The sequence below is a fragment of the Pseudomonas sp. FBCC-B35 genome (assembly GCF_059133755.1).
On the sequence record NZ_CP101439.1, the window covers coordinates 1,310,904 to 2,215,226 of the forward strand.

At 61.0% G+C, this 904,323-nt stretch carries 848 protein-coding genes, 25 tRNA genes, 3 rRNA genes and 12 pseudogenes (1 of these 888 cut by a window edge); 488 read left to right on the forward strand and 400 right to left on the reverse strand.

Features of this window, described 5'->3' with window-relative positions; translation table 11 throughout:
* Positions 1-246: 246 nt before the first annotated feature.
* The 9 genes from NMB38_RS05895 to NMB38_RS05935 form a co-directional block, all read right to left on the reverse strand.
* Positions 247-510: a DUF3077 domain-containing protein gene (locus NMB38_RS05895; protein ID WP_132579064.1), complete on the reverse strand. Its 264-nt coding sequence runs from the start codon at positions 508-510 to the stop codon at positions 247-249.
* Between the two features lie 88 nt (positions 511-598).
* Positions 599-841, reverse strand: coding sequence for a hypothetical protein (locus tag NMB38_RS05900; protein WP_028687410.1), 243 nt, complete (start codon positions 839-841; stop codon positions 599-601).
* A gap of 834 nt (positions 842-1,675) precedes the next feature.
* Positions 1,676-1,939, reverse strand: a complete 264-nt coding sequence (locus NMB38_RS05905; RefSeq protein ID WP_028687411.1) for a DUF3077 domain-containing protein — start codon at positions 1,937-1,939, stop codon at positions 1,676-1,678.
* An 89-nt stretch (positions 1,940-2,028) separates the two neighbouring features.
* Complete coding sequence (locus tag NMB38_RS05910) at positions 2,029-2,271, reverse strand: hypothetical protein (RefSeq protein WP_345956658.1); 243 nt, start codon at positions 2,269-2,271, stop codon at positions 2,029-2,031.
* A gap of 500 nt (positions 2,272-2,771) precedes the next feature.
* On the reverse strand, positions 2,772-3,320 hold the full coding sequence (rfbC, locus tag NMB38_RS05915; protein ID WP_028687412.1) for a dTDP-4-dehydrorhamnose 3,5-epimerase: 549 nt from the start codon (positions 3,318-3,320) through the stop codon (positions 2,772-2,774).
* Entirely contained in the window at positions 3,320-4,201 is an 882-nt protein-coding gene (rfbA, locus tag NMB38_RS05920) for a glucose-1-phosphate thymidylyltransferase RfbA (RefSeq protein ID WP_288650908.1), read from the reverse strand. The genes rfbC and rfbA overlap by 1 nt, the downstream gene beginning before the upstream one ends.
* 8 nt (positions 4,202-4,209) lie before the next feature.
* Positions 4,210-5,115, reverse strand: a complete 906-nt coding sequence (gene rfbD / locus NMB38_RS05925; protein WP_128610739.1) for a dTDP-4-dehydrorhamnose reductase — start codon at positions 5,113-5,115, stop codon at positions 4,210-4,212.
* Positions 5,112-6,212, reverse strand: a complete 1,101-nt coding sequence (gene rfbB, locus NMB38_RS05930) for a dTDP-glucose 4,6-dehydratase (protein ID WP_236165674.1) — start codon at positions 6,210-6,212, stop codon at positions 5,112-5,114. The genes rfbD and rfbB overlap by 4 nt, the downstream gene beginning before the upstream one ends.
* Before the next feature lie 248 nt (positions 6,213-6,460).
* Positions 6,461-7,519 carry a glycosyltransferase gene (locus tag NMB38_RS05935; protein ID WP_028687414.1) on the reverse strand — a complete coding sequence of 353 codons (1,059 nt, stop codon included), beginning with the start codon at positions 7,517-7,519 and terminating at the stop codon, positions 6,461-6,463.
* A 255-nt stretch (positions 7,520-7,774) separates the two neighbouring features.
* Between NMB38_RS05935 and NMB38_RS05940 the strand changes: the two genes are divergently transcribed.
* Positions 7,775-9,160 (forward strand): glycosyltransferase family 2 protein, encoded by a 1,386-nt coding sequence (locus tag NMB38_RS05940; RefSeq protein ID WP_028687415.1) that lies wholly within the window; start codon positions 7,775-7,777, stop codon positions 9,158-9,160.
* A 57-nt stretch (positions 9,161-9,217) separates the two neighbouring features.
* Here NMB38_RS05940 and NMB38_RS05945 read toward each other — a convergent pair whose 3' ends face one another.
* The 7 genes from NMB38_RS05945 to NMB38_RS05975 all read right to left on the reverse strand — a co-directional run bounded on the left by NMB38_RS05945 (position 9,218) and on the right by NMB38_RS05975 (position 23,803).
* Entirely contained in the window at positions 9,218-13,420 is a 4,203-nt protein-coding gene (locus NMB38_RS05945; RefSeq protein ID WP_161780417.1) for a CDP-glycerol glycerophosphotransferase family protein, read from the reverse strand.
* A gap of 5 nt (positions 13,421-13,425) precedes the next feature.
* Complete coding sequence (gene tagD, locus NMB38_RS05950) at positions 13,426-13,815, reverse strand: glycerol-3-phosphate cytidylyltransferase (RefSeq protein WP_028687418.1); 390 nt, start codon at positions 13,813-13,815, stop codon at positions 13,426-13,428.
* A gap of 11 nt (positions 13,816-13,826) precedes the next feature.
* Entirely contained in the window at positions 13,827-16,382 is a 2,556-nt protein-coding gene (locus NMB38_RS05955) for a CDP-glycerol glycerophosphotransferase family protein (RefSeq protein ID WP_028687419.1), read from the reverse strand.
* On the reverse strand, positions 16,372-18,867 hold the full coding sequence (locus tag NMB38_RS05960) for a glycosyltransferase family 2 protein (RefSeq protein WP_081783954.1): 2,496 nt from the start codon (positions 18,865-18,867) through the stop codon (positions 16,372-16,374). The genes NMB38_RS05955 and NMB38_RS05960 overlap by 11 nt, the downstream gene beginning before the upstream one ends.
* Positions 18,867-21,320 carry a glycosyltransferase family 2 protein gene (locus NMB38_RS05965; RefSeq protein WP_028687420.1) on the reverse strand — a complete coding sequence of 818 codons (2,454 nt, stop codon included), beginning with the start codon at positions 21,318-21,320 and terminating at the stop codon, positions 18,867-18,869. Before NMB38_RS05965 ends, NMB38_RS05960 begins: the two co-directional genes overlap by 1 nt.
* A 144-nt stretch (positions 21,321-21,464) precedes the next feature.
* On the reverse strand, positions 21,465-22,904 hold the full coding sequence (locus NMB38_RS05970) for a DUF4214 domain-containing protein (RefSeq protein ID WP_028687421.1): 1,440 nt from the start codon (positions 22,902-22,904) through the stop codon (positions 21,465-21,467).
* A gap of 17 nt (positions 22,905-22,921) precedes the next feature.
* Complete coding sequence (locus NMB38_RS05975; RefSeq protein WP_033736972.1) at positions 22,922-23,803, reverse strand: hypothetical protein; 882 nt, start codon at positions 23,801-23,803, stop codon at positions 22,922-22,924.
* A gap of 522 nt (positions 23,804-24,325) precedes the next feature.
* Here NMB38_RS05975 and NMB38_RS05980 point away from each other — a divergent pair.
* From NMB38_RS05980 to NMB38_RS06030, 11 genes are all read left to right on the forward strand, one after another.
* Positions 24,326-26,173, forward strand: coding sequence for a type I secretion system permease/ATPase (locus tag NMB38_RS05980; RefSeq protein WP_028687423.1), 1,848 nt, complete (start codon positions 24,326-24,328; stop codon positions 26,171-26,173).
* 12 nt (positions 26,174-26,185) lie between these two features.
* On the forward strand, positions 26,186-27,511 hold the full coding sequence (locus NMB38_RS05985; RefSeq protein WP_028687424.1) for an HlyD family type I secretion periplasmic adaptor subunit: 1,326 nt from the start codon (positions 26,186-26,188) through the stop codon (positions 27,509-27,511).
* Entirely contained in the window at positions 27,508-28,923 is a 1,416-nt protein-coding gene (locus NMB38_RS05990) for a TolC family outer membrane protein (protein WP_027914282.1), read from the forward strand. The genes NMB38_RS05985 and NMB38_RS05990 overlap by 4 nt, the downstream gene beginning before the upstream one ends.
* Positions 28,924-29,412: 489 nt before the next feature.
* Positions 29,413-30,444 carry a GDP-mannose 4,6-dehydratase gene (gene gmd, locus NMB38_RS05995; RefSeq protein WP_027914283.1) on the forward strand — a complete coding sequence of 344 codons (1,032 nt, stop codon included), beginning with the start codon at positions 29,413-29,415 and terminating at the stop codon, positions 30,442-30,444.
* A complete protein-coding gene (locus NMB38_RS06000) occupies positions 30,444-31,340 on the forward strand; it encodes a GDP-mannose 4,6-dehydratase (RefSeq protein WP_494354920.1) in 897 nt (298 codons plus the stop codon). The genes gmd and NMB38_RS06000 overlap by 1 nt, the downstream gene beginning before the upstream one ends.
* Positions 31,337-32,479 (forward strand): glycosyltransferase family 4 protein, encoded by a 1,143-nt coding sequence (locus NMB38_RS06005; RefSeq protein WP_132579059.1) that lies wholly within the window; start codon positions 31,337-31,339, stop codon positions 32,477-32,479. The genes NMB38_RS06000 and NMB38_RS06005 overlap by 4 nt, the downstream gene beginning before the upstream one ends.
* Positions 32,476-33,585, forward strand: coding sequence for a glycosyltransferase family 4 protein (locus tag NMB38_RS06010; protein ID WP_027914286.1), 1,110 nt, complete (start codon positions 32,476-32,478; stop codon positions 33,583-33,585). The genes NMB38_RS06005 and NMB38_RS06010 overlap by 4 nt, the downstream gene beginning before the upstream one ends.
* Before the next feature lie 75 nt (positions 33,586-33,660).
* Complete coding sequence (locus NMB38_RS06015) at positions 33,661-34,632, forward strand: UDP-glucose 4-epimerase family protein (RefSeq protein WP_132579058.1); 972 nt, start codon at positions 33,661-33,663, stop codon at positions 34,630-34,632.
* The gene (locus NMB38_RS06020; RefSeq protein ID WP_104925932.1) at positions 34,629-35,633 is read left to right on the forward strand and encodes an MraY family glycosyltransferase; all 1,005 of its coding nucleotides are present in this window, start codon (positions 34,629-34,631) and stop codon (positions 35,631-35,633) included. Before NMB38_RS06015 ends, NMB38_RS06020 begins: the two co-directional genes overlap by 4 nt.
* A 102-nt stretch (positions 35,634-35,735) precedes the next feature.
* The gene (locus tag NMB38_RS06025) at positions 35,736-37,754 is read left to right on the forward strand and encodes a polysaccharide biosynthesis protein (protein WP_023535319.1); all 2,019 of its coding nucleotides are present in this window, start codon (positions 35,736-35,738) and stop codon (positions 37,752-37,754) included.
* Positions 37,755-38,315: 561 nt separating this feature from the next.
* A complete protein-coding gene (locus NMB38_RS06030) occupies positions 38,316-38,651 on the forward strand; it encodes a ComEA family DNA-binding protein (protein WP_181074449.1) in 336 nt (111 codons plus the stop codon).
* A 55-nt stretch (positions 38,652-38,706) separates the two neighbouring features.
* On the opposite strand, the gene NMB38_RS06035 is transcribed toward NMB38_RS06030, so the two are convergent.
* Complete coding sequence (locus NMB38_RS06035) at positions 38,707-38,874, reverse strand: DUF2897 family protein (RefSeq protein WP_023535343.1); 168 nt, start codon at positions 38,872-38,874, stop codon at positions 38,707-38,709.
* 215 nt (positions 38,875-39,089) lie between these two features.
* Here NMB38_RS06035 and pyrF point away from each other — a divergent pair, with 215 nt between their 5' ends.
* Entirely contained in the window at positions 39,090-39,791 is a 702-nt protein-coding gene (gene pyrF / locus NMB38_RS06040; protein WP_494354921.1) for an orotidine-5'-phosphate decarboxylase, read from the forward strand.
* 69 nt (positions 39,792-39,860) lie between these two features.
* On the opposite strand, the gene NMB38_RS06045 is transcribed toward pyrF, so the two are convergent.
* Positions 39,861-40,862 carry an NADP-dependent oxidoreductase gene (locus tag NMB38_RS06045; RefSeq protein WP_494354922.1) on the reverse strand — a complete coding sequence of 334 codons (1,002 nt, stop codon included), beginning with the start codon at positions 40,860-40,862 and terminating at the stop codon, positions 39,861-39,863.
* A 175-nt stretch (positions 40,863-41,037) separates the two neighbouring features.
* Here NMB38_RS06045 and NMB38_RS06050 point away from each other — a divergent pair, with 175 nt between their 5' ends.
* Positions 41,038-41,799 (forward strand): SDR family oxidoreductase, encoded by a 762-nt coding sequence (locus NMB38_RS06050; RefSeq protein ID WP_027914292.1) that lies wholly within the window; start codon positions 41,038-41,040, stop codon positions 41,797-41,799.
* Between the two features lie 328 nt (positions 41,800-42,127).
* On the opposite strand, the gene NMB38_RS06055 is transcribed toward NMB38_RS06050, so the two are convergent.
* Positions 42,128-43,075, reverse strand: a complete 948-nt coding sequence (locus NMB38_RS06055) for an IS110 family RNA-guided transposase (RefSeq protein ID WP_059183221.1) — start codon at positions 43,073-43,075, stop codon at positions 42,128-42,130.
* A 1,053-nt stretch (positions 43,076-44,128) separates the two neighbouring features.
* Here NMB38_RS06055 and NMB38_RS06060 point away from each other — a divergent pair.
* A pseudogene (locus tag NMB38_RS06060) lies at positions 44,129-44,608 on the forward strand (methyl-accepting chemotaxis protein); the annotation flags it as partial.
* 204 nt (positions 44,609-44,812) lie between these two features.
* Positions 44,813-45,517 (forward strand): methyl-accepting chemotaxis protein, encoded by a 705-nt coding sequence (locus NMB38_RS06065; RefSeq protein WP_494355077.1) that lies wholly within the window; start codon positions 44,813-44,815, stop codon positions 45,515-45,517.
* A 54-nt stretch (positions 45,518-45,571) separates the two neighbouring features.
* On the opposite strand, the gene NMB38_RS06070 is transcribed toward NMB38_RS06065, so the two are convergent.
* Complete coding sequence (locus NMB38_RS06070) at positions 45,572-46,762, reverse strand: benzoate/H(+) symporter BenE family transporter (RefSeq protein ID WP_027914294.1); 1,191 nt, start codon at positions 46,760-46,762, stop codon at positions 45,572-45,574.
* A gap of 145 nt (positions 46,763-46,907) precedes the next feature.
* Between NMB38_RS06070 and NMB38_RS06075 the strand changes: the two genes are divergently transcribed.
* On the forward strand, positions 46,908-47,510 hold the full coding sequence (locus NMB38_RS06075) for a glutathione S-transferase family protein (RefSeq protein ID WP_028687830.1): 603 nt from the start codon (positions 46,908-46,910) through the stop codon (positions 47,508-47,510).
* A 69-nt stretch (positions 47,511-47,579) separates the two neighbouring features.
* Here the strand turns inward: NMB38_RS06075 and NMB38_RS06080 are convergent, their stop codons facing one another.
* The 5 genes from NMB38_RS06080 to NMB38_RS06100 all read right to left on the reverse strand — a co-directional run bounded on the left by NMB38_RS06080 (position 47,580) and on the right by NMB38_RS06100 (position 50,443).
* On the reverse strand, positions 47,580-47,951 hold the full coding sequence (locus NMB38_RS06080; RefSeq protein ID WP_028687831.1) for a glutaredoxin family protein: 372 nt from the start codon (positions 47,949-47,951) through the stop codon (positions 47,580-47,582).
* Positions 47,952-48,012: 61 nt separating this feature from the next.
* Entirely contained in the window at positions 48,013-48,558 is a 546-nt protein-coding gene (folE, locus tag NMB38_RS06085; protein WP_023535356.1) for a GTP cyclohydrolase I FolE, read from the reverse strand.
* Positions 48,559-48,627: 69 nt separating this feature from the next.
* Positions 48,628-49,188, reverse strand: a complete 561-nt coding sequence (locus tag NMB38_RS06090; RefSeq protein ID WP_023535332.1) for a Smr/MutS family protein — start codon at positions 49,186-49,188, stop codon at positions 48,628-48,630.
* A gap of 262 nt (positions 49,189-49,450) precedes the next feature.
* Positions 49,451-49,771 carry a hypothetical protein gene (locus NMB38_RS06095; protein ID WP_027914296.1) on the reverse strand — a complete coding sequence of 107 codons (321 nt, stop codon included), beginning with the start codon at positions 49,769-49,771 and terminating at the stop codon, positions 49,451-49,453.
* A gap of 81 nt (positions 49,772-49,852) precedes the next feature.
* A complete protein-coding gene (locus NMB38_RS06100; RefSeq protein WP_027914297.1) occupies positions 49,853-50,443 on the reverse strand; it encodes a cysteine hydrolase family protein in 591 nt (196 codons plus the stop codon).
* Between the two features lie 181 nt (positions 50,444-50,624).
* Here NMB38_RS06100 and prmB point away from each other — a divergent pair, with 181 nt between their 5' ends.
* Positions 50,625-51,533 carry a 50S ribosomal protein L3 N(5)-glutamine methyltransferase gene (gene prmB, locus NMB38_RS06105; RefSeq protein ID WP_027914298.1) on the forward strand — a complete coding sequence of 303 codons (909 nt, stop codon included), beginning with the start codon at positions 50,625-50,627 and terminating at the stop codon, positions 51,531-51,533.
* Between the two features lie 91 nt (positions 51,534-51,624).
* On the opposite strand, the gene NMB38_RS06110 is transcribed toward prmB, so the two are convergent.
* Positions 51,625-52,407 carry a hypothetical protein gene (locus NMB38_RS06110; protein ID WP_027914299.1) on the reverse strand — a complete coding sequence of 261 codons (783 nt, stop codon included), beginning with the start codon at positions 52,405-52,407 and terminating at the stop codon, positions 51,625-51,627.
* A gap of 63 nt (positions 52,408-52,470) precedes the next feature.
* Entirely contained in the window at positions 52,471-53,430 is a 960-nt protein-coding gene (locus tag NMB38_RS06115) for an alpha/beta hydrolase (protein ID WP_027914300.1), read from the reverse strand.
* A gap of 182 nt (positions 53,431-53,612) precedes the next feature.
* Between NMB38_RS06115 and aroC the strand changes: the two genes are divergently transcribed.
* The 3 genes from aroC (at position 53,613) to NMB38_RS06130 (ending at position 56,473) form a co-directional block, all read left to right on the forward strand.
* A complete protein-coding gene (gene aroC, locus NMB38_RS06120) occupies positions 53,613-54,704 on the forward strand; it encodes a chorismate synthase (RefSeq protein WP_027914301.1) in 1,092 nt (363 codons plus the stop codon).
* 81 nt (positions 54,705-54,785) lie between these two features.
* Positions 54,786-55,940, forward strand: a complete 1,155-nt coding sequence (locus tag NMB38_RS06125) for an MFS transporter (protein ID WP_088523769.1) — start codon at positions 54,786-54,788, stop codon at positions 55,938-55,940.
* Positions 55,937-56,473 carry an oxidase gene (locus tag NMB38_RS06130; RefSeq protein ID WP_028687837.1) on the forward strand — a complete coding sequence of 179 codons (537 nt, stop codon included), beginning with the start codon at positions 55,937-55,939 and terminating at the stop codon, positions 56,471-56,473. The genes NMB38_RS06125 and NMB38_RS06130 overlap by 4 nt, the downstream gene beginning before the upstream one ends.
* Positions 56,474-56,643: 170 nt before the next feature.
* Here the strand turns inward: NMB38_RS06130 and NMB38_RS06135 are convergent, their stop codons facing one another.
* Positions 56,644-56,916 (reverse strand): DUF3509 domain-containing protein, encoded by a 273-nt coding sequence (locus NMB38_RS06135; RefSeq protein WP_023535336.1) that lies wholly within the window; start codon positions 56,914-56,916, stop codon positions 56,644-56,646.
* Between the two features lie 271 nt (positions 56,917-57,187).
* Between NMB38_RS06135 and NMB38_RS06140 the strand changes: the two genes are divergently transcribed.
* Together NMB38_RS06140 and NMB38_RS06145 are read left to right on the forward strand one after the other, a co-directional pair.
* Positions 57,188-57,721 (forward strand): ankyrin repeat domain-containing protein, encoded by a 534-nt coding sequence (locus NMB38_RS06140; protein WP_028687838.1) that lies wholly within the window; start codon positions 57,188-57,190, stop codon positions 57,719-57,721.
* Between the two features lie 59 nt (positions 57,722-57,780).
* The gene (locus tag NMB38_RS06145) at positions 57,781-58,311 is read left to right on the forward strand and encodes a hypothetical protein (protein WP_282478530.1); all 531 of its coding nucleotides are present in this window, start codon (positions 57,781-57,783) and stop codon (positions 58,309-58,311) included.
* Between the two features lie 31 nt (positions 58,312-58,342).
* On the opposite strand, the gene NMB38_RS06150 is transcribed toward NMB38_RS06145, so the two are convergent.
* Entirely contained in the window at positions 58,343-59,281 is a 939-nt protein-coding gene (locus NMB38_RS06150) for a ZIP family metal transporter (RefSeq protein WP_027914306.1), read from the reverse strand.
* Between the two features lie 130 nt (positions 59,282-59,411).
* Between NMB38_RS06150 and NMB38_RS06155 the strand changes: the two genes are divergently transcribed.
* The 4 genes from NMB38_RS06155 (at position 59,412) to NMB38_RS06170 (ending at position 62,695) form a co-directional block, all read left to right on the forward strand.
* Positions 59,412-59,603, forward strand: a complete 192-nt coding sequence (locus NMB38_RS06155) for a PLDc N-terminal domain-containing protein (protein WP_027914307.1) — start codon at positions 59,412-59,414, stop codon at positions 59,601-59,603.
* 153 nt (positions 59,604-59,756) lie between these two features.
* Complete coding sequence (locus tag NMB38_RS06160) at positions 59,757-61,814, forward strand: LTA synthase family protein (RefSeq protein WP_490806168.1); 2,058 nt, start codon at positions 59,757-59,759, stop codon at positions 61,812-61,814.
* A 138-nt stretch (positions 61,815-61,952) separates the two neighbouring features.
* On the forward strand, positions 61,953-62,189 hold the full coding sequence (locus tag NMB38_RS06165; protein ID WP_023535304.1) for a hypothetical protein: 237 nt from the start codon (positions 61,953-61,955) through the stop codon (positions 62,187-62,189).
* Positions 62,190-62,362: 173 nt separating this feature from the next.
* Positions 62,363-62,695 (forward strand): ribonuclease E inhibitor RraB, encoded by a 333-nt coding sequence (locus tag NMB38_RS06170; protein WP_023535326.1) that lies wholly within the window; start codon positions 62,363-62,365, stop codon positions 62,693-62,695.
* A gap of 30 nt (positions 62,696-62,725) precedes the next feature.
* Here NMB38_RS06170 and NMB38_RS06175 read toward each other — a convergent pair whose 3' ends face one another.
* The gene (locus NMB38_RS06175) at positions 62,726-63,526 is read right to left on the reverse strand and encodes a cytochrome c (protein ID WP_088523767.1); all 801 of its coding nucleotides are present in this window, start codon (positions 63,524-63,526) and stop codon (positions 62,726-62,728) included.
* A 527-nt stretch (positions 63,527-64,053) separates the two neighbouring features.
* On the opposite strand from NMB38_RS06175, the gene NMB38_RS06180 reads away from it, so the two are divergent.
* On the forward strand, positions 64,054-64,785 hold the full coding sequence (locus tag NMB38_RS06180) for an amidotransferase (RefSeq protein ID WP_088523766.1): 732 nt from the start codon (positions 64,054-64,056) through the stop codon (positions 64,783-64,785).
* Positions 64,786-64,817: 32 nt separating this feature from the next.
* Here the strand turns inward: NMB38_RS06180 and NMB38_RS06185 are convergent, their stop codons facing one another.
* The 3 genes from NMB38_RS06185 to NMB38_RS06195 all read right to left on the reverse strand — a co-directional run bounded on the left by NMB38_RS06185 (position 64,818) and on the right by NMB38_RS06195 (position 67,363).
* Complete coding sequence (locus NMB38_RS06185) at positions 64,818-65,789, reverse strand: magnesium and cobalt transport protein CorA (protein WP_027914309.1); 972 nt, start codon at positions 65,787-65,789, stop codon at positions 64,818-64,820.
* A gap of 68 nt (positions 65,790-65,857) precedes the next feature.
* Positions 65,858-66,571, reverse strand: a complete 714-nt coding sequence (locus NMB38_RS06190) for a lysophospholipid acyltransferase family protein (RefSeq protein ID WP_027914310.1) — start codon at positions 66,569-66,571, stop codon at positions 65,858-65,860.
* Positions 66,572-66,673: 102 nt separating this feature from the next.
* Complete coding sequence (locus NMB38_RS06195; RefSeq protein WP_027914311.1) at positions 66,674-67,363, reverse strand: crotonase/enoyl-CoA hydratase family protein; 690 nt, start codon at positions 67,361-67,363, stop codon at positions 66,674-66,676.
* A gap of 198 nt (positions 67,364-67,561) precedes the next feature.
* Here NMB38_RS06195 and NMB38_RS06200 point away from each other — a divergent pair.
* A tRNA-Ser gene (locus NMB38_RS06200) sits at positions 67,562-67,651 on the forward strand.
* 180 nt (positions 67,652-67,831) lie between these two features.
* Here the strand turns inward: NMB38_RS06200 and NMB38_RS06205 are convergent.
* Together NMB38_RS06205 and NMB38_RS06210 are read right to left on the reverse strand one after the other, a co-directional pair.
* On the reverse strand, positions 67,832-69,964 hold the full coding sequence (locus tag NMB38_RS06205; RefSeq protein ID WP_088523765.1) for a TonB-dependent siderophore receptor: 2,133 nt from the start codon (positions 69,962-69,964) through the stop codon (positions 67,832-67,834).
* A gap of 136 nt (positions 69,965-70,100) precedes the next feature.
* Positions 70,101-71,291, reverse strand: a complete 1,191-nt coding sequence (locus NMB38_RS06210) for an MFS transporter (protein ID WP_049696385.1) — start codon at positions 71,289-71,291, stop codon at positions 70,101-70,103.
* A gap of 106 nt (positions 71,292-71,397) precedes the next feature.
* Between NMB38_RS06210 and NMB38_RS06215 the strand changes: the two genes are divergently transcribed.
* Positions 71,398-72,288 (forward strand): LysR family transcriptional regulator, encoded by an 891-nt coding sequence (locus NMB38_RS06215; RefSeq protein WP_181074075.1) that lies wholly within the window; start codon positions 71,398-71,400, stop codon positions 72,286-72,288.
* Here NMB38_RS06215 and NMB38_RS06220 read toward each other — a convergent pair.
* Complete coding sequence (locus NMB38_RS06220; protein ID WP_181074074.1) at positions 72,285-72,755, reverse strand: GreA/GreB family elongation factor; 471 nt, start codon at positions 72,753-72,755, stop codon at positions 72,285-72,287. The genes NMB38_RS06215 and NMB38_RS06220 overlap by 4 nt on opposite strands.
* A gap of 2 nt (positions 72,756-72,757) precedes the next feature.
* Positions 72,758-73,147, reverse strand: coding sequence for a hypothetical protein (locus NMB38_RS06225; protein ID WP_027914316.1), 390 nt, complete (start codon positions 73,145-73,147; stop codon positions 72,758-72,760).
* Between the two features lie 129 nt (positions 73,148-73,276).
* Here NMB38_RS06225 and earP point away from each other — a divergent pair, with 129 nt between their 5' ends.
* Positions 73,277-74,410, forward strand: a complete 1,134-nt coding sequence (earP, locus tag NMB38_RS06230) for an elongation factor P maturation arginine rhamnosyltransferase EarP (RefSeq protein ID WP_027914317.1) — start codon at positions 73,277-73,279, stop codon at positions 74,408-74,410.
* A gap of 48 nt (positions 74,411-74,458) precedes the next feature.
* Positions 74,459-75,028: an elongation factor P gene (efp, locus tag NMB38_RS06235; protein WP_023535349.1), complete on the forward strand. Its 570-nt coding sequence runs from the start codon at positions 74,459-74,461 to the stop codon at positions 75,026-75,028.
* 142 nt (positions 75,029-75,170) lie between these two features.
* On the opposite strand, the gene NMB38_RS06240 is transcribed toward efp, so the two are convergent.
* Positions 75,171-75,626: a MarR family winged helix-turn-helix transcriptional regulator gene (locus NMB38_RS06240; protein ID WP_027914318.1), complete on the reverse strand. Its 456-nt coding sequence runs from the start codon at positions 75,624-75,626 to the stop codon at positions 75,171-75,173.
* A gap of 57 nt (positions 75,627-75,683) precedes the next feature.
* Complete coding sequence (locus NMB38_RS06245; RefSeq protein WP_028687849.1) at positions 75,684-76,637, reverse strand: LysR family transcriptional regulator; 954 nt, start codon at positions 76,635-76,637, stop codon at positions 75,684-75,686.
* A 114-nt stretch (positions 76,638-76,751) separates the two neighbouring features.
* On the opposite strand from NMB38_RS06245, the gene NMB38_RS06250 reads away from it, so the two are divergent.
* The gene (locus NMB38_RS06250; protein WP_027914320.1) at positions 76,752-77,501 is read left to right on the forward strand and encodes a sulfite exporter TauE/SafE family protein; all 750 of its coding nucleotides are present in this window, start codon (positions 76,752-76,754) and stop codon (positions 77,499-77,501) included.
* A gap of 11 nt (positions 77,502-77,512) precedes the next feature.
* Here the strand turns inward: NMB38_RS06250 and NMB38_RS06255 are convergent, their stop codons facing one another.
* The gene (locus tag NMB38_RS06255) at positions 77,513-78,364 is read right to left on the reverse strand and encodes a LysR substrate-binding domain-containing protein (RefSeq protein ID WP_027914321.1); all 852 of its coding nucleotides are present in this window, start codon (positions 78,362-78,364) and stop codon (positions 77,513-77,515) included.
* A gap of 97 nt (positions 78,365-78,461) precedes the next feature.
* Here NMB38_RS06255 and NMB38_RS06260 point away from each other — a divergent pair, with 97 nt between their 5' ends.
* Positions 78,462-78,680, forward strand: coding sequence for a DUF1127 domain-containing protein (locus NMB38_RS06260; protein ID WP_494354923.1), 219 nt, complete (start codon positions 78,462-78,464; stop codon positions 78,678-78,680).
* Positions 78,681-78,720: 40 nt separating this feature from the next.
* Here the strand turns inward: NMB38_RS06260 and NMB38_RS06265 are convergent, their stop codons facing one another.
* Complete coding sequence (locus NMB38_RS06265) at positions 78,721-80,067, reverse strand: class II 3-deoxy-7-phosphoheptulonate synthase (RefSeq protein WP_490806170.1); 1,347 nt, start codon at positions 80,065-80,067, stop codon at positions 78,721-78,723.
* A gap of 113 nt (positions 80,068-80,180) precedes the next feature.
* Here NMB38_RS06265 and NMB38_RS06270 point away from each other — a divergent pair, with 113 nt between their 5' ends.
* The gene (locus NMB38_RS06270) at positions 80,181-80,936 is read left to right on the forward strand and encodes a spermidine synthase (protein ID WP_490806171.1); all 756 of its coding nucleotides are present in this window, start codon (positions 80,181-80,183) and stop codon (positions 80,934-80,936) included.
* A gap of 439 nt (positions 80,937-81,375) precedes the next feature.
* The gene (locus tag NMB38_RS06275) at positions 81,376-83,046 is read left to right on the forward strand and encodes a DEAD/DEAH box helicase (RefSeq protein ID WP_027914325.1); all 1,671 of its coding nucleotides are present in this window, start codon (positions 81,376-81,378) and stop codon (positions 83,044-83,046) included.
* A gap of 65 nt (positions 83,047-83,111) precedes the next feature.
* Here NMB38_RS06275 and NMB38_RS06280 read toward each other — a convergent pair whose 3' ends face one another.
* Positions 83,112-83,879, reverse strand: a complete 768-nt coding sequence (locus NMB38_RS06280; protein ID WP_088523763.1) for a DODA-type extradiol aromatic ring-opening family dioxygenase — start codon at positions 83,877-83,879, stop codon at positions 83,112-83,114.
* Between the two features lie 100 nt (positions 83,880-83,979).
* On the opposite strand from NMB38_RS06280, the gene NMB38_RS06285 reads away from it, so the two are divergent.
* A complete protein-coding gene (locus NMB38_RS06285) occupies positions 83,980-84,630 on the forward strand; it encodes a thiopurine S-methyltransferase (protein WP_490806172.1) in 651 nt (216 codons plus the stop codon).
* A 78-nt stretch (positions 84,631-84,708) separates the two neighbouring features.
* Here the strand turns inward: NMB38_RS06285 and htpX are convergent, their stop codons facing one another.
* Both htpX and NMB38_RS06295 read right to left on the reverse strand, forming a co-directional pair.
* Positions 84,709-85,596: a protease HtpX gene (htpX, locus tag NMB38_RS06290; protein ID WP_023535364.1), complete on the reverse strand. Its 888-nt coding sequence runs from the start codon at positions 85,594-85,596 to the stop codon at positions 84,709-84,711.
* A gap of 268 nt (positions 85,597-85,864) precedes the next feature.
* Complete coding sequence (locus tag NMB38_RS06295; protein WP_027914328.1) at positions 85,865-87,076, reverse strand: pyridoxal phosphate-dependent aminotransferase; 1,212 nt, start codon at positions 87,074-87,076, stop codon at positions 85,865-85,867.
* Positions 87,077-87,243: 167 nt separating this feature from the next.
* Between NMB38_RS06295 and msrB the strand changes: the two genes are divergently transcribed.
* Both msrB and NMB38_RS06305 read left to right on the forward strand, forming a co-directional pair.
* The gene (gene msrB / locus NMB38_RS06300; RefSeq protein WP_025338187.1) at positions 87,244-87,639 is read left to right on the forward strand and encodes a peptide-methionine (R)-S-oxide reductase MsrB; all 396 of its coding nucleotides are present in this window, start codon (positions 87,244-87,246) and stop codon (positions 87,637-87,639) included.
* A 13-nt stretch (positions 87,640-87,652) separates the two neighbouring features.
* Positions 87,653-88,141 (forward strand): glutathione peroxidase, encoded by a 489-nt coding sequence (locus NMB38_RS06305; RefSeq protein WP_490806173.1) that lies wholly within the window; start codon positions 87,653-87,655, stop codon positions 88,139-88,141.
* Here the strand turns inward: NMB38_RS06305 and NMB38_RS06310 are convergent.
* A complete protein-coding gene (locus NMB38_RS06310) occupies positions 88,131-90,485 on the reverse strand; it encodes a response regulator (RefSeq protein WP_027914330.1) in 2,355 nt (784 codons plus the stop codon). The two genes, NMB38_RS06305 and NMB38_RS06310, sit on opposite strands and share 11 nt — an antisense overlap.
* Before the next feature lie 194 nt (positions 90,486-90,679).
* On the opposite strand from NMB38_RS06310, the gene NMB38_RS06315 reads away from it, so the two are divergent.
* Together NMB38_RS06315 and NMB38_RS06320 are read left to right on the forward strand one after the other, a co-directional pair.
* Positions 90,680-91,570, forward strand: a complete 891-nt coding sequence (locus NMB38_RS06315) for an ATP-binding protein (protein WP_028687854.1) — start codon at positions 90,680-90,682, stop codon at positions 91,568-91,570.
* Positions 91,567-92,049, forward strand: a complete 483-nt coding sequence (locus NMB38_RS06320; RefSeq protein WP_027914332.1) for a GAF domain-containing protein — start codon at positions 91,567-91,569, stop codon at positions 92,047-92,049. The genes NMB38_RS06315 and NMB38_RS06320 overlap by 4 nt, the downstream gene beginning before the upstream one ends.
* Before the next feature lie 55 nt (positions 92,050-92,104).
* Here the strand turns inward: NMB38_RS06320 and NMB38_RS06325 are convergent, their stop codons facing one another.
* Entirely contained in the window at positions 92,105-92,872 is a 768-nt protein-coding gene (locus NMB38_RS06325; RefSeq protein ID WP_027914333.1) for a hypothetical protein, read from the reverse strand.
* Between the two features lie 325 nt (positions 92,873-93,197).
* On the opposite strand from NMB38_RS06325, the gene NMB38_RS06330 reads away from it, so the two are divergent.
* From NMB38_RS06330 to NMB38_RS06350, 5 genes are all read left to right on the forward strand, one after another.
* Positions 93,198-93,273, forward strand: a tRNA-Glu gene (locus NMB38_RS06330).
* 4 nt (positions 93,274-93,277) lie between these two features.
* Positions 93,278-93,353 (forward strand) — tRNA-Gly (locus NMB38_RS06335).
* Between the two features lie 92 nt (positions 93,354-93,445).
* Positions 93,446-93,521: transfer RNA gene (locus tag NMB38_RS06340), tRNA-Glu, on the forward strand.
* 2 nt (positions 93,522-93,523) lie between these two features.
* Positions 93,524-93,599 (forward strand) — tRNA-Gly (locus NMB38_RS06345).
* A gap of 85 nt (positions 93,600-93,684) precedes the next feature.
* Positions 93,685-93,760, forward strand: a tRNA-Gly gene (locus tag NMB38_RS06350).
* A gap of 448 nt (positions 93,761-94,208) precedes the next feature.
* Here the strand turns inward: NMB38_RS06350 and NMB38_RS06355 are convergent.
* The 9 genes and pseudogenes from NMB38_RS06355 to tssF all read right to left on the reverse strand — a co-directional run bounded on the left by NMB38_RS06355 (position 94,209) and on the right by tssF (position 114,421).
* Complete coding sequence (locus NMB38_RS06355; protein ID WP_028687856.1) at positions 94,209-94,472, reverse strand: PAAR domain-containing protein; 264 nt, start codon at positions 94,470-94,472, stop codon at positions 94,209-94,211.
* A gap of 750 nt (positions 94,473-95,222) precedes the next feature.
* A complete protein-coding gene (locus NMB38_RS06360) occupies positions 95,223-99,854 on the reverse strand; it encodes an RHS repeat-associated core domain-containing protein (protein ID WP_494354924.1) in 4,632 nt (1,543 codons plus the stop codon).
* Positions 99,851-102,592 (reverse strand): type VI secretion system Vgr family protein, encoded by a 2,742-nt coding sequence (locus NMB38_RS06365; protein WP_281212088.1) that lies wholly within the window; start codon positions 102,590-102,592, stop codon positions 99,851-99,853. Before NMB38_RS06365 ends, NMB38_RS06360 begins: the two co-directional genes overlap by 4 nt.
* A 452-nt stretch (positions 102,593-103,044) precedes the next feature.
* Positions 103,045-103,292, reverse strand: a pseudogene (locus NMB38_RS06370) (PAAR domain-containing protein); the annotation flags it as partial.
* Positions 103,293-103,900: 608 nt separating this feature from the next.
* Entirely contained in the window at positions 103,901-104,287 is a 387-nt protein-coding gene (locus NMB38_RS06375) for a hypothetical protein (RefSeq protein WP_125922824.1), read from the reverse strand.
* A 9-nt stretch (positions 104,288-104,296) separates the two neighbouring features.
* Positions 104,297-108,835, reverse strand: coding sequence for an RHS repeat-associated core domain-containing protein (locus NMB38_RS06380; protein WP_490806210.1), 4,539 nt, complete (start codon positions 108,833-108,835; stop codon positions 104,297-104,299).
* Positions 108,832-111,594, reverse strand: coding sequence for a type VI secretion system Vgr family protein (locus NMB38_RS06385; RefSeq protein WP_050438009.1), 2,763 nt, complete (start codon positions 111,592-111,594; stop codon positions 108,832-108,834). Before NMB38_RS06385 ends, NMB38_RS06380 begins: the two co-directional genes overlap by 4 nt.
* Positions 111,595-111,837: 243 nt before the next feature.
* Positions 111,838-112,641, reverse strand: a complete 804-nt coding sequence (gene icmH, locus NMB38_RS06390) for a type IVB secretion system protein IcmH/DotU (RefSeq protein WP_050438008.1) — start codon at positions 112,639-112,641, stop codon at positions 111,838-111,840.
* A gap of 16 nt (positions 112,642-112,657) precedes the next feature.
* Positions 112,658-114,421, reverse strand: a complete 1,764-nt coding sequence (gene tssF, locus NMB38_RS06395) for a type VI secretion system baseplate subunit TssF (protein ID WP_345956670.1) — start codon at positions 114,419-114,421, stop codon at positions 112,658-112,660.
* 347 nt (positions 114,422-114,768) lie between these two features.
* On the opposite strand from tssF, the gene tssM reads away from it, so the two are divergent.
* Positions 114,769-118,380, forward strand: a complete 3,612-nt coding sequence (gene tssM, locus NMB38_RS06400) for a type VI secretion system membrane subunit TssM (RefSeq protein ID WP_482577445.1) — start codon at positions 114,769-114,771, stop codon at positions 118,378-118,380.
* Between the two features lie 72 nt (positions 118,381-118,452).
* Here tssM and tssK read toward each other — a convergent pair whose 3' ends face one another.
* Genes tssK through tssG form a run of 4 tightly spaced genes read right to left on the reverse strand, consistent with a single transcriptional unit; the run spans position 118,453 to position 122,176 of the window.
* Positions 118,453-119,793, reverse strand: coding sequence for a type VI secretion system baseplate subunit TssK (tssK, locus tag NMB38_RS06405; protein ID WP_345956672.1), 1,341 nt, complete (start codon positions 119,791-119,793; stop codon positions 118,453-118,455).
* 24 nt (positions 119,794-119,817) lie between these two features.
* Positions 119,818-120,585 carry a type VI secretion system lipoprotein TssJ gene (gene tssJ, locus NMB38_RS06410; protein ID WP_028687704.1) on the reverse strand — a complete coding sequence of 256 codons (768 nt, stop codon included), beginning with the start codon at positions 120,583-120,585 and terminating at the stop codon, positions 119,818-119,820.
* Positions 120,582-121,166: an FHA domain-containing protein gene (locus tag NMB38_RS06415; RefSeq protein ID WP_125922645.1), complete on the reverse strand. Its 585-nt coding sequence runs from the start codon at positions 121,164-121,166 to the stop codon at positions 120,582-120,584. The genes tssJ and NMB38_RS06415 overlap by 4 nt, the downstream gene beginning before the upstream one ends.
* The gene (gene tssG, locus NMB38_RS06420; protein ID WP_028687702.1) at positions 121,163-122,176 is read right to left on the reverse strand and encodes a type VI secretion system baseplate subunit TssG; all 1,014 of its coding nucleotides are present in this window, start codon (positions 122,174-122,176) and stop codon (positions 121,163-121,165) included. Before tssG ends, NMB38_RS06415 begins: the two co-directional genes overlap by 4 nt.
* A 372-nt stretch (positions 122,177-122,548) precedes the next feature.
* On the opposite strand from tssG, the gene NMB38_RS06425 reads away from it, so the two are divergent.
* Together NMB38_RS06425 and NMB38_RS06430 are read left to right on the forward strand one after the other, a co-directional pair.
* Positions 122,549-122,842, forward strand: coding sequence for a hypothetical protein (locus NMB38_RS06425; protein ID WP_028687701.1), 294 nt, complete (start codon positions 122,549-122,551; stop codon positions 122,840-122,842).
* Between the two features lie 203 nt (positions 122,843-123,045).
* A complete protein-coding gene (locus NMB38_RS06430) occupies positions 123,046-123,339 on the forward strand; it encodes a hypothetical protein (RefSeq protein WP_132578886.1) in 294 nt (97 codons plus the stop codon).
* A gap of 51 nt (positions 123,340-123,390) precedes the next feature.
* On the opposite strand, the gene NMB38_RS06435 is transcribed toward NMB38_RS06430, so the two are convergent.
* The 4 genes from NMB38_RS06435 to NMB38_RS06450 form a co-directional block, all read right to left on the reverse strand.
* Entirely contained in the window at positions 123,391-124,872 is a 1,482-nt protein-coding gene (locus NMB38_RS06435) for a hypothetical protein (RefSeq protein WP_050438007.1), read from the reverse strand.
* Between the two features lie 74 nt (positions 124,873-124,946).
* Entirely contained in the window at positions 124,947-126,995 is a 2,049-nt protein-coding gene (locus tag NMB38_RS06440; protein ID WP_236165875.1) for an autotransporter outer membrane beta-barrel domain-containing protein, read from the reverse strand.
* A 338-nt stretch (positions 126,996-127,333) separates the two neighbouring features.
* A complete protein-coding gene (locus NMB38_RS06445; protein ID WP_081783969.1) occupies positions 127,334-129,337 on the reverse strand; it encodes a hypothetical protein in 2,004 nt (667 codons plus the stop codon).
* 36 nt (positions 129,338-129,373) lie between these two features.
* A complete protein-coding gene (locus NMB38_RS06450; RefSeq protein WP_494354925.1) occupies positions 129,374-134,248 on the reverse strand; it encodes an RHS repeat-associated core domain-containing protein in 4,875 nt (1,624 codons plus the stop codon).
* Between the two features lie 194 nt (positions 134,249-134,442).
* Here NMB38_RS06450 and NMB38_RS06455 point away from each other — a divergent pair, with 194 nt between their 5' ends.
* Genes NMB38_RS06455 through NMB38_RS06480 form a run of 6 tightly spaced genes read left to right on the forward strand, consistent with a single transcriptional unit; the run spans position 134,443 to position 148,319 of the window.
* The gene (locus tag NMB38_RS06455) at positions 134,443-136,224 is read left to right on the forward strand and encodes a hypothetical protein (protein ID WP_281212084.1); all 1,782 of its coding nucleotides are present in this window, start codon (positions 134,443-134,445) and stop codon (positions 136,222-136,224) included.
* Positions 136,225-136,252: 28 nt separating this feature from the next.
* The gene (locus NMB38_RS06460; protein WP_028687697.1) at positions 136,253-138,655 is read left to right on the forward strand and encodes a hypothetical protein; all 2,403 of its coding nucleotides are present in this window, start codon (positions 136,253-136,255) and stop codon (positions 138,653-138,655) included.
* A gap of 52 nt (positions 138,656-138,707) precedes the next feature.
* Positions 138,708-140,993, forward strand: coding sequence for a hypothetical protein (locus tag NMB38_RS06465; RefSeq protein ID WP_059183208.1), 2,286 nt, complete (start codon positions 138,708-138,710; stop codon positions 140,991-140,993).
* A gap of 3 nt (positions 140,994-140,996) precedes the next feature.
* Entirely contained in the window at positions 140,997-143,885 is a 2,889-nt protein-coding gene (locus tag NMB38_RS06470) for a hypothetical protein (protein WP_286751586.1), read from the forward strand.
* Between the two features lie 16 nt (positions 143,886-143,901).
* The gene (locus NMB38_RS06475) at positions 143,902-144,420 is read left to right on the forward strand and encodes a hypothetical protein (RefSeq protein WP_132578882.1); all 519 of its coding nucleotides are present in this window, start codon (positions 143,902-143,904) and stop codon (positions 144,418-144,420) included.
* Between the two features lie 38 nt (positions 144,421-144,458).
* Positions 144,459-148,319 (forward strand): RHS repeat domain-containing protein, encoded by a 3,861-nt coding sequence (locus tag NMB38_RS06480; protein ID WP_206406090.1) that lies wholly within the window; start codon positions 144,459-144,461, stop codon positions 148,317-148,319.
* 36 nt (positions 148,320-148,355) lie between these two features.
* Here the strand turns inward: NMB38_RS06480 and NMB38_RS06485 are convergent, their stop codons facing one another.
* From NMB38_RS06485 to NMB38_RS06510, 6 genes are all read right to left on the reverse strand, one after another.
* Positions 148,356-149,435 carry a fimbrial protein gene (locus NMB38_RS06485; RefSeq protein ID WP_201871053.1) on the reverse strand — a complete coding sequence of 360 codons (1,080 nt, stop codon included), beginning with the start codon at positions 149,433-149,435 and terminating at the stop codon, positions 148,356-148,358.
* A gap of 55 nt (positions 149,436-149,490) precedes the next feature.
* Positions 149,491-151,974 carry a fimbria/pilus outer membrane usher protein gene (locus NMB38_RS06490; protein ID WP_125922632.1) on the reverse strand — a complete coding sequence of 828 codons (2,484 nt, stop codon included), beginning with the start codon at positions 151,972-151,974 and terminating at the stop codon, positions 149,491-149,493.
* Between the two features lie 27 nt (positions 151,975-152,001).
* A complete protein-coding gene (locus NMB38_RS06495; protein WP_088523028.1) occupies positions 152,002-152,757 on the reverse strand; it encodes a fimbrial biogenesis chaperone in 756 nt (251 codons plus the stop codon).
* 91 nt (positions 152,758-152,848) lie between these two features.
* Positions 152,849-153,391, reverse strand: coding sequence for a fimbrial protein (locus NMB38_RS06500; RefSeq protein WP_028687691.1), 543 nt, complete (start codon positions 153,389-153,391; stop codon positions 152,849-152,851).
* Positions 153,392-153,757: 366 nt separating this feature from the next.
* Positions 153,758-154,168 (reverse strand): PA2817 family protein, encoded by a 411-nt coding sequence (locus NMB38_RS06505; protein WP_027914343.1) that lies wholly within the window; start codon positions 154,166-154,168, stop codon positions 153,758-153,760.
* A 66-nt stretch (positions 154,169-154,234) separates the two neighbouring features.
* Positions 154,235-156,682 (reverse strand): acyl-CoA dehydrogenase, encoded by a 2,448-nt coding sequence (locus NMB38_RS06510; RefSeq protein ID WP_132578878.1) that lies wholly within the window; start codon positions 156,680-156,682, stop codon positions 154,235-154,237.
* 199 nt (positions 156,683-156,881) lie between these two features.
* Here NMB38_RS06510 and NMB38_RS06515 point away from each other — a divergent pair, with 199 nt between their 5' ends.
* The 3 genes from NMB38_RS06515 to NMB38_RS06525 all read left to right on the forward strand — a co-directional run bounded on the left by NMB38_RS06515 (position 156,882) and on the right by NMB38_RS06525 (position 159,359).
* Positions 156,882-157,505: a glutathione S-transferase gene (locus NMB38_RS06515; protein WP_027914345.1), complete on the forward strand. Its 624-nt coding sequence runs from the start codon at positions 156,882-156,884 to the stop codon at positions 157,503-157,505.
* A 145-nt stretch (positions 157,506-157,650) separates the two neighbouring features.
* Positions 157,651-158,583, forward strand: coding sequence for an ABC transporter ATP-binding protein (locus tag NMB38_RS06520; protein ID WP_027914346.1), 933 nt, complete (start codon positions 157,651-157,653; stop codon positions 158,581-158,583).
* Entirely contained in the window at positions 158,580-159,359 is a 780-nt protein-coding gene (locus tag NMB38_RS06525; protein WP_023533108.1) for an ABC transporter permease, read from the forward strand. The genes NMB38_RS06520 and NMB38_RS06525 overlap by 4 nt, the downstream gene beginning before the upstream one ends.
* Here NMB38_RS06525 and NMB38_RS06530 read toward each other — a convergent pair.
* A complete protein-coding gene (locus NMB38_RS06530; RefSeq protein WP_115933573.1) occupies positions 159,243-159,875 on the reverse strand; it encodes a DUF2062 domain-containing protein in 633 nt (210 codons plus the stop codon). The genes NMB38_RS06525 and NMB38_RS06530 overlap by 117 nt on opposite strands.
* 142 nt (positions 159,876-160,017) lie before the next feature.
* On the opposite strand from NMB38_RS06530, the gene NMB38_RS06535 reads away from it, so the two are divergent.
* The 8 genes from NMB38_RS06535 (at position 160,018) to murB (ending at position 166,829) form a co-directional block, all read left to right on the forward strand.
* Positions 160,018-162,234 (forward strand): DNA internalization-related competence protein ComEC/Rec2, encoded by a 2,217-nt coding sequence (locus NMB38_RS06535; RefSeq protein WP_111475459.1) that lies wholly within the window; start codon positions 160,018-160,020, stop codon positions 162,232-162,234.
* Between the two features lie 61 nt (positions 162,235-162,295).
* Positions 162,296-162,931 (forward strand): MotA/TolQ/ExbB proton channel family protein, encoded by a 636-nt coding sequence (locus NMB38_RS06540; RefSeq protein ID WP_494354926.1) that lies wholly within the window; start codon positions 162,296-162,298, stop codon positions 162,929-162,931.
* Entirely contained in the window at positions 162,928-163,362 is a 435-nt protein-coding gene (locus tag NMB38_RS06545; RefSeq protein WP_028687688.1) for an ExbD/TolR family protein, read from the forward strand. Before NMB38_RS06540 ends, NMB38_RS06545 begins: the two co-directional genes overlap by 4 nt.
* Positions 163,362-164,363, forward strand: a complete 1,002-nt coding sequence (gene lpxK / locus NMB38_RS06550) for a tetraacyldisaccharide 4'-kinase (protein WP_104925956.1) — start codon at positions 163,362-163,364, stop codon at positions 164,361-164,363. Before NMB38_RS06545 ends, lpxK begins: the two co-directional genes overlap by 1 nt.
* A 42-nt stretch (positions 164,364-164,405) precedes the next feature.
* Entirely contained in the window at positions 164,406-164,591 is a 186-nt protein-coding gene (locus tag NMB38_RS06555; RefSeq protein WP_003247142.1) for a Trm112 family protein, read from the forward strand.
* Positions 164,588-165,349 carry a 3-deoxy-manno-octulosonate cytidylyltransferase gene (gene kdsB, locus NMB38_RS06560; protein WP_023533083.1) on the forward strand — a complete coding sequence of 254 codons (762 nt, stop codon included), beginning with the start codon at positions 164,588-164,590 and terminating at the stop codon, positions 165,347-165,349. Before NMB38_RS06555 ends, kdsB begins: the two co-directional genes overlap by 4 nt.
* Positions 165,349-165,813: a low molecular weight protein-tyrosine-phosphatase gene (locus tag NMB38_RS06565; protein WP_490806144.1), complete on the forward strand. Its 465-nt coding sequence runs from the start codon at positions 165,349-165,351 to the stop codon at positions 165,811-165,813. Before kdsB ends, NMB38_RS06565 begins: the two co-directional genes overlap by 1 nt.
* Entirely contained in the window at positions 165,810-166,829 is a 1,020-nt protein-coding gene (gene murB, locus NMB38_RS06570; protein ID WP_028687684.1) for a UDP-N-acetylmuramate dehydrogenase, read from the forward strand. Before NMB38_RS06565 ends, murB begins: the two co-directional genes overlap by 4 nt.
* A gap of 112 nt (positions 166,830-166,941) precedes the next feature.
* Here the strand turns inward: murB and rne are convergent, their stop codons facing one another.
* Positions 166,942-170,298 carry a ribonuclease E gene (gene rne, locus NMB38_RS06575; protein WP_059183199.1) on the reverse strand — a complete coding sequence of 1,119 codons (3,357 nt, stop codon included), beginning with the start codon at positions 170,296-170,298 and terminating at the stop codon, positions 166,942-166,944.
* Between the two features lie 794 nt (positions 170,299-171,092).
* On the opposite strand from rne, the gene rluC reads away from it, so the two are divergent.
* Genes rluC through NMB38_RS06590 form a run of 3 tightly spaced genes read left to right on the forward strand, consistent with a single transcriptional unit; the run spans position 171,093 to position 173,709 of the window.
* Positions 171,093-172,049: a 23S rRNA pseudouridine(955/2504/2580) synthase RluC gene (gene rluC / locus NMB38_RS06580; protein ID WP_023533098.1), complete on the forward strand. Its 957-nt coding sequence runs from the start codon at positions 171,093-171,095 to the stop codon at positions 172,047-172,049.
* On the forward strand, positions 172,039-172,713 hold the full coding sequence (locus NMB38_RS06585; RefSeq protein WP_059183198.1) for an HAD family hydrolase: 675 nt from the start codon (positions 172,039-172,041) through the stop codon (positions 172,711-172,713). Before rluC ends, NMB38_RS06585 begins: the two co-directional genes overlap by 11 nt.
* Before the next feature lie 6 nt (positions 172,714-172,719).
* Entirely contained in the window at positions 172,720-173,709 is a 990-nt protein-coding gene (locus NMB38_RS06590) for a S49 family peptidase (RefSeq protein ID WP_049696402.1), read from the forward strand.
* Positions 173,710-173,753: 44 nt separating this feature from the next.
* Here NMB38_RS06590 and NMB38_RS06595 read toward each other — a convergent pair whose 3' ends face one another.
* A complete protein-coding gene (locus tag NMB38_RS06595) occupies positions 173,754-174,332 on the reverse strand; it encodes a Maf family protein (RefSeq protein ID WP_027914356.1) in 579 nt (192 codons plus the stop codon).
* A gap of 95 nt (positions 174,333-174,427) precedes the next feature.
* On the opposite strand from NMB38_RS06595, the gene NMB38_RS06600 reads away from it, so the two are divergent.
* The 13 genes from NMB38_RS06600 to NMB38_RS06660 all read left to right on the forward strand — a co-directional run bounded on the left by NMB38_RS06600 (position 174,428) and on the right by NMB38_RS06660 (position 185,142).
* A complete protein-coding gene (locus NMB38_RS06600) occupies positions 174,428-174,955 on the forward strand; it encodes a YceD family protein (RefSeq protein ID WP_027914357.1) in 528 nt (175 codons plus the stop codon).
* Positions 174,956-174,968: 13 nt separating this feature from the next.
* Entirely contained in the window at positions 174,969-175,151 is a 183-nt protein-coding gene (gene rpmF, locus NMB38_RS06605) for a 50S ribosomal protein L32 (RefSeq protein WP_008096416.1), read from the forward strand.
* A 3-nt stretch (positions 175,152-175,154) separates the two neighbouring features.
* Complete coding sequence (plsX, locus tag NMB38_RS06610; protein WP_111475463.1) at positions 175,155-176,165, forward strand: phosphate acyltransferase PlsX; 1,011 nt, start codon at positions 175,155-175,157, stop codon at positions 176,163-176,165.
* A gap of 147 nt (positions 176,166-176,312) precedes the next feature.
* Entirely contained in the window at positions 176,313-177,251 is a 939-nt protein-coding gene (gene fabD / locus NMB38_RS06615) for an ACP S-malonyltransferase (RefSeq protein WP_080992890.1), read from the forward strand.
* Between the two features lie 15 nt (positions 177,252-177,266).
* Positions 177,267-178,007, forward strand: a complete 741-nt coding sequence (gene fabG / locus NMB38_RS06620) for a 3-oxoacyl-ACP reductase FabG (protein WP_027914360.1) — start codon at positions 177,267-177,269, stop codon at positions 178,005-178,007.
* A gap of 203 nt (positions 178,008-178,210) precedes the next feature.
* Entirely contained in the window at positions 178,211-178,447 is a 237-nt protein-coding gene (gene acpP, locus NMB38_RS06625) for an acyl carrier protein (RefSeq protein WP_027914361.1), read from the forward strand.
* Between the two features lie 187 nt (positions 178,448-178,634).
* Positions 178,635-179,879: a beta-ketoacyl-ACP synthase II gene (fabF, locus tag NMB38_RS06630; protein WP_023533084.1), complete on the forward strand. Its 1,245-nt coding sequence runs from the start codon at positions 178,635-178,637 to the stop codon at positions 179,877-179,879.
* Positions 179,879-180,694: an aminodeoxychorismate lyase gene (pabC, locus tag NMB38_RS06635; protein ID WP_027914362.1), complete on the forward strand. Its 816-nt coding sequence runs from the start codon at positions 179,879-179,881 to the stop codon at positions 180,692-180,694. Before fabF ends, pabC begins: the two co-directional genes overlap by 1 nt.
* A gap of 4 nt (positions 180,695-180,698) precedes the next feature.
* On the forward strand, positions 180,699-181,892 hold the full coding sequence (gene mltG, locus NMB38_RS06640; RefSeq protein ID WP_281212075.1) for an endolytic transglycosylase MltG: 1,194 nt from the start codon (positions 180,699-180,701) through the stop codon (positions 181,890-181,892).
* Positions 181,893-181,901: 9 nt separating this feature from the next.
* A complete protein-coding gene (tmk, locus tag NMB38_RS06645) occupies positions 181,902-182,534 on the forward strand; it encodes a dTMP kinase (protein WP_027914363.1) in 633 nt (210 codons plus the stop codon).
* On the forward strand, positions 182,527-183,513 hold the full coding sequence (locus NMB38_RS06650; RefSeq protein ID WP_027914364.1) for a DNA polymerase III subunit delta': 987 nt from the start codon (positions 182,527-182,529) through the stop codon (positions 183,511-183,513). Before tmk ends, NMB38_RS06650 begins: the two co-directional genes overlap by 8 nt.
* A 27-nt stretch (positions 183,514-183,540) precedes the next feature.
* Complete coding sequence (locus NMB38_RS06655; RefSeq protein WP_027914365.1) at positions 183,541-184,323, forward strand: TatD family hydrolase; 783 nt, start codon at positions 183,541-183,543, stop codon at positions 184,321-184,323.
* A gap of 669 nt (positions 184,324-184,992) precedes the next feature.
* Complete coding sequence (locus NMB38_RS06660) at positions 184,993-185,142, forward strand: hypothetical protein (protein ID WP_196126689.1); 150 nt, start codon at positions 184,993-184,995, stop codon at positions 185,140-185,142.
* Between the two features lie 147 nt (positions 185,143-185,289).
* On the opposite strand, the gene NMB38_RS06665 is transcribed toward NMB38_RS06660, so the two are convergent.
* Entirely contained in the window at positions 185,290-185,448 is a 159-nt protein-coding gene (locus NMB38_RS06665; RefSeq protein ID WP_154665224.1) for a hypothetical protein, read from the reverse strand.
* A 68-nt stretch (positions 185,449-185,516) separates the two neighbouring features.
* Between NMB38_RS06665 and NMB38_RS06670 the strand changes: the two genes are divergently transcribed.
* From NMB38_RS06670 to NMB38_RS06685, 4 genes are all read left to right on the forward strand, one after another.
* Positions 185,517-186,152, forward strand: a complete 636-nt coding sequence (locus tag NMB38_RS06670) for a TetR/AcrR family transcriptional regulator (RefSeq protein ID WP_023535859.1) — start codon at positions 185,517-185,519, stop codon at positions 186,150-186,152.
* Positions 186,153-186,252: 100 nt separating this feature from the next.
* Entirely contained in the window at positions 186,253-186,858 is a 606-nt protein-coding gene (locus tag NMB38_RS06675; RefSeq protein WP_028688125.1) for a DUF4823 domain-containing protein, read from the forward strand.
* Between the two features lie 9 nt (positions 186,859-186,867).
* Positions 186,868-187,434, forward strand: a complete 567-nt coding sequence (locus NMB38_RS06680) for a DUF1285 domain-containing protein (protein ID WP_028688126.1) — start codon at positions 186,868-186,870, stop codon at positions 187,432-187,434.
* Positions 187,435-187,554: 120 nt separating this feature from the next.
* Complete coding sequence (locus NMB38_RS06685) at positions 187,555-190,491, forward strand: dermonecrotic toxin domain-containing protein (protein ID WP_494354927.1); 2,937 nt, start codon at positions 187,555-187,557, stop codon at positions 190,489-190,491.
* 219 nt (positions 190,492-190,710) lie between these two features.
* On the opposite strand, the gene NMB38_RS06690 is transcribed toward NMB38_RS06685, so the two are convergent.
* A tRNA-Asn gene (locus NMB38_RS06690) sits at positions 190,711-190,786 on the reverse strand.
* A 61-nt stretch (positions 190,787-190,847) separates the two neighbouring features.
* A complete protein-coding gene (locus NMB38_RS06695) occupies positions 190,848-192,044 on the reverse strand; it encodes an amino acid aminotransferase (protein ID WP_028688127.1) in 1,197 nt (398 codons plus the stop codon).
* A 283-nt stretch (positions 192,045-192,327) separates the two neighbouring features.
* On the opposite strand from NMB38_RS06695, the gene uvrB reads away from it, so the two are divergent.
* From uvrB to NMB38_RS06750, 11 genes are all read left to right on the forward strand, one after another.
* Positions 192,328-194,343 (forward strand): excinuclease ABC subunit UvrB, encoded by a 2,016-nt coding sequence (gene uvrB, locus NMB38_RS06700; RefSeq protein WP_023535858.1) that lies wholly within the window; start codon positions 192,328-192,330, stop codon positions 194,341-194,343.
* Between the two features lie 187 nt (positions 194,344-194,530).
* Positions 194,531-196,012, forward strand: a complete 1,482-nt coding sequence (gltX, locus tag NMB38_RS06705) for a glutamate--tRNA ligase (protein WP_111475701.1) — start codon at positions 194,531-194,533, stop codon at positions 196,010-196,012.
* Positions 196,013-196,285: 273 nt separating this feature from the next.
* A tRNA-Ala gene (locus tag NMB38_RS06710) sits at positions 196,286-196,361 on the forward strand.
* 73 nt (positions 196,362-196,434) lie between these two features.
* Positions 196,435-196,510 (forward strand) — tRNA-Glu (locus NMB38_RS06715).
* Positions 196,511-196,561: 51 nt separating this feature from the next.
* Positions 196,562-196,637, forward strand: a tRNA-Ala gene (locus NMB38_RS06720).
* A 42-nt stretch (positions 196,638-196,679) separates the two neighbouring features.
* Positions 196,680-196,755 (forward strand) — tRNA-Glu (locus tag NMB38_RS06725).
* A gap of 51 nt (positions 196,756-196,806) precedes the next feature.
* Positions 196,807-196,882, forward strand: a tRNA-Ala gene (locus NMB38_RS06730).
* Positions 196,883-196,924: 42 nt separating this feature from the next.
* Positions 196,925-197,000, forward strand: a tRNA-Glu gene (locus tag NMB38_RS06735).
* A 160-nt stretch (positions 197,001-197,160) separates the two neighbouring features.
* Entirely contained in the window at positions 197,161-197,595 is a 435-nt protein-coding gene (locus NMB38_RS06740; RefSeq protein ID WP_027916481.1) for an acyl-CoA thioesterase, read from the forward strand.
* Between the two features lie 50 nt (positions 197,596-197,645).
* Positions 197,646-198,617, forward strand: coding sequence for a tRNA dihydrouridine synthase (locus NMB38_RS06745; RefSeq protein WP_027916482.1), 972 nt, complete (start codon positions 197,646-197,648; stop codon positions 198,615-198,617).
* A 132-nt stretch (positions 198,618-198,749) separates the two neighbouring features.
* The gene (locus tag NMB38_RS06750) at positions 198,750-199,193 is read left to right on the forward strand and encodes an Hsp20 family protein (protein WP_027916483.1); all 444 of its coding nucleotides are present in this window, start codon (positions 198,750-198,752) and stop codon (positions 199,191-199,193) included.
* A gap of 66 nt (positions 199,194-199,259) precedes the next feature.
* Here the strand turns inward: NMB38_RS06750 and NMB38_RS06755 are convergent, their stop codons facing one another.
* Both NMB38_RS06755 and NMB38_RS06760 read right to left on the reverse strand, forming a co-directional pair.
* Positions 199,260-202,544, reverse strand: coding sequence for a sensor domain-containing protein (locus NMB38_RS06755; protein WP_196110525.1), 3,285 nt, complete (start codon positions 202,542-202,544; stop codon positions 199,260-199,262).
* A 56-nt stretch (positions 202,545-202,600) separates the two neighbouring features.
* A complete protein-coding gene (locus tag NMB38_RS06760) occupies positions 202,601-203,479 on the reverse strand; it encodes a LysR family transcriptional regulator (RefSeq protein WP_027916485.1) in 879 nt (292 codons plus the stop codon).
* 130 nt (positions 203,480-203,609) lie between these two features.
* On the opposite strand from NMB38_RS06760, the gene leuC reads away from it, so the two are divergent.
* The 21 genes from leuC (at position 203,610) to NMB38_RS06865 (ending at position 223,651) form a co-directional block, all read left to right on the forward strand.
* Positions 203,610-205,043, forward strand: a complete 1,434-nt coding sequence (leuC, locus tag NMB38_RS06765) for a 3-isopropylmalate dehydratase large subunit (protein WP_125922719.1) — start codon at positions 203,610-203,612, stop codon at positions 205,041-205,043.
* A complete protein-coding gene (gene leuD / locus NMB38_RS06770) occupies positions 205,040-205,684 on the forward strand; it encodes a 3-isopropylmalate dehydratase small subunit (protein WP_145130169.1) in 645 nt (214 codons plus the stop codon). Before leuC ends, leuD begins: the two co-directional genes overlap by 4 nt.
* A gap of 139 nt (positions 205,685-205,823) precedes the next feature.
* Positions 205,824-206,588 (forward strand): class I SAM-dependent methyltransferase, encoded by a 765-nt coding sequence (locus NMB38_RS06775; RefSeq protein WP_028688131.1) that lies wholly within the window; start codon positions 205,824-205,826, stop codon positions 206,586-206,588.
* Between the two features lie 54 nt (positions 206,589-206,642).
* Complete coding sequence (gene leuB / locus NMB38_RS06780) at positions 206,643-207,725, forward strand: 3-isopropylmalate dehydrogenase (RefSeq protein ID WP_028688132.1); 1,083 nt, start codon at positions 206,643-206,645, stop codon at positions 207,723-207,725.
* 62 nt (positions 207,726-207,787) lie between these two features.
* A complete protein-coding gene (gene asd / locus NMB38_RS06785) occupies positions 207,788-208,900 on the forward strand; it encodes an aspartate-semialdehyde dehydrogenase (protein WP_027916490.1) in 1,113 nt (370 codons plus the stop codon).
* 193 nt (positions 208,901-209,093) lie between these two features.
* Positions 209,094-210,098, forward strand: a complete 1,005-nt coding sequence (locus NMB38_RS06790; protein ID WP_088523034.1) for an aspartate-semialdehyde dehydrogenase — start codon at positions 209,094-209,096, stop codon at positions 210,096-210,098.
* 71 nt (positions 210,099-210,169) lie between these two features.
* Entirely contained in the window at positions 210,170-212,788 is a 2,619-nt protein-coding gene (locus NMB38_RS06795) for a motility hub landmark protein FimV (protein WP_494354928.1), read from the forward strand.
* Between the two features lie 111 nt (positions 212,789-212,899).
* On the forward strand, positions 212,900-213,754 hold the full coding sequence (truA, locus tag NMB38_RS06800; protein ID WP_088523036.1) for a tRNA pseudouridine(38-40) synthase TruA: 855 nt from the start codon (positions 212,900-212,902) through the stop codon (positions 213,752-213,754).
* A 58-nt stretch (positions 213,755-213,812) separates the two neighbouring features.
* On the forward strand, positions 213,813-214,433 hold the full coding sequence (locus tag NMB38_RS06805) for a phosphoribosylanthranilate isomerase (RefSeq protein ID WP_027916495.1): 621 nt from the start codon (positions 213,813-213,815) through the stop codon (positions 214,431-214,433).
* Between the two features lie 221 nt (positions 214,434-214,654).
* Positions 214,655-215,548, forward strand: a complete 894-nt coding sequence (gene accD / locus NMB38_RS06810; RefSeq protein WP_023535975.1) for an acetyl-CoA carboxylase, carboxyltransferase subunit beta — start codon at positions 214,655-214,657, stop codon at positions 215,546-215,548.
* Entirely contained in the window at positions 215,548-216,855 is a 1,308-nt protein-coding gene (folC, locus tag NMB38_RS06815) for a bifunctional tetrahydrofolate synthase/dihydrofolate synthase (protein ID WP_088523037.1), read from the forward strand. The genes accD and folC overlap by 1 nt, the downstream gene beginning before the upstream one ends.
* Positions 216,839-217,495 carry an SPOR domain-containing protein gene (locus NMB38_RS06820; protein WP_111475706.1) on the forward strand — a complete coding sequence of 219 codons (657 nt, stop codon included), beginning with the start codon at positions 216,839-216,841 and terminating at the stop codon, positions 217,493-217,495. Before folC ends, NMB38_RS06820 begins: the two co-directional genes overlap by 17 nt.
* 159 nt (positions 217,496-217,654) lie before the next feature.
* The gene (locus NMB38_RS06825) at positions 217,655-218,212 is read left to right on the forward strand and encodes a CvpA family protein (RefSeq protein ID WP_027916498.1); all 558 of its coding nucleotides are present in this window, start codon (positions 217,655-217,657) and stop codon (positions 218,210-218,212) included.
* Positions 218,213-218,254: 42 nt separating this feature from the next.
* Positions 218,255-219,760 (forward strand): amidophosphoribosyltransferase, encoded by a 1,506-nt coding sequence (gene purF / locus NMB38_RS06830; RefSeq protein ID WP_023535974.1) that lies wholly within the window; start codon positions 218,255-218,257, stop codon positions 219,758-219,760.
* Between the two features lie 17 nt (positions 219,761-219,777).
* Positions 219,778-220,989, forward strand: coding sequence for an O-succinylhomoserine sulfhydrylase (locus NMB38_RS06835; RefSeq protein ID WP_027916499.1), 1,212 nt, complete (start codon positions 219,778-219,780; stop codon positions 220,987-220,989).
* Positions 220,986-221,759: an SDR family oxidoreductase gene (locus NMB38_RS06840; protein ID WP_027916500.1), complete on the forward strand. Its 774-nt coding sequence runs from the start codon at positions 220,986-220,988 to the stop codon at positions 221,757-221,759. The genes NMB38_RS06835 and NMB38_RS06840 overlap by 4 nt, the downstream gene beginning before the upstream one ends.
* Positions 221,760-221,967: 208 nt before the next feature.
* Positions 221,968-222,043: transfer RNA gene (locus tag NMB38_RS06845), tRNA-Val, on the forward strand.
* 66 nt (positions 222,044-222,109) lie between these two features.
* Positions 222,110-222,186 (forward strand) — tRNA-Asp (locus NMB38_RS06850).
* A gap of 98 nt (positions 222,187-222,284) precedes the next feature.
* Positions 222,285-222,361: transfer RNA gene (locus NMB38_RS06855), tRNA-Asp, on the forward strand.
* 132 nt (positions 222,362-222,493) lie between these two features.
* Positions 222,494-222,570, forward strand: a tRNA-Asp gene (locus NMB38_RS06860).
* A gap of 196 nt (positions 222,571-222,766) precedes the next feature.
* On the forward strand, positions 222,767-223,651 hold the full coding sequence (locus tag NMB38_RS06865) for a DUF2242 domain-containing protein (protein ID WP_050587375.1): 885 nt from the start codon (positions 222,767-222,769) through the stop codon (positions 223,649-223,651).
* A 49-nt stretch (positions 223,652-223,700) separates the two neighbouring features.
* Here the strand turns inward: NMB38_RS06865 and NMB38_RS06870 are convergent, their stop codons facing one another.
* From NMB38_RS06870 to NMB38_RS06885, 4 genes are all read right to left on the reverse strand, one after another.
* Positions 223,701-224,360, reverse strand: coding sequence for a 3-oxoacid CoA-transferase subunit B (locus NMB38_RS06870; protein WP_027916501.1), 660 nt, complete (start codon positions 224,358-224,360; stop codon positions 223,701-223,703).
* 9 nt (positions 224,361-224,369) lie between these two features.
* Positions 224,370-225,062 (reverse strand): 3-oxoacid CoA-transferase subunit A, encoded by a 693-nt coding sequence (locus NMB38_RS06875; RefSeq protein WP_027916502.1) that lies wholly within the window; start codon positions 225,060-225,062, stop codon positions 224,370-224,372.
* Positions 225,063-225,501: 439 nt separating this feature from the next.
* On the reverse strand, positions 225,502-226,542 hold the full coding sequence (locus tag NMB38_RS06880; RefSeq protein ID WP_027916503.1) for an AraC family transcriptional regulator: 1,041 nt from the start codon (positions 226,540-226,542) through the stop codon (positions 225,502-225,504).
* A gap of 4 nt (positions 226,543-226,546) precedes the next feature.
* Positions 226,547-227,665: a nitrilase-related carbon-nitrogen hydrolase gene (locus tag NMB38_RS06885; RefSeq protein ID WP_027916504.1), complete on the reverse strand. Its 1,119-nt coding sequence runs from the start codon at positions 227,663-227,665 to the stop codon at positions 226,547-226,549.
* A 186-nt stretch (positions 227,666-227,851) separates the two neighbouring features.
* Between NMB38_RS06885 and NMB38_RS06890 the strand changes: the two genes are divergently transcribed.
* Positions 227,852-229,888 (forward strand): oxidoreductase, encoded by a 2,037-nt coding sequence (locus tag NMB38_RS06890; protein WP_494354929.1) that lies wholly within the window; start codon positions 227,852-227,854, stop codon positions 229,886-229,888.
* Between the two features lie 42 nt (positions 229,889-229,930).
* Positions 229,931-230,821 (forward strand): 1-aminocyclopropane-1-carboxylate deaminase/D-cysteine desulfhydrase, encoded by an 891-nt coding sequence (locus tag NMB38_RS06895; RefSeq protein ID WP_125922552.1) that lies wholly within the window; start codon positions 229,931-229,933, stop codon positions 230,819-230,821.
* Here the strand turns inward: NMB38_RS06895 and NMB38_RS06900 are convergent.
* Positions 230,812-231,357, reverse strand: a complete 546-nt coding sequence (locus NMB38_RS06900) for a cytochrome b (RefSeq protein WP_027916507.1) — start codon at positions 231,355-231,357, stop codon at positions 230,812-230,814. The two genes, NMB38_RS06895 and NMB38_RS06900, sit on opposite strands and share 10 nt — an antisense overlap.
* Before the next feature lie 128 nt (positions 231,358-231,485).
* Positions 231,486-232,418, reverse strand: a complete 933-nt coding sequence (locus tag NMB38_RS06905; protein WP_236165962.1) for a DUF1853 family protein — start codon at positions 232,416-232,418, stop codon at positions 231,486-231,488.
* A gap of 87 nt (positions 232,419-232,505) precedes the next feature.
* Between NMB38_RS06905 and NMB38_RS06910 the strand changes: the two genes are divergently transcribed.
* From NMB38_RS06910 to NMB38_RS06955, 10 genes are all read left to right on the forward strand, one after another.
* Positions 232,506-233,396 (forward strand): NAD(+) kinase, encoded by an 891-nt coding sequence (locus NMB38_RS06910; RefSeq protein ID WP_027916509.1) that lies wholly within the window; start codon positions 232,506-232,508, stop codon positions 233,394-233,396.
* On the forward strand, positions 233,396-234,367 hold the full coding sequence (locus NMB38_RS06915) for a metallophosphoesterase (RefSeq protein WP_027916510.1): 972 nt from the start codon (positions 233,396-233,398) through the stop codon (positions 234,365-234,367). Before NMB38_RS06910 ends, NMB38_RS06915 begins: the two co-directional genes overlap by 1 nt.
* Positions 234,364-235,251 carry a rhomboid family intramembrane serine protease gene (locus tag NMB38_RS06920; RefSeq protein ID WP_028688146.1) on the forward strand — a complete coding sequence of 296 codons (888 nt, stop codon included), beginning with the start codon at positions 234,364-234,366 and terminating at the stop codon, positions 235,249-235,251. The genes NMB38_RS06915 and NMB38_RS06920 overlap by 4 nt, the downstream gene beginning before the upstream one ends.
* Positions 235,252-235,264: 13 nt before the next feature.
* Complete coding sequence (locus tag NMB38_RS06925; protein WP_023533690.1) at positions 235,265-235,525, forward strand: YeaC family protein; 261 nt, start codon at positions 235,265-235,267, stop codon at positions 235,523-235,525.
* Positions 235,522-236,352 (forward strand): DUF2797 domain-containing protein, encoded by an 831-nt coding sequence (locus tag NMB38_RS06930; RefSeq protein ID WP_027916512.1) that lies wholly within the window; start codon positions 235,522-235,524, stop codon positions 236,350-236,352. Before NMB38_RS06925 ends, NMB38_RS06930 begins: the two co-directional genes overlap by 4 nt.
* Positions 236,353-236,365: 13 nt before the next feature.
* A complete protein-coding gene (pepN, locus tag NMB38_RS06935; RefSeq protein WP_059183187.1) occupies positions 236,366-239,023 on the forward strand; it encodes an aminopeptidase N in 2,658 nt (885 codons plus the stop codon).
* 282 nt (positions 239,024-239,305) lie between these two features.
* Entirely contained in the window at positions 239,306-240,331 is a 1,026-nt protein-coding gene (locus tag NMB38_RS06940) for a WD40/YVTN/BNR-like repeat-containing protein (protein ID WP_027916514.1), read from the forward strand.
* A gap of 20 nt (positions 240,332-240,351) precedes the next feature.
* The gene (locus NMB38_RS06945) at positions 240,352-242,727 is read left to right on the forward strand and encodes an efflux RND transporter permease subunit (protein ID WP_490806125.1); all 2,376 of its coding nucleotides are present in this window, start codon (positions 240,352-240,354) and stop codon (positions 242,725-242,727) included.
* A 76-nt stretch (positions 242,728-242,803) separates the two neighbouring features.
* Positions 242,804-243,094, forward strand: coding sequence for a DUF5629 family protein (locus tag NMB38_RS06950; protein WP_027916516.1), 291 nt, complete (start codon positions 242,804-242,806; stop codon positions 243,092-243,094).
* Positions 243,060-244,190, forward strand: coding sequence for a lactonase family protein (locus NMB38_RS06955; RefSeq protein WP_281212110.1), 1,131 nt, complete (start codon positions 243,060-243,062; stop codon positions 244,188-244,190). The genes NMB38_RS06950 and NMB38_RS06955 overlap by 35 nt, the downstream gene beginning before the upstream one ends.
* 24 nt (positions 244,191-244,214) lie before the next feature.
* On the opposite strand, the gene NMB38_RS06960 is transcribed toward NMB38_RS06955, so the two are convergent.
* The 9 genes from NMB38_RS06960 to NMB38_RS07000 all read right to left on the reverse strand — a co-directional run bounded on the left by NMB38_RS06960 (position 244,215) and on the right by NMB38_RS07000 (position 256,622).
* The gene (locus tag NMB38_RS06960; RefSeq protein WP_028688150.1) at positions 244,215-244,808 is read right to left on the reverse strand and encodes a glutathione S-transferase; all 594 of its coding nucleotides are present in this window, start codon (positions 244,806-244,808) and stop codon (positions 244,215-244,217) included.
* On the reverse strand, positions 244,805-248,449 hold the full coding sequence (locus NMB38_RS06965; protein WP_132578965.1) for an AAA family ATPase: 3,645 nt from the start codon (positions 248,447-248,449) through the stop codon (positions 244,805-244,807). The genes NMB38_RS06960 and NMB38_RS06965 overlap by 4 nt, the downstream gene beginning before the upstream one ends.
* Positions 248,446-249,681: an exonuclease SbcCD subunit D C-terminal domain-containing protein gene (locus tag NMB38_RS06970; RefSeq protein WP_028688152.1), complete on the reverse strand. Its 1,236-nt coding sequence runs from the start codon at positions 249,679-249,681 to the stop codon at positions 248,446-248,448. Before NMB38_RS06970 ends, NMB38_RS06965 begins: the two co-directional genes overlap by 4 nt.
* Before the next feature lie 132 nt (positions 249,682-249,813).
* Entirely contained in the window at positions 249,814-251,442 is a 1,629-nt protein-coding gene (locus NMB38_RS06975; protein WP_286887309.1) for a BatD family protein, read from the reverse strand.
* A complete protein-coding gene (locus NMB38_RS06980) occupies positions 251,439-253,157 on the reverse strand; it encodes a tetratricopeptide repeat protein (protein WP_027916522.1) in 1,719 nt (572 codons plus the stop codon). The genes NMB38_RS06975 and NMB38_RS06980 overlap by 4 nt, the downstream gene beginning before the upstream one ends.
* Complete coding sequence (locus NMB38_RS06985) at positions 253,154-254,230, reverse strand: vWA domain-containing protein (protein WP_494354930.1); 1,077 nt, start codon at positions 254,228-254,230, stop codon at positions 253,154-253,156. The genes NMB38_RS06980 and NMB38_RS06985 overlap by 4 nt, the downstream gene beginning before the upstream one ends.
* Positions 254,223-254,717, reverse strand: coding sequence for a DUF4381 domain-containing protein (locus NMB38_RS06990; protein WP_345956689.1), 495 nt, complete (start codon positions 254,715-254,717; stop codon positions 254,223-254,225). The genes NMB38_RS06985 and NMB38_RS06990 overlap by 8 nt, the downstream gene beginning before the upstream one ends.
* Positions 254,714-255,658, reverse strand: coding sequence for a DUF58 domain-containing protein (locus NMB38_RS06995; RefSeq protein WP_027916525.1), 945 nt, complete (start codon positions 255,656-255,658; stop codon positions 254,714-254,716). The genes NMB38_RS06990 and NMB38_RS06995 overlap by 4 nt, the downstream gene beginning before the upstream one ends.
* A 4-nt stretch (positions 255,659-255,662) precedes the next feature.
* Positions 255,663-256,622: an AAA family ATPase gene (locus NMB38_RS07000; protein WP_023533720.1), complete on the reverse strand. Its 960-nt coding sequence runs from the start codon at positions 256,620-256,622 to the stop codon at positions 255,663-255,665.
* A gap of 408 nt (positions 256,623-257,030) precedes the next feature.
* Between NMB38_RS07000 and NMB38_RS07005 the strand changes: the two genes are divergently transcribed.
* Positions 257,031-258,257, forward strand: coding sequence for an MFS transporter (locus tag NMB38_RS07005; RefSeq protein ID WP_027916527.1), 1,227 nt, complete (start codon positions 257,031-257,033; stop codon positions 258,255-258,257).
* Positions 258,258-258,361: 104 nt separating this feature from the next.
* On the forward strand, positions 258,362-258,634 hold the full coding sequence (locus NMB38_RS07010) for a PepSY domain-containing protein (protein WP_027916528.1): 273 nt from the start codon (positions 258,362-258,364) through the stop codon (positions 258,632-258,634).
* Between the two features lie 60 nt (positions 258,635-258,694).
* Here the strand turns inward: NMB38_RS07010 and NMB38_RS07015 are convergent, their stop codons facing one another.
* The 8 genes from NMB38_RS07015 to lysA all read right to left on the reverse strand — a co-directional run bounded on the left by NMB38_RS07015 (position 258,695) and on the right by lysA (position 266,847).
* Positions 258,695-258,943 carry a CsbD family protein gene (locus NMB38_RS07015; RefSeq protein ID WP_125922556.1) on the reverse strand — a complete coding sequence of 83 codons (249 nt, stop codon included), beginning with the start codon at positions 258,941-258,943 and terminating at the stop codon, positions 258,695-258,697.
* A 120-nt stretch (positions 258,944-259,063) separates the two neighbouring features.
* Positions 259,064-259,528 carry a redox-sensitive transcriptional activator SoxR gene (gene soxR / locus NMB38_RS07020; RefSeq protein ID WP_088523048.1) on the reverse strand — a complete coding sequence of 155 codons (465 nt, stop codon included), beginning with the start codon at positions 259,526-259,528 and terminating at the stop codon, positions 259,064-259,066.
* 34 nt (positions 259,529-259,562) lie between these two features.
* Positions 259,563-260,327, reverse strand: a complete 765-nt coding sequence (locus NMB38_RS07025; protein ID WP_059183183.1) for a GntR family transcriptional regulator — start codon at positions 260,325-260,327, stop codon at positions 259,563-259,565.
* An 85-nt stretch (positions 260,328-260,412) separates the two neighbouring features.
* Positions 260,413-261,924, reverse strand: coding sequence for an MDR family MFS transporter (locus NMB38_RS07030; RefSeq protein ID WP_494354931.1), 1,512 nt, complete (start codon positions 261,922-261,924; stop codon positions 260,413-260,415).
* Complete coding sequence (locus NMB38_RS07035) at positions 261,914-263,059, reverse strand: HlyD family secretion protein (RefSeq protein ID WP_236165954.1); 1,146 nt, start codon at positions 263,057-263,059, stop codon at positions 261,914-261,916. Before NMB38_RS07035 ends, NMB38_RS07030 begins: the two co-directional genes overlap by 11 nt.
* Positions 263,060-263,130: 71 nt before the next feature.
* On the reverse strand, positions 263,131-264,546 hold the full coding sequence (locus NMB38_RS07040; RefSeq protein WP_276574012.1) for an efflux transporter outer membrane subunit: 1,416 nt from the start codon (positions 264,544-264,546) through the stop codon (positions 263,131-263,133).
* A 106-nt stretch (positions 264,547-264,652) separates the two neighbouring features.
* Positions 264,653-265,363 carry an AraC family transcriptional regulator gene (locus tag NMB38_RS07045; protein WP_088523051.1) on the reverse strand — a complete coding sequence of 237 codons (711 nt, stop codon included), beginning with the start codon at positions 265,361-265,363 and terminating at the stop codon, positions 264,653-264,655.
* A 251-nt stretch (positions 265,364-265,614) separates the two neighbouring features.
* A complete protein-coding gene (lysA, locus tag NMB38_RS07050) occupies positions 265,615-266,847 on the reverse strand; it encodes a diaminopimelate decarboxylase (RefSeq protein WP_236166942.1) in 1,233 nt (410 codons plus the stop codon).
* 123 nt (positions 266,848-266,970) lie between these two features.
* On the opposite strand from lysA, the gene NMB38_RS07055 reads away from it, so the two are divergent.
* The gene (locus NMB38_RS07055) at positions 266,971-267,876 is read left to right on the forward strand and encodes a LysR family transcriptional regulator (RefSeq protein WP_027916536.1); all 906 of its coding nucleotides are present in this window, start codon (positions 266,971-266,973) and stop codon (positions 267,874-267,876) included.
* Positions 267,877-267,916: 40 nt separating this feature from the next.
* Here NMB38_RS07055 and NMB38_RS07060 read toward each other — a convergent pair whose 3' ends face one another.
* The gene (locus NMB38_RS07060) at positions 267,917-268,270 is read right to left on the reverse strand and encodes a hypothetical protein (protein ID WP_027916537.1); all 354 of its coding nucleotides are present in this window, start codon (positions 268,268-268,270) and stop codon (positions 267,917-267,919) included.
* Between the two features lie 77 nt (positions 268,271-268,347).
* On the opposite strand from NMB38_RS07060, the gene NMB38_RS07065 reads away from it, so the two are divergent.
* Both NMB38_RS07065 and NMB38_RS07070 read left to right on the forward strand, forming a co-directional pair.
* On the forward strand, positions 268,348-268,482 hold the full coding sequence (locus NMB38_RS07065; protein WP_255212324.1) for a hypothetical protein: 135 nt from the start codon (positions 268,348-268,350) through the stop codon (positions 268,480-268,482).
* A gap of 61 nt (positions 268,483-268,543) precedes the next feature.
* Entirely contained in the window at positions 268,544-273,409 is a 4,866-nt protein-coding gene (locus NMB38_RS07070; RefSeq protein ID WP_027916538.1) for an NAD-glutamate dehydrogenase, read from the forward strand.
* A 260-nt stretch (positions 273,410-273,669) separates the two neighbouring features.
* Here NMB38_RS07070 and ppsR read toward each other — a convergent pair whose 3' ends face one another.
* Complete coding sequence (gene ppsR, locus NMB38_RS07075; RefSeq protein ID WP_027916539.1) at positions 273,670-274,488, reverse strand: posphoenolpyruvate synthetase regulatory kinase/phosphorylase PpsR; 819 nt, start codon at positions 274,486-274,488, stop codon at positions 273,670-273,672.
* Between the two features lie 177 nt (positions 274,489-274,665).
* Between ppsR and ppsA the strand changes: the two genes are divergently transcribed.
* The 9 genes from ppsA to NMB38_RS07120 all read left to right on the forward strand — a co-directional run bounded on the left by ppsA (position 274,666) and on the right by NMB38_RS07120 (position 284,041).
* Complete coding sequence (gene ppsA / locus NMB38_RS07080; RefSeq protein WP_027916540.1) at positions 274,666-277,041, forward strand: phosphoenolpyruvate synthase; 2,376 nt, start codon at positions 274,666-274,668, stop codon at positions 277,039-277,041.
* A gap of 103 nt (positions 277,042-277,144) precedes the next feature.
* Positions 277,145-278,137, forward strand: a complete 993-nt coding sequence (locus tag NMB38_RS07085; protein WP_256674439.1) for an alpha/beta fold hydrolase — start codon at positions 277,145-277,147, stop codon at positions 278,135-278,137.
* 95 nt (positions 278,138-278,232) lie between these two features.
* Positions 278,233-278,724 carry a ribonuclease E activity regulator RraA gene (gene rraA, locus NMB38_RS07090; RefSeq protein WP_023533704.1) on the forward strand — a complete coding sequence of 164 codons (492 nt, stop codon included), beginning with the start codon at positions 278,233-278,235 and terminating at the stop codon, positions 278,722-278,724.
* A 27-nt stretch (positions 278,725-278,751) separates the two neighbouring features.
* On the forward strand, positions 278,752-279,747 hold the full coding sequence (locus NMB38_RS07095; protein ID WP_027916542.1) for a zinc transporter ZntB: 996 nt from the start codon (positions 278,752-278,754) through the stop codon (positions 279,745-279,747).
* Positions 279,748-279,834: 87 nt separating this feature from the next.
* A complete protein-coding gene (locus NMB38_RS07100; protein ID WP_023533663.1) occupies positions 279,835-280,107 on the forward strand; it encodes a hypothetical protein in 273 nt (90 codons plus the stop codon).
* 2 nt (positions 280,108-280,109) lie between these two features.
* Positions 280,110-280,934: a mechanosensitive ion channel family protein gene (locus NMB38_RS07105; protein ID WP_027916543.1), complete on the forward strand. Its 825-nt coding sequence runs from the start codon at positions 280,110-280,112 to the stop codon at positions 280,932-280,934.
* Positions 280,935-281,048: 114 nt separating this feature from the next.
* On the forward strand, positions 281,049-281,615 hold the full coding sequence (gene sigX / locus NMB38_RS07110) for an RNA polymerase sigma factor SigX (RefSeq protein ID WP_023533721.1): 567 nt from the start codon (positions 281,049-281,051) through the stop codon (positions 281,613-281,615).
* Positions 281,616-281,725: 110 nt separating this feature from the next.
* Positions 281,726-282,763, forward strand: coding sequence for an OmpA family protein (locus tag NMB38_RS07115; protein ID WP_023533705.1), 1,038 nt, complete (start codon positions 281,726-281,728; stop codon positions 282,761-282,763).
* A gap of 252 nt (positions 282,764-283,015) precedes the next feature.
* On the forward strand, positions 283,016-284,041 hold the full coding sequence (locus tag NMB38_RS07120) for a quinone-dependent dihydroorotate dehydrogenase (RefSeq protein ID WP_027916545.1): 1,026 nt from the start codon (positions 283,016-283,018) through the stop codon (positions 284,039-284,041).
* A gap of 96 nt (positions 284,042-284,137) precedes the next feature.
* On the opposite strand, the gene rmf is transcribed toward NMB38_RS07120, so the two are convergent.
* Positions 284,138-284,353, reverse strand: a complete 216-nt coding sequence (gene rmf / locus NMB38_RS07125; RefSeq protein ID WP_023533691.1) for a ribosome modulation factor — start codon at positions 284,351-284,353, stop codon at positions 284,138-284,140.
* A gap of 557 nt (positions 284,354-284,910) precedes the next feature.
* Between rmf and rlmKL the strand changes: the two genes are divergently transcribed.
* Positions 284,911-287,103, forward strand: coding sequence for a bifunctional 23S rRNA (guanine(2069)-N(7))-methyltransferase RlmK/23S rRNA (guanine(2445)-N(2))-methyltransferase RlmL (rlmKL, locus tag NMB38_RS07130; RefSeq protein ID WP_027916546.1), 2,193 nt, complete (start codon positions 284,911-284,913; stop codon positions 287,101-287,103).
* 43 nt (positions 287,104-287,146) lie between these two features.
* Here rlmKL and dacB read toward each other — a convergent pair whose 3' ends face one another.
* From dacB to NMB38_RS07170, 8 genes are all read right to left on the reverse strand, one after another.
* A complete protein-coding gene (gene dacB / locus NMB38_RS07135; protein WP_027916547.1) occupies positions 287,147-288,604 on the reverse strand; it encodes a D-alanyl-D-alanine carboxypeptidase/D-alanyl-D-alanine endopeptidase in 1,458 nt (485 codons plus the stop codon).
* A gap of 241 nt (positions 288,605-288,845) precedes the next feature.
* A complete protein-coding gene (locus NMB38_RS07140; protein ID WP_023533709.1) occupies positions 288,846-289,190 on the reverse strand; it encodes a YggL family protein in 345 nt (114 codons plus the stop codon).
* Positions 289,191-289,231: 41 nt separating this feature from the next.
* Positions 289,232-292,864, reverse strand: coding sequence for an ATP-binding protein (locus tag NMB38_RS07145; RefSeq protein WP_049696323.1), 3,633 nt, complete (start codon positions 292,862-292,864; stop codon positions 289,232-289,234).
* Between the two features lie 7 nt (positions 292,865-292,871).
* On the reverse strand, positions 292,872-293,489 hold the full coding sequence (locus NMB38_RS07150) for a response regulator transcription factor (RefSeq protein WP_027916549.1): 618 nt from the start codon (positions 293,487-293,489) through the stop codon (positions 292,872-292,874).
* 278 nt (positions 293,490-293,767) lie between these two features.
* Positions 293,768-295,099: a deoxyguanosinetriphosphate triphosphohydrolase gene (locus tag NMB38_RS07155; protein ID WP_027916550.1), complete on the reverse strand. Its 1,332-nt coding sequence runs from the start codon at positions 295,097-295,099 to the stop codon at positions 293,768-293,770.
* 90 nt (positions 295,100-295,189) lie between these two features.
* Entirely contained in the window at positions 295,190-295,522 is a 333-nt protein-coding gene (locus tag NMB38_RS07160) for a hypothetical protein (RefSeq protein WP_027916551.1), read from the reverse strand.
* Positions 295,519-295,893 carry a phage holin family protein gene (locus tag NMB38_RS07165; protein ID WP_023533670.1) on the reverse strand — a complete coding sequence of 125 codons (375 nt, stop codon included), beginning with the start codon at positions 295,891-295,893 and terminating at the stop codon, positions 295,519-295,521. The genes NMB38_RS07160 and NMB38_RS07165 overlap by 4 nt, the downstream gene beginning before the upstream one ends.
* A gap of 9 nt (positions 295,894-295,902) precedes the next feature.
* Positions 295,903-296,217: an ElaB/YgaM/YqjD family protein gene (locus tag NMB38_RS07170; protein ID WP_027916552.1), complete on the reverse strand. Its 315-nt coding sequence runs from the start codon at positions 296,215-296,217 to the stop codon at positions 295,903-295,905.
* A gap of 303 nt (positions 296,218-296,520) precedes the next feature.
* Here NMB38_RS07170 and NMB38_RS07175 point away from each other — a divergent pair, with 303 nt between their 5' ends.
* From NMB38_RS07175 to NMB38_RS07195, 5 genes are all read left to right on the forward strand, one after another.
* Positions 296,521-297,729 (forward strand): ammonium transporter, encoded by a 1,209-nt coding sequence (locus NMB38_RS07175; protein ID WP_028688162.1) that lies wholly within the window; start codon positions 296,521-296,523, stop codon positions 297,727-297,729.
* A gap of 72 nt (positions 297,730-297,801) precedes the next feature.
* Positions 297,802-298,038 (forward strand): glutaredoxin family protein, encoded by a 237-nt coding sequence (locus tag NMB38_RS07180; RefSeq protein ID WP_027916554.1) that lies wholly within the window; start codon positions 297,802-297,804, stop codon positions 298,036-298,038.
* Between the two features lie 122 nt (positions 298,039-298,160).
* On the forward strand, positions 298,161-298,592 hold the full coding sequence (locus tag NMB38_RS07185) for a D-Ala-D-Ala carboxypeptidase family metallohydrolase (RefSeq protein WP_027916555.1): 432 nt from the start codon (positions 298,161-298,163) through the stop codon (positions 298,590-298,592).
* A 65-nt stretch (positions 298,593-298,657) separates the two neighbouring features.
* Positions 298,658-298,966 carry a hypothetical protein gene (locus NMB38_RS07190; protein WP_027916556.1) on the forward strand — a complete coding sequence of 103 codons (309 nt, stop codon included), beginning with the start codon at positions 298,658-298,660 and terminating at the stop codon, positions 298,964-298,966.
* 52 nt (positions 298,967-299,018) lie between these two features.
* Positions 299,019-299,900 carry a pseudouridine synthase gene (locus NMB38_RS07195; RefSeq protein ID WP_028688163.1) on the forward strand — a complete coding sequence of 294 codons (882 nt, stop codon included), beginning with the start codon at positions 299,019-299,021 and terminating at the stop codon, positions 299,898-299,900.
* A 52-nt stretch (positions 299,901-299,952) separates the two neighbouring features.
* Here NMB38_RS07195 and NMB38_RS07200 read toward each other — a convergent pair whose 3' ends face one another.
* Together NMB38_RS07200 and acnA are read right to left on the reverse strand one after the other, a co-directional pair.
* Positions 299,953-301,518, reverse strand: a complete 1,566-nt coding sequence (locus NMB38_RS07200) for a methyl-accepting chemotaxis protein (protein ID WP_027916558.1) — start codon at positions 301,516-301,518, stop codon at positions 299,953-299,955.
* Between the two features lie 235 nt (positions 301,519-301,753).
* Complete coding sequence (gene acnA / locus NMB38_RS07205; RefSeq protein WP_104926023.1) at positions 301,754-304,495, reverse strand: aconitate hydratase AcnA; 2,742 nt, start codon at positions 304,493-304,495, stop codon at positions 301,754-301,756.
* A gap of 225 nt (positions 304,496-304,720) precedes the next feature.
* Here acnA and rlmM point away from each other — a divergent pair, with 225 nt between their 5' ends.
* The 4 genes from rlmM to pdxB all read left to right on the forward strand — a co-directional run bounded on the left by rlmM (position 304,721) and on the right by pdxB (position 308,480).
* Positions 304,721-305,785, forward strand: a complete 1,065-nt coding sequence (gene rlmM, locus NMB38_RS07210; RefSeq protein WP_027916560.1) for a 23S rRNA (cytidine(2498)-2'-O)-methyltransferase RlmM — start codon at positions 304,721-304,723, stop codon at positions 305,783-305,785.
* Positions 305,786-306,521: 736 nt separating this feature from the next.
* Positions 306,522-306,689 carry a hypothetical protein gene (locus NMB38_RS07215; protein ID WP_494354932.1) on the forward strand — a complete coding sequence of 56 codons (168 nt, stop codon included), beginning with the start codon at positions 306,522-306,524 and terminating at the stop codon, positions 306,687-306,689.
* Positions 306,690-307,034: 345 nt separating this feature from the next.
* Positions 307,035-307,277, forward strand: a complete 243-nt coding sequence (tusA, locus tag NMB38_RS07220) for a sulfurtransferase TusA (RefSeq protein ID WP_023534172.1) — start codon at positions 307,035-307,037, stop codon at positions 307,275-307,277.
* 60 nt (positions 307,278-307,337) lie between these two features.
* Positions 307,338-308,480: a 4-phosphoerythronate dehydrogenase PdxB gene (pdxB, locus tag NMB38_RS07225; protein WP_490806027.1), complete on the forward strand. Its 1,143-nt coding sequence runs from the start codon at positions 307,338-307,340 to the stop codon at positions 308,478-308,480.
* 75 nt (positions 308,481-308,555) lie between these two features.
* Here the strand turns inward: pdxB and NMB38_RS07230 are convergent, their stop codons facing one another.
* Positions 308,556-308,729 carry a PA1571 family protein gene (locus tag NMB38_RS07230; RefSeq protein WP_165919263.1) on the reverse strand — a complete coding sequence of 58 codons (174 nt, stop codon included), beginning with the start codon at positions 308,727-308,729 and terminating at the stop codon, positions 308,556-308,558.
* A 214-nt stretch (positions 308,730-308,943) separates the two neighbouring features.
* On the opposite strand from NMB38_RS07230, the gene NMB38_RS07235 reads away from it, so the two are divergent.
* Entirely contained in the window at positions 308,944-310,704 is a 1,761-nt protein-coding gene (locus tag NMB38_RS07235) for an ABC transporter transmembrane domain-containing protein (RefSeq protein ID WP_033695066.1), read from the forward strand.
* Between the two features lie 87 nt (positions 310,705-310,791).
* On the opposite strand, the gene NMB38_RS07240 is transcribed toward NMB38_RS07235, so the two are convergent.
* A tRNA-Pro gene (locus NMB38_RS07240) sits at positions 310,792-310,868 on the reverse strand.
* Positions 310,869-310,949: 81 nt separating this feature from the next.
* Complete coding sequence (locus tag NMB38_RS07245; RefSeq protein WP_023534255.1) at positions 310,950-311,171, reverse strand: YgdI/YgdR family lipoprotein; 222 nt, start codon at positions 311,169-311,171, stop codon at positions 310,950-310,952.
* 184 nt (positions 311,172-311,355) lie between these two features.
* Between NMB38_RS07245 and moaB the strand changes: the two genes are divergently transcribed.
* The 3 genes from moaB (at position 311,356) to yegS (ending at position 314,117) form a co-directional block, all read left to right on the forward strand.
* On the forward strand, positions 311,356-311,895 hold the full coding sequence (moaB, locus tag NMB38_RS07250; protein WP_023534262.1) for a molybdenum cofactor biosynthesis protein B: 540 nt from the start codon (positions 311,356-311,358) through the stop codon (positions 311,893-311,895).
* Positions 311,879-313,105 (forward strand): molybdopterin molybdotransferase MoeA, encoded by a 1,227-nt coding sequence (locus tag NMB38_RS07255; protein ID WP_049696310.1) that lies wholly within the window; start codon positions 311,879-311,881, stop codon positions 313,103-313,105. Before moaB ends, NMB38_RS07255 begins: the two co-directional genes overlap by 17 nt.
* A 124-nt stretch (positions 313,106-313,229) precedes the next feature.
* Positions 313,230-314,117: a lipid kinase YegS gene (yegS, locus tag NMB38_RS07260; RefSeq protein WP_027915100.1), complete on the forward strand. Its 888-nt coding sequence runs from the start codon at positions 313,230-313,232 to the stop codon at positions 314,115-314,117.
* Here yegS and NMB38_RS07265 read toward each other — a convergent pair.
* From NMB38_RS07265 to NMB38_RS07275, 3 genes are all read right to left on the reverse strand, one after another.
* The gene (locus NMB38_RS07265) at positions 314,101-314,760 is read right to left on the reverse strand and encodes a response regulator (protein ID WP_027915099.1); all 660 of its coding nucleotides are present in this window, start codon (positions 314,758-314,760) and stop codon (positions 314,101-314,103) included. The genes yegS and NMB38_RS07265 overlap by 17 nt on opposite strands.
* Positions 314,750-315,646: a sensor histidine kinase gene (locus NMB38_RS07270; protein ID WP_028687368.1), complete on the reverse strand. Its 897-nt coding sequence runs from the start codon at positions 315,644-315,646 to the stop codon at positions 314,750-314,752. Before NMB38_RS07270 ends, NMB38_RS07265 begins: the two co-directional genes overlap by 11 nt.
* A 334-nt stretch (positions 315,647-315,980) precedes the next feature.
* Positions 315,981-316,460, reverse strand: a complete 480-nt coding sequence (locus NMB38_RS07275) for a histidine kinase (RefSeq protein WP_111475696.1) — start codon at positions 316,458-316,460, stop codon at positions 315,981-315,983.
* 342 nt (positions 316,461-316,802) lie between these two features.
* On the opposite strand from NMB38_RS07275, the gene NMB38_RS07280 reads away from it, so the two are divergent.
* Both NMB38_RS07280 and NMB38_RS07285 read left to right on the forward strand, forming a co-directional pair.
* Positions 316,803-317,738: a chemotaxis protein CheV gene (locus tag NMB38_RS07280; protein ID WP_027915097.1), complete on the forward strand. Its 936-nt coding sequence runs from the start codon at positions 316,803-316,805 to the stop codon at positions 317,736-317,738.
* Positions 317,739-317,793: 55 nt separating this feature from the next.
* Positions 317,794-318,591: an MOSC domain-containing protein gene (locus NMB38_RS07285; RefSeq protein WP_028687366.1), complete on the forward strand. Its 798-nt coding sequence runs from the start codon at positions 317,794-317,796 to the stop codon at positions 318,589-318,591.
* 64 nt (positions 318,592-318,655) lie between these two features.
* Here the strand turns inward: NMB38_RS07285 and NMB38_RS07290 are convergent, their stop codons facing one another.
* Entirely contained in the window at positions 318,656-320,581 is a 1,926-nt protein-coding gene (locus NMB38_RS07290) for a transglycosylase SLT domain-containing protein (protein ID WP_049696307.1), read from the reverse strand.
* A gap of 223 nt (positions 320,582-320,804) precedes the next feature.
* Between NMB38_RS07290 and NMB38_RS07295 the strand changes: the two genes are divergently transcribed.
* A complete protein-coding gene (locus NMB38_RS07295) occupies positions 320,805-322,730 on the forward strand; it encodes an ATP-binding cassette domain-containing protein (RefSeq protein ID WP_028687365.1) in 1,926 nt (641 codons plus the stop codon).
* Between the two features lie 116 nt (positions 322,731-322,846).
* On the opposite strand, the gene NMB38_RS07300 is transcribed toward NMB38_RS07295, so the two are convergent.
* Positions 322,847-323,287: a universal stress protein gene (locus NMB38_RS07300; RefSeq protein WP_027915093.1), complete on the reverse strand. Its 441-nt coding sequence runs from the start codon at positions 323,285-323,287 to the stop codon at positions 322,847-322,849.
* A 110-nt stretch (positions 323,288-323,397) separates the two neighbouring features.
* Here NMB38_RS07300 and NMB38_RS07305 point away from each other — a divergent pair, with 110 nt between their 5' ends.
* The 7 genes from NMB38_RS07305 to NMB38_RS07335 all read left to right on the forward strand — a co-directional run bounded on the left by NMB38_RS07305 (position 323,398) and on the right by NMB38_RS07335 (position 331,683).
* Entirely contained in the window at positions 323,398-323,835 is a 438-nt protein-coding gene (locus tag NMB38_RS07305) for a hypothetical protein (RefSeq protein WP_125922363.1), read from the forward strand.
* 524 nt (positions 323,836-324,359) lie between these two features.
* Entirely contained in the window at positions 324,360-326,507 is a 2,148-nt protein-coding gene (gene fadB, locus NMB38_RS07310) for a fatty acid oxidation complex subunit alpha FadB (RefSeq protein WP_490806028.1), read from the forward strand.
* A 31-nt stretch (positions 326,508-326,538) separates the two neighbouring features.
* Positions 326,539-327,714: an acetyl-CoA C-acyltransferase FadA gene (gene fadA / locus NMB38_RS07315; protein WP_027915090.1), complete on the forward strand. Its 1,176-nt coding sequence runs from the start codon at positions 326,539-326,541 to the stop codon at positions 327,712-327,714.
* An 81-nt stretch (positions 327,715-327,795) separates the two neighbouring features.
* Positions 327,796-328,047 carry a DUF1653 domain-containing protein gene (locus tag NMB38_RS07320; RefSeq protein WP_027915089.1) on the forward strand — a complete coding sequence of 84 codons (252 nt, stop codon included), beginning with the start codon at positions 327,796-327,798 and terminating at the stop codon, positions 328,045-328,047.
* A 100-nt stretch (positions 328,048-328,147) separates the two neighbouring features.
* On the forward strand, positions 328,148-330,757 hold the full coding sequence (topA, locus tag NMB38_RS07325; protein ID WP_027915088.1) for a type I DNA topoisomerase: 2,610 nt from the start codon (positions 328,148-328,150) through the stop codon (positions 330,755-330,757).
* 126 nt (positions 330,758-330,883) lie between these two features.
* On the forward strand, positions 330,884-331,399 hold the full coding sequence (locus NMB38_RS07330) for a DUF6586 family protein (RefSeq protein WP_028687363.1): 516 nt from the start codon (positions 330,884-330,886) through the stop codon (positions 331,397-331,399).
* A 50-nt stretch (positions 331,400-331,449) separates the two neighbouring features.
* Positions 331,450-331,683 carry a hypothetical protein gene (locus NMB38_RS07335; protein ID WP_023534164.1) on the forward strand — a complete coding sequence of 78 codons (234 nt, stop codon included), beginning with the start codon at positions 331,450-331,452 and terminating at the stop codon, positions 331,681-331,683.
* A 171-nt stretch (positions 331,684-331,854) separates the two neighbouring features.
* Here the strand turns inward: NMB38_RS07335 and sulA are convergent, their stop codons facing one another.
* On the reverse strand, positions 331,855-332,331 hold the full coding sequence (gene sulA, locus NMB38_RS07340) for an SOS-induced cell division inhibitor SulA (protein ID WP_023534256.1): 477 nt from the start codon (positions 332,329-332,331) through the stop codon (positions 331,855-331,857).
* A 13-nt stretch (positions 332,332-332,344) separates the two neighbouring features.
* Positions 332,345-332,953 (reverse strand): transcriptional repressor LexA, encoded by a 609-nt coding sequence (lexA, locus tag NMB38_RS07345; RefSeq protein WP_023534260.1) that lies wholly within the window; start codon positions 332,951-332,953, stop codon positions 332,345-332,347.
* A gap of 229 nt (positions 332,954-333,182) precedes the next feature.
* Here lexA and NMB38_RS07350 point away from each other — a divergent pair, with 229 nt between their 5' ends.
* On the forward strand, positions 333,183-333,896 hold the full coding sequence (locus NMB38_RS07350; protein WP_028687362.1) for a TetR/AcrR family transcriptional regulator: 714 nt from the start codon (positions 333,183-333,185) through the stop codon (positions 333,894-333,896).
* Between the two features lie 69 nt (positions 333,897-333,965).
* Complete coding sequence (gene nagZ / locus NMB38_RS07355; protein WP_177438167.1) at positions 333,966-334,964, forward strand: beta-N-acetylhexosaminidase; 999 nt, start codon at positions 333,966-333,968, stop codon at positions 334,962-334,964.
* Positions 334,965-335,027: 63 nt separating this feature from the next.
* Here the strand turns inward: nagZ and NMB38_RS07360 are convergent, their stop codons facing one another.
* Genes NMB38_RS07360 through mfd form a run of 3 tightly spaced genes read right to left on the reverse strand, consistent with a single transcriptional unit; the run spans position 335,028 to position 342,383 of the window.
* Positions 335,028-338,354, reverse strand: a complete 3,327-nt coding sequence (locus NMB38_RS07360) for a DEAD/DEAH box helicase (RefSeq protein WP_254287170.1) — start codon at positions 338,352-338,354, stop codon at positions 335,028-335,030.
* A gap of 3 nt (positions 338,355-338,357) precedes the next feature.
* Entirely contained in the window at positions 338,358-338,924 is a 567-nt protein-coding gene (locus NMB38_RS07365; protein ID WP_027915084.1) for a peptidoglycan binding protein CsiV, read from the reverse strand.
* Positions 338,925-338,933: 9 nt separating this feature from the next.
* Complete coding sequence (mfd, locus tag NMB38_RS07370; RefSeq protein ID WP_027915083.1) at positions 338,934-342,383, reverse strand: transcription-repair coupling factor; 3,450 nt, start codon at positions 342,381-342,383, stop codon at positions 338,934-338,936.
* A 168-nt stretch (positions 342,384-342,551) separates the two neighbouring features.
* Here mfd and NMB38_RS07375 point away from each other — a divergent pair, with 168 nt between their 5' ends.
* Both NMB38_RS07375 and sthA read left to right on the forward strand, forming a co-directional pair.
* Complete coding sequence (locus tag NMB38_RS07375) at positions 342,552-344,015, forward strand: glyceraldehyde-3-phosphate dehydrogenase (RefSeq protein WP_027915082.1); 1,464 nt, start codon at positions 342,552-342,554, stop codon at positions 344,013-344,015.
* Between the two features lie 397 nt (positions 344,016-344,412).
* Positions 344,413-345,807: a Si-specific NAD(P)(+) transhydrogenase gene (gene sthA / locus NMB38_RS07380; RefSeq protein WP_023534167.1), complete on the forward strand. Its 1,395-nt coding sequence runs from the start codon at positions 344,413-344,415 to the stop codon at positions 345,805-345,807.
* A gap of 42 nt (positions 345,808-345,849) precedes the next feature.
* Here the strand turns inward: sthA and NMB38_RS07385 are convergent, their stop codons facing one another.
* Together NMB38_RS07385 and NMB38_RS07390 are read right to left on the reverse strand one after the other, a co-directional pair.
* A complete protein-coding gene (locus NMB38_RS07385) occupies positions 345,850-346,572 on the reverse strand; it encodes a glycerophosphodiester phosphodiesterase (RefSeq protein ID WP_027915081.1) in 723 nt (240 codons plus the stop codon).
* 28 nt (positions 346,573-346,600) lie between these two features.
* Positions 346,601-347,185 carry a PilZ domain-containing protein gene (locus tag NMB38_RS07390; RefSeq protein ID WP_104926032.1) on the reverse strand — a complete coding sequence of 195 codons (585 nt, stop codon included), beginning with the start codon at positions 347,183-347,185 and terminating at the stop codon, positions 346,601-346,603.
* A gap of 93 nt (positions 347,186-347,278) precedes the next feature.
* Between NMB38_RS07390 and NMB38_RS07395 the strand changes: the two genes are divergently transcribed.
* The 3 genes from NMB38_RS07395 to NMB38_RS07405 are packed head-to-tail and all read left to right on the forward strand — an operon-like array spanning position 347,279 to position 350,521.
* Entirely contained in the window at positions 347,279-348,529 is a 1,251-nt protein-coding gene (locus NMB38_RS07395) for a lipoprotein-releasing ABC transporter permease subunit (protein ID WP_027915079.1), read from the forward strand.
* 7 nt (positions 348,530-348,536) lie between these two features.
* Complete coding sequence (gene lolD, locus NMB38_RS07400; RefSeq protein WP_174435400.1) at positions 348,537-349,220, forward strand: lipoprotein-releasing ABC transporter ATP-binding protein LolD; 684 nt, start codon at positions 348,537-348,539, stop codon at positions 349,218-349,220.
* 59 nt (positions 349,221-349,279) lie between these two features.
* Positions 349,280-350,521: a lipoprotein-releasing ABC transporter permease subunit gene (locus NMB38_RS07405; protein WP_023534194.1), complete on the forward strand. Its 1,242-nt coding sequence runs from the start codon at positions 349,280-349,282 to the stop codon at positions 350,519-350,521.
* 8 nt (positions 350,522-350,529) lie between these two features.
* Here NMB38_RS07405 and NMB38_RS07410 read toward each other — a convergent pair whose 3' ends face one another.
* Both NMB38_RS07410 and NMB38_RS07415 read right to left on the reverse strand, forming a co-directional pair.
* Positions 350,530-351,879 (reverse strand): heavy metal sensor histidine kinase, encoded by a 1,350-nt coding sequence (locus tag NMB38_RS07410; protein ID WP_125922367.1) that lies wholly within the window; start codon positions 351,877-351,879, stop codon positions 350,530-350,532.
* The gene (locus NMB38_RS07415; protein WP_027915076.1) at positions 351,876-352,556 is read right to left on the reverse strand and encodes a heavy metal response regulator transcription factor; all 681 of its coding nucleotides are present in this window, start codon (positions 352,554-352,556) and stop codon (positions 351,876-351,878) included. Before NMB38_RS07415 ends, NMB38_RS07410 begins: the two co-directional genes overlap by 4 nt.
* Positions 352,557-352,741: 185 nt before the next feature.
* Here NMB38_RS07415 and NMB38_RS07420 point away from each other — a divergent pair, with 185 nt between their 5' ends.
* Together NMB38_RS07420 and queF are read left to right on the forward strand one after the other, a co-directional pair.
* Positions 352,742-353,257 (forward strand): cupredoxin domain-containing protein, encoded by a 516-nt coding sequence (locus NMB38_RS07420; RefSeq protein ID WP_236166953.1) that lies wholly within the window; start codon positions 352,742-352,744, stop codon positions 353,255-353,257.
* A 138-nt stretch (positions 353,258-353,395) separates the two neighbouring features.
* Complete coding sequence (gene queF / locus NMB38_RS07425; protein ID WP_345956696.1) at positions 353,396-354,226, forward strand: NADPH-dependent 7-cyano-7-deazaguanine reductase QueF; 831 nt, start codon at positions 353,396-353,398, stop codon at positions 354,224-354,226.
* 136 nt (positions 354,227-354,362) lie between these two features.
* Here queF and NMB38_RS07430 read toward each other — a convergent pair whose 3' ends face one another.
* A complete protein-coding gene (locus tag NMB38_RS07430; protein WP_023534264.1) occupies positions 354,363-354,626 on the reverse strand; it encodes a DUF4404 family protein in 264 nt (87 codons plus the stop codon).
* A gap of 355 nt (positions 354,627-354,981) precedes the next feature.
* On the opposite strand from NMB38_RS07430, the gene NMB38_RS07435 reads away from it, so the two are divergent.
* A complete protein-coding gene (locus tag NMB38_RS07435; protein ID WP_027915073.1) occupies positions 354,982-355,689 on the forward strand; it encodes an MlaA family lipoprotein in 708 nt (235 codons plus the stop codon).
* A 2-nt stretch (positions 355,690-355,691) separates the two neighbouring features.
* Here the strand turns inward: NMB38_RS07435 and NMB38_RS07440 are convergent, their stop codons facing one another.
* Positions 355,692-355,991 (reverse strand): PilZ domain-containing protein, encoded by a 300-nt coding sequence (locus NMB38_RS07440; protein WP_088523567.1) that lies wholly within the window; start codon positions 355,989-355,991, stop codon positions 355,692-355,694.
* Between the two features lie 269 nt (positions 355,992-356,260).
* Between NMB38_RS07440 and rssB the strand changes: the two genes are divergently transcribed.
* Both rssB and rssC read left to right on the forward strand, forming a co-directional pair.
* Positions 356,261-357,445 (forward strand): two-component system response regulator RssB, encoded by a 1,185-nt coding sequence (gene rssB, locus NMB38_RS07445; protein ID WP_027915071.1) that lies wholly within the window; start codon positions 356,261-356,263, stop codon positions 357,443-357,445.
* Positions 357,442-357,924, forward strand: coding sequence for an anti-sigma factor antagonist RssC (gene rssC / locus NMB38_RS07450; RefSeq protein ID WP_027915070.1), 483 nt, complete (start codon positions 357,442-357,444; stop codon positions 357,922-357,924). The genes rssB and rssC overlap by 4 nt, the downstream gene beginning before the upstream one ends.
* 292 nt (positions 357,925-358,216) lie before the next feature.
* Here the strand turns inward: rssC and tal are convergent, their stop codons facing one another.
* Both tal and dusA read right to left on the reverse strand, forming a co-directional pair.
* Positions 358,217-359,143 carry a transaldolase gene (tal, locus tag NMB38_RS07455; protein WP_494354933.1) on the reverse strand — a complete coding sequence of 309 codons (927 nt, stop codon included), beginning with the start codon at positions 359,141-359,143 and terminating at the stop codon, positions 358,217-358,219.
* A gap of 175 nt (positions 359,144-359,318) precedes the next feature.
* Complete coding sequence (dusA, locus tag NMB38_RS07460) at positions 359,319-360,329, reverse strand: tRNA dihydrouridine(20/20a) synthase DusA (protein ID WP_165919262.1); 1,011 nt, start codon at positions 360,327-360,329, stop codon at positions 359,319-359,321.
* Between the two features lie 300 nt (positions 360,330-360,629).
* On the opposite strand from dusA, the gene NMB38_RS07465 reads away from it, so the two are divergent.
* Positions 360,630-361,508 carry a hypothetical protein gene (locus tag NMB38_RS07465; RefSeq protein WP_490806048.1) on the forward strand — a complete coding sequence of 293 codons (879 nt, stop codon included), beginning with the start codon at positions 360,630-360,632 and terminating at the stop codon, positions 361,506-361,508.
* Positions 361,509-361,643: 135 nt separating this feature from the next.
* On the opposite strand, the gene NMB38_RS07470 is transcribed toward NMB38_RS07465, so the two are convergent.
* The 6 genes from NMB38_RS07470 to NMB38_RS07495 all read right to left on the reverse strand — a co-directional run bounded on the left by NMB38_RS07470 (position 361,644) and on the right by NMB38_RS07495 (position 366,950).
* Complete coding sequence (locus NMB38_RS07470) at positions 361,644-362,414, reverse strand: amino acid ABC transporter ATP-binding protein (RefSeq protein ID WP_049696297.1); 771 nt, start codon at positions 362,412-362,414, stop codon at positions 361,644-361,646.
* Positions 362,415-362,493: 79 nt separating this feature from the next.
* Entirely contained in the window at positions 362,494-363,234 is a 741-nt protein-coding gene (locus tag NMB38_RS07475; protein WP_490806049.1) for an amino acid ABC transporter ATP-binding protein, read from the reverse strand.
* Complete coding sequence (gene argH, locus NMB38_RS07480; protein ID WP_027915018.1) at positions 363,231-364,733, reverse strand: argininosuccinate lyase; 1,503 nt, start codon at positions 364,731-364,733, stop codon at positions 363,231-363,233. Before argH ends, NMB38_RS07475 begins: the two co-directional genes overlap by 4 nt.
* A complete protein-coding gene (locus NMB38_RS07485; protein ID WP_027915017.1) occupies positions 364,703-365,422 on the reverse strand; it encodes an amino acid ABC transporter permease in 720 nt (239 codons plus the stop codon). The genes argH and NMB38_RS07485 overlap by 31 nt, the downstream gene beginning before the upstream one ends.
* Positions 365,423-365,429: 7 nt before the next feature.
* Positions 365,430-366,092 (reverse strand): amino acid ABC transporter permease, encoded by a 663-nt coding sequence (locus NMB38_RS07490; RefSeq protein WP_027915016.1) that lies wholly within the window; start codon positions 366,090-366,092, stop codon positions 365,430-365,432.
* A gap of 12 nt (positions 366,093-366,104) precedes the next feature.
* The gene (locus NMB38_RS07495; RefSeq protein WP_028687316.1) at positions 366,105-366,950 is read right to left on the reverse strand and encodes a transporter substrate-binding domain-containing protein; all 846 of its coding nucleotides are present in this window, start codon (positions 366,948-366,950) and stop codon (positions 366,105-366,107) included.
* Between the two features lie 227 nt (positions 366,951-367,177).
* On the opposite strand from NMB38_RS07495, the gene NMB38_RS07500 reads away from it, so the two are divergent.
* Complete coding sequence (locus NMB38_RS07500) at positions 367,178-368,095, forward strand: LysR substrate-binding domain-containing protein (RefSeq protein WP_241194968.1); 918 nt, start codon at positions 367,178-367,180, stop codon at positions 368,093-368,095.
* Between the two features lie 18 nt (positions 368,096-368,113).
* On the opposite strand, the gene NMB38_RS07505 is transcribed toward NMB38_RS07500, so the two are convergent.
* From NMB38_RS07505 to NMB38_RS07535, 7 genes are read right to left on the reverse strand one after another with little or no spacing between them, the layout of a single operon-like run.
* Positions 368,114-369,478, reverse strand: coding sequence for a sensor histidine kinase (locus NMB38_RS07505; RefSeq protein WP_028687314.1), 1,365 nt, complete (start codon positions 369,476-369,478; stop codon positions 368,114-368,116).
* On the reverse strand, positions 369,475-370,137 hold the full coding sequence (locus NMB38_RS07510) for a response regulator (RefSeq protein WP_027915012.1): 663 nt from the start codon (positions 370,135-370,137) through the stop codon (positions 369,475-369,477). The genes NMB38_RS07505 and NMB38_RS07510 overlap by 4 nt, the downstream gene beginning before the upstream one ends.
* 2 nt (positions 370,138-370,139) lie before the next feature.
* The gene (locus NMB38_RS07515; protein ID WP_027915011.1) at positions 370,140-370,781 is read right to left on the reverse strand and encodes a tetratricopeptide repeat protein; all 642 of its coding nucleotides are present in this window, start codon (positions 370,779-370,781) and stop codon (positions 370,140-370,142) included.
* The gene (locus NMB38_RS07520; protein WP_028687313.1) at positions 370,778-371,584 is read right to left on the reverse strand and encodes an SDR family oxidoreductase; all 807 of its coding nucleotides are present in this window, start codon (positions 371,582-371,584) and stop codon (positions 370,778-370,780) included. Before NMB38_RS07520 ends, NMB38_RS07515 begins: the two co-directional genes overlap by 4 nt.
* Positions 371,571-372,251, reverse strand: a complete 681-nt coding sequence (locus NMB38_RS07525) for an iron-containing redox enzyme family protein (RefSeq protein WP_027915009.1) — start codon at positions 372,249-372,251, stop codon at positions 371,571-371,573. Before NMB38_RS07525 ends, NMB38_RS07520 begins: the two co-directional genes overlap by 14 nt.
* 7 nt (positions 372,252-372,258) lie before the next feature.
* Entirely contained in the window at positions 372,259-373,728 is a 1,470-nt protein-coding gene (locus NMB38_RS07530; RefSeq protein WP_028687312.1) for an AMP-binding protein, read from the reverse strand.
* On the reverse strand, positions 373,718-374,395 hold the full coding sequence (locus NMB38_RS07535; RefSeq protein ID WP_028687311.1) for a thermostable hemolysin: 678 nt from the start codon (positions 374,393-374,395) through the stop codon (positions 373,718-373,720). Before NMB38_RS07535 ends, NMB38_RS07530 begins: the two co-directional genes overlap by 11 nt.
* Positions 374,396-374,668: 273 nt before the next feature.
* On the opposite strand from NMB38_RS07535, the gene NMB38_RS07540 reads away from it, so the two are divergent.
* The 5 genes and pseudogenes from NMB38_RS07540 to NMB38_RS07560 all read left to right on the forward strand — a co-directional run.
* Entirely contained in the window at positions 374,669-375,001 is a 333-nt protein-coding gene (locus NMB38_RS07540) for a hypothetical protein (protein WP_050437996.1), read from the forward strand.
* Between the two features lie 604 nt (positions 375,002-375,605).
* Positions 375,606-376,208, forward strand: a pseudogene (locus tag NMB38_RS07545) (PAS domain-containing protein); the annotation flags it as partial.
* A 171-nt stretch (positions 376,209-376,379) separates the two neighbouring features.
* Positions 376,380-376,526: pseudogene (locus NMB38_RS07550) on the forward strand (methyl-accepting chemotaxis protein); the annotation flags it as partial.
* 121 nt (positions 376,527-376,647) lie between these two features.
* A pseudogene (locus NMB38_RS07555) lies at positions 376,648-377,382 on the forward strand (MCP four helix bundle domain-containing protein); the annotation flags it as partial.
* 306 nt (positions 377,383-377,688) lie between these two features.
* A pseudogene (locus NMB38_RS07560) lies at positions 377,689-378,288 on the forward strand (methyl-accepting chemotaxis protein); the annotation flags it as partial.
* A gap of 83 nt (positions 378,289-378,371) precedes the next feature.
* On the opposite strand, the gene NMB38_RS07565 reads toward NMB38_RS07560, so the two are convergent.
* Together NMB38_RS07565 and NMB38_RS07570 are read right to left on the reverse strand one after the other, a co-directional pair.
* Positions 378,372-378,701: a hypothetical protein gene (locus NMB38_RS07565; protein ID WP_023534182.1), complete on the reverse strand. Its 330-nt coding sequence runs from the start codon at positions 378,699-378,701 to the stop codon at positions 378,372-378,374.
* Entirely contained in the window at positions 378,694-379,116 is a 423-nt protein-coding gene (locus tag NMB38_RS07570) for a GFA family protein (protein ID WP_080992888.1), read from the reverse strand. The genes NMB38_RS07565 and NMB38_RS07570 overlap by 8 nt, the downstream gene beginning before the upstream one ends.
* 403 nt (positions 379,117-379,519) lie before the next feature.
* Here NMB38_RS07570 and NMB38_RS07575 point away from each other — a divergent pair, with 403 nt between their 5' ends.
* Genes NMB38_RS07575 through NMB38_RS07590 form a run of 4 tightly spaced genes read left to right on the forward strand, consistent with a single transcriptional unit; the run spans position 379,520 to position 384,625 of the window.
* The gene (locus tag NMB38_RS07575; protein ID WP_028687310.1) at positions 379,520-380,002 is read left to right on the forward strand and encodes a formate dehydrogenase subunit gamma; all 483 of its coding nucleotides are present in this window, start codon (positions 379,520-379,522) and stop codon (positions 380,000-380,002) included.
* Positions 379,996-381,555, forward strand: a complete 1,560-nt coding sequence (locus NMB38_RS07580) for a formate dehydrogenase beta subunit (protein ID WP_027915003.1) — start codon at positions 379,996-379,998, stop codon at positions 381,553-381,555. Before NMB38_RS07575 ends, NMB38_RS07580 begins: the two co-directional genes overlap by 7 nt.
* Positions 381,552-384,422 carry a formate dehydrogenase subunit alpha gene (gene fdhF, locus NMB38_RS07585; protein ID WP_490806050.1) on the forward strand — a complete coding sequence of 957 codons (2,871 nt, stop codon included), beginning with the start codon at positions 381,552-381,554 and terminating at the stop codon, positions 384,420-384,422. Before NMB38_RS07580 ends, fdhF begins: the two co-directional genes overlap by 4 nt.
* Positions 384,419-384,625 carry a formate dehydrogenase subunit delta gene (locus tag NMB38_RS07590; protein ID WP_028687308.1) on the forward strand — a complete coding sequence of 69 codons (207 nt, stop codon included), beginning with the start codon at positions 384,419-384,421 and terminating at the stop codon, positions 384,623-384,625. Before fdhF ends, NMB38_RS07590 begins: the two co-directional genes overlap by 4 nt.
* A 149-nt stretch (positions 384,626-384,774) precedes the next feature.
* Here the strand turns inward: NMB38_RS07590 and NMB38_RS07595 are convergent, their stop codons facing one another.
* A complete protein-coding gene (locus NMB38_RS07595) occupies positions 384,775-385,638 on the reverse strand; it encodes a universal stress protein (RefSeq protein ID WP_028687307.1) in 864 nt (287 codons plus the stop codon).
* Positions 385,639-385,794: 156 nt separating this feature from the next.
* Between NMB38_RS07595 and NMB38_RS07600 the strand changes: the two genes are divergently transcribed.
* Positions 385,795-386,412, forward strand: coding sequence for a MiaE family protein (locus NMB38_RS07600; protein WP_027914999.1), 618 nt, complete (start codon positions 385,795-385,797; stop codon positions 386,410-386,412).
* 24 nt (positions 386,413-386,436) lie between these two features.
* Here NMB38_RS07600 and NMB38_RS07605 read toward each other — a convergent pair whose 3' ends face one another.
* Positions 386,437-386,757, reverse strand: coding sequence for an ElaB/YgaM/YqjD family protein (locus tag NMB38_RS07605; RefSeq protein WP_490806051.1), 321 nt, complete (start codon positions 386,755-386,757; stop codon positions 386,437-386,439).
* A gap of 122 nt (positions 386,758-386,879) precedes the next feature.
* Between NMB38_RS07605 and NMB38_RS07610 the strand changes: the two genes are divergently transcribed.
* Entirely contained in the window at positions 386,880-387,143 is a 264-nt protein-coding gene (locus NMB38_RS07610) for a hypothetical protein (protein ID WP_027914997.1), read from the forward strand.
* Positions 387,144-387,160: 17 nt separating this feature from the next.
* Here the strand turns inward: NMB38_RS07610 and NMB38_RS07615 are convergent, their stop codons facing one another.
* Positions 387,161-387,643, reverse strand: coding sequence for an LEA/WHy family protein (locus NMB38_RS07615; protein ID WP_028687306.1), 483 nt, complete (start codon positions 387,641-387,643; stop codon positions 387,161-387,163).
* 131 nt (positions 387,644-387,774) lie between these two features.
* Here NMB38_RS07615 and NMB38_RS07620 point away from each other — a divergent pair, with 131 nt between their 5' ends.
* The 5 genes from NMB38_RS07620 (at position 387,775) to zapE (NMB38_RS07640) (ending at position 394,280) form a co-directional block, all read left to right on the forward strand.
* Positions 387,775-388,899 carry a sigma-70 family RNA polymerase sigma factor gene (locus NMB38_RS07620; protein WP_345956736.1) on the forward strand — a complete coding sequence of 375 codons (1,125 nt, stop codon included), beginning with the start codon at positions 387,775-387,777 and terminating at the stop codon, positions 388,897-388,899.
* Positions 388,900-389,041: 142 nt separating this feature from the next.
* On the forward strand, positions 389,042-391,468 hold the full coding sequence (locus NMB38_RS07625) for a TonB-dependent receptor (protein WP_345956737.1): 2,427 nt from the start codon (positions 389,042-389,044) through the stop codon (positions 391,466-391,468).
* A gap of 161 nt (positions 391,469-391,629) precedes the next feature.
* Positions 391,630-391,947, forward strand: a complete 318-nt coding sequence (locus tag NMB38_RS07630) for a hypothetical protein (RefSeq protein ID WP_490806052.1) — start codon at positions 391,630-391,632, stop codon at positions 391,945-391,947.
* Between the two features lie 34 nt (positions 391,948-391,981).
* Complete coding sequence (locus NMB38_RS07635; protein WP_027914992.1) at positions 391,982-393,133, forward strand: PQQ-dependent sugar dehydrogenase; 1,152 nt, start codon at positions 391,982-391,984, stop codon at positions 393,131-393,133.
* Between the two features lie 43 nt (positions 393,134-393,176).
* Positions 393,177-394,280 (forward strand): cell division protein ZapE, encoded by a 1,104-nt coding sequence (gene zapE, locus NMB38_RS07640; RefSeq protein ID WP_145280750.1) that lies wholly within the window; start codon positions 393,177-393,179, stop codon positions 394,278-394,280.
* Positions 394,281-394,295: 15 nt separating this feature from the next.
* On the opposite strand, the gene NMB38_RS07645 is transcribed toward zapE (NMB38_RS07640), so the two are convergent.
* From NMB38_RS07645 to trhP, 3 genes are all read right to left on the reverse strand, one after another.
* On the reverse strand, positions 394,296-395,294 hold the full coding sequence (locus NMB38_RS07645; protein WP_104926041.1) for an alpha/beta fold hydrolase: 999 nt from the start codon (positions 395,292-395,294) through the stop codon (positions 394,296-394,298).
* 100 nt (positions 395,295-395,394) lie between these two features.
* Positions 395,395-395,823 (reverse strand): DUF411 domain-containing protein, encoded by a 429-nt coding sequence (locus NMB38_RS07650; RefSeq protein ID WP_027914989.1) that lies wholly within the window; start codon positions 395,821-395,823, stop codon positions 395,395-395,397.
* Between the two features lie 123 nt (positions 395,824-395,946).
* Positions 395,947-397,281, reverse strand: coding sequence for a prephenate-dependent tRNA uridine(34) hydroxylase TrhP (gene trhP, locus NMB38_RS07655; protein ID WP_027914988.1), 1,335 nt, complete (start codon positions 397,279-397,281; stop codon positions 395,947-395,949).
* 132 nt (positions 397,282-397,413) lie between these two features.
* Between trhP and NMB38_RS07660 the strand changes: the two genes are divergently transcribed.
* The 15 genes from NMB38_RS07660 (at position 397,414) to NMB38_RS07730 (ending at position 417,592) form a co-directional block, all read left to right on the forward strand.
* Positions 397,414-398,478, forward strand: coding sequence for an AI-2E family transporter (locus tag NMB38_RS07660; RefSeq protein ID WP_027914987.1), 1,065 nt, complete (start codon positions 397,414-397,416; stop codon positions 398,476-398,478).
* Positions 398,479-398,648: 170 nt separating this feature from the next.
* Positions 398,649-403,118: an NEL-type E3 ubiquitin ligase domain-containing protein gene (locus NMB38_RS07665; protein ID WP_490806053.1), complete on the forward strand. Its 4,470-nt coding sequence runs from the start codon at positions 398,649-398,651 to the stop codon at positions 403,116-403,118.
* A 79-nt stretch (positions 403,119-403,197) separates the two neighbouring features.
* Positions 403,198-404,220, forward strand: a complete 1,023-nt coding sequence (locus NMB38_RS07670) for an AraC family transcriptional regulator (RefSeq protein WP_490806054.1) — start codon at positions 403,198-403,200, stop codon at positions 404,218-404,220.
* Between the two features lie 75 nt (positions 404,221-404,295).
* Positions 404,296-408,777, forward strand: coding sequence for an NEL-type E3 ubiquitin ligase domain-containing protein (locus NMB38_RS07675; RefSeq protein WP_490806055.1), 4,482 nt, complete (start codon positions 404,296-404,298; stop codon positions 408,775-408,777).
* A gap of 124 nt (positions 408,778-408,901) precedes the next feature.
* The gene (locus NMB38_RS07680; protein WP_027914984.1) at positions 408,902-410,548 is read left to right on the forward strand and encodes an AMP-binding protein; all 1,647 of its coding nucleotides are present in this window, start codon (positions 408,902-408,904) and stop codon (positions 410,546-410,548) included.
* Between the two features lie 13 nt (positions 410,549-410,561).
* Positions 410,562-411,329: an SDR family NAD(P)-dependent oxidoreductase gene (locus NMB38_RS07685; RefSeq protein WP_027914983.1), complete on the forward strand. Its 768-nt coding sequence runs from the start codon at positions 410,562-410,564 to the stop codon at positions 411,327-411,329.
* An 11-nt stretch (positions 411,330-411,340) separates the two neighbouring features.
* Positions 411,341-412,534 carry an acetyl-CoA C-acyltransferase gene (locus NMB38_RS07690; RefSeq protein WP_088523558.1) on the forward strand — a complete coding sequence of 398 codons (1,194 nt, stop codon included), beginning with the start codon at positions 411,341-411,343 and terminating at the stop codon, positions 412,532-412,534.
* A gap of 8 nt (positions 412,535-412,542) precedes the next feature.
* Positions 412,543-413,670 (forward strand): acyl-CoA dehydrogenase, encoded by a 1,128-nt coding sequence (locus tag NMB38_RS07695; RefSeq protein ID WP_027914981.1) that lies wholly within the window; start codon positions 412,543-412,545, stop codon positions 413,668-413,670.
* A 13-nt stretch (positions 413,671-413,683) separates the two neighbouring features.
* Positions 413,684-414,457, forward strand: coding sequence for an enoyl-CoA hydratase (locus NMB38_RS07700; RefSeq protein WP_490806057.1), 774 nt, complete (start codon positions 413,684-413,686; stop codon positions 414,455-414,457).
* 39 nt (positions 414,458-414,496) lie between these two features.
* The gene (locus NMB38_RS07705) at positions 414,497-414,736 is read left to right on the forward strand and encodes a hypothetical protein (protein WP_027914979.1); all 240 of its coding nucleotides are present in this window, start codon (positions 414,497-414,499) and stop codon (positions 414,734-414,736) included.
* 22 nt (positions 414,737-414,758) lie between these two features.
* Positions 414,759-414,884: a hypothetical protein gene (locus tag NMB38_RS07710; protein ID WP_494354934.1), complete on the forward strand. Its 126-nt coding sequence runs from the start codon at positions 414,759-414,761 to the stop codon at positions 414,882-414,884.
* A 577-nt stretch (positions 414,885-415,461) separates the two neighbouring features.
* Complete coding sequence (locus NMB38_RS07715; RefSeq protein ID WP_494354935.1) at positions 415,462-415,644, forward strand: hypothetical protein; 183 nt, start codon at positions 415,462-415,464, stop codon at positions 415,642-415,644.
* 399 nt (positions 415,645-416,043) lie between these two features.
* Entirely contained in the window at positions 416,044-416,448 is a 405-nt protein-coding gene (locus tag NMB38_RS07720) for a TraR/DksA family transcriptional regulator (RefSeq protein ID WP_023534004.1), read from the forward strand.
* Positions 416,449-416,906: 458 nt separating this feature from the next.
* On the forward strand, positions 416,907-417,377 hold the full coding sequence (locus tag NMB38_RS07725) for a hypothetical protein (protein WP_181074439.1): 471 nt from the start codon (positions 416,907-416,909) through the stop codon (positions 417,375-417,377).
* Positions 417,374-417,592, forward strand: coding sequence for a hypothetical protein (locus NMB38_RS07730; RefSeq protein WP_027915745.1), 219 nt, complete (start codon positions 417,374-417,376; stop codon positions 417,590-417,592). Before NMB38_RS07725 ends, NMB38_RS07730 begins: the two co-directional genes overlap by 4 nt.
* Before the next feature lie 6 nt (positions 417,593-417,598).
* On the opposite strand, the gene NMB38_RS07735 is transcribed toward NMB38_RS07730, so the two are convergent.
* The 7 genes from NMB38_RS07735 to NMB38_RS07765 form a co-directional block, all read right to left on the reverse strand.
* Positions 417,599-417,964, reverse strand: coding sequence for a Na+/H+ antiporter subunit G (locus NMB38_RS07735; RefSeq protein ID WP_027915744.1), 366 nt, complete (start codon positions 417,962-417,964; stop codon positions 417,599-417,601).
* On the reverse strand, positions 417,961-418,239 hold the full coding sequence (locus NMB38_RS07740; protein ID WP_027915743.1) for a K+/H+ antiporter subunit F: 279 nt from the start codon (positions 418,237-418,239) through the stop codon (positions 417,961-417,963). Before NMB38_RS07740 ends, NMB38_RS07735 begins: the two co-directional genes overlap by 4 nt.
* Entirely contained in the window at positions 418,236-418,724 is a 489-nt protein-coding gene (locus NMB38_RS07745; protein ID WP_027915742.1) for a Na+/H+ antiporter subunit E, read from the reverse strand. The genes NMB38_RS07740 and NMB38_RS07745 overlap by 4 nt, the downstream gene beginning before the upstream one ends.
* On the reverse strand, positions 418,721-420,400 hold the full coding sequence (locus NMB38_RS07750; RefSeq protein WP_028687294.1) for a monovalent cation/H+ antiporter subunit D: 1,680 nt from the start codon (positions 420,398-420,400) through the stop codon (positions 418,721-418,723). The genes NMB38_RS07745 and NMB38_RS07750 overlap by 4 nt, the downstream gene beginning before the upstream one ends.
* Complete coding sequence (locus tag NMB38_RS07755) at positions 420,397-420,741, reverse strand: Na+/H+ antiporter subunit C (protein WP_023534014.1); 345 nt, start codon at positions 420,739-420,741, stop codon at positions 420,397-420,399. The genes NMB38_RS07750 and NMB38_RS07755 overlap by 4 nt, the downstream gene beginning before the upstream one ends.
* A complete protein-coding gene (locus tag NMB38_RS07760) occupies positions 420,741-423,656 on the reverse strand; it encodes a monovalent cation/H+ antiporter subunit A (protein WP_049696279.1) in 2,916 nt (971 codons plus the stop codon). Before NMB38_RS07760 ends, NMB38_RS07755 begins: the two co-directional genes overlap by 1 nt.
* A 143-nt stretch (positions 423,657-423,799) precedes the next feature.
* Positions 423,800-424,747, reverse strand: coding sequence for a DMT family transporter (locus tag NMB38_RS07765; RefSeq protein ID WP_181074438.1), 948 nt, complete (start codon positions 424,745-424,747; stop codon positions 423,800-423,802).
* Positions 424,748-424,830: 83 nt separating this feature from the next.
* Between NMB38_RS07765 and NMB38_RS07770 the strand changes: the two genes are divergently transcribed.
* The gene (locus NMB38_RS07770; RefSeq protein WP_059183138.1) at positions 424,831-425,394 is read left to right on the forward strand and encodes a helix-turn-helix domain-containing protein; all 564 of its coding nucleotides are present in this window, start codon (positions 424,831-424,833) and stop codon (positions 425,392-425,394) included.
* A gap of 23 nt (positions 425,395-425,417) precedes the next feature.
* Here NMB38_RS07770 and NMB38_RS07775 read toward each other — a convergent pair whose 3' ends face one another.
* Positions 425,418-425,981 (reverse strand): cysteine hydrolase family protein, encoded by a 564-nt coding sequence (locus tag NMB38_RS07775; RefSeq protein ID WP_111475679.1) that lies wholly within the window; start codon positions 425,979-425,981, stop codon positions 425,418-425,420.
* An 82-nt stretch (positions 425,982-426,063) separates the two neighbouring features.
* Here NMB38_RS07775 and NMB38_RS07780 point away from each other — a divergent pair, with 82 nt between their 5' ends.
* Both NMB38_RS07780 and NMB38_RS07785 read left to right on the forward strand, forming a co-directional pair.
* Positions 426,064-427,098, forward strand: a complete 1,035-nt coding sequence (locus NMB38_RS07780; RefSeq protein WP_049696278.1) for a GlxA family transcriptional regulator — start codon at positions 426,064-426,066, stop codon at positions 427,096-427,098.
* Between the two features lie 52 nt (positions 427,099-427,150).
* The gene (locus NMB38_RS07785; protein WP_049696277.1) at positions 427,151-427,507 is read left to right on the forward strand and encodes a hypothetical protein; all 357 of its coding nucleotides are present in this window, start codon (positions 427,151-427,153) and stop codon (positions 427,505-427,507) included.
* 3 nt (positions 427,508-427,510) lie between these two features.
* Here NMB38_RS07785 and NMB38_RS07790 read toward each other — a convergent pair whose 3' ends face one another.
* Both NMB38_RS07790 and NMB38_RS07795 read right to left on the reverse strand, forming a co-directional pair.
* A complete protein-coding gene (locus NMB38_RS07790) occupies positions 427,511-428,281 on the reverse strand; it encodes an alpha/beta hydrolase family protein (RefSeq protein ID WP_027915734.1) in 771 nt (256 codons plus the stop codon).
* The gene (locus tag NMB38_RS07795; RefSeq protein ID WP_345956867.1) at positions 428,265-429,383 is read right to left on the reverse strand and encodes a DUF3182 family protein; all 1,119 of its coding nucleotides are present in this window, start codon (positions 429,381-429,383) and stop codon (positions 428,265-428,267) included. The genes NMB38_RS07790 and NMB38_RS07795 overlap by 17 nt, the downstream gene beginning before the upstream one ends.
* Positions 429,384-429,576: 193 nt before the next feature.
* Between NMB38_RS07795 and NMB38_RS07800 the strand changes: the two genes are divergently transcribed.
* Positions 429,577-431,385 carry an aminopeptidase P family protein gene (locus tag NMB38_RS07800; protein ID WP_059184100.1) on the forward strand — a complete coding sequence of 603 codons (1,809 nt, stop codon included), beginning with the start codon at positions 429,577-429,579 and terminating at the stop codon, positions 431,383-431,385.
* 30 nt (positions 431,386-431,415) lie between these two features.
* Here NMB38_RS07800 and NMB38_RS07805 read toward each other — a convergent pair whose 3' ends face one another.
* Together NMB38_RS07805 and rhtA are read right to left on the reverse strand one after the other, a co-directional pair.
* Entirely contained in the window at positions 431,416-431,697 is a 282-nt protein-coding gene (locus tag NMB38_RS07805) for a hypothetical protein (RefSeq protein ID WP_023534016.1), read from the reverse strand.
* Between the two features lie 163 nt (positions 431,698-431,860).
* Entirely contained in the window at positions 431,861-432,748 is an 888-nt protein-coding gene (rhtA, locus tag NMB38_RS07810; RefSeq protein ID WP_027915731.1) for a threonine/homoserine exporter RhtA, read from the reverse strand.
* Positions 432,749-433,215: 467 nt separating this feature from the next.
* On the opposite strand from rhtA, the gene NMB38_RS07815 reads away from it, so the two are divergent.
* The 6 genes from NMB38_RS07815 (at position 433,216) to NMB38_RS07840 (ending at position 439,179) form a co-directional block, all read left to right on the forward strand.
* Positions 433,216-434,752 (forward strand): 16S ribosomal RNA (locus NMB38_RS07815).
* A gap of 85 nt (positions 434,753-434,837) precedes the next feature.
* Positions 434,838-434,914: transfer RNA gene (locus NMB38_RS07820), tRNA-Ile, on the forward strand.
* Between the two features lie 24 nt (positions 434,915-434,938).
* Positions 434,939-435,014 (forward strand) — tRNA-Ala (locus NMB38_RS07825).
* Between the two features lie 243 nt (positions 435,015-435,257).
* Positions 435,258-438,149, forward strand: a 23S ribosomal RNA gene (locus tag NMB38_RS07830).
* Positions 438,150-438,282: 133 nt separating this feature from the next.
* A 5S ribosomal RNA gene (gene rrf / locus NMB38_RS07835) occupies positions 438,283-438,398 on the forward strand.
* The 16S, 23S and 5S rRNA genes sit together here with 2 tRNA genes alongside, the layout of an rRNA operon.
* Positions 438,399-438,624: 226 nt before the next feature.
* Positions 438,625-439,179: a histidine phosphatase family protein gene (locus NMB38_RS07840; RefSeq protein WP_110606834.1), complete on the forward strand. Its 555-nt coding sequence runs from the start codon at positions 438,625-438,627 to the stop codon at positions 439,177-439,179.
* Here NMB38_RS07840 and NMB38_RS07845 read toward each other — a convergent pair.
* The 4 genes and pseudogenes from NMB38_RS07845 to NMB38_RS07860 form a co-directional block, all read right to left on the reverse strand.
* Positions 439,161-439,946: a sulfite exporter TauE/SafE family protein gene (locus tag NMB38_RS07845; RefSeq protein WP_027914574.1), complete on the reverse strand. Its 786-nt coding sequence runs from the start codon at positions 439,944-439,946 to the stop codon at positions 439,161-439,163. The two genes, NMB38_RS07840 and NMB38_RS07845, sit on opposite strands and share 19 nt — an antisense overlap.
* A gap of 142 nt (positions 439,947-440,088) precedes the next feature.
* Positions 440,089-440,829 carry a methyl-accepting chemotaxis protein gene (locus NMB38_RS07850; protein WP_371259668.1) on the reverse strand — a complete coding sequence of 247 codons (741 nt, stop codon included), beginning with the start codon at positions 440,827-440,829 and terminating at the stop codon, positions 440,089-440,091.
* 162 nt (positions 440,830-440,991) lie between these two features.
* Positions 440,992-441,975 (reverse strand): annotated as a pseudogene (locus tag NMB38_RS07855) (cache domain-containing protein); the annotation flags it as partial.
* 140 nt (positions 441,976-442,115) lie between these two features.
* The gene (locus NMB38_RS07860) at positions 442,116-442,994 is read right to left on the reverse strand and encodes a LysR family transcriptional regulator (protein ID WP_236165530.1); all 879 of its coding nucleotides are present in this window, start codon (positions 442,992-442,994) and stop codon (positions 442,116-442,118) included.
* A gap of 99 nt (positions 442,995-443,093) precedes the next feature.
* Between NMB38_RS07860 and NMB38_RS07865 the strand changes: the two genes are divergently transcribed.
* Complete coding sequence (locus NMB38_RS07865) at positions 443,094-443,522, forward strand: PACE efflux transporter (RefSeq protein ID WP_345956743.1); 429 nt, start codon at positions 443,094-443,096, stop codon at positions 443,520-443,522.
* 37 nt (positions 443,523-443,559) lie between these two features.
* Here NMB38_RS07865 and NMB38_RS07870 read toward each other — a convergent pair whose 3' ends face one another.
* The 4 genes from NMB38_RS07870 to folD form a co-directional block, all read right to left on the reverse strand.
* Positions 443,560-444,228: a GntR family transcriptional regulator gene (locus NMB38_RS07870; protein WP_110606832.1), complete on the reverse strand. Its 669-nt coding sequence runs from the start codon at positions 444,226-444,228 to the stop codon at positions 443,560-443,562.
* 15 nt (positions 444,229-444,243) lie between these two features.
* Positions 444,244-444,948, reverse strand: a complete 705-nt coding sequence (locus NMB38_RS07875; protein WP_027914579.1) for a FadR/GntR family transcriptional regulator — start codon at positions 444,946-444,948, stop codon at positions 444,244-444,246.
* A 44-nt stretch (positions 444,949-444,992) separates the two neighbouring features.
* Positions 444,993-446,303 carry a C4-dicarboxylate transporter DctA gene (locus NMB38_RS07880; protein ID WP_027914580.1) on the reverse strand — a complete coding sequence of 437 codons (1,311 nt, stop codon included), beginning with the start codon at positions 446,301-446,303 and terminating at the stop codon, positions 444,993-444,995.
* Between the two features lie 610 nt (positions 446,304-446,913).
* Positions 446,914-447,771 (reverse strand): bifunctional methylenetetrahydrofolate dehydrogenase/methenyltetrahydrofolate cyclohydrolase FolD, encoded by an 858-nt coding sequence (folD, locus tag NMB38_RS07885; RefSeq protein ID WP_027914581.1) that lies wholly within the window; start codon positions 447,769-447,771, stop codon positions 446,914-446,916.
* A 270-nt stretch (positions 447,772-448,041) separates the two neighbouring features.
* On the opposite strand from folD, the gene NMB38_RS07890 reads away from it, so the two are divergent.
* From NMB38_RS07890 to NMB38_RS07940, 11 genes are all read left to right on the forward strand, one after another.
* Positions 448,042-448,118: transfer RNA gene (locus NMB38_RS07890), tRNA-Arg, on the forward strand.
* Positions 448,119-448,159: 41 nt separating this feature from the next.
* Positions 448,160-448,235: transfer RNA gene (locus NMB38_RS07895), tRNA-His, on the forward strand.
* A 51-nt stretch (positions 448,236-448,286) separates the two neighbouring features.
* A tRNA-Leu gene (locus NMB38_RS07900) sits at positions 448,287-448,371 on the forward strand.
* A gap of 36 nt (positions 448,372-448,407) precedes the next feature.
* A tRNA-His gene (locus NMB38_RS07905) sits at positions 448,408-448,483 on the forward strand.
* Positions 448,484-448,807: 324 nt separating this feature from the next.
* Entirely contained in the window at positions 448,808-449,107 is a 300-nt protein-coding gene (locus tag NMB38_RS07910; RefSeq protein ID WP_027914582.1) for a DUF6388 family protein, read from the forward strand.
* 246 nt (positions 449,108-449,353) lie between these two features.
* Entirely contained in the window at positions 449,354-450,667 is a 1,314-nt protein-coding gene (gene tig / locus NMB38_RS07915) for a trigger factor (protein WP_028686925.1), read from the forward strand.
* Between the two features lie 90 nt (positions 450,668-450,757).
* The gene (gene clpP, locus NMB38_RS07920; protein WP_023536171.1) at positions 450,758-451,399 is read left to right on the forward strand and encodes an ATP-dependent Clp endopeptidase proteolytic subunit ClpP; all 642 of its coding nucleotides are present in this window, start codon (positions 450,758-450,760) and stop codon (positions 451,397-451,399) included.
* 108 nt (positions 451,400-451,507) lie between these two features.
* Entirely contained in the window at positions 451,508-452,791 is a 1,284-nt protein-coding gene (clpX, locus tag NMB38_RS07925) for an ATP-dependent Clp protease ATP-binding subunit ClpX (protein WP_023536000.1), read from the forward strand.
* A 162-nt stretch (positions 452,792-452,953) separates the two neighbouring features.
* On the forward strand, positions 452,954-455,350 hold the full coding sequence (gene lon / locus NMB38_RS07930; RefSeq protein WP_027914584.1) for an endopeptidase La: 2,397 nt from the start codon (positions 452,954-452,956) through the stop codon (positions 455,348-455,350).
* Between the two features lie 151 nt (positions 455,351-455,501).
* Positions 455,502-455,774, forward strand: coding sequence for an HU family DNA-binding protein (locus tag NMB38_RS07935; RefSeq protein WP_027914585.1), 273 nt, complete (start codon positions 455,502-455,504; stop codon positions 455,772-455,774).
* Positions 455,775-455,957: 183 nt separating this feature from the next.
* The gene (locus tag NMB38_RS07940; RefSeq protein ID WP_181073688.1) at positions 455,958-457,829 is read left to right on the forward strand and encodes a SurA N-terminal domain-containing protein; all 1,872 of its coding nucleotides are present in this window, start codon (positions 455,958-455,960) and stop codon (positions 457,827-457,829) included.
* A gap of 72 nt (positions 457,830-457,901) precedes the next feature.
* On the opposite strand, the gene NMB38_RS07945 is transcribed toward NMB38_RS07940, so the two are convergent.
* The gene (locus NMB38_RS07945; protein ID WP_028686927.1) at positions 457,902-458,942 is read right to left on the reverse strand and encodes a patatin-like phospholipase family protein; all 1,041 of its coding nucleotides are present in this window, start codon (positions 458,940-458,942) and stop codon (positions 457,902-457,904) included.
* Between the two features lie 164 nt (positions 458,943-459,106).
* Between NMB38_RS07945 and NMB38_RS07950 the strand changes: the two genes are divergently transcribed.
* From NMB38_RS07950 to NMB38_RS07960, 3 genes are all read left to right on the forward strand, one after another.
* Positions 459,107-459,385, forward strand: coding sequence for a hypothetical protein (locus NMB38_RS07950; RefSeq protein ID WP_023536014.1), 279 nt, complete (start codon positions 459,107-459,109; stop codon positions 459,383-459,385).
* Between the two features lie 14 nt (positions 459,386-459,399).
* Positions 459,400-460,179, forward strand: coding sequence for a CHAD domain-containing protein (locus tag NMB38_RS07955; RefSeq protein WP_132579027.1), 780 nt, complete (start codon positions 459,400-459,402; stop codon positions 460,177-460,179).
* A 73-nt stretch (positions 460,180-460,252) separates the two neighbouring features.
* Complete coding sequence (locus NMB38_RS07960) at positions 460,253-461,050, forward strand: acyl-CoA thioesterase (protein ID WP_028686928.1); 798 nt, start codon at positions 460,253-460,255, stop codon at positions 461,048-461,050.
* A 6-nt stretch (positions 461,051-461,056) separates the two neighbouring features.
* On the opposite strand, the gene NMB38_RS07965 is transcribed toward NMB38_RS07960, so the two are convergent.
* The 3 genes from NMB38_RS07965 to NMB38_RS07975 all read right to left on the reverse strand — a co-directional run bounded on the left by NMB38_RS07965 (position 461,057) and on the right by NMB38_RS07975 (position 463,883).
* Entirely contained in the window at positions 461,057-461,425 is a 369-nt protein-coding gene (locus tag NMB38_RS07965; protein WP_028686929.1) for a DUF962 domain-containing protein, read from the reverse strand.
* A gap of 75 nt (positions 461,426-461,500) precedes the next feature.
* Entirely contained in the window at positions 461,501-462,979 is a 1,479-nt protein-coding gene (locus NMB38_RS07970) for a methyl-accepting chemotaxis protein (RefSeq protein WP_196110612.1), read from the reverse strand.
* Positions 462,980-463,076: 97 nt separating this feature from the next.
* Positions 463,077-463,883, reverse strand: coding sequence for a TatD family hydrolase (locus tag NMB38_RS07975; RefSeq protein WP_196110613.1), 807 nt, complete (start codon positions 463,881-463,883; stop codon positions 463,077-463,079).
* A 152-nt stretch (positions 463,884-464,035) separates the two neighbouring features.
* On the opposite strand from NMB38_RS07975, the gene NMB38_RS07980 reads away from it, so the two are divergent.
* A complete protein-coding gene (locus tag NMB38_RS07980; RefSeq protein ID WP_196110614.1) occupies positions 464,036-465,448 on the forward strand; it encodes an MltF family protein in 1,413 nt (470 codons plus the stop codon).
* A gap of 207 nt (positions 465,449-465,655) precedes the next feature.
* Complete coding sequence (locus NMB38_RS07985; protein WP_027914594.1) at positions 465,656-465,964, forward strand: hypothetical protein; 309 nt, start codon at positions 465,656-465,658, stop codon at positions 465,962-465,964.
* A 33-nt stretch (positions 465,965-465,997) separates the two neighbouring features.
* On the opposite strand, the gene greB is transcribed toward NMB38_RS07985, so the two are convergent.
* Positions 465,998-466,501, reverse strand: a complete 504-nt coding sequence (gene greB / locus NMB38_RS07990) for a transcription elongation factor GreB (protein WP_049696270.1) — start codon at positions 466,499-466,501, stop codon at positions 465,998-466,000.
* A 354-nt stretch (positions 466,502-466,855) separates the two neighbouring features.
* On the opposite strand from greB, the gene NMB38_RS07995 reads away from it, so the two are divergent.
* Both NMB38_RS07995 and NMB38_RS08000 read left to right on the forward strand, forming a co-directional pair.
* Positions 466,856-467,548, forward strand: coding sequence for an IclR family transcriptional regulator (locus NMB38_RS07995; protein WP_023536058.1), 693 nt, complete (start codon positions 466,856-466,858; stop codon positions 467,546-467,548).
* 334 nt (positions 467,549-467,882) lie between these two features.
* Positions 467,883-468,005, forward strand: a complete 123-nt coding sequence (locus tag NMB38_RS08000; protein ID WP_367850524.1) for a homocysteine S-methyltransferase family protein — start codon at positions 467,883-467,885, stop codon at positions 468,003-468,005.
* 105 nt (positions 468,006-468,110) lie between these two features.
* On the opposite strand, the gene NMB38_RS08005 is transcribed toward NMB38_RS08000, so the two are convergent.
* Positions 468,111-470,618 carry an ABC transporter permease gene (locus tag NMB38_RS08005; protein WP_110606826.1) on the reverse strand — a complete coding sequence of 836 codons (2,508 nt, stop codon included), beginning with the start codon at positions 470,616-470,618 and terminating at the stop codon, positions 468,111-468,113.
* A complete protein-coding gene (locus NMB38_RS08010) occupies positions 470,615-471,301 on the reverse strand; it encodes an ABC transporter ATP-binding protein (protein ID WP_028686934.1) in 687 nt (228 codons plus the stop codon). Before NMB38_RS08010 ends, NMB38_RS08005 begins: the two co-directional genes overlap by 4 nt.
* A 10-nt stretch (positions 471,302-471,311) precedes the next feature.
* Between NMB38_RS08010 and NMB38_RS08015 the strand changes: the two genes are divergently transcribed.
* The 3 genes from NMB38_RS08015 to NMB38_RS08025 all read left to right on the forward strand — a co-directional run bounded on the left by NMB38_RS08015 (position 471,312) and on the right by NMB38_RS08025 (position 473,354).
* The gene (locus NMB38_RS08015; protein WP_027914599.1) at positions 471,312-471,917 is read left to right on the forward strand and encodes an arylesterase; all 606 of its coding nucleotides are present in this window, start codon (positions 471,312-471,314) and stop codon (positions 471,915-471,917) included.
* Between the two features lie 58 nt (positions 471,918-471,975).
* On the forward strand, positions 471,976-472,266 hold the full coding sequence (locus tag NMB38_RS08020) for a hypothetical protein (RefSeq protein WP_027914600.1): 291 nt from the start codon (positions 471,976-471,978) through the stop codon (positions 472,264-472,266).
* Between the two features lie 110 nt (positions 472,267-472,376).
* On the forward strand, positions 472,377-473,354 hold the full coding sequence (locus NMB38_RS08025; RefSeq protein ID WP_027914601.1) for a L,D-transpeptidase family protein: 978 nt from the start codon (positions 472,377-472,379) through the stop codon (positions 473,352-473,354).
* 131 nt (positions 473,355-473,485) lie between these two features.
* On the opposite strand, the gene oprI is transcribed toward NMB38_RS08025, so the two are convergent.
* Complete coding sequence (gene oprI / locus NMB38_RS08030; RefSeq protein WP_003259780.1) at positions 473,486-473,737, reverse strand: outer membrane lipoprotei OprI; 252 nt, start codon at positions 473,735-473,737, stop codon at positions 473,486-473,488.
* 500 nt (positions 473,738-474,237) lie between these two features.
* Here oprI and NMB38_RS08035 point away from each other — a divergent pair, with 500 nt between their 5' ends.
* Entirely contained in the window at positions 474,238-474,519 is a 282-nt protein-coding gene (locus NMB38_RS08035) for a GNAT family N-acetyltransferase (protein WP_023536046.1), read from the forward strand.
* Between the two features lie 42 nt (positions 474,520-474,561).
* Here the strand turns inward: NMB38_RS08035 and NMB38_RS08040 are convergent, their stop codons facing one another.
* Complete coding sequence (locus NMB38_RS08040) at positions 474,562-475,638, reverse strand: 3-deoxy-7-phosphoheptulonate synthase (RefSeq protein WP_027914602.1); 1,077 nt, start codon at positions 475,636-475,638, stop codon at positions 474,562-474,564.
* 230 nt (positions 475,639-475,868) lie between these two features.
* Here NMB38_RS08040 and NMB38_RS08045 point away from each other — a divergent pair, with 230 nt between their 5' ends.
* The 3 genes from NMB38_RS08045 (at position 475,869) to cysB (ending at position 478,511) form a co-directional block, all read left to right on the forward strand.
* A complete protein-coding gene (locus NMB38_RS08045) occupies positions 475,869-476,822 on the forward strand; it encodes a putative 2-dehydropantoate 2-reductase (protein ID WP_110606824.1) in 954 nt (317 codons plus the stop codon).
* Between the two features lie 90 nt (positions 476,823-476,912).
* Positions 476,913-477,410: a universal stress protein gene (locus NMB38_RS08050; RefSeq protein WP_104926060.1), complete on the forward strand. Its 498-nt coding sequence runs from the start codon at positions 476,913-476,915 to the stop codon at positions 477,408-477,410.
* A 126-nt stretch (positions 477,411-477,536) separates the two neighbouring features.
* Entirely contained in the window at positions 477,537-478,511 is a 975-nt protein-coding gene (gene cysB, locus NMB38_RS08055; protein WP_023536044.1) for an HTH-type transcriptional regulator CysB, read from the forward strand.
* Positions 478,512-478,564: 53 nt separating this feature from the next.
* On the opposite strand, the gene NMB38_RS08060 is transcribed toward cysB, so the two are convergent.
* The 5 genes from NMB38_RS08060 to rloA all read right to left on the reverse strand — a co-directional run bounded on the left by NMB38_RS08060 (position 478,565) and on the right by rloA (position 483,942).
* A complete protein-coding gene (locus tag NMB38_RS08060; protein WP_027914605.1) occupies positions 478,565-479,299 on the reverse strand; it encodes a phosphoadenylyl-sulfate reductase in 735 nt (244 codons plus the stop codon).
* 120 nt (positions 479,300-479,419) lie between these two features.
* The gene (gene pabB, locus NMB38_RS08065; RefSeq protein WP_088522998.1) at positions 479,420-480,763 is read right to left on the reverse strand and encodes an aminodeoxychorismate synthase component I; all 1,344 of its coding nucleotides are present in this window, start codon (positions 480,761-480,763) and stop codon (positions 479,420-479,422) included.
* A 121-nt stretch (positions 480,764-480,884) separates the two neighbouring features.
* Positions 480,885-481,865, reverse strand: coding sequence for an alpha-L-glutamate ligase-like protein (locus NMB38_RS08070; RefSeq protein ID WP_023536214.1), 981 nt, complete (start codon positions 481,863-481,865; stop codon positions 480,885-480,887).
* Positions 481,865-483,400 (reverse strand): osmotic stress tolerance membrane protein RloB, encoded by a 1,536-nt coding sequence (gene rloB / locus NMB38_RS08075; RefSeq protein WP_027914607.1) that lies wholly within the window; start codon positions 483,398-483,400, stop codon positions 481,865-481,867. Before rloB ends, NMB38_RS08070 begins: the two co-directional genes overlap by 1 nt.
* 5 nt (positions 483,401-483,405) lie before the next feature.
* Positions 483,406-483,942 carry a retropepsin-like aspartic peptidase RloA gene (gene rloA / locus NMB38_RS08080; RefSeq protein WP_027914608.1) on the reverse strand — a complete coding sequence of 179 codons (537 nt, stop codon included), beginning with the start codon at positions 483,940-483,942 and terminating at the stop codon, positions 483,406-483,408.
* 294 nt (positions 483,943-484,236) lie between these two features.
* Between rloA and NMB38_RS08085 the strand changes: the two genes are divergently transcribed.
* The 5 genes from NMB38_RS08085 (at position 484,237) to prpF (ending at position 491,019) form a co-directional block, all read left to right on the forward strand.
* Positions 484,237-484,953 (forward strand): GntR family transcriptional regulator, encoded by a 717-nt coding sequence (locus NMB38_RS08085; RefSeq protein WP_028686937.1) that lies wholly within the window; start codon positions 484,237-484,239, stop codon positions 484,951-484,953.
* Positions 484,950-485,840 (forward strand): methylisocitrate lyase, encoded by an 891-nt coding sequence (gene prpB, locus NMB38_RS08090; RefSeq protein ID WP_028686938.1) that lies wholly within the window; start codon positions 484,950-484,952, stop codon positions 485,838-485,840. The genes NMB38_RS08085 and prpB overlap by 4 nt, the downstream gene beginning before the upstream one ends.
* 95 nt (positions 485,841-485,935) lie before the next feature.
* Complete coding sequence (prpC, locus tag NMB38_RS08095; RefSeq protein WP_027914611.1) at positions 485,936-487,063, forward strand: bifunctional 2-methylcitrate synthase/citrate synthase; 1,128 nt, start codon at positions 485,936-485,938, stop codon at positions 487,061-487,063.
* A 105-nt stretch (positions 487,064-487,168) separates the two neighbouring features.
* A complete protein-coding gene (gene acnD, locus NMB38_RS08100; protein ID WP_027914612.1) occupies positions 487,169-489,760 on the forward strand; it encodes a Fe/S-dependent 2-methylisocitrate dehydratase AcnD in 2,592 nt (863 codons plus the stop codon).
* 68 nt (positions 489,761-489,828) lie between these two features.
* Positions 489,829-491,019: a 2-methylaconitate cis-trans isomerase PrpF gene (prpF, locus tag NMB38_RS08105; protein ID WP_490805859.1), complete on the forward strand. Its 1,191-nt coding sequence runs from the start codon at positions 489,829-489,831 to the stop codon at positions 491,017-491,019.
* A 143-nt stretch (positions 491,020-491,162) separates the two neighbouring features.
* On the opposite strand, the gene acnB is transcribed toward prpF, so the two are convergent.
* Positions 491,163-493,772, reverse strand: a complete 2,610-nt coding sequence (gene acnB / locus NMB38_RS08110; protein WP_028686940.1) for a bifunctional aconitate hydratase 2/2-methylisocitrate dehydratase — start codon at positions 493,770-493,772, stop codon at positions 491,163-491,165.
* 403 nt (positions 493,773-494,175) lie between these two features.
* Between acnB and NMB38_RS08115 the strand changes: the two genes are divergently transcribed.
* The gene (locus NMB38_RS08115; RefSeq protein ID WP_023536066.1) at positions 494,176-494,643 is read left to right on the forward strand and encodes a DUF1289 domain-containing protein; all 468 of its coding nucleotides are present in this window, start codon (positions 494,176-494,178) and stop codon (positions 494,641-494,643) included.
* A gap of 196 nt (positions 494,644-494,839) precedes the next feature.
* The gene (locus tag NMB38_RS08120; RefSeq protein WP_059183131.1) at positions 494,840-496,078 is read left to right on the forward strand and encodes a hypothetical protein; all 1,239 of its coding nucleotides are present in this window, start codon (positions 494,840-494,842) and stop codon (positions 496,076-496,078) included.
* Positions 496,079-496,203: 125 nt separating this feature from the next.
* On the opposite strand, the gene queD is transcribed toward NMB38_RS08120, so the two are convergent.
* From queD to NMB38_RS08170, 10 genes are all read right to left on the reverse strand, one after another.
* A complete protein-coding gene (gene queD, locus NMB38_RS08125; RefSeq protein WP_033695042.1) occupies positions 496,204-496,560 on the reverse strand; it encodes a 6-carboxytetrahydropterin synthase QueD in 357 nt (118 codons plus the stop codon).
* Positions 496,561-496,623: 63 nt separating this feature from the next.
* Positions 496,624-496,836, reverse strand: coding sequence for a helix-turn-helix transcriptional regulator (locus NMB38_RS08130; protein WP_132579024.1), 213 nt, complete (start codon positions 496,834-496,836; stop codon positions 496,624-496,626).
* A gap of 25 nt (positions 496,837-496,861) precedes the next feature.
* On the reverse strand, positions 496,862-497,038 hold the full coding sequence (locus NMB38_RS08135) for a hypothetical protein (protein WP_494354936.1): 177 nt from the start codon (positions 497,036-497,038) through the stop codon (positions 496,862-496,864).
* A 36-nt stretch (positions 497,039-497,074) separates the two neighbouring features.
* Complete coding sequence (locus NMB38_RS08140) at positions 497,075-497,284, reverse strand: hypothetical protein (protein WP_069017414.1); 210 nt, start codon at positions 497,282-497,284, stop codon at positions 497,075-497,077.
* A 51-nt stretch (positions 497,285-497,335) separates the two neighbouring features.
* Positions 497,336-497,521, reverse strand: a complete 186-nt coding sequence (locus NMB38_RS08145) for a hypothetical protein (RefSeq protein WP_494354937.1) — start codon at positions 497,519-497,521, stop codon at positions 497,336-497,338.
* The gene (locus tag NMB38_RS08150; protein ID WP_345956747.1) at positions 497,518-497,898 is read right to left on the reverse strand and encodes a DUF4406 domain-containing protein; all 381 of its coding nucleotides are present in this window, start codon (positions 497,896-497,898) and stop codon (positions 497,518-497,520) included. Before NMB38_RS08150 ends, NMB38_RS08145 begins: the two co-directional genes overlap by 4 nt.
* Entirely contained in the window at positions 497,895-498,116 is a 222-nt protein-coding gene (locus tag NMB38_RS08155) for a hypothetical protein (RefSeq protein WP_494354938.1), read from the reverse strand. The genes NMB38_RS08150 and NMB38_RS08155 overlap by 4 nt, the downstream gene beginning before the upstream one ends.
* Positions 498,113-498,436 (reverse strand): hypothetical protein, encoded by a 324-nt coding sequence (locus tag NMB38_RS08160; protein WP_494354939.1) that lies wholly within the window; start codon positions 498,434-498,436, stop codon positions 498,113-498,115. Before NMB38_RS08160 ends, NMB38_RS08155 begins: the two co-directional genes overlap by 4 nt.
* 87 nt (positions 498,437-498,523) lie before the next feature.
* Positions 498,524-498,748: a hypothetical protein gene (locus NMB38_RS08165; protein ID WP_494354940.1), complete on the reverse strand. Its 225-nt coding sequence runs from the start codon at positions 498,746-498,748 to the stop codon at positions 498,524-498,526.
* A complete protein-coding gene (locus tag NMB38_RS08170) occupies positions 498,745-499,527 on the reverse strand; it encodes a hypothetical protein (protein WP_494354941.1) in 783 nt (260 codons plus the stop codon). The genes NMB38_RS08165 and NMB38_RS08170 overlap by 4 nt, the downstream gene beginning before the upstream one ends.
* Positions 499,528-499,577: 50 nt before the next feature.
* On the opposite strand from NMB38_RS08170, the gene NMB38_RS08175 reads away from it, so the two are divergent.
* Positions 499,578-500,243, forward strand: a complete 666-nt coding sequence (locus NMB38_RS08175; RefSeq protein ID WP_494354942.1) for a hypothetical protein — start codon at positions 499,578-499,580, stop codon at positions 500,241-500,243.
* A 179-nt stretch (positions 500,244-500,422) separates the two neighbouring features.
* Entirely contained in the window at positions 500,423-500,647 is a 225-nt protein-coding gene (locus NMB38_RS08180) for a hypothetical protein (RefSeq protein WP_366548501.1), read from the forward strand.
* A 49-nt stretch (positions 500,648-500,696) separates the two neighbouring features.
* Here NMB38_RS08180 and NMB38_RS08185 read toward each other — a convergent pair whose 3' ends face one another.
* Together NMB38_RS08185 and NMB38_RS08190 are read right to left on the reverse strand one after the other, a co-directional pair.
* Positions 500,697-501,422 (reverse strand): hypothetical protein, encoded by a 726-nt coding sequence (locus tag NMB38_RS08185; RefSeq protein WP_494354943.1) that lies wholly within the window; start codon positions 501,420-501,422, stop codon positions 500,697-500,699.
* Complete coding sequence (locus NMB38_RS08190) at positions 501,419-501,664, reverse strand: hypothetical protein (protein ID WP_494354944.1); 246 nt, start codon at positions 501,662-501,664, stop codon at positions 501,419-501,421. The genes NMB38_RS08185 and NMB38_RS08190 overlap by 4 nt, the downstream gene beginning before the upstream one ends.
* Positions 501,665-501,792: 128 nt before the next feature.
* Here NMB38_RS08190 and NMB38_RS08195 point away from each other — a divergent pair, with 128 nt between their 5' ends.
* Complete coding sequence (locus NMB38_RS08195; protein ID WP_368942218.1) at positions 501,793-501,963, forward strand: hypothetical protein; 171 nt, start codon at positions 501,793-501,795, stop codon at positions 501,961-501,963.
* Positions 501,964-502,037: 74 nt separating this feature from the next.
* Here NMB38_RS08195 and NMB38_RS08200 read toward each other — a convergent pair whose 3' ends face one another.
* The 3 genes and pseudogenes from NMB38_RS08200 to NMB38_RS08210 form a co-directional block, all read right to left on the reverse strand.
* Positions 502,038-502,667, reverse strand: a complete 630-nt coding sequence (locus NMB38_RS08200; RefSeq protein ID WP_494354945.1) for a hypothetical protein — start codon at positions 502,665-502,667, stop codon at positions 502,038-502,040.
* Positions 502,668-502,680: 13 nt separating this feature from the next.
* Complete coding sequence (locus tag NMB38_RS08205) at positions 502,681-503,103, reverse strand: HNH endonuclease (protein WP_494355078.1); 423 nt, start codon at positions 503,101-503,103, stop codon at positions 502,681-502,683.
* 6 nt (positions 503,104-503,109) lie between these two features.
* Positions 503,110-503,199 (reverse strand): annotated as a pseudogene (locus tag NMB38_RS08210) (NUMOD4 domain-containing protein); the annotation flags it as partial.
* 107 nt (positions 503,200-503,306) lie between these two features.
* Here NMB38_RS08210 and NMB38_RS08215 point away from each other — a divergent pair.
* On the forward strand, positions 503,307-503,780 hold the full coding sequence (locus tag NMB38_RS08215; RefSeq protein ID WP_494354946.1) for a hypothetical protein: 474 nt from the start codon (positions 503,307-503,309) through the stop codon (positions 503,778-503,780).
* On the opposite strand, the gene NMB38_RS08220 is transcribed toward NMB38_RS08215, so the two are convergent.
* The 17 genes from NMB38_RS08220 to NMB38_RS08300 form a co-directional block, all read right to left on the reverse strand.
* Positions 503,753-504,349 carry a hypothetical protein gene (locus tag NMB38_RS08220; RefSeq protein WP_494354947.1) on the reverse strand — a complete coding sequence of 199 codons (597 nt, stop codon included), beginning with the start codon at positions 504,347-504,349 and terminating at the stop codon, positions 503,753-503,755. The two genes, NMB38_RS08215 and NMB38_RS08220, sit on opposite strands and share 28 nt — an antisense overlap.
* The gene (locus NMB38_RS08225) at positions 504,324-504,671 is read right to left on the reverse strand and encodes a DUF7740 domain-containing protein (RefSeq protein ID WP_494354948.1); all 348 of its coding nucleotides are present in this window, start codon (positions 504,669-504,671) and stop codon (positions 504,324-504,326) included. The genes NMB38_RS08220 and NMB38_RS08225 overlap by 26 nt, the downstream gene beginning before the upstream one ends.
* A gap of 41 nt (positions 504,672-504,712) precedes the next feature.
* On the reverse strand, positions 504,713-504,907 hold the full coding sequence (locus tag NMB38_RS08230; RefSeq protein ID WP_494354949.1) for a hypothetical protein: 195 nt from the start codon (positions 504,905-504,907) through the stop codon (positions 504,713-504,715).
* Positions 504,908-504,919: 12 nt separating this feature from the next.
* Positions 504,920-505,423, reverse strand: a complete 504-nt coding sequence (locus tag NMB38_RS08235; protein ID WP_494354950.1) for a hypothetical protein — start codon at positions 505,421-505,423, stop codon at positions 504,920-504,922.
* Positions 505,420-506,049: a lambda exonuclease family protein gene (locus NMB38_RS08240; protein ID WP_494354951.1), complete on the reverse strand. Its 630-nt coding sequence runs from the start codon at positions 506,047-506,049 to the stop codon at positions 505,420-505,422. The genes NMB38_RS08235 and NMB38_RS08240 overlap by 4 nt, the downstream gene beginning before the upstream one ends.
* Positions 506,036-506,980 carry a recombinase RecT gene (locus NMB38_RS08245; protein ID WP_027916443.1) on the reverse strand — a complete coding sequence of 315 codons (945 nt, stop codon included), beginning with the start codon at positions 506,978-506,980 and terminating at the stop codon, positions 506,036-506,038. The genes NMB38_RS08240 and NMB38_RS08245 overlap by 14 nt, the downstream gene beginning before the upstream one ends.
* Before the next feature lie 7 nt (positions 506,981-506,987).
* Positions 506,988-508,058 (reverse strand): hypothetical protein, encoded by a 1,071-nt coding sequence (locus NMB38_RS08250; protein WP_494354952.1) that lies wholly within the window; start codon positions 508,056-508,058, stop codon positions 506,988-506,990.
* Positions 508,059-508,215: 157 nt separating this feature from the next.
* Positions 508,216-508,437, reverse strand: a complete 222-nt coding sequence (locus NMB38_RS08255) for a hypothetical protein (protein WP_494354953.1) — start codon at positions 508,435-508,437, stop codon at positions 508,216-508,218.
* Positions 508,434-508,637: a hypothetical protein gene (locus NMB38_RS08260; RefSeq protein ID WP_494354954.1), complete on the reverse strand. Its 204-nt coding sequence runs from the start codon at positions 508,635-508,637 to the stop codon at positions 508,434-508,436. The genes NMB38_RS08255 and NMB38_RS08260 overlap by 4 nt, the downstream gene beginning before the upstream one ends.
* Positions 508,634-509,053, reverse strand: a complete 420-nt coding sequence (locus tag NMB38_RS08265) for a hypothetical protein (protein ID WP_494354955.1) — start codon at positions 509,051-509,053, stop codon at positions 508,634-508,636. The genes NMB38_RS08260 and NMB38_RS08265 overlap by 4 nt, the downstream gene beginning before the upstream one ends.
* A 21-nt stretch (positions 509,054-509,074) precedes the next feature.
* On the reverse strand, positions 509,075-509,518 hold the full coding sequence (locus NMB38_RS08270) for a hypothetical protein (RefSeq protein WP_494354956.1): 444 nt from the start codon (positions 509,516-509,518) through the stop codon (positions 509,075-509,077).
* The gene (locus NMB38_RS08275) at positions 509,515-509,856 is read right to left on the reverse strand and encodes a hypothetical protein (protein WP_494354957.1); all 342 of its coding nucleotides are present in this window, start codon (positions 509,854-509,856) and stop codon (positions 509,515-509,517) included. Before NMB38_RS08275 ends, NMB38_RS08270 begins: the two co-directional genes overlap by 4 nt.
* A 291-nt stretch (positions 509,857-510,147) precedes the next feature.
* Positions 510,148-510,378, reverse strand: a complete 231-nt coding sequence (locus NMB38_RS08280; RefSeq protein ID WP_494354958.1) for a hypothetical protein — start codon at positions 510,376-510,378, stop codon at positions 510,148-510,150.
* Between the two features lie 62 nt (positions 510,379-510,440).
* Positions 510,441-510,746, reverse strand: coding sequence for a hypothetical protein (locus NMB38_RS08285; RefSeq protein ID WP_494354959.1), 306 nt, complete (start codon positions 510,744-510,746; stop codon positions 510,441-510,443).
* A 58-nt stretch (positions 510,747-510,804) separates the two neighbouring features.
* Positions 510,805-510,939, reverse strand: coding sequence for a hypothetical protein (locus NMB38_RS08290; RefSeq protein ID WP_256127438.1), 135 nt, complete (start codon positions 510,937-510,939; stop codon positions 510,805-510,807).
* Between the two features lie 393 nt (positions 510,940-511,332).
* Positions 511,333-511,764 (reverse strand): hypothetical protein, encoded by a 432-nt coding sequence (locus NMB38_RS08295; protein ID WP_404697833.1) that lies wholly within the window; start codon positions 511,762-511,764, stop codon positions 511,333-511,335.
* Between the two features lie 408 nt (positions 511,765-512,172).
* Positions 512,173-512,859: a LexA family protein gene (locus NMB38_RS08300; RefSeq protein ID WP_404697832.1), complete on the reverse strand. Its 687-nt coding sequence runs from the start codon at positions 512,857-512,859 to the stop codon at positions 512,173-512,175.
* A 99-nt stretch (positions 512,860-512,958) separates the two neighbouring features.
* Here NMB38_RS08300 and NMB38_RS08305 point away from each other — a divergent pair, with 99 nt between their 5' ends.
* The 15 genes from NMB38_RS08305 to NMB38_RS08375 all read left to right on the forward strand — a co-directional run bounded on the left by NMB38_RS08305 (position 512,959) and on the right by NMB38_RS08375 (position 519,596).
* Entirely contained in the window at positions 512,959-513,183 is a 225-nt protein-coding gene (locus NMB38_RS08305) for a helix-turn-helix domain-containing protein (protein WP_404697831.1), read from the forward strand.
* Positions 513,184-513,210: 27 nt separating this feature from the next.
* Complete coding sequence (locus tag NMB38_RS08310) at positions 513,211-513,402, forward strand: hypothetical protein (RefSeq protein ID WP_064314396.1); 192 nt, start codon at positions 513,211-513,213, stop codon at positions 513,400-513,402.
* A gap of 333 nt (positions 513,403-513,735) precedes the next feature.
* Positions 513,736-514,488 carry a phage antirepressor KilAC domain-containing protein gene (locus NMB38_RS08315; protein ID WP_494354960.1) on the forward strand — a complete coding sequence of 251 codons (753 nt, stop codon included), beginning with the start codon at positions 513,736-513,738 and terminating at the stop codon, positions 514,486-514,488.
* On the forward strand, positions 514,485-515,264 hold the full coding sequence (locus NMB38_RS08320) for a DnaT-like ssDNA-binding domain-containing protein (protein WP_494354961.1): 780 nt from the start codon (positions 514,485-514,487) through the stop codon (positions 515,262-515,264). The genes NMB38_RS08315 and NMB38_RS08320 overlap by 4 nt, the downstream gene beginning before the upstream one ends.
* Positions 515,261-515,986: a replication protein P gene (locus NMB38_RS08325; RefSeq protein WP_494354962.1), complete on the forward strand. Its 726-nt coding sequence runs from the start codon at positions 515,261-515,263 to the stop codon at positions 515,984-515,986. The genes NMB38_RS08320 and NMB38_RS08325 overlap by 4 nt, the downstream gene beginning before the upstream one ends.
* Entirely contained in the window at positions 515,986-516,138 is a 153-nt protein-coding gene (locus NMB38_RS08330) for a hypothetical protein (protein WP_494354963.1), read from the forward strand. The genes NMB38_RS08325 and NMB38_RS08330 overlap by 1 nt, the downstream gene beginning before the upstream one ends.
* A complete protein-coding gene (locus NMB38_RS08335) occupies positions 516,138-516,401 on the forward strand; it encodes a phiTE_015 family protein (protein WP_494354964.1) in 264 nt (87 codons plus the stop codon). The genes NMB38_RS08330 and NMB38_RS08335 overlap by 1 nt, the downstream gene beginning before the upstream one ends.
* The gene (locus NMB38_RS08340; protein ID WP_267880089.1) at positions 516,398-516,529 is read left to right on the forward strand and encodes a hypothetical protein; all 132 of its coding nucleotides are present in this window, start codon (positions 516,398-516,400) and stop codon (positions 516,527-516,529) included. The genes NMB38_RS08335 and NMB38_RS08340 overlap by 4 nt, the downstream gene beginning before the upstream one ends.
* 240 nt (positions 516,530-516,769) lie before the next feature.
* Positions 516,770-517,240: a hypothetical protein gene (locus NMB38_RS08345; protein ID WP_494354965.1), complete on the forward strand. Its 471-nt coding sequence runs from the start codon at positions 516,770-516,772 to the stop codon at positions 517,238-517,240.
* A complete protein-coding gene (locus NMB38_RS08350; RefSeq protein ID WP_373335550.1) occupies positions 517,237-517,536 on the forward strand; it encodes a helix-turn-helix transcriptional regulator in 300 nt (99 codons plus the stop codon). The genes NMB38_RS08345 and NMB38_RS08350 overlap by 4 nt, the downstream gene beginning before the upstream one ends.
* Entirely contained in the window at positions 517,527-517,829 is a 303-nt protein-coding gene (locus tag NMB38_RS08355; protein WP_494354966.1) for a nuclease domain-containing protein, read from the forward strand. Before NMB38_RS08350 ends, NMB38_RS08355 begins: the two co-directional genes overlap by 10 nt.
* Complete coding sequence (locus NMB38_RS08360; protein ID WP_494354967.1) at positions 517,826-518,194, forward strand: RusA family crossover junction endodeoxyribonuclease; 369 nt, start codon at positions 517,826-517,828, stop codon at positions 518,192-518,194. The genes NMB38_RS08355 and NMB38_RS08360 overlap by 4 nt, the downstream gene beginning before the upstream one ends.
* A complete protein-coding gene (locus tag NMB38_RS08365; protein ID WP_494354968.1) occupies positions 518,191-518,319 on the forward strand; it encodes a hypothetical protein in 129 nt (42 codons plus the stop codon). The genes NMB38_RS08360 and NMB38_RS08365 overlap by 4 nt, the downstream gene beginning before the upstream one ends.
* Complete coding sequence (locus NMB38_RS08370; RefSeq protein ID WP_494354969.1) at positions 518,310-518,900, forward strand: hypothetical protein; 591 nt, start codon at positions 518,310-518,312, stop codon at positions 518,898-518,900. Before NMB38_RS08365 ends, NMB38_RS08370 begins: the two co-directional genes overlap by 10 nt.
* 285 nt (positions 518,901-519,185) lie before the next feature.
* Complete coding sequence (locus tag NMB38_RS08375) at positions 519,186-519,596, forward strand: hypothetical protein (RefSeq protein WP_494354970.1); 411 nt, start codon at positions 519,186-519,188, stop codon at positions 519,594-519,596.
* A 109-nt stretch (positions 519,597-519,705) separates the two neighbouring features.
* Here NMB38_RS08375 and NMB38_RS08380 read toward each other — a convergent pair whose 3' ends face one another.
* Entirely contained in the window at positions 519,706-520,095 is a 390-nt protein-coding gene (locus NMB38_RS08380; RefSeq protein WP_494354971.1) for a hypothetical protein, read from the reverse strand.
* Positions 520,096-520,190: 95 nt separating this feature from the next.
* On the opposite strand from NMB38_RS08380, the gene NMB38_RS08385 reads away from it, so the two are divergent.
* Together NMB38_RS08385 and NMB38_RS08390 are read left to right on the forward strand one after the other, a co-directional pair.
* Positions 520,191-520,562, forward strand: a complete 372-nt coding sequence (locus NMB38_RS08385; RefSeq protein WP_049696622.1) for a hypothetical protein — start codon at positions 520,191-520,193, stop codon at positions 520,560-520,562.
* On the forward strand, positions 520,562-520,879 hold the full coding sequence (locus NMB38_RS08390; RefSeq protein WP_494354972.1) for a hypothetical protein: 318 nt from the start codon (positions 520,562-520,564) through the stop codon (positions 520,877-520,879). The genes NMB38_RS08385 and NMB38_RS08390 overlap by 1 nt, the downstream gene beginning before the upstream one ends.
* Positions 520,880-520,900: 21 nt before the next feature.
* On the opposite strand, the gene NMB38_RS08395 is transcribed toward NMB38_RS08390, so the two are convergent.
* On the reverse strand, positions 520,901-521,641 hold the full coding sequence (locus NMB38_RS08395; protein WP_494354973.1) for a hypothetical protein: 741 nt from the start codon (positions 521,639-521,641) through the stop codon (positions 520,901-520,903).
* A gap of 132 nt (positions 521,642-521,773) precedes the next feature.
* Here NMB38_RS08395 and NMB38_RS08400 point away from each other — a divergent pair, with 132 nt between their 5' ends.
* From NMB38_RS08400 to NMB38_RS08420, 5 genes are read left to right on the forward strand one after another with little or no spacing between them, the layout of a single operon-like run.
* A complete protein-coding gene (locus NMB38_RS08400; RefSeq protein ID WP_494354974.1) occupies positions 521,774-522,382 on the forward strand; it encodes a putative metallopeptidase in 609 nt (202 codons plus the stop codon).
* Between the two features lie 30 nt (positions 522,383-522,412).
* Entirely contained in the window at positions 522,413-522,889 is a 477-nt protein-coding gene (locus tag NMB38_RS08405; RefSeq protein ID WP_404697812.1) for a DUF2280 domain-containing protein, read from the forward strand.
* The gene (locus NMB38_RS08410) at positions 522,864-524,192 is read left to right on the forward strand and encodes a phage terminase large subunit family protein (protein ID WP_494354975.1); all 1,329 of its coding nucleotides are present in this window, start codon (positions 522,864-522,866) and stop codon (positions 524,190-524,192) included. The genes NMB38_RS08405 and NMB38_RS08410 overlap by 26 nt, the downstream gene beginning before the upstream one ends.
* Positions 524,192-525,661, forward strand: coding sequence for a DUF4055 domain-containing protein (locus NMB38_RS08415; RefSeq protein WP_494354976.1), 1,470 nt, complete (start codon positions 524,192-524,194; stop codon positions 525,659-525,661). Before NMB38_RS08410 ends, NMB38_RS08415 begins: the two co-directional genes overlap by 1 nt.
* Complete coding sequence (locus NMB38_RS08420; protein WP_494354977.1) at positions 525,603-526,661, forward strand: minor capsid protein; 1,059 nt, start codon at positions 525,603-525,605, stop codon at positions 526,659-526,661. Before NMB38_RS08415 ends, NMB38_RS08420 begins: the two co-directional genes overlap by 59 nt.
* Here NMB38_RS08420 and NMB38_RS08425 read toward each other — a convergent pair.
* Positions 526,618-527,256 carry a hypothetical protein gene (locus NMB38_RS08425; RefSeq protein WP_494354978.1) on the reverse strand — a complete coding sequence of 213 codons (639 nt, stop codon included), beginning with the start codon at positions 527,254-527,256 and terminating at the stop codon, positions 526,618-526,620. The genes NMB38_RS08420 and NMB38_RS08425 overlap by 44 nt on opposite strands.
* Before the next feature lie 64 nt (positions 527,257-527,320).
* Between NMB38_RS08425 and NMB38_RS08430 the strand changes: the two genes are divergently transcribed.
* From NMB38_RS08430 to NMB38_RS08495, 14 genes are all read left to right on the forward strand, one after another.
* Complete coding sequence (locus NMB38_RS08430; protein WP_494354979.1) at positions 527,321-528,094, forward strand: hypothetical protein; 774 nt, start codon at positions 527,321-527,323, stop codon at positions 528,092-528,094.
* Between the two features lie 3 nt (positions 528,095-528,097).
* Complete coding sequence (locus NMB38_RS08435; RefSeq protein WP_132578447.1) at positions 528,098-529,075, forward strand: major capsid protein; 978 nt, start codon at positions 528,098-528,100, stop codon at positions 529,073-529,075.
* 46 nt (positions 529,076-529,121) lie between these two features.
* Positions 529,122-529,427 carry a HeH/LEM domain-containing protein gene (locus NMB38_RS08440; protein WP_197874524.1) on the forward strand — a complete coding sequence of 102 codons (306 nt, stop codon included), beginning with the start codon at positions 529,122-529,124 and terminating at the stop codon, positions 529,425-529,427.
* A gap of 4 nt (positions 529,428-529,431) precedes the next feature.
* A complete protein-coding gene (locus tag NMB38_RS08445) occupies positions 529,432-529,809 on the forward strand; it encodes a hypothetical protein (RefSeq protein WP_494354980.1) in 378 nt (125 codons plus the stop codon).
* A gap of 3 nt (positions 529,810-529,812) precedes the next feature.
* Positions 529,813-530,205, forward strand: a complete 393-nt coding sequence (locus NMB38_RS08450) for a hypothetical protein (protein ID WP_494354981.1) — start codon at positions 529,813-529,815, stop codon at positions 530,203-530,205.
* Between the two features lies 1 nt (position 530,206).
* Positions 530,207-530,881, forward strand: coding sequence for a hypothetical protein (locus NMB38_RS08455; protein WP_494354982.1), 675 nt, complete (start codon positions 530,207-530,209; stop codon positions 530,879-530,881).
* Positions 530,878-531,306, forward strand: a complete 429-nt coding sequence (locus NMB38_RS08460) for a phage tail terminator-like protein (protein ID WP_494354983.1) — start codon at positions 530,878-530,880, stop codon at positions 531,304-531,306. The genes NMB38_RS08455 and NMB38_RS08460 overlap by 4 nt, the downstream gene beginning before the upstream one ends.
* Before the next feature lie 38 nt (positions 531,307-531,344).
* Positions 531,345-532,004, forward strand: coding sequence for a phage tail protein (locus tag NMB38_RS08465; RefSeq protein WP_494354984.1), 660 nt, complete (start codon positions 531,345-531,347; stop codon positions 532,002-532,004).
* Positions 532,005-532,013: 9 nt separating this feature from the next.
* On the forward strand, positions 532,014-532,397 hold the full coding sequence (locus NMB38_RS08470) for a phage tail assembly chaperone (protein ID WP_027916412.1): 384 nt from the start codon (positions 532,014-532,016) through the stop codon (positions 532,395-532,397).
* A gap of 62 nt (positions 532,398-532,459) precedes the next feature.
* Positions 532,460-532,711, forward strand: coding sequence for a DUF1799 domain-containing protein (locus NMB38_RS08475; RefSeq protein ID WP_286751576.1), 252 nt, complete (start codon positions 532,460-532,462; stop codon positions 532,709-532,711).
* A 3-nt stretch (positions 532,712-532,714) separates the two neighbouring features.
* Positions 532,715-536,170 (forward strand): phage tail tape measure protein, encoded by a 3,456-nt coding sequence (locus tag NMB38_RS08480; RefSeq protein ID WP_494354985.1) that lies wholly within the window; start codon positions 532,715-532,717, stop codon positions 536,168-536,170.
* Entirely contained in the window at positions 536,170-536,508 is a 339-nt protein-coding gene (locus tag NMB38_RS08485; protein WP_494354986.1) for a phage tail protein, read from the forward strand. The genes NMB38_RS08480 and NMB38_RS08485 overlap by 1 nt, the downstream gene beginning before the upstream one ends.
* Positions 536,509-536,517: 9 nt before the next feature.
* Positions 536,518-537,267, forward strand: coding sequence for a phage minor tail protein L (locus NMB38_RS08490; protein ID WP_494354987.1), 750 nt, complete (start codon positions 536,518-536,520; stop codon positions 537,265-537,267).
* Positions 537,268-537,269: 2 nt separating this feature from the next.
* Positions 537,270-538,025 (forward strand): C40 family peptidase, encoded by a 756-nt coding sequence (locus tag NMB38_RS08495; protein WP_494354988.1) that lies wholly within the window; start codon positions 537,270-537,272, stop codon positions 538,023-538,025.
* Between the two features lie 106 nt (positions 538,026-538,131).
* On the opposite strand, the gene NMB38_RS08500 is transcribed toward NMB38_RS08495, so the two are convergent.
* Together NMB38_RS08500 and NMB38_RS08505 are read right to left on the reverse strand one after the other, a co-directional pair.
* Positions 538,132-538,380, reverse strand: coding sequence for a hypothetical protein (locus NMB38_RS08500; protein WP_494354989.1), 249 nt, complete (start codon positions 538,378-538,380; stop codon positions 538,132-538,134).
* Positions 538,381-538,561: 181 nt separating this feature from the next.
* Positions 538,562-539,344: an endonuclease NucS domain-containing protein gene (locus NMB38_RS08505; protein ID WP_494354990.1), complete on the reverse strand. Its 783-nt coding sequence runs from the start codon at positions 539,342-539,344 to the stop codon at positions 538,562-538,564.
* Positions 539,345-539,529: 185 nt separating this feature from the next.
* Between NMB38_RS08505 and NMB38_RS08510 the strand changes: the two genes are divergently transcribed.
* The 8 genes from NMB38_RS08510 to NMB38_RS08545 are packed head-to-tail and all read left to right on the forward strand — an operon-like array spanning position 539,530 to position 550,407.
* Positions 539,530-539,949 carry a hypothetical protein gene (locus NMB38_RS08510; protein WP_494354991.1) on the forward strand — a complete coding sequence of 140 codons (420 nt, stop codon included), beginning with the start codon at positions 539,530-539,532 and terminating at the stop codon, positions 539,947-539,949.
* A 40-nt stretch (positions 539,950-539,989) separates the two neighbouring features.
* Positions 539,990-540,565: a tail assembly protein gene (locus NMB38_RS08515; RefSeq protein ID WP_494354992.1), complete on the forward strand. Its 576-nt coding sequence runs from the start codon at positions 539,990-539,992 to the stop codon at positions 540,563-540,565.
* Between the two features lie 56 nt (positions 540,566-540,621).
* The gene (gene gpJ / locus NMB38_RS08520) at positions 540,622-548,055 is read left to right on the forward strand and encodes a TipJ family phage tail tip protein (protein ID WP_494354993.1); all 7,434 of its coding nucleotides are present in this window, start codon (positions 540,622-540,624) and stop codon (positions 548,053-548,055) included.
* A gap of 54 nt (positions 548,056-548,109) precedes the next feature.
* The gene (locus NMB38_RS08525; RefSeq protein ID WP_494354994.1) at positions 548,110-548,436 is read left to right on the forward strand and encodes a hypothetical protein; all 327 of its coding nucleotides are present in this window, start codon (positions 548,110-548,112) and stop codon (positions 548,434-548,436) included.
* Positions 548,429-549,115 carry a hypothetical protein gene (locus NMB38_RS08530; protein ID WP_494354995.1) on the forward strand — a complete coding sequence of 229 codons (687 nt, stop codon included), beginning with the start codon at positions 548,429-548,431 and terminating at the stop codon, positions 549,113-549,115. The genes NMB38_RS08525 and NMB38_RS08530 overlap by 8 nt, the downstream gene beginning before the upstream one ends.
* A 30-nt stretch (positions 549,116-549,145) precedes the next feature.
* On the forward strand, positions 549,146-549,367 hold the full coding sequence (locus NMB38_RS08535) for a hypothetical protein (protein WP_494354996.1): 222 nt from the start codon (positions 549,146-549,148) through the stop codon (positions 549,365-549,367).
* 57 nt (positions 549,368-549,424) lie between these two features.
* On the forward strand, positions 549,425-549,913 hold the full coding sequence (locus NMB38_RS08540) for a glycoside hydrolase family 24 protein (RefSeq protein WP_494354997.1): 489 nt from the start codon (positions 549,425-549,427) through the stop codon (positions 549,911-549,913).
* A complete protein-coding gene (locus NMB38_RS08545) occupies positions 549,910-550,407 on the forward strand; it encodes a DUF2514 domain-containing protein (protein WP_494354998.1) in 498 nt (165 codons plus the stop codon). Before NMB38_RS08540 ends, NMB38_RS08545 begins: the two co-directional genes overlap by 4 nt.
* A gap of 74 nt (positions 550,408-550,481) precedes the next feature.
* On the opposite strand, the gene NMB38_RS08550 is transcribed toward NMB38_RS08545, so the two are convergent.
* Positions 550,482-551,069: a hypothetical protein gene (locus NMB38_RS08550; protein WP_494354999.1), complete on the reverse strand. Its 588-nt coding sequence runs from the start codon at positions 551,067-551,069 to the stop codon at positions 550,482-550,484.
* A 148-nt stretch (positions 551,070-551,217) separates the two neighbouring features.
* Between NMB38_RS08550 and NMB38_RS08555 the strand changes: the two are divergent.
* The 3 genes and pseudogenes from NMB38_RS08555 to NMB38_RS08565 all read left to right on the forward strand — a co-directional run.
* A pseudogene (locus tag NMB38_RS08555) lies at positions 551,218-551,319 on the forward strand (DUF2514 domain-containing protein); the annotation flags it as partial.
* A gap of 11 nt (positions 551,320-551,330) precedes the next feature.
* Positions 551,331-551,555: a hypothetical protein gene (locus NMB38_RS08560; RefSeq protein ID WP_494355000.1), complete on the forward strand. Its 225-nt coding sequence runs from the start codon at positions 551,331-551,333 to the stop codon at positions 551,553-551,555.
* A gap of 81 nt (positions 551,556-551,636) precedes the next feature.
* A complete protein-coding gene (locus NMB38_RS08565; RefSeq protein ID WP_494355001.1) occupies positions 551,637-551,996 on the forward strand; it encodes a LexA family protein in 360 nt (119 codons plus the stop codon).
* Here NMB38_RS08565 and NMB38_RS08570 read toward each other — a convergent pair.
* Both NMB38_RS08570 and NMB38_RS08575 read right to left on the reverse strand, forming a co-directional pair.
* Positions 551,981-553,162 (reverse strand): tyrosine-type recombinase/integrase, encoded by a 1,182-nt coding sequence (locus NMB38_RS08570; protein ID WP_494355002.1) that lies wholly within the window; start codon positions 553,160-553,162, stop codon positions 551,981-551,983. The two genes, NMB38_RS08565 and NMB38_RS08570, sit on opposite strands and share 16 nt — an antisense overlap.
* 235 nt (positions 553,163-553,397) lie before the next feature.
* A complete protein-coding gene (locus tag NMB38_RS08575) occupies positions 553,398-554,477 on the reverse strand; it encodes a patatin-like phospholipase domain-containing protein (RefSeq protein WP_088522992.1) in 1,080 nt (359 codons plus the stop codon).
* Between the two features lie 175 nt (positions 554,478-554,652).
* Between NMB38_RS08575 and NMB38_RS08580 the strand changes: the two genes are divergently transcribed.
* The 5 genes from NMB38_RS08580 to NMB38_RS08600 all read left to right on the forward strand — a co-directional run bounded on the left by NMB38_RS08580 (position 554,653) and on the right by NMB38_RS08600 (position 558,654).
* Positions 554,653-554,961: a PepSY domain-containing protein gene (locus NMB38_RS08580; protein ID WP_027914619.1), complete on the forward strand. Its 309-nt coding sequence runs from the start codon at positions 554,653-554,655 to the stop codon at positions 554,959-554,961.
* Positions 554,961-555,275, forward strand: a complete 315-nt coding sequence (locus NMB38_RS08585; protein WP_027914620.1) for a PepSY domain-containing protein — start codon at positions 554,961-554,963, stop codon at positions 555,273-555,275. Before NMB38_RS08580 ends, NMB38_RS08585 begins: the two co-directional genes overlap by 1 nt.
* Positions 555,276-555,944: a response regulator transcription factor gene (locus tag NMB38_RS08590; protein WP_027914621.1), complete on the forward strand. Its 669-nt coding sequence runs from the start codon at positions 555,276-555,278 to the stop codon at positions 555,942-555,944.
* Positions 555,941-557,260, forward strand: coding sequence for a sensor histidine kinase (locus NMB38_RS08595; protein WP_181073696.1), 1,320 nt, complete (start codon positions 555,941-555,943; stop codon positions 557,258-557,260). The genes NMB38_RS08590 and NMB38_RS08595 overlap by 4 nt, the downstream gene beginning before the upstream one ends.
* A gap of 239 nt (positions 557,261-557,499) precedes the next feature.
* On the forward strand, positions 557,500-558,654 hold the full coding sequence (locus NMB38_RS08600; RefSeq protein WP_181073697.1) for an HPP family protein: 1,155 nt from the start codon (positions 557,500-557,502) through the stop codon (positions 558,652-558,654).
* Here the strand turns inward: NMB38_RS08600 and NMB38_RS08605 are convergent.
* Positions 558,628-559,494, reverse strand: coding sequence for a LysR family transcriptional regulator (locus NMB38_RS08605; RefSeq protein ID WP_028686945.1), 867 nt, complete (start codon positions 559,492-559,494; stop codon positions 558,628-558,630). The genes NMB38_RS08600 and NMB38_RS08605 overlap by 27 nt on opposite strands.
* Positions 559,495-559,673: 179 nt before the next feature.
* Between NMB38_RS08605 and NMB38_RS08610 the strand changes: the two genes are divergently transcribed.
* On the forward strand, positions 559,674-561,563 hold the full coding sequence (locus tag NMB38_RS08610) for a propionyl-CoA synthetase (protein WP_027914625.1): 1,890 nt from the start codon (positions 559,674-559,676) through the stop codon (positions 561,561-561,563).
* Positions 561,564-561,583: 20 nt separating this feature from the next.
* On the opposite strand, the gene zapE (NMB38_RS08615) is transcribed toward NMB38_RS08610, so the two are convergent.
* Positions 561,584-562,672, reverse strand: coding sequence for a cell division protein ZapE (gene zapE / locus NMB38_RS08615; RefSeq protein WP_490805858.1), 1,089 nt, complete (start codon positions 562,670-562,672; stop codon positions 561,584-561,586).
* Positions 562,673-562,792: 120 nt separating this feature from the next.
* Complete coding sequence (locus NMB38_RS08620) at positions 562,793-563,035, reverse strand: hypothetical protein (RefSeq protein ID WP_027914627.1); 243 nt, start codon at positions 563,033-563,035, stop codon at positions 562,793-562,795.
* A 257-nt stretch (positions 563,036-563,292) separates the two neighbouring features.
* Here NMB38_RS08620 and NMB38_RS08625 point away from each other — a divergent pair.
* Positions 563,293-563,367, forward strand: a tRNA-Gln gene (locus tag NMB38_RS08625).
* A gap of 155 nt (positions 563,368-563,522) precedes the next feature.
* On the opposite strand, the gene NMB38_RS08630 is transcribed toward NMB38_RS08625, so the two are convergent.
* The 3 genes from NMB38_RS08630 to NMB38_RS08640 are packed head-to-tail and all read right to left on the reverse strand — an operon-like array spanning position 563,523 to position 568,644.
* Positions 563,523-565,910: a hybrid sensor histidine kinase/response regulator gene (locus tag NMB38_RS08630; protein WP_027914628.1), complete on the reverse strand. Its 2,388-nt coding sequence runs from the start codon at positions 565,908-565,910 to the stop codon at positions 563,523-563,525.
* Between the two features lie 13 nt (positions 565,911-565,923).
* Positions 565,924-566,382, reverse strand: coding sequence for a response regulator (locus tag NMB38_RS08635; RefSeq protein ID WP_027914629.1), 459 nt, complete (start codon positions 566,380-566,382; stop codon positions 565,924-565,926).
* Positions 566,383-566,397: 15 nt separating this feature from the next.
* Positions 566,398-568,644, reverse strand: a complete 2,247-nt coding sequence (locus NMB38_RS08640; RefSeq protein ID WP_028686948.1) for an ATP-binding protein — start codon at positions 568,642-568,644, stop codon at positions 566,398-566,400.
* 264 nt (positions 568,645-568,908) lie between these two features.
* On the opposite strand from NMB38_RS08640, the gene NMB38_RS08645 reads away from it, so the two are divergent.
* The 7 genes from NMB38_RS08645 (at position 568,909) to NMB38_RS08675 (ending at position 575,238) form a co-directional block, all read left to right on the forward strand.
* A complete protein-coding gene (locus NMB38_RS08645; protein WP_033695032.1) occupies positions 568,909-569,436 on the forward strand; it encodes a Csu type fimbrial protein in 528 nt (175 codons plus the stop codon).
* A gap of 28 nt (positions 569,437-569,464) precedes the next feature.
* Positions 569,465-570,001, forward strand: coding sequence for a Csu type fimbrial protein (locus tag NMB38_RS08650; protein WP_027914632.1), 537 nt, complete (start codon positions 569,465-569,467; stop codon positions 569,999-570,001).
* Between the two features lie 18 nt (positions 570,002-570,019).
* Positions 570,020-570,553: a Csu type fimbrial protein gene (locus NMB38_RS08655; protein ID WP_023536078.1), complete on the forward strand. Its 534-nt coding sequence runs from the start codon at positions 570,020-570,022 to the stop codon at positions 570,551-570,553.
* A 3-nt stretch (positions 570,554-570,556) separates the two neighbouring features.
* Positions 570,557-571,060 (forward strand): Csu type fimbrial protein, encoded by a 504-nt coding sequence (locus NMB38_RS08660; RefSeq protein ID WP_049696184.1) that lies wholly within the window; start codon positions 570,557-570,559, stop codon positions 571,058-571,060.
* Positions 571,061-571,099: 39 nt separating this feature from the next.
* The gene (locus tag NMB38_RS08665) at positions 571,100-571,876 is read left to right on the forward strand and encodes a fimbrial biogenesis chaperone (RefSeq protein WP_088522990.1); all 777 of its coding nucleotides are present in this window, start codon (positions 571,100-571,102) and stop codon (positions 571,874-571,876) included.
* Between the two features lie 99 nt (positions 571,877-571,975).
* The gene (locus NMB38_RS08670; protein ID WP_154665191.1) at positions 571,976-574,273 is read left to right on the forward strand and encodes a fimbria/pilus outer membrane usher protein; all 2,298 of its coding nucleotides are present in this window, start codon (positions 571,976-571,978) and stop codon (positions 574,271-574,273) included.
* Positions 574,270-575,238 (forward strand): Csu type fimbrial protein, encoded by a 969-nt coding sequence (locus tag NMB38_RS08675; RefSeq protein ID WP_027914636.1) that lies wholly within the window; start codon positions 574,270-574,272, stop codon positions 575,236-575,238. The genes NMB38_RS08670 and NMB38_RS08675 overlap by 4 nt, the downstream gene beginning before the upstream one ends.
* 14 nt (positions 575,239-575,252) lie before the next feature.
* Here the strand turns inward: NMB38_RS08675 and NMB38_RS08680 are convergent, their stop codons facing one another.
* From NMB38_RS08680 to NMB38_RS08695, 4 genes are all read right to left on the reverse strand, one after another.
* Positions 575,253-576,401, reverse strand: a complete 1,149-nt coding sequence (locus tag NMB38_RS08680) for a M14 family metallopeptidase (RefSeq protein ID WP_104926067.1) — start codon at positions 576,399-576,401, stop codon at positions 575,253-575,255.
* Between the two features lie 85 nt (positions 576,402-576,486).
* On the reverse strand, positions 576,487-576,951 hold the full coding sequence (locus NMB38_RS08685) for a nuclear transport factor 2 family protein (RefSeq protein WP_028686954.1): 465 nt from the start codon (positions 576,949-576,951) through the stop codon (positions 576,487-576,489).
* A 191-nt stretch (positions 576,952-577,142) separates the two neighbouring features.
* Positions 577,143-577,637, reverse strand: a complete 495-nt coding sequence (locus NMB38_RS08690; RefSeq protein ID WP_027914639.1) for a DUF934 domain-containing protein — start codon at positions 577,635-577,637, stop codon at positions 577,143-577,145.
* Entirely contained in the window at positions 577,621-579,273 is a 1,653-nt protein-coding gene (locus tag NMB38_RS08695) for a nitrite/sulfite reductase (RefSeq protein ID WP_027914640.1), read from the reverse strand. Before NMB38_RS08695 ends, NMB38_RS08690 begins: the two co-directional genes overlap by 17 nt.
* Before the next feature lie 211 nt (positions 579,274-579,484).
* On the opposite strand from NMB38_RS08695, the gene NMB38_RS08700 reads away from it, so the two are divergent.
* A complete protein-coding gene (locus NMB38_RS08700) occupies positions 579,485-580,567 on the forward strand; it encodes an ABC transporter substrate-binding protein (protein WP_028686955.1) in 1,083 nt (360 codons plus the stop codon).
* A gap of 290 nt (positions 580,568-580,857) precedes the next feature.
* Here NMB38_RS08700 and metH read toward each other — a convergent pair whose 3' ends face one another.
* On the reverse strand, positions 580,858-584,565 hold the full coding sequence (gene metH, locus NMB38_RS08705; protein ID WP_027914642.1) for a methionine synthase: 3,708 nt from the start codon (positions 584,563-584,565) through the stop codon (positions 580,858-580,860).
* Between the two features lie 182 nt (positions 584,566-584,747).
* On the opposite strand from metH, the gene NMB38_RS08710 reads away from it, so the two are divergent.
* From NMB38_RS08710 to NMB38_RS08730, 5 genes are all read left to right on the forward strand, one after another.
* A complete protein-coding gene (locus NMB38_RS08710; protein ID WP_132578860.1) occupies positions 584,748-587,048 on the forward strand; it encodes a fatty acid cis/trans isomerase in 2,301 nt (766 codons plus the stop codon).
* 108 nt (positions 587,049-587,156) lie between these two features.
* Entirely contained in the window at positions 587,157-588,191 is a 1,035-nt protein-coding gene (locus NMB38_RS08715) for an acyltransferase family protein (RefSeq protein ID WP_027914644.1), read from the forward strand.
* Between the two features lie 58 nt (positions 588,192-588,249).
* Positions 588,250-588,834 (forward strand): Fe-S biogenesis protein NfuA, encoded by a 585-nt coding sequence (gene nfuA, locus NMB38_RS08720; RefSeq protein ID WP_023536208.1) that lies wholly within the window; start codon positions 588,250-588,252, stop codon positions 588,832-588,834.
* A 250-nt stretch (positions 588,835-589,084) separates the two neighbouring features.
* Entirely contained in the window at positions 589,085-589,693 is a 609-nt protein-coding gene (locus NMB38_RS08725) for an SCO family protein (RefSeq protein WP_027914645.1), read from the forward strand.
* The gene (locus tag NMB38_RS08730; protein WP_027914646.1) at positions 589,694-590,179 is read left to right on the forward strand and encodes a copper chaperone PCu(A)C; all 486 of its coding nucleotides are present in this window, start codon (positions 589,694-589,696) and stop codon (positions 590,177-590,179) included. It abuts the gene before it with no gap.
* Between the two features lie 34 nt (positions 590,180-590,213).
* On the opposite strand, the gene NMB38_RS08735 is transcribed toward NMB38_RS08730, so the two are convergent.
* The 8 genes from NMB38_RS08735 to NMB38_RS08770 form a co-directional block, all read right to left on the reverse strand.
* Positions 590,214-590,441: a hypothetical protein gene (locus NMB38_RS08735; RefSeq protein ID WP_027914647.1), complete on the reverse strand. Its 228-nt coding sequence runs from the start codon at positions 590,439-590,441 to the stop codon at positions 590,214-590,216.
* Between the two features lie 70 nt (positions 590,442-590,511).
* Positions 590,512-591,345, reverse strand: coding sequence for an AraC family transcriptional regulator (locus NMB38_RS08740; RefSeq protein ID WP_027914648.1), 834 nt, complete (start codon positions 591,343-591,345; stop codon positions 590,512-590,514).
* The gene (locus NMB38_RS08745) at positions 591,342-591,656 is read right to left on the reverse strand and encodes an AzlD domain-containing protein (RefSeq protein ID WP_049696178.1); all 315 of its coding nucleotides are present in this window, start codon (positions 591,654-591,656) and stop codon (positions 591,342-591,344) included. Before NMB38_RS08745 ends, NMB38_RS08740 begins: the two co-directional genes overlap by 4 nt.
* The gene (locus NMB38_RS08750) at positions 591,656-592,345 is read right to left on the reverse strand and encodes an AzlC family ABC transporter permease (RefSeq protein ID WP_494355003.1); all 690 of its coding nucleotides are present in this window, start codon (positions 592,343-592,345) and stop codon (positions 591,656-591,658) included. Before NMB38_RS08750 ends, NMB38_RS08745 begins: the two co-directional genes overlap by 1 nt.
* Before the next feature lie 119 nt (positions 592,346-592,464).
* Positions 592,465-593,139, reverse strand: coding sequence for an SEL1-like repeat protein (locus tag NMB38_RS08755; protein ID WP_219858017.1), 675 nt, complete (start codon positions 593,137-593,139; stop codon positions 592,465-592,467).
* Between the two features lie 169 nt (positions 593,140-593,308).
* Positions 593,309-594,376 carry an SGNH/GDSL hydrolase family protein gene (locus tag NMB38_RS08760; protein WP_427662333.1) on the reverse strand — a complete coding sequence of 356 codons (1,068 nt, stop codon included), beginning with the start codon at positions 594,374-594,376 and terminating at the stop codon, positions 593,309-593,311.
* 36 nt (positions 594,377-594,412) lie between these two features.
* Positions 594,413-595,042: a LysE family translocator gene (locus NMB38_RS08765; protein WP_028686959.1), complete on the reverse strand. Its 630-nt coding sequence runs from the start codon at positions 595,040-595,042 to the stop codon at positions 594,413-594,415.
* 1 nt (position 595,043) lies between these two features.
* Entirely contained in the window at positions 595,044-595,832 is a 789-nt protein-coding gene (locus NMB38_RS08770; protein ID WP_033695033.1) for a YqcI/YcgG family protein, read from the reverse strand.
* A gap of 158 nt (positions 595,833-595,990) precedes the next feature.
* Between NMB38_RS08770 and NMB38_RS08775 the strand changes: the two genes are divergently transcribed.
* The 4 genes from NMB38_RS08775 (at position 595,991) to NMB38_RS08790 (ending at position 604,757) form a co-directional block, all read left to right on the forward strand.
* Positions 595,991-596,911 carry a LysR substrate-binding domain-containing protein gene (locus tag NMB38_RS08775; protein ID WP_027914655.1) on the forward strand — a complete coding sequence of 307 codons (921 nt, stop codon included), beginning with the start codon at positions 595,991-595,993 and terminating at the stop codon, positions 596,909-596,911.
* Positions 596,912-597,074: 163 nt separating this feature from the next.
* Positions 597,075-599,435: a DNA polymerase II gene (locus tag NMB38_RS08780; RefSeq protein WP_125921978.1), complete on the forward strand. Its 2,361-nt coding sequence runs from the start codon at positions 597,075-597,077 to the stop codon at positions 599,433-599,435.
* A gap of 82 nt (positions 599,436-599,517) precedes the next feature.
* The gene (locus NMB38_RS08785) at positions 599,518-603,996 is read left to right on the forward strand and encodes an NEL-type E3 ubiquitin ligase domain-containing protein (RefSeq protein WP_165919252.1); all 4,479 of its coding nucleotides are present in this window, start codon (positions 599,518-599,520) and stop codon (positions 603,994-603,996) included.
* A gap of 209 nt (positions 603,997-604,205) precedes the next feature.
* Positions 604,206-604,757, forward strand: a complete 552-nt coding sequence (locus NMB38_RS08790) for a DUF4174 domain-containing protein (protein ID WP_088522988.1) — start codon at positions 604,206-604,208, stop codon at positions 604,755-604,757.
* A gap of 67 nt (positions 604,758-604,824) precedes the next feature.
* On the opposite strand, the gene NMB38_RS08795 is transcribed toward NMB38_RS08790, so the two are convergent.
* The 3 genes from NMB38_RS08795 to NMB38_RS08805 all read right to left on the reverse strand — a co-directional run bounded on the left by NMB38_RS08795 (position 604,825) and on the right by NMB38_RS08805 (position 608,440).
* The gene (locus tag NMB38_RS08795) at positions 604,825-606,162 is read right to left on the reverse strand and encodes an MFS transporter (RefSeq protein ID WP_088522987.1); all 1,338 of its coding nucleotides are present in this window, start codon (positions 606,160-606,162) and stop codon (positions 604,825-604,827) included.
* A 158-nt stretch (positions 606,163-606,320) separates the two neighbouring features.
* A complete protein-coding gene (locus NMB38_RS08800) occupies positions 606,321-607,886 on the reverse strand; it encodes a sensor domain-containing diguanylate cyclase (protein ID WP_027914660.1) in 1,566 nt (521 codons plus the stop codon).
* A gap of 74 nt (positions 607,887-607,960) precedes the next feature.
* The gene (locus NMB38_RS08805) at positions 607,961-608,440 is read right to left on the reverse strand and encodes a hypothetical protein (protein ID WP_027914661.1); all 480 of its coding nucleotides are present in this window, start codon (positions 608,438-608,440) and stop codon (positions 607,961-607,963) included.
* 127 nt (positions 608,441-608,567) lie between these two features.
* On the opposite strand from NMB38_RS08805, the gene NMB38_RS08810 reads away from it, so the two are divergent.
* Together NMB38_RS08810 and NMB38_RS08815 are read left to right on the forward strand one after the other, a co-directional pair.
* Positions 608,568-609,065, forward strand: a complete 498-nt coding sequence (locus NMB38_RS08810) for a GNAT family N-acetyltransferase (protein ID WP_027914662.1) — start codon at positions 608,568-608,570, stop codon at positions 609,063-609,065.
* Between the two features lie 122 nt (positions 609,066-609,187).
* On the forward strand, positions 609,188-609,508 hold the full coding sequence (locus NMB38_RS08815) for a hypothetical protein (RefSeq protein WP_027914663.1): 321 nt from the start codon (positions 609,188-609,190) through the stop codon (positions 609,506-609,508).
* A 105-nt stretch (positions 609,509-609,613) separates the two neighbouring features.
* Here NMB38_RS08815 and NMB38_RS08820 read toward each other — a convergent pair whose 3' ends face one another.
* The 6 genes from NMB38_RS08820 to lpxO form a co-directional block, all read right to left on the reverse strand.
* Positions 609,614-610,393: an ABC transporter ATP-binding protein gene (locus NMB38_RS08820; protein ID WP_033736756.1), complete on the reverse strand. Its 780-nt coding sequence runs from the start codon at positions 610,391-610,393 to the stop codon at positions 609,614-609,616.
* Positions 610,394-610,398: 5 nt separating this feature from the next.
* Complete coding sequence (locus NMB38_RS08825; RefSeq protein ID WP_028686965.1) at positions 610,399-611,415, reverse strand: FecCD family ABC transporter permease; 1,017 nt, start codon at positions 611,413-611,415, stop codon at positions 610,399-610,401.
* A complete protein-coding gene (locus tag NMB38_RS08830; protein WP_027914665.1) occupies positions 611,412-612,422 on the reverse strand; it encodes an ABC transporter substrate-binding protein in 1,011 nt (336 codons plus the stop codon). Before NMB38_RS08830 ends, NMB38_RS08825 begins: the two co-directional genes overlap by 4 nt.
* Before the next feature lie 148 nt (positions 612,423-612,570).
* Positions 612,571-613,737 (reverse strand): acetyltransferase domain-containing protein, encoded by a 1,167-nt coding sequence (locus NMB38_RS08835; RefSeq protein WP_042139336.1) that lies wholly within the window; start codon positions 613,735-613,737, stop codon positions 612,571-612,573.
* 143 nt (positions 613,738-613,880) lie between these two features.
* Complete coding sequence (locus tag NMB38_RS08840) at positions 613,881-614,450, reverse strand: GNAT family N-acetyltransferase (RefSeq protein ID WP_027914667.1); 570 nt, start codon at positions 614,448-614,450, stop codon at positions 613,881-613,883.
* Positions 614,451-614,458: 8 nt separating this feature from the next.
* Positions 614,459-615,358 carry a lipid A hydroxylase LpxO gene (gene lpxO, locus NMB38_RS08845; RefSeq protein WP_027914668.1) on the reverse strand — a complete coding sequence of 300 codons (900 nt, stop codon included), beginning with the start codon at positions 615,356-615,358 and terminating at the stop codon, positions 614,459-614,461.
* Between the two features lie 157 nt (positions 615,359-615,515).
* Here lpxO and thpR point away from each other — a divergent pair, with 157 nt between their 5' ends.
* A complete protein-coding gene (gene thpR / locus NMB38_RS08850) occupies positions 615,516-616,097 on the forward strand; it encodes an RNA 2',3'-cyclic phosphodiesterase (protein WP_042139309.1) in 582 nt (193 codons plus the stop codon).
* Here thpR and NMB38_RS08855 read toward each other — a convergent pair.
* Positions 616,086-616,991: an AraC family transcriptional regulator gene (locus tag NMB38_RS08855; protein ID WP_027914669.1), complete on the reverse strand. Its 906-nt coding sequence runs from the start codon at positions 616,989-616,991 to the stop codon at positions 616,086-616,088. The genes thpR and NMB38_RS08855 overlap by 12 nt on opposite strands.
* 178 nt (positions 616,992-617,169) lie before the next feature.
* Between NMB38_RS08855 and calA the strand changes: the two genes are divergently transcribed.
* The gene (calA, locus tag NMB38_RS08860) at positions 617,170-618,222 is read left to right on the forward strand and encodes a vanillin reductase (protein WP_027914670.1); all 1,053 of its coding nucleotides are present in this window, start codon (positions 617,170-617,172) and stop codon (positions 618,220-618,222) included.
* Between the two features lie 50 nt (positions 618,223-618,272).
* On the opposite strand, the gene NMB38_RS08865 is transcribed toward calA, so the two are convergent.
* The gene (locus NMB38_RS08865; RefSeq protein ID WP_049696173.1) at positions 618,273-619,589 is read right to left on the reverse strand and encodes a YncE family protein; all 1,317 of its coding nucleotides are present in this window, start codon (positions 619,587-619,589) and stop codon (positions 618,273-618,275) included.
* Between the two features lie 198 nt (positions 619,590-619,787).
* Between NMB38_RS08865 and NMB38_RS08870 the strand changes: the two genes are divergently transcribed.
* The gene (locus NMB38_RS08870; RefSeq protein WP_028686967.1) at positions 619,788-620,987 is read left to right on the forward strand and encodes a sugar transporter; all 1,200 of its coding nucleotides are present in this window, start codon (positions 619,788-619,790) and stop codon (positions 620,985-620,987) included.
* A 27-nt stretch (positions 620,988-621,014) separates the two neighbouring features.
* Here the strand turns inward: NMB38_RS08870 and NMB38_RS08875 are convergent, their stop codons facing one another.
* The 3 genes from NMB38_RS08875 to NMB38_RS08885 are packed head-to-tail and all read right to left on the reverse strand — an operon-like array spanning position 621,015 to position 623,466.
* Positions 621,015-621,599, reverse strand: a complete 585-nt coding sequence (locus tag NMB38_RS08875; protein WP_494355004.1) for a LysE family translocator — start codon at positions 621,597-621,599, stop codon at positions 621,015-621,017.
* Between the two features lie 49 nt (positions 621,600-621,648).
* The gene (locus NMB38_RS08880; RefSeq protein ID WP_027914674.1) at positions 621,649-622,479 is read right to left on the reverse strand and encodes an AraC family transcriptional regulator; all 831 of its coding nucleotides are present in this window, start codon (positions 622,477-622,479) and stop codon (positions 621,649-621,651) included.
* Positions 622,480-622,524: 45 nt separating this feature from the next.
* Positions 622,525-623,466, reverse strand: a complete 942-nt coding sequence (locus NMB38_RS08885) for a LysR family transcriptional regulator (RefSeq protein ID WP_049696172.1) — start codon at positions 623,464-623,466, stop codon at positions 622,525-622,527.
* A 102-nt stretch (positions 623,467-623,568) separates the two neighbouring features.
* Here NMB38_RS08885 and nfsB point away from each other — a divergent pair, with 102 nt between their 5' ends.
* Complete coding sequence (nfsB, locus tag NMB38_RS08890) at positions 623,569-624,222, forward strand: oxygen-insensitive NAD(P)H nitroreductase (RefSeq protein ID WP_027914676.1); 654 nt, start codon at positions 623,569-623,571, stop codon at positions 624,220-624,222.
* A 22-nt stretch (positions 624,223-624,244) separates the two neighbouring features.
* Here nfsB and NMB38_RS08895 read toward each other — a convergent pair whose 3' ends face one another.
* Both NMB38_RS08895 and NMB38_RS08900 read right to left on the reverse strand, forming a co-directional pair.
* Positions 624,245-625,399, reverse strand: a complete 1,155-nt coding sequence (locus NMB38_RS08895; protein WP_441344764.1) for a cysteine desulfurase family protein — start codon at positions 625,397-625,399, stop codon at positions 624,245-624,247.
* 174 nt (positions 625,400-625,573) lie between these two features.
* A complete protein-coding gene (locus NMB38_RS08900) occupies positions 625,574-626,500 on the reverse strand; it encodes a LysR family transcriptional regulator (protein ID WP_490805855.1) in 927 nt (308 codons plus the stop codon).
* A gap of 138 nt (positions 626,501-626,638) precedes the next feature.
* Here NMB38_RS08900 and NMB38_RS08905 point away from each other — a divergent pair, with 138 nt between their 5' ends.
* Complete coding sequence (locus NMB38_RS08905) at positions 626,639-627,868, forward strand: acyl-CoA dehydrogenase (RefSeq protein ID WP_027914679.1); 1,230 nt, start codon at positions 626,639-626,641, stop codon at positions 627,866-627,868.
* A gap of 23 nt (positions 627,869-627,891) precedes the next feature.
* Here the strand turns inward: NMB38_RS08905 and NMB38_RS08910 are convergent, their stop codons facing one another.
* Complete coding sequence (locus tag NMB38_RS08910; protein ID WP_128610587.1) at positions 627,892-628,689, reverse strand: OBAP family protein; 798 nt, start codon at positions 628,687-628,689, stop codon at positions 627,892-627,894.
* A gap of 177 nt (positions 628,690-628,866) precedes the next feature.
* On the opposite strand from NMB38_RS08910, the gene NMB38_RS08915 reads away from it, so the two are divergent.
* Positions 628,867-629,235 (forward strand): histone-like nucleoid-structuring protein, MvaT/MvaU family, encoded by a 369-nt coding sequence (locus NMB38_RS08915; RefSeq protein WP_023536121.1) that lies wholly within the window; start codon positions 628,867-628,869, stop codon positions 629,233-629,235.
* Positions 629,235-629,567, forward strand: coding sequence for an amidohydrolase family protein (locus NMB38_RS08920; RefSeq protein ID WP_080992879.1), 333 nt, complete (start codon positions 629,235-629,237; stop codon positions 629,565-629,567). The genes NMB38_RS08915 and NMB38_RS08920 overlap by 1 nt, the downstream gene beginning before the upstream one ends.
* On the opposite strand, the gene NMB38_RS08925 is transcribed toward NMB38_RS08920, so the two are convergent.
* From NMB38_RS08925 to ribBA, 7 genes are all read right to left on the reverse strand, one after another.
* Positions 629,518-630,552: a TerC family protein gene (locus NMB38_RS08925; RefSeq protein WP_059183119.1), complete on the reverse strand. Its 1,035-nt coding sequence runs from the start codon at positions 630,550-630,552 to the stop codon at positions 629,518-629,520. The two genes, NMB38_RS08920 and NMB38_RS08925, sit on opposite strands and share 50 nt — an antisense overlap.
* Positions 630,553-630,750: 198 nt before the next feature.
* Positions 630,751-632,058 carry a substrate-binding domain-containing protein gene (locus NMB38_RS08930; RefSeq protein ID WP_254286750.1) on the reverse strand — a complete coding sequence of 436 codons (1,308 nt, stop codon included), beginning with the start codon at positions 632,056-632,058 and terminating at the stop codon, positions 630,751-630,753.
* 122 nt (positions 632,059-632,180) lie between these two features.
* Positions 632,181-633,329 carry an ABC transporter ATP-binding protein gene (locus NMB38_RS08935; protein WP_027914684.1) on the reverse strand — a complete coding sequence of 383 codons (1,149 nt, stop codon included), beginning with the start codon at positions 633,327-633,329 and terminating at the stop codon, positions 632,181-632,183.
* An 18-nt stretch (positions 633,330-633,347) separates the two neighbouring features.
* The gene (locus NMB38_RS08940; RefSeq protein WP_023536057.1) at positions 633,348-634,157 is read right to left on the reverse strand and encodes an ABC transporter permease; all 810 of its coding nucleotides are present in this window, start codon (positions 634,155-634,157) and stop codon (positions 633,348-633,350) included.
* Between the two features lie 5 nt (positions 634,158-634,162).
* Positions 634,163-635,080 (reverse strand): ABC transporter permease, encoded by a 918-nt coding sequence (locus NMB38_RS08945; RefSeq protein WP_281211700.1) that lies wholly within the window; start codon positions 635,078-635,080, stop codon positions 634,163-634,165.
* Positions 635,077-636,102 carry an ABC transporter substrate-binding protein gene (locus NMB38_RS08950; protein WP_027914686.1) on the reverse strand — a complete coding sequence of 342 codons (1,026 nt, stop codon included), beginning with the start codon at positions 636,100-636,102 and terminating at the stop codon, positions 635,077-635,079. The genes NMB38_RS08945 and NMB38_RS08950 overlap by 4 nt, the downstream gene beginning before the upstream one ends.
* Positions 636,103-636,288: 186 nt before the next feature.
* The gene (gene ribBA, locus NMB38_RS08955; protein WP_281211701.1) at positions 636,289-637,407 is read right to left on the reverse strand and encodes a bifunctional 3,4-dihydroxy-2-butanone-4-phosphate synthase/GTP cyclohydrolase II; all 1,119 of its coding nucleotides are present in this window, start codon (positions 637,405-637,407) and stop codon (positions 636,289-636,291) included.
* A gap of 76 nt (positions 637,408-637,483) precedes the next feature.
* On the opposite strand from ribBA, the gene NMB38_RS08960 reads away from it, so the two are divergent.
* The 5 genes from NMB38_RS08960 to NMB38_RS08980 all read left to right on the forward strand — a co-directional run bounded on the left by NMB38_RS08960 (position 637,484) and on the right by NMB38_RS08980 (position 640,482).
* Positions 637,484-637,777 carry a DUF1330 domain-containing protein gene (locus NMB38_RS08960; RefSeq protein ID WP_281211702.1) on the forward strand — a complete coding sequence of 98 codons (294 nt, stop codon included), beginning with the start codon at positions 637,484-637,486 and terminating at the stop codon, positions 637,775-637,777.
* 48 nt (positions 637,778-637,825) lie between these two features.
* Positions 637,826-638,227 (forward strand): hypothetical protein, encoded by a 402-nt coding sequence (locus NMB38_RS08965; protein WP_345956811.1) that lies wholly within the window; start codon positions 637,826-637,828, stop codon positions 638,225-638,227.
* A 134-nt stretch (positions 638,228-638,361) separates the two neighbouring features.
* Entirely contained in the window at positions 638,362-638,583 is a 222-nt protein-coding gene (locus NMB38_RS08970; protein WP_028686977.1) for an MbtH family protein, read from the forward strand.
* Positions 638,580-639,299: a thioesterase II family protein gene (locus NMB38_RS08975; RefSeq protein ID WP_104926081.1), complete on the forward strand. Its 720-nt coding sequence runs from the start codon at positions 638,580-638,582 to the stop codon at positions 639,297-639,299. Before NMB38_RS08970 ends, NMB38_RS08975 begins: the two co-directional genes overlap by 4 nt.
* A gap of 112 nt (positions 639,300-639,411) precedes the next feature.
* Entirely contained in the window at positions 639,412-640,482 is a 1,071-nt protein-coding gene (locus NMB38_RS08980) for a DUF1615 domain-containing protein (RefSeq protein WP_286751245.1), read from the forward strand.
* 63 nt (positions 640,483-640,545) lie between these two features.
* Here the strand turns inward: NMB38_RS08980 and NMB38_RS08985 are convergent, their stop codons facing one another.
* The 9 genes from NMB38_RS08985 to NMB38_RS09025 form a co-directional block, all read right to left on the reverse strand.
* Positions 640,546-641,409 (reverse strand): metal ABC transporter solute-binding protein, Zn/Mn family, encoded by an 864-nt coding sequence (locus NMB38_RS08985; RefSeq protein ID WP_028686980.1) that lies wholly within the window; start codon positions 641,407-641,409, stop codon positions 640,546-640,548.
* Positions 641,406-642,305, reverse strand: coding sequence for a metal ABC transporter permease (locus tag NMB38_RS08990; protein WP_027914694.1), 900 nt, complete (start codon positions 642,303-642,305; stop codon positions 641,406-641,408). Before NMB38_RS08990 ends, NMB38_RS08985 begins: the two co-directional genes overlap by 4 nt.
* On the reverse strand, positions 642,305-643,051 hold the full coding sequence (locus NMB38_RS08995; RefSeq protein WP_027914695.1) for a metal ABC transporter ATP-binding protein: 747 nt from the start codon (positions 643,049-643,051) through the stop codon (positions 642,305-642,307). Before NMB38_RS08995 ends, NMB38_RS08990 begins: the two co-directional genes overlap by 1 nt.
* Positions 643,048-643,950 (reverse strand): metal ABC transporter substrate-binding protein, encoded by a 903-nt coding sequence (locus NMB38_RS09000; protein WP_027914696.1) that lies wholly within the window; start codon positions 643,948-643,950, stop codon positions 643,048-643,050. The genes NMB38_RS08995 and NMB38_RS09000 overlap by 4 nt, the downstream gene beginning before the upstream one ends.
* Positions 643,951-643,967: 17 nt before the next feature.
* Positions 643,968-644,537, reverse strand: a complete 570-nt coding sequence (locus NMB38_RS09005; RefSeq protein WP_027914697.1) for a DUF6162 family protein — start codon at positions 644,535-644,537, stop codon at positions 643,968-643,970.
* Entirely contained in the window at positions 644,534-644,854 is a 321-nt protein-coding gene (locus NMB38_RS09010; RefSeq protein WP_027914698.1) for a hypothetical protein, read from the reverse strand. The genes NMB38_RS09005 and NMB38_RS09010 overlap by 4 nt, the downstream gene beginning before the upstream one ends.
* A complete protein-coding gene (locus tag NMB38_RS09015) occupies positions 644,851-645,390 on the reverse strand; it encodes a PA2404 family protein (protein WP_027914699.1) in 540 nt (179 codons plus the stop codon). The genes NMB38_RS09010 and NMB38_RS09015 overlap by 4 nt, the downstream gene beginning before the upstream one ends.
* On the reverse strand, positions 645,387-646,580 hold the full coding sequence (locus NMB38_RS09020) for a PepSY-associated TM helix domain-containing protein (protein WP_027914700.1): 1,194 nt from the start codon (positions 646,578-646,580) through the stop codon (positions 645,387-645,389). The genes NMB38_RS09015 and NMB38_RS09020 overlap by 4 nt, the downstream gene beginning before the upstream one ends.
* A 167-nt stretch (positions 646,581-646,747) precedes the next feature.
* Complete coding sequence (locus tag NMB38_RS09025; RefSeq protein ID WP_254286747.1) at positions 646,748-648,082, reverse strand: lysine N(6)-hydroxylase/L-ornithine N(5)-oxygenase family protein; 1,335 nt, start codon at positions 648,080-648,082, stop codon at positions 646,748-646,750.
* Positions 648,083-648,247: 165 nt separating this feature from the next.
* Here NMB38_RS09025 and NMB38_RS09030 point away from each other — a divergent pair, with 165 nt between their 5' ends.
* Complete coding sequence (locus tag NMB38_RS09030) at positions 648,248-648,694, forward strand: hypothetical protein (protein ID WP_027914702.1); 447 nt, start codon at positions 648,248-648,250, stop codon at positions 648,692-648,694.
* Between the two features lie 24 nt (positions 648,695-648,718).
* On the opposite strand, the gene pbpG is transcribed toward NMB38_RS09030, so the two are convergent.
* Positions 648,719-649,648 carry a D-alanyl-D-alanine endopeptidase gene (pbpG, locus tag NMB38_RS09035; RefSeq protein ID WP_110606797.1) on the reverse strand — a complete coding sequence of 310 codons (930 nt, stop codon included), beginning with the start codon at positions 649,646-649,648 and terminating at the stop codon, positions 648,719-648,721.
* A 282-nt stretch (positions 649,649-649,930) separates the two neighbouring features.
* Here pbpG and NMB38_RS09040 point away from each other — a divergent pair, with 282 nt between their 5' ends.
* The gene (locus NMB38_RS09040) at positions 649,931-650,119 is read left to right on the forward strand and encodes a hypothetical protein (protein WP_132578763.1); all 189 of its coding nucleotides are present in this window, start codon (positions 649,931-649,933) and stop codon (positions 650,117-650,119) included.
* A gap of 72 nt (positions 650,120-650,191) precedes the next feature.
* Here the strand turns inward: NMB38_RS09040 and NMB38_RS09045 are convergent, their stop codons facing one another.
* The 4 genes from NMB38_RS09045 to NMB38_RS09060 form a co-directional block, all read right to left on the reverse strand.
* Positions 650,192-651,070 carry a DMT family transporter gene (locus NMB38_RS09045; protein ID WP_132578764.1) on the reverse strand — a complete coding sequence of 293 codons (879 nt, stop codon included), beginning with the start codon at positions 651,068-651,070 and terminating at the stop codon, positions 650,192-650,194.
* Positions 651,071-651,198: 128 nt separating this feature from the next.
* Positions 651,199-651,516: a DNA-binding transcriptional response regulator gene (locus tag NMB38_RS09050; protein WP_230396028.1), complete on the reverse strand. Its 318-nt coding sequence runs from the start codon at positions 651,514-651,516 to the stop codon at positions 651,199-651,201.
* Positions 651,517-651,742: 226 nt separating this feature from the next.
* A complete protein-coding gene (locus tag NMB38_RS09055; protein WP_230396029.1) occupies positions 651,743-652,540 on the reverse strand; it encodes a sensor histidine kinase in 798 nt (265 codons plus the stop codon).
* Between the two features lie 406 nt (positions 652,541-652,946).
* A complete protein-coding gene (locus NMB38_RS09060; protein WP_027914707.1) occupies positions 652,947-653,129 on the reverse strand; it encodes a hypothetical protein in 183 nt (60 codons plus the stop codon).
* A 216-nt stretch (positions 653,130-653,345) separates the two neighbouring features.
* On the opposite strand from NMB38_RS09060, the gene NMB38_RS09065 reads away from it, so the two are divergent.
* Positions 653,346-654,167 (forward strand): shikimate 5-dehydrogenase, encoded by an 822-nt coding sequence (locus tag NMB38_RS09065; RefSeq protein WP_132578767.1) that lies wholly within the window; start codon positions 653,346-653,348, stop codon positions 654,165-654,167.
* 60 nt (positions 654,168-654,227) lie between these two features.
* On the opposite strand, the gene NMB38_RS09070 is transcribed toward NMB38_RS09065, so the two are convergent.
* Positions 654,228-654,470 carry a hypothetical protein gene (locus tag NMB38_RS09070; protein ID WP_027914709.1) on the reverse strand — a complete coding sequence of 81 codons (243 nt, stop codon included), beginning with the start codon at positions 654,468-654,470 and terminating at the stop codon, positions 654,228-654,230.
* A 93-nt stretch (positions 654,471-654,563) separates the two neighbouring features.
* The gene (gene gloA / locus NMB38_RS09075) at positions 654,564-655,091 is read right to left on the reverse strand and encodes a lactoylglutathione lyase (RefSeq protein ID WP_028686986.1); all 528 of its coding nucleotides are present in this window, start codon (positions 655,089-655,091) and stop codon (positions 654,564-654,566) included.
* A gap of 298 nt (positions 655,092-655,389) precedes the next feature.
* Here gloA and cobF point away from each other — a divergent pair, with 298 nt between their 5' ends.
* A complete protein-coding gene (cobF, locus tag NMB38_RS09080) occupies positions 655,390-656,196 on the forward strand; it encodes a precorrin-6A synthase (deacetylating) (protein WP_494355005.1) in 807 nt (268 codons plus the stop codon).
* On the opposite strand, the gene NMB38_RS09085 is transcribed toward cobF, so the two are convergent.
* On the reverse strand, positions 656,168-656,527 hold the full coding sequence (locus NMB38_RS09085) for a response regulator (protein WP_494355006.1): 360 nt from the start codon (positions 656,525-656,527) through the stop codon (positions 656,168-656,170). The two genes, cobF and NMB38_RS09085, sit on opposite strands and share 29 nt — an antisense overlap.
* A 235-nt stretch (positions 656,528-656,762) precedes the next feature.
* Here NMB38_RS09085 and NMB38_RS09090 point away from each other — a divergent pair, with 235 nt between their 5' ends.
* The 5 genes from NMB38_RS09090 to NMB38_RS09110 are packed head-to-tail and all read left to right on the forward strand — an operon-like array spanning position 656,763 to position 663,260.
* Positions 656,763-660,227: a response regulator gene (locus NMB38_RS09090; protein WP_028686987.1), complete on the forward strand. Its 3,465-nt coding sequence runs from the start codon at positions 656,763-656,765 to the stop codon at positions 660,225-660,227.
* Complete coding sequence (locus tag NMB38_RS09095; RefSeq protein WP_027914713.1) at positions 660,224-661,045, forward strand: CheR family methyltransferase; 822 nt, start codon at positions 660,224-660,226, stop codon at positions 661,043-661,045. The genes NMB38_RS09090 and NMB38_RS09095 overlap by 4 nt, the downstream gene beginning before the upstream one ends.
* Entirely contained in the window at positions 661,042-661,617 is a 576-nt protein-coding gene (locus tag NMB38_RS09100) for a chemotaxis protein CheB (protein ID WP_027914714.1), read from the forward strand. The genes NMB38_RS09095 and NMB38_RS09100 overlap by 4 nt, the downstream gene beginning before the upstream one ends.
* Positions 661,611-662,837 (forward strand): hybrid sensor histidine kinase/response regulator, encoded by a 1,227-nt coding sequence (locus tag NMB38_RS09105; RefSeq protein WP_028686988.1) that lies wholly within the window; start codon positions 661,611-661,613, stop codon positions 662,835-662,837. The genes NMB38_RS09100 and NMB38_RS09105 overlap by 7 nt, the downstream gene beginning before the upstream one ends.
* 45 nt (positions 662,838-662,882) lie before the next feature.
* Positions 662,883-663,260, forward strand: a complete 378-nt coding sequence (locus tag NMB38_RS09110; RefSeq protein WP_027914716.1) for a response regulator — start codon at positions 662,883-662,885, stop codon at positions 663,258-663,260.
* A gap of 81 nt (positions 663,261-663,341) precedes the next feature.
* On the opposite strand, the gene NMB38_RS09115 is transcribed toward NMB38_RS09110, so the two are convergent.
* Complete coding sequence (locus tag NMB38_RS09115) at positions 663,342-664,211, reverse strand: DMT family transporter (RefSeq protein ID WP_111475356.1); 870 nt, start codon at positions 664,209-664,211, stop codon at positions 663,342-663,344.
* 124 nt (positions 664,212-664,335) lie between these two features.
* On the opposite strand from NMB38_RS09115, the gene NMB38_RS09120 reads away from it, so the two are divergent.
* Positions 664,336-665,718 (forward strand): aminotransferase-like domain-containing protein, encoded by a 1,383-nt coding sequence (locus NMB38_RS09120; protein ID WP_027914718.1) that lies wholly within the window; start codon positions 664,336-664,338, stop codon positions 665,716-665,718.
* Positions 665,719-665,824: 106 nt separating this feature from the next.
* Positions 665,825-667,249 carry an MBL fold metallo-hydrolase RNA specificity domain-containing protein gene (locus tag NMB38_RS09125; RefSeq protein ID WP_028686990.1) on the forward strand — a complete coding sequence of 475 codons (1,425 nt, stop codon included), beginning with the start codon at positions 665,825-665,827 and terminating at the stop codon, positions 667,247-667,249.
* Here NMB38_RS09125 and NMB38_RS09130 read toward each other — a convergent pair.
* Positions 667,222-668,133 carry a LysR family transcriptional regulator gene (locus tag NMB38_RS09130; RefSeq protein ID WP_027914720.1) on the reverse strand — a complete coding sequence of 304 codons (912 nt, stop codon included), beginning with the start codon at positions 668,131-668,133 and terminating at the stop codon, positions 667,222-667,224. The genes NMB38_RS09125 and NMB38_RS09130 overlap by 28 nt on opposite strands.
* A gap of 94 nt (positions 668,134-668,227) precedes the next feature.
* Here NMB38_RS09130 and NMB38_RS09135 point away from each other — a divergent pair, with 94 nt between their 5' ends.
* Entirely contained in the window at positions 668,228-669,397 is a 1,170-nt protein-coding gene (locus NMB38_RS09135; RefSeq protein ID WP_027914721.1) for an MFS transporter, read from the forward strand.
* Positions 669,398-669,429: 32 nt separating this feature from the next.
* Here the strand turns inward: NMB38_RS09135 and NMB38_RS09140 are convergent, their stop codons facing one another.
* A complete protein-coding gene (locus NMB38_RS09140; RefSeq protein ID WP_027914722.1) occupies positions 669,430-670,053 on the reverse strand; it encodes a glutathione S-transferase family protein in 624 nt (207 codons plus the stop codon).
* A 167-nt stretch (positions 670,054-670,220) separates the two neighbouring features.
* Between NMB38_RS09140 and NMB38_RS09145 the strand changes: the two genes are divergently transcribed.
* Positions 670,221-670,523, forward strand: a complete 303-nt coding sequence (locus NMB38_RS09145) for a DUF3077 domain-containing protein (RefSeq protein WP_027914723.1) — start codon at positions 670,221-670,223, stop codon at positions 670,521-670,523.
* Between the two features lie 83 nt (positions 670,524-670,606).
* On the forward strand, positions 670,607-671,329 hold the full coding sequence (locus tag NMB38_RS09150; protein WP_132578770.1) for a hypothetical protein: 723 nt from the start codon (positions 670,607-670,609) through the stop codon (positions 671,327-671,329).
* 7 nt (positions 671,330-671,336) lie between these two features.
* Here NMB38_RS09150 and NMB38_RS09155 read toward each other — a convergent pair whose 3' ends face one another.
* The 3 genes from NMB38_RS09155 to NMB38_RS09165 form a co-directional block, all read right to left on the reverse strand.
* Positions 671,337-671,873, reverse strand: a complete 537-nt coding sequence (locus NMB38_RS09155) for a WCX domain-containing protein (protein ID WP_027914725.1) — start codon at positions 671,871-671,873, stop codon at positions 671,337-671,339.
* A gap of 228 nt (positions 671,874-672,101) precedes the next feature.
* Positions 672,102-673,955, reverse strand: a complete 1,854-nt coding sequence (locus NMB38_RS09160) for an ABC transporter ATP-binding protein (protein ID WP_027914726.1) — start codon at positions 673,953-673,955, stop codon at positions 672,102-672,104.
* 126 nt (positions 673,956-674,081) lie between these two features.
* Positions 674,082-674,531, reverse strand: a complete 450-nt coding sequence (locus tag NMB38_RS09165) for a GNAT family N-acetyltransferase (RefSeq protein ID WP_081783936.1) — start codon at positions 674,529-674,531, stop codon at positions 674,082-674,084.
* A gap of 219 nt (positions 674,532-674,750) precedes the next feature.
* On the opposite strand from NMB38_RS09165, the gene NMB38_RS09170 reads away from it, so the two are divergent.
* From NMB38_RS09170 to NMB38_RS09190, 5 genes are all read left to right on the forward strand, one after another.
* Positions 674,751-675,656, forward strand: a complete 906-nt coding sequence (locus NMB38_RS09170) for a LysR substrate-binding domain-containing protein (RefSeq protein WP_027914728.1) — start codon at positions 674,751-674,753, stop codon at positions 675,654-675,656.
* Between the two features lie 84 nt (positions 675,657-675,740).
* Complete coding sequence (locus tag NMB38_RS09175; protein WP_132578771.1) at positions 675,741-676,445, forward strand: SDR family oxidoreductase; 705 nt, start codon at positions 675,741-675,743, stop codon at positions 676,443-676,445.
* A gap of 59 nt (positions 676,446-676,504) precedes the next feature.
* Positions 676,505-676,747 carry a hypothetical protein gene (locus tag NMB38_RS09180; RefSeq protein WP_023536082.1) on the forward strand — a complete coding sequence of 81 codons (243 nt, stop codon included), beginning with the start codon at positions 676,505-676,507 and terminating at the stop codon, positions 676,745-676,747.
* Positions 676,744-677,556: an exodeoxyribonuclease III gene (xth, locus tag NMB38_RS09185; protein ID WP_132578772.1), complete on the forward strand. Its 813-nt coding sequence runs from the start codon at positions 676,744-676,746 to the stop codon at positions 677,554-677,556. Before NMB38_RS09180 ends, xth begins: the two co-directional genes overlap by 4 nt.
* A 270-nt stretch (positions 677,557-677,826) precedes the next feature.
* On the forward strand, positions 677,827-678,054 hold the full coding sequence (locus NMB38_RS09190) for a hypothetical protein (protein WP_028686992.1): 228 nt from the start codon (positions 677,827-677,829) through the stop codon (positions 678,052-678,054).
* 17 nt (positions 678,055-678,071) lie between these two features.
* Here the strand turns inward: NMB38_RS09190 and uvsE are convergent, their stop codons facing one another.
* From uvsE to NMB38_RS09230, 8 genes are all read right to left on the reverse strand, one after another.
* Positions 678,072-679,085 (reverse strand): UV DNA damage repair endonuclease UvsE, encoded by a 1,014-nt coding sequence (gene uvsE / locus NMB38_RS09195; RefSeq protein ID WP_027914732.1) that lies wholly within the window; start codon positions 679,083-679,085, stop codon positions 678,072-678,074.
* Between the two features lie 27 nt (positions 679,086-679,112).
* Positions 679,113-681,305 (reverse strand): xanthine dehydrogenase family protein molybdopterin-binding subunit, encoded by a 2,193-nt coding sequence (locus tag NMB38_RS09200; RefSeq protein ID WP_132578773.1) that lies wholly within the window; start codon positions 681,303-681,305, stop codon positions 679,113-679,115.
* Entirely contained in the window at positions 681,302-682,303 is a 1,002-nt protein-coding gene (locus tag NMB38_RS09205; protein ID WP_027914734.1) for an FAD binding domain-containing protein, read from the reverse strand. Before NMB38_RS09205 ends, NMB38_RS09200 begins: the two co-directional genes overlap by 4 nt.
* Entirely contained in the window at positions 682,300-682,806 is a 507-nt protein-coding gene (locus NMB38_RS09210; protein ID WP_023536023.1) for a (2Fe-2S)-binding protein, read from the reverse strand. The genes NMB38_RS09205 and NMB38_RS09210 overlap by 4 nt, the downstream gene beginning before the upstream one ends.
* 97 nt (positions 682,807-682,903) lie before the next feature.
* Positions 682,904-684,691, reverse strand: a complete 1,788-nt coding sequence (locus tag NMB38_RS09215) for a thiamine pyrophosphate-requiring protein (protein ID WP_132578774.1) — start codon at positions 684,689-684,691, stop codon at positions 682,904-682,906.
* A 107-nt stretch (positions 684,692-684,798) separates the two neighbouring features.
* Positions 684,799-685,179, reverse strand: coding sequence for a hypothetical protein (locus NMB38_RS09220; protein WP_027914736.1), 381 nt, complete (start codon positions 685,177-685,179; stop codon positions 684,799-684,801).
* An 82-nt stretch (positions 685,180-685,261) separates the two neighbouring features.
* The gene (locus tag NMB38_RS09225) at positions 685,262-686,740 is read right to left on the reverse strand and encodes an MFS transporter (RefSeq protein WP_494355007.1); all 1,479 of its coding nucleotides are present in this window, start codon (positions 686,738-686,740) and stop codon (positions 685,262-685,264) included.
* Positions 686,741-686,851: 111 nt separating this feature from the next.
* Positions 686,852-687,295 (reverse strand): hypothetical protein, encoded by a 444-nt coding sequence (locus tag NMB38_RS09230; protein WP_027914738.1) that lies wholly within the window; start codon positions 687,293-687,295, stop codon positions 686,852-686,854.
* A 216-nt stretch (positions 687,296-687,511) separates the two neighbouring features.
* On the opposite strand from NMB38_RS09230, the gene NMB38_RS09235 reads away from it, so the two are divergent.
* Together NMB38_RS09235 and NMB38_RS09240 are read left to right on the forward strand one after the other, a co-directional pair.
* Complete coding sequence (locus tag NMB38_RS09235; protein ID WP_490805852.1) at positions 687,512-691,168, forward strand: CheR family methyltransferase; 3,657 nt, start codon at positions 687,512-687,514, stop codon at positions 691,166-691,168.
* Positions 691,169-691,561: 393 nt separating this feature from the next.
* Positions 691,562-692,440 (forward strand): manganese catalase family protein, encoded by an 879-nt coding sequence (locus NMB38_RS09240; RefSeq protein WP_110606782.1) that lies wholly within the window; start codon positions 691,562-691,564, stop codon positions 692,438-692,440.
* Between the two features lie 60 nt (positions 692,441-692,500).
* Here NMB38_RS09240 and NMB38_RS09245 read toward each other — a convergent pair whose 3' ends face one another.
* From NMB38_RS09245 to NMB38_RS09255, 3 genes are all read right to left on the reverse strand, one after another.
* The gene (locus tag NMB38_RS09245) at positions 692,501-693,625 is read right to left on the reverse strand and encodes a mechanosensitive ion channel family protein (protein ID WP_494355008.1); all 1,125 of its coding nucleotides are present in this window, start codon (positions 693,623-693,625) and stop codon (positions 692,501-692,503) included.
* 210 nt (positions 693,626-693,835) lie between these two features.
* Positions 693,836-694,219 carry a low affinity iron permease family protein gene (locus NMB38_RS09250; protein WP_042139293.1) on the reverse strand — a complete coding sequence of 128 codons (384 nt, stop codon included), beginning with the start codon at positions 694,217-694,219 and terminating at the stop codon, positions 693,836-693,838.
* Positions 694,220-694,284: 65 nt separating this feature from the next.
* Positions 694,285-694,434, reverse strand: a complete 150-nt coding sequence (locus NMB38_RS09255; protein WP_154665190.1) for a hypothetical protein — start codon at positions 694,432-694,434, stop codon at positions 694,285-694,287.
* A gap of 127 nt (positions 694,435-694,561) precedes the next feature.
* Here NMB38_RS09255 and NMB38_RS09260 point away from each other — a divergent pair, with 127 nt between their 5' ends.
* Together NMB38_RS09260 and NMB38_RS09265 are read left to right on the forward strand one after the other, a co-directional pair.
* A complete protein-coding gene (locus tag NMB38_RS09260; RefSeq protein WP_494355009.1) occupies positions 694,562-695,275 on the forward strand; it encodes a DUF72 domain-containing protein in 714 nt (237 codons plus the stop codon).
* A 73-nt stretch (positions 695,276-695,348) separates the two neighbouring features.
* Complete coding sequence (locus NMB38_RS09265; protein WP_286885067.1) at positions 695,349-695,573, forward strand: hypothetical protein; 225 nt, start codon at positions 695,349-695,351, stop codon at positions 695,571-695,573.
* 182 nt (positions 695,574-695,755) lie between these two features.
* Here NMB38_RS09265 and NMB38_RS09270 read toward each other — a convergent pair whose 3' ends face one another.
* Entirely contained in the window at positions 695,756-696,001 is a 246-nt protein-coding gene (locus NMB38_RS09270; RefSeq protein WP_027914743.1) for a hypothetical protein, read from the reverse strand.
* Positions 696,002-696,186: 185 nt separating this feature from the next.
* Between NMB38_RS09270 and NMB38_RS09275 the strand changes: the two genes are divergently transcribed.
* The gene (locus NMB38_RS09275; protein ID WP_494355010.1) at positions 696,187-697,296 is read left to right on the forward strand and encodes a Gfo/Idh/MocA family protein; all 1,110 of its coding nucleotides are present in this window, start codon (positions 696,187-696,189) and stop codon (positions 697,294-697,296) included.
* A gap of 42 nt (positions 697,297-697,338) precedes the next feature.
* Here the strand turns inward: NMB38_RS09275 and NMB38_RS09280 are convergent, their stop codons facing one another.
* A complete protein-coding gene (locus NMB38_RS09280) occupies positions 697,339-697,809 on the reverse strand; it encodes a PA2171 family ribosome-binding persister protein (RefSeq protein WP_027914745.1) in 471 nt (156 codons plus the stop codon).
* Positions 697,810-697,909: 100 nt separating this feature from the next.
* Entirely contained in the window at positions 697,910-699,664 is a 1,755-nt protein-coding gene (locus tag NMB38_RS09285; protein WP_494355079.1) for a glycoside hydrolase family 15 protein, read from the reverse strand.
* Positions 699,665-699,888: 224 nt separating this feature from the next.
* On the opposite strand from NMB38_RS09285, the gene NMB38_RS09290 reads away from it, so the two are divergent.
* Positions 699,889-700,182 (forward strand): DUF6555 family protein, encoded by a 294-nt coding sequence (locus NMB38_RS09290; protein ID WP_027914747.1) that lies wholly within the window; start codon positions 699,889-699,891, stop codon positions 700,180-700,182.
* Positions 700,183-700,257: 75 nt separating this feature from the next.
* Here the strand turns inward: NMB38_RS09290 and NMB38_RS09295 are convergent, their stop codons facing one another.
* Entirely contained in the window at positions 700,258-700,818 is a 561-nt protein-coding gene (locus tag NMB38_RS09295) for a hypothetical protein (protein WP_192576858.1), read from the reverse strand.
* Positions 700,775-701,278 carry a CinA family protein gene (locus NMB38_RS09300; RefSeq protein WP_027914749.1) on the reverse strand — a complete coding sequence of 168 codons (504 nt, stop codon included), beginning with the start codon at positions 701,276-701,278 and terminating at the stop codon, positions 700,775-700,777. The genes NMB38_RS09295 and NMB38_RS09300 overlap by 44 nt, the downstream gene beginning before the upstream one ends.
* A gap of 165 nt (positions 701,279-701,443) precedes the next feature.
* On the opposite strand from NMB38_RS09300, the gene NMB38_RS09305 reads away from it, so the two are divergent.
* The 4 genes from NMB38_RS09305 to NMB38_RS09320 all read left to right on the forward strand — a co-directional run bounded on the left by NMB38_RS09305 (position 701,444) and on the right by NMB38_RS09320 (position 704,628).
* Positions 701,444-701,677 carry a PLDc N-terminal domain-containing protein gene (locus NMB38_RS09305; RefSeq protein ID WP_027914750.1) on the forward strand — a complete coding sequence of 78 codons (234 nt, stop codon included), beginning with the start codon at positions 701,444-701,446 and terminating at the stop codon, positions 701,675-701,677.
* A gap of 9 nt (positions 701,678-701,686) precedes the next feature.
* On the forward strand, positions 701,687-701,851 hold the full coding sequence (locus NMB38_RS09310; protein ID WP_168199527.1) for a hypothetical protein: 165 nt from the start codon (positions 701,687-701,689) through the stop codon (positions 701,849-701,851).
* Positions 701,852-701,962: 111 nt separating this feature from the next.
* Positions 701,963-702,487 (forward strand): hypothetical protein, encoded by a 525-nt coding sequence (locus NMB38_RS09315; protein WP_023536033.1) that lies wholly within the window; start codon positions 701,963-701,965, stop codon positions 702,485-702,487.
* 107 nt (positions 702,488-702,594) lie between these two features.
* Positions 702,595-704,628: a hybrid sensor histidine kinase/response regulator gene (locus NMB38_RS09320; protein WP_494355011.1), complete on the forward strand. Its 2,034-nt coding sequence runs from the start codon at positions 702,595-702,597 to the stop codon at positions 704,626-704,628.
* Positions 704,629-704,682: 54 nt separating this feature from the next.
* Here the strand turns inward: NMB38_RS09320 and NMB38_RS09325 are convergent, their stop codons facing one another.
* From NMB38_RS09325 to NMB38_RS09335, 3 genes are all read right to left on the reverse strand, one after another.
* Entirely contained in the window at positions 704,683-705,888 is a 1,206-nt protein-coding gene (locus tag NMB38_RS09325; RefSeq protein ID WP_027914752.1) for a zinc-dependent alcohol dehydrogenase, read from the reverse strand.
* Between the two features lie 114 nt (positions 705,889-706,002).
* On the reverse strand, positions 706,003-707,175 hold the full coding sequence (locus NMB38_RS09330; protein WP_494355012.1) for a PAS domain-containing sensor histidine kinase: 1,173 nt from the start codon (positions 707,173-707,175) through the stop codon (positions 706,003-706,005).
* On the reverse strand, positions 707,172-707,981 hold the full coding sequence (locus NMB38_RS09335) for an alpha/beta fold hydrolase (RefSeq protein ID WP_027914754.1): 810 nt from the start codon (positions 707,979-707,981) through the stop codon (positions 707,172-707,174). Before NMB38_RS09335 ends, NMB38_RS09330 begins: the two co-directional genes overlap by 4 nt.
* 227 nt (positions 707,982-708,208) lie before the next feature.
* On the opposite strand from NMB38_RS09335, the gene NMB38_RS09340 reads away from it, so the two are divergent.
* Positions 708,209-709,807: a histidine kinase famiy protein gene (locus tag NMB38_RS09340; protein WP_028687009.1), complete on the forward strand. Its 1,599-nt coding sequence runs from the start codon at positions 708,209-708,211 to the stop codon at positions 709,805-709,807.
* Positions 709,808-709,892: 85 nt separating this feature from the next.
* Positions 709,893-710,132: a hypothetical protein gene (locus tag NMB38_RS09345; RefSeq protein WP_088522954.1), complete on the forward strand. Its 240-nt coding sequence runs from the start codon at positions 709,893-709,895 to the stop codon at positions 710,130-710,132.
* A gap of 79 nt (positions 710,133-710,211) precedes the next feature.
* Here the strand turns inward: NMB38_RS09345 and NMB38_RS09350 are convergent, their stop codons facing one another.
* Positions 710,212-710,619 carry a response regulator gene (locus tag NMB38_RS09350; RefSeq protein ID WP_027914757.1) on the reverse strand — a complete coding sequence of 136 codons (408 nt, stop codon included), beginning with the start codon at positions 710,617-710,619 and terminating at the stop codon, positions 710,212-710,214.
* 161 nt (positions 710,620-710,780) lie between these two features.
* Entirely contained in the window at positions 710,781-711,476 is a 696-nt protein-coding gene (locus NMB38_RS09355; RefSeq protein ID WP_494355013.1) for a type 1 glutamine amidotransferase domain-containing protein, read from the reverse strand.
* 242 nt (positions 711,477-711,718) lie between these two features.
* Here NMB38_RS09355 and pstS point away from each other — a divergent pair, with 242 nt between their 5' ends.
* The 11 genes from pstS (at position 711,719) to nahK (ending at position 724,391) form a co-directional block, all read left to right on the forward strand.
* The gene (gene pstS, locus NMB38_RS09360) at positions 711,719-712,750 is read left to right on the forward strand and encodes a phosphate ABC transporter substrate-binding protein PstS (protein WP_027914759.1); all 1,032 of its coding nucleotides are present in this window, start codon (positions 711,719-711,721) and stop codon (positions 712,748-712,750) included.
* Between the two features lie 64 nt (positions 712,751-712,814).
* Complete coding sequence (gene pstC, locus NMB38_RS09365) at positions 712,815-713,780, forward strand: phosphate ABC transporter permease subunit PstC (RefSeq protein WP_028687012.1); 966 nt, start codon at positions 712,815-712,817, stop codon at positions 713,778-713,780.
* Positions 713,780-714,673 (forward strand): phosphate ABC transporter permease PstA, encoded by an 894-nt coding sequence (pstA, locus tag NMB38_RS09370; protein WP_027914761.1) that lies wholly within the window; start codon positions 713,780-713,782, stop codon positions 714,671-714,673. Before pstC ends, pstA begins: the two co-directional genes overlap by 1 nt.
* 73 nt (positions 714,674-714,746) lie before the next feature.
* Positions 714,747-715,508, forward strand: coding sequence for a phosphate ABC transporter ATP-binding protein PstB (pstB, locus tag NMB38_RS09375; protein WP_042139286.1), 762 nt, complete (start codon positions 714,747-714,749; stop codon positions 715,506-715,508).
* 88 nt (positions 715,509-715,596) lie between these two features.
* Positions 715,597-716,289 (forward strand): hypothetical protein, encoded by a 693-nt coding sequence (locus NMB38_RS09380; protein WP_027914763.1) that lies wholly within the window; start codon positions 715,597-715,599, stop codon positions 716,287-716,289.
* Positions 716,286-716,885, forward strand: coding sequence for a hypothetical protein (locus tag NMB38_RS09385; protein WP_042139284.1), 600 nt, complete (start codon positions 716,286-716,288; stop codon positions 716,883-716,885). The genes NMB38_RS09380 and NMB38_RS09385 overlap by 4 nt, the downstream gene beginning before the upstream one ends.
* Before the next feature lie 260 nt (positions 716,886-717,145).
* A complete protein-coding gene (locus NMB38_RS09390) occupies positions 717,146-718,336 on the forward strand; it encodes a porin (protein WP_027914764.1) in 1,191 nt (396 codons plus the stop codon).
* 306 nt (positions 718,337-718,642) lie between these two features.
* A complete protein-coding gene (locus tag NMB38_RS09395) occupies positions 718,643-719,959 on the forward strand; it encodes a type II toxin-antitoxin system HipA family toxin (protein WP_494355014.1) in 1,317 nt (438 codons plus the stop codon).
* Entirely contained in the window at positions 719,956-720,369 is a 414-nt protein-coding gene (locus tag NMB38_RS09400) for a helix-turn-helix domain-containing protein (protein ID WP_027914765.1), read from the forward strand. Before NMB38_RS09395 ends, NMB38_RS09400 begins: the two co-directional genes overlap by 4 nt.
* 274 nt (positions 720,370-720,643) lie before the next feature.
* Complete coding sequence (gene nosP, locus NMB38_RS09405) at positions 720,644-721,807, forward strand: nitric oxide-sensing protein NosP (protein WP_028687015.1); 1,164 nt, start codon at positions 720,644-720,646, stop codon at positions 721,805-721,807.
* Positions 721,737-724,391 (forward strand): hybrid sensor histidine kinase/response regulator NahK/ErcS', encoded by a 2,655-nt coding sequence (nahK, locus tag NMB38_RS09410; protein ID WP_088522951.1) that lies wholly within the window; start codon positions 721,737-721,739, stop codon positions 724,389-724,391. Before nosP ends, nahK begins: the two co-directional genes overlap by 71 nt.
* On the opposite strand, the gene NMB38_RS09415 is transcribed toward nahK, so the two are convergent.
* From NMB38_RS09415 to NMB38_RS09440, 6 genes are all read right to left on the reverse strand, one after another.
* Positions 724,380-725,042 carry a response regulator transcription factor gene (locus NMB38_RS09415; RefSeq protein ID WP_027914768.1) on the reverse strand — a complete coding sequence of 221 codons (663 nt, stop codon included), beginning with the start codon at positions 725,040-725,042 and terminating at the stop codon, positions 724,380-724,382. The two genes, nahK and NMB38_RS09415, sit on opposite strands and share 12 nt — an antisense overlap.
* Before the next feature lie 56 nt (positions 725,043-725,098).
* Positions 725,099-725,659, reverse strand: coding sequence for a PQQ-dependent catabolism-associated CXXCW motif protein (locus tag NMB38_RS09420; RefSeq protein ID WP_027914769.1), 561 nt, complete (start codon positions 725,657-725,659; stop codon positions 725,099-725,101).
* A gap of 133 nt (positions 725,660-725,792) precedes the next feature.
* On the reverse strand, positions 725,793-726,584 hold the full coding sequence (locus NMB38_RS09425) for an ABC transporter permease (protein ID WP_027914770.1): 792 nt from the start codon (positions 726,582-726,584) through the stop codon (positions 725,793-725,795).
* A complete protein-coding gene (locus NMB38_RS09430; protein ID WP_027914771.1) occupies positions 726,584-727,324 on the reverse strand; it encodes an ABC transporter ATP-binding protein in 741 nt (246 codons plus the stop codon). Before NMB38_RS09430 ends, NMB38_RS09425 begins: the two co-directional genes overlap by 1 nt.
* On the reverse strand, positions 727,321-728,310 hold the full coding sequence (locus tag NMB38_RS09435; protein ID WP_239932101.1) for a YVTN family beta-propeller repeat protein: 990 nt from the start codon (positions 728,308-728,310) through the stop codon (positions 727,321-727,323). The genes NMB38_RS09430 and NMB38_RS09435 overlap by 4 nt, the downstream gene beginning before the upstream one ends.
* Before the next feature lie 29 nt (positions 728,311-728,339).
* The gene (locus NMB38_RS09440) at positions 728,340-729,533 is read right to left on the reverse strand and encodes an ABC transporter substrate-binding protein (RefSeq protein ID WP_027914773.1); all 1,194 of its coding nucleotides are present in this window, start codon (positions 729,531-729,533) and stop codon (positions 728,340-728,342) included.
* Between the two features lie 147 nt (positions 729,534-729,680).
* On the opposite strand from NMB38_RS09440, the gene NMB38_RS09445 reads away from it, so the two are divergent.
* On the forward strand, positions 729,681-730,964 hold the full coding sequence (locus tag NMB38_RS09445; protein ID WP_494355015.1) for a HAMP domain-containing sensor histidine kinase: 1,284 nt from the start codon (positions 729,681-729,683) through the stop codon (positions 730,962-730,964).
* On the forward strand, positions 730,961-731,599 hold the full coding sequence (locus tag NMB38_RS09450; RefSeq protein ID WP_027914775.1) for a response regulator: 639 nt from the start codon (positions 730,961-730,963) through the stop codon (positions 731,597-731,599). Before NMB38_RS09445 ends, NMB38_RS09450 begins: the two co-directional genes overlap by 4 nt.
* A gap of 14 nt (positions 731,600-731,613) precedes the next feature.
* Here NMB38_RS09450 and NMB38_RS09455 read toward each other — a convergent pair whose 3' ends face one another.
* Both NMB38_RS09455 and exaA read right to left on the reverse strand, forming a co-directional pair.
* On the reverse strand, positions 731,614-732,273 hold the full coding sequence (locus tag NMB38_RS09455; protein ID WP_494355016.1) for a pentapeptide repeat-containing protein: 660 nt from the start codon (positions 732,271-732,273) through the stop codon (positions 731,614-731,616).
* Between the two features lie 62 nt (positions 732,274-732,335).
* Entirely contained in the window at positions 732,336-734,231 is a 1,896-nt protein-coding gene (gene exaA, locus NMB38_RS09460) for a quinoprotein ethanol dehydrogenase (RefSeq protein WP_027914777.1), read from the reverse strand.
* A gap of 251 nt (positions 734,232-734,482) precedes the next feature.
* Between exaA and pedF the strand changes: the two genes are divergently transcribed.
* The 11 genes from pedF to NMB38_RS09515 all read left to right on the forward strand — a co-directional run bounded on the left by pedF (position 734,483) and on the right by NMB38_RS09515 (position 745,006).
* Entirely contained in the window at positions 734,483-734,944 is a 462-nt protein-coding gene (gene pedF / locus NMB38_RS09465) for a cytochrome c-550 PedF (protein WP_027914778.1), read from the forward strand.
* Positions 734,941-735,834, forward strand: coding sequence for a substrate-binding periplasmic protein (locus NMB38_RS09470; protein ID WP_494355017.1), 894 nt, complete (start codon positions 734,941-734,943; stop codon positions 735,832-735,834). The genes pedF and NMB38_RS09470 overlap by 4 nt, the downstream gene beginning before the upstream one ends.
* A gap of 9 nt (positions 735,835-735,843) precedes the next feature.
* Positions 735,844-736,608, forward strand: a complete 765-nt coding sequence (locus tag NMB38_RS09475; protein ID WP_288650686.1) for a quinoprotein dehydrogenase-associated SoxYZ-like carrier — start codon at positions 735,844-735,846, stop codon at positions 736,606-736,608.
* A gap of 39 nt (positions 736,609-736,647) precedes the next feature.
* Positions 736,648-737,580 (forward strand): quinoprotein relay system zinc metallohydrolase 1, encoded by a 933-nt coding sequence (locus tag NMB38_RS09480; RefSeq protein WP_128610561.1) that lies wholly within the window; start codon positions 736,648-736,650, stop codon positions 737,578-737,580.
* A 142-nt stretch (positions 737,581-737,722) separates the two neighbouring features.
* Positions 737,723-739,513, forward strand: a complete 1,791-nt coding sequence (gene pedH, locus NMB38_RS09485; protein ID WP_027914782.1) for a PQQ-dependent alcohol dehydrogenase PedH — start codon at positions 737,723-737,725, stop codon at positions 739,511-739,513.
* Between the two features lie 118 nt (positions 739,514-739,631).
* The gene (gene exaC / locus NMB38_RS09490) at positions 739,632-741,152 is read left to right on the forward strand and encodes an acetaldehyde dehydrogenase ExaC (RefSeq protein WP_027914783.1); all 1,521 of its coding nucleotides are present in this window, start codon (positions 739,632-739,634) and stop codon (positions 741,150-741,152) included.
* Between the two features lie 119 nt (positions 741,153-741,271).
* The gene (pqqA, locus tag NMB38_RS09495; RefSeq protein WP_080672057.1) at positions 741,272-741,343 is read left to right on the forward strand and encodes a pyrroloquinoline quinone precursor peptide PqqA; all 72 of its coding nucleotides are present in this window, start codon (positions 741,272-741,274) and stop codon (positions 741,341-741,343) included.
* A gap of 63 nt (positions 741,344-741,406) precedes the next feature.
* Positions 741,407-741,679 (forward strand): pyrroloquinoline quinone biosynthesis peptide chaperone PqqD, encoded by a 273-nt coding sequence (pqqD, locus tag NMB38_RS09500; protein ID WP_027914784.1) that lies wholly within the window; start codon positions 741,407-741,409, stop codon positions 741,677-741,679.
* 89 nt (positions 741,680-741,768) lie between these two features.
* Entirely contained in the window at positions 741,769-742,932 is a 1,164-nt protein-coding gene (ercA, locus tag NMB38_RS09505; protein ID WP_132578782.1) for an alcohol dehydrogenase-like regulatory protein ErcA, read from the forward strand.
* Positions 742,916-744,643, forward strand: coding sequence for a PAS domain-containing hybrid sensor histidine kinase/response regulator (locus NMB38_RS09510; RefSeq protein ID WP_027914786.1), 1,728 nt, complete (start codon positions 742,916-742,918; stop codon positions 744,641-744,643). The genes ercA and NMB38_RS09510 overlap by 17 nt, the downstream gene beginning before the upstream one ends.
* A gap of 222 nt (positions 744,644-744,865) precedes the next feature.
* Positions 744,866-745,006, forward strand: coding sequence for a hypothetical protein (locus NMB38_RS09515; RefSeq protein WP_165919249.1), 141 nt, complete (start codon positions 744,866-744,868; stop codon positions 745,004-745,006).
* 39 nt (positions 745,007-745,045) lie between these two features.
* On the opposite strand, the gene NMB38_RS09520 is transcribed toward NMB38_RS09515, so the two are convergent.
* Positions 745,046-745,903, reverse strand: a complete 858-nt coding sequence (locus NMB38_RS09520) for an SDR family oxidoreductase (RefSeq protein ID WP_027914787.1) — start codon at positions 745,901-745,903, stop codon at positions 745,046-745,048.
* 154 nt (positions 745,904-746,057) lie between these two features.
* Positions 746,058-747,395, reverse strand: a complete 1,338-nt coding sequence (gene nhaA, locus NMB38_RS09525; protein WP_027914788.1) for a Na+/H+ antiporter NhaA — start codon at positions 747,393-747,395, stop codon at positions 746,058-746,060.
* 234 nt (positions 747,396-747,629) lie between these two features.
* Here nhaA and NMB38_RS09530 point away from each other — a divergent pair, with 234 nt between their 5' ends.
* Entirely contained in the window at positions 747,630-751,967 is a 4,338-nt protein-coding gene (locus NMB38_RS09530; RefSeq protein WP_286751229.1) for an NEL-type E3 ubiquitin ligase domain-containing protein, read from the forward strand.
* Between the two features lie 51 nt (positions 751,968-752,018).
* Here the strand turns inward: NMB38_RS09530 and NMB38_RS09535 are convergent, their stop codons facing one another.
* Complete coding sequence (locus NMB38_RS09535; RefSeq protein ID WP_494355018.1) at positions 752,019-754,445, reverse strand: TonB-dependent siderophore receptor; 2,427 nt, start codon at positions 754,443-754,445, stop codon at positions 752,019-752,021.
* Between the two features lie 859 nt (positions 754,446-755,304).
* On the opposite strand from NMB38_RS09535, the gene NMB38_RS09540 reads away from it, so the two are divergent.
* The 4 genes from NMB38_RS09540 to NMB38_RS09555 all read left to right on the forward strand — a co-directional run bounded on the left by NMB38_RS09540 (position 755,305) and on the right by NMB38_RS09555 (position 759,483).
* Positions 755,305-755,484 carry a hypothetical protein gene (locus tag NMB38_RS09540; protein ID WP_426935498.1) on the forward strand — a complete coding sequence of 60 codons (180 nt, stop codon included), beginning with the start codon at positions 755,305-755,307 and terminating at the stop codon, positions 755,482-755,484.
* 263 nt (positions 755,485-755,747) lie between these two features.
* Entirely contained in the window at positions 755,748-758,102 is a 2,355-nt protein-coding gene (locus NMB38_RS09545) for an FdhF/YdeP family oxidoreductase (RefSeq protein WP_111475929.1), read from the forward strand.
* Between the two features lie 89 nt (positions 758,103-758,191).
* Positions 758,192-759,307 carry a catalase family protein gene (locus NMB38_RS09550; protein ID WP_104926105.1) on the forward strand — a complete coding sequence of 372 codons (1,116 nt, stop codon included), beginning with the start codon at positions 758,192-758,194 and terminating at the stop codon, positions 759,305-759,307.
* Positions 759,308-759,324: 17 nt separating this feature from the next.
* Entirely contained in the window at positions 759,325-759,483 is a 159-nt protein-coding gene (locus NMB38_RS09555; protein WP_165919269.1) for a hypothetical protein, read from the forward strand.
* Between the two features lie 195 nt (positions 759,484-759,678).
* Here NMB38_RS09555 and NMB38_RS09560 read toward each other — a convergent pair whose 3' ends face one another.
* On the reverse strand, positions 759,679-761,007 hold the full coding sequence (locus tag NMB38_RS09560) for an MFS transporter (RefSeq protein ID WP_023533529.1): 1,329 nt from the start codon (positions 761,005-761,007) through the stop codon (positions 759,679-759,681).
* A 73-nt stretch (positions 761,008-761,080) separates the two neighbouring features.
* Positions 761,081-762,058 carry a hydroxyacid dehydrogenase gene (locus tag NMB38_RS09565; protein ID WP_132578985.1) on the reverse strand — a complete coding sequence of 326 codons (978 nt, stop codon included), beginning with the start codon at positions 762,056-762,058 and terminating at the stop codon, positions 761,081-761,083.
* Positions 762,059-762,282: 224 nt separating this feature from the next.
* On the opposite strand from NMB38_RS09565, the gene NMB38_RS09570 reads away from it, so the two are divergent.
* Together NMB38_RS09570 and NMB38_RS09575 are read left to right on the forward strand one after the other, a co-directional pair.
* The gene (locus tag NMB38_RS09570; RefSeq protein WP_059184090.1) at positions 762,283-762,960 is read left to right on the forward strand and encodes an RraA family protein; all 678 of its coding nucleotides are present in this window, start codon (positions 762,283-762,285) and stop codon (positions 762,958-762,960) included.
* A gap of 70 nt (positions 762,961-763,030) precedes the next feature.
* On the forward strand, positions 763,031-764,263 hold the full coding sequence (locus NMB38_RS09575; protein ID WP_049696106.1) for an MFS transporter: 1,233 nt from the start codon (positions 763,031-763,033) through the stop codon (positions 764,261-764,263).
* A 50-nt stretch (positions 764,264-764,313) separates the two neighbouring features.
* Here NMB38_RS09575 and cyoD read toward each other — a convergent pair whose 3' ends face one another.
* Genes cyoD through cyoA form a run of 4 tightly spaced genes read right to left on the reverse strand, consistent with a single transcriptional unit; the run spans position 764,314 to position 768,168 of the window.
* Positions 764,314-764,652 (reverse strand): cytochrome o ubiquinol oxidase subunit IV, encoded by a 339-nt coding sequence (gene cyoD, locus NMB38_RS09580; RefSeq protein ID WP_027915510.1) that lies wholly within the window; start codon positions 764,650-764,652, stop codon positions 764,314-764,316.
* Complete coding sequence (gene cyoC / locus NMB38_RS09585; protein ID WP_027915511.1) at positions 764,652-765,263, reverse strand: cytochrome o ubiquinol oxidase subunit III; 612 nt, start codon at positions 765,261-765,263, stop codon at positions 764,652-764,654. The genes cyoD and cyoC overlap by 1 nt, the downstream gene beginning before the upstream one ends.
* A gap of 3 nt (positions 765,264-765,266) precedes the next feature.
* Positions 765,267-767,240 carry a cytochrome o ubiquinol oxidase subunit I gene (gene cyoB, locus NMB38_RS09590; RefSeq protein ID WP_111475927.1) on the reverse strand — a complete coding sequence of 658 codons (1,974 nt, stop codon included), beginning with the start codon at positions 767,238-767,240 and terminating at the stop codon, positions 765,267-765,269.
* A 4-nt stretch (positions 767,241-767,244) separates the two neighbouring features.
* Positions 767,245-768,168 carry a ubiquinol oxidase subunit II gene (gene cyoA / locus NMB38_RS09595; protein WP_080992867.1) on the reverse strand — a complete coding sequence of 308 codons (924 nt, stop codon included), beginning with the start codon at positions 768,166-768,168 and terminating at the stop codon, positions 767,245-767,247.
* 227 nt (positions 768,169-768,395) lie between these two features.
* Here cyoA and NMB38_RS09600 point away from each other — a divergent pair, with 227 nt between their 5' ends.
* Complete coding sequence (locus NMB38_RS09600; protein ID WP_110607474.1) at positions 768,396-769,718, forward strand: APC family permease; 1,323 nt, start codon at positions 768,396-768,398, stop codon at positions 769,716-769,718.
* Between the two features lie 100 nt (positions 769,719-769,818).
* Complete coding sequence (locus tag NMB38_RS09605; RefSeq protein ID WP_023533540.1) at positions 769,819-770,004, forward strand: DUF1289 domain-containing protein; 186 nt, start codon at positions 769,819-769,821, stop codon at positions 770,002-770,004.
* 126 nt (positions 770,005-770,130) lie between these two features.
* Here the strand turns inward: NMB38_RS09605 and NMB38_RS09610 are convergent, their stop codons facing one another.
* Positions 770,131-771,069, reverse strand: a complete 939-nt coding sequence (locus tag NMB38_RS09610) for a LysR family transcriptional regulator (RefSeq protein ID WP_132578984.1) — start codon at positions 771,067-771,069, stop codon at positions 770,131-770,133.
* 315 nt (positions 771,070-771,384) lie between these two features.
* Between NMB38_RS09610 and NMB38_RS09615 the strand changes: the two genes are divergently transcribed.
* Together NMB38_RS09615 and NMB38_RS09620 are read left to right on the forward strand one after the other, a co-directional pair.
* Positions 771,385-772,230, forward strand: a complete 846-nt coding sequence (locus NMB38_RS09615) for an SDR family NAD(P)-dependent oxidoreductase (protein WP_132578983.1) — start codon at positions 771,385-771,387, stop codon at positions 772,228-772,230.
* Positions 772,231-772,358: 128 nt separating this feature from the next.
* Positions 772,359-772,487 carry a hypothetical protein gene (locus tag NMB38_RS09620; RefSeq protein WP_328413882.1) on the forward strand — a complete coding sequence of 43 codons (129 nt, stop codon included), beginning with the start codon at positions 772,359-772,361 and terminating at the stop codon, positions 772,485-772,487.
* A 232-nt stretch (positions 772,488-772,719) separates the two neighbouring features.
* On the opposite strand, the gene NMB38_RS09625 is transcribed toward NMB38_RS09620, so the two are convergent.
* A complete protein-coding gene (locus NMB38_RS09625) occupies positions 772,720-773,883 on the reverse strand; it encodes a DUF3472 domain-containing protein (RefSeq protein ID WP_158526966.1) in 1,164 nt (387 codons plus the stop codon).
* A 537-nt stretch (positions 773,884-774,420) separates the two neighbouring features.
* On the opposite strand from NMB38_RS09625, the pseudogene NMB38_RS09630 reads away from it, so the two are divergent.
* Positions 774,421-774,849: pseudogene (locus NMB38_RS09630) on the forward strand (IS5 family transposase); the annotation flags it as partial.
* A 198-nt stretch (positions 774,850-775,047) separates the two neighbouring features.
* On the opposite strand, the gene NMB38_RS09635 reads toward NMB38_RS09630, so the two are convergent.
* Both NMB38_RS09635 and NMB38_RS09640 read right to left on the reverse strand, forming a co-directional pair.
* Complete coding sequence (locus tag NMB38_RS09635; RefSeq protein ID WP_111475924.1) at positions 775,048-775,509, reverse strand: type II toxin-antitoxin system YhaV family toxin; 462 nt, start codon at positions 775,507-775,509, stop codon at positions 775,048-775,050.
* A complete protein-coding gene (locus NMB38_RS09640) occupies positions 775,509-775,826 on the reverse strand; it encodes a type II toxin-antitoxin system PrlF family antitoxin (RefSeq protein WP_110607479.1) in 318 nt (105 codons plus the stop codon). The genes NMB38_RS09635 and NMB38_RS09640 overlap by 1 nt, the downstream gene beginning before the upstream one ends.
* A 363-nt stretch (positions 775,827-776,189) precedes the next feature.
* On the opposite strand from NMB38_RS09640, the gene NMB38_RS09645 reads away from it, so the two are divergent.
* Complete coding sequence (locus tag NMB38_RS09645; RefSeq protein ID WP_165919268.1) at positions 776,190-776,348, forward strand: hypothetical protein; 159 nt, start codon at positions 776,190-776,192, stop codon at positions 776,346-776,348.
* Between the two features lie 185 nt (positions 776,349-776,533).
* Here NMB38_RS09645 and NMB38_RS09650 read toward each other — a convergent pair whose 3' ends face one another.
* From NMB38_RS09650 to NMB38_RS09680, 7 genes are all read right to left on the reverse strand, one after another.
* A complete protein-coding gene (locus NMB38_RS09650) occupies positions 776,534-777,289 on the reverse strand; it encodes a hypothetical protein (protein WP_218568218.1) in 756 nt (251 codons plus the stop codon).
* A gap of 475 nt (positions 777,290-777,764) precedes the next feature.
* Positions 777,765-778,178 carry a hypothetical protein gene (locus NMB38_RS09655; protein WP_128610551.1) on the reverse strand — a complete coding sequence of 138 codons (414 nt, stop codon included), beginning with the start codon at positions 778,176-778,178 and terminating at the stop codon, positions 777,765-777,767.
* A 51-nt stretch (positions 778,179-778,229) separates the two neighbouring features.
* Positions 778,230-778,838: a His-Xaa-Ser repeat protein HxsA gene (hxsA, locus tag NMB38_RS09660; RefSeq protein ID WP_027915521.1), complete on the reverse strand. Its 609-nt coding sequence runs from the start codon at positions 778,836-778,838 to the stop codon at positions 778,230-778,232.
* Entirely contained in the window at positions 778,835-780,070 is a 1,236-nt protein-coding gene (hxsC, locus tag NMB38_RS09665) for a His-Xaa-Ser system radical SAM maturase HxsC (RefSeq protein WP_027915522.1), read from the reverse strand. The genes hxsA and hxsC overlap by 4 nt, the downstream gene beginning before the upstream one ends.
* Complete coding sequence (gene hxsB, locus NMB38_RS09670) at positions 780,070-781,557, reverse strand: His-Xaa-Ser system radical SAM maturase HxsB (protein ID WP_132578981.1); 1,488 nt, start codon at positions 781,555-781,557, stop codon at positions 780,070-780,072. Before hxsB ends, hxsC begins: the two co-directional genes overlap by 1 nt.
* On the reverse strand, positions 781,554-781,853 hold the full coding sequence (gene hxsD, locus NMB38_RS09675; RefSeq protein ID WP_039612946.1) for a His-Xaa-Ser system protein HxsD: 300 nt from the start codon (positions 781,851-781,853) through the stop codon (positions 781,554-781,556). The genes hxsB and hxsD overlap by 4 nt, the downstream gene beginning before the upstream one ends.
* Before the next feature lie 347 nt (positions 781,854-782,200).
* The gene (locus tag NMB38_RS09680) at positions 782,201-783,115 is read right to left on the reverse strand and encodes a LysR family transcriptional regulator (RefSeq protein WP_023533541.1); all 915 of its coding nucleotides are present in this window, start codon (positions 783,113-783,115) and stop codon (positions 782,201-782,203) included.
* 204 nt (positions 783,116-783,319) lie between these two features.
* Here NMB38_RS09680 and NMB38_RS09685 point away from each other — a divergent pair, with 204 nt between their 5' ends.
* From NMB38_RS09685 to ureG, 14 genes are all read left to right on the forward strand, one after another.
* Entirely contained in the window at positions 783,320-784,342 is a 1,023-nt protein-coding gene (locus NMB38_RS09685; RefSeq protein ID WP_027915525.1) for a zinc-dependent alcohol dehydrogenase family protein, read from the forward strand.
* Positions 784,343-784,962: 620 nt separating this feature from the next.
* Positions 784,963-786,342 carry a hypothetical protein gene (locus NMB38_RS09690; RefSeq protein ID WP_132578980.1) on the forward strand — a complete coding sequence of 460 codons (1,380 nt, stop codon included), beginning with the start codon at positions 784,963-784,965 and terminating at the stop codon, positions 786,340-786,342.
* A complete protein-coding gene (locus tag NMB38_RS09695; protein ID WP_494355019.1) occupies positions 786,342-787,670 on the forward strand; it encodes a GntR family transcriptional regulator in 1,329 nt (442 codons plus the stop codon). Before NMB38_RS09690 ends, NMB38_RS09695 begins: the two co-directional genes overlap by 1 nt.
* 132 nt (positions 787,671-787,802) lie before the next feature.
* Positions 787,803-789,452 (forward strand): VRR-NUC domain-containing protein, encoded by a 1,650-nt coding sequence (locus tag NMB38_RS09700; RefSeq protein ID WP_132578978.1) that lies wholly within the window; start codon positions 787,803-787,805, stop codon positions 789,450-789,452.
* Positions 789,449-791,710, forward strand: a complete 2,262-nt coding sequence (locus NMB38_RS09705) for an ATP-dependent DNA helicase (RefSeq protein ID WP_494355020.1) — start codon at positions 789,449-789,451, stop codon at positions 791,708-791,710. The genes NMB38_RS09700 and NMB38_RS09705 overlap by 4 nt, the downstream gene beginning before the upstream one ends.
* A gap of 243 nt (positions 791,711-791,953) precedes the next feature.
* A complete protein-coding gene (locus NMB38_RS09710) occupies positions 791,954-792,868 on the forward strand; it encodes a site-specific integrase (protein ID WP_027915530.1) in 915 nt (304 codons plus the stop codon).
* 282 nt (positions 792,869-793,150) lie between these two features.
* Positions 793,151-793,984, forward strand: coding sequence for an urease accessory protein UreD (locus NMB38_RS09715; protein ID WP_132578976.1), 834 nt, complete (start codon positions 793,151-793,153; stop codon positions 793,982-793,984).
* Positions 793,985-793,995: 11 nt separating this feature from the next.
* On the forward strand, positions 793,996-794,298 hold the full coding sequence (locus tag NMB38_RS09720) for an urease subunit gamma (protein WP_003253929.1): 303 nt from the start codon (positions 793,996-793,998) through the stop codon (positions 794,296-794,298).
* Between the two features lie 19 nt (positions 794,299-794,317).
* Positions 794,318-794,635 (forward strand): urease subunit beta, encoded by a 318-nt coding sequence (locus NMB38_RS09725; RefSeq protein WP_028687722.1) that lies wholly within the window; start codon positions 794,318-794,320, stop codon positions 794,633-794,635.
* Positions 794,632-796,335: an urease subunit alpha gene (gene ureC / locus NMB38_RS09730; RefSeq protein WP_028687723.1), complete on the forward strand. Its 1,704-nt coding sequence runs from the start codon at positions 794,632-794,634 to the stop codon at positions 796,333-796,335. Before NMB38_RS09725 ends, ureC begins: the two co-directional genes overlap by 4 nt.
* Before the next feature lie 10 nt (positions 796,336-796,345).
* Complete coding sequence (gene ureE / locus NMB38_RS09735; protein ID WP_028687724.1) at positions 796,346-796,831, forward strand: urease accessory protein UreE; 486 nt, start codon at positions 796,346-796,348, stop codon at positions 796,829-796,831.
* Between the two features lie 17 nt (positions 796,832-796,848).
* Entirely contained in the window at positions 796,849-797,394 is a 546-nt protein-coding gene (locus tag NMB38_RS09740) for a HupE/UreJ family protein (RefSeq protein ID WP_027915535.1), read from the forward strand.
* The gene (locus tag NMB38_RS09745; protein ID WP_027915536.1) at positions 797,394-798,068 is read left to right on the forward strand and encodes an urease accessory protein UreF; all 675 of its coding nucleotides are present in this window, start codon (positions 797,394-797,396) and stop codon (positions 798,066-798,068) included. The genes NMB38_RS09740 and NMB38_RS09745 overlap by 1 nt, the downstream gene beginning before the upstream one ends.
* A gap of 11 nt (positions 798,069-798,079) precedes the next feature.
* Positions 798,080-798,703: an urease accessory protein UreG gene (gene ureG, locus NMB38_RS09750; protein ID WP_027915537.1), complete on the forward strand. Its 624-nt coding sequence runs from the start codon at positions 798,080-798,082 to the stop codon at positions 798,701-798,703.
* Positions 798,704-798,771: 68 nt separating this feature from the next.
* Here the strand turns inward: ureG and NMB38_RS09755 are convergent, their stop codons facing one another.
* The 11 genes and pseudogenes from NMB38_RS09755 to NMB38_RS09805 all read right to left on the reverse strand — a co-directional run.
* On the reverse strand, positions 798,772-800,973 hold the full coding sequence (locus NMB38_RS09755; RefSeq protein ID WP_049696094.1) for an LTA synthase family protein: 2,202 nt from the start codon (positions 800,971-800,973) through the stop codon (positions 798,772-798,774).
* A 134-nt stretch (positions 800,974-801,107) separates the two neighbouring features.
* The gene (fapF, locus tag NMB38_RS09760) at positions 801,108-802,388 is read right to left on the reverse strand and encodes a fibril amyloid transporter FapF (protein WP_027915539.1); all 1,281 of its coding nucleotides are present in this window, start codon (positions 802,386-802,388) and stop codon (positions 801,108-801,110) included.
* A 45-nt stretch (positions 802,389-802,433) separates the two neighbouring features.
* On the reverse strand, positions 802,434-803,192 hold the full coding sequence (gene fapE / locus NMB38_RS09765; RefSeq protein WP_494355021.1) for a fibril amyloid subunit FapE: 759 nt from the start codon (positions 803,190-803,192) through the stop codon (positions 802,434-802,436).
* A gap of 45 nt (positions 803,193-803,237) precedes the next feature.
* The gene (gene fapD / locus NMB38_RS09770) at positions 803,238-803,918 is read right to left on the reverse strand and encodes a fibril amyloid maturation endopeptidase FapD (protein ID WP_027915541.1); all 681 of its coding nucleotides are present in this window, start codon (positions 803,916-803,918) and stop codon (positions 803,238-803,240) included.
* 61 nt (positions 803,919-803,979) lie between these two features.
* A complete protein-coding gene (fapC, locus tag NMB38_RS09775; RefSeq protein ID WP_027915542.1) occupies positions 803,980-805,398 on the reverse strand; it encodes an amyloid-like fimbrin subunit FapC in 1,419 nt (472 codons plus the stop codon).
* 49 nt (positions 805,399-805,447) lie between these two features.
* A complete protein-coding gene (gene fapB / locus NMB38_RS09780; RefSeq protein ID WP_049696093.1) occupies positions 805,448-806,026 on the reverse strand; it encodes a fibril amyloid subunit FapB in 579 nt (192 codons plus the stop codon).
* A 1-nt stretch (position 806,027) separates the two neighbouring features.
* Entirely contained in the window at positions 806,028-806,462 is a 435-nt protein-coding gene (fapA, locus tag NMB38_RS09785; protein ID WP_027915544.1) for a functional amyloid chaperone FapA, read from the reverse strand.
* A 299-nt stretch (positions 806,463-806,761) separates the two neighbouring features.
* Positions 806,762-807,316 carry an AAA family ATPase gene (locus tag NMB38_RS09790; RefSeq protein WP_027915545.1) on the reverse strand — a complete coding sequence of 185 codons (555 nt, stop codon included), beginning with the start codon at positions 807,314-807,316 and terminating at the stop codon, positions 806,762-806,764.
* Entirely contained in the window at positions 807,313-807,879 is a 567-nt protein-coding gene (gene pnuC, locus NMB38_RS09795; protein WP_027915546.1) for a nicotinamide riboside transporter PnuC, read from the reverse strand. Before pnuC ends, NMB38_RS09790 begins: the two co-directional genes overlap by 4 nt.
* 112 nt (positions 807,880-807,991) lie before the next feature.
* Positions 807,992-808,726, reverse strand: coding sequence for a methyl-accepting chemotaxis protein (locus NMB38_RS09800; protein WP_372238334.1), 735 nt, complete (start codon positions 808,724-808,726; stop codon positions 807,992-807,994).
* Positions 808,727-808,864: 138 nt separating this feature from the next.
* A pseudogene (locus NMB38_RS09805) lies at positions 808,865-809,662 on the reverse strand (cache domain-containing protein); the annotation flags it as partial.
* A gap of 261 nt (positions 809,663-809,923) precedes the next feature.
* Here NMB38_RS09805 and NMB38_RS09810 point away from each other — a divergent pair.
* Positions 809,924-810,754: an undecaprenyl-diphosphate phosphatase gene (locus tag NMB38_RS09810; protein WP_028687729.1), complete on the forward strand. Its 831-nt coding sequence runs from the start codon at positions 809,924-809,926 to the stop codon at positions 810,752-810,754.
* On the forward strand, positions 810,747-811,184 hold the full coding sequence (locus tag NMB38_RS09815) for a DUF1294 domain-containing protein (protein WP_494355022.1): 438 nt from the start codon (positions 810,747-810,749) through the stop codon (positions 811,182-811,184). Before NMB38_RS09810 ends, NMB38_RS09815 begins: the two co-directional genes overlap by 8 nt.
* Positions 811,185-811,259: 75 nt before the next feature.
* Here NMB38_RS09815 and NMB38_RS09820 read toward each other — a convergent pair whose 3' ends face one another.
* Positions 811,260-812,162 (reverse strand): LysR substrate-binding domain-containing protein, encoded by a 903-nt coding sequence (locus NMB38_RS09820; protein WP_028687731.1) that lies wholly within the window; start codon positions 812,160-812,162, stop codon positions 811,260-811,262.
* Between the two features lie 131 nt (positions 812,163-812,293).
* Between NMB38_RS09820 and NMB38_RS09825 the strand changes: the two genes are divergently transcribed.
* The 3 genes from NMB38_RS09825 to NMB38_RS09835 all read left to right on the forward strand — a co-directional run bounded on the left by NMB38_RS09825 (position 812,294) and on the right by NMB38_RS09835 (position 814,411).
* Complete coding sequence (locus tag NMB38_RS09825; protein WP_028687732.1) at positions 812,294-812,905, forward strand: FMN-dependent NADH-azoreductase; 612 nt, start codon at positions 812,294-812,296, stop codon at positions 812,903-812,905.
* Positions 812,906-813,097: 192 nt separating this feature from the next.
* Complete coding sequence (locus NMB38_RS09830; RefSeq protein ID WP_027915552.1) at positions 813,098-813,982, forward strand: EamA family transporter; 885 nt, start codon at positions 813,098-813,100, stop codon at positions 813,980-813,982.
* Between the two features lie 129 nt (positions 813,983-814,111).
* Positions 814,112-814,411, forward strand: a complete 300-nt coding sequence (locus NMB38_RS09835) for a hypothetical protein (protein ID WP_027915553.1) — start codon at positions 814,112-814,114, stop codon at positions 814,409-814,411.
* Positions 814,412-814,452: 41 nt separating this feature from the next.
* Here the strand turns inward: NMB38_RS09835 and NMB38_RS09840 are convergent, their stop codons facing one another.
* Positions 814,453-814,785: a hypothetical protein gene (locus tag NMB38_RS09840; protein WP_023533476.1), complete on the reverse strand. Its 333-nt coding sequence runs from the start codon at positions 814,783-814,785 to the stop codon at positions 814,453-814,455.
* A gap of 297 nt (positions 814,786-815,082) precedes the next feature.
* Entirely contained in the window at positions 815,083-816,225 is a 1,143-nt protein-coding gene (ampC, locus tag NMB38_RS09845; protein WP_028687734.1) for a class C beta-lactamase, read from the reverse strand.
* A 119-nt stretch (positions 816,226-816,344) separates the two neighbouring features.
* Between ampC and NMB38_RS09850 the strand changes: the two genes are divergently transcribed.
* On the forward strand, positions 816,345-817,337 hold the full coding sequence (locus NMB38_RS09850) for a bile acid:sodium symporter family protein (RefSeq protein ID WP_027915555.1): 993 nt from the start codon (positions 816,345-816,347) through the stop codon (positions 817,335-817,337).
* A 50-nt stretch (positions 817,338-817,387) separates the two neighbouring features.
* Here NMB38_RS09850 and NMB38_RS09855 read toward each other — a convergent pair whose 3' ends face one another.
* The 3 genes from NMB38_RS09855 to NMB38_RS09865 all read right to left on the reverse strand — a co-directional run bounded on the left by NMB38_RS09855 (position 817,388) and on the right by NMB38_RS09865 (position 819,649).
* Positions 817,388-817,933: a cupin domain-containing protein gene (locus NMB38_RS09855; protein WP_027915556.1), complete on the reverse strand. Its 546-nt coding sequence runs from the start codon at positions 817,931-817,933 to the stop codon at positions 817,388-817,390.
* A gap of 139 nt (positions 817,934-818,072) precedes the next feature.
* Complete coding sequence (locus NMB38_RS09860; RefSeq protein ID WP_027915557.1) at positions 818,073-818,600, reverse strand: cytochrome b; 528 nt, start codon at positions 818,598-818,600, stop codon at positions 818,073-818,075.
* Complete coding sequence (locus tag NMB38_RS09865; protein ID WP_028687735.1) at positions 818,597-819,649, reverse strand: catalase family peroxidase; 1,053 nt, start codon at positions 819,647-819,649, stop codon at positions 818,597-818,599. The genes NMB38_RS09860 and NMB38_RS09865 overlap by 4 nt, the downstream gene beginning before the upstream one ends.
* 126 nt (positions 819,650-819,775) lie before the next feature.
* Between NMB38_RS09865 and NMB38_RS09870 the strand changes: the two genes are divergently transcribed.
* Positions 819,776-820,297, forward strand: coding sequence for a sigma-70 family RNA polymerase sigma factor (locus NMB38_RS09870; RefSeq protein ID WP_027915559.1), 522 nt, complete (start codon positions 819,776-819,778; stop codon positions 820,295-820,297).
* Positions 820,294-821,043, forward strand: coding sequence for an anti-sigma factor family protein (locus NMB38_RS09875; protein ID WP_028687736.1), 750 nt, complete (start codon positions 820,294-820,296; stop codon positions 821,041-821,043). The genes NMB38_RS09870 and NMB38_RS09875 overlap by 4 nt, the downstream gene beginning before the upstream one ends.
* Before the next feature lie 33 nt (positions 821,044-821,076).
* On the opposite strand, the gene xthA is transcribed toward NMB38_RS09875, so the two are convergent.
* Positions 821,077-821,889 (reverse strand): exodeoxyribonuclease III, encoded by an 813-nt coding sequence (xthA, locus tag NMB38_RS09880; protein WP_023533543.1) that lies wholly within the window; start codon positions 821,887-821,889, stop codon positions 821,077-821,079.
* Between the two features lie 156 nt (positions 821,890-822,045).
* Here xthA and NMB38_RS09885 point away from each other — a divergent pair, with 156 nt between their 5' ends.
* From NMB38_RS09885 to NMB38_RS09895, 3 genes are read left to right on the forward strand one after another with little or no spacing between them, the layout of a single operon-like run.
* Complete coding sequence (locus NMB38_RS09885) at positions 822,046-822,693, forward strand: GNAT family N-acetyltransferase (RefSeq protein ID WP_023533510.1); 648 nt, start codon at positions 822,046-822,048, stop codon at positions 822,691-822,693.
* 52 nt (positions 822,694-822,745) lie between these two features.
* Complete coding sequence (locus NMB38_RS09890; protein ID WP_027915562.1) at positions 822,746-824,488, forward strand: autotransporter assembly complex protein TamA; 1,743 nt, start codon at positions 822,746-822,748, stop codon at positions 824,486-824,488.
* The gene (locus NMB38_RS09895; RefSeq protein WP_028687737.1) at positions 824,485-828,159 is read left to right on the forward strand and encodes a translocation/assembly module TamB domain-containing protein; all 3,675 of its coding nucleotides are present in this window, start codon (positions 824,485-824,487) and stop codon (positions 828,157-828,159) included. The genes NMB38_RS09890 and NMB38_RS09895 overlap by 4 nt, the downstream gene beginning before the upstream one ends.
* A gap of 61 nt (positions 828,160-828,220) precedes the next feature.
* Here NMB38_RS09895 and NMB38_RS09900 read toward each other — a convergent pair whose 3' ends face one another.
* The 4 genes from NMB38_RS09900 to NMB38_RS09915 all read right to left on the reverse strand — a co-directional run bounded on the left by NMB38_RS09900 (position 828,221) and on the right by NMB38_RS09915 (position 830,637).
* Positions 828,221-828,778: a DUF2589 domain-containing protein gene (locus NMB38_RS09900; protein ID WP_028687738.1), complete on the reverse strand. Its 558-nt coding sequence runs from the start codon at positions 828,776-828,778 to the stop codon at positions 828,221-828,223.
* 85 nt (positions 828,779-828,863) lie between these two features.
* The gene (locus NMB38_RS09905; protein WP_494355023.1) at positions 828,864-829,499 is read right to left on the reverse strand and encodes a DUF2589 domain-containing protein; all 636 of its coding nucleotides are present in this window, start codon (positions 829,497-829,499) and stop codon (positions 828,864-828,866) included.
* Positions 829,500-829,557: 58 nt separating this feature from the next.
* Entirely contained in the window at positions 829,558-829,938 is a 381-nt protein-coding gene (locus tag NMB38_RS09910) for a Mor transcription activator family protein (RefSeq protein ID WP_027915566.1), read from the reverse strand.
* A gap of 240 nt (positions 829,939-830,178) precedes the next feature.
* Positions 830,179-830,637: a hypothetical protein gene (locus NMB38_RS09915; RefSeq protein WP_254287143.1), complete on the reverse strand. Its 459-nt coding sequence runs from the start codon at positions 830,635-830,637 to the stop codon at positions 830,179-830,181.
* Between the two features lie 148 nt (positions 830,638-830,785).
* Between NMB38_RS09915 and NMB38_RS09920 the strand changes: the two genes are divergently transcribed.
* The gene (locus tag NMB38_RS09920; protein WP_023533551.1) at positions 830,786-830,974 is read left to right on the forward strand and encodes a hypothetical protein; all 189 of its coding nucleotides are present in this window, start codon (positions 830,786-830,788) and stop codon (positions 830,972-830,974) included.
* A 32-nt stretch (positions 830,975-831,006) separates the two neighbouring features.
* On the opposite strand, the gene NMB38_RS09925 is transcribed toward NMB38_RS09920, so the two are convergent.
* Positions 831,007-831,360 (reverse strand): non-structural maintenance of chromosomes element 1 family protein, encoded by a 354-nt coding sequence (locus NMB38_RS09925; RefSeq protein WP_028687741.1) that lies wholly within the window; start codon positions 831,358-831,360, stop codon positions 831,007-831,009.
* Between the two features lie 300 nt (positions 831,361-831,660).
* Here NMB38_RS09925 and pvdQ point away from each other — a divergent pair, with 300 nt between their 5' ends.
* A complete protein-coding gene (gene pvdQ / locus NMB38_RS09930) occupies positions 831,661-833,913 on the forward strand; it encodes a bifunctional acylase PvdQ (protein ID WP_241015297.1) in 2,253 nt (750 codons plus the stop codon).
* Between the two features lie 142 nt (positions 833,914-834,055).
* Here the strand turns inward: pvdQ and NMB38_RS09935 are convergent, their stop codons facing one another.
* Together NMB38_RS09935 and NMB38_RS09940 are read right to left on the reverse strand one after the other, a co-directional pair.
* Positions 834,056-834,778, reverse strand: coding sequence for a UDP-2,3-diacylglucosamine diphosphatase (locus tag NMB38_RS09935; RefSeq protein ID WP_027915570.1), 723 nt, complete (start codon positions 834,776-834,778; stop codon positions 834,056-834,058).
* Positions 834,775-835,275: a peptidylprolyl isomerase gene (locus NMB38_RS09940; RefSeq protein WP_027915571.1), complete on the reverse strand. Its 501-nt coding sequence runs from the start codon at positions 835,273-835,275 to the stop codon at positions 834,775-834,777. The genes NMB38_RS09935 and NMB38_RS09940 overlap by 4 nt, the downstream gene beginning before the upstream one ends.
* Before the next feature lie 250 nt (positions 835,276-835,525).
* Between NMB38_RS09940 and NMB38_RS09945 the strand changes: the two genes are divergently transcribed.
* Together NMB38_RS09945 and cysS are read left to right on the forward strand one after the other, a co-directional pair.
* Complete coding sequence (locus NMB38_RS09945; protein ID WP_490806109.1) at positions 835,526-837,229, forward strand: glutamine--tRNA ligase/YqeY domain fusion protein; 1,704 nt, start codon at positions 835,526-835,528, stop codon at positions 837,227-837,229.
* Between the two features lie 9 nt (positions 837,230-837,238).
* Positions 837,239-838,621, forward strand: coding sequence for a cysteine--tRNA ligase (cysS, locus tag NMB38_RS09950; RefSeq protein ID WP_049696079.1), 1,383 nt, complete (start codon positions 837,239-837,241; stop codon positions 838,619-838,621).
* Between the two features lie 1,104 nt (positions 838,622-839,725).
* Here the strand turns inward: cysS and NMB38_RS09955 are convergent.
* Together NMB38_RS09955 and NMB38_RS09960 are read right to left on the reverse strand one after the other, a co-directional pair.
* Positions 839,726-841,117, reverse strand: coding sequence for a sensor histidine kinase (locus tag NMB38_RS09955; protein ID WP_049696077.1), 1,392 nt, complete (start codon positions 841,115-841,117; stop codon positions 839,726-839,728).
* The gene (locus NMB38_RS09960; protein ID WP_027916476.1) at positions 841,095-841,775 is read right to left on the reverse strand and encodes a response regulator transcription factor; all 681 of its coding nucleotides are present in this window, start codon (positions 841,773-841,775) and stop codon (positions 841,095-841,097) included. Before NMB38_RS09960 ends, NMB38_RS09955 begins: the two co-directional genes overlap by 23 nt.
* Positions 841,776-841,967: 192 nt before the next feature.
* Here NMB38_RS09960 and NMB38_RS09965 point away from each other — a divergent pair, with 192 nt between their 5' ends.
* From NMB38_RS09965 to proP, 3 genes are all read left to right on the forward strand, one after another.
* Complete coding sequence (locus tag NMB38_RS09965) at positions 841,968-842,861, forward strand: PA4780 family RIO1-like protein kinase (protein WP_027916475.1); 894 nt, start codon at positions 841,968-841,970, stop codon at positions 842,859-842,861.
* 170 nt (positions 842,862-843,031) lie between these two features.
* Positions 843,032-844,006 (forward strand): porphobilinogen synthase, encoded by a 975-nt coding sequence (gene hemB / locus NMB38_RS09970; RefSeq protein WP_027916474.1) that lies wholly within the window; start codon positions 843,032-843,034, stop codon positions 844,004-844,006.
* Between the two features lie 162 nt (positions 844,007-844,168).
* Positions 844,169-845,671, forward strand: coding sequence for a glycine betaine/L-proline transporter ProP (gene proP, locus NMB38_RS09975; protein ID WP_027916473.1), 1,503 nt, complete (start codon positions 844,169-844,171; stop codon positions 845,669-845,671).
* Here the strand turns inward: proP and NMB38_RS09980 are convergent, their stop codons facing one another.
* From NMB38_RS09980 to nspC, 7 genes are all read right to left on the reverse strand, one after another.
* A complete protein-coding gene (locus NMB38_RS09980; protein ID WP_104926121.1) occupies positions 845,672-846,373 on the reverse strand; it encodes a YoaK family protein in 702 nt (233 codons plus the stop codon).
* 15 nt (positions 846,374-846,388) lie between these two features.
* Positions 846,389-847,012, reverse strand: coding sequence for a riboflavin synthase (locus NMB38_RS09985; protein ID WP_028687858.1), 624 nt, complete (start codon positions 847,010-847,012; stop codon positions 846,389-846,391).
* A 76-nt stretch (positions 847,013-847,088) separates the two neighbouring features.
* On the reverse strand, positions 847,089-849,155 hold the full coding sequence (treS, locus tag NMB38_RS09990; protein ID WP_104926122.1) for a maltose alpha-D-glucosyltransferase: 2,067 nt from the start codon (positions 849,153-849,155) through the stop codon (positions 847,089-847,091).
* 110 nt (positions 849,156-849,265) lie between these two features.
* Complete coding sequence (locus NMB38_RS09995; protein ID WP_027916469.1) at positions 849,266-850,114, reverse strand: TIGR03915 family putative DNA repair protein; 849 nt, start codon at positions 850,112-850,114, stop codon at positions 849,266-849,268.
* Positions 850,105-851,325: a putative DNA modification/repair radical SAM protein gene (locus tag NMB38_RS10000; protein WP_088523795.1), complete on the reverse strand. Its 1,221-nt coding sequence runs from the start codon at positions 851,323-851,325 to the stop codon at positions 850,105-850,107. Before NMB38_RS10000 ends, NMB38_RS09995 begins: the two co-directional genes overlap by 10 nt.
* 217 nt (positions 851,326-851,542) lie before the next feature.
* Entirely contained in the window at positions 851,543-852,787 is a 1,245-nt protein-coding gene (locus NMB38_RS10005; RefSeq protein WP_049696073.1) for a saccharopine dehydrogenase family protein, read from the reverse strand.
* A gap of 33 nt (positions 852,788-852,820) precedes the next feature.
* The gene (gene nspC / locus NMB38_RS10010) at positions 852,821-853,918 is read right to left on the reverse strand and encodes a carboxynorspermidine decarboxylase (RefSeq protein ID WP_027916467.1); all 1,098 of its coding nucleotides are present in this window, start codon (positions 853,916-853,918) and stop codon (positions 852,821-852,823) included.
* Between the two features lie 193 nt (positions 853,919-854,111).
* Here nspC and NMB38_RS10015 point away from each other — a divergent pair, with 193 nt between their 5' ends.
* A complete protein-coding gene (locus NMB38_RS10015; protein WP_027916466.1) occupies positions 854,112-854,321 on the forward strand; it encodes a hypervirulence associated TUDOR domain-containing protein in 210 nt (69 codons plus the stop codon).
* A gap of 138 nt (positions 854,322-854,459) precedes the next feature.
* On the opposite strand, the gene NMB38_RS10020 is transcribed toward NMB38_RS10015, so the two are convergent.
* The 4 genes from NMB38_RS10020 to yghU form a co-directional block, all read right to left on the reverse strand.
* Positions 854,460-855,380: a pyridoxal-phosphate dependent enzyme gene (locus NMB38_RS10020; RefSeq protein ID WP_110607352.1), complete on the reverse strand. Its 921-nt coding sequence runs from the start codon at positions 855,378-855,380 to the stop codon at positions 854,460-854,462.
* Entirely contained in the window at positions 855,377-856,081 is a 705-nt protein-coding gene (locus tag NMB38_RS10025) for a helix-turn-helix transcriptional regulator (protein WP_373456139.1), read from the reverse strand. Before NMB38_RS10025 ends, NMB38_RS10020 begins: the two co-directional genes overlap by 4 nt.
* Before the next feature lie 51 nt (positions 856,082-856,132).
* Positions 856,133-857,836 (reverse strand): amidase, encoded by a 1,704-nt coding sequence (locus NMB38_RS10030; RefSeq protein ID WP_027916463.1) that lies wholly within the window; start codon positions 857,834-857,836, stop codon positions 856,133-856,135.
* 252 nt (positions 857,837-858,088) lie between these two features.
* On the reverse strand, positions 858,089-858,928 hold the full coding sequence (yghU, locus tag NMB38_RS10035; RefSeq protein ID WP_049696072.1) for a glutathione-dependent disulfide-bond oxidoreductase: 840 nt from the start codon (positions 858,926-858,928) through the stop codon (positions 858,089-858,091).
* A gap of 189 nt (positions 858,929-859,117) precedes the next feature.
* On the opposite strand from yghU, the gene NMB38_RS10040 reads away from it, so the two are divergent.
* Positions 859,118-860,161 carry an alpha/beta hydrolase family protein gene (locus NMB38_RS10040; RefSeq protein ID WP_027916461.1) on the forward strand — a complete coding sequence of 348 codons (1,044 nt, stop codon included), beginning with the start codon at positions 859,118-859,120 and terminating at the stop codon, positions 860,159-860,161.
* Here the strand turns inward: NMB38_RS10040 and NMB38_RS10045 are convergent.
* The 6 genes from NMB38_RS10045 to NMB38_RS10070 all read right to left on the reverse strand — a co-directional run bounded on the left by NMB38_RS10045 (position 860,143) and on the right by NMB38_RS10070 (position 865,750).
* Positions 860,143-861,729: an ABC-F family ATPase gene (locus NMB38_RS10045; protein ID WP_023533837.1), complete on the reverse strand. Its 1,587-nt coding sequence runs from the start codon at positions 861,727-861,729 to the stop codon at positions 860,143-860,145. The genes NMB38_RS10040 and NMB38_RS10045 overlap by 19 nt on opposite strands.
* Before the next feature lie 20 nt (positions 861,730-861,749).
* A complete protein-coding gene (locus NMB38_RS10050) occupies positions 861,750-862,943 on the reverse strand; it encodes a tyrosine-type recombinase/integrase (RefSeq protein ID WP_494355024.1) in 1,194 nt (397 codons plus the stop codon).
* Positions 862,944-863,154: 211 nt separating this feature from the next.
* Complete coding sequence (locus tag NMB38_RS10055; protein WP_494355025.1) at positions 863,155-863,652, reverse strand: hypothetical protein; 498 nt, start codon at positions 863,650-863,652, stop codon at positions 863,155-863,157.
* A gap of 50 nt (positions 863,653-863,702) precedes the next feature.
* On the reverse strand, positions 863,703-864,497 hold the full coding sequence (locus NMB38_RS10060; protein ID WP_494355026.1) for a DNA-methyltransferase: 795 nt from the start codon (positions 864,495-864,497) through the stop codon (positions 863,703-863,705).
* 43 nt (positions 864,498-864,540) lie between these two features.
* The gene (locus NMB38_RS10065) at positions 864,541-865,098 is read right to left on the reverse strand and encodes a hypothetical protein (protein WP_494355027.1); all 558 of its coding nucleotides are present in this window, start codon (positions 865,096-865,098) and stop codon (positions 864,541-864,543) included.
* Between the two features lie 214 nt (positions 865,099-865,312).
* Positions 865,313-865,750, reverse strand: a complete 438-nt coding sequence (locus NMB38_RS10070; RefSeq protein ID WP_494355028.1) for a hypothetical protein — start codon at positions 865,748-865,750, stop codon at positions 865,313-865,315.
* Between the two features lie 662 nt (positions 865,751-866,412).
* Between NMB38_RS10070 and NMB38_RS10075 the strand changes: the two genes are divergently transcribed.
* A complete protein-coding gene (locus NMB38_RS10075) occupies positions 866,413-866,937 on the forward strand; it encodes a hypothetical protein (protein ID WP_494355029.1) in 525 nt (174 codons plus the stop codon).
* A 117-nt stretch (positions 866,938-867,054) separates the two neighbouring features.
* On the opposite strand, the pseudogene NMB38_RS10080 reads toward NMB38_RS10075, so the two are convergent.
* Positions 867,055-867,791: pseudogene (locus NMB38_RS10080) on the reverse strand (Mu-Gp12 family protein).
* Between NMB38_RS10080 and NMB38_RS10085 the strand changes: the two are divergent.
* A complete protein-coding gene (locus NMB38_RS10085; protein WP_494355086.1) occupies positions 867,714-868,019 on the forward strand; it encodes a hypothetical protein in 306 nt (101 codons plus the stop codon). The pseudogene NMB38_RS10080 and the gene NMB38_RS10085 overlap by 78 nt on opposite strands.
* A 97-nt stretch (positions 868,020-868,116) precedes the next feature.
* Here NMB38_RS10085 and NMB38_RS10090 read toward each other — a convergent pair whose 3' ends face one another.
* The 10 genes from NMB38_RS10090 to NMB38_RS10135 form a co-directional block, all read right to left on the reverse strand.
* On the reverse strand, positions 868,117-868,932 hold the full coding sequence (locus NMB38_RS10090) for a DUF2303 family protein (protein WP_494355030.1): 816 nt from the start codon (positions 868,930-868,932) through the stop codon (positions 868,117-868,119).
* Positions 868,933-868,955: 23 nt separating this feature from the next.
* The gene (locus NMB38_RS10095) at positions 868,956-869,303 is read right to left on the reverse strand and encodes a YfdP family phage-associated protein (RefSeq protein WP_049696056.1); all 348 of its coding nucleotides are present in this window, start codon (positions 869,301-869,303) and stop codon (positions 868,956-868,958) included.
* 88 nt (positions 869,304-869,391) lie between these two features.
* On the reverse strand, positions 869,392-869,850 hold the full coding sequence (locus tag NMB38_RS10100; protein WP_288649687.1) for a hypothetical protein: 459 nt from the start codon (positions 869,848-869,850) through the stop codon (positions 869,392-869,394).
* Positions 869,847-870,116: a hypothetical protein gene (locus NMB38_RS10105; protein WP_049696054.1), complete on the reverse strand. Its 270-nt coding sequence runs from the start codon at positions 870,114-870,116 to the stop codon at positions 869,847-869,849. The genes NMB38_RS10100 and NMB38_RS10105 overlap by 4 nt, the downstream gene beginning before the upstream one ends.
* A 19-nt stretch (positions 870,117-870,135) precedes the next feature.
* The gene (locus tag NMB38_RS10110) at positions 870,136-870,519 is read right to left on the reverse strand and encodes a response regulator transcription factor (protein ID WP_049696053.1); all 384 of its coding nucleotides are present in this window, start codon (positions 870,517-870,519) and stop codon (positions 870,136-870,138) included.
* Positions 870,520-870,916: 397 nt separating this feature from the next.
* Entirely contained in the window at positions 870,917-871,222 is a 306-nt protein-coding gene (locus tag NMB38_RS10115) for a hypothetical protein (RefSeq protein WP_494355031.1), read from the reverse strand.
* Between the two features lie 63 nt (positions 871,223-871,285).
* Positions 871,286-871,465: a carbon storage regulator CsrA gene (csrA, locus tag NMB38_RS10120; RefSeq protein ID WP_494355032.1), complete on the reverse strand. Its 180-nt coding sequence runs from the start codon at positions 871,463-871,465 to the stop codon at positions 871,286-871,288.
* A gap of 27 nt (positions 871,466-871,492) precedes the next feature.
* Complete coding sequence (locus NMB38_RS10125; RefSeq protein WP_494355033.1) at positions 871,493-872,275, reverse strand: hypothetical protein; 783 nt, start codon at positions 872,273-872,275, stop codon at positions 871,493-871,495.
* Between the two features lie 651 nt (positions 872,276-872,926).
* On the reverse strand, positions 872,927-873,175 hold the full coding sequence (locus NMB38_RS10130; RefSeq protein ID WP_494355034.1) for a DUF1654 domain-containing protein: 249 nt from the start codon (positions 873,173-873,175) through the stop codon (positions 872,927-872,929).
* 166 nt (positions 873,176-873,341) lie between these two features.
* On the reverse strand, positions 873,342-873,989 hold the full coding sequence (locus NMB38_RS10135) for a LexA family protein (RefSeq protein WP_494355035.1): 648 nt from the start codon (positions 873,987-873,989) through the stop codon (positions 873,342-873,344).
* 109 nt (positions 873,990-874,098) lie between these two features.
* Here NMB38_RS10135 and NMB38_RS10140 point away from each other — a divergent pair, with 109 nt between their 5' ends.
* The 39 genes from NMB38_RS10140 to NMB38_RS10330 form a co-directional block, all read left to right on the forward strand.
* Positions 874,099-874,335: a Cro/CI family transcriptional regulator gene (locus NMB38_RS10140; protein ID WP_494355036.1), complete on the forward strand. Its 237-nt coding sequence runs from the start codon at positions 874,099-874,101 to the stop codon at positions 874,333-874,335.
* Positions 874,336-874,488: 153 nt separating this feature from the next.
* Entirely contained in the window at positions 874,489-875,175 is a 687-nt protein-coding gene (locus NMB38_RS10145) for a Rha family transcriptional regulator (RefSeq protein ID WP_494355037.1), read from the forward strand.
* Between the two features lies 1 nt (position 875,176).
* Positions 875,177-876,148, forward strand: coding sequence for a phage replication protein (locus tag NMB38_RS10150; RefSeq protein ID WP_494355038.1), 972 nt, complete (start codon positions 875,177-875,179; stop codon positions 876,146-876,148).
* Entirely contained in the window at positions 876,135-876,914 is a 780-nt protein-coding gene (locus tag NMB38_RS10155; protein WP_494355039.1) for a hypothetical protein, read from the forward strand. The genes NMB38_RS10150 and NMB38_RS10155 overlap by 14 nt, the downstream gene beginning before the upstream one ends.
* A gap of 127 nt (positions 876,915-877,041) precedes the next feature.
* Positions 877,042-877,338 (forward strand): DUF1364 domain-containing protein, encoded by a 297-nt coding sequence (locus NMB38_RS10160; protein WP_494355040.1) that lies wholly within the window; start codon positions 877,042-877,044, stop codon positions 877,336-877,338.
* A complete protein-coding gene (locus tag NMB38_RS10165) occupies positions 877,335-877,763 on the forward strand; it encodes a VRR-NUC domain-containing protein (protein WP_494355041.1) in 429 nt (142 codons plus the stop codon). Before NMB38_RS10160 ends, NMB38_RS10165 begins: the two co-directional genes overlap by 4 nt.
* On the forward strand, positions 877,760-879,049 hold the full coding sequence (locus tag NMB38_RS10170; protein ID WP_494355042.1) for a tyrosine-type recombinase/integrase: 1,290 nt from the start codon (positions 877,760-877,762) through the stop codon (positions 879,047-879,049). The genes NMB38_RS10165 and NMB38_RS10170 overlap by 4 nt, the downstream gene beginning before the upstream one ends.
* Positions 879,046-879,336 (forward strand): hypothetical protein, encoded by a 291-nt coding sequence (locus tag NMB38_RS10175; RefSeq protein ID WP_494355043.1) that lies wholly within the window; start codon positions 879,046-879,048, stop codon positions 879,334-879,336. The genes NMB38_RS10170 and NMB38_RS10175 overlap by 4 nt, the downstream gene beginning before the upstream one ends.
* The gene (locus NMB38_RS10180; protein ID WP_494355044.1) at positions 879,333-879,650 is read left to right on the forward strand and encodes a hypothetical protein; all 318 of its coding nucleotides are present in this window, start codon (positions 879,333-879,335) and stop codon (positions 879,648-879,650) included. The genes NMB38_RS10175 and NMB38_RS10180 overlap by 4 nt, the downstream gene beginning before the upstream one ends.
* A gap of 7 nt (positions 879,651-879,657) precedes the next feature.
* The gene (locus NMB38_RS10185) at positions 879,658-880,047 is read left to right on the forward strand and encodes an antiterminator Q family protein (RefSeq protein WP_494355045.1); all 390 of its coding nucleotides are present in this window, start codon (positions 879,658-879,660) and stop codon (positions 880,045-880,047) included.
* 156 nt (positions 880,048-880,203) lie between these two features.
* Positions 880,204-880,734 carry a UDP-N-acetylglucosamine acyltransferase gene (locus tag NMB38_RS10190; protein ID WP_494355046.1) on the forward strand — a complete coding sequence of 177 codons (531 nt, stop codon included), beginning with the start codon at positions 880,204-880,206 and terminating at the stop codon, positions 880,732-880,734.
* 89 nt (positions 880,735-880,823) lie between these two features.
* Positions 880,824-881,195: a chemotaxis protein gene (locus NMB38_RS10195; RefSeq protein WP_196127663.1), complete on the forward strand. Its 372-nt coding sequence runs from the start codon at positions 880,824-880,826 to the stop codon at positions 881,193-881,195.
* On the forward strand, positions 881,195-881,524 hold the full coding sequence (locus NMB38_RS10200) for a hypothetical protein (RefSeq protein ID WP_444757150.1): 330 nt from the start codon (positions 881,195-881,197) through the stop codon (positions 881,522-881,524). Before NMB38_RS10195 ends, NMB38_RS10200 begins: the two co-directional genes overlap by 1 nt.
* Complete coding sequence (locus NMB38_RS10205) at positions 881,521-881,718, forward strand: hypothetical protein (protein ID WP_494355047.1); 198 nt, start codon at positions 881,521-881,523, stop codon at positions 881,716-881,718. The genes NMB38_RS10200 and NMB38_RS10205 overlap by 4 nt, the downstream gene beginning before the upstream one ends.
* 2 nt (positions 881,719-881,720) lie before the next feature.
* Positions 881,721-882,059 carry an HNH endonuclease gene (locus NMB38_RS10210; protein WP_196127660.1) on the forward strand — a complete coding sequence of 113 codons (339 nt, stop codon included), beginning with the start codon at positions 881,721-881,723 and terminating at the stop codon, positions 882,057-882,059.
* A 153-nt stretch (positions 882,060-882,212) separates the two neighbouring features.
* A complete protein-coding gene (locus NMB38_RS10215) occupies positions 882,213-882,758 on the forward strand; it encodes a terminase small subunit (RefSeq protein ID WP_494355048.1) in 546 nt (181 codons plus the stop codon).
* The gene (locus NMB38_RS10220) at positions 882,755-884,443 is read left to right on the forward strand and encodes a terminase large subunit (protein ID WP_494355049.1); all 1,689 of its coding nucleotides are present in this window, start codon (positions 882,755-882,757) and stop codon (positions 884,441-884,443) included. The genes NMB38_RS10215 and NMB38_RS10220 overlap by 4 nt, the downstream gene beginning before the upstream one ends.
* Positions 884,440-884,601 (forward strand): hypothetical protein, encoded by a 162-nt coding sequence (locus NMB38_RS10225; protein WP_198528913.1) that lies wholly within the window; start codon positions 884,440-884,442, stop codon positions 884,599-884,601. The genes NMB38_RS10220 and NMB38_RS10225 overlap by 4 nt, the downstream gene beginning before the upstream one ends.
* Entirely contained in the window at positions 884,594-885,895 is a 1,302-nt protein-coding gene (locus NMB38_RS10230; RefSeq protein ID WP_206405743.1) for a phage portal protein, read from the forward strand. The genes NMB38_RS10225 and NMB38_RS10230 overlap by 8 nt, the downstream gene beginning before the upstream one ends.
* A gap of 3 nt (positions 885,896-885,898) precedes the next feature.
* The gene (locus tag NMB38_RS10235) at positions 885,899-886,756 is read left to right on the forward strand and encodes a head maturation protease, ClpP-related (RefSeq protein WP_494355050.1); all 858 of its coding nucleotides are present in this window, start codon (positions 885,899-885,901) and stop codon (positions 886,754-886,756) included.
* Positions 886,753-887,946 (forward strand): phage major capsid protein, encoded by a 1,194-nt coding sequence (locus NMB38_RS10240; protein ID WP_494355051.1) that lies wholly within the window; start codon positions 886,753-886,755, stop codon positions 887,944-887,946. Before NMB38_RS10235 ends, NMB38_RS10240 begins: the two co-directional genes overlap by 4 nt.
* Before the next feature lie 49 nt (positions 887,947-887,995).
* A complete protein-coding gene (locus NMB38_RS10245; RefSeq protein ID WP_494355052.1) occupies positions 887,996-888,469 on the forward strand; it encodes a hypothetical protein in 474 nt (157 codons plus the stop codon).
* A gap of 3 nt (positions 888,470-888,472) precedes the next feature.
* Positions 888,473-888,814 carry a head-tail connector protein gene (locus tag NMB38_RS10250; protein WP_494355053.1) on the forward strand — a complete coding sequence of 114 codons (342 nt, stop codon included), beginning with the start codon at positions 888,473-888,475 and terminating at the stop codon, positions 888,812-888,814.
* Positions 888,811-889,137 carry a head-tail adaptor protein gene (locus NMB38_RS10255; protein WP_494355054.1) on the forward strand — a complete coding sequence of 109 codons (327 nt, stop codon included), beginning with the start codon at positions 888,811-888,813 and terminating at the stop codon, positions 889,135-889,137. Before NMB38_RS10250 ends, NMB38_RS10255 begins: the two co-directional genes overlap by 4 nt.
* An 8-nt stretch (positions 889,138-889,145) precedes the next feature.
* A complete protein-coding gene (locus NMB38_RS10260) occupies positions 889,146-889,319 on the forward strand; it encodes a hypothetical protein (RefSeq protein WP_181074849.1) in 174 nt (57 codons plus the stop codon).
* Positions 889,320-889,322: 3 nt separating this feature from the next.
* Complete coding sequence (locus NMB38_RS10265; protein ID WP_494355055.1) at positions 889,323-889,823, forward strand: HK97 gp10 family phage protein; 501 nt, start codon at positions 889,323-889,325, stop codon at positions 889,821-889,823.
* Positions 889,816-890,202, forward strand: coding sequence for a DUF3168 domain-containing protein (locus NMB38_RS10270; RefSeq protein WP_494355056.1), 387 nt, complete (start codon positions 889,816-889,818; stop codon positions 890,200-890,202). The genes NMB38_RS10265 and NMB38_RS10270 overlap by 8 nt, the downstream gene beginning before the upstream one ends.
* A gap of 54 nt (positions 890,203-890,256) precedes the next feature.
* A complete protein-coding gene (locus NMB38_RS10275; protein WP_494355057.1) occupies positions 890,257-890,754 on the forward strand; it encodes a hypothetical protein in 498 nt (165 codons plus the stop codon).
* Between the two features lie 12 nt (positions 890,755-890,766).
* A complete protein-coding gene (locus tag NMB38_RS10280) occupies positions 890,767-891,096 on the forward strand; it encodes a hypothetical protein (RefSeq protein ID WP_494355058.1) in 330 nt (109 codons plus the stop codon).
* A 107-nt stretch (positions 891,097-891,203) separates the two neighbouring features.
* Positions 891,204-891,347, forward strand: coding sequence for a hypothetical protein (locus NMB38_RS10285; RefSeq protein WP_494355059.1), 144 nt, complete (start codon positions 891,204-891,206; stop codon positions 891,345-891,347).
* A 41-nt stretch (positions 891,348-891,388) separates the two neighbouring features.
* Positions 891,389-891,724, forward strand: a complete 336-nt coding sequence (locus NMB38_RS10290; protein ID WP_494355060.1) for a hypothetical protein — start codon at positions 891,389-891,391, stop codon at positions 891,722-891,724.
* Positions 891,725-891,778: 54 nt separating this feature from the next.
* Entirely contained in the window at positions 891,779-894,979 is a 3,201-nt protein-coding gene (locus NMB38_RS10295; RefSeq protein WP_494355061.1) for a phage tail tape measure protein, read from the forward strand.
* 41 nt (positions 894,980-895,020) lie between these two features.
* A complete protein-coding gene (locus NMB38_RS10300) occupies positions 895,021-895,605 on the forward strand; it encodes a hypothetical protein (RefSeq protein ID WP_494355062.1) in 585 nt (194 codons plus the stop codon).
* The gene (locus NMB38_RS10305; RefSeq protein ID WP_236167110.1) at positions 895,605-896,207 is read left to right on the forward strand and encodes a hypothetical protein; all 603 of its coding nucleotides are present in this window, start codon (positions 895,605-895,607) and stop codon (positions 896,205-896,207) included. Before NMB38_RS10300 ends, NMB38_RS10305 begins: the two co-directional genes overlap by 1 nt.
* A 2-nt stretch (positions 896,208-896,209) precedes the next feature.
* A complete protein-coding gene (locus tag NMB38_RS10310) occupies positions 896,210-896,608 on the forward strand; it encodes a DUF6950 family protein (protein ID WP_441344844.1) in 399 nt (132 codons plus the stop codon).
* Positions 896,609-902,983 carry a phage tail protein gene (locus NMB38_RS10315; protein WP_494355063.1) on the forward strand — a complete coding sequence of 2,125 codons (6,375 nt, stop codon included), beginning with the start codon at positions 896,609-896,611 and terminating at the stop codon, positions 902,981-902,983.
* Entirely contained in the window at positions 902,983-903,285 is a 303-nt protein-coding gene (locus NMB38_RS10320; RefSeq protein WP_494355064.1) for a hypothetical protein, read from the forward strand. The genes NMB38_RS10315 and NMB38_RS10320 overlap by 1 nt, the downstream gene beginning before the upstream one ends.
* Positions 903,286-903,293: 8 nt before the next feature.
* Positions 903,294-904,145, forward strand: a complete 852-nt coding sequence (locus tag NMB38_RS10325; RefSeq protein WP_494355065.1) for a hypothetical protein — start codon at positions 903,294-903,296, stop codon at positions 904,143-904,145.
* A gap of 17 nt (positions 904,146-904,162) precedes the next feature.
* Positions 904,163-904,323, forward strand: partial view of a hypothetical protein gene (locus tag NMB38_RS10330; RefSeq protein WP_254286770.1) — the 5' portion only. The gene runs 61 nt beyond the window's last position; the window shows 161 of its 222 coding nt (coding positions 1-161); it begins with the start codon at positions 904,163-904,165; the stop codon falls past the right edge of the window.

The following is a 904,323-nucleotide window of genomic DNA, read 5'->3' on the forward strand; positions in this document are numbered from 1 at the left end:
TGCTGCTTGATAAAGGAGGTAAGGAAGGTAAATGTTGATCCAGCCAAAAATGAGTCCGGCATTGCGGTCACTGGCGCTTTCAAATTGTGTACTAACGCTGAACGCTGCTACCTGGGCATATGAGGATGATCATTAGCCCTCCCTGCCGGGGCGGAGTATACGCTGGCTCGGGATAGAGCACCCAATGAGCGTGTGTGCGAAGAATCCCCAGACAGCGCGATTGGGTGCTATGGGTATGGCCTGCGCTCAGCTCGCCAAGCCAGCCTCAGCATCGTCCATCAGCGTTTTGGCCAGCGCACCCAGATAGTATGCAGCCCACACCAGCTTCGGGTTTTCGTCCATCAAGCCACTGATGGTCAGCTCCTGCGCGTAACCCATCAGTTCTGAGGCTTGGGCGCGGGCGTGCTCACACGGGATGCCGGGTTCGATGCAGAACAGTGGCTCGGTTTGCTGTTTGCCTTGGTAAAACTTGGTTTTGCCAGCGGTGACGCCGGTTTCCGGTACGGTCATTGATTATCTCCCTGCTTATTTGCTGCCAGGGCTGTCGTGTGGACGACCATTGCTTGGCAATGGTCAGCCCAGCGCAGCCCATTCGGCTTCAATGCATTGCGCGAGGTTCTCTGGGCCTTTGCACCTGCAGAAGCGCCGACTCCAGCAATGCCCGCAGCGCCTCGAGTTGATGCAGAGACGTCATGATCAGAATCGATGTCGGGGATTTGGGCTGTAGCAGCAAGGCCTGATGGGCGACGGTTGCGGCGCATAGCGCGTGATCCGAGGCTTGAATCAGGGTGTCTTCCAGGGAGTGGATGTGGTGCGGTGGGTCGGGGACGATCTTGAGCATCGCGTATGTCCTTTGATCAGTGCGGCCGCCTCTTGCTGTCAAACAAGTGGGTGGCAGCTGTACGTGGGTTGACAGACCGGCGGACATAGCAAGTTCCGGCGCACGCAAGCGTGCCCGCACGTACAGCCGCCATCAAGGACGAGCTGATTTCTATGTACCGTGACGGCCTGTCAAAGCCGTGCCGTTGATAGCCAACGACAGGGCGAGACTAGGTCGCTTCCAGAATGGCCGCAACGGAAAATAGGGAGGATGAGTATCTTTGGGAAATGGACTACAGGGAAGGGGTAGATTCTGATTTTTCTGCTTTCAGAGGTGCGAAGCTCAGGTGCTTGAGAATAGATTCAAGCGTCTGCGCTGAAGAGTTATGAAAGTAAAAACTGGAAAGGAACGGAAGCCTCTAACAAGGTCTGTTAAGCCGGTGATCGCAGAAGCTCGGCATCGTCTGTCTGCGCTTTGCAACGTCCGAAGCTGAGCGTTCTTCTGCACAAGGAGCGACGCGGATTCGAGCCAAGCTCCTCGGCGTTCCTCATTCCAGGATCGATCCTTTTATCCGCATGGAAGCGACGACTTCGAAACCGTCGAGTAGCCCGTTCAGTTTCTGAGGGATCATGACACCAGCACCGTCAATCGGCTCGGTCGAGGTTTTAAGTGCGTCAGCCTTAGGTGTAAGCGCTCGCGCATTCACCCAAGTGCTCTGTTATTTCGCCGATCCCGAACCTGTTAACACACCGCTAAATCTTCGTCCGAGACTTCTTAAGGTTTTGCCATCCCAGGATCACTTTCCGTTGGTGACCGAGGAATCTACAAACACTGACTGCCGGGTGGGCACGCTGCTCAGTTCGCCATGCCTGCCTCAGCATCGTCCATCAGCGTTTTGGCCAGTGCACCCAGATAGTACGCAGCCCATATCAACTTCGGGTTTTCGTCCATCAAGCCACTGATGGTCAGCTCCTGTGCGTACCCCATCAGCTCAGAGGCTTGAGCACGGGCGTGCTCACACGGTATGCCGGGTTCGATGCAGAACAGTGGCTCGGTTTGCTGTTTGCCTTGATAGAACTTGGTTTTGCCGGCTGTAACGCCGGTTTGATGTGCGGTCATTGATTGGTCTCCCTGCCTGTTTGCTGCCAAGGCTGCCATGTGGGCGACCTTGCTCGGCAATGGTCAGCCCACCACAGCCCCAGCTGGCTTCAATGCATTGCTCGAGGTTCTCTGGGCCTTTGCACCTGCAGAAGCGCTGACTCCAGCAAGGCCCGCAGCGCCTCGAGTTCGTGCAGAGACGTCATGATCAGAATCGATGTCGGGGATTTGGGCTGTAGCAGCAAGGCCTGATGCGCGACGGTTGCGGCGCATAGCGCGTGATCCGAGGCCTGAACCAGGGTGTCTTCCAGGGAGTGGATGTGGTGCGGTGGGTCGGGGACGATCTTAAGCATCGCATAGTACCTTCCAATCGGGCCCCCTCCCGACTGCTGTCAAACAGAGGGAGGCAGCTGTACGTAGGTTGACAGACCGGCGGACTATGCAAGTTCCGGCGCACGCAAGCGTGCCCCACGTACAGCCGCCATAACGCGAGCTGTGTGCATAATACCGTTACGACCTGTCAAAGCCGTGTCGTTGATGAGCAACGACGCCCCGAGAGTAGAAGCGTAGAAACGAGGTCGCAATGGTAAATGCGGGGTCAGAGTATCTTTGGGAAACGGACTACAAGGAAGGGGCAGATTCTGATCTTTTTGCTTTCTGAAGCTTAAGCCTGCGTGCTTAACACCAGACTCAGTCGCTTACCGGGAAAAGCGGGCCGCTCTAATCATCGAAGCGGGTGAATCGCTCGCAAGCGTTTCTTACTATGGCGAGACTAGGTGTCGGGCAATCAGAACTGCTTAGGCTGTAGTTGCTGACAAGGCCAAGCCTTACACGGCTTGGCCCCGTTGCAGGATTACTCGAACACTTCAGCGTTAGCCAACGCCACGCCGAGTTGATCCTTGCCAGACAAGCTCGGGCTGAAATCAATCGGCCACTCGATAGCGATTTCCGGGTCATCCCACGCGATGCACCGCTCACTGGCAGGCGAGTAGAAATCGGTGGTCTTGTACAAGAATTCAGCGGTTTCACTCAGGGTGACAAAACCGTGCGCGAACCCTGGCGGGACCCACAGCTGATTCTTGTTTTCCGCAGAAAGCACCGCACCGACCCATTTGCCGAAAGTGGGGGAGGAGCGACGGATATCGACCGCCACGTCGAACACTTCCCCTTGGACCACGCGCACCAGTTTGCCCTGGGCATGAGGGGGCAACTGGTAGTGCAGGCCCCGAAGCACGCCTTTCACTGATCGAGAGTGATTGTCCTGAACGAAATCGGGGCGCAGGCCAGTGACTTCTTCAAACACATTGGCGTTGAAGCTTTCGTAGAAGAAGCCCCGGTCATCGCCGAAGACTTTTGGGGCGAACAGAAGGACATCAGGGATGGCCAGAGGGGTAGCGTGCATCAGAAAACCTTTTCGCTAAGCAGGTTACGCAGGTACTGGCCGTAGCCATTTTTGAGCAATGGCTGGGCCAGGCGCTCGAGTTGTTCGGCATCAATCCAGCCTGCACGGAAGCAGATCTCTTCTGGGCATGCCACCTTCAACCCTTGGCGGCGCTCCATGGTCGCAATGTACTGGCTGGCATCGAGCAGGCTGTCGTGAGTACCTGTGTCCAGCCATGCATAGCCACGGCCCATGATCTCGACATGCAGCTGCGCTTGTTGCAGGTACAGGTTGTTGAGGTCGGTGATCTCCAGCTCGCCTCGGGCCGATGGCTTCAGGCTGCGCGCCAGGTCGACCACTTGGTTGTCGTAGAAGTAAAGGCCCGTCACCGCATAGTTGGACTTCGGCTGTGTTGGCTTTTCTTCCAGCGACAATACGCGCCCGGCCTCGTTGAATTCGGCCACACCGTAACGCTCAGGGTCGTTGACGTGGTACGCGAACACGGAGGCGCCCGTTTCGCGTTGGCCCGCGTTCAACAGCAGCGACTGGAAGTCGTGGCCGTAGAAGATGTTGTCGCCCAGCACCAGCGCAGAAGTGTCGTTGCCAATGAAGGCCTCGCCGATGGTGAATGCCTGAGCCAAGCCATCAGGGCTTGGCTGGACGGCGTAGGACAGGTTCAGGCCCCATTGGCTGCCGTCGCCTAGCAACTGCTCGAAGCGTGGGGTGTCCTGCGGCGTTGAAATGATCAGGATGTCGCGGATACCGGCGAGCAGCAGGGTGCTCAGCGGGTAATAGATCATGGGTTTGTCATACACCGGCAGCAGCTGCTTCGATACCGAGAGCGTCGCGGGGTGCAGGCGTGTGCCTGAGCCGCCGGCCAGAATAATTCCTTTACGAGCCATGGGAATCCTTACTTATGGATTTCGTCTAGCATACGTTTAACGCCTTGCTGCCAGGGCGGCATTTTCAACTTAAACGCGCTTTCGAGCTTGCCCAGTGCCAGCCGCGAATTTCGCGGGCGCGGCGCGGGTACAGGGTAAGCGTCGGTATTGATCGCTGATACTTGATCAGCGTTCACTTTAAGCGATATGCCCCTGCAAAGCGCGTCCTGCAGCACTAATTGGGCGTACGCGTGCCAGCATGTTTCACCCGATGCTGCCAGGTGGTAGATCCCGGCAAGGTGAGCGCTCGCGGGCTGGTTGACCACCTGGCGCACGACATGGGCTGTAACGTCCGCGATCAGGTCAGCACCGGTTGGGGCGCCGAACTGGTCAGCTACCACGCTCAAGGCGTCCCGCTCCTGGGCAAGGCGCAGCATGGTCTTTGCAAAGTTATTTCCGCGGGCAGCGTACACCCAGCTGGTGCGCAGGATGACGGCCTTGGCACCGCTGGCTTCTATGGCCTGCTCACCCTCAAGCTTGGTACGGCCATAGACCGACAGCGGGCCGGTGGCTGCGGTTTCTTGCCGAGGCTGATCACCGCTGCCGTCATACACGTAGTCAGTAGAGTAATGAATCAGCCAAGCGCCCAAGCGAGCGGCTTCACGCGCCAGTAGGGCAGGGGCCTGAGCATTGATAAGCGCTGCTGCCTGAGGATCACCCTCTGCTTTATCCACGGCTGTATAAGCGGCCGCGTTGACGATTACATCAGGCGCGAGCAAACGAACTGTGCTCGCCAACGCATCCAACTGGCTCAAATCCCCACAGAGCTCGCCGTCACCCTGACGGTCCAGTGCGACAACTTCACCGAGCGGCGAAAGAGACCGCTGCAGCTCCCAGCCTACTTGCCCGTTTTTCCCCAACAGCAGGATTTTCACGCTTCATTTGCCCCGTATTGCTTAGCCACCCAATCACGGTACGAACCGTCCATCACGCCCTGCACCCATTCCTGATTGGCAAGGTACCAGGCGACAGTTTTGCGGATGCCGGTATCGAACGTTTCCGCAGGTTTCCAGCCTAGCTCGCGCTCGATCTTGCGTGCATCGATGGCGTAACGGCGGTCGTGGCCCGGGCGGTCTGTCACGTAGGTGATCAGCTCGGCGTAATGTCCGACAGGCGCACCGGTCTTTTGGTTGATCACATTGCGCGCGGACGCTGGCGCCAGCTCATCGAGCAGGCCGCAGACCGTACGCACGATATCGATGTTGGCTTTCTCGTTCCAGCCGCCGATGTTGTAGGTTTCGCCTGTGGTGCCGGCTTCCAGCACACGGCGGATACCGGAGCAGTGGTCCTCTACGTACAACCAGTCCCGAATCTGCTGGCCGTCACCGTAGACAGGCAACGGTTTACCCGCGAGCGCGTTGACGATCATGAGCGGGATCAGTTTTTCGGGGAAGTGGAACGGCCCGTAGTTATTGGAGCAGTTGGTGGTGAGGACTGGCATACCGTAGGTATGGAAGTAGGAACGCACCAGGTGGTCACTGGCGGCTTTGCTAGCGGAGTAGGGGCTGTTGGGGGCGTAGGGTGTGGTTTCAGTGAACGCCGGATCGTTTGGCGCGAGTGTGCCGTACACCTCATCTGTTGAGACGTGGAGGAAGCGGAAACCTTCTTTCTCCTGCCCGGTCAGACTGCTCCAGTGCGCACGTGCGGCTTCCAGCAGTCTAAAGGTGCCCATGACGTTGGTCTGGACGAATGCTTCGGGGCCAGTGATAGAGCGGTCTACATGAGATTCGGCTGCAAAATGGACCACGGCGCGGGGGCGGTGCTCGGCGAACAGCTTGGCCAAGAGCGACGCGTCGCAGATGTCGCCTTGGACGAAGTGATGCTGTGTGTTGCCTTCAAGGGACTGCAGGTTGGCTAGGTTGCCTGCGTAGGTGAGGGCGTCGAGGTTGAGGACGGGTTCCTCATGGTGCGCGCACCACTGCAGAACGTAATTTGACCCGATGAAGCCGGCTCCGCCTGTTACTAGAATCATGAAGATAGACCTGCTCTAAAATGGGCGTTTTGTGTAATGACGGTCTTGAGTACTCAAATCAATGCACTAACTGACCGTGACGCTTTCATTTCATCTGCTAAGGATGTGCAACAACCGTATGATCACTCATATTTCGATAAGTTACTAAAATACAAAAATACTAGATTTTCAAATGATAACGCTGGTTCTTATTTCTGAATAGCAGTAAATTAATAAACTGCCGCTAACGTATGGTTGCATTTGTGTGGTCACTTGTCTAGCAGTTCACGAATTGCGTTGAGAAGCTTCTCGGACTGCGCAGATTTATCTTGTTCGATTCTGAGTTTGTTTTCTAATTCCACAATCCTTTGATTATAGTTGTGGGCTATTAATATACTAATTCCAAGTGCTTTCTCTTGTGATGTTTCTGACTCATTGCAGAACTTGGAGAACCAGGGGCTCCTAGAAGCTCGATCCAGCCAAATGGATCTATAAGCAAATAAAACACCCTGTCGCTCATCGACAAACCCACGAATTATGCTGCGATCAAACGGTGCCCATGGCTTGACATTAGTAATGTAATGAAGGTTCTTGGCGGTAGGGTGTAAATTTTTATCAACTAATACAGCCCAGCGTACGCGGTGGTTGTATACAGGATCAAGCTCTTCGACCTGATCCTGGCAACTGGAAAATGCAAAATATAGTGCAAGCTGTTCTATTAGCTTTGCCTTCGGGCAATGCGAAAAAATAAACTCATAACACTTCAAGAGTCTGTCAAAGAACTTGTTCTGATGGCAAAGTTTATTATCGAAGGCAATGAACCCTGCATTCATGTAGGCCCGAACTTGAGGGTTTAAAAGCCCTTGGTGGGTTGCTAAAGAGATAGAGTCAGCTGTAAGCCCCTCTTTCTCGAGGTTTATATTCATTATCAGTCCGCGTGCCATTCCAGCGACAGGCATCACATTCTGGATTTCATACCTGCCGAGGCAAAGTATGTCATAGTCCACCTTGATAGATTGCTCATAACCGATAGTGAGCAAATATTCTGGTAAAGCCCAGTTGAGTAATATCTCAATCGGCCAGCGACCCTCAGCCATTTGTGGTAAGGTGGCAATACGGTCATCAACTTCTAAAATCTTAGCATCGATAAATGTGATTTTGTGATGTTGGAGAGCATCAATCATGTCACTGGTCAATTTAGACGCATCGAAACACATGAAGGCATCAAAAGTATTAGGGTTTTTATCTTGAATACTGTCGAGTGCCACCAGCGCAGGAAAGAAAATTCGTTCATCTCCCGCAACGAAAATAGCTGGCTTGTTGGGCATACACCTCTCCTTCGTCTGGTCTCAGTAGGCGAATTTCTAATTTATGCCTACGTAACAATTGGTATTCTAATGGGTAAATCATACTCAAGAATGAATCTATAGGCTACTTCAATTCGAAAAAAAATAGTCAGCGGCTAGTTGAGCTAGGTGATTTTTGGGTCGACATACGGAGCGGCGTATGGTAAACGTCGCAGAATGAGTTGAATTAGTACCACGTGGCCATGGTTAACTGAATAAGCATAGACGGAAGAAAAAATGTTGAACGTTTCCCGGGGAAGTTGGTCCGTTGCCACTACGGTTAGGGCCCCTGAATATCAGATTAATAATTTTTTGGAGCACTACGTAGGATTGGGTGCAGATAAAATCTATATTTTTTTCGACGATCCCGAATTCACCGCTTATGACGCAGACAGGTTCGCTGGACGCGTTATCTCTTTTGTATGCAATGATAAATATTGGGAAACAGCCTATAAAGCTCCGCCTATGGCAGAGCGGATAGGGCGCCCGGACGCTGTAGAGATAAGGCAAGGTGTTAATGCTCTCTTTGCGAGGGAAGTAATGACGTCCGAGTGGCTGCTTCACGTCGACGTGGATGAATTCATATACGCAAAGAAAGATGTTTCTGAGGTGCTGTCGGTATATCCTGCGACGGTTTTTTCAGTGCTACTTCGGACGCTTGAAGCTGTCTACGATAGTGTAAAACCGGAAGGTAAAGAAACAGATACTCTTTATTTTAAGAAATCCGTGCAACAAAAGGAGCTGCTAGAGGAGATATACCCCTCTGAGTTGTTAAAATGCGCTACAAACGGATTATGGGGCACTATAATAGGGAAGTCTTTCATAAGAAAAAGCCCTGAAATAAAATCAATGTCTGTTCACTGGCCAACCCCAGTTGATACGTCACTTACAAAAAATGTACCTACTTACTATATAGATTTGTTGCACTTTGAAGGTCAGACCTACGATCTTTTTAAAGAAAAAGTAAAGCTGCGAATTTATAAGAATGTCGCTAAACATATGCCTCAGACTTATAAAGTGCGGCTTGATATTTGTAAGCGAGCCTATGAGGAGCATGGTGATGAAGGGCTCTTATCTGTATACAGGAGTTTCTATGTTATGGAATCCGATACTCTTGATAAGGCGATCCAGTCGGGCGTGGTTGTCAAAGTAAACTGGTCACTGGGTACGATATCCGATCACAAAATTCTGATCAATAATCCAATATTCGATTTGAACGCGCGACTTAGCAACTGGGGTGGAACTCTGATTAAGTCAGTCCACGGGACGTATTTAGTGTATGACAGCGATGAAATGCTTATCAAATCCGCTGCTGCACAGGAGGTTGTCAATCGGAAAAATTATCATCCCGTTGAGATAGAGGTTGTGGAAAAACGGGCTAGGTTATTTGTTAGGTATCAGAATTATATTTTGCGAGTTTACGCTTCTCAAGGGCTTTTAAGAGCAGCGAACTCCGATGAAGATAACTGGTTGAACGTGAGTTATCAAGATTCTGTTATACACCTGGAACGAGAGGGTGTCTATTTATCCGTTGCTCCTAGTAAGGCTGTGACCTTTGATCGCATGCGAGCTTCAAAATGGGAATCTTTTACTTTAAAAGAAATTTATCCTCAAATTTCCTGATTGAGTCTGGAGCGGTGCCAGCCGCTCCAGTAGTTTTTAAATATTTGAACAGTGGGCTTACTGGTCGACTTTCCTCAGTCGCGTATACCCTAGTGCATTCTTGAACATGGCTGCTACGTCTTTATTGTATTGCTCAGGACTGAATTCTTTGAAAACTAACGGAGCTGCAAGATGCTGCTTCATGGCAGAGGTAAGTGCAACTTCATTATTTTCTACGAGAAGACCATAACCTGGATTCAAAATGCTGTGAGGCCCTGGAATATCAGTAGATATTACAGGTGTTTTAAGGACTAACGCTTCTATGATTGCGAGGCCTTGCCCTTCGTGGTCAGATGAAAATACAAATAAATCTAACGATCTTATAAGAGGGTAAGGGTTTTGGCGGATGCCGGCAAGTAACACTCGACCTTCAAGATTTAGTTCTGAAATGCGTTGTTGAAGACGAGACCACTGTGGTCCGTCGCCTACAATGATTAATTTAACGTCTGCATCCGTTTCCCGGATAAATTGATAGAATGCATTGATTAGTTTGTAATGGCCTTTTTCGGGCGAAAGTCTGCCTACAGTGCCGAATACACGTGAGTTACCTGCCCAGTCAACGATGTCACTATCTAACGGCTTAGTCGATTTTTTACGAATTTCTTCAATGTTGATGAAGTTGTCGCAATAAACGAACCTATCTTCACTAATTCCTGTCTTTTCAGCGAGGTTGAGCAAGTTTTGCTGATTAACGCTTTCTGATACTGAAATCAACTTGTCATAGCAATGGTAGAGCTCAAATATTCCTGATAGAAATTCGTACTTCGTAAGGTGCTCTTCCATCATATTATTGTGCAAGTACACAACCTTGTGTGAATTTTCCGGACCATAGCCTAGTAGGCCTGTCCAGAATTTACCGTACCCTTCAAACTGTATAACGATGTCAAAATTAGCGCAGCCGAAAACTCTCCTGAATTCCTTCTTCATGAGCTTCTTGTATACATCCCACATTGCCTCTGAATGGAGTGTGTCGTGGTTATTGAAAGTGTCCATGACGAGCTTCTCCTCTGGGGAGTAGTTCACCATGCCTACTCGGCTTATTATCTGCACCTCATCGCTTATAGAGTGGAGTTTATTCAACCGGTATTCGTCGGTTTCGATAGTGTCTGGGTCAATGACCAAAGTGATACTATATCGTTTTTTGTCGATTGCATGTATCAAGCTAAGACAGGATTGGGTGATCCCATTTGGGGGTAGCGATCCAGCATATATCAAGATAGACTTTCTATTGTCCTGATAATTGCTAAGTGTGAACGAATGATCATTTTCAAATAGCAGCCTGATAGCACGCTCTGTTGCATAACCAGCAGAAGCATCGAAATATTTCAGGTTTTCTGTTGTAATTTCAATTGGTGTATACTTTACTTCTAATAAAGATTCGATTTCTTCAAGTAATTCTTTGCGGTTAGTTACCACGTCGCCAGGAATTGTTTCCAATTCCAAATACATACCCCTTGTGGAGCGGTAATCATCATAGTCATATGCATAATAGATGATAGGTTTACCAGTAGGCATAAAGTCAAAGCAAATACTTGAGTAATCTGTTATCAAGATATCGATGATAGAAAGAAGGTCAGATGTCTCAATATCTGCGGGAACTGACTTAAAGCCCTGCTCAGCTATAAGTTCCTCTGACATATGGTGTCCGCGGAATAAGAAGTTGCACTTAAGACTTCCAAGGGCATCCAAGTCACCGATCAACTGATCCAAGTCTACCGTGGCTTCCGATGTGGATCCTCTCCAAGTCGGCGCATAAAGCACTGTTGGTAGTGACTTATCAATTCTAAGTTTTTGGATAAGCAACGAACTAGTTGAAGAGTCTGGTATCAGAATTCGATCGTTTCTCGGATAGCCAGTTTCCGCAATAATTCCGTTGAACGTACCGGCAATATCATGTGAACGAACCATTACGTCAGATGTATGAGAGTTAGGGCTCAGGAGATGCGTGGCATGCAAGAAGTTTCTTGAGACATTCTTGTGGGCCATAAAGGAATTTTTATTGTCTTTGCCCAGTCCTTTCATTGGCGTGCCGTGCCAAGTATTTAAGTACATTTGCTCTGGTCTCCGTACAAACCAGGGCATGAAAGTATTGTTGTTGATCAGATATTTGGCTGTCGCTATATAGCGTCTATACAGGTAGCTGTTTCTCTCAACAATGATAACATTTTTGGATTTTTTAAGTTGGTCTGGCGCTGCGCTGGTGTTCGTAAGCGCCCAGACGTGAGTTAGATGACTATATTCCGGAGCGGATGATAAAGCCTTATATATAGCATACGGGTTACAGCTTACAGATGCGCCATGGAAGCTTTCGTAAAAGACAATATTTTCTTCAATGGGCAGAGTTTCGATCAACTCATTATATTCGATGGCATTCTTCAGCCCTTGGCTTTTTTCATAGCGAGAATAATCAAAACCATATGCGCGCTTGATGATTCTCGTCTGTACAAATGCATTGCAGGCTTGGGCATACTCTCCCATGCACATAAGTGCATGGCCATGCATATAGTGCCACCTGGGATTGTGAGCGTTACTGCGTGCAGTTAACTCCGCGAATATCTTACTTGCACTTTCCCATTGCTTGTTCTTCTGAAGTTCAATGCCGAGCTCTGTATAAAGCTGTAGATTGAATGGGGTTTGGCCGAAAATGGTATTCAGTGCATAAAGACGATCTAGTGATTCGATCAGCGTTTTTTGTTTATTGGGTGTGCCCGAAGAGTTGTCGGTGTCTCCGATAATGACAACAGGTTCTGGTGCGCTAAGTTTATCTTTAGTAGATTTTAAAAAGGCCAGACATGCAGCTTCATAGTCACCTGCTAATTTAAGTGCATAGCCTTGACGGTAGAACCAATAAGGCTCTAGCTTGCTGCTTTTGTTTGCAGCACTACCATAGGCTTGAGCTGCGTCTGAGAACTCCCCAGCTCGCTCTAAGACAAATCCAAGCCTGTAATACCAGTAATTATGCTTGGAGTCTAAACCAATAGCTAGCTTGTAATTAATCGCTGCTTCCTTCCAGAGGAAACAGCGGTCATAAGCCATGCCTATCCTATAGTAAAGTTCTGCATCAGTGGGATTTTCGCTGGTCTTTTTTACGTACTGATAAGCTGCTTCCTTCCAGAGTCCCCTGGCTTGGTGGTTGACTCCGATCCCGAAACGCGCAACAGCTGGATCTTTGCTTAACTTAACGCTCTTTTTATAGTAAATTTCTGCAAGATCATAATCTTTTAATAGCTCGTTTAGATAGCCTAATCGATACAGCCAGGTATGATTTTCTGGTTCTAAATTCAGAGCTTTTGTGTAACAGGCTACTGCGTCTGATAAGCGATTTAGTTTTTCGCAGACTTCTGCTTTTTTTATCAGAAGATCTTTGCGATTGGAGGACAGTTCACAGGCTTTTTGCAGTGCGTCAGCCGCTTGCCACCACTTTTTCTGAGTGCTGTAAATGCGAGCCAGTGTTTCAAAATGATCTAGCGCTCCGGAGGTCGAGCAAATGTGACTGTAGATCAACTCTGCATTTGCGTGTCGCCCAATTTTTTCTAGATAAGCGGCGACCTTGGTGCATGTGTCAATGTCGGGTTTTCGTGATATCAGTAACTTACAAGCTTGATCAAGATTCGAAAATTCGAGTTTGCTTGTGGGTTTTGGAGATGGTTTTGTGGGACTTTGGAAGTCAATATAATGTATCAAAGGGTTAAGGGAGTGGTGCTCATTTTGCTGATGTATCAACCAGTACCAGCAAGTATCAAAAGAGGCGGATGGGTTCCGAAACTCTACTGCTCCGTACTGCAGATAGTGATGAGCGGGGTCGACTTTGCTAGCCGCTACATCGGGATAAGTCTTAAGATAAAAGCTGGGATCAAAAAAATCAGAAGATGAGATTTTGTTTATTAGAAGTGTTTGCTCTGAATTTGGACCCCTAACAGCCATTGCCTCTGTGATTGCAGAAGGTGCGTGATCAATCTGTATAGCAGCTTTGCGTTCTATAAAGTCGATAAAAGCATTTTTTCCGATCGATTCCGGATAATCTTTGACGTAGGATTGTGGGTCAAAATCCTTTCTGGGCAGACGTCCTTCTTGTGCACCATATAGCACATAGTGATTAACTGGCTGCATGCCACTCGCTTTTACGTCCGGATAAGCCTCATTGTAGAAGTCAGCATCGAACAAGCCGGAAGCGATGATTGTTTCTATTTCGCGTAAGATACGTTCGCGATCAATGTTCATAGTGTTCATACGTGGGACAGACTAGTTTTGATTTCGGTTGTAGAGATTGCCGGCGTACGGTCAAGGTAGACAACTTCGCAATACTCTTTGAGCATGTCGAATTTACCCTCCCAGTCGTTACCCATAACAAAAATCTGAGCTTCATATTTGCTAATGTCGGTAACCTTTTGCTCCCAGTTATCCTCAGGGAACACAAAGTCTACGTAGCGAATCGATTCTAATACTATCTTGCGATTTTCATAGTTGAGCAAGGACGACTTGTGTTTGCCGGCATTAAATTCGTCCGAAGACAAGCCTACGACCAACCTATCACCCAGCGCACGAGCGCGCTTCAAGAGGTTGATATGGCCACGGTGTAATATATCGAACGTACCGTATGTGATAACCGTTTTCAATTTATTCATCCTTAATTTATTAAGCTTTTAACCCGATCAATAAGTCTTGCTGAGTTATGGTCATCACACCATTCAAAGAAAATTTTCTTCTTCCAATCATAACCAAGAGCCATCTCCGGGTGTACGTCAGAGTTTTTCTTCAATGCATTAAGAAGCGCTTCGAAGTCAGAGCACACGGGCCCAGGAAACACATGCTCAAGCTCATAAAATAACCCACGCTCCACGCCTGAGTAGTACTCATAGTCATAAGCAAAGCTCACCATCGGCTTGCCCGTCAGCATGAAGTCTATGAAGCAACTCGAGTAATCCGTGATAAGCAAGCGTGCGGATCTGTATAGGACCTCGACGTTAGGATAATGTTCATCGCTCAGATCCAGTGCGCCCAGTCGTTGCAACTGTTCCGCATAGGACCCCGAACGGTCAGCCATATGCTCTCGTACCCCAAGCACCAGGTCGTTCTCTTGCAGCCATCCCTCCAACTGCTTCAGCTCGTTTTCTGTGAACTGATAGCATGCATTAGCTGCTCCATTACGAAACGTCGGCATGAACAAAATCAGCCCGCGTCCTGCCAGCGCACTCTCGAGCGTTTGGCTCTCCGCCTGAAAATCCTTTGGCAATTTTTCGAAGTCGCGCAGAATAAAATCGTTCCGAGGAAGCCCCGTTTGCCATACGTCGTTGTAGCTCAACGGATAGAAGGCCGCTGCCATGGCCATCGTGTCGATGCTCGATGAGCTGATCACGGCCCTGCAGCGGGCGTGCTCCTCAGCGATGGCATCACGCCTGTTCTGCTGGTCAAGTGACGCATAGCCTATGCGTTTAAGCGGGATACCGTGCCAGAGGTTGATCAAGTCATGCAGATCGCTTGAAAGCGGATAGACAAGATTACGCGTAGGTGTGTGTTTGATGAACAGGATTTTAGCGCGCAAGAGATGGTATTGACCTTCGGGGCTTTCCAAGGGTACGACAAGGACGTTTCTGCCCTCCACGTTTACCGGTTTGCCGCGGGTCAAGATAATCTTGAAGATACCCTCATCATCTTTGATCTCTTCAAAAACTGCACGCTCGTTCCCGGAGAATACGCCAGAGAAGGCGCATACCGGGAATGCCCACCAATGGTCGTACTTGGGCACACGGTGGTCGGCTTCGATGAATTCAGCATGCGTCAGCAGGGTAGTGGGCACCTGCTCGTCGTCTGGCAGCCTCGACGTGCCGATGTACAGATTGCGCTCCAGCACCTCCTGATCGGTAATACGTGTCAGGTTGCGCTCCATGGTCTGCACGTCAGCCTCAGGTGCGCATGCCAGGATCTTTTCCTTCCATCTATACAGCTTGGCTACTTGGTAATGGTTGGCCGTCAGCAGATAGCGCTTGAACAGCGGGAAGCCTACCTCCAGCAGTTTGAAATGCTGGTTGCTGTAAATCGGATGGAACGGATAAAGGCTACTGATGAAGGTATCGAGAACGAACCCGCGTGTAATCAGGTAGCGGGTCAAACCGATTTCGTACTTGAAAATCACGTTCTGCTTGTTTGGCTGCTGAACAACCGCACTCAACAGCTTACGAAAACCGGGGTCAGACAACACGGGCCTGCGATAAGCCACAAAATACGACCCTATGAGGAAGTCGTAGGTATCGTCCTCTTCAAAACGGTCTAGCATCGAAGCGCGCACGGTGTCCATCGCGATGGGCTGCTTGAACTGATTGCTCGGCTCCGCCTTGGTTTTGGCTATCCCTTTCGTCGCTTGAAGCCCCCACCAGTCACAGCGGCGTTTATCCATCTGCTCGAAGACATCATCGAAGTCCTTGACCAGGTAGCAGCTGTCGTTGGCCAACAGCAACTCATCGTATTGGTCGATGGTGTCCCAGCCCACCAGTGAATTTGCCAACAGGGCATAGGAGCCAAAGTCATAGCGTTGGTGCCGGCCCGCCCAAGCGTCCTTGACGATACCCTTCAGCTTGAGCAGCTCGCCGTCTTGCATTACACAGTCGGCAAGATAGTAAACATCCGCATGGACACTGAGTGCTTGAAGGTACTGGACTACATAATCGTCAACCAGTCCATCAGGGTCGTATCCCGCGAACAAGCAAATGCGCTTGACGGGCCGTTCAGGTAGCCAAGCCGACTGCGTAGTCTGCGCGAAGGGGCCTTGCGGACGTGGCAAGGCGTTCGATTCAATGCCTTCGTGCAGGAAGTGCGCCAGTGGATTGATGGCGTCACTGGCTGGATCCAGGTAGCTCGACCAATACCACCAAACATCGAAGTCTTTGCAGGGCTTGCGTAGCTCTTTCCAGCCATCGGTGCAGAAGTGATAAAGCGGATTCATGTCACACTGCGCGACATCCGGGTTCATCGACAGGTAGTAATGTGTATCGAAATACGCATTTGGGTTGCGGTTTTCGCGCGCACCGTGTCGCACGAAATGCACCAGAGGATCAATGCCCGCCGCTGCCACGTCCGGGTACTGACTCAAATAATACGTCGCATCAAATGTGCCGGATCGCCATAAGGTGGCAATGACCACATCAGAGCCTGCCTCTGGGGGTGGCGGCGCAAGCTCAAACGACATCGGCTGCCTCCTGATGACCGCAAAGAGCTTTGGGTTTGGTCGCATTGGCACGCCAGTCAAACGTACGCTGTGCAGAGTCCAAGTCGGTTAAGTTGTATACCTTGCCACCCCCATACCGAACCTGGGTTGTTGCACGAGGTGGCAATGCCAACCCGCCATAAGGGCCACTGAGGTAATCATGGCTCAGTGCAGGGTGGTAGAAAGGATCTTGCTCACCCTGGGAGAACCAGCGATCCGTGAAGTTTTTCTGCTCACGCTGGGCCCGCGCACGTTTTTCGGGAGCAATGTCCTTACCTCGGCTTGCGGACTCGGCATGGATCAGTTGCGCTTGGGCACACCAGATGATCTTGAAGCCCAGCGCACGTATGCGCATACAGAAGTCGACATCGTTGAAGGCAACTGGGTAGCGAACCTCGTCCAATCCACCTAATACCTCGAACAGTGGTGCATGGACCAACAGGCACGCAGCTGTAACGGCAGTCTGCTGTCGGGTCAGTAAATTGCTAGCCAGGTAGCCTGCGTCGTGCTCGGCCAACTGATTTCCGGCATGCGCAGCCAAGCCATTGATACCCACCACTACGCCGCCGTGCTGAACCATGCGATTAGGCCACAGGAGTTTGGCACCCACAGCCCCGACCCCAGGCCGCATCAACTGGCTGATCATTTCCTTCAGCCAGTTACCGTCGAGGATCTCGATGTCGTTGTTGACCAAGCCGATGACCTGACCCGTAGCGTGATGCACTGCCGCGTTGTTGATCTCTGAATAGTTGAACGGATAGGGGTGCGGGATAACCTTCACCCCCCGGCTCGGCAACTCGGCGAGATACTCGAGGGTTTCCGGTATCACGGACAGGTTGTCCATGACGATGATTTCCAGATCCGGATACTCTGTTTGATTCAGCAACCCTTCGATGCAAGTACGAAGTAGGGCGACCTGATCTTTTGTCGGAACGATCAAGCTGACCTTTGGCAGCGTGATCGGCAGTGGCCAAGTGACGTGCAGCAGCCCTGGGTGATCAGCCAGCGGCGCTACTTGCGCTCCGGGTGCAAGGGCCTCGCATAACCAGTTGATTGCCCGCAGTCGTTGTTGGCAAGCCGGAGTGTGTTCCGGGCTCGAAACGCTCAATGCGTGGCGGTGATAGAGCACCTGCGGCAGATGGGCCACGCGCGCCTGCATTTCCTCGCTAATCAGTACGACAGCCGATATCAGCATGTGCCAATCGAACGCACCGTGCCCGCTCTCTTGGAGGCGTGCAACGGCGCGGCGGACTGTGTCCTTGTGGAAGACCGAGCCAGGTGTGAACGTATCTGCGCCTATGAAAGCGTCCAGATCCCAGACAGGTTTGAACCAGGGGTGGCCCGGTTCGCCATTGGGTTGGTCCTGATCGCAGTCCGCGTAGCCCCAAGCGCTGCCCTCGGCCAGCAATGCGCTGAACTGACTCAATGCATCTGCTCGCAGACGGTCGCCTGCCCAGACCGGCACAATATAACTGCAGTCTTGGTTCAGTAACTCAAGCACCACGGGTGCAATATCGCTTGATTGGGCTTTGACGAGGCGTCCAGGGCTGTTGCCAGGTAATGCGAGGCTGCCGAGGGTCAGTGCCTCAAGCGCTGCGTCCCCATCACCCATCAACAGCACGCCCACATCATTTGCCTGCTGACCGTCAGTGGGATTCGGGCGCTGGAAAGCGTTAGCCCAGGCCGGGTAGAGGTGCCAGCCGGCGCTTTTGGGTAAGCGCAGGCTCTGTTCACGCGCCACTGCCTCAATGACTGCGATCAGTGCGCTGTCGTGGTGCGCGGACAGTTGGTTGACCAAGCCCTCGATACCCTCGGGGGCGCAGCACAAGGTGATAGGGCTGCCGGCCAACGGAGCCCCGGATTCGCTTTCGATGCTCACAACGTGAGGCTTGCCGTCGGCAAAGGCCCATGGCAGGTCTATGACAAAACCATGGTCACTGCTATCGCGATAAGCCAGGGCTTGGCTGTGTTGGTCACACACCACTTGAGCCACTTGTTGATCACCCTCACGCACGCGGATCGTCACGCGACGATGTGGGGATTGCGGGTCCCATGCCCACCCACTAAGGCGCAAGCCGCCGGTATGCCAGACTTGCGATGCGATCAGCTCAGGCTCTTTACCAAACGGCGCGGGTAGCGTGATGTCGCCGTCGAGTGAAAAGGGCTCGTTCGCAATCTTGACGCTGATGTGCCGGGCCTGATTCAGCCAGGCTTGGCGCAACTGCACGGCAAACCCGTTGAACTGGTCGCCCTCGGTGGCGTTGGTTTCGTACAAGTCTGCACGAGCCACTGCCACACTCGCGCCGTCGATAAAGATTTCGACGATCAGTTTCTGTGCGGGGTTAAGGGTATCTAGAGCCCAGCCCTGCAGGACGTCGCCGTAAAGCCCGGTGATTAGGCCCTTGTATCGGACCGCTGAAAGCGAGGCGGTGTCCGTTGGGGTTTTATCCAAGACGTGTTGTGACATCAGGCCGGCTCGGTAATAGAAAAAGAATGAAAGGGAAATGCCCCTGTGGCGTTTTCCCGCACTGCGTAAGGCGCATGCAATGGAAGGTCCAGGTCACTCGCAAGCTCCACTGCGCGCCAACCCGAAACAGGGCACGCATGCAGACTCAAGACGGCGCAGCAGCCGGACATTGTCACGTTGTCTGCCATCGACAGCATTGTCAGGTCTGGCAGCGCGTACACCGCACCTGTAGCAAGCAACTGCTTGCTCCAAGGCTGTTTCGCTTCGATAAGAAACTGAACGGGCAGGTTTTCTCGGGTCGCTCGCTGCGCTATTTCAAGCCACTGGCGCGCTACTTGTGTGTCGCTCAGGTCATCACCGATCAACCACGTACCCGTGCTCGTCATCTCATGGGTAGCAGGGTGCAGGGGGGATTCGATCAGAGCAAGGTTCGCCCCGTGCAGCACGGCGGCATGCCGATCAACAAACTCGGCGCAAGGCAATTCGATACGCTGGGCTGATGCGGCAAACGTCATACGATCGTTGCATGCTTCCCTGGAGAGCAAGGCATCGTCCCTGCAAACAATCCGATAGGGCAGTGATAGCTGGCCCGGCAGGTCCCATATGAACGAAGGGGCATTGGCCAGCCGCTCGAAAACAAGGCCTCGCAAGGGTAGGGCGCGTAGATCGTCTATAAGATAAGGCAATTCATCGGCGGCATAGTCCAGGCTGATCTCCAATGGCAAAACTTCTGCATGAAGTGTGACCCAGTTGCGCAGCCCATCATGATGCCAGGTCAGGCTGAAGGGTGTTTCAGAACGGCTGCCATCATGAATGTGCAGCTCTGGACGAGGGTGACCCGGCTCGCCGCGCTGCTGAGCCAGCCAATGGGTCAGACGCGCACGCTGCAATGATTGTCGAGCCGGTTTGATCGGGTCGCGACGGCAGAAGGTTTCGTAGCGTGATTCAGCATCAGGGTAGCGTTTTCGAAGAATGGCGTTGTTGTAGGCAACGCGCAGGTTTTTTTCTTCCCCAAACGATACCCCCCCTTGATGAGCAACGAAAACATTTGGCGCCCCCATGTGCTTCCAGCCCAAGCTGCGAGCGCGCAAACACCAGTCGGTTTCCTCCCCGTACCCGCGCGACAGTTCTAGCTCATCCAGATAACCCACTTGGTCGATGGCATCGCGCTTGATGTAAAGGCAGAACCCACATCCTGTTTCGATCTCTACAGGGGCCGACGGGTTGTGTTTGGCCAGATTATCCAGTTCAGCGTGCTGGTCAGGTGATGGCATGGGCTGACTGATGCGGCTCCGTGGGAAGCTCATCAATTCGCCATTGTTCGTGAACGGGGTGACCGACGCTACTTGAGGATCGCTATAAGCTACCTGATGCAGGCGGTCAATCCAGTCTCCGTGAACGCGGGTGTCAGCATTCAGCCAGATCACGTCTTTGCCCAAACTCATAGCCATGGCTCTGTTCATGCTACGAATGAAGCCTAGGTTGGACGGGTTCTGCACGAGAGTAATCTTGCTTTTGCCTGCCAGCACTTTGAGCGCTTTGCGCAAGGCGGGGAGGGGCGTGGCGTCCTCGATGACGACCAGACGATGAGGCGTGCGGTTATGCCTGCGTGATTCGATAGCGCTGTTTATGCACGCCAGCGTCTCATCCAGCCCGTTGTAAACCGGAATGAGCACATCAACCGAAACGCTCTTGGTTTGCGTGGCAATGGGGCAAGGTGGTACCCAAACGGGCAGGGTATGCAGGGGGCTACCTTGCAATGAGCCGCCTGTACTAAAACCCACGGCAACTGTTGCGCAAGCTTTGGGCAGTTTGGCGCGAATGCCACCATGGCTGGACGAAATACCCGCAGCTGTGAGCAGTGGATCGGGGCGGCCTGCCGGCGCGCTTACGACCTGCCCGTTGAATTCGAACTGAACGATGCATGGCTCAGCAAGGTTCTTCAAGTCGATTGCCCAACCTTGTATCTCTTGCGCATCTCGATCAAGGCGAACGACGCCTACTGCGCCTGAGTGCTGCGTTTTTGAAGCCAGCAATCTAAGTACTAAGTTGAGCTCTTGGGGTGAAGTGATTTCGGGCAATTGCGCGAGGATAACTCGCTCTAGCTGCACTGGCGTGTCTGCTTGGCTACGTGCGAGCCATAGTAGTTGCCGCAGACCTGCGTCATGAGGTTGCTTTTGCCAAGCAGCGGCCAAGTAGCGGGTAGCCAGATGCGGCTGTGCTAGATCCAGCAGGCAGCGCCCTAGAAGCGCGTGCAGATCTGTCCGCTTTGGCAGGGCTTTGACCGCATTACTAAAAAAAATGAAGGCAAGCTTTGGATGCTTTGGCAGTGCCTCGATACCCTTCCAGATGAGTGCCTCTGGACGGTATTCGGGGACCTTGAGAGCCTGTTCCAACACTGAAGCCGCGCTGGCGTGCTCTTCTGCCTGGCGATGCCGATGAAAAATGTCCATGAGCGTATCTCGCCCATGGTCGAGTTGTCTGGACATAAGCTTGGCTTGGCTACAAGAAATAAAAAAGAGGGGCGACTCGAGAGCCGCCCCTTTGGCGTATGCCCGACCTTTCGGCCGGGTATACGTTTTGCTACAGCGGGCTAGTTACACTTGGCCGTGCAGTACAACGACGTTGTCGATGTTTGCGATGGCTTCGTTGGAACCAACGATGCCCAGGGCCACGTCGGCGTGAGTGCCGCCGTTGTCCAGGACAGCTTCCCAAGCAGCTTTGCCAGTTGCATCGGCTTCGCGGCCCAGTGCGGACTGGTACAGGGAGTCGATGAAGTCGCTGTTGGACTTCTGAGCAGCTTCAGCCGAGCCAACGATGCCAGCGGCCACTTCGGCGCGGCTGGTGCCGTTGAACAGCTGGGATACCCAAGCGTCCAGGCCTTCTTGCTCAACTTCGCGGCCCAGTACGTTTTCGTACAGTTCGCGGACGAAGTCACCGTTCGACTGATCCAGCTGGATGGCTTCGTTCGACAGAGCGATACCAGCAGCTACGTCGTTCAGGTTGCCACCGTTGGCCAGCACGGCTTGCCATGCAGTCGAGCCTTCTTCATCAGCGGCGCGGCCCAGGATAGCCTGGTACAGCTCGTTGATGTCTTGGGCCGAAGCAGCGCCAGCGAACTCAGCCGAGTTCAGGAACTGGTTGGCGATGTCGGTCAGCGAAGTGCCTTCGCTTACCAGGGCGGTGAAGTCTTTGGCGCCGGATGCATCAGCGTCACGACCCAGGATGCCTTGGTACAGGCGCAGGGCAGCTGCTTCTTCGTCGCTGTGAGCCAGGGCTACAGTTTCGGTGGTGTCACCGTTAACGAAGGTCAGGAACTCAGCGTCAGTGATGGCGGCAGTTTGGTTGCCGGTCAGGTTGACGTTGAAGTTGTTGCCGACGGTGAAGGTGTAGTCGTCGCGCGAACCGTCCAGCTGAACGATGTCGAAGCCAGCGCCAGCGTTGACGATGTCAGCGTGGTCGCTGCCGCTCAGGATGATGGTGTCATCGCCCGAACCGGTGGTCACGTTGTTGTTACCCAGGCCAGCGATAACGGTGTTGTTGCCGTTGCCGGTGACGATGGTGTCGTTGCCGTCGCCAGCGTCGATCAGGGTGTTCTGGTCGCCTTTGACAGTGATGACGTCGTCACCGTTGCCAGTTGCAACTACCAGCTCGATGGCCGAGGTATCAACGGCTGGAGCCAGAGCAGCAGCGAAGGTTTGAACGTCGCCAGCAGCTGCTTGACCTTGCAGGTCAACAACCAGGTTGGCATCGCTCTGCAGCACGTAGGCGCTAACGCCAGCGGCTTCGGCAGCAGCCAGGTCGACGACAACTTGGTCGCCTTGCTCGCCTTCGACTTCGCCAACAACGATGTCAGCTTGGCCGGAAGTTGGCAGCTGAACAGCGTTGCCTTCGATGCCGGCAATGTTGACGTTTTCAACGGTGTCCAGGTTCAGCAGGCTGCTGATGGCAGCGATGGTGTTTTCGGACAGGTTGGCGCTATCGGCGTTCAGGGTGTCTTGCAGAGCGCTGCTCGACTGAGGGCTATCGTATTGCATGATGTATTCCTGTTACTTCAGGCCATGTGGCCCGCTGCAATCGTATTCTGCTGTGACGCAGAGTTTTCCCACGGAGACTTAAGGCGGGCAGCGTTCATCTTCGTTACGGGTGTTAGGGCGAGGTGCAAGGCCACCAGCGGCTCGTTGCCGGTGGGGCCGTGCATCATCTGATTTGCGACTAGGCGTTGTGGTTCCGTATTTTCGAAAACAACAAGGCCAGTAAGTTCGTAATGCCTGCGCAGCGGCCCTATCAGGCTGAAGCCAACGCAGATCAGCGGCAGGCCTTGGCCGCGAGCACCTACTACAGTGCCTGTCGATACGTTGCGGCACGGGCCGGAGCCTGCCACTGTGCAGGTGTAAAGAAGGTCTACACCGACGGGCTTTTCAGCCCAGTCGATAGAGAACGAATCAATGAACTCATCAGCGCCCGGCTCGCCAACCCATCCTTCGCTGGACACGATCTCACCGCTATGGCTTAGGTGAGCAGTAAGCGTGAGTGGCAGCGGTTTGGTGCTGGCGGCGATGGCCTGAGCAGGGTCGGTGCTGGATACGACCGCGAAGGTGCGCATGATGGCAGGCGAGGTGTCAATGCGGTCGATACGCAAATCCACGGGGTCGATCACCTCATCGAACATGTGATATTCGGTGATCAGAACCGTCGTAACACCGCCTTTGACTCGCGCAACAATAGTGTCACCGAGCTTGGTTAGCATGTTCTTGCTAACGCCTTCTGCGGGGAAGAAATCGATGGAGCCTTTGCCTAGCGGCGCTTGTTGCAACGCGATGCAGACGGGTTTGTCTGCCGGAGGCTGGGAGGCGTACCTGAAGATATACATGCCCGGTTCGAGCAGGGTGACCCGGGAGCTGATTTTCAGGCCGTCCAGGGTTTGCGAAGGCATAGACATGGCGTTGTTAAGCTCCTTTTAAGCAATAACACTGGTAGCTAACGTGCTCAAACCCGTGCATACACTGAACTGCCATTGAAGGCTCCTTGCGAGTGGCGAAGATGCCGCCGGAGGGGGAAGATGTCAACCAAGAAATCTAAAAAAAAATTCATATCAGTGGGGAACTTAGCTATAAGAGGGACGATCTTTCGCCGCTTTTTGTTCATAACTGAGTAGCAGGGTAGGACGTTCCAGCATTCGAAAAATTCGTCTGAAATCAAAGAATTACGATATTGACGTGCGCGCATGATTACTTTTGATGGTTTTCTGGCGTGTAGTTTTCGTCGATTTCAAGGTCTCTAGCCGTTGGTCACTCTGACCGCTTGAGCAACTGCCTGTTTCCGTTCTGCTCAAACATTTCATGAAATTCTACTGTTCGTCGCTGAACAAAGCGGCTCAAGGAGCAATCTGACACGCTGCCTTCTTTGGTGGGTGTTACACTGCCCGCCGCTTTCGCCACTCCTCAGTACGGACACCATGAGTTATCAATCCGAAAACACTCTGCAAGCCGCCCTTAGAGCCTGCAAAAGCAGCTTCCTTTCGGTAGGCTTCTTTAGTTTCTTCGTCAACGCACTGATGCTGGTGCCCACGTTCTTCATGATCCAGGTATCGGGTCGCGTGGTGCCCTCCAGCAGCACCTCCACTTTGCTCATGCTCACGTTGATCATGACTGTGTTGATCGCGACCATGGGTGCCCTGGAGTGGGTACGTTCGCGCATCATGGTGCGTATCAGTAACCGCCTGGATGTCATGCTCAGCCGCGATGTGTACCGGGCAAGCTTCAAGCGCGCCCTGAATAGCGGCGGCTCCGATGCTACGGCGCAGTCCCTTAACGACCTCACTTCGCTGCGCCAGTTCTTTACAGGTCCAGGGCTTTTCGCATTTTTCGATGCCCCGTGGTTCCCCATCTACACCATCGTGATGTTCCTGTTCCACCCATGGTTCGGCTGGATGACGTTGTTCTGCGGCGCGGTGTTGACCGTGTTGGCGGTCGTCAATCATCGGTCTACTGGCGGCGCGTTGGCTGAGGCCAACAAGGAGAACGTCGCCTCCAACGTGGTGACCAACCGTACCCTGCGTAATGCCGAGGTCATCGAGTCGATGGGGATGCTTGATACCCTGATGAACCGTTGGGCCAAGCGTCAGCGCAACATCATGCTGCTTCAGTCCAATGCGAGTGATAAAGGCGGCGTGATCAGCTCTACCTCCAAAACATTCCGTATCTGGTCGCAGTCCATCATGCTGGCCATTGGTGCGTATCTTGTAGTGACGCACGAAATCAACCCCGGCCTTCTGATGGCAGGTTCCTTGCTGCTGGGCCGCGCGCTGTCCCCCATCGACCAGATGATCGGCAGCTGGAAAGGCTTCGTCGCTGCCAAAGTCCAATACGACCGCCTCAGCAAAGTGATGGACGACCTGAAAAACGAACCTGAGCGCATGCCGCTTCCAGCCCCAGAAGGCCACATTCAGGTCGAAAACCTGATCGTCGCCCCGCCTGGCGCCAAGGCCCCGGTCATCCGCAGCATCAGCTTCGTGGCCCCGGCCGGCTCCATCGTCGGCATCGTTGGCCCAAGTGCCGCCGGTAAATCCACGCTGGTGCGTGCCCTGATGGGCATCTGGCCCCCACAGCACGGCGTCGTCCGCCTCGACGGCGCCGATATCGCCAGTTGGGACAAGCAGGCCCTTGGCCCATACGTTGGCTACCTGCCGCAAGACATCGAGCTGTTCGAAGGCAGCATCAGCGAGAACATCGCCCGCTTCGACAAGATCGACCCGGAAAAGGTTGTGGAAGCGGCCCAGATGGCTGGCGTGCACGAGATGATCCTCATGCTGCCCGATGGCTACGACACGGTAATCGGCAGCGACGGCGTCAACCTGTCCGGCGGTCAGCGTCAGCGTATTGGTCTGGCCCGTGCCATTTATGGCAACCCGCGCCTGGTGGTGCTCGACGAGCCTAACTCCAACCTCGACGATGTGGGTGAGCGCGCCCTGGGCGTGGCCCTGCAAAAGCTCAAGGCAACCGGTGCTACGGTCTTCATCGTCTCGCACCGCCCCAACATCCTCACCCGCCTGGACCGTATTCTGGTCATGTCGGGCGGTACCATTTCGCTGTACGGCGAGCGCGACCGCGTGATCGCCGAGCTGGCAGCGCAACAGGCTAAAGGCCAGCAGCGGGTCGCTCAGCCCGCGCCTGGCCAGCCCCCGGCCGCGCCGCCTGCTGCACCCAATGCCACGCCACCGGCCACCCCGCCCGCTGCACCCAATGCCGCGCCGCCCGCAGCCCCCGCTGCCGCGCCTGCCACTACCACCAGCACCGGCGTGTGAAAGGATTTCTAGATGAGCAGTAAAGCGATCACTACCTTCGATCACAATTTCGACGACATGCCCACGTCCGATCGCGGCATTCGCCGCATCGGCCTGACCATCGTCTTCGTTACATTCGGTATTTTCGGCAGCTGGGCGGCCTTCGCGCCACTCAGCAACGCTGTGCATGGTTCCGGTGTGGTCACCGTGCAGAACTACCGCAAGACCGTGCAGCACCTTGAGGGCGGCATCGTCAAGGAACTGCTGGCCCGTGATGGCGACCTGGTCAAGAAGGGCGACCCGCTGATCGTGCTGGACGAGTCCCAGCTCAGCGCCGAATACGAGTCCACCCGCAACCAGCTGATCGTGGCGCGTTATAAAGAAGCACGCCTGCGGGCAGAGCGCGACGGCCTGAACGAAATCCCGCCGGTCAAAATGGATGGCACCGACTCGGTCCGTGCTCAAGAGGCCATGGCGGGTGAGTTGCAGGTGTTCAACGCACGGCGCAACTCGTTGCAGGGTGAGATCTCGGTCAACCGCGAGCGCATCCAGCAGATGAAACAGCAGATCGCTGGTTTGAACGACATGATCGGGACCAAGAGCGGGCTGGAGAAGTCGTACACCGGTGAAATCAAGCAGCTCAAGGAGTTGCTGGCCGAAGGCTTCGTGGACAATCAGCGCCTGCTCGAGCAGGAGCGCAAGCTGGACATGCTCAAGACCGAAGTGGCGGACCATCGGTCCAACATCACCAAGACCAATCTGCAGATTGGTGAAACCGAATTGCAGATCGTGCAGTTGAAGAAGAAATTCGATTCCGACGTGGCCAACGAGCTTTCTGACGTTCAGGCTCAGGTTTTCGACCTTCAGGAAAAAGAAGCAGCCCTGCGTGACCGCCTGTCGCGTGTGGTGATACGCGCACCTGAAAGCGGCATGGTGCTGGACATGAAGGTGCACACCATTGGTGGTGTGATCAGTGCAGCTACGCCGATTCTGGATATCGTGCCTGCGCAGTCGGAGCTGGTGGTGGAGGCCAAGGTGGCCACGCGGGACATCGACCGTCTGGAGTTGGGTAAAACCGCAGACATTCGTTTCACCGCCTTCAACCAGGCCACCACGCCGGTCATCGAGGGCAAGCTGGTGCGCATTTCGGCGGACAGCCTGACCGACGAGCGCAGCGGCGACACTTACTACCTGGTGCGTGTGCAGGTGACCGAAGATGGCATGAAGAAGCTCGGCAGCCGCAAGCTGCACCCCGGCATGCCCGCTGAAGTGCTGATCAACGCCGGCGACCGCACCATGCTGCAGTACCTGCTCAAACCGGCCCGCAACATGTTCGCCGAATCGCTGATCGAGGAATGATTGTGCTGCGTTTGCTACCTGGAATGCTGATGTGCATGGTCGCCTGCCAGGCGGTGGCCGTGGAAGGGAAGGGCGCGCCGGCTGACGTGCCCAAGGCGGTGTCGGCGTCAACCTACACGCTGGACCTGGCCGGCCTGTACCGTGAGGCCAGGCTGGAAGACCCTCGGGTGCTGGCCGCCTATGCCCGCGCGCGCTCGGCCGAAGCCCAGCAGCGCGAAGCCTTGGGCGGCCTGCTGCCGCAGGTGTCGGCCAACGCCAACACCAGCCGCGTGCTGCGCAAGAACGAGATCGACCGCGACATCTATAACAACGAAAGCTATTCGTTGAGCCTGACCCAGTACCTGTACAACAAGCCGGCCTGGGAGCGGTACCAGAAGTCCAAGAGCGTCAAGGACCAGAAGGGCCAGCAGGCCGAAGATACCCTGGCCGAAGCCACGGTCGACCTGGCCAAACGCTACTTCGTAGCCCTGGCCGCCGACGACGAGCTGGCGCTGGTGCAGGCCGAGCGTCGCGCCACTCAGAAAAACCTGGACCGTGTCACCAGCATGTTCGACCGGCAGATGGCCAAGATCACCGACAAGCTGGACATGCAGGCGCGCGTCGACTTCCTGGCCGCCCAAGAGGTGGAAGCCCGCAACCAGGTGCAGGTCAGCCGTGAGGCGCTGGCCGAGATCGTCGGTCGGCCCATCACCGAGCCGCTGAGCCGGGTGCGTAACGATGTCGCGCTGCAAGCGCCCACCCGTCCTTTGCAGGAGTGGTTGACCCAGGCCGTGGAAACCAACCCGCAGCTCAAGGCCTCGCGCAGCGGTGCCGAGGCGGCCATGGCGGCCGTGCGTGAAGGGAAGGGTGAGCACTATCCGCAGCTGTCCCTGAGCCTGAGCGCCCAGCAGAGTGACCAGGGTTACGACAACACCCAGGCGCCGCGCAGCGACAGCTATGTGGCAAGCCTTGGAGTGAAGATCCCGATCTACAGCGGTGGCTCCACCTCGGCCCGTGTGCGTGGCTTGTATGACGAGCAGTTGGCGGCCGAAGAACAGCTCGAAGGCATTCGCCGCCAGGTGGTGAAGGAAACCACCACGGCCTTCCTCACGGCCCAGGCGGCGGTGGACAAGATCCGCGCCAACCGCAACGCCCTGTCCTCGGCCCAGCAGTCCAGCGTGGCGGCGCAGAAGGCGTTCAGTTACGGGGTGGTCAACGCGGTGGATGTGCTCACCAGCGTGCAGAACGAGTTCAAGGCGCGTCGTGATTTGCTCAAGACGCAGTATGACTTCATCACCAATCTGTTCCTGCTCAATCGTTGGGCGGGTCAGCTCAACCAGGACAGCGTGGACAACGTCAATGTGTGGTTGAGCCCTGTGCCAGAGCCGACCCTGCCGGGCGGTGACGTGGCGCGGCTGGATGCGCGCCGCTGATTGGACGGGTGGGGTGGGCTTGGGCGGTAGCCTAGGCTGTTAAAGAGATCGCTCGGCACACGCCTCCTGGCGTTCCTCAGAGCCTACGCGGCCCCCCCTGTGGGAGCGGCCTCGTGCCGCGATGGGCCGCGCAGCGGCCCCCGGGATATCCGCTGCGAAGCTGCAATCCTGGGGCCGCTTTGCGGCCCATCGCGGCGCAAGGCCGCTCCCACACGACCAGCCTTTAGAACCCACCCAAATTCAGACCATTCCTACACCCCAAGCACTGGCCATTCTCCCCCCTGGAACTTATTCTCCCGCGCCGGTTCCTAACCCCTTCAATAAGGCCTGACCAGCAGCTGGCGCCGCGCCAGTACTTTGTGAGTCGAGTACTCCCCCCGACCTATGTATACTGCCGCATGCAAGCGAGTACGCGCGGCTCGGAGCTGCCGCGTCAAGCCCCAATAATCACACATGCCCGCACGGCACTATCGGAGTTGGTTAAGTCGCATGAAAGCAATCGTTACTGGGATCACTGGTCAAGACGGCGCCTACCTGGCGGAACTGCTGCTGGAAAAGGGCTATACGGTCTACGGCACCTACCGTCGTACCAGCTCGGTTAACTTCTGGCGTATCGAGGAGTTGGGCATCCACACCAACCCTAACCTGCACCTGGTCGAGTACGACCTCACCGACCTGTCGGCCAGCATCCGCCTGCTGCAAACCACCGAAGCCACCGAGGTGTACAACCTCGCCGCACAAAGCTTCGTGGGTGTGTCCTTCGAGCAACCCCTGACCACCGCCGAAATCACCGGCCTGGGCGCTGTCAACCTGCTCGAAGCCATCCGTATCGTCAACCCGAAGGTACGCTTCTACCAGGCCTCCACCTCCGAAATGTTCGGCAAGGTGCAGGAAATCCCGCAGGTCGAAACCACCCCGTTCTACCCGCGTAGCCCGTACGGTGTGGCCAAGCTGTACGCCCACTGGATGACCATCAACTACCGCGAGTCGTACAACCTCTTCGCCACCAGCGGCATCCTGTTCAACCACGAGTCGCCCCTGCGCGGCCGTGAGTTCGTGACCCGCAAGATCACCGACTCGGTCGCCAAGATCAAACTGGGCCTGCTGGACAAGCTGGAACTGGGCAACCTCGACGCCAAGCGCGACTGGGGCTTTGCCAAGGAATACGTCGAAGGCATGTGGCGCATGCTGCAGGCTGACGAGCCAGACACCTTCGTACTGGCCACCAACCGCACCGAAACCGTGCGTGACTTCGTCACCATGGCCTTCAAGGCCGCTGGTATCGAAATCAACTGGAGCGGCAAGGACGAAGCCGAGCAAGGCACCTGCGCTGCAACCGGCAAGGTACTGGTCGTCATCAACCCGAAATTCTACCGCCCAGCCGAAGTCGAGCTGCTCATCGGCAACCCGGCCAAAGCCAAGCAGGTACTGGGCTGGGAGCCTAAAACCAGCCTCGAAGAGCTGTGCCGCATGATGGTCGAAGCCGACCTGCGTCGTAACGAAAAAGGGTTCTCGTTCTGATGCAAATGGCCAGCAAACGCGCACTCGTCACCGGGATCAATGGCTTCACAGGTCGCTACATGGCGGCCGAATTGCGGGCCAATGGTTATGAAGTGATCGGTACCGGGAGCCAGCCTTCGGCGGCGCCCGATTACCACCAGGTCGATCTGGCCGATGGGCCGGGCCTGCGTGCGTTGCTGGCCGAACTGCAGCCGGATGTGATCGTGCATCTGGCTGCCATTGCGTTTGTCGGGCACGGCGCTGCCGATGCCTTCTATCAGGTCAACCTGATCGGCACGCGCAACCTGCTCGAAGCCATTGCGGCCTGCGGCAAAACGCCAGAGTGCGTACTCATTGCCAGCAGTGCCAATGTCTACGGCAATGTTTCCGAAGGGATGCTGGACGAGCACACCCCGCCTGCACCTGCCAACGACTACGCCGTCAGCAAGCTGGCGATGGAATACATGGCAAAGCTGTGGTGCGACCGGCTGCCGATCGTCATCACGCGTCCGTTCAACTACACAGGTGTTGGGCAGGCCGAGAACTTCCTGCTGCCCAAGATCGTTTCGCACTTCCAGCGCAAGGCCCCAGCCATCGAACTGGGCAACCTGGATGTGTGGCGTGACTTCAGCGACGTGCGCGCCGTGGTGCGTGCCTACCGTGGCCTGATCGAGGCGCGGGCAGTGGGCCAGACCGTGAACGTGAGTTCCAGCATCACCCATTCGCTGCGCGAAGTCATCGCCAAGTGCTCGGCCATCACCGGGCACACGCTTGACGTGCAGGTAAACCCTGCGTTCGTGCGCGCCAACGAGGTCAAGACCTTGTGCGGCGACAACGCCCGCCTGCGGGCGCTGGTGCCGGGTTGGGAAACACCCGATCTGGACGAAACGCTGGGTTGGATGCTCGCCGGTCAATGAAGGTCATTCTTTCCGTCGAGTCGGTTCGCTTCCCGCTGACCGGTATCGGGCGTTACACCTACGAGCTGGCCTCGCGGCTGCAGCAGTGCGATGACATCGACGACCTGCGGCTGTTTGCCGGGCGCAGCTTCGTGCCAGCGCTTCTCAAGCCAGCAGACCAGTCCGATGCCGTGCATGGGCTCAAGCGTTTCGTCCAGAAAAACGCCTTGGCCGTCGAAGCCTACCGGCGGCTGATGCCGTTTCTGCGTAAGCGCGCATTGCGTGGACATGATGACTTCATCTACCACAGCACCAATTTTTACCTGCCGCCCTTCGCAGGCCGCAGCGTCGCCACGTTCCACGACTTGTCGCCTTTCACCTGGGCCCATTGCCATACCCCGCAGATCGCCCGGTACTTGCAAAAAGAGCTCCTGCTGACGCTTGAGCGGGCCGATGCGCTGATCACGGTGTCCCATTACATTCGCCAGGAGCTGGCCGATTACTTCAACTGGCCGCTTGAGCGCATTCATGCGGTTCCCCTGGCCAGCTCGCCGCAGTTCCATCCCCGTAGCCCGCAGGCGCTCACACAAACGCTGGCGCGTCATGGTCTCGAACCTGGTGGCTACAGCCTGTTCGTGGGCACCATCGAGCCGCGCAAGAACATCGAAAACCTGCTCGACGCTTATGGCCGCCTACCGCTTGCCCTGCGCCAACGCTGGCCACTGATCCTTACCGGCTACCAAGGCTGGCGCAGCGAGGCCATCCACGCCCGCATCGCCCAGGCGCAGCAGCAGGGCTGGGCCCGCTACCTGGGCTTCGCCCCTAGCGAAGACTTGCCGTTGCTGTTCGCCGGCGCCCGGCTGTTCACCTTCCCGTCCCACTACGAAGGCTTTGGCCTGCCCGTGCTCGAAGCCATGAGCTCCGGCGTGCCGGTGGTGTGCTCCAACAGCTCTTCGCTGCCTGAGGTCGCAGGCCATGCAGCGCTCATGTGCGCGCCCGATGACGTGGACGGCTTGACCGCACTGCTGCAACAGGGCCTGGAAGACGAAGCCTGGCGCGCCACGGCCATTGCCCAGGGCTTGCAGCATGCCGGTGGTTTCTCGTGGGAACGGTGTGCCCAAGGCACCCTTGAGGTGTATCAAGCGGTCAAGCAACGATGATCAAGGTTCTGCATTTTTTCAAAACCTACTACCCCGATTCCATGGGCGGTATCGAGCAGGTGATCTTCCAGATCGCCGAAGGCACCCAGGCCCACGGTATCGAGCCCGAGGTGCTGTACCTGAGCTCACGTGGTGCTGCCCGCAACGAGCCGGTGGCCAACCACCTCACGCACCGTGCCAAGCTGGACCTCCATGTCGCCTCCACCGGCTTTTCGTTGTCGGCCTTCAAGGACTTTGCCGAACTGGCCCGCAAGGCCGATATCGTGCATTTCCACTTCCCTTGGCCGTACATGGACCTGGTGCACTTCGCCACCCGGCTGAACAAGCCGACCGTGGTCAGCTACCACTCCGACATCGTCAAGCAGAAGTGGCTGCTCAAGCTGTACCAGCCGCTGATGAACCGCTTTTTTTCCAGCGTCGACCGCATTGTGGCGTCTTCACCCAACTATGCGGCGCACAGCCCGGTATTGACCCAGTTCAAGGACAAGGTGTCGATCATCCCGTATGGTCTGGACCGGTCCACGTACCCCAAAGCCAGCGCCGAAAAGCTGGCGTACTGGCGGCAACGGTTGGGCGAACGGTTCTTCCTGTTCGTCGGGGCGCTGCGTTATTACAAGGGGCTGGACTACCTGCTGGAGGCCGCGCGTATCAGCGGCTTGCCCGTGGTCATCATGGGCGGCGGCTTCCTGGAGCAGCAGCTGCGCCAGCAGGCCAGCGACGCGGGCCTGAGCCAGGTGCAGTTCCTGGGTGGCTTGCCGGACGAAGACAAGGTGGCGCTGCTGGAACTGTGCTATGCCTTTACCTTCCCGTCGCACCTGCGTTCGGAGTCCTTTGGCATCTCGCTGCTGGAAGCGGCCATGTACGGCAAGCCGCTGATCTCCTGCGAAATGGGCTCCGGCACCACCTTCATCAACCTGGCCGACCAGACCGGGCTGGTGGTACCGCCGCGCGATGCACCGGCGCTGGCCCAGGCCATGCAGCAGCTGTGGGACGACCCGGCCCAGGCCCAGGCCATGGGTGCCGCCGCCCAGCAACGCTTCGAGAACGTCTTTACCGCATCGGCCATGGCCAATGCCTACGCCGAGCTGTATCGCAGCCTGTTGTAGCCCGGTCAGTCAGGCACAACGGGCGCGAAGATCGCCGCATGCCGGCCTTGCCGGTGTGAACCGAGAACGGATTTCATGGAACGACGCACGTTATTGATCACTGGGGCCTCGGGCTTTGTCGGCAGCGCCCTGTGCCAGCGCCTGGCGACGGTCGAAGGCCTTACGCCCCGCGCCGCCTTGCGCCCCAGCAGCCAATCGCCTCTGGCAGGCATAGACGCGGTCACCGTTGCGGACCTGAGCGCCGATACCGACTGGCAGGCGGCCCTTGTCGATGTAGACGTCGTGGTGCACGCGGCGGCGCGTGTGCATGTGATGAAGGAAACCGCCACCGACAGCCTGGCCGAGTTTCGCCGTGTGAACGTGCAATGCACGCTCAACCTGGCCCGCCAGGCGGCGGCTGCGGGCGTGCGCCGCTTCATTTTCATCAGCTCGATCAAGGTCAATGGCGAAACCAGCCAGCCGGGCCGGCCCCTGCATGCCGATGATACCCCCGCGCCCCAGGACGCCTATGGCGTTTCCAAGCACGAGGCCGAGCAGGGGTTGCAGGCGGTAGCCGCCGAAACGGGCATGGAGGTCGTCGTGATCCGGCCGGTGTTGGTCTACGGCCCGGGCGTCAAGGCCAACTTCCTGAGCATGATGCGCTGGCTGGAGCGTGGCGTGCCCCTGCCGCTGGGGGCGGTACACAACCGCCGCAGCCTGGTCTCGCTGGGCAACCTGGTCGATCTGGTCATCACCTGTGTGGATCACCCAGCGGCAGCGGGCCAGACGTTCCTGGCCAGTGATGGCGAGGCTGTATCCTTGAGCGAGCTGCTGCGGGCCCTCGGCCGGGCGCTGGGCCGTCCAGCCCGCCTGGTGCCGGTGCCCGCCGCGCTGTTGCAAACGAGCGCCGCGCTGCTGGGGCGACGTGACTTGGCCCAGCGCCTGCTGGGCTCGCTGCAAGTGGACATCACCAAGAACCACCAGCTGCTGGGCTGGCGACCGCCCTACACGCTGGAGCAAGGCCTGGCCGCCACCGCGCACGCCTTCAAGGAGAACCACCGCCCATGACCGCCATCCTCATCGTGGCAGGCATCGCCACCTGGCTGATGACGGCCGCACTGCGCCGCTACGCGCTGTCGCGCAGCCTGCTGGACATCCCTAATGCCCGCAGTTCGCATACCTTGCCCACGCCCCGGGGCGGGGGGGTGGCCTTCGTCGTGGCCTTCATGGTCGGTGTGCTGGTGCTGGGCTGGGCCGGGTACGTGGCGCCGTCGGTGCTGGTGGGCATCCTCGGGGCAGGGGGCCTGGTGGCCGTAATCGGGTTCATGGACGACCACGGGCACATTGCCGCGCGCTGGCGCCTGCTGGGCCATTTCGCCGCAGCCGCCTGGGGGCTGGCCTGGCTGGGTGGTCTGCCGCCAATCAGCGTGTTCGGCTGGCCGTTGCATGCCCTGTGGCTAGCCGCGCCGCTGGGGCTGCTGTACCTGGTCTGGCTGCTGAACCTCTACAACTTCATGGACGGCATCGATGGCATTGCCAGCATCGAAGCCATTTGCGTGTGCCTGGGCGGCACCGTGCTGTTCTGGCTGGCGGGTGCGCCGAGTGCTGCGTGGCTACCGCTGCTGCTGGCCGCCACCGTCACCGGTTTCCTGATCTGGAACTTCCCGCCTGCCCGCATCTTCATGGGCGATGCGGGCAGTGGTTTTCTTGGCATCGTGCTGGGTTTGCTGGCAATCGTGGCAGGTTGGATAGATCCGCTACTCTTCTGGGGGTGGTTAATACTTTTGGGTGTATTCGTGGTAGACGCTACCTTCACCTTGGCGCGCCGTTTGCTACGCGGTGAAAGGGTCTACGAAGCACATCGCAGCCATGCCTACCAGTACGCCTCGCGGCGCCACGGTCGTCACCGGCCGGTGAGCCTGGCGGTGGCGGCCATCAACCTGGGCTGGCTGCTGCCCGTCGCGTTGGTCGTCGTGGTGCTCAAACTTGATGGGGCAACCGGAACCTTGGTGGCCTATGCCCCTCTGATACTGTTGGCAGTTGCCTACCGGGCAGGGGAGAAGGAATAGCATGCTCCAGCAAGGCGGGCGCAATCAGGGTTGTACAGGGCTGTATGTTCGGCAGTCGCTCTGGTCATTTTCACAAGATGGCGTAGCCATGAGGAAAACCCGATGAGCAATGCGAAGAACGACAGGCTGCGGCAATTTCTGGTCACCCTGTCACGCCGGCAGAAACGCCTGATCCAGGTGTGTGCCGACATTGCCCTCATCTGGTTCGCGCTGTGGCTGTCGTTCATCGTGCGGCTGGGCGTGGAGGAAATGTACAACCCCATCGTCGAGCACACCTGGCTGTTCATGGCCGCGCCGTGCGTGGCCATCCCCTTGTTCATCCGCTTCGGCATGTACCGGGCGGTGATGCGCTACTTCGGCAACGATGCGCTGGTGGCGATCATCAAGGCGGTGACCCTGTCTTCGCTGATCCTGGCGGTGGTGGTGTACTGGTACAGCAACCACGAGGTGGTGGTACCGCGCTCGATCATCTTCAACTACTGGTGGTTGAGCATGGTGATCATCGGCGGCTTGCGCCTGATCATGCGCCAGTATTTCCTGGGCGACTGGTTCACCGGCGCCCATCAGATCCCTTTCGCCAACCGCGACGACGGGCAGATCAAGGTAGCCATCTATGGTGCAGGTACCGCCGGCAACCAGCTGCTGGCGGCGTTGCGCATGGGCCGGGTGATGCGCCCGGTGGCCTTCCTCGACGATGACGGCGACCTGGCCAACCGGGTCATCTCCGGGCTGCAGGTCTACAAGCCCAAGCACCTGCAACAGATGCTCAAGGAAACCGGCGCCCAGGAGGTGTTGCTGGCACTGCCGTCGGCCACCCGCGCGCGGCGACGAGAGATTCTCGCCCTGCTCGAACCGTACCCCCTGCACGTGCGAAGCGTGCCGGCCTTTGCCGACCTGGCCACTGGCCGGGTAAAGGTGGACGATATTCAGGACGTGGACATTGCCGACCTGCTCGGGCGTGACCCCGTGCCCGCGCAGGAAGGCTTGCTGGAGCGCTGCATTCACAAGCAGGTGGTGCTGGTGACCGGTGCCGGCGGCTCCATTGGTGCCGAGCTGTGCCGGCAGATCATCGGCCTCGGGCCCAAGACCTTGCTGCTGCTGGACCATGCCGAATTCAACCTGTACAGCATCCTCAGCGAGCTGGAGCAGCGCGTGGCCCGCGAATCGCTGTCGGTGCAGTTGCTGCCGATCCTGGGCTCGGTGCGCAACCAGCAACACTTGGTCGATGTGATGAGCACCTGGCGCGTAGACACCGTCTACCATGCAGCTGCCTACAAGCATGTGCCGATGGTCGAGCACAACATCGCCGAAGGCATTCTCAACAACGTCTACGGCACCTTGTGCACGGCCCAGGCGGCATTGCAGACCGGGGTGGCCAACTTTGTGCTGATCTCCACCGACAAGGCCGTGCGCCCGACCAATGTGATGGGCAGCACCAAGCGACTGTCCGAGTTGATCCTGCAGGCGCTCAGCCGGGAAGCGGCGCCGGTGCTGTATGGCGATTGCAACAAGATCGCGCGGGTGAACAAGACCCGCTTCACCATGGTGCGTTTCGGCAACGTGCTGGGTTCGTCCGGTTCGGTGATTCCGCTGTTCCACCAGCAGATCAAGACAGGTGGCCCGCTGACGGTTACCCACCCCAAGATCACCCGTTACTTCATGACCATCCCGGAGGCGGCGCAACTGGTGGTGCAGGCCGGGGCCATGGGGCAGGGCGGGGATGTGTTCGTGCTGGACATGGGCGAGCCGGTGCGCATCGTCGAGCTGGCGGAGAAGATGATTCACCTGTCGGGCTTGAGCGTGCGCAGCTCGTCCAATCCTCAGGGCGACATCGCCATCGAGTTCACGGGTTTGCGGCCGGGTGAGAAGTTGTACGAGGAGCTGCTGATCGGCGACGACGTATCCCCCACCGCGCACCCGATGATCATGGCGGCCAACGAGGACTACCTGGCGTGGGAACGGTTGCGCGAAGGGCTGACGCTGTTGCTGGCGGCGGTGGCCGAGGACGACTTCACCCGCGTGCGGCAGTTGCTGCGCGAGATGGTGAACGGGTATTCGCCGCAGGGCGATATCGTGGACTGGGTTTATTTGCAGCGTCGCCAGGGGCCGGTGGAGCGGTAAGTGCTTGAGCCGTCGATTGGGCTCGGTGCCCCGGGGCCGCTTTGCGGCCCATCGCGGCACGAGGCCGCTCCTACCCCGGGAGGCGTTAGCCTTCAGATGCGGTGCTAGGCAGGCGATGACACGGCGTGAAGCACAGGCCTACCCGGACCTGTGGGAGCGGCCTCGCGCCGCGATGGGCCGCAAAGCGGCCCCAAGATCTAAAGCGCGCCCACCATCTCCGCGGCTCTTACCCCGTAGGGCACCCAGCACCCCCGCATTCAGCACCACATCACACACCCTAACCCCCAAGCGACTACCCCGACCCTCCTGTCAGACTCAAGCCCCCAGCACGTCAGCCCCATTCCCCATCTATCACCTCTCCCCCAATAAACCCTGCTACACCTCACCAACTCAACCGATCCCACCTCTCCAGCCACCCCCCACCCTAAGCCCACCCCCGACCAATCCAGTAACCATTACCCCACCCCCAACCCTGTCCCACCCCCCACCTCCAGCGCTAGGGTTAACCCCGCAGCCCAAGGAACAGGCTGCCAGAAACGACCAACCCTAGGAGTCTTCATCATGCGTAAAAACCTGCTCACCGCGCTGCTGCTCCCACTCATCGCCAGCCTTTCGTTCACCGTAAACGCAACACCGACCAATGCCACGACCATGGTCGAACCCATGGCGATGGTCGCCCAGGCAAGCCAGTCAGCAACCCCGCTGGTCGATCTCAACAGCGCAGATGCCCTGACGCTCCAGAAAGAACTCAACGGCATCGGCAAGGCAAAGGCCGAGGCAATCGTCGCCTACCGCGAAGCCCACGGGCCATTCGCGTCGGTCGATGAACTGCTCGAGATAAAAGGCATCGGCAATGCGCTGCTAGAACGCAACCGCGACAAACTGAAAGTGCAATAAGTACAGAGGGGCGGGCCTTCGACAGGCCCGCTCATTGAAAGGCCATCAACCGCATTCAGCGGTCTTGAGCATCCCGGGCATCGGCCTCGGCGTTGCGTTCATGAACCTTGCGCAACTGCTCGTCAGTCAACGGCAGCTTCTTGGCCGTGTCGCGCAGCATCATCAAACCGCCGACGATCGAGCCAATGGCAACGATGAGTATCAGCCAGGCATACCAAGGCATTTTCCTTCTCCTGTTGCGAATGTAAGCGGCTTGCTCACCTGTTTTGAGCCAGGCGCCGCTTCGTTGGTTCAATGGTACGGCGCCTCACGCAGGCCCAGCACCCACCGGCCCACATCCTGGCCCACCGTCCGACCAATTCCTGGGCCAGCGGCCCCCCAGCCTGCGTCACATCGTTTACAATGCGCGCCGTTTCCGACTTGCCAAGAGACCCTGCCATGCCTGCTTGCCAGACGCCCCTGATCGTCGCCCTGGACTTTCCTACCCGCGAAGCCGCCCTGAAGCTGGCTGACCAGCTGGACCCTGCGCTGTGCCGCGTCAAGGTGGGCAAGGAGCTGTTCACCAGCAGCGCGTCGGGCATTGTCGAAACCCTGTGTGACAAAGGCTTCGAAGTGTTCCTGGACCTGAAATTCCACGACATCCCCAACACCACGGCCATGGCCGTCAAGGCCGCTGCCGAGATGGGCGTATGGATGGTCAACGTGCATTGCTCCGGCGGCTTGCGCATGATGGCTGCTTGCCGTGAAGAACTGGCCAGGCGCAGCGGCCCGCAACCTCTGCTGATCGGCGTGACCGTGCTCACCAGCATGGAGCGCGAAGACCTGGCCGGTATCGGCCTGGATGTAGACCCGCAAGAACAGGTACTGCGCCTGGCGGCGCTGGCCGAAAAGGCCGGTATGGACGGGCTGGTGTGCTCGGCGCTGGAGGCCCCGGCGCTCAAGGCCGCTCACCCTGGCCTGCAGCTCGTCACCCCCGGCATTCGCCCGGCAGGCAGCGCCCAGGATGACCAGCGTCGCATCCTCACGCCGCGCCAGGCCCTGGACGCTGGCTCGGACTACCTGGTAATCGGCCGCCCCATCAGCCAGGCCGCCGACCCGGCCCAAGCGTTGGCAGCGGTAGTGGCCGAGATTCGCGGCTGAGCCTGAGCCGCACGCCTTTCAGGCACCGTCATCGGATCGGGACCTGAAAGGCGTGCGTCCAGTCAGTCATTACACCTTCAACACCAGCTTGCCGAAGTTCTGCCCGTTGAACAGTTTCAACAGGGTGTCTGGGAAGGTTTCCAGGCCGTCCACCACGTCTTCCTTGCTCTTGACCTGCCCATTGGCCAGCCAGCCGGCCATTTCCTTGGCCGCTTTGCCGTAGTCCTTGGCGTGGTCCATCACCACGAAGCCCTCCATGCGCGCACGGTTCACCAGCAGCGCCAGGTAGTTGGCCGGGCCTTTGACCGCTTCCTTGTTGTTGTACTGGCTGATCGCACCGCAGATCACGATGCGCGCCTTGAAGTTGATGCGCGTCAGCACCGCATCCAGAATCTCGCCCCCGACGTTGTCGAAGTATACGTCAACGCCTTTCGGGCATTCGCGCTTAAGGCCTGCCTGTACGTCCTCGGCCTTGTAGTCGATGATGCCGTCAAAACCCAGTTCATCCTTGAGGTACTGGCATTTCTCGGCACCGCCCGCGATACCCACGACGCGGCAGCCCTTGATCTTGGCGATCTGCCCCGCAATGCTGCCCACCGCACCCGCGGCGCCGGAGATCACCACGGTGTCGCCGGCTTTAGGCTGGCCCACTTCCAGCAAGGCAAAGTACGCCGTCATGCCGGTCATGCCCAAGGCCGACAGGTAGCGGGGCAGGGGCGCAAGGCTCGGGTCGATTTTCTGCAGGTTCTGGGGCTCGCCGGTGAAGTAATCCTGCACGCCCAATGCGCCGTTCACATGGTCGCCAGGCTTGAAGTCCGGGTGGTTGGACGCAACCACTTCGCCCACGCCCAGGGCGCGCATCACCTGCCCCAAGGCAACCGGCGGGATGTAGGACTTGCCCTCGTTCATCCAGCCGCGCATGGCCGGGTCCAGGGAAAGGTACAGGTTGCGCACCATCACTTGCCCTTCACCGGGTTGTTCGGCAGGCAGGGTCTCGAACTTGAAGTCTTCACGCGTTACCGCCCCGACCGGGCGTTTGACGAGCAGGAAGCGGCGATTGGTCTGGGTCATGACGGGTCCTTGAAGAATGGAATGTGCACAAGAGGATAAATCTACCTTGTTGATGAAAGCAGGTCCTCAACATCACTGACAAGCATGGTCCTATAAATGTCCATGTGATGATGCTGCGGCCTTACCAGCGGCTGGCTATGCTCGTGTGCCTCACAGGCCCTGACAGGAGCGCGGCATGAGCATGAGTTTTTCGGGCCAGGTAGCACTGGTCACCGGGGGCGGGGCGGGCATCGGCCGGGCAACGGCGCTGGCCTTTGCCGGCGAGGGCCTGAAGGTGGTGGTCGCCGACCTGGACGCCGTGGGCGGCGAGGAAACGGTCGGGCAGATTCGGGCCGCAGGTGGCGAGGCGTTGTTCATCGCCTGCGACGTGACCCGCGAAGACCAAGTCCGCCAGCTGCACGAGCACTTGGTCGCCGCCTATGGCCGGCTGGACTATGCCTTCAACAATGCGGGCATCGAGATCGAGCAGGGCAAGCTGGCCGACGGCAGCGAGGCGCAGTTCGACGCCATCATGGGCGTGAACGTCAAAGGTGTGTGGCTGTGCATGAAATACCAGCTGCCGCTACTGCTGGCCCAGGGCGGCGGCGCTATCGTCAATACCGCCTCGGTGGCGGGGTTGGGCGCAGCGCCGAAGATGAGCATCTACAGTGCGTCCAAGCATGCCGTGATCGGGCTGACCAAGTCTGCCGCCATCGAATATGCCCGCAAGGGCATCAGGGTCAATGCCGTGTGCCCGGCCGTGATCGATACGGACATGTTCCGCCGTGCCTATGAAGCCGACCCCCGCAAAGCCGAGTTCGCTGCCGCCATGCACCCGGTAGGGCGCATCGGCACCGTGGCCGAAATCGCCAGTGCGGTGTTGTACCTGTGCAGCGATGGTGCGGCGTTTACCACTGGGCACTGTCTGACGGTGGATGGAGGGGCCACGGCAATTTGAATCGGTGAGGTTGTGGTGGATGAAGCCCAAAGGCTGCCAGGGGCTGAGCACTTGTCTGAAGAGGCATTATTACGCTGACATCCTGGGGCCGCTGCGCGCCCCATCGCGGCCGGTCCGGCGCCCCGGAAAGGCCGCTCCCACACGGGGCTCAGTAGCCTGTAGATTGCACTTTTGTGGGAGCAACTGTCTTGCCCGATTTATTTAAAATCTAGCCCGCCCCCCAGGGGGCGCGCTTGTCGCGCGGCCACGGGCGAAGCCCGTGCCATCCAGCGCGGTATTGGATTGATGGGCAAGCCCGCTCTTGTATGAGTTACGTCGGCTTCCTGCTCTAGGTCCGCATAGGCTGTGGCAAGACCAGATCAAGCCAAGGCTTGCCCGTCCTTAGCATGGCATTGAGCCGTACGATCAATACCCGCATACAGGCTACGAGGGCGACCTTGGCAACTTTCCCGCGTCCGCGCAGCGCCTCATAACGAGCCTTGAGTGCTGGGTTGTACTTTATCGCCACAAGGCATGACATATACAACGATCGCCTGGCCTCAAACCGCCCGCCCGAGATAGAGCGTTTGCCCACGGATTTTCCGCTGTCGTGGTTAAAAGGCGCCACCCCGACCAACGAGGCTATTTCTTTGGACTCTACACGCCCCAGTTCTGGCAGAAGTGTTATCAGCTTGCCCGCCGTTACCAGCCCAATGCCTTTGACCTGGACCAGCTGAGTAACCCGTTCATCTTTCAGGGCTTCCGTTTGCTGGCTGATCGCTTGCTCAATCAGCTTGATCTGCGACTTGAAGTGCTGAAGGTTGGCTTTCAGAAAGTCGGACACCGCGCTGAACTGCGCCTGTTTCAGGCGCCTGCGGTCGTCATCACGCTGCTGAACCAGCCGATCACGTTGCTGCAGCAATTCTCGCAACAGCGCACGCTCCGGGCTGATCCGCAGGGTGGGCTGGTCTGGAATGACCTCAGCGTAGTGGGCCAGTACTTCGGCATCGATGGCGTCGGTCTTGGCTTTGACTCCGATGGATTCTGCGAACGCTCGGGCTCGCCTGGGATTGACGCGTATGACCTTGTAGCCCGCGTCCTGCAAGAACCTCAGGATATTACGCTCATAGCCACCTGTGGCCTCCAGCAGAACACGCTTTATGCTGAGACCGCAAAGGCCATCGAGCAACGCTTCGAATCCCGCCGGATCATTGCTTACATGAAGTCTGGTGCCCTGAGGCCGTACCGCAGCATCAAGCGAAAGACTAGAAACATCGATACCCAGGTAGGAAACCATCGCCTAAATCTCCTAAACTCAACACTGTGAGAGGACTTTGGCTTGGCCCACGCTTGTGATTCGAGATCAGAGCCGCGTCCAACTGTTCGGGCTCTCGCCAAAGTGGAACGGTGAATGGCAGCTTGTGCTCCCACTCGTGCTCAAGGCACCTGCGGCCTTCAGCTTGCCATTCACCGCTCTCACTCCAGATTCTAATCTCTAATCAAGACACAAGCGGTCCTTGTGCCGCGATGGGCTGCGCAGCGGCCCCAAGTTCTCCGCCCCGAGCCGCAAATCTTCATCCCTCGCGCACCCCAGCCTGCCTTCGCCAACCACCGTCGTTGCCAGACAACATCCGGCCACCCATCCCTGCCTTTCATACGTAGGGCGACTCCTACAAACCCATTACCGACATACTCATAGCTATTTGACACTATTCTGACGTCAGGCCCTTGTTCAGGGGTTGGCAACGTTGCCACCCTTGGCGTTCGGGATAACCTGACACCCACAAGGGGAATCGGCATGGGCGCGAGCAAGCACGGTGTGTTGGCCAACCTGGGCATGGCGCGCAAACTCGCGCTGGGCTTCACCCTGGTGTTGCTGCTGACCCTGGCGGTGGCTGCCATCGGTATCGCGGCGTTGCACAGTGTCGGACAGCGCTTTGACAGCCTGCGCGCGCTGGCACAATTCAATACCGACCTGTTGCGTCTGCGCCAGCACGAACAGGCATTTGCACTGCGCTCCGACATCAAGCAAGCCGAAGCCTTGCGCGCCGGCTTGCAAGGGTTGGTCGAGCGCGCTCGTGCACTGCCGGCCCTGGCCGCAGCCGAGCCCGAGCTGGCCGCCTATGGGCAGGCATTCGAAGCGTTCGTCGGCGCGGTGCAGGCCAAGGAACTGGCGCTCGATACCGCCAGCTGGTCGGTCTCAAGCGTTGCCAACAACCTCGACGTGCTGCAATCCGGCCTGGCTGATGACGGGGTGTATACCCTCAAGCAATCACAAGGCCAGCAGGGCGGTGAGTTCCTGGAGCAGGCCGCGCAGGTGGCGCAGGTCTCGCGGTTGATGCTCCAGGCCATGGATGAAGCCCGGGTGCGCCTTGAGAAAAGCCGCAAGGGCGAAGACGACGTCAGCCAGGCGCGCATCGCGCAAACGGTCGAGGCCGCCAGCCTTGTGGGCCAGTTACAAGCGGCTGTCACCGACAGTGGCTACCAGAGCGTACTCAACGAGGTGGCGGGGCACATTGGCAGCTTCTCCGAAAAACTCAACGAATACACCGACCAACTGGCCAGCGAACAAGGCCTCAAAGCGCAGTTGCAGGCCTCGGCCGAGCACGTCACAAGTCGCGTCGATCAGGCCTACCTCACCGAAGAGCGCGTGCTGCAAGGCGACTTGCAGCGCAACACGGTGGCCATCGCCATCGCCACCGCGCTGGCCTTGCTGGTGGGCGTGCTGGCCGCCTGGCTGATCACCCGCGCCGTAGTTGGCCCGCTCAAACATGTGATTGCCCGTGCGCAACGCATTGCCGACGGCGAACTGGCGTTCGAGCCCGTCGCCCCGCGCCGCGATGAAGTGGGGCAACTGATGCAGGCCATGCAGCAGATGGCCGCCGGCCTGTCAGGCATCGTCAGCGGTTTGCAGCAAGGCATCGAGCAGTTGGCCGGCAACGCCCAGGCGCTGTCGGCCGTGACCGAGCAGACCAACCGCGAAGTCGGCAGCCAGAAGGAAGAGACCGAACAAGTGGCCACGGCAATGCAACAGATGACGGCTACCGTGCACGATGTGGCGCGCAACGCCGAGGAAGCCGCGCAAGCGGCGCAGGCTGCGGACGAGAAGGTCGATTCGGGGCAGCATGTGGTGCGCCAGAGCATGCAGCGCATTGAGCAGTTGGCCGCCGCAGCCGAAACCGCCAGCGCGGGCATCGAGAGCCTCAGCTCTGAAATCCATACCATTGGCGATGTGCTCGAAGTCATCAAGAGCGTGGCCGAGCAAACCAACCTGCTGGCCCTCAACGCGGCCATCGAAGCGGCCCGGGCCGGCGAGCAGGGGCGCGGCTTTGCAGTGGTGGCCGACGAGGTGCGTGCACTGGCCAGGCGCACGCGCCAGTCCACCGAGCAGATCGAAACCCTGGTGGCCAGCCTGCGCGACAATGCGCAGCAGTCCGTCGCGCAGATTCGCGGCAGCACGGAGCTGGTGCGCCTGGCCGTGGCCGATGCCCTGCACACTGAAAGCGCGCTGGGCAGTATTGCTGCAGCGGTGTCGTTGATTCAGCAGATGAACCAGCAGATCGCCGCCGCCGCCGAACAGCAAAGCTCGGTCGCCGAAGAAATCAGCCGCAGCGTCACGCAAATTCGTGGCAGTGCCGACCAGGCTGCGTTGGCCATGCAGGACAGCGCCCGGTCCAGCGTCGAGCTGGCGCAGCTCGGCACCGACCTCAAGGGCATGGTGGGGCACTTCAGGCTGTGATGGCGCCGCCCTGGCAGGGCTCCGCCGGCGTAGAGCCTGCCATGGGCGGGTGTCTTACGCCTTGCGTGGGTTCAGGATCAGCAGGGCCAGTACACCGGCCACGATGCCCCAGAAGGCCGAACCGATGGAGAACAGCGTAAGCCCCGAGGCCGTGACCATGAAGGTGATGACGGCCGCTTCACGCTCGCGCGCTTCACTCATGGCTACCGTCAGGCCATTCATGATCGAGCCAAACAGGGCCAGCGCCGCAATCGACAGCACCAGTTCCTTGGGCAAGGCCGCGAACAGCGCTGCCAGGGTCGCTCCGAACACGCCGGCTACACCGTAGAACACGCCGCACCACACGGCCGCGGTGTAGCGCTTGCTCGGGTCTTCATGGGCATGCGGCCCGGTGCAGATGGCCGCGCTGATGGCGGCCAGGTTCACCCCGTGCGAGCCGAACGGCGCCAGCAGCAACGAAGCCAGGCCGGTGGTTGAAATCAACGCAGAGGCCGGCACCTGATAACCGTCTGCCCGCAGCACGGCAATGCCCGGCATGTTCTGCGAGGTCATTGCCACCACGAACAGCGGAATGCCGATGCTGATGGTGGCTGCCAGCGAAAAGTGCGGCGTGGTCCATACCGGCGTTGCCATTTCCAGGGCGAAGCCGCTGAAGTCCAGCAGCCCCAAGGCACCGGACAGGGCCGTGCCCACCAGTAGAGCGGCCAGTACGCAGTAGCGCGGGGACAGGCGCTTGACCAACAGGTAGCTGAAGAACATGCCCAGCACCAGCAAGGTGCGGTGCTGGGCGGCGACGAAGATTTCGCTGCCGATCTTGAACAGGATGCCTGCCAGCAGCGCCGATGCCAGCGAGGCAGGAATCCGCTTGACCAGGCGCTCGAAGCTGCCGGTCAGCCCACAGATCAGCACCAGCGCAGCACAGGTGATGTAGGCCCCGATCGCCTCCCCGTAGCTCACCCCGCCCAGGCTGGTGATCAGCAGCGCCGCGCCGGGCGTGGACCAGGCCACGGTCACGGGCGTGCGGTAGCGCAGGGACAGGCCGATGCTGCAGACCGCCATGCCGATCGAGAGCGCCCAGATCCAGGAGGATATCTGCGCGGTGGTCAGGCCAGCCGCTTGCCCGGCCTGAAACATCAGCACCAGCGAGGAGGTGTAGCCGGTGAGCATGGCGATGAAGCCTGCGACCACCGCCGAGGGCGAGGTATCTGCCAGGGGGCGAAGACGAGCGGAAGTGGCATCGGTCATGAAAAATCCTTGTAAGGGTGTACGCCGTGGTTTTCAGACTAACGCCAGGCGAGGTGACAGCAGCGATACAGCGATCATTGCTTTTAACCGTACAGTCGTTAACTATCAGGCGCTCTGGTATGACGGCATTGCAGGGGTAGGGGTGATGTACAAGGTTTACGGCGATTATCAATCGGGTAACTGCTACAAGGTCAAGTTGATGCTCAGCCTGTTGGGGCGGCCCTACGAGTGGCACGCCGTGGACATTCTCAAGGGCGAGACCGAGACGCCCGAGTTCCTGGCCATGAACCCCAACGGCAAGGTGCCGGTGTTGCAACTTGAGGACGGTAGTTACTTGTGGGAATCCAATGCCATCCTCAACTACCTGGCCGACGGCAGCGAGTTCCTGCCCGCCGAGCCGCGCCTGCGCACCCAGGTCTTGCAGTGGCAGTTCTTCGAGCAATACAGCCATGAGCCGTATATCGCTGTGGCCCGCTTCATCCAGTTCTACCTGGGGCTGCCGGATGATCGCGTGGAGGAGTACCGCAAGTTGCACAAGGGCGGGTACAAGGCGCTGCGTGTGATGGAGCGGCAGTTGCAGGTGACGCCGTACCTGGTAGGTGACCAGTATTCCATCGCCGATGTGGCGTTGTATGCCTACACCCATGTGGCACAGCAAGGCGGTTTCGACCTGGCGGACTACCCGGCCGTGCGTGCCTGGCTGGAGAGGGTGAGCAGCCATCCGCGGCATGTGCCGATGGTGGGCTGATTCACGAGCAACATGTAGGAGCGACCTGGCTCGCTGGCGGGTGCCAAGGCTGCACCCGCCACCGCTGAATCAACCCTTGCCAAACCGCTCATCCAGGTAAGCAATGATGGCCTTGGACTCATACATCCAGGTCACCTTGCCCGCTTCCTCGATGCGCAGGCAGGGCACCTTTATCCGGCCACCGCCTTGTTCCAAGGCCTGGCGGTGGACAGGGTCGTTCTTGGCATCGCGCAACGCCACCGGCACATTCAGGCGGTGCAAGGTGCGGCGGGTCTTGACGCAGAACGGGCAGGCATGGAACTGGTAGAGCGCCAGGCCCTTGGCCGCCTCGTCCACGCGGGCCTGGGCCGCCGGGTCGCGCTTGCGCTTGGCCGGGCGGCTGGCCCAGTCGCCGAATACGATAAGCTGGCCGAGGCCAACCCGCAGGGCTTTGACGATCATGTACAAACTCCTGAAATGAAAAAGGCCGACCGGCAGGGGTCGGCCTGGGTGACGCAGCCGGTTACTTGATCAGGCTGAGGAACTCGCTGCGGGTGGCCGCGTTGGCGCGGAACTCACCCAGCATCACCGACGTGATCATGCTCGAATTCTGCTTCTCCACACCGCGCATCATCATGCACATGTGCTTGGCCTCGATGACCACGGCAACGCCGGCGGCACCGGTCACCTGCTGCACGGCATCGGCGATCTGGCGGCTGAGGTTTTCCTGAATCTGCAGGCGGCGGGCGTACATGTCGACGATACGCGCCACTTTCGACAGGCCCAGCACTTTGCCCTTGGGCAGGTAGGCCACGTGGGCCTTGCCGATGAAGGGCAACATGTGGTGCTCGCACATCGAATACAGCTCGATGTCCCGGACCAGCACCATTTCGCTGTTGTCGGAACTGAACAACGCGTTGTTGGTCACTTCTTCCAGTGTTTGCTCATAACCGCGGCAAAGATACTTCATCGCCTTTGCAGCCCGCTTGGGCGTGTCGAGCAGGCCCTCACGGGAGACGTCCTCGCCAATCTGGCTGAGGATCTCGGTGTAGTTCTGTTCCAGGGACATGGATCTACCTGTGGGAAAAATCGCAAAAACGAAGGTTACGGCGGCAAGGGCGGCGCTGCAAGCGCGGCGTTACTCGTCGCGGCCTTCGAGCATGGTTCGTTTGAGCATCACATAGACCGCGCCGGTGCCACCGTGGCGGGCACTGCAGGAGGCAAAGCCGAGCACTTGCGGGTGCTGGCGCAGCCAGGTGTTGACGTGGCTCTTGATCATGGGGCGCTTGCCGTCCAGGCGTGCCGCCTTGCCATGGGTGACCCGCACGCAGCGTACTTCAAGGCGCGTCGCCTCGGCGATGAAATCCCAAAGCGTCTCGCGCGCCTTTTCCACGGTCATGCCGTGTAGGTCCAGGCTGCCTTCGAACGGTATCTGCCCAAGCTTGAGCTTGCGCAGCTGGGTTTCCTGGACACCGTCACGGCGCCACATCAGTTCGTCTTCGGCGCCCACGTCGATGACGAACTGGTCGGACATGCCATCGATGACCAATGCCTTGTCGCTGGACACGGTCGCCGACTGGCGCAGGCCGGCCAGTTTCTGGCGATCGGCCTTGGGCTTGCCGACCTCGGCACGGTCGTGCGTGATCGGCTTGACGCCGCGCACTTCGGCCTTGAACAGGGAAAAATCGTCGTCTTGCATGATGCCTCCGCGTGGGCGGCATAGTTTACGCGAGTGCGCGGCGGTGTGCAGCCATGGTGGTCGGGTGGGGAAGGGCGACGGCGGGCTACTAAGGGGGACGGTGAGCTAAGGGAGACGGTGAGCTAATGTAGGAGCGGCCTAGTGCCGCGATGGGACGCGCAGCGGCCCCGGCGATCTAGGCGGCCAAGCTGAAATCCTGGGGCCGCTGCGCGCCCCATCGCGGCTAGGCCGCTCCTACAGGGGGGCTGCGGTTGCAGGAACCTCACTCATGCTTCTTCATCAAGTGGGGCGACATGTTCAGCTCCCGAGCACGGCGCATGCGAATGCGGCTCAGGCGCCAGAAGCGTACGCCAAGCCACAGCATCAGCAGCCCCACCACCGTCAAGGTGGCGGCAAGCGGCTTGTTGGCGTTGAGTTCGGCCAGGGCAGGGTAGTTGCCCAGCAGCCCGGCCACGCCGGCCATGGCCAGTAACACACCAAGGGTGGCCAGCAGCGCGGCAAGCGCAGCACCCAGGCGTGCGCCCCAGCTGCGCGGTTGGCGCGGGCGCAGGCGCTTGGCGTCGATACTGCCTTTAAGCTTCATCCTGCTCTCCTGTTGGGGTCTGGGCCCTTGGACCCACAAACACACCTCGGGTTCCTGCCTGCCGCCACCCTCCTGATCGGATCAGATCAGGCTGGCCGTCGGCGCCACGCAGGCGAAGTTGTCGGCCATCACGGCCATTTCACACCGGTGGATCTGCGCCGCTGGAATCACCTCATTGTTGAAAGCCAGGTCGCGGGTGGCCGACGCATCTTCCACCAGGGTGCACCGGTAACCATAGTCCTTGGCACGGCGCACGGTGGTGCTGACGCTGGAGTGGCTCATGAAGCCGCAGACGATCAGGTCGAGATGGCCGAGTGCTTGCAACGTCTCGTGCAGCTTGGTGTTCTTGAAGGCATTGGGCATGCGTTTTTCGATCACGGTCTCGCCTTCCAGCGGTTCGAGCCCCGGAATGAACTGACCTGCAGGGCCCTGGGGGTCGAAGCGCCCGCCAACGGTGCCCAGATGGCGAACATGGATGATCGGACGGCCGCTCTTGCGCGCGGCGTCGAGCAACCTGGCGATGTTGGCCACGGCCTCATCCATGCCCGACAGCGCCAGGGGCCCGGTCAGGTACTCCTTCTGCGCATCAATGATGATCAGGCTGGCTTGGCTCAGCTTGGCCGGCGGGTAATCGCGGCCAGTGAGGCGGAACATCGTGGTTGGAACGGACATCAAGGGCTCCTTGGTATAGGGCTTTTGTACGCCTATTCTCCCCTGCCTTGGCGACAATGGGAATGGTTGACAACGCAAGCGGCGTGGTTGCTGGCCTGTGGCTACCGTACAGGCGATTGCAGGGAACAAATCCAGGGCCTGGGCTGTTAGACTTTCGGCCAGTCTGAATTAGGAGTTTCCCGTGATCACATCCCGTCTGCGCACGCTGCGCGACTACATCCGTTGGGCGGTCAGCCGCTTCCATGAGCACGACCTGTTCTTCGGCCACGGTGCCGACAACGCCTGGGATGAAGCCCGGTTGCTGGTGCTGGGGGCAGTCCACCTGCCGTGGGAGGTGGCCGACAGCTACCTGGACTGCATGCTCGAGGATGCCGAGCGTGTACAGCTGCAGCACCTGCTCAAACGCCGCATCGAAGAACGGGTGCCCACCGCTTACCTGTTGGGCGAGGCCTGGTTCTGTGGCATGTCGTTCATCGTCGACGAGCGCGTGCTGGTGCCGCGCTCACCCATTGGCGAGCTGCTGGAAAAGCGTGTTGAGCCGTGGCTCGGCGCTGAGCCAGCCCGCATTCTGGACCTGTGCACCGGCTCCGGCTGCATCGGGATCGTCGCCGCCGACGTCTTCCCGCAGGCCGAGGTGGTGCTGGCCGACCTGTCGTTCGAAGCGCTCGAAGTGGCCAACCAGAACATCGAGCGCCATGGCCTCGATGGCCGGGTGTACACCGTGCAGGGCGATGGTTTCGAGGGGTTGCCGGGCCAGCGCTTCGACCTCATCCTGTCCAACCCGCCCTACGTGGACGCCGAAGACTTCGGCGACATGCCGGCCGAGTACCACCACGAACCGGAGCTGGGCCTGGCCTGCGGTGCCGATGGTCTGGACCTGGTGCGGCGCATGCTGGCCGAAGCGGCCGATCACCTGACCGAAAAGGGCTTGTTGATCGTGGAGGTGGGCAATAGCCAGGTTCATGTCGAGGCGCTGTACCCGGAAGTCGACTTCGCCTGGCTCGAGTTCGAGCGCGGCGGGCATGGGGTATTCATGCTCACCGCCGAGCAGTGCCGTCAGCATCAGGCGTTGTTCAAAGGCCGCGTCTGAGGCCGAGTGGGGGGGCACGGGTGCCAGGCGCCCGTTCCGCCCAAGCCGTCTTCACACCACCTGAGGCTCGCACAACGCCGGCCCCAGGCTTTCAACGCGTGGCGATCCAGATCAGCAGCCCGGCCTGAAACAGTGCAAAGGCCACCAGGCAGGTGATGGTGAACCGCAAGCCGCTGTCTTCGCGCTGGTACTTGGCCACACGCTCGTCGCGCTCGCGCAAGCGGGCTTCGCCTTCCTGCAACTGCTGGTCTGCCTGCTGCAGCAACTGCGCTGCATCCAGAAGGCCCAGGCGCTGCACGCGCTCGCTGTTCCAGCCTACCTCCAACTGGTCTACCCGGGTCTCGGCCGTTCGGCCCTTGAGCACCTGCCCGTCTTCGTAGTGCACCTCAAGGCCTGCCCCACGCAGGCACTGGTCCCGGCGCAGGCGCGAGTCCTCCTCCAGCGCATCCTTGCTCGGCAGCGCAAAAGCCTCTACTCGGTAATTCGGCCATTTGCGCTGCAGCCACTGGGCAGCCTGGGCCAGCAAAAAGCGGCCCAGGCCGCGATTGACCGGCTCCAGTTGCAGGCCATGCTCGTCCCCCAGGTACACGCGCTTCGTCTGGTGATCTACGCGTATGTCCACCCGGTTATGGCCCTTGTGCACCTTCTGGTCGGGCAACCCAATCTGCATGCGCAGCAGGCTGTGGGCCGGGTCGTGGCGCTCGGCATAGCCGAACTGCACGAAACGCAGGGGGCGGGCGCCGGTCGCGCGGTCGCCAGGCAGGGGCGCCAGGCGCAGCAACTGGTGATGTTCGACGGCCAGGTCCGCCCAGGGCAGGGCGGGGGTGTGTTGGGGCTCTTCAGCCGGCTCTGTGGCAGCAGGTGGTGTGGTCATCAGGACATGTCCTTGGCTATGCACGCTGTATCGGCCGCCTGCGCGCAGACCTGAGCCCGTCGATCAGGCCGGTGGCAACTGGCGAATGAACGCGACGATCTGCTCGCCCAGCTCCCGTGCCAGCGGCAACTGGGGGTTCTGGTAACTCTCGCGCTGTTCGCTCATGTCCTTGGGGCTGATGCGCAGCATATGGTTCATGCCCTCGATCAGCACCAGGTGGGCATCGGGTTTGGCGTCCTTGAGCTTCTGCGCATCCGCCACGTCCACCTGCACGTCGTTGCGCCCCTGCACGATCAGCGCCGGCATGGACAGCCGCGCAAACGCGGCTGCCGGGTCCTGCCGGAACAAGGTGATCAGGTAGGGCTGCACGCTGGGGCGAAACACTTGGCGCAGTGGTGCGGGCACGTCCAGGCTGGTCTGGCCAGCTTCCAGGCGGTCGAGCAGGGCGCTGCCACGGGCCAGCTGCGCAGGCGGCAGGCGCTCGGCCAGCTGCTCACGCACCACCTCGGCCATGGGCCTGCCGCTGCCGGCCAGGCTGATCACTGCGCTGGCCCCGGCCTGCTCGGCGGCCAGGCTGGCGATCAGCGCACCTTCGCTGTGGCCGATCAGGATCAAGGGGCCGAAGCGGGGGTCGGCCTTGAGCTTGTGGCCCCAAGCCACCACATCGGCAACGTAGCGTTCCACGCTCAGGTCGCGCTCATCGGGCGTGGCCGGTTGGCTGGCGGCCACCCCGCGCTTGTCGTAGCGCACGCTGGCGATGTTTGCATTGGCCAGCAGCAGGGCCAGGCGCTTCAGGTTGTCCACGCGCCCGCCGGCCGGGTTGTTGCCGTCGCGGTCGGTGGGCCCGGAGCCTGCGATGATCAGCACCACCGGCGGCGGCGTGTCCTGCTGGGGTAACAGCAGGCTGCCGTGCAATACGCCCTGACCGGTGTCCAGGTCGATGGGGCGGTGCAGGACGGTGGGGGTGGCGGCATGGCAAAGGCTGGTCAACAGCAGGCAAAACAGGGCAATGAAACGCGGCATCGTGCGCAACTACACAGGGGGAGATAGCACTTTGACCCACAATGGCCAATGAAGGTTCTAGGGCCAGGTCCAAGGCCCTGCATCGCCCGTAACGATGCGCTTGCCAACCGGCCCGCACAGGCAGGCAATCCATCTGTATACTGCCGCTTTCGTTCACTTCAGGCAGATCTCGCGGAGCGTCCATGTCCGGCAATACCTACGGCAAGCTGTTCACTGTCACCACCGCTGGCGAAAGCCATGGCCCGGCGTTGGTCGCCATTGTCGATGGGTGCCCGCCAGGCCTTGAGATCTCTCTCGCCGACCTGCAGCGTGACCTGGACCGGCGCAAGCCCGGCACCAGCCGCCATACCACCCAGCGCCAGGAGCCCGATGAGGTTGAAATCCTCTCGGGCGTGTTCGAAGGGCGCACGACCGGTTGCTCCATTGGCCTGCTGATCCGCAACACCGACCAGAAGTCCAAGGACTATTCGGCCATCAAGGACCTGTTCCGCCCGGCCCATGCCGACTACACCTACCACCACAAATACGGCACCCGCGACTACCGTGGCGGCGGGCGTAGTTCGGCCCGCGAAACGGCCATGCGCGTGGCTGCCGGCGCCATCGCCAAGAAGTACCTGGCCACCCAGGGCATCACCGTGCGGGGCTACATGAGCCAGCTGGGCCCGATCGAAATCCCTTTCAAGACCTGGGACTCGGTGGAGCAGAACGCTTTCTTCAGCCCCGACCCGAGCAAGGTGCCGGAGCTTGAGGCGTACATGGACCAGCTGCGCCGCGATCAGGATTCGGTAGGCGCCAAGATCACCGTGGTGGCCGAGGGCGTGATGCCGGGCCTGGGCGAGCCGATTTTCGATCGCCTGGACGCCGAGCTGGCCCACGCGTTGATGAGCATCAATGCTGTGAAGGGTGTGGAAATCGGCGCAGGCTTTGCCAGCGTCGCGCAGCGCGGCACCGAACACCGCGACGAGATGACCCCGCAAGGTTTTCTCAGCAACAACGCGGGCGGCATCCTGGGTGGTATCTCCTCGGGCCAGCCGATCGTTGCTCACCTGGCACTCAAGCCCACCTCCAGCATCACCGTGCCGGGCCGCTCGGTGGACGTCGACGGCAACCCTGTGGACGTGATCACCAAAGGCCGGCATGACCCCTGTGTAGGCATTCGCGCCACCCCGATTGCCGAAGCGATGATGGCCATCGCGCTGATGGATCACCTGTTGCGCCACCGTGCCCAGAACGCCGAAGTGAAGGTGAGCACGCCGGTGCTGGGCCAGCTCTGACCCACCTGGGCCTGTTTTCTCGCGGCGGTGACTCAAGCGGCTGAGTCACCGCCGGCAGGCCCTGCTTTCCAAGGCAACCCCATGCAGCCAATACCCTACTGGCGATTGTCCAGCTTCTACCTCTTCTATTTCGCCTTGCTGGGGTCCACGGCGCCGTTCCTGGCGCTGTACTTCGACTATCTGGGCTTTTCGCCCGCGCGGATCGGCGAACTGGTGGCCATTCCCATGCTGATGCGCTGCATAGCGCCCAACCTGTGGGGCTGGCTAGGGGACCGGACCGGCCAGCGCCTGCTGATCGTGCGGCTTGGGGCGCTGTGCACGCTGGCAACGTTCAGCCTGATCTTCTTCGGCAAGAGCTACGCCTGGCTGGCGATGGTCATGGCCTTGCATGCGTTCTTCTGGCACGCGGTGCTGCCGCAGTTCGAGGTCATTACACTGGCGCACCTGCACGGCCAGACGTCGCGCTACAGCCAGGTACGGCTGTGGGGGTCGATCGGTTTCATCCTCACCGTGGTGGGGCTTGGGCGCCTGTTCGAGTGGCTGAGCCTGGACATCTACCCTGTGGCCCTGGTTCTGATCATGGCGGGTATAGTGGCCGCCAGCCTGTGGGTACCCAATGCCCAGCCCGTCGAACACGGTGAGCGGCAGGGGGCCGGCGGTTTCCTCATGCAGCTGCGTGCGCCTGGGGTCCTGGCGTTCTATGCCTGTGTGGCACTCATGCAACTGAGCCATGGGCCGTACTACACCTTCCTTACGCTGCACTTGGAGCACCTGGGTTACAGCCGAACGGCCATTGGCCTGCTGTGGGCGCTCGGGGTGGTGGCGGAGGTGGTGATGTTCATGCTCATGCGCCGGCTGTTCGCGCGGTTCAGCGTGCGCCGGGTGCTGCTAGCAAGCTTCGTACTGGCCGCGGTGCGCTGGCTGTTGCTGGGTAACCTGGCGGCGGAGCCCAGCGTACTGGTGGGCGCGCAGTTGCTGCATGCGGCCACCTTCGGCTGCTTTCACGCCGCCAGCATCGCCTTCGTACAGGCCAGTTTCGGCGCCAGGCAGCAGGGGCAGGGCCAGGCCCTGTATGCCGCGCTGTCGGGTACCGGCGGCGCCCTGGGCGCGTTGTACGCCGGCTACAGCTGGAACATGCTGGGCCCTGGGCTCACCTTTGGTATGGCCAGCGCCGCAGCACTGGCAGCAGCCGTTATCATGGCCTTTCATTCGCAACCGAACAGGACCTTACGATGAGCATCCTCTGCGTATTCGATCCCTCCACCCCGCAGTTGCCCAACAAGGTGCTGACCCACGCCGAAGACATCACGGCCGCGCTCGCCGAGCATGGGGTGACGCTGACCCAGGCTGAGCACGGGCTGCGGGTGCGTCCGGGCACTTTGCACGATGAGATGATGGAAGCTTGCCAAGCCCATCTGGATCACCTGATGACTACGCACGCCTGCCGGGCCTATGCGGTGATCAACCGTGACGGCATCGAGGCGCAAGGCCCTGATCTGCGCGATGAGCATGTGCTCGAGACCAACGAAGTGATCGCTGTGGTGAGCGGACGCGTGCAAGTCGGCTTGCGCCTGGGCGCTGGGGTGTATTCGGTGATGTGTGAGAAGGGCGACCAGTTGCGCGTGCCGGCGGGGACGCGGCGCTGGCTTGAGCTGGGTGAGGCGCCGTTTTGCCTGGCGTTCAGGCTATTTGCAGCACAAGCGGGGAGTCAGCCGATCTTCACCGGCGATGCGAGCGCGCGAGCGTTTTTGGGGATAGACGAGCTGTAGCCTTGCGCCCAAGACATGTGATGCCCGGGTAGGAGCGGCCTTGTGCCGCGATGGGTCGCGTAGCCCCCGGCGGTATTAGCTTTTACGCCGAAATCTTGGGGCCGCAGTGCGGCCCATCGCGGCACGAGGCCGCTCCTACCTGGAATGGTCGCTTTCGGGCAGTGAAAGAATCAGCGATACGTCGGCAACGCAAAACGCTGTTGGCTCTGCAGCATCGAGATCACCGGCAGCTCGCTGGCTTGCTCGGCCAGGTCACGGCGGATGGCGCTGATGGCCCAGGACAATTGCTCGGCGCTGTGCAGTTGGGTGTAGGTCAGTACACGGCGGGTAACCTTGCCGTCGGCCGCACGCAGAGTCAGCAAGATGCCGCCGTCAGGACGTGGTTGAGTCGCTACTTGGTAAGCAGGGAACACCGAGACGAATTTTTCCTGGATAAGGTTCATGACTACTCCTGACAAGGTGTGTGGCAATCGATGTCTAGATAGATTGCAGCGACCGTGCCAGAAACGGCGTGTAGGAAAAATCCAATAAAATCAGGGGCTTGGGCTACTTTTGGAGAATGCTTTCCATGCAACCTGCAAGGTCATGCATTTTGCACAGTGCATTTTGCACGGCGAGCCGATCAACACTATGGGCTCGATAGAAACGGAACCTTTGACGCGCAGGAAGGGCCTGACAAACACTTGGGCAACGATTTCTACCAGGAGGTTCCTTATGTCCACCCAGACTGCGCCCGCTCAGCCTGCTCAAATGTCTACCGATGAAGCGGCGGCCTTCGCCGCACAAGTATTCGACAAGGCCCGTCAAGGCGATGCCCCGATGCTGGAGCGCCTGCTGCAAAGCGGTCTGCCGGTGAACCTGCGTAATCACAAGGGCGACACCCTGCTGATGCTGGCCAGTTACCACGGCCACCATGACGCCGTTCAGGTGTTGCTCAGCCACGGGGCCGATCCGCTGATCGCCAACGACAATGGTCAGTTGCCCATCGCCGGTGCCGCCTTCAAAGGGGACATGGCCATGATCCGCCTGTTGCTGGAAAACGGTGTACCGGTCGATGCCGCTGCCCAGGATGGACGCACGGCCCTGATGTTGGCCGCCATGTTCAACCGTGTCGAGATCCTCGAGTACCTGCTGGCCCAGGGTGCCAACCCCGCCTTGCAAGATGCCCGTGGTGCCAACGCACTGATGGCAGCCCAGACCATGGGCGCAGTGGACGCCACCGCACGCCTGCAAGCGCTGGCAGGCTAACGGGCAGGGGGCGTTTGCGGCTATCCTTGGCGACTTTGCCATCGCCACAGGCCCCCCTCATGAAAACTCAGCTGCTCGAATTCATCCGCCTCATCGGTGCAGGCTGCCTGCGCGAAGAAGACATCGAGCGCATTGCCGACGAGGCTGCCCAGGCCTACGCCGACCCCGACGCCTTCCTGGCCGCCAACCCCGACATCAACTACGACGACAGCTTTCCCATCCCACTGGGCGAATGGATAGTGCTCGGCAGCCTGCCCGATACCGTGGTATTCCAGGCCGACACTTATCAGGAGCTGTTCCAGCAGATCAGCGACTCTTTCGACAAGAGCGTGCCGTTCACGCTCAAGCCCAAGCAGCTGGCAAGCACCGAACCGCTCGTTGCGCTCAACCGCATCCAGGTGCAGATGGGAGCGCTCAACAAGGAAGCCGGTGGCTACGTACTGCTCGATTTCAGCCAGTTGCTCGATGATGAGTTGCAGATGGTCATGGTGGGCCAGCAGGATCTGGAACGGGTCCAGGCGCTGGCCGCTGAACTCGGCATCAAGGCCGAGCCAGCCTTGGAGGCCCTGAAAATCGCCCTGCACGCCTGACCGTTTCGTACACGGCCGCACACCGGCGCTGTCAGCCCAGTGCGGTGTCCAGGAACATCATCACCGCAAAACCGCCCATCAGGCCGAGCGTGGCTGAGGTCTGGTGGCCGTGACGGTGGGTTTCAGGAATGACCTCGTGGCTCACCACGAAGATCATCGCGCCCGCCGCCAGCCCCATGCTGATGGGGTAGGCCACGGCAAAGCCGGTGGAAATGCCCAGGCCGATGATCGCGCCCAAGGGTTCCATCACCCCTGAACCAATCGCCACCAGTGCGGCCTTCAGGTTGGACAGCCCGGTCGCCCGCAGCGCCAGCGCCACGGCCAGGCCCTCCGGGATGTCCTGGATGGCGATGGCGGTAGTCAGTGGCAGGCCGATGTTCATGTCACCGTTGGTGAAGCTCACTCCGATGGCCATGCCCTCGGGCAAGTTGTGCAGGGTAATGGCCAGCACGAACAGCCAGACCCGGCTGAACCGTTCGGTTTCTGGCCCAACCACGCCGACGCGTTCATGCTCGTGCGGTGTGAAACGGTCAAGGCCCAGCATCAGCAGCACGCCCAACCCCATGCCGACGACCACGATCAAAGCCGCACCCGGCCCACTGCCGGTGATTTCCCGCGCCGCGTCCAGACCCGGCAGGATCAGCGAAAACGAACTGGCCGCCAGCATCATGCCGGCAGCGAACCCCAGCATCACGTCCTGGTTACGGCTACTGACATCACGCAAAACCACGGCCAGCACGGCGCCCAGTGCGGTGGCGCCAAACCCGGACAGGCCACCGAGCGCGGCCAGGTGCAGGTTTTCGGAATGATCGCCGTTGACCGCGTTCCACAGGCTTGCACCCAGCAGGATCACGACGGCCACCAGGCTCAGCGCAAGGCCTGCTCCGACCCAGGGGTTGTTGGCTATCTGTTGCCGCCACACGCTGAACGGCGAGGGCGGGGTGGCGCTGTGGCTGTGGGCAGGTGGCATGCAGAACCTCTGATCGAAATGACGATGCATCATAGGCAGTGACCTGCTGGCCAGGCCAAGGATTCCCTTCTATTGAACCGATAGGGGGCTATGCTATGCAGCAATACACTCATCAACTGGAGTACGCGGTATGGGATCGATGTTCAACAGCCTGGTAGGTCTGATCATTCTTGCCCTGGATATCTGGGCCATCATCAACGTCTACAAGAGCGACCGCGAAGTGGGCGTAAAGGTGTTGTGGATTCTCCTGATTGCCCTGCTGCCAGTCGTGGGGCTGGTGATCTGGGCCATCGCCGGCCCGCGCGGCTCGGGCCGGCTTTGAAGTCAGCACAACTACACCCCTGGCGCCACAGGCGCATCCAGGCCGTGACAAAATTTTCACAATGAATTAAACAGAATCCGCACCCGCACAATGCCGCGCTGGTCTTGCGCCAGCGCCTTCTTCGCAAACCGCATTTCTAGGACCTTCCTGTTCATGGCCAACCCGGACGCCTTGAAGCAACGGCGCGCGCGAGCGCCGTTCTCGCCGACCCTCAAATCCCACCTGGCCTATACGCTGCTCAGCGCGCTGGTCATCATGCTGATGCTCAGCCTCGTGCGTCTGGCACTGCTGGTCTACAACAGCGACATGATTGGCGACACGCCAGCGGCCACGGTCGCCGAAGGGTTCGTCAACGGCCTGCGCTTCGACCTTCGGGTGGTGGTGTACATCAGCATACCGCTGCTGCTGGCACTGCTGAGCCCCTGGGCCATGGCCCGCCGGGGTGTGTTCCGGTTCTGGCTGACGCTCACCGCCAGCGTGGTGATGTTCCTGGGCCTGATGGAGCTGGACTTCTATCGCGAGTTCCACCAGCGTCTGAACGGGCTGGTGTTCCAGTACATCAAGGAAGACCCCAAAACCGTCATGAGCATGCTCTGGTACGGCTTCCCAGTGGTGCGCTACCTGCTGGCCTGGGTGTTCGGAACCTGGCTGCTCAGCCTGCTGTTCAAAGGTGTGGACCGGCTGACCCGCGGGATTGGGACCCAGCCGGTGGCTGCCTGGTATTACCGCCTGGCAGTGTTCATGGTGATCCTGCTGGTGGCCGTGATCGCCGCCCGTGGCACCCTGCGTCAGGGGCCGCCCATGCGCTGGGGTGACGCGTTCACCACCGACTCGAACTTCGTCAACCAGTTGGGCCTCAACGGCACCCTGACCCTGATCGACGCCGCCAAGAGCCGCTTTGGCGAGGACCGCGCCAACATCTGGAAGCCGGTGCTGGAGCAGAATCTGGCGACCCAGACCGTACGCCAGCAACTGCTGACCCCCCATGACACCCTGGTCGATGCCGACGAAGCTGCCGTGCGCCGCGATTTCGTGCCGCCAGCCGAGGGCACCCTGCCCATCAAGAACGTGGTGGTGATCCTGATGGAGAGCTTCGCGGGCCATTCGGTCGGCGCGCTGGGCAGCCTCAACAACATCACCCCTTACTTCGACAAGCTGGCCAAGGAAGGGCTGTTGTTCGACCGTTTCTTCTCCAACGGCACCCACACGCACCAGGGCATGTTCGCCACCATGGCGTGCTTCCCCAACCTGCCAGGCTTCGAGTACCTGATGCAAACCCCGGAGGGCGGTCACAAGCTGTCCGGGCTGCCAGCCTTGCTCAGCGCCCGTGACTACGACGACGTGTACGTCTACAACGGCGATTTCGCCTGGGACAACCAGTCCGGCTTCTTCGGCAACCAGGGCATGACCACCTTCATCGGCCGGCAGGACTTCGTCGACCCGGTGTTCTCTGACCCGACGTGGGGCGTGTCCGACCAGGACATGTTCGACCGCGGCAATCAGGAACTGGCCAAGCACGATGGTAAAAAGCCGATCTATGCCTTGCTCCAGACCCTGTCCAACCACACGCCGTACGCCCTGCCCAAGGACCTGCCGGTGGAGAAGGTGACCGGGCAAGGCCGCCTGGACGAACACCTGACGGCCATGCGCTACTCGGACTGGGCCCTGGGCCAGTTCTTCGAGAAGGCGCGCAAGGAGCCTTACTTCAAGGACACCCTGTTCGTGATTGTGGGTGACCATGGTTTCGGCAACCATCAACAGGTCACCGAACTGGACCTGGGACGGTTCAACGTACCGCTGCTGCTGATCGCCCCAGGCATCCAGGAGAAGTTCGGTGCGGTCAACCATACCGTGGGCACCCAGGTCGATATCGTACCGACTATCATGGGTCGCCTGGGCGGCCAGACGCGCCATCAGTGCTGGGGGCGCGACTTGCTCAACCTGCCTGAGGGCGACCCAGGCATCGGCATGATCAAGCCTTCGGGCAGCGAGCAGATCGTGGGCCTGGTGCAGGGCGACCGTATCCTGATCGAGTCCAAGGACATGACCCCGCGCCTGTACCGCTATCAGTTGGGTCGCGAGTTCAAGGCCGAGCTCATCGAAAGCCCGGACCAGCCGCAGTTGCTCAAGCAGCTCGAAGCCTATATTCAGACGGCCACCAAGAGCTTGCTGGACAACACGGCAGGGGTAGTGCACGGCACGCCGAAGTAACCGTGTCCACGCCCCCGACCAGGGCCGCTACCGGGCGGCCCTGGTCGGGGGTGTTCAACTTTCTGAACATTCCCCAAGGGCCAAGGTCAGTTATTCAGGCATCGCGTAAGGTGTCGTTTGATTGAGAGGGCTCGTTCGATGAAAGAGTGGGAAGTCATCTTTGCCGACCAGAAAGGCGCACCGACCTCGATCGTGCTGCAGGCAGAACATCGCCCCAGCGAGGAAGACGCCGCCCGTGCCATCCGCACGCGGTTGTTCCCGGTCATGGATGAGCTGGACCTCAACGATTTTCAGGATCGCGCGGTTTCCCCCACGGCGCGCTGGCTGAAAGAACACAGCGGCGTCACCATCACCAGCATTGAAGAGGCGCCCTGATTCACGGTTTGCGTAGCGTCCGCCTGGGCACTACGCTGCATGAAGGTGCCCGCCGGCTGCGCAGGCGGCACCGTTCCCACCCGCGTCTTGTATCAGCTCGAACTGCCCGACGATTTGGGGCAGGTGCCCGTGCACGGAAAGTCTATCCACTGCGTTATTCAGGAGGACGATTCATGAGCAGCCAACACGACGATATCAGCAGCAACGTCCTGCGCCAGATGAAGGCAGGCGGTTTCGATTTCACCCAGATTCACCCTATCGAGTTCTATGCCGTTTTCCCGGATGAAGCCGCTGCGCGTCGCGCAGCCGGGGAGTTTCGTGGCGAATCGCTCAACGCTCAGGTGACCGAGCTCGATGACGGTGCCTGGCACCTGGAACTCAGTAAAATCATGTTCGCCACCCACGGTGGCATTGGCGATTTCGAGGAGGCCTTCGAGCAGGTTGTCACGCCTTATGGCGGCGAAGTGGAGGGGTGGGGGGTCAAGCACGAGCGCCTCACGGCCTAGGCCATTGGGCCGTCCTGCGGCCCAATTTTCTCAGGATTTGCGCGTGGCCATGTGCCGCAGATACGCCAGCAGCGCATCGAGTTCCTTATCACTCAGCACACTTGGGGCAAAGCCCGGCATTTTCGCCTGGGGCCATTGCCGCAAGCTTTGTGGGTCCCGAATCAGCCTGCGCAGGTAACCTGGCTGGAAGTATTCGGTCGGGTTATGCGGCACGTTCAGATCAGGCCCTACCTGAGCATCCCCTGCACCGTTAAGGCGATGGCAGGCCAGGCAGTTTTGCTGGAACAGTGCAAAGCCTTGTCGCACGGGACTGCCGCTGGGCAGCTTCGGGTCCGGCAGCAACGCCGGAAGCCGCTGCTCGACAGGCGCCAGCTTACGGATCGTGGAAATCTGAAAGGGCCATTGTTCGGGGCGAATGCCGCTTGCTTGCGGCGCGGTCCACACCAGGTAGAACGGCCCTGCACTCGGTTTGCCCTTGCTTAGGGGCGGCCATGGGTAGCCCGGGTCTTCGACGGCTAGCCAGGCCTGCGCCGGGCCGGATTGAAGCAAAGGGCCAGCGGGCATTTCTGCCGCAAAGCCATCGGCTGCAATGGCCTGCAGATGGTCTTCTGGCCCCACACCCTCCAGCAGCACCGCCAGGGGCACTGCGCGATAGCGCATGGGGCGCTTATAGGAGACGTCCTCGCTGATATCTACCGCTTTGGCCTGGGAATGCGCGAGCAGCTGTTCGCTGCTCCACTGTGTTTGGCCAGTGCCCAGTTCAAGGTGCAGTTGGGCCGCCGACAGCGGCAGGCATGACAGCAGGGCTGCCAAGGCAATGCATGGGCGCATGGGATACTCCGGCCATCAGGGGCCAGCAGGTTACCGCTATGCAGCCAGCTCCCGCCACCACTGGCCTTAACCGAACACCCGTGTCAGGTTCGGCAGTATCAGCAACAGCGTGGTCGCGAAAAGAATGAGCCCAGCTTGGCGAAGTTTCGATTGTCTGAACATGGCGGACCGCCTTCTTGTTGTTATTCCTCAATACCCGTTGGCTTCCTTGTCACACGTCGGGTCGATCGCAATGGCCCCTACCGGCACCTGCACCGCTTGCCTCATGAATGTGGACATACCTGCAACATTAGGATGTACACGATTCAGGCTTGAGAACCCTTTGTTCTAACTACCAACGCCTATAAAGCATTTCGATTTAAAGCATCAAGCCATCGCGCTGATAGGCTTCAGCTAGACAGGCTCGCTGTTTTTGTACTGCCTCTACCCGGCGTGCACCGTTCGTCTGCGCGACCCTCTTGCTTGTACGTGCCTTTCGCGTCACGCTCTATAGCTGTTTTCCATCCATGTCGTTCAGGACTATCCCTATGTCGTTACGCATCTGCATCCTTGAAACCGATGTTCTGCGACCGGAATTGACGGCGCAGTACGAAGGCTACGGCAGGATGTTCGAGCAGCTCTTCGCCCGTCAGCCGATCACAGCACAGTTCAGCGTGTATAACGTCATGAACGGTGAATATCCGGCAGAGGATCTCAAGTTCGATGCTTACCTTGTGACGGGCAGCAAAGCCGATTCGTTCGGTTCCGATCCTTGGATCCAGACGCTCAAGGCTTACCTGCTCAAGCTGTATGACCAGGGTGAGAAACTGCTGGGCGTGTGTTTCGGTCATCAGTTGCTGGCACTGACCCTGGGTGGCAAGGCGGAGCGGGCCGAGCAGGGCTGGGGCGTCGGCGTGCACCGTTATTCACTGTCTGCACGGGCACCCTGGATGCAACCTCAGGTGTCTGAGCTGACCTTGCTGATCAGTCACCAGGACCAGGTGACCGAATTGCCCAAAGGCGCCACGGTCATCGCATCCAGTGATTTCTGCCCCAATGCGGCATATTGCATCGGCGATCAGGTGCTGTGTTTCCAAGGTCACCCAGAGTTCGTGCATGACTACTCCCGGGCCCTGCTCGACGCTCGACAGGCGCATCTGGGCGATGAGGTCTACCACAAGGCCGTCGCCAGCCTAGCCACCGAACATCAGGGTGACGTGGTAGGCGAGTGGATGTTGCGTTTCATCCAGCAACCGACCAGCAAGCACAACGCGGCCTGACAGGGCAGGGGCGCCGGGTGCCCCTTGCTTTGTTACAACCAGCCGGATTTCTTGAAGCTGGCGAACAGCCCTGCGCATCCGGCCGCAATCACCCCCAGCACCACGTAGTAGCCGTAGTGCCAGCTCAGCTCCGGCATGTTCTGGAAGTTCATGCCGTAGATGCCGGCAATGGCAGTGGGGAAGGCCAGAATGGCCGCCCAGGCGGCGAACTTGCGCTGCACGATGCTCTGGCGAGACGCTTCGAGCAGCATGCCGATCTCGATGGTCTGGCTGGCGATGTCGCGAATCCCGGCCAGGTCTTCCATCTGCCGGGTCACGTGGATCTGGACGTCGCGAAAGTAGGGGCGCATGTTTTTGTCGATGAAGGGAAAGCTCAGGCGCTGCAATTCCTCGCTCACTTCCACCATGGGCGCCACGTAGCGGCGCAAGCGCAGCAGATCGCGTCGCAGGCTGTGCAGGCGACGGATGTCGGCTTCGAGCAAGGATCCGCCGAGCACGCTCTGCTCCAGCGCTTCGATCTCCCCATGAATCGCCTCGCTGACGGGCTGGTAGTTTTCGGTAACGAAATCCAGCAGCGCATACAACACGAAGTCCTCGCCGTGTTCGAGCAGCAGCGGCCGCGCTTCGCAGCGTTGGCGCACCAGGGCATAGGATTTGGAATGGCCATTGCGACAGGTGATCACGTAGCCATTGCCGGCGAAGATGTGGGTTTCGATGAATTCCAGCCGCCCCTGCTGGCGTACCGGTGAATAGGTGACGATGAACAAGGCGTCGCCGAAGGTTTCCAGCTTCGGCCGGCTGTGTTTCTCCAGAGCGTCTTCGATGGCCAGTTCGTGAAGGTTGAACTGGCGTTGTAGGTTGGCCAGCGCTTCGGCGTCGGGCTCCTCCAGCCCGATCCAGACGAAGTGGCCTGGCTTGCGTGCCCATTCGCTGCCTTCATCGATACTGATGTTGGTGACCTTCCTACCGGCGCTGTACACCGCCGCTGCCACGACTCGCCCCATGATTGCCCGCTTTTTTGTGGTTGAACACGGCCTACAGCTTGGGCTGTAGTGGGCGGGAGAGCAACGGGTCAGGGCAGTTCGTGTTCCATCCGGTCGATGCACTGCTGCATGTGGGTGCGGCACTGCTCGATCAGCGCAGGCAGGTCCTGTTGCGTCATGCCGGTGGTGGCGATGGGAGGCAAGGAGCGTACGATTACCGTCCGGCGCCGCCAGCTGTTGAGGTTCAGCCGGTGGGCATAGCGGCTCACGCACACGGGCACGATGGGTACCCCGGCCTCGATGGCCATGTGGAATGCGCCTTTCTTGAACGCCAATAGCTGTTCACTGGCGTTACGCGTGCCTTCAGGGAATATCCAGATGGAGGTGTCGTTCTGCAGGACGCGGGTGGTCTTTTGCAACGCCTTGCGGGCCTGGTAGGCGTTCTTGCGGTCGACCAGCACGTTGCCGCCCAGCCAGAACAACTGCCCGAACAGCGGAATCCAGCCCAGGCTCTTCTTGCCGATGGCCACGGTGCGTTGCGGGACCACCTGGCCCAGGACGAACAGGTCGAAGTTGGATTGGTGGTTGGCGATGATGACGCAGCCCGGTGGCTGGTCCCACAAAGGCCCCACCTGCTTCTGGACCTTCAGGCCCATGAGCCAGGTAGCCGGCACGCTGTAGAGCCGGGCGAACACGCGGCTGTTGTCGGGGTTGAACGGGCGGCACAGGCCAATGATCAGCCCCACGGCGCCGACGGCGAGAAAATGCAGCGCCAGCAGGAACATGCGAAGAACGTAAAGCATGGTACGACTCACACCAGACAGTCGCCCGGCAGTGTACGACTGTGCACTGGCCGGGGCAAACCCTGGTGGAGGCGCTCTGGTCGATCTGTGCAGGTGGTGAGGTCACCCCATGTGTTGCTGGTCCAGCTCGATAGCCTTGTCCAGGGCTTCGAGCAGGCCCTTGCGGACCTTGAGCTTGGTGTTCTTGTGGGCCAGCATGTTCAGCTGCTTGAGCGCTTGCGCTGTAGCCAAGGCGGTCTCCATCAGTTGCTCGGCGGGCACCACCTTGTCCAGAAAGCCTGCATCCACCGCCCCCTGGGGGTCGAACACTTCGGCGTTGATCACCGAGCGGTGGAAGGCCGAGCGGCGCAGACGGTCACGGGCCAGTTCGATCCCGGCATGGTGCATGGTCATGCCGATCTGCACTTCGTTCAGGCACACCTTGTACGGGCCTTCGACGCCAATGCGGTAGTCGGCCGACAGCAGCAGGAACGCCCCTTTGGCTACGGCGTTGCCTGGGCAGGCCACCACCACTGGAAACGGATGCGACAGCAGGCGGCGCGCCAGGGTGGAGCCTGCGGTGACCAGCGCGATGGCCTCTTTGGGGCCGCGGGTCATGACCTTCAGGTCGTAGCCGCCCGACAGAATGCCCGGCTGCCCGGTGATGATCACCACTGCCCGGGCCTCGAGGGCGCGATCGAGCGCGGCATTGAACGCGTCGATGACGTCCGGCGAGATGGCATTGACCTTGCCGTTGTTCAGGGTCAGGGTGGCGATGCCGTCTTCGGCATGGTAGGTGATCAGCTCGCTCATGGCAGAGTCCTTTTGTTGGCGTGGCGCCGACGTTACCCAGCAGCGCAGGCCAGGTAAAGCAGCAAGGCTGACTGGCCAGTCAGGCGCTGCCGACGGCGAGATGCAAATGCATGAAAAAACTGAAAAAAATACTTGCCAAAGGAAACGTCTTTCACTAAATTAGCGCACCTCGACAGGCCATACGGCTTGAAGAGAAACGGTGAAGTGTCCGAGTGGTCGAAGGAGCACGCCTGGAAAGTGTGTATACGAGAAATCGTATCAAGGGTTCAAATCCCTTCTTCACCGCCACATTCTACGAAGAGCCCCTGTGCTGCAAAGCATGGGGGCTTTTTGTTTTTGGGGTGTTTATTGATGGCGCTGCCGACGGTGTGTGAGGCACGGGCTGCAGCTTTGCAGCGGTAATCGCCGGGGCCGCGCCGCGGCCCCGGCGATTCCTGCTGCGAAGCGAGTAATCTCAGCCACTACAACTCAAAAACTCACCGAAGCCGACAACCGTGCCGTACGCGGTGCCCCCTGGAACAGGTAGTTATCCCCCAGATAGTCCCCCACATCCCGCCAATAACGCTTGTCGAAGACGTTGTCCACTGTCAGCCGCAGCGCCGTGTCATACCCCCCGACGCGCGTCTGGTAGCGCCCGCCCAGGTCGAACACGGTATACCCACCCACCGCCACGTTGCCGGCATGATCAGCGTACTTGCGGGCGCTGTAGCGTACCCCGCCCAGTATCGCCAGCCCTGGCACCGGCAGGGTGTACTGCGCCTGCAGGGCTGCCCGGAACCTTGGCACGTTGATGGCCTGGTGCCCCTCACGCTCAGCCGTACCACTGCCGACCACCCGCGCATGAATGGCGGCCGCGCTGGCCTGCAACTGTAAGTTGGAGGTCACCCAACCGCTGGCCCCGAGTTCCAGCCCCGTGTTTTTCTGCTGGCCTTGCTGCACATAGGTGAAAGCGCCGTCGCCGTCAGGGCGGGCGTACTGGTACGCCTGACGAATCTGGAACAACGCAGCGCTCACGCTCAGCGCCTCCCAGTCATGCTTGAGGCCCACTTCCAGCTGGTGCGAGAGGGTGGGCGCAAGGATCTGCGCAGCGTTACGGGCAAACCACGGTGCAGTGCCACCCGCCGAAAGGCCTTTGGCGTAACTGGCGTAGAGCGTCGTGTCTGGCGCAGGTTTGAAGACCAGCGCCGCGTTGGGCAGCAGTTGATACTGGCGAGTGTGCCGCCCGGCGGTGCCGGTTTCATCCCAGGCGCGTTCATCCAGGCGCACTTCCCGGGCGCCGACGATGGCTTGCCAGTGTTCACTGAACGTCACCCGATCAGTGACGAAGAGCCCATACTGGCGGCTATCCAGACGCCTTTCGCGAGCGCCGACGGGTTGGTCCGAGGGGGCAAGGTCGGGCGCGGCTTCATCCAGGTTGCCGGTGCCGAGCCACGCGTTGTAGTACGGACGCTGGTCCAAGGTGCGGCGCTGGACGCTGGTGCCCAGGGTTAACGCGTGGCCCACGCCCAGCGCATCGAAGCGCCCATCGAGCGTGGCCTGCGCCTCGTCGATACGCCGGGTATCGTCGGGGCTGCGAAAATCATAGATGTCGTAGTCGCCGGTGCTGCTGAAGAAGGCGCCTTCCCCAGAGCCCCAGGCAAAGGCACTGTAGTCGTCGATCACCGCCTGGCTGCGTGAGGCGCTGACCGTGCCTGTCCAGGCCTCGCTGAAGCGGTACTCCAGGCGCCCGCCCAGGTTGAGCGAATCGTTCTGCACAGGCTTGGCCCACTGCTGGTAGGCAAGGTGGTTCTCAGGGTCTACGTCGTGGGGCAGGCGCGTGCCGCCCAGCAACTGGTAACCCGGTACCGAGCGCTGCTGGCGGTGCTGGTAGTCGGCGTCCAACTGCAAGGTGGCGTTCGGGCTGATCTGCCAGTCGAAGGCCAGCGCCGCGAAATCACGCTGGCCGTCGGCATGCGCGACATAGGAGCGAATGTCCTCATGCGCAAGGTTCACCCGCAGGCCGAACTGCTGCTGGTCGCCGAACCAGCCGCCGACGTCGGTGGCCAGGTAACGTTCGCCCTGCGCGTTGGTGGACAACGTGACCCGGCGCACAGGCTCGGCCCGCTTGGTCACATAGTTGACCAGGCCCCCGGGCGCCGACACGCCGCTTTGCAGCCCCGACAAACCCTTGAGCAGTTCCACCTGCTGCTTGTTCTCCAGGGCCACGTTCTGCTCACCGACCATGGTATGCCCGTTGAGGCGATAGCTGCTGGCGGCATTGAGCTCGAAGCCGCGCACGTTGAAGTTTTCGTAGTAGCCGACCGGTGCGTAGCTTTCCCCCACCGAAGCGTCGCCTTGCAGCACTTCGCTGAGCAGGCGCACCTGCCGATCCTCCAGCAAAGGCTGGCTGAAAACGCTGATCGATGCCGGGGTGTCAAGCAGGGGTGCAGCCTGAAAGCTGCCTACGGCAGCCTCACGTGCCTGGTAGCCGTCGTTGCCGTAGGTATCAGACACCTCAAGCGGGTCCAGTTGCACCCCGTGGTCTGCGAACACCGCAGGGCATTGCAAGGCCAGGCCCAGGCTTAGCAGGCGAAAGGGCAGGCGAGGGTGACGCGGGGGCATGCGTGGGGCTCCTGAAGGCGCGGCACAGGCCGTGAAAAAGGCCGCATAGTATCAGTCGCTTCAGGTATTGGGCGCGGACAAAAGCCCGGGAGCCCCGACTTGGGGGCTGCGCACCACGCAGCCCCCGTAGGCACGGCTATTGGCGCACCAAGGCTTCGGGTTTGGCTTTACGCGCTGCCACCCACCACACTACCAATGCCAGCGCGCCAATCACCAGGCCTGCCACCACGATCCCTGGCCAGCCCTGGCGCTGGAACAGTTGCGTGCCCAACAGTGACCCCAAGGCGCCACCGATGAAATAGCACGTGATATAGCCCGCATTGAGTCGGGTGCGCGCTTCGGGGCGCAGCGCGATGACCGCGTTCTGGTTGCTCACATGCACCAGTTGCACGGCCAGGTCGAGCATCAGCACGCCCAGCAGCAGGGCCAGCAAGGACTGCTCGGCAAAGCCCAGCGGCACCCAGGACAGCAGCAAGACCACCAGCCCCACCGTGGTCCCCAGCGAGCCTTTGCCATGGTCAGCCAGCCGCCCGGCCCAGTTGGCCGAAAGCGCCCCGGCCGCACCTGCCAGGCCGAACAGGCCGATCACCGCATCGGAGTAATGATACGGCTCGTTGGCCAGCAGAAATGCCAGGGGCGTCCAGAACAGTGCGAACAGGCTGAACGCCAACAGGCCGAGCAGCGAGCGCAGGCGTAGCACCGGCTCTTCGATGAATAGGCGGAACACGGAGCCAATCAGGGCGGGATAGCGCAGGCCTGCATGGCTGTGATGCTCCGGCAGGCTACGATGCAGCGCCAGGGCCGTGATCGCCATCAGCACCGCAGCCAGCACGTAGATGCTGCGCCAGCCGCCCAGTTCGGCCATGAAGCCTGCGGCCGTGCGCGCCAGCAAAATGCCCAGCAGCAGGCCGCTCATCAGGGTGCCGATGGCACGGCCCCGTTGATTGGGCTCGCTCAATGAGGCGGCCATGGGCACCAAAATCTGCGCCACGACGGAGAACAGCCCAGTCAATGTGGTGCCGAGTATCAACCAGGGCAGGCTGGGGGCACAGGCACTGATGACCAGGCCAAGCGTGGCGATCACGGTCATCACGGTGATCAGCCGGCGTTGTTCGAACAGGTCGCCCAGCGGTGCCAGCAGCAACAGGCCGGCCCCGTAGCTCAGTTGCGCGGCAATCACGATGCTGCCGGCGCTGGCGGTGCTCAAGCCGAACTGCTGGGCGATGCTGTGCAGCAGCGGTTGAGCGTAGTAATTGCTGGCCACGGCCAGGCCAGTGGCCGTGGCCATCAGCAGAATCAGGGCACGGCTGAGGGTTGGGGTGTGCATGGTGGTTCTCGTGACGGGCAGTGAAGTGGGGAAGATTATCGACGCCCTCGACGCATGACACCAATGTATAGTTCTCACGCCATCCATCTTGAAAGCAGATTGATCCATGAATCTCAAGCAGCTCGAATATGCATTGGCGGTGGCCGAGACAGGCAGCTTCACCCGTGCCGCCGAGCGCTGCCATGTGGTGCAGTCGGCGCTCAGTCATCAGGTGGCCAGGCTGGAAAGCCAGTTGGGCGTGAGCCTGTTCGAGCGCACCTCGCGCCGGGTGTGGTTGACCCCGGCAGGGGAGGCGTTCGTGCTAAGCGCCCGGCCAGCGGTGGAGGCCGCGCGACGCATTGCCGACGATGTGGCCGCCGCCTGTGGCCAGGTTCGCGGTCGGCTGACCATCGGTGAAATCAGTTCGCTGACGGCGCTGGACCTGGTCGACCTGCTTGCCGAGTTTCACGTGCACTATCCGGATGTGGATGTACGGTGGCTCACGGCCAAGAGCGAACGGTTGGTCGCCGATGTGCTCGAGCGTCGCCTGGATGTGGGTTTCATCGGGTTGTGGGAAGGCGAGGGCGTGCAGGGGGTACAGCATCGTCTACTGGCTCGGGAGGCTCTGGTCGCCGTGCTTCCACCCACCCACCGCCTGGCCGGACACGGGCAATTGACGCTTGCCGACCTGGTCCAGGAGGTGCTGGTGGATTTCCCGGAAGGCACCGGTGCGCGCCGGCAGACCGACGAAGCGTTCCAGGCGGCAGGGCTGCAACGTCGGGTGCAGTTCGAGATCGGTCATGTGCGGCTGGTGGAGAAGTTCGTGCAGCGCGGCATGGCGATCGGCCTGGTGCCGGAGCGAGTGGCCCAGGGCTTTGACGGCGTGGCCAGGGTACAACTGCTCGATGCGCCGGTACGGCACCTGTACGCGATCTGGTCCGCCCACCCGACATCCGCCGCCCGGGCTTTTCTAGCGCTCATGGAGCAGCGCCTGGGGGCGCTTGAGCATAGGCGCTAGATCGCCTCGACGAGGGTCCAGCCTGTGGCATTGAGACTGACCTCCTCGTCAATGCGCTTGCCCATCAGTTGTTGCCCCAAAGGTGAGCGCGGCGTGATCACCATGACCACCTCATCGCCCAGGCCGATCTTCAACCCAGCCGCCTCGGGCCCGATGATCAGCCTGCGGCATTGGCCCTGTTCATCCTCCAAGGTGACCACCTGGCTTACCTGCACCCCTTGCTGAGGGTCGTAGTCGCGCAGCTTCAGCTGTCGGTAGGTCTGGAGTGCCTGGCGGATCTCGGCGCTGCGCCGGGCCTGGCCCGTGGCCAAGTAGGAGGCTTCCAGGCCCAACGTGTCGTACTTGTTCTCGGCGATGTTTTCTTCGGCAGTGGCAGCTTCATAAGCGCTCTGCGCTGCTCGGGTTACCACATCCAGGTCGTGTTCGAGCGCCGCGATGATCTGCGCTATCAGGTGGGTCTTGTTCATGATCAGTAACAGAACTCCAGCACGTTGGCCTGGCTTTTGTCTGTGGGGGCCGTGCGGTTCTGCTGTAACCAGAACTGGCATTTGGGGGTGTTGAGGTTGCGGGGGTTGCCTTCGGCGGCTTGCTCCAGTTGCTGCTTGTGCAGCGTGTCCTTGTAGCGCTCGAACATTTCGGCCTGGGCGTTCGGTGGCTGCGTCGAGGTCGGCGGCGTAGCGCCGCGGGGGGCGTCCTGCGCGGTGGCTGGCTCCGGTGCCTCGACCGGGGTGGGCATCAGCTGGTCCACAAGCCACAGGCTGGCAGCAATCGCCACAGCGCCCAGCCATAGGCCCAGCGCGATGCTCAGTATCAGTGGCAAGGGTTTGAGCGTGATCGTCAGTTCGCGGCGACGGGGCATGGTTGCTTCCTGGCAAGGTGGGCGTTGGCGCATTGTTGCATGCGCGTTGGCATTTTTACGCGCACGGCTGTCTTTGGTGACAATTTATGCGCAGAATCCGCAGCTTTGGCACGGGTTAGGGAGCCGAGCATGACAGCCACGTGGGACATCTTTTGCAGCGTCGTGGACAACTACGGCGATATCGGTGTGACCTGGCGCCTGGCTCGGCAACTGGTGGCCGAGCACGAGGTCGCCGTGCGCCTGTGGGTTGATGACCTCAATGCCTTCGTGCCTTTGTGCCCGGGCGCAGACGCCACTGCGGCGCAGCAATGGCTACGAGGTGTGCAGGTGCGTCAGTGGTCGTCTACCTGGGTGCCGGTGGAGCCGGGTGATGTGGTGATCGGTGCGTTCGCCTGCCAGTTGCCGGATGCATTTGTCCAGGCCATGCGAGCGCGCCACACCCCGCCTGTGTGGCTGAACCTTGAATACCTGAGTGCCGAGCCATGGGTGGAGGGCTGTCACGGGCTGCCGTCACCGCAGCCAAACGGGCTGCGCAAGGTATTTTTCTTCCCGGGCTTCACCGAAAAAACCGGTGGGCTGCTTCGCGAGCATGACCTGTTGCCAAGGCGTGATGCCTTCGAGCGGTCCAGCCGAGCGCGCACAACGTTTCTCGAGGCTTTGAAGGTAACGCCCGCGCAGGGTGCCCTGTTGATCATGCTATTTGCCTATGAGAACCCGCAGCTTGCCAGCTGGCTGCAAGCGCTGGCCACCGACCCGCAGCCGTCTCATGTGCTGGTACCGCAAGGGCGCAGCATCGCCGGGCTTGGGCAGTGGCTTGGGGTAACGCACCTTGAGGCGGGCGATGTGCATGTGCGCGGATCATTGACGGTGCAGGTGTTGCCTTTCGTCAGTCAGGACGATTTCGACCGGCTGTTGTGGAGCTGTGATTTCAACGCCGTACGGGGCGAGGATTCCTTCGTTCGCGCCCAGTGGGCGGCCAAGCCCATGCTTTGGCACATCTACGTGCAGGAAGAAAACGCGCATTGGGAAAAACTCGAAGCGTTCCTGGCGCTTTATCGACGCGGCTTGTCGGACGAGGCGCAAGCGGCCCTACTCGGGTTATGGCGTGCCTGGAACAGGGATCAGGACATGGGGCAGGCCTGGCGCGCAGCCCGCCCGCATTGGGCGCAATTGCACCAGCATGCCCGTTGCTGGGCTGCCCAGCAGGCCGCTGGGCCGGACCTTGCCAAGGCGCTAGTACACTTTTGTGGAAATTCGCTATGATATGCGGCCTCGATTTTTATAAATCCATCCAGATTCGGATACTGCGTAATGAAAACTGGTAAAGAACTGAAACCCGGTACCGTCCTGCGGATCGACAACGACCCGTGGCTGGTTCAGAAAGCGGAATTCACCAAGTCGGGCCGTAACAGCGCGATCATGAAGACCAAGCTCAAGAACCTGCTGACCGGCTACAAGACCGAAACCGTATACGGTGCGGACGACAAGCTGGACGACGTGATCCTGGACCGCAAGGAAGCCACCCTGTCGTTCATCAACGGTGATGAATACACCTTCATGGACACCAGCGACTACACCATGTACGAGCTGAATGCCGAAGACATCGAAGCCGTTCTGCCGTACATCGAAGAAGGCATGGAAGATGTCTGTGAAGCCGTCTTCTTCGAAGGCCGCCTGGTCTCGGTAGAACTGCCGACCACCATCAGCCGTCAAGTGGTCTACACCGAGAACGCTGCGCGCGGCGATACCTCGGGCAAGGTCATGAAGCCTGCCAAGCTGAAGAACGGTACCGAGATCTCGGTGGCCGACTTCATCCAGATCGACGAGTGGATCGACATCGACACCCGCGACAACAGCTTCAAGGGTCGCTCCAAGAAGTAATGCTTCCTGGATAGCCTGAAGCACCGCACTGCCTGGTGCTTCTGTGGGGCCGCAAAGCGGCCCCAACTATTGAGCACACGCAAGCGTGGATTTCTACGCCACCGCACCTCGGTAGCGCCGCTCCAGCCCAAGTTAGCCCCCCTCACAACGTCTTCTGCAAGCTCTCGCGCAGTTCCAGCAAATCGGCTTGCAGCTTTTGCAGCCCCTCGTGGGTGCGCCCACTGGCCTTGAGAATCAGCTGAGGCACCTCTTCGGCTTGCTTGTGCAACTTGCGCCCTTTATCCGTCAGCTGCACCAGCACAACCCGCTCATCTTCACGGCTGCGGGTGCGCTTGAGCAGGCCTTCGCTTTCCAGGCGCTTGAGCAACGGCGTCAGTGAACCTGGGTCAGTGAGCAAGTGCTGGCTGATTTCGCCCACGGTCAAACCATCGTGCTCCCACAACACCAGCATCGCCAGGTATTGCGGGTAGGTCAGGTTGAGGGCCTGAAGCAAGGGCTTGTACACCTTCGTCATCAGTAACGAGGTGGAATGCAGCGCGAAGCAGACCTGGTTCTCCAGTAGCAGTTCGGCGCCAGAGGCTTTGTTATCGGCGTTCATGCAGGTCCTTGAATTCGTTGAATAAGAAACTAGCACGCTGATGGTGGGGTACGCTTACTACCAGCGTAATTCACTGCGCAGTGCCAAATCCCACGGCGGGACCGGGCTAAAGCGGCTCTTGAGAAATTCGAGCAGCAATCGGCTGCGAGAGTTCGTTTCATGTTCAAGGCGAAGTGCATAAATGCCGCTCGTCTCCGCTTGGGGCAGGCCGGCGTCGCAAAAAAGCGCGATCAATTCCCCACGCAACAGATATTCGCTGATCAGCCAGGTAGGCAAATGGGCGATTCCCAGCCCGGCCAAGGCGCCGAACAGAAGGGTTTCGGCATTGTTGGCAACCATGCGCATGCGCGAGGGCCGGTACAGACGTGTCTGGCCGTCTACCTCGAATCGCCAGGCGAACGGGGGTGCCAGGCCGTCCCAGTCCAGGCCGTCATGGCCAGGCAATTCGCTGGGGCACTTGGGCACGCCCCGTGCCGCCAGGTAGGCGGGGCTGGCGCAGGCGATGCGCACCATGTCGGCAAGGGGTGTCGCCACCAGGCGTGTGTCGGCCAGCGGACCTGCCCGTAATACCAGGTCGACTTCGCCTAAATGGCTGCCGTGCATGTCGACGAAACTGTCGATCAAGCGCAACTGCACATCGAGGCCAGGGTAGGCCACCAGAAAATCGGCGATCGCCGGGGCCAGGTGACGGCGCCCGAAGGCCGCCGGTGCATCGAGGCGTATCAAGCCTTCCGGGGCATTGCTCAACGACACCGCTTCGGCCCGGGCCAGGCGCAACTCATCTATGACGTGCCTGGCGCGTTCGGCAAACGCATTGCCCGCAGGCGTCGGCCGCACAGCGTGGGTGCTGCGGCTGAACAGGCGGCTGCCGAGGGCGCGCTCCAGGTTATCGATGCGCCGGGCAACCGCTGACGGCGTCAGTGGATGACGCCGGGCCGCGCCGGAAAAGCTCCCGGTTTCCAGTACATCGAGAAACAAGCTCAATTGATCGGTCAATGTATCAGGGTTCATGGCCAAGTCCGCTTTTGCAGGAAACGCACAGCCATTGTGCGTGGCTGTGCGTTTCGCTGCCAGCACACAGCCGCTAGCATGACGGTCCCTGTGCACGATAAAAGTTGAAATCTGATGATCGAGTGGGTGCTGTACGGCGTATTGGGCGTCGCCCTGGGAACCGTGGGTGGGCTTTTCGGCATCGGTGGCGGCCTGATTGCCATTCCGGCCCTTGGCGTGTTGTTCGGCCTTGACCAGCAGTTGGCGCAGGGCACGGCGTTGGTCATGGTGGTGCCCAATGTGCTATTGGCGTTATGGCGCTATCACCAGCGCAACCGCATCGAGCTACGGCATGCCCTACCGCTGTCCTTGTGCAGCTTCGTGTTCGCCTGGCTGGGGTCGATCTGGGCCGTGGGGTTGGACGCGCATGCCATGCGCCTGGGTTTTGTGGGCTTTCTGGTGGCGCTGGCGATCTGGAACGTGGCCAGGATGTTCATGAAAGTCAGCCCTGCCAGTACAGAGCTGCGTCATCCCTGGCCTTGGCTTGGCGTACTCGGCAGCTTCGCCGGGACCATGGGCGGGTTGTTCGGCGTCGGTGGCGCGGTCGTCGCCACGCCGATATTGACCAGTGTGTTCGGCGCAACCCAGGTGGTCGCGCAAGGGTTGTCACTGGCGCTGGCAGCGCCAAGCACGTTGGTCACCCTGGTGACCTACGGCGTGCACCACAGTGTGGACTGGAGCGTCGGTATCCCGCTTGCGGTGGGCGGGCTATTGAGCATCAGTTGGGGCGTCAAGTTGGCCCACGCCCTGCCGGAAAAGGCGCTGCGGGCGATGTTCTGTGTTTTCCTGGTGGTCTGCGCGGTCATGCTTGGTTTCGAACTGTAGCCGCAGGCGTGTCACTTGAACCCTTCGATGATGTACTGCGCCATGCAATCGGTGATGGGGGAGGGTGACTGACCGCCACGTACCAGCATGACGTTGGCCAGCGGCAATTCAGGCAAGCCTTCGGCTTCGCCGAGTACCCGCAGATTGCCGCTAATCAGGCTCTGCAACTGGGCGGTCACCGCCAGCCCTGCGGTGACCACGGCAAAAATGGCCGACAGGCTGGGGCTTGTGTAGGCCACCCGGTAGTCGATGCCCTGGGTTTCCAGTGCGTTACAGGTCCAGGCGCGGCAGAAGCACTCGGTGTTGAACAATGCCAATGGCATGGGGCGCTGCTCGTGTGGGCAGAAGCCCTCGGCCGCAGCCCATACCAGCCGCTCCTGGCGCAGCAGTTGGCCGATTTCGTTGCCGGGCTCACGGGTGACGATGGTCAGGTCCAGGTCCTTGCGCAGCATCAGCTGGCGTGAGGTGTCGCAGTGCACTTCCACCTGGACCAAGGGGTAGGCCTTGGCAAAACTGGACAAAATGCTCGGCAGAAAACGCATGGCGTAGTCGTCCGGCGTACCGATACGCACCAGGCCCACCATGTGCGGCATGCGCAGGGTGTTGAAGACCTCACCGTGCAACTTGAGAATGCGCCGGGCATACCCCAGCAATACCTGTCCTTCGGCGGTCAGACGCACTTGCCGCCCCTCGCGTTCGAACAAGGGCCGTTGAAGGATATCTTCTTCCAGGCGCTTCATCTGCATGCTGACGGCCGATTGGGTGCGGTTGACCACCTCACCGGCACGGGTAAAGCCGCCTTGCTCGGCGATGGCAACAAAGGTACGCAGCACGTCGGCGTCGAGACTCTGGTACTGGGACATTGCATCAATCTCCGAGATGCATGGCATCAGAAACATTCGTTGGATTGATCTTAATCGGCGCGTGAGACTGAAGCCATCGATAACGGAGGGCTTCACGATGAAAGGTACGATCAGTTGCGCAGAGGCTTCAGTTGTGTCGTCAAGGGCGTTGTGGCAAGCGACCTGGGGGCGCGTGATCCGGTGGTTGGAGCTGCACCGCCAGCGCCAGCAGCTTGCCAGCCTGAGCGACGCCATGCTCCACGACCTGGGCTTGAGCAGGGCCGATACGCATCAGGAAAGCGAGCGGCACTTCTGGGACGACCCGCTGTGCAAGTGAGCGCAGCGAGATCCCTGCCTTGCCTTTTTCGGAGCGCCGCTTAGCGGCGCACCTGCTTCAGTGTCTCGGCGATCAGGAACGCCAGTTCCAGCGACTGGTCGGCGTTCATCCGCGGGTCGCAGTGGGTATGGTAGCGATCCGACAGGGCGTCCTCGGTGATCGGGCGGGCCCCACCGATGCACTCGGTGACGTTCTGCCCGGTCATTTCGATATGAATACCACCTGCGTGGCTGCCTTCGGCCTGGTGAACCTGGAAGAACTGCTTCACCTCGTCCAGGATCTGGGCGAAGTCGCGGGTCTTGTAGCCGCTGCTGGCCTTGATGGTATTGCCATGCATCGGGTCCGAACTCCACAGTACCTTGCGACCCTCGCGCTCGACCGTGCGGATCAGCCCCGGCAAATGGTCCCCGACCTTGCCCGCGCCCATGCGCACGATCAGGTTCAGGCGCCCTGGGTCGTTGCTGGGGTTGAGGATGTCGATCAGGCGGATGAGCGCCTCCGGGTCCATGCTCGGGCCCACCTTGACCCCGATCGGATTGTGCACCCCACGCAAGAACTCCACGTGTGCGCCGTCGAGCTGACGTGTGCGATCGCCGATCCAGAGCATGTGCGCGGAGCAGTCGTAGTAGTCGCCAGTCAGGCTGTCCTGGCGCACGAAGGCCTGTTCGTAGTTGAGCAGCAGGGCTTCGTGGGCCGTGAAGAAGCTGGTCTCGCGCAGCTGGGGTGCGCTGTCCAGGCCACAGGCGCGTATGAACGCCAGGGTCTCGTCGATGCGGTTGGCCAACTGGTGATATTTGTCGGCCAGCGCCGAATTGGCGATGAAGTCCAGGTTCCACTTGTGCACCTGGTGCAGGTCGGCGAAGCCGCCTTGCGCGAAAGCGCGCAGCAGGTTCAGGCTGGCCGTGGACTGGTGATAGGCCTGCAGCAGGCGCTCGGGGTCGGGGATGCGGCTTTTGGCATCGAAGCCGATACCGTTGACGATGTCGCCACGGTAGGCGGGCAAGGTAACGCCCCCCAGGGTCTCGTCACCGGCCGAGCGAGGCTTGGCGAACTGCCCGGCCATGCGCCCTACCTTGACCACAGGACAGCCGGCGGCGAAGGTCATGACAATGGCCATTTGCAGCAGCACCTTGAAGGTGTCGCGAATCTTGGCCGCGGAAAATTCCGCGAAGCTCTCGGCACAGTCGCCACCTTGCAAGAGAAACGCCCGGCCTTCGGTCACCTCGGCGAACTGACGCCGCAACTCGCGGGCTTCGCCAGCGAACACCAACGGCGGGTAACTGGCCAGGGTTTGCTCGACCTTGCGCAGGTGCGCAGCGTCAGGGTAGACGGGTTGTTGCTGGATCGGCAGGGCACGCCAGCTGTCAGGGCTCCACGTTTGGGTCATTTCAGGCTCGGTCATGTAGGTTGCAGGCTGGCAGCCATGGTAACAGCTGGCACCGTGCTTGTTGCAGCACGGGTGTTGACGGACAATGCAGCTTTTGCGGGGGTGATTTGCACATGGTGGCGCAACGGCAGGAGCGGTTGCTGGCACGCGTGGAGGATGCCTTTGGCGTCATCAGCGTGTACGAGGTGGATGATTACCGTTTCCTCGAATTCGGCGACGCCATCGAGCAGAGCTGCGTGTTCACGGCAGACCCCAGCTGGCTGGAGTACGATTACACCCGCGCCATGCTGGTAGGGGCGCTTTGCCATGAACAGCCGGAAAGTGCGCTGTTCCTGGGGCTGGGCGCCGGAACCCTGACCCAGGCTTGCATGAAGTTTCTGCCCCTCGAAGACATCGAGGCCATCGAGCTGCGCCCGGATGTGCCACGCCTGGCCATGGAGCACCTTGGCCTGGATGATGACCCGCGGTTATATGTGCGCATCGGCGATGCGGTCGAATTGCTACCGACTGCGGAAACGACCGACTTGTTGTTCGTCGACCTTTATACCGACCATGGGCCTGGCGTCGGGCATTTGGCTTGGAATTTTCTGAAGGGCTGCCAGCAACGCCTCAACCCCGGTGGTTGGCTGGTGATCAACCAGTGGGCCACTGACGAGGGCAAGCCGCTTGGGGCGGCATTGCTGCGCGGGTTGTACCACCGCCATTACTGGGAATTACCGGTCAAGGAGGGCAATGTGATCGTGCTGGTGCCAGCCGACCTGGAGCAGACCCTGGACATGGCGGGGCTGCGGGCGCGGGCCGAGGCCCTGGCGCCACGCCTGGGGTATAGCCTGGACGGGTTGATCAAGGACATTCGGCCGGCCAGTTGAGCCGCAGGGATGGGATGAAATTGCAGGGGCCGTTGCGCGGCCCCGCGCGCCATACAGAGGGCTTCGTGGTTTGACCGCAGCGTTCCAGTCACTTGGCGATAACCAAAACAACGCCCCTGCAGGTGTAAAAGATGTATCGTTTCAGCCGCTGCCCACCGACAGCGCCCTCAAACCCCGCGGCCTGAAAAAATTCCTCCCGCCCCGTTCGATTTCAGGTATAGTACGCGCCGGTCTTTTAGCGGGCCTCAAAAATCAGGCGGTGCAAATCCTCCGAGTCCAGCTTCGGCTGCACGTCCGCTAGGCGGACCTTCCCAAGTATCTTTTTCAATCGTTTTCGCAAATCCCCGCCGCCAAAGCTGCCTGGGTGACCTGTCGGTCTTTCATGGCTTGTGCAGCTTTGGAGCATGGGTCTTTGCGGATGCACTCTAGAGGCAGACCCATGACCCAGGAAATCGCCGGCTTCGCCGCTCTCGATCTCAATCCGAACATTGTTGCCGCTGTCGTGGCCACCGGCTATGAAGAGCCGTCGGCCATTCAGCAGCAATCGATCCCGATCATCCTCGCCGGTCACGACATGATCGGCCAGGCGCAGACAGGCACCGGCAAGACCGCTGCCTTCGCTCTGCCGATCCTCAACAAGATTGATGTGAGCAAGCGCGAGCCGCAAGCCCTGATCCTGGCACCAACCCGTGAGTTGGCGCTGCAAGTTGCAACCGCTTTCGAAACCTACGCCAAGCAGATGCCGGGCGTGAACGTCGTGGCCGTCTATGGTGGTGCCCCGATGGGCCCGCAGCTGCGCGCCATTCGCAACGGCGCGCAAATCGTCGTCGCCACCCCAGGCCGTCTGTGCGACCACTTGCGTCGTGACGAGAAGGTTCTGTCGACCGTGCAGTACCTGGTACTGGACGAAGCCGACGAGATGCTCAAGCTGGGCTTCATGGACGACCTCGAAGTGATCTTCGATGCCATCCCGGCCACGCGTCAGACCGTACTGTTCTCCGCGACCCTGCCGTCGTCGATCCGCTCGATCGCCGAACGTCACCTGCGTGAGCCCAAGCACGTCAAGATCCAGAGCAAGACCCAGACCGTCACCGCGATCGATCAGGCTCACCTGATGGTGCATGCCGACCAGAAGATCCCGGCCGTGCTGCGTCTGCTGGAAGTCGAAGAGTTCGACGCGCTGATCGCCTTCGTGCGCACCAAGCAGGCTACCCTGGACCTGGCTGCCGCGTTGGAAGCCAAGGGGTACAAGGCTGCTGCGCTGAACGGCGACATCGCCCAGAACCAGCGTGAGCGCGTGATCGACTCGCTCAAGGATGGCCGCCTGGACATCGTCGTCGCCACTGACGTCGCTGCCCGTGGCCTGGACGTGCCGCGCATCACCCACGTGTTCAACGTCGACATGCCGTACGATCCCGAGTCCTATGTGCACCGTATTGGCCGTACCGGCCGTGCGGGTCGCGAAGGTCGCGCACTGCTGCTGGTGACGCCGCGTGAGCGCCGCATGCTGCAGGTGATCGAGCGCGTGACGGGTCAGAAAGTCGCCGAAGCGCGCCTGCCCAACGGCCAGGCGGTGCTCGATGCCCGTATCAAGAAGCTGACCAATAGCCTGGCGCCGCTGGTTGCCGAAGCCGAAGCCACCCACGGCGAGCTGTTCGACCGCCTGACCGCCGACCTGGGCTGCAGCGCTCGCGCGCTGGCTTCTGCCCTGCTGCGCAAGGCCACCAATGGCCAAGCCCTGGACCTGGCAGCGGTAGAACGCGAACAGCCCCTGGTGCCAAGCTTCGCCCCGCGTGGCGAGCGCACCGAACGTGGCGAGCGCCCGGACCGTGGCGACCGCGAGCGTCGTGCGCCACTGCCGTTGGCAGAAGGCCGCGTACGCTGCCGTACTGCCCTGGGCGCACGTGACGGTATCGCTGCCAAGAACCTGCTGGGCGCGATCCTCAACGAAGGTGGCCTGGCGCGTGATGCCATTGGTCGCATCCAGGTGCGTGATAGCTTCAGCCTGGTCGAGCTGCCGGAAGACGGCCTCGAGAAGCTGCTGACCAAGCTCAAGGACACTCGCGTCGCTGGCAAGCAGCTCAAGCTGCGTCGCTACCGCGAAGATTGATCCTCAAGCAATAAAACATCCCCGGCCTAGGTCGGGGATTTTTTTTGCAAGCCATCAGGCGCGACCTAACCGAATCGGTAGATATCCATCCCCAGCGCGCCCAAGGTGAAGCCCTGGTGCACCACGTCAAAAGCCCCACCCGCGCCTAGGGCAAAGAACAGCGGCAGCAGATGCTCATCGCTGGGGTGATTGCGCACGGCAAACGGCGCCTGCGCCCTGTAGTCGAGCAAGGCCTGGCAGTCGTTGGCCTGCAACGTCTCTACCATCCAGTTTCTGAAGGCCAGCGCCCACGGCGCCATCCTGTCCGGCCCAGCCTGCCAGTCCAGTTCACCAAGATTGTGCGTGATACTGCCAGAGCCAATCAGCAGGACACCTTCTTCGCGCAGCCCGGCCAGGGCCTGGCCAATGCGTAGCTGCCCCGTGGGGCCCAAATGGCTGGGCAAGGACACCTGCACTAGCGGGACCTGTGCCTGCGGATACATCAGCGATAAGGGCACCCAGGCGCCATGATCGAAGGGGCGCTCGGCGTCTGGGTCAGCTGGCAGCCCGGCCGCCTGCAAACGATCACAGATACGTTGCGCCAGGTGCGGATCGCCCGGTGCTGGGTACTGCACCGCATACAGCGCCGCAGGAAAGCCAGCAAAGTCATGCCAGGTCGCCGGCCTCGCGCCGCTCGTCACTGCCAGGTCGCGGCTTTCCCAATGGGCCGATACCACGACAATCGCACGTGGCGTAGGCAGCTGTTGAGCCAACTGCGCCAGTGCAGGCCCGCTGGCGCCGGGCTGCAATGCCAACATGGGTGAGCCGTGGGAGATGAACAAGCTAGGCAGCATGGCAGGGTCCTGAGGGTTAAGATGCTCGCATCTTCGGCCAAGGCTTGATCGAATCCAAATCAAGTTATGGCTGGGAACCATCGAATAATTGGGAGGAAACATGGAACCGGCATTCTGGCAGCAGCGGTGGGCCGACAACCAGATTGGCTTTCATCAAGCCCAGGTGAACCCCTACCTGCAGGCCTATTGGCCTGGCTTGCATCTGGCAGCCAACAGCAAGGTCCTGGTGCCCTTGTGCGGCAAGAGCCTGGACGTACTGTGGCTGGCCGGGCAGGGGCACCGAGTGATGGGTGTCGAGTTGTCTCGTCGGGCAGTGGAAGACTTCTTCCGTGAGCAGGGGCTCCAGGCACAGGTCTCGCACACAGGCGCATTCGAGATCTGGCGTCATGGGCCTATTGAGCTTTGGTGCGGCGATTTCTTCGCGCTGACGAGCGGCGACGTGGGTGACTGTACCGCGCTCTACGACCGAGCGGCCTTGATTGCCTTGCCCTCGGCGATGCGGGAGCGGTATGTCCGAGCGCTGTCGGGCTTGTTGCCTGCTGGCACCAAGGGGCTGGTGGTGACCTTGGACTATGACCAGGCGCTGGTGCCCGGGCCGCCGTTTTCGGTGAGCGACGACGCGTTGCGGCAGGGGTTCACCGGCTGGCAAGTGGATGAGCTCGAAGCGCTGCAGATGATCGAGCAGAGCCCGAAGTTCGTGCAGGCGGGGGCTTCGAGCTTGTGGGAGAGGGTCTATCGGGTCAGCCATTGAGGTCTGCACCCCGCCTTGTGATTAACAGGCGCTCATAAAAAAGGCGACCGAAGTCGCCTTTTTGCAGGGTGGGATGGATCAACCGCGGCGGCGCAGGGCGTCGATGCGGTCTTCCAGTGGCGGGTGGCTCATCAGCAGGCCGGCCAGGCCCTGCTTGAGGCCCCCATTGATGCCGAAGGCCTTGAGCGTGTCGGGCATGTGAACCGGCAAACCCTGTTCCACACGCAGGCGCTGCAAGGCGCCGATCATGGCCGAGGTGCCGGCCAGGCGAGCGCCGGCTTCGTCTGCGCGATACTCGCGGCGGCGCGAGAACCACATGACGATGATGCTGGCCAGGATGCCCAGTATCAGTTCTGCCACGATGGTCGCGACGTAATAGGCGATACCTTGGCCTTCCTCGTTCTTGAAGATGACCTTGTCGACGAAGTTGCCGATGATCCGGGCGAAGAACATCACGAAGGTGTTCACCACGCCCTGGACCAGCGCCAGGGTGACCATGTCGCCGTTGGCAACGTGGCCGATCTCGTGCGCCAGCACGGCGCGCACTTCATCGGGCGAAAAACGCTCCAGCAGGCCTTGAGAGACCGCCACCAGTGCATCGTTACGGTTCCAGCCGGTGGCAAAGGCGTTGGCTTCATAGGCCGGGAAAATACCCACTTCCGGCATCTTGATGCCAGCCTCGCGGGACAGCTCCTCGACCGTTTGCAGCAGCCACTGCTCGTGCCGGGTACGCGGCTGGCTGATGATCTGGGTACCGGTGCTCATCTTCGCCATCCACTTGGAGATGAACAGCGAAACCAGCGAGCCGGCAAAACCGAACACCGCACAGAACACGAGCAGGCTGCCAAGGTCCAGGTCGACCCCGTTGGCAGCCATGAACCCGTTGAAACCGAACAGGCTCAGGGTAATGCTTGCAACCAGCACCACCGCAAGGTTGGTGGCCACAAACAACAGAATGCGCATCATGGTTGTTACGTTCTCCTGACGGATGAATTGTCGCTTACTGCGGGGTATATAAGGGGCCTGCCGCCGGGATTCAATCGACGGACTATTTCAAACTGTGTAAGCCGCAGTATGGCAGAGGAGGGGAAGCCGGCTGTGGGATAGAGCATTGCAGGATGTAAGAAACATGCTACGGCGCGCGCAGGGCCGTCCTTTTCCTGAGGCGGCCCTGCCAGCGCTCACAGCTGCAACCAGAGTGTCGGCCCTCTGTGAGCGCCAGCGGCGCGTGTGCTTACTGCGAATAGGTCCTGAGGAAATTGCCGATCCGCCCGATGGCCGCTTCCAGGTCATCTACGCGGGGCAGCGTCACTACGCGGAAATGGTCCGGCCAAGGCCAGTTGAACGCAGTGCCCTGGACGATGAGCAGTTTCTCGGACAGCAGCAGGTCCAAGGCGAATTTCTCGTCGTTGAGGATTGGGCAGACCTTCGGGTCGATCCTCGGGAACGCATACAGCGCGCCCATGGGCTTGACGCAGCTCACCCCGGGGATGTCGTTGAGCAGCTCGAAGGTGCGGTTGCGCTGTTCCAGCAAGCGCCCCGGTGGCAGCACCAGATCGTTGATGCTCTGGTAGCCGCCCAGTGCGGTCTGAATGGCATGCTGGGCCGGTACGTTGGCGCACAGGCGCATGTTGGCCAGCATGTCGATGCCTTCGATGTAACTCAGGGCATGATGCTTGGGCCCGGAAATGATCAACCAGCCGGAGCGAAAGCCTGCCACGCGGTAGGATTTGGACAGGCCGTTGAAGGTCAGGCACAGCAGGTCCGGTGCCAGGGAGGCCGTGCTGATGTGCACCGCTTCGTCATAAAGAATCTTGTCGTAGATTTCGTCGGAGAACACCACTAGGTTGTGCTGGCGAGCGAGCTCCAGCATGCCCCGCAACAGCGCTGTGGAATACACCGCGCCCGTTGGGTTGTTGGGGTTGATGATGACCAGTGCCTTGGTGTTGGGGGTGATCTTGGCCTTGATGTCCTCCAGGTCGGGGAACCAGTCGGCCTGCTCGTCGCACAGGTAGTGCACCGGTTTGCCGCCGGCCAGGCTTACGGCTGCCGTCCACAGGGGGTAGTCGGGGGCGGGGATGAGCACCTCGTCACCGTTGTTGAGCAGGGCCTGCATCGACATGACGATCAACTCGGACACGCCGTTGCCCAGGTAGATATCTTCGATGCCGACGCCTTCGATGCCCTTTTGCTGGCAGTACTGCATCACCGCCTTGCGTGCGCTGAACAGGCCTTTGGAATCGCTGTAGCCCTGCGCGGTAGGGAGGTTGCGGATCACGTCCTGCAGAATTTCATCGGGCGCCTCGAAACCGAACGGCGCCGGGTTGCCGATGTTCAGCTTGAGGATGCGGTGGCCTTCCTCTTCCAGACGCTTGGCGTGCTTGAGCACAGGGCCGCGAATGTCGTAGCAAACATTGGCGAGCTTGTTCGATTTGCTGAACTGCATGATGGAATCCCGATTGAGAAAACGCGCTATGCCCGGCCGAAAGGTTTGTAAGGGCACAAAGCGGGTGCGAGACTGAACGCCTTGCACACGAAGCCAACTAATATACGTGCCACCCGCGCCCCGGAAAAGACGGCGCAGGGTGAAATTGAGCCTGCCGAGGGAGCCCCATGCAAAAGATCGAGAAAACCCTGGAACAGTGGCGGTCGATGCTCGACCCCGAGCAATACCAGGTGTGCCGTCTGAAAGGCACCGAGCGGCCGTTCAGCGGCAAGTACAACAGCGAGCGCCGCGACGGCATCTATCACTGCATCTGCTGCGGTCTGGCATTGTTCGATGCCCAGACCAAGTTCGATTCGGGCTGTGGTTGGCCAAGCTTCTACGCCCCCATCGAGGATAGCGCGATGATCGAGATCCGCGACACCTCCCACGGCATGATCCGCACCGAGGTGACCTGTGCCCGCTGCGACGCTCACCTTGGCCACGTGTTCCCCGACGGGCCACCACCGACCGGGCTGCGCTACTGCATCAACTCGGTGTGCATCGACTTGCGCCCTCGTGACTGACCGGAGCTCGAACATGGCCGCATCGCTGCTGGATATTCCCTGTGTCACCCTTGCAGGCGAACACAAGAAGCTGGGCGACTTCCCAGGTAAGGCCGTGCTAGTGGTCAACACCGCCAGCCAGTGCGGCTTCACGCCGCAATACGCCGGGTTGGAACAGCTGTGGCAGAGGTACCGTGATCGCGGGCTGGTGGTGCTGGGCTTTCCCTGCAACCAGTTCGGCAAGCAGGAGCCTGGCGAGGCGCGTGACATCGCGCAGTTCTGCCAGCGCAATTTCGGCGTGAGCTTTGCGCTGTTTCGCAAGGTGGAGGTCAACGGCCCAGGCACCCACCCCTTGTTCGCCGAGCTCAAGCAGCGGGCGCCTGGCATTCTGGGTAGCCAGAAGATCAAGTGGAATTTCACCAAGTTCCTGCTCGACACGGTCAGCGGCCAGGTGGTGCGTTATGCACCGACCACCAAGCCGCAGGCCTTGGAGGCGGACATCGAGCGTCTGCTCAGCCGCTGACCGGCACCCAGCGATCGACCACGGCCAGCAGGTCCTCGCGCCGGAACGGCTTGGCCAGGTAATCGTCCATACCGGCGGCTCGGCAGCGGTCGCGCTCCTCGGGCATTGCATTGGCGGTGAGCGCGACAATGGGCAGCCCTGGCCAATGGCCGCGCTCACGGATGCGCCGGGTGGCCTCGTAGCCATCCATCACCGGCATGTTGCAGTCCATCAGCACCAGGTCGAAGGCTTCCTCTTCTAGCCGCGCCAGGGCTTCGACTCCTTGCGTGGCCAATTCCACCTGGCACCCCAGCTTGGCCAGCATGCCTTTGGCCACCAGCTGATTGACGGGGTTGTCCTCCACCAGCAGGATGCGCGCCCGGCCTTTGGCTGTAGCGGGGGGTGGGGTTGCCAGTGGGTGCTCGGCATCGTGTCCTTGCAATACCCGATGCAGCGTCTGGTACAGCGCCCCACGGGTCAGCGGGCGTGCGAGCTGATGCAGGGGGGCCATGGCCAAGGCCTGTTCGCTGGGCAGGAAGTTGCCGTAGGCAGTGACGAGCAGGATGGGTACCTGCGAAACCCTGCGCACCTCGGGCAGCGCCTGCACATCGTCGAGTATCAGCAGGTCGGTTGCGCCTGCTACGGTGTCAATGCCGTCGTGCCGTGCATACGCCAGGCCCAAGGCCGGTAACAGGCCAAGCATCAGCTCATGCAGGCCGCTGCCCGCTGCGGTCAGTGCAGCCACGCTGGCGTGCAAAGGCTCGGGTGTATCGGCCTTGGCGCAGGCGTTGAGGGGGAGTTCTGCAGTGAAACGGCTGCCAAAACCGGGCTGGGACCGAATATGCAGATGCCCATGCATGGCCTTGCACAGGTTACGGGTCAGGGCCAGTCCCAGGCCGGTACCGCCGTACTGACGCGTGATGCCTGCGCCAGCCTGGGTGAAGGGCTGGAAGATACGCGCTTGCGCTTCTTCCGGGATGCCGATGCCGGTATCCCGGACTTCCAGGCGCACGCCGCCGATCATCGGCTCAAGCCTGACGTCCACCCGTCCGAAGCGGGTGAATTTCAACGCGTTGGACAACAGGTTGCCGACGATCTGGCGCACCCGCGTAGGGTCGCCCAATACGCTTGCCGGAAAGTCATGGGCAATCAGGCAAGTCAGTTCGACCCCCTGGGCCACGTTCTGCGACAGCAGGCTAGCGGTGTCCTCGACCAGGGTCGCCATGTCGAAGGGGATTCGTTCTAGCTCGAGCTGGCCTGCATCGAATTTCGACAGATCGAGGATATCGTTGAGCAGTTCGACCAGGACTTTCCCGGAGTCGTGTGCAATGGTCAGCTGCTGGCGCTGCTCACCTGGCAGCGGGTTGTCCAGCGCCAGGGCGATCATGCCGAGCATCCCATTGAGGGGCGTACGGATCTCGTGGCTCATGTTGGCCAGGAACGCAGCCCGTGCATGGGCCATGTCCAGCGCCCGACGCCGGGCTTGCTCAAGCTCTTGGTTGGTCAGGCTGAGGTTGTCGTTGCTCGCCTTGAGTTCATCGGTACGGGCCGCAACGATGTTTTCCAGCTCGTTGAGGTACTGGGTGAGCCGATTCTCGGCCGTACGGCGCTGCTCGATCTCGGTGGACATGCTGACGAACTGCTGGTTGGCCACTTTCACCAGCACGCCGATTTCATCGTGCTCATGACCGGGCGGGCATTGCAGTCGTCCCTGCAGGGGCTTGCGCGCATCGCCGCCGCTCAGCGCACCGATCACCGTGACCAACGGCTTGGTCAGCATCATGTAGAACAGGGCCAGCAACAGGCCTGTCAGCACCAGGCTGCGGGCAAAGCCGTTGAGCAGGGTGAGGCCGGCGCGGTCGAGAAAGCGCCGGCCGAAGGGGTAGGTGTCCACGTCCAGGTACAGCGTGCCCAGGTACTCGTCGGGCATGTGGGTGAGAAACAGGGGGTCGCGCAGTTGACGGTGATCGCCGAACAGAAAGTCGCTGATCGGCCTGTAACGGTCTTCGAGTCGCGGCCGTTCCACGTCTGCCAGCACCGTCTCGTTGTTGTCGATCAACCGCGCGCGCACGATGGCAGGCGACTCCAGCAGCCCCCGGGTCAGTTCCAGTGCCAGCTCCGAGTCGATGTTGTAGGCGATGCGCGAGGCCGGGTTGTGGCTGATTTGCAGCAGCGCACGCACTTCGCGGTTGATCGAGGCGTCTTCGCTGGCATAATCGATGCCGATCTGGACAAGACTGAGCAATGTTCCCAGGATGAAGCCAACCAGGACTGTCAACCGGGCTTGCTTGTATGACAGGCGATTGGTGAACTTGATATCCATGAGTCCCGAGCCGGTTCCACATTCCTTGCGCTGCGCAAGCATAGCCGATCGATCGCGGCTGCTGGCGGGTCTGTCACATTTTCAGCCCTGATCAGGCTGAGCGTCTGGGCTGGCCGTTTGATTGCTCAATCGCCTTGTACGCCATGGCACGGTGCTACGTGCCGTCGTGACTTTACTAGGCGGTTCTAGGATAACGGGCCACCCGCCAACCCGAATTCGACTGTGTAGGAGTCGTCATGGACGCCCGCTTGATTACTTTTCTGGACCGCGCCGAAACGGTGCTGGCCCGTCTCGAGCCGCTGCTGCCGGCAGCGCGTCCCGAGATAGACTGGTCCGCGACCCTGGCTGCCCGTTGGCAGCGCGATGGCCGCAGTGGCTACCTGATGCCGCTTGAGGTCAGCCTGGATATCCGCCTGAGCGACCTGATCGGTGTCGACCAGCAACGTGACCAGCTTGGCCGCAACACCCATCAGTTCATCAGTGGCCTGCCTGCCAACCACGCGTTGCTGTGGGGCTCGCGGGGCACAGGCAAGTCCTCGCTGGTGCGTGCGCTGCTGGCCGAGCACGCCGCAGCGGGGCTGCGCTTGATCGAGATCGAGCGCGACCATTTGGCCGACCTGCCGCGGGTGGTGGAGCAACTGCAGAAATTGCCGCAGCGCTTCATCCTGTTCTGCGACGACCTGTCGTTCGAGGCGGGGGAGGGCGACTACCGGGTACTCAAGAGCGTGCTCGATGGCTCGCTTGAGCAGGCCCCGGATAACGTCCTGTTGTACGCCACATCCAACCGCCGCCACCTGGTACCAGAAAAACAGAGCGACAACGAAAACTGGCAGATGGTCGATGGCGAGTTGCACCCCAATGAGGCCGTGGAAGACAAGATCGCCTTGTCCGACCGCTTTGGGTTGTGGCTGTCCTTCTACCCGTTCAGCCAGGAGCACTTCCTCGATGTGGTCGAGCACTGGATCGGCCAGCTCGCGCGCCCGGCCGGGCTGCGCTGGCAGCGTGACGAAGCCCTGGACATACTCGCCGTGCGCTGGGCTACCGGCCGCGGCAATCGTAATGGCCGATGTGCCTATCAGTTCGCCCGCTATTGGGTCGGGCTGCAATTGCTGGAGCAAACCCGATGATCGATCTCAATGCCAGTGGTGCTGGCCTGGACGGCTACGCCTTGCTGGCGGCGCAAGTACAGGCGCTGTTCGCCGACGAGCGTGACTTCACCGCCAACGCCGCGCAATTCTCGGCTTTTGTCTATCACCAGATCGAAGACCTGAACTGGGCGGGGTTTTACATCAATCGCGATGAACAGCTGGTGCTCGGCCCGTTCCAGGGCCAGGTGGCCTGCGTGCGCATTCCCTTTGGCAAAGGGGTGTGCGGCACCGCAGCAGCCACGCGCCAAACCCAGCGGGTAGAAGACGTGCACGCCTTTGCCGGGCACATTGCCTGCGACAGCGCGTCCAACAGCGAGCTGGTGATTCCACTGATCAAGGCGGGCAGGCTGGTGGGCGTGCTGGATCTGGACAGCCCCACGATCGGGCGTTTCAGTGAAGCCGATCAGGCAGGGCTTGAGCAGCTGGTGGCGATTTTTCTGGAACTGACTGACTGCTGATCGCCCTTGAGCACGTATCGACGGCGCGCCTGCGCCGCCGGTACGAGCACCCGGTTCAGTCGTACATCGCCTTCTTCTTCCAGGTCTCTTCGTCGTCGGTTTTCAAGCCTTCGGTCAGCTCGTTATCTTCGTCCTCGGTCGGCGCCAGCTGATCCAGCACTTGGGCATTCACCCGCGCCAGCAGTTTTTCAAGATACGTCAGCTGCTCTTCGTAGACCTTGGGCTCCGGTTGCTTGCGCAGGTACTGCACGCCCCGTTCGAACGCCAGGCGAGCCTGGCCGGGCTGCTCGTTCTGCAAGGCCTGTTGGCCGAGGTTGTTGAAGAACTCGATGTGCAGCAATACCAGGATGTGGCGGATTTCCTTGAGCCAGTGCTTGGCTTCCAGAGCAGGTAGAAAGCCTTCTTGCGCGGCGCGGGTGATCTGGTTGTGCAAGGCTTCGAGCAGAAACCGCACGTCCTTGGCCTTGGCTTCGGTCAGGATCGGGTTGGGTGGGTTGTTGACCGGTATCTGCTCGCCTTTGGCGATCAGCGCTTCAACTTCGGCGATGCGCGCCTTGATGTCGGCATTGTGCTTGTCCAGGGCAAGCTGACGCTGGTTGACGTTCAGCTCCAGCCGGGTCAGCAGCAATTTCAGCCCAGGGGTCATGTACTGGCCGGGGAAGGTTTCACTGATTTCGCCACAGCGACGCAGGCGATCGGCCAGTTCTATCTTCAATCGAGCGCGCTCGAGCTTGCCGTTCTCGACCACGTTATTGAGGTAGCCAATCAGAATCAGCAGTGCGATACCCGCCACGACGAGCAGGGTGATCAGAAGTGGTGTCACCGTGAATGCCTCATGAAATGGATTGCATCATTGAGTGTAGGGGCGAGGTTGCGTAAACCCTGACAGCCTGTGTTCATTATCGGCCGCATGCCCAGTGGCTGAATGCTGGCATATTTACGCTGCGCTGACGTCAGAAATTCAGCTCGGGCTTCGTTTAGCGCCTGCGCAAGCTGGGGCGGCAGGGCGGGAAGTCATTGATTTAAATAAATTTCTACAAAAGGGTTGACGGCCTATCCATCCCTCCATAGAATGCGCGCCACTTGCAGCGTAAAGCACACAGCAGAACGCAGCAGGGAGTGAAAGCAGGCAGCAATGCCAGCAGCGTGTCCCCTTCGTCTAGTGGCCTAGGACACCGCCCTTTCACGGCGGTAACAGGGGTTCGAGTCCCCTAGGGGACGCCATATTGCGGGAATAGCTCAGTTGGTAGAGCACGACCTTGCCAAGGTCGGGGTCGCGAGTTCGAGTCTCGTTTCCCGCTCCAGTTTCTCCGGCAGTGCCTCGCGGCGCGGCAGGAAAAGAAAATCCAGTCTGGATCGTGAGGTTCATGTACTGGTGCACTGAAAAGTGTTGTGTGTCCCCTTCGTCTAGTGGCCTAGGACACCGCCCTTTCACGGCGGTAACAGGGGTTCGAGTCCCCTAGGGGACGCCATTGCGGGAATAGCTCAGTTGGTAGAGCACGACCTTGCCAAGGTCGGGGTCGCGAGTTCGAGTCTCGTTTCCCGCTCCAGTTTGAATACTGTGGCGTCTATGCGGTGCAGTGGTGGTGAAGGTCGTATCGGCGCTTCACGCCAAGGGTTGTAAAGCTTCACTTTGCGGGAATAGCTCAGTTGGTAGAGCACGACCTTGCCAAGGTCGGGGTCGCGAGTTCGAGTCTCGTTTCCCGCTCCAAATATCGGTCTACAGCATCCTTTGGGCTCGTAGATTATCGAAAAAAGACGCTTCGGCGTCTTTTTTCGTTTCAGTGCAGCCTGCCTGAGTCCATCAAAAGCCACGAATGCTAAGTACGTTTTTGAGTATAGCGATTGTGGGTATTTGGCCTAGCGCATTGATGGCGGGGCGGGGCTAGGGCGCTGGCATCAATGTACGTCTACTCGGTCTTGCGAGACATGAAGATGTGCGCGCGCCATTGATCGACACCGCTGTCCGCCAGGCGTAATCCACTGGCAAGCACCGCACCCCCACAAGCACCAATGGGCCGGCACTGTTCGTGTGTGCCAGGCAGGGGCACCTCGTTTCTATTGGCTGGGCAAGCGAGCCAAGATCTTGATGACATTGGCCCCAAGCGTGAGTGGCAAAGGTACCGAGGTTCGCGTATCCGGCAAATTGCCGGGTTGACTCAGCGATGGACGCTGCCGTGTGAGGCACTGGCTATCAAGCTTGCCCCGCACGCAGTCTTCATGCCGTCGAGCGCGACGGGCACGCCGTTAACGCGGTAGGTGCCACTACCCTCGATGATGGGGAATTCGCCCTTGCATAGCGGGCAGAACACCATGTTGCTTTTGCCGGCCATAGGTTTGCCGTTGAGGTTAGTGTGAGGGATGGAACTAACAACTGTTCCCCCGTGGTCGGTCATGTCGCCGAGTCGAACTATTTTCTTCATTGTGGTTAAGTTCCTGTTTGTTGAGGGGGCTGAATCCGGTGTTTGGTTTTAATTCGTGAGCTCGCTTTTACGTCTAAGTAAAAAATTTACGGGTAGGTGTTGAGGTAATCGTGGGGCCTAGGTTTTAGGTGGGCTTAATAAAGTATCACTTGAGGGTTTGGGGTTGTCGGGAGTTTAATGCCTTGTCTTGGGGGCGCCTCCTGAAATTGCCAAAATATGGGGCTGCTGAGTTTTCTCTTAAAACGGTCTGGGTATGCAGGGCTGAAGAACGCAATATCCTCTCTGTCGTCGCATCCTAGTTAATTGGGGGTGTTTTTAAAAGCTCGCCAGTCTATAGGTTGCACCTGTGGACTGGCGAAAATAAAAATCAGTCTTTTGTCGTCAGTCCTTCAAGAGGAATTCCTTCTGAGATAATAACTTCGTTTTTGCATGGTGTAGGTGCTCGATCAAAAAGCGAGCGATACAATAAATCTAAATACTCTGGCTTGTTCTTGACTTCGTCAAGAGGTACTTCGTGTGGCACTAGTTGGCGCCAATATTTTTCATGATTGCACGTGGATATAATGTATTCGAGGCAGTCGGAGATATTTGATTTGGTTTTAGGGCCAAATTGCTCAAGCGTTAGGCGCATTAGTCGGAACAGGGTAGCCCTATCTTTGTTTTCATTTATTTGAAATGCGCTAAGCTCATCATCCGTCATCGAGATTAAAGGGTAATATAGGTAGTGGATGTAACTAATATTAACTGTTTTCATGGGAGTTTTGGATATGCTGTTAAGATGTTGTTGTTTCTCCGGACTATTACAGCAGTCGCTGTTTCTTGTCGGCTCCCGCCGCCTGCCCGGTATCCTTCACCAATTATACGATTCATGTTGAGAATTGCACTATTGCTGCCATTGGTGTTCATTTGTGCATTTCCACGTTGAATTGCGTCCAGTTGGTCAATATTGCTTAAGAATCGTGTGGAGTCTGTCGGTTTTGGATTTTTTATACATGGGCAATCTGGCGGTATGTCCGTGATCGCCCTATGCTCTTGTTGAGATAGAGTGGTGCCTGCGCCGTGTCGAGAGTTTGCGTGCCCGCCTCCTTTGCTATCAATGTTCTGAAGTATAGCTCCTGCTCGTCGATTTGCTTTATTGCCTGCTAGTCCGAGCGGATCTACCCATGAAAGAGGGTTGGCGCCGTAGGAATAAGTATTAAGTCCGCCAATGAAGCCAATCGGGTCTTTTGCAGTAAAACGGCCTGCCTCGGGACCGTAATAGCGATAGCGGTTGTAATGAAGACCAGTTTCAACGTCGAAGTACTGGCCTTGGAAGCGTATGGCATTGTCGATCTTGAGCAGCTCGGTGTTGTTACTTCGCTTTTCATCAGTAAATCCCCACGCTTTATAGGTTCCGCTCCATGCAATATTGCCGTCCTCATCCGTCATTTCCATGGGCGTACCGAGCTGATCGCACTGGTACCAGGGAAACGTGCCTACCAGCGTTGGATTTGGCTTGTGCAGCCATACTGGATCTCGATCAATGTCGTAGTGGTCGCCGTAGGTAGGTTGTGGTAACAAATCGAGCGTCGAATTGATCACCGCCTGCGCCACGGGAACGAATGTCTCAGGTTCAAACACGTAGTGGGTGGTACTACCACCCCGTTCCTCCCGGTCACGACACTCCGTTGCGAGCGTGTCACCTTCCCAGGTGAACCAGGTGAACCCACAGCCCAGTTCTTCATCCCGCTGCCGTCGAGCGTTTTCGTTCCATATCGGACCTGCCTGCGGGCGATCCCTGTACTTGGAGCGAGAGTTCTTGTAGAGACGACGGCCAAGTGCGTCATACGCGAAATCGACAATCAGCCGGTCATCTTCGTACCTTCGTAGCCGGTTGTAGAGGTCCCAGGTGAAGTGGCCTGCTTTGCCATTCTCGATTCGCTCCAGCAGGTTGCCGCGCTCGTCGTAGCGATACTGTGTCCCGCAGTAGCTGCGCAGTATGTTGTCGCGGATCTTGCGTGGTGAATGCGGATTAGGCCCAGGCGGAGCCTGAGGGTCGAGCAGGTTGCTCGCCGGGTCAAAGGCAAAAAGCTCCTTGTCATAGTTGAGTCCTGCTTCGAGCAACCTCCCCACGGGATCGTATCGGTATCGGAGGTCCCCGCGATTCAGGTCATTGATATGAGTGAGCTGGCCAGCCTCGTCGTACCGATAGCTGCGCATGGCGATGCGCTTGGTAGCGCCGTGGTGTGCCAAGGTCTGTTCGAGTAGCTGGCCGTTCGGGGTCCAGGTCTGGCGCTGGACCAGGCCGTTGCCTTGCTCGCGACCGATTTCCCGGTGTAGATCATCGCGTTGGTAGTTGAGCAGTTCACGGTCGTCGAACTTCAGGCCCAGCAGATGGCCGCTGCCATAGGTCAGCCAGCTGACCCGGTGGCCGTCAGGGCGGGTGGTGGCAATGCGCAGGTTAAGCGCGTCGTATTCGTGGGTGAACACCGCGACCTTGGGCTGCTGCATGTACTTGAAGTGCTGGTGCTCACGGGTGTTGTTGCCCGCCAAGTCGTAGAACCACTGCAGCTTGCAGGCTTGGTTCTCGGCGAGTAGCAAGCGGCCATTGCCGTCATAGGCGAAGGTTTCGGTTTCCCAAACTTTGCCACCGCGTTCGCCCGCGCTGCTCTCGACCAGACGGCCCATTGGGTCGTATTCGAAGTGGGTGATACGGTCACCATCGAGGCGCCTGGTTGGTAAGTCACTGCTGTTGTCGTAGAGATAGTCGATAGCCTCCTTGTCGAAGCCCGTCTCTCTGATCAAGCGACCCACGGGGTCGTACTTTAAGCTGGCCTCGCTGTTGTTCTCGTTGCGCAGGCGTACCAACTGACCGAGCTTGTCCCAGTGGTAATACAGGGTGGAAGCATCGGGGTTTAGGCGCTGTTGGATCAGCCCGGCTTCGTTGTAGCTCCAGGTGGTGCGACGGTGCAGGGCATCGACGTAGGTGAGCAGACGACCTTCGGCGTCGTACTCAAAACGGTCTCGGGTCTTGTCGGGATACACCAGGCTGCTGAGATAGCCCGCCTCGTAGTGGTATTCGGTCTCTTCCCCCGCAGCATCGATCAACTTAGTCAGTTGCCCGAGGGCATCGTATTTCCAATGGGTAGTCTTGCCTGAGCAGTCGGTGTAGCTAGCCAGCTGTCCGTCGCTACTGTATACAAGCTTCTTTTCCCCGCCATTGGCACCGGTGATGACAATGGGTAGGTTGTCGCTGTTATAGATGTACTGGGTTTTGTTCTCCAATGGATCGATGGTTTCGATGATGTTGCCACGCTGATCGTAGTCATATCGCCACAGTCCGCCCTCCGCATCACGTGTTTTAAAGCGTTGGTCAAGATCATCATAGGCATGGTGAATGGATGAGCCGTCAGGGCGAGTGTGCTGCAGCAGGTTGCTACGCTCGTCATAGGCGTAGCGGTCGATGCTGCCGTCAGTGTGAACATGCTCAACCACATTCTTGGCAGCATCGCGGAAGAACCACTCTTCATTCCCGTCAGCGTAGACAATCCGGTAGGTGTAACCGAGGATGTCGTAATAGTGTTTGGTCTCATGTCCGAGCGCGTTTGTCACATAGGTGAGACGAATATTCTTGGCCCACTCCAAACGCACTTCGTAGCTGCCATCATCTGCCCACTCATGTACGGCTTTTGCGTCCGGCCCTTCGCCGAGCCATTCTAGGTTCATGCCTCTGCCAGTACGGTCGGTGTACCGGGTAATCAGGTGATGCTGATAGGCGTAATGCCATGTTCTTTGGTGCTCATCGTGGGCCGAGATCAGATCTCCTTCTGCACTGTATTCATATTCGGCCAGCTGCCGAAGCGGCTCGCCATGCTGCATCAGCCACAGGGTGACGATGCGCCCTTGCGGGTCGAGGTGTGTATGGATGTGCTGATGGAGTTGGTCGTTCTGATAGGTCAGCAAATCCGACAGTACTTGGACACCGTTGTGGGCGTGCTCATAGTGCAAGGTAATACTTGCCCCACCCCGGTGGCGTACCGCAAAAAGCCTGAATGTGTTGCCTGAGCGTTCGTACTGTTCTTCGACCTCATGTCCGCGGGCAAGCGATAGGGTTCGCTCGCCTGTGCGTACCAGTATGATTTCCTCTATTGGATCGTGATGGAACTTTCCGATTTTGGGCAGTGGGTAGCGATGTGATCGTCCGTCGGCGGCATGAAAATTCAGCGCGTCTTCGACGACTTCAAAATGTGTAGTGAATGAGCCTATCCAGCGTGCGCCCAATGGGCCGGTATCGAGCGCTGAAAGGCTAGACCGATAGTTGCGGGTCCACGTCACAGGGAATGGACCAGGCAGCGTGAAGTCCGTGTGGGTAATTTGTTCCGAGCCACGAGCGAAGGAAATTCTGTTGCAGGTCGCGTGGCATGCTTTGTTCTTCGCCGGGTTCGGCTCTTGCCGTGGGGGAGGTTGATTTCCAGATGCCCCCAGTTGGCGTTGACCACTCACCCCCCTGGCCTGTCCCACCCCGGACTGTTGAATACTGGCGTTTATTTGCCGGCGCTTTGATTTTGCAGCTTGGTATAGCATGGACAGCAGGTAGCCGATGCTCTGTTCAACCTTGGGGTCACCCAGCTTGTTGATTGATTTTTCTACCTCTTTCGCGAGGGCTCGGAATTTTTTGGTGAAACGAAAGGCAAGTTGTTTTATTTCAAACGGTATCAACTTAGACAGGGTGTTGAGTGTTGTCAGCGGTACCAAGACCGCTGCATGGGTTACATTTTTTGCCAATTGCGAAAAAAGAGAATCTTCTTCGCTTTTCTCAATGGGTGTTGGTTTGAGATTGCCATTCATTGCATCGTCGACGGCATCGGCGATTGCAATCATGATCTGCTTGCCTAGTGCTCCCGCGTCGGCTAAGTGCCCCGGTAGCTTGATTTGAGCCTGGGATACAAAATTTTCCAGTTCTCCAAGAATGGTGGCGTTCAGGTGCCCGACGATTACGCCAACCAAAGCGTCCCCTAGCGGGCTTTTCGGGTCGGCCTTGATGCGTTGCTTAACCAGATGCAGTGAAGGCCGTAGGCTCTTTCGCGCATACGCCATGGTGGGTGGCGCAGGAATGATCCCTATCAGATTGATACCAAGACTGACCCAGTCCAGTGCTTGGGTCGTTTCACTTTCAGCCAGGATGATGATGTCTGAAACAGCATCTGCGGCGGAAATGACATTATTTACAATTGGGATGAACTCAGCGATGGACTTCAAGCGGGCGAGGGTTATTTGATTGTCACTGATACCTCTCAGCCACGCGTCAAAGGCGTTGGCGCCTGCTTCTGCGTCCTCGTTGCCAATGGTGTCTAGAGGGGCGACCGCTGTTTCCCGCTCGCGGGGGGCTGTCGTTGTGTTCATGATCTTGCTTTCCCCAGGGCGGAAATAACCAAATGCTTGACTTCTTCGGCGGATGGATTTTCCAAAGCCTCCTTGAATAGCCCCTCGATACTGGGAGAGTTGGGTACTGCGGCATTCGCTAGAATTGCAGTTGCAACCTGCTGAGCTGCTTGGGTTGTAAGATGAACGGCGCCCGGATTCGCTGCGTTTTCGTTAGGGTCTTTGATCTCGCTCGCTGGCGACCATGTATCAGTCGGGTCGTTGCCCAGGGTCACCTTGGCTGGTCCAACAGTGAGTCCTGCCACGCTGGCGAAGCCCTCGCTATCCAGCTTTCCGGTGAACACCCGACCCAGCGCGTCTTCTACGCGGTAATCTGCCATCTTGTAGGCATGGCGGCTCGCATAGTGCTGAAACAGCTCCAGGTTTCCTTGACCAGCCTTGATCTCGTCGGGAAACGCCGCCGCCTGGCTTTTCGAACCCTTGTAGATGAAGTCAGTCGCATGCGCGGTGTATTCGCCGGCCGTGGCATGCACGATGCCGCTGGCGTTGTAGGTGCTGCTGCCGCCGCCGGCCTGGATCACCAGTTCTTCCTTGGCACTGACGGTGATCCGCTCGGCCGTGACGCTGACCTTGAGCTTGGCCAGCAGGTTGATGTTGTCCTTGAGCGCTTTGAGGTCGATATCGCCGGAGGCGGCGACCAGTCGCCAGCCCATGCTCTGCACGAACTGCCGGACCCCCCGACTGGCACTGATCAGCAGGCGTTTGCCGATGGCCATGCTGGTGTGCCCACCCGTGCTCAGGCCCAAGTGTTCGCCGCTGGCGATGTGGGTGGATTCCGGAGTGCTGGTGGCGATGCCAGTCGGGCTGGCGAGTACCAATTGCGGGTCGGCCAGTTCGGGGAAGCGGTTGGCATCAGGGTTGCCGCCGCTGCCACGAATGGCGCTGTGCTGTGCCTTGAGGGCATCACCTACTTCGTCTTGATCGCCCCCTTCCTGGGCGAGGTGGTCACGGGCCTCACTGGCAAAGGTGGTGTGGTATTCCTGCGCAGTTTTCAGGCGCTCGGCGGTTTCGGCGAGGTCCGTATGGTGTTCACTGGCGCGGCCGCGGATTTCTGTGGTGAGTAGCAGTCCGCCACCGGCACGCACCACGCCGTGGGTATCGGTGCGCAGCTCGAAGCCTTGGCCTCGGCCCTTGCCGCCGAAGTGGCGCGGATGCGTGAGGTAGCCAAGGTTCAGCGCCGAGTGATCGTGATCGCTCATCAATGCGGCGCTGATCTGCCCAGTGGTGTCGTCCAGGCGCAGTTCGTTATGGCGCTGGCCGTGGTGTTCCTTGCTGCGGATCGGGCTCACGGCCTTGAACTCGGGCAGGCGATACGGTGTGCGGTTGACCACGTGGTAGCTGCGCCCGGTGATCATCGGCTGGTCGGGGTCGCCGTTTAGAAAGCTCACCACTACTTCTTGGCCGATGCGCGGAATGGCCATATGGCCCCAGGTAGCACCGGCCCACGCTTGAGTCACACGGACCCAGCATGAGCTTTTGTCGTCCTCATGGCCCAGGCGGTCCCAGGGGAATTGCACGCGCACGCGGCCATGCTCGTCGCAGTAGATTTCCTCGCCGGGAGGCCCGACCACCTTGGCCATCTGCGGGCCTTCGATGACGGGTTTTGCACGCGCCGGCGCGTGCCATTCGACCTCGGCGGGAATCAGGGTGGCGGTGTAGTGATAGGAGGTGCCGTGCTCGGACTCGGCGGCCTCTTCTTCCAGCGCGGTGAACTGGCGCCCCTCATGCTTGATGCGCAGCGGCCGCCAGAGGATGTTCATGTCTTCGCGGGCATGGCCTGTCAGCTGGAAAGCAATACCCGGTTGCAGTCGTGCATCGTCGCCGGCGACCTCGGCCACACGGGCATCGCCGAACAGGGCGTTGACGCGGGCTTGGGTGAAGGGCTTGCCGGCGTTGTCGTGCTTGAAGCGGCCGGGGTAGTCGTAGCGTTCGTAGTCGTTTTGCTGGTTGCCGGTGTCCCGTGGGGATTGGGTCTGTTGCAGGTTGTAGCGCGGATGGGTAAACGTATAGTCGCGCTGGGTCTGCCTGTTGCTGCGTACCTGCTCACGGTAGCTGAAGCGTTGCAAGCAGGGCTGATCCTGGGAGCCGCCGCGGTTGGCGACGTACAGCACCGGCTCGCCTTCCAGCGTGCCGAACTGACGGATCTGGTCGGCCTGGACCACCGTGTGGCTGCCTTCGCTGTGCTCGAAGATCGAAATCAGGCCTTCCTCGGCCGAGAGGCGCCAGAAGAAGTCGAGGTCCAGGTCACCTGCTTGGACGCAGAATTCGCGGCTTTGGTGCGGATCAACCACATACTGGGTCAGCGTTCCCCACAGCCGTTCACGGAACAGTTCTTCGATCAGTTGCGGCACCGGCCGGTGCTGAAAGATACGCCAGTCCGATTGCAAGCCAGCGCGTGCCAACTGCGTCTCTATCACGGCGCGGTAGCGGGTGCGGCTGTGGCCAGTTATGCCTTGTTCGAAGCTGCTGATCAGGCCATGGACGTGACGTACCGGCTCCTGCTGCTGCCAGATGGTCAGTACAGCGGGTTGATCGAGGAGGGCGGAGAAATCGGCATCGTCGTCAAAACTGACCAGTTCCACGTCCAGGCGGTACAGCTCACTGACGGCTTCGATGAATTCGAAAGAGACGACATCGAACTGAATGGCCTGATCGGCGGGGGCACTGAAAGTGAAGCGCACATCGCTCAAATGGCTCATGCGGACTCCTGCTGTCATTCCTTCGGGCAGGTTCATAGAAGCCGGGCGCGCACTCAGACGCGGGGCAATAAAGTGCACTCAAGACCGTAGCGGGAAATCCATTCCAAGTCGCTGCAAAGAGGGTCGAAAAAGTTGTAGGAAATTTCTCTAAATGCAGTACTTCTTATTTTTGTGGGTTGCTGCGTCAACTGGCGCAGTGACTATTGAGTCAAGTCAGTTTGAAAAGTCTACTATTTTCTAAACGTGCGTTCCGGTCACCCCATTGGTAGCAGGAAAGTGGCCGGGGCCTTGAGAGTAATTTGGCAAGTAGCTTCGCAGCGGCCTACGCATGGAGATGTACAAGAGTACGGCCTGATCAGAGCTGCCGCTCGTGTCGATAGCGGCGACAACAGGCATGGTGATTGATGCCCGTTGCGCGCCGACTCATCACAGTTTCTTGGCTTCAACGATGGACTACCGCGTGATGTGCTAGCGATCAAGCTGGCGCCGCAGGCGGTTTTCATGCCATCGAGGGCAAAGGGCACGCCGTTGACCCGGTAAGTGGAGCTGCCTTCGATAATCGGAAATGCCCCCTTGCACTTTGGGCAAAGCACCATGTTTCCTTTTCCTGCCATGGGTTTTCCGGTGAGGTCGGTGTGGGGGATCGAGTCTATGACGCGCCCCCATGATCGGTCATATCCCCTATTCTTACTATATCCATGAGTTGTCAGGTGAGTTGCTGCTTGGCTTGATTTAAAAATGTCCTGATATCAGGATAATTTTCTACAAAATCGTTTGAGGAGATAATGCCTCGTAGTGAGGCTCTTTGTTTTTGTCGGCTTTGCTCACAAAGTTAAGTAGATTGCCAAGAGTATTTGAATATAATTCGATTCCTATCAAATTCATGTCCCAGCGCTTTTCGGGCGAGCGCCTTGATCTTCCTTTGATTTCTTCCAGTAGAATCGGATAGTACATCGACTTTTCAATGGGCTCCAGTAGAGTGCGGGTGTTTTTCTGTATTTCGAAGTCGTCTGCATCGGAAAATGTTCTCATGAGCTGTCTGACCACTTCCTTGCTTATGTTATCTCTCGCTTCGTCTAAAGCCGCTCTAATTCTTCGCAGTCTTTATTCGTGGCAAAGCTGGAGTGGGCCTGTATGAGGGCGCTCCATTCTTTAAGGTCGAATGGTCTGTTTTCTGCAAATTTCATTTTAAAGGTTTTTGATGTTCTGCGTGAGCTGGTATTTCTCGCATGGCTTAACTCTCCTCGGCAAAAAAACAGTCGGTGTTTTCTGGGGGTGTGGAAGTTCTCTGTTTTCAATCTATCAATGCTAGTTGGCGAGCTTTTGTGTAGCTGATGATGCGACCATTGGATCTGGATCTATGGATAGTCTCTGCAAGATATCCCTTGGTGTTTTTGGGTTGCAAGCAATTCGATGCCTAATTGTCGGGTCTGAATCAGTTGCGAGTAGCTCGAATGTGGATTTTTTAAGCTTGCGTTTGGTTGCGATGTTCCAGCGAACATCTATGTCATGGCTTAAAGAGAGGCGCTCTATGATTTCGTCAGGTATGGTTTTGTTTGCAGCTACGCATCTTGCCAATTGGGGGTGGTTGTCGAGTATTGCATTCCAAACCTTAGGTGGCGCAGTTTGATGGGCGAGCGCAGTGTGGTCGTCTCTATCAAAAAGTAGTTTGAATTCTTCGACTGTATTGATCATTTTCTTTCCTTATGTGTCTTTGCAGCGCATGCCTTTGAGGTTTAATTTTTCGCCTGTTGGGCCTTTGTGCTTGCCCTCCATATAGTCGCCGTATATATCGGCATCCTTTTGGTGGATTAGCTGGTCGCCAAGCTGTCTCATCACTTTCCAATTGCTGCCCCCATGACTCTCGGTGTCTCGTGACCACCACAGTTGGGTGTCAGGATCGCGAAAGTATTTAGCTTTCGTGCCATTGATGGCTCCCTCGCAGACACGATTATAGCGTTGCATTTGCCAAGGATTTCTGCATGGGGTTGACGAGTTTTGGTTGGGTTTTGATGAGTGTGGTTTTCTTCCGTTTATTGATGAGGTTTTAGTAAGCCCAAGCGGGTCGATCCATTGGTTAGGGTTATGGGTGTAGCAGTAGGTGTTTAGGCCACCGGCATAACCGATCGGATCTTTTCCGATGAACCTGCCTGTGTTGGGGCTATAGTATCTGAATCTGTTGTAGCTGCAGCTGATTTCCACGTCAAAGTATTGGCCTTGAAAGCGCAGAGGCTGTGGGAAGGATTCCTCATGGCTGTTTCGGTTTTCTTTAATTAGTCCCCAAGCGGTATAATTGCCAAGCCAGCGAATTATTCCATCATGGCCAGTAATTTCCACAGGCGTGCCAAGATGGTTGCTATGGTACCAGCCAAAAGCATCGAGCTGCTTTGGTGTGGATCGCTCTTTGCAAACTGGAATTCGGTTGAGCGCATCAAGAAAGTCATGGCTTCGCTGATGCAGCATTTCCTCAATTTGCTCCACTACTCCTTGCGCTATAGGGACGAAAGTCCCAGGCTCAAACACGTAATGCGTAGTCCGCCCCTTGCCATCCCGGCCCTTCTGCTCAAAGGCCAGCGTATCGCCATCCCAGACGAACAGCGTCAGATCACAGCCCAGCTGCTCGTCCAGCGCACGCTTGGCGTTCTCGTTCCACACCGGCCCAGCTTGAACGCGGTTACGGTACTTTGAATGCGAGTCTTTATAGACCCGTCGGCCTAATGCGTCATAGCCAAACTCGACAACCAGTCGGTCATCTTCGTAACGCCGCAGTCGGTCGTACAGATCCCAAGTGAATTTGCCGCTTTTGCCGTCTTCGATCCGCTCCAACAAGTTGCCGCGTTCGTCATACCGATACTCGGTGCCGCAATAGCTGCGTAGCACGTTGTCCATCAGCTTGCGCGGTGAATGGGGGTTCGGGCCGGGAGGAGCATCAGGATCAAGCAGGTTGCTCGCGGGGTCGAAGGCAAAGGTCTCCTTGACGTAGTTGACATCGGCCTCCAGCAACCGTCCCACGGGGTCATAGCGATAGCGGGTGTCACCGCGATTGAGGTCATTGATATGCGTAAGTTGACCGGCTTCGTCGTAGCGGTAGTTGCGGGCAACCAGGCGGCGTGTTTCACCCTGGCGAACCAGGGTCTGTTCAAGCAGCTGCCCATTGGGGCTCCAGGACTGCCGCTGGATCAGACCATTGCCTTGCACACGGCCAACCTCCCGGTGCAGGTCGTCCCGCTCATAGCTCAGCAACTCCACGTCATCGAGCTTGAGCGCAAGCAGATGACCGCTGCCGTACGTGAGCCAGCTGACGCGGTGACCGTCTGGGCGGGTAGTTGCGACGCGTTGGTTGAGCGCATCGTACTCATGCTTGAAGATCGCAAGCTGGGGCTTTGCCAGATAGTTGAGGAACTGGTGTTCGCGAATGTTGTTCCCTGCCGCGTCGTAGAACCACTGCAGCGCGCACATGCCATTCTCGGCCCAGATCAGGCTACCGTTACCGTCATAGGCAAAGGTTTCAATTTCCCACGTCTCTCCGCCGCGTCGAGCTGCTTTGCGCTCGATGAGTCTACCCATGGGGTCGTATTCGAAATGCGTGGTCCTGTCACCATCCACGCGTCGAGTGGGCAGGTGACTGCCATGGTCGTAGAGATAATGGATGGTTTCCTTGTCGAACCCCGTTTCCTTGAGTAACCGACCTACGGGGTCGTACTTGAAGTTGGCTTCACTGTTGTTCTCGTTGCGCAGACGGACCAGTTGGCCGAGCTTGTCCCAGTGATAGGTGAGGGTGGTGTCGTTGGCATTGAGGCGCTGATGGATCAGACCGGCTTCGTTGTATGCCCATGAGGTGCTTCGATTAAGCGCATCTGTGTGTTTAAGTAAGCGGCCTTCGGCGTCGCGCTCGAACCGTTCTTTGGTTTTGTCCGGATGGACAAGCTGGGTCAATTGCCCGGCTTCGTACAGATACTCGGTGACTTCGCCGGCGGCGTTGATGAGCTTGTTCAGTTTTCCGTGGTTGTCGTACTGCCATTGGGTCGTTTTGCCCGAACAGTCCGTATAGCTGACCAACTGGCTATCGCGGTTGTAGGCCAGCTTCCGTTCGCCGCCATTGGCGTCGACGATGGCGATGGGGAGGTTGTCGTTGTTGTAGGCGTACTGGGTCTTGTTCTCCAGCGGGTCTTGAGTTTCGATGATGTTGCCGCGCTGGTCGTAGTCATACTTCCATAGTCCGCCCTCTGCGTCACGTGTCTTGAAGCGTTGGCCTTGATCATCGTAGGCATGGTGAACGGATGTTCCATCTGCCCGAGTATGCTGTAGGAGGTTGCCGCGTTCATCGTAAGCGAACTGCTCCGTGCTGCCATCGGTATGGATGTGCTGAACTACATTCTTGGCCTCATCGCGGTAGAACCATTCTTCGTTGCCATCGGGGTAGACGATGCGATAGGTGAAGCCGAGGATGTCGTAGTAATGCCAAGTCTCTTGTCCTTGCGCGTCGGTGACATAGGTCAGTCGAATGTTCGGGTCCCACTCAAGGCGTGTTTCAAAGCTTCCGTCGTCGCCCCACTCCCGTATTGCCTTCGCATCGGGGCCTTCACCGTTCCACCCCAGGTTCAGCCCGCGCCCTGTGCGGTCGGTGTAACGCGTGATCAAGTGGTTGTAGTAGGTATATGCCCATTGCGCAGCATTTTCGTCTTGGGCGCTGACCAGATCCCCGTTGTTGTCATGTTCGTAAGCAGCCAATTGGCGCAGTGGCGCCCCGTCCTTCATGAGCCACACCGAGCGGATATGCCCCGTGCCGCTAGGTTCAAGATGAATGTGGTGCTGTTGGCGTTCCTCTTGATACGTCAACAGATCTGACAGGACGGGCTTACCGTTGAACAGGTGCTCGTAGTGCAGTGCAACGCAGGCGCCATTGCGATGCTTGATGGTGGTCAAGCGATAGGTTTCGCCTTGCTTGTGAAAGTGCTCTTGGATGTCATGACCGCGGGCGACTATCAGCTCGCAGTCCGATGGACGGATCAGCAATATGTCTTCAACCGCATCGTAGTTATGTTTGCCAACGGCGGGGTTTGGGTAGTGATGGCTTCGGCCGTCAGCGTCGCGGTAGGCAATCCCACTTTCGCCTACGCACTCCATGAAGATGGAGTAAGGGAGCATCCAACGGGCACCAAGGGGACCTTCGTCCAGTGCCGACAGGCTGGAGCGATAGGTCCTTGCCCACTCAATCGGGAAGCACCCAGGCAATGAAAAGTCGGTATGGGTAAATGATTCGCTCCCGGTGGCGAAGCTGATGTTGGAACCGGTGCCGTTCGGGGCAACATTTCGGCAATTGGAATCCTTGACTGGTGGCCGTTCGGTTCCTCGTGTTGTCAGTCCACCTTGCCCCTGAACATGTTGAGCTCGGCTGGGTTTGTCGTTGTGTGAAACGGCGGCTACGGGACCACGACGCTTCCTGTTCCTGAGCGCGTTTGCCAGGGACAGTACCAGATACCCGATGCTCCCGACGGTACCGGGGTCAGCCATGCCAAGGATCTTGGCTGATGCGTTACGGCCAATCTGCTCTGCAAGGCTGGCGGCCTTAAGCAACTGTTGGCACGTGTCCGGTGACAGCAGTCTGTCCTCGATCAGGAAGTGGGCCCCGATCGCCACTACAGGCCCGAAGAGGATGGAGGCTTTCTTGGTTTTCTTTGCGAGTGCCTTCTGTCCCTGCTCACTGGCGACACCTCGGAGCATTTGAGCAAACGATGTGCATGCTTTCTTGATCTCTGCTGCGATCTTGGTCAGCAGTTCGTTGAGTCGACTCTCGATTGCTTGTGCAAAGGCCTCCAGTGACCCCCGCGTTTTATCGTTCAAATTTTTCTCAAGTGCGCTGAGCAGAGCGTCGGATATCAGGGCGATACCGTTGCGCCGAACAGCAGCTAGCGTTGTACGTATTGTCAGCCGCGCCGGGCCAACACCGGGAAACGAGACAAGGCCAACCACATTGATGCCGAAGCTCACCCATGTAAGAAAATCGTTTTGATTTCCATCGATCAGCGTAAGCAGGTCGCCGATAGCATCAACGGCGGCGAATACCGTGCCAACGCCGGGAATGACTGAGCCAGCGGCATTCACGGCCGTCCATCCTATGGCTCCGCGGGTTATCTTGCGGATCCACTGATCGAGCTTTTCCTTGCCTGCTTCAATGTCATTGACAGACGCGGTATTGGTGGGCCCCGTGGCCTGCTGAACTGGACGCATGGAGGCTGTCATCGTGCTTTCTCCGAGAGTTTGCTTAGCGTCTCGGGAACGCCAGTGCGTTCAAGGACTCCTTTGGCCACATCAGTCAGCTTCTTTGATCCGACTTGGTGAGTTCCGCTTTTCAGACCTTGCGCTGTTGGGCTGGATGCGAGCTGCTTGAGAATGGCGCCGGCCTGTTCACTCAACTCAGCTGGTGAGCGCAGGCTCAGCTCACCCGAGATTTGCTCATGGGGGCCAGGGAATCCTGGGTCGTGCCAGACATCCACGTCGTCGTCGCTGAATCGCACCTTGACCGGGCCGGGAGCGAGACCAGCGATACTGGCTTTTCCATCACCATCGAGCGCTCCTTTGAAGACTTCGCCGAGAGCGTCCTCTACCTCGTATTGGCCCTTCTTGAAGGGCATTGCGTTGGCGTACTGCTGCAGCAGTTCCAGGTTGCCTGTACCGGTCTTGAGGTCTTCAGGAAACGCCGCCGCCTGGCTTTTCGAACCCTTGTAGATGAAGTCAGTCGCATGCGCGGTGTATTCGCCGGCCGTGGCATGCACGATGCCGCTGGCGTTATAGGTAGTGCTGCTACCACCGGCCTGGATCACCACTTCTTCCTTGGCACTGAGCGTGATCCGCTCGGCCGTGACGCTGACCTTGAGCTTGGCCAGCAGGTTGATGTTGTCCTTAAGCGCTTTGAGGTCGATATCGCCGGAGGCGGCGACCAGTCGCCAGCCCATGCTCTGCACGAACTGCCGCACCCCTCGACTGGCACTGATCAGCAGGCGCTTGCCGATGGCCATGCTGGTGTGCCCACCCGTGCTCAGGCCCAAGTGTTCGCCGCTGGCGATGTGGGTGGATTCCGGAGTGCTGGTGGCGATGCCAGTCGGGCTGGCGAGTACCAATTGCGGGTCGGCCAGTTCGGGGAAGCGGTTGGCCTCGGGGTTGCCGCCGCTACCGCGGATGGCGGTGTGCTGAGCCTTGAGCGCGTCCCCAACCTCATCCTGATCGCCACTTTCCTGGGCCAGATGATCGCGGGCCTCACTGGCGAAGGTGGTGTGATATTCCTGCGCGGTTTTCAGGCGTTCGGCGGTTTCCACCAGGTCCGTGTGGTGCTCGCTTGCGCGTGCTCGCAGTTCGGTGGTCAGCAGCAAGCCGCCGCCAGCCCGGACCACGCCGTGGGTATCGGTGCGCAGCTCGAAGCCTTGGCCCCGGCCCTTGCCACCAAAGTGACGTGGATGGGTGAGGTAGCCGAGGTTCAGCGCCGAGTGATCGTGATCGCTCATCAATGCGGCGCTGATCTGCCCGGTGGTGTCGTCCAGGCGCAGTTCGTTATGGCGCTGGCCGTGGTGTTCCTTGCTGCGGATCGGGCTGAGTGCCTTGAACTCAGGCAGGCGATACGGCGTGCGGTTGACCACGTGGTAGCTGCGCCCGGTGATCATCGGCTGGTCGGGGTCGCCGTTGAGGAAGCTCACCACCACTTCCTGGCCAATGCGGGGAATGGCCATATGGCCCCAGGTGGCGCCGGCCCACGCTTGAGTCACACGGACCCAGCATGAGCTTTTGTCGTCCTCCTGGCCCAGGCGGTCCCAGGGGAATTGCACGCGCACGCGGCCATGCTCGTCGCAGTAGATTTCCTCGCCGGGAGGCCCGACCACCTTGGCCATCTGCGGGCCTTCGATGACGGGTTTGGGACGTGCCGGCGCGTGCCACTCGACCTCGGCGGGAATCAGGGTGGCGGTGTAGCGGTAGGAGGTGCCGTGCTCGGATTCGGCAGCATCTTCTTCCAGTGCGGTGAACTGGCGCCCTTCATGCTTGATGCGCAGCGGCCTCCAGAGAATGTTCATGTCCTCGCGGGCATGGCCCGTCAGTTGGAAGGCAATGCCCGGCTGTAAGCGTGCATCGTCGCCAGTAACCTCGGCCACGCGGGCATCGCCGAACAGGGCGTTGACGCGGGCTTGGGTGAAGGGCTTGCCGGCGTTGTCGTGCTTGAAGCGGCCGGGGTAGTCGTAGCGTTCGTAGTCGTTTTGCTGGTTGCCGGTGTCCCGTGGGGATTGGGTCTGTTGCAGGTTGTAGCGCGGATGGGTAAACGTATAGTCGCGCTGGGTCTGCCTGTTGCTGCGTACCTGCTCGCGGTAGCTGAAGCGTTGCAAGCAGGGCTGATCCTGGGAGCCGCCGCAGTTGGCGACGTACAGCACCGGCTCGCCTTCCAGCGTGCCGAACTGACGGATCTGGTCGGCCTGGACCACCGTGTGGCTGCCTTCGCTGTGCTCGAAGATCGAAATCAGGCCTTCCTCGGCCGAGAGGCGCCAGAAGAAGTCGAGGTCCAGGTCACCTGCTTGGACGCAGAATTCGCGGCTTTGGTGCGGATCAACCACATACTGGGTCAGCGTTCCCCACAGCCGTTCACGGAACAGTTCTTCGATCAGTTGCGGCACCGGGCGATGCTGGAAGATACGCCAGTCCGATTGCAAGCCAGCGCGTGCCAACTGCGGCTCGATCACCGCGCGGTAGCGGGTGCGGCGATGGCCGGTCTTACCCTGTTCAAAGCTGCTGATCAGGCCATGGACATGGCGTATCGGTTGTTTCTGCTGCCAGATTGTCAGCACCGCGGGCTGGTCGAGCAGGGCGGCAAAATCGGCATCGTCGGTAAAACTGGTCAGCTCCACCTCCAGGCGGTACAGCTGGCTGACGGCTTCGGTCAATTCGAAAGAGACGACATCGAACTGGATAGACTCATCGGCCGGTGTGCTGAAGGTAAATCTCACATCGTTCAAACTGCTCATGCGGACTCCTGCTGTCATTCCTTCGGGCAGGTTCAAAGAAGCCAGGCGCGTACTGGGGCGCGCGGCAATAAAGTGCACGAAAGACCGTAGTGCGGAATCCGTTCCATGTCTTCGGTGAAACTTCTTTATATGGTGTAGGAAGTTTCTCCAAGTGCGGTGTTGCACTTTTAATGGGCAAAACCGTACTTGCTGCGCTGATCAGCGCAGTGACTATTGAGTCAAATCAATCCGGTGAGGCCGAATTTATTGTTGGAGCATCGTCTGCAGCGAGTTCAGTACTTGCTGGGTAATACCGTTCAACTTGCTCGATAAGTAGAGGTAGACGCTCGTGCAGATCACGACCATGACCACCCAGGGCGTCCACCAGGGCAGTTGGCGGTTCATGCGGTAGTGTCTTGGTGCGACGTTGCTGAACGGATCGGTCAGGCGCTCGGTCTTGACCCGACTTTCACGCAGGTTCATGACCCGTTTGCGCAGCCGATCAATCCAGATCTCCAGCTCGGCATCGCCATTGGTCCGGCTGGCGTACTTGCCGCGGTAACCCAGTGCCAGGCACCAGAACAGGAACACGAACAGGTCGTAGCGCTCTTCGGGCGCGTCGAGCAGGCGTTCGAGCACGCTGAAGAACTTCTCGCCTCCCCAGGTTTCCTGATGGATGGCGCTGAGCAGCGATTCGGCTTTCCAGGGCGAGTCACGGCCCCACGGCGTGGTCATCACGGCTTCATCGATCACGCAGCACAAGCAGTAAGAGAACACCACGCGGTCACCTTCGTCGCACTGCTCAAGCTGCCGAACTTCTTCGACCATGCCGAGGATCATGGTCTTCACGTGGGCATACAACTGCTCGGCGTGCTCGTAGTGTTCAGTGCCTTCCAGGCGGACGACTAGGCCAAGCAGCGGCGAGGCGATGTCGAGAATCGGGTTCATGGTATTTGAGCGGGTGCTGAAGCCAAGCGCATCTACCTGGGGGAACAATGCGCTGGATGGAGGCGACTCAAGGGTATCCCTCTGGTCTTTGTCATACGTCGAACAGGATGAAATGCTCATGGAATGGACCTCCTGGTCACATGACCGGCTGCTGCCCGGTACGGGCTGGCCACAGCTGGCGGGTTGCGTCGGCGGTGTTGACGATCTGCAGTTGATGGAAGGAATTGCTGCTGGCGTACAGCGCCATGAAGTGCGACAGCACGTTGCCGAACAGCTGCACCTCGCCTTCGCATTCGAAGCCTGCAGGGTCGATGTGCAGGGTGGTGCGCAGTCCGCGCATGGGTATGCCTTTGATCAGCCAGTCGTAGGGTTCGCTGTCTACCTGCTTGATGGCGTTCAGGCGTTGCTGCGTTCTGCGCTGTTGCTGTATGTCGTGCGTGCCCACAAAGTCATAGGCGCGCAGGACCGACGCCAACGCAGCCGGGGAAGACAGCGACAGGTTGTTCAAGGACAGGTTGGATATCAGTGCCCAATGGCGGTCGCCATAGCCACCGCTTTGCAGCATCGGTGGGTAGCAACGGGAAGGACGGGTCAGGTTGCGGTAGGTGACGAAGGACGGTGTGTCCTGGGTCGTCACATCGACATCGCCCACCTTGAGCTGCTGCGCCCGTATGCCGTTGCTGCAGGTCAACTCGATGCTCAGGCGTTCCTGCTGGGCAAGGTAGGGCGTGAGGTTTCGCTGCACCAGGCTCACACGATGCTGCACCTTGTCATTCACGGGCTCTTGCTCGATGTCGAGCTTGTAGTAGCGTGGCGGCGTGGGCTCGGCCAGGGGAAAGCGCGAGTCCAGCGCCTCGAACGGTTTGAAATCCTGGACAAGTCGATGGGATTTCTGGTGCAGGCTGCTGACACGATCAACGCTGAAGATCTCGTCTTGCGCACCGTCCTTCCGGCCCAGACGTATCAGTTCACTGACGGTCTGCCCATTCAAGGCAATGGGGTCAGCCAAGCGGGAGAACAGGTTAATGGCCGGGACGCAGTTGAGCAGCACGGTGGTCTGGTCAACTCGCAGGTCAGGCGGTAGTGGGGCGTTGAAGCGGAATTCCAACTGGACGTGCGTGGCCGCCTCATCCGGCCAGACATGCTGCAGGCCGTCGATGCGAAAGCCATGAAAGCGTTCAGGGAAGCAGAAGAATTCCTGCAGGACACGATAGCCATCCAATTGCTCTCCAGGGCTGGGTAGCAGCGCTTCATCGGGATCGAAGCCGATGAACGTTACCAAGGGCGGGAGCGCAAAGCGGTGTTCGCCAACGTGCAGATAGAGCTTGTCCAGGTGTACCGCGAGCCACTGATACAGCATCAGTGCATTGCGGTTGCCGCCCGCCAGATGGAAGTGCAGCCGCTCGCACCGCATACGCCGCAGCGGCTGCTCGGTCAGGGTATCCAGGTCGATGTACATGACTGGCGCTTCAGCGCTGGGCCGAGTGGTGATGCTGCTGACTTCCAAGGGTGGCAGGGCCAGGTCCGCACAGGTGCGGAATTCGCAGCTCACGCCCTCGAATGGGCGGGCGAACACGGAGGTTCCTTTGGGCAGTACCTGGGTCTCGCTCAACGCATGGTCGGCCGGGGTGAACTGCATCAGCGTCATGCTGGGCAGTGGCCGCAGGACGTTCGGGTAGACCAGTTGCAGCAGAGGGTGGGTCAACTCCGGCAGGTGGTCCTCGACCTTCATGGTCAGGCGCGCGGTCAGGAAGGCGAAGTGCTCCATCACGCGCTGGGCGTCTGCATCCGAGGTGGTACGGCCAAGGAAGGGTGCAAGGCGCGGCTCGTCCTCTACAAAATCATCGCCCAGCGTTTGGAGGTGCTGCTGCTCCAGCCTGAACCAATCTTTAAACTTCATGTTAAATGCGTCGCCTGCTCTGGCTGGCGGGATAGGCCAGGATTAATGAAAAAGAGTCAGTCTTTTTCTATAGGAAACTTCTTACAAGTTGCAGGTAATTACGGCTTCTGCCTCACAGCTTCTCCTAATTAGTAATGCAGATTTTTCCGCCTTGGCTGCACAAAAGATGTAAACGGTTATTTCTTTCTGCACATCATTGAATAATGTTTTTCAACACTGTTACTGTCCGGGGTGATATGCCCTGAGGGGTGATGGTTCATTCATGAGTGCAGTCGGTAAGGTTTGCCGCTATGAAATTAAACAAGGACGGATGGCTGCGTGGTATATCGCTGGTGCAGTGTCAGGCAATGCCCCTAATCGCTATCGTGATGTTGCTGGTACTAGCCGCAGCCGTGGTCTGGTTGTGGTGGTGGGGGCCTCAATGGCAGTGGCGTGATCATCAGCCGTTGGCGGATGTGCCGGTACGGGTTGCGTTAACCGTGCTGTTGCTGTTGCTGCCTGGAGTGATTTGGACCGTGCAGGTGCATCGGCGCAACCGCGCGATCATCCGCGAGCAGCAACAGCAGCAGCGCGAGGTGGTTGATCCCTGCCTGCCGTACCTGCAGGCCCAGCAGCGCTCCCTCGACACCAGCGTGGCGCGCTTGCGCGATAGTCGCGGTGGGCGAGGGCATCGGTACGATGTGCCGTGGTATCTCATCCTTGGCGAGGAGAACGCAGGCAAGTCGAGCTTCATCAGCCGCTCGGATCAACGCTTCGCGCTCACCCGGACCGAGCGCGGTGTCTTGCAGCGGTCCAGCGCCGACCCAGACCTGGCGTTCGGTATCGACTGGTGGATCGGTGACGAAGCGGTAGTCATCGACCCACCGGGCGAATTCATCAGCCAGCCTGAACGCCCGGTGCAGCTGGTCGAGGCCCTGCAGTCATCTTCAGCAAGTGAAGAAGAGGGGGATGGCGAAGCTGAAGAGGCCACGGCCCAGGTTGCCAAGCCGGCTGAAGCCACCGGTTTGCCTGCCGGGGTTGAACGGCGCCTGTGGCGGCACATGATTGGCTGGCTTGCCCAGAACCGCAGCCGGCGCCCGCTCAACGGCGTGGTCTTGCTGGTGGATATGGTCAACCTGTTCGGCCGCTCTGAAAAGGAGCGTCGTGACCTTGCATTCGTGCTGCGTGCGCGCCTGACGGAGCTGGGCGCCGAACTGGGCACGCGCTTGCCGTTATATGTGGTCATGAGCAAGTTCGACCTGCTGGCCGGTTTCGAGGAACTGTTCGCCAAGCTGCCGGCCCGCGAGCGGGAAGAGGTACAAGGTTTTACCTTCACGCTGGATTCGGTCAAGGACGTTGATGCCTGGCTGGAGGAAATGGACGCGGCTTATGAGCGGTTTATCGAACAGCTCGGTAGCCAGCTGCTCGCCGCGACCGAGCGGATGCCGGCAGCGGTGCGCAAGAGCGCTTACTCCCTACTGCGGGAGCTGAGCGGCGCTCATTCGATGCTGCTGGACTTTCTCGGTGACGTACTGGGCAGCGACCGTTACACTACGCCGCCCCTGGTGCGGGGTGTGTATTTCTCGTCGGTGTACCAGCGCGGGGAGGTCCACAACCTGCTTGCGGACGCCTCAGCTCGGGCGTTTGCGTTCACGCCGCCGGCACTGTCCACCAAGCCACAAGGCACGTCGGTGGTGTATTTCGCCCAGCAGTTACTGCAACGGGTGGTCTACCCCGAAGCGGGCTTGGCAGGTGACAACCAGAAGGTCGCCCAGCACAAGGCCCGCCTGTTGCGAGGCGGCACGGTGGCCGCTGGCATCTGTGGGGTGGCAATGATCGGCGGCTGGCTGTACTTCTACAGCGTCAACCGCGACAAGGCCGAGCATGTTCTGGAAAAGAGCCAAGCGTTCAGCAGTACCGGCGCGGATACCGAAGAGGACCTGACCGGGCGCAGCTTGTTGGCCCCGTTGGACGAGATCCGCGATGCGGTGAGCCTGTATGGCGATTACCGATCAGGGTGGACTGTGTTCACCGACATGGGGCTGTACCAGGGCAAGGCCATCAGTCCGCAGGTGGACCAGGCCTACCTGCATGCCCTGGCGACGCGCTTTCTGCCGGCGATCGCGGGCGGTGTGGCGGCGAGCGTCCAGCACGCTACGCCAGGCAGCGAGGATCAGCTAGCAGCACTGCGCGTGTACCGCATGATTGAAGACCGCGCCAATCGCCGGCCCGAACTGGTGGAGCAATGGATGGCCCGAGAATGGCAAAAGGCCTATCCGGGTCAAGGCCAATTGCAGGCCGCCCTGATGTGCCACCTCAAGTACGCACTGGCCTACGCCGATGTTGAGCTGCCGCAGTACCAGAAGGTAGTGGCGCAAGCGCAGCAGCAGTTGCGCAAGTTACCGTTGGCCCAGCGTGTGTACATCAGCTTGAAGCAACAAGCTCAAGAGAAATTGCACGGGGAGCTGGACCTGCGCAACGAGATTGGCCCAGCCTTCGATATCGTCTACGTTCCGCTGGCTGAGCGGAACCATCAGGCGGCCATCGATGGCAACCTGTCCCTGCCGCCTCTGCTGACCGCGAGCGGCTTTAGGGACTACTTCGAGCAGTACAGCCAGAACGTGGCCGACCTCGCCCTGATCGATCAGTGGGTGTTGGGGGAGCGGCGCACGCTCGACTATTCCGAGGTGGACCGCCAGGCCCTGACAGAGCGCTTGCGCGCCTTGTACAGTGCCGATTACATCGACAGCTGGCGACGGGTGCTGAACCAGTTCTCGGTCACCCCGTTCACCGACCTCGCGCATGGGTTGAGCGTGCTGGAACTGGTGACTGGGCCGGCTGCACCGATGCGCCGGCTCCTGGAGGCGGTGCGTGGCAATACCTTGATCTACCCGCTGGCTGCCGAGGGTGACAAAGACTCTGCGTCCGATCAGCAGGGCCGGTTGCAGGCGATGGGAGTCTACCGATCCTTCGCGGGCCTTTCCGGGATGCTCGATGTGCAGGGTGACAAGCCGTCGTTCTACGATGAGACGCAACAGGCCATCGCCGCTGTCTATGACTATGTGAAAGCGGTGCAGGACAACCCCAATCAGGGCAAAGCGGCCCTGGCGCTGGCACTGAGTCGCTTTTCGGAGAAGGAGCCCGACCCTATTCGCAACTTGCAACGGGTCGCCACCGGGTTGCCAGAGCCGCTGAACCGGCATGTGCGCCAGTTGGCGGACCAGACCTCTCGGGTGCTGATGGTCACGGCGCTGCGCGAGTTGGAGCAGCGCTGGAACTCGGAGGTGTACAGTCTCTATGAGGAACGGCTTGCCTCGCGCTATCCCATCGACCGGACCGGACCGGACCTGTCGCTCAAGGACTTTGAAGCCTTCTTTGGGCCCCAAGGGCAGCTCAAGCGATTTGAAGACGCGTACCTCACGGTGTTCCTCAAGGACAATCTCAATGCCCTGTACTCCAATGCCGATGAGGGTTACCTGATACGCCCCGAGGTCATGGTTCAGCTCAAGCAGGCCGAGGCCATTCGCAATGCGTTCTTCGATAACCGCGGCGAGTTGAATGTGAGCTTTGGGCTGGAACCGGTCGCTCTCAGTAACGGGTTGCGCGGCAGTGTCTTCGGCCTGGATGGGCAATTGCATGCGTTTGCCCAGCGGGGCAAGGAGCCGATTGGAATGACCTGGCCAGGGTCTGCGGGGGAGAGCAGCCATAGCCGTATCACCTTGGTGCAGGCGGCCGGAACCACTGTCAGCCTGAGCTATCAGGGGCCTTGGTCATTTTATCGATTGCTTAGCCGTGGTGGGTTGAATGCCCGTACCCCCACCAGCGTTGACCTGAGTTTCAAGATTGCCGGCGATATGGCGCGCTACAAGTTTCACGCAACCGGCGCCGACAACCCTTTCACACGGACGCTGTTCGCTGGCTTCGCACTGCCGCAGCAGCTTTTGCGTGAGCGCACACGCGATGAGATGGCTGAACGATAGGCGGGCAGTCGGCGCAAAAAATCCCGACACCCGCCATCTGGATCGGGATTTTTTTATCGGCCTGAGAGTGGGTCAGTCAGGCCTGATGGCCCAGAACTGCATCTCCAGGTTGGGGAATTCACCGGCGATATGGAAGCCGAAGCCGCTGGCGTTCTTGAGCTGCTGTTTCCAGCTTTCGTGCTGGCGATCCAGTTCGAAGTAGACGAAGCCGGTGTGATGGGGGAGATGCCGTGGGGTAACGAGTTGGGGAATGAGCGCTATGCCGGGCATCTGCAGGTGTACGAACTGGTGCAGTTGCTCTATGGAGGTGACCTTGCCCTGCTGTTGGAACTTCCTGCGCAGTTCTTCGCCCGGCAGGTCGGCCCGCACGGCCAGAATGAAGGTGGCATCTTCAAGCAATCGGCGCTCATGCAGGGTCGCCGTGAGCACACCGTACTGCTGCTCTTGAATAGGCAGCGAAACGGCCCTGGGCTGCAGAATGGTGCTCAGTGACCGACGCAGGGTTTCTTCCAGCATATGGAAAGACTCGGCCAGGCCGTCATGTTGATAGGCCGGGTAGTCCAGGGGCAATCGCCCGTCATCGGTGAAGGTCACCAGCTCACCACATGCCTGGCCCAGGGCGATATGCAGTTGCTCCGGGTGCACATTGCGGCGGCGTGCCAGATGATGGAAGTAGGGGTGCAGACGGTTCAGCACTTGTAGTAGTGAGAAATCGGTCACGTCGGCTATCCCCGACTGGCCAGGCGAGCATATACGAGCCGCGAGATTGCGCGCCCGTTCGCGTATCAGCTGTGAGGCCTCTTCCAGAAAGCCCAGCAGCGCGGGGGCAGCCTTGATCGAGATGCAGGTCGGATAGAAGCGAGGGTCCAGTAGCAAGCTGCCGTCCGGGCGTTTATCCATGACTTTGGTCAGGGCCAGGCAGCTGTAGTCCCTGTTGTCGTCGTCCTGCAGCTTGATCTGCAAATTTGGAATGGCGACATCAAGAATCATCGAATCGCCACTCCCGCCATGGTTGTCCATGATTGGAACGCCCTTGGCGATAAAGCGACCATCTACCCCCTCGCTGTCGGGCCAGCGGACTTCAGGAGCCCCAGGCGCATGCAAAGGCAGCGCGAGGTAGACGGCTTTGTTCGAGACACCTTGGGGGATTTCCAAGGGCGCCGGTGGTGGCATGTCGCCAGGGATATCGAACACCGTGCCGTCCGGCATCACGCCACGCGCCCGGATGATTGCGATCTTGCCGAAGCTCAAGTATTCGGCATTCAGCTCCAACTCGCTGAAACCGTAAAACGCATCGTTCAGGCTGGAAACGCGTTGGTGAAGTGTCGATTCCGCCGCATGGGCCATTTGTTGGAAGTGTTGGGGTTTGACGAACAAACCCTCTTTCCAGAGTACGGAATTGCGTGAACTCATAAGTGCTTCCTTCAACAGATGATGTTATTGATCGCGGCGGTACTCACGGTCGTGCCGAAGTTCAACGCCATTGTTTTCGAAGTGGACATGGACGGTATGGTCGTAACCGCGAGGCTGAATACGCAGGGTGTCCTTCCATTTGCCGTCAGGGCTGTCACTGAGGCGCGCAATCACCGCGATGTAGCGAGTCCGTTCATTGATCTCTTCGGGCTCGATGAACTTGAAATGGCCTGGCACCAGGCGGAAGTCGTCGACGCTGATCAATGTGGTGCCCAGCGCCTCGTCCAAGTTCTCTTCTACCTGCTCATAGGTGGCATCGAGCAACAGCGAGTCGTCGCGCAGTTGCAGGATCTTGAAAGCGATGGACGAAGACCCTTGGCGTTGTGGTGCTTGATCGGGGGCGGGTGGGGGCTCGGATCGAGCGGAGGCATAACTGGCCAGGTCGGCAGGCGCTCGGGTCTTGTCATCGTCCGCGGAGCCTGGGTAGTTCTGGTGCAGCTGTTGCGCCAGCGCGTTGACTTTGTCAGACAACGCAGTGGCATCGGCCGCGCTGAGGTTGGCTGACAAGTGCCCTGAAGGAGGTGGTATTGACGGGGACTCAAGATTCGCCTGTTCCGGCCCTGCGGCAACGTGCGCGTCGGCTGCGTAGAGACTGAGCGCTACTCGGCTGATGTCATTGCTGGGCCCGCCGACCGGAAGTGTTGGATCTTTCAAAACTTGGTATACGCGTTTCATTGTGCTGCAGCCACCGAGCGTCAGGCAGATCAACAGCAGTGCAAAGGGCTTGTTCATTGCGCCTCCTTGCCGAAGATGCGTGCAATCTCCGGGTCGATTCGAGCTTGAGCGGCCCTGTCCAGGTAGGCCAGGGGGTCAAGCTCATCCAGCGGCTTTGGCTCTCGGGTATGGACTGAATTGAACAGCCCGTTGGTGGGTACTCCCAAGACTTGAAGAGGGCAGTGTTGATGCATCATTCGTTGCGCCGACAGAGGATCTTTGTCATAGGCGGTGTGCAACTGCGGCATTCTTTTCGTTTCGTCGTGGCCAAGTAGGTGGATCGCTATTTGGTAGTCGCCGATCTGAAGTCTGTCGTTATGCCTGAGCCGGATCGGGGTGCCGGATATCAACGCAGTGTCATTGCCGTTCATGAAGCTGCTGCCGCTGTGGTCGATCAGGCAGAAGTGGCCTTCGTGCCAGCGGATCTCACAATGGGCAGGCAGGATGCGCGATTCCCGGTCATGCAGCTGCCAGGCGCCTTGGCGGCCAAGGGTGCCTCCGGCACTGTCGAAACGGTGCTGTGGTTCTGTGCCGTGGTGCAGTTTTTCCGGATTCAGTATGACCAGCGTGATGCTGGGCGAGAGAACATTTGTACTCATGCACGTACCATGATGCGAACGGGTGGCGGGGTGGAGTCGTTGCGGTCAGCGATGAAGCTGGTCCAGCCCAGGTGAGTGCCGTGTGCGGCCCGTAGGCTGAAAGGCGGCGCCTCCTCGGCGCGCATGCGCAGCTCAAGGTCATAGGCGCCCACATCCCGCAGCAGAAAGTCCACCAGCTTGATCAGCCGGTAGTAGTTGTCGCCGCTGGGGAGGAGGTCGCGAAACTGCTTTTGATCCAGATCCGCGATCACGATGGTGAACTTGCTGCTGCGTGATTCTGTACTGCCGCCCACGAGGAAGTTTTCGCCAAGGGCACAGTTGTCGGTGCCAAGCCGGTTGCGTTGGGACTGAGGAATCAGCACCGTGCGCTTTTCGAATTCACGAATGGAGACCTGCTTGAGGTCGAAGCAGTGCGCAATCATGCCGGCCACCATGCCGGGGGACCGGCTGCGACTGGCGATCATCCCCACGAAACTGAGCAGCCGGCTCCACGGTAGCGGTGTCGCGCCGCGCAACTCTGCGTCCTCCAGGCCGATCAAGGCGAAGATGTAGCGCGAGAACCCATCTGTGGCACCGGGTTGGAAGCGCCGGTAGTAGCGGTACTTACGCCAGCCCTGATGCAGCAGGGTATGCAAGCGGTGGTTGAAAAAATTGAAGTACGCCGGGCGAATGCCGACGTCTTGCGCGTGCTCATAGGCCAGTTGGTCGAGGTAATAGCCCGGTAGCGGCGAGTCGGTGCCATGTAACCCCAAGAACGATGCTTGGATACGGTAGCGATCATCCTTCAGACGGCTGGCGCTCAGCACATCAGCGACGGGAAAGGACAAGCTTGGAGAGACTTCCAGGCGTAACCTTCGCCGTGCCTCATCGGAAAGCGGACGTTGCTCAAGGTCATCCCCATAGAGCTGGTGCATCAGCTCCAGAAGCTGGAAGTACGAATACCGGTGGGCATCCTGCGTTATGAGATCCGCTTTGTTACGGACTCTGGATTCTTCTGATTCATCGTCCATGTCAAATTCCCAGTTGGTAGATAGAGGGTGGCTTATATAGGCGAACTTGTAGGAATAGTTACCGCCTGAATCGAAGTTGTAAAACAGATCGCATCACGGGGTATGTTTCCAAAAGAATGACCTTGCAGTATGGAGAGGCTTCTGGTCGAGGTGCGAAATGTAAGCGGATGTTTGCGAAAAGTTGATTGCTGCTCTAGTTCGCAGGCAGTAGCTTTTCCATGTGCAACCTATGTGTGGTGCGTGGGATGTTCGGGTGTGTTGATTGCACGGCGTGCTGTTCGGCACCGTGCGTCAACACACTTTCCGAGCTGTCGGTCCGGTTGCTTGTCGGTCAGTGAAGAGTGGTCCAGAACAAGAGATGGAAAGCACTTGGTGCAGCCATTGAACTACGGCACGCACGCAATAGAACAATTGAGCTCGGACCAGCAGAGGACGATACTGACAAACCCGGAACTGGGTGCCTTATACGACACGGTTCTCGAACTGCTCTCGGAGAGCATCAAGTTCAGCTTGCCGACCTGCGCGGGGCTGATCGATATGAGTGAGCTGCGCCAGGCCCATGTGGACATGGCGCGCTTGCCTTATCCCATGGTCGCGTTTGAAGCGGCGTGGGATCTTCCTCAGGGTTCACCCAGCAATACGTTGACCGGCGAACGTTCAACATGACGCATCGCATCGTGCATGACGCTGACTGCTGAGCTTGCCCAGCGTGTCCCTGGGGTTGAGGTATTTCTGGACGAGGCCGGGCGAGGCTTGTTGATGATCCCTATCGGCTGGGGTGATAAAACGAGGTCACTGATTACGTTCTAAGGGAGGCTTGCCCGGTCACACGGGTGGCGTCTGAGGGCATTGTCGGTGCGGGCGTGTCGGTGAGCCAGCTGAAGACGTTTCGGATGCTTCCGTTCAACCTGATCCCAAGCGGGGGCCGTGCCGGCTTTGGCTACTCTGAGAATCGAATTGCAGCCATGATCATCGACGGTGCCCGTAGCGAGATTGCGATGCTGCTTCAGGCTTGCGTTGTGCTGGACTGTTCCAACGTCCAGGCGGCCACCCTGACCGCGCCGGTGGCGTTGAACTGGAAACGTGTGGCAAAGGGTAAGCAACCCTTCTTTAAGTACAGGGTACTCCAGGTGGGGCGCCGCGCGGCCGAAGCGATCAGGTGACTGACAGGCATCATGCGTCTGCGAATACCAGCGCTCCTGCCACCCGCCAGCTCAGGGTTGATCGATCAACGTCGGCGTGATCATCGGAAACTCAACCCACGTGCGTTTATCGTCAAAGCTGACCTTGACCCGTACGTAGAACTGATAGTCCACTTCCAACGCCTGCAGCGCGCTCTTGGTAACCGACCCCACCGCGAGTTCCGTCACTGCACCAGGCACTGCCATGTCGGTGACCACCGGCAGCGTGATCTTCTGGTCGATCGCTCCGCGCTTGACCCCTTCGATGTATACCGTGATGAGTTGCCCCGCGTCCATGAACTGCCACCCAGGTAGCGAAAACGCCGCTTGGGCGCCCAGTTTCGCCAGGTTCAGTTGGTTGTCCCGAATCGCGTCGCTGTGGATCAGGGGTAGCCCGTGCAGGCGGCCAATGCTGACCTGGTGCGGCGCTGAGTCGTGAAGCTGGCCATCGTACGCCTTGACCTGATAGTGCAGGGGAATGCGGCTGTTCAGGTTCATGGCAATGTACTTGGCAGGTACGGTGTACTCCCTTGAGCCTGGGCTTATCGGTGTGTCGGTCTGATAAGCACCCGGGGCGCCTGGCTCGCCCCAGAATACGGTCACTTGATCATCCGGTTCGAGTGAGGCGCTGGCCGGTATCGTCAACGTCGCTCCTGCCACGGCATCAGCTGGCAGCAAATCGCTGAAATAATCGGAGCCACTGGCCTGGCGCACGAACGGTGGGGGTAGCTGCCGGGGCGGTGGCGTGACCGCCGCGTGCAACGCCACGGCCAACGAGCGTTGAAGGGCGGTGCCTGCGCGGTCCTGGACCTCATAACGGGCAAAACGCAGGCCGTCGCTGAGCTGTAAGATGAAGTCGGCCGGTATCTTGACGTGCAAGGGCATGCCCACTTCGGCCTTGGTCAGGGTGAGGCGGTCGACCAGTTGCTTGCCGACGGGGCTGTCACTCCAGTACCAGCTCACGGTATCGCCCACATCGGCGCCTAAATAGGGCGGTACTTGCGCCGTCAGTTCGCCGTGTTCTTTAAGGTAGCGGTCGGTGACGCCATTGCTTATCACGTCCGGCGGAAAAATCAGCTCATCGTCATCGGCGAGCAACGGGGGCGTCTTGTCGATGTTGATCTCAAGGGCTTCTGAGTCGCTGCGCATGCCGTTGAACAGCTTGACCTGGTAGTGCAGCCGGTGCTGGCCTTCGCTCAGAAACCCCACCGGCACCTCGATGAACAGTTCATCGGGCTGTACCGGTGCCGTCCAGATCAGGGTGCGGACTTCACGGCCGTTCCAGTACAGGGTCAGTGTTTCCGGGTCTTCTTCGGTAGGGTCCGAATTGCCCCACTGGGCGAACTCGACCCGCAATGGCAAGAACACGGCTTTGAACGGCAACAGATTGAGCAGGGAATCTGGCTCATTGGGCAGCAGGTCGGGGACGACAGGCGGTACATAGAACGCTACCTGCTCGAAGCGGTTTGCAAGCGCGGCCGAGGTGTTTTGGGTCGAATGCTTTGAGGTTGGCATAGCCTGTTCTCCATGATCGCGTGATGCGCCAAAGCAAAAAAAAGGAGAACCTCAACGGCTCTCCCTTCGTAAACTCACCAGTTGTAGCGTACCCCCAGGTTCACGCCCCAGGGCTGTTCAAGCTTGCTGCCATGGGCGTATTCGAAGTCGGCATGAGCACGCCATTTATCGGCCCAGGCTACCGCGATGCCGGTGCCCACTTCCCCGCGAGAGCCAGAGAGGTCGTTGTTGAAGCCGTTACCATTGACCTTGACGTGGTTGTCATTGGCGAATTCATGCACGGCGGCAACCCTTACATAGGGCTGGATCATTCGCCCGTCCCCCACTTCCAGTTTGCGCCCGACGGTGGCACCGAGCTTGGTTTGCAGGGAATGCGTGCGCCCACCTTCGGCGCGCATGCCATTGTCCAGGGTGTAGTCCTTGCCCTGCACGATCAAGCCGGCCAATTGGGCATGGGGCTCAACGAACCAGCCTTCATCGAGGCTGATGTAGCGGCCTATCTCCAACGCTGCGCCGACACCGAGGTTGTCGTAGCTGCCCTTGGTCTTGGTGCCATCGCTCAAGCGCACATCGGACTGGTTCTTGAATTGATTGAGTCGCGCTACGGCATCGATGTAGTACCCGCTCTCAGGTTCCAGCCAAGTGCTGTAGACACCGAGATGGTAGCTGTCGACCTTGGCTTGGGTACCGCGCGCCAGGCTCAGGTCCGATTGGCTGTAACCGGCCGTGATCCCGGCCAGCCAGTTACCGTCGCCGATCGGCAAAGGAGCGTCCGCACCGAAGGACAGACCTTGCTGGGTTTGCTGGTAAGCCAGGCCTTCGGCACCGGCGACGTTGTACTTGTTGCCGAAGGTGCGCACCCAGCCCCCAGCCTGCCCGGCATCGCGGCGCACTTCGCCCATGCGGCCACGCAAGGTACTCATTTCGCCATACCAGATGGTCGGTGCTGTGTTGAACAAGGCCAGCACTGACTGGGTGCCGGGGCTGATGGTGCGGGTGCTCTTGTCCAGGTACCAGTCGTTGCCGCTGCCTTTAGGGACCAAATCATAGGAATAGGTACCGACATCGACCGGGCCGCCTTCCAGTGAGAAGCGCGCATCGCCGCTGTCTGCATGCACCATGTGCAGGCTGGCATCGGCTTGCAGATCGGTCCCGCTGCTGCGAACCAGCAGCGAATGATCGCCCGTGGCATTGCCAGTGATGTCGAGGAAATCATGCTGGCCGCTGGCGAAGTCGGCGTCCATCACGAATGTGCCGTTGCCCGACAGTGAGCCTAGGGTCAGCGTGTGGAATTCACCGATGTTGCCGAAGCTTACGCGGCCGCCGTTCATGGTCAGCTGCTCGACGGCGGCATTGCCGACCATGGCCCACTCGGCGCCGCTGTCGATGGCCACCTGCGCTACGTTTTCCAGGCGGCCGGTCAGGGTTGCGGCGTTCTCCAGCATCACGTTGGCAGTGCCGCCTTCGGCAACCACGATATCGCCAAGCAGCTGGCTGTCACTCACGCGCAGGCTCGCCGTTGCAGCATCGGCCACATTCACCAACACGCCGTTGCTGGCGCTGAGGGTGCTGCCGTTGAGCACATCGATTTGCGCAGAAGCAGCGCGACCGGCGCCACGGCCGACCGCGATGGCCGACCCATCCAGGCCCTCGACACGGCTGTTGTCCAGCACGATGGTGGCCTTGGCGTCGGTCTGGCCTGAGCCATCACGCACCAGGATACCATCGCGACCGCCACTGATCAGGCTGCTGTCACTGGCCGACACGCTGCCGTCGAACAGCTCCACGGCAACGCCATTGTTGTCGCTGGCATGCACTTCGCTGCGCCTTAGCTCAAGGTGGCTCTGGTTGAGGCTGGCGCCACGTGACCCACCGCGAATAACGCTGTCGTTGGCACTGATGCTTGCACCTTGGCTGCCAGTGAGCGCACGGCTGCTGGCGGTAACGGTCGAGCGCTCGAGCGTTGCGTTCGCACCAGTCAAGGCCAGCGCGACGGCGGACGACCCTGGGGTGACGTCCGAATCGTTGAGCAACACGTGCGCGCCTGCCTCGGCATCGACATACAACAGATTCGCGCCCGTGGCGTTCAGGGTGGCACCACTGAATACACGGTAATTATCCAAGGGCGTACCAAACTGGATATCAGTACGACCTTCTACATTAGTCTGGGCCACCGCCGAGTTACCGATAATCACTAATGGAAGTGCGGTGGTGGCTCGGATCATTACAGTAAAAAGTGTGGGTTTGAAAGCATGGAAACTGGACATTGGATCACCCTGTGAAGAGGCTGTTTGCAGATGGCTGCTACGACTTCCTGTACTGAGCTCGCATCGTTAGGGTGAATTGTAAAAGTGATGTTTCTCTATCTAATGTAGGAATTTTCCTTTCTGTTCTGACCAAAATCCTACAGTGCTCCCTTCGCGGCAGCACCGTGCCGCGCTACCGCGTAGGGAGCTCAAGGTTACGGCATTGCGCAAGAGTCGCTGCCTTCGGCCAGGCTTAACTTATGCACTGCCCATTCCGAGGCTAAATCAGGGTCATCGGCTTTGACGTAGCGCACCCGTGCCCGCGTACGGCCCCCGTTAAGGTTGGCGTCATAGGTTGGCAGAAGGTGGTCGGTATAAGGCTTGATTTCCCAGATGAAGCCTTTGACTGACGTCTCGTCCAGCACCACGAGTTCGGTTTTCTCCGCATTGGGTACCGGGTCGTCGCCATCTTCATCTTTGGAGCCGATCAACGGTGCCCACTCCAGTTCGATTATGTCGCCTGCCTTCAGGTAGGCCGACATGTCCGGGATCTCCACCTTCAGGACCATGTTGTTGGTCGGTACCCCCGCGACATCGCGCAATGAATCACAGTTCAGCCAACCGGCCCTAACCCCCAGGAACTGCGGAAGCGGCAGGATCACGGTAACTGCATCCACGTCCACCCACTGTGTCTGCGACATTTGCTCGTTGAGGGCGTCTTGCGATTCGCGCAGGGTATAGTGCACCGGCAACGCGGGGTCGTTACCCTCCGCGAAGATGATGCCCCAATCGATAGGAACGGTGATGCCGCGTGCATCACGGGCCGTGTCCACGGTGTGAGTCCCTGCACACCTGCCATGCCAGTAGACAACGAGCACGTGCCCGTCCTCGGCATTGTCGTAAAAGGGGATGGTCAGTGTGGCGTCTTCATTGGCGTCACTGCGATCGATCACGTTATCCGTTGCCGAACGTGCGCCTCGCACCGTGGGTGCCGACAGGTTAGGGTTGATCGGGTTGGGCCAAGTGGGGTCGGGGTCGGGGCGCTCGGGGCCTACCACGCTGAAGTCGACGTTCACACTGATGGCCTTGGGGCCAAACGGTACGGCACCGCGCATGATCTGGTAGCTGACGTTGGTGGCCAGTTCATCTGAGGCTGTGCCGTATTCAGCGCGCAAGGTTGGGTTGGGCACGTGAACAGGAATTGGAAAGGCTTTGGCACCGACGGTTTCCGGTGGTAATGGCGTGCTACCCCAGGTCACTGCGATAGCATCGTGGGCTTTGGCTCCGTCGTAATACGGAATATCGACCGATACCCCGTCAATGGCGTCCTTGAGGTCGACAACGCCGTCGTCGGCGGCGTGCACCAAAGGGTCTTGCAGGTTGGCCGGCAATGGGCCAAGGGCGACGTCGATGCTGGTGATCAGCGAGCCTCGGCTCTTGTTTCCCGCTTTGTCATACAGGTAATAGGCAAGGTAATACTTGCCATCGCCGGCACGTTCTACCACGTCCTTCGGAATAACCACTTGCATTGACGCATCGAGAGGCCCCTCATCGACCTGATTTTCGTAATCCTCATGCTCTTCAGGTGGGCTCTCGAAGTAATACACCTTGTACGTGTCTCCAGGCGCGTAGGTGTCATACTCTGGCACTTGGGCAACGATGCCGGACGGATTGTTTTTGAGGTACTCGTCGTCAATAAACGCTGCCCCGACGGTCAAGCCGTCGAGTTTCTCGTCGGGATTGACCCTGTTGCGGGGTGCGGTGCGGTCACAGATCAGCGGTACCACTGCCGAAACTGCATGACCGCCGTTGAAGGTCACGATACGGTAACGCAGCCATAGCCTGCCTTCGACGAGTCTGGCCAAGGGCACATGCATTACCAGCGGAAAATCGGCTGAGGTGACTGGGCCAACCACTTCCAGGGGCTGACCGACGTCTCCAAAGTCAGAGGCAGCATCGCCTTTGGTCGATAATTGCAGATACACGGTTTCAGTGTCGCCATCTTCAGGCAAGTTCACCCACGCGGGGATGCGCACTTCAAGATCGTTGTCCACGGCACTCTTGAGCAGGGTGCCGTCGCTGGGATCGGCGATACCCAGCACGGACGGCGCCAATTCTGCCAGCAGCGATGCGTTGCGCCGGCGCCGGGCTTCGCGCTGGGCCTGGCGGGTTTGTTCGGCAAGTGCGCGTTTGGAGGTGGGGGGTGTTTGTTCGTTCATGTTTTGCTTTCCTAGTGCCGTTTGAAGTTCGAGGTTTCAACTGCCTTCAATAGGGTTGAGGAATATGCGCCTTCTAAGTTGATCCGATCTGTTTCTGCCCACCTTTACCATCGGACCAAATCTCGTTGGTATTGGAGGCGGTGAAGGAGGGTTGGCCCTAAGCGGTAATCCGACTTGCTCGGAACGGGTGCCTAACAGCCAGTTTTTCCTCCAGGCATCGACCGAAACGGCATCGACCGGAACGGCATCGTCGGCCAGGTTCGCCGCGCTCGATCCCACTCCCACACTGCCGGTAGCGCTTCTCATCATCCTGCCCGCAGCATAAAAGGCCCCTGCACTGGCGAGCCCGACACCGACGCTCGCGATACCGAGCCACTGAGCCACATCAAAGCTTGTCTGGTTATTCGTGATCGTGCCGTGGACCTGGGCTGCCGTGCCGGCCACAGCCAGTGCGGCTGATACACCCGCAGCCACTGCCTTACCGATGGCCAACGCCGCCGCCGTTTTTGCGGCCGTTACTGCCGTGGCCGTTAAAGCGGCCGCAGCTCCTTTCCAAGCGGCTACCGCCGCCAACGTTGCTTTACCGAACGTCACAATCGCTACAGCGGTCATGACAACGGCAATGCCTACCCACAACCATTTCAGCCAGCCCCCGTCTCCCTGTTTGATCTCTTCTGGCTGGCTTTGCGGCGTGATGTCTTCATCGGGGCGCCGCAGGCGACCACTGAAGCCAATCGCTTCATGCCCGGTCGGGTCACGGAACGCGATGGGGTTGCCTCGGGCGTAGGCGTAGCAGTTGAGGCCGCCAACCCCGAATGGGCTGAGCGAATCGGGGCTGAGGAAGCAGCGCAACTCAGGGTCGTAGGCGCGGTAGCCGCTGCCCAGCAGGTAACGGCCACTCAGTGGGTCGAGGGCTTCGCCATTAAAGCCCATGGCGCTGCTCACCGGTGTGTCGCTGTAGCGTTCGCCATAGGCGCTGTAGCGCATGCTGCGTAGCGAACCGTGCTGGCCTTCAGCAACCACACTGGCGTTATCCGCCGCGTGAAGCAGCAGCGTCTGGCTAGCGTCATCGAGGGTTTGTTGGCCGACGGGTTGATCATCCAGATCCAGGTATTGAGTGCGCAAGGCTCCGCGGACCGCCAGCGTCAAACGGTGGTTCTGGTACACCAGCACGCTGTCGGCCCCACTGCCGTCGGTGCTGCCAAGCAGGCGGTTATGGGCGTCGTACCGGTATTGGCCAGTGCCGGCGGCCCGCACAAGCGACTGCAGACGGTTCTGGCTGTCATAGCGCAATGTACAACCGTACTGGTCAAGCACCATGTTGCCGTTGCGGTCGTACTTGAAGGTCGGATGGGGGCTGCTGCGTGCAGGGGTGTAAACAATGCTGCGCAACTGGCAAGGGTCATCGTCGGCATAAACGTACTGCGCACGCTCACGGGCAGATCCATCGGCGAACTGGCTGGTGACCATGCTGAGGCTTTCGTAGTTGTTGTAGCTGAAGGTTTGTTGCGTGATCGCCCGGCCCTGGCTATCGCGGGGCAGTTCGATACCTGCACAGTGGTGGTTGAGTAATTGGCCAAGGGCGGTGTAGGTGAATGTTTCCTTCAGCAGGGTAATGGCCCCCTGGTAGAGGTGACGTTCCTTGAGCAGTCCATCGAGATCCCACAGTTGTGTCTGGATGCGCTCAGGGTGGCCGCTCTGTTGCCAGGATCGTTTGATCTCGCGGTCCTGGTCGTCAAATTCGATGACCGTGACCACCGTGGTCCCGTTGTCCGAGTCGTTGCTGGTGATCATTTCAAGCCGCGCCAGTGAGTCATACTGCAGGTTCACGTCGAGCTTGCGCTGCTGCATTCCCCGAGGCAGGCCGTTGTCGTGAAAGTGATAGAGCGTTTCCAGGCCGCTGGCTTCGACGGTGCGTTGCGGGCGACCCTGCAACGAGGGATGGTGTTCAGTTTTCAAAGGCGCATGGCCGCTGACTTGCAAGTGTTCTTCGAGCAAGTGGCCATGGGCGTTGTATTGGTAGTCGCAACAGCCGTGGGCACCGCTGGCGCGTGTCAGTCGTGCCCCGATGGGGTCATAGTCGAAGACTGCGTTTTCCTCCGCGCTGCTGCTTGTGATTGGGTATGTGGTCAAGCTCAGGTCATAGGCGTAGTCGATGCTCTGCCCGGCAGCGTTGCGTTTGCGCCGCGCACGCGATTCACTGCCCTCATAGTGGTAGCGCTCGCTGCGCCAGCCGGTGGTACTGCCCTGCAGTCGGTCAAGGCCGTCGAAGGACTGTGCGCCAACTTGGACGGCCGGCAGTCTGATGTTGCCAGGCTTGACGGTGAGGCCGATGGGCAACTGCGCAGTGGAGTGCTGCGCATAGCGGGTTTCCACGCAGGTGCTGTCGGGCAAAATGCGCTGCAGGGGCCGGTTGAACATGTCGTAGGTAAACCTGGTGGTGTGCCTACGCTCATCGGTTTCGCTCACCAGGCGTCCTAGCCCGTCGTACGTGAAACTGCGTGTGGCCAAGGTCAAGCCTTCGGCATCCTGGCGCAGGATCACATCCGGTTTTTCGAAGCGGTTCATCCAGGTCTCGCTGCGGCTGCTGATCATTGCCGTGGGCCCACTGCCGGCCTGGCGCCAGCGATGAACGATCAGACCGCGGTGCTGGGCGTTGCCCAGCGGGTCCTGGTGTTCATGCTGCTGCACGCCATCTGGCCCGGTTGTACAGCAACGTTGACCCCAGTCGTCGTAGGCGTAGTGCTGGGGCAGGTTCAGGCTGCGCAGGCCCTCCAACCAGTCGATGTGGGTTTCGGTCACTGGCCGGCCTTGGTTGTCGTAGGTTACTGCGAGCGTCGGGTATAGCCGTGGCGCCATGGCCTCATCCACATGGTCACGTTCCTCGCCGCGCACCCTGCCCAGGCCATCGAGCAGGGTCTTGGTGCACACGCCGTGCTCGTCGGTGAACGTCTGGCTGGCCGATTCGCCACTGATCGGCGTCAGTGTGTAGTGGTAATGGCGTGAGGCCTCTGTCGGCAGCCCGGCAGCCACGGTCTCCTTCACCACTCTTTGCAGGCGATCGTAGACGTAGCGGGTTTCGAGACCATCGCTGTCACGCTGCTGCATCACCTGCCCATGGCGCAAGCCATATTGCACGGTGGTGATGGCCTGCGTGCCGTCGTAACCGATACGCAGCTGCTGAACGTTCAGCACAGGCTCGTCGGTGCCTGCACTGCGCTCGAGGCTATAGTGGTACTCGGTAACCGTTTCCAGCCCTTGCAGGTTCTCGATCTTCAGGTATTGGCGACCGTGCAGTGCCCGATCACGCGGGGCATTGACCCACTGGTTACGCAGGTGCGCAAGAGGCGTCTGAGCGCTGGCCTGATCGATCAGGGTTTCACTGCTCACGACATGGTGTGGGTGCTGCAATACTGCCGAGGTGTCAGACGCAGCCAACACGGGCAGCGTCGTGTAACGATAGGTTCGGGTAAGGGTGGCTGCTCCCGGTTGACCCTTGGGTGAAGGGCGCAGGGTTTGTGCCTTGAGGTGACGCACGAACCCTTCAGGATCAGCCGGGTGGCCGTCCTGCTCTGCCGCTGAGTACCATTCATTGCTCTGCTCCGTGCCATCGGCATAGGTATGGATGAGCACATTGCCGTGATTGTCGTACTGGGTGGCGGTCTGTTCGCTACGCCATGGGCGCTCGCCGCTGGTCATCTGCCAGAATCGCTCTTCACTGACGGGCAACTGGCACGTCGGTGGCTGGCTCTTGAATGACGCACCTTCGACCATCCCGTAGGCAGTGACCAGCCGTTGCAGACAGTCGCCCTGAAGCGTCGTTTCATGGGTGAGCAAGTGAAAGCGGTTATAGGTGCGCTCGATACGGCGAACTTCTCTCTCGCCTTCCATGAGTATTTCAACCGAGCTGTAGTCGTAGTCGTCCAGGCGTTGATAAAGGTTGTCACGGCCATCGTCGCTCCAGCTCATATCGCTACCGCCGCCGAGGAAGTTGCGCGGGGTCGGATAGCGGTAGTGAATGTCTGCAGCGGGCTGGTCGAAGTGCGGCTCGATAACGTGACGGGTAACGCGGGGCAACGGCTGGCGACCGCTACCGGTAGGGAATTGATGCCCTCCATCGAGGTAGGACAGGCGTTCAGTAGCCCCGGTAGGCTGAGTCACGCTGGTCATGCACAGGTGTGCAAGCACCTCTTGATAGCCGAACGTCCACCGGGCCTGATCGTCACTGGGGATGACAATCTCCTTTACCCGGCGGTCGTCGGCTTCCAGGTTCATCACGTAACTGGCAAGCGCCTTGCCGTCGCTGCCGGACAGTGGCTGCAATTGCAGTTCGACCTGGTAACCCGTCGGATCACGCAGCACGCGCAGCAGCATGCGGCCATCGCCATCCTGAATGCTTTCCAACAAAGGGTGTTGCCCGGAAAAACGCTGATAGTTGAACGTCAGACGGTGGCCGAGCGGCGAATACTGTGCCACCGGCAAGTAGAGGGAGGCCTGCTGGGTGCCTTGTTCGGTGAGGATCTCCACCAGGCCGGAGCGGTGCACCACCCGCAACCCATCGTCCCCCTCGGGGTAGACATGAAAGTTGTCGATCCGCTGCTCTTCGAGCCGCATTGGGCGGGCGGTGCGGTCGGTGATCTTCAGGCTTTCTCCGGTGCTTAGCGAAAGCACCTGGTTGTGCGGGGTGTACTGCGACAGCTCCAGCGTCCAGCCCATGCCCAGCCCGGAGTCGGTCACGTTGAGCGGTGAATACTGCAAGGTTGGCCTGAATTCTGGGCCAAGCTGGTTGTTGCCGCCCAGCTCGGGCAGCTCGATCTTCAGGCTGTACTGCCCCGTACGCGGGTCAACCCCCCCTTGGATGAAGCTCATGAAATTCAGGGCATTAGAGTGAACGGATGATGTAACGCTCATGACGATTTTCGCTCCCTGTTGCCCCTGGCAGGACGGCTGATCGGGCGTTCAGACACTCGCTTGGACAGAGCCTAGGCGCCGGGGGGGAGGGGCGTCACCTGTCATTTCTATCAGTTTCGCCGAGTGCAATGCCGGACGTATAAAACAGCCAGAACATGACCAATTCAGCGCTTCGGGCGCTAGTGGGGGAATGCATGACGCTACGACCTGACCGGCCCAGCGTGCCGTTACTGGGTACCGGCGATAACCTGGAGCTGAGTAGCTTGGGCGGCGAGCTGCTGGAAACCTTCCTGACCGATCCGGCGCTCAAAGTCGGTGACTGGGTCACCCCTCACTGGCGCGGATGCGCGGCGGACGGCGAAGTGTTGGACATGATCCATCCATTCCGGATCGTGTCCATCGAGCCGCAAGGGGTACGATTCTCCATCGATAACGATCGTCTCCAGCGGCTCTCGGGTGGGTATGTGTTTTATTCCTACCATCCTGGGGATGACGCCCGTCCCGATAATGAGTCATTGCGGGTGTTCTTCAGCATCGACCGTCCGGCGGTTGAAGAGCAAACCCTGGCAGTGGCGCAACTGCGTGAAGCCCATGACTTGGTCATCGACCTGGAACTGATCAGCCAGGACCTGACCGTGGCCGTGCCGCCCTACCAAGCGATGACGGTGGGCGATACGCTGATCTTTGAATGGGTGCCGTATTTCGCTGGCGACCCCCAACCCCCCTACAGCCAGTCTCACTCGGTGACCGAACGGGATATCGGCACGGTCGTAGGCATGACCTTGCCGCGCCAAGAGGTCATGCACTTATTCGACGGCGACCATGCCGAGCTGTCCTACCGCATTCGATACGCCTCGGGGGGTGACAGTGAGTCGCCGGTGCAGCGAGTAGACATCGTAGAGTCGGGGCCGCCGCTCAGCCCGCTGTTGCCCAAGCCGTTGATCGAAGGTCATGACGGCAGCAGCGACCTGGACCCGAGGGCATTGATTGGCGGCTTCACCCTGCTTATCGACGACTATGCCGACCTGCAGCTGGGTGACCAGCTGGTGGTGTACCTGGAGGGGCCAGACTTGAGCTTGAGGGGCTTTCGGGCCGACGTCAGTACGGTTGTCAGCCGCCAGCTTCAAGTGCGGGTTGAGGGCAGTTGGTACAGTGACGAGCTGATCGGAAAGCCGCTTCGGGTAAGTTATCAGGTGGCCCGCTTGGGTGCGGCCTGGCACTCGCAGGTGCTTGAGGTCATGGTGCGCAGGCCGCTCTACCTGCCTTGGCCACTGATCGACACTGTCATACCGGAGAGCGGAGATGAAGCCAACCAGGGGACGGTGACGCCAGAGCAGGTTCGCTGGGGCGCCAGGGTCAGGGTCCCACTGGCTGCCGAAACCAATGACGGTGATATCTGGATGCACTGGGACGGGCACGCCAGCACCGGCAAGGTCATCGTCAAGCAAGCCGACCCTGCGGACCCACGGCTGTTTCATATACCGGCAGCGGCGATTCCCGCCAACCTGGGCAAACGCCTGAACGTGTATTACAGCCTGCACTTGCCGGACCAGGCACCTTATGAATCGTCAGCGTTCGACCTGAAAGTGGCCGACTACGCCACTAGGCGTTTTCCAGTGATCCAGGGTCACCGCGATGAACTGATCGACGGCAAGTTGTCCCTATCGGCGCTCCAGGGCGACGACGCCCATTTCAGCCTTGATGTGTGGCCGTTCATGGCGCCAGGGCAGCGCTTGATCATCAGAGCCGCTGGCGTAGCCAAGGTCGGGGGGGGCGAGCTGGATCATGTGATGCGTAACGCGCAGCCAGTCAGCGACGAGGAATATTACCAAGGCCATGTGACAGCCGAACTGCCCAACGTCTTTTTGCAGCGCCTTGAGCTGAACAGGGTACTGCGCGTCAGCGTGCAGGTCAGCTTCGATGACGGCGAAAGTTACAAGTCTTTTCCTCACTTGGAACCCCAACTGATCGCTTGATCCAGTGTAATTAGCGGAGGCGTCAACCATGAGCAACTCGAAGGCCGCCATTGTCCAATGGATGCGCGTCAAGCACCGACTGTCAGGCTGGGGCAGCATCGCAGTCATGGATCGCGCCAAGCTCAACCAGCTGCTGAGCCAGGAATACATCTCCCGCTTCGGTGGCAACGGCATGCTGCCGCCCATCAATGGCGATGCCTCATTGGTTGGCAACTACAAGGTGTATTTACAGAACTTCATCCTCGACCGACCCAGGCTGTCATTCGAAAACGCCGATTTGAACAGTTCCAAGGCACGCTTGCGCATGACGGTGATCGGTGGCAATCAGGTCAATCTGGAGCGGCGGGGCGACTGGTACATCTACCGCATCGACTGGGTCGATCCTTTGGTGGGGCCGCAACTTAGTCTTGAGTTGGACTTGAACGACGTGCCTGGCAATGTCGCCGAGGATGGCGCAGTGTTCCTGGATTTGCAGCGCAGCGATGACTTCCAGTTGTCGTTTCCTGATCACAATCAGATCCAGCAATTGAGTGCGGATTTCTTCAAGCGAAAGTTTCAAGCCCTTGAACCGGCTCAACGTGTTTGGCAATTAGGGCAAATTATACCAGGGTCGGAGCCGCTGCTTGAACCCGCGTCTTTTCGCCTGCGCACTCAGTCTGCGCCCACCGCCGAGGTTGGCGAACAGGGCGACGGTGCAGTACTGGCATTCGTTCGTATGCACGGCTCCCACGAAGGCAACCTGCCGGGTAATGAGTCCGACTTCAAGTACCTGATCCCGAGTGAGGGGAATTACTCGGCAACGGTGTTGTTCGACAAGCAGCGCTTGATGGTGGCGACCTTGCTGCAGGCGCTGCGGCCTCTGTTGAGTGACGATTCGGTCTTTGCCGTGACACACGATGAGCAGGGTCAAATGGAGTCGGTCAGGGCCATTTCGGGGCACATATCGTTCGAGCGGAAGGAGTTTAGCCGATACGGGGCCTCGTTTTTTGCGATTGAGGGTCAGCGTATCAACTACGAGGTGCACTGGGGCCTGACCATCGACCCAATCGTGCTAAAGGACAACTTCAGTATTTCCTTCATCGGTGAGCGTATGGAATTTAAGTTTGTCTTGAACCCGGTCGGCTTCACCGAAGTGTTGAGTTTACGAGATGACCTGGGTTTTCTTGACGAAGATGACTTCCGCCAGTTCGATGATATGCCGGTAACTTACCCCTCCGAATTAGCGGCTGTTTATCAGATGAATGAAAGCGGTGTGATGGAATTACTGGACTTCAGCCTAACGAGACCCGCCGAGCCGCAGCCGCCGGAAGAGGGGACGGAAATCCCGGCCTCGCTCGCCACTTCAGCGATAAATCGGGACCTGGTGCTGAAACTGATCTTTCTTGAAATGTTAATTGTGACATACCTAGCCGTTCGAGATCCCCTGACTAGCCTGGTCCAGTTAGTCATACGCCCAATCCAGCGCAATTTACAAGCTGATATGCTGGTCGAGCAGACGGCCCGCGAGACGCTACGCACGAAATTCGGCGGTGCGATCATAGCGGACGATGTCGTAATGCCTAAAGACATAGCCTGCTTCGGCAGCATCGCACCCCGCCTAACTACCTTCGAGCTCTCGCCCCTGGAGCCGATCATTTCCGCTAGGGCTACCCAACCACTGACCGTTACGCCATTGACCCCGGGGCTCAATTGGTGCGCAGAACTTGTCTGGGGACAGTCTTCAAGCCCAGGTACGGTGATCGACGGCCTCTTCCAAGCTCCCCCAGTCAGCGCAATCGACGGCGATTTCATCCGCGTGAAAGTGACGGCTACCGATCCGCAGACAGGGTTTGCCGCCTCTGCCTTGATAACGGTGGTGACCAATGTGCTGAGCGTCAGCCCATTGGTTGAGTTGTGTGACGCCGAGGACCGAGTGCCGTTGAGCGCAGCGGGCGCCAGCGGCGCTGACCTGGAGTGGCGGATCCTGGGCGACACGCCTGAAGGCCGCTTGGCCAGCACCACCGCTAGCCACAACACCTACTTCGCCAGGCCCGACAGCTCTACATCCGAGCACCTGATTGAACGTATCGAGGTGTGCGACAAAGAGACCGGTCAGACGCGTCAGATATGCATCGTGACGCGCAGTAGAAGTGGCGCTTCGGTGGTGTTGCAAGCCATGGATCTGGCGAAGGGTACGGCCCAGTTGCAGTTGCAGCTCAACGCCAGCGACCTCGAGGCGGATTGGACGGTGTTGGCCGGCCCAGGTCGCATGGAGCAGAACCTCTACCACGCCGACCCGGCGAGCGCCGAGCGTTTCGCGATCGTCGAGGGGCGCTTCGAGTTTCCACCCTTTGGGGTCTTCACCAACGTCATCGTCCTTGCCTTGCCCTTGTTCGATCACGATCAAGCCTATCGAACGCTGTGCGCCGAGGTGACGGGCGTGGCGGGTTGACAGGTCGCTTGGGCGAACGCTTGCACTTAACGTACCGAATCAGGAGACGCTCATGTCTGGTAATTCATTAGGCGCATTGCTGGCCTGGATGCGTGATAACCCGAACCTCTCTGGGTGGGACTTCATCACTGCGTTTTCGGCCGGCCAACTGAATAGTCTGCTGCAGGCCCACCATGTGCAGCGGTGGTTGACTCACACGGCCATTGATGACCTGACTGGGACTCTGCAGATCGCCAATACCAAACTGACCTACCACTTGTTCGGGTACCGGCTGGGCCCTGCAAGCCTGGTGCCTGGCCAGGCGTCCTGGCAGACGCCGCGCCTGACCCAGGCAGTCGCCATGGAAGGGGGGTTGCTGGTAGCTACGGAGCGTGGCGAAGTGACTGCGCTCAGTGCCCACGATGCCTTGGATGCCTTGGCCCTGCAGTATCGCTTGCCTGTTGCCAGCGACGGCCCACGCCTGAGTGTGGACTTGGCTCAGATCGAGCAGGTGCACTTCGCATTGAGCGATCAGGTGGCAGGCAGTGAGGAGAGCACAGCGTTCATCCGCGCATTGTTCAATGCCCTGCCCGAGAGCAAGCGTGTCAGTACGCTGTTCGACTTCCCCAGTGTGCCTGGCAACCGCTTCCTGGGTGTGCGCCAGCTTGCTCTGCGTACCCATGACAGCAAGGCCGATGGCCAGCTGGCAGTGGTGCTGTTCGCATCGCTTGAACAAGGGCCGACCGGCAGCTTACCTAGCGACCGGTCGAATTTTCCGTTCCTGCTGCCCGACGACCTGCCCGGCGATGTGCCAGCCAATGCCTGCGTGTTGCTGTCCAGGCGCGTCCTGCACCGGGCGGCCTACGCCAATGGCTTGACTGGGATGTTCGATGCTGCCGCGTTCAGCTATACCCACGCGGGCCAGGTATTGACTGAGATGCGGGCGACCTCCGGTGTGCTGCGCGGGGCTCGTAGGCAGGTGCGCACACGTGATTTCATGTTCAACTGCGAAGCATTCGAAGTGCCGGCGGCGGGCGGAATCGAGCCCTTGGGCGCGTTGTTCGACGACGATGGGGTGCAGATGACGTGGCGTTCGCAGTTCGCGCTGAAGTGCTCCTATACCCGGCATGACTCGCAGTATCCGCAACTGCTGGCAGTAACCTTTGCGTTCACCATGTCGCACCGCTTCGACCTGTGCCTGGCGACCCCGGCCGAGGACGCCGGTGGGCTATTGCTGGGCTATTTCCACTGGCCCTTGGGTGTTATCGGCGAAGTCACCCCAGTATCGGGCATGCCCACCTTGCCGGCAGCTGAGGTGGCGCAAATCGAACACGCCGCCGGGTTGGTCCTCAAGCAGGCCATACTCGAAGGGCTTTCACGCAACCTGACGGCCTATGTTCCAGAGCAGTTGTTGGCCACCGCCTTGCTGCCCGGGGGCACGTCGTTGTTCGTGGAGCACGCCGAGTACCCCCATGGACTGGCGGCCTTCGTCAAGGCACAAGGCGCCGACGCTTTTCGCTTGATCGACGAGAATGTCCACTTGGCGGCAGGTGCATCCCATGTGTTTCGCGTCTATCCCCCACAGGTCGGTGTGCGTTGGAGCGTTGCAATCTTGCCGGGCGAGCGGGGCGAGCCCGGCAGAATCGACCCGACCACCGGTGTCTACACGGCGCCGCCACGGCATGCGATTGACGAGAATGGGGTGAAGATAAGGATAACCGTCACTCAACCCTCCACCGCAATACAGCAGGTTGGCTTGATCACCGTGTTGCCTCACGCACTGACCGTCAATCCGTTGATCCAGGTGTGTTGGTCGGAAGATCAGGTGGAGTTGTCGGCCGGGACCACCGGCGAGCAGCTTGAGTGGCAAATTATCAACCCGCGTCCAGGCAGCGGTACCTTGGACGTCGTGGAAGGGGCGCCGTTCAAGCGCACCTACATCGCCGGTGCCCAGGTCGCGGACCTGCACTATGTGCTGGACGAGGTACAAGTGCGCGACGTGACCAGCGGGCAGGAGCGCTCACTGCATGTGCTGGTCCGGCAAAAACCATCGAGCCTCACCCTGACGTGTACGCCACTGGCTGCCGGGCGTCGGCAGTTCACTGCGATGTTCAATGGGCAGCCCATGGCCGACGTGAATTGGCGCGTGGCCCTCGGACCGGGCCATTTCGTGCAGCGTGGCCGTTATGAGCCAGGCTCGAACGATGGTGAGCGTTTCCTGCTGGTGTTCGCCGACCTGGACTCCCCCTTCGGTCTTTTGGAAGGGCACCTGATCGTGGTGCTCGATGAGCGTTGGCCGGACGCGGTATGGGTCGGGTCCGAAACCACAACGCACTCAGACATAGATCCACGAGGATAGATCATGGCCTATTCAAAAAGACAAATGCTTGAGCGGCTGGGTAAAGGTTCCGCGACCTTGGGCTGGGGTGCAGTGGCGGCCTATAGCCGGTCCAGGCTTAACCGCTTGCTGATGCAACAATATCAGCAGCGCTTGGATACACTGAGCTTTCTGCCGCCCTTCAACGATGAGTTGGCGTTCACCGGCGCGCGTGCGGCGGTCATCGAGCTGGAGGGACTGGAGTTCGGTGCACCGCGACTGTCGTTCATCAACGCTTCTTTGACCAATTCGCGGGCGCGGTTGATCATGAACCTGATCGCAGGGCGCTGCACCACCGTGCAGCTGAGCGATGGCGCCTTGATCAACACGTTCAACGTGACCGAGGCCATGGGCTATACCCTGGAGATTGACCTGGACCTGATGCTGGTCACAGGCGAGGTCGATCGCCATGGCCGGGTTAGCCTGGACCTCGCCCATGGCAGCAGCCTGCGCTGCAGTTTGCTGCAAGACCAGCCAACCCTCAACGAGCAACTGGTGACAGCGCTTGAAACCTGGTTTCATGGCCTGCCTGCACGCATGACCCAGTTCGATCTGGGGATTGTTGATCTTCAAGGCTATCACCCACTGAGCCCACGGCGTTTCATCATCCGCACCCAGGCAGCGCCGGGCGCCAAGTTGAGTCAGGCTGTCAATCAGGGCGATGGCGCGGTACTGGTGTTCATTCGTGTGAGTGCCAACAGTGCCGACGGTTACTACCCCGACAGCAGTTACCCTTACCTGATCCCCGATGGTAACTACTCAGCCAGTTTGCTGTTGGACCGTTCGTTGACCAGGTATGCAGACGGTCAACAACTGGAAATACTCAATAGCCTGTTGTTTCCTGGCACCTATGCCTTCGTGGAGGCCGAGCGCCATGAGCCCTTCGACATGCTGGTGCTGGGCAATATCGACCCGCTGGTTACCACCTATTCGGTGGAGCCCGCCGAAGCGGTTATCAAGGCGGGCGAGGCGCTGAGTTTTACCTTGCATGACGGCCAGGGCAGGGCCGTAAGCGCTAGCCGTTGGCATGCAGTAAGCCTGCACAGCCACTTGCCGCAAGGGCATGGGCAGATCGACTCAAAGGGGCGCTACAGAGCGCCCAGCCCCCAGGACATTGGCCACCAGAGCCTGACCGTGGTGGTGACCGCCGAGCTCGATGGCACAAAGCCGGGCGAGGTCTTCGTCGCCTCCGCTCGCCTGCAAGTGAGTTTCGAGTCGCTAGCGACGTTTCCCAACGCTGCGAGTTACTGGCCAGACCAACAGGAGGTGATTCCTTTGGCTGGCTGGCAGAAGGATGCACAAGGGGTGCAGTGGTCGTTACTCGAACCGTTTCACGGTGAGTTGTCCGACCAGGACCAGCACCGTGCGCTGTTCGTACCCGACCGCGGGCCTGGCGTACGGCCACTGGTCGTACAACAGGTGCAGGCGCACGCCGGACAAGCTCGCGATGCGGCATTGGTGATGGTCAATAGCCAGCCGCTTTTGAGCCTGTACCCAGCCCATGTGGCGAATGTACAACATGGGCAAACTGCGCAACTGAGTGAGCCCGTGCAGTTCATGCCAGGCGCCGACCGCCGCTGGCGTGTGTTATCAGGGGAGGGCGAAGTTGACCAGACTGGCGCCTTCTCCAGCCGTGGCCAGCACAGTGGCACCAGCGTGGTGACGTGTGAGGTGGTGAGTAATGGCGTGGTGTTCGCCAGCGGCCATAGCGTTGTGCAGCATAGCGACCTGGAAATGGAAGGCAGTTGGAAAGAGCTGAATCAGTTCACGGTCAGGGTCATGAGCGGCCAGGATGGCAACCGCCAGGGCCGCCAATTCAACAATGGCTTCCAGCAGCTGGAACTGGAAGTCTATGTCGAGACAGCTCAGGTCAATGGTAAGGACTACCCCTTGAGCGTGACCGAATTGGCAACGCTGGGGCTTTACCACGAACGCACGCCTGAGCGCGTGAGCACGCTTGCCCTGGAACGCGAAGGCATCGAACTGGGCGATCCTGAACTCTGGGCGGTCAGTACCCGACCCAATCGCTTTCACCTGGCGAACGGGCGCGCGGCGGCTGCCGCGCCCCGGCGTGCAGTCACTAACCGCGAAAGCATTGTTTACCTGTACTTGCACTGCCGAGCGGGCGCTGGGCAGACCCGGCAATTCTATGCGGGTTTCCAGGCCGATTCCAAACAGATGCATTATTCCACCGACACCACCGTGCATAACGCGAGGATCGAAGTGTCGGCGGCGCAGTTGCAGGTGCTCGAGAACGACTACAGTTTCACGCGCCAACGGGTCGATGGCGGCGGCGGCAATAATGAGCAAGATGATTTCGATTTCTTCCTGACGACCATTGATTACTGGACGTTCCGCTACGCGCACGCCAAATTCGTATCCTGTGAAGTGCTGGGTATGGAAGGAAATCGGGTGTCACCGCTTACAACACCGAACATTTCGATGATCACGTGGGAAGGGCCCAGCCAGAATGACCGGATGTTCAGCTACACAGGGCTGATTTTCCATGACTCTCTTGAACCTTACCCTGAGACTGTAGAGTTTGATACTGCCATGGAATCCATTCGCAAAGATCTTGAGTTGGACGCGCTGCCAGTTGATCGACGGTGGTATGCCTCTGGGTCATTGGTGCTGGTGAACTTGCGCCGGGAAGATGTTTACAGGCGCACTCTCCAGGATTGGGTAAAGCGGTGGTTGACACCATCGCTGGTCGTGTTGCTGCGTGACGAAAATGGCAACAGCCACTACCGTCGCTTCAGTTACTTGTCAACCAGTAAGCCTGAGCACCGTAATTACCTTGATCACATCAGCGTTTCGCCGAACGTTCTGAACGCGCCCCAGCGCGCCGTATTGACCTTGCATAATAACGCTTGAATGAAAGGGGTCGACGATGAAAATCCAGTACTTGATGGTGCCAGTGCTATCGCTGCTCCAGGCGTGTAGTCATGGGACCGATGCGGTAGCTGCACAAGACTACGGCAGGTTGCTGATTGCTGAGCGTTATGAAAATCAGTCACCTGTCAATTCCTGTTCCATCCCGATACCGGCGCCAAGTGATTCGATGCACACCTATAGATTAGAAAATCACGGTTGTAAGAGGAACTCGGATTATTTTTCCATGAGCAACGTCGCCTCGGCGGTGGAGATACGGTTCTATGATCAAGTTGATTGTAAAGAGGTGCCTGTGAAGCCTGTGCATCCGCCCCGTGAAAACAATTGGACTGCCCACGTCGAAACGATAAAACATCCGACGACCACCCGGTGGGTAAAAATGACTGAAGTGCGAGACACGCCGGTCCGCGGTATTGTGGTAGCGGGTGTCCAATTACTTAAAAAAGAAGTGATTTCTACCATCGTTCCTCCATGGGAGCATCAACTCAGCTGCGTAAAGATTCGTAATCTCCCATAGCATCCAACCCACTGTTACCGCCAAGGCCGGGGGGCACCATGTCCGTCAAGCACTCACTCCATTCCAACGCCTTCAACTTCATGAGCTTCATCCAGGGCGGTGTCGATCCGCGCACCGGGCAATACACGATGAAGATCGAACTGCCCGACCTCTGTGCCAATACGTTGCTGGGCCCGGAATTCACACCGACGTTGTCATTCTCGCCCCTCAATATCATCGACTCCGGCTACGGCGCTGGCTGGACGCTCCAGTTATCCCAGTACACACCGGATAACCAGGTGCTGGCCTTGGGCACAGGCGAAACGTACCGCATCACCGACCGGAATGCGCAGCCGATGGTGCTGGCAGAGCAGAAACTGGTCAATTTCAAGGTCTATCGTGACAGTGATGATGCCTTCAGGATTGAGCACCGCTCGGGCTTGGTAGAGATACTGACTCGCCAAGGCAGTAACCAGGCTCCGGTATTCTTGCCGGCTCGGCTGTTCTCGGCCCAGGGCCAGAGCCTGGCTTTCACGTATCGGCTGTTCAACAGCCAGCATCCGGTACTCGACTCCATCAGTGACGACACTCAGCAGAACGATGGCAAGCGCCGTATCCTGTTCCAGACCGCTCGCACGGCCAATGCCGTCGTGTTGAAGCTGCACCCGTTCGTCGGTGCAGACGGAGCGCCCCTGGTCACCTACGACATGCAGCTCAAGGAGGATGATCAACGGGTCGAGCGCATCAGTGTATTGGGCGAAGCGCAGGGCAAGCAGGTCGAACAGGCGCGGTGGGATATGATGTACGTACGTACACACGGTCACCTCTGTCTGAGCCGTGTGACTACGCCAACGGGAGCAGTGGAAATGCTCTCATACGCTGATGCCGGTCACCAATTCCCTGCTGGCAGCGGCCGGCCTTCGCCGCTTCCTCGGGTCACCCGGCATCAAATCGAACCCGGGGCAGGGCAGCCTTTGGTGGATGTGGACTACCGCTACCCTGGCGCGCACAACTTCATAGGTGGCGGCACATCGCTGCCATGGCGCGACGATGGCTTGGATAACCTCTACAAACTCGCCGACAGCGATACCTACGAGTATCAGAGCGTGGAGGTCTGGAAACAGGAAGGCCAGGAGATTCGTAGCATCACCCGCACCTTCAACCGTTACCATCTGCTGACTGAAGTAAAGACCCTGCAAGGCAATTGCCAACAAACCTCTGCCACGGGATACACCATTAACGCAGGTGGCTTCCACCGCCAGCCGCCCACGTTCCAGTTGCCCACCGAGGAAACGCGCCGGTGGGTGGTGGTCGGCAGCGAAGTACCCGCGCGTTCGGAATCGGTTATCAGTACCTACGATAACCATGGCAACGTCTTGACCCGCAAGGAAGCCAACGGCATCGAGGTGCGCAACGAATGGTTCCAGGCGGCGGAGCAAGAAGGGCATCCGCACGACCCCAGTGGCTTTGTGCGGCACCTCAAAAGCACGACCACCTATCCGGCCAGCGACGGGCAGGGCTTGGCACCGGTGCTCAGCCAACGTTTCAGCTATGTGGCCTATGCGCCGCTTGACGACGCCGAGCAGCCCGGTCCAAGGTTGACGGTGCCGTGGTTCGAAGTCGAAAGCGAAACGCTGGTCGATGTGGACGATGGCGAGCGCTGGCTGGAGTGCACGCGTTATGAGTACGAACATCAGGCAGCCAGCTGTATGGGGCGGGTGAGGGAAAAAACCGTGCAGTACCCCGCAGGACCGGAGGATCCACCCGAAGCGACCCTCGATACCGTCACCCATTATGACTACTCTACGCCACTGAGCACCTACACCCGGCAGAGCGTCTTGCACACGCTTGAGACGCTGACCGGGTACGACGGTGAGGTCAAGCAGACCACCCTGGAGCATTCGCTGCACACCGGCCAGCCGCTGCTCAACCGCGATGACAATGACGTCGAAATCCGTTACGAGTACGACGCGTTGCAACGGGTGACCCAAGAGACGGTAGCGCCGGGCAAACCCCACGAAGCCACTCGACGCTATACGTATTTCTTGCGAGATTCCGCTAACGGTGTGCCCGAACAGTGGCAGTTTGACGTCAAGGGCGTAAAGACCATCACCTATCTGGACGGCCTGAACCGGGTGGTCGAGGAACAGCGCATGGACGTCGATCACCCTCTGCTCGGCGAAACGCTGCGCCAGACCTACCGCGCCGGGTACGACGCACTGGGTCAGATGCAGACGCAAACCGAAATCGACTGGCTCGGCGATCAGCAGCTGGAACTGACCAGCACGTTCGAGTACGACGACTGGGGCGAGCAGGACTGCGTGGTTGGGCCAGACGGCGTGCGCGAGTACACGCGCACTGACCCCGTCGGTACCCCTGCTTCCAAAGGCCCTGTTATCACCCAATGGCGTGAGGTACTCGACGAGCAGGGGAACCTCGTCTCCAGCGGTATCACCGTTACGTGGCTCAACCTGTTCGATAAACCCACGCGTATAGAACGCTTTGCGCCTGGCAAGCTGGAGCCAGCTGACGCCATCAGCCTGCAACGCAATCAGTACGACGGGCTCGGGCGCCTGTTCGAGGAGAGCGTAGGCATGGCGGGCAAACCTCAGCGTGTCAATCGATACACCTATGACGCCTTCGAGCGCTTGGTGATCCACACCCTGCCCGATGCTGCCCAAGTGCGGCGAAGCTTTGCCGCCCATAGCCGCGAAGACCTGCCCACGCGTATCAGCGTATCGAGCAGCCGCGGCGGCGATCAACTACTGGGTGAACAAGGCTTCGACGGCCTGAACCGGCGTATCAGCGCCACGACCGGGGGGCGCCTGCAGCGCTTCGAGTACGGACCCGGCCAGCGCAAGCCGTGCTGGGTAACCATGCCCAGCGGCGAGCGTGTCCATTACGAGTACCAGCCCAGCCTCAGCGAGCAGCCTACGGTGCGTACGGTCGGCGGCGTCACCACCCGCTTCACCCACGATCCACAAAATGCGCGCTTGATCGACTGTGAAATCCCTGACCTGCGCTTGACTCGGGATCATTTCAGTAATGGGGACGTGAAAGTGGAAAGGCGCTGGGTTGAGGGCGAGGCTGCGCCTTTCGAGATGCGTTACGACTACAGCTATCGCAGCCGTCTGCTGGAGTACCAGGATGTGCTCGGCCAGGTTCAAAGCAACGACTACGATGCCCTGGGGCAGCTGAAACGCACCACCTTGTACGCCGCACTAACCGACCAGCCGTTGCTTCAGGCCCACTTCAGCTACGACCTGTTTGGTCGCCTGCACACCACGACCACCCGGGACATGGCCAGTGATCAGGCGCTGCGTACGCAACTGCGGTATGACCCACATGATCGCGAAGACCTACGCACCTTCGAGTTCGGCCGCTTTGCGCTGGACGAGGATACGGGCGAGTGGGTCTTCGTGGCCGAGCATACTCAGACCCTCAGCCAAGCTTATGATGACGTCGACAAGCTCGTCCTGCGGGTACTGTCCGATGAAACCGGTGTGCTACGCGAAGAATCCTACAAATACGATTTGCGCGGACGCCTGACCGACTACAACTGCGCGGGCGAGCAATGTCCGATTGACCCCTATGGCCAGCAAATCAAGACTCAACTGTTCCGCTTGGATGCGATCGACAACATCGACCTGTTGACGACCACTGCGGCCGACAATAGCCGTTCGCGGGTCATCTACAAATTCGAAAATGCCGCGGACCCAGCGCAGTTGACCTCCATCGAGCATTCATCTCTGCCGGCGGTGCAGCTGCGCTATGATGCCAATGGCAACCTGATCCAGGACGAAGCCGGCCGTACCCTGACGTACGATGCGTTGAACCGGCTGCAGAGTGTCGATGGACCCACCGGTGCTGCTCGCTACCATTACGATCCCGAAGATGTACTCAGCGGTATGAGCCAGTAGAAGGCGCATAGGCGGGGTAGGGCATCGAAGCGCAGTTCAGCGGTAGCGAATGGTGAAGTTGAGTGCTCCGTTGGCGTCACCCGCACGCACGGCGGTGGCCGCTTCCACCTGAATGAACTGCGCACTGAAACGCAGCGGCGTGGTGCCATCGGCCAGGGGTCTCAGCGGCACCTCTTTGTTCAATGCCAGGGGCGTGCCATCTTGCTTGAGAATTCGTATGCCTACGCCTCGCGCCGACGATGTGGTAGTCAGTGAAAAAATACCTTCCAGGGGCGAGCCGATCGGAATTGAACCATTGATGCCGGTGAGCTCGATGGTGGCGTAGGTGTTGTGCTCAGGGTCGACCTCACAGCCGCTGAGCGTGATGGTGAAGGGTTCTGCCGGCGTGGTGACTCCGGGCGCGCTAAATCGCGAGCGCTCCCACTCGCCTAGCTTGACCGGGTTAGGGCTGACGCCTGTGCCTGCCAGGCTGCACTCGCTGTTGACCACTTCGGCTTGCAAATAATAGGTCAGCGCCAAGCCAACGGTCGGTTCATCAAAGTACCCTGTGAACATGCTCGTATCGAGTTTGTGGATGCCGGGCGGAATTGGCCCGGTCTTGTACAGGGTCACGTTGTTTTCAATGAATCTCAGCTGAAACGCTGACGTGTTCTCGGCATCGTGATAGGCAGTAAACGGCACCAGCGGCGGGTTGCGCCCGTAAGGTATGAATGTTGTCGGACCTTGGTCACTGAATGGCCAACCCAACTCGATACGTGCACCAATACCCGGGATATTGGTTTGCAAGATCGGGCTGCCATCGATGGTATGGATGGGGAGCAACGGGCGTACCGGTTCAAACTTGAAGTGCCAGCGCGTCCCGCGGTTAAAACACTCCAAGAGGCTGTTCGCCTCGTTATTCGTGAAATCATAAACGTTGAAACCGCCCAGTTGGCGACCTACCTGGGCATCGCGCGGCACATGCACGGTACCGATTTTACGAATGAACGTCATTGGGCCTGTTGGGTATTTATCGTACCACCAGCAGGCCTTGCTTTTGACTTCGGAGGCGGCCACTGCTGGCTGGCTGCTGATGCTTAGCACCAACGCAGCGCACACTGTCAGGTATTTCATCATTGGGACTCCTTCACAGCCCAGCCTGTGCTCAGGCTGGGCGCTACAAACATAGGGCCTAGCCGCAGACCAGCGATAGCAGGTGATAGCCTTGCTGAGCAGGCGAGTCTTTGGGGTCAACTGCGACTTGGCACATGCCGTCCTCATGCTCGTTCCAGCGCACGCTCAACACCTGCGCCTGGGTATGCGTGGAAAGCATGACTTGGCCCGCCTGGCCGACGATGCCCAGCTGCTTGCCCAGGCTGTCGACTACTTGGGCGCCGAAAGGCAACGGTCTGCCTTGTGCAGTACGCAGCGTCAGCACCAAGCGGGTCACGCGGCGGGCCTCGAAGCGGTGCTTGACCACGGCGCCTCGGCTTGGCACCACGCGTGCCGAACCGTTGTCGATTTCCACCTCCGGGCCGAGGCGGTCGGTCTGCAGCACCAGACTATTGTTGCGGTAGGGTTGCAGGTGCGGTACCAAGGCAAAGCCCTTGGCATTGGTCAGCGCTCCGGTGGCATTGCGCACACCCACATCCGCAATGTCGGGGACCTCGATCAGGGCCGCCGTATCCCCAAGGTACGGGCCAACGGCCAAGCCATCCTCATGGAACAACAACGCACCACTGGCATTGAGGGAAAGGCTGCGGTAATCACCGGCTTCGGTGAAACCTGCGCCCAGCGAGCCACTGCGGCCTTGGTGCGCGATGCTCAATGCTGCGGCCTTCTGCTTGTTTTCGTTCTGACTGAGGCTGGCGCTGTAGCTGATGGGGTACTGTGTGCTGGAACCGTTGAGCGTGGCACGCTGACTGTGGCCCTGGTTGTTGCTCAGCGCATCGAAGGACGCCGTGGCGCTGTGACCGATGTCCAGCGGCATACTCAGCGTCAGGCCGAACAGGCGTTGGGACGGGAAGTCGTCGTTCAATGACTGGGAGGCAAACAGGCTGTAGTTGACCCCGCCATGGTGGGTTGTGAAATTGACCTGATACTGACGCTGGGTGGTCGAGCGTTGCCAGTAGTCTTGCTGCGAATAGGTCAGGCTCAGGCCGCTGCGCTGCCCCACAGGCTGGTGAACGGCCGCTTCCAGGCGGCTTCGACGGGCTCCCATGAAGCTGTCTTGTCCGCTATGTTCACGCACGGCTTCGTCGAAGTCGCGGTATCCGCGGGTCGAGTAACGATAGCCGGCAAAGCGCAGGGTGGTCTGGCTGGCAAAGGTCTTGCCATACCTGATCGCGTGGCTTTGGCCTTGTTGGTTGCCAGAGGCCGCTTCGCTGTTGGCCTGGGTGATGTCCAAGCCAAGCGCGCCCCAATCGCCTAAATCCTTGCCCAGGCCGATATTGGCGGCGTGGTAGTAGTGGCTGGCCATCAGCCCACCGTAGAGCGTGGTGTTCCACGGCATGCCCACTGCGGCGGTGGATTGCCATACGGTCGGGCGGTCGAAGCTAGCGGCTGGGTTGTAGCGACCCACGGCAATGCTGTAGCGCCACACGCCTTCACGCAACAGGTTGCTGAGCGTGGCATAGGGCTGGGTGTAGCGTTGTACGCGGCCATCGTCCTCGGTCAGGACAATATCCAGCTCACCGCTGCCGCCTGGGCTCAAGTCGTCGATGGCATAGGGCCCAGGGCTCACGTAAGTGGTGTAGATCGGATACCCGTTCTGCCACACCTCGAGCTTGGCCCGGGTTTGCGCCACGCCACGGATGATCGGGGCGTACTGCTGCAGCGTGTCGGGCAGCATGCTCGTATCCGAGGCAACTTGGACGCCAAGCAGAGGAATACCGCGAAAGACATCGCTGTCGAGAAACGTTTCGCCGATCGTGAGATTGCCGCGCAGCCCTGCGATACCTCGTTGTGCGTAGGATTGGGACCGGCTCCAGCGTGTTGCACCCGTACCGTTTTCGCGCCATGCCTGGCTGCTGCGCAGCCGCCAGGCGCCAAGGTTGACACCGCTGTTGATGTTCAGGTCAGCGCTCGAATAACGCCCCGAATAGCGGTTGTGGCCTTGGTAGGTGGAGGCTTGGTAATTGATGAAGGCTGCGTTGATGCCGTGGTCCCACTGCGCAGTCTCCACCTGGCTGGCCAGATCACGGCGCATGGCGATCTGTGGCACCGACAACGTCAGGCGTAGCGTTGCGGCATCGAACGTCGATGTGGCGCCTGGAATGACGGCAGGCAAATCCAGGCAGGTCGCCGTGGCCAGTGTAGGATCCTGCAGGCTTTCGAGCCGCACTCCCATGCCGACGAGCAAGGGCCCGGGCAAGCAGGCGTCCAGGCGCTCGTCTTGCAGGATGAACGTCAATTCATGGTTGCCCACGAACTCCAGGTTGAGCACGACATCGACCCGGTAGCGGCCAGGCGGCAGCGAGGTCGAGTCGGCAAGGGCGTCCAGTGCGATACTCGACACGCTGTCAGGCTGGGTACCGGCCTGGCGCAAGAAATGCGCATCGAACTGCATTGCAGGTTGGCTGTGGGAGCTGGCATGGGCGACTGGCAGCCAGGGGCTGATGCCGATTAGCAGGCACAAGCAGGCGCCGCACGGGCGTCCGGGCGTGATTAATGGCATGGAAAGTTCCTCGCCTATGACGGCAAGCTAGGGGCGATTGGCGATAGGCAGGGTGAAAGGCTTGGTGTAGCCACCGAAGTCATTGATGATGCTGAACCTGGCCTGCAGGTCAGGGCCAGGCCGAACTCCGTCCAGCGGCAAGTAGTGATCGCCAAACGGTGGCAGCATCGGAAGGTTTTCCAACTTGCCGGAACGCTGCGCACCGACCACCTCCAGCTGACTGAAGGTGACGTGGAACGGGGTGGGGTTGTGTGCCCTGAGTTGCGTCTGGCCGTTGGCCGAATGCAGTGAAAACTGCAAGTGGTTTGCCTGGGTGGCAGGGCTGCCCTTGAGCTGGTGGGGCCGGTAAAACAGCTTCAGACGTGTACGCAGCGCGATGTTCAGGGTGTTGTACTGGCCTGGCACGGCTTGCGGGATTTCCTGGAGGTTCAGGAAAAACAGGCTTTCTCTGTCTTCGGCCAGATCGTTGGGCAAGGCGCTGATCTGCAACAGTTGCTCCTGACCAGGATCGAGGCGAAACAACTGCGGTGAAGGCATCAGCGGCACTGCGGTGACACTGTCGTCAGCCTGGGTATTGATCCAGACTTGCGCTGCATACGTCTGTTTACTGGGGTTACGCACCACGACGGATGTGCTGCGGCTGTCGCTTGGGTAAACGATCCGCGTGTTGCTCAATGTGAGCGCAGCCTGACTGCTGCCAACGGGCAGGATAAGCAGCAATGCCGCTGCGCAGGTGCTGAATATCGCGCGCAGCGAAGCCGCCCGTACTGAAAAACCTGGCATTGAAAGTCGTCCTCTAGACCAGGTGCGCAACGGCACCTGGACGCGATGGGGGTACAGGGTGTGAGCCCGGCCTGTAGCCGGGCTCGGCAGGTCAGATGATGTCGACGGTGAAGTGAATGCTGGCCGACGCTGCGCCTGGCAACACAGGTACGCTGGTTGCGCGGTAGGTCGCGTGGAACACCATGCGAGACTGGCCCGTATCATTCAGGTCGTACTCGGCCGATGCGCTACCTGGGGCGACCGCACTGCCAGTGCGGTCACGCAGCGCGATGGCTACGTTCTTGGCACCATCGGAAGTAGGGGTGACCGCGAAATAGTTGCCACTGACATCGGCAGTGCCCTCGAAGGTGACGGTGGCTTTGTTGCTGCTGAAACCACACACCGCGCCCTCTTCCACTACCAGTGCGAAGGTGCGTTGGTTGTACTCTTCACCACTGGCCTTGAAGGCGCTGGCTGGCAGCTCACCCATCTCCACGGAGCTGCCGATGGCGCCGGAAGGTGGCGAAATGATGATCGGGCAAGTGTCGGCAGTGATTTTGCCGTCAAACATTACAAGGCCTGTGTTGGCGTTTGCCGACGTGCCAATGGCCGTCATGAGGAAGCCGAGCGATGCGGCCAGGAGAGACGTTTTCATAAGGATCCTTGTTCGAGTGACTAATATTAAATGACTGAAAGGTTAATTGAACGCCAGTGGTATTGGTGTTCTTTAACTTCGGCGCGAATTTTATAGAAGTCACTTTTTTAGTTGCAAGGATAATATGAGTTCGATGTTTGTTATATTTTTTAACTATAAGACTATGTATTAGTTGTGTGTTGATTTTTCTGAGGGGCGGGGGAATTTTTTTCGAGTTAATAATTGAGCGGTGTGGCGCAATAGGCCTATTCTCTACAAAGAGTAAGAAAGCGTGAATACGGCATCAGCTGAAGGCAACGTATTAATAAGAACACGTTCCATGGGAGGACGAGGTATCCCACGTCCGGCGTGGGATACCTGGGTGAATCAGTGGCTACTGCCTTGGCGTTGTTGGCTCAGCAGCTGCTTGTGCTGATGCCAGTCAAAGGGTTGACCGCTTTCCTGCGCTGCGAAGCGAAGCTCCTCGAGCTGTTGATACATATCCAGCTCTTCATCAGGCATGAAGTGCAGGCAATCACCGGCAAAGAACCATAGCAGATCGCGGGGCACCAAATGTGCGATTTGCGGGTAACGCTGAATCACTTGGCAGATCAAGTCCTGGCCCAGGTACTGGCTTTGCAGTGGGTCTTGTGGCAACACGGTCAGCAGTTCGTCAAAGCGCTCGAGGAACAGGGTATGGCTTTCTTCCGGCACCTGCTCCGCTTCGCCCAGCGCCACGAGGATGGTGCGCAGGTGCTGCAGCAATTGCAGGTGGTATTCCAGGTGTGGGTTGGCCATGGCAGGGGTCCTCGGTATGGCTGAAAGGGGGGCGGAGTATACGCCTCCCTTGTCGTTCGGAAAGACTCAGCGCACTTTCCCGGGTTCGGGTGTCAACTGCACCTTGTCAAAGGCATCCACATCGATGACCTTGCGCCGCGCCTGTTCAGCCGCGTGCAGGCGTTGCCCCTCGTCCGGTTGCAAGACGCCAGCCTCGACCGCTGCATCGATGGTCGACTGGCCAGGCGCAGGGCGGACATCGCCTTGCTTGAGCGCCTGATGCAAGGCCTTGCTCAGCGGTGCCGTGCTGTCGAGCAGATCGCTGGCCTGCTGGAGGGCGGCAACGGGGTCGTTCTCGCCCTGTGGGCGGTAGCAGCCGGCAAGCAGTTCTTCCAGGGCCGGATCACCCTTTCTACGGCCGATCAGCTGAGCCACTTGGGCATCGAGTTCGTCACTGGGGCCGGTATGGCGCCGACCGAAAGGGAACACCAGTACGCGCAGTGCACAGCCCACGAAGCGATTGGGGAAGTTATCGAGCAGCCGATCCAGGGCGCGTTCGGCTTGCCCCAGACTCTCTTCCAAGGCCCAGCGCAACAGCGGCCGCAGGTGCTCGGCCGAGCCCTGATCGTGGTAGCGTTTGAGCGCTGCGCTGGCCAGATACAGATAGCTCAGTACATCACCCAGCCGCGCGCTCAGTCGCTCGCGGCGCTTGAGTGCACCACCGAGCAGCATCATGGAGAGGTCGGCCAACAGGGCAAATGCCGCCGCCTGGCGGTTGAGGGCGCGGAAGTAGCCTTGGCTCAGGGCATCGCCGGGCACCTGCTCGAAGCGGCCCAGGCCCAGTCCGTAGATCAGGGTGCTGGCCGCATTGCCCGTCGCAAAACCAATGTGCTTGGCCAGCAAATCATCGAACTCCACCAGCGCCTGGTCCTGGTCCTGGCGCGCGGCCAGGGCCATTTCCTTGAGTACGAACGGATGGCAGCGTATGGCGCCCTGGCCGAAGATCATCAGGTTGCGCGAGAGGATGTTGGCCCCCTCGACGGTAATGAATATGGGCGCGCCCTGCCAGTTGCGGCCCAGGTAGTTGTTGGGGCCCATGATGATGCCCTTGCCGCCGTGCACGTCCATCGCGTGCTGGATGCATTCACGGCCGCGCTCGGTCAGGTGGTACTTGAGAATCGCCGACAGCACCGACGGCTTCTCACCCAAATCCACGGCCTTGGCCGTGAGCATGCGGGCGCTGTCCATCAACCAGGCGTTGCCGCCGATGCGTGCCAACGATTCCTGGATACCCTCGAAGGCGGCCAAGGGCACGTTGAACTGCTCGCGGATGTTCGCGTATTGGCCTGTGACCAGGCTGGTGTACTTGGCAGCGCCCGTGCCAACTGCCGGCAGCGAGATGGAGCGGCCTACCGACAGGCAGTTCATCAGCATCATCCAGCCTTTGCCGAGCATGTCCTTGCCGCCAATCAGGTAGTCCAGGGGGATGAACACGTCCTTGCCACTGTTGGGGCCATTCATGAAAGCCGCGCCCAACGGCAGGTGGCGTTTGCCGATCTCAACGCCGGGTGTGTCGGTGGGAATCAGCGCCAGGCTGATGCCAAGTTCTTCTGTCTCGCCGAGCAAGTGGTCCGGGTCGTAAGCCTTGAAGGCAAGGCCCAGCAGGGTGGCGACCGGCCCGAGGGTGATGTAACGCTTCTCCCAGTTCAGGCGCAGGCCTATGACGTCTTCCCCCTTCCACTGGCCTTTGCAGATCACGCCAGTGTCGGGCATTGCCCCGGCGTCGGAGCCAGCGTGGGGACCTGTGAGGGCAAAGCAGGGGATGTCCTCACCGCGAGCCAGGCGCGGCAGGTAGTGATCGCGCTGTTCGTCGGTGCCGTAATGCAGCAGCAACTCGGCAGGGCCCAGGGAATTGGGGACCATGACCGTGGAGGCCAGGTCACCGCTGCGCGTGGCGAGTTTCATCGCCACCTGGGAGTGGGCGTAGGCGGAAAAGCCCTTTCCCCCGTACGCCTTGGGAATGATGAGGGCGAAGAACCCGTGATCCTTGATGTGCTGCCAGGCCTGCGGTGGCAGGTCCATGTCCTGGCCGATCTGCCAGTCGCTGACCATCGCGCAGAGTGCCTCGGTCGGGCCATCGAGGAAGGCCTGCTCCTCTTCGGTGAGCATTGGCGCAGGGTAGGCGAGCAGGGTACGCCAGTCGGGGCGGCCACTGAACAGCTCGCCGTCCCACCACACGGTGCCGGCATCGATCGCCTCGCGCTCGGTCTGCGACATGGGGGGCAATGTGCGCTTGAACCATTTGAACACCGGGCCCGTGAATACCTTGCGGCGCCACTCGGGCAGTAACACGAGCGCGGCGTTGAGCGCGATCACCAGCCACACCACAACCAACAGCCAGCCGGGGGCTTTGCTGAAGATGCCCATCAGCAGCGTGTAGACGGCAACGATGCCAAGTATCTGCAAGGGCGGCAGGCGCCGGTGCATGAGGTAAAGAGTGCCGATCACCAGCACTAGCAGCCACAACAGCAACATAATCACTCCTCCTTGGAACCAGGGGCTTGGCCATCCCACAGAGCTTAGACACCACGCTATGAACGGCACTGTCAGAACAGTGACAGGGTGTGGCAGCGTGAGTTTCAGTTCATGCTCGTTCTTGCCGGTATCTTCGCGCGTACAGCCGGCTAATGTCTGGAGTAGACTGCATGACCTGAGCATTCCTGAGGACGTCGTCATGCTGAAGATCTGGGGCCGCAAGAACTCGAGCAATGTGCGCAAGGCACTGTGGATTGCCCATGAGCTGGATCTGGATTTCGAGTCGATCGACGCTGGAGGCGCTTTCGGCGTGGTAGATGAGCCGTACTACCGCGCACGCAACCCAAATGGCCTGGTGCCTATGCTGGAAGATGGCGACCTGACCCTGTGGGAATCCAACGCCATCGTCCGCTACTTGTGCGCCGAATATGGTCAGGCGCAGGGCTGGTACCTGGACGATCCGCGCCAGCGCGCCCTGGCCGATAAGTGGATGGACTGGACCACCTCTTCCCTGGCGACCCCTTTCCGTCCGCTATTCTGGGGCATGCTGCGCACCCCTGAAGATCAGCGAGACTGGGTGGCGATCAATGCGGCGCACAAGCAGTGCGCACAGTTGCTGTCCATGGCCGATCAGGCCCTGGCCACACAGCCGTATCTGTCGGGAGAACACATTGGCATGGGTGATATCCCACTGGGGTGCTTCGCCTACGCCTGGTTCGAGATGCCCATCGAGCGTCCGGACATGTACCACCTCAAGGCGTGGTACGAACGCCTCAAGAGCCGCCCGGCCTATCAGGCTGGCGTGATGACTGCGCTGACCTGATCGAACACCGCAGCCGTTTCGATAGTCACTATCGATACACGTGACTGTACTTGTGCGGCCGAGCCTTGCACCATTGGCCGCACTCACTGCGCCAGTGAACCTGTCTGGCGTGTCCTGAACCCTATTCTTCGGTAAGTGACCCGCTATGAGTTCTGCCCTGTCCATCCGACAGCTGACCAAGACCTACGGCAACGGCTTTCAAGCCCTCAATGGCATCGACCTCGATGTTGCCGAAGGCGACTTCTTCGCCTTGCTTGGCCCCAACGGCGCCGGCAAGTCCACCACCATCGGCATCCTTTCTACCCTGGTGAACAAGACCAGCGGCACAGTCAACGTGTTCGGTCACGACCTGGACCGTGCGCCGTCTGCGCTCAAGCGCTGCCTGGGCGTCGTGCCGCAGGAATTCAACTTCAACCAGTTCGAGAAGTGTTTCGACATTGTCGTGACCCAGGCCGGCTACTATGGCATTGCGCCAAAAATCGCCAAGGAGCGGGCCGAGCAATACCTGACCCAGCTGGGCCTTTGGGACAAGCGCGATGTACCGTCGCGTTCGCTTTCTGGCGGCATGAAACGCCGCTTGATGATTGCCCGCGCGCTGATCCACGAACCGCGCTTGCTGATTCTCGACGAACCCACTGCCGGGGTGGACATTGAACTGCGCCGTTCGATGTGGAGCTTTCTCACCGAACTCAACGAGAAGGGCATCACCATCATCCTCACCACCCATTACCTGGAAGAGGCCGAACAGCTGTGCCGCAACATCGGCATCATCGACCACGGCACCATCGTCGAGAACACCAGCATGCGCAACCTGCTGGGCAAGCTGCACGTTGAAACCTTCGTGCTCGACCTCAAGCAGGACCTGGCCAGTGCCCCGGCCCTGCAAGGGTATCCTTGCCGATTGCTGACGCCTCATACGCTGGAAGTACAGGTGGACAAGGACATCGGCATTACCGCGCTGTTCAGCCAGTTGGCGCTGCTGAACATCGAGGTATTGAGCCTGCGCAACAAGACCAATCGACTTGAGGAGCTGTTCGTGTCACTGGTGGAAAAGAACCTGTCGAAGGTGGCCGTATGAGTGTGGAGCTGCGCACCAACTGGGTCGCCCTGAACACCATCGTCTATCGCGAGGTACGGCGCTTCCTGCGCATCTGGCCGCAGACCTTGCTGCCCCCGGCGATCACCATGGTCCTGTACTTCGTCATCTTCGGAAACCTGATTGGTCGGCAGATCGGCGACATGGGTGGGTTCACCTACATGCAGTACATCGTACCGGGGCTGATCATGATGTCGGTGATCACCAACTCCTACGGCAACGTGGTCTCGAGCTTCTTCGGTAGCAAGTTCCAGCGCTCGATCGAGGAGTTGATGGTTTCGCCGGTGTCGCCACACACCATCCTGGTGGGGTACGTACTGGGCGGAGTACTGCGTGGCTTGGCGGTAGGTGTGATCGTGACCATCCTGTCGATGTTCTTCACCGACCTGCAGGTGCATCACCTGGGGGTGACCGTGGTGGTGGTGCTGTTGACGGCGACCATCTTCTCGTTGCTAGGCTTCGTCAACGCGGTGTTTGCTCGCAATTTCGACGACATCTCGATCATCCCGACGTTCGTGCTGACCCCGCTGACCTACCTGGGCGGCGTGTTCTATTCGATCACCCTGCTGCCACCGTTCTGGCAGACCGTCTCGTTGGCCAACCCTGTGCTGCACATGGTCAATTCGTTCCGCTACGGCATTCTAGGGGTGTCGGACATCAGCATTGGCACGGCGATCACCTTCATGCTGGTGGCCACTGCCGTGCTCTACCTGCTGTGCGTGCGGCTGCTGGTCAGTGGCCGGGGCATGCGTGCCTGAAACGTTGCACCGGCATTGGCGACGACGCCATTGCCGGCCCACCCACCAGCGCCAGTACAGCAGGGTGCTGAAATAGCCGAGCATACCCAGCAGCACGGCGCAGACGATTGAACCGAGCAGGAAGGGTTGCCAGACCGTCGACAGTTGGTCGGTGATCCACTGGAAGGTCAATGTGTCGGGCAGCGCGCGTGGCGGTACCTGCATCAGCCAGGCACCGACCATGTATGTCACGAAAAACACCGGTGGCATGGTCAGCGGGTTAGTCAGCCACACCAGGCTGACGGCGATCGGCAGGTTACCCCGCAACGGAATGGCCAACGCAGCGGCCAGCAGCATTTGCGCAGGCATCGGGATCAAGGCGGCGAACAGGCCGACGCCCATGGCTCGTGCTACCGAATGACGGTTCAGGTGCCACAGGTTCGGGTCATGCAGCAACGTGCCGAAAAAGCGTAAGGACTTGTGTTCCCGAATACTGCTCGGGTCCGGCATGTAGCGTTTGAATAGTCGGCGCGGCATGGGGGCTCCCGGAGCGTTGACCGAGGCAGTATGCCCTGATTCCCGGTCGGCCTCGTTCAGAGTTTGTGACAATTGTTGAGCAAGCATTGCCGACAAGTGGGCTATGCCTCAGAGGTTGATTCAGCTTCTGGAGCTCTACCTCATGCGCACAGGGATGTTGGCGCTTGCACTTGGTCTGCTCAGCCTCGGCCTGGTGCCTCAACTGCCATCGGTCGGATGGCTGTTATTGCTTGCGGCGGGCGCTGTCGTCAGTCTGTTCACCCGCGGGTGGTTGCTGGGCGTGTTCCTGCTGGGCTTTTGCTGGGCCTGCTGGTCTGCCAAGCAGGCCATGGATGATCGTCTGGCGCCAGGGCTCGAGGGTCGCACGTTATGGCTGGAAGGGCGCGTGGTCGGCCTGCCGGCGCGCACCGCGCAAGGCGTTCGCTTCGACCTTGAGGGGGCGCATTCCCGGCGTGCCGAATTGCCGCAACGCCTGCAATTGAGCTGGTTTGACGGGCCACCGCTGCGTGCCGGCGAGCAGTGGCGCCTGGCCGTGACCCTGCAGCGGCCGGGCGGGCTTTTGAACCCCTACGGGCCTGACCGGGAGGCGCAGTTGCTGGCACGTCGGGTCGGCGCCAGCGGAACGGTCAAAGCCGGGGAGTTACTGACGCCCGCGCCAGCCAGCTGGCGCGATGCGCTGCGCGAGCGGCTACTGGCTGTCGAGGCCAATGGTCGGCAAGCCGCGCTGGTGGCGCTGGTGCTTGGCGATGGGGCAGGCCTGGCACGCGAGGACTGGCAGGCGCTACAGGCAACCGGCACCGTGCACCTGCTGGTGATTTCGGGCCAGCACATCGGCCTGGTGGCGGGTCTGCTCTACGCCGTGGTCGCGTGGTTGGCCCGCTGGGGGCTGTGGCCGGCCCGGGTGCCGTGGCTGCCTTGGGCCTGTGCGCTGGCCATGAGTGCGGCGCTGGCCTACGGCTGGCTGGCTGGGGCAGGGGTGCCAGTACAGCGCGCCTGTCTGATGCTGGCCGTGGTGCTGCTGTGGCGGCTGCGCTTTCGTCATCTGGGTGCGTTTCACCCCTTGTTACTTGCGCTGGTTGCCGTACTGCTGTTCGAGCCATTGGCAGCGCTGCTTCCAGGTTTCTGGTTGTCATTCGGCGCCGTGGCCACGCTCATCTACACCTTCAGTGCCCGGCTAGGGGCTTGGCAACCCTGGCAGGCCTGGACGCGAGCGCAGTGGGTCATCGCCGTCGGGCTGCTCCCAGTGCTGCTGGCGGTGGGCTTGCCGGTGAGCCTGAGTGCCCCGCTGGCCAACCTGGTGGCGGTGCCGTGGGTGAGCTTGGCGGTATTGCCGCTGGCGCTATTGGGCACCTTGTTGCTGCCCTTGGGAAGCGCAGGTGAGGCCTTGCTGTGGCTGGCAGGCGGCCTGCTGGATATCTTGTTTCGCGCCTTGGCGCTGGTCGCCCAGCAGCGCCCGGCATGGGTGCCTCCCGCATTGCCGTTGTGGGCCTGGCTGCTGGTCTGCCTGGGTGCACTGCTGCTGTTGCTGCCACGGGGTGTGCCGCTGCGTGGGTTGGGTGCGGTGATGCTCGTGGCGCTCTGGGCACCTCGCGAGCCTGTCCCGGATGGCCAGGTCGAGGTGTGGCAGCTGGACGTGGGCCAAGGCTTGGCGGTGTTGCTGCGTACCCGGCAGCACAGTCTGCTGTATGACGCAGGTCCAGCCAGGGGCGAAAGCGATCTGGGTGAACGGGTCGTGTTGCCCACCTTGCGCAAGTTGGGGGTCGACAGCCTGGATCTGCTGGTGGTCAGTCACGCCCATGCCGACCACGCCGGCGGTGCAGGTGCAATCGGGCGCGGGCTGCCGATCAGGCGGGCGATTGGCGGTGAGCCGCTGGAAGCGGTTCCGTTACAGCCTTGCGTCAGTGGCGAGCAGTGGGAGTGGGACGGCGTGCGCTTTTCCCTGTGGCGCTGGGCGGATGCGCGCACCAGCAACGACCGCTCCTGCGTGTTGCTGGTCGAGGCGTCGGGCGAGCGGTTGCTGCTGGCCGGGGACATGGAGGCGGGGGCCGAACGTGCGTGGCTGGCTGCCATGGACTCACCACGCATCGACTGGCTGCAGTCGCCTCACCACGGCAGCCGCAGTTCGTCGAGCGAAGCCTTCATCCGCGCTGCAGCCCCGCGTGGGGTACTGATATCCCGCGGGCGCAACAACAGCTTCGGGCATCCCCATGCACAGGTGGTCGAACGCTATCGCAGGCATGGCATGACCCTTCACGACACGGCGGTGGAGGGGGCGTTGCATCTGGTGCTCGGTGTGCAAGGAAAGGTCGAGGGTATGCGCAGCCAGCGTCGGTTCTGGCGTGACGCCAGGGGTGGTTAATGCTGATGAGCCCCTGGCGCGCCTATGGTAAAGTGGCGACCTTTTCCAGAGGGCTTCTACTGTGTGGGAATTGGTCAAGTCAGGCGGTTGGATGATGCTGCCGATCATTCTGAGTTCCATCGCCGCCATGGCTATCGTCGTCGAGCGCCTGTGGACCCTGCGCGCCAGTCGCGTCAGTCCGCCTCACCTGCTGGGCCAGGTGTGGATGTGGATCAAGGACAAGCAACTGACCAGTGACAAGCTCAAGGCCCTGCGTGCCGACTCGCCCTTGGGGGAGATCCTCGCGGCAGGGCTGGCCAACTCGCGTCATGGTCGCGAAATCATGAAAGAGTGCATCGAGGAAGCCGCCTCGCGCGTCATCCACGAGCTGGAGCGCTACATCAGCACGCTGGGCACCATTGCCACCATGGCGCCGCTGCTGGGCCTGCTGGGCACCGTGCTGGGCATGATCGACATCTTCAGCGCGTTCATGGGGTCGCAGATGGCCGCCAACGCCTCGGTGCTGGCGGGCGGTATTTCAAAGGCCCTGGTAACCACCGCAGCCGGGCTGATGGTCGGTATCCCGGCGGTGTTCTTCCACCGCTTCCTGCTGCGCCGCATCGATGAGCTGGTGGTGGGCATGGAGCAGGAGGCGATCAAACTGGTGGAAGTGATTCAGGGGGACCGCGAGGTGGAAGTGGCGGGAGGCAAGGCGTGAAGTTTCGGCGCAATCGCCAGCGCGAGAACATCGACATCAACCTCGCGTCGTTGATCGACGTGGTGTTCGTGTTGTTGCTGTTCTTCGTGGTCACCACCACGTTCACTCGCGAAACCCAGCTGCGCGTCCAGTTGCCCGAAGCGGCCAGCGCCGAGCGGGCACCGGGCGATGAGGGCAAGTTGGTAGAGATCACCATCAGTGCCGAAGGGGTGTATTCAGTGAATAACCACCTGCTGCCCAAGAGCGACCTGGCCACCCTCAGCGAGGCCATCGAGCGTGAATCAGGTGGCGACAACACACTGCCCCTGGCCATCAGTGCCGACGGCAAGACCCCGCACCAGGCTGTGGTCACCGCAATGGATGCCGCCGGCAAGCTCGGCTTCAGCCAGTTGCGCATGACCACCGTCGAGGCGGCCCAGAGCACACCCTGATGACACTAGCCGATCGCCTGCTTGCTGCCTGGTACACCGGCCATCCTGCACTGGCGTTGCTGCGTCCGCTGGAAGCGCTGTACCGCTGGGTGGTCAAACGCAAGCGCAGGCGTTTTCTCAACGACCAGCGGGCCAGCTACCGCGCCCCGGTGCCCGTCATCGTGGTGGGAAACATCACCGTCGGCGGTACGGGCAAGACCCCCATGATTCTCTGGCTGATCGAGCACTGCCGCCAGCGGCGCTTGAGGGTAGGGGTGGTCAGCCGTGGCTATGGCGCCAAGCCGCCGCAGTTGCCTTGGCGGGTCACGGCCGATCAGGCTGCCGAGCAGGCGGGCGACGAGCCGCTGCTGATCGTGCAGCGTACCGGTGTGCCGCTGATGATCGACCCGGACCGCGCCCGTGCGGTGCAGGCCCTGCTGGCCAGCGAAAACCTGGACCTGATCCTGTGTGACGACGGCATGCAGCACTACCGCCTGGCGCGAGACCTGGAATTGGTCTTGATCGACGCCGCTCGCGGCCTGGGCAACCGCCGATGCCTGCCGGCCGGCCCCTTGCGCGAGCCTGTCGAGCGCCTGAAGGCGGCCGACGCGATCCTGTTCAATGGCGCGGAGCAAGACACTGCCGAAGGCTTTGGTTTTCGCCTGCAGCCCAGCGCATTGGTCAACCTGCGCACGGGCGAGCGCCGGGCACTCGACCATTTTTCCGCCGGCCAGCGCCTGCATGCAGTGGCCGGCATCGGTAATCCGCAGCGTTTCTTCAATACTTTGCAAGGGCTAGGCTGGCAGCCGCTGCCGCACCCCTTTGCCGACCACGCACAATTCAGTGCCCAGAACCTTGCCTTCACACCGCCACTGCCGCTGGTCATGACCGAGAAGGATGCGGTGAAGTGCCGCTCTTTCGCGGCCGAGAACTGGTGGTACCTGGCTGTGGAAGCCCAACCCACGCCGGCATTTGGCACTTGGTTCGACCTGCAGTTGCAACGTTTGCTACCCAAGCCCTGATCCCGTTTTCAATGTCGGCCATCTGGCCAAAGGAAGCCTTTTATGGACACCAAACTGCTCGATATCCTGGCCTGCCCAATCACCAAGGGCCCGCTCAAGCTCAGCGCCGACAAGACCGAGCTGATCAGCAAGGGCGCCGGCCTTGCCTATCCCATTCGCGACGGTATCCCGGTCATGCTGGAAAGCGAGGCACGTACCCTGACCGATGATGAGCGCCTGGACAAATGAGCCTGGATTTCACTGTCGTCATTCCAGCCCGCCTGCGCTCCACGCGCTTGCCAGGCAAGCCCCTGCTGCCCATCGCCGGCAAGCCAATGGTGCAACACGTGTGGGAACAGGCGCGCCGAAGTGCCGCCAGCCGTGTCGTCATCGCAACCGACGATGCCGGCATTTACGAAGCTTGCCAGGCATTTGGCGCCGAAGTGCTGATGACCCGCGTCGACCATGAATCCGGCACTGACCGACTGGCCGAGGTGGCCGTGCAGCTCGGTCTGCCCAGCGACGCCATCGTGGTCAACGTGCAGGGTGACGAGCCGCTGATTCCGCCAGTGATCATCGACCAGGTGGCCGCCAACCTGGCGGCTAACCCGCAAGCCGGTATTGCGACCTTGGCCGAGCTGATCCACGAACCGCAAGCGGTGTTCAACCCCAACGCAGTCAAGGTGGTGAGCGACAAGAACGGCCTGGCCCTGAGCTTTAGCCGTGCGCCGCTGCCGTGGGCCCGCGATGCGTTTGCCAAAGGCCAGGATCTGCCACCCGGTGTGCCTTACCGTCGCCATATCGGCATGTATGCCTATCGGGTTGGTTTCCTCCATGATTTCGTCGGCTGGGGCCCATGCTGGCTGGAGCAGACCGAGGCGCTGGAGCAGCTGCGTGCGTTGTGGCACGGCGTGCGTATTCATGTGGAAGATGCCATCGAGGCCCCCGCCGTGGGCGTGGACACCCCTGAAGACCTGGAGCGCGTACGGCGCTTGCTGGAGGCCTGATGCGCGTTCTGTTCGTGTGCCTGGGCAACATCTGCCGCTCGCCTACTGCCGAAGGCGTGCTGCGTCATCAACTGCAGGCCGCAGGGCTTGCCGATCAGGTGCAGGTAGCCTCGGCCGGTACGGGCGACTGGCACGTTGGCAAGGCGCCCGATAGCCGCACCCTCAAGGCCGCGCTGGCACGTGGCTACGACCTGTCGAAGCAGCGTGCCCAGCAGGTCAAGGTGGCGCACTTCGCCGAGTACGACCTGATCCTGGCGATGGATCAGAGCAACCTGCGCGATCTGCGTGCCCTGCGCCCGTCCACGGCAGTGGGTGAGCTCGACCTGTTTTTGCGCCGCTACGGTTTTGCGCTCGATGAAGTGCCAGACCCGTACTATGGCGGTGCCGACGGCTTCGAGCAGGTGCTCGACCTGATCGAAACCGCCTGCCAAGCGCTGGTCGTGGAAATCAAGGGGCGGTTATGACCGAGCATTGGCAGGAGCAGGTCTCGCTCAAGCCGTACAACACCTTTGGCATCGACGTGAAAGCGCGCTATTTCATCCAGGCCAAAGACGACCTGCAGGTGCGTCAGGCGCTGGACGGTGCGCAGCAGCAGGGTGTACCGGTGCTGGTGATCGGTGGGGGCAGCAACCTGCTGCTGACCCGCGATGTCGATGCCCTGGTGCTGCACGTCGCAACCCAGGGTCGTCGCGTGCTCACTGACGATGGCGAACACGTTGTGGTCGAGGCCGAGGCGGGTGAGGCCTGGCACCCGTTTGTGCAGTGGACGCTCGCGCAGGGGTTTTGCGGGTTGGAGAACCTCAGCCTGATTCCCGGCACAGTAGGCGCTGCACCCATGCAGAACGTGGGCGCTTATGGCGTCGAGATCAAGGATGTCTTCGCTGGCTTGACCGCGCTGGACCGCAAGACGGGTGAAGTCCGTGACTTCGCCTTGTCCGACTGCGCGTTCGGCTACCGTGACAGCCTGTTCAAGCGTAACCCTGGTCGCTGGCTGATACTGCGTGTGCGTTTCGCCTTGAGTCGCACCTTGCAGGCGCGCTTGGACTACGGCCCGGTGCGTCAGCGCCTGGCCGAGCAGGGCAGCACCGTGCTCACTGCGCAGGCCATCAGTGATGCTATCTGCAGTATTCGTCGTGAGAAATTGCCTGATCCGGCCGAGCTGGGTAATGCCGGGAGTTTCTTCAAGAACCCCGTAGTCGCGGCGCAGGTGGTTGAGCGCATTCGTGCGCAGCATCCAGATGTCATTGCCTACCCTCAGGCCGATGGCCAAGTGAAGCTGGCAGCGGGCTGGCTGATCGAGCGGGCGGGCTGGAAGGGCTATCGCGAAGGCGATGCCGGGGTGCATCGCCTGCAGTCGCTGGTGCTGGTCAACCATGGCCAGGCGAGCGGGGCGCAAATGCACGCTCTGGCGCGGCGAATCCAGGCCGACATCCTGGAGCGGTTCGGGGTTGAGCTTGAGATGGAGCCCAATCTTTATTGATGCTGCCTACAGCGTCGTCCAGGCGCCGTGTCCGTCCATAAGGGTAAACGCCCGGCCAAGAAAAAGCCCCGCCAGTTCGCACTGGCGGGGCTTTTTCATTCAGCCTTGGCTATCAACCCTGATGGGTTTTCGGCTCGTCGGCGGTCTCTGACGTTGGCGCGTCGGTAGCGGCGGTAGCCTGGGCGGCTTTGGCGGCAGCCTCAGCCTCACGCTTGCGGCGACGCACTTCACGTGGATCGTTTGGTGCGCGGCCGTTGGACAGCATGACGGTGGCAGGCTCTGCCACGGCGGCTGCGGCGGCTGCTGGCTCACGCTCAGGCGCGGCCGTTTCAGGCTCGGCCACAACCTCTGGCTCGGCCACCTCTGGCTGGGCCTCGACCGCCGGGGCGGGCTGTTCGGCTACCAGGGCAACCTCGATCACGGAAGGTGCCTGCTCGATTTCGCCGGCTTCGATGGCCGGGGCTTCCGCGGGCACTTCAGTGACTGGTGCTTCAGGTGCCTGAACGTCTGCCGGGGCTTCAACGGCTGCAGTTTCGGTGGCCGCGGCTGGCTCAGCAACGGAGGCTTGTTCAATTGCCGGCTGCGGGACAACCTCAACCACTGGCTCGGCCGAGGCCTCGACAAACGGCGCTGGTTCGCTGACTGGCTGCTCGACCGCCGGGGCCACGGCGGCCGCTTCTGCTTGGGCCACAGCGTCAGCCTGCTCGACCGGTTGGGCGATTTCGCTGCTGTCGGTTGGGGCAACAGCGGCGACTTCGGCGGTAGCGCGCTCGGCCTGCTGATTGGCCTGGGCCTCGGCGTCGGTGCTGATGTTGCTGGTCGCAACCGCAGCGGTCACCGCGACGCCTGCGGCCAGCTCTGCGCCCAGCTCGGTGGCCTGGCGCTGTTGAGGCTGCTCTTCGCTGCCTTCTTCTTCACCGTCGATCAACTCACCATTGGCGTTGCGCTGGCGCTCGCGACGGTTGCTGCGGCGACGCTGGCCACGCGAGCGGCGGCGCGGACGCTCGCCATCGTTGCCGTCCTGCTCATCCTGCAGTTGCTCTTCGTTCGGCAGTTGCTCTTCGGCCAGCTCGGCGGCGTGTTCTGCTGCTTCCTCGGCCGCGCGTGGCTGACGTTCTTCACGAGGTTGGCGCGGGGCGCGTTCTTCCCGGGCTGCACGCTCTTCACGAGGCGCCTGATCTTCACGCGGAGCACGCTCTTCGCGAGGTGCGCGCTCTTCACGTGGGGCGCGCTCTTCACGCGGAGCACGCTCTTCCCGAGGCGCGCGCTCTTCACGCGGAGCACGTTCTTCGCGAGGTGCGCGCTCTTCACGCGGAGCACGTTCTTCGCGAGGCGCGCGATCTTCACGTGGAGCACGTTCTTCGCGGGCTACGCGCTCTTCACGCGGCTGACGCTCCTCGCGTTCTGCTGGCGGTGTAGCGTCCAACGGCTCGCGCAGTTCACGCACGCGCTCTTCGCCACGGTTGCCGCGACGGTCCTCGCGCGACTGGCGTGGTGCACGCTCTTCGCGCGGGGCACGTTCTTCTCGTGGTGCACGTTCTTCACGCGCAGCACGCTCCTCGCGTGGCTGGCGTTCCTCGCGCGGGGCGCGCTCGGCACGCTCTTCACGCGGCTTGCGCTCTTCGTCACGACGACCGTTACGGTTACGGCTCTGCTGGCGTCCGTTACGACGTTCCTCGTTGCGCGGGCTGCGCTCGGTAGTCGGCTTTTCAGCGGCAGGGGCGACAGGCGCGGCAGCAGGTTCTTCCTTGCCAGCGAACAGGCTCACCAGCGACTTCACCAAGCCCTTGAACAGGCTGGGCTCCGGGGCGCTTGGGGCAGGGGCGGCGGCTGGCGCAGGCTGTGGCTGCTCGGTGGCAGGCACAGGTGCGTTCGCACGGGCCGGGGCGGTTTTCACAGCGGCTTCCTGGCGAACCAGGGTGCGGGTGGCGGTCGGCTGTGGCGCTTCTTCGGTCTCGCTGGCGGCGATTTCGTAGCTGGACTGGTTGTTCAGTACTTCAGGGTTGTCGTCGCGCAGGCGCTGGACTTCGAAGTGTGGGGTTTCCAGGTGATCGTTCGGCAAGATGATGATGCGTGCACGGGTACGCAGCTCGATCTTGGTGATGGAATTGCGCTTCTCGTTGAGCAGGAAGGCGGCCACCGGGATCGGCACCTGGGCACGGACTTCGGCAGTGCGATCCTTCAGGGCCTCTTCTTCGATCAGGCGCAGGATAGCCAGCGACAGCGATTCCACGTCACGGATGATGCCGGTGCCCGAGCAGCGCGGGCAGACGATGCCGCTGCTTTCGCCCAGCGACGGACGCAGGCGTTGACGGGACATTTCCAGCAGGCCGAAGCGCGAGATGCGGCCAACCTGCACGCGAGCGCGGTCGGCCTCGAGGCATTCACGCACGCGCTCTTCCACGGCGCGCTGGTTCTTGGCAGGGGTCATGTCGATGAAGTCGATCACGATCAGGCCGCCGATGTCACGCAGGCGCAGCTGGCGGGCGATTTCCTCGGCCGCTTCCAGGTTGGTCTGCAGCGCGGTTTCCTCGATGTCGCTGCCCTTGGTGGCGCGTGCCGAGTTGATGTCGATGGACACCAGCGCTTCGGTCGGATCGATCACGATCGAACCGCCTGATGGCAGCTCGACCACGCGCTGGAACGCGGTTTCGATCTGGCTCTCGATCTGGAAGCGGTTGAACAGCGGGACGCTGTCTTCGTACAGTTTGACCTTGCTGGCGTACTGCGGCATGACCTGGCGAATGAAGGTCAGGGCTTCTTCCTGGGCATCGATGCTGTCGATCAGCACTTCGCCGATGTCCTGGCGCAGGTAGTCGCGGATGGCGCGGATGATGACATTGCTTTCCTGATAGATCAGGAACGGCGCGGCGCGGTCCAGTGAGGCTTCCTTGATGGCGGTCCACAGTTGCAGCAGGTAGTCCAGGTCCCACTGCATCTCTTCGCTGCTGCGGCCAAGGCCGGCGGTGCGAACGATCAGGCCCATGTCGCCTGGTACGGTCAGGCCATTGAGCGCTTCGCGCAACTCGTTGCGCTCTTCACCTTCGATGCGACGGGAAATGCCGCCGGCGCGTGGGTTGTTGGGCATCAACACCAGGTAGCGGCCGGCCAGGCTGATGAAGGTGGTGAGGGCGGCGCCTTTGTTGCCGCGCTCTTCCTTCTCGACCTGGACGATGACTTCCTGGCCTTCGCTGAGCACTTCCTTGATGTTGACGCGGCCTTCAGGGGCCTTCTTGAAGTATTCGCGGGAGATTTCTTTCAGCGGCAGGAAGCCGTGACGTTCGGAACCGAAGTCGACGAAGGCGGCTTCGAGGCTAGGTTCGATGCGAGTGATCTTGCCTTTGTAGATGTTGGCCTTTTTCTGCTCACGTGCACCGGACTCGATATCCAGGTCGTAGAGGCGTTGGCCGTCCACCAGGGCTACGCGCAACTCTTCGGGTTGAGTGGCGTTAATCAGCATTCTTTTCATGTTGTACCGTCGGTTTCCGGGCTGCCGGAAACGGCGTTCGGCACACACGACGTCTCATGGTCGGTGCCAAGGTGCGCAAAGGGTGGTTAACCACCCCCGTGTCGAGCGACGTTCGGCACCAGCCGGTTGCCCAGCCTGCCGTTGTCGCGACGACGCGTCCTGTTTTGCTGCGGTGCCAACAAGGCCCCGGAGGCTTCGAATTGTTATCCGAATCAACCAAGCGGGCCTGGTGCACTCAGTCAGGAGGAGGAATCAACCTTCAGCCGTGGACGCCCAGGGGCATCTGTTCAGGACCTTATCCGCTCGCCAGCCGTATGATGGGGCTGGTGGCCGGACGCGGTGCTACACGGTCCGAGGGCTGTGCATCTCCACCCTGCACGTATCCCTGATAATTCGGGTGCTGCCGCGCGCTGAATCCGCAACGGGTTGCATTTTTCGCCAGCGCGATTCTGCGCTGGCGCCATTCATGTCCAAGGCAGGTATTTCCGAGGCATTCGCCATGGGTTGCGTGGAAGCGACGGGCGGGCAGAGGTACTGCGAAAAGAAGCGTGTAAGCAGGTTTGACACCGCACTTGTCGTTTATTTTCGGTCTTCTCTACACGGCGCTGGTGGCGATTCCAGGCAATTCGGTAAACTGGCGAACCCCCGTAGGACGGCCTCGCGTCCTGGAGAATTGCGTAGGTCAGTGACTGGCGCACAGCCTGATTCCACTGGCCTGCCGCTTATGGCGGCGTTCGCGACTATAGCAGCAATGATTAAGTGCTTCAATTCCATAAAAATTGTATGATTGCGCCATGACAACCAATACCTCTCCGACTTCCGGCGTCCAGCTGATTGAAGTCGCGCCGGAACTTGCCGGCCAGCGTATCGACAACTTTCTCATCACAGCCCTCAAGGGTGTGCCCAAGACCTTGGTCTATCGCATCCTGCGCAAGGGCGAGGTGCGAGTGAACAAAGGTCGGGTCAAGCCCGAGTACAAGATCCAGGCGGGCGACATCGTGCGGGTGCCGCCCGTGCGACTGCCTGAGCGCGACGAGCCGGCGCCGGTGGCTCAGGGGCTGCTGCAGCGGCTCGAAGCCGCCATCGTTCACGAAGACAAGGCGTTGATCGTGATGAACAAGCCTGCCGGGATCGCCGTGCATGGCGGTAGCGGGCTGAGTTTTGGGGTGATCGAGGCGCTGCGTCAGTTGCGCCCTGATGCCAAGGAGCTGGAGCTGGTGCATCGCCTGGACCGGGACACCTCGGGCCTGCTGATGATCGCCAAGAAGCGCAGCATGCTGCGCCATCTGCATGCTGCGCTGCGCGGGGATGGCGTGGACAAACGCTACATGGCCCTGGTGCGCGGTCACTGGCCAACCGCGAAGAAGCAAGTCAATGCACCGCTGCTCAAGAGCAACCTGCGCTCAGGCGAGCGCATGGTCGAAGTCAACGACGAAGGCAAGGAGGCGCTGACCCTGTTCCGTGTGCTGCGCCGCTTCGGCGACTTCGCCACCCTCGTGGAGGCGCGCCCGATCACGGGCCGTACCCACCAGATTCGCGTGCATGCCCTGCATGCCGGGCACATGATCGCAGGCGACAGCAAGTATGGCGACGAAGATTTCAGTCGCGAAATCCGCGAGCTGGGCGGCAAGCGTCTTTTCCTGCACGCGTATGCGCTGACGGTGCCGCTTCCGGATGGTGGGGAGCTCAAGTTGGAGGCGCCCGTGGATGAAATGTGGGCCAAGACCGTGGAGCGTTTGAGTGCGCCGTGACTACGCGCTGCTGATCTTCGACTGGGACGGCACCTTGGCCGACTCCGTCGGGCGCATCGTCGAGGCCATGCAGGTTGCTGCCGAGCGCGCCGGCCACGCGCCCAGTCAGGAGCAGGCCATCAAGGGGATCATCGGGCTGTCGCTGGCCGAGGCGATCCACACCCTTTATCCGCGTCTGCCACCTGAGCAGGTAGAGCGCTTTCGTCAGCACTATGCCGATGTCTACACGGCGCTCGATCAACAGCCTTCGCCGCTGTTCGACGGCGTCGTCGAATCGCTGGCGGCCTTTCGCGCCGAGGGCTATCGAATGGCGGTGGCTACCGGCAAGGCGCGCCGCGGTCTTGACAGGGTGCTCAAGGCCAACGGCCTTGAGCGGTTTTTCGATATCACGCGTGCGGCCGATGAGACGCGCGGCAAGCCCCACCCACTGATGCTCGAACAAATACTCGACCATTGCGGCGTCGAACCGGGTCATGCGCTGATGGTCGGAGATTCTGCGTTCGATCTGCAGATGGCCAGTAACGCGGGGATGCACTGCGTCGCCGTGGGTTATGGCGCAATGTCGCTCCAGGCGCTGGCCGAGTTCGGGCCGCAGGTTTGTATCGATCACTTTGGCCAGCTGCGCGAGTGGCTGTCCGGTTCCGCAGGTTCATTTTCGAGGTAGGTGAGCATGGCAGGCGAATGGAAGGCCCCCGAGGCCGAGCCCGAGGAGCGCGAGGAGCGCAAAAGTTGGAAGCTGCTGGAAAAGACCTTGCTGGCGGGGATCCAGGAACAGCGCCGGTCGCGACGCTGGGGTATCTTTTTCAAGCTGCTGACGTTCATCTATCTCTTCGGCATCCTGGCGCTGTTCCTGCCCTGGGCCGACATGGACAAGGCTGCCTCGGGCGGTGCCAGTCATACAGCCTTGGTGGAGGTACGCGGGGTCATCGCCGACCAGGAGGCTGCCAGTGCCGACAACATCGTCAAGGGCCTGCGCGATGCCTTCAAGGACAGCAAGACCAAGGCGGTGGTCCTGCGCATCAACAGCCCGGGCGGCAGCCCCGTGCAGGCAGGCTATGTGTATGACGAGATTCGCCGCCTGCGTGCCGAGCACCCTGGCATCAAGCTGTACGCCGTCATCACCGACCTGGGTGCGTCGGGAGCCTATTACATCGCCAGTGCCGCCGATGAGATCTATGCCGACAAGGCCAGTCTGGTCGGGTCGATTGGCGTGACGGCTGCGGGCTATGGTTTCGTTGGCGCCATGGACAAGCTTGGCGTGGAGCGCCGGCTCTACACGTCCGGTGAGCACAAGGCGTTTCTCGATCCCTTCTCACCGCAGAAACCTGAGGAGACTCAGTTCTGGCAGGGCGTGCTGGACACCACCCACAACCAGTTCATCGCCATGGTCAAGCAGGGGCGGGGCGAGCGACTCAAGGACAAGGATCACCCGGAGCTGTTCAGCGGCCTAGTCTGGTCCGGCGAGCAGGCCAAGGCGCTTGGCCTGATCGATGGCCTGGGCAGTGCCAGCTATGTGGCGCGTGAGGTGGTGGGCGAAAAGGATCTGGTGGATTTCACCGTGCAGGAATCGCCACTGGACCGTTTCTCCAAGCGCATGGGCGCCAGCGTGGCAGAGCGCCTGGCCATGTGGATGGGTTTCCAGGGCCCGCAATTGCGTTAAGCCCAGTCGCCTCTATGGGGTCGGTGCACGACCCCCCGGTTTGGCTATGGTACACGCACTCCCTCCAGGGCCAGCATGTCGACGAGCCGTATCAGTGGGAGCCCCACCAGGCTGGTCGCATCGCACCCCTCGGTGCTTTCGAACAAACTCACGCCAAGCCCTTCGGCCTTGAAACTACCGGCGCAATCGAGGGGCATTTCCGCTGCCACGTAGCGTTCGATACGCTCTCGGTCCAGCGTCCGCAGCTTCACGGTGAACGGCACGCAGTCCACCTGGCACTGCCCGGTGGCGCTGTTGAGCAGCGCCAGTGCGGTAAGGAACGTTACCTGCTGGCCACTGCAGGCGAGCAGCTGTTCGCAGGCTCGCTCGACTGTGTGGGGCTTGCCCAGAATGTGCTCGCCTAGCACCGCGACCTGATCCGAGCCGATGATCAGGTGGTTTGGGTGGCTGCCCGCAAGGGCTTGGGCTTTTTGCATGGCCAGGCGCTGGACCAGGTCGATTGCAGGCTCTTGCGGCTGGCGCGTTTCGTCTATGTCAGGGCTTGCCCAGGTGAACGGAAGGCGCAGGCGCGCAAGCAGTTCGCGGCGATAAAGGGAACTGGAAGCCAGTAACAGTGCAAGCATGGTAAGCTCCTGATTCGGTTGAACCCATCCTATCACGCACGATGCCACCAAATTCCTTTGACAGGGACGGGGGGCATCCCTAGAATGCTGCGCCTATGTTGAATGACCCGATTCCACCTCACGTTGACCCGCGCAAATTGGCTGATCGTGGCGTAACCCTTAGCGGTTCGCTACCACTCGCTGATTTGGAAAGACTCTGCGACCCGCTTTCCGACAATGTCGGTACGGTGCAGGCGAAGTTCGATTTTGAACGAGACGAACAGCACACTGTGGTTATCCACAGCGAGCTGGATGTCGAAGTCAAGATGGTTTGCCAGCGTTGTCTTGAGCTGGTCACCCTGCCGATCCACAGCGAGTGTACCTACGCCGTGGTGAAGGAGGGTGCGAATACCCAGTCGTTGCCGAAAGGCTATGACGTGCTGGAACTGGGCGAAGATCCATTGGATCTGCAGGCGCTGATCGAGGAAGAGCTGTTGCTCGCCTTGCCCATCGTGCCTGCTCATCATCCGGAAGAATGCCAGCAGCCGGCGGGCGCAGACGAGCCCGACTCGAGCAAGGACGAGGTATCGCGGTCCAACCCGTTCAGTGTTTTGGCGCAGTTAAAGCGTGACCCAAACGTTTAGGAGTTAATCAATTATGGCTGTTCAGCAGAACAAAAAATCCCGCTCTGCCCGTGACATGCGTCGTTCGCACGATGCCCTGTCGGAAAACGCGCTGTCGGTAGAGAAGTCCACCGGCGAAGTGCACCTGCGCCACCACGTTTCGCCAGAAGGCGTATACCGTGGTCGCAAAGTGATCGATAAGGGCGCTGACGAGTAATCCTTGTCCGCTCAGATCATCGCGATCGACGCAATGGGCGGGGACTTCGGTCCCCGCAGCATTGTCCAGGCTAGCATCGCCTGCCTGTCGGCTACCCCCTCGCTTCACCTGACCCTCGTCGGTCAACCCTCCCTCTTGGAAGAACTTGTCAGCGGCTATTCAGCTGCCGATCGCGCGCGCCTGCACATTCTCGGTGCCGCAGAAGTGATCGGTATGGACGAGCGGCCTTCACAGGCGTTGCGCGGCAAACCGGATTCATCCATGCGTGTTGCCTTGGAGCTGGTGCGTGACGGCAAGGCCCAGGCCTGTGTCAGCGCCGGTAATACCGGGGCCCTGATGGCGCTGTCTCGTAGCGTGCTCAAGACGCTGCCAGGCATCGATCGTCCAGCCATGGTAGCCGCCATCCCGACACGCACCGGCTACTGCCAGCTGCTTGACCTTGGCGCCAATGTCGACTGCACGGCCGAGCAGCTTTACCAGTTTGCGGTGATGGGGTCGGTGGCGGCGCAGTCGCTGGGCGTGCAGCGCCCGCGAGTGGCACTGCTGAACGTGGGCACCGAAGACATAAAGGGTAATCAGCAGGTCAGGCTGGCGGCAAACCTGTTGCAAGGGGCTCGCGGCCTCAATTACGTCGGTTTCATCGAAGGTGACGGCTTGTACGAAGGGGCAGCGGACGTGGTGGTCTGCGACGGTTTCGTTGGCAATATCCTGCTCAAGTCCAGCGAAGGGTTGGCCACCATGATTGCGCAGCGTATCGAGCAGGCCTTCAGGCGCGGACTGTTGTCGCGCCTGGCAGGCGCTGTGGCCATGCCGCTGCTCAAACGTGTGCAGGCTGATCTGGCCCCGGCACGGCACAACGGTGCCAGCTTTCTGGGGTTGCAGGGCATCGTCGTCAAAAGCCACGGCGCGGCAGGCGTGGAGGGTTTTCAGAGTGCAATCCAGCGCGCCCTGATCGAAATTCAGGAGAATCTGCCAAAGCGCCTCCATGGTCGCCTGGAGGATTTGCTCACGTAGTGTGATGCGAGCCCGCGCTTAGCGGTCTTGCCGACGAAATGCTTAAATGTGACCGCACGGTTTCGGTCTTCATCCAAATGTTCAGATTCTGCGCCCGGCATGCGCCAGGCGCCTCTATCCGACGACAAGATCATAAGGGCTTGTTCAATGTCTGCATCTCTCGCATTCGTCTTTCCAGGTCAAGGTTCCCAGTCGCTGGGCATGCTCGCCGAGCTCGGCGCGCAGAAGCCGGTGATCATCGAGACCTTCAAGGAAGCTTCCGAGGCGCTGGGTTACGACCTTTGGAAACTGGTTCAGGAAGGTCCGCAAGAGCAACTCGATCAGACCGATAAAACGCAGCCGGCCATTCTGACCGCCTCCATTGCGCTATGGCGCCTGTGGCTTGAGGAGGGCGGCGCCAAGCCTGCATTCGTCTCGGGTCATAGCCTGGGTGAGTACAGTGCCCTGGTCGCAGCGGGCAGCATTAGCCTCAAGGACGCCGTTCGCCTGGTCGAGCGCCGCGGCCAGTTGATGCAGGAAGCCGTGCCTGCCGGGCACGGTGCCATGGCCGCAATCCTGGGGCTGGACGACGCCGTCGTGGTACAGATCTGCACCGAAGCGGCTGAAGACGAAGTCGTCAGCGCGGTCAATTTCAATTCGCCGGGCCAGGTGGTGATCGCCGGTAACAAGGCCGCCGTGGACCGGGCCATGGAGCTGTGCAAGGCAAAAGGCGCCAAGCGCGCCTTGCCGCTGGCAGTCAGCGTACCGTCGCACTGCGCGCTGATGAAACCTGCGGCCGAACGATTTGCCGCTGCGGTCAATGCCATCGAGTGGCAGGCGCCACAGATTCCGGTTGTGCAGAATGTGACAGCTGCCATCGCACCCGATCTGGAGGCGCTGAAGCGTGATCTGCTGGCCCAGCTGTACCAGCCCGTGCGCTGGGTCGAGTGCGTCCAGGCGCTGGCTGCCAACGGTGCGGTGCACCTGGTCGAGTGCGGTCCGGGCAAGGTCCTGGCTGGCCTCAACAAGCGCTGCGCCGATGGCGTAACCACCTACAACCTCAACACCCCTGACGCCGTTGCCGCCACGCGTGCGGCACTGGCCTGATTTGGAGAAGCTTGCATGAGCCTGCAAGGTAAAGTTGCACTGGTCACTGGCGCCAGCCGTGGCATTGGCCAGGCCATCGCCCTGGAACTGGGTCGCCAAGGCGCCACCGTCATCGGTACTGCGACCTCGGCCTCGGGTGCCGAGCGTATTGCCGCGACCCTGAAGGAACATGGTATTGCCGGTACCGGCATGGAGCTGAACGTGACCAGCGCCGAATCGGTTGATTCGGTACTGTCGGCCATCGGCGAGCAGTTCGGTGCGCCGACCGTTCTGGTGAACAATGCGGGTATCACGCGTGACAACCTGATGCTGCGCATGAAGGACGACGAGTGGTTCGATGTCATCGATACCAACCTGAACAGCCTCTACCGTCTGTCCAAGGGCGTGTTGCGCGGCATGACCAAGGCGCGCTGGGGCCGTATCATCAGCATCGGCTCGGTGGTCGGCGCCATGGGTAACGCTGGGCAGGCCAACTATGCTGCGGCCAAGGCCGGTCTGGAAGGCTTCAGTCGTGCCCTGGCGCGGGAAGTGGGCTCGCGCGGTATCACCGTCAACTCGGTCACTCCGGGTTTCATCGATACCGACATGACCCGCGAGCTGCCAGAAGCGCAGCGCGAAGCCCTGCAGACCCAGATTCCGCTGGGCCGCCTGGGTCAGGCAGATGAAATCGCCAAGGTGGTTTCGTTCCTGGCCTCTGACGGCGCAGCGTACGTGACGGGCGCAACCGTGCCCGTCAATGGCGGGATGTACATGTAATATCGCCGTTCAATGTGACGGATTTCGTAAAAAAAGAGTCATACTGCGAGCCTAAAATCCGTTATAAAGCTGCAATCAGATTCCAGGGGGCTGGTCGTGGGACTAGGCTGAAGGCGCGTTGAGCTTGAAAAGCGGACGTTCTTCTATAAAATTAGCCACCGGCCAGCTGCCTGACATATATCCATTAGGAGTGAAAACTAGGTATGAGCACCATCGAAGAACGCGTCAAGAAAATCGTCGCCGAGCAACTGGGCGTCAAGGAAGAAGAAGTGACTAACGAGAAGTCCTTCGTCGATGACCTGGGTGCCGATTCGCTTGACACCGTTGAGCTGGTGATGGCTCTGGAAGAGGAATTCGAGACCGAGATTCCTGACGAAGAAGCCGAGAAGATCACTACCGTTCAAGCTGCCATCGACTACGTCAACAGCCACCAGGCCTAAGACGCTGTAGTCGACGCTTCTTGTCGGGAAAAACCGCACTGCCTTGACTGGCGTGCGGTTTTTTCTTTGCAAGCTTTGGCTGTCGCCGTGTCGGCTGCCAGGCCCCGCATCGAGAGCTTGTTGCCATTTCATTCCGTCCAACTGGATGCAATGGCAAGAAACTCTGTCATTAGAAAAGGAGAGTACTGTGTCGCGTAGACGCGTCGTGGTCACCGGTATGGGCATGCTGTCGCCACTGGGTACCGATGTACCGAGCACCTGGCAGGGCATTCTGGCTGGCCGCAGTGGCATCGGTCCGATCGAGCATACGGATCTTTCTGCCTACTCCACCCGTTTTGGTGGCTCGGTGAAGGGCTTCGAGGTTGAACAGTACTTGTCGGCCAAAGAGGCTCGCAAGCTGGATCTGTTCATTCAATACGGTTTGGCAGCCGGTTTTCAGGCAGTGCGCAACGCCGGCCTGGAAGTGACCGACGCCAACCGTGAGCGCATAGGCGTGGCCATGGGCTCGGGCATCGGCGGCCTGACCAATATCGAGGAGACCAGCCGTACATTGCACGACGCAGGCCCTCGGCGCATCTCGCCGTTCTTCGTGCCAGGCTCGATCATCAACATGATCTCCGGCTTCCTGTCGATCCACCTGGGCCTGCAAGGGCCGAACTACGCCATCGCCACCGCCTGCACCACCGGTACCCACTGCATCGGCATGGCTGCGCGCAACATTGCGCATGGCGAGGCTGACGTCATGATCGCCGGCGGCGCTGAAATGGCCGCCTGTGGGCTCGGCATGGGCGGGTTTGGCGCATCGCGCGCGCTTTCCACCCGCAACGATGAGCCTGCGCGGGCCAGTCGCCCCTGGGACAAAGGCCGTGACGGCTTCGTCCTGTCCGACGGTGCCGGTGCCTTGGTGCTCGAAGAACTTGAGCACGCCAAGGCACGGGGTGCAACGATCTACGCCGAGCTCGTAGGGTTTGGCATGAGCGGTGATGCTTATCACATGACGTCGCCACCCGAATCGGGCGAAGGCGCAGCCCGTTGCATGGTCAATGCCCTGCGCGATGCCGGCGTGCAGCCGCAGGAGGTCAGCTACATCAACGCCCACGGCACCTCGACGCCGGCGGGGGACTTGGCCGAAGTGGCAGCCATCAAGCGCGTGTTCGGCGAGCACGCCTACAAGCTGGCCGTGAGCTCCACCAAGTCGATGACCGGGCACCTGCTGGGGGCTGCCGGTGCGGTGGAGGCCATCTTCAGTGTGTTGGCGATCAACAGCCAGATGGCGCCGCCGACCATAAACCTGGATGAGCCGGACGAAGGCTGTGACCTGGACTTCGTGCCGCACCAGGCCCGCAGCATGCCGATCGATGTCGTGCTGTCCAATTCGTTCGGCTTTGGTGGCACCAACGGCTCCCTGGTGTTCCGCCGGTTCGCCGAGTGATGCAAAGCTGGGTCGATGGCACGCCTGCGGCTGCGATCAACCTGCACAACCGCGGGTTGGCGTATGGGGATGGTCTGTTCGAGACCTTCGCTGTACGCAAGGGGCAGCCCTCGCTGCTGGATGAGCACATGGCGCGTTTGGCACTGGGCTGTCAGCGCCTGTCCATCGCCACCGACGTGGCCCTGGTGGCCGATGAAGTAAGACGCTATGCCGCTCAGCTGGGTGAGGGCGTGGCCAAGCTGATCCTGACCCGCGGTGACAGCCAGCGCGGGTATGCACCCGCATCTGGCGTCGTGGCGCGGCGCATCCTGCAAGCCAGCCCGTTGCCCATCTACCCAGCCGAACACGCCGAGTTGGGCGTGCGCCTGTTCATGTGCCAGACCCGGCTCGGGGAACAACCCTTGCTGGCAGGGCTCAAACACCTCAACCGCCTCGAGCAGGTGCTGGCACGGTCCGAATGGCAGGGCGGCGAATACGCCGAAGGCCTGATGCGTGACGGTCAGGGCCGGCTGATCGAGGGTGTCTACAGCAATTTGTTCCTGGTCAAGCAAGGCACGCTTCTTACTGCCAAGCTTGATCGCTGCGGGGTAGCGGGCGTGATGCGCGCCGCACTGCTGGCGCGGGCGAAGCTGATGAATATCCCTGTGCAAGTGCGTGACCTGGCGTTCGATGAGCTCGGACAGGCTGATGAAGCATTCGTTTGCAATAGTGTTTACGGCATCTGGCCCGTCCGCACTGCAGGCGCGCTAAACTGGCTGCCTGGCCCGCTCACCCGAACGTTGCAGGCCGTTGCCCGTACGTTACTGGAAACCTGAATTCGTGAGACGTAAATTCCTGCTGCTGCTGGAAATGTGCCTGATCGTCATGGGCCTGGCCCTTGGCTGGTCGGCCTGGAAGGTCCATTCGGTGTTGGATCAACCTGTGCATGTGGCACAGGAGCGCCTGCTGGATGTGCCCAATGGCGCTACGCCCAATCGCATGTTCTACCGCATGCAACAAGAGGGGCTGTTGGACGACGCGCTATGGCTCAGGTTGTACTGGCGCTTCAACATGGCCGGCGTGCCGCTGCATACGGGCGAGTATCGCCTGACCCCCGGCATGACCGTGAAACAGCTTTTCGACGCCTGGCAGCGGGCCGACGTGGTGCAATACAACCTGACCCTCGTCGAAGGCTGGACGTTCCGCCAGGTGCGCGCGGCGGTGGCCAAGCACGAAAAGATCAAGCAGACACTTGATGGCCTCTCCGATGCCCAAGTCATGGAAAAGCTGGGGCACGCTGGCGTGTTCCCGGAGGGCCGCTTCTTTCCGGACACCTATCGCTTCGTGCGCGGCATGAGCGATGTGGAACTGTTGCAGCAAGCCTACATGCGCCTGGAAGAGGTGCTGGCGCGCGAGTGGGCGGAGCGCGCCCGCGACCTGCCTTATCGTGATCCTTATCAGGCACTGATCATGGCCTCGCTGGTGGAAAAGGAAACCGGCATTCCACAGGAACGCGGGCAGATCGCAGGCGTCTTCGTCCGCCGTCTGCGCCTGGGCATGATGCTGCAGACCGATCCAACGGTCATCTATGGCATGGGCGAGCGTTACAACGGCCGCATCACACGCGCTGATTTGCGCCAGCCGACGCCTTACAACACCTACACCATGACTGGGCTGCCGCCGACACCTATTGCGATGGTCGGCCGTGAGGCCATCCATGCGGCGTTGAACCCGGCAGATGGCACCAGCCTTTACTTCGTCGCGCGCGGTGACGGTAGCCACGTCTTTTCCGATGACCTGGACGATCACAACTCTGCTGTGCGCGAGTTTCAGCTCAAGCGTCGGGCAGATTACCGCTCAAGCCCCGGCACCGCGCAGCCAACCCCCTCGGACAATGTGGCGCCGTCCGGTTCATCTCAGGCGCCTGAGGCGGGAGCATCGGATGATGCATCTGCTCCGGCCGCTGCGCCTGAACAGGGTAAGGTCGATGGCGATCGGGCGACCGAATCGTCGGCGCCCGACGCCCCCCAATAAGGACTGTATGTGAGCGGCTTGTTTATTACACTGGAAGGCCCCGAAGGCGCGGGCAAGAGCACCAACCGGGAATACCTGGCTGCCCGGCTGCGCGAGCAAGGGCTGGACGTGGTGCTGACCCGCGAGCCAGGCGGCACGCCACTGGCTGAAAAGATTCGTGAGTTGCTGCTGTCGCCGAGCGATGAGGCGATGCACGCCGATACCGAGCTTTTGTTGGTGTTCGCTGCACGCGCTCAACACCTTGCACAGGTGATCCGACCGGCGCTGGCGGGTGGGGCGGTGGTGCTGTGTGACCGGTTCACAGATGCAACTTACGCCTATCAGGGGGGCGGGCGCAGCTTACCCGTCGACCGTATCGCGACGCTTGAGCAGTTCGTGCAGGACGACCTTCGCCCTGACCTGACGTTGGTGTTTGATCTGCCAGTCGAAGTAGGCCTGGCCCGCGCCGCAGCGCGAGGGCGGCTGGATCGGTTCGAGCAGGAAGGGCAGGCGTTTTTCGAGGCGGTCCGTCGCGCCTACCTGGAACGCGCAGCTGCGGCACCCCAACGCTATACGTTGCTGGATGCGTCGCAGTCGCTGGCGAACGTTCAGCAAGCGTTGGACAGATTGCTGCCAGGTATCGTGGAGCGCTGCCGTGGCTGATGCCTATCCTTGGCAGCAGACGCTATGGGAGCAACTGGCTGGCCGCGCCCAGCATGCCCATGCCTATCTGCTGCACGGTCCCAAGGGGATAGGCAAGCGTGATCTGGCCGAGCGTCTGATGGCGCGGCTGCTGTGCCAGCGGCCTAATGGCACGCTGCCTTGTGGCCAGTGCAAGTCCTGCCATTTGCTCAAGGCCGGTAGTCACCCTGACAACTTCATGCTTGAGCCTGAAGAGCTGGACAAGCCAATCAAGGTGGATCAGGTCCGTGAACTGGTTGCATTCGTCGCTCAGACCGCGCAGTTGGGCGGGCGCAAGGTCGTCATGATCGAGCCTGTCGAATCGATGAACGTGAACGCCTCCAATGCGCTGCTCAAAAGCCTGGAGGAGCCTTCTGGCGACACGGTGCTGCTGTTGGTGACCCACCAACCCAGCCGCTTGCTGCCTACCATCAAGAGCCGGTGCCAGCAGGTCACCTGTCCACAGCCGACCAAGGCCCAGAGCCATGCCTGGCTGGCCAGCGCCTTGCCGGAGACTGATGAGGCCCGGCGTGACGATCTGTTGACCTTGTCTGCCGGCTCGCCGCTGTTGGCCCTGAGTCTTCATCAACACGGCGTGCATGAACAGCGTGCCCTGGTGACCGACGGTGTGAAGAAGCTGCTCAAGCAGCAGCAGTCGCCCAGCCAGTTGGCCGACGCCTGGACAGCCGTGCCGTTGTTGTTGCTGTTCGATTGGTTTTTCGACTGGGCCCAGCTGATCCTGCGTTACCAGTTGACCCAGGACGATGATGGGCTCGGCATGGCCGACATGCGCAAGGTGGTGCAATACCTTGCGCAAAAGAGCCGTCCGGCCAACGTCCTCGAGGTTCAGGCCTGGATCCTTGAGCAGCGTCAGAAAGTGTTGAGCAAGGCGAACCTGAACCGTGCTTTGCTGATCGAATCGTTGCTGGCCCATTGGCTACAACTGCCAACTGGGCGCTGACTTTAATCCTTATCCGTGTGTGTACCCATGCTTGTAGATTCCCATTGCCATCTTGACCGCCTTGACCTCAGCGCCCACGGGGGTTCGCTCGATGCTGCCTTGAAGGCAGCACGCGCTCGGGGTGTCGGGCACTTTCTGTGCATCGGTGTCAGTGCCGAAAATGCAGGCGCAGTCAAAGCGTTGACCGAGCAATACAGCGATGTGGATTGCTCGGTAGGCGTTCACCCGCTGGACCTGGCGCCGGGTGCAGCGCCTGCCTTGGACTGGCTGTTGACCGAATTGGCCCATCCCCATGTAGTGGCGATCGGTGAAACCGGCCTGGATTACCATTACGAGCCGGAAGCTGCCGAACTGCAGCAGGCGTCATTTCGCTTGCACCTGGAAGCTTCGCGGCAGACGGGAAAACCGGTGATCGTCCATACCCGAGCGGCCCGTGCCGATACCTTGGCGCTGTTGCGTGAGGCGAACTTGCCGCAGGCAGGTGTTTTGCACTGCTTTACCGAAGACTGGGAAATGGCCAAGGCGGCGTTGGATCTTGGGTATTACATCTCGCTTTCGGGGATCGTGACGTTCCGTAATGCCGAGGCGTTGCGGGAGGTGGCGCGGCAGGTGCCGACGGATCGGCTTCTGGTGGAAACCGACTCGCCGTATTTGGCGCCGATTCCCTATCGGGGTAAACCTAACCTGCCTCAATATGTGCGGGAAGTCGCTGAATATGTGGCTTCATTACGGTGTGTCAGCTATGAACAGTTGGCTGAGCAGACCACTACAAACTTCAAGCGGTTGTTTCCGTTGGCAAGGGTTTGCTAAGCCGCATACTCTGAGTTAACGCTGCAGCTGCAGCTGCAGCTGCAGTTGCTCTTGCTCTTGCTCTTGCTCCTAAGTGCGCTGTAGTCCAGGCGCCGCAGATCGCGACTTCAGGAGGCCGAGCGCAGGGCTTGCGGAGGGAGGTGACGGGCATGGATGCCCGTCAAGCGCTGGGCCCCAGGATGGGGCCTGCAGCGCGGTCCTCCCGGGAGCAAGCCCGGAGCGAGGGAACCCCGGAGCGCAGCGTAGGGGCCGGATGATAGGAGCAGGCGGTTTTTGCTTACTTTTTGACAAGACAAAAAGTGAGCCGCCGTAAGGGCGGAAGGGGGACTGCGCGCCACCCGCGCCAATGAATACCGACTCGATATATGCGCCCACGCTTTGAAGTTTGAAGTTTGAAGTTTGAAGTTTGAAGTTTGAAGTTTGAAGTTTGATTGGGTTGGTGTGGGTATCGATAGAGAGCATAGTCCATTTGCGATGGCGACGCTGAATCACCTTTTCGCCCTTACGGCGAGTTACTTTTTGTCAAACGCCACAAAAAGTAACCAAAAAAGGCTGCGCTCCGTTCATACGGCCCCTACGCTGCGCTTCGGGGTTCCCTCACTCCGGTCTTGCTCCCGGGAGGACCGCGCTGTAGGCCCCATCCTGGGGCCCAGCGCTTGACAGGCATCCATGCCTGTCACCTCCCTCCGCAAGACCTGCGTTCGGCCTTCTGAAGTCGCGAAGATCAAGATCAAGATCAAGATCAAGATCAAGATCAAGATCAAGATCAAGATCAAGATCAAGATCAAGATCAAGATCAAGATCAAGATCAAGAGCTGAACGGTAGCGTGGGGGTCGCGGGGATCTGCTTTACGCTAGCCACCCAACCCCCCCTCAAAAAAAACCCGGCTTCTGGGGGGGAATCCGGGTTAAGACCATTAGGAGTAGAACAAAGGTACGCGGTCCCTGAGTACCTTTATCGCCGCGTCACTCGGGGGGATGCGCCGCGCCGACCCCTTGAGTATTGCCCAGGCTACGCACAATGCCAGGCAAAATTGATCGTTTTTTAAACAGATTTGGAATACTCCAGGCCAGGCTGCCAACGATCAGGATCACCCGCACACCACCGAAAACAGAGGTGACCACGGATGATCCGTGCAATTTCGCGCAAGTTAGGCATAATAATCCGCTTCGATCGTCAGCCAGTCCTTCCCATGCAGAAAGAACCTCGTAAGGTCCGTGAGTTTCGCCGTCGCGAACAGGAAATCCTAGACACCGCACTCAAGCTGTTCCTCGAGCAAGGCGAGGACAGCGTCACCGTCGAAATGATCGCCGACGCCGTGGGTATCGGCAAAGGCACGATCTACAAGCATTTCAAGTCCAAGGCAGAGATCTACCTGCGCCTGATGCTCGACTACGAGCGCGACCTCAATGAGCTTCTGCATTCGGCCGATGTAGACCGCGACAAGGAAGCCCTGTCTCGTGCCTACTTCGAATTTCGCATGCGCGACCCGCAACGCTACAGGCTCTTCGATCGTCTGGAAGAGAAGGTAGTCAAGGGTAACCAAGTGCCGGAAATGGTCGAGCAACTGCATAGCATTCGCGCCTCCAACTTCGACCGCCTCACGCAACTGATCAAAGGCCGCATCAGTGAGGGCAAGCTTGAAGATGTACCCCCTTATTTCCACTATTGTGCCGCCTGGGCATTGGTCCATGGGGCGGTAGCGCTCTATCACTCCCCGTTCTGGAGCAATGTGCTGGAAGATCAAGAAGGCTTCTTCCAGTTCCTGATGGACATCGGCGTACGCATGGGCAACAAACGCAAGCGCGACCCCGACCCAGCCAGCTGAGTCAGCACCGGCCCAGGCGTGTGGCCAACCCAAAACTGGCGCAAAAGCTGCATTCGTCAGCCATTCGCCGGCTTTTTTGACGCCGGCCCTTGGAGGAATGATGCGGAGCCTGGTCTTGGTGCTGACGCTTGCGGCGTTGGGCGGGTGCATGAAAGTAAGTGATATGGGGGAAGGTGTTCGCTACCACATGAGCGATGCCGGCCTGCTGGATCACAGCGATACCCGTCGTACGCTGTCGATCCGACTGCAGCCCGATTCCTTTATCTTCATTGGGCAAGGTGCATTCGTGCCGCCCGGTAAAGGCCCGGTCCCGCAGCAGAATGCGGTGGCCGAAGAGGCCTTCAAAAGCTTCGTTGAGTATTTCCCGATGCTACGCCGTGCCGAGGCACCGCTGGGCCTGGAAGAGGCCATTGCGCAGGCACGCTCATTTGGGGCCGATTACGTGCTCTATACCCGTTTCGCTCGTACCGATGACCGCATTGGCAATGGGGACGAGTGGTACGACGAACAGGCCGTGGACCGACTGGGTTGGGATAGCGGCGTGGTACAGATGATGCTCATCGAAACCAGTACCCGCTACCTGATAGACACGGTCCGTATCAAAAGCCGTGGCGGTTTGTTGACGTTCCACGACCAGACGCCCAGGGATTTGCTTGCTGCGCCCATGCGCGAGTACGCTCGTAGCCTTCTTGGCATGAGTCGATGAGGCACTGCGATGAATGAGACGGGCAAGGCCAATGACCTGCTGACACAGCTTCCAACGTCCAAGGGCTTGCCGCCTGTGCACCTCTGGAATCCCGATTTCTGCGGCAACATCGACATGCGTATCGCACGGGACGGAACGTGGTATTACTTGGGCACGCCTATCGGCCGCAAGCCGATGGTGAAGCTCTTTTCTTCGATCATCCGCCGCGACGGTGATGATTACTTTCTGGTAACGCCAGTCGAGAAGGTCGGCATCAAAGTCGACGATGCACCGTTCGTTGCCGTGGCCCTGGAAGTGACGGGGGAGGGGGAGCAGCAGGTGTTACGCTTCACCAACAATGTGGATGATCAGGTCGAAGCAGGGCCTGACCATCCGCTGCGGGTGGTGACTGACCCCGTCACCCAGGCGCCTTCGCCTTATGTGCTGATGCGCAGCAATCTTGAGGCGTTGATTCACCGTAATGTCTTCTATCAGCTGGTCGAGTTGGCCGTTGCGCGGCAAATCGCAGATCAGCAATGGTTAGGCGTGTGGAGCCGGGGTGAGTTCTATCCCATAGGGCAGGTGGATTATCCCTGAGTCACGCTTCACCGCACTTCACTGGGGCATGAAGACCGTGTGGAAGGTGGTTGATAACTAGCGCTCAAAACGCACGGTAATGGCTCAACCTCACGGTTTTACACCGTGAGGAACCTCGCCATGGGCCTGCAGATTCTGACCCCACCCGTCGAATCCCAGCTACGCGCCATCGCTGCTCCACTTGTAGCAGCCTGTCCCGATATGCGCCAGTTGGCCCGCGACACAGCTGTTGGGTTGTTGAGCAAACACAACTTGTCACACCTTGACCCTGACCAGGTCTACCTCAACCGTTTCGAAACCGCCCAGAGCAGCCCTCGCACCTTCAGTGGGTGGCAGCACCTGGACCCGCCTGTCCAATCCTTCACACTGCCGCAGTTGGTCATGCACCGTTTCGACGTCCATGACCAGGATAACAGCGACCTGCTCAGTTACCTGACCGGCTTTTACAGTAATGGCCCTGGCCCCGGTTTTTATGACGAGCACAATGAGATCCGTCTGGAGCCCCAGGCTGTGCTCGAGGATTTCTGGCAAATCGACTTCAGTACCCAATTTCACCATCGGCTTCAGGCGTTTTGGCAAGAACATGCTGAGCACTATCGTGTACTGGCGAAAGTCAACTTCCTCGCCAAGGTGATCGAAATTTGCGCGGCCGACAGCAGCACGGCGCTGGCCCAGCATGTTCGCCGCGTCGCCACTGCGCTGACAGGTCTTGATATTGCATCACCCACGTTGGAGCAACTTCAGGCGGTTGTACTGCCGGCCGCGGGTTATCGCGTGTGTACCTTCGACATTGGCGGGCACATTGCGAGCGACTTTCTGCGCATTGTGCTGGAGGATGGTTCGCAACTGCTGTACACCCCAGGTGAAACGGACGCACTGCATCTTTTCCCAACGCGCAAGGACCTCTACTGGTGGGTGTTGAACAATACCAACGAAGCCGAAAACCGGGCGCGCTTCGTGGCGCACTTTCCGTTGTCCAGCCGTGCCCAAAAAGATGATCGCCTTGGCCTCAATCACCTGATCGATCTACTGTTCTTCAATTGGGGCGGTGATGATCACGAGTGCCTCAATCAGCTCGATGCCACCCTGCCGGGCGATGCGTTCAGTCACCTGCGCGACGCCGCGCGCCAGCGCATGACCGACGACGCACAGTTCGCCCTGCGCAGCAACGCGGACCTGCGCAAACAGCTGTGGATCGGCTATCTCAGGGCCTTCGGCCAAGTAGCAGGGCCCATGGCAGCTGTCGACTGGCCGATCGCACTGGCTGTGGTCGGCGCAGGGCTTGCCGATATGGGGCTGAACATCGACCAGGCTGTCAACGGTCATACCACGAGCGAGCGGCAGGCCGGTGTGACCGGCGCGATCTTGGCGGCCATGGACACCTTGTTCAACGCCGCCATGCTAGCCGGTGCCGTAGGTGCAGGCGCCGAGGAAACGCTGATTGATCCACAGGTGCCTGAGGGCAGCACCCTGGCCGTTGAGCAAGAGGAGGCGGCCCCGGCGACACCCGCCGAAATTGACGCCTGGGTCCCTGAGCCGTTCCGCCCGGTTGGCCATGAAGACCTGCTGGCACCTTTTGAAACCAACATCATCCTCAGCGCCCAGTCTGGGAGTGGCGGGCAGGAGGGTATCTATCTGCAGGATGGCAAGTTCTATGCGCTGATTGACCAGCAACCCTTCGAGGTCCGTTATGTGCAGCAGATGGGCAGCTGGGTGGTCATCGACCCGCAGAATCCGTACTCGTTCTATCGCAACGTGCCCATCCATATGACAGCGGACGGCCAGTGGCAACCTCTACAGCGCTCAGGCTTGCAGGGTGGCGGATTGCCACGCAAGTTGCTTGGGGCCTGGGGGCGGCCAAGCAACGCAGCTGCTGTGCAGGCCCTGCCCGAAATGCCCTACGAGATTCCGCGTGAAACCCGTCCTCTGCTTGAGCATGCCGCCAATGCCCCGGTAGATGAACGCGCGCTAAGTGGAATCATGAGCAGCTTCGATGCTCAGGTAGAAGCGAGCTACCAGGCATTCCGTGCCAGCCGTGACGCACTTGCCACCGACGCCGTTGCCTATCTTGAAAATGTCATACCGCCCGCGCGGCCCGCAATAACGGCTATGCCTCGTGACGCCAGTGCCAAGCTGATCATCCGCAGCCTCTACCAGAACAGTGAAGGGCTGGTCATCGGTGAAAGCCATTCAGGGCTGGGCAGCAAGCAGTTTCTGATAGACAACATGCCTCTGCTCAAGCGCGAAAAGATCAAGGTGCTCTACCTGGAGCATTTCATGACCGACTTTCATCAGGCCGACCTTGATGTGTTCAAATGCTCGGGCAAGATGCCCGCCCGGTTGAGCACCTATGTGAATAATCTGGATGAAGGTCATGGGGTCGATCTGGCAGGCCGCTACTCGTTTCGCAACGTGCTGATTGCGGCGCAGAAGTCCGGCATCCGTATCCAGTCCATCGACTGCATGGCCAGCTACCGCCAGGCCTGGGACAACCCGCCATCGGCGGTGATCAGGCAGCAAATGATGAACTTCTACACCCATGAAATCATCGAGGCGGACCAGGCGGTCCGAGGCCCAAGCCGGTGGGTTGCGCTGGTGGGAAATAGCCACGCCAGCGACTTTGAAGGCGTGCGCGGCGTAAGCGAACTTCAGGGCGCAATCAGTTTGCGCGTCGAGGACATTGAGGTAGGTATGCCCGGCGGTATCGGTGCCGACCCTGGGCTGGCGGCCATTGATTACGTCATGGAGGTACGCCGGGTCAAAAGCGATCTTCGCCTGCAAGTACCGATTAAAGCGGCGAAGCCGGTCGGTGAGGAAGTGGCGGCCATGCTCAAGCATAACGGTGCATTCACGTTCGAGAGCACCGATGGCCAGTTGCAGTTGGTGCATCGCAGCCGCACGGGTGGGTTGGTGTACACGCCCATCGTCCAGGAAGGTGAACGTTTTTATATCCAGCGGCCCGAGTGGCCATGGGTCAGTGAGCGACGGCTAGCAAGCCTGCGAGAGATACGTACCCTGCTGGAGCATCATGGGTTGCAGTATGTGCTGACGAGATGAGTCGATGCGCGGGAGGCGTGCATTTGGCCTACGCCTCATGGAGCGCCTGAACGGCACCCATGCCATGCGGATCATGCGATGAGCACTGACCTGGGCAAAAGACACGGGCATATCCACAGCGGGCACAAAAAAGCCGCTTTGGGTATGTCTGTTTGACAACATCCCTCAAAGCGGCGTTTTTGGATTATTTTCAAAACCCTGTGAAGGATCTTGATTATCTGGCTCCGCGACCTGGACTCGAACCAGGGACCCAATGATTAACAGTCATTTGCTCTACCGACTGAGCTATCGCGGAATGTGCACGTATCTTACTCAACAGCAGGGGTAAGTCAAGTCACCCCTGCGAAATCAATCAGTTACAGCACTTCAACGATGGCTTTGGTCACGACGTGGATATTGTTCTGGTTCAGCGCAGCCACGGCTATGCGGCCAGTGTCCAGCGCGTAGATACCGAACTCGTTCTTCAGCCGAGCCACTTGCTCCACGGTCAGGCCCGAGTAGGAGAACATGCCGACCTGGCGACCCACGAAGCTGAAGTCGCGCTTGGCACCGTAATGAGCCAGCAACTCGACCATCTGCTTGCGCATGCCATGAATGCGCTCGCGCATTTCTGCCAGCTCGGTTTCCCACATCTGCCGCAGCTCTGCGCTGTTGAGTACCGTCGCCACGATGGTGGCGCCATGGGTGGGGGGGTTGGAGTAGGTGGTACGAATAACCCGCTTGACCTGGGACAGCACGCGCGTGCTTTCGTCTTTGGAGGCCGTCACGATCGACAGGGCGCCCACGCGCTCACCGTACAAGGAGAACGATTTGGAGAACGAGCTGGAGACGAAGAACTCAAGGCCCGACTCGGCAAACAGGCGTACGGCAAAGGCGTCCTCGTCGATGCCGTCTCCAAAGCCCTGGTAGGCCATGTCCAGGAAGGGCACATGACCTTTGGTCTTGACCACTTGCAGGACGTTCTTCCAGTCTTCCAGGTCCAGGTCCACCCCGGTCGGGTTATGGCAGCAGGCATGCAACACGACGATGGAGCCTGCGGGCAACGCCTCGAGGTCTTCGAGCATGCCTGCCCGATTGACGCCGTTGGTCGGGGCGTCATAGTACCGATAGGTATGAACCGGGAAGCCCGCTGATTCGAACAACGCACGGTGGTTTTCCCAGCTCGGGTCGCTGATGGCTACCACGGCCTCGGGGGATACACGCTTGAGGAAGTCGGCGCCGATCTTCAGTGCGCCCGTACCGCCCACTGCCTGGACAGTCACAACCCGGCCATCGGACAGCAACGGGGACTGGGCACCGAACAGCAGTTTCTGCACCGCTTGGTCATAGGTCGCGATGCCGTCGATCGGCAGGTAGCCACGCGAGGCATGCTGGGCGGCACGCTGGGTCTCGGCTTCGATCACCGCCCGCAGCAGCGGAATGCGGCCTTCCTCATTGCAGTAGACGCCCACCCCCAGGTTCACCTTGTCGGTGCGTGGGTCGGCATTGAATGCTTCGTTGAGGCCCAGGATGGGGTCGCGGGGTGCCAGCTCGACAGCGGAAAACAGGCTCATTGTTACCTTGGCTCGGATAGGAGTGTAAGGGGAGGTATCCGCTCCAGCCGAATGCACTGAAGCGGGGCACAAACGGGGAGTCAGTATAGTGATCCGGTACGGTCACGGCGACACTGCGACGCCGCTTTTACGACTATTTGCGCAAAAAATTTTCGACCCTTGCGGCCTTTGCCCTGTCCACCGTAACACGGGGTCACCGTTGGGCCTTCAAAGCGTCCCCCGGCGTGCCCATTTGGGTATAGACTACTGGCTAAATTTACAGTGCAGCACCGCGAGGTTCGACATGTCCGAGTTCCAGCTCGTTACCCGGTTCCAGCCAGCAGGCGATCAACCAGAGGCCATTCGGCAAATGGTCGAGGGCATCGAGGCGGGGTTGGCGCACCAGACTCTGCTGGGGGTGACCGGCTCTGGCAAGACCTTCAGCATCGCCAACGTCATCCAGCAGGTGCAGCGCCCCACGTTGGTCCTGGCACCGAACAAGACGCTGGCGGCGCAGTTGTACGGCGAGTTCAAGGCATTCTTCCCCAACAATGCGGTGGAGTACTTCGTTTCCTACTACGACTACTATCAACCCGAAGCCTATGTGCCCTCATCGGACACCTTCATCGAGAAGGATGCCTCGATCAACGACCATATCGAGCAGATGCGCCTTTCGGCGACCAAGGCGCTGCTCGAGCGGCGCGATGCGATCATCGTCACCACCGTGTCCTGCATCTATGGCCTGGGCAGTCCTGAAACCTACCTCAAGATGGTGTTGCACATCGACCGTGGCGACAAGCTCGACCAGCGCGCGTTGCTACGCCGACTGGCCGACTTGCAGTACACCCGCAATGAAATGGATTTCGCCCGTGCCACCTTCCGAGTGCGTGGGGATGTCATCGACATCTACCCGGCCGAATCGGACCTCGAAGCCATACGCGTCGAGCTGTTCGACGACGAGGTGGAAAACATTGCCGCGTTCGATCCGCTGACAGGCGAAATCCTGCGCAAGTTGCCAAGGTTCACGTTCTACCCCAAGAGCCACTACGTGACGCCGCGAGAAACGCTGCTTCAGGCGGTTGAGGGTATCAAGGAAGAGTTGGCCGACCGGCTTGAGTACCTGCACAAGGCCAACAAGCTCGTGGAGGCTCAGCGTCTTGAGCAGCGTACCCGCTTTGACCTGGAAATGATCATGGAGCTGGGTTACTGCAACGGTATCGAAAACTACTCTCGCTACTTGTCCGGTCGTCCTGCCGGTGCGCCCCCACCTACGCTGTATGACTATCTGCCCGCCGACGCACTGCTGGTCATCGATGAGTCGCACGTCAGCGTTCCCCAGGTGGGCGCCATGTACAAAGGGGACCGCTCACGCAAGGAAACGCTGGTGGAGTACGGGTTTCGTCTACCGTCGGCGCTGGACAACCGCCCCATGCGCTTCGACGAGTGGGAGAGCGTCAGCCCGCAGACCATCTTCGTGTCCGCCACGCCCGGTCCTTATGAAGAGGCGCATGCTGGGCGCGTCGTCGAGCAGGTGGTGCGTCCCACTGGCCTGGTCGACCCGCAGATCGAAATACGCCCTGCGCTGACCCAGGTAGATGACCTGCTCTCGGAGATCCGCAAGCGCGTGGCCCTGGGCGAGCGGGTGCTGGCCACCACCTTGACCAAGCGCATGTCCGAGGACTTGACCGATTACCTGGCAGACCATGATGTACGGGTGCGATACCTGCACTCTGACATCGACACCGTGGAGCGGGTCGAGATCATCCGCGACTTGCGCCTGGGCACGTTCGATGTCCTGGTCGGCATCAACCTGTTGCGCGAAGGCCTGGACATGCCCGAGGTTTCGCTGGTCGCCATCCTCGATGCGGACAAGGAAGGCTTCCTGCGCTCCGAGCGTTCGCTGATCCAGACGATTGGCCGGGCTGCGCGTAACCTCAATGGTCGGGCGATTCTATATGCCGACGCCATAACCGGTTCGATGCAGCGGGCCATTGACGAGACCGAGCGACGTCGAGAAAAGCAGATCGCCTTCAACGAAGCGCACGGTATCGTGCCCAAAAGCGTGGTCAAGGACATCACCGATATCCTTGAAGGTGCGACCGTCCCGGGCGCTCGCAGCAAGAAACGCAAGGGGATGGCCAAGGCGGCAGAGGAGAGCGCGCGTTACGAGGCCGAGTTGCGCACCCCAGGCGAAATCACCAAGCGTATCAAGCAGCTCGAAGACAAGATGATGCAATACGCCCGTGACCTGGAATTCGAAGCCGCCGCCCAGTTGCGTGACGAGATCACCCAGTTGCGAGATCGCCTGATCGCAAGTTGATGCCTGGCGGTCGGCATTCACCGCGCATCGATCAGGCGAGACCGCGCTGCACCCAAGCCACCCACGGTATGGCCTACCGTGGGCTCGGCATCATGGGGGGCCAGCTCAGGTTCACCGCATCGCTGGAGCCCGGTGCCTGCCACCTGCTAACATCGAGGCTTTGTTTCATCTTTCGTTCGAGACTCCCATGACCACCGTACGCACGCGTATCGCGCCATCGCCTACCGGCGACCCCCATGTCGGCACCGCCTACATCGCCCTGTTCAACTACTGCTTCGCCAAACAGCACGGCGGCGAGTTCATCCTGCGCATCGAGGACACCGATCAGCTGCGCTCCACGCGCGAGTCCGAGCAGCAGATCTTCGATGCGTTGCGTTGGCTGGGCATCGAATGGAACGAGGGCCCGGACGTGGGTGGCCCACATGGTCCGTATCGGCAGAGTGAGCGCGGTGAAATCTATGCCCAGTACGCCAAGCAGCTGGTCGACGCCGGCCATGCGTTCTATTGCTTCTGCACCGCCGAGGAGCTGGAGCAGATGCGCGCCGAACAGCAGGCCCGCGGCGAGACGCCTCGTTACGATGGGCGAGCGTTGCTGCTGAGCGCCGACGAAGTGCAACGCCGGCTGGACGCAGGCGAGCCCCATGTAATCCGCATGAAAGTGCCCGCCGAGGGCGTGTGCGTGGTGCCGGACATGTTGCGCGGTGACGTGGAGATCCCGTGGGATCGCATGGACATGCAGGTGTTGATGAAAAACGATGGCCTGCCCACGTACTTCCTGGCCAACGTGGTCGACGATCACCTGATGGGCATCACCCACGTACTGCGCGGTGAAGAGTGGTTGCCGTCGGCGCCCAAGTTGATCAAGTTGTACGAGTACTTCGGTTGGGAACAACCCAAGCTGTGCTACATGCCCCTGCTGCGCAACCCGGACAAGTCCAAGCTTTCCAAACGCAAGAACCCGACGTCGGTGACGTTCTACGAGCGCATGGGCTTCATGCCCGAAGCCATGCTCAACTACCTGGGCCGGATGGGCTGGTCCATGCCCGATGAGCGCGAGAAGTTCTCGCTGGCCGAAATGGTCGAGCACTTCGACCTGTCCCGCGTTTCGCTGGGCGGGCCGATCTTCGACATCGAGAAGCTCTCCTGGCTCAACGGCCAATGGCTGCGTGAGCTCCCTGTGGAAGCCTTTGCCCAGCGCCTGCAGAAATGGGCGTTCAACAGCGACTACATGATGAAAATCGCGCCGCATGTGCAGGGCCGGGTTGAAACGTTCAGCCAGGTGGTGCCTTTGGGCGGGTTCTTCTTCGAAGGCGCACTGAAGCTTGACGCCAAGCTGTTCGAAAGCAAGAAATTGTCGGCCGATCAGGTGCGCCAGGTCCTGCAGTTGATCCTGTGGAAGCTTGAGAGCCTGCGTCAGTGGGAAAAAGAGCGCATCACCGGTTGCATTCAGAGCGTGGTCGATGCATTGGAACTGAAGCTGCGTGACGCCATGCCCTTGATGTTCGCCGCGATCACCGGGCAGGCAAGCTCGGTGTCGGTGCTCGATGCCATGGAAATCCTCGGCCCTGACCTGACCCGATATCGTCTGCGTCAGGCCTTGGATTTGCTGGGCGGTGTTTCCAAGAAAGAAAACAAGGAATGGGAAAAGCAGCTGGCTACCATCGCTTGAGATGAGGCAGGCGGGCAGGCCGTCGTTCCCACGACGGTCGGCCGCTGCCGTGTGCAATGGATCCAGCGTTGCAGGCTGGTCTGGCCCGCCCGATAAACCGATATTGCGGGGCAGGGCGGTAAGTGATTGTTATCTGTGAAAAAACTTTTGGTTTTTTTGAAGATTTAGTTTGACAGGCCTGCACCTGGATCTTAATATGCGCCCCGTCCACAGCGATGAACATAAACGAAACGCCAGGCACCCAGCCAGCGTATCGGTTCAGCGTGACTCTGTGGGGCTATAGCTCAGCTGGGAGAGCGCCTGCATGGCATGCAGGAGGTCAGCGGTTCGATCCCGCTTAGCTCCACCAAATTCCTGTTGTCAGCCAATGGCTGACACGTAGAACGGGCACTAGCAGCACGTTCTTGAAGGTAAGAAGGTTCGTCCCCTTCGTCTAGTGGCCTAGGACACCGCCCTTTCACGGCGGTAACAGGGGTTCGAGTCCCCTAGGGGACGCCAGTTCTACACAAGCGATGTTTCGGCATGGCTGGGCCGCGAGGCTAGAAATCTGGGGCTATAGCTCAGCTGGGAGAGCGCCTGCATGGCATGCAGGAGGTCAGCGGTTCGATCCCGCTTAGCTCCACCAATTACTGCCAAGGTTTGCATTGCAAACTTTTGCGAAGGTTATGTCCCCTTCGTCTAGTGGCCTAGGACACCGCCCTTTCACGGCGGTAACAGGGGTTCGAGTCCCCTAGGGGACGCCAGTTTTACACAAGCAGTGTTTCGACATTGCTGGGCCGCGAGGCTAGAAATCTGGGGCTATAGCTCAGCTGGGAGAGCGCCTGCATGGCATGCAGGAGGTCAGCGGTTCGATCCCGCTTAGCTCCACCAATTACTGCCAGGGTTTGCATTGCAGACTTTTGCGAAGGTTACGTCCCCTTCGTCTAGTGGCCTAGGACACCGCCCTTTCACGGCGGTAACAGGGGTTCGAGTCCCCTAGGGGACGCCACGTTTACCCGCGTTTTGCGGGACTTTAAAGGCTCATTCGCATATTGAATGGGCCTTTTGTTTTTTCTACTAAAAAATCCCTAACGCCGCTCTCCCTTCTGGGGTGGACATTTCTGGTCCGCTCACTGCTAAATTCCCTTTTTGCCCCATGGGACATGAACATGAGCTGGGACCTGCCCACACCTTTCATAATCGACGTGCTTGTCGGCAGCGAAGACATCGATGGACTGGGGCATGCCAACAATGCCGTCTACGTCACTTGGCTAGAACGTTGCGCCTGGCGACATTCCCAACGCCTGGGGTTGGACCTTGCGGCGTATCGCCTGCTTGATCGCGCCATGGCGGTGGTCCGTCACGAAATCGATTACCTCGCCGCCGCTTACGAAGGTGACGAATTGGAGTTAGCCACCTGGATCGTCGACTGGGATCAGCGTCTGCGCATGACCCGACGGTTTCAGCTGCGTCGTGCGCGTGATGGGATGACCTTGCTTCGCGCCCGGACCACCTTTGCGTGTATCGAGCTGTCTACTGGCAAACCCAAGCGCATGCCTGCCGAATTTCTGGACGGCTACGGGCCAGCGCTGATGCCCGCCTGAAGCACGCCTAAATTTTGCTAGACTGCCGCCTTTTGCGCCGAGATCATTCCATGCAAATTGCCCTGGCCCCCATGGAGGGGCTGGTCGACAACATTCTGCGAGACGTACTGACCCGCGTAGGCGGCGTCGATTGGTGCGTCAGTGAATTCATCCGCGTCTGTGATCGCCTGCTGCCAGCCTCCTCGTTCCATAAATTGGCCCCCGAGCTGAGCAACGGCGCGCATACGGCGGCAGGCGTGCCCATGCGCGTGCAACTGCTGGGGTCCGACCCAGCGTGCCTTGCCGATAACGCTGCATTGGCCTGCGAGCTGGGCGCCCCGGTCATCGACCTCAACTTTGGCTGCCCCGCCAAGACGGTGAACAAGTCCCGGGGTGGGGCGGTGCTGCTCAAGGAGCCTGAGTTGCTCCACGCCATTGTCCGCGAGGTCCGGCGCGCGGTGCCTGCCGCGATCCCCGTCACCGCCAAGATGCGCCTGGGTTTCGACACCCCGGATGGGGCGCTGGACTGTGGCGTGGCCCTGGCTGAGGGCGGGGCGGCCCATTTGGTGGTACATGCCCGGACCAAGGTTGAAGGCTACAAGCCGCCCGCGCACTGGGAGTGGGTGGCGCGCGTGCAGGACGTGGTCAAGGTGCCGGTGTTCGCCAATGGCGAGATATGGACGGTCGACGACTGGCGTCGCTGCCGGGAAGTCAGCGGCGCTGAGCACATCATGCTGGGGCGTGGCCTGGTTTCTCGCCCTGACCTGGGTGTGCAGATTGCCGCAGCCAATGCCGGAACGCCCTACCAGGCCATGGGTTGGGAGCAATTGCTGCCGCTACTTCAGGCGTTCTGGCTTCAAGCCCAGGCCAAACTATCACCCCGATACGCCCCGGGACGAATGAAGCAATGGGTCGCCATGTTGACGCGCAGCTACCCTGAGGCCGTGCTGCTGTTCGCCGAGCTGCGCCGCGAAGATGACTGCGCGCGCATCGGGCGCTTGCTTGGCGTGGCGTCGACGGCAGATCAAGCGCAGGTGGCGTGACCACCTGGCACAGGCGAAATTTTTTTTTGCACGGCCCTTGAAAGCGCCTTGATGGACCTTATCTCTTGAGTACGCGATGCCGAATTCGGGTCGCGTAATGACTTACTTGCTGATATCTCAGGAGTTATGACCATGACTACCGCTTTCTCTCTTGCACCACTGTTCCGCCACTCCGTTGGTTTCGACCGCTTCAATGACCTGTTCGAATCCGCGGCACGTAATGAGGCTGGTAGCAGCTACCCGCCCTACAATGTGGAAAAGCACGGTGATGACCAGTACCGCATCGTGGTTGCCGCGGCTGGTTTCCAGGAAGAGGATCTCGACCTTCAGGTCGAAAAAGGCGTGCTCACCGTGACCGGTGGCAAGCGTGACAATGGCTCGGCAGAAGTGACATACCTGCACCAGGGCATTGCCCAGCGCGCCTTCAAGCTCTCCTTCCGCCTGGCTGACCACATCGAGGTCAAGGCAGCGGGCTTGGCCAACGGTCTGCTTAGCATCGATCTGCTGCGTATCGTGCCTGAAGAAGCCAAGGCCAAGCGCATCCCGATCAACGGCGAGCAACCCGCGCTGAACTGATCCAGCGCATCACCAAGAAGGGCACCCCAGGGTGCCCTTCTTGCGTTGTGCAGGCGCGCGGTCACTTCAGGGCGCTTGCAACAGTCGCCGGAACGCCTGTAGCGGCAAAGGCCGGCTGTGCAGGTAGCCCTGGTACAGGTGACACCCCAGTTTTTCCAGAAACGCCAGCTGTTCGGTCAGCTCTACGCCCTCGGCGATTACCGCAAGCCCAAGGCTAAGCGCCATGGCGACGATGGCGCGGACGATTTCAGCATCGTTGGGGTCTATCGTTACGTCACGGACGAATGTCTGGTCAATCTTCAGTGCATCGACGGGCAGGCGTTTGAGGTAGGTCAGCGAGGAATACCCCGTGCCAAAGTCGTCCATGGCAAACGTTACCCCGTGGCTTTGCAACTCCCGCATCTTGGCAATGGTGTCTTCCAGGTTCTGAATGACGATACCTTCGGTGATCTCGAGCTTGAGCAGTTTCCTGGGCAACTGACTGTCGTCGAGGCTGCGCAGGACGCGGCCAACAAAATCTTTCTGGCGAAATTGCCGCGGGCTGATGTTGACGCACAGGCTGAAATCGTCGGCATCTATCAAGCCGTCGGCCAGCAGGTGGGCGCAGGCAACGCAAGCCTCATCGAGTACCCAATTGCCCACCTCCAGAATCAACCCGCTTTCCTCAAGGACCTGAATGAACTGGCCTGGCGACTGCTGGCCGAGTTGAGGGTGGTGCCAGCGCAGCAGCACCTCGGCACCGACGATCCGGTTGTCGCGGGCGTCGACCTGCGGCTGGTAATGCAAGGCCATTTCGCCACGGGCCAGCGCCAGGCGTAGATCACTCTCCATGCGCAGGCGTTCGCTGGCCGCCTTCTGCATGCTGGCATGAAACAGTTGAGTCGTATTGCGCCCGGAGTCCTTGGCGCGGTAAAGCGCGATGTCGGCGCGTTTGAGCAGGTCGGCAGGCGTTGTGCCGTGGTCCGGGATCAAGGCCACGCCAATGCTGGGGGTCACCTGCAGGCGTTGGCCGTCGAGTGACATGGGCTGGGCCAGCAGCGCGCGTAGGGTGTCAGCCAACTGGCGAACCGTATCCTCGACCTCATCACGATCGCCTTCCAGGCCGCTGAGCAGTACCACGAACTCGTCACCGCCCAGCCGTGCCACGGTATCCTCTACACGTACACTGGCCTCTAGTCTGGCCGTGATGATCTTGAGCACTGCATCACCGACCGGATGGCCCAGCGAGTCGTTGATGTGCTTGAAATGGTCCAGATCGAGGAAAAGCAGGGCGCCGCGCAGATTGCGCTGCTTGAGCAAGGCGATCTGCTGACCCAGCCGCTCCATCAGCAGAGCACGGTTCGGAAGATTGGTCAGCGGGTCGTGGTAGGCAAGGTGACGGATCTGTGCCTGGGCGTGTTTCAGTTGGCTGACGTCCCGCGCGGTCATCAGCAGGCACTGCACGTCGTTGAGCAGGATCTGCTCCACGGACACCTCTACCGTCAGGAGATCGCCGCGCTTGTTGCGCCCCAGCATTTCTCGGTGGTGTACCCGGCCATGCTCGCGCAGTTCGGCCAGCAGGGTGGTTCGCTGTTGCGCATCGGTCCAGATGCCGATGTCGAAAACGGTGCGCCCGACGACCTCGCCCGCCGAGTATCCGGTCAAACGGCAGAAACCGTCGTTGATTTCCAGGTAACGCCCGGTTGCGCATTCAGTGATGGTGATGGCGTCCGGGCTTGAGTGAAACGCCTTGGCGAATTTCTCTTCGCTGGATTTGAGCGCTGCCTCTGCCCGCTGCTGTTGGGTGATGTCGCGCAGCGTGGTGACGCTGCAGGGTTGGCCGTCCACTGTGATCAGGCGGCTGGAGATCAGGCAGGTCAAGGCGTCGCCACTGCGGTGATGGACGACCAACGCAACATTGCTCAGGGCCTGCTCGCGGATGACCCGTTCGATGCGGTGCGCACGCAGGGCCGATTCGGCCCACAAGCCTATTTCTTGGGCCGTGCGGCCGATCAACTGCTCGGTCGTCCAACCGAAGGTATGGGTGAAGGCGGGGTTGATCTCGATGAATTGTCCCGTGTCCTGGCGCGTTACGCAGATAGGGTCGGGGCTGACTTGAAACAGGCTGGCAAACTTTTCCTCCGAGGCACTCAGGCGAAGCTCGCGCTCAACCTGGTCGGTGATGTCGAGCAGGGTGCCGGCCATGCGCAGAGGGTTGCCGTGATCGTCGCGATACAAGCGCGCACGGCTTTCGATATACCGCGAAACGCCATTCTCCAACTGTACCCGGTAGGTGAACTGATAATTGCCAGCCGGCCCTTCGCGCAGGCTGCTGTAGGCCTTGCGCATGGAGAGGCGTTCCTGTTCCGGAACGCCTTCGAAAAACGCATCGAAGGACTCGTGAAAGGCTACTGGCGGCAGCCCGTGCAATTGTGCAGCCCGGGCCGAGCCGTAGAGCATGCCGCTAGGAATGTGCCAGTCCCACGTGCCTAGCTGCGCCGAATCCAGCGCAAGGTCCAGGCGCTCCTGGCTGTCCTTGAGGGCAAGATCCGCGCGCTTTCGCTCAGTGGTGTCGACGAAGGTACTGAGTTGATAGGTGGTGCCTTCAAGCTCGATGCCCTGGGTGCAAAGGATGCCGTCGTGGACCTTGCCGTCGCTGCCGCGAAACTGCACCTCCATGGTCAGCGGGCCGCTGTTCAGGCGCGAAGAATCGAGCATGTGCTGGCGTTGCGCGGCGTCGGCCCACAACCCCAACGCCACGCTGGTACGGCCGATGACCTGGCTGGCGGGCCAGGCGAATGTATCCTCGAAGTGCCGATTGACTTCGAAGATCATGCCGTCGTGACGTCGGGTCAACAAGATGGCATTGGGGCTCAGGTGGAAGAGGGTGGCAAGGCGCTTTTCAGAGTTCATCAGCGCAGTTTCCCGCTCGCGCTGGCGCGTGATCTCGCGTACCACCCCAATCATCTGCGGCCTGCCGTGCGGGTCGCAGGTCAGGCTGCCATTGATCTCCAGCCAATGCAGGCTGCCGTCTGGCCAGCGAATGCGGTGGCGCATGGCCCGCCCTACCGGTTCGCCATCGAACACCGCCTGGAACGCCTTGCGTGTTCGCGCGCGGTCCTCTTCGGCAAGCAGGTCCAGGTAATCGATGTCTCCGGGCAGGGCGCGCAGCGGGTCGAAACCGAACAGGGCCTGGGTGCCCCGGGACCAGCTTACCCGGCCGCTTTCAATATCCCAAAGCCACGCACCCAGGCGCGCACCATTCAAGGCGGCCAACAGCTGCGGCGCACTCTGCCAGGCCTGCTCCGACGCCTCGGGGTCTGCCGCATGGATTCGCGGCAGGCGCATGAAGCGGTTTGCTGATTTGGGCATGGTTACCAGACCTTTGGCATGGGGCACATCCTTGAAGGGGCCGGGCAGACGGCTGTTCAGACGCTTGCGGCATGGCCATCGAGCAGGGCCATGAACGCCTTGGCGGCGTTGGACAGGGTCCGCTCGGTGTGCAGAATGTAGCCTAGCTGGCGGGACAACCCAATGCCGGGCAAGGCGATGGGTGCCACCTGGTCGTCAAGCATCGTGCGCGGCAGCACGCTCCAGGCCAGACCGATCGATACCATCATCTTGATGGTTTCCAGGTAGTTGGTGCTCATGGCGATGTTCGGTGTCAGGCCTTGGCTTTCGAACAGACGCTGGACAATGTGGTGGGTGAACGTATTGCCTCCTGGAAACACCGCAGGGTGGCAAGACACATCGGCAAGGGTAACGGCGTCGTTGTTGGCCAATGGGTGCTCGGGGGCGGCTACGAAATCCAGCGCGTCCTGCCATACCGGTACCGCGTTGATCAGGGGGTGGGGCTCAGGTGCGAGGGTAATGACCGCCAGTTCGGCACGACCATGCAGAATCTCATCGTAGGCCTGTTCCGAATCCAGAAACTGAATATCCAACGCCACTGCCGGGTATTGGCGGGTGAAAGCCCGCAATAATGGGGGAAGACGGTGCAGGCCGATGTGGTGGCTTGTGGCCAGGGTCAACCGCCCCCCCACTTCCCCTGACAAATTGGTCAGCGCCCGTCGGGTATCCTCAAGCACGTTGAGAATTTGGTAGGCCCTGGGAAGCAGTGCACGCCCGGCTTCGGTCAATGTCACCTCGCGGCCCAGGCGGTCGAACAACCGTGTGCTCAACTGCTGCTCCAGGCCAGCAATGCGCTTGCTGACGGCAGGCTGGGTCAGGTACAGGCGCTCGGCTGCACTGGAAAAGCTGCCGGTTTCCGCAATGGCGATAAATGCACTGAGATTGGCCAAGTCCATTGGGAGAATTCCTTTCGGTTATCCAAAGGATAAAAATTATGAATTTGAGTTATTCACTCTAACCCCCTAGCATCGCCCATACAAGCCAAGGGGTCTTTGGCATAGAAAGACGCTGATGAGGAACAGTCTGATGGCTGGCAAAACGCTCTACGACAAACTCTGGGAAGCCCACGAGGTCAAGCGCCGTGATGACGGCTCGTCCTTGATCTACATCGACCGTCACATCATCCATGAAGTGACCTCGCCGCAGGCTTTCGAAGGGCTGCGCCTGGCCAATCGCAAGCCATGGCGTATCGATGCCAACATCGCCACGCCCGACCACAACGTGCCGACCACCCCGGAGCGCAAGGGCGGGATCGAAGCCATTGTCGACCAGGTGTCGCGCCTGCAGGTGCAGACCCTCGACGAGAACTGTGATGAATACGGCATCGTCGAATTCAAGATGAACGACGAGCGCCAGGGCATCGTCCACGTCATCAGCCCCGAACAAGGCGCTACCTTGCCAGGCATGACCGTGGTCTGCGGCGACTCACACACCTCCACCCACGGCGCCTTCGGTGCGCTGGCCCACGGCATCGGCACCTCCGAGGTCGAACACGTACTGGCTACCCAGTGCCTGGTGGCCAAGAAGATGAAGAACATGCTGGTGCGCGTCGAAGGCCAGCTGCCGCCGGGTGTCACGGCCAAGGACATCGTCCTGGCGGTGATCGGCAAGATCGGCACTGCCGGTGGCAACGGTCACGCGATGGAGTTCGCGGGCAGTGCCATTCGCGAGCTGTCGATGGAAGGCCGCATGACCATCTGCAACATGTCCATCGAAGCCGGTGCCCGTGTTGGCTTGGTGGCCACCGATGCCACCACCATCGCTTATGTCGAAGGCCGCCCTTACTCGCCCAAGGGCGAGCAGTGGACGCGTGCTGTCCAGGCGTGGAAAGACCTGGTGTCCGATGAGGATGCCGTTTTCGATACCGTGGTCGAACTCGATGCCACGCAGATCAAGCCGCAGGTCAGCTGGGGTACCTCGCCAGAAATGGTGCTTGCCGTCGACCAGCGGGTGCCGGACCCGGCTGCCGAAGCCGACCTGGTCAAGCGTGGCTCCATTGAGCGCGCCCTGAAGTACATGGGCCTGAAGGCCAACCAGGCGATCACCGATATCCACCTGGACCGCGTGTTCATCGGCTCGTGCACCAATTCGCGCATCGAAGACCTGCGCGCGGCAGCGCAGATCGCCAAGGGCCGCAAGGTGGCGAGCAGCGTCAAGCAAGCCATCGTCGTTCCCGGCTCGGGCCTGGTAAAGGCTCAGGCCGAGCGTGAAGGCCTGGACAAGATATTCGTCGAAGCCGGCTTCGAATGGCGCGAGCCAGGCTGCTCGATGTGCCTGGCCATGAACCCGGATCGGCTGGAAAGCGGCGAGCACTGCGCATCCACCTCCAACCGTAACTTCGAAGGTCGTCAGGGCGCAGGTGGCCGCACGCACCTGGTGAGCCCGGCCATGGCCGCCGCGGCCGCCGTCACCGGCCACTTCATCGATGTCCGCGAGTTGATCCAAGGGAGCGCAGCATGAAAGCTTTCACTCAGCACATAGGCCTGGTTGCGCCGTTGGACCGTGCCAACGTCGATACCGACCAGATCATCCCCAAGCAGTTCTTGAAGTCGATCAAGCGCACAGGCTTTGGCCCCAACCTGTTCGACGAGTGGCGTTACCTGGACGTAGGCCAGCCCTATCAGGACAACAGCAAGCGCCCGGTAAACGAGGAATTCGTGCTCAATCACCCGCGCTATCAAGGCGCCAGTGTGTTGTTGGCGCGTGAGAACTTCGGTTGCGGGTCCAGCCGTGAGCATGCCCCCTGGGCCCTGGACGAGTACGGCTTTCGGAGCATCATCGCGCCAAGCTTTGCCGATATCTTCTTCAACAACAGCTTCAAGAACGGCTTGCTGCCGATCATCCTCAGCGATGAAGAAGTCGATGAGCTGTTCAAGCAGGTAGAAGCCGCGCCAGGTTACCAGCTGACCATCGACCTGCAGGCCCAGGCGGTGACACGTCCGGACGGCAAGGTGCTGCACTTCGAGATCGACGCATTCCGCAAGCATTGCCTGCTCAATGGCCTGGACGACATTGGCCTGACCCTGCAGGACAGCGATGCGATCAAGGCGTTCGAGGACAAGCACCGTGCTGCGCAACCCTGGCTGTTCCGTGACGCCTGACTGAAGCCAACGCGCTCACCGGCCTGCTTGCCAGCAGGTCGGTGCAAGCCGGATCGCCCACGCTCTCTGGCGACAGCCTGTACCACTGCCGCCATGGTCGATCCCGTATCGGCAACTCCTCCATCACCAGGACATCCCAATGACTCGTACACAGCATACCGATGTGGTTCAGCGCCAATTTGGCGATCAGGCGGGTGCCTACCTCAGCAGCGCCGTGCATGCTCAAGGCAGCGAGTTCGCGCTGTTGCAGGCCGAGTTGCAGGGGCAGGGCGATGCACGCGTGCTGGACCTGGGCTGCGGGGCAGGTCACGTCAGCTTCCAGGTTGCGCCGCTGGTGGCGCAGGTGGTCGCGTACGATCTTTCCCAGTCCATGCTGGACGTCGTCGCCAACGCTGCCGCCGATCGCGCGCTGACCAATATCATGACCGAGCGTGGCGCGGCAGAATCGCTGCCATTTGCCGATGCGTCGTTCGACTACGTGTTCAGCCGCTACTCAGCCCATCACTGGAGCGACCTGGGCCTGGCGCTGCGCGAGGTGCGCCGCGTGCTCAAGCCGGGCGGCGTGGCGGCATTCATCGACGTCATGTCGCCTGGTAGCCCGCTGCTGGACACGTACCTGCAAGCGGTAGAAGTGCTGCGCGACACCAGTCATGTTCGCAATTATTCTGCTGCCCAGTGGCAGCGCCAGGTCAGCGAGGCCGGCCTGCGTGTTCGCAGTCATGCCCGGCAGTCACTGCGCCTGGAATTCGGCAGTTGGGTCGAGCGCATGCGCACCCCTGAGCCGATGCGCCTGGCCATCCGCGAACTGCAGCAAGCCATGGGCGAAGAAGTACGGCAGTATTACCAGATCGAGGCCGATGGCTCGTTCAGCACGGATGTGCTGGTGCTGTGGGCAGAACGTTAAGCCTTTTTCGGCGCGGCCCGATTCGCCGCGCTGCGTGAATGCATAGAGGAAAGCATGAGCAAGCAGATTTTGATTCTTCCGGGTGATGGCATCGGTCCTGAAATCATGGCCGAAGCCGTCAAGGTGCTGGAGTTGGCCAATGACAAGTACCAGCTCGACCTCAGCCTGACCCATGACGTGATCGGTGGCGCAGCCATCGACAAGCACGGGGTGCCGCTGGCCGATGAAACCCTGGAGCGTGCACGCCAGGCCGATGCCGTGCTGCTCGGCGCCGTAGGCGGTCCCAAGTGGGACAAGATCGAGCGTGACATTCGTCCTGAGCGCGGCCTGCTGAAGATCCGCTCGCAACTGGGGCTGTTTGCCAACCTGCGCCCGGCCATTCTCTATCCGCAGCTGGCCGATGCGTCCTCGCTCAAACCGGAAATCGTCTCTGGCCTGGACATCCTCATCGTTCGCGAGCTGACCGGCGGCATCTACTTCGGTGCCCCACGTGGTCAGCGCGAGCTTGAAGGTGGCGAGCGCCAGGCCTATGACACCTTGCCCTACAGCGAAAGCGAAGTGCGGCGCATCGCCCGCGTCGGTTTCGACATGGCCCGGGTGCGTGGCAAGAAGCTGTGCTCGGTGGACAAGGCCAACGTTCTGGCTTCCAGTCAGCTGTGGCGGGAAGTGGTCGAGAGCGTGGCACAGGATTACCCGGATGTGGAACTGAGCCACATGTACGTCGACAACGCGGCGATGCAGCTGGTGCGCGCACCGAAGCAGTTCGACGTCATGGTGACCGACAACATGTTCGGCGACATCCTGTCGGATGAAGCTTCCATGCTGACCGGTTCCATCGGCATGCTGCCATCGGCGTCGCTGGATGCCAACAACAAGGGCATGTACGAGCCCTGCCACGGCTCGGCGCCGGACATCGCCGGAGCAGGCATCGCCAACCCGTTGGCCACCATCCTGTCCGTGTCGATGATGCTGCGTTACAGCTTCGACCAGTCGGCTGCTGCCGAGGCCATCGAGCAGGCTGTCAGCCTGGTGCTCGACCAGGGCTTGCGCACTGGCGACATTTTCTCCGAGGGCTGCCGCAAGGTCGGCACGCAGGAAATGGGCGACGCAGTAGTCGCAGCGCTGCGGAATCTGTAATCTCTCTGGCCCGCCATCCCCAATCCCGATGGCGGCCCACTTTTAGCAAAGGTGTAGTTGCGATGAAACGTGTAGGTCTGATCGGTTGGCGCGGCATGGTTGGTTCCGTGCTCATGCAGCGAATGCTGGAGGAGCAGGATTTCGACCTTATCGAGCCCGTGTTCTTCACCACCTCCAATATTGGTGGCCAGGGCCCGAACGTGGGCAAGGATACCGCGCCGCTCAAGGACGCGTATTCCATCGAAGAGCTCAAGACCCTCGACGTGATCCTGACTTGCCAGGGCGGCGACTACACCAATGAAGTGTTCCCCAAGCTGCGCGAAGCAGGCTGGCAGGGCTACTGGATCGATGCGGCCTCGTCCCTGCGGATGCAGGATGATGCGGTCATCGTGCTCGACCCGGTCAACCGCAAGGTCATCGACCACCAGCTTGATGCCGGTACTCGCAACTTCATCGGCGGCAATTGCACGGTCAGCCTGATGCTGATGGGCCTTGGCGGGTTGTTCGAGGCCGGTCTGGTGGACTGGATGAGCGCCATGACCTACCAGGCAGCGTCCGGTGCAGGGGCGCAGAACATGCGCGAGCTGATCAAGCAGATGGGTGCCACCCATGCGGCGGTCGCCGAGGACCTGGCCAACCCGGCCAGCGCCATCCTCGACATCGACCGTAAAGTGGCCGAAGCCATGCGCAGCGATGCCTACCCGGCTGAAAACTTCGGCGTCCCATTGGCCGGCAGCCTGATCCCCTGGATCGACAAGGAGTTGCCCAACGGCCAGAGCCGCGAAGAATGGAAGGCGCAGGCCGAAACCAACAAGATTCTGGGTCGCTTCAAGAACCCGATTCCGGTGGATGGCATCTGCGTGCGCATCGGTGCCATGCGTTGCCACAGCCAGGCGCTGACCATCAAGCTGAACAAGGACGTGCCGATCGCCGACATCGAAGGCATGATCAGCCAGCATAATCCTTGGGTAAAGCTGGTACCCAACCAGCGCGAAATCAGCATGCAGGAACTGACCCCCACCAAGGTGACCGGCACGTTGAACATTCCGGTTGGTCGTCTGCGCAAGCTGAACATGGGTTCCCAGTACCTGGGGGCGTTCACGGTAGGTGACCAACTGCTGTGGGGCGCTGCCGAACCACTGCGTCGTATGCTGCGGATCCTGCTGGAACGTTGATACGGCCCCATCTGTACCCGAACCCGCGCTGCTCCCAGCGCGGGTTTTTTATTTTGAGGCGTGCGGTGAAGGTGGCAGGGGATACGAGGCTGCGCACAGGCAGGTGGCGACTACCTGCGACGGGTCGGCGTTGGCCTCGCTTGTGTAATGCGGGTAAAGTGCCGCTCCCGTTTCGCCAGAGGCAGCCTGCAATATGAAACCTTCATTCGATATCGCCGTCGTCGGTGCCACCGGCAGCGTCGGTGAGGCGTTGGTCCAGATTCTCGAAGAGCTGGATTTCCCGGTCGCCACCCTGCATCTGCTCGCCAGCATCGAATCGGCGGGCAGCAGCGTGATGTTCGCCGGGAAGAAGCTCAAGGTACGTGAAGTCGAGGGGTTCGATTTCGGGCAGGTCAAGCTGGCGTTCTTTGCAGCCGGTGCCGCGGTCAGCCGCAGCTTCGCCACCCAGGCTGTGCAAGCGGGCTGCACCGTCATCGACCTGTCCGGTGCCCTGGACAACGCCCTGGTTGTCGTTCCAGAAGCCAACGCCGAGCAAGTGGCGGGGCTCAAGCGGCCCGCGCTGATCACAAGCCCCTGTTCAGGAGCCGTGGCCGCCGCCGCCGCCCTGGCCCCGATCAAGCATTTGCTGGACATCGAGCATGTTCAGGTGGTGGCGTCTTTGGCGGTATCGGCCCAAGGCCGTGAGGCAGTCAACGAGCTTGCGCGGCAAACGGCCGAGTTGCTCAATGCCCGTCCGTTGGAACCGCGTTTCTTCGACCGCCAGGTCGCCTTCAACGTGCTGGCCCAGGTCGGCAAGGTCGACGAACAGGGTCATACCGCCGTAGAGCGGCGGATGGTGCAGGAGCTGCGCGAGCTGCTGGGCCAGCCTGAACTGAGTATTTCAGCAAGCTGCATTCAAGTCCCGGTGTTTTTCGGCGATAGCTTCAATGTGGCGGTGCAGTGCCGCCACGCCGTGGATTTGTCGGCCGTCAACCAGGCCTTGGACGTGGCGGCAGGCATCGACCGGGTAGATCCGGACGACTATCCAACACCGGTTGGCGACGCAGTGGGGCAGGACGTGGTCTATGTTGGACGTGTACGCCATGGCGTTGATCAAACCCAGCAGCTCAACCTCTGGTTGACCACCGACAATGTGCGCAAGGGCGCGGCGCTCAACGCTGTGCAGGTGGCACAATTGTTGATTAAACACGGTCTGTAAAAGATACTGGCAGGCACTTTTGTCCTGCTCTGCCTGCACGTTTCGGGACGATCCATACAAGGGAAGAGTTCATGCTTCGAATCCGCAAACTGGTTCTGGCCATGGCAGCAGCCTCGGCGCTGTCCTCGAGCATGGCCAACGCTCTGGGCTTGGGAGAGCTGACCCTGAAGTCGGCGCAGAACCAGCCACTGGAGGCCGAAATCGAACTGCTCGATGTGCGTGACCTGACCGCGGCGCAGCTGGCACCAAGCCTGGCCCCGCCTGAAGAGTTCGCCAAGGCAGGCGTGAACTTCTCCAGCGCCTTGCAGGACTTGCGCTTTACGCCTGTGATCAACCCCAATGGCCGAAGCGTGCTTCGCGTGACCTCCAGCCAGCCCATGCCGGGGCCGGTGGTCAAGTTCCTGGTACAGGTGATGTGGCCTCAGGGCCGCCTGTTGCGTGACTACAGCGTCCTGTTGGATCAGGCCAAGGCCCAGGGCCCGCAGGCCGCAACGGGCACTGTCGCCGCTGCGACCACCGGCCCTGGCAGCTATACGACCCAGCGCCGCGATACCCTGTGGCAGATCGCGGCGCGCAACGCCCAGGGCGGGTCGATCCAGCAAACCATGATCGCGATCCAGGCGCTGAACCCGGATGCGTTCATCGGCAACAACATCAACCAGCTCAAGGTAGGCCAGGTGTTGCGCCTGCCCGATCAGCAACAGATCCAGAGCATCGCCCAAGGTGAAGCCAATCGCGAGGTCGCCGAGCAGTACGCGGCCTGGCGCGAGGGTAGACGCCTGGGGCCACGTGCCCGCCAGCTCGACGCCACCCGCCGTGGTGCAGCAGACGCCGCACCCGCTGCCATCGCCCAAGGCGACAACCTGCGCCTGGTCAGCCCCGGCAACCAGCCGGGTACCGGTCAGGCCAAGGCGCTGAACGACAAGCTGGCAGTGGCCCAGGAAAGCCTGGACACCAGCCGCCGTGACAACGAAGAACTCAAAAGCCGCATGTCCGACCTGCAGAGCCAGCTGGACAAGCTGCAGCGCCTGATCGAGCTCAAGAACGATCAATTGGCCCGGCTGGAAGCTCAAGGTGCGGCTACCCCTGCGCCAGCAGCAGCGGTCCCTGGCGAACCCGGTCAACAGACCCTGGCGCCTGCGCAGGCGGCTGTGCCTGTGACCGACCCGGTCCCGACGGCGAGCCAGCCGGCCGTTCCCGATCAACCCGTGATCGCGCCAGCGCCCTCGGCTGCGCCAGACGCCCAACCCGCTGCCGCAGACACCCAGGCGGACAGCAGCCTCGACGACGTACTGGCAAGCCGCTGGTTGCTATGGCTGATCGCCGGTTCTACCGTCCTGGTCCTGGCGCTGCTGCTCTGGCTGCTGGCGCGTAAGCGCAGGGCCCAACAGGAAGCCGAGAAGCATTTGCGCATGGCGCGCGCTCTGGAAGAGGAGCAGATCGAGGGTTTCGATCCAGAGGATGACAGCCTGGATGGCGTCGAAGTCGTGTCCCCGACCGTTACGCTCTCGCCAGCGGCGGTCGCCGCCTCGGCGGCAGCGGCAGCGGCCTCTGAAAAACCCGTTGCACAACCTGTGCGTGAGCCCGCGGCAGACCCTTATGGGCCCTTGTTGGCGCAGGCCGAGGTGTGCATTGCCGAGGGTCGCCTGAACCGTGCCACGGAGCTGCTGGAGCCTGCAGTTGCCAGCGCGCCCAGGCGCGATGACCTGCGCTTGAAATTGATGGAGGTCTACGCTCGCCAAGGTGATCAAAGCGCCTTCGCCGAGCAGGAGCGCCAGTTGCCGGCGACGGCGGGGAACACCGCAGAAGTGGCCGGCCTTCGCGAGCGTTACCCGGCGATGCTGGCCTTGGCGGCGGCCGGTGTGGGCGCTGCTGCCTTGGCTGCCAAGCTGGACGAGCAGTATGTGCAAGGGCTGCTCGATGATCAGCCGGTTTCATCACCTGCAGTGGCAGCGGAGCCGCAGGCTCAGGCCGCTGCCGATTCGGACGCCTTCGGGGATATTCCGACGCTCGATACTGCGCAGCTGGATGATCCGGCGCTGGATGACGATTTCGACTTGAGCCTGGACGAGCCTTCTCCCGAGCCCGCGACATCGGCTGCCAGCCCGACCACTGATGCGCTCGCTTCAGAGGCCCAAATGCAAGACCCGGCCGATGCAGACTTCGAAACCTTGCTGGCGCAAGCCAGCGCTGAAGCCACGCCAGCCCAGGATCTGTCCGATTTCGACCTGGACATCGGTGAACCCGAGGGGACGGGTGATCGGGATGACGCAGCGCCCAGTGCAATCGATCCGGTACCGGCCTTTGATCCGGCCACCGATTTCAACCTGCCGGCCGATTTTGACCTCTCCCTGCAGGACGATTCGCCAGGCGCGCAACAGTTCGCCTCCGAACTCGATGACGTCAACGCCGAGCTGGACAAACTCTCGCAAAGTCTGGAGTCGCCCTCCCTGGAGCCGCACTTCACTGAAGAGGATGCCGCCGCGCAACCTGAGCTCGAACCGATCGACGACCTGGATTTCGACTTCTTTTCGGGCGCCGACGAGGTGGCCACCAAGCTCGATCTGGCCCGCGCCTACATCGACATGGGCGATCACCAAGGCGCCCGCGACATCCTCGACGAAGTGGTCAAGGATGGCGATGAACGTCAGCGCGAAGAAGCAGAGGATATGCTTTCGCGTCTGGTCTAGGCCTTCGCGTGGAGCCCTTTGGTCGTAACCCGTGAACCCGATGGCAGCCCTGTACGGCTGCCATTGTCGTTATAATCCCCGGCATTTCGTACACCAACAGGTTGCAGATTCTTGGACATCATCGACACCGCCTCGGCCGAATCCGCTGCCGAAGGCTGCACGCGTATCGCCTTGGGTGTGGAATACAAGGGCGCCCGCTACCGCGGCTGGCAACGCCAGGCCAGCGGCGTGCCCAGTGTTCAGCAAGCCTTGGAACAGGCACTTTCCAAAGTGGCCAACGAGCCCATTTCAGTCGTCTGCGCCGGCCGTACCGATGCAGGCGTGCATGGCTGTGGGCAGGTCGTGCATTTCGACACCCGTGCGGTGCGTGACGAACGCGCCTGGACCATGGGCACTAATTTCAACCTGCCCCATGACATCAGCGTCGTATGGTCCAAGCCCATGCCAGCCGATTTCCATGCGCGCTTCAAGGCCTGTGCCAGGCGCTATCGCTACGTGATCTACAACGATCCGATTCGGCCTGCTCACCTGGCCGAGGAGGTGACCTGGAATCATCGTCCGCTGGACACCGAGCGCATGGCGCAGGCCGCTTCGAGCCTGCTTGGCACCCATGATTTCAGCGCGTTCCGCGCTAGCCAATGCCAGGCCAAGTCGCCGATCAAGCACATCTATCACCTGCGGGTTACCCGTCACGGGCAGATGATCGTGCTGGATATCCGGGCTACCGCGTTCCTGCATCACATGGTACGCAACATCGCCGGCGTGCTGATGGCTATCGGCGCGGGCGAACGGCCGGTGGAGTGGGCGCGTCAGGTGCTCGAGGGGCGGGACCGCCGCGAAGGTGGCGTCACGGCCCACCCCTATGGGCTTTATCTGGTCCAGGTGGAGTACCCGGAGGCCTTTGCGCTGCCCGAGCGTTACATTGGCCCGCACTTTCTGACGGGCTACGACGCATTGGCTGACTGACGCACGAAGCGCCATTTGCTAAGATTCCGCCTTTGACCGCGCAAACAGGTTGCTGTCCATGAGCATCGTTCGCAGTAAAATCTGCGGGATCACCCGCATCGAAGACGCACTGGCGGCTGCCGAGGCTGGCGCCGATGCCATCGGGCTGGTCTTCTATGCCAAGAGCCCGCGTGCCGTGACCGTACAGCAGGCACGCGCCATCATTGCCGAGCTGCCGCCCTTCGTGACCACGGTCGGGTTGTTCGTCAATGCCACGCGTTGCGAGCTGAGTGAAATACTCGAAGCGGTGCCACTGGACCTCTTGCAGTTCCATGGTGATGAAACCCCGCACGATTGCGCAGGCCATCACCGGCCGTGGATCAAGGCCTTGCGGGTACGTCCGGGTGACGACCTGAAGCTTGCGTGCCGGCAATATGCCGACGCATCCGGCATCCTGTTGGACACCTTCGTGCCGGGTATCCCTGGAGGCACGGGCGAAGCGTTCGACTGGTCACTGGTGCCTGCCGGCCTGGGCAAGCCGATCATTCTGGCCGGTGGCCTGTCGGCGGACAACGTCGGGCAGGCGATCGCCCAGGTGCGCCCGTACGCGGTCGATGTCAGCGGCGGTGTCGAGCAGGCCAAGGGCATCAAGGACGCGGCCAGGATCGAAGCATTCGTACGCGCGGTGAAACAGGCTTGAGCAGATGTGACGGCAGGCAGCGCGCCATCGTCCATAGCTATCTCAGCCCCATGGGCCAGCCGGCCCTGCGTGGGGCGGTCAACCGAATTGTTCAGGGTGGTGCGGCAGGGGTGATGAACCCGGGTTGCCGCATCACCTACGTTTCATAAGCATTTGAGCTCAAAAGGGCAGGGCAGGCCGGCTACGCTGGTCCCCTCCCGCCGATACTGGAGAAAGAAAGCATGAGCAACTGGTTAGTCGACAAACTGATCCCTTCCATCATGCGTTCCGAGGTGAAGAAGAGCTCGGTACCTGAAGGCCTGTGGCACAAATGCCCGTCCTGTGAGGCCGTGCTGTACCGTCCGGAGCTGGAAAAGACCCTGGACGTATGCCCCAAGTGCAACCACCACATGCGCATCGGCGCACGTGCACGCATCGATATCTTCCTGGATGCCGAGGGCCGTGCCGAGCTGGGCGCCGACCTGGAGCCGGTCGACCGGCTGAAGTTCCGCGACGGCAAGAAGTACAAGGACCGTCTGACCGGCGCGCAGAAGCAGACCGGTGAAAAAGACGCCCTGATCTCCATGAGCGGCACCCTGATGGGCATGCCGATCGTGGTCAGCGCGTTTGAATTTTCCTTCATGGGCGGCTCCATGGGTGCCATCGTCGGCGAGCGTTTCGTGCGCGCAGCCAACTATGCCCTGGAACATCGCTGCCCGATGGTGTGTTTCTCGGCTTCCGGGGGTGCCCGCATGCAGGAAGCGCTGATCTCGCTGATGCAGATGGCCAAGACCTCTGCGGTGCTGGCGCGTCTGCGTGAAGAAGGCATCCCGTTCATCTCGGTACTGACCGACCCCGTCTACGGCGGCGTGTCCGCCAGCCTGGCGATGCTGGGCGACGTCATCGTTGGCGAGCCCAAGGCCCTGATCGGCTTTGCCGGCCCACGCGTCATCGAGCAGACCGTACGCGAGAAGTTGCCTGAAGGCTTCCAGCGTAGCGAATTCTTGCTGGAGCACGGTGCCATCGACCTGATCATCTCCCGGGGCGACCTGCGTCCACGGCTGGCGCGCCTGCTGGCCCAGATGACCGGCCAGCAGACCCCGGTCGAGGCCCTCGAGGCGGCTGCTGTCGCGTGATGACCCAACGGACCCTTGGCGAGTGGCTCGCCTATCTCGAGCAGCTGCACCCCTCTGCCATCGACATGGGGCTGGAGCGTTCGCAAGCGGTGCTGGCGCGCCTGGCACTGGGCAAGCTTGCCCCGCGTGTGGTGACAGTAACGGGCACCAACGGCAAGGGTTCGACTTGCGCGTTCCTCGCTTCGCTGCTGCGCACACAGGGGCTGAGGGTCGGCGTGTACAGTTCGCCGCACCTGCTGCGCTACAACGAGCGCGTGCTCATTGACGGCGTTGAAGCCAGCGATGCGCAGTTGTGCGAGGCGTTCGCAGCGGTCGAGGCGGCGCGCGGCGAAATCTCCCTGACCTATTTCGAGATGGGTACCCTGGCGGCGTTCTGGCTGTTCGAGCGTTCGCAGCTCGATGCGGTGGTGCTGGAAGTCGGGCTGGGTGGGCGGCTGGACACGGTGAATGTCGTGGACGCCGACATCGCGCTCGTGACCAGCATCGGGGTCGATCACATCGATTACCTGGGCGATACCCGCGAGCAGGTGGCTTTCGAGAAGGCAGGTATCTTCCGTGCCGGCAAGCCCGCGCTCTGTGGAGACCTCGATCCGCCTCAGCCGTTGCTCGACAAGGCCAGCGAACTGGCAGCTCCGCTGCGGTTGCGGGGCCGCGACTTCGACCTTCAGGTGGCCGAGCATGGCTGGAGCTGGCACGGCACATCCGGCGAAGGTGAAAAAGTCGTCTTGATGGACCTGCCCCTGCTGGATCTGCCCATGGAAAACGCCGCCTTGGCCCTGCAGGCCTACCTGCTGAGCGGCTTGCCCTGGCGTCCTGCGCAGCTGCGCCAGGCACTGGTCGATACGCGCATCACGGGTCGCCTCGATCGGCGCGTGATCCACTGGCGTGGCGCTGCGGTCGAGCTGCTGCTGGATGTCGGGCACAACCCACATGCAGCTCAGTACCTGGCCCGGCGTCTGGCATCCAGGCCACTGGCTGGCCGGCGTCTGGCCGTGTTCGGCTTGCTGTGCGACAAGGACCTCGAGGGTGTGATCGCGCCCTTGCAGGCCCTGGTCGATGAGTGGGCCGTTACACCGCTTGCCACCCCGCGTAGTCGGCCTGCTGCTGAATTGGCACAGGCCCTGACGAACCTCGGCGCCACAGTGAAGTCTTATGCCAGCGTCGACGCTGCCCTGGAGGGGCAGTGCGCGAACGCCACGGCAGATGATCAGATCCTGCTGTTCGGTTCGTTTTTCTGTGTCGCTCAGGCGCTGGAATGGTTGCAGCGGCATCCCCAGGAGGGTGGGATAGATGGCAGTGCTGGATAAAGGAATGAAGCAGCGCATGATCGGTGCGCTGGTGCTGGTCGCGCTGGCGGTGATTTTCCTGCCAATGCTGTTTTCGCGGCAGGATGAAATGCGTGAGGTGCACGTCGATGCCCCTCAGGCGCCTGTTGCACCGTCGGTGCCTGAGGTAAAGGTCGACCCTGTTGCCGTGCCCGAACCCCAGGCCTTGCCAGAGCAAGCGGATCCGGCGCCGGTGGTGGTAGACGAGTCGTCCGCGCCAGCGCGTGCGCCCAGCCAGCCCATCACGCCGTCGCCGCAGACCCAGCAGGCCCAACCTGCTCCGCCGGCCGTGGCCAAGGTAGAGCCCAAGGCGCCGGCCGCTTCTGCGCCAGCAGCAACGTCGACCAAGGCCGGCGCGCCGTCCAAACTGGACGCCAACGGCCTGCCGGTCAGTTGGTCGATTCAATTGGCGAGCCTGTCCAACCGGGCAGGCGCCGAGAAGCTGCAGCAGACCCTGCGTAGCCAGGGCTACAACGCCTATATCCGCGCAGCCGGTGGCATGAATCGGGTGTATGTCGGCCCGCTGATCGAGCGTGCCGACGCCGAGCGCACCCGCGATGCCATCAACCGCCAAAACAGCCTCAAAGGCTTCGTCGTGCGCTTCCAGCCGGAACGCAGCTGAAGGAGAGGGGCGGCATTGCCGTCCCGTCCCAGTCAGCGAGCATATTGGCGGTGCCCAGCAGGCTTGCTGTCCTGGCTGGGCGATCCACTGACATTCCGCTTACCTAAGCCCTCGTCGCTCTGGTAAAATCCGCCGCCTCAACGATCTGCAGGCAGCACCGTGGCATTTACCCTGGTTGATTGGGCGATCATCGCGATCATCGCCATCTCCACACTGATCAGTCTCAAACGCGGCTTCGTCAAGGAAGCCCTGTCCTTGCTCATCTGGATCATTGCCGGTGCGGTGGCGTGGATGTTCGGTGGCTCGCTCTCGGTGTACCTGGAGAGCTATATTCAGACGCCCTCCATGCGTGTGATCGCCGGCTGCGGTATCTTGTTTGTCGCCACCTTGCTGGTGGGGGCGATGCTCAACTTTCTCATCGGCGAACTGATCCGTGTTACCGGCCTATCGGGCACCGATCGTTTTCTGGGCATGGTCTTCGGCGCCGCCAGGGGCGGCCTGCTGGTGGTCGTGGCACTCGGGCTGCTGAGCCTGGGGCCGGTTCAACAAGACGCGTGGTGGCAGGAGTCTCGCCTGATCCCACGGTTTCTACTGGTAGCCGACTGGTCCAAAAACCTGGTCGTGGGCTTCACCAGCCAATGGATGTCCAACGGAGCGATCAGCACACCGGCCGATCTTCCGTTCAAGGAGCAGCTGCTCGGGCCGACCCGGCCTTGAGCGCTATTCACTCAAGTTTCATCAAAGTAGGGGTTGCGTCGCATGTGTGGCATCGTCGGTATCGTCGGTAAGTCGAACGTCAATCAGGCGCTGTATGACGCGCTTACGGTCCTCCAGCACCGCGGCCAGGACGCTGCCGGTATCGTGACCAGCCATGACGGCCGGTTGTTCCTGCGCAAGGATAATGGCCTGGTGCGCGATGTGTTCCAGCAGCGCCACATGCAACGCCTGGTGGGGAGCATCGGCATCGGCCATGTGCGCTACCCGACAGCCGGCAGCTCGACCTCCGCCGAGGCCCAGCCATTCTACGTCAACTCGCCATACGGCATCACCCTGGCTCACAACGGCAACCTCACCAACGTCGAGCAGTTGGCCAAGGAGATCTACGAGTCGGACCTGCGTCACGTCAATACCAACTCCGATTCCGAGGTGCTGCTCAACGTATTCGCTCATGAGCTGGCCGTGCGCGGCAAGCTGCAGCCTACCGAGGAGGACGTGTTCGCCGCGGTCTCCCATGTGCACAGCCGCTGCGTCGGCGGTTACGCCGTCGTTGCCATGATCACGGGCTACGGCATCGTCGGTTTCCGCGACCCCAACGGTATCCGTCCGGTCGTCTTCGGTCAGCGCCACACCGACGAAGGTGTGGAGTACATGATCGCGTCGGAAAGCGTTGCGCTCGACGTGCTCGGGTTCACCCTGATTCGCGACCTGGCGCCAGGTGAAGCGGTGTACATCACCGAAGAAGGCCAGCTGTACACCAAGCAGTGTGCCCAGGCCCCGAAACTGCAACCCTGCATTTTCGAACACGTCTACCTGGCCCGCCCGGACTCGATCATGGACGGTGTCTCGGTGTACAAGGCGCGTCTGCGCATGGGCGAGAAGCTCGCCGACAAGATTCAGCGCGAGCGCCCGGATCATGGCATCGACGTGGTCATCCCTATCCCGGACACCAGCCGCACTGCCGCGCTTGAGTTGGCTAACCACCTGGGCGTGAAATTCCGCGAAGGCTTCGTCAAGAACCGCTACATCGGCCGCACCTTCATCATGCCGGGCCAGGCTGCCCGCAAGAAGTCCGTGCGCCAGAAACTCAATGCCATCGAGCTTGAGTTCCGTGGCAAGAACGTCATGCTGGTTGACGATTCGATCGTGCGCGGCACCACCTGCAAGCAGATCATCCAGATGGCGCGCGAGGCCGGCGCCAAGAATGTCTATTTCTGCTCCGCAGCACCTGCAGTGCGCTACCCCAACGTCTACGGCATCGACATGCCGAGCGCTCACGAACTGATCGCCCACAACCGTACCACCGAGCAGGTGGCCGAGTTGATCGGCGCCGACTGGCTGGTCTATCAGGACCTGCCTGACCTGATCGATTCGGTCGGTGGCGGCAAGATCAAGATCGAGCATTTCGATTGCGCGGTATTCAACGGTGAGTATGTCACTGGCGATATCGATGAAGCCTACCTTGACCGTATCGAGCAGGCCCGCAATGACCTGGCCAAGGTCAAGACCCAGGCAGTCAGCGCAATCATCGACCTCTACAACAACTGATTTCAGGGAGCGATGGCATGACCGATCAATGGGATGCCGGGCGACTGGACAGCGACCTGGAGGGTGTCGGCTTCGACACCCTGGCAGTGCGCGCCGGTCAGTGCCGTTCACCGGAGGCCGAGCACAGCGAAGCGCTGTTCCTGACCTCCAGCTACGTATTCCGTACGGCTGCCGATGCGGCTGCGCGCTTTGCCGGTGAAACCCCAGGCAATGTCTATTCGCGCTATACCAACCCGACCGTACGGGCATTCGAAGAGCGCCTGGCGGCAATGGAAGGTGCCGAGCAGGCCGTGGCCACCTCCACTGGCATGGCGTCGATTCTGGCCGTCGTCATGTCGCTGTGCAGTGCAGGCGATCATGTACTGGTGTCTCAGAGCGTTTTCGGGTCGACCATCAGCCTGTTCGAGAAGTACTTCAAGCGCTTCGGCTTGCAGGTGGACTACGTGCCGTTGGTCGATCTTGCTGGCTGGGAGCAGGCCATCCAGGCCAATACCAAGCTGCTGATCGTCGAGTCGCCTTCCAACCCACTGGCCGAATTGGTCGATATTGCTGCGCTCAGCGAAATCGCCCATGCCCGTGGGGCCATGCTGGTGGTGGACAACTGCTTCAGCACACCGGCCTTGCAGCAACCGCTCAAGCTCGGTGCCGATATCGTCTTCCACTCCGCAACCAAGTTCATCGATGGCCAAGGCCGTTGCATGGGCGGTGCAGTGGCGGGCCGCGCCGAACAGATGAAGGAAGTGGTCGGTTTCCTGCGCACGGCGGGCCCGACGCTCAGCCCCTTCAACGCCTGGGTATTCACCAAGGGCCTGGAGACGCTGCGCCTGCGTATGCGCGCACACTGCGAGAGTGCTCAGGCACTGGCGCAGTGGCTGGAGCAGCAGGACGGCATCGAAAAAGTGCATTACGCCGGCCTGCCGAGCCATCCGCAGCACGAATTGGCCAAGCGCCAGATGAGTGGCTTCGGCGCTGTAGTGAGCTTTGAGGTCAAGGGCGGCAAGGAAGGGGCCTGGCGCTTCATCGATGCTACCCGGGTCGTCTCGATCACCACCAACCTGGGTGACAGCAAGACCACCATCGCTCACCCGGCCACCACCTCCCATGGCCGCTTGACGCCGCAGGAGCGTGCGGCTGCCGGCATCCGCGACAGCCTGATTCGTGTGGCTGTGGGCTTGGAAGACGTGGCGGATCTACAGGCTGATCTGGCGCGTGGACTGGCGGCATTGTGATCGAAATTGGCCTCAATACGCCCGGCCATAACGGCCGGGTCGCTTTGGTCACCGGTGCCGCGCGCGGTATTGGACTTGGTATTGCCGCCTGGCTGATCTGCGAAGGTTGGCAGGTGGTGCTCAGTGACCTCGACCGCCAGCGGGGGGCGAAAGCGGCCAAGGCACTGGGGGACAATGCCTGGTTCATCACCATGGATGTAGCAGACGAGTCCCAAGTCAGTGCCGGGGTGTCCGAGGTGCTCGGGCAATTCGGCAGGCTTGACGCGCTGGTGTGCAATGCTGCGATTGCCAACCCCCACAGCCAGACGCTTGAAAGCCTGAGCCTGGCTCAATGGAATCGTGTGCTGGCAGTCAATCTCAATGGCCCGATGCTGCTGGCCAAGCACTGTGCGCCTTACCTGCGCGCGCACAATGGCGCCATCGTCAACCTGACGTCCACGCGGGCGCGGCAGTCCGAGCCTGACACAGAAGCTTATGCCGCCAGCAAAGGGGGCCTGGTGGCACTGACCCATGCGCTGGCCATCAGCCTGGGCCCGGAGATTCGTGTCAACGCCGTGAGCCCGGGGTGGATTGATGCCCGAGATCCCTCCCAGCGCCGTGCCGAGCCCTTGAGCGATGCCGACCACGCCCAGCACCCCACCGGTCGCGTGGGCACCGTCGAGGACGTTGCAGCCATGGTCGCCTGGCTGCTGTCCCGGCAGGCAGCGTTCGTGACCGGTCAGGAGTTCGTGGTCGACGGCGGTATGACCCGCAAGATGATCTACACCTGAAGGCCCTTGTGGGCAGGTAGGCAGAGGAGGGGACCGCAAGGTCCCTTTTTCATGTCCAGGCTTGGCTTGGGTCTGAATCAGGATGTGCTCGGCTTTGCACTGGGCACCGGCGACTTGGAAAAAAACTCAACAGGGCTATTGACTTAGCGTCGTCACCTGCGTAAATTTCGCGGCCTCAGCGAAGCAAACGCAACAAGCAACATCGCGAGGGTGATTAGCTCAGCCGGGAGAGCATCTGCCTTACAAGCAGAGGGTCGGCGGTTCGATCCCGTCATCACCCACCACTTCCTGAGATGTTCCTGACGCTCAAAGCTTTGCAAGAAGCTGACAGCCAGAGAGGAATGCACTGCGCAGCGGTAGTTCAGTCGGTTAGAATACCGGCCTGTCACGCCGGGGGTCGCGGGTTCGAGTCCCGTCCGCTGCGCCATTTTGATTAACAGATGGGTGCTTGTCACCGGTCTGAAGCCACAAGGTCGAGCGCCTTGGGCTGACCCAGTTTCAATCGGGCGCAAGCCTGAACGATACGCAGCGGTAGTTCAGTCGGTTAGAATACCGGCCTGTCACGCCGGGGGTCGCGGGTTCGAGTCCCGTCCGCTGCGCCATCTTCGCATCAAGGTCCCTAGAACACCTTGAGGCAACCATGACGAATGGTCATTGAGCCGTTTTTCATGCCTTCCCCCAGGCTGTCTGGTGGGTAGACCCAAGTTTCAATCGGGCGCAAGCCTGAATGATACGCAGCGGTAGTTCAGTCGGTTAGAATACCGGCCTGTCACGCCGGGGGTCGCGGGTTCGAGTCCCGTCCGCTGCGCCATCTTCGCACCAAGGGCCTTTGAACACCTTGGCGCTACGCGAAAGCGACCTTCGGGTCGCTTTTTGCGTTTTTGGCGTTTGCCGTATTTACCTTGCCGCCTGCATGAAACCTTGCGGGTACTTCACCGACCAGCGGTTCCTGTACCTGGCTGCTGTGTTGCACAATAGGCACCTTCTTGAAATACCCGGAACCCTCGATGACAAGATCTTCCGTTTCTGGTGCGCTCGTGCTGGCCGCCCTGTTGGCCGTGTCGAGCGGTTGTGCGTCCAAGAAACCTGCGGTGTACGAGCATGAGAACTTCGACGACTCAGGCACGTTCTCGCGCAGCTTTCCCGTAGGGGATGCCAACTCCTGCGAAGCCGCACGCCGTGCGCTGCTCAGCCAGGGCTATATCATCACCAGCAGCGGCCCTAACCAGGTGGTCGGCAACAAGAGTTTCCAGCAAAACAGCGATAACCACCTGCAGATCAGCTTCAATGTCACGTGTGCGCCCGATGCGAGCGACGAGCAGCACTCGACCATGTTCGCCAACGCCTTGCAGGACCGCTATGCCCTGAAGAAGTCCAATACATCGGCAAGCCTGGGAGTAGGGGTGCTGGGGTCGGTGTCGATGCCGATTGGCTCGAGCGATGACTCCATGGTGAAAGTGGCCAGTGAGACAGTCACCGCCGCGCAGTTTTACGACCGCTACTTCGCGTTGGTGGAAAGTTACCTGCCCAAGACCAAGCCCAAGGCCCAATCCTTGAGCCAGCCCAAAGCTGAACAACCCGCGCCCAAGGCTGAGAAGCCTGCGGTGGAACTGGGCTTGCCGGAGCAGGCTGCGGCAAACCCAGCGCCAGTCCCGGTCGAGGCTGCACCTGCACCGGCTGAGCCAGACACTGCGCCCAAGGACGGTGCATCGCCCGCGGCCGTCGCGCCTAGCCAGCAGGCTCTCCAGGCACCTGACAGTGGGGATGAATTGAGCTCGCAGCCCGTTGCGCCCCCGGCCGATGCGGCGCCCATCGAGGTGCAGCCGGCTGAGCCGGCCGTGCCAGCCCCGCAGGATCAAACGGCTACACAGGGCCAGCCCTCTACCCCATGAGGCCGTAAAGCCGGCGCCGCCACGCTTCGGGCGTCAAATCGGCCAGGCGCTAGCGAGGTTTGACAGACCGGTCGATCAGCGGTACGCCACTGAGCGCCTGCAGCGTTTGGAAGGTGATGGCCGCGCAAATCTCGACCACTTCGAGCCCTGCCGGCGTTACGTCCAGTACCGCGAGGTCCGTGTAGATGCGGCTCACGCACCCGATGCCCGTCAGAGGGTAGGTGCATTCGCTCACCAATTTGCTTTCTCCGGTTTTGGTCAGGTGGTCCATCATCACGAACACTTGCCGGGCGCCGGTGGCCAGGTCCATCGCGCCGCCCACCGCGGGGATCGACCCCTCGGCGCCGGTGTGCCAGTTAGCCAGGTCGCCGTTCACCGAAACCTGAAAAGCACCGAGCACAGCGATGTCCAGATGCCCACCGCGCATCATCGAAAATGAATCGGCGTGGTGGAAATAGGAACCACCGGTCAGCAGGGTCACGTGCTGCTTGCCAGCATTGATCAAGTCGTCGTCTTCCTCGCCTGGCGCAGGGCTGGGTCCCATGCCCAGCACTCCATTTTCACTGTGCAGGAACACTTCCTTGTCGCCCAGGTAGTTGGCGACGAGTGTGGGGGCGCCGATGCCCAGGTTGACGTAGGCACCTTCCTCAATGTCGGCTGCAACACGCTGGGCCATGGCGGTACGCGAGAGTCGTTGGTTGATGGTCATGGCCAGGCCTCAGAATGGGTGGGTGGTCTGATGAGCGGCGGCGGGGGCCGCTACCACGCGTTGCACGAAGATGCCCGGCGTGACGATATGCTCCGGGTCCAGCTCACCCAGCGCGACGATCTGGTCGACCTGGACGATGGTGGTCTTGGCAGCCATGGCCATGATCGGCCCGAAGTTGCGGGCGGCCTTGCGGTAGATCAGGTTGCCCCAGCGATCACCCTTATGGGCCTTGATCAAGGCGAAATCGGCGTGCAACGGCATCTCCAGTACGTACTGGCGGCCGTCGATTTCCCGGGTTTCCTTGCCTTCGGCGAGCAAGGTGCCATAGCCGGTGGGTGAAAAGAAGGCGCCGATGCCAGAGCCTGCTGCGCGAATGCGCTCGGCCAGGTTGCCTTGCGGTACGACCTCCAGCTCGATCTTGCCAGCCCGATACAGGGCGTCGAAAACGTACGAGTCCGATTGGCGCGGGAACGAACAGATGATCTTGCGCACACGTTCGGCCTTGAGCAATGCAGCAAGGCCAGTGTCGCCGTTGCCAGCATTGTTGCTGATGATGGTCAGGTCGCGTGCACCGGTGGCGATCAACCCGTCGATGAGTTCAGAGGGCATGCCGGCTGTACCGAAACCGCCAATCAGCAGGGTCGAGCCATCGGTGATGCCCGCCACGGCGCTGGCAATGGTTGCGTGGGTCTTGTCGATCAAGGCGTAGCTCCCGTCGATGCTTGTAAAAACGCCACCTGTGCAGTGCACCATGCTTCGAGCACTGACTGGCGCTTGATGGGGAATGAACGTGAAGCTAGCTTGCCGCAAGCCGGGCCATGGGCGCAGGCGCCGAGGCAATATCTGGGCGATTACCGAACCGTTGTTGCGCGCGCGCGTCGCGTCGGCCTGTGTGAGGGGCGAATTGGATTAAACGAACGAGCCGGTCCACAGGTCCATGATCCTGACACGCGAGGGCGCGCTGCGCGAAAAGCATCGTCACGTCACCCTCCTGTCACGTCATCGCGCTAGGGTGCCGATGAACTCAGCAAACCGTATTCGGATAAGGACGCAGGAAGATGGACGACTACCAGGAAGAGCTGCTGGAATTTCAGGCCCACGAGATGGACACGCCTGAACCGGCCGAAGACGCTACCGAACTTTAGTCCCCGCGTCGCTGCGTGCGGCGGTAACCGCCAGGCGTGAGCCCAGTCCAGCGCTTGAACGCGCGCTGGAAAGCCTCTGCCGAAGCGAACCCCAGCAGGTAGGCGATTTCGCCGAAGCTCAACTGGGTGTCGCGGATATAGGTCTCGGCCAGGTCGCGTCGGGTGCCGTTCAACAGGTCACGAAAACGCGTGCCTTCTTCTGCCAGCCTGCGACGCAGCGTCCAGGGCGGAAGTTGGAGCTGCAGGGCAATTTCGTCGAGCTCCGGTTCACGTCCACCGTTTAGCAGCGGCCCTAGCAAATGGGTTATACGCTCGCCTAGGCTGCGCACGCGGGTCAGCTGATCCATGTGCGCCTCGCTCAGGGCCAGCAGTTGGTGCCAGGTGCTGGGGCAATGCCTGGGGTTTGGCAATTGCAGCGTGGCGCGGCTCAGGCGCAACTGGTTGCACTCGGCGGCAAAGCGGACCGGCGCGCTGCACAGGGGCTGATAGAGGGCGGCGTAGCCTGGGGCTGCGAACTCGATGTCCATCCGCTCGGCCACCACTGGCGTACCGACCAGGTCGCCCAGCTGGGCCAGCCAGCCGACGAGCAGCGAGTCGACCACAAAGCGGTTGTAGGCGTTGTAGGGGCTGATGGAGTAAAAACGCAGCCAAGCGCCTTCGCCATCTTCGCAGTAAGTGCAATGGCCTCGATAGTTGGACGCGTACAGCGGCTCTAAGCGTAGCAGGGTGCGCGCCGCCTCGCCCAGGGTCGGCGCTTGCCCTGCCGTGACCCCGGCCAGCCCGGTATGGGCCAGCCGGCTCAACTGGCCAATCTGCAAACCCAGTGCAGGCTCGGCGCACAATGCGATGGCGGCGTGGCCCAGGTGCATGTAGCGCGGTATCGACAGGCGCGCATTGGCCTGGGCCAGCCGCGCCGCGTCCAGGCCATAGCGTTCGAGCAAGGGTGCAGGGTCGTGACCCAGCCGTCGAATCGCCTCCGCCAAGGGTTGCACAAAGCCTACCGACAGGTCGCCCAGCCTTACCTGCGGGCGGCTCATGGTGCTAGAGCCATATGTTCAGCAAGCGGGCACCTGGGCTGGGTGGCCCAGCCAACAGGTCGCCGGCTTGCCAGACGAAACCCTGGCCATCGGCGCCGTGCTCCCAGAACTGGCCGCGCATGAAGACGCTCACACTGCTCACCTGGTGACCGATAGGCGCGGTCAGCCGGTGCCAGGCGTCCTGCTCGCTGACTTCGCCACGCTTGACGGCCAAACGCGTGCTGACAGGCTGATGGCGATTTCCCCGCCAGGGCTCCAGCCAGCTGTGCCTGCCGCTCAGGAAGGCAGGGATGGCCACCAGTTCGACCGACTGGGCCAGCAACTGGTGGTGATTCTCCGGATACCAGCTGTCGCTTCCCACCAATACGCCAAGCCGCCCCGCAGGCGTCTGCAGCACCTGCAGAGGCTGGTCCACACCCGGGTGTATGAACCGCCTGTTCTCGCTGTCCGGATAGTGCTGGGGCTGGGGTTGGCCCAGGATGGTGCCGTCGCCGGCGAACACCACGCTGCTGTTGAACAACGGGCCGCGCCCGGGGTGCAATGCACCCTCGCTGACGTAGGGTTGCGGCAGCACGATCGAGCCGGCTACCAGGGTTACGCCGAATTCCTTGGCCAAGCCGCCGAACACCTGCTGGTAATCGGCGGCCATCTGATCGGCCTTCATGCGCAGGTGAGCATCGGCCCGTCGGTCATCGCCCTCGGCCGCGAGCATGGCCCAGCCATAGCGAAGCGGATTGCTCAGTTCGAACCATTGCAGGGCCTCACGCTGGTGGGTCACCTGGTACAACGCGTTCTTCTCGCCGCGTGCCCACAGCCAGGTACCGATGTGCTCAGGCAATACCACCACGGTGCGAGGCGTGATCAGGCCCAGCGTGCGCGCCTGCTCGAGGTAGGCGGCAAGCTTGCGGTGCAGACGTTGCAGGTCCTGGTAGTCCCCTGGGTACAGCAGCGGCTCGACGCCCAGCAGGTTGCCGTGTTCACCGGGTTGCCCGTGGTTGACTGCCAGCTCGATGCGCAGGTCGGACAGGTAGTGCCCCTGCGGGCGCTGTTGGGTCCAGAAGGCATAACCACACAAGGCGGCGATCACCACCAGCAGCAGGGCAGTTGTCAGGAGTTTTTTCATGAAACAGTAGAAGGCAATGGGCATGAGGGAGCCCTAGGGTAGACGCGCTGTTCGTGATGATCAATAACTTGTCAGTTCCGGTCATTGAGCCGGTTCAAACGGCTGTTTACTGTCTGCTTCATATAACGACAAGGCCGCCTTTAGGCCAGATGCCCGTTTACCGTGATCACCTTGGGAATCCGAACCATGACAGACACCCCTTACCCGCACCTGCTGGCCCCGCTGGACCTGGGCTTCACCACGTTGCGTAACCGTACCCTGATGGGCTCCATGCACACGGGTCTTGAGGAACGTCCTGGCGGGTTCGAGCGCATGGCTGCCTATTTTGCCGAACGGGCGCAGGGCGGCGTAGGGCTGATGGTCACAGGCGGCATTGCACCCAATGACGAGGGCGGTGTGTACGCAGGCGCCGCCAAACTCAGCACCGATGCCGAAGCCGAGCAGCACCGCATCGTCACCGAAGCAGTGCACGCCGCAGGTGGCAAGATTTGCCTGCAGATCCTGCATGCCGGGCGCTATGCCTACAGCCCGCATCAAGTGGCGCCAAGCGCCATTCAAGCGCCGATCAACCCGTTCAAGCCCCGGGAACTGGACGAGGCGGGAATCGAAAAACAGATTGCCGACTTCGCCCACTGCGCGCTGCTTGCGCAAAAGGCAGGTTACGACGGCGTCGAGGTCATGGGCTCGGAAGGCTATTTCATCAACCAGTTCCTCGCCGCCCACACCAACCACCGCACCGACCGTTGGGGTGGCAGCTACGAAAATCGCATGCGCCTGGCGGTGGAAATCGTCAGCCGGGTGCGCGGCGCGGTGGGCCCGAATTTCATCATCATCTTCCGCCTTTCGATGCTCGACCTGGTCGAGGGCGGCAGCTCCTGGGACGAGATCGAGACCCTGGCCAAGGCCATCGAGCGGGCGGGGGCCACGTTGATCAACACGGGTATTGGCTGGCACGAGGCGCGCATTCCCACCATCGCCACCAAGGTGCCGCGGGCAGCCTTCAGCAAGGTCACCGCCAAGTTGCGTGGAGTAGTGGGTATTCCTTTGATCACCACCAACCGTATCAATACCCCAGAAGTGGGCGAGGCGGTGCTGGCCGAAGGGGATGCGGACATGGTGTCCATGGCCCGGCCGTTTCTGGCCGATCCTGCCTTCGTCAACAAGGCTGCCGCCGGGCGTGCTGATGAAATCAATACCTGCATCGGCTGCAACCAGGCGTGCCTGGACCATACGTTCGGCGGCAAGCTGACCAGCTGCCTGGTAAACCCACGGGCCTGCCATGAAACCGAACTCAACTACCTGCCCGTGCGCATGGCCAAGCGCATTGCCGTCGTGGGTGCCGGCCCAGCAGGCCTTGCCGCTGCAACAGTGGCCGCTGAACGTGGCCATGTGGTGACCTTGTTCGAATCGGCCAGCGAAATTGGCGGCCAGTTCAATGTTGCCAAGCGCGTGCCAGGCAAGGAGGAATTCAACGAGACCCTGCGGTATTTTCGCAACAAGCTACGCACCACGGGCGTTGACGTACGCTTGAACACGCGCGTCGACGTGCCAGCGCTGGTGGCCGGCGGCTATGACGAAATCATCCTCGCGACTGGCATTCTCCCCCGCGCGCCGGCGATCCCGGGGATTGGGCACCCCAAGGTGCTCAGCTACCTGGATGTGCTGCTCGAGCGTAAGCCTGTGGGCAAGACAGTGGCTGTGATCGGCGCAGGGGGCATCGGTTTCGATGTATCCGAATACCTGGTGCATCAGGGCGTATCCACCAGCCTGGACCGCGAAGCATTCTGGAAGGAGTGGGGTATCGATACCCACCTCCAGGCGCGCGGTGGTGTGGCCGGTATCACGCCACAGCCCCACGCACCCGCCCGGCAGGTGTACTTGATGCAGCGCAAGACCTCCAAGGTAGGGGATGGCTTGGGCAAGACCACTGGCTGGATCCACCGCACCGGGTTGAAGAACAAGCAGGTGAAGATGCTCAATGGCGTCGAGTACCTGGCCATTGATGACGCGGGCCTGCATGTGCGCATTGGCGGCGGCGAGCCGCAGGTGCTGGCGGTGGACAACGTGGTGATCTGCGCAGGCCAGGACCCGCTGCGCGAATTGCAGGACGGTCTGGTGGCTGCGCGGCAGTCGGTACACTTGATCGGCGGTGCTGACGTGGCGGCAGAACTCGATGCCAAGCGGGCGATCGATCAGGGGTCGAGGTTAGCGGCGCAGCTTTGATTCACGGCCCATACCAGTGGCTGTGCTGATAGACTGACGCCCATGCCTGTCGAACTCCCCCTGGCCCCTCTGCAACGCTTGACATTGCCCTGGCTGGCGAGGGGGCAGGTCGAGACCGCCATCCTGCGCCTTGACCTGATCGACCCTCTGATCAGCGGCAACAAGTGGTTCAAGTTGCGCCATCACCTTGAGCAGGCGCTCGATGCCAAGGCCCCTGGCCTGGTGAGCCTGGGCGGCAACCATTCCAACCACCTTCATGCTATGGCCGCTGCCGGCAAGCGGTTGGGCCTGGCCACGGCCGGCCTGCTGCGGGGGCACCCGTGCCAAACACCCACCGTGCAGGACTTGCAGGCAATGGGCATGCAACTGCACTGGCTGGGTTACGAGGGCTACCGACAACGTAACGAGGTGGGGTTCTGGACGCCCTGGCACGCGCGCTATCCCGGCTGGCACTGCATCCCCGAAGGGGGAGGCGGGCAGGCCGGCGCCCAGGGGTGCGCGTCGATCGTGACCCACCTGCACGCGCAGCTTGCGACACTGGGCTGGCCGGACTATGACGCCTGGTGGCTGGCCGCGGGCACCGGCACCACGCTTGCAGGCCTGGTGCTGGCCGAGTCAGGGGCCCATGCCGTGCATGGGGCGTTGGCCGTACCCGACCACTATGGCGTGGCCGAGACCGTGGCGGCACTTGCCGGCACCCAGGGTTACCGCCTGCACAGTGCCAGCCGGGGCGGCTTCGGCAAGTTCGACGAACAACTGCTGGCCTTCATTGCCGACTGCGAGCAGCAGGCCGGGATCCCTTTCGAGGCGCTCTATACCGGCAAGGCATTGCTCGCGCTCAAGGCTCAGGTCGAAGCCGGATTGTTCGCGCCCGGCACTCGCTTGGTGTTCGTCCATACCGGCGGCTTGCAGGGCCGTCGGGGTTACTTGTAAGGCAGCATGCGCAGCAACGTATTGTCGCGTTTGACATAGTGATGATAAAGGCCGGCCAGCGCATGCAGGCCGATCAGCCAGTAGCCCCAGGTACCCACACGCTCATGCCAGCCCTTGATGAACTTGGCCAGGTCTACGTCAGGGCCGATCAGGTGCGGCAGCTCAAGGCCATAGAACGGTATCGGTTTGTCGGCGGCGCTGAGGATCAGCCAGCCGGCCAGCGGCATGCCGATCATCAGCAGGTACAGCAGCAGGTGAACCAGATGGGCCAGGCCGGTTTGCCAAGCAGGGGGTTTGGGTGAGATGGGAGGCGCGCGATGGAGTACGCGCATGGCCAGGCGCAGCCATACCAGCACGAACACGCTCAGGCCCAACATGAAATGCAGGTCTTTCATCAGGTTGCGCTCTGCGCTGTCGCGCGGGAAGATCCCGCGAAACTCGATACAGGCATAAACGGCGGCCAGCAGCACCAGCATCAGCCAGTGCAGGACAATGGACACGCGCGCGTAATGGGGCGCTGGGGTGCTCGAAACCATGGTTGATCCTCATCGGTCGGTGGGGTAGCGCTCTTGGTGGCGCTCAGGTCCAGTTTACGGGTTACCCGGGCTGCATCATTGCTCCAGGTCGGTGAAAAATATGTTGCCGCCTATGGGAGGATCTGCGGTCAGAGAGCCAGCGCGCCTGGCCACTGATCGGCAACCAGGAACACCCGCTCTACCTCTTGCCAGCTGCCGTCCTGCTGCCGTTGCACGTTGACCAGCAACTGCGCAGGCGCATCGGGCGCCAGCAGGTGCAGCCACGCGGCGAACTGAGCAGCGCTCCAGACCTCGCAGGCCGCACACCGTGCGGGGGCCAGCCAGGCGCTGCGCGCCAGCGGTTGCCAATGCCCGTCTGGTGCGCTGATCCAGTCCTTGCGATGCAACCACCGGCCACGCAAGTGCTGGGGGTGGACGCCCTGCGGCGCCTGGCTCGCGGCCAGCGTCGGGTAGAACAGGTAGCCCCCCATCCACATGCTGGCCTGCACCGTAGGCAGGTCGAGCCGCTCGAGGGCGGTACGGCCCTGGGTGCTGGCTGACATGGGCAACTGGTGGCGGCGGGTGTGTTCCAGCTTGGCTTGCAGGCGATCGTGGCAGCCAGGCCCCAGCCAGCCCCCAGGGTCGGTACCGAAGCGCTCAGGGCCCAGGTACAGCTTGATGGCCAGTTCCAGGTGATGCACCCCATCGCGATCACGCAGCACCACATCCAGCTCGCCCAAGGTCCGGCCGTCTTCGCGGATAGCCAGGTTGGCCGCCAACAGTTCGACGCCGGGCGCCTGTTGCAAGGCAAACTGCCACAGGCGTTCGTAATACAGCCCGAGGCGGCGGCTGCCAAGGCCCTTGAGCCAGTGCTGCAAGGGCGTGTCATCGGCGTCCAGCCCGTGCAGCCAGGCCTGTAACGCCTGCGGCCGCTCCACCCAGAGGCTGCCTGCCAGCGGGTGGCGCTGGGGGCAGCCTGCGTTCTCCAGCAGCGGCGGCGAGAGCAGGGTCCAGGCAAGGTCACGCACCGCGGGGCGCTGGAACAGCCGGGGCAGGTGCACGAGCGAAGGAAATGGCATCATCCTGCGAGCATAGCCGGTTTGCCGCTGCTTCGTGGTTCGCCCATAATCGCTGCATCGTCACCCGTCGCAGAGCCTTGCAGGAGCCCCATGGAGCAATTTCGCAATATCGGTATCATCGGTCGTCTCGGCAGCTCGCAGGTGCTGGACACCATCCGCCGACTGAAAAAATTCCTCCTCGAGCGCCACTTGCATGTGATCCTCGAAGACACCATCGGTGAAGTCCTGCCCGGCCACGGGCTGCAGACTTCCACCCGCAAGCTGCTGGGCGAGGTCTGTGACCTGGTCATCGTGGTCGGCGGCGACGGCAGCCTGCTGGGCGCTGCGCGTGCCCTGGCGCGTCACAATATCCCGGTACTGGGCATCAATCGGGGCAACCTGGGCTTTCTCACTGACATCCGTCCGGATGAACTGGAAGAGAAAGTCTCCGAGGTGCTCGAGGGTCACTACCTGGTCGAGAACCGTTTCCTGCTGCAAGCCGAAGTGCGCCGTCATCAGGAGGCGATCGGCCAGGGCGATGCGCTCAACGACGTGGTCCTGCACCCCGGCAAGTCCACCCGCATGATCGAATTCGAGATCTACATCGACGGCCAGTTCGTCTGCAGCCAGAAGGCCGACGGCCTGATCGTCGCCACCCCGACCGGCTCCACCGCCTACGCATTGTCCGCAGGTGGCCCGATCATGCACCCCAAGCTCGATGCAATCGTCATCGTGCCCATGTACCCGCACACCTTGTCAGGGCGGCCGATCGTCGTCGATGGCAACAGCGAGCTGAAGATCGTGGTGGCCAAGGACCTGCAGATCTACCCGCAGGTGTCGTGTGACGGTCAGAACCACTTCACCTGTGCACCCGGTGACACCATCACGGTGAGCAAGAAGCCCCAGAAGCTGCGCCTGATCCACCCGCTGGACCACAACTACTACGAAGTCTGCCGCACGAAGCTTGGCTGGGGCAGCCGCCTGGGGGGCAGGGACGACTGATGCTGGATCCGGCGCGCAGTTTCGACATCATCGGTGACGTTCACGGCTGTGCCTTGACCCTCGAGCGTTTGCTCGACGCCCTCGGTTACCAGCGCATTGCCGGCGTGTGGCGCCACCCTCGGCGCCAGGCGCTGTTTTTGGGCGATATCGTGGACCGCGGCCCGCGTATCCGCGAAGCCCTGCACATCGTTCACGACATGGTCGCCGCCGGGCAGGCGCACTGCATCATGGGCAATCACGAATACAGCGCCCTAGGGTGGGTGACGCCGGCACTGCCGGGCAGTGGCAAGGCCTTCGTGCGCGAACACACCCCTCGCCACGCCAGGCTCATCGACGAAACCCTCACCCAGTTCGCCCATCACCCTGCGGACTGGCAGGCGTTTCTCGACTGGTTCCAGACGCTACCCCTGTTCATCGATGCCGGTCGCTTTCGCCTCGTACACGCCTGCTGGGATGCACGCCTGATCGAGCCTCTGCGTCGCCAGTACCCCGACGGGCGCGTCGACCGCCACTTCGTCCAGGCGTCGGCGGTGAGCGGCAGCTTTGCCGCCAACGTCTGCAACCGCCTGCTGCGCGGCACCGACATGCGCTTGCCCGATGGCCTCACCCTGACCGGTGGCGATGGCCTGACCCGCGCCTTCTTCCGCACCAAGTTCTGGGAAGACGACCCGCAGACCTACGGGGACATCGTCTTCCAGCCCGATGCGCTGCCAGCGGAGGTGGCCAACACACCGCTGAGCCACAGCCAGAAGAGCGCGTTGCTGCGCTACGCCGAGGACGAGCCCATGCTGTTCGTTGGCCATTACTGGCGCAGCGGCCGGCCCGCCCCGATTCGCAGCAACCTGGCCTGCCTGGACTACAGCGCCGTGTTGTACGGCAAGCTGGTCGCCTACAGGCTGGACGATGAAACCCGTATCGACCCCCGCAAGTTCGTCTGGGTGGATGTCGACCGACCACAGGCTAGCCAATGAACATTATCCAAGTGATGCGCCTGCCGCTGACGGTGGACCTCAGCGGTTTCGTGCAGATGCTGCAACGCTTGCAGGTACCGCACCGGGTCAGCGAGGAGGGCGAGGACCAGGTACTCTGGGCGCCTGATACCCTGGCCGACGAGGTGTTGCACCTCTACCAGCGCTACCCCGATGGCAACGCCGACCTGCAGGCCGAGCCTGACCCCGCGTTGCCCGACCAGCAGGTGCAAGAGGTGCCACAGCCGTCGCTGCTGGCCCAGGCAAAGGCTTGCAAGGTCACTGCCCTGACGCTGCTGCTGACCTTCATGGTCGCTGGGCTCACGGGCTTGGGCGACAACTTCACCACCATCAGCTGGTTCACGTTTCTCGATTTTCACGTGCAGGGCGATTACCTGTACTTCGCGCCCCTGGCCGAGGGCCTGGCGCACGGGCAATGGTGGCGGCTGGTCTCGCCCATGCTGCTTCATTTCGGCGCGCTGCACCTGGCCATGAACAGCCTGTGGTTCTGGGAGCTGGGCAAGCGCATCGAACTGCGCCAGGGCCCGTGGACGTTGCTGGGGCTCACCCTGCTGTTCAGCCTGGTATCGAACCTGGCCCAACACTACACCACGGGGCCTGGCCTGTTCGGTGGGCTTTCAGGCGTGCTTTATGGCCTGCTCGGGCACATCTGGCTGTATCAATGGCGGGCGCCAAACCCGCACTTCAACCTGCCCAAGGGCGTGCTGGTGATGATGCTCCTCTGGCTGGTGGTGTGCCTGACCGGCGTCGTCGGCACCCTGGGCCTGGGCCAGATCGCCAACGCCGCGCACGTCGGCGGGTTGCTCATCGGATGCCTGACCGGGCTCTTGGGTGGGGCGCTCGCCCGGCGTAAACTGTCGGCTTGAATCAGGAGACAACATGTCCACTTTCGCGCAAATGATCGAAAACATCACCCCGGAAATCTACGAGAGCCTGAAACTGGCCGTGGAAATCGGCAAATGGTCGGACGGCCGCAAGCTGACTGCCGAGCAGAAAGAGCTGTCCCTGCAAGCGGTCATCGCCTGGGAGATGAAAAACCTGCCCGAGGACCAGCGCACCGGTTACATGGGCCCGCAGGAATGTGCGTCCAAGTCCGCCCCCGTTCCCAACATCCTGTTCAAGTCGGACTCGGTACATTGATCGAACTCGCTCGTGGCTCGTTGAGCAAAATGGCCGTCAGCCTGGCGGCCCCCGTGGTGCAATACAGCTTTCGCCTAGGCGATACCCTGGTGCCAGTCAACCCGCTGATCGGCAAGCCGCTGCGCCTGCACTACCTGGGCGCCATCCACTGCAGCCACTGCGGCAAGCGCACCAAGAGCAGCTACAGCCAGGGTTACTGCTACCCCTGCATGACCAAGCTGGCCCAGTGCGACATGTGCATCATGGCCCCGGAGCGCTGCCACTACGACGCAGGCACCTGCCGCGATCCGTCCTGGGGCGAGCAGTTCTGCATGACCGACCACGTGGTCTACCTGGCCAACTCCTCCGGTATCAAGGTCGGTATCACCCGCGCCACCCAGTTGCCCACCCGCTGGCTCGACCAGGGTGCCAGCCAGGCCTTGCCTATCCTCAGGGTGGCCACCCGGCAGCAGTCCGGGCTGGTCGAAGACCTGCTGCGCAGTCAGGTGCCGGACCGCACCAATTGGCGCGCCCTGCTCAAAGGTGACGCCGCGCTGCTTGATCTGCCGGCCTTGCGCGATCAGGTGCTGGAGGCGTGTGCCGAAGGGCTTGGCCAGCTGCAGGCGCGCTTCGGCCTGCAGGCGATTCAGCCCCTGACCGACGCCGAGGTCGTGCACATGACGTACCCGGTCCAGGCTTACCCCACCAAGGTGGTCAGCTTCAACCTGGACAAGACCCCGATCGTGGAGGGCACGCTGCTGGGCATCAAGGGCCAGTACCTGATCTTCGACACCGGTGTGATCAATATTCGCAAGTACACGGCCTACCAGTTGGCCGTGCTCCAGTAAAAGGGACCTGCAGATGCGTACCGAACAACCGCAAGTGATCCATCTCAAGGACTACAAGGCGCCTGAGTACCTGATCGACGAAACGCACCTGACCTTCGAGCTGTTCGAAGACCACACCCTGGTCCACGCGCAACTGATCATGCGCCGCAACCCGGTGCATGGGGGCGGCCTGCCTGCGCTGGTGCTCGACGGCCAGCAACTCGAGCTGGTGCGCGCCGCCCTCGACGATGAACCCTTGCAGGCCGGCGACTACCAGATCGACGCAGGCAGCCTGACCGTCCAGCCACGGGCAGCGCAATTCACCCTCGACACCACCGTCAAGATCCATCCGGAAACCAACACAGCGCTCGAGGGCCTGTACAAGTCCGGCAAGATGTTCTGCACCCAGTGCGAAGCCGAGGGTTTCCGCAAGATCACCTACTACCTCGATCGCCCCGATGTCATGAGCATCTTCACCACCACGGTGATCGCCGAGCAGCATCGCTACCCGGTGCTGCTCTCCAACGGCAACCCGGTAGGCAGCGGCCCTGCCGAGGATGGCCGTCACTGGGCGACCTGGGAAGACCCGTTCATGAAGCCGGCGTACCTGTTCGCCCTGGTCGCAGGCGACCTGTGGTGCGTGGAAGACACCTTCACCCGCCAGTCGGGCCGTGATGTGACCCTGCGCATCTATGTCGAGCCGGAGAACATCGACAAGTGCGACCACGCCATGGTCAGCCTGAAGAAGTCCATGCGTTGGGACGAAGAGGTGTATGGCCGCGAGTACGACCTGGACATCTTCATGATCGTCGCGGTCAACGACTTCAACATGGGGGCCATGGAAAACAAAGGCCTTAACATCTTCAACTCCAGCTGCGTGCTGGCGCGCGCCGAAACGGCCACCGATGCCGCGCATCAGCGGGTCGAAGCGGTGGTGGCCCATGAGTACTTCCACAACTGGTCGGGCAACCGCGTCACCTGCCGCGACTGGTTCCAACTGTCGCTCAAGGAAGGCTTCACGGTGTTCCGCGATGCCGAGTTCAGCGCCGACATGAATTCACGCACCGTCAAGCGCATCGAGGACGTTGCCTACCTGCGCACCCATCAGTTCGCCGAGGATGCGGGCCCCATGGCCCACCCGGTGCGCCCGGACAGCTTCATCGAGATTTCCAACTTCTACACCCTGACCGTGTACGAAAAAGGCTCGGAAGTGGTACGCATGGTGCGCACGCTGCTGGGGGCCGAGGGCTTCCGCCAGGGCAGCGACCTGTACTTCGAGCGTCACGATGGGCAAGCGGTGACCACCGACGACTTCATCAAGGCGATGGAAGATGCCAACGGCGTCGACCTGACTCAGTTCAAGCGCTGGTACAGCCAGGCCGGTACGCCGCGCCTGGAGGTGAGCGATGCCTACGATGAAGCGGCGCGCACCTATAGCCTGACGTTCCGCCAGAGCTGCCCACCCACCCCAGACAAGGCCGAGAAGCTGCCCTTCGTGATTCCGGTCGAATTGGGCCTGCTCGATGCCCAGGGCAACGACCTGCCGCTGCAATTGGCGGGCGAGTCCTCGGCAGTGGGCAGCACCCGGGTGCTGTCGGTGACCGAGGCCGAGCAGACCTTCGTCTTCCAGGGTATTGAAGCGCGGCCGCTGCCGTCGCTGCTGCGCGGTTTCAGTGCCCCGGTCAAGCTGAGCTTCCCATACGACCGCGACCAGTTGATGTTCCTGATGCAGCACGACAGCGACGGCTTCAACCGTTGGGAAGCCGGTCAGCAACTGGCCGTTCAGGTGTTGCAGGAGCTGATCGGCCAGCACCAGCTTGGTCAGGCGCTGCAACTGGACCCGCGTCTGCTCAAGGCGTTGGATACGGTGCTGGGCGACACCTCGCTCGATGCTGCCATGGTGGCCGAAATGCTCTCGCTGCCAGGGGAGGGCTACCTGACCGAGATCAGCCAGGTGGCCGATGTGGACGCCATCCACGCAGCCCGCGAGTTCGCTCGCCGGCAAATTGCCGAGCACTTGTTCGAGCCGCTCTGGACGCGTTACCAGGCCAACCGCGCGGTCTCGCGTAACACCGCGTACGTTGCCTCTGCCGAGCACTTTGCTCGCCGCAGCCTGCAGAACATCGCCCTGTCGTACCTGATGCTCAGCGCCAAACCGCAGGTGCTGGAAGCGACCCTGGAGCAGTTCGAGCAGTGCGACAACATGACCGAGCGCCTCACGGCCCTGGCGGTGCTGGTCAACTCGCCCTTCGAGGCCGAGCGCGCCAAGGCCCTGGAAAGCTTTGCTGAACACTTCAAGGACAACCCCCTGGTCATGGACCAGTGGTTCAGCGTGCAGGCGGCCAGTACCTTGCCAGGTGGCTTGGCACGGGTGAAGGCGTTGATGCAACACCCGGCCTTCACCCTGAAGAACCCGAACAAGGTGCGCGCGGTGGTCGGCGCCTTTGCCGGCCAGAACCTGGTCAACTTCCATGCTGCCGATGGCTCCGGCTACCGCTTCCTGGCGGATCTGGTGATCGAGCTCAATGCGCTCAACCCGCAGATCGCCTCCCGGCAATTGGCGCCGCTGACCCGCTGGCGCAAGTATGACGCCGCCCGGCAGGCCCTGATGAAGGGTGAGCTGGAGCGGATTCTGGCCGCTGGTGAACTCTCCAGTGACGTGTACGAAGTCGTGAGTAAAAGCCTGGCATGACGCCCCGGGGGGGCGCCTGATGGCCCCCCGATTTCGACTGCCGACGTTGTTACGCTGCACACGCAGCGCCTGCCGGGGAATCCTGTTCGCCTGCAGGCGCTGCATCTTCTGCGCATGAACCACGCGCCTTGCGCTGATAACAAAACATAACACCCCGCCCGTTGTGCTCCTCCAAATCCTCCCGTTACGATCACCGCACGCCCTTGCAGGCCTCTATTGCAGGCATTTGTGCGTTTCTGCAAGGTATTGACCCACCCAACAAAAATACAATCGGGGGCAGTCATGAGGAATTGGAGCAGGCGCGCTGGATGGCCGATGGCGGCCGCAGCAGTGCTCACCCTTGCACTGAGTGGATGGCAAGGCGCGCAGGCTGCGTCAGCCGATGAATACTCCACCGAATCGGCCAAAGCCAGTCAAAGGCTGTTGATCGACGCTGCCCATGCGGGCACGCGCGTGGTCGTGGTCGGCGACCGTGGCCATATCCTGTTCTCCGATGACCAGGGCAGCACCTGGACTCAGGCCCGCGTGCCAACCCGCCAGTTGCTGACGGCTGTCTTTTTCCTTGATGACAAGCGCGGTTGGGCCGTGGGCCACGATGCGCAGATCCTCGCCACCGGCGACGGCGGGGCGACCTGGAGCAAGCAGTTCGAAGACGTGTCGCGCGAAGCGCCCTTGCTCGACATTGTGTTCCTCGATGCCCAGCACGGCCTGGCCGTCGGCGCCTACGGCGCCTTGCTCGAAACCACGGACGGGGGCCAGCATTGGCAGGACGTGGCCGAGCGCCTCGACAACCCCGACCAGTTGCACCTCAATGCCATCACCCAGGTGCGTGACGCTGGTTTGTTCATCGTCGGGGAGCAGGGCAGCATGTACCGCTCCGAGGACAACGGGCAGCACTGGCAGAAAGTGGAAGGGCCTTACCAGGGGTCGCTGTTCGGCGTGATCGGCACTGCCCAGGCGCGTACCCTGCTGGCGTTCGGCTTGCGCGGCAACCTGCTGCGCTCCACCGACTTCGGCGACACCTGGCAATCGATCCCCTTGCAGGCTGCGCGAGGCGAGCTCGAATTCGGCCTGGCCGGTGCCACCTTGCTCGATGACGGCACCGTCGTGGTGGTCGGCAACGGCGGCAGCGTGTTGCGCAGCACCGATGCCGGCCAGACCTTCAGCGTCCACAACCGCCCGGACCGCATCGCCCTGTCCGGCGTCAGCGGCCTGCCCAACGGCGAGCTACTGCTGGTAGGGCAGGGCGGCGCCCACATCGCCAATGCCAAGGGGCTCGATGCCGCCGGCAGTGAGGCACAGCCATGAGCAGCCAGGAGCACATTCCCATGCAGCCGCATCATCAGGACAAAGCCACACTGCTCGAACGCCTGATCTTCAACAATCGGCCGGCGGTCATCATCCTCTGTGTGTTGGTCAGCCTCTTCCTGTTCTGGCAGGCCACGCAAATTCGCCCCTCCACCAGCTTCGAGAAAATGATCCCGTTGCAGCATCCGTTCATCGAACAGATGATGGAGCACCGCAACGACTTGGCCAACCTGGGCAACACCGTGCGCATCTCGGTCGAGGCGGTCAATGGCGACATCTTCGACAAAAACTACATGGAGACCCTGCGCCAGATCCACGACGAGGTGTTCTACATCCCAGGCGTCGATCGGGCCGGGCTCAAGTCGCTGTGGAGCCCGAGCGTGCGCTGGAGCGAAGTCACCGAGGAGGGGTTCTCCGGTGGCGAGGTGATTCCCAACACCTACGACGGCTCGCAGGCCAGCCTCGATACCCTGCGCGACAACGTGCTGCGGTCCGGGCAGATAGGGCGGCTGGTGGGCAACAACTTCAAATCCAGCATCATCGACGTGCCACTGCTGGAAAGTTACCCCGACCCACAGGACCCAGGGCGGGTGGTCAAGCTCGACTACCAGCAGCTCTCCCACTTGCTCGAAGAAAAGATTCGCGACAAGTTCCAGGCTCAGAACCCCAATGTGAAGGTGCATATCGTCGGGTTCGCGAAGAAGGTCGGTGACCTCATCGACGGGCTGGTCATGGTGGTGATGTTCTTCGGCATCGCCCTGCTGATCACCTGGGTGCTGCTGTACTGGTTCACCTGGTGCATCCGCAGCACCATCGCGGTGCTCATTACCACATTGGTGGCGGTGGTGTGGCAACTGGGGCTGATGCATGCGGTCGGCTTCGGCCTGGATCCGTATTCGATGCTGGTGCCGTTCCTGATCTTTGCCATCGGCATTTCCCACGGTGTGCAGAAAATCAACGGCATTGCCCTGCAATCGAGCGATGCAGACAACGCCCTGACGGCGGCCAGGCGCACGTTCCGGCAACTGTTCCTGCCAGGCATGATCGCCATTCTCGCCGATGCCGTGGGCTTCATCACCCTGTTGATCATCGACATCGGCGTGATCCGCGAACTGGCCATCGGTGCATCCATCGGCGTCGCGGTGATCGTCTTCACCAACCTGATTCTGCTGCCGGTGGCCATTTCCTATGTGGGTATCAGCAAGAAGGCCATCGAGCGCAGCAAGCGCGACGCCACCCGCGAGCACCCGTTCTGGCGGATGCTGTCGCGCTTTGCCAGCCCCAGAGTGGCGCCGGTTTCCATCGCCCTGGCCCTGGTCGCCTTCGCCGGGGGGCTGTGGTACAGCCAGAACCTGAAGATCGGCGACCTCGACCAGGGCGCACCGGAGCTGCGGCCCGACTCGCGCTACAACCAGGACAACAACTTCATCATCAGCAACTATTCCACCAGTTCCGATGTGCTGGTGATCATGGTCAAGACGGCCGCCGAGCAGTGTTCGGTGCATTCGACCCTGGCGCCGATCGACGAGCTGATGTGGACCATGGAAAACACGCCGGGTGTGCAGTCGGCCATTTCCCTGGTCAGCGTGTCCAAACAGGTGATCAAGGGCATGAACGAGGGTAGCCTCAAGTGGGAAACCCTCTCGCGCAACCCCGATGTCCTGAACAACTCCATCGCACGGGCCGATGGCCTGTACAACGGCGATTGCTCGCTGGCCCCGGTGCTGGTGTTTCTCAATGACCACAAGGCCGAGACCCTCGAGCGGGTGACGGCCGCTGCCAAGGCGTTTGCCGACAGCCACGACAGAGAAGGCTTGCAGTTCCTGCTGGCTGCCGGCAACGCTGGTATCGAAGCGGCCACCAACGAGGTGATCAAGTCGGCCGAATTGACCATCCTGATCCTGGTGTACCTGTGCGTGGCAGTCATGTGCCTGATCACCTTCCGTTCCTTCGCCGCGACCCTGTGCATCGTGCTGCCCTTGGTGTTGACCTCCGTGCTGGGCAACGCGCTGATGGCGTACATGGGCATCGGCGTCAAGGTGGCGACGCTGCCGGTGGTTGCGCTGGGGGTAGGCATTGGCGTGGACTACGGCATCTACATCTACAGCCGTCTGGAGAGCTTCCTGCGCGCCGGGTTGCCGCTGCAGGAAGCCTATTACCAGACGCTGCGCTCCACCGGCAAGGCGGTGCTGTTCACCGGCCTGTGCCTGGCCATCGGGGTATGTACCTGGATCTTCTCGGCGATCAAGTTCCAGGCGGACATGGGCCTGATGCTGACCTTCATGCTGTTGTGGAACATGTTCGGTGCGCTGTGGCTACTGCCGGCGCTGGCGCGGTTCCTGATCAAGCCCGAGAAGATGGCAGGCAAGGCGGGGGGCTCGATTTTCGCCCATTGAAACGACCGGGCGTTGCGCGGCCATGGGGGTATAATGCAGGGCTTTTCCACATGCAATGTCCCGTACAGGTACCCCCATGTCACCACTTGCCAGCGCCTTGCAACACTGCGACATGCTTCTGATAGACGGCCTTCACGCGTTCGATTTCACCTGCGACGAGCAGGGCCTTGCCATCGAATGCATGGACGGCCGCCAACTGCGGCGTTGGGTATTCACCGCCGCGCAGGTCGATGCTGCCAGTAAAGAAGTGAACGACTGGCGCATCTGCACTGCCGAAGGTGAGCACCGACTGATCTGTCTGGATGCATTTCGCGCACCGGAAGAAGAAGACCATGAACCGGACCTGGAAGACTCTGCTGACCGCTAGCTGCATGACACTGACCTACACTGCCCAGGCTGCCACTCTGCTGGTTGGCACCTACACAGACGGTGCCAGCCAAGGCATCTACCGCTACGCCTTCGACAGCGAAGCCGGCACAATCCGCCCCGAACCGCTGCAGGTGGTAGAGAGCGTCAGCCCCTCGTGGCTGGTGCTTTCCGAAGACAAGCGCCTGCTGTTTGCCGTCAATGAAACCGCAGACGGTCACGTCAGCGCATTCAACATTGCCAGCGATGGGAGTGTACGCCTGCTCGATCAAAAGCCCAGCCAGGGCGACGAGCCGACCCACGCCAGCCTCAGCCAGGACCAGCGTTATCTGTTCGTGGCCAACTACGCGGTCGACCCCGACCCAGGCGGCGGCCTTTCGGTGTTGCCAGTCGACAGGCAAGGCGCCTTGCAGTCGGTGGTCCAGCAGGTGCGTCATCAAGCCAGTGGGGTCAACCCCGAGCGGCAGGCCAGTGCCCATGTCCATTCGGTGGTGCCGTCTCCAGACGGCCAGCATGTCTATGCCAGCGACCTGGGTGCAGACAAGGTGTTCGTCTACCGCTACGACGGGGCGAGCACGAAAATGCCACTGACCCCGTCCCAGCCTGCCTCGGTGTCGTTGCCTGCGGGCAGTGGGCCACGGCATTTGCTGTTCGACGCCAGCGGCAAACATGCCTACCTGACCTTGGAAATGCATGCCGAAGTGGTGGTGTTCGATGTCCAGGAGGGCAACCTGATCGAACGCCAGCGTCTGCCATTGACCGAACGCCAGGAGGCGGCTGCCAAGGCAGGCGCGGGCCTGCACCTGTCGGCGGACGGTCGCTTTCTGTACGTCAGCAACCGCGGCACGGCCAATGAGATCGTCGTGTTCAGCGTGGGCAAGCAGGATGGACGGTTGGCGTTGGTGCAACGTCGCTCGGTCGAAGGTGACCACCCCCGTGAATTCGCGCTGGACCCCACTGACAAGTTCCTGCTGGTTGCCAATCAGAAGAGCAACCAGATCAAGGTCATGCGCCGCGATCCGCTCACGGGCAAGCTGGGGGAAACGGTACAGACCTTCGATCAGCCGGCACCGTCGGACCTGAAGTTCATACGATGACGTTCAAGCGGTACGGCGCTTGAATCACTTGGCCATAATGGCCTTGAACACGTCCGAGGCCAACCAGCCTTGCAGCCAACCACGAACCCTCGGATAGGGGGCTGTGGCAAACCAGTCGGGCTGGACTGCGGCAAACTGCCGGATCAGCGGCAACAGGGCGGCATCAGCGATGCTCGGGTGATCGGCCAACAGGTAGGGGCGGTTTTGCAGCAGGTGCTCCAGATGCTCCAGCCAGGGGTGCGTAGCGTCGCGGTAGTCGTGCTGTGACTGCTGGGGATACCGCTCGGCATACTTGTACAGGTTCACCTGGGCCTTGAAGGTGGTGTCGTTCACGGCGATCAGTGCATCGGCTTGCTGCGCCGCTTCGGGCGAGCTCGACAGGCGCCAGTCTTGCGGGTCGTTCTGCGCCAGTGCCCAGCGCATGATATCCAGGCTTTCATCGATTACCTGATCTCCGGTGTCCAGCACCGGGACGGTGCCCTTGGGTGACAGTGCCAGCAGGGCGGCGGGTTTGTGCTTCATGGCCACCTCCTGCACGGTCACCTCGCAGCCGGCATAGCGCAACGCAAGCCGGGCACGCATGGCCCAAGGGCAGCGGCGAAACGAATAGAGGATCAACCGCACACCTCAACGTCACTCAAGCCGTTGCCCAGGCGCCGGACTTGAATCTGCACCGGTATGCGTTCATGCATTTCCTGCACGTGGGAAATCACAGCCACTTTGCGACCTTGGGCCTGCAAGCCGTCCAACGCATCCATGGCCAGTTGCAAGGACTCGGGATCGAGACTGCCGAAGCCTTCGTCGATGAACAGCGACTCGATGCGCAAGGTGCTCGATGCCATCGAGGCAAGCCCCAGGGCTAGGGCCAGGGAAACCAGGAAGGTCTCACCGCCTGACAGCGAGTGCACCGAGCGCAGTTCATCGCCCATTTCGGTGTCCAGTACCAGTAACCCCAGCGCACTGCCGCCGCGCTTGAGCCGATAGCGCCGCGCCAGTTGACGCAGCTGAGCGTTGGCATGGTGCAGCAGCAGATCGAGGTTGTAGCCCTGGGCGATCTTGCGGAACACGTCCCCCGAAGCCGAGCCGATTAGACCACTGAGCCGCGCCCAGCGCTGCCACTGCTGTCGGGCTTGCTCCATCTGCTCGGCCAGGGCCTGCGAGGCGTGCTGTCGCCGCTGGTCATCCGCCTGTTGGGCCCGCAGCTCGGCGCAGGTCTGCTCGTGAACGACCAGACGCTCACGCAGTTCGAGCAGCGCCTGGTCCACAGCCTGGACCGAAGTGTCCAGCGTGATCAGCGCCGCGTGCTGGTGCAGGCGCTGCTCGCGTTCCTGAAGCAGCACACGGCTCTGCTCGAGGGTTTTTTCAGCGCCCTGCAGGCGCTGGCGCAGTTCACCGACCTGAGTGTCGTCCATGGCCAGCAGGCGATCGAGCCCTGTATCGTCCAGCTCCGGGTGCGCGTCGCGCCACTGGGCGATCTGATCATGCAGCTGCCTGGCTTCTTGCTCCAGCGCCTGCAACTGCTCGGTGCTGGCCTTGAGCTCACCGGCCACTTGCACAGCCTGGGTATGCAAGCCTTGCAGGCGCTGGGCGAGGTCCGCCTCGACCGCGCGCGCGTGCTCCAGCGCGGTGTCCATGTGCTGTTGCCAGGCCTCGGCACTGATGTGCTCGCCCAGTAATTGCGCGAGCATGGCCATTGCGTGCTGGCGCTGCTCCTCCAAGCCTCTGAGCTGCTCACCAAGCTGCGCGAGGCGTTGCACACGCACCTGGTGTTGATCGTGCAGTTTGTCCAGCTGGACCTGGCGGGCTTGCTGTTCTTCCAGCTCATCGTTGCGTTGGTCGAGCTGGTGCAGGCGCTGGGCGATCTGTTGGTCGAGGGCAAGAAACGCATTGGCCGGATCGTCTTGCAGGGCCTTGAGCGCTTCGTCGGGCAGTACCCCGGCCAAGTCCGCGAGCCCTTGCTGAAGGAGGCGCTCGTCGTTTTCCAGTGCCAGGTGCTGTTGCTCCAGATGGCGCTGCGCTTGTTGGTGCGCGTCCTGGGCGGCTTGCAGCTGCTGGTTGAGGCGAGCGGCCTCTTTTTGCAGGGTGAGCAAGGCCCGCTGGCGCGTCTCGTCGTTGCCGATTTCGGTATCCAGGCGCCGTAGTTGGCCGTCGAGCCAGCTGCTGCGGGCATGATCGTCCTGGGGTGCCAATGCAGGCCAGAGGGCGTGCTCATGAAGCTGCGCGACCAAAGGCTGCAAGTGTTCGTCCAATACCGGCAGCTGTTGCTGATAGTCCTTGAGCTGGGCATTGACCACCCCTAGCTGGGTGCGCAGTTCCACCAGGCGCGTATTGAGCGCTGTGACCTGACGCTGGGCAGCCGCTTCTTCGGCCTGGTCATGTTCGCCCAGGCTTTGCAGCAACACCTCGGGTTGGTGGAACGGGTGTTCGGCGCTGCCGCACACCGGGCAGGGCTCGCCGCCCCGCAGTTGCTCACGCAGGGCTTGGACCGTGGTGTTGCGGGCCAGCCGCTGGCGCTCCAGCAGTTGGCGCGTCAGGTTCAGTGCCTGCTCGGCGCTTTCCAGCTCAGCCTTGGCGGCCGTGCCTTCGCCGATCAGGCGCTGGCGCTCGACCATGGCTTGCTGCTGACGTTCACGCAGGGTGGCCTGTTGCTGATGCAACTCAAGCACGCGGGCGTGTACAAGCGTCAATTGCTCCACGGCGCGATGCTGCTTGCGGTTGTCCTGCAGCATGCTGCCGAGCAGGTCGATTTGTTCTGCCAGGGCGTCGGGCTGCGCCTTGGCTTCCCGGAACAGGGCGTCATGGGCGTCGCGTTCGGCCTGAAGGTGCGCAGTGGCCTGGCTGGCTTGAGCCTGCAGGCCGGGCAGTTCCTCGCGGCCTTTGCCCAGGCGGCCGCCGATCAGCATCACCTGCTTGAGCTGCGGCAGATAGGCATGCCACGCGCTGGCCAGCCCGGCCAGGTGCTGGCTGTGGGCCAACGCCGTGTCGATCTGGGCCAGTTGCTGTTGACTGCGTTCTTGGCTGGCGTGCAGTTGCTGCAACTGCTGTTGGGCCTCAGCCACCTGATGTTCGGCCTGCTGGCTGTCGCTGCGCTGGACGGCCAGTTGCTGATCGAGCCGGGCCAAGTTGTCCTGGGCCGTGAAGGCTTGACGCAGCAAGGGACCGGCGTCGCTATGGGCGGCCTGGGCGGCGGTCAACGCAAGACGGGCTGTTTCCAGCGCCTGCTGCTGCTCGGCCGTACGCTGCTGCAGCTCGGCGAGCTGCCGGGTGTGTTCGTCAAGTTTGGCGGTGATCGGCGCGCGCTGCGCTGCCAGTGCCTGCTGGCGGTGAAACTGATGGCGCTGCGGGGCAAGACGCTCAAGGCGCGCCAGGTCCAGGCGCGGCTCGGCCAAGGCTTGCCAGTCCTGCTCGGCAGCCTCCAGGGCAGTGCGGGCCTGCGCGTGCTGGGCTTGAAGCTGCTCCTGCTCGATCAACCCGCTGCGTTGCTGCTCCAGCTGTCGCTCGCCAGCCTGGTCGGCTTTGAGCTGGTGCTGCGCCTGTTCCAGGCGTTGGTCCAGTTCGGCGCGGGCGTCTACTGGCATGGGCAACAGGTGGCTAGCTCGCTCTTTCAAGGCGGCATGCGCCTCGCCGGCCTCGCGGGCTCGGGCAAACGCCCGTTGGCCCAGCCGCGAATAGATCGAGGTGTTGGTCAGTTTCTCCAGCAGTTCGCTGCGCTCGCGGTCGTCGGCCTTGAGAAACGCGCTGAACTCGCTTTGCGCCAGCATCACGGCGCGGGTGAACTGTTCGAAGTTAAGGCCCAGGCGCGTCTCGATCAGCTGCTTGTATTCGTTCTTGCCGCTGCCCAGCACCTGCTCGCTGTCCAGGTCGTAGAAGCTCTGGCGGCTGAGCTGGAGTTTGCCATTGGCCTTCTCGCGGGCGCGGTTCGCTTCCCAGCGCGCCCGGTAGCGGCGCCCGTCCACGCCGACGAAATCCACCTCGGCAAAGCCACTGCCGGTACCGCGGCGCAGCAGGTTGCGCGGGTCCGAGGTGGGTATCTCGCCATCGCCGTCCGGCACCTTGGCCTCACGGCCGATGTCATTCAGGCGTGGCACCGTGCCGAACAGCGCCAGGCACAGCGCGTCGAGCAGGGTGCTTTTACCCGCCCCCGTGGGGCCGGTGATGGCAAACAGACCCGCGCCTGCCAGGGGCTCCTGGGTGAAGTCGATATCGATCGGGCCCGCCAGCGATGCCAGGTTCTTCAGGCGAATGGCAAGAATCTTCATGGTTGCTCTTCTTCGTGCTGTACGTCCTGCAGCAGCAGGGCGAAATCGGCCAGCGTCTGCTCATCGGCAGGGTCGCCATAGGCTTGCGCCCAGGCACGGCTGAACAGGTCTTGCGGGGTCATCTGGGCCAGCTCGACGAACGCCGGGCCTTCGTCATCGGCCGTTCGGCCGGCGTACTCGGCACCTATGCGAATCAACCGTACCGCCTTTTCGTGCAGGGCGGTTTCGATCTGCTGGCGCAGGTCGGGCTGCGGCTCGTTCAGCACGACGCGCACCTCCAGCCAAGGCTGGCGGTTGGGATCATCGAGCAGGTCCACCACCGGCAAGTCGGCCAGTTGCGTCAGGACCTCGTCCAGTGGGGCCGGCCCTATGCGTTGCAACGGCACCGCACGCGGAACTGGGCGAGCCTCGACACTGGCCAGCGCCGCGCCGTCGAAGGTGACTTCCAGCACCTGGTGGGGGTAGTTCACCTCGGCAAACGACAACGGGATGGGCGACCCGCTGTAGCGGATCCGTTCTTCGCGATTGACCTTCTGGGGCTTGTGCAGGTGGCCCAGGGCGACGTAGCTGATGGCTTTGTCGAAGAGCTTGGCCGGCAATGCCTCGGCGTTGCCGATGATCAGGCTGCGCTCGGAGTCTTCGGAGACCGCACCGCCGGCCATGTGGGCGTGGCTGATGGCGATCAGCGCCTGGTCCTTGCGCTGCCTGGCCTGGGCGGCGGCGATCAGTTGCTGGTGGACCCGGGTGATGCCTTGCAGGTAGTCGTCGCCCAGTTGCAGGCCGGTCACCTCCGCCGGCCGCAGGAACGGCAAGGCCAGGCACCAGGCGGTCACCTTGCCGCGCGCGTTGGTCAGCGGAATCAGCAGCCGCTCGACATCCAGTTGTCCATCGTCCAGCCAGTGCACACGGCCCAGTGCATGGGTGCGCAGGCGGCGCATCAAGGGTGCAGGCAGCTCGATGCGCGAGCCGGAGTCGTGGTTGCCGGCGATCATCACGATGTCGAGTTTCGGCTGCTGTTCGTGGGCCCTGACGATGAAATCGTACAAGCGCTCCTGGGCCTTGACCGGCGGGTTGACGGTGTCGAAGACGTCGCCTGCGATCAACAGCGCATCAGGCTGGCGCAGGTGCAGCTGGCCGAGCAGCCACTCGAGGAAGCAGGCGTGTTCGAAGTCGCGTTCCTGGCCATGGAGACTTTGGCCCAGGTGCCAATCGGAAGTGTGAAACAGACGCATGGATGACCTGTGGGTATGAAGTCGGGCGAGCGGGCAAGGGCGTTATGGTACCCCATGGGCGCGGCGCTGTGCGGGCCGGTAAAGCCGGTCGGTACACGGCGCGAACCCGGTCGATGACGCGCCGCCACATGCTCACTTGGGATACAGCGGTGGCAGGCTGGCGCTCTCGCCGGTGGGCAGCAGCACCTGTTCGGCCGGTGGAATGGTGCCGATCGCCCGCCACAGGTCTTCACCTTGCCAGTGCTGGCCGCTTTCGCTGTACAGCGCGCCGTTCAACCCATCCAGGGCGTCGGACAAGGGTACGAAGCGCGCCGCCATCTCGGCCAGGGTCTGCGGCTGTTGCCGCGCCCAGGCATCCAGGGCCTGGCGCGTGGCCTGGGGGTCGTTGGCCAGGCAGGCGCGCTTGAGGTCGTCCAGCAGGGTGCGCGGGCTCGGCCCTGCCTGCGCCGCACGCAGCACCGCTGGCTGCGAACGGGCGCGCCACCACAGGGTGAAGCCCAGCAGCGTGGTCAACGCAAGCAACAGGGTCGCCAGCTGCCAAGGCCACAGCAGTGTGCTGCTGCCATTGCCCACCACCGGGGCCTCGGCCACCAGGGCAGGGTTGTCCTGCACGGTGATCGAGCGTGCAGGCAGGCCACTGTGCTCGAGGTGATCTTCGCGGGTGTTCCACCACGTCACTTCCAGCGCAGGCAAGGCCAGCGGGCCGCTGTGGGTGGGAATGAGCGCCTCGCGTTCCTCGCGGGTGGCGGTCATGCCCCGTTCGCTGATCTCGTTGCGCAACAACGGTTGATCGGGGTAGCGGCGCAGGCCATTGGCTTCGGTAGGCGGCACTGGCGGCAACTGAGCGCTGGACAGCCCTTCGGCGCGCAGGGTGACGGTGCGGGTCAACGAATCGCCGATCTGGGTCTGCTGGGCGGCAGGATCGGGGCTCCAGCGTTCCTCCAGGGTCAGGCTACGCGCGGGCAGCCAGGGCAGCCCGGCCGGCCACTGGGCCGGGACGGGCCGTACCGTCAGACGCAGCGGCGTAGAGCTTACCTGTACCTGGCGGCCGGCACGGGCAGCGCCGTTGCCGTTCTGCTCGCCCTGGCTATTGGCCGCAGCCGTGGCGGTGAAGGTCAGCGAAGGAATGTCCAGGGTGCCGCTTTGCTGGGCATAGACAGCATAGCGCGTTTCGATCACGCCATGGCGCACACCCTGAATTTCCTTTTCGTAGGTGCGCGATTCGCCCAGGGGCTCGACCTTGGCGTTTTCCAGTTGCAGCGGGCTGAGGCTGCTGTCGTCATACAGCGCAACCGAATGGTAGATGCGCAGGGTCAGTACAGCCTGGGCCTGCACGTAGACATCGGTGCTGTCCAGGGTCGCCTCGATGAACACCTGGGCGTTGTCCTGGCGGTTGGCATCGGCTTGCAGCACTTGCAGGTCTACCGGCTGGCTGAACGACTGCCCCAATTGCAGGGCAGGGATCTGCAGGCTGCCGCTGCGCCGGGGCAGGAGCGTGATGATCCAGCGGGTGCTGGCGCGGGTCTCGCCATCGAGGGTGTGCAGGCTGTTCAACTGCCGGGTACTGCGCACCTCGAAGTCACCTTCCAGTGCCCGCAGGTCAGGCTTGCCGAACTCGGTCACATCCTGGCTTTCGAGGGTCAGCTCCAGGCTCTCGCCGGCTTCCAGACGTGTACGGTCGACACTGGCCTTGAGCGACGGCTCGGCGTGAGCCAGCACGTTCCAGAGCAGCATGAGGAGAAAGACGCCGCAGCGACTCATCGTGGGGTTTCCTGTTGCAATTGCTGTTCGTACCAGAATTTGCGCCGTAGCAACTGCGCGGGATTGTCGGGGATTTCTCGGAGCCATTGTTCCAGCGCCTGGCGTTGCTCGGCATCGAGCGCGGTGGTGACAGGCGCGTGGGGTGGGTCGACCACATCGTCATCCTCGCCTGGCGGGTTGCCAGATGCACCCTGGTCACCGCCGTCGCCTTGGGCCGAGGCGCCGTCCCCCGCCTGCTCGTCGGAACCGGGCGCAGGCTCTGCCGGGCTACCTTGCGCGCTGCTGTTGCCCTCGGTTTCACGACCAGGCGAATCCTGGGCGTCGGTGCTGCCGGGCTGTTCGGCAGCCTTGCCTTGGCGCTGGGCCAGCATTTGCTCGACCAGTGCCTGGTTGTCCAGCGCCGCCTGCAGGTCTGGCTGACGCTCCAGGGCTTGATCATACGCGTCCAGCGCCGCTTCCAGTTCACCACTGTATGCCAGAGCATTGCCGCGATTGTAGTGCGCGGCGGCCGTGTCGACCTGCAGAAACGCCTCGGCAGCGCCGGCATAGTCACCCGCCTGGTACAGGGCCATGCCTCGCCATTGCGGGTCACGGAAGCGGCCGGCCGCTTCGGCCGCTCGACCCTGCTCGAGCAGGCGCTGGCCTTGCTGGTCGGGGCGCAGCCACAGATCGTCGAGCTCGAACGCCTGGCCGGGCTGGGGCAGGGCCAGCAACAGCGGCAGGCAGAACAGCCAACCCCGCCGACCGGCACAGGCCGCCAGCAGCAGCAACGGAATCAGCAACCAGTACCCTTGGTCGGCCCAGCTGTCCAGTTGCAGGGTCTGGCCTTCGCTGCGTGTGCTGCGCGGGTTGTCGAATAGCCCTAGGCCGCGCAGGTCCAGGTCATCGATGCGGGCATGCCGGTAACGCCCGCCAGTACCATTGATGAAGCCTTTGAGCGCCGCGCCGTCCAGCCGTGGCAACAGGATCGCGCCCTGGTCGTCCTTGAGAAATTCCCCGTTGGCTTGGCGCACTGGCGCCCCGTCACGGCTGCCGATGCCCAGCATCAGCAGGCTTGGGCCATGGCGACCCAGGGCCTGGCTGATGCCTTGGCGCTCGGCGGCGCTGAGCGAGGACCCGACCAGCAGCAGTCGGCCCTGGCCAAGGCCGCTCTGGGCGAGCAGGGCCAGGCCCTTGTGCACGGCAAGGTCTGCCCGCTGGCCAGGCTTGGGCATGATCGAGGGGTCGAGTGCTTCGAGCAGGTTGCGTGTTGTGGCCAGGTCGTCGGACAGCGGCACCAGGGTATGCGCCGACCCTGCGTAGACCACCAGTGCGGTCTGGCTGTCACGGCGGTGCTCGAGTACGTCGAGTATCTTGCGACGCGCCTGCTCAAGACGATTGGGCGGGCTGTCCTCGGCCAGCATCTGCGGGGTCAGTTCCAGCAGGATGACCAGAGGATCGGCAGGCCGCTGGCGGCTTTCCTCCACGCGTTGCCAGCTCGGGCCCAGCAGGGCCAGCACCACCAGCAGCCAGGCAAGGCCCAGGGCTATCCAGGGTAGCTTGCTGGTGTTGCCACTGCCGCCACCGAGCAGCACGTTATGGAAGGCCGGGGGCAGGATCATTTGCCAGCGCCCGGCGCGCCTGCGCCGGTGCCAAAGCTTGAACAGCAACCAGCCGAGCACGGGAATGCTCAGCAACCACAGCGGGCGCAACCATTGGGGCCATAGATCGATCATCGCGGCCTCCTCAGGCGCAGGCGTTTGAGGCGCTGCCGCCATTGTGGGTGCGGTTGCAGAAAGCGCGGCTTGCGCAATTGTCGTTGCAGCGGGTTGTCCGGCCACTGCACGCTGATCACCAGCAGCACGCTCAGCAGCAGCGCCAAGGCCAGTGGCCAGGCATACAAGGCCTTTGCCGTACGCGTCTGGGTCGGCTGTTGCGCCACCGGTTCAAGCCGGTCAAGCGTGTCACCGATGGCATCGAGTTCGGCGCCATCATGGGCGCGGAAATACGCGCCCTGGGTGGTCTCGGCGATTTCGCGCAAGGACGCTTCATCCAGGTCCAGGCTTGGGTTCAGGCCCAGTAGGCCAGGGGTGCCGGTGGCTTGCGGATCGGCGCCAATGCCGATGGTGTAGATGCGCACGCCCTCCTGAGCGGCCAAACGGGCGGCGGTGAGGGGGTGGATCAGCCCGCCATTGTTGGCCCCGTCGGTGATCAGCACCAGCACTCGGCTCTGCGAGGGCCGCTGGCGCAGCCGCTTGACGGCCAGGCCGATGGCATCGCCAATGGCGGTGTTCTTGCCGGCGATGCCGATCTGGGCTTCATCGAGAAAGGTGCGCACCGTGCGCCTGTCGAAGGTCAGCGGGGCCTGCAGGTAGGCTTGGCTGCCGAACAGGATCAGCCCCACCCGGTCACCTTCACGGTCCTGCAAGAAGTCGCCCAGCAGCGCCTTGACCAGGTCGAGCCGGCTGATGTCTTCGCCCTGCCACTGCATGTCCGGGAAGTCCATCGAGCCGGACACGTCCACTGCCACCAGCAGGTCGCGCCCACTGGCTGCCACCGGCATCGGCTCGCCCAGCCATTGGGGGCGAGCGGCGGCGCACAGCAACAGCAGCCAGATCACGACGAACGGGGCCTGCTGGCGCCAGGTCGGCAGGTTCAGGCGGGCGCGGCGCCCCGCCAGGCTTTCAAGCTCTTGCAGGAAGCCGACTTTGAGGACAGGCTCTCCACTGTCGGCGGCAGGCAGCACGAGCCGTGCCAGCCAAGGCAGGGGCAGCAAGGCGAATATCCACGGCCAGGCCAGTTCAAACATGCTTGCGAATCCAGGTTTCCACCGCCTGGCTAAGCCCGGCGATGGCCTTGTCGTCCAGGCGGCATTCGGGCTTGTAGGCCCCTTCGACCAACACCATCCAGCGGGTCAGGCCTGCTGCCGGGCAGCGGTTGTCAAGAAAGGCCAGCCATTGCCGGCCATTTAGCGTGTGGCTATTGGCCAAGGGGTAGTGACTGCGACACAGCCGTTTGAGCAGGGCATTGATCTGCTGCAGCCAGGCGCCGGCAGGCGCTTTGTCGTAGGGGCGGGGCAGACGCGCCAGTTCCTCGAGCGCCGCCACGCGCACCGGGTCGAGCGGCTGCTCGGTGCGTGGTAGGGGCCGTTTGCGTGGGCGCCAGCGACGCACGCGCCACAGGCCCCAGGCCAGCACGGGCAACAACGCCAACATCAGCCACCAGCCAGGCGCCGGTGGCCAGGGGCTGATCGGCGGGGGCGCGATCAATGGCTGCAACTGGTCAAGCGGGTTCACGAGGCGCTGCCCATGCGCTGGGCACTCAGGTAATCGCGCAATTGCTCGATCATCTCGCTTTGCGTGGTCAGTGGCATCAGCAGCACCCTGAGCTTTTGCGCCATCAATTCCCAGCGCTCGATGCGCGCCTCGGCTTGGTGCCGGTAGGCCTGGCGCAGCCCTTCGTCCAGCGTGTCCAGCTCCAGCTGCGCGCCCCGTTGCGCAAACCTCAGCAAGCCGGCCGCTGGCAGAGCGTGGTCCAGCGGGTCCGATACCGGCATCAGCAACAGGTCGCAGTGTCGCGAGAGCATGGCCAGGTGTTGTTCGCACTGGGGCGTCAGCGAGCGCTCATCGCAAATCACGATGGCCAGACTGCCTGGCCTCAATACTTCACGCGCCCTGCGCAGCGCAAGGCCAAGGCTATCGGCCTGGGCGACGCCTTCGGTGTGCAGCGACTGGTTGACCTTGGCCAGACGATTGAGCAGTTGCAGCAGGCTTTGCTTGCTGCGCCTGGGTTTGATCTCGTGGGGATCGTTGTCACCGAACACCAGCCCCCCGATCCGGTCGTTGTGCCCCAGCGCGGCCCAGCCGAACAGGGCCGCCGCCTGAGCCGCCAGTACCGACTTGAACACCAGCCCGGAGCCGAAGAACAGCCGCTGGCTCTGCTCCACGAGAATGAAGATCGGCCGCTCGCGTTCTTCGTGAAACAGCTTGGTGTGAGGCTCCTGGGTGCGGGCAGTGACCCGCCAGTCGATGTTGCGCACATCGTCACCGGCCTGGTACACCCGAACCTGATCGAAGTCCACACCCCGGCCCCGCAGCTTGGAATGGTGCAGGCCCACCAGCGGGCTACGTTGGCCGGGGTTGGAGAACAGCTGGATTTCGCGCACGCGGTGGCGCATGTCGATGAGTTCGGCAAGGGTGATACGAATGCCGGGCTCGATCAGCGGGGTGCTGGACATGGGGTCAGGCAACGGCCACGACGTCGAGGATACGCTGCACGACCCGGTCCTGGTCGACCCCCGCCGCCTCGGCTTCGAACGACAGGATGATGCGGTGGCGCAACACGTCGAACAGTACCGCCTGAATGTCCTCGGGGCTGACGAAATCGCGCCCGGCAAGCCACGCATGGGCCCGTGCGCAGCGGTCCAGGGAAATCGAGCCGCGCGGGCTGGCGCCATAGGCAATCCAGTCGGCCAGTTCGTTGTCGAATTTGGCCGGCGTACGCGTGGCCATGACCAGTTGCACCAAGTACTCCTCCACCGCGTCTGCCATGTACAGGCCGAGGATTTCCTTGCGAGCTGCGAAGATCGCCTGCTGGCTGACCCGCCGCTCGGGCTTGGTCTCACCGCCCAGCGCCTCGCCGCGAGCCTGGGCCAGGATGCGGCGCTCCACGGCAGCGTCGGGGAAGCCGATCTTGACATGCATCAGGAAACGGTCGAGTTGCGCCTCGGGCAGGGGATAGGTGCCTTCCTGCTCGATCGGGTTCTGCGTGGCCATGACCAAGAACAGCGGCGACAGGTCGTAGGTGCTTCGCCCCACACTGACCTGGCGCTCGGCCATGGCTTCGAGCAGCGCCGATTGCACCTTCGCCGGCGCCCGGTTGATTTCGTCCGCCAGCACCAGGTTATGAAAGATCGGCCCCTGCTGGAACACGAAGCTCCCGGTCTCGGGCCGATAGATCTCGGTGCCGGTGATGTCGGCGGGCAGCAGGTCGGGGGTGAACTGGATACGGTGAAATTGCGCCTCGATGCCCTCGGCCAGTTCCTTGATGGCCTTGGTCTTTGCCAGGCCCGGCGCACCTTCCACCAGCATGTGGCCATCGGCCAACAGCACGATCAGCAGCCGCTCGACCAGCTTTTCCTGGCCAAGGATCTGGGAAGAGAGAAAGGTGCGCAGCGCGATCAGCGCCTCACGGTGTTCCATCGGCGACGGTTCCTGATAGAGGACCAGGCGGCTGATGGCAGCGGCCCGGCAAGGGTTGATACTTTAATCCATCCGAGGGGGTGGCGACCAATGGCGGCTTGGAAATTTATCTGAAGGGCGGCCTATCAGAAGATCAGCGCGGTCCTCGGGATAAGTGCCGTAGCGTTGAAATCCTGGGTTTGCTGCGCTGCCCATCACAGCCCATCACAGCCCATCGCGGCCAGTCCGGCGCCCCGGCCAAGCCGTTCCAAGTCCCGCGTAACCCTGAGCCCTGCGCTCTATCGATCACGGCGATAACCACTATCGAGCGGCCGGCCTCTCGCCTGGCGGCCCGTGCTCTTTATACTCGCGGCCTGATTTAGCCTCTCGTGCGCCTCGTTCAGGCGCCATGTCATGGAAATGTGCACAATGCCAAGCGTCAGCCCAGCCCCTCGTGGTCTGCCCGAACACCAACAGCAAAGCCTGCTCCAGCAGTGGCTGGCCATTCTCTCCGTGGCCGTGGGCGCGTTCGCCTTGGTGACCAGCGAGTTTCTTCCAGTCGGCGTGCTGAACGACGTCGCCAACGATCTGGGCATCAGTGCAGGCCTTGCCGGGCTGATGGTCACCTTGCCCGGCATCATGGCAGCCCTGGCGGCGCCGACCATTTCTGTCGGTGTCGGCAACCTGGACCGGCGCTACCTGCTGATCGGCCTGACCTTGATCATGATCCTGGCCAACGCCATCGTCGCGTTTGCCGGTAATTTTCACCTGTTGCTGCTGGGGCGCGTGCTGCTGGGGGTGAGTATCGGTGGCTTCTGGGCGACCGCCATTGCCTTGAGCAGCCGCCTGGCGCCCGATGGCGTCGGGGTGGCCAAGGCCAACTCGATCATCATGGCCGGCGTTACCCTGGCCACGGTCATCGGTGTGCCGGTGGGTACCTGGCTCAGCGGGCTGATGGGCTGGCGGATGACGTTCCTGGTCACTGCCGTGGTAGGGGTGCCGGTACTGTTGGCGCAGGTCATGCTCCTGCCCCGGTTGATGCCGGAGAAGGCCATTCGCATCAGCGACCTGCCGGCGTTGTTCATCAATCCACAGGCGCGCGTGGGCCTGATTGCCGTGTTGCTGATCGGGCTGGCGCATTTTGCCGCCTACACCTACGTGGCCCCTTTCTTCAAGCAAAACGCCGGCTTCGATGGCCCAACCATTGGCTCATTGCTGCTGCTCTACGGCGTGGCGGGGTTCATGGGCAATATCTTCGCAGGCTTTGCGGCCAACCGCAGCGTGCGGCATACCTTGCTGCTGGTGGCGCTGCTGATTGCCGTGAGCACGGCGCTGTTCCCGCACTTTGCCACTGGCATGACAGGCGCTGCGATGCTGATCGCGTTATGGGGCTTTGCCTTCGGGGCGTTTCCTGCCTGCGCGAACATCTGGATGTTCGTGGTCGCGCCCAAGGATGTGGAGCGGGGCATGCCGCTGTTCGTGGCCATGTTCCAGGTCATCATCGCCGTAGGGTCGTTCTTTGGTGGGCAGGTGGTCGATCACCTGGGCACCGGCGTGCTGCTGAGCATGGCCACGGCACTGGTAGGTTGCGGTTTCGTGACGGTGCTGGTGCTCGGGCGCAGTGTCAGTAATGCACTGGTCAGCCAGCCGGGTTGAGGGCGCTGAGCCACTCGCGTCCGTGCGGCACTGGGAGGATTGGAATGAACGCGGCGTACCGACTGTCGGTCGCATGTTCACACCCTCCAAGAAGGAAACCTGCAATGAAAGCGATGACTCGACTGTTCACTGGCCTGGCCCTGGTTGGCGCGATGGGCGCTTCTGTTGCCTGGGCCGATCAGCCCGGCGCCGACTGGAAAGTGAACAAGGATCAGGCCGAAGCTGCCCTCAAAGGCGCCGGCTACACACAGATCACCAAGATCGAAGCCGATGACGGTCATTGGGAAGGCGAGGGGATGAAAGCTGACGGCAAGCAGTACGAGTTCAAGGTCGACCCGCGAGATGGCCGTATCGTCAAGGATGAACTGGATAACTGAGTTCAGCCTGCATTGAAAGCCCATCAGGCCCACGCACCCGCGTGGGCCTGATGCATTCGGTCAGCGGCGCAGCAGACGCGACACCACCATGGCCAGCGCGGCACCGATGGCCACGGCAGCAAACGGCTTTTCCTTGACGAAGGACGAGACGCAGTTCACGGCATCGCCGTAAGTCTTGGTCACCTGGCCAGCAGCCTGACGGCCTTCACCTTCGGCTTCCAGGGCCGGATCGTCGACCAGACGGCCTACAGCGCTCTGGGCTTTACCCGCAATGTTCTCTGCTACACCTTCGATCTGTTCGCGTTTCATGGTTCGGTCATCCTTTCGCTAACGGGATTGGTTAAATAGCAAAAGGTTAGGGCGTTAGCGCCGCCGATTGGTTCCAACCAAAGCGGCGCCAGATACTACCGCGCCGTGCACCTGCTGCGGTTACGTGCCCTCACGCACGTGCCGTTCCAAGATCCTGGGCCCGCTGCCTTCCTCGCCCAGTACGTCCTGTGGGTTGCGTAGCGGGCATTGCTCCAGCGACAGGCAGCCGCAGCCGATGCAGTTGTCCAGGTTGTCGCGCAACGCCTGGAGCAGGCGAATGCGCTGGTTCAGGTCTTCTCGCCACGCACTGGACATTTCGCGCCACTGGGCTGCCGTGAGCTTGCTGTTGGGCGGGTAGCGCCCCAGCGCCTGCTTGATTTCATCCAGGGCAATACCGGTGCGCTGGGCCACCTTGATGATTGCCAGGGTGCGCAGCACCAGCGACGGATAGCGGCGTTGGTTGCCAGCCGTGCGCGTGCTGGCGATCAAACCCTTGCTTTCGTAGAAATGCAGTGCCGATACCGCGATACCGCTGCGGCGAGCCACCTCACCTACGGTAAGCATCCGTGTCGATTCTGCTGCCATGCGAGTGGATCTCCAATGGGTGTACTGGGGGGCGTCAGAACGCTGGGGGGACAGCCGCGGCGCTTGCGGGCATGCGGTCGCGACGTAACTGGTTGACCAGGCTGTAGCGATCAGCGGGGTAGAGGTTTTCGCAGACCGCCATCAGGTCGCCGTTTTCCTCGCGGTAGTGGCGCACCACGCACAGCGCCGGTGCCCCCGGCTCGGCACTTAATACACGGGCCTGGTCAAGGGTCAGTGACTGTGCCTGAACGTGCTGGTCGATCACGGCGATCACCCGCTCGTAGTGCTGCTCGATCAGGCGGGCGATCAACTGCTCGGGATGTGCCTGGGCCAGTTCGATCACCTGCGCGTAGTCGGATTGGGCATAGACGGCGCTTGCACACACCACCAAGGGGTGGCCCGCAGAGGTACTGTGCAACGCCTCGATGCAGAAGTACTGTTCCCCTGGCACCAGCCCCAGTCGCTCGGCCTCCTCAGGGGCAGCCACGAATTGGCGAACAGCGCGAATCTGACGCACGGGTGCCTGAAGATGATGCGAGAGCTCTGCCAGGCTCGCTATCGACTGCCGGTAGCCGATCTGAGGGTGGCGCGCCTCGACGCGTGTCCCAATGCGCTTGCGCCGCGACACCAGGCCCAGGCTCTGCAACTGCTCGACCGCCGCGCGAACCGTATGCCGGCTCACACCGTAGAGCGCGCACAGTTCGATTTCAGTGGGCAACAAGCCCCCGACCGGATAGCGGCTGCTGGCGATTGCCTCGATCAAGTCCTTGGCCACAGTGGCATAGCGGGCTTGGTGCATGGGTAGAACCTGTCTGGACGTTGTACAAAGGCGCCAGTGTACCAGCCGTTCGTCGCTCCCGAGCCAAGCGCCCGCCATCGCCTCATTACCCCTTGTGCGACCTCAGCAGCAATGCTGCCACCGCACAGCCGAGCAACGCCAGGCAAGCCAGGTAGAAGGCATCGCTGTAGGCCATCAGGTAGGCTTCGCGGCGGATGGTGCCCGACAACCCTTCGAGCCACTGCTGCGAATGCCAGAGCCATGTCTGCACGGTCGGATCCAGGCGTGTGTGCAGTTGCGGCTCGAACACGGTCACATGCTCATGGATGCGCGCACTGTGCAGGCGTTCGCGCGTGGCCACCAGTTGGGTCAGGCCAGCCGTGCCGATGGCGCCACCCAGGTTGCGCAGCATCGAGAACACCGCCGAGGCCGACCCGGCCTCGCGCTTGTCCAGCCCGGCCACTGCCAGCACGGACAACGCAACCATGATGAACGGCTGGCCGATACCCCGTACCACGGTGGAGGGGATGATCACATTGTCGGCACTGTCGGCCGTCAGGCTGGCGCCCATCCAGCAGCCCAGCGCCATGATCAGGAACCCGCTGGCCACCATGAACTTGGCGCTGGTCCACCGCATCAGGCGCGGCATCAAGGGCGCCAGCAGCAACTGCACGAGCCCGTAGGCGATCAACGCCACACCCACGTCCCGGGCACTGAAGCCTTGCAGTTGCGAGAGGTAGTTAGGTACCAGAAACACCAGCCCGAAGGTGGCCGCCCCGAAGATGAACATCGCCAGGCTGGCCACGCCGAAGTTGTAACGGCCCAGCAACCGCAGATTGATGAACGCGCGCGGGCCGAACAGCTGGGTCGTCACGAACAGCACCAGGGCCAATGCTGACACCACGGTCATGCCCGTAATGAACGAAGACCCGAACCAGTCCAACCGGCCGCCTTCTTCCAGCACGATCTGCAGCCCGCCCAGGCCAATCACCATGGCGGCGATGCCGAGCCAGTCACCGTGGCGCAGCAACTGCAACTTCATCGGCCTGGCCTCGATGGACCAGGCAATGGTGCACAGCAGGGCAATACCAGGAAACAGCTGCAGGTAGAAGATCCAGCGCCAGGAGTACGCATCGGTCAACCAGCCGCCGATCGAAGGGCCCGCTGCCTGCGCCACGCTGTTGGCCAGGCTGAACAACGCCATGCCCATGGCCATTCGGCTGGCCGGCAGTTCGGTGATGATCAGCTGGAACGACAGCGGGATCAGCACGGCGCCGGCGGCGCCCTGGATTACCCGGATCACGATCATGGTTTCAAGGTTCGGCGCCCACGAACAGGCCACCGACGCGATCAGGAAGACCAGCGAGCCCGTCCACATCACCCGGCGCAGGGAGAACACCTCCACCAGCCAGACCGTCAGGGGGATCATCACGATCTCTGCCACCAGGTAGGCGGTGGATATCCATGACCCTTCCTCGAAGCTGGCGCCCAGCGAGCCGCGTATCTCGGGCAGTGCGGCACTGGTGACGTGCACGTTCATGCCGGCCATGAAACAGCCGAACAGCCCGCCCAGCACAGCCACCCAGGCGCGCAGGGATACCGCTTGTTCAGCGCGCATCGGCAGGCTCCGGCGTGCGCGTGTCGACGGTGGTCACCACCGACATGCCGGGCAGTATCTGCGGCCCGTTTACGGGCAGGTCGAGCAGGATGCGCACCGCAAAACGCTGGACGATCTTGGTGAAGTTGCCTGTGGCATTGTCCGACGGCAGCAACGCGAAAACATTGCCCGAGGCCGGCGAGAAGCTTGCTACGTGACCTTCGAATGCCTGGCCAGGGAAACTGTCCACCTGTACCTGTACAGGCTGCCCTGGGCGCATCCGAGCCAACTGGGTTTCCTTGTAGTTGGCGACGACATAGGCCTGCGCGACCGGCACCACTGCCAACAACGGCTGGCCCGGCACCACGTATTGCCCTGCACGCACGTGGCGCTTGCCCACCACGCCTGCCACCGGTGCGCGCAGCACGGTGTCCTGGGCGTCCTGTTCGGCCAGTCGGCGTTCGGCCCTGGCGCTTTCGAAGGCGGCCAGGTGCTGCTGCAGGTCGGCCTCGGCCTGGGCAGCGCCGGCCTTGGCCATCCGTTGCTGTGCCTGTTGTTCCCGCCATGCTGCCTTCGCCCCTTGCTCGACAGCCTTGGCCTGGTTGGCAGCGGCCAGCGCCTGCTCCAGCCGTTGGGTCGTGGCTGCCTCGTCGCGTACCAGGCCTTGGTAGCGTTGCAGGTCCAGCTGGCTGCGACGACGTTCGGCGCTGGCACTGTGCACGGCGGCCTCGGCCTTGAGGGTGGCCTGCGCCTGCTGCTCGATGCGCTGCACGGCCAGCTCGCGGCGAGCCCGCGCCGCGTCTATGGCCGCCTGCGCCTGGTGTTCGGCAGCGCGCGCGCGATCCCTGCGGGCCTGGTAATCGCGATCCTGCAACCGGACCAGCACAGCGCCGGCTTCAACCGGCTGGTCGTCTTCGACCTCCACCGTCGCCACATAGCCCGCCACGCGCGAACTCAATGCAACCCAATCGGCGCGGATGTAGGCATCGTCGGTACTTTCCAGGTAGCGCCCGGTGGAGAGCCAGTAGCCAGCGAGCGCCAGTAGCGCCAGCACGCCCAGGCATGCGGCTGCGCTATAGCGCAACCGCCGTCGTGTGCGAAGGGTCGCCTGCTCGGCAGTCGGGGTTGAGGGGTGCGTTTGTGCAGCAGCGTTCATGGTGGGGTTCCATTGTCCAGTGGAGGCGGTTGCGCTTTGCAAGCGTCGGCGGAGCCTTGGGCGTGGCGGCTTCACCACCCGCCGCCCAGTGCGCGGAACAGGTCGATCTGGGCACTGGCCACCTTGCCGCGCGCCTCGAGGAGCTGGTCATGCAAGGCGATCAGCTCGCGTTCGCTGTCAAGCAGGGCCAGCCCGTCCTGGGTGCCCGCACGGTAGCTGGCCTGTGCCAGGGCGAAGCCGCGCTGGCTGTGCTCGAGCGCAGCCTGCAGCGAAGACAGGTGCTGCTGCTCGCCGGCATGGCGGGCCAAAGCCTGGCGCACATCCTTCAGGGCCTTGAGCGCCACGCTGCGGTAGTGAGCGCGCTGGGCCTGCTGCAAAGCCTGGGCCTTGCCCAACCGGGCGCGGTTGGCTTTCAGGTTGGGAAATTCCCAGCTGATCAATGGGCCGACGCCAAAGGTGATGGCGCGGCTAGCCCCCAGGCCACTGATGTGACGGTCAGCGCTAGCCAGTTGGGCGCCAAAAAGAACCTTGGGGTACAGGTCGGCGCGCACGATGTCCGTTTCCAGGCCGGCGGCTTCCAACGCTCGTTCAGCCTGGCGTACGTCGGGGCGCCGTTCGAGCAGGTGCCAGCCATCGCCTGTGGGCAGCGTTGCCGTGAGCGAAGGGATGGCAGCGCAGGGGTGTGTGCGATCAACCGTGGCGTCACCGGCCAGGGTGCTCAGCTCGAACAGCGCCACCTGGCGCCGCGCCTCGAAAACAGGTATCCGGGCGCGCACCTGTTCACGCAGGCCGAGCAGCCGCTCGCCGTCCAGCGCCGTGGCGATGCCGGCCTGACGCTGGCGGTCGCTCAACAGCAGGCTGCGATCAAGGGTGCGCAGGGCTTGCCTGGCCTGGCTCAGGCGGGCGGTGTAGACGCATTGTTCGATGTAGGCACGGCTGGTCTGGGCGGCCACCAGCAGTCTCACGGCATCGTGCGCGGCGTTCGCAGCCTGCGCTTGCGCCTTGGCGCGATCGATTTGGGCTTGCGCCTGCCCCCACACGTCCACCTGATACGCCAGCGCCACGCCCGGATTGAAGTGCCAGGAGGCGGAAGCATGGCTGTCACGGGCCTGGGCCAGGGTCTGATCGTCACTGTCCCTGCCGTAGGTTGCAGCAATACCCAGCGAGGTAGCAGGCAGGCGCTGCGCCTCAAACTCGCCGATGCCAGCCAGCAGTGCCCGCACGTTGGCTTCGGCCTGGGCCAGGTCCTGGTTGTTGGCCAATGCGCGCTCCACCCAGCGTCCGAGTTGCGGGTCCTGGTACAACTGCCACCAGCGCTCGGGCAAAGGCTGCGCGCTAACCCCGGCCTGGGTCTCGGCCAAAGGGTTGACCCGCATGGCCGCCGGGGGCTGTTCGGAGGCGACAGGGTGCATGCAACCTGCCAGCAGGCCGAACGTCAGCACAGCGCAAAGCTGTACGGGGGAGGGGATCATCAACGAAGTGGGCATCATGAACATCGCTTGTCAGTCATGATGCAACGTTAGCGAGACCGGTCAGGTCAAGGCTGCCGTAAGCGGGACAACCGTGCGCGCCAGCGGGACAATTCGAACCGCTTCAGCGGGGGCGTGCGCTCCCGTCCTGCCAGTCGCTGGGCGCGTATCCCAGAATACGCCTGAACATGGCTGCAAAGGCGCTTGGGCTCTGGTAGCCGTGTTCGAGCGCCACGGTGATGATCGGACGGCCTGCCGCCAGGCACTGCTGGCTCAGCATCACCCGCGCCCGAGCGCGCCACTGGCCGTGGGACATGCCCAACTCGCGCTGAAACAGCCGGGCCACATTGCGCGTGCTCATGTTCAGCGCAGTGGCGCACTCTTCAAGCGAATGCGCCTCGGCGGGTGACCGCAGCATGCGCTCGCACCAGGCCCTCAGGCGCGCGTGCGTCGGCATTGCAACGAACGTGTCGATGCGCCTTGCATGGGCGAGCTCGCCGAGAATGAGCGCCCGTACGTGCTCGCCCTCCCGGACACCGAGCATTCGCGAGGCTGCCAGGATCAATTCACGCAGCAACCCCGTCACCACGATCACCTGGCAGTGGCCGACATGGGGCGCCAGCAGCAGGGAGCGCATGCTGACGACGCCTTCCATGACAATGGCATGGCTGACGCCGGCCGGCACCCACAACGCATTACCCCCATGGATCACCCAGCTTCCCGAATCGGTACTCACATGCACAATGCCACTGGCCGCGTAGATCAGTTGGTCGTGGGCGTGGCAGTGGCTGGCGACGTGATCGCCGGGGGCGTAATCCATTTCGAGTGTCTGCATGTGGGGGATCCATCGTTGGAATGGATCCAATTGTAAAGGGGGATCGTGTGTGGAGGTTGCAAAGGGTGGGGTAGTGTGCGGTTTGAATGTGACTGAATTGCTTGATTCTAGGAAAAGATAAGAATTTATTGCGAGCTATTTGGTTTTCACAGTTCACATTCTATTAACGAGCGAAGTGTGTGGGGAGCACTGGGTGGTCTATCCCCGCAATGCCGGCTCGCCATGGCGGTCGGCATGCAGGGAATTGGAAGTTACAAGCCGGCCTCAAGCGCGAGTAGCGCGTCAATGGTCTGCCGACGTCGGATCAAGCGTACGGCTTGGCCTTCGATCATCACCTCTGGCAGCAAAGGCCGGCTGTTGTAGTTGGACGACATGGAGGCGCCGTAGGCACCGGCATCGTGAATCACCAGCAAGTCGCCAACCACGGCCTGGGGCAAGTCCTGAGGGCAGAGCGCCTGTTCATCCTGAGTGAACACGTCCCCCGATTCGCACAGTGGGCCGGCGACCACGGTCGGTTGCCGCGGGCGGTCTACGGGGTGGCCGTCGGCATCGAGCAGGGTCATGGCATGGTAGGCCCCGTACATCGCAGGACGCATCAGGTCGTTGAAGCCAGCATCGACCAGCACGAATGTGTTGCGGCCCACCTGCTTGACGGCACGGACTTCGGTCACCAGATAGCCCGACTCGGCTACCAGAAAACGCCCTGGCTCGATCTCCATGCGCACCGGGTGGCCGAGCACGGCTTCGATTTCCTGCCGTGCCACTGCCCAGGTTTGCGCATAGCGCTGCAGGTCCACCGGCGTGTCGGTATCGCGGTATGGCGTCGAGAGCCCACCGCCGATCGAGAACGCTTCGATGTCGGTGTCCAGGCGCGCGATCAGCTCGATCATGGCACGAGCCACCTGTTCCAGATGGGAGTAGTCAACGCCAGAGCCGATATGCATGTGCACGCCTACCAGGTGCAGGCGATGGGCCCGGATGCAGGCGAGCGCCTGCGGCAGGTCCTCGTGCCAGATGCCATGCTTGCTGTTCTCGCCCCCGGTATTGGTCTTGCGGCTATGGCCATGGCCGAACCCTGGGTTGATGCGCAGCCAGACACGGTGCCCTGGCGAGTGCTCGCCCAACTGGCGCAGCATGTCGATGGAGCCTGCGTTGACTTCGATCTTTTCCGCGACCGCGCGCGCCAGGGTGGCGCGGTCCAGCACGTCGCAAGTCAGCACCACCCCCGCAGGCTCGCCCGCCACACTGGCGCCGGCTGCAAAGGCGCGTTCCATTTCCCCGAGCGACACCGCATCGAGCACCAGCCCGTGCTGGCGCATCAAGCGCAATACCTGCAGGTTGGGGTTGGCCTTCTGGGCGAAGCGTACAGTGTCGAATGGCTTGAGCTGTTCTATCCGGCTGATGATGGTGGCGGCGTCGTAGGCCCACAGGGGTGAACCGTGCTGGCGAACGGCGTCGGCAAGCACAGCGTAAGGATGGTTCATGATCGAAGGACTCGGGACAGGGGGAAGTAGCGAGCATGGCCCGTAGACTCGATTCAGAAAAATAGCTATTTTTGCGCCACCCATTCAGACCTGATATGACCTGTGAATACCGTCGGTGCTGCCATGAAACTCTCCGCCCGCCACATCGAAGTGTTCCGCGCCATCATGGTCTCGGGCAGCGTGACGGGCGCGGCGCGTCTGCTGTTCACCTCGCAGCCGACGATCAGCCGTGAGCTGGCGCGGCTAGAGCACGTGACCGGCCTGCATCTGTTCGAACGCACGGCCGGTCGCTTGGAAGCCACCGCCCAGGCGTTGCTGCTGATCGATGAAGTAGAGCGGGCGTATGTAGGCCTTGAGCGCATCGATCGTTTTGCCCAGGCCATTCGCAATTTTCAGCAGGGCCAGTTGGCCGTCACCTGCCTGCCGTTGTTTTCGCAGACGCTACTGCCCAAGGTCTGCCAGCGTTTCCACAAACAGCACCCTGGGGTGAGCGTGAGCATCGTGGCCCAGGAGTCACCACTGCTGGAAGAGTCCCTGGCCACCCAGCAGCACGACCTGGGCCTGACGGAGGTCGCGCAGATACCCCGCGGGGCGAGCGGGGAATTGCTGTTCAGCGCCAACATGGTCTGCGTGCTGCCTGAGCACCATCCGTTGCAGGCCAGGTCACGGCTGAGCCTGGCGGACTTCCATGAGATCGATTTCATCAACCTGGCCAGCCTGGACACCTATCGCCAGCGTCTGGACCACCAGTTTCGCGCGGCCGGGGTGAACCGTCGCACGGTCATCGAGACCACCAGCGCCGCCTCGGTGTGCGCCATGGTCAGGCAGGGCCTGGGCGTCGCCATCATCAACCCCCTGAGCGGGCTGGAGGCGGCCCAGAGTGGTTTGCCCATCAGGCCGCTGGAGATCTCGATCGCCTACCAGGTGATGCTGGTCAGGCCAGACCACCGGCCGGCCTCGGCGGCGGTCGAGCCGTTCTGTCAGACACTGCGCGAGCAGGCGCAGGCGATGCAGCGCGCACTGGCCTAGCCCCTGCGGCCTGTGGCAAGCCTGCGCAGTGATCGGTGGATTAGAGTTCGCAGATGAACGTGCCGGTGCCGCTCAGGATGTTTTCCAAGGTTTGCCTGATCTCGTCCAGATCGCTCAGCGTGCTGGTCAGGTTGATCTGAAGCACCTCATCACCGCGCAAGGCGTCCCGGTCACCTGCCGCCACTTCGATCAACAGGCCAGTTGCGCTCAAGGTCACTTTCAAGCCGTCCAGGGTCGAGGGCTCATCATCCAGGGTCAGGTCGACCGTGTCTTCGTCGGGGTAGCGGGTCAGCAGGAACATCTGGCCTTTGTCGCTGTGGCAGCACAGGGTGGCCATGTTGTCCTCCTCTTCATCGCAGGGGGTGGCGAACAGCACGGCGGTGTCGATTTGCATGGCGGGCTCGGATCAAAGGAAACGGAAGGGAATTCTGACAGTCTTGCTTACATGCATAAACGTAAAGTTACCGCCCCTTGAACGAAATTGTCGCAGCGCTGCAAGCCTTGATGACCGGTCAGTCGTTAAGCTTCGCCCAGTCCTGGGCGTGCATGCGCACGCTCAACGCCTGGTTTTCATCGTTCGCCCTGCCTGCAATCGTCTATCGTTGATCCCGGCACGGCGCACGCAGCGACGCTTCAACTATTACAAAGCCCAAGCGGAGTACCACAGATGGCGTTCTTCACCGCGGCCAGCAAAGCCGACTTCCAGCATCAACTGCAAGCGGCCCTGGCGCAGCACATCAGCGAACAGTCCCTGCCACAAGTGGCGCTGTTCGCCGAACAGTTCTTCGGCATCATCTCTCTGGACGAACTCACCCAGCGCAGGCTTTCCGACCTGGCCGGCTGCACCCTGTCGGCCTGGCGCATCGTCGAGCGTTTCGACCCCGAGCACCCGCAGGTGCGCGTGTACAACCCCGATTACGAACGCAACGGTTGGCAGTCGACCCACACGGTCGTCGAGGTGCTGCACCATGACCTGCCGTTTCTGGTGGACTCGGTCCGCACCGAGCTGAACCGCCGTGGCTACAGCATTCATACGCTGCAGACCACGGTATTGAGCGTGCGCCGCAACGCCAAGGGCGAATTGCTGGAGCTGCTGCCCAAGGGTACCCACGGTGAAGGGGTTGGGCACGAGTCGCTGATGTACCTGGAGATCGATCGCTGCGCCAACGCTGCGGAGCTGAGCGTGCTGGCTCGGGAAATCGAGCAGGTGCTGGCCGAGGTCCGCGTGGCGGTCGATGATTTCGAGCCGATGAAGGACAAGCTGCGTGAAGTCGTGGCGCTGGTCGAGCAGACCCCGTACGGGCCGGCCCAGCACGAAAAGGGCGAGGTCAAGGCGTTCCTGGAGTGGTTGCTGGACAACCACTTCACCTTCCTGGGATACGAAGAGTTCACCGTCCAGGCCGATCAGGCCGGTGGCCAGATGGTTTACGACGCGCAGTCGTTCCTTGGGCTGCCGCGTCGCCTGCGCGTTGGCTTGACCCCCGAAGAGCTGCGCATCGAAGACTACGCCGTGGCCTACCTGGCCGAGCCGCTGCTGCTCTCCTTCGCCAAGGCTGCGCTGCCAAGCCGGGTACACCGCCCGGGCTACCCTGACTACGTGTCCATCCGTCAGCTCGATGCCTCGGGTAACGTGCTCAAGGAACACCGCTTCATGGGCCTTTACACCTCCACGGTGTATGGCGAAAGCGTGCACGCCATCCCCTACATCCGGGTCAAGGTCGCCGAAGTGGAGCGCCGTTCCGGCTTCGATACCAAGGCTCACCTGGGCAAGGAACTGGCGCAGGTGCTCGAGGTGCTGCCGCGCGACGATCTGTTCCAGACGCCGGTCGATGAGCTGTTCAGCACGGTCATGTCCATCGTGCAGATCCAGGAGCGCAACAAGATTCGCGTCTTCCTGCGCAAAGACCCGTACGGGCGCTTCTGCTATTGCCTGGCCTATGTGCCGCGTGAAATCTATTCCACCGAGGTTCGGCAGAAAATCCAGCAGGTGTTGATGGAACGCCTGAAGGCCAGCGATTGCGAGTTCTGGACCTTCTTCTCCGAGTCGGTACTGGCCCGTGTGCAGCTGATCCTGCGCGTGGACCCGAAGAACCGTATCGACATCGACCCGCAGCAGCTCGAGCGTGAAGTCATCCAGGCCTGCCGTTCCTGGCAGGACGATTTCTCGGCGCTGGTCGTGGAGAACTTCGGCGAAGCCCAAGGCACCAACATCCTGGCCGATTTCCCCAAAGGCTTCCCGGCTGGCTACCGCGAGCGCTTCGCCGCCCATTCGGCGGTGGTGGACCTGCAGCATGTGCTGGCCCTGTCGGAAAGCAAGCCACTGGCCATGAGTTTCTACCAGCCGCTCACGCGGGTTGGCGAGCGCACCCTGCACTGCAAGCTGTACCACGCCGACACCCCTCTGGCGCTGTCGGACGTACTGCCGATTCTGGAAAACCTCGGCCTGCGCGTGCTGGGAGAGTTCCCCTATCGACTGCGCCACGCCAATGGCCGCGAATACTGGATTCACGACTTCGCCTTCACCTACAGCGAAGGCCTGAGCCTGAACATCCAGGAGCTCAATGACACCTTCCAGGATGCATTCATCCACATCGTCGGCGGCGATGCCGAAAACGATGCCTTCAACCGCCTGGTGCTGACCGCGGGCCTGCCGTGGCGCGACGTGGCATTGCTGCGTGCCTATGCACGCTACCTGAAACAAATCCGTCTGGGCTTCGACCTGGGCTACATTGCCAGCACGCTAAACAACCACACCGACATCGCGCGCGAGCTTACCCGCCTGTTCAAGACGCGTTTCTACCTGGCCCGCAAGCTGACCCAGGACGACCTCGAGGACAAGCAGCAGCGCCTTGAGCAAGCGATCCTCAATGCGCTGGACGAGGTGCAGGTGCTCAACGAGGACCGCATCCTGCGTCGCTACCTGGACCTGATCAAGGCCACCCTGCGCACCAACTTCTATCAGCTCGATGCCAACGGCCAGAACAAGTCGTATTTCAGCTTCAAGTTCAACCCCAAGCTTGTGCCCGAACTGCCCAAGCCGGTGCCCAAGTTCGAGATCTTCGTCTATTCCCCTCGGGTCGAGGGTGTGCACCTGCGCTTTGGCAACGTTGCGCGCGGCGGCCTGCGCTGGTCGGACCGCGAGGAAGACTATCGCACTGAGGTGCTGGGCCTGGTCAAGGCGCAGCAGGTGAAGAACTCGGTAATCGTACCTGTCGGCGCCAAGGGTGGTTTCCTGCCACGTCGCCTGCCACTGGGCGGCACGCGTGACGAGATCGCGGCAGAGGGCGTGGCGTGCTACCGCATCTTCATCTCGGGGTTGCTCGACATTACCGACAACCTCAAGGACGGTGGCGTCGTGCCGCCGGTCGGCGTGGTGCGTCACGACGATGACGACCCGTACCTGGTCGTGGCGGCCGACAAAGGCACCGCCACGTTCTCGGACATCGCCAACGGCATCGCCATCGACTATGGCTTCTGGCTGGGTGACGCCTTCGCATCGGGTGGCTCGGCAGGCTACGACCACAAGAAAATGGGCATCACCGCCCGCGGTGCCTGGGTCGGCGTGCAGCGTCACTTCCGTGAGCGCGGCATCAACGTGCAGGAAGATCCGATCACGGTGATCGGTGTGGGCGACATGGCCGGCGACGTCTTCGGTAATGGCTTGTTGATGTCCGACAAGCTGCAACTGGTAGCGGCCTTCAACCACCTGCATATCTTCATCGACCCCAACCCGGAGCCGGCGTCCAGCTTTGCCGAGCGCAAGCGCTTGTTCGACTTGCCGCGTTCGGCGTGGACCGACTACGACACCAGCATCATGTCCGAAGGCGGTGGCATTTTCCCGCGTAGCGCCAAGAGCATCGCCATCACGGCGCAGATGAAGGAACGCTTCGCCATCGAGGCCGACCGCCTGACGCCCACCGAGCTGCTCAATGCACTGCTCAAGGCGCCCGTTGACCTGCTCTGGAACGGTGGCATCGGCACCTACGTCAAGGCCAGTGGCGAAAGCCACGCCGACGTTGGCGACAAGGCCAACGACGCCTTGCGTGTCAACGGCAACGAGCTGCGCTGCAAGGTGGTAGGCGAGGGCGGCAACCTGGGCATGACCCAGCTTGGCCGGGTGGAATTCGGCCTGCACGGCGGCGCCACCAACACCGACTTCATCGACAACGCTGGCGGCGTGGATTGCTCCGACCACGAGGTCAACATCAAGATTCTGCTCAACGAGGTTGTGCAGGGTGGTGACATGACCGAGAAGCAGCGCAACCAGCTGCTCGGTAGCATGACCGAGGAAGTGTCCGGCCTGGTGCTGGGCAACAACTACAAGCAGACCCAGGCGCTGTCGCTGGCAGCGCGTCGCGTGCGCGAGCGCATTGCCGAGTACAAGCGCCTGATGGCCGACCTCGAGGCCCGTGGCAAGCTTGACCGGGCCATCGAGTTCCTGCCTTCCGAGGAACAGCTGGCCGAGCGCCTCGCCGCCGGCCAGGGCCTGACCCGTGCAGAGCTCTCGGTACTGATCTCCTACAGCAAGATCGACTTGAAGGAGCAGTTGCTCAAGTCCCAGGTGCCGGACGACGATTACCTGACCCGCGACATGGAAACCGCGTTCCCGCCGTCGCTGGTCAGCAAGTTCGCCGACTCCATGCGCCGCCACCGCCTCAAGCGCGAGATCGTCAGCACCCAGATCGCCAACGACCTGGTCAACAACATGGGCATCACTTTCGTGCAGCGGTTGAAGGAATCGACCGGCATGAGCCCTGCCAACGTGGCCGGGGCTTACGTGATCGTGCGCGACATCTTCCACCTGCCGCACTGGTTCCGTCAGATCGAGGCGCTGGATTACCAGGTCCCCGCCGAGATCCAGCTGACCCTGATGGACGAACTGATGCGCCTGGGTCGTCGAGCCACGCGCTGGTTCCTGCGTAGCCGTCGCAATGAGCAAGACGCTGGCCGTGATTGCGCCCACTTTGGGCCGAAGATCGCCCAGCTTGGGCTCAAGCTCGACGAACTGCTCGAAGGCCCGACCCGCGAACGCTGGATGGTGCGCTACCAGAGCTTCGTCGATGCGGGGGTGCCGGAGCTGTTGGCACGAATGGTGGCCGGTACCAGCCATCTGTACACCTTGCTGCCGATCATCGAGGCGGCTGATGTGACCGGTCACGAGCCGGCGCAGGTGGCCAAGGCGTTCTTCGCCGTGGGCAGCGCGCTTGACCTGACCTGGTACTTGCAGGAGATCAGCAACCTGCCGGTGGAGAACAACTGGCAGGCCCTGGCCCGGGAAGCCTTCCGCGACGACATCGACCTGCAACAACGCGCCATCACCATCTCGGTATTGCAGATGGCCGATGCACCGCAGGACATGGATGCCCGCGTCGCGCTGTGGGCCGAGCAGCATCGGGTGATGGTGGAGCGCTGGCGCGCCATGCTCGATGACCTGCGCAGCGCCTCGGGCCATGACTACGCAATGTATGCAGTGGCCAACCGCGAGCTGGTCGATCTGGCCATGAGTGGGCAGGCGACTGTAATGCCGTCCTGAGTCATTGCTGAAATGAAAAAGCCCCGGCCGTGATGCCGGGGCTTTTTTGTGGGTGAGGTGTTGGGCGATTGGTTATGGAATGACGGTCAACGGGGCGCGCAGCGGCCCCAGTGATCTGTGATGCAGAACTCAAGTACCGAGGCCGCTGATGCCTGCCGCCGGCACCGAGCAGCACCCATAAGCCAACGATAGAGACAGGCGTTGCTCACGGTGTCTGCGCTCAAACCCTACGACATCACCAGACCAAGCCCGCCACTGCCTTACTTGAACCGCCGCTCCACACCCTTCTCCACCAGGATCTTGGCCGATATTTCTTCCACCGAAAAATGCGTGGAATTGATGTTGGGAATGTTCTCGCGGCGGAACAGGCTCTCGACTTCTCGCACCTCGAATTCGCACTGGGCGAAGCTCGAGTAACGGCTATTGGGCTTGCGCTCGTGGCGAATGGCGGTCAGCCGGTCGGGGTCGATGGTCAGGCCGAACAGCTTGCTGTGATGCTTTTTCAGCACCGCCGGCAGTTGCAGGCGCTCCATGTCGTCTTCAGTCAGCGGGTAGTTGGCCGCGCGGATGCCGAACTGCATGGCCATGTACAGGCACGTCGGGGTTTTGCCGCAACGGGACACACCCACCAGGATCAGGTCGGCCTTGTCGTAGTAATGGGTGCGAGCGCCGTCATCGTTGTCCAGGGCGAAGTTCACCGCCTCGATGCGCTCCATGTAGTTGGAATTGCCACCAATGGAGTGGGATTTGCCCACCGAATACGAGGAATGGGCGGTCAACTCCTGTTCCAGCGGGGACAGGAACGAGGAGAAGATGTCGATCATGAACCCGTTGGAGGTGGCGAGGATCTCGCGGATGTCCTGGTTGACGATGGTGTCGAAGATGATCGGCCGCATGCCGTCGCGCTCGGCCGCCGCATTGATCTGCTGAACCATGTTGCGCGCTTTTTCGGGGGAGTCGATGTATGGCCGGGTGAATTTGCTGAAAGGAATGCTCTCGAACTGCGCGAGCAGGCTCTGGCCCAGGGTCTCGGCAGTGATGCCGGTGCCGTCGGAGATGAAGAACGCGGTTCGTTTCATTTGCGATCGGGGCCTTAGTGATGATGACGTTTCTTGATTATGATAAGTTCGCTTTGCCGAATGCGGCTGTCGGCATTCTCACTTATTTTCCAGGTACAGGCCACATGCGTCCGGCCCAGTCAAGAAGACAGGCGGGCGCCGTTGAGCTTTTCCAATACAGCTAGTGGAGAGATCACCTTGGTAGAGTACGTAGTTTCCCTCGAAAAGCTCGGCGTCCATGATGTGGAGCATGTGGGGGGCAAGAACGCATCCCTGGGCGAGATGATCAGCAATCTTGCCGGTGCCGGCGTGTCCGTGCCGGGCGGCTTTGCCACTACGGCTCAGGCGTACCGTGATTTCCTCGAGCAAAGTGGGCTCAACGACCGCATCCATGCGGCGCTCGATGCCCTGGACGTGGACGATGTCAACGCCCTGGCCAAGACCGGCGCGCAGATTCGCCAGTGGGTGATGGAAGCCGAATTCCCGGCGCGTCTGGATGCCGAGATCCGTACCGCCTTCGCCGAAATGGCCAATGGCAACGACAACATGGCCGTGGCCGTGCGCTCCTCGGCCACCGCCGAAGACCTGCCAGACGCCTCGTTCGCCGGCCAGCAGGAAACCTTCCTCAACATCCGCGGCGTGGACAACGTGATCCGTGCTGCGAAGGAAGTGTTCGCCTCGCTGTTCAATGACCGTGCCATCTCCTACCGTGTGCACCAGGGCTTCGACCACAAGCTGGTCGCGCTCTCGGCTGGCGTGCAGCGCATGGTTCGCTCCGAAACCGGTACCGCCGGCGTGATGTTCACGCTGGACACCGAGTCGGGATTCCGTGACGTCGTGTTCATCACCGGTGCCTACGGCCTGGGTGAAACCGTGGTCCAGGGCGCGGTCAACCCTGACGAATTCTACGTACACAAACACACCCTGCAGGCTGGCCGTCCGGCCATCCTGCGCCGCAACCTGGGCAGCAAGGCGATCAAGATGGTCTATGGCGAAGAAGCCAAGGCCGGTCGCTCGGTCAAGACGGTCGAAGTCGATCGCGCCGAGCGTGCCCGCTTCTGCCTGAGCGACGACGAAGTCAACGAGCTGGCCAAGCAGGCGATGATCATCGAGCAGCATTATCAGCGCCCAATGGACATCGAGTGGGCCAAGGACGGTGACGACGGCAAGCTGTACATCGTCCAGGCCCGCCCTGAGACCGTGAAGAGCCGCGCCAGCGCCAACGTCATGGAACGTTACCTGCTGAAAGAGAAGGGCACCGTGCTGGTCGAAGGCCGCGCCATCGGCCAGCGCATCGGCGCCGGCAAGGTCCGCGTGATCAACGACGTCTCCGAGATGGACAAGGTGCAGCCAGGCGACGTGCTGGTCTCGGACATGACCGACCCGGACTGGGAGCCGGTGATGAAGCGTGCCAGTGCCATCGTCACCAACCGTGGCGGGCGTACCTGCCATGCGGCCATCATTGCCCGTGAACTGGGTATTCCGGCGGTCGTCGGTTGCGGCAACGCTACCCAGATTCTCAAAGATGGGCAGGGCGTGACCGTCTCCTGCGCCGAAGGCGATACCGGCTTCATCTTCGAGGGTGAACTGGGCTTCGACATCAAGCAGAACTCGGTGGACGCCATGCCCGAGCTGCCGTTCAAGATCATGATGAACGTCGGCAACCCGGACCGCGCCTTCGACTTCGCCCAGCTGCCCAACGCCGGTGTAGGCCTGGCGCGCCTGGAATTCATCATCAACCGCATGATCGGCGTGCACCCCAAGGCATTGCTCAACTACGCCGGCTTGCCGGCCGACCTGAAGGACAGCGTCGACAAGCGCATCGCCGGTTATGACGACCCGGTCGGTTTCTATGTGGAGAAGCTGGTCGAAGGCATCAGCACCCTGGCAGCGGCGTTTTATCCCAAGAAAGTGATCGTTCGCCTGTCGGACTTCAAGTCCAACGAGTACGCCAACCTGATCGGCGGCAAGCTGTACGAGCCCGAAGAAGAAAACCCGATGCTGGGCTTCCGTGGAGCCTCTCGCTACATCAGCGAGGCGTTCCGCGATTGCTTCGAACTCGAGTGCCGCGCACTCAAGCGCGTGCGCAACGAAATGGGCCTGACCAACGTCGAGATCATGGTGCCGTTCGTGCGTACCCTCGGTGAGGCCAGCCAAGTGGTCGACCTGCTGGCGGAAAACGGCCTGGCCCGTGGCGACAACGGCCTGCGCGTCATCATGATGTGCGAACTGCCGTCCAACGCCATCCTGGCCGACGAGTTCCTCGAATACTTCGACGGTTTCTCCATCGGATCGAACGACCTGACCCAGCTGACGTTGGGTCTGGACCGTGATTCGGGCATCATTGCCCACCTGTTCGATGAGCGAAATCCCGCGGTCAAGAAGCTGCTGGCCAACGCCATCGCGGCGTGCAACAAGGCCGGCAAGTACATCGGCATTTGCGGTCAGGGCCCTTCGGATCACCCAGACCTGGCCAAATGGCTGATGGAGCAGGGCATCGACAGCGTATCGCTGAACCCGGACTCGGTGCTCGAAACCTGGTTCTACCTGGCCGAAGGCCAAAGCGCGACCTGATACCGCAAAACGCGAGGGGCGTCTGGCGTCCCTCGCCTGGTTTTTTCCAGGGCGAGTTCCAGCGATGGATTTCGCCCTTTTTTGTGCGACAAGCAACCGACCTATGCAAAGCAGCAGTACATTATTTCCCGTCGCCTTGCTCAGTGCCGAGCGTCGCGGCGACCTCAGTGAAGACGTCTATCGCATCAAGGCCGGCTTGGGTCCCGATCCCAGCGTGGAGCTGGCCGTGACCCGGCTGGGCTTGGCTGACCAGAACACCGCCCAGGGTATTCCGGTCATCTTGCTGCATGGCAGCTTTTCCAATCGGCGTTTCTGGTATTCACCCAAGGGCGGTGGCCTTGGGGCCTACCTGGCCCGGGCCGGCTTCGATGTATGGATCCCCGAGATGCGTGGTCACGGGCTGTCGCCGCGCAATCGGGATTGGGCACAGAACACGGTGGTCGCCTACGCGCGCGACGACGTACCGGCCATCGGTGCCTTCGTGCATGAGAAAGCGGGCAGGGCGCCCCTGTGGATTGGGCATTCGTTGGGCGGCACTACCTTGGCGGTCGCCCTGGGGAGCGGCGCGTTGGCTGCGCAGCATGTGTCGGGTGTGGCGCTATTCGGTTCCCAGGTAAGCCGCAGCTACTGGCCGTTGAAAGTGCCTCCGGTGGTGTGGGGCATGCGCTGGCTGCTACGCCGCTGGGGGCATTTGTCTGGCTCGCGCTTTGGGCGCGGGCCAGAGGATGAACCCGTCGGCCTTGCCTTGGAACACATGCGCTGGCATGGATTGATCGGGCGTTTTGGCGACAAGCAGGGCGATTGGTGGGCAGGCCTTGCGCAAGTCGACGTGCCGACGCTGGCCGTCGCAGCCGCGGCCGACCAGCAGAGCCCGCCGTGGGCCTGCCGCACGTTGTTCGAGCAACTCGGTGGCGCGCACAAGCAGTTCCTCTGCCTTGGGCCTGCGGCGGGCTTCGATGCCTTTGGCCATGCGGACATGCTGGCCAGCCAGGCTGCCCACGTGCAGGTATGGCCGCTGGTAGAACGCTGGCTGCGTGAGCCCAGGTTGCCGGTGCATGCGTCCATTGAGGCCTTGGCGCTCGTGCCCGCGCTATGAAAGGCGCTGACCGTGCGGTCTCGGGTGACTGCGGTGTGCTCCAAGGTGTAGCCTTGGCCCTCAATCGCTTTCGTTGTGACTGACAGGAGCTTGCCATGCAGCATTACGTAACGCCCGACCTGTGTGACGCCTATCCGGACCTCGTGCAGGTGCTGGAGCCGATGTTCAGCAACTTTGGTGGCCGCGATTCGTTCGGTGGCCAGATCGTCACCATCAAGTGCTTCGAGGACAACTCGCTCGTGCGTGAGCAGGTCGAACTCGATGGCCGGGGCAAGGTGTTGGTGGTCGACGGCGGCGGCTCGCTGCGTCGCGCCCTGTTGGGCGACATGCTTGCCGAAAAAGCGGCGAAAAACGGCTGGGAAGGCCTGGTGATCTACGGCTGCGTGCGCGACGTCGACGCACTGATCCAGACCAACGTGGGTGTGCAGGCGCTGGCCAGCCACCCGCTCAAAACCGACAAGCGTGGCATTGGCGACCTCAACGTCGTGGTGAGTTTCGCGGGCGTGACCTTCAGGCCCGGTGAATACGTGTACGCCGACAACAACGGCGTACTGGTCTCGCCAAGCCCGTTGCAGATGCCGGAGTGACGCGCCGCTGGCGCTGATGGAGCTTTGATGTTCGAGGAAGACAACGCGCAGTGGGGGCTGGTGCATGCCCTGGTGCTCGATGGCAAGGGCGGGGCACGCGCCATCGCCCGAACCGAGCTGGCCGATTTGCAACTGCAACCTGAGCAAAGCCTCTGGTTGCACTGGGACCGCAGCCACCCCCAAACCCGGTCGTGGCTGCTGAGCGAGAGTGGCCTTAGTGAATTCGCCTGCGAGCTGTTGCTGGAAGAGAACACTCGGCCGCGCTTGCTGCCGATGGCCGACGAGCAATTGTTGCTGTTTCTGCGTGGGGTCAACCTCAACCCTGGTGCCGAGCCTGAGGACATGGTTTCGGTGCGAATCTTCGCCCAGGCCCAGCGCGTGATTTCGCTGCGCTTGCGCCCGCTCCGGGCCAGCGACGAAGTCCTGCTGCAACTGGAGCAGGGCAGGGGGCCGAAGACAGCTTCCGAGTTGCTGTTGCTGATGGGCGAACTGCTGACCGAGAAAGTCCAGGGTTTGGTCAGCGATCTGTCCGAATTGGTCGACCTCGAAGAAGAAAAGGTAGAGGTTGACGAGCGACACCTGCCTGATCAGGGCAGCTTGCAGCAGATCCGCCGCCGCGCGGCTGGGCTGCGACGTTTCCTGGCCCCGCAGCGCGACATCTATGCACATCTTTCACGCAGCAAGTGGAGCTGGTTTGCCGAGGTCGATGCCGATTACTGGAACGAGCTGAACAACAGCCTGATCCGCTATCTCGAAGAGCTCGAACTGACCCGCGAACGTGCGGCATTGGTGCTTGAGAGCGAAGACCGCCGCCGCAGCGAACGGATGAACCGCACCATGTACCGGTTTGGCATCATCACCTGCATCTTTCTGCCAATGAGCTTCATCACCGGGCTGTTGGGCATCAACGTGGGTGGCATTCCTGGGGCGCAGAACCCTTACGGGTTTCTCATGGCGTGCCTGGTGGTGGTGGGGCTGGCAGCAGGGCAATGGTGGTTGTTCCGGCGCTTGCAGTGGGTATAGCCGCCAGCGCGCCAGCAGCCTGGTCGACACAAGGTGTGACCCGTCGCCAGGCCGTCTCGTCTCTTGCTGATACTACGCGAGGTGCCCATGCACGATCCGTTCGAACAATCCCTGCGTGACCTGCTCAAGGCATCCCCGTCCGGCAATGACCGCCATGACCAGGATGATGCCGCCTGCCTGGGTCGCGTGCTCAAGACCGCCAACCGTCAGGTTGGCGCCGGTGATCTGTTCAGCTTGCTTGGCCGTTGGAGCCAGGCGCTGATGATCGCCATCAACAATGGCTCGGCGCACGTCGCGCCGGTGCGCAGACATTCTTCCCGCAACGCTGCCGCTGGCAGCAAAGCTGATAAGGCCGACTGAATATGGAACTCGATCTCTGGACCCAGAGCCTGGTCACCGCCATGACCGCCCTATGGACCAAGGTGGCGAACTTCATCCCCAACTTGTTCGGCGCGTTGGTGGTGGTGCTGCTGGGCTTTGTGGTAGCCAAGCTGCTCGATACCTTGCTCTCCAAACTGCTGGCCAAGCTTGGCCTTGATCGCCTGATGGCCGGTACGGGTCTGACCAAGATGCTGGGCCGGGTTGGCATTCAGGTACCGATTTCTACCCTGATCGGCAAGATCGTCTACTGGTTCGTGCTGCTGATCTTCCTCGTATCGGCCGCCGAGTCGCTGGGCCTGGAGCGCGTCTCGGCCACGCTCGACATGCTGGCCTTGTACCTGCCCAAGGTGTTCGGTGCAGCGTTGATATTGCTCGCGGGCGTGCTCCTGGCGCAGGTGGCCAACGGCCTGGTGCGCGGCGCTGCCGAAGGCGTGGGGCTTGAGTACGCCGCGGGGCTTGGACGCATCGTTCAGGGCCTGGTCATCATCATCAGCATTTCAGTGGCTATCAGCCAGCTGGAGGTCAAGACCGACCTGCTCAACCATGTGATCGTTATCGGCCTGATTACCGTTGGTCTGGCCGTTGCGCTGGCCATGGGCCTGGGTAGCCGCGAAATCGCGGGTCAGATCCTGGCGGGCATCTACGTCCGCGAGCTGTTCCAGGTGGGCCAGCAGGTGCGCATTGGCGAGGTAGAAGGGCATATCGAGGAAATCGGCACGGTCAAGACGGTGATCCTCACCGACGATGACGAGCTGGTTTCCCTGTCCAACCGAGAATTGCTCGAGCAGCGGGTCAATAGCCGCTGACCGCACAAAGCTGTTAATGTATGCCGCCGCAAAAACCGACCCTCCTGGGCGTTTGCGGCGACATTGACCTGACTGTCGGCCAGATTCGTTTTGAATAAAGTCCCCACGCCGCCCATGCGCTACGACCCCCGCGAACTCACCGACGAAGAGTTGGTGGCGCGCTCGCATGAGGAGCTGTATCACGTGACCCGCGCGTATGAGGAGCTCATGCGTCGCTATCAGCGAACCCTGTTCAACGTATGTGCACGTTATTTGGGGAACGACCGGGACGCGGATGATGTCTGTCAGGAAGTCATGTTGAAAGTGCTCTATGGTCTCAAGAATTTCGAGGGAAAATCCAAATTCAAGACCTGGCTTTACAGCATCACCTACAATGAATGCATCACCCAGTACCGCAAGGAGCGCCGCAAGCGCAGGTTGATGGATGCCTTGAGCCTGGACCCTGTTGAAGAGGCGTCCGAGGACAAGGCCCCAAAGGCCGAAGAAAAGGGCGGGCTGGACAAGTGGCTGGTCCATGTGAACCCGATCGATCGGGAAATCCTGGTGCTGCGATTCGTCGCCGAGCTGGAGTTCCAGGAGATCGCGGATATCATGCACATGGGGCTCAGCGCGACGAAAATGCGATACAAGCGTGCGCTTGACAAGCTTCGGGAGAAATTTGCCGGTCTGGATGAAACTTAACGACCAGCAAATATCTCTAACGAACCGGCGAGTTCTGCTAGACTCGCCGACGAGTTGTCCCCCCGGTTTTGGTGGGACTGCTTAACTATCACCAGATGGGGATTTAACGGATGAAACTGAAAAACACCTTGGGCTTGGCCATTGGTTCGCTCGTAGCCGCCACCTCGATTGGCGCTATGGCACAAGGCCAAGGCGCCGTCGAAACTGAAATCTTCTACAAGAAAGAATTCTTCGACAGCCAGCGCGACTTCAAAAACGACGGTAACCTGTTCGGCGGCTCCATCGGTTACTTCCTGACCGACGACGTTGAACTGCGTCTGGGCTACGACGAAGTCCACAACGCCCGTGGCGACGACGGCAAGAACATCAAGGGCTCCAACACCGCCCTGGACGCCGTTTACCACTTCAACAACCCGTACGACGCCATCCGTCCGTACGTTTCCGCTGGTTTCTCGCACCAGTCGATCGGCCAGACCGGCCGTGGTGGTCGTAACCACTCCACCTTCGCCAACGTTGGCGCTGGCGCCAAGTGGTACATCACTGACATGTTCTACGCCCGTGCCGGCGTAGAAGCTCAGTACAACATCGACCAGGGCGACACCGAGTGGGCTCCAAGCGTTGGTGTTGGTCTGAACTTCGGCGGTAGCCCGAAGAACCAGGCTGCTCCTGCACCTGCTCCAGTTGCTGAAGTCTGCTCCGACTCCGACAACGACGGCGTTTGCGACAACGTCGACAAGTGCCCAGACACCCCGGCCAACGTCACTGTTGACGCCGACGGCTGCCCGGCTGTTGCCGAAGTCGTTCGCGTTGAGCTGGACGTCAAGTTCGACTTCGACAAGTCGGTCGTCAAGCCTAACAGCTACGGCGACATCAAGAACCTGGCTGACTTCATGAAGCAGTACCCACAGACCACCACCGTGGTTGAAGGTCACACTGACTCCGTAGGTCCAGACGCTTACAACCAGAAGCTGTCCGAGCGTCGTGCCAACGCTGTCAAGCAGGTCCTGACCCAGCAGTACGGCGTAGAATCCAGCCGTGTTGACTCGGTTGGCTACGGCGAAACCCGTCCGGTTGCCGACAACGCCACCGAAGAAGGCCGTGCTATCAACCGTCGCGTTGAAGCTCAGGTAGAAGCCCAGGCCAAGTAATTGGTTTGAAGCTTCATGAAAAACCCGGCCTCGGCCGGGTTTTTCTTTGCCTGCATGACAGCATGTGATGTCTAGCAGGCAAGCACTGGTGTAAGGCCCAGCCAAGGCAGTGCTTGCCTGCTAGACATTTGTCTGTACGTTCATCTGCCCAGGCAGCCCTCCGCAGAAAACCTGCAGGCCAACATCGGGCTGTCCTGTGCCGTTGGTGATAGCTATAATCGCCCCCTCACTCACCCCGAGTCTTGCCTGCCCATGTATACCCTGGCCCGCCAGCTGCTGTTCAAACTGTCACCGGAAACTTCTCATGATCTATCGCTGGACCTGATCGGTGCCGGCGGCCGGCTTGGCTTGAACGGCAAGCTGTGCAAGCGCCCGGCCTCATTGCCTGTCAAGGTCATGGGCCTGGATTTCGCCAACCCGGTAGGTCTGGCGGCTGGCTTGGACAAGAACGGTACGGCCATCGACGGCTTCGCCCAGCTGGGCTTCGGTTTCGTCGAGATCGGCACTGTCACGCCTCGCCCGCAACCTGGCAACCCCAAACCTCGACTGTTCCGCTTGCCAGAGGCAACTGCCATCATCAACCGCATGGGTTTCAATAACCTTGGGGTTGATCATCTGCTGGGCCGTGTACGCGCTGCCCGTTACAAGGGCGTGCTGGGTATCAATATTGGCAAGAACTTCGACACGCCAGTCGAGCGCGCGGTGGACGATTACCTGATCTGCCTGGACAAGGTCTACAGCGCGGCCAGCTACGTCACTGTCAATGTCAGCTCACCCAACACACCGGGGCTGCGCAGCCTGCAGTTCGGGGATTCGCTCAAGCAATTGCTCGATGCCTTGGCGGAACGTCGGGCACAGCTGAGCGCCCGTCATGGCCGGCATGTGCCCTTGGCCATCAAGATTGCCCCTGACATGAGCGATGAAGAAACGGCGCTGGTGGCCGCTGCGCTTGTCGAGTCAGGCATGGACGCGGTCATCGCGACCAATACCACGCTCGGGCGCGAAGGCGTGGAGGCCCTGCCGTATGGCGGTGAAGCAGGCGGGCTCTCAGGTGCCCCCGTACGCCAGAAGAGCACACGTATCGTTCAAGTGTTGGCCGGTGAGATGGGCGGCAAGCTGCCAATCATTGCCGCAGGGGGCATCACGGAAGGAAAACATGCGGCCGAGAAGATCGCCGCCGGTGCGAGCCTGGTGCAGATCTACTCGGGCTTCATCTATAAAGGGCCGGCGCTCATTCGAGAAGCCGTGGACGCCATCGCCGCCATGCCCAAGCGGTAAGCTTGCCCGCAAAAAAAGGGCCCCATGAAGGGGCCCTTGGGCCTCAGCCCGCCGCCCTGGTGGGGCGTGCCTGGTAAATCGCGTGAATGTCCTCTATCAGCCTACGGCGTGATTTTCGTTGAGCCTGTGGATACCGGCGGTGCCAGTCATACCGTCCCAGTTGTCACCACGGCCCTCCCGCCAGCCGTTGATCCAGGCTTGACGAACAGATGGCAGGGTAAAGGGGCAAAGCTCCCGGGATTTGCCGGTGACTCCATATTGGTAGCCACGTGAAAATGCTCTTTCCAACGGATCACGCTTAAGTCTTCTCATAGGGTGTTGCCCTCACTTGTTGACTGTAATGTCCCGTCGGCCTCATGGAGGCCGGGCAGAATCGTTCTGCCGGTATGGGCTCGCTGCCGGCGTCGCGAGCCTGAAGTGCCGCTTCGTTGCGATGCGGCCTGTGCTCAGTTCTAACCAATGCAGGTGACGGTGGGAATGATCGATTTGTCATAAGCACGTAACCTTTCCAAGGGTCAGGGGATAAGTAAATAAATGCGACTCATCCTTATTCCCGCCGCAGCCCCGCAGGATCGGGGGTTAGCCGAAGTTTGACGCCATTTTGCCATCGCCTCTGTGAGGCATTTGAAATACCTCGAAATGCGACGAAGGGTCACCTAGGCCCCGGTATCGCGAGAATGTATGTACTGCTCGATGATCTAAGCTGTTTGTGCCGTCAGGCATGGATGGGTAAGTCGGGCGGCCCGGTCATCGCTCTTGCGTAAGGGGAGCGTGGCCACTTGCACACCTGTCGGAAAAGGGTGCAGGTAAACAGGGCGTCGCGATGCGTCGCAGCGCCAGTCTAATAGCCCTACTGTGCTGGATAACTCATGTCGGACCGTTTCGAACTCTACCTCACTTGTCCCAAAGGCCTTGAAAGCCTGCTTGCAGAAGAGGCCCGCAGCCTTGGCCTGGATGAGGTGCGTGAACACACCTCGGCTATTCGCGGGGCTGCCGACATGGAGACAGCCTACCGTCTGTGCCTGTGGTCCAGGTTGGCAAACCGCGTATTGCTGGTGCTCAAGCGGTTTTCCATGAAAAACGCCGACGACCTGTATGACGGTGTCAATGCCGTGGAGTGGGCTGACCACTTGGCCGCTGATGGCACCCTGGCCGTTGAGTTCAGCGGTCATGGGTCAGGGATCGACAATACTCATTTCGGCGCTCTCAAGGTCAAGGACGCCATTGTCGACAAACTGCGCAACCGTGAAGGCCTACGCCCGTCGGTGGAGAAGATCGACCCGGATGTGCGCGTGCACCTGCGCCTTGACCGGGGTGAGGCGATCCTGTCGCTGGACCTCTCCGGTCACAGCCTTCATCAGCGTGGTTATCGCCTGCAGCAAGGTGCAGCACCGCTCAAGGAAAACCTCGCTGCCGCCGTGTTGATTCGTTCCGGCTGGCCACGCATCGCTGCCCAGGGCGGCGCACTGGCCGACCCCATGTGTGGTGTCGGCACATTCCTGGTCGAGGCGGCAATGATCGCCGCGGACATCGCCCCCAACCTCAAGCGTGAGCGTTGGGGCTTCACGGCGTGGCTGGGCCATGTGCCTGCGCTCTGGCGCAAGGTGCATGATCAGGCGCAGGCGCGGGCTGAAGCTGGCCTGGCCAAACCTGCGTTGTGGATCCGCGGCTATGAAGCCGATCCTCGCTTGATACAACCAGGGCGTAACAACGTCGAACGCGCAGGCCTGAGCGATTGGGTGAAGATCTATCAGGGTGAAGTGAGTACATTCGAGCCGCGCCCGGACCAGAACCAGAAAGGCTTGGTCATCAGCAACCCACCCTACGGGGAGCGTCTGGGTGACGAAGCCAGCCTGCTTTACCTTTACCAGAACCTTGGCGAACGCCTGCGTCAGGCATGCATGGGTTGGGAAGCCGCCGTCTTTACGGGCGCTGCGCAACTGGGCAAGCGCATGGGCCTGCGCAGCCACAAGCAGTACGCATTCTGGAACGGTGCACTGCCCTGCAAGTTGTTGCTGTTCAAGGTCCAGCCGGACCAGTTCGTGACCGGCGAGCGCCGGACCGAACCGGCTGAAGCCCTGCAAGCCCACCAGCCAGCGCAGGTGGCCAGCCAGCCTGCTCGCCTGTCCGAGGGTGCGCAGATGTTCGCCAACCGCCTGCAGAAAAACCTTCGGCAGCTGGGCAAGTGGGCTCGCCGCGAACAGGTCAGCTGCTATCGACTGTACGATGCGGATATGCCCGAGTATGCCCTGGCTGTAGACATGTATCAGGACTGGGTGCACGTGCAGGAATACGCCGCGCCGCGTTCGATCGATCCCGACAAGGCACAAGCGCGCCTGCTCGACGCGCTGGCGGCGATCCCCCAGGCCCTTGGTATTTCGCCACAACGCGTGGTGCTCAAGCGCCGGGAGCGTCAAAGCGGAACCCGCCAGTACGAGCGCCAGGCCACGGAAGGTCGCTTTCAGGAAGTGTCGGAAGCGGGGGTCAAGCTGCTGGTCAACCTGACCGACTACCTCGATACCGGCCTGTTCCTGGACCATCGGCCGATGCGCTTACGCATTCAGCGTGAGGCGGCCGGCAAGCGCTTCCTGAACCTGTTCTGCTATACCGCGACGGCTACCGTGCATGCAGCCAAGGGCGGGGCGCGCAGCACCACCAGCGTCGACCTGTCGAAAACCTACCTGGACTGGGCGCGGCGCAACCTGGCGCTCAACGGCTTTTCAGAGCGCAATCGTCTGGAACAAGGGGATGTCATGACGTGGTTGGAGGCCGAGCGTGAAAGCTACGACCTGATCTTCATCGATCCGCCCACGTTCTCCAACTCCAAGCGCATGGAAGGTGTGTTCGACGTTCAGCGCGACCACGTTCAGTTGCTGGACTTGGCGATGGCGCGGCTGGCCCCGGGTGGTGTGCTGTATTTCTCCAACAACTTCCGCAAGTTCCAGCTCGACGAGCACCTGTCTGCTCGTTACGCCGTGGAAGAGATCACCGCCCAGACGCTTGACCCGGACTTCGCCCGCAACAACCGCATCCATCGCGCCTGGAAGCTGCAGTTGCGGTGATGCGCCGACGCCTGTGCCCTTGCGGGGGCACAGGCCATGCAGGTCACTTGGCGGCTGTACTGGCGTTTGCGCTGGGCTGGCGGTAGAGGTCCAGCAGCACCTGGTCCAGCACCTGCGAGGCGCCCCACGGTTTGGGGTCGTTGAGGATAGCGGCCACTGCCCAGGTATGGCCGTTGCTGTCACGGCTGAAACCCGCGATTGCCCGTACGGTGTTGAGCGTGCCGGTCTTGATGTGGCCCTCACCGGTCATGGCGGTGCGCTTGAGCCGTTTGCGCATGGTCCCATCCATACCCACCAGCGGCAGCGAGCTCATGAACTCGGCCGCGTAGGGGCTTTTCCAGGCCGCTTGCAGCATGGCTGCCATCTCACGCGTGCTCACGCGTTCGGCGCGGGACAGCCCTGAGCCGTTTTCCATCACCAGGTGCGGCGCGGTGATGCCTTTCTTGGCCAGCCACTGACGCACGACACGCTGCGCGGCACGGGCGTCATCGCCATCGGCATCGGTACGGAACTGGGCACCCAGGCTCAGGAACAACTGCTGAGCCATGGTGTTGTTGCTGTACTTGTTGATGTCACGGATGATTTCCACTAGGTCCGGCGAGAAAGCGCGCGCCAGCAACCGTGCGCTTTTAGGCACGTTTTCGATGCGGTCGGTACCTTGGATGGTACCCCCCAGCTCGTTCCAGATGGCACGCACCGCGCCGGCGGCATAGGTCGGATGATCGAGCAGCGAGAGGTAGGTTTGGGAGTTGCAGCCATCGCCCAACTGACCACTGACGGTCACGGTGATGCCGTCGGGCTGTGGCACGGGGTTGTAGCGTACGTCGCCGGCGCAATTCTTGCTGTTGACAGCCTTGACCTGGTTGTCGATGCGAATGCTGGCAATCGGCGGCTCCACGGCAACGCTGACCCTGCCGCCGTCGTTACGCGCCACGAAGCGCAAGGCCTTGAGATTGACCAGCAACGCGTCAGGCTTCACCAGGAACGGCTTGTTCTGATCACCCCCGTCGTCATTGAATTGCGGCAGGTTGGGCTGCACGAAATGGCTGCGGTCGAGCACCAGGTCACCTGTGATGGTGCGCACGCCGTTGGCGCGAAGGTCACGCATCAGCAACCACAGCTTTTCCATGTTCAGCTTCGGATCGCCCCCACCCTTGAGGTAGAGGTTGCCGTTAAGTACACCGTTGCTGAGCGTACCGTCGGTGAAGAACTCGGTTTTCCACTGGTAGGTCGGCCCCAGCAGCTCCAGGGCGGCATAGGTGGTGACCAGTTTCATCGTCGAGGCAGGGTTGACGGACACGTCGGCGTTGAACACCGTGGCTGTACCGGGGCCATCCAAGGGCAGCATCACCAATGACAATGCCGTGTCTTGCAGCTTATTGGCCTTGAGTGCCTGTTGCACCTTGGGTGGAAGGTTTGTATTGACCGCAGCTGCCTGGCTGGTCAGGGCCAAAGGCAGCAACAGGCCGGCGAGTACGATGGGGCGGAGCGTTTTGATCATGATAAACAGATACCCTGCAACGAGGAGAAAGGGCATTGGGGCTATAAATGGATGATGGCCCCAGAACGAATGCACACGCATTATGCCCCAAGCCCCCCGGGGTTGCGCCAGTTCGATGCACATGGGTTTCACATCAGGCCGCCGCGGCAAGTGTGTGTTAAGCAACGCAGCTTTTGCGCAGACCCGAAAGAAAAAAGGCCACCCCTGGGGGTGGCCTTCTGCGAACGAACCCGACAGAGCATTACTCTGCCTTGTTGATCGGCTTTTCCGGGTACCAGGCGTCGAGCAGCGGGCTGACTTCAACCTTGGTCAATTCGCTGCGGCCTTTGAGCCAGCTTTCAACGGCAGCGCGCTGCTCTTCGGTAACCGAGCCACGCTTGACCGAGCACACCAGACCGTAATCGTCACCGCCGACATAGTCGAGGCCGTTGGCATCCATGGCTTCGGCAAGGAACGCGTCGAGGAATGCATCGATTGCCTGGTCATCCAGATCCTCTTTGAATTCCAGGTTCAGCTCGAAGCCCAATTCCTGAAACTCGTCGACACACAGCTTCTTGCGCAGACGACGGGAGCGGTTTGTGGCCATGAAACAATCCTCTTAGGTAATAACGCCGCGCAGTCTATCAGTTAACACGCCCGGTTGCCCGCCTGCGTGCACGTGGTTGTCGACAGGTCCAGCGTCAGCGCTCGGTGCACGCGCCGCATGTGCCGGGCTAGGGCTTGCCGTCGCAGTCGCACTTGGGCAGGTGTGAGTTCGTCACAATCGAGGGCGATGCACGCTCGCATCAGCGCTGCCGCCTCTAGCATGCGTGCTGCGCTCAGGACTTTATGCGCATGAGCGGCGATTGCCTGCTGATCTTTATCAGGCTGCAGCTCCATCAAAAGCGTGAAGTCTGTCTCCAGGCTTTGTAGCAGCGTCTGGAGAAATCGCCTATGGTCAGCCGGGTCATGCCCGACCACCGCGCTGAGCCCATTAAGGCAATACGGCTTGCACCGGTTCTTTTTCCGACGCTGCATGTTCACTGCTGCAAGGCGTTGACTCAGGGTGCTGAGGCTGATGGGCTTGAGCAGGCAATCATCCATGCCCGAGCTCAGGCATTTGCGCCGTACCTCGGGTTGTGCGTTGGCGGTATAGCCCAGGATCGTGCAGCGCCTTCGTCCTGTCCGCTGCTCTTCGGTGCGTACCGCCGTCGCCAACTGGTAGCCGTTCATGTGGGGCATGTTGCAATCGAGCACCAGCACGTCGAAGTCGCCTGCACGCCAGGCCATCAGGCCTTCGCGACCGTCCGTGGCCGTGGCGTGCTGCAGCCCGAGGTAACCGAGCTGCTGTGCCATCAGTTGCAGGTTGGCAGGGTGATCATCGATCACCAGTACGTTGAGGTGGGGGTCAGGTGCCTGCAAACGCTCGACTGCCGGTGTCGATCGCACTACAGGATCAGCTTGTTGCAACGGCATCTTCACCCGGACCTGGGTGCCCAGGCCTTCCAGGCTTTTGATGCTGAGGTCGGCGCCCATCATTTCGCAGAGTGTACGGCAAATGGTAAGGCCCAGGCCCGTACCGGCGCGTGCCCCCTGACTGTGCGGGTTCGCCTGAACGAAAGGATTGAACAGCCGTTGTACGTCGTCCGGGTGGATACCGATGCCGCTGTCACGCACCTCCATGTCCAGCAGCGAGCTGGCGCTGTCTGTGTCTTGTACAAGCCTGGCGTGGATGCGTACCTGGCCGTGCTCGGTGAACTTGATGGCATTGCTCACCAGATTGGACAGCACCTGCTTGAAGCGCAAGGGGTCTAGCAGCACATGGCAACGTGCCGCTGGCTCGATGATGACTTCCAGCGCCAACCCTTTCTGCCGGGCCTGGCCCTCGAAGATACGCCCCACCGACTCGAGCAATGCAGCCAGATCCACCACCTCGGGGACCAGGGTGAGGTGCCCTGACTCTATGCGCACGATGTCCAGTATGTCGCCAATCAAGCCAAGCAGGTCCTTGGCCGAATGGTGAGCCAGCTGAAGGGCGCCGCGATCGACCTGGCCCTGCTCGGCACGCTTGACGGCGAGTTCGAGCATGCCGATGACTGCGTTCATGGGCGTGCGGATTTCATGGCTGATGGTGGCCAGGAAGGTACTCTTGGCTCGGTTGGCGTCATCGGCCTGCTGCTTGGCCTGGCGCAACTCGTTGACCAACTGGCGGCGGTCGCTGATGTCGATCCATCCGCCAATGATGCCCTGGACCTCGCCCAGCGAATCCCGGTAGGGCAGGATCCAGTGGTAGATGGTGATTTCCCGGCCCTTGATGTGCAAGGGCCTGTCCATGATCAAGGGCGACCCGGCCGCCATCACCTTGCGATAGTCGTCCTGGATCTGTCGGGTCTGCTCGCGGTCGGCAAACAGGCTGCTCTCCAGTTGCTTGCCCAGGACCTCCTCGGCACTGGCCTGCACCGCTTCGAGGTAGCTGTAGTTACAGCTCTGCAGGCAACCCTCTCGATCACGAACGTACATCGGGTGTGGCGTACCGTTGAGCAATGCACGCATGAATGCCACCTGATCGTTCAGGGCGCGCTCCGCTTGCTGGCGTTGATGGATCTGCAAACGCAGACGGGCGTTCCACAGCAATGCCAGCAACAGCAATACCGCTGCACCCAGGGCTACAAGTACCGTCAAGCGGCGAAAGCCCTCGCCCTGGGTATCTTCGAACAGGGTGTAGCCTCGCCAGCGGTTGTTGATCACCCCCAGCTCTTCAGGTGAAATGCTCGAAAGCGCCTTGTCCAGAATCGAAATGAGGGTTTTGGAAGGTGTGCTGGTGGCCATGGCATAACTGGCAGGCTCACTGCCCACTGTGGTGCGGATGATCAGGTCAGGATTGCTGGCCAACGCGTGGTTGGCGTCGATCAGCGTTGTGATGACGGCGTCCACTGCTCCGCTGTTGAGCAGGGCCATGGAATAGTACGAGCTTTCCGTTTCGATCCAGCCGATTTGCGGGTGATAGCGCGAGAGCATGGTGTCCAGGGCGCTGTAGCGTGTGATTGCGATCCGCTTGCCGCGCAGTTCGTCCAGCGAAGTGGCTGCCGCGTTGCCCTTGCGATTGACCAGCACATAAGTGCTGTCCAGATACGTCTGGCTGATCTGCAGATCGTTCTGGTCGATGCTGCCGCTTGCCAAGGCGGCGATGACATCGGCGCGGCCGTCCTTGACCCGTGCGATCATGTCCGCGATGCCACTGGCCCGTTGCACCTCGAAGCGCAAGCCCGTACGCAGGCTGATCAGCTCAAGCAGGTCGGCGGTGATGCCACGAAAATAACCCGAGTTGTCGAAGTAGGACAATGGCGCTGCCGTACCGTCGACAACGACACGCATGACCGGATGTCGCTGCAACCACTGCGCTTCGGTACGCGTCAGTCGAAGCTTGCGATCGGTCAGAAGCAGATCGCTGCCTGCGCTCCAGCGTTTGAATATGCTCGACCGCAGGGCGGAGGACTGACTGTCGAGTGTCGCATTGACCAGCGCGAGCAGCACCGTGTCTTGTTCGCGCAGGGCGAAGCCGAAGCCAAACGCTTCATGGTTGCCAAAGCTGGCCATGCGCAGTCTTGGAAGGTGCCCGCGGTTGAGTTGGTAGTGGGTGGAGATCGTATCGCCGATGAAGACGTCCGCCTGGCCGAACGCCACCGCATTCAGGGCTTCGCTGGATGACCCGAAGGCCAGGACCTTGGCATCGGGATAGACGCTGAGTATCTCTTTCCTTGGCAGGTAGTGATACAGCATGCCTAGGCGCATGCCTGACAGGCCAGTATCCAGCGCCCGGTGTTCGTCTTCGCGGGTGACCAGCACGGGTTGGTCGATAGCGTAGGCATGCGACAGCACCACGCCTTCATAGTTGGCGTCATAGCCGTTGGCACTGCCCAGCAGATCGATGTCGCCTTGTTTAAGCGCTTGCAGCGCCGTTTGGCGGCTTGAATAGCGCAGCACGCGGACCGGCAGATCAAGCGCCTTGCCCAATAGGCTGGCGTACTCTGCGGTGAGCCCTTGATAGTCTCGCCCGCCACTGCTGATGTCGAAAGGTGGATAATCCGGAGCAGATGTTCCAATCACCAGTTCGTGACGGGCATTCAACCATTGCTGCTGTTCTGGGGTAATTGCAGGTATGGCGGGTCGCGCAGTGGAGCGGGCGACCAAGGACAACTGGGACGCGCCTTGCTGCCCGGCGTTAGCCAGGTTGCCCAGCAGCATGGCGACCAGGAGCAGGAGGGCGATAGAACGTGCCATGGAGCCCTCAGACCAGTGCGTTGCGCTTGGCCATGTCGATCAGGTCGACCAGCGTGCTGGCTTCGAGTTTGTGCATGAGGCGTTTCTTGTAAGTGCTGACCGTCTTGCTGCTTAGAAACATGCCCTTTGCAATCTCCTTGTTGGTCCGCCCTTGTGCAAAAAGTTGAAGAACCATCAGTTCCCGATCATTGACAGTGCTTAGAAGTTGCAAGTCGTTGTCAACAGGTAGATGAGGCTGCATGGCCTGGCTGGGAAAGTAATTGTACCCAGCCAATACCGCCTTTACCGCGCTGAGCAGTTCGCTCAGGTCTTCCTGCTTGCAGACATAGCCCGCCGCCCCTGATTGCATGCAGCGCACGGCGAACAGCGCCGGCGACTGCGCGGTCAGCACAAGGATTTTCTGTGGCATTGCCAGGGATTGAAACCTTGCCAACACTTCCAGGCCATCGAGCTTGGGGATGCTGATATCCAGGATGATCAAGTCTGGGTTGGTTTCGCGGATCATCTGCATGGCGTCCACGCCGTTGTCCGATTCGCCAGCGATTGTGTAATTCTGATTTTCCAGAAGCATGCGCACTGCCAGCCGGATCACCGGATGGTCGTCGACGATGAATATGGAGTACATGTTTTACTTCCCTGCTATCAATGAGGGTGACAGTTGGCACCTTAACCCAGTTGAAAGCGGCAAGTAATGCGAGGGCGGCTCAATAACCGTATATAGGAAATGGCCTACAAACTTAACCAAAACTACTTACGTACAATTGCATTAATAGCTAAAGTCAAACCTTGTTTGTTAACTGATGTTTAGGGTTTCAACTCAGTGTCCAGCGTTGGTTGAATCTGAAGTAAGGTTTTCCCTACTGGACCGTTTGAAGGCGAAGGTCGGCGACTTTCCAGGCGTGTTTAGGCAGGACCGGAACGACCTGTCATCTCCCGTGCCATTTCGGTGGCGTAACTGTCCGTCATCCCGGCTATGAAATCGATCATGCGCAGGAAGGCCTGATAAAGCGAACCATGGGGGTCGGGGGCATTGTTGCCGAGCAGATCCAACACCCTGCGGCTCTTGAACGAGGGCGTGCGGCCACCCTGTTGTTCCAATGCGGCGCCACAGAAGGTGTTCAACAGGATCTCCAGCGTGGTGTAGGCACCGATCTCGTGAAGCGTTTTGCGCTTGTCCTGGAAAATCTTGTTCCGCGCCATCGCCTTGGCGTGCAGTACACAGCGTTTGGCGGGGCCGTGCATGTGCTCGACAAGATCGCCGGTCAACTGGCCGGCAAGCAGTGCATCTTGCTGTTCCACGAAGGCATGTGCCGCCGCATTGGTCAGATGTTCGATCGCCTTGCCGCGCAGGATCGCCAACTTACGACGCCTTGAGTCACCTGGGCCGAGCTGCCTGTAGGTTTCTGGCAGGTCGTTGCCCACCAGATCGAGTAGCAGCGCTTCGACTTCAGCGTACTGTAGAAGCTCCATCTCCAAGCCATCTTCCAGGTCGATCAGGCCATAGCAGATGTCATCGGCAGCCTCCATCAAATACACCAGGGGATGACGTGCCCAGCGCTGATCATCTACCTGGGGCAGGCCCAGACGACTCGCAATCTGCTCCAACAGAGGCAATTCGCTTTGGTAACACCCGAACTTGTGCTTTTTGTAGCCCAGGGCATCGGCATGACGAGCGCTCCAGGGGTACTTGAGATAGGTTCCGAGGGTGGCATAGGTCAAGCGGGTGCCCCCATCGAACTGGTGGTACTCCAGCTGCGTCAGTACCCGAAAGCCTTGGGCATTGCCTTCGAAATTGAGGAAGTCAGCCCGTTCATCGTCGCGCATGTCGTCCAGCCAACCACGATTGGCGGCCTGCTGAAACCAATGACGGATGGCATCTTCGCCGGAGTGTCCGAAGGGGGGATTGCCGATGTCATGGGCAAGGCAGGCTGACTGCACCACCATGCCCAGATCACTCGGTTCACACCAGTCGGGTAGGCTCGTACGTAGCGTTTCCCCAACGCGCATGCCAAGCGAGCGGCCTACGCAACTCACCTCCAGCGAATGCGTCAGGCGCGTGTGGATATGATCGTTGCTGGTGACAGGATGAACTTGTGTCTTGCGCCCCAGGCGACGAAAAGCGCCGGAGAAAATGATGCGGTCATGGTCTTTGTGAAAAGGGCTGCGCCCCAATTCTTCAGCACTGTATAGCGCTTTGCCCAGGCGTTCGCGGGTAAGCAGGGTATGCCAATCCAAGGCGCAGTCTCCTGAAGGGGTAGATCCGAGCATACGCCGTGTCATGGGTTCCTGTGCGCGATGAACCCCTGACGCGGCGTGAGGTGTGGGTTACCGGCGCCGACGGTTGCTCTGCATGAACAGCTTCACCAGGGGAATCAAACTGGCACCCAGGCGCACAAGGCGGGGAAGGCCACCACTTCGAACACCCTTGCCAGTCAAAAAGCCCATGGCCACTACCGCCCCTATGCCCCACAGTGGCGCATGCTTGATGCCGAGCCCGGCATGCAGCGAGCTTCCCATGCCGCGTATGCGCCGTACAGGTTCGAGCAGTTGGCCGGTTTCATGGCGGATTTCCTGGCGGTGCATTTCCATGCGCAAGCGCAGCAGCGCCTTGCGCAGTTCCCGCGGGTTACGTGTATTGGGCAAGTCAGGCAGGTTCATGGCAGAAGGCGCTCCCGATCTTTGGCCAGTTCCTCAAGCGTGGAGTGGAAGGGCGAGGACTCGTCGAACACCGCGCTCTTGAGGCGCAGGCCACAATACAGCGCTGCCAGTCCATAAAACACGCACAGACCAATGATGCCGGCCAGGCGGTAGGTGTCCCAGAGCAAAACCAGCACCAACCCGGAAAGCGCTGTCAACAGCAGCAGCGCGAAAACCAGTGCCAGACCTGCGAACAGCAACAGGCGTAGTGTGCGTCCTTTCTGCTCCTGCAGTTCGATGCCGAACAGTTCTATATGGCTGTGTAGCAGCCCCAGGACAGCTGCACCGAGCCGTTTGCCGGTGGCGCCGGTGCCGATGGCGTCATTGTCCATGAAAACCCCTCAACGACGGTTCGCCAGCAGGCCGATCACCAGGCCCACGCCGGCTGCGATCCCAATGGCGTGCCAGGGTTTCTCCTGGACATACTGCTCGGCGCTGCCCAGTGCTTCCTGGCTGCGTTCGCGCAACGATTCCTGTGTGACTTCCAGCGTTTCGCGTGCCTGCGCCAGGCGCTCGTGCATCTGTTCGCGCAGCGCTTGCGCCTGGTCACCTGCCAAGTTGGCGGTATCGGCCAGCAGCTTCTCCGTGTCGCGGACCAGTGCCTGGAAGTCAGCCATCAGTACATCTTGTGCATGCTTTGCCGAATTGCTGGCCATGTGTCTCTCCCTGTCGGTTGATGTTGGTACTTCGAGTGACGTGGCTGCTGGAAGGTTCAAGTCACCACACTGGTACAGGCTTTGCTTAAGTTTTGCATCGTTGCAGGGCATCTGTTGAATGCACTGCGCCGCTTCGGGGCGTGTACCCACCGCCATGCCTAAACATTAACCCAAAATGCCCAGACTGCCAGATACGGCGTCCATCCATTCGTGGCAAGCGCCCAGCCCGCCTTGCCTGGCACCGAATCGGTGCAGGGTGAGCCTCGACTGAGCGTTAATGGTGCCGACAGGTGCTTTTGCTTCATGGATATGACATCAAGCGCGATGCAGTCTCAGGTCAACGGTGCTAACACGTTGTTCATTCTGGTAGGCGCCATTCTGGTGCTCGCCATGCACGCCGGCTTCGCGTTTCTTGAAGTCGGCACCGTGCGCTACAAGAATCAAGTCAACGCACTGTCGAAGATTCTGAGCGATTTTGCCGTGTCGGCAATTGCCTATTTCTTCATCGGTTATTGGGTAGCCTACGGGGTCGAGTTTTTTCAGCCTGCTGCCACGCTGGCTATCGATAACGGCTACAGCCTGGTCAAATGCTTTTTCCTCCTGACGTTTGCAGCGGCTATACCGGCGATCATCTCGGGCGGGATCGCGGAGCGAGCGCGCTTTGCACCGCAACTGTGCGCCACGGCGTTGATCGTGGCATTGGTGTATCCGTTTTTCGAGGGGATGGTGTGGAATGGCAACTTCGGTGTCCAAGGGTGGTTGCATGAGCACTTTGGAGCGCCGTTCCATGATTTTGCCGGCTCGGTAGTGGTGCATGCCATGGGCGGCTGGCTGGCACTGGCTGCGGTCCTGCTGCTGGGCCCCAGGCGCGGGCGTTACCGTGAAGGGCGATTGGTCGCGTTCGCGCCATCGAGTATCCCTTTTCTGGCCTTGGGCTCCTGGATACTGATCATCGGCTGGTTCGGCTTCAACGTGATGAGTGCGCAAACCTTGCAGGGCATCAGCGGCCTGGTCGCTATCAATTCTTTGATGGCCATGGTCGGCGGCACCTTGGCCGCCTTGCTGGTCGGTCGCAACGACCCGGGTTTCCTGCACAACGGCCCGCTGGCCGGGCTGGTCGCCATTTGTGCAGGCTCCGACCTCATGCATCCCGTGGGCGCGCTGACTACGGGTCTGGTGGCGGGAGCGTTGTTCGTATGGGCATTCACCGCTGCGCAGAATCGCTGGAAGATCGACGATGTCCTGGGTGTCTGGCCCCTGCATGGGTTGTGTGGGGTGTGGGGCGGTATCGCCTGCGGCGTTTTTGGTCAGGTCTGGATGGGTGGCTTGGGTGGGGTCAGCGTCTGGAGTCAACTATTGGGAACGTTGACCGGGGTAGGGGTGGCACTGATCGGCGGCCTGGCGGTCTACGGCGCGATCCGCAAGGTGCTGGGGTTGCGACTCAGTCACGAACAGGAGTTCGAAGGGGCTGACCTGTCCTTGCATCGCATAGGCGCCACAAGCCAGGACTGACAGGCTAGAGGTGCAGGCATCGGCAGTGCGGCCTAGAATAATGACCTGCGAAAGCCATTGGGGATGCGTGTCATGTTGCCAGAATGCCAGCTGTTCAGCACCTTGGGATGCCACCTGTGCGAGGTGGCGGAGGCCGTGCTGATGCCTTTCGTCGACCATGGGTTACTGGTCGAGTTGGTCGACATCGCCGAGAGCGAAGCGCTATTTGAACGCTACGGTCTCGTCATCCCCGTCCTGCGCCGCTGCGATAACGAGGCTGAATTAGCCTGGCCGTTCGATGCCGATCAAGTAGCGGCCTTCCTGAGGTAATCAACCCTCTATAGGAGCCGTGACCCTGCTCCATTGCAGCGGGCGCCTGTCCGATGATCGCGTCCAGGCACCTACCAAGCCTCTGGTGCCGACCTCGCCAATCGCCATCGGACCTCTATGCCATGTTGCTCACTCCACATTTTACGCTCGATGAAATGATCATTTCTCGGGTCGCCGCTCGGGAAGGTTTGGACAACACCCCACCGCAACCGGTCATCGACAACCTTCGAATGCTCTGCACCACCCTTGAGCAGGTGCGCAGATTGCTCGCGGCGCCGATCATCATCAGCAGCGGCTATCGCAGCGAGCACCTCAATCGGCTAGTGGGTGGCGCCGCCAGTAGTCAGCACCTGCAAGGGCTTGCCGCTGATTTTACGGTCAGCGGGCTATCCCCCAGGGACACGGCGCGCCGGATAAGCACAAGCCCGATCGCATTCGATCAGCTCATACTGGAATTCGACAAATGGGTGCATCTGTCCGTGACCCATGGCGTACCACGCCGACAGGTACTCACCTTGCGCGGGGGGGACGGTTACCTGCCTGGGCTGGTATGACATCGATTGACGGCAACGGAAGGATATTCGTATGCTGTACATAAATACAGTATTAGGGTGAGCCCATGCTCAACGTCGAGCAATTGAAGTACAGCGTCAACCGGATGCCCGTCGACAGGGTGGCCGACGCTGTCCTGGAGCTTCGGTTTGAAGGCCTGGTCACCGATGATCGCACGCCTTTCGGCAAGGTGCATTTCAATACCTGCTTCGCCGAGGTCGAGGCGCTGTTTCAGCGGGCTGGCTATCACCGAGGGCTGGATGTGGTGGGTTATGAAGGGCTGGTGTATGCTCTGTACGACCCCAGCCGCTGGGAGCCTGTTCAGGTGCTGCGCTGGCTCAAGGCGCGCAGCGAGTCGCTGGCCCAGGCTGGCTGATCGGCGGGGCTTGAAGGATAATACGCCGCCAAGCCAGGTTCCGAGCCCAACGATGACCTCATTCGACCCCGCCCGACTGCAAGCCAGCACGGTATGTCTGCCCCCAGGTCAATGGGCTACGGTGCTCGATTGCCTGTGCGATCACTTCAAGGCCATCGACCGTAGCCAGTGGGTGGACCGTTTTGCCCGGGGGCGTGTGCTGAGCGCCGACGGCCAGGCCATTTCGGCAAATCATCCCTATAAGCGCGGCCTGCGCCTGCACTATTTTCGCGAGGTGCCGAACGAGCGGGTGATTCCCGTGCAGGAAGCGATACTGCATGTGGACGACCACCTGGTGGTGGCTGACAAACCCCATTTTCTGCCGGTAACGCCGGGGGGTGAGTACGTGGAGCAGACCTTGCTACGCCGTCTCATTCATCGTCTGGACAATCCGCACCTAGTGCCCCTGCACCGTATCGATCGGCACACCGCCGGGCTGGTACTGTTTTCAGCCAACCCTGAGTCACGCAGCGCTTACCAACGCTTGTTTCCAGAGCGGCGGATCGATAAACGCTACCAGGCCATTGCTGCCCCCCTCGAGCAACACGTGTTTCCATTGGTGCACCGCAGCCGCCTGGAACACGCAGAGCCGTTCTTTCGCATGCATGAGGTGCAGGGGCCGACCAACAGCGAGACGCACGCCCGCGTATTGGAAAAGAACGGGGAGCAGTGGCGGTATGAGCTCTCGCCCATCACGGGCAAGACGCACCAGCTGCGGGTGCACATGGCTGCGCTGGGGGCGGGCATCAGCAATGATCCGTTCTATCCGTCATTGCTCGAGGGTCAGGATGACTATCAACGGCCGCTGAAACTGTTGGCGCAAAGTCTGCGCTTCGATGACCCGTTGACCGGGCAAACTCGCCATTTCGAAACCCAACTGCGGCTTGATTGGTAGCGTTGGTCAATACGAGGGGCCGGCGATGCCGACCCCTCGCAGGCTGTCAGGTCTAGCGGTTGAAACGCTCTACCAGTGAATATTGACTACCCGCCGTGCTGTTGAGGGCCTCGCTCAACACCGCCGAATGCTGTGCCTGTTCGGCCGTCTGGTCGGCCAGGTCGGCAATGGTACTGATGTTGCGGCTGATCTCGTCGGCTACCGCAGTCTGCTCCTCGGTCGCAGCGGCAATTTGCGTGGCCATGTCGGTGATGTTCGCCACAGCTTCACTGATGCCCACTAGCGCCTCGTCAGCCTGCATCACCCGATCGACACCCTCCTGGGCCTGGCGGTGACCACTTTCCATGGTCGTCACGGCGTTGCTGGCGGTTTGCTGGAGCTTGGCGATCAGGCCGTGAATCTGCCCGGTCGACTCAGCCGTGCGCTGGGCCAGCTGCCGCACTTCGTCGGCAACCACGGCAAAGCCCCGGCCCATTTCGCCTGCCCGTGCCGCTTCGATGGCGGCGTTCAACGCCAGCAGGTTGGTCTGGTCGGCAATGCCTTTGATGACATCGACCACACCGCCGATCTCGTCACTGTCCTTGGCCAATTGCGTCACGGTCTGCCCAGTTTCTCCAACGGCCGCCGACAGGCGTTCGATGGCTGCGCGCGTCTCTCCGGCAATTTGACGGCCCTGGCCAGTCAAGCGATTGGCCTGCTGGGTCGCATCGGCGGTGCGTTGCACATGGTTGGCCACCTCCTGGGTGGTAGCAGCCATCTGGTTCACTGCGGCAGCGACCTGCTCGGTTTCCACGCGCTGGCGTTCCAGGCCTGATGAACTCATATGCGCCAGCTCGTCGGACTGACGGGCCTGATCGCTCAGATGCTCGGCGCTATCCTGCAACCGTGTCAGGCAGGTCTTCATCCGGGCATCCTGGCTGAGCATGGCCATTTCCAGGCGCGCCTGCACGCCGCGGCTGTCGGTATACATCTGCGCAATCAGCGGATCGGACGTGGTCTGCTCGGCCAGGCGCAACAAGCGCTTGAGCCCACGTTGTTGCCAGGTCAGCCCAAGCAGGCCCAGGGGGACAGATAACGCTGCTGCCAAGGCAAAGCCCCATGAGTGTCCAAGCCAGTTGCCGATCAGGAAGCCGATCTGGCTGATCAGGATGAAGGGCAACCAGTCCTGCAAGATGGGGAGCCACCGGTCACGCCGCGGTACTGCCGGTTTACCTTGGTTGATACGCAGGTACAGGGCCTCGGCACGACGAATCTGCTCAGCGGTGGGCTTGACGCGCACCGACTCGAAGCCGACGACTTGGTTGTTGTCGAAAATCGGTGTGACATACGCGTTGACCCAATAGTGGTCACCCGACTTGCAGCGGTTCTTGACGATGCCCATCCAGGGCTGGCCCTGCTTGAGGGTCTGCCACATGTGAGCAAACACGGCGGGCGGCACATCAGGATGACGCACCAGGTTGTGCGCTGCGCCCATCAATTCGTCGCGGGTGAAACCACTGATTTCGATGAAGGCATCGTTGCAGTAAGTGATCACACCTTTGGCATTGGTGGTGGAAATCAACCGCTGCTTGGCAGGGAAAGTCCGTTCTCTCTGGGTAATGGGCTGGTTGTTGCGCATGGCTAGGATGTCCGCAGGGCTTTGGACTGGTATCGGCACGGTGCGCGGATTATTGAGGGGATATTTACAGGGGTTGATCCATGGCAGTGCATGGCAGGTACGGGTGAGCTACTGGCAGTTGCTCGCCGTTGGTTCGCACGGGGTTCTACATGAGTACCTTGAGGTGGCATGGGCTAGCAATGCCCGCTTGGGAAGAGGGTGCCAGCCTGCGCGCAGACTGGCACCCTCGCGGGGCCTACGCGGCGATCAACTGACGCAGCACATAGTGCAGGATCCCACCCGCCTTGAAGTACTCGACTTCATTGAGGGTGTCGATCCGGCAGAGCACTTCGATCTGCTCCTTCGTGCCGTCTTCGCGGGTGATGGTCAGTGCCAGGCTCATGCCCGGCACAATGGCCGTCCCCTCCAGGCCAGTGATATCGATCTGCTCTCTGCCTGTCAGGCCAAGCTGTTTACGATCCTGGCCTGCCTTGAACTGCAACGGCAGCACGCCCATGCCAACCAGGTTGGAGCGGTGAATACGCTCGAAACTTTCGGCCAGCACTGCTTTAACGCCAAGCAAGTTCGTGCCCTTGGCAGCCCAGTCGCGGCTGGAGCCTGTGCCGTATTCCTGGCCGGCGATCACGACCAGGGGCGTGTCTTGCTCCTGATAGCGCATGGCGGCGTCGTAGATCGACAGCTTCTCGCCGCTTGGCACATGCACGGTATTGCCGCCTTCTTCGCCTGCAAGCATCTCGTTGCGGATGCGAATGTTGGCGAACGTACCGCGCATCATGACTTCATGGTTGCCGCGCCGTGACCCGTAGGAATTGAAATCGCGAGGCTCCACGCCCTTTTCGCGCAGGTAACGACCCGCAGGGCTATCGGCCTTGATGTTGCCGGCCGGAGAGATGTGGTCGGTCGTCACCGAGTCGCCCAGCAGGGCCAGGATGCGGGCGCTGTGGATATCGGTGATCCGCGGCGCCGGTCCTTCGATGCCTTCGAAGAAAGGCGGGTGTTGAATGTAGGTCGAGTCCGGTTGCCACACGTACGTGGCAGCCTGTGGCACTTCGATAGCCTGCCATTGCTCGTCGCCTGCGAACACTTCGGCATATTCCTTGTGGAACATGGCTGTGCTCACCTTGGCCACAGCCTCGGCCACCTCTTGCTGGCTAGGCCATATATCCTTCAGATAGACCGGCTGCCCCTGCTTGTCAGTGCCCAGTGGGTCGTGTGTCAGGTCGACTTTCACGCTGCCAGCCAGTGCATAAGCCACGACCAGGGGCGGTGAGGCGAGCCAATTGGTTTTGACCAGTGGATGCACGCGGCCTTCGAAGTTGCGGTTGCCGGACAATACCGAGGCGACGGTCAAGTCGGCGCTGCTGATGGCGTTTTCGATAGGCTCGTCCAGCGGACCTGAGTTGCCGATGCAGGTGGTGCAGCCATAACCGACCAGGTCGAACCCGAGCTCATCGAGGTAGGGCGTGAGACCGGCCGCGTCGAAGTATTCGGTGACTACCTTGGACCCCGGTGCCAGCGAGCTTTTAACCCATGGCTTGCGCTGCAAACCTTTCTCGAGGGCTTTTTTGGCCACAAGCCCAGCCGCCATCATCACACTGGGATTGGAGGTGTTGGTGCAGGAGGTGATGGCCGCAATGACCACGGCCCCGTCGCGCAGCGTATGGGTCTGGCCTTGATGGCTGTAGTCGGCTTCGCCCGCCTGATCGGCATTGCCCACGGCAACGCCCCCTCCGCCCTCGCTCTCGAGCCTGCCGACTTCCTTGGCGGCAGGTTTGGGTTGCAGCTCGACGAACTGCTCGAAGGCCTGCTTGACCTGGGCCAACGCAACCCGGTCTTGTGGGCGCTTGGGGCCCGCCAGGCTGGATTCGACGTCATTCATGTCCAGCGCCAGCGTGTCACTGAAGGTAGGCTCCTGGCCAGGTAGGCGCCACAACCCCTGGGCCTTGCAATAGGCCTCGACCAGTTGCACGGTCGCTTCAGGGCGACCCGACAGGCGCAGGTAATCCAGCGTCACTTGATCAACCGGGAAGAAACCACAGGTCGCACCGTACTCTGGAGCCATGTTGGCGAGGGTGGCGCGGTCAGCCAAGGGCAGCTCGGCCAGACCGTCACCATAAAACTCCACGAACTTACCGACCACGCCTTTCTTGCGCAGCATCTGGGTGACCGTCAGGACAAGGTCGGTGGCGGTGATGCCTTCGCGCAGCTTGCCCGTGAGCTTGAAGCCGATGACCTGTGGGATCAGCATCGACACCGGCTGGCCTAGCATGGCAGCCTCCGCCTCGATGCCGCCCACGCCCCAGCCCAGCACGCCCAGGCCATTGATCATGGTGGTGTGGGAGTCGGTGCCGACCAGGGTGTCCGGGAAGGCATAGGTGTGGCCGTCGGCTTCGCGGGTCCACACGGTCCGCCCCAGGTATTCGAGGTTCACCTGGTGGCAGATGCCAGTTCCAGGCGGTACCACACTGAAATTGTCGAAGGCACTCTGGCCCCAACGCAGGAACGCATAGCGCTCACCATTGCGCTGCATCTCGATGTCGACGTTCTCGCCGAAGGCCTGCGGTGTACCGTATCGATCAACCATCACGGAGTGGTCGATCACCAGGTCCACGGGCGATAGCGGGTTGATGCGCTGGGGGTCGCCGCCCGCTTTGGCCATGGCCGCGCGCATGGCGGCGAGGTCCACCACCGCAGGCACGCCGGTGAAGTCTTGCATCAGTACCCGCGCGGGGCGGTACTGGATTTCACGGTCTGAGCGCTTTTCAACAAGCCACTGGGCCAATGCTTGCAGGTCTTCACCGGTGACGGTCTTGCCGTCCTCCCAGCGCAGCAGGTTCTCCAGCAGCACCTTCAGCGACATGGGCAATTGCTGCAGGTCGCCGAGCTGTCGAGCAGCTTTCGGCAAGCTGAAATAGTGATAGGTCTTGTCACCGACATCGAGCGACGTGAGGGTATTCAGGCTATCGAGCGAGGGCATTGCCAACTCCTTCTGAGCCGGTGCCCGGCAACGTCTTGAAGGGCTGCCGGTAGCACCGCTGTGTACAGGCCCGCACGGCACGGGTCCGACTGAATGGTCAGGTTAGTCCTGTTTGCCTGACCTGACCCTTTTCTGGACCAGCGGGGCATGTCCCAGGTTCCGATCTTCCTTTATCATCGCCGCCCTGCCGGCGCCTGTGTCGCGCCAGCCGTAGTGGAGTAAGAGATGGAAACCCTGTTCATGCATTGCCGGCCCGGCTTCGAGGGTGAGGTGTGCGCCGAAATCAGTGAACATGCCGCTCGCCTGGGAATTGCCGGCTATGCCAAAGGCAAGCCTGGCAGCGCCAGCGCCGAGTTCGTCTGCAGCGAGCAAGGCGGTGCCGATCGGTTGATGCACGCGGTGCGGTTCAATCAGCTGATTTTCCCAAGGCAGTGGGCGCGTGGCGCGTTCATCGAGCTGCCCGAGAGCGATCGCATCAGCGTATTGTTGGCGCACTTGGCGGACCAGCCGGTGTTCGGCAGCCTGTGGCTGGAGGTGCTCGACAGCAACGAGGGCAAGGAGTTGTCGACGTTCTGCCGCAAGTTCGAAGCGCCGTTGCGCAAGGCGCTGGAAAAGGCCGGTCGCCTGGTGGACGACTCGAGTCGCCCGCGTCTGTTGCTGACGTTCATCAGTGGCCGCCGGGTGTTCGTCGGTCAGGCTCTGGCTGACAACAGTGCATTGTGGCCGATGGGCATTCCCCGCTTGAAATTCCCGCGTGAAGCGCCCAGTCGCTCGACCTTGAAGCTAGAGGAGGCCTGGCATCAGTTCATCCCACGCGAGCAATGGGAGCAGCGGTTGGGCGATGACATGACCGGTGTCGACCTGGGTGCGTCGCCGGGTGGGTGGACGTACCAGCTGGTACGGCGCGGTATGCTGGTAACGGCCATCGACAATGGCCCGATGGCCGAGAGCCTGATGGACACGGGGCTGGTCCAGCATTTGATGGCCGATGGCTTTACGTGGCAGCCCAAGCACCCGGTGGATTGGATGGTGTGCGACATCGTCGAGAAACCGGCCCGGACGACGGCGTTGATCGAGACGTGGTTGGGGGAGGGGTTGTGCCGCGAGGCGGTGGTGAACCTGAAGCTGCCGATGAAGCAGCGGTATGCTGAGGTGCGGCGGTTGCTCGATCGCATGGAGGCGACGTTCAAAGCCCGGAAGGTGAGGGTGCAGATTGCGTGCAAGCAGCTGTATCACGATCGGGAGGAGGTGACGTGTCATTTGCGGCGGGTTGATTTGAAGGGGCGGTGAGGGTCTGGCTGGCCTGGGAGGTTGAGTCAGTTGTAGCCTGTACTGCCTTCAACTAAATTGACATTAGGCTGGATAGCAGGCCGACTCGTGCCGTTGCCGTTGCCGTTGCCGTTGCCGTTGCCGTTGCCGTTGCCGTTGCCGTTGCCGTTGCCGTTGCTTTGGCTTTTGCTTCTAAGCGCGCGGTAGTCCAGGCAACACAGATCGCGACTTCAGGAGGCCGAGCGCAGGGCTTGCGGAGGGAGGTGACGGGCATGGATGCCCGTCAAGCGCTGGGCCCCAGGATGGGGCCTGCAGCGCGGTCCTCCCGGGAGCAAGCCCGGAGCGAGGGAACCCCGGAGCGTAGCGTAGGGGCCGGATGATAGGAGCAGGCGGTTTTTGCTTACTTTTTGACAAGACAAAAAGTGAGCCGCCGTAAGGGCGGAAGGGTGACTGTGCGCCACCCGCGCCAATGAATACCAACTTGCTGTATGCGCCCACGCTTTGAAGTTTGAAGTTTGATTGGGTTGGTGTGGGTATTGATAGAGCGCATAGTCCATTTGCGATGGCGACGCTTAATCACCTTTTCGCCCTTACGGCGAGTTACTTTTTGTCAAACGCCACAAAAAGTAACCAAAAAAGGCTGCGCTCCGTTCATACGGCCCCTACGCTGCGCTTCGGGGTTCCCTCACTCCGGGCTTGCTCCCGGGAGGACCGCGCTGCAGGCCCCATCCTGGGGCCCAGCGCTTGACAGGCATCCATGCCTGTCACCTCCCTCCGCAAGCCCTGCGTTCGGCCTTCTGAAGTCGCGAAGATCAAGATCAAGATCAAGATCAACAGCAACAGCAACAGCAACAGCAACAGCAACAGCAACAGCAACAGCAACAGCAACAGCAACACGCATCGAGCATTTCATTCTGGCCGATAGCATGAGCTGTAATGTCAGGGCCGTGATCTATCAAAAGAAGGAGTTGAGTGAACGGGTAATGCCATACAACATGCATCTTATAAACTTCGGCAACTGTCCCATTATGCATGGAGCGTCCGCCTTGCACCGTACTCCAAAGCCAACGAATCCTGCGTGGGAGCGGCCTCGTGCCGCGATGGGGCGCGCAGCGGCCCTGGCAATATCAGGTGCGAAGCTGAACGCTTGAGGCCACCGCGCCCCCCTCAAGCCCGGTCAGGCGCCCCTGAACCGGCGGGTGCCCCGACAGCCCCACTTGGCCCGCGTCCCTAGAATGCGCCACAATACCCATCATTTGCGGAGCCCTTCATGACCGACCTCACCCCCGATGCCACCCTCGACGCCACCGGCCTCAACTGCCCGGAGCCGGTGATGATGCTGCACCAACACGTGCGTGACCTCGCCGCCGGCGGTCTGTTGAAAGTCATCGCCACCGACCCCTCGACCCGACGCGACATCCCCAAGTTCTGTAACTTCCTGGGCCACCAACTGCTGGAACAACAGGAAGACGCCGGCACCTTCCTCTACTGGATCCGCAAGAAAGCCGACTGAGCCGCTCTGGAACACGCTCGGCGTTGAGCCTACACTGCGTTCCCCAGACAGGAGAGCGCCATGCTGATAGTTGCCGACGAAAACATCCCTTTGCTCGATGCCTTCTTCCAAGGGTTTGGCGAGATTCGTCGCTATCCTGGGCGTAGCCTCGACGCCGCTAGCGTCCGGGAGGCCGACATCCTGCTGGTCCGCTCCGTGACCAAGGTCGATCGGCACCTGCTCGAAGGCAGTCGCGTGCAGTTCGTTGGCACCTGCACCATCGGCACCGATCACCTTGACCTCGACTACTTCGACCAAGTGGGTATCCGCTGGAGCAGTGCCCCCGGTTGCAACGCCCGGGGTGTGGTGGACTATGTGCTGGGTAGCCTGCTGACCCTCGCTGACCTTGAGGGTGCATCGCTGCCCGAGCGCGTCTACGGTGTGGTGGGTGCAGGCCAAGTAGGCGGGCGGTTGGTGAGCGTGCTGCGCGCCTTGGGGTGGAAGGTGATGGTCTGCGATCCACTGCGCCAGGCCGCTGAAGGCGGTGATTACGTCGAACTCGATACGCTCCTGCAAGCCTGCGACGTCATCAGCCTCCACACGCCCCTCGAGCGCGGTGGCCAGTACCCGACCTGGCATCTGTTAGGCCCTGCGGAACTGGCGAAACTGCGCCCCGGCGCCTGGCTCATCAACGCCAGTCGAGGGGCGGTGGTGGACAATGGCGCGTTACGAACGCTCCTGCAGCAGCGCGATGACCTGCACGCGGTGCTGGACGTGTGGGAAGGCGAGCCCCAGGTCGACTTGCAGCTGGCAGACCTGTGTACCGTTGCTACCCCCCACATCGCCGGCTATAGCCTCGATGGCCGTCAGCGTGGCACCGCCCAGATCTACCGCGCGTTGTGTCAACATCTGGGCGTGAATGAGGTCATTCAACTTGCCGACCTGTTACCGCGTCCACCCGTGGCGCAGATCGAATTGGATGCCGAGGTCGATCTGCAATGGGCACTGGCGATGCTGTGCCGCGCCATCTACGATCCGCGCCGCGATGATGCCGATTTCCGCCGTAGCCTGAGCGAAGACGTGCAGCAGCAACGTGCCGCTTTCGACGCGTTGCGCAAACATTATCCGTCGCGCCGTGAGATCGAAGGACTGTCCGTGCGCATCCGTGGGAGCTCGCCCGAGCTCGCGCGGCTGATTGACGCCCTGGGAGCCAAGAGGGTCTGACGCTCGGATGCAGCCCCAGGGCAGAGCAGCATGCATAAAAAACCCGGCGCGAGCGCCGGGTCAGGAATGGGGTGATCAGTTTTTCTGCGAGCGCTCGACCCGGCTTTCTTCCAAGGCCTTGCAGGCCTGCTGGATCATTTGCTCGGTGATCGGCACCTCCCGCCCTTGGGCGTCGATCAGGGCGCCGCTTGCCTGGGGCGACGGTGCGTGACGGGGCGTGTGGTGTTCGCGGTCATGGTGCAAGCTCATGCAGGGTCTCCTCTTCAAATGACGACTGGGGTCAACCTTGCGCCTGGCAGATCGTCGACGCGGGTACGGCGCAACCTGGGGCAGGGCCTTAGTCCACCAGAGATGGCGAAAAAGTGCCAGAGCGCGGTTAGAACAATAGGCTATAGCAGCACCGGACAGTTCCGTTCTGCGGCATGAATGGTAGGCTGCACGTTCCGCCTTCGTGAGCAGATCCATGGCCTCTACAACTCCGCGCCCTAGCCGCGCTTTGCGCCTTGGCTGGCATTTTGTTCGTCCGTATTGGCGGCGCCTGGTGATGGCCTTGCTGGCACTGGTGGTGACCGCCGGCATTACCTTGTCCATGGGGCAGGGCATCCGCCTGCTGGTGGATCAGGGGTTCATGACCGGTTCTGTCCATCAGCTCAACCAGACACTTGGGCTCTTCCTGCTGCTGGTGTTGGCCCTGGCGGCAGGGACCTTCAGCCGGTTCTACCTCGTCTCCTGGATAGGTGAGCGGTGCGTGGCGGACATTCGTCGCGCTGTTTTCGACCATCTGCTCGAGCTCCACCCTGGTTTTTTCGAAGACAACCGCAGCTCGGAAATTCAGTCTCGGTTGACGGCCGACACCACGTTGCTGCAATCGGTGATTGGCTCTTCCCTCTCCATGTTCCTGCGTAATGCGCTCATGGTGGTGGGCGGTGTCGCCTTGCTGTTCATCACCAACCCCAAGCTGACCAGCATCGTGGTCGTGGCATTGCCGGTGGTGCTGGCCCCGATCCTGCTGTTCGGTCGCCGTGTGCGCAGCCTCTCACGCCAGAGCCAGGACCGGGTGGCAGACGTGGGTAGCTACGTGGCCGAGACCCTGGGCCAGATCAAGACCGTGCAGGCCTACACCCATCAAGCCCATGACCGGGCACTGTTCGCCGATACGGTGGAGTCGGCATTTACAGTGGCCCGCCAGCGCATCGCGCAGCGGGCCTGGCTGATCACCGTGGTGATCGTGCTGGTACTGGGCGCTATCGGCACCATGCTGTGGGTCGGCGGCATGGACGTCATCGCCGGGCGCATGTCGGGGGGTGAGTTGGCGGCGTTCGTGTTCTACAGCCTGGTGGTGGGCAGTGCGTTCGGCACACTCAGCGAAGTGATTGGCGAGCTCCAGCGCGCTGCTGGGGCAGCAGAGCGTATAGCCGAATTACTGGCAGCGCAAAGCCAGATTCTGGCCCCGTCCAGTGGGCGGCAGCTGGCGGGAGGCCGTGCACGGGGCTGCCTGGCGTTTCAGCACGTGGTGTTTGCCTATCCGTCGCGACCCGAGCACAAGGCTATCGATGACCTGAGCCTGGTCATCCAGGCAGGCCAGACGCTTGCATTGGTCGGCCCTTCCGGTGCAGGTAAATCCACCCTGTTCGACTTGCTTCTGCGCTTCTATGACCCCCAGCACGGGCAGATTCTGCTCGATGATCAACCCATCGACCAGCTCGACCCCGACCACCTTCGCCAGCAGTTTGCACTGGTCGCACAGCAACCGGCACTGTTTCGGGGGACAGTGGCGGACAACATTAGCTATGGACGCCCTGACGCTTGCCTGGCCGACATCGAAGCTGCAGCGCGCGCAGCCCATGCCGACTCGTTCATACGCCAGTTGCCAGAGGGCTACCAGACTCGCCTGGGGGAGGGCGGGGTGGGTTTATCGGGTGGGCAGCGCCAACGGTTGGCGATCGCCCGTGCGTTGCTGGTGGATGCGCCGATCCTGCTGCTTGACGAGGCGACCAGCGCGCTCGACGCTCACAGTGAGCACCTGATCCAGCAAGCTTTGCCGCGCCTGATGGCAGGGCGGACGACAGTGGTGATTGCGCACCGTCTGGCCACGGTACAGCACGCCGACCGCATTGCCGTGGTCGACCAGGGCAAAGTGGTGGCCATTGGTACCCACAGTGAGCTGATAGAAACCAGCCCTTTGTATGCACGGCTGGCGGCGCTGCAATTCACGTCAGCCTGAAGGGCTAGCCGACTGATGCAGGTTGCAGGTACGAGCCTGAACCGTGAGTAACAAAAAACCCGCACAAGGCGGGTTTTCAAAAGGATTTGGTCGGAGAGACAGGATTCGAACCTGCGGCCTTCTCGTCCCGAACGAGACGCGCTACCTGGCTGCGCTACACTCCGATGAACAAAATCCTACTGCATCCGAAATTCGCCCGCAAGTCCTTGTAAAAGAACGAAGCTTTGGCCAGGTCGGATGGGCTATCAGAGTTCTTTGACGGTGCGAATCTGGTCTTTATTCAGACGCATGCGCTTGCCATCGAGCTGCTCGAACTCGTAGAAGCCGGAATCTTCATCATAGGACGGCTTGTCCACCGCCTGGATTTCGCGACCGTCGTTCAAGGTGATGACGGTTGGGGTCGAGCAGCCGGCCAGGGCAGCCAGGCCCAGGGCGAGCATGAAGGCGGGAAGGGTCCGTTTGATCATCGTGTTTCTCCAGTGCGATGGTGCAAGATGACTGTTAAGACGCGGGACGTTAGTGCAAGTTCCTTGCGCGTGCAGCATAACGGCATTCGCTTGACGCAATCCAGTGCAGGCAGCGCTCCCGCACGCCGGCGGGAGTGCCCTGTGATATAACTGCCGTCATTGCCATTACCAGTGACGGATACCTATGAAAGCCTCGGCAGACACCCCGTTCGTTCCCCTCAACATCGCAGTGCTCACGGTCAGCGACACGCGCACATTCGATAACGATTCGTCGGGCCAGGTCTTCGTTGACCGGCTGACAGCGGCAGGCCACCGGCTCGCCCAGCGCGTGCTGCTCAAGGATGATCTCTACAAAATCCGCGCCCAGGTCGCGACCTGGATCGCCGACGACAGCGTGCAGGTGGTGCTCATCACCGGCGGTACCGGTTTTACCGGACGTGACAGTACGCCCGAGGCGGTCACTTGCCTGCTCGACAAGCAGGTCGACGGCTTTGGCGAGCTGTTCAGACAGATCTCCGTGGCGGATATCGGTACCTCGACTGTGCAATCGCGGGCACTGGCAGGGCTGGCCAACGGTACCCTGGTGTGTTGCCTGCCTGGCTCGACCAATGCGGTGCGCACCGGTTGGGACGGTATCCTTGCCGAACAGCTCGATGCACGGCACCGTCCCTGCAACTTCGTCGCCCATCTGAAGCAGGCGGCGGCCTGTGAAAGCCGTGGCTGAGGCCGTGCAGCCCAGGCCACTGATGCCGGTGGAGCAGGCCCTTGAGCAATTGCTGGCTTTGGCCGATGCCGCGCCGATTCGCGAGACCGAGCACGTGCCGCTTGCCGAGGCACACGGCCGTGTGCTGGCCACTGCCCTAGTGGCTTCGCTCGACCTGCCGCCCTGGCCCAATAGCGCAATGGACGGCTATGCGCTGCGCCGGTCCGACTGGCAGGGGGCGCCGCTGCCCGTCAGTCAGAGAATCTTCGCCGGGCACGCACCTGAGCCACTGCAGCCTGGCACCTGTGCGCGGATCTTCACGGGTGCACCGGTTCCCGAAGGCGCCGACTGCGTGGAAATGCAGGAAAACACCCAGGTTCACGCCAATGGCCATGTGGAGTTCTTGCAGCCCCTCAAGGCGCTGCAGAACATTCGTCCTCAAGGTCAGGAAACCCGCAAGGGCGAGCAGGTGCTCGACGCCGGCACGCGTCTTGGGCCAATCGAGTTGGGCTTGGCCGCCACCCTGGGTTATGGACAGCTCGATGTGGTACGCAAGGTGCGGGTGGCGGTGCTGTCGACCGGGGATGAGCTGGTCGAGCCAGGGCTGCCGTTGGGGCCTGGGCAAATCTACAACAGCAACCGTCGCTTGCTGGTCAGTTGGTTGCAGCGCCTGGGATGCGACGTCACCGACGCCGGTATCCTGCCTGATGACCTGGCTCGCACCCGCGCGAGCCTGGCTCAGTTGCAAGGCGTGGACCTGATCCTCTCGACAGGGGGCGTCTCGGTGGGCGAGGCCGATTATCTGGGCGCGGCCCTGCGCGAGGCCGGTGAGCTGGCTTTGTGGAAACTGGCGATCAAACCCGGCAAACCGTTGACCTTCGGTCACTTCCAGGGCGTGCCAGTGATCGGCCTGCCCGGTAATCCGGCCTCTACACTGGTCACGTTCGGCCTGCTGGCGCGCCCCTACTTGTTGCGCCGCCAGGGCGTGATCGATGTCACCCCCCTGCGCGTGTGCCTACCCGCCGGTTTCGATTGGCCCAAAGCCGGGTCACGGCGTGAGTACCTGCGGGCGCGCATCGAGCAGGGCAGGGTATGCCTGTACCCTAACCAGAGCTCCGGCGTGTTGCGCAGCGCGGTGTGGGCCGATGGGTTGGTCGAGGTGCAGGAGGGCACTACGCCCAGCAAGGGTGACCTTGTACCCTTCATCCCCTTCAGCGACATCCTCGGTTGACGCGCGCCAGTGGCGCAGGCTCGCTGCAGTGCGCGAGCCCTGCGCCGCAATATTTGAACGGCCGTGCAACAATTAGTAACGGCTGAGCGTCAAGATGCAAATGGTCAATTATGGAGACACCCACATGCAAGCGCGCAAGGCAATGCTGATTCTGCACGGCAAGCAAGCCATGAACGAAGACGTACGTACCGCCGTGCACGACCTGCGCGACACTGGCTGGGCATTGGACGTGCGTGTGACCTGGGAGGGCGGTGATGCCCAGCGCTTGGTCAAGGAGGCACTTGCCGCTGGATACAGCCACATCGTCGCCGGCGGTGGTGATGGCACCTTGCGGGACGTGGCCGAAGCCATGGGGCTCGCGGGCACCGAAGCCAGCCTCGTCTTGCTGCCGCTTGGAACCGCCAACGACTTCGCCAAGGCGGCCGGTATTGCGCTTGAGCCTGCCCAGGCGCTGGCGCTGCTCAATGAGCCGGCCCAGGAAGTCGATCTTGGGCAAGTGGGCGAGCAGCTGTTCCTGAACATGGCGACCGGCGGCTTTGGTAGCCAGGTCACAGCCAGCACATCCGAAGACCTGAAGAAGTTGATGGGTGCCGCCGCCTATGTGTTCACCGGCTTGTCACGCTTCAGCGAACTGGAGGCTGCCTCGGTCGAGTTGAAAGGCCCTGACTTCCATTGGCAAGGGGAGCTGCTGGCGCTGGGGATTGGCAACGGTCGCCAAGCCGGGGGAGGGCAGGAGCTTTGTCCGGATGCGGTGGTCAATGACGGGTTGCTGGATGTTGCGATCCTGCCCAAGCCGCAGGAAGTGGTCGGTGCATTACGCGATTTGCTGGCAGGCGATGGTCTGTTCATCCGGACGCGATTGCCGTGGGTGGAGATCAACAGTCAACAGGGCCTGGATATCAACCTCGACGGCGAACCGCTCAAGGCGGACAGCTTACGTTTCGAGGCGCGTCCCAAGGCCTTGCGCCTGCACCTGCCGCAAGGGTGCCCATTGCTCAGTCATCGAGGCTGATGATCTTCTCGCGCACGGCAAACAGTACCAGTCCGGCGACGTCGTGAATCTGCAAGCGTTTCATCACTTGCGAACGATGGGTTTCGACCGTCTTGATCGACAAGCCCAATCCATTGGCGATTTCGCGGGTAGACTTGCCGCGCACGATCAGGCGCAGAATCTCCAGCTGCCGGGCTGTCAGGTTGTGTCGCTCGCATGCCGGGCGTCTGGCTGGCCTGGTATGACGTAAAGCCTGATTGATGACGGTGTGGGCAATGGCTGGGCTCAGGTAGCGCTCCCCGTTGCGCACAGCGCGCAGCGCTTGCTCAAGCTCCGATGCGCTGGTGTCCTTGAGCAGATACCCATGGGCACCGCCCTCGAGGGCGCGCATGATCAGCTCAGGGTCGGTGTGCATGGAGAGGATCAGCACTTTGCAGGCGCTGCCGCTGGCATTGAGCTGGGTGAGGGCGTCCAGCCCGCTGGTTGATCGCATGGAGAGGTCCAGCAGGATGATGTCAGGCATCAAGGTTCGCGCCTGATCCAGCAACTGCCCGCCATCGTCGGCCTCGCCGATTACCTCGTACCCGGGTATGTCACTGACCAGGGCGCGGACGCCCGCTCTGATCAACGAATGGTCATCCACAAGCAACAATCTACAGTTCATGGGTATCCACTCGGTCCGCGCGTTGCCGGCTGCGGGGCGGCCAAGGGAAGACGGCCTCGATCCGGGTGCCCTGGCCAATATCGCTGGTGATCTGCAGGCTGCCGTTCAGGGCAGTGACCCGCTCCAGCATGCCAGCCAGCCCACGCTGACTGGCAAGGTGCGGGTGCCTGGCAGGCTTGAAGCCGCAGCCATCGTCCTCGATCGATAAAGCCAGGCCCAGCTCGGTACGCTGTAGGTGGATGACAAGGTTGCGCGCTCCGGCGTGACGCAACATATTGGTCACCGCCTCCTGGGTGATGCGAAACACTGCCATTGCGACATTTTCGCCAATGCCCCCAAGGCGTTGCTTGCAAGACAGGCTCCACTGCACGCCGCTGCCATCCAAAGTGCGCAGCAAGTGCGCGCGCAGGCTGGCCTCAAGGCCAAGGCTTGCCAACTGACGGGGGTTGAGCAGGGCAGAAACGTCGCGCACAGCGCTCAACGTATCGTCCAGCGTGGCATGCAAGGCATCGCAATGCCCCTGCACATCCCCGGGCATTCGTCGCTGCAGCCATTGCAACTGCAATTTCGCAGCGGTCAGCAGTTGGCCGATGTCGTCATGAAGCTCCCTGCTCAGGTGCTGGCGCTCCTCTTCTTGCACTTTTAGCAGGCGCTCGGCGAGTTCCGCAGGGCGCAAGCTGATCGAGCGCGCCTCCCTACGCAGTTGCACGGCAGCGACCAAGGCAGCGGTCAGTTGCAGCAACACCAGGCCGATGGGCACAGGTCGCTCGGCTAGGTGTAACGCCAGGCAGGCGAGGCAGGAGACCACGCTGATGCCTGCCGTGGCCCAGCACAGACTGGTGTACGGGGCGCTGCAACGAAAAGAGGTCATCAAGCGTGGGAACATAGGTAGGGGAGCCACTGAAGTATTGCTGATGGAGGCCTTGCACATTACTGCTCAGAGGCTTTTGCGCCGTACTTTCGATGTTTTTTCGACCACGTGTTCATTCAACCTTGCGTCAAGTTGAAGCGTTTCGGTGGGGCATACTACCACCTCGAATTCCTGCGGTCGCCGCCGAATACGACTTCCTCAAGGCAAAGCTTATTGTGGTGAACTAGTACGGGCACCGACGGACTTGCTTGGTTGAGGCTATTTCCTACAACTTTGTAAATCGAAGCTACAACTTTCAGTTTCATCAAAGTTGCACTTCTGGCATGCAACTGCGCGATGGCAATTTGCCCTACGGCTTGTCGCTGAGATCGGGCTGCTGACAGTCAAGCGCTGCGCCTTCATCTGTGACGCAGGCTAATGCCAGAGAAGGTCGAGCCGCATTGGCCAGTTCGCCGAGCAACACAAATTGCTCTCCAGCGTCCAGGTCCAGCCGCCCCGTGTGCGTGTCCAGCAGCTCGAGCTGCCAGGCCAGGAGCCTCAGGCACGCAGCCGTAATGCGCAGCGTTGCGCGATGCAGGCACGCGCCTTGGCAACAGGGGGCCAGTATCTGCTGAACGGAGGTCGTGAAGTGGGCTACTTCAAGCAGCCCCAAACGCTGTGCGTCGTGTGCCAAGTCGCTTAACGCGGCGTCCAGGCACCTGCAGGCATCAGGGTCATTTTCGATGAGCTCAAGATGCTGCAAGCAGTCCTCTGCTCTGTTGAGGCGCTTCTGGGCCCTCTCGCGAAAACCCCTAAGCGCCTCGCAGAAGGGTAAGGCACTGTCCATCATGGTGTCTCCATGGGCAGGACAGGCGGTAGAGACGGGCACGCCGTTACGATAGCTAGCAAAGCCTGACTCCATTCATGCAGTGAGAATGGCGTCACATTAATGGCTAAAGGATAGAGCGAACATCAGGTTGTACCTGATTGCCACTAGGGGTTTCCCTGATAGGCAAGAAAAAAACGGAACTTTTCAGCGTGTGCGAGTGGAATTAGGAAACCAGTTAAGCATGCTGTTAAAGTGATATCAAATTAGGCAAGGGTGTGGCGTTTCTTGGGGTCAAGATGCTACTCCGGCTGCCGATATACACACAATCGCGCACATTTTCGACATGAGCCTGGGGGCTTACCAATGGCTGGCATTCTCGACACAGTAGACCAACGCACACAACTGGTAGGGGAGAACCGGCTGGAAATCCTGATGTTCCGGCTGGCTGGGCGTCAGCTTTTCGCGATCAACGTCTTCAAGGTGCAGGAGGTGTTACAACTGCCCAAGCTGACACTGATGCCGCAACGTCACGCGTTCGTCTGCGGTGTGGTGAACCTGCGAGGCCAGACACTCCCGGTAATCGACCTGTCCCAGGCGATCGGCATGCGCCCCATTCAGCCAGGCCCCGACAGCACCATCATCGTCACCGAATACAACCGCTCGGTGCAGGCGTTTCTGGTGGGCGGGGTCGACCGCATCGTCAACCTCAATTGGGAATCCATCATGCCGCCACCGACCAGTGCCGGCCGTCAGCATTACCTGACTGCCATCACCAAGGTGGACGACAAGCTGGTGGAGGTGATCGATGTGGAAAAGGTGCTTGCCGAAATCGTGCCTTACAACGCCCGCGTTTCGGGTGAGAAATTGGCCGATCCGGTACTGGCGAGGGCGCGTGGTCGCGAGGTGCTGCTGGTGGACGATTCCAGTGTGGCCCTGGCCCAGTTGCGCGACACGCTCTCGCAGTTGGGGATGAAACTGCACGTTGCCAGCGACGGCCTCAAAGCCTTGCGCATGCTCAAGGCGTGGGCCGATGCCGGGGAGGACATGTGCGAAAAGCTATTGATGATCTTCACGGATGCCGAAATGCCGGAAATGGACGGTTATCGCCTGACGACCGAAATCCGCGAGGATGCGCGCCTGCGCAAACTGTACGTGGTGCTGCATACGTCGCTGTCCGGCAGCTTCAACGAATCCATGGTCAAGAAAGTGGGTTGCGACAATTTCCTGTCCAAGTTCCAGCCTGATCGGCTGGTCGATGTGGTCAAGCAGCGCCTGTTGCTGGACACCACCAACGCGTGATTGCGCGCCCTGCTGGGTATAAGCTGGCGGTTTGGCGATTTATGAGGCAGCAGGGATGTTTCTCAGTGAGCTCTACCGGTATCCGGTCAAGTCGGGGCGGGCGCAAGGCCTGCAGGTCTCTCCCGTTGGTGTGCTTGGGCTTGAAGGAGACCGCCGTTGGATGCTGGTCGAGGAACAGAACGGGCGCTTTCTGACCCAGCGCGTCTGGCCCCAGCTCGGGCAGCTCGAGGCAGTCGAGACAGGCGGAGTACTGTTGCTGCGGGCGCCTGGGCAAGTGCCGCTGAAGGTGGTGTCCCCGGCCGACGATGCCCCGCTGCGAGGGGTGACCTTATGGCGCGACACCTTTCGTGTGCCGGATGCCGGTGATGAGGCCGCCGCTTGGCTCAGTGGCTGGCTAGGCAAAGCGGTGAGGTTGGTGTATTGCCCGCAGCAGCGGGCCAGGTACCTGCCCAATGGCTATGGCACCGACCGGGACCGTGCCGCCTTTCCCGACGGTTTCCCGTTGCTGCTCATTGGCCAGGCGTCGCTCGATGAGCTCGATCGCCGTGTCGGCCGGCCCATGGACATGCTGCGGTTCAGGCCAAACCTGGTGGTGCAGGGGGCCGAGGCTTTCGCAGAGGATGGCTGGAAGCGCATTCGCATCGGTACGGTGGAGTTCCGTGTTTTGAAGCCAAGCGTGCGCTGCATTTTCACCACCATCGACCCTGCCACGGGGCAGCGCAGCCCTGACCGCGAGCCCATGACCACGCTTCGGACGTTCCGGGAAAAGGAAGGGGACATATTGTTTGGGCAAAACCTGGCCGCCGATGGCGACGGGCACCTGGAGGTTGGCATGAAGGTCCAGGTGCTCTGAGTTGTCGGGCAGCCGGACGCCGGTGTGGTCGGCGCCCTGGCTTGATCAGCCGCTAATGGCCTCCTTACATGTCGTCGAAGTAGCGCTCGTGCCAGTCCACCAGGGGTTGTGGCATGTTGAGCTTTTGTCCGTAAATCACCGAATAGGACAGCACGTTCTGAACGTACTGACGGGTTTCATCGAATGGAATGGACTCGACCCACACGTCGAAGCTCAGGTGTTTGGCGCCTTTGAGCCATTGCCGTACGCGGCCTGGGCCTGCGTTGTAAGCGGCTGAGGCCAGTACTCGGTTGCCGTTGAACTGGCTGTGCACCTGGCTGAGGTAGGCAGCCCCCAGCTGGATGTTCTTGTCCGGGTTCAGGACCTGTGCGGGCGAAGCCAGTGGGATGCTGAACTTGCGCGCGGTTTCCTTGGCTGTAGCAGGCATCAACTGCATGAGCCCGCTGGCGCCCACTGGGGAACGGGCATCCTCCATGAAGGCGCTTTCCTGACGGGTGATTGCGAATACCCAGCTCGAGTGCAGGCCGCGCACCTTGGCTTCGCGTACCAGGGTGTCGCGGTGCGCCATGGGGAAGCGTACGTCCAGGTCATCCCAGTATTTGGCCTGGCTGATGGTGCGGATGGCCGGGAAATACCAGCGCAACTCGTAACCCAGGCGCGCCTGGGCGACCATTTCGTCCCGGGTGAAGTGACGGCTCACGTGATACCACTCGCGGCGACCTTCGACGATCTGACCGCGGGCATGGAATTCGAGGGCGCGTTGGATGCCAGGTGTATTGCGCACCTTCTTGACCAGCTGTGGGCTGAGCACCAGGGGCTTGTTGTTCAGTTGGTAGGGGGCTTGCGCACGGTCTGCAGCCAGGAAGCCATAGAAATCGCGCTCGCGGGCAACGGCCTTGTACAACTGCGGGACTTGCGGGTTCTTCGGCTGCGCCAGCTCCAGGCTCCGCGCCTGCCAGTACTTCCAGCGGCTGCTCTGGGCCAGGTCGCCGCTCAGGCGCTTGGTGAGGGCATAGGCATCTTCCCACCGGCCCAGGCGCAGCAACAGGCGCAAGCGCCATTCACTGACGGTATCGTCCCGCAGTTCGGGGTCGTAGCGGGTCATGAGGTCAAGCGCGCGCGGGTCATAGCGCCGGGCCAGGGTCAGGCCGATCTCGCGGGCAATGGCCACTTTTTCATCGCGGGAAAAGTGCATGCGCTGGGCATAGTCGTCAAGCAACCCCATGGCGCGCTCCGGGTCCTGCCGTGCAAGGCGGCGCAGCCCGAGACTGACGACGTCCGAGGTCGCTTCGTCGGCCTGGGTGAAGCGTGATGGCTGGTTGAGCAATTCGGGTTTCTGCGCCACATCGATCAGCAGACGGCCTTGTGGCGCCAGCGTGGTCAGGGTCTTGACCAGGTTCTCGGCCAGGCCGTAGTTGCGTGCCTGGGCTGCAAGCTTGGCCCGCTCCCAGCGCTTGGCCTCCGTGAGCTGCCCCTCGGCAGCCCACATGGCGAACAACGGGTCGCAGGCAGCAGGCTGGGACTTGCCCACCGACCACAGCTTGTTTGCCGTGGCAAAGCCTTCGGTGCGCATCCCGTGGCTGAGCTGGTACTGGCCGTTCAGGCAATCGAGCTCGGTGAAGTTGAGCTTGGGATCGTAGTACTTGGCGAAGGTCTGCCACTCACCGCGTTCGGCCAGCCAGCGCAACCAGCGCAGTTTCATCCAGTTGGCCTGGGGCAGGTCGCCGTGCTTGGCCAGGAAACCCTCGATCTCCTGGTTGCTGGCAGATTTCAGGCGCGCGGTCAGTTCGTCATAGGCCAGATACGGTGTCAGCGGATAATCGTCGAGCGCCTGGGCATAGCGCAGGTACGGGCCCTTGTCGCCCTTGGCCAGCGCACGCTTGGCTTCATCATAGTATTGGCGTTGCACGGTAATGTCGGTGGCCTGGGCCGCGCCGGTGGCAGCGGTGAGCAACAGGCATGAAGCAATTTGTAACAGGCGGCTGCGCATGATACGTCCGGGCAGTTGAACCATGGGAAAGTGGCGGCGGGGCCAGCACTGTTGAAAACGATGGCCCTAGCTTAGCCGTTTGCGGATGACAGGTGAAAGCACTGCGCTTGTATCGGGATATTAAGTTCGACCGGGTGTCGCCGTGGGCGACGGGTGCAGGCCGTGCGGATGTCGGCGCAGGGCTAACTCAGGTAGAATGCGCGCCCGATTTATGGAGACGAACATGACCCTGCTCAAATTCAGCGATGTGTCCCTCGCATTCGGCGCCATGCCGCTGCTGGACAAGGTGTCCTGGCAGATCGCTCGTGGCGAGCGGGTGTGCATCATCGGCCGCAACGGCACTGGCAAGTCGAGCATGCTGCGCCTGGTCAAGGGCGAGCAGAAAGGCGATGACGGTGACATCTGGCGCGCCCCTGGGCTGAAAATCGGCGAGTTGCCCCAGGAACTGCCGCTGGCCGACGAGCGCACGGTGTTCGACGTCGTGGCGGCAGGGCTGGATGGCGTCGGCGAGCTGCTGGCACAGTTTCATCACCTGAGCCAGAACATCCAGGGCGATGAAGACCTGGAAAAACTGATGCACGTGCAGCACGAGCTGGAGGCCCGCGATGGCTGGCGCCTGCAGCAAGTGGTTGAAAGCACCCTGAGTCGTCTGCAGTTGCCGGCAGACAAGACCCTGGCGGAGTTGTCCGGCGGCTGGCGTCGTCGTGTACTGCTGGCCCAGGCGCTGGTGTCCGAGCCCGACTTGTTGCTGCTCGACGAGCCGACCAACCACCTGGATATCGGTGCCATCGCCTGGCTCGAGGAAGCACTGCGCGGGTTCAACGGCGCCGTGTTGTTCATCACCCACGACCGATCCTTCCTGCAGAACCTGGCCACCCGCATCCTCGAATTGGACCGCGGCGGCCTGATCGACTGGAATGGCGACTATGCCAGCTTCCTGGTGCACAAGGAGGCCGCGCTGGCCGCCGAGGAAACCGCCAACGCGCTGTTCGACAAGCGCCTGGCCCAGGAAGAGGTATGGATTCGCCAGGGCATCAAGGCCCGTCGCACCCGTAACGAAGGCCGCGTGCGGGCGCTCAAGGCGCTGCGCGTGGAGCGCGGTGAGCGCCGTGAGCGGCAGGGCAAGGCCAACATTCAGATCGAGGCGGCCGACAAGTCGGGCAAGCAGGTCATGGTGCTCGAGCACGTCAGCTTCTCGCACCCGGACGGGCCGATGCTGGTGAAGGATTTTTCCATGGTGCTGCAGCGCCAGGACCGGATCGGCCTGCTGGGCGCCAACGGCACCGGCAAGACCACCTTGCTCAAGCTGATGCTGGGTGATCTGGAGCCCACTTCGGGCAAGATCGAGCGCGGCACCAAGCTTGAGGTCGCCTATTTCGACCAGATGCGCCATCAGCTGGACCTGGAAAAGACCGTCATCGACAACCTCGCCGAGGGCCGAGACTTCATCGAGATCGAAGGGCAGAACCGGCATGTGCTGAGCTACCTGGGCGACTTCCTGTTCAGTCCGCAGCGGGCCCGCACCCCGGTCAAGGCATTGTCCGGCGGCGAACGTGCGCGCCTGCTGCTGGCCAAGCTGTTCAGCAAGCCGGCCAACCTGCTGGTGCTCGACGAACCCACCAACGACCTGGACGTGGAAACCCTCGAGCTGCTCGAAGAGGTGCTCTCCAACTACAAGGGTACCGTGCTGATGGTCAGCCACGACCGGGCGTTTCTCGACAACGTCGTGACTAGCACCCTGGTGTTCGAGGGCGATGGCTTGGTTCGCGAGTACGTGGGCGGTTACGAAGACTGGATTCGTCAGGGCGGTTCGCCAAAGCTGCTCGGCGTTACGGAGAGTAAAGGCGGCAAGTCGGCGCTCAACAGTGCGGTGGTGGAGAAGGTCGAGGCCAAGCCGCAAGCCGTCGCTGCGCCAGTGGCCGAGGAATCGAAGAAAAAGCTCAGCTACAAGCTTCAGCGTGAGCTGGAGATGCTGCCGGGGCAGATCGACGCGCTGGAACAGCGCATGGCCCAGGCTCAGGAAGAGGTGAGCGCGGTCGGTTTCTACCAGCGTCCGATCGCAGAGACGTCAGCGGTGCTGGCGAACATCGAGAAGCTGCAAGGTGAGCTCGATGCCCTGGTGGAGCGCTGGGCCGAGCTGGAAGGCTAAGCAGGCAGGGCGTTGATCGCCTGCGCGTAGCGGGCGAGCCCGCTGCCAGGTGCCAGAGGGAGGATGCAACCCCAAGGCACCTGGCGTGGCCGCTTAACCCCTGGCGGTAGACAGGCTCAGTCCTTTTTCTGCAGTCGCACTGCCAGCACATCGCAGGGTGCGCCGTGCAGCACGTCGTTGGCTGTGGAGCCCAGCAGCAGCGCCAGGCCGTGGCGACCGTGGCTGCCCACGACGATCAGGTCGCAGTGCTGTTCTTTGGCCAATTGATGGATTTCCTGGCGGGGCTGGCCGTAGGTCAAGTGCGAGTCGCCGCGCTGGATGCCCGGATACTTGCTGAACAGGCGATCCATGCGTTCCTTGGCCTGATCGAACTGCTGCTGTTGCAGTTGCGACAAGTCCATCGGCACGTCGCCGCCAAACGCCATGGCCATGGGTTCGACGATGTGCACCAGTGACACCTTGGCGTTGGTAGGCTGGGCCAGCGCCATGGCGCGCTTGATCACAGGGTCGCATTCTTCCGTCAGGTCGACGGCGACCAGCAGATGTTGGTAGGTCATGAGCTGTACTCCAGGCAATCGCTATAGAAGAAGTATGGTCGCTTTCGGGCGGGTCATGCGTGAAAAATGGCTAACCAGCTCATTTGCAACGGTTTATGGGAGCTACTGATATGACGGTATTGCTGGTGGTGTCAATCCTTGCGCTGATTCTCAGCCCGCTTTCCTGGCTGCGCAACTCGCGCAATCAGAGTGAGCAGATGCGCCTGCGCCTGGAGGCGCGGCGCATGGGCCTGGCCATGCAGCTGGCGCCTCAGCAGTGGCCGCACTGGCTGGAAAAACAGCCGCCGAGCCCTTGCCCGCAATATCACCGGGCACGCAAGCGGGGGCATGTCGACAGCTTCAGCTTCTGGCAGATCAGCCCTGGCGTATGGTGGAACCAGTGGCGCGAGCCGTGCGAAGACCCGCGCTTCTTGCAAGCCCTGGCCCGTCTGCCAGCAAGCGCCTACAAGGTCGAGGCCGATGCGCGGATGATAGCGCTCTACTGGACGGAGCGGGGGGGCACGGCTGTATTGCAGGATGTTGCCTACGTGCTGGAGACACTGGCCTGACTCCAAGGGTGCTCGGCGGGCTGTCCATGGCGCCTGACACGCAGCGCAACGAGAAAGCGGCGATTCGGCGGTTCCCTGACAGGAACCGGTCAATCGCCGCTTTCTCGTTCTACCACGCCAAAAGGCTGGGCAGGCCGTTGAATTCACTCCGTCAAGTAACGCCTGGCGCTTGTGCCTGGATCAGCCAGACTGCAAGGGGTGCCGAGGCTGGCAAGGTGTGAGGATTGCCAGCATGAATGGCCAGCGATCAGCGGCATGATCGGTCGTACCCGGCTTGTGGAAAGTGACCGCAAAGTCGGCTTTTCTCCCCGTGGGTGCAGCATTTGACAATGCAGATCTTTTCGGAGAATGTGTGCACACCCAAATCAAACGGGCGTATGAATTGAGCGTTTGCATTGCACGCCACTCATTCATGCGTACGACTCGCGCGCTGACGGGTGTGCCTGGAGCAGGTGGCCATGACGGCTGCGGTGCTGCAGTGATCGGCGTGTACAGTTCAGCTTCCATATCTTGGAGATCAGTTGATGATTTACGAAGGTAAAGCCATCACGGTTAAGGCTCTTGAAAGTGGCATCGTCGAGCTCAAGTTCGACCTCAAGGGTGAGTCCGTCAATAAGTTCAACCGCCTGACCCTGAGCGAGCTGCGCCAGGCTGTAGACGCCATCCAGACCGATGCTTCGGTCAAGGGTGTCATCGTTAGCAGCGGCAAGGACGTGTTCATCGTCGGTGCCGACATCACCGAGTTCGTCGACAACTTCAAGTTGCCCGAGGCCGAATTGGTCGCCGGCAGCCTGGAAGCCAACCATATCTTCAACGCCTTCGAAGACCTCCAGGTGCCTACGGTTGCAGCCATCAACGGTATCGCCCTGGGCGGTGGTCTGGAGATGTGCCTGGCAGCGGACTACCGCATCATGGCCACCACCGCGCGCATCGGCCTGCCCGAAGTGAAGCTGGGCATCTATCCAGGCTTTGGTGGCACAGTGCGTCTGCCGCGCCTGATCGGCTCGGACAACGCCGTCGAGTGGATTGCCGCGGGCAAGGAAAACAGTGCCCAAGACGCCCTGAAAGTCGGTGCCGTCGATGCCGTGGTAGTGCCTGAGTTGCTCATGGCCGGTGCCCTGGACCTGATCAAGCGCGCCATCAGTGGCGAGCTGGACTACAAGGCCAAGCGCCAGCCCAAGCTCGAGAAGCTCAAGCTCAATGCCATCGAGCAGATGATGGCCTTCGAAACCGCCAAAGGTTTCGTCGCTGGGCAGGCCGGCCCTAATTACCCAGCGCCTGTCGAGGCGATCAAGTCCATCCAGAAAGCGGCCAACTTCGGTCGCGACAAGGCACTTGAAATCGAAGCGGCAGGCTTTGCCAAGCTGGCCAAGACGTCGGTTGCACAGAGCCTCATCGGCTTGTTCCTGAACGATCAGGAACTCAAGCGCAAGGCCAAGGCCCACGACGAGATTGCCCGTGACGTCAAGCAGGCGGCCGTGCTGGGCGCCGGTATCATGGGCGGCGGCATCGCCTATCAGTCGGCGGTCAAGGGCACGCCGATCCTGATGAAAGATATTCGCGAAGAGGCCATCGAGCTTGGGTTGAACGAAGCGTCCAAGCTGCTGGGCAATCGGGTCGAGAAAGGTCGGCTGACACCGGCCAAGATGGCCGAGGCGCTCAACGCGATTCGTCCGACCCTGTCGTACGGCGATTTCGCCCACGTGGACATCGTGGTCGAGGCCGTGGTTGAAAACCCCAAGGTCAAGCAGGCCGTGCTTGCCGAGGTGGAAGGGCAGGTGAGGGAGGATGCGATTCTGGCATCCAATACCTCGACCATTTCCATCAATCTGCTGGCAAAAGCGCTGAAGCGCCCGGAAAACTTCGTGGGCATGCACTTCTTCAACCCGGTGCACATGATGCCGTTGGTGGAAGTGATCCGTGGCGAAAAATCCAGCGAAGTGGCAGTCGCTACCACCGTCGCTTACGCCAAGAAAATGGGCAAGAACCCAATCGTGGTCAACGACTGCCCAGGGTTCTTGGTCAACCGTGTCCTGTTCCCGTACTTCGGCGGCTTCGCCAGGCTGGTTAGCGCGGGGGTGGACTTCGTGCGCATCGACAAGGTCATGGAAAAATTCGGCTGGCCCATGGGCCCGGCGTACCTGATGGACGTGGTGGGCATCGACACCGGGCATCATGGCCGTGACGTCATGGCCGAGGGCTTCCCCGATCGCATGAAGGACGAGCGCCGCTCGGCCATCGACGCCTTGTACGATGCCAACCGCCTGGGCCAGAAGAACGGCAAGGGCTTCTACGCCTATGAAACCGACAAGCGTGGCAAGCCGAAGAAAGTCGCCGATGCCGGCGTGCTTGAGGTACTCAAGCCCATCGTGTACGAGCAGCGTGAAGTCAGTGACGAGGACATCGTCAACTGGATGATGATCCCGCTGTGCCTGGAAACCGTTCGCTGCCTTGAAGATGGCATCGTCGAGACGGCCGCCGAGGCGGACATGGGCCTGGTCTACGGCATTGGCTTCCCACCCTTCCGTGGCGGCGCGCTGCGCTACATCGATACCTTGGGTGTAGCCGAATTCGTCGCCCTGGCCGATCGCTATGCCGACCTGGGGCCGCTGTACCACCCGACCGCCAAGCTGCGTGAGATGGCCAAGACGGGCCAGCGCTTCTTCAACTGAGCGGTCAACGAGCTAGAGCGAGAGATTTGATATGAGCCTTAATCCAAGAGACGTGGTGATCGTCGACTTCGGTCGCACGCCAATGGGCCGCTCCAAGGGTGGCATGCACCGCAATACCCGTGCCGAAGACATGTCGGCGCACCTGATCAGCAAGTTGCTTGAGCGCAACGACAAGGTCGATCCCAAGGAAGTCGAGGATGTGATCTGGGGCTGTGTGAACCAGACCCTGGAGCAGGGCTGGAACATCGCCCGCATGGCCTCGTTGATGACCCAGATCCCGCACACCTCTGCGGCGCAGACCGTCAGCCGGCTGTGCGGCTCGTCGATGAGCGCACTGCACACCGCCGCCCAGGCGATCATGACTGGCAATGGCGACGTGTTCGTGATTGGCGGCGTCGAGCACATGGGGCACGTGAGCATGATGCATGGCGTAGACCCCAACCCACACCTGGCGCTGCATGCGGCCAAGGCCTCGGGCATGATGGGCCTGACGGCCGAGATGCTGGGCAAGATGCACGGCATCACGCGTGAACAGCAGGATCAGTTCGGCGTGCGCTCGCACCAGCTGGCGCACAAGGCCACCATCGAGGGCAAGTTCAAGGACGAGATCATCCCCATGCAGGGGTATGACGAGAACGGTTTCCTGAAAGTGTTCGACTTCGACGAAACCATTCGTCCGGAAACCACCCTCGAGGGCCTGGCGTCGCTCAAGCCGGCCTTCAACCCCAAAGGCGGAACCGTGACCGCAGGTACTTCTTCCCAGATCACCGACGGTGCCTCGTGCATGATCGTGATGTCAGGCCAGCGTGCGATGGACCTGGGTATCGAGCCTCTGGCGGTCATTCGGGCCATGGCAGTGGCGGGCGTCGACCCCGCGATCATGGGCTACGGCCCAGTACCGGCCACCCAGAAAGCCCTCAAGCGCGCGGGCTTGAGCATGGCCGACATCGACTTCATCGAACTCAACGAGGCGTTCGCCGCACAGGCGCTGCCTGTGTTGAAAGACTTGAAAGTGCTCGACAAGATGAATGAGAAGGTTAACCTGCACGGCGGCGCGATCGCCTTGGGTCACCCGTTTGGTTGCTCCGGGGCGCGTATTTCCGGCACCCTGCTCAACGTCATGAAGCAAAATGGCGGCACGCTGGGGGTTGCGACCATGTGCGTCGGCCTTGGCCAAGGTATCACCACTGTCTTTGAACGCGTCTAAGGCGCAGGAGAAGGACAGCAACCGGGGCCTCGTGCCCCGGTTTTGTTTTTTGGGTTTCGATGGCATCAGGAGGTAGACGACATGCAGATCCAGCCAGGTGTGTACCGGCATTACAAGGGCCCGGAGTACCGCGTGTTCAGTGTTGCGCGGCACTCCGAGAGCGAGGAGTGGATGGTGTTCTACCAATGCCTGTATGGTGATTACAGCTTCTGGGTGCGCCCGCTGTCGATGTTCCGCGAGTCGGTGGAAGTCGATGGCGAACAGGTGCCCCGCTTTGCGTTGATCAAGGCCGAAGAAGGGCTTTGCGGGATGTCGGACAAGTCGCAGGCGTGATGTTCTGAACTTGACCTCGCAGTTTTGCCACTATATATAGCGGTGCCGCGTCTGGTACCTGACGTGTTTTCAATCTTCAGATTCAGGAATACTCCGATCCATGGGCAAATCGCTGGTCATTGTGGAATCCCCGGCCAAGGCCAAGACCATCAACAAGTACCTGGGCAACCAGTACGTGGTGAAGTCGAGTATCGGCCATATCCGAGACCTTCCCACCAGCGGTTCGGCTAGCGCGAGCAAAGAGCCGGCCGCCAAGCGTGGCAAGGCGGCGGGTGAGGCACCGGCCCTTTCGCCCAAAGAAAAGGCGCGTCGCCAGCTGGTTGCACGCATGGGCGTCGACCCGGACCAGGGCTGGAAAGCCAAGTACGAGATCCTTCCCGGCAAGGAAAAGGTGATCGACGAGCTGCGCCGCCTGGCCAAGGACGCCGACACCATCTACCTCGCGACCGACTTGGACCGCGAAGGGGAGGCGATCGCCTGGCACCTGCGTGAGGCCATCGGTGGCGACGACACCCGCTATAAGCGCGTGGTGTTCAACGAAATCACCAAGAAAGCCATTCAGGAAGCGTTTTCGCAGCCCGGTGAGCTCGACATCGATCGGGTCAACGCGCAGCAGGCGCGCCGTTTTCTCGATCGCGTAGTGGGGTACATGGTGTCCCCGTTGCTGTGGTCCAAGATTGCCCGTGGCCTGTCGGCCGGGCGTGTGCAATCGGTAGCGGTCAAGCTGGTGGTCGAACGCGAACGCGAGATTCGTGCCTTCATTCCTCAGGAATACTGGGAAATCCATGCCGATCTCGGCACTGCCAAGAACGCCAAGGTTCGCTTCGAAGTCGCCCGTGAAAATGGCGAGGCCTTCAAGCCGCTGAACGAAACCCAGGCCATGGCCGCGCTGGAAAAGCTCAAGGCATCGAGCTATAGCGTCGTCAAGCGTGAAGACCGCCCGACCAGCAGCAAGCCTTCAGCGCCCTTCATCACCTCGACCCTGCAACAGGCGGCGAGCAATCGCCTGGGGTTCGGCGTGAAGAAAACCATGATGATGGCCCAGCGTCTGTACGAAGCGGGTTACATCACCTACATGCGTACCGATTCGACCAACCTGTCGAGCGATGCGCTGGAAATGGCCCGTAGCTACATCGAGCGGGAATTCGGCAAGCAGTACCTGCCCGAAACCCCGCAGGTCTACGGCAGCAAAGAGGGGGCTCAGGAGGCGCACGAAGCCATCCGGCCTTCGGACGTGAGCACCCACCCGACCAAGCTCAGCGGTATGGAGCGCGATGCCGAGCGGCTGTACGAGCTGATCTGGCGTCAGTTCCTGGCCTGCCAGATGCCGCCGGCCCAGTACCTGTCCACCAGCGTGACCGTGGCAGCAGGCAGCTTCGAGCTGCGTGCCAAGGGCCGTATCCTGAAGTTCGATGGCTACACCCGCGTGTTGCCGCAGCAGAGCAAGCCTGGTGAAGACGACGTGCTGCCCGAAATGGTCCAGGGTGAAGCGCTCAAGCTGATGCAGCTTGATCCTACCCAGCACTTCACCAAACCGCCTGCACGGTTCACCGAGGCCAGCCTGGTCAAGGAAATGGAAAAACGCGGTATCGGCCGTCCATCCACCTATGCGGCGATCATCTCGACCATCCAGGACCGTGGCTACGTGACGTTGCACAACCGTCGCTTCTACTCGGAGAAGATGGGCGATATCGTGACCGAGCGGCTTTCCGAGAGTTTCTCCAACTTGATGGATTACGGTTTCACCGCCGGCATGGAGGAGAACCTCGACGACGTCGCCCACGGCGAACGCGACTGGAAGAACGTGCTGGACGAGTTCTACGGCGACTTCAGCAAAAAGTTGCAGACGGCCGAATCCAGCGAAGGCGGCATGCGTGCCAACCAGCCGACGATGACCAACATTCCTTGCAAGGAGTGCGGCCGGCCGATGATGATCCGTACAGCGTCCACGGGCGTGTTCCTGGGCTGCTCTGGTTACAGCCTGCCACCCAAGGAGCGCTGCAAGTCCACGGTCAACCTCGTTCCTGGTGACGAGATTGCTGCAGACGACGAGGGTGAATCGGAGTCGCGCGTCTTGCTTGGCAAGCACCGCTGCCCGGTCTGTGCGACGGCGATGGACGCCTACCTGCTCGATGAAAAGCACAAGCTGCACATCTGTGGGAATAACCCCGATTGCCCGGGTTACGAGATCGAAGAGGGCAGCTATCGCATCAAAGGCTACGAAGGCCCAAGCCTTGAGTGCGACAAGTGCGGCAGCGAAATGCAGCTCAAGACCGGGCGCTTCGGCAAGTTCTTCGGGTGCACCAACCCTGCGTGCAAGAACACGCGCAAGCTGCTCAAAAGCGGTGAAGCGGCGCCGCCGAAGATGGACAAGGTCGACATGCCTGAGCTCAAGTGCGAGAAGGTGGACGACACCTATGTGCTGCGCGATGGTGCTTCGGGGCTGTTCCTGGCTGCCAGCCAGTTCCCGAAGAACCGCGAAACGCGTGCGCCCCTGGTGTGCGAGATTGTTCCGCACAAGCATGAGATCGATCCCAAGTACCATTTCCTGTGCGAAGCGCCGCAGAAGGATCCGGACGGTCGTCCTACCGTGATCCGCTACAGCCGCAAGACCAAGGAGCAATACGTCCAGTCCGAAGTGGACGGCAAGCCTACCGGTTGGAAGGCGTTCTACGATGGCAAGACCTGGAAAGTCGAAGACAAGCGCTGAGGTCTAGCGTTCAGGGATGGGGCCGCGCGGCGGCTTTTCGTGAGCTGATGCCACGAAAGGCCGCAGCACGGCCCCTTTCATTTATGATGCAGCAATCCGCTTAGCCACCTGATGGGAGGGCGACACATGGCCCAGGAGCTCTATACCCGTACCAATCAAAAACTGTTCTTTGCCGGGCTGGCACTGGAATCGATGGCCAAGGCTGAACAGAGTCAGGCCATGAACGCCCAGGGGCTGGTGCAGGCTGAGCGGGAGTCGGCATTGTTTCATCTGCACGGTGCATTGCTTGGCCTGTGTCACGAAATCAGTGGGTACTATCGCTTGCCTGCGCTGGCAACCGTCGAGCAGGCCCTGGCCCATGACGCCTTCAACGGCATCGCCATACCAGAAGTTGCCGAGCTTCTGGAGCTTGCCCGGCAACGGGAGACCTGGCTGGCGCAGATGCTGGCTGCGTATGCTGACTTGTTCCGAGCGCCCGTGATGCGCAAACCACCCAAGACTGACGTCACCCAGCCGCTGATCCAGGCCGTCAGCCTCGATGAGCAGGTGCCTGCGCCGCTGTCCCGTGCCGAGCTTGAAGCGTGGCGCAGCAACCTCAAGGCGCTTGTCAGGCGTTTTCGTGATGCGTTGAGTGAGTGCTGACGGCCTCGAGCGCTGGTACAATGCTCGCCTTTCGTGGAGAACCGCCCTTTATGTCTACGTCTTTTCTGGAAATTGTCGAGTTGCCTGATGGCCGCATCGAACTGCGTCGCGCCGAGGATGAAGGCTCACTGGTAACCCTGGATTTCTCAGAGGATGCCAAAGTATTTCTGCAAGGTCAGCACGTCGAGGTGGCCAAAGCCATGCTCAGCGTGGGGGTACAGATGGCTGGACGGCTTGTGGATGGCGAGCTCGAACGTGACGAAGGGCCGCGCGTTCTGCACTGAAACGCGCAGTCGTGTGATCGCTGCCACCGGCCTGGCCGGTGATGGCGGCAAGCGTATCAGACGGATGAATGTGGGGCAGTCGGAAAGGCGTTGCGCTTTCCCGGCGATCTTTACTCGTCAGGATGAGCATGGCCTGGGAGCGGTCAGGCTGGTAGCACGAATGCCGCAGTGTTAGCCGAAACGAATGTTCAGGCTTTGCGCGTTACCCACGCTTGCTGCACGCAACAGCAACTGACGTGCATTGGCATTGACGCTCCCCAGCCAGCTGACCACGGTATGGCTACGGCCCAGGCGTAAGGCTTCACACGCCAACTGAAGGGGAGGCTGGTTGCCGCGCGGATGAAGCAGCAGAATGCGCTCGCGGTTTAGGCCAGCCCTGCGCAGCCAGGCCTGTGTCAGGCTCGACGGTGGCGCAATGAGGGTCAGCCAGCGCGTTTCGTCTTCTTCGCTGAGTTCACGTAGCACAGGTGCCAGCAAGGTATGACAGTGACTGGGGGCGCCGTGCAGTGACAATTCGCTGAACAGGTCGGGCAAGTCACTCTTGCGCGCCAGTTCGCTGGCCTTGAGGCCAGGCAGGACGGGCTGGGCGAGGAATGCTTCGAACAGCGGCAACTGGACTTGCTCGGTTGTATGGGTGAATGGCTGCATGACGCCTCCTGATTCAGCGGCGAATGACGCCGACGCTCAAGCCCTCGATCACCAGTTCCTGATCTTTCAGGTTGACTTCGATAGGGGCGAATTCCGGGTTTTCGGCCAGCAGCCAGACCTTGTTGCCTTCGCGCTTGAAGCGCTTGACGGTGACTTCGTCGCCGATGCGCGCCACGACGATCTGGCCGTTGCGGGCTTCACGGCAGGTATGCACCGCCAACAGGTCGCCATCGAGGATGCCCACGTTCTTCATGCTCATGCCGTGAACACGCAACAGATAGTCGGCCTGGGGGTGGAAAAAGGCGGGGTTGATGTTGCAGGATTGCTCGATGTGTTGCTCGGCAAGGATCGGGGCGCCGGCAGCAACGCGGCCGATGATCGGGAGCCCGGCCTCCTCGGCCTTGGCTTCGAGGCCGGGAATGCGAATGCCTCGGGAGGCGCCTGGCGTCATCTCGATAGCGCCTTTACGGGCCAGCGCCTTGAGATGCTCCTCGGCGGCATTAGGGGATTTGAAACCCAGCTCCTGGGCAATCTCGGCACGGGTCGGCGGAAAGCCGTTGTCCTCGAGGCTGCGCTTGATGAAGGCGAGGATTTCGGCTTGGCGTGGCGTCAGTTTCAACATGATCAGCGCTCTGTCTTTTTGTACAGTGACTGGGATTATATACAGTATTGGTCTAGCCGCAAGCTTTGGCAGTCTCTAGGTAAGCCGACTGGAGCAGATCACCTCGAGATCACCGCTTCACGACCTTGCGATGGCTTGACTGACCGGCCGGTCACGAGCGCTTGACAGATGTGGGGTTGAAACGTATGTTTCAAACACCTGTTTGTATGGCGGAGTGCTCGGAGTAGTCATGGCCCAATCGGAAACCGTTGAACGCATCCTCGATGCTGCCGAGCAGCTGTTTGCCGAGCGCGGGTTCGCCGAAACCTCGTTGCGGCTGATCACCAGCAAGGCCGGGGTTAACCTGGCGGCGGTGAACTACCACTTCGGTTCCAAGAAAGCCCTGATCCAAGCGGTCTTCTCTCGTTTCCTGGGGCCCTTCTGCGCCAGTCTCGAACGCGAGCTGGAGCGGCGTCAGGCCCGCCCCGAGCACAAGCCTACCCTTGAAGAATTGCTGGAGATGCTGGTCGAGCAAGCCCTTGCTGTGCAGCCGCGCAGCAACAACGACCTGTCGATCTTCATGCGGCTGCTTGGCTTGGCGTTCAGCCAGAGCCAGGGCCATTTGCGCCGTTACCTCGAAGACATGTACGGCAAGGTCTTCCGCCGCTACATGTTGCTCGTCAACGAAGCCGCGCCACGCATTCCTGCGATCGAATTGTTCTGGCGTGTGCACTTCATGCTCGGGGCTGCTGCGTTCAGCATGTCGGGCATCAAGGCGCTGCGGGCCATCGCCGAGACTGACTTCGGCATCAACACCTCCATCGAGCAGGTGATGCGCCTGATGGTGCCGTTCCTGGCTGCCGGCATGCGTGCCGATACCGGCGTCACCGACGCGGCCATGGCCAGCGCCCAGTTGCGCCCGCGCAGCAAAACCGCCAACGGTGCAGCTCCCGTCAAGGCATAACTTGGCCTGTTGCCAGCCGCAAGCGGGCTTTTCCCTGTCTCTATTGAAGGATTTCTCATGACCGTCAGCCTGCAAGGCTCCTTGATGGTGGATATCGCCGGCACCTGGCTGACCGCCGAAGACCGGCAGCTGTTGCGCCAGCCTGAAGTGGCGGGGTTGATCATCTTCGCCCGCAACATCGAAAGCCCGCGGCAGGTGCGCGCGTTGTGCGCCTCCATTCGCGCACTGCGCCCTGACCTGATCCTGGCCGTCGATCAGGAGGGAGGCCGAGTGCAGCGTCTGCGCCAGGGGTTCGTGCGCTTGCCGGCCATGCGTGCCCTGGCCGACACTGCCAATGCCGAGTACCTGGCCGAACAATGTGGCTGGTTGATGGCGACCGAAGTGCTTGCCGTTGGCCTGGACCTGAGCTTCGCCCCGGTGCTGGACTTGGATCACCAGCGCAGCGCGGTGGTGGGCAGCCGAGCCTTCGAGGGCGATCCGCTTCGAGCTACGCAACTGGCGGGCGCATTCATCCGCGGCATGAACGCGGCAGGCATGGCGGCCTGTGGCAAACATTTCCCAGGCCATGGCTGGGCAGAAGCTGATTCCCACGTAGCGATACCCACTGACGAGCGTAGCCTGGAGCAGCTGCGAGCGGCGGACCTGGTGCCGTTCAGCCGGCTGAGCGGTCAATTGGCGGCAGTGATGCCTGCCCATGTGATCTATCCGCAGGTCGACAACCGCCCGGCAGGCTTTTCCCGCCGGTGGCTGCAAGATATTTTGCGCGGCGAGCTGGGTTTTGACGGGGTCATCTTCAGCGACGACCTGTCCATGGCCGGTGCTCATGTGGTGGGTGATGCGGCCAGCCGCATCGAAGCTGCGTTCACTGCCGGGTGTGATATGGGGCTGGTTTGCAACGACCGGGCTGCAGCCGAATTGGCGCTGGGCGCGGCTCAGCGCCTGCGGGTCACGCCGTCGCCTCGGATCGCCAGCATGCGCGGTCAAGGCACGGCCTGCACCGATTATCGCCAACAGCCGCGTTGGCTGCAGGCGCTGGGTGCGCTCAAGGACGCGCAGTTGATCGACTAGCCGCTTATTGCCAAGCAGGCTGTCGGGACGCGTTCACCCAGCCAGTGCGCGTCCCGACAGGTTTTACCGACCCCGCTTGCCCGGCAAGGGCGCAAACAACGCTTCGATTTCCTCGTCCCCCAGTCGCCACTGCCCAGCCTTGCCTCCGTCAAGCAGGCTGGTGGCCAGCGCTGCTTTCTCCTGCTGCAACAGCTGGATCTTTTCCTCCACCGTGCCCCGGGTGATCAGCTTGAACACGAACACGGGCTTGTCCTGGCCGATGCGGTAGGCCCGGTCGGTCGCCTGGTTTTCGCTGGCCGGGTTCCACCACGGGTCGTAATGAATCACGGTGTCGGCTGCTGTCAGGTTCAAGCCCACCCCGCCTGCCTTGAGGCTGATCAGAAAGACCTGGCTATCCCCCGCTTGGAATTGCTGGACAGGGGTGCGACGGTCGCGGGTGTCACCGGTCAACAGGCTGTAGCGAATGCTGCGTTTTTTCAGTTCCTGCTCGATCAACGCCAGCATCGAGGTGAACTGGGAGAACAGCAGCACGCGGCGACCTTCGCTCATCAGCTCTTCGAGCATCTCCAGCAGCGCGCCCAGCTTGCCCTTGTCGCTCTGGTTGCCCTTGATGTCCACGCCCTTGACCAGGCGCAGGTCGCAACACACCTGGCGCAGCTTGAGCAGTGCGTCGAGAATGACGATCTGGCTGCGTGCGGCACCATTACGGGCTACCTCGTCGCGAACCTTCTTGTCCATCGCCACCCGCACGGCCTCGTAGGTGTCACGCTGTGCGTCGCTCAGTTCGACCCAGTGCACCAGCTCCGTCTTGGCTGGCAGTTCGGTGGCGACTTGCTCCTTCGTGCGGCGCAGCAGGAAGGGGCGAATGCGCGTGATCAGGTGGGTCAGGCGCTCGGTATTGCCCTGGCGCTCAATGGGCGTGCGGTAGTCCTGATTGAAACGCTTGAGGTCACCCAGCCAGCCGGGCATCAGGAAGTGGAAGATCGACCACAGCTCGCCGAGGTTGTTTTCCATCGGTGTACCGGTCAGGCACAGGCGCTGGGTAGCCTGCAGTTGGCACACAGCCATGGCGGCCTTGCTTGTGCTGCTCTTGATGTTCTGCGCCTCGTCGAGCAACAGCAGGTGCCATGGCTGCGCACGCAAATGCGCGAGGTCGCGGGGCACCAGGGCATAGGTGGTCAGGATGAGGTCGTAATCCTGCAGACGGGTGAAATGCTTGCTGCGTGCTGGCCCGTGCAGGGCCAGCACCCGAAGGTCAGGTGCAAAACGCTGCGCCTCGTCCAGCCAATTGGGTAGCAGGCTGGTCGGCATGACCGCCAGTGCTGGCGTCGTCAAACGGCCCGCTTCTTTTTCCAGCAGCACATGGGCAAGGGCTTGCAAGGTTTTGCCCAGGCCCATGTCATCCCCAAGGATGCCACCGGTGCCCATCTCCCGCAGTGCTTGCAGCCAGTTGAGCCCTTGCTGCTGGTAGCCGCGCAGGCTGGCGTGCAAGCCGGCAGGTGGGGCGACCTGCAGATCCCTGGCATCCCGCAGGCGGCGACCCAAATCGCGCACATGCTCCCCGCCTTCCCAATGCAGCGGCAGCGCTTCGATCCCGTTCAGGCGCGCAGCGTCTGCTCGGCTCATGCGCAGTGCCGTTCCGGCTTCGGGTTCGCTCATGTACAGCTCGCCCAAGGTCGCCATCACGGCCTTGACCCGGCCATAAGGCAGTGCCACGCGCAGGGCGGAGGCGTCGATCCGGCCGCGGTTGAGATCGATCAGCAGGTGCTCCTCGTCATTGCGCTTGGCCAGTTCGCTGGGACGCAGCAGTTCAGGGCTATTGCGCAACAGCTGCAGCACGATGGGCAGCAGGCTGTGCCGCTGTCCATCGACGACGATACCCAGTTCGAGGTCGAACCATTCATGGCCTGGCGTTTCATCGACGGTGGCGTACCAGTCCTCCACTTCCTGCAAGTCGAACGCGAAGTCGCGGTTGACATCCACCTGCCAGCCCGCCTCACGCAGCCGGGGCAGGTCTGTGCGCACGAACTGCAGCCAGGCTTCGTCGTCGGCGAGCAGGAACATCTCGCCCGCGCTGTCGGGCAGCGCCTTGCTCTGCCGGGTCGCGACCTTGAACCCCATGTCGCGCAGGACATTGCGCAGGGCTTGCTCAGCCTTGGGTTGACGGCTGATGCGCTGGCTCACACTGCCCACCAGGCGCGTGAGCGGCTTGTCGGTATTACCGCTGGCCGACAGGCCGTCGTAGTCGAACGACAACGCGGCGCGATGCTGCATCTGGCGCTGCATGCGGCCGGTCTTGGGCATGTAGGCGGTGAACTCCAGGCTCCCGAGCGCGAGGTGCGCCTTGGGCTGGATGTCATCGACGTGTTGCTCTTCGACCTCGGTCGGCGTCGGCACGGCATGGCTCAAGGCATTGAGCTTGTGGCTGAGTGGCACGACCAAGTGCTCCGGCACCTCGGGTGCGAGGGTCAGTTGCATTGCAACGTGGGGGTTGAGCCCATGTTCGAGAATACCGATCTCATGGGTGACCATGTCCAGGTAGTACAGCGGAAGCAACGGGATGACGCAGTTGGTTTTATCCCCGCCGGTGAACCACAAGCCACGGTACGCACCATTGTCCAGGCGCACCCAGCGAAACTCGCCCTGGCGCACCGGCCCGGGCACCAGTTGCGGTTGGGTGTCGAACAGGTACAGTCGGCCCGTGTCGATGATGCGCTGGAGCAACTCACCGCCTTCGGCCCCGGTCAGCCTGTAGCCTCGCTCCTGGCCGCCCCCCTGATTGAGCGAGGAGAGCAGACGCAGGATGCGCGCGTCTTCTTCGGTCACGAACTTCGGTCGGTCGTACAGGAAGTCGTAGACCGACTGCACCCGGCTGAAGCGAATGCCGTCTTCGGTTTCGGCGCCCTTGCGCACGACCACTGAGCAACTGGCATCGTCCTGAAGGCGCAAGTTGTAGCAGACCGAGCGCCCGCGCCTGTCTTTGCCCGGTTCGACCGGCGCGGGCGCTTGTTCGAGATTGCTGAGCCAATGTTGAAGCTCGGCTGACATCTTTGCAGAGGTGGGCTTGGCTATCAGTGGCGTGTCGAAGGGGTCGCTGATCAGCAGCAGCGCAGCCGCGCAGTGCTTGCAGTTGCGCGCAACAGGGCAACTGCACCGGCCTTTTACGAGCAGGCGCCCGGCATGCACGCTCACTTCGATGTCCTGCCGGTAGGTTTGTCCTGCACTGCCTTTGCACAGAGCGGAAAACCTTTGCCCGTTTAGGTACTCCAGCTCGGACATGCCCTTGCTCGCGTAAACCTCGCCTCGCCTCAGAGTGCCTGCGTCGAAACATTCGATCCAGTTGGGGTACTCGTTCAGCAGCTCGAAGGCATCCGGTCCATTGCGGCTCATGGGCTACTGCTCCAGCATGTCCAGCGATGGCATCTTGGGTGTGCCGGGTGGGGTGATCTTCAGGAGCATGGCCAGATGGCCGCCGTCCAGGTAGGTCAGTTGTCCGCCTTTCACATTGCTGTTGGCCTGGCGAAACTGCTCGCTCTGCAGCACGCTGCCGTTGCTGTCGAGCTGGTTGACCCAGAGGTTGGCTTCAACCTGGATGAAGCGGCCCTGGGTGATGCTCAGGTTGCCCTCGATCGGGAAATGGCCGAACTGCTCGGCACCCTCACCCAATGCGATGCGACTGGGCCCATCGCCTACCTGCTGTTGCCAGGCCCGATGCATGAGCACCGTGTAGTCGGCCGTGGCGCCCAGGCGCGTGGCCTCGTCTTCCAGGGCTGGGCGCTGCTCTGCGCTCTTGTCCAGCCGTGGCGCCCCAGCGCTCCAGTCTTCGGGAGCGAAGGGGCTGGTGAACGCGGGTACGTTGTTCTGCCGTACCAGGATCATTTCGACCTGGTACGGGCCCTGGGCGAATGCCGCTGGGGCAAACGCCACCAGCAGCAGGGTCAGACAGCGAATGGCGCGCATGGATCTTCCTTAGGCAGGCTTTGGTGTCAGGCGCTCGAACAGCGCCTCAAGGGTGTTGAAGCGCTCATCAGGCCGTTCCATTGGAACCAGGAAGCGGAACTGAGTGGCGCCCTCGAACTTGTAGCGCTTGGGCTGGCTCTGGATCAGCTTGATCAGGGTCAGAGGATCGACCGGCGTTTCGGCCTCGAACTCCAGCTTGCCGCCGTTGGGGCCGGCGTCGACTTTCTTGATGCCAAGTTTCTCCGCCTGCAACTTGAGCAGCGTCAGGCGCATGAGGTTCTTGGTGGGCTCTGGCAGAAGGCCGAAGCGGTCGATCATTTCGACCTGCAGGTCCTTGAGCCCTTCCTCATCGGCTGCCGAGGCGATGCGCTTGTACAGGATCAGCCGCGCATGCACGTCCGGCAGGTAGTCCTCGGGGATCAGGGCCGGCAGGCGCAGGTTGATTTCCGGGCCGCCGCCCAGTGGTTGCTCCAGGTTGGGCTGGGTGCCCTTGCGGATCGCCTTGACGGCGCGCTCGAGCATTTCCATGTACAGGGTAAAGCCCACCGCCTGAATCTGGCCGCTCTGGCCATCCCCGAGCAATTCGCCAGCCCCGCGGATTTCCAGGTCGTTGGTCGCGAGCACGAACCCGGCGCCCAGGTCTTGAGTGTTGGCGATGGCTTCGAGGCGTTTTTCGGCGTCGCCGCTGACCTTCTGGCGCGTTGGCGTCAGCAGGTAGGCATAGGCCTGGTGGTGGCTGCGACCGACTCGGCCACGCAGTTGATGCAGCTGGGCCAGGCCGAACTTGTCGGCACGCTCGATGACGATGGTGTTGGCGCTGGGCACGTCGATGCCGGTTTCGATGATGGTCGAGGCCACCAGCACGTTGAAGCGCTTGTGGTAGAAGTCGCTCATCACCTGTTCCAGCTCGCGCTCGCGCATCTGGCCGTGGCCAATGCCGATGCGCGCCTCGGGGACCAGCTCGGCCAGGTCGGCGGCGCATTTCTCGATGGTTTTCACATCGTTGTGCAGGTAGTACACCTGGCCGCCGCGCAGCAGTTCGCGCAGCAGCGCTTCCTTGACGGTGCTGTTGTTCTGTTCCATGACGAAGGTGCGCACCGACAGGCGCCGCGCCGGTGGCGTGGCGATGATCGACAGATCGCGCATACCCGCCACAGCCATGTTCAAGGTGCGCGGGATGGGCGTGGCGGTCAGGGTGAGGATGTCCACTTCGCTGCGCAGCGCCTTGAGCTGCTCTTTCTGACGCACACCGAAACGATGCTCTTCGTCGATGATGGCCAGGCCCAGGTCCTTGAAGCGCACATCGTCCTGGAGCAGCTTGTGGGTGCCGATCAGGATGTCGATCTTGCCCTCGGCCAGCTCGGCCGCGGCGGTGGCCACTTCCTTGGCCGATTTGAAGCGGCTCATCACCTCGACGGTGACCGGCCAGTCCGCGAATCGGTCGCGGAAACTGTTGTAATGCTGCTGGGCCAGCAGGGTAGTGGGCACCAACACAGCCACCTGGCGACCGCTGTGCACGGCGATGAACGCTGCACGCATGGCCACCTCGGTCTTGCCGAAGCCCACGTCGCCGCACACCAGGCGGTCCATGGGCTTGGGCGCCAGCATGTCGGCGCGTACCGCTTCGATGGCCGCTTGCTGGTCGGGGGTTTCCTCGAACGGGAAGCCTGCGCTGAACGTGGCGTAGTCGGCGGCGGGGTCGGCGAACGCATAACCCTTGCGCGCTGCTCGGCGGGCATAGATGTCGAGCAGCTCGGCGGCGACATCGCGTACCTGTTCGGCAGCCTTGCGCTTGGCTTTCTGCCAGGTTTCCGAGCCCAGGCGGTGCAGGGGCGCCAGCGCGTCATCGCTGCCGGTGTAGCGGGCGATCAGGTGCAGGTTGGCAACCGGTACGTAGAGCTTGGCGCCCTCGGCGTATTCAAGGGTAAGGAACTCGGCGGCCTGGCCGTCGATTTCCAGCGTGGCCAGGCCTAGGTAGCGGCCTACGCCATGGTCGATGTGCACCACCGGTGCGCCTTCGCGCAGCTCGGTCAGGTTCTTGATGACGGCGTCGTTGGCGGTTTCGCCGCGCTTGTCGCGGCGGCGGCGCTGCATCACCCGCTGACCGAACAGCGGGCTTTCGGCGATCAGGGCCATGGCCGGGTCGTCGAGCAGCAGGCCTTCGTCGAGCGGTGCGATGGTGATGTTCAGGCGTTCGCTGCCGGTGACGAAGTCGGTCCAGCCTTCGACCGTGTTCGGGCGCAGCTTGAGCCGTTCGAGCAGCTCGAGCAGCACTTCGCGGCGCCCGGCCGATTCTGCGGTGAACAAGACGCGGCCATCGAACTGGTCGAGAAACCCTGCCAATGCCGCCAGCGGCTGGTTGGCCTTGGCTTCGATGGCAAGGTCGGGCAGGGCGCGGGCGGCGAAGCGCTGGCGCCCGGCGCCGGGGTCCAGGTCATCGCGGCTGACCACCACCCTTGGCCACTGCTTGAGGCGTGCGAAACAGTCTTCCACTGGCATGAACAGCTCGGCCGGCGGCAGCAAGGGCCGGCTCAGGTCGCCCCGGCGGTCCTCATAGCGCCCACGCACGTCGTTCCAGAAATGCTCGGCCGCCTGCTCGACGCCCGGCAGCGAAAACACCTGGGTATCGGCTGGCAAGTAGTCGAACAGGGTCGAGGTTTCTTCGAAGAACAGCGGCAGGTAGTACTCGATGCCTGACGGGATGATGCCGCTGGCCAGGTCCTGGAAGATCGCGCTGCGGCGAAAATCCACGTCGAAACGCTCGCGAAAGCGTGCCTTGAACCGAGTGACTTCCTCTTTTTGCATCGGAAATTCGCGAGCCGGCAGCAGGCGAATGGAGTCGACCTTGTCGATCGAGCGCTGGGTCTCGGGGTCGAACGTGCGCAGCGTCTCGATTTCGTCGTCGAACAGGTCGATGCGGTAGGGCAGCTTGCTGCCCATCGGGAACAGGTCGATCAAGGCCCCACGCACGGCGAACTCGCCATGCTCATAGACGGTGTCGACGCAGCGGTAGCCACTGGCTTCGAGGCGGCTGCGCATCTGCTCCACATCGATGGTCTGGCCCACGTCCAGCACCAGGCTGCTGCCTAGCAGGAAGCGGGTAGGGGCCAGGCGATGCAAGGCCGTGGTAATGGGCACCACCAGGATGCCGTGGCTCAGCTCGGGCAACCGGTACAGGCTGGCGATGCGCTGGGAGATGATGTCCTGGTGGGGCGAGAACAGGTCGTAGGGCAGGGTCTCCCAGTCGGGAAACGGCAGCACTGGCAACTCGGGCGCGAAGAACTTCAGTTCCTGCTCCAGGCGGTCGGCGGCCTGGCTGTCTGCCGTCAGTAGCAGGGTAAAGCGGCCAGCGCTGCTGGCGGCCTCGGCGATGGCAAGGCTGAGGGCGGCACCGGGCAGGTTGCCCCAGGTTTGTTTGCCGGCGGTAGCCGACAGTTGCGGTAGGCGCAGAACTGACACGGGAGATTGCACTCCAAGCGTTTCGGCAAAGAGACCGATTGTACCGGTGACGCTGGCGGCTGTCAGGCTCCAATGGGGCAGGATGATCGATGTGCGTGACCTCGACAGGCGCTCATTGCCGGTTACGCATCGGGGCGTCATAATGTAGCCCCTTTTTTCTGTCCCTACATGTGGAAGGTTCCCGTGACTCAGAAGCCCGACCAGTGTCTTGGTGAGTGGATCGATCGTGAAGCCCTGGCTGAAGCGATGATCCCGCTTATCGGTCAGCTCTACCGCAACAACAATGTGGTGAGCTCGATCTATGGCCGCAGCCTGATCAACCGTTCGGTTATCTCGATCCTCAAGGCACACCGCTTTGCGCGTCATCGCCAGACCGACGAAACCGAACTGTCCGTTCACGAGACATTCCCCCTGCTCAAGGCCATGAGCGAGCTGAAGCTGGGCGCCGCCTCGGTCGACCTGGGCAAGCTGGCCAACAAGTTCAAGCTCGAAGGCAACGGCCGCAGCGCCGAGCAGTTCGTGCGTGAGGAGCTGGCCGACGTGGTGGGCCAGCAGAACGCCGCTGCGCGCAAGGGCACCGACGTCGTGCTGTATGGTTTCGGCCGTATCGGTCGCCTGCTGGCGCGTATCCTGATCGAGAAGACCGGTGGCGGCGACGGCCTGCGCCTGCGTGCCATCGTCGTGCGCAAAGGCGCCGAGAACGATCTGGTCAAGCGTGCCAGCCTGCTGCGTCGTGACTCGGTGCACGGGCCGTTCGATGGCACCATCACCATCGACGAAGCCAACAACACCCTGACGGCCAACGGCAACCTGATCCAGATCATCTATGCCAAGAACCCGAGCGAAGTCGACTACACCCAGTACGGTATCGACAACGCGCTGATCGTGGACAACACCGGCGTATGGCGTGATGCCGACGGCCTGGGCCAGCACCTGGCGTGCCCGGGTGCCAGCCGCGTGATCCTCACCGCACCTGGCAAGGGTGCCCTGAAGAACATCGTGCACGGCATCAACCATGGCGAGATCACGGCCGATGACAAGATCATCTCCGCCGCCTCCTGCACCACCAACGCCATCGTGCCGGTGCTCAAGGCCGTCAACGACCAGTACGGCATCGTCAACGGCCACGTCGAAACCGTTCACTCGTTCACCAACGACCAGAACCTGATCGACAACTTCCACAAGGGCAGCCGCCGTGGCCGCGCCGCGCCGCTGAACATGGTCATCACCGAAACCGGTGCTGCCACCGCCGCCGCCAAGGCCCTGCCAGTGCTCAAGGGCAAGTTGACCGGCAACGCCATTCGCGTGCCGACGCCGAACGTGTCGATGGCCATCCTCAACCTGAACCTGGAAAAGGCCACCAGCCGCGAGGAAATCAACGAGTACCTGCGCCAGACGGCCATGCACTCGGACCTGCACAAGCAGATCGACTACGTCAGCTCCCAGGAAGTGGTCTCCACCGACTTCGTGGGCTCGCGCCACGCCGGTGTGGTAGACGCCGAAGCCACCATCTGCAACGACAACCGCGTCGTGCTGTACGTGTGGTATGACAACGAATTCGGCTACAGCTGCCAGGTCGTGCGCGTGATGGAAGACATGGCCGGGGTCAACCCACCTGCCTTTCCACGCTGATCGGCCGTTCAGACGCTGAACACACGGGAACCTTCGGGTTCCCGTTTTCGTTTGGGCGGCCGGGCACGGGTGCTTGTACTCGCAGAGCGCAGGGGGCACCGAGTGACTCAACGCGACATTTCAGGGACAATGACCGCCGTTTGGCAGGTGCCTGAGCGGTTTTTTCGCCTGAGCAGGTAGTGAAAGGTGATCGAAAGCGGGGACGAGGATGATTGCCGCCAAGGAGAAGGTGGTTTATGTAGTGCGGGCGAAATTGGCCTACGACGCGACCAAGGGTTAATGTGCGCGCCGTTCACGCTTGATTAGACTGCACCCGATTTTTTCTCATGGCGCCCAGGCGGCATGATCGTGCGCCGCAAGCGACCGTGGCTTGCGGGCCAGTTCTGAAGGAGTACGCATGGCTGTCTACAACTACGACGTAGTGGTGCTGGGTTCCGGCCCAGCCGGGGAAGGTGCGGCAATGAACGCCGCCAAAGCAGGGCGCAAGGTGGCGATGGTCGACACCCGCCGCCAAGTCGGGGGTAACTGCACCCACTTGGGCACCATCCCCTCCAAGGCACTGCGTCACTCGGTGCGGCAGATCATGCAGTTCAACACCAACACCATGTTCCGCGCCATCGGCGAGCCGCGTTGGTTCTCCTTCCCGGACGTGCTCAAGAGCGCCGAGAAGGTCATCGCCAAACAGGTGGCCTCGCGTACGGGCTACTATGCCCGCAACCGCGTCGATCTGTTCTTCGGCACCGGCAGCTTCGCCGACGAGCAGACCGTCGAAGTGGTCTGCCCCAATGGTGTGGTGGAAAAACTCAACGCCAAGCACATCATCATTGCCACCGGTTCGCGCCCCTATCGGCCAGCAGACATCGACTTCAACCACCCGCGTGTGTACGACAGCGACACCATCCTCAGCTTGAGCCATACCCCGCGCAAGCTGATCGTCTATGGCGCCGGGGTGATCGGGTGCGAATACGCCTCGATCTTCAGCGGCCTGGGTGTGCTGGTCGAACTGGTGGACAACCGTGGGCAATTGCTCAGCTTCCTGGATTCGGAAATCTCCCAGGCCCTGAGCTACCACTTCAGCAACAACAACATCACCGTGCGCCACAACGAAGATTATGAGCGGGTCGAGGGGCTGGACAACGGTGTCATCCTGCACCTGAAGTCGGGCAAGAAGATCAAGGCCGATGCTTTGCTCTGGTGCAACGGGCGTACCGGCAACACCGACAAGCTGGGGCTTGAGAACATCGGCATCAAGGTCAACAGCCGCGGCCAGATCGAAGTGGACGAGGCCTACCGCACCAGCGTGCCGAACATCTACGGCGCCGGCGACGTGATTGGCTGGCCAAGCCTGGCCAGTGCCGCGCACGACCAGGGCCGCTCGGCCGCAGGGAGCATCGTCGACAACGGCAGCTGGCGTTTCGTCAACGATGTACCGACGGGTATCTACACCATTCCGGAGATCAGCTCGATCGGCAAGAACGAGCAGGAACTGACCCAGGCCAAGGTGCCCTATGAAGTGGGCAAGGCCTTCTTCAAGAGCATGGCCCGGGCGCAGATTGCCGGTGAGCCCCAGGGCATGCTGAAAATCCTGTTCCACCGCGAGACGCTGCAGGTGCTGGGTGTGCACTGCTTCGGCTATCAGGCGTCGGAAATCGTGCATATCGGCCAGGCGGTGATGAACCAGCCGGGCGAGCTGAACAACCTCAAGTACTTCGTGAACACCACCTTCAACTACCCGACCATGGCCGAAGCCTATCGGGTAGCGGCCTATGACGGTCTGAACCGGCTTTTTTGAGCGGCTCCGACCGGTGGCCTGAGCCGGTCGGAGAGACCGAATTCAACCCTGCCCGAGGGTGGTCCTGGCCAAACCGGGAAAGTCTGTAATCAGGCTGTCCACGCCAAAATCAGCGAGCCGGCGCATCAGTGCCGGCTCGTTGACCGTCCATACCGACACGTGCAAGCCCTGCTTTTGCGCTTTTTGCAGGCGTTCCGGGGTGCACAGCGTCCAGTTCAAGGCCAGCATCTGGCAACCATAGTTCTGTGCAACTTTCAGCGGGTCGAGCCAGGCGTACTCGGCCACCAGGCCGCGTTGCACATCCGGCACCAGTTCTTGAGCGGCGCCCAGCACTTCGCGTGAACTGGAGGTGATCGTTACCTTGTCCAGCAAGCCAAACTGCTGGGCCAGTTCGCGAATGGCCAGCACCGTGCTGGCTGCGCGGGTGCGCGAGGCGCTCTTGACCTCCAGCTGCCAGTGCTCGAACGGGCATTTCTCGAACAACTCTTCCAGGCGTGGGATGGGGCAGGGCTGGACCCAGCCCGGGCCACCCTGACGTGCGTCGAGCTTGACCAGGTCTTCGGCCGGGTGCTCGACCACCTTGCCGCGCTTGCCGGTGGTGCGCTTGAGGGTAGGGTCATGGATCACCATCAGCTGGTTGTCGGCCGACAGGTGCAGATCCAGCTCGCAGCGCATGATGCCGTGGGACAGGCACTGGCGGAAGCTGTTCAGGGTGTTCTCGGGCGCTTCGCCCTTGGCGCCGCGATGGCCATAGATCAGGGTCACGTTCGTTCCTTCAGTGAGAAAAATGGAGTCAGGGTGATGGGGCGTTCTGTTCCAGTTGCTGGCGTCTTTGCTGCTGCTGGCGCTGCAGGATGTAGCGGGCAAGCAGCTGGCGCTGGGCATCGACCATGTCGATGAACTCGATGCCGACCTCGAAGCCCTCCTCGGGCCTGGCCTCGCAATGGGTGATCTTGCCACGCAACAGCAGGCCATGGGCGCGTGGCATCAGCACCATTTGTACCTTCACTTGGGTACCCGGTGCAAAAGGCCCTGGCTGGACGCACTCCAGACCGCCTTCGGACATCACCACTGCCTGCGGTTGGCCTACCTCGCCCAGCAGGGTATGGGCGACCACGGCGCTGAGCACGTCCAGGCGCTTGTTCTGTACCCGCAGAAACGCTGCGAGGGTGCGGTCCTTGTCGCTGAGCTGGCGCAGCAGGTGCTGGGCCTCGAAGTCGGACAGGTGCAGCTCGCTGAGCAGATTGAACAGTGGGGAATCATCCTGCAACACATCTGGATCAAGGGCTTGGGCCGCGCTCAATGGGCTGATTTGAAGTGCGATCCGATCAGCAATGCGGTAGTATTCGCGGCGATCTTCTTCGTCTAATGTCGTCATGGCGAACCCATGGTAGCGGCGGTGGTCCGAGTGTAAAGCCGCCGTAGGCGCCTCGCCACAAGGACGTTCCCTTCCATCCGAACAAGCCCCGACATGTTCAGACCTCTTTTCGCATTCATCGGCACGCGTTATACCCGTGCCAAACGTCGCAATCACTTCGTCTCGTTCATTTCCCTGACCTCGATGATCGGCCTCGCCCTGGGCGTGGTAGTCATGATCGTGGTGCTGTCGGTGATGAACGGGTTCGACCACGAGATGCGCACCCGCGTGTTGGGCATGATCCCTCACGCCACGCTCGAGAGCGGCCAGCCCATCGCCGACTGGCCTGCCCTTGCCGAACAAGTAAAGCAGAATCCGCAGGTGGTGGCGGTCGCGCCCTTCACCCAGATGCAGGGTTTGCTTACCCATGACGGCAAGGTGCAGAAGGTGTTGCTCAACGGCATCGATCCGGCCCGGGAACGGGAGGTATCGATCATCGATAACTTCGTCCAGCAGGGCCGGCTGGACCAGTTGGCGCCCGGTGAGTGGGGCATCATGATCGGCGACAAGGCGGCAGCCAAGCTGGGCGTGGCCGTCGGTGACAAACTCACCTTCGTGGCCCCGGAGGTCAGCGTTACACCGGCCGGCATGTTCCCGCGCATGAAGCGCTTCACCGTGGTCGGCACCTTCCATGTGGGAGCCGGCGAAATCGACGGTTACCTGGGGCTGACCAACATCGCCGACCTGTCGCGCCTGCACCGCTGGAAGCCCGACCAGGTGCAGGGCCTGCGCTTGAAGTTCGATGACCTGTTCCAGGCCCCGCGGGTGGCTTACGACATCGCCCAACAGCTGGGCGACCAGGACTTCTACAGCCGCGACTGGACCCGTACCCATGGCAACCTCTACCAGGCCATTCGCATGGAAAAAGCCATGATCGGCCTGCTGTTGCTGCTGATCGTCGCTGTTGCCGCGTTCAACATCATTTCCACGCTGGTGATGGTGGTCAACGACAAGCGAGGGGACATCGCCATTCTGCGCACGTTGGGTGCCACCCCCGGGCAGATCATGCTCATCTTCATGGTGCAGGGCACCGTGATCGGTGTCGTGGGCACGTTGATCGGCGCCGTGGTGGGCATCATCGCCGCGCTCAACGTCAGTACGGCCATCGCCGGGATCGAGCATTTGATCGGCCACAAATTCCTCAACGCCGACGTGTATTTCATCGATTACCTGCCCTCGCAGATCCAGGCCCAGGACGTGTACATGGTCTGTGGTGCGGCATTGGTCCTGAGTTTCTTCGCCACCCTGTACCCTGCCTGGCGTGCGGCACGCACCCAGCCGGCAGAGGCGTTACGTTATGAGTGAGTCGCGCATGAGTGATAAAGCCGTTCTGAGTTGCCGCAACCTGGGCAAGTCCTACGACGAGGGCCCCGAGTCGGTGCAGGTGTTGTCTGGCCTGAACCTGGAACTGCACGCCGGCGAGCGCATCGCCATCGTCGGCAGTTCGGGGTCGGGCAAGAGCACCTTGCTCAACCTGCTGGGCGGCCTGGATCGCCCCACACAGGGCAGCGTGTGGTTGGCCGGCGAGGAGCTGTCGGCGTTGGGCGAGCGCGCCCGTGGCCTGCTGCGCAACCGCGAGTTGGGCTTCGTGTACCAGTTTCATCACCTGCTGCCCGAATTCACGGCCCTGGAGAACGTGTGCATGCCGCTGCTCATCGGCCGTACCGCTATCCCAGAGGCGCGTGAACGTGCCGAGGCGCTGCTCAAACGCGTTGGGCTGGGGCATCGCCTCAATCACAAGCCGGCCGAGCTGTCTGGCGGTGAGCGTCAGCGGGTGGCCATTGCGCGTGCGCTGGTCAACCGCCCGGGCCTTGTGATGCTGGACGAACCCACCGGGAACCTCGATCACCACACTGCCCAAGGCATCCAGGAATTGATGCAGGAACTGTCCAGTGCTTCGCGCACGGCGTTCCTGGTGGTGACCCACGACCTGAGCCTTGCGCGTCAGATGGACCGTGTACTGAAACTCGACAATGGCCACCTGGTGGCGATCTGACCGACCGAGCGGGATGACCCTTTCATCCCGCGACCTGTTTTGATTGGGTGTATTCGCACATGTTCAGACCCCTGCCCATCTTCATCGGCGCGCGCTATACCCGGGCCAAGCGTCGCAACCATTTCATCTCGTTCATCTCCATGACCTCGATGATCGGCCTGTCCCTGGGCGTGCTGGCCATGATCGTGGTGCTGTCGGTGATGAACGGCTTCCAGCGCGAAATGAGCTCGCGCATCCTGGGCTTGGTCCCCCACGCGGCCATTCTGGGCCAGCAGCCGCTGGACAACTGGCAGCAGGTGGCCGATGCGGCCATGAAAAACCCTGCCGTGGTTGCCGCGGCCCCGATCACCGAGATGGAAGGCATGTTGTCCTACAAGGGCGCCATGCAACCCATTCAGGTGGGCGGTATCGATCCGGCCGAGGAAAACAAGGTTTCGATCGTAGGGCGGCACATCGTTCAAGGCCGCTTGCAGGACTTGCAGCCTGGCGAGTTCGGCGTGGTGATTGGCGAGCTGACGGCCCGCCGTTTTCGCCTGAATACCGGGGACAAACTGACCTTGATCGTGCCAGAGATCAGCAGCGAGCCTGGCGGGATCACCCCACGCATGCAGCGCTTGACCGTGGTGGGCATTTTCAAGGTGGGCGCCGAGCTCGATGGCTCCCAGGCCTACATTCACATGGCCGATGCCGCGACCATGCAGCGTTGGGCACCCGGCCAGGTTCAAGGTGTGCGGCTGAAGCTGCATGACCTGTATGCCGCCCCGCAAGTCTCCAAGGCCATCGCAGCGCAGCTTGGCGAGGGCTACCGGGCAGATGACTGGTCCCACACCCAAGGCAGCCTGTTCAGCGCCATGAAGATGGAAAAGACCATGATCGGCCTGTTGTTGCTGATGATCATCGCCGTGGCCGCGTTCAACATCATCGCCACCTTGGTCATGGTGGTGAACGACAAAGGGCCGGATATCGCCATCCTGCGCACCCTGGGGGCAACGCCTGCGCAGATCATGGGGACATTCATGGTCCAGGGCAGCTTGATCGGCGTCGTCGGCACGCTGATCGGTGGGGTGCTCGGGGTCATCGCCGCGCTCAACGTGAGCCAGATCGTGGGCTGGCTGGAGCGCATCAGCGGTCAGCATATCTTCACCTCCGACGTGTACTTCATCAGCAGCCTGCCCTCGGAGCTGCAAAGCGGAGATGTGGTGATGATCTGCGCGGCAGGGCTGGTGATGAGCTTCCTGGCTACCCTCTACCCAGCCTACCGGGCTTCCCAGGTACAACCGGCCATTGGCCTGGCGGTTTGACCAAGCCTTTACCGGCCTGAGAAATCGAGCGTGAAGCGGGTCCACCCCGCCTCGCACGCCACCTGAATCCGCCCGCCATGGGCCTGCACGATCGAGCGCGTGATCGCCAGGCCCAGCCCGGCATGTTCGCCCCCGCCTTCATGCCTGGACGGGTCCACCCGGTAGAAACGATCGAACAGCCTAGGCAATGCCGTCGCCTCGATGGCGCTGCCGGTATTGCTCACGGTGATGCGCGGTCCTGTCGCCAGCGTGATCCGCACCTGTCCCCCCGTCGGCGTGAAACGCAGGGCGTTGTCGAGCAAGTTGGAGAGCGCCCGGCGCAGCATGGTCCTGTCGCCGGGCAGCCACGCCTGTCCCTCGCGTGTCAGCTGCACGGCCGCTTCTTCAGCAGCCAGGGCGTAAAACTCCAGTAGAGAATCCACTTCATCATGCAGGGCAAGTGGGGTGTCACCTGGTGTGAGTAGTCCCTGGTCAGCCTTGGCGAGAAAGAGCATGTCATTGATCATCTGCGCCATCGCCTGCAATTCTTCGAGGTTGTCGTGCAAGGCCTCTCGGTAGGTGTCGAGGCTGCGTGGGCGAGTCAGGGTGACCTGGGTGTGGGTCAGCAGGTTGGACAGCGGCGTGCGCAGCTCATGGGCGATGTCGGCCGAAAACGCCGACAGGCGCTGAAACGCATCGTCCAGGCGCTGCAGCATGGCATTGAGGCTGTCAGCCAATTGAGCCAGTTCGGCGGGCATTTGCTCCACGGGTAGCCGGGTGGTGAGCGAACGGGCAGAGACGCGTGCGGTGATGCGGCCCATCTGCCTCAAGGGCCGCAGGCCGCTGCGCGCCGCCCAGGCCCCCAGCAGGGCGGTGACCAGCGCCGACAGTCCGACTGTCAGCCAGATCAGGCGCTGCATGCCTTGCAGAAAATGCTGGTGATGGGTGATGTCGAGGTACAACACAAGTTGCGGCGAGGTCGCGCTGCCTGGTATCAGCGCCACAGCAAGGCTGCGGTAGTCAATGCCCTGCGCATGCAGCGTGTTCAACCCCGTGGAGGAGGGCGCCGGGGGGAGGCCGGCCTGGCTCTCGAACCAAGTGACGCCCCCACCCGAGGTGACCCGCACGGACAGGTCGGCCTGATGGCTCAGCTCCTCGCGCAGGGCCGGCAGGCGGGTTTGCAGGTCGGCCTGCGTGCCGACGTCCGTCAGGTGACGGCGCAACAACGACAAGCGCGAGGCCAGCAACTGCTGGTCAAGTTCGATGAAATGCTGCTCGCTGGCCTGATTGAACACCAGGCCCGCCCCGAGCGAAACCGCAGCGGTGCAGGCAGCGAACAGCAGCGCCAGGCGACTGGTCAGCGAAATGCGGCGCCTCACGATGGGCGCACTTCCAGCACATAACCCATGCCGCGTACCGTATGGATCAGCTTGTCCTCGTAGGCATCGTCCACCTTGGCCCGCAGTCGGCGGATGGCCACTTCGATCACGTTGGTGTCGCTGGCAAAGTTCATGTCCCAAACCTGGGACGCAATGAGCGCCTTGGACAGCACCTCGCCCTGACGGCGCAGCAGCAGTTCGAGCAAACCGAACTCCTTGGCGGTCAGGTCGATGCGCTGGCCGCCGCGCTCGACACGTCGACGAATCAGGTCAAGGCGCAGGTCTGCTACCGTCAGCAAGGTATCGGCACTGGGCGTGGAGCCGCGCCTGAGCAGGCTGCGCACGCGCGCTAGCAGCTCCGAGAAGGCGAATGGCTTGATCAGGTAATCATCAGCGCCCAGTTCCAAGCCATGTACCCGGTCCTCGACGGCATCGCGGGCGGTCAGGAACAGCACGGGCGTATCGATACCGGCTTGCCGCACGGCCTTGAGGATCTGCCAGCCGTCGCGCCCTGGCAGCATCACATCCAGGATCAGCAGGTCATGATCGCCCGTCAGGGCCAGAAACTGGCCTGTTTCGCCGTCGGTGGCCAGCTCCACCGTGAAGCCGGCCTCGCTCAGGCCCTGATGCAGGTACTGGCCAGTACGGGCCTGGTCTTCGACGATCAACAGTTTCATTGAGGCAAGCTCCGGCGGTTGATGCGGCGCGCCGCAGTGAGGTCCAGCCGGCGCGTGGGTGCCAGGATCATACGTGACCTGTGCGGCATTGAACCAAACTGACACGCTTGTAATGCAGCGGTCAGCTTGATGGCAGTCGCGTGGGCTTAATCTGGCGCCGTTCAATCCAACGCATGGGAGCCTCGATGTCTCGCTTTATCATTGCCTGCGCACTGACGCTGGCCAGTAGTTTTGCCCAGGCAGGCACCGCACACACGCTAGCTTTCGGTGAGCCTGCACCAGCCGAGGAGGCCACCCGTACGGTTGAAGTGCGGCTCAAGGATATCGCCTTCGAGCCCGCCAGCCTCACTGTCAAGGCAGGTGAGACGGTACGCTTCGTGTTGATCAACGAGGGGCAGTTGCCCCACGAGTTCAACCTGGGCGACAAAGCCATGCATGCCGAACATCAAAAACAGATGGTTGCCCTGCAAGCCAAGCTGTTCAATGCAGCCGCAGATGAGCAGGGCATGGGGCATGGCGCCATGAGCGGGCACGATCACGGTGCAGGTCATGGGCATGGCGGCGGTAACACGGTGCTGGTGATGCCTGGCCAGCGCGCTGAGTTGACCTGGACCTTCAAGGCCTCTGCACCCATCGAATTCGCCTGCAATGTGCCAGGCCATTACCAAGCGGGCATGGTTGGGCCGCTGACCATCGAGTGAGGGGCGCTGCAAGGCGGCAAGCAACAGGGTAGACTGGGCGCCCTACGCGTCATCCTGTACACGACAGGGTTACCCCAGCAATGGGGGCGCGCACCGTACGAACGCTAGCGTCCACTCCACACTTTCAGGTCAGTTCCAATGCACCCTGCCGCCGAACACTCCCCGCTGGGCAAGTCCAGTGAATACGTCGCCACCTATTCCCCGGAGCTGCTGTTCCCGATCCCACGCACCGCCAAATGGGCGGAGCTGGGTGTCACCGCGCGGACGCTGCCCTGGCAAGGTGTGGATTACTGGAACTGTTTCGAGCTGTCCTGGCTGCTGCCCTCGGGCAAGCCCGTGGTAGCCATAGGCGAGTTCGCCATCCCCGCCGATTCGCCCAACATCATCGAATCGAAGTCATTCAAGCTGTACCTGAACTCCTTGAACCAGACCGTTTTCGCAGGCATCGAGCCCTTGCAGGCGTGCCTTGAGAAAGACCTTTCGGCGGCCGCCGGCAAGGCGGTAGGGGTGAAGGTGAGGACGCTGGAAGAGGTCGAGGCCCAAGGCGTGGTCGCTTTGCCAGGCACCTGTATCGATGGGCTGGATGTGGCTATTTCCAACTATGCGCAGCCGCAACCGGAGCTGTTGCAATGCGACGCTCATCAGGTGGTCGAAGAGACGCTGCACAGTCACCTGCTCAAATCCAACTGCCCGGTTACCGGTCAGCCGGACTGGGGAAGCGTGGTAGTGACCTATAAGGGCAGGGCGCTCGATCACGCCAGCCTGCTGACCTATCTCATCAGCTTCCGCCAGCATGCGGATTTCCATGAACAATGCGTCGAGCGCATTTACCTGGACCTGAAGAATCTCTTGCAGCCTGAGCACTTGACCGTTTATGCCCGGTATGTGCGCCGGGGTGGCCTGGATATCAACCCCTACCGCAGCATGGGGGAAATCGTCGTGAGCAATGGGCGCCTGGCCAGGCAGTGACCGCCGCCGGGGTGCGCCTGCGTTGAACCGCACCCGACCCTGACAACAGGCCGCGTGCTGTTCGACCCTGGACGCAGTGCGGGTCATGGCAGGCCACTGCGCTACGCTGTGTGCGCAGCAGCCCGAGCCGTATGCCTCAGATACCCATGCTGTGCAGCGAGTTGGCAATGCTGCGCAGGGTGGCCGTCAGGTCAGGGTGGTCGGCTTCAAATCGCTCCACGGCAAGGTTCACACCGTCGGCCAGGTTGTTGTCAGGCGTGGCGTTTTCCAGCTTCAGCTGCGCTTCGATTTGACGCGCTTCTTCATGGAGCGCAGCCAGCTCTTCGTCCGAAAGCGGCACGTTGCGATCCAGTTGCTCGCGCAGGCTGTTGAGGCGCTCTTGCAATTCGCGGGCAGGCATTGGCACTTCTCCATCATAGGTTTGGCAAGCCATGGACCTCAGCGAGGCGGCAAAGGTTCTGGCCTGTATTGAGCGTAAACCCTTCGCGTGGGATTTGCATGGCTGGCAGCCGCTGAGCTGTGTCCGTATTTTTCGCGCATTCGCTGGGAAGCGGTTCGTTTCATCCATGAGGTCGGCGAGCAACAGGTTCTCGTTAAATCTTGCTGCCATTGCGTAGCACCACTGACGTAACACTTGGTCACATTAAACTTCATGGATGCCGAAAGCTGTCTATCGGCCTGCAAAACTCTATACTGCCGCACTACAGCAGCGCGACCGTTGCGCTTGCGGCCGATAATCCTGATGGAGAAACACTATGCGTAGGATCGGTGCCAGTGTGATCGAACGAGTCACCCAGGCCTGTGTATGCGCCAGCATGCTGCTGGCGCCCGTGGCGGCTACTCAGGCCGCCACTGAAGAAGATCCCTGGGAAGCGGTCAATCGCCCGATCTTCCGCTTCAACGATACGCTCGATACCTACGCGCTCAAGCCGCTCGCCAAGGGTTACGACGCCGTAACGCCGCAGTTTCTCGAAGACGGCATCCACAATATGTTCCGCAACCTGGGCGATGTGACCAACCTGGCCAACAACGTCCTGCAGCTCAAACCCCATGCGGCAGGGGTGGATACGGCGCGCTTGATCGTCAACACCACCTTCGGCGTGGCCGGGTTCTTCGATGTCGGCACCAAGATGGGGCTGCAGCGCAGCGATGAAGACTTCGGTCAGACCCTGGGCTACTGGGGTGTGCCCAGCGGCCCGTATGTGGTCATTCCGTTGCTGGGCCCAAGCACTGTGCGCGATGGCGTAGCCAAGTACCCGGACACGTTCACCCGGCCTTATCGCTACGTGGACCATGTGCCTACCCGAAACTCGGCCTTCGCCCTGGACGTGGTGGACACCCGTGCGAGCCTGCTGCCGGCCGAGAAGCTGATTCAGGGTGACAAGTACATCTTCATTCGCAACGCTTACCTGCAGAACCGCGAGTTCAAGGTGCGCGATGGCGAAGTCGAGGACGATTTCTAAGGCTACCGCATGGCCAGGATGCGCAGCCCGAACGTGTGCTGCCCATCCGCCTGGGCCGCGATCCACACGACTTCCGCCGTGGCGTGCAAGCCTTCGAGCGAAGGGTGATCCGACTCCAGGCGCACCTGCAGCCGATCCCCGACCTGGAACGGCTGAGGCGCCTGTACTTGCATCCCGCTGCTGGACAGGTCGAGACACACCGCAGCGATGACCTTACCCTCGTGCACCAGGGTAACCGGCGTGTCGATGCGCATGCGGATGAAATCGCGTTTCTCGCTGTGGCTGGTGGCGTTATCGGGCATGCTGCATCCTTCCTGTGAGGTTACACCGTGAGGGTTTCTTATAACTCTCGGTCATTTGCCCTGTAAAGCCGCTCAAGCGTACCGTTCGATGCTTGAAACCCCTGGCGGATGGGAGTACCGTCTGCGCCTTACACCGCATATCTCGCAGTTGCCGGGTAGGCTTTCTTGCCCTACAACTCGCAGAACGTGCGACCTGTTCAGAATTCCCGCAGCTGTTGGTCTGCCTTGCCGGCTCGCTGCACAAACCCCAATCGGCGCCGTTCGCCCACATGCAGAAAACCAGTGCAACGCTGCTGATCATCGATGACGACGACGTGGTCCGTGCAAGCCTCGCCGCGTATCTTGAAGACAGTGGCTTCAGCGTTCTCCAGGCTGGCAACGGCCAGCAGGGGCTTCAGGTCTTCGAAGAGCACCAGCCTGATCTTGTGATCTGCGATTTGCGCATGCCGCAAATGGGCGGACTTGAACTGATTCGTCAGATCAGCGCCCGTGCACCGCAGATACCCGTGATCGTGGTGTCGGGTGCCGGGGTCATGGCCGATGCGGTGGATGCATTGCGACTGGGCGCTGCGGATTACCTGATCAAGCCACTTGAAGACCTGGCGGTGCTGGAGCACTCGGTGCGCCGTGCGTTGGATCGAGCGCACCTTGTGCTGGAAAACCAGCGCTACCGCGAGAAGCTCGAGGCTGCCAACCGCGAACTGGAGGCCAGCCTGCACCTGTTGCAGGAAGACCAGACCGCTGGTCGGCAAGTGCAAATGAACATGTTGCCCCAAAGCCCTTGGCACGCCGGTGATTTTGCCTTCGAGCACCAGATCATCCCGTCGCTGTACCTGTCGGGTGATTTCGCCGACTACTTCCGTGTGGACGAGCGGCGTATCGCTTTCTACCTGGCCGACGTGTCCGGGCACGGTGCTTCTTCGGCTTTCGTCACCGTGCTGCTGAAGTTCATGACCACCCGCCTTCTGTTCGAATTCAAGCGTGGCGGCAACATGCGCGAGTTCCAGCCTTCTGAAGTGCTCAGCCACATCAACCGTGGGTTGATCAACTGCAAGCTGGGCAAGCATGTGACCATGGTGGGCGGGGTGATCGATGAAGACACCGGGTTGCTGACCTATGCCGTAGGCGGGCACCTGCCGCTGCCGGTGCTGCATACACCCGAGCACACCCGCTACCTCGAAGGCCGCGGTTTGCCCGTGGGGCTGTTCGAGGAGGCCCGCTACCAGGACCTGGTGGTTGAACTGCCACCACGTTTCAGCCTGAGCCTGATGTCCGATGGCATCCTGGACCTTTTGCCAGGTGATACGCTCAAAGATAAAGAAGCTGCGCTGCCTGAAATCGTCAGGGCGGCAGAGGGTAGCCTGGATGGGCTGCGTCAACGTTTTGGATTGGCTACGCTAGGGGAGATGCCGGATGATATCGCCCTATTGGTGTTGAGCAGGAACCTTCAATGAGTACCGGTAGAATCCAGTTCGCCGAGCAGGACGGTACCTTCGTACTGAAATTCGTCGGTGAAGTGCGCCTGACCTTGTGTTCGGCGCTCGATGCAACGATCGAGCGAATATTCACCGCGCTGAATTTCTCGACCATCGTGATCGACCTGACCGAAACCGAAAGCATCGACAGCACCACCCTTGGCTTGCTCGCCAAGCTGTCGATCCTGTCGCGACAGAAAGTGGGCCTGCTGCCTACCGTCGTGACCACCAACCCGGATATTTCCCGGCTGTTGCAATCGATGGGGTTCGATCAGGTATTCAACATCGTCGACCGCCCCATCCCGTGCCCCGAATGCCTGTCTGACCTGCCATCTCAGGACCAGAACGAGGAGGTGGTGCGTTCCAAGGTGCTGGAAGCACACCGGATTCTGATGGGCTTGAATGAGTCCAATCGCGAAGCCTTTCATGACTTGGTGAGTGCGCTGGAGCGCAGTTGATCGAGTCACCAGGTTCTGGGGTCAAGAGCAGCCTGCCTCCTTCCTGGTAGGCTTTCTGAGGCCTATGCTGCCCGGGCGAGCTGTATGAACCTGTCCGTCGGTGGGGCGCCAGCTGCCTCCAGAGGGTCATGCCTTCGGGATCGGGTTGTCTTGCCAAGCCATGCAAAGCTTTTGTGACTATGGACTTGGCGCATCTGAGACAGCATGCAGGCCGCACGACGGCACCACCTGTAAAAACAACACGGGCGGGAAATGTCGAACAGTTCCCGCCCGCGAGACAACCTGAATTGGATCAGCCTTCTTCACCCATGACCTTCTCAAGCTTCTCCTGATCGCGCGCAAACTGGCGGATGCCCTCGGCCAGCTTCTCGGTAGCCATGGCGTCTTCGTTCATGTCCCAGCGGAACTCGCTCTCACTCAGATGACGCTTGGGCTCACTCGCATTGCCTGGCTTCAATACCTGCGGCAGGTCGCCTTGGTCTTCGCTCAACTGCTGCAGCAATTCCGGGCTGATGGTCAGGCGATCACAACCGGCGAGCTGTTCGATCTGGTTGGTATTGCGGAAGCTGGCGCCCATGACCACGGTGTCGTAGCCATTAGCCTTGTAGTAGTTGTAGATCCGCGTGACGGACTGTACGCCTGGATCATCGGCACCGGTGTACTCCTTGCCCGTGCTTTTCTTGTGCCAATCGTAAATCCGGCCCACGAACGGCGAAATCAGGAACACACCAGCGTCGGCGCAGGCCTGGGCTTGGGCGAAGGAGAACAGCAAGGTCAGGTTGGTCTGGATGCCTTCCTTCTCCAGCTTCTCGGCGGCGCGGATACCTTCCCAGGTGGACGCCAGCTTGATCAGCACACGGTCCCGGCCAACACCGGCCTTGTCGTACAGCTCGATCAGCGAGCGAGCCTTGGCCAGCAGGGCAGGTTCATCGAACGACAGCCGCGCATCCACTTCGGTCGAGATACGCCCGGGGATGGCTTTGAGAATGCCGGAACCCACCGCCACCGCGAACATGTCGCAGGCCTGGTCCAGATCACCGTTGGCCTCGCCCTTCACGCGCGTGAGCAACTCGGCATAGGCCGGGATGGCGGCAGCCTTGAGCAGCAGCGACGGGTTGGTGGTGGCGTCTACCGGTTTCAGGCGCGTGATGGCGTCCAGGTCACCGGTGTCGGCGACCACGGTAGTGAACTGCTTGAGTTGTTCCAGCTTGGAAGTCATGGGCGTGCTCTGTCCTGTGCAATGACTCGACATTACCCCAGCCCCCACGGTCGCTCAAGGGCCCGGCTGTACGAGAGGTGAATGTTCGAGTACCCACCGTCCCTCAGGTTCCCTTCAGGCCGGGCCTTGCATCGTGTCGCGCAACCGGCAGGCGCCTGCGTGACACGCCAGCGCCTCAACGCCCCTGCAACAGCTCAACGGCCTGGTCGAACACGGCCAGCGGCTCGGCTGCCTTGTGAATGTCTGCCGAAAGCAGCTGACGGAACCGACGAGCGCCCTTGAAGCCCTGGGCAAGGCCGAGAATATGCCGGGTCACGTGATGCATCGCGCCCCCTGCCTGCATATGGGCCACGATGTAAGGCCGTAACTGCGCCAGCACTTCGGTGCGGGTGACCACCGGTGCCGTGCTGCCGAACAGCTGTTGATCCACCTCGGCCAGCAGGTAAGGGTTGTGATAGGCCTCGCGGCCCAGCATCACGCCGTCGAAGGTCTGAAGGTGGGTATGGCAGTCGGCCAAGGTTTTGATGCCACCGTTGAGCACGATCTCAAGGTCCGGGAAATCAGCTTTCAGTTGCGCGGCCACGTCATAGCGCAGCGGCGGCACTTCGCGGTTTTCCTTGGGCGACAGCCCTTCGAGAATGGCGATGCGTGCGTGCACGGTGAAACTGCGGCAACCCGCCTCGCGCACTTGCCCGACGAAGTCACACAGTTCTGCATAGCTGTCGCGGCCATTGATGCCAATGCGGTGCTTGACTGTCACCGGTGTCGAGACAGCGTCGCGCATCGCCTTCACGCAATCGGCCACCAACGCCGGGTGCGCCATCAGGCAGGCGCCGATCATGTTGTTCTGCACCCGGTCACTGGGGCAGCCGACATTGAGGTTGACCTCATCATAGCCATCGGCCTCGGCCAGCCGCGCACACGCCGCCAGGTCCGCCGGCACGCTGCCGCCCAGTTGCAGGGCCAGCGGGTGCTCGGAGGCATCGTGGCGCAGGAAACGCTGGGCGTCATTGTGCAGCAGGGCACCGGTGGTGACCATTTCGGTGTAGAGCAGGGTGTGTTTGGAGAGCAGGCGCAGGAAGAACCGGCAGTGGCGGTCGGTCCAGTCCATCATGGGGGCAACAGAAAACCGTCTCACTACCGTATCCATGGGGCTGGCCGCGTTTTCTGGCGTTTCGGGGGGCATTCGGAAATCTCTCGGTTACTACTGATGTAGAGCGCTTTTTGCTGACCGGTCACCGCAATCGTCCTCAGAGAGGAGGTCTGTTAGCCGTGTCTTGTGCTCAGTCCACGATCAAGCGCAAAAGCGAGAATTCTATCAGGTCTGCTGATCAAGAAGTTCCCGTTGACTACACCTCTCGGCCGTTAAACCTCTTGATCTGTTACGCCCGTCTCCCTCTTGCCAAGCCGCGATGACCTCGACTGAACGCCGTCCCCCCAGCCAGCTCTGACTCTAAACACCCCACAAGCTCAACAAGGTCAAGCGATGACGATCACCATCAACAGCTACACCACGGTCAAAAGACGCGAGCGCGTCCCACACGCCATCTTCGCCCACTACTGGCGCGACGTGCACGGGCCGTTGTGCTCCCGGTTGCCAGGCCTGGGCTTGTACATCCAGCATCACTTCTCGCGTAATCAGGACGCACACCTCTGGCCATTGGCCGAGGGTGTGGCAGAGATCGCAGACTACGAACTTGATGGCGGTGTGGAGATCGGCTTCAAGTCCGCCGACCAGCAGGAGCGCTTCAAGCAAGCCAGCCCTCTGCTGTTTTCGGACGAGCAGAACATGTTCGAGGAAACGCTGGCGTACGACCTGCCGCACGGATCAATGAGGGTGGTGAATCGACTGGCAGACGAGCGCCTCAATGGGCTCGATCATGCCGATCGGATTCACGTGCACATGAGTCCACGACAAAGCCTTGAAGATCTGCAAGCGTATGTGCGCGACAAACTCGCGCCGACGCTGGCGCAGGATGCATCGGTATTGAAAGTGCAACTGCACCTGTGCGCCCCTTTCCAGAACGATGGGAACCATCCACCGGCGCCAGACGTGGCACACACGGCCACGCCGGCGCGCGCCGAACTGGTGATCATGGAAGTCGCCTTCGGAAACCCTGTGGCACGGCGCCGGTTTTTCGAGGGGCAGGCGTTCAAGAAGACGCTGGCGGATCAGGCGCGGCATATCGGAAGTTTGAAGGCGTTTGCGGTAAGTGGTGTGTACAGCTATGTGTTCGATGGAGAAATGACCACGGCCGGGCTGCGTGGTAGCCGGGCGGCGGAGTTGATCGAGTATCTCGGCGCGATCAATCAACTGGAACCTGAAGTAGAGGCGGTGTTCAAGCGCGTCGATGCAACGGGTTAAGCTGCCCCGGCCTACAACACGCGCGGGGCATGCTCGCGGTGGATGCGCGGCTCGGCTCTACCGTCGACAGCAAGAGCAGGTTGTCGCTCAGGTGCCTGTTAGTGGTTCAGTTGGCGCCCAAGGGGCACTCCCTGCTCAATGCAACACCTGACTCAAGAACAACCGCCCCCGCTCACTGTCAGGTCGCTCGAAGAACACCGCTGGCGCAGCCTGCTCGACCACCTCGCCCTGGTCCATGAACACCACCCGGTGCGCCACGGTCCGGGCGAAGCCCATTTCATGGGTCACGCACACCATGGTCATGCCGTCCTCGGCCAGGCTGACCATGGTGTCGAGCACCTCCTTGACCATTTCCGGGTCCAGTGCCGAGGTGGGTTCGTCAAACAGCATGATCTTGGGTTTCATGCACAACGCCCGGGCAATCGCCACGCGCTGCTGCTGGCCGCCGGACAATTGGCCAGGGTACTTGTGCGCCTGTTCGGGAATACGCACCCGCTCCAGGTAATGCATCGCCAGGGCTTGCGCCTCGTGGCGCGGCAGCTTGCGGGCCCAGATGGGCGCGAGGGTGCAGTTCTGCAGGATGGTCAGGTGGGGGAACAGGTTGAAGTGCTGGAACACCATGCCGACTTCGCGGCGGATGGTTTCGACCTGCCGGGCGTCGTCGGTCAGTTCGACACCCTCGACGACAATGCGGCCCTGCTGGTGTTCTTCAAGGCGGTTCAGGCAGCGAATGGTGGTCGACTTGCCTGAGCCGGATGGGCCGCACAGCACGATGCGCTCACCTGGCTGCACGCTGAGGTTGATGTTCTTGAGCACCTGGAAGCTGCCGTACCACTTGCTGACGTTCTCCATCTGGATCATGGGGCGCAGGCCCGGTGAGTCCAGCGATTGGGTCGCTTGGTTCATCTGGAATACTCCTGGCTGGCGCGCAGCCACGCTTGGCCGGTGCAAGCGGGCGCACCGGCATTGGGAAGAGGATGTTCGTTCAGCGCAGGACGCTTTGCAGAAACTGCCGGGTGCGGGCCTGTTCAGGGGCGCTGAAGAGCTGCGACGGCGGCCCGGTCTCGATGACCTTGCCGGCATCGAAGAACACCACGCGGTCGGCCACTTCGCGGGCGAACCCCATTTCGTGGGTGACGACGATCATGGTCATGCCCTCGGCCGCCAGGCCCTTCATGACGTTGAGCACGTCGCCGACGGTTTCCGGGTCGAGCGCAGAGGTGGGCTCGTCGAACAGCATTAGCTTGGGTTTCATCGCCAAGGCGCGAACGATCGCCACCCGCTGCTGCTGGCCGCCTGACAGCTCGGCCGGGTAATGCCCGGCCTTGTGCTGCAGGCCGACGCTCTCGAGCAAGGCCAGGGCATGGGCCTGGGCTTGCGCCTTGGTTGCGCGCTTGAGCTTGACTGGGGCAAGCATCATGTTGGCCAGCACCGTCATGTGCGGAAACAACGTGTAGTCCTGAAACACCATGCCCACGTCCTCGCGCAGCCGGGCCAGGGCTTTACGGTTTCCCGCCTGGGTCTGATCGCCATCGCCCACCACCACGGTGCCCTTGGAGGGCGGTTCCAGGCTGTTCAGACAGCGGATGAAGGTGGACTTGCCCGAGCCGCTGGGGCCGATGATGACCACCACCTCGCCTTGGCGCACGTCCATGTCGACGCCCTTGACCACTTCATGGGTGCCAAAGCTTTTATGCAGGTCGCGCACCGTCAGGATCGTGCTCATAGGCCCGCCTGTGCCCGGGTCAGGGCTTGCAGGTTGAGGTCGGCCTCGCTCATGCGCGCGCGGCGTTGCTGGTTGGCCGTACGCTCTGCGCTTAGGCGCTCGCTGGCGCGGGCGAGGCTTGGCATCAGCGACCCAAGCGACGGGCCGCCGGCGGAGCTGCGGCCCTGCACGTTGCTGACCGGGTCCAGGCAATCACGCACTTTCTGCTCGGGTAGGTGCAGGGCATGACCCAGCTGCTCGAGGGCGCAGGCATCGACCATCTGGGTGGTGATCTGATGGGCCGGCAGGCCCTGGTCCATGGCCATGCGCACCACGCCCCCGACCACATGGTGGGCTTCGCGGAACGACAGGTCGACCTCGCGCACCATCAGGTCGGCCAAACCGGTGGCGGTGGAAAAATCCTCACCGGCGCGGCGTGCCGCCAGGTCGATGTTGGGGGTGGCGGTGCGCAGCACCAGGTCCAGCAGTTTCAGGCAGCGCAGGCTTTCTTCGGCGGCCTCCCAGAAGCCCCGCGTCCCTTCGCGGTTGCCGTCGCCGGTGTGGGAAAAATTGGTGCCCTTGATGGTCACGCTCGCACCCATCAGCAGGCCGACGATATGGCCACTGCGGCCCTTGAGGTACTCCAGCACGGTGGGGTTCTTCTTTTGCGGCATGATGCTGGACGTGGCGGCGACGCTGTCGGGGAAGTCGATGAGGTTGAACTCATGGGTACTCCACACGAAATAGTCCTGCGCGACGCGGCTCCAGAACACCGCCAGGTTGCTCAGGTGCGACAGGCTTTCGAGCAGAAAGTCCCGCGAGCCGATGGCATCCAGGGCATTGTCCAGGTAGCCGTCGAAGCCCAGCAGCTCGGCGGTGCGCGCGCGGTCGATGTCGAACGGCGTGCCGGCGAAGGCAGCGGCACCCAGCGGGCACTGGTTCATCGACTCCAGGGTCTGGGTCAGGCGCTTGCTGTCGCGCTCCAGGGCCTGTTCCACTGCGCTCAGGTAATAGCCGTAGGTGATTGGCTGGGCCGGTTGAAGATGCGTGTAGCCGGGCATCACCACTTCGGCGTAGCGCTTGGCACAGCACAGGGCCGTGGCCCGTACCGTTGCCAATTCGTCGATCAGGTCCATCAGCAGGTCGCGGCAGCGCAGGCGGTCGAGGGTGGCCAGGATGTCGTTGCGGCTGCGACCGGTGTGCAGGCGCCCGCCGATGTCAGCGCCGATATGCTCGATCAGGTGCGCCTCGTAGTTGAAGTAGGCGTCCTCGCGCGAAGGGTCCAGCTCGACCGCCTCTGGTCCTGCCTGCTCCATGTCCAGCACACCCTTGGCCAACACGCTGGCATGTTCGCCGCGGATAAGGCCCTGTTCGGCCAGCATCAGGATGTGCGCCTTGTTGACGTTACCCAGGTTCGCGAAGCCGCTGGCAAAGCCTTCCAGGCGCGGGCGGTAGATGTACTCGTTCACTTGCGGCGCAGTGCTTTCCTTCAGGCGCCGACTGACTTTGGATGCTTGCATGCTGGAACCTCTTCAATGGAAGTACGTGCCGCCGGACGACCCAGACGACGTTCGAGATAACGGCTGAGCCAGGTCAGCGCCGAACAGATGACGAAGTACACCAGCAACACCACGCCGTAGACCGCGAAGGCAGGGCTGACGCCGGTCATGACGGTTTCACGCTCGATGATGATCTGGCCGACCTTGAGAAACTCCCCCACACCCACCAAAGCGCCCAGGGACGTGGCCTGCACCAGGATCGTCAGCAGCCCGGTGTAGGCTGGCAGAATGGCTTTCATCGACTGCGGCACAACCACGTGCAGGTAGATCTGCCAGGGGCGCAGGCCCAGGGCCCAGGCGCTTTTCCACTGGTGCCTGGACACCGACTCCAGCCCGCCACGCACGATCTCGATCCCGTTGGCGCTGCCCCACAGGGTCAGGCCCACGGTGACGGCGGCGAACGGGCTCAGGTCCACACCGAACATCGGCGCACCGAAGAAGATGAAGAACACGTTGACGATCAGCGGAATGGAGCGAAACAGCTCCACGTAGGCATGGATCGTCCACCCCAACAGGCGGTTCTTGACCGTGGCCAGCACGCCGAGCACGGCCGAGATCAGCGTGGTGAACAGCAACACCACCAAAGCCAGGTACAGGGTCATCAACAACCCTTTGCACACGAAGCTCCAGTTTTCGAGTAGGAAATTCATGGTCGCCTCACTGCCGGAAAGGGCGTTGCAGGTGGGCAGACAGCCGCGCAGTCATCAACGCGAGCCCCCCCACCAGCACCAGGTACATGACGCAGATGGCCGTGAACATCTCGATGGCGCGAAAGTCCGTGGCGATGCGGTCCACCGCGACGAAGGTCAATTCCGCAAGGCCGATGGCCTGTAGATAGGAAGAGTTCTTCAGCAGTGAAATCGCGGTGTTGAGCATCGCCGGCAGGCTGGTGCGAAACGCGATGGGCATGGCGATCAGCGCGAAGTACTGCACGGGCTTGAGGCTCAGTGCCAGGCTCGCCTCGCGCATGCCGCGCTCCACCGTGGCCAGCCCGCCGCGGATGTTCTCGATCTGGTATGCACCGGCCCACAGCGACAGGCACACCACCCCCGACCAGAACAGCGACAGCCCAAGCCCAATGGCCGGCAGGCCATAGAAGATGAAGAACAACTGCACCAGGATCGGCGTATTGCGGATCAACTCCACGTACAGCGCCACTGCCTGGGACAGCACCGGGACCTTCATGACGCGCACTGCCCCGCCCAGCACCCCGATCAGCAGGGAACACAGGATGGCCAGGGCCGTGATGCGCAGCGTCATCAGCACACCGTCGAGCAGGGCAGGCCATTGCTCGATCAGATAATGGACGTCGAACTCCATGATGGCGGCCGATCAAAGTGCTTCGGCAGGCTTGGCCTGCTCGAAGACGCTGATGTAGTAGCTCTGGATGTTTTCGGGTACGAACTGCTGCACCCAGCCTCGGAACAGGTGTTCTTCGCGCATGCGCAATACCGCCGCGCTCAGGAAGTCGCGCCATTGCGCTTCGTTCTTGCGTACGCCGATGGCCGCGTCGGAGATCTGGAACGGTTGGCCTATCAGGCGAGCATCCTGGTCGTTGTCGGCGACCACCACCAGGGTCGCGGCATCGTGGGTGTAGGCGTCGGCGCGACCTTGGCGGAAGGCTTGCAGGGCATCGGCTGCGCTGTTCATGCGCAGGGTCTTGACGTCGGGCATGTGGTCTTCGAACCACTTGGCCTGCACCGACCCCTTGAGCGTGGCAAGGGTCTTGCCCTTGAGGTCGGCGATGGTCCGGGCCGGGCTGTCCTTCTTCACGACCACGTCACTGGCACCCCACCGGTAGGGCGTGGTGAAGTCGATCACCCGTTGGCGTTCCGGGGTGACGCCCAGCGTGGCGATCAGCAAGTCCACCTTGCGGCCCAGCAGCTGCGGCACTCGGTTTTCGGCGGTGACGCAGGTGAAGCTCACCTTGTCCTTCGAGCCCAGGGCCCATAGCGAAATCTGCTTGGCCATTTCGACCTCGACGCCAGCGAATTCACCCTTGTTGTCCTGATAGCCATACGGTGGCTGGTCGCAGCGCACACCCGCGCGCAGGTGGTCCGCCTCTTTGATGGCTGCTGGAACTGCTGGCAGGTCGGCGGCCTGAACGGTGGATACCGCCGCCAACGACACGCACGTCAGGGCCAGTGCAGCGCTTAGTTTTTTATACGAGAACGACATGATGCCTCCTGATTACCGGGCTGCATCGCGCCAATGTGCTGGAGCGATGCGTGAGTACAAGGGCAGAGCTGAAGTGACGCTGGAGCACCGGTTTTATGTGTGTTGTTGCCGGTATGCGCTCGGGGGTATCGCGCTGCATCGGGGCAGACGTCGATGTGGTTGTAGTTATAAAATCTGCGCGTCATGCAATCAAATGACAATACATCAACCCGTCATGCAGAAATGATATGGCCATCAATTTCAAGCAGATCGAAACCTTCCGCGCGGTCATGCTCAGCGGCTCCATGACAGCAGCGGCGCAGGCGCTGCATACCTCCCAGCCCAATGTCAGCCGGCTGATCGCGCAACTGGAGCGGGCCAATGGGTTCAAGTTGTTCGAGCGGGTAGGGGGGCGCTTGCTGCCGACCGATGAGGGCGCGCAGTTCTTCGCCGACGTGGAGCGCGCGTTCATCGGGCTGCACAGCCTGGAAACCTCCGCCGAGCACCTCAAGCGCGGGGGCACCGGGCAATTGCGCATCGGTGCGGTGCCTTCCCTGACCCATGGCTTGCTGCCCAAGATTATCCAGCGCTTTCGCCAGCAGAACCCGCACGTTCATATCTCCATCCACACCAACGACTCGCCGAACGTGGCGCACTGGGCCGCGACCCGGTTTTGCGACGTGTGCCTGGTGTCTTATGTGGCCGAGGACATGGCGGGCGTGCAGTCCCAGATCATCTGTGATGTACCGGGTGTGTGCATCTTCCCCAAGGAGCACCGGCTCGGTGCCTTGCAGGCCGTGACGCCCGCGGACCTCAAGGGCGAAGAATTCATATCGCTGTCGCACACTGACGGCTCGCGCACTCGGCTCGACCGGCTGTTTGCCGATGACGACCCGCGGGTGCTCAACCTGGACGCTACCCATGCCGCCACCGTGTGCTCACTGGTCGGGCTTGGGCTGGGGGTGAGCGTGGTCAGTCCACTGGTTGCGGCAGAGTATTTGCACACCGGCATCGACATACGGCCGTTTGCCCCGCAGTTGCGGTTCTACACGTATCTGCTGCGCTCATCCGACCGGCCGGAGAACGTGCTGACTCGACGATTTCGGGTGTTGGCGGGGGAAATGCTGGGGCAGGCGGCGCAGGCGTGTACGGCTGGCCTTGGGTAACAGGCTCGGTACCGCGCCTCATTGCCTCGGCAGCACCAGCGCTGCCTCTAGCCCGCCCGCCGCTCGGTTTTTCAGGACCACCCGGCCACCCAGGTGCTCCATGATGGTTGCCACGATCGACAGCCCAAGGCCAGCGCCGTTGGGGCTATTGCGGCTGTAGAAACGTTCGAACACCCGTGAGAGGCTCGCCTCGTCGATGCCTGGCCCTTCGTCTTCCACCACCAACTCGACACGCTCATCGTGGCCCCGCAGCGAGACCGTGATGCGCCCCCCGAGAGGCGAGTGCTCGACCGCGTTGGACATCAGGTTCTGCAATGCAATGCCCAACGCGCTGGCGTCGACGGCTACACGGTGCTCGCCGCCCTCTATTTCCAGCGAGGGCTCCAGCCCTTTGTCCAGTATCCAAGGGGTAAGCTCGGCCAGGATGTCGGTGACCACCTCGGCAAGGTCGACAGGCTCATGGGGGCGATGGCCGAGCCGAGGCTCCACGCGGGCCAGTGTCAGCAGTTGGTTGACCACTCGCGTCAACCGATCCACACCGCCCATCAGGAACGTCAAGGCCTTGTTGCGTTCGACGTCGTTGCTGGCAGCCAGTGCGTTCTGCGCATGCAGGCGCAACACCGCCAAGGGTGTTCGCATTTCGTGGGCCGCGTCGGCAATGAAGCGATGTTCACGGCGCAGCAGGTCCTTGATCTGCGCCAGCAGGCGATTGAGGGCAGCCTGCATGGGCTCGAGCTCCGATGGCAGCGGCACCAGCTGCAGCGGTTCGAGTGATTCGGCATGCCGCGCGCGAATGACGTCTGCCATGTTCTTCAACGGCTTGAGCCCCCAGCCAATGGCGGCCCATACCAGCACGGCAAGCGCCAGGGCCCCCAGCAGAAATGGCATCAAGGTGTGACGAACGATTCGGTCGATCAAGTCATAGCGCACGTCATCGCGTTCACCCACCCAGATCACCCAGCCTTTCTCGGGCACAGGTAGCACGAAGCCGCGCCATTGCTTGTCGTCGCTGGTGAAGTCGTAAAACCCAGGCCGCATGGGCCGCGGGTCCAGGCGAGGTGCGCTGGGCGTCTGCACCATCAGGGTGGCGTTTTCGTCCCAGACCTGGAAGGCCAGCTTGCTCTCGTAGGGATGCCCCACTCGGTGTCGGCCCGCCTGAGCCAGCGCGGCGTTGAAGGCACGGTACAGGTCGTCACGCGCGCCGCCTTGCACTGGCATGCTCATTACTCCCTGGAGCAGGCGTGCGTTCTGGGCAAGGTGCGCGTCGTACACTTCGTTAATTTCATGGCGGCTGTCGTGGTAGTTGTACAACGCAAGCAAGCCGGTGCCGATCAGCAGCAAGAGCATGACGCGCCACAGCGTGCGCTGGCGTAGCGACCTCATACCTTGGCCTCGACCAGGTAGCCGATACCACGCACGGTGCGTATCAGGCCATTGAACAGTTTCTTGCGCAGCTGATAGATGTTCACTTCCAGGGTATTGCTCTCCGGCTCCTCGTCCCAGCCATAGAGCAACTGCGTCAGGCGTTCGCGGGTAAAGACTTTGCCGGGCTGGGCGAGTAGCTCGTGCAGCAGCCGGTACTCCTTGGGCGTGAGCACCACTTCGGCCCCCTTGAAATGCACCTGCTGGGTTGCCGGGTCCAGGCTGACACCGCCGTGCTCGATCAGCACCGTGGCGCGGCCAGCGCTGCGGCGCAGCAGTGCACGCAGGCGTGCCTTGAGTTCATTGAGGTCGAAGGGTTTGACCAGGTAGTCATCCGCCCCGGCGTCAAGCCCTGCGATGCGATCGTCCAAGGCATCGCGTGCGGTGAGAATCAGCACCGGCAGGCTGTTGCCTCCCGCGCGAAGCCGCCGCAACAATTCAATGCCGTCCAGGCGTGGGAGGCCCAGGTCCAGTATCAACACGTCGAATGCTTCATGCTGCAAGGCGTGCAAGCCACTGACGCCGTCCTGCAACCAGTCAAGGGTATAGCCCTCCTGGCGCAAACCATCGCAGATGCCTTCACCCAACGCGCTATCGTCCTCAACCAGCAGCAGGCGCATGTCTAGTCCTGTTTGTCCTTGATGGTGTCGAGTAAAGCATTGATATCGGCACGCCGGCCCTCATCGGCCAATTCCCGGCCCGGCCTGGGCGGTGCCTGCAACGCCTTGTGCAGCGCAGCCCTGGCCTCACTGTAACGCTTCTGACGCACCAAATGATCGCCCCAGAAATAGTTGCTGTCGATGCCTGCGGGATTGATTTTCAAGGCCTGCCTGAGCAGCGTGTCGGCTTTGTCGTCATCCCCGAAGCCGATGGGCCAGCCTGGAACCTGGTCATACAAGGTGCCCAGGCTGGTGTAGGCCGAGCCTTGCAGGGCTTGAGGGTCGAGGGCGATGGCCTTTTCCAGGCTGGCCTTGGCGGCCTTGACCTTGCCTAGCGCACTCAGCCCACCGGTTGCGCCAGCCCAGCTGCTGTTGATGATGCCGTCCCAGATCAGAGGCTCGGGGGTATTGGGGTTCTGGCGGACGAAAACGGCCGCCTCGTTTGCCAGCTTCTCGAACGCGCCTGCGCGTTGATCCTTGGGCAACTGATATTGGATATGCGCCCATTGTTGCTGCAAGTCGTGCAGGTGTTGGGCGCCTGTCTGATCAAGCGCCCAGCCAAACGGGGTAAATGCCAGCAGGCTGGCCAGTACGATGGGCTTCATTTGCTCGGTTCCTTTATGTGGCTGCCGATATGGCGCCGAATCAAGGGCAGTTGTTTACGCAAGGCTCGATCCACCAACCCTGGCAGGATGCCGTTCAGGCGCACGAACATTTTCTCCGGCCAGCCCAGGTAGAGCTCGCTGCGCTCGGACTGGACCGCCTGGAGCACGGCTTTGGCAACGTAGACCGGGTCGTCCATGCCTACCTTCAGCGCCTGGTTGAGGGCGGTAGCGGCGCTGCTGTTCATGCTGGTGCGGGTTGCGCGTGGCGCGACGTACAGCACATTGACCGGGGTGTCGGCCAATTCACGGCGCAGTGCTTCGGAAAACCCGCGCAGCGCGAACTTGCTGGCGCAGTAGCTGGCATAGCCGGGGTAGCCGATCGAGCCGTAAGTCGAGCCGACGTTGACGACCAACGCCTTGGGTTGCTCGCGCAGAAGAGGCAAGCAAGCCCGGGTCAGTTGCAAAGGTGCCTTCAGGTTGATGTCCAGCAGCTCATCGAGGGCCTGTTCGTCCAGTTGGTCGAGCAAGGCGAAGCGATTGACCCCGGCAGCGTTGATCAGCACATTGAAGCCGCCCAGTTCGCGCGCGCGCGTCACGACCTGTGCCCGGCCTTCCTGTGTCCGCAAGTCCGCCGACTGCCAGCGCAGGCTGCCTGGGTAGCGGTTCATCAGGCTGGCCAGTTTGCCCATGTGCCGACTCACGGCCAAAACCTGCGCGCCGGCATGGCAGAGCTGCTCGGCCAGCTCCAGGCCAATCCCGCCGCTGGCGCCGGTGAGCACCACGATCGACTCATGCAACCGCATGGCGCACCCCTGACTGGCCCGCACGGGGCAACGTTTGGAACATCTCGGCGTACAGGCGGTAGACCATCTTGGCCGCGTGAATGACCGCCTGCTGGTCTTCGGCATTGTCCAGGCGGTCCATCAACTGCCTGTAGGTCACCATATGGTCCTGGTCGAGCGCGCCGTGGGACTTGAGGTAGCTCATTGCCCGGTCTGGCAGCGAAAGGCTGTGTGCAATGGCGCCGGCGGCCTGTGTGGCCAGGGCAATGCTGGTGCCTTCCAGGACGTTGACCATGCCGAACAGCCCTACCGGGTTGCCCCGTGCGATCAAGTCGTAGAGATAAGCGACCATGAGCTCGATCGACTGCGCGGGTCGGCCGTCGCGTACCGCCTCCCAGTCGCCCCCACAGGCCTCGATGTCGTTGAGGATCCACTGTTCATGGCCGTATTCTTCCTCGATGTACTCGCACACGGCACCGCGCAGCCATTCGAGCCGGGCGGGCAGGCGCGCCCCGCATGCCATCATCAGCGGGACGGTGTGGCGCACGTGGTAGTAGGCCTGGGTGAGAAATGCGATGTAGCTGTCGAGGCTGACCTGCCCAGCCATGGCCTCGCGGATCACCGGAACGCCGAACAGCGCCTGGCGCTCATGGGCGGTTTGCAGTTGCAACGTTTCAAAGAAGGACATGGCGAACTCACTCCTGGGGTATGCGGATCAGAGATTGATAGCGTTCAAGAATCGCCTCGCGCCGAGGGCGGCCGTTGGCTGTCAGGGTTTGATCGGTGACGCTGAGCGGCGCCGTGAGGCGTCGCCAGTGGTGGGCACGTGCGTAATCGGGCAGCCGTGCATTGCACTGGCCCACTACCTGGTCGATCTGGTCGTCACTCAGGCTCGGGTCCATCGGCCAGATCAACGCCACGTTGCCTGGCAGGCTCTCGCCGTGCACGAATGCCTGGGCAATGACGCCGCTCTGGGTCAGTTCGGCCTCTACCCATTCAGGGCTGACGTTTCGGCCGAAACTGGTGATGAACTGGTGCTTCTTGCGTCCGTCGAGGTACAGGTAGCCGTCGTCATCCAAATGGCCCAGGTCCCCGGTTGCCCACCATCGACCGTCGAAAGGCGCGGCATCGAGGTAGCCCAGTAGCGTGCAACCGGCCACCAGCACCTCGCCATCCTTCGCGATGCGCACCTGCACGTGGGGCAGCGGCTTGCCCACACTGCCACGGCGGACGCTGCCCGGACGGTTGAGCGCGACCACCGACGCGCATTCAGACAGCCCATAGCCTTCGTACACCGCAAGCCCGACAGCCTCGGCACGGGCCAGCAAGCTGGGCGATACCCGAGCGCCACCTACGGCGACGAACCTCAGCTGCTCAGCGGGCATCGCCCCTTGTTCAACAGCGGCAACCAGCCCCATCAGCAGTTGCGGCACAAGGATCAGGCTCTGGGCCTGACGCTGCACAATCACACCCACTAGCCGCTTGAAGTCCACCTGGGTGGCGCCGCTGATGCCCAGGTGCTGCTGGCTGAGCAGGTGCACGCAGGCCCCGGCGATCAGCGCGGCGTATACGCCCAGGTTTTCCAGCAGAACGCCCAGTGGCAGAACGGCCAGGTGATGCATGGGTGCGCTGGCGCGGCTAGCCGCCTCAAGTTCATGGGCCACGCCCAGCAACGCCTCGGCGCTCAGGCAGACACCTTTCGGTGATCCCGTGCTGCCGGAGGTGTAGGTGATTTTTGCCGTTTCGGGCGCAATGGCCGCCGCAGCGTACGATTTACAGAGCCAGAACCCCGGCCGAGCGTGTGGGGCGTAGCCCAGCTCGACAAGGCGCGAGTCCCATCCGCTTTCGCTCAGCACCAGGGTGACGCCACTTTGCCTGAGACAATGGGACATTTGAGCGCGGGTGAAAAACGGAGGGATGACCACGCAGGGACGTTCGGCGAACAGCGCTGCAAGGTCCCACAGCAGCAGTTGCGGGCCATTGTCCAAGGCCAGGGCGAATGCGCCCTGAGGTTGGCTCCCAAGCCAGGCGGCGCGTACCTCGACCGCCTCGAACAAGGCGCGATAGGTCAGGTGCTGGTCGGCACCTTGCACGGCGATGGCGTCAGGCTGACGTTGGGCGTGTTCCTTCAGCAAGGCCTTGAAGCGGTTCAGTTCATGCCGCATGACCGGATTCCTCTGTCAGGACCGGAAAGCCAAGGCGCTGAAAGACGCCTGACCGGGTCAAGGCATCGAAGCCGTAACGGATATTTCCGGCAAACACCTGAGGGCAATGGCTGTAGTAGGTGCCCCATATTTCAGCCTGGTCCTCAAGGCGAGCAGGATCGGCTGGCGCCAGGACGACGGGCGTCAACCCCAGTCGCTGGAAGCTGTTGATCAGCGTCGCCGCGCCGGTGAATGCGACCCAGTGCAGGCCGCGTGAGGCCAGCAGCCACGTGACCGCAGCGATCATCAAGCGCGCGCTGCCGGCGCTGAGCGAGGCCAGGTTACCCACCTCGACCATACAACTGCGCGGCAGGGTTGCCCCGACCACACGGGACACGGCGTCTTCCAGAGGCATGTCGAGGTAGCGCTCCAGAAATAGGGGGCCGTCATTGGCTGGGCGAATGCCCGCGGCGGCTGTCAACCGGCCTTGGCTGTCGTGAAACGCCAGTAATTGCGGCAGGAAATGCTGAATGTCGGCCTGATGGCTTAGCGCAAAGCACTGATGTATGAACCGCTCGAGGGCCATTCGCCCCGGGTCGTCTGCCAGGTGTAGCGACAATGTTGCCTGACGATCGGCCTGGCTGCCGATGGCCAGTGGAAGCAGGTGGCTCCAGTCACGGTGGGTCATGAAACGTCTCCCAGCAGGTTCGATGGGAGGCAGTGTCGAGTGCTTATCTGAAGGGAATCTGAAGTCAGGCTGTTTCGGGTTCGATTTCGACGAATGCCATTGCGATGTTTCTCCGGGGCCTACATGGCATCGCCAGCCGTTGCCGACGAGCGCCCCCTTGATGGCCACCGTCCGATTTACCGCAGACCTGGCCTGTGACCTGCTCCGCACCCTTGCCGTCAACCTGTGCATGGAACGGCACCGCTTGTGCCGACGTGGAAAGCAGGAGCATTCATGGCCAAAAAAAAACCGTTATCCCCAGGCCCGTCCTGGAACGAAAATTTCGTGGTGTTGGGCGAGATTCTTTTCTGGGGTTTTTGGGCGCCAGTCCTGTTCTTGATCGCTGCACCCTGGTTGAGCCTGGCCATCGTCAGCTACTGGCCCAAGCCTGTGCTTGCCGGATTTTTCAGCGCCATGGCATCCACCGGTTGGCTGGTCGCCTCGGTAGTGATTCTGGCAGTGATTGCCTACCAGGCGGGCATGGGTTACTACCGTCAGCACCGTAGCCGCAAGCGCACTGCCGCTGAGCTGGCTGCTAAAAGGGCCCAGGGCGACAAGCGTCTTTGATCGATCCGGCCGGCTGATTGGCCTGTGTGGGTGGCCGGCGCTAGCGGCCCGCGCGGGGCTTGCTTGGCACCCTCACATAACTGATATCGTAATGATGTCATTGCCGCGCAACCTTTGTCGTTGTGCTGCTGTCGTAGTACGCACTACCGGTCAGGCAGCAGTGATCGCGACCTGCGATTGCTGTGCGTGACCCAGTATTGAAGCCAGGGATTGGTCTTTTTCGTCTTCCTCCGAGTACCGACCCATGCTTCATCTTTTTCGTAACCGCGGCGAGCGTCAGGCGCTCACGCAGCTGGCTGCGTCCCTCCCGCAAACCCACACTGACGGTGGCCGCACTGCCCCCAGATGGACAGACGTGCAACGTGAATGGACCTCGCGTGAGTTGCATGCCACTGCGCGTGAAGGCCGTATTGCCGAGCTCGAGCGCGAGCTGGAAAACGCCCGGCTGATGCTGGCCGAGGCCGACGCCAATGCGCGCGCCTCGGAAACCCGTTTTGACCTGGTCAACCGTGCCTCCAGCGAAGGCCTGTGGGACATGGAAGTGGTGGCAGGTGATCCGGTCAACCCGCGCAACCGCTTCTGGTGGTCGCAGCAATTTCGCGAAATGCTGGGGTTTCGCGACGAGCGCGATTTTCCCAATGTCCTGGCCAGCTGGGCTGATCGCCTGCACCCGGAAGACAAGGCCGCCACGTTGGACGCCTTTGCCCGCCACCTGAACGACAAATCAGGCATGACCCCCTACCGGGTGCGCAACCGCCTGGCCATGAAAGACGGCAGCTACCGCTGGTTCTTCGCCCAGGGCGAAACCCTGCGCGATGTACGTGGCGTGCCTTTGCGCGTTGCTGGCGCCTTGCGCGACATCCACGATGAGTTGCAACGTGAACAAGAGCACGACGTGATCATCACCCGTTTCGAACTGGCACGGGAAATGCTCTCCGACGGGCTCTGGGACATGGAAGTGATCGCCGGTGACCCGGTCAACCCCAAGAACCCCTTCTGGTGGTCGCCCCAGTTTCGGCGTTTGCTGGGTTTCGACACCGTCGAGGAATTTCCGGATGTGTTGGACAGCTGGGCCTCACGCCTGCACCCGGAGGACAAGGCCTACAGCCTGGAAGCCTTCCAGGCGCACCTGAACGACCGTACAGGCAAGACGCCGTTCGATATCGAGTACCGACTCAAGATGAAAAGCGGGGAGTACCGCTGGTTCCGCGCCCGTGGCCAGACCAAGCGCGACCCTTATGGCGCGCCATTACGTGTGGTCGGGGCATTGGTGGACGTGGACCTGGAGCATCAGCAGTCGGCCATGCGCGAGACGGAGGCTGCGCACCAGCGCACCCTGGAATCCAACATCACCAAGCTCACCCAGATCGTCGGCACCATTCGGAGCATTGCCAGCCAGACCAACCTGCTGGCACTCAACGCGGCCATTGAAGCAGCACGTGCCGGGGAAGCGGGCAGGGGGTTTGCAGTGGTGGCCGATGAAGTACGCAAGCTGGCCACGCGCACGACGGAGGCCACTGAACAGGCGGCCGACATGATGCGCGGCTGACAGCTGGCAGGCCAGGTGCCCAAGCTACGGCTACAGGTCCGTTGCACCCGCTCTTTTGACACTGTTGTTTTCTCTCACTTCGTTCAGGTTTCAACTCATGAATTGGTTCTACGATGCCAGGTTGTCGGTCAAGCTGTACCTCGCTTTCGCGCTGTGCGCACTGATCACCTTGAGTGTTGGAGTTGTCGGTAGCCAAGGAATCGGCTCGCTCTCGTCCAGCTTGCAACAGGTGTTTTCCAATAACCTCGTGTCCGTGGCACAAGTTGCAGAGGCACGCTCCAGTGCCATTGCCCAGAGCCGCGACCTTTACCGACTAGTGGCGGCCACCGCCATCAATGCGCCGCAAGCTGAACGCGCTGCCATTCTTGCGTCGATGAAAGAAAACCGGCAGAGCAGCGAGCAGGCATTTGCAGTCTACCGAGCCACGCCCCTGGCCGATGATGAACGCCTTGCCGGCGATCGCATGGAAAAGGACTGGCCAGCCTACCAGGCCATCATGGATCGGACGGTAGCCACCATCGCACGAGGTGATCTGGATGAAGCCAGGCAATTGATGGCCGGCGAATTGCATCAGGCGTTTCGTACCGTGCTCGACGAATTGACCACAATGGTCGAGTCCAACAACCGGCAGATCGATGAAGGCGCGCGAGCGGCAAAACACAACGAGGCGGCTGCCAAGCTCAACCTGTACCTGGGCATCGGTGCGGCGTTCGTGGCGGCCATTTTGCTTGGCATGTTCATCAGCCGTGTCATCAGCAAACCGATCGCGCTGGCGGTGAACACGGCCGAGCGCATTGCAGGCGGCGACCTGAGTAAACCCGTGGCCACAGGTCACGCCGACGAAACCGGGCAACTGCTAAATGCCCTGGGGGGCATGCAGCAAGGCCTCAAACGCACCCTGGAGCAAATCGCCAATGCAGCGGATCAGCTCGCCTCTGCGGCCGAAGAACTCAACGCCGTCACAGATGAGAGCACCCGCGGGCTCACGCGCCAGAATGATGAAATTCAGCTCGCCGCCACGGCGGTCACGCAAATGAGTGCGGCAGTCGAGGAAGTGGCTCGCAACGCCACCTCCACTTCCGAAGCCTCCCGACAGACGTCCGAGGAAGCGGCCAGTGGCCGCGACCAGGCCCGGGAAGCCGTGCAGGCCATCACCAGCGTGAACAGCGAAATCGGGCAGTCCACGGTCATCGTGGGGGAATTGGCCGGTAGCGTGCGCGAAATCGCCAAGGTGGTCGATGTGATCCGGGGCATTGCCGAACAGACCAATCTACTGGCGCTTAATGCGGCCATCGAGGCGGCACGCGCTGGCGAGCAGGGCCGAGGTTTTGCGGTGGTGGCAGACGAAGTACGGGCACTGGCGGCGCGTACCCAGGCCTCGACGGGTGAGATCGAAGCCATGATCACAGGCGTTCAGTCGCGTGCCGACGATGCGGTCAAGGCCATGGGCAACAGCCGAAACCTGGCCGACAGCACCCAGGCCTTGGCCCAGGCGACCGGCGAATCGCTGGAGCGGATCGCCCGGAACATCGCCCAGATCAACGATCGCAACCTGCTGATCGCCACGGCGTCCGAAGAGCAGGCCCATGTGGCCCGCGAGGTGGACCGCAACCTGATCAACATCCAGGACTTGTCGACCCAGACCTCGGCCGGTGCGCATCAAACCAGCGCATCCAGCCAGGAATTGTCGCGCCTGGCCATCTCGTTCAACGACATGGTCAGCACCTTCAAGCTCTGAGCAGGGCGTAGACGATCTGTAGCGTGGCATGCCCCGCCCACCGCCGTAATGCACTTATCGGCGGTGGGCGGGGCGCAGGCTTTTTAGTCGACGCGCACGAAGACGTTCTTGGCCATGTCGCTACCGCCGACGGCCTCCAGGCGCTTGCCGCCGTCGAGCACGCGTACGTTGATCAACGCCATGCCATCCTTGTTGCGGGCGGTGACCATGTCATCCTTGCGCTCCCATTCATCCACCTTCAGCTTGTTGCCGTTGGTGATGATGTAGTCCTTGGAAAACTCCCACGTCTGTTTCGGGCTCTGGATACCCATCACGGTCGTGGTTTGCTCATAGGTGCCTTCCAGGGCGTCATTGCCGCAACCGGCGATGACGAAGAACGGCAGGGCGGCGAGGGCGAGTTTGAGTTTACGCATTGGGCTTCCTTTTCAGTGGGTCGATCTCAGACCGGGTCGATGGCAGGTGCCATGGCGCCGCGGCGTCGAGATGCAGGTGGGTATCACGTGTCGGTATGAAGGGGGTATCGAGGGTGCCAAGGGCGATCGAGATCCAATCGGCGTATTGGCCTGCACTGCGTGACCAGAACAGGCTCGAGCCGCAGGATGAACAGAATTGGCGCAGGATTGTGGGCGACGAGGCGTAAGCCGCAAGCCGGTCGGCGCCGCGCAGCATGCGCAGCGCCTCACGCGGCACACTACCGTATGAGGCATATGCAGCACCGTGGCCTTTGCGGCACTGGCTGCAATGACAGTGGCTGATGGCCCTGGGCGGGCCAAGCAGCTCATAACCTATTGCCGCGCAAAGGCAGCTTCCTTGGTATGTGCTGGACAAACGCGATTCCATGCGTACGAAAAGGCGCCAGCTTAAACGCAGCGCCAAAGGTAGTCGAGCCGGTTCTGGCCACGCGTGTCGGTAGCAGGTACCCGGGAAGCGGTTCTTGCACCCGCTGGACCGTCAGGGTGCACAGCCCTGTGCTGCGCCGTCCGACGATCGCACCGTAAGTGAAAGAACCGGACGTCGGTTTCAGAATGTGCCTGGTCGTTCGCGCGCAACCTTCTGGCGCTGCAAGTGCCATGCTTGCAGGATGCCGTCGGACCCGCGCGCAGACGCACGGTCGATGGCAAGGAGGCCGTCAGCACCACGCCACCGTGACGTGGCTGATGCGCCGCAGCAGAACACGCCGGAACCCGCCAATACAACAACAGGGGCGGGCCGTGATGCCGAGGTCCGCTGTATGCCTGATCAAATGTTCAACCTGCCCGCTGTCCAACGTATCGTGGCCGATCACCAGCAAACGCCTGGTGCGCTGCTACCGATCCTGCACGCCATTCAGCATGCCGTCGGCTACATTCCCGATGCCGCCCTCGGTGAGATCGCCCATGCACTCAACCTGAGCCGGGCCGAGGTCCAGGGCGTCATCAGCTTCTACCATGATTTCCGTACCGCTGCGCCTGCCCGGCACACCCTGCGCCTGTGCCGGGCCGAGTCGTGCCAGAGCCGTGGCGCCGAGGCCCTGGCCGCACAGCTGCGCGAGCAGTTGGCGCTCGATGACCATGGCACCAGCGCCGACGGTGCCATCAGCCTGCGCCCGGTCTATTGCCTGGGCGCCTGTGCCTGTTCGCCGGCCCTTGAGCTGGACGGTCAGGTGCACGCCCGGCTCACGCCCGAGCGGCTACGCGAGTTGGTCAAGGGTTGCCAGGAGGGCGCCACATGCTGAAGGTCCATGTACCCGGTGATTCGGTGGCCCGTGCCGTCGGCGCAGACCAAGTGGTCGAGGCGTTGCAGCGCGAGGCCGAGCGGCGCAATGTGCAGTTGGACATTCGGCGCACCAGTTCTCGTGGGCTTTATTGGCTCGAACCGCTGCTTGAGTGCGACAGTGAGCAGGGGCGCCAGGGTTTCGGGCCGGTGACGCCACAGGACGTGCCCGGCCTGCTGGATGCCATGATCGGTGCAGAGGCAGACCACCGGCTGGCGCTGGGGGCTGTCGAAGACATGCCTTATCTCAAGACCCAGCAGCGCCTGCTGTTCGCGCGCGCCGGCATCACCCGACCCTTGTCCTTGGATGATTACCGCGCCCATGGCGGCTTTGCCGGGCTGGAAGCGGCCGTTGCCCTGGACGGCGCCGAGGTGGTGGCTGCCGTGCTCGATTCCGGCCTGCGTGGTCGTGGCGGGGCTGCGTTTCCTGCCGGCATCAAGTGGCGCACCGTGCGCGACGCCAAGCCTGCCCAGAAGTATGTGGTGTGCAACGCCGACGAAGGCGACTCCGGCACGTTTGCCGACCGCATGCTGATGGAAGGCGACCCGTACCTGTTGATCGAGGGCATGATCATCGCGGGCCTCGCGGTGGGTGCCGACAAGGGCTACATCTACGTGCGCTCGGAATACCCCGACGCCATCCGCACACTTGATCAGGCATTCGTCATCGCACGCCAGGCAGGCTACCTGGGCACCAATGTGGCCGGTAGCGGCAAGGCGTTCGACCTGGAAGTGCGCGTGGGCGCAGGTGCCTACATCTGCGGTGAAGAAACCGCGCTGCTCGAATCCATCGAAGGCAAGCGCGGCATCGTCCGCGCCAAGCCGCCGCTCCCGGCGCTCGAAGGCCTGTTCGGCCTGCCGACCTTGGTGCACAACGTGCTGACCCTGGCCTCGGTGCCTATCATCCTGGCCAAGGGAGCGCCGTTCTATCGCGATTTCGGCATGGGCCGCTCGCTGGGCACCATGCCGTTCCAGTTGGCGGGCAATGTTCGCCATGGCGGCCTGGTGGAACGTGCCTTCGGCTTGACGCTGCGTGAACTGGTGGAGGACTACGGCGGTGGCACGGCCAGTGGCCGGCCGCTGAAGGCCGCACAGGTGGGTGGGCCGTTGGGCGCCTGGGTACCTCCCAGCCATTTCGACACACCGCTGGACTACGAGGCCTTCGCGGCCGTGGGCGCCATGCTCGGCCACGGCGGCGTGGTGGTTGCCGACGACACCTTGAACATGGCCAGCATGGCCCGCTTCGCCTTGCAGTTCTGTGCCGAGGAGTCCTGCGGCAAGTGCACCCCGTGCCGTATCGGCTCGACCCGTGGCATGGAAGTGGTGGACCGGCTGATCGCCAGTGATGACATCACCGAGCGCCATGACCATGCACTGCTGCTTCGCGATTTGTGCGACACCATGCAATACGGCTCGCTGTGCGCCATGGGCGGCATGACCGCTTACCCAGTCGCCAGCGCCCTCAAGTATTTCCCTGCCGATTTCGGGCTGACCCAAGCGGAGGCCGCGCAATGATCCATATCTTCGATCCGCAAACTGACCTGGGCACCCCCGCCCGCGACAGCGAGGTGCAGGTCAGCCTGAACATCGACGGCCGCGCGATCAGCGTTCCGGCTGGCACGTCGGTGATGCGTGCGGCAGCCATGCTCGGCACGACCATCCCGAAGCTGTGCGCCACCGACAGCCTCGAAGCCTTCGGCTCCTGCCGCATGTGCATGGTGGAAATCGAGGGCATGCGCGGTTACCCGGCCTCCTGCACCACGCCGGTCACCGAAGGCATGGTCGTGCGCACTGAAACGCCGCGCCTGGCGGGCCTGCGCCGTAACGTGATGGAACTCTACATTTCCGACCACCCCCTCGATTGCCTGACCTGTTCGGCCAACGGTAACTGCGAACTGCAGACCGTGGCGGGGCAGGTGGGGCTGCGCGAGGTGCGCTACGGCTATGACGGTGTGAACCATCTGACCGAAAAGAAGGACATTTCCAACCCGTACTTCGACTACGAACCCAGCAAGTGCATCGTCTGCAGCCGATGCGTGCGTGCCTGCGAAGATATCCAGGGCACCTTTGCCTTGACCATCACCGGGCGCGGCTTCGAATCCCGGGTAGCGGCGGCCGGGGGCGACAATTTCCTGACCTCCGAGTGCGTGTCTTGCGGCGCCTGCGTGCAGGCCTGTCCGACCGCGACGCTGACCGAGAAAAGCCTGGTGCAACTGGGCCAGCCGGAACGTGCGGTGATCACCACCTGCGCCTATTGCGGCGTTGGCTGCTCGTTCCGTGCCGAAATGAAGGGCGACCAACTGGTGCGCATGGTCCCGGACAAGAACGGCGGGGCCAACCACGGCCATGCCTGTGTCAAAGGCCGCTTTGCCTGGGGCTACGCCACGCACCCGGACCGCATCACCAAGCCCATGATTCGCAAGCGCCTGGAAGATCCGTGGCAGGAGGTGAGCTGGGACGAGGCGGTGGCCTATGCCGCCAGCGAGTTGCGCCGCATCCAGCTCAAGTACGGCCGGGACTCCATCGGCGGTATCACCTCCAGTCGCTGCACCAACGAGGAGGCCTATCTGGTTCAGAAGCTGGTGCGCACGGCCTTCGGCAACAACAACGTCGACACCTGCGCACGAGTCTGCCATTCCCCCACCGGCTACGGCCTGAAACAGACACTGGGCGAGTCGGCTGGTACCCAGAGCTTCGATTCGGTCATGAAGGCCGATGTGGTGCTGGTCATTGGCGCCAACCCGACCGATGCGCACCCGGTGTTCGGCTCACAGCTCAAGCGCCGCCTGCGTGAAGGCGCGCGCCTGATCGTGATCGACCCTCGCCGCATCGACCTGGTGGACTCGCCCCATGCCCGGGCCGAGCTGCACCTGCAACTTCGTCCCGGCACCAACGTGGCCATGCTCAACGCCTTGGCCCACGTGATCGTGACTGAGGGACTACTGGCCCAGCGCTTTATCGACGAGCGCTGCGAAACCGCAGAATTCGCCCGCTGGCGCGACTTCGTCAGCCTGCCGGAAAATGCCCCTGAAGTGCTGGGCGAGGTGTGTGGCGTTGCAGCGCAACAGATTCGCGCCGCGGCCCGGCTGTATGCCACCGGCGGCAACGCGGCCATCTATTATGGCTTGGGCGTGACCGAGCACAGCCAGGGCAGCACTGCGGTGATGGGCATTGCCAACCTGGCCATGGCCACCGGCAACATCGGGCGTGAAGGGGTAGGGGTCAACCCGCTGCGCGGCCAGAACAACGTCCAGGGTTCCTGTGACATGGGCTCGTTCCCTCACGAGTTGCCGGGTTACCGGCACATTTCCAACGAAGGTGTACGGGCCGAGTTCGAGCAGGCATGGGGTGTGACGCTGCACCCTGATCCGGGGCTGCGCATCCCCAACATGTTCGAAGCAGCCCTCGATGGCAGCTTCAAGGCCTTGTACTGCCAAGGCGAGGATATCGCCCAGAGCGATCCGAATACCCAGCATGTCACCGCCGCCCTGCTGGCCATGGAGTGCGTGGTGGTGCAGGACATTTTCCTCAACGAAACCGCCAAGTTTGCCCATGTGTTCCTGCCGGGCAGTTCGTTCCTGGAAAAGGACGGCACGTTCACCAACGCCGAGCGCCGGATCTCCCGGGTTCGCAAGGTCATGGAGCCACTGGCGGGCAAGGCCGACTGGGAGGCGACCGTGGCATTGGCCAATGCGCTGGGCTACCCGATGAACTACCGGCACCCCTCCGAGATCATGGATGAGATCGCGCGCCTGACGCCGACCTTCCGCCGGGTGAGCTATGCCGAAATCGAGCGCCACGGCAGCCTGCAGTGGCCGTGCAACGATGCAGCGCCCGATGGTACTCCCACCATGCACATCGACCAGTTCGTCAGGGGCAAGGGGCGGTTCATGCTGACCGGGTACGTACCGACCGACGAGAAGGTCAACAGCCGCTATCCGCTGCTGCTGACCACCGGGCGCATCCTCAGCCAGTACAACGTCGGCGCCCAGACCCGGCGCACAGGCAACGTCGCCTGGCACGATGCCGATCGCCTCGAGATCCATCCGACCGATGCCGAAAGCCGTGGCATCCAGGACGGTGACTGGGTCGGTATCGGCAGCCGTGCCGGGCAGACCGTGCTGCGCGCCAAGGTCAGCAGCCGCGTGGCGCCAGGTGTCGTCTACACCACCTTCCACTTCCCGGAGTCGGGTGCGAACGTGATCACCACGGACAACTCGGACTGGGCGACCAACTGCCCGGAATACAAGGTCACGGCAGTGGAGGTGGTCAAGGTGTTCCAGCCATCCCAGTGGCAGAAGCGCTACCAGGACTTCAGCGACGAGCAGCGTCGGCTGTTGCAGGAGCGCCGAACCGCCGAGAAAGCCGAGGTGCGCCAATGAGCCAGGACAGTTTGGTGAAGATGGCCAACCAGATTGCCCATTACTTCGACAGCGAGCCGAATCGGGACCTGGCTGTGCAGGGCGTTCGCCAGCATCTACACAACTTCTGGACGCCGGCCATGCGCCGGCAGTTGGGAGAATGGATCGAGGCCAATAAGGCGGGGGAGGGGTTGGATCCCAAGGTGAAGGAGGCGCTGGGCTGAAAGGTGCTAGCTGCCGTTGCAGTTAGCATATACAGCTCTCTGACGCCGCCTCCGGCAGCTAGTGAGGTCCCCGTGTAGATACCCTCTTGACCCTCACCTCGCAAGCGCGATTTGAGGGTCGAGACGGCACAACAGGGACTGCATACGGTTCACCCCCGCGCCGAACCCACCAGATGCGCTATCGCCTCTTCACTCTTCAATACCAGTACATCCCCCTCCAACGCATCGAGTACCACCTCGGAAGTATTGCCGATCAATGCGCCGGTAAGCCCTGTGCGGCACACGGTACCGATCACCGTCACCACCGCATCCAGCTGTTTTTCGGTATGGGGAATCAGCACATCGGCCGGGCCTTCGGCCACGTGCAAGCACTCGTCGGTGATACCGTACTGTGCCTGGAAAGCAGCGCACGCCTGGCGATAACGCTGTTCGATGGTGTCGCTCAGCTGATAGACAGGGTCGGCCGCCGACAGCATGGGCGAAGGGTGGGCACTGATCACATGCAGCGCCCCCTTGGCCAGCCTGGCAATCTCGTAGCCATGGTCGACGATGCTGGCATGCAGGCGCTGGTGATCCTCGTCCTGGTTGCCCACATCCACCGCTGCCAGAACATTGCCGCCCGTCCATGGCCGCTCGCTCTTGACCATCAGCACCGCGCACGGGCAAGCGCGCAGCAGCTTCCAGTCGCCAGGGGTGAGCAAAGCCCTCTTCAGTGGATTGTCGGGACGATGCTCCTTGATCACCAACTCGCAGCCTTCGCGCTGCTGCACGTGGATGATGGTGTCATGCAGGTTGTCTCGCCACGCCGCTTCGTGGGTGACGTGGTCAAAACCGTCTTCCTGCAACTGGTTGCCCAGCAGGCTCAACAGCGCACTGTGATCGTGCCGCTTGTCACACATCAACAAGTGCAGGCGTGCGCCCGTGACGCTGGCGATCAGCTTGGCGCGCGTCAGCGCCCGGCTGTGGGCGTGCTCGGGGTCGAGGACGACGAGAATGCTGCGAACGGCTTGCATGGGCGTGTACTCCCTGGAAGGTGGGCAGGCGGTGCCAGACTATAGGCCGCGCGCGTTGCGCTGACGCTTGATGCACATCAAGCATAGCCACTGACGCCGCTGGCTGCCGCCGCTATAATCGCCGCCCCTGCCTGTCTCCGTATGGTCGTATCGCTTATGTCCCTGATCCCTGAAATCGACGCCTTCCTGGGCTGCCCCACACCCGATGCCTGGATCGAGGCGGCGCTGGCCGATCAGGAAACGCTGCTGATCGATCACAAGAATTGCGAGTTCAAGGCGGCCAGCACGGCATTGAGCCTGATCGCCAAGTACAACACCCATCTTGACCTGATCAACATGATGTCGCGCCTGGCGCGCGAAGAGCTGGTTCATCACGAGCAGGTCTTGCGGCTGATGAAGCGTCGAGGCGTACCGCTGCGCCCTGTGTCGGCCGGTCGCTACGCCTCGGGCCTGCGTCGTCTGGTGCGCGCCCACGAGCCGGTCAAGTTGGTGGATACGCTGGTGGTCGGGGCATTCATCGAGGCACGCAGCTGCGAACGTTTTGCGGCCCTGGCGCCGCACCTGGATGAAGAGCTGGGCCGTTTCTATCACGGCCTGCTCAAAAGTGAAGCGCGCCACTATCAGGGCTACCTCAAGTTGGCGCATCACTATGGCGATGAGGCGGACATCGCGCGTCGGGTTGAACTGGTACGCGCCGCAGAAGCGGAACTCATCGCCTCAGCGGATCAAGAGCTGCGTTTTCACAGCGGCATACCGCTGGCACAGGCCGCCTGAGCTCAGCAGGCGGCAGGGTGGGTGTCAGTCGCGTCGACCCAGCAGCAGGCCCACCACCAGGCCGACGCCCGCTGAAAGAGCCACGGTCTGCCAAGGGTGGCCGCCAATGTAATCCTGGGTGGCCGCGACCATGGGCTTTGCCTTGTCACGCAGGTTACCGGCGGCTTCGCGGGCCTGACGTAGCTTGAGGCTGATCTGGGTGCGCAGGGTTTCGGCTTCTTCGCCCACCAGCGCGGCGCTGTCGTTGAGCAACCGCTCGGATTCCTCGATCAGCGCCTGTAGCTCGCTGAATACCTGGTCCTTGATCTGGTCGCTGTCGGGTAATGCGGCATTTTTACGGGCCATGCCATGCTCCTCCTGGACGGGTCGTTAGAACAATGGATACTCGTGCGCCAGAAAAGTTGCCTCGCAGTGGGCGCTGGCGCCTTGGTGTAAGATACCGGTCATTTCCATCAGGCAGGTGATCCATGAGTTTCAATCTGGCCAACATGAGCTACGAGGAACGGGCACAGATCGAGGCCGAGAAAGCCCGGCTGTTCGAGATGTGGCAAGCAAACCTGGGTAAGGCCAAGGGCGAGGCGGCCCGGCTGATCGCTGAAAAACCTCGGCGCAAGGGCAAATGGGCCGAATGGGTGCGCAATGAGCTGGACACCATGACGCCCCCTGAATACGCCAGCATGGTGCGCAGCGAAGTCAACAAGCTGATGGCCGCTGCCAGCGCCGCTCGCTAAGCCCTGCACGTGTCGCCCTACCACTCGCTGCCCTTGGGCAGGTCCAGCGTGCCTTTGTCACTGAACCGCACCGTGCCGAAGGGGCCGCTGGCCAGTTTGCCGCGCAGCGTATAGGGCAGACCTTGCAGCGTGTTCAACTGGCCTAGCCCATACGCCTGGCGCAGAAACGCAAACGCGGTGATGCTCACCGGCACTTGGACCACAGCCTCGCCATACCGGCCAATCTGTCCGCCCTGGTCGCTGACGCCCGCTGCCAAGGGCTGGCCGTTGACCTCCAGGTTCACTGCAATACCGTTGTACTCGATCGGTGTTTCATTGGGGTTTTGTACCCGCAGCTTTACCGCCATGCGCACTTCCAAGTCCTGTCCAGGCAAGGGTTCCAGGCCGATTACGCTGATCGAAACCGGATCCCGGGGTTGCAACAGCGCGCACGCGCTCAAGGTCGCCGACATCAGCAGGACAGTGAGCAGACGGGTGAGGCGCAAAGGGCGTAGGGTCATGGGGCAGGCCTTGGGAAGAATCGTCCGGCAGTGTGGCAAATGCTCGGCAGCGTTGAAAGTGTCGGTGAAGATGAAAGATACTGTTTCTCATTAACGCCCGACAATTTCTCTTACTGTGTAGTTGCCTAACCATGCTGACGTCTCCCGTGCCGGGCCTGCTGGCAAGTTTCCAGGAACACTATGACGACTTGTTGCAGTTTCTGACACGGCGCATGCGTGACCGCCAGCGCGCTGCGGACGTTGCCCACGAAACTTACCTGAGGCTTGCGCAGATCGATGCGCACGGCGTGCCGGTGCTGCACCCGCGCCGCTTCATTTTTCGCGTGGCGGGAAACATTGCGATCGATGCCCTGCGTCGTGATCAGCGCCTCGCCGCGTGCCACGACGACAGCGAGGGCATGGCACACGTGGCCTGTGGCGCGCCGGCACCGGAGGCGGCGCTGCTGGCGAGCGAGCGCCTGATGATTCTTGACCAGGCCCTGCTGCAACTGCCCCCCAAAGCGCGTCAGGCGCTCTTGCTCAACCGCGTGGAAGGGTTGACGCAAAGGCAGGTCGCGCAAAGGCTCGGCGTGTCCGAAAGCATGGTGGCCAAATACATCGGCCAGGCGCTGCGGCACTGCCGGGGATGGCTGCAGAAGGCAGGCGTTGCCGCGTGCATGGCGTTGATGCTGGGCAGTTGGATGGCGTGGCAGCAGGCACCTGTGTGGTTGTCCGACTATCACACCAGTACCGGCGAGCGGCGCATGCTCACCTTGCCCGATGGCACCCGTGTCACCCTCAACAGCGCCAGTGCCATAAAGCTGGAATTCGACGCGCACGAACGTCGGGTGGTGGTCGTGGCTGGCGAAGCGCTGTTCGAGACGTCCGCCGATGCCCGTCCTTTCGTGGTCGAAACGACAGGGCTGCCGGTAGACGGCACCGGCGCGAGGTTCAGCGTGCGGCGCGACGGGCATGTGGTGCTTGGCCAGGGGGCTGCTCGGCAGGGCGCCCAGCCCTTGAGCGTGGCGCCCGATGCCGAGGCGCAGCTGGCCTGGCAACGGGGCAAGTTGATCTTCAATGGCAAGCCTCTGGGGCAGGTGCTCGCTGAGCTTGAGCGTTACCGCCTTGGGCGCATCGTGTTGTCCGACCAACAGCTGGCGGGTCTTGAGGTCAGTGGCGTGTTCGACCTGGACGAACCGCAAGCCATGCTGCGCACCCTGGAGCAGCGATATGGCCTGAAAGTCACCTACTTGCCGTGGCTCGCAGTGGTGTATTGATCCTCGCAGCGGCCGTTTCGAGACTCATCCGAAAAATTTTCCATCGGTACTGCAAGTTCTTGTGAGCTGGATCGTCGTAGTGGGGCTAAGCCGCAAACCATTCCCACTCACGACTTGCCTGGAAGCTTTTCTCGTGCCTCTCATGCCCAAGCCCTCGAATAGCCGCTGCCGTTTTCTGCCACCTGTATTGATGTCGTGCGGCGCGTTGGCCGTGTTGGCCGGCACGCTGCCTGCTCATGTCGCTGCGGCGACACAGCAAGGGCAGGTGCAGACCGCGCAGGTTCAGCTGAACGTCCCGGCGCAGCCGCTGGACCAGGCGTTGACGCGCTTTGCCGATCAGGCCGGCCTGCATTTGCTGTACACCACGGCTGATGTGGCGGGTCTGCAGAGCCCGACCTTGCAGGGCGCCTACAGTGTCGAACACGCCTTGCAGCGGTTGCTCGAAGGCAGCGGCTTGAGCTGGCAGTTCACCGATGCGCGCACGGTGACGCTGCGCAAGCGCGATTCCACCCTGGAAGCCATCAACCTCAAGCCGATCGAAGTGAGCGTGGCCTCACGTACCAGCACCGCCATCAGCGAGATCCCAGGCACCGTATGGGTGGTCGATCAGCAGCAGCTTCGCGAGCAGATCGACAGTGGCGTAAGCCTCAAGGAAGCCATCGGCAAACTGGTGCCTGGCCTTGACCTGGCGCCGGAGGGGCGCACCAATTACGGGCAGAACATGCGTGGGCGCAGCGTGCTGGTGATGATCGATGGCGTCAGCCAGAACAGCTCGCGAGGCCTGTCGCGCCAGTTCGACAGTATCTCGCCGTTCAACGTCCAGCGGGTCGAAGTACTGTCCGGCGCCAGCGCCATCTACGGAGGCGGTGCGACCGGGGGCATCATCAATATCGTGACCAAAAAGGGCGAGGCGGGCCCTGCGCATTTCGAAACCCAGCTCGGCGCCAGCAGCGGCTTCAACAACAGCGATGATCTGGCGACCCGCTTTGCCCAGTCGGTCAGCGGTGGCAACGAGCGCTTCACCGCCCGTCTTGGTGTGTCCGGCGAGCAGAACGAGGCGTTCTACGATGGGGCAGGCGATCAGATCTTCATCGACAATACCCAGACCGACCTGCAATACAACCGCACGCTGGACCTGCTTGGTAGCCTGGGCATGCAGTTCGATGAGCAACAGAGCCTTGACCTGCTGGCCCAGTACTACGATTCCGGCAACCATGGCAGCACCGGCATCTGGTTTCCCAACCTCAATTACAACGGCCCCTCCGACCTGGAAGAGGCCCAATTGCGCAGTGGGTACTCGTCCGACCTGAACCCACGCACCCGGCGCCTGCTGCTCAACGCCAATTACCACCACAATGATGTGCTGGGCCAGGATTTCTACCTGCAGGCTTCCTACCGCAAGGAAAACAACAACTTCTACCCGTTCCCTTACTACAACCGAGGGACACCCACCGGCTCGCGCGGGGTGTATTTTGCAGCCTCGCAGCAGAACTTCGAGGTCACCAGCCTCAAAGGGTTGTTCGCCAAGCAGTGGGACACGCTGAAGTTCACCTATGGCGTGGACATTGACCGGGAACGTTTCAACGCTGACCAAACCGTGTTCGATGCACGTGTGTCCTCCGAAAGTGGCGGGCTGGACCTGGACAAGGCCAGCAAGGCTGCGCGCTACCCCAGTTATGTCGTCGATGGGGTCTCGCTGTATGGCCAGCTCGAATGGCGCGCCACCGACAACCTGACGTTTTCCGGCGGCGCCCGGCGCCAGCAGATGGATGTGGAGGTGGGTGACTACAAAGGCGTTCCGGGCGGCAGTAACGACTACCAGGTCAATCTCTACAACCTGGGGGCGATCTACGACTTCAAGAACGGCCATCAGCTGTGGACCAACTACGGTGAAGGCTTTGACTTGCCCGATCCGGCCAAGTACTACGGCAAGCCCGGCCTCAGTGTCGGGGACAACCCGCTGGCTGGGATCAAGAGCCGCCAGGTGGAAGTGGGCTGGCGCTATGCCGACGTGCAGTGGGACGCTCAAGCTGCGCTGTACTACATCTGGTCGGACAAGATCATCAATGTGGATTCGCAAACCCTCACCATTGACGTCGAAGACCAGAAGAGTCGCGACTTTGGCTTCGAGGGGGCACTCACGCGCCACTTCGACCAAGGTTGGGAAGCCGGCGGCACGCTGCACCTCACCCGTTCCGAGGAAGAGGCAGACGACGGCGGGTGGCGCAAGCGCGATGCGCGTTATGCCTCCTTGTCCAAAGCCACCGCTTTCATTGGTTGGAAGGATGACGGGCGCAGTGCGCGGCTGCAGGCCAATCGCGCTTTCAGCTTGAAGGACGACGCCCAGCACAAGATCGATGGCTACACCACGCTCGATCTGCTGGGCAGCCAGGAGACCGATTACGGCACCTTCAGCGCAGGTGTCCAGAACCTACTGGACAAGCAGTACAGCACCGTATGGGGCCAGCGTGCGACGCTGTTCTACGCGCCCACCTATGGGCCTGCCTACCTCTACGATTATCAAGGTCGAGGCAGGACCTACACACTGACCTGGAGCCTGGCCTACTGAGGCCGTTGCGCACGGCCTAACCCACACCGGCGCCCCGATCAGTGGGCGCTGGCTGAAACATCGTGAATCACCTGTAGCGTCGCCAAGCCTTTTGACTCGAACCCTTTGCGCCGTAGGCTATCAAAGCCACCAGGCCAGGCGTTTTCGTACGGAGGTGAAGCATGAAACTGACAATACCGTTGTTGGTAGTAGGCATGGCCGTCTGGCTACCTACCCATGCGACCGCGCAGCCGTGGCTGCACGTTGCCGCCAATGGCAGCAACCCCTACAACAGCCCCGTACAGCGTGCCAATCCCAACAGCCGCCAGGGCAGCGTCCCGGCGACGCCGCCTGTGCGCGGTCCGTCTACCCAGCCCATACCGCGCACCCCGACGGTAGAGAACCGCGGCATCGGCAACGGTGAAAACCTGCGCCGTCAGCAGCAAACGCCCAATCTGGAGCCTGTGCGGCCCCCGCGGGATAACCCGCGCGCGCCCTGACTCCAGTACCCTGTATATGTCAAAGGAACTTCGCATGTCTCGAGCAACCTGGCTGGTTACCCTGGCCGCTGCCGCGTTATCGCCTCTGTTGGCCAATGCCGCTGCCCAGCAGACGTTCAAAAGTGAAGAGGGCACCCTTACCGTCGATACCGTGGCCAATGGTCTGCGTACGCCGTGGGCGCTGGCGTTCCTGCCTGGCGGCCAGGACATGCTGGTCACCGAACGCCCAGGCAACCTGCGCGTCATCAACGCCGAAGGCAAGGTCGGCCCGGCCATCAATGGCGTGCCTAAAGTCTGGGCCGAGGGCCAAGGCGGCTTGCTGGATGTGGCCTTGTCGCCCGAGTTCGCCAAGGACCGCACGGTCTACCTGTCCTATGCCGAGGAGGGCAGCGACGGCAAGGCGGGGACCGCTGTGGGCCGCGGCCAGCTGTCGACCGATCGTGCCCGGCTGGAAAACTTCACCGTCATCTTCCGTCAGCAACCCAAACTGTCGGTGGGTAACCATTTCGGGTCGCGCCTGGTGTTCGACCGCAACGGGTACCTGTTCATCGCCCTGGGCGAGAACAATCAGCGCTCGACGGCTCAGGATCTGGACAAGCTGCAAGGCAAGGTGGTGCGCATCCTGCCAGACGGCGAAGTACCCAAGGACAATCCGTTCTATGGCCAGAAAAACGTGCGGCCGGAAATCTGGTCGTTCGGCCACCGTAACCAGCAGGGTGCTGCGTTGAATCCTTGGACTGGCGCTTTGTGGACTAACGAACACGGTCCCCGCGGTGGTGACGAAATCAATATCCCGAAGCCGGGCAAGAACTACGGTTGGCCCATCGCAACCCACGGCATCAACTATTCGATGCTGCCCATTCCAGAGGCCAAGGGTAAACATGTGGATGGCATGGTCGACCCGAACCACGTGTGGGAAAAGTCGCCCGGGGTTAGTGGCATGGCATTTTATGACAGCCCCGTGTTCACGGCGTGGGATCACAACCTGTTCATCGGCGCGTTGGCCACGCAGGAGCTGATCCGCCTGCAGCTCGAGGGCGACAAGGTGGTACACGAAGAGCGCCTGCTGGGCGATTTGAAAGCGCGCATTCGTGATGTTCGGGTAGGACCAGACGGTTACCTGTACGTGTTGACCGATGACAAGGATGGCGAGCTGCTGAAGGTGGGGCTGGCGCAGCCAGACTGAAGCAGCACTGTCGTCGGCAAGGAGGCGACAGGTACAATGCGCCATGACCACCAATCCCTTGCAGCGCTACCAGCAAGCCCTGGAAACCCAGGGCTTTGTCGTGGACCCCGCACAGCGCCTTGCCATCGAGGCGCTCCAGGCCTGCTACGAGGCTGTCGAACGTGGACGATCCACGCACGGCCTTTACCTTTGGGGGCCAGTAGGGCGTGGCAAGACCTGGTTGATGGATCAGTTTCATCGTTGCCTGACCGTGCCGAGTCGCCGCCAGCATTTTCACCATTTCATGGCCTGGGTGCACCGTCGGTTATTTGAGCTCAACGGCACGCCGGACCCCTTGATGGCGCTGGCAGAGGGGCTGGCAAGCGAGATTCGCGTGCTGTGCTTCGACGAGCTGTTTGTCAGCGACATTGCCGACGCGATCATCCTAGGCCGTTTGTTCCAGGTCCTGTTCGACTTGGGCGTGGTCGTGGTTGCCACGTCCAATCAACCGCCCGGCCAACTGTATTGCAACGGTTTCAACCGCGAACGTTTCTTGCCCGCCATCGCTGCCATCGAGCGGCACATGCGTGTGCTGCCGGTAGCGGGCGAGCAAGACCACCGGCAACACCCAGGTCTGCCGTGCCAGCGCTACTGGGTGACCGACGACCGGGGCAGTCACCTGGCTGCGGTCTTCGAGCGGCTGAGCCCAGACGATCCAGGCACCGACCGGCCCCTCATGTTGGGGAGTCGCCAGGTACAGGTAGTGCGCCGAAGTGCGAAGGCCATCTGGTGCCGTTTCGACGCGTTGTGCGAACAACCGATGGCTACCCAGGAATTCATGATGCTGTGTGACCGTTTCGCGGCGATCCTGGTGTCGGACATACCGGCTCTAAGTGGTCAGCAACAGACCGGACGCATTGCCCGCGGCACGGAGGACGGTGCTTCGCGTGTACTAGCGGGCGACCGCGACTTGCCGGCACTCTCGCCCAAGGACGATGCCGTGCGCCGCTTCATCGCCCTGGTCGACGAATGCTACGACCGCCGGGTGGCGCTGTACCTGGAAGCAGGAGTGCCGCTCGAGGCGCTGTACACGCAGGGGTATCTCGCCTTTCCCTACCAGCGCACCCTCAGCCGGCTGCGTGAAATGCAGCTGCAGCGCTTTGCCTGATGCGGCCGCGCCCGATCAGCGGTTCAGCCATTGGATCAGCGTGCGGTTGAAACGCTTGGGTTCCTCGATCTGCGGCGCGTGGCCCATGCCCTCGAAGGTGATCAGTTCGCCCTTGGGAATGAGCTTGGCCACCTGCGGGCCGAGCAAGGCGTAATTGCCCAGCTTGGCCCTGAGCTGCGGTGGCGCGATGTCGCTGCCAATTGCCGTAGTGTCCTTGTCACCGATCAACAAGAGGGTCGGCATCTGCAGGTCCTTGAACTCGTGATAAACCGGCTGAGTGAAGATCATGTCGTAGATCAAGGCCGAGTTCCACGCGACCCGTTCGTGACCTGGGCCCTGATTCAGGCCCACCAGCATCTGCACCCAGCGCTCATATTCAGGTTTCCAGCGGCCGGCATAGTAGGTTTTGCGCTCGTACTCGCGCACCCCGGCTGCGTCGAGCTTGAGTTCGCGGTCGTACCACTGGTCAACGGTGCGGTAGGGCACCCCCAGGGCTTTCCAGTCTTCAAGGCCGATCGGATTGACCATGGCCAGGCGCGTGACCTGCTGCGGGTACATCAAGGCGTAGCGGGTGGCGAGCATGCCCCCGGTCGAATGCCCCAGCACGATGCTCTGCTTCACGCCCAGGTGTTCGAGCAGTGCATGGGTGTTGCTGGCCAGTTGCTGGAAGCTGTACTGGTAGTGGGCAGGTTTGCTGGAGGTGCAGAAGCCGATCTGGTCAGGGGCAATGACGCGATAGCCTGCCTTGGTCAGGGCATCGATACTGGTTTCCCAGGTCGCTGCGCAAAAATTCTTGCCGTGCATGAGCACGACCGTGTGGCCATTGGCATTACCCGAAGCCGGGACGTCCATGTAACCCATCTGCAGCGATTGGCGCTGTGATTCGAAGTCGAAATGCTTGAGCGTATGCGGGTAGTCGAACCCTTCGAGCTGGGCGCCATAGGTAGGCGATTCGGCGGCAATGGCCGGGCTGCTGGCCAGGCACACCATGGCCAGGGCGGATGCTCGCAGCATGAGGCACTCCATGTCAGATCAAGTAGGAAGACTCGACTGTAGCAGCCGGGCAGTTGCCATAGAGGCGCAAGGTGTTACCAAGCGTGAAACCAGCCCCGGGTCAGTAATCGGCGACCACCGAGTCCTTGCCTTCAGTGTCGATACCGATGACCTGATAGGCATCCTTGCGCTCGCCCATTTCCATGCCCGGCGAACCGACCGGCATGCCGGGAACGGCCATGCCCTTGAGGTCACTGCGGCTAGCCAGCTCATGCACCTGGGTTGCGGGGACATGGCCCTCGACGAACTTGCCAGCGATGACGCCGGTATGACACGACGCATGCCGCTGCGGGACTTCCAGGCGTTGCTTGACGGCGCTCATGTTCGTTTCGACATGGTCGTTCACAGTGAAGCCGTTGTCTTTGAGATGACTGATCCAGGCTTTGCAGCAACCACAGTTGGGGTCGCGGTAGACATCAATGGTGTCGGTGGCCTGTGCAAGGGTGGTGAAGGCCAGCAGGCCAAGGGCCAGCCGATTCGATCGCAGCATGGATGAGCTCCTGATAAACGTGTGACCTGCGCCCAGCATAGCGCACGGCCTGGTCCAAACGCGCAAGGCGCCAGGGTCGCCCCGTCTGGCTTTCAACCTGCTGACCGGCGCATTACAGTTCCGTCAGCCAGCGGCCTGGTCACCGTTCAGGTCGCGCATTAGTAGCCCGAACGCCAACGACACTTGTTCAGGTACTGGTAGGTACACCACATGGCCATCCCCGGGTGCGACTTCGATGGCCTGCTGCTGCCGGTCATGCAACTGATTCAGGTCGAAGTGGTAATTGCCGCGCGGTGTCATCAGCTCCAGGTGGTCGCCCAGGGCAAAGCGGTTCTTGACCTTGACCTCGGCCCAGCCGTCTACCCGCTGTCCGGTCAGTTCACCCACGAACTGCTGGCGCTCGGAAACCGAGCTGCCCCGCTGATAGTTCTGGTACTCGTCGTGCACATGGCGGCGCAGAAAGCCCTCGGTGTAGCCCCGCTGCGCCAAGGATTCGAGGTTGTCCATCAAGGTGCGGTCGAAAGGCTGCCCATCGGCCGCATCGTCGATGGCTTTTCGGTAGGACTGCACGGCCCGTGCGCAATAGAAATGCGACTTGGTGCGACCCTCGATCTTCAGCGAGTGCACGCCCATGCGCGCCAGTCGCTCGACATGCTGGATGGCCCGCAGGTCCTTGGCGTTCATGATGTAGGTGCCGTGCTCGTCCTCGAATGCGGGCATTTCGGTACCGGGACGCTCGCTTTCCTGCAGCAGGAACACTTGGTCGGTGGGCGCACCCTGGCCCAAGGTCGGCTGCACTTCGCGCACGATATCGCCTGTGACGCTCTCGGTTGCCGGCGTAACATCATACTTCCAGCGACAGGCGTTGGTGCAGCTGCCCTGATTGGCATCGCGCTTGTTCAGGTAGCCCGACAGCAGGCAGCGGCCTGAGTAGGCCATGCACAGTGCCCCATGCACGAATACTTCCAGCTCCATGCCAGGCACCTGCTGGCCAATTTCTTCGATTTCTTCAAGCGACAGTTCGCGCGAGAGGATGACGCGGCTGATGCCTTGCTGCTGCCAGAACTGCACGCTGGCCCAGTTGACCGTGTTGGCCTGTACCGAGAGGTGCACGGGCATCTGCGGGTAATGCTGGCGTACCAGCATGATCAGGCCCGGGTCGGACATGATCAACGCGTCCGGTGCCATGGCGATCACAGGGGCCAGGTCCTTGAGGAAGGTCCTGAGCTTGGCATTGTGAGGCGCGATGTTGACCACCACATAGAAGCGCTTGCCCAGCGCGTGCGCCTCCTGAATGCCCAACGCCAGATTGGCATGGTCGAAGGCGTTGTTGCGCACCCGCAGGCTGTAGCGGGGCTGGCCGGCATAGACCGCATCAGCACCGTAGGCGAAGGCGTAGCGCATGGTGTGGAGCGTGCCGGCAGGCGCCAGCAATTCGGGCTTGGCAACGGAGTTCATGAATACACCGGTTAAAGGGCGCGGATGCTAAGCCGCTTTCGGTTGGGCCTTATTGATCTGAATCAAGGGGCAGGTGGCACTTTTACCCCAGCACCACGCACTAATACCCCAGAACCCATCCGAGGACCGGAAATGAACGAAACTGCTTTGCAGAACAAGGCGCTGGCGGTGCTCCTGGCACTGGTCACCATTGCCTTCGTCTGGATCTTGCTGCCTTACTACGGCGCAATCTTCTGGGCGGTAATCCTTGGCATCCTGTTCGCGCCGTTGCAACGCAACCTGCTCATGCGCTTCGGGCGCCGACGCAATGTGGCCGCTGCCGTGACCACGCTCATCTGCTTACTGGTGGCGGTACTGCCGGTGATCATCATCAGCGGTCTGCTGGTGCAGGAGGGGGCAACGCTGTATCAACGCATCCAGAGCGGCCAGCTGGACATCGCAGGTTATGTCGAGCGGGGCAAGGACATGCTGCCAACGTTCGCCCAGAACGCGCTGGATAACCTGGGCATGGGCAACCTGGAAGCCTTGCGTGACAAGATCACCACCTGGGCCTCCCAAGGCAGCCAGGTTCTGGCTACCCAGGCTTTCAGCTTTGGCCAGGGCACATTCGACTTCGTGGTTGGCTTCGGCATCATGATGTACCTGCTGTTCTTCTTTCTGCGCGAGGGCGCCGAGGTCGTGCGCAAGGTGCGCATGGCCGTGCCGCTGCCTGAACACCAGAAGCGTCGCCTGCAGTTGAAGTTCAAACGTGTGGTGCGCGCCACGGTCAAGGGCAACGTGCTGGTGGCCATCACCCAAGGCGCGCTGGGCGGCTTGATTTTCTGGATCCTGGGGATCCCCAGCGCGCTGGTCTGGGCGGTGATGATGGCTTTCCTTTCGCTGCTGCCTGCCGTTGGCGCAGGCATCGTCTGGGGGCCGGTGGCGATCTACTTCCTGATGACCGGCGCAATCCTGCAAGGCGTGATCCTGACCGCATTCGGCGTGCTGGTGATCGGCCTCGTAGACAACGTGCTCAGGCCTATCCTGGTCGGCAAGGACACCCGCATGCCCGACTATTTGATCCTGGTATCGACTCTGGGCGGCCTTTCGGTGTTCGGCCTCAACGGTTTCGTCATCGGCCCGCTGATCGCCGCGCTGTTCATCTCCAGTTGGGCGATCTTTGCTTCGAGCAAGCCTCAGGTGCAGCTACCGCGATAACCGCCAACCAGGTACTGGCTTTGGAGGTAAAGGGGTTGGCTGCCAGGCCTGCCCCTTGGCATCCTGCCTCGCAGAAGGGCAATGCGGCTGTGTGAGGTGATCGAGTTCCCTCTGTATTGATTCGCAAGGTTCGGTAAAGGTGCGCGGCAACCCTTAACCTGGAGCCTAGCATGGCCGTCCTCACTACGCCTTCGAACCATACCGACAGATTCATCGCACAGCACATGCCTGAGTGGCTGCGTGCCGCTTCTTTAGGGCAGATACAAGCCCTGCGCATGCACGCTGAAGAAAACCGCCGTATCGAGCAGCGCCTGGCGTCACTGTTCAAAGGCATGGTCTCGCCGAAGTGGTACGCAGAGCAGATGCTGACTGCCACGATAGAGCAGAAGCTGGGCGTGCAGGTGGATCTGACGCATGCGCTCTGGCGAGAGCGCTGGGACAGCTATAGCGTGCTTGGGGGCGAGACGCTACGTCATCACTACACGTTTCACCCTGTCATGGCTCACCTGATGCAGAATTTTCCCTCCGGATCGAGCTTCGACGCCCGCAGCGGCATCATCTCCGGAGCTCATGGCATGTCTTTGACCGCGCCACTGCTGGTGAACAGTGCGAGCCTGGCCACTGCCTGCCGCTTGGTGGACACGGGCAAGCGCTATCAGGACTACCTCAAAAGCTTCTTTGACGACGCCGCCTGCACGCTGCTCGCCCAGGGCCAGCGCGCGCGCCTTGCGTTGGCCGTTGACGTTGCCGGGCTGCGAGGCGACATCAGCGAAGTGGATGCCGCTGCCCTGGGGCAAACCTTTGACAAGGTGGTGGCGCCTGATCCGAAGCAACTGGCAGTCGTGGTCAAGCACCTTCATGTGCTCGGACATGCACTGATCGGGGCGCTGGTGATCGAACTGTCCGACGGCGGGGCCAGCGGCCAGGCCAGCCCGGGTGCAGGGGTGGTGCTCTACCTGCCCCATGGGCCTTTGAAGAAGTTTGACGATTTGGACAGTTTGAAGGCCCACATGGTGAACCTGTTAAAAACGCCAGCGCATGCCTTCGATCTATTGAGGCTAGTGGCGGCCGATGCCCGGGCAGCGTTTCAGACAGTGCTGAAAAAGCGTCTGAGTGATGCAGCCCCTGATCTTGAAGTGACCGGCAAAACCGCCGGCGCATCGCTGTTTACCGAGCTGGCTGGGCTGCAAGTGGCCCGCATCAAAGCGGACGCCCTGTTTCTTCTGGTGCCTGTCGAAGAGGTAGATAGGCTGCAAAGGCTTCAACGGCTGCAGACGCTTGAACAGGTGGGAATGAACCTGGCACAGATGGCAGCGTTGTTCGTCCCGGAGCTGGGCGCGATGATGTTGGCCGCGACCGTAGTCGAGGTGCTGGGTGAAATTGGCGTAGCGGTGTATGACTGGTCGCGGGGCCATCAGCACGAAGCGTTGGAGCATGTACTGGGTGTGGCCGAAACGGTTGCAGTTACCGCACTGACGGCGGCAGGTGGCGCGGCGGTTGCACGCGGCTTCATGCGCAGCGCCTTCGTTGACGAGATGGTGCCAGTCGAACTGGATAATGCATCGCCTCGGCTGTGGGCTGAAGACTTGAGGCGCTATCGAGCAGTTGGCGTGCCTCACAATGCCGTACGAGGCCAGAATGGTCTGTTCCAGCACGGCGACAGGCACTGGTGGGTTCATGAAGGCGCTTATTACGCCGTCAGCAGAAAGACTGCGTCATCCCCCTGGCGCCTAGTGCGCAACGATGGCAAGACGGGCTTCGGGCCGGCGTTGGACTGGAACGGTGAGCATGGCTGGCGGCTGAACTGGCAGCGACCGCAATTGTGGAGTGGCGAGCGAGCCTTGTTGAGTCATCTCTGGCCCGTGACTGGCGACCTGGATTCGGGACGTGTGACTCAGATACTCAAGGTCGCCGACGTGGACCAGGCTCAGTTGCGCCGGGCGGTCGCTGAGCAGAGGGCGTTGCCGGTACGTCTGCGCGACACATTGGAACGGTTTGAAGCCGATAAGCGCATCGAAGACTTCTTCGCCACATTCGCGAGCCACCAGGGCAAGAACGATCCCCCTCTGTTGCAATGGTGCCTCGATCAGCTGACCGAGCAACAGCGCGCACCTGCCTCCGTATCTGCGTCGATCCTCGCGCAGGCGCCTCGCTTGCGTGAGGGCCTGATGAGCCACTTGACGCACAGGCTTGCCATGAGTCCCGAAGCGGCGGCAATCCAACGTGATTTTCCAGGGTTACCCGATGCTTACGCTGAAGGGGTAATAGCCAATGGCACTGCCGAGCAGTGTGAGCGATTGCTCGCGCAGGGCCGTCTTGATCTGGGGCTTGCCGAGAAGGCGCGCCTGGCATTACAGGAGGCCCGCGCCTGTCGCGCATTACAGGGCCTGTACCTTGAAAATGCCTATCACCCTGACCTGGCGTCGCTGGTCTTCGGGCTCTTGCGAAAAGAACCTGCATGGCCCATGGCCCACAATGTCCAGGTTCGCGAAGCGTCACCCACAGGGCGCGTATTGGCACAGCTGTACCCGGTGACGGATCCCGCCAGTGTGAAGGTGCTGGTGTGGGAGCATGGGCAGATGTCGGTCTATGAGGGGGGCAAACCCGTTCCACAAGACGTGCCTGGCGCCTGCGGTTTGCTTGAGAGGCTTTGGCAGCTTCTGCCTGAAGACCAGCGTAGTCGCTTGGGGTGGTCAACAACCGATGGTGTGAAAGCGCTGCGGGAAGGCTTGCAAGCGCGCATTCCGGCACAAAGAAGGGCTGTGCAGGAACTGATGGGCATGCAGGTGAGCCAGCCGACCTTTCGCCCACCCGCCCGCCTGCCTGATCATCGCTATGGCTACTTGCTAAGTGGTCGCGGCAGCGTCAACCACCTGGCCGAGCGGACGCTTCAGGATCGCGTGCGCAGCCTGTATCCAGGTTTCAGCGCACAACAACTCGAACTCTATCTTCAAGTGCTTGAGGAGCAGCCCGGTTCGCCTTTCACCCATTTGCTGGAGCTTGAGGGCCAATACTCGCGCCTGGACCTGACCCTCGAGCAATGGACTGCACTGCCTGCCGATGCGGCCAATGTAGCGCTGCGACGTAGAGTCAGCGACCAGCTAAGGCGCTGCTGGCGCTTTCAGGGGCACGCAGGTAGGCGGCAGACCAATGGGGACCCAGGTATGCTGCTATCGCTATCGGATATTGGTGCTGGCGAGCTGCCCGACTTGAGCGCGGTGGAGGGTTTCGGCCATGTCAGCGAGGTCGTGTTGGCCAACATGCGGCTGGGTGAAGTGCCCGAACGCTTTCTCAGGCCCTTTCATGGCATTACGACGCTGAACCTGGACAACAACGCCCTGACCCGGCTCCCCTCTGGGCTTTCGCAGTTGCGTGAGCTACAGGAGCTGACGATTTCGCGCAATAGCCTGCATCTGGACGATGCTGGTTTAGAAGTGCTTGCGGGCATGCCGAGGCTGAGTGTGCTTGACCTGAGTGACAACAGTATCGGCCATTTCACGATTGCCATGGACCGATTACCTCGCCTGCGTCAGCTGGGGCTTCGTAGAGTGGGGTTGACGCAAGTCCCGGTCCATCTGGAGCGAGCGGTTTCGCTGGAGTATGTAGACCTGCGTGACAACCATATCGGCGAGCTGCCCTTGCCCTTGCGGGCTCAGCGAACCCATTGGCGAAGCAGATTGGCATTGACGGGCAACCCTCTGCCTGCCCTTTACCGCGACTTGTGGATCGATGCCAGTCGCACCTCCGAAAGCGAGGTCAGTGCCGACGGTGACGCGTTTCATCTCAGCCGTTGGGTCGAGCGCTTGAGCCCAGCACAACAGGACGCTCGTACCGCCCAGTGGAACCGTCTGGTGGATGAGTCTGGCAGTGGCGATTTCTTCACGCTCATAGGTGAACTCACTGACACCAGTGATTTTCGTCTGGCCAGGGACGATCTGGAGGCCAGGGTCTGGGCAATGCTAGACAGAATCGAGAGTAACACCGCACTGCGCGAACAAACTTTTGCCTTGGCCAGTGAACCTCGTACGTGCGTGGACAGTGTCATATCCAGTTTCGGCTTGCTTGAGATCAGGTTGCTGAGTGCGTCGGTCGAGGCGGCCGCTGGAGAACACGCAGAAGGCGAACTGTTGAGTCTGGCGCGACGTTTCTTCCGCCTGGACCAAGTGGAGGCCTACGCCCGCCAAGACATGAGTAGTCGCGAAACCCGTGGCGAGGAGGTGGATCAGATCGAAGTCAGCCTTGCCTACAGGGTGGGGCTGGCGCGGACGCTGGAGTTGCCAGGTCAGGCAACCACCATGCAGTTCAGGACGATTGCAGGGGTCACGGAAGAGCACCTGAACGCAGCCGAAGCAGCGGTTCGCGCAGCCGAGGCCAGCGATGATCTGGCCATGGACATCAGTGAGCGTGGCTTTTGGTTCGATCACCTGCAACGCCAGTACCGCACAGCCTTTGACGTTCTATGCGAGCCGTTCGTGCAGCAGATGGAGGCGCTCTATGCAGGGCGTGAGAGTCTGACAGATGCCCAGTACGATACCCAGGCCAGGGCAATCGCCAAGGCGTGTGATGAGGCGGTAAAGGCCAAGGCGCTCGAACTCACACGCCAAGCACTGGCCCGGGAGGGTGAAGCCTTACCAGGGTGATTGGGCCTGTGGTGATCAAATGCTAGCCTTTTGGCGCTGTGGTCCTAAGATGGCTGCATTCGAGCAAACTGGGCCGTCAATGAGCGACAAGGACACTATCTCCATCGAACTGGTACGCGAGGCGTTGTTGCAGGCTTGTCATCAAGCAGGCGACGCGCCTCTGGTGCTGCGCAAGGCAGGCATCGAGCCGCATCTGCTCACGATGCCAGGTGCGCGCGTGCCGGCAACTGCTTACGCACGCCTCTGGCGCCTGCTGGCGCGGCGCTGCAACGATGAGTTCTTTGCCATGGACCCGCGCGGGCTACGCAGCGGCAGCTTGGCATTTCTCTGCCGTGCCAGCAGGGGACAACCGACGATCGGAGCAGGTATCGAAACCGCACTGGCTTTCCTGTCGTTGACCCTGGATCATCTACAGCCCCACTTGATTCGGCAGCAAAGCCTGGCCGAGATCGTCATCGTCGAGCCCTGTGATGAGCCTCGACGAGCATTCACTTACTTCACATTCTGGATGATCGTCCATGGTGTAGCGTGCTGGCTGGCAGGGCGTCGCATCCCGATCCTGGCCATCGAGTTGCGCTGCACCGAACCTGCGTTCTGCGATGACTACCGTGTCATGTTCTCGGAAAACCTGCAGTTCTCGCGCCCGCGCACCCGCATGATCCTGGCAGCCGACTGCTTCGATCAGCCCATCCGGCGCAGCGACGATGAGCTGCACCGTTTTCTGGCCCAGGCGCCGGCCAATATCCTGGTCAAGTATCGGGACCCTGACAGCCTCGCTCGACGCATTCGACGCGATCTGAGCGAGCGCGACCCAGCGTCGTGGCCCGATGCGAATGAACTTGCCCGCCAGTTATGCCTGTCGACCTCCACGCTACGGCGCAGGTTGGCAGAGGAGGGGCATAGCTATCAGGCCCTCAAGGACAGCGTGCGGCGTCAATTGGCTATCAGCTGGCTGGCTCAAGAGCAGGTGGGGATGCTGGAAATTGCAGCGCGTCTGGGCTTTGCCGACAGCAGTTCGTTCTACAAGGCCTTCCGCAAGTGGTTTGGTTGCAATCCGGGTCACTATCGAACGTTGGCCCTGGGTGCAGGGAAGGTCGGTTAGGTGGGGTTTCCGTGTGCCAGTCGCTGAGCGCCCATCACACAGTCGAGGTTGAATCAGCATCGACAGGACTACACGATGACAGCTTCTCCCACGACCGCTCCCGGCCCGAATCCCTCCTCTGCAAAGGTCGCCAGCGCTACACATGACTTCATAGCCGCGCGCCTACCTGAGTGGCTCAAGCGGGGTTCTCCCGCTCAACTCAACCGCCTGCGTGATCGCTTCAAGGCCCACCAGGGCAGCCAGGAGCGTGTGCGCGCCTTTACTCGGCGGTTGATTCCACTGCAAAGCTTCGCTGAGCTGCATATGCAGAGGCTGGTTGCACACCTGCCGGGCAGTCCGGCCCTGGATGCGCTGCAGTGGCGGGAGATACGGCGCAATTTCAAGGTCCCGCATGGCATGGTCCTGCCTGTCGATGAGGTCATCGAGGTGAGAGAGCCTGCCGTCTTGCGCCTGATGCAGAATTTTAACGAGCAGGCCAGCTTCTATCTGGGCACCGGTTTGGTGAGTACAGGTGAAGACGCCCTGCTCACTGCGGGCACGGATGCACTGGTGCAAGCGTGCCGGGACCTGGATGCGGGCGGGCGTTACCAGAAGCTCTTGTCGCAGGTATTCACCGATGACACCTGCCAAGCGCTGATTGCAGACAAGCGAGCGGCGTTTGCGTTGGCCACCGAAGTGGCGGCGCTGCGCGGTGATTTAACGGCAAGACAGCAGATTGCGTTGGCGGGCTTGGCAAACGATGAGGCCTCTCACGCTGAGCTGGGTGCCTATCCGGGTATGCTGAGCATGCTGGGGCATACCCTGAGCGATGTCGTAGTCGTCCAGTTGCGCGATCGGCAAGGTGTGGATCGAGGGATCGTACTCTACAGACCCAGCGATCCTGGCCAGGCATTGCGCCATTTCACGTCCATTCAGGAAATGAACACCGTGCTCGCGGCCGCTCTGCAGAAGGAGGATTACCGGGCTTACTTCAGTCAGTTGGTGTCTGTGGAAGAGCGCGCACGCTTCCTCGATACATTGAGCAAGCGCTTGAGCGACGCCGTGTCTGACCTTTCCCTTGAAGGCGTCACGGGACCTGAGGATATCTTCTCCAGGCTGGTCGACCAACAGGTTCAGCGAATCAAAGACGACGCCCGTCTGCTGTTGGTACCCACCGCACAGGTGGACCGAGACGCCTCTGAAGCGCGACGCAAGCAGTGGCGCTCGTTGGGCTGGAATCTGGTCAACCTGGCCGGGCTTTTCATACCTGTGGTGGGCGCGATGCTGCTTGGGCAGTTGGTGGTGCAAACGCTATCGGAAGTCTTCGAGGGTGCAACTGATTGGTATCACGGTCATCAGCACGAGGCTCTGGAGCAGATGCTTGGCGTGGCCGAGACGCTGGCGGTGACTGCGGTTGTCGGCGCCGGAGCCAATATTCTGGCCAGAGGCTATGCGGCCACTGATTTCGTAGAAGGGCTGGAACCCGTGCGCGGGGTCGATGGGAAATCGCGGCTATGGGCCAACGACCTCAAGGTCTATGCCAGCTTGCCGGAGGACCCGCAATTGCACAGCGACGGTCTGTACAGAGACTGGGGGCGAGCCTTTTTCCGTAGTGGCAAACGTTATTTCCAGGCGCATCGCCCTGATCCAAATGAGCCATGGCGCTTGCGTCATGCTCGGCGTCCGGCAGGCTTTGGGCCAGTTCTGGAGCACTTCGGCGAGCGAAGCTGGCAGTTGAACGCTGGTCGAGCAGTGGAAATGGATCAGCCTGATCTCATGCTTGAACAGCTTTGGCCTCAGCCTAGATCGCTCACTCATCAGCAGGCCAGCAGGGTGATGCAGGCCGCCGGAATGGATGTCGCGGCACTTCGCGGGTTACTGGTGGAGGCGCGGGACATTCCAGCCAGTTTGTGTGACAGCCTGGAGCGTTTCGAAGCCAATGCGCGTGTCAGCAGGTTTTTTACCGCCCTTCAACACGGTGCGAGCCCGCGAGATGAAAGCGCGTTGGTGCAGTGGTGCCTGGAACAAACCGGTAGCGGTAGCCTTGTGCAGCTGCAGGAAAACCTACTTGAGCATGCAGATCGCTTACGTGGGCTAATGTTCCAGCACCTGTGCCAGGTGCCAGCGGTCGATGACCCGTTGTCGGCCGTCATCAGAACAGGCATGCCGGGTTTGCCCGAGCGTTACGTTCAAGCGTTGGCCGCGGACGTAGGGCGAACCGAGCGCGATCTTGCTCTGAGCATGGGAAAACTGCCGTTGCGTTGCCTACGCCAGGGTGCTTCGTTGCTGCGTGTTGCCAGGTTGACCCGGGCCATGTGCGGTGTGTACCTCCCTAACGCTTACTGCGATGAAGCGGGCGAACTCGCGTTGGCCCTGCTGCAGCGATTGGATGCATGGCCGGCCCGTCACATCGAGCTCTGGACAGACGGTCCGGGTGCGCGCCGGATTGCGGCGGTAGGTAATCAGCTGCCGGGCGCCAATCTGGTCAAGATCGTTCACAAGGAGGGGCGTTTCCGGGCGATCGAAGAGCCAGAAGCAGGCTATGGAGCCGTGGTCGATGAGTCGAACGACTTCTACCAGACGCTGCTCGCATTGCTGGAGCCTTCCCAGCGTACTGCGCTTGATCTGGATGGCGATCACGCTGCCTCGACCTTGCGTGATCGCCTGATTGAGCTGTTGCCTGAAACGCACGCCGAAGTCGAGCAACTGCTGGGCTGGCCTCGACAGGATCGTTGGTTCAATCCAGGCCGTCGTATGCCCGACGGTCGCATAGGCTACCCACTCAGTGGTAGCCCGGCTCGACGACGTAACCCCGACAGCCTGCTGCGAAGCCGTTTGCGCAACCTGTACCCTGGCCTGGACGACAGTGCGATCGACAACCGTTTGGCGCGTTTGCTTACAGGCCCTCATACTGCCTATGACGCCTTGCTGGAACTGGAAGAGGACCATGCTGACCTTGAAAGACACCTGAGCCGCTGGACAGGCTTTGAGTCCAATCCAGCCCGTCAGCGGGCTCGTCGACAGGTCGCCGATCAGATCCGCCGCGCCTGGCGACAGATGGGCGAACCTCTGGGCGATGAGACGGCTGGTCAACGGCTGAGCATTATCAACCTGAATGTCGGCAGTCTGCCCGAACTGCCTGCCCATATCGAGTTCGAGCTGACACGCTCATTGGTCATCCGTGATGTGCCGATCACGCATATGCCTACTGGGTTCCTTTCAAGCTTCACCCGCTTAAGAGAACTGAACCTGAGCAGCACCGGCCTGCTCGGCGTGCCTACAGAAGTCGCCTACCTGGTCGATTTGCGCACCCTGCGCCTGGCACGCAACAACATTCGGCTGAACGATCAGGCCTTGAACGCATTGACCCGCCTGCCGCAGTTGACTCACCTGGATCTGAGCTACAACCCGCTGGGGGCATTCGAGATGCGCTATAACCAGTTGACGCGCCTTGTTGAATTGAACTTGCGTCGCTGCAGGTTGGGTGCGTGGCCCTCGGGGTTGGAGTTGTGCAGCACCTTGGAACGCGCCGACCTGCGTGACAACCTCTTGCACGTTGTGCCAGCGGAAATTGTACAGCTGCCACATGCCCGCCGAATGGGTTTCATGGTGGAGCGAAACCGGTTGAGCAGTGTCGAGATGCAGCGGCTGTTTGCCCTTGATTCGATCGCCGAGCATTTCCATCTTCCCGAGCCACGGCGCGTAATCGACCGGCAGGTGACCCGTGATCTATGGCTCGATGCAGGCGATCCGCATTTGCGCGTCAGCCGTCAGGCCCTTTGGTCACGCTTGGTGGCTGATCCGGGCAGCGATGGTCTGGTACGGTTGCTGGGGCTTCTCGGGGATACCGGCGACTACGACACTGCACCGTTCCAGCTGGCGGAGCGAGTGTGGGCATTACTCGAAGCAGTTGACGCAAACGAGCAGCTGCGCCAGAGAATCCATAGTCTGGCTCGCCTGCCGTTAACCTGCATGAACACCGTTGCTGATCGGTTCAGTGAGCTTCAAGTCAGAGCACTTATCGATAGGTCTGAGCACAACGTCGCGCCGGAGCGCGGTAATGAGCTATTGGGTATCGGGCAGCAACTGTTTCGTCTGGACCGGCTTGAGCAGGTCGCCAGGCGAGATGTGTTGCAGCGCCTCGCAGCGCTGGAGAGGGTGGATCAGGCTGCCGTCAGCCTGGCTTACCGTGTGAGGTTGCGGGCTCGCCTGAACCTGCCGTGTCAGCCCCATAGCATGCTCTACGCCGATGCTGCCGAGCTGACCAGCACTCAGCTTGAGAACGCCTACCGTGAGGTGATCGCAGCGATGACCCCTGATGCGCTGTCGATGAGCCTGTCCCAACGTGTGTTCTGGGCGAATTATATCCATGAGCGGCATACCGAGGTGTTCGAGGCGCTGCACGCTCAGTTCGCCGCACGTCGATCGGCATTGGCCTTGCGACAATCAACGTTGGATGCCATCGATTATCAGCTTCTGCTAGACAGCCTGGACACCGAACAAGCCACTCAGGACCAGTCGCTGGTGTTCGAACTGACTCGGCAGTTTCTTATAGGTCGCGAACGCGGATTGTCTTAACCGCCGTTGTGGCCAAACCGATCATTCACAATGAATGGTTTGGCCATTGTGGTTACCCCTGAGCGGCGCGAACATCGTCCTGACTTGACAGTGCACTCCAACAATAAAAAGCAGGAGTCTGACGATGCGTGATTACGCCGAGGCCGTTCGCTCGTTCCATTACCTTGGGGCCGCGCAGGCTGCCCTGCAGGGCGAACTGCAGGCCCTCAACGCCTGTGTCGAATGTTGTGATCGCCACACTGGCTTCGACAAGCTGGCCCTGAACTGGCTGGACAGCGAAGGCAACTGCGAACAGATGAGTTTCGACAACCTGCAGGCACTGGCCACCCGCTTTGCCAGTGTCTTGCGCGCCCACGGGGTGAGTGCGGGCGACCGTGTAGCGGGGCTGTTGCCGCGCACCCCGCAACTGTTGATCACCATTCTAGCCACCTGGCGTCTGGGTGCCGTTTATCAGCCGTTGTTCACCGCCTTCGGGCCTGCTGCCATCGAACATCGACTGCACCAGTCGCATGCCCGTGTCGTGGTGACTGACCGCAGCAACCGGATAAAGCTCGATGACGTCCACGGCTGCCCGCTCACGATAACGGTCGATGCCCGTGACGGCGAGCTGGACTTCCAGGAGTGCCTTGAAAACGCCTCGCCTGAATGTGAACCGGTCATGCTCACAGGTGACGATCCCTTCCTGCTGATGTTCACATCCGGAACCACCGGCCCTGCCAAACCCCTTGAGGTCCCGCTACGGGCCATCGTAGCGTTCCAAGGCTACATGCGTGATGCCATCGATCTGCGCCCAGAGGATAGGTTTTGGAACCTGGCGGACCCAGGCTGGGCCTACGGACTTTATTACGCAGTGACCGGGCCGCTTTCACTCGGGCAGGCGACCACCTTCTACAACGGCCCCTTTAGTGTCGACAGCTGTACGAAGGTCATTACCCAGCTGGGCATCAACAACCTGGCCGGCTCGCCAACGGCCTTTCGCCTGCTCATTGCAGCCGGTGATCAGTTCAGCACCCCAGTCAAAGGACGCCTGCGCGTGGTGAGCAGTGCAGGAGAGCCGTTGAACCCTGAAGTGATCCGCTGGTTCGCCGAGCATGCCGGGGTAACCATTCATGACCACTATGGGCAGACGGAGCTGGGCATGGTGCTGTGTAACCATCACGGCCTGGCCCACCCGGTGCACGTGGGATCTGCAGGTTTTGCCATACCGGGGCATCGCATTGTCGTACTCGATGAGCAGGGACGCGAACTGCCCGCCGGTCAGCCGGGTATCCTGGCGGTGGATCGCGAACGATCGCCCCTGTGCTGGTTCGCCGGTTACCACGGGCTGCCAACCAAGGCCTTCGTTGGCAAGTACTACCTGAGCGGCGACACCGTCGAACTGAACCCCGATGGCAGCATCAGCTTCGTCGGGCGCAGCGATGATGTAATCACCACGTCCGGGTATCGGGTTGGGCCCTTCGATGTGGAGAGCGCACTGATTGAGCACCCGGCCGTCATCGAAGCGGCAGTGGTCGGCAAGCCTGATCCTGAACGCACCGAGGTGATCAAGGCATTCGTGGTGCTGGCCACGGGTTACGGCCCCAGCGCCGAACTTGAAGAGCAATTGCGCCAGCATGTCCGCCAGCGCCTCTACGCCCATGCCTACCCCAGAGAAGTCGAGTTCGTCAGCGAGTTGCCGAAGACACCCAGCGGCAAGCTGCAACGCTTCATCCTGCGCAATCAGGAAGTAGCTCGACAACACGCGCAGCTCGCCACCACGGCCGGCGTTTGAGAGGAAACCGATCATGCAAATAGCCAACAAACACTTCATCGTCAGCGGCGCAGCCTCCGGTCTGGGCGCCGCTACCGCGCACATGCTGATCGAGGCAGGCGCTTCGGTCATGCTCGTGGACCTCAACGGCGACGCCGTGCAAGCCAAAGCCCACGAGCTGGGCGAGCGCGCGCGCTTCAGCGTGGCCGACATCAGTGACGAAGCCGCTGCGCAGGCGGCCGTATCGGCGGCACTGGCAGCGTTCGGTAGCCTGCACGGTCTGGTGAACTGCGCAGGCATCGTGGGCGCTGAAAAGGTAGTGGGGAAGCAAGGCCCGCACCGTCTGAGCAGTTTTGCCCACGTCATCAATGTCAACCTGGTGGGCAGCTTCAACCTGCTGAGGTTATGTGCCCAGGCCATGGCCGAGGGAGGGGCGGACGACGCAGGCGAGCGGGGCGTGATCATCAACACGGCCTCCGTCGCGGCCTACGACGGCCAGATCGGGCAATGTGCCTATGCAGCGTCCAAAGGGGCCATTGCCAGCATGACGTTGCCCGCCGCGCGCGAGCTGGCGCGTTACGGTATTCGTGTAATGACAATCGCGCCAGGCATTTTCGAAACGCCGATGATGGCCGGGATGACGCCCGAGGTTCGTGACTCGCTCGCAGCGGGTGTGCCTTTTCCTCCGCGGCTTGGGCGTCCAGAGGAATACGCGGCGCTGGCGCGCCACATCATCGAGAACAGCATGCTCAATGGTGAGGTCATCCGTCTGGACGGTGCCTTGCGCATGGCAGCCAAGTGAGGGTTACACCCATGAACACCCGCGAAGATCCCATCGTCATCGTCAGCGCAGTACGAACCCCGATGGGTGGATTACAAGGCGAGCTTAGCAGTCTCTCTGCCGTGCAGTTGGGCAGCGCGGCCATTGGCGCCGCGATTGAGCGCGCGGGCGTGGAGGCGCACAGCGTCGATCAGGTGCTGTTCGGCTGCGTGTTGCCGGCTGGCCTTGGCCAGGCGCCGGCGCGTCAGGCTGCACTGGGTGCTGGCCTGGGCAAGCACACCACCTGTACCACGCTCAACAAGATGTGTGGGTCCGGCATGCAGGCCGCCATGCTCGCCCATGACCTGCTGGCGGCAGGCACCGCCGACATGGTGGTCGCCGGCGGCATGGAGAGCATGAGCAACGCCCCCTATCTACTGGACAAGGCCCGCGGCGGTTACCGCATGGGCCATGGCAAGGTGATCGATCACATGTTCATGGATGGTCTTGAGGACGCCTATGACAAGGGTCGCTTGATGGGCACGTTTGCCGAGGACTGTGCCCAGGCCAATGGTTTCAGCCGTAAAGACCAGGACGACTTCGCCATCGCATCGCTTACCCGTGCCCAACAGGCCATCCTCAGTGGCCGCTTTGCGGATGAAATCGTGCCGGTGGAGGTGACGCAAGGCAAGCAACGCCGTCTGGTCAAAGACGATGAGCAGCCGCCCAAGGCACGCCTGGACAAGATCGCCCAATTGCGCCCGGCGTTTCGAGACGGCGGTACGGTGACGGCTGCCAACGCCAGCTCCATTTCCGATGGTGCGGCAGCGCTGGTGCTGATGCGTCGCTCCGAGGCGCACAAGCGAGGCCTGAAGCCGATGGCGATCATCCACGGCCATGCGGCCTTCGCCGATGCCCCGGCCCTGTTTCCGACCGCGCCTATTGGGGCCATCGACAAGCTGATCAAGCGTACGGGATGGGCGCTGAGCGATGTCGACCTGTTCGAAATCAACGAAGCGTTCGCGGTTGTGACCCTGGCAGCCATGAAGCGTCTGGACCTGCCCTACGATAAGGTCAACATTCATGGCGGCGCTTGCGCTTTGGGCCACCCGATCGGCGCCTCAGGGGCGCGCATTCTGGTCACCCTGTTGCATGCCCTGCGCCAGAACAACCTGCGTCGCGGGGTGGCGGCCATCTGCATTGGCGGTGGTGAAGCCACGGCCATGGCTGTCGAATGCCTGGAGTGAGGTGAACCATGCTGGTCAACGAGGAACAACAACAAATCGCCGATGCTGTGCGCAGCTTTGCACAGGAACGGTTGAGACCGTTTGCCGAACAATGGGACAAGGACCATCGGTTTCCGCGCGAAGCCATCGAGGAAATGGCAGCGCTCGGCTTGTTCGGCATGCTGGTGCCTGAGCAGTGGGGCGGCAGCGACACCGGTTATGTGGCCTATGCCATGGCCTTGGAGGAGATCGCTGCCGGCGATGGTGCGTGCTCGACCATCATGAGCGTGCACAACTCGGTAGGGTGTGTGCCTATTCTGCGTTTTGGCTCGGAGCAGCAAAAGCGCGAGTACCTGACGCCGCTGGCAACCGGCGCCATGCTTGGGGCGTTCGCCCTGACAGAGCCTCAGGCAGGCTCCGATGCCAGCAGCCTGAAAACCCGTGCGCGCCGCGAGGGCGACGACTACGTGCTCAGTGGCAGCAAACAGTTCATCACCTCCGGCCAGAATGCCGGGGTGGTGATCGTGTTCGCCGTGACGGATCCGCAGGCAGGCAAGCGCGGGATCAGCGCGTTCATCGTGCCGACCGACGCACCGGGGTATCAGGTGGCCCGCGTCGAGGACAAGCTCGGCCAGCATGCGTCCGACACCTGTCAGATCGTGTTCGAGAACGTGCGCGTGCCTGTGGCCAACCGACTGGGTGAGGAGGGTGAAGGCTACAAGATTGCCTTGGCCAATCTCGAGGGCGGACGCATCGGCATCGCGGCGCAGTCCGTAGGCATGGCGCGCGCCGCGTTCGAAGTGGCCCGTGACTATGCCAAGGAGCGGCAGAGTTTCGGCAAACCGCTGATCGAGCATCAGGCCGTGGCTTTCCGGTTGGCGGACATGGCAACCCAGGTCGCCGTCGCCCGGCAGATGGTGTTGCACGCTGCCGCCTTGCGCGATGCGGGGCAGCCTGCGCTGATGGAAGCGTCCATGGCCAAGCTCTTTGCCTCGGAAATGGCCGAGAAGGTTTGCTCACATGCCTTGCAGACCCTGGGCGGTTATGGCTATCTGAGCGACTTCCCGCTGGAGCGCATCTATCGTGACGTGCGGGTTTGCCAGATTTACGAAGGCACCAGCGATATTCAGCGCATGGTCATTGCGCGCAATCTTTGAAGGAGCAGACCACATGGCATTCGAAACCATCCTGTTGGACATTCATGGCAAGGTTGGCCTGATCACGCTCAATCGCCCGCAGGCGCTCAACGCCTTGAACGCGCAGATCGTCAGCGAACTGAACCAGGCCTTGGATCAGCTTGAGCGCGACCCTGGCATTGGCTGCGTGGTGCTCACAGGTTCGGCGAAGGCGTTTGCAGCTGGCGCAGACATCAAGGAAATGGCTGAGCTCAAATACCCGCAAATCTACGTGGACGACCTGTTCAGCGATGCCGACCGCATTGCCAATCGGCGCAAGCCGATCATTGCCGCAGTGTCGGGCTTTGCGCTGGGCGGTGGTTGTGAACTGGCGATGATGTGCGACTTCATTCTGGCGGGTGACAATGCCAAGTTCGGTCAGCCGGAAATCAACCTGGGGGTGTTGCCGGGCATGGGTGGAACGCAGCGCTTGACCCGTGCGGTGGGTAAGGCCAAAGCCATGGAGTTGTGCCTGACCGGTCGCCTGATGGGTGCTGAGGAAGCGGAGCGCTCAGGGCTGGTGGCGCGTGTCGTGCCGCAGGACGAGCTGTTGCAGGAGGCGCTGAAAGTGGCCGCCACCATCGCTGCCAAATCCATTCCGGTGAGCATGATGGTCAAGGAGAGCGTCAACCGCGCGTTCGAGGTCACGCTCAGCGAAGGTGTGCGGTTCGAGCGGCGAGTGTTTCATGCGGCGTTCTCGACCGCAGATCAGAAAGAGGGCATGGCCGCGTTCATTGCCAAGCGTGAAGCGCAGTTCAAGGATCGTTGACAGGGGGCGTTTTGCAGTGATTTGCACGGTGGTTCAAGGATGAAGAGGCGTCGCGCTCAGGGTGATGCCGGTGCGATAGTGTGGGTGGTCCTGTTTGTTGCTGCGCTTGGCCTGTGGGCGTCTCGCTACCCCAGCATGATCGAGCGCAGGGTTGAAGCGCGCAAGGCGCAGCAACAGGCGGTCCAGCCTGAGCGGCGGGTCTCCGAGACGACCGTTGAGATCATGTTGCCGGACGGGCGGCGTCTGCGGCAGCTGGAATCGGAGGCATTGACCAAATAGCCTAAGTGGTTTGCAATCCTTGATGCTGATGCTGATGCTGATGCTGATGCTGATGCTGATGCTGATGCTGATGCTGATGCTGATGCTGATGCTGCCATTGCCATTGCCGTTGCCGTTGCCGTTGCTCTTGCTTCTAAGCGCGCGATAGTCCAGGCGCCACAGATCGCGACTTCAGGAGGCCGAGCGCAGGGCTTGCGGAGGGAGGTGACAGGCATGGATGCCTGTCAAGCGCTGGGCCCCAGGATGGGGCCTGCAGCGCGGTCCTCCCGGGAGCAAGCCCGGAGCGAGGGGACCCCGGAGCGTAGCGTAGGGGCCGGATGATAGGAGCAGGCGGTTTTTGCTTACTTTTTGCCAAGACAAAAAGTGAGCCGCCGTAAGGGCGGAAGGGTGACTGTGCGCCACCCGCGCCAATGAATGCCAACTCGATATATGCGCCCACGCTTTGAAGTTTGAAGTTTGAAGTTTGAAGTTTGAAGTTTGAAGTTCGATGGGTTGGTGTGGGTATTGATAGAGAGCATAGTCCATTTGCGATGGCGACGCTTAATCACCTTTTCGCCCTTACGGCGAGTTACTTTTTGTCAAACGCCACAAAAAGTAACCAAAAAAGGCTGCGCTCCATTCATACGGCCCCTACGCTGCGCTTCGGGGTTCCCTCACTTCGGTCTTGCTCCCGGGAGGACCGCGCTGCAGGCCCCATCCTGGGGCCCAGCGCTTGACAGGCATCCATGCCTGTCACCTCCCTCCGCAAGACCTGCGTTCGGCCTTCTGAAGTCGCGAAGATCAAAAGCAAAAGCAAGAGCAAGAGCAAGAGCAAGAGCAAGAGCAAGAGCAAGAGCAAGATCGGGATGGGCGTGTTGATCTTGAATTTGAAGTTTCGTTGCGCTCAGTGGTTGCTGCCTCGTAATTGATTATTACAGTGAGGCTTATAAATGGCATGTATATGAAGCGCCCTTTGTAGGAGCGGGCTTGTCCCGCGATGGAGTGCGAAGCGCTCCCTCATCGCCATCCAGATAGCACGGCATTATAGTTTCTAAGGTTACCGTTGCCTTGCAGTAAACATGTTCCCGAATCTACCCGCGCTGCTCAAACTCGCGCCTAGGCCTTCAGACGCAAGCACCGGCCGGCGGATTGTAAGCAGCGAATGCCAACGCCACCCCATTTTGCTGTTGCTCAAGGCGACGCTGCGCCTTAGACTGCCGCCCCTTGTTGAAGAGTGCCGACTGGCGCTTGAAAAAATTCCGCTGCCGATGCCTAGGCGTCGGCGGCAAACGAATCGCCTAAATGCACCTATTTTCATAGAGAAATCGATGACCAAGGAACAGTTGCTGGCCATGCCGGCCGATGACTACATGAATGCTGAACAGCTGAGCTTCTTCACTCAGCTGCTACAAGCAATGAAAGTCGAGACCCATGAACGCATCGAGCTGAGCCGTGCCACCATCGAAGGCCTGGATACCCCCTCGGATCCTGCCGATGTAGCATCGGTCGAAGAAGAGCGTAGCTGGCTGGTGAATGCCATCGATCGCGATCAGCGCCTGCTTCCCCAACTGGAGATGGCGCTGGACCGTATCGCCGACGAGAGCTTCGGCTGGTGCGACGACAGCGGTGAACCGATCGGTCTCAAGCGTTTGCTGATCAGCCCAACCACCAAATACTGCATCGAAGCACAAGAGCGCCACGAGCAGCTTGATCGCCATCAGCGTCAGGCCTGAGCCGCTCAGGTTGCCAAGCCCCATGGAGCGATTCGTGGGGCTTTTTGCATTTCAGGCATCAAACCGCAACGCCCCATGCAATTCGCCTGGAGCAGTTGCGCAGTAACCGGCAAGCCTGTTAAAACATGGCGTCTCTCTAGGATTTCACTGTTTTCGGATATCCCGCCGATGATAGTGTGTGAGCCGCCATCAGGCTCCAAGGTCATGCACCCATCCGGAATCGCATTTTCATGGGCATGCAATGTCAGACGTTACGCCGGCAGCGCTTGGGCATGGCCCAAGGGTATGTAAGCGACAACAACGCCGGCCGTTAGAGTAAAAAATCCTGCACGCTGCATCGTCAGCGGGCACAGACATGTCGCCCAGCGTTTTATTAATCTCATTGCCTATCGATTTGAAATGGCCGTGCTTCGCGAGCTCCTGCGAGGGCGGGTTGTAAACGGTTGAGGATTACTTCATTGGCAGTCAGCACTCTTGATACACACGCGTTGTTCACCCTTGGCGATTTGCGCGGGAAACTGGCCCAGTTGTTCCAGGGTCGATTCGTCTATGTCACCGAGCAAAACCCCGAAGGCCTCTACATGGCCGAGATCGACACGGAAAGTGCGCTGGTAGTCGACGACAAGCAGCGCCTTGAATTGAAAGTCGGCGATCATTTTCGTGCCGCCGTGCTGCCCAGCCGCGAAGGCGGCAAGCTGGAAATGCGCTTTCGCGATATCAAGCTCAATGTGTATGGGGTAGGCGACTACGCGTTCGTATCGGTCCCGGAAGGCGAGGGGGTCGTACTGCGTGAAGGCCATGGCGTGATGCTGGTGTTTGCCGCCGATCAGCAAATTCAGGAAGGGCTCGGCAAGCTGTTGAAAGCCGTAACCGGCAAGGTTGCTAAATGGCGCAAGGGTGAGCTGACGACGTTCAAGGCAAGCGAGTGACGCTGCCAGAACAAGCGCCTGGATCACGGGAACGCTATCACCGTGAGCACCAGGCGCGCGCCATGGCCGAGGCGCAGCGGCTGCTCGCAGCCCGTGAAGCGATGCGCGGGCGATGGTTGGATTGGGTAGCTGCCCAATTGTATACCCAAGGCCCGCCTCATTACGTCGCCATGGTCAGACGCGCACTGCAGCAGTTGAGTGAGCAACCAGGCTAACTGCGGTCAATTGCCACGGTCCAGACCGCTGCTGACCTCCTCGGGTACCGGCTCTTTGGCCTGACGCTTGCGAAACAGCCCGGCGCGCGCCAGTAACAACGTAGTCACGGGCACCGTGATCGACAGCAGCACGGGAATCAGCCATGCGTGCAGCACCAATGACTCTTTCAGCCATGAAAAGTAGATGATCGAGCCAAGCGCGACGCACCAGGCCCCGATGGTCGAGGCCAGCGCTGGGGGGTGCATGCGTTGGAAATAGTCTTTCAGGCGCAGCAGACCAATTGCACCGATCAGTGCGAAAAGGCTGCCAGCTACCAGCAGTATGGCTGTGATCATTTCAAGCCAGAACGGCAGATTGAGTGCCTCGGTCATTCGATCACCTCACCACGCAGCAGGAACTTGGCCAAGGCGAAGGAGCCAACGAAGCCGAACAATGCAATGAGCAAGGCCCCTTCGAAATAGGTGTCACTGGCATACCTGATGCCCAGTACCAGCATGGTCAGCATTGCCAGAATGTACAGGTAATCCAGGGCCAGAACCCTGTCCTGCGCAGAAGGGCCTCGGAATAGCCGAAGCAGGGTAAGGCACATAGCCAGCGCAAAGATGAACAAGCTGGCGAGAACAGCGTTGGCGAGCAGTCCACTCATTGAAAGATCTCCATCAAGGGACGTTCGTAGACTTCCTTGAAATGCTGGATGAATGCCGCTTCATCATCCAGATCGAATACGTGCAGCAGTAGCACGCTACGGTCCAGGGCCAGTTCCGACCAGATGGTTCCAGGGATCACCGTCGTGATCATGGACAGCGCCGCAAGCCCATGGGGCTCGTGCAGATCCAGGGGAATGTGGACGAAGCCTGAGCGAGGCGGTCGCCTTCCAGCACCCAGAACGCCGCGAGCGACCTGCAGGTTGGACAGGATGACGTCCACCCCAACCCGGCCGATCAGCTTGACGATCACCCAGGGCCGTCGAACGTGGGCATGCTGCGGCCGTAATGGCGCCATCAGCAGCGGAGCCAGTGTCCCCAACACAGCGGCCAGGATGAGGTTACCCGGACTCAGCGAAAGGTTGAGCAACAGCCACAGGCCGAACAGGCATGCCGATAGCAGGGGGGCAGGAAAGAGTCGGCTCATGGCTGCACCTGAACGTCGAGCGAGGTGGGGCCAGGTTTCGGCTGCGCCGCCATGACTGCATCGATATAGGCATCAGGCGCCTGAAGGCTGGCGGCGGTGTCGAGGCTATAACGCAGCAGCGGCTCGGCCTTGAAGCTGAGCAGCATGCACAGGCCCAGCAATATCACGATCGGAAGGCATTCGAAACGCCTGAGCACCGGAGAGGGCCGCTCTTCGGGTTTCCAGAAACGTTGAATGCCGACGCGTCCGAAAGCGATCAGCGATGCCATTCCCGACAAGACCAGCAAGGCCACAAGGCCCCAGCCAGCGGCGCCCAGTGTGTATGGGCTCGGAACCCCCAGACCGTTGGGGTTGAACAGGGCACTGATCAAGTTGAGCTTGGCAACGAAGCCTGAAAGCGGTGGCATGCCGATGATCAGCAGCGCGCAAGCGATGAAGCTCAAGCCCAGAAATGCCATGGTCCATGGAATGACCTGCCCGATGACGGCTTTCTGATTGTCATCGAGGTTGATGCCTTTTGGGGGGTGAAGCGATTCCAGCAAGGCCGGCATGGCGTCTTCTTCCTCGTCCAATGGCAACTCATTGGCAGACCGCGAGCGCTCGATGAGTTCGGCCAGAAGGAACAAGGCGCACAAGGCCAGGGTAGAATTCACCAAGTAGAACAGCGCTGCTCCGGTCAACGCCAATTGTGAGAAGCCCACCGCCCCCAACAAGGTCCCAGCCGATACCAGAATACTCAACGCCGCCATGCGTTCCAGGCGCTGCGCTGCCAGGATCGACACCGCCGCCATGGCCAGGGTCGCCAGGCCTCCGTAAACCAGCCAATCCCCGCCGAAGTGGGCCGATGCCCCCGCTTGCCCGGAGAACAGCAACGTCCATACCCGCAGCACGGCATACAGCCCTACCTTGGTCATGATCGCAAAGAGTGCAGCCACTGGCGCGCTGGCAGACGCATAGGCTGGGACGAGCCAGAAGTTCAAGGGCCAGATGCCTGCTTTGACCAGAAACGCCATGGCGAGGATCGCTGCGCCTGCATGCAGCAAGCCGCGGTCGGCCTCGGGTACGAGCGGAATCTTCAGGGCCAGGTCCGCAAGGCTCAGTGTACCCGTCACGCCATACAGCATTGCCGCGCCAATCAGGAACAACGACGACGCGAAAAGGTTGACGGCGATGTAATGCAAGCCGGCCCGCACGCGTGCGCGGCCGGACCCGTGCAGCAGAAGACCGTATGAAGCTGCCAGCAGCACTTCGAAGAACACGAACAGGTTGAACAGGTCTGCCGTCAGGAATGCGCCGTACAGCCCCATCAGCTGGATCTGGAACAGCGCATGAAAACTTGCACCGGCGCCATCCCAGCGTGCCCGTGCGAACAGCAGGGCGCTTAGCCCGATGACGCCGGTCAGGGTCAGCATCAGCGCCGACAGGTGGTCTAATACCAGCACGATGCCGAATGGGGCTGGCCAGTTGCCCGGCAGGTAGACGCCGATCGATTCTGCCTGGCCCTGGGTACGCACCCAGAGCAGCAGGCTGACGGCGATGCCAAGACCGGCGAAGGTCGACAGCAGGTTCAGCCGTGCCTTGATCAATCGATGCTTTTCGCCCAGCAGCAACATGACTGCCGCTGTAATCAACGGCAGCAGGATAGGGGCAACGATCAGTTGGCTCATGCCGCTCATTCCTCACGCTCCCGGCCATCTACGTGGTCGGTGCCGGTCAGGCCGCGCGATGCCAGCAGCACCACGAGGAACAGGGCGGTCATGGCGAAGCTGATGACGATTGCCGTGAGTACCAGGGCCTGTGGCAGCGGATCGGTGTAGTGCAACAGGTCCTGGGTCACGCCTTCCTTGATGATGGGCTCCTTGCCGATGAACAGGCTGCCCATGCTGAAGATGAAAAGGTTGACCCCATAGGAAAGCAGGCACAAGCCCATGATCACCTGATAGGTGCGCGGGCGTAGCACCAACCAGACCCCGGAGGCGGCAAGCACGCCAATGGCCACTGCGATCACTTCTTCCATCAGGCGGCTCCTGCTTTACGGGTCTTGCCTGGACTGGCCGGGCGATAGGCACGTACCGACTGGTGGGCCAGGGCCGTGAGTATCAAGAGGGTCGAGCCGACGACCACGGTGAACACACCGACGTCGAAGAACAATGCGCTTGCCAGATGGATGTCTCCGAGCAGAGGAAGGTGCAGGTGCGCCGTATGGGTGGTCAGGAACGGGTAGCCGAACACGATGGCGCCGCCACCGGTCAAGGTTGCGCAGAGCAGGCCGGTGCCCATCCAGCGCAAGGGCCGCAGGCGCATCTGTGCTTCTACCCACTGGGTGCCTGCGACCATGTATTGCAGGATGAACGCCACCGAAGTCACCAACCCGGCGACGAAGCCGCCGCCTGGCTGATTGTGACCACGCATGAACAGGTACATCGACACCAGCAGCGCGATTGGCAGCAACAGGCGCACCAGTACAGCGGGCACCATCATGAAGCCCAGTGCGGTATCGGCAGCGTGGCGCGGGTTGATCAGGTCGGTGACGACATCTGGTGCCAACTGGCGCTGCTGGGTCGGCAATTGCATGCTTTCCTTGGGTGGGCGGAAGCGACGCAGAAGCGCGAAAACCGTCAACCCCACCGCGACCAGCACGGTGATTTCGCCCAGGGTATCGAAGCCGCGGAAATCCACCAGCATCACATTGACCACATTGGTACCACCACCTTGTGGCAGCGCGCGGCTCAAGTAGAACGATGAGATGTCATTGGGCGTAGGGCGGGTGAGCATGGCGTAGGACAGCACGGCCATCCCTGCGCCAACCAACACCGCCAGTAGCAGATCGCGCAAGCGACGCACGCGGGCGCGGTCGAACTTGCCGGGCAGAGGCGACACACCTTCGATACGACGTGGAAGCCAACGCAGACCAAGAAGGATCAGGACAGTGGTCACCACTTCGACGACCAACTGGGTCAGGGCCAGATCAGGCGCGGAGAACCACACAAAGGTGATACAGGTCATCAAGCCGCACACACTGACCATGGTCAGGGCCGCCAGACGGTGGTACTTGGCTTGGTACGCCGCACCGATCGCACAGGCAATGGCGATCACCCAGAGTGCGACGAATACCCCTGACCCCGGGATCTTGGGCCGTTCGCCCCAGGTCAGGCCACTGTAAAGCATGGGTGTCAGGCCGGCGAGGAAGGCGGCTACCACCAGCATGAACAGCTGCGCCTGCAGGCGCCGGCTGGTAAGCAGGTGCTCGATGCGCCGCGCCATCAGCATCAGCTGCACCTGGCCGTACTCAAAGAGGCGTTTGCCGTCGAATCGGCCCATCACGGGAGGGCAGGGGAAGCGGCCCCGTCGCAGTTGCTTGCGCAACAGCAGGTACAGAACCACGCCGCCACTCATGGCCACAAGGCTCATGATCAAAGGCGCATTCCAACCGTGCCAGATGGCCAGGCTGTACTCGGGTAGCGTACCCCCTACCACCGGCAGTGCCGCAGCGGCCAGCAACGGGCCTACGGACTGGGCGGGGAAAATGCCGACCACCAGGCATGTCAGCACCAGCAGCTCGACCGGCGCGCGCATCCAGCGCGGGGGTTCGTGTGGCGTATGCGGCAGGTCTTGGGCGGTGGGGCCGAAGAACACATCGACCGTGAAGCGCAGCGCGTAGGCCACGCTGAAAGTGCCGGCCAGGGTGGCGATCACCGGAAGCATGGCTTCGACCCAGGCGCTGGAAGTGATGAACACGGTTTCGGCGAAGAACATTTCCTTGGACAGGAAGCCGTTCATCAGCGGCACCCCCGCCATGGAGGCGCTGGCGACCATGGCCAGAGTGGCTGTGTAGGGAACCAGCCGGACCAGGCCGCTCAGGCGCCGGATGTCACGCGTACCACTTTCGTGGTCGATGATGCCAGCGGCCATGAACAACGACGCCTTGAAGGTTGCATGGTTGAGAATGTGGAAGACCGCCGCGACGGCGGCCAGCGAGCTGTTCAGGCCCAGCAACAGCGTGATGAGGCCCAGATGGCTGATGGTCGAGTAGGCCAGGAGGCCTTTGAGGTCATTCTGGAACATCGCTGCAAAAGCACCGAGCAGCAGCGTCAGCGCACCAGCACCCCCGACGATCCAGAACCATTCGTCGGTACCCGACAGCACTGGCCACAGGCGCGCCAGCAAAAATACGCCGGCCTTGACCATGGTTGCCGAATGCAAATACGCCGACACCGGCGTGGGTGCTGCCATGGCATGCGGTAGCCAGAAATGGAAGGGAAATTGCGCGCTTTTGCTCAGGGCGCCGATCAGGATCAGGGGCAACAGCACTGGGTAAAGCGCATGCTGGCGTATGGTGTCACCTGCAGCCAGGACCTTGTCCAGGTCATAGCTGCCCACCACATGGCCGAGCAGCAGCGCCCCCACCAGCAGGCACAAGCCTCCGGCACCGGTAACCATCAGCGCCATGTAGGCGCCACGGCGCGCGTCGGCCCGATGATGCCAGTAGCCGATCAAGAGGAAGGAGAAGAGGCTGGTGAGCTCCCAGAAAAACACCAGTTGTAAAAGGTTGCCCGACAGCACCAGCCCCAGCATTGCGCCCATGAATGCAAGGAAAAACGCAAAAAATCGCGGCACCGGGTCCTGTGGCGACATGTAGTAGCGCGCGTACAGAGACACCAACGTACCGATGCCCAGCACCAGCAGTGAGAACAGCCAGGCAAAGCCGTCCATGCGCAGCACGAAGTTGAGCCCGAGGCTGGGCAGCCACAGGAATTCTTCACGGATGACACCGCCATGGGCCACCTGTGGATAGAGAAGTGCTACCTGGACGGTGCCGACCAAGGCCACGAGCCCGGCGAGTATGGACTCGGCGTTACGTGCGTTGTGCGGCAGCGCGGCTGCCAGCAAACTGCCCACGAACGGCAGAAGCAATAGCACTATCAAAGACATAGAGTTCTATTCTGAGAGGTTTTCCAAGGATCATACGTGCCGGACGGGTCATCGACCAACACACAACCTGTCGCAGAATCATACAAAAGGGCTGTGACAGGCTGTTTTTTTATAACAGTTTTTTACAAAGGACAGTCGGACCTTTAGAGACCGGTCTTGAGTTGACGTTCATTCTGTGCAAGTTCGGTATCGGCAGGTTCTGGCCTGCGGCGTACTCGCAACTCGCTGATGACCACGGCGATGACGATCAGCAGGCCGCCCAACAGTGCCAATCCCGGCAGGCGTTCTCCCGCTATCCGTCCGACCAGGCCGGCCCAGACTGGCTCACCGGCGTAGATCAGCGTAGCCCGTGTGGGTGATACCGATTTCTGTGCCCAATTCATCGCCACTTGGATCACCGCGCTCATCAGGCCCAAGCCAATCGCACTGCTCAGCAAAAGCCAGGAGAAGTCGGGTACCGATTCCTGGGTAGGCAGCATCATCATGAATGCCAGCACCGAGGCCGTTGCCAGTTGCACCACGGTAACGCGGCGAACGTCGACACGCCCGGCAAAGCGACTGATCAGAATGATTTCGCCCGCGATGGCGACGGCGCTGACCAGTGTAACCAGCTCGCCTTCGCTCATGTGCAGGCTACCGGCCTGCGGGCCGGCCAGCAGCATCAGCCCAACGAAAGCCAGGCCGATCCCAAGGCTGGGCATCAGGCCCGGGCGCCGGCCCAGTATCAGCCATTGCAGCAGGGGTACGAAGGGCACGTAAAGCGCCGTGATGAACGCCGACTGGCTGCTGCTGATCGTCTGCAGGCCCATGGTCTGCAAGCCGTAGCCCAACATGATCAACACGCCAATGCACAGGCCCGCCTTGAATTCGACAAGGGTCAACCCTTGCAAGGCGCGCGCCGAGACCATGCCGACGAACAGGGCAGCCGCGGCAAAGCGCAAACCCACGAAGAACATGGGGCCGCTGACGGCCATCACGTTGTGCACCAGCAGGAAGGTACCGCCCCAGAGCATGGTGATGAACACCAGCACCCACTCGGCTTTGCTGAGACGGAACGAAAACGTGGGGCGTTGCGGGCGTGACTGATTCATGCGGTTGCAGGCTCGTAGGACAGGGCGCACAATCGGCGCAAAGTGGGCAGTATACTGCGCAACAACTAGGGATGAGCAATATAGTGCACAACGACACTTCGCATCGCGCTTCGGTGCTGCAACACGTGAGCTTGAACGTTCGCAGGCTGCGCAATGTGGCTGGCATCAGCCAGGCAACCTTGGCCGAGCGTTCAGGTGTCAGTCGTCGCATGCTGGTGGCGATTGAGGCGGGCGAAAAAAATGTCAGCCTAACCACGCTCGACCTCATCGCCGAGGCGCTCGGGGTGGCGTTCAGTACATTGATCCAGGCGCCTGACCAGCGTAACCCTGGTCGTATCGAAGAGTTGGCCTGGGCGGGTGAACATCCGCAAAGCCGGGCCATCCTGCTGGCAAGCAGCATGGCCCGTCGTGAAGTCGAGCTGTGGGAATGGACGCTGGCGGTCGGCGAGCACTATCGCAGCGAGGCGGATGCCGAAGGCTGGAGCGAGCAGATCTACGTGGTCGAAGGTGTACTGACGCTGATCATCGAGGATGTCGAGCACCGACTCGAGCAGGGCCGCTTTCACGTATTCGCCAGCAATTGCCGTTACGCCTATCGCAACGATGGCGCGGTGGCAGTGAAGTTCGTACGCAACGTTGTGATCTGAGGGCCGTACTGGCCGAAGGCCGATCAGGTGCGACCGGCAGCTTCTTCGAGCAGTGCATCAGTGCTGCGCACCGAGGCATAGGCGAACGCCAGGGCCGCCATCGATGCGTCATGCACCTGTGCAGCAGGTACCCATTTGCCGTTGAACTCCAGGGCCAGGGTGGCGCAGGCATCATGGGCGACCGTGACGACATACCCGAGGTCGGCTGCTGCGCGCACCGCCGCATCGATGCACATGTGGCTCATGCTGCCCACGACGGTCAGCGACTTGATACCCTGGCGTTCGAGCGTCGGCGCAAGATCGGTCGAGAGAAAAGCGTTGACCTTGTGCTTGAGAATCACAGCCTCTCCAGGTAACGGGTGAACACGCGGGTGAATGGCTGCGCCCGAAGAGCCTGGGGCAAAGAAGGGAGCGTCGGCGCTGTCGAACTCGTGGCGTACGTGCACGACGAAGTCTTTTGCATCGCGCGCAGCCTGGAGCAGGCGGGCCGCATTTTCAGCGGCGCGCTCGGCGCCCTCCAATGGCCACCTTCCGCCTGGGAAATAGTCGTTCTGGATATCGATGATGATCAGTGCATGGGTGCTCATGTTGCCTCCAAGGGCAGTGGTTTTGGCGGTTGCTTAGTTATAGGCTGTCGCGCGATAGGCGTGAATCGGCGCGAAAGACACTATGCGGGGCAAAACTGACATGGCTCGTTTTCTGGAGATTGGCCTGCTTCGCTATCCCGATGCACAAGAGGCAGCGATCCACGGCCTGCAAGACTTGTTCGCCGTGGCTAACCGCATGGCTGACACCTTGGGTGCGGCCCAGGCGCCTCGTGTACGTATCAGCGTATGGCGTGTGGGTGCGGAGGGGGAGATGCTGGCTGAGCCCCCACTAGGGGATGCCAGTGATGCTCGACTGCGTGTTCTGATCATCCCGCCAAGCCTGCATGCCATTCCCGACGACGCCTGCTTGGTTCGCCATCGTTCGGCTTTGTGCCGATTGCATCAGGAGGGCACCGTTCTGGCCTGCGTGTGCATCGGGGTATTCTTCATTGCGGCCTGTGGTCTGCTGGATGGACGCACTGCATGCGCTCACCGCAATCATGTGCAGATACTCGAGGCGCGTTACCCGCACGCCAGGGCCGAGGCTCAACAGGCGTTGCTCGATGACGGCGATATCGTCAGCTCCGCTGGCCTGATGGCATGGACCACTTTGGGCCTGTGCCTGGTGCAGCGCTTCATGGGCAATACCGTTGCAGCCGACACCGCGAACTTCCTGGCAGTAGAACCGGTACCTGACGCTTTGCCCGGTTCTCGCCTCAACCCGTTGCTCGATCATGGCGATGAAGCCGTCCTGAAGGTTCAGCACTGGTTACAAGCTACAGGCGCACGCACGGCGGACCTCGCAGCGATGGCGGCGCGCGCCTGCCTGGAACCACGCACGTTCTTGAGGCGGTTTCGCTTGGCCACAGCGTTGCGCCCTACCGAGTACTGTCAGCAGATAAGGGTGTGCCGGGCAGCACGTCTGCTGGAGTTCACGCGCAGGACAGTCGACCAGATCGCCTGGGATGTGGGTTATCGGGACGCGGGGGCGTTTCGCAAGGTCTTTCAGCGCGCTACAGGTGTCACCCCCAGTGCGTTTCGGCGGCAGGTGGTGGCACCACAGCCTGGAGGGCAGGTTGAAATGGATAGCGAACCTCTTGACCTCGAGATTGGTTGAGGTTTTAACCTTCCGGGCATTGCGATGTGTATCCCTTGTCAGGAGGTTGTTGATGTCAGGAAGTGTCCCTGCCATCTGGTACACCCAGATGATCGAATATCGGGTCGCCGTCGTCTTTCAGCAGGCATTGGCCCAGGCACTGGTGCTGCGCAGTGAGTCATTGGCAGCAGGCTGTGAAGACCTGCGGGCGGTCAGTGTCCAGGCCAGCGAAGATGGCTGCCGTGTGTTGCAGTCGCTGCAGTGGACCAACCGGGAGGCCGGTGAGGCGGCCATCGAGCAAGTGCTGGACGGGTCGTTTCTGAGCATGCTCCAGCAGTATCATGCCAGCGCCGTGAACTTCACTGCCTTCACGGCGCTGCGGAGTCTGGCTCGCCATCCTGACGGAGCGTTGTACTGCCAGATGGTGTGAGCTTCATGCGTACCAGGGTGCGTAGTGGGGATAGCGGTCCAGGCGAGCACCAATGACCATTTCGCTGATCCATGCCGCCAGCAGTGCGCTGTAGGCCTTCTGGCTTTCTTCGGTGGACAGGCCGTGGTCGGCGCCGTCGACGATCCGGTGGGTGAGCGAGTGGGCACTGCTGAAGGCTGAGCGGTAACTCATCAGCGTGCTGTGGGGTACGTAATCATCGTGCTCGGACTCCACCAGCAGAACATCGCCGCCAAACCCGGCGCAAGCAGCCAGTGCGCGGTTGTCAGATGGCGCCAGGGGGCGACGGCGATAGTCATTGAGCCGTTGTCGGTCCAGGGACTGCTTGGGCGTATTCCACTCCTCGTCCCAGTACATGGCCGGTACCCGCAGGGCCAGCCAGCGGACCGGGCGCATTGATGTCAACAAGGTGGCCAGGTAGCCGCCGTAGCTGCTGCCGATCACGGCGATGGCGTTGGCGTCCACGGTGGGGTGACTGACCAGCCGGTCGTAGGCCGTCAGCAGGTCCTGCAGATTCTGCTCTCGCGTCACTGTCAGACGCTGACTTTGGGTTTTCTCATGGCCACGAAGATCGAAGGTCATGCAGACGCAGCCAAGTCCTGTGATGTGCCGCGCCCTGGCAAGATCGCGTTGCTGGCTACCGCCCCAGCCGTGGACGAACAGGATGCCGGGGATTTTGCTGCCGGGGCTGACCAGGGTCGCGCAGATGGTATCCCCGTTCACCGGCAACTCTATCGTCTCACTCTGAATGGCCAACGTATCGGAGCTGCGCGTATTTGGTGAGTTGTCCGAGTTCACTGTCATTTCCTTGGTAAAAGAGAGTAGCGTGCGCGGGTAGCGCGGGCGTGCCAAACACTTCGTGGGTGCTAGCGCGCACTCGATTGACCAGACCGTTGGCAGCGAATGCCTGCAGGGCGAGCAATTCGGCGCTGCTGGCACCGCCCATCCGCCAGGATTGCTCCAGCACGCCACTGCGGATCTGACCTTTGGTGTCGGTGCCGCGGGCAATGTCGTAATTGCGGCGTGAGGCGATGAAGCCAGGTAAGTGTCGTTCGGCAGCCTGGTCATAAGCCATTGCCTGCTCGATCGCCAGGCGAACGCTGTCTTCCAAGGGCTCGCCCAGCAGAGACGCAAAGCCTCCTCGTACGAAGGTCAGGTCAGAGCCGCCGTACACCTCGATACCTTGGTGATCCTGGGTCAGTTGTTGTGTGCCGTAATAGCTGCACACCAATCCTGCAACCCGTACCTGGCCGACGCTGAACGTCTCGACGTTGGTCAGGTTCTGCTCCAGCACCAGGCCCCAGGTCATGAGTTCTTCGTCATCCACTGAACAGAGCAGGGGTTCGAATTCCTCAAGCGTAGAAAACACCACTTGCCCTCGACCCGCGCATGCGCGCACGGGTTTGAGTCGTGCGGGCCCTTCCACCAATAGTAGTTGAGCCGCGCGCCGTGCGGTGGCCTTGTCAAACACGGTGTAGCCCTTGAGCAGCGCCTCGCACGCCTGCCGCGCAAATGCTTCAGGCCAATCAGGCTTCGGTGGAGCACCTGGCGGCAGAGGATGCGAAATGGCTTTGGTGGCCATGAAGGGGTGGGCGACGGCACCGCCGAAAAAGTCGGCCTCGCTCTCTATGCCAAGGGCTGTCAGATGGGCCGGATCAACCAACGGCTGTGTGAGCATGTAGTAATAGGAGGCGTGCGCTTCTGGCGGTCCGTTCAGGTCAACCACGGGGCAACCCAGCAGCTGTGCGAAGCCTTCCGATAGCTTGCGGTAGACGGCGTGCTCGTGATCGGGGGTATGGGGGCGAGTGTCGAGTATCACGACGCCTTGTTTGTGCTGACAGGCATTGGGCATGGCGATCCGCCTTGCAGGGAGACTGTACTGCCTATGAATCCGGGACCTTGGTTAAGTTCAGCATGGCAGGATCGGCGGTACAGTCCGGCGTAGGACCTTTCCCAGAGGCGTGTAGCCCAGCAATTGCTGATTGCAGTACGCGGGTAGCTATTCCATCATCAATTGCTCAGGCATAACCGATGTCGCCACAGAAAAGGGCATGATCGTGCACACCACTCCCCAACAGACCACGGCCCAGCGTCTTGCCGCGATGCGTGCGACCATGGCCGCAGAAGAGCTTGATGCCCTGCTGGTTCCATCGGCCGACCCTCATCTTTCCGAGTATCTGCCAGGGTATTGGCAAGGTCGCCAATGGCTGTCGGGCTTCACCGGTTCGGTTGGCACCCTGATCATCACCCAGCAGTTTGCCGGGCTATGGGTCGATAGCCGCTATTGGGAGCAGGCTGAGCGAGAGCTGGCAGGTAGCGGCATCGAATTGATGAAATTGTCACCCGGGCAGCCGGGCGCGCTGGACTGGTTGGCTGAACAGGTTCAACCACAAGGTTGCGCCGGTGTGGATGGTCGTGCGATGGCCTTGGCTTCGGCGCGCCAATTGCGAGAGCGCCTTGGCCAACGAGGCGCAAGGCTGGTGACTGACCAGGATCTGCTGGGCCGCGTCTGGAGCGACCGGCCGGCGCTACCGTCCAGCCCGGTGTACTCACATCTTGCGCCATACGCGGTGGTGGGCCGTGCGCAGAAGCTGGCACGGGTGCGGCAGGCGATGCAGGCTAAAGGCGCGGACAGTCATTTCATCGCCACCTTGGATGACATTGCCTGGTTGTTCAACTTGCGCGGCAGTGATGTGTCCTACAATCCGGTGTTTCTGGCGTTTGCCCTGATCGATGCGCAGCGTGCGCAGCTTTTCATCGCCTCGGCAAAAGTCGATGACCCCCTTCGTCAGGCGCTGCGCCAGGATGGCATCGAAGTACGAGACTACAGCGAGGCCGCCCGCGCGCTTGGTCAACTGTCACCTGGAAATCGCTTGTTGGTGGACCCGGCGCGGGTGACGTGCGGATTGCTTGAGCCGCTTGCAGAAGGCGTAGTGCTCGTGGAAGGCCCGAATCCCAGCACCCTGAGCAAGGCGTGCAAGGCTGAGGGCGAGCTTGAGCATGTTCGTCGGGCGATGGAACAGGACGGCGCCGCCTTGTGTGAGTTTTTCGCCTGGTTTGAAGAAGCGCGAGGGAGCCAGGTGGTGACCGAGCTGACCGTCGATGAGCAACTCACTGCGGCGCGCGCCCGGCGGCCGGGCTTCGTCTCACTGAGTTTCTCGACCATTGCGGCGTTTAATGCCAATGGTGCGATGCCCCACTACCGGGCCACCGATCAGTCACACGCGGTGATCGAGGGCGACGGCCTGCTGCTCATCGACTCAGGCGGCCAATACCTCGGTGGGACGACGGATATCACGCGTATGGTCCCCATCGGGCAACCGAGCGATTTGCAGAAGCTCGACTGTACCCGTGTGCTCAAGGGCATGATTGCGCTGTCGCGGGCGACCTTCCCGCGTGGCGTGTTGTCGCCCATGCTTGATGCCATAGCCCGTGCGCCAATCTGGGCCGACCAGGTCGATTACGGCCACGGCACAGGCCATGGCGTGGGCTATTTCCTCAATGTTCATGAAGGGCCCCAGGTGATCGCCTATCTGGCAGCGCCCACGCCCCAGACCGCCATGCAGGAAGGCATGATCAGCTCAATCGAGCCTGGCACCTACCGCCCTGGGCAATGGGGGGTACGTATTGAAAACCTGGTAGCCGCGCGAAGCGTCGGGCGCAGTGCATTCGGTGAATTTCTCGATTTCGAGACGTTGACGCTGTGCCCCATCGATACGCGTTGTCTGTTGTTGGAGCGGCTGACTGAGCAAGAGGTTTGCTGGCTCAATACGTACCACTCCACGGTGCGAGAGCGATTGGCTCCGCTCCTGGAAGGAAAGGCGCTGGCCTGGCTGCTGTCACGTACCGTGGCGATTTAGTGGATGAGGGCAGCCATCAGGCTGCCCCGGTCATTTGCAAATGACGATCATGCTGCGGCTGGTGTAGCCGGCAGGGTTGATGCCGAATAGATAATCGCCGTCCTCTTCGTCGCTGTCGCCTGAGCGGGCGACGACGCGGTACCCGCGGGTGGTGCAGGCGCTCGCGGCCTTGCTGTAGCAGTTGTCCCATGAAGAAGACAGGCCAGAGCAATTGATATGCAGGCCTTTCTTGCCCCGTTTGACCTCGGTCTTAGCCGTGGCGGCACATCCAGCAATAGCCAAGATGGCCAGGATGAGCAAAATACGTTTCATTCCTGTCCTTAAATGCAGGACGGATCAGCTGGCTGGGTCCGTCGTTTTCGCTCGGGTTCGTCCTGAAGAGTACAGCGTCCCTATTCGACTGCGCTGGGACAGCTTAATCAGCGAGCGGTGACGCCACAACACCCACGCAGCCTCCGATGAAAGTTTTTCCCTGTCAATCGGCAACTATCGCGGGTCCTGGGCCATGGCGCATGGACAGAGTCGTGCCCACGGAGGCCGCGATGATTGCGCCGATGGCGAGCCATTGCGTAAATGACAGCACTTCGCCCAGGAACAGCAGCCCGGACAAGGCGCCGAAGGCAGGCTCGATGCTCATCAGGGTGCCGAAGGTGCGCGCGGGCATGCGCGTGAGCGCAACCATTTCCAGGCTATAGGGAAGGGCGGTAGACAATACCGCCACAGCGATCGCCATGGGGATGACCGCGGGCGTCAGCAGCAGGCTACCGGCATGCACGATGCCAATCGGTGCGATGAACAGTGCTGCGACCAGCACCCCCAGCGCTGCGCTTTGCACGCCATGTTCAGCACCAGCCCGTTGGCCGAAGACTATATAGAGTGCCCAGCACGCCCCCGCGCCGATTGCGTAGCAGGCGCCCAGTGGGTCCAGCGCCTCTCCGCCATGGCCTGCGGGCAGCAACATCAGTAGACCGAAAATGGCCAGCGCGATCCAGATGAAGTCGATCGCGCGGCGTGAGGCAAATATTGCCACTGCCAGTGGTCCGGTGAACTCGAGGGCCACCGCGATGCCAATCGGCACCGTCTGCAAGGACATATAGAAGAGGAAATTCATGCCGCCGAGCGCCAAGCCATAGATCACGACGTTGCGCAGGGTGCGAGTATTGAAGCGCGCCCGCCAAGGCCTTAAGAGTGCAATCATGATCAGGCTGGCGAAAATCAGGCGCAGTGAGGTCGTGCCTTGTGCGCCAATGAGCGGGAACATGCTTTTGGCGATTGAAGCGCCGGTCTGAATCGATGCCATGGCGATGAGCAGCAGGCCTATTGGGAATAGCACCGAAGCCAGGCTGCGAGGCGGTTTTGTCATGAGGGCGAATTACCTGAGGGTGTTTTTTGCGCACTATAGTGCGCAATGGTGAGAGAGACAGCAACAGCGCGTTAAGCGTTCCCCTGAAATGACATCCGGAGAAGATTAATGCTTGACGCTGAGAAATTAGTGTCTATAATTCGCCCCACTCCAGCGCAGTCGGGCATCAAGTTGACGCGCTGGACGACTGCAAGCCTTTGAAGTTGAACGAGTTTCTCGAAACAAACTTCAAAATAAACGCTTGACAGGCAGTGAGGAAAGCGTAGAATGCGCGCCTCGGTTGAGACGAAACACTCTTAGCCAAACGCTCTTTAACAAATCGAATCAAGCAATTCGTGTGGGTGCTTGTGAGTACGGACTGATAGTCAGAAAGATTATCAGCATCACAAGTGACCATGCGAGAAATCACATAGTCATTTGAGATTGCTGAGCCAAGTTTAGGGTTTCTTAAAAACCCAAGCAGTATTGAACTGAAGAGTTTGATCATGGCTCAGATTGAACGCTGGCGGCAGGCCTAACACATGCAAGTCGAGCGGATGACAGGAGCTTGCTCCTTGATTCAGCGGCGGACGGGTGAGTAATGCCTAGGAATCTGCCTGGTAGTGGGGGACAACGTTTCGAAAGGAACGCTAATACCGCATACGTCCTACGGGAGAAAGCAGGGGACCTTCGGGCCTTGCGCTATCAGATGAGCCTAGGTCGGATTAGCTTGTTGGTGAGGTAATGGCTCACCAAGGCGACGATCCGTAACTGGTCTGAGAGGATGATCAGTCACACTGGAACTGAGACACGGTCCAGACTCCTACGGGAGGCAGCAGTGGGGAATATTGGACAATGGGCGAAAGCCTGATCCAGCCATGCCGCGTGTGTGAAGAAGGTCTTCGGATTGTAAAGCACTTTAAGTTGGGAGGAAGGGTTGTAGATTAATACTCTGCAATTTTGACGTTACCGACAGAATAAGCACCGGCTAACTCTGTGCCAGCAGCCGCGGTAATACAGAGGGTGCAAGCGTTAATCGGAATTACTGGGCGTAAAGCGCGCGTAGGTGGTTTGTTAAGTTGGATGTGAAAGCCCCGGGCTCAACCTGGGAACTGCATCCAAAACTGGCAAGCTAGAGTACGGTAGAGGGTGGTGGAATTTCCTGTGTAGCGGTGAAATGCGTAGATATAGGAAGGAACACCAGTGGCGAAGGCGACCACCTGGACTGATACTGACACTGAGGTGCGAAAGCGTGGGGAGCAAACAGGATTAGATACCCTGGTAGTCCACGCCGTAAACGATGTCAACTAGCCGTTGGAATCCTTGAGATTTTAGTGGCGCAGCTAACGCATTAAGTTGACCGCCTGGGGAGTACGGCCGCAAGGTTAAAACTCAAATGAATTGACGGGGGCCCGCACAAGCGGTGGAGCATGTGGTTTAATTCGAAGCAACGCGAAGAACCTTACCAGGCCTTGACATGCAGAGAACTTTCCAGAGATGGATTGGTGCCTTCGGGAACTCTGACACAGGTGCTGCATGGCTGTCGTCAGCTCGTGTCGTGAGATGTTGGGTTAAGTCCCGTAACGAGCGCAACCCTTGTCCTTAGTTACCAGCACGTTATGGTGGGCACTCTAAGGAGACTGCCGGTGACAAACCGGAGGAAGGTGGGGATGACGTCAAGTCATCATGGCCCTTACGGCCTGGGCTACACACGTGCTACAATGGTCGGTACAGAGGGTTGCCAAGCCGCGAGGTGGAGCTAATCTCACAAAACCGATCGTAGTCCGGATCGCAGTCTGCAACTCGACTGCGTGAAGTCGGAATCGCTAGTAATCGCGAATCAGAATGTCGCGGTGAATACGTTCCCGGGCCTTGTACACACCGCCCGTCACACCATGGGAGTGGGTTGCACCAGAAGTAGCTAGTCTAACCTTCGGGAGGACGGTTACCACGGTGTGATTCATGACTGGGGTGAAGTCGTAACAAGGTAGCCGTAGGGGAACCTGCGGCTGGATCACCTCCTTAATCGACGACATCAGCCTGCTGATGAGCTCCCACACGAATTGCTTGATTCATTGTAAAAGACGATGCTGTAACGCGACCCTGTTATAGGTCTGTAGCTCAGTTGGTTAGAGCGCACCCCTGATAAGGGTGAGGTCGGCAGTTCAAATCTGCCCAGACCTACCATTACTTGGTTCAGCCGTAGAATACGGGGCCATAGCTCAGCTGGGAGAGCGCCTGCCTTGCACGCAGGAGGTCAGCGGTTCGATCCCGCTTGGCTCCACCAATCCTTCAGGTTTGCAGCACTGTTCAGAATACAGAAATGAACATTCCGGTGTGAATGTTGATTTCTGACTTTTGTCAGATCGTTCTTTAAAAATTCGGATATGTGATAGAAATAGACTGAAGACCAGTTTCACTGCTGGAATTCAGGCTAAGGTAAAATTTGTGAGTTTTGCTCGTAAGAGCGACGTGCGAATTTTCGGCGAATGTCGTCTTCACAGTATAACCAGATTGCTTGGGGTTATATGGTCAAGTGAAGAAGCGCATACGGTGGATGCCTTGGCAGTCAGAGGCGATGAAAGACGTGGTAGCCTGCGAAAAGCTTTGGGGAGTCGGCAAACAGACTGTGATCCAGAGATCTCTGAATGGGGGAACCCAGCCAGCACAAGCTGGTTATCTTGTACTGAATACATAGGTGCAAGAGGCGAACCAGGGGAACTGAAACATCTAAGTACCCTGAGGAAAAGAAATCAACCGAGATTCCCTTAGTAGTGGCGAGCGAACGGGGACCAGCCCTTAAGTTGATTTGAGATTAGTGGAACGCTCTGGAAAGTGCGGCCATAGTGGGTGATAGCCCCGTACACGAAAATCTCTTATCAATGAAATCGAGTAGGACGGAGCACGAGAAACTTTGTCTGAATATGGGGGGACCATCCTCCAAGGCTAAATACTACTGACTGACCGATAGTGAACCAGTACCGTGAGGGAAAGGCGAAAAGAACCCCGGAGAGGGGAGTGAAATAGAACCTGAAACCGTATGCGTACAAGCAGTGGGAGCCTACTTGTTAGGTGACTGCGTACCTTTTGTATAATGGGTCAGCGACTTATATTCAGTGGCGAGCTTAACCGAATAGGGGAGGCGTAGCGAAAGCGAGTCTTAATAGGGCGTTTAGTCGCTGGGTATAGACCCGAAACCGGGCGATCTATCCATGGGCAGGTTGAAGGTTAGGTAACACTGACTGGAGGACCGAACCGACTACCGTTGAAAAGTTAGCGGATGACCTGTGGATCGGAGTGAAAGGCTAATCAAGCTCGGAGATAGCTGGTTCTCCTCGAAAGCTATTTAGGTAGCGCCTCATGTATCACTGTAGGGGGTAGAGCACTGTTTCGGCTAGGGGGTCATCCCGACTTACCAAACCGATGCAAACTCCGAATACCTACAAGTGCCGAGCATGGGAGACACACGGCGGGTGCTAACGTCCGTCGTGAAAAGGGAAACAACCCAGACCGTCAGCTAAGGTCCCAAAGTCATGGTTAAGTGGGAAACGATGTGGGAAGGCTTAGACAGCTAGGAGGTTGGCTTAGAAGCAGCCACCCTTTAAAGAAAGCGTAATAGCTCACTAGTCGAGTCGGCCTGCGCGGAAGATGTAACGGGGCTCAAACCATGCACCGAAGCTACGGGTATCATCTTATGATGATGCGGTAGAGGAGCGTTCTGTAAGCCTGTGAAGGTGAGTTGAGAAGCTTGCTGGAGGTATCAGAAGTGCGAATGCTGACATGAGTAACGACAATGCGAGTGAAAAACTCGCACGCCGAAAGACCAAGGTTTCCTGCGCAACGTTAATCGACGCAGGGTTAGTCGGTCCCTAAGGCGAGGCTGAAAAGCGTAGTCGATGGAAAACAGGTTAATATTCCTGTACTTCCAGTTATTGCGATGGAGGGACGGAGAAGGTTAGGCCAGCCTGGCGTTGGTTGTCCAGGTTTAAGGTGGTAGGCTGAAATCTTAGGCAAATCCGGGATTTCAAGGCCGAGAGCTGATGACGAGTTGCCTTTAGGCGATGAAGTGGTTGATACCATGCTTCCAAGAAAAGCTCCTAAGCTTCAGATAACTGGGAACCGTACCCCAAACCGACACAGGTGGTTAGGTAGAGAATACCAAGGCGCTTGAGAGAACTCGGGTGAAGGAACTAGGCAAAATGGCACCGTAACTTCGGGAGAAGGTGCGCCGGCGAAGGTGAAGGGCTTGCCCCGTAAGCTTTTGCTGGTCGAAGATACCAGGCCGCTGCGACTGTTTATTAAAAACACAGCACTCTGCAAACACGAAAGTGGACGTATAGGGTGTGACGCCTGCCCGGTGCCGGAAGGTTAATTGATGGGGTTAGCGCAAGCGAAGCTCTTGATCGAAGCCCCGGTAAACGGCGGCCGTAACTATAACGGTCCTAAGGTAGCGAAATTCCTTGTCGGGTAAGTTCCGACCTGCACGAATGGCGTAACGATGGCGGCGCTGTCTCCACCCGAGACTCAGTGAAATTGAAATCGCTGTGAAGATGCAGTGTATCCGCGGCTAGACGGAAAGACCCCGTGAACCTTTACTATAGCTTTGCACTGGACTTTGAATTTGCTTGTGTAGGATAGGTGGGAGGCTTTGAAGTGGGGACGCCAGTTCTCATGGAGCCATCCTTGAAATACCACCCTGGCAACTTTGAGGTTCTAACTCAGGTCCGTTATCCGGATCGAGGACAGTGTATGGTGGGTAGTTTGACTGGGGCGGTCTCCTCCCAAAGAGTAACGGAGGAGTACGAAGGTGCGCTCAGACCGGTCGGAAATCGGTCGTAGAGTATAAAGGCAAAAGCGCGCTTGACTGCGAGACACACACGTCGAGCAGGTACGAAAGTAGGTCTTAGTGATCCGGTGGTTCTGTATGGAAGGGCCATCGCTCAACGGATAAAAGGTACTCCGGGGATAACAGGCTGATACCGCCCAAGAGTTCATATCGACGGCGGTGTTTGGCACCTCGATGTCGGCTCATCACATCCTGGGGCTGAAGCCGGTCCCAAGGGTATGGCTGTTCGCCATTTAAAGTGGTACGCGAGCTGGGTTTAGAACGTCGTGAGACAGTTCGGTCCCTATCTGCCGTGGACGTTTGAGATTTGAGAGGGGCTGCTCCTAGTACGAGAGGACCGGAGTGGACGAACCTCTGGTGTTCCGGTTGTCACGCCAGTGGCATTGCCGGGTAGCTATGTTCGGAAGAGATAACCGCTGAAAGCATCTAAGCGGGAAACTTGCCTCAAGATGAGATCTCACTGGGATCTTGAATCCCCTAAAGGGCCGTCGAAGACTACGACGTTGATAGGTTGGGTGTGTAAGCGCTGTGAGGCGTTGAGCTAACCAATACTAATTGCCCGTGAGGCTTGACCATATAACACCCAAGCAATTTGCTTCTGCAGATTGCGGTGGTGAAGATGACATGAACCGAAAGTTCGCAACGCATCACAACATCACATATCCGAATTCGCTGGGCTGTCCAACAGGACATTCTGGCTACAGAATTTCTTGACGACCATAGAGCATTGGAACCACCTGATCCCATCCCGAACTCAGTAGTGAAACGATGCATCGCCGATGGTAGTGTGGGGTTTCCCCATGTGAGAGTAGGTCATCGTCAAGATTCATTTCGCAAAACCCCTATCTGCGCATGCAGATAGGGGTTTTGTCTTTGGGCTGTGAAAAATCTCAATGCTGTGTACTCATATGACCGTGCTCAGGACGTTTGACGACAATAAATGCCTTAGGCCAATGAATCACCTTGTGCACGCTAAGCCGATCCTGACGAGGTCATTAGAACAGTCGCCTTCCCTGTTAACCTGTTCATTCCTACACCCGAGGCCTACAAGGTGAAAGCCACTCGCCTTACCCTGATCTGCCATGGATTAACGCTGGCCCAAAAGCGCGGATGTTTCCCTGAGCCGGCAGACTCACTGGTGTCCATACCCCACCGCAGCGTACCGCACGGCGGATCTCAGATCCTCACAGCGCCGGAACAACGCGCTCAGCAAACCGCCCTGGCCTGGGGTGATGCAAAGATTGCGTCAGGATTGGCGGATTGCGACATGGGGCGATGGCAAGGGCTGCCATTGAAGCGCCTACAAGCCGAGCAGCCGTCGGCCTTGGCCGACTGGCTGGAGAACCCCGCGAGCGAGGTACATGGAGGGGAGTCCTTTCAGACGCTTTGCCAACGCATGAGCGCTTGGCTAGGAGATTTTGATTGGCCGGGTGAATGGTCCGCGGTCACTCACCCAATGGTCATGCGTGCAGTATTGGTACAGGTGCTGGGCTGCCCAATGACGGCAGGACAACGTATCGATGTCCTGCCGTTGTCACGCATCGAGTTAAGCTTCAGCGGGCAGTGGCGGTTGCGGATCAACTGCCCTCAGAACGCCAGCTTATAGCCAATCAACAGCAGCATCGTAGCGAGGCATGGGCGCAGCACTCGGTCCGATATGCGCCCAGTCAGATGGCTACCCAGGTAGATACCTGGCAGTGAACCCAGCAGCAGGTAGCCGAGCAATGACCAGTCCATGTTACCCATGCCCGCATGACCCAGCCCAGCCACCAGCGTGAGCGGGACGGCGTGGGCTATCTCGGTACCCACCAAGCGTCGTGTGATCAGAGAAGGGTAGAGCAGGAAGAGCGCGACGGTGCCCAGGGCGCCAGCCCCGATGGAAGTGAGCGTTACCATGACACCCAACACCACCCCGGTCAGAACAGTCAGAGTATTGAGGCTACGATCGCTCAGATGGTAATGGTCACCGGCATGGCGGCTGGCGAATGCCTGCAGACGCGATTTGAACAAGATAGCCAAGGCTGTGAGGATCAATACAACGGCCAGGCCCTGCTTGATAATCGCATTTACCGCCGTGGTGTCGGTGTGAAGCGTACTGAGGAACCACAACGTCAGTGCAGCGGCGGGAACGCTGCCGAGGCTCAGTAGCCCCGTGATCTTCCAGTCGATGTTCTTGTTGCGCGCATGCACCCACACGCCGCTGGCCTTGGTGATCGCCGCATAGAGTAGGTCGGTGCCTACTGCCGTTGCCGGGTTAATCCCGAACCACAGCAGGATTGGCGTCATGAGCGAGCCACCGCCTACACCCGTCATGCCAACAATGAAGCCTACGACCAATCCTGCAATGGTAAAACCGAAAGAACCTACATCCATACGCTACTCGACTGCCCAGCTTTGCCCGTTATCGGATGCAGCCAGCATATAGATTTTTTTATAGCTAAATAGACTTGTTCGTTATTAGGTTATAACTGGGGCAACCCTGCTTAAGGAGCTGCCCCCGATACGACCCTGATCGTCAGATTCGGAAGCTACCCACCAGTTGCTTCAATCGGCCGGCTTGCTGGGCCAATTGATCGCAATGGCGCAGCGTTTCATTGAGGTTTTCCACGCCCTGCTGATTCAAGGCATTGATCTGGGTGATATCCAGGTTGAGGCTTTCCACTACGGCAGTCTGTTCTTCGGTGGCAGTGGCCACTGACTGATTCATGCCGTCGATTTCGCCGATGCGCTGAGTGACGCTGGCAAGGCGCTCACCTGCCTGGTTGGCTACCTGGACGGTTTGCTCACTGGAAACCTGGCTGGTATTCATCGTATGCACCGCCTCGCGTGAGCCTACCTGCAGGCCAGTGATCATTCGATGAATTTCCTCGGCCGATTCCTGCGTACGGTGGGCAAGGTTTCGCACTTCATCGGCCACAACGGCAAAGCCACGGCCGGCCTCGCCTGCACGAGCGGCTTCGATGGCCGCGTTCAAGGCCAACAAGTTGGTTTGCTGAGAAATACCCTTGATCACATCAAGGATCTTGCCGATTTCATCGGTGCTGGCGTTCAGGGTTTCGATTTGTGCGCACGATTCGCTGATGCGTTGCGACAGCGAGGTCATGGCGCTGATCGCTTCCTCCACCACGGCACGGCCATCGTGGGCCTGCTCACTGGCGCCGCTCGCATGCTGCGATGCATCAGCTGCGTTACGCGCGATTTCCTGGGTCGCGGCACCCAGTTCATTGATCGCTGCCGCCACGCTGTTGGTGCGCATGCTTTGTTCTTCAGAGCCGTTGATGGACGCATTGGAAGCGCTGACGACTTTTTCAGACAGGTCGTGGACCAGTCGTGTGGCCGACGACACCTCGCTGATGGAGGCATGGATACGCTCGACAAAGCGGTTGAAGGAGGTGGCCAACTCGCCGAACTCATCCTGATGCTGCACCGCCAGCCGGCGGGTCAGGTCACCTTCGCCTTCGGCGATGTCACGCATGGCGCGACCCATGGTGGTCAAGGGGCGCATCAGCACAGGAATCAGCAAGCCAAGCAGGCCTGCGATAGCAGCGACCGCGATGAGCATGGCAATCAGCGCCGAAGTACGGAACTGGCTCAGGGCTACATAAGCCTTGTCCTTGTCGATCGAAAGACCGATGTACCACTTGGCCGAGGGCAGGCCCGCTACTGGCGCAAACGAAATCAAACGTTCCTGGCCATTGAGCACGACGTCCTGCATACCCGGTGCCACGCGCAGATTGGCGCCAGGGTAGATGTCCTTCAGGTTTTTCATGACCTGGTCTTTGTCGGGGCTGACGATCACCTGGCCGTCGCTGTCGGTAAGAAACGCGTGGCCTATGCCGCCAAAGTCGACACTGTTGATGATTTCGACCAGCGTATCGAGGCTGACGTCGCCGCCCACCACGCCCAATAGCTCGCCATTGGACCGACTTTTGACCGGGATGGCTACCGTCACCACCAAGCCACCCACGGCCGCTTGATAGGGTGGGGTCAGCAGGGTCTGGCCGGCATTGGCAGCTGCGCTGTACCAAGGGCGTTTACGTGGATCGTAGTCGGCAGGCATTTGCGCATCCGGGCGCTGCGTGAACACCCCGTTGGCCTGGCCCATGTAGGTGAACAGGAAGTTGCGTGTATAGGAAGGCTGATCCACCAAGCCTGCGAGGGTTTCCCCCGTTCCAAGCTGGGCAATGTCTTGCGCAAGGTTTTCCAGCACGAGAATGCGCCCGCTCATCCAGTTCTGCACGCTGCTGGCGGTCAATGCGCCGGATTGTTCGACCGAAGCCTCGATGTTCTGCCGGATCGTATTGCGTTGCAGGTAATCGTTGTACAGCGTGAACAAGGCGAATGCCAATACTACTACGCCGCTGGCGCTGAGCAGAATCTTGTGGCGAAATTTCAGGTTCATGTTTCGAGACCTTGAGCCATTAACGGGAGGGCGCAGCGCGGGTGTGGTGCGCTATCAGCCCTGTCGAAAGGGGTATCGGCGTGGCGGATAAAAGGTTGATACGCCTACGGAAATTTCTCACAGCTTTCGACAAGCGGCGATCACCTCAAGGCCAGCCGCTCGACCAGCATCCTTGCAGCTTTCAGCAACGGTTGCTGCTTGCGCCAGAATACATGCACCGGGAGTTGCAGCTCATTGCGCGTGTTATGGAAGGTCAGACGTTGCAGGCGGCCCGCGTCCAGTAGAGGCGCGACCCTGGACAGCGGCAGATCACCCCAACCCAGGCCCGCCTCGACCATCTGCAGGGCGATATCGAAGCTGTCAGTCGTCCAATGCGTGGCACCAATGACCATGCGCGGATCGCTCAATGGCAGGTCGCGGCTGCGTACCAGGATCTGCCGCACGGCTGTAAGGTCTTCGAGGTTCTGGATTGCACCAGGCCGTGCGGCCGGGTGATGGGGAGCGAGGGTCGCCACCAGAGACTCGACACCCATTAGCTGAAACCCGCGCTGCGGGTCAACTTGAAGCCCTGCAAATGCCACGCACAGGTCTGCCCGACCACTGTCCAGCAAACCCAACGCTTGTTCTTGCGGCGCACTCAATATCGCTATTTCCAGCAATGGATAACGTTCGCCGACCTCGGCAATGGCAGCTATCAAGGGCCGCTGGTCAACATCTGGAACAACCGCCAACGTGAGGTTGCTCTCCAGGCCTTGGGAAAGCTCTACAGCATGGACTTGCAGCAAACCCAACTGCTCGGCAATCAACCTCGCATGGGGCTCAAGTGCCAGGGCCTGGGCTGTGGGGCGAACCTCGCGAGATCCGCGCTGGAACAGGTCATAACCCAGCTCGGCCTCCAGGTTGCCAATTGCCATGCTGATTGCCGAGGGCACGCGCTGCAGGCTGCGCGCGGCAGCAGAAAACGAGCCTCTGTCCAGTACGGTGAGAAAGACCTGGATGGTTTCACTGTTAAATGACATACGCTTCTCCTGTCAGTCAGACTGAAAGCTGCTAACTTTTGCTGTCAGATCTAATGACTCACTATACCCGGCCCACGCTATTTGAATGAGGTCGATGCAGTGCAGGGTTTGAAGCGCAAACTGGTTTATGTAACGTTCTATGAGTTGATTGGGTTGTGCATGTCCACCTTGGGCTTGGCCTACCTGTCCGATACCCAGGCCTCTCACACGGGTCCGCTCGCGGTGATGATCACGACCATCGCCATGATCTGGAACCTGATCTACAACGCGTTGTTTGAGTATTGGGAAAGCCGGCAAGCCACACGAGGGCGCAGCGTGGCTAGGCGCGTAGTGCACGCAGTAGGGTTTCAGCTGACCCTCGTGATCTACCTGATTCCGCTGATCGCGTGGTGGTTGGACATGAGTCTGGTCGATGCACTGTTGGTGGACATGGCATTCATCGTGCTGGTGCCTTGCTACACCTTCGTCTACAACTGGGCCTTCGACAAACTATTCGGCCTGCCCAGTTCGGCAATGGCTGCAACGTGAGGCGCCGCTGTCAGTCGGCCTTGACGACCAACCCGGCTCAGTCCAGTCGGAGCTTGGTTTCAAGCCGGTCAAGATGCTCGTTCATCAGGGTGAGGGCTGCCTGTGCATCGCCTCGCTCGAGCGCGTCGATCAGCGCTGTATGTTCTTGCCAGGCGCAATGGTCACAGCACGGTGACTCGTAGCGCGCGATGATAAGGGACGTCATGGGCACCAACCCATTGAGAAAGCGCGACAACGGTTCATTGGCAGCCATCTGGGCCAGTTTCAGATGAAACTCCCCACCCAGACGTATAGCGGCGCAGCGTTCGCCTTTTTCATGGTGCATGCGTTCACGCTCGACCAATTGGCGTAGCTGCTTGAGTTGCCCGGGACGGGCGCGCTCGGCGGCCAGGGTAATCAGCGTGGTCTCGGCAAGCCGCCGCGCGCTCAGTACCTGGCGCGCCTGATTAGGATCGGGCGCAGCCAAGTGAGCCGTGTGGCTTGGACGTTGCACCACTACCCGCTGGTCGCTCAAGCGGCCCAACACCCGGCGGATGACCGTGCGGCTCACGCCGAATGCCTGGCCCAGCGCTTGCTCTGGCAGCAAGGTGCCAGGCGGCAGGCGCTGCTCCAGAATGGCATCGAACAACCGTGGGTAGATCTGTTCAGCAGAAAGTCGGGTCTCACCGGCTGCAAGCAGATCGGGCAGGCGATGTGTACCATTCATGGTCGCTCTCCTGGATTATGGGTGCCGATGTTCGTCAGGAACATTGAGCGCAATGCCCATGCGCGAACCCTCGGCAAGAATGTGTTGGCGCATCTGGGCGCTGGCTTGTGTGCTGTTGCGCTCACGGATCGCGCGCACCACGGCTTCATTTTCCTTGAGCCGGGCAGCCAGGTGCTCGGGCGAATTGCGCAGCATGTCGGCGCTTTGTTTCAGGGCATTTCCCGTTTGCTCCACTACGCTCTGGAAGATCGGGTTGGTGGTCAGGGCAAACAGCGCCTGGTGGAAGGCAATGTAGGCGTTCATGCCTGCTTCGCTGTCATCGGCCTCCAAGGCTTCACGCATATCCATCAGGGTCAGCCGTAGCTGGCCGATGTCCTGGCTGTTGGCCGACTGAGCCACCAGTCCCACGATGAAGGGTTCGAGGGTGTAACGCAGCTCCAGCACATCGGCGAGGCTGGCCTGTGCACTGCTAGTGGGCGCCGAAGCCGAGGCAGTTGGCTCGGCATCCAGCACCAGTACACCTTTGCCAGGCAAAGCGCGCACCAGCCCAAGGGTCTCGAGCACGATGACCGCCTCACGCAGGCTCGGGCGGCTGATGCCCAGTTGTTCGGCCAGTTCTCGCTGGCCTGGGAGCATGTCGCCACTGCGCCATTGGCCACGGGCGAGGGCTTGACGCAGCTTTTCCACCACAGCGTTGACGACGGTTGATGAGCTGATCACGTTTCGCTCCTTCAGGGGCCGGCATGCGAGCCGGCCCTTTTCTTTCAGAATTCCTGTTGGTGGGCTGCAGGCTGCTTACGCGGGTTGTGCGCAAAACCAGGCTTGCCGTCGAGCACATTCTGAGCGCGCTCCAGGTCGATGTCTTTTTCCCAGCGGGCGATGGCCACGGTGGCAACGCAATTTCCGATCAGGTTGGTCAGTGCGCGCCCGATCCCCATGAACCAATCCACGGCCAGTACCAACACCAGGCCCACCACCGGGATCGCAGGGACTGCCGTCAGTGTCGCGGCAAGGATCACCAGCGCCGATCCGGGAATCCCATGCGCGCCCTTGGACGTCACCAGTGAAACCAGCAGGATCGTCAGCAGGTCGGTCATCGCCAGGGGCGTACCGGTCGCGTTGGCGATGAAGACGATGGCCAAGGTCAGGTAGATGGAGAAACCATCAAGGTTAAAGGAATAACCGGTGGGAATCACCAGCCCGACCGTCGAGCTGCCGATGCCCAGGTGTTCGAGCTTGCGCATGATTTGCGGGAGCACGGCATCGGAAGAAGCCGTACCCAGAACGATGGTCAGCTCTTCGCGCAAATACTTGATCAGGGGCAGCAGTTTCAGCCCCGACAAGCGCATGACGGTACCCAGCACGATCAGCACGAACCCTGCACACGTCAGGTAGAACAGCGCCACCAAGCCGCCCAGATGCTGCAGCGACTCCAGGCCGTACTTGCTGGTGGTGAAAGCGATGGCGCCGAACACGCCAATGGGCGCCAGGCGCACGATCATGCCCATGATGCGGAAGATCACATGGCTGAGCTCGTTGATCAGCCGTGAAATGCCCGCAGCCGAGTCGCCGACCAGGTTGAGCGCGCTGCCGAACAGTACCGAGAACAACAGTACCTGCAGGATATTGTTGTCGGCGAAGGCGCCTATCACCGAGGTGGGGATCAGGTCCATGAAGAATGCTGTGGCGCCATGGATGTGCTGACCACGTTCGGCCAGGCTGCTGGCGTCAGCGCCGGACAACTGGTCGAGGTGGATATTGGCGCCGCTACCGATACCACTGGTGAATGCGAACACCAGGCCAATGATCAGGGCCAGCGTGGTAAGCACTTCGAAGTAGATGACCGATTTGAGGCCGATGCGACCGACCTTCTTTAGGTCACCGGCACCGGAAATGCCGCTGACCACTACGCAAAAGACGATCAGGCCGATCAACATCTTGATCAGCTTGATGAAACCATCGCCAAGGGGTTTGAGCTGCAAGGAAAGGTCGGGGAAACTCAGGCCGCAAGCAACGCCAAGGGCCAGCCCCAGCACGACTTGAAGGAAGATCGAACGCGAGCACCATTTGAGCATGGGAGTGATCTCAGGTCGGTGTCCTTGCTTCGTTGGCCGCACGGGGCGAATGAGCGCAGGACTTAATTATTGTGGTCTTACCGGTTTGTTCAGCGCCTGGCCATAAAACGCCTAATCGCGGAGCAATGCAAGCAGTTTTGGCCTTACCGGTCTGACCAGTCATGGTGCGCGTAGGCTCTTTATGCTCTATCAATGTGCAGTGAGCGCAAGATCACCAATCCAAGAACCCAGAGCCTAGGCGGCGGGATATAGGCAGCAATAAGCTTGCCAGTGGAGCGCAGCGTTAAGCGCGAGGGACCATGGGATACAGGCCGCGGGTGGCCTAAAGGCCCGAGCGGGCTCAGCATGTATAGCGCAGACGTGTTTCTTGCAAGCCCAATGCGGTAATGAGTTGCTAGATCATTCTGTGCAGTGGGAATTGCCGCGCGTTGGCAGGAAGGGCCAGGAGGAGTTCTGGCGTTGGATGGCAGGGGCAGTGATTAGCGATGACTACATGCGGTGGCAGGACGCCCAGGCTAACCGATAATCGAATTCGCCTGAATCAAAATGGGGCGGCCGATGACCGCCCCTCGCTCACGCAATGACGGCAGGGCCGCCATGCTCGCTCGCCTCAATCGCCGTGAAGCGTCTCGGCCGCATACAAGGTGTTTTCCAACAGGCAGGCGCGGGTCATCGGGCCCACGCCACCCGGTACCGGGGTAATCCAGCCAGCACGGGGGAGGGCGGTTTCGTAGACGACGTCGCCCACCAGCTTGCCATCTTCCTGACGGTTGATGCCGACATCGATGACGATGGCGCCTTCCTTGATCCATTCACCCTTGACCAACCCGGGTTTGCCCGCGGCTACGACCACCAGGTCCGCGCGCCCAACATGTCCTGCCAGGTCCTGGGTGAAGCGGTGGCACACGGTGATCGTACATCCGCTGAGCAACAACTCCAGCGCCATTGGCCGGCCAACGATGTTGGAGGCCCCGACGATCACGGCATTCATGCCGTACAGGTCCTGCCCCGTGCTTTCAAGCAGGGTCATGATGCCTTTGGGTGTGCAGGGGCGCAGCAGCGGAATGCGTTGTGCGAGGCGACCGACGTTGTAGGGGTGGAAGCCGTCCACATCCTTGTCCGGGCGGATGCGCTCGAGCAGCAACGATGCGTCGAGGTGCGCGGGCAGCGGCAGTTGCAGCAGGATGCCGTCAATGGACGGGTCGTCATTGAGACGATCGATCAGTTCAGTAAGTGCTTCTTGCGTGGTGTGACTCGGCAGGTCGAAGGCCTGCGACAGGAAGCCTACCTCTTCGCAATCCTTGCGCTTGTGCGAGACGTAAACCTGGGAGGCAGGGTCGGTGCCGACCAGAATCACTGCCAGGCCCGGCGTGCGCAGGCCCTCCTGGCGCCGCTGCGCGACACGTTGAGCGATTTGCTGGCGCAGCTTGGCGGCAATCGCCTTGCCATCGATTAGTTGTGCAGTCATAGACGCGTGATTAACCATCGGAAGGGAAACAATAAAGAACGCGTATTCTCGCACGACATGGCCGGAGGGCAAAGGCGGGCGGTCGGGCAAATGCCCTAACCCCTTCAATAATTTAAATTTTTTTTAGAAAGTTGTTGACGACCCCAGGGGTCGGCTATAAGATTCGCCGCACTTGTCGGGCACAGCCTAGCACTGGTTGGCGAAGTCGGGCAGAATGAGTCGTTTGGCAGTGAGCTGTCAGTGCCTTGTTCGGTTAGGCTTCATGCTTAAGCGCCCGTAGCTCAGCTGGATAGAGCATCCGCCTTCTAAGCGGATGGTCGCAGGTTCGAGTCCTGCCGGGTGCGCCACTTAGGCAGCTTTGGCAAGCAAGGTGATTGAACGCGTTTTGGTGGGCGTAGCTCAGTTGGTAGAGCGCTGGATTGTGATTCCAGTTGTCGTGGGTTCGATTCCCATCGTCCACCCCATATTCTTCGAAGGCGCCGCGCTGTAACTGGCGCCTTTGTTTTAAGCGTTACGCGGACGTGGTGAAATTGGTAGACACACTGGATTTAGGTTCCAGCGGCGCAAGCTGTAAGAGTTCGAGTCTCTTCGTCCGCACCATGCTTCAGTAAGGCAGTACCGTTACACCGCAATATGGTGGGCGTAGCTCAGTTGGTAGAGCGCTGGATTGTGATTCCAGTTGTCGTGGGTTCGATTCCCATCGTCCACCCCATCTTTATATGAAAGGCGCCTTGATCGTGAGATCGGGCGCCTTTTGTTTTTGGTGCGTCCGGACCCTGAGTGAGTGCGTGGCGTGGCTGATCCTGTGGTAATCAGGGCAGTCATCGCGCTCGACTCGCCCGCTCCCAAGGGGGCTGGCTCGCCACACGGGCGGCTCCGCTGCTGGCCGCACCTTTCAGGTGAACCGCCGACATGAAGCGGGGGATCAGTATTTGTTGCTAGCCGCCCTTGCAATCCGCTGGTGGCATCCCAATAAAAGCTGATAGATTTCAGCCGGTTGAAACCCGGTGAAGCGGGAAGTACCAGGACATAGCCAATGATCGCAAAAGAAGCCCGCCAGGCTGCCGCGCTGCAGCGTTTCGCCGAAGCGAACCCTCACCTGCTCGAAGAGATCCGCGCGCTTGATGCTCGTGAGCAGGCGCAGCAAATTCAGTGGGCGTTCGAGGATGCCGCTGAACAACGAGGCATCCAGCCCTGGGAGCTCGCACTTGAGCTGATCGCTGAAACCCCGGAGCAATTGCGGGCTATGCGCTTGGAGACCCATCGAGAGGTGGCCGATGCGCTTGGATTGTCCTGGGAGGAGTACTGCCAGTTCAACGAGATCGAGCTCGAATAAGGGCCGTGCGGTTCAAGGTGTATTTGTTGAGCAAGATGTTGCGGCACGTATTGGCCGGAATGTCGGGCCAGGCTTATTGGAAACAGGTCGCGCGGTGTGCCGTGCGGCCCTTGAAAGTTAATCGACCGGCGTTGTTTCAGGTCGTCCCGAGTGGGGTGACTTCTGCAGCGCGACTCACTAGAATGCTTGCCCTTGATTCTGGAGTCGGGCTAACGCCGGCTAACGTCTGTGCAACGAGGAATATCCATGCAAGTTTCTGTTGAAAACACTTCCGCTCTCGAGCGCCGCATGACCATCGCCGTTCCGGCTGAGCGCGTCGAGAACGAAGTCAACAAGCGTCTGCAGCAGACTGCCAAGCGCGCCAAGGTTGCCGGCTTCCGTCCTGGCAAGGTGCCCATGAGCGTGATCCGTCAGCGCTTCGAGGCCGATGCCCGCCAGGAAGCCTTCGGTGATCTGGTTCAGGCTTCCTTCTACGAAGCCATCGTCGAGCAGAAACTGAACCCTGCCGGCGCGCCGTCCGTAGAGCCCAAGTCTTTCGAAAAAGGCAAGGACCTGGAGTTCGTCGCGGTCTTCGAAGTGTTCCCGGAGTTCACCGTTGCCGGCCTGGAGTCGATCAACGTCGAGCGCCTGAGCGCCGAAGTCGCCGATTCCGATCTGGACAACATGCTGGAAGTGCTGCGCAAGCAGAACACGCGTTTCGAAGCCGTCGAGCGCGCCGCTCAAACCGACGATCAGCTCAACATCGACTTCGTTGGCAAGGTTGACGGTGAAACGTTCGCCGGTGGCTCGGCCAAAGGTACTCAGCTGGTGCTGGGCTCCGGCCGCATGATCCCAGGCTTCGAAGACGGCCTGGTCGGCGCCAAGGCTGGTGAAGAGCGCGTCGTCAACGTGACCTTCCCAGAGGATTACCAGAACCTGGACCTGGCCGGCAAGGCCGCCGAGTTCACCATCACCGTCAACAGCGTGTCGGCCCCTGTGCTGCCTGAGCTGAACGAAGAATTCTTCGCACAGTTCGGCATCAAGGAATCGACCCTGGAAGGCTTCCGCGCCGAAGTTCGCAAGAACATGGAGCGTGAACTGCGCCAGGCCATCAAGACCAAGGTCAAGAACCAGGTCATGGACGGTCTGCTGGCCGCCAATCCGATCGAAGCGCCAAAGGCTCTGCTGGAAAACGAAGTCAACCGTCTGCGCGTGCAGGCTGTTCAGCAGTTCGGTGGCAACATCAAGCCTGAGCAACTGCCGGCCGAGCTGTTCGAAGAGCAAGCCAAGCGCCGTGTTGCGCTGGGCCTGATCGTCGCAGAAGTGGTCAAGCAGTATGACCTCAAGCCAGACGATGCCAAGGTTCGCGAAATGATCGAGGAGATGGCCTCGGCTTACCAGGAGCCTGAGCAAGTCATCGCTTGGTACTACAAGAACGACCAGCAGATGAACGAAGTGCGTTCGGTTGTACTTGAAGAACAAGTTGTGGATACTGTTCTGCAGAAAGCGACTGTGACTGACAAGTCGGTCTCGTATGAAGAGGCCGTCAAGCCAGCCCAGGCACCTGACGAAGCCGAGTAAGCGGTCTTTTCGCAGGAAGCCCCCACAAGCCAGCCTTCGCGCTGGCTTGTGTGTATTCAAGCCATGACTATTTGGGAGTGAGCGCAGGACATGTCCCGCAATTCTTTTATTCAGCAGAGCTCTGACATCCAGGCTGCAGGCGGCCTGGTCCCTATGGTTATCGAGCAGTCCGCCCGTGGCGAGCGCGCCTACGACATCTATTCGCGCCTCCTGAAGGAGCGCGTGATCTTCCTTGTTGGCCCGGTCGAAGACTACATGGCCAACCTCGTCGTCGCACAGATGTTGTTCCTTGAGGCGGAAAACCCGGACAAGGATATCCATCTGTACATCAACTCGCCGGGTGGGTCCGTGACCGCCGGCATGTCGATCTACGACACCATGCAGTTCATCAAGCCGGACGTATCGACCATCTGCATCGGCCAGGCCTGCAGCATGGGTGCGTTCCTGCTCGCCGCCGGTGCCAAGGGCAAGCGTCACTGCCTGCCGAACTCGCGCGTGATGATTCACCAGCCACTGGGCGGGTTCCAGGGCCAGGCTACCGATATCGAGATCCATGCCCAGGAAATCCTGAACATCAAGGCGCGCCTGAACGAGCTTCTGGCCTACCACACCGGCCAGGATCTGGAAACCATCAAGCGCGACACCGAGCGTGACAACTTCATGAGCGCCTCGCGCGCAGCCGAGTACGGCCTGATCGACTCGGTATACGACAAGCGGCAACTGGCTTCCTGAAGCGGGAGGCCAGGGCAGGTAGGCGCATGACGCGCCTGCCTGCGGACTTGAAAAAGCCCGCAATTGCCTTCATCTTGTGTTGCAAGCCTACCGGATTGGATCGATCGAATGACTGACACCCGTAACGGCGAGGACAGCGGCAAATTGCTTTATTGCTCCTTCTGCGGCAAAAGCCAGCACGAAGTGCGCAAACTGATTGCCGGGCCCTCGGTATTTATCTGCGACGAGTGCGTCGACCTGTGCAATGACATCATCCGCGAGGAGGTGCAGGAAGCCCAGGCCGAAAGCAGCGCGCACAAATTGCCTTCGCCGAAAGAAATCAGCGGTATCCTCGACCAGTACGTCATTGGTCAGGAACGCGCGAAAAAGGTGCTTGCCGTGGCGGTTTACAACCACTACAAGCGCTTGAACCAGCGTGACAAGAAGGGTGACGACGTCGAGCTGGGCAAGAGCAACATCCTGCTCATCGGCCCGACGGGCTCGGGTAAGACCTTGCTTGCCGAAACCCTGGCGCGCCTGTTGAACGTACCGTTCACGATCGCGGACGCCACCACCCTGACCGAGGCCGGTTATGTGGGTGAGGACGTCGAGAACATCATTCAGAAGCTGCTGCAGAAGTGCGACTACGATGTGGAAAAAGCCCAGATGGGTATTGTCTACATCGACGAAATCGACAAGATTTCGCGCAAGTCGGACAACCCGTCCATCACCCGTGACGTTTCGGGTGAAGGTGTGCAGCAAGCTTTGCTGAAGCTCATCGAGGGCACTGTTGCTTCCGTCCCTCCACAGGGCGGCCGCAAACACCCGCAGCAGGAATTCCTGCAGGTTGATACCCGCAATATCCTGTTCATCTGTGGTGGCGCGTTCTCCGGCCTTGAAAAGGTCATCCAGAACCGCTCCACCAAAGGTGGCATGGGCTTCGGTGCTGAAGTGCGCAGCAAGGAAGAGGGCAAGAAAGTCGGCGAGTCTCTGCGTGAGGTCGAGCCTGACGACTTGGTCAAGTTTGGCCTGATCCCCGAGTTTGTGGGCCGCTTGCCAGTATTGGCAACGCTTGATGAGCTGGACGAAGCAGCGCTTATCCAGATCTTGACCGAACCCAAGAACGCGCTGACCAAGCAGTACGCCAAGCTGTTCGAGATGGAAAGCGTCGACCTCGAGTTCCGCAGTGATGCGCTCAAGGCCGTTGCTCGCAAAGCGTTGGAGCGCAAGACTGGCGCCCGTGGCCTGCGTTCCATTCTGGAAGGCGTGCTGCTCGACACCATGTACGAGATTCCCTCTGCGAAGGAAGTCAGCAAGGTGGTGATCGATGAAAGCGTCATCGAGGGTACCTCGCAGCCGCTGATGATCTACGAGAACAGCGAGCCGCAAGCCAAGGCCGCGCCTGACGCCTGATCAAGGGGCAGGTCGCCTGACCGTGTAGCACAGAGGGGGCCTTGGGCCCCCTTTTTGCTTTTCCTGCGCCAGCGCTTGTAATTTCGTGGGTGTACCCCCACATTAGGTCCAAACATCAATTCCACGGTTTCCGGCCACTAAGGCCGCTGTAGAGGCGAAATCATGAAGACCACCCTCGACTTGCCTCTTTTGCCATTGCGCGACGTCGTTGTTTACCCGCACATGGTCATCCCGCTGTTTGTGGGGCGTGAGAAATCCATCGAGGCCCTCGAAGCCGCGATGACGGGCGAAAAGCAGATTCTCCTGCTCGCCCAGAAAAACCCGGCTGATGACGATCCGGGCGAAGACGCGCTATACCGCGTTGGTACCGTAGCCACCGTGCTCCAGCTGCTGAAACTGCCTGACGGTACCGTGAAAGTGCTGGTCGAAGGTGAGCAGCGGGGTACTGTCGAGCGCTTCAGTGAAGTCGATGGCCATGTGCGCGCCGAAGTGTCCCTGATCGACGAAACCGAGGCTGTAGAGCGCGAGTCGGAAGTATTTGTGCGCACACTGCTTTCGCAGTTCGAGCAGTACGTGCAACTGGGCAAGAAAGTGCCTGCCGAAGTGATGTCATCGCTCAACAGCATCGATGAGCCCGGGCGCCTGGTCGACACCATGGCCGCCCACATGGCCCTGAAGATCGAGCAGAAACAGGAAATTCTGGAAATCGTCGACCTGCCAACGCGGGTCGAGCATGTCCTGGCACTGCTTGATGCCGAGATTGACCTGCTGCAGGTCGAAAAGCGCATCCGTGGCCGGGTGAAAAAGCAGATGGAGCGCAGCCAGCGCGAGTACTACCTGAATGAGCAGATGAAGGCCATTCAGAAAGAGCTTGGCGATGGTGATGAGGGTCATAACGAGCTCGAGGAGCTGAAAAAGCGTATCGAGGCCGCTGGCCTGCCCAAGGACGCCATGACCAAGGCCCAGGCTGAGCTGAACAAGCTCAAGCAAATGTCGCCGATGTCGGCTGAGGCCACCGTAGTGCGTTCCTACCTGGACTGGCTGGTTCAGGTGCCTTGGAAAGCGCAGAGCAAAGTGCGCCTGGACCTTGCCAAGGCCGAAGACATTCTTGATGCAGACCACTACGGTCTGGAAGAGGTCAAGGACCGTATTCTCGAGTACCTTGCCGTGCAAAAGCGCGTCAAGAAAATCCGTGGCCCAGTGCTGTGCCTGGTTGGCCCACCTGGCGTGGGCAAGACGTCCCTGGCCGAATCCATTGCCGCTGCGACCAACCGTAAATTCGTGCGCATGGCCCTGGGCGGGGTACGGGATGAAGCTGAAATCCGCGGCCACCGCCGGACCTATATCGGCTCCATGCCCGGCCGGTTGATTCAGAAGATGACCAAAGTGGGCGTTCGCAACCCGCTGTTCCTGCTCGATGAAATCGACAAGATGGGCAGCGACATGCGCGGCGATCCGGCCTCGGCACTGCTGGAGGTGCTGGACCCCGAGCAGAACCACAACTTCAACGATCACTATCTGGAGGTCGATTACGACCTGTCGGACGTGATGTTCCTGTGCACCTCCAACTCGATGAACATCCCGCCAGCGTTGCTGGACCGGATGGAGATCATTCGTCTGCCGGGTTACACCGAAGATGAAAAAATAAACATCGCAGTCAAATACCTGGTGCCCAAGCAGGTCAAGGCGAACGGCCTGAAAAAAGAAGAGCTGGAGATCGATGTCTCGGCCATTCGCGACATCATTCGTTACTACACGCGCGAAGCGGGTGTGCGTGGTCTTGAGCGTCAGATTGCCAAGGTCTGCCGTAAGGTCGTCAAGGAACATGCAGGGCAAAAGCAGGTCAACGTCAAGGTGACCGGCGAGCAGCTCGAACACCTTCTGGGCGTGCGCAAGTTCCGTTATGGCCTGGCCGAGCAGCAGGACCAGATCGGCCAGGTGACGGGTCTGGCATGGACACAAGTGGGCGGCGAATTGCTCACCATCGAGTCCGTGGTCATTCCTGGCAAGGGCCAATTGATCAAGACCGGTTCGCTCGGTGACGTCATGGTCGAGTCGATTACGGCCGCGCAGACAGTGGTGCGCAGCCGTGCCCGCAGCCTGGGGATCGCAGCAGACTTCCATGAAAAGCACGACGTTCATATTCATATGCCCGAAGGCGCCACCCCCAAAGATGGCCCGAGTGCAGGCATCGGCATGTGCACCGCGCTGGTGTCGGCACTCACTCAGATACCTGTGCGCGCGGATGTAGCGATGACAGGCGAGATCACGTTGCGCGGCCAGGTTCTGGCCATTGGCGGGCTCAAGGAAAAACTGCTGGCCGCACACCGGGGCGGCATCAAGACGGTGATCATTCCTGAGGAGAACGTGCGTGACCTGAAGGAAATCCCGGAGAATATTAAACAGGATCTGCAGATCAAACCGGTCAAATGGATTGACGAAGTCCTGCAAATTGCGCTGCAATACGCCCCGGAGCCCTTGCCAGATGTGGCTTCCGAGATTGTCGCGAAGGACGATAAGCGCGACAGTGAGGCAAAGGAAAGAATTAGCACGCACTAACAGTTTCAGCCCGGGTGGCTTTCTTGACAGTATTTTCGGCGCCTTGCTATAAAGCGGCACGTGAGTGTCATCAGGCCACCCAGCACCGTTTTCACACGCTTTTCTTTACATACTTAGAAACATACTCAATAGAGCACAAGGGGACTTACGAGTGAACAAGTCGGAACTGATTGACGCTATCGCCGCACATGCAGACATTCCCAAAGCCACCGCTGGCAGAGCGCTGGACGCAGTGATCGAAACCGTCACCGGCGCCCTGAAGCAAGGCGACGATGTCGTTCTGGTCGGCTTCGGCACCTTCTCTGTCAAGGAACGCGCTGAGCGTACTGGCCGTAACCCGCAGACCGGTAAGGCGATCAAAATTGAAGCCGCCAAGGTTCCAGGTTTCAAGGCAGGTAAAGGCCTGAAAGACGCCGTCAACTAAGTCGTCTCTTTCAGCCGGACCCGGCCAGGCCAGGTCCGAGCACGCTGAAGGCGGGACGCAAACGTTACCGCCTGATTCGTATGCTAAGAAAAGGCGCATCCTCGGATGCGCCTTTCTTTTATCAGGACTCTACCCACGCTCCGCGGTTGTCGACGCAGTGGTACAGCCGTCTCTGGGGGACGCATGCTGCAAAATATCAGGGACAATTCACAAGGTTGGATTGCCAAAACCATTATCGGTCTCATTGTCGTATTAATGGCATTGACCGGGTTCGAAGCCATTTTCCAAGCCGCCAGCCACAGCCAGGATGCTGCCAAGGTCAACGGCGAAACGATCAGCCAGAACGAGCTGAGCCAGGCGGCCGACATGCAGCGCCGCCAGCTGGTGCAGCAACTGGGTAAGGACTTCGATCCTGCGCTGCTTGACGACAAGCTGCTGCGTGAAGAGGCCCTCAAGGGTCTGATCAGCCGCAAGCTGTTGCTCGAAGGTGCGAAGGACGCCAAGTTCGCGTTTTCCGATGCTGCGCTCGATCAAGTCATGCTTCAAACGCCGGAGTTCCAGGTTGACGGCAAGTTCAACAGCGACCGCTTCGACCAGGTCATCCGCCAGATGGGCTATGGGCGTATGCAGTTTCGCGAAATGCTCGGTGAAGAAATGCTCATCGGGCAGTTACGTGCCGGGATCGCCGGCAGCAGCTTCGTAACCGATCAGCAAGTCGATGCTTTTGCACGCCTTGAGAAGCAGACCCGCGATTTCGCGTCCTTGACCTTCAAGGCCGACCCAGCCGCGATCAAGATCAGCGACGAAGAGGTCAAGCAGCACTATGACGCCCATGCCAAAGAGTTCATGTCGCCTGATCAAGTCGTCATCGATTACGTAGAGCTCAAGAAATCGTCGTTCTTTGACCAGGCCAAGGTCACTGACGAGGCGCTCAAGGCTCAGTACGAGAAAGAGATCGCCAACCTGGCCGAACAGCGCCGCGCGGCGCATATCCTCATCGAGGTCAACGACAAGACCACCGATGCCCAAGCCAAGGCGCGTGCTGACGAAATCGAACAGCGCCTGGCCAAGGGTGAAGATTTTGCCGCGTTGGCGAAGGAATTTTCCCAGGACCCAGGTTCGGCCAGCAACGGCGGTGACCTCGGCTTTGCCGGCCCTGGTGTGTACGATCCGGCGTTCGAACAGGCGCTGTATCAGCTGCACGACGGTCAGGTCTCAGCCCCGGTTCGTACCGAATACGGCTATCACATCATTAAGCTGCTGGGCGTTGAAGCGCCCGAGGTGCCGAGCTTCGCGAGCCTGAAAGACAAGCTGACCCGCGACCTCAAGACGCCACTGGTCGAGCAACGCTACGTGGACGCCAGCAAGCAGTTGCAGGATGCCGCTTACGAGGCCTCCGACCTGGTGCAGCCGGCTCAGGACTTGAACCTCAAGGTGCAAACGTCCGTTCCGTTCGGTCGCGAAGGCGGCGACGGTATCACTGCCAACCGCTCCGTGGTGCAGGCAGCGTTCTCGGAGGAAGTGCTGGAAGAGGGTGCCAACAGCACCGCCATCGAGCTCGATCCGGAGACGACGGTGGTACTGCGCGTCAAGGAACACCGCAAGCCTGCACAGCTGCCACTCGAGACGGTTGCCAAGAACATTCGCGAGCATCTGGCCAAAGAGAAAGCCACCGCTGCCCTCAAGGCCAAGGCGGACAAGCTGATCGCGGGGCTGCGTGATGGCTCCATCGCCCCTGGAAGCGTTCAGGAAGGCCAGGGCTGGAAGCCCTATGAAGCCGTCTCGCGTGGTCAGGAAGGTATCGATCCTGTCGAGCTGCAGGCATTGTTCCGTCTCGGCAAGCCGCAAGCCAAGGACAAGCCCGTCTATGGCAGCGTCGTGCTGCGTGATGGCAGCCTGGTCGTGCTGCAACTCAAGGGTGTCAATGACGGTGCTGCGGCCACTGATGAAGAGAAGCAGCAGATCCGCCGCTACTTGGCGTCTCGTGCGGGTCAGCAGGACTTCGCCGCCTACCGCAAACAGCTGGAGGCCAACGCGGACATCACGCGTTACTAAAGCCGTTTGGAAACACGCGACAGGCCGCTATAAGCGGCCTGTTTTTTTTCCTGTGCGCAGGCACCGCAAGCGTTAGCGTTTGACACCCTCATGATTGTCCAATGTGTCGCGTGCGATCTCGCGGCCCAGTGCGATCAGCTCGGGCGCCTTGTAGAACTCGAAGAAGCGACACACACGCTTGGGCACGTTGATCAGTACGTCAGGCGGATAGCCGGCGATCTTGTACTGCGCCAGTGAAGTCTGCATGACTTCGAAACTCTGGTTGATCAAGTCCAGCAGCGAGGCCGGCCCTACGTTGTCGATGATGAACGAACCGGTGGCAGACTTGGGCGCGCCTTCGCTTTCGGGGGCCGCCGTAGGCTGCTGTGTCTGCGGATCTGCCGATTCGGCCAGCCACGGGTTCACGGGGGAAAAACGATCGCGCGTCATGCCTTTTTCAATACGGACCAACTCTTCGGCGGGCTTGCGGCGAAACGGCAGGTGCGAGCCAAGCGAGTTGATCAGTGCATCGAATCTCATCTTGAAGGCTGCAGGTCGCTCTATCACTGGAAGTTGATACTGCTTCTGGTTGGTGGCGTTGAGGTTGACCGCAATGATCAGGTCGCAGTGGCTCGATACCACGGGCACGATGGGTAACGGGTTGAGGATGCCGCCGTCGACCAGCATGCGGTTACCTTGAACCACGGGCGTGAATAGACTGGGTATGGCAGCCGAGGCGCGCATGGCTTGGTGCAGGCAGCCTTCCTGAAACCAGATTTCCTGTTGGTTGGTCAGGTCAGCTGCAACGGCGGTATAAGGAATGCGCAATTGCTCAATGTTGATGTCGCCTACTATCTTGCGGATCTGACCGAAGACCTTGTCGCCCCGAATAGCGCCCAGACTGAAGCTAACATCCACCAGGCGCAGGACATCCAGATAGTCCAGGCTCTCGATCCAGCGTTTGTATTGCTCAAGCTTGCCTGCAGCGTAAATGCCGCCAACGACCGCTCCCATGGAGCACCCGGCAATGCAGGCGATTTCATATCCGCGGCGTTCGATCTCCTCGATCACGCCGATGTGCGCATACCCTCTGGCCCCGCCTGATCCGAGCACCAATGCCACGCGTTTGTTCATCAACTTCCCTCAGCGTTCGCCACTTAAGCTCTACAATGCACGCATCGTACCCTTGGCAGCAATGCGCAACCTGTCGAGGACCTGCTTGGTCAAAGCCAGGCGGGCACTTTTACAAGGGGTTGGCGTCGAACATGCATTGTTTCTCTCCCTCAGAGGTTTAGCTGATGAAAGCCTGGATCTGCCTGCCGTTGATTGCCCTGACCCTTGCTGGTTGCGCTGGCAAGACGGCGTACCGTGACAGCTGTGCCACACAACTGGACGCCGCCTGGAAGGAGCTTGACCTGGCCAAGGCTGAAGGCTTTGCGGGGGCCGTGAGTTATTCCAAGGCGCTGTCGCTGCTTACAGGCGCCAAGACGCAGCAGCAATTCGAGGGTTACGAAAGCTGCACGCGCAAGGCTGAAAAAGCACGCTTCTACATCCGTGAGTCCCGTGCCGGCCGTTGATCGAGGGTTGCCACATGTCTGACATGCTTGATCACCTCATCGCCCAGATCATCACCTTGCACGTCAGGCTCCTGGCGTGCCGCGAACGCCTGGCGGTCGACACCGACAGTGAAGCCCTGCACGACCTGCGCACCACCGTACGCCGCCTGCGCAGCCTGGTACGACCACTGCGCGGGTTGCCTGGTGTGGAGCAACTCGAAAGTGCCGCCAAGGCGCTAGGGACGCTCACCACGCCGCTGCGCGATGCTGAAGTACTGGGCGCCGCCCTCATTACCCAAGGGTTCGAGCAGGCCGGGCGCAGGCGTCTGCAAGGGCGAGGGCCATCCTACGCCAGCGTCGCACGCAGCCCGCAGCTTACCCGGTTACTGGGGGCGGTGGATGCGTTTCCCGCGTTTTTGCGTGGCGCAGATCGCGATGGCCTGATTCAGGCGTTGGACAAGCGTATCGAGAAACGCTTGCGCAAACAGTGGCGCAAGCTGACCGAGGCCTTGCAGGATCCCAATCACGATCGTCACCGGTTGCGGTTGCTGATCAAACGAGCGCGGTACGCAGACGAAGCCTACCCCCAGTTCGGCCACGCCCCGAAGAAGCTCAAACGCACCCTGAAACGAGCACAGGGCGATCTGGGGGATTGGCATGACCGTCTGCAATGGTTGCTGCAAGCGCAACAGCACGCCGATCTGGCGGGCTGCATTAGCGGATGGCAACACCAGTCGGAAGAGGCCGAGCGGCGGTCGGACAGCACGCTGGACGCGTTGGGTGCTGCGTTGGCCCGTCGCAAGCCCGGACAATGACCGATATGAAGGCTGTTGCAGGGGCCAGGGCCGGCTAGGATGGGAGCACCGTTACCCGTGCAGGAGCTGCCCAATGACGTTCGAACAAGTGCTCGAGGCTGCCAGAGCTCATCCCGACAGCGTGCGCGTACCGGCAGGCTGGGGCCAGGGGCGAGCGATTTTTGGCGGCCTGATGGCTGCCATGGTGTTCGAGGCGATGCGTTCCCGGCTAGGTCATGACCGCCCGGTGCGCTCACTGGCCATTACTTTCGTGGGTCCTGCCTCGGCAGATACCCCGATTCGGCTGGAGGTCGAGTTATTGCGCCATGGCACGGGTGTCAGCACGCTGCTGGGCCGCGCCGTGCAGCAAGGACAGGTGGTGACGCTGGTACAGGGCAGTTTCGGGGCTGCACGAAGCTCTGCCGTGTCCGTACCCGCCGTACCTGCACCAGAAATGCCGGCGCTTGAGGCGAGTGCAGCACCATTGCCTCATATCCCAGGTGTGACACCGCAATTCATGAAAAACCTGGAGTTGCGCTGGGCGATCGGTGGGCTTCCGTTCAGCGGCAATGACTCGCGCACCATGGGGGGCTGGGTGCGCCTGCGTGACCTGCAAGACGGGGAAATGAACGAGGCGCACCTGCTGGCGTTGGTAGACGCCTGGCCACCTAGCGTTCTGCCCATGCTCAGACAGCCTGCAGCCGGCAGTACACTTACCTGGACCATTGAGTTCGTCCAGTCTGTACGCTCGCTGAACGCTGGCGATTGGTGCCAGTACCGTGTGGAAACCGAATACGCACGCGAGGGATATGGCCATGCGGCCGCTGCATTATGGAGTGCAGACGGCGCATTGTTGGCCTTGAGCAGGCAAACGGTGACGGTGTTTGGGTGATGCCCGTCACCGCCGAGGCTTGTGACGGTCGCGCCAGGCCTGCCACCACGCGCCACTCACCACGAAACGCGGGAACGTGATGAACTGCTCGCTGAGTACACGTTGAACACGGTCGGTGCGGTTGATGAAGGGCTCTTGGGTATCAGCTTCCAGGCGATGGCCGTGACGTTGAAGTCCAAGGGCCGCGACCAGGGCGAGCACGCCGACCGCCAGCTGCACGATATCCAGCCCAAACAATCCGGACACGATCAACAGGACGCCCAGAATGAACAGCGGAACCGCAATCAAATGCAGCACCAGGTTCGCAGGGTGACGATGACTGTGCGGGTAGCCGCGCCATTGCCAGGCGAGCAGATTGGGTAGACGTTTGTTCATGGGCATTTCCTCTCGGTCATGCCCAAAGCGTAGTGTGCAGGCGCGGCCAGAGCCAATCGCCACTGCCTATGACCGTTATAGCTTCAGTTGACCTATAGCCTTGTTCAGCGCCCCGGCCAGTGTCGCAAGTTCCGAACTGGTGGTGGCCGAACCTACGGTCTGCTGCACGGTTTGCTCGGTCACATCACGGATGCTGACGACGGCACGGTTCATTTCCTCTGCCACCTGGCTCTGTTGTTCGGCAGCCACGGCGATCTGGGTGTTGCTTTCACGCATCTGCGCCACTGCCCCAGTGATCTCGGCCAATGCCGCTCCTGCTTCCTGGGCCTGTTTCACACAATCGTCTGCTTTGTAGGAGCTTTCCTGCATAAACTCGACCGCATCACGCGTGCCTGACTGCAGGGCAGACACCATGGTAGTGATCTCGTCGGTAGATGACTGAACGCGTTTGGCCAGGTTGCGGACCTCATCGGCCACCACGGCAAACCCACGACCCAGGTCACCGGCACGGGCCGCCTCTATGGCCGCGTTCAATGCCAGCAGGTTGGTCTGCTCGGCAATGCTGTGAATGACACTGACCACACCATTGATCTTCTGGCTGTCTTCGGCGAGTTGACGGATCATTTCGGCGGTCTGCTGAACGCCGCTGGAAAGCCCGGCAATGGACGTCTGCACGCGATTGACCACGTCTTTCCCACCGCCGGCGAGCGTGTCGGCAGTCTGGGACAGATCGCGGGTCGCCCCTGCATGCTGGGCGATATGGTAGACAGTGGCGGACATTTCATTGATGGCTGTCGCGGCTTGGTCGGTTTCGCTTTGCTGGCCGAGCATGCCGTGACGCACCTCGTTCATGCTGGCCGCAAGACGCGCGGCACCTGAGTCGAGCTGTGCTGCGGTGGTGGCGACGGTGCTGACGATACGGTGGTAGGTGCCCTGCATGGCGTTGAAGGCGCCCGCCATCTGACCGACTTCGTCACCGCCGGCCAGCGGTACACGCGCCGCCAGATCACCGGTTTTTTCCACATGCAGCATCACGTCCTTGAGCGTGTTGAGTTGGCTGAGTAGAAAGCGGATCAGCAGTTGCGAAGCGGCGAGCATGGCCAGCATCAGAATCAACACGCACACCGCGTAATGCGTAAATCGATCGATGAAGACCTGGCGCAGGCTGGGTGACTGGGCGATCACGGCAACACGCTGATCACCTCTCTGCAGCACATGAGCGCCCTGAATGGGGTCTTGTCCCAACAGTTGGTTGGAGGGCAGCGCTATCCAGCCCTGAGCGCCGCGCAAGGCCTCCAGGGGCTCGCCGGCAAAGGAGGCCATCTGCCCTGCACCCCAGGTGATGACGCTTGCCGAAAGAGGCAACGGTTGGCCTTGTGGCCACGCTGCCAGCAGGTTTGCCTGGGCGTTTGCTTGATGTTCAGCGCCTTCAGCACGGGCGCGCTGCTCCAGATGGACGGCGTACAGCACCAGCAGCAAGGTGGTGACGAAAGCGACGGCGTTGACCGCCCAGAACTTGTATTTCAGGGAAACATTGCTAAGCCAGGCACCCATGGGCAGGTCTTCTCTGAGTTGAGCGGAAACAATATTGGCAAGGTGCCATCATTGTGTCCGCGGCGACTCGAGGGGTGTTGATATGTATCAAGAGATATCAGGATTGCGACGGCAATTCGAAGAATGCCTTGGCCGTGGCAGTAGTGTGCGCGGCGATATCTTGCAGGGTTTCCCTGCGGTGCAATGCCACTTCTCGCAGGACCTCAGGCAGGTACGCCGGCTCGTTACGCCCGTTCTTGGGCTTGGGGCGCAGGCTGCGCGGCAGTAAATAGGGGGCATCGCTCTCCAGCATCAAGCGGCCGGTGGGGATACTGCCCACCAATCCATGCAGGTGCGTCCCGCGCCGTTCATCACAAATCCAGCCAGTGATGCCGATGTGCAGGTCCAGGTCAAGGTAGCTGAACAGCGCAGCACGTTCCCCGGTGAAACAGTGGACCACGGCTGCTTTTAAGTGATCGCGATACTCTTTGAGGATGGCCAGCAGGCGCTCACTGGCGTCGCGCTCATGGAGAAACACCGGAAGTTGGCACTCCACGGCCAATGCCAGCTGGGCGTGCAAGGCCTTCTCCTGCGCAGGGCGTGGAGAGAAATCGCGGTTGAAGTCCAGGCCGCATTCGCCCACGGCGCGCACCCGCGGCTCGACAAGCAGGTGGCGCATGTGCTGTTCGCTCTGGCTGTTCCAGCTGTCTGCATCGTGCGGGTGAACCCCAGCCGTTGCGAACAGGTGACTTTGCGCGCTGTCCAGTTGCTGGCAAAGGCCAATGGCCTGTTCACTTACAGGCAAGCTGGTGCCTGTCAGGACCATTTGCTCGACGCCCGCTTCCAAGGCGCGGTTGACCACTTCCGCTTGGCGGCCATCGAAACTGCTGTTGGTCAGGTTGACGCCAATGTCGATCAATTGCATGGTGCTACCTCGTGCCGCAGGGACGCCAGCATAGCAAAAGCCCGTGCCTAACGGCTGTCCAAGAACTTCAAGTCCAGGGCATGGTCTTTTTGACCTCAAGCCCTAACGTGGCGAACGTCATGCTGGCTAACCACTCACGACGGATACCTTGAATGCCACGCTACTGGCTCATGTTCATGCTGCTGTTGGGGCTGCCCCTGGCCAGCCAAGCGCAGACGCAGGTACGCCCACCGGGCCCGCAGTATCACATTGCGCCGGCCAATGCCCGCGATCTCCAGCACATCCGCAGCAGCAAGGTCTTGCGCGTGCTGGTCAATCAAAGCCGCAACAGCTCCGGCGAAGTGAAAGGCGAGCCCGTGGGCGTCGAGTACTACCGCCTGCGCGCGCTCGAGCACTTTCTCAATGCCCGGGTAGAGGACAGCCAGCGCATCGAGCTCAAACTTATCCCACGCGCCAAGGAGCAGCTCCTGGGCGCACTGGGCCGGGGCGAGGGCGACTTGGCCGCGCCAGGGGAACTGCTCGATCCTGCTACGGTGCGTAACGTAGTAGCAACTGCCCCGGTGCGTGATCAGGTGGCGCTGGTGTTGGTTGGGCGCAAGGGGGAGCGCACCTTCAGCCAGGCGGAACAATTGTCAGGTCGCACCATCGCGCTGACCAGCGCCAGTGCCGCGGGCCCGTTGATCGAGCAACTGAACCAGCGTCTGGCCCTGCGCAAGCGTCCCCCCGTCAAGGTGGAGTGGGTCGATCCGACCCTGGCGATCGAGGATGTGCTGGAGATGGTCCAGGCCGGTATCTATCACTTGACCGTGGTCGAACAGCCGATCGCCCGCCGCTGGTCAAAGGTCATGCCAAAGCTGCGTGTCAACCTGCGCGTGCACCTGGGGCCCTCGCAAGCCATGCGCTGGTACGTTGGTCGTGACTCGCCGCAGTTGCAGGCATCGGTCGACCGCTTCCTACAGAACTATCGCGCCCCTGACAACGAGGATGCAGCATTCGAACGCATCTATCGGCGTCAGTACCGGGTACACAACCCGCTCGCCCGCCAGGACCGTCAACGGCTGGCCTCGGTCAGCGCCGTGTTGCAAAAGCATGGCCAGGCGCAGCAGATCGACTGGCTCAACCTTGCCGCCTTGGCATTCAAGGAGTCGACCCTCAACCCGGCCGCGCGGGGGGGAGGGGGCGCACACGGGTTAATGCAAATCACGCCGGCGGCTGCCCAACGGGTCGGGGTCAGTAACATCAAGACGGTGGACGGCAACGTTCAGGCCAGTGCGCGTTACCTGGCCCTGATCCGTCGCAAGTTCTTCTCCAGCCCCCGCATCAATGAACGTGAGCGCATGGCGTTCGTGTTGGCCGCCTACAACCTGGGGCCCGAGCGCGTGCAAGCCATGCGCGCCGAAGCGCGCAAGCGTGGGCTAAACGGTAACCAATGGTTCTTCCAGACCGAACGCATCGCCATGGAGCAGGTGGGCATGGGGCCGGTCAACTTCGTCAACAGCGTGAACAAGTACTTCCTGGCGTTCAATCGGGAGCGGCGGGTGCTGGAGCCCAAGGGCAAGCACTAAGCGAGGCTGCACCGAGGCGGGCAATTGGCCAGAATCGTGCGCTTGCATGTTCGGTTCAATCGCTCTAGCATGACGCCTGCGCCGATTTAAACAGCTACTTGCGGGGCGCAGAGACGCCCGAGGGGTGTCCCGAAATACCGCTAAAGCGCTGGTTCGGTGACGCCTCCCACCGCTGCCCAGCGAGATTGGCGAGGCGGAGAATTCACCATGAGTTGCCCACGTACCAGTGTCTGTCTAAGCCCTCTGCCTGTCAGTCAGGCGTCGCGCACCCCGCGCATCCTGCTTGGGGGGGCGCACCAGCCCACACTTTTGCGCCACCTAGAAGGCTTGTCTCGTCGACGAGGCCAGGCCCGTGCATTCCTGATCCAGTTTGCCGAGACCGGCGAGCATTTCGCCCAGTACGCCAATGACCGGTTCGACCTTGCCGTGATTCAAGCGCCCGCGCCCGAGGCCTCGGCCGAAGTGATCGGCCATCTGGTCCGTATCGCGCGCCAAGGGCTGATCACGGCACGCTGAAAGTCTGCCGTCTCCTGCGACGGTGCAAAGCGATCAGGGTTTGACGAATCGTGGCGCGGCTTCGTGTGCATCGTATTGAATGTCGGTGACGTCCCAGTAGGCTTCTCCCGTGGGTGTGCGCACCATGATCTCGTCCCCGACGCACTTGCCTATGCAGGCCCGGGCCATCGGTGAGTCGATGGAGATGAAGTCCTTGCGGTCGTAGATTTCATCCGCGCCAACGATTCGGAACCGCTTGCTTTGGTCGTGCTCGTTGGCGATGGTCACCCATGCTCCAAAAAACACTTTTCCTTCCTGCGCGGGCGAGTAGGGCACCACGCGCAGGTTCTCGATGCGCTTACGAAGGTAGCGGACACGTCGGTCGATTTCCCTCAACCTTTTCTTGTTGTACTGGTAGTCCGCATTTTCACTGCGATCGCCCAGTGACGCCGCCCAGGTCACTTTGCGCGTGATCTCTGGTCGCTCATCGCGCCAAAGCCAGTCCAGTTCATCTTTCAGGGCTTGGTAGCCTGCTTCGGTGATGAGGTCAGTCGCCATGTTTGCTTTTTTCCATATCCGAACCCGGCCAACATTGTCGCTGCGCGCACGGGGAGGTGGCACAGGGTAGCCGGGAGGCTACAGACGTTAACCGCCCAGATGCGCCATGTTCAAGCACTGGATCAAGCACTGGAGTCAGCGGTGAATGGTCCGTGCAGCTGAGCCACGTCATGGCCTTGGCCGAGTTCATGGTGCGTCCGCATGCTTGCAAGAAGCCCCGGACGACTGGCTGCAGATTGCGCAACTACCCAATCGACGCGGTCAGCTGTGATGGCGGTCGTCAGGGCATTGCCAGATAATGGGCGCTTTCAATGCCGACAATGACTTGCATCATTCACAGGTGAGGAACTCTCGATGGTAAATGTCCGGCCGCGTCCCGCGGTCAATGGAGTGGCTTCGGCCGACCGCGTGCTGACGGTACTTTCTGCGTTTCAGGTGGGGGACACGGCGCTGACGCTCGTCGAGCTCGTCGAGCGTACCGGGCTGATCAAAAGTACCATCATGCGCCTGATGGTTTCGCTTGAGAATCACGGCTATGTCAACCGCATGGCCGACGGTCGCTACCAGCTGGCCAGTGAAGTGATGCGGCTTAACGCCGTGTACGAAGAGGGTATCGATCTGGAGCGGCACGTGATGCCCAGGCTGCACCTTCTGGCCGAGCGTACGGGTGAAACGGCGTCGTTCTACGTGCGCCACGGCGCCTACCGCATGTGTCAGTACCGGGTGAACTCCCCCCATCGCCTACGCATGCACGTTCAACCTGGCGATATGCGTCCGATGGACGATGCGGCCGGCGCCCAGGCCTTGCGTACACCGTTTGCCAGCGGCATCACCATGCAGAAGCCGTTCTTCTCGATGGGGGCCACGGACCCGCATGCGGCTTCGGTAGCCTTTCCCGTCTACGGGGCAGGCGATGAACTGGTCGGTGCATTGGTGCTGTCAGGCCCTTCAAGCCGCTTGACGCCAGAGTGTGCCGAGGCGATCAACGACGTCTTTCTCGACGCAACCCGCGATTTGATGCGCAGCCTGGGTTGCAAGGCCGCGTAGTTTTTCAACGCTTTTTCAGCCAACCGTTCACCGCCGTTTCACAGGCGTGGTACTCGTTCGACAGCCTGGTGATCTGCGAGGCTTCTCCAACCCGCAGGCGCCAGGTGCGTCAGGCTTGGCGACCTTCGCCCTCGGCGCTTGTCACCAATGCAAATGGCTTATCGCAATCACCTGCTTGACGGTGGGATGGAGCAGGTGCTCAAGCGCAGCGGAACCCCCTTCAGGCAGCCGGAACGGTTGGCGTTTGGGCTGATCGAGCCCCCAGAGCACGTGCTCCAGGCGCATTAGATGTTCATAAGCGCCGGCGCGGATCGTGACGGCCAACAGTTATGCTGTGGCGCCTTTCACCTGCGCCACGATCATAGGCGGGTGCTGCGGTATCCGCCCTGAGCATATCGAACAACTTCATGAACACATCGGGATCGAGCCAGGGGGCATCGCACCTTCAGGTGGCTGACCAAGACCAGCAGCGGTATTTGGAGAAGCACGGCCTGGGCAGCTGCTCGCCGTAAGCCTGGCACGTCGGCAAGACGGTCCCGAGTCACGCAGGACCGCCTTGGCTTCACCCTTCACGCAGGACGGTGAGCGGTGAGGCATCAAGTGCGCGGCGAGTGCCGAGCACACCCGCGCAGCCTACCAACAGCGCGCCTGCGACGGGCATGAGCAGCAACCACGGGTGCGGGCTCCAGGGCAGTGCGAAGGCGTAGTGATACAACACCAAGGTAATCAGCTCGCACCCTAGCGCCGCCAGCAAACCGCTCAAAGCCCCCAGCAAGCCGAATTCGATGCGCCGTGTCTTGACCAGCAACTGGCGTTGGGCTCCCAGGGCACGCAAGAGCGCACCTTGGCGAATGCGCTCATCCAAGGTGGCTTGAAGGCCTGCGAACAAAACGGCCAATCCCGCGGCCAGTACGAACAGCAGCACATACTCTACTGCCAGCGTGACCTGGGCAAGTATGCTGCGCAATTGGGCGAGCAATGCATCGACCTGGAGGATGGTCACCGCAGGAAATGCGCGTGACAGGGCGACGATCTCCTGATCATGCCCGGGGGCGAGGTAAAAACTCGTCAGATAGGTCGTAGGCAGCCCTTGCAATGTGCCGGGTTGGAAGATCATGTAGAAGTTGGGCTGGAAGCTGTCCCAATGCACGCTGCGCAGACTGATCACCTTGGCCTGACGTTGCTGGCCACCAATATCGAACGTGAGTGTGTCGCCCAACTTCAGCTGAAGACTTTCGGCGAGCTGGGCCTCTACCGATACGCCAGGTACCTCGACATCGGTTGGTGACCCTTGCCACCAATGGCCACCGGTCAATTGGTTGCCGTCAGGCAACTGCGCCGCCCACGTCAGGCTCAGGTCACGTTGCACGGCGCGTTCGCCTGCGGAGTCCTTCGTGACGATCTGTTGAACGGGCTGCTGGTTGATCTCGATCAGCCGCCCCGGGGTGACCGGGTACAGAGGAGCAGCAGCGGCGTTGATCTGTTTGAGTTGTTGGGCGAAGCGATCCTGATCGTCAGGCAGAATATTGAGTGCGAAATAATTCGGGGCGTCTTCAGGCAGCTGTGCCTGCCAGGTGTCGAGCAGCTCTGCACGCAGCAGCGCGACCAGGCCCATGGCCAGCAGGATCAGCCCGAAGGCCAGGGCCTGCCCAGCGGCGGCCGTGGGGTGGCGAAGCAGCTGGCCCAGCCCTAGCCGCCAGGCCAACGGCGCCCCTGACAGGAGCCGACGCAGGCTACGCAAACCCAGCCACAGCAACCCGCCCAGGACCAGGGCCGCCGCCAGGCCACCTGCCAGGAGTGCGAAGGTCAGCAGCAGGTCAAGGCTTAGCCGCCACATGATAAGACCCAGGGCGAACAAGGCTGCACCGTAGACCAGCCAGCTGCTGGGAGGGACAGGGAGCAAGTCACGACGCAACACCCGCAACGGGGGCACTTTACCCAAAGCTGCAATCGGCGGCAGGGCAAAGCCTGTCAGCGCGACCAGGCCCGTGGCGATTCCAGCCAAGGCCGGCCACAGGCTGCCTGGCGGTACGTCGCTGGGCAGTAATCCGTGCAGCAGCTCGAACAAACCCAGCTGCGCGAGCCAACCTACTGCGGCCCCCACGATCGCCGCTGCAAACCCGAGCATGGCCAGCTGCAAACTGTACAGGAGCAGTGCCTGGCGCCGCGACAGTCCCAGGCAACGAAGCAGGGCGCTGGCGTCCAGGCGCCTGGCGGCATAGCGGCTGGCAGACAGCGCCACGGCGACACCGGCCAGCAATACTGCAACGAGGCTGGCAAGGTTCAGGTAGCGCTCGGCTTTGCCCAGTGCGCCGCCGATTTGCTGGTTGCCATCGCGGGTGTCGCGCAACCGCTGGCTGGCCGAAAGCGTGTTATCGACGCTGGCACGGTATTGCGCCAATGCCGCGGCAGGGCCGCTCCACAGGTCACGGTAAGTCACGCGGCTGCCGGGTTGTATCACACCGGTCGCCGGCAGGTCCGCCAGGTTCATCATCACCCGTGGGGTCAGGCTGTAGAAGTTGTTCGCCCGATCCGGTTCATAGGTCAGCACGCGGCTCATGCGCAGGGTCTTCATGCCCACATCGATGCTGTCGCCGATGTTCATGCCCAATGCCGCCAGCAGCCGGGGCTCTACCCACACCTCGCCGGCTGCCGGCCCGCCGCCTGGGTTTTCCTCGGCATAAGGCTCGGCGGCGCTGCGCACCTGGCCACGCAATGGATAGGCGTTATCGGCGGCCTTTACCCCCGCGAGCTGGATACCGTTATCTGCGCCGACCACGCTGGTGAATTCGACCACTTGGGCGTGATGCAGCCCCAAGGCCTCGCCTACCGTAATTTGTGACGCCGCCGCTGGGGCGCTGCCTTGCAGCACCAGGTCGGCGCCCAGAAACTCACTGGCGCGCAATTGCATGGCACCGTTGAGCCGTGCGCCAAAATACCCGATGGCAGTACTGGCCGCTACGGCGACCAGGAGCGAGAAGAACAACACCCGAACTTCACTGGCCCTGAGATCACGCAGCAGCTGCCGCCAGGCCAGCCCCAGCAGGCGCGACGCCGGCATGCCCTTCATCCGGCCTCCAGGGGGCTGACCAACTGGCCCGCGTCCAGGCGGATATGACGGTGACAACGGTGCGCCAGTCGCTCGTCGTGGGTTACCAGGACCAACGTGGTGCCGCGCTCCTGATTCAACTCGAACAGCAGGTCGCTGATACGCTCGCCCGTGTGGCTGTCGAGGTTGCCCGTCGGTTCGTCGGCAAACAGCACGGCGGGCTGAGCGGCGAAGGCTCGGGCTAGGGCCACCCGCTGTTGCTCACCGCCCGACAGTTGCCGCGGCGTATGGCTCAGCCGTTGCCCTAGGCCTACGCGTTCGAGCAAAGCGCGCGCGTGATCGCGCGCGTCTGCGCGGCCATGCAGTTCCAGCGGCAACATCACGTTTTCCAGTGCATTGAGGCTGTCGAGCAACTGGAATGACTGGAACACGAAGCCCACGTGCTCGGCCCGGATGCGCGCCCGCTGGTCCTCATCGAGCGCGCCAAGGTCGTGCCCGGCGAGCGTCACCGAACCTTCGCTGGGCTGATCAAGCCCGGCCAGCAGCCCAAGCAGGGTCGACTTGCCTGAACCTGAGGCGCCGACGATGGCAAGGCTGTCCCCCGCGGCCAGCTCTAGCGATAGGGGGTGCAGGATGGTGAGTTCACCTTCCGCGCTGGTGACCACTTTGCTAAGGTGCTGCGCAACGAGCATGCTGGGGCCCATGGAGAATCCGATGCGAATGTGGTTGATGAGTGCCGGCCTGGCCCTGTATTGCCTGGCCCAGAGCGCGACTGCGGGAACGGTGCTGATTGTCGGTGATAGTATCAGCGCAGGTTTTGGCCTGGATACCCGCTACGGGTGGGCATCCTTGTTGCAGACCCGCCTGCGCCAGGAAGGTTTCGACGACAAAGTGGTCAACGCGTCGATCAGTGGCGACACCAGCGCCGGCGGGCAAGCGCGGCTGCCTGCGTTGCTGGCGGCGCACAAGCCGGCGGTGGTGGTGCTGGAGTTGGGAGGCAACGATGGGTTGCGCGGGCAGCCGCCAGCGCAATTGCGACAAAACCTTGCCTCAATGGTCGATCAGTCGCGCCAGGCAGGTGCCAAGGTGCTGCTGTTGGGCATGCAGCTGCCTCCCAACTATGGTGTTCGCTATACCACGGCCTTTGCCAAGGTGTACGAGGAGCTGGCCAAGGACAAGCAGGTGGCCCTGGTGCCGTTTTTCCTGGAAGGGGTAGGGGGCGTTCCTGAGTTGATGCAGGCCGACGGCATCCATCCCGCCCAGGGCGCCCAGCAGCGGCTGCTGGAAAATGCCTGGCCGGTGCTTAAACCGTTGCTCTGACGCTTTAAACGGGGGCGGGTTTGGGCTAATGTTGCGCCCCCCGTTCCGAGTACCCCCGATGCCGCGCCCTGCCTGGTCCCTTTTCGCCTACCAATTGATCGAGCCCGACGAACAGCTTGACCTGTTCGCCTGCCAGGAAAGTCGCGTTCACCTGGTCGCGCGGCAGCTCGAACTCGGCGTGCCGGTAGACAGAACATTGTGCGGGGGTTTATTGCCCGCGCACCCCCGCTGGTCCGGCGTACCACGCACCATCTATCGCGATACCCGACTGTGCGAGCTGTGCCGTGCCATTCTGGACGCGCAACGGCGGGGCATGCGGCCGATCTGGCCCCAGCTGCAGGCAGTCTAGGCGCGCACCTTTCATCATCTGTAACCGTGTCGGGCTCCGGGTGCCTCCCGCTGCTTGGGGCGGGGGTGTACAATCATGGCTTTCGTCCCACCTTCCAAAGGATTTACCGGATGTTGCCGCGCTTTCCCGCCGTCACTCGTAGCCTGTCCCTGGCCGCCTTGCTGGTAGCGGGGCCCACTGTCGCACTGGAGTTGCCACTGCCGCCACCTGGGGACGACATCGTCGGTCAGGTGCATGTGATCAAGGCCAAGTACGAGGATACATTCGCCGATATCGGTACGGCCAATGATCTGGGCTATCTGGAGATGATCGCCGCCAACCCGGGCGTCGATCCCTGGCTGCCTGGCGCCGGCACCGAAATCATCTTGCCCACGCGCTACATCCTGCCACCGGGCCCTCGCGAAGGTATCGTCATCAACCTTGCCGAATACCGCTTGTATTATTACCCCAAGGGCGAGAATGTCGTGCACACCTTCCCGCTGGGGATCGGTCGCGAAGGCTGGGGCTCGCCAATTGCCAATACCAAGATCATCGCCAAGACGCCAAACCCTACCTGGACGCCGCCGGCGTCGATTCGGGCCGAACATGCGGCCGATGGCGACATCTTGCCTGCCGTGGTTCCGGCCGGCCCGGACAACCCGCTCGGGCCCTTCAAGTTCACCCTGGGCGTACCAGGTTATCTGATCCACGGCTCAAACAAGAAATTCGGGATTGGCATGCGTACCAGCCATGGCTGCTTCCGCATGCTCAACAACAATGTGCTGGAACTGTCGGGCATGGTGCCAGTGGGTACGCCGGTTCGCATCATCAACGAACCGTACAAGTTCGGGTTGAGCGGGGGCAAGGTATACCTCGAAGCCCATACGCCGCTGGATGATCAGGGCAATCCGTCGGTGGTCGACAAGCATACGGCGGTCATCAACGCGTTGCTCAAGCGCGAAGACCTGGCCAATAACCTGCGCATGAACTGGGACATGGTCCGCGATGTCGTGGCTGCTGAAGACGGTATGCCGGTGGAGATTGCCGTGCCCGTCGACAATCAGGGCGCCACACCCATGGTCTCGACGCTTCCAGAGGAGATGCAGTAACCCGCTGTGCGAACGGCGTTGCCAAGGCGCACCAGGCGTCTTGGGCGGCGCATCGCGCCAACGTGCGATTTCGAAACCAAAAAAAAGCCGACCCCCAAGGGGGTCGGCTTGATAACAGCCCCGAAGGACTATTATTTGCGGCTGGCTTTGTCCAGCATGCGCAGTGCGCGCTCATTGGCTTCGTCAGCGGTCTGCTGAGCTTTCTGAGCGGCTGCCAGTGCGTCGTCAGCCTTGCGGTAGGCTTCATCGGCACGAGCTTGTGCGCGGGCTGCTGCGTCTTCGGTTGCAGTCAGGCGAGCTTCGGTTTCTTTGGAGACGCTGCTGCAACCGGTAGCCAGAACTGCGGCCAGAGCCAGAGCAGAGAATTTCAGAACGTTGTTCATCGTGTTCCCCTTCAAGGACTTTCTATTAATGAGCCATCTCTCAGAAAAGAGAAACTGGCCGGCGTACATAGTACCCATTACTTGTAGTAAGTAAACTGACTGAACGCAAGAACTGCAAAAAAAACAGTGCGCAGTGTCTGCGCCCACACTGGCCAGTGGCTCCCAGCCCCGAGGCAGCGGTGCAACACGACACTAACGGCAACTTTCGTGTTGAACTAAGGGTGACTTCTACTGTCTTTGTGCGTCTTAGTCGTACATCATTTGTCGGCAAAGCTAACGTCACACTTAACAGCGTAAGCGGTTGGTAGCTTGCATTCATTCAAAGCGCTTCACTTGAGCAATCCACGGGTATGCGCCTAGTATGTGGGTTTACAGAAAGCCCGAACGAACGCAGACGTCCAGCGGTCCAACGCGCAATAGATGATGCATGTGCCAAGTGTGCCGGGTATTGACCATCGATCAGGCTAAGGGTCTGCCGGAAAGGCCCGCAAGGAGTAGTGATGAGCGAAGCGCTGACCATCCACCATGACCAGGCGGGTCATCAGTTCGAGACCAACGTGGACGGTCATCGTGCCTACCTCACCTACATGGACTTGGGTAAGCAGACGCTGGACATCTACCGCACGTTCGTACCCAACGCCTTGCGCGGACGTGGGATCGCCGCTGCCCTGACCGAGCGCGCGCTGCAGTATGCCGAGCAGATGGGCTACACGGTGATACCCTCGTGCTCGTACGTGGAACGTTACATGGAGCGTCAGCAGCGTCACGCCAGCAAGGTGTGACCACTGCTTCGGGCAACGGGGCCTGGATGGCCCCTTGAGGTCTCAGGCGCGATTGCGCTGAGGCAGTACGTCCTTCAACTTCGTGCGCATGCTGCGCAACGTCTTCTCAGTCGCTGACCAGTCGATGCAGGCGTCCGTCACGGAGACGCCATACTGCAACTGCGACAAGTCCTTGGGAATGGACTGGCAGCCCCAGTTCAGATGGCTCTCGACCATCAACCCGATAATCGATTGGTTGCCCTCCAGAATCTGGTTCGCCACGTTTTCCATCACCAGCGGTTGCAATGCCGGATCCTTGTTGGAGTTGGCATGGCTGCAGTCGACCATGATGTTGGCCTTGATCTTGGCCTTGGCCAGGTCCTGTTCGCACAGGGCGACACTGACCGAGTCGTAATTGGGTTTACCGTTGCCGCCGCGAAGCACGACATGCCCGTAGGGGTTGCCCTTGGTGGTCACGATGGAAACGCCACCTTCCTGGTTGATCCCAAGGAACCTGTGCGGCTTGGACACCGACTGCAGGGCGTTGATGGCGACGGTCAAGCCACCGTCGGTACCGTTCTTGAAGCCGACAGCCGACGACAGGCCCGAGGCCATTTCGCGGTGGGTCTGCGACTCGGTGGTACGTGCACCGATGGCTGACCAGCTGATCAGGTCCTGCAGGTATTGAGGGGAAATCGGGTCCAGTGCCTCAGTGGCTGTGGGCAGCCCCATTTCGGCGAGGTCCAGCAGCAGCTTGCGACCGATGTGCAAGCCATCCTGAATCTTGAAGGAGTCGTCCAGATAGGGGTCGTTGATCAGGCCTTTCCAGCCCACAGTGGTACGCGGCTTCTCGAAATATACACGCATGACCAGGTACAACGTGTCCGACACTTCTTCGGCCAGGGCCTTAAGGCGCTCTGCGTACTCATGCGCGGCCTTGATGTCGTGGATGGAGCAAGGGCCGACCACGACGAACAGGCGGTGATCCTTGCCATCGAGAATATTGCGCACCACGTCACGGCCAGCAGTCACGGTCTGCAGGGCCTGGGCGCTAAGGGGAATTTCCTTCTTGAGCTGGTCGGGGGTGATCAGCGTCTCGTTGGATGCAACGTTCAAGTCATCGATCGGTAAATCAGCCATCGTGTTACTCGTCAGGTCACGGGTGCCGGCCGCCAGCTATCCCCGTGCGGCCCAGCAGCAAGAATAATCGCAGCGGGGAGCCGAACCTTAGCGCGTTAGCGTTTGCGCCACAATGGGCATTGCCCCGCGCAGACGGGGTTTTTCCGGGTGGCGGGGTGGACAGCGAACATTGACCTGCGCGAAGGTGCTTGACCGGTGTGAAAACAGCCTGACATGAGAAGGAGAACCGCATGCGCGCGCGCAACCCCCGGATTGGCATCATCGGCAGTGGCGCCATAGGCGGCTTTTACGGGCTGTTGCTGGCAAAGGCCGGCTTCGATGTGCACTTTTTGCTCAGAAGCGAGTACGAAGCGGTCCGTCAGCATGGGCTGACCGTACACAGTGCTGTCCATGGGCAGCTGCATGGCAACGTGAATTGCTACGCCGACGCCGCGCAAATGCCGCCGTGCGATTGGCTATTGATAGGTGCCAAAGCCACTGGCAACCCTCAACTGGCACCGCTGATCGTGCAGGCCGCTGCACCGGATGCGAACGTGGTCCTGCTGCAGAACGGACTGGATGTCGAAGCGCAACTGCGCCCGTTGCTTCGTGCTGACATGCACTTGCTTGGCGGGTTGTGCTTCGTCTGCGCCGACCGCCAGGCGCCCGGCGTGATTCGCCATCAGGCGTTAGGCACCGTGAACCTGGGTTACCACAGCGGCCCCAGTAGCGATGGCGGACGCCGCCTGGTGGAGCAGGGGGTTTCATTGTTCCAGGCTGCGGGGGTGAATGCCGTCGGCATGCCTGATCTGGCTGGCGCACGGTGGCAGAAGCTGGTCTGGAACGTCCCATTCAACGGCTTGTCAGTGCTGCTCGATGCCAGCACGGCCCAGCTGCTGGGCGACAGCCATGCTCGCACGCTGGTGCAAGCCTTGATGGAGGAGGTGATAGGGGGCGCCGCCACTTGTGGTCATGCCATGCCCGCAGGCTACGCCCAGCAGCTGCTGAGCATGACCGAGCGCATGCCGGATTACTGGCCCAGCATGTACCACGACCATGTTCACCATCGGCCGCTCGAAATAGAAGCCATCTATGCAGCACCTCTGGCCCGCGTCCAGGCGGCAGGTTGCCATTTGCCCCGCATGGAGATGTTGTACCAGTCGCTGACGTACCTCGGTAAACGCAGTGAAGGGACCATGCGCTAGGCGCAGTCATGCATCAGCCTGGGCAAGCGAGGCGCTGATGCGCTGCTAAGCTCAAGCTTGCCCTGCCGCCATGGCAGTCGAGGAGGTCGAATGATCCGCTCTCTGCTGTACGCCACAGACCTCGGCGTCTATGCGCCATTCGTGATGCAGCATGCGCTTGCGTTGGCGCGCACATTCGGTGCCGAGTTGTACGTGATTCATGCGGTCGAACCGATGGGCCAGTTTGCTGAATCCCTCCTGCAAAGTTACCTGGATGAACACACCCTTGATCAGCTGCACAGCCAGGGCGTAGGCACGGTAATGGCCAACATCGAGCAGCGTGTACTGGAAAATTTTCGAGAAGAGCTGGGGGAGCAAGCCGATCTGGCAGTGCTCAAGGCGGTACGCGTACGCCAGGGCGACCCTGCGCAAGTGATCCTGGATCAGGCGCAGCGTCTGAGCGCCGACTTGCTTGTCTTCGGCAGCCACAGCGCCGGGGCCGGCGTGGACGTGCCCTTGGGTAGGACCGCGGTCAGACTGCTACAGCTTTCGCCGGTGCCGGTCTACATGGTCCCTTTGGCACAGCATTTAGGTCGTAGGAAGGCCTGAATTACGCTGTAGGCATATTCCAAGCTGTGTAACAAAATAGTTCTAGATTTATTGCGATTACCACTAATATAGTTATATATCGTCGCTGCCCGCTGCCGCTGACCCATGCTGAACTGAGGGAAACCTATGAAGCTTCAACAACTGCGCTACATCTGGGAAGTAGCGCACCATGACCTCAACGTCTCCGCGACAGCGCAAAGCCTGTATACCTCGCAGCCGGGGATCAGCAAGCAGATTCGCCTGCTCGAAGACGAACTGGGCGTCGAGGTATTTGCTCGCAGCGGCAAGCATCTGACGCGTGTCACCCCGGCTGGAGAGCGCATCATCAACACCGCTGGCGAGATCCTGCGCAAGGTCGAAAGTATCAAGCAGATCGCCCAGGAGTTCTCCAACGAGAAGAAGGGCACGCTCTCCATCGCCACTACTCATACCCAGGCTCGCTACGCCTTGCCTCCGGTGATCAGTGGCTTCATCAAGCAGTACCCGGAAGTGTCCCTGCACATGCATCAGGGCTCCCCGATGCAGATCGCCGAGATGGCCGCCGACGGTACGGTGGATTTCGCCATCGCCACAGAAGCGCTCGAGCTGTTCGGCGACCTGATCATGATGCCGTGCTACAAGTGGAACCGTTGCGTGGTAGTTCCACAGGGCCACCCATTGGCGAAGCTGCCCAAGCTGACCCTTGAAGCGGTGGCCGAGTACCCCATCGTTACCTATGTGTTCGGCTTTACCGGGCGCTCCAAGCTGGATGAAGCCTTCAGCAACCGTGGCTTGACGCCCAAGGTGGTGTTCACGGCGGCGGACGCGGACGTGATCAAGACGTATGTCCGTCTCGGTCTGGGCGTGGGTATCGTTGCGGGCATGGCGGTCGACGCCAAGCTGGACGGTGATCTGGTGGCCCTGGACGCCAGCGAACTGTTCGAGGCCAGTATTACCAAGATCGGCTTCCGGCGTGGCACTTTCCTGCGTGGGTTCATGTGCGACTTCATCGAGAAGTTTGCGCCGCACCTGACCCGTGAAGTGATGGCCAAGGCCATTCAGTGTCACAACAAGCAGGAGCTTGAGGCCCTGTTCGAAGGTGTCGAGCTACCGGTGCACTGATGCTTGGATGCCAGGGCCGTCAAGCGGCCCTTTTTACTGATGCCGCCCGCGTTTCAAGCCTTGGTAATCAGATTGCCGGCGTGCAAGCCGCATTCCTTCTGGGTCGATTCCTCCCACCACCAGCGGCCTTCGCGCTCGTGCTGATTGGGTAGCACAGGGCGCGTGCAGGGCTCGCAGCCGATGCTGATGAAACCGCGCTCATGCAGGCTGTTGTAGGGCAGCTCAAGCATGCGGATGTAGCCCCATACTTCTTCGCTGGTCATCTGCGCGAGGGGGTTGAACTTGTAGAGCGTGCGCTCCGGGGTGGAGAAGCCTGTGTCGACCTCAAGGGCTGCCACCTGGCTGCGCGTCCCTGGGCTCTGGTCACGGCGCTGCCCCGTCGCCCAGGCGCTGACGGTCGCAAGCTTGCGGCGCAGGGGCTCGATCTTGCGTATGCCGCAGCACTCGCCGTGCCCGTCACGGTAGAAGCTGAACAGGCCTTTGTCTTTGACGAAAGGGTCGAGCTTGCTGCGGTCGGGGCTCAGGATTTCGATGGGCAAGTTGTAATGCTCGCGCACCTGCTCGATGAAGCGATAGGTCTCTGGATGCAACCGTCCGGTGTCGAGGCTGAAGACCTTGACCTGCTTGTTCAGCTTCCAGGCCATGTCCACCAGCACCACATCTTCGGCACCACTGAAGGAGATCCACAGGTCGTCGCCGAAATGCTCAAAGGCGAGCTTTAGAATGTCCTGTGGGGATTTGTCCGCATAAGCCGCTGCCAGGGCAGCGACGTCGAAAGGTTGGCTCATCAGGCGGTTTCCATCTTGGCTGTGGCGCTGGGCGCTCGTAGTGAGGCAATGGTAACAAAAAACCTACCCTGGTTGCGGGCGCGCCGAGGTGCGTCCAGCGGTTGACGGGGTAAAACCGCCTTAGATCGCCTGCAAGGTCTGCATCAGCACCCGCACCTTGGCAATCGACTCCTCGTACTCGGCCTGCCATTCAGAGTCGGCCACCACGGCGCCACCGCCCCAGCAACTGACCTGGCCGTCCTTGATCAACAGGCTGCGGATGGCGATAGAACTGTCCATCTCGCCGCGGACATCGACATACAGCAGCGATCCGCAGTAGAGCGCTCTGCGAGTGGGTTCAAGCTCATCGATGATTTGCATCGCGCGGATCTTGGGCGCGCCGGTGATCGAGCCACCAGGGAAGCTGTCGCCGATCAGGTCCAGTGCGTCCTTGTCAGCCGCCAGCGTCCCCGTCACGCTGCTGACCAGGTGGTGCACATTGGGGTAGGTTTCCAGGCTGAACAACTCAGGCACTTTGACAGAGCCAATCTCGCACGTACGGCCCAGGTCATTGCGCAACAAGTCCACGATCATCAGGTTTTCCGACCGGTCCTTGGGGCTTTGCCGTAGCTGCTCGGCATTGCGCGCGTCCTCGGCAGCATCCAGGCCCCGCGCACGGGTGCCCTTGATCGGACGGGTTTCCACATGCCCCTTGCTGACGCGGATGAAACGCTCAGGCGAGAAGCTCAACAAGGCGCTGCCATCTGCCAATTGCTGGAACCCGGAAAACGGTGTTGGGCACGCCTGGCGAAGCGCTTGATAAGCTCGCCAGGGATCGCCTTGGCAAGCAGCGCGAAACCGTTGGGTCAGGTTGATCTGGTAGCAGTCACCTGCCTGGATGTAGCGTTGAACCTGCTCGAAGGCTGCATGGTACTGCTCGGGCGCAAGGTCACCGGTCATCGGCGCGAGCAGCTTGAAAGCCCCATTGGCCGTAGGCTCGCATTCCTCGAACAGGTGCACCAGTCGCTCACGCTCTTCACTGCCCAGGCTTGGATGGAACACCAGTTGGCTAGTACGGGTCGCGTGATCGGTCGCCAGCGCCCACGCGTACACGCCCAGTTGGGCATCCGGCAGGCCGAGGTCGTCCACCGCTTGGGTCGGCAGGTGTTCAAGCCGACGACCAAAATCGTAGCTCAGGTAACCGATCAACCCACCGGCAAACGGCAGCTCGCTCTCTGCTGGCAGCTGTGCAGGTCCCAAGGCAGCCAGCGCATCGCGCAACCGTTGCAGGAAGGCGCGCCCCGTTTCGTCCGCCAGCACCTGCAGGTGCTGCACGGGCCACGCGCTTATCAGGTCGAAGCGGCCGCGCTCTGCGCCGGGGCGAGCGCTGTCGAGCAAAATGGCACCCGGCGCGTCACGCAGGCAGGAAAAGTAGGCAGCCGGGTCGGGCTGGTAGGGCAGGGCGTACAACGTACAGGTCGGCATCAGTAGGGACGGCGATGTAAAAGCGAGGACGGCGATTGTAGTCCGGCGCAGGCATTGCGCCTAGCGTCAGGGCGACATTCGCCATCTTCATCTTGCCGGGGCGGGTGACCAGCCCCGTTTCTCAGTGGCCGGGCCTGTGGCCGAATAGCCCTTGGGCCACGCGCACGCGTTGCTCGGCGTCTTCGGTCACACCCTCTTTGGCCAGTGCCTCAAGGTGCGCCTCAATTGCATGGGTGCGTTGCGTCAGGCCGCAATCGTTGGCGATCTGGATGTTCAGCCCTGGACGCGCGTTGAGCTCGAGGATCAGTGGGCCTTTCTCCTGATCCAGCACCATGTCCACGCCAATGTAGCCCAGGCCGCACAGCTCATAGCAGCCGGCTGCCAGCTTCATGAACCCGTCCCAAGTCGGCAGCTGCACGCCGTCCACTGCGTTGGTGGTATCGGGGTGCTTGCTGATGATGTTGTTCAGCCAGGTACCTCGCAGCGTCACACCCGTGGCCAGGTCCACGCCTACGCCGATGGCGCCTTGGTGCAGGTTGGCCTTGCCGCCGGACTGGCGCGTGGGCAAGCGCAGCATGGCCATGACCGGGTAGCCCATCAGGACGATGATGCGGATGTCCGGCACGCCTTCATAGCTGATGCTCTTGAAGATCTGGTCCGGGGTGACCCTGTACTCGATCAGGGCGCGGTCGCGATGGCCGCCGAGCGAGTACAGCCCGGTGAGGATGCTGGAAATCTGGTGCTCGATTTCTTCATGGCTGATGATCTTGCCGGACACCGTCCGATAGCGGTCTTCGAAACGGTCGGCGATGACCATGATGCCATCACCCCCGGCACCCTGAGCTGGCTTGATCACGAAGTCGCTGCGCCCGCCGATGATCTCGTCGAGCTTCTCGATCTGCTTTTCAGTCTCGATGACACCGTACATTTCCGGCACGTGGATGCCGGCTGCCAGCGCGCGCTCTTTGGTGATGATCTTGTCGTCGACGATCGGGTACAGGTGGCGCTTGTTGTACTTGAGTACATAGTCTGCATTGCGCCGATTGATACCCATGATGCCCCGGGCCTCCAGGGCTTTCCACGTCTTGATCAGGCCGAACATCAGGCGTCCGCCTTCTTCAGGAATGCCTTGAAGCGGACCAGCTCGGTCAGGCGGTAGCCGCGGTAGCGACCCATTGCCAGCATGAAGCCCACCAGGATCAACAGTACGGCCGGGAAGGTGAACACGAAGTAGACCAGCTCCGGCACCATCATCAGCAAGTGAGCCAGAGACGCGGCGAACAAGGTGCCGATGGCCACTTTCATGGCATGACCGCCGCCGCGTTCTTCCCAGGTGATCGACAGGCGTTCGATGGTCATGGTCAGGATCACCATCGGGAACAGCGCAACCGACAAGCCGCGCTCAAGGCCCAGTTTGTGGCTGAACAGGCTGATGGCGGCGATCAACACCACGACGAATGTCAGCACCACCGAAAGGCGGGGCAGCATCTGCAGCTTCAGGTGTTCGAGGTAGGAGCGCAGCGATAGCCCAAGCGCGGTGATGACGGTGAACAGCACGATCCCGAAGCCCAGCTGTGTTTCGCGGAAGGCCAGGGCGATCAGGACCGGTGTGAAAGTGCCCAGGGTCTGGATGCCGATCAGGTTGCGCAGCACCAGAATCACCAGCACGCCGATGGGGATCATGACCATGATCATGAAGGTCTGCTGGGTCTGCAGTGGCAGCCCGTACAGGGAGTATTCGAGGAAGTCGGCGTCGGTGTTCTCGTCCGTCAGCTTGGCCAGGCGGATGGCGTTCATCTCGCTGTTGTTCATGCTGAAGGTTACGTTGGCCCGCTTGCCGCCATCGACCGTGATCAGGTTGTCATCCCCGGTCCACCACAGCAGCCGATCGTTGGGCAGGCCTTGCTCACCGGTTTCGGGGTTGAAATACAGCCAGTCATTGCCGTTGAAGCTGCGCAACCACAGTTCCGGGGTTTGCGGGGTGTCGGCCACCAGGCGGATCGTGTGCACCTTCTCCATCGGCACGTGAGCGATGGACAGCAGCAGGTCAATGACCTGCGCTTTCTTCATCGGCGAGGTATCGCCTGCCAGCAGCAGCTTGACGTTGTCGTCGTTGAGGTTGTTGACGCGCTTGATGGTTTCGCTGACGAACGTCTCGACATCAGCCGAATGCTGACGAATCGGTGCCATCAAAGCTTCGGCGGCGATTTTCTCAGGGCCTTCTACTGCAAGGCTGTCGCGGAAAGTCGGGCCCTTGACCTTGGCTTTCTCAGTGCTGTAGCGCTTGGTCAGCACCAGCCGGTAGTACAGGGTCTGATTGCCGCTGGCGCGCCGAGCGGACCAGGTGACCTTGCGGTTGCCATCGGCGCGGTTGACGCTCACACCATAGTTGTTTGAGATGAAGCTTTCGTTGAGGCTCACATAATCCCGATTCAGGGGCGGCACGAACATCTGGACCTTTACCGGGTCCTTGGTGCTGGCCACAAATTCGATCTTGGCATCGATGTTCCACAGATCGTCCGTTTCATCCTCGGTCACCGGGATGCCAAGTACGAAGATCTGATAAGCCGTGACCGCTACGCCCAGCAACACCAGGACGGTGATCAGGACTTTCAGATGGAGGGTAAGAGAGCGCATCGGAATTACTCTGCTTTGGGAGCGTCGGTGGCACAGGCAGGTTTGCCGGCCGCATATTTAAGGCTTGGGTCGACCAGGGCGTCGAAATGCTTCAAGGCCTCCGAGCCGATCAACAATGGGAACTGGAAAGCGCTGCGATCGGTGAGGTTGACTTCGATGGTGCGCGTGGCCTGGCCCATGCAGATGTCCAGCTCGATGACGGGGCGCGCGGTGTAGGCCTTGCCCGATTCGGCGTCGTAGTCGCCAGCCCTGCGCTTGATCTTGCTAACGCGCGCCAGCGGGCGTTCGATGGGATGGGAATGGGCAGCGTCAATGGCCAGATAGAAACGCACCCAGCTTTCACCATTGCGCTTGAAACGCTTGATGTCGCGGGCGCTGAGCGAGGCAGTCTTGGCCCCGGTGTCGAGCTTGGCCGCCACTTCGAGGTCGAGGTCGCCAAGGCGAGCATATTCGTTCAGACCGTACACGGTCTTGCCGGCTGCCTGGCTCAGGGCCGGCAACAGGAGGAGGCTAATCAGCAAAGCAAAGGGTGTCAGTTTCATAGTCCTGGCGCGGTATTGTGCAAGGTTCGGGGTAAGGCGACTGGCAACGGCTGCACAAGCTTCCTCGTTGATCTGCCGGCACCATGCTGGCGGGGCAGACGGGCTATCCATACTCCATCGAAGGCGCGGCATTCTATCACGCCGACGTATTGACGCCAGCGGTGCGCGATCTGACACCCTGATCGGAAGCTAGTTTCTTGGAATGGTTATTGTCGACAATCAGGGATAATGTTTTGACCGGTGCATTTGGTTCAGCTAGATTGATGGCAATTATTTAGGCATGGTGTCAACAATATGCAGGTGCTTTCACCCAGTGACGCTACTGGCAACGAGGAATCGGAAACCCTGTCCGAGCATGTGTTCAGGCGGATTCAAGCGGCCATTGTGCGGGGGGACATAGCCCCAGGGAGCAAGATTTCCGAGCCGGAGCTTGCCCGCACCTATGGCATCAGCCGAGGCCCGCTGCGTGAAGCCATTCACCGCCTCGAGGGCCAGCGCCTGCTGGTTCGTGTGCCCCATGTGGGCGCACGTGTGGTTTCACTGAGCCACGCCGAACTCATCGAACTCTATGAAATCCGCGAGTCGCTCGAAGGCATGGCCTGCCGCCTGGCGGCCGAGCGCATGGGCAGGGCCGAGATCGACGAGCTGCGCCAGGTGCTGGAAACCCATGAGCGCGATGCTGCCTTTCAGGCGGGCGTAGGCTACTACCAGCAGGAGGGTGACTACGATTTTCACTATCGCATCATCCAGGGCAGTGGCAACCAGACCTTGGTCAAGATGCTCTGCGGCGAGCTGTACCAACTGGTGCGCATGTACCGTATCCAGTTCTCGGCCACACCCAATCGGCCACGCCAAGCTTTCGCCGAGCACCACCGCATCCTGGACGCGATCGCCGAGGGTGACGGCGAGTTGGCCGAGCTGTTGATGCGCCGTCACATCGCTGCGTCCAAACGCAACATCGAGCGCCATTACCAAGGCGACCACACCCCCAGCACACGAGGTGAAAAATGACCGTCAAGAGCACCCCAGGCCAGCGTTTTCGCGATGCAGTGGCCGCCGAGCGCCCGCTGCAAGTCGTTGGCGCCATCAATGCCAACCACGCCTTGCTGGCCAAGCGTGCCGGCTTCAAGGCCATCTACCTGTCTGGCGGCGGTGTGGCGGCAGGCTCGCTGGGCTTGCCTGACCTGGGCATCAGTGGCCTGGACGACGTGCTGACCGACGTCAGGCGCATCACCGATGTGTGCGACCTGCCATTGCTGGTGGACGTGGACACCGGTTTCGGCGCCTCGGCCTTCAACGTTGCCCGTACCGTGCGCGCCATGAGCAAGTTTGGCGCCGCGGCCATTCACATCGAGGATCAGGTAGGCGCCAAACGTTGTGGCCACCGTCCGAACAAGGAAATCGTCACCCAGCAGGAGATGGTCGATCGTATCAAGGCGGCGGTCGATGCCCGCACCGATGACAGCTTCGTGATCATGGCCCGTACCGATGCGTTGGCGGTCGAGGGGCTCAATGCGGCGCTGGATCGGGCGGCCGCCTGTGTCGAGGCCGGTGCGGACATGATTTTCCCCGAAGCCATCACCGAACTTGCGATGTACAAGACCTTCGCCGACCGGGTCAAGGCTCCCATCCTGGCCAACATCACCGAGTTCGGTGCCACCCCTTTGTACACCACCGAAGAACTGGGCTCGGTCGATGTGTCGCTGGTGCTGTATCCACTGTCGGCGTTCCGCGCCATGAACAAGGCTGCCGAAAACGTCTACGCGGCCCTGCGCCGCGACGGCACGCAGAAGAACGTCATCGATACCATGCAGACACGCATGGAGCTTTACGAGGCCATTGGGTACCACGCTTTCGAGCAGCATCTCGATGCATTGTTTGCACAGAAAAAAGGCTGACCTGCCAGCTGAGCGCGCTGCAGCGCCCAGGTTCAGGGGTAAGTAAGGGTTAGCCAGCCAGCATTCCATAACAAGTTCAAGAAAGGAGAAGCACCATGGCCGAAGCAAAAGTACTCAGCGGCGCAGGCCTGCGCGGTCAGGTTGCCGGGCAGACGGCCCTGTCGACGGTCGGTCAGGCCGGCGCTGGGCTGACCTATCGGGGCTATGATGTCCGTGACCTGGCCGCCCATGCCGAATTCGAGGAGGTGGCTTACCTGTTGTTGTATGGCGAGCTGCCCTGCCAAGCCGAGCTTGCCGACTACAAGCACAAGCTCAAAGGCCTGCGCGACCTGCCGCAGGCGTTGAAAGAAGTACTGGAGCGCATCCCGCGCGACGCTCACCCGATGGACGTGATGCGCACGGGCTGCTCCGTGCTCGGAACCCTCGAGCCCGAGCTCACCTTCGATGCCCAGCGCGACAAGACCGACCGGCTCCTGGCCGTCTTCCCGGCGATCATGTGTTACTGGTACCGCTTCAGCCATCACGGCGTGCGCATCGACTGCGTCAGCGACCAAGACACCTTGGGCGGCCACTTCCTGCAGTTGCTCCATGGCAAGCCGCCCAGCGAGCTGCATGTGAAGGTGATGAACGTATCGCTCATTCTCTACGCCGAGCACGAGTTCAATGCCTCCACGTTCACCGCCCGGGTGTGTGCCTCGACCCTCTCGGACCTGTACTCCTGCGTCACCGCCGCCATCGGCTCGCTGCGCGGCCCGCTGCACGGCGGTGCCAACGAGGCGGCCATGGAGCTGATCGAGCGCTTCCAGAGCCCGCAGCAAGCGTCGACCGAGTTGCTGCACATGCTCGAGCGCAAGGACAAGATCATGGGGTTTGGCCATGCCATCTACAAAGAGTCCGACCCGCGTAACGAGGTGATCAAAGGCTGGTCCAAGCGCCTTGCCGATGAAGTGGGCGACACGGTGCTGTACCCGGTGTCCGAAGCCATCGACAAGACCATGTGGGAGCAGAAGCGCTTGTTCCCCAACGCCGACTTCTACCATGCCTCGGCGTATCACTTCATGGGCATACCGACCAAGCTGTTCACCCCTATTTTCGTCTGCTCGCGGCTTACCGGCTGGGCAGCGCATGTGTTCGAGCAACGTGAGAACAATCGCATCATCCGTCCGAGCGCCGAATACACCGGCGTCGAACAGCGTCAGTTCGTGCCGATCGAGCAGCGCTGATGGGCGCCCACCCCGCGCAGGTCTTGTTGGCCTCGCGGGGTGGCCCAGCATGTCTGCCCGCACGCGCACCCTTGAACGCCATCCGTGACCGAGCCTGATAACGATATGAATACTGCCTACCGCAAAGCCTTGCCAGGCACCGACCTGGATTATTTCGATGCCCGCGCTGCCGTCGAGGCCATCAAACCCGGCGCCTATCAGGGCTTGCCCTATACCTCGCGCGTGCTGGCCGAGAACCTGGTGCGCCGCTGCAGCCCCGGTACGCTCCAGGCGTCGTTGGCCCAGCTGATAGAGCGCAAGCGCGACCTGGATTTCCCTTGGTATCCGGCCCGGGTCGTCTGCCATGACATCCTGGGTCAGACCGCGCTGGTCGACCTGGCCGGCTTGCGCGATGCCATCGCCGACAAGGGCGGTGACCCTGCCCAGGTCAACCCGGTGGTGCCCGTACAGCTGATCGTCGATCACTCACTGGCCGTCGAATGTGGCGGCTATGATCCCCAGGCGTTCGAACGCAACAGGGCCATCGAGGATCGCCGCAACGAAGACCGCTTCCATTTCATCAACTGGACCAAGAAAGCGTTCAAGAACGTCGATGTCATCCCGCCTGGCAACGGCATCATGCACCAGATCAACCTGGAGAAGATGTCGCCCGTGGTACACAACGATCACGGCGTGGCCTACCCGGACACCTGTGTCGGCACCGACAGCCACACCCCTCATGTGGACGCATTGGGCGTGATTGCCATCGGCGTGGGAGGGCTTGAGGCCGAGAACGTCATGCTCGGGCGCGCCTCCTGGATGCGTCTGCCGGAAATCATCGGCGTCCAGCTCACCGGCAAGCTGGCGCCCAACCTGACGGCAACCGACTTGGTATTGGCCCTGACCGAATTTCTGCGCAAGCAGAAGGTGGTCGGCGCCTACCTCGAATTCCATGGAGAAGGCGCCCGTGCTCTGACGCTCGGCGATCGCGCCACCATCTCCAACATGGCTCCAGAATATGGCGCCACGGCGGCCATGTTCGCCATCGATCAACAGACCATCGACTACCTGCGTCTGACGGGCCGCGAGGAACAGCAGGTCGCACTGGTAGAGACCTACGCCAAGGCCACGGGTCTATGGGCCGACAGCTTTGCCGACGCAGTCTACGAGCGCACTCTGGACTTCGATCTCTCCAGCGTAGTGCGCACCATGGCGGGCCCCTCAAACCCCCATGCCCGGGTGGCCACCAGCGAGCTGGCCGTCAAGGGGATTGCGGGTGCCTGGGAGCAGGTACCCGGGCAGATGCCGGACGGGGCGGTGATCATTGCAGCCATCACCAGCTGCACCAACACCAGCAACCCGCGCAACGTGATTGCCGCCGGGTTGCTGGCACGCAATGCCAACAGGCTGGGGCTGGCGCGCAAGCCTTGGGTCAAGTCATCGCTTGCTCCTGGATCCAGGGCTGTACAGCTGTACTTGGAAGAGGCGGGCCTGGAGGCGGAGCTCGAAGCGTTGGGCTTCGGCATCGTCGCTTTTGCTTGCACCACCTGCAATGGCATGTCCGGCGCCCTCGACCCGACCATCCAGCAGGAAATCATCGACCGGGACCTGTACACCACCGCGGTGCTGTCTGGTAACCGAAACTTCGATGGCCGTATTCACCCGTATGCCAAACAGGCATTTCTGGCGTCCCCACCCTTGGTCGTGGCCTACGCCATCGCGGGTACGATCCGTTTCGATATCGAGAAGGATGTGCTGGGTGTGGCATCGGATGGGCGGGAAATCCGCCTCAAGGATATCTGGCCCAGCGATGACGAAATCGATGCGATGGTTCGCGCTGCGGTCAAGCCCGAACAGTTCCGCAAGGTCTACATTCCCATGTTCGCCGTGGAGCAGGACCACGGGCCCAAGGTCGCGCCGCTGTACGACTGGCGTCCCATGAGCACCTACATCCGTCGCCCACCCTACTGGGAAGGCGCCTTGGCTGGGGAGCGCACCTTGCGTGGCATGCGCCCACTGGCGTTACTGCCGGACAACATCACCACCGATCACCTGTCGCCCTCCAATGCCATCATGCTCGACAGCGCAGCGGGAGAGTACCTGGCCAAAATGGGCTTGCCTGAAGAAGACTTCAATTCCTATGCCACCCACCGTGGAGATCACCTCACGGCTCAGCGCGCCACCTTCGCCAACCCCAAGCTGTTCAACGAGATGGTGCGCAACGAAGATGGCAGTGTAAGGCAGGGCTCGCTGGCACGCCTTGAGCCCGAAGGCCGAGTCATGCGCATGTGGGAAGCGATCGAGACCTACATGCAGCGTAAGCAGCCGCTGATCATCGTGGCCGGTGCCGATTACGGTCAGGGCTCTTCACGCGACTGGGCTGCCAAAGGGGTTCGTCTGGCAGGCGTGGAGGCCATCGTCGCCGAGGGGTTTGAGCGCATCCACCGCACGAACCTGGTGGGTATGGGCGTCTTGCCCCTCGAATTCATGCCAGGTACAGACCGTAAGGTACTGGGCCTGGATGGCAGCGAAACCTATGACGTGATCGGCACCCGTACACCGCGCGCCACCCTGACCCTGGTGGTTACCCGTCGCAACGGAGAGCGTTTTGACGTACCGGTGACCTGTCGCCTGGATACGGCCGAAGAGGTGTCGATCTACGAAGCGGGCGGTGTGTTGCAACGTTTTGCCCAGGACTTCCTCGAAGCGACCGTTTAACGCGACGTGGCCGCATTGCGGCCCTAGGCGCCCCCCCTGGCTCGGGCCCATCCAAGAGGCTTCAATTAATGGCACATGCACCTCAAATCAAGATTCCGGCCACTTACATCCGTGGCGGCACCAGCAAAGGCGTGTTCTTCCGTTTGCAAGATCTGCCGGAACAAGCGCAAACGCCAGGTCCGGCACGCGATGCCTTGCTGCTGCGGGTAATCGGCAGCCCCGACCCCTATGGCAAGCAGATCGACGGCATGGGCGGGGCAACGTCCAGCACCAGCAAGGTCGTGATCCTGTCCGCCAGCGAGCGGCCTGATCATGATGTGGACTACCTGTTCGGCCAGGTCAGTATCGATAAGCCTTTCGTGGACTGGAGTGGCAATTGCGGCAACCTTTCCGCGGCAGTAGGTGCGTTCGCCATCGGCAGTGGCCTGGTAGACCCCACGCAGTTAGCCGGCACCGGTGTCGCCACGGTGCGTATCTGGCAGGCCAACATCGGCAAGACCATCGTGGCTCATGTGCCGATGGACAACGGTCAGGTGCAGGAGACCGGCGACTTCGAGCTTGATGGCGTGACGTTCCCGGCCGCCGAAGTGCAGCTGGAGTTTCTTGATCCGGCTGCCGACGACGATGGAGAAGGCGGGGCGATGTTCCCTACCGGTAACCTGGTGGACGATCTGGAGGTGCCAGGGGTTGGCACCTTCAAGGCTACGTTGATCAATGCCGGTATCCCAACGGTGTTTCTCAATGCAGCCGACCTTGGCTACAGCGGTATGGAGTTGCAGGATGCCATCAATGGAGATCCGGCTGCCCTGGAGCGGTTTGAGACGATACGGGCCCATGGTGCGCTGCGCATGGGGCTGATCGAGCATGTAGAGCAGGCTGCCGCCCGCCAGCATACCCCCAAGGTAGCATTCGTGGCGCCGGCACATGCCTATCTCGCCTCAAGTGGCAAGCAGGTCAGGGCGGAAGATATCGACTTGCTGGTGCGCGCCATGTCCATGGGCAAGCTGCATCACGCGATGATGGGCACTGCTGCAGTCGCGATCGGCACGGCGGCGGCCATCCCGGGGACACTGGTAAACCTGGCTGCAGGCGGCGGTGAGCGCAGTGCAGTACGCTTCGGGCATCCATCGGGCACCCTGCGGGTTGGTGCAGAAGCACGCCTGATCAATGGGCAGTGGTCGGTGACCAAGGCCATCATGAGTCGTAGCGCTCGCGTGTTGATGGAAGGCTGGGTGCGCGTTCCTGGTGATAGCTTCTGACAGGCGTGCTCGCCGCCGCCTGGTCACGTTCACGAAGGCGTCTGCAGGTCTTTAGCAGGTGCCCGACCGTTTGAAATGGCAAAAAAAAGCCCCGGCATCACTGCCGGGGCTTTTTTCATGCAGCCAGTCGATGGCTGCCTGGCTTACGCCTGGACCACTGGGATCTTGGCGTTGGCGGCCGCTTCGCGGAACTCGGCGATCTGGTCGAAGCTCAGGTAGCGGTAGACGTCGGCAGACATGCTGTCGATGTCCTTGGCGTACTGCATGTACTCTTCGACGGTCGGCAGCTTGCCGATGATCGAAGCCACCGCAGCCAGCTCGGCCGATGCCAGGTACACGTTGGTGGCGTCGCCCAGGCGGTTCGGGAAGTTACGGGTCGAGGTCGACACCACGGTCGAACCGGTCTGAACTCGCGCCTGGTTACCCATGCACAGGGAGCAGCCCGGCATTTCCATCCGCGCACCGGCTTTGCCGTAAATGCCGTAGTAGCCTTCTTCGGTCAGCTGGTGTGCATCCATCTTGGTCGGCGGGGCCAGCCACAGACGGGTCGGAATACCGCCCTTGACCTTTTCCAGCAGCTTGCCAGCGGCGCGGAAGTGGCCAATGTTGGTCATGCACGAGCCGATGAAGACTTCGTCGATCTTCTCACCCTGTACCGAGGACAGCAGGCGAGCATCGTCCGGGTCGTTCGGGGCGCAGAGCACAGGCTCCTTGACGTCGGCCAGGTCGATTTCGATGATTTCGGCGTATTCGGCATCGGCGTCGGCCGACAGCAGTTCAGGGTTGGCCAGCCAGGCTTCCATGGCCTGGGCGCGACGCTCCAGGGTGCGTGCATCGCCGTAGCCTTCGCCGATCATCCAGCGCAGCAGGGTGATGTTGGACTTCAGGTACTCGGCAATGGCTTTTTCCGGCAGCTTGATGGTGCAACCGGCAGCCGAACGTTCAGCCGAAGCGTCCGAGAGCTCGAAGGCCTGCTCGACGGTCAGTTCGTCCAGGCCTTCGATTTCAAGGATGCGACCGGAGAAGGCGTTTTTCTTGCCCTTCTTCTCGACGGTCAGCAGGCCTTGCTGGATGGCGTAGTAAGGGATGGCGTGCACCAGGTCACGCAGGGTGATGCCAGGTTGCAGCTTGCCTTTGAAGCGCACCAGGATCGACTCTGGCATGTCCAGCGGCATGACGCCGGTGGCGGCAGCGAAGGCTACCAGGCCGGAGCCTGCAGGGAAGGAGATGCCGATCGGGAAGCGGGTGTGCGAGTCGCCACCGGTACCCACGGTATCGGGCATCAGCATGCGGTTCAGCCAGCTGTGGATGATGCCGTCCCCTGGGCGCAACGACACGCCGCCACGGGTGCGGATGAAGTCTGGCAGGGTATGGTGGGTGGTGACGTCGATTGGCTTCGGATAGGCCGCGGTGTGGCAGAACGACTGCATCACCAGGTCGGCGGAGAAGCCCAGGCAAGCCAGATCCTTGAGTTCGTCACGGGTCATGGGGCCAGTGGTGTCCTGGGAACCCACGGTGGTCATCTTCGGCTCGCAGTAGGCGCCTGGGCGAACGCCCTGGCCTTCCGGCAGGCCACACGCACGGCCGACCATCTTCTGCGCCAGAGTGAAGCCCTTGCCGGTGTCGGCAGGCTGCTCTTGTTTCTTGAACAGGTCCGATGGGCCCTGGCCAAGCTCGGCACGGGCTTTTTCGGTCAGGCCGCGGCCGACGATCAGAGGGATACGGCCACCGGCACGCACTTCGTCGAGCAGCACTTCGGTCTTGAGCGCGAACGTGGTTACCAGCTCATCGCTTTCGTGACGGCGTACTTCACCTTTGAACGGGTAGACGTCGATCACGTCGCCCATGGCCAGGTCGGTGCAGTCGAACTCGATCGGCAGGGCGCCGGCGTCTTCCATGGTGTTGTAGAAGATCGGGGCGATCTTGGTGCCGAAGCAGAAACCGCCAGCACGCTTGTTTGGCACGTACGGGATATCGTCGCCGAAGAACCACAGCACCGAGTTGGTGGCGGATTTGCGCGAAGAACCGGTACCCACCACGTCACCCACGTAGGCGACCGGGTAGCCCTTGGCCCTGACTGCTTCGATCTGAGCCAGCGGGCCCACCGAGCCTGGTTGCTGCGGCTCGATGCCGTCGCGGGCCATTTTCAGCATGGCCAGGGCGTGCAGCGGGATGTCAGGGCGCGACCAGGCATCTGGGGCAGGGGACAGGTCGTCGGTGTTGGTTTCGCCAGGCACCTTGAACACGGTCAGGGTGTATTTCTCGGCGATGGCCGGGCGCGAGGTGAACCACTCGCCGGCGGCCCAGGATTCCAGCACGGCCTTGGCATGAGCATTGCCGGCCTTGGCTTTTTCAGCCACGTCATGGAAGGCATCGAACATCAGCAGGGTATGCTTGAGCTGCTCGGCCGCGACGGCGCCCAGCTCGGCGTCATCCAGCAGCACAACCAGCGTCTCGATGTTGTAGCCGCCCTGCATGGTGCCCAGCAGTTCGGTGGCGTGCTTGCGATCGATCAGCGGCGAAGTGGCTTCGCCCTTGGCGAGAGCCGAAAGGAAAGCAGCCTTGACATAGGCCGCCTCATCGACGCCAGGCGGTACGCGGTTGGTGAGCAGGTCTACGAGGAAGGCTTCTTCGCCGGCCGGCGGGTTTTTCAGCAACTCGACCAGGCCTGCAGTTTGTTCGGCGTTCAGCGGCTGGGGCACGATACCCAGCGCGGCGCGCTCTTCGATGTGTTTGCGGTAGGCTTCAAGCACAGTATTTCCCTCATCAGTGGCCCCTTTAAGGGGTCCGGGACGCTCATCCAGCATTCCTTGCACCCATGCGCCGTCATGGCTTCTTGGGCCGCCTGGCCAGGGTCGCAAGAAATCCTTGCGGAAGCTGCTTTCAAAGTTTTACGCCTGCAGAACGAGTATCTGATGAGGGCTGGCTCGGGCCTGCGGGGATGCAGGCCCGGACCAACGTCGTTCTGCCGGATCAACTGTGCTCGTGACGCTTTGAAAACAGCTTCCAACGGACATTGTTGCCTTCGAAAAGGCCGGATGATTCTACGGTATAAATCGCTGGAAGGTAAGGCGGCGATGATGACTTTAGCGGGTGACCCTGGTTAGACAAAGGGCTAACATGGCCGCGTACTCCACCTTCAAGCCGTTGTATTTCATGTCCAACAAGTCCATCAAAACGCCCTGCGTCGGCCTGTGTTCCACGGTTTATGGGGACACCGTATGCCGGGGATGCAAGCGTTTCCACCATGAGGTCATCCACTGGAATGGCTACGACGATGCGCAGAAACGCGCGGTTTGGTTACGCCTGGAGCAACTGCTGGTTCAGGTGATGATGGCCAAGCTTGAGGTGTTCGACAAAGGCGTGCTGCGCCAGCAACTGGAGCAGCGTGCCATACGGTATGTCGAGCAGCAGTCCGAGTACTGCTGGGCCTACCAGCTCATTGCCAGGGGCGCGCGCATGATTCGGGATTTGGAGGCCTACGGCATGGCCTTGCTGCCCGAGTTCCGCGACTGGGAACTGCCGCAACTGCGCGATGCGATTGATCGTGAGTTCTTTCTGTTGTCAGAGGCGCATTACCAGCGCTACATCGCGCCATCGTTTCTCAACAGCGCGTTGGAGTAGTCGTCTTCTCCTCTACTTCGCTGTTTGGCCCTCCACTAGCGTCGAGCTTGCGATTCAAGGGGGACCTCGGTCAGTGCCAGCGGGGTGAACTCAGGTCGATCGATTCGACATTCTTGATGTAGAGCGCTTCCTTCTGCAATGCGCGGCCGGCGTTGCTTAGCGTTTAGCTCACATTGCGACCCAAGAGTGAGCCATCATGACCGACTACATTTATCATCCTGAACTCTCGTTTCTTGCCCGCTGCTGGTGGCAGTTGACCGACGAGCTGATTCAGCCGGATCGATGGTGGGACTACCAGGACAAGCTTGCCCCTATGTGGCTTCACGTCGGCGGGGCCGGTATCCACAACGATCATTGGTATAACTACTGGCGAGCTGAGCCCGAGGGAAAGGGGCCACTGCAACTGGCGCCAGAGGACTACACCAAGGACGGCCACCGGTATGGCGAGCTGTTCTGGTTCGGTGCCTACGTTGCTGCCTCAGGGGAGGATGGGGCGAAGTTGTGCTACGAAATCCGGCCTTACGACAGCGGGTGGCGGCCGTTGAACCGTATCCTCTACAACAATCCCTCTACGGTGTCGGGGTACGTTGCGGTCAAACGCGAGAATGAGCCAAGCGCCGGGCAGCCGCGTCTTTCCAATCCCACCCATTTATGGTCGGTGCAGGCAATGAACTACGCCGGTATCAAGCGCGGTGCGCGAATGTGCAACCTGATTCTGGAGAATGCCCAAGGGCATCGCGTAAGGCGCTATAAAGAAGCAGACGCATCGCTCATCAATACCGTACGCGGCGAGCCTGGCCGGATAGCACTGGAGATTCTCGACTATGGTCATCAGGCTCGCGAGTGGGCTTGGGGAACGGCGCTGGAAAAGGCGCGTGCCAGGTACAGATTTCAGCCTCAATACAGCTTCATTGGACGTGCCTGGTGGCGGCCTGACGGTGAATCAACCGCAGGAGGCCTGGTAACGGCAAGGTTCGACGAAGGCAGTGAGTGGTCTCCCAGAGCTGGGCTAGTGGTCGAGACGAATGATTTCTTTGGGAATCGCTGGAACATCGCCGAATTTCGCATGGCATGCGACCACTTTTGGTTTGCCGCCTACAGCGATGGGAACAGCCATGTCTATGAGCTATGGCCGCTCGACAGTCACGGCAGGCGCCTCGACTTTACCCTAAGAGAGCAGCGCGGTTGGACGACAAGCCTGGCCAAGCGCTGGACCAGCCAGCGAGCGCTTCCGGACTTTCTCTGGAAGCTCGAAGGACTTGATCCCAAAACCTTGGACGAAGGTACATCTGTCCTCAATGTGCAGTTGCAGCACTTGAGCGGCGGACCTGCGACGTTGCTGTGGCCCCAGCATGGCCGTCGGTTGATCACGGGCCAGCAAGGACAGCACGGTTCGCTAACGATTCACGTGCTGGAGACGGCTGCCCGCTGCTGATCGGGTGGAGTTGGATCGGGGCAGGTTCGCTGCTGGGCCCCCAGGACGCCGGACCAGGCAAGGCTAGGCGTTGTGGGCGTGGGCTTGGGCGTGAGCGTCAGCGCTTGACGAGCCTGCCTACGGGCTCAGTCCCCGCTGTATTCGCAACCACTGGTGCACGTCTCGTGGATACGCACCTTGGACAGTTCTGGCAGCAACGGTTTGACCTGATCCCAGATCCATTTGGCGATGACTTCGCTGGTGGGGTTTTCCAGGCCAGGGATGTCGTTCAGGTAGTTATGGTCGAGCTGCTCGTAGATAGGTTTGAACACCGCCTTAATTTCGGCGAAGTCGCGAATCCAGCCGGTATGCGGATCGAGTGGACCCGTCAGATGAAGGCCGACCTTGAACGAATGCCCATGTAGACGCCCGCATTTATGGCCTTCGGGCACATGGGGAAGGCGGTGGGCGGATTCGAACGTAAATTCTTTGAAGATTTCCACTGGTGAACCTGTAAAGCTGGTGGGATAAGGGCTTGAGCGCGATCTGGCTTTCCAGTGTACTGCTCAATGTACTGATTGGTCGTCGCTGGGGGTTAGAGAGGTCATCCACTGAGTGATGTCCGACTGTCGCCAGGCGACCGAATTGGGCCCTATCTTAACCTGTTTCGGGAACGTCCCTTCACGGATTCTTCGATAGACGGTGTTCCGACCCATGCCCGTGACGTGCAGCACCTCGTCCAGGCGGAGCAAGCGATCAATGTTTTCTGAGTGTCGCATTGGGTGTCTCCTTTATATAGACGGGTCACGCCAGAAAGTGGTGCCCGACCTTCGCCGCCCGGGCGGCTTCCTCGGTGCGGAACATGAGCTTTGTTTTGCTGGGACTGCCCCAGCTGTCGTACTCCACATCGACCCACCAATGGCCGAACATACGGTATGGCTCGCTGAGGATCTTCGTAACGTAGCAGTCGACTAGATTCATGGGATGGTCTCCACGCCGCCGGTGGAGGCAGGTTGGTCAGTTGGTGCGGAAGACTTCTTCGCATACGGCGCGCATCTCGCTTCTGGTCCTGGCCGGCTCGCGGCCAAACCACTCTTCAGCCAGGCGCGCCAGGTCGTCGCGGATCGTTTGCCAGCCATTGCCGCGGCGCATGGCAACCACACGCACTTGATCGCCAAGCGACTGGCATTTGCTGAGCTTCGTGCATGAGCAGATGAAAATGGCCATGGGTCATCCTCGCCCGCGCGTGTCGGCGGGCTTGAGTAGTAGTGGGATGGGTTAGAGCAGGTGGGCGCCGGCATTGAGCATGCCGTCGCGATCCTCGCGCAGGCTGTCGCGCTCCTTGGCCAGGCGCTGGATCTCGCGGTGCAGGTACTGGGCGATGGTCTCGCCGCCGCGCAGGTCGGCTGGTTTTACGCCCTTAAGCACGGCCTCAAGTTCGTGGAGGGTGAGCTGCTCGATCATGCTGCCTCCGGGGTATCTATCGCCTCGGCGCTGGCGGCAAGCAGAATCCGCATGCCGATCTCCTTGGCGATGTGCACCTCAAGGCGAGCGCCGCGCGACCGAGACCAGCCTGGCAACAGCATCATCGCTTCGCAGGTCGAGAGTCGGCCGATATCGAAGCGAAGGTAGTCGGCCCATTCGGCGCCGTTGACGTGGCCGTGCTCGGCCGGATTTTCAACGTGCCAACCCTCGGCACGCATGGTTGCTGCCATGGCGTGAAACGCCGGAAAGTTGAACTCAGGCAGCCCGGTCATGGGGCCGGCGATGTAGACGCGGTTGGCGCGGTCTTCGGTGAGAAGCACGGTGCGCTCGGCGGCGGTTACGTTCGATTGGCTCACAGCTCATACCTCTCATCAATCCAGCGCCCAGGCGCCAGAGCGGGTGTAGGTTCGGGTTGGGTTTCGTGCGGGGAGAGATGGCGCCGCGTGTCAGCGTTGAACTCGCAGGTGCTGGCGCGTGCCTGGCTGCAGTTCTTGCCGGAGGCGTCGATGCAGACCTCGAATTTGCAGCCGGCCAGGGTGGCCAGCAGCAGGAGGCAGAGGGCGAGGCGGGTCATCTGCGCACCTTGTGGCGGACCCACACGCAAATCGGTCCGTCCTCGGTGTCATGGATGGAAAAGACGAACCAGCCATCACCCGTCGGTTGCGAAGGATTCCAGCTGGTGCAATCTGCCGTGCCGTCGTGGTACCAGGCTGCCTGCAGGGTTTCGGGTGCGTCGTACTCAAACTCAACCTCCTTTACGTCCAGGCCGCGATCATGGAACCACGCATAAGGAATCAACTCCTCTTCCGTGGATGGCCACGCTGGGTGAGTCCAGAAACCGTGCTCATCACGCTCAACGGCTACAGGCTGAATCAGTTGCTTTTCTTCAGGCATGACTTCGTCCTTGGCCGCCATATCGCGGCAGTGAATAGAGGGGAGAGGGGTTACAGTGGGATGGAGTACAGATGTTCTCTTGGACGGTTAGACTTGTCCGCGCATGTATGCAGCCATATCGCCCATCTGCTCGACGATGGCGTGTTCCTCGGCCGCTATGGCCTTGGTGATGCTGCTCTTGCGCTTATGGCACCTTCGGCAATCGACCTTGGCCCAGTCGCCAGACAGTTCGGAGGATTCCCCTAGCCATGTGCCGCAGGGTGCTTGCTCAACGTCTTCCGGGTCGGTGAATGGTGCGAAGTGCGTCTTCACGACTTCACCTGCGGCTCTGTGCTGGCGGATAGATGATCACGAACTTCTGCACGAACCCTTGCGCGCTCCTCAGGCGCGACATTGGTCCAGCCGAACTCTCGCACTTTGCGTAGCAGAGCCTGCGCCTCGGCGAGCTGGGCGCGCAGCCTTCCACGCTCGTCAATCAAGCGCGCTGCATGCTTACGGTGGTTTTCGCGCAGCCGCTCAACCTCGACAGGATCGGCAAGCGAAGGGGCGTCCAGCTTGTGGAACTGGGCCACACGGTAAGCAAGTCTTGCCAGGGCTTCGGCTAAGTTCGGTCCGTGGTCATGGTGCAGAAGGCCAGGAACGGTAATTTCGACGTCACTGTGGCCGAATACTTCGTCCCGGTCGTAGCGTTTCACGGACTTTCGCGCCACCTCGCCAGGGCCAGTCATCGGCCCCAGCCCAACAATCTGCAGCCCAGTTTCCGCCGCATCCCTCTCTGCCTCTTCTTTGGTCCACCAGAAGGCAGTACCAACCATCCAGGCTATAGGGTCGGGGTGGGGCACAGCTGCTGCGCGCTTGTTCCACTCTTTCACTGCCTGGTCATGGCCTGGCTGGTCTTCGCATTCGTGCTGCTGAACTCCGACTGGACCTCGAGCAAGACAGGCTGAGTACTCGTCAGTTCGGCCCTGGCAGATGACGACAGAGGCATCGCTGTCGAGCTGCTCAACGAAAGCGTCTTGCTGACCGCAGTGCGGACACGGGTTCAGCTGCGCAGCGATGTCTGTGTTGCTGGATCGGTTTTCTGTGGGCATGGGGATACCTCGCGGCTATAGTTGGCCGCTTTCCAGGAGGGGATCAGTCGGTGAAAAAAATCACCTTTTTGACACTCATCTATGTGGCGGGAATTGCGCCGCTAGTAGCCATTAGATGGGGCGAGTTTCAGCAGTTGAGCTTGAACGAGTTAGGAGATTTTCTCGCCGGGGCCGTAGGGCCGCTCGCTCTAATTTGGCTGGTCTTCGGGTACATGCAACAAGGGGAGGAGCTTAAGCAAGGAACTAAGGCTCTCGAGCTGCAGACTGAGGAATTGAAGAACTCAGTAGATCAGCAAAGTAAGATCGCGGTCGCACAGGAGGTGTCCCTTAGAAACTATGAGCGCTCGCTAGAGCCCCTGATTAGGCTCAGCGCTAATGACGCTGGATGGAGGGATGATGATTTCTACTGCGTTATAAAGGTCGAAAACCTCGGTGAGTACTGTGAGCACGTGGTGCTCAATGTCCACTACGAGAGGCGCAAAATAAAGCCGAAGCACATAGATCCACTTTTCAGCGGGGATTCTGCGGAAGTCTGGATTAATGGGCTGGACGAGTGGGATGACTTCGATGTGGTTGTAGAGTACGTCGTAAGAAGCGGGCGTCGTAATTCGCAGAGCTTCGCGATTTCCACGTGGTATGACGAGGAAGATCGAAGACATTGTTATTTAGTGCGAAAAAATGCTTTCTTGACAGTTGCAAATGGTAATGAAGGGTGACGGGGATTCCATCATTCGCACAGCCCCTAAGCCGATGAATACTTTTGGCGATCATAGGTTCGTGCGATCAGATCATGTTGTGGTCCTTGCGTGCAGGCCCCGCCCTCGCCGGGGTGGCGTGATCAGTGGAAGTGGGGTATTCGTGTTACACGGCATGGAGCCGGATTAAGGAGATATTGGTGCGTTACAACTTGAGCGACAGCATGATCAAGGTCGGCATGACTCTTGAAGAGGTTACTGAAATCGTCGGTGAAGAAGCGCTTGGCGGTTGGGGGAAGCGCGGACTCATGGGCAGGCCCGAAAGACAAAAGAGCTTCTACTTCATGGACCAAACGAAGTGGTGTGTTGTCTGGTTCGACGACTCTGACGTGGTGGTTGCAAAGACCACGATGGATATACGTTGAGCGCTTAACGAAGCTTTGTGGGACTGACGACTGCCCACGAGGCTTCGGCTTACAACGCCATTTCCACCTGGGCATTTCTATGCCAGATAGGTGCGCTTGTGTGTGCCTCAATTCGGTCGGCGATCACGCTGGCGCGCTGGCCGGCCGACGGCGGGGTGTACATGCCGAAGCGGCTTATGCTGCCGCCGTTGACCGCAGCGTTGGTGCTGTCGGCAGATGCCAGCGGCAGGCTCTGGAAGATTGCTGGGTCAAGCATTCTCAGGCCGTGCAGGCGGCATTGCGGCCGGCCCTGGTCGTCGCAGATGGCGTCCATTGCGGCGCCCATACGCTTCCACCATGCTGCTGTGCCCGGTGAACGCCACTGGCCTGAACTGCCCAAGGCGACCATGCGCCAGGACTGGGCCAGGCGCTGCAGGCGCTCGATTGACTCGTGCATGTGCCAGACCGGCACGCCGGGCAGGTGGCTAGGCCATTGTTCGAGCAGTCGGTCGCTGGCGTCTTCGTCGCCGTCGATCACGTCAGGGATCAGCGCCCAGTCGAAGCCGGGGTGCCGGTGCCAGTCATCCACCCAGCGGGTGTAGCCATCTACATCGACCTGGCCGCCTTTCTTCCAAGCGGTGAACGCGCCGTTGTCGAAAACAAACGACTGGCAGGCCTCGGCGACGATGCCCATGTCGTCTTGCCGCGGGAACGGCACCAGGGCGTGCCGGCCGGCCAGCAGCCGCGCCGCGTCTTGCCGTGAGCCGCCGATCGGCGTGCCGTGGTAGTGAATCATCCGCTCAGCCTCACCGTTTCGATCTCGACGCCCTGATGCACCGCCTTGATCAACTGGTCGCCACCGAATCGCTCGGCCAACTGGTCGGCGATCTGCTCGTGCCAACCCTGCTTGATCAGCGCGATGGCGGTCTTGATGTGCTCCACGCGGATCATCGACTGGCTGCGAATCTCCAGGTTATAGACGATCACCTCCGCATCGCTTGGGCAAACGGCGGTGAAGGTGTGGCGGTAGATGTTCATGGGCGATCCTCGCCGGGGAGGCGTTATCGTTGAATAGGGGAAGGCGCTGGCTACTGGCTCAGCGCCATGTTTTGCCGAGGGAGTCGATATTTGATATAACGCCGGGCCATTTCTCAGGAAGGAACCTCATGAAACGCACAATCATCGGCGCAATCCTTGTCGCCGTCACTGCGCTGTCGCTGAGCGGATGCTTTGAGTCAGAAGACGAGCAGAAAGCTAAGGCGCAGCAGGAATCCAGTGACAAGCTCTGGGACATCCCTAAGCCAGATCGGAGCAAGGACAAGGGCTTTACGCCCTGATTTTTCTGCTGCCATCGACGCCGCCGATATAGGGCGGCGTTTTCGTTTAAGAGCTGGCGGGCAGCGCCGGAGTGTCAGGGGCAGTTGTTCGCGCCGCAGTTCTGGCAGTCGTTGAGGAATCGGCCGTCCCAGCTGATGAAGCGTCCGCAGCCGTGGCAATTGAGCGGTCGCTCCCAAGGCTTGCGTTGCTTTCGAGGAACCACCAGTTCAATGCCGGTACCTTGCAGGGCCTCTTTGATATTCACATCCCGCTTGTGTACCAGGCGCCGTGCCTTGGCTTCTAGGTAAGCCAATGGCCAGATCACTGCTTCCTCTGGGGTGTTGCCGATTGCCTCGGCCGCATCAAGGGTGAGGTGATGTGCCTTCTCGAACCGGAAGGTGTGGCCTATTGGCCATCTGGCCAGGGCAATGTCGTTCCCGTTCCCGTTCCAGTGACCTGGGATCTGCAGGACAACGGTGCAACCTGGGGTCAGCTGGTTGCGGGCTTCGTCCAGGCAGATGTACTGGTGGTCGACGCCGAGATGTGCGCGGGCATCAACGTAATCTTTTGGCCAGGGAATGTCTGTTTCCCGGTGGCCACAGGCCTGCTCCTGCGTGAACAGCTCGGCCTTGTCGAGGTTGGTGGTGTAGCCGCCCCCAAGGGCCCAGAACATGAGGCCGTCACCCGTGTTGCTGCGGCTGTCCTGAAGGTAGAACTGGCTCATGGCTTTCTCCTCTTTACGCCTTCATTGGCAGGCAGTCATGCCAGCGATAACCGCCATGACGACGGCGCCGACCTTCGATGCATCGCTGAATTGATCCGCGATGGAATCCATCTTCCAGGGCTTGGCGAATGCTCGGGTAGCAGAGCGATACCGGGCCGCTAGTGCTTTCAGCCACCACTGGGCGCACGCGCTTCAGCAGCACTCGGCATGCATGTATGTTGTTCTCGCCGGATGAGGTCCATTCGAGGTTCTCACGGCAGTTGTTGTCCTTGGCGCCATCAATGTGGTTGACGTGAGCAAGGCCATCAGGGTTTGGCAGGAACGCCTCCGCCACGAGGCGGTGGACATAGACATTGGTCCTTTGGCCCTTGGTGCAGAGCACCAACTTCATGTATCCGCACCGGTCGGCAAACTGCTTCAGCAGACGCTGAGGCACTCGGCCTGCGCCTTGGGCTACCGATTTGACCTGGCCTTGGGAGCTGACCAGGTAGGATGACTCGAAGCCGGGAACCGGCCTCCATTCTGGATGCATGGGTTATCTCCCGAGCATGCGCCGCCCTCCGTGCTGGTGGCGGCATGGTGGCAATTTGGTTTGGGATGGAGTATTACGGGTGACTACACAGCAGAAGGAATTGGAGAATGGCTGACGAGCTAACCAAGGTTACCGTCGCATTTATTTCCGGCGCTGCGGTAATTGCCGGCATGGCTGTTCAGTGGGCCCTAAATTCGATCAGTGCTGACATCGCTGCTCGTCGCGCTGAGAAATCTGATAGACGTAAATCCATTGAGGAAAAGTATCTCTCGGTACAGGCCTCGATTGACTTATTCCTAAGGTCCAAAATCACAGGTAATGAGCTCGATAGGGAGTTGGCTCATCTTAAAGCAGTCGTGGATCTTCTTGCCGATGTGAAAGTCAGAGAGGCGTTTAATCGGTTTGTTCTTGAATTAGCTGCATTCCAGAAAAATCTGATCACTTCGAAGAAGAACCATGTGTACTTCACAGATGCGGGTGAAGAGTTTCCGAATGAATGGAATCGGATCATTGATGCTCAAGACGAAATCTCAAGCGCAATGCGTGATCACATTCATGGGCTTCGCTCGTTCAAAGACTGACAATGCTCATGCTCTGCGATCAGTAGCAAGCCTTTGTCGTCAGGATCTGCGCCAAGCCTGATGTCCGGGGCACGAATTTCACGCTGCATTCGCCATTGATCCAGTGCGCGCGCCACGGAATTGCTGATAACGAAATCGTGGCGCGGAGGTAGTGCGAGAAGCGTGAGGGTTTGAATCGGCCCAAGTGCATGGGCGCGCTCGATCAGCAGGCGAACAATGAAGCTGCGGTCGATGGCGTTGATCCACTCGCCCAATGTGTCGAGCTGCTGCACGGTGCCGCGCCGGGCCATGAGCCTGATCTCGGCTCTTTCGGACTTGATGTGCTGATCGCTTTCTATTTCGATGCGGGCGCCGGCGGCGAAGAAGGGAAACTTGTCCCGACCGAGCTTGTGGGCGTTGTATATCAGCAGGGTAAGCGCCTCGCTGCTTTCGGCCATCTCGCCCCAGAGCATCAGTTCCGAGAGCTGGGCGGCGTGCGTGGCGGTGACCTTCAAGCGCAGATCTTGTTCGCCCAATCGCTCCTGCTTTTCTCGTCGCCGGTCATCACGCTGCTTCGGCGTCAGAGCCATCATCTTCTCCATTGCGCACAAAGCGGGTGCCCGGCCCGATGTCGAGCAGGTCGCATACCCGGTTGATGATCTTGAGCGCGGCGTCGAAGACCTTGGCGTCGTCCGGCTCGCGGGATAGACGTTTCAGGTTCGGCTGGTGCTCCAGACAGACCTTGTCGACTAGGCGCCGGGCCAGGCTGCGCACTGCATCGGCGCTGTCGTCGAAGCGCAGGCTCAGCGCAAAGGCCACGGCCACATCATCAGGCCGGTACTGGCCGCCGCTGCGGGTGATGTACAGTTTGCGCACCGGCTTTCGCGCTGGCGCATCGAATAGGGTTGCCATGCTGGACCTCCTGCAGGCCGCTTGGGGGAATACTCAGGTGCTCACGCCGCCTTGTTCTTTGCAGCGCGCTTCGGATTTTTCTGCTCAATCTCGAGGTCCATGTCATTCCAGCCGGCAAGAAACCATGCGCCGTGGAATGTGGTGGGGTTGAAGGGGCTGGCCAGCTTGCTTGCGCCGTTGCGCCGGCACTGGCGGCCATCGTAGTAAACGCTGGGGTGTTCGCCTTGATCGCTCATCCGCTACTCCAGTCACCGCTTGAGCGGGAAGTCGATGTCGAATGCAGCGATTATCCGCTGCAGCTTGCGGTCGCCAATGCCGAGCTGGGCAGTGACCCTGCACCTGGATGCTCCTGAATCACGCAGGGCGATGATCTGATCGGCGACTCGCCTGTCGGCCGCTGCCTGGTCAATCACTGCCTTCTCTGGCCTGACCTTCTTCGGCGGCGAGTAGAACTTGAAGCCCTCCCTCGCAGCGATTCCCCACATAGCGCCTTTGGTCGTGCCCAGCAGCTCTGCCACCTGGCCGCAGCTCATGGTCTTGGCCAGTTCGGCGACCTTGGCGGCGCGCTCCCTGGCCGCAGCCTTCTGCTTGCTCAGCGCTTTTTCGTGGCGCGGGCTGGAACGCTTCGGCTTCGGCTCAGGGTGCTTGCGCTGCCGAAACGGCTGGTAGGTGAATCCCTCCAGCACGACAAGCTGGCCGCCAGAGGAGAAGAAGGCAGCTTTCGCTGCCTCCAAGTCGATTGATGGGTTCATGCTGCCTCCTTCATCCGCTCGCGCATCTCCTTCTCCAGGTCGGCGAGCTCTTCGAGAAACGCCGACACCTCGGCCTCCATGTCGCGGATACGCTTGAAGTCACGTTCGAAGCGGTGGCACACGTACTGCAGCTGCTCGGGCAGCCTATCGTCGTAGCTGACGAAATCGGCCCAGGCTCGCTCGGTGCAAGCGATCTGCGCCAGCATCTGCCACTCGTACTGCGTATCGTGGCGGCCGGACTGAATCGTGACGATGTGGGTGGCCGTGTTGGGGCACTTGATCTCCAGCAAGCCATCGCTGCCGACCAAGCCGTCAGGGGATGCGCCGAAGTGTGCGATGCGCGGGTGCATGACCAGGCCGGTCTCAACCACCATCAGACCCTTGTCAGCCTCATAGGCCATGCACGCGAACGGCTCGAGCTCGACGCCGCGCTGTACTGCGGCATTGCGCGACAGGTCAGCGCCACCAGCCTGGCCGGTGAGCCGCTCGCACAGAAGCTCCATCATGTAGTTCTTGCGGGTGGCCGACGGCGCGCTGCCGCGTCCGGTAGCCATCACATCCTTCACGCGGCTTGCGGTGACACACCCAAGGCGTGCCGCGAACCATTCAGCGCTACGCTGCTCCATCTAACACCTCCTCAGATTCACCTTCGATTGGCGCTGCCTGGGCCTTGAGCGCGTCGGCGCGTTTGGTGACCTCAGCCTTAAAGCGGGCATGGCCGACCTTGTCCTTCGCCTGTCTCATGGCTTCCGTGGCCTGCTGGTACACATCGGCCAGCGCCTCAAGGCTGCCTGCCTTCTGCGCCAGAGCGATCCAGCTGTTCGCTAGCTCCGGATCGTTCGGCGCCGATCCCGCCATGCTGGCCAGACCCTCACCCCCGTCCGTGTTCAAGTGGTGAATCGCTTGTTCCAGGCGCTCAGTCTTCGGCCAGTACTTGTAGCCACGCTTCACCACGGTCTTCTTGGCCATCTCGCCCGGGTCGGTGACCCAAGGGCAGGATTTGTTCTTGCTGACCCAGGCCTTCCAGGCGCTCGATCTATCCCGGATGGCGTTCACATCCTCGATGCTCATGGTTTCGGTCAGATAGTCGCCGTCGGCGGTCTTCACGACCACGTAAACGCCGATCACCTCACCTCGATCCTTGGCAAATGGGTTGTAGGAATGGGTGGGCGGCTTGTCGAAACCGTTCAAGCTGAACGCATCGGCGGCATAGACCAGTTCGGCCTGAGCCCAGCGGATGGCGCCGGTCGCCATAGCCAGGTCCATCAAGCCGATGTAGCTGATGTCCAGGCAGATGCGTCCGTCGCGCGGGACCAGATAGGCCTGCTTTTTGGCCGGGTTCAGGCTGATGCCGATGGCAGCGATGTTGGTGATCGCGTTGGCCACCGACTGTCGGTTCTGCATGGCGACCTTGGTGGCGTACTCGCTCGAGGTGATGACCTGGATGGCGAATTCGGCCTCGCGCTCGAAGTTAAGCGAGCGGTCAGTCAGTACGTTAGCGAACTGATTCCGCTGCGCGTAAATGTCCTGCGAGATGATGGCTACTGCTTGGCTCATGGCGACCTCAGTAGGAAATGGCGATGTTGGGGATCTTGCGCTGGACGATCAGAGTAATAGCCTGCTTGGCGCATTCCTCGGTCATGCCGCCGGCGACGAAGGCCTCCAGGGCGGCGCGGTTGATGCTGGCACGGTGGTTCTTGTCGCGCTCCCGGGCTTCCTGTTGCCGCAGGATTTCGGCAGCGGCGGCATCGGCCCGGCGGCGTTCTTCCTGGCGCGCACGCTCGGCAGCTTCTTCAGCCCGGCGCGCGGCATCTTGGCGCTCCTGCTCCGCACGCTGCTCGGCGGCGATGCGGTTTGCCTCAGCTTGCTCGATGGCGCGCTGCTGGGCTGCGGCCTGTTCGATCAGTTCCTGCTCGCGGCGGGTGGCGGCATCGCGCTCGGCCTGCTGCTCACGGGCCACACGCTGGCGCTCGGCCTCCACAGCCTGCTCCTGCGCTAGGCGGATACGGTCGGCCTCGGCGCGCTCGTCTGCCTCGCGGCGCAGACGGGCCAACTCGGCTTGCTCAGCTTCGATCTGCTCGCGCTTCTGCAGCGCTGCCCGCAAGGTGTTCAGAATCTTTTCCTTGGCGTTTGCGGCCTCGGCCTCGAATTCTTCCCAGTGGGCGCCGAGCTGCATGCCTTCAGCCTCAGCGATCAGGCCTTTGATGTGCAGCGAGCTCAGTTCGCCCAGGTCATCTGCCAGCGTCTTCAACCAGTTCAGCCGGTCGTTGTGGCGATCAATCCGAGAATCCTCGGCTGCTTCCCACTCGGTGAGTGGTCGGCGCGTCTCGTCCCGCAGGGCGTCCATCTTCGTCACGAAATCGCGCAACTCGGCCTCGACCACCTTTGGCATTTCCTTTAGACGGCGCAGGTAGTCGCGGCCCGGCTTCTCCACCGCGGTCTTTGATTTGCTGACTTTGGCAGCCAGGCTAGCGATGCGCTCACGCCCCTTGCGGGTTTTGAGGTCAGGCACCTCGCCCTCTACCTCACCCTTTACCAGATCGATGAATTGCTGAAGGCCACCGGCTACATAGAGGACAGGGGCGTTCGCTTCGCTAATCTCCTCGATCTTCACGGCGAGCTGTTTTTCAGACATGCGTTTCTCCCGCGCCATCCATGCGGTGGGCGCTGACAAGTTGGTTATTGGGTGATAGAGCCAGCCAGAGCGCTGGCCAGCATGAAGGCGGTGCAGGCGAATAGGGCAGAGAAGGAGCCGCGCCAGATGACCAGGCGGCGGGCGCGCTGGTAGCGGGTCACAGCTGCACCTGGTAGCCGACTGTCCATTCACCACACAGGCAAGCTCGACAGTGCCAGGCCTCTGGATTGGCGATGAAGCCATCGGCGGCAGCCTGCATGGCATCGTGCATGGTCGGTCCCTTGAAGACCATCAGCACCTGACCATTTGGCAAGGCCATCGACTCAGGCAGTTCGGCGATCTGCTCGTCGATGAGCGTTGGGAAAACGGGAGTAGTCACGCAGCCTCCTTGCGCCTTACGGCAATACGCCGAATGCGCTCGCAGTAGTGTTTGAACTCCACGTCATCGATGGCGAGGAGAGAGAAGTAGGCGACCACCAGGGTTTCGGCCTTGGCGTCCTCTACTGGGCCTGAGCCCGGCAGAAGCATCGTTTCGATGGCGGCCTCGATGGCGCTGACAGCCAAGCAGTGAGGGCTCATAGCTCATTCGCCAAGTCAGCTTCGTGCTGCACGCCCTGCTCGGCGTACCCTTCAAGCATCGACTCGGCAATTTCAAAAAGCTTGCCGCTGACGTGATCGCTTGGACCGAGAATGTCGGGGACCATGCTTTTCACCGGCCCGCCGGCCTGCGCCTGGAGCAGCAGCAGGGCCAGGGCGTTGAGGTCGTCCTTCTCAGCCTCTTGCAGAGCGCGAAGGTGATCGGCCAGCCTGGCCACGAACTGTTCCTGACGGACGCCAACCGGAGCGCCGAAGCGCTGCGGGATCAGAACGTCGCAGCCGCCAACAAGGCTTTCAGCGTTGCTCTCGATCCACTGCTGCGCCGCTTCCTGATAGGCCGAGTCGTCGGCTGGCTCAGCATGGTCGTACCGCCATTGTGCTGCTTGAAGTGCGGACATGGTCGCCTCCAGGTGGTGGGTTCAGTCGGTGTATGCGATGTACTTGAAGCGGCCGTTTCCGAATCGCTCGAAGCGGCCGCCAAAGGTGCCGCGAACCTCGCGCTCAACCTCCTCGCGGGTCATGTGTTCGGGATAGACGCCTTCCTTGATCATTGAAGCGTTGGTGTGGGGAACGAATCGCCAGCTGACCTTTGTGTTGTCCAACGGGGCATTTCTGGCGCGCTCCCACTCTTCGGCCTGTGCCTTCCAGAAGTCCTTTTCCTTCTGGCTGATTGGCTCTGGCTCGGGCGCTGGGTCTTCTGACTCCTCCCAACCGCACGACTCGCAGTAGCCGCGAGGCGCGGTACACGCGCCGCAGGGTGGGTTGATGTGGCAGCTGCAGTTCTCTACATCGTGCGATTCGATGACGCCTTGGCAGCCTTCACGGCCGCAGGTGTCACCTTCGCAATATCCAAGCTCGCTCATGGCTTCACCCTGGCGGCGAGCATGGCGTCGGCCATCTGGTAGGTGCACTCGGCAACACCGCGGTTGATGCTGTCCCACTCTCCAGCGTCGAAGTAACCGCCGTCGAATGCGGCCCAGGCAATGGGTAGCGCCTTGGCCGCGAAGTAGTCGCGAATGGTCAAGCCGAAGCATGTGCCGTGGCCGCCATACTCACTGGCCTGAACCGGGAAGGCTGGCTGCTCGCCGGCCTCGGTTGGCTGGCACTCGAAGCAAATACCGCCGACCTGCTCAGATTCTTCAATGCAGCTTTCACAGCGCAGGCAGTGGCCTACGCCAGATGGTTCTGGTGGCTGGTGCATGGGTTGTCCTCTTGACCGCATTGTTCAGGCGTCAGGCGCGGGTGACTAAACCCACCGTGAAAGGTGGCCTGGCGCCTGCCTAATGCGGTCGTATGTGAAGGGAAGGGGATGCCGATAAAGTTCGGCTGGGTGAGCCTTACGATTTGTAAGGGTCACGGTCATGCGCTTTACGATGTGTCTGCATCGGGGTGTGATCTGTATGACGTTTGCCGCCCATTGCTCTCGCGCGGGGAGACGGTACTCAGATCACACCCCAATGCAGCCTGCGATGGGGAGCAGGGCATCGGGCAGTTAACGACAGGCTGTCGTGGCGCTTGCTTCGAAGGCTGCGCGCTCCAGCTCCATGCATTGCTCGTAATGGGTCATCGCGATCGGCATGTGGTAGCTATCCAGAGGCCATTTACTGACCTTGCAGCCCTGACCTGCCGGGCAGTGAAAGACGAAGAGCTCGCCCTCGTCCTTGTCCATTTCCATGCTTACCTTGGCACCGCTGTCGAAGCGGTCTTCGATAATCGTGGTCATCTTGAATTGCTCCGTGGGGTTGATTTCCCGTCTGGCCCTGTCGGCAAGGCCAGCCAGTGAAATCAGATCACCGCAGTCAGCGTCCGAGTGCCATCGGCGTGCTGCGTGGTGATGTTCATACCGATGCGGTGCGGTGCGCTTTTCTGAATCGCCAGCGCGGCCTTACTGAAGCGCTCATCGAAAGCGCCTTCACCATCAGGCAGATGGGAGGTGCAGGTCAGGCGGGAGCAGTCTTCGCCGTTCGGGCCTTCACCGTCGTGGGCGATGTTGAAGCTGGCGATCATTGCAATGCCGTGCTCGCGGCAGATGCCGATGATGCTTTGCATCAACGGGCTGATTTGGTCGTCGTAGATTTCTTCTTTGTTCACATGAATGCCCTCGGGTTGATTTCCCAGCAGCCACTCATAGGAATGGCTGCGAGTGAAATCACCAGGAGCGTGGGCGGTGCATCAGCTCAAGGATCAGCGCCTTTTCGTAACCCGGAACGAGGCAGTTGCAGGTGTTGTTGATGCGGTCGGACTTCACGGCGACGCGGGCTTTGCGGAATTGCTTGCGGTTCATGTCGTGTTACTCCAGTTGATTTCCAATGCCGGCTCAGCGAGCCGGCATCAGTAAATCGTTCTGTCCCATTACCGCCGGGGTGGCGGGGCGCATTGCATGCCCGGGTCGTTCTCTCGGTTCAGGCGTTTCACCTTCGTCAGCCGTACAGGGTTCTCCCTGTCGTGGGCAGCCTTTCGGGGCTGTCTGATCGCCGGTCGCCGGTAGAGGCAATGCGGTCTGTTGGTTGTTGCGCTGGTTGTTAAAGAGCGGTCGGCTTGAGGGCCTGTCGAGGGGCTGTGTAGTGCCGCCCGGCGATGTGAACATTAGGCATTCCTTCTTTTGGAGTCAATAGGCATTCCTAACTTTTTTCTTTGGGCAATAAAAAACCCGCTCGAAGGCGGGCTGCTGACTGGTTTATTTTTTTGGAGGAGGGGATGCTACCGACTCGGGAGGTGTAGAGCTTTGTGAGCCTTTCCCTGAGTCAAATGCAGCCATGGTTGTTTGCATTGCCCCGAGTACGTTCGACTGGTTCGCGTAGTAAGCGCCTACAAGAATAGCTACCACAGCTAGTAGCTGGACTCCCACAGCAGCCCAGTAATTGGATTTGACCGTGGCTGCAACCTTTGCGGCCTCTTCAGCTCCCTCTGCTGCTTTAGCCGCTCGCTCGGCAAGCATTTCCAAGCGCTTGTCACGCTCTGCTTGAGCTTTATCGCGCTCGAGCTGTATCGCCGCTTGAGCTGCGAGAAAGCTGTCGATCTTAGAAGATACGGCCTCTATTCGAGCATCCATCCTAGCCTCGGTTGCCTCGAGCTTAGCATTGAGTTCGTCGCGAGTGATTTCGTTCATAGGGGTAGTATGCGCCTGTCGCCGGGTAATTTCAGCCCTTTGGTACCGAGTTGGCGGCAGGTGCTGCGCACCAAAGAGTTTACGCTCATAGGTGCTCATCGCTGCTGCCCCCTGGGTTTTCCTTTAGCCAGGCCGCTATGACGCTTGCATTATGTGGTCTTAGGAATGCGCAATTACTGCACTCCACGCTGAGAATAAAGATCTCTTGGCCGCCTCGAACCTGATTAGCAGAATAAATATAGGCCTTGCTTGCATCATCATTTTTGAAGGGTACCAACCACCCAGAGCTGCCACAAAATGGGCAGTTGGCATTTGCTGTCTTGGTAGTGAGAAACCTGACTGCATCATCAAAGTTTAAGTCCATGAAGCTTCCCATCCCTTTGAAATTAATGGCTTTTTAGAAAGCCGTTAAACCATGAATACAGACTTAGACATTTTCCCATCAACCACAGTCCCGACAATCTCCCAAGTGTCGTCAACAGCTCTGGTCGGGTAAGAATCATTCAACGGCTTCAGGTAGAGGTCACCAGCATCCCGCACTAGTTGCTTGAAGGTGGCCTCGTTCGAATCGATCATCCTGGCCACAACGAACTGACCAGAGCGAGGCTCGATGTCAGGAGCTACCAGAATCAGGGTTCCCTCGGGGAAAGAGGTGCCTGATGGAGAGGTCATGGAATTGCCAGAAACCCGAAGCCAGAATGCGTCTTCGCCCGCCCAGACGTCAGAAGTATGCTGCGGACACAGCGCTACATTCCCCATGTCGATCGCCTCCCTGGCACTGCCGGCTTGAACCCAGCTGATTTCTGGGTACGTGAAGGCCCTTGTTGGCTGCAGCGTAAACTCAACGTTTGAGGCCTCTTCATCCTTTGCCACGCCACGCTTCATCGACCCTTTGCCTGTTGCAAGCCACGTGGGTGAGACACGCAGGAAGTCCGCCGCAGCGAGCAGGTTCTGTCCCTCAATTGTCTTGGTCTTGCCAGAAAGCCAATCGTGAACGGACGGCGGCTTCACCTTGCAGGCGCGCGCCAGCGCGGCCTGCGAAACCTTAGGCGGCCCGGCCATGATTTGTCGGAGTCGTTCTTGAAGTGTGCTCATTAGGCCAGCCTAACATCATGCATCTAAGGTATTCCTATTGACCTTAATAAAAGGTATGCCTAATATCTGTGCCTAAGATTCCAGCCGGAGATACCAGGCATGAACCCCAGCGCAATTATCGAAGCCCTGGGCGGGACATTTCGCGTAGCCGAGCTGTGCGAGGTGCGCCCGCCATCGGTGAGCGATTGGAAAAAGCACGGCATTCCTCGTGCCCGAATGATGTTCCTGCGCGTAGCCCGCCCGGACGTCTTCAAGGCCCTGGAGGAAGAAGCCAAGGATGAAGCTTCCCAGTCCAGCGCCAGCATCAAGAAAACAGCTGCTTAACCACTTTCAACCACAAAGGAACCCACCGTGTCGTACTTCGACCCCGACCACCTGCATAACAAGCCCACCAAGGTTCGCTTGGATGAGGCTGCCGACGATTTGCTCTCGGCCATGGCTCGATTCAAACGCACGCAAAAGGCTGTGCTCGCCAGGGAAATTCTGGAGCGCGGTCTCGACCAGATGATGCAAGAGCTTAACGCGAACACTGACGTGGCCTGAAGTGGCCGAGGAGGCCCTGTGCCAGAAAGCAAAGAGCTGGGAATCCAGCTCGACGGGAAGGGCAATTCAGATCTGGAATTTCTCGCCAGACAGAAGGGCTTAACCCCAGAGCAACTGGCGGCACAAATCATCAATGAGGCTCTGAACAGGATGACGAGAACCGAGCCTGGCCGAAGCAATGTTCGGTCGTTTCGCAAGGGCTAATAAGCCCCTGAGGGACTCATGAGGAACTGCCGTTGAACACAGCAAAACCCAAACCGCAGGCGCAAAAAAACCGGGTGGCCGCCCGGTTCTTTGTACTGCATTCGTAACGCTTGTGTGAGGTCATCATATATGCACCAGACCATCCAAAGCAATACCGTGGCCCTCGCGCCACAAAATGCTAACCAAGATTTCGTGGCGCGCAAGATGAGCAGCCTTGAGCTGCGAGATCTGATCAACGCTTCCAGGAAATCTGCAGGCGAGCCCCAGGTGCGCAATGACCAGTTTCTTTCTCGGGTTGAGGACGAGCTGGGAGGCGAGCTTGAGGGGGTGCAAAAATACTACACCCCCGTGTACGGCAACCAGGTAGCCACTTACGACCTAACGCTGGACCAGTGCATGCTGGTCGGGATGCGCGAATCAAAGTCGGTTCGCCGCAGTGTCCTCGAAAAGCTCAAGTCGCTCGAAGCGCCTCGCGTTATCGCAACCCTGCCTGACTTCTCCAACCCTGTTGCCGCCGCACGCGCTTGGGCTGACGAGGTGGAGCAGAAGCAGATCGCCCAACAGGCCCTAGCCATCGCTGTCCCGAAAGTCGAGTTCGTCGACAAGTACGTCCAGTCGACCGGCCTCAAGGGTTTCCGCCAGACCGCCAAGCTGCTGAGGGCCAATGAGGCCCGCTTCCGCGAGTTCCTGCTCGACAAGCGAATCATGTACCGCATGGGTGGTGAATGGCAGGCCTACCAGCAGCACATCGACGCCGGCCGTTTCGACGTGAAGACCGGCACAAGCGACAGCGGCCACGCCTTCAATCAAACCAAATTCACCCCCAAGGGCGTCACCTGGGTGGCCGGCCAGTGGGCACAGTACAACCTGGAGGTCCAATGATGGCCCGCATTCGTACTATCAAGCCCGAATTCTGGTCGAGCGAGCAGGTGATGTCCTGCCGGCCACTTGCACGCCTGCTGTTCATCGGCCTCTGGAACTTCTGTGATGACGGCGGCAATCACCCGCTGGCTGCTCGCACGATCAAGGCCCTGGTGTTTCCCGGTGACGATATCACCACCGATCAGGTAAGCGGCTTGCTGGGTGAGCTGGAGGGCGCCGGTTTGACCATGAGCTACTGGGTATCCGGTAAAAACTACCTGCACGTCTGCGGCTGGAAGCACCAGAAGATCGAGAAGAAGAACTTCAAATACCCCGCGCCACCAGCTGAAAACGCAGATGACTCGGAGAGTGGTCGTCGACAATTCGCCGAGGAGTCGTCGACTGGTCGTCGACCGGTTGACCCCGGAAGGGAAGGGAATGGAAGGGAAGAATACAACACACAACGCGCGGGCGAGGAACTCGGCGTTGACCCAAAGCTTCCGACCGAGATGGACCTTGAGTGGAAGCCAGACGACAAGCTGCTGAAGGCCTACGCCAAGCGCATGGGCATCCCAGTCGACCTGTTCACCGATGAAGCGACTGCCGCTTTCGTTTGCCACTACTCGGCATCTGGCCGCTTCGAGACGCAGGCAGCTTGGGTGAGCCTGCTGGTCAAGTGGGTGAAGCGAGACGTGGCGACTGCAAGCAACGTTCGACCGTTCCCTGTGAAGCGCCAGGGTAGCGAGCCTGATTTCGATAGCACTGAGTGGGCCAACAACCTGGTGGTGCGCCCATGAAATCAGCCAACCAACTGATGGCCGCCATGGCCAACCGTCCGCCTGAGCTGCATAGCGGCCCCGTGGTCGTGTCGCTGGAGACAGCCGAGGTCGTCAACGACCTGTTCCGCCGCCTGCGGGGCATCTTCCCGGCTTGGCGCCAGGCGTGGCCCTCCACCGAGGCCCTGGCCGCCGCCAAGGAGGAGTGGATTAAGGAATTCGCCTGCGAGGGTATCCGTACGATCGAGCAGATCGAATTCGGCATCGAGAAGTGCCGCAAGCTCAAGAAGCCATTCGCGCCGAGCGTGGGCGAGTTCATCGCCATGTGCCAGCCAACCCCTGAAGACTTCGGCATGCCGGCGCCGGCCGCTGCCTGGGTCGAGGCCCTGATCGGCACCTACAGCCATGAGGCCGTGAAGATCGCCGCCGTGGCCACCGGCCTGTTCGACCTGCGCGCCGCCCAGCAGAACGACAAGGGTCTGCAAGCGCGCTTCGACCGCGCCTACGCCATCGTCCTGCGCCGCGCCCAGGAGGGAAAACCCCTCGACGGCAAGATCGCCACCGGCATCGGCCACGACAGCCAGAAGGGCGCTGCGCAGCTGGCGGACGAGTACGCCGCTCAACGCCAGGTGCGCCTGCTGGAGGTCCAGGGCATCCCCACCGCCGCAGCCGCTGCCCGAGCGCAGTTGCTGGCCAAGTTGAACATCAAGCGCGCCGGGCAGCCGGCTGGGGAGGGGGTGTGATGAACAGAATCCACATGTGGCACCGCATGGCCTACCTGGGTCTTGTCGCAGTGAAGTGCGGACGGCTGGTCAAGGCCAGTCAGTTCACCCCCGAGCGGAGCAGCGTCACTTGCAAAGCCTGCTTGAACGCCATGGCCAAGGAGAAGCACTGATGGACACCAACAAGATGCGCGCAGATCTGCCTTCGCTGGTCAAGGAGTCAATCGAAGCCCATCCGGGCTACGCAGAGTTCGCTGCGTGGTGCAAAAACGAGCTGATCCATCCCCACTCAATCTATTTCCTGATCTGGCAGGCCTCCCGCGCCGCCGTGGTGGTGGAGCTGCCTACTGAATGGCGGACCAACGTAGGAAAAATGCTGCCAACCCCCGCTGTGCGGGACGCCATTGAGGCCCAAGGCCTGAAGGTGACCCCATGAAGCGCGTATGGACAGTAATCGTAGGCCCCAAGGCCTTCCAGATGGTGCTGATGGAGCAGAGCTTGGACCGTGCCGGCGCGCTGCGTGAGGCGCAGTTGATCTGGCCTGAGTGTGAGGTGGTGGCATGACCGACTTGAACAGCATGTCACCTGCGGCACGATCTGCTGCGATGCGCGGTGGTATGGAGGGCTGGGGTCAAATGGGTAGTGAGCAACACATTCGCTACATGGAGCCTATGCCAAACACCTCACGCCGACGCTGCTCCTGCGGGTGTAAACGTCGGGCAACCCACCTTGGCATGGCCAATGGGGTGGGACTGTGCAGCGGTTGCGAGATGAAAATCCGCCGCTGGGTGAAGGAGGGTAGCCGTGGCTGACCGAATCAGCGTCAACAGCACCACCAAGCTCTCCGAGGCCATCAGCAAGCTGACCAGCATGTTCCGCGACAAGAAGTTCGTGGTGGTCAGCCTGCGCCCGGGCAAGGACCGCACCCTGGACCAGAACGCGCTGTGGTTTGCGTTCTACAAGCGCATCGCGGAGATGACCCAGATCGGCGACGCGGCCGACGCCCGGCGCTACTGCAAGCTGCACATCGGCGTGCAGATCCTGCTGAACGAAGACCCCGAGTTCCAGCAGGCGTGGTACCGGGTCATGCGCCACCTACCGTACGAGGATAAGCTGGCGATGATGGGAGAGTGCAAGCTGTTTGGCCCGGATGGGTTCCCGGTGACCAGCCTGTTCAATCGCGCCCAGGGCGTGGCGTACACCGACCGCATCCTGGCCGAGTTCACGGCCAGGGGTGTGTTCTTCGGTGATTTGGTGGGCGAGGTTGCGGCATGAAGGCACAGGAGAAGAACCTTCCTCGCAACAACGATACAGGCACCTGGGAGAGCGATGGCTGGATCGGCTGCTATGGCCGCGGCGTCACGCGCAGGGCCACACAGTTCCTGGTGCTGGTGGCTGCCGGGCTGAACTCGAAGGCTATTGCTCAGCGTTTTTGCATGAGTCATGAGTCGGTCAACCAGCGCCTAAGCGATGCTCGGTTTCATCTGGGCGCCAAAACTCGCGCGGAGCTGGTGGCCAAGGCCATGGCGCGCGGGGTAATCATGCCCAAGGAGGCCGAGTCATGCGCGTAGTCAGCAAGAAGGTCCGCGAAAGCGCCCGGGGACAGGACTGCACAGTCCGCATCCCTGGCACCTGCAACTTCAACCCCGAGACAACCGTGCTGGCCCACCTGCCATGCGGCCAGAAGGGCATGGGCATGAAGGGCTTCGACACCGTGGCGGTCTACGCCTGCTCGGCCTGCCACGACGTGCTGGATGGGCGCGGCAAGGGCGAGGTGGACTGGTCCGACATGCCCAGGGCCATCGCGGAGACGCATGAGGCCCTGATCCGCGCCGGGCTGATGACAGTGAAGGGGGCCGCATGACGATCCTTCACCTGCCGTACCCGCCCAGCGTTAACACCTATTGGCGCCACCCCACCACCGGCAAGCTGGCCGGGCGGCACCTGATCAGCGAAAAGGGGCGCCAGTACCGAGCAGACGTGTGCTGGTCCATACCGCATGCCATACCTAAGCTCTCAGGCCGCCTCAGCGTGACGATCGAGTGCTTTCCCCCTGATAGGCGTAGGCGTGACCTTGACAACATCGCCAAGGGCCTCCTGGACGCCCTGTCGCACGCCGGGGTTTGGCATGACGACGAACAGATCGACGACCTGCGCATCGTGCGCCGTGAAGTAACCAAAGGCGGAGCTGTGCGCGTCCGCATTGAGCCGATGGAGGAAGCAGCATGACCTGGACTATCAGCGACACGGCCTGGGCATTGCTGCTGGCCATTGCCGTCACCTCGACTTGGTGCGTGATCTACGGAAACACCATTGCAAACCGACTCAAGAAGGGGGAAGGCCCATGCAACTGAACAGCGCACGGCAGGCGTGGCATGACTGCTTCTACACTGCGTGGGACAGCCAGGGCTCGTTCATCGAGAACCTGGGTATGCTGGGCACGATGATCCAGACCACGGAGAAGCAGAGAAAGGCGAGCCATGCGGTCCACCAAGCGCTGGCGGGTGGTGTGCAGGCGGCGATCTTCAAGCTGCCCGGCAGTCTCCGGGCGTTCGGCAATTACATGTATGCGCCGAGCTGTGCCGACGACGAGCGAGAGGTGGCCGAGGAGGTTATCTTCGGCATGGCTATGGCCAGGTCCGGGCGAATGACCGCAGCCAAGCGGGAACGCTGCGAGTATGTGGCCAAGGGCGTCATGTTCCGTTACCGGCGTATGCACCAGGGCGGGCAGTCTTCGGCACAGGATCCGTTTGCCAGCCCTGAATGGTTCAAGCGCTGGATCGATGAGACCTATGGGGTCGCTCTTCCTTCCTGCGCCTGGGCCCGGGACTGGGAACCTTTCGTACAGATCTGCTTCGAGGTTTGCGAGGACCTGGACAAGCGAGCTCTGTCGCCGGTGGCAGCAGCAATTTACGAAATGAAGGAGGCCGCTTGAGGGCCTATTGCGCTCCCGCACGGCTGGTGATACCTTATCGGCATTGTTAGAGTTTTGCCTTTGGCAAACATAATAAAGAAACCCGACCTAGGTCGGGTTTTTTGTTGCTGATGAACCAGTAATGCTGCATAACAGTCCGCCAAATTTGATGGATGGTTATGGTAATTGGTGGCAGATTCGTCTTTTTACTTGATTTTGCGCTTGTGGTTGGCTAAGGTTCTACCAGCTCTTTCGAGAGCGCCCCCATCGTTACACCCACAAACCATCGTCTAGTAAGGACATCGCATGAGCCAAAACCGAATTAGTGCAGAACACACAGCCAAGGCCCTGTTGTTGAATCTTGCACTCTATGGCGAGGGGAAGGGTAAAGACCTCTCCCGTTTCCGGATTTCTAAAAAATCGCTTAAGACTGCTGCCAATCGTCTGGCACTTCGCGAGACCTTTGTGGCAGATGTTATTGACGAAATGGCCCAGCTCGGCTGGAGCTGCGTCAATCCTGAAACAATGACCACAGAAGGCGAATTGGCCTTTATCCAGAACGATAAAATTGATGTTTGGCCACGCCTTGGCGTGCAACGCATCCGTGGCGTGGTACGGGCAAAAGGCAGCTGCGAAGATGTCGAAGCGAAAATTGATGAGATGTACGATGATTACTATCCTGAGCCAGAAGAAGACGTTTTGGCGCTTGATGACTGAAAATCAAGGATGAAGGAACCCCGCCAAACGCGGGGTTTTTTGATTTCTAGGGACCCTCTTTAATTCCTTCATCAGGCTTCTTACGCTGAGCTAGGGTGGGGCAATGCCTTCAGAAATCTAATTTTGTGAAGGTTTTGTCACCAGACTGATCGTTGCGGATTGTCAGCTGACCTTCCCCTACTGAGTAGGTGGTAGTTGCATCTCCCTCTGAGTAACGGTTCCGCCAGCGCCCCCATGAGCGGGTGTCGTTCAAGAACGTTGACCAAACGACACTGTCGTCGCTTACCTGGCATCGGTATCTGAACGAGTCGCCATCAGGACGCTTGTAGGAAATCTCAGGGTCGCCACCCGAGGATTTGGCCTTCATCGTTTTGGTAGGGCGCCCCATCTCGACAGAAATCGCCGCCTTGCAAATCTCTGCGTTGGTGAATTCGCCTGCTTGCGCGATGCCTGCCAGCCCCAGCGCCACGAGCAGGCCCACCATCAATTGTTGTTTCATGCCCTTGTCCTCAGTTTGTTGGCGAGGGATTGTAGTGGTGAGAACGAACCACTGACTATCGCCCATCGTTGGCTGGGCCCGTATAGGTAAAACGAATGGACCCGACCGACCTCGGCCCAGGCACAGCCACCTGGCTGGGCGGAACGGGCACTGTCTTGCTGGGCGGCTTTCTCTGGCTGCGCAAATTCCTATCGAAAGATGCGACTGATCGCGCGATGGACAACGCCGATATTGGGACGGTGCGCCGCCTGAACGAACTGCTCGACTCCGAGCGCGAGGCCCGCAAGCTTGCCGAGGCCCGCGCTGATCAGTTCGCCAAAGAGCGCAACGACCTAGCCGCCACCGTTGGGCGCATGGAAGGGAAGATCGAGGCTTTGACCAGTCAGGTCGGCCAGCTCACTGAGCGCGTCTCGCTGCAAAGCGAAGAGATCGCCCGCTTGCGCACCAAGCTCGGAGGTATGTCGTGATGGACAGATGCGCACTTGAATTCATTGCCCGTCGATGGTGGCGCAGAGCAGAGGTCTGGATCATCGCTGCTCTGCTCGTGGCCGGCGGTGCGGTACTGGGTTGGCAGTCGGCCTACTGGGCCATGGCCAGCACCCAGGCCGGCCAGGTGACGCAGATCCGCGAAGCTTACGGCGCTGCCATGGCCGAGCGTGACAAGCGCCTGGACGAGCTGACGATCAAGGCAGAGAGCGCCGTGACCAAAGCGTCGAAGGCAGCGAACACCGCCAACCAAGCCGCTGACAAGGCTGACGAGGCCCTCAATCGGGTTGCGCCATAGGCAGGTTGTGAAAGATCCGTACTACTCGCGCGTGTAGGTAAAATGGTTCGTCCAAACATGGTCACAAGTGACGCATGTCCACTGCTCAACCACGTCGATATCGCTAACCGTCACGGTCCTCTGTTCGTTCGTATTGGTCGTTTGGTTGCGAATGATTCGTTGAACCGATCGAACCCCGTTCAGCTGCTCCCTACGACTAGTGCGCTTTGCCGTGGGCGCGTTGCACTTGGTGCACGCAGCCGGAATTTCTACCCTCTGATTTATGCCGGCCCATAGGGAGATCACTGCTCCGATCGAACCAATGATGATTATCAGCTCGCTGGAGCTGACCATTCCGCCGATGGCAGCTAGCACGAAGCCACCGCCAAAGCAGAACGCGATCTTCGAATTCTGCTTAAGTCTCTCATTTTCGGCCATAACCTGTTTTATACGAGACGCTCTAGCTGAGAGAGGCGGATTCTCCACGGGCGACGCTTGTTTAGTTTTTTCATCTGCGGACAAGGCCCCAAGTCCAAATTTCTGTGCAGTCTTCTCGGAAATCCCCACACTCAGCTCAACAACCCCACGATTGCCAGGCTTAGCCGACCCTTCCCAGATTAGGGTATCTTTGAAGTAAACCTTAACGTTCGCTGGGACAGCCTCAAGCAAGGTGATCTTTTGTCCGTTGTGCATTTTCCGCTGGCTGGAGTTCACACTGACCATGATAGGAGTGTCTGCAAATCCTTTGGCGGTGTCACGCCGCGTTAACGTGATCTCGTGCATGTCTCTAGCCCCGTTGAGTTTTCATCATCATGCCTCGGCTGGAACTGCTGAATCTTTAGCTGAAGGTTTAAATAGCGGCGCCTGCCGAGGTGGCAACATGCGTTACATGAGTACTCTCGCCCGGTGCGACTTATGAGCAGACCATTGCCGCCAGATGATTTTCTCGAATCACTCTGGCTGACCCTGCGGCCCGCCACCGGCGTGTGGGATTGGGTCCAGAGCGAGATCCTAGCTGATACCGGCAGCATCCATAACACCGAGCACGCCCACCTGATCGATGCCGACATTGGCATTCTGTGGGCGTCCAGCGGGTTTACCAAACAGGGGCGTGTCGTTATCGGTCAGGCCGAGCAGCTCATGTTCCGAGCTGGTGGATGGCAGAAGGCCCGGCAAGAACAGCAGATGCGGGAATGGTTCGGCGAAGAGCCCCAATTCCTCATCACCCTGGCGGCTGACTACTGCGCCCAATGCACCGACGCCGAGTTCTGCGCCCTCGTCGAACACGAGCTCTACCACATCGCCCAGGCGACTGATCAGTACGGCGCCCCCAAGTTCACCCAAGATGGACTGCCCAAGCTTGAGATGCGTGGCCATGACGTCGAGGAGTTCATCGGTGTGGTTCGCCGCTACGGTGCCAGCAACGACGTACAGCAGCTGATCGACGCTGCAAGCCGGCCGCCTGAGGTGGCCAAGATCAACATTGCGAGGGCCTGCGGAACCTGTCTACTCAAGTCGGCCTGATTTTGGACAGGTTTGGACGGATGAACGCCTATGGCAGCCCTATCAAGTGAGGTGAAGGTCTTCGTAATTCAGGCCTTGGCCTGCTTTGACACGCCTTCCCAAGTTGCCGAGTCGGTCCAAAAGGAATTTGGCCTGGCAATCACTCGTCAGCAAATCGAATCGCATGATCCGACGAAGGTTTCTGGTAAAGGTCTTGCGGCCAAATGGAAGCAGCTGTTCGAAGAGACTCGTAAGCGCTTTCGCGAGGACATCACCGATATTCCCATTGCCAACAAGGCCTACCGATTGCGTGGTCTGAACCGCATGGCTGACAAAGCAGAGGGCATGCGCAACATTGCACTCAGCGCCCAGCTCTACGAGCAGGCGGCCAAGGAATGCGGCGACATGTACGTCAACCGCAAGATCGAACCCGACAAGCCCCTGGGCTCCCAGGCGGACCAGCAGCACGCCGTTGCTGAGTACACGCTGGAGCCAGACGAGAATGTCCCGACTACCCCGCACCTATGACGCGCCGGTCAAGCTGACGCCGAAGCAGGCGAATATCTACGTCTGGGGCTTCCAGCCTGAGGCTCGCTTTCGTGATGCGGTGTGCGGGCGTCGATTCGGCAAGACCTTCCTCGGCAAGGCAGAGATGCGCCGCGCAGCCCGTTTGGCTGCGGAGTGGGGCGTGAGTGTCGAGGACGAGATATGGTACGGCGCGCCGACGTTCAAGCAAGCAAAGCGGGTGTTCTGGCGCCGGTTGAAGCAGGCCATCCCAGAAGCTTGGCGCGCGACCCGCCCAAACGAGACCGAATGCTCTATCACGCTCAAGTCCGGCCACATCATGCGCGTGGTCGGCCTGGACAATTACGACAACCTGCGCGGCTCCGGCCTGTTCTTTGTGTTGGTGGACGAGTGGGCCGACTGCCCGTGGGCGGCGTGGGAAGAAGTGCTGCGGCCGATGCTTTCGACGTGCCAGTACACGATCGCGCAGACAGGGGAGGCTCGGAAGGGTGGCCACGCACTACGGATCGGTACGCCGAAGGGCTTCAACCACTGCTATGACACCTACCGGGATGGCCAACCAGGTGGCGAGCCCGACCACAAGAGCTGGCAGTACACCTCGCTCCAGGGTGGCAATGTCCCGGCCGAGGAGTTGGACGCGGCCCGACGCAAGATGGACCCGCGCACGTTCCGCCAGGAATACGAGGCCGGGTTCGAGAACTATGCGGGTGTCGTCTACTACACCTTTGACCGGAATGAGTGCCGCACTAGCGCGCGCATCGAGCCAGGCGAGGCTCTACACATCGGCATGGACTTCAACGTCATGAAGATGGCGGCGGTCGTGTACGTGGTCCGGGACGGCCTGCCGCTGGCGCTTGACGAATTCCACTCGGTGCGTGACACGCCTGAGATGATCGACAAGATCAAGGCGCGATTCCCTGGGCATGGCATCTCCGTGTATCCAGACGCCAGCGGACAGAACACCAGCAGCAAGAATGCCAGTGAATCGGATCTGTCCCTGCTGAAGAAGGCAGGCTTCACCGTGGTGGTCGACTCGCAGAACCCTGGCGTCAAGGACCGCATCAACGCGGTTAACTCCATGTTCTTGAACACCTACGGAGAGCGCCGCCTCAAGGTCAACATTGACCAGTGCCCGCAGCTCACGCAGTGCCTGGAGCGCCAGACCTACACGGACAAGGGCGAGCCGGACAAAGACCCGAAGAAAGGTCACGACCACATGAACGATGCCGCGGGCTATTTCATCGCCAAGCGGTTCCCGATCAAGACTCAGTCCGCCGGCACCCGCCGCATCGGAGGTTTGGCGTAATGCCTGTTCAATCCACGAACCCAGAGTACGACGCTCACATCGAAGAGTGGCGGATGATGGACGATGCTCTGGAAGGCGAGTGCGCCATCAAGGGCAGTCCACGCAACCTACCCAAGCCCAGCGGCATGGTCGAGGCTGAAAAGCTGGATGGCCAGGGCAATGCCTACCTCTACCAGAACTACACGGCGCGAGCGCAGTACGAGCACTGGGTGCGCGATTCGCTGCGCTCGATGATGGGCCTAGTCTCCCGGCTCATTCCTGAGGTGAAGCTGCCCAGCGGGCTCAAGGGCGTCGAAGAGAACGCTACCGCTGACGGATTCGGCCTGACCCAGCTCTTCCTGCGCATCGTGCGGCAGACGATCTCTCACGGTCGCGTGCCGCTGGTGGTCAATGTGGACGACAAGGGCCAGCCGTACTTCGCAACCTACGCGGCCCGGAACGGTATCAACTGGGACACCGCCGACCAGGGCGGGCGCCAAGACTTGGTGCTCGCCGTGTTCCGCGAGTTCCGCAAGAAGGCGGAGGACCGCTACAGCCACGAGTGCCAGACGGTCTACCGTGAGTTCTTCATGCAGGGACAAGTCTGCTACACGGCTGTGCGCAACGAAGCAGGCGAGCTCATTGAGGATGAGCGCCCCCTTGGCACCGTTGGCGCCGGCAACCAACTGGTGCGCGGGCTTGAGTACATCCCGGTCATCTACTGCGGCTCAACGGACAACTCACCGGACGTGGACGAGATCCCGCTGCTGACGATGGCCAGGGCCGCACTGAAGTCCTACCAGCTTAGCGCCGACTACTTCACCGCGCTGCACCAGACCAGCCACCCGCAGCCGTGGGTATCGGGCCTGGACGAGAGCGTCGAGCTGAGTGTAACCGGCCCATCGGCGGCCTGGGACCTAGGCCCAAAGGGTCAGTGCGGATATTTGGAGTTCCAAGGCGCCGGTGTCGAGGCCGTACGCACCGCCATGTCCGACCAGAAAAGCGCAGCCCTTGAGGCCGGCGCCAAGGTCATGGACGTGTCAGGTACCGAGTCGGGCGAGGCCCGAAAGACGCGCCAGAACGACCAGCACGCCACGCTGCACAGCATCGTCATCACCGCTGCCAACGCGATCGAGCAGGCGTTGCGATACGCCGCCGAGTGGACCGGCTACAACCCGGACGACGTGGTCTTTACGGTCAAGCCGGAGTTCGTCATACCTGAGGTCAACGCCCAGGTGCTGGCCGAGCTACAGAAGGGCGTCATGGCCGGCACGATCAGCGCCGAGACCTACTGGCAGTACCTCACCACCGGCAAGCTGCCTGAGCGGGCCTACGACGAAGAGGCCGAGCTGATCAGCGATGAGCGCGAGTCGGCCGGCATCAACCTGGACAAAGATGATGGCGACGAAACCGACGCAAACGGCGGACGAGATGCTGCTGGAGCAGGTCAGTCGACACGCAGTGCTGCTGGAGCGGCTCAAGGCGGGTGAGGTCAAGAAGTTTGAGACGGTCCTGCGCCAGGTTGATACCCAAGTGCGGGACCAGCTGACCCGTAAGGAGCTCACGACCTACAGCCGAACCCGGCTTGAGGAGTTCCTGGGCCGAGTTGGCGGCAAGTTGCTGAGCATCTACCACGCGTTCGGCGATCGCATGCAGGCCGATCTAGTTGACATCGCGCTGTACCTGGCCGCTTTCGAAAGCCGCAGCCTGTCCAAGGCACTGCTCATCAATGCCATCATGCCGACCGACTCGCTGATCCGGGCCGCGATCAATACGCAGCCCCTGCAGGTGGCAGGAATCGACGGCGGTACGCTGCTGAAGCCGTTCCTGAGCGGCTGGACGCGCACTGAGTCTACCCGGGTGACCAATGCCATCCGCCTTGGCGTGGTGCAAGGTCAGACCAATGCAGAGATCACCCAGGCCATTCGGGGTACTGCCGCGCAGAACTTCACCGATGGCGTGCTGGCGGTCAGTAACCGCAACGCCAGGTCGGTTGTGCACACCGCCGTGCAGCACGTGTCCGCGACGGCACGCATGGAGACGCTCGCCGCTAACGCCGAACTTGTTCCGGGCTACCGCATCGTGGCCACCCTTGACCGGAAGACCAGCCAGCAGTGCAAGAGCCTGGACGGGCGTGAGTTCGAGATAGGGAAGGGGCCGGTGCCGCCGTTTCACATCAACTGCCGCACGACCATCACGCCCATCACTAAGCTGTCAGCAGCGTTCGCGAAGGGCGCCACGCGCGCGTCTGTGGGCGCATCTGGCGGCGCGCAGGTCTCCGCCAGCCTCAGCTACTACCAATGGCTGAAAACGCAGCCACCGGCGTTTCAGGACACTGCGCTGGGACCGGTGCGCGCAAAGCTGTTCCGTGATGGCGGGCTTACTGCGGAGCGGTTCGCCTCGCTGCAGTTGGACAAGAACTTCAAGCCACTGACGCTCGACCAGCTCAAGGAGTTGGAGCCGTTGGCGTTCGAGAGGGCGAATTTATGAGTTGGCTGAACAGTGGCGCAGCGCATGCTTCGCGTTTTTTCTCAAAGTCATCGAGGATATTTGAGTAGTAAAGGGGCCAGTCGTAGAACGTATTCTCCTCTTCTCTCATAGCCTTTTTCCTATCATCTTCAGTAAAGACAGATAGCCCGCGTCGGGCCGCTTCGGCAACCCGAAGTGCTTGGAGTCCGAGTTCTGACGTGCCCGTGTATGCAGTCATTTCGTAGGCTGACTTCATGACCTGTTGCACGGCGGCGGAGTATTTCAGCCGATTGGGCTCAGGGGTAGATGCTACGGCGATCATTTCAGCAAGAGTGCCCTGCAGCAGAGATGCTTTTTCTCGCAGCTTGGCTTCCTGGCTGTCTATTCGAGCGATGCAGTTTTGCTCTCTCAATTGCCCAGTAGAGAGACCACTCGAAAATAGCGCAAAGGCTGCTGCAAGCACGGTCGCAAGAGCTGCAAGTTTTCCAACTGTTACGGTATCGCTTCTAGCGATCGATCCTCGCTCCGAGTTTATGAAGCGTTTTTCTGGCAAGCGCATCTGCAGTTGTGCCCCGCATGCAAAAGGCACGGATTCTACGTCATCACTTTCATACATGCCCACCTAGGTGGGTTTTTTTATGCCCGCCAGGCGGGTCCATCAGTCCCCAGGGGATAGCCACATGCCTTTTGACTTTGACCCGGCCGCCCACGGCCTCACCCTCGACGAAACACAAACTGCCGCGCTTAAGGCAGCGCTGGGCGGAGAGGTGCAGAAATTTTTGGATGGCGAGGTCTCGGGCCTCAAGACCAAGAACCGGGAGTTGATCGACTCCAACAAGACCATCAAGACCGAGCTGGACGGCCTCAAGTGCAAATTCGAAGGCTTGGACATCGAAGCCGTCAAAGGCCTGCTGGCCAAGGCCGGCCAGGACGAAGAGACCAAGCTGATCGCCGAGGGCAAGCTGGACGAGGTCATCAGCCGCCGCACCGAGCGCCTGCGCACCGACCTGGACAAGCAGGTCAAGGCCGCCAACGAGCGCGCCGACAAGGCAGAAGCCTTTGCTGCCAAGTACAGCGACAAGGTGCTGGCTGACTCCATCCGCGCTGCCGCCATCAAGGCCGGCGCGCTGCCTGAGGCTGCCGAGGACATCATCCTCCGCGCCCGCGGCACCTTCAAATTGAGCGAAGACGGCGAACCGGTTGCCACCGACCGTGCCGGCGAAGTCGTGTACGGAAAGGACGGCAAGACCCCGCTGTCTCCTCTCGAATGGGCGGAATCGCTGCGCGAAACCGCTACCCACCTGTGGCCAAGGGCTCAGGGTGCCGGACAGACCGGCGACAACGGTGGCAAGGCCACGAAGAAATGGGGCGAGTACTCCGAGCAAGAGCGCGCTGCGCTGGCTCGAGACAACCCTGAAGCGTTCAAGCGACTCCAAGCCACCCAAGGAACCTAATCCATGGCAACTACCCAGCTGTCGGACATTTTCGTCCGCGACTACTACGGCGCGTTGGCGCCGGTGAACACCCCCGAAAAAACCGCCGTCTTCGAATCGGGCATCGTGACCCGCTCGCCGACGCTGGACAACATCGCCAACAACGGCCAAGGCACCTCCGAGATCAGCTACTGGCAGGATCTCGATGCCGATGAGGCGCCGAACATCTCGAACGACAACCCGGATGACCTGGGCGAGGTCGGCAAAGCCGAGCAGGGCAGCATGCGCGCGCGCACGCTGTACCTCAACAAGGGCTACGGTGTCGCTGACCTCACGGCCGAATTGGCCAATAGCGAGCCGATGCAGCACATCCGCAACCGCTTCGGCACGTACTGGACCCGTCAGTGGCAGCGGTACCTGCTGGGCGCCGCACGAGGCATCATCGCCTCGAACATCGCCAACAACGGCGGCGACATGGTCAAGGACGCCGGTGCCAGCATCAGCGCCTCCGCGTTCCAGGATGCGGCCTTCACCGCAGGCGACGCGGCCGACATGTTCGGCGCAATCGGCGTGCACTCGGTCGTCATGAACCAGATGGTCAAGCAGGACCTGATCGAGTACCTGCGCGACTCCACTGGCAAGATCATCCTGGCTACATACCTCGGCAAGCCGGTATTCATGGACGACAGTCTGACCTACGCGTCCGGCCAGTTCCTGTCGGTGTTCTTCGGCCAGGGCGCATTCGGCTACGGCGAAGGCACCCCTCACACCCCTGTCGAGATGCAGCGCAAGCCTGACGGCGGTAACGGTGGTGGCGCCGAGGTATTGTGGGAGCGCAAGACCTTCATCCTGCAGCCTGCCGGTTTCAGCTGGAAGGGCAGCAACAACCTGAACCTGAGCCCTAATGCCACCCAGTACGCCAGCGCCGCGAACTGGGAGCGAGTATTCGACCGCAAGCAGGTACCTTTCGCCGCCGTCATCAGCGGCACCGCCACCCCTTGACCCGCCAGGCGGGGCGCTGACCTGGCGCCCTGCGCAGGAGACCACCATGAAAGTCATTTACACCGACAAGCCAGGCCGTGAGCGCGGCGTTTGCTATCGACTCCTGAGCCAGTTCTTCGGAGTCATCGACGGAGCTACACAGGTTGTGATCGAGGGTGACGCGCCCGAGATCGCCGAGGCCTACGAGGCTGCCGGTATCAAGGTCGGCGAGCAATCTGGGGGCGACCAGTCTGAGACCGACCCGCACAAGATGAACGTCCCCGAGCTGAAGGAATGGCTCACCGCGAAGGGTATCGAGTTCGACGCCAGCGCGAAGAAGCCCGACCTGCAAGCGCTGATCCCGCAGGAGTAAGGCCATGACCGACTTCGTCATCGAGGCCGATGTGGTCCAGCAGCTGGGGCCGGACTGGGCAGGCGACGGTGATGCGGTCATTGCCGTGGCCATGGCCAACGCCTGGCTCACGGCCAAGATCAAGCGCGCGGTGCCCGAGGTGGTGCCGGACGCCATCAAGTCCGCCGGTGCGCAGGTGGCCAAGCTGGCCGCAGCAGGCAAGCTCTATAAGGACACCCAGCGCGAAGTGCAGAGCAAGACTGTGTCGGCCCAGGCTGGCACCTCGACCAGCAAGACCTACGTTGCGGGGTCTGTTGATCGCTCGACCGGTGAGAACTTCGCCCTCGACCTCATCGCGCCCTGGACCCGCCGCGCCGGCACTGTAATGCTCAAGAGGATCTGACCCATGGGCATGCGCGAAGAACTGCAGGCCGATTTGGCGGAAGCGTTCGATGATCCAGACGGCCTTGCCGACGCAGTAAAGCCCGTTGCCGGGAGCCGCACGGTCAAGGGAGGGTATGACCCCGAGACCGGCGGCACCGTCCCGGCCTCGACCATCCATTACGTCGGGCGCGGTGTTTTCGGCAGCTACCTGGTCAAGGAAATCGATGGCACACGTATCCAGACCGAGGACGTGAAGCTCCTGGTCCTCCAGAACGAACTGTTCGAAGGCCAGGAAGGCGCTGTAACAGATGTCCCTGCGCTGCCCAAGATCGGCGACCAGGTGAGCGGCTACCGCGCACTTAACGTGTCCCAGGACCCGGCCCAAGCGACTTGGACCGTTCAGCTGAGGAAGTAATATGGCGCGCGGCTCACACATGGCCCAGCGGTACGGTGGTCAGCAGGGTGGCTTCGCCGAGGCTATCCGGGCGTTCGCCGAGCAGGCTGAGCAAGCCCTGGAGGCCACCTTCCGCGAGATCGTGATCGAGATCGGAAGCAGCGTCATCCGCATGTCGCCGGTCGGCAACCCGGAGCTGTGGGCGGCCAACGTCGCTCACCGGGCCAAGGCCAACCAGGCCGCCGACGACTACGACTTCAAGGTCGCGGTCCGCAACACTTTGATCAACCTGAACCAGGACAACTTCACCAAAGCCGGCAATCTTCGCAAGGGCGTGAAGTACGCCAAGCCTCTGACCAAGACCGAGCGCGAGCAGAATTTCGCTACCAATGGCCTGGTAGCCGGGCAGGGTTACGCCGGCGGGCGATTCCGGGGCAACTGGCAGTTCTCCATCGATTCGCCGGCGACCGAAGAGCTTGACCGCATCGACCCGTCGGGCAGCGAGGCCATTACCGCGCTCATCACCCAGGTGCAGGCGCTCACCATCGGCCAGACGGCCTACATCGTGAACAACCTGGCCTACGCGGTTCCGCTGGAATACGGCCACTCAACCCAGGCGCCAGCCGGTATGGTCAGGGTCACCCTGGCCAACTTCCAGCGCATCGTCGACGAAGCCATCAGGAACAACAGCGTATGAGCCATGCACGAGCCCGCCAGGCCATCGAGGTCAAGCTGATGGCCTGGGCCGCCGCGCGCCCGATCCGGGTGGCCAACTTCGAGGAGGGGTTCGAGGCTGAGTCTGGTGAGACCTATCTTCGAGCCTACTTGCTGCCGGCCAGCACCACCTGCCGCTACTTGGGCGGCGACGCCTACGAATACACCGGCGTCTACCAGATCAGCATCGTTTGCCCGGCAGGCCAGGCCCTGGGCGTTGCCGAATCACTGGTCGACGAGCTGAGCAGCCTGTTCCGGGTTGATACAGAGCTAAGCCGCAGCGGCTTCGAAGGGCTGCTCACCGAGCCACTGGAGCAGGGCCCAACCATTACCGAGTCGGCGACCTATACGGTCCCGACCAGCTTCACCTACCGCGGCGTCGCGGACCAATCGCCCGTAAGGGCATAACCACCCGCCACCTGGCGAACCCTCAAGAGGAAATATCCATGGCCGCACGCTTCCCGCTGCCGAACGGCTCTGTGCTGGAAATCGCCAGCGTACTCGCCGCTGCCGTTGCCTTCACTGCTTTGACCAACGCTGCACCTCCAGTGGCCACCGCCGCAGGGCACAACATCAAGAACGGCGACATCCTAGTCGTCAGCTCCGGCTGGTCGCTTATCAACGACCGCGCGGTCCGCGCTGCCAGTGTTGCCGCAGACAAGTTCTCGATGGCTGGCCTTAACACCACCAACGCCGACAAGTACACAGCCGGCGCAGGTGTCGGGTCTGTGATCTCTGTGACCAATTGGGCTCAGATCTCGAAGGTGACCGCCTTCACCTCTTCCGGCGGCGAGCAGCAGTACCTCACCGTCGGGTACCTGGAGGACGATGACGATCGCCAGTTTCCCACCAACCGCAACCCCATCACTTTGTCGATCACTGTCGAAGATCAGCCAGCCGCTGCTTACGTGGGCCTGGTTGAAGCCTACGGTGATAGCAAAGAACTGACGGTCGTCCGCCTCAAGCTGCCCAACGGTGACCAGATCCTCTATCCGGGCTATGTGAGCATCACCACCACCCCGACCATGGAGCGCAACAACCTGATGACCCGAACCATCAGCATCGCGCTCTCGGGCCGTCCGGTTCGCTACCTGGCTGCTGCCTAAGGAAACCTCATGGCGAAGATCAAAATCGCGCAGAACCCGACCTTTACTGCCGAGGTGCAGGTGCCTCGAATCGGTGGAGAGTCGGTTCCGGTGGAATTCGAGTTCCGCTACATGGACCGGGTGACGCTGGCTGGCATGTTTGATCGCTGGAACAAGGCGCGCGACGCCTGGGCAGAGAAGGCCAAGGCCGACAACGCCACTTGGGAAGAGGTGACCGCCGGCGAGATCGCTCTGCAGGCTGAGCAACTGGGCGAAATCGTTACCGGGTGGGACTTGGAGGACAAGTTCAGCCAGAAAGCGATCCTTGAGCTGGCGCGTACCTGTACGGGGGCGCCAAAGGCCGTCATCGACGCCTTCCAGGCTGCCTACAGTCCGGCCCGCTTGGGAAACTAAGGGCGGCCGCCCGGGCGTGCTATGAGCAGGGTCCCTCTGCCGAGCAGTTGGCGGCTCTAGGCCTGACCTTGGCAGACATTGCAGAAGATGAGGTAGAGGTTTGGCCAGATGCCTGGCCTGCCTTCCGCCTGTTCGACGCAATGGGCACGCAATGGCGGGTAGGCCCGGGCGGCCCGTCTGGGCTGGATTACACGGCTGCCCCCATCACGGCCTCAATGCTGGGCATCAAGCGCCGCGACCTTCCCGATATTTTTCCCGATCTCCGCGTGATGGAAGTCGAGGCCCTGGCCGTCATGGCCGAATCCATGGAGTAGATCATGACCACCATTGCCTCCCTCGGTCTTCAGATCGATTCCGGTGATGCTGTTGAGGCCAAGGATAACCTCGACCAGCTGACGGACGCCGGCAAGCGCAGCGAAGAGTCGGCTGGCCGAACCGGGCGTGCCTGGGAGACTGCGTTGGGCAGCCTGCAGGGTGACACCCGGCAGATCGTGCAGGAGCTGCAATCGCTCAACGCCAAGCAGGCTGAACTCGCGCAGCAGATGGCTACCGTGGGCCGCGCCGTTACCAGCGCATCCACGGCATTCAGCAGCGCCGCAGCGAACATGGGCTCCTTCCGGGCTGAGGCTGCGCAGGCCGGGCAAGTCCAGCAGGCGCTGACTACTGCCACGGATGCCGGTGCTCAGGCTGGGCGGCGTGCCGCTGAGTCCGCTGACGAGCAACAGGCCAGGATTCTGGCCGTGGCCAAAGCCTCTTTGGAGGCGAGCCAGTATGTTCAGACGCTCAATCGGGCCACTGAACAGAGCGTGGAGGTCACCGCCCAGGCGAACGCTGTGCTCTCAGATAGCGCTAGCCGTCAGACGGCCATCAACAGCCGAGCTCAAGCCCTCATCGCCACCGAAGAACGCCAGGCGGAGGCGGCGAGGAGAGCGGCCGGGGCCCACCGGGAGGAAGGGCAGGCACTGGACGAACTGCTGGGCAAGATTGATCCGACTGTCGCGGCGTTGGGTCGGCTGGATCAGATGGAGCAGAAGCTCAAGGGCTACCGCGCCAGCGGCGCGCTGGATTCCGAGACCTTCGGTGAGTACCAGACAAAGATCGATCAAGCGCGCACGGCCTTGGGAGGCGCAGATACAGCGCTGAACAAAACCGGTATGTCGGCAAAGGCAACTGCTGCGGCATTGCGCGGTGTACCTGCGCAGTTCACCGACATCGTTGTATCCCTGCAGGGCGGCCAGGCGCCGCTCACCGTACTGCTCCAGCAGGGCGGGCAGCTCAAGGACATGTTCGGCGGCGTCGGGCCTGCTGTGAAAGCGCTCGGCGGGTACGTCCTCGGCCTGGTCAACCCCTTCACAGTCGCAGCTGCCGCTGTAGGCGTACTGGGTTACGCCTATTACAAGGGGAGCGAGGAAGCGGTCGGCTTCCAAAAGGCTCTCATCACCTCCGGCAATGCTGCAGGCACCACTGCTGATCGCCTGTCTGGAATGGCTGCCCAGGTGTCGGCCACCGTCGGCACCACCGGCGCCGCAGCGGAAGTGCTGACCCAGTTAGCCGGTAGCGGGAAGGTTGCCGCCGGCAGCTTCGTCGAGATCACCGAGGCTGCGCTTGAATGGCGCGATGCTACAGGCCGCGCAGTGGAGGAGACCGTCGCCGAGTTCGTGAAGATCGGCAAGGATCCGGTCGCAGCAGCCAAGGATCTGAACGAGCAGTACAACTTCCTGACCGCCTCGACGTACTCGCAGATCGTAGCTTTGAAGGAGCAGGGTGACACCATCGGAGCGGCCAAACTGCTCACCGACACCTACGTCGATACCATAAAGAATCGCAGCAAGGAGGTCACTGAGAACCTTTCGATCTGGGAACGGGGCTGGAAAGCCCTGCGGGGCGAGGTTGCTGCCACCGTGGACTCGGTCAACAATATCGGTCGGGGCCAGGACATCGCAAGCCGCATCGTCGAGACGCAGCAGCGCCTAGCAGCGGCCCAGAGTGCGGTGAATGGTGATCCTGACGACACCGCAGCGCAGAAGAAGCTGACCGACGCCAACCTTGAGCTCAAAGCGCTCATCCAGCAGCGAGACACGCAGCAAGCCATCGCGAGGGCTCAGGAGCTCGATGCTCAACGGCAGCAGGCGGCAATATTGGCGATTGGAAAGATTGACGCTTTGGAAAAGTCCGCCAGGACCAACGCTGAAAAGCGGGCGGATGCGCTGAAGGAATACAACAAGTCTCTGGAGGCGATTCGCAAGGTCAATCCTGAAGATGAGCGACTGAAACCTGAAAATATCGCCAAGGTAAAGGCGGACATCGCCAAGCAGTTCAAGGACGCGGCTGGCCGCACCACACCGGTCGATCTCACGGGCTTCAACGCCCAGAAAAACGCTCTTGCCGCCATCCAGGCCGAGTACAAGAACCACCAGAAGGAGCTGGATGCGGCGCAGAAGGCCGGCCTGATCTCTCAGGAGTCGTACGCCGCCCAGCGCGCTGCGATCATCGAGCAGCAGAAGGCAGAGGTCACAAACGCCTACGAGGCCGAAATTAAAGCTTTGGAGGGGGCCAAGGGGCGTAGCAGCACCAGCGCGCAGCAGCGAATCCAGCTTGATCAGAAGATTGCCGATGCCCGCGCTGCGATGGTCAAGGCACAGAAGGATGCCGATACCGAACTGTCCGTGCTTGCCACAAACGAGCAGGGCCGGCTGACTAAGCAGGCTAGGGCAGTGCAGACCTACACCGACGCGCTCGGCCAGCAGGTCACAGCGCTTAGGCTGCAGGGGCAGCGCTCCGCAGACGGGCTTGGACTGGGTGATCGTCAGCGCGGCTTGCAGGATCAGCAGTACGGAATCACTGATCGCATCAACCAACAGCGCCTGGACCTGGCCAACCAGTACGGCGACGGCTCCCGCGGCATGAGCCTTGATGAGTACAACCAGAAGCTGGCGGCCCTGAACAAAACCGAGAAGGACCTGCAGGAAACCACCATCGCCAACTACGACCAGATGACGGCCGCGCAGGGCGACTGGCGTAAGGGGGCATCGTCTGCCCTCCAGAACTACCTGGAGCAGGCCCGGGATGTTGCCGGACAGACGCGATCCCTGTTCACCAACGCCTTCTCCAGCATGGAAGACGCGGTCATCAACTTCGCCATGACCGGCAAGTTCTCGTTCGCAGACTTCACCAAGTCGATCCTGGCTGACATGGTCCGGATCGAGACGCAGCGTGCTGCCTCTGGGCTGCTCGGCAGCCTGGTGAGCTGGGGCGCCACTGCGGCATCCGCCTATTTTGGCGGCGGTGGGGGTAATGGCATGGAGGCCGGCTCGGCAGGCGCGGTTTCCTCAAGTCTCGGTGCATCGCAGGCAGGCTACAGCAGCACCTACTTCCCTCAAGCTCTTGGCGGCGCCTGGTCGAACGGCGTGCAGCTGTTTGCAAATGGCGGTGCCTTCACCAACTCGATTGTGAGTACGCCCACGGCGTTCGGCATGGCCGGCGGCAGGATGGGCGTGATGGGAGAGGCAGGCGACGAGGCGGTCATGCCTTTGACCAGGACTTCAGGCGGTCAGCTTGGGGTGAGGGCGGTAGGCGGTGGAGCTACCTCCATCACTCTATCCGCCCCTGTGAGCCTGGTTATGGAGGACAGGAGCAGCGAGGGCATGCAGCTCGATCAAACGCTGCTCCAGCAGAACATGCAAAAACAAATGCAGATGGCTGCCGAGAAAGCGGTCGCTGACTCATGGCGCCCAGGTGGTGTCAGCCATCGAAACATTACCGGGAGGCGCTGATGGCCATCGAGAAATTCAGCTGGCCAACCCAGCGCGGTGAAACCCCCGAGATCAGCTACCGCACCCGCGAATCCCGGTTTGGGGGCGGGTACCGACAGGTGGTCGGTGACGGGCCCAACAACATGGAAGACAGCTACCCCATCACTGTCACCGGCACGAAGGCCCAAGTACGCAAAGTCATGGAGTTTTTCGACAGGCACGGCGGGGCTAAGGCTTTTCTGTGGACCACGCCGCTCGGGGATCTTGGCTTATTCACCTGCAAAGACCCCAAGCCTACGCCGGTGGGTGGTGGTCGTTTCAAAGTGACCGCCACCCTCGAGCGGACTTTTCACCCATAAGGAACCAGCATGTCACTGATCAAGGACATCCAGACCCTGGAGCCTGGCAACGAGGTGCTGCTGTTCGAACTCGACGGTTCGGACTTCGGCGCCGACACCCTGCGCTTCCATGGCCATGCGATTCCTCATACCCCCGAGGAGCTGCGAGCAGCCGGCGCCAATGCCGACCAGCTGCAGGCCAAGTCCATCTGGTGGCAGGGCAACGAGTACAGCGCCTGGCCAGTGCAGATTGAAGGCATCGAGGCGAACTCCGACGGCACCGCGGTGCGACCGACGTTCAGCGTGGGCAACGTCAATGGCCGGATCACCGCGCTGTGCTTGGCCTTCGACAACCTGCTCGAATTCAAGCTGACCATGCGGCACACCTTCGCCGAGTACCTGGACGCTGCGAACTTTCCCGGCGGCAACCCCTCCGCAGATCCGGCAGAGGAGGCGATCGAAGTCTGGTATATCGATCAGAAGGTGTCCGAAAGCGGCACCACCGTAGCCTGGGAGCTTGCAAGCCCGGGCGATGTGGGTGGCGAGACGATTGGGCGTCAGATGACGCAGCTCTGTCATTGGGCGATGACGGCCGGGTACCGGGGGCCGAACTGCGGCTACACCGGGCCGTTTTACGACATGGACGGAAACCCTACGGACGACCCGGCGAAGGATCAGTGCAACGGCTGTCTGGATACCGGGTGCACCGTCCGGCATGGCCATGGCAACGAACTTCCCTTCGGCGGCTTTCCTGCCGTCTCGCTGATCGCCCGGAGCTGACCATGCGCAAACACATACTCACCGCCGTGCAGGCGCACGCAGCGGCTGAATACCCGCGCGAGTGTTGCGGGCTGCTGATGCAGGTCGGCCGCAGGCAGGCTTACCACCCATGTACCAACGCGGCCAACGACCCGACGGAGGAATTCCGAATTGCACCCGAGCAGTACGCCGAGGCCGAAGAACTGGGCGAGGTGATTGGAATCGTTCACTCGCATCCCGACGCCACCAGCAGGCCGTCACCGCGCGACCTGGCCATGTGCGAGGCCACCGGCCTGCCCTGGTACATCTTGTCGTGGCCGGAGGGCGACCTGCGCACGATCACGCCCACCGGATCCACGCCGCTGCTAGGTCGCCCGTTTGTGCACGGGGCATGGGACTGCTGGCAGGCCTGCGCCGATTGGTACCACCGGGAATGGGGTTTGGAATTTCCCGCCTACGCTCGAGAGGCAGGCTGGTGGGAGGATGCAGACGGCCCAAGCCTGTACGAGCAGGCCTATGAAGCCGCCGGCTTCTATCACGTGAGCGAGCCACAGCGTGGTGACTTGATCGTCATGGCGGTGGGGCGTACTGCCCATCCCAACCATGCGGGCATCTACTTGGGCGCAAATCCTGAATTGCCTGGCGAGGTCGGCCAGGTCTTCGGGCCGGGCCCATTCATGCTGCACCACTTGCTGGGGCGACCATCGGAAATCATTGTGTTCGGCGGGCCCTGGCTCGACCGGATGCGTCTTGTGTTGCGTCATCGGGACGCGAAATGAAGCGGCAGAGCTGCAGGAGAACGATATGAAGAAAGTATTTGAGGTTGGCCAGGATGGACGAGTGCGCATTGTCGGCGCGGTTGTTACCGACAATGCGTAGGGGTGATTAGCGCGGAGTTGAGCCTACGCCGTTCTTGATTGCTTCTTGAACGTTGCTGAGGTCTCCGCCAACGGCGTCAAGCGGCATGTTGAAAGCTTTCGATTCCGCATCCTCCTGACGAGTGTTCTTGAAGAAGTTTACGTATTTCTGCAGCTCAGCCGCGTCGTAATCCGGCCGAGAGCGAAGGTACAGTGAAATGGCGCCAAGAGCAGACATCACGCCTGCTTCGAATGAAGAAAGACCTACTTTGCTCATTTGATCTCCTAGATCACATATGGCCCCAGTCCATGGGCTTTCCGACAACGGACCGGGGCGGGTCGTTGGGAGGCACAACGCTACTACGGCAGGGCACTGGGCGGTTACTGGAGATGCGTCCAGGATGGATGGGCAGGCTGGATGTAGAGGGAGATCTAGCCCGCCATTGTCCAGCATCGACTCAGAGGCTAATCGTGGGGACTTTTTTCACCGCCACAGAGAGTTTGTACTCGAAAAGCTCTACCTCAGCGATGCTTGCACTTGCAAGACATAAATCTTCAGAAATGGATCGGCAGACTATGATCCCCCGTACAGGTTGCCCTGACTCTGCGAGCTCTTTGCGGACCCAGTTGATGTACCGAAGTAACTGGCCTATTACCCGGTCGTACCCACGCGAGACCTTGAGCTCTATGACCACAAAACCACCAGCGGCGTCAGTTGCCAGAATGTCAATCCGCCGTCCGCCAGCATCGAACTCAATGCCTGAGAGCCCATCATCTTCGTACAGCTTCAATCCGGGCTCGATGCAGTCTAAATTCTCTGCGAGATATCGTTGCAAGTCGCGCTCAAGCAGAAACTCCGATGATCCAGGAGGCGCATCGATGACATGATCTTCTGCCTCTTCCGCGCTAGTTTCGTCGTCAAGGGCGACGTCACCATCCACCATCTCGTGGATGGGCGCAGGGTCCTTACCTGGCTCGAAAAGGCGATACTGTCTCGGTGCTACTCGGAAAAGAAGATCATCAGAGCTGTTTGTAGAAGGATGATGAAGCCGGCTTCGGTCGTTGGTGGAAGCTTGGACCAAGTGAGCTGTAATGCTCCCAGGTTTTAGCCTTGGGTAGTGTTCCTCAAACCATTCGATTGCACGCTTTGCTGTAAATACTTGGCCAGGCTGAAGACCCCAGCTTGTGACCATGTCCTTCAAGAGCGCGCGGGTTGGCTTGTCATAAATCTTGCGAGCCATGTTGGTCCTTTCTAAGCTGTGTTGGCTTGCCCTAGTAGGGTGATCCGCAGAGAAAAATGGTTATCCTAGGATTACCTGAAAGCCTATAAAGCATCCCATGATAAAAAATTAGGAAGCCGGCTATGAAGGCAAACCTCTCACCCTCCAAAAATACTAGATTTTACCTATCTAAAAGAAGGCGTCGCATGCGAATTTTGATCGGAGCATTGGGGCTGGCTTTGCTGGCGGGGTGTGCCACCTCGCCCGTTCCACTGAGCCAAGCTAAGCAAGCGCCAAGTGATCGGGTTACGGGTTACCAATCCAGCGTCACTGGGGGTGGGCAGATTATTGTCACCCGTGACAGCGGATTCCCCGGTGGTGGCTGCTACGCCACTGTGTTCATCAACGGCGAGCCTGTTGCGCGGCTAAATCCCAAGGAAAAGGCTTACTTCAACGTCCCGGCAGGGGAGTGGATGGTCGGTGCCTCACTAGAAGGCAAAGCACTTTGTGGTATGAACGCAGAACGTCTTGAGGCAGAGGCGTCGATTAAGCCCGGCCAAGCCAAAAAGTATCGTATCTACACCTCCGGTGATGGAGGTGTGAGCGTCAAGCCCACCACCTTCTAAACAGCCGCCTCCGGGCGGCTTTTTCATGTCTGGAGAAAAAATGTCGGCATTTGCCCAGCATCGTGTAAACATCAAACTATCAGGCTCGCTGGCACAGAAATTTGGCAGATCCCACCGAAAAATTCTGGATTCGGGTAATACATGGGAGGCGTTCAAGGCCTTAAAGATAACCCTCCCAGGGTTCGAGGATGAGATCAAAAGGCTCGACCGGTTAGGCATGAGATTCGCCATCTTCCGCAATAGAAGAAACGTTGGTGAAAAGGAATTTGATCGAAGCGGAGCACAGGAAATCAGGATCGTTCCTGTTGTCGAGGGGCGTAAGCGCGCCGGCGTACTGCAGACGATTATTGGCATAGTCCTGATCGTCGCAGGGTTCTTCTACGCTCCGTTGATGCCGGTTGGCATTGCCATGGTTGCCGGCGGAGTCGTTCAAATGCTCAGCCCCCAAGCCAAGGGCCTATCCCAAAGCGCAGCGCCAGAAAACCTACCGTCGTACGCCTTCGGCAGCGCCAAGAACACCACAGCCAGCGGCAACCCTGTCCCGATCTGCATCGGCGAACGACGCTGGGGTGGGGCGATCATCTCCGCCTCGATTGAGGCGCAGGACAAGGCATAGCGCCAAAAGAATGCATAGACCGCCAGTTGGCGGTTTTTTTTCGCCCGGAGGAAAGCATGGGCCCAGTAGATCACCTGGAAATTGTCGGCGCCAAGGGCGGCGAGAGCCAGCCAAAACAGGCCGTGGAGTCTCCGGACAGCCTGCGCTCCACGAACATCGCCAAGATCCTGCTGGCCGTGGGCGAAGGCGAATTCGATGGGGTGCCCACCGACCGGGACATCTACCTCGACAACACCCCGATCGCTGATGCCAGCGGCAATGTGAACTTCCCAGGTGTGAAATGGGAATGGCGCCCGGGCTCCGTTGAGCAGAGTTACATCCAGGGCATCCCGTCGGTGGAGAACGAAACCTCCGTCAACGTTGAGCTGCGCAGCGATAACCCGTTCACGCGCGCCCTGAGCAACACCCAGCTCTCAGCTGTTCGCGTGCGCATGTCCTGGCCGCGCCTGGCCAAACAGGAGAGCAACGGCGACACCAAGGGCTATCGCATTGAGTACGCGATCGATATCGCTACAGACGGTGGCGCTTATGTCGAGGCTCATCTGGGCGCCGTGGATGGCAAGTCCACCAACGGCTACCAGCGCTCGGTGCGCGTGAATCTGCCCAAGGCAACTTCCGGGTGGATGCTGCGCGTGCGACGGCTCACGCCGAACGCTAACAGCGGTACCGTGGCAGATACCATGACCGTGGCGGGCTACACCGAGATCATCGACCAGAAGATCCGGTACCCGAACACGGCCTTGTTATACATCGAGTTCGATGCCCAGCAGTTCCAGAACATCCCGGCGGTGACGGTGAAGTGCAAGGCCAAGCGCTGGCCGGTGCCAAGCACCTATGACCCGATCACCCGCACCTACAGCGGTGTGTGGGACGGCACCTTCAAGCTGGCCTGGACCAACAACCCTGCCTTCGTGACCTATGGCCTGTGCGTGGAAGACCGCTTCGGCCTGGGCAAGCGCATCAAGCCGTGGATGGTCGACAAGTGGGAGATGTACCGCATCGCCCAGTACTGCGACCAGCTTGTGCCGAACGGTGTGGGTGGCCAGGAGCCTCGCTTCCTCTGCGACATGAACCTGCAGGGTCGTGCCGAGGCCTGGACGCTGCTGCGCGACCTGTCGGCGATCTATCGGGGCATGGTGTATTGGGCCCACGGTTCGCTGTTCATGCAGGCGGACATGCCGCGTGCGCAGGATATCGACTACGTCTTCACCAGGTCGAACGTGATCGACGGCGAGTTCGTGTATGGCGGCGCCGAGCGCAGCACGCACTACAGCCGGGCCTTGGTCAGCTATGACAACCCGGCCAACAACTACGACACCGACGTCATTCCGGTGACCGACAACGCACTGCAGCGCCGGTACCGGGACCGCCCAATCGAGCTCTCGGCAATTGGCTGCACCCGCGCGTCCGAGGCCCAGCGCCGCGGTAAGTGGGCACTGCTGAGCAACAGCCAGGACCGCACCGTTACGTTCAAGACCGGCATGGAGGGTCGTATCCCGCTGCCTGGGTTCGTTATCCCAGTGGCGGACGAGTTGGTGGCAGGCCGGCCGAACGGCGGCCGTATTTCCTCTGCCGCTGGCCGCGTCGTGACGCTGGACCGTGACACCCCGATCAAGGCCTGCGACCGGCTGATCGTGAACCTGCCCAACGGTACCGCCCAGGCGCGGACCGTGCACTCCGTCGCGGGCCGGGCGGTGACCGTCACCACCGAGTACAGCCTGCAGCCCGAACCTGAATTGCAGTGGGCGATCGACTACGACGACCTGGCGGTTCAGCTGTTCCGGGTGCTCAAGACCACCCGCACCCAAGAGGGCAACTACGAAATCACTGCGCTCGAGTTCAACCCGAGCAAGTTCGCCGCGATCGACACCGGCGCGAAGCTGGACGAGCGTCCGATCAGCGTCATTCCGGTGACCACCGTGGCACCTCCGGCCAGCGTATCGCTGTCGTCTGGCCACATGATCGACCAGGGTATCGCGGTCAGCACCATGACCATCGCCTGGCCGGCAGTGGCTGGAGCCGTTGCCTACGATGTCGAGTGGCGCAAGGACAACGGCAACTGGATCCGCCTGCAACGCACTGGTGCCGCGTCTGTGGACGTGGTCGGTATCTACGCAGGCGCATACCTGGCCCGCGTCCGTTCGGTGAGCGCGTTCGATATCACCTCGATCTGGAAAAGCTCGGACCTGACCCAGCTGAACGGCAAGGAAGGTCTGCCGCCGGCGGTCACGTTCCTGGCAACCGAGAGCTTGCTGTTCGGCATCGGCATCAAGTGGGGCCTGCCTGCCGGCGCTGAAGACACCGAGCGTACCGAGCTGTGGTACAGCGAAGGCACTGACCTCGGCGCGGCAACCAAACTCGCTGACCTGGCCTACCCGCAGAGCGAGCATGTCATGCAGGGCCTGCGCGCGGGGCAGCGCTTCTTCTTCTGGGCACGCCTGGTGGACCGGTCCGGCAATGTGGGTCCGTTCTTCCCTGTGGCGCCGACCGTGGTTACCGGCACTGCAAGTGCAGATGCCAGCCCGATCCTTGAGCAGATCAAGGACCAGATCACCGAGAGCGAGCTGGGCAAGGAGCTCACCAGCAAGATCGAAAAAATTGCGCTCATTGACGGCAACGGCCCGGGCTCGGTTAACGAGCGGATCGGCACCGCCAAGACCGAGTTGGCCAAGCAGATCAGCGAGGTGAACAACGCCCTTGGCACCGTGAAGGGCAATCTCGAGCAGCAAATTACTGCTGTGAGCGCGGACGTTTCGGCTGCCAAGACCGAGCTGCAGCAACAGATCGCGAACGTCTCGGCCCTGGCCGGCTCTCTGCCATACCGCAAGGACAAGGCCTACAGCGTGGGCCAAAGCGCCCTGGGCAGCGATGGCAAGTTGTACCAGGCCCTGAAAGCGGTACCGCTGAACACGCCACCGCCGAACGCCACCTACTGGACCGATGTTGGCCAGGCGGTGGTGACTGCCAACGGCATGGCCGCGCGTGTGTCCAAGGTCGAGACTGATGTATCGACGCTGGATGGCAAGGTCACTGCCCAGGCATCTCAGATCAGCGGGCTGCAATCGAGCCTGACCACCACTAATGGCAACGTCTCGACAGCCCAGCAGGCTGCTCAGGATGCGGCCACGCTGGCGGGCGGGAAGGGCAAGGTCATTGTTCAATCGGCAGCGCCTGCCGTCGCCGACCGCTTGGCCCAGAACCTTTGGATCGACACCACCAACAATGCCAACACCCCGAAACGCTGGAGCGGCTCGGCTTGGGTCGCGGTGACGGACAAGGTGGCCACCGATGCAGCAGCTGCTGCCCAGTCGGCGCTCAGCCAGGTAGCTTTGAAGGCCGACGCGAGTGTGGTGAGTAACTTGAGCACCCGCGTCAGTGATGCCGAGGGCAAGCTCACGTCGCAAGCCACCCGCATGGATGGCATGCAGACCAGCATCGACGGCAAGGCCAGTTCGCAGGCGCTGCAACAGGTCACAAGCCGCGTGACGGCGACCGAAGACAAGGACAAGGCCCAGGATCAGCTCATCAGCTCGCAAAGCCAGGCGCTGACTTCGCTGACCGACAGCGTAAGCAAGAAAGCTGACACCTCAACAGTCCAGGCGTTGGGCAGCATGGTCACCCAGCAAGGCCAAGAGCTCACCGCACAAGGTCAATCGCTCACGAAGATTGACGTCGCACTTGGTCAGGCCGGCGGGGAGAACTGGATCTACAACCCATCGTTTGAAAAGCAGGGTGCCAACGGCTTGGCAGATGGGTGGGCGACCGCGGGCGCGAGTGGTGTCACGACTACACCCAGCCTCGTGCCTTCGGCGCTGGCAGCCGGAGAGATGGCGCAGCGTATTGATGTGACGGGTGTATCGGCCTCTGCTTGGTCGCGGATCGGCAATCCATCAACACGACGGGTTGAGGTAAGCCCGGGTACGCCAGTCAGCATGTCGGCGTTTGTGCGCGGTACCCCGGGCATCAATGTCCGGTGTGAGATCCAGTTTCTGAACAGCGCTGGCGGAGGTATTAGCGGGGTTCCTGTAGCCTCAAACACCGCCCTAACTGGTGATTTCAACCGTGTCTCTCACACTGTCCTGGCTCCAGCTGGAGCAGTGAGGTGCAACTACTTCGTAACGGTGTACGGAACTGCGTCCATCGCCTCTGGCTTCCTGGAGGTTGACCGTACTCAGATCGAGTTCAGCTCTGTCGTTACTGGATGGCGCGACAACGGGGCGGTAGACGCGGGCAATGCTGCCGCCACAGCGACTGCGGTGCAGAGCCTCACGGGGCGGGTCGACCAGGCAGAGTCATCGTTGACGTCCCAATCCGGATCAATCGTATCTCTGCAGAACGGCTTGACCGCTACCAACAGCAACGTCACCGCTGCCCAGCAGGCCGCGCAGGCGGCTGCAACAGCGGCAGGTGCAAAGGGGGAGGTCATCTACGGCTCTTCAGCGCCTGCGGCTGACAAGCGTCTGGTGCAGAACCTGTGGATCGATACCGCTGGCAACGCCAACACGCCGAAACGCTGGAATGGTTCGGCTTGGGTGGCAGTGACAGATAAGGTAGCGACCGACGCAGCTGCGGCAGCTGCCACAGCCCTGAGTCAGGTTGCGACCAAAGCTGAAGCCTCAGCTGTACAGGCATTGAACAGCAAGGTCGAGCAGCAGGGATCAACCATCACTGCCAATGGCCAGGCGATCACTAACCTCAGCGCATCCCTGACCGGTCTCGGTGGAGGCAAGGTTAACCTGCTACCTGCGGAATACAGCGTGTTTGGATCGACGCTGCCGGCGCTGAGCGGCAGCTCGTTTAACGCGAGTAGCGTCCCAGACGCAGCCGCTATGCGCGGTTATGCCCTGAAGTTGGATTGGTCCTCAGCCTCGACAGGTTTGGCCGTGCATTTTTCCACGTCGGTGGCAGCAGCCGGCATGAACATGGCACTCAGGGCCAAGCGATACATCGTTTCGTACTACGCAAAGGCAAGCGTTGCAGGCCATCAAGTAGCGAACTACCTGCGGGTATTGCAGGCGGATGGAGTGAGCACAACGACCGGCCCCGCAGCTCTGGCCACCCTGGGTACCGACTGGGCACGGTATGCCGTAGTTATCGACATGACCTCGGCGACATACACCGGCAGTCGGATGCAGCTGTCCTTCCAGATGAACCGCTCCGGCGGTGCGGATCGTTCGGTTTGGCTCGATCGCATCATGGTGGAAGAAGCAGCAGAAGGAGCCACGGCACCTTCCGCTTTTGTGCCTGGCACCAGCTTTGATCAGTCGCAACTGAACGCTGAAGCGACATCTGCATTGTCGAGCAGAGTGAGTCAGACCGAGCAAGGGTTGACGTCCGTATCGAGCAACGTCACGTCGTTAGCTAACTCCATCGGCCAGACAGGGGGTGAGAACTGGATTTACAACCCATCGTTCGAGAAACAGGGTACTGCACTACTATCAGATGGATGGGCAATTGCGGGCGGCAGCGGGGCGGTCATTACGCCGTCGAGAGTCGCTTCTGCCCTTGCTCAAGGAGAGATCGCCCAGCGAATAGATGTCACGGGTATCAGCCCATCAGTATGGGCTCGGATTGGCAACCCATCCTCCCGCAGGGTAACGGTAAGCCCCGGCACGCCGGTAACCATGTCGGCGTTTGTCAGAGGGACGTCGGGCCTCGCTGTACGCTGTGAGGTGCAGTTCCTGAATAGCTCAGGTGGGGGGATAAGCGGAACCCCGGTTGCCACCAATGCTATTGCTACCTCTGAATTCGCCCGTATCACCCACAGCGTTGTGGCTCCAGAAGGAACCGTGGAGTGCAATTTCTTCGTGACGTGCTACGGGACAGCAGCCATCAGCAATGCCTTCATGGAGGTGGACAGAACACAGCTTGAATTCAGCGCAACGGTTAGCGGCTGGAAAGACAATGGAAAGGTCGCTATCGCGGAACAGGGTGCGCTCTCAACCGCGGTCGAATCGCTTTCATCAGCCGTAACGCAACAAGGAGGCACGCTCACAAGCGTCAGTAGCCGTACCACTGCACTCGAGAATTCGGTCAACAGTGGTTCGAATGGACTAGCCACTAAGGCATCTGCCGCTTCTGTGACCACGCTTGGGAATAGGGTCTCAGCCGCTGAGAACAGCCTCACCAGTGCAAGTAGCAGCATTACCGATCTGCAGAACACGCTTGGGTCGGTTGGTGGAGCAGTCAACTTGGTGCCTGCCGAATACAGCGTGTTCGGAGCTACGCCGCCAGCAATGAACAAGCAGGCAAGCCTCAACGCAAGTAGCGTGGCAAGTGCGGGTGCTGTAGGCAAATATCTGCTGAAGCTCGACAGTACGGTCTCGCAGGTCAACTACTTCTACCTGGCTGCCAGCGGCACCGACTGGACTATGAAGCTCAAGCCCGGCAAGAAGTACATCCTGTCTTTCTGGGTGCAAGCAGACGCGGCCAGAACGATGTCGCTCAGGATCCGTTACCCGAACGCTGCCGGCTCCAATGTGGAAGCTGAGCTGGCACAGGTCAACGTCACGACTGCTATGACGAGGGTCAGCGCTGTCCTGACGATGCCGGCAGCTTTAGTGGATAGCAGTTGCCTGGTGTTCTACCAAAGCAGAACTGCCTCTGCATCTAGCCACCTGTACGACGGCTTTATGCTGGAGGAACAAGTTGGAGCGAATGAGACACCCAGCACGTTCAGCGTTGGCTACAGTGCGAGGGAGACGCAGGCCGCATCCCGAGCGCTCAGCGAGCTGTCCTCAACTGTATCGACCCAGGGCGGGACAATCACTGCTCAGGCACAAAGAATCGATGGCCTGCAATCGTCAGTAGGGAATGCCAGCGCCGCGATTCAGGACGAGGCCAAAACCCGATCTGATGCTGACTCAGCACTCAGCACGCGCATCACCACTGCTCAGGCGAAAGCAGATGATGCTCTCGCAGCAGCCCAAAGCGAGGTCACGGCGCGAGCCGATGCCGACACCGCCTTGGGCAAGCGCGTTGACACTGTTCAGAGCAACCTGGGCAGCACCAACGCGTCAGTGCAGCAGATCAGCACGGCGCAAACCAGTTTGAACAACAAGGTCAACGCCTCGTACTCGGTGCGGCTCCAGGTAACAGCTGGTGGGCAATACGTGGCTGCAGGGTTTGGCTTGGGGGCGGATAACAGCAGTGGAGTGCTGCAGTCGGTCTTCGCTGTGATGGCGGATCGGTTCGCCGTGCTCAATCCGAGCGGGAACGGCTTTGTGAGCCCATTCGCCATTCAGAATGGGCAGGTGTTCTTGAACGAGGCGTTTATCTCAACCGCGACGATCCAGAAGGCGCTCGTAGGTGGTTCGATTCAGTCTTCAGCTATGACCAGCTACGGCCAACCCATCATGTCTGCGGACTTCGCCAGCGGGCAAATTACTGCCCGGCATCCCACCAGCTCGAACACTTATTGCTTCATGAATAGGAACGGCATTGTCGTAGTGGTAAACGGAGCCGTCCGAGTGCGCATGGGGACTTGGTAACAGGGTCAGTAGCATTCATTTGTCATAGGGGTTTATATGCCGCAAGGTCTGCAAGTGTTCGATGCTGCCGGTCAAGTAGTCATTGATACTTCTACAATCGTGGGTTTATTGATTGGTCGTGTCGATGTGGCTGAAAATCAGCTGAGCGGTAGTATTTATAATCCGAAGCTAACCAATGGGCGGCCTTTCGTTGTGCCATTTATTGGTATGATGAAGTCTCCTGTAGGAGCTAGTGGTGGTCGAAATGACCTTATAACTTCGTCCCAAGTGAGCTTCGGAGTTAATGGCAACACGCTAACCTGGAGCAGGCCACAACGAAGCGCGCAGGAAACATCATCTCCAGCAGGAACAATCTACTACGGGATATATTCAGGTGCCTGAAGGATTCCAAGCGGTCAACGACTACGGGACGCTACAGATAGACAGTGACTTCACAAACCTATCTGTGTTGCGCAGAGGACAACTCACCACAGCTAACTACTCGAATGGGTCAGTCACAAACACCCGACCCACCCGGGTTAGCTTAGCGATCAACGACAATGAACTGGTGGCCTTCGCCTGTGCCAGTCCCACTGCGATTGTTGCCAAGGATGGCAACGAGGTCGTGTTCTCGACTGACTCACCTGCGGGGGCAGTTATCAGCTACTGGGTATTTGGTCTCGCTGGTCCGGTATCCAATACTGGTCTTCAGGTATTCAAGGCTGATGGTTCGATAGCCTTTGATGCCGGTTGGCAGCTATTGAAGTTTCTCGGGCAAACGGCCGGGAACGGCGGCTATGGCTACCCTGGAAGAACGATAGCGGTCATACCGCAAGTGATGTATCTGCTGACCGAGTACGCCAGTGTGGTCCAAGGGGTGGCGCCCGCAGTCTTCATTCTTGATTCCCGAAATAGCCGGATGTCTGCTGCCAGTATCAGCGGCAGTTCACTGAGTATCAGCACCGCCGTAGTTGATAGCTGGGGAATGACACGAAGCTATCCGAACGAAATTGGTCCCAACGGCCAGTCTGATAACGGGGTAGTGCCCTCTTATCTTGTGGTCGATGTGACTGGATATTGATTTTTTACCCAACTGAAAAAGGAAGCACCCATGCCATATGTAACGATCAACCTAGCCAACGATTATGACGTGGCCAATAAAACCCGCTATGCCACCCAAGAAGAAGCCGACGCACGCGCTCGCGAGATCCTGAATCAGTTCCCGACCGCGCAGGTTTGTGTGGCCCAGGTGCTGAAGGACTACAGCGCTAAGGTCTCGATCACTGCCAAGGAACCCGCAGCAGCGCCGGAGACGGAAGCCCCGGCCGCTTAACCGGCTCCGATCAAACCCAGCCCGCCAAGCGCGGGCTTTTTTTCGCCTGGAGAAAACATGGCCAGACTCACCGAATCCCAGGCCGGAGGTGCAAACGTGCTCCGGTTCCTGGATCTGATCGCCTTCTCGGAAGGCACATCCACCATCAAGACCAGCGATGACGGCTACAACGTGCTGTACGGCGGCGGTTTGTTCCAAGGCTATGCCGACCATCCCCGACTCAAGCTGACGTTTCCCATCAACGGCAAAAACGTCACCAGCACTGCTGCCGGGCGGTACCAGCTGCTCGAGCGCTACTGGGATGCATACCGGGTCAGCCTTCGCCTGTCCGGGGGCTTCACCCCTGAGAACCAGGATCGCATAGCCCTGCAGCAGATCCGGGAGCGGCGCGCGCTGGATGACATCAAGGCTGGCCGTATTCAGCAAGCGATCGCCAAGTGCTCGAACATCTGGGCGAGCTTCCCCGGGAACACCTATGGACAAAACCCGCACCGCCTGGACAAGCTGCTGGGGCGGTGGGTAGAGCTGGGCGGGACCGTGGCATGAGCCCCTGGGTTGGCCTGGCAGCCGGCCTGGTCCTGGTGGCCAGCCACTTGGGCGCCTACGAACACGGCCGAAGCGTCGAGCAGGCCCAAGCCCGGCAAGCCTCAGCTCAGCGCGATAGCGGCGATCGTCTTGCCGAAGTGCTCGGTGAGCGCGGTGCCCGTCAGCAGGAGCATCAAGGCGCCCAGGCGCAGGAGGAGGCGAGAGCCCATGCATACGAACAACACCAAGCTGCTGATGCTGACGCTGCTGGCGCCGATTCTGCTGGCCAGCGGCTGCGCAACGAAGGCTCCAAGCTCGCCGCCGCCGTCAGTTGCCCCGGCACGGATACCGCCGCTGTCGCCCGAGGCCAGGCAGCCACCCGCGCCGCCATGGTGCTCTCCGACCTGCTCGCACGGGCTGATGCTAGAGCGGGAGAGCTGGCGCAGGCTTATGATCGCGCCCGAATAGCAGGTGAGCAATGTACGCGCGAGTATGATGGGTTGATTCGCAGGTAGAGAGATTTATCTACAATTACAAGATGGGACTCGACATAGCTATGTCGAGTCACCGCTCAATTAAAGTTTAGCAATCAATTCCTCTTTTTAAAAAACCTAACTTCCGCTTCGTCTATTAATCTTGAGTAGAATTCGAGACCCAATGCGGCTAGTGTTGAAGGGTGTAAATCATCTATTCTTTCACCCATATGTAACTTTGGAGGGTCGTAGCGAACTCCTTTATTAACTACTGGCAGAACTTCCGGGTGAGGTGCGAAAAGATTTATAAATAGCTCATCCGGATTGTAATTCAAAGATTCCTCTTGACTGATATGCTTGGTTCCAGCTATTCCGGTCTGTGGGTCAGTGCGAGTAACCGTAAATGATCCCGAGTTAATAAAATTCAGGTCTTGAATCGAGTGGTTGTCAGCGTTTCTAGCTTGCTTTAGGTATCGAAGTAAAGGATCCTTTTTCCGTATTCGGCGGTATTTTCCCTGCCAAGGAGGAAATTTAGAGCTTTTGTCGCATGCCTTCTCTAGTTTTTCCCACAGCTTTTCAGTGCAAAATAAAAATACTTTCCAGTTATGTTCAAATTCCTCAAAGTCAGATGCATTATCCATATCCTGGATTGATCGAGCAGCTGCTCTCAATTCTGCTTTCGAGTGTTTCAACGGATCTTCCATGTGTTTTCCTTGTACCTTTCTATTGGGCAAGCTAGCTGAAGCATAGGAATTTCGGGCTACGCAGGCGTGGCAACTCCTACGGAACCTCGTCGCTACTCATCAAGGTGAGCTACGAAGGCCTGCTTCCGTGCAGTTTAGTTGATCGAATGAAGAGTCTGACCGAATGGCGGGAAGCCTCGCGACAGCGCTTGAGCGAAGCCGAGTAGCGGGCCTGGCGTGCGAGTCTGTCTATAATGCCCTGACAAAATAAGGGTATCCCCGATGGACAAGGATGAATTTTCCGCTGCCGTTGAGGCAGGCGAACCGCTGATTGAGCAGTCGATGGAAGCTCTCAAACGGTACTGGGAGGCGAGGGACTGTGGCGCGCCGGCTGAGGAAGTAGAGCGGCTGCGGCTCCATTCCGAGTCCTTGGCCCAGGCGGTTTCTGACTACCAGCTTCGCACCGTCTCCAAGCTGATGGGCAACAAATTACCCCCTACGCACTAGCGCGCCCCGCTTGTCGGCAGTTGCCGGCCTCATTGCAGGCCACTACCATACTGTTCATTCATACAGTATGGAGGCCCACCAGTGAACACCGCCCTTGACTTCGAAATCGACGACATGCCCCAGCTCAGCCTGGACGATCTGATGCAAATCCGTGCGCCCTGGACTTACCTGGTCAAGATAGAGGGTGAGAGCATGCAGGGTATTGGGATGTATTCCGGCGACCTACTGGTCGTTGATCGAAGCGTCGAGGCCAAGCACGGCGACATCGTGATAGCGGCGGTCAACGGTGAGCCGACCTGTAAGCGTATGTGCCGTGAGCAAGGTGTGCTTGTCCTGCGGTCGGAGAATCCAAAGTACCCGTCGCGGTACATCATGGAGGGGGATACGTTCGAGGTGTGGGGTGTGGTTCGGTTCAGCGTCCGGGATCATTCGCCTAACTGAGGTAGCACCATGTCGGCCCAGGCCTGCATCATTTCTCTACGCTGCTCGAGATAAGTGGCATGGTTGTACACGTCACGGATTGAGCTGCTGTCCGCGTGGGCCAGCTGGCGCTCAATCCAGTCCTTGTTGTAGCCGCGGCTGTTCATCTCTGTGGAAAATAGGTGGCGGAAACCATGGGGAGACTGCCGGCCGGTGTAGCCGCACTTGTCCAGAAGATTGACTGCATAGTTGATGCCGATCGGTCGAACGGCGTCGGTCCGATTAGGGAAGACGTACTTCATGCTGCCGGATATAGGCAGCATCGACCGCAGGATCTGCACCGCCTGGCGGGAGAGCGGCACCACATGATCTCGACGCATCTTCATCTTGCTGGCTGGAATCGACCAGGTTGCCGTATCCAGATCGATCTCCGACCACTCCGCCTTGCGCACCTCTGCTGGTCGGCAGGCAGTGAGGATCAACAGCTTGGTGGCGCATTGCAGTTGCAGGCCTGACTGGCTTTCCTCAATGGATTTGATGATGGTCGGCATTTCTGAAAAGGCCAGGAACGGCCGGTTCTTGTGCGGAGCCATCTTCTCGGTGACTGCATGCATCTCAGCGGTGGGATTGATTTCAATCATGCCGATGGCCACGGCATACCTGAACACCTGACCTAGCCACTGTCGCGTCTTGACGGCGGTAGTGATGGATCCCCTCCGTTCAATCCGGCGAATAAGCGTGATCACATCGGCACGCTTGATGCTGTCTATCTGGCGCTGACCGAAAACGGGTAGGGCGTCCAATTCCATGGCATTGGATATCACCTTCACCGTGGAATCCGTCAGTCCTCCTCTCCTGAACTCCAGCCACTCCTCATAGACGCGGCGGAATGTCCTCTCCTGAGCGCCCAGGCGCTTGACCTTCTTCTCCCTTCTTGATTCGCGCGGGTCAATCCCCTGCGCAACCTCTTCGCGCGCTTCATCCCTCCGCGCACGCGCTTCCTTCAAGCCGATCTCTGGATAAGTTCCAAGCGAAATCCTGGCCTGCTTGCCGAGCCAGGTGAACCTGAAGTGCCAGCTTTTCACCCCGGTATCAGCGATGTACAGCGAGAGACCCAGCGAGTCCGCCAGGGTGTAGCCCTTTTCTCGGGGTTTGGCCTGCCTGGCCGCAGTGTCCGTGAGCGCCACTAGTACATTGCCTCTTGATGATGTTTGGATGTACTGGATGATGTACTACGTTTTTGGGATTGGGAAGGTATAGCGTGGTACGAGGCGATACCCCTATGGCGCCGTTATTGGGGCGCCATGGCTGGCTGCGGTATCGCTCGGTTTTCGGCGGGAATCCACTGTGGAATCTTTGAAGATTTCCACGCAGTCAAACTCTGTCTGAATCAATAATGCGCGCAGTTTACCAGCATGCCCATCACAAGGCTTGCAGTCGTTCATGCAGCCGCCCGGTGGCGACCAATTCCAGAAACTCATCGCCCAGGCGTTGGCTTTCATCGATGGCCTTGTACCAGTAGCGCTTGCGCGCCGGTGCATCGCCCATGAAGCGCTTGAAGTCGTTTCGATCGGGCAGCTTCCCGTGAGGCAGGGTTGCCAGGTAGGCCGGCGAGGGCGCCAGCAGCAGTACGTTCTGCAGGCGCCTGGCATCGCCCTTGCGCCACGGCAGGGCCTTGTCGAACCAGCCAGGGACGACCTTGTCGGTGAAGTGCGGGTAGACCACCAGGTCATCGCCCCCGTAGGGCAGGTCAAGGTGGTAGTCCAGCAGCCCGCCATCGCGGTACATACCGGAGCCGGCTCCAGGTATGTCCCGTACTCCCTCCATGACCATGGGGATCGAACCCGAGGCAAGCAGGGCATGACGCAGGTTAGCCAGGTCCAGCGGCAGGCAGCGCGTCGGGAAATCCGTCAGGGCATCAAGCGGTGGCTGGCTGCGGCTGTCGTGCAGAATCACGCGCTCGAAATGTCGGGCCAGGCGAGATCTGCCCAGCAGGTTGCTGGCGATCACCGAGCCAAGGCCCATACCCAGTCGGCCGCGATGATCGTGAGCGAGCTGGCCATGGCTTTTGACGACCAAGATGTTCAACCGGTACGCCGGGTTCGCCAGCACCTGGCCGTCACGACCCTGCAACAGGTCATCGAGCATGCGTTGGCAACTGCGCGTGATCTGGGCCGGGGTGACGCCTTTTGCAAAATCCTGCTCGGTATAGAGCACCCCCAGCCGCCGCAACCCGGCAACCGGGTCGTCAAGGCAGGCGCTTGCAAAGCGCCAGGCGCCAATCGATGCGCCGATCAGCGCGCGCGGGCGAGGGGCCGATGGCAGGAACTGGCCGAACAGCGCCAGGTCCAGGCCCTGAATGCCCAACGGTTTCGGCCCCCCTGCTGCACCTGGGAGCACGCCGACGTCGACAGCCTGCAGCCCGCGCTCTCTGATTTGGCGCAAGGCGCGATGGCCAGCCTTCAGGGTAAGGGCGGGGTACTTGACGTGTATGGCGCTCATGGTGGTCCTCTGCGGCGACGGGCGCAGCATTATAGAGTGATGCAGCAGTTCGAGGCGTGTCCGGGTGTCTGCCGGCTGCGCTATCATGCGGCCAGCTGTTTTCAGGTTGAGTTAAGGACTGCTGGTTAATGTTGATTGCGTAGACAACGTGTACAGCATTATGGAGAAACGAACGATGAAAACCTTGACTGCACTGTTCACCGCCGCTGCCCTGTCGTTGGGTGCCACTGCTGCATTCGCCAAGGATGTGCAGCCTGACGAAGTGGTCAAACTGGTCAACGACAAGACCATCAAGTCCCTGGATGAACTCAAGAAGGCCGCGATTGCCAAGCACCCGGGTTCCACCGTCAAGGACTCGGAACTTGAAGACGAATACGGCCGCTACGTGTACAAGGTCGAACTGCGCGATCCCCAGAATGTGGAGTGGGACGTGGCCTTCGATGCCAAGACCGGTGAACTGCTGAAGGATGAGCGAGACAACTGATGAACCCACCACCACGGGCAGCGCGCTATCTGGCCCTCGCCCTGCTGGCCGCGTGCTCGCTGGCCGCTGCCCGTGACCTGGACCAGGATGAGGCACTGGCTTTGCGCCAGAAGGGCGTGATTCTACCGCTAGAACACCTGCTGGAGACGGCCATGGCCCGTCACCCAGGCGCGCGTTTGCTGGAGGCAGAGCTTGAAGAAGACGACGACCGCTATGAGTACGAGGTCGAGTTGCTGACGGTTGACGGCGTAGTACGGGAAATCAAGCTCGATGCTGCTACTGGCGCCCTGCTCAAAGATGAGGAAGATGACTGAATGCGCTTGTTGCTTGTCGAGGATAACGTCCCGTTGGCAGACGAACTCACCACGGCGCTGCAGCGTCAGGGGTACGCCGTCGACTGGCTGGCCGATGGCCGTGATGCGGTCTATCAGGGCCAGTGCGAACCGTACGACCTGATCATCCTGGACCTTGGTCTGCCAGGGTTGCCTGGCCTCGAAGTCCTGGCGCAGTGGCGTGCAGGCGGTCTACTGACACCCGTACTCATCCTGACGGCACGTGGTTCCTGGGCCGAGCGCATCGAAGGCCTGAAGACCGGCGCCGACGATTACCTCAGCAAACCTTTTCACCCCGAAGAATTGCAATTACGCATCCAGGCGCTGCTGCGCCGCGCGCGTGGGCTTGCCAACCAGCCAAAGCTCGAAGCTGCCGGCTTGCATCTGGACGAGCGTCGCCAATGCGTGAGTCGCGAGGGCGTCGATATTCAGCTCACGGCTGCAGAATTTCGCCTGTTGCGCTATTTCATGTTGCATCCCCAGCAGATCTTGTCCAAAAGCCACCTGGCTGAGCACCTCTACGATGGCGAGACCGAGCGCGACTCCAACGTGCTCGAGGTTCACGTCAACCACTTGCGCCGCAAGCTTGGCCGTACGGTGATCGAGACACGGCGCGGCCAGGGCTACCTATACGCCGGGAGCGCTGCGTGAAGTCGATCCAGGCGCGGCTCAGCCTGGGCCTGATTGCCGTGCTGGTGGTAGTCGGGGTGGTACTGGCGCAGCTGACGCTATGGCTGTTCGAAGCCGGGTTGCAACGCTACCTGGAAAACGGCCTGCGCAACGAAAGCGAGAACCTGCTGGTAGCACTGGTGCGCGGGCCTGCAGGCATGCAGCTCGACGAGCAACGCATCTCGGCGGCTTATCAGCGGCCGTTTTCTGGCTACTACTTTCGCATCGACTTTGCCCAAGGCACTTGGCGTTCACGCTCCTTGTGGGACATGAACCTGCCCAAACCGTCGGCCCCTGGTCTGTCGGACCAGCACGAGCTTGGTCCTGAGGGGCAGGAGTTGCTGACGCTGCGTGCTGATTACCGGCGCCTGGGGCAGGATATATCCATCAGTGTCGCCCAAGATTACTCGCCTGTCCGCCAAGGCTTCCGGCGCCTTCAGCAAATTGGGCTGGGCATGGGCCTGGTCGCGCTGGCCCTGGTGCTGGTGCTTCAGCGCATGACCGTCACCCGCTCGCTGCGCCCACTGGAGCGGGCTCGACAGCAAATCGCCCAGTTGCAGCAGGGTCAGCGCTCCCAACTCGATGCCCAAGTACCCAGTGAGCTGGTGCCGTTGGTTGGCCAGATCAACCATTTACTCAGCCATACCGAAGACAGCCTGCGACGCTCGCGCAATGCACTGGGCAACCTGGGCCATGCCCTGAAAACACCCCTGGCGGTACTGCTTAGCCTGGCGTCCAACGAGCGCCTGCAGGGCTTGCCTGAGGTGCGTGCACAGATGCGCGAGCAGTTGCAGCAGATCGAGCAGCGCCTGGCCCGCGAGCTCAACCGCGCACGCCTGGCAGGCGATGCGTTGCCAGGTGCGCAATTTGCCTGTGATGAGGAGTTGCCAGGGTTGCTGAGCACCTTGGGCATGATCCATGGCGAGGGCCTGGTGCTGAGCCATGCCGTGCCATCTGGCCTGCTGCTGCCCTGGGATCGCGAAGACATGCTGGAACTGCTGGGCAACCTGCTGGATAACGCCTGCAAATGGGCGGACAGTGAGGTGCACCTGGGCATCGCAACCTCCGAGGACCATTACCAGCTGTGGGTCGACGACGACGGCCCTGGCATCCCCTATCAGCAACGTGTGCAAGTGCTCGAACGGGGTTCTCGCCTTGACGAGGAAGTCGATGGGCACGGTCTGGGGCTGGGCATCGTGCGTGACATCGTCCAGGCCTGGGGTGGGCAGCTGCAACTGCTAGAAAGCCCGATGGGCGGATTGCGTGTGAATATCCAATTGCCGCGCCGTAGCCTGTGACCAGCGCTGAGTCCCACAGCGCGGCCCGGTTCCCACTTCCCAGCAGGCAAACAGCTGTACTGCAAAAAAAATGCACCACTGCCACATTTTTTTGAATTAGCCCAAATCGACGTCGCTCGGCAGAATCGCTCCTCGTAGCCTTCGCTCGCCGGCGTCCAAGACAACTGTCAATACCGCGCACCACTGGCCAAGGCTTACGGTTCCTCTTTCGTCCAGACCTATACAGAACCCGAAACGACATGCCTGCCTCGCGTACCGAACGTCTTCTGCAGTGGCTATTACCCGCTCCCATGAACATCCCTCCCACCCAATGGCTGCGTGCCGGTGTCGGCGCATTGGTCGGCCTGTTCCTGGCAGGCTGGCTCACGAGCCTGGCTTATGGCCCGGATATCGCCTTGCACCTGCTCGGGCCGTTGGCAGCCTCGGCGGTGCTGGTGTTCGCCGTTCATTCAGGCCCCCTGGCACAGCCTTGGCCAGTGCTTGGCAGCTATGCCTTGGCCGGCATCGTTGGCTTGGCGATGCGGGACGGTTTTGGTCCCGGGCTTTGGGTCGCTGCCGCCGCCCTGGGTATGTCCATCCTGGTGATGTGCTTGCTGCGCTGCCTGCACCCGCCCGGTGGCGCAGTGGCGGTCAGTGCGGTTCTGGCCGACCCAGGGCTGACCGCCCTGGGTGACCATCTGCTGGAGCCGGTACTGCTCAACGCGCTGATTCTCGTCGCGGTGGCCATCGTCTATAACCGCTTGACCGGTGTGCGCTACCCCAAAGGCGCTGCACCGCGTAAGGATTTGCACCACACTCACGACCCGCTGCCAAGTGAGCGCGTCGGCATCCGCAGTGAAGACCTGGATCAGGCGTTGGAAGAGTTGGGCGAGTTCGTCGACGTAACCCGTGACGAGTTGGAGCGCATCATTCTCGCCACCGAGCAGCACGCCCTGCAGCGCAGCCTAGGGGGCATCACGGCGGCGTCGGTGATGTCGAAGGACGTACAGTTCGTCAGCCCTGACACCACCTTGCAGCAAGCCTGGAAGCTGCTCGACAGCCATCATGTCAAGACCCTGCCGGTGGTGCAGGACGGCGCATTGGTGGGGATCGTCAGCCTGAGCGACCTGGTAGGCCCAGCGATGCAGCAGGCGCGTTTGAGCTGGCGGGGGCTGTTCGGGCGCAAGCCCGTGCGCATGGCGCAGGTGATGAGCCGCCGGGTCGTCAGTGTCAGCAGCCAACACCCGTTGGAGCGCCTGCTGCCGCTGCTGTGCGAGCAGGGGCTGCACTGCCTGCCGGTGCTCGACGGCGACGTGCTGGTAGGGGTGGTCACCCAGACCGACCTGATCGCCGGGCTCAAGCGCCAGTTGCTCAGCAGCGCCAATGCCTCAGAGCGTCGGATCCCAGCGTTGTGACCAGTCGCTGGCCTCGGCTGCGATAAGCCGGCGCAGGATGCCAAGGGCCTGTTGCAACGCGTCGCTGTCACGCTCGCGGGCGTAGACCAGAAAAGTGGGGTAGGTAAATTCCGGCGCGTGCGGTACGCGCTCGAAGACGCCACTGTCCAGGTAAGCCTGCACCACTCGCGTGCGAAAATAGCCGCTCCCGCCCTTGTCGAGGATGAACTGCAAGGCAAGCGGCCCCAGGTTAAAGCGCAGTGCGGCGCGGGCGCAGTCGGGCAGGGCGGCGTCATGTTGCCGGCGGAACGCCTCACCCCAGTCGATGTAGATGTACGGCTCCGGCCGCTCGACCCGCCGGATCCGCACCAGCTTTTCTTCCATCAGCTGCTCCACCTGCAAGCCCGGCCCGTAGATCGGCTGGTACACCAGCGCGGCGTCAAGTACGCCCATCTCCACCTTGCGCAGCAATGATTCGCCATCGCTCACTTCGCTGTGGATGCTCTGGCCAGGAAGCTCCTGGTACAGCGCAGTGACCCAGTCGAGCATCATCGGGTTGCCAAGGCTCACCTCGCCGCCAAGGTGCAGCACCTGCTGATAGCCCGGTGGCAGGGGCAGGTCGCGTCGTGCTGCCTCCCAAGTCTGCACCAGCTGGTTGGCATACCCGACGAAGGCTTCGCCGTGGCTGGTCAGGCGGGCGCCAGTCCGGCTTCTTGTGAACAGGGTGCAGCCCAGTTGCTGCTCGAGCCGCTGCAACCTGGCGGTGACTGCTGTCTGCGACACGCACAGGCGCTCTGCAGCCGCCACCAGGCTGCCACTGCGCACGACCTCCAGAAAAGTGCGGGCCTGATCGATGTCCATTGAGGTACTCACCGTAAAAACTGGTCGCTATTCTAGTGAGTTTATCGCCGCATTGAATGGCTTTTGCCCACGCTGCAAAAATGCAGGTCAGTTAGGCCATATCGCGCCTGGCGCCTGGGTGCAGGGCATCCATACTCAGCGTTCGCCCTTCAAGAACAACAACATCGGGTCAACTCACCATGAGCTATCAGCACAGTTACGCCCAATCCATTACCGACCCCGCCGCCTTCTGGGCAGAGCAGGCGCGCTCGGTGGCGTGGTACCGCGCACCCACCGTGGTTCTCGAGAACAATGCCGATGGCACTCACCGGTGGTTTCCTGACGCACGATTGAACAGTTGTTACCTGGCTCTGGATCACCAGATCGAGCAGGGTCGGGGAGATCAGTTGGCGCTGATTTACGATTCCCCGGTGACCGGCACCCAGCAGACGCTCTCCTACCTTCAGCTTCGCGAAGAAGTCGCGCGACTGGCCGGCCTGCTGCGCCAGCTTGGGGTACAAAAAGGCGATGGCGTCATCATCTACATGCCGATGGTGCCCCAGGCCGCCATGGCCATGTTGGCTTGCGCGCGCATCGGTGCTGTTCACTCGGTGGTATTCGGCGGGTTTGCGGCCAATGAGCTGGCATTGCGTATCGATGATGCGCGCCCGGTGTTGCTGCTAACCGCTTCCTGTGGGCTGGAGTTCGAGCGCGTCATCGAGTACAAGCCGTTGGTCGATCGCGCTCTGGAACTGGCCCAGCACCGCCCGCGCAACGTGTTGGTCTGGCAACGGCCCCATGCGCAAGCGCCGTTGCAGGCAGGCCGAGACCTGGATTGGGCTCAGGCTGTCGTCGATGCTCAGCCAGTGGCGCCTGTGGAGCTGGATGCGGCAGACCCGCTGTACATCATGTACACCTCAGGAACCACCGGTAAACCCAAAGGCATCGTTCGCGAGAATGGCGGTAATGCCGTTGCGCTGCACTATGCCATGCGCACCGTCTACGGCATGCAGCCAGGCGATGTCTGGTGGGGTATCTCCGACGTGGGCTGGGTGGTGGGGCACTCGTTGATCGTGTATGGGCCGCTGATGTGCGGCTGCACGAGCGTCTTCTACGAAGGCAAGCCCATCCGCACGCCGGATGCTTCTGCCTACTGGCGCGTAGTGGAGCAGTACAAGGTCAATGCGCTGTTCTGTGCGCCCACAGCCATGCGTGCCATCCGCAAGGAGGACCCTGACGCCGAACTGCTGCGCAAGCATGACCTGAGTTCACTGCGCCAGTTGTTCCTGGCAGGCGAAAAACTCGATTCCAGTACCCATCAATGGCTGGAACGGGTAAGCGGCAAGCCGGTGCATGATCACTGGTGGCAGACCGAGACCGGCTGGCCGGTGACTGCGCCCTGCGTGGGGCTCGAGGGGAGCGCGGCAAGAGCAGGGTCGAGCAATCGTGCGGTGCCTGGGTACCACGTGCAGGTGCTGGATGACGAAGGGCATCTGGCCGGCCCCAATCACCAGGGCGCAATCGTCATCGCCCTGCCGTTGCCGCCAGGCTGCAGCCAGACGTTGTGGGGCGATCACTCGCGCTATGTCCAGGCCTACTTGAGCACGTACCCTGGCTACTATCACACAGGTGACGGCGGGTATCTCGATGAAGACGGGTTCGTCTACATCATGGGTCGCACGGACGATGTGATCAACGTTTCCGGGCATCGTCTTTCTACAGGTGAGATGGAGGATCTAGTCGCGCGTCATGCTGCTGTCGCCGAGTGTGCAGTGATCGGCGTTCACGATGACATCAAAGGGCAGGTGCCATTGGCATTGGTGGTGCTCAAGGACGGCGCCGGCATCGTTGAATCGCAGCTGCTGGTCGATCTCGTGGCCAGCGTACGCGAGGAGATTGGCGCCTTGGCCTGCTTCAATCAAGTCCGATTGGTCAAGCGTCTGCCCAAGACCCGATCTGGCAAGATTCTTCGCGCGGTGCTGCGCAAGATCGCCGATGGTCAAGCGTACACGCCGCCTTCTACAGTGGACGATCCGGCAGTGCTCCAAGAAATCGAAGCGGTGCTGTCAGGGCTTGCGCGGGCAAGCTGAGAAGGCAAATCCGACCCTGCTCAGCCTTCGGCGCCTGCGGGGCCCATTTGCTGTAGCTGGCCAAGGCGACTGCGGGTGCGCATCAGGTCTGGCAGCGATCCCTCGAGACTTTCCGCCAGCGGGCGCGAGCCAATGAGGGTCAGTTGCCGATCCTGGTCGTAGAGCACGTCCACCACGTTGACGAAACGCTGCTGGGCAGCAAGCGAACACGCCTCCAAACCGTCCAGGCCCTCGATGATCCAGTGCGAGTATTGCCGAGCCAATGCCAGATAATCGATCACGGCTGTAGGCTGCTCGCACAGGTCTTCGAAGGTGAACCTGATCTGGTCGCCTTCAGCGCCCTGCACGCGTAGCAGGCGGTTGTTGACCATGAGGGTATCGCCTTGGCCCTTGGGGATGTGCAGGGACTGGCGCTGCGCACCGGTCCCGGGCCAGACATAACGGCCCTGCGTAAAACGTTGCAGCGCCCGGTTGACCGGCAGGCTGCGAAAATCCGTTTCACCGCCGACTTCCTTGATGACCATGCAACGGTTGATCAGGTCGATCACAGGCTGGAACCGCTGATGGTAAAGCGGATTGGGCAACAGCCCCTCAGGTGCGTAGTTGCTGGTGAGCACCAGCAACGTGCCCCGTGCGAACAGGGCCTCGAACAATCGAGTCAGTAGCATGGCATCACCAATGTCATGCACATGAAATTCGTCGAAGCACAGGATGTCGTTTTGTTCGGTCAACTCGTCGAGCGTGATGCCAATGGCATTGCCCGTCGCTTGGTGGCGGTGCACGCCGTGATGCAGGCGGGCAAAGAAGTCGTGGAAGTGCCAGCGCAGTTTCGATGGGTTGGGCACCCATTGAAAAAAGCTGTCGAGTAACCAGCTTTTACCCCGACCGACCGGGCCATATAGGTACACGCCCGTCGCTTGCCCCGTCCTGTGCCGTTCAACCTGCTGGGACAGGCAGATGATGGCCTGACGTTGGCTCTCGCTAAGCGTGAAGCCGCATCGACGCGCCTTGTCATCGAAGGCGGCAGCCAAATCGTTGCTCGGCGCCACTGCACGATGACGAAGGCGCTTGCCAAGGTGGCGCAGCGGGGCAGGTAACCAGGCGGGCAATGGCTCGTTTCCTTGTAACAGACGGTAGCGAGGATCTTGCACCAGCCTGGGCTGTGTGACCAATCGAGAAAGTGACATCGACTGATCGCTTGCTGCGATAGGTCACAGCCTACGGGCAGCTCATGCTTTGAGTTGCAGCTGACTCTCGATCATGTATTTCACGGCCAACCGGCGCTCCTTGAGGCGACGAAGGTCGTCGTCCTCGAAATTGCCTGCCGAGATGGATTCGGCGGCCAGCACCTGGTTATCGATGTCGACGTATTCGTCGAGCAAACGGTCCAGGTCCTTATCGGTCTGGCGACGTTGCTGAACGATTTCACGAGGGTAGTGCAGGTCTTGGTACAAATCGTGTGATACGGGCATGGCATCCTCCTTGGGGCATGACAGTGGCGATAACCATTGGAATGAAGGTTTGCGATTGCGTTGACGAGAAGGGGCAGGAATGCGACGAACGGTAGCGCTCAACCGCTGCTGAAGACTAACTCGCTGTTTTTTGGTAATTTTTTTATCAGAGGGCTTCCCAAACCCAAACATTGTTGATAAAGTGCCGCGCATTCCAAGACAACAACGCGTTGTCAGTTACTTGGAATCTTCAGAGCAGCTTCAGCTGCATCCGATACAGGGGCGTCGCCAAGCGGTAAGGCAGCAGGTTTTGATCCTGCCATGCGTTGGTTCGAATCCAGCCGCCCCTGCCATTTTTCTACATTTATTTTTCAGTGCATGGGCTACCAGCGCTGAATTCGTCGTTTCTGCGATTCGGGATTTTTTGGCGGGTGGCCTTTGATCGAGAGGCGCATCGTGTCATGCGCCTCCTCTCAAAGCCGCGCGGGGCGGACCATGGTGCTCTGCGTCAGGTCGCTGTACCCAGCATCTCGTTCAGTGCCCTGGCGAGTTCGTCAGCTTGTACTGGCTTTTGAATGACCAGGCTGTCGGGCAGGTCCAGCCCTTGGAGCTCTGCATAACCCGTCAGGAACACCACGCGCAGCTTGGGGTAGCGCTCTCTCGCCGCCATGGCCAGCTGAGCGCCATTGAACTCAGGCATGGCGAAATCGGTAAGAAGCAAGTCGATATCATCGTCCAGCAGTGCCAGTGCCTGCTCCCCACTGTGTGCCTGGCGAACCTGATACCCATATTGGCGCAGGACATCGCCCAGCATGTCGCGCACCAGATGGTCGTCATCCACCAGCAGCACGTTACGGTTGTAACCGCTTTCGGTGATGGTATGGGTCAATGGCAGCGGTTCCGGTTCGCTCGCGACCTGGTCCTTCACCGCAGGCAAATAGACGGCCACTTCGGTACCGCTGCCCGGTGCGGTATCAATGCGCACACCGCCGCCCGACTGCTTGGCAAACCCGAAGACCTGCGCCAGGCCCAGGCCAGAGCCCTTGCCGATATCCTTGGTGGTGAAGAACGGTTCAAAGACCTTGGCCAGTACCTCTTCGCTCATGCCGCACCCCGTGTCACGGATGCTCATCATGACGTACTCGCCGGGGTCCGGATCTTCCGGGCGGCGTGGCAAGTCGTCAATGCGCGTATTGCGCGTGGACAGGGTCAATTGCCCACCCTCCGGCATGGCATCGCGGGCGTTGATCGCAAGGTTCAGGATGATCATCTCGGTCTGGGTCGGGTCTGTAAGCGCCTGCCAGAGCGATTTGTCCAGATCCAGGCGTACGGAGACATTGCCGCCCAGGGTGCGGCGTAGCAGTTCTTCGAGGCCATCAAGCGTGCGGTTCAGGTTCAGCGGCACAGGTTCGAGCCGTTGGCGCCTGGAAAATGCCAGCAACTGCGAGGTCAGCTTGGCTCCGCGTTCACCCGCTTCCCTGATATGGGTAAGCCGGGTTCGTGCCTTCTCGACATCGGCCTTTACCAGGTCGCGCTCCAGAAAGCTCGCCCCGGTCAGGATCACGGTCAGCAAGTTGTTGAAGTCGTGGGCCACGCCCGCGGTAAGCTGGCCCACCGCCTCCAGACGCTGCATCTGTTGCAGGGCGGCCTCGATACGCTCACGCTCGCTGATTTGTTCACGCAGACGGGCGTTGGCTTCAGCCAAGCCCATTGCAGTTTCACGTTCGCTGGTAATGTCCCGCGCGACTACGTAGAGCAGGGTGTCTTCGGGTACCACGACCCATGACAGCCAGCGCTGCTGGCCGCCTGCGTGGAGAATCCGGCCCACGAAACGGGCACTGGTGCGTCCATGGGCCAGCGACGCCAGTTCGGTCAGCAGCAGTTCCTGATCCGGCTCCGGCAACAGGTGCAGCAACGAAGACTGGCTCAGGCGCTCCCGCGAAAGGCCCAGGCTGGCTTCCCAGGCCGGGTTGAGCGCCACCGGTGTCAAGTCGTGGTTGAGCACGGCCAGCAGGTCCTGGGAGAGCTCCCAGGCACGATCGCGCTCACGGGTACGTCGCTCGACACGCTCGCCGAGCATTTCATTGAGTTGGCGCAATGCCTGAGTGGCCACGCGCTGGGTGTGAACATCCTGAAGAACGCCTGAAAAACGTACGCACTTGCCGTCGACGAACTGGCTCTGGCCACTGCTCAGCACCCACCGGGGCTCCTGGCCATCGGGCGGCACGATGCGAAATTCCATGCGATAGTTGCCGCCACTGTCCGGAAGCATGGCCAGGTTGACAGCTTTGCGAACCATCTCGACGTCGTCTGGATAGATGCCAGCGTAGAACACCTCCAGGCTCATCTCGGTGTCCAGCGGCAGGCCAAACAACGCCTTGCAGCGTTCATCCCACGCCAGCAACCCCTCCTGAGGTCTCAAGTCCCAGGTCCCCATGCCCGCAGCGGTGATAGCGATGCGCGCGCGGGCTTCTACCTCAGCCAAGGCCTCCTCGGCACGGCGTCTGCGCTGGCGCTCCTGCACCTCGGTGAGAGCACGGCGCACGGCTTTGGGCAGCAGCGGCAGGTTTTTCTTGAGCACGTAATCGGTGGCGCCCAGGCGGATCATCTCTACCGCATGTTCCTCTCCGTAGATACCAGAGAGGAAAATGAAGGGCACATCAGGGGCCAGGCGCTGGGCGATCGAAAGCACTTCGGTGCCCGATGAGCCCGGCAGTACGCAATCACACAGAATCAGGTCATAGCGCCCTTCGCGAAGGGCATGCTCGACGCCGTTGTGATCGAAGACCAGGTGAGACTGGATGCGCAGCCCGCTACGCTCGAGGCGCATCAGGGTGAGCTCGGCGTCCATCGAGCTGTCTTCGACCATCAGTAGGTTCAGCGGGGTAGACTGCATCGTGGTGCAGGCCTCAGTTGCCGCGACGGTTCAAGCGCAACGAGCCGGGTGGTGGCTCGTTGAGTACTGCCCAAAAGATGCCCAGGTCGGAAATGGCGGCAACGAATTCCTTGAACTCGACGGGTTTGACCACGTAGGCGTTGACGCCCAGTTCGTACGCGCGCAGCAGGTCGGGTTCTTCGCGGGACGAAGTCAGCATCACGGTCGGAATACTGCGCAGCTCCGGGGAGGCACGCAGCGCCTTGAGTACTTCCAGCCCATCGACTTTCGGCAGCTTGAGGTCGAGCAAGATCACGGCAGGGTTGCCGTCGTCGCGGTCAGCGTAGGCCTCGCGGCGCAACAGGTAATCCAGGGCATCTGCGCCGTCACGCAGCACGATGACTTCGTTGGCCAACTGGCTACGTTCCAGGGCCAGGAGCGTCAGCTCCAGGTCTCGAGGGTTGTCCTCGACCAGCAGGATGGGTTTTAGCATGGTAAGTGCGGTGCCTCAGTGCGTCGCGGATGGGCGCGGTAATGTGAAATGAAAACTGGCGCCTTTGTCGATCTGGCCTTCGGCCCAGACACGGCCATCGTGCCTTTCAATGATGCGGCGAACACTGGCCAGGCCGATGCCCGTACCTTCGAAATCCTCCATGCGATGCAAACGCTGGAAGACGCCGAACAGCTTGTTGGCATAGGCCATGTCGAAGCCCACGCCATTATCCCGGACACAGACCTCGGTCTCGGTTGGATGCTGCACTGCGGTGATCTCGATACGGGCAGGTGTACGTCCACGGGTGTATTTGATGGCATTGGCCACCAGGTTGTTCAATGCCAGGTTGATGAATGCCGGGTCACCGTAGGCGCGGGGCAGCTGCGCGACGTCCCAGATGATCTCACGCCCGGCGTAGTCGGGTGCCAGTTCGGCGCGAATGGCTTCGACCAGCGCGTTGAGGTCCACGTCCGACATCCGCAGGGCAGAGCGACCCATTTGCGAGAAATGTAGCAAATTGTCGACCAGGTTGCCGGCAAAATGAGCAGCCTCGCCGATGTGTTGCAAGAACCGCTTGCCACGTTCACTCAGACCGGCGCCTTCCATTTCGCCGAGCAACTCCGTATAGCCCGCGATGTGGCGCAGGGGCGCACGCAGGTCGTGGGAAACACTGTACGAGAAGGCCTCGAGCTCCTTGTTGGAGCGGCGCAATTCGTTGGCCATCTGCGCCAGCTCTTCAGCCTTGCGCAGCACGATACCCAAGACCGCAGTACGCAACTCCATGACGCCATCGATGACCAGCGGGTCCCACGGTGCGCAATAGCCATGCAGTTGCTCCTGCCAGCGTTCGAAACTATGGCGAGGTGCGAGGTTGCCTAGCGGTGCGACTTCCTTGGTGGGCTGCCCAGCCCATTGGACGGTGCGCACCTGCTCAGGCCGGAACCACAGCAGGTAGTGCGAGTGAATTTTAGAGATGGCCACTGCCAGCACGCCGCCGGCATGCTCGGCCAGTTCGGGCAGCTCGCTGACGTCACGGCGTACATTATCCGTCTGGAATACATCCTCACCTTGGCGGGCCAGCCAATGTACCAGCGCGTTGACCTGCGCCTCTGGCGGGGTGATGCCGACCCGCTCGCAGTACTCGGCTGAAATGATCGCAGCGCCTTGGGCGCCTGCAAAGGCCATGAGTACATCGGGCAAGGCGCGCAGGCCTTCGCTGACACTGTCATGGTCGGCCATGGACGAAATCATCCGCACGATGTACTGGCGAAGTTCCAGTAACTGACGGGTGCTGGCGTGGGCTTCACGGGATTCGATCTGCAACGACAGTACGCTGGCCAGCAGCTCGCAGGCGGTACGCGTGCGCAGAGCCACTGGTCTGGGTTGTGCATGATGGCACGAAATGAGCCCCCACAGCTGGCCATCCACCACGATGGACAAGGACATCGATGCCAGCGTATCCATGTTGCGCATGTATTGCAGGTGCACGGGCGATACGCTACGCAGGCTTGTGAAGCTCATGTCCAGCGGGTTGCCAGTGACTGGGTTGAGCGGCGGTAACAAGGGTGACGACTGATAATTGGCATCTTCGATGACGCGGATGCGGTTGACCCGATAGAGCTCACGCGCCTGACGCGGTATATCCGAGGCAGGGAAGCACAGGCCCAGGAAGCTGGGATAACCCGGGTCGGCAACCTCGGCCAGGACCTCACCGTTGCCATGGGCGTCGAAGCGATAGGCCTTGACCCGTCCGAAGCCGGTCACACGCTTGAGCTGAACCACGGTCTGCTGCAGCAATTCCTCCAGGCTACCCGCTAGGTGCAGGCTGCTGACGAAGGCGCGCACCAACGGGTAGTAATCACCCTGGGCAGTCAGGTCCTCGGGGACTCTGGGTGGCTCGAGCTCGACGATCAGCACACCGTCATGCCTGTGTGCCAGCAGATGAAGCTCCTCTCGGTAAGGTGCCCTGTCGTGCAAGCGCACATCACCGATATGGAATGGAAAGGCTTCGTCTTTGGGCAGCCGCGCCAGGTGCTGGCGCATGTCGAAGCCAGCCTGGACGATCTCGTCGAAGCTGCAACCGAGCAATGTTTCGGCAGGCCTGCCCAGCCACTGCACGATGTTTTCACTGACCTGCAGGATGTGCAGATGCTCGGGATCGAGCACCAGGACAAACCCGTGAGGCTGGATGCTACCCGGCACTTGAATGGGCTCCTGAGCGCAGCGTTCGATCGCCTGGGCAAGTGTTTGGTCGGTAGTCATCGAAGAAAACGCTCCTGTCGTTTGGGACCTGCATGCCGCATGGGTCTGGGGCAGGATGGTGGCGATACACCCTATCAGAATATCGCTAGGCCTGCCTTGCTTTGGCGGTCAAAACGCATCTCGCATGTAAGCTGCCAAGCACTTTCAGGTATTGCCACAGCCGTTAGTGCTTTTTTGCTAATACCAAAAAACAGGCGTGTCGAACGGTTTGAGGGTAAGCCCGCTGCTAATCTTGAAAACAGTGTGAATGACAGGGACGCTGACGTGAACAAGCACGCGTTTGCCGCGCTCTTGGGCCTGCTGCCGCTGGGCAGTGCTCTGGCGGCAGATTTTCTGGTCGAAGTGAGGGTGTTGGTAGAGCGCGGTTGCATGCTCGTCAACCCTGCCCGGGAGGCGGGTGCACAAGCACTCGGGCGCATCGACTTTGGCGCAGTGTCACGATTGGATGGGCCGCAGGCCCCTCGAAGTGGGACGCTGTTGGGGCCCTCTGTACCCCGCCTGGCGTGTAATCCGGACACGCCTTACCAGGTACGTGTGGACGCCGGCCAGCATGGTGGGAGCGGGGCCGTGCGGTTCCTGGCTATCTCAGGCTCCGGTGCCAGACCCATTCCCTACCGGCTGTACCGGGATGCCGCCGGACGCCAGCCGTTGATGGTCGATGAGCCACAGTCATCGCGGGTCCCTGGCAGCGGCCAGGTCGACCTGCCGTTGTACGCGAGGCTGGACAAGCTGGCCTGGGCCCCTGAGACAGGGCGGTATACCGACCTGCTCAAAGTGACGGTCACCTGGTAGGTAAACCCATGCACAAGGATGTGAAGCTGTGAACCGATCATCAATGCTGCTGCTGACGCTCGGCCCGTTGCTCATACCGGGCGGCGCGGCGCATGGCACCACCACCGGCTTCATCCAGGCGCAACTGATCATCAGTGCTGCTTGCCAGATCAGTAGTGATGAAACGCAACCTGCGACACTGGCCAACCCTGGATTGATGGATTTCGGTGCCCGCGGCCCCAACTGGGAAGAACCTGTTCGCAGCCGGGTAGATGACGTTGGCACCCAAGGCCGCTTGCAGATCAGTTGTACGCCTGAGGTGCGTGCATTCAAGGTGAGTATCAACGCTGGCATGAACGGCGATGACGGAATACGTCGCCTGAGCAATGGGCGCGAACTGATCCCGTACCAACTGGCTGTCGATCCAGCGGGCCGCAGCCACTACCCGGTCGGCCAGGCTCGGCCCTTTGTCATCAACAGCACTCGGCAAATGCCTATTCCCATTTACGGCGTGCTGGTCGCACAGCCTCGTGCGCTACCCGCTGGCCTTTATCGCGACACCCTCAGAGTGACCCTGGACTGGTAACCCATCAAGGAGATATCGATGCGAACCCACCTCTCACGCTGTATCCTCGCCGGGCTGGGCATGGCGCTGGCTTCCCAGGCGCCGGCAGCCACCGTCACAGGTACCATCAACTCGACACTGACCCTGATTGCAGCTTGTCAGGTCAACGGCAGTTCTGGCACCTCAGGCCTGAATTTCGGCAGCCTCAACTTCGGTACTCAGGATGCCTTGTTCGGTACGGCCAACGCGCAGGTACTCGGCGGCAGCGGCGGGGCACTGAGCGTGCTGTGTTCCGCGGGCACGGTGCCCGCCATTCGGGTACGCGCAGGCGCCCACGATGGCCAGTCCACCGGTGGCACCCGTGCTCTGGCAGACGGCGCCGGCAATTTCGTTCCCTATGACTTCTATACCGATGCGGGGCGCACGCAGTTGCTGGCCATCGACGGCACGATCACATTGCCGACCAGCACCGGGGTAGCGCAAACCGTCAATCTCTATGGGCAAGCGCGTGGCAAGGCCGGGTTGCCTGCGGGTGTCTATACCGACACCGTCGCCGTCGAGCTGACGTTCTGAGACATGCGCGTCTGGCGTACAGGGAGCGTTGCCGGCTGTCTGCTGATGCTGGCTGGCCCGCTGGGTGCAGCCACCACCAGTACCTTTGCGGTGAACGCGCAGGTTGTCGCCGGTTGTCTGGTCACAGGGGGCGCCACGCAGTACGGCACCCTGAACTACGGTACGCAGTCGGCCTTGTCCACGGCCGTGTTGAGTACGGCATTGGGCGGTTCGAGCGTGTCGCTGCAATGCACGCCTGGGGTCGTGTTGAGCATGAGCCTGGATGCTGGCCAGAACGCCAACGCAGGCATGCGAAACCTCAAGCGTACGGGAGGCACGCAGGTAGTGCCCTACCAGTTGTACCAGGATGCTGCATTGGCGCAGGGCATCGGCATTGGGCAGAACGTGAACGTGAGTTATGCCGACCCTGCAGCTGTAAGGTTGCCTGTCTACGGAAGGCTTCAACTACCCGGAACGGTGCCTGCCGGCACCTATACCGACGTAGTCCAGGTGACATTGACCTGGTGACCGGTCGATTCGCCAACATACCGTCCCAGGGAGGGCTACATGAGAGCACGCAGCAAATGGATCCGGGCCTTGTTACTGCTGTGCAGCGTGGGTGGCCAGCCGGCGTTGGCTGCCACGTCCGTACTGATCTGGCCCATCGACCCTGTATTGGAAGCGGGGCAGAAGGCTGGGGCGCTGTGGCTGGAGAATCGCGGCACAGTGGCGGCAAGCCTTCAAGTGCGGGTGTTTGCCTGGCGTCAAGGCCGCTTCGAGGAGCAGTTCAGCGCGCAACGTGAAATCATCGGCAGCCCTCCGGTCGCCACTGTCGCACCCGGTCAGAAGCAACTCATTCGTCTGACCCGCACCGGTGCGGCACCCGCCGGCCAGGAACAGGCCTACCGCATCATCATCGATGAGATTCCGCCAGCAGTGCCAGTGGACAAGGCCGAGGCCGGCACCACGGCCGCGATTCGCCTGCAAATGCGCTACTCGGTGCCGCTATTCGTTTACGGGGAGGGCCTCTGGGGTCGCCCGGACCCGAACGGCGAGCGCAACGAGCAGGGGGTAGGCAAGCCGCAGCTGACCTGGCAGCCGGTCATGGTTCAGGGCAAGCCGTATATCGAGTTGCGAAACACTGGCCCTGTGCATGCACGCTTGACCGATGTGGTGGTGCAGCAAGGCAACCAGGCCAAGCCTGTTGCAGAAGGACTGCTGGGCTATGTATTGCCTGGGGCCAGCATGCGCTGGCCGGCGCCGCTGACCGTGGGTGCCGGGGGGATACTCAAGGGGCGGGTCAACGGCCAGGGTGAGGCGACCGTCATCAGCCAGGGCCGGTAAGTCACAGGCAAGTCACGGGGCCAGGGAGGGCCCGACAATGGTCAGGACCGATGCGTGAAGAGGTTCGCGACGAAGCGCCTGGGGTGTCTGGGGCTGGCCCTGGCCGGCTCAACCCTGGTGCTGGCGGACGACCTGCCGCCGCCCCCCACGGAGCTGTCGGCGGTTGCCGATGCCACCTTGTACCTGGACCTCACGGTGAACCAGATGCCTAAGGCTGAATTGGTGCCGGTGCAACAAAGAGCCGGGCGCCTTTACATAGACAGTGAGGTGCTGCGTGCAGCAGGCCTTGCGCTGCCCGGCGACCCCTTGGGCGACGTGGCGCTGGACGCCGTTGCGGGGATGCATGCCGAATATGACAGCCAGAATCAGCAACTGCTGCTGGATGTGCCCCCAGGCTGGTTGCCGGATCAGCAAGTCGGTGAGCGCACGCTTTACCCGCCTACCGATGCGCGCAGCAGCTTCGGTGCCGTGTTCAATTATGACCTGTACCTGAACGATACCGACGACAGCGGCACCTACCTAGCCGCCTGGAATGAGCTGCGCGTGTTCGACAGTTGGGGCACCGTCTCCAGCACGGGCCAGTGGCGGCATTCGTTCAACGGTGTGACACGCAGTGGCACGGGTGATGGGTTCCTGCGTTACGACACCACCTGGCGCTTCACCGACGAGCAACGGTTGCTGACCTTCGAGGCCGGCGACCTGATCACTGCCGCCTTGCCCTGGAGCAGCTCGGTGCGCGTGGGTGGGCTGCAGCTGTCCAGGGACTTTGCCGCCCGGCCAGATCTTGTGACCTACCCGTTGCCCGCCTTTGCAGGCGAAGCGGCCGTGCCAACGTCCCTTGAGCTTTTCATCAATGGTTATCGAACCAGCACCACCGAATTGCAACCCGGCCCCTACACCCTGACCAACGTCCCTTTCATCAACGGTGCTGGCGAGGCAGTGGTGGTTACCACCGACACCCTGGGCCGGCAAGTCTCCACGACCCTGCCGTTCTACGTGACCAGCAACCTGTTGCAAAAAGGTCTGACTGACTACGCGGTGGCAGCCGGCAGCCTCAGGCGAGACTACGGGGTGCGCGACTTCGGTTACGGCCCAGGCGTGGCTTCGGCCAGCCTGCGCCACGGTCTGAGCGACACCTTCACGCTGGAGGCCCATGCGCAAACGGCCGAGTCCCTGATGCTCGGCGGCCTGGGGGCGAACGTGCGCTTAGGGCAGTTCGGGGTGCTCAATGCTGCGCTTGCTCAAAGCCGTTTCGAAGGTAGCCAAGGTCAGCAAACCGCCCTGGGTTATCAATACAACAGTCAACGCCTGGGGTTCAGCTACCAGCGCCTGCAACGCCATGGCGATTACGCCGACCTGACGCGCATCGATCGGCGCGACATGCAACTTAGCAGGAGCAGTGAGCAGGTGACGCTGAGTCTGAACCTCAACCAGTACGGGAATCTAGGCGCAGGTTATTTTGATGTGCGTGCAGGGGACGGCACCCGCACGCGTTTGATCAACCTCAGTTACAGCAGACCGCTATGGGGCAACAGCAGCGTTTACCTTTCTGCTAACCGAGAGGTCGGTGATCGCCAGTGGGCGATGCAGGCGCAGCTGGTGATTCCGTTCGACATGACCGGCACCCTGGCCTTGGGCATCGAACGCAACAAAGAGGGCCAGCACCAACAGCGGGTCAATTACAGCCGGGCCGTTCCAGTGGGCACCGGGGTGGGCTACAACCTCGGGTATGCCACCGGCAGCGATCGCAGGGCTTACCGCCAGGCCGATGCCACCTGGCGCCTGCAATCGGTCCAGCTGCAGGCGGGTGTCTACGGCAGCAGTGGAGAAATGACCCGTTGGGCCGATGCCAGCGGCTCGATCGTGTGGATGGACGCCGGCCTGTTCGCGGCCAACCGCATCGATGATGCGTTCGTCGTGGTCAGCACCTCCGGTTACGCTGATGTGCCCGTGCGCTACGAAAACCAGCCGGTAGGCCGCACCGACAAACGTGGGCACCTGCTTGTGCCCTATAGCAGTGCCTACTACCGGGGCAAATATGAAATAGACCCGATGGATTTGCCGCCTGACATTCTGGCACCGCAGGTGGAGCAGCGCGTTGCCGTGCGCCGCGGCAGCGGTTACCTGCTCGACTTCGAACTCAAGCAGGTGCGAGCAGCCAGCCTGGAACTGGTGGATGGCGATCAGCGACCGCTGGGCCTGGGGAGCCGCGTCAGGCACGTGCAAAGCGGCGCGCAAGCCGTGGTGGGCTGGGACGGGCTGGTCTACCTGGAAAATTTACAGCCCACTAATCGCGTGCAGGTCGAACTGGCGGGGGGAGGGCAGTGTGAGGTCGATTTCGTCATGCCAGAAAGCACAGGTTCGATCCCGTTAATCGGGCCGTTGGTGTGCAAGTGAACCGTCACCAGGCATGGCTCTGCGCAGGGTTTCTAGTATTCTGCGCAGAGCCTGCCCAGGCCAAATGCGCGTCGGTGGCCACCGCGCCAGCCTTGTTCGGTGCCCTCAATTCGACGCAGGTACGCACAGCCGTGCAGACGGCGTCCACAACCAACGCCGGCCTGCAGTGCAATGGCACGGTGTTGAGCGTGCTCAGCAACACTGACTCATTCAAGCTGACGGTACAGCCGACCACGGGTGGGCTGCTAGGCCCCACGGGAGATGTCATCCCGTACACGCTCTACGCCGACGCCACCACCAACTTCCCCATCAGCCGAGGAGTTGCTTTCGAATATGGACGCACGGGCATCCTCGATCTGCTGGGTTTGCTCAACGGTACACCCAAGACTGTGCCGTTGTACCTTCGTACCCAGATCGGGAGTAACGTGGCGGCAGGTCTCTATCAGGAAACCCTCCGGCTGGATTGGACCTGGAACTATTGCGAAGGGCTTTCGCTGGGCGGGTTGTGCATCGGGAGGGATACCGGATCAGGCACCCAGTACCTGACCGTCAGCCTGACGGTGACCAATGATTGCCAGATCGTTACGCCGAATATCAACTTCGGGTCTGCGCCTGTGGTCAGCGCCTTCGCAACGGTCAGCCAGAGCCTGAGCGTCTCCTGCACCAAAGGCAGTGCCTACAGTGTCGGGCTCAGTGATGGGCAGAACGTGCTGAGCGGACGGCGGCGCATGAAGTCGGCCGCCAACAACTACCTGGCGTACGACATCTACAAAGGCGCAGGTACCGTTCGCTGGGGCGCTACCGGCAGCGCCAGGCGGGCCAGTGCCGACGCCGACGTCAACCCAGGCGTTGGCACTGGCACTGGCAGCCAGGTATTCAACTACAGCGCCCGGGTCTATACCGATCAGCCTACGCCGCCGGCGGCCAGCTACTCGGACAGCGTCGTACTGGACGTACAGTTCTGAGGGACAAGGCAGGCTCAGCGCAGGTCGTCTACCATCGCGGCGAGCGTATCCAATACGGCGCTCGCCAACGCCTTGGAGCGCAGGCCTGACCAGCCCGTGTGCGGGTCGGGGGCATCGTCGTGGTCCTTGAAAGGCATCTCCAGGGTCAGCGACAAGCAGTCGTGAGCCATCCCCACGGCATTGCATGCCAATGTCGTGTTGGCCTGGCCAGGCGCGTCGCGGGTGTACCCGTGGGTGGTCTGGAAGTCTGCCGTCAGGTTCATCAGTGTGCTGCGAAAGGTTTCCTCCAGGTGGGCGAGGCGGGCGGTGTAACCTGGGTTGCCCTCGCATGCGGCAGTGAACACATGGGGGATTTCTTCATCCCCGTGCACGTCGATGAAGGCGTCCACGCCATGCTGCTTCATCTGCGCCTGGGCAAAGAACACTTCCGGAGTGAGCTCGACATTGGCGTCCTGCCAGGCGCGGTTCAGGTCCTTGCCGGCGTAATTGGTGCGCAAATGGCCCAGGAAGGCACCATCAGGGTTCATGTTGGGAATCAGGTACAGATCAGCGCGCTCCAGCAGTTGCTGGACAGTGGCGTCACCCGCTTGCACGCGGTCGATCAGCCCCTCCATGAACCATTCGGCCATGTGCTCACCGGGATGCTGTTGGGCGATGAACCACACTTTGCGCTTGCCCGCCGCGCCGTCGCCTGCGCGCAGTAATGGAATATCGCGACCCTGGACGCTGCGACCGCTGGCCAGCAATGTGATGCCCGGGAGGGCGAGCGCCCGTTCGATCAATTGATTGTGGCGTGCACGGGGATAGGGCTCGAAGTAGGCGAACCAGACCTGCGCTTGCTGCGCCGTGATCTCGAAGCTCAGTGCACTGCCATCGAATTGGCTCGGCACCCGAAACCAGGTCTGCTGGTCGTAGGAGGCCACGGCGTTGTAGCCACTCCAGGCGTTCTTGTAGGAAGAGCCAGCGGCGTTGTCGAGGCTGAACCGATGGTTCTGCCCAGGCGTCAGTCCGCTGGCGCGAAAGTGAAACCACTGGTAGTGGCCACTGTGGGTATCCGGCCGGATGGCGAGGCGGACCTGGGCAGGATTGCTGGCGTCGATGACTTCGATGTTGCCAGAATCGAAGTCGCAATCGATATGCAGCGGTGACAGCGTCACGGTCATGGGGCGGGCTCCTTGGCGGTGTTGTTGTGCCAATACTGTACACCGCTTGCAGGCGTCGTCGCGCCCCCGTGCGCCTGGCCTTGGTTCAGAGCCCCAACTGGCTCAGGCCAGGATGATCGTCAGGCCGTCGACCTAGCGGCCAATGGAACTTGCGCTCGCTTTCTGCGATAGGGTGCTCGTTGATGCTCGCGTGCCGATAGTGCATCAGCCCGTCCGGGGCGAACTCCCAGTTCTCGTTGCCATAGGCCCGGTGCCATTGCCCGCTGTCGTCACGGTACTCGTAGGCATAGCGCACGGCAATACGGTTGTCGGTGAAGGCCCACAGCTCCTTGATCAGTCGGTATTCAAGCTCGCGATTCCATTTGCGGGTCAGGAAAGCCTCAACCTCGGCTCGCCCGCGGGGAAACTCGGCGCGATTGCGCCACACGGTATCAGGGGTATAGGCCAGCGACACCTTGGCAGCATCGCGGCTGTTCCAGCCGTCTTCGGCCAGGCGGACTTTCTCGATGGCGCTGGCGCGGGTGAAGGGTGGCAGGGGTGGACGGGACATTGCTCGACTCCTCGGCATGAATGTGTCCGAAAAGCGTAGCGTGCCAGGGGCAAAGCGAGAATCATCACCGGGCAGACTTCACAATTGCGTCGGCGACAACAATGTCGATGTGTACGCAGACCCGGTGTGATCGGGTTTGGGCACTGCCCGCCACAACCGTGTCTGGTGCACGGTCGTGACGAACAAATGGCTCAGCGCCGGCGGAACAAGGGCAGCGGCTGGTCCGTGGCACCCTGATAGGTGACCGAGAAGTCCTTCAGGCCCTGCAGGGCGTCTTCAGGGTCCTTGTCGGCGCGGATGGCGAATGCATCGAACCCACAGCGGGCCATGAAGAACAGCTGGTCGCGCAGCACGTCACCAATGGCGCGCAACTCACCCTTGTAGCCGTAGCGGTCGCGCAGCAGGCGGGCATTGGAGTAGCTGCGCCCGTCCGTGAAGGCAGGGAAGTTCAGGGCGATGACCTGGAAGTGCTGGACGTCCTCGCCAATTTCCTCGGCCTCCTGATCGCTGTCCAGCCAGATGCCCAGACCACCGTCGCGGGCTTTCAGGGCATGGGCATGGTCGCGCCACATCTGCAAGGGCACGATGTAGTCGTCGCAGTTGGTCAGTTCGTCGAACGAGGTTTCCTTGGGCAACAGGTGCCAGGTTTCGTCGACGATCTGGTTGTGCTTAATGATTCGCTGCATACACGCGTTCCTTGAAGGGGTCGATGCCGATGCGTTGGTACGTGTCGATGAAACGCTCTTCTTCGGTGCGTTGTTCGACGTAGACGGCGATCAGCTTCTCGATCACATCAGCCATGTCGTCCTGGGCGAACGAGGGGCCCAGGATCTTGCCGAGGCTGGCGTCGCGCGCGGCGTTACCGCCCAGCGATACCTGGTAGAACTCTTCGCCCTTCTTGTCCACGCCCAGAATGCCGATATGACCCACGTGGTGGTGCCCGCACGCGTTCATGCACCCGGAGATGTTCAGGTCGATCTCACCGATGTCGAACAGGTAGTCCAGGTCGTCGAAACGGCGCTGGATGGATTCGGCGATGGGGATCGATTTGGCGTTGGCCAGGGAGCAGTAGTCACCGCCTGGGCAGCAGATGATATCGGTCAGCAGGCCGATATTCGGGGTGGCGAATCCGCTCTCGCGCAGCTCCAGCCACAGGGCATGCAGCTGGCGTTGCTCCACGTCGGCCAGGATGATGTTCTGCTCGTGGGAGGTGCGCAGGAAGCCGAAGCTGTAGCGTTCTGCCAGGTCGGCCACGGCGTCGAGCTGCTTGTCGGTGAGGTCACCTGGAGCAACGCCGGTGGGCTTGAGCGACAGGGTCACGGCCACGTAACCAGGGCGCTTGTGGGCACGGGTGTTGCGTGAGCGCCAGCGCGCGAAGCCTGGGTGTTCGCTATCCAGGGCGCTGTAGTCGACATCGTCCAGCGCCAGGTATTGGGGGTCGACGAAGTGACGCGACACGCGCTGCACTTCCGCCTCGGTCAGCGTGCTGCTGCCGCCACGCAGGTGGACCATTTCGGCCTCGACCTTTTCGGCGAAGACTTCAGGTGTCAGGGCCTTGACCAGGATCTTGATCCGCGCCTTGTACTTGTTGTCCCGGCGACCGTAGCGATTGTAGACGCGCAGGATGGCGTCCAGGTAGCTGATCAGGTCCTGCCAGGGCAGGAATTCATTGATGAACGAACCGACCACCGGCGTGCGACCCAGCCCGCCTCCAACCAAAACGCGGAAGCCCAGCTCGCCAGCGTCGTTGCGCACCGGCTCAAGACCGATGTCGTGCACTTCGATGGCGGCGCGGTCCTGTTTCGAACCGTTGATGGCGATCTTGAATTTGCGCGGCAAGAAGGCGAATTCCGGGTGGAACGTGGTCCACTGACGGACGATCTCGCACCAGGGGCGCGGGTCGATGACTTCATCGGCGGCGACGCCTGCGAACTGATCGGTGGTGGTGTTGCGCAGGCAGTTGCCGCTGGTCTGGATGGCGTGCATCTGCACGGTCGCCAACTCGGCCAGGATGTCGGGAATGTCTTCCAGGGCCGGCCAGTTGAACTGAACGTTCTGGCGGGTGGAAATGTGCGCATAGCCCTTGTCGTAATCGCGGGCGATCTTGGCCAGGGTACGCACCTGTCGGGCATTGAGTTGGCCATAAGGAACGGCGACACGCAGCATCGGCGCGAATCGCTGAATGTATAGGCCGTTCTGCAGGCGCAGCGGGCGGAATTCTTCCTCGCTCAGCTCACCGGCCAGGTAACGGCGGGTCTGATCACGGAACTGCTTGACGCGGTCCTCGATGATCCGCTGATCGTATTCGTCATATACGTACATAAAAGTCCTGTCTCAGGCATGCAGCTATTCGCGCGCACGGCCGCGCACTCCGGTTCGGAGCCGGGGCACCATAGCAGGTTGTATTTATGCGCAAAAGTGATGTTTTTGCATATGAAAAGAACCAAACGAACTATGTGAGACTGACTGCCATTTATGCGCTTGTCCTGACCCGGTGGGTATAATCCTGGGTTTGTTTCAGAGACCTCAGCCTATGCTCAAGGCCCTGTGCCACTGCCTGTGCCTGTGCTTCGCCCTGCCATTGACCGCAGGTGCGCAGCCGGTGTCGGTGGTTTTCCTCAACCCGGGCTCGCCGGGCGAGACGTTCTGGGCCAGCTACAGCCGATTCATGCAGTCCGCTGCCGATGAACTGGGCATGGACTTGCGTGTGGAATATGGCGAGCGCCGGACCGATCTCGCCCTGAGTCAGGCCCGGGCGGCCCTCGATGGGCCCAGGCGACCAGATTACCTGGTACTGGTGAACGAACAGTACATCGCCCCCGAGATCATGCGCCTCTCGCAAGGGGCGGGGGTCAAGCTGCTGCTGGTCAACAACGGCTTGACGCCCAGCCAGGCACGGGCTGTGAGCGCCCGACCTGACAAATTCGCTCAGCCGTTGGGGTCTCTGACCACCAATGACGAACAAGCCGGGTTCCAGATGTTGCGCGAGATGATCGCGCAATTGCCTGCCGCAAGCGGTCCAGTGGATCTGGTCGCGTTTTCAGGCGTGAAAACTACGCCTGCCTCGCAGCGCCGGGAAGACGGCATGCGCCGCGCCTTGGCCGACTTCCCCCAGGTGCGCTTGCGCCAGGTGGTATACGGCGGGTGGAGCCGGCAGCGCGCCTACGAGCAGGCGCGGTTTCTGCTCGAACGTTACCCGCAAACACGGCTTGTATGGTCGGCCAATGACGAGATGGCCTTTGGGGCCATGCAGGCGTTCGAGGAGGCGGGGCTCAAGCCAGGCAAGGATGTGATGTTCAGTGCGGTGAACAGCTCGGGTGAGGCATTGCGTGCGCGTCTGGACGGACGCTTGAGTGTCCTGATGGGCGGGCATTTCAGCCTTGGGGGCTGGGCCATGGTCATGCTCAATGACGATGCCCACGGCCTGCCGTTTGGCCGCGATGGCCTGCGCGACTACAGCCTGCCTGTGTTGCAGAGCATCGACCAGGCCAAGGCCGGGCAATGGCTCAAACGACTGGAGCTGGCCGACTACGGCGTGGACTTCAAAGCGTACAGCGCCATAGGGCGCACGGCCGGCTATCAGTATCCGTTTCTCACGTCACCGGTCGAATACTGAGAAACCCTGCTTGAGCAAAGGTCTTTGCTGGTCTTAACTGCCGATTGTGCGGTGCATTCCCATAATCACTAGAAGAGGCAATGCCATGACCAACCCAACGAAGTTGCGCAAGCCCGGCCATAGCGTCGATACCTGGGCAATCCTGTGCCTGGTCGCGCTGGTCGTCATCACGGCGGTGTATTGGGGCACTCACCCGTAATCCTGCTTACCGATTACACGGCGCAGTGGCACCCACGCGCCGTATTTCCAGCTGCCCCTCTCGGGAACAGCTGGACGGACCCAGTTAAGCCTTAGCTGTCATACCCCAGGTTCGGCGCCAGCCAACGCTCGCTGACACTCACGGGTTGACCTTTGCGGGTGCTGTAGCTCTCGATCTGATCCTTGTCGACCTTGCCCACCGCAAAGTACTGCGCCTGCGGGTGGGCGAAGTACCAGCCGCTGACAGCCGCGGCCGGGAACATCGCGTAATGCTCGGTCAGGAAGACGCCACTTGGGCCCGTTTCGCCGATGGCACTGCCGTCGAGCAGGCGGAACAGGGTCTCTTTCTCAGTGTGGTCGGGGCAGGCCGGGTAGCCCGGCGCCGGACGGATGCCACGGTACTGCTCCTTGATCAGCGCCTCGTTGTCCAGCTGCTCCTCCCGGGCATACCCCCAGTAGTCTTTGCGCACCTGCTCATGCAGCCATTCGGCGCAGGCCTCGGCCAGGCGATCGGCCAGGGCCTTGACCATGATCGAGCTGTAGTCGTCGCCTTTGTCCTGATAGGCCTTGGCGACTTCTTCGGCACCGATACCCGCCGTGGTGATGAACCCGCCGACGTAGTCGGTCACACCGCTGGCCTTGGGCGCCACGAAGTCGGCCAGCGACCAGTTGGGCTTGCCGTCGGGCTTGATGGTCTGCTGGCGCAGGTGGTGCAAGGTCGCCAGCGCAGCGCCGTCTTCACCGTACACCTCGATGTCGTCATCGGCCACCTGGTTGGCAGGCCAGAAGCCAAACACCGCGCGAGCACTGATGAGTTTTTCGTCGATGAGTTTGTCGAGCATCTCGCGGGCGTCCGCGTACAGGGCGGTCGCCGCCTCGCCAACGACTTCGTCAGTGAGAATTCGCGGGAACTTGCCTGCCAGGTCCCAGGAAATGAAGAACGGCGTCCAGTCGATATATTGGGCCAGGGTGCGCAGGTCGATGTCATGCAGGACCTTGGTACCCATGAAAGAGGGTACCGCTGGCTGGTAGCCGGCCCAGTCGTACTGGGGTTTGGCTGCCACTGCCTGGGCATAGGTGAGACGCTCGGTCCGGGCGCTGCGGTTGGCCGTGCGCGCGCGTACCTCTTCGTAGTCCTGGCGTGTGCGTTCGACGAAACCTGACTTGAGCTCCTTGGACAACAATTGAGTCGCCACACCCACGGCGCGGGACGCATCGGTCACGTAGATCACGGCGTCATTGCTGTACTTGGGCTCGATCTTCACGGCCGTGTGAGCCTTGGAAGTGGTCGCGCCGCCAATCATCAACGGCAGCTCGAAGCCCTGGCGCTGCATCTCGCGCGCCACATGCACCATCTCGTCCAGCGACGGTGTGATCAGGCCCGACAGGCCGATGATGTCGCATTTCTCGTCACGTGCCGTCTGCAGGATCTTCTCGGCGGGCACCATCACCCCCAGGTCAACGATGTCGTAGCCGTTGCAGCCCAGCACCACGCCGACGATGTTCTTGCCGATGTCGTGCACATCTCCCTTGACCGTCGCCATTAGAATCTTGCCCTTGGCCTCGGGCTTGTCACCTTTCTCGGCCTCGATGAACGGGATCAGGTGCGCAACGGCCTGCTTCATCACCCGGGCCGACTTGACCACCTGGGGCAGGAACATCTTGCCTGCGCCGAACAGGTCGCCGACCACGTTCATGCCGTTCATCAAGGGGCCTTCGATGACCTCGATCGGCCGTGCACATTGCTGGCGGCACGCCTCGGTGTCCTCGACGATGAACGCCGTGATGCCTTTGACCAGCGCATGCTCCAGGCGCTTTTCCACCGGCAGCGAGCGCCATTGCTCGTTCTCGACTTCCCGCGTGGCACCGCCGCCCTTGTAGTCGTCGGCAATGGCCAGCAGCGCATCGGTGCCCTGGGGCGTGCGGTTGAGTACTACATCCTCGACCTTTTCCCGCAACTGCGCCGGGATCTCGTCGTAGATTTCCAATTGACCGGCATTGACGATGCCCATGGTCAGGCCGTTGGCGATGGCGTGGTACAGGAACACCGAGTGAATCGCCTCGCGCACCGGGTTGTTGCCCCGGAACGAGAACGACACGTTGGACACCCCGCCCGAGGTCAGGGCGTGGGGCAGGTGGTCGCGGATATAGGCGCAGGCCTCGATGAAGTCGACTGCATAGTTGTTGTGTTCCTCGATGCCGGTGGCGACAGCGAAGATGTTCGGGTCGAAGATGATGTCCTCGGCAGGGAAGCCAACCTCGTTGACCAGGATGTCGTAGCTGCGCTTGCAGATTTCCTGCTTGCGCGCGGCGGTATCGGCCTGGCCGACTTCGTCGAAGGCCATGACCACCACGGCGGCGCCATAGCGCTTGCACAAGCGGGCGTGGTGCTTGAACTGCTCAACGCCTTCCTTCATGGAAATGGAGTTGACGATGCCTTTGCCCTGGATGCACTTGAGGCCGGCCTCGATCACCTCCCACTTCGAAGAGTCGATCATGATCGGCACGCGCGAGATATCCGGCTCACCGGCGATCAGGTTGAGGAAACGGACCATGGCCGCCTGGGAGTCGAGCATCCCTTCGTCCATGTTGATGTCGATGACCTGGGCGCCAGCCTCTACTTGTTGCAGCGCCACTTCCAGAGCCTCGGTGTAGTTTTCCTCGCGAATCAGTCGCGCGAACCTGGCCGAGCCGGTGATATTGGTGCGCTCACCGACGTTGACGAACAACGACTGGCGATCGATGGTAAAGGGCTCCAGGCCCGAGAGGCGGCATGCCTTGGCGATCTCCGGGATTGGCCGTGGTGGGTACTTGGCCACCGCCTCGGCGATGGCCTGGATGTGCCCAGGGGTGGTGCCGCAGCAACCGCCAATGATGTTCAGGAAGCCACTGGCGGCGAACTCCTCGACCACTGCCGCCATTTCCGCCGGGGTTTCGTCGTACTCACCGAACGCATTGGGCAAGCCCGCATTGGGGTGTGCCGAAACGTGGGTGTCGGCCTTGCTCGACAACTCTTCCAGGTAAGGACGCAAGTCCTTGGCGCCCAATGCGCAGTTCAGGCCCACGGATATCGGCTTGGCATGCCGGACCGAGTTCCAGAAGGCTTCGGTGGTCTGTCCGGACAGCGTGCGGCCGGAGGCATCGGTGATGGTGCCGGAAATCATGATCGGCAGCTCGATGCCATCATCTTCGAACACCTGCTGCACGGCGAAGATAGCGGCCTTGGCATTGAGGGTGTCGAAGATGGTTTCGATCAGGATCAGGTCGGCACCACCCTCGATCAGCCCGCGGGTAGCCTCGATGTAGTTTTCCACCAGCGCGTCGAACGTGACGTTGCGATAGCCCGGGTCGTTCACATCGGGGGAGATCGAGCAGGTCCGGCTGGTCGGGCCGAGCACGCCCGCCACGAAGCGCGGTTTGTCAGGGGTTTCCAGCGTCTTGGCATCGGCCACCTGGCGGGCGATGCGCGCGCCTTGCACGTTCAATTCATACACCAGCGATTCCATGCCATAGTCGGCCTGGGAGATCTGGGTGGCATTGAAGGTGTTGGTCTCGAGGATATCGGCGCCCGCGTCCAGGTAGGCCATCTCGATGGCGGCGATGATATCGGGGCGGCTGAGAAGCAGCAGGTCATTGTTGCCTTTGACGTCGCTTGGCCAATCGGCAAAGCGCGTGCCACGATAGTCGGCTTCCTCCAACCGGTAGCTCTGGATCATAGTGCCCATGCCGCCATCGAGAATCAGGATGCGCTCTTTAAGTGCTTGTTGAAGTGCGTGAAGACGAGCGCTGCGGTCGGACATATGAACTACCTGGTCGGGCGGAAATCAGAAAGTGCTGAATCATAACAAAGCTGCACGGTTTTTAGGGGTGCGCCCGGTTTTCATGAAATATGTTCATGTTGCCAACCCTTCATCCCAGCTATTAATACAAGCATTGCCAATTTTTCATTGCCTTGGCTGCACATAATCAGGACATCCCGCACATGGTGCATCGTATGCTTGCCGGCCTCACTGCCCTGTTGATCAGTGGCGCGGTGCTCGGGCAAGGTCTTCAACCAGCTCCAACCATTTCCTATACCCGCGATGTCCAGCCGATCTTCACCGAGAAGTGCGTCGCCTGCCACGCCTGCAACGACGCCGCCTGCCAGCTCAAGCTCGAGGGCGCCGAAGGTGCCGTGCGCGGTGCCAGCAAGGTGCCCGTCTATCAGGGCGAGCGCAGCAAGGCCGTAGCGCCCACGCGATTGTTCTATGACGCCCATAGCGAGGCCGAGTGGCGCAAGAAAGGCTTCTATTCGGTGCTCGACAATCAAGGCGGCCAGGCCGCGCTGATGGCACGCATGCTCGAACTGGGGCACAAGACGCCGCTCACCCCAAATGCCAAGGTACCGGATGAGATTGCACTTGGCCTGAACCGCAACAACATGTGCCCGTTGCCCCATGAGTTCGATGCTTATGCCGGTGTGCATCCCAAGGAGGGCATGCCACTGGCCGTGACCGGCCTGACCGACCAGGAATACGCGACACTGCGTGGCTGGCTGGCGGCGGGTGCGCCCGTCGAGTACCAGGCGATCAAGCCCAGTGCCAGCGAAGCCCGTCAGATCGCCGAATGGGAAGCGCTGCTCAATCGTCCAGGGGCTTCAGAAGCCCTGGTGGGGCGCTGGCTGTACGAGCACCTGTTCCTGGCCCACATTCATTTTACCGGGGGTGAGCAGGGGCACTTTTTCCAATGGGTACGCTCGCGCACGCCCAGCGGGCAGCCTGCCGACATCATTGCCACGCGCAGGCCCAATGATCCGCCCGGCACAGCGTTCTTCTATCGCCTGATTCCCGTGCAGGGTGTGATCGTGCACAAGACTCACATCACTTACCCCCTCGGGCCGCAAAAACTCAAGCGGGTCAAGCAGCTCTTCTACGCCGGCGATTGGCAGGTGACCACGCTGCCAGGCTACGGCCCTCGGCACCGCGCCAATCCCTTCGAAACGTTCGAGGCGATCCCGGCGGTGGCGCGCTACCAGTTCATGCTCGACAACGCCGAGTACTTCGTGCGCACCTTCATACGCGGACCGGTCTGCCGTGGGCAGATTGCCACGGACGTGATCCGCGACAACTTCTGGGCGCTGTTCCAGGAGCCGGCTTTCGATCGCTACGTCACCGATGCCCGTTACCGTGGCAAGGCCACGCCCTTGCTCGCCATGCCAGGTCAGAACGATGACGTGGGCAGTGTGCTTGCGTTGTGGCGCGCCTATCGCGACAAGCGCAACGCGTACGAGAAACTGCGCCGTGAGGCCTACGCCGACATGCCGGCCCCGGGCTGGTCGACATTGTGGACGGGCAACGACAACGCGTTGCTGAGCATCTTCCGTCATTTCGACAGCGCGACGGTGACCAAGGGCCTGGTGGGGGACGTACCCCTGACGATGTGGCTGTTCGACTATCCCTTGCTGGAACGCACTTACTATCAGTTGGCGGTCAACTTCGACGTCTTCGGCAACCTGTCGCACCAGTTGCAGACGCGCCTGTACTTCGACCTGATCCGCAACGGCGCCGAGGTCAATTTCCTGCGCCTGATGCCGGCTGAGGCGCGCCAAGACATCCTGAGCGACTGGTATCAGGACAGCGGCAAGATAAAGATGTGGCTCGACTATGAAAACATCGACGCCGATACGCCGAGCGGCCTTGCCTTGAGCCCACGCGATCCCAAGCGCGATTTCGGTATGCAGTTGATCGCGCGTACCGCCAGCATCAATGCCTCACCCGATCCGATCAACCGCTGCCAGGGGGCGTATTGCTCGCGCCCGCAGATGAGTGAAGAGTTTCGCAACGCAGAGCAGTCGCTCAGCCGGCTGGTCTCGCGTCCTGCAGCCGGGTTGAAAGTGATCAATCAGTTGCCTGAGGCGACACTGCTGCGCATCGATGGGCAGGGTGGGCAGCGGCAGGTCTACACCTTGATGCGCAACCGGGCGCACAGCAACGTGGCATTCCTGCTGGGCGAGGCTTATCGTTACCAGCCGGGCCTCGATACCCTGACCTTGCAGCCCGGGGTCATGACCAGCTACCCCAACTTCATGTTCAACGTGCCAGCCGCCGAAGTACCGGTTTTCGTCGATCTGATGAGTCAGGCCAAGGATGATACCGCTCGCTTCGAGCGCATCGTAGAGCGGTGGGGCATACGCCGTACCCATCCGCAATTCTGGCGTTACTTCCATGACCTGAGCGCGTTCATTCTGGAAACCGACCCCGTGGAAACGGGCGTGCTGGACATGAATCGCTACGAAAACCTCTGATCGGGGCGCGCTGACCTTTCGCGCCCTCCTGCGGTCCCAACCCATGAGTGGCACCGGCAGCTGCGCTGTAGCCGGTGCCTGAATGCACCGGCAAACGCAGGGTACTTCATGCTGTATTCGCTTCAGGCACTTCGTGCTTTCGCCGCCTGGGTGGTCGTCTGCCACCACTTCATGCAGGTTTTCTTCGACTTTCACGCCTCCGGCCCCGTCGGCCAATTGTTCACTGACCGAGGTGCGGTGGGCGTGGATATCTTCTTCGTCATCAGTGGGTTGGTCATCTACCTTTCGACCTGCGACAAGCAGGTTGTCCCGCATCAGTTTGTGCTCAACCGCGTGCTGCGTATCGTGCCAGCCTACTGGTTCTACTCGGCGTTGATGGCCTTGATGCTGCTCGCCTTCAGTCAATGGATGCCGCATCAGGTATTCACCTGGCAACACCTGCTGCGTTCACTCTTTTTCATACCAGCAGAAAACCCAGGTGGTTACGGTATGTACCCTACCTTGAACGTTGGCTGGACCCTGAACTTCGAGATGATGTTCTACCTGCTGTTCGGGATGGCGTTTCTCGTAAGCCGGCGCCTGCATTTACTGGTGGTCGCCGGCCTGTTGGTAGGGGTGAGTGAAATCCTGGGGCGCCTGGGCGTGGTCAGTCACTTCTACAACAACGACATCGTCTATGAGTTTCTGCTGGGCATTGGTATAGGTGTGCTTTACCGCCGTGGCCTGGTCCGTCAGGGTATTTGGGTCCCGATGGGGCTCCTGGCCGTAGCCGCGTTGGCCATCTATCAGCTCGATGCGTCCCAAAGGCTGCTGCATTGGGGCCTGCCAAGTGCAATGGTTGTCCTCGCCTTCATCGCCATGGAGCCACTGTTCAAGGGTAATCGCATCCTCAAGGCGCTGGGCGACTGCTCGTATTCGGTGTACCTGATCCATGTGCTGGTCCTGCACCTGGGCTGGTTTGCCAGTCAGCAACTGGGGCTGGACCCGTACCTGACATTCGCCCTCTGCGTGCCTTGCATCGCCACCCTGTCGTGGCTCAGCTACCAGTGGATCGAGCGCGGGCTGTACCGCTGCATGCAGGCCTGGATGCAGGCACCGAGCGCGCAGGCGCAGCCGTATGTGCTTTCCCGAGTCAAATACTAGGACTTTGTTAGAGGGCTGCGTTGGCGTACACTGACGCGCAAGTCTGTGAGGAACCTACATGAGCGCTATAACCATTACCGACGCCGCCCATGACTACCTGGCCGATCTGCTGTCCAAGCAGAACACGCCCGGTATCGGCATTCGTATCTTCATCACCCAGCCGGGTACCCAGTACGCCGAGACGTGCATCGCCTACTGCAAGCCGGGCGAAGAGAAGCCTGATGACACTGCTGTGGGCCTCAAGAGCTTCACCGCCTACCTCGATGCGGTCAGCGTGCCGTTCCTGGAAGACGCGCTGGTGGACTACGCCACCGACCGCATGGGTGGCCAGTTGACCATCAAGGCGCCTAACGCCAAGGTGCCCATGGTCAATGAAGACAGCCCGATCAACGAACGCATCAACTACTATCTGCAGACCGAAATCAACCCTGGCCTAGCTAGCCATGGCGGTCAGGTCAGCCTGGTGGATGTGGTCGACGAGGGCATTGCAGTACTGCAATTTGGCGGTGGCTGCCAGGGTTGCGGTCAGGCAGACGTTACCCTCAAGGAAGGCATCGAGCGCACGCTTCTGGAGCGTATCCCCGAGCTCAAGGGCGTGCGTGACGTGACTGACCATAGCCAGAAAGAAAACGCCTACTACTAGTAGGGCTTCCGGGTTGCGCCGAGCCGGAATCGGACTTGGCGTGGGCCCTGTAGCCGACGTGCCGCTTTGCGCTAGCAACAAACTGTTACGTTTGCAACCTCTGCGACAATTGGCCGCTGCCTGTATTCAGCGGCCTGGAGAGGTAATCGCCGCCGGTGGGTAGAAGGGACATGGGGGGCATGCCAGAATGCGCCGGTTTTCTGGCCGGCCCGTCCCGAGGGTCGGCACCTTCCCTGTAAAGGATGGTTTCATGAATGATCTTCTGACCCGGCGTTCAGTCGTCGCCGGCATGGGCGTTCTTGGACTTGGCCTGCTGGCAGGTTGCAGTCCGGCGCGTGGGCTTGAGTTCAAGTACGGCAAGAACATGAGCAATGAAATCCTTGGGCGAAAGTTCTCGCTGCGGGATCCACAAGGCAACGTCCGTACCCTGTCAAGCTTCTATGGCAGCATGCCGATGGTCTTCTTCGGCTTCACCCAGTGCCCGGCCATCTGTCCGACCACCCTGGCGCGAGCTGCTCAAATTCGCAAACTGCTGCGCGGCCGTGACCGTGATCTGTTCCAGGTGGTATTCATCACGCTCGATCCAGAGCGCGATACGCCGGAAGTGCTCGATGCTTACGTCAAGGCGTTCGACCCGACCTTCACCGCGCTTACCGGTACGCCTGAAGAAATCGACGCCGTGGCCAGGGAGTTCAAGGTGTTCTACGAAAAGGTCCCGGCCGGCGACACCTATACCATTTCCCATTCGTCCACCAGCTACGTCTACGACACCCGTGGCACCCTGCGGCTGAGCCTCGGGCATTCCCTGACAGCCAAGGAATGTGCCGAAGACCTGGTTACCCTGATGGAGATCTGCTGAATGTCATTGCAATCCGTTAAGCGCGGCCTGGCGGCCTTGGTCCTGCTGGGCATCACTGGGCCGGTACTGGCCCAGACCACCGTCAGCGAAGCGTGGGTGCGCGCCAGCGTGCCTCACCAGCAGTCGACCGGCGCATTCATGACCATTACCGCCAGTGGCGATAGCAAGCTGGTCAGTGTCGCCTCGCCTGTGGCCAAGACCGTCCAAGTACATGAAATGACCATGAACGGGGACGTCATGGGCATGCGTGAGGTCAAGGCGGTTCCGCTGCCGGCCGGCAAGCCCGTCACCCTGGACCCCAATGGCTTGCACGTAATGTTGATGGGCTTGAACGATCAGGTAAAGGAAGGCCAGCAGGTCCCGCTGACCCTGACGGTGCAAGCCGCTGATGGCACTACCGAGTCAGTCGCCGTGCAAGCTCAGGTACGTGCGCTCACTGCCCAGGCGCCAGGTGAGCATGATCATATGCACATGGACCACCCGTAACACTCAATGGGGCTGCTTTGCGGCCCCAGCAAGGTCAACTGCGAAATTTCGGCAGTGGCCTGTCCAGCGTCAATGACGTCAGTGCTCGGCGCACACGTGCTTCGTCAGCTTCCAGGGCCTTCAGGCTCGCCCTTATCTTACCGGCCGCCGGCAGGTCGCCCTGTCGGTCGATCCAGTCTGCGATCTCCTTGCAGGCGGTGCTTAGGCACGCTTGCCGCTGATTCATCAGTGACAGAAGGGTGGTGATCTCTCTTTCAGACATGACGGCTCCTCCTTTCAGCCTTTTAAGTGTAGCAGCGCCACGGCCAACCGACTGCGCCGCGTTGACGCACTCAAGCGGCGAAACAGGCTAACCGATAGGCCCCCGGGGTGATGCCATAGGCTTGCTTGAACTGCCTGTTCAAGTGGCTCTGATCGGCAAAACCCAGGCTGAACGCCACTGCCGCAGGCGGCTGCCCCTGCTTGAGCAGTTCCCTGGCCCTTACAAGACGTCGCTGTTTGAGCCAGGCGTGAGGGGGCATGCCCGTGGCCTGGCGAAACACCCGTGCGAAGTGAAACGGCGACAGGTTGACGGCAGCCGCCAGCAACTCCAGCGACGGCGGGTCGGCCAAGTGGGCTTCCAGCAACTCCCGGGCACGTACAACAGCGCGAGGCTCTTGACCTGGGGCAGACAGTTCGGCCAGGCGACCGTGGCGTTGAACCAGCGCCAATACCGCCTGGCGCCATACGGTTTGTTGATGCAGTGCGCTGGCGCTGCTCTCGGACAGTTGATGCAGTTGGCTGAAGGCGCTGGCAAGGCCAGGGTCGTGGATCACGCTATCGCGAAAGCGCGGCATCCCCGCATGGCCCAGTTCCAGTTCATCGAGCACGCCGGTTACGCGCTCATGTTCAGGGTAGAACCCGCGATAGCGCCACCCGGCTTCGTGGGCCTTGGCACCGGTGTGCAGTTCGTCCGGGTTGATCAGGACCATGCTGCCAACGGGGGCAAGGTGCTCGCTGCCTCGGTGCCAGAAGCGCTGGGCACCGGACTCGATGACCGTGAACACATAGCCTTCATGCACATGGGGTGCGAACCGCTGTTGCACATACCGGGCGTGCAGCATTTCCACATCGCCCAGCGCCGGTGCCTGCCATAGGTGCGTTTGCTCACAGGTCGTGGCGTTCATGAGAGGACACTTCGCAGGACGAAGAAAATCAACATGCTCAACAGCATGCTCAGCATCACGTTGCGGGTCAACCACACCAGTGCGGCGGCCACCACCGCCCCCAACAGGTAAGGGTTCAGCGGTTGCAGGTTGAGCGTATGCCCCGGCATGAAGATGATAGGCCCGCAGATGGCCGTGAGCATGCCCGGCACCGCAAAACCCAAAAATTGACGCGCATTGGCGCTCAGCCGCAACGGTAAGCGCGGTTCGAGAAAAGCATAGCGATTGAGGAAGACCACTACGCCCATACCGATGATAAGCAGCCAGGTCATCACACAACCCTCCCAAGCTTCTGGCACGCGAAACCGGTGCCCATCCCAAGCAGGCCAGCGCTGACCAAGGCCGTTTCCCAATGCCAGTGGCTGAACAGTACTGAGGCGCCCAGTGAAACGGCGACACAAGCCAGGGTAGGCAGATTACGTACCAGGGGCGTGATCAGGGCGACGAACGTGGCGACGATTGAGAAGTCCAGGCCTAGCTGATCAAGGTGTGGAATGCTTTTCCCCAGCACGATTCCGGCCCAGGTGAACAGATTCCATGCAACGTAGAATGTGAAGCCTATGCCCAAGGCATACCAGCGATTGAAATGCTGGTGGTCGTGCCGACTGGTCAGGGCAAAGAACTCATCGGTCAGCAGAAATCCAAGGCCCAGGCGCCAGCGCAATGGCAAAGGGGAGAGCGCTGGGCGCATCGACAACCCGTAAAGCAGGTGCTGTGAAGTGAGTAACAAGGTCGTCAGGAGTATGTAGGCCAGGCTGGCACCGCTTTTGAGCATGCCGATGGCCACCAGTTGCGCGGCGCCGGCAAAGACGATCGCCGAGAGCCCTTGGCCTTCCCAGGCGCTGAGGTTGGCTGCGATGGCCATGGACCCGGCCAGCAGGCCCCAGGGTGCGACAGCAAGCGACAACGGCAGGATGGCGATGGCGCCCTGCAGGAAGGCGTGGCGTGCGATGGACGGCATAGGTATGGGCATCTGGACAAGGCAGGCCAGCATGCCAAGCCATCACAGGCGATGGCTTGAACGTTCTTGCTCTCTTGTCACCCGCTTGGTGCGCCGCGCCCAGACCCGCGGCGGGTGGGTCAGGGCCGGCTGGTCAAATGCTGCTGCGCCGTGACACAGCCGTTGGTCTCTACGGCTTTTTGCAGCAATGAGTGGCGGTGTTGCGGATCGAGATCACCCAGCAGGCGGTAGACCTCAGCCTGGTAATCGCGCTGACGTCCCCACAGCATCTCAAGGCCCTGGGGTTGACTGCGGCTGCAGGCCATGCGGGTGGCAGGCTGGGGGTAGTAAGGCGCATAGAGGGTTGCCATGCTGGGTACGGCCTCCAAAGCGGCGCGGTACTGGGCACTGGCGTTGTAAGGTGGGCACCAGGTGGCGATGGCAGGCGCCGCCGGCGCAAACCCCTGGTCGAGGCTTGCCTGGAGCAAAGGGCAGGCAGCGTCGGGTATTTGCGCGGCGGGCAAGTAAGTCATGTAATAGAGCGCCAGACGGTACTGCGCGACTGGGTGACCGAGTGCGACCGACTTCTTGAGCAGTGCCACCGCAGTCGGCAAGGTGTGTGCCATGGCCTGCCCCTGACGACGCAGCTCTGGGTCGCTACCCAGGGCCGTTCGCAAGACGCTTTCATCCTCCTGGGTATCGGCCTGTTCCAGAAGGGGCAATGCCTGGCGGTAGAGCAGATCGGCATGGGGGTCGATGGACACTTCCAGTGCATGCCCCGCCGCAGGTGCCAGGGCGGCCAGTACCAGTGCCATTTGTGGCAAGCGACTCACAGGCTTGCCTCGCAAGTTGCCAGGCAAGGATGGACGGCTTCTCTATTCATGACAGTCAAGCGTACGCCTCAGGCAATCGGAACGACAGGCTATTCTAGCCATGCAACAGGCCGGTCCGAAAGACCACCCGACGATTGTCAGTCAGACACGCTTACAGTGTGCTTGCGCGCTGCGGTTTTTCCTGGGCAAGTCCGAGCTTGGCCGTTATCACTTTAGCCAACGCAGTCTGTCCCAAATCGTTGAGGTGCAGGCGATCAATGAACAGGTCCGAACCGAAGGCTGGGGAGCTGTCGAGCATGCAGTTCATGTCGTAGCAGGGCACCGGCGCGGCCTGTTCACGAATGCGGCGAAAGAATGCCGCGTGTACCCTGCGATCGAAAACGCCTTCGAGCAAGCGGTCGGTGCTTCCCGGCGTTTGCTGGAGCGCGCTCAGCATGGCCTGCTCACCCGCTGGCAGACTCTCGCGACACCAGTGCACCAGGGGCTGAAGGATGAAAGTGAGGGTGGTATGGGCGCTGCCTAATAGCCGATCCCATTGCTGCACTGCGCGAGCGATATGGTCGGCTGCCTGGGTCATGCGTTTTTCTGCCGGGGACAGTGCTTCGATAGACTGATAAGGTCGAGGCGCGGCGGCCGGCGGTGCCAGCACCTTGGTCAACCGCTGCCAGAGGGTCAGGCCAGGCTGTGATACTGCCTGGACTTCCTCTGAGCCGGCCACGGACGTTTGCCAGTCATTGCTCTGTTGAGGTTCAGGTGAGCAGGCAGTGATGTCCCAAAGCGCTTCGTGCGCCAAGCTGTTGAGCCCGCTGAGTATGACCACATGTCCCAGCGGCGCCAGGCGGTGCTCGTGGGTAAGGAACAGCAGCAGCTCCTGGCTCGCATCCAGCCCGCACCCGGCCAGGCTCAACCAGATTTCTCCGGTCAGCACCGAGAGCTGCGAGGCGACCGTGTGTTCATCCGAACTGGCGCCGATGCCCATGGCCACCGACCCCCCGACCAGCAGGTTGAGACGCGTAGTGCCGTTGCGTTCAGCCACCGAAAACCGCCGGCCGTTGCAGTAGCTGTAGCGCAGGCCCAGGGCGTCGGTGTTGACGACGGCCGAGCTGAACCCGGTTTCGTGCACCCGAACGCGTTGAGTGGCGCACTGGGTGGCCTTGGCAAGCAGCTGTTGGTACTCGAGCTGCAAAGGCGAAAGCCCTTGGCGACTGGCTGTGGACATCTGGTCTCCTGGCAAGGCACCGCGTCAGGCAAGGTGCTAGGCGGTTAGCTCCCTGAGGTTGTACAAAAGCCCGCCGATGGCGATCAACAGCAATGCCACGCCAGACGCAAGGCTGATGAATCGATGGCTGCGTGCTGAGGCAATCTTGCCGATGGCAAAGATGTAAAGACTCAGCACGGCGAAGTCGATAACGATCCATAGCAGAGAAAGCACGACCATGCTCTTGCCGAACGACTCGGTAATCTGGATGAACTGCGGGAAGAAGGCGATGAAGAAAATGATGTCCTTAGGGTTGGAGATGCCCACCATGAAGCCTTGCCAAAGACCCCCGCGGCCCGCGGGCTTGGCCATATCGGGCTCGTGGTTGGGATGCGGCGCCTTGAGCGCTTCCCTGAGCGTGCCCACGGCGATGTAGCCGATGAACAGGCAACCCAGCAGGCTCATGGCGCCAAGCCATGCCCTGTCAATGGCTGCGCTGGTAAGAATGATCCAGGCCGCTGCTCCGATCAGTACCAGTGAGGCCCAGTTGGTGCCCAGGGCCGTGAAAATGGCCTTGCGTGAGCCCGAAGCGGCTGCGGTGTTGACGATCAATGCCACGACCGGACCTGGAGTGGCGATCAGCAGCAGGACGGTAAGGGCGTAGGTGGCAGTCAGGGCGGTATTCACGTCATTTCTCGATGATGTTGTCGGGGGTGGCAGACACGGCGGTCCTGGCATGGAAAGGGCAGCGCGCCGGGTTCAACGAACCGGTTTCCTGCAACTGGTACTGCATCCACTCGAAATTATCCGCTTCACCGAAGAAACCGAGGCTTTCAGGTACTAACCCGTCGTTGTAGTGGCCGACCCGTTGACGAATGCGCTCGCGGATGCGCTGGCCGCTCTGGGTGGCGACATTGGCCACTTCGTCGAAGTTCTCTCGGGGGTTGATGACGAATGTGATGTGCTTGCCCAGGTTGCGGCTTTTCATCTGCTCGTGGCCCGGGAAATTCATGTTGATGAACAGCGCCATGCCGGCAAAGCAGAACGACCAGCCGCTGTCGGCGGGGTCGGCTGGCACTGTCTGGGGCCAGGGGTTCGGATCCCGAGCATGAACGCCTTGCAGCACCTTCCAGGCAAGCGCCTGCTGTTGGGCAAGCGGCATGTCGGTCACCGTTTCGAGAAATATCACCAACGGGTGGCCGATACGTAGCTTGGGCGCAACCGGATCCATCAGCCGGACATAGCTGGCCAGCCCTTGAGCGATGTCATCCGCCAGCTGTTCGGCGCGGGCGAAAAGGACATAGCACGTCTGCGCATTGACTGCCTTGCGCCCGAACAGGCAGGGGAATTCCGGATTGGCAAGGGTCTGGCGAAAGTGTTGCAGGGTAGCGATTGTCCAGTGTGTTTCGATGCACTCATGTTCGAGGGCCTGCTCAAACGCATCCAGGCGGTAGCAATGTCCATATCCCGTAAACATGGTTTCCCCGAGCTTCAAATGATGAACGATCCACGCAGATTCAGGCAGGATTTAGGTTATGTATGTTTTTTCACTGCATTTTCTAGCACTGTCGGCAGGTTGTAAAACGCGTGAAATTATGAGCTACTATTAGTCTTGCTAATACTCAGGAGGCGTCAATGTCGGAAAGGATTCAGGCCTTGCATGCACTGCGTGCGTTCGAGGTTGCGTCCCGCTATGGTTCATTCACCAAGGCGGCGGAAGAGCTCGCACTGACCCAAGGCGCAGTCAGTCACCATATCAAGACCCTGGAGGGCATGTTCGGCTGCGATTTGTTCGAGCGGCGCGGGCCCAAACTGAGCCTGACCGAGCATGGGCGCTTGCTCTCTCAAGAGCTCAAGGTCGGCTTCAAGATCATTGAGAACGCTTGCTCGCTTCTGCGCCAGGACCGCTACGGCCTGCGTCTGAAGGCGCCTTCAACGCTCACCGTGCGTTGGTTGCTAAGGGCACTGGATGGCTTCAAGAAACACGAAGACACCTGTTCGGTGCAGCTGTCGAGCGTGTGGATGGACATCGACAGCGTCGATTTCTATTCCGAACCCTACGACTGCGCCATCTTGCTGGCCAACGGTCGGTTCGCTGCCGATGTGGAGAGTTGCCGGCTGTTCGACGAGTGGCTCATACCGGTGTGCCACCCTGACTACATGGAGCAGGCGCAGCCTGTGCTGTCGGACCTGAACCGTTGCGAACTGCTGCATCCCTCGCCGGATCGGCGCGACTGGCGGCGCTGGCTGGCGCGGATGGAGGCCCTTGATGTCAGCATCGACCAAGGCCAGGTGTTCGACACGCTCGATCAAGGTATCTCCGCCGCTCAGCAGGGCCTGGGCATCTCCGTGGTCGATCTGGTGTTGGCCAGTGCCGATCTGGCAGCCGGGCGCCTGGTGACACCTTTCAAGCAAGCCGTGGCAACTGGGGATGGCTACTACATGACTTGGCTGAAAAACAGCCCCAAGGCCCGTCAGATGCAAAAGTTGCGAGATTTTCTTCTCGGTCAAGTGCCTCCACTGGTGCTCAAGGACATCAACTACCTGTACAGCTGAATTCACTACACCGCACAGGGTAAGCGCGACCCGTCCACCGACGGTGGAGGTTAGACGCTGGGGCTTGGTTGCCGGCGCAATCATGTCGTCTCGCAGGCAAGGCCAGGTGCGCCTGGAGCGACCCGTTACATTCGTCATCATCAACAACGCAGAGGGCGCGGCGGTGGATTTGCAGCAGGGCTTCGTCCTGACCCGGCACTGGTACGACACGCAGGCAGGTACGTGCGTGGAGCTGTGGCTGGCTACCGATCAGGGCCCCCGGCAAGTGCGACTGGCGCCCCAGATCAATGTGGCGTTCGTCCCTCAGGCGCAACAAGCGCACGCGCAACGGTTGCTGGCCGACGAGCCGGATGCAGAGCTGCGCCCGCTTGGATTGAAGACATTCGATCAACGCCCAGTAATGGGCCTGTACTGCCGTCAATACCGGCAATTGCTTCAGGTAGAACAACGGCTGCGCGCCGCAGGTATCGACGTCTACGAGGCCGATGTCAGGCCACCGGAGCGCTACCTCATGGAGCGTTTCATTACGGCCCCCGTGCAGTTCGCTGGACGCCTGGATGAGCAGGGCGTGCTCTGCGATGCCCAGCTCAAGCCGCACGGCAGCTACCGTCCATCGCTGCGCGTGGTGTCGCTGGACATCGAAACCACCGAGCGGGGCGAGTTGTACAGCATCGCCCTGGAAGGCTGTGGGCAGCGCCAGGTGTACATGCTCGGCCCACCCAACGGTGACCCTCGCGAAGTTGACTTCGACCTGCACTACTGCGCCGATCGCAGTGCGTTGCTGCACTGCCTGAACCACTGGATAGCGCGCCACGACCCGGACGCGATCATCGGCTGGAACGTGGTGCAGTTCGACCTGCGCCTGCTGCATGAACACGGCAAGCAGCTGCAAGTACCCATGCACCTGGGCAGGGGGGGAGCGGCCATGACCCTGCGCGCGTCAGGTAGTGGTGGCCATGTCTTCATTGATGTGCCCGGCAGATTGGTGATCGACGGCGTCGAAGCGCTGCGCTCGGCAACGTGGAGTTTTCCATCGTTCAGTCTTGAAAATGTCGCGCGAACCCTCTTGGGTGACGGCAAGGCCATCAGTACGCCCTACCAGCGCATGGATGAAATCAATCGCATGTTCGCCGAGGACAAGCCTGCGCTGGCGCGCTACAACCTGAAGGACTGTGAACTGGTCACACGCATCTTTGTCCACACCAGGTTGCTGGAGTTTCTGCTTGAGCGCGCGTCGGTCACGGGCCTGGCGGCAGACCGCAGCGGTGGCTCGGTGGCCGCCTTCTGCCACTTGTACATGCCTCACATGCACCGCCAAGGCTACGTCGCGCCCAACCTGGGCAGCCGCCCCGACGAAGCCAGTCCCGGCGGTTTCGTCATGGATTCACGACCTGGGCTGTACGATTCGGTACTGGTGCTGGACTACAAGAGCTTGTACCCCTCGATCATCCGCACATTCCTGATTGACCCTGTCGGCCTCGCCGAGGGGCTGCAACAGCCAGATGACACAAACGCGGTCGAAGGCTTCAGAGGGGCGCGTTTCTCACGCACACGTCACTGTCTGCCGGCGATCGTCGAACGTGTGTGGCGCGCCAGGGAACACGCCAAGCAGGATCGCAATGCGCCATTGTCCCAGGCGCTGAAAATCATCATGAATGCCTTCTACGGGGTGTTGGGCTCAAGTGGCTGCCGGTTTTTCGATGCGCGACTGGCCTCATCGATCACCTTGCGCGGGCACCAGATCATGCGCCAGACCCGCGCCCTGGTCGAAGCCCGCGGGTATGACGTGATCTATGGCGATACGGATTCGACATTCGTCTGGCTCAAGACCGGCCATGATGAGGCGGCGGCCGAGCAGATCGGCAATGCACTGGTGCGCGAGGTGAATCAATGGTGGCGCGAACACCTGCGCCAGACGCTCGGCCTGGAGAGTGCGCTTGAGTTGCAGTTCGAGACCCATTACCGGCGTTTTCTCATGCCCACCATACGCGGCACCGAGGAGGGCAGCAAAAAGCGCTATGCCGGCCTTGTTCAGCGTGCCGATGGCACTGAAGACATGGTCTTCAAAGGGCTGGAATCGGTACGCACCGATTGGTCGCTGCTGGCCAGGACCTTCCAACAGCAGCTCTACCGACGCATTTTTCGCGGCGAGCCTTATCGCGAATTCGTTCGCGAGTACGTCGGCCAGATGCTCGCTGGAGAGCACGACGCTTCGCTTGTATATCGCAAACGCCTGCGCCGCCCGCTGGCGGAGTATCAGCGTAACGTGCCACCGCATGTGCGGGCCGCACGGCTTGCCGATGACTATAACCGGGAACTGGGTCGCTCGCTCCAGTACCAGCGCGGAGGCTGGATCAGCTACCTCATGACCACTGCCGGGCCCCAGCCGTTGGAGAATCGTCGTGCCCCCATCGACTATGACCATTATCTGTCACGCCAGCTGCAGCCGGTCGCCGATGCGATTCTTCCCTTTGTGGGTGATCGCTTTTCTACGTTGATCGATGACCAGATGCTGCTGTTTTGATCGTGAGGTAGTACCCCGTCGCCGCAGGTATGTTTGTCGTCTCGCTAACCTCCCGTGCAAAATCACTTCACGGGAGCAACTGATGGACACCGCACTCACTGATCAACAGCTGGCGGAGCAGGCCTGCCAGGATGGCCTGATCGCTGCTCGCTTGCCGGCCTGGCTCAAAAAGCTCGATAAGGCATTCATTGCCCAGGCAGGGCAAGCGCTGAACAGCAGCCTGAAATGCCGCCAGCGTCTGGCCGCGCGGTGGGGATTGATCGAAGGTATCGAGGCATTCGCCAAGCCCCTGCTGGAAAAATCCCTGAGCGCTCGTTTCGGTATCACCCAGGGCGTGGACCAGTTGTGGTTTCGCAATGCTTACGAGGTACCGCTCGCCACTTACTTCCCGATACGGGTGCCCTTGTACGAACGCCACTACTACCAGATACCGCTGCTTGAAGCCGTCTTGCGAAATTTTACCGCTGAACAGACGCAGCCCCAGGTCTTGCCGCCGATGGCTGGCGTGTTCGACGCGGCAGGTAACTCGGTGCCCAGGCTTAGCGCCGCTCGGTTTGCCCAGTTGACCCGGGAACTGGATCTGGGTGGGCTCTATCAACAACACTTGTCTGCCCATCTAGCGTCGGCCTCCATGCAAGCGTTACTGGGTGAGCTGAACCGGCACGAAATGGTGCTTGATGCATTCAAGGCCGATGCCCAGGGCGTGTTCGCTCCCGGCGAGCTCGAACTGTTGGTCGATTTGTGGCAAAGCGGCAGGCTGGGACGCCTGCACGGCGATCGAGTGCTTCCTAAAAGCTTGCAGATTATGGATTGTCCATTGCAGCAGATTCTGGTGCTGGATGTGCGGGACGAATCGTTGGCACCTTTCTACACGTCGAGCAAGCGTGTGCTGGTGTATATCCCGGGTGACCCGTTTGGAGCCTGGAGCACAGCCGATAATCTGGAACGCTTTGAACGCGCTGTGCTCAACGCACGCTTGCGCCAGCCTGCCTATCAGCAGTTTTTTGCGCGTTTCATTCGACGTCGTGATAGCCAACGATTCTTCAGCCAGCTCGCGTCGGCTTTCTATGAAGACATACCGATCTGGGCAACAGCTGACCTGTACCCGGTAGCAAGCGCCTTGTCGGAGCCTGTGTTCGAAACCCTCGCCCGCAGCCGCGTTGCACACGTAATGGACGATGCCGCAACGCTGGCGCCTCCGGTCAACGCGTTGGATCGGGCCATTGGGCGCGCGCATGAGAAACGCCTGGCAGTCGAGGGCTGGACGTTGCTGGGGCTGGCCAGTTTCTGGCTACCTGGGTTGGGCCTGGTATTGCTTGCCGTGACTGCCTGGGAGTTGATGAAGGAGGTGTATCACGGGGTAGACACTTGGCACGAAGGCGAGACGGAGCAGGCTATGGACCATATGACCCATGTGGCCGCTCAAGTTGCATTGATTGGAGTTACCGCGGGAGCGGGTTATGGTTTGGCCCAGGTGTGGAAACGCTCGACGTGGGTAGATGGTCTGGTCCAGTCCAACGTTGAGGATGGGGGCGCGCGCCTGTGGTCCGAGGACCTGGCGCCCTTTCGAAGCTCCCCGCCACCTGTTGAAGCGGTGGCAGATCATGAGGGGATCAGCCGCCAGGATAGCCGCGCATGGATCCGCATGGACGGCCACACCTACCCGGTGCAGCAACGCACGACGGACGAGCAGTGGCAACTGGTGCCGCGCGAGGGTGTAGGTCCTCTTTTACAGCACAACGGTGCAGGTGCGTGGCGGTTGTGGAGTGAGTCTCCCCTGGATTGGTCGACCAGCCATTACCTGTTCAGGCGCCTGGGCGAGCCGATGGCTGAACTTGACGACACGCGAATCGAGCAGGTCATGGCCATTCACGCGCTCGACGATGACCAGCTACGCGGTTTGCATTTTCGCGGCGCCGACCTCTTGCCAGCGCTGATCGATACCAGCCGCCGTGCGCATCTTGCTCAGCGTACCGAGAACCTGCTGATGCAGTTGCGCACTGGTGTTGTAATCGAAGATCAGAGGCTGCTTGCGCAGGTTGTGCAGCTGACCGGTGGCGAGGGCCTGTCTTCTTCGGATCTGGCGGCGCAGCTCGATGTACGACGGTACGAGGTCATGCAGCACCTGCTTGATCAGCAAATGTCTCCTTCCAGTCAGGATATCCAGGCTTTGCAGTGCGTATTCCCACGCTTGTACCCCAGTGCGGCACAGGCGCTGCTGGCCAATGCGAGCAGTGTCGACCTGCAACGTCTGCGTCGGACGGGTCGCGTGCCATTGCAACTGGCCGAAGCTGCCCGTGAGCGCAGCTCGCACATTCGTGTGCAGCGCGCCCTCGAAGGCCTGTACTTGCGGACGTCGCAGGATACGGACTTGGCCAAGCTGGTCCTGAAATTGCTCGACTATCGAGTTGGAGGCATCGGTAATGTGCGGTGGCGCCTGTTGAGTGCGCAGTTCAACGGCGTGCAACTGACCAGTGCCGGAGAAGGGGATGTCGAGCTACAGCTGTTCCATGACACCCAAGGCTTCAGCGTAAGAAACGCCTTTTCGCAGGAGATCTGCCCTCCCGGGGACCTGTTCGAGGTCATCGTGAATGCCTACGATCAGGCCCAACTGACAACCATGGGGCTGCATGCGCCTTTCGCCGAAAGTTTGCGCCAGGAAGTCGCTGCGCTTGCCCAGGTTCACCGGGCAGCGCTGCCTGAGCTCCTGGGCATCGCGACTCGCGGCCGCTGGCAATTGCCCACCCGCTTGGCCGACGGCCGCGTGGGTTACGTGCTCAGTGGACGTGGAGGGCGCAGGCCCAACCCCTATCTGCGAAGGCTGAGGTTCCTGTACCCCACCTACACCGATAATCAACTCGACGAGTGGCTGACTGATGCGCGTTCGGCAGCAGGAGGCATCGAGGCGCGGCTGCAGTGCCTGGAGGATCAGTACCGGACGCTCAACATGCATTTGCGTACGTGGGCCAGGCAAGGCTCAAGTCATGCCGAGCGTCAACGTCGCCGGACGCTGGGAAGAGCCTTGCGCAATTGCTGGCAGCACGTGCTCGATGAGGGCATGCACGGCGACAGTCTGATTCTTGCCTATCGTTGGGACATGATCGGCATTCACACCGAAAGTCTACCGGAGCTGCCGCCCCAGATACGGTTCGATCATGTGTATTCGCTGTCGCTGCGCGACGCCAGCATCCGCTACCTGCCTGAAAGCTTTCTGGGTGCGTTTACCAGTGTCCGGTCGCTCGAGCTTCCCGATAACCAGATCTCTCGGATCCCCCAGGCGCTCTTGCAGATGGAACATCTGTGGACGCTGAACTTGGCGCACAACCAAGTGGTGCTGGACGCGGGGCAGGCAACCATTCTCGGTAGCTGCAGCCATTTGCGTTACCTGGACCTCTCACGCAACCCGTTGGGCAGGCCCTTTTCGGTGGGCGGGCTGACATGCCTGCACGAGTTGCGTATAGCAGGCGCCGGCCTGCGCAGCTTGCCTTACCAACTGCTCGAGAGCACTTCGCTGCGAGTGGTCGACTTGCGCGACAACCTGCTTACGGCGTTGCCTGAAGACTTCTATGAATCGCGCCTGTGGGTGGAGGGGGAGGTCCACCTGGGCGGTAATCCGCTGTCGGCTGTTGAGCGCGAACGGCTGGAGCAAGCGTTACTCACAGCGGCTACCCGCGCCCGTGATCGAGCGATGGTACTGGTGCGGCTGAACTGGATGGATGCGATCGGCCTGGCCCAGCGCACGGAACTGGGCACCTGCTGGGAACACCTGCAGGCCATGGAGGGCAGCGGCGAGTTCTTCGGTCTGCTCGAACGCCTGATGGAAACAGCGGATTTTCAGCACCGCACAGGCGCGCGCTATCTTGCCGGCCGAGTCCTGACATTGTTGGGGGCCATGCGTGATTCGAGCGACTTGAGGATGGCGATGTTCAGCGACGCTGAGCAACTGACCTGTCAGGACAGCGTGGCATTGCGTTTCAGCGATCTGGAAGTGCGCCTGCGGGTCTGGCAGGCCGAAGTCCAAGCGCAGCAAGGTGAACGAGAGCAGGTGCTGTTGCACCTAGGGCGGCAGCTGTGGCGTTTGGATGAAGTCGAGCGTGTGGCCATGGACGACGTGCGCTGGCGACAGGCCGATGGTGCCGATCCTGACGAGATCGAGGTGGTGCTGGCTTACCGCCTGGCGCTACGCGAGCGCCTTGACTTGCCCATTTTCACCAGCGGCATGTCATTCAGGGCGGTGGCCGGGGTCACCGAGACGCATATCGAAGGAGCAGCCAGGCGCGTGTTGCAAGCAGAAACCAGCGAGCAACTGGCCAACTCCCTGTTGGACAGGGAATTCTGGTGCAGTCACGTGCGCCGCTTGCATGCACAACGTTTCGACGAGATGAACGCACCTTTTCATGCACGGCTGGAGGCTGTGCAAGAGGCTGCTGATCTGAGCGAACAGCAGGTGTTACAGCAGACGGAAGAAATTTCGCAGCAACGCCAGGCGGCCGAACGGGCGCTTCTGCTGGACATCACGCGTCAGGCGCTGGACAGCGCGGCCGAGCCCCTTCAACCCTAGGAACAGGAGCGCCGTCGTGCCGGAGCAGGGTGAGCGTGTTGAGCTATGCTCGTAGGCATGCACGAGCCATGTAAGGCGCCACATGGCAGGGTGACACCTCCAGTTACTTTTGAGTTGCGCCTTGCCGGGTGGGTTGGTTTAGGCTCCTGCGTCGGATCTTTCTCCAAGGTCCGTAGTCTTTGTTTGATCGAGAGAATAAGGAGATGCGCATGCTTGTCCGGTCATTGACCCTCGCCGCCCTGCTCGCCGCCGTGAGCCCGGCTTTTGCGGCCGACAGTAGTGGGCCATTGGCCCAGGAGCTGGGCAAGGCAAGGCCATTGGTCATCATCGCTCCCAGCAGTGCCGACCCTACCCTCAGGGCCGTGACCAAGGCCATGGAGGATCCGGCTACGCAGGCTGCCTTCAAGGAGCGCAGCGTCGTGCTGTACAGCGTCGCCCAGATGATGGGGAAACGGGACGACAAGAACCTGGAGCAGCAGACCACCATGGCACTGATCCGCGAGCTCAAGCTTGGTGCGAGCAAGGGGACCAAGGTCATCCTCGTTGGCAAGGACGGTGAGCGGCACATGCTCAAGGATGACGACACTGGGGAGGTCCTCGATCCCCAGGCCATCATCAAGGCGGTGGACGATCTACCTGCCAGTGAAAAAGCGGTCAAGGCTTCCGAGCCGGTTGCGACCGCAGTGCAGGAAAAGACCAAGGAAACCAAGCCGGGCAAGGCCGCCAAGCCCACCTCACCGCCCAAGCCCTTGGAAGACTGAGCCTCTAGTCGAGCCCTTTCATGGAAGACCGGGTGCCATGCAGGGCTGCCAGCGCAGCCCTCACGGTTCAGGTCGTGGATTGTCCTGCGCTGCCAGTTTCGGCCAGGGATGGGTCATCGTGCAGCGATATCCGCGAGGTTTCCGGCAACGCCAGCCCGCCCACTAGCGCTATCAAGGCAATGACGACCAGATAGAAAGCTGGCGCCAGACTGCTGCCTGTCTGCCCGATCAGCCAGGTCGCGACCAGTGGGGCGGTGCCGCCGAACAGGGTGTAGGCAACGTTGTAGGTGATGGCCGACGCGGTATAGCGTGTACGTGTCGGGAAACTTTCCGATAGCAGGGCAGCGGTTACCACGCCGCTGGACAACGCGCCTACCGCCAGCAGCACGACACCGAGCAAGGCGCCGAACATCGCCCCCGAGCTGGCCAGCCAGTAGGCTGGGAACACGCACACCATCACCCACAAGCAGGTGAAGCCAATGGTCTTGCGCCGCCCGATCCGATCCGACACAGCGCCGGCAACCGGGCAGCCAGCGGCGGCGAACAGCAGCGCGACAGTGGTCACCAGCAGCGACTGGGCGCGAGTCAGGTTGCCCACCAATTGCAGGTAGGTGGCGAAGTAGGTGGTGAACATGTAGAACGACAGTGCAGTAAGGGAGATGAACGCGCCCAGGTTGCGTATCGCTCGTCCATGGTGGCGCAAGGTCTGCTTGAGGGGCGAATGCTCATGTTCCTTGCCCTGAGCCAGTGCGTCACGGAAGGCTGGCGTTTCTTCCATGCGCCAGCGCAGGTACAAACCGACCAAGCCCAGTGGTGCGGCGATCAGAAAGGGTACGCGCCAGCCCCAGGTGGCCATGGCTTCTGTGGTCAGGCTTGCTTCCAGGCCGTAGGCGATCACGGCAGCGCAGGCAAAGGCCGAGAACGTCGAGACCGGCACGAAGCTGCCATAGAACGCGCGCTTGTCGTTTGGTGCATGCTCCATCAGGTAAGCACAGGCCCCAGCATATTCACCGCCTGCCGAGAAACCTTGCAGGCAGCGGGCGAGCGTCAAGAGCACGGGGGCTGCCAATCCGATGCTGGCATACGTGGGCAGTAGGCCGATGAGGGTGGTCGAGCCTGCCATCAGCAAGATAGTCAGCGACAGGATACGTTTGCGTCCCAGGCGGTCTCCCAGGGCGCCGAACACGATACCCCCCAGTGGGCGCAGGGCGAACGCCACCGCGAACACGGCGAAGGTCTTGAGCAGGGCGACGCTCGGGTCACCACTGGCGAAGAATTGGCTGGCGATGAGTGTTGCAAGAAAGCCGTAAACGGCGAAATCGAACCATTCGACGAAATTGCCGATGGCCGAAGCGGCGATCACCCTGCGCAGGGTGGCAGGGGATACCTCGTGAAGTGCGGACATGCGGGTGCTCTCCGATTTTCCATTGGCAGCCATGACGAGCGTGGTGCGGTCGAGCCGCGCCATCAGTAGTTATGGTTGTCAGTAGATCGGCCCCGCTTACGAGTCGCTTTGTCGAGGACGACCTTCGGATGCCAGAAACGACCGCGGCGATCGGGGCTTTAGGCCACGACAACGCGATTGCGCCCACCTTGCTTGGCCAGATACAGCGCTCTGTCAGCCGCGGCCAACGTGCCGGCCGCATCGCCTGTGCCCTCCCAGTGCGCCACCCCAAGCGACACAGTCAGGGCGCCCACCGGCGCTACCGGGGTGTCCCCGATGGTCGCGCGCAGGCGCTCGGCCACACTGGCTGCCACAGCTAGATCCGCACCGGGCAAGAGCATCAGAAATTCCTCCCCGCCAGTACGGCACAGCAAGTCGCCTTCCCGGCAGCAACGGCGCATCGAATGGGCCAGTTGTCGCAACACGGCATCGCCGGTGTCGTGCCCGTGGCCGTCGTTGATCCGTTTGAAATGATCCACGTCCATGACGATGGCTGAAAAGCGCCGCCCTTCGGCCTCCAGCAACGACAGGCTGAATTCCAGCCCGCGGCGATTGATCAGCCCTGTCAGGGGGTCGGTCTGGGCTTCGCGGTTCAGGCGGCCAATGCGTTCGTGCAGCAGGTTCAGGCCGAACAACAACGCTCGCTTGAGCTCAGCCGCCTCGAAATACCACGCACGCACCCGATGCAAGTCTTCGGCCGTGTTGGCGCTGTCCATCATCCGTGCACTTGCGGCGAGCTGCCAGAGCGGCCGAGCGATGACCAATGCCAGCCACCAGAGCAGCAGGCTGCCGACCAGCGCCAGTGGCGCTGATGTACCTATCACATTGAGGACCAGGGTATTGAGCGGCGCCACGGTGCGTGACAGTGGTTGCTGGGCGACCACGCCCCAGCGGGCGCTGGGCACGGTGGCGAAGCCTGCGAGCATCTCGACGTTCTGGCTGTTGGTGAGCGCCACGGTGCCGCTGGGCAGTGTTGGCAACTGATCGATCAAAGCATTGCCCTGCACGACAGTACCGACGCGCTGGTTATCAGGGTGATAGAGCAGGCGTCGTTGGTGGTCGACTACATAGAGGTATGAGCCGTCCTTGTAGAAATGCTCGCCCAGCAGGCTGTTGAGGATATTGCGTTCGCGCAGGTAGAGGGTGCCCCCTACGTAGCCCAGGTAACGGCCTTGCTTGTCGATGATCGGCTGCGAGAGCGTGACCACCAGGTTGTTGGCGGCAGAGACGTACGGGGTCGAGACCAGCGCACGCCGCAGGTGCAGCGCTTCGTCGACGCCTGGGGAGCGCATGCGCCCGCCCACCAGGTGCCGTAGCGGCGCAGGGGAAACTGACAACAATGTGCCGTCGGCATCGATCACGAACGTGGAATTGAACGCCATGCTCTGCGCCAGCACGCGGTCTGTTTCAACCTGCAAGGCCACGGCGTCACTCAATTGTCGGCCTTGTACACCTGCGCTGAACTGCAGTTGCTGCAAGGCGTTACCGATGAATGTTTCGGTGATGGTGGCCAACTTGGTGGCGTACACCCGGTTCGCTTCCAGTGCGTGATTGATCAGCAACTGCCGCTGGACGCGGTAGCTGGCAAAATAGCTGGCGCACAGCATCACCAGTGCGGTGAGTGCGCAGAGCACCAGAATGAGCCTGCGCAGGTCCAGTCGCAATCCATGCTTGGTGTTAGGCAATCCTGACCTCGGAATCATCAAATGCGGCGAATGGCAAGGAATGCTCATTGGCAGTCGCGTAGCGCGAGTGTCACTCAGGGGGCGTTTTTTTCAAGCGCCTTGAGTTCAGCCTCCACGTCCTGCATGCGCTGTTCAGCCACCGCCTGTACCTTGGCATCTGCGGCGGTTTGCTGCATCAGTGCCGTGAGTTTTTCACTCAACCGCTTGCCTTGCGGTGTCTTTTCCAAGGCGCGGGCCTTGGCGGGGTCCTGCAAGGCGCCGACGATACTGGCGAATTCGGCATCGGTGAAGTTCTGTTCGCTGTACAAGCGGAACAGGTCCTGACGCTGGTCGTCAACCGTCAGGTGCCGACGCAGGACCTGTTCGATACGGGTCTGGCTCACGTCAGGGTGCTTGCCCGCAAGGAGCACGGCCATGCGCTGAATGTTGTGGTCATAAGCCTCCTGCAGCGGCAACTGGGCAACGATCTGTTCTTCTCGCGAGGGTTTCTGGTCGCATGCCGTGACCGCGGCGGTGAGCGCAAACATGAGCAGCAACTTCGGGAAGCGAGGCATGGCTTGGCCTGAATGGGCTGTGGGGTAGGGCGATTATACGGGTGCGCGCACGTCCGGGACGAGCGTTGCATTTGCCTTGCCGGGCTGGCTGCGGTAGAACCAGGCCTTTGACTGCAACGGTTGCCCCATGCCTGAACTTACCCTGCGCCCCGTGACCCCCGAAAGCCGTGACGAGGTCGTGGCCTTTGTCGAGGCCGCGCGACGGGACTTGTTCCCGATGCTTGCCAAAGCGCCTTTACCTCCCGACCTTGCACAGTTTGATGATGTCTATCTGCAAGGCGCCGGCGCCTTCCTCGAAGCACGGGCGGGCGCAGACCTGGTGGGCGTGATCGGCTACCTGCCCTATGACAACCGCTTTGCGCAGTTCGACTACGGTGACCAGCGTGTGGCCGAGGTCGTGCGCCTGTTCGTGTTGCCTGCCTATCGCCGGCTTGGCGTGGCGGCACGCTTGTTCGGGGCCTTGAAAGCACAGGCGGCAATCGATGAAATCGACCGTTTTTACCTGCACACCCACCCATTTCTGCCGGGCGCCGTCAGCTTCTGGGAGCGGCAGGGCTTCACCCTGCTAGACGTTGAGGACGACCCGATCTGGCAGACGACCCACATGGACCTGCGGCTGCGTTAGGCGCTCGGACATGTCCTACATTGACGCAGGTGTGATGGACCACGCGTTCATTTTCTTACAAGGCAGGTGATGGTTTGCTTCCTCGTGCACGGACTTTTCACAGCCGCAGAGGGAGAGTGACAATGCCGCACATGGCCCTGTACAAACTGAAACTGCTGGATGAATTCGAGGTTCGCACAGACGGTTGGTCGTTCGACGATTTCCAGAACCGCCTGATGGACATCTGGCGTGGCGCCACCCGCCAGGATGCCGCCTGCATCATCAATGCCGCGCACCGAGAGGGCAGGTGGCCCAGGACGGTCAGGCAATACCTGTTGAGTCGCATCAAGGTGGCCGGCCACGTCGAACCGGAGTTGGAAGCCACGTTCATCGAACTGTCTGGCTCGCTCACTGGCCAGGAGCGGGCGCAATGGTGCCGCACGGCGGCCGATACCGTTCACTGACCGCTGACAGGGGCGCGCGGCGGCCTCGCTGTCGCCGCCCGTATTCAACACGCACTACCGTCGGCCTACTCGATGTTCACGATGTGGCGCGTGATACGCAGGCGCTCACGCGCTGCGAAAGCGCAATACCTGAGCGCCGTCCAGCGGGTCGGTGAGCACGTGTGCGTGAACGCCGAAGGTACTCAGCAAGCAAGCGGGCGTGAGCACATCCAGCGGTTTGCCCAGTGCGACCAGTCGCCCGTTGTTCAATACCGCCACACGGTCGCAGGTCAATGCCTGATTGAGGTCATGCAAGGCCACCAAGGTCGTGACCGGCAATGCTTGCACCTGCTGCAACAGGCCCAGTTGATGCTGGATGTCGAGGTGGTTGGTCGGCTCGTCCAGCAATAGCACTGCGGGGCGTTGCGCCAAGGCCCGAGCGATGTGAACGCGCTGGCGCTCGCCACCGGACAACGACCCCCACAGGCGGCTGCGCAAATGCAGTGCATCCACATCAGTCAGCGCATGCTCGACGATGGCCTTGTCGTCCTCACCGAACGGCGCCAAGGCCGATAACCAGGGGATACGGCCCAACGCCACAGCGTCGAAGACTCGAATGGCATCGAGCGTGTCAGCATGCTGCTCGACCAGTGCCAATGACCTTGCCACCGCTCGGCGAGGCAGGCGCGAGAGCGACTTGCCCAGCAGTTGCACGGTGCCAGTGGCCGGCTTACGCAGGCCTGCCAGCACCTTGAGCAGCGACGACTTTCCCGAGCCATTTGGCCCGACGATGGCCAGGGTCTCGCCGACGTGCACCGTCAGGTCGATCCCGTCGAGCACCGGGCGGCCCCCCAGGTGCAGGCTGATGCCCTGGCAGCCCACTGGGGCGAGCTGCATGGGCGCCATGGCGGTCACGCGCGCCCCCTACGGGCCACCAGGATAACTGCGAACACTGGCGCACCGATCAGGGCCGTGACCACCCCCACGGGGATGACCTGCCCGGCGATCAGCGTCCTCGACAGGATGTCCGCGGTGATCAAGAACAGCGCCCCGCCCAGGGCACTGGCCGGCAGCAGGCGGTCATGACCGGGCCCGAGCAGCAGGCGTAGCGCATGGGGAATGACCAGGCCCACGAAACCGATCGCGCCGACGATCGAGACCATGACGGCGGTCACCAGGGCTGCACAGCTGATCAGCAGCAGTTGAGTGCGCCGTACCGCAACCCCCAAGGAGGCTGCCGAGTCGGCGCCGAAGGTGAAAGCGTCCAGCGCTCGGCGTTGCCACAGGCAAACCAGAAGGCCCAATAGGGCAACTGGTACGGCCAGCCAGACCGAAGGCCAGCGCACGCCGCTGAGATTGCCCAGCAGCCAGAACAGAATGCCGCGGGCCTGTTCGGCTGTGGCCGACTTGGTAATAAGAAGCGCCGTCACGGCATTGAACAACTGTGAACCGGCAACCCCAGCCAGGATGATGTGAGCGCCAATGCCGCCCGGGCTCGCGGCGCGCGCCAGTAGCAGCACCAGTGCGAAGGCGGCCAGGGCACCGATGAAAGCCCCGGCTGACATGCTCAGCGTCATGCTGCCCAGGCCCAGCAGCCCGACCAGCACTGCACCTGTTGAGGCGCCTGCCGACAGGCCCAGCAGATAGGGCTCGGCCAGCGGATTGCGCAGCAACGCCTGGAGGATCACGCCGCAGGTGGCCAGCCCTGCGCCGCAGGCCGCCGCGACAAGGCTGCGGGTCAGCCGGTAGTTCCACACGACACCGGCGTCGATGGGGTCGACCGGGTAGCCCGCCTGCCAAGCATGGTTGGCCAGTACCTGGCCGACCAGGCCCAATGACAGCGGGTTTTCACCGATTGAAGTGCCCGCCAACAGCGCGCCCAGCAGGGCCGCCAGTGCGGCGCAGGTCAGCCCCAGACGCTTGATCACTGCGCTGCGACGCCGGTGGAGAAGGCCGTGGCCAGCGTCTGCACGCCGCGGAACAAACGAATGCCCGCCTGCATCGCCTCGGCATCGAGCACGATGATACGCCCATGCTTGACGGCGTCCATGTGCTGCGTCACAGGGTCATTGCGCAGAAAATCGAGTTTTTTCTGGTAGTCGTCGGCCGGAAAACGGCGGCGGTCCATGCGTGCAATGATCAGCCAGGTCGGGTTGGCCTTGGCCAATGTCTCCCAGCTCACGGTTGGCCACTCCTCGGTGGAGCTCACCACGTTGCGCACGCCAAGGGCACGCAACATGAAGTCCGCAACGCCCTGGCGGCCTGCCACGTACGGGTCGGTGGCCAGATCGGCGCTGGAGAACCAGAACAGCGCCGAGATAGTGGACAGGTCAACGCCTGCCAGCTGCGCCTGGGCATGGGCCAGGCGGCCCTTGAGCTCGTCGTTGAGGGCGGCGCCACGAGCCTGCACATCGAAGACGCTGGCCAATTCACTGACACTCTTGTAGATGCTTTCGACCTGGAAGGCTTGCAGCCGCGTGCCGTCGGCGCCCACCCGGTTGTCCTTGCCTTCGCAATCCGACGGCAGCACATAGGTGGCGATGCCCAGCTCATTGAATTGCTCGCGCGTACCCACCGCACCCTGGTCCCCCACCATCCACTCGAACTGGGCCGTCACCAGCTGCGGGCGCTTGCCCACTACCGCCTCGAAGCTGGGCTCGTTGTCGGCAAGCCGAGGGACCTTGGCGTCCTGCGCCTGGTAATCGGGCAATACGTCATTGAACCAAAGCGATGACGCGGCCAGCCGGGGGGCCAAGCCCAGCGCATACAGCATTTCGGTGCCTGCCTGGCCAATCGTCACCACGCGTTGGGGGGCTTGGGCGAACACCTGGGGTTTGCCGCAGTTGTCGACCGTCAGCGGATACGCGGTAGGTGCACCCTGAGCCAAGCCGGCAATGCCAAGGCCAGCGAGCAGGGTGGCGAAACGGGGCAGCATGCAGGACGATCTCCTGTTGGGCAGTTCCCGGTGGCTCGCGCAAGACGAACGCGGGATTCACTATTGATTTGAGCGGTGGAAACCGGGGGGCACGCATGGTAGACCATCGCGCCGCCGGGTGAAACGCTTTAAGGGGCTGATTTAGCGCCTAGAAATACTTCAGCCACGCCAAGTCACGCCTGCGCGCCTTCAACCGGGCGAACCAGCGCACAGGTGGGTAGAGCATCAGCGGTAGCAGGGCCGACGTCAGCCAGACTGCGGCAATGGTCTCGAAACCGAAGTAGGCGCCCTGGTTGGCGCCCCACACGCCCACTGCGCTCAGGTACAGCAGTTTGAGCACGTACAGGTGCAGGAGATAGAAAAACATCGGGGCTGCGCCAAACATCGCCAGCACTGCGATCCAGCGCGGGTGCCCGGCGCGCTCGAATGCGCGCAGCAACAGCAGCCCAACGCCCAAGGTCAACATCAGGAACAGCAGTGATGGAGGGTACTTGGTGATGTTGAAGAAACTCATCAGCGTCTGCGTCAGCGCAGGGTGAATGCTCCAGTGCGCTTCGCCATAGCCGTTGATCACGCGTAGCGCGACAAAGCCCAGGAGTGCGCCGCACCCAGCCTGTAGCAGGCGTCGTTGACGCAGTGCCGGCGTGCAGGCGCTGTGCAACCAAGGGCCCAGCCAGTAGCCAACGGCGATGACGCCGAGCCAGGGCAGTACCGGGTAGGATGTGCGCAGACGCAGTGTGGCGCTGATGTCGAGCCAGGTACGGTCATGCGCGATGGCCCACGGCACATGCCAAGGGGATGTGGCGTCGAAGTGTACGCCGTCAAGCAGGTTGTGCCCGGCGATGATGGCCAGCCCAACAGCGAGCAGACCAGCCCGGGGCAGCCATATCAAAGCTGACAGCGCCATCATGCTGATACCGATGGCCCAGATCACTTGCAGGTAGATCACAGTCGGCGGCACCTGGAATGTCCAGGCAACGTTCACTAGGGTGAGCTCCAGCACTACCAGAAACAGCCCGCGCTTGAACAGGAATGACGAGACTTCCCTGCGACTCTGCCGCTTTTCGCCATAAAGCCAGGCAGACAAGCCGGTAAGCAGCACGAAGACGGGCGCGCACAGGTGGGCGAGGGTGCGACTGACGAACAACGCCGGGTCGGTGGTTTCCACTGCCATCGGGTCACTGACCTGATGCTGCATGAAAAACGTTTCGCGGACGTGGTCCAGCAGCATGATCAGCATGACGAAACCGCGAAGGGCGTCGATGCTCTGCAGGCGTTGATGGGAGAGGGGCGTTGGCAGGATTGCAGGGGGCATGGACATCACGTATCAAAACGAAGATCGCAACGTTATCTTATAACTCATGCGCTGAGCAAGGCTGTCCTTGGCATGCGCACCTCGCTCGTATCGCCCAGGGCCGTTGCACGCATCCGGCCCTAACGCCCCTGCGCCTGTACTGCCTACCGACCCTTGCGACGCGCTACGCGCGCTTCGATGTTCTTGCGCCCAATGAGCAGCGCAGGCTTTTCCGTGACTGGCTCATCAGCCAGCCATTTGTACATGACAAGGCAATCCACCAACCCCAGATGCGCATGCCGATAGGCCTTGGGCAAGCGGCCGACGGTTTCGAAGCCCAGCTTGTGCCACAAGGCGATCGCCACCTCGTTGCTGGCAACCACCGAATTGAATTGCAGCGCCAGAAAGCCTTCCTGGCGAGCCAGCTTCTGTGAGTGCTCGCACATCAGGCGCGCCACGCCTCGGCCACGTGCCTGCTCGGTCACCATGTAGCCGCAATTACCCACGTGGCTGCCTGGTCCGCCGGCATTGGCCTTGAGGTAGTAGGAGCCCAGGAGCTCGCCCTGGGCTTCGGCCACCAGTGTGTGCCGGGGCAGCTCGAGCCACAGATGCCGGGCCTGCTCAAAAGTCATGTCGGGGTCAAGGGCGTAGGTTTCCCGCGCCTGAACCACCGCCTGTAGCGTAGGCCAGAAGCGCTCGAAGTCGTCTGGCGTCATGGGGCGGATATTGATCATGTGCAGCCTCAGATGTAGATGAACACCAGCACCAACGCGGCGACCACTGCCCATTTCTCGAGGTAGTAACGCATGCGATTACGCTTCTTCAGCGCCTTGCCCCGTTCGCGGATGCGATAGATACGGGTGAACAGGCGATTGATGGCGCCGGTCTTGTCCCCCGCATCGTTGGGTGCAGCGGCAGCGGCCATGACGTTGCGGCTGAACCAGCGATTGAACGCCGTGGCCCAGCGGTACTTGAGGGGGCGCTCCACATCGCAGAACAGAATGATGCGATTGTGCTCGGTGGTGTTAGCCGCATAGTGGATGTAGGTTTCGTCGAACACCACGCCCTGGCCATCGCGCCACGAATATTTCTCGCCATCGACGTCGATGTAGCAGCCGTCGTCGTTGGGAGTGTCCAGGCCCAGGTGATAGCGGTAGGAGCCAGCATAGGGATCGCGGTGCCGAACCAGCTTGGCCCCAGGGGGCAGGGTGGCGAACATGGCGGCCTTGACGGTGCCGATGCCTTGCAGCAGTTGTGTGGTGCGTGGGCACAGGGTCATGGCCGACGGATGACTCTCGCCGTACCACTTGAGGTAAAACCGCTTCCAGCCGGTTTTGAAGAACGAGTTGAAGCCAACATCGTCGTAATTATCGGACTTCTTGATTTCACCCACCTGGAGTAAACGCTGGGCTTCCTCACGGATCTCCTGCCAGTGTTCCTGCAGCGGTTGTAGCTCGGGGAAGGCTTCAACCGGCAGGTAGGGCTTGGCTGGATGTTTCGAGAACAAGTAAAGGAAACTGTTGACCGGGGCCAGGAAACTGGAATGGTCACCCAGCTGGCGAGTCAGCTTGTGACGTACCCGACCGCGCAGGTGAACGTAGGCGATCGAGAAGACGAAGAGCAGAACGAGTGCAATTTTCATGGACGTTTACTTGTCGAAAAATGGCCATGCGCATGGCATAAGCCCGCCAGCATAAACAATCGTCGCAGCAGTTTGTACTGATTGTTACGAAACTGTCCGGCCGATTCGGTGTCGCGTTGCACAGTCCGCGACCCTGGTTTCACCTTCAGGAGATCTTATGGTTCAGGACACACGCTCCAGCGCCAGCCCCTTCAAGCGGCTGTTTTTCGCCCTGCCGGTCAGTGATGCCCAGCGCCGCGATGTCTCCCAGTGGCGGCGCAGCCTGGCGCTGCGCAGCGGCAAGCCGGTGCCAGCCGCCAACTTCCATGTCACCCTGGCCTTCTTGGGCAATGTCGACGCGGCTCAGGTGCCGTCTGTGTGCGCTGCCGTCGACCAATTGGTGCTGCCCGACAAGGCGCCGAGGCTGGTGCTCGATCGCTTGCAGGTGTGGCAGAAGGCCGGTGCCTTGGTGCTTGAGGCGCAGCATACGCCTGCGGCGCTTCTTCAACTGGTCTATGGGCTGCAACAGGCGCTGCTGCCCCTGGGGATCGCCGTGGCAGACCGCAGCTTTCGCCCGCACTTGACGCTGTCTCGCGAGTTTCACGGGCAGCCCCCTGAAGCCAGCTCGCCACCGGAGTTCTTTGTCAGCGCCCGGGAATGTGTACTTTACGAGTCCCGAAAGGGCGCTTACCAGGCACTGGCGCGCTGGGCACTAGGGGATGGGGGCGCATTCTTGAGCCCGCCGGGCTCACACCGGTAGGCTCTGATAGGGCAATTCTTCGCCGGGGCTGCGTTCGAACTGGCGTTTGTACTCGCGGCTGAACTGCGACGTGCTCTGGTAGCCCACCCGATGGGCGACCTGTGCCACGCCCATTCCTTCGCCGATCAGCATCTGCTGTGCCTTCAGCAGCCTCAGGCGCTTGAGGTACTGCATAGGCGCCATGTCCGTGCAGCGTTTGAAATGCTCGTGGAAGGTGGAGACGCTCATGTTCGCTCGCCCAGCCAGAGCCTCGACGCTCAGGGGCTCGCTGTAGTGCTCGCGCAGGTGGGCTAATGCAGCACCAATGCGGGCGAAATGGCCCTGCTGCTCGACCAACGCTCTCAGTACCCCGGCCTGTGGGCCACGCAAAGCGGCGTACAGCACTTCGCGTACCCGGGCCGGCCCCAGCACCTTGGCGTCCACAGGGTCTTGCAGGCACTCCAGCAATCGCTCGACCCGCTCGCGCATGGGCGCGTCGAGGGCGGCCGAGGTCATCGACTGGGGCGTCTGAGCCTGTACCGGGCCATCCGTGGCAAGGCCGGTGCTCTGCACCAGTTCGCTCAGCGTGGCGCGGTCGATCGCGACTGCCACGCCCAGCAAGGGCACATCGGGCGTGGCGAAGGTCTCGCACATGAAAGGGACCGACAGCGCCTGCACTAGGTAATGCCCGGCGCCGTACTCGAGCGTGCGGGGCCCCAGGCGGGCCAGCTTGCTGCCCTGGGCCAGGATCATCAGGCTCGGCTCGTAGATCTGCGGGCTGCTGGCCACGTAGTGGTCCCAGCTCAGCACTTGTACCTGGGGCAGATGGGTGGACACGAACCCTGGGCGTAGTGCCAGGCGACGTATGAGCGTGCAAAGCGGGGCATTGGCGTCTACGTGACGGGTCAGTTGCATGGAGCACCGGGGCAGAGAATCGGACAGCATGGGGAGTCGAATTATGCCCGCCGCGCGTGGTCTTCACCAGCAGCTTCGGAGAATCAGGCAAGGCTTCCGGAGAATCTGCGGTGGGCAATGTCCCTCTCTAGGAACAAAATGCTTCACATGAACCGTTTCACTTAACCGCGAGGTCTCCATGTATACCGCTATCGGTTACGCCGCCCAAACCCCCACCAGCCCGCTGGCACCCATGACCTTCGAGCGCCGCAGCCCGCGCCCGGATGACGTGGCCATCGACATCCTGTATTGCGGGGTGTGCCACTCGGACATCCACCAGGCCCGCAACGAATGGGGCATTGCGGTCTATCCCTTGATGCCCGGCCACGAGATCGTCGGCCGCGTGACGGCAGTAGGCGCCCAGGTCACCGGCCACAAGGTCGGTGACCTGGTCGGTGTCGGCTGCATGGTGGATTCCTGCCGTCAGTGCGCGGCCTGCGCCAAGGACCTCGAGCAATACTGCCTCGAAGGCCCGACCATGACCTACGCCACGCCCGATCGCGTCGATGGCAGCAACACCATGGGTGGCTACTCCAGCAGCATCGTGGTCAGCGAGCATTTCGTGGTACGCATCCCCGAAGGCATGGACCTGCCTAGCGCCGCTCCTATCCTGTGCGCCGGTATCACCACCTATTCACCGCTCAAGCACCACGGTGTAGGCCCAGGCCACAAGGTGGGCATTCTTGGCATGGGTGGCCTGGGGCACATGGGCATCAAGCTAGCCAAGGCGCTGGGTGCCGAAGTCACGCTGTTCACCCGGTCCGAGGCCAAGGCCGCTGAGGCGCGTCGCCAGGGAGCAGACCATGTGATCGTGTCCACCGACGCCGAGCAGATGAAAGCCGCTGCCGGTCGCTTCGACTTCCTGCTCGACACCATCCCTGTCCAGCACGACCTCAATCCCTACCTGGAAACCCTGACCTTCGACGGCGTGCACATCCTCGTCGGGCTGATCGAACCGATCGAGCCTGCGCTGCATGCTGCCAACCTGGTCATGAAGCGCCGCGTGCTGGCCGGCTCGTTGATCGGCGGTATCGCAGAAACCCAGGAGGTGCTGGACTTCTGTGCCAAGCACGACATTCGCTGCGACATCGAGATGCTGGACATCCGCCACATCAACGAGGCGTATGAGCGCATGATCGCAGGCGACGTGAAGTACCGCTTCGTGATCGACATGGCGACCCTCAAGGCCTGATCAGCCATTGACCTGCTCCGGGGCAGCCGGTGCAGGTCCTGTTGCTGGCCTTACCAGGCCAGCGGCTTCTCTCCACCTCTCCAGAACAGCCAGCGCCGGACCTCACCATGCGGGCCTGTGCCGATCTGCCAATCGGGTCGGCCACGGTCGAGCGCGATCACCGAGATGAACCCCGCATGGCTTGCAGCGACGAGGGTTCTCCCATCCTCGCTGATGTCCATCGCGCTGATGGTCGAACCCAGATAGTGCTGCCAGCGTTCGCTACCGTCTTCCCCGAACGCCCTTAGATAACCATAGGCATCACCGACGATGTACTCGTCCTGGCGCGCCACGCCTGCATAGACCCGTGCGCCTTCCTGCACCACCGGCGTGCGGGGGTCCTGGCTGTAGTAATCCGTGTCCAGGCCTTCCAGGTCGCTCACCCTGACGGCCAGCGATGCGCCGCTGTAGAAGTGACAGGCATTGAGCAGCAACTGGTCCCCGGCGCGGTTGAACAGGGCGTAGTGCGGGTATTCGCTGGCCGGCCCGATACTGGCAACAGGCCGTAACCGATGGTCCAGCACCTGGTGTCGGTTGGCTTGCTCGCCCACCACGACCCGCTTGCCGTCAGGCGAAACAGCGCCGTGGGCCATGCTCAGGCCAAGGATGATGTCATCGGGGTCCGTGCCCTCTGCCAGCGCTTGCTCGACCTGCTCCTGGCGTGGCAGCAGCCGGCTCGCGCCCTGCTCGGATAGCACGAAAATGCCCTCGTCGCTGACCAGCAGCACCTGTTGCCCGTCGGGGAACGGTATCAAGGCAGTCGCAACGGGGGGCAGGTCGAAAGGCTCGAACGGATAGCCCTTGGGCAACCCCTCCAAACCGGTAGGCCAGGCCAGCCGCCGCACCTGTGGGCCGCCCCATCCATCGGTCACGCGCACACCCTCGGCATTGGCCAGGGCGAAGAAGCGCCGAGCCGGGCACCGGCCGAAATGTTCGACGCCGATGATGGGTGTCACGCTGTAACCATCGATACGCACCACCTGGCCTTTCTCGTGAGGCATGCCGATCCGTGCGAGCAGGCTGCCGTCGTCGAGCAGCAGTAACGTGGCGATACCCTGGCCGTGCGTATCGAGCAGGGGCAACAAGGGCGCATGGGCTGGCGGCCAGGCCTGGCGAAACGTCTGGCGCTGGTGCTCCTCGACAGCCGGCTGATTGACCGTGCGCAAGGCGGCGCGCCAGGCGTCCAGCAAGTGCTCGGTGGCAGGGTGCCGGGGTTCTTCGAGCTGGTCCCAGCCGTGCGCACGGCCTTGTGCGACATAGTCGTTGACGGCCTGGGCGTAGGTGATAACGGCCTGCTGCCATTGCTGCTGGGGATGCTGCTTGTCCATGAGTGGGTGGAACTCCTTGATGTGCGCCAGTATCCGAGATTGCGCATGGTACTCCTTCGGTACGGCGGTTGTGAGGCCCAAGCATGACGCGTACCATGCCTGCGTCCCCAATTTTAATAAGACACACGCTCATACCACTCCTTGCCGGGGCTGGACGTGCGTGGTCTTGCCTTGCCTGTGGAGAACCGGTTTCACGCCATGAACGGACCCCTACCTGACCATTTGCCACCCACTGTAGGCGGCGGCAGCTGGCTGAGCGTCATCGCCCTGGCGTTGGCCGCCTTCATCTTCAACACCACCGAGTTCGTCCCGGTGGCGCTGCTCAGCGACATTGGCCGCAGCTTCGACATGACCACTGCGCAAGTGGGGCTGATGCTGACCATCTACGCCTGGGTCGTGGCACTGGCATCACTGCCGATGATGCTGATGACCCGCAACATCGAGCGGCGGCGCCTGCTGCTGTTCGTGTTTCTGGTGTTCATCGTCAGCCACCTGCTGTCGTGGCTGTCGCAGAGTTTTGCGATGCTGCTGCTCAGCCGCATCGGCATAGCCCTGGCGCACGCCGTGTTCTGGGCGATCACTGCCTCGCTGGCGGTGCGCGTCGCCCCGCCTGGACAACAGGCCAAGGCGCTGGGCCTGTTGGCCACCGGCACGACGCTGGCGATGGTGCTCGGCATCCCCCTGGGGCGCGTGGTGGGCGAGGCGCTGGGATGGCGCGTCACCTTCCTGAGCATCGCCGGCGTGGCGCTGGCGACCATGCTGTGCCTGATGAAATCGCTGCCGTTGTTGCCGAGCCAAAACTCGGGGTCGTTGCGCAGCTTGCCGATACTGTTCAAGCGGCCTGCGCTGGTCATCACCTACCTGCTGGTGACGCTGGTGATCACCGCGCAGTTCACCGCCTACAGCTATATCGAGCCGTTCGCCTTGCATGTCGCGCAGATCAGCGGTGAACGCACCACGTTGGTCCTGCTGTTGTTTGGCGGCGCTGGCGTGGTCGGCTCGTTCCTGTTCAGCCGCTACAGCGACCGTTTCCCCCAGGGTTTTCTGGTGGGTTCGATCGGCATGCTGGCAGTTTGCTTGCTGCTGCTCTTGCCCTTGTCCGGCAGCTTCAATGCATTTGCTGTGCTGAGCATGTGCTGGGGTGTGGCGATCTTGAGCTTCAGCCTGTCGTTGCAGTCACGCACCTTGAAGCTGGCTTCCGACGCCACGGATGTGGCCATGGCGTTGTTCTCCGGCATCTACAACATTGGCATCGGCGGGGGGGCGTTGCTGGGCAGTATCGTCAGCAGCTACCTGGGCGTGGCCAATATCGGCCTGGTCGGCGGCAGCGTGGCAGTGGTCGGCTTGTTGCTGGCAGTCGGCAGTACCCGCCGCTTTCGCGACGCGCTGACGCATTGAGTGTGGCTTACAGGCCAGCAAGGCTGCTCAGCTCAGTACCGCAGCCCACGCTGAGAGCAAGAGCAGCCCGCCCAGGGCTCGGTTGAATAAGCGCATGCGGCGTGGCGTTTGCAGCCAGGCCGCACTGCCTGCGCCCAGCACCGCCCACAGCGTCATGCACGGCAGGGCGATCACCAGAAACAGCAGCGCCAGTTGCCACACCGCCAGGCCGGGCGCGGCAAACACGCCGATCACGGCCACGGCCATCAGCCACACTTTGGGGTTGATTACCTGCAACGTTGCCGCGTCCACTGCCGTAAACGCCCGCACCTGGGCTGCCGCGCCGGTGTCGCCGGCGCTACGCAGCAGTTGCCAAGCCAGCCAGCTCAACCACAACACCCCGCCCCACATCATCAGATGCTGGGCTTGGGGGTGACGCGTCAACCATTGGCCCAGCCCCATGCCTACCAGCAATACGGTGGCCGCAGCGGCCAGGCAAGCCGCCAGGATGGGTACCAGTGTGCTGCGCAGGCCGTGACGCGCACCTTGGGCGAGGATAAGCAGATTGGTCGGGCCCGGGCTGATGCTGGCAACCAGGGCAAATGCAATAAATGGCAGGAAAGAATGCGTCATGTGCAGGGGCTCCTTGAGATCAGCCACCATGCTCGCCATCTGCATCGGATCAGTCTGGAAGGATTGAGCAGCGTTTGCGGTAGTGTGCCGGCGTGAGTTGATAAGCCCGCCGAAACCAGCGGCCCAGGTGGCTCTGATCGGCAAAGCCCAAGGTGACGGCTACGTCTGCAGGGCTGGCTCCGCTGGCGAGCAAACGCCGGGCCCTGGCCAGACGCAGCTGGATCAGGTACGCATGGGGGGCAAGCCCGAATGCCGCCTTGAAGGCTCTGGTCAAGCGATAGCGGTCGATACCACAGGCTGTTGCCAGCTCCTGGAGGCCCACATCCCGTGCGAGGTTGTCATGCAGATAATCGCGGGCCCGTTGCGCCGTGAGCGGCAGGCGCGGGTCCGGGTCGACCCGCTTGCGCCAGTGCAGGTGGCGTGTGAGGCAGGCGAGCAGGGCGTCGGTGGCCGACTGCCTGACGATGAGTAGCTCGTTTGCATGCAGTGCATTGAAGGCAAAAGCGGTGGTTTGGGCGAGCTGCAGGTCCTGGGTCAGCGTGTCGGCGAAACTGGGCAAGGCATCACGGGGCGCGTGTTCGAACAGCAGGCGCAACTGCTGCTCCAGCCAGTCCGGCTCCAGGTAGAGCGTAGAGTAGGTAAAACCGTCTTCAGTAGGCGCAAGCCCATCGTGCAGGTCCCCAGGCTCAAGCATGAAGACCTGACCCGGCACGCTGCGGTGCCTGACCCGACGGCAATTGAATTGCTGGACCCCTTGCTCGGTCACACCGACCAGGTAGCTGTCGTGCCAATGGGGATCGTAGGCATGACCGACGAAATGCGCGCGGATCGACTCGATGCCGGTCTCGGCGTCCTGCTTGAGGTCGATCCAGTTACTCATGGGAGCTCGCTGTGTGCACGCTGATGCGGGGGCTGTATCACGAGCCTAATGCCCCCGGTTCCAGGTGTCTGGAAGATTTGTGCAACTGCCGAGCCTGGCTGCCGGCTGCAGTGCGTCGAACCGCTGGCGCAGCCACTGGTGCAGTTGCGTGACGGCGGGCGTGAGCTGCTTGCGGTGCGGACATACCAGCGTGACCGGCGTCGGCTCGCCCGGCCATTGAGGCAGGACGATTTCCAGTCTGCCACAGGCCAGGTCGTCGCTGACATCCAGCCACGACTTGTAGACGATTCCCTCGCCAAGTACCGCCAGGCGGCGAATCACATCGGCATCATCACTGACCAGTGGCCCTTGCACGTGCACCGTGCGTTGGCCGAGTTGCCACTTGTCGTACACCCGTCCGTGCTGCATGTACAACAAGCAGGCATGAGTGTGCAGTGCTTCGGGTGTCTGGGGTCGGCCGTGGCGGGCCAGGTAATCGGGCGAGGCGACCAGCACGCGCTGGTTCCAGTCGGCCAGGGGGAGGGCAATGTAGTTGGCGTCCTGATTCAGGCCGTAACGCACGGCGACGTCCACCGGATCACGGCTCAGGTCGGCAATCTGGTCGGACAGCATGAAGCGCAGGTGCAGGGCCGGGTGTTCCCGGCGAAATGCGCTGAGCCACGGCAGCAGCATGTTGCGGCCCAGGTCCGAGGGCGCGGAAACCTGCAAGGTGCCACGCAGGGCGGTGGCATTGCCGTGCAAATCGTCATGAGCGCGGCGCAGGCTTTCCAGCACGTTCACGGCGGTCGGCAGGTAGCGCTCGCCCTCGGCAGTCAGGCGCAGGCTGCGGGTGGTGCGAACGAACAGGCGCACGTCCAGGTCACGCTCCAGCCGCTTGATGGCCGCTGCCACCTGGCCGGGTAACAGGTTCGCTTCTAGGGCAGCTGCGGTGAAGCTGCCCAGTGCGCTACTGCGTACGAATAGTTCGAGGTCGGCAAGGCGCAGCATTGTCACTCCGTGGGTGAAAGTGTTGCTCGATTGTGCCGGTTTTTATTTGTGGCAGGAAAGATACCATGGGCACTTCTTTCCTCTCGACGATCGGAATTGCCCATGGATACCGTCTCGCTGGCCAAGCGCCGCTACACCACCAAAGCCTATGATGCATCGCGTCAAATTCCCCAAGCCACGGTCGATGCCTTACTTGAGCAATTGCGCTACAGCCCATCGTCGGTGAATTCCCAGCCCTGGCATTTCGTCGTCGCCCAGAGCGACACTGCCAAAGCCCGCCTGACCACAAGTACCGACACCGACTACGCCTACAACTCGCCCAAATTGCGCGATGCCTCCCATGTCATCGTTTTCTGCGCGCGTACCGACATGACCCAGGTGCACCTGGAGGCCGTGCTCGCCCAGGAAGCACTCGACGGGCGTTTTCGGGATGAGCAGGCCAAGGCGGCTCAGGACAAGAGCCGGCGCCACTACGCCGACCTGCACCGTTACGAGCGCAAGGACCTGCAGCATTGGATGGAAAAGCAAACCTATCTTGCCCTGGGTACCGCCTTGCTGGGCGCGGCTGCCTTGGGCCTGGACGCTACCCCCATCGAAGGTTTCGATAGCCAGCGCCTGGATGCCGAGCTGGGGTTGCGCGAACAAGGCTTCACCAGCGTAGTGCTGCTGAGCCTGGGCTATCGCAGTGAAACCGACTTCAATGCCGGGTTGAGCAAATCGCGGCTCCCGGCCTCCCAGGTATTCACCTTCCTGTAAAGGCATGCCCGGCTGGCGTGATTCACCACAGTGCAGCGCTGGCCGTCTTCAATGCCGAGGCCATTACCGCAATGGCCTTGTCTACCTCTGCCTCTGTGGTGAACCTGCCGATGCTCAGGCGAATGCTGTTACGGGCACGGCGCTCGTCCAGCCCCAGGGCCAGCAGGACGTGGGATGCCGCATTGTTCGCCGAATTGCAGGCCGAGGTGGTCGACAGCGCCAGTTGCGTGGCAAGCGCCGCGTTGTTGAACCCCGCCTGCTCGATACACAGGTTCAAGGTGTGCGGCACGCGCTGGGTTGCGCAGCCGTTGAGCGTAATGCCGGGCAGTGCCAATAGACCCTCGCGCAGGCGCGTGGCCAACTGTGCCAAGCGCTGGTACTCGCCGTCGCCCGGTTGACCCGCCAGGGCAAACGCGCTGCCCATGCCCGCGATCTGATGCGTCGCCAGGGTGCCGGAGCGCAAGCCTTGCTCGTGACCACCGCCATGCAGCTGCGCACGCATGCCGGCGCGGGCCCGGGAGCCGACGAACAGCGCACCGATGCCCTTGGGGCCATACACCTTGTGGGCTGAGAAGGACATCAGGTCAACGGGCAGGCCGGCCAGGTCGATGTCGAGCTTGCCAACCGCCTGGGCGGCATCCACGTGCAACAGGGCGCCGTGCGCCCGCACCCGCTCGCCGATGGCAGCGATGTCGGTCACCGTTCCCAGTTCATTGTTCACCGCCATCAGCGACACCAGGCGCGTGTCGGCGCGCAGCGCGTCCTGAACCATGGCGGGATGGATCAGGCCTGATCGGTCCGGTTGCAGTCGCGTCACTGTCCAGCCCTGGCGCTCCAGTTCGGCCGCTGTGTCCAGAACGGCCTTGTGCTCTAGCTGACTGGTAAGCAGATGCCCAGGCTGGCCCAGTCCCTGTGCGATCCCTTTGAGCGCCAGGTTGTTGGACTCGGTCGCCCCGGATGTCCATACCAGCGACGCCGGCGACGCCCCCACGCGTTCGGCCACCTGCTCACGGGCCAGTTCGACTGCATCACGCGCTGCCTTGCCGTAGACATGCCCGCTCGAGGCCGGGTTACCGAAATGGGCATGCCGACCCAGGCACGCAAGCATGGTCTCGATCACTCGATCGTCGACCGGGGTGGTGGCAGCGTAATCGAAGTAGAGCGGGGCGTCAGTCATGAGCAGGTCCATTGGCAAGAGAACGAGGGTGCCTGAACAAGATTAACTGCGCTGTGAAGAGACTTTTGCTCTAAATCAGGGCTTTTTAAGACCATTTTGCAAAAGCTTTCTCCCGCTCAGGCATAACGGAAAAAATGTTCCCGTGCTTGCCACGACCCTTCAGACGGTTTTTCTTCACGCACCGCGCAGAGACCGTTCCTCTTCGCTGACTACTCGCTGGCACAACTCTGTGATCTGCTCGCGCATCCAGCGGTTCGCGGGGTCCTGATCAGTGCTTTCATGCCAGTACAGGTGCGTCTCCAACGCAGGCACCTCCACAGGCAGGGGCTTGTAGCACAGCTGATGACGGCGGGCGAAACGCTCTGGCACGGTCATCACCATGTCGGTTTGCTGCAAGACTTGCGAGGCCATCAGGTAATGCTGTGAGCGCAGGGCAACCTTGCGCTGTACGCCCATCTTGCCCAGCGCAAGGTCCACGTAACCCAGCCCGTTGCGGCGGCTGGAAATGTGGATGTGGGTCATGCCAAGGTACGCGTCCAGGCTCAATGCCTTGTCGGCCTGCGGGTGGCCTTGGCGCAGGGCGCAGACGTAGCGGTCCTGCATCAACTTGATGTGCCGCACTTGAGGGTCGGTGTTGAGAGGGGCATCGATGGCGAAGTCCAGTCGTCCCGCGGCGAGCTCCTTGGTCGTTTCTCGACGCTTGCACAGGAAACTCTCGATCAGCACCCCAGGTGCCAGGCGACGCAGACGCTGGAACAGCGGCGGCAGGATCACGGCCTCGGTCAGGTCGGTCATGCTGATGCGAAAGGTCTTGCTCGCTTGCAGGGGATTGAACGTTCGGCTTTCCTGCACTGAGGTGCGCAGCAACGCCAGGGCGCTGCGGACCGAGCCGATGATGTTTTGCGCCATGGGTGTCGGCACCATGCCCTGGGCGGTGCGCACGAACAGCGGATCGTTGAAGGTCTCCCGCAGCCTGGACAATGCATTGGACACGGCAGGCTGGGTGATGCCGACGATCTGCCCGGCACGGGTGAGATTAGCTTCGGTGTAGATCGCATCGAAGACGATGAACAGGTTGAGATCGACCTTGCTGAGGTTCATGAGCGCCGCTCGTTCTTGGAATTATCGGCTGATCATATATCGGTTATGAATGTTAATACACGCCGAAAATAGACTAGGTGGATGACCCATGCCTGCCCTAGGCTTGCTTCATGTCATTCGACCCGAAGGAACCCGCCAATGGATTTCGCCTATTCGCCCAAGGTGCAAGCGCTGCGCGAGCGCGTGACTGCATTCATGGATACCTACGTCTATCCTGCCGAGTCCGTATTCGACCGCCAGGTGGCCGAAGGCGATCGTTGGCAGCCTACCGCCATCATGGAGTCGTTGAAGACCAAAGCGCGCGAGGAGGGCTTGTGGAACCTTTTTCTGCCTGAATCCGAGTACGGTGCAGGGCTGACCAACCTGGAGTACGCCCCACTGGCAGAGATCATGGGCCGTTCATTGCTGGGCCCGGAGCCGTTCAACTGCTCGGCACCGGACACGGGAAACATGGAAGTGCTGGTGCGCTACGGCACGGCCGCGCAGAAGCAGCAGTGGCTGGAGCCTTTGCTGCGGGGCGAGATCCGCTCGGCATTCGCCATGACCGAGCCCGATGTGGCGTCCTCAGATGCCACCAATATGGCGGCCACAGCAGTGCGCGAAGGGGACCAATGGGTCATCAATGGCCGCAAGTGGTGGACCTCCGGCGCCTGTGACCCACGGTGCAAGGTGCTGATCTTCATGGGCCTGTCCAACCCGAACGGCCCGCGGCATCAACAACATTCGATGGTTCTGGTGCCGATGGATACCCCCGGTGTGAGGGTGCTCAGGCCTTTGCCGGTGTTCGGCTACGACGACGCCCCCCATGGCCATGCCGAGGTGGTGTTCGAAAATGTGCGGGTGCCATTGGAGAACGTGCTGCTTGGAGAAGGCAGGGGGTTCGAGATCGCCCAGGGCCGACTGGGGCCTGGGCGCATTCACCATTGCATGCGATCCATTGGCATGGCCGAACGGGCCCTTGAACTGATGTGCAAGCGCGCGGTTGGCCGGACTGCGTTCGGTCAGCCACTGGCGCGCCTGGGCGGCAATGTCGACAAGATTGCCGATTCGCGCATGGACATCGACATGGCACGACTGCTCACGCTCAAAGCGGCCTACATGATGGACACGGTGGGCAACAAGGTGGCCCGCAGCGAAATCGCCCAGATCAAGGTGGTAGCACCGAACGTGGCGCTGCGCGTGATCGATCGGGCGATCCAGTTGCACGGTGGCGCGGGGGTCAGCGCTGACTTTCCGTTGGCCTACATGTACGCCATGCAGCGCACGCTGCGCCTGGCCGACGGGCCCGATGAAGTACACCGGGCTGCGATCGGCAAGTACGAGATCGGCAAGCACCTGCCTGCGTCGGGTTCAGCGGCCCAACGCTGATTGCTGTGGTCACCCCGCCAGGCTCAACGGGCCGAACGGCTGTTGGTACCGGCAGGCGTAGTGGTGGCAGGTTTGTGCAGATGCGCGCCCGTAGGGTCATCCAACTGAATGACGACGCCTTTCTGCCAGCTGTCGGCGCCGGTGTCAGGCGTCGGAATGTCGATGTCAGCGCGCTGCTTGCGCGTCTGGGTGGTATCGATGCCCAGGCGACGATTGCGCTGCTCGACCATTGCAGGGTCTGCCTGACCGTCTGCCGTAAAGCCCATCATCAGTTGGGGCACGCCCATCGGCAGGGACTTGTCCTGGTCGGTATGCCAGGTATGCCACGTCTTGCCGTAGGTGGTGGCCAGGCGTTTCATCAAGGCATGCTCGGCAGGCGCAGGTATACCGGGCGCCACCAACTGGCCAGAGGACACTTCATAACCGTGGCTGTGCCACAGGGCTTTTTCCTTGTCGGGTAAACGGGCGAACAACTTCTGATCGATGATGTACTCCACGCCCATGATCTTGGCCGTGGCCGTGCTGCCATCGTAGATCACGCACTGAATGACGTCTTCGTTGAGGATCGCACAGTAATGATGCGCTTCCATTTGAATATCCGGATGGCCGTTATAGAAGTGAAAGCCGTCCAGGTAGGCATTGAGTGCCTCAATGGGTGGTTTGGACTGTAACAGCGCCGCGCCTTTTTCAAGCCATTGCGTCCCGGGTTTTATTGGGGCGCCGGGTGTGTGTACGGGTGATGCGGTTTTGGCACCTGAGCAACCGGCGAGCAGGGCGCTGGCGATACACAAGCCAAGAAGGCTGGGGAACGGGTTGGGCATGATTCAGTCTCCGCTGGGTGTGCGCAACAGACCGCTTGCAGGGCACTAACATTTTCTTTGACGGACAGACGGTAATGCGGTCTAGTTAGTCAAGCGGGTTGAACCAAGCGTATGTTCGACTGCACTAACAAGTTACTGAAGTTTTATTGCCCGTCGTACTGAAAAGGAAACGTCCCCATGTCTCGTCTTGCAGAGTTTCGACAACTGGAACAGAAATTGGCTGCCCAACTTGCAGAGCTGGAAGCCATGAAAGGTAGCCCTGAGCTGCAGAAAGAAATCGAGTTTGAAACCAAACTGCGAAATCTGCTGGCCAAGTACGAATACAGTTTGCGCGACATCGTCAACCTGCTCGATCCGAAAAACGGTCAACGTCCCGCTGCGCCTGCTGCGTCCCAGAAAGCGCCGCGTCGTGCTCGGCAAGTCAAGCAGTACAAGAACCCTCACACCGGTGAAGTCATCGAGACCAAAGGTGGCAATCACACCAAGCTCAAGGCATGGAAGGCAGAACACGGCGCAGATGAAGTGGAAAACTGGCTGGCCAAGTAATGCCTGCCCAGCGTTACCCCACGACCCCGGACGGCCGCTATTTCGTTGTCCGGGGGCGGTTGTGGCGCTGTACCGACCCCTCCCTGTCCGAGGCTGAGCGTCAGCACTGGGTGCATGCCCTGATGGACGCCCGCAGAGCTGTAAAGGACGCAAAAGCCGACAACGATCCCGATCAGTTAACCCGCGCCCGTGCCCAGGTTCAGACGGCAAAGGTGGCGCTGGGTGAGCGGGGTCCTGTCTGGTGGGCCGACGGGAGCCCGGACTTCAACCGGCGCATGGCGGTCAATACTCCTTATGCCCAGTGGTTCCAGTCGCTTGATCCGACTCAGTAATCGCAGCCTTGCCCTGACCACGTGTTTTTATCAGCGACACCAGCACACCGCCCAGCAGCAGTCCGAACGTGACACCCAACGACAAGAGGGCGGGCACCTTGCCAATCAAGCCGTGGTAGAAGATCTTGCAACCGATGAAGATCAGCACGAGCGCCAACGCATATTTCAGGTACACGAAACGGTGCATCAGTGCCGACAAGGCAAAGTAAAGCGAACGCAGGCCCAAGATGGCAAAGATATTGGATGTGTAGACGATGAAAGGGTCCTGAGTAATGGCGAATATTGCCGGAACACTGTCCACGGCAAAGACGAGGTCGGCCAGTTCAATCAAAACCAGCGCAAGGAACAGCGGCGTAGCGTGGCGCACAGCATGGCTGCCCTCGCTGGGCGTGATGTGCACGAAAAACTTCGAGCCGTGGATCTGATCGGTCACGCGCATGTGCCGCCGTACAAACTTCAGAATCGGATTGTTGGCCAGGTCCGGTTGGCTGCCTTCCTTGGACAGCGCCATCTTCACGCCGGTAAAAAGCAGGAAAGCGCCGAAGATATAAAGTACCCAGGCAAAGTTCTGCACCAGGGCCGCACCTACCCCGATCATGATGGCGCGCAACACCACCACACCGAGAATGCCCCAGAACAACACGCGGTGTTGGTACCGCCTGGGAACGGCGAAGTAGCTGAAGATCATCGCCATGACGAAGACATTGTCCATCGACAACGACTGCTCGACGAGAAACCCCGTGTAGAACTCCAGCGCCGGCTGCGCGCCCAGGTAGTACCAAACCCCAACGCCGAACAGCACGCCAACGCCAAAATAGCCCGAATACAGCAGCAGGCTTTCGCGCATTTCGATTTCACGGTCATGGCGATGCAGCACGCCCAGGTCGAGCACCAGCAAGCCGACGACGATGGCGACGAAGATCAGCCATAGCCAAGCGCTGGTGCCAAGAAAAGGTGTGGTGAGAAAGGTGTGCAGAGCTGTCATGAGCCCCTCCTGGTCGGTCGACGTTGCGTGGCAACAGTGATCCGACATGGCGGCTGGCAACCGTCAGAGGGGCCCGGTATCACTTAAGCTTGAGCGTAGATCCATTTGTGGGGCACGCCGAATGGGCAGCTCTTACATTTTTTTGCGAAGGGCTTTCGATGCGCTGACGGCTCAGGCCTTGGTGCAGTACTGCAAGCCTCAATAGACCCAGACCTCGACGCGACGGTTGCGCAATCGGCCTTGCTCCAGCTCGTTACCGGCCACCGGCATCTGGTCACCTAACCCCGCCACCTCCAGCACCTCGATACCCCCGCGCGCCAGCGCCTGGCGTACCGCCTCGCCGCGCAGGCGCGAGAGCAGGGCCGCGCGTCCCGGTGTGTCCTTGGGGTCGCCGAAGCCGACCAGCACAGCCTTGCGCTGCTGCTTGCTGGCCTGGTTCAGGTAATCGATGATCCGCTGCACATCCTGGATGGCCTTGCTGTCCAGGGCGGCACTGCCCGGTTGAAAGCGCAAATTCACGCTCAGCCGCTGGGCGTGCTCTACGAGGTCGCGATACCGGGCGGGCATGTCCGGAACAGGTACCACCCGCTGGGCCAAGACCTGTTGTGACACAAAGCCTTGTTCGGCCACGATGGCCTGACCAGCAGGGCTCTGGATGAAGTCGATCAATGCGGTGGCTTGAGGGCTTGAGGGAGTGGGCAGATACAGGAACAGGCGACGTGACAGGGGGTAGTTCTCGCTGGCCACCAAGGCGCGTTCGGGCAGCTGCGCCGCAGCGGTGCCTTCGGCCACTGCCAGCACCTTCGTCCCGTGTGTGGTCGAAAGGCCGGAGAATCCGATCGCCTGGCGATCACCCGCTACCTGGGCGGCCAGACGATCGCCGGCTTCGAAACGCGTGGCTGTCGGCGCCAGGCTGACCTGCCCAGGCGCCAGCACCCGTGCTTTGAACGTTTCGAACGTCCCGGAGCGTTCGTCCCTGGCGTACAGGTGGATGTCGCCACCGGCCACTCCCAGTTGCTCCCAGCGCTGTATCTGCCCGCTGAAAACCTGCGCAATTTGATCCAGGGACAACTCATGCAACGGGTTGGCAGGATTGACGAGGATGGCGACACCGTCCAATCCGATCACATGTTCGGCGGCAGGGGCCCGCAGGTCACCAAATGCCTGCAATTGCCGCGCTTCGCTGTCATTGATCGGACGTGAGGCGGCGACCAGGTCGGCCTCGTTACGAGCCAAGGCAGAAAAGCCCGTGTTCGTACCATGTGCCGCGATGTCGACCCGAACGGCTACGCCGTCGGCGCGGGTCGCCGTGATCACTGACTCATTGTCAGACTGACCGCGGTGAACCTGCACCTGGGTGGCGAGCTCAGCACGCAGTTGCGCCAGTACCAATGCCGGTAACAGGGCGCTGCCAAGCGTGTTGGAGCCCTGGATGCGCAGAGGCACGGACTCGGCCCAGGCCATCACCGGTAGCATGGTCAACAGGAGGGCGAACAGGCGGGCCATGCCGATTGGACCTTTACGGTGGGAATGGCCTGAGCGTAAGACAGTGGCGTGATAGTGTGATGACAAGGCGGCCGTGCGCAGGCATTAGCGCACGGCCTGATACGTGGCGTCAGCTCCTCGGCTCAGTGAGCGCCGGCCGATTTGCTCAGGTCACTTTCTGCCCATTGGGTATAGATACACGCATCGGCCACGGCCCAGCGTACCTTGACGGTGTCGCCTGGCTGCATCGGCATGCCTGCCGCCGAAAGCGCCTTGACCGTCAACGATGTACCGCCTGCTGTGACCACATGACAGGTTTGGCTTTCACCCAGGAACAACACCTCGCCGACCGTGGCGCTGACTTCATTCCAGCCCGCAGGCAGAGGTTGCTCGGCAGCTTGCTGAGCAGTCAGGGCCAGGGCCTTCTCGGGTCGCACCATGATCAGGGCATCCTGGTCCTGGCTCAGGCCTGGGGTCAGGCGGATGGCCACGCTCTGGCCTTCGAAGCTACCGGCGCCGTTGCCATTGGCCTTGATCCGCAGGAAGTTGGAGTTGCCCAGGAACGAGGCGACAAACGCGTTGGGCGGGTTCTGATACAAGTCGTAGCCACTGCCAAGGCCCACGATTTTGCCATGGCTGAAGATCGCGATGCGCTGGGACAGGCGCATGGCCTCTTCCTGGTCATGGGTGACGTAGACGATGGTAATGCCAAGACGCCGGTGCAGTTGGCGTAATTCGTCCTGCAGGTCTTCACGCAGCTTCTTGTCCAGGGCACCCAGCGGCTCGTCCATCAGCAGGATGCGCGGCTCGTAGACCAGCGCCCTGGCGATGGCCACGCGTTGCTGTTGCCCGCCAGACATCTGCGAGGGCTTGCGGTGCGCGAAGGGCTCCAGTTGCACCAGCTTGAGCATGGCATCGACACGCTTGCGTGTTTCAGCCGCACCCAGCTTGCGAATGGCCAGGGGGAAGCCGATGTTGTCGCGCACGTTCAGGTGCGGAAACAGAGAATAGCGCTGGAACACCATGCCGATGTCGCGCTTGTGCGGCGGCACGTTGACCAGCGATTGGCCCTCCACGAGTATCTGGCCGCTGCTGGGCGTCTCGAAGCCAGCCAGCATCGAAAGGGTGGTGGACTTGCCGGAGCCGCTGGAACCCAGGAAGGTCAGAAATTCGCCTTCCTGAATGTCCAGGTCCAGGTTGTCCACGGCGGTGAAGTCGCCGTAATGCTTGTTCAGGCCGCGCAGGCTGACCAGGGCCTTGCCACGCGCGTTGTCTTGGATCACTGCACTCATGGGTTAATCTCCGCGCGCTCAGGCGTTGGTTTCGGCACGCCGGCGCAGGGCGGCGGCAAGGAACATCACAAGCAGCGACAGACCGATCAGCAAGGTCGATGCCACGGCGATTACCGGGCTGAGGTCCTGGCGCAGGGTGGTCCACATCTTTACCGGCAGTGTCTGCAGGTCGGGGCTGGCCATCATCACGCTCAGCACCACTTCGTCCCAGGACACCAGAAACGCGAACAACCCGCCGGCGATCATCCCAGGCCGGATGGCCGGGAAAGTCACCTTGAAGATGGCCTGCAGGCGCGAGGCGCCGCAGATGACGGCGGCGTCTTCGATTGACTGGTCGAACAGCTTCAGGGAATTGATGATGGAGATGATGGTGAAGGGCAGGGCGACGATCACGTGGCTCACCACGAAGGCGAACAAAGTCCCGGTGTAGCCCAGCTTGAGGAACAAGGCGTATACCGCCACGGCGATGATCACCAGGGGCACGATCATGGGCATGGTGAACAAACCGTACAGCAGTTCGCGCCCCGGGAAGCGCCCCCGTACCAGGGCAAAGGCCGTGGGCAGGCCCAGCAGCACTGCCGCAACGGTGGTGAGCACGGCGACCTTTAGGCTGGCCAGGGCCGCGTCCATCCACTCAGGGTTGGAGAAAAACTGCCCGTACCATTTGAACGTCCAGCCCGGCGGCGGAAACACCAGCCATTGGGATGAGCCGAACGACAGTAGCACGATGAAGACCACCGGCAGCAGCAGGAAGGCAGCAATCACGCCGGTGGTCAAGTACAGGCCGGTGCGAAGCGGCCGGCCCATGGCGTTGGGAGACAAGAGCATGTGGTTTACCTCGCAGTGCCAACCGGGGATTCCGGCTGCAGCTTCAGGTACAGGTAGAACAGCACCAGGGTGATGACCACCAGCAAGGCGGCTGCCGCGCTGGCCAGGCCCCAATTGAGGAACGACTGCACCTGCTGGATGATGAATTCAGGCAGCATCATGTTCTGCGCCCCGCCCAGTAGCGCCGGGGTGACGTAGTACCCCAGCGACATGACGAACACCATCAACGCCCCGGAGAACAGCCCCGACCGGCACAGCGGCAGAAACACTTTCCAGAAATTGGTCCACGGGCTGGCACCGCACACCGAGCCTGCCTGCAGCACCATCGGGTCGATGGCATGCATGGTTGCCTGCAGCGGCAGCACGATGAACGGGATCATGATGTAGCTCATGCCGATCACCACGCCTGTGAGGTTGTGCACCATCTCAAGTGGGCTATCGATGATGCCAATGGCCATCAGCATTTTGTTGATGACCCCCGAGCTTTGAAGCAGCACCAGCCAGGAGTAAGTGCGTGCGAGCAAGCTGGTCCACATCGACAGCAGTACGATGTTCAGCAGCCACCGGCCCCAGCCCTTGGGCACTAGCGTGATCGCCCAGGCCAGCGGAAAGCCCAGCAGTACGCTGATCAGCGTTACCAGCCCGGCCACCGAAAAGGTGTTGAACAACACCCGGGCATAGGCCGAGTTGGCGAACAGCTGTTCATAGTTGCCAAGGCCAGGCGTGGGCTCGAGCACGCCGCGCAGTAACAGGCCAACCAACGGTGCGAAGAAAAACAGGCCCAGGAACAGCAGGGCTGGCAGCAGGTTGCGGCTGCCCTTCCAGCGCTGGCTCAGGGAGGCGCGCCGTGACCCGGCCCCTGGAGCACCGGTGCCCGAAGGGGCACCTTGGGCGTTATGCAGGGCATTGATCGCGACTTTCATTTGACCAGCCACTCATTCCAGCGGGCGGCAATGGCCTGGCCGTTCTTGGCCCAGTAGGCAAAGTCCAGGGTAACCTGATCCTGCGCATAGGCAGTCGGCAGGTTCGGGGCCAGGTCCTTGTCCAGCTTGGCGAGGCTGTCGGTATTGACCGGGGCGTAGGCCGTCTTGTTTGCAAACTCGGCCTGGCCTTCGGCGCTGCTGGCATTGGCCAGGAACTTCATGGCCGCATCCTTGTTCTTCGCGCCTTTGGGCACGACCAGGAAATCGGCCATGACCAGGTTCTGTTTCCAGCTCACCCCTACAGGCGCGCCGTCTTGTTGCAGGGCGTAGACGCGGCCGTTCCAGAACTGGCCGAGGGAGGCTTCACCGGAGGCCAGCAGCTGTTGCGACTGCGCACCGCCGCCCCACCAGACGATGTCCTGCTTGATGGTGTCGAGCTTCTTGAAGGCGCGATCCAGGTCCAGCGGGTAGAGCTTGTCCGGTGCTACGCCATCGGCCAGCAGCGCCAGTTCCAGCACACCTGGGCTTGGCCATTTGTAGAGGGCGCGCTTGCCGGGGTAGGTCTTGGTGTCGAACAGCGCGGTCCAGTCGGTTGGCTTGCTGGCACCGAGCTTGCCTTCGTTGTAGCCGAGCACGAAGGAGAAGAAGAACGAACCCACGCCATGATCGGAAACGAAGCGCGGGTCAATCTTGTCGCGCTGGATCTGGGAAAAGTCCAGAGGTTCGAGCAGGCCTTCGCTGGCAGCACGCAGGGCAAAGTCAGCCTCGACGTCGACCACGTCCCACTGCACGTTGCCGCTTTCGACCATGGCCTTGAGCTTGCCGTAGTCGGTCGGGCCGTCTTGCACCACCTTGATGCCGGTAGCCTTGCTGAATGGGGCTGCCCACGCTTGTTTCTGAGCATCCTGGGTCGTTCCGCCCCAGCTTACGAAATTCAGGCTCTCAGCCGCCTGAGTGGCCTGGCAGGCCAATGTCAGGAGGCTGGCCGACAGCACTGCGGTTACACGTTTGCTCAACAGCATGATTACGCCCTCGTTGCTTTTTGTTATTCGAGGCAGGGCTTGTGGTGCGCCCGCCAACAGTATTCAGGGAGCAGCGGTAGACAAATTCAAGGTCTACGGAATGTCATATTATGGTATTCCAAACTTTTCGCAAGTAGCAGCAGGCTACCGGCCATCATTTGGTCGATGGCCATGCAGGCTGCGCGATCAGCCAGCCATTGGCTCGAACGGTACGCTCTGCACCACTTCCAGCTCGTAGCCCGCCAAGCCTGCATACTTCAAGGGCGGACCCAAATGACGAAGCTTGCCCACGCCCAAGTCTTGAAGTATCTGCGCACCAGTGCCGACCTCCGAATACACCTTCGAGTGCCCGCGCCGGTAGGGGCGCTGGGGTTGGGTCAATTGCGGCACACGTTCGAGCAGCGCCTGGGAGGACTCATGGTTGGCCAGGATCACGACCACGCCTGCGCCTTCCTCAGCCACTTTCTGCAGTGCCGCCCACAACGTCCAGTTGGCCGGGCCCGCCCACTCGGCGCCGACCAGGTCGCGCAGCGGATCGATCACGTGCACCCTCACCAGCGTAGGCGTCTCACGGCGCAGTTGGCCCATGACCATGGCCATGTGCACGCCGCCGTCGATACGGTCCTCATAGGTGACCAGGCGGAAGGTGCCATGCACCGTGGGCAGCTCACGCTCCCCGATGCGCTTGACGGTCTGCTCGGTGCTCAGCCGGTAGTGGATGAGGTCGGCAATGGTGCCGATCTTGATGCCGTGGCGGGCCGCGAAGGCTTCAAGCTCGGGCCGACGGGCCATGGTGCCGTCGTCGTTGAGCACCTCGACGATGACCGACGCCGGGCTCAAGCCTGCCAGGCGGGCCAGGTCACAGCCGGCCTCGGTGTGCCCTGCGCGGGTGAGAACACCGCCTTCGCGGGCGCGCAACGGGAAAATATGCCCAGGCTGCACCAGGTCTTCCGGGCGCGCATCGGCGGCCATGGCAGCTGCCACGGTGCGTGCGCGATCGGCGGCGGAGATGCCCGTGGTGACGCCGGTCGCGGCCTCGATCGAGACGGTGAAGGCGGTGCTGAACATGCTGCCATTGGCCGGAACCATCTGTTCCAGGCCCAGGCGCTGGCAGTGCTCATCCGTCAGCGTCAGGCAGATCAGGCCACGGGCTTGCTTGGCCATGAAGTTGATGGCCTGTGCGTCGCAGTATTCGGCGGCGATCAGCAGGTCGCCTTCGTTCTCACGATCTTCGTCGTCCACCAACAAGACCATCTTGCCTTGCCGATAATCCTGGAGAATTTCATCGATGCTGTTGAAAGGCATGTCGAGTGCTCGTGCTGAGAGTTATTGTTTATGGTATACCATCATACACAAAAGCCCCCACGCAGGAGACAAGCGGATGAAGGCCTATTGGATTGCCCATGTGGATGTGACCGACCCGGTTCAATACCAGCAGTACACTCAGCGTGCCCCGGCAGCCTTCCAGGCCTACGGTGGGCACTTTCTGGCCAGGGGAGGGCGCAGTGAGGCCTTGGAAGGGCGGCCTACGCCCCAACGCAGCGTGGTGATCGAGTTCGACTCCTATGACCAGGCCGTGGCCTGTTATCGATCCGACCTTTACCAGCAAGCCTGCGGCCTGCGCCAAGGTGCGGCATGCGCCGAGGTGATCATCGTCGAGGGCGTCGCGCCATGACACCACCGGGCGTAGCACGGGTGCCGCAATCCTGGCTATGCTTGGGCAATGACCAACTCTGTACCATTGCGCCAACCTTGTCCGCCCGGTGCGTGCATCTGCGGTCGCGATCAGATGGCCACCGAGTGCGAGCCTGCTCGGCGCATCCTGCTGCTGACCCGGCAGGAAGAAAAGCGCCTGCTCGAACGCCTGGAGAACCTTCAGGACATCGAGGATCTCTATCGCCTGCAACGTCGGCTATATGACAACCTGGGCATCCGGCTGCATATCGCACCGGGCCATCATGAAGTGCGCACCATGCGCGGGATCGTCATCGAGCTGGACGATCAGCCTGGGTTGTGCCGCAAGACGCGCCAGGCCATACCGGCGGCCATACGCAAGGGGCTCGAACGAAATCCGCAGGTTGCCTTCCGCCTGCTCGACACCCACGACCTGTTGCGCGATACCTGACCGAACCGGCCCCACATCCACAGGCCGGCCCGGCATCGCCCGGTCGCCTAATTTTTTCCACTCCCTGCACGTCTACTTGAGAGTTCCCCTGCGCCGCGCGCGCAGTGGCAATCCCACTCAAGGAGGCAGGCAACATGACTTCAGTTTTCGACCGTGAAGACATCCAGTTCCAGGTCGTGGTCAACCACGAAGAACAGTATTCGATCTGGCCGGAATACAAGGCGATCCCCGAGGGCTGGCGGGCGGTGGGCAAAGCAGGGCTGAAAAAGGACTGCCTGGCCTACATCGATGAGGTGTGGACCGACATGCGTCCGCTCAGCCTGCGTCAGAAAATGGCTGAAGCTGGCGCACAGTGACGGTGATCAATCTCCTGTGCCTGCCGTATTCGGGGGCCAGTGCGATGGTGTACAGCCGGTGGCGCCGCGCGCTACCGGCGTGGTTGCAGGTTAGGCCAGTGGAATTGCCAGGCCGCGGCGCACGCATGGCCGAGGCGTTGCACACAGACATGCAGGCGCTGGCCCGACAGCTGGCCCAGGAGCAGCGCCTGGCGACCAGTACGCCTTATGCCTTGCTCGGCCACAGCCTGGGCGCGCTGCTGGCCTTCGAACTGGCCCATGAACTGCAGGCCCTTGGTTGCCAGCCACCGCTGGCGCTGTTCGCCTGCGGCACTGCTGCGCCTACCCGCCGGGAAGACTATGACGGCAGGCGCTGGCGCGAGCCGAAGTCCGACACTGAGCTGATCGATGAATTGCGTGAGCTGCAAGGCACGCCAGAGCAGGTGCTTGCCAATGATGAACTGATGAGCCTGACACTGCCGATCCTGCGCGCTGACTTTCTGCTGTGCGGGACCTACGCGTATCGCCAGCGGCCCGCGCTTCGCTGCCCGTTGCACGTACTGGGTGGCCAAGATGATCGGGCCAGCGACGAGCAGCTACGGGCCTGGCAGCACGAAACCCAGGGCTCGTTTTCGCTGCAGGTGTTCCCTGGCGGTCACTTCTTCATCCATGACCACGAGTCAGGCGTCCTGGCGGCATTGACCAGGGCGTTGGAACCGCTGCGTCTGACGGGTTGATTGACGTCTCGCCCACGGTCGGCGAGGCTAGGGGCTTTGAACCCCCAGGACAGACCATGCTGATCAATCCCTCTGCGCGCCCGTTGGCAGGAGCCCACCTCTGAACGGGCGCATGCTGGCCGCAGCCGTTCTGGCCCTGGCCGTATTGCAAGGGTGTACGGGGCGCCGAGCGTCCGTACCCCAAGCCGACCCTGCGCAGGTGCACGCCGAGCTGATGCGGTTGTTGCCCGCCAAGGCTGGCGACCGGGCCGGCTGGGCCGCTGATATCCAGAAGGCGTTCCAGGCCCAAGGTATCGAGCCTTCAAAGCGAAACCTGTGCGCGGTACTGGCTGTGACCGAGCAGGAGTCCACCTTCAACGCCGACCCCCAGGTGCCCCAGTTGGGCCGTATCGCGCGCGAGGAAATCAATCGGCGGGCTGCCCGTGTGCATGTGCCCAGAATGCTGGTCGACGGCGCGCTGAAAACCCCGTCTGGCAATGGCAAGACCTACGCACAGCGCTTGCAGGCAGTGCGCACCGAGAAGCAATTGAGCGAACTGTATGATGAGGTGATCGCGCGGGTGCCATTGGGCCGTACCTTGCTGGGGGGGCTCAACCCGGTACATACCGGCGGCCCGATGCAGGTGAGCATCGATTTTGCCGAGAAACACGCGCAAGCCTATCCCTACGCACGCGAGGGTAGCGTGCGCCAGGAAGTGTTCACGCGCCGCGGTGGCCTGTATTTCGGGATTGCGCATCTATTGGGCTATCCCGCCAACTACGAGCGTCAGCTCTATCGGTTCGCTGACTTCAACGCTGGCTGGTACGCCAGCCGTAATGCGGCGTTTCAGGCGGCGCTCAGCCAGGTCACCGGGATAGATCTGGCGCTGGACGGTGACCTGATTGCGCCTGGGTCGATCATGCCCGGCACCACAGAAAGGGCAGCACGTCAGCTGGGTCGGCAGTTGGGCCTGCGCAACCCGCAGATTCGCAGTCAGCTGGAGCAGGGCACCGAACTGGATTTCGAAGAGACTCGGCTGTACCGGGAGGTGTTTGCCCTGGCCGATGCCAGGGCCGGCCGTGCATTGCCGCGGGCCGTGCTGCCGGGCATCGAGCTCAAGAGCCCGAAGATCACCCGCAAGCTGACCACTGCCTGGTTTGCCGATCGGGTGGATGGGCGCTATGAGCAGTGTATGAGTCGTTGAGTAAGTGCGGGTCTGCTCTTCTTATTCGGCCCTTATGCTCCACACAGGTACTGCGCTACCCCTTCAGCCTTGGCCTAATGCCTCGACGATCAGATCAACGCTGCTCTTCAAGCCTGCCAGCGTGTCGTCGGTATCGCTCTGCACGACAACCAGCTTCGCGCCGCTGTCTTTGATGACCTGCGCCACGGCGGCCTCTGGTTGCCGATGATCCAGGACCAGGGCCACGTCCTGGTTTTTGAGGTTGTCGGCCAAGGCTTTGAGCGCAGCGGCATCCCACTCGGTGGGCAGCGGCTGGTCCACCAGGTCCAGGTTCAATCCGCTGGCCAAGTAACCCAGCCGCTCCGAAAGGCTGACGGTTGTCAGGTTTTCCACCTTGGCCAGACGCGTCTGGCTATCGGCGGCCAGCGCCAACACTTGCTGCTTGAAGCCGGCAAGGTTGGTTTTTATGCGTGCCTTGTCCGCAGGTGACAGCCGCTCCAGATCATTGGCCACGACATCGGCCATGCGGCCCAGGTTGGTGGGGCTGAGCCATGGGTAGCCGGCGTAGGCATCAGCCCCCGTCACGGCGATGCCTGGCAATGCACCATCGACGGGGCGAGCGGCGTCGATTTCCACGATGCGGATATTGCTGCGCCGCGCCACCGGATAAAGCGGATCGTCTCGCCAGATCGAACGCACGCCGATCACAGCGTCAGCCTGCTGGGCCGCCTTGTGCAGGCTGGCTTCGCCACGACCACTGAAATATGACGGCTGGCGGCTGGCGGGCAAATTCGCCGGCGCAGCGCGTTTGAGCTCAACCGAAGTGCCTTCGAGCAAGGTGTTGGCCAGGCTGTGGGTCACCGGCAGGGTGGTCAGCACCTGGGTGGCCGAGGCCAGGGACGGCAGGCTGGTAAGGGCGACGGCCAGACACAGGCGTTTGAGGTTCATGCCGGGTTTCCTTGCAGACGTGGGACGAGCGCGCGGGCCAGGGCGGCCAGGGCGAAGCAGAGGCCAGCGACCAGAATGATCGCGGCGCCGGACGGTACAGGCAGGTCGAAGACAATGGGCAGCAGAATGCCGAACAGGGTGCTCAGGGTAGCGATGAACACCGAGATGAAGAAAAAGCCTTTCAATGACTGGCTGACCAGGCGCGCGGCAGCCGCGGGGATGACCAGTAACGCGCCCACCAGAATCGCACCGATTACTTTGACCGCGGCCACCGTGACCAAGGTCACCAGCACCACGAACAGGTAGTCCAGGGTTTTGACCGCCACCCCGCGTACAGCAGCCAGTTGCGGATTGAAGCTGGCCAGCATGATGCGGTTGTACAGCGGCAGCGCCAAGGCCAGCACCAGCACGGCGACGATTCCCAACACGACCAGGTCCTGACCGCTGACGGTCAACACCGAACCGAACAGCACGTTTTCCAGAATGTGCACGTTGATCCTGCCGGCCAGCATCAGCAGCAGGCTGGCGCCCAGCGCCAATGACACCGACAGGAACACGCCAATCAGCGTGTCGGGCGACAAGCCGGTGCGGTTGCGCAGGAAATTCAGCAGGATGCCGAACAGCAGGCAATAGCCGAACAGGCTGCCGTAAGGCCCGGTATAGGGTTCGCCCAACAGGATGCCGATGGCCACGCCAGTCAGCGCCGCATGGCCGACCGCTTCGGAGAAGAAGGCAAAGCGCTTGACCACCACCAATGTACCAAGGCCACCGAGCACCGGCCCGATCATCAACCCTGCCAGCAGCGCATTGACGACGAAGCCGTAGGCCAGCGCCTCGGGCAAGTAGCCTTGAACGGCCCACTGCTGCACCAGTTCACGGAAGGATTCGAAACTCATCAGGCAAGGCTCTCGCTGCGCGGATGGACGGAGAACAGCCCGAGCAGACGCTCAGGGGTGAGAGCCTGGGCAGGCGGTGCATCGAACAGCACGCGGCGGCTCAGGCCGGTTACCCGGTCAGCCAGCCGCAGCACGGCTTCAAGGTCATGCTCGATCCACAAGACAGTGGTGCCGGAGCGACGCCAGCTGGCCAGCAAGTGCTCGAACACACGAATACCCGCTTCGTCCAGTGCCGACATGGGTTCGTCCAGTACTAGTAGTTGCGGTTCGGGAATCAGCCCTTGCGCCAGTAGCACCCGCTGACGCTCACCGCCCGACAGTGCCCCCATGCGCCGCTTGCGCTTGTCGAGCATGCCGACGTGGGTCAGGGCCGCCTCGATGGCCGGCTGGACACGCTTGGACAACCCTAGGAAGGCGGGCTGGCGCTGGCACATGGCAGCCATGAAGTCGTCCACGGTCATGGGCAAGCCGCGGTCGAACTCCAGCGCCTGAGGCACGTAGCCGATCACCTCCCGCTCGCTGGGCCAGTGCATGGCCAATCGGCCCTGATGAGGCATCTGCCCCAGCAGTGTCTTGATCAGCGAGCTCTTGCCGCCCCCATTGGGTCCGACGATGGCATGCACCGAGCCGGCCGCGACGCTGAAACTGACCTGTTCGAGAATGCGCGTACGGCCCAGTTCGAGGTTGACCGCCTCGAACTCGATGCGAGGTCCACAAACCGGCAGCACCTGAGTGGCGGCGGTCATGCGCGGTTCTCCTCGATGGCGCGCACCACTGTGTCGAGGTTGCGCTTCATTTCGACCTCATACTTGTCCTTGGTGTATTCGCCGTAGGAAATATGCGTCAACGGGTACAAGCGCACGCCGGATTCACGCTGGATCGTTTCCACATAGGCCGAGGGGAAGTCCATTTCCGAGAAGATGACGCGCACATCCAGCGCTTTGAGTTGGTCGATGGTTTTCTTCAGCTGAGCGGGACTGGGCTCGATGCCGTGGGCAGGCTCCACCACGGCGGTGACTTCCAGGCCAAAATCACGCACCAGATAATCGTAGGCAGCGTGGATCGTGGCCACCCGGAAGGTGGCACCAGGCGCTTGGCTCACCTTGGCCAAGGCCTCTGCACGCAGGGCACGCAGACGCTTGGCATAGGCCCGCGCATTTTGCGTGTAGAGTTTCGCGTTTTCCGGGTCCAGCTTGCCCAGCTCCCGGGCAATGTTATTGACCTGCGCAATGGTGGTGCTGATGGACAGGAATGTATGCGGATTGACGACCTTACCAGCGCCGCGTGCGGCAATGCCGGTTGCCGCGAGCAGAGGCACGTTCTGGTTCGATTCGATGGTGGCGATGTTCGGTTTTTCGCTGGCCGCGATCATGCGGTCGGCGAAGTCGTCATGACCGACGCCGTTGAGCACGACCACATCGAGCGTGCCGATGCGCTTGATGTCCTCGGCGCGAGGCTCGTAGGCATGCGGGTTGAAGCCAGCCGGAATCAACGGCACCACCTCGGCTTTGTCGCCAACGATGTTGCTCACATAGCTGTAGTAAGGGTGCAGGGTGATGCCGATACGCAGCGGTTTGCCGGCGTCGGCCAGGGCAAAGGCGGGTAGGGCGCAGGCCAGGAGCAGGGCGAGGGCGGAGCGAAGCATGGAACATTCCTTTGGAGTCAGTGACGGTGTTCGCGGGTGACACCGGCGTCGTAGTGGCTGACGACCTGGCGCCAGCCGGCGACGATCAGGCTTGCCGGGGCAAGGTCATCGACCGATGAGCTGGGGCTGTCTCTAAGGAGCCAGACCTCGGCCTCGGCGCCAGCTTCGGCGGGCAGGATCATCAGCAGGTCGCCGGCGATTTCCGGCGCCTGGCTGCGGCCCAGGTAGGCGCCGTCGGCCAGCAACGACCAGTGGTGATCGCCACGGCCCTGGCTACCGGCATCAACGACGAAAGGCGGCAGACCCTCGGCCGCCAGTGTTTGCACGTCGGGCACGGCGCCCTCTTCCTCGCGAAGGTACTGGATTTCGTCGAAGGCCACCCGCAGGTCGGTGTAGAGGCCTTGCTCAGCCGGCGTCAGGTCCCGCCGAGCGTCAATTTGATGGCTGGCGATCGGCTGATCGTCCACACGCTCCCCACGCACCAGCACGACGCTGGCTGCCAGGGCTACGATAAATGCACTGACCATCAGCACATACAACGTTTCATGCCCGGCGCCGGCCGGGCGAATCACCTGAACCCGGCTCATGGTTGCGAAATGTCGGCGTAGTCGACTTCGACCACATGGCCAGGGCCTGCGTCGAACAACACGTAGAATTCACCATCCGGGCGCTTGAAGGTGAGGGTGGAGTCATCCCCGAGCTTGCCGCCGACCAGCACCTGTTCGTCGTAGCCGATCACGTCCAGGGTTACACCAGGTGCACCGCTACCGTCAGAAAAGCCGCCAGTGCATTTGATCTGACTGCCTGGCACTTCCTCACATTCACACATGGGGTTGTGTGCCATGGCAGCCGTCGCGGTCAACAGCAGTGATGGGAGCATGAGCCTACGCATGAGGTGTTTCATTTGTTGCCTCCTTGTTTCTTGAGCCAGGCCACGGTGGCTGGCGATGCCTGGGCCAAGGGCACCGAGGCTTGATGCATGCTGCCGTCCCAGCCTTCAAGGGTGATCCACACTTGGGCATCTGGCCGAGTACGCGGCGCAATTGGAAGGGAGGTACCCATGTGGTAGGGGGCCCCGAAGAAAATGGTGCCGGCGGCGCGCAGGCTGCGCGGCTTGCCGATGCGCAGGTAGGTGGCTTTCACCTCTTGGGCGCAGCCTTTGCAGAGCGAGGCATTGAACACCTTGAAGTAGCCGGCCGGACCATCGGCCTGGGGCACTTCGTCACGCATTTCAGCCAGGTCCAGGCTGTAGGGCCCTACTTTGATATCACGTATCACGTTCGCGCCCAGCCCGGCTTCGCCGCGAAACAGCTTGGCGTCGGCAAAGTACTGGGGCATGAAGCCCAGCGGGATCAGGACCAGCAGAATGTTCAGGTGAAACCGCCACTTCAACCAGATCTGCTTCAATGGCCGTTGCTCAAGGGTGTGTGCCTGGCTCATGGTTGGGTCTCCAGGGTAGGCTCGCGCTGTGCGACGCGCGGGGCGCGCTCGCTGCGCTTGAGGGCGGCGGCGGTAGCCTGGGCGGTGCGCTTGGTCCAGATGAGCAGGCCGCTGAACACCATCAAGGTCAATACCAGGCCGAAGAAGAACCACACCAGTTTGATCGGCAGCCCGCCGAAGTCGCCGGTGTGCAGCGGACGCATGGATTCGGTGACGAACTCCAGGGGCGTGCGGTCGCTGATGCGGAACTGGCTGTCGACCTGGCGGGTGTAGGGGTTGACCGAGGCATTCTGGAACATCAACGGGTACCACCCCGGCCCCGAAAGGCTGATATGGCTGTACGCCGTGGCGGGCAATATCACGAAGCTGACCTCAAGGCCCGGTACCGCTTGCCCGGCAATGCGCACGGCTTCGTCCAGGTCGATGCGTGGTGCCGGGGTGCCGTCGGTGGTCTGCGGCACGTCCTCGCGTGCAATCACCGGCACGATGGGGCGTGTGGAAATCGTGACGTGGTTATCGCCCAGAATGGCCTGGATCAGGAACCAGGTACCGGTAATGGAAATGACAGCGATGAACCAGATGGACCAGACGCCGGCCAGGCGATGCACGTCCCCCCAGAAAATCCGCGAGCCGTGACCGGTGCGCACCGGCTTGAAGAACCCCCTCCAGAATTTCTTGTACACCACCAGCCCTGTGACCAGGGACGCCAGCATGGGCAGGCCCAGTAGTGAAACAAGGTACCAGCCCCAGCTGTAACCGTTGGTGAATGGCACCAGCCACCACCCATGCAAGGCGCGGGTGAAGGCTTCGAAGTCGAAGTCGGGCGTCTTGCCCTGGATGGCCCCGGTGTAGGGGTTTACATACAGCGTGGGGCTGGTGCCGTCGGGCAGGGTAACGTTGGCAATGACCGCGAAGTGCGAGCCGTCGGGCTGGCGAAGCATGTCCACGATCATCTCGGGCTCGGCCTTGTGCAGCGCATCGAGCACTTGCTGGAAACTCAGGCGATCCACGTCGGCATCGGGCTTGTTGGCGCGCACCGCAGGGTCGGCCAGCCATACGATTTCCTGGCTGACCACCGCGAGCATGCCGGTGAAACACACGATCAGGACAAAGAACCAGATCGGCAGCGCGAGCCAGCTGTGGACCAGGAACCAGAGCCTGGACTTGGATTTTTTCGGAGTTTTGGCCATCAGACGATCTTCACAATAAGGGGTCGAGCTTAAGCCCAACCCTGGAGAGCTGTATTGATAAGGACGAATGAGAATCGAAATTCCGTCGATTTAAATGCAAGGAAATGTTTCAGGCTGAGGAACCGGCCCCCTGCACCTGAAACGGGGGGCCGGTGGCGAAGCGTCTGTCAGGCGCGGGACAGGACCGCTTCTGGCAGTGGCAGGGTGCGCAACGATGGCAGGTCGTGATAGAGCGCACGGCCAATCTCGGCGGCCCGCGAGGGCAGAACCGACAGCAGCGTGTCGCTCAGACCATGGCTGTTCTCGCAGAAGCCTTGCAGGTACACCGACGCCTTGAGGTCGGGGCTGGTCAGTACGCGGTAGTTGCGATCGACGTTGAAGTCCTCCAGGTAGCCAGCCAGGGGGGCCAGCAAGTCGCGGTGCGAACGGCGCTCGTAGCCGGTGGCCAGGATGACGGCATCGTAGCGGTGGGTCTGTTGCTGGCCGGTGGCCAGGTCGCTGAGGGTCAACTCGATGCCTTCTGAGGTGCCCACCACCGCTTCTACCTGGCGCCGGCACAGCACGTTGTGGCGGAACTGATGGGCCACTTTTTGCCGATAGAGAATGGCGTAGATGCGCTCGATCAGGTTCAGGTCGACCACCGAGTAATTGGTGTTGTGGTATTCATCGAGCAACTTGCTGCGTTGATCGGCCGGTTCGTTGTAGACCAGGTCGGTGTAGTCGGGTGCGAAAATCTCGTTGACGAACGGGCTGTCGTCGGCTGGCTTGAGCGCCGAGGCGCGCAGGATCATGTCCACCTTCACCGACGGGTAGCTGTCGTTGAGATCGATGAACGCCTCGGCTGCGCTCTGGCCTGAGCCAATGACCGCGATGCGCATTGGTTTTCCGGCATTGCAGGGCAGCTGGCTGAGGCTGCTGAGGTAGCGGGAATGGTGGAACACGCGCGGGTCGTTCTTGAAGGCCGCGAACGTTTCCGGAATCTTCGGTGTTCCGCCGCTGCCCACCACGACCGAACGGGCCCTGCGGGTGTATTCCCGGCCTTCGGCATCACGGGACACCAGGCGCAGGTGCTCGACGCGGCCTTGGGTGATTTCAGGTTCGATACGCAGCACTTCTTCACCGTATACCGCCTGGGTCGCGAAATGTTCGGCAGCCCAGCGCAGGTAGTCGTTGTATTCCAGTCGGCAGGGATAGAAGGTGCCCAGGTTGATGAAGTCGGCCAGGCGCTGTTTCTGGTGCAGGTAGTTGACGAAGCTGTAGGGGCTGGTGGGGTTGCGCAGGGACACCAGGTCCTTGAGGAAGGAGATCTGCAACTCGCTCTGGGTGGCGAGGGTTTCACCGTGCCAGCGATAGTCCTGCTGCTTCTCGATAAATAGCGCGTCAAGGGCGCGCCCCTGGCTTTCGGCCAGCTCTTCGAGGGCGATTGCCAGCGCAAGGTTGGACGGGCCGAAGCCTACGCCGATCAGATCTTTGATGGTTTCCTGCTGTGTGGCTTGGGTCATGGCCGCGATTCCATAAGGTCGATGTGGACGCTCACCGGTGATCCGGCTACCGCGCTGGTACATCTTCTGGAACGAGCCAACCGACAGGGAATTTAGCAGGGCTCAAGACAAGCCCATTTGTGCCGATAAATGGGGCACGGACCGGTTTTGGAGCAAGGAATCATCATGGTCGCAATCAACTCGAGCAATCTGTTGATCAACGGCGTCTCAGCCCAGACGCTGAGCGTTGACGCTGCCGCCGAGCGTGAACGGCGTGTGCAGGCGGGCGAAGCGCCCGGCCCGTTGAGCATCACCAGTGACAGCCTCAACGCCACGGCTACGGGCCAGGCACAATCTGCCCAGAGCGACGACAGCGACGAGCCAGAGGCCGTCAAGCAGCTGCGCGAGTTGATCAAGACGTTGCAGAAACAGCTGGCAGAGGAGCAGAAACAACTTTCAGCGCTGATGAACAGCGACATGGAAGAGACCGCGAAGATGGCTGCCATCAGCACCAAGCAAAGCAGCATTGCCACGCTCAGCAGCCAGATCATCGCGGCCTCGGCACAGTTGCTCGAACTGTTGCAGCAAAGCGGTGGTGGCAGTGCCGGTGGCCTGGTCAGCACCCGTGCCTAGCCGGCGCTGACCAAACCGAGAGGGTCAATCGGCGGCCAACCGCGCTTTGTTGTGACGATCGGCCTTGTACTGCATGGCCACCGCTGGGGCTGGCTTGGCCGCGCCCGTCTCCAGCCACTGGCGCATACGGCTGGCATCGGCGAAGTGGGTGTACTTGCCGAATGCATCGAGAATGACCATGGCGACCGGACGGTTGTCCATGCGTGTCAACAGTACCAAGCAGTGTCCAGCCTCGTTGGTGAAGCCGGTCTTGGTCAGCTTGATGTCCCAGTTGCTCTTGTTCACCAGGTGATCAGTGTTGCGAAACCCGAGTGTGTAATTGGGTTTGCTGAACGCTACGGTTTTCTCACGGGTGGTCGACAACGTACTCAACATAGGGTACTTGCGCGACGCCATCAACAGCTTGGTCAGGTCGCGGGCAGTGGAGACGTTCTGAGTCGAAAGACCGGTGGGTTCGATGTAGCGGGTATGGCTCATGCCCAGGCTGCGTGCCTTGGCGTTCATCGCCTTGATGAAAGCCGGGTAACCGCCAGGGTAGTGGTTGGCCAGGGTGGTTGCGGCGCGGTTTTCCGAGGACATCAGGGTGATCAGCAACGTCTCGCGTCGGTTCAACTGGCTGCCGAGCCGAACCCTGGAGTAGACGCCTTTCATGTCCGGGTTGTTGGCAATGGTCATGGTCAGCATTTCGTCCATGGGCAGCTTGGCATCGAGCACGACCATGGCCGTCATCAGTTTGGTCACCGACGCAATGGGCAGCACGCGGTCAGGGTGACTGGCGTACAGCTCCTTGTTGGTGTTGAGGTCGATCAACAAGGCGCTGCCGGAGGCCAAGTGCAGCTTGGCGGGGTCACGTTGCAACTGGGCAGCGGGCTGTGCAGCGACAGCGCCGGTAATAGGGGTCAGGGTACCTGTGAGCAACAACACAAGGCTGAGGGTGGACAGGATCGTTTTCACGTTGAGGCTCACTAAAGAGGGCTATGTCGTTGGCATTGCGAGGGTTTTCCCCAAGCCGGCGCATTCTGGAGTATGGCTCAAGCCGTGTCGATTGCCTTATCACCAATGGGCGCAAGGTGAAGGAAATTTAATCCTGCGGGTACGGCTTCAGCGCGTTGAGTAGGCCAACTCCCCATCCTTTGGTCGTACCCTCTCACTGAACCGCTTGGGCTGATTTACTGATTCGAGGTGAACTCCGTGGGACTCGGCCCTGTCACCTTTGAACATACGGAGGATCCAGGCATGGTTGTGAAATTGAGAACGTATCGCGGAGATGACATACCGGAGTGGTACCAGCGTGACGATCTCGATGAACTCTACGAGGTCGAGGACCAGGAGGGGAGTGTGCAATTGCTCGAAGATGATGAAGATGCAGTGAAGCTCGTCGTAGACCTTACCTATGAAGATGAAACGGTCCCCAAGCCAGAGTGATGGGAAGCAAATGAAGCCTCGCAGCGGGCCCAGCCCCCACGGGCCTGCTGGCACTTTCGGATCGTAAAATACCTATGCCCTGCGCCAGGCACGCGAGGCGATGCGCGTCAGTCGCAGCTCGGTGATGGCCAACCCGACCAATATCAAGCCTGCGCCGGCCAGACGCTCGGCAGGCAAACGATCACCGGCAAGGAAGTAGCCGAACAGGCCGCCGAAAATTGGCTCGCATATGAGTATCAATGCAACCTTTTCCGGGGGCAACACCGCTTGGGCACGGTTCTGGATGGCGTAAGCCAAGGCTGTTGCCAGCAGCGCCAATACCAGGAGGATGGTGGTGACAGGTAGCGTGGTGGGTACGAAGAACTCGTTGTTCGACCAACTCCATATCAGCGACAGCACGCCGACGACGCTTAATTGAATCGAAGCCGATGCCAAAGCGAGCGCAGGCGTGGTGAACGTCGATACCATCACGATATGCAACGCGAAGCACACGGCACACCCCAGCACCAGCAAATCGCCGTAGTGCAGGGTAAATCCATCCAGGCTTAGCAGGCCGAGCCCGACTACCGCGATACCGGTTCCGACCCCTTGCTTCAGGCTGGGGCGACCCTTGCCCATGAGGTAGATCAGCACCGGCGTGAACACAGTACACAGGCCCGTGATGAAACCGGCATTGGAGGGCGTCGTCAGGGCAGTACCGGAGGTCTGCAGCGAAAAAGCCAAAAACAGCACGACCCCGGCCAAGCCAGCACTCAACCAAGTGCGTGGGCCCATCAGTCGAAACGAGCGAATCGAGAAGGGGAGCAGCGCCAATGCGGCCAGGCTGAACATCCACGCATTCAAGGTGGAGGCAGCCATGATGCTCAGCGTGTCGTGCTTGGCCACGAAGCTCCAACCCCATACCGCGGTGACAGCCAGAAGCGAAATCGACCAGAGGGTGTTTTTAGACATGACGAATCCTTGGGCAGGCATTTATACCGAATGCCTTGCCGAGAAATGTCTGTCAGCGGTACCTAAAAACGCAAAGATAAAGCGTTGCCTGCCCACTGGCAATTACCAGGTTGGTAGCGCCCTGCGGCCTAGCTGTCGGATGAGTGGTCCGTACCGGTGCACCCCACCAGCAGCATGATCATCGCCTCGATCGACCACGGCTTGGCAATGAATGCAGCGGTGGGTGGTAATGGCACGTCGAGCCTGCTGTGCCCGCCACTGGTCACGATCACAGGCAAGCGCGGCCATCTTTCGTAAGCCGTCCAGGCCAGATCCCAGCCATCGGAAAGCCCCGGTGTGCGCACGTCGGTCACCACCGCCGCCCAGGGCTGCTTATCGAGTTGGCGAATACCCTCTTCGGCGGTATCCACAGAGACGACCGTCGCGCCTGTATCTTCTATGATCATGGCCAAGAATTCCCGCAGGGCAGGCTCGTCCTCGACCACTAAGATCCGTTTTCCCTTCATGAGCGCAGACCATCGTTTCCATCATGTGCTTCCGAGGGCTAGGTCAGCAGCGCGTTGCTTCGAATGGATAGGCGGTGCAGTTTGTACAGCTATTGGCTTGAAACTCGACTGTTGTACAACAGTGGCATGCATGCCATCACCGGTTTCAGCTGCTCGTTCAGGCCGTTCAGCAGATGTGTTTGCCTAGCTTCTGGGTAAACGGGGCGGTGATCTGGCAACTGAATCCAGCCGGCTGGTAGTTGAACGTCACCTTGCCGTTGAACGCGTTGCGTAAGCTGCCTTGCATCATCAGAGTGCCATAGCCTCGCCTGGTGGGCGGCGCAACCACTGGGCCGCCGGATTCATGCCAGTTGAAGGTGAAATGAGGCGGTGAGTCCGTCTGCTCTTCAATCTGCCAACTGAAGGCCACAACGCCGCCGTATTGTGAAAAGGCTCCATATTTCACGGCGTTTGTCGCCAACTCGTGCAGGACCAACGCCAGTGCAGAAGCCGCCTCGGGCGCCAGGATTATGTACGGCCTGCTTTTGTCGTCGTGCATGTCCGTCACATAGGGGGCCAAGGTTTCAGTCACCAGGCTGTGCAAGCTGATAGGGGTCTTCGCGAGCGCCAGCGTGTGAGCCTTCTGCATCGTCACCAGGCGGTTTTGCAGAACACTGCGGAACTCGGTGATTTCTGGATGATGCTTCGCCGTCAGGATGTCAACAGCGCCAATGGTACTGAACAGGTTGCGCATACGATGATCAAGTTCGGTCACGAGTATCGCCGCCGCTTCCTGGGTACGGCTGTAGGCGCAGAGCTGCGCGCACAAACGCAAGGCGCTGGGCATCTGTGCGCGAAAAGCCTCGGTAATCGGGCGTTGTGGGTCGTAGATCAGGGCGATGGTGCCTTGTACGGCGCCGTCCTTGTCCGGGGCCGGAAACGACGTCAATGCTTTGAGCCCATGCTCACGAAACAGGCCCTTCACGCTGCTGCGAAACGTGGATCGGTAGCCACGTCAGGCACATCAATGGCCGCGCCGCTGAGAATGGCCAAACCGCATGAGCCGCGGTTTGTCGAAATGGGGTTGCCAGTGAGCTTGCTGCTGAATGCTTCAGGCAGGCTCGGAAAGACAGAGTGCCTGAAGGTTTTGCCTGGATGGTCCAGGATATTGATGCCGACGTGACTACCCGGCAGTTGCGCAGCCAGTGCCGTCATGAGCCAGGAAGCCTTGCAGGGAATGGCAACGACGTCTCCTTGGGTAAAGTGTCTCGGTGTTTTGAAACGGCAAGGTTACAGCGTTTCGCGGATGCGCGCAGCCTGGCGAGTGACAGGGCACTTAAAAAAAAGCCCGCACGATGGCGGGCAACAGGGAGCAGCACTAAATGTTCGTGTCAGGCGAGTAGGCTGAGGGGTTGCAGCTGTTCGATCAGGGCGCGCGCACTGGCCAGGCTCGGCATCGGCCCGCTGACCGGCTCGCCATTACTGACCAGGTACCAGCAAGCCAGCAGGCCCTGATTGCGCAAGGAGGCCGGTACTGCCGAGCCGATCACGGACATGATCTCGATAGTGGCCATCTACAGCCCTCCGCTAAGACATGGCGTTACTGTACCGACGCCTTGGGCGGGACTGAAATCAATGTGCTCAATAGTGCTTATCAGTTTTGCCTAATGTGCTGGCGTCATTGTGCATGGTCGATTCGTAGGGCGTTGCGAGCAGCCTCGAGTCGGTATGCGTGGGGCATCCGCTCTGCTAGGCTCAGTCACCGTCTGTACACCGCAAAAGGATCGTGTATGTCCCTTATACCCAGCCGGGATACCGTGCTGTGCATTTCCCTGGCAGGCCGTCCAGGGACCTTCGGTGTCCGCTTCCACAACCACCTCTATGAGCAGCTTGGCCTGGATTTCTATTACAAGGCCATGCGCACCGATGACTTGCCGGCTGCTGTAGCGGGCATCCGGGCGCTTGGCATTCGTGGTTGTGGTGTCTCGATGCCGTACAAGGAAGCGTGCATGGCGTTGGTCGATGAAATTGACCCCTCGGCTGCGGCAATCGACTCCGTCAACACCTTGGTCAATACCGAGGGCCACCTCAAAGCCTATAACACTGACTACCTGGCAGTCCGGCAGTTGCTGACGCAGCACAAGGTGGACCCGGCCACGGCGTTCGCCTTGCGCGGCAGCGGTGGCATGGCCAAGGCGGTGGCCAGTGCGTTGCGTGACGCAGGTTTTGGCGAAGGCATGATTGTCGCCCGTAACGAGCAGGCCGGGCGGGGACTGGCCGATGTGTGCGGCTACCGTTGGCTGCCCGAGCTTGGCGACCTTTGCCCGCCGATGCTGATCAACGTCACCCCGGTGGGCATGGCAGGTGGGCCGGAGGCGCAGCAGTTGGCGTTCAGCGAGATGGCAATTGCTGCGTCCGAGCGCGTATTCGATGTCGTGGCCATGCCCGCGCAAACACCGCTGATCAAGCTCGCAGAGCAGCTCGGCAAGCAGGTGATCACCGGGCTTGAAGTCATCGCACTGCAAGCGTTGGAGCAATTTGTCCTGTACACCGGGATCAGGCCAACGGCTGAACAGGTACAAGCTGCCGTGACCTACGCGCGTCAAGGCTGAGCCAGCTGCAGAGCCTGCGACATGCAGCGACCAGCAAGCAAAGCCGGGTCGCTGCAGCGATCAGCGCACCTGGGTTACTTGATCCAACTGCTTGTCAACCAGCGCACGGCCATACGCCAGCGACACATGCTGGGCATTGTCCAAGTCGCTGAAGAACTTCATGGGCATCGATAGCCGGCGGCTGACATGGCCGTCGGGCGCTGTGATCAGGCAGCCTGCCGCAAAGGGGAGCGGCGAGTCAGGATGAGGCATGACGCTGGCGGTGATGACGTGCTTGCGGTATTCACACTGGAGCGATTGCATGATCGGTACCTCGCTGTGGCAATGAAGCCTCTACTTCATATACCACAGCAAAGGGTATGCGGGCGGTCACCCGACAAGCGTGGCCTGTGAGCCTTAGGCTTTCACCTCGCCAGGCTGGATGACCTCGACCCAGTAACCATCCGGATCCTTGATGAAGGCCAGGTGGTTCATGCGTCCGTCTTGCAGGCGTTTCTGGAACGGCACGCCCAGGGCTTCGAAGCGGGCGCAGGCTTCACGTACGTCCGGCACCGAGACACAGATGTGGCCGAAGCCGCGTGGATCGGTATTGCCATCGTGGTAGGCGAAGTCGGCATCCTGTTCGGTGCCATGGTTGTGTGTGAGTTCGAGCACGCCCGGGATCGACTTCATCCACTGGTGGCGGGCATGGTCGTCCTCTGGGATCTGGGCAGGGTCGACCAGGGCCAGGAAGTACAGGCTGAAAGCAGCTTCCGGGAAATCACGCTTGTCCACCAGGCGGAAACCCAGTACGCGGGTATAGAAATCCAGCGACTTCTGGATGTCCTTGACCCGCAGCATGGTGTGGTTGAAGACGAATTGGGCAGTGGCAGCGTCAGGCTGTGCGGTGACGCCCGGAACGGTTTGCAGATCGTGCAAGCTCATGGAAACTCCTGAGACGGGGCCGGGTGCAAGGACCCGGCGAAACAGACAGGCTGCTCATGATACGGCAGTGAAACGATTGCGCAAATGAAAGCGCCCTGCTGAAGGCAGGGCGCTGGAATTAGAGGCCCGCGTGTGCGGGCGCGTGATGGGGTCGCTAGTCCGTTAGCTGTGTTGATGATGCCTATGGCGCTGTGAAAAAAGTGTGAAGCAAGTGTTGAGGTTTCATCATTGCGCCAACGCGAGCACATTCATGGCCAGTCGCCTTTTAGCGAGTGGGCGAAATGGCACGGGAGGGGAAATGATACAGGTACTGCTGATCGGCATTGGTGCTGGCGATCCTCGTCAGTTGACCTACGAAGCGGTCGAGGCGTTACGCTGCGTAGACGTGTTTTTCGTCATGGACAAAGGTCCCGAGGTCCAGGACCTTCTGGAGGTGCGCAAGGCGATCCTGCAGCGCTACCGACCCGACGACAGCTATCGCATCGTGCAGATTACCGACCCGCCACGCGCCAGGCAGGCTCCAGGGTATGCCGAGTCGGTCGATGTCTGGCACCGTCAGAGGGCCATGGCGTATGCCTCGCTGCTGCAGGCGCAACTGCACCCAGGGCAGACCTGCGCATTTTTACTGTGGGGTGAACCAGGCTTGTACGACAGCACGCTACGTGTGATGGAATTGGTCCGCGAGCAGGGCGTGTCGCTTGCTTTGAAGGTTGTACCAGGAATAAGCAGCATGCAGCTGTTGGCCGCCCGTCACCAGATCGCGCTCACACGTGCCGGTGAGCCGTTGATCGTGCTGCCAGGACGGCGGCTGGCGGATCTCGAACAAGTCGAGAATGTTGTGGTGATGCTCGACAGTGCCTGCGTCTTTGCTGAGCTGTCCGATCCGGCGCTCACGATCTTCTGGGGGGCCTACCTGGGAACCGCAGACGAGCTGGTGATCGCCGGGCCACTTGACGCGGTCAAGGCACGCATTGTGGAGGCCCGGTCAACTCTACGCAGGCGCAAGGGCTGGATAATGGACATCTACCTGCTGCGCCGTGAAGCACGCCCGACAACGGATTATCAAGCCGAACCAACTACCCCGCTTGATGGGCATCAAGGATAGAGGCCACCTTGTCTCGCAATTGGTCAATGGAGTAAGGCTTGCCAATTCTGTACATGCCTTCAGGCACTTCGACGTTGTCGCCATAGCCACTGGCGAACAGCACAGGAAGTTCTGGACGCAGTGCGCGTGCACGCTTGGCCAGGTCATGGCCATCCATGTCCGGCAAGCCAACATCGGTTATCATGAGTTCGAGCGTTTGGTCAGGATTTTCGAGTACTTTCTGTGCGGTCGTGGCGTCTTGCGCCTCGATCACGTCATATTTCAATTCGTCGAGGACCTCGACCATGAGCATGCGTACGATGTCGTCGTCCTCGACTACCAGAAGGGACATGGTTCAGATCCTGTCTTGTTGAATGTCTTTTGTTCTGTGCGTCGCCAGGGCCCAGAAGTTCCCGAAGAATACCTATCTGATCGATCCGATGGAACGATTGGAGCAGGTATGTTTCAAATGCTGGCTAAATGCCGGGCACGCTGATCAGGGCGTGCGCCAGGCCAGGGGCTGCCCCTTACCATAAGGAAAGATTGACCATGCTGTTCATGGACCTCATTTGCTCGGGCGTTTTCAGATGATACAAGCTGCCTCGATGGATCAACGTAGCTTTCGCAAGCTGTTGAGCCGCAACATCGGCCTGCCCCTGGGGCTCGGCCTGCTCGGTGCCGTGGCGTTCGTCGCCGTTATCAACTACCTGCTGTCTGCCATGCAGTGGGTGGAACATACCGACCAAGTGATCGGTAACGCCAACGAAACGCTCAAGCTCTCGATCGACATGGAAACCGGGATGCGCGGTTTTCTGATCACAGGCGATGAGCGTTTCCTGGACCCGTACGAGGTGGCCAAGCCCAGGATCTTCAACAGCCTGCAAAGCCTGCGAAGCATGGTCGAGGATAATCCCCAGCAGGTCGAGCGCATTGATCGGCTGATCGCGCTGCAGGGCGCGTGGAACGACTTCGGCAGCCAGATGATCGACCTGCGCCGCGCCGAAGGGGGATACCGAGAACTGATCGGTAACGGCCGTGGCAAACGCCTGACCGACGAAATCCGCAAGGAATTCGAGGACCTGATCGGCGCCGAGCAACAGCTGCGCATGACCCGTAACGAGACGGTCAGCACTGTCACCGTCGCGGGCATCATCACGTTCATTGTGTTGCTGGTCGGGCTCAGCGCATTGCTCGCCTACCTCGGACGCCGAGACCTGCTGGCCTTGTCCGACAGCTACACCAAGAACTTGCAGGCCCAGCAGCGCGCTGCAGAGCGACTGGAGCATCAGGCCTGGCTGCGTAACGGCCAGACCCAACTGGCCCAGCAGGTGCTGGGTCAATTGTCCTTGCCCATGCTGGGTGACAAAATCCTGCGGTTCTTCGCTGCCTACCTGGGCAGCGTGGTTGGCGCCGTGTATGTGCGTGATGAACATGGCCGCCTGGTGCGGGTGGCCAGTTATGGGCTCGAAGCCCAGGAACAGGCCCGCGAGCAGGTGCTGGGTGATCATCACGGCTTGCTGGCACAAGCGGTGCGTGAAGAACGGTTGATCCGCCTCGATGCCTTGCCGGAAGACTATTACCGGTTGGCGTCGGGCCTGGGCAAGGGCCTGCCTCGCAGCGGCCTGATCGTGCCGGCCACCGAGGACGGTCAAGTCAACGGTGTCATCGAGCTGGGCCTGCTGCGCCCCTTGCAGGACCGCGACGCGGAGATGCTCGAGCGTGTGGCGGGCAACCTGGGCATGTCCATCGAAAGCGCCCGCTACCGTCAACGCCTGCAGGAAGTGCTGGCCGAAACCCAGCAGCTCAACGAAGAGCTACAGGTCCAGCAGGAAGAGCTGAAAACCGCCAACGAAGAACTCGAAGAGCAGTCCCGGGTGCTCAAGGAGTCCCAGGCTTACCTTGAGACCCAACAGGCGGAGCTTGAGCAGACCAACGAGCAATTGTCCGAGCGCACCGATGCACTGGACCTCAAGAACGAGGAGCTTAGCCGTGCACAGGCCGAGCTTCAGGCTCGTGCCGATGAGCTGCAGCGTTCGAGCAAGTACAAGTCCGAATTCCTTGCCAACATGTCCCATGAGCTGCGCACGCCGCTCAACAGCTCGCTGATCCTGGCCAAGCTGCTTGCCGAGAACGGCGAAGGCAACCTGAGCCAGGAGCAGGTCAAATTCGCCGAGTCCATCTACTCGGCGGGCAATGACCTCCTTAACCTCATCAATGACATTCTGGACATTGCCAAGGTCGAAGCCGGCAAGCTTGAGGTGCGCCCCGAAACGACCCACGTCGAACGGCTGGTCGAGGGCTTGCGTGACATGTTCACGCCACTGGCCTCTCAGAAGGGGCTGGGCTTCGAGGTCACAGCGGCCGAGCACGTGCCGGCTACCCTGTTCACCGATCGCCAGCGCCTGGAACAGATCCTCAAGAACCTGTTGTCCAACGCCATCAAGTTCACCGAGCGGGGTCAGGTCAGCCTGAATATCGGCTACCAGCCCGAGGCCGGCATCGTGTTCGCGGTGCGCGACACCGGGATTGGCATCGCGCCCGATCAGCAGCAAGCCATTTTCGGTGCATTCCACCAGGTCGATGGCACCAGTAACCGCCGCTATGGTGGCACCGGGCTGGGCCTGTCCATCTCCCGCGACCTGGCCCGCCTGTTGGGCGGGCAGATCACCGTACAGAGCACGCCGGGCCAAGGCAGCGTATTCAGCCTGGTACTGCCAGAGCGCCATGATGTCGACGAACAGCCCGTCGCGCCGCTTACCCTACGCCCTGCGGTGACTGCGTTGCCATCGGTCATCCAGCCGCCAGCAGCGGCGGCCAAACCGCCGATCCTGGCCTTCACCGATGACCGCGAGCGGGCGCCGTTCACCAACCGCTGCATTCTGGTCATTGAGGACGAGCCAAACTTTGCCCGTATTCTCTTCGATCTGGCCCATGAACTGGGCTACAGCTGCCTGGTGGCCCATGGCGCCGACGAGGGCTTCGAGCTGGCTGCTCGGTTCCTGCCCGATGCCGTACTGCTGGACATGCGACTGCCGGACCATTCCGGCCTGACCGTACTGCAGCGCCTGAAGGAACAAGCCGAGACGCGGCACATCCCGGTGCATATCATTTCGGTCGAGGACCGCGTCGAAGCGGCCATGCACATGGGCGCAGTCGGTTATGCGGTCAAACCCACCAGCCGCGAAGAGCTCAAGGAAGTCTTCGCGCGCCTGGAAGCCAAGCTGACCCAGAAGCTCAAGCGTATCCTGCTGGTAGAGGACGATGACCTGCAGCGAGAGAGCATTGCCCGGCTGATCGGCGACGAAGACGTCGAGATCACCGCTGTGGGCCTGGCCCAGGAAGCCTTGGCACTGCTGCGCGAAAACGTCTACGACTGCATGATCATCGACCTCAAGCTGCCTGACATGCTCGGTAACGAGTTGCTCAAGCGCATGACGGCTGAAGATATCCGCGCGTTCCCACCTGTGATCGTCTACACAGGTCGTAACCTGACGCGTGAAGAGGAGGCCGACCTGCTCAAGTATTCGCGCTCGATCATCATCAAGGGCGCACGCTCGCCCGAGCGTCTGCTCGATGAGGTCACCCTGTTCCTGCATAAGGTGGAATCGCAGCTGTCCCATGAGCGTCAGCGTATGCTCAAGACGGCGCGAAGCCGCGACAAGGTATTCGAAGGGCGCAAGATCCTGCTGGTGGACGACGATGTGCGCAACATCTTTGCCCTGACCAGTGCCCTGGAGCACAAGGGGGCCATCGTCGAAATCGGCCGCAACGGCCGCGAAGCCATCGAACGCCTCGAACAGCATGAGGATATCGACCTGGTATTGATGGACGTCATGATGCCGGAAATGGATGGGTTCGAAGCGACCCGGCTGATCCGCCAGCAGCCTCGCTGGCGCAAGCTGCCGATCATCGCCGTGACTGCCAAGGCGATGAAGGACGACCAGCACCGCTGCCTGCAGGCCGGCGCCAATGATTACCTGGCAAAGCCCATCGACCTGGACCGCCTGTTCTCGCTGATACGTGTGTGGTTGCCGCAACTGGAGCGAATTTGATTAGCGAACGCAATACCGACATCGAGATCCGCTTGCTCATCGAGGCCATCTACCTCAAGTACAGCTACGATTTCCGCAATTATTCTGGCGCTTCGATCAAGCGCCGGATCCTGCATGCCCTGCGCCAGTTCGACTGCCAGACCGTGTCTGCACTTCAGGAGCGGGTACTGCATGACCCTGGCATGTTCATGCAGTTGTTGCAGTACCTGACGATTCCAGTCAGCGAGATGTTTCGCGACCCTGGCCACTTCCTTGCCCTGCGCAACGAAGTGGTTCCGCTGTTGCGCACATGGCCATCGATAAAGATCTGGATAGCCGGCTGCAGCACAGGCGAGGAGGTGTATTCGATGGCCATCTTGCTGCGCGAGGAGGGTCTGCTGGAGCGCACCATCATCTACGCCACCGACATCAACCCGCACTCACTGGAAAAAGCCAAGCAAGGCATCTATTCCATGCCAAGCATGCGCGAGTATGAAGAAAACTACAGGTTGGCTGGTGGGCGACGCGACTTCTCCGACTACTACACTGCTGCTTACGGCAACGCCATCATGGACAGCACCTTGCGTGAGCAGGTGACCTTCGCCGATCACAGCCTGGCCACCGACAGTGTGTTCTCGGAAACCCAGCTCGTCTCGTGCCGCAACGTGCTCATCTATTTCGACAAGGTCCTGCAGGACCGCGCCCTGGGCCTGTTCCATGAGTCCCTTTGCCACCGGGGTTTTCTGGTGCTGGGCAGCAAGGAGTCGGTTGATTTCTCGGCCTACAGCCAGCGCTTCGAGCCCTGGGTCAAGCCTGAACGGATCTACCGCAAGTCATGAAGGGCATACAAGCTGTCGTGATCGGCGCCTCGGCGGGCGGTGTGACTGCCTTGTTCAAGGTGCTCGGCGGGTTGCCAGGGGCGTGCAAGGTGCCTGTGGTGTGCCTGTTGCATCTGCCCGAGGACCGGCATAGTCATCTGGCTGAAGTGCTGCAACGTCGCTTGGGCCGACCAGTGCTCGAGGCACGCGACAAGCAGCCTTTGCAAGACGGCGGTATCTTCGTGGCGGGCCCTGGTTACCACCTCTCGGTAGAATGCGACTTCACCCTTTCTCTGAGCCAGGAGCCGGCGCAGCACTTTTCCAGGCCTTCGATCGACTACCTGTTCATGTCGGCAGCCGATGCCTATGGCGCGGCACTGCTGGGCATACTGCTCACTGGCGCAAATGAAGATGGCGCCCAAGGCCTTGCGTACATCAAGAACAGCGGCGGCCGGACCATTGTCCAGGACCCTCGCGATGCACAGGTCGCGCTGATGCCGGAGGCCGCTTTGGCCCTGCATCGTCCCGACCATATTCTTCCTTTGAGTGGTATCGAGCAGTTGCTTGGTACTCTGGAATCCAGCGCATGTTAAGCCAGACCATCGCCAAACTGCTGATCGTCGACGATCTGCCAGAAAATCTCCTGGCCCTCGATGCCCTCATACAGGGTGACGATCGCGAGGTGCATCAAGCCCAGTCCGCCGAAGCGGCGTTGTCACTGCTGCTTGAGCACGAATTCGCCTTGGCCATCCTGGATGTGCAGATGCCTGGCATGAACGGTTTCGAGCTGGCCGAGCTGATGCGCGGTACCGAAAAAACCCGCAACATCCCTATCGTGTTCGTGACCGCGGCTGGGCGCGAAATGAACTATGCCTTCAAGGGCTACGAAAGCGGCGCCGTGGATTTTCTCTACAAACCGCTCGATACCATGGCGGTCAAAAGCAAAGTGTCGGTTTTCGTGGATCTCTACCGACAACGCAAAGTGCTCGACCAGCAACTGCAAGCGCTCGAGCGCAGCCGGCAGGAGCAGGAGGCCTTGCTGGATAAGCTGCAAAGCGCGCGCTGCGAGCTGGAGCACGCCGTGCGGATGCGTGACGATTTCATGTCCATCGTTTCCCATGAGGTGAGAACGCCTCTGAACGGTTTGATCCTGGAAACGCAACTGCGCAAGCTGAACCTGGCCAGGGGCAATCTGGAGGCTTTCAGTGAGGAAAAGCTCAAGGCCATGGTCGAGCGCGACGAACGTCAGATCAACAGCCTGATACGGCTGATCGAAGACATGCTCGACGTGTCACGCATCCGCACCGGTAAACTCTCACTGCGCCCGAAGCTGTTTGACCTCAGCCAACTGGTACGGGGGCTGGTGGAGAACTTCACGGCGCAAGCGATCGCGCTGGATACCCGCATCGACCTGCACTGTGACGGGTGCCTGGCTGGCGAGTGGGATGAATTTCGCATTGAGCAAGTGCTGGCGAACCTGCTGTCCAACGCCCTGCGCTACGGGGAGCGCAAGCCTGTGCACGTGCGGGTGTTCGAGCTGGACGGCATGGCATGCGTGCAGGTGCAAGACAATGGCATTGGCATTGGTGCGGCCAACCAGCAGCGTATCTTCCAGCAGTTCGAGCGGGTCTCGAACCACAAGGCGACGGGTGGCCTGGGGCTTGGGCTCTACATCTCCGAGCAGATCGTCCAGGCCCACTGCGGGCGTATTCTGGTCGAAAGCGAGGAGGGCCAAGGTGCCACGTTCACCCTGCAATTGCCGCTTGGCGTGTGCGAACAACAAAACGATCAGGCGCGGGCAACCTCTGCGTGAGCCCGGGGTCTGATGGCAAACTGCAAGAATTTCCAAGGTTTCGATATGAGTGAAGATGCACAAGATGTGGTGCTGGTCGTCGAGGATGAACCGGCTATTCGCATGATTTTGCGGGACTACCTGGCCGGGGAGGGGTACCACGTGCTGGTAGCCGAAGATGGCGAGCAGGCGTTTGCCATCCTGGCCAGCAAGCCGCACCTGGACCTGATGGTGACCGACTTCCGCTTGCCCGGTGGCATCTCAGGCGTGGAAATCGCTGAACCCGCAGTCAAGTTGCGGCCAGACCTCAAGGTGATCTTCATCAGCGGCTATCCAGCGGAGATCCTGGAGTCCGGTAGCCCGATCACCCGCAAGGCGCCCATCCTGGCCAAGCCGTTCGACCTCGACACATTGCATGACAAGATTCAGACCCTGCTGCGCTGACAGCGGCAGGTTAAACCAAAGCGGGTGGCTACTGGTTCAGCAATCAGTTGCCTGGTTCCAGTTCCACCGCAGGGTTGAGCGTCAATGGGCGAACCGCTTGGCCCCGGCAACGCACAGCACCGCACCCACCGTCACCGACACCATGGCCCAGCTCACCTGCTCGTGCAGTAAGACTGCTGCCAAGCCCAGCCCAATGAAGGGCTGTACCAACTGCAATTGGCCGACCGCCGCAATCCCGCCCTGGACGAGCCCGCGATACCAGAACACGAATCCGATGAACATGCTCAACAACGAGACATAACCGAAGCTGAACCAGGCAGAGGCGCCGACTTGCGTCAGGTTCGCCATCGTGGGCATGGTGGCGACCGCCAACACCAGCATCGCGGGCAGCGCCAGCAACAACGACCAGCTGATGACCTGCCAGCCGCCCAAGGTGCGAGACAGACGTGCACCCTCCGCATACCCCAATCCGCATACCACGACTGCCGCGACCATCAACCCATCACCCACTATCGAGGCCTGCCCTGCATAGGCCGATGCATAGCCCGCCACCAACCCGGCACCTGCCAACGAAAATGCCCAGAACAGCGGCCTGGGACGCTCGCCGCCGCGCAGCACGGCAAAGCCGGCGGTGCACAGCGGCAATAGCCCCACAAATACGATGGAGTGGGCGGAGCTGACGTGCTGCAAGGCCAATGCAGTCAGTAGCGGAAACCCGACCACGACGCCGAGCGCTGTCACGGCCAGGGATGGCCAATCGCCTCGTCGAGGCTGGGGCTGACGCAGCAAGATCAGGCAACAAGCACCCACCAACGCGGCAATGGTTGCCCTTGCGCAGGTCAGAAAGGTGGGTTCGAACGCTGCCACTGCCACGCGCGTTGCGGGCAAGGAGCCTGCGAAAATGACCACGCCGATAAAACCGTTGATCCAGCCGCTTGCTGTTCTCTGCATCTCGCACTCCTTGTCGTCAATGAAGCCAGTACAACACCGATGTGCGCGCAGATGCCATGTACAATCCAGTACAGTTTGGCGGAACTGTTAGGTATTGATGGGCAGTACAGGTGGGAAGAATCCAGTGAAAGAGCACAGCACGCGCATTGCAAAAGTCATGGCTGAAATCCATGCCCGCATCGCGGCCCGTACCTATTTGCCCGGTGCGCGGATACCTTCAGTACGGGCAATGGCGCAGAGCATGCAGATCTCGGTGTCGACCGTGGTCGAAGCCTACGAACGACTGGTGGCCGGAGGGGTACTCCATGCCCGCCGTGGCGCCGGGTTTTATGTGGCAGGGGGCGCGGCGCCCTTGGTGCTGACCGAGCTGGGACCCAAGCTTGAGCATGAGGTCGATCCACTGTGGATTTCTCGCCAGGCGCTGGAACCCGCTGGCGACCTGTTGAAACCTGGCTGCGGCTGGCTTCCTGCGCACTGGATGTTCGAGGCTGGAGTGCGCAAGGCGCTCCGGGCTACGGCGCGCTCGCAAGCCGAGCAGGTGGTTGAGTACGCATCGCCGCAGGGCCATCGGCCGCTGCGCGATTTTCTGTCGCGGCGACTGGCCGGCTTTGGCATCGACGCACCGGCGGAGCAGGTCATGCTCACAGAGTCCGGCACGCACGCCATCGACCTGATCTGCCGTTTTCTGCTCCAACCTGGTGACACCGTACTGCTCGACGATCCCTGTTATTTCAACTTCCATGCCTTGCTCAGGGCCCACAGTGTCAACATCGTCGGTGTGCGTCAGACCCCTACCGGCCCGGATATCGATGCATTCGGTGCTGCCCTGGCGGCGCATTCGCCACGGCTCTACATCACCAATTCCGGCATTCACAACCCAACAGGTGCCTCCCTGTCACCGGGCACTGCGCACCGGCTGCTCAAGCTCGCTGAGGCCTCGGGCCTGTTGATCGTCGAGGACGACGTTTTCGCCGATTTCGAGCATACGCCAGCGCCCAGGCTCGCAGCCTTCGATGGTCTGGCCCGGGTCATCCAGATTGGCAGTTTCTCCAAGACCGTCTCCGCTTCGGTCAGGTGTGGGTATATCGCCGCACGTCATGACTGGATCCAGAGCCTGGTCGACCTGAAGATCGCCACCACCTTCGGAGGCGGTCGTCTGGCAGCGGACATCGTTCACCATGCGATCACCAGCAGCGGCTACCGCAAGCACATGGAGACCGTGAGGATGCGCCTTGCCATCGAAAGGGACAGAACGGCTGAAAAGCTCAAAGCGCTCGGCATCATTCCCTGGCTGATGCCACAGGCAGGGCTGTACCTGTGGTGCCGTCTGCCGCAGGGCAAGGACGCGGCCGCGTTGGCCAAGGTGTGCTTGAACAATGGCGTGGTGCTGGCGCCTGGGAACGCGTTCAGCCAGTCCCAGACGGCAGGCGATTATGTGCGTTTCAATGTTGCGCAGTCAGCCGACGGGAAAATCTACGAGGTACTGGCGCGGGCTCTGAATGCCTGAGCCTTGCGCCTGGGTAGGCCCGCGAACCCTGACGCCCGAGCTTTTCTGAACCCTCGTCAATCGGGCAGTGCCCAACGTTACTCCAGGCTCAAGCAGGCTAGCCATCATGGACCACCCAGAAATCATTCACCACGGCGCCCGCGAGGGCGTGACCGGCTCCTGCCATCAAGTCTGGATGAAGCAGACGGCCAGCTTGCTGATCGACTGCGGCGCCTTTCAAGGCGAGGACGAAGATCAAGGCGGGGAGGGCTTGGCCCTCGACTTCGCCATCGATGGCGTCAAGGCCCTGATCGTGACGCATGTACACCTGGATCACGTTGGGCGAATCCCTCATCTGCTGGCTGCGGGTTTCGAGGGACCGATCCTGTGTAGCGAACCGTCAGCTCAGTTGTTGCCCATCGTACTCGAAGACGCGTTCCGGCTCGGTATCAGTGACGATCCCGAGCAACTGGAACGCTATCTCAAGGTTGTGGAGCAGCGCACCATCGCCTTGCCCTACGGCAACTGGTTCACGCTTCACGAAACCGAGGCTGCCCACTGCAAGGTCAGGCTGCAACCGGCCGGCCATGTGCTGGGTTCGGCGTATGTGGAACTCGACATGCAAAGGCCAGGCGCCACTGCCCAACGGGTGGTCTTCAGTGGTGATCTGGGGGCGCCGCATTCGCCACTGTTGCCAGACCTGACGCCTCCCGAGCGGGCTGACCTGCTGATTCTGGAAAGCACCTACGGTGACCGTCGGCATACCGACCGGAAGCACCGGCGTGAACGCTTGCAGGCCGTCATCGAGCGCGCGCTGAAAGACCAGGGTACGGTGCTGATCCCTTCTTTCTGCATCGGCCGCACCCAGGACTTGCTCTACGAGCTAGAAGAAATCCTCCACGAGCACGAATTGGCGGGAAACGATCAGGCCAACAGCGGCCCGGAAGTGGATTGGCCCCACTTGCCGATTATTCTCGATTCACCGCTGGCTAGCCGCTTCACGCAGGTCTACAAGGGCTTGCAAGGGTATTGGGACGAATCGGCCCAGGACCGTATCAAGGAAGGGCGCAAACCCCTGTCCTTCAAGCAACTGATCACCATCGACAGCCATGAGGAGCACCAACGCATCGTTCAGCACCTGGCCGAAACGGCTCGGCCGGCGATCGTCATCGCGGGCAATGGCATGTGCTCGGGCGGGCGTATCGTCAACTACCTCAAGGCGATGCTAGGTGATGCCCGGCACGATGTGGTCTTCGTCGGTTACCAGGCCCATGGCACACCTGGCCGGGACATCCTGACCCACGGCCCGGAAGGCGGGTACGTCATGCTGGACGGCGAACGCATAGACATTCGTGCCGGGATCGAGCGTGTGGAGGGCTACTCAGCCCATGCCGACCAGGCGGATCTGGTCGGTTTCGTCACGCGAATGCAGGTTTGGCCGTCGCATATTCGCCTGATACACGGAGAGCCTGAGGCCAAGCAGTGCCTGGCCGGCGTTCTGCAAGCGCGCTATCGCGAGAGCGGTCACGAGGGACGTGTGCACATCCCCTGATGGTTAGCGACCAGAAAGTCCACGAACACCCGCACGCGTGCAGGCATGTTCGGTCCACCGGCGAAAACGGCGTGGATGGGCTCCCGGTCACCTGGATTGAAGGCCTCGAACAGTGACACCAGGCGGCCGCTGGCCAGGTCATCGGCGACGGTGAAGGTGCCTATCCGCGCGATGCCTGCGCCCAGCCTGGCCAACTGGGCCAGGGCTTCGCCGCTGCTGCACTCGATGTTGCCGCTTACCTTCAGTGCGAACTCGCGACCGTCACGTACGAACGGCCAGTCCGACGTGGCTCGCCTGAAGTTGAATCGCAGGCAGTTGTGCTTTGCCAGGTCCTCGGGTAGCAAAGGGGTTCCCCACCGGCTCAGATAGTCTGGCGAGGCCACGACCACCTGGCCCGTTTCATCGATTTGCCGAGCATTCAGAGAGCTGTCTGGCAGCGTGCCGAAGCGCACAGCCACATCGGCCTGGCCACCGAGCACATCAACGACTTCGTCACTCAGGGTCAGGTCGACCAATACCTGCGGGTACTGCACGCTGAAAGCCGCCACCAAGGGGACGATGCGCAGTCGGCCGTGCCCAAGTGCAGCGCTGACGCGAACTCGACCACGGGGCACGCCCTGGTCCGTAATGGCCTGCTCCACCTCCTGAAGGTCTGTCAGCACGCGGCGTGCCCCGCGTAGATAAGTCTCGCCTTCGGGTGTGAGGGTAATCGCGCGCGTGGTACGCAGCATCAGCCGTGTTCCAAGACGCTGCTCGGTGCGCGCCAGTATGCGGCTGACGGCAGAGGGTGTCAGGCCCAATGCACGGGCGGCTGCCGACAGGCTGCCTGCTTGCGCCACCTGGGTGAACACCTCCATCTCACCTGATCGTCCTGTCAGATCCATTTGTGCCTCGTACGCAAAGGTGGTTCGCACAATCGCTATCTAGTGCCTTGGTGAAACAGATCGTAGCATTCACGGCACAGATAAGGAGTTAGCCATGCGTATCAATCCACCCCTTGTAGCACTCGCCATGGGCGCGTTCGGTATCGGGGTTACCGAGTTTGCTCCCATGGGCATGCTGCCCAACATTGCCACTGACCTGGGTGTGTCCATTCCGGCCGCTGGTCTGCTGGTCAGCGCCTATGCACTGGGTGTGCTGATCGGCGCCCCGCTCATGACCCTGGCAACCGTACGCGTACCGCGCCGATACCTGCTGATCGGGCTGATGGCCATCTTCACCTTGGGCAACCTTATGTCGGCCCTGGCCAGCGACTACGCCAGCCTGTTGGTCGCACGGGTAGTGACCTCCCTCAACCACGGCGCCTTCTTCGGTATAGGTGCCATCGTCGCGGCCAGCGTGGTGCCCGCCGAGAAACGTGCCGGCGCCGTGGCCGCGATGTTCATGGGCCTGACGCTGGCCACCATCGGCGGTGTCCCCCTGGCAACCTGGTTCGGCGAGTTGCTCGGCTGGCGCACGGCGTTCTGGGGCATAGCCGGGCTCGGCCTGGTGGCGATGACCACGCTGTGGTATGCCTTGCCCAATGTGCCATCGCCCAAGGGCGACGGTGCGCTGGCCGAGATACGCGTGCTGACACGTGGGCCTGTGTTGGCAGCCTTGCTCCTGACCGTGGTGGGCTCCAGCGCGATGTTCACGGTGTTCACCTACATTGCGCCCATCCTGCAAAACGAAGCCGGCGCGTCTACCGCATTCGTCACCTCCATGCTGGTGCTGTTTGGTGTTGGCCTGACCCTGGGTAACGTCTGGGGCGGCAAAGCGGCGGACCGGTCCGTGGATCGAACCCTGATTGTCTCGCTCGCCATATTGATCGCGGTACTGCTGGTGTTCCCACTCGTAATGGGCTCATCCCTGCTTACTGCCGGCGCCATCCTGGTCTGGGGCGCAGCCAGTTTCGCCCTGGTTCCGCCCCTGCAGATGCGCGTGATGGAGGCGGCCAAGGATGCACCCAACCTGGCCTCGGCCGTGAACATCGGTGCTTTCAACCTGGGCAACGCCATCGGCGCTGCATTGGGGGGCGCCGTGATCAATGGCGGCCTCGGTTACTCGGCCATCGCGCTGGCGGGCGCAGGCACCGCAGCGCTGGGCTTGATAATGGTGCTGACGTTCGCCTGGCGTGGTCGTCACCAGGTTACCCAGGTCGCGGCCTGAGGCATGCGCCTTCGCGAAGGCTGTGCTAGCTGTCAAGGCGTGCCGTTACGCCCATGTTCGTGATAGGCCGGGCGCTCGCTCAGGCGCTCGTAATAATCGCGTAGGGCAGGCAGGTGAGGGTGTTCGAGCGGCGTTTCGAACCAGCGGTTGACCGACAGGCCTATGGGAATGTCGGCCAGGGTGAAGTCACGCCCGGCTATATAGGCGCCGGTGCGTGCCAACTGGCGCTCGAGAATGAGCATATTGCGCCCCCAGTCGGCACAGGCGTTGGCCAGGGCATGCGGGTCTTGATGGGCGGGGGAGTGTCTGACCAGCGACAGGAACGCGTAGCGCCAGGATGCGTTCAGGTCCGAAGCCTGCCAGTCGATCCATTGGTCGATCCTGGCCCGAGTACGGGCCTCCCCCGGGTAGAAGGCTGCTGGGCCATAGCAATTGGCCAGGTAGCGAATGATGCTGTTGGACTCCCACAAGGTGAAGTCGCCGTCCTGGATGACCGGCACCATGGCATTGGGGTTGAGCGCCAGAAACGCTTCGCTGTCGGTAGCCTGGAAGCCCGTTCCCCAGTCCTCCCGCACGAATGGGACCTGGAACTCCGCGCACGCCCACAGTACCTTGCGTACGTTGATCGATGAGGCTTTGCCCAGTATGCGCAGCATGTTGACATCCTTGTAGGCGGAGCTTCGATCCTCGGTGACCGACGGCAAACGGTCAAGAGGTAGCGATCGTGTAGGCCCTTTCTGAAATTGCGCGCAGGTACTTGCTGCTCGTTGTGCTCAGGGAAGCACCTGCCTAGTCTCGGCTCTCCAGACAGGGAGCAAACAGCATGGACAATGACATCACCAGACCCCCCCAAGGCCCCACCGTGGTCAACGCAACCCGTCGATTCGCGAGCGCCGGTACCGACCTGGTCCAGATGAAGCCAGCGTTGCCCTTGCGTACTGCCTTAGTGGAAGCATCCGTCATCATGGGTTGCATCACCGAGCTTACCCGCAAGGCCATCGACAAGCCTGCAGACCGCAAGAACGCAATGCTCGCCACCTGCTACCTGGCCGCAATGGCCAAGGCCCTCATCGACGGGCAATTACAGGCGTTGCGCCATGTTCGTGAGGACGATGTCGAACGATAGCGGTCAGGCGCTTGCTTGGGGGCCGCGAACTTGGCACCCTTGGCGGCGCGTATCGCCTGTAACTCGACAAAAGGAAGAGTGCATTGAGCTGGGACAAGGTGGGGAAACTCCTCGTAGCCGTTCTGATCGGGCTGGCGGCCCTGTTGTTCGTCTACAAGGCAGTGATGGGCAACCCGCGCCTGGAAGCGTCGCTGACCTACGCGTACCTGACCTATCCGGGACAGTTCAGCGAGCGTATCAGCAAAGCCAGCGAGCAGCTCAAGTACGAGCAGTTGAGTGCACGCATAAACACGATCGGCCAAGGTCAACTGAGCCGCGACCAGGTCGACCGGCTGGTGGAGATGGCACAGGCGCCTTATGCCCAGCTGTTTGCAAAACCTTTCGAGGCCGGCCTGGTAGACCACCGGACCGGCTTGCTCATCGAGTTGCAGAACACCGGCAATGCCCCCGTGGATCAGGTAAGGATCCGCTTGCCCTCCAAAGGCCTGGTGCAGGTCCGGGATTCGGCCGGCAATGACACCTTGCTCGAGGCGGCCACCGCTCAGCTCGAGATCCCGGCGATCGAGGCCGGCGGCTCCAGCAAGGTCTGGGTGTATTTCGATGCTGACTATTCGCAGATTCGCCAGAGTGGGGTAGGCATCAGCTATGCCGAGGGGACGGCGGATGTGCAGGTGTATCAGTCGGTCGCCGGCTTCCCGGCCTGGGCTGCCCGCTACAGCACAGAGCTGATGGGGCTGTTGATTGTAATGGGGTTGAGCGTGTTGGCACTGGGTTACGCCTGCCTGTCCCGCCGGCGGTCGGCCTAGGCATTGCTCAAGCGCCGGTGTCGTGCAGTGCCAGGCTCTGACGCAAGTGCTCCAGCAAGGCCAGGCGCACCGATTGCGGCCCCTGAACGCGGATCGCTCCGGCCTGGGACAGCAGCCAGCCCATCAACGCTCGATCATCCGCTACCGTTGTGACCAGGATGGCACCGCCGTTGGGCAGGCATGTGAGGCGCATACCTGTGCCCAGCGGATGCATCTCCAGATGATGGTAGAGCGACTCGTCCACCCAGGCGTGCAATTCCACTTGAGCGGGCGCATCTCCTGGCGCGGGCGGTGCCCCATCGCGCAATTTGCGTCCGGGCTGCCAGTGCCAGCTATACGGCATGCACGCGCTGTTGCACTGCAACGGGAACAGTCCTGCCAGCTCCACCAGGTCACGCTCGACCGTACGCTTGGTCGTGGCATGGCCCGCGCTCGACAGTGCCGCCTGTAACTGCGTGCAGCTCATGCCGGGATCGCGGCCCGGAAGGAGCTTGAGGAGTTCCCACTGGCGGGCGATGGTGTGACGCGATGACTGACTGGGCAAAGGCTCTTCCTTGAGGGGCAGACAATGAATGCCTAACTGGTGGCTTTAAGCTACCGGAGGATACCGTTTCGCAGGTTTTGAACCAAGTCATTCATACCCGTGAGGCAAGCGACGAGCGCAAACGGTGTCTTCGTACTTGCAACGCCATCGCCCCCGATCAACGACACAGGGGCGATGGGTTAACGCTCGAACATCATCCGTCCAGGCAACGGGTCAGCGTGCGCCCACTCAGTTGAGCGCGTGCGCCATACCCTGGTCTTCGCCAAGGAAACCACCGCTCTGGTGCTGCCACAGGCGCGCGTAGGTGCCGTTTTTCTCGAGCAGCTGGGCGTGGGTGCCTTGCTCGATGATGCGCCCTTCATCCATCACGATCAGACGATCCATGGCGGCGATCGTAGACAGTCGATGGGCAATCGCAATTACAGTCTTGCCCTCCATCATCTCGTCCAGGCTTTCCTGGATGGCGACCTCTACCTCCGAATCCAGTGCACTGGTTGCCTCGTCAAGCAGCAGGATAGGTGCGTTCTTGAGCATCACCCGGGCGATGGCGATGCGCTGACGTTGCCCACCGGACAGCTTGATACCGCGCTCACCGACCATGGTGTCGTAACCGGTGCGGCCCTGTTGGTCGCTGAGCTGGCTGATGAACCCGTCGGCTTGCGCATCGCGGGCGGCGGCCTGGATTTGCGCGTCGGTGGCGTCCGGCCGTCCATAGGCGATGTTCTCGCGTATGGTGCGATGCAGCAGTGACGTATCCTGTGTCACCATGCCGATGGCGCTGCGCAGGCTGTCCTGGGTGACCTTGGCTACATCCTGGCCATCGATACGGATCTGGCCACTGTCCACGTCGTAAAAGCGCAGCAGCAGGTTGATCAGCGTCGACTTGCCAGCACCGGAGCGGCCGACCAGGCCCACTTTCTCACCCGGCTTGATGTCCAGACTGAGGTCGGTCAGTACCTGGCGCTCACCGTTGTAGTTGAAACTGACCTTGTCGAATGTCACTGCGCCACCACGGGTCACCAGAGCGGTGGCGTCCGGGGCGTCCTGCACTTTTGGACCGCGCGTCAGGGTGGCCATGCCGTCCTGCAGTGTGCCGATATTTTCGAACAGTGAGGTCATCTGCCACATGATCCAGTGCGACATGCCATTGATGCGCAGGGCCATGGCAGTGATGGCCGCCACAGCGCCGGTGCCCACTTGGCCCTGATGCCACAGCCACAGCGCATAACCGCCTGCACCAAGGATAAGCCCTACCACCAACGCCTGGTTGACGATCTCGAACTGGCTCACCAGACGCATCTGCCGGAAACCGGTCTGCTTGAAGTCCTCCATGGCCGCTCGGGCGAAATGGGCTTCGCGCTTGGAGTGCGAGAACAACTTGACTGTAGTGATGTTGGTGTAGGCGTCGGAAATGCGCCCGGTCATCGACGACCGCGCGTGGGCCTGCTCTTCGCCTACTGCGCCCAGGCGTGGAACGAAATAAACCATCGCCAGCCCGAATAGCACCAGCCAGGCAATGAACGGCAGCATGAGTTTCAAGGCAAAGCCGCCGGCCAGGGCGATGATGGCGATGAAATAAACGCCAATGCCGGGCAGGATCTCGATGACCGTGAACAGCACCTCGCGCACGGCCAGTGCAGTCTGCATGACCTTGGTGGTGACGCGCCCTGAAAACTCGTCGGAGAAGAACGACAGGCTCTGGCGCAGCATCAGCCGGTGAAAATCCCAGCGCAGTCGCAGCGGCAGGTTGATGGCCAGCACCTGGTGCTGGACCATGGTGCGTAGCGCCACCAGGCCGATGCTAATCACCAGCACGATGCCAATGCCCCACAACACGTGGCTTTCCTGGGCGGCAGCGGTGTCGCCGGCCTGCCAGGCTGACAGCAGGTCCACCACCTGGCCGAGGAAGCTGAACAGCCAGGCTTCGTAGAGGGACACGCTAGCGCTGAGCAGGGCCAGCGCAAGAATGTAGCCGCGCGCCCCACGGGTGCACGCCCACAGGAAAGGCATGAGGCCAACGGGGGGCGGCGGCACCTCATCGGGAGGGAAAGGGTCGAGCCTACGCTCAAAGATACGAAGCATGCAGTGTCTCCGGAAAAACGAATGGCGTGGCTGCCCTGGTACTTCACCAGCAGTGCCCGCCTTTACATAGACACAATGAGTGTCCATCTGATCAAAAACTTCAGCGCCATGGGCCTGCGTGAGGCTTCACATGCTCAAGACCTTTTGCATTGGCTGGTAAATCAGCCCCGCGTGCTCCCCAACTTCACCTGCCTGGCTGAAGCCATAACGCTGATAGGCCGCCACCGATGGCAGCGACGCGCTTACCGTAACCGTCTGGCTGCGGGCATGGCCGAGAGCGGCCTCGATCAAGCGTCGGCCGATACCCTGGCGCTGACGAGCGGGGCATACGAAGAGCATTGCCACATGACGGCCTTGCTTGAGTTCGACCAGCCCCGCAAGCCTTCCTTGGACCTCGCACACCAGCATGAGGTTGTCACCTTGCAATCGCTCTGCAAAGGCGTTCACGCTCGCCACTTCGGTGAATGTCGTGATGGCCTGCGCAGGCAAAAGTGGCGCTACCGAATGCATGAACGAAGCCATGCACAGAGCATTGGCCTGATCGAGTTCATGGCGATAGAGGGTGCGTATTTGCATGCTGACGGTCCGTGTGGGCAAGCGGTGAGCTAATAGTACCAGCGCTTCTTTCTGGCAATTGCAAAGGAGTGTATTCGTGCCTGCTTGAGCGTGCAGCCGGAGAGTTGCTGATCGATTCCATATCACCAGGCGAGTACCCAGTCCTGGACGCTCATCGACTTCCTGCACGGATGGGGCTAGCCTCGTGCCAACCTGCCCAGCCTGGATCGCCTACCCCCTATGCCTGCCGTTTTTTCCGAGTTGCCGTCCCTTGGCGCCCTGCGGGTGTTCGAGGTCGTGGCGCGGCATCTCAATTTTGGCCTGGCCGCCGAAGAGCTGGGTGTCACCCAGCCCGCCGTGGCCCAGCAGATTCGGGGGTTGGAACGCGCCTTGGAGGTACGCCTGTTCGAACGCCTGCCTCGAGGCCTGGCATTGACCGACGCTGGCCGCGGGTATAGCGAGACCGTGCGTACGGCAATGGCCATGCTCGATGAGGCAACGCGCCGGCTGCGCCCTGCGCCTTCCCATATCACCGTCAGCGTGACACCCACTTTCGCCGCCAAGTGGCTGATCCCCAGGCTCGGTGGACTGGCCGAGCGCTACCCGACATTGGATGTGCGAGTACTGGCCACCGATCGTCTGTCGCATTTTCATACCGACGGCGTCGACCTTGCCGTGCGTTACGGGCGGCCACCTTTCGGGCCAGGGCTTGAGCAGGCACTGTTGATGGGTTCGGAGATCATCGCGGTGGCGAGCCCCACCCTGGTAGCGGCGCTTGGCCCGCCTGAAGACTTCGCAACACTGGAGCGCTATGTAGCTCTGTGTGATGCCCACGACTTGTGGCCGTCTTATCGCGCGCAGGTCTATCCCGGTCACCCCGCCGTTGGTGCAAGGTCAGTCCAGTTCAACCAGACATCACTGGCCATTGACGCGGCCATTGGCGGGCAGGGCATTGCGCTGGCAGAACGCGCCTTCGTGGCTCAGGAGATCGACGCAGGGCGCCTGGTCCAGGTTGCCGAATCGCATCTGCGCCCAGACAAGGCGTTCTACCTGGTGTGGCCACGCAAAGCTCGAGACGCGCAGCAGCTGCAGTGGGTCATCGACTGGCTCAGGTCAGACGCAGGCGATAGAAAAACTACTGGCTGACGCGTTGGGAGCTATCTCCCTCGCTTCTCTGCCCCTTGGTAGCCTGGTTCCTGTACCCACTCTATGCCCATCACAGGAGGCAGCATGACAAACGAAAAGGTTGCAATCATTACCGCAGGTGGCAGCGGTATGGGCGCGGCGGCGGCCAGGCGCCTGGCCGCCGATGGTTACAAGGTCGCGATTCTTTCGTCCTCTGGCAAGGGAGAGGCCTTGGCCATGACGCTGGGCGGGCTGGGCGTGACGGGGAGCAACCAGTGCATGGAGGACCTCGAGCGGCTGGTCGAGGCAGTCATGCAGCGGTGGTGCCGCATCGACGTGCTGGTCAACAGTGCTGGCCACGGGCCTCGGGGGCCTGTGCTGGAACTGAGCGACGCCGACTGGCATGCCGGCATGGAGACCTACCTGCTCAACGTCATCCGGCCGACACGCCTGGTCACGCCGGTGATGCAGCGCCAGGGCGGCGGGGTCATCGTGAATATTTCCAGTGCCTGGGCCTTCGAACCCAGTGATCTGTTTCCCACTTCCGCCGTGATGCGTGCCGGGCTCGCTGCGTTCAGCAAACTTTTCGCCGATACGTATGCACGTGACAATGTGCGCATGAACAACGTGCTGCCGGGGTGGATAGACAGCTTGCCGGCCCTTGAGCAGCGTCGCGACAGCGTGCCGCTCAAGCGCTATGGCAGCAGCGACGAAATTGCCGCCACGGTCGCGTTTCTGGCAAGTGACGGCGCCGCCTACATCACCGGGCAGAATATCCGGGTCGACGGTGGCGTGACGCGAAGCGTCTGAGTTGAACGATGCGCTCAAGGCAGGCTCACAACCCCAAAGGGTTTCACAGGAGCAGTGCGATGAGTATCGAACGCAGTATCCCTGAACTCGCGGCCTGGTACGCGCAGTACGACGACATCAGCTACCGCCGTGAGTCACCCGATGCCTACCACCATGAACTGGTGCGTACCGCCGAAGCGTTGCGTGACGATGGCATCATCGATTGGGACGATTGGCTGGCGCTCAAGGCCTTGGCCGACCAGGCGCATGTGCATGCCCTCGAAGATGCCGTGCGCGCCCATGTAATCGACCCTGACACATGAAAGCGCTCAGGATTGCCACATTCAACATCAACGGCATTCGCAGCCGGCTGCCTGCACTGCTGGCCTGGCTCGAACGTGAAAAGCCCGATGTGGTCTGCCTTCAGGAGCTCAAGGCACCCGACCATCAGTTCCCGGGTAAGGCTCTGGAAGCCGCTGGCTACGGGTATCTGCACCTGGGCCAACCTGCCTGGAACGGAGTGGCGATCCTGGCGCGCGGCAGCGAGCCGCTCGAGGTACGGCGAGGCTTGCCGGGCATGGAGGACGACACCCAGAGCCGCTATCTGGAGGCAGCGGTGCATGGGGTGTTGATAGGGTGTTTGTACCTCCCCAACGGCAACCCGCAACCAGGTCCGAAGTTCGACTACAAGCTGCGTTGGTTCGAATGCCTGATCGAGCATGCCCGGCAGTTGCAGGGCAGTGGTCACCCCACCGTCCTGGCCGGTGACTTCAATGTCGTGCCCACGGACCTGGATATCTACGACTCCAAGTCCTGGCAAAAGGATGCGCTGCTGCAACCCGAATCGCGCGATTGCTTCGAGCGTTTACTGGCCAGCGGCTGGATCGATGCTATCCGGCACCTGCATCCGCAAGAGCAGGTGTTCACGTTCTGGGACTACTTCCGCAACCATTGGGCGCGCAATGCGGGTCTGCGCATCGATCACCTGCTGCTCAACCGGGACTTGGCGCCGTACCTCAAGCGAGCGGGCGTCGATGCCTGGGTGCGCAATGAGCCCAAGGCCAGTGACCATGCCCCGACCTGGATCGAGTTGGGGAGTCGGCGCAGCCGCAAGTCGGCTGGAGTCACCTAATAAGGTCAGGAGCTCAAGCGCCTGATTGCACGATCCTATACGCATCTTTCCAGCTGCCCTGTACCCCATCCATCATCTCTTGAGTTCCCCTATGGGAGCGGTCCGATGCCCCGGCAAGGCCGCTCCCACAGGGGGAGCGCTGGCCAGGCGTCAAAGCTCCGCTTACAGCCAGTTACCTGCGCGTACGACTTAATGAACGTCATAAACATGCATGAGTCTACTTGATGCTTTCTCTTAGCGTGACTAATACTAAGGAACGGCCGGTGAGGGATGATCATGCAGATGCGATTCGTTGTGGTTCCAGCTGTACCGCAAACAAAAGAATGGCTGCCACGGCGACTCGGCTTTCGATCATCACTGGGGGAGGGCTACGACCTGTACGACACGCAGGACAAGGTCAGGCTGAGCCTGAACCTGCCTACTCGCGCACAGGCCGAGTACGAGTGCAGCTGTCGCAACGGCTGCGAAGTGGCCGGTGACCTGACCGGAAGCGGCTGAGGGCCTGCCCGGCCCGATCAAGCCAGGTAGTCGTTGAAGTAGTCAAGCGTGGCCAGGTTCTTGTCCTTGGACTCGAACATGATGTCGAACCTGTCGAGAAACTGAAGTGCGTAGCGGTTCGTCCAGCGGTTCCACATGCGAGCGCTGTGGGCGTACAGATCGCGTTTGTTCACCTGTTCCAGCAACTCACCGATCACCAGCTTGCGATCAGGCCCGAACCCCAGCGCCTGCAGGTGCTCCGGGGGCTGAGAGTAGTGCATGGTGGGGCGTACGCCGCGCCAGCTCTCGATCACCCGCTCAACTCGCGTATCGCCCGGGTCGATGTAGTCACCCTCATGAATCCAGCAATGGTGGATATCCAGCACCACCGGCGCCAGGTCAGCCAACGCCAGGCAGTCGTCGAGCCCATAGGTCTTCTCGTCATTCTCGAAGGTGATCACATTGCGGGCCACCTCGGACAGGCGTGGCCATACGGTGCGAATCCCCGCACCGCCCAGCCGGCCGGCAATGTGCACATTGCATTTGAAGTCCTGGAAGACCTGCCCGTAACCCATCATGCGGATCATGTCGGCATGGTATTCGAATTCGGCCAGGCTGTTCTCCACCACCTCGGGGCGGTCCGAGCCCAACACGCAGTACTGTCCAGGGTGAAATGACAGGCGTATCTGCCTGGCGCGCGCGAAAGCACCGATGGCGGCGAAACGTTCGGCCATCAGCGCTTGAAAGTCGGCCTCGCGGTACACGTGGGCCACGCTAGGGTGGCTGTACAGCGGCAGCAGGTCGCTGCTCAGGCGCAGCATGCGCAGCGCCTGGGGCAGCTGGGCCACATAGTCGAGCAAGCGCAGCTGGGCCTGGAGGTTGTGTTCCGCCAGTTCAAGCAACTTGTTCCGAGCCGCCTCGCGGGAGGCGCCCGAAACCCAACGCAGCGTCGTGCTGCGCGGGTTGAACGTACGCTCGATGGTCTCCAGCTCCTTGACCGACAAGCTGCGGTGCGGGTGTCGGTACATGCAGGCGAAACCCAGGCGTGGCATGCGATTACTCCAGAGGGCAGGGCCCGTTTACAGCAGCTTGTCCAAGGTGATCGGGAACTCGCGGACCCGCTTGCCGGTGGCGTGATAAATGGCATTGGCCACGGCCGCAGCGACACCTACCACGCCGATCTCGCCCACGCCCTTGGAGCCCAGCTCGTTGACCACATCATCGTGCTCTTCCACAAAGATCACCTCGATATCATCAATGTCGGCATTCACCGGCACGTGGTACTCGGCCAGGTTGTGGTTGAGGATGCGGCCCAGCGCATGGTCGGTCTGGGTTTCTTCGTGTAGCGCCATGCCGATGCCCCACACCACGCCCCCCAGGATCTGGCTGCGCGCTGTCTTGGGGTTGACGACCCGGCCTGCAGCCACCGCACTGACCACGCGCTTGACGCGCACGGTCCCCAGGTCTTCGTCCACCGATACCTCGACGAAGACCGCCGAATGGGTGGCAGTGGAGTAGGGCTTGCGCTTGTCGTCAGGGCCCGCCTCGACCTGCACCTCGAAGCAGGCCTGCTGGGCACTGGGCAGCAGGTCGGCGAGGGCGAACGAATGCTCACCGGCGCTCACCTGGCCACCTGCGATCACGAAGTCGGAATCGTCCAGGCTGGCCAGGCTCTGGTGCTGTTGCCTGGCTTGCTCGACAACCTGCTTGCGCAGCTCCAGGCACGCTTTGCGCACGGCAGAACCGACGGAGGACACGGTGAACGACCCACCTTGCAACGGCGCCTTGGGCAAGGAGGAGTCGCCAAGCAGGAACGTGACATCGGCCATGTCGAGGCCCGCGGCATCGGCAGCGATCTGCGTCATGACGGTATAGGTGCCGGTGCCGATGTCCGTGGTGGCGCTGCTGACAGTCAAGTGCCCGTCACAGCCCAGACGCGCCTTGGCGCTGGCTTGCATCTGCATGGCTTCCCATACACCGCCGGCCATGCCCCAGCCTATGCGTTGATTGCCGTCCCGCATCGAGCCGGGCGCAGCCTGGCGCTTGGCCCAACCAAAACGCTCGGCCCCTTGTGCGTAACAGGCTAGCAGTTCCTTGCTCGAGTAAGGCTTACCCTCATTGCCATTGTGGCTGGCGAAGTTTCGTCGCCGCAACTCGACCGGGTCCAGCCCTGTTGCGCAGGCCAGTTCGTCCATGGCGCACTCCAGCGCCAGCATGCCCGAACCTGCACCCGGCGCGCGCATGTCCAATGGGGTGTAGACGTCCAGTGGGGCCAAGCGGTAGCTCAACGCGACGTTGTCGCATTGGTACAGCATGCCGCTCCACTCGACGACGTGCTCGGCAAAGTCTTCAAACCGTGACGTCTGGCCGATGGCGTCATGCCCAATGGCAGACAGGCGGCCTTGCTCATCGGCCGCCAGGCGCAGGCGTTGCTGTGTGCGTGGACGGTAGCCAAAGGTGAACATCTGCTGGCGGGTCAAGGTCACGCGCACCGAGCGCATCAGGTGCAGGGCAGCCATGACCGCCAGGGGCAGCTGGTACTGGGGACGCAGGCCGGAACCGAAGGCGCCACCGACGAAGGCTGCCTTGACGCGCAATTTTTCCTTGGGCAGTCCGAATACGTTGTGCACGTATTCCTGGCAATTCTGCGTGCCTTGGGTCTTGTCGTGGATGACCAGGCTACCATCGAGCTGGTAGCACACGGTGGAGGCGTGGGGCTCCATCGGGTTGTGGTGTTCGTTGGCCGTCCAGTAGGTGGCGTCCACGCGGGTAGGGGCGCTGGCATACTGGCCTGGGAAGTCACCACGGGGCTCAGGTGTTTCAGCCGGCGCCTCGTGCGCTTGACCCAGTACCTTTTCCAGGTCAGATTCATGCCTTTCCTGGCTGTACTGGATCTCGACCAACGAGCCCGCATGCCGAGCGATTTCCAGCGTCTGTGCGACGACCAGTGCGACGGGCTGACCGCTGTAGAACACGCGGTCATTGAACAACGGCCTGAAGGGTGAGCCCTCGGCTGCATCATCGTCACTGTAGTCATCGTCGTAGCTGGAAATGCGCGGACGGTTGATGTGGTCCAGTACTGCCACCACGCCTGGCACCTGTAGCGCTTTGTCGCTGTTGACCTTGACCACCCGGCCGCGGGCGATGGTGCTGGAAACGACGCTGCCGTGCAGCAGGCCTTCTTCCGGGTAATCGGCGGCATAACGTGCCTGGCCGGTGACCTTCGCCGCGCCGTCGACGCGGTCCGCTGGGGTTCCTACTACCTTGCTCATTGCGCGTCCCCCTCGAGGCTGCCGCCGGCGGCGGCCTCGTTCAATGCCCGAATGATGGCTTGTTGTGCCAGTTGCACCTTGAAGCCGTTCTGGCTCAGGGGTTGTGCCCCTTGCAGCAGGGCAGTGGCCACTTGCGTGAAGAGCTCGGTGCTGGGCGCCTTTGCTTGCAACATCGCTTCGACAGCTTCGTTGCGCCATGGCTTGTGGGCCACGCCACCCAAGGCGATGCGGGCCTCCTGAATAACCCCGCCTTCGATGTGCAGGGCAGCGGCGACCGAGACCAGCGCGAAGGCATAGGAGGCACGATCACGTACTTTCACGTAGCGGAAATGCTCGGCGAAGCCTTGATCAGGCAGCTCGATGGCGGTAATCAGCTCATCAGGCGCCAGGTGGTTGTCCTGCTGCGGCGTATCGCCGGGCAGGCGATGGAACTCGGCGAACGGAATCTGGCGTTTGGCGGCGGGCCCTTGCACATGCACCACGGCCTTCAGGGCAGCCAATGCCACGCACATGTCCGAAGGATGAGTCGCCACGCAAGCCTCGCTGGCGCCGAGAATCGCATGAATGCGATTCAAGCCGCTGCGTGCCGGGCAACCGCTGCCGGGTTCGCGTTTGTTGCAAGGCGTACCGGTGTCGTAGAAGTAGTAGCAGCGCGTACGTTGCAGCAGGTTGCCGCCGGTGCTTGCCATGTTGCGCAACTGAGGCGATGCACCGGCCAGGATCGCTTGCGACAGCAGTGGGTAACGCTGGCGGATGAGCGGGTCCCAGGCCAGGTCCGCGTTGCTGACCAACGCGCCGATCATTACACCGCCCGCGTTGGAGGACTCGATACGGTCAAGTTCCAGTCCTGTGATATCGATCAGTCGCTCGGGCCGTTCGACATTTTCCTTCATCAGGTCGACCAGGTTGGTCCCGCCTGCAATAAAACGCGAGGACGCATTGGTCAAGCGCAGTGCCTCGTCCAGCGAGGCAGGCTTGTGGTAGCTGAAAGGGGTCATGTGCGTGCCCTCTTGATCAGCGGCAGGGCCTGTTCGACGGCGGCCACGATGTTGCTGTAAGCGCCGCAGCGGCAAAGGTTGCCGCTCATCTGCTCGCGGATGTCGGCACGGGTATGAGCGTGACCTTCATTGGCGAGGCCCACGGCCGAGCAGATCTGGCCAGGGGTGCAGTAACCACACTGGAAGGCGTCCTGACTGATGAATGCCTGCTGCATGGGGTGCAGTTGGTCACCCTCGGCCAGGCCTTCGATGGTGACGAGGTCGGCACCTTCGCACATCACGGCCAGGGTCAGGCAAGCGTTCACCCGGCGGCCGTCGCGCAGCACGGTGCAGGCGCCGCATTGGCCATGGTCGCAACCTTTCTTGGTGCCCACCAGGTCCAGCTGCTCACGCAACAGGTCGAGCAGGGTGGTCCAGGGTTGTACTGTCAGGGCCTGGGGTTGGCCATTGAGGGTGAAGTTCAGGGTCTGCTGTGCAGCGCCCTGTTCAGGGAGTGCAGTCATGGTAGGTCCTCACGGTTCGATTGCGCACAGTAGGCTGTGTCTATGGAGTGCGACCGGTCAGGCGCCCGGAACGTTCATCCCAAGCGCCAAGCCCTTGTCATTTCTTGCCTGGAAGCACCGCGCTCAGCACTTGCTTGGCGGTCTGCACGATCACGCCGGCTTCATCCGGGTCACCCTTGAGCAAGGTGGTCGCAAACTTCCTGGCCTGCTCAAGTTTCAGGTGCGGCGGCAGTGGCGCTACGTTGGGGTCCGTCTTGAACTCGATCAGGACTGGGCGATCGGCCGCCAAGGCACGCTCCCAAGCGGGAGCGACATCTTCTTCACGCTCGACGTAGATACCCTCAAGACCAATCGAGATGGCGAACAAGTGATAAGGCACATCAGGGATCGACTGAGAGGCTTCGAACTTCGGATCGCCCTCCATCACGCGCTGCTCCCAGGTCACCTGGTTGAGGTCTTCGTTGTTGAACACCGCGCAGATCCACGTGGGGTTTTCCCACTGCTGCCAGTATTTGGCCACTGTGATCAGTTCGGCGAGGTTGTTCATCTGCATGGCGCCGTCGCCCACCAGGGCGATCACCGGCCGGGTCGGATGGGCGAACTTGGCAGCAATGGCGTAAGGTACGGCCGCACCCATGCAGGCCAGGCCCCCCGACAAGGAACACTGCATCCCTTCGCGGATCATCAGATCGCGGGCGTACCAGTTGGCGCACGAACCTGAATCACTGGATATGATCGCTTGGTCCGGCAGGCGCGGGGACAGCTCATGCACCACTCGCTGCGGGTTGATCGGGTCGGCCTTGACCAAAGCGCGTTTGGTCAATGTCTTGTCCCAGCTGGCGCGCCACTTCTCGATTTTCTTGCGCCAGCTGTGATCAGGGCGTGGGTGCAGCAAAGGTAGTAATGCCTGCAACGTCTGCGCCGCGTCACCGACTAGGTTCACCTCCATGGGGTAACGCAGGCTGAGCATGTCGGGTTGCAGGTCGATTTGCACGCCGCGCGCCTGACCTTCCTTGGGTAGGAATTCGGAATACGGGAAGCCAGAACCAATCATCAGCAGCGTGTCACATTCGGCCATCAACTTGTAGCTCGGCTCCGTCCCGAGCAGGCCGATGGCGCCAGTCACCCACGGCAGCTCATCGGGCAGCACGCCCTTGCCCAGCAAGGCCTTGGCAACGCCAGCACCCAGTTGCTCGGCCACTGCGGCTACCTCGTCACTGGCACCCAGCGCGCCGGCCCCGACCAGGATGGCGACCTTGCGTCCGGCGTTGAGCACATCGGCGGCGCGTTGCAGGTCGGCATCGAAGGGGACCACCTTGGGTTTACTGTAACCAACGCCCGAATGAACGGTGCCATGGGCGCGGGGCGGGTCTTCGTAGGGCAGGTCCTGCAGATCGTTGGGCAGAATCACGGCAGTCACACGTCGCTCTCCAACGGCCGTGCGCACGGCGCGGTCTACCAGATGACGTACCTGTTCGGGCGTGGATGCCTGTTGCACGAACGCACCAGCGACGTCCTTGAACATCGAGACCAGGTCCAGCTCCTGCTGATAGTGACCGCCCAAGGCTGCGCGCGCCTGCTGGCCCACGATGGCCAGCACCGGCTGATGGTCCATGCGCGCGTCGTACAAACCGGTCAGCAGATGCGAAGCACCCGGGCCGGACGTCGCGATGCAGACGCCCAGCTCGCCGGTGAACTTGGCGTGGGCACTGGCCATGAAGGCAGCCATCTCTTCGTGCCGGGCCTGGATGAATTCGATCTTGCCGCCCGCGCGGTTCAGGGCGCCGAACACACCGTTGATCCCGTCGCCTGGGTAACCAAAGATGCGGCGTACGCCCCATTGGTACAGCCGCTCGACCAGAAAATCGCCTACAGTGCCACTCATTGTCTTCTCCTGCCGCGTCTCGGATAAGTTCTGGACTTGACAGGGAATACTAAAGTTTCAACGGACTTGAAGCGGTTCAGCCGACCGGAATAACCCGTTCGTGCAGATCAACCGTGCTTGCGCAGCGCTTCGATCAACTCGGCCTTGGTCATGGTCGAGCGGCCCTTGATGTCCTTGCTGCGTGCCTCCTTGAGCAGACTTTCCTTGGTCTGCGATTCGAGGGACGCCGAGCTGTTGCGCGCGTGCCCCTCACGGGTCTTGGCAGCTCGTTTGGCAGAGTCCGAACGTGCGCTTTCCTTGTCCGTACTGCTGGTCTTGCTGCCAGAGCCACCTTGCTTGTCGCCCCCACCGGATTGCTTGTTCACCGTAGCCCAGGCGCGCGCCTCGGCTTTGTCCTTGGAGAGCCCTTTGTCCTCGTAACTTTGCTCGATGTGCTCGGCTTTGCGCTTTTGCTCTTGGGTGTACTTGTCCTTGTCGCCGCGTGCCATGGTCGCCGCTCCTCTCTGATGGATATAGGGTTGAAGGCCAGCACGCGCTCAAGTGCCTGTTGGCGGACGGGCGGTGGCCCTTTTAATCGGCGGACTCCACCTGAGAAAGGGGACGGGCAACGTGCTCCAGTGACCGGCGCTCTGCGGCTACGCCGTAAACGGCCTGAACGAATGCCGCTACCAGCATGAGCGCGGCGCCGAGCAGATACCCATACCAGACCTGGGTGCGCTCGCCCGATTCGATCAAGGCACCGAACAACGTCGGCCCCACCATGCCACCGAGCCCTGTGCCGAATGCATAGAACACGGCAATGGCCAGAGCGCGGATCTCCAGCGGGAAGGTTTCTGCGACAGTAAGGTAGGCAGAGCTGGCCGCAGCCGATGCGAAGAAAAAGATCACCATCCAGGCGATCGTTTGCTCGATGGCATCGATCATCCCCTGTTCGAACAGGTAGCCGCTCAGGGTCAGCAGTATGCCCGACAGGGCATACGTGGCGCTGATCATGATGCGCCGCCCCAGCACATCGAACAGCCGCCCGAGCAACAGCGGGCCACAGAAGTTGCCGAGCGCGAACGGCAGGACATACCAGCCAACGCTGGAGGAGGGCACATCGTAGAAATCGGTCAGCACCAGGGCATAGGTGAAGAAGATGGCATTGTAGAAAAACGCCTGCGCCGTGAGCAGCGTCAGGCCTACCATGGCCCGGCGTCTGTGGACCACGAACAGGCTGTGAAAGATCTCGGGCAAAGGCGTGTGATGCCTGGCACGCAATTGCAGGGGCGAAACATCTACCGCAGGCAGTCTCAAGCCTTGAGCGCGGCACTTGCGCTCGATATCGGCCACTATACGCTCAGCAGCTTCGGGCTGATCGTGAATCATCAGCCACCGCGGGCTCTCCGGCACCCACAGCCGCATCAGCATGATCAGCAATCCCAACGCGGCGCCGGTGCCGAAACAGAGGCGCCATCCGAGGTCGCCGTTCGCGATCGACGGGTCCAGAAGCACGATGGCGCCCACTGCACCCAGCGCAGCGCCGAGCCAGAATGTGCCGTTGATGGTCAGATCGACCCAGCCCCTGTAGCGCGCTGGGGTGAACTCCTGGATGGTCGAATTGATGGCCGTATATTCCCCACCAATGCCCGCGCCTGTGAGAAAGCGAAATGCCAGAAAGCTCCACAGATTCCAGGAAAATGCCGTGGCTGCAGTGGCCCCGATATAGAGCGCCAGGGTGATGAAGAACAGTTTGCGCCGGCCCAGGCGGTCGGTCAGCCATCCGAAAAAGAGTGCGCCGAGCACCGCCCCTGCGATGTAGGTGGCGCCAGCCAGACCAACGTTGCGGTTGCTCATGGCCAGAGCAGGGCTGTCCTTCAGGGCGCCGGCCAGTGACCCGGCAAGGGTGACTTCCAGGCCGTCCAGTAGCCACGTGATGCCAAGCGCCACCACCAGCAACGTGTGAAACCGGGTCCATGGCAGTCGATCAAGGCGGGCAGGAATATCCGTAGTGTAGAGCCGCTGATCGGGGCTGCTGGCATGTGTGCCGTGTCTAGGTTTAGTCGTCACGCCAGCCTCGAGCCTCTATCGCTGCCGTTCACAGGAAGGGCTGCGAAGCAGCCCTTAGATTCCAGGTATCAGGCTCGGTGAGCCTTTGCGATGATCAAGTACCCCTGATGATCAGCTACCGCCACCCGAGCCGCCTGCGCCGCCCGTACCGCCACCTGTACCGCCGCTCCCGGTCCCACTGCCCATACCGGTACCCCCGCTGCCGCCCATGTCGCCTCTACCGCCCATGTCGCCGCTCCCGGTACCGCCCATGCCTGAGCCACTCCCGGTGCCGCCGGGACCCGTGTTCGCCCCACTACCGGTACCCGAGCCTGAGGTTGTGCCATCGCCACCCGTGGCGTCCGTACCATTGCTTCCGGTGCCACTGCCGGTACCCATGCCGTCCCCTGGGGTGCCGGAACCGGTAGCGCCGCCGGTGCCATTCATGGTCCCGTGATCACCCGACTGCATGCTGGGGGTGTGCTGATCGTTCATGTTGGTAGCTGCCATGACCATTGGCGCGGACGCACCCAGGCAGAGTGCAAGCAGCAAGGAAGAAGGTTTTAGCATTGTCATGATGAAGCTCCTTTTATGAGGTGTCCTCGTAGTGTTCGTCAGGCTGCACTACCACGCCGTGCCCTGTAGGCGACGAACGGGCCTTTCCCTAGGGCGATGAAGTGCCAACCGACCGCCTGGCAGGGCATGCGGTTTTTTGCGGGTGTTCCGGCGCTTGACGGGGGTCATACAGGAAAACCACGTCACTTCGTGGATGTTTTCAGACAGGAACCAGCGATGAACAGCCCGTCCAGCACCGCCGCCAACACAGATCGAACCGTACCCAGCCAGCTTGGGTTTCCGGTGGTAGGCATTGGTGCCTCGGCAGGCGGTATCGCCGCGCTCAAGGTTTTCTTCGAACACATGCCGGCTGAGAGCGGCATGGCATTCGTCATCGTGCTGCACCTCTCGCCCGATCATCAGCGCGTCGCGGACGGGATCATTCGGGCCGCGACTTCCATGCCGGTCGTACAGGTAAACTGCTGCGTGCCCATCGAGCCCGATCACGTCTATGTCATTTCACCTGCCTGGCAACTGATCATGACTGACGGCCACCTCAAGGTCGTTCCCTCGTCGCGGCCACTGGGCAAGCATGTCGCCATCGATTTGTTCTTCCGTGATCTGGCCGATGTGCACAAGCAGCGAAGCTTCTGTGTAGTGCTTTCCGGTGCGGGCAGTGATGGTGCCGTGGGCTTGTCGCGTATCAAGGAGCAAGGCGGCATCACCTTGGTGCAGAGCCCGGCCGATGCCGAATTCGACGGGATGCCGCTGGCTGCCATTGCCACCGGACTGGTCGATGCGATACTGCCGGTAGCCGACATACCGCAAAAACTGCTCGGTTTCTGGATGGGCATGCGCAGCATCCGTGTCGCCGATCCAGAGGCCGGAATCCAAGCCAACGCTGCGCAAGCGGGAGAGGATAGCGAGCAGGCGCTGCAGGACATTCTCATGACCCTGCGCAACTGTACCGGGTACGATTTCCAGCACTACAAGCGCGCGACGGTCATACGGCGCATCGAACGCCGCTTGCAGATCACTGGCCGGGCCGACCTGCCGAGCTACCTGCGTCATCTTGAGCAGCACCCTGATGAGGCAAAGAACCTGCTCGAAGACCTGCTGATCGGTGTGACGAACTATTTTCGCGACCGGGAAGCCTTCGAGGCGCTCGAGCGCTTGGTATTGAGCGTTGTCTTGAACCCAGGTGGCCCTGAGGACAAGCGTGAAGACGTGCGAATCTGGTCCGCTGGCTGCTCAACGGGAGAAGAGGCCTACAGCCTGGCGATACTGTGTGCCGAACACCGCAAACTTGAGCCTGCTCCGCTCAAGCTGCAGGTATTTGCCACCGACATCGACGAGCGTGCGATTGCCATAGGTCGCGCGGGGATCTACCCCGAGGCGATCATCACCGATGTATCAACCACGCGCCTGCGCCAGTACTTCGCCAAGGAGAACGATCACTACCGGGTAAGGAAGGAAATTCGTGAGAAGGTTCTGTTCGCCAGGCACAGCTTGCTTTGCGACCCGCCTTTCTCACAGGTAGACCTGATCGTGTGTCGCAACGTGCTCATCTATCTGGATCGCGAGATCCAGAAACAAATGCTGCAGATGTTCTATTTCGCGCTGCGCCCTGGCGGCTACCTGTTCATGGGCTCCTCGGAGTCTGCTGACCTGTGCCCGGAGCTGTTCAAGGCGGTCGATAAACGCAACCGGATTTTCCGCGCCAATGTCGCCGCCAACATCCCCGTCGAGCAAAATCAAAATCAGGTGATGACGAGCCTGGAGAGCGAGCTGCATCGCACCAAGCTGCACCTGCAGGAAACCATCGAACAGTCGGAAGTCTCCAGCGAAGCGTTAGAAGCTTCCAACGAAGAACTGCAAGCCACCAACCAAGAGCTGCGCTTGGCTACCGAAGAGCTGGAAACCCGTAAGGAAGAGCTTCAGTCGATCAACGAAGAATTGCTCACGGTCAATTTCGAGCTCAAGAGCAAGGTCGAAGAAACCGACAAGATCAACGACTACTTGGCCAACCTGATCGCTTCTACCGACATCGCCACAGTGTTCGTGGATCGCAACATGCATATCCGCTGGTTCACGCCGAGAGCGCAAGACATCTTCAGCATGCGCCAGACGGACACGGGCCGTTCGCTGCTGGATATCACCCATCGGCTCGATTATCCGAAAATGACCGAAGACGCGGCTGCGGTTCATCAATCGCTGACCGTCAGGGAACGGGAGGTCAGTAGCAGTGACCGGCGCTGGTACATCGCTCGCCTGTTGCCTTATCGCTCGAGCGAGGACCACATCGACGGTACGGTGCTCACGTTCATCGACATCACCAAACGGCGTGAAGCTGAACAGGACCTGCGCCTGGGACAAGAGCGCATGCGACTGGTAGCGGAAAGCACCCAGGACTTTGCCATCATCATCCTGGACGGCAACGGCGTCATCTGTGAGTGGAATCGCGGTGCGGAGTCTATCTTCGGCCACAGTGCCGAGCAGATTGCCGGCAGCCATTTCGACGTGCTGTTCACGGACCAGGATCGAGCTGCTGGTGTACCTGAAGCCGAATTGCGCAAAGCCCAGGTAAATGGGCGTGCCGAAGACGAGCGCTGGCATTTGCGTCGCGACGGGAGCCGCTTGTACTGCAGCGGGGAAACGGCGCGCTTGCGTGGTGATACCCCGGGGTACGTGAAGATTGCCCGTGATATGACGGGGCAGAAGCACCTGCAGGATGAACAGGGCAAGCGCCTGGCTGAGACACGTACCAGCAGCTTGCTCAAGGATGAGTTCTTCGCCTTCATGTCGCACGAGCTCAAGCATCCGCTGAACCTCATTCAGCTCAATGCCGAGATATTGCGCCGACTGCCTGCCGTGCAGTACACGGCCAAGGGTGGCAAGGCGCTTGCCGTGATCAACGACGCAGTGACCAGCCAGACCCGCATCATCGATGATTTGCTAGACGTCGCTCGCCTGCGGACCGGAAAGCTCATGCTCAAGAAAGAGCTTCTGGATCTGGCCGATATGCTCAAGTCGATACATGCCATGGCCATTGAGGAGTACCCCACGGCCCGGATCCTCCTCGTACTGCCCGAACCGCGCGGTCCGATGGTGGTTTATGGTGATGCGACGCGTCTCGAGCAGATCATCTGGAACCTGATCAACAATGCCCTGAAGTTCAGCGGCCCGCAGGCATGGGTCACGGTCGAGCTCTCGCTTACCGAAAAAAACGTGCGTTTGGCTGTCAGCGACAACGGCCCTGGCCTGTCTGCAGATGATGTGACAGACATCTTCGAGCTGTTTCGGCAGCCCCACCACACCCGTCATCACGGTGACGGCCTGGGCATCGGGTTGTCACTGGTCAAGCAACTGGTGCAGGCCCATGGCGGTACTGTGAGCGCACACTCGGCGGGGCTGGGGCTTGGTTCAACATTCAGTGTCCAGCTACCGCTGTCGCAGCGCACCCTTGGGAAGGGCGCAGCCAACCCAGACGCTGGGCCCAGTGAAGGCAGGCTGAAGGGCGTTCATGTCTTGCTGGTAGACGATTCTGCGGACGTTGTGGACGTCATGCGGATGCTGCTGGAAATGGAAGACGCCCACGTTACTACGTTCCTCAATCCGGTTGAGGCGCTGGAGAATGTGGGAGGGCACCGGTTCGATGTGATACTGACCGATATCGGCATGCCTGAAATGGACGGGCACGCATTCATCACGGCGATTCGTGAACAAGCTCAGTATCAGGCGACGCCTGCAATCGCGTTGAGTGGCTATGGGGTCAGCCCGCCAAGCCGGGAGGGTCGGGTCGCGCACTTCGACCTGCAACTGACCAAGCCCGTGCACTACGACGAGCTGGTAGGCGCCATTGAGTCACTCTGTCGTGCCTCGCAAACGCTTTGAAAGGAAATCGGTGGGCAGTGCAGCTCACCGGCTTAGCGGCACATTCGAGGGCCACCTGCCGAGAGCCTCGCCAGTAAGCCATATCTTGGACAACTTGCGCCCGGCACGTTCGCGCGCCATTGAACGTGCCTTGGGTTATTGCCGCCATGGACTTTTCCCCATCCACTACTTGCACGCCATTGCTTGGCGCGTTTCGTCAGCCTGATGTGAATTACTTGCGCGATAGGCCGTGGGGCGTCGGTCCCTTGAGAACACAGGGCTCACTTGTGTGACCCCGAGAGGGGCAAACGACCAGGCCAAACGGCTGGCCGACCTAGCGATGAGAATCGTTGATCAACGTTGAAACGACCGGTGTGGCGCCCGCTGCGTCGGCACGATGATGAGGATTTACCGATGTTCATGCACAACAAACGATTGCAGTACACCGTCCGTGTCTCCCGGCCCGACCCCGGCCTTGCGAACCTGTTGCTCGAACAGTTTGGCGGGCCCCAGGGTGAACTTGCCGCCGCGATGCGTTATTTCACCCAGGCCGTGACCGAGGATGATCCAGGGCGCAAGGACATGTTGTTCGATATCGCCACCGAAGAACTCAGCCACCTCGAGATCATTGGGTCGATTGTGGTGATGCTCAACAAAGGTGCCAAAGGCCGTTTGGCCGAGGGTGTGGAAGCCGAGGGTGAACTGTATCGATCACTCACGGGCGCGGGTAACGACTCGCATGTCACCAGCCTTTTGTATGGTGGTGGCGCTGCGCTGGTGAACTCTGGAGGCATTCCCTGGACGGCTGCCTACATCGACACCATTGGAGAGCCTACGGCAGACCTGCGTTCGAACATTGCCGCCGAGGCCCGCGCCAAGATCGTGTACGAGCGTCTGATCAACGTGACCGATGATCCCGGCATCAAAGATGCGCTCGGTTTTCTGATGAGCCGAGAAATCGCCCATCAGATGTCTTTCGAGAAGGCGCTGCATTCCATTCAGCCCAACTTCCCGCAAGGCAAAATGCCGGGTGATCCCGAGTTCAACCGCACTTACTTCAACATGTCCCACGGCGGTGAGGTGCGCGGATCGTGGAACGAAGGTCAGGATTGGGTCTATGTAGATCAGCCGCAGCCGGCTGTGGATGGCGGTAACGGTATGGCTTCGGTGGAGTTGGATGGAGCCAGTGCGGACGCAGTGGAGGCCATGAAGCTAAGGACCATGTCCGATCCCGACCTCCAACCGATGACCGGTGCCGAACTGGGCAAGGTCAATGGTGATGAGCCTATGTGAGACGGCAGGGCAGCGGACCGCCGGGTCCGCTGCCACGTTCAAGCGTCACAGGTGACGCTCTCAAGCCCCCCGCATACCCAGGTTGTCTCGCCCTTGCGCATGCACGTTCGCCTCCTGCGGCAGCGCCGTAACCTTGATGGCCCGCACCGGTACGGCGAACTTGGCGCCGATTTTCGAGAACCGCTCAAGCAGCTTGAAGTTGATGGCCTGTTGAATGTCCATGTACAGGTTGTAGCCTGGGTCCTGCACGATATAGACACATTCGAACTCAAGCGCTTCCTTGCCGAAGCCCCGCAGGTGCGCGCGGTCGAAGCGTGCTTGCGTTTGCGCCTTGATCGCTTCCTCTACGATCCCGGGTGCCTTCTTCACCGCCTCGGTAGGCGTGTCATAGGAAAGACCAAATTCGAACACGATGCGTCGTTCTTGCAGGCGCTTGTAGTTCTGGATGGTGCTGCTGATCATGCTGGCATTGGCCATGACGATCTGCTCGCCGCCCAGGCTGCGGATGCGCGTGGTTTTCAGGCCTACATGTTCGACGGTACCGGCCAATGGGCCAATGACGATGAAGTCGCCCACCTCGAACGGCTTGTCCACGGCGATGGACAGCGAGGCGAACAGGTCACCCAAAATGTTCTGCACAGCCAGGGCGACCGCAATACCGCCCACACCCAAGCTGGCGACGAAGGCGGTGATGTTCACGCCCAGGTTCGACAGCATGGCCAGTAGCACGATCGACCACAACAATACCCGCGCACCCCAGGCCGACAACGTGGCAAGGGCACTGCTCTGCTGGGAACCGTCCGGATTGTGGCGGGTGAAGTAGCGGTCCAGGCCCAGACCGATGGCACGGTTGACCCACAGGCCGATCTGCAACGCGGCGACGACGAACCAGAGGCTGCCGACCCGGCTCAACCAACGCTCCGGCAGGTCGAGCATGCTCAACCCTACCAACAGTGAAGCCAGGAACAGTAGCGAGTTGCTGGTGCCTGACAGTACTTTCTCAACCACATGGCTCATGGCACCGGCGTGAGATGACCAGTGCTTGACGCGCCGCTGTACGAAGCTTATGGCGGCCCTGGCCACCAGGAACGTCAGGACGGCCACAGTGACGGCGAGTAACAGGTTCAGAATGGAAATACCGAAGAACGTGGTATCGGTGAAGAGTGTAATGATGCGATCGCTCATGAAGGCTTGCCTCCTCTAGCAAAGATTTCGAGGTGTCAGGCGTCGAGCAAAACAATTGCCCTGCGAGTGGTTATCAGAGGGTGGGTGCACGTCGATCATAAGAAGATGAACAGTGCAGACCGGGTAAGGGGCCGTGCGCCCGTAGGCCATTGATTGGCCCACGATTGACAACAGGTGGGGCCCCGTCCGGCGATGCGCTGAGAGGGCTCCTCATGGATGCGGCACGTCGTCTTCGAGCGTTGCGCCGGTACGCGCAGCCAGCGCACGGTACTCCTTGCGCAGCTCGCGCAGCGTCTTGCTGTCCATGGCCTCCAGGTCCAGCACCGAACGTTGCGCCGATTGAGTGGCGCGGATCAGCTCATCGAGCTTGACGTGAATGATGTCGTTGTCCCGGTTCTGGGTGTTTTGGATCAGAAACACCATCAGGAATGTGATGATGGTGGTCGAGGTGTTGATGATCAGTTGCCAGGTATCGTTGTAGTGGAACCATGGGCCGGAAACCGCCCACATGATGATGAGCACGATGGCCATCAGGAATGTGCTGGGGCGGCCAGCCTGGTTGGATAGCCACTGACAGAACTGCGCGAACTTCATCGGATCCCTCCTGGTGATTGCAGTGGTTTGCGGCGGCGCAGCGTACGCCGCCAGGTGTGAAACGGTCAGCCGTCAGATTGTTCTTCAGGTGGCACCTGGCCTTCCGGCCATTCCGGAGCCGGCTCTGTGGGCGCCTGTTCAGGTGTACCAATGGTGTCACCCGGATTGTGGGGTACGTCGTCCACATAAGGGTCTGGATGATTGGGGTCAGTCATGTTGGATTCCTCTGGGATGTGCTGCGTTAGTGCCCAGCCCGTTGCCGGGTGTTCCATCGATCTGCCCAGTGGAACGTCCTGACACTGAAGCGGCTCCATCATTGAGTGAGTTCAACGGACTACTGAGATGATCTACTTAGGCTGTGCAGGCTGGAGTCTGCCCAAGGAGCATGCCCCGGCTTTTCCCGAGGCAGGCAGCCATCTGGAGCGCTACGCTGCGCGCCTGAGCGCTGTGGAAATCAACAGTTCGTTCTACCGGCCCCATCGGCCGCAAACCTACGCGCGCTGGGCCACATCGACACCTGAGGGCTTTCGCTTCTCGGTCAAGGTGCCCAAGGCCATTACCCATGAGATGCGTCTGCAAGGGTGTGAAGCGGCGTTGGACAGCTTTCTGGCCCAATGCGGGGAGTTGGGGGAGAAACTGGGCTGCTTGCTGGTCCAGCTACCACCGTCGCTAAGCTTTGACGAAGCGGTAGCCAGGCGTTTTTTCGAAGCGCTGCGCCGCCGGTCCGACAAGCCGGTCGTCGTCGAACCTAGGCATGCGACATGGTATTCAGCGCAAACGCTGCTGATTGACCTTCAGGTGGGACAGGTGGCGGCAAGTCCGCCTAGATTCGTGCTAGACGGCCAGCCCTCAGGATGGCCAGGCATAGCGTATTGGCGGTTGCACGGCGTACCGGTTTTGTATCACAGCGCTTATTCCGATCCATGCTTACGGCAGCTTGGCGCGCAGGTGACACGTACCCATGTTCAGGGGGCGATCACCTGGTGCATCTTTGACAACACAGCCAGTGGCGCCGCCGTGGGTGATGCGTTGACGGTTCGCAGTCAACTGGGCTAAGCGAAGCGGATCAAACTTTTCCCCAGCGTTGCGCTCTGCTCATAAAGACACCCTGTTGAAGTTGGAGATGCCCATGAAAGACACTCATACCCACACCGGCGACAAAGTCCCGCGTCCGATCTCCTCTGAGGAAGCGCAAAAAGGCGAGCAGTCACCTGATCCGGTGTTGGAACGCCCTGATCCGGCCACTGAGGCCGTAGACAAGGCGATCACCCCGACATCCATCAAGGAACTGGAAGAGCAGACGCGGGCGATCGAGCAGAAGACTGAGAACGTCGAAAAGCGCCTGGATCGCTAAGCGATGGGGTCGTTTTGCTGCATGCGCTGGGCTTTCCCGAAATTGAAGCCAGCGGCTTAGTGCTGCAATGGGCCGCAAAGCGGCCCCACGATTTGAGCTGGGCGCCTGACAGTCAACTTGACACCTTCAGCTACCGGGGCCGGCCCGGCGCTCCGGCAAAGGCACTCACACCTAGATCCACGTTAACCCGGCTCCATCCTCGTATTCTTCTTCCATCCTCGCAGATTCATGACGCACAGCGTGAACTGCAGAATGATCAGCGCCCAGGCCTCGGCGTGCCAGCCCCAGGCCGCCCATAACAGATTGCTTGCAATGAAACAGCAGAAGCCGACCTTGCGGCGGGCGGGTCGCCGCGACCCTATGCACCATGCTGCCACTACCGTCAGCACCATGGCCGGCCATTCCAGCCAATCGATCCAATCCTCCATCGCGCTGTCCTCGGTCTTGGTTTGTTCGTGGGACAGGCCAGCTGAGGACGGGTTCAGATCGTTCCTCTACCCGGATACGCATGGCCATGACAGCGCGGGCACACACGTTTTTTTGAACCTCACCCAGCCTTGGCTTGCCCACTTGAGAGGTACTGCTTTGAATCGTGATCAAGAGGAGGGATGTCATGCCCAGTACAGCACGCAAGGTCCGTTATGGTGTAGTGGCCGGGGGCTCGATTTCCCAGGGTGCGTTCATGCCTGGTATCGGGCAGACCGACAACTCGGAAATTACCGTCCTGGTCACCGGGGATGAGGAAAAAGCCCGACAGTTGGGCGAGCGTTATGCCCTGCGCACCTACCATTACGACCAGTATGCTCAGATGCTTGCTGCGCGGGAGGTGGATGCGCTCTACATCGCAACGCCTAATTTCCGTCACCGTGAATTCGTGGTGCCGGCGCTCGAAGCCGGTATTCATGTATTGCTCGAAAAGCCCATGGGCATCAGCGAAGCCGACTGCAAGGCCATGATCGAGGCCTCGAAACGCACTGGGACGAAGCTGATGGTTGCCTACCGTCTGCACTGCGAGCCTGGCACGCTGGACATGATCGAGCGTGTGCACAAGGGCGATTTCGGTGATCCCAGGTTGTTCACCTCTATCTTCACGCAGCGGGTCAAGCCCAATAACCACCGTGCCCAGAATGGTTTCGAGGCCGGGCCGGTGCCCGACATGGGCCCCTATCCCCTGAACATGGTTCGCCAGTTGTTCAACGCCGAACCCATCGAAGTCTCGGCCATGGGAGTTCGCTCGCCTGGCAGCACCATGGACACCTGGGACACGGTCACCGTGAGCCTGCGCTTCGAAGACGAACGACTGGCCCAGTTCACCGTCAGCTATACCTTGCCGTCTACCGAGCGGTTCCAGTTATTGGGCACCAAGGGCGAGATCGAGGCTTCACCGTGCTTTGGTTATGGGGAAGGGGTGGCGATCAGCTACAGGGCCACCATCGATGGCGAGACGCGTGTGCACGTTAACCCTGTGGTGGATCAATTTGCTGGGGAAACTGCTTATTTCTCCGACTGCATCCTCAACAACGTCGCGCCCGAACCCGACGGGGAGGAGGGGTGGCGCGATGTACGGGTAGTCGAGGCGATCAAGCGAGCGCTTGAAACCGGTACGCCACAACAGCTGGAACCGCTGCCCGCTCGCCCGTTCGCGCGGCGATCCGAACAACGCAGGGCCTTTGCCCTGGCCCCAGTACCGCCGATGGTCGATGCCGAATCGCCGGCAGAATAGCGGGCGAGCTGCGCGCTCCCTTGAGGGGGCGCGCAGGCTTGATCACGCGGCTCGCTGCTCCGACTTGCCCTTGAGCAGTTTCTTCTGCGCCATCATCGTCTTGCCCATCTCCTCGAGTTGCTGCTTACCCAGCAGCTTGCGTGCCGTAGGGAACAGCTCGCTTTCTTCTTCCTCGATATGATGCTCCAGCAACTCTTTCATCACCTTGACCCGGCCTGCAAACTCGACCGTGCCGGTGTCTGTGCCTTCAAGGTCAGGAAGCACCAGTGAATCGACGGTACGGTGCTCTTCCTTGGCCTCGTAGTACATCTTTTCCTCTTCCTTGCCGCCAGCCTCTTTAATGGCCGGGTACAGGATTTCCTCCTCCAGCGCGGTATGGATAGTGACTTCCTGCTTGATGCGTTCCAGCAGTTCGGCACGCTTTTTCACCGCGCGCTCCGTTGTCGAAGACAACTCTTCGAGCAGTTTCTTGACCAACTGGTGGTCCTGGGTCAGCAATTCGATGGCGTTCATGGATCACCTCTGCAGGTTGTTGTAATCACGGTTGCCATGGGTTGAGTCGAGCGCCAGGCCATCAGTTCCGCTGCGCAGATGACGTGCCTGGCGTGTACCCTCATCTACACGGTGCGCGGCCACCCAGTGCCAACGCTGCGCGCAGCGCCGCCAGGTGCGTGAGGCCTTGCGGCAGGTTGCCCAGGTACTCTCCCGTGCCAGGGTCGACCATCTCCGAATAGATGCCTGCGCCATGGGCAAGGCCTTGCAAGGCAGCTTCATAGGCGTGCTGCGCCCGTTCGTGTTGGCCGAGCAGCACCCAAGCCTCTACCAGCCAGAACGTGCACGCCAGGAAGCAGCCTTCCTCCTCGACCGCACCGCTGTAGCGGTAGTGGAAGGGGCCTGCCGACAAGCTTTGCTGCACAGCCTCCAGGGTGCTTTGCAGCCTCTCAGGCGCCGGATAGCCGAAGCGCACCGCCAGGGCGATACCTGCGTCCAGCCGGTCGCTGCCTGGGTAGAACACATACGCCTGGCGGCCCTCATGCCAGCAATGGGTTTCGATCCACTCGAAAACACGGTCACGCTCGCGCGCCCAGCGCTGCCGGCAGGTTGTGGGTAGATGGCCGCCGTCGGCCAGTTCGATGGCCCGGCTCAGGGCCTGCCAGCAGCTGATCTTCGACAGGGTGTAGTGCCGCGTTTCTGGTAACTCCCAGATACCGGCATCGGGCTGGCGCCACTGGTCTGCGCATTGATCGGCCAGCCGTGACAGCAGCACTGCACTGCTGCCGTCCAGGATGTTGCCGGTGTCGATGAAACAACGGGCAGTTTCGAAAATGTCGCCGAACACGCCGTGCTGCAACTGGTCGCGGGCGTCGTTGCCCACTACGGGCGGGGATTGCTTGTAGCCCGGCAGGTCGATGGTGCGTGTGCAGTCACCGATGGCCCCGTCCAGGGTGTAGAAGACCTGCGCGCCGTGCTCGGCCAGCCTGCGCAGCAACCAGGTAAACGCAGCCTTGGCTTCAGGCTGAGCGCCAATGCCGAGGAAGGCTTCGATGGTATACCCGGCATCGCGTATCCATGCGAACCGATAGTCATAGTTCTTAGTGCCGCCTATGCGCTCTGGCAACGACGTGGTGGCAGCCGCCATGATCGAACCGCTGGGTGATGACAGCAACAACTTGAGCGCCAGCGCGTTGCGTATCACCACCGACTGATAGGGGCCTTTATAGATGAGGCTTTTCGACCACTGCCGCCATTCACGATCAGAGCCGTCGATGCGTTCATCGATCAGGCTCAGTGGCGGCACCACCAAGGGCTCGTCACGCCCCGCGATCAGGGCCACCACGGTGCGTTGCCCCGGCGAGGTGTCGAGTGTGGCGCGCACGCCTATGTCGTCCTTGCGCCGCACGCTGATCTGTTGATCATGCAGGAACATCCCGAGAATATGGCCTGCGTGAAAAACGCAGCCGTTGTCGTTGGGCGTGAGGTACGGGCTAACCGTGTCGGCCTGGGTACCAAAATCGATGGCGATCTCAAGCGTGACCGACCCTTCGATGCCCTCGATACGGCGAGCCAGTTCCGCCCAGGGTAAGCGCCCGGCAGGCCCGCTGTTTAGCGATTCGGTCAATCGCACCCTGCCGGTAGAGGTGATGTACTCGGTTTCCATCACATTGCTGCCGGGGCGATAGCGACGCTTTGCCTGATAGGGCTGGGTTGGGGTGATGGCAAAGTAACCGCCGGTCCTGGGCGAGAGCAGTCGATCGAACAGAGGGGGGGAGTCCATGTGGGGCACGCACCACCAGTCGATGGAACCGTCCAGGCCCACCAGTGCTACCGAGCGTCCATCGCCAAGGGCCGCATACTGCTCCAGCGCCAGCCAGCCACCGGTATCTCGTTGGGGCTCGGCACATTGCCGCGGGCTTTCAGATACGTCTTCCACATTGCAGCTCCTGCACCTTTTGTACAGGTGTGACTGAAGCGAAGCGACAACAGTTCGGCACAAATGGGCAACGGCAAGACGATGACTGTCGGGTCAAAATAAATGGAATTTTTTGTTACGCCTTTGGCTCCATTAGGCTGAGTTTGATGGAGGAGAGTCCAATGGCAGGACAACAACTGTATGTAATCGAGTACGAGCTACACGGAGAATTCAGGACTTTCATCATTCGACTGGAACGCATGGACAACGCCGAGGCCTGGCACTGGGCGAGTTGCGATGCAGGCGTCGGTATCATCCCGCGGTTCGGTCAGCACAAGATCAAGAAAGTCAGCCGACCCATGGCTGAGCGCTATGGGTTGACCAACGTGCGGTGGCGGGTCTCGGGCAAAGGCCCGGAGTTCGTCGCGCCGGCGGTAGACATGACGAAATTCGCAGTTGCCACTGAGAAGTCCTGAATTAGATTGGCGACACGCCGGTGGCACGGGCCCCGGCGTGTTCGTGTCCAGGCGTGTGTGTTCAGCCGTTCAGGGCTACGGGTACAGGAGTGTCGATAGTCGCACGGCGCTGTTGGCGCCGGCCCGTACGTGACCTGTGACCTGACCAAGTGCTTCATGGCGCACGGTGAGGTGCAACGTGGCCAGCCCTGCTTCGTCTGTCGCCACTTCAACGAGCATTGCCTTCCCTTGGGTTTGAATGCGCAGCGGTTGCGGTTGCACGGTTTCGATGCTCGCCTCCTGAAGCATGCTGCCGCCGAGCTGAACCCAAAGCGGCTTGCTCGGCGCTCCCCTTACTTCAATCGAAAGATCGGCAGGGCTTGCGCTGCGACTCAGTCGTTTGTACTGCACCTGCACCTTGCCATCGGCGCTGCTCGCCTGGGTATCGATCAGCCAGGTACTGGCCGGCATTGCGGCCATTACTACACCCAGGGGCAGCAAAAGTGCACACCATTTAATGCGTCCGGCGGGCCAAAAAGGGTGGTGCGCATTGGCGCTTTCGGGCGCTGGATAATGCTTGGAATTCATCGGGTGCTCATTCATCGAGATGTGATCAGGCTCGTTCGCCGCGTAGCCAGCGTTGGTGATAATGCGCAAGTTGCGACAACCCATAGACTGCCCCCTGGCGCATCACTTCTTCACGCTCGGCAAAAAAACGTTGGGTGCCGGTAAAAACGGCAAGCGGCTCACCCGCGAATGCCCAGGCAAAACACAGCGTACCTGGCGGAATTTTGCCTTGCGCGGCAGGCCCCGCTACGCCCGTGGTGGCGATGGCGACGGTAGCGTTGCTGTCTTTCAATGCGCCCAATGCCATTTCCCAGGCCACCGCCTCGCTGGTCAGGCCATAGCGCTCGATGGTCGTGGGGCTGACGCCTAGCAGACGCTGCTTGGCAGCAGGAGAGTAGACGACGTAGCCGCTTTCGAGCACCTCGGCTGTTCCTGGCAGGGCGGCCAGTGCCGCTACCATGGCGCCTGCAGTGCAGGACTCGGCAGTGGTCAGAACAAGGTCATGTTTTTTCAAATACTCGAAAACGGACTCAATCGGCTCAGTGACCATACCTGTAACTCGCGCAGCATTTTGCAGTGGACGCGAGCGCAAGGCTTTTGGTTCAGTGCATGTGCGCCCGCCCGTCCATCGCGCAACAATCGAGCTGAACTTAGCAGGACTTTCATGCTTCCTCTTCAAAGAGGTTGAAAAACCGATCAAACCTGGAGAGCGGTTATGAACGAGCCTGTGACGTACTTCTGGATTGCCGTGGCGGTCCTCATTCTACTGGTGGACTTGTGGGCGATCGTCAGCGTGTTTCGTAGTGACAAGACCGATTCCACAAAGGCGGCCTGGGCGCTATTGCTCCTGGCGCTGCCTGTTGCGGGTCTGGCGATCTGGGGTATTTGGGGGCCGCGTGGCATCAAGCGCGGCACTGGACCTTCTTCCCCTGAACATAGCAAAGGCTGAGGTGTCTTCATGAGCACATCGAATGAGCAGGACGCCAAGCGCGTTGAGCAAGCGCGTACCACAGGCGAAGAAGAGCGAGACAATGACGCTCACCGTCCAGACGGGTCTACGGGCACCGAGCAGGACACTACGGCGCAGAAGACCGCCAGGGATGTGCCTGCGCACAAGCCGTAAAGCAGTGTTCAGCCAGCTTCGCTACACCGCGCGACGTCAACGGCAGCCAAGCGCTGTTGACTAACGCGTGGGCATTGTCCCTGCCCGTGAATACTTTCTAGGAGCCGTACTGTGCCACGTATCATCACCCCAGCCACCCCGGAGCACGAAATCCAGGAGCATAATGCCCGCATGTTCGGCTCGCCCAAGGAGCGGCTGGACTTCTACCGACAGGAAATCCAGTACGAGACCAGCATCCTTGCCAATCGTACGGATGCTTATCTGGCTGCCCAGTCATTTCTGGTGATTGCCTACGCATCTGCCATGGGCAACACCAATCAGAGTTGGGGTGAAATGTTCACGTTGGTGGTGCCGCCGTTTCTGGCGCTGCTTGGCGTGCTCAGTTCACTGAACGCCTGGCCAGGTATTCACGCCGCCTACAAGATCATCGAGCATTGGCAGCTCAAACAGAGCCATCTGCTGCGAAGCGAACCCATGATGGGCCTGGCTTATGACGAGTCGCCCTTGTTCAGCGAGACCGAAACCTCCCAGGCCGGTCATCGCAAGTCCTTGCTGTTCTCGCTGCGTACACCCTGGATTTTCCTCGTGTGCTGGGTCTTGCTGGGGTCATACGCCATCTTTATTCAGTTGGCATAAAGACCAGGCCTTTCAACTCTTGGCCGCGGGGCCCATGATAGGCGCCTTTTGCGCAGCGCGACGTGCCCGGTGCCCGTGCTTGTACTCAGGAAGTTCGAGGTCGATCGATGAATCAACGTACCGCTGGTATCGATGCCAGTGGCCAGGATAATGCCGCGTTAACCGCAGAAAGGTTGCAGCTTGCGCTGGACGCGGGCGCGATCATCGGCACGTGGGTATGGGATATACCCAATGACAGGGTTACGGCCGATGAGCGTTTTTCGCATTCGTTTGGCTTGCCGCTGTCCAAATGCCTGACAGGGATGCCTCTGGCAGAAGCGTTTGCCTCCATCTATCCCGATGACCGCGAACGCGTCGCGCAAGCCATTCAGGCGGCCACGGCCCTGGGCGGCCCGTTTCGCTGTGAATACCGGGTCCGCCAGGACGATGGCTGTTATCGGTGGGTTGAAGCCAACGGTCGAGTCGAGCTCGATGAGCAGGGCATTGCGGTGCGCTTTCCTGGTGTGCTGATGAACATCGAGTCACGTCGCAAGGCCCAGGCCGAGCGCGACCGCATGTCCACGTTGCTGCGTACCTTCACTGCCGCGGTTCCCGGCGTGGTGTACGCCAAGGACCTGGAGGGGCGCATGCTGGTGGCCAATCATGGCGCCACGCAGCTGATTGGCAAGCCGCCGGAATTCTACCTGGGCAAGACCGACCTTGAGTTCCTCGAGGACAAGGAGCAGGCCAGGCAAGTGATGGAAACCGATCAGCGTGTGATGGCTGGCGGGACGGCCGTGCAGGTCGAAGAGCGGGTGGACATGCCAGACGGGTCGGCCACGTATTGGCTCTCGGTCAAGGCACCGCTGCTCAGTGACGACGGGGAGGTGATCGGCTTGGTAGGATCCTCCATCGACGTCACGGCCCGCAGGCAGGTAGAGGCGCAACTTCTTGAGCTCAACCGAACGCTCGAGGCGCGTGTTGCCCAGGCGGTAGCCGAGCGGGAGGAGGCCGAAGCCGCTTTGCGTCAGGCCCAGAAAATGGAGGCGGTTGGACAATTGACTGGGGGCATTGCCCATGACTTCAACAACTTGTTGGCGGGCATTTCGGGCAGTCTTGACCTGATCAGGTCTCGCCTGGCCCAGGGCCGTCATGAGGACGTTGAACGCTACATGACCGTGGCTTACGGTGCTACACGCAAGGCCGCCGCGCTGACGCACCGACTGTTGGCGTTCGCCAGGCGCCAGACCCTGGTGCCCGTGCAGACGGATGTCCATGCGCTGATCGATGGTATGGCTGAGCTCGTGCGCCGCACGGTAGGCCCTTCCGTGAAGCTGGAGGTCCAGTTGTCCGCTTCGTTGCACACGTGTCTGGTCGATCCCGTCCAGCTTGAGAACGCATTTCTGAACCTTTGCATCAATGCGCGCGATGCCATGGACGGTAACGGCCGGATTTGCATTCGCACGGCAGACAAGCGCATCGATGGGGATGCAGACCCTGAGATCGCTTCGGGCGATTACCTGAGCATCTGCGTCACGGATGAGGGCATTGGTATGGACGCCGCAACCCTCTCGCGGGCGTTCGAGCCATTTTTCACCACCAAGCCGCTAGGTGCAGGTACGGGGCTGGGTCTGTCGATGGTGTACGGTTTTGCCCGCCAGACCGGCGGACATGTGCACATCGAGTCGGCGCCGGGGCAAGGCACTCGGGTCTTTGTGCAATTACCGAGTCACGGTGGGCCTGCCCGTGTGGTCAGCGACAGCGTTGCCCCTGCAGTGAATCACCGGGCGCGGCCGGGTGAAACGGTATTGGTGGTGGACGATGAAGCGTCGGTGCGCCTGTATGTCAGTGAAACGCTCAGTGGAATGGGCTACGTCGTCATCGAAGCAGCCGACAGCCTGGCGGGTTTGCAATTGCTGCGCTCGGACACGCGTATCGACCTGCTGATCACCGATGTCGGACTGCCTGGCGGGTTGGATGGCAGAAAGATGGTCGACGTTGCAAGGGGGATCAGGCCGCGGCTGCCAGTGCTGTTCATCACTGGCTATGCACCGCCCACCCCTGAGCAGCAGACCTGGCCCACCCATGGCGGGATGGTACTGAGCAAGCCATTCGATCATGACACGTTGGTCGGGGCCTTGAGCACCCTGATGCACGCGTGAAGCCGGGCTCGGCCCGCTAACCGCGGGCCAGGCCACAGACAGCGTGGAATGCCCTTAAATCGGTACCTCGGGAGCCAGCGTACCCGCCGCCGCACCAGGCACCAGAATCACCTTGCGGCAGTCATCCTTTTTCTGGTCGAACATCTTGTAGCCCATCGCCGCTTCCTCAAGCGCCAATCGATGCGTCACGATCAATTCAGGTTGCAGCCGGCCAGCCTCGATATGCTCGAGTAATTCTGGCAAGAACTTCTGAACGTGGGTCTGACCCATCTTGAACGTCAGGCCCTTGTCGAACGCGTCGCCGAACAGGAAGCCATGGATGAACCCGGCGTACACACCAGGGACGCTTACCACGCCGCCGCGCCGTACGGCAGCAATGCATTGACGCAGCGCCTTGCCGCTGCTGCCTTCGATCTTCAGGGCTGTCATGACGGTTTCGGTGGTGCTGCCCTTGGCCTCGAAGCCTACTGCATCGATGACGGCATCAACGCCGCGCATGCCCGGGGTTAGCCGAATGATGCTGTCGGCAGGGTCATCGTCCTGCTCGAAATTAATCGGTACTACCCCATAAGCGTCGCGGGCAAACGTCAGGCGGTAGTCGTTGTCGTCGACCAGGAAAATGGTGTGAGCGCCCAGCATGCGAGCGCAGGCTGCGCTCAACAAGCCGACGGGGCCCGCACCGTAGATGGCTACTGTCGAACCCTGGCCCACTTGCGCGTTGGTCACTGCCTGCCAAGCGGTGGGCAGAATATCCGACAGGAACAGCACCTTGTCGTCTGACAGCGAAGTGGGCACCTTGAAGGGGCCTACGTTGGCCTTAGGTACCCGTACATAGTCCGCCTGACCGCCCGGGATCCCACCATACAAATGGCTGTAGCCGAACAGCGCTGCACCTGGTGGAATGATTTTCTTGTTGATGATGGCGCCGCGGCCTGTGTTAGTCGTCTCGCAGGCGGCAAACAAGTCGTGCTGGCAGAAGAAGCAGCTGCCGCAAGCGATCACGAAGGGAATCACGACGCGGTCACCAACTTGCACATTGGTCACCCCGCGGCCGACATCCTCGACGACGCCCATGAACTCGTGGCCAAAAATATCACCCTGTTCGGTTTGTGGAATCTTGCCGTGATACAGGTGCAGGTCAGATCCGCAGATGGCAGTGGCGGTAACCCTCAGAATGATGTCGTCAGCGTCTTGCAGGATAGGGTCCGGAACCGTGTCGACTCTTACATCCTGTGCGCCGTGGTACGTCAATGCTCTCATGGTTCAACTCCTGCGAAGGCGAGTGTGTTATGCAGGGGAAACCACAGGACAAACAAAAGTTCAGGTCAAAAGCTCGGCGGGCATGCGGACACGCGCATACCCGTGCCGTCGTGCTCAGTCTGCCAGTAACGGTAGGCGTATCGTGAAAGTGGTACCGAGCGCCGCATCCGAAGCGACGGTGACATCGCCGCCATGGGCCAAAGCGATTTCGCTGACGATGAACAGCCCTAACCCGACAGAGCGCACCGAGTCGGCACGGTCCGTGCCCCGAGTCATAGGTGCAAACAAGGATGTAAGCAAGGTATCAGGAATGCAGGGGCCATGGTTGTGCACGCTGATGACGGCGCCATGCTCATGAAGATCAGTGGTAACGGTGACGGGATGGGTGAGGTCACCATAGGCCACACTGTTGGCCACCAGATTGCCAATCATTTGTTGCACGCGGTCTGGGTCCAGCGCACGTTGACCCTTGCCTTTGCATAGGTGACGAATGCGCGCCTGGGCGAAGGCGACTCTCAATTCGTTGACGCTTTGATCGACCGTCGAGCACAGGTCTATCGGTTGACGGCAGATGGTGATGCCTTGGCCAATCCTGACCGAGGCAAAGTCGAGCAGATCAGCGATCATGCGCCTGGCGCGCTCCGAAGAATGGCTGATACTGCCCAGCAGACGCCGTTCCTTGTCCCTGTGCTCACCGCGTTCGAGCAACTGCGTCGCCATCTTGATCGCAGTCAGCGGGTTTTTCAGGTCATGACTGGCGATGGCGACCATCTGTTCGGCAAAGGCTGCGCGTCGCTGGGCGCTCTGGTAGGCGTCGGCCAGCTCGGCCTTGGCCTGCTGCAACGCAGCCTCGGCCTCAGTGGTCTGCGCCAGCAATTGCTCGGCGCGGCGCCGGGCGGTGAGCAATTCACGCTCGTAGCGATCCCGCTCGATGGTGCCGAACAGCGCCAGCTCGTGGAACACGCCGTGGGCATATTGACGGCGCACGCCATTGAGCAACATGGTGATGACGTGACCGGTGCGGTGCCGTACTTCGAGCTTAACCTCGGCGACCGAACCCTGCATTCTCATCAGCGGCGCCCAATGGGTCTGGTGGAAAATTCGTCCGCCCATGGTCAACAGCTCCTGAAAACTGCACTGCGTCAGGTCCTCGGGCGCGTAGCCCAACCACTTGCAGAAGGTCTGGTTTGCCCTCACGATCACGCCCGTCTCGGTGGTGACCACCAGGCCGCAGGGTGCCCCTTCGAACAACGCGTCGACAGCCGGTATCTCACCCGCGCCGGTCATGGCCCCGGTGCCCAGGGTTGCAGGAAGGCGTCCATGGCCTGGGAGCAGGCTGTAGGGGCACTCATGTGCGGGCAATGGCCGATGTTGTCGATCAGGCACAGCGTGCTGTTGGGCAGCACGGCATGGAGGTACTGGCCCACGGAAACTGGCGCGATAAGATCGTCGATGGACTGAAGAATCAACACGGGCGTAGGCAGGCCCTGCACATCCAGCCGGTTGTCAGACAGGAACGTGACACGCGCGAACTGCCGAGCGATGTCTGGATCGGTGCGGCAGAAACTGTTGGTCAGCTCCTCGCTCAGCATAGGCTGGCCCGGCGCGCCCATGATCACCGGCGCCATGGTACTCGACCAGCCCAGGTAGTTGCTGTCCAGTGTTTCGAGCAGTTCGTGGATATCCTCCTGCTTGAAACCGCCGATGTAGTCGCCGTCGTCGATATAGCATGGCGATGGGCCGACCATCACATGAGCTGCAATGCGACCAGGTTGCTGTCGATCCGCCAGTGCACCAATCATGGCGCTGACCGAATGACCGACCAGAATCACGGCGCCTTGGCCGTATTCTGTGATTATCTCGTTCAGATCCGCTGCATAACCCGCCAAGGAGTCGTACCGGACGCGATCGTACGCCGATAAGTCCGATTGCCCAGCACCAACCAAGTCGTAGGTCACGATGCGAAAGCGCGCTTGAAAATGCGGCAACAGGTACTTCCACATCGATTGATCGCAGCCAAAACCGTGGGAAAAGATCAACGTGACAGGGCCAGCACCGGTGATGCGCACGTGGTTACGCGTAGATAAGGTCATGGCTTTCCAAGAGGGTGTGCAGCATCCGTGGCAGGGTGGGTGGGGCATGGCTTGGGCAACGTTGGCTGTTGAATCTACCGCTTACAAGCAAGCGTAGGCCGGAGATGACGAATCGACATTGGCCATCGAACAATAGTTTCGTAAGCAGCCGCTATTGGCGGAGCAATTTACCGCTTGGCGTTGTCAAGAAGTGACGAGTTGCACCATTGCCCAACCAGGAGAGTCACGTGACGGAAAAGAAGGCCCGCGTCAGCAATCAGGCGACCGGAGACATATCCAACCTGCCGCACGACATGTTCTTCGCTGCCGTGCAAACGACGCGCATGCCCATGATCGTGACCGATCCCAGCCGCGACGACAATCCTATCATCTTTGCCAACCGCGCGTTTCTGGAAATGACCGGTTATGAATCCGGTGAGATCATGGGGCGAAATTGCCGCTTCCTGCAGGGCCCCGAGACTGAGCGGTCGGTGGTCGACGCTATCCGTGAGGCGATCGAGAAGCGCGTGGATATCGCCACCGAAGTGCTCAATTACCGCAAGGACGGCTCCAGTTTCTGGAATGCGCTGTTCATCTCGCCGATTTTCAACGAGCGTGGCGACCTGATCTACTTCTTCGCCTCGCAGTTGGACGTCAGCCGTCGGCGCGATGCCGAGGATGCATTGCGTCAGGCGCAGAAGATGGAAGCTCTGGGTCAGTTGACGGGCGGCATTGCTCACGACTTCAACAACTTGCTGCAAGTGATGGGCGGTTACATGGGGCTGGTGGCCAGCGAGACCGACAAGGCGCAGCCGGACCTGAGCCGCATTCGCCGAAGCGTCGGGCATGCGCAAACGGCGGTCGATCGTGCCAGTACCCTCACCAAGCAGTTGCTGGCCTTTGCCCGCAAGCAGAAACTGCACGGCCGCGTGCTCAACCTCAATCATCTGCTCGATGACGTGAGCCCTATCATCGAGCGCACCTTCGGCGCCCAGGTGACGGTCGAATACGACTTGGAAGAGCACTTGCGCAACTGTCGCATCGACCCGACCCAGGCCGAAGTGGCACTGCTGAACATCTTCATGAACGCTCGCGACGCTCTGATCGGTCGCAAGCGCCCCCACGTATTCATCGAAACGCGAAACGTGCACGTAAGCGACATCAATCTGTCCTTCGACGGCCTATTGCCGGGCAGTTACGTGAGCATTTCCATTACCGACAACGGCATCGGCATGCCTGCGAGCATTCGTGATCGCGTCATGGACCCTTTCTTCACGACCAAGGAGGAGGGCAAGGGCTCGGGGCTGGGTCTGTCCATGGTGTATGGCTTCGCGCGTCAGTCCGGCGGCGCTGCCAGGATCTACACCGAAGAGGGTGAGGGGACCACGCTGCGCTTGTATTTCCCGGTGGACGAAGCCAGCCCGATTCAGGAAAAGCCCGTGAAGCTGGTCGAGCGCAGTTCCGGTACCGAGAGGATTCTTATCGTCGAAGACCGTCCAGACGTTGCGGAGCTGGCCAAGATGGTGCTGGAAAACTATGGCTACGACGCCGACATGGTGCTCAACGCACGCGAAGCGCTGAAGCTTATCGAAGCGGGTGAGCGCTATGACTTGTTGTTCACCGACTTGATCATGCCCGGTGGCATGAATGGGGTGATGCTGGCGCGCGAGGTGCGTCGCCTGCAGCCGCAGATCAAGGTGCTGCTCACCACCGGCTACGCGGAGAACTCGATCGAACGCACCGACATCGGTGGCTCTGAATTCGATGTGATCTCCAAGCCCTGCCAGCCCCATGATCTGGCACGGCGCGTGCGACAGGTACTGGATGGCCATACGGGTATCGTGTGAGGCCGGCTCGCTCGATTACCAACCGGAGTGAACCATCGGTCACTCCTTGGGTTCGATTGAAAAAGCGAGCACCAGGGAGACCGGCATGACGGCATTCATTGAGCAGCCTTCTACTGACCTGATGTACTTGGAGGCAATCAACCGTTGGTTTTCTACCTTCGATGATGACGTGGCACGCTGCGCCTGCCCCCGTGCCTCCCACCAGGAACTGCTGCGTCAGGCGGACGAGATGAAGCGGCTCGGGCTGATCGCTAGGCAGCAGTGGCGGGACCTTCGACAACTGGCTGACCAATCGTTGCAGCAGGCACTGGAAGGCGCCCGCTGAAACGGCTCGACCGCAATCCATGCACACTCACTTCCAAGGATCGGTAGCATGCGGTCGATCCGAACTGGCTGAACCTGGATCAAGCCGCAGGCTGAGCGCGAAGCGAAGCTGAACGCGCGAGCTGATCACTGATCACGCCGATGAAATGATCCAGGGTCCAGGGCTTGGGCAGGAATATAGCGCCAGAGGGGAGGGCACAGCTTGACGGGTCGTGATAACCACTCATGACCACGATGCGAGTGTCAGGCTGCGACTGGCCCACCTGGTAGGCCAGCTCCAGTCCGTTCACCGCACCAGGGGTGCGGACATCGGTGAGGAGCATCGAAAATGCCGAGCGCGAGGTTATTTCCAGGCCTTCCTGTGCTGTTTCCACGCTGGTTACCGCTGCGCCCAGGTCCTCAAGGGCAATGGCGATCAGCTCACGGATGATAGGTTCGTCCTCAACCAGCAGAACGGTCGGACAGCTTGGGAATTCGCACGTTTTCATGGCAATACTCTGGCTCTGCGCACGCTGAATAAAGGGAACATCCGATGTAGACTTGCAGCCAGAGGTGCAAGCGATAGCTGTGCGCTACCGTTGTGACCTCGGGCTGTAGCAAAAAATTCCTTTGCGTAGCGTTTGCTGCTTTGCGATGCACAAACCAATGCTCAGGCGCCGGGTTCCTGGGCTAACCGTTTAAGCAATGCCTTGGCAGTTGCTGCTGAGGATGCCGGGTTCTGACCTGTTATCAGATGCCCATCCTCGACCACATGGCTCGCCCAGTCTTCGGCCTTGGCATAGTGTGCGCCATGGCCCCGCAGCATGTCCTCCACCAGAAACGGGACGACGTCGGTCAGACCCACGGCTTGCTCTTCACTGTTGGTGAAGCCCGTGACTTTTTTGCCCTTGACGACAGGGTGACCGTCAGGCGCCTTGACGTTTTTCAACACGCCCGGTGCATGGCATACCGCTGCGATGGGCTTGTTGGCGGCATAAAAGGCCTGCAGCAGAACGATCGAGTCCTGGCTTTCGGCCAGATCCCACAGTGGGCCGTGGCCGCCTGAATAAAAAACGGCGTCGAAATCATAAGGGTCGACTTCGCCAAGGGGGACGGTATCGGCCAGGGCAGCCTGGCCCTCGGTGTCTTTGGCGAAGCGTTGAGTGGCCTCGGTATGTGCATCGTCTTCGTCACTTTTCGGGTCCAGCGGCGGCTGCCCGCCCTTGGGCGAAGCGAGCGTGACGTCGGCGCCGGCATCCACGAATGCGTAATAAGGTGCCGCGAACTCTTCCAGCCAGAACCCGGTTTTCTTGCCGGTGTCACCCAGTTGGTCGTGGGACGTCAACACCATCAGGATCTTCTTCATGCAGGTTTGTCCTCCAGCTCAGGTTGTGCAGGGCCGCTGCCCTGATAAGGGTGGGAGTGCGGTAAACGGTGAGTGTTCCATGGACGTGAGCGTAAGGCATTGAAAAAATGCCGCAGCTCAATGGGGCGCAGGGCAGGGCAGGGCAGGGCGTGGCGTGGAGAGGAGCGCGGTGCCACGCGGTGGTCACAAAGCTGTAACACAGCTGATGCAAAGTGTGCCGGCCATCACACGGAGCGCTTTCAATGATACGCCTGATGAAGTCTGCTGCACTCGCCGTTGCGGTCTCCCTTTGCGCCACATCGGCTTCGATCGCCGCAGAAAACATTCGCCTGACCGGTTCCGGGGCCAGCTTCCCCGCACCCATCTACCTGACCTGGTTCAAGGACTTCAGCAAGAAGTCCGACGGCGTGACCGTCGACTACCAGTCCAAGGGCAGCGGCGCCGGGGTGCAGGATTTTCTGAACAGGACCGTGGACTTTGCCGCCAGCGACTCGGCCATGAGCGAAGCTGACATGGCCAAGGTGGGCGAGGGCGTACAACTGCTGCCCATGACCGCCGGCGAGATCGTGCTGGCCTACAACCTGCCTGGCAACCCGAAAGGGCTCAAGCTGCCGCGCGAGGTGTACTCCAATATTTTCCTTGGCAACATCACCCGCTGGAACGACCCGCAGATCGCGGCCGCCAACCCGGAGCTCAAGCTGCCCGATACCCCCATCACCGTCGTGGTGCGTGCCGACTCCAGTGGCACGACAGCGGTGTTCACCAAGCACCTCTCGGCTATCAATGCCGACTTCAAGCAAAAGCTGGGTGAGGGCAACACGGTCAACTGGCCGGCTACCGACAAGTTCATCAAGTCACCTAAAAACGATGGTGTGACCGCCACCGTACGCCAGACCCCAGGCGCCATTGGCTACATTGAGTACGGTTTTGCCAAGTTGGCCAAGGTGGACTTCGCCCAACTGCAGAACAAGGCCGGGCAGTACGTGGTGCCCAATGCCGAAAGTGGCGCCGAGGCCCTGGCCGCCGTGAACATGCCGGAAAACCTGGTGGCCTGGCTGCCTGATCCGGACGGCGCCAAGTCCTATCCCATTACCTCCTACACCTGGATGATCTTCCGCAAGGACAATGGCAACCCCGCCAAGGCCAAGGCCATGCGCGACATGGTCGAGTACAGCCTGACCGAAGGGCAGAAGATCGCCGACTCGATGGGCTACATCCCGCTGCCGCCTTCGGTGGTCGAGCAAGTGCGCAAAGCCTCCGCCAACATCAAGTGATACCGGCGTCCCCGGCGTGCGCCTGATACGCCGGGGTGTCAGCACCCTGTCCCGGAACCTGCCAATGAACACACCCTTCGACCTACCGGATAACCCCGACTCCGCCTGCCGGCCGCCGTCTGCCAGGGACGTGCTGGTGGACCGCACCTTCCGGGCGCTGGCCCGCATTGGGGTTGTGCTGGTCCTGGCACTGGTCTTCGCACTGGTTTACGAGGTAGGCCGCAAGGCTTTGCCCGGCATCGAGAAGCATGGCTTCGACGTGCTGCTGGGCAGTGTCTGGGACGTCAACCAAGGCCAGTACGGCATTCTTCCTGCCATCTGGGGCACGCTGTACAGCGCATTCATCGCCTTGCTGATCGCCGGTTTCTTCGGCGTCAGCATGGCCATCTTCCTGACCCAGGATTTTCTGCCGGCCAGACTCGCGGCGGTGTTTCGCACCATCGTCGAGCTGCTGGCCGCCATCCCCAGCGTGGTGTACGGGCTGTGGGGCATCTATGTGGTGATTCCGGCCATACGGCCACTGACCACCTGGCTCAACAGCGAGCTGGGCTGGATCCCGTTCTTCGGCACGTCCCTGAGCGGGCCGGGGTTGCTGCCTGCAGCCTTGGTGCTGGCGATCATGATTCTGCCGACCATCGCCGCGGTCTCCCAGGACGCGTTGACCAGTGTGCCGATGAAAACCAAGCAAGCCGCCTATGGCATGGGCACGACGCACTGGGAGGCGATTCTCAAAGTCATGGTGCCCTCGGCTGCGACCGGCATCTTTGGCTCGCTGGTGCTGGGCCTGGGCCGCGCCCTGGGCGAGACCATGGCACTGGCCATGCTGGTGGGCAACGCCAACACCCTCTCTGTGTCACTGTTCGCGCCGGCCAATACCCTGGCAGCGTTGCTGGCCCTGAACTTCCCCGAAGCCGGACCAAACGAGGTGGAAGTGCTGATGTACGCCGCCCTGGTGCTGATGTTCATCACGCTGCTGGTGAACGTGCTGGGCTCGATGATCATGCTCTACGCGCAACGAGGTAACCGCTGATGACCGATCTCTCTACACCAGTGGCCGCGCTGCCAAGCCTGCAGCGCAAGCTCGAGGGCCGGGCGCTGCGCAGCGTACTGCTGACCACACTGGCCTGGCTCGCCGCCCTGGTGGCCAGCGTGCCGCTGATTTCGGTGCTGTACATGCTCATCACCCGTGGTGGCGCACGGCTGAACCTGGAAGTGTTCACCGAGCTGCCGCCAACCGGCTTCGAAATGGGCGGCGGCTTCGGCAACGCCATGGTCGGTACCCTGGTCATGGTCGGCATTGCAGCGGCCATCGCTGTGCCGGTGGGCATCCTGGCGGCCGTGTTTTTGGCCGAGCTCGGGCCTGACAGCAAGCTGGCCAACGCCGCACGCTTCGCCGCCAGGATGCTGACCGGCTTGCCGTCCATCCTGGCTGGCGTGTTTGCCTATGCGCTGGTGGTGATGACCACTGGGACCTACTCGGCGCCGGCGGGCGGCGTGGCGCTGGCCGTTTTGATGCTACCAATCGTGGTCCTGACCGCCGAGGAAGCCATGAAGATGGTGCCCAAGATCATGAAGGACGCCGCCTACGGCATGGGCTGCACCCAGGCCCAGGTGATCTGGAAGATCGTGCTGCCCACCGGCCTGCCCGCCATCCTGACCGGCGTCATGCTGGCCGTGGCCCGGGCGGCGGGTGAAACGGCGCCGCTGCTGTTCACCGCGTTGTTCAGCAACTACTGGATCTACCACGATGGCAGCCTGGCGGTGATGAACCCCACCGCTTCGCTGGCGGTGCTGATCTACAACTTCTCCGGCATGCCGTTCGACAACCAGTTGGAGCTCGCCTGGGCGGCGTCGCTGGTTTTGGTAATGATCGTGCTGGTCATCAACATCCTGAGCCGTGTATTCGGCAAGCCCAAGTACTGATAAGGGAGCATTCGACGTGAACGTATCCACCGCCCAAAGAGTCGCTCCCCTGGCCAGCGAAACCCCCATCGTCATGGATTGCAAGCTGGACAAGATCTTCTACGGCAACTTCATGGCCGTGCGCGACAGCCACGTGCCGATCCGCAAGAACGAGATCACCGGTTTCATCGGCCCGTCCGGTTGTGGCAAAAGCACCGTGCTGCGCAGCCTCAACCGCATGAACGACCTGGTCAAGGGCTTTCGCTTCGAAGGGCATGTGCACTTTCTGGGGCAGGACGTCTACGGCAAGGGGGTCGATCCAGTCGTGGTCCGCCGCTACATCGGCATGGTGTTCCAGCAGCCCAACCCGTTCTCGATGAGCATTTTCGACAACGTGGCCTTCGGCCTTCGGCTGAACCGCTACAAGGGCGATATCGGTGACCGGGTCAAGCATGCCTTGCAAGGCGCTGCGTTGTGGGATGAAGTGAAAGACAAGCTCAAGGTCAGTGGCCTGTCCCTGTCCGGTGGCCAGCAGCAGCGCTTGTGTATTGCCCGGGCCATCGCCACCGAACCCGAGGTGCTGTTGCTCGATGAACCCTGTTCGGCGCTTGACCCGATTGCGACCCGGCGGGTGGAGGAGCTGATGGTGGAGTTGAAAAAGGACTACACCATTGCGCTGGTGACCCACAACATGCAGCAGGCCATTCGCGTGGCTGACACCACGGCGTTCTTTTCGGTCGACATTTCCCAAGGCACGCGCACGGGCTACCTGGTAGAGATGGGGCCCACCACCCAGATATTCCAGGACCCTCGTGAACAGCTGACTGCCGACTACATCAGTGGCAAGTTCAGCTGAGCCTCGCTTGAGAACGCCCGCGCGCCAGTGCCAGGACGGCCAAGGCCCGCGGTGGTCTTTACCCCAATACCGCAATCAGGGATAACCGATGCCAGCGACGCCCCGCCTGGATCTCAACGCCGTCGAGCACGCCCTGCGCCAAGTGCAGGCGCATTTCGCCGAGCTCAGCCGCCACTTCACCGAACCTCGCGACCCGTTCACCGACGAGGTGCTGTGCAACGTGCTGGAGGGCTACGCGTTGGTCGATCACTACGTGGCGCGCGGTATCGACCTGTTTCACCTGCAGCAGGTGAACCTGATGCTGGAAATCAACGCCACGGTGCTCTGTGGCACCGACGCCGCCCGCCGCCAGGAGTTCGCTGCGCACCTGGCGGCTACCGAAACCCATTTTTTCAACAACGTCGAAGGCGGCATCAAGGACTTGTACAACTGGTACTGCGGTTATGGCAGCGATTCGATATGGAAGCGCGCAGCTGGCGTGTACGTGCGCATCCTCAGCAAGCCGCAGCTGTTCATCGAAGGCAACAACCGTACCGGCTCGCTGATCGTCAGTTATCTGCTGATGCGCGCAGGCTTGCCGCCATTCGTACTGTCGCTCGAGAACGCCGAAGGCTACTTCAATCCCTCGTCAGTCATCCGCAACTCGGCCAAGCATGGCGTCAAGGCGCTGTACGAGCTGCCCAAGATCAAGAAAAAGTACGCCGCCTTCCTGGAAGCCCATGCCCCGGCGCCCGAGACGTTTTTCCTGCCAACCCCCCTGCGCGAGAGGAGCCTTCGATGAGTCGCGGATTAGCCTGGCAGCGCTGCCGAGCGGTGCTCGAAAGCACTGTACGTCAAGCGCGAGTGCGCATCTCGTTCGACATCGACGATACCTTGGCCTGCCTGCCCGAGCACGCCGAAGCCGAGCCAGACCGGCTGCCGAGCTTCGTCCACCGCTGGTTGGGCGAGCCACTGCGCAGCGGTACCCGGGAATTGATCAGCGACCTGCGCCGCCAGGGTTGCAGCGTGTGGATCTACACATCGTCCGGACGCACGCCGGCCTACATCCGCCGATGGTTGCTGCTGTACGGTATCCGCGTCGATGGCGTGGTCAACAGCGACCGCCACCAGCACATGCTGGGCCAGCGGGGGCTGGTCAACTCGCCCTCCAAGCTGCCCTCGGCGTTTGACATCGACCTGCATGTGGACGACTCCGAAGGTGTACGGCTCGAGGGGCTCGAGCATGGTTTTCGCGTGGTAGTGGTCTGCCCCAAAGACGACCAATGGACGCAGAAGGTCAAGCAGGCGGCTACCGATGTTCAGGCCACGCTGGCCTGGCAGCAACCTCATCGCTTTACCACAGCACGTGCGCAGCGGGGATCGATGCTCGCTTCCTGACCCGCCAGAGGCCAGGCAGGCCCTGTCTGGTCAGCTGTCCCGTTCATACGCTCGGCCACTTTCGTGCCGATCTTCGGTGTCCATCATTGATGCGTAAGCCCTAGGTCGCACGACCCGGCCTAGCCCGTAGTGGTCCCAAACCACCGGGCCTTGCACGCCCTTCGCAAGCAGGCTCGATGCTGCGCCAAAGCAGCGTTTCTGACCGCTACCCACCTTTCGATAATCGCCTCCGACCCTCTGTCCCCCGTTTGGAGCGCGCCATGCACAACAATAAAAACAAGTCTCTGCGGCCTCGTTACCTGGCAGTTGCCATCGCCAGCCTTGCGGCTGTCAGCCTGAGTTCCCTGGCGCAAGCCGAGATCATGCTGTACGACCAGAACCAGACCACCTTTTCCACCGACGGCTATATCAACGCGTTCTACGTCAACAGCAAGGTCGATCGTGAAGGTGAGCAGTTCGACCGCCGCCAGTCTCGGGTGAAGATGGGCTTTCTGCCCAATTACCTGGGGTTCAACATGGGCAAGCAGGTCAATGACCTGAAGCTCGGTGCCCGTGCCTCGTTCTGGGTCACCATCAACGACAGCGAAAGCACGGGTACCGACACGGCCATCGATGTCCGGCAGTTCTACGGTACCGTGGCCAACCCTGAATGGGGCGAGGTGCTCATCGGCAAGGACTTCGGGCTGTTCGCCCGCTCGAACATCCTGCTCGACGAGTTGCTCGCCGGTTACGGCCAGGTCAGTGACACGCTGGGCCTTGTCGATGGCGGTGGGGTATCGTTCGGCAACATCGGCAGCGGCTACCCGTACCCGTTCCCGACCTCGCAAATCACCTACCGTACCCCGGTCATGGAGGGCCTGCGTATCGCCGTGGGGATCATGGACCCGGTCGACACCAATGACAGCAGCCCCACGGGCAAGGCCTACCAGAAGAACCCCCGCACCGAGTCCGAGATCACGTACCAGTTCGACCTGGCAGGCGCACACATCTACAGCTGGCTAAACGGCAGCTACCAGACCTCCGACAACACTGACGACGCGGTGCGGTCTGTCACCTCAAAAGGGCTTGGCTATGGCGTGCAGGCCAAGCTGGGCGGGCTGTCCCTGACCGGGTCCGGCTTCCAGGCCAAGGGCATCAACCCGTTCTTCACCAACAATGCCGGCGAACCGGTGTTGCGCAACGTGGACAGCGACGGCTACCTGCTGCAAGCCTCTTACAAGGTCGGCAAGAACCGGGTTGCGCTTTCCTACGGCAAGACCAAGGACGACGGCAACGGCGCGGTAGGCAGCGGTGCCGATTATCAAACCCGCGGGGTGGCGCTGTTCCATGACATCAACGACAACCTCAAGCTGGTGGCCGAGTACAACCAGTTTTCCATTGAGGGCCATGAGACTCGCGAGCAGAACGAAGACACCGATACGTTTGCCGTGGGTGCGGTGCTGACGTGGTAGCGATGTGGCGTAGGCCCCGTGTTCAACGGGGCTTGCGTGGTATTCCAGACCTTCAGGGTCAGGCGCCTGATGGCGGTGCAGCGCTGCAGCCCGAATGATGCTTGCACGCACAACGCTGTTGACGCTCACTTGCCCGCCGGACGCTTCCCAGCCGTCAGGACAGCACCCAATGCATGCGGCAAGCAATTCAAACCAGCAGTTTAGTGCCGGTTTTTCAAAGTTCAGGCTGTTAGTCAGCATTTTATTGCCGGTTATTGACCCGGGGACTATTCTAATCAGCATTGCAGTACTGATTAGGAGATTGACATGCCGCTCAAGCTCGTCATTCAAGCTTTTTTTGAGGGCACATGGGCCGACGCGGCCACGCTTACGTTTGAGAACCCTGAGCGTGTTGCTGAGGGTGCGTGCCTGGTGGCCTATGACGACGACTACATCATCGCAAACTTTGATTGCATGGAAGATCGTTGCGAACGGGCGCTGAGCGTTGGCCTGCCCTTGAATTGGGATCACCACCGCGGGAAAGGCTATCCGGCATTTCTATACGACCTCATTCCTTCTGGCGCTGCCAAAGAGTCCCTTGAATCGCGTTACGCGCGATCCAAACCCGAAGGTATGGAAATGGGGCTGTACCTTTTGGAGCGTTTCACGCCGGCCCCCGTCGGGCATCTGCGTATCAAGGAGTCGGTAGAGGATCTCCAGCCGGGTCGACAAGAGGCATTCGCGCGCCTTGAAGTCGTGAACAGGACGCATGAGTTTCTGGAGTACGCCTTTGAAACCGGTGCGGCGTTGGGTGGCGCTACCGGTGCCAACGGGCAAGCCCCCAAACTGCTTATGACCCAAGCCCACGACGGTGCGCTATACGCTGATGCAATGCTTGCCGATAACCAAGCGCGTCAACACTGGCTGATCAAGTTCGCGCGCAATAAAGGGAGTGAGCGCGATAACGATATCCTGCGCACCGAGTTCCATTACTACAACGCGGTGGCGGCCCTGGGACTTGATACGGTTCCCACTGAGGGCTTGATGCTCGAGGAGGCAGTCAAGCCCAGCCTGTGGATGCCGCGCTTTGATCGCCGAGTCGTGAATGGCGTAGTGGAGCGGGTGCCACTGGAGTCGGTGTATTCAACCTGCGGCATTACCGGTTATGGGCAGGTGATGGCCCATGCTGAAGTCGTTCACCGATTGGTGGAGCTGTGGACCCACAACGGCCAGCAGGATGAGATAGAGGACTTGGTGTTCGAGTACGTACGGCGCGATCTGCTCAATCGCATTCTGGGCAATACCGATAACCACGGACGAAACATCTCCATCATCCGTGAAAATGGAAAGTTTCGTTTGGCCCCGATCTATGACCTTGCGCCAATGATCCTTGACGAAGAGGGCGTCACACGGACGACGAAGTGGGTGGCCGAGCGCAAGGGTTCCTCCAACTGGAGGGACAATTGCGCTGAACTGGCCGGTTACACCGATCCCGATGTGCTGCTGCAACGGTTGATGAATGCGGCTGATGGCTTCAGGGCGTTGCCCGATCTGCTGACGGGTGTCCCCGAGTCGGTACGCAATGCAGCCTCTTTGCCGGTCAATGACCTGGACAAGCGACTCGCACAGTGGGGGTTGAGATGAAAAAATTACAGCCCGAACAGCGTGCTCAGCTTGTGGAGGAGATCGCCCAGCGCAACGCCTTGGGGCTTGATTCGATCGGAGCATCCATCCGCCGCTTGCGGCTCGAAGTCACCGGTCTGGATCAAGAGACCTTTGCAACGATGTGCAAGATGTCCACGAAAAGCTTGTATGAACTCGAAAGTGGGAAATCCAACCCCAAACTCGGCACCCTGGAGGCTGTGCTGCGTCTTTTTGGGCTGCGGATGGGTATTGTGCTCAATCCCCGGGGGGGAATTAACCCGGTGTCGTTGACCGATACACCCGCCCAGGCTGAACCGAAACGAGGAAGAAGCCCTGCGGCAGCTAAGGCAAAACGGGGAGGATCCAAGCAGGAAACGCCCAAATTGCCGTCACGCGACGACGGACAGTGAAAGGGCGGTAGCTGAGCGTGCGAGAGGCGCGCTGACGACCGCCTGGATGATCTTGCGATGGTGCGGGGATCGTTTCGCCAGTGCATGGAGGCTCGGGCAGTGCTGCTACCGGACGTTCTGGGCCACCCAGGGCATTCGCCTCCTCCAGCAATAGCGTGCGTCAGTAGCTCACCACTACGCCCATCGACGCGTGCACCCGCTACGCAAGTAGCATTCGAACCCTGGCCCATGCTTCGTACACTCACCGCTCAGCCAGCCCTTGCCGGAGACCCCGATGCAGCAGGCACATAACGAGGGCGTGGTCAGCGCCATGTCCCAGGCCAGCGATGCACGCGTGGCGGCTCAGGAACTGGCGCGGCAACTGCTGCATCCGCACTTGGGCTTCGTGCTGTTCTTCTGCACCGCCGAGTACGACCTGCAGGCCTTGGGCCAGGCCCTTGAACAAGGCTTTGGCGGCATCCCGCTGGTCGGGTGCACCAGTGCGGGGGAAATCACGCCGCTGGGTTATGGGCGCAGTTGCGTGACGGCCGTAGGTTTTGATCACCGGCATTTTTCCATCGCCACCGAACTGATCGACGAAATGGAGCGTTTCAGCCTGATCGACGCCCAGCAGATGGTCGAGCGGTTGGTCGGCAGCTGTCGCGGCAACGCCTTGGCCCAGATCAAAGGACACAGCTTCGCCTTGACCTTGCTCGATGGCTTGTCCAGCCGTGAAGAGACGGTGCTGGCGGCCCTGAGCGCAGCGTTGGGCGATATCCCGCATTTTGGCGGCTCGGCCGGGGACGACAACTACCTGACACGGACCCACGTCTTCTATGGCGGGGCGTTTCACCACGGTGCTGCCGTGGTGGTGCTGGTCAATACCTGGCTGGACTTCGAAGTGTTCACCACCCACCACCTTGAGCCACGGCAGGAAAAACTGGTGGTCACCGGCGCCGACAGCGCCCAGCGACGGGTGTATGAGCTCAATGCCGAGCCTGCGGCCGAAGAATATGCACGCCATATCGGGGTGCCCGTCAGCGCCCTGGACCACAGGCTGTTTGCCGCACACCCGCTGGCCGTGCGCATGCACAACCGGTACTACGTGCGGGCCATCCAGCAGGTGCATGCCGATCTGAGCCTGAGCTTCTACTGTGCGGTAGAGAACGGCATTGTGCTCACGCCCATGACACCCGGCCCGTTGCTGCCGAACCTGCAGCAGCTGTTCGATGGCCTGCAGCAACGCCTGGGTCCGCTGATGCTCACCATCGGTTGCGACTGTTTTTTGCGCCGCTTGGAGCTGGAGACCCAGCAAGGCCTGGCGGCGGTGGGTGATTTTCTGCGCGAGCAGCGGGTGATGGGCTTCAACACCTATGGAGAACAGTTCAATGGTATGCACATCAACCAGACCTTCACCGGGGTTGCCATTGCCCGCAACCGAACCCGCCCCGGGCAATGACGTGCAGGCCGAACTGGCGCAGCTTCGCTATGAAAACCGCAAGCTGCAACGGATCAACGCCGCGCTGATCGAGCGCATCGAGTCGGGTGTCACGCGCGGCAGCGATCCCTATGCGGCCTTCCAGCATTCGGTGGTGCTGGCCGAGCAGGTGCGCGAGCGCACTGATGCGTTGAACCAGGCCATGGCCGAACTCAAGGCGGGCAACCAACTGCTCAGCGAAGCGCGTCTGCGCGCTGAAACCGCGCACCAGCACCTGATCGATGCCATCGAAAGCATTTCCGACGCGTTCATCCTGTTCGACCGAAACCTGCGCATGGTGCTGTGCAACAGCCGCTTCAAGGCTTTCTGGGAGAACCGCCGCGTGCGCATCATTCCCGGCATGCGCCTGGTCGACGTGCGCAAGCTGATGACCAGCAGCGGCCTGTTCAGCGAGGATCCGCGCGCCCCTGCCGACGAACATCTGTTGTACCGACAGCACAATGGCCGCTGGCTGCAGGTCAACGAGCGCCCCACCTGCGAGGGTGGCCGGGTGATCCTGTTCACCGACATCACCGAGGTCAAACTCAGCGAAACCCTGCGCAGGGAACAGGCGGTGGCGCAGAAATCGCACCTGTTGCAGCGGGCGGTGGACAACCTGTCCCAAGGCGTGGCCATGGTCAACGCGGACGGTGTCCTGGAGTTGTGGAACCGCCGGTTCCTGGAGCTGAGCGGGCTGGCCCCGGTCGCTGCGCACCGTCCCTTCGCCGACGTGATTGCCGACAGCGAGCTGCGTTTGCTCACGCCCGAAAGCCGCGACGACAACGGGCGTATGGTGCACGAGTGCGAGCAACGCCTGTTCGACGGGCGCATGCTGGAGATCCGCACGCATCCACTGCCCACTGGCGGATTCGTCAACACGTTTACCGATATCACCGAACGCTACCTGCATGCCGAGGCCCTCAGCGAAAGCGAGCGCTGGATCCGGCTGATCACTGACCATGTGCCGGCACTGATCGCCTACCTCAATGCCGACCTGGTGTATGAGTTCACCAACAAGGTCTATGAGCAATGGTATTGCTGGCCCAGTGGGCTGATGCTGGGCCAGAGCCTGCGCCAGGCCCATAGCGAGCAGCATTATCAGCGCCTTGAAGCCTATGTGGCGCGGGCGCTGGCAGGGGAGAGCGTCACGTTCGAATTTCCGGAAACCAACATCAACGGCCAGGAGCGCCACATGCTGCGCTCCTATGTGCCCAATCGGCTGGCCTCTGGCGAGGTGGTCGGTATCTTCGTGTTGATCCGTGACATCACCGAACGGCGCAACACCGCCCAGGCGCTGCACCAGGCTTATCAGCACCTGGAGCTGCGGGTCCGTGAGCGTACGGCCGAGTTGACCAGCCTCAACGAACAGTTGTTACGGGAGATCGAAGAACGGCGACGTGCCGAGGCGCGTTTGCGCGAGGCCAAGCACGAGGCTGACCAGGCCAACCTGTCCAAGACCAAGTTCCTTGCCGCGGTCAGCCATGACCTGCTGCAGCCACTGAACGCGGCGCGCTTGTTCACCAGCGCCTTGCTCGAGCGCCGCGATCCGCTGGCCAGTGCACAGCTGGTGCGTAATGTCAGTAACTCCCTGGAAGACGTCGAGAACCTGCTGGGAACGCTGGTGGACATCTCCAAGCTCGATGCCGGCGTCATCACAGCCGACGTGGCACCCTTCGCCCTGGCGGAACTGATGGACAACCTGGCGGCAGAGTATGCCCACGTCGCCCGCAGCGAAGGGCTGGCCCTGCACTTCGTAAGCTGCTCGGTCGTGGTGCGCAGCGATATCCAGCTGCTGGCGCGGATCCTGCGCAACTTGCTCAGCAACGCCATCCGCTATACCCCCAGCGGGCGCGTGGCGCTGGGCTGTCGCCGCCAGGCAGGTTGCGTGCGCATCGAGGTGTGGGATACCGGTATCGGCATTGCCGAGGAGCATCTGGAGGAAATGTTCCAGGAATTCAAGCGTGGCGCCGTGCAGCGGCCGGATCAGGATCGCGGCCTGGGCCTGGGGCTTGCCATCGTCGAGAAGATTGCCGGCATCCTCGGCCACCGTATTGCCGTGCGCTCCTGGCCCGGCAAGGGGTCAGTATTCGCCGTGGAAGTGCCGATGAGCACCGCCGTCCCGATTGCACGGCCCGAGCATGCCGTATGCCAGCCGATGCTCGAGTGCCTGCGTGGGGCCCGGGTGTGGGTGCTGGACAACGACGCTGCCATCTGTGCCGGCATGCGCACACTGCTCGAAGGCTGGGGCTGTTGCGTGACCACGGCACTGTCGGAGCAGGACCTGGCCCGTCAGGTGGAGAACTACCACGCCGATGCCGACCTGCTGATTGCCGACTATCACCTCGATGACGACTGCACTGGCGTCGACGCCGTGGCACGTATCAATGCCCGCCGTGCCCGGCCGCTGCCTGCGCTGATGATCACCGCCAACTACAGCAATGAACTCAAGCAACAGATCCGTGAGCGAGGCCATACGCTGATGCACAAGCCCGTACGGCCCATGAAACTCAAGACCGCCATGAGCCACTTGCTGGCCTCCCGGGCCCCTTGGGGGTCAGCGCCGTAGATAGTCAGCGAAGTCGATGTCGCCGGCGCTGAGGATGGCCTGCACCCGGTTGTGCACGTTCAGCTTGCGCAGGATGGCCGAGACGTGGGCCTTGACGGTGGTTTCGGCGATGTCCAAGGCATAAGCGATCTGTTTGTTCGATTCGCCCTTGGTCATGCGTTCGAGCACCAGCAACTGCTTGCGCGTCAGGGCCTGGAGCATTTCCGGCGGGAAGCTTGGGGCATCGCTCAGGCGGCGGCTGCTGCTTTTCTGCGCGCGGATGATATCCGGCGGCAGGTACACGTTGCCGTTGAGGATCTGCTCGATCGCCTCGATCATCTGCGCGCGCGGCGAGGACTTGGTGATGAAGCCCACCGCACCGTAGGTGATGGCTTGCAGCACCACCTGCTTCTCCTGCTCGGCCGAGACGATCACCACCGGGGTGGTAGGTGCCTCGTTGCGCAAGGTGATCAGCCCGTTCAGGCCATGCATGCCCGGCATGTTCAGGTCGAGCAGGATCAGGTCGAGGTCGTCATGGTCCTGGGTCAGCGTCAGCGCACTGTCCAGGTCGGCGGTTTCCATGATTTCACTGCCCTGAAACCCGTCACTGATGACGTTGTGGATCGCTTCGCGAAACAGCGGGTGATCGTCGGCAATCAAGATTTTGTACATGGCCTTTTCACCTTGTTCTTGTTTGAATAATTAAGCGCGCAGGGGCAAGCAAGCTGTCAGGGAAACGCTGCTGGCTGGGCCGTCTGCACGGGCAGGTCGGCCTGCTGCCAGGCGTCTAGCCCGTCGCGGTACCAGTAGAGGTTGGTGTAGCCCAGGTGTGCTGCGCGTTTTACCGCGTTCCAGCTCAACCAGCAATCGGACCGACAATAGAAGACGACAGGGTAATGAGGCTGCCCCCCTGTGGCCTGACGCAGGTGATGCTCGAAGTAACCTTGCCAGGCAGGGCTGAGCACGCCGTCGCCGGTGTTGGGCAGCCACAGGCTGCCAGGCAGGTTGGCGTGGGGCTCGTCTTCGATGAAGCGTTCATGCAGCCACTGGCGGCGGTAGACGTCGATCAGGACAGGGGCCGGATGCCCCCGCATCATCGATTGCAGCGCGGCAGTGTCTATCACCTTGCCACCTTCGACCTGCGGCGGGGTCGGGCTGCGGTACAGCGTGGCGCGGTAGCCATCTGGCGTGAACGTCGGTGGGGCGGCGGCCTGGGCATGGCCCAGCAGAAGGCTCAGCGAGGCGGCGGCCAGCAAGCACAGGGGCAGCCTTTGGAGGGCACGTGGCATGGTCTGTTCCTTCTTGTTATAAGCGCATTACATGCCAGTGCCACGGCTTTGTGAATGCGACCATAGACACCCTGGGCAGTACCAAAGTAGTAGAGGCGAGCCTCCCCTGCAGCGCACGGTCCACCGGGGCACCTCACCGTGGTTTGCGCAGGGCGGCGTGCTGCGGGTTGAAGGTGACGATAGCCAGCAGCGTGAACAGCATGCTCAGCGTCAGGCATACCGCCAGCGCCAGGAGGCTCAGCCGCTCGTAGAGCGCGAAGCGCACCAGCTCGACGGCGTGGGTGAACGGGTTGACCGCACACAGCCAGTAAAGCCACTGGCTGGCCTCCTGCATTTTCCAAAGCGGATAGAGCGCCGACGACAGAAAGAACAAGGGGAAGATCACGAAATTCATCACCCCGGCAAAATTCTCCAGTTGGCGGATGGCATTGGACAGCAACAGCCCCAGTGCGCTGAGCATGAACCCCACGAGCAGTACCGCGGGCAGGGCCAGCCCCAGGCCGCCGACCGGGGGCTGAATGCCGTAAAGCCAAGCGATGGCGATGAAGATGTACACCTGTAGCACAGAGATAAGCGACGTCGCCAAAAGCTTGCTGCACAACAGAAAGGCCCTGGGCAGCGGGCTGGTCAGCAGCACCCGCATACTGCCCATCTCCCGGTCGTAGACCATCGATAGCGAACCTTGCATGCCATTGAACAGCAGGATCATGCAGGCCAGGCCCGGCACGATGTAGACCTCGTAGGGAATGTAGCTGTCGTATGGCTCGATGATGGCGATGCCCAGTGCAGCACGAAACCCGGCAGCGAACACCACCAGCCACAACAAGGGGCGCACCAGTGCGCTGATCAGACGCGTGCGTTGGCGCACGAACCGCAGGGCTTCACGCATGAGGATGCCGCTAAAGCAGTACCAGTAGGCGTTCATCAGGCGGGCGCTCCAGCCGTGTTACACGTGTGATAGGCGAACGTACGGCCCAGATCGCCGCCGTGGGGCTGCATCATGGCCTCGGCAGGCCCATTTGCCACCACCCGACCCTGGTGCAGGATGACCAGGTCATCGGTCGCCTGCACTTCATCGAGTAGGTGAGTGGTCCACAGCACGCTCAAGCGCCGATCGCTGTGGCACAAGCTACGCACGTGCTGGTTGAGTGCTTGCCGGCTGGGCGGATCCAGGCCAACGCTGGCTTCGTCGAGTAGCAACAGGCGGGGCCCGTGCAGCAGTGCCCGGGCGATTTCGACGCGGCGCCTGTGCCCAACATTGAGTTCGCGCACGGGGTCACGGCGCCGCTCTCCCAGCCCTTGGCGGGCCAGTTCGGCGTCCACGCGGCGCTGGGCCTCCCGCCGGGGCATCCCATGCAGCGCTGCGTGATAGCGCAGGTTCTGTTCCACGCTAAGGTCCAGGTCCAGCGTGCTCTGCTGAAACACGACGCCCAGCTGCCCTAGCGCTGCCCGAGGCTGACGGCGCAGCGAATAACCCAAGACCTGGATATCGCCGTGCTGCACGTCATACAGGCAGGTCATCAAGGCAATCAAGGTCGACTTGCCGGCGCCGTTCGGCCCCAGCAAGGCGGTGAAGTGGCCGGGCGTCAGGCTGAAGGTCACGTCCCTGAGTGCCGCGCGCTGACCATAGGCGAAACTGACCCCATCAATGTGCAGCGCGTTCATGGCGTGACCACCACACCCCATGGATAGCGGCCGACCTTGATCGATTTGAGCACCTTGAGGCTGGCCACGTCGATCACCGACACGTCGCCGCTCACGCCATTGGTGGCCAGCAGTTGCTGCTGGTCTGGGGTGAAGGCCAGCTGCCAGACGCGACGCCCCACCAGCAGGTAGTCCAGCACTTCGAATGTCCTGGCATCGACCACCGCCACATGATTGGCCGGGCCCAGTGCCACGAACGCGTACTTGCCATCGGCGCTGAGCTTGATGCCCACTGGCTGGACTTTGTCAGGGTGCACGCCCTTGATGGCGAAGTTCAGGGTCTTGAGCACCTTACGCGAAGCCACGTCCAGGATGGTGACCGTGCCGCCGATTTCTGCCGACGCCCACAGGTGCTTGCCATCCTGGCTGAATTCCACGAAACGGGGGCGCTGGTCCACCGGGGTGCTGTCGGCCAAGGTCTGGGTCTGGGTGTCGATCCAGTGCAGCATGTTGGTGGTTTCGCTGGTGTTGACCGCCCATTTGCCATCCGGGCTCACGGCCATGCCCTCAGGTTCGATGCCCACATCCACCTGGGCCAGCACCGTGTCGCTAACGGTGTCGATGACCGTGACCAGGGCATCGTCTTCGTTTGACACGTACAACCAACGGTCGTTGGGATGCAGGGCGAATTGCTCGGGGTCTTTGCCTGACGGGAGTTCCTTGACGAGGGTGCGGCTGGCCACGTCCATCACCTGCACCCGATCCGAATCGCTGGCGCAGATGTACAGCAGCTTGTTGTCGTGCGACAGCAGCAGGCCGCGCGGGCGTTGGCCGACGGGCAGGGTGTCGGTCACCGTCAAGGTCTGCAGGTCGATCAGGCTCAGGGTGTTGTCCTTCTCGTTGGACACCCAGGCGGTGGCGGCCAGAGCAGGCTCGCCGGCCAGGGCCAGCACGACCGGCAGAAGACGGGCGCACAGCAGGCAGCGTGATGAGGGGCGGCGGCGCATGACAGGTTCCTTGTTATTGTGTGGGCGTGTCAGGGGTAAGTGCAGGTCACATCGGCCTTGTCGAATCCCAGGCTGTCCATCTCGTTGGAAGGGTGCAGGAAGCCTTCCTGCGGTGAGGTGCTGACCAGGGCTCTGGGCTGCACCAGGGGGATGGGTTGGCGCAGCTCGCCATTCCAGGGCCTGTAGCTGAGCTTGCGCCCCTTGAAACCGTCGAGTGGCAGTTGTTCGCTCACAAGCAGTTGCTGCAAGGCCCTGGGCTTGGCCTCGCGCAGCTTGCTGACGGCCGTGGCGATGCTGCGCACGGCCATCCACGCTGCGAAATCGCGGTCGTTCATCCAACGGCCGGCCTGCGCTTCGAAGCGTTTTTGCAATTGCGCGGCGCCAAACGTTTCTACGGTCTTGTGCCAGCCGGTGGGCGTCAGGCCCTGAGTGCCGGCGACCGGGCGTGGCAACCAGGTCTGGTAGGGCACGTATTCGCCGAAGTCGCCCCGTTCATCAGCCACCAGCACCACGTCGTATTCGCGCGCCTGAGTGAACAGCGGCATGTCGGCCTGGGCGCTGCGGCGCTGGTCGTTGTCGAACGTCCAGCGCTTCTCGGCCACTAGTTGCAGGCCAAAGCGCTTGGCCGCGCGGCGCAGCGCGGCGGCGTAGGCTTCATCGTCCGGGGTCTGCCCGACGATCAGCAACCCGCGCTGCCATTTGCGCAGCACCAGAAACTGCACCAGCGCATCGGCCAGCATCGCCCGCCCAGGCAGGGCGTGCAGCACATTGCCCAGGCACTGCACGCTGCGTATGGCGTCATCCGGGCTGCCGGCATTGAACAGCAGGCTGTCGGGCAGGGCCGCAGACAAGGCCCGCAGGCTGGCGACCGGCGCGTTGATGACGAACAACCGCACGCCGTCCCCATGCTGGGCCTGGGCGGCATGCAGCAGTTGCTCGGCGGAGTCGGCACGTGCGCTGACCAGCGCGAACTGCTGCTTGAGAAACCGCCCGGTGGTATTGCTGTCGGCAACGGCTAACTGTGCCCCTTGCAGGCCGGCATCGTTCGGTTCAGGCCAGATAGTGGACAACAGCGGGCCGCTGTCAGGGCGATAGCTCAGGTAGCCGATACGGATCTGCAAGGGGCTCACGGCCTGTGTGTCGGCCCTTTCGTTCTGAGCCCAGGCCGTCGGCGCAAGCAAGGTCAGCAGGCAAGTCAGGACAAGGTGGGCAGGCTGGCGCATATCGCACTCCACGGCAGATGGCGCCAGCATAGAAAGCCTGCCGGGGCCGGGGAATATGCAGAAAGTAGCGCCCAGCCGCTACCAAGGTAGTAGCGGGTGCGCTGGCGTGGCGCCCTAGGATGGCAGCAGTTGCCCTGGAGCCTGGTCATGCATGCTGTCAATCTGTCTGCCCTCTGGCGTATCAACCTGTGGGTCGCTGGCTGTTTCGCGGTGTTGACCCTGGCCTGCGCGGGGGTCGTGCTGCACCAGGCATCAGCCGATGTGAAGCGGGAGTTGCAGTCGGCCGAAGCGGTGATGGCGTACATGGCCCAAGCCGCCAGCCACGACCCGGCGAGCCTGCAACCTGTGCTGACCGAGCACCTGCGCCACGTGCGCGTGCATTGGCTGAACCCTGGCGAGCCTGAAAAAACGGCGGTGCCGTCCGAGGCCGGGCTCGATGGCTGGTTGGGCACGGTGCTGGCAGGCGAGCACTACGACAGCACCCGTATGCTGGTACTCGATGATGGCCGCCGCGTCGCGTTGAGCGTGGACGCACGCGATGAGGTCGATGAAGTCTGGGACTCGCTGCAACAGCTGCTGGCGGTATGTGCTGTCGCGTTGGCCATGAGCCTGCTGTCCATCAGTTGGGCCGTGCAGCGCGGGCTGCGCCTGCTGGCTGCGCTGCTGCGTGCATTGCGCCAGGTGTCGCAAGGGCAGTTGGACGTGCGTCTGCAAGTGACCGGTGGCCCGCAAGCGCGCCAATTGGCCGGGCACTTCAACCAGATGGCCGCGGCGATCGAGCAGGCCCAGGCCGACAACCAGCAACTGACTGGCGCTTTGCTGGCGGTCCAGGAGCAGGAACGCACGCGGCTGGCTCAGGCGCTGCACGACGACCTGGGCCAGTACGTGGCCGGCATCCGCGCCCAGGTGTGTCTGTTGCAATTGTGTGCCCACCAACCTGAGCAGGTGCGACAAACCACCCAGACGCTGGAGCGCAACTGTGCAGGCTTGCAGTTCGGTTTCCGAGCCTTGATACGGGACTTGTACCCGGTTGCGCTGCAGCACCTGCCCATGGCCGAAGCCCTCGACCAGTTGGTGAGCCAATGGCGTGCCAGCCAGGCCATCGAGTGTCATTTGCGGGTCGGGGCCCAGTTGCCGGCGCTGTCATCTACCCAACGCACGCATCTGTACCGGTTGTTGCAGGAAGCGCTGACCAACGTCGCTCGCCATGCCCACGCCCGTCAGGTGCGGATAAGCCTGCAACGGGGCGCCAACGGGCTGCGCCTTCTGGTTCGCGACGACGGCTGCGGCGCCAGCCAGCCTGGGCGGCCCGGGGTAGGTTTGCATTCAATGGCCGAGCGCGCCCGCAGCCTGGGCGGTGAACTGCGCATTCTCACCCGTCCCGGTGCCGGGTGGGCACTGGCCCTGACGATTCCCCTGGAGGTGTCATGAATATCGTGCTGGTCGACGACCACGCCGTGGTTCGCCAAGGCTACGCCAGCCTGCTGCGCGCCGTGTTGCCATCGATGCAGGTGCGTGAGGCTGCCAGCGGTGAAGAAGCCCTGGCTCGCGTGCAGGAGCAGGTACCGAATCTGGTGATCATGGACTTCGGCCTGCCCGGCATCAGTGGGCTGGAAACCACCCGACGCCTGCGCCAGCGCCTGCCGCAGTTGCGGGTGCTGTTCTTCAGCATGCATGACGAGCTGCCACTGGTACGCCAGGCGCTGGACGCCGGCGCGGCCGGCTATCTGACCAAGAGCTCGGCCCCGCAGGTTCTGGTCGAGGCCGTACAGCGCGTGCTTGCCGGATACGCGTACATCGAGCAGGGGCTGGCTACCCAACTGGCCTGCAGCTCGACGCACGATGCTTGTGATCCCAGGCTGCAACGCCTGACCCAGCGGGAGCTGGAAATCTTCGTGATGCTGGTTCGCGGCACACCGGCCCGGTCGATCGCCGAGCAGCTGTGTATCAGTGCAAAGACCGTCTCCAATCACCTGACCATGCTCAAGAGCAAACTGCAGGTCGGCTCCCATGCTGAACTGGTGCACGTGGGCATCGACCTGGGTCTGGTACGTGTAGCGGGTTAGCCGAGTGCTCGAAGTCAATGTTCCCAGGTGGCTGGGCAGCCGCTGCAGCCTTGCATGTTGGCGTCCTGGAAGTTGCCGTAGTGAAGGCGCGCGCCTTCCAGCTTGGCTTGTTCGAGGTTGCTCTGCCCAAGCTTGGCTTCTTGGAGGTTGGCATCGTTCAGATGCGCGCCGCGCAAGTCGGTCTTGTTCAGCCAGGCCATTTCCAGGTCGGCAGCCTGCAAGTTGGCCTGCTGCATCCTGGCGCCCGAGAGCCGGGCGAATTGCAGGTAGGCAGCGCTCAGGTCGGCGTTGGTGAAGTGGGCGCCTTGGGCAAACAGCCCCCAGCCCTGGATGGCCATCAGCCGTGCACTGCTCAGGTCGGCCAGGCGCAGGTTGCTTTGCTGCAGGCTGGCGCGGGTCAGGTTGGCGCCCTGCAACCGGGCTTTTTCGAGATTGGCCAGGTCCAGCCGGGCGTGGCGCAGGTCGGCATCGCGCAGGTCGGCGCCGGCCAGGTTCATCTTGCGCAGGTCCTGATTGGCCAGCTTGGCGCCCCGCAGGTTGGCGCCGGGGCATTGGCTGGCTTCGGCGATCACGCAGCCGTTGATGCTCAACGGCGTGTCGCCGTCATCGCTATCAGTGGCCAGCGCCAACGCGGGAGTGATGGCCAGCAACAAGGCCAGTGGTAGAAAGGTCATGATCGAGTTCCCTGGACAGGCGCAAAAGGGCGGGGCGCAGCCGGAGCGCGCCCCGCTGTCGGTCAACGTTGAGCAGTCGTGGTGTCCCAACTCGGTATCTTGAACACCCAGAACGAACCGCCCTGGGCCACTGGCTTGGTCAGTTCGGCCATGTCGCCGCCCCACAGCGGCACCGCCCCGCCATAGCCGACAGTGACACCGATGTATTGCTCCCCGTCCTGCTCCCAGGTAATGGGCGGGGAAACGATGCCGCTGCCCGTCTGGAATTTCCAAAGCTCTTTGCCGGTCTTGGCGTCGAAAGCCTTGAAGAAACCGTCACCGGTTCCGGTGAACACCAGGTTGCCCTTGGTCGCCAGCACCCCGGCCCACAGCGGCAGGTGCTCCTTGTGTTCCCACACCAGCTTGCCGGTGGTCGGGTCCATGGCGCGCAGGGTGCCTACGTGGTCGTCGTACATGCGCTTGATGCGAAAGCCCATGCCCAGGTAAGCGGAGCCTTTCTTGTAGTTCACTTCCTCGGTCCAGTATTCCTCTTTCCACTGGTTGCCCGGGATGTAGAAAAGACCGGTGTCCTGGCTGTAGGCCATGGGGTTCCAGTTCTTGCCGCCCAGGAAGGGTGGCGACACTTCCACCGGCTTGCCCTTGGTTTCTCCCGGCAGCGGCTTGGCGGGCCGTTGCCCTGGATTTTCCACGGGACGGCCGGTCTTGAGGTCGATGTGACTGGCCCAGGTGATGTTGTCGACGAAGGGGAAGGCGTTCTGCAGCTTGCCGTCGTTGCGATCGACCACGTAGAAGAAACCGTTGCGGTCGGCATGCCCTGTGGCCTTGATCACCTTGCCTTGCTTGTCCTTGTAGTCGAACAGCACCAGCTCGTTGTTGCCAGAGAAGTCCCAGGCGTCGTTGGGGGTGTGCTGGTAGAACCATTTGACCTCGCCAGTGCTGGGGTCCACGCCCACCTGGCCGGAGGTATAGAGGCTGTCGTAATCGTGCGGGTTGCCGTCCTTGGCGGTGCGTGCCCAGGTGTTCCAGGGGCCTGGGTTGCCGGCACCAACGATGATGGTATTGCTTTGGGCATCGAAGCTTGCACTCTGCCAGGGTGCGCCGCCGCCGTGGCTCCAGGCCTCCACCTTGCCGGTTTCGGTGGTCGGGTCATCCGGCCAGGACGGTGCCTTGACGTTGCCAGTAGGGGTGCTGTCCTTGCCATTGAGGCGGCCCATGTGGCCCTCGACGAAGGGGCGCATCCACACTTCCTCGCCGGTTTCCGGGTCACGGGCGAACAGCTGGCCCACCACGCCGAATTCGTCGCCGGAGCTGCCGTGGATCAGCAGCACCTTGCCGCTGGTCTTGTCCTTGACCAGCACAGGCGCCCCGGTCATGGTGTAGCCGGCGCTGTGGTCGCCGAATTTCTTGTTCCACACCACCTTGCCGGTGTGTTTGTTCAGCGCGATGACCCGGGCGTCCAGCGTGCCAAAGTAGACCTTGTCGCCGTAAATGGCAGCGCCACGGTTTACCACGTCGCAGCACGGGCGAATGTTGTCCGGCAGGCGGTGATTGTAGGTCCACAGGCGTTTGCCGGTCTTGGCATCGAGGGCGAATACCCGCGAGTAGGAGCCGGTGACGTACACCACGCCGTCGCTGACAATAGCCTGAGACTCCTGGCCACGTTGCTTTTCGTCACCAAAGGAGTAAGACCAGGCCGGGGTCAGCTTGAACACGTTCTTGTCGTTGACCTGGGCCAGCGGGCTCCAGCGCTGGGCGTTGGTGCCCATGCCGTATTGCAGGACGTCTCCAGTCGTGAGGTGGTCGTTGGCGATGTCTTCCCAGGTCACGTTCTTGCTGGCAGGTGCCGGGCTTGTGGTTGCCGCCGTGGCCACTGTCCCGGTGGCCAGGCTTGCGGCCAGCAGCAGGGCCTTCACGCTCAGGGCCAGGGGAGACGGGGCGGGTAGCGATCTTGTTGTCATGGTTGCAATTCCCTGTGGAGTTTGGCCCGCACAGCGTGGTCCGTCCGGACGCTGCGCAACAGGGAGAAAATCCCGCCGAGGCCGGGAAAACTTCCCACCGCCAACCTCTTTTCGCACGTCGTCGCAAGCCCTACTACCAAGGAACGAGCACCCGACCACCAAAGCAGCATACGGCCCCGGCGCCGCGGTTTCTAAGATGGCGGCACGGCCTCTGTGGTTGAGGCCTTGCGTGCAACCGTGAGGGCATAACAATGACAATCAAACGCAACGTCGTGCTGGCTGCCGGCCTGTTGGCCGGTGCCGTGTTGACCGGGTCGGCCTGGGCCCATGGCAACGTGGTGCCGCAGGCGGTGGAGACCCAGGGGCTGACCCCGATCAAGGAGGCTGGCGTGAGCCTGGATGCCGATGGCTGGGCGGCGGTCAACCCTTACCGCGAGTCGCCCGAGCACGACAAGGCGGTCGAAATCGGGGCGTCGGCGTACAACCAGAACTGCGCGGCGTGTCATGGTCTTGAAGCCAAGTCCGGCGGCATCGCGCCTGACCTGCGCATGCTCGACGTCGGTGAAGCGGGTGATGAGTGGTTCGTCGAACGTGTGCGTCACGGTGCCGTACGCGATGGCCGCGTATACATGCCCAAGATGGCGGACTACCTGAGCCAGGAAGCGCTCTGGGCAGTGCGCACTTACCTGGACAGCGTGCACGTGGAGGAATGAACGTCGTGCGCCACTGGGCGGCCATGTTCTGCGCCATTGCCGGCCTGCTGCTAGGGGGTGCGGCGGTGCAGGCGCAGGTGCGCAACTACGATTCGATCATCGCCGCAGGCGAGCTCAAGGTGGCGGTCTACAAGGACTTTGCCCCCTACAGTTTCCAGGACCATGGCCAGGCCCGTGGGGTGGACGTGGAGCTGGCGCAGGCGCTGGCCGACGGGTTGGGCGTACGCCTGCAACTGATCTGGGCACCGCCTGGCGAGAAGCTCGACGACGACCTGCGCGATTACATCTGGCGAGCAAGCCCGCTGCGTCACCAGCAGCTGGCCGATGTGATGATGCGCGTGCCCTACGACCAGGCCTATACCCAGAAGCGCAACGAATTGGGCGAGCTGGAAAACGGCCAGGTGGTGATGTTCGGCCCTTACCAGCAGGAGCGCTGGCAGGTGGCGTTCGATCGCAGGCGCCTGCCTGCGGTCAGTAGTATCGCGGCGCTAGAGGGTCACCCGGTCGGGGTCGAGGTGGACAGCGTGCCTTCGTTCTACCTGACATCGGTGTTCGACGGGCTACTGCGTGCCAGCGCGCGCCACTACCCCAGCGTGCAGCGAGCGTTCGCGGCCATGGGCAAGGGCGAGGTGGATGCGGTGATGGCCATGCGCGGTGAAGTGGATTGGCAACTGCACCAGGCCCGCGATCGGCACCTGCAGGTGGCTGAAAACGCCTACCCCAGCCTGGGCAAGCAGGTTTGGGAAATCGGAATGGCGGTGCACGAAAGCAACCGGCAGCTGGCCTATGCCCTGGAAGAAACCCTGGAAACGATGATCCGCGAGGGGCGCATGCAGGCGCTCTACGCGCACTACGTGCTGCGCTACGAAGTCCCGGAGATGTACCAATAGGAGCGGACGATGAACTGGCGAGCGGGATTGGGGCTGGTGTGCATCCTGAGCGGGTCGGCTCATGGGCTGGGCGGTACACCTGCCAGCAATGCCGACCCTGTCCCTTCGGTGATGTGGGCGTTCTACCACAAGCAGATCTTGAACCAGGCGCCGTTCGTCTTCGATGATCGGGTCAAGGTGCTGGCGCCGCCTTTTGCCGAGGATGCTCGCCAGGTCCCGCTGGAGATCGATGCTCGGGCCTTGCCTGACGTGGTGCGGATTCTGGCCTGGGCCGAGCTCAATCCGTTGCCGCGCATCGTCGACTTCGAACCTGGGGAACAGGTCATGCCCTGGTTGTCGGTGCGCATCCGGGTCGAGCAGGCTACGCCGTTACGCGCAGCGGCGCTGACCCGCGACGGCACTTGGCATGTGGGATCGGTCCTGGTCGACGCAGCGGGTGGGGGGTGCACCGCACCCAGCGTGGTGCGCACCCAGCCTGGATGGGAGGAGCACTTGGGTGAAGTGCTCGGGGGGCGCTATCGGCGCCAGGATGGCAGCCGCTTGCGCCTGCAGATCGCTCACCCCATGGACAATGGCCTGGTCAGCGGGATTCCCGAGTTCTTCATCAACCAAGCTGAGTTGCTGGATGAACACGGGCAGCAGATCGCGACCTTGGTGCTTTATCCGGCGGTCAGTGAAAACCCAAGCCTTGGGTTCGATGTACGCGCACCGGGGCCTATCCGCCTGGTGCTTCAGGACAACAGCGGCAATCGGTTCGAAGCCGCCGTGCCTTGAACGTGGCCGGCGTGGTTTCATGCCCATGGGAGGTACCTGATGCGATGGATGATGCTCTTGCTGCTGGGCGTGGGCCTGCCGGCGCTGGCCGACTTCGACTACCGGCTAGCGCCGCGACAGATCGCCCAGGGCACCTGGGTACTTGAAGGCAGTACCGACAATTTCCAGAAGGCCAACGGCGGCAATGTCGTGAACACGGCGTTCATCGTGACCGACGCCGGTGTGGTGGTGATCGATAGTGGGCCGTCCAAGCGCTATGGGGAGGCCATGCGCCAGGCAATCGCCGGGGTCACGGACAAGCCCGTCATCGAAGTCCTGTTGACCCATCACCACCCGGATCATGTGCTGGGCAACCAGGCATTCGCCGAGGTGCCGATCGCTGCACTGGCCGGTACGACCGAGCTGTTGCGCCAGCAGGGCGATGCCATGGCCGAGAACATGTACCGTCTGGTCGGTGACTGGATGCGAGGCACCGAAGTGGTCTTGCCGACCGAGGTGGTACAACCCGGCAGGCGTGAAGTGGGCGGGCATCGACTGCGCCTGTTGGGCTTGGCAGGGCATACCGGCGCTGACCTGGCCATTTTCGATGAAACGACCGGCGTGCTGTTCGCGGGCGACCTGGTGTTCTACGAGCGTGCCCTGACCACGCCCAACAGCCCGGGGCTGGACGTCTGGCAACGTGACCTGGACACGTTGCAGGCCTTGCCCTGGCAGCAACTGGTACCGGGCCATGGCCCTGTCGCAAGCGATAGCAGGCCCTTTGCCCAGATGCACGATTACCTGCGTTGGCTGGATGGCCTGATGCGCGAAGGCGCCGAGCAGGGCGCCGACATGGTCGAGATGATCCGCAGCCCTGTGCCCGAGCGGTTTGCCGCGATCAGCCTGACGCGCTATGAGCTGATTCGAAGTGTCAGTCACCTGTACCCACGCTATGAAAAGCAGGTGATGCAACGGGTGGATGTGAGGCCCTGATAACGGCCAGGCCCTGTTCCCTTGTACCAAGGAACTAGGGTTTTGCGCATTGCGGTCAATTGCTGGCAGCCAGGGCGGGAACAAGAATTCCCGCCACACCGGGAAAATTTCCCGGCATAACAAAAAGCCAAAGGTAGCTGCCATGACCCGTACTCCATGCCGTCCCGTGTTTGCCTTGAGCCTTGTGTTCAGCGCCTTGCTGCTTGCCGGCGCAGCCCACGCCGGCGTCACCGATGCCGAGATCCTGCAAGACCCCAAGAACCCCCAGCAGATCGTGACCAACGGGCTGGGTGTGCAGGGCCAGCGCTACAGTCCGCTGGACATGCTCAACACCCGCAACGTCAAGGAGTTGCGGCCGGTTTGGGCATTCTCGTTTGGCGGCGAGAAGCAGCGCGGCCAGCAGGCGCAGCCGTTGATCAAGGATGGGGTCATGTACCTCACAGGTTCCTACTCACGGGTATTCGCCGTCGACGCACGCACCGGCAAGAAGCTGTGGCAGTACGATGCCCGCTTGCCCGACGATATCCGCCCTTGCTGCGATGTCATCAACCGAGGGGTTGCGCTGTACGGCAACCTGGTCTTCTTCGGCACCCTGGATGCCAAACTGGTGGCCCTGAACAAGGACACCGGCAAAGTGGTCTGGAGCAAAAAAGTGGCCGACCACAAGGAAGGCTACTCCATCAGCGCGGCGCCCATGATCGTTAACGGCAAGCTCATCACCGGCGTTGCCGGGGGCGAATTCGGGGTGGTGGGCAAGATCCAGGCCTACAATCCGGAGAATGGCGAGTTGCTCTGGATGCGGCCCACGGTCGAGGGCCACATGGGCTATGTCTACAAGGACGGCAAAGCCATCGAGAACGGCATCTCGGGCGGTGAAGCCGGCAAGACCTGGCCGGGCGATCTGTGGAAGACCGGCGGCGCGGCTCCCTGGCTGGGCGGCTACTATGACCCGGAAACCAATCTGATCCTGTTCGGCACCGGTAACCCCGCCCCCTGGAACTCGCACCTGCGTCCCGGCGACAACCTGTATTCGTCCTCGCGCCTGGCACTGAACCCGGACGATGGAACGATCAAGTGGCACTTCCAAAGCACGCCCCACGACGGCTGGGACTTCGACGGCGTCAACGAGCTGATAGCGTTCAACTACAAGGACGGGGGCAAGGAGGTGAAGGCCGCCGCCACGGCTGACCGCAACGGCTTTTTCTACGTGCTAGACCGCACCAACGGCACGTTCATCCGCGGCTTCCCCTTCGTCGACAAGATCACCTGGGCCACGGGCCTGGACAAGGACGGTCGCCCGCTCTACAACGACGCCAGTCGCCCGGGCGCACCGGGCAGCGAGGCCAAGGGCAGCTCGGTGTTCGTCGCGCCTGCCTTCCTGGGCGCCAAGAATTGGATGCCCATGGCCTACAACCGTGACACCGGGCTGTTCTACGTGCCTTCGAACGAATGGGGCATGGACATCTGGAACGAGGGCATCGCCTACAAGAAAGGCGCAGCGTTTCTGGGCGCAGGCTTCACCATCAAGCCCCTGAACGAAGACTACATCGGCGTACTGCGTGCCATCGACCCGGTCAGCGGCAAGGAAGTCTGGCGCCACAAGAACTACGCCCCGCTGTGGGGTGGGGTGCTGACCACCAAGGGCAACCTGGTCTTCACCGGCACCCCCGAGGGGTTCCTCCAGGCCTTCGATGCCAAGACCGGCGAGAAGGTGTGGGAGTTCCAGACCGGCTCCGGTGTCCTTGGCTCACCGGTGACCTGGGAAATGGATGGCGAGCAGTACGTGTCGGTGGTCTCCGGCTGGGGCGGGGCTGTACCGCTGTGGGGCGGGGAGGTGGCCAAGCGGGTCAAGGACTTCAACCAGGGCGGCATGCTCTGGACCTTCAAGCTGCCCAAGCAATTGCAGGGCGCCAGCGCAACCGCGCAGCGCTGAACCCTACTACCAAATGACGAGCGCCCCGCTGCCAACGATGCATTCGCCTGGCAAGCGGGGCTTTTTACCATCGTCGTATCGCCTGTCGCAGGCAGGCATCGACCCGCAGAGGCTCAGCATGATCTACGCACAACCCGGAACCCCAGGCGCCGTCGTGTCCTTCAAGCCACGCTATGGCAACTTCATCAACGGCCAGTTCGTACCGCCAGTGGCGGGGCAATATTTCACCAACAGCTCGCCGGTCAACGGCCAGCCGATCGCCGAATTTCCGCGGTCCACCGCCCAGGATGTGGACAAGGCCCTGGACGCCGCCCACGCCGCGGCCGATGCCTGGGGCAGAACCTCGGTGCAGGACCGCGCGCTGATGCTGCTGCGCATCGCCGATCGCATCGAGCAGAACCTGGAGGTGCTGGCGATTACCGAAACCTGGGACAACGGCAAGGCCGTTCGTGAAACGCTCAATGCCGACGTGCCGCTGGCGGCGGATCATTTCCGCTATTTCGCCGGCTGCATCCGAGCCCAGGAGGGCGGCGCCGCCGAGATCAACGAGGGCACCGTCGCGTACCATTTCCATGAACCGCTGGGTGTGGTGGGGCAGATCATCCCTTGGAACTTCCCTTTGCTGATGGCCGCCTGGAAGCTTGCCCCGGCACTGGCCGCTGGCAACTGCGTGGTGCTCAAGCCCGCCGAGCAGACGCCGCTGTCGATTACCGTGTTTGCCGAACTCATCGCCGACCTGCTGCCCGCTGGCGTGCTCAATATCGTCCAGGGCTTTGGCCGTGAAGCCGGAGAGGCCCTGGCCACCAGCAAGCGCATCGCCAAGATCGCCTTCACAGGCTCCACGCCGGTGGGCGCGCACATCATGAAATGCGCTGCGGACAACATCATCCCCTCGACGGTAGAGCTGGGCGGTAAATCGCCGAACGTGTTCTTCGAGGACATCATGCAGGCCGAGCCCGCCTTCATCGAGAAGGCGGCAGAAGGGCTGGTCCTGGCCTTCTTCAACCAGGGCGAGGTGTGCACCTGCCCGTCGCGGGCGCTGATCCAGGAATCGATCTACGAGCCGTTCATGGCCGAGGTGATGAAGAAGATCGCCAAGATCAGCCGTGGCAACCCGCTCGATACCGACACCATGGTCGGCGCGCAAGCCTCCGAGCAGCAGTACGACAAGATCCTGTCCTACCTGCAGATCGCCCAGGACGAAGGCGCGCAATTGCTGGCCGGCGGCGCTGCCGAGCGCCTGCAGGGCGACCTTGCCAGCGGCTATTACATCCAGCCCACGCTGCTCAAGGGCGACAACAAGATGCGCGTGTTTCAGGAGGAAATCTTCGGGCCCGTGGTGGGTGTGACCACCTTCAAGGACGAAGCCGAGGCGCTGGCCATCGCTAACGACAGTGAATTCGGCCTGGGCGCTGGCGTGTGGACCCGCGATATCAACCGTGCCTACCGCATGGGCCGCGGCATCAAGGCCGGGCGCGTCTGGACCAACTGCTACCACTTGTACCCGGCGCATGCTGCGTTCGGGGGCTACAAGAAGTCGGGCGTGGGCCGCGAAACCCACAAGATGATGCTCGACCACTACCAGCAGACCAAGAACCTGCTGGTGAGTTATGACATCAATCCACTGGGCTTCTTCTAAGGCTCAGGCACCCTCGTCCATGGGCGCCGTGAGTTCGTTCCAAAGTAGCATTTGGCCCCGCGGCTGCCCGTGCATTAATGGCTGTACCGGAATCGTCCGGCCCAAGAAGAGGACACGCCATGTGGACCAAACCCACCTTCACCGACTTGCGCATTGGCTTTGAAGTGACGATGTACTTCGCTAACCGTTGATCCGCACGCCGGCCACCCTCGCGGTGGCCGGCGTCTTTCTACCCGCCAGGAACATGTTGAGCCGTGGAGCCGATCAGCCGTCAGCAGGCCTTGCAAGTGCACCGGCGGGCACGCTTGCGCTGGGAGCCGAGTACCGGCATGCATGTGCTCCAATGCCCGGGCATGGTCATCGAACTGACCGGCAGTGCCGGTTGGGTGCTGGAACTGCTGGACGGGCAGCGCAGCGTGGCCGTTGTGATCGAGCACTTGCGTCAGCGCTATGGGGACGTGCGAGGCCTTGAGGAGGATGTGCTGGGCTTTCTCGAGCTCGCCAGGGTCAGGGCCTGGGTCGAGTGAGCGACGATGCCACCTAGGTCTGGTTGCTTTCGTGGATGGATGCATTACGCTGGCACTCACCTTCCAGAACAATAAGATCAGGCTTGCCCATGAGCCAGAGTTTCAGCCCGCTACGCAAATTCGTTTCGCCTGAAATCATCTTCGGTGCCGGCTGCCGGCATAACGTGGCCAACTACGCCAAGACCTTCGGGGCCCGCAAGGTGCTGGTGGTCAGCGACCCCGGGGTGATCGGTGCCGGGTGGGTGGCCGACGTCGAGGCCAGCCTGCAAGCCCAGGGCATCGACTATTGCCTCTACAGCGCAGTGTCGCCCAACCCCCGGGTCGAGGAGGTGATGCTCGGCGCCGAGATCTACCGGCAAAACCATTGCGATGTCATCGTCGCAGTCGGCGGGGGCAGCCCGATGGACTGCGGCAAGGCCATCGGCATCGTGGTGGCGCACGGACGCAGCATCCTCGAATTCGAGGGTGTGGACATGATCCGCGTGCCCAGCCCCCCGCTGATCCTGATCCCGACCACGGCCGGCACCTCGGCGGATGTGTCGCAGTTCGTGATCATCTCCAACCAACAGGAACGCATGAAGTTCTCCATCGTCAGCAAGGCGGTGGTGCCCGACGTGTCGTTGATCGATCCGCAGACCACCCTGAGCATGGACCCGTTTCTGTCGGCCTGTACCGGGATCGATGCCCTGGTGCATGCGATCGAGGCGTTCGTCTCCACCGGCCACGGCCCCTTGACCGACCCCCATGCCCTTGAAGCCATGCGGCTGATCAACGGCAACCTGGTGCAGATGATCGCCAATCCGACCGACATCGGCCTGCGCGAAAAAGTCATGCTGGGCAGCATGCAGGCGGGGCTTGCCTTTTCCAATGCCATCCTCGGCGCCGTGCACGCGATGTCCCACAGCCTGGGCGGCTTCCTGGATCTGCCCCACGGGCTGTGCAACGCGGTGCTGGTCGAGCATGTGGTGGCGTTCAACTACAGCTCGGCGCCAGAGCGTTTCAAGGTGATTGCCGAGGTGATGGGCATCGATTGCCGGGGCCTGAACCACCGGCAGATCTGCGCGCGTCTGGTCGACCACCTGATCGCCTTGAAATACGCCATGGGCTTCCATGAAACACTCGGGCTGCACGGTGTGCGCACCAGCGATATTCCATTCCTGTCGCAGCACGCAATGGACGATCCGTGCATCCTGACCAACCCACGTGCCTCCAGTCAGCGAGACGTCGAGGTCGTTTATGGCGAAGCCCTCTGAAGCGCAGCAGCGAGCACTGGCCGGGCTGCTCGGGCTGGGCGACCAGTCCGCGCGCAAGAGTCATTACCCGGAGCTGGCCGCGCGGCTGGAGGAACTGGAAGCTGAGCGCAACCGCTACAAGTGGTTGTTCGAAAATGCCGTTCACGGCATCTTCCAGGCCAGCCTGCAGGACGGCATGCGTGCTGCCAACCCGGCCCTGGCGCGGATGCTGGGCTACGACGACCCTCAGGCCGTACTGTTCTCGTTGACCGACCTTGGCGCCAACCTCTTCGTCGGGGGTGCTCAGGAACTGCACGCCATCACCACGACCTTGGCGCGCGAGCATAGCCTGCACGGTTACGAAACCCGCCTGCGGCGCCGTGATGGCAGCCACATCGACGTGCTCATGAACCTGTTGCGCAAACCCGGGCATGAGGGCTTGGTGGAAGGGTTCGTGGCCGATATTACCGAGCGCAAGCTGGCGCAGCAGCACTTGCAGCAACTCAACGATGAGCTTGAGCAGCGGGTGGCCGACCGGACCGACCAACTGCTCGAAGCCAATCGCAACCTGCACCAGCAGATCACCGAACGCAAGCAGATCGCCCGGGCCCTGCGCGACGCCCGGGACGCCGCACAACTGGCCAATCGCAGCAAAGACAAGTACCTGGCGGCGGCCAGCCATGACCTGCTGCAGCCGCTCAATGCCGCCCGCTTGCTGATCGCGACCCTGCGCGAGCGGCCGCTTGCGCAGGCCGAACAACTGCTGGTGGAGCGCACTCACCAGGCCTTGGAAGGGGCCGAAGACCTGCTGACTGACCTGTTGGACATCTCGCGACTTGATCAGGCCGCCGTGAAGCCGGACATGGGCGTGTACCACCTGAGCACCGTGTTCGCGCCGCTGGTGTCTGAGTTCGAGCCAGTGGCCGACGCCGCAGGGCTCAAGCTCAGGGCGCGCATTCCCGACGTTGCCGTGGGCACCGATCTGCGGCTGATGACCCGTATCCTGCGCAATTTTCTCAGCAATGCCTGCCGCTACACGTCAACGGGCGGCGTGCTGCTGGCGGCGCAGCGGCGTGGCCATTACCTGGCGCTGCAGGTATGGGATACCGGGCGCGGTATCCCGGAAGATCGCCTGGAGTCGATCTTCCTCGAGTTCAACCAGTTGGATGTGGGCCGTGCAGCCGAGCGCAAGGGGGTTGGCCTGGGCCTGGCGATCGTCGAGCGCATCGCCAAGATACTCGAGCATCCGGTACGGGTGCGGTCGCGGCCCGGACGAGGGTCGGTGTTCACGATTGAGGTGCCAATGGCAAGCTGCCTGCCGGCTGCTACCCCAGTGGTCCTCCTGCAGCCGAGCATGGGGGACCCACTGCCGGGGCGGCGGCTGCTGGTGCTGGATAACGAGTCGAGTATCTTGCACAGCATGGGCGCCTTGTTGAGCCAATGGGGGTGCGAGGTCGTCACGGCTTTGGATCAGCACGCGGCCTGTATCGCGCTGCAGGGTCGGCCGCCAGAATTGATTTTGGCCGACTATCACCTGGATCATGGCGTTTTGGGGTGCGACGTGGTTGAGCGGTTGCGTGAGCAATTCGGGTGCACGATCCCTGCGGTCATCATTACCGCCGACCGCAGCGACGAAGGCAGGCGGGCGTTCCAGGCGCTGGGCATGCCGGTACTGAACAAGCCGGTAAAACCCGGGAAACTGCGCGCGGTGCTCAGTCAACTGCTGACCTGACCGACAATCGGGCAGCGTATTTCACGGAATTTAAGCGTTGGCACGGATATCTCATGGAAGTTGGCCATGCCCGGGTCGGGTGGGTCATGCGACCACGCGTTGGTGAACAAGAACAACAAGGGGGCTTACATGAGCTGTCTGATATGCGCAGGACAAGCAGAGTCCGTCGAATGTGCCGGCGGGTGGGAGCAGCGCCAGTGCGCCCAGTGTGGGTGTTACCGAATGTCCCAGGCATTGATTCTGACGATGATGGAAGAAGGCCAGATATTCGACACTGCTCGCATGCGCCAGTGGCTCATGGTGAGCAGGGACAGCATGCCGGTGCCTTGCATTGACCACGCTCAGGCGATTCTGATGCCGTGAGGTGGTGGAGGGCTCTGCGGGTGCAGAGCCCTGCGTCTGTCAGAGAATGGGCTTGCCGCCTGTCACTGCATAGCGCGAGCCGCTGATGTAGCTCGCTTCATCCGAACCCAGCAGCACGTAGATCGGGGCTACTTCCACCGGTTGGCCCGGGCGGCCCATGGGGTAGCTGGAGCCGAAATTCTTGACTGCTTCGTCGGGCATGGTCGCGGGGATCAACGGCGTCCAGATCGGGCCTGGCGCTACGCTGTTGACGCGTACCCCTTTTTTGGCCAGCAGTTGCGCAAGCCCTGCGGAGAAGTTGGCGATGGCGCCTTTGGTCGCCGCATAGGCCAACAGCGAGGAAGACGGATCATCGGAGTTGACCGAGCTTGTGTTGATGATCGAGCTGCCTTTGGGCATGGACGGCAAGGCGGCCTTGCAGATGCGGAAGATCGCCGTGATGTTGGTGTCGAAGGTTTTCACCCATTCGTCGTCTTCGATTTCCTCGAACGTTTCGTGGGCCATCTGGAAGGCGGCGTTGTTGACCAGGATGTCGATGCGGCCGAATTCGGACACGGTTTTTTCCACGATCGCATGGCACTGCTGCTTCTGCGCCAGATCGCCTGGCAGCAGTAGGCACTTGCGCCCGGCTGCCTCGACCCAGCGCGCGGTCTCCTTGGCGTCTTCGTGTTCGTCCAGGTAGGAGATAGCGACATCGGCGCCTTCACGGGCATAGGCGATGGCCACTGCGCGGCCAATGCCGCTGTCGCCGCCAGTAATCAGCGCTTTCTTGCCCTCGAGCCGGCCATGGCCGACGTAGGTCTGCTCGCCGCAGTCCGGTACCGGGTCCATTTTCGGCTGGGAGCCGGGCACTGTCTGGGGTTGGGAGGGGAAGGGCGGGGTAGGGTAGTCGCGCATGGTAAAAGCTCCTGCAGTTGAGAATGCTCGTACCTGTTCGAAAGGTCCCGTTGCCCTGGGTTGACTCGGATCGATGATTGGGACGACGAGCGGCCGTTGGCAAGCCTTAAGCGTGTTTCCCCATGCGCGTGAGCATGGGGAAACAGCGTCGGCGCTACCTGTGTTTACCGCGCACGCGCCACGCGCCCCATGCCAGGCCCAGCGTGGCCGCAACCACCGAGCCTGCCAGCACGCCCAACTTGGCCGCACCCAGCGCCGCTGGGCTGGCGAACGCCAGGTTGGCGATAAAGATGGACATGGTGAAGCCAATGCCGGCCAGCAGCCCGATCAAGGTGATGCCGCTCCAGTTGACCCCTGGCGGCAGCGAGCACACGCCCAGGCGCACCATCAGCCAGCTGATGCCGACGATGCCCACTGGTTTGCCGATGACCAGCGCCGCCATCACCGACTCCATCACCCAGCGCGGCGTCTCGCTGTCCAGGTTGACGCCCGACAGGCTCACCCCGGCATTCGCCAAGGCAAACAGCGGCATGATCCCGAATGCCACCCAAGGGTGCAGCGCGCTTTGCACACGCACCACCGGCGGCAGCACTTCACGTTGGGCCACGCGCAGCTGCTTGAGGGGCGTCAGCAGTTCGCTTGCGTCTTGGGCCGCGGCTTTGGCGCGGCCGACCACCTCATCGCTCAGGCGCGACACGGCTTCTACGGGGCGCTCCCACATGGGTCGGCTGGTGACAGGGGTCATCAGGCCGAGTACGACGCCTGCCAGGGTAGGGTGGGCGCCGGTCATCAGCACACCCACCCATGTGATCGCGCCTGGGATGACGTAGGCGAAGGCCGAGCCGACGCCAATGCGCTGCATGAGCAGGACCAGCAGCACGCCCACTGCCGCGACAGCGAAGCCTAGGTAGTCCAGGCCACCGGAATAGAACACGGCGATGATCAGCACGGCGATGATGTCGTCGATGATCGCCAGGGCCAGCAGAAAGACGCGAATATTCGACGGGATCGACTTGCCCAGCAACGCCAATACGCCGACCGCAAAGGCGATATCGGTGGCTGTCGGCACGGCCCAGCCTTGCTGTTCGCTGGGCGCATGGCCGAAGCCCAGGTAGACCATGGCAGGCACGGCGACGCCGCCCATGGCTGCCACCATGGGCAAGGACGCCTGGCGCAGGCTGGAAAGGGCGCCTTCATGAATCTCGCGGCGAATCTCCATGCCGACCACGAGGAAGAAGATCGTCATCAGGCCGTCGTTGATCCAGAAATGCAGGGACTGGGAATAGACCAGCGAGCCGATGCCCAGCGTGATTGGCGTATGCCAGAGGGCGTCGTAACTGGCGGCGGCCGGGGAGTTGGCCCAGATCAGGGCGGCGATGGCGGCGATCAGCAGTACCACACCACTGACGGCTTCGATGTGCAGGAAACGTTCGAGGCTGGCCAGCGCGCGCTCGGCCAGTTGCTGTGCTTTGGGGACTATCGTGTTTTGCATAGGCGCAATAACTCCCGCATGGCGGCCCGACCTGCGTAGCTTGTTTAACCTGCTTCACTGCCCCAAGCAGCTAGCACCCGGGCGCGATTGTAGCGCAACTGGCCACGTGTGGGGAGACTGAGGTCGGTGACGCCGGGCTATGCACCGCGCTGCATGTGGGTGGCGTTAGACAACTACCTCAAAGACAGGTCTCGAAGCTGGCTGAGTGACGCTTTTGCGACTCACAGGTGCTTCATGACAAACTCGCCGTTTTCCGATGATTCCGTGGATGCATTCATCGCCGACCGACTGCCACCCTGGATGACTGATGCCACGGTCGAGCAGCTCCAAGTCCTGCATCAGGCGCTGCTTGACCAGCAACGGGCGCGTGAGCAGGTTCAGGCCGTTTTCGCCCAAGTGCAGCCTCTGGACGACTTCGCCAGCACATTACTTGAGGCGGCATTGCAAAGGCTCTTGCACCGGCCGGTGGACGTCCGAGCTGCCAGGCTTCATCGCGTGGTGCATGTACGTTACCCGTCCGGTGTAACCGCCATTCCTGATCGCGTGGTTCCCAAGACGCTGGAGCAACCCTTGCTGGCCTGTGCGTTGCACAATTTTGATCGGCGAGAGACCGCCGAGGTAGCCTGGTTGCCACAGTCGAACGTGCTGGATGCGGATGGGACGGTGCTCCCCTTGCGTCCGCGGGCTTTCGCGGGGGTCTGTCGGTCCTTGGACCTGGGCGCTGCTTACCAGCAGCACCTCAAGCAGGTGCTGTTTGCCGGCGACAAGCGCCGACGCGAAGTCAACGCGGACCTTGAAGAGGGGTGGCGCCGCAGCCTACTGGCCGCTGTAGAGCTCGCGCGGCTACAGGGCGTCGTGAAGGGTGCGAAGCTTGATCGCCTGGTCAGTGCTGTAGCCGGCGCTGTCGAGCCACTGCCAGGCGCGTTCAGCGAAATTCGGCTGTTTGGCCGAGTGGTGACCGGTGTTACGGTGTTCGAACCTGCGTCTGAGCACGGCTCATCCGCGCCACAGAACCTGATCGTGTGGATACCTGACGATCCCCATGGCGCCATTGGCGCTTACCCTTCGTGGTCGCAGTTGTTTCGCAGCCTTGGCACGCGTTTGCGCGACCCTGCGTACCGGCAGTTCTTCCAGCGCTTCATCAAGGAGCATGATCGCCTGCATTTCAGCCAGCGCTTCCAGCATGCGCTGGGCAGCGCAGCGGCTGAGGACCCCATCGAACTGGACGGTCGCCACCAAGTCATCCACGGTGCACTGATCGCGCACCTGCGCAGCGTCCAGGTCGATACCCTGCTCGAGGACGCGCATTCCCTGGCTGTGCCCAGCACGGCGGTGGACAGTCAAGCGCGCGACCGGCGTAACCACTTACTCAAGGGTCTCGGGCTGGACCTGCTGGGCTTGGCCAGTTTCTTCGTACCCGAGCTCGGGTTGCCCTTGCTCGCACTGGCGGCGCGCCAGGTTACCGATGACGTGATCGATGGCTACCACGAGTGGGCGCTTGGCGATCGAGAGGCAGCGCTCGGTCATCTGATGTCGGTGGCGCAAAACGTCGTCATGATTGGGGTAGGCGCCGCTGTCGGTGCAGCCACGGGCCGGATGCTGGCGCGAGAGGGCGTCATCGATGAACTGGCACCTGTGCTGACGCCTGCGGGCGAGCAGCGCCTGGCCCGGGTCGACCTGCCAGGTTATGCGGTTCCCGACTCGGACCTGATGGCCGGGCAGCGGGGTTTGCTCAATGGGCGTTTACACGTGGCCGTAGAGGGCAGTGCCTACAGGTTGGGGCCTAGTGAGTATCGCGCGACGATTGAGCATCCGCAGCGTGTCCAAGCCCCTGCAGTTAGCCTGGAAGACAATGAGGCGGGCGGGATGCGCCATGCACTGGAGCGCCCTCAGGAGTGGTCCGACGTCGGCATGCTGGTGGCGCGTCTGGGCTCGAACCTGAGTTCGGTTAGCCCAGCAGCGGTGCGCGCGGTGCTGCGCAGTGTAGGGCTGGACGAAGCCGCGTTGCGTCGCTTGCATCTTGAAAACGCACCTGCACCTGCGCGCTTGTGTGATGCCGTGCACAGATACGAGCTGCATCGAGCGTTCCCCCGCCTGCGTGGACAAGCCTTCGAAGCGCATTGGCATGAGGCAGAGGAAGTGCCCGCGCTGGCGGCCGAGCCGCTGCACCGCGATTTTCCAGCACTTTCCACGCGCGCTGGCCGGGAGTTGCTCACGGCCGCGGGCGATACCGAGCTCAGGCAGTTGCTGGAGCAACGCAAAGTGCCGCTCGCGCTGGCCGAGCGGGCACGATGGGCGTTGCATGACGCACGCCTGGATCGTGCGTGTGCCGGTTTCGAGCAGGCCAACGCCGTTAACAGGGATACCGAGCGGTTGGCTTTGGCATTGCTGCACCGCGACTGGCCTTGGGCTGCGGCAGTCAAGATAGAAGTGCACGAGGCGCAATTCGGGGGCGATATGCGAGCCAGCGTAGGCGCTGACACGGCACCCGAGACCCGCTGCCTGATTCATAAGGCACAGGGGTACCTGATAACCGATCATGCAGGACGTCCCCTGCACGGTGCTGTGGCCAGTGATGATTTTTTCCAGGCATTGCTGCGCACCCTTGACCCCGAGCAGCGCGTTGCCATGGGGGCGGCCTCGGGGGCCCCGGCCGATCTTGCCAGCGCGCTGGCAGACCGTGCCTTTGCTGACCGGACACAGGCTGCGCGGCTCTTGGGCATGGTGCCGGTGGGCAAGCCAAGGCCTGCGATGCGCCTTGGCGATGGACGTATCGGCTATAGGCTGAGTGGCCGTCCGGAAGGGTCGCGGCAAGCCATGCTTCGGGGCTACCAGCAGATCTTCCCGACGCTGAACGAGATGGAAATCGAAGTGTATCTTGAGCGGGTGCGGTTGCAGGGCGAGCAACCGTGGGATCACCTGCGCCAATTGCAGCAGTGCCTTGTCGATCTGGGTGAAAACCTGGCAGCCTGGCGCCGAGAAGCAACCACTGCGCCTTTGCCTGAGCGCCGTCGACAGATTGCTCGTCGCATCCGCCAATGCTGGCGGCGTAAGCGACCCGATGCCGATGGCGAGTACCGCCTGGTCATCGACAGCGAGCGCATCGAAAGTCTTCCGCTGTTGCCTGAGCAAGCGTCGTTCGATCACGTCACCCACCTGACAATTCGCCGCGCCTACTTGTCGGGCATCACCGAGGGGTTTCTCCAGCGATTCCCCAATGTACGCACCCTGGACTTGAGCCACAACTTGCTAAGCAGTGTTCCAGAAGGCTTGCAGGCACTGACCCAGCTCACCGAGCTGCGCCTGACGCGCAACCAGATCGTGATCGACGACGCAGGCCTGGCCAGGCTCAGTGCATTGACCAGGTTGCGCATCCTTGACCTGTCGCATAACCCTATCGGTCGGCTGCCACCGCTGGGACGGTTGCTGGATCTACAACGGCTGCACTTGCGTGGCACGGGCTTGAACGAGTTGCCGATAGAGGTATACATGCACCCCGCGTTGGAAGACATCGACCTTCGCGACAACCATATCGCGGGCATGAGCCCGACCCTTGCTCACTCCCACCGGCGTCTGGCTGGGCTAAGCCTGCACGATAACCCTGTGCCCGAACCCACCCAGACCGCGCTACGCAGCACGCTGGGCGAAGTCGGGGCAACGGCCTTGCCTGTGCGCCGTCATGGCCCTGGCGGGCAAGAATCCCTTGAGCGCTGGTTGGCGGACTCCAGCCCTGAGGAGCGTGGGATTCGCTCCGAGCATTGGGCGGCGCTGACCGACGAGCCTGGCAGCGATGACCTGATGCGGTTCTTCAACGACCTTGGGCGCTCGAACGACTATGACTTTCAAGGCATCGATCTGCGCAGGCGCATCTGGGCGTTGATCGAGGTGTGTGTCGAGCATTCGCAGGTCCGTGAAGCTGTCTTCCAGCAGGCAGCGGGCCCGCGCACCTGTGCTGATCAGATGCTGCTGATGCTTAGCCTGTTCGAGGTGCGTGCCCTGGTCGCGACCCGCACCGCAGGGCTTGCCGCCGCAGACACGGCGCCTGCTCTCGTGCGCATTGGCCGCGAGCTGTATCGCCTGGACGAGGTGGATCGTGTCGCAGCCCAGCACATTGCCAGCGAGCGGGCCAGCAACCCCTACGGCCTGATCGATGAAGTGGAGATACACCTGGCATATCGGGCAGGGTTGGTCCGGCCGTTGGGACTGCCGGCTCAATCACGCTACATGTATCACCGGGTATTTTCCGACGTCGACGATGTGCGTCTGCGTGAAGCCGCACGCAGTATTCTGCTGGCTGAAAGCAACGCGCGGATTGCCGATTCGCTACTGCAGCGCACGTTTTGGATGGATTTTGTGCGCACTTCGTATGCAAACGAATACGAGACATTGAACCAGCCCTACCACGTCCAGCTCGAGGCACTTTTGCAGGGCCAGGAAGGTATGACCGAGCAGCAGATCATCGAGGCCGTGGGTAAACTTGCCGATGAGCGCAGCGCGGCCGAGCGCCAGCTGACCCTGTCATTGACCTTGCGGCTGCTGCTGGAGCATCCCTGGGAGGGAGAACTGGCGTGACTACCGGGCCCGTCATTGATGGGCCCGCTTATCCGCTGGCGGGTGTGGGCCTCAGAAGTGGTAGCGCAGCGTTGTCATGACGTTGCGTGGGGCGCCGTAGATGCCACCCGCCGTGGTCGTCAGGTAGTGCCTGTCGAACAGGTTACTGACGTTCACACTGGCTGAAAGCTGTGGAGTGACCTGGTAGCGAGTCATCAGGTTGACCAGCGCATAACTGCTCTGGGTGGTGGCGTAGCTCAAGGCGTAGCCCGTTTCACTTTGCCAGTTGAACCCGCCGCCGACAGTCCATTTATCCAGCCCACCCGGCAGGCGGTAAGTGGTGAACAGCTTCACGCTGTTGCGCGGAATCTCGGTGACGATGCGCTCGTCGTTGGTATCGAAGCTGACGTTATAGGAATAGCCCGCCGTGACCTGCCAGCCTTCAGCCAGCTCACCGTTGACCTCAAGCTCCACACCTTCGCTCGTGGTGCCGCTCTCGGCGCGATACGCCTGAAACCCGTTGGGCTGGAGCAGGCGCCCATCGGCGATTGCCAGGTTGTCCTGCTCTACTCGGAACAGGGCCAGGCTCGCGGTCAGGCGTTCGTCGAGCAGGTCGGCTTTCAATCCTACTTCGTAGCCTGTGCCTTCCTGTGGATCGAGGGGCGAGCCCTTGACGTCGCGGATCTGGTTACCTTGCGGGTTGAAGATTTGGGTATAGCTGGCGTAGGCAGCCCAGGTATCGTTCAGGTCATAGACCAGCCCAGCATAGGGGATGACCACACCATTTTCGGTGCGCTCGGTGCGTTGACGCGAGCCACTATAGAGCGCGCTCTTGTTCACCCTGTTCCAGTCGACCACGCGCGCCCCGAGGATCAGCCTGGCGGCGTCGCTCAGGTGCAGCCGCGAGGTCAAGTAGCCGGCGTACTGGGTTTCGGTCATGTCGGTGGTACCGATTTGGGTGAACACTGGCTTGGGGGACGACCCGTTCCAGTTGAAGATGTTGTCGATGGTGTCGTCGTAGCCTGTTCGAGCGCTCTGCCAGCCGCCGAAGTTGGAGGTGCCTCTTTCCTCGGTCCGCGACAGGGTCACGCCACCGATCAATTCGTGCTCGCGCCCCAGGGCGTCGAAGGTGCCGGTGAGATAGGCGTCCAGGCTGTCCTGGGTGGGCGCTGCCTTCCAGCGTGTCGGGTTGATCGTTGCACCGGCACCGGTTGCTGGGTCGATTTCGCCATCGACGTAGGCGATCACGGTGTCGTAGTCGTTGCGCGCGTGGGTGTACTCCACCTTGCCGCTCCACCCGTTGGCGAACTGATGTTCAAGCGAGGTGAAGAGAGTACTTTGCTGCCGATCATAGTAGCTCCAGTTTGGCGCGGTATTGAACGAGCGGGAGAAATGTGTGCGTGCCCCGTCCGTGGTGAACAGCGGGAAGCCGGTGCGAATGGGGGCGTTACTGTGGGTGACCTGATGGCTGAGGCCCAACGTCAGCAGGGTCGTGTCGCTCAGGTCCAGTTCGGTGATGCCATATAGGGTCGAGAGTGCTTGGCTAAAGCGGTCGATCCAGGCGTGCTGGTCCTTGTGATCGGCCACCAGGCGGCCGCGCAGCCTGCCGCTTTCATCGAGCGCGCCGCTCACATCAACACCCAGGCCATAGCGATCCCAGCTACCAGCCTCGGCGCTCAGTTGCACGTGAGGATCAACGGTGGGGCGTTTGCGAATCAGGTTGATGGTGGCCGATGGGTTGCCCATGCCACTGATCAGGCCCGTGGCGCCGCGCACGATTTCCACGCGGTCGTACATGGCCGTGTTCTGGGTGTAGTTGTCCATGTTCGCCGACGTGGGGACGCCGTCGATCTCGAAGTTGCGGATGGCAAAGCCCCGTGACAGGTACGCCGTACTGTCGGCGCCCAGACTTTCGCGAATGACGGTGATGCCGGTGGTTGCGTCCAGTGCGTCGGTGAGGGTATCGAGCTTCTGGTCGTCCAGGCGCTGGCGCGTCAGGACCGTGATCGATTGTGGGGTTTGCTTGAGTGACAGGTTCAGGCGCGTGGAGCTGCTGGACGATTCGGTCGTGTAGGCGCCTGAACCTTCGGTGAGTGCGCCGGGGGCCTTGCCGGAAATGCTCAGGGCGGTCAGTTCAATCGCCCCGCTGTTGCTCGGGGCGGGGGGGAGCACTAGGTAGCCACCATTGGTGTCGCGACTAAGGCGCAGGCCAGTGCCTTGCAACAGGTGATTAAGCCCTTCCCATGCGCCGTAGCGTCCTTGCAGGCCGCTCGAGCGCAGGTCGGCGAGGGCGTTACGATCGAACGACACCGAAAGGGCGGCGCGCTGGGCGTATTCGTTCAGTACGCTGTCGAGGGGGCCTGGGGCGATATCGTGGCTGATGGTCTTCACCTGATCAGCTGCCAGGGCGGGTAGGTGGTCAAGCGGTGAGAGGGCAACGGCTAGCAAGGTTAGGCGCAATATCTGGGTACGTGAAAGTGATTGGGTGCGAAGTGTCATGGCGTGTCCGTTCGTCCTAGGCGTGATCGCGGGTTATTCCGCCGCTTTTTTATATGAACGAACGAGCACGATGATTCACCAGGGTTGTTGGGGATGAGCCTTGGCTAGGGTGATATTCTATGGCCCTACAAGACTAATTTCAGTTGCAATACATCTTGCAGGGCGCGCGGCTTGCAGTTGCAGTTGCAGTTGCAGTTGCAGTTGCAGTTGCAGTTGCAGTTGCAGTTGCAGTTGCAGTTGCAGTTGCAGTTGCAGTTGCTTTTGCTCTTGCTTCTAAGCGCGCGGTAGCCCAGGCGCCGCAGATCGCGACTTCAGGAGGCCGAGCGCAGGGCTTGCGGAGGGAGGTGACAGGCATGGATGCCTGTCAAGCGCTGGGCCCCAGGATGGGGCCTGCAGCGCGGTCCTCCCGGGAGCAAGCCCGGAGCGAGGGGACCCCGGAGCGTAGCGTAGGGGCCGGATGATAGGAGCAGGCGGTTTTTGCTTACTTTTTGGCAAGACAAAAAGTGAGCCGCCGTAAGGGCGGAAGGGTGACTGTGCGCCACCCGCGCCAATGAATACCAACTCGATATATGCGCCAACGCTTTGAAGTTTGAAGTTTGAAGTTTGAAGTTTGAAGTTTGATTGGGTTGGTGTGGGTATTGATAGAGCGCATAGTCCATTTGCGATGGCGACGGTTAATCACCTTTTCGCCCTTACGGCGAGTTACTTTTTGTCAAACGCCACAAAAAGTAACCAAAAAAGGCTGCGCTCCATTCATACGGCCCCTACGCTGCGCTTCGGGGTTCCCTCACTCCGGTCTTGCTCCCGGGAGGACCGCGCTGCAGGCCCCATCCTGGGGCCCAGCGCTTGACAGGCATCCATGCCTGTCACCTCCCTCCGCAAGACCTGCGTTCGGCCTTCTGAAGTCGCGAAGATCAAGATCAAGATCAAGATCAAGATCAAGATCAAGATCAAGATCAAGATCAAGATCAAGATCAAGATCAAGATCCACAGCAACAGCGGTGACGACGATGACAACTATGTTGGAAGTAGTTTGTAAGCGTGTCCATATCGAATAACTAAGAATTGAATATCGCCCCTAGGTACCCTTATCCCCCATGTGGGAGCGGTCTCGTGCCGCGATGGGCCGCACAGCGGCCCCTGGCGTTATCGGATCGATCTCAGAAAAGACCAATTTGCAGCGACCCCTTTGAGAAGACGCTCCCACCCCACGCCCACTCAGCCAGCAAACACCATGCTCGCTTGAACTTCCCTCTCCCATCCCACCTCGAAATATTCAGACATAACTACAGCGAGGCGGCCATGTCGCTCATCCACCCTCAAGCGCGATACAAGCCCTATAAAGATGCAGCAGGCGGTTGGGGGTCGGCGCGCTCTGTCATGACCATACTCTGGCGGGAACAGGCCATTACAACAGCACCCATGGCGCTGGTCAGGCAAAACAAACCCAAAGGCTTCGCCTGCGTCAGCTGTGCTTGGGCCAAGCCAGGCAACCCACACGCGCTGGAGTTCTGCGAGAACGGCGCCAAGGCCACCGCCTGGGAACTTACCCGCCACCGCACCGGCCCGGATTTTTTTGCCACTCATACCCTCTCAGCGCTGCGCACATGGACCGATTACGCCTTGGAGCAGCAAGGCCGGCTGACCCACCCCATGCGCTACGACCCGGCTAGCGACCGTTACCAAGTTACCACCTGGGCAGAAGCGTACCAGCAGATCGGCCAACAGTTGCAAGCCCTGAGCCCGGACGAAACGGTGTTCTACGCCTCGGGCAGGGCATCGCTGGAAGCCTCGTTCATGTACCAGCTGTTCGCCCGCGCCTACGGCACGAACAACCTCCCCGACAGCTCGAACATGTGTCATGAGAGCACGTCGGTCGGACTGCAGGAGAGTATTGGTGTACCCGTCGGCACCGTCACGCTGGAAGATTTTGAACACACCGACTGCATTTTCTTCTTCGGCCAGAACGTAGGCAGCAACAGCCCGCGAATGCTTCACCCGCTGCAGGAAGCGCGCAAGCGCAATGTGCCCATCATCACCTTCAATCCACTGCGCGAGCGAGGGCTTGAGCGCTTCGTCAACCCTCAATCCCCCAGTGAAATGCTGGGGCCTGAATCGACTGTGATCAGTACCCAGTATCATCAGGTCAAGGTAGGGGGCGACCTGGCAGCAGTGATGGGGATCATCAAGGCCCTGCTTGCGATGGAACAACAGGCAAGTGACGAGGGCAAGCCGGCTGTGCTCGACCATGCGTTCATCCAGGCACACACCGATGGGTTGAACGCGCTGCGAGAAGAAGTTCAGCGCCATGAGTGGGCGACCCTGGAGCGTCAGTCCGGCCTCGGGCGTGCTGCGATGGAAGCTGCAGCTACCGTCTATGCCCGTAGCAGCAAGGTCATGATCATCTACGGGATGGGCATGACCCAGCACCGACGCGGTGTCGACAACGTGCAGATGCTGGTCAACCTGCTGCTATTGCGCGGCAACATCGGCAAGCCCGGCGCAGGCATCTGTCCCGTGCGCGGGCACTCCAATGTGCAAGGCCAGCGCACGGTCGGTATCACGGAGGACCCGGCCAAGGTTCCGGGTCAAAAACTGCAAGCACTGTTTGGCGTGCAGGTTCCACCGAACAAGGGCATGGCCACGGTGGACTGCTGCCAAGCGCTCGTCGAGGGCAAGGTCAAGGCTTTCATCGGCCTGGGTGGCAACTTCCTGCGGGCGATTCCCGACACCCAGTGCATGGAGGCGGCCTGGCAGACGCTTACGCTGAACGTCCAGGTGGCGACCAAGCTTAATCGCACGCATCTGTTCCCGGGGCGACATGGCTGGTTGTTGCCCTGTCTTGGGCACATAGAAGCTGATCGTCAGGAGGGTGTAGAGCAGGTCTATACCACCGAGGACAGTACCGGCTGCATCCGCGCCTGGCAGGGCCGCAATGAGCCAGCCAGTGAACACCTGCGCTCCGAAGTGGCGATTATTGCCGGGTTGGCCGAAGCGACCCTGGATCAGCGAACGACTGTCGACTGGGATGCTTGGCGCCACGACTATGCATTGATCCGCGAAGCGATCAGCCAGGTCTACCCCGAGATATTTCACAACATGGAAACACGCATGTGGGAGCACGGCGGTTTCCATAGGCCCCTGCCGGCGGCTAAACGGGAGTGGCAGACCCCGTCTGGCAAAGCCCAGTTCGTGGCGCCCCAGCGGCTTGATGAGGACGACGACTTGCAGCCCGCTGTCTCGGCGCATGATGTGCTGCAATTGATGACGCTGCGCAGCAATGACCAGTTCAACACCACTGTCTATGGCTACGACGACCGTTTTCGTGGGGTAAAAGGCACCCGTAGCGTCGTGTTCCTCAATCGCAGCGATGTGGTTCGGTTGGGTTTGGCTGCAGGCGACTGGGTGCTGCTACGCACTGCTGTCGAGCCCCAGGTCGTGCGAGAAGTCGGTCCTTTGCAGATCATCGCCTATGACATTCCCGAAGGCTGTGCGGGCGCCTATTACCCTGAGTGCAATCCGCTGATCCCGCTGTGGCACCACGCTGAACGCAGCAAGGTGCCTGCCGCCAAGTGCGTGCCGGTGACGCTGCACAAGGTCGAGCCCCGTGCAAGCGACCTCAGCAAGGCAGTGCCTGCGCACGATCAGATCAATTGAGCGTGAGGGGTGCTGGACCATGCAGAATCGTGAAGGCTGTGTGCTGGTAACCATCCCATTGTTCGTCTCGAGACGACAGGAGCGTAGTAATGAATAAGCTGCCCGATGCCCCCGCCTTGGTAGTGCCATTACCTTTTGAGCCTGGGTTTGAACAGATTCCCGAAGATGAAGCACAGACCAGCCAGGCGTTGCAGGATACGCTGCGCGAAATCATGGAGACCACCTTCAAGGACAATGGCCATGCCAACCGCAGCGTTCATGCAAAAGCACATGGATTGTTGCGCGGCACACTGAAAGTGGCGCCAGGGTTGCCGGCGCAGCTCGCTCAGGGGGCGTTCGCCACACCGGGTGAGTTCGATGCTTACCTGCGGTTTTCCACCAACCCGGGTGACATCCTCGATGACAAGGTTTCCACCCCACGGGGGCTGGCGCTCAAGATCGTTGGCGTACAAGGCCCGCGGTTGCCAGGCAGTGAAGGGCAAGTCACGCAGGACTTTGTCATGCAAAATGCCAAAGCCTTCACCGCGCCAGACCCCAAGGCGTTTCTCAAGACGTTGAAGTTGCTTGCCAAAACCACTGACAAAGCGCCGGGTACGAAAAAGGTAGTGTCGGCCGTGCTGCGCGGTGCAGAAAAAGTGGTCGAAGCGTTTGGCGGTGAGAGCGGCACGCTCAAAAGCCTTGGTGGGCACCCTCAAACCCACATTCTTGGCGAAAGCTTCAGCACCGTCGTACCTGTACTCTATGGCCCTTACTACGCAAAGCTTGCGGTAGTGCCCGTGTCGGCGGCCTTGACTGCGCTGACCGATCAGGTTGTTGACCTCAAAGACGATCCAGACGGGCTACGTCACGCCATGGAAGCGTTTTTTGCAAGCGAGGGCGGCGTCTGGGAGCTTCAGGTCCAGTTGGCCACCGACCTTGATCAAATGCCGATCGAAGATGCATCCAGTCAGTGGCCCGAGACGCTCAGCCCCTATGTGACCGTGGCCACGTTGGAGGTCAAGCCTCAAGCGGCATGGAGTGAAGAGAATGTGCGCCGTATCGACGACGGCATGGCGTTCAGCCCCTGGCACGGTCTGGCGGCGCACAGGCCCTTGGGTGGCGTGATGCGGGTGCGCAAGCCGGCCTATGAAATGTCGGCCAATTTTCGTGGGCAGCACAATGGGTGCCCAATCCATGAGCCCGGTCCTAAAGGGCCGAGCCTGTAAGTCGAGGAGAGTACGCCATGCAACCAGAAACCGCGGGCACTGAAGAGAAAGGCCCAAGCGATGTGCCTTATATCAACGATCCGTTAAAACCGACTTCCCCTGCGCTCAATGACGCGGATGCCACGGAGGCGGCGGAGGCTGAGATGGACATCGAGGACGACGGCGAATCGCTCTAGGTTCGCTGGCGCCGTCGCCCGAGCAGCGGCGGCGCCAGGTATGAAGTCTGAGTCTACCGGTCGTTTGAATAAACCTTCCACGTGGTAAAGCCATCACCGCCTGATTTTTAGTGTTGTGGTTTGACTTGGCGCCGGCTTCGCCGGCTCCATGGCACGCTTGTGAGCCATGGACGGCAACCGAGCGCCAAGCGGCTTCTACTTGGCAGCCAGCGTTCCTGCGGCCTGCGCCTGTTCAAGCTGGCGCTTGCGGCCAATGACCAGCACCATGACCCCAGCCAGCGTGCACAACGCCGCCAGTGGCATCAGTGCCAGTGCGTAGCTGCCGGTGGCGTCATGGATGGCGCCGTACACGTTGACCATCAAGCCACCCCCGATCAGGTTGGCCATGGCGCCAACCGCAGCCAGCCCAGCTGCTGCAGTGGAGGAGGACAACCAGCCCGACACCAATGCCCAGAACGGGCCTTTCATGGAGTAGGCCCCCACCAGCACCATGGTCAGCATCACCACCGTGGCCGGCAGTGACGAGGTGAACAGGGTCATCAGCAGGCCGGCCGCAATCAGCAACATGGTCATTGCGGTGTGCCAGCGACGTTCACCGGTGCGGTCGGAACTGCGGCCCCAGATGACCATCAGGATCGAGGCAACGCCATAAGGAATCGCGTTCACCAGCCCGATCTCCATGGAGCTCAGGCCGAAGGTCTTGAGCAGTTGTGGCGCCCAGACGCTCATGGTGCTGCCAGCCGCCGAGGCGCCCGAGTAAATCAGCGCGAGCACCCAGATGTCCTTGTGGCGCAGCAGTTTCCACAGCGAGATATGACCGATGGTGGTTTTCTGTGCTCGTTCCTCGGCCAACCGCCCGGTGAGCCAGCCGCGTTGATCGTCATTCAGCCATTTGGCCTGCTCAGGCCGATCGGTCAGTACGAACAGGCAGGCGATCCCCAGCAGCACCGCCGGGATGCCTTCGAGGATGAACAGCCAATGCCACCCACGCATGCCCAACCAGCCGTCCAGGCTCAACAGCAGCCCTGAAATCGGCGAGCCGATGAAGTTAGCGGCGGGAATGGCGACCATGAATAGCGCCACCATGCGCGCGCGATACGCCGACGGCAGCCAGTAGGTGAGGTACAGCAACACCCCTGGGAAGAACCCGGCCTCGGCAGCGCCCAGCAGAAAGCGCATCACATACAGTGAGTTGGCCCCTTGCACGAAGGCGGTACCGGCGGAGATCAGCCCCCAGGTGATCATGATGCGCGCGATCCAGATGCGCGCACCGTAACGCTGCATGGCCAGGTTGCTGGGGACTTCCACCAGGAAGTAGGCGAAGAAGAACAAGCTGCTGGCGAAACCGAAGACCTTGGCTGACAACTCCAGGTCCTGGTTCATCTGCAACGATGCCATGCCGATGTTGCCGCGATCGATGATCGCGATCAGGTAGCAGATGATCAGAAAGGGCAGTAGACGCCAGGCAACACGGCGCATGGTGGCGCGTTCGAGCTCGCTGGGCGGGGTTGAGGCTGCTTTCATGGTGCTCTCCAATTGTTTTTTTTCTGGAGTTACGCAGGGGTCTGTGCGGCCGGACAAGCCGGCGCAAGGGCAATCAGTTATCGATCAGGTGACGGTTCACCACACAGCGCGGGTCCAGCGCCTTGCCGTCCCAGGCATCGAGGATTTGCTGCAGGGCAACCAGGCCTACGCGGTCCCGGGCTTCGCTGGTGTTGGCCCCGATGTGAGGTGTGGCGACCAGGGTTGGCAGGCCCCACAGCGGGCTGTCGGCCGGAGGCGGTTCGGGGTGGAAAGTGTCCAGGCCGGCACCCCCGATGCGCCGCTCGCTCAACGCAAGCACCAAGGCCTCGGTATCGACCAGCTCGCCACGTGCGGTGTTGATCAAGATGGCACCTGAACGCATGCGCTCAAGCTGCTGGGCGCCGATGAGGTTGCGATTGGTGTCTGTGAGGGGGCAATGCAGGCTGATGATATCGCTATCGGCCAGCAAACGATCGAAATCCTCTTCGCGCTCGAGGTGATCACGCACGGGTAACTGCTGCAAGTAAGGGTCGTAAACCTTGACCTTCATGCGCAGCGGCGCCACCAGGTCCATCAGGATCGCGCCGATCGAGCCAAGGCCGACCAGGCCCAGTGTCTTGCCCGCCAACTCCATGCCGTTGGCAGTGGCCTTGTCCCAGTGGCCTTGGCGCATGCGCGCATCGAGCAAGGCGGTTTGGCGCGCAACGCTGAACATCAACGCAAAGGCGTGCTCGGCCACTGACTGGGCGTTGGCCCCAACGGCGACGGAGACAGGAATACCCCGGTCGGCGGCGGCCTGGATGTCGATGGTGTTGTAGCCGACCCCATGCTTGGCGACCACCTTCAACGCGTTGGATGCGTCGATCATGGCGCGGGTCAGGCTGCCTTGTCGCACGATGATGGCATCGGGTTGCTCTGCGCGGATGATCGCTTCGAGCTCATGCTCGGGCAGATAGGGCGTGGTGGGGATGACGCGGATGGCGTGTTGATCGGCCAGGCGCATCGCGTCGTCGGCCAGCGCCGGACCTGTCAGCAGAAGGGTACGGGACATCGTCGATACCTTGTTTTTGTTGAAGACGGTAGGACTGCACTGAGTGCTTTCACCAATAACCTAGCATAATGAAATGGCGTTGCAACAATAGATTTTTAGTCAGCCATATTGCCGAATAACTGAGATTTCAAACCCTTGAAATCTGTTTAATGGAATGCCATTCTGAAATAGCGTTCTGATTCGACGTTGAGCGCGCCCAATAAATCCAAGAAGAGGTAGGTCACATGAGCATTGGTTTCCAGGTGCTTGAGCGCACGCGAAAAATCGGTGATGAGTGGGTATCGCGCTACCGCGAGGTGCCGGTCGCCAACGTCAGCGACTCGATGAATCGCATGACGGCGGGTGGTGCGCGTTTGCGCCCCATGCACCGGGAAGGTGTGCTGTGCGGCGCGGCTCTGACGGTCAAGGCCCGTCCTGGTGACAACCTGATGCTGCACTACGCCATCGACAGCGCCGAGCCAGGTGATGTGATCGTGGTCGATGCCGGCGGCGACCTGACCAATGCTCTGATCGGCGAGATGATGGTGGCGTACGCCGTGAAGCGCGGTGTAGCGGGCATCGTCATCCATGGTGCAATCCGCGATGCTGGCAGCATCAAGGCCGGTGACTTCCCCCTGTTCGCTGCCGGTGTTTCCCATCGCGGCCCTTACAAGGACGGGCCGGGTGAGATCAACGTGCCCATCGCCATCGATGGCATGGTGATCGAACCCGGGGACCTGATCATCGGTGACGATGACGGCTTGCTGTGCGTACCCTATGCCCATGTCGCAGAGGTCTACCAACGCGCCACGGCCAAGCACGCTGCCGAAACGGCGCAAATGCAACATATCGCTCAAGGTACCAATGACCGCACCTGGGTCCTGGAGTCCTTGAAAAAGAAAGGCTGCCTGCTGCCTGACTGAGGATCGACCCGCACGTGGTCCGAGCAAGATCCTTCAATGGCGGCTGCTTCTCACCTGAGGACTCGCTCACTTGTCTGACCTGACGCCGCCCCCTCGTACCCGTTGGCCTTCTGCTGTACGCGCATTGGGCCACCATCATTTCCAGGTTTATTTTGCCGGCCAAGGCGTTTCGACCTTGGGCAAGTGGGTTCAGCAAGTCGCGCTGTCCTGGTTGGCCTATCACCTGACCGGGTCAGCTGTATTGCTGGGCCTGATCACCTTTCTTTCTCTCGCCCCGCAGTTGATCGTCGGTCCGTTCGCAGGCGCCTGGATCGATCGCCACGACAAGCGTCGACTGCTGATCGTGGTCCAGTCGATGCTGGTGGCGCAATCGGCCGCGCTTGCGCTAGTGACCTGGGCTGGTTGGGTAGATGGCCCCTTCATTGCCGCAATGGCACTGCTGCTGGGCTTGCTCAATGCCGTCGAAACACCCCTGCGTCAGGCCCTGATCGGCTCTTTCGTGGAAGATCCAGCTGACCTGCCCAACGCGCTGGTCCTCAACGCGATGCTTATCAACGCCGCCCGCTTCGTGGGCCCGCCACTGGCCGGCGGGCTGATAGCCGTGGCGGGGGAGGCGGCTTGCTTCGCCTTGACCGCCGTCGCCTTCACCGCGCTGCTGGCAGGGTTGCTGAAGGTGCAAGCCACAGCCAGCCCTCGGGCGACAGGTTCCACTGCCCAGGTCTTTCGTGAGGGCCTCGCTTATCTATGGCGGGAACAGGGCGTCAGGCAACTGCTGTTCAATGTCATCATGGTCAACCTCCTGGCGTCCTGCTATGCAGCGCTTCTGCCGATCCTGGCCAAGCGCGTGTACGCCGGTGACGCACGGGTGCTGGGCTGGCTCTGGGGCGCGGCAGGCGCTGGCGCGTTCGTGGCCACGTTAGTGCTGGCGGTGGGCGGAGCCTTGCCTCGCCTTCGGCAGTTCATCGAAGTGGGCGCAGGGCTTTGCGCCCTGGCACTGCTGGGTGTGTGCTGGGCAGGGCAGTGGCAGCTGGCATTGCTGGCGCTTCTGGTGCTGGGGTTCGGCATCACGCTGAGCAACGTGAGCACCAACATGCAGTTGCAGAGCCAAGCGCCGGGCCATCTGCGCGGACGTGTCATTGCGTTCTACATCGCCATGCGCTTCGGTTTCGAGGCGTTGGGTGGCATGGCCGCCGGGCTGCTGGCTGCTCGTGTGGGCGCCCCGGCCACCTTGGGTGCAGCCGGGGCAGTGTTGCTGTTGGGTGTCGCGGGGACTTGTGCATGGCGCAACCGTCGGGCTGCATGAGCGCGCCGGTCCGACCTGCTGGTGGCAGGCCAGCCCGGATGGGAAGACAGTCATAACCCGAGCATGTTGTAGTGCACGTAGTACATGATCCACAGCGACAACCCCACCAACAGCGTGATGATCACCACCGTGAACACCAGCGCGATCAAGTTCCAACGCTGCTCTCGCGCTGTGGTCAGGTGCAGGAAAAACACCATGTGCACCACGATCTGGACCAGGGCGCACACCAGCACGGTCATGAAGGTCAGGTGACGCGGCAGGCTGGGGTACATGGCCAGCCCGAAGGGCAGCAGGGTGAGCAGGGCTGCCAGCACGAACCCTGTGTTATACGAACGGTGGCTGCTCTGGCTAGCGCCGGCACTGCTAGGTACATGGCTTTGACGACTCATCAGATCACCCCGAACAGATAAACGACGGTAAACACACAGACCCACACGATGTCCAGGAAATGCCAGAACAGGCTCAGGCAGCTCAAGCGCGTAGCATTGACACAGGTCAGGCCGCGCTGGTGAACCTGCATCATCAACAGGGCCATCCAGATCAGCCCCACCAGCACGTGCAGGCCGTGAGTGCCCACCAACGTGAAGAACGCCGTCAGAAACGCACTGCGTTGGGGGCCTGCGCCCTCGCTGATCAGATGATGGAATTCATTGATCTCCATGGCGATGAAGCCCAGGCCGAGCAGGAACGTGACGCCCAGCCAGCGCAGCACCCAGCGCTTGTCCTGGCGGTGGTTGGCGAGCATCGCATAGCCGTAGGTGATGCTGCTCAAGAGCAACAGGAACGTCTCCACCAGCACATAAGGCAGTTCGAAGATGTCCGCCGCGCTGGGCCCACCTGCCACAGACTGTCCCAGCACCGCATAGGTAGCAAACAGGGTGGCGAACAGAATGCAGTCGGTCATCAGGTAGACCCAGAAGCCGAACAGGCTCAGGGAGCCTGCGTCTTCGTGGCCATGCTCTTGCTCGCGGGCCGTTTCGTTGTGCACGACATGGGACATGATTCAGGCCTCCGCCAACCGTTGGCGACGCTCGGTTTCCATCCGTTCGACCGCTTCGGCCGGGATGCAGTAGTCGGTATTGGGGTCGTAACTGCGCACGATCAGGGTGGCGATGACTGCCAGTGAACTGGCGATGACCAACCACCAGATGTGCCAGATCAACGCAAAGCCCAGCACCGTGGACAGAACGCCTAGCACCAGGCCCAGGCTGGTGTTGCGAGGCATGTGGATCTTGCGAAAATCCATCTCGGCCAGGGTTTTCACGCCTTTCTCCTTCATGCCCCAGTACGCGTCGATGCCGCCCACGACAGGTTGCTCGGCGAAGTTGTAGAACGGGGGCGGCGAAGCGGTCGCCCATTCCAGCGTGCGCCCGTCCCAGGGGTCGCCCGTGGTGTCGCGGTTCTCATGACGTTTGCGGATACTCACCACCAGTTGCATGACCTGACAGGCCACGCCACACAGAATGATCAATACACCGACCATTTCCAGCAGCAGGAAGGGCCGCCACTCGGGTACGTCGAAGTGATTCAGGCGCCGGGTCATGCCCATGAACCCCAGGAAATAGGACGGCATGAAGGCAAAGTAAAATCCAGCCAACCAGCACCAGAAGGCAGCACGCCCCAGTGGGTCATGGAGTTTGAAGCCGAAGGCCTTGGGGAACCAGTACGTCAGGCCGCAGAGGTAGCCGAAGACCGCGCCGCCGATGATCACGTTGTGGAAATGGGCAATCAGGAACAGGCTGTTATGCAACAGGAAGTCCGCACCGGGCACCGCCAGCAGGACCCCGGTCATGCCCCCGATGCTGAAGGTGACGATGAAGCCAACCGTCCACAGCATCGGCGTCTCGAAACGCACCCGACCCCGGTACATGGTGAACAGCCAGGTGAAGATCTTCACCCCGGTGGGGACGGCGATGATCATGGTCATGATGCCGAAGAACGCGTTCACGTTGGGTCCTGCGCCCATGGTGAAGAAATGGTGCACCCAGACGATGAAGGACAGCACCGTAATGACGATGGTCGCCCACACCAGGGAGTAGTAGCCGAACAGCTTCTTGCGCGAGAACGTCGAGGCCACCTCCGAGAAGATACCGAACGCTGGGAGTATGAGGATGTACACCTCGGGGTGGCCCCAAGCCCAGATGAGGTTCACGTACATCATGGGGTTGCCGCCCAGTTCATTGGTGAAGAAGTGCATGCCCAAATAGCGGTCCAGCGTGAGCATGAACAAGGTGGCGGTGAGGATGGGAAAGGCAGCCAGGATCAGGATCGAGGTGCACAACACTGTCCAGGTGAACACCGGCATGCGAAACAGCGTCATGCCGGTGGTACGCATCTTCAGAATGGTGACGAAGAAGTTCAGCCCGGTGAGCAGGGTGCCTACCCCGGAAATCTGCAACGCCCAGATGTAGTAGTCCACTCCCACCCCGGGGCTGTATCCGATACCGGACAACGGGGGGTAGGCCACCCAGCCGGTGCGTGCGAACTCGCCAATGCCCAGGGAAAGGTTCACCAGCACGGCGCCGGAAACGAACAGCCAGAAGCTGACGGCATTCAAAAATGGATAGGCCACGTCGCGGGCGCCGATCTGCAAAGGTACCACCACGTTCATCAGCCCGACCACGAACGGCATGGCCATGAAGAAGATCATGATCACCCCATGGGCGGTGAAGATCTGGTCGTAGTGCTCAGGCGGCAGGTAGCCAGGCGAGCCGTCCGAGGCCATGGCCTGCTGGGTGCGCATCATCAACGCGTCGGCGAACCCGCGCAGCAGCATCACCAGGGCGACGACGATGTACATCACGCCGATGCGCTTGTGGTCCACGCTAGTGAACCACTCCTGCCACAGGTATTTCCATTTGCCCATGTAGGTGATGGCCCCTACGACCGCCAGGCCCAGCAGCCCGACGACGGCCAGCGTGTACATGATGATCGGCTCGTGGAGGGGGATGGCGTCCCAGGTCAGTTTTCCGAACATGCGCTTACTCCTTGCTGCCTTGGGGGCTCTGGCCCTGGGAATCGCTGAGGCGGCGTTCGACCTCCCGTGAGCGGTTGACGCCCTGGTACTTGTCGATCAACGACTGGAACAGGTGCGGGTCGACTTTGCCGTAATGTTCTACCGGGTGGGCAATACTGGGCTTGGCCAGCTGCGTGTAGGCAGCCCCATCGAGCTGGCGCCCGGCGGCGCGGGTGCGTTCGACCCAGTCATCGAAGCCCGCCGGGTCGAGGGCCAGCGCCTTGAAGTGCATGTCGGAGAACCCCGGGCCGTTGTAGTTGGCGGCGATCCCGGTGTAGTCGCCTGCGTGGTTGGCGATCAGGTGCAGCCGTGTCTGCATCCCGGCCATGGCGTAGATCTGGCCGCCCAGGGCCGGAATGAAGAACGAAGTGATGGCGCCGTCGGAAGTCACCCTAAAGTCAACGGGCGTGTCTACAGGCATCGCCATTTCGTTGACCGAAGCAATGCCGAGTTCGGGATAGACGAACAGCCACTTCCAGTCCATGGCGATGACCTGGACCTTGAGCGCAGGGGTGTCGGATGCCAGCGGCCGGTACGGGTCCAGCGCATGGGTCGAACGCCAGGTGACAACCCCCAGCACGATGATGATGGCCAGCGGCACGCCCCATACCACCGCTTCGATCAGCCGCGAGTGGCTCCAGTCGGGGGTATAGCGGGCCTTTTCGTTCGAGGCCCGATAGCGCACCGAAAACACCAGCGCCATGATCATCACCGGTACCACTACGATCAGCATGAGCAAGGTGGCGAGGATGATCAGGTTGCGCTGCTCGAGCCCCACCTGCCCCTTGGGGTTGAATAACACCATGTCGCAGCCCGAGAGCTGGAGTGCTACGGTGCCCAGCGCCATCATCCAGAGCAGTCGCCTTGCCGTTTTCGGTTCCCTGGCCATGTGAGCATCCCGTATGTGTTGTCAGATGTTTCGGCTATCACATCTGAGAGGAACCCAATGCTCCCAAGGTTGTTTGCAATGCGCGATTGTTCGACGAATGGCAGCCCAGGTCAGGGAACTTATGCCCATGGGTGGCTGGTAGTTGGCGCGCCACCTGGGCAGGGCACTGAACCTTGCGCGCAGGGGGGCAGTCACAGCGCCATTGACCAGACGATTGGAGCGCCATGATGGCCAGCGACGCAACCGCCTCACTCAAACGCGTGATCACCCTGCCGTTGTTGGTGTTCTTCATCCTCGGGGACGTATTGGGCGCCGGGGTATACGCACTGGCAGGCGCCATCGCCGACCGGGCCGGTGGCGCCATCTGGGCGCCTCTGGCCCTGGCACTGTTCTTCGCCCTGTTGACTGCGGCGTCCTACGCCGAGCTTGTCAGCAAATACCCCCGGGCTGGCGGTGCGGCGGTGTTCGCACGGCGGGCGTTCGGCTCGCCGTTGCTGGCTTTTTTGGTGGGGTTCGCCATGTTGGCGGCAGGCATCACCAGTGCCGCAGGGTTGGCGCTGGCGTTTGCTGGGGAATATCTGCGCGTGTTTATCGACTGGCCTTCGGCGGTGCTGGCGCCCCTGTTTCTAGTATTGATGGCAATGCTCAACGCCCGGGGTATCAAGGAGTCGCTCAGTGCCAACCTGGTCATGACCCTGATCGAACTCAGCGGCTTGGTGCTGGTGATCGTCGCTGTGGCGGTGTTGAGCGGCCAAGGGCAGGCCGAGCCTACCCGTTTGCTGGATTTCGGCGAACAGGGCCCGGCTACTGCGGTACTGGGCGGCGCTTTGCTGGCATTTTATTCGTACGTGGGGTTCGAGACGTCCGCCAACCTGGCCGAGGAAATCAAGGACGTACGCCGGACGTACCCACGCGCGCTGTTCGGGGCCTTGCTGGTGGCCGGCCTGGTTTACCTGGCAGTCGGCGCCGGCGCCGCGTTGGTCATGCCAGTGCAGGCACTGATCGACGCCAAGACGCCCTTGATGGACATCGTGCACAACGCTGACCTGGGGCTGCCCCACGGTGTATTCGCCATCATCGCTTTGGTGGCGGTGGCCAACGGCGCCATGTTGACCATGATCATGGCTAGCCGCCTTGCCTGGGGCATGGCCCGCGATGGCATGCTGCCGCGCGTTCTGGGTCAAGTGCTACCCAACCGCGGCACACCCGGTTATGCGATAGCCGCGACCACGCTGCTGGCCATCCTGCTGACCTTTACTGGCTCGCTGGAAGTGCTGGCCGAAACCGTCGTGCTGTTGCTGTTGTTCGTATTTTTGAGCACGAACGTGGCGGTGTTGGTGCTCAAGAAGGAAAAGGTCGATGCCGAGCATTTCTCGGTTCATCCGGTGGTCCCTGTGTTGGGTATCCTGTCGTGCCTGCTGGTGCTGAGTCAGCAACCTTTCGAGAACTGGCTGAGGGCAGGGGCATTGCTGGGCTTGGGGGCGGTGTTGCACTGGCTGGCGGGCAAGGGCATTGGTCGGACCATTAGCGAGGGTGATGCGGGACAGTGACGGGGGCAAGCGATCATGTGCGAGCTTTGAATGTCCCATACTTCACTAGCCAACCGCGCCCCTGCGCAGACTTGCGCTGCTACTCATCAGGAACCGTTCAATGGCCAAAGAGATTGAAAACCCTTGCGTGTCGAGCTGCAAGCTCAAGCATGAGGTGTGCACCGGCTGCGGGCGCAGCAAGGAGGAGATACGCGGCTGGCGAAACATGAAGCGTTCCGAGAAGAAGGCGACGGTCGAGAAAGCGGCTGCGCGCTTGAAGAAGATCAAAAAGAAGGGCAAGGGGTGAGTGGTGTGCAGGGTTTGTTGACAGCCCGGAACGGTTGGTAGGCGCAATTTATCGGCGTGCGGCCTAAGCATGGGCATCAATCACCTTGGTCCTTGCCGCATGGCTCCAGGATGTCCAGCTGGCGTTCTAACTGACACGAGCGGCCAACATCCCCTCGACCTGGGGAGCGACATCGAGGTCGAACATGGAAATGAAGCTGTCCATCAACGGTGATTCGTTGTGGGTGCTCCAGCTCATGTACAGGCCGATGGCCGGGTTGGGAGAGGCGGTCACGGGGTGGATACGGCGGAACACGACCCTGTCGCGCATGATCGAGTTGGCAATCGACTCAGGCACCAAAGCAACGCCGAAACCGCAGGCCACCAAGCCTATCAAGGTATGGATCTGCGCGGCCTCCTGCACCACCTTGGGGTAAAAACCGGCGGCTTCACACAAGGCGGTCAGCTGGCTGTGATAGCCGGTACCCAGCGCTTCGGGGGTGAAGACGAAGTCTTCCCCGGCGAAGTCCCTCAAGTCGATCTGACCTTCCTTTGCCTTCGGGTGATGGGCGGGCAGGGCCATCACGATCTCTTCGTCCAGTAACAGGCGCGACTCGACGTTTTCCGCCGAGATCGGCAATTTGCGCATGAAGGCAATGTCCGCTTCTCCCGACAAATTGGCCTTGGCTTGGCTAGACGAGGACATCTCCTTGATGATCAGCTGGACTTTGGGGTAAGTCTCGCGGAACTGGCGCAGGGTACTGAGCAGTGACTCGTAATAGGCGATGGACACCGCCGTTACCGTGAGTTTGCCAGCAATGCCCTCGGACACCTGGCGTGCGTGTTCGATGCCCAGCTCAAGCGCCTTCAACGTGCTGTAGGCCGCACTCAGGAATGCACTGCCGGCGGGGGTCAGTTTGACCCCGCGCTTATTGCGCGTGAACAGACTGAACCCCAGTTTGTCTTCCAGCCGATGGATGGCTTGGTTCAACGGGGGCTGGGCCATGTGCAGGCGAATAGCGGCCTTGTGAAAGTGCAGCTCTTCAGCCACGGCGATGAATTGGCGCAGCAGGCGGGTTTCGATCATTTCTTCTGTTCCTTCATCTGAATTGATCTGAGGACGGGGGTGCGGCAAGGTTACTGGTTAACAGGCCCCCGACTAAATACTAAACAAAAAGTAGAGCTAAGTTAATCATTGGATCCAATACCCGCAAGCGGTCTCGAACAGGTCCGAGTTCGGTGGCGTGGCTTACGAATGGGCCTCAGAAGAGTAATCATCAAGAAATTATTCGGATTTACCAGCAACTTGATAGGCACCAGGTATCAACCTGCGCTGCCGTTAGTATTAAACAACGTGAACATTCATTGTTAAGGTAGGGCGGTACTCAAGCGGAAACAGACCATGAACTTTACAGGAAAGACCGCTCTTGTAACGGGTGCTGGCCGAGGACTCGGTTTCAGTTATGCGCACGCTTTGGCGACACTGGGCGCCAATGTGGTAATTAGTGATATCGGCGCAGATAAGCTGGGCGCCGGGGGCGATGGCTCCATTGCCATGGAGGCTGCGAAAGCGCTCCGGGGCAAAGGTTTCAACGTGTTGGGGCATCATGGGGACTTGTCCGGTGAGCAGGGTTGCGAGCAACTGGTGGCAATGGCCATCGAGGCATTTGGTCAACTCGATATCGTGATTCATAACGCCGGTTGGGTCGGTTATCAAGCGATTGAAGACGCTGATGCGACATTCATTGGCCGCGCCGTGGATATCAATATCTATACCCCCGTGTGGTTATGCAAACATGCATGGAAACACCTCAAACAGTCTGCTGCCGCACGGGTCGTGCTGACCTCATCCGACCGCGCGATGTACCAGCAATATGCCCAACCGGGCCTGGTGGCGTATGCCGCCGGCAAGATGGCACAACTGGGCATCATGAATGCGCTAAGCATGGAAGGCACCGAAGCCGGCATTCTCGTCAATGCTGTATCTCCAGTGGCCAAGACCCGTATGTGGGGCGTGACGGGTGAACCGGAGAATCTCAAGCCTGAATGGGTGACGCCCGGCGTGGTGTTCCTGGCGTCGCCGCAGTGCCAGGACACAGGTTATGTCCTGCGTGCCAGCAATGGCCAATTTACGGCCACGCGGTTTGTGGAAAACCCAAATGTCGATTACCCGGTCGATCTGGCCCGCGTGAAGGCCACTAGCGCCGAACAAGTTGCCCAGCGGTGGGACCACATTAAGGAGCGATGAATAGGCCTCCTCAGGAAAACCTCAAACGCTTCTTACCGTGCCAGGCCGATCTGGAGGAAAGCCCGGTCTGAGATGAAGCTCATCAGTGCCTGCGCTTCGTCGACATCAGTGGCGGCCAGATCAATGCGCTGGACCTGCATGGGCAACTGACGCGACTGTATGAATCGCCTGCGCGCATTGGCGCCCTGGCTTTGACTGAAAAGGGCAACCTGATTGTCTCCCAGCATGCTGGCGTTGCCATCCTAGGCTTTGTGTGAAAAGTCTTGAGACAAAGGTCAGGCAAAGCGAAAACAGCCGAAGGACGGCCGAAGTCGCGCTCGACTTTACGGGTTGCAAATGAGCCTTCCGACCGTGCGGCCGCTCCAGACTGTTTTCAACGTAGCCTCACCGAGTATCAAGGCGCTTGATACAAAGCCTAGTGTCCACAATCAGAGCCACCGCCGGTGTCGGGTTGAGCAGATGGGCCGCCTATGTGCGTCGCCATTCAGGTTAGGCGTAATCAAATACTACCTGAACGTACCCATTATTGGATTTCTGCTCAAAGATGTCGAAGTACTCGATACGTGCGAAGTACCTGTACGTTCCTTTGTAATCGTTCTCCCTGAGCAGCAGGTCATTGGTGATAGCCTTGCGGCCACTGGGTCCGTTGATTTCATGGAGATAGACGTCCTGTCCGTATACTTCATCACGTGAAATGGAGAGCAAGGTCCTGATGGGAGGAGGCGAACTGTCTTTGATGGTCCACGCCCATTCAATTGTTTGCGCACGCACATGGTAGGTCACGGTGAATGACTCAATGATCGGCGGCGTGATGGTGGTGGGCCGGTTTTGCTGCGCTGGCCTCAATGTGATTTCTTGATCTCGTTCGGGCGTTTGCCCAACTTGGACTTTGACGTCTTGTCCGGAGTGACCATTGACCAAGGAGGCTCGCCATGGTGCTTTGCCGGCCCCGACGGTGTATTTGTGGGGTGACTGCCACTCGCCACCCTCGACCATGATGAAGTAGTTGCCAAAATGCCCGTAGTAGTGCTGTGCATCGCCTCCATAGCGCTCTACGAAGCCGGCGGGATTACCCTCAAGCATCAGCGCGCGCCCTGCAATCCGTGCAGACATCCAATGCGTCCATGTCTTGGCCGTGAACGAATACATGAACATCGACGTGTAGGTGTACTTGTCATCACCTTTGCGTGTCCAGCGGCGTATGACCATGGCATAGCGCTCACCGGGTTTCCATGCATTCTGATTACTGGTGTGCAAACCAGTTCCTTCATTGCCGAAGTGATCCCAGTATATACCAGGTCTACCGCTGATAAGTGTTGCCTCGGGCAAGGTGTCCTCGGGCAAATCATCGGAATCCCAGATGGAGCAGATGTTGTTTCCGTAAACATCGTTACCCGGCACTAGGCTCATCTGTATTCCAGCATAACTGGGGTTCTTTCCATAGTTTGGATTCATCAGGCTCCAGTAGATGTAGCGCTGGGCCCCGGCCTGCGGCACATGTATCTCGGCATAGAACAGTTCAACCCCTTTGCGCGGGTTGAAGTGGGCGGTGATGTAAGGTCCCCACGCTGGTACGTCGTTGGCAGGCTCAGGCAGGTCAGCGTGTTCATCTCGCAATATTGCGGTCATGGACTGTGCTTGACGGGTATCCATTGAGTATTCCTCGTTATGTAAACGTCGCGATAGTGCGATGTAAGTCATGCTATTCGGATCCCTTGTGCAAACAACTGTCAGTTTTGACAGGTCTTCATCTTGCAACACGGTACAACCGCGACCTCCTGAGCTAGGTCGACCGGGGCCAGCAGGGCAGTAAGAAGAAGCCGCTGTTATGAGGGGCGCGACGTCTGTGCTGCATAACCTAATGCATCAGGGAAGTCTCCGGTCTATTGGTGGTACTCAATGCCGGTTGGTGCCCAGACCTTAGGCCCTGTGTGAAAAGCCTTGATACTCGGTGATGCTGCGTCGAAAACAGCCTAGTGCGCCAGCCCGGTCGGATTGCTCATTTACAACCCGTTAAGTCGAGCCCGACTCCAACCGTTCCTGGGCTGTTTCGCCTTGCCTGAGCTTCGTCTCAAGACACTGTTCACACGGAGCCTAGGCTCTCTGCGAAATCACGAGAAACCTAATCGTTGCCCCTTCAGCGCTGAGATTTTGTAGAGTCACACGCCATCAACGGAAGGGAACCCTGTGCTGGCAAGGCGCTACGAACTCGCGGACGAGGCCTGGGATGTGGTCTCCGATCTCTTCATCGAAACCCATGGCCGGGGCCGGCCGCGATTGAGCGACCCACTGATGCTCGATGGCGTCCTCTGGGTACTCTGCTCAGGGGCTGCATGGCGAGATATGCCTGAGCGCTTCGGTCCATGGTCAATGGTGTATCAACGGTTTCGGGACTGGCGAAACCAAGGGACTTTCGAGCAGATGCTCAAACGTCTGCACCTGGGATTGAATGAGCTGGGCTTGATCGATCTGCAAACCTGGAGGATCGAGTCAACCGCAGTACGCGCAACCGAGCCTCATCTGGCGCCGGGAAATAAGGGGGCTGACGAACCTGCCGATCACGCTCTAGGCCGCAGTCGTGGCGGCCTGACAACCAGAATCCACATGCTCTGCGACGCACCAGCCTGCCAGAAGATGCCTCAAGACTCTCAGGATCCCCAAAAGACATTTGGGCAATCATGCTAATCACCAAGTTACGAGTGAGAAATTCAATTTGTACCCCCAGAAGTACCCCTTTTTGCAGTGGTTCCGAGTGGACGATAGTGGACGCACTGAGGCGCGGTGTTGAACGTCCTATCACTCGCCAAAGCGTGCCGCCTACGCTTTGGGCTCGTCCCAGTCGCTACGCGTCGCAGCAGTCAGCGCATCCCAGTCATCAGGAGGGTTGCCGCGGCTAAGCATCTTCTCGAATACAGCGTAGGGATCGGATTTGCTGCCTGCAGACCGGAGGGTATTTTCGTCGTTGACCCATGCATAGACGATGACCTTGGATCTTGAGTCGTAGCGAAAGAACAGCCGAAAGCGCCTACCGATCTTTGCCCGCCGCCAATGTCGGTAGGCGGTGCCCAGCGTGTTGCCTTGGCGGAACTCATCACGGCCCGGGTCGGCAGGCACAGCCTCCATGATCAGATGGCTCAATGCCCGAAACAGCTTGACGTTGGCATTGCTCTCAAAACCTTGCGGGTCGTTTTGCTCGGCCCGGGCGGCGGCTTCTTGCAATTTGCGTAGCTGTAAAGTCACACCTTCATGGAACAACAGTGTCCACCCACGTCGCACCATCAGATCGCGACCTCACCATCGATATCTTCGTCCAGGTTTACGGAGTGATTTGCGTTGGCGAGCATGGTTTGCGCCAAGTCTTCCGGCAGGGTAGTGAGGTTGCGGCCGCCTCGGATATCAGCCTCCAGCAAACCCAGGAACGCACCGATGGCAGGGTCTTCGTGGGTGGTTTCTACGCGGCTGACCACGATTTCACCCCCGCGCACGTCGAATGCAATCTTGCCACCAGTGTCAATGCCCAAAAGCTGGCGAACGGATTTGGGCAGTGTGACCTGTCCCTTCGAGGTCAACGTGGCGATTTCGTGGATGGCAGGCATGAGTGTTCTCCCAGATATACTAAGCGAATGGTAAGGAATAATCCTTACGTGGTCAATCTTGGTTTCTGGCCAAGGAGCGAGATGCTGACACTGATCAGAAGAAGGGCTACGTCTGCCTTTCCACCTCGGCGGCGACATGCCAGGATGGCGTATTGACTTCAGTGCGTAGGCTTGGCCTACTCGCGGCGTCAATTCTGTAGTGTGAGCGTGGTCGCTTTTCGGCGCTTGGCACCTCGAGGTTTGCTGCCAAATTCTAGAAAAGGAGTTCTCTGCAAATTCTCGAACGACTCGCATGGCTTACTAACAAACCGGTCACTCGAGATCGGCAACACTGTTCTTTCTCAAAAGAGGATCTTATTGGACATGACAGATGTAAACGCATTGGCGCCCTATGTGAGTAATCCACTCGCTCTGGTGGCCTTTGTATTGCTGGTGATTTTGTTAGCCATGCTCAAAGTACCCGCCAGTAGTACGTTTCTCAAGGTGCTCGCCTGTATTTTGATCGTGGCCAACCAGGTTTAACGCAGTATCGAGTCAGACTCAGTCTCTGAAGCAGCGCTGCTGAGCAGCCAAATCAGGGCAGGGGATTGCTTGACGTGTTCTGCCATGGTTGTCATTGCAACCTTGAGAGGGGGAATAGTCGACACCACGACATCGTAATTCTCAGTAGGCTGTAAACGAACGCCAATGATGACACTTTTGTCTTCTTATTCGCGGGCGTAAGCAATAAAGCCATTCTCCAACGGATGCACATATTCTCCAGTCCGCACGTCGGGATAGTTTGGGGCTTTGTGGAAATTACTTCGTAGTGCAATGACTTTGGTCACGGCCTTGAAGGCCGGGCTGAAGTTGTCGGTAAGATAGTCGTAGCTCATGGCAAATAGCACGCTAATGATAAGAGCCCCTGCACCATGGAACATGATCATACTGCGCGATTGCTTGAGCTTAGCCTGAAAGCTGAGGAGCGCGGCCAAGCGGGTCATGTGTTGCCAGGCTGCTTCGAATGGCAGGCTGATCATCGCGATGACCATGATCAGTATTGCTGTCAGACCAAGGAGTATTGCCACCACAAGCAGCCACGATGGAATGTAAAATAGCAACGCGAGAAAGCCGACTGTCAGATCAAGACTTTGAGGAGGCAGCCCTAACGTCTCGGCAACCGTGAAACGCGCGCATGCTGTGGATATCAGCAGTGCAAGCAGATGCATAATGATGATGGGCGTTTTGGCGAATGGCTTCTCCCATGCTGTATGGAGCCAGCGGGCGAAAGGGATGCACCAGGCAATGAATCCGCAAATTATCAATGCAGCCGCGACCGTCGTCCCGATGGTAAGCGCGGATATGCCCGTATATTGAGAAGCTGCAATCGTGATGAGGTACGTAACTACCGAGGCGAGATAGAACCGTTGGGATACGGAATATTGTTGGAATTTGGCGAGCAGTTTTGCTTTCAGAGCTATCATTTTTCATCCTTGAACTTCTTTTCAGTGCTTCCAAATCCATGCGGATAGCAATGCTTGGCCGCCTTGATGTACGTTTTGTTCTGCCATTTGAGGTGGATGACCTCGTGGCGCCCCATCAAACTCCCACGAGTTCAGCTTATTTATGTGGGCACGAATGACGAATCAATCGGCTGGCAGACAATCCGCCACATCCCGCGTACGCCGTCTTCGACCCGAGTGCCTTCCAGTACATTCGAGCCTTCGAAGCGGTACAGCGTTGCTCTGCCGTCGAAACCTTCTGCTTGCAGTTCGTAATGCCCCAGGCCTTTTGCCTGGCCTCGGTATTGCCAGGTCTGCCCCGTCGTCATAGGAGACGGTGATAAACTCGATGTCGATCGTCACCTTGCAGGGTTGATCAAACACGCGGCACTGCCGGGGCGAAAGGTGTCCATTTTGGCGTACATGTTGGCGTCCTTGTAAAGATATCAGGAGCTGTTCAGGGCAGCTGCCAAGTACTGTTTGGGGTGGTGGACCGGATGCCGACTGCCTGGCACTGCTCCAGAATCGGCAGAATGTAGGTGATGTTGGTACGCCCCGGCTTGCCTTCTGCTCTGTAACGAGCCGCCTGGCAAAGTGGGCCTGCTTTTTCGTAGGTATGGTTAGAGCTGATTTCCACAGCTTGTGCTTGGCCGAAATGATTGTTACCGGCTAGGTAGTCCAACGTTTGCTGGAAAGCTGCTCGAGTCAGCGCCAACTGCGAGTCTTCCGACCCGGTTTCAATCACAACTCGATTTGCATCAACGGTCGTGATTCGGAAACGGGCGCTACGCGACGGTGTTTGCAGTTCCTTGCCTTGCAGGCGGCTGATCAATGCCCAGAGAGTGTTGTCGATTTGAATGATGTGCTGCATGGGATAATTTCTTTCGTTACTGAACGGACGCTAGCTTTAACCTGAAGCGATTTATGGAATCTTGATACCCAACGCATTCAGCGATGGCGTATCCATCCGGCCATTCACGGTCAGCCCACTGTCCATCTGAAAGGCCATCAACGCACCTCGTGTCGCCTTGCCCATCACCCCATCAATGGTGCCTTGGTAATACTGGCGCACCATCAGCGCGGTCTGCACACGGGTGACCAGGTTGCTTTTTTGCTCATTGGTCGCGCGGCTCTTTGAAGTGCTCGAACTTGTCCCGCTGGTAGTGCCAGACGACTGATAAAGGCTGTTGCTGCTTGAGGTGCTGCTCGAAGCACTCGGCGCGCTGTAGCTTCGGGTACTGGTAGCAGGTGGGCTGTAGTAGCGAGGTGCGCTATAGCCACCCGAGCCGCTGTAGTGAGAACTGTGCGAACTGTGGGACCGGTGTGAACTGTGTGAGCGATGTGCTGCATAGATGTTGACGGCATCTGGCGCATTGAGCGTATCGGTAAATACCGGGGGCTGAAGCTTGTCATTGGGTTGCCAGTTCGCATCGGCCAGTGACAGATGTCCCGGCTGTGCCAGGGTAGTACCTGCCATTGGCAGCAGGCTGATCCCACTGATCAGGACTTTCCAGCGTTCGAGCAATTTCACTGTGCACTCCTTGCATAGGCACTGAAGGCCTCGGTCGATAGTGGTTGTACGCCGCGGCTCTGCCAACGGTCGGTATGGGATTTGAAAAAGCCAGAGCAATGTTTGACGGCAGCGCATTGCTGGCAGGTTTCGATGAACAGGTTTTTCCAGTCCGAGATGCTCTGGCGGGCGAAGCGCGAGAGGTGGGACGGGATCAGGCACAGGGGCAAGTTGTAGATCGAAACCGGCACGCCACGGTTGGACAGGAAATACACGGTCTGGGTCAACGACCCTTGATAGTCCAGCGGGTCAATCCACAGTTCTTCATAGTTCTTCCTCGCCAGGCCGGTACTTTCGATGCCCATCAGCGCAACATGCCGCACGAAGGGCAGGTTTCTGAATACATAGTGGGCGAGCTCTGGCAAGCGTGGTGTGGTCAGGCGATTGAGCACCACGCGAATTTCGATGATCTGGTTGGCCCGCGACAGGTTATAAAGACCTTGCAGGGTTTCGCTGAACGCGCCTGGGGCCTGCACCACATGGTCATGGTCTTCGGCATTGTCGGCGTACAGGGGGATGCCCCAGCTCAACTGAGGGTGACCGATTGCAGAGAGCGCTGCGATCCAGCTTGGGTCTCGGAACAGGCGCCCGTTGCTGAGCACATGAATGGATTTCTGCGGCAAAACAGCTTTGCACTTGGCCAGGATTTCCAGCAGGCCATCGCGATAAAGTGTTGGTTCTCCGCCGCTGATACCTAGATTTTCCTCGCCCGGATCCATCAGGTCGATCAGCCGTAGGTTTTCTTCAATGTGCCAACGGTCATCGATATCCTTGGGCGGCTGCGAGCACATCAGACAGAGGCTGTTGCAACGATCGGTCATGAACAGCAGGTTGCTGTCCGAGCCTCGTCGATAGAGCACTCGCACCAACGTGTTGCCTGGAGTGATGGCAATGACATCGCCGGGCTGCACGACATCCGCATCCTTGGGAGTGTGCAGGTATGGCCGCGCGCTGTCGAAGTCGCCGATCAATGGCTCCGGGATCAGGAACCCACCTACTGGCAGCGAGAGCAGATGCGGGCTGCGTAGCCGTTCTTCGTTTGGCAGCCAAAGCAGCAGGTCATCGAACGCGGCAGTTCCGGCGCAAGCAGCCAGGCCGTGTTCGATGAACTCATCCAGCGTGATGACCTTGAGCAGTTTCGGCTCATTCAGGTGATGGATTTCGAAGTGGGTATCTTTGCGCAGCATCGCAATCAGCCCCTGTAACCCGGGATCCGGACATCGCTGTAAGAGCGCCTGTTCAACCAGGACAGCAGCACCCTCTGCACGTTGTCGTCGCCATCGCGAAGCAGGCCGAAAAGATGCTTCAGAAGACCCATGTTCTTCTTGCAGAAGCTGCTGAACGCTCGATGTCCGATCGGGTCAGCGTGGCGAGCATAGTGTTCGATGGGGTCAGCACCACAGTACGGGACAAGCGCGCAGTCGGAGCAGCCCGGCAGCGCCTCTGCTATTCCACTGGCGAGCAACGCATTCATAACTGGCGATGCGAGCAATGCTGACAAAGGTTGCTGCACGGTGCCGAGCCTCAAGCCGTCTTCACCCATTTCCAGCAGCATTCGGGCTTCGTCCGAGGGATAGACGTAACCGTCATAATTATAAACCAGCGCCGCAGTGCCAGCGCCAGCAGGGGACCGCAGGTCTACGTAGCCGGAGGAGAAGGGTGTCAGGATATTTTTCAGCAGCAGGCTTGTATAACTCTCTGAGATATATACGCCCTGTTGGTTGATATGCAGCAAATAGGCCAGTGCCTTCTTGTAGAAGGCCAGGTATCGCTCAATAGGGTAATCAAGTCGATGGGCACTCTTGGTGGCAAACCCATAAGGGCTCAGAGGCCGAAGCGAAATGCTGGAGAAGCCCTGGCTTACATACTCATCGATGATCGCTTCAGGTTGTTCGAGGCTTCTTGAAGTTAGCGTGGTCAGCGCGGAAACTGCATCATGGCCAAGGCGCCCACGGACCCACTGGATACCTTTTACAGTGCGTTCGTAGGAGTCTCGTGACGGGGTAGGGCGGTTGGCATTGTGTAAGGGCGCCGGCCCATCGAGCGAAGTCGAAAACTGGATGCGATTTTGTTCTGCGAAGTCGAGTATTTCCTCCGTCAGGTGGTGCAGCGTGGTGGTGATGACGAACTGGATATCCCTTTGTTCGACCACGTTCCGTTCAACGACCCATTCGACAATCTGGCGGACGCGCTCGAAGGCCAGTAGCGGCTCGCCACCCTGAAACTCCACAGTCAAGGCGGGAACGTTCGATTCGAACAGGCGATCGACCGCCGCCTGTGCATCTGCTTCCGATAGATCGTGGCCGGATCCTCCCAGAGGGGCCCTCGATACCTGGCAGTACTGGCAGGTGTGGTTGCAGCGCAATGTAACCACGAACAAGTGCAGTGCAGGGCCCTGGAAGAGGAAGTCCTTTCGGCTCCGATATTGCGCGGCCATTTCCGGGAACGGATCGTGGCGGCCTGGTTCGTAGATGAAGTGGCGGGCCAGCAGGTCCTTGTAAAAAGGCGTACTTGCTTGAAGGTCGAAGTAACTGAGGGCTCGTAATTGCGCGTCGTTCACGTGCATGTACTCACCGGTATCGGAGGTGAGCAGGATGTCACGCTCATTTCCCGTGTTCATGCGCATGAATCGAAAAGGCAGCAAGCGGTAGTGCTTGGCGTCTGTCGCAATCAGTGTCACTGTGAAATACCACATCCAGCGAGCGCGGCTCGGGCCAGGACTTCGCGCAACCCTACTGTTTCGCGGTTGATATGGTCGCGTAGGGCGAAGTCGTTCAGATGCTGAAGGATCAGCGAGTGAGCTTGCTCCGGGGAAAGCGTTAGCCTTGCTTCAGCGGGGTGGGCCGTGAGGCTTATCTGATTGGCTTCAATACCGACCTGGATCGTGACAGTGTCGGCCAGGGAATAAGCGGCGCGTTGCACCACGCTGAGCGGGTAGGCTGCACTGTCGAGTTTTAGCGTGACTGGCCATGTCATCGGAACCGGTCCTTCAAATCCGTTGGGAGCGTGTGGATTTTGCCGGTTGACGAGGCATTATGCCATCATAATTTTTTACATTTGCACGCATTTGTCCAGCGTGGCGGGTGGTGAGCTCACTAAGGCTCGGTCATTGAGACGGGGTAGGGTCGCGGGTTCATATCTCCCTCAGTCCACCCATTGCCATCTATAACCTGCTTGGCCTCAGGCTAGGGGCATCCTTTTCAAACCATCCATAGCATGCCGTCATATATGCCCACCAATGTAGCAATCCACTGGAAGTACATAGAGCTCCATGGTTTGTGGAAAGGCAGGAATGATCAGCCGAACAGCCTATCCGGCGGCGACTAGAGACTCTCAGGATCCCCAAAAAACATCTGAATCCTAGACCGCAACCACCGCTCCGCCGGGTCATTGTCCTGCGCCCCACGCCAGGCCATGTGCAATTCAAAGCTGCGCACGTCCAGTGGCAGCTCTTCAGCCCGCAACCCACCGGCCGCCGTCAGGGCATCGGCCGTGTAGTCAGGCACGGTGGCGACAATGTCGGTGCCGGCCAGCAGGCTGCCCAGGCCATTGAACTGCGGCACGGCGAGGACCACGTGGCGCTTGCGCCCAAGCGCCTGCAAGGCTTCGTCGATAAAACCCGACAGGTCCCCGGCGAAAGACACCAGGGCATGGGGCCGTGCGCAGAAATCATCGAGGCTGATGCTGCCCGGTACGCTGTCGGCACGCAGCAGCTTTGGCCGGCTGCGGCGCAGCACTTTGCGCTTGGCATTGGCCGGGAGTTCGCTGGTGTAGCTGACGCCAACCGAGATTTCGCCGGAGGCCAGCAGGGTGGGCATCAACAGGTAATTGACGCGTCGTATCACCAGCACGATGCCTGGCGCCTCGGCGCGTACGCGCTTGAGCAACTGCGGCAGCAGGCCGAATTCGGCATCGTCCGACAAGCCGATGCGAAACACGGCGTTGCTGGTGGCCGGGTCGAACTCGGCCGCTCGGCTGACGGCCGTGGAAATCGAATCCAGCGCGGGCGAAAGCAGGGCGAAGATTTCGTTGGCGCGGGCGGACGGCTCCATGCTGCGCCCAGTGCGCACGAAAAGCGGATCATCGAACAGGTTGCGCAGGCGCGAGAGGGCGGCGCTGATGGCGGGCTGGCCGAGGAACAGCTTCTCCGCTGCACGGGTCACGCTTCGCTCATGCATGAGCGTTTCGAACACGATCAGCAGGTTGAGGTCTACGCGACGCAGGTCGTTTCGATTCATCGGGGCGCTTCGCCAGAAAAGGAGCAGGGGTGAATATTAAGGCCAAAGGCTGGTAATCTGCACCCATCCAGGGGGCCAATAGCAGGGAAAATGCGGGGCCCAATCGATGACAGGCATGTCGACTATTAATGACCGCGGCTGGTCCGATGCGTAAAGCCCGGATAGAGTCAGTGGCAATTGATGTTTCACTAGGCGAGGTAGGCGATGTCCCGCATGATTCGGTTCCACAAGTTCGGCGCTGCGGATGTGCTCCGTTGCGAGGAGCAGGCCGAGCCGATGCCTGCCGCCGGTGAGGTACAGATCCGCGTCGAGGCGATCGGTGTCAGCTGGTACGACGTGCTCTGGCGCCAGAACCTGGCGTCCTCCCGTGCCCGGCTGCCAGCCGGTATAGGTCATGAAATGGCCGGCGTGGTGACGGCGGTGGGCGATGCGGTCGACGACATCGTGGTCGGAGACAGGGTCGCGAGCTTCCCAGCCACCAGTGCCAACGATCACCCCGTGTACGGTGACGTTATCGTCTTGCCCCGTTCAGCCATCACCCGCTATCCGGAGGTGCTGACACCGATTGAAGCGAGCGTGCATTACACGCCATTGCTGATCGCCTATTTCGCGTACGTCGATCTGGCCCGTGCAAAAAGTGGGCAGACGGCATTGGTTACCGATGCCAGTCATTGCGCGGGACCGGCGTTCGTGCAGTTGGGCAAGGCGCTTGGCCTGACGGTGTTTGCTGCGACCAAGGATGGCGAGCAACGTGATTATCTGCTCGGCCTGGGCGCTGACAAGGTGATCGTCACCGAGGAGCAAGACCTGGTGATGCAGGTAGGCAAGTACACCGAGGGTCGCGGTGTGGACATGGTGCTCGATGGCCTGGGTGGGCCGCAGATGTCGTTGCTCGGTGATGTGTTGGCCCCGCGTGGCAGCCTTGTGCTGTATGGCCTGCAAGGCGGCAACCAGACCCCATTTCCGGCCTGTGCTGCGTTTCAGAAGAACATTCAGTTCTATGTACACTGCATTGGCAATTTTACGGGCAAGCCTGAACTGGGCATCAGCCAGGACCAAGTGGCTTTGCACAGGGCGTTGCGCGATATCAACCAGTTCACGGCCGACAAGCTGCTCACCCCGCAGATCATCAAGGTGTACCCGTTCGAGCAAGTGGTCGACGCCCATCGCTACATGGATCAGTGCCCTTGCGGTGGGCGCGTGGTGCTGGACCTGATGCCTGCCTGACAGGCTGTGCGCGCAATGATGGCTCGCTTCATTAGGCGGGCGTCCACAGATCGTCGCCGACCGCATCGGGCTTGACCCGCCGATACCTATCCCAACGTTCAGCTGTCGTCGGCGTCCTGGCCGGCGGCGACTGACTGTTCCTGGCCGTTCACTCGGTTCGGCAAGTGGCCGGCGATCCTGTGCATGAATTTTATAAAAGGATAATTCCTACAACGCACCAAGACTGATACTACATAAAGTTTCAGTGTTATGGAGTTTGGGAAATATCTCGCCTCTTATCTTTGATTGAAGTCTTCAAGTTTCAAGGTCAAGCTGTCGTTTCAACAGCTCTGACTACTTTTTTTCCCCTGATCTGTATCTTCAATTCTTCTGTTGCATATCGATAATGGCGCAATGACAGTTTACGCAAGGAGCGTGATATGAGCAGGGCTGAGCTGGCTGGGCAATGGCGTGAAAAGCCGGTGTGCCATGGGTATGCGGTGAGGGCTTCCGGCGTGTGTCGACAGTGAAGATGAACTTCGTTGTGCGTGGACTGTAACGACCATTCGGAATATCCCGGCCAGGGTTGATGCCGAGTGCTTGTGCATCGACTGGCCGCATGAACTGGACGAGGTAATATCGTGACGGCTATTCACGATCAGGCAATGCATCATATTTATCGGCAAGTGCTGGAGCGCTTGTTGAATCATATGTCCCAATCACAACGTGCTTCCTTGCAGTTGTTGATTCAGCGATTGCTGATAGCTGCCGGAGGCGCTGAATATATCGGGACGTTTCGTGTATTGGCTCTGCATGGCAACGACCGCCGTAGTGCCAGATTGCTGGCCATGCTCCGGGCTGCGCAATTGAGCATCGCCACACGCGGGCCGGTCACCTTCCAGTTGCGTGTGTTGGTGATCAGTCAACCCGCTCCTGGTTCTCACACCCTGGTATGTCATGAGCGTGCGTTCAATGCCTTGTTCCTCCAGGATGATCCACGCGTTGAGTTGCTCATGGTCCAGGGTCGGGCGGTCAGGCCCTTTTCGCGAGACTGGGTGCCCAGCAGGGACGACGTCCCTCTGGCCAGCACTGCCATGCTGCTGTTGGGGCATCTGGCAGGGGCCAGGCCCGAGGGATTGTTGGGCGCTTGGCTTTATCTGGACCTGGCAAACACATTCAGCGAGGCCGTGCAGTTCCAAACACCTGTCGACGTGATGATCACGGCAATACCGGCTCAAGAGCGGCATCGTTTTCTGGCCTGGTTCCGGCGCATCTTGCACCTTGCCGGCGAAAGCGGCTTGCCCGAGGCGCAGCATTGCCTGGCTGCGTTGGCTGACGGGCTCGCTCAACTGGGCCAGCGGCTGGAGGGTGTTGGTGGCCAGGAAATCAGGCCGGCAGGTCGACAGGAGCAGGTACGCACGCCACTGCGGGTCATGGCGATCGATGAGCTTCTGGCAGACTTGCTTGAAGGACAGAAACTTGAATCGATGCTCGGCAATCCGTGCGCAGTGCCGCAGGATGCCTATCCATTGGGGGCTTTCGTGGATCCTGAGGCGTTGGCGCAGGTGCACCAACTGCAGGCCCGCGCTCAGCAAGCCCAGGGGTGCAGGCCCGCATTGTCGCTCAAGCATCAGGTGGACAAACCGGGCCGGGGCCGCACTGGGCAGGTGGGCGGCGTGTTGGGGTTGAGCCACGATCAGCTGATGTGCTTGCTGTTCACACCCTTTGCTCGCAGGGGTAAGCATTTGGAGCGCTTCCTCAAGTGCCGGCATACCGACATGCTGGTGGCATTGCCCTACCTGCATCACGCCTTGCGCGGCGAGCCATGTCCACAAGCCGTGAAGGCTTGGCTCGTCAATGTCAGTGGCTTGCCTGTTGCACAGCTGCGGGCCCTGTATGAAACCAACTTGCCTGCCTCGGCCATGCGCGTGTTGAGGCACCTGGCCCGGCGTGACATCAACTTGCGTCTGCTGTGCCAGGCGCCCTTGCCGGCGCAAGGCTGCGACGTGGAGCGGCCGTGATGCCGCAGGCCCCGCATCGCGAGTTTGCCTATCGCAAGGTCTACCGGTACATCGAAGCACTCATTGATCAATCGCCGCCCGGGCAACGGCAGCGTTTGCCCTCGCTGCGAGGCCTTGCTTCGAGGCTACGGGTGTCGCTGGGCACTGTCCAGCATGCCTATAACCTGCTGGAGGAGGCCGGTCGTGTTGAGCGTCTGCCCAGGTCGGGCTACTTCGTGCACAGTGCATCAAGCAGCGAGGTGGCCCTCACGCCCCGGCAACCGCCGGTATTCGAGCCATCGCTGTTCGAGCTGAACTTGCACAATCATGAACGCCGGCTGGCGCGTCAGCGGCTGCGAGCCATGGGCTGGGGTCAGGACCCGGGCAGCGTGAGATTGCGTCAGACGCTTGCCGAGCGCTACACCCATTCCAGCAGCCGCTACTGGTGCGCCACGGATGTGCACGTGGCGCCGGACCTCACTGCGTTGCTCGATACCGTGTGGGCAGCGCTTGAGCTCAAGCATGCGGCAGTGGTGGTTCATTCACCTTGCTGCTGGCAGCTATTGCAGGCGCTCGCTCGCACCGGGGTGCCCGTGCTTGAGGTGCCAGTGGATACTCGGGGTGATCTCAATCTGTATGCGCTGACCTGTCTGTTGGAAAGCGAGCCAGTGGGGCTTGTGGTGCTGCCCTCCTGTCTGAGCACGCCACAAGGCCGGCTGGTGACCTCGGCGGGCCAGCAGCAGTTGGGCCATCTGCTCTCGCGGTATCGGGTATGGGTGCTGGAAAGCGACCTGGACAGCGAGCTCTATCACGCAGGCCCGCCTGTCATCCGCCAGCGAGACTGGGTGGATGTCAGGCAACTGCTGGTGGTGGGTGGGTTCGAGGCAGTGCTTGGGCCCGAGGCCCCGTATGCCTACGTGTTAGGACCGACCGGTGCCCTGACCAGAGGCTTCTGCGAACGGGCTTTCCGCTTGCCACCCTTACGCATGCAAGCGTTGGCCTGCATGTTGGACAAGGGGGAGGTGGATGCACAATGGGCCCGGCTTCGCCAGGCCCTGCAACGCCGTACCCGAACATTGGCACGCGTGCTCGCGTTGCGCTTCGGGCCACAGCTGCAACTGCGCTTGCCCGACGGTGGCGGCTTGCTCTGGGCAAGGTTGCGCCAGCCTGTCCATTGGGATTCCATCAGTAAGGCCCTGGCCGGTACGCCGCTGCATGCCATGCCTGGCAAGCACTTCAGCTTGCACGGCCGCTTTCAGCATCATCTGGCCTTGGGCTGGACAGGTGATGACCCGGTAGAGCTACAGATTGCCGTCGATCGACTGGCTCAGGTCGCCGGGCACCCTTGATGACCGCCCCAGGCCTGCATCGGCCATGCTGCCAGGGCGCGAAGATGCACGGCCCGACCCGCGGCACTTGTCACACGCGCTAGTCTGTATGTATAACCAGTACCCCGTAAAGCTGCCGTCCGACCGATTTCCGTGATTGCCCATTCTGTCGAAGATCCGTTGTATTACCTGCATAACTTCCGCCAGGTCCTGTGCTGGGTGGGTCAGCGCTATGCAGACCTGCTCGATCTGAGCGAGCAGGCGTTCATCGCTACGTTCGCCGAGCTCGACGCACCTGCACAGGCGATCATGGTGCGCATGGTCATGCGCAAGGGTGAGCTGTTTCGCGATGATCGCCTGCAGTATGCCGAGGTTGGTGATATCGGGCAGGCGCTGGCACCTTTGATGGGGCTTGGCTGGGTGTGCGAGCCCGAGCGCTTGACCCTGGAGCAGTTGTTCACGCTCTTGCGCAAGGATGAACTGGCGCAGTGTTTCGCAACGCAGCTCAGCCGGCCGCGTGCGGCCAAGCATGAGTTGCTGGCCGAGCTGCAAGCATTGGAGCTGGCGCCCCGTTCGTTGCGCCAATGGTTCGCCCACAGCGAACTGCGTATCGTGCAGTGGTGCCGACAGCCGGTCTGTGACCGGATCCGGCTGCTGTTTTTCGGCAATCTCTATCAAGACTGGTCGGACTTCGTGCTGGCCGACCTGGGTGTATTGCGCTTCGAGCAGGTAGCGTTCAGTGCTGACTCGCGGGCCTTGCACCAGCGCTCGGAGGTTGACCTGGCGCTAGCGCTGCACCAGTGCGCCGAGCGTCTTGAGGAGGGGGCCGATACCGCTTCGGTCCTGGCGACACTGCAAGGCTTGCACAGTGGCAATGCATGGCTGGCCAGGCGCCGGGCGCGGTTACTGTTCGCGCTGGGCCAGCAGTGTGAACGCAGGGGCGAATGGGATCAGGCCATGGCAGTGTACGCCCAGTGCGCCCACCCCCAGGCGCGCATTCGTCAAGTGCGCGTACTGGAACGCACGCAGTCCTGGGAGCAGGCCCATGCCCTGGCCTTGCAACTGGCAGCAGCGCCGGCCAATGCGCTCGAGGTACAGGCGCTGGAGCGCATGTTGCCGCGCTTGGCGCGCAAGCTTGGCGGGCCACCTCAGCGTCGCCAGCGCCTCAAGCCAGTCGAGTTGATCGAGCTGGAACTGCCCAGGGCCCACGCCGAGCTTGGCGTTGAGGAAGCGGTGCGACAGCACCTGGCTGCGTCGGGTGGCGAAGTGCACTATGTGGAAAACACCTTGTTCAACAGCTTGTTCGGCCTGTTGTGCTGGGAGGCTGTGTTCGCCCCGGTTCCAGGGGCCTTCTTCAACCCGTTCCAGTCGGCGCCCCAAGACCTGCACGACAGCGACTTCCAGCATCGGCGCAGCGACGTGTTCGAGCGTTGCCTGAGCCGGCTGGACGACGGTACGCATCGGCAAATCATTCGGGACTGCTATGCCACCAAGCGCGGTCTGCAATCGCCGTTCGTGTTCTGGGGCATGCTTAATGAAACCCTGCTGGACCAAGCCTTGGGCTGCTTGCCGGGCGCTCATTTGAAACAATGCTTTTTGAGGCTGCTGCAGGACATCCGCAATAACCGCACCGGCATGCCGGACTTGATTCAGTTCTGGCCGGAGCAGGGCAGCTACCGCATGGTGGAGGTCAAGGGGCCGGGTGATCGCCTGCAGGATAACCAGCTGCGTTGGCTGGAATTCTGCCGCCTGCACGGCCTGCCGGTTGCGGTGTGCCATGTGCGCTGGAGCGAGGCGGCGTGAGCTACAGCGTGGCCGTACGGGCGTTGTGTGAGTTCAGCGCCAAGGTGGGTGACCTGGACCTGCGCTTCACGCCGTCGCCCACAGCCCAGGAAGGCATCGAAGGCCATCGGCGCGTGGTCGCACGGCGGGGCGCGGGCTATGAATCGGAAATCGCCTTGGAAGGTCAGTTCGAAACCTTGCGCGTGCGCGGACGCGCCGACGGCTATGACCCGGCCTGCAACCGCCTCGAAGAAATCAAGACCCACCGTGGTGACCTGGCTCGTCAGCCTGACAATCATCGCCAATTGCACTGGGCTCAAGCCAAGGTCTATGGCTGGCTGCTATGCCAGGCGCGTGGCCTGGCAGCCCTAGATGTCGCCCTTGTATACCTGGACGTCGACAGTGATGGGCAGACGCTGATCACCCAGCACTGCACAGCGACGGATCTGCAGGCCTTCTTCGACGACCAGTGCCAGCGGTTTCTGGCCTGGGCTCACGGTCAGCAACGGCGCATTGCGCAGCGCGACCAAGGGCTACTGGCGCTGCGTTTTCCCTATCCGCAGTTTCGTCAAGGGCAGCGACAGCTGTCTGAGACCCTGTACAAGGCCGTGAGCACTGGCCGCTGCCTCATGGCCCAGGCCAGCACTGGCATCGGCAAGACCCTGGGGACGCTGTTTCCCCTGCTCAAGGCCATGGTGCCGCAGCAACTGGACAAGCTGTTCTTTCTGACAGCCAAGACACCGGGACGCGCGCTGGCCCTTGATGCACTTCGTCAACTGACCGACACCCAGGCCCAGCCCGGCCTGCGCACGCTGGAGTTGATCGCCCGCGACAAGGCCTGCGAACACCCGGACAAAGCCTGCCATGGGGAGTCATGCCCGTTGGCGGCGGGCTTCTACGACAGGCTCCCCGCTGCACGCGAAGCCGCCGCTGCCCAGCCCTTGCTCGACCGCAGCAGCCTGCGCGCAGTGGCATTGGCCCACCAGGTATGCCCGTATTACCTGGGGCAGGAAATGGCGCGCTGGGTCGATGTGCTCATTGCCGACTACAACTACTATTTCGATGCCCACGCCTTGCTCTTCGGCCTGGCCCAGGCCAACCAGTGGCGTACCGCCGTATTGGTGGACGAGGCTCATAACCTGGTCGATCGAGGCCGCAGCATGTACAGCGCCAGCCTCGATCAGGGCCAGCTGCAGGCATTACGCCAACGCAAGCCGGCCGGGCTGACCACCGCGCTGGACCGTTTGAACCGGCAGTGGAATGCACTGCACAAAGAGCAGCGTGCACCGTATCAGGCCAGTGATGTGTTGCCCCAAGCGCTGCTGCGCGCACTCCAGCAATGCATAAGCCTGATCCAGGAGCAGATGAATCAGTCCCCGGCGCACACCGATCCGCAACTGCTGCAGTTTTTTTTCAGTGCGTTGCAGTTCAACCGGGTGGCTGAACTGTTCGACGAGCATTTCATGTTCGACATCAGTGTGCGCAACGGCCCACGCAACAAGCGCTATTCCACACTGTGCCTGCGTAGCGTCAACCCGGCGCGGCTGCTCTCGCCCCGCATGCGGGCGGCCCGCAGCGTGACTCTGTTTTCAGCCACCCTGAGCCCCCGACGCTTCTACCACGACCTGCTGGGGATGCCGGCGGACACCGCCTGGCTTGAGGTGGCCGCACCGTTTCGCGCCGAGCAGCTGCAAGTGCGCATCGCAAGCCAGGTTTCCACGCGTTATCAGCAGCGCAGCGCCTCGTTAGCGCCAATCGTCGAGCTGATTGCGCAGCAGTACCAGCGCCTTCCCGGTAACTACCTTGCCTTCTTCAGCAGCTTCGAATATCTGCAGCAGGTGGCCGAGTTGCTGGCGCGCCAGCACGGGCAGATCCCCCTCTGGTCGCAAGCGCCAGGCATGGACGAGGGTGAACGTCAGGCGTTCCTGGACCGATTCGTCGAAGGCGGGCGCGGCATAGGGTTTGCGGTATTGGGCGGGGCCTTCGGTGAAGGTGTCGATCTGCCGGGAACGCGCTTGATCGGCGCATTCGTGGCCACCTTGGGCCTGCCCCAGGTCAACCCGATCAACGAGCAATTCAAGCAGCGACTTGGGCGCCAGTTCGGCGCCGGGTTTGACTATGCCTACCTGTATCCAGGTGTGCGCAAGGTCATCCAGGCCGCAGGCAGGGTCATCCGGGGCGACCAGGACCGCGGAGTGCTGGTGCTCATCGACGAGCGCTTTGCCGAACCCCGCGTCCAGCAGATGTTCCCAGGCTGGTGGCCGCCAGCGATTGCCTGACCCTGCTGCTTGGGCCCGATTCCTCAACTGATGAAAAGGCGGCTTTGAGGCCCTGCGTTCGTTCTGGTCGAGCCTTTGCGGTAAGATCAGCGACCACACCGATCCGCAATCCGTTGTATTGGAGGGCGGTTGAGCGTGTCAGGTTCGCAGTGGCCTGGCCCGTGCGCTGTCTCAAAAGCCTGAGAATGGGTAGCCTGCACTCATCGCCCGCCTGCGCTGCAACACTGCTACAGGATTTATGTTTTGTCCGAACTTCCGAAAAACCCGCTCTTGCAGTACATGGACCGGCTGGCGCCCTCCAGTCAGCAGACCATGCGCTATATCCTCCAGGACGCTGCCGACCGGCTAGGGTTCGTGGACTGCAACCTGGTCGATGTGCCGTGGCACCAGCTTGAGCCTGGCCATGTGATAGGGCTGGTCGCCGCGCTGCGCAGTGATGGTTTTGCGCCCAACAGCTCGTCACTGTATGTCAATGCCATTCGCGGCGTCATGAACGAGGCCTGGCGACAGGGCCTGATCGACCACGAGCACCTGCTGCGCATGCGCGAAGTCAAACCTGCCACTGGCTCGCGACTACCGCCTGGTCGCAACCTGCGGCGCAGCCTGATTCGTGAACTGATGGATGTGTGCGCCGCTGACCCGCGCCCGCAGGGGGTTCGTGACGCCGCCATCATTGCCTTGTTGTACGGCACTGGCATGCGCAAGTCGGAATCGGTGGACATCGATCTGAACCAGGTGGATTTCGAGGCCCGCAGTTTGCAGGTGGTGGGCAAGGGCAATCACCAGCTGATCAAGTACGCCCCGCCCTGGGCCTTCGAGAAACTGCAGGCCTGGCTTGACCTGCGGCGCGCTGACTTGCCTGCCGGCGCCGAGGACGATCCGTTTCTGTTCAACCGTATCCGGCGGGGCAACCACATCACCCGGGCCCGGATCACCAAGCATGCGATCTACTACATTGCCCGCCAACGCGGCACGCAGGTAGGCGTGAAGATCATGCCGCACGATTTTCGTCGGGCCTTCATCACGCGGGTCATCGAAGAGCACGACCTGTCCATCGCTCAGAAGCTGGCGCACCACGCCAACATCCAGACCACTGCCATCTATGACCGGCGCGATGACAATGAACGTCGGCGTGCTGTGGACCGCTTCGACTACTGAACATGCCCATCCTTTCTCCTGAGGATGGAAGACCCTACGCCCATGGCCACGAGCACCTCAATAGCGCTCGTGGTTGCCCCTGCCTAGTGCACGCGACATCGGGCTGCCCGATGCGGGCGCAGCTGTCTGATATCAGCGTCTGTGACTGATCCACTGAATTGGCCCATTCCCTGCTAAGTCCACTTCGAGAATATTGATCGAGTGGTCAGGCAGGGGCGGGCAGCCGTTCCCGCCCAATGCCCTCCCAACGGCTACCAGGCCACGCATTACAAGGGCTGCAGGATGATGCTCGCAGAGCCGCTGAATACATTGGATGACCCGAGCGGGTGGAGCGCTCATCTGCAATTGCGTTTCGTCCTACGTGAGGGTGTGACCCGCCTTGGTGCGCGCCGGCATTTCGGACCTCTTTTGGTGCAACGGCCATTCTATCCAGAAGGTGCGCCATGCCATGTCTATGTCCTGCATCCGCCAGGCGGCATCGTTGCCGGTGACCGGTTGGAGTTGGACATCAGCCTGGAACCCGGTAGCCACGCACTGCTCACCATGCCGGGGGCGAGCAAGTTCTACCGCAGCGTAGGGCCGACGGCGCGCCTGACCCAGCGCTTTCGCCTGGCAGCGGGCAGCACACTGGAGTGGCTGCCGCAGGACAGCATTTTTTTCAATGGTGCCAAGGCAACGCTCGAGAGCCGCTTCACCCTCGAAACAGGTGCTCGACTGCTGGCCTGGGAAACCCTTTGCCTGGGCAGGCCGGTCATGCAGGAGCGCTTCGAGCAAGGCGCGCTCGACAGCCTGCTGAGCATTGAGCAGGCAGACGAAATCGGCTTGCACGAACGCTTGCGGGTGCGCGGTGGACGCCTGGAGAAGCTCGGCGGTCATCCGTTGCTGGCAACCTTCTGCGCTGCGCCCGCCAATCAAGACACCCTCGAGGCCGTACGCCCGCATCTGGATGGGCTAGGTATCCCGGCAGGCGCGACGTTGCTCGGCTCGCTGCTGGTGATTCGCCTGCTCGATCACGATAACCAACGCCTGCAACACACCCTGCAACGCCTGTGGCAAGTGCTGCGTCCGGCCGTCCTGGGGCTGTCCGCCTGCCCGCCACGCATCTGGGCCACCTGAAGAGAGTACCGATGGAGCTGACCCCTAGAGAGAAAGACAAACTGCTGCTGTTCACCGCCGCATTGCTGGCCGAACGGCGCCTGGCCCGTGGCCTGAAGCTCAATTACCCGGAGGCGGTGGCGCTGATCAGCGCGGCGGTGCTCGAAGGAGCACGCGACGGGCGAACGGTCGCCGAGCTGATGAGCCTCGGCCGTGAGGTGCTGACCCGCGAGCAGGTCATGCCCGGCATCGCCGAGATGCTGCACGACGTGCAGGTAGAAGCAACGTTTCCCGATGGCACCAAGCTTGTGACGGTGCATGACCCCATTGTCTGAAACCCCACCGGAGCCCCTGATGATTCCAGGTGAAATCCAGGTCGCCCTCGGCGACATCGAGCTCAACAGCGGCCGTGCCACCGTCAGCGTGAGCGTTGCCAACCACGGCGACCGCCCCGTGCAGGTCGGGTCGCATTACCATTTCTACGAGGTCAACGCGGCCCTGGTTTTCGAGCGTGGCCCTACCCGCGGGTTTCGCCTGGACATTCCGGCAGGTACCGCCGTGCGTTTCGAACCCGGCCAGGCTCGTACCGTGCAATTGGTCGCCTACGCCGGCAAGCGTGAGGTGTACGGGTTCCAGGGCAAGGTCATGGGGCCTCTGGAGCGTGAAGCATGAGCCGACTGTCTCGCCAGGCTTATGCCGACATGTTCGGGCCCACGGTGGGGGACCGGGTACGCCTGGCTGACACCGAGCTGTGGGTGGCCGTCGAAAAGGATTACACCCTGTACGGTGAAGAAGTGAAGTTCGGCGGCGGCAAGGTCATCCGCGACGGCATGGGCCAAGGGCAGATGCTGGCCGCCGAGGCCATGGATCTGGTCCTTACCAATGCGCTGATCATCGACCACTGGGGCATCGTCAAAGCTGACATTGGCATCAAGCAGGGCCGCATTGCAGGCATTGGCAAGGCCGGCAACCCTGACGTGCAGCCAGGCGTCACCTTGCCAATCGGTCCCGGCACCGAGGTGATTGCGGCCGAAGGCAAGATCGTCACCGCCGGCGGCATCGATTCGCACATCCATTTCATCTGCCCACAGCAGGTGGATGAAGCCTTGAACAGCGGCGTCACGACCTTCATTGGCGGCGGTACCGGACCTGCCACCGGCACCAATGCCACCACCTGCACACCAGGCCCCTGGTACCTGGCGCGTATGCTCCAGGCAGCTGACAGCCTGCCCATCAACATCGGGTTGCTGGGCAAAGGCAATGCTTCGCGGCCAGAGGCGCTGCGCGAGCAGATCGCCGCCGGGGCTGTGGGGCTCAAGCTGCACGAGGATTGGGGGTCGACCCCCGCGGCCATCGACTGTTGCCTGGGGGTGGCCGAGGAGATGGACATCCAGGTGGCTATCCATACCGACACCCTCAACGAGTCCGGCTGCATCGAAGACACCCTGGCCGCCATTGGCGAGCGCACCATCCACACCTTTCATACCGAAGGGGCTGGCGGGGGGCATGCGCCCGACATCATCCGGGCAGCGGGGCAGCCCAATGTACTGCCGTCCTCGACCAACCCGACCTTGCCCTACACGGTCAATACCGTGGATGAGCATCTGGACATGCTGATGGTCTGCCACCACTTGGACCCGAGCATTGCCGAAGACGTCGCCTTCGCCGAGTCGCGTATCCGGCGCGAGACCATTGCGGCCGAGGATATCCTGCATGACATGGGCGCCTTCGCCATGACGTCTTCCGATTCCCAGGCCATGGGCCGGGTCGGGGAAGTCGTGCTACGCACCTGGCAGGTGGCACACCAGATGAAAAAGCGTCGCGGACCCCTGGCGCCCGATACGGCCTACAGCGATAACTTCCGGGTCAAGCGCTATATCGCCAAGTACACCATCAACCCTGCAGTCACCCACGGGATCGCCCATGAGGTCGGCTCGGTCGAGGCGGGCAAACTGGCAGACCTGGTGTTGTGGTCACCGGCGTTTTTCGCGATCAAGCCCGCGTTGGTGATCAAGGGCGGCATGATCGTCACTGCGCCCATGGGCGACGTCAACGGCTCGATTCCAACGCCGCAACCGGTGCACTACCGGCCGATGTTCGGCGCCCTGGGCGCGGCCCGCCATGCCACACGCATGACCTTCCTGCCACAGGCCGCAATGGACGACGGCCTGCACCAGGCATTGAACCTGCGCAGCCTGATCGGGGTGGCCCACGGCTGCCGACGGGTGCGCAAGGCCGACATGATCCACAACACCCTGCAACCGGTGATCGAAGTCGACGCCCAGACCTATCAGGTCAGGGCCGACGGTGAACTGCTGGTATGCGAACCGGCCACCGAGCTGCCGCTGGCGCAGCGCTATTTCCTGTTCTGAAGGAGTTCCGATGCTAGTCCTTACCCGTCGTATCACCGACCCCGGTACTCATGCCCAAACCGGCACTGTCACCCTGGATGTGGACAGCCGCATCAAAAGCCGTTTGCGGGTAACCCTGGACGATGGCCGCGAAGCGGGCTTGATGCTGGAACGGGGTCACCTGCTGCGCGGCGGAGAACTGCTGGCAGATGCCACCGGTAGCCAGTTGATCCGAGTACAAGCCGCGCCCGAAGCAGTCTCGACCGTGCGCTGTGCGGACCCGCACCTGCTTGCACGCGCCGCCTATCACCTGGGGAATCGACACGTACCCCTGCAAATCGAGCCTGGCCTGCTGCGCTTTCAGCATGACCATGTGCTCGATGACATGCTGCGTGGCCTGGGCCTGACAGTGGAGGCCGAACAGGCGCCTTTCGAACCGGAGGCCGGCGCCTACCAGAGTGCGCCACATGCCCATGCCCATGGCCATCCCTTCGTGCGCCTGCCTGCTCATTCCTGACCCTGTTGGAGCTACCTATGAAAAAGATGTTCGCGTTGTTGCTGCTGATGCTGGCATTGCCGGCTTTCGCCCACCCGGGTCACGATACCCACCCGCTACAGGACGGGCTGTTGCACCCACTGACCGGGCTGGATCACCTGTTGATGCTGCTGGGTACAGGCGTGTTAGCGGCGCTCACCGGCCGCACGTTGCTGCTCCCCCTGGCCACATTGGCGGCGATGTTCGCCGGTGCTGTAGGGGGGCACGTGTTCGGCAATGTGCTGGGCATGGAAACCCTGATTGCTGGCTCGCTGGTGGTGGCTGGTGCAGCAATGCTGCTGCCAGCAAGGCAACTGCTGCTGGCCCTGGCCATGCCGGTGTTCGCGCTGTTCCATGGCTGGGCGCATGGGGTGGAGGCGACGCCTAGCGCGTTCTGGCAGTTCAGCGCAGGTTTCGTTGCAGTGAGCGGCCTGTTACTGGCCTGTGGCTACGCCGCAGGCCTGCTGCTGCGTCGTCATGCGCGGCTGCAGAAAGCGTTCGGCGGTGGGCTGTTGGCCGGTGCAGCCCTGGTGCTGGCAGGTTGATGAGCACCGATCTGGCGTTGCTGCGATTGTTGCAGCTGGCAAGCCCCGGCTTGCCAGTCGGGGGCTTCACTTACTCGCAAGGCCTGGAATGGGCAGTTGAAGCAGGGTGGGTCAAGGACACGGCTGGCTTTGCAGCCTGGCAACGCGAACAGGTCCAGGACACCCTCGCGTGCCTGGACTGGCCCGTGCTTGTCCGCCTATACGACGCCTGCCTGGCCAGCGATGCCCAGGCTTACGCCCGCTGGTGCCGGTTCTTGCTGGCCAATCGCGAAACCGCAGAGCTGCGCCTGGAAGAGGGACAGCGCGGGGCCGCGCTGGCGCGCCTGCTCGACGGTTGGCAACTGGCACAGGTCCCGGCCTGGCGTGACAGCCTAGGGCTCACCCAGCTCGGTGCCATGGCCTGGCTGGCTGTGCATTGGGCGATTCCCTTGCGCCAACTGGCCATGGGCTACGGCTTCGCCTGGCTCGAAGGGGCGGTGATGGCCGGCGTCAAGCTGGTGCCGTTCGGCCAACAGGCTGCCCAGACCCTGCTGCATGCGCTCAGCAACGACCTGCCCGACGCATTCGATCATGCACTGACCCTTGGCGACGACCAGCTTGGCGGCGGCTTGCCGCTGCTGGCCATCGCATCGTCGCGTCACGAAACCCAATACACCCGTTTGTTCCGCTCTTGAGGACTGCCTGAATGCAAAGCTATCAACAACCCCTGCGTGTCGGTGTGGGTGGCCCTGTGGGCTCCGGCAAGACCGCATTGCTCGAGGCGCTGTGCAAGGCCATGCGCGATCATTACCAGATCGCGGTGGTGACCAACGACATCTATACCAAGGAAGACCAGCGTATTCTGACCGAAGCCGGCGCACTTGAGCCTGAGCGCATCGTGGGCGTGGAAACCGGCGGCTGCCCGCACACGGCCATTCGTGAAGATGCGTCGATGAACCTCGCAGCCGTCGAGGAGCTGGCGCGCAAGTTTGGCAACCTTGAAGTCATCTTTGTCGAAAGTGGCGGCGATAACCTGAGCGCCACGTTCAGCCCCGAGCTCGCGGACCTGACCATCTACGTGATCGACGTCGCCGAAGGGGAGAAGATTCCGCGCAAGGGCGGACCCGGCATCACCAAGTCGGACTTCCTGGTCATCAACAAGACCGACCTGGCACCGTACGTTGGGGCTTCACTCGAAGTAATGGAGCGTGACACCCAACGGATGCGGCCCGAGCGGCCCTGGACGTTCAGCAACCTGAAAAAAGGGGAGGGGTTGCAGGCGGTGATCGACTTCATCATCGAGCGAGGCATGCTGGGCGTGCGGACCTGACTCCGCTTGATGTGCAACCCCCAGCCTGGGCCGTACGCCAGGCTGGGTAGACAAGACCAGGCAGCGCATCAGCCTGAGTGCGCAACGTGCTCCGGCGTCAGTTCATCCTGAAAATCCGCCTCGCCAGGCAATGCGGTGATGACGCTGAAGTCACTCACCTCGACCTGCCCACCCCCATAACCCAGAAGGTGGAACGAGAAGGCCTTGCGTTCCACTGGGTTGTCGAACCCGAACTCCATCTCCAACGGTTCGTCGGCGGTGACCCTGACTTCCTCCGGCAAGCCTAGCGGCACATCCTGCTCCAGTTGCTTGGCCTTGAGCTGGATGTAAGCGGCGTGCCGGGCGTCCAGCGCACGCACCTTGACCCTGACACGCGTGCGCGAGCCTTCGGGCATCTCCAGGTACTGCGCGCCGATCAGGTTATCGGCCCAGTCGTCATGGATGCGCTTGCTGAGCTGGATGGGTGAGGGCCCGCCAAATTGATAGCGCAGATTGAGGGGGCTTTGCATCAGCGATTGGTCCAGTACGCCGGCCAATGCACCTATTTGCTGCCCCAGCGCATTGTCGCCCTGGTCCAGGTAGCGGGCCCGATCGGCAATGAACCCTTCACTGGCGTAACGGCGACAGCGCTGCTGGAAATCGCACTCGGTAAACACGCCCTTGCCGTCGTGGTAGCGGAGCATGCCATTGGTGAACGAGATCATTTCGCGGCCGGTGTCGTAGTCTCGGTACATCGACCGCCCGCCAAGGGCCAGCGGGATGGGCAGCGCGAAATAGTCGAGCAGCGAAGTGGCCAGGTCGACGTGCCCGTAGGTACCGCCCTTGAGGTGAGGCAACTGGGCCTGATCGGGTGCGAGGGTCAGGTTGAAGCCCCAGGAAGAAGCCAAGCGCACCCCATCGATGCCGTGGGATTCATCCGAGGTGACCACCACCAAGGTATCCTTGAGCACGCCCTGGCGCTCCAGGTTGTCCAAGAAAGCGCCCAAGGCGTCGTCCAGATAGGCCACGGCGGCCTGCTTGGGGGTGTCGAAGCGCGCCAGGTAATCGGCAGGGGCGGAGTAGGGCTGATGGGTGCCGACGGTGAGCAGGGTGAGCATCCACGGTTGGTCTTGCTTGCGCAGTTGCCCGACGTAATCCAGCGCGCCTTCGAAAAAGGCTCGGTCATCCTTGCCCCATGGGAAGTCCAGGTAATTGCGGTTGCCGAACCACTCTACGCCATGTACCGAATCAAAACCTACGTGGGGCATGATGCGGTCCTTGGCCATGAAACGCAGCCCAGCGCCTTGCAGGTAATGGGTGGTAAAACCAGCTTGGCGCAACTGCGCCGGCAGGCAGGCCTGGTTGCGCTCGGCCTGGGTCAACAACTCCACGCCTTTGGGCGTGCCGTTGGCCAGTTTGTCGTAGTCGCCGCAGAGCATTGCATACAGCCCGCGTATGGTCTGGTGGCTGTGTAGGACATAGTCCGGGGTATTCATGCCCCGCGTAGCCCACTGGCTCAAGCGCGGCATCAAGTCTTCGTCGAAGCGGCTGTGCAGCGCCTCGCGATTGGGGCGCAGGTAGGCACCGGGGATGCCCTCGACCGTGATGACCAGCAGGTTGCGCGCACTGCCTGGGCCATCGAGCAAGCGTTGGCCGTTGAGGTCTGATTGGGTAAGGCCGGCGCTGGGCAGGGGGGTGAACGGCGTCACCTGGCCGCTCCAGCGTTGCACTTGGCGCTGCACATCGCCCACCGCCGCAGAGGCGAGCTGATGGCCCAGGTTGTATTGGCGCCATTGCTCGGCATCGGAGGGTGCCAGGTGTTGACTGGCCCAATGCACGCCAAACAAGGCCAGTACCGCTACCCACGCCTTGCGTGGTAACGGCCGGCCAGGCTGGCGACGGGTCTTCCATGCCCAGGCCAACCAGGCCAGCAGCCCGGCACCCATGGACCAAGCCAGCCAGGCGTGGGCCAGGCCGCCCCCGGTGGAGTTTTCCATGAACTGCGGGTCGACCAGGTAGGCGAGGTCTGCGCTGGTGGGCAACCGTCCCACCGCGCTCACCAGTTCGGCCGAGGCGACCCAAAGCAGGGCCCACGCCAGCAGCACCGGCAGCGCCAGCCACCAGGGCCGACGATGCAAAAGCAGTAACAGCGCGCCGCCCAGGGCCAGGTCGGAGAGATAGCCAAGCGGGTTGGACCAGCCCAACGCGGCACGTGCGCCCAAGGGTAGCACCAGCACCAACACGGCCAAGGCGGCGAGCCGCTTGTGTGAGGGGTCTGAGAGGCTTTTCACAAAAACGTTCCTTTGCCATTAAATCGTCATCAATCTGTGGCTGATGATAACAGGCCAAGGGCGGGCAAAGCGGGCGTGCAAAGCGCTGGCACACAAAAGCCAGGCCCGCGTAAGCGGGCCCGGTGCGTCGACCATCAGAAGTAGTAGGGGAATTTCAGACTGAACGAGAAGTCGGGCGCATCATCGGTCAGCCCGATGGACAGATTGGGCACGATCGTAAGGTTGTTGGTCGCCGCAAACGTCATGCCGACGTTGAAGTTGGCCGCGTTGTAGTCGCTGTTGGAGACCGATTGCCAGTCACCACCGTCGGGCTTGATCTTGCTCTTGCGTCCGAACTGGTCGGAGACCGAGAACGACATGCTCATCTTCTCGTTCAGCGCGAAGGCAATGCCCGCACCGATTTGCCACGAGTCGCCCAGCTTCACGTCACCGGGTACCTTGCTGTTGACCTGCGGGCTGATGTCGCTGAAGGAGTCTTCCAGGTTGTACGTGTAGGACAAGCTGCCGAACAGCACGGCCGGGTCGAACGTCTTGACCAGGGAGATACCCGGCGTGATGGACCAGACCCCGTTGCCGGTCGGCAGGCTCTCAGGCACCGAAAGGTTGTCGTTGCCCGCCACTTCGCGCAGCTTGATCCCGTAGGGGTCCTTGCCGGTCGGCGCCTTGACCCGCAAGGTGGCTACGGCATCTGGCCAGGTCTCGGATTCGTCCAGGAACTTGTAGGCGACACCTACGTTGATATCGCCGATTTCCGGGTCGCGCGTGACCGTGGCGTCCGAGGTGCTCGGCCCGGCCCCTCCAGCGCCGCCAGACGAATAGGTGGACTCGCGGTAGATGACCGGGACGTTGATGTCAAACTGCCAACGCTGGTCCAGGTTGTAGCGTGCCGTCAGGTCCAGGGTCCAGTTGTCGGCCTTGATACGGTCCAGGTTGATATTGCCCAAGAAGATCGAATCCAGCGCCAGGAAGCCGTTGAGGGTCAGGGCGCGGGTGTCGTAGTGGGTATAGGTCAAGCCGGTTTCGAGGCTGAACTTGCCACCCCCGAAGAACCCGCTGGCCTCGTCGTACAAGTTGGAGACGCTCTGCGCAGGCTCGGAGTCCGCGGCCAGCGCCTGCCCATACGAGGCGCCGGTGGTCCCAGGCGCCCCGGCAGCGACGGTCTGCCCCCCCTTGACCCGTTCGCTGGGCGATCGCACCAGGCGTTTGGGCGGGGGGGCTGCCGGGGTTTCTTCGACCTGGCGAACCCGCTGCTCCAGCACCATCAGCGCCTGCTGCTGGGCTTCGTAGCGGCGCTTGAGTTCGGTCAGTTCCTGTTTGAGTGCTTCGACTTGCGGATCTACAGCGGCGTATAGCGATGTGGCGGGTGCCAAGGTTGTCAAACACACAACCGCTTTGAGTGCTAACGATCGTTGCATGAAGATGCCGTCCCTTCCGACTGCTGTGATGAGACTGAGCGTAGATCAGTATCCGACAGAGCGAAGCCCTTTGAGCTGGTCCAGGCTGCCATTTAGCGAAGCGGCGGTTGGCAGGTTCTGGCGCATGACCACGTTCAGAGAGGTGACGTTGTTCACCAGGTTGCCATTGCCGAGCACGGTGGTGTTCTGCATCAACCCGCCTTGGGCCAGACGCTGCACGCTGTTGCCCTGATTGCCGTGGGCATCTATGTTCATTTGCACGCCTACGCCTGTGGACGACACGCTCAGCGCGCCAGCGCCGTTCTCGGCCATCAGCGTCTGTCCGGCGGCCAATACCTGCCCATGGGGCTGCACTGTGGGAGCCTGGTCGGCTTTGGTCACATTGACGTTCACATTGTTGTAGGCACTGTTGTCGTCGCCGGCCGCGCGGACCACTTGGGTCACCCCCTGCGTAGTACCAAGCCCGGCACCGCCGCTCACCGTACCGCTGCCCTGGGCAACCGGCTGGGCACTTCCCTGGGCCGTCGGCGCGCCGCGCTCATCGATCAACGAGACGTAGAATTGCGGCTTGATCGTGGCCTGCTGCACCTGCAAGGTGCTGCTGGCGCCTATCACTTCACCGCGCGCGTTCTGCCAGGTGCTGCTCATGACGATGCCGAAACTCACGATTCGACCCGGCATCACGTAGCGTCCGCGCAAGCTCGCCAGTTCCTGGTCCTTGAGCTCGATAGGGTGCAGCACTTCGGCGTGGATAGGCAGGCTGACCGTCATGCAGGCCAGAACCAACCAGATAGGGGTCTTCATGCAATGCTCCCCGGCGCATCGTGCACCTTGTTCTTGGAAGAGGCGTTAGAAGAAATCGCTTCGAATGAAGCCGTAGTCCAGCAGATCGGCATCCTTGACCGGCGTGAAGCCGTCCAGGCGGCCTTTGGCCGTCAGCGGCAGCGGAGGGTCGAGCAGGGCGTTTTGCTTGTCGTAGCCCTGGCCGATCACCGCGAAGATGATGCCGTTCCAGCCCTTTAGGAAGTCCTCGGTTCTGTAACGCTTGTGCCCCAGCACCGGATCGCCGATGTAGACCCAGCCCCGGTCGACCTTCTGCATGACCACAAAGTGCTTGTAGCCGCGGATGTCCATCAGCACCACCACTGGGATTCGAACGCTGTTCAGTGTCTCGGGCGCCACTCGGTAACCCCGGGCGCGCATGCCCAGGCTTTCCACATAGCGCTTCATGTCGAGCATCGAAAACCCCTGGGTGCGGACCAGGTTCTGGTCGGCATGGGTGAGCATGCCCTCGATGATCTGGTGTTCGTCCACGTCCAGCCAGTAGGCCTGACGCAGGATGGTTGCCAGCGCGGCGGCGCCGCAGCTGAAATCGGTCTTCTGTTGCACCAAGTCGGCGAACTTGCGTTCGCGCATGCTCTGGATGGGCTTGAACACCACCGCGCCGCCAGGCAGGACGGACAGCGGCATCTGGGCTGCTTGACCCATGCTGGCCAGGCACAGCAGGAACGCCAGGGCGAATACGCGCATGATCGACGCCTTTGGGTGCGTTGGAGATAGGCCCCCAAGAAGGGGGCCTTGGGGTCTGGCATCAGAACGAGGTGTTGGAGATGGCCAGCGAGTTGCTCTGCTGGTTGCCCACACCGGCCGCCACGTTCACGCCCAGGTTGCCGCTGCCGCCATTGACCGAACCGCTAAGGGTTGCAGTGTTGGTCACAGGGTTGGCCCAGCCGGTCGGGGTCAGCACTTGGAAGGACACGGTATTGCTCAAGTCGTAAGCGCTGCTTTCGCTGTAGCTCTTGGCGACGTCGTTGGAGGACTGACTGGAGGTTTCGCCAGACTTTTCATACGCCGAAGCCGAAGCGTTCTCGTAGGAAGAGTCATGCGACTTGGTGTACGACGAGTCCCGCGAATGGTTATAGGACGACTCGCGCGACTTGTCGTAGTTGGAGTCGAAGGCTTTTTCGAACGAAGAGTCGTATGCACTTTGCTGCGAGGTGTTCACCGAAGCATCCAGGGATGCATTGAGCGAACCGTCTACGCTGCTGGTGCGGGTGCGCTCGCGATCGCCGTTGGTCAGGGTCAGGGTACGCGTGGCATCGGCAGCCGCTGCCAGGCTGGCACTCAGGCTGGCGCTGCTCGAGGCGCTGGCGCTGCCGCTTGCCGAACCGTTCATGCCCCAGCTGTTGGAACCACTGGCACTGGCACTGTTGGAGCCGCTGGCGTTATTGGCACTCGAACCACTTGAATTCCAACCGCTGGAGCCGCTGGAGCTGGCACTTTGCGAACCCGCCAGGTTGAAGCTGGACGAGGCACTGCGGTCATCGGTGGAGTTCAGCGTACCTTCACGCGAGCTGGAACCGGTGGCCGAGGTGGTGAAGGTCAGGGTATCGACGCGGTACGTGCGGTCGGCCCCGTTGTTGACCACAAGCCCTGGGCCGTTCTGATCGGCCTTGGCCGTAGCCGTGGCATTGCCGATACCGGCGTTGGTATTGGCGATGGCCATGCTGTTTTTCTGCTGGTTCAGGTCGCCGCCGGCAATGTTGATGCCCACGTTACCCGAGCTGCCTTCGCCAGAGCCGCTCATCACTGCCGAAGACTGGGTCGACCAGTTGTCGACACGGTTGTTGTTGCTGTACTGGCTGACGTCAGCGTTGGCTTCGGCGGTGCCGAAGACGAAACTGTTGTCCAGGGTAGAGTCGGCAGCGGCATTGGCGATGGCCGACGCGTTGCCCTGCTGGTTGCCGTTACCAGACGCCACGTTGACACCCACGTTGCCACTGGCACCGGTTGCCGAGCTGCTCATTTCAGCTTCGTTGACGGTGCCCTGGTTGGTGATGGTGTTGCCGGTGCTACGCTGGGTGTCCAGCGCATCGGCCTTGGCCGAGATGGGCAGCCAGGTGGTGCTGTTGCCGTTGTAGCTGCGACGGTTCTGATCGGCTTGTACAGCAACGGCCATGACCGCAGCAATTGCGAAAACCAGAGGCTTGAGTGCCATCGAAGGTTTCATGGTGATTCTCCGTACTCTAAAGGTTAAGTGTCGTTCATGACTCAAACGGTCAGTCGGCGACCCGTATGCTCAAGGTGTTGGCCATGCGGTTTCCCACCCCGGCACTCTGATTCAGCTGAACCACGCCACGGCCACCGGTGAACGCTTGGTCACTGGTGGTGACCTGGCGATGACCCGTCGAGGTAGTAGCTGAGTCAAAGGTGTTGAGCAGCGTCACGTTCTGTTGCAGGAGGACGCTGTCGTCGATGCTTTGCGGTTGTATACCCACGCTGATGCGCAGGGCGTTGGCCTGCTGGGTGCCTGCACCGGCGCTCTGGTTGACACCAAGCGCGCCATTGCCGTGGCTGAACGAGGCGCCGCCAATATTGGCCTGGGTATCCATGGCAGCGTCCGGAGGTGTATTGAGCCGCTGCCGGATCTGTGTCGTGGCACTGGCGCCGTGGCCCAGGGCGAACGCCCGGGCGTTGGCCTGCTGCTGCAGGTCTCCGGCAGCCTGGTTGACCGTCATGTTGCCCTGATAGGCACGGCCGGCGTCGTCGATGGTGGCGTTGTTGCTGACGGCAGCCGGTGGCTGGGCGATGGCGGACGCGCTGCACAGCAGGGTGATTACGAGCAGGGCAGGCTTCATGTCATTTGCCCCCCGTCAGGATCTGCAGGGGCGCTAGGCCTTTCTGCACGCTCGAATTGACCATGTTGGAGATCCCGTTGCCCGAGCCTGATCCACGTCCGCCTGCCAGGTTGGGCAATTGGGTCTGGTGGCCGAGGTTGCCGCCCAGGTGGTCGGTCTGCTGGGTGATCATGGCGTTGATGCCTGAGCCGCTGCTGATGCTGGCGAAGTCGCCGTCACTCAACTCGTTGGTCTGGCGCAGCACATGATTGACCGGGTTGGCATTGACGGTGGTAGGTGTGGGGTCCGGGCGCAGTGGGGGAATCACGGCATTGCGTGTCTGCACGTCGCGGGTAATGACGATGGTGCCATTGTCGGCTTGGGTGGTTGCGCTGAGCGAGCTGACCACGCACCCCAGCAGCAACAGGTAACCCAGGCGTTTGTCGATGTTCCTCACGACGGCGGTTCCTTCTTCAGCCGCTGGCCTTGTTCAGCGTTGCGCTAGCAAGAGCAGGAGCCGTGCCGCTTTTGAGAAGTCGCGGTATTTCAGGGGGTTAGCGTGATAAAGGCCGTCGTGCAGGCCTGCGTTGTGTCAGGGCTGATACAACGAGCAGATACCGGTGACCGAGCGGTCACCTCTGGGAGAGGGTTTGATCACAGTGGCAGGCAGTGTTTCGGTGGCGTGACACTTACCGCACTTCACGGCGTAAGCCGCATGCTTGCAGGGTTGGCTGCGGCGGGGGTGTGTCAGGGGCTTTACACCGGGGCCGAGCGACGCAGCATTGAAGCGACCAGCTCCAGCGCCAGGGCCTGCCGTGTTGCCCAGTCGCCTTCGATGATGCGGTAAGGCTGATCGTGGTCTTGCAACCAGTGCAGGCTCGCCCCGAAAAACTGCTGGCGCTCTCGCACATCCGGCTGGGTGCGCTGACCATCGGCAACCCAGGGCACGCCCTCAGGGCTAAGCAGCAAGTGCAGGTCGTAGTGACGATCGAGAAGAGCCTGCTCCAGCCAAGGTGGGCAATCGCCGAACAAGGTCTGGCTCCAGAGCATATTGCTGAGCAGATGAGTATCCAGAATCAGCAGCGACGGCGAGCTTGCGCGTGCAGCGTCTTCCCAGGCCAATTGCCCACGGGCGATGCTGGGGATGTCGGCGTAGCACGTGTCGCGGCAGTGCTGGTCGATGAAGTGACGCACGTACTCACCCACTACCAGCCCACCGAAACGCGCCTGGATCTGGCCGCTCAACCAGCTCTTGCCACTGGATTCGGGGCCGCACAGCACCACCACCTGAGTGCTCGTCACAGCGCTCATGCCTTCACCAACGCTGGGTCCCGGTACCACTCCAGCCATCCGCGCAGGGCGATGAGGGTAAGCACCGCAAACAGCGCTGCGGTGAAGTACAAGTGCTGGTGCAGGTACTGCCCGACATAGATGATGTCCACCACGGCCCACAGGGGCCAGCATTGCAAGCGCTTTTGCGCCATCCACCACTGCGCCACCAGGCTGAAGCCAGTCAGGCTGGCGTCCAGCCAGGGCAGGGCGGCATCGGTCCAGGTGGCCATGGCAGCACCTAATGCTGCGCTGAGCAGCACGCCCAGGCACAGGTGGGTGAGCAGCGCGCCGGGTCGCAAGCTCGATACCTGGCGTGCCGCATCTTGGCGTTCAGGGCGCTTCCACTGCCACCAGCCATACACTTGCAACAGCGCATAGGCAACTTGAAGCAGCATGCCCGAATAGAGCTTGACCTCGTAAAAGAGCCAGGCATAGATCAGCACCATGATCAGGCCAATGGGCCAGCACCAGGCGTTCTGCTTGACCGTGAGCCACACAGCGATGACGCCGAGGACGGCGGCGATGAGTTCAAGGCCGGACATCGGCGATCCTTGGAGAATTGAGCGGGGGGCGCGATTGTAGCGGTTAGCTCAAGGAAGGTGTAGGGCGTTGCCGGCATCAGGGCCGTCTTGCAGCCCTGAGCCGGTGTCGGCTTCAGACCTTGAACTGGCGCAGCAGTTGTTCCAGGTCCTGGCTGAGCCGGCCCAGCGCCACGCCGGCTTCACTGGACTGACGCGCCGCATCGGCCGCCTGCTGGGAAAGGCCTGCCGTGTCCAGCACGTTGCGGTTGATGTCTTCCACTACGTGGGATTGCTGCAGGGTGGCGCTGGCAATGGAAGCATTCAACGCTGTCAGGGTGTGCAGGGCCTGGTTGATCGCATTGAGGCTGGCGCCTGCTTCACGGGCTTGCGTGACAGTTTGCCGTGAGGCCTCGCTGCTGGTGTCGATCGCCTTGACGGCGGCATCGGACTGGCTCTGCAAGTGTTCGATTATGGTGTGGATCTCGGCGGTGGACTGGGCCGTGCGCTGCGCCAGCAGGCGCACTTCATCGGCTACCACGGCAAAACCCCGGCCTTGCTCGCCTGCGCGAGCCGCTTCGATCGCCGCATTGAGGGCCAGCAGGTTGGTCTGTTCTGCAATCGAGCGGATCACGTCCAGTACGCCGCCAATGCGGGTACTGTGCCCGGCCAGATCGCGGATCACCTGCACTGCCTGTTCGATGGTCATGGACAACCGGTCGATCTGAGCCAGGCTGCCATGGATCGCCTGCTGCCCCTGCGCGACCTGTTGCTGAGCGGTGTGCATCTCCCCGGCGGCCTGCTCGGCGGTCTTGGCAACATCCTGCACGGCGTAGGTCACCTCGTTCACGGCCGTTGCCACCTGGTCCATCTGCAGTGATTGCTGCGCGCTTTGCTGTTGCGCCGCACCGGCGTTGTCGCCTACATGGTCGGCCGATCTGGCCAGCGCATGCGCCGCCCCTTGCAGTTGTCCGATCACCCCTTGCAGCTTGCCGTTGAAGCGGTTGAAGTGCTCGCCCAGCTGGCTGAGTTCATCACGCCCGTGGGTATCCAGCCGCCGGGTCAGGTCGCTTTCGCCGCTGGCGATATTGCCCATGGCCTGCACGGCTTCCTGCAGCGGGCGGGCAATGCTGCGTGCGATGACCCAGACCATCAGGCCCATCAGCAGCGCGATCACCACGCCCAGCAGCGAAGCGTCACGCAGCTGTCGAGCGAACTCGGCCTGTACGTCGTCCACGTAGACGCCAGAGCCGATGATCCAGCCCCAGGGCTTGAACAGCTGGATGAAGGACGTCTTGGCAACAGGTTCGCTAGCCCCGGGCTTGGGCCAGCGGTAATTCACAGGCCCCGCCCCCTGCTGGCGCGCCAGCGCAGCCATTTCGTTGAATACCGCAAAACCATCCGGATCCCGGATGCCCGACAGGTCCTGGCCATCGAGCTTGGGATTGGCCGGATGCATGATCATGCGCGGGGTCAGGTCGTTGATCCAGAAGTAGTCGTCATGGTCATAGCGCAGCGCCCTCACCACCTGCAGGGCTTGTTGCTGGGCCGCGTCGCGGCTCAACGTGCCGGCGGCCTCCAGCTGTTGGAAATGCACCAATACACCTGTGGCCGTTTCCACCACATGCCGGGTTTTCTCAGCCTTGGCCTGGTACAAGTCGCCGTGGATCTGGCGCAGCATCAGCAGACCAAGCGCCAACAGCATGGCTATCGCCACTACCAGGATCAGCCACAAGCGGCTGCTGATCGACATCGATCTAAGCGTCTTCATTGCGCATGCTCCATTTGTTCTTGTTTTCACCTGCATCCAAGCACGCCTGTGGCCATGGACCCACTCGACCAATGGCTAAGTGCCATGTGCCGTGGAGTCTGTTGCCTGCAACGTCATGACAGTGCAAAGGGGTTCTGCCAGCATTTCGGCGGCGCAACATGAAACCTTTAGTAACCGTGAACTTTTCCACTGGCTTTGCGACCAACAGACGCTGTAAAACAGCCGGGCCGCGTGCGGCAATATTCAGGCAAATCAAGAACAAGGAGCTTGCCACGAGCAGGCTCCATCGGGGGGATGATGGATTTTTGGACGGCCTTTCAGGCAATCATACTGGGCGTGGTGGAAGGGCTGACGGAGTTCCTGCCGATTTCCAGTACCGGCCACCAGATCATCGTCGCCGACCTCATCGGGTTCACAGGTGAGCGGGCGATGGCCTTCAACATCATCATTCAGCTGGCCGCCATCCTGGCGGTGATGTGGGAGTTTCGCGGCAAGATAGTCGACGTGGTCCGCGGGTTGCCCACCCAGCCCAGGGCCCAGCGCTTCACCGGTAATCTGCTATTGGCCTTTCTGCCAGCGCTGGTATTGGGTGTATTGTTCGCCGACCTGATTCATGAGTACCTGTTCAACGCGGTCACCGTGGCGGCTGCGCTGGTGCTGGGTGGGGTGGTCATGCTCTGGGCCGAGCGACGGCAACATACGGTTGAGGTGACGCATGTCGATGAGATGCGCTGGAGCCATGCGCTGAAAATCGGTTTTGTGCAGTGCCTGGCCATGATTCCTGGTACTTCGCGCTCCGGCTCGACCATCATCGGTGGCCTGCTGTTTGGCCTGTCGCGTACTGCTGCGACGGAGTTTTCCTTCTTTCTGGCGATGCCGACGATGGTGGGGGCTGCCGTGTACTCGGGCTACAAGTACCGTCATCTGTTCCAGCCGGATGATCTACCGATCTTTACGCTGGGCTTCGTGACCTCGTTCATCTTCGCGATGATCGCCGTACGCGGCCTGTTGAAGTTCATCGCCAACCACAGTTATGCAGCCTTTGCCTGGTATCGGATCGTCTTCGGCATGCTGATTCTGGCCAGCTGGCTGTTCGGCTGGGTCGACTGGACCGTTGCCCATGGTTGAGCAGCCAGATCGCCAGCGCCCCGCGCAGATACGCCACGCCCGGTTCAAGGGGGTGCTGCTGGGGCTGCTGTGTGTGCTGCCGGTGCTGGGTGTAGCGTGCCTGGCCTACGACGCGCAGGCGTGGTGGCCGCTGGTGGTGTACCCGGGGATGAGCCTGGTCAGCGTGTTGCTCTACTGGCACGACAAGGCCCAGGCCCGCACCCAGGCCCGCACCCAGGCCCGCACCCAGGCGCGGCGCATCCCGGAGAAGCTGTTGCACGGTACAGAACTGTTCGGTGGCTGGCCTGGCGCTCTGCTGGCGCAGCAGTTGTTCAGGCACAAGACACGCAAGGTGCCTTACCAGGTTACCTTCTGGGCCATCGTGGTCGTGCACCAGGCCGCCTGGGCGTATTGGCTGTTCTTCCAGGGGCGAGCTGCGGCATTGGCGTGAAACCGCTTTATCACACACGGGAGCGAGCGCGCTTAATACATTTCCCGGCCACTCCTGTATTTGCTCAGTGACCTGTCAGACATAGCGTTCCCCGCACGTTTCGAATGAGGCGGCCAAATGGTCGATCCATACGCGCACCGCAGGCGTGACACCGCGTCTGTGAGGGTATACAGCCTGCAGGTAGCCGCCTGGCAAGGACCAGTCCGGGAGCAGCCTGACAAGTTCTCCACGCTGCAGCTGCTCTTCACAAAACAGGCTGGGCAGGGCGGTGAAGCCCAGGCCCGCGCGTACAGCTGCATTACGTACTACGAAATCGTCCACTGACAGCCTGGGTTCGAGCGCCAAGGCGCGCAGCTGGCCCCCAGGCCCTTGCAGCCTCAGGTGTACCAGGCGGTCGGATTCGGGTGCGCCGAGCACCGGCAGGTCGGCTAGCTGCTCAGGCTCGCGTACCTGTGGGGCAAAACCAGGCGCGGCAACCAGTTGCATCTGTGCCTGACAAAGTCGCCGGGTCACCAGCGTAGGGTCCTCATCGCCCAGGTCACGCACACGCAGCGCTACATCTATACCTTCGGAGATCAGGTCCACCCGACGGTTGAGCAAGACCAGGTCCAGTTGTACGAGCGGATATTGCCGCAAAAACTGGGTCACCACGTCCGGCAAGAACGCATGACCCAAGGCCACCGGGCAGGATACGCGTAGCCTGCCGCGCGGTTCACTGCTCATGCTGGCTACCGCTTCCTCGGCAGCCTCGGCTTCGAGAAGCATGGCCTGGCAGTGATGCAGGTAGCGCTCGCCCACGGCGGTCAGTTTCACCTGGCGTGTAGTGCGCTGTAGCAGGCGCATCCCTAAGCGTTCTTCCAGTTCGGCGATTCGACGGGACAACCTTGATTTCGGAATGCCCAGTTGGCGTCCGGCGGCGGCGAAGCCGCCTGCTTCGACGACGCGGGCAAAGTAGAACAGATCGTTCAAATCCTGCATGGGCAATGCTCATTGTTCCAGGGATAGGACAAACTAACGCGATTGGGGGCACTTATCATCCATTACTCGCTTAGGTAATATCGTTCCCATCAAACATCTCCCGCTTCAACCCCTTTTCGCAGGAGCACCTCATGAAACTGCTGCACATCGATTCGAGCATCCTGGGTGACAACTCGGCCTCGCGCCAACTGAGCCGTGAGGTCGTAGCCGCTTGGCAGGCCGCTGAGCCAAACGTCGAAGTGGTCTATCGCGACCTGGCAGCCGATGCCATCGCTCATTTCTCGGCCGCTACCCTGATGGCTGCCGGCACGGGTGAAGAGCTGCGCGATGCAGCCCAGGCCTTCGAGGCCAAGCTCAGTGCCGAGACCCTCGAAGAGTTCCTGGCCGCCGATGCGGTGGTCATTGGCGCACCGATGTACAACTTCAGCGTGCCGACCCAACTCAAGGCGTGGATCGACCGCATCGCCGTCGCCGGCAAGACCTTCCGTTACACCGAAGCTGGCCCGGAAGGCTTGTGCGGTGACAAGAAAGTGGTGCTGGTTTCCACGGCAGGTGGTGTGCACGCCGATCAACCTACCGGGGTAGGCCATGAAGACTTCCTCAAGGTGTTCCTGGGCTTCATCGGCATTACCGACCTGCAGGTGGTTCGGGCTCACGGCCTGGCTTACGGTCCGGAGCAGCGTATCCAAGCGATTACCGCTGCACAGGCGCACATCGAGAACGATCTGTTCGCCGTTGCGTGACGGCGGGGGTTCGCCTTAGCGCAAGTTGAGGGTCGCCTAGGCGGCCCTTTTTCATGCGCGGCCACCGCATTCCGCTAACGGCGACACAGCCTACTGTTGCGCAACGCTAGGGCTCAACTGTAATGGTGGGTCATCGAGGAATAGCCTTATGCTGTAACGAAATATGTATAAGCGCTGAAGAAGGAAGCCGCAATGCCGCTCAAGGACCTGCTCATCGCTCTGGTGGTAATCATCGCCTGGGGCGTCAACTTCGTCGTGATCAAGGTCGGGCTCGATGGGTTGCCGCCCATGTTGCTGGGGGCGCTGCGTTTTCTCCTTGTGGCATTCCCCGCGGTGTTCTTCATCAAGCGGCCAAACCTGCCCTGGCGTTGGCTGATCGCGTACGGTGCGACCATCTCCCTGGGGCAGTTCGCATTTCTGTTCCAGGCCATGGCCAGCGGCATGCCACCGGGGCTGGCTTCATTGGTCCTGCAGTCCCAGGCCTTCTTCACCCTGGGCTTCGCCGCGCTGTTTCTGGGCGAGCGCTTGCGCGTGGCCAGTGTGCTCGGGCTGCTGGTGGCCGCTGGTGGACTGGCGCTGATCGGCAGTGAAGACGGCAGCCATGTTCCCACGCTCGCGCTGATATTGACCTTGTGTGGCGGGGCGATGTGGGGCTTGGGCAACATCATTACCCGCCGCTTCGGATCGATTGACCTGGTGGCATTGGTCATCTGGGGCGGTTTGATCCCTCCGCTGCCCTTTCTGCTGCTCTCTGGCTGGCTGGAGGGGCCTGAACGCATCAGCCAGGCGCTCACGCACATCGGCTGGCACTCGATTGCCGCGCTGGCATACCTGGCATTCGTCGCCACCATCCTGGGCTACAGCCTCTGGAGCACGCTGTTGTCGCGCCATCCGGCTGGCAAGGTCGCGCCTTTTTCGCTATTGGTGCCTGTGGTAGGCCTGAGTTCGTCGGCACTGCTGCTGGGTGAGCGCCTGACCGAAACCCAGGGTTGGGGTGCCTTGCTGGTCATGTGTGGTTTGCTGGTGAACGTGTTTGGTGCCCGACTCGGCCAGCGGCTCAGGGCCGCGAGGGCCTGAGTAACTGCGGGCGCTACCCGTTTTTTTCGACTTTTGATTGACCAGGCTCATGTTGTTGGTCGGTTACAGTCGCCCAGCAGGCACGGATATGCTTCCCTGGCTACGTTTTGGTAGGGAGGACCGCAAACGATGCGAGTCAGGGACGAAATCTATTGGCAGTGGGCCGATGCACAACTGCACAGCCGCTGCCACGACGAGGCGCTCAGCGACGGCACGACCCTCGATGTGCAGGTGCGCCTGTCCAGGCAAGGCGCAACTCAACTGTTTCTTGGCCTTTACGCTCGCGACGGGCAGGCTCTGGTGGAGGAGTATTATCCCGCCCGCTGCGGCGAAACCATGACCCGCGCGCTGGTGTGGGGTGTGGAGCGCGCTCGGGCATTGGCCACGGGCGCCACGCCGTTACCCCATAAGGCAAAAAGGCGCGCATGAAAAAGCCCGGCGCGGTGGCCGGGCTTGAGACCGCGTGAGGGTCAGTACTGCGCTTCGATCACCTTCACGGCATGTTGCGTACGCGCCTCTGGCCATTGCTGTTGCAGGGTTTGCAAGACACGGCCGACGAACTCGGTATCGGCAGCCGCCTTCTTGCCTACATAGCCCTGGCCTCGGCGGTAGGCCTTGAAGCGCGCACGCATGCTTGGCAGGTGCTCCTGGAATTCATCTTCGATCGTGTTGGGTGGCAAGCGGTCCAGGCGCACTTCGCCGCTTTGGCTCACCCACAGCAGATGGTCATCAAGGCTGTCCTTGCGCGTGGCGAACAGCTTGGCCAATTGATCAATGGTCGGATTGTCGTTCAAGTTCATCATAAAGCCCCCATTACCCAGTTTCAGGTGATATTCACAGTTGGCGCTATCGCGATGTAGCGCGTTTCCAAGGCTGCTACTGCAGCTTTGCAACAGGGGCTTTCTCACGCTGCCTTTTGGACAGTTCCCTCTCCACGGGCCGCCTGCGTTACCGCGCAGGCGGCCTGGAACACCCTTGCCACGGCTCCCGATCAGGGAGACGGCCTCATCATGCACAAGCGCGATGAACGGCGTCAACCGTTTTGTAGTGATTATTTTTGCTCACTACATTTTCGTAGAGTTGTCCGACAATCCTTGGTTTCAGAGCCCTGAAAGAATCTCGAATGCCGCGCGGACCCGGGCTTCGTTGGGGTAGTTGCGGTTGGCCAGAAGCACGATGGCCAACCCTTCTGATGGGACGAACGCTGCATATGAACCGAAACCGTTGGTGGAGCCGGTCTTGTTGTACCACGCTGCCGCCAACGGAGCGGCTGGCGGCTGCAGCCGTTGTGCCGGCTGGGGGCCTCGTATCATCTGCGGACCATTGCCGGTGAGGAGGGTGCGCAATGTGACGGGGTACGCATAACGCTCCCAGCCCAGGCCTTGTGTCATCTCACCGATCTGGGCGTAGCCATTGCGGGTGATGAGGACGGCGCGGGCCAAGGGCGCGGGCAGATCGTCGGGCTGCATGTTCAAGCGCACGTAGCGCAGCAGGTCGCTGGCACTGGTCTTGATGCCGTAGGCTTGTTGCGCGTAAGGGCCAGGGTTCACGCGCACAGGCTTGTCGCTGGCATCGTAGCCTTGGGCATACAGGCTACGTGCATCGCTGGGCACATCCAGGTAGGTACTGTGCAGGCCCATGGGCTTGAGCACGTTTTGCTCAAGCAAGGTGGCAAACGGTTGATGCTGGGCACGGGCGGCCAGGTCGCCGAACAGGCCCAGGCTAGGGTTGGAGTAACACCGTTGGGCACCTGGCGTGCCTTTGGGCTGCCATTGCCGCAAGAACGTCACGATTTGCTGGGTGGAGTTCACGGTGTCGGGGAACTGCAAGGGCAAGCAGTCAGCGCTGTAGGTGCCCAGGTCCTGCACGGTGGCGTCCCCCATGGGAGTACCCCCCAGGGCCGGGTGATAGCGTTTGGCAGGGGCGTCGAGGGCGAGCTGGCCTTCGGCATTGGCCACGGCTACCAACGTGGCGGTGAATGTCTTGCTCAGCGAGCCGATTTCGAACAGGGTGTCGCGGCTAACGGGCACGCCGCCGTCGCGGCTGGCGACGCCGTAGCTGAAGTAATGAGCGTGGCCATGGGCATACAGCGCGACGGCCATGCCGCTGATGCCCTCGGCCTGCATCAGGGGGCCGATGACGGTGTCGACTTTACTTCGCAGCGGATCATTGGCGTAGGCGGATGACCAGGGTGCGCCGAGCATGAGGGCGACCGCAATATAGACGGAGCGGGGGCAGATCATTGAAGTTCCTTGGCTGAGTGTCCGTTGCGCGATACCGGCAGGGGTTCCGGCGTTAGCGCCTGGGGGCGCAAAACCTTATCCTCCGTGCTTGCCCAAAGACAAGACGGAACGGAACTGTGATGAAGTATCTGCGCATGCTGTTCGACAACTTCACCCTGGCGTTGCTGGCCGTGGTGGCGATTGCCACCGTGCTGCCTTGCTCAGGTCAGGGGGCTGTGTATTTCGGCTGGCTCACCAACCTGGCGATCGGTTTGTTGTTCTTCCTGCACGGGGCCAAGCTCTCGCGGGAGGCAATCATCGCTGGGGCGGGGCATTGGCGCCTCCATCTGCTGGTGTTTTCCTGCACGTTTGTTCTGTTTCCACTGCTGGGCATGGCGTTCAAGCCGCTGTTCCTGCCACTGGTGGGAGATGAGCTTTACTTGGGGGTGCTGTACCTCTGCGCGTTGCCTGCCACCGTCCAGTCGGCCATTGCGTTCACCTCGCTGGCACGGGGTAACGTGCCGGCGGCCATCTGCAGCGCAGCCGCCTCCAGCCTGCTGGGCATATTCCTGACCCCAGTGCTGGTGATGTTGTTGCTGGGCGCCAGCGGGGACACCGGCTCAGGTCTGGACGCAGTGCTCAAGATCACCTTGCAGTTGCTGGTGCCGTTCGTGGCCGGGCAGCTCGCCCGCCGCTGGATTGGTGCCTGGGTCAAGCGCAATGCGCGCTGGCTGAAGATCGTCGACCAGGGCTCGATTCTGCTGGTGGTCTACACCGCCTTCAGCGAAGCGGTGGTCACAGGCTTATGGCACACCGTTTCGCCGCAGCACCTGGCAGGCCTGTTCGCCGTCTGCGGCATCCTGCTGACCGTGGTGTTGGTGGGGACGAGCTTGCTGGGCAAAGTGTTTGGCTTCAACCTGGAAGACCGAATCACCATCCTGTTCGCAGGCTCGAAGAAGAGCCTGGCAACCGGGGTGCCGATGGCGCAGGTGTTGTTCGTCGGGAGCGGCATTGGCGCAATGATCCTGCCACTGATGCTGTTCCACCAGATCCAGCTGATGGTCTGCGCCGTGCTGGCGCAACATTACGCGAGCCGCGAGCAGGATGATATCGAGGTGCCAACGGTCCGATGAACCGGTGATGGTTGCAGCCGACCTGGGCTGCAACCATCACGGCGCCTGAATCAGAAGTTCGCGGGGGTATTGGCGCTGATGATCTCCGCTTCGTCCTGGCCAATATTCTTGAAACTGTGGGGCAGCGTGGTTGGGATGTAGTAGCCGTCACCGGCATTGAGCACGCTGACTTGGCCATCGACCCACAGCTCGACGGTGCCTCGGGTGACGAGCCCGCACTCTTCACCCTCGGCGTGCACGATGGGCTCGCCCGAGTCGGCTCCTGGGGCATAAAGCTCGCGCAGCATACGCATTTGCCGGCCCTCGACGCTGGCACCCACCAGCAGCATGCGCAACCCGTTGCGACCCAAGTCGGGCTGCTCGCCTGCCCGGAACACAAATCGCTCCTCACGCACGGGTTCATCGAAGCTGAAAAACTCTGCCAGGCTCATCGGAATGCCCTCCAGCAGCTTTTTCAAGGAGCTGACTGAAGGACTGACGCGATTCTGCTCGATCTGCGAAATGGTCGAGTTGGTGAGCCCGCTGCGGCGCGCCAGCTCTCGCTGCGAGAGGTTGTTGCGTTCACGCACTAGTTTGAGTCGCGTCCCCGTGTCCATAGCCGCCTTGTGATAAGAGGTGTCAAGAATAATGAGCGAGGCGCATTAAAACATACTCTCAAGCCTTGCGCGCTGCGGTTTGCCAGTGCAGGCCGTTGGCGATGCCGGATGGGTCATCGCCAGGCGAGATACGGCGCCCTTATTCCGCTCTCGGGCCTGGCCACATGCTGCGCAGCACCCCGTCACGGCGAACCCAGGCGTGCATCAGCGCAGCGCCCACGTGTACCAGTACCGTGGCAAACAACAGGTAACCCGCCCAGCCATGCGCCTGGCGCAGCACGGCATACAGCTGCACGTCATGAGGCGCGATCGCCGGCAGGTCGAGCGGGCGAGGGTACCCGCCGGCCGAGAGCATGGCCCACCCCAGCAAGGGCATGGCAAGCATGAGGCCGTACAGAAGCAGATGCGAAGCGCCCGCAGCCAGGCGCTGGACAGCTGGCAGGTCCTGGGGCAGGGGCGGATGGGGAATACTCAGGCGCACGATGATGCGCGCTATCACCAGTACCAGCAGCGCCAGCCCTGTGCCCTTGTGCAAACTGACCAGCACTGGATGACGGACCGACAGGTCCGTGACCATGCTTACCCCGATGAAGAGCATGGCCAGGATCAGAATCGCCATCGACCAGTGCAGCACGCGGGCGACGGGATGAAAGACGGTGGGTTTCATGGTCGGGCTCCAGTGCTCAAGGACTCGCGGCTACGACGGTTGAACGATTCGGAATAGGCCGCTGAACGGGCCGCGAGTATAGGGTCGGCGGTAGGTTCGATGCCGCGGGGCAGGATCAAGGGATCGAAGTTGAGGTCGCGGCAGGCACCCTGTTCCGGTGCGTCGACCTGTTCAAGCACCAACGTGCCTGCGTTGACGCTGCGCCGGTTCGCAGGCCAGGGTTTGGCGGGGTCGTCGATGTCGTCATCCGGCTCGGCAAGTACCAAACGCAGGGTCCAGCGCAAGGGCCCCTGCGCCAGCCGTCGCTGCAGGTCATGTTGCAGAAACAGGGGGTCGTCTACCTGCGCCGGCAACGCGGTGTAGGGCGTGAGCGGTTCAAGCTGCCAGCGCACCGGGTGGGCATTGCCGTCGGCATCGATCAACTTGAATGCATTGATGCTGTGGTACTGGGTGTTGGCGAAACTGTCGCTGGGCTTGTAGCTGGCGGCCCATTGCCGAAACGCGGCGCTTTCGGGGTGGGTTGCAAAGAAGGCCTGTACCTTGGCAGGGTCCGGCTTGCGCGTCGCCGGGTCCGGGGTGTTGGCAAGCACCTGCTCGTAGAACGCCTCGGCCGTACTCACTGCCAGTACGGGCGGATTGTTCATGCCTGTCCTCCAGACTTGCCCGTCATCGGTGGAGAGCTCGATTGCCAGGCTGCGCACGGGGATGCCGGTGTCAGGCGCGAACGGGTTGGCACCGCCAATGGCCAGGCGGCCTATCACCGGCACGCGCGCCTGGGTGAACGCCCGTGCCGTCGACAAGCTTGCCGCTTGCCCGCTGGCCTGGAAATAGCCGCTCACGCACAGGCCTTTGGAGTGGTTCTTGCGATAACCCGGGTAATGCCCAGCCTGGGCCTCGAACGTATCGATGATGCGCTGTGGTGTGAGCGCGGAGGGGCCAAGCCAGCCGGCGCTGTAGGCAAAGCCCGCACCGGCAGCCAGCATTAACGCGCCGATTGCCGCAAGACGCCAGGCCTTGGCCTGGCCCTGCAAAGGTTGGTTCATGGTCAGTCCCGTTGATTTCACGAAAGGTGCCAGTACGACGCTGCACTGAAAAAGTTATTCCTCGGGTGGGAATAACTTTTTCTCCAGCGCGTCTGTTCCCTACACTGCCCCATCATTGCCCGGATACTTTCCATGCAGGACTTGGACGACCAACAATGGCGAGCGCTGCTGGCCCGACTGCGCCGCTTTGCCATCTGGCTGACTCGCGAGGCGGGGAGTGCCGATGACCTTGTGCAGGCCACGGTCGAGCGTGCCTTGAGCCGGCGTCAGCAGCATCAGGACCCCGATGCCCTGCGCGCCTGGCTGTTCACCATCCTTTATCGCCTGTTTCTGGATGGCAAACGGCGAGAACGCCTGCACGCCCGCTGGCTCTCCTGGTTCGCCAGCAGCAGCGCGGCCGAAGAAGTGGCTGGCGACAATCTTGAGGACATCGTGCTGGCCCAGGCGGATTTGCAGGCATTCGGCCGACTCAAGACCGAGCAACGTGCCTTGCTGTTGCTGGTGAGCGTTGAAGGCCTGAGTTACAAGGAGGCTGCCCAGACGTTGGGCATTCCCATCGGTACTGTCATGTCACGCCTGTCGCGCGCGCGCGATGCCCTGCGCGCATTGACCGAGGACAGCCCTCGACCACCGGCTTTGCGGAGATTGAAATGACACGTCTTATTCCTAGTGAAGAAGAGCTTCATGCCTACGTCGATGACCGCCTGGACCCGGTGCGCCGCGCCGAAGTCCAGGCCTGGCTGGCCAGCCATCCCCAGGCTGCGCAACGCGTTGAAGGCTGGCTCGCCGATGCGCGCCAGTTGCGTACGGGCCTGGCGGGCCTTGCGCAGCCGCGGGCGAGCACGCTGGTTGATCGGGATCCGCTGCGGCGACAGGCGCGACACCGCCTGCAGCGTCGCTGGGCAAGTGCTGCCGCGATCGTAGTGGCCTTGGGCGTAGGCGGGCTCGGTGGGTGGCAGGCGCGCGATGCCAGCCTTGCTGACGTAAAACCCATGGCTGATGCCGTGCAGGCTCACCGCTTGTTCGCCGACAGCCAGGCGCTGGACATCCAGGCGCGTGATCCCGATCAATTGCGCACTTGGCTGCAAGCGCACTTTGATCAGGTGGGGCAACTGCCTGACCTAGCAGGCTACGGGTTCACCCCCGTGGGCGCCCGACTGCTCAGTAACGAGCAAGGGCCGGCGGCGCTGGTGGTGTTCGAAGATGGGGTGGGGCGCAGGATCAGCCTGTTCCTGCGCTCACCCGGCAAGCACTTCCGGCGCATGCCGCAAGGGCAGCGAATCGATGGTCAGCTTCAGGCCCGGTACTGGTCCCACGGTGCGTATAATTTCGCCCTGGTCAGTGCCGCCGATGATGGCCGGGGTGTCGGCATCGGGGAGGCCTTGCGCACGACGTTGTGAGCCGGACGAGACCCCGTGCGCGCCCAGGCTGGCTTAGCTGAGCTCTAGCCAGATGGGCGCATGGTCCGACGGTTTCTCCATCGCGCGCAGTTCGTAATCCACTCCCGCAGCCTTGATCCTCGGGACCAGGCTTGCCGAGGCCATGATCAGGTCGATGCGCAGGCCGCGCTTGGGCGCGTCTTCGAAGCCACGGCTGCGGTAGTCGAACCAGCTGAAGCGGTCGTCGACACCCGGGTGCAGATGCCGGAAGCTGTCTACCAGGCCCCAGCCTTTCAAGCGCTCCATCCACTCACGCTCCTCTGGCAGGAAGCTGCATTTGCCGGTCCTGAGCCAGCGCTTGGCATTGTCTGGGCCGATACCGATGTCGCAGTCTTCTGGCGATATGTTCATGTCGCCCATCACCAGCACGGGTTGGTCATTGCGAAACTGGCCTTCGAGCAGTGCTTGCAGGTCGGCGTAGAAACGCTGCTTGGCCGGAAACTTGGTGGGGTGGTCACGGCTTTCGCCCTGCGGGAAATAGCCGTTCATGACGGTGATGGGGTTGCCTTGGTGGTCGGCGAAGGTGCCCCAGATGAAACGGCGCTGAGCGTCTTCTTCGTCCGTTGCGAACCCCTTGTGAAGGCTCAAGGGTGCCTGGCGCGACAGCAGGGCGACACCGTAGTGGCCCTTTTGCCCGTGGTAATGCACGTGATAGCCCAGGGCCTGGACCTCGGCTAGCGGAAACTGATCGTCGCTGACCTTGGTTTCCTGCAGGCCGATGATGTCCGGCTGGTGCTTTTCGACCAGGGCGGCCAACTGGTGTGGGCGCGCCCGCAGGCCGTTGATGTTGAAACAGACGATCTTCATGCAGAGACGATCCCGGTAAAAAGGCGCGATGCTAGCCGACATCGGCGTTGATCACCAGCATGGTGGCGCGTAGGCGCTACTGGTGCAGCGCCAAGGTGAACGATGGGCGGCATTGTGCCTCCAAGGCCTATCAGCCAGCCCAGAAGGTTCCCCTCCATGTCTCAAGCCCCTGCCGCCGAGGCCCGCGTTTGCCTGCTCGATTCCGGTTACCGCCGCGAAACCCGGGCACTGCTGTACACCGTCTACCGGGACGACCCAACCTTCGCTTATCTGCTCGAAGCGCATCGCCCCGGTTATGAGCGGCGCCTGCGCACACTGCTGCGCGAGTGGGTCCGCCAGCATTTTTACCTGCAGCTGCCCGCCGTCGGCCTGCTACTCGACGATCGTCTGATCGGCGTCGCGCTGATCGTCCCGCCCCTGCGGCGACTGGGTGTGGCAGACAGTTGGGCCTGGCGTTTGCGCATGATGGTTGGCGCAGGGGTGCGTGCCACCCGGCGCTTCATGGCTTACCAGGCGGCCGTCTCGACGTGCCGGCCTACCGATCAGGTGCACGTGTTACCGCTGCTGGGTGTGTTGCCAGTGCTACAAGGCCAGGTGTATCCGACCCAGTTGTTACATGCGGTACAACACTGGTGCAGAAATGATGGAGATGCCCAAGGCATCGTCGTCGACACGGGCAATGATGAACACGTGGCGTTTTATCACACCCAAGGCTTTGTCGAGACCGGTGAGGTCGCCATTGGGACAGTACGCCAACGCGTCTTGATGTATGACAACGCTCAGGCCGGTGAGCCATTGGCGTGAATGGCGTTTGGGTTGGCTTCTTTTACACTGTTGGTCTGGTAGCATGCGCGGGATGACATATTCAGGAAGAGTTCGCTGGGGCCTGGTGATCTGGGCCGTTAGCTTTGCTGCATGGGGCCAGAGCGAATTGGTGGTGACGGTCAAACCGGCCAACAAGGCGCTCAAGGCCAATGTCGAGGGCTATATCGGTAGCTTGGGTGACCGCGACGAGCAAGCGCTGCTGCGTTTCAGTCGCGGGGCCGAGGAGCAGGCGCGCAAAGCGGCCCAGGCGCTGGGCTACTACCAGGCCCAGATAAGCACCGACGTCAAGCCGCCTAGCGGTGATGACGGTTCACCGCGATTGGTGGTGAACATCGTGCCTGGCGAGCCGATTCGCCTGCGCAACGTAACCGTGCGCGTCGAGGGGCCGGCCAGTGACATGACCGCCTTCAGGGTGCCTTCCGGCGGCGCCCTTCGCGCTGGCCAGCCACTGAACCACGGCGTCTATGAAGATGCCAAGCGTGTCATTCAGAACCAGGCCTCACGTTATGGCTTCTTCGCAGGCCGCTTCAGCCAGCAGCGCCTGGCCGTCGATCCACGTGCTGGCGTGGCCGATATCGATCTGGTCTACCAAAGTGGGCCGCGGTACCGCTTGGGCGCGGTCACCTTCAGTGGCGATACGCCGTTGGACGACGATCTGCTGCAGCGCATGGTCTCGTTCAAGCCCGGTACACCCTATGATTCGGAGCTGATTGCCGAACTCAACAACGATTTGCAATCGAGCGGCTACTTCGAGGGCGTGCGCGTAGATGCCGCGCCCACGGCCGCTGTCGCCCAGAACATTCCGGTCGATGTGCGCCTGGAAACCCGCAAACCCCGTACATTAGGCCTGGGCCTTGGCTACTCCACCGACGTCGGTCCGCGCGGCAAGGCCAACTGGACTCGCCATTGGGTCAACCCTCAGGGGCACAGCTATGGCTGGGAAGCGGAGCTGTCGGCGCCGCGGCAAAACGTGGGGTTGTGGTACGACATCCCGTTGGACCCACCATTGACGGACAAACTGCGTTTTGCCGGGGGGTACCAGAACGAGGAACTGGCGGGTACCGACACCCTCAGCAAGCTGTTGACGGTAGGCCCTGAATGGCACAGCAAGCTGCCCAATGGCTGGCAGCGAGTCATATCGCTCAAGTACCAACGCGAAGAGTACCGGCTGGGGGACGATGCGGGCCTGAGCAACCTGCTGATGCCCGGTATCAGCTATTCGTTTCTGCGCAGCGACAACCGCATAGACCCCCACAATGGCTATCGCGTGCAGTTCGAAGCGCAAGTGGCCAAGGAAGGTGTCGGCTCCGATACGAACCTGCTGCGCGGCAACGTGTTGCTCAAAGGGCTTACGACGGTAGGCCAGAATCACCGTCTGCTGGGCCGCGTGCAGTTTGGCGGTAGTGCCACCAACGGTTTCCAGAACAGCGTTCCGCCTTCGCTGCGGTTTTTCGCCGGTGGCGACCAGAGCGTGCGCGGCTATGACTACCAGACGCTGTCGCCAAAAAACAGCGATGGGGATCGCATCGGTGGTCGCTACCTGGTGGCGGGCAGCGTCGAGTACCAGTATTCCCTGACGGACAAATGGCGCCTGGCAACCTTCGTCGACCAGGGCAATGCGTTTAATGACTTCGAATTGCCCAACCTGAAGACGGGCGTCGGCTTCGGCGTGCGCTGGGTGTCACCGGTAGGGCCGCTACGCCTGGACCTGGCCAAGGCCCTGGACGACGACGGCGGCATCCGCCTGCACTTTTCCATGGGGCCTGAGCTTTGAAACCTGTAATCAAATACATGCTGCTGGGCCTGTTGGGGCTCGTGAGCATCCTGACCCTGACCATCGCGTTGCTGATCGGGACAGAGGGCGGTAGCCGGTGGGCGCTGGGCAAGGTTCCCGGGCTGAGCGTAGAGGGCTTCGCAGGACGGCTGGCGGGCACTTGGCAAGCGACTCGTCTTTCCTACGTCGATGGGCAAACCCAGGTTCTGGTGCAGGCGCCCTTGCTGAACTGGTCCCCGGCGTGCCTGCTGCGTGGGGCTTTGTGCATCGATCAGCTGCACGCAGAACGTATCGACATGGCGTTTGCCCCTTCGACCGACGTCAGTGACGACGGCCCGCTGCAATTGCCCACAGTGGACTTGCCGCTTGCCATCGAACTGGGCGAGGTGCAGATCGGGCAATTGCGTCTGGATGGCAGCGACCTGCTTGGTGATCTGCAACTGGCTGCGCACTGGACCGGTGAGGGCATGCGCATCGACAGCCTGCATCTGACCCGCGACGATTTGAAGCTGGACCTGCAAGGTGACGTGAAGCCCCAAGGCGATTGGCCTGTGCAGCTACAGGCCCAGGTGCAGCTCCCTGCCATGGGTGACCAGCCATGGCAACTGGCATTGCAGGCCATGGGTCAATTGCAACGCTCGCTTGACCTGACCGGCACTAGCAGTGGGTACCTGGATGCCACTCTTGCAGGCAAGGTCCAGGCGTTGGCCGAACACCTGCCCGCCAGCTTGAGCATTCAGTCCAAAGCGTTCAAACCGTCGGAAGCACTGCCCGACACCCTGCAGCTCGATGACCTGGTGCTGCTGGCCGATGGGAACCTGGAGACGGGTTATGCATTGACCGGTTCTGCCAACTTGCCAGCCGAGCAGTCTCCCATCGCTCTGGCCTTGTCCGGCGTGGTCGACAGCAAGGGCGCCGTGGTCAAGGGCCTTGATCTCAACGCAAGCGATAGCCAGCAGGTGAAGCTGCAAGCCAAGGTCGACTGGCAGGAGGGCCTGGCAGCGGACGCGCAATTGGTTTGGCAGGACTTCCCCTGGCTGCGCCTGTACCCATTGGATACACCACCCGAGGTGACGCTCAAGCGCCTGAATGCAGAGGTCCGCTACCGCGACGGTCGCTATGAAGGCAGCTTCGATGGCGATCTGGACGGGCCTGCCGGCGCTTTCAAGGTGGCAAGCCCCTTCGAAGGTGACCTTGAGCAGGTCACCTTGCCAACGCTGGCGCTCACTGCGGGGCAAGGCAAGGCAACTGGCCGTGCGGCCGTACGCTTCGCCCAAGCACTCGCCTGGGACGTCGACCTGCAACTGTCGGCGTTGAACCCGGCCTATTGGGTGGCGGAACTCCCTGGAACATTGGCCGGGCCGTTGCGCAGCAAAGGCCAGGTGCAGGGCGATGACCTGTCGCTCGACGCACAGCTTGACCTCAAGGGCCGCCTGCGTGGTCAACCCGCTGTACTCAACGTTCAGGCGGACGGGGCCGGGCAGCGCTGGACCCTAGCAGCCTTGCGCGTACAACTGGGCGACAACCGCATAAACGGCAGTGGCAGCCTGCAACAGCGCCTGGCCGGCAAGGTGGACATCGACCTGCCACGCCTTGGGCAGCTGTGGCCCGAGCTGCAGGGCCAGGTCAAGGGGCAGCTGGACGTGGCCGGCACCCTGCAGGCGCCGCAAGGCACACTGGCTCTGCGCGGTACCGGGTTGGCCCAGGCCGAGAATCGCTTGCAGCAACTGAACCTGTCGGCCCGTCTGGACGACAGGCAACGGGCCAATATCGACTTGAAGGTCACGGGCATTCAGGCGGGTGATACCGACCTCGGTACGCTGCAAGCGGTCGGCAATGGCGACATGCGACGACAAGCATTGACGCTGGCGTTGAACGGCCCGCAGCTGAAGTTGGACGTGGGGCTGGACGGGCAACTGGACGATGGTGACTGGCGCGGCCGCCTGGCCACTGGGCGGGTACAGGCTGGCGGACAAGACTGGCAATTGCAGGCGCCTGCCAAATTGCAGCGCCTGGCCAGCGGTCAGCTGGATTTCGGTGCCCATTGCTGGCGATCCGGGCAGGCCAGTCTGTGTGGTGACGATCAACGGTTGGCGCCTGAGCCACGCCTGCGGTACCACCTCAAGCGCTTCCCGCTGGACAGCCTGGCGCAGTGGATGCCCAAGGATTTCGCATGGCAGGGTCTGCTCAATGCCGACATCAACCTGGACCTGCCCGCCAGCGGCCCGAAGGGTACGGTGGTAGTGGACGCCAGTGGCGGCACATTGCGCGTCAATGACGGTAATCGCTGGGTCGATTTCCCCTACCAGACCCTGCGACTGGATAGCTCCTTGGCACCGCGGCGTATCGATACGCGTCTTGCATTCCGTGGGGAGCGCCTGGGGCAGCTGAATCTCACAACGCGCATTGACCCACTGGGCAAGGACAAGCCGTTGTCCGGTGATTTCAACCTGGCTGGTCTCGACCTTTCGGTGGCCCGTCCCTTCGTGCCGATGGTGGAGCACCTGGCTGGGGAGCTCAAGGGTAGCGGGCAGCTGTCCGGCACATTGTTGGCGCCGCAAGTCAACGGTAGTGTGAATTTGAGCGGTGGCCAGATCACCGGCGCCGAACTGCCGACCCAGTTCCAGGACCTCAGCCTCCAGGCCCGGATCGCGGGTGAACAGGTGCAGCTTGCCGGCACCTGGCGCAGCGGCAGCACCGGGCGCGGCCAGGTCGATGGTAGCCTGACCTGGGGCCAGGCGCTGGGGATGAACATCCGCGTGCAAGGGCAGCAGTTGCCCGTCACGGTCGAACCCTATGCCACCCTGGAGGTGGCGCCGGACCTTACCTTGCAACTGATCGACGACAAGTTGGCAGTCACAGGCAAGGTGCAGGTGCCCAACGGCAAGATCACGGTGCGCGAGCTGCCCCCCTCGACGGTCAAGGTTTCCGACGACACGGTCATCGTGGGCAACCAGACCGAGGAGGGCAAGCCGCCCATGGCCATGGCCATGGATATCGATGTAGAGGTAGGACGAGGCAAGCTGTCGTTCAGTGGTTTCGGCCTGACTGCCAACCTGCTGGGGCACGTACATATCGGTGACAATCTCGATACGCGCGGCGAGTTGAGCCTGGCCGATGGTCGCTACCGCGCCTACGGCCAGCGGCTGACCATCCGCCGCGCCAGGCTGCTGTTTGCCGGTCCGATCGACCAGCCCTACCTGGACATCGAAGCGATCCGCCAGGTTGATGACGTGATTGCCGGCATCCGCTTGAGCGGCAACGCCGAGCAACCGACCAGTACGGTGTTCTCCGAGCCTGCCATGAGCCAGGAGCAAGCTTTGTCATACCTGGTGCTTGGCCGTCCGTTGGGAGCATCGGGTGAAGACAACAACATGCTGGCCGAGGCCGCATTGGGCCTGGGACTGGCTGGCAGCGCAGGGATCACGGGGAATGTGGCATCGCGTCTGGGCATCGACGACTTCCAGCTCGATACCGAGGGCTCAGGCAACACTACCAGTGTGGTGGCCAGCGGCAACCTGACCGAGAAACTCAGCCTGCGCTATGGGGTAGGGGTATTCGAGCCGGCGAACACCATCGCCCTGCGCTACAAGCTCAGCAAGAAGGTGTATGTCGAGGCTGCCAGTGGAGTGGCAAGCTCGCTGGACGTCTTCTACAAACGGGACTTCTAGTCGCCACCCAAGGTTGACGGCCTGACTGGCCGAGGGTCGGGCTGAGCAGATGGTGTCGGAATCAACGGATCGTCGCCGCCTCGATGAACTCGTTGGTGGGCGAGGGGGGTGTCGCTGAAGCCGGGGCGCGAACTGGGGTGATCAAGTTCGTGTACTCCTCGATCAGCCGGTTCAAAGCCTCGGGCGGTTCGCTTGCCTGGAACTGCATGCGGATCTGCACTTCGTCGGGATCGCGGTTATCCCCTTGGCGGCCATGGCCGCCAATGGTGACCTTGAAACTCGCCGAGCGGTTTCCATCGGCTGGGGTGAGAGCTCGGCGTGCTTCGGTATTCTGCACGCGAACCGACAGGTCGACCTGCATCCGTTCGAGCGCCAACCCTTTGGGCGAAACCAGCGCAAAAAGGGGCACGCGCATCAAGTGTTGCCCATCCATGGCCACCTCGACCATCTTCGCGGTCATCGGTGCGCCCAGCTCTTGGTGATTGCAGTCGAAAAAACGATCGAACAGTTCAATGTACTGTTGCGCGATCATGCTGTTGGCGGCGCTCGCAGCTTCCTGCAGGCCGCGAGTGATTTCGCGCAGGTCAATGGAGGTCATGGGGGCGGGGCTCTTGTCCATGGGGTCGACTCATTGGGCCAAGTGGGTCCCCTGAAGAACCTTCAGGGGGACAGGTCGCGTCACGCCGTGAGTGCGTCGACGGTGGTCATGCCGTTGGGCGATTGCGCTCTTCCTGAGCCTCAGATGGCGGATTCGAAGGGCGCTCTTGCTGCGTGGCATCCTTTGCAAGAACGGGCTTGGTGGCGGCCTCCGTGAGGAAGTCGATCACCCTCATCATTGCCTCCGGTGGATCCTGGCGCTTGAGGGTCGTGTTGAATGCGTACCGCGCCCGGGTGTCGGTCTTGCGAGTTTGCGAGGACTTGTGGCTTACGCTGCCCTTGACGTTGAGCTTGAAAGGCCCCCAACCCAAGGAGGCGGCGGCTTCTGCGTTCACATCCCTGGCCGACGTGTCTTCGGACATCTGGTTGATGACCAGCTCGAATTCGACAGTACTGTTTTCGATGGCGATGTTGGGGTGGGTGATCGCCGCCATCAGCGGCACTTGCAGCGTCTTCTTGACCACGCCCTTTGATTGGCCCTGCTCGTCGACGATGGTCTCGTCGTAATCGAACTGAATGGCGACCGCCTTGCCGTCCTGTACGCAGACTTGCATGAGGAAGTCTGCGTAGGATTTGCTGGCGGTGACCTGGGCTTGGACCATGGCCTGCAATGGGCCTGCGATCATGCGGTCCATGGGCAGGGCGTTGATGACAGACCCGATTAAGCTGTTATCTATAGACATACTGGGTTCTCTTCTTAGGTTTCAGGTTGAGGGGGGGTATGAGTTGATAAAGCGTCGCTTATCGCAATGGCAAATCCTGACGGCGGATGTTGCCGATCTGGCGCAGGCTCAGCCCGTACTTATTGGCCAACAAGCTGCGCGAGAATCCGCTGGCGCTTTCTTTCTGAATCTGTTGATTGCGCAGTTGGCGGACGAAATGATCAGCCTTGGGAATCTCGAGCGCGACACCTGCAAAGCGCTTGATCAGGGCGTCGAGTGCCTCAGCCGGTAACACATCAGCAAGCTTGGTACGATCGCGGTGCTTTGGAATGTACTTAGGCCTACCGCCAAACGCGCAGGTCAGCTGGTACGCGTTTTCTATGCCTATGCACTCAATCAATGCCTGTAACGATTGCGGCAATTGGCTGACGTCGATGTGGCTCAAGTCTGGCGTTTCCATATGACGCTCCTTCGAAAATGGTAGGGATCACCAGCGGCATAACGTCGAGGTGTGGCTGGATTTTCAGTGATTGCCGGCGGGACCCGCTAGGCGCCATTAGGGGTGAGGGTTGTAGCTTCGGTTACTAGCTTATGCAGGCAGCGCAGTCTCACCGTGTAGGAAAAAAGCATGTAAGCGCTTGAGGATCGACTGGTGTCAGGGGGGGTGAGCACAACGTATGGCATTTTGGGCCCTCGCACCTCAGTCGCAGGGATAGGCACTGAGTAAACTGGCGCTGCTCACGCGCGCCTTTTCAACGTTTCGCAGCTCCGATGGCACGGACCTCCAGTCCACTTGCACGCAGAGCGCGTGAAGGGGCTGCCCTTTACGGGATCCGATAATCCGGTCATCGAAGGTCCGGCGGTAGATCGCCTGGGTCTGGGACACAGGCCGTACATGATCGGCCCCGGCCAGGGTCTGCTGCGCAAGTGCTGGCAATACAGCGGAGGGCACCTCGAAGCGCAACGAGGTGTTGTCAGGACTCAGGTAGCCAGCCTTTCGGACCCGTTGCCACAACTGTTGCCACTGGCTGCTCCCTGCCTGCTGGCTCAGCGTGTGCCCAAGATCGAGCAGTGTTGCGCAAGGGACTTCAGTTGTAGTGAAAGCGTGCAGTGGCGTGGCAGCCAGGCACAGCAAGAGGGTTGTCAGGCGCTTGTTCATGGGGCTCCCCACAGGTGTGATGAAGCCGTATGTTTTCAGCTGGCGATGCTATCAGGCAGCAGGAAATGCAGCGCCGGGGCGGACGAACGTTGTATCATCTGCGCGGCTTGAGCAAAGCCATCTGTCCCGGATGTAGCAAGGAACCCTGATGACACACGTGCAGCGCCTGAAATATTCTCTCCTGATCATTCTGGTAGTCCTCGGGCTGATGATCGGTCTTTCCCACTTGCAAAAAGCCGGTACGATCAGCGAGCAGACCTTCCAGATGCTGGCTATCGCCATTGCCGTGGTCGTGGTCGTGATCAACGGCATACTACGACGCAAAGTCAGGCGCTGATGCTTGCCGGGCCAGTGGGCCGGCCCAGCTGCTCAGGGCGAAATAGTCCGCTCCAACAGGGCGCGGGCCTGCGGATCAAGGCTGTAGCATTTGTCGGCCCCTAGCTGAATCACGCCTTCGGCGCATAACCGCTTGAGCACTTCTCGTACGCTGAGAAATGACAGCGGTATGTCCAATTGCTCCAGTTGCGCATGCACACCTCGCACCCCAATGCTTCTTCCATTTCGCTGCGCCGCGTGCAGGGTGTCTATCACTTTCAGCCGTATCAGGCTGGTACGCAGGCCGAAGCTGCGCAGCAACTCGCGTATCTGCTCGTTGCCGGTTCGTTCGTCGATCTGCGCGTCCTGCCCCGTCGTGGCATGCATCGGAGTTGGCGGGTTGTACATGTGAATGCTCCTTTTCTTGGACGAATCCGAACGATGGGTGCCTCTTTGAATAAGACGAATGAGCGCATGTAATCTGCAATGCAAAAGCAGAAAAAACTTGATCATTCGTTGGGCTTCCAGATCAAGCGGCCTCTTCTCCAGTCATGTCTTGGGCTCTGCGCGCTGGTGCCAGGCCTGAGCGCGGAGGCCGCCTAAACTCTACCCACGTTCGTTCGTTTCACCGGCATGAACCGTATTCGAGGAGTGCCCGTGTCCCCACTTATCCGCTCAAGTCGTTGTGCCGGTTTAGCCGCAGCGCTCATGGTTGCGGCCTTGACCGCACAGGCCGAAACCGTAGCGCAAGACGCCAGCGCCCAGATCCGTCGCACTACCTATGGCGTGCCGCATATCGTGGCCAAAGACGAAAGAGGGCTCGGTTATGGCATTGGCTATGCCTATGCCCAGGACAACCTTTGTTTGCTGGCTGACCAGGTGCTGACGGTCAGTGGTGAGCGCTCGCGCTATTTTGGTAGCCAAGGCCAGACCGTCGACCAGCGCGAGAACCTGGCCAGCGATGTGTTCTTCACGTGGCTCAACGCGCCGGCTCAGGTGCAGGCCTTTCTGGAGGCACAGCCCGCTGCCATCCAGGCCCTCCTGGCGGGTTATGCCAGTGGTTTCAATCGAGCACTGGCCGAGCGGCGTCAGCAGGGCTTGCCTGCGGAATGTGGAGATGGCGCGTGGGTGCGCGCCATCACCAGCCAGGACCTGGTCAAGCTTACCCGGCGGTTACTTGCAGAAGGTGGGGTCGGGCAGTTCGTCGAGGCCCTGGCCGGGGCGCACCCGCCTCAGAACGATGCCCAGCCACCCGCCGTCGCTTATGGGCAAGCGTTGGAGCAGCAGCAACGCTTTGCCACCCAGCGCGGCAGCAACGCCATTGCAGTGGGTGCCCAGCGTTCGCTCAATGGCCGAGGTTTGCTGTTGGCCAACCCGCATTTCCCTTGGGTGGGAGGCATGCGGTTCTACCAGATGCAATTGACCATCCCCGGTGAGCTCGATGTGATGGGCGCAGCGCTGCCAGGCTTGCCGATGGTCAATATTGGCTTCAATCGCCACCTTGCGTGGACCCACACCGTCGACACGTCCAGGCATTTCACCCTGTTTCGCCTGCAACTCGATCCAAAGGACCCAACCCGATACATGCTCGACGGCAAGTCGCTGCCGCTGACCCGTCAAAGCATCAGCATCATGGTCAAGGCCGCCGATGGCCGATTGCAGAAAGTTGATCGTGTTCTGTACAGCTCGTCATTTGGCCCGATCGTCCAGTGGCCAGGGCGGTTGGATTGGGACAGACATACGGCTTACAGCCTGCGCGATGCCAACAGCGACAACACCCGCGTCTTGCAGCAGTGGTACCAGATCAATCGCGCTGACAGCGTGGCGGCGCTGACGCGTTCCGTTGAGCAGCTGCATGGCATTCCATGGGTCAACACCGTCGCTGTGGATGAAGGTGGCAAGACGACCTACCTGAACCAGTCGGTGGTGCCTTATGTCGACCAGGCATTGCTCGATGCCTGCGGGGGCGAACAGGCAGGCCCGTTGGTCGTGCTCGACGGTTCGCGCAGCCTGTGTAACTGGAAGGTTGACGGCCGCGCCGCCCAACCCGGTACGGTTCCGGCTGAACTCATGCCGCGCCTGGAACGCGATGACTTCGTCCAGAATTCCAATGATCCAGCCTGGATGACCAACCCTGCGCAGCCGCTGACAGGCTACTCCCCGTTGGTCAGCCGCAGTGATCAGCCTCTGGGCCTGCGCGGGCGTTTCGCATTGGAACGTTTGCAAGGCAAGGCGCTGCTTGGTGTGGACGACCTGCAGCGCATGGTGACCGATGATGAAGTCTACCTTGCGCGTTTGCTGCTGCCGGATCTGTTGAACTGGTGCAAGCGTGCCCCCACAGATGTCGAGCCAGTGTGCCGTAGCCTGGCCAGCTGGAACGGCAAGGCCAACCAGCAGAGCAACATGGGGCTGGTGCACTTTCAAAACATCTACGATGCACTTGAGCAACAACCGCAGGTATGGCGAGTAGCGTTCGATCGCAACGATCCCGTGCATACCCCGCGTGGTTTAGCGGTGGAGCAGGCATCGGTGAGCAAGGTGGTTCATCAGGCGGCCCTTGCCTCGCTCCGTCAAGTGGCCGAGGAGGGGATCGACCCGATGGCGCGGTGGGGGCAGGTGCAACAGGCCCATGATGGCACGCCAGTGCCGGGCGGCCCCCAGGCGCTTGGCGTGTACAACGCCATGTACAGTGTGCCGATTGGGCAGGGCAAGCGTCTGGTTGTCAGCGGCACCAGCTACCTACAGCTGGTCAGCTTCACCGACGATGGCCCCAAGGCACGCGGTCTGCTGGCGTTCTCCCAATCGAGCGAGGCGGCCTCGCCGCATGCCAGTGATCAGACCAAGGCGTTCGCCGCTGGTCAGCTGCATGATATGCCGTTTACAGAGAAGCAGATTAAGGCCGATCCGGCGTACCGGGCGGTGATTATCCGTGAGCGAGATGAGCGGCCAGGCGTTCAGTGATTGTCGGTACGGGAGACGAGCCTTGCTGGTCTCCCGCATGCCTTGACTGTGAGCGTCGCGCGTTGCGTATGAGCATCAGGCCGACGCCTGATGCTGCGCTCAGGCGGGCTATCCCGTTGTCGAGCAGGTAGCGCTCAAGCGCTCAGGGAAACTCGAACGGCGCCAGCTGAAACCCTTGCGCGTCCACTTGCAAGGCCCAGGCCCGCTTGTCCCAGTCGCCCAGCACGATGCGCCGGGCCGGCTCCCCGTCCACCATCAGCTTGTGAATCGCCGGACGATGGGTGTGGCCGTGCACCAGCGTTCGCACGTGGTGCGCTGCCATGACCTTGGGCACTTCCTCGGGCGTGACGTCAACGATCTCCGTGGACTTCATTTGCGTCTGTGCGCGGCTTTCGCTGCGCAGCTTGCGTGCCAATTTCATCCGAACTGACAGCGGCAGGTGCCGAAGCAACCAGAGGCTTACAGGGTTGCGCAGTAACCGGCGCATTTTCATGTAGCCCACGTCGCGGGTGCACAAGGTATCGCCGTGCATCAGCAGCACCCGTTCTGCTCCCAACTCCACCACGCAGGGGTCGCTCAGCAGGGTGCAACCTGCGGCCTCGCAAAAGGCCTGGCCAATCAGAAAGTCGCGGTTGCCGTGCATCAGGTACACCGCTGTGCCGCTGTCACTGAGTCGGCGCATGGCCTGGCAGATCGACTGCTGGAAAGCGGTCATGGCATCGTCGCCGATCCACGCTTCGAAAAAGTCGCCCAGTATGTACAGTGCCTGGGCCTGGCGAGCACGACCTTCGAGCAGATCAAGAAACGCCCGGGTAATGTCCGGGCGTTCTTCTTGCAAGTGCAGATCAGAGATCAGCAGTATCACTCAATGATCTCGGCTTTCTCGATGATCACGTCGTCTTTGGGTACGTCCTGGTGGCCAGCACTCGAGCCCGTGGCAACCTTCTCGATGGCGTCGACGACTTCACGGCCTTCGATCACTTCGCCGAACACGGCGTAGCCCCAGCCCTGAGTGTTCTTGCCACTGTGGTTGAGGAAATCGTTGTCCGAGGCGTTGATGAAGAACTGCGCCGAGGCGGAGTGCGGGTCCATGGTGCGCGCCATGGCGATGCTGTACTTCTTGTTCTTCAGGCCGTTGTCGGCTTCGTTCTGGATGCTGGCGCGGGTTTTCTTCTGGGACATGCCGGCTTTGAAGCCGCCGCCCTGAATCATGAAGCCTTTGATGACACGGTGGAAAACGGTGCCGTCGTAGTGGCCTTCCTTGACGTACTGCACGAAGTTCGCGGTCGTCTGCGGCGCTTTCTCGGCGTCCAGTTGCAGGACGATGTCGCCGTGGTTGGTGCTCAGTTTGACTTTGGACATGCTGAAACTCGCTTTTTCAAGGCAATCGGAAATTGGGATGCGCTGGGCGCTGATTACTAACCAGACGCGGCATCAGGTGTTGGGGACACATGGCGCGCTTGCGCCATTTTGCCAAGGCTGCGGCAAAAAGGCGTGATAAAACACGCCAGTTTGGCGGAGCCCGACTGTCGGCAGCTTGACTGCTTCGGCTATGATAGGCCCTTTGATTCATTCGGCCTACCCAGGCCGGCTACGTGCATTCAAGGATCCTATGAGCAAGCCCACTGCCGACAACGCGCCCAACGCCGCTGCCAAAGGCGCCCCCGCTGTCCCTGCGAACTTCCTGCGGCCGATCATCCAGGCCGACCTGGACTCGGGCAAGCACGCCAGCATCGTCACCCGCTTCCCGCCAGAGCCAAACGGCTACCTGCACATCGGACATGCCAAGTCGATTTGCGTCAATTTCGGCCTGGCCAAGGAGTTCGGGGGTGTCTGTCACCTGCGTTTTGACGACACCAATCCTGCCAAGGAAGACCAGGAATACATCGATGCCATCCAACGCGATGTAAAGTGGCTGGGCTTTGACTGGGCCGGTGACGTTCGCTATGCCTCCAGCTACTTCGACCAACTGCACGCCTGGGCCGTCGAGCTGATCAAGCAGGGCAAAGCCTACGTGTGCGACCTCACCCCGGAGCAGGCCAAGGAATACCGCGGCAGCCTCAAGGAGCCAGGCAAGAACAGCCCGTTCCGCGAGCGCAGCGTGGAGGAAAACCTCGATCTGTTCGCGCGCATGAAGGCCGGCGAGTTCAAGGACGGCGAGCGCGTGCTGCGCGCCAAGATCGACATGGCGTCGCCCAACATGAACCTGCGGGACCCGATCCTCTACCGGATCCGCCATGCGCACCATCACCAAACAGGTGATACCTGGTGCATCTACCCCAACTACGACTTCACGCACGGCCAGTCGGATGCCATCGAAGGCATCACCCACTCCATTTGCACCCTGGAGTTCGAAGGTCACCGGCCGCTGTACGAGTGGTTCCTGGACAACCTGCCGGTGCCGACGCATCCGCGCCAGTACGAGTTCAGCCGTCTTAACCTCAACTACACCATCACCTCCAAGCGCAAGCTCAAGCAACTGGTGGACGAGCAACACGTCGAGGGCTGGGACGACCCGCGCATGTCCACGCTGTCGGGCTTCCGCCGCCGTGGCTACACACCAGCATCGATCCGCAACTTCTGCGAAATGATCGGTACCAACCGCTCGGACGGCGTGGTCGACATGTCCATGCTGGAGTTCTGCATCCGCGACGATCTGGACCGCACTGCACCCCGCGCCATGTGCGTGTTACGCCCTTTGAAGGTGGTGATCACCAACTATCCCGAAGGCCAGACCGAGCAGCTCGAGCTGCCGCGCCACCCCAAGGAAGACATGGGGGTGCGCGTGCTGCCGTTCGCACGCGAGTTGTACATCGACCGTGACGACTTCATGGAAGAGCCGCCCAAGGGCTACAAACGTCTTGAGCCCAACGGCGAAGTGCGCCTGCGCGGTAGCTACGTCATCCGCGCCGACGAGGCGATCAAGGACGCCGATGGCAACATCGTCGAACTGCGCTGCTCGTACGATCCCGACACCCTGGGCAGGAACCCCGAAGGCCGCAAGGTCAAGGGCGTGATCCACTGGGTGCCGGTCGAAGGCAGCGTGGAGTGCGAAGTCCGCTTGTACGATCGGTTGTTCCGTTCGGCGAACCCTGAGAAGACCGAGGAGGGTGGCACTTTCCTCGACAACATCAACCCCGATTCGCTGCAAGTGCTCAGCGGCTGCCGTGCTGAGCCCTCGCTGGCCCAGGCGCAGCCAGAAGATCGCTTCCAGTTCGAACGCGAAGGCTATTTCTGTGCTGACCTCAAGGACAGTCAGCCGGGCCGCCCGGTATTCAACCGCACCGTCACATTGCGTGACTCCTGGGGCAGCTGAGGAACCATCGTGCTCACGATCTACAACACACTGACCAAGACCAAGGAGCCGTTCAAACCGTTGGACGGCAACAACGTGCGCATGTACGTCTGCGGCATGACCGTCTACGACTACTGCCACCTGGGCCATGGTCGCAGCATGGTGGCCTTCGACCTGGCCACCCGGTGGTTGCGCAAGAGCGGCTACAACCTGACGTACGTGCGCAACATCACCGACATCGATGACAAGATCATCAACCGGGCCAACGAGAACGGAGAAACCTTCGACGCACTCACCGCCCGTATGATCGACGCGATGCATGAGGACGAACGCCGCCTCAACATCCTACCTCCGGACCAGGAACCGCGCGCTACCGATCACATTGCCGGCATGCATGCCATGATCCAGACCTTGATCGACAAAGGGTATGCGTATGCGCCTGGCAACGGCGACGTGTACTACCGCGTCGGCAAGTTCGTGGGTTACGGCAAGCTCTCGCGCAAGAAGATCGAAGACCTGCGCATCGGTGCGCGAATCGAGGTCGGCGAGGCCAAGCAGGACCCGTTGGACTTCGTACTGTGGAAGGGCGTCAAGCCAGGCGAACCCAGCTGGGAGTCACCCTGGGGGCCTGGCCGGCCTGGTTGGCACATCGAGTGCTCGGTGATGTCCACGTGCTGCCTGGGTGAGAGTTTCGACATCCATGGCGGCGGCAGCGACCTTGAGTTCCCGCACCACGAGAACGAAATTGCCCAGAGCGAAGCTGCAACCGGCAAGCCGTACGCCAACGCCTGGATGCACTGCGGCATGATTCGCATCAACGGCGAGAAGATGTCCAAGTCGCTGAACAACTTCTTCACCATTCGTGACGTGCTGGAAAAGTATCACCCTGAAGTGGTGCGCTATCTGCTGGTGGCGAGCCACTACCGCAGCGCGATCAACTATTCGGAGGACAGCCTGCGTGATGCCAAGGGCGCACTGGAGCGGTTCTACCACGCCTTGCGTGGCCTGCCCCGTGTCCCGGCCAGCGGTGGGGATGCTTTCGTCGAGCGTTTCACTGCTGCGATGAACGACGATTTCGGTACGCCGGAAGCCTGCGCCGTGTTGTTCGATCTGGTCCGCGAGATCAACCGCCTGCGCGAGAGCGATGTGTCTGCAGCGGCAGGCTTGGCGGGGCGTTTGCGTGAGCTGGGTGACGTGCTGGGTGTGTTGCAGCTGGAGGCCGATGACTTCCTGCGTGCGGGCGCTGAAGGCAAGGTGGACGCAGCTCAGGTCGAGGGTTTGATCCAGGCGCGGTTGCAGGCGCGGGCCGACAAGAACTGGGGCGAGTCTGATCGCATCCGTGACCAGTTGACGGCCATGGGTGTGGTGCTTGAAGACAGCAAAGGCGGGACGACCTGGCGGTTGGCGGACTGATCTGGGGGGCGAGCTGATTGGGTTGCTCGCAACCCATGTCTAGCGCGCCTCGACTCCAAGATTGCCAAGCTAGTCGCCCTTGTCCTTGTCCTTGTCCTTGTCCTTACCGCTACGTGTTTCTGCTTCTGCTTCTAAGCGCGCGATAGTCCAGGCGCCACAGATCGCGACTTCAGGAGGCCGAGCGCAGGGCTTGCGGAGGGAGGTGACAGGCATGGATGCCTGTCAAGCGCTGGGCCCCAGGATGGGGCCTGCAGCGCGGTCCTCCCGGGAGCAAGCCCGGAGCGAGGGAACCCCGGAGCGTAGCGTAGGGGCCGGATGATAGGAGCAGGCGGTTTTTGCTTACTTTTTGACAAGACAAAAAGTGAGCCGCCGTAAGGGCGGAAGGGTGACTGTGCGCCACCCGCGCCAATGAATACCAACTTGCTGTATGCGCCCACGCTTTGAAGTTTGAAGTTTGAAGTTTGAAGTTTGGAGTTTTAAGTTTGAAGTTTGAAGTTTGAAGTTTGATTGGGTTGGTGTGGGTATTGATAGAGCGCATAGTCCATTTGCGATGGCGACGCTTAATCACCTTTTCGCCCTTACGGCGAGTTACTTTTTGTCAAACGCCACAAAAAGTAACCAAAAAAGGCTGCGCTCCGTTCATACGGCCCCTACGCTGCGCTTCGGGGTTCCCTCACTCCGGTCTTGCTCCCGGGAGGACCGCGCTGTAGGCCCCATCCTGGGGCCCAGCGCTTGACAGGCATCCATGCCTGTCACCTCCCTCCGCAAGACCTGCGTTCGGCCTTCTGAAGTCGCGAAGATCAAAAGCAAGATCAAGATCAAGATCAAGATCAAGATCAACAGTAAGCCGTTAAACTCTCCTTAGTGGAGCCATCTGGGTACGCGTAATGGTTATATTCGGAACAGTGGTCACGATATCTGCTGGGTATCTAGCAACTTGTAGGAGCGGCCTAGTGCCGCGATGGGCCGCAAAGCGGCCCTAAAAGACTCAAACACGAAATAGGAACTTTTGGATTTACTGCGCGGGTCCCCGCGCCGGTCCAGCGCCCCCTACAAGTCCGCTCCATGCCCGCACCACCGCAACGATTGCCAGCCTGCACCGGCTTACTTAACCAAGCCCGCAAGAGGACAATGCAACACCAGCTTCGCCCCTCCCAGCCGACTTTCACCGATCTCCAAACCAAACCCATGCAAGTCCACGATCGCCGCCACGATGGACAGACCCAAGCCGAAGCCCGCATGCCGATGCCCCTCGTCGCTGCGATAGAACCGCTTGAGCACCGCAGTACGCTCCTGTTCCGCAATGCCAGGTCCCGTGTCTTCCACAGCCAAGTGCACGCCCGTGTCATCTTGGGAGGCTGCGATCTGTACCTGTCCTCCTTCCGGCGTAAACTTGATGGCGTTGCCCACCAGGTTGGCCAGCGCCTCGAACAACAGCTCGCGGTCGCCATGCAGCGCTGCCAGCTGCCCTGGTTGATGCAAGGTCAATTGGATGCCACCGTCCTCCGCCAATGGCAGGTAGAAATCGTGAAGTTCCACCAACAGGTCATATGGGTCCAGCTGCGTGAACCCTGCACGACGCTGGCGATCTTCCAACTCGCTGATCCGCAACAGCCCGCGAAAACGGGCCATTAGCGTATCGGTTTCACCAATGGCTTGGTCCAGCGCCTCCGCCTGGGCGGTATCGGCATCGCTTTGCTGGCGTATGCGGTACAGCTGCGCGCGCAGCCGCGTCAGCGGCGTACGCAGGTCGTGGGCGATGTTGTCGCACACACCCTTGACCTCGTGCATCAGGCGCTCGATGCGGTCGAGCATGGCGTTGACGATGGCAGCCAGCATGTCCAACTCATCGCGCCGTGCCGACAGCGGCAAGCGATGGGTCAGGTCGCCCGCCACGATCAGTTCGGCCTGGGCCTGTACCGCACGGATGCGCTTGAGCGGCCTGCGCCTGAGCAGGTACCAACCTGCAAAACCCGGGATCAGCGTCAACGAGATGCCCCACAGCAAGGCGTCGAGGATGATACGTGTGACGACGAACAACGAGCCGTTGTCCCGGAACAACACCAACCAACGGCCATCCTGCACCTTGATCGCCACCGCATCGCAGCTATGGCGCGGCATGTTCGGATCGTCGGCATTCAGGCAGCGCTTGAGCTCGTGAATCTTGCCGTCCAGTGCCAGCTCAGGGGGCAGGGCACGCACACTGCCGCCCAACGGGTTGAGTTGCGCGTCGAACAGGCCATAGGCATCGAAACTGCGTTCTTCGAACGCCTGGCTGGCGATCAGGGCGTCGTCCAGTTGCTTGCCGCTCATGTGCGCGAACAGGTGTTGGCGCTGCAGCATCGAATGCCGGGTGAGTTTGTTCAGGTAGCTGGAAACCTCGAAGTACAGCACCCCCATGAGGATGCTGCTCCAGGCCACGAACAGAAAACTGTAAAGCGCCAGCAGCCGGCTCGTGGACGAACTCCAGCCCTTAGACGGGTTCAGCAATGGCATAACCGGAGCCCCGTACGGTACGGATCAACGGCGACTGGCCAGGCAGGTCGATCTTCTTGCGCAGGCGGCCGATGTGCACGTCAATGAGGTTGGTGCCTGGATCGAAGTGATACCCCCAGACTTCCTCGAAGATCATCATCCGCGTGATGACCTGACCGCTGTGACGCATCAGGTATTCGAGCAGTTTGTACTCGGTGGGGAGCAAATTGAGCGTGTGCTCGCCGCGCCGGGCTTCATGGGTGATGAGGTCCAGCTCCAGGTCGGCCACCTGCAGCTTAGTCTGAGTCATGGGCACACTGTTGCGGCGCAGCAAGACTTCGACGCGCGCTGCCATCTCGTCCGAGGCGAACGGCTTGGTCAAGTAGTCGTCGCCGCCTGCACGCAGGCCCCGCACCCGTTCATCCACGTCCGACAGCGCGCTGATCATCAGAATGGGCGTGGCGATCTTGAGATTGCGTAGGGTGGTGACGATGGTCAGCCCGTCCACCTCCGGCAACATGCGATCAAGGGTGATCAGGTCATAACCGCCGGCGATGGCCTTGGCCAGGCCCTCGCGGCCATTGTCGGCCCAGTCAACGTCCAAGCCATGGCTGTTGAGTTCAGCGACGATTTCCTGACCGGTGACGGCGTCGTCTTCGATGGTGAGTACGCGAGGCATGCGGGTTCCCGGGCATCCAGATGAAAGCCTGATTGTGCCAAAGAACGGCCAGCAGGCGATTTAAGAATAATTCATCTGGCGCCTGTTGCATTGCTTTGCTTGTTTATCGGCTTGCGTGGCACATGGGCAAGCAAGTACGACTCGGCTGTGAGAGGATAGGCCGCATCACAGCCAGGACCCGAACACAGCCTGATGAAGACACCCAAGAGAATCGAACCCCTGATTGAGGACGGCCTGGTCGACGAGGTACTGAGGCCGTTGATGAGTGGCAAGGAGGCCGCCGTGTACGTGGTGCGCTGTGGCAACCAGGTACGCTGCGCCAAAGTGTACAAGGAAGCCAACAAGCGCAGCTTCCGCCAGGCGGCCGAGTATCAGGAAGGGCGCAAGGTGCGAAACAGCCGTCAGGCCCGGGCCATGGCCAAGGGCAGCAAGTACGGGCGCAAGGAGGCCGAGGATGCCTGGCAGAACGCCGAGGTGGCCGCGCTCTTCCGGCTGGCCGGGGCAGGCGTCAGGGTACCCAAGCCCTACGACTTCCAGGATGGCGTGCTGCTCATGGAGCTGGTGACCGATGCCGATGGCAATGCTGCGCCCCGGCTGAACGATGTTTACCTCGAGGCGGACCAGGCGCGGGACTATCACCGGTTCGTGATCAGCCAGATCGTACTGATGCTCTGCTCGGGGCTCGTCCATGGCGACCTCTCGGAGTTCAACGTACTGCTGGGCCCGGACGGGCCGGTGATCATCGACTTGCCTCAGGCAGTGGACGCTGCGGCCAACAACCATGCGTTCAGCATGCTGCAGCGCGATGTGTCGAACATGGCGCACTATTTCGGACGCTTTGCACCTGAGCTGAAAGCCACCCGTTATGCGCAGGAAATGTGGGCCCTGTACGAAGCCGGCGAATTGCGTCCCGACAGTCCGCTCACGGGGTTGTTCGCTGAAGATGAGCAGGCAGCGGACGTGGCGGGGATCATGCGCGAGATCGATGCCGCCCGGCTGGACGATGCCCGCCGCCGTGAAGCGCGAGCCGAAGCCGAGCAGGCGCAACCCCAGGCTCAAGAGCCACCGCCGCCCTGGCTGCGCTGACACATCCAACCTGCCGGTGCGGGCGAACGCCATACATCAGGCTGCGCCGGCCAGGTTTTGGCCCGCGCGACGGTCATTGCCTTTGACGCAAGACAATATCTCGTCATTTGGCCTTTCCAGTGTCGCGGCTCGGGCTTAAGGTATACGCCGTTCATCTTTCTGGAGCTGTCATGTCCACTCTTTTCCCGTCCGTCCGTCCCCGCCGTCTGCGCAAGAGTCAAGCGCTGCGCAGCGTTTTTCAGGAGACCGAGTTCCGCCTCGATGATCTGATCTTGCCGATCTTCGTGGAGGAGGGTATCGATGACTTCGTGCCGATCAAGAGCATGCCTGGGGTCAATCGCATCCCCGAGAAGCTGTTGGCGCAGGAGATCGAGCGTTACGCCCGTGCTGGCATTCGTTCGGTGATGACCTTCGGGGTCTCCCACCATCTGGACGCCGTGGGCAGCGACACCTGGAATGAAAACGGCCTGGTCGCGCGCATGTCGCGGATCTGCAAGGATGCGGTGCCGGAAATGGTCGTGATGTCCGATACCTGCTTCTGCGAATATACCAGCCACGGCCACTGTGGCGTGCTGCATGACCACGGCGTGGACAACGACGCCACCTTGGCCAACCTCGGCAAGCAGGCCGTGATTGCCGCCGCGGCAGGTGCTGATTTCATCGCGCCCTCGGCGGCCATGGACGGGCAGGTCCAGGCAATTCGCAGTGCGCTGGACGGCGCAGGCTTCCATGACACGGCGATCATGGCCTACTCCACCAAGTTTGCCTCTTCCTTGTATGGGCCTTTCCGCGAAGCGGGCGGTACGGCGCTCAAGGGCGACCGCAAGAGCTACCAGATGAACCCCATGAATCGCCGCGAAGCGGTGCGCGAATCACTGCTCGACGAGCAGGAGGGCGCCGACGTACTCATGGTCAAGCCGGCGGGTGCCTACCTGGATGTGATTGCCGACATTCGTAACGCCTCGCGCCTGCCATTGGCGGCCTACCAAGTCAGTGGCGAGTACGCCATGATCAAGTTCGGTGGACTGGCTGGTGCCATCGATGAGGGCCGCGTCATGCGCGAGAGCATTGGGGCGATCAAGCGTGCGGGCGCCGACTTGATCCTGACCTACTTTGCCATGGACCTGGCGCTGGAAGGTATTTGAAAACGTGGTCATTGGGGCTGCGCAGCAGCCCCAATGACCCAGCGCCCTAAAAGCTCGCATCCCTCTTTAAGCCTGCGTTTCACAAAAAAACGCTAAGCGCTGAATTATTTAGTGTCCCTTTGTATCTGATCCCTTAGAGCAGTCACCGTCAGGGATAAATAAATGAAATCTCGCAAGAAAAGGGTTCAGCCGATTGGCCTGAAGGACATCACCATCGTCGATGACGCCAAGATGCGCAAGGCCATTACCGCCGCTGCGCTGGGCAATGCGATGGAGTGGTTCGACTTCGGCGTCTATGGCTTCGTCGCCTATGCCCTGGGCAAAGTGTTCTTCCCCAATGCCGACCCTAGCGTTCAAATGATTGCCGCGCTGGCCACTTTCTCCGTGCCGTTCCTGATCCGACCACTGGGTGGTTTGTTCTTCGGCGCGCTCGGCGACCGTTTCGGGCGACAGAAGATTCTCGCCGCCACCATCGTCATCATGTCCTTGAGCACATTCGCCATTGGCCTGATACCGTCCTATGCCAGTATCGGCATATGGGCGCCGATTCTGCTGTTGCTGGCCAAGATGGCCCAGGGCTTCTCGGTAGGGGGGGAGTACACCGGCGCTTCGATTTTCGTGGCCGAGTATGCGCCTGACCGCAAGCGTGGTTTCCTGGGCAGCTGGTTGGACTTCGGCTCCATCGCCGGCTTCGTACTGGGCGCCGGCGTGGTGGTGATGATCTCCACCGTATTGGGTGAGGAGAAATTCCTCGAGTGGGGCTGGCGCCTGCCGTTCTTCCTGGCCTTGCCACTGGGTATGATCGGCTTGTACCTGCGTCATGCGCTGGAGGAAACCCCAGCCTTCCAGCAGCATGTCGACAAACTGGAGCAAGGTGACCGTGAAGGCCTGGCTTCCGGGCCCAAGGTGTCGTTCAAGGAAGTGGCGACCAAGCACTGGCGTAGCCTGATCACCTGCATCGGCGTGGTGATCGCGACGAACGTCACGTACTACATGCTGCTGACGTACATGCCCAGCTACCTGTCCCACAACCTGCATTACAGCGAAGATCACGGTGTACTGATCATCATCGCGATCATGGTGGGCATGCTGTTCGTGCAGCCGATAATCGGCCTTCTGAGTGACAAGTTTGGCCGTCGGCCCTTCATCATTCTGGGCAGCGTCGGCCTGTTTGCGGCGGCGATTCCTGCCTTCATGCTGATCAACAGCGGCGTGCTGGGCTTGATCTTCGCAGGCCTGCTGCTGATGGCCGTGCTGCTCAACTTCTTCATCGGTGTGATGGCTTCGACCCTGCCAGCGATGTTCCCGACGCATATCCGCTACAGCGCCCTGGCCAGTGCTTTCAACATTTCGGTGCTGATTGCAGGCCTTACCCCGACCCTGGCCGCCTGGCTGGTGGAAAGCTCCGGCAACCTGTACATGCCGGCGTACTACCTGATGGTGATTGCCGTGATCGGTTTCATCACCGGCGTGACCATGAAGGAAACGGCCAACAAGCCGTTGCGTGGCGCGGCGCCAGCAGCCTCCGACATCGACGAGGCGCGCGAGCTGCTTCAGGAGCACCACGACAATATCGAGCAGAAAATCGAAGACATCGATACCCAGATTGCTGAACTGGAGGCCAAGCGCAAGCTGCTGGTGCAGCAGCATCCCCGTATCGACTGATCAGCGAGGCATGTAGCCTCGCTGCCAGGCACGAGGAATGAGCAGCGACACCAGGGTCAGCAGGCAGGTCAAGAGGCAACTGCCGACCATAGCCTGAAGACCCAGGTGTTTCTGCAACCCAGCGCCACAGGCTGCCCCCAGTAACATGCCCAGCCACGGCACCAGTTGCACCCGCCAGCCATGACGGCGAGCGCCCAGCATCCAGTGGCCCAGGCCACGACCAAAGCGCGAAAGGGCACCGGTAACGTAGGTCAGGCCAATCGGCAGCCCGTTGACCTGTTCAACCACTGCATTGATCATCCCCATCGCCAATGTGGCGGCCAACAAAGGTACTGAGGTATTCGGCGCGGGCGTCATCCCCGCAAACCCGAGCAGAACGGCTACCACCAGCAACACTGGCCAAGCACGGCGCCGGCATGAGTGTGCCAGCACCACACCCAGGGTATTGCCGGCCACGAAGCCCAACAGCGCACCTGCCAGGCGCAGTATCATCGGGCCATCGACGTCATTGATGGCGACGGCAAGGCGGGTGGTGTTGCCGCTCATGAACGATACGAAATCGCCCAAGGCCAACAGACCGATGGCATCGGTCATCCCTGCCAGTACCGACAGGCCGGCCACCAGCCCCAACCCTACGCGGCCTCGTAACCTGTGGACACGATGGCGCTTGGAGGTAGGTGTGGCCGTGGTGGATGGCAGCATGTGCAGTCCTCGGGTCTACCGTTGCTCGCGGGCCAGGGTGTTACGAATGGTGCGCTCCACGACATCGACCAGCACCATGGTGTGGTGATCGACTTCGATATTGAGCAGGTCGCCTTTCTGATAACGGGTGAACGTGGTCTGGCGCAGGGTTTCTGGAATGAGGTTGATGGTGACCACGTTGTCGTCGATGTCGGCGACGGTAAGGCTGCAGCCATTGACGCCAATAAAGCCACGGGCAAAGACGTACTTGGCCCATTCGGGCGGCATGCGGAACTTGATATATGCACCGGCGTCGGCGATGGAGATGTCGACGATGTCTGCAGTGGTGGCGATGTGGCCAGCCATGAGGTGGCCGCCCACCTCCGCATTCATTTTTGCCGAGCGCTCGATGTTCACCCCTTGGCCGGGCTGCAGGTTTCGCAGGTTGGTGCGTTCCAGCGTTGCCGTCATGGCGTCGAAGCGCACCTGGGTGCCTTCGATTTCGGTGACCGACAGGCAAGTGCCTTCAACGCTGACACTGGCACCGATCTTCAGATCGTCGAGCAGTGCCGGGGTGAGGTCGATGGTGAACTGGTTGTGGCCAGGGTGACGGGCGATATCAAGCAGAGGGCGGACGGCCTGGACGATGCCGGTGTACATTGCGTTGCTCCTGGGCACAGGTAAGTTGACTTGCGCAAACTATGCCCAGGCGCTTGCAAATGCAAGTCACAGCACCTCAGACGTGGCCACTGCTGTTGACGATGCGCAGGCATAGCGCTTCGTAAGGGTCCAGGTTGACCATCAACCGCCCGTCCTCGGTCAAATCGCCTTCGACCGTTTCGTTGATCATGTCCACCACAGGGCCTGGTGTGAAACCGGTCAGTTGCAGTTCTTCACTGATCTCGTCCTGGCTGAAGTTCAGGGCGGTTATCTGGGTACCGCGCCCTGCAGGCAGTTCGTGAACCATCACCAGCAGGCCAGGCGAAGTCACATCCGGCACCAGCAGTTGCCGGCTAGTGGCGATGCCATACGCCTGGCGAACCGCGAGCAGCTTCTTGACCTTACTGGCGAACGAGTCACTGCGCTCCAGTTGTTCATCAAGGCTGCCATACAACGCGCGCGCACGCGGCATGCCCCGCACTGAGGTCTGCGCCTCTGGGTCAAGACCTGCCAGGTCATAACCGCCGCGATGAATCCAGCGAGTGTCGCCGTCGGTCATTCGCTCAGCCACCGCTTCGCCCGGCAAGGGAAGGGCGCCTACCAGGTCCCAGCCGGATATGGCCACCACCCCAGGCTGCATGGCGTTGTACATCACCAGCAGCAAATGCAGCTTCTGTATCGATTCGACCTGCTCGGGGGTGATGTCATCAAGCTCACGGATTCCCAGGGCAGCGGTGATCAAGCTGGCCGTGGTGCAGGAGATGCCATTGGTGACGAACCGCAGGTTGTAAGGTGCGTGTTCGCCGGACAGGCGCTCGTAGATCTCCTCGCGGATATGCTCGCGCAGGATGCTGCCTGGCAAGGTCTGGCCCTTGTACAGGTACATGTCATGCGCATGCAGTGTCCAGAAATGCACCAGCTCGACCGTCAACTCGTCATGGTTTTGCAAGGCATGGATCAGCGAGGCCGGGTCGATGCCGAAGGCGTGCATTTCCTTGAACATCAAGCGCAGGAATTCGGTGTCGCCGGTCAGCAGCGCGTGCTGATAGGCCGGTCGGGTAATGAAGTCGTAGGACAGGTCGGCACCGCCGCTGGACATCTGGGCGATGTCATCGAGGGTGAGGTTCAACTCCTGGAAGCTGAACCCTCCTGCCTTGCGGATCATGCCACCGATCAACTGGTTACCAACCAGCGACAAGGGATGGCTTTCCGACCAGGCGGTGCCGCTGGCCCGGGTTTCGACGCCAAGGAAACCGTTGGCATCCAGACGCAAGCCACGTGCGCCCAGGCAGTCCAGGGCGTGCAGGGCATCGCCGATGATCATCTGCTGCGCCGTGAACGTCGGGTCTAGCCAGTTCAGGGAGGGTTGACCGTCCTTGAAATAATGCAGGTAAACCCAGCGGCGGGTTTTGCCATCCACGCCCGTGATCGGCGCCGTGGCACTCCAGTCAGTCTCTTTGACGCCTGGCTCGAAGAAGATCACCCGTTGCAGCTGGCCGACGATATAGTGGCGGGCCTTGAGCTCGTCGCACTGAGCTGGGAGCAGGTTGACCGAATCGCGGCCCTCGGGCACGTCAGGTAGCAGCCCCCAGTCCTCTTCACGGATTTCGACCATGTGGTAGAGGCCAGGGTAGGGCGCCAGCGCCAGCTCGGCCAGACGGAAGTCGGCGCCTTTGCCAGTGTGCGAAGGGATCAGGTCATCGATGGTCACGGCATTGTGGGCAGCGGCCATGCGGCTCATCTGCACCAGTTCCTGCTCGGTACCGTAAAGCGGGTCGATGTCGAAGCTGATACGGTCGAAGTTGCCGTCTACACTCGGCGTAACCTCGCGTCCGCTGATGCCGCCGGAACGCTTGATCGGCCCGGTGTGCACCCCTTGAATACCAATGTCTGACAGACGCTTCCATAGCGCTTCATGGGCCAAGGCACCCAGCACTGAGCATCCATCCGGCGCGATGATCGCATCGGGGTAGACCGTGAGCCAGACGGAGGCGATTTCTGTCGCACGGCGCGGCTGTGCCTGGGCGTAGGGCTGTTGCCACAGGCGCGCTTGCCCGGAGTACAGGCTGGCCCGCTCCTGGGATGCCTTTAGCATGGAGCGTTCTTCAAGCCATTTGACGTATGACGGGTCGGGTTGGGTCATCTCGCGTCCTCTTTGCGTGTCGGCACCGGCTCAGGTTAAGACGGCAGGGCACGCGGAACGTTCGGCTCGAGACAGGGTTTGTCGCAGACGCTTTGGTTGCCTGCTAGCAGTCAACCTTCCCGGGAGGACTTGTTGATCTGCTTGCCAGCTTGGGCCGCTACTTCCACGGCCTGGCCGTCACGCTGCTTGCCTTGGCGCGCCAGACCCTCCAGTTGAGGGATGAGCATCCCTTCTGGCAAATGGCGCCAGAACCGGCCAGGCATATGCAAGCGCAAGGCATTCGGATTCAGGCGGGCGGGGTTGAAGGTATGGCGGTAGTAGGTACGCCACAACTCGGCGCCAGGGTCTTCTGCGTGCTGCGCCCATTGCTGCCAGAGCTCCGGGCAGCGGCGTTGATAGTCGAAATGGCGGCCGTCATAGCGGATGCCATCGCGCGGCGTTGCGATCAGCCACCGCAGCCGTCCCAGCCTGTCGGCAAAATGGGGGCTGGCGCTTTGCAGAATGTCGTGAGCAGGTTCGTGAAAAGCGACCAGGTCCAATTGCAAGTGCTCGACCAGCGCTTCAGGTAGCGGCACGAACCGCAAGAACGCATGCAGATGATGGGCTTCGCGGCTGACTTGCTTGATGCGTCGATGCAGTTCGCTGCCCAGCCGATCACCGGCCAGCATCGCCGTGCGGTCGCCGTGGGCGACCCGCCACAGCACGTCGTACAACAGGTTCCACCGCTGCTCGCCGTGATAGCGTGCCGCTTCTTCCAGTTGACCGAGCAAGGCCGCTGGCACCTTTGCCCGAAACGGGCCCGTACCCGCCGGCAGCGTGGTGGTGTCCGCCAGCATGTCGGTCATGGGCCCCTGCGACCAGGTGACTTGCGATGGATCGATGCCATGGCTCAGCAGGGACCTGGCTTGCTCACGCCAGATCCCGAACAGGTCATCGCAATCGAGCGCAATCACCCCCACAGCCCCATTTGAACCGGTGCCTGTGGCTCGCGCAGGCGGGCACGCAGCAGGCTGCTGCGTAGGTCGGCCTGGGCTGGGCGGTAATCGCTGGTCACGATAAAGGGCCGCGCCTTGTCGAGCACGCAGCGCAGCTGAATCAGGTCGTCATAGCGGATACGCCGCTCGCGACGCAAGGCGACCAGGCGCTGCACACTGCGCAGGCCTATCCCTGGAATGCGAGCGAGGAGCGCGGGCTCTGCGCGGTTCACATCCAGCGGGAACACTTCGCGATTAGCCAGTGCCCATGCCAGCTTGGGATCGATATCCAACGCCAGGTTGCCGGTCTGGCCCAACAGCTCGCCGGCTTTATAACCGTATCCACGCAAGAGGAAATCGGCCTGGTACAAGCGGTGTTCACGCAGCAGAGGCGGGGCGGCCAGTGGCACGCTGCCCGGGCTGTCGGGGATAGGGCTGAAGGCTGAGTAGTAGACGCGTTTGAGGCCGTACCCCTGGTACAGCGATTCGGCATTGCGCAGCAATGTGCTGTCGTCGGTACTGTCGGCCCCGACAATAACCTGGGTGCTTTGGCCGGCAGGGGTAAAGCGCGGAGCGCGAGGCTCGTTGGCCACCGCTTGCTGCCCCTGATGAATCACGCCCATGGCTTGACGAATGGTCGACGCTTGTTTTTCCGGTGCCAGGCGCTTGAGGCTGTCGTCGGTGGGCAGCTCGATGTTGACGCTCAAGCGATCGGCCAGGCGGCCTGCTTCTTCGATCAACAGCGGATCGGCGTCCGGAATGGTCTTGAGGTGGATATAGCCACGGAAGTTATGTTCTTCGCGCAGCAATCGCGCCACTCTGATCAGCTGCTCCATGGTGTAGTCGGCCGAGCGAATGATGCCCGAGCTCAGGAACAGGCCACTGATGCAGTTGCGCCGGTAGAAGTCCAAGGTCAGGCGTACCACTTCTTCGGGGCTGAACCGTGCGCGAGGCACATTGCTCGAACGTCGGTTGACGCAATACTGGCAGTCGTACAGGCAAAAGTTGGTAAGCAGAATTTTCAGCAGAGACACGCAGCGACCATCGGGTGTATAGCTGTGGCAAATGCCCATGCCGTTGGTAGCGCCCAAACCAGTGCCACCACGCGAGCTGCGTTTTGGCGCACCACTACTGGCGCACGATGCATCGTATTTGGCGGCATCGGCAAGAATGCCCAGTTTGGCGATCAGTTGCATGACTCTTACCTGTCGTACTGAGTATTCATACAGTATTGAGGGCCAGGGTCAATTGCAAGGGTTGAACGTCGCGCGGCGGGGTATCCGAGCAAATTCGTGGGTTATCCGATGAATGGTTGGACAGCGGACGGCTGAGGGATTTAAGTGGTTAACAAAGATTCAGTGTGGGCTGATCGATAACGGAAGAGGGCGCCTCAACGGCGCCCTCTGGGGTGAATCAGGCTTCAGCGTCCCACGGACGGTCACCTTTTTCATCCTTCACCCGGGTTGGCAAGCCCATCATGTCCAGCGCCTTGAGGAACGGCTCGGCGGGCAGCTCCTCGACGTTGACCATGCGCTTGGCATCCCACTCGCCGCGGGCGACCAGCAAGGCAGCGGCGACCGGTGGCACGCCCGCAGTGTAGGAAATGCCCTGGCTGTCCGTTTCAGCGTACGCCTCTTCGTGGTCGGCCACGTTGTAGATGAACACTTCACGGGGCTGCCCGTCCTTGGTGCCTTTGACCAGGTCACCGATGCAGGTCTTGCCGGTGTAGCCGGGCGCCAGGGACGCAGGATCAGGCAGCACGGCCTTGACCACTTTAAGCGGTACCACTTCCAGGCCTTCTGCGGTCTTGACTGGCTGCTCGCTGAGCAGGCCCAGGTTTTTCAGGACCGTGAATACATTGATGTAATGCTCGCCGAAACTCATCCAGAATCGGACGTTGGGTACGTTCAGGTTCTTGGAGATGGAGTGCACTTCATCGTGACCGGTGAGGTACAGGTTTTGCGAACCCACCACGGGCAGGTCATCGGTACGCTTGACTTCGAACATGGTGTTGCTGGTCCACTGGCTGTTCTGCCAGCTCCACACCTGCCCGGTGAACTCGCGGAAATTGATTTCCGGGTCGAAGTTGGTGGCAAAGTACTTGCCATGCGAGCCTGCATTGACGTCGAGAATGTCGATCGAATCAATGTGGTCGAAATACTGCTGCTGCGCCAGTTTGGCGTAGCTGTTGACCACACCCGGGTCGAAACCGACGCCGAGAATGGCCGTGATGTTCTTGGCCTGGCACTCTTCGAGGTGTTTCCACTCGTAGTTTCCGTACCATGGCGGGGTTTCACAGATCTTGCCCGGCTCCTCGTGGATAGCGGTATCCAGGTAGGCGACGCCGGTATCGATGCACGCACGCAGCACCGACATGTTCAGGAACGCGGAGCCGACATTGATCACGATTTGCGATTCGGTCTCGCGGATCAATGCTTTGGTTGCCTCGACGTCGAGGGCATTGAGCGAAAAGGCCTGAATGTCGGCGGGTACCTTGAGGCTACCCTTGGCCTTGACGCTGTCGATGATGGCCTGGCATTTGGAGATGTTCCGTGACGCGATGGCAATACGACCCAGTTCGTCGTTATGCTGCGCGCACTTGTGGGCCACCACCTTGGCGACACCTCCTGCACCAATGATAAGAACGTTCTTCTTCAATTTACCTGTTGCTCCTTACAGACGAGGCCTGTCTTACGACAGGCTGGAAACGTAGTCTTCGAAACCGAACTCGCGTACCACCTCGACGCTGCCGTCGAGTTGCTTGACCACGATGGATGGCATCTTCAAACCGTTGAACCAGTTTTTCTTGACCATGGTGTAACCCGCAGCATCCACGAAGGACAGGCGGTCGCCGATCGCCAGCGGGCGTTCGAACTGGTATTCACCGAAAATATCGCCGGCCAGGCAAGACTTGCCGCATACCATGTAGGTGTGCTCGCCGTCGTTGGGCGCCATCTTGGCGTTGAGGCGGTAGATCAGCAGGTCGAGCATGTGCGCTTCGATCGAGCTGTCGACCACGGCCAGGTGCTTACCGTTGTACAGCGTGTCCAGCACAGTCACTTCCAGCGAAGCGCTCTGGGTGATCGCGGCTTCACCTGGCTCCAGGTAGACCTGCACGCCATAGGTCTGCGAGAACGCCTTCAGGCGCGCGCAGAAATCGTCCAGTGCATAGCCTTCGCCGGTGAAGTGGATGCCGCCGCCCAGGCTTACCCATTTCACTTTGTGCAGCAGGTGGCCGAAACGTTCCTCGATACGGGACAGCATCTGATCGAACAAGGCGAAGTCGCCGTTCTCGCAGTTGTTGTGGAACATGAAGCCTGATACCTGATCGATCACGGTCTCGATCTTGGCCGGGTCCCATTCCCCCAGGCGGCTGAACGGGCGCGCCGGGTCGGCCAGCTGATAGTCCGAGCTGCTGACCTGGGGGTTGACGCGCAAACCCCGGACCTTGCCTTCGGACTGCTCGGCGAAGCGTTGCAGCTGGCCAATGGAGTTGAAGATGATCTTGTCGCAGTTCTCGAGCATCTCCTGGACCTCGTCGTCGGCCCACGCCACGCTATAGGCGTGGGTTTCACCGGCGAACTTCTGGCGGCCGAGCTTGAGCTCGTACAGCGAAGACGACGTGGTGCCGTCCATGTACTGCTGCATCAGGTCGAACACCGACCAAGTGGCGAAGCACTTGAGCGCCAGCAGCGCTTTGGCACCCGAGTGTTCGCGCACATAGGCGATCTTCTGCATGTTGCTCAGCAGCTTGGTCTTGTCGATGAGGTAGTACGGCGTATTGATCATTTAGAGGCCCTCGGCAAGGCCGGCCAAAAAAAGGACACGCATTGTGCCTTCACTCGCCGCAGATCGAAAGGGTGCAATTGCATTTCGTCCGGGCAGCGTTGCCGTGACTGAATCTTTTTGCGTTCGGCGTGCTCAGTAGAACAACGACAGATGACACTCTCAATCTTCCCACGCAGGGTGCAAGGAGAAATCGATGAGCAATGCCTTCAAGAAAGGTGACAAGGTGCACTGGAACTCAGAGGCCGGCGTCATACATGGCACCGTCGAGAAAGTGCATACCCAGGATGTCGAATTCATGGGGCGTCAGCGCCATTGCTCAAAGGAGGAGCCACAGTACGAGGTCAAGAGCGACAAGACCGGGCACATGGCCATGCACAAAGAGCAGGCATTGAAGAAGGGCTGAGAACACAGGTTATTGCGTTGGTGCTCAGTTGCCCGTGTGTATCACGGGCTTTTTTATGAGCCGTTTCGTCAGGTGCACTTTGCAGCCTGTGACGCAAGGAGCGGGTTCAGGGCCGCTCCCCGCACCCGCAGGCTGGTTTCATGCCTCGAGCGCTGCCCGCCACGCCTGGATCTGCGCCAAGGTTGCCGTGGCGCCCCCGCACACGACCACCAGTACATTGCGGTAGCTTGCCAGTGCGCCGGCGTCATACCCCACCGCCAAAGCGGCGCCGCAGGCCGGCTCGACCAGCAGACGGTGATCCAGCAAAAAGCGCTCGCACGCCTCCAGGGCCTGCCGGTCACTGACCAGCAGGCTTTGCACGGGATGTTCCTGGGTGCAGAGAAACGCGTGTTCGGCTACCTGTTTCGCGCCCAGCGTGGTGGCAATCGTATCCAGCCGCTCCAACGTCACCAATTCGCCGGCTTCGATGGCGGCATGCAAGGAGGCTGCGCCCTGGGTTTCCACGGCCAGGACCGGCACATCGGCCCAACCATTGCGCTGTAGCCCCTGCACGACGCCGCTCAGCAAACCGCCGCCGCCCACGGAAAGCACGACGGCATCGGGCTTGATGCCGGCTTCTGCCACCTCGTCGACCAGGCTGGCATGGCCTTCCCACAGCAGCGGATCGTCGAACGGGTGAATGAACGCGGCATCGTCGCCCATCAGGCTCAGCGCCAACGCATTGGCCTCCTGCCAGGACTGCCCGTGGACGATGACCTCCGCGTCTTCAAGGCGCAGCAATTGCTGGGCGCGCGCGGTGGTGGTCTCGGGCACGACAACGGTCACGGGAAGGCCGAGCTTGCGCCCGACATAGGCGACAGCGAGCCCGGCATTGCCGCCTGACGACGACACGAACCGTTTAGCGCCGCGGCCGTGGTGGAACTCACAGGCGTGGGCGACGCCGCGCAGCTTGAAGGAGCCGCAGGGCTGCAATGCCTCGAGCTTGAGCCAGACTGTGCAATCGGCAGCCAGCGACAATGGGCGTGATTCGATAAGGGGGGTAGGGATGTGCAAGGTCACTGGGAGGCTCCGCGCAAATGTTCGAGGTAGTTGTAGACGGTGTACCGGGTCACGCCGAGGGCGTTGGCCGCTTTCTCGACGCCGCCCTTGACGATGAACAGCCCGCGTTCCTGCATCACGCGCACCGCTTCGATCTTGGCTTGCCTGGTCATGCGGCCTTGGCCGGTGCCATGCAGGGCCGCCTGGATGATCTCGGTCATCAGCGCCTCCATGTCGGCGGGCTCCGCCAGCGCGGGCGCGGTGCCCATGGGCGCGAAGCTTTGTAAAAAGCCCATGGCAGCCTCCAGGCCCGTGACATCGGTGTTGATGCACAGGCTGGCGAAGGGGTGGCCAGCGCTGTCGCGAAAGATCGCGGTAGCGCTGCGCAGCGTGCGGCCCTTGATGGCGGTCGGGTAGTCGGGCAGTACGACAGGCCCGCAGCCTTGCTGATCAGCCGCGGCCTTGAGCAACGCTTTCAGGCCTTGATCCTGCTCCGGTACAGCCAGGATAGGGCTTCCCACCTGCCGGCCGGAGAGGTGGCCATTGACGATGGCAACGACGGACCGTTCGGGATGGTCCAGGTCGTGAAGCAGGATTTCGGTGTTTTGTGTGACAACGCTGCCCAAGGCCTCAATGGAGGCTTTGAGCACGCTCAAGGTCAAGCGGCGTTCATCTTCGGGTAAGAGGGCCATGCGAACTCTTCGAATCAACAGTTTGTGCATATTTACACATAACGTTGATTTTCGCGAGATGCCTGGCGCTCTGTTGTGCCGTCAGCCCAAGGGCGGGGTGCGGGGTGGAATCATCCGCCGTGAACCGGTGGCTTCGAACGCTGCGGCAAAGCTCAACAGTGCAGTGTCACTGTAGGCCCGCCCCGCGAAGGTCAGGCCTACCGGCATACCGATGTCGCTCATCACGCCCATGGGTACGGTGACCGTGGGCACGCCCAGGTGGCGTATGGCCAGGTTCCCGTTGGCCACCCACACGCCATTGCTCCAGGCAATGTCGGCCGATGCCGGGTTCACATCGGCGTCGGCCGGCCCGACGTCGGCCACGGTGGGGAACAACACGGCATCGAGCCCAAGCGCTTGCATCCAGTCTTCCAGGTCGATCTTGCGAGTCTGTTCAAGGCCACGCAGACCGTCAGGCAGGGTCTCGATCTGATCCCAGGTCTTCAGGCCGCGCTTGGCCATGTTGACGTACTCATCCATGCCGGCGGCCAGATCATCCTCACGGTTGGGCAGGGTGCCAGGGTCGTGTGGGAAAATTCGTGGACCGTCCACATCCGCCAGCCGGTTGAGATTCGGGTCGTCATTGGCGCGCAGGAAGTCGTCGAACGCCCAGCCGGAGAGCTCCCACAGCTCATCGTGCAGGAATGCCTTGCTGACGATGCCCCGGTTGTAGACGGTCGGCGCGCCCGGCCGGTCGCCTTCACAGTTGGAGACCAGCGGGAAGTCGACTTCCACAACCTGGGCACCGGCCTTTTCCAGGGCTTGGCGAGCTTGCTGCCACAGCGTCATGACGCTTGCCCGCGTCTGGATGCGCTGGCCGGTAGGGCCGCCAATGCCCGGTTTTTCCGACGTGCCCGCGTGCTCGTCGGCGTTGATGTACATGCGCGGTACGCCGAATCGCTTGCCTTGCAGGGCGGCGGTGCCTGCTGCCAGGTCCAGGTAGCTGGTCGGGCGGACCTGCGAGGGTTTCGGGATCGAGACCCAGGGCTGCAGCCGCCATAGGTCACCCCGGGTATCGGGATCATCGGCCACGACCACGTCGAGAATTTCCAGCAGGTCATGCATGGTGCGGGCGAACGGCACGACCACATCCATCGTCGGCGTGAGGGGCCAGTTACCCCTGACCGAAATGATCCCGCGTGAGGGGGTGTAGGCGCACAGCCCGTTGTTCGACGCAGGGCCTCGGCCGCTGGACCAGGTTTCCTCGGCCAGGCCGAAGGCGCTGAAGCTCGCAGCTGTCGCGGTACCGGCGCCGTTAGAGGAGCCCGAAGCGAAGGGCGCGGTCAGGTACGCCGCATTGTAGGGGCTCTCGGCGCGACCATAGACGCCGCGCTGCATGCCACCGTTGGCCATGGGCGGCATGTTGGTCTTGCCCAGGCAGATGGCCCCGGCTCCGCGCAGCCGTTCGATGGTGAAGGCGTCGCGCTGGGCTATCAGGTGCTTGAAGGCTGGGCTACCGGACGCTGCGGTCAGGCCTTTTACCAAATAGCTGTCCTTGGCGGTGTAGGGTATGCCGTCCAAGGGCCCAAGCACCTCGCCACGGGCCCGGCGGGCGTCCGAGGCCTCGGCTTCGGCAAGTGCATCGGGATTGCGCACTACCACGGCGTTGAGGGCGGTGTCGGTGCCGGCGCCATCGTAGGCGTCCATGCGGGCCAGGTAGGCCTTGACCAGTTCGACCGCCGTCGTGCGGCCCGCCTCGAGCGCGCTGCGCAACTCGGCGATGGAAACCTCGGTTACCTCGATCATGCGTTCACCAGAAAATGCAGGTTGAGCTAATGCGGTAATGCTGTTCATCTGAGATCGTTGGGACCGCGATGGGCCGCGCAGCGGCCCTAAGTGAACAGCATTAGGCTAATGCGGGGAGTGTACAAGAAGGTTAAAGCGTACGCAGGTGTGCGCAGGAGCAAACGGGTGCGTGCAAGGGGGCATTGAATGGGGGCACCTCATTGACACCTGGGCGGCCCCGCCAGCAGGGCCGCCCGAGGATCAGCAGGCCGTTCAGTCCAGATCCGCTGCCGAATGCCGCTCCGGTACCTGGCTGGCTTCATCACCCCAGGTCCGGTTCACGCGCGTGCCGCGTTGCACGGCGGGACGTGCAGCGATCGCCTGGGCCCAGCGCTGAACGTTGGGGTATTCGTGAACTGCGAGAAACTCTGCAGCGTTGTAGAGGTTGCCCAGCACAAGCTGGCCGTACCATGACCACACCGCTATATCGGCGATGCTGTAATGACCGCCGGCAAGGTAGGTGGTTTCGCCCAAACGGCGGTCGAGCACGTCCAGCTGCCGCTTGGCTTCCATGGTGAAGCGATTGATCGCGTACTCGATTTTTTCCGGCGCATACACGTAGAAATGCCCAAACCCACCACCCAAGTACGGCGCCGCGCCCATTTGCCAGAACAGCCAGTTCAGGGCTTCGGTGCGTTCGGCTGCAGTTTGCGGGAGCAGGGCATCGAACTTCTCGGCCAGGTACAGCAGGATGGACCCCGATTCGAATACCCGCACCGGCGGCTCGACGCTGCGGTCAACCAATGCGGGGATCTTGGAGTTTGGATTGACCTGCACGAAGCCGCTGGAGAACTGGTCACCTTCGCCGATACGGATCAGCCAGGCATCGTATTCAGCGCCGGCATGGCCGAGTTCCAGCAGCTCTTCCAGGGCGATAGTGACCTTGACGCCATTGGGTGTAGCCAGGGAATAAAGCTGCAGCGGTTGCTCGCCCACTGGCAGGTCCTTGTCATGGGTAGGCCCGGCGACCGGCCGGTTGATACTGGCGAAGTGGCCACCAGAGGCCGCTTCGTTGCGCCATACCTTCGGGGGTTGGTAAGCGGGTGTGCTCATGCTCGGCTCTCCACGATTGCGAATGATCGACGACGTCTGATTGACCTGCCTATATGCCACGGGTTCGATGGCGGGCACAAACACAAAACGGATCAGCCCTGGCGCGGCCGATGTTTCATCGGTTTTTCATTTTTGACGCAAGGGCAGCGATTAAGCTCAACCTATCCAGCGGCCATGCGCAGAGCCCCCATGATCCTTCCTCGTTGCTTGCTGGCACTGGCCATGGTCGTTGGCTCGATGGGCGCAGCCAATGCTTCGCCCTGGGTAGCCGGCTTGCATCATATGATGCTGACCGACCCGGTAGACAGCCGACCCATGCAAGCCTTGGCGTTCTATCCTGCCAAGGGGCATGCTCGGGCCAGCCACATCGACGGTTACGCGCTGGAGGTGGCTGAAGAGGTGCCTGTGGCCCAGGGGCGTTTTCCGTTGCTCGTGCTTTCGCATGGCAACACCGGTAGCCCCCTGGCCTTGCACTACCTGGCAACGTCACTGGCCAGGCAAGGGTATGTGGTGGTCGCTGTGGTCCACCCAGGCGACAATGCCCGCGACCCCAGCCGGTTGGGCACCCTGAGCAATCTGTACGGTCGGCCACTGCAAGTCAGCGCCGCCATCACCGCTGCGCGCAGCGATGCGCTGCTTGGGCCTCGGCTGAACGGTGGGAAAGTCGGATTGATCGGTTATTCGGCCGGCGGCGAAACCGCCTTGATCCTGGCCGGCGCGCGCCCTGACCTTGAGCGCCTGCGTGCATATTGCCTCGAGCGACCCGATGATCACGACGCCTGCAAAACCCACGGTGTGTTGATTGCCGACCGCAGCGAACTGTCACCCCAGGCAGATTCCCGCGTCGGGGCGGTGATGCTGATGGCGCCGCTGAGCCTGCTGTTCGGACGCCACGCCTTGGTCGATGTGCACCTACCGGTGCTCATCTACAGTGGCGACAAGGACCAGCTCGTCGCCGTCGATCGCAACGCCCAAGCCCTGGCCCGCAAGTTGCCCGTCACACCTGACTACCGCCTGCTGGCAGGCGCCGGTCATTTCGTGTTCATGGCGCGCTGTGACGCTGAGCAGGCCTTGCGCATGCCGGCGCTGTGCAAGGATGCCGAGGGGGTGGACCGCCGGCACATCCATCGTTCGCTGCAACGCGAGACGGCTGCGTTCTTCGAGCAGACGCTCGAGGCCCCGCAGCCTGAAAAGCGCTCAGTGAATACGCTGAATCAAGCCACCACGCCCTGACTGCGCAGGTATTCGTCGTAAGTGCCGCTGAAGTCCACCACGCCATCGGCTGACAGCTCGATGATGCGGGTCGCAAGCGAGGAGACGAATTCGCGGTCGTGGCTGACGAAGAGCAGGGTGCCTGGGTAGTTTTCCAGCGCCAGGTTCAACGCTTCGATCGATTCCATGTCCAGGTGGTTGGTCGGCTCGTCCATCACCAGCACGTTGGGCTTTTGCAGAATCAGCTTGCCGAACAGCATGCGGCCCTGTTCGCCACCGGAGATGACCTTGACCGACTTGAGGATCTCATCGTTGGAGAACAGCATGCGCCCCAACGTGCCGCGGATCACCTGCTCACCCGATGTCCACTGGCCCATCCAGTCGAACAGGGTCATGTCGTCTTCGAAATCATGGGCGTGGTCCTGGGCGTAGTAGCCCACTTCCGCGCTGTCGGTCCATTTGACTTCGCCCTTGTCCGGGGTCATCTCGCCTACGAGCGTACGCAGCAAGGTGGTCTTGCCGATGCCGTTGGGCCCGATGATCGCGACGCGCTCTCCGGCTTCGACGGTGAAACCGAGGTCCTTGAACAGCACCTTGTCGTCGAAGGCCTTGGCCATTTTCTCGACCGTTACAGCCTGGCGGTGCAGTTTCTTGGTCTGCTCGAAGCGGATGAACGGGCTGACCCGGCTCGACGGCTTGACCTCGGCCAGCTGGATCTTGTCGATCTGCTTGGCCCGCGAGGTGGCTTGCTTGGCCTTGGAGGCGTTGGCCGAGAAGCGGCTGACGAAGGTTTGCAGTTCAGCGATCTGGGCTTTCTTCTTGGCGTTGTCCGACAGCAGCTGCTCGCGGGCCTGGGTGGCGGCGGTCATGTACTCGTCGTAGTTGCCGGGGAACAGGCGCAGCTCACCGTAGTCCAGGTCAGCCATGTGGGTGCACACGCTGTTGAGGAAGTGGCGGTCGTGGGAAATGATCACCATGGTGCTGTTACGCGCGGTGAGCACGGTTTCCAGCCAGCGGATGGTGTTGATGTCCAGGTGGTTGGTCGGCTCGTCGAGCAGCAGTACGTCCGGGTCCGAGAACAGGGCCTGGGCCAGCAGCACACGCAGCTTCCAGCCCGGCGCTACTTCGCTCATTGGGCCGAAATGCTGCTCCAGCGGAATGCCCAGGCCCAGCAGCAATTCGCCTGCGCGCGACTCGGCGGTGTAGCCGTCCATTTCGGCGAACTCGGTTTCCAGCTCGGCGACAGCCATGCCGTCTTCTTCGGACATTTCAGGCAGCGAATAGATACGATCACGCTCGGCCTTGACCTTCCAGAGATGGCCGTGGCCCATGATCACGGTATCGATCACGGTGAATTCTTCGTAGGCGAACTGGTCCTGGCGCAGCTTGCCCAGGCGCGTATTGGGCTCGAGCATCACTTGGCCGCCAGAAGGCTCCAGGTCGCCGCCCAGGATCTTCATGAAGGTCGACTTGCCGCAGCCATTGGCGCCGATCAGGCCATAGCGGTTGCCATTGTTGAATTTGACCGAAACGTTTTCGAACAGCGGCTTGGAGCCGAATTGCATGGTGATATTAGCGGTGGAGATCAAGGAGCTTACCTATCAATAACTTACGTGGCTTCATCGCAGCTACGGACCAATTTCGGACCAATCTGGAGCTTTTCCAGCTCCTGCCAGTCATTGGACGAGTTAATCCAACGTGCATAAGTCGATAAGAGCATCTGCACGCTATGCCCGAGCTGTTGGGCGATGAATGCGGGGTTGAGACCGGACATTAAGCATATTGTCGCATAGGTATGGCGGCAGTTATACGGTGGGCGATATCGGATCCCCAAACCCTTCAGGGTTGGGCGCCATTGGTGGTGAAGGTCCGATGTCTGCTTGACGTACTCGCCATTCTTCCCTGGAGGGAAGACGAACGGCGACTCATTGAACTGCCCCTTGCCCTGCTTGCGGCGCTCTGCATACTGCTTCGCGAACGCCAAGGCATGCAGCGCTCTGTCGTTGAGCAGAACAAACCGATCACGGCCGGTTTTAGTCCTCTCCTCCACAACGCCCAGCGCGACTGTCCGTCGGACGTGAGCGGTTTTCTTTATCGAGTCCACCGCATCCCAGCGTAGAGCCAAGCCTTCAGAGAGACGAAGCCCCGTGAAGAACATGAACTCGAAGAATGCTGCGTAGATCTGGCTGGGCCAGTGCGCGTGCTTGTATAGCTCAGCGATGATCAAATTGGCCTCGTCGAGAGTGAACGGATCGACCTCCTTCCTTGAGCGCGCTGGAAGTTGGATCGCTTCGGCGGGATTCCTGGTGATCAGCCCGTCCAGCACAGCTGAGCGGAGGATTGTCGACAGCTTCACCATGGCATTGCGTTTAACGGATGCCGATGTCCAGGTGATCGAGGTGACGATCCGCCTAAGAAGCGTGGGCGTGATCAGATCTATACGTACCAAGGCGAGGTGGGGCACCCAATACAGATTCAAGGTGCCTTTGTAGTTGAGCCTCGTGCCCGCCGCGATCTCCCGGCTGTCCAACCACAATTGAGCGTACTCGCCGAACGTTGGTACGCCACCCACGACAGCGCCGGAGCTAGGAAAGAGTTCCGCGTACTTGTCATGGTCGAGTAGGTTGAGTTTTATCAGGCTGTTTACTTTATCTCGAAGCTGGGATGCAGCCTTGATGCCTTTTTGTGTCGCGGGATAGGGAAGGGTCTCACTCCTGCGAGCACCTTCCCACATGAACCTGAGCCGGAGCGAGCCGTAGTGGACGTCGATGCCAGGGGGTAAATCCATTGGCTTTCCAGCCATTCGTCATACCTCTTTTTGCTGTAGATAATTCGGCCGCTGTGCTTCATCCATACGCCCTCGGGAATAGACCCCCGTAGTCGCCGGCCTTCGAGAGCGCGCTTCGTGCAGCCGAGTAAATCGGCCATTTTCTGTTCGGTAACTTTGTCGACGTCACCGGTGTTGGCGGTTTCCATGGTTGGTCTCCACGCCGCCGGTGGCGGCAGGTTGGTGGTCAGACGAGTATTTGCTCAAGCACGGCGTCGGCAAATTTTAGTGCGGCCTGGGCGTCGCTTACATAGGCCGGATCGAAGCCGCCCGCGTAATGGATCACTCGCTGGCTAGCATCCAGCTCTTTCCGCACCAGGCGCAGCGCCTGCACCAGTTCCTCCTGCAGTGCACCTTCGGCGCGTCCGATATCCCAGAACTCCTGACCCCAGTGGCCATCTGGTGGAGGATTATTGTTCTGCTTGCCGAAGGCCAGGGCGCCGATGATGGCGTCGGAGAGCAGTCGCTTGTAGATGTTCTCGCCATCCAGACCCAACCCCCCGCGTCGCCGCAGGGTGCTCACGACCTCGTCTACGTTAAGGCCGCTGTCTTTGAGCACGATGTCGAGCTCAGGCTTTTCAGGGGTGTAGATGACCAGAGCCAACTTGGCTTCCGGCCAGAGATCGGCCGCCAGGCGCTCTAGGCAGTCATTCGCGGTGTGGTGGAATCGTTGAGTTGCGGACATAGGAAATCCTTGCCCGCGCGCATCGGCGGGCTTGAGTAGTTGGGAAGTGGTTAGGCTCGCGCTTCGAAAAGTTCGATTTGCGCCGCTTGGGTATCGCGAATGGCGATGGCTTCGTCGATTCGCTGCCTGGCAATGTCGAGGTAGCCAAGCGGATTGCCGTTTTCGTCGGTATCCTTCTCAATCCCGATGAACCGCCTATACAACTGGACTGCTGCAACGCCGGTCGTGCCGCTACCCATCGTGTTGTCAAGCACAACTTGGCCCGGGTTGGTGTAGGTGGCGATCAAGAACCGCATCCAGCTGACAGGCTTCTGGGTCGGGTGGAAGTTGGCCGTCTGCTTGTCGCTCGAGAAGAACTGCACCGAGCGCGGGTATCGGTCCGTCGAGTCGTACTCGGTGAGCGACAGGGCCTTGCCGTAGCACTCCGAGTTGACCGTCTTCCGCTTCGCCGTCCGCCGCTCGTGACCGGTGGTCATCTGCGGGTTGTAAACCGGCTGGCGTCGGTAGAAGACCTGGGCGCTTTCATGAGCCCGCAGCGGCTGCTTCTTGGCGTTCAGAAAACCGGTAGCGTTGCCTTTCTCCCAGATCCACTCGTAGCGGTAATCGCCCGGGTTGCTGGCGACCAGTAGCGAGCTGAAAGGCTGAGCCGCACACAACACTATGGCGGCCTCCGGCTTGGCGATCCTCAAGTACTGCTCCCACAGGGGGGCAAACGGAATAACCACATCCCAGGCGCACTGTGTCGTGCCGTAGGGGAGGTCGGCTAACACTAAGTCGACGCTTGCGTCCGGGATGGACCTCATAAAATCCAGGCACTCGCCGTGGTAGAGGCTAAATTCGCTCATCACGGCCCCCTGTAGATCAGGTAGGCCATGTAGGCGAGGGCGATCATGGCGCCACCTGCTTGCGGTAGCCGGCGTCGTAGAGCCTGAGGCCCATATTGATCTGCCCGGGTGCTGGTGATTCATGCCCGGCATCAAGGCACATTTGTCGCGCAGCACGCTGGCGTTCTTCCGCCGCCCGTTGCTCAGGAGAACTGAGCGTCCGAAATTCGTATTCACTAAGGTGGCCGCAGTTTTCTTCGCCACCCTCGCGGTAGGTGACCAGGAACAGTTGCGCGCCCATGGCGGTGATGATCACCTCTTGGAATCCAGGTCGAGCCCAGTCTTCCGTGGAGCGCTTGTGCTTCATTTCTATCTTTTGGCCTATTGGCGGAAGGCCTTTGCCATCCCAGCGCGCTGGCCGCGGCGTGATGTACTGGATCTGGCCCTGCGTGAAATTGTGCCGGTGATCGCCGGTATCGCCACCGTATGGATAGACGCGATCCTCGGCGCCGACCACGGCGTACTGGTCCATGTTGATCCACACCTCGGTGATTCCGTGATGGGCTACCAGGCCGTGCCCATCCGCCCATTCTGGCGCCTTACTCCAATCGATCTTGCTCACAGCTCATACCTCTCATCAATCCAACGCCCAGGCGCCAGAGCGGGTGTAGGTTCGGGTTGGGTTTCGTGCGGGGAGAGATGGCGCCGCGTGTCAGCGTTGAACTCGCAAGTGCTGGCGCGTGCCTGGCTGCAGTTCCTGCCGGAGGCGTCGATGCAGGCCTCGAATTTGCAGCCGGCCAGGGTGGCCAGCAGCTGGAGGCAGAGGGCGAGGCGGGTCATGGCGTCACCACTCGCCGCACCCAGCTCACATAGGGTCCGTCTTCGGTGTCGAAGATCTCCAACAGGAACCACTCAGGTCCGGGTGACTGAGGTTCCCAGCCAACGCATCCAGAGCAGTTCGAATCGATATCCCAGTAGGGATGATCCTCAAGGCCGTCCGCATCCATGGAGCGCTGCTTGAGTTCAAGCTTCTGCTCCTTGAGCCAGGCGTCAAACCTCCCAACGTCTTCGTCAAATTCCGGTCCGTCAGGGTGATACCACCAGCCATCTTCATCGCGCTTGACCTCGACTGGCCCGAAGCGCTTTACCTGGTGTGTGGCGCACAACGTGACATAGTGCACGTCGCTGTACTCACCGCCGCCGCTGCTGTACTGAATTTGGCAACCGCAGTCCGCAGGCTTGCCATTGACGAACGAAATCTTTTCTGCAGGCATAACGATTCCTTGGCCGCCATATCGCGGCAGTGAACAGAGGGGAGAGGGTTACACACCGGATGGAGTACAGATGTACTCCAGATCATGATTGTGCTGATACTGCCGCCCCTATCAGGGGGCCAGTTCCTCGAGCTTCTGAGGCTGGTGCATGCGATGCATCTCCATCGATCTCACGAAATAATTGGTGGAGGTGAATGGTGGCAAATTGGTAGTATGCTTGCATTGATACGATCACGGGAGCATGAAATTGAGTAACTCACTTTTCCAGCCACTACCATGGATGCAGCCTTCTGCAGGTCAGCCAAGCCCTTCGCCGTTTATGAATAATGTGGTGAGTAAACAGTGGTTCAATGGTGAGGATGTCCACTTGGATGGGTGGACTTTCATTAACTGTCGTTTCGATAACTGTCGCTTGCACGTCTCTACCACGTTCTTTACGATAGACAAGTGCTTCATGGGAGAAGGAACGACAATTCATTATGGCAAAGACGTTGTAAAAATAATTCAGCTTTTTCATATGCGCAACGATTATATGAAAAGTCAGTTTCCTCACTTTGCTCCGACGTTCCATGAGGATGGTAAAGTATCAGTAGGGGCGCTTTAGTATGGCGTTTAATGGGGGATTCGAATCCAATCTAAACCTGACACCGAGGCGCAGCCAAGTGTTCACGACGTGCTGGGTTGTGTTGACGGCACTATCATTAGCCGCAGGGTTTGTCTTCCTCTGGTTTGAGAAAGAAATGTGGCACATACCCGTGATTGCTGCAGGGATATGTGGCTCAGTTTCTTTATGCTCCTATGCTATGTCGCATAAGAACGTCGATTTGTCTGGTGGCAAAGCCACCGAATTTCACGCAGATAGCGAAAGTGCTCGAATCCTTTGCGATCCGAGAACCACACCATCTAAGGATATGCTTAAAATCTTCGCAGAGCATGTTAGTGCAGTCGCGCATCGACGCCCTCTGCCTAGATCGAGTGGTTTGGTCGGGCCTGATGGGGCTCTCATTCCTAATACCGTTGATGTAGCCAACGAAAAAATCATAGAGCTCAATGCTCATGCTTTGGAGGAGAAAGAAAGGATCGATGGGATCATAAATGCTTCAAAAGAGAGACCAGTGGCCTTGAGCGAGTCTGCTCCAAGCTACACCGGCGAGACGCTTGAAGGACTATCAATTGACAAGGTTTAAATTTTTCTGGGCGTAAGCAATTGGTACTTTTGCATACTTGTTGTGGCTTGCAGTTACCAGCCCAATTGAGCGCTCATCGTTTGCAAAGAACAGGCGCTGGCGGACAGCCTCGGAGGCTCAGGCTACTTTACGTGCGCTGAATACGCTTTGGCGGGCTGTTTCGTACTCGCTGCTGATAATCTCAAACAGGCCCTCAACATCTCCGTCAGCAGCCTTGCTGCCCAAGTTCAGGTAAACGGTATCGCCATAGATGAAGCACATCCCGCCACTGATCCAGATGCCGCAGCGCTCAACGCCAATCGCCTCCCACATTTCGTCCCGGTCGATAGCGTCAGGGCAGTGTGCGTCCATAGGTCGTCCAGGCGCTGCTGCTCAGCCTTCTCGGCTGCGCGCACCTCTTTGTCTGTACCCTTAGCATGTTTTGGTGCCCGGCGCAGCGAGCGGTAGCCGTATTCGTCTGGGCGGCACCAATGCACATCAAGGTCGCGGCTGGCGTTGAGCTTGATACCGCCGACGTAATTGCGAGAGCCGCTGTACATCGACGATGCATCGGCGCCGAAGGCCTCACCCGACTTCTTGCTCTGAGCGCCCCAAGCGCCGTTCTTGTCGTCCCAGGCCTGCGCTGCGGTCGGGACCTTTGGCGATTGGTCTTGTAGAAGTAGCTCATGGCTTTCCCCATGCATGCGCCGCCCTCCGTGCTGGCGGCGGCATGGTGGCAATTTGATTTGGGATGAGGTACTACGGGTGACCGGCATGGGGCCGAATGGAGGTTTCTGATGGATCTGCAAAGGCACACTGCCTTCTTTGCGTTTTTTAACAAGTACCCAGATGCAGAGCGCCATGAGTCTCATCATGAAAATGGCAGGTATTCGACATTCGCAGTTGGGCTTTTCAACGGAGTAGTGAACGAAGCTTACCTTTCGGTTAACAAAGCTGATGGTTCACTCTCGGAGGAGTGGAAGATTTCAGACGATGAATTGGCTCAAGCTCTGGGCAAAAACCGCATTGACTACGCAGATGCGCTATCTGCTTTGATGCGACTTTCAGTAGTAAGAGCAGGGTCGCCAGCCAAATCGGTCTAGTTATTAGCGCGCTCCCTCCGGAGCTGGGTCGGCCTGCAGACTTCAGGCTTCCGCGCCACAGGCGGCGACACCGCGATGATGTGGCGCGGGTAGTTCACTACTTCGCGTCGAAGGTGCCCAGGGACAGTTTCGCAGCGGTACCGACCCTCGCGTCGAGCACGGCCTTGAATTCCTGAGCGATGGCCTCGCGCTGGGCCTCTTCGCCGATCCAGCGCAGTTTCAGCACTGGTTGCGCGCCGCCGGTGATGACAGAAACACGCAGGCGAATCACTTGCTCGGCCAAGCCCTCAAACGGAATGACCTTGAAGTCCAGCCAGGCAGGCAGGGTTTCTTTGCTGCTGGCCTCGATCTGGTCCATAGTGCTGCGGCTGGCGCGGGTCTCACCGACGGCGTGATCGCTCTCCGACGAGGCCTTCACTGTGATGGTGCGAACGGCGGCGATCGCTTTGGCGATGGTCATGGTCTGGCCATTCTCATCGGTGGCCGACAAGTGCTGGTTCCAGTCTTCGATCCAGTCACTCATAGCCTTCTGCGCCAGGCTCTGCCCGCACACCGCCTGAACGGCGGCGAATGCAGCGGAGGCCTTGAGGCGAAGCACAGCGCGGTCATCGGCATGGCCTGGCTCTTCGGCTGTACCAATGTTGAACAGCACTATGCAGCTCATGCTGTCTTGATCTATGAAGCCTCGGGCAGCCGGGGCCGCGCGCTCAACGACGTAGGCACTGTAGTCGGCCAGCGAGTGTGTGGAGTAGGTGCCGCGGAAGCGGTTACGGCCTTCTTGGTAGCGTTCCAGGTCAACCACGTTGAAATGCTGCGGTACGACAACGACCGGGCCCAGTGCGGGTAGGTCGCGACCGGCGGCGGCGATAGTGGTTTTTTGGATGAGTTCAAGCGCTTCTTTCGTGAAAGACATGCGAAGGTTCCTTGCTGTAGGGATCAGGTGCGTGGATGGACCGGAGCTTCATCACGGTTGAAGAGCTGGTCGTGTTTCTCGGGGAACAGCGAAATGTTGCCGCCGGTACCGACATACATCGGCGTGTCCAAGCTGGTGTTTTCGCTGCGGTCACCGCGCTTGGTGGGCACCTTGTAGGCCAGCTTGTGCTTGATCTTCACCTGGTGCGAGTCACCGATCTGGCTGAAGTCCAAGGTGATGGTGATCTTGCCGGCCTTGCCGTGATCGACCACGCCGGCGGCTACTTCGGAGAGGGCATGACCGATCTGGCTGGCGAATGCGCCGCCGTTGAGCTCCTGCAGGAACTCGGTAGTGTCTGTTGGTTTTGGCATTGCTGATGCTCCGAGAGGACAAGGCCGCTGGGCGGCAGGTTGATGTACTGCTGGCGCCGGCCGTGCCGAACGCGTGAGGTGATGCGCTTCATGCTGCTTTCTGCTGACTCCAGGCGCCGACAGCGGCAAAGATCTTTGCGGCCTCTGCTTCGTCGAGCGTTGTGTCGGTTGGGATGGCGATCCAGCCGGCTGCCACCAGGTGATTAGGATTGGCCGTGGCCCGCAGGTCTGTGTAGGCCGCCTCAATCACGTCGGTCAGGTGCTCGGCGCGGTAGTTGCCCTGTGGCGCGACTTCGATCGACTTGTGATAGCGCTCTCCGAACTCCGTCCGGCACAGCACGCTGAGGTAGATGGTCCAGCGGTGGGGGATGTCGCAGACTGCGTCGACGACTTGCCGCACGCAGATCTGTTTTAGGTTTTTCCAGTTGATCAGCACCTGCTGTCCGCTTGGGTCGATGTTGACCACGGCCGCGTGGTTGGCCGAGACCAGGGCCCGGCACGTCCGTTCAAGGCGGGCCCTCATGTTGTGGGGCTTGCGCTTGCTCATTGCCGCGCGCCTGTTTTGGTGGCCGCCCCAGCTTCGCACGCATCGACAAACCGCATCGCCGCCTTGTAGCTATAGGCGAAGCCTTGCACCGCACCGGTTGCGATCTCGACCACATCCCAAGCGCCGCTCTTGCCGCTGGCCTGATAGCGCGGAGCGGGCTGGCCGATCTTGTTGTGGGCTTCGGCCCGTGCCGACTGACTGCGCTCAAGCAGTGCTGCGAGCACGGCAAGTTTCTCCGCGAAAGCGGGATGCATTGCTGTTTGCATGGGGCGATCCTCGGTGGAATCAGGCGTGGAGCTCGAAGGCCTCGGCCTTGCGAACGATTCGAACTTGGGCGGCGCGACGCTCAGGTGCGCGGCGATCGCGGCGCATGGGGTCGCTGTCGTTGATGACGGAGTGCATTGCGATTAGGCCTGCCAGCACGATGCAGAGCGGGCTGATGATCTGCTGGCGCATGGCCTTGGTGACCGCCTCGATGCGGCGCCCGGCTTCCAGCTTGAACAGCGCAGCCTCGATACGGTTGGCCACGGTGCCAGGGGTGACCGCCATCTGCCGCGCGATCTCTTTGGTGGTCAGGCCCTGGGCAACCCAGAGCAGTGCTTCCAGCTCGCGAGGTGCCAGCGTCTTGCCGAGCTGGCCGGTCCATGAGCCGCAGGTGATCGTTTCCATGATTGTCCTCAGCAACCGCATTGGTCAGGCGTCAGGGCGGGTGACCAATCCCACGCGCAGCCGAGAAGCGCGGGCCTGGCGCCTGCCAATGCGGTCGTATGTGAAGGGAAGGGGATGCCGATAAAGTTCGGCTGGATGAGCCTTACGATTTATAAGGACCACAGTGATGCGTTTTACGATTTGTCTGCATCGGAGATTGATCGGAACACCAGGGCGCTACTCCTGCTTGGTTCCCGCCGCATTTCTGGTATTGGCCGTCTCGCATATACCGGCACAGGAGGTTCACGGGTCTTTGCGATCCTAGCGCTGCAGCTCGCTTGAGCACGCTCCGATCAATCTCCAATGCATCCTGCGATGGGAAGCAGGGCATCGGGCCGTCTTTCCGGCTGTCTTGGTATCAGATGATCGCGGCAAGCGTGCGTGTGCCATCGGCATGCTGCGTGGTTACGTGAAGTGCAGGAGATGCATAGCGTCCCCGCTTGATTAGGCCGAATGCCTGCTGGAACGCTGGGTTAGGATTTCCATCACCATCCGGGGTGAGACTGGAACAGAGCAGCCCAGTGCAGTCCTCACCGTTTGGCCCCTCGCCGTCACGGCCGATGTCGAAACTGGCTATCATCGCAATGCCTTTTGACTTGCAGATCTCGATGATCTGTAGCATCAGAGGGCTGATTTGCGCGTCATAGATTTCTTCTTTGTTCACGATATGGGCCTCGGTTTGATTTCCCGTCTGGCCCTGTCGCCAAGGCCAGCCAGTGAAATCAAATCAGGCAGCAACTTCAGCTTGAGCCGCGATTCGCTCCTGAATCTCTTGGCGGTGCACCGATACGTCCTTCCGTGCCTCGATACCTATGCGCACCTGGTTGCCCTTAACCTGCAGCACCGTGACTCGAATCGTGTCGTTGATCACAATGGTTTCGCCCACTTTGCGGGTCAGTATCGGCATGGTCCTACTCCTTGGGTGTTGTTTGGGTCAGTCGTCGAAGCCGTAACTGAAATCGTCTGGATCGCAGTCGATCAGGAGCACGGCGTTTCCGAAGTAGAGCGAAGCCAACATGCGTTTCCACTTGGAGCGAATGCGCATGTTTACGGCTATACGTTTGTCATCCAACTTCGCACTTAGGACTTCGGCTACCTGTATGCTCGGGAGGTGCGGCTCATCAGGCTTGCGCGAGCCTACGATGTGAACGTGCAGCGAGTTCTTCATGCTGTAGATTCCCCGCGAGTCAGTTCGCCAGGAGGACATGGCGCGACTGTCCTCTGGCTCTGGATCAAAGCCTATGTAGAGGAACTCTGACCGTCCGCTCATGGTTTCTTCGAAGCGGATCTCTGGGTTCATCCAATGCTCCTCGGCGGCTTTCTCGCGATGCTCGCTAACGAACTCATCCAGCAACCCTTTGAGGGAAACTTCACCGCTCAGCAGGCCTTCACCGTCCATCACCTCTGCGATGGCTTTCTCTGCTTGGTCCAGCACGGTGGATTGCAACGCAGCTGCCTCCCACCGCTCGCGAAGTGCGTTTGCTACAAGAGCGTTGTAACGCTGCAGCTCAAACATGTCGGTGACGTTAGCTGGCAGAGCGGCTTTGATGGCTTCTTGCACTGATTTGCCGAAATCGCCATAGGAGCGGAAAGTGTCCTTCACCACGTCCTTGAACATGCTTTCAACGCCTTGATCGATCAATTCGCGCGCACGGTCCGACTGGGCATAGACGCTGACGCGCTCGACCAATAGTTCCTGAAGAGTTTGTTGAGTCATTAGGTGATCCATCCATGTGTGGTTGATTTCCCGTCTGGCCCTCGTGAGAAGGCCAGCCAGTGAAACCGTGCTCGAGGTCCACCACCGAAGGCTTCACCCGATCTTCTGTCTGGCCTAGAGCTTCCCTGGTCACCTCGCTTTGATCGGCCTTAGCGGGGTGGTCATGGGGTTAGGTATTCGCTACACGACTGCCAGCTGCAGCTCGGCGGCCTACTGGGTAGGGCAGCTCGTCGTGGGTGGCCGGTCCGTTTTCCGGCTGGACTTGCTACTTCATCGGCAGATTCCTCCTATGGTTTTTGATCCGCTCCATGCTCGGCGCCGGGTTTCCCCACCACTACCTGCTGCAGCTACTGGCTACGCATCAGGTGGCTCGCATGGTTTGGCGTCCTCCCATGGGGGAGTCCGGCAGCTATCCAGAGGCTGCGTGGTCGACGACTTAGCTTGTCCCGACCCAGGTGATAGCCTGGGTGCGTCGAGGTGGTCACGTCGGGTTGTGTAAAGAGCGATGGCTGCCGTAGCTGCCCGTCGCCATTGCGGCGTTGAGTGAATTTAAGCAATCTGAAATCATAAGGTCAAGTATGCTGAATAATTATTTTCAGTAATCTTAAATTGGAGGACAAAAAAAGGCCCGCTCAGTGCGGGCCATTTGTGTCAGATTTCGCTGAATTCTCGCCATCCAATACGGATTATTCCCGACTCCAGCCACTCAACTCGGATGCCGGTGGTCTCCTCCAGGTCTTTCAGGATACGAGCCCAGTCCGCAGAGGACTCATCGGGCGCGGGCCGAAGCTCGACGAACTGGCGTTTCTGCACATGAGGTGACGCAACGGCTTGCTGGATCCGGTAACCGAGGCGCTCATAAGAGCGAGAAGGCGAATGTGAGAACGCGAGCGGAAACATCTATAAACTCCTTGTACTGTATATACATACAGTTAAACTGAGTGGAGCTATTTTTCAAGCCCCTTGACGCTTCGAAGGCACGCATCTGTGAACATTTGGGGTAAATAGTCCATCCTACGGACACAAAAAAGCCCAGCTCAAAGCCGGGCTTTTGTGGGGAGGAGAATTACAACTTCATCATTGCTCGGACAACCACACCCACGATTCGGCAACCTTCCGCACACATCTCGACCGGATATGCAGGGTTCAAAGGTTTCAGAAATCGTCTGCCGCCATCCTCGACAAGTTTCTTGAACGTGGCTTCGTTACTGTCGGCGAGCTTAGCCACGACCAGCTTCCCTGAAATGGCCTCGGCCTCAGTATCAACGAGAATCATCATGCCTTCGGTGATGCTTGTTCCGACCGGCGAAGTCATGGAGTCGCCTTTGACCTCGAGCCAAAACGCCACGCCTTTAGAGTCGTAGTCGGACACTTCGTACCGGTCAGAGAACCCCGGAGGAAACGGTTCGACGGCCTCGGCCCAGGCCCCTGCAGCCACCCAGCTGATCACAGGGTACCTAAAAGACATCTTAAGTTGAGCGATGGTTTCGACGTTGCTCGCTTCGACCTCCGGTCCCTCGCCGATGGCGAGCCACTCCGCGCGAAAACCAGTTGCTTTGGCGAGGGCATACAAGTTCTCAGGCCTGAGGCTTTTGCTTTCGCCTGAGATCCATTGAGTGACAGCTGAGTTTGCAACGCCGCAAGCGGCCGCAATTTCGCCCTTCTTCATGCCGCTAACCGCGATGGCTTTGGCTATTCGTTCGTGTCTTTCCATGCGTTAATTTTAAGTTAACTGAATTTAAGTATGCAGTTCTCTGAATGGCGCCGTTGACTATGCATCTTCAGCATGCTGAAATTCGCAGACGCTCCATCGAGGAAACGCAATGAAAACGCGTGAGGCCGCTAACCATTTCGGCAGCAAGAAAAAACTGGCCGAAGCGCTGGGTATCCAGCCAAGCGCAGTAACCATGTGGGGGGAGGTCGTCCCGATCTCTCGCCAGTACCAACTTCAGATTCTCTCAGGCGGTGCACTGATGGCGTATGCAAAGCCGTGTGCAGAGGAGTGCGCTAAGTCTGGCAAGGCTGGCGTTGCGCCAGTAGATGACCAAAACACCTGCTGATCCATCCAGTACTCGAATCGCAGGCACAAAAAAACCGGGTGGCAGCCCGGTTTCTTCAACAAAACATCGAGGTCGATTATGCATAGAGCGATCGATGCAAGCAACACCCACGCTCCCTCGGCAGTTCCATGCACTGAGCAACTGCGCCGATTGATGTCGACTCGTGAAGTGGCTGAGCTGACCGGCAAGAGTCACGACAACGTTTTGCGTGACGCTCGAGCCTTGGCAAAAAGGGGTGTCCTCAAATCTGAGGAGACCCCCTACGTGCATCCCCAAAACGGCCAGGCTTACCCTGAATTCCTTCTCGATCAGCGGGATGCCCTGGTGCTGGTTTCGGGCTACGACGCGTCACTCCGGGCCAGGATCATTGATCGCTGGCAGGAACTGGAGGCCCGAGTGCTGGCGCACATGCGGGTCCCCACAAATTTCGCAGAGGGGTTGCGCCTGGCTGCCGACAAGGCCGAGGAGAACCAGCGCCTCCAGGATGCGCTCGCCAAGCAGGCACCGAAGGTCGCGGCCATCGTGCGTTTGGCGAGTGCCGGCGGTGCCATATGTGTCACCGATGCGGCCAAGCAGCTTCAGGTGGCGCCATTCAAGCTGTTTGGCTGGCTGGAAGAAAACCGCTGGATCTACCGTCGTCGCGGCTCCAAGCGATGGATTGCATATCAGCCCCGGATCAGTGCGGGGCTGCTCAAGCACAAAGTGACCGGCCTTAAGCCTGATCCCGAAACAGGCAGTGACCGCGCAGCGTTCGATGTTCTGGTAACGCCGAAGGGGTTGGCACGCCTGGCAGAGCTTCTCACAGTGCCCGTGGCTGGCCTAAGCGCAGGGCGGAGCTGACATGCAATTCACTGTAACCATCAACCAGGTCAAGGCCTTGGAGTGGGGACTCAACTCCCAGCAGGCGTTGCTGTTCGCATTCGTTTATGGCTGCCCGAGTTGGGCAAAGGCGATGACGACTGAGCAGGGCGTCTTCTTCGTGCTAAGCAAGGCCAAGATCATCGAAGAGCTGCCGCTGCTGACGGATAAGCCCGACACGGCGTATCGCATGCTGAAGGCGCTGCAGGACGTTGGCCTGATCGAGCTTTCGAGCACTTCGAGTGTCACGCTTTTCCGGCTGACCGACAAGGCAGCGCAGTGGAACAAAAAAGAGGATGGGTCGGAAAAATATCCGACCTTGAAGGCGGGTACAGAGGGTCGGAAAAAAATCCGATCTACCTCGGAAAAAAATCCGAGCAAGGTCGGAAATAAATCCGAGCTAGGGTCGGAAAAATCTCCGACAAATCAAGATACCAGTAATCAAGATACCAATCAGGGTACCAGTCACAGTTCGCAGGATGCCCCGGCTCCGCCGTCGCAACCCACGGGGCTGACGCTGGTTCCGGCTGGTGCACCTCGGTGTGAAATCCCCGAGGACATGCCAGGGCCGAAGGACCAGACCTGCAAGACCTACAAGGCCTGGGCCAACTACGCCATGGCCTATCGCAAGCGCTACGGCGCCTGGCCAGTGTGGAACGCCAAGGTCGGCGGGCAACTGGGACAACTGATCGACCGCCTGGGTATCGACGTCGCCCACCAAGTGGCCGCGTACTTCGTGTCGATCAACGACTCCAGACTGATCAATGGCTGCCACAACCTGGGCGACCTGCTCACTAAGTGCGAGGCCTATCACACCCAGTGGGTCACCAACCGTCAGATGAACGCCACCACGGCGCGCCAGCAGGAGCAGACCCAAGCAAACATCAACGCCGCCCACGACGCCGCCGATGCCATCCGGAACAGCCAAGGGAGCAAACGCAATGCTTTCCTGTGACGATATCGCCGAGCTGGCCATGGCTATTTGCGCAACGGCTGAGGCCATGGGCCAGACCATCAGTGCGGCAGGGGCCAAGCTGATCGCTGAAGACCTGTCAGCGCACGAACCTGAGGTGATCGTTGCCGCTCTGCGCGCTTGCCGTCGTGAACCAGCCGGGCGCCTGTCGCTGGGTATGGTCCTGAAACACATCCACGCTGCCGATGGCCGGCCCGGTAAGGATGAAGCATGGTCAATCGCTCTGGCAGCCAGTGACGAATACGAGACGGTAGTGCTCACCACCGAGATTCGCCAGGCCATGGTGGCGTCCCAGCCGATCCTTGAGGCAGGCGACAAAATAGGCGCCCGAATGGCGTTCATGAGTGCCTATGAGCGCATGGTCAGCTTCGCTCGCGCTGAAGACAAGCCTGCCACCTGGGAGGTTTCTCTGGGCTTCGATTCCGGGCGACGCGTGACTGCCGTTGAAACGGCCGTGCGGGCTCAATTGATCAGCCGTGACATGGGGGGCAAGTACCTCGCCGACCTTCGCATAGCTCCGGTGACTGCTGATGGCCAGGCCATCGCAGGCCTGCTGACCGGAGAGGTGCGCGCGCAGCCCAGCGCCGCGATGCGGGAGAAGCTTGCAGAAGTCCGCTCGATATTGACGGCTTCCAAGGCCAAGAAAGACAGCGCCCGTGCAAAAGAGGCGCAGCGGCGCCGTGTTAGCACCTACCTTCGCAAGCGTCAGGCGCGCGCGGCGTTGGCTGGGTCGGGCGTGCAGCAGTGAAACGAATCTGGACCGTGCACGTACCAGGCTATCGGCCATTTTCAATGGTGCTGATGGACGGCCCCTTAGACCAGGCTGGCGCGCTTCGCCAGGCAAGACTGATATGGCTGCATTGCGAGGTTGAATGATGAGGCAGACCAAGCTGACCAAGGCCGCGCGTGGCCGCGAGTGCCAAGTGCGTATCCCAGGCGTGTGCAACGGCAATCCCGAGACTACCGTCCTTGCGCACTACCGCTTGGCAGGCACCTGCGGGATTGGCAAGAAACCGCATGACTTGCAGGGCGCCTGGTGCTGCAGCTCGTGCCATGACGCTTGCGATGGGCGCAGCAAGGCAGTAGATCGCGAAACAGCCCGGCAGTATCACGCCGAGGGCGTCATGCGCACCCAGGCGCTGTTGCTCAACGAGGGGGTGCTCATTGCATGAAGCCGGCAACCGTGTCTGGGTTCAGCCCCAAGAGGCCCAGGGCCAAGCGCGTAGATCGCGAGGGCAGCGAGCAGGCCACCCTGATGACCGAGGTCAAGCTGCGCTATCCAGAGGTGTACGCGAATCTCCATCACACCCCGAATGGTGGCCATCGCAGCTGGGCCGAAGCCAAGCGGCTCAAGGCCCAAGGCACCAAGGCTGGCATTCCTGATCTGCAGCTGACGCTGGCCCGCGGCGGATATTTCGGCCTGTTCATCGAGTTCAAAGCCACCGTTGAACCGGCACCTGTCTCGCCTGAGCAGTACGCCTGCATCGAGCGGCTGACCCGCGAGGGTTACCTGGCGGTCGTTTGCTACGGCCATTTCGACGCCATGGAGTGCTTGCGAGCCTACATGGCCCTGCCCAAAACCGAGGTAGTGCAATGACCAACACCGCTGCTGTGAAGATCAGCGATTCAGAGATCCGCCGGCAGGCCGCCGGGTCGGCGCGAGACTTGCGCAGCCTGGCCAGCAAAGGCCTTTATTTCCGGTTTCATCGGTCCCGCGATCGAGGCTCCTGGTACCTAGTCATCAAGGGCAAATGGCACCGGATCGGCTCATATCCAGAGCTGAGTGCCGCCAAGGTGGCCGCTGCGCTGCCGGATATCCGCCTGCGCCTGGAAGCCGGCGAGGGCTCCAGCCTTTCGAGCTGGGTGCTGACCGGCGAGCTGCTGACCTGGTTCGCTGAGCGCATGGCCCTGGACCGCAATCTGTCGGGCAAGCGCAAGAGCACCGGTGCGTCGGCCATCAAGCAGCACCTAGTGCCGCGCCTCGGGCAAGTGCCGCTTGCCCAGATCGACAAGGCCCTGCTCGACCGCGAGCTGATGTGGCCACTGCAAGAGACCCTGTCCATCGACTACGTGCGGTTGGTCTTCCAGCTGCTGGCCCTGGCCTTCCGGCAAGCCTTCAAACTGGGCCTGATCAGCTCCAATCCCATGGCTGGCATCCGCTTCGGGGATTTCTCGAAGGCAAAGGTCACGGTGAAGCCATCCCGCCTGCGTGGTGTGCACCTTGAGGACCTGATGAGCCGCATGAAGGGCGTCCTGGCCCACCGGCCGCAGCATGGCGTGCTGGCTCTGATGATGCTGTGCCACGGTACTCGGCTGGGCGAAACCCGGCTGGCCCGCTGGAGCCATATCAGCCTGGCCGAGCGTGAATGGTACATCCCATCCGAGCACACCAAGACCGGCGTGCAGCATCGTTTGCCCCTGACCGACCAGGTGCGGTTCCTGCTGATGGCCTACCGCGAGATCCAGCGTAATCAGGGCTATGACGGCGAGTTCGTTTTCCCGGGTCGCCAGGGCAAACCCATGAGCGAAGCCAAGGCATCGGCAGTCTTCACGGTCATGGGGCAGGGTGAGTGGACAAGCCACGACCTGCGCAAGCTGGCCCGCACAGGCTGGGCTGATCTGGGCGTTGACCACCTGGTGGGTGAGCTGCTGATCAATCACGCCATGGGCCACAACGTTAAGGTGTACATCCAGTCCGACATCATGGCCCGCAAGCGTGAGGCGCTGGAGAAGTGGCACGCACACCTTGATCAGAAAGGTTTCGAGTCGGTTCACGGCTTGACCGGCGATAGATCGACGGATTCAGGGATTCTCTCGCGGGCCGCTGAACGTGCGGGCTTCGGGGCGGTTCCGGTATCCACCATAAGCGAGGATTCAAAATGAGCCAAAACATGCAGAAGGGCGATCTTGCGTTGACCCTCGTGTTTGACTCCGAGATCCCCCAGGGCAGCCAGGTGGAGCTTATCGAACGCATTCAGAAGGGGCAGACCTTGGTCGGCAAAGATCGCCAAATGAAGGCGCCTACTGCTGGCTGGTACGTGACCAATCCGGGTGCAGCCGCGAAGGTCGCCTATGGGGATGCCGAGCTGATGCCACTCCGCGGCGAGGGAGTACCCGCTCTGAAGCTTGAGGCCGAGGAGATCTGTTTCCTCCTCAAGGTGCAGGCATGAGGAAAAGCCACGGCCCTGCGCTGCGCAAGGAGCGGGTCAATCTGGCCCGCTGCCCAGACTGCAACGGAAGGGCAGTGATGAAGGGCGTCTTCTATGAGTTGCCATGTGGTCGCTGCAACGCAACGGGCTGGCTGTCGGCCGTCACTGGCGAGCCGCTGCCGCTGGAAGAGCTTGTAACGCAGTTGGGCCTGCGAGTGCGCGAGCTGGAGCAGCAGGCTGATCGCCAGCGGCCACCGCGCACTACGGGTCCATCTGATCAATACGAAACGAACAACCGTCGCGGCGCTGGCGGCACAAACTTCACCGGGGATTGATGACCATATGAAAAAACGAACCTATGTCGATAAAGCCTTGGGTGATACGGCTTATATGCTGGAGCAATGGGGCTGGTGGCGTATGGATGGAATGGGAGTACCGCAGTACGTCTGCCCGCTCTATGCCCTGATGCGTGACAACCTCCCTTCTGTCGGCGGAGCCAAGCAGTATGTCATTACCGATGACTTGGCCTTGGCCGTCGACGGCGCCGTGGGCCGCTTAACCAGGCGTGATGTGCAGATGGGCGGATTCATCTGGCTCTACTACGGAGCCAAGTGGCCAGCATTGCGGATCGCTCGGGAGCATAAGATGGGGGAGGCGAAAGCGCGCGAGCTTATCAACACCGGCGTGGCATGGATTGACTGTGCGCTGGAGCAGCTGCGTGAAGCTGCATAAAACGCTTTCCGCGCGGATAAACCAATGGTTTCATAGCAGCGTGTCCAGCTTGAAACAGCGCGACACAAGGAGCCCCGGCCCGACGCCGGGATTCTTTGTATGCAGCCGAAGTCGGTTTTGCGATACTGAAACGCCATCAAACCAAGGAAGACGTTGATGCGCTTTCCAGCTTTACCCGCCATCATTCTGATGTCCCTGCTCACAGGTTGCGTTTCTGCCCCCCCTCTCAACTTCTCACTGCAAGACGTTGAGCCTTCAAAGCGTCCGCTAGACGCGGAGCTGCGAAGTGTTTCTGTGTCGTTCGCAGCCCCTTCGGAGCAAACAGGCGACGTTCCATCCAATGGTGAGGGTATACCGTTGCTCTGGGAGCGGGCATTGGTCGAAGCAGTGAATAAACGCTCGGTTTTCAACGATGAGTCTGCGAATAAGGTGAATCTGTTCGTCAAGATCAAACAGTTGGAGCCGCCAGCGGGAGGTTTCACTATGGTCACCGCCGCAACTGCCAGCTATTTGCTCGTTAATAGGAAGAGTGGAGCAACGCTCTTAGAGCAGACGATTACTACGAAGGGCTCTGTTCCACCTGGGTACGCATTTGCCGGGTATGTTCGCGCTAAAGAGTCAATCAATCGTGCTGTGCAAAACAATATTCGTGAGTTCCTGGATGGGCTTGATTCAGCTAGCAAGTGACTTAGAACCACTCAAGCGTCAGCAATTTTAAAATTGGATTAACTGAAGGCCCGTCGTTGTGATGGGCCTTTTTCTTTGTGGAGCTCTCGATGGACCCGACCGACCTCGGCCCAGGCACAGCCACCTGGCTGGGCGGTACGGGAACCGTCCTGCTGGGCGGCTTCCTTTGGCTGCGCAAATTTCTTTCGAAAGACGCAGCCGATCGCGCTATGGACAACGCCGACATCGGCACTGTCCGTCGCCTGAATGAGCTGCTCGACTCCGAGCGGGAAGCCCGGAAGCTGGCCGAGGCCCGTGCCGATCAGTTCGCCAAGGAACGCAACGACTTGGCTGCAACGGTCGGTCGGATGGAGGGGAAGATCGAGGCGTTGACCAGTCAGGTGGCCAGCCTCACTGAGCGAGTAACGCTGCAGAGCGATGAGATCGCCCGGCTGCGAACCAAGCTGGGAGGTACTTCGTGATGGACAGATGCGTACTGGAATACATCGCCAGGCGCTGGTGGCGGCGCGTCGAGGTTTGGATGATCGCGCTTCTGCTCGTCGTCGGTGGCGGCTTCTGTGGCTACCAGCTCGCGCAGTGGGCCTTGGCAAAAAGCTACCTGGAGCAGGTCGCCACTGTTCGTCAAGCATACGATGAGGCGACCAAGCAGAGGGACCAGCGCCTTGACGAACTGACACGCCGCACAGACAGCGCCGCGGCCAAGGCTTCCAAGGCAGCTACTACGGCGACCCAAGCGGCAGACAAGGCCGACGAGGCCCTCAACAAAGCACAGGCGGAGAGCCAGCAATGATCAACCTGACTGACAGCAAAGGGCGCGATCACTTCGTAGCGCCCAGCGCCATTGCTCGCGTGCAGGAGGCTAGCGCCAGCTCCCAGTGGCACGGTATCTGCGCCACTGTCCATACGTTTGACGGCCAGGTGCTGGAGGTGCGTGAGCGTGCTGCCGATATCGCCAGCCAAGTCGGCATGCATCGAGAGGCTTAGACATGGCTAGGCTCAAGACCGTGGCCAGCCGGCTACAGGCCAGCGTACCCGACCGAGTGAATACGATCGCCTCAGACAGCTGGCGCAGCGGCTTGACCAGCTCCCAACGCGGCTACGACTACCGCTGGCAGAAGGCACGCGAGCGCTTCCTGCATGACAACCCGCTGTGCGTATACTGCGATCGGCTTGGTCGCACCACAGCGGCGCGCGTCGTTGACCACGTCGTGCCCCACCGCGGCGACAAGGTGCTGTTCTGGGACCCGACCAACTGGCAGGCGCTGTGTAAGAGTTGCCACGATTCGGTCAAGCAGGCCGAGGAGGCCGCAGGCTTCGACGGGTGACCGCACTACGCCCAAGACGATGCCGTTGGTGCAGAGGCACGCCATTGACGTGCTGCAAATGGGGTAGGGGGGTCAAAAGCTTGGGATTCTCATCTAGCTAGACCGCTCCCGACCCCACGTACAGATTTTTTTCCTCCACAGGATTTTTGTTAAATGGCTTTAACATCCCGCAAGCGCGCTTTCATCGCCGCGCTGAGGGAAGGTGCGTCCAATAGGGACGCTGCTGTGGCCGCTGGCTACTCCGAGCGCACAGCGTCTGCGGCGGGCTCTCGGCTGGTCAAGGACAAGGACGTGGCGGCCGAACTGATGAAGCTGCGCGCCCTGGGGCTGATGCCTCGAGATGTTAAAGGCGATGTTAAACCGGATGTTAAAGCCAGGCCCGCCGCCAAGGCTGCTAAAGAGGCTGAGCCGGGCCCGGAAGGGGCACCGAAATCCGAGGAGCAAGCAGAGCCGGAACCTGCCGGCTTCGACCTGGCCCAGGCGCTGCTCCACCGTGACCCGAAGGACTTCCTCCTCTCGGTGATGAACGACATGGGCACGGAAGCGAAGCTTCGCGTAGACGCTGCCAAGGCCCTGATGCCATTCGTTCACCCGCGCAAAGGCGAGAGCGGCAAGAAGGACCAGGCCCAGGCCAACGCCGATAAGGCAGCTACCGGCAAGTTCGGCACCCGCCGCGGCCCGCTGCAGTCGGTGAAATGATGGAGTGGTCAACCGCCTGCCCAGACTGGGAGCAGCGCATCGTTGCCCGCCAGAGCCTGATTCCGTTCGAGCCGCTGTTCCCCACTGAGGCCGAGGAAGCCCTGGACGTGTTCGGCGCGCTGCGCATGGTGGACGCCACCGGCAGTCCACTGATGTGCGAGGCCGTACTTGACTGGGTCAACCAGTTTGTGGCTGCGATCTTCGGCGCCTACGACCCAGACTCGGGCCGGCGCCTGGTCAGCGAGTTCATGCTGCTGATCAGCAAGAAGAACGGCAAGTCAACCATCGCCGCCGGCATCATGCTCACCGCACTGATCCTCAACTGGCGGGCGTCGGGTGAGTTCATCATCTTGGCGCCGACCAAGGAGATCGCGGATAACTCCTACCTCCCGATCCGGGACATGGTGGGTGCTGACGAAGAGCTCAAGGCCTTGCTCAAGGTGCAGGATCACCTGCGCACCGTGACGCACCGTCAGACTAACGCCACCCTCAAGGTGGTTGCGGCGGACAGCGAGACGGTGTCGGGCAAGAAAGCCATCGGCGTGTTCGTTGACGAGCTGTGGGTGTTCGGCAAGCGGGCCAACGCCGAGGCCATGCTGCGCGAGGCCACTGGTGGCCTGGCCTCTCGGCCAGAGGGATTCATCATCTGGGCCACCACCCAGTCCGATGCGCCGCCGGCCGGCGTGTTCCGGCAGAAGCTGATGTACGCCCGCAAGGTGCGCGACGGCGAGATCGTCGATAAGTCGTTCTTGCCGGTGCTGTATGAATTTCCCAAGGCGATGCTAGACGCCGGCGAACACCGGGACTTCTCTAACGCGTACATCACCAACCCGAATTTGGGGCTGTCGGTTGACGAACCCTTCATCGAGCGTGGGTACGCCCAGGCGCAGCTGGACGGTGAAGAGTCGTTCCGCGGCTTTCTGGCCAAGCACCTCAACGTCGAGATCGGCCTGGCGTTACTGTCGGATCGCTGGGCAGGCGCGGATTTCTGGGAGGCGCAGACCTCCGAGCTGTGCCACACGCTGGAGGACCTGATCGAGCGCTGCGAGGTGATTGATATCGGCGTCGATGGCGGGGGGCTGGATGACTTGCTTGGCTTTGCAGCACTCGGTCGAGAGCAGGGCACACGGCGTTGGCTGACCTGGACCCATGCCTGGGCCCACCCATCAGTACTGGAGCGGCGTAAAGCAGAAGCGCCGCGCATCCGCGACTTCGCGAAGGATGGGCACCTGACCCTGGTTGAACGCATCGGCGACGACATTGAGGCGGTGGCACAACTGGTGGCGCAGGTTGAGCAGGCCGGCCTGCTGGACAAGGTCGGGCTGGACCCGGCCGGCGTCGGGGCGATCCTCGACGCGCTGGAAGCCATGGGTATTCCGCGCGAGAAAATCGACGGCATCTCACAAGGCTGGCGCCTGGGCGGAGCCATCAAAACTGCCGAGCGCAAACTGGCCGAGGGCACGCTGCTACACGGGGGCCAGCCGATGATGGCCTGGTGCTGCGGTAACGCCAAAGTCGAGCCCCGTGGCAACTCGATCCTCATTACTAAACAGGCCAGCGGCTCGGCCAAGATCGACCCGCTGATGGCGCTATTCAACGCTGTGACGCTGATGGCCCTCAATCCAGAGGGACAGGGCGGCATGGAAAACTTCATGGCCGGCATTCGGGATCCACTGATCGCATGAACGCATTTCACTATTTCATCATCTGCGCGGTGTGCGGATTCGGCCTGGCCTGCGCGGGCGTCTGGATGCTGGCGGGTACGGGCTGGTCTCTGATCGCGGGCTCGGTCAGTCTGTTCAGCATTGCAGCGTTCATTCGCCGAGGGCTGAGCAGTGATTAAAACCCTCTCTCAAGCACTCGGCACTGCAGCCGCCAAACCCTCGGCAAGCATGAGCAGTTGGCTGGGCAAGAGCATTCGGTTGTCGGACGGTGGGTTCTGGAGCGCCTTCTTGGGCGCCCAGTCCAGTAGCGGCAAGGCTGTCACGGTCGACAAAGCCATGCGCCTGTCGGCGGTCTGGGCGTGCGTGCGCATCATCTCTACCTCGGTTGCAGGCTTGCCGCTCAGCATCTACCGGCGCCTTCCGGACGGCGGGCGTGAGACGGCGCGAGACTTCCCGCTCTACGATGTGGTGCACAACAGCCCGAACGAGGACATGGCCGCTTTCCACTTCTGGCAGGCGGTTGTTGCTTCGATGCTGCTTTGGGGAAATGCCTACTGCGAGATCCACCGGTCCGGTGGAAGGGTCATCGCGCTGGATTTCTTGATGCCGTCGCGGGTGACTCCCGAGCCGGACGACGATGGCAGGCTGCGTTACTTCTTCCAGCCACGCAAGGGCGCCCGCCGGGAGATCGCCCAGGCCGACATGCTGCATATCCCAGCGTTCACCTTGGACGGGCGAATGGGCCTGTCGGCGATTCGTTACGGCGCCGATGTATTCGGCTCGGCCATGTCGGCCGACGATGCCGCCAATACCACCTTTAAGAACGGGATGATGCCCACCGTAGCCTTCTCGGTGGATAAGACGCTCAACCCTACGCAGCGTGCCGAGTTTCGAGACTACGTCAAGACGATCTCTGGCGCGCTCAATGCGGGTAAGAGCCCGGTGCTTGAGCAGGGCGTGAAGCCCGAGATGATCGGGATCAACCCGGCTGACGCCCAACTGCTCGAATCACGTGGGCACAGCATTGAGGAGATCTGCCGTTGGTTCGGCGTCCCGCCCTGGATGGTGATGAAGACCGATAAGGGCAGCAACTGGGGCACAGGCCTTGAGCAACAGCAGATCGCGTTTCTGACCTACTGCATCATGACGTATACGGCACCGATCGAGCAGTGCGTGAACAAGCGATGCCTAACAGCGGTGGACCGGATCAAGCACTACGCGGAGTTTTCGCTGGAAGCCTTCCTGCGCGCTGACAGTGCCGGCCGTGCCGCCTACCTCAGCACCATGGGCCAAAACGGCTACATGACCCGAAACGAGGGTCGGCACAAAGAGAACCTGCCCAGCATGCCTGGCGGCGACATCCTCACCGTGCAATCGAACCTGGTACCGCTTGACCAGCTGGGCAAACAAAACGACAGCCAAGCCGCGCGCGCGGCGCTGATGAACTGGCTTCAAAGCAACTCCGGGGAGTAACCCATGAAACACAAGATCCAGTCTCGCGGCCTGCGCAGCGAGATGAGCCCGCGTGCGCTCGATAAATGGAACCCCGCCATCCAGGCGGCCGTGGAAAACACCTCGGAAACCATCACCATCTACGGTGTGATCGGTGAGGACTGGTACGGGGAGGGCGTGACCCTCAAGCGTATCGATGCAGCGCTGCGGGCCATTGGCGACCGTGAGGTGATGGTGTACATCAACTCGCCAGGCGGTGACATGTTCGAAGGCATTGCCATCTACAACCGCCTGCTCGAGCACAGCCAGAAGGTCACCACCAAGGTGCTGGGTATGGCAGCCAGCGCCGCGTCGATCATCTACCTGGCTGGCGCCGAGCGCCAGGTCGCCAGCAGCGCCTTCCTGATGATCCACAACTGCTGGACCTTCCTCGCCGGCAACCGCCACTACTTGCGCGACGTGGCCGACGACATGGAGGAGTTCGACGCCGCCATGAGCGACCTCTACGCCGAGACCAGCGGCCAGACCCCTGAAAGCATGGCGGAGCTGATGGACGACGAGACGTTCATCCGCGGTAAGCGTGCCGTGGAGCTCGGCCTAGCCACCAGCATCCTCGCCCCAGGAGAAATCACCGAGCGGGAGACCGAGGAATCTGCCCAGGCCAACGCCCTGAAGGCCATGGACACAGCGCTCGCGAAAGCCGGTATGCCCCGGTCCGAGCGCCGCGAATTGTTTGCCAGTTTCAAGTCCAGCATGCCTCGCGCTGCTGGCGGGGGTACGCCTCGCGCTGCCCTGACCGACAAGCCGAACGCTGTCGCGCCAGACCTCTCCGCCTCACTGAGCGCGGCAACCAATCTCTTGAACTCTCTGAAAGGTAAATGACCGTGGACTATGAAGCCCAAGTCAAGGAAATCAACGCCGCCCTCAAGGGGATCGGCGACCAAATCAAAAGCCAGGCCGAGGCAACCGAAAAGCAAATCAAGGCCTCCGGCGCGATGAGCGAAGAAACCCGCGCCAAGGTGGACGAGTTACTCACTAAGCAGGGTGAGCTGAACGCGCGCCTGGGCGAAGCCGAGCAGAAACTCGTCAACGCCAGCCGAGGCCAGCAGCATCAGGAAGAGCCGCAGAAGTCGGTGGGCGCCCTGGTAATTGAGAGCGAAGAGATGAAGGACATGAACTCGTCCTTCCGCGGCTCCCGCCGGGTATCGGTTCCTCGCGCCGCGATCACTACTGCCACCGGCGGCAGCCTGGTCGCGCCTCAGCGCCTGGACACCATTGCCGCGCCGCCTCCACGCCGTCTGACCATCCGCGATCTGGTGGCGCCCGGTACCACCGAGTCGAACTCGATCGAGTACATCCGCGAAACCGGCTTCACCAACAATGCGCGCACGGTTGCGGAAAACACGGCCAAGCCGTATTCCGATCTGACCTTCGCACTGGCCACTGCCAATGTGCGCACCATCGCGCATCTGTTCAAGGCCAGCCGCCAGATGCTCGACGACGCCAAGGCACTGCAGAGCTATATCGACGGCCGCGCCCGCTACGGCCTGACGATGGCCGAGGAAGCCCAGCTGCTGTACGGCAGCGGTACCGGCGCCAACCTGCAAGGGCTCATGACCGTCGCTCAGTTGTACGCCGCGCCCACTGGTGTGACCGTGGTCGGCGAGCAACGAATCGACCGCCTGCGCTTGGCGCTGCTGCAGGCCGAGCTGGCCGAGTTCCCATCGGACGGCATCGTGCTCAACCCCATCGACTGGGCGGCGATCGAGCTGACCAAGGACGGTGAGGGCCGCTACATCATCGGCCAGCCGCAGGACGGCACCACGCCGCGCCTGTGGAACCGTCCCGTCGTCTCCACCCAGGCCATGACTCAGGACGACTTCTTGGTCGGCGCTTTCAAGCTAGGCGCGCAGATCTACGACCGCATGGAAATCGAGGTGCTGATCTCGACCGAGAACGACAAGGACTTCGAAAACAACATGGCGACCATCCGTGCTGAAGAGCGCCTGGCCTTCGCGATCTACCGCGAGGAAGCGTTCGTTACCGGTCCGCTGACCGGCAGCGGTTCGTAAGCCATCCACTTCAAAGGCGCCAGTAATGGCGCCGTACAGGAGCGATCTCATGGCTAATACCAAGAAGCAGGACAAGCCAAACCCAGTACCGGCGCAGGCTGTAGCAGCCCCGGCTGACCTATCATTGAACTCGGTGCCCAGCGAGAGCGACACAAGCGGTGCAGATGCGGCCGCAGGCGGTGTGGCAGTCACCGTGCCCGGCGCTGAGCCAGTCGCCAACACGGTGCAAGAAGCGAGTAGCCCAGCGTCCGAAGATGCTGCAGGTGCTGGCGCCTCGCTGAATCAGCCGGGCCAGGCTGACGACGCGCTGCATGGCGCTACCGATGCGGCAGGGCTGGAAGAATCCACCTCGAGCGCCTCGGTCGAGTTGAACCCGGCCACGGTCGTGGTTTACCCGCTGCGCTCGTTCATGGACGAGGGCGAGCTGCGCCGGCGCCATGGTCCGGGCTACCTAGTACCGCGGCGTCATGCCGAAGAGCTTGAACTCCGCAAGCTGGTATCGCGCACTCCGCTGGAGAAGTGAACCATGTCAGTGATCAGCATGGCGCTGGCCCGCGCCCACCTGCGTGATCCGGACGATGACGACGATTATCTGCAGCTGCTGATCGACTCGGCCGAGCTCTCGGCAATGAACTACCTCAACCGCCAGGTTTACGTCGATGCGCAATCGATGGCAGAGGCGATACTGGCAGGCCTGGCCGGGGATAAGCCTATGCTCAGCAACGCGCCGGTCAAGGCGGCGTGCCTTCTGATCCTGGGGCACCTCTACGCCAACCGGGAAGACGTAGTGACGGGGACCATCGCCACTGAACTGCCTCGAGGCTCGCAGGCCTTGCTGACCCCGTACCGGGTGGGGTGGGGCATATGAGGGCCGGGCCGCTTCGCCATTTATTCGAAGTCACTTTCCGTCACGAGGAGCGCACCAAGTCCGGTGGGGCTGTCGTCACCTGGCTCCCAGCAGCTCGTCCAAAGATGTGGGGTGAAGTGCGCAAACCCTCTGGCCGGATCATCGCTGTAGCTGAAAAGCTCAAAGCGATAGTTACAGCCGAGATCATCAGCAGGCCTCGAGCTGACATGGTGGCAGGCGTGGGGCTCACCCGCCGCGGCGTCACCTATCAGGTCGAGGCTGTATTGCCAGACAACGAAAACACGCTGATGAGACTTCTTTGCTCATCGGTACCAAATCCATGAGGTGAACCATGAAAATTCAAGCATTGGGCCCGCTGACCGGTGCATCCGGCGAGCGCGAAAAGGGCGATATCTTCGAAGTGAAGAAGGAATACGGCGAAGGCCTGATCGCGCGCGGCTACGCGGTCGAGGTCAAGGAGGAGGCGGTTCCGGATAAAACCGCCAAGGCCCAGGCCAAGGAGTAGGCCATGGCCCGCCGCTCGAAGATGCGCGGCGATATACGCCTCAGGCGAACGTTGCGCAACATCCAAAAGACCATGGACAACGAACTGGCCCCGGCCATGCGCCATGCCGCCGAGCGGGTGCTGGCCACGCAGCAACAGCTGATGCCCAAGGATACGGGCGCTGCCGCTGCCGCACTGAAGATCTACGTCGCTCCCAGCGGCCTTGATGCGCAGATCGGGATTAGGGGCAAGCGCGACAACCGCAAGTTCTTCTATCTGCGCTTCATCGAGTACGGCACCAAGGGCTACATCGGCGGCAAGCGAGCCGGGAACCGCAACCGGCGGGCGACCAACAAGAGCGACGGCAAGCATTTCTTCGGCAAGTACCCGGACATTCCGGCCAGGCCGGCGCATCCGTGGCTTCGGCCCTCCATCGACGTGAACCGAGAGTACGTAATGGCTGACATCGAAACAGCCGTGCGCCGCACGCTGCGCAAGGCAAGCCAGGGGGTGAGCGATGGCTGACCCCTCGGTATCGCTGCAAGAGGCCATTTTTGCCAGGCTCCATGCCGAGGTGAGCTGCCCGGTCTATGACGGTGCCCCCATGGACGCCGACATGCCCTATGTGTCGATCGACCGCGAGGTTTCAGTCAACGTCAGCCCGATATCGGGCCGTAAGCGCCAGCAGCGCTTGCTGTACTTGTCGGTCTGGTCTGACACGGTTGGCCAGGCGGAGGTGAAGCGCATCAACGGGGAAGTCATTGCCGCCCTGGACGAGCGCCCGCTGCCGCTGAGCGTCGGCAGGGCAGTCTCTGTGCGCGTTATCCGGTCGGACGCCCAGCGTGACGCCGACGGCGTTACCTACCAAGGATCGATCACAGTCCGCGTCATTACCACCCACTGATCCACCTACCGGCCGCACCGCGGCTTTATCCAATGTGCCTTTGGAGGAACCCCCATGGCCGATGACAACCTGAACACCGCTGCCGGCTGCCGCTTCTGGCTTGGCGGCAAAACTGGCGCTGACACCCAGACCCAATACGAAGCCGACACCTATGTCGAGGTGGGCGAAATCGAGGACCTGGGCGAGTTCGGCGACACATTCAGCAGCGTGACTTTCACGTCGCTGAAGAACGGCCGCGTGCGTAAGTACAAGGGCACCGCTGATGCTGGTGACCTGACGCTGACCGTGGGACTGGACAACGGCGATGCCGGCCAGAAGGCAGTGAAGGTCGCTCACAAGGACCGTAGCAAGGGCGACTACAACATCAAGATCACCCTCAACGATGGTGATCCCACCGCCACCCCAGTGGTCAGGTCGACCACCTTCTACATGCGCGGCAAGGTGATGAACAACACCGTTGCACCAGGTGCCGCCGACAACGTCGTGCGCCGCAACATCACCATCGGCATCAACTCGGACATCCTCGAGCTGCTGCCTGCCGCTGCAGCATGATAGGAGGCTTCTGTGAGCAAAACTCTGCACGGCACCGTGACCGTCAAACTGGGCAATGAAGAAGTCACTCTAAAGCCCACCCTAAAGGCGGTCCGTGCTATCGAGAGTCGCTTCGGCGGCCTGCGCGGGGCATCCTCAGCTCTGCACGCAATAGGTGTGGATGTGGTCGCCTTCATCATTGCCGTCGGCGCTGGGCTTGAGGGAAAGGCTGCCGAAGCGCTGCCTGAAAAGGTCTGGCAGGAGGGCGTGGCTGAACTCACACCTCCAGTCACCAAGTATCTCGGTGCGCTCTATAATCCGCGAGGCGGTGACCCGGGAAACGATCAAGCCGGGACGGCGTAAGCGCTGTCGAGGACGGCAGTTACGTTGACCGGCTGTATGGGATAGCTACTGGCTGGCTGGGCTGGGCCCCTGATTTGGCTTGGTCCACGCCGCTCCCTGAGCTGTTCATGGCCATGGATGCCAAAGTTGAGTGGGTGCAGATGACCAACCCGTTCGGCAGCGCGAAGAAGCAGACCGCGAAGGAGAAACCAAGCGCTTCAAGCGTGGCGGACAAGCTGAGGGCGGCACTGACAGGAAGACGCGCCAATTAGCATTTTGTTAGTCTTCCTCCTCCAGTGGGAGGGATTGACGAATGCAGAAAATGATAGTGATGCTTCCTGCTTTTTTGTTGTTGGCAGCATGCGGGCAATCGGATGCAAAAAAGGCAGAGAGTGCAGCTGCTATGGCTGAGATAAGGAACCAGCGCGTCGCTCGAGAGTTTGTGAGCGGAGTTTTAAAGGATCCAGGCAGCGCCGAATTTCGTAATCAGCACGGGCTTTGCGGCGAAGTGAATTCTAAAAACTCGTTTGGGGGCTATGTTGGTTATCGGAGGTTTATCGCAGCGACCAAGGAAATGGTAGTTTTCGAAAATGATGGCCGCATGAACCCCGGAGATTTTGAGAAAGCCTGGTCAGCGCACTGTCGTTAGTTTCCCGTTTTATACCACCCGCTTCGGCGGGTTTTTTATTGCCCGGAGAAAAGCATGGCTGATCAACAAGTTCAGGGGATGCTGGTTCAGATCGAAGCGACGACTGCCCAGTTGCGACGTGAATTGGCGAGCGCCGATCAGCTGGTTTCGAAGTCCAGCCAAGCTATTGATCGTAGCCTTGCAAAGGTTGACTCCGCCTTTGATCGGGCAGGCGCGGCGGCTCAAGGTGCAGGAACCCTCATGCGCGGTGCCTTTGCGGCGATAGCGGGCGCCGGTCTCATCGGTGGAATCATCAAGCAGGTTGATGCTTATGGCCAGATGTCAGACCGGATGAGGGCGGCTACTGGAAGCGCTGCAGAATACCAGATGGTGCAAGAGCACCTGATGCAAACTGCCCAGGAAACATACCGGCCGATGGCCGAGGCTCAAGAGCTGTACATCCGGACGGCCGATGTGATGCGTACTCTGGGCTTCAGCACTCAGCAGACGCTGGATATTACTGATAGCTTCAGTTTCCTGCTTGTAACCAACGCAGCTTCGGCGGACAAAGCAAGCTCAGCGCTGGATGCCTACTCAAAGGCGCTAGCAACAGGAAAAGTTGATGCGGATGGCTGGATATCTATCCAAACGGCGATGCCGACAGTGGTCGACGCGATCGCTAAGGCGACCGGCAAAAGTACCGACCAGGTACGCACCCTGGGTACCGAGGGGAAACTCGCTCTTGATGACATCAACAATGGTTTGCTGAAAACCGTTGAGGTAAATCGCAAAGCCGCGGCAGACATGTCGACGAGCGTTCAGGATGCCCTGAACAATATCATCAATGCCACCGGCACTTTCCTCGGAAAGCTTGAGGGGCAAACGGGTGCTGTCGCTGGGCTATCCAAGTTTCTAGTGGCGCTGGCGGATAACGTTGACCTTGTGGCCGTGGCTATGGCCGGAGCCGGCGTGGCAGCTCTGACCACTTATGCGACTAAGGGTTACGCAGCTGTCGCGGCATTGCGCGCGCAGCACGCCGCTTCACTTCAAGCCGCCAAATCGGCTTTTGTAGCTGCAGATGCTCAAAGGGTTTTCGCCCAAGCTCAGCTTCAAGAGGCTCAGGCTTCAGTGGCTGCGGCTAGCGGATTACAGCGACTTGCGCTAGTACAAAGCCAGCTCATTCCGAGGCAAGCCGCGCTTGCTGCCTCGACCGAAGCGTTGACCATTGCTCAAACTAACCTGACCCGCGCGACTACCACGGGAGGCCTGCTGGCTGCGCTAGGTGGGCCAATGGGATTGGCGCTGTTCGCCGGCACCGCTGCGGCCAGCCTATTGCTGTTGCGAGACAACGCCGACCAGGCCGGCGTCAGCCTCGACGACCTGCATAAACCAGTTTCGCAGCTGCGCGAGGAGTTCGCCAAGCTCAGCAAGGACCAGCGTGAAGCGTCGCTGATTAAGTGGCAGCAGGAGCAGATCACTTCGACTGACAAGGTCAAAGACGCTTATGGCGATTTGGCGCAGTCGATCCGCGCTGCCACCGTTACCGCACCTGTTCGCGATTCAGGCGGGCAGTACAACAGGCAATTGGCCGATTACCAGTCGGTCATTGACCGATTGAATGAGGCGCGTACCAGCGGAGAGGGACTGTCGCCCATCCTTCAGGAAGTCGGCAAGCGTTTGCAACTCCCAGCGGGAACTGTCCAGCAATGGATCACTCAGGCCGGCGCCGTCAGTGATGCTGATCAGCGATCGGCAATGATCGCCAATACGCTGCGTGTACTCACCGGCGTTACCGAGCAGAACACCGCCTCAACCCACGAAAACAACGCCGCCAAGGCGGGTATGAGCACCGCCGGGCAGACATACCTTGAAACGCTGCAAAAGCAGCTCGCAGGCCTCCAGGACAATGGCGATGCGATCAAGATCGTAAACCGGTACCTTGGCGAACATACCGATCTTACTGAAGCTGACCGTCAGGCAGCCATTTCTGTCGCGAACGCCATAGAAGCACAGAAAAAGGCGAATCAAGGCGCCAAGCAAGTTACAAAGGAAGCAACCTCAGCACAGACGAAGCTGAATCAGCAGCTCAAAGAGGCGGAAACGGCTTTCCAACAGTTGAAGAAGGTCTACGACCCCGTCGGGGCGGCAGCCGATGAATTCAAGAAACAGACCCAGGCACTCGACCTGCTTTTGTCAAAGAAAAAGATCACTACCGGCGAGTATGGCAAAGCGCTTGGTGCTCTGGCCGAGCAGTTCAATAATACCGTACGTGCCTCTACCAGCCTGTCCCAGGCGATGAAGTATCAAGCAGATCTTGAGCGTCAGATTGCATTGGCTAGCCAGCAGGGGGATGCCGCTGCAGCTGCGATCGGTATGGGCGATAAGCGCGCAGGTCGGGCTCAGTCCAGGCTGGCGCTCGAGCAGGAGAACAACAGCAAAATTCTTTCATTGCGCGATGAGCTTGCCACGGCCTCGAGTGAGAAACAGCGGCAGGAGCTCGAGAAGCAAATTGAACTGAGACGGGAGTACGGCGCGAAGCTAGTCCAAATCCAGGAGGAGACGTTTACCAAGATCGACGCTGCCCAGTCGGACTGGGGGAACGGAGCAGCCGCGGCTTTCGAGAACTACCTCGACAGCGCCGCCGATGTCGCTGGCCAGACTCAGGATCTGTTTACCAATGCGTTCGGCAACCTGGAAGATGGCATTGTGCAGTTCATCAAGACTGGCAAGGCGTCGTTCAAGGACTTCGCGGACGCGATCATCGAAGACTTGATCCGAATCCAGGTGCGCCAAGCTGCTGCAGGCTTTTTGAGCAACGCATTTGGCTTTATGAGCGGGGGCACCCAAGCCTTAGGGCAGGGCACGATGAGTGGATACAGCCAGGGTTCATTTGTGGCCAATGCGAAGGGCGGGGTGTATGACTCGCCAAGCCTGTCTGCTTTCTCCGGCGGCGTGTACGACAGCCCGCAAATGTTCGCCTTCGCCAAGGGCGCGGGAGTTTTCGCAGAGGCCGGGCCAGAAGCAATTTTGCCCCTGCACCGGGGCCCGGACGGTTCGCTTGGTGTAATGGCCGCAGGCGCTGGTGGAGACACGGGCGCACCATCGATCACCTTTGGGGGCATCACTCAACACATCCGGGTTGGGGGGCAAGCAGACGCCGCCACGCTCGCCGACGTTCGGCGCGCAGCCGAGCAGGGTGCACGGGATGGCTACGACCTGATGCTGCGTGACTTCAAAACGAACGGCGCCGGCCGGCAGATGCTGCGCCGAACCTAACAACCCATGCCAGCTCTGGCAGGCACTTTCGGAGTTATCCAATGGCGGAGGAATGGCCCGAGGACCTTGAGCCCACTGAGGTCACCTGGGGCGTTGTTTACAACAACCGGGCTTTCACCTCTTCACTCAACAATGCCCAGCAAATCGCCTCGCACCCTGGCGCCTACTGGGTCTGCACCCTGACATTTGGTGTGCTTTATGAAGAAGATGAACGAGAGCTGACATCGCTCCTAGGCCGTCTGCAGGGGATGTTCGGAACCGTCAACGTACCTTCGATCACCAGGGTAAGGACTGACGACATAGGATCGCCAGTTGTGGCGGCTGCTGTTGCGCAATCCACCAGCTTGCAGTTACGCAACATGCGGCCAGGCATCAGGGTTTTCAGCCGAGGCGATCACATCACCATCCTGGGCGAGATGTTTGAGGTGGTGGAGCACGCTGCTACAGATGGCAGCGGTTCTGCAGTGATTCGCGTCAACAAGCGAGTGCGCAGAGGTTTCGCACCCGGCAGCCCGGTTGAGTATCGAAACCCCTACTGCGAGATGAGGAGAGCGGACGACACCAATCAATGGACTGTTCAGCCGGTGATATCGAATGGCAGCTACCAGTTTCGAGAGGCTTTCTGATGCCCACATCATTTCCATTCAGTCAGAGCGTGGTGGACATCATCGCATCTGGACGATTCATGACCGTTTATGCCTGCCAACTCGACTTCGCTGATGGACCTGTATATGCCCATACCGGCACTGGTGAGTTGGTGATCGACGGGATTACGTATCTCGGTGTTGGTCAATTTGGTCAGGTAGGCCAATCACAAGAGAGCGACAACTCAGGCTCACCTATGGCTGTTGACCTAACGCTCAACGGCCTGGATGCCTACATCATCAGCGAAACAAACATTCGGGGCTGTCGCGGACGTTCTGGAAAACTGTTGTTCGTCGTTTTCGACGAAGACGGCAACTACGCCGTCGACATACTTTTCTCAGGGCGTATGGACGCAGCCACCTTCTCGTATGCGGGTAACGGCGAGGACGGCAACAAAATCACTGTGCCGATCGTGGACCGCATGGCCGAATGGAGCCGTACCGGTACCGAGCGCTTCACTGACGAGAATCATCGTGCACGCCACCAGGGAGACCGGTTTTTCTACGCCGTCGCCCAACTGTCCGAGTGGCCCATCTACTGGGGGTCGAGCAAGGACGCCCCGACCTTTGCCTATGAGAAATAGCTATGCGCCACAGAGATTGGACGATACGTCTCAGTGAAGTGATCAAGGCCGCCAGAGAGCGGCCTTTTTCATGGGGCGAGTTTGACTGCTGCCTGTTTGCAGCGGATTGCGCTGTTGCGGTGTGCGGAACCGACCCCGCTCAAGCATACCGGGGCACCTACAAGACTGAAGCCGGTGCAAAGCGGGCTTTACGGAAGACTCACGGTAGCCTGGAGGCGGCCTGGGATGCGTGTTTTGTCCGGGTATCCCCTGCGTTCATCCAGCGCGGAGACATCGCGATGTATGAGGCGCCAGGTGGCAAGTCCATGGCGGTTTTCTGGGCGAACGAATTTTGGGCGACGACCGAAGATGGCGTGCACCGCGTGGTGTGTGAGCCGACAGCTGTGTGGAGGGTGGAATAGATGAGCGGTGGCGTAAAAAAACTTGCTCAGGTTGTTGTCGGCGCCGTCATTGGCTTCGTTCAGGGTGGACCCGTAGGTGCGGTGATCGGTGCGGGCCTAGCATTCTACGCAGCTGAGCAACAGGAAAAGCTCAACACGAAGTCGCCGCTGCGCGACAACGAACCGTCTGCTCAAACCGTTCGTTCTTCCAAGGCGCCTGTTCGGTTCATCCTCGGGCGCGTCAGCACTGGCGGGGTCCTGGTCTGGGCCCAGGAGGAGCGCGGGGCGCAAACGACCGGCGAATGGCTGCACCTAGTATATGTGCTCTGTGAAGGCGCCATTGATGAGCTGGAGTACATCTACCTCGGTGAAGAGCTCATCGGGAGCTATGGTGCAGATGCCTCGTATGAGCTGGTCGTCAATCCGACCCAGGTGAACACTTTTCTCAAGGAAAACTGTCCTGATTGGAAAGACACACAAATCGGCCGCGGGCTGTCGTACGTACGGATCTCCCTGCGTTACAGCGCAGAAAAATTCCCATCCGGCATTCCCGATGCGCGCTTTGTCGTGCGCGGGCGAAATGACATTTTTGACCCCCGTACGGGCAGATCCGGCTGGACCGAGAACACGGCTTTGCACCTGCTGTGGTTCCTTCGCACGCGATGCGGGGTGCCTGATGATGAGATCGTGTTTGAGACATTCGCGAGCGGTGCCAACGTCTGTAATGAGTCAGTGCAAAACCCGGACGGAAGCTCAAGCCCTCGGTACCGTAGCGGCTGCGTGATCGGCGCCGATGAACAGCGCACCAACGTATTGCAGAAGCTCGAGGCAGCCTGTGCGGGCAAGCTGATCAGAGTCGGGGGTCGCTGGATGTTTCAGGCAGGTGCCTATTACGGGCCGTATGACTTCGAGATCACCGAAGACATGGTGATTGGCACCATCACCGGCAACACTGAAGCGACCAATGACGCCGCCATCAACACGATCCGCGGCACGTTCATTGATCCTCTGCAGTCCTGGACCGAGACCGACTATCCCGAAGTCTCTGTTGCTCAATGGGTTGAGGAAGACGGGGGCGAGGCAGCAGAAACGCTGTCATTCTCCTACGTCAGCGACCCATACCAGGCCCAGCGTCTGGCAAACATCGAGCTCCGTCGGCGTCGGTCGGGTGGCGCGCTGAATATCCCGCTCAACTTGGCTGGCTACAACTGCCGGCCTGGTCGGGCTGTGCGCGTTAACTTGCCATCGCTGAACATCCTCGGCGAGTTCATGGTTACCAACTGGTCCATGGGTACCAGCGAGGGCTGTACGGCGTCGGTGCAGGCCTATGAGGCTGCCATCTTTGATGACGCCGTTGGCAAACCCTACAACCCTATCGGCTTTATCAAGCTGCCCGCTGGCGGTCTGGGGAGCCCAACGAATCTCCGCTGGGATGTAGAGGACGCAGCAGAGATAAGTCAGGGCGTGTTGAGCTGGGATCGGCCTGCAGGGATCGTTTCGGGCTTCGCTGTAACTGTGCGACAAGCGGGCGCCGCGGTGCAGGCGCTGCAAGTGCCGGAGACCACGACTCGGATGCCGATCTCTGGCCTGACATCCGGCAGCTATACCATGGGCGTCGCTGCTTTGGGCCCGCTCGCACGCTCAGGCGAAGCGACCATCACGGTTGATGTGAATGGCCCGCCAATGCCTGAAACCTGCGCTGTTCAGGCGACGATCGATACGATCACTCTTATCCCCGGCAATACGCTGCACGGCCTCAACGGCGGCACCTATGAATATTTCTGGTCTCCAGATCCAGCCGCCACGCAGGGCGAGTTCCTCGGTCGAGGGCTGAGCATCACCCACACCGGCCTGTCGTTCGCCAAGAGTTATGCCTACTTCGTCCGCTCCAAGAATGCCTACGGAGTGAGCGCCTTCCTCAAGGTTGTCGCAGCGACCTCTATGGATGTTGGAGCCATCCTGGAAGGCATCAAGGGCAAGATCACCGAGAGCGAGCTGGGCAAGGAGCTCACCAGCAAGATCGAAAAGATTACGCTCATCGATGGCAACGGCCCGGGCTCGGTGAACGAGCGGATCGGCACCGCCAAGACGGAGCTGGCCAAGCAGATCAGCGACGTGAACAACGCCCTTGGCACTGTGAAGGGCAATCTCGAGCAGCAAATCACCGCCGTGAGCGCGGACGTTTCGGCTGCCAAGACCGAGCTGCAGCAGCAGATCGCCAACGTCTCGGCCCTGGCCGGCTCTCTGCCATACCGCAAGGACAAGGCCTACAGCGTCGGCCAAAGCGCCCTAGGCAGCGATGGCAAGTTGTACCAGGCCCTGATAGCGGTACCGCTGAACACGCCACCGCCGAACGCCACCTACTGGACCGATGTTGGCCAGGCGGTGGTGACTGCCAACGGCATGGCTGCGCGCGTCTCGAAGGTCGAAACCGATGTGTCGACGCTTGATGGCAAGGTGACCGCCCAGGCGTCTCAGATCAGCGGGCTGCAATCGAGCCTGACCACCACAAACGGCAACGTCTCGGCTGCTCAGCAGGCTGCCCAGGATGCGGCCACGCTGGCGGGCGGGAAGGGCAAAGTCATCATTCAATCGGCAGCGCCTGCTGTCGCGGATCGTTTGGCGCAGAACCTCTGGATCGACACCACCAGCAATGCCAACACCCCCAAACGCTGGAACGGCTCGGCTTGGGTTGCGGTGACGGACAAGGTGGCCACCGATGCAGCAGCTGCTGCTCAGTCGGCGCTCAGCCAAGTGGCGCTGAAGGCCGACGCAAGCGTGGTAAGCAGCCTGAGCACCCGGGTTAGCGAGGCTGAGGGCAAGCTCACGTCGCAAGCCACCAAGCTGGATGGCATGCAGACCAGCATCGACGGCAAGGCCAGTTCGCAGGCGCTGCAGCAGGTCACAAGCCGCGTGACGGCGACTGAAGACAAAGACAAGGCCCAAGATCTGCTCATCAGCTCGCAAAGCCAGGCACTCACTTCGCTGACCGACAGCGTGAGCAAGAAGGCTGAGGCCTCGACGGTTCAGGCCCTAGGCAACGACGTAAAGTCGCAAGGAAACATTCTGTCGGCCCAAGGTTCGTCTTTGACCAAGATCGAAGCTTCCATCCCTGGTCTGGCGGGCGAGAACCTTCTTTACAACCCGTCTTTTGAACGCAAGGCACCTGGTGATACAGGGCTTGCCGATGGGTGGTTGCAGACCGGCGCTGGCGGCACGACACGAATAGCTACGCTGGTGCCCTCACAGTTGGCCCCAGCAGAGTTCGCGCAGCGTCTGGATGCTACTGGTCTAGGCGCTGGCGTATGGATCCGCTTGCAGACGATCGATGCGAAACGGGCCTCTGTTTCGGCCGGACAAGCCCTGACCTTCTCGGTCTACATGCGGGCCACACCTGGGCTCATTCTGCGAGCCGAGCTCTACTTCAGGAGGCCTGACGGAACCCCATCCGCTGGCGGCGCTGGAGTTGCAGGGCTGAGTATCACCGCAACCGGATCGTTCCAGCGGGTGACCGTCTCGGGCATTACTCCGGACGATGCATCGATCTGCGCTGTTTATCCGGTGGCTTTCGGTACGGCAGCGGTGACATCTGGGTTCTTTGAGGCCGATCGCGCACAACTCGAAGCTGGCGAGGTTGCTACGGGTTGGCGCGACAGTGGCCAAGTCAACGCGGCAGATGCGGTGGCGAATGCGAGCGCCACGACGCTACTGGCCGGCAGGATCACCAAGAATGAAGAGGGAATCAAATCCACCAGTGAGCTGGCCACGCAGCTGGGCAACAGTCTAGTCACCACAAACGGTAACGTCGATAAAGCCCAAGGCGCTGCCCAGGCCGCGAATGATCTGGCCGGCGGCAAGGGCAAGGTCATCGTTCAGAGCCCAGCTCCAGCGACAGCAGATCGCCTGGCGCAGAACCTGTGGATCGATACCACTGGCAATGCGAACACACCAAAGCGATGGACAGGCACCACCTGGGCAGCTGTCACTGACAAAGTGGCGAGCGATGCAGCGGCAGCTGCGCAGTCGGCACTTGGTCAGGTAGCTATGAAAGCTGACTCGTCTGCGCTGCAAACCTTGGGTTCAACTGTCTCTCAGCAGGGGCAACAAATCCAGGCAGACGGTCAAGCCATCACACGCATTGATGCGTCGTTGAACCAGGTCAAGAGCGACACGGCGAGCAATGCCTCGGCAACCTCGGCGCTCACAGGGCGGGTTGGTGCCACCGAAGCAGGATTGACCAGTGTATCTGGCCAGCTCACTGAGGTGAGCAACAGCATCGGTACCGCCGGAGGGGAGAATCTGCTCTACAACCCCTCTTTCGAAAAAAGGGCTCAGGGCAACGCCAATCTTGCCGATGGCTGGACTTATACCGGCGCTGGTGGGACTACAAGGACCCCGTCGCTAGTGTCTTCGCAGCTTGCTCCTGCAGAACTGGCGCAGCGATTGGACGTGACAGGACTTGGACGGAATATATGGGTAAGGCTGCAACCTGTCGATGCGAAAAGGATATCGGTTTCGGCAGGGCAAACGCTGACGTTTTCCGTCTACATGCGTGGTACAGCAGGTCTGATCATACGTGCTGAGCTTTACTTCAGGAAGGCGGACGGCTCCCCCGTAAATGGGACCTTCGGGGCTAGTCTCACAGCAGGCAATGCATTCCAACGGGTGGAGGTCACAGCCGCCGTTCCTGCTGATGCAGTGTATTGCGAAGTCTATCCTGTGGCGTTTGGCATCGACTCTATTTCCACTGGCTTTTTCGAAGCTGATCGCGCCCAACTCGAGCAGTCACCGCGCGCGACAGGATGGCGTGATAATGGACAGGTGGTGATCGCTGAGCAGAGCGCCACGTCATCGGCGGTAGATTCGCTCAACTCTGCGGTGAGTCAGCAGGCCGGTAAGATCGAAAGCGCGACCAGTCGTACCACTGCGCTGGAGAATACCGTCAACAGCTCCTCTAGCGGACTGGCGACCAAGGCCAGCACGGCGGCGATGAACACGCTTTCGGGCCGGATCACGGCAACAGAAACAGGCCTCACGTCAGCCGGTAACAGCCTTAACCGGTTGAGTAGCCAGATTGGATCGATTGGCGGCACTGGGAGCAACCTGATTCCGGCGGAGTTCGCTACGTTCACCGCGTCTCCACCTTCGATGCACATGGCATCAACCTTGACGCTGTCCAGCGTGCAGGATGCAGCTGCGTACTCGGGTTATTTGCTCAAGGCCGACTCCGCGTCCGGCCCGGCTTGGTTGTATCTGGCCGCTAGCGCCGGTGATTACAACCTGCGCTTGGTCGCTGGGCGACAATACATTTTCTCGGTTTGGTCCAAGGGCAGCGCTGCTCATAGCGTAGGGGTTCGCTTGCGGTACCAGAACAGCGCCGGGGGGGCGGTTGAGGTAGGACTCTCAAGCGTAGATGTAGGCACCAGTCTCGGCCGCGTGAGTACGGTGATCACCATTCCTAGCGGCGTGGTGGGACCTGCCAGCATTGTGCTGTATACCCAGGCAGGCTCTGCAGCGGGAACCACATGGTTCGACGGCTTCATGCTCGAGGAAAAGATAGGTGAGGCCATAACCCCATCCGCTTTCACTCCTGGCACCTCAACGCGCCAGGCTGCTGGTCAAGCGCTTGCGGTATCTGCGCTGGATACCAAAGTCACGCAGCAGGGTGCCAAGATCGAGTCGGAGGCCAAGCGCACGGACGGGCTGTATACGTCAGTGGGCAACGCCAATGCTGCGATTCAGGATGAAGCCACCACGCGCACGAATGCCGACTCGGCGCTGAGCACGCGCATCACCACCGCTCAGGCAAAAGCTGATGATGCTCTCGCAGCAGCCCAGAGTGAGGTCACGGCGCGAGCCGATGCCGACACCGCCTTGGGCAAGCGCGTTGACACTGTTCAGAGCAACCTGGGTAGCACCAACGCGTCAGTGCAGCAGATCAGCACGGCGCAAACCAGTTTGAACAACAAGGTCAACGCCTCGTACTCGGTGCGGCTCCAGGTAACAGCTGGTGGGCAATATGTGGCTGCAGGGTTTGGCTTGGGGGCGGATAACAGCAGTGGAGTGCTGCAGTCGGTCTTCGCTGTGATGGCGGATCGGTTCGCCGTGCTCAATCCGAGCGGTAATGGATTTGTAAGTCCATTTGCCATTCAGAATGGGCAGGTGTTCTTGAACGAAGCCTTTATCTCAATCGCGACGATTCAGAGGGCAATTGTAGGTAATTCCATAAACTCGTCGGAGCTTGCAAATAATGGAGTTCCAATTATGCGCATGGACTTCGCTAGTGGGACGATAATCATGCAGAACAAAGCGGCGTCAGCCTATACGGTGTTCAACCGCAGCGGAATCGATATGGTTATCAACGGTGTTCGGCGCATTCGTATGGGTGAGTGGTAATGGCAACTGGTCTCGAGGTTTACGGCGCAGACGGTCGACTGCTCGTCAACATGACGATGTCGATCAGTCAGCACCAAGGGGATATTGTCACCAATGCAGCGGGCGGGGCGATAACCCTGCCCGGTATTCCGGCGGGCAAGCGGCGGTTCTATATCGTCGTGCCGCTGGTCGATACGCAGCAATGGAAGGGCAAGAAACCGGGCGTGACAATCTCGGGCAATACGCTGTCCTGGCAATACCAGCACTCAACTTGGTTTGGTCAGTTCAGCGCCAATTGCAGAATCTACTACGGCTACTATTAGGAGGTGAAATGCCTGTTGGATTCCAGGCTTTCAAAGAAGACGGCACGCTCCTTTTTGATATCGATCGAATATCCTACGGCCTGTTAAAGAGTGGATATTTGGACTTGGTGGATAGATGGGGGCGTTATACTTTGCGGTCTCTCAACCTGCCGCCAAATGAAGAAGGTAGTTATTCATACACGCGCTTAATCGATCCCATATGCGGGATCACCGTGACCGGTGCTGTCTCGCCGATCGTTTTCCTTGTCGGCGATGGCAAGCCCTGTGGTGAATCGGTCAGCGGCAATGTCCGAACGCTGTACTTCAAAGGCTGCAGACCGAACACCAAAGCCTATATCTTCGACCTGATGCGCGACGTCGGCGAGAGGACGGGCATGGAGTGCTATGACGCGGCTGGCCGGATCAGTTTTACAACTGGAATGCCGCCGCTAAACATCATCGCGGCTGTGGACCCTCCACCAATCAACGCTCCGGCTTATCCCGGTTCAGACCTGCGATTTACTCCCTATTCAGGCGGGGGTAACGAAACGTCAGGTAAGGAATGGGCAAGCACTGACTACCCGCAGCCCAAAGGAGCTGTGTTTGTTCCAGTAGCGTCTGGTGAGCTTGCAGCCTATCTGACGTTCTCCAGGATTTGCATGTTGGCTGAAGGTTACACGCTAGGAGAAGGCGCAAGCGTGAGCGCGAATGAAGGGTGTGGTGGCGCCTCTGGTGGCGTCAGATTCTTCTTCAGCCCTGCCGTTGCAACTATCTCTCAACACAGCGGTGCACGAGACACAACTTGGTCAGATATTCCGACTGACCGCCAACCTCAAGCGCTCGTTATTCGAGCGAGCGACTACCCATTCCCATTTAGATAACCAAAGAGGAAATACCCATGCCCTATGTAGCTATCAACCTGGCCAACGACTATGACGCGGCCAACAAAACCCGCTATGCCACCCAAGAAGAAGCCGACGCCCGCGCTCGCGAGATCCTGAACCAGTTCCCGACCGCGCAGGTTTGTGTGGCCCAGGTGCTGAAGGACTACAGCGCCAA

What these genes read in the sequence shown, in the direction of transcription:
- NMB38_RS05895 (WP_132579064.1), bottom strand. Translation starts at nt 510, where the DNA reads ATGACCGTACCGGAAACCGGCGTCACCGCTGGCAAAACCAAGTTTTAC.
- NMB38_RS05900 (WP_028687410.1), bottom strand. Translation starts at nt 841, where the DNA reads ATGCTCAAGATCGTCCCCGACCCACCGCACCACATCCACTCCCTGGAA.
- NMB38_RS05905 (WP_028687411.1), bottom strand. Translation starts at nt 1,939, where the DNA reads ATGACCGCACATCAAACCGGCGTTACAGCCGGCAAAACCAAGTTCTAT.
- NMB38_RS05910 (WP_345956658.1), bottom strand. Translation starts at nt 2,271, where the DNA reads ATGCTTAAGATCGTCCCCGACCCACCGCACCACATCCACTCCCTGGAA.
- rfbC (WP_028687412.1), bottom strand. Translation starts at nt 3,320, where the DNA reads ATGCACGCTACCCCTCTGGCCATCCCTGATGTCCTTCTGTTCGCCCCA.
- rfbA (WP_288650908.1), bottom strand. Translation starts at nt 4,201, where the DNA reads ATGGCTCGTAAAGGAATTATTCTGGCCGGCGGCTCAGGCACACGCCTG.
- rfbB (WP_236165674.1), bottom strand. Translation starts at nt 6,212, where the DNA reads ATGATTCTAGTAACAGGCGGAGCCGGCTTCATCGGGTCAAATTACGTT.
- NMB38_RS05935 (WP_028687414.1), bottom strand. Translation starts at nt 7,519, where the DNA reads ATGCCCAACAAGCCAGCTATTTTCGTTGCGGGAGATGAACGAATTTTC.
- NMB38_RS05940 (WP_028687415.1), top strand. Translation starts at nt 7,775, where the DNA reads ATGTTGAACGTTTCCCGGGGAAGTTGGTCCGTTGCCACTACGGTTAGG.
- NMB38_RS05945 (WP_161780417.1), bottom strand. Translation starts at nt 13,420, where the DNA reads ATGAACATTGATCGCGAACGTATCTTACGCGAAATAGAAACAATCATC.
- NMB38_RS05955 (WP_028687419.1), bottom strand. Translation starts at nt 16,382, where the DNA reads ATGTCGTTTGAGCTTGCGCCGCCACCCCCAGAGGCAGGCTCTGATGTG.
- NMB38_RS05960 (WP_081783954.1), bottom strand. Translation starts at nt 18,867, where the DNA reads ATGTCACAACACGTCTTGGATAAAACCCCAACGGACACCGCCTCGCTT.
- NMB38_RS05965 (WP_028687420.1), bottom strand. Translation starts at nt 21,320, where the DNA reads ATGGACATTTTTCATCGGCATCGCCAGGCAGAAGAGCACGCCAGCGCG.
- NMB38_RS05970 (WP_028687421.1), bottom strand. Translation starts at nt 22,904, where the DNA reads ATGCAATACGATAGCCCTCAGTCGAGCAGCGCTCTGCAAGACACCCTG.
- NMB38_RS05975 (WP_033736972.1), bottom strand. Translation starts at nt 23,803, where the DNA reads ATGCCTTCGCAAACCCTGGACGGCCTGAAAATCAGCTCCCGGGTCACC.
- NMB38_RS05980 (WP_028687423.1), top strand. Translation starts at nt 24,326, where the DNA reads ATGAGTTATCAATCCGAAAACACTCTGCAAGCCGCCCTTAGAGCCTGC.
- NMB38_RS05985 (WP_028687424.1), top strand. Translation starts at nt 26,186, where the DNA reads ATGAGCAGTAAAGCGATCACTACCTTCGATCACAATTTCGACGACATG.
- NMB38_RS05990 (WP_027914282.1), top strand. Translation starts at nt 27,508, where the DNA reads ATGATTGTGCTGCGTTTGCTACCTGGAATGCTGATGTGCATGGTCGCC.
- gmd (WP_027914283.1), top strand. Translation starts at nt 29,413, where the DNA reads ATGAAAGCAATCGTTACTGGGATCACTGGTCAAGACGGCGCCTACCTG.
- NMB38_RS06000 (WP_494354920.1), top strand. Translation starts at nt 30,444, where the DNA reads ATGCAAATGGCCAGCAAACGCGCACTCGTCACCGGGATCAATGGCTTC.
- NMB38_RS06005 (WP_132579059.1), top strand. Translation starts at nt 31,337, where the DNA reads ATGAAGGTCATTCTTTCCGTCGAGTCGGTTCGCTTCCCGCTGACCGGT.
- NMB38_RS06010 (WP_027914286.1), top strand. Translation starts at nt 32,476, where the DNA reads ATGATCAAGGTTCTGCATTTTTTCAAAACCTACTACCCCGATTCCATG.
- NMB38_RS06015 (WP_132579058.1), top strand. Translation starts at nt 33,661, where the DNA reads ATGGAACGACGCACGTTATTGATCACTGGGGCCTCGGGCTTTGTCGGC.
- NMB38_RS06020 (WP_104925932.1), top strand. Translation starts at nt 34,629, where the DNA reads ATGACCGCCATCCTCATCGTGGCAGGCATCGCCACCTGGCTGATGACG.
- NMB38_RS06025 (WP_023535319.1), top strand. Translation starts at nt 35,736, where the DNA reads ATGAGCAATGCGAAGAACGACAGGCTGCGGCAATTTCTGGTCACCCTG.
- NMB38_RS06030 (WP_181074449.1), top strand. Translation starts at nt 38,316, where the DNA reads ATGCGTAAAAACCTGCTCACCGCGCTGCTGCTCCCACTCATCGCCAGC.
- NMB38_RS06035 (WP_023535343.1), bottom strand. Translation starts at nt 38,874, where the DNA reads ATGCCTTGGTATGCCTGGCTGATACTCATCGTTGCCATTGGCTCGATC.
- pyrF (WP_494354921.1), top strand. Translation starts at nt 39,090, where the DNA reads ATGCCTGCTTGCCAGACGCCCCTGATCGTCGCCCTGGACTTTCCTACC.
- NMB38_RS06045 (WP_494354922.1), bottom strand. Translation starts at nt 40,862, where the DNA reads ATGACCCAGACCAATCGCCGCTTCCTGCTCGTCAAACGCCCGGTCGGG.
- NMB38_RS06050 (WP_027914292.1), top strand. Translation starts at nt 41,038, where the DNA reads ATGAGCATGAGTTTTTCGGGCCAGGTAGCACTGGTCACCGGGGGCGGG.
- NMB38_RS06055 (WP_059183221.1), bottom strand. Translation starts at nt 43,075, where the DNA reads ATGGTTTCCTACCTGGGTATCGATGTTTCTAGTCTTTCGCTTGATGCT.
- NMB38_RS06065 (WP_494355077.1), top strand. Translation starts at nt 44,813, where the DNA reads ATGACGGCTACCGTGCACGATGTGGCGCGCAACGCCGAGGAAGCCGCG.
- NMB38_RS06070 (WP_027914294.1), bottom strand. Translation starts at nt 46,762, where the DNA reads ATGACCGATGCCACTTCCGCTCGTCTTCGCCCCCTGGCAGATACCTCG.
- NMB38_RS06075 (WP_028687830.1), top strand. Translation starts at nt 46,908, where the DNA reads ATGTACAAGGTTTACGGCGATTATCAATCGGGTAACTGCTACAAGGTC.
- NMB38_RS06080 (WP_028687831.1), bottom strand. Translation starts at nt 47,951, where the DNA reads ATGATCGTCAAAGCCCTGCGGGTTGGCCTCGGCCAGCTTATCGTATTC.
- folE (WP_023535356.1), bottom strand. Translation starts at nt 48,558, where the DNA reads ATGTCCCTGGAACAGAACTACACCGAGATCCTCAGCCAGATTGGCGAG.
- NMB38_RS06090 (WP_023535332.1), bottom strand. Translation starts at nt 49,188, where the DNA reads ATGCAAGACGACGATTTTTCCCTGTTCAAGGCCGAAGTGCGCGGCGTC.
- NMB38_RS06095 (WP_027914296.1), bottom strand. Translation starts at nt 49,771, where the DNA reads ATGAAGCTTAAAGGCAGTATCGACGCCAAGCGCCTGCGCCCGCGCCAA.
- NMB38_RS06100 (WP_027914297.1), bottom strand. Translation starts at nt 50,443, where the DNA reads ATGTCCGTTCCAACCACGATGTTCCGCCTCACTGGCCGCGATTACCCG.
- NMB38_RS06110 (WP_027914299.1), bottom strand. Translation starts at nt 52,407, where the DNA reads ATGACCACACCACCTGCTGCCACAGAGCCGGCTGAAGAGCCCCAACAC.
- NMB38_RS06115 (WP_027914300.1), bottom strand. Translation starts at nt 53,430, where the DNA reads ATGCCGCGTTTCATTGCCCTGTTTTGCCTGCTGTTGACCAGCCTTTGC.
- aroC (WP_027914301.1), top strand. Translation starts at nt 53,613, where the DNA reads ATGTCCGGCAATACCTACGGCAAGCTGTTCACTGTCACCACCGCTGGC.
- NMB38_RS06125 (WP_088523769.1), top strand. Translation starts at nt 54,786, where the DNA reads ATGCAGCCAATACCCTACTGGCGATTGTCCAGCTTCTACCTCTTCTAT.
- NMB38_RS06130 (WP_028687837.1), top strand. Translation starts at nt 55,937, where the DNA reads ATGAGCATCCTCTGCGTATTCGATCCCTCCACCCCGCAGTTGCCCAAC.
- NMB38_RS06135 (WP_023535336.1), bottom strand. Translation starts at nt 56,916, where the DNA reads ATGAACCTTATCCAGGAAAAATTCGTCTCGGTGTTCCCTGCTTACCAA.
- NMB38_RS06140 (WP_028687838.1), top strand. Translation starts at nt 57,188, where the DNA reads ATGTCCACCCAGACTGCGCCCGCTCAGCCTGCTCAAATGTCTACCGAT.
- NMB38_RS06145 (WP_282478530.1), top strand. Translation starts at nt 57,781, where the DNA reads ATGAAAACTCAGCTGCTCGAATTCATCCGCCTCATCGGTGCAGGCTGC.
- NMB38_RS06150 (WP_027914306.1), bottom strand. Translation starts at nt 59,281, where the DNA reads ATGCCACCTGCCCACAGCCACAGCGCCACCCCGCCCTCGCCGTTCAGC.
- NMB38_RS06155 (WP_027914307.1), top strand. Translation starts at nt 59,412, where the DNA reads ATGGGATCGATGTTCAACAGCCTGGTAGGTCTGATCATTCTTGCCCTG.
- NMB38_RS06160 (WP_490806168.1), top strand. Translation starts at nt 59,757, where the DNA reads ATGGCCAACCCGGACGCCTTGAAGCAACGGCGCGCGCGAGCGCCGTTC.
- NMB38_RS06165 (WP_023535304.1), top strand. Translation starts at nt 61,953, where the DNA reads ATGAAAGAGTGGGAAGTCATCTTTGCCGACCAGAAAGGCGCACCGACC.
- NMB38_RS06170 (WP_023535326.1), top strand. Translation starts at nt 62,363, where the DNA reads ATGAGCAGCCAACACGACGATATCAGCAGCAACGTCCTGCGCCAGATG.
- NMB38_RS06175 (WP_088523767.1), bottom strand. Translation starts at nt 63,526, where the DNA reads ATGCGCCCATGCATTGCCTTGGCAGCCCTGCTGTCATGCCTGCCGCTG.
- NMB38_RS06180 (WP_088523766.1), top strand. Translation starts at nt 64,054, where the DNA reads ATGTCGTTACGCATCTGCATCCTTGAAACCGATGTTCTGCGACCGGAA.
- NMB38_RS06185 (WP_027914309.1), bottom strand. Translation starts at nt 65,789, where the DNA reads ATGGGGCGAGTCGTGGCAGCGGCGGTGTACAGCGCCGGTAGGAAGGTC.
- NMB38_RS06190 (WP_027914310.1), bottom strand. Translation starts at nt 66,571, where the DNA reads ATGCTTTACGTTCTTCGCATGTTCCTGCTGGCGCTGCATTTTCTCGCC.
- NMB38_RS06195 (WP_027914311.1), bottom strand. Translation starts at nt 67,363, where the DNA reads ATGAGCGAGCTGATCACCTACCATGCCGAAGACGGCATCGCCACCCTG.
- NMB38_RS06205 (WP_088523765.1), bottom strand. Translation starts at nt 69,964, where the DNA reads ATGCCCCCGCGTCACCCTCGCCTGCCCTTTCGCCTGCTAAGCCTGGGC.
- NMB38_RS06210 (WP_049696385.1), bottom strand. Translation starts at nt 71,291, where the DNA reads ATGCACACCCCAACCCTCAGCCGTGCCCTGATTCTGCTGATGGCCACG.
- NMB38_RS06215 (WP_181074075.1), top strand. Translation starts at nt 71,398, where the DNA reads ATGAATCTCAAGCAGCTCGAATATGCATTGGCGGTGGCCGAGACAGGC.
- NMB38_RS06220 (WP_181074074.1), bottom strand. Translation starts at nt 72,755, where the DNA reads ATGAACAAGACCCACCTGATAGCGCAGATCATCGCGGCGCTCGAACAC.
- NMB38_RS06225 (WP_027914316.1), bottom strand. Translation starts at nt 73,147, where the DNA reads ATGCCCCGTCGCCGCGAACTGACGATCACGCTCAAACCCTTGCCACTG.
- earP (WP_027914317.1), top strand. Translation starts at nt 73,277, where the DNA reads ATGACAGCCACGTGGGACATCTTTTGCAGCGTCGTGGACAACTACGGC.
- efp (WP_023535349.1), top strand. Translation starts at nt 74,459, where the DNA reads ATGAAAACTGGTAAAGAACTGAAACCCGGTACCGTCCTGCGGATCGAC.
- NMB38_RS06240 (WP_027914318.1), bottom strand. Translation starts at nt 75,626, where the DNA reads ATGAACGCCGATAACAAAGCCTCTGGCGCCGAACTGCTACTGGAGAAC.
- NMB38_RS06245 (WP_028687849.1), bottom strand. Translation starts at nt 76,637, where the DNA reads ATGAACCCTGATACATTGACCGATCAATTGAGCTTGTTTCTCGATGTA.
- NMB38_RS06250 (WP_027914320.1), top strand. Translation starts at nt 76,752, where the DNA reads ATGATCGAGTGGGTGCTGTACGGCGTATTGGGCGTCGCCCTGGGAACC.
- NMB38_RS06255 (WP_027914321.1), bottom strand. Translation starts at nt 78,364, where the DNA reads ATGTCCCAGTACCAGAGTCTCGACGCCGACGTGCTGCGTACCTTTGTT.
- NMB38_RS06260 (WP_494354923.1), top strand. Translation starts at nt 78,462, where the DNA reads ATGAAAGGTACGATCAGTTGCGCAGAGGCTTCAGTTGTGTCGTCAAGG.
- NMB38_RS06265 (WP_490806170.1), bottom strand. Translation starts at nt 80,067, where the DNA reads ATGACCCAAACGTGGAGCCCTGACAGCTGGCGTGCCCTGCCGATCCAG.
- NMB38_RS06270 (WP_490806171.1), top strand. Translation starts at nt 80,181, where the DNA reads ATGGTGGCGCAACGGCAGGAGCGGTTGCTGGCACGCGTGGAGGATGCC.
- NMB38_RS06275 (WP_027914325.1), top strand. Translation starts at nt 81,376, where the DNA reads ATGACCCAGGAAATCGCCGGCTTCGCCGCTCTCGATCTCAATCCGAAC.
- NMB38_RS06280 (WP_088523763.1), bottom strand. Translation starts at nt 83,879, where the DNA reads ATGCTGCCTAGCTTGTTCATCTCCCACGGCTCACCCATGTTGGCATTG.
- NMB38_RS06285 (WP_490806172.1), top strand. Translation starts at nt 83,980, where the DNA reads ATGGAACCGGCATTCTGGCAGCAGCGGTGGGCCGACAACCAGATTGGC.
- htpX (WP_023535364.1), bottom strand. Translation starts at nt 85,596, where the DNA reads ATGATGCGCATTCTGTTGTTTGTGGCCACCAACCTTGCGGTGGTGCTG.
- NMB38_RS06295 (WP_027914328.1), bottom strand. Translation starts at nt 87,076, where the DNA reads ATGCAGTTCAGCAAATCGAACAAGCTCGCCAATGTTTGCTACGACATT.
- msrB (WP_025338187.1), top strand. Translation starts at nt 87,244, where the DNA reads ATGCAAAAGATCGAGAAAACCCTGGAACAGTGGCGGTCGATGCTCGAC.
- NMB38_RS06305 (WP_490806173.1), top strand. Translation starts at nt 87,653, where the DNA reads ATGGCCGCATCGCTGCTGGATATTCCCTGTGTCACCCTTGCAGGCGAA.
- NMB38_RS06310 (WP_027914330.1), bottom strand. Translation starts at nt 90,485, where the DNA reads ATGCTTGCGCAGCGCAAGGAATGTGGAACCGGCTCGGGACTCATGGAT.
- NMB38_RS06315 (WP_028687854.1), top strand. Translation starts at nt 90,680, where the DNA reads ATGGACGCCCGCTTGATTACTTTTCTGGACCGCGCCGAAACGGTGCTG.
- NMB38_RS06320 (WP_027914332.1), top strand. Translation starts at nt 91,567, where the DNA reads ATGATCGATCTCAATGCCAGTGGTGCTGGCCTGGACGGCTACGCCTTG.
- NMB38_RS06355 (WP_028687856.1), bottom strand. Translation starts at nt 94,472, where the DNA reads ATGAAGAAAATAGTTCGACTCGGCGACATGACCGACCACGGGGGAACA.
- NMB38_RS06360 (WP_494354924.1), bottom strand. Translation starts at nt 99,854, where the DNA reads ATGAACACAACGACAGCCCCCCGCGAGCGGGAAACAGCGGTCGCCCCT.
- NMB38_RS06365 (WP_281212088.1), bottom strand. Translation starts at nt 102,592, where the DNA reads ATGAGCCATTTGAGCGATGTGCGCTTCACTTTCAGTGCCCCCGCCGAT.
- NMB38_RS06375 (WP_125922824.1), bottom strand. Translation starts at nt 104,287, where the DNA reads ATGATCAATACAGTCGAAGAATTCAAACTACTTTTTGATAGAGACGAC.
- NMB38_RS06380 (WP_490806210.1), bottom strand. Translation starts at nt 108,835, where the DNA reads ATGACAGCCTCCATGCGTCCAGTTCAGCAGGCCACGGGGCCCACCAAT.
- NMB38_RS06385 (WP_050438009.1), bottom strand. Translation starts at nt 111,594, where the DNA reads ATGAGCAGTTTGAACGATGTGAGATTTACCTTCAGCACACCGGCCGAT.
- icmH (WP_050438008.1), bottom strand. Translation starts at nt 112,641, where the DNA reads ATGAGCATTTCATCCTGTTCGACGTATGACAAAGACCAGAGGGATACC.
- tssF (WP_345956670.1), bottom strand. Translation starts at nt 114,421, where the DNA reads ATGAAGTTTAAAGATTGGTTCAGGCTGGAGCAGCAGCACCTCCAAACG.
- tssM (WP_482577445.1), top strand. Translation starts at nt 114,769, where the DNA reads ATGCCCCTAATCGCTATCGTGATGTTGCTGGTACTAGCCGCAGCCGTG.
- tssK (WP_345956672.1), bottom strand. Translation starts at nt 119,793, where the DNA reads ATGAGTTCACGCAATTCCGTACTCTGGAAAGAGGGTTTGTTCGTCAAA.
- tssJ (WP_028687704.1), bottom strand. Translation starts at nt 120,585, where the DNA reads ATGAACAAGCCCTTTGCACTGCTGTTGATCTGCCTGACGCTCGGTGGC.
- NMB38_RS06415 (WP_125922645.1), bottom strand. Translation starts at nt 121,166, where the DNA reads ATGAGTACAAATGTTCTCTCGCCCAGCATCACGCTGGTCATACTGAAT.
- tssG (WP_028687702.1), bottom strand. Translation starts at nt 122,176, where the DNA reads ATGGACGATGAATCAGAAGAATCCAGAGTCCGTAACAAAGCGGATCTC.
- NMB38_RS06435 (WP_050438007.1), bottom strand. Translation starts at nt 124,872, where the DNA reads ATGCCAACCTCAAAGCATTCGACCCAAAACACCTCGGCCGCGCTTGCA.
- NMB38_RS06445 (WP_081783969.1), bottom strand. Translation starts at nt 129,337, where the DNA reads ATGAACGAACAAACACCCCCCACCTCCAAACGCGCACTTGCCGAACAA.
- NMB38_RS06450 (WP_494354925.1), bottom strand. Translation starts at nt 134,248, where the DNA reads ATGAGCGTTACATCATCCGTTCACTCTAATGCCCTGAATTTCATGAGC.
- NMB38_RS06455 (WP_281212084.1), top strand. Translation starts at nt 134,443, where the DNA reads ATGACGCTACGACCTGACCGGCCCAGCGTGCCGTTACTGGGTACCGGC.
- NMB38_RS06460 (WP_028687697.1), top strand. Translation starts at nt 136,253, where the DNA reads ATGAGCAACTCGAAGGCCGCCATTGTCCAATGGATGCGCGTCAAGCAC.
- NMB38_RS06465 (WP_059183208.1), top strand. Translation starts at nt 138,708, where the DNA reads ATGTCTGGTAATTCATTAGGCGCATTGCTGGCCTGGATGCGTGATAAC.
- NMB38_RS06470 (WP_286751586.1), top strand. Translation starts at nt 140,997, where the DNA reads ATGGCCTATTCAAAAAGACAAATGCTTGAGCGGCTGGGTAAAGGTTCC.
- NMB38_RS06475 (WP_132578882.1), top strand. Translation starts at nt 143,902, where the DNA reads ATGAAAATCCAGTACTTGATGGTGCCAGTGCTATCGCTGCTCCAGGCG.
- NMB38_RS06480 (WP_206406090.1), top strand. Translation starts at nt 144,459, where the DNA reads ATGTCCGTCAAGCACTCACTCCATTCCAACGCCTTCAACTTCATGAGC.
- NMB38_RS06485 (WP_201871053.1), bottom strand. Translation starts at nt 149,435, where the DNA reads ATGATGAAATACCTGACAGTGTGCGCTGCGTTGGTGCTAAGCATCAGC.
- NMB38_RS06490 (WP_125922632.1), bottom strand. Translation starts at nt 151,974, where the DNA reads ATGCCATTAATCACGCCCGGACGCCCGTGCGGCGCCTGCTTGTGCCTG.
- NMB38_RS06495 (WP_088523028.1), bottom strand. Translation starts at nt 152,757, where the DNA reads ATGCCAGGTTTTTCAGTACGGGCGGCTTCGCTGCGCGCGATATTCAGC.
- NMB38_RS06500 (WP_028687691.1), bottom strand. Translation starts at nt 153,391, where the DNA reads ATGAAAACGTCTCTCCTGGCCGCATCGCTCGGCTTCCTCATGACGGCC.
- NMB38_RS06505 (WP_027914343.1), bottom strand. Translation starts at nt 154,168, where the DNA reads ATGGCCAACCCACACCTGGAATACCACCTGCAATTGCTGCAGCACCTG.
- NMB38_RS06510 (WP_132578878.1), bottom strand. Translation starts at nt 156,682, where the DNA reads ATGTTGCTGTTGTGGCTGCTAGTGCTGGTGATCGGCACTCTTTACCTC.
- NMB38_RS06515 (WP_027914345.1), top strand. Translation starts at nt 156,882, where the DNA reads ATGCTGAAGATCTGGGGCCGCAAGAACTCGAGCAATGTGCGCAAGGCA.
- NMB38_RS06520 (WP_027914346.1), top strand. Translation starts at nt 157,651, where the DNA reads ATGAGTTCTGCCCTGTCCATCCGACAGCTGACCAAGACCTACGGCAAC.
- NMB38_RS06525 (WP_023533108.1), top strand. Translation starts at nt 158,580, where the DNA reads ATGAGTGTGGAGCTGCGCACCAACTGGGTCGCCCTGAACACCATCGTC.
- NMB38_RS06530 (WP_115933573.1), bottom strand. Translation starts at nt 159,875, where the DNA reads ATGCCGCGCCGACTATTCAAACGCTACATGCCGGACCCGAGCAGTATT.
- NMB38_RS06535 (WP_111475459.1), top strand. Translation starts at nt 160,018, where the DNA reads ATGCGCACAGGGATGTTGGCGCTTGCACTTGGTCTGCTCAGCCTCGGC.
- lpxK (WP_104925956.1), top strand. Translation starts at nt 163,362, where the DNA reads ATGACACTAGCCGATCGCCTGCTTGCTGCCTGGTACACCGGCCATCCT.
- NMB38_RS06555 (WP_003247142.1), top strand. Translation starts at nt 164,406, where the DNA reads ATGGACACCAAACTGCTCGATATCCTGGCCTGCCCAATCACCAAGGGC.
- kdsB (WP_023533083.1), top strand. Translation starts at nt 164,588, where the DNA reads ATGAGCCTGGATTTCACTGTCGTCATTCCAGCCCGCCTGCGCTCCACG.
- NMB38_RS06565 (WP_490806144.1), top strand. Translation starts at nt 165,349, where the DNA reads ATGCGCGTTCTGTTCGTGTGCCTGGGCAACATCTGCCGCTCGCCTACT.
- murB (WP_028687684.1), top strand. Translation starts at nt 165,810, where the DNA reads ATGACCGAGCATTGGCAGGAGCAGGTCTCGCTCAAGCCGTACAACACC.
- rne (WP_059183199.1), bottom strand. Translation starts at nt 170,298, where the DNA reads ATGAAAAGAATGCTGATTAACGCCACTCAACCCGAAGAGTTGCGCGTA.
- rluC (WP_023533098.1), top strand. Translation starts at nt 171,093, where the DNA reads ATGACAACCAATACCTCTCCGACTTCCGGCGTCCAGCTGATTGAAGTC.
- NMB38_RS06590 (WP_049696402.1), top strand. Translation starts at nt 172,720, where the DNA reads ATGGCAGGCGAATGGAAGGCCCCCGAGGCCGAGCCCGAGGAGCGCGAG.
- NMB38_RS06595 (WP_027914356.1), bottom strand. Translation starts at nt 174,332, where the DNA reads ATGCTTGCACTGTTACTGGCTTCCAGTTCCCTTTATCGCCGCGAACTG.
- NMB38_RS06600 (WP_027914357.1), top strand. Translation starts at nt 174,428, where the DNA reads ATGTTGAATGACCCGATTCCACCTCACGTTGACCCGCGCAAATTGGCT.
- rpmF (WP_008096416.1), top strand. Translation starts at nt 174,969, where the DNA reads ATGGCTGTTCAGCAGAACAAAAAATCCCGCTCTGCCCGTGACATGCGT.
- fabD (WP_080992890.1), top strand. Translation starts at nt 176,313, where the DNA reads ATGTCTGCATCTCTCGCATTCGTCTTTCCAGGTCAAGGTTCCCAGTCG.
- fabG (WP_027914360.1), top strand. Translation starts at nt 177,267, where the DNA reads ATGAGCCTGCAAGGTAAAGTTGCACTGGTCACTGGCGCCAGCCGTGGC.
- acpP (WP_027914361.1), top strand. Translation starts at nt 178,211, where the DNA reads ATGAGCACCATCGAAGAACGCGTCAAGAAAATCGTCGCCGAGCAACTG.
- pabC (WP_027914362.1), top strand. Translation starts at nt 179,879, where the DNA reads ATGCAAAGCTGGGTCGATGGCACGCCTGCGGCTGCGATCAACCTGCAC.
- NMB38_RS06655 (WP_027914365.1), top strand. Translation starts at nt 183,541, where the DNA reads ATGCTTGTAGATTCCCATTGCCATCTTGACCGCCTTGACCTCAGCGCC.
- NMB38_RS06660 (WP_196126689.1), top strand. Translation starts at nt 184,993, where the DNA reads ATGCCTGTCACCTCCCTCCGCAAGACCTGCGTTCGGCCTTCTGAAGTC.
- NMB38_RS06670 (WP_023535859.1), top strand. Translation starts at nt 185,517, where the DNA reads ATGCAGAAAGAACCTCGTAAGGTCCGTGAGTTTCGCCGTCGCGAACAG.
- NMB38_RS06675 (WP_028688125.1), top strand. Translation starts at nt 186,253, where the DNA reads ATGCGGAGCCTGGTCTTGGTGCTGACGCTTGCGGCGTTGGGCGGGTGC.
- NMB38_RS06680 (WP_028688126.1), top strand. Translation starts at nt 186,868, where the DNA reads ATGAATGAGACGGGCAAGGCCAATGACCTGCTGACACAGCTTCCAACG.
- NMB38_RS06685 (WP_494354927.1), top strand. Translation starts at nt 187,555, where the DNA reads ATGGGCCTGCAGATTCTGACCCCACCCGTCGAATCCCAGCTACGCGCC.
- NMB38_RS06695 (WP_028688127.1), bottom strand. Translation starts at nt 192,044, where the DNA reads ATGAGCCTGTTTTCCGCTGTCGAGCTGGCACCCCGCGACCCCATCCTG.
- uvrB (WP_023535858.1), top strand. Translation starts at nt 192,328, where the DNA reads ATGTCCGAGTTCCAGCTCGTTACCCGGTTCCAGCCAGCAGGCGATCAA.
- gltX (WP_111475701.1), top strand. Translation starts at nt 194,531, where the DNA reads ATGACCACCGTACGCACGCGTATCGCGCCATCGCCTACCGGCGACCCC.
- NMB38_RS06740 (WP_027916481.1), top strand. Translation starts at nt 197,161, where the DNA reads ATGAGCTGGGACCTGCCCACACCTTTCATAATCGACGTGCTTGTCGGC.
- NMB38_RS06745 (WP_027916482.1), top strand. Translation starts at nt 197,646, where the DNA reads ATGCAAATTGCCCTGGCCCCCATGGAGGGGCTGGTCGACAACATTCTG.
- NMB38_RS06750 (WP_027916483.1), top strand. Translation starts at nt 198,750, where the DNA reads ATGACTACCGCTTTCTCTCTTGCACCACTGTTCCGCCACTCCGTTGGT.
- NMB38_RS06755 (WP_196110525.1), bottom strand. Translation starts at nt 202,544, where the DNA reads ATGCCCAAATCAGCAAACCGCTTCATGCGCCTGCCGCGAATCCATGCG.
- NMB38_RS06760 (WP_027916485.1), bottom strand. Translation starts at nt 203,479, where the DNA reads ATGGACTTGGCCAATCTCAGTGCATTTATCGCCATTGCGGAAACCGGC.
- leuC (WP_125922719.1), top strand. Translation starts at nt 203,610, where the DNA reads ATGGCTGGCAAAACGCTCTACGACAAACTCTGGGAAGCCCACGAGGTC.
- leuD (WP_145130169.1), top strand. Translation starts at nt 205,040, where the DNA reads ATGAAAGCTTTCACTCAGCACATAGGCCTGGTTGCGCCGTTGGACCGT.
- NMB38_RS06775 (WP_028688131.1), top strand. Translation starts at nt 205,824, where the DNA reads ATGACTCGTACACAGCATACCGATGTGGTTCAGCGCCAATTTGGCGAT.
- leuB (WP_028688132.1), top strand. Translation starts at nt 206,643, where the DNA reads ATGAGCAAGCAGATTTTGATTCTTCCGGGTGATGGCATCGGTCCTGAA.
- asd (WP_027916490.1), top strand. Translation starts at nt 207,788, where the DNA reads ATGAAACGTGTAGGTCTGATCGGTTGGCGCGGCATGGTTGGTTCCGTG.
- NMB38_RS06790 (WP_088523034.1), top strand. Translation starts at nt 209,094, where the DNA reads ATGAAACCTTCATTCGATATCGCCGTCGTCGGTGCCACCGGCAGCGTC.
- NMB38_RS06795 (WP_494354928.1), top strand. Translation starts at nt 210,170, where the DNA reads ATGCTTCGAATCCGCAAACTGGTTCTGGCCATGGCAGCAGCCTCGGCG.
- NMB38_RS06805 (WP_027916495.1), top strand. Translation starts at nt 213,813, where the DNA reads ATGAGCATCGTTCGCAGTAAAATCTGCGGGATCACCCGCATCGAAGAC.
- accD (WP_023535975.1), top strand. Translation starts at nt 214,655, where the DNA reads ATGAGCAACTGGTTAGTCGACAAACTGATCCCTTCCATCATGCGTTCC.
- folC (WP_088523037.1), top strand. Translation starts at nt 215,548, where the DNA reads ATGACCCAACGGACCCTTGGCGAGTGGCTCGCCTATCTCGAGCAGCTG.
- NMB38_RS06820 (WP_111475706.1), top strand. Translation starts at nt 216,839, where the DNA reads ATGGCAGTGCTGGATAAAGGAATGAAGCAGCGCATGATCGGTGCGCTG.
- purF (WP_023535974.1), top strand. Translation starts at nt 218,255, where the DNA reads ATGTGTGGCATCGTCGGTATCGTCGGTAAGTCGAACGTCAATCAGGCG.
- NMB38_RS06835 (WP_027916499.1), top strand. Translation starts at nt 219,778, where the DNA reads ATGACCGATCAATGGGATGCCGGGCGACTGGACAGCGACCTGGAGGGT.
- NMB38_RS06865 (WP_050587375.1), top strand. Translation starts at nt 222,767, where the DNA reads ATGACAAGATCTTCCGTTTCTGGTGCGCTCGTGCTGGCCGCCCTGTTG.
- NMB38_RS06870 (WP_027916501.1), bottom strand. Translation starts at nt 224,360, where the DNA reads ATGACCATCAACCAACGACTCTCGCGTACCGCCATGGCCCAGCGTGTT.
- NMB38_RS06880 (WP_027916503.1), bottom strand. Translation starts at nt 226,542, where the DNA reads ATGAGCCGCCCGCAGGTAAGGCTGGGCGACCTGTCGGTAGGCTTTGTG.
- NMB38_RS06885 (WP_027916504.1), bottom strand. Translation starts at nt 227,665, where the DNA reads ATGAAAAAACTCCTGACAACTGCCCTGCTGCTGGTGGTGATCGCCGCC.
- NMB38_RS06890 (WP_494354929.1), top strand. Translation starts at nt 227,852, where the DNA reads ATGACAGACACCCCTTACCCGCACCTGCTGGCCCCGCTGGACCTGGGC.
- NMB38_RS06895 (WP_125922552.1), top strand. Translation starts at nt 229,931, where the DNA reads ATGCCTGTCGAACTCCCCCTGGCCCCTCTGCAACGCTTGACATTGCCC.
- NMB38_RS06900 (WP_027916507.1), bottom strand. Translation starts at nt 231,357, where the DNA reads ATGGTTTCGAGCACCCCAGCGCCCCATTACGCGCGCGTGTCCATTGTC.
- NMB38_RS06905 (WP_236165962.1), bottom strand. Translation starts at nt 232,418, where the DNA reads ATGATGCCATTTCCTTCGCTCGTGCACCTGCCCCGGCTGTTCCAGCGC.
- NMB38_RS06910 (WP_027916509.1), top strand. Translation starts at nt 232,506, where the DNA reads ATGGAGCAATTTCGCAATATCGGTATCATCGGTCGTCTCGGCAGCTCG.
- NMB38_RS06915 (WP_027916510.1), top strand. Translation starts at nt 233,396, where the DNA reads ATGCTGGATCCGGCGCGCAGTTTCGACATCATCGGTGACGTTCACGGC.
- NMB38_RS06920 (WP_028688146.1), top strand. Translation starts at nt 234,364, where the DNA reads ATGAACATTATCCAAGTGATGCGCCTGCCGCTGACGGTGGACCTCAGC.
- NMB38_RS06925 (WP_023533690.1), top strand. Translation starts at nt 235,265, where the DNA reads ATGTCCACTTTCGCGCAAATGATCGAAAACATCACCCCGGAAATCTAC.
- pepN (WP_059183187.1), top strand. Translation starts at nt 236,366, where the DNA reads ATGCGTACCGAACAACCGCAAGTGATCCATCTCAAGGACTACAAGGCG.
- NMB38_RS06940 (WP_027916514.1), top strand. Translation starts at nt 239,306, where the DNA reads ATGAGGAATTGGAGCAGGCGCGCTGGATGGCCGATGGCGGCCGCAGCA.
- NMB38_RS06945 (WP_490806125.1), top strand. Translation starts at nt 240,352, where the DNA reads ATGCAGCCGCATCATCAGGACAAAGCCACACTGCTCGAACGCCTGATC.
- NMB38_RS06950 (WP_027916516.1), top strand. Translation starts at nt 242,804, where the DNA reads ATGTCACCACTTGCCAGCGCCTTGCAACACTGCGACATGCTTCTGATA.
- NMB38_RS06955 (WP_281212110.1), top strand. Translation starts at nt 243,060, where the DNA reads ATGAACCGGACCTGGAAGACTCTGCTGACCGCTAGCTGCATGACACTG.
- NMB38_RS06965 (WP_132578965.1), bottom strand. Translation starts at nt 248,449, where the DNA reads ATGAAGATTCTTGCCATTCGCCTGAAGAACCTGGCATCGCTGGCGGGC.
- NMB38_RS06970 (WP_028688152.1), bottom strand. Translation starts at nt 249,681, where the DNA reads ATGCGTCTGTTTCACACTTCCGATTGGCACCTGGGCCAAAGTCTCCAT.
- NMB38_RS06975 (WP_286887309.1), bottom strand. Translation starts at nt 251,442, where the DNA reads ATGAGTCGCTGCGGCGTCTTTCTCCTCATGCTGCTCTGGAACGTGCTG.
- NMB38_RS06980 (WP_027916522.1), bottom strand. Translation starts at nt 253,157, where the DNA reads ATGATCGATCTATGGCCCCAATGGTTGCGCCCGCTGTGGTTGCTGAGC.
- NMB38_RS06985 (WP_494354930.1), bottom strand. Translation starts at nt 254,230, where the DNA reads ATGTTTGAACTGGCCTGGCCGTGGATATTCGCCTTGCTGCCCCTGCCT.
- NMB38_RS06995 (WP_027916525.1), bottom strand. Translation starts at nt 255,658, where the DNA reads ATGTCCAGCACCCCGCTGATCGAGCCCGGCATTCGTATCACCCTTGCC.
- NMB38_RS07000 (WP_023533720.1), bottom strand. Translation starts at nt 256,622, where the DNA reads ATGGAACACCGTGAGGCGCTGATCGCGCTGCGCACCTTTCTCTCTTCC.
- NMB38_RS07005 (WP_027916527.1), top strand. Translation starts at nt 257,031, where the DNA reads ATGCCAAGCGTCAGCCCAGCCCCTCGTGGTCTGCCCGAACACCAACAG.
- NMB38_RS07010 (WP_027916528.1), top strand. Translation starts at nt 258,362, where the DNA reads ATGAAAGCGATGACTCGACTGTTCACTGGCCTGGCCCTGGTTGGCGCG.
- NMB38_RS07015 (WP_125922556.1), bottom strand. Translation starts at nt 258,943, where the DNA reads ATGAAACGCGAACAGATCGAAGGTGTAGCAGAGAACATTGCGGGTAAA.
- soxR (WP_088523048.1), bottom strand. Translation starts at nt 259,528, where the DNA reads ATGGCAGCAGAATCGACACGGATGCTTACCGTAGGTGAGGTGGCTCGC.
- NMB38_RS07025 (WP_059183183.1), bottom strand. Translation starts at nt 260,327, where the DNA reads ATGCACCAAGCCCGCTATGCCACTGTGGCCAAGGACTTGATCGAGGCA.
- NMB38_RS07030 (WP_494354931.1), bottom strand. Translation starts at nt 261,924, where the DNA reads ATGCGCGCTGAACAAGCGGTATCCCTGCGCGCCTGGGTGGCTGTGCTG.
- NMB38_RS07035 (WP_236165954.1), bottom strand. Translation starts at nt 263,059, where the DNA reads ATGAACGCTGCTGCACAAACGCACCCCTCAACCCCGACTGCCGAGCAG.
- NMB38_RS07040 (WP_276574012.1), bottom strand. Translation starts at nt 264,546, where the DNA reads ATGCCCACTTCGTTGATGATCCCCTCCCCCGTACAGCTTTGCGCTGTG.
- NMB38_RS07045 (WP_088523051.1), bottom strand. Translation starts at nt 265,363, where the DNA reads ATGCAGACACTCGAAATGGATTACGCCCCCGGCGATCACGTCGCCAGC.
- lysA (WP_236166942.1), bottom strand. Translation starts at nt 266,847, where the DNA reads ATGAACCATCCTTACGCTGTGCTTGCCGACGCCGTTCGCCAGCACGGT.
- NMB38_RS07055 (WP_027916536.1), top strand. Translation starts at nt 266,971, where the DNA reads ATGAAACTCTCCGCCCGCCACATCGAAGTGTTCCGCGCCATCATGGTC.
- NMB38_RS07060 (WP_027916537.1), bottom strand. Translation starts at nt 268,270, where the DNA reads ATGCAAATCGACACCGCCGTGCTGTTCGCCACCCCCTGCGATGAAGAG.
- NMB38_RS07070 (WP_027916538.1), top strand. Translation starts at nt 268,544, where the DNA reads ATGGCGTTCTTCACCGCGGCCAGCAAAGCCGACTTCCAGCATCAACTG.
- ppsR (WP_027916539.1), bottom strand. Translation starts at nt 274,488, where the DNA reads ATGAAACGAACCGCGTTCTTCATCTCCGACGGCACCGGCATCACTGCC.
- NMB38_RS07085 (WP_256674439.1), top strand. Translation starts at nt 277,145, where the DNA reads ATGCAAAGCAGCAGTACATTATTTCCCGTCGCCTTGCTCAGTGCCGAG.
- rraA (WP_023533704.1), top strand. Translation starts at nt 278,233, where the DNA reads ATGCAGCATTACGTAACGCCCGACCTGTGTGACGCCTATCCGGACCTC.
- NMB38_RS07095 (WP_027916542.1), top strand. Translation starts at nt 278,752, where the DNA reads ATGTTCGAGGAAGACAACGCGCAGTGGGGGCTGGTGCATGCCCTGGTG.
- NMB38_RS07100 (WP_023533663.1), top strand. Translation starts at nt 279,835, where the DNA reads ATGCACGATCCGTTCGAACAATCCCTGCGTGACCTGCTCAAGGCATCC.
- NMB38_RS07105 (WP_027916543.1), top strand. Translation starts at nt 280,110, where the DNA reads ATGGAACTCGATCTCTGGACCCAGAGCCTGGTCACCGCCATGACCGCC.
- sigX (WP_023533721.1), top strand. Translation starts at nt 281,049, where the DNA reads ATGCGCTACGACCCCCGCGAACTCACCGACGAAGAGTTGGTGGCGCGC.
- NMB38_RS07115 (WP_023533705.1), top strand. Translation starts at nt 281,726, where the DNA reads ATGAAACTGAAAAACACCTTGGGCTTGGCCATTGGTTCGCTCGTAGCC.
- NMB38_RS07120 (WP_027916545.1), top strand. Translation starts at nt 283,016, where the DNA reads ATGTATACCCTGGCCCGCCAGCTGCTGTTCAAACTGTCACCGGAAACT.
- rmf (WP_023533691.1), bottom strand. Translation starts at nt 284,353, where the DNA reads ATGAGAAGACTTAAGCGTGATCCGTTGGAAAGAGCATTTTCACGTGGC.
- rlmKL (WP_027916546.1), top strand. Translation starts at nt 284,911, where the DNA reads ATGTCGGACCGTTTCGAACTCTACCTCACTTGTCCCAAAGGCCTTGAA.
- dacB (WP_027916547.1), bottom strand. Translation starts at nt 288,604, where the DNA reads ATGATCAAAACGCTCCGCCCCATCGTACTCGCCGGCCTGTTGCTGCCT.
- NMB38_RS07140 (WP_023533709.1), bottom strand. Translation starts at nt 289,190, where the DNA reads ATGGCCACAAACCGCTCCCGTCGTCTGCGCAAGAAGCTGTGTGTCGAC.
- NMB38_RS07145 (WP_049696323.1), bottom strand. Translation starts at nt 292,864, where the DNA reads ATGGCACGTTCTATCGCCCTCCTGCTCCTGGTCGCCATGCTGCTGGGC.
- NMB38_RS07150 (WP_027916549.1), bottom strand. Translation starts at nt 293,489, where the DNA reads ATGTACTCCATATTCATCGTCGACGACCATCCGGTGATCCGGCTGGCA.
- NMB38_RS07160 (WP_027916551.1), bottom strand. Translation starts at nt 295,522, where the DNA reads ATGAACCTGCCTGACTTGCCCAATACACGTAACCCGCGGGAACTGCGC.
- NMB38_RS07165 (WP_023533670.1), bottom strand. Translation starts at nt 295,893, where the DNA reads ATGGACAATGACGCCATCGGCACCGGCGCCACCGGCAAACGGCTCGGT.
- NMB38_RS07170 (WP_027916552.1), bottom strand. Translation starts at nt 296,217, where the DNA reads ATGGCCAGCAATTCGGCAAAGCATGCACAAGATGTACTGATGGCTGAC.
- NMB38_RS07175 (WP_028688162.1), top strand. Translation starts at nt 296,521, where the DNA reads ATGGATATGACATCAAGCGCGATGCAGTCTCAGGTCAACGGTGCTAAC.
- NMB38_RS07180 (WP_027916554.1), top strand. Translation starts at nt 297,802, where the DNA reads ATGTTGCCAGAATGCCAGCTGTTCAGCACCTTGGGATGCCACCTGTGC.
- NMB38_RS07185 (WP_027916555.1), top strand. Translation starts at nt 298,161, where the DNA reads ATGTTGCTCACTCCACATTTTACGCTCGATGAAATGATCATTTCTCGG.
- NMB38_RS07190 (WP_027916556.1), top strand. Translation starts at nt 298,658, where the DNA reads ATGCTCAACGTCGAGCAATTGAAGTACAGCGTCAACCGGATGCCCGTC.
- NMB38_RS07195 (WP_028688163.1), top strand. Translation starts at nt 299,019, where the DNA reads ATGACCTCATTCGACCCCGCCCGACTGCAAGCCAGCACGGTATGTCTG.
- NMB38_RS07200 (WP_027916558.1), bottom strand. Translation starts at nt 301,518, where the DNA reads ATGCGCAACAACCAGCCCATTACCCAGAGAGAACGGACTTTCCCTGCC.
- acnA (WP_104926023.1), bottom strand. Translation starts at nt 304,495, where the DNA reads ATGCCCTCGCTCGATAGCCTGAATACCCTCACGTCGCTCGATGTCGGT.
- rlmM (WP_027916560.1), top strand. Translation starts at nt 304,721, where the DNA reads ATGGAAACCCTGTTCATGCATTGCCGGCCCGGCTTCGAGGGTGAGGTG.
- NMB38_RS07215 (WP_494354932.1), top strand. Translation starts at nt 306,522, where the DNA reads ATGCCTGTCACCTCCCTCCGCAAGCCCTGCGTTCGGCCTTCTGAAGTC.
- tusA (WP_023534172.1), top strand. Translation starts at nt 307,035, where the DNA reads ATGACCGACCTCACCCCCGATGCCACCCTCGACGCCACCGGCCTCAAC.
- pdxB (WP_490806027.1), top strand. Translation starts at nt 307,338, where the DNA reads ATGCTGATAGTTGCCGACGAAAACATCCCTTTGCTCGATGCCTTCTTC.
- NMB38_RS07230 (WP_165919263.1), bottom strand. Translation starts at nt 308,729, where the DNA reads ATGAGCTTGCACCATGACCGCGAACACCACACGCCCCGTCACGCACCG.
- NMB38_RS07235 (WP_033695066.1), top strand. Translation starts at nt 308,944, where the DNA reads ATGGCCTCTACAACTCCGCGCCCTAGCCGCGCTTTGCGCCTTGGCTGG.
- NMB38_RS07245 (WP_023534255.1), bottom strand. Translation starts at nt 311,171, where the DNA reads ATGATCAAACGGACCCTTCCCGCCTTCATGCTCGCCCTGGGCCTGGCT.
- moaB (WP_023534262.1), top strand. Translation starts at nt 311,356, where the DNA reads ATGAAAGCCTCGGCAGACACCCCGTTCGTTCCCCTCAACATCGCAGTG.
- yegS (WP_027915100.1), top strand. Translation starts at nt 313,230, where the DNA reads ATGCAAGCGCGCAAGGCAATGCTGATTCTGCACGGCAAGCAAGCCATG.
- NMB38_RS07265 (WP_027915099.1), bottom strand. Translation starts at nt 314,760, where the DNA reads ATGAACTGTAGATTGTTGCTTGTGGATGACCATTCGTTGATCAGAGCG.
- NMB38_RS07270 (WP_028687368.1), bottom strand. Translation starts at nt 315,646, where the DNA reads ATGTTCCCACGCTTGATGACCTCTTTTCGTTGCAGCGCCCCGTACACC.
- NMB38_RS07275 (WP_111475696.1), bottom strand. Translation starts at nt 316,460, where the DNA reads ATGATGGACAGTGCCTTACCCTTCTGCGAGGCGCTTAGGGGTTTTCGC.
- NMB38_RS07280 (WP_027915097.1), top strand. Translation starts at nt 316,803, where the DNA reads ATGGCTGGCATTCTCGACACAGTAGACCAACGCACACAACTGGTAGGG.
- NMB38_RS07285 (WP_028687366.1), top strand. Translation starts at nt 317,794, where the DNA reads ATGTTTCTCAGTGAGCTCTACCGGTATCCGGTCAAGTCGGGGCGGGCG.
- NMB38_RS07290 (WP_049696307.1), bottom strand. Translation starts at nt 320,581, where the DNA reads ATGCGCAGCCGCCTGTTACAAATTGCTTCATGCCTGTTGCTCACCGCT.
- NMB38_RS07295 (WP_028687365.1), top strand. Translation starts at nt 320,805, where the DNA reads ATGACCCTGCTCAAATTCAGCGATGTGTCCCTCGCATTCGGCGCCATG.
- NMB38_RS07300 (WP_027915093.1), bottom strand. Translation starts at nt 323,287, where the DNA reads ATGACCTACCAACATCTGCTGGTCGCCGTCGACCTGACGGAAGAATGC.
- NMB38_RS07305 (WP_125922363.1), top strand. Translation starts at nt 323,398, where the DNA reads ATGACGGTATTGCTGGTGGTGTCAATCCTTGCGCTGATTCTCAGCCCG.
- fadB (WP_490806028.1), top strand. Translation starts at nt 324,360, where the DNA reads ATGATTTACGAAGGTAAAGCCATCACGGTTAAGGCTCTTGAAAGTGGC.
- fadA (WP_027915090.1), top strand. Translation starts at nt 326,539, where the DNA reads ATGAGCCTTAATCCAAGAGACGTGGTGATCGTCGACTTCGGTCGCACG.
- NMB38_RS07320 (WP_027915089.1), top strand. Translation starts at nt 327,796, where the DNA reads ATGCAGATCCAGCCAGGTGTGTACCGGCATTACAAGGGCCCGGAGTAC.
- topA (WP_027915088.1), top strand. Translation starts at nt 328,148, where the DNA reads ATGGGCAAATCGCTGGTCATTGTGGAATCCCCGGCCAAGGCCAAGACC.
- NMB38_RS07330 (WP_028687363.1), top strand. Translation starts at nt 330,884, where the DNA reads ATGGCCCAGGAGCTCTATACCCGTACCAATCAAAAACTGTTCTTTGCC.
- NMB38_RS07335 (WP_023534164.1), top strand. Translation starts at nt 331,450, where the DNA reads ATGTCTACGTCTTTTCTGGAAATTGTCGAGTTGCCTGATGGCCGCATC.
- sulA (WP_023534256.1), bottom strand. Translation starts at nt 332,331, where the DNA reads ATGCAGCCATTCACCCATACAACCGAGCAAGTCCAGTTGCCGCTGTTC.
- lexA (WP_023534260.1), bottom strand. Translation starts at nt 332,953, where the DNA reads ATGTTGAAACTGACGCCACGCCAAGCCGAAATCCTCGCCTTCATCAAG.
- NMB38_RS07350 (WP_028687362.1), top strand. Translation starts at nt 333,183, where the DNA reads ATGGCCCAATCGGAAACCGTTGAACGCATCCTCGATGCTGCCGAGCAG.
- NMB38_RS07360 (WP_254287170.1), bottom strand. Translation starts at nt 338,354, where the DNA reads ATGAGCCGCAATGGACCGGATGCCTTCGAGCTGCTGAACGAGTACCCC.
- NMB38_RS07365 (WP_027915084.1), bottom strand. Translation starts at nt 338,924, where the DNA reads ATGCGCGCCATTCGCTGTCTGACCCTGCTGCTGGTGGCGTTTGCCCCA.
- NMB38_RS07375 (WP_027915082.1), top strand. Translation starts at nt 342,552, where the DNA reads ATGTGGAAGGTTCCCGTGACTCAGAAGCCCGACCAGTGTCTTGGTGAG.
- sthA (WP_023534167.1), top strand. Translation starts at nt 344,413, where the DNA reads ATGGCTGTCTACAACTACGACGTAGTGGTGCTGGGTTCCGGCCCAGCC.
- NMB38_RS07390 (WP_104926032.1), bottom strand. Translation starts at nt 347,185, where the DNA reads ATGACGACATTAGACGAAGAAGATCGCCGCGAATACTACCGCATTGCT.
- NMB38_RS07395 (WP_027915079.1), top strand. Translation starts at nt 347,279, where the DNA reads ATGTTCAGACCTCTTTTCGCATTCATCGGCACGCGTTATACCCGTGCC.
- lolD (WP_174435400.1), top strand. Translation starts at nt 348,537, where the DNA reads ATGAGTGATAAAGCCGTTCTGAGTTGCCGCAACCTGGGCAAGTCCTAC.
- NMB38_RS07405 (WP_023534194.1), top strand. Translation starts at nt 349,280, where the DNA reads ATGTTCAGACCCCTGCCCATCTTCATCGGCGCGCGCTATACCCGGGCC.
- NMB38_RS07415 (WP_027915076.1), bottom strand. Translation starts at nt 352,556, where the DNA reads ATGAAACTGTTGATCGTCGAAGACCAGGCCCGTACTGGCCAGTACCTG.
- NMB38_RS07420 (WP_236166953.1), top strand. Translation starts at nt 352,742, where the DNA reads ATGTCTCGCTTTATCATTGCCTGCGCACTGACGCTGGCCAGTAGTTTT.
- queF (WP_345956696.1), top strand. Translation starts at nt 353,396, where the DNA reads ATGCACCCTGCCGCCGAACACTCCCCGCTGGGCAAGTCCAGTGAATAC.
- NMB38_RS07430 (WP_023534264.1), bottom strand. Translation starts at nt 354,626, where the DNA reads ATGCCTGCCCGCGAATTGCAAGAGCGCCTCAACAGCCTGCGCGAGCAA.
- NMB38_RS07435 (WP_027915073.1), top strand. Translation starts at nt 354,982, where the DNA reads ATGCGTAGGATCGGTGCCAGTGTGATCGAACGAGTCACCCAGGCCTGT.
- NMB38_RS07440 (WP_088523567.1), bottom strand. Translation starts at nt 355,991, where the DNA reads ATGCCCGATAACGCCACCAGCCACAGCGAGAAACGCGATTTCATCCGC.
- rssB (WP_027915071.1), top strand. Translation starts at nt 356,261, where the DNA reads ATGCAGAAAACCAGTGCAACGCTGCTGATCATCGATGACGACGACGTG.
- rssC (WP_027915070.1), top strand. Translation starts at nt 357,442, where the DNA reads ATGAGTACCGGTAGAATCCAGTTCGCCGAGCAGGACGGTACCTTCGTA.
- tal (WP_494354933.1), bottom strand. Translation starts at nt 359,143, where the DNA reads ATGACTTCCAAGCTGGAACAACTCAAGCAGTTCACTACCGTGGTCGCC.
- dusA (WP_165919262.1), bottom strand. Translation starts at nt 360,329, where the DNA reads ATGCCCCCCGAAACGCCAGAAAACGCGGCCAGCCCCATGGATACGGTA.
- NMB38_RS07465 (WP_490806048.1), top strand. Translation starts at nt 360,630, where the DNA reads ATGACGATCACCATCAACAGCTACACCACGGTCAAAAGACGCGAGCGC.
- NMB38_RS07470 (WP_049696297.1), bottom strand. Translation starts at nt 362,414, where the DNA reads ATGAACCAAGCGACCCAATCGCTGGACTCACCGGGCCTGCGCCCCATG.
- NMB38_RS07475 (WP_490806049.1), bottom strand. Translation starts at nt 363,234, where the DNA reads ATGAGCACGATCCTGACGGTGCGCGACCTGCATAAAAGCTTTGGCACC.
- argH (WP_027915018.1), bottom strand. Translation starts at nt 364,733, where the DNA reads ATGCAAGCATCCAAAGTCAGTCGGCGCCTGAAGGAAAGCACTGCGCCG.
- NMB38_RS07485 (WP_027915017.1), bottom strand. Translation starts at nt 365,422, where the DNA reads ATGAATTTCCTACTCGAAAACTGGAGCTTCGTGTGCAAAGGGTTGTTG.
- NMB38_RS07490 (WP_027915016.1), bottom strand. Translation starts at nt 366,092, where the DNA reads ATGGAGTTCGACGTCCATTATCTGATCGAGCAATGGCCTGCCCTGCTC.
- NMB38_RS07495 (WP_028687316.1), bottom strand. Translation starts at nt 366,950, where the DNA reads ATGTCGTTCTCGTATAAAAAACTAAGCGCTGCACTGGCCCTGACGTGC.
- NMB38_RS07500 (WP_241194968.1), top strand. Translation starts at nt 367,178, where the DNA reads ATGGCCATCAATTTCAAGCAGATCGAAACCTTCCGCGCGGTCATGCTC.
- NMB38_RS07505 (WP_028687314.1), bottom strand. Translation starts at nt 369,478, where the DNA reads ATGAGGTCGCTACGCCAGCGCACGCTGTGGCGCGTCATGCTCTTGCTG.
- NMB38_RS07510 (WP_027915012.1), bottom strand. Translation starts at nt 370,137, where the DNA reads ATGCGCCTGCTGCTGGTTGAGGACGATAGCGCGTTGGGTGAAGGCATC.
- NMB38_RS07515 (WP_027915011.1), bottom strand. Translation starts at nt 370,781, where the DNA reads ATGAAGCCCATCGTACTGGCCAGCCTGCTGGCATTTACCCCGTTTGGC.
- NMB38_RS07520 (WP_028687313.1), bottom strand. Translation starts at nt 371,584, where the DNA reads ATGCGGTTGCATGAGTCGATCGTGGTGCTCACCGGCGCCAGCGGCGGG.
- NMB38_RS07525 (WP_027915009.1), bottom strand. Translation starts at nt 372,251, where the DNA reads ATGTCCTTCTTTGAAACGTTGCAACTGCAAACCGCCCATGAGCGCCAG.
- NMB38_RS07530 (WP_028687312.1), bottom strand. Translation starts at nt 373,728, where the DNA reads ATGCGGCATGAACTGAACCGCTTCAAGGCCTTGCTGAAGGAACACGCC.
- NMB38_RS07535 (WP_028687311.1), bottom strand. Translation starts at nt 374,395, where the DNA reads ATGACCCACCGTGACTGGAGCCACCTGCTTCCACTGGCCATCGGCAGC.
- NMB38_RS07540 (WP_050437996.1), top strand. Translation starts at nt 374,669, where the DNA reads ATGGCCAAAAAAAAACCGTTATCCCCAGGCCCGTCCTGGAACGAAAAT.
- NMB38_RS07565 (WP_023534182.1), bottom strand. Translation starts at nt 378,701, where the DNA reads ATGCGTAAACTCAAACTCGCCCTCGCCGCCCTGCCGTTCTTCGTCATC.
- NMB38_RS07575 (WP_028687310.1), top strand. Translation starts at nt 379,520, where the DNA reads ATGCCTGATCAAATGTTCAACCTGCCCGCTGTCCAACGTATCGTGGCC.
- NMB38_RS07580 (WP_027915003.1), top strand. Translation starts at nt 379,996, where the DNA reads ATGCTGAAGGTCCATGTACCCGGTGATTCGGTGGCCCGTGCCGTCGGC.
- fdhF (WP_490806050.1), top strand. Translation starts at nt 381,552, where the DNA reads ATGATCCATATCTTCGATCCGCAAACTGACCTGGGCACCCCCGCCCGC.
- NMB38_RS07590 (WP_028687308.1), top strand. Translation starts at nt 384,419, where the DNA reads ATGAGCCAGGACAGTTTGGTGAAGATGGCCAACCAGATTGCCCATTAC.
- NMB38_RS07595 (WP_028687307.1), bottom strand. Translation starts at nt 385,638, where the DNA reads ATGCAAGCCGTTCGCAGCATTCTCGTCGTCCTCGACCCCGAGCACGCC.
- NMB38_RS07600 (WP_027914999.1), top strand. Translation starts at nt 385,795, where the DNA reads ATGTCCCTGATCCCTGAAATCGACGCCTTCCTGGGCTGCCCCACACCC.
- NMB38_RS07605 (WP_490806051.1), bottom strand. Translation starts at nt 386,757, where the DNA reads ATGGCCCGTAAAAATGCCGCATTACCCGACAGCGACCAGATCAAGGAC.
- NMB38_RS07610 (WP_027914997.1), top strand. Translation starts at nt 386,880, where the DNA reads ATGAGTTTCAATCTGGCCAACATGAGCTACGAGGAACGGGCACAGATC.
- NMB38_RS07615 (WP_028687306.1), bottom strand. Translation starts at nt 387,643, where the DNA reads ATGACCCTACGCCCTTTGCGCCTCACCCGTCTGCTCACTGTCCTGCTG.
- NMB38_RS07620 (WP_345956736.1), top strand. Translation starts at nt 387,775, where the DNA reads ATGCTGACGTCTCCCGTGCCGGGCCTGCTGGCAAGTTTCCAGGAACAC.
- NMB38_RS07625 (WP_345956737.1), top strand. Translation starts at nt 389,042, where the DNA reads ATGCCCAAGCCCTCGAATAGCCGCTGCCGTTTTCTGCCACCTGTATTG.
- NMB38_RS07630 (WP_490806052.1), top strand. Translation starts at nt 391,630, where the DNA reads ATGAAACTGACAATACCGTTGTTGGTAGTAGGCATGGCCGTCTGGCTA.
- NMB38_RS07635 (WP_027914992.1), top strand. Translation starts at nt 391,982, where the DNA reads ATGTCTCGAGCAACCTGGCTGGTTACCCTGGCCGCTGCCGCGTTATCG.
- zapE (WP_145280750.1), top strand. Translation starts at nt 393,177, where the DNA reads ATGACCACCAATCCCTTGCAGCGCTACCAGCAAGCCCTGGAAACCCAG.
- NMB38_RS07645 (WP_104926041.1), bottom strand. Translation starts at nt 395,294, where the DNA reads ATGCTGCGAGCATCCGCCCTGGCCATGGTGTGCCTGGCCAGCAGCCCG.
- NMB38_RS07650 (WP_027914989.1), bottom strand. Translation starts at nt 395,823, where the DNA reads ATGCTGCGATCGAATCGGCTGGCCCTTGGCCTGCTGGCCTTCACCACC.
- trhP (WP_027914988.1), bottom strand. Translation starts at nt 397,281, where the DNA reads ATGAACTCCGTTGCCAAGCCCGAATTGCTGGCGCCTGCCGGCACGCTC.
- NMB38_RS07660 (WP_027914987.1), top strand. Translation starts at nt 397,414, where the DNA reads ATGAACGAAACTGCTTTGCAGAACAAGGCGCTGGCGGTGCTCCTGGCA.
- NMB38_RS07665 (WP_490806053.1), top strand. Translation starts at nt 398,649, where the DNA reads ATGGCCGTCCTCACTACGCCTTCGAACCATACCGACAGATTCATCGCA.
- NMB38_RS07670 (WP_490806054.1), top strand. Translation starts at nt 403,198, where the DNA reads ATGAGCGACAAGGACACTATCTCCATCGAACTGGTACGCGAGGCGTTG.
- NMB38_RS07675 (WP_490806055.1), top strand. Translation starts at nt 404,296, where the DNA reads ATGACAGCTTCTCCCACGACCGCTCCCGGCCCGAATCCCTCCTCTGCA.
- NMB38_RS07680 (WP_027914984.1), top strand. Translation starts at nt 408,902, where the DNA reads ATGCGTGATTACGCCGAGGCCGTTCGCTCGTTCCATTACCTTGGGGCC.
- NMB38_RS07685 (WP_027914983.1), top strand. Translation starts at nt 410,562, where the DNA reads ATGCAAATAGCCAACAAACACTTCATCGTCAGCGGCGCAGCCTCCGGT.
- NMB38_RS07690 (WP_088523558.1), top strand. Translation starts at nt 411,341, where the DNA reads ATGAACACCCGCGAAGATCCCATCGTCATCGTCAGCGCAGTACGAACC.
- NMB38_RS07695 (WP_027914981.1), top strand. Translation starts at nt 412,543, where the DNA reads ATGCTGGTCAACGAGGAACAACAACAAATCGCCGATGCTGTGCGCAGC.
- NMB38_RS07700 (WP_490806057.1), top strand. Translation starts at nt 413,684, where the DNA reads ATGGCATTCGAAACCATCCTGTTGGACATTCATGGCAAGGTTGGCCTG.
- NMB38_RS07705 (WP_027914979.1), top strand. Translation starts at nt 414,497, where the DNA reads ATGAAGAGGCGTCGCGCTCAGGGTGATGCCGGTGCGATAGTGTGGGTG.
- NMB38_RS07710 (WP_494354934.1), top strand. Translation starts at nt 414,759, where the DNA reads ATGCTGATGCTGATGCTGATGCTGATGCTGATGCTGATGCTGATGCTG.
- NMB38_RS07715 (WP_494354935.1), top strand. Translation starts at nt 415,462, where the DNA reads ATGCCTGTCACCTCCCTCCGCAAGACCTGCGTTCGGCCTTCTGAAGTC.
- NMB38_RS07720 (WP_023534004.1), top strand. Translation starts at nt 416,044, where the DNA reads ATGACCAAGGAACAGTTGCTGGCCATGCCGGCCGATGACTACATGAAT.
- NMB38_RS07735 (WP_027915744.1), bottom strand. Translation starts at nt 417,964, where the DNA reads ATGACCGAGGCACTCAATCTGCCGTTCTGGCTTGAAATGATCACAGCC.
- NMB38_RS07740 (WP_027915743.1), bottom strand. Translation starts at nt 418,239, where the DNA reads ATGAGTGGACTGCTCGCCAACGCTGTTCTCGCCAGCTTGTTCATCTTT.
- NMB38_RS07745 (WP_027915742.1), bottom strand. Translation starts at nt 418,724, where the DNA reads ATGAGCCGACTCTTTCCTGCCCCCCTGCTATCGGCATGCCTGTTCGGC.
- NMB38_RS07750 (WP_028687294.1), bottom strand. Translation starts at nt 420,400, where the DNA reads ATGAGCGGCATGAGCCAACTGATCGTTGCCCCTATCCTGCTGCCGTTG.
- NMB38_RS07755 (WP_023534014.1), bottom strand. Translation starts at nt 420,741, where the DNA reads ATGGAAGAAGTGATCGCAGTGGCCATTGGCGTGCTTGCCGCCTCCGGG.
- NMB38_RS07760 (WP_049696279.1), bottom strand. Translation starts at nt 423,656, where the DNA reads ATGTCTTTGATAGTGCTATTGCTTCTGCCGTTCGTGGGCAGTTTGCTG.
- NMB38_RS07765 (WP_181074438.1), bottom strand. Translation starts at nt 424,747, where the DNA reads ATGAATCAGTCACGCCCGCAACGCCCCACGTTTTCGTTCCGTCTCAGC.
- NMB38_RS07775 (WP_111475679.1), bottom strand. Translation starts at nt 425,981, where the DNA reads ATGAGCACCCATGCACTGATCATCATCGATATCCAGAACGACTATTTC.
- NMB38_RS07780 (WP_049696278.1), top strand. Translation starts at nt 426,064, where the DNA reads ATGCGGGGCAAAACTGACATGGCTCGTTTTCTGGAGATTGGCCTGCTT.
- NMB38_RS07785 (WP_049696277.1), top strand. Translation starts at nt 427,151, where the DNA reads ATGTCAGGAAGTGTCCCTGCCATCTGGTACACCCAGATGATCGAATAT.
- NMB38_RS07800 (WP_059184100.1), top strand. Translation starts at nt 429,577, where the DNA reads ATGATCGTGCACACCACTCCCCAACAGACCACGGCCCAGCGTCTTGCC.
- NMB38_RS07805 (WP_023534016.1), bottom strand. Translation starts at nt 431,697, where the DNA reads ATGAAACGTATTTTGCTCATCCTGGCCATCTTGGCTATTGCTGGATGT.
- rhtA (WP_027915731.1), bottom strand. Translation starts at nt 432,748, where the DNA reads ATGACAAAACCGCCTCGCAGCCTGGCTTCGGTGCTATTCCCAATAGGC.
- NMB38_RS07845 (WP_027914574.1), bottom strand. Translation starts at nt 439,946, where the DNA reads ATGGATGTAGGTTCTTTCGGTTTTACCATTGCAGGATTGGTCGTAGGC.
- NMB38_RS07850 (WP_371259668.1), bottom strand. Translation starts at nt 440,829, where the DNA reads ATGCGCACCAACAGCGTGGCGGCAGCGATCAATGAACTGGGTGCCGCG.
- NMB38_RS07860 (WP_236165530.1), bottom strand. Translation starts at nt 442,994, where the DNA reads ATGTCATTTAACAGTGAAACCATCCAGGTCTTTCTCACCGTACTGGAC.
- NMB38_RS07870 (WP_110606832.1), bottom strand. Translation starts at nt 444,228, where the DNA reads ATGAATGGTACACATCGCCTGCCCGATCTGCTTGCAGCCGGTGAGACC.
- NMB38_RS07880 (WP_027914580.1), bottom strand. Translation starts at nt 446,303, where the DNA reads ATGCTCAAATGGTGCTCGCGTTCGATCTTCCTTCAAGTCGTGCTGGGG.
- folD (WP_027914581.1), bottom strand. Translation starts at nt 447,771, where the DNA reads ATGACTGCACAACTAATCGATGGCAAGGCGATTGCCGCCAAGCTGCGC.
- NMB38_RS07910 (WP_027914582.1), top strand. Translation starts at nt 448,808, where the DNA reads ATGATCGCAAAAGAAGCCCGCCAGGCTGCCGCGCTGCAGCGTTTCGCC.
- tig (WP_028686925.1), top strand. Translation starts at nt 449,354, where the DNA reads ATGCAAGTTTCTGTTGAAAACACTTCCGCTCTCGAGCGCCGCATGACC.
- clpP (WP_023536171.1), top strand. Translation starts at nt 450,758, where the DNA reads ATGTCCCGCAATTCTTTTATTCAGCAGAGCTCTGACATCCAGGCTGCA.
- clpX (WP_023536000.1), top strand. Translation starts at nt 451,508, where the DNA reads ATGACTGACACCCGTAACGGCGAGGACAGCGGCAAATTGCTTTATTGC.
- lon (WP_027914584.1), top strand. Translation starts at nt 452,954, where the DNA reads ATGAAGACCACCCTCGACTTGCCTCTTTTGCCATTGCGCGACGTCGTT.
- NMB38_RS07940 (WP_181073688.1), top strand. Translation starts at nt 455,958, where the DNA reads ATGCTGCAAAATATCAGGGACAATTCACAAGGTTGGATTGCCAAAACC.
- NMB38_RS07945 (WP_028686927.1), bottom strand. Translation starts at nt 458,942, where the DNA reads ATGAACAAACGCGTGGCATTGGTGCTCGGATCAGGCGGGGCCAGAGGG.
- NMB38_RS07950 (WP_023536014.1), top strand. Translation starts at nt 459,107, where the DNA reads ATGAAAGCCTGGATCTGCCTGCCGTTGATTGCCCTGACCCTTGCTGGT.
- NMB38_RS07955 (WP_132579027.1), top strand. Translation starts at nt 459,400, where the DNA reads ATGTCTGACATGCTTGATCACCTCATCGCCCAGATCATCACCTTGCAC.
- NMB38_RS07960 (WP_028686928.1), top strand. Translation starts at nt 460,253, where the DNA reads ATGACGTTCGAACAAGTGCTCGAGGCTGCCAGAGCTCATCCCGACAGC.
- NMB38_RS07965 (WP_028686929.1), bottom strand. Translation starts at nt 461,425, where the DNA reads ATGAACAAACGTCTACCCAATCTGCTCGCCTGGCAATGGCGCGGCTAC.
- NMB38_RS07970 (WP_196110612.1), bottom strand. Translation starts at nt 462,979, where the DNA reads ATGGGTGCCTGGCTTAGCAATGTTTCCCTGAAATACAAGTTCTGGGCG.
- NMB38_RS07975 (WP_196110613.1), bottom strand. Translation starts at nt 463,883, where the DNA reads ATGCAATTGATCGACATTGGCGTCAACCTGACCAACAGCAGTTTCGAT.
- NMB38_RS07980 (WP_196110614.1), top strand. Translation starts at nt 464,036, where the DNA reads ATGCCACGCTACTGGCTCATGTTCATGCTGCTGTTGGGGCTGCCCCTG.
- NMB38_RS07985 (WP_027914594.1), top strand. Translation starts at nt 465,656, where the DNA reads ATGAGTTGCCCACGTACCAGTGTCTGTCTAAGCCCTCTGCCTGTCAGT.
- greB (WP_049696270.1), bottom strand. Translation starts at nt 466,501, where the DNA reads ATGGCGACTGACCTCATCACCGAAGCAGGCTACCAAGCCCTGAAAGAT.
- NMB38_RS07995 (WP_023536058.1), top strand. Translation starts at nt 466,856, where the DNA reads ATGGTAAATGTCCGGCCGCGTCCCGCGGTCAATGGAGTGGCTTCGGCC.
- NMB38_RS08005 (WP_110606826.1), bottom strand. Translation starts at nt 470,618, where the DNA reads ATGAAGGGCATGCCGGCGTCGCGCCTGCTGGGGCTGGCCTGGCGGCAG.
- NMB38_RS08010 (WP_028686934.1), bottom strand. Translation starts at nt 471,301, where the DNA reads ATGGGCCCCAGCATGCTCGTTGCGCAGCACCTTAGCAAAGTGGTCACC.
- NMB38_RS08015 (WP_027914599.1), top strand. Translation starts at nt 471,312, where the DNA reads ATGCGAATGTGGTTGATGAGTGCCGGCCTGGCCCTGTATTGCCTGGCC.
- NMB38_RS08020 (WP_027914600.1), top strand. Translation starts at nt 471,976, where the DNA reads ATGCCGCGCCCTGCCTGGTCCCTTTTCGCCTACCAATTGATCGAGCCC.
- NMB38_RS08025 (WP_027914601.1), top strand. Translation starts at nt 472,377, where the DNA reads ATGTTGCCGCGCTTTCCCGCCGTCACTCGTAGCCTGTCCCTGGCCGCC.
- oprI (WP_003259780.1), bottom strand. Translation starts at nt 473,737, where the DNA reads ATGAACAACGTTCTGAAATTCTCTGCTCTGGCTCTGGCCGCAGTTCTG.
- NMB38_RS08035 (WP_023536046.1), top strand. Translation starts at nt 474,238, where the DNA reads ATGAGCGAAGCGCTGACCATCCACCATGACCAGGCGGGTCATCAGTTC.
- NMB38_RS08040 (WP_027914602.1), bottom strand. Translation starts at nt 475,638, where the DNA reads ATGGCTGATTTACCGATCGATGACTTGAACGTTGCATCCAACGAGACG.
- NMB38_RS08045 (WP_110606824.1), top strand. Translation starts at nt 475,869, where the DNA reads ATGCGCGCGCGCAACCCCCGGATTGGCATCATCGGCAGTGGCGCCATA.
- NMB38_RS08050 (WP_104926060.1), top strand. Translation starts at nt 476,913, where the DNA reads ATGATCCGCTCTCTGCTGTACGCCACAGACCTCGGCGTCTATGCGCCA.
- cysB (WP_023536044.1), top strand. Translation starts at nt 477,537, where the DNA reads ATGAAGCTTCAACAACTGCGCTACATCTGGGAAGTAGCGCACCATGAC.
- NMB38_RS08060 (WP_027914605.1), bottom strand. Translation starts at nt 479,299, where the DNA reads ATGAGCCAACCTTTCGACGTCGCTGCCCTGGCAGCGGCTTATGCGGAC.
- pabB (WP_088522998.1), bottom strand. Translation starts at nt 480,763, where the DNA reads ATGCCGACCTGTACGTTGTACGCCCTGCCCTACCAGCCCGACCCGGCT.
- NMB38_RS08070 (WP_023536214.1), bottom strand. Translation starts at nt 481,865, where the DNA reads ATGTTCGGCCTGATCAAGACGTGGAAAGCCCTGGAGGCCCGGGGCATC.
- rloB (WP_027914607.1), bottom strand. Translation starts at nt 483,400, where the DNA reads ATGCGCTCTCTTACCCTCCATCTGAAAGTCCTGATCACCGTCCTGGTG.
- rloA (WP_027914608.1), bottom strand. Translation starts at nt 483,942, where the DNA reads ATGAAACTGACACCCTTTGCTTTGCTGATTAGCCTCCTCCTGTTGCCG.
- NMB38_RS08085 (WP_028686937.1), top strand. Translation starts at nt 484,237, where the DNA reads ATGCAGGTGCTTTCACCCAGTGACGCTACTGGCAACGAGGAATCGGAA.
- prpB (WP_028686938.1), top strand. Translation starts at nt 484,950, where the DNA reads ATGACCGTCAAGAGCACCCCAGGCCAGCGTTTTCGCGATGCAGTGGCC.
- prpC (WP_027914611.1), top strand. Translation starts at nt 485,936, where the DNA reads ATGGCCGAAGCAAAAGTACTCAGCGGCGCAGGCCTGCGCGGTCAGGTT.
- acnD (WP_027914612.1), top strand. Translation starts at nt 487,169, where the DNA reads ATGAATACTGCCTACCGCAAAGCCTTGCCAGGCACCGACCTGGATTAT.
- prpF (WP_490805859.1), top strand. Translation starts at nt 489,829, where the DNA reads ATGGCACATGCACCTCAAATCAAGATTCCGGCCACTTACATCCGTGGC.
- NMB38_RS08115 (WP_023536066.1), top strand. Translation starts at nt 494,176, where the DNA reads ATGTCCAACAAGTCCATCAAAACGCCCTGCGTCGGCCTGTGTTCCACG.
- NMB38_RS08120 (WP_059183131.1), top strand. Translation starts at nt 494,840, where the DNA reads ATGACCGACTACATTTATCATCCTGAACTCTCGTTTCTTGCCCGCTGC.
- NMB38_RS08130 (WP_132579024.1), bottom strand. Translation starts at nt 496,836, where the DNA reads ATGCGACACTCAGAAAACATTGATCGCTTGCTCCGCCTGGACGAGGTG.
- NMB38_RS08135 (WP_494354936.1), bottom strand. Translation starts at nt 497,038, where the DNA reads ATGAATCTAGTCGACTGCTACGTTACGAAGATCCTCAGCGAGCCATAC.
- NMB38_RS08140 (WP_069017414.1), bottom strand. Translation starts at nt 497,284, where the DNA reads ATGGCCATTTTCATCTGCTCATGCACGAAGCTCAGCAAATGCCAGTCG.
- NMB38_RS08145 (WP_494354937.1), bottom strand. Translation starts at nt 497,521, where the DNA reads ATGATCGAGCAGCTCACCCTCCACGAACTTGAGGCCGTGCTTAAGGGC.
- NMB38_RS08155 (WP_494354938.1), bottom strand. Translation starts at nt 498,116, where the DNA reads ATGACCCGCCTCGCCCTCTGCCTCCTGCTGCTGGCCACCCTGGCCGGC.
- NMB38_RS08160 (WP_494354939.1), bottom strand. Translation starts at nt 498,436, where the DNA reads ATGCCTGAAGAAAAGCAACTGATTCAGCCTGTAGCCGTTGAGCGTGAT.
- NMB38_RS08170 (WP_494354941.1), bottom strand. Translation starts at nt 499,527, where the DNA reads ATGCCCACAGAAAACCGATCCAGCAACACAGACATCGCTGCGCAGCTG.
- NMB38_RS08185 (WP_494354943.1), bottom strand. Translation starts at nt 501,422, where the DNA reads ATGATTCACTACCACGGCACGCCGATCGGCGGCTCACGGCAAGACGCG.
- NMB38_RS08190 (WP_494354944.1), bottom strand. Translation starts at nt 501,664, where the DNA reads ATGAACATCTACCGCCACACCTTCACCGCCGTTTGCCCAAGCGATGCG.
- NMB38_RS08195 (WP_368942218.1), top strand. Translation starts at nt 501,793, where the DNA reads ATGAAACGCACAATCATCGGCGCAATCCTTGTCGCCGTCACTGCGCTG.
- NMB38_RS08200 (WP_494354945.1), bottom strand. Translation starts at nt 502,667, where the DNA reads ATGAGCCAGTTCTACCTTCAGGACAGCCGCAGCAACACGGGTGACGGC.
- NMB38_RS08215 (WP_494354946.1), top strand. Translation starts at nt 503,307, where the DNA reads ATGGCTGACGAGCTAACCAAGGTTACCGTCGCATTTATTTCCGGCGCT.
- NMB38_RS08220 (WP_494354947.1), bottom strand. Translation starts at nt 504,349, where the DNA reads ATGGCTCTGACGCCGAAGCAGCGTGATGACCGGCGACGAGAAAAGCAG.
- NMB38_RS08225 (WP_494354948.1), bottom strand. Translation starts at nt 504,671, where the DNA reads ATGGCAACCCTATTCGATGCGCCAGCGCGAAAGCCGGTGCGCAAACTG.
- NMB38_RS08230 (WP_494354949.1), bottom strand. Translation starts at nt 504,907, where the DNA reads ATGAGCGATCAAGGCGAACACCCCAGCGTTTACTACGATGGCCGCCAG.
- NMB38_RS08235 (WP_494354950.1), bottom strand. Translation starts at nt 505,423, where the DNA reads ATGAACCCATCAATCGACTTGGAGGCAGCGAAAGCTGCCTTCTTCTCC.
- NMB38_RS08240 (WP_494354951.1), bottom strand. Translation starts at nt 506,049, where the DNA reads ATGGAGCAGCGTAGCGCTGAATGGTTCGCGGCACGCCTTGGGTGTGTC.
- NMB38_RS08245 (WP_027916443.1), bottom strand. Translation starts at nt 506,980, where the DNA reads ATGAGCCAAGCAGTAGCCATCATCTCGCAGGACATTTACGCGCAGCGG.
- NMB38_RS08250 (WP_494354952.1), bottom strand. Translation starts at nt 508,058, where the DNA reads ATGTCTGAAAAACAGCTCGCCGTGAAGATCGAGGAGATTAGCGAAGCG.
- NMB38_RS08260 (WP_494354954.1), bottom strand. Translation starts at nt 508,637, where the DNA reads ATGAGCCCTCACTGCTTGGCTGTCAGCGCCATCGAGGCCGCCATCGAA.
- NMB38_RS08265 (WP_494354955.1), bottom strand. Translation starts at nt 509,053, where the DNA reads ATGTCCGCACTTCAAGCAGCACAATGGCGGTACGACCATGCTGAGCCA.
- NMB38_RS08270 (WP_494354956.1), bottom strand. Translation starts at nt 509,518, where the DNA reads ATGAGCGAGCTTGGATATTGCGAAGGTGACACCTGCGGCCGTGAAGGC.
- NMB38_RS08275 (WP_494354957.1), bottom strand. Translation starts at nt 509,856, where the DNA reads ATGCACCAGCCACCAGAACCATCTGGCGTAGGCCACTGCCTGCGCTGT.
- NMB38_RS08280 (WP_494354958.1), bottom strand. Translation starts at nt 510,378, where the DNA reads ATGACCACGATTATCGAAGACCGCTTCGACAGCGGTGCCAAGGTAAGC.
- NMB38_RS08290 (WP_256127438.1), bottom strand. Translation starts at nt 510,939, where the DNA reads ATGAACCGCAAGCAATTCCGCAAAGCCCGCGTCGCCGTGAAGTCCGAC.
- NMB38_RS08295 (WP_404697833.1), bottom strand. Translation starts at nt 511,764, where the DNA reads ATGAACGAAATCACTCGCGACGAACTCAATGCTAAGCTCGAGGCAACC.
- NMB38_RS08300 (WP_404697832.1), bottom strand. Translation starts at nt 512,859, where the DNA reads ATGAGCACACTTCAAGAACGACTCCGACAAATCATGGCCGGGCCGCCT.
- NMB38_RS08305 (WP_404697831.1), top strand. Translation starts at nt 512,959, where the DNA reads ATGAACCCCAGCGCAATTATCGAAGCCCTGGGCGGGACATTTCGCGTA.
- NMB38_RS08315 (WP_494354960.1), top strand. Translation starts at nt 513,736, where the DNA reads ATGCACCAGACCATCCAAAGCAATACCGTGGCCCTCGCGCCACAAAAT.
- NMB38_RS08320 (WP_494354961.1), top strand. Translation starts at nt 514,485, where the DNA reads ATGATGGCCCGCATTCGTACTATCAAGCCCGAATTCTGGTCGAGCGAG.
- NMB38_RS08325 (WP_494354962.1), top strand. Translation starts at nt 515,261, where the DNA reads ATGAAATCAGCCAACCAACTGATGGCCGCCATGGCCAACCGTCCGCCT.
- NMB38_RS08330 (WP_494354963.1), top strand. Translation starts at nt 515,986, where the DNA reads ATGAACAGAATCCACATGTGGCACCGCATGGCCTACCTGGGTCTTGTC.
- NMB38_RS08335 (WP_494354964.1), top strand. Translation starts at nt 516,138, where the DNA reads ATGGACACCAACAAGATGCGCGCAGATCTGCCTTCGCTGGTCAAGGAG.
- NMB38_RS08340 (WP_267880089.1), top strand. Translation starts at nt 516,398, where the DNA reads ATGAAGCGCGTATGGACAGTAATCGTAGGCCCCAAGGCCTTCCAGATG.
- NMB38_RS08350 (WP_373335550.1), top strand. Translation starts at nt 517,237, where the DNA reads ATGAAGGCACAGGAGAAGAACCTTCCTCGCAACAACGATACAGGCACC.
- NMB38_RS08355 (WP_494354966.1), top strand. Translation starts at nt 517,527, where the DNA reads ATGCGCGTAGTCAGCAAGAAGGTCCGCGAAAGCGCCCGGGGACAGGAC.
- NMB38_RS08360 (WP_494354967.1), top strand. Translation starts at nt 517,826, where the DNA reads ATGACGATCCTTCACCTGCCGTACCCGCCCAGCGTTAACACCTATTGG.
- NMB38_RS08365 (WP_494354968.1), top strand. Translation starts at nt 518,191, where the DNA reads ATGACCTGGACTATCAGCGACACGGCCTGGGCATTGCTGCTGGCCATT.
- NMB38_RS08370 (WP_494354969.1), top strand. Translation starts at nt 518,310, where the DNA reads ATGCAACTGAACAGCGCACGGCAGGCGTGGCATGACTGCTTCTACACT.
- NMB38_RS08375 (WP_494354970.1), top strand. Translation starts at nt 519,186, where the DNA reads ATGAGCCAAAACCGAATTAGTGCAGAACACACAGCCAAGGCCCTGTTG.
- NMB38_RS08380 (WP_494354971.1), bottom strand. Translation starts at nt 520,095, where the DNA reads ATGAAACAACAATTGATGGTGGGCCTGCTCGTGGCGCTGGGGCTGGCA.
- NMB38_RS08385 (WP_049696622.1), top strand. Translation starts at nt 520,191, where the DNA reads ATGGACCCGACCGACCTCGGCCCAGGCACAGCCACCTGGCTGGGCGGA.
- NMB38_RS08390 (WP_494354972.1), top strand. Translation starts at nt 520,562, where the DNA reads ATGGACAGATGCGCACTTGAATTCATTGCCCGTCGATGGTGGCGCAGA.
- NMB38_RS08395 (WP_494354973.1), bottom strand. Translation starts at nt 521,641, where the DNA reads ATGCACGAGATCACGTTAACGCGGCGTGACACCGCCAAAGGATTTGCA.
- NMB38_RS08400 (WP_494354974.1), top strand. Translation starts at nt 521,774, where the DNA reads ATGAGCAGACCATTGCCGCCAGATGATTTTCTCGAATCACTCTGGCTG.
- NMB38_RS08405 (WP_404697812.1), top strand. Translation starts at nt 522,413, where the DNA reads ATGGCAGCCCTATCAAGTGAGGTGAAGGTCTTCGTAATTCAGGCCTTG.
- NMB38_RS08410 (WP_494354975.1), top strand. Translation starts at nt 522,864, where the DNA reads ATGTCCCGACTACCCCGCACCTATGACGCGCCGGTCAAGCTGACGCCG.
- NMB38_RS08415 (WP_494354976.1), top strand. Translation starts at nt 524,192, where the DNA reads ATGCCTGTTCAATCCACGAACCCAGAGTACGACGCTCACATCGAAGAG.
- NMB38_RS08420 (WP_494354977.1), top strand. Translation starts at nt 525,603, where the DNA reads ATGCTGCTGGAGCAGGTCAGTCGACACGCAGTGCTGCTGGAGCGGCTC.
- NMB38_RS08425 (WP_494354978.1), bottom strand. Translation starts at nt 527,256, where the DNA reads ATGTATGAAAGTGATGACGTAGAATCCGTGCCTTTTGCATGCGGGGCA.
- NMB38_RS08430 (WP_494354979.1), top strand. Translation starts at nt 527,321, where the DNA reads ATGCCTTTTGACTTTGACCCGGCCGCCCACGGCCTCACCCTCGACGAA.
- NMB38_RS08435 (WP_132578447.1), top strand. Translation starts at nt 528,098, where the DNA reads ATGGCAACTACCCAGCTGTCGGACATTTTCGTCCGCGACTACTACGGC.
- NMB38_RS08440 (WP_197874524.1), top strand. Translation starts at nt 529,122, where the DNA reads ATGAAAGTCATTTACACCGACAAGCCAGGCCGTGAGCGCGGCGTTTGC.
- NMB38_RS08445 (WP_494354980.1), top strand. Translation starts at nt 529,432, where the DNA reads ATGACCGACTTCGTCATCGAGGCCGATGTGGTCCAGCAGCTGGGGCCG.
- NMB38_RS08450 (WP_494354981.1), top strand. Translation starts at nt 529,813, where the DNA reads ATGGGCATGCGCGAAGAACTGCAGGCCGATTTGGCGGAAGCGTTCGAT.
- NMB38_RS08455 (WP_494354982.1), top strand. Translation starts at nt 530,207, where the DNA reads ATGGCGCGCGGCTCACACATGGCCCAGCGGTACGGTGGTCAGCAGGGT.
- NMB38_RS08460 (WP_494354983.1), top strand. Translation starts at nt 530,878, where the DNA reads ATGAGCCATGCACGAGCCCGCCAGGCCATCGAGGTCAAGCTGATGGCC.
- NMB38_RS08465 (WP_494354984.1), top strand. Translation starts at nt 531,345, where the DNA reads ATGGCCGCACGCTTCCCGCTGCCGAACGGCTCTGTGCTGGAAATCGCC.
- NMB38_RS08470 (WP_027916412.1), top strand. Translation starts at nt 532,014, where the DNA reads ATGGCGAAGATCAAAATCGCGCAGAACCCGACCTTTACTGCCGAGGTG.
- NMB38_RS08480 (WP_494354985.1), top strand. Translation starts at nt 532,715, where the DNA reads ATGACCACCATTGCCTCCCTCGGTCTTCAGATCGATTCCGGTGATGCT.
- NMB38_RS08485 (WP_494354986.1), top strand. Translation starts at nt 536,170, where the DNA reads ATGGCCATCGAGAAATTCAGCTGGCCAACCCAGCGCGGTGAAACCCCC.
- NMB38_RS08490 (WP_494354987.1), top strand. Translation starts at nt 536,518, where the DNA reads ATGTCACTGATCAAGGACATCCAGACCCTGGAGCCTGGCAACGAGGTG.
- NMB38_RS08495 (WP_494354988.1), top strand. Translation starts at nt 537,270, where the DNA reads ATGCGCAAACACATACTCACCGCCGTGCAGGCGCACGCAGCGGCTGAA.
- NMB38_RS08500 (WP_494354989.1), bottom strand. Translation starts at nt 538,380, where the DNA reads ATGAGCAAAGTAGGTCTTTCTTCATTCGAAGCAGGCGTGATGTCTGCT.
- NMB38_RS08505 (WP_494354990.1), bottom strand. Translation starts at nt 539,344, where the DNA reads ATGGCTCGCAAGATTTATGACAAGCCAACCCGCGCGCTCTTGAAGGAC.
- NMB38_RS08510 (WP_494354991.1), top strand. Translation starts at nt 539,530, where the DNA reads ATGCGAATTTTGATCGGAGCATTGGGGCTGGCTTTGCTGGCGGGGTGT.
- NMB38_RS08515 (WP_494354992.1), top strand. Translation starts at nt 539,990, where the DNA reads ATGTCGGCATTTGCCCAGCATCGTGTAAACATCAAACTATCAGGCTCG.
- gpJ (WP_494354993.1), top strand. Translation starts at nt 540,622, where the DNA reads ATGGGCCCAGTAGATCACCTGGAAATTGTCGGCGCCAAGGGCGGCGAG.
- NMB38_RS08535 (WP_494354996.1), top strand. Translation starts at nt 549,146, where the DNA reads ATGCCATATGTAACGATCAACCTAGCCAACGATTATGACGTGGCCAAT.
- NMB38_RS08540 (WP_494354997.1), top strand. Translation starts at nt 549,425, where the DNA reads ATGGCCAGACTCACCGAATCCCAGGCCGGAGGTGCAAACGTGCTCCGG.
- NMB38_RS08545 (WP_494354998.1), top strand. Translation starts at nt 549,910, where the DNA reads ATGAGCCCCTGGGTTGGCCTGGCAGCCGGCCTGGTCCTGGTGGCCAGC.
- NMB38_RS08550 (WP_494354999.1), bottom strand. Translation starts at nt 551,069, where the DNA reads ATGGAAGATCCGTTGAAACACTCGAAAGCAGAATTGAGAGCAGCTGCT.
- NMB38_RS08560 (WP_494355000.1), top strand. Translation starts at nt 551,331, where the DNA reads ATGGACAAGGATGAATTTTCCGCTGCCGTTGAGGCAGGCGAACCGCTG.
- NMB38_RS08575 (WP_088522992.1), bottom strand. Translation starts at nt 554,477, where the DNA reads ATGAGCGCCATACACGTCAAGTACCCCGCCCTTACCCTGAAGGCTGGC.
- NMB38_RS08580 (WP_027914619.1), top strand. Translation starts at nt 554,653, where the DNA reads ATGAAAACCTTGACTGCACTGTTCACCGCCGCTGCCCTGTCGTTGGGT.
- NMB38_RS08585 (WP_027914620.1), top strand. Translation starts at nt 554,961, where the DNA reads ATGAACCCACCACCACGGGCAGCGCGCTATCTGGCCCTCGCCCTGCTG.
- NMB38_RS08590 (WP_027914621.1), top strand. Translation starts at nt 555,276, where the DNA reads ATGCGCTTGTTGCTTGTCGAGGATAACGTCCCGTTGGCAGACGAACTC.
- NMB38_RS08600 (WP_181073697.1), top strand. Translation starts at nt 557,500, where the DNA reads ATGCCTGCCTCGCGTACCGAACGTCTTCTGCAGTGGCTATTACCCGCT.
- NMB38_RS08605 (WP_028686945.1), bottom strand. Translation starts at nt 559,494, where the DNA reads ATGGACATCGATCAGGCCCGCACTTTTCTGGAGGTCGTGCGCAGTGGC.
- NMB38_RS08610 (WP_027914625.1), top strand. Translation starts at nt 559,674, where the DNA reads ATGAGCTATCAGCACAGTTACGCCCAATCCATTACCGACCCCGCCGCC.
- NMB38_RS08620 (WP_027914627.1), bottom strand. Translation starts at nt 563,035, where the DNA reads ATGCCCGTATCACACGATTTGTACCAAGACCTGCACTACCCTCGTGAA.
- NMB38_RS08630 (WP_027914628.1), bottom strand. Translation starts at nt 565,910, where the DNA reads ATGCAGTCTACCCCGCTGAACCTACTGATGGTCGAAGACAGCTCGATG.
- NMB38_RS08635 (WP_027914629.1), bottom strand. Translation starts at nt 566,382, where the DNA reads ATGCTAAAACCCATCCTGCTGGTCGAGGACAACCCTCGAGACCTGGAG.
- NMB38_RS08640 (WP_028686948.1), bottom strand. Translation starts at nt 568,644, where the DNA reads ATGACTACCGACCAAACACTTGCCCAGGCGATCGAACGCTGCGCTCAG.
- NMB38_RS08655 (WP_023536078.1), top strand. Translation starts at nt 570,020, where the DNA reads ATGCGAACCCACCTCTCACGCTGTATCCTCGCCGGGCTGGGCATGGCG.
- NMB38_RS08660 (WP_049696184.1), top strand. Translation starts at nt 570,557, where the DNA reads ATGCGCGTCTGGCGTACAGGGAGCGTTGCCGGCTGTCTGCTGATGCTG.
- NMB38_RS08665 (WP_088522990.1), top strand. Translation starts at nt 571,100, where the DNA reads ATGAGAGCACGCAGCAAATGGATCCGGGCCTTGTTACTGCTGTGCAGC.
- NMB38_RS08680 (WP_104926067.1), bottom strand. Translation starts at nt 576,401, where the DNA reads ATGACCGTGACGCTGTCACCGCTGCATATCGATTGCGACTTCGATTCT.
- NMB38_RS08685 (WP_028686954.1), bottom strand. Translation starts at nt 576,951, where the DNA reads ATGTCCCGTCCACCCCTGCCACCCTTCACCCGCGCCAGCGCCATCGAG.
- NMB38_RS08690 (WP_027914639.1), bottom strand. Translation starts at nt 577,637, where the DNA reads ATGCAGCGAATCATTAAGCACAACCAGATCGTCGACGAAACCTGGCAC.
- NMB38_RS08695 (WP_027914640.1), bottom strand. Translation starts at nt 579,273, where the DNA reads ATGTACGTATATGACGAATACGATCAGCGGATCATCGAGGACCGCGTC.
- NMB38_RS08700 (WP_028686955.1), top strand. Translation starts at nt 579,485, where the DNA reads ATGCTCAAGGCCCTGTGCCACTGCCTGTGCCTGTGCTTCGCCCTGCCA.
- metH (WP_027914642.1), bottom strand. Translation starts at nt 584,565, where the DNA reads ATGTCCGACCGCAGCGCTCGTCTTCACGCACTTCAACAAGCACTTAAA.
- NMB38_RS08710 (WP_132578860.1), top strand. Translation starts at nt 584,748, where the DNA reads ATGGTGCATCGTATGCTTGCCGGCCTCACTGCCCTGTTGATCAGTGGC.
- NMB38_RS08715 (WP_027914644.1), top strand. Translation starts at nt 587,157, where the DNA reads ATGCTGTATTCGCTTCAGGCACTTCGTGCTTTCGCCGCCTGGGTGGTC.
- nfuA (WP_023536208.1), top strand. Translation starts at nt 588,250, where the DNA reads ATGAGCGCTATAACCATTACCGACGCCGCCCATGACTACCTGGCCGAT.
- NMB38_RS08725 (WP_027914645.1), top strand. Translation starts at nt 589,085, where the DNA reads ATGAATGATCTTCTGACCCGGCGTTCAGTCGTCGCCGGCATGGGCGTT.
- NMB38_RS08730 (WP_027914646.1), top strand. Translation starts at nt 589,694, where the DNA reads ATGTCATTGCAATCCGTTAAGCGCGGCCTGGCGGCCTTGGTCCTGCTG.
- NMB38_RS08735 (WP_027914647.1), bottom strand. Translation starts at nt 590,441, where the DNA reads ATGTCTGAAAGAGAGATCACCACCCTTCTGTCACTGATGAATCAGCGG.
- NMB38_RS08740 (WP_027914648.1), bottom strand. Translation starts at nt 591,345, where the DNA reads ATGAACGCCACGACCTGTGAGCAAACGCACCTATGGCAGGCACCGGCG.
- NMB38_RS08745 (WP_049696178.1), bottom strand. Translation starts at nt 591,656, where the DNA reads ATGACCTGGCTGCTTATCATCGGTATGGGCGTAGTGGTCTTCCTCAAT.
- NMB38_RS08750 (WP_494355003.1), bottom strand. Translation starts at nt 592,345, where the DNA reads ATGCCGTCCATCGCACGCCACGCCTTCCTGCAGGGCGCCATCGCCATC.
- NMB38_RS08755 (WP_219858017.1), bottom strand. Translation starts at nt 593,139, where the DNA reads ATGGCACTGGTACTGGCCGCCCTGGCACCTGCGGCGGGGCATGCACTG.
- NMB38_RS08760 (WP_427662333.1), bottom strand. Translation starts at nt 594,376, where the DNA reads ATGTCCACAGCCAGTCGCCAAGGGCTTTCGCCTTTGCAGCTCGAGTAC.
- NMB38_RS08770 (WP_033695033.1), bottom strand. Translation starts at nt 595,832, where the DNA reads ATGTTTACGGGATATGGACATTGCTACCGCCTGGATGCGTTTGAGCAG.
- NMB38_RS08775 (WP_027914655.1), top strand. Translation starts at nt 595,991, where the DNA reads ATGTCGGAAAGGATTCAGGCCTTGCATGCACTGCGTGCGTTCGAGGTT.
- NMB38_RS08785 (WP_165919252.1), top strand. Translation starts at nt 599,518, where the DNA reads ATGGACACCGCACTCACTGATCAACAGCTGGCGGAGCAGGCCTGCCAG.
- NMB38_RS08790 (WP_088522988.1), top strand. Translation starts at nt 604,206, where the DNA reads ATGCTTGTCCGGTCATTGACCCTCGCCGCCCTGCTCGCCGCCGTGAGC.
- NMB38_RS08795 (WP_088522987.1), bottom strand. Translation starts at nt 606,162, where the DNA reads ATGTCCGCACTTCACGAGGTATCCCCTGCCACCCTGCGCAGGGTGATC.
- NMB38_RS08805 (WP_027914661.1), bottom strand. Translation starts at nt 608,440, where the DNA reads ATGCCTCGCTTCCCGAAGTTGCTGCTCATGTTTGCGCTCACCGCCGCG.
- NMB38_RS08810 (WP_027914662.1), top strand. Translation starts at nt 608,568, where the DNA reads ATGCCTGAACTTACCCTGCGCCCCGTGACCCCCGAAAGCCGTGACGAG.
- NMB38_RS08815 (WP_027914663.1), top strand. Translation starts at nt 609,188, where the DNA reads ATGCCGCACATGGCCCTGTACAAACTGAAACTGCTGGATGAATTCGAG.
- NMB38_RS08820 (WP_033736756.1), bottom strand. Translation starts at nt 610,393, where the DNA reads ATGGCGCCCATGCAGCTCGCCCCAGTGGGCTGCCAGGGCATCAGCCTG.
- NMB38_RS08830 (WP_027914665.1), bottom strand. Translation starts at nt 612,422, where the DNA reads ATGCTGCCCCGTTTCGCCACCCTGCTCGCTGGCCTTGGCATTGCCGGC.
- NMB38_RS08835 (WP_042139336.1), bottom strand. Translation starts at nt 613,737, where the DNA reads ATGCCCCCTGCAATCCTGCCAACGCCCCTCTCCCATCAACGCCTGCAG.
- NMB38_RS08840 (WP_027914667.1), bottom strand. Translation starts at nt 614,450, where the DNA reads ATGATCAATATCCGCCCCATGACGCCAGACGACTTCGAGCGCTTCTGG.
- lpxO (WP_027914668.1), bottom strand. Translation starts at nt 615,358, where the DNA reads ATGAAAATTGCACTCGTTCTGCTCTTCGTCTTCTCGATCGCCTACGTT.
- thpR (WP_042139309.1), top strand. Translation starts at nt 615,516, where the DNA reads ATGGTTCAGGACACACGCTCCAGCGCCAGCCCCTTCAAGCGGCTGTTT.
- NMB38_RS08855 (WP_027914669.1), bottom strand. Translation starts at nt 616,991, where the DNA reads ATGCAACTGACCCGTCACGTAGACGCCAATGCCCCGCTTTGCACGCTC.
- calA (WP_027914670.1), top strand. Translation starts at nt 617,170, where the DNA reads ATGTATACCGCTATCGGTTACGCCGCCCAAACCCCCACCAGCCCGCTG.
- NMB38_RS08865 (WP_049696173.1), bottom strand. Translation starts at nt 619,589, where the DNA reads ATGGACAAGCAGCATCCCCAGCAGCAATGGCAGCAGGCCGTTATCACC.
- NMB38_RS08870 (WP_028686967.1), top strand. Translation starts at nt 619,788, where the DNA reads ATGAACGGACCCCTACCTGACCATTTGCCACCCACTGTAGGCGGCGGC.
- NMB38_RS08875 (WP_494355004.1), bottom strand. Translation starts at nt 621,599, where the DNA reads ATGACGCATTCTTTCCTGCCATTTATTGCATTTGCCCTGGTTGCCAGC.
- NMB38_RS08880 (WP_027914674.1), bottom strand. Translation starts at nt 622,479, where the DNA reads ATGAGTAACTGGATCGACCTCAAGCAGGACGCCGAGACCGGCATCGAG.
- NMB38_RS08885 (WP_049696172.1), bottom strand. Translation starts at nt 623,466, where the DNA reads ATGCTGCGCCTTGCCGACCTCGAACTATTCGTACGCAGTAGCGCACTG.
- nfsB (WP_027914676.1), top strand. Translation starts at nt 623,569, where the DNA reads ATGGATACCGTCTCGCTGGCCAAGCGCCGCTACACCACCAAAGCCTAT.
- NMB38_RS08895 (WP_441344764.1), bottom strand. Translation starts at nt 625,399, where the DNA reads ATGACTGACGCCCCGCTCTACTTCGATTACGCTGCCACCACCCCGGTC.
- NMB38_RS08900 (WP_490805855.1), bottom strand. Translation starts at nt 626,500, where the DNA reads ATGAACCTCAGCAAGGTCGATCTCAACCTGTTCATCGTCTTCGATGCG.
- NMB38_RS08905 (WP_027914679.1), top strand. Translation starts at nt 626,639, where the DNA reads ATGGATTTCGCCTATTCGCCCAAGGTGCAAGCGCTGCGCGAGCGCGTG.
- NMB38_RS08910 (WP_128610587.1), bottom strand. Translation starts at nt 628,689, where the DNA reads ATGCCCAACCCGTTCCCCAGCCTTCTTGGCTTGTGTATCGCCAGCGCC.
- NMB38_RS08915 (WP_023536121.1), top strand. Translation starts at nt 628,867, where the DNA reads ATGTCTCGTCTTGCAGAGTTTCGACAACTGGAACAGAAATTGGCTGCC.
- NMB38_RS08920 (WP_080992879.1), top strand. Translation starts at nt 629,235, where the DNA reads ATGCCTGCCCAGCGTTACCCCACGACCCCGGACGGCCGCTATTTCGTT.
- NMB38_RS08925 (WP_059183119.1), bottom strand. Translation starts at nt 630,552, where the DNA reads ATGACAGCTCTGCACACCTTTCTCACCACACCTTTTCTTGGCACCAGC.
- NMB38_RS08930 (WP_254286750.1), bottom strand. Translation starts at nt 632,058, where the DNA reads ATGGCCCGCCTGTTCGCCCTCCTGTTGACCATGCTACCGGTGATGGCC.
- NMB38_RS08935 (WP_027914684.1), bottom strand. Translation starts at nt 633,329, where the DNA reads ATGAGTGCAGTGATCCAAGACAACGCGCGTGGCAAGGCCCTGGTCAGC.
- NMB38_RS08940 (WP_023536057.1), bottom strand. Translation starts at nt 634,157, where the DNA reads ATGCTCTTGTCTCCCAACGCCATGGGCCGGCCGCTTCGCACCGGCCTG.
- NMB38_RS08945 (WP_281211700.1), bottom strand. Translation starts at nt 635,080, where the DNA reads ATGAAAGTCGCGATCAATGCCCTGCATAACGCCCAAGGTGCCCCTTCG.
- NMB38_RS08950 (WP_027914686.1), bottom strand. Translation starts at nt 636,102, where the DNA reads ATGCTGTTGAGCAAACGTGTAACCGCAGTGCTGTCGGCCAGCCTCCTG.
- ribBA (WP_281211701.1), bottom strand. Translation starts at nt 637,407, where the DNA reads ATGCCTTTCAACAGCATCGATGAAATTCTCCAGGATTATCGGCAAGGC.
- NMB38_RS08960 (WP_281211702.1), top strand. Translation starts at nt 637,484, where the DNA reads ATGAAGGCCTATTGGATTGCCCATGTGGATGTGACCGACCCGGTTCAA.
- NMB38_RS08965 (WP_345956811.1), top strand. Translation starts at nt 637,826, where the DNA reads ATGACCAACTCTGTACCATTGCGCCAACCTTGTCCGCCCGGTGCGTGC.
- NMB38_RS08970 (WP_028686977.1), top strand. Translation starts at nt 638,362, where the DNA reads ATGACTTCAGTTTTCGACCGTGAAGACATCCAGTTCCAGGTCGTGGTC.
- NMB38_RS08980 (WP_286751245.1), top strand. Translation starts at nt 639,412, where the DNA reads ATGCTGGCCGCAGCCGTTCTGGCCCTGGCCGTATTGCAAGGGTGTACG.
- NMB38_RS08985 (WP_028686980.1), bottom strand. Translation starts at nt 641,409, where the DNA reads ATGAACCTCAAACGCCTGTGTCTGGCCGTCGCCCTTACCAGCCTGCCG.
- NMB38_RS08990 (WP_027914694.1), bottom strand. Translation starts at nt 642,305, where the DNA reads ATGAGTTTCGAATCCTTCCGTGAACTGGTGCAGCAGTGGGCCGTTCAA.
- NMB38_RS08995 (WP_027914695.1), bottom strand. Translation starts at nt 643,051, where the DNA reads ATGACCGCCGCCACTCAGGTGCTGCCGGTTTGTGGACCTCGCATCGAG.
- NMB38_RS09000 (WP_027914696.1), bottom strand. Translation starts at nt 643,950, where the DNA reads ATGCTTCGCTCCGCCCTCGCCCTGCTCCTGGCCTGCGCCCTACCCGCC.
- NMB38_RS09005 (WP_027914697.1), bottom strand. Translation starts at nt 644,537, where the DNA reads ATGAGCCGGGTTCAGGTGATTCGCCCGGCCGGCGCCGGGCATGAAACG.
- NMB38_RS09010 (WP_027914698.1), bottom strand. Translation starts at nt 644,854, where the DNA reads ATGAAACACCTCATGCGTAGGCTCATGCTCCCATCACTGCTGTTGACC.
- NMB38_RS09015 (WP_027914699.1), bottom strand. Translation starts at nt 645,390, where the DNA reads ATGAGCCAGGCACACACCCTTGAGCAACGGCCATTGAAGCAGATCTGG.
- NMB38_RS09020 (WP_027914700.1), bottom strand. Translation starts at nt 646,580, where the DNA reads ATGGCCAAAACTCCGAAAAAATCCAAGTCCAGGCTCTGGTTCCTGGTC.
- NMB38_RS09025 (WP_254286747.1), bottom strand. Translation starts at nt 648,082, where the DNA reads ATGACCCAAGCCACACAGCAGGAAACCATCAAAGATCTGATCGGCGTA.
- NMB38_RS09030 (WP_027914702.1), top strand. Translation starts at nt 648,248, where the DNA reads ATGGTCGCAATCAACTCGAGCAATCTGTTGATCAACGGCGTCTCAGCC.
- NMB38_RS09040 (WP_132578763.1), top strand. Translation starts at nt 649,931, where the DNA reads ATGGTTGTGAAATTGAGAACGTATCGCGGAGATGACATACCGGAGTGG.
- NMB38_RS09045 (WP_132578764.1), bottom strand. Translation starts at nt 651,070, where the DNA reads ATGTCTAAAAACACCCTCTGGTCGATTTCGCTTCTGGCTGTCACCGCG.
- NMB38_RS09050 (WP_230396028.1), bottom strand. Translation starts at nt 651,516, where the DNA reads ATGATCATAGAAGATACAGGCGCGACGGTCGTCTCTGTGGATACCGCC.
- NMB38_RS09060 (WP_027914707.1), bottom strand. Translation starts at nt 653,129, where the DNA reads ATGGCCACTATCGAGATCATGTCCGTGATCGGCTCGGCAGTACCGGCC.
- NMB38_RS09065 (WP_132578767.1), top strand. Translation starts at nt 653,346, where the DNA reads ATGTCCCTTATACCCAGCCGGGATACCGTGCTGTGCATTTCCCTGGCA.
- NMB38_RS09070 (WP_027914709.1), bottom strand. Translation starts at nt 654,470, where the DNA reads ATGCAATCGCTCCAGTGTGAATACCGCAAGCACGTCATCACCGCCAGC.
- gloA (WP_028686986.1), bottom strand. Translation starts at nt 655,091, where the DNA reads ATGAGCTTGCACGATCTGCAAACCGTTCCGGGCGTCACCGCACAGCCT.
- cobF (WP_494355005.1), top strand. Translation starts at nt 655,390, where the DNA reads ATGATACAGGTACTGCTGATCGGCATTGGTGCTGGCGATCCTCGTCAG.
- NMB38_RS09085 (WP_494355006.1), bottom strand. Translation starts at nt 656,527, where the DNA reads ATGTCCCTTCTGGTAGTCGAGGACGACGACATCGTACGCATGCTCATG.
- NMB38_RS09090 (WP_028686987.1), top strand. Translation starts at nt 656,763, where the DNA reads ATGATACAAGCTGCCTCGATGGATCAACGTAGCTTTCGCAAGCTGTTG.
- NMB38_RS09100 (WP_027914714.1), top strand. Translation starts at nt 661,042, where the DNA reads ATGAAGGGCATACAAGCTGTCGTGATCGGCGCCTCGGCGGGCGGTGTG.
- NMB38_RS09105 (WP_028686988.1), top strand. Translation starts at nt 661,611, where the DNA reads ATGTTAAGCCAGACCATCGCCAAACTGCTGATCGTCGACGATCTGCCA.
- NMB38_RS09110 (WP_027914716.1), top strand. Translation starts at nt 662,883, where the DNA reads ATGAGTGAAGATGCACAAGATGTGGTGCTGGTCGTCGAGGATGAACCG.
- NMB38_RS09115 (WP_111475356.1), bottom strand. Translation starts at nt 664,211, where the DNA reads ATGCAGAGAACAGCAAGCGGCTGGATCAACGGTTTTATCGGCGTGGTC.
- NMB38_RS09125 (WP_028686990.1), top strand. Translation starts at nt 665,825, where the DNA reads ATGGACCACCCAGAAATCATTCACCACGGCGCCCGCGAGGGCGTGACC.
- NMB38_RS09130 (WP_027914720.1), bottom strand. Translation starts at nt 668,133, where the DNA reads ATGGATCTGACAGGACGATCAGGTGAGATGGAGGTGTTCACCCAGGTG.
- NMB38_RS09135 (WP_027914721.1), top strand. Translation starts at nt 668,228, where the DNA reads ATGCGTATCAATCCACCCCTTGTAGCACTCGCCATGGGCGCGTTCGGT.
- NMB38_RS09140 (WP_027914722.1), bottom strand. Translation starts at nt 670,053, where the DNA reads ATGCTGCGCATACTGGGCAAAGCCTCATCGATCAACGTACGCAAGGTA.
- NMB38_RS09145 (WP_027914723.1), top strand. Translation starts at nt 670,221, where the DNA reads ATGGACAATGACATCACCAGACCCCCCCAAGGCCCCACCGTGGTCAAC.
- NMB38_RS09160 (WP_027914726.1), bottom strand. Translation starts at nt 673,955, where the DNA reads ATGCTTCGTATCTTTGAGCGTAGGCTCGACCCTTTCCCTCCCGATGAG.
- NMB38_RS09165 (WP_081783936.1), bottom strand. Translation starts at nt 674,531, where the DNA reads ATGCAAATACGCACCCTCTATCGCCATGAACTCGATCAGGCCAATGCT.
- NMB38_RS09170 (WP_027914728.1), top strand. Translation starts at nt 674,751, where the DNA reads ATGCCTGCCGTTTTTTCCGAGTTGCCGTCCCTTGGCGCCCTGCGGGTG.
- NMB38_RS09175 (WP_132578771.1), top strand. Translation starts at nt 675,741, where the DNA reads ATGACAAACGAAAAGGTTGCAATCATTACCGCAGGTGGCAGCGGTATG.
- NMB38_RS09180 (WP_023536082.1), top strand. Translation starts at nt 676,505, where the DNA reads ATGAGTATCGAACGCAGTATCCCTGAACTCGCGGCCTGGTACGCGCAG.
- xth (WP_132578772.1), top strand. Translation starts at nt 676,744, where the DNA reads ATGAAAGCGCTCAGGATTGCCACATTCAACATCAACGGCATTCGCAGC.
- NMB38_RS09190 (WP_028686992.1), top strand. Translation starts at nt 677,827, where the DNA reads ATGATCATGCAGATGCGATTCGTTGTGGTTCCAGCTGTACCGCAAACA.
- uvsE (WP_027914732.1), bottom strand. Translation starts at nt 679,085, where the DNA reads ATGCCACGCCTGGGTTTCGCCTGCATGTACCGACACCCGCACCGCAGC.
- NMB38_RS09200 (WP_132578773.1), bottom strand. Translation starts at nt 681,305, where the DNA reads ATGAGCAAGGTAGTAGGAACCCCAGCGGACCGCGTCGACGGCGCGGCG.
- NMB38_RS09205 (WP_027914734.1), bottom strand. Translation starts at nt 682,303, where the DNA reads ATGACCCCTTTCAGCTACCACAAGCCTGCCTCGCTGGACGAGGCACTG.
- NMB38_RS09210 (WP_023536023.1), bottom strand. Translation starts at nt 682,806, where the DNA reads ATGACTGCACTCCCTGAACAGGGCGCTGCACAGCAGACCCTGAACTTC.
- NMB38_RS09215 (WP_132578774.1), bottom strand. Translation starts at nt 684,691, where the DNA reads ATGAGTGGCACTGTAGGCGATTTTCTGGTCGAGCGGCTGTACCAATGG.
- NMB38_RS09220 (WP_027914736.1), bottom strand. Translation starts at nt 685,179, where the DNA reads ATGGCACGCGGCGACAAGGACAAGTACACCCAAGAGCAAAAGCGCAAA.
- NMB38_RS09230 (WP_027914738.1), bottom strand. Translation starts at nt 687,295, where the DNA reads ATGACAATGCTAAAACCTTCTTCCTTGCTGCTTGCACTCTGCCTGGGT.
- NMB38_RS09235 (WP_490805852.1), top strand. Translation starts at nt 687,512, where the DNA reads ATGAACAGCCCGTCCAGCACCGCCGCCAACACAGATCGAACCGTACCC.
- NMB38_RS09240 (WP_110606782.1), top strand. Translation starts at nt 691,562, where the DNA reads ATGTTCATGCACAACAAACGATTGCAGTACACCGTCCGTGTCTCCCGG.
- NMB38_RS09245 (WP_494355008.1), bottom strand. Translation starts at nt 693,625, where the DNA reads ATGAGCGATCGCATCATTACACTCTTCACCGATACCACGTTCTTCGGT.
- NMB38_RS09250 (WP_042139293.1), bottom strand. Translation starts at nt 694,219, where the DNA reads ATGAAGTTCGCGCAGTTCTGTCAGTGGCTATCCAACCAGGCTGGCCGC.
- NMB38_RS09255 (WP_154665190.1), bottom strand. Translation starts at nt 694,434, where the DNA reads ATGACTGACCCCAATCATCCAGACCCTTATGTGGACGACGTACCCCAC.
- NMB38_RS09260 (WP_494355009.1), top strand. Translation starts at nt 694,562, where the DNA reads ATGATCTACTTAGGCTGTGCAGGCTGGAGTCTGCCCAAGGAGCATGCC.
- NMB38_RS09265 (WP_286885067.1), top strand. Translation starts at nt 695,349, where the DNA reads ATGAAAGACACTCATACCCACACCGGCGACAAAGTCCCGCGTCCGATC.
- NMB38_RS09270 (WP_027914743.1), bottom strand. Translation starts at nt 696,001, where the DNA reads ATGGAGGATTGGATCGATTGGCTGGAATGGCCGGCCATGGTGCTGACG.
- NMB38_RS09275 (WP_494355010.1), top strand. Translation starts at nt 696,187, where the DNA reads ATGCCCAGTACAGCACGCAAGGTCCGTTATGGTGTAGTGGCCGGGGGC.
- NMB38_RS09280 (WP_027914745.1), bottom strand. Translation starts at nt 697,809, where the DNA reads ATGAACGCCATCGAATTGCTGACCCAGGACCACCAGTTGGTCAAGAAA.
- NMB38_RS09290 (WP_027914747.1), top strand. Translation starts at nt 699,889, where the DNA reads ATGGCAGGACAACAACTGTATGTAATCGAGTACGAGCTACACGGAGAA.
- NMB38_RS09300 (WP_027914749.1), bottom strand. Translation starts at nt 701,278, where the DNA reads ATGGTCACTGAGCCGATTGAGTCCGTTTTCGAGTATTTGAAAAAACAT.
- NMB38_RS09305 (WP_027914750.1), top strand. Translation starts at nt 701,444, where the DNA reads ATGAACGAGCCTGTGACGTACTTCTGGATTGCCGTGGCGGTCCTCATT.
- NMB38_RS09310 (WP_168199527.1), top strand. Translation starts at nt 701,687, where the DNA reads ATGAGCACATCGAATGAGCAGGACGCCAAGCGCGTTGAGCAAGCGCGT.
- NMB38_RS09320 (WP_494355011.1), top strand. Translation starts at nt 702,595, where the DNA reads ATGAATCAACGTACCGCTGGTATCGATGCCAGTGGCCAGGATAATGCC.
- NMB38_RS09325 (WP_027914752.1), bottom strand. Translation starts at nt 705,888, where the DNA reads ATGAGAGCATTGACGTACCACGGCGCACAGGATGTAAGAGTCGACACG.
- NMB38_RS09330 (WP_494355012.1), bottom strand. Translation starts at nt 707,175, where the DNA reads ATGACCGGCGCGGGTGAGATACCGGCTGTCGACGCGTTGTTCGAAGGG.
- NMB38_RS09335 (WP_027914754.1), bottom strand. Translation starts at nt 707,981, where the DNA reads ATGACCTTATCTACGCGTAACCACGTGCGCATCACCGGTGCTGGCCCT.
- NMB38_RS09345 (WP_088522954.1), top strand. Translation starts at nt 709,893, where the DNA reads ATGACGGCATTCATTGAGCAGCCTTCTACTGACCTGATGTACTTGGAG.
- NMB38_RS09350 (WP_027914757.1), bottom strand. Translation starts at nt 710,619, where the DNA reads ATGAAAACGTGCGAATTCCCAAGCTGTCCGACCGTTCTGCTGGTTGAG.
- NMB38_RS09355 (WP_494355013.1), bottom strand. Translation starts at nt 711,476, where the DNA reads ATGAAGAAGATCCTGATGGTGTTGACGTCCCACGACCAACTGGGTGAC.
- pstS (WP_027914759.1), top strand. Translation starts at nt 711,719, where the DNA reads ATGATACGCCTGATGAAGTCTGCTGCACTCGCCGTTGCGGTCTCCCTT.
- pstC (WP_028687012.1), top strand. Translation starts at nt 712,815, where the DNA reads ATGAACACACCCTTCGACCTACCGGATAACCCCGACTCCGCCTGCCGG.
- pstA (WP_027914761.1), top strand. Translation starts at nt 713,780, where the DNA reads ATGACCGATCTCTCTACACCAGTGGCCGCGCTGCCAAGCCTGCAGCGC.
- pstB (WP_042139286.1), top strand. Translation starts at nt 714,747, where the DNA reads ATGGATTGCAAGCTGGACAAGATCTTCTACGGCAACTTCATGGCCGTG.
- NMB38_RS09380 (WP_027914763.1), top strand. Translation starts at nt 715,597, where the DNA reads ATGCCAGCGACGCCCCGCCTGGATCTCAACGCCGTCGAGCACGCCCTG.
- NMB38_RS09385 (WP_042139284.1), top strand. Translation starts at nt 716,286, where the DNA reads ATGAGTCGCGGATTAGCCTGGCAGCGCTGCCGAGCGGTGCTCGAAAGC.
- NMB38_RS09390 (WP_027914764.1), top strand. Translation starts at nt 717,146, where the DNA reads ATGCACAACAATAAAAACAAGTCTCTGCGGCCTCGTTACCTGGCAGTT.
- NMB38_RS09395 (WP_494355014.1), top strand. Translation starts at nt 718,643, where the DNA reads ATGCCGCTCAAGCTCGTCATTCAAGCTTTTTTTGAGGGCACATGGGCC.
- NMB38_RS09400 (WP_027914765.1), top strand. Translation starts at nt 719,956, where the DNA reads ATGAAAAAATTACAGCCCGAACAGCGTGCTCAGCTTGTGGAGGAGATC.
- nosP (WP_028687015.1), top strand. Translation starts at nt 720,644, where the DNA reads ATGCAGCAGGCACATAACGAGGGCGTGGTCAGCGCCATGTCCCAGGCC.
- nahK (WP_088522951.1), top strand. Translation starts at nt 721,737, where the DNA reads ATGGTATGCACATCAACCAGACCTTCACCGGGGTTGCCATTGCCCGCA.
- NMB38_RS09415 (WP_027914768.1), bottom strand. Translation starts at nt 725,042, where the DNA reads ATGTACAAAATCTTGATTGCCGACGATCACCCGCTGTTTCGCGAAGCG.
- NMB38_RS09420 (WP_027914769.1), bottom strand. Translation starts at nt 725,659, where the DNA reads ATGCCACGTGCCCTCCAAAGGCTGCCCCTGTGCTTGCTGGCCGCCGCC.
- NMB38_RS09425 (WP_027914770.1), bottom strand. Translation starts at nt 726,584, where the DNA reads ATGAACGCCTACTGGTACTGCTTTAGCGGCATCCTCATGCGTGAAGCC.
- NMB38_RS09430 (WP_027914771.1), bottom strand. Translation starts at nt 727,324, where the DNA reads ATGAACGCGCTGCACATTGATGGGGTCAGTTTCGCCTATGGTCAGCGC.
- NMB38_RS09435 (WP_239932101.1), bottom strand. Translation starts at nt 728,310, where the DNA reads ATGCGCCGCCGCCCCTCATCACGCTGCCTGCTGTGCGCCCGTCTTCTG.
- NMB38_RS09440 (WP_027914773.1), bottom strand. Translation starts at nt 729,533, where the DNA reads ATGCGCCAGCCTGCCCACCTTGTCCTGACTTGCCTGCTGACCTTGCTT.
- NMB38_RS09445 (WP_494355015.1), top strand. Translation starts at nt 729,681, where the DNA reads ATGCATGCTGTCAATCTGTCTGCCCTCTGGCGTATCAACCTGTGGGTC.
- NMB38_RS09450 (WP_027914775.1), top strand. Translation starts at nt 730,961, where the DNA reads ATGAATATCGTGCTGGTCGACGACCACGCCGTGGTTCGCCAAGGCTAC.
- NMB38_RS09455 (WP_494355016.1), bottom strand. Translation starts at nt 732,273, where the DNA reads ATGACCTTTCTACCACTGGCCTTGTTGCTGGCCATCACTCCCGCGTTG.
- exaA (WP_027914777.1), bottom strand. Translation starts at nt 734,231, where the DNA reads ATGACAACAAGATCGCTACCCGCCCCGTCTCCCCTGGCCCTGAGCGTG.
- pedF (WP_027914778.1), top strand. Translation starts at nt 734,483, where the DNA reads ATGACAATCAAACGCAACGTCGTGCTGGCTGCCGGCCTGTTGGCCGGT.
- NMB38_RS09470 (WP_494355017.1), top strand. Translation starts at nt 734,941, where the DNA reads ATGAACGTCGTGCGCCACTGGGCGGCCATGTTCTGCGCCATTGCCGGC.
- NMB38_RS09475 (WP_288650686.1), top strand. Translation starts at nt 735,844, where the DNA reads ATGAACTGGCGAGCGGGATTGGGGCTGGTGTGCATCCTGAGCGGGTCG.
- NMB38_RS09480 (WP_128610561.1), top strand. Translation starts at nt 736,648, where the DNA reads ATGCGATGGATGATGCTCTTGCTGCTGGGCGTGGGCCTGCCGGCGCTG.
- pedH (WP_027914782.1), top strand. Translation starts at nt 737,723, where the DNA reads ATGACCCGTACTCCATGCCGTCCCGTGTTTGCCTTGAGCCTTGTGTTC.
- exaC (WP_027914783.1), top strand. Translation starts at nt 739,632, where the DNA reads ATGATCTACGCACAACCCGGAACCCCAGGCGCCGTCGTGTCCTTCAAG.
- ercA (WP_132578782.1), top strand. Translation starts at nt 741,769, where the DNA reads ATGAGCCAGAGTTTCAGCCCGCTACGCAAATTCGTTTCGCCTGAAATC.
- NMB38_RS09510 (WP_027914786.1), top strand. Translation starts at nt 742,916, where the DNA reads ATGGCGAAGCCCTCTGAAGCGCAGCAGCGAGCACTGGCCGGGCTGCTC.
- NMB38_RS09515 (WP_165919249.1), top strand. Translation starts at nt 744,866, where the DNA reads ATGTCCCAGGCATTGATTCTGACGATGATGGAAGAAGGCCAGATATTC.
- NMB38_RS09520 (WP_027914787.1), bottom strand. Translation starts at nt 745,903, where the DNA reads ATGCGCGACTACCCTACCCCGCCCTTCCCCTCCCAACCCCAGACAGTG.
- nhaA (WP_027914788.1), bottom strand. Translation starts at nt 747,395, where the DNA reads ATGCAAAACACGATAGTCCCCAAAGCACAGCAACTGGCCGAGCGCGCG.
- NMB38_RS09530 (WP_286751229.1), top strand. Translation starts at nt 747,630, where the DNA reads ATGACAAACTCGCCGTTTTCCGATGATTCCGTGGATGCATTCATCGCC.
- NMB38_RS09535 (WP_494355018.1), bottom strand. Translation starts at nt 754,445, where the DNA reads ATGACACTTCGCACCCAATCACTTTCACGTACCCAGATATTGCGCCTA.
- NMB38_RS09540 (WP_426935498.1), top strand. Translation starts at nt 755,305, where the DNA reads ATGCCTGTCACCTCCCTCCGCAAGACCTGCGTTCGGCCTTCTGAAGTC.
- NMB38_RS09545 (WP_111475929.1), top strand. Translation starts at nt 755,748, where the DNA reads ATGTCGCTCATCCACCCTCAAGCGCGATACAAGCCCTATAAAGATGCA.
- NMB38_RS09550 (WP_104926105.1), top strand. Translation starts at nt 758,192, where the DNA reads ATGAATAAGCTGCCCGATGCCCCCGCCTTGGTAGTGCCATTACCTTTT.
- NMB38_RS09555 (WP_165919269.1), top strand. Translation starts at nt 759,325, where the DNA reads ATGCAACCAGAAACCGCGGGCACTGAAGAGAAAGGCCCAAGCGATGTG.
- NMB38_RS09560 (WP_023533529.1), bottom strand. Translation starts at nt 761,007, where the DNA reads ATGAAAGCAGCCTCAACCCCGCCCAGCGAGCTCGAACGCGCCACCATG.
- NMB38_RS09565 (WP_132578985.1), bottom strand. Translation starts at nt 762,058, where the DNA reads ATGTCCCGTACCCTTCTGCTGACAGGTCCGGCGCTGGCCGACGACGCG.
- NMB38_RS09570 (WP_059184090.1), top strand. Translation starts at nt 762,283, where the DNA reads ATGAGCATTGGTTTCCAGGTGCTTGAGCGCACGCGAAAAATCGGTGAT.
- cyoD (WP_027915510.1), bottom strand. Translation starts at nt 764,652, where the DNA reads ATGAGTCGTCAAAGCCATGTACCTAGCAGTGCCGGCGCTAGCCAGAGC.
- cyoC (WP_027915511.1), bottom strand. Translation starts at nt 765,263, where the DNA reads ATGTCCCATGTCGTGCACAACGAAACGGCCCGCGAGCAAGAGCATGGC.
- cyoB (WP_111475927.1), bottom strand. Translation starts at nt 767,240, where the DNA reads ATGTTCGGAAAACTGACCTGGGACGCCATCCCCCTCCACGAGCCGATC.
- cyoA (WP_080992867.1), bottom strand. Translation starts at nt 768,168, where the DNA reads ATGGCCAGGGAACCGAAAACGGCAAGGCGACTGCTCTGGATGATGGCG.
- NMB38_RS09600 (WP_110607474.1), top strand. Translation starts at nt 768,396, where the DNA reads ATGGCCAGCGACGCAACCGCCTCACTCAAACGCGTGATCACCCTGCCG.
- NMB38_RS09605 (WP_023533540.1), top strand. Translation starts at nt 769,819, where the DNA reads ATGGCCAAAGAGATTGAAAACCCTTGCGTGTCGAGCTGCAAGCTCAAG.
- NMB38_RS09610 (WP_132578984.1), bottom strand. Translation starts at nt 771,069, where the DNA reads ATGATCGAAACCCGCCTGCTGCGCCAATTCATCGCCGTGGCTGAAGAG.
- NMB38_RS09615 (WP_132578983.1), top strand. Translation starts at nt 771,385, where the DNA reads ATGAACTTTACAGGAAAGACCGCTCTTGTAACGGGTGCTGGCCGAGGA.
- NMB38_RS09625 (WP_158526966.1), bottom strand. Translation starts at nt 773,883, where the DNA reads ATGGATACCCGTCAAGCACAGTCCATGACCGCAATATTGCGAGATGAA.
- NMB38_RS09635 (WP_111475924.1), bottom strand. Translation starts at nt 775,509, where the DNA reads ATGGTGCGACGTGGGTGGACACTGTTGTTCCATGAAGGTGTGACTTTA.
- NMB38_RS09640 (WP_110607479.1), bottom strand. Translation starts at nt 775,826, where the DNA reads ATGCCTGCCATCCACGAAATCGCCACGTTGACCTCGAAGGGACAGGTC.
- NMB38_RS09645 (WP_165919268.1), top strand. Translation starts at nt 776,190, where the DNA reads ATGACAGATGTAAACGCATTGGCGCCCTATGTGAGTAATCCACTCGCT.
- NMB38_RS09650 (WP_218568218.1), bottom strand. Translation starts at nt 777,289, where the DNA reads ATGATAGCTCTGAAAGCAAAACTGCTCGCCAAATTCCAACAATATTCC.
- NMB38_RS09655 (WP_128610551.1), bottom strand. Translation starts at nt 778,178, where the DNA reads ATGCAGCACATCATTCAAATCGACAACACTCTCTGGGCATTGATCAGC.
- hxsD (WP_039612946.1), bottom strand. Translation starts at nt 781,853, where the DNA reads ATGACATGGCCAGTCACGCTAAAACTCGACAGTGCAGCCTACCCGCTC.
- NMB38_RS09680 (WP_023533541.1), bottom strand. Translation starts at nt 783,115, where the DNA reads ATGAATCGAAACGACCTGCGTCGCGTAGACCTCAACCTGCTGATCGTG.
- NMB38_RS09685 (WP_027915525.1), top strand. Translation starts at nt 783,320, where the DNA reads ATGTCCCGCATGATTCGGTTCCACAAGTTCGGCGCTGCGGATGTGCTC.
- NMB38_RS09695 (WP_494355019.1), top strand. Translation starts at nt 786,342, where the DNA reads ATGCCGCAGGCCCCGCATCGCGAGTTTGCCTATCGCAAGGTCTACCGG.
- NMB38_RS09715 (WP_132578976.1), top strand. Translation starts at nt 793,151, where the DNA reads ATGATGCTCGCAGAGCCGCTGAATACATTGGATGACCCGAGCGGGTGG.
- NMB38_RS09720 (WP_003253929.1), top strand. Translation starts at nt 793,996, where the DNA reads ATGGAGCTGACCCCTAGAGAGAAAGACAAACTGCTGCTGTTCACCGCC.
- NMB38_RS09725 (WP_028687722.1), top strand. Translation starts at nt 794,318, where the DNA reads ATGATTCCAGGTGAAATCCAGGTCGCCCTCGGCGACATCGAGCTCAAC.
- ureC (WP_028687723.1), top strand. Translation starts at nt 794,632, where the DNA reads ATGAGCCGACTGTCTCGCCAGGCTTATGCCGACATGTTCGGGCCCACG.
- ureE (WP_028687724.1), top strand. Translation starts at nt 796,346, where the DNA reads ATGCTAGTCCTTACCCGTCGTATCACCGACCCCGGTACTCATGCCCAA.
- NMB38_RS09740 (WP_027915535.1), top strand. Translation starts at nt 796,849, where the DNA reads ATGAAAAAGATGTTCGCGTTGTTGCTGCTGATGCTGGCATTGCCGGCT.
- NMB38_RS09745 (WP_027915536.1), top strand. Translation starts at nt 797,394, where the DNA reads ATGAGCACCGATCTGGCGTTGCTGCGATTGTTGCAGCTGGCAAGCCCC.
- ureG (WP_027915537.1), top strand. Translation starts at nt 798,080, where the DNA reads ATGCAAAGCTATCAACAACCCCTGCGTGTCGGTGTGGGTGGCCCTGTG.
- fapF (WP_027915539.1), bottom strand. Translation starts at nt 802,388, where the DNA reads ATGCAACGATCGTTAGCACTCAAAGCGGTTGTGTGTTTGACAACCTTG.
- fapE (WP_494355021.1), bottom strand. Translation starts at nt 803,192, where the DNA reads ATGAAGACCCCTATCTGGTTGGTTCTGGCCTGCATGACGGTCAGCCTG.
- fapD (WP_027915541.1), bottom strand. Translation starts at nt 803,918, where the DNA reads ATGCGCGTATTCGCCCTGGCGTTCCTGCTGTGCCTGGCCAGCATGGGT.
- fapC (WP_027915542.1), bottom strand. Translation starts at nt 805,398, where the DNA reads ATGAAACCTTCGATGGCACTCAAGCCTCTGGTTTTCGCAATTGCTGCG.
- fapB (WP_049696093.1), bottom strand. Translation starts at nt 806,026, where the DNA reads ATGAAGCCTGCCCTGCTCGTAATCACCCTGCTGTGCAGCGCGTCCGCC.
- NMB38_RS09790 (WP_027915545.1), bottom strand. Translation starts at nt 807,316, where the DNA reads ATGAGCGCTGTGACGAGCACTCAGGTGGTGGTGCTGTGCGGCCCCGAA.
- pnuC (WP_027915546.1), bottom strand. Translation starts at nt 807,879, where the DNA reads ATGTCCGGCCTTGAACTCATCGCCGCCGTCCTCGGCGTCATCGCTGTG.
- NMB38_RS09800 (WP_372238334.1), bottom strand. Translation starts at nt 808,726, where the DNA reads ATGGACCAGGTGGCAACGGCCGTGAACGAGGTGACCTACGCCGTGCAG.
- NMB38_RS09810 (WP_028687729.1), top strand. Translation starts at nt 809,924, where the DNA reads ATGGATTTTTGGACGGCCTTTCAGGCAATCATACTGGGCGTGGTGGAA.
- NMB38_RS09815 (WP_494355022.1), top strand. Translation starts at nt 810,747, where the DNA reads ATGGTTGAGCAGCCAGATCGCCAGCGCCCCGCGCAGATACGCCACGCC.
- NMB38_RS09820 (WP_028687731.1), bottom strand. Translation starts at nt 812,162, where the DNA reads ATGCAGGATTTGAACGATCTGTTCTACTTTGCCCGCGTCGTCGAAGCA.
- NMB38_RS09825 (WP_028687732.1), top strand. Translation starts at nt 812,294, where the DNA reads ATGAAACTGCTGCACATCGATTCGAGCATCCTGGGTGACAACTCGGCC.
- NMB38_RS09830 (WP_027915552.1), top strand. Translation starts at nt 813,098, where the DNA reads ATGCCGCTCAAGGACCTGCTCATCGCTCTGGTGGTAATCATCGCCTGG.
- NMB38_RS09835 (WP_027915553.1), top strand. Translation starts at nt 814,112, where the DNA reads ATGCGAGTCAGGGACGAAATCTATTGGCAGTGGGCCGATGCACAACTG.
- NMB38_RS09840 (WP_023533476.1), bottom strand. Translation starts at nt 814,785, where the DNA reads ATGATGAACTTGAACGACAATCCGACCATTGATCAATTGGCCAAGCTG.
- ampC (WP_028687734.1), bottom strand. Translation starts at nt 816,225, where the DNA reads ATGATCTGCCCCCGCTCCGTCTATATTGCGGTCGCCCTCATGCTCGGC.
- NMB38_RS09850 (WP_027915555.1), top strand. Translation starts at nt 816,345, where the DNA reads ATGAAGTATCTGCGCATGCTGTTCGACAACTTCACCCTGGCGTTGCTG.
- NMB38_RS09855 (WP_027915556.1), bottom strand. Translation starts at nt 817,933, where the DNA reads ATGGACACGGGGACGCGACTCAAACTAGTGCGTGAACGCAACAACCTC.
- NMB38_RS09860 (WP_027915557.1), bottom strand. Translation starts at nt 818,600, where the DNA reads ATGAAACCCACCGTCTTTCATCCCGTCGCCCGCGTGCTGCACTGGTCG.
- NMB38_RS09870 (WP_027915559.1), top strand. Translation starts at nt 819,776, where the DNA reads ATGCAGGACTTGGACGACCAACAATGGCGAGCGCTGCTGGCCCGACTG.
- NMB38_RS09875 (WP_028687736.1), top strand. Translation starts at nt 820,294, where the DNA reads ATGACACGTCTTATTCCTAGTGAAGAAGAGCTTCATGCCTACGTCGAT.
- xthA (WP_023533543.1), bottom strand. Translation starts at nt 821,889, where the DNA reads ATGAAGATCGTCTGTTTCAACATCAACGGCCTGCGGGCGCGCCCACAC.
- NMB38_RS09885 (WP_023533510.1), top strand. Translation starts at nt 822,046, where the DNA reads ATGTCTCAAGCCCCTGCCGCCGAGGCCCGCGTTTGCCTGCTCGATTCC.
- NMB38_RS09890 (WP_027915562.1), top strand. Translation starts at nt 822,746, where the DNA reads ATGACATATTCAGGAAGAGTTCGCTGGGGCCTGGTGATCTGGGCCGTT.
- NMB38_RS09900 (WP_028687738.1), bottom strand. Translation starts at nt 828,778, where the DNA reads ATGGACAAGAGCCCCGCCCCCATGACCTCCATTGACCTGCGCGAAATC.
- NMB38_RS09905 (WP_494355023.1), bottom strand. Translation starts at nt 829,499, where the DNA reads ATGTCTATAGATAACAGCTTAATCGGGTCTGTCATCAACGCCCTGCCC.
- NMB38_RS09910 (WP_027915566.1), bottom strand. Translation starts at nt 829,938, where the DNA reads ATGGAAACGCCAGACTTGAGCCACATCGACGTCAGCCAATTGCCGCAA.
- NMB38_RS09915 (WP_254287143.1), bottom strand. Translation starts at nt 830,637, where the DNA reads ATGAACAAGCGCCTGACAACCCTCTTGCTGTGCCTGGCTGCCACGCCA.
- NMB38_RS09920 (WP_023533551.1), top strand. Translation starts at nt 830,786, where the DNA reads ATGACACACGTGCAGCGCCTGAAATATTCTCTCCTGATCATTCTGGTA.
- NMB38_RS09925 (WP_028687741.1), bottom strand. Translation starts at nt 831,360, where the DNA reads ATGTACAACCCGCCAACTCCGATGCATGCCACGACGGGGCAGGACGCG.
- pvdQ (WP_241015297.1), top strand. Translation starts at nt 831,661, where the DNA reads ATGGTTGCGGCCTTGACCGCACAGGCCGAAACCGTAGCGCAAGACGCC.
- NMB38_RS09940 (WP_027915571.1), bottom strand. Translation starts at nt 835,275, where the DNA reads ATGTCCAAAGTCAAACTGAGCACCAACCACGGCGACATCGTCCTGCAA.
- NMB38_RS09945 (WP_490806109.1), top strand. Translation starts at nt 835,526, where the DNA reads ATGAGCAAGCCCACTGCCGACAACGCGCCCAACGCCGCTGCCAAAGGC.
- NMB38_RS09955 (WP_049696077.1), bottom strand. Translation starts at nt 841,117, where the DNA reads ATGCCATTGCTGAACCCGTCTAAGGGCTGGAGTTCGTCCACGAGCCGG.
- NMB38_RS09960 (WP_027916476.1), bottom strand. Translation starts at nt 841,775, where the DNA reads ATGCCTCGCGTACTCACCATCGAAGACGACGCCGTCACCGGTCAGGAA.
- NMB38_RS09965 (WP_027916475.1), top strand. Translation starts at nt 841,968, where the DNA reads ATGAAGACACCCAAGAGAATCGAACCCCTGATTGAGGACGGCCTGGTC.
- hemB (WP_027916474.1), top strand. Translation starts at nt 843,032, where the DNA reads ATGTCCACTCTTTTCCCGTCCGTCCGTCCCCGCCGTCTGCGCAAGAGT.
- proP (WP_027916473.1), top strand. Translation starts at nt 844,169, where the DNA reads ATGAAATCTCGCAAGAAAAGGGTTCAGCCGATTGGCCTGAAGGACATC.
- NMB38_RS09980 (WP_104926121.1), bottom strand. Translation starts at nt 846,373, where the DNA reads ATGCTGCCATCCACCACGGCCACACCTACCTCCAAGCGCCATCGTGTC.
- NMB38_RS09985 (WP_028687858.1), bottom strand. Translation starts at nt 847,012, where the DNA reads ATGTACACCGGCATCGTCCAGGCCGTCCGCCCTCTGCTTGATATCGCC.
- treS (WP_104926122.1), bottom strand. Translation starts at nt 849,155, where the DNA reads ATGACCCAACCCGACCCGTCATACGTCAAATGGCTTGAAGAACGCTCC.
- NMB38_RS10000 (WP_088523795.1), bottom strand. Translation starts at nt 851,325, where the DNA reads ATGCAACTGATCGCCAAACTGGGCATTCTTGCCGATGCCGCCAAATAC.
- nspC (WP_027916467.1), bottom strand. Translation starts at nt 853,918, where the DNA reads ATGATCAATACGCCGTACTACCTCATCGACAAGACCAAGCTGCTGAGC.
- NMB38_RS10015 (WP_027916466.1), top strand. Translation starts at nt 854,112, where the DNA reads ATGAGCAATGCCTTCAAGAAAGGTGACAAGGTGCACTGGAACTCAGAG.
- NMB38_RS10025 (WP_373456139.1), bottom strand. Translation starts at nt 856,081, where the DNA reads ATGCACAAACTGTTGATTCGAAGAGTTCGCATGGCCCTCTTACCCGAA.
- NMB38_RS10030 (WP_027916463.1), bottom strand. Translation starts at nt 857,836, where the DNA reads ATGATCGAGGTAACCGAGGTTTCCATCGCCGAGTTGCGCAGCGCGCTC.
- yghU (WP_049696072.1), bottom strand. Translation starts at nt 858,928, where the DNA reads ATGAGCACACCCGCTTACCAACCCCCGAAGGTATGGCGCAACGAAGCG.
- NMB38_RS10040 (WP_027916461.1), top strand. Translation starts at nt 859,118, where the DNA reads ATGATCCTTCCTCGTTGCTTGCTGGCACTGGCCATGGTCGTTGGCTCG.
- NMB38_RS10050 (WP_494355024.1), bottom strand. Translation starts at nt 862,943, where the DNA reads ATGGCTGGAAAGCCAATGGATTTACCCCCTGGCATCGACGTCCACTAC.
- NMB38_RS10055 (WP_494355025.1), bottom strand. Translation starts at nt 863,652, where the DNA reads ATGTCCGCAACTCAACGATTCCACCACACCGCGAATGACTGCCTAGAG.
- NMB38_RS10060 (WP_494355026.1), bottom strand. Translation starts at nt 864,497, where the DNA reads ATGAGCGAATTTAGCCTCTACCACGGCGAGTGCCTGGATTTTATGAGG.
- NMB38_RS10070 (WP_494355028.1), bottom strand. Translation starts at nt 865,750, where the DNA reads ATGCCTGCAGAAAAGATTTCGTTCGTCAATGGCAAGCCTGCGGACTGC.
- NMB38_RS10085 (WP_494355086.1), top strand. Translation starts at nt 867,714, where the DNA reads ATGGATCTGCAAAGGCACACTGCCTTCTTTGCGTTTTTTAACAAGTAC.
- NMB38_RS10090 (WP_494355030.1), bottom strand. Translation starts at nt 868,932, where the DNA reads ATGTCTTTCACGAAAGAAGCGCTTGAACTCATCCAAAAAACCACTATC.
- NMB38_RS10095 (WP_049696056.1), bottom strand. Translation starts at nt 869,303, where the DNA reads ATGCCAAAACCAACAGACACTACCGAGTTCCTGCAGGAGCTCAACGGC.
- NMB38_RS10100 (WP_288649687.1), bottom strand. Translation starts at nt 869,850, where the DNA reads ATGAGCAAGCGCAAGCCCCACAACATGAGGGCCCGCCTTGAACGGACG.
- NMB38_RS10105 (WP_049696054.1), bottom strand. Translation starts at nt 870,116, where the DNA reads ATGCAAACAGCAATGCATCCCGCTTTCGCGGAGAAACTTGCCGTGCTC.
- NMB38_RS10110 (WP_049696053.1), bottom strand. Translation starts at nt 870,519, where the DNA reads ATGGAAACGATCACCTGCGGCTCATGGACCGGCCAGCTCGGCAAGACG.
- csrA (WP_494355032.1), bottom strand. Translation starts at nt 871,465, where the DNA reads ATGCCGATACTGACCCGCAAAGTGGGCGAAACCATTGTGATCAACGAC.
- NMB38_RS10125 (WP_494355033.1), bottom strand. Translation starts at nt 872,275, where the DNA reads ATGACTCAACAAACTCTTCAGGAACTATTGGTCGAGCGCGTCAGCGTC.
- NMB38_RS10130 (WP_494355034.1), bottom strand. Translation starts at nt 873,175, where the DNA reads ATGTTTCCGCTCGCGTTCTCACATTCGCCTTCTCGCTCTTATGAGCGC.
- NMB38_RS10135 (WP_494355035.1), bottom strand. Translation starts at nt 873,989, where the DNA reads ATGGAAAGACACGAACGAATAGCCAAAGCCATCGCGGTTAGCGGCATG.
- NMB38_RS10140 (WP_494355036.1), top strand. Translation starts at nt 874,099, where the DNA reads ATGAAAACGCGTGAGGCCGCTAACCATTTCGGCAGCAAGAAAAAACTG.
- NMB38_RS10145 (WP_494355037.1), top strand. Translation starts at nt 874,489, where the DNA reads ATGTCGACTCGTGAAGTGGCTGAGCTGACCGGCAAGAGTCACGACAAC.
- NMB38_RS10150 (WP_494355038.1), top strand. Translation starts at nt 875,177, where the DNA reads ATGCAATTCACTGTAACCATCAACCAGGTCAAGGCCTTGGAGTGGGGA.
- NMB38_RS10155 (WP_494355039.1), top strand. Translation starts at nt 876,135, where the DNA reads ATGCTTTCCTGTGACGATATCGCCGAGCTGGCCATGGCTATTTGCGCA.
- NMB38_RS10160 (WP_494355040.1), top strand. Translation starts at nt 877,042, where the DNA reads ATGAGGCAGACCAAGCTGACCAAGGCCGCGCGTGGCCGCGAGTGCCAA.
- NMB38_RS10165 (WP_494355041.1), top strand. Translation starts at nt 877,335, where the DNA reads ATGAAGCCGGCAACCGTGTCTGGGTTCAGCCCCAAGAGGCCCAGGGCC.
- NMB38_RS10170 (WP_494355042.1), top strand. Translation starts at nt 877,760, where the DNA reads ATGACCAACACCGCTGCTGTGAAGATCAGCGATTCAGAGATCCGCCGG.
- NMB38_RS10175 (WP_494355043.1), top strand. Translation starts at nt 879,046, where the DNA reads ATGAGCCAAAACATGCAGAAGGGCGATCTTGCGTTGACCCTCGTGTTT.
- NMB38_RS10180 (WP_494355044.1), top strand. Translation starts at nt 879,333, where the DNA reads ATGAGGAAAAGCCACGGCCCTGCGCTGCGCAAGGAGCGGGTCAATCTG.
- NMB38_RS10185 (WP_494355045.1), top strand. Translation starts at nt 879,658, where the DNA reads ATGAAAAAACGAACCTATGTCGATAAAGCCTTGGGTGATACGGCTTAT.
- NMB38_RS10190 (WP_494355046.1), top strand. Translation starts at nt 880,204, where the DNA reads ATGCGCTTTCCAGCTTTACCCGCCATCATTCTGATGTCCCTGCTCACA.
- NMB38_RS10195 (WP_196127663.1), top strand. Translation starts at nt 880,824, where the DNA reads ATGGACCCGACCGACCTCGGCCCAGGCACAGCCACCTGGCTGGGCGGT.
- NMB38_RS10200 (WP_444757150.1), top strand. Translation starts at nt 881,195, where the DNA reads ATGGACAGATGCGTACTGGAATACATCGCCAGGCGCTGGTGGCGGCGC.
- NMB38_RS10205 (WP_494355047.1), top strand. Translation starts at nt 881,521, where the DNA reads ATGATCAACCTGACTGACAGCAAAGGGCGCGATCACTTCGTAGCGCCC.
- NMB38_RS10210 (WP_196127660.1), top strand. Translation starts at nt 881,721, where the DNA reads ATGGCTAGGCTCAAGACCGTGGCCAGCCGGCTACAGGCCAGCGTACCC.
- NMB38_RS10215 (WP_494355048.1), top strand. Translation starts at nt 882,213, where the DNA reads ATGGCTTTAACATCCCGCAAGCGCGCTTTCATCGCCGCGCTGAGGGAA.
- NMB38_RS10220 (WP_494355049.1), top strand. Translation starts at nt 882,755, where the DNA reads ATGATGGAGTGGTCAACCGCCTGCCCAGACTGGGAGCAGCGCATCGTT.
- NMB38_RS10225 (WP_198528913.1), top strand. Translation starts at nt 884,440, where the DNA reads ATGAACGCATTTCACTATTTCATCATCTGCGCGGTGTGCGGATTCGGC.
- NMB38_RS10235 (WP_494355050.1), top strand. Translation starts at nt 885,899, where the DNA reads ATGAAACACAAGATCCAGTCTCGCGGCCTGCGCAGCGAGATGAGCCCG.
- NMB38_RS10240 (WP_494355051.1), top strand. Translation starts at nt 886,753, where the DNA reads ATGACCGTGGACTATGAAGCCCAAGTCAAGGAAATCAACGCCGCCCTC.
- NMB38_RS10245 (WP_494355052.1), top strand. Translation starts at nt 887,996, where the DNA reads ATGGCTAATACCAAGAAGCAGGACAAGCCAAACCCAGTACCGGCGCAG.
- NMB38_RS10250 (WP_494355053.1), top strand. Translation starts at nt 888,473, where the DNA reads ATGTCAGTGATCAGCATGGCGCTGGCCCGCGCCCACCTGCGTGATCCG.
- NMB38_RS10255 (WP_494355054.1), top strand. Translation starts at nt 888,811, where the DNA reads ATGAGGGCCGGGCCGCTTCGCCATTTATTCGAAGTCACTTTCCGTCAC.
- NMB38_RS10260 (WP_181074849.1), top strand. Translation starts at nt 889,146, where the DNA reads ATGAAAATTCAAGCATTGGGCCCGCTGACCGGTGCATCCGGCGAGCGC.
- NMB38_RS10265 (WP_494355055.1), top strand. Translation starts at nt 889,323, where the DNA reads ATGGCCCGCCGCTCGAAGATGCGCGGCGATATACGCCTCAGGCGAACG.
- NMB38_RS10270 (WP_494355056.1), top strand. Translation starts at nt 889,816, where the DNA reads ATGGCTGACCCCTCGGTATCGCTGCAAGAGGCCATTTTTGCCAGGCTC.
- NMB38_RS10275 (WP_494355057.1), top strand. Translation starts at nt 890,257, where the DNA reads ATGGCCGATGACAACCTGAACACCGCTGCCGGCTGCCGCTTCTGGCTT.
- NMB38_RS10285 (WP_494355059.1), top strand. Translation starts at nt 891,204, where the DNA reads ATGGCCATGGATGCCAAAGTTGAGTGGGTGCAGATGACCAACCCGTTC.
- NMB38_RS10290 (WP_494355060.1), top strand. Translation starts at nt 891,389, where the DNA reads ATGCAGAAAATGATAGTGATGCTTCCTGCTTTTTTGTTGTTGGCAGCA.
- NMB38_RS10295 (WP_494355061.1), top strand. Translation starts at nt 891,779, where the DNA reads ATGGCTGATCAACAAGTTCAGGGGATGCTGGTTCAGATCGAAGCGACG.
- NMB38_RS10300 (WP_494355062.1), top strand. Translation starts at nt 895,021, where the DNA reads ATGGCGGAGGAATGGCCCGAGGACCTTGAGCCCACTGAGGTCACCTGG.
- NMB38_RS10305 (WP_236167110.1), top strand. Translation starts at nt 895,605, where the DNA reads ATGCCCACATCATTTCCATTCAGTCAGAGCGTGGTGGACATCATCGCA.
- NMB38_RS10310 (WP_441344844.1), top strand. Translation starts at nt 896,210, where the DNA reads ATGCGCCACAGAGATTGGACGATACGTCTCAGTGAAGTGATCAAGGCC.
- NMB38_RS10315 (WP_494355063.1), top strand. Translation starts at nt 896,609, where the DNA reads ATGAGCGGTGGCGTAAAAAAACTTGCTCAGGTTGTTGTCGGCGCCGTC.
- NMB38_RS10320 (WP_494355064.1), top strand. Translation starts at nt 902,983, where the DNA reads ATGGCAACTGGTCTCGAGGTTTACGGCGCAGACGGTCGACTGCTCGTC.
- NMB38_RS10325 (WP_494355065.1), top strand. Translation starts at nt 903,294, where the DNA reads ATGCCTGTTGGATTCCAGGCTTTCAAAGAAGACGGCACGCTCCTTTTT.